This is a genomic window from Paenibacillus sp. FSL K6-1330, from assembly GCF_037976825.1.
GTDB lineage: Bacteria > Bacillota > Bacilli > Paenibacillales > Paenibacillaceae > Paenibacillus_AQ.
On record NZ_CP150269.1, the window covers coordinates 2747229 to 3669974 of the forward strand.

826 protein-coding genes, 7 pseudogenes and 3 other annotated features (1 of these 836 cut by a window edge) are annotated in these 922746 nt (G+C 47.3%); of the genes and pseudogenes, 674 read left to right on the top strand and 159 right to left on the bottom strand.

Going from position 1 to position 922746, the window contains the following annotated elements:
- Positions 1 to 89: 89 nt before the first annotated feature.
- Positions 90 to 320, bottom strand: a binding site (T-box leader).
- Between the two features lie 226 nt (positions 321 to 546).
- The 3 genes from NYE54_RS12420 (at position 547) to NYE54_RS12430 (ending at position 2358) form a co-directional block, all read left to right on the top strand.
- Positions 547 to 1131 carry a CPBP family intramembrane glutamic endopeptidase gene (locus NYE54_RS12420; RefSeq protein WP_339272142.1) on the top strand — a complete coding sequence of 195 codons (585 nt, stop codon included), beginning with the start codon at positions 547 to 549 and terminating at the stop codon, positions 1129 to 1131.
- A gap of 193 nt (positions 1132 to 1324) precedes the next feature.
- Positions 1325 to 1543 (top strand): hypothetical protein, encoded by a 219-nt coding sequence (locus NYE54_RS12425; protein ID WP_339272143.1) that lies wholly within the window; start codon positions 1325 to 1327, stop codon positions 1541 to 1543.
- A complete protein-coding gene (locus NYE54_RS12430) occupies positions 1540 to 2358 on the top strand; it encodes a metallophosphoesterase (protein ID WP_339272144.1) in 819 nt (272 codons plus the stop codon). The genes NYE54_RS12425 and NYE54_RS12430 overlap by 4 nt, the downstream gene beginning before the upstream one ends.
- A gap of 51 nt (positions 2359 to 2409) precedes the next feature.
- On the opposite strand, the gene NYE54_RS12435 is transcribed toward NYE54_RS12430, so the two are convergent.
- Positions 2410 to 3321, bottom strand: coding sequence for a polysaccharide deacetylase family protein (locus NYE54_RS12435; RefSeq protein WP_339272145.1), 912 nt, complete (start codon positions 3319 to 3321; stop codon positions 2410 to 2412).
- Positions 3322 to 3414: 93 nt separating this feature from the next.
- Between NYE54_RS12435 and NYE54_RS12440 the strand changes: the two genes are divergently transcribed.
- The 45 genes from NYE54_RS12440 to NYE54_RS12660 all read left to right on the top strand — a co-directional run bounded on the left by NYE54_RS12440 (position 3415) and on the right by NYE54_RS12660 (position 41679).
- The gene (locus NYE54_RS12440; protein WP_339272146.1) at positions 3415 to 3789 is read left to right on the top strand and encodes a hypothetical protein; all 375 of its coding nucleotides are present in this window, start codon (positions 3415 to 3417) and stop codon (positions 3787 to 3789) included.
- Between the two features lie 201 nt (positions 3790 to 3990).
- Positions 3991 to 4602: a genetic competence negative regulator gene (locus NYE54_RS12445; protein WP_076320946.1), complete on the top strand. Its 612-nt coding sequence runs from the start codon at positions 3991 to 3993 to the stop codon at positions 4600 to 4602.
- Between the two features lie 57 nt (positions 4603 to 4659).
- The gene (gene prsW / locus NYE54_RS12450) at positions 4660 to 5355 is read left to right on the top strand and encodes a glutamic-type intramembrane protease PrsW (protein ID WP_076320947.1); all 696 of its coding nucleotides are present in this window, start codon (positions 4660 to 4662) and stop codon (positions 5353 to 5355) included.
- Between the two features lie 73 nt (positions 5356 to 5428).
- A complete protein-coding gene (locus tag NYE54_RS12455; RefSeq protein WP_009595221.1) occupies positions 5429 to 5575 on the top strand; it encodes a hypothetical protein in 147 nt (48 codons plus the stop codon).
- Between the two features lie 90 nt (positions 5576 to 5665).
- Complete coding sequence (gene ypeB / locus NYE54_RS12460) at positions 5666 to 7015, top strand: germination protein YpeB (protein WP_339272147.1); 1350 nt, start codon at positions 5666 to 5668, stop codon at positions 7013 to 7015.
- Between the two features lie 198 nt (positions 7016 to 7213).
- The gene (locus NYE54_RS12465) at positions 7214 to 7876 is read left to right on the top strand and encodes a flagellar brake domain-containing protein (RefSeq protein WP_076320949.1); all 663 of its coding nucleotides are present in this window, start codon (positions 7214 to 7216) and stop codon (positions 7874 to 7876) included.
- A 64-nt stretch (positions 7877 to 7940) separates the two neighbouring features.
- On the top strand, positions 7941 to 8228 hold the full coding sequence (locus NYE54_RS12470) for a DUF5359 family protein (RefSeq protein WP_076320950.1): 288 nt from the start codon (positions 7941 to 7943) through the stop codon (positions 8226 to 8228).
- A 176-nt stretch (positions 8229 to 8404) separates the two neighbouring features.
- Positions 8405 to 9085: a (d)CMP kinase gene (cmk, locus tag NYE54_RS12475; RefSeq protein WP_339272148.1), complete on the top strand. Its 681-nt coding sequence runs from the start codon at positions 8405 to 8407 to the stop codon at positions 9083 to 9085.
- Positions 9086 to 9106: 21 nt separating this feature from the next.
- Positions 9107 to 9697, top strand: coding sequence for a lysophospholipid acyltransferase family protein (locus NYE54_RS12480; protein WP_076320952.1), 591 nt, complete (start codon positions 9107 to 9109; stop codon positions 9695 to 9697).
- A 120-nt stretch (positions 9698 to 9817) separates the two neighbouring features.
- The gene (rpsA, locus tag NYE54_RS12485; RefSeq protein WP_076320953.1) at positions 9818 to 11035 is read left to right on the top strand and encodes a 30S ribosomal protein S1; all 1218 of its coding nucleotides are present in this window, start codon (positions 9818 to 9820) and stop codon (positions 11033 to 11035) included.
- Positions 11036 to 11246: 211 nt separating this feature from the next.
- Positions 11247 to 12569, top strand: coding sequence for a ribosome biogenesis GTPase Der (gene der, locus NYE54_RS12490; RefSeq protein WP_076320954.1), 1323 nt, complete (start codon positions 11247 to 11249; stop codon positions 12567 to 12569).
- Between the two features lie 11 nt (positions 12570 to 12580).
- Positions 12581 to 13207: a glycerol-3-phosphate 1-O-acyltransferase PlsY gene (gene plsY, locus NYE54_RS12495; protein ID WP_076320955.1), complete on the top strand. Its 627-nt coding sequence runs from the start codon at positions 12581 to 12583 to the stop codon at positions 13205 to 13207.
- Positions 13200 to 14240 carry an NAD(P)H-dependent glycerol-3-phosphate dehydrogenase gene (locus tag NYE54_RS12500; RefSeq protein ID WP_076320956.1) on the top strand — a complete coding sequence of 347 codons (1041 nt, stop codon included), beginning with the start codon at positions 13200 to 13202 and terminating at the stop codon, positions 14238 to 14240. The genes plsY and NYE54_RS12500 overlap by 8 nt, the downstream gene beginning before the upstream one ends.
- A 63-nt stretch (positions 14241 to 14303) precedes the next feature.
- Positions 14304 to 14579: a stage VI sporulation protein F gene (locus NYE54_RS12505; protein WP_006209456.1), complete on the top strand. Its 276-nt coding sequence runs from the start codon at positions 14304 to 14306 to the stop codon at positions 14577 to 14579.
- A 142-nt stretch (positions 14580 to 14721) separates the two neighbouring features.
- Positions 14722 to 14901: a DUF2768 family protein gene (locus NYE54_RS12510; RefSeq protein WP_071223929.1), complete on the top strand. Its 180-nt coding sequence runs from the start codon at positions 14722 to 14724 to the stop codon at positions 14899 to 14901.
- 40 nt (positions 14902 to 14941) lie between these two features.
- Positions 14942 to 15526: a hypothetical protein gene (locus NYE54_RS12515; protein ID WP_339272149.1), complete on the top strand. Its 585-nt coding sequence runs from the start codon at positions 14942 to 14944 to the stop codon at positions 15524 to 15526.
- Positions 15527 to 15595: 69 nt separating this feature from the next.
- A complete protein-coding gene (locus NYE54_RS12520) occupies positions 15596 to 15955 on the top strand; it encodes a 2Fe-2S iron-sulfur cluster-binding protein (protein WP_071223933.1) in 360 nt (119 codons plus the stop codon).
- Positions 15956 to 15978: 23 nt separating this feature from the next.
- Positions 15979 to 16731, top strand: coding sequence for a hypothetical protein (locus tag NYE54_RS12525; protein ID WP_339273478.1), 753 nt, complete (start codon positions 15979 to 15981; stop codon positions 16729 to 16731).
- Between the two features lie 603 nt (positions 16732 to 17334).
- The gene (spoIVA, locus tag NYE54_RS12530) at positions 17335 to 18813 is read left to right on the top strand and encodes a stage IV sporulation protein A (protein ID WP_076320959.1); all 1479 of its coding nucleotides are present in this window, start codon (positions 17335 to 17337) and stop codon (positions 18811 to 18813) included.
- A 259-nt stretch (positions 18814 to 19072) separates the two neighbouring features.
- Positions 19073 to 19345 carry an HU family DNA-binding protein gene (locus NYE54_RS12535; RefSeq protein WP_006209463.1) on the top strand — a complete coding sequence of 91 codons (273 nt, stop codon included), beginning with the start codon at positions 19073 to 19075 and terminating at the stop codon, positions 19343 to 19345.
- Between the two features lie 84 nt (positions 19346 to 19429).
- Positions 19430 to 19654, top strand: coding sequence for a trp RNA-binding attenuation protein MtrB (gene mtrB / locus NYE54_RS12540; protein ID WP_339272150.1), 225 nt, complete (start codon positions 19430 to 19432; stop codon positions 19652 to 19654).
- Positions 19655 to 19826: 172 nt separating this feature from the next.
- A complete protein-coding gene (locus tag NYE54_RS12545; protein WP_339272151.1) occupies positions 19827 to 20399 on the top strand; it encodes a DoxX family membrane protein in 573 nt (190 codons plus the stop codon).
- 127 nt (positions 20400 to 20526) lie between these two features.
- Positions 20527 to 21489 carry a 1,4-dihydroxy-2-naphthoate polyprenyltransferase gene (locus NYE54_RS12550; RefSeq protein WP_339272152.1) on the top strand — a complete coding sequence of 321 codons (963 nt, stop codon included), beginning with the start codon at positions 20527 to 20529 and terminating at the stop codon, positions 21487 to 21489.
- A gap of 113 nt (positions 21490 to 21602) precedes the next feature.
- Positions 21603 to 22145 carry a hypothetical protein gene (locus tag NYE54_RS12555; protein ID WP_339272153.1) on the top strand — a complete coding sequence of 181 codons (543 nt, stop codon included), beginning with the start codon at positions 21603 to 21605 and terminating at the stop codon, positions 22143 to 22145.
- Between the two features lie 112 nt (positions 22146 to 22257).
- Positions 22258 to 23118 (top strand): heptaprenyl diphosphate synthase component 1, encoded by an 861-nt coding sequence (locus tag NYE54_RS12560; RefSeq protein ID WP_339272154.1) that lies wholly within the window; start codon positions 22258 to 22260, stop codon positions 23116 to 23118.
- A 36-nt stretch (positions 23119 to 23154) separates the two neighbouring features.
- Complete coding sequence (locus NYE54_RS12565; protein ID WP_076321320.1) at positions 23155 to 23886, top strand: demethylmenaquinone methyltransferase; 732 nt, start codon at positions 23155 to 23157, stop codon at positions 23884 to 23886.
- Entirely contained in the window at positions 23879 to 24751 is an 873-nt protein-coding gene (locus NYE54_RS12570; protein WP_339272155.1) for a UbiA-like polyprenyltransferase, read from the top strand. The genes NYE54_RS12565 and NYE54_RS12570 overlap by 8 nt, the downstream gene beginning before the upstream one ends.
- Positions 24751 to 25353 (top strand): flavin prenyltransferase UbiX, encoded by a 603-nt coding sequence (locus tag NYE54_RS12575; RefSeq protein ID WP_213645127.1) that lies wholly within the window; start codon positions 24751 to 24753, stop codon positions 25351 to 25353. The genes NYE54_RS12570 and NYE54_RS12575 overlap by 1 nt, the downstream gene beginning before the upstream one ends.
- 188 nt (positions 25354 to 25541) lie before the next feature.
- Entirely contained in the window at positions 25542 to 26516 is a 975-nt protein-coding gene (locus NYE54_RS12580; protein ID WP_339272156.1) for a polyprenyl synthetase family protein, read from the top strand.
- Positions 26517 to 26628: 112 nt separating this feature from the next.
- The gene (gene ndk, locus NYE54_RS12585; RefSeq protein WP_098743022.1) at positions 26629 to 27072 is read left to right on the top strand and encodes a nucleoside-diphosphate kinase; all 444 of its coding nucleotides are present in this window, start codon (positions 26629 to 26631) and stop codon (positions 27070 to 27072) included.
- 40 nt (positions 27073 to 27112) lie between these two features.
- Positions 27113 to 27913, top strand: a complete 801-nt coding sequence (locus NYE54_RS12590) for a protein-glutamate O-methyltransferase CheR (RefSeq protein WP_339272157.1) — start codon at positions 27113 to 27115, stop codon at positions 27911 to 27913.
- Between the two features lie 170 nt (positions 27914 to 28083).
- Positions 28084 to 29253: a chorismate synthase gene (aroC, locus tag NYE54_RS12595; protein ID WP_213645125.1), complete on the top strand. Its 1170-nt coding sequence runs from the start codon at positions 28084 to 28086 to the stop codon at positions 29251 to 29253.
- Position 29254: 1 nt separating this feature from the next.
- Complete coding sequence (gene aroB / locus NYE54_RS12600; protein WP_339272158.1) at positions 29255 to 30349, top strand: 3-dehydroquinate synthase; 1095 nt, start codon at positions 29255 to 29257, stop codon at positions 30347 to 30349.
- 3 nt (positions 30350 to 30352) lie between these two features.
- Complete coding sequence (aroH, locus tag NYE54_RS12605; RefSeq protein ID WP_009595253.1) at positions 30353 to 30727, top strand: chorismate mutase; 375 nt, start codon at positions 30353 to 30355, stop codon at positions 30725 to 30727.
- 354 nt (positions 30728 to 31081) lie between these two features.
- Positions 31082 to 32635, top strand: a complete 1554-nt coding sequence (gene trpE, locus NYE54_RS12610) for an anthranilate synthase component I (RefSeq protein WP_339272159.1) — start codon at positions 31082 to 31084, stop codon at positions 32633 to 32635.
- A gap of 19 nt (positions 32636 to 32654) precedes the next feature.
- Positions 32655 to 33695, top strand: coding sequence for an anthranilate phosphoribosyltransferase (trpD, locus tag NYE54_RS12615; RefSeq protein WP_339272160.1), 1041 nt, complete (start codon positions 32655 to 32657; stop codon positions 33693 to 33695).
- Positions 33685 to 34494 carry an indole-3-glycerol phosphate synthase TrpC gene (trpC, locus tag NYE54_RS12620; RefSeq protein ID WP_339272161.1) on the top strand — a complete coding sequence of 270 codons (810 nt, stop codon included), beginning with the start codon at positions 33685 to 33687 and terminating at the stop codon, positions 34492 to 34494. The genes trpD and trpC overlap by 11 nt, the downstream gene beginning before the upstream one ends.
- A 12-nt stretch (positions 34495 to 34506) precedes the next feature.
- Complete coding sequence (locus NYE54_RS12625; RefSeq protein ID WP_076320972.1) at positions 34507 to 35181, top strand: phosphoribosylanthranilate isomerase; 675 nt, start codon at positions 34507 to 34509, stop codon at positions 35179 to 35181.
- The gene (gene trpB / locus NYE54_RS12630) at positions 35178 to 36374 is read left to right on the top strand and encodes a tryptophan synthase subunit beta (RefSeq protein ID WP_076320973.1); all 1197 of its coding nucleotides are present in this window, start codon (positions 35178 to 35180) and stop codon (positions 36372 to 36374) included. Before NYE54_RS12625 ends, trpB begins: the two co-directional genes overlap by 4 nt.
- Positions 36371 to 37177 (top strand): tryptophan synthase subunit alpha, encoded by an 807-nt coding sequence (trpA, locus tag NYE54_RS12635; protein ID WP_076320974.1) that lies wholly within the window; start codon positions 36371 to 36373, stop codon positions 37175 to 37177. Before trpB ends, trpA begins: the two co-directional genes overlap by 4 nt.
- A 40-nt stretch (positions 37178 to 37217) precedes the next feature.
- Positions 37218 to 38315: a histidinol-phosphate transaminase gene (hisC, locus tag NYE54_RS12640; RefSeq protein WP_339272163.1), complete on the top strand. Its 1098-nt coding sequence runs from the start codon at positions 37218 to 37220 to the stop codon at positions 38313 to 38315.
- Between the two features lie 56 nt (positions 38316 to 38371).
- Positions 38372 to 39460, top strand: coding sequence for a prephenate dehydrogenase (locus NYE54_RS12645; RefSeq protein WP_339273480.1), 1089 nt, complete (start codon positions 38372 to 38374; stop codon positions 39458 to 39460).
- A gap of 410 nt (positions 39461 to 39870) precedes the next feature.
- Entirely contained in the window at positions 39871 to 40464 is a 594-nt protein-coding gene (locus NYE54_RS12650; protein ID WP_339272164.1) for a sigma-70 family RNA polymerase sigma factor, read from the top strand.
- Positions 40461 to 41063 carry a zf-HC2 domain-containing protein gene (locus NYE54_RS12655; protein WP_076320977.1) on the top strand — a complete coding sequence of 201 codons (603 nt, stop codon included), beginning with the start codon at positions 40461 to 40463 and terminating at the stop codon, positions 41061 to 41063. The genes NYE54_RS12650 and NYE54_RS12655 overlap by 4 nt, the downstream gene beginning before the upstream one ends.
- A gap of 28 nt (positions 41064 to 41091) precedes the next feature.
- Complete coding sequence (locus tag NYE54_RS12660; protein ID WP_339272166.1) at positions 41092 to 41679, top strand: histidine phosphatase family protein; 588 nt, start codon at positions 41092 to 41094, stop codon at positions 41677 to 41679.
- 85 nt (positions 41680 to 41764) lie between these two features.
- On the opposite strand, the gene NYE54_RS12665 is transcribed toward NYE54_RS12660, so the two are convergent.
- Entirely contained in the window at positions 41765 to 42220 is a 456-nt protein-coding gene (locus NYE54_RS12665; RefSeq protein ID WP_339272167.1) for a hypothetical protein, read from the bottom strand.
- Positions 42221 to 42373: 153 nt separating this feature from the next.
- Positions 42374 to 43132 carry a class I SAM-dependent methyltransferase gene (locus NYE54_RS12670; protein ID WP_339272169.1) on the bottom strand — a complete coding sequence of 253 codons (759 nt, stop codon included), beginning with the start codon at positions 43130 to 43132 and terminating at the stop codon, positions 42374 to 42376.
- Between the two features lie 364 nt (positions 43133 to 43496).
- On the opposite strand from NYE54_RS12670, the gene NYE54_RS12675 reads away from it, so the two are divergent.
- From NYE54_RS12675 to NYE54_RS12710, 8 genes are all read left to right on the top strand, one after another.
- On the top strand, positions 43497 to 44648 hold the full coding sequence (locus NYE54_RS12675; RefSeq protein WP_339272171.1) for a hypothetical protein: 1152 nt from the start codon (positions 43497 to 43499) through the stop codon (positions 44646 to 44648).
- A gap of 112 nt (positions 44649 to 44760) precedes the next feature.
- Positions 44761 to 44940, top strand: coding sequence for an IDEAL domain-containing protein (locus NYE54_RS12680; RefSeq protein ID WP_006209497.1), 180 nt, complete (start codon positions 44761 to 44763; stop codon positions 44938 to 44940).
- Between the two features lie 103 nt (positions 44941 to 45043).
- Positions 45044 to 45469, top strand: coding sequence for a DUF2487 family protein (locus NYE54_RS12685; RefSeq protein ID WP_339272173.1), 426 nt, complete (start codon positions 45044 to 45046; stop codon positions 45467 to 45469).
- Between the two features lie 181 nt (positions 45470 to 45650).
- On the top strand, positions 45651 to 46196 hold the full coding sequence (locus NYE54_RS12690) for a ubiquinol-cytochrome c reductase iron-sulfur subunit (protein WP_015734548.1): 546 nt from the start codon (positions 45651 to 45653) through the stop codon (positions 46194 to 46196).
- A gap of 15 nt (positions 46197 to 46211) precedes the next feature.
- A complete protein-coding gene (locus NYE54_RS12695) occupies positions 46212 to 46883 on the top strand; it encodes a cytochrome b6 (protein WP_006209500.1) in 672 nt (223 codons plus the stop codon).
- A gap of 21 nt (positions 46884 to 46904) precedes the next feature.
- On the top strand, positions 46905 to 47792 hold the full coding sequence (locus NYE54_RS12700; RefSeq protein WP_339272175.1) for a c-type cytochrome: 888 nt from the start codon (positions 46905 to 46907) through the stop codon (positions 47790 to 47792).
- A gap of 139 nt (positions 47793 to 47931) precedes the next feature.
- Positions 47932 to 48564 carry a DUF1405 domain-containing protein gene (locus tag NYE54_RS12705; RefSeq protein ID WP_098743039.1) on the top strand — a complete coding sequence of 211 codons (633 nt, stop codon included), beginning with the start codon at positions 47932 to 47934 and terminating at the stop codon, positions 48562 to 48564.
- A 66-nt stretch (positions 48565 to 48630) separates the two neighbouring features.
- The gene (locus NYE54_RS12710; protein ID WP_339272177.1) at positions 48631 to 49491 is read left to right on the top strand and encodes a sporulation protein YpjB; all 861 of its coding nucleotides are present in this window, start codon (positions 48631 to 48633) and stop codon (positions 49489 to 49491) included.
- 45 nt (positions 49492 to 49536) lie between these two features.
- Here the strand turns inward: NYE54_RS12710 and NYE54_RS12715 are convergent, their stop codons facing one another.
- Positions 49537 to 50406 carry a YitT family protein gene (locus tag NYE54_RS12715; RefSeq protein WP_076320986.1) on the bottom strand — a complete coding sequence of 290 codons (870 nt, stop codon included), beginning with the start codon at positions 50404 to 50406 and terminating at the stop codon, positions 49537 to 49539.
- Between the two features lie 223 nt (positions 50407 to 50629).
- On the opposite strand from NYE54_RS12715, the gene NYE54_RS12720 reads away from it, so the two are divergent.
- From NYE54_RS12720 to NYE54_RS12875, 32 genes are all read left to right on the top strand, one after another.
- Positions 50630 to 50959 carry a nucleotide pyrophosphohydrolase gene (locus NYE54_RS12720; protein WP_076320987.1) on the top strand — a complete coding sequence of 110 codons (330 nt, stop codon included), beginning with the start codon at positions 50630 to 50632 and terminating at the stop codon, positions 50957 to 50959.
- Positions 50960 to 51008: 49 nt separating this feature from the next.
- Positions 51009 to 51548 carry a tetratricopeptide repeat protein gene (locus NYE54_RS12725; RefSeq protein WP_339272179.1) on the top strand — a complete coding sequence of 180 codons (540 nt, stop codon included), beginning with the start codon at positions 51009 to 51011 and terminating at the stop codon, positions 51546 to 51548.
- A gap of 17 nt (positions 51549 to 51565) precedes the next feature.
- Complete coding sequence (gene dapB, locus NYE54_RS12730; protein ID WP_098743042.1) at positions 51566 to 52369, top strand: 4-hydroxy-tetrahydrodipicolinate reductase; 804 nt, start codon at positions 51566 to 51568, stop codon at positions 52367 to 52369.
- A gap of 18 nt (positions 52370 to 52387) precedes the next feature.
- Positions 52388 to 52807, top strand: a complete 420-nt coding sequence (gene mgsA / locus NYE54_RS12735) for a methylglyoxal synthase (protein WP_098743043.1) — start codon at positions 52388 to 52390, stop codon at positions 52805 to 52807.
- Positions 52807 to 53514, top strand: coding sequence for a bacillithiol biosynthesis deacetylase BshB1 (gene bshB1 / locus NYE54_RS12740; RefSeq protein ID WP_339272181.1), 708 nt, complete (start codon positions 52807 to 52809; stop codon positions 53512 to 53514). Before mgsA ends, bshB1 begins: the two co-directional genes overlap by 1 nt.
- Positions 53515 to 53545: 31 nt before the next feature.
- Complete coding sequence (bshA, locus tag NYE54_RS12745) at positions 53546 to 54709, top strand: N-acetyl-alpha-D-glucosaminyl L-malate synthase BshA (RefSeq protein ID WP_076320991.1); 1164 nt, start codon at positions 53546 to 53548, stop codon at positions 54707 to 54709.
- 43 nt (positions 54710 to 54752) lie between these two features.
- A complete protein-coding gene (locus NYE54_RS12750; protein WP_339272182.1) occupies positions 54753 to 56051 on the top strand; it encodes a CCA tRNA nucleotidyltransferase in 1299 nt (432 codons plus the stop codon).
- On the top strand, positions 56038 to 57018 hold the full coding sequence (locus NYE54_RS12755; RefSeq protein ID WP_339272184.1) for a biotin--[acetyl-CoA-carboxylase] ligase: 981 nt from the start codon (positions 56038 to 56040) through the stop codon (positions 57016 to 57018). The genes NYE54_RS12750 and NYE54_RS12755 overlap by 14 nt, the downstream gene beginning before the upstream one ends.
- Positions 57019 to 57319: 301 nt before the next feature.
- The gene (panB, locus tag NYE54_RS12760; RefSeq protein WP_339272186.1) at positions 57320 to 58207 is read left to right on the top strand and encodes a 3-methyl-2-oxobutanoate hydroxymethyltransferase; all 888 of its coding nucleotides are present in this window, start codon (positions 57320 to 57322) and stop codon (positions 58205 to 58207) included.
- On the top strand, positions 58204 to 59094 hold the full coding sequence (panC, locus tag NYE54_RS12765) for a pantoate--beta-alanine ligase (RefSeq protein WP_339272188.1): 891 nt from the start codon (positions 58204 to 58206) through the stop codon (positions 59092 to 59094). The genes panB and panC overlap by 4 nt, the downstream gene beginning before the upstream one ends.
- Positions 59087 to 59470, top strand: a complete 384-nt coding sequence (gene panD, locus NYE54_RS12770) for an aspartate 1-decarboxylase (protein WP_076320996.1) — start codon at positions 59087 to 59089, stop codon at positions 59468 to 59470. The genes panC and panD overlap by 8 nt, the downstream gene beginning before the upstream one ends.
- Before the next feature lie 121 nt (positions 59471 to 59591).
- A complete protein-coding gene (locus NYE54_RS12775) occupies positions 59592 to 60221 on the top strand; it encodes a hypothetical protein (RefSeq protein WP_076320997.1) in 630 nt (209 codons plus the stop codon).
- A 171-nt stretch (positions 60222 to 60392) separates the two neighbouring features.
- The gene (gene dinG, locus NYE54_RS12780) at positions 60393 to 63269 is read left to right on the top strand and encodes an ATP-dependent DNA helicase DinG (RefSeq protein ID WP_076321324.1); all 2877 of its coding nucleotides are present in this window, start codon (positions 60393 to 60395) and stop codon (positions 63267 to 63269) included.
- A gap of 72 nt (positions 63270 to 63341) precedes the next feature.
- A complete protein-coding gene (locus NYE54_RS12785) occupies positions 63342 to 64007 on the top strand; it encodes a redox-sensing transcriptional repressor Rex (protein ID WP_076320998.1) in 666 nt (221 codons plus the stop codon).
- On the top strand, positions 63982 to 65283 hold the full coding sequence (locus NYE54_RS12790) for an amidohydrolase (RefSeq protein ID WP_339272191.1): 1302 nt from the start codon (positions 63982 to 63984) through the stop codon (positions 65281 to 65283). The genes NYE54_RS12785 and NYE54_RS12790 overlap by 26 nt, the downstream gene beginning before the upstream one ends.
- Before the next feature lie 31 nt (positions 65284 to 65314).
- Positions 65315 to 65833 (top strand): DUF5590 domain-containing protein, encoded by a 519-nt coding sequence (locus NYE54_RS12795; RefSeq protein ID WP_076321000.1) that lies wholly within the window; start codon positions 65315 to 65317, stop codon positions 65831 to 65833.
- A gap of 264 nt (positions 65834 to 66097) precedes the next feature.
- Positions 66098 to 66631 (top strand): hypothetical protein, encoded by a 534-nt coding sequence (locus tag NYE54_RS12800; RefSeq protein WP_076321001.1) that lies wholly within the window; start codon positions 66098 to 66100, stop codon positions 66629 to 66631.
- Positions 66624 to 68126 (top strand): AAA family ATPase, encoded by a 1503-nt coding sequence (locus tag NYE54_RS12805; protein ID WP_076321002.1) that lies wholly within the window; start codon positions 66624 to 66626, stop codon positions 68124 to 68126. The genes NYE54_RS12800 and NYE54_RS12805 overlap by 8 nt, the downstream gene beginning before the upstream one ends.
- Positions 68127 to 68260: 134 nt before the next feature.
- On the top strand, positions 68261 to 69133 hold the full coding sequence (locus tag NYE54_RS12810; RefSeq protein ID WP_076321003.1) for a 3-hydroxyacyl-CoA dehydrogenase NAD-binding domain-containing protein: 873 nt from the start codon (positions 68261 to 68263) through the stop codon (positions 69131 to 69133).
- On the top strand, positions 69130 to 70338 hold the full coding sequence (locus NYE54_RS12815) for an acetate kinase (RefSeq protein ID WP_076321004.1): 1209 nt from the start codon (positions 69130 to 69132) through the stop codon (positions 70336 to 70338). The genes NYE54_RS12810 and NYE54_RS12815 overlap by 4 nt, the downstream gene beginning before the upstream one ends.
- A 30-nt stretch (positions 70339 to 70368) precedes the next feature.
- Positions 70369 to 71664 carry an asparagine--tRNA ligase gene (gene asnS / locus NYE54_RS12820; protein WP_076321005.1) on the top strand — a complete coding sequence of 432 codons (1296 nt, stop codon included), beginning with the start codon at positions 70369 to 70371 and terminating at the stop codon, positions 71662 to 71664.
- Positions 71665 to 71682: 18 nt separating this feature from the next.
- Positions 71683 to 72432, top strand: a complete 750-nt coding sequence (locus tag NYE54_RS12825) for a DnaD domain-containing protein (RefSeq protein ID WP_076321006.1) — start codon at positions 71683 to 71685, stop codon at positions 72430 to 72432.
- A 147-nt stretch (positions 72433 to 72579) separates the two neighbouring features.
- On the top strand, positions 72580 to 73269 hold the full coding sequence (locus NYE54_RS12830; RefSeq protein ID WP_339272193.1) for an HAD family hydrolase: 690 nt from the start codon (positions 72580 to 72582) through the stop codon (positions 73267 to 73269).
- A 27-nt stretch (positions 73270 to 73296) separates the two neighbouring features.
- A complete protein-coding gene (locus NYE54_RS12835) occupies positions 73297 to 73953 on the top strand; it encodes an HAD family hydrolase (protein ID WP_339272195.1) in 657 nt (218 codons plus the stop codon).
- Positions 73954 to 74232: 279 nt separating this feature from the next.
- On the top strand, positions 74233 to 74502 hold the full coding sequence (locus tag NYE54_RS12840; RefSeq protein WP_071218363.1) for a CD3324 family protein: 270 nt from the start codon (positions 74233 to 74235) through the stop codon (positions 74500 to 74502).
- Between the two features lie 144 nt (positions 74503 to 74646).
- Complete coding sequence (locus NYE54_RS12845; protein WP_339272196.1) at positions 74647 to 75681, top strand: phosphotransferase; 1035 nt, start codon at positions 74647 to 74649, stop codon at positions 75679 to 75681.
- A gap of 55 nt (positions 75682 to 75736) precedes the next feature.
- Positions 75737 to 75949: a hypothetical protein gene (locus NYE54_RS12850; RefSeq protein ID WP_339272198.1), complete on the top strand. Its 213-nt coding sequence runs from the start codon at positions 75737 to 75739 to the stop codon at positions 75947 to 75949.
- A gap of 36 nt (positions 75950 to 75985) precedes the next feature.
- Positions 75986 to 76654 carry an RNA polymerase sigma factor gene (locus NYE54_RS12855; protein WP_339272200.1) on the top strand — a complete coding sequence of 223 codons (669 nt, stop codon included), beginning with the start codon at positions 75986 to 75988 and terminating at the stop codon, positions 76652 to 76654.
- The gene (locus tag NYE54_RS12860; protein ID WP_339272202.1) at positions 76651 to 77109 is read left to right on the top strand and encodes a hypothetical protein; all 459 of its coding nucleotides are present in this window, start codon (positions 76651 to 76653) and stop codon (positions 77107 to 77109) included. The genes NYE54_RS12855 and NYE54_RS12860 overlap by 4 nt, the downstream gene beginning before the upstream one ends.
- Before the next feature lie 23 nt (positions 77110 to 77132).
- The gene (locus NYE54_RS12865; RefSeq protein ID WP_339272204.1) at positions 77133 to 78248 is read left to right on the top strand and encodes a hypothetical protein; all 1116 of its coding nucleotides are present in this window, start codon (positions 77133 to 77135) and stop codon (positions 78246 to 78248) included.
- Entirely contained in the window at positions 78229 to 78930 is a 702-nt protein-coding gene (locus tag NYE54_RS12870; protein ID WP_339272206.1) for a hypothetical protein, read from the top strand. Before NYE54_RS12865 ends, NYE54_RS12870 begins: the two co-directional genes overlap by 20 nt.
- Before the next feature lie 103 nt (positions 78931 to 79033).
- Positions 79034 to 79174 carry a hypothetical protein gene (locus tag NYE54_RS12875; RefSeq protein ID WP_339272208.1) on the top strand — a complete coding sequence of 47 codons (141 nt, stop codon included), beginning with the start codon at positions 79034 to 79036 and terminating at the stop codon, positions 79172 to 79174.
- A 40-nt stretch (positions 79175 to 79214) separates the two neighbouring features.
- Here NYE54_RS12875 and NYE54_RS12880 read toward each other — a convergent pair whose 3' ends face one another.
- The 8 genes from NYE54_RS12880 to NYE54_RS12915 all read right to left on the bottom strand — a co-directional run bounded on the left by NYE54_RS12880 (position 79215) and on the right by NYE54_RS12915 (position 87036).
- Complete coding sequence (locus NYE54_RS12880; RefSeq protein WP_098743061.1) at positions 79215 to 79508, bottom strand: SdpI family protein; 294 nt, start codon at positions 79506 to 79508, stop codon at positions 79215 to 79217.
- Between the two features lie 100 nt (positions 79509 to 79608).
- On the bottom strand, positions 79609 to 80271 hold the full coding sequence (locus NYE54_RS12885; RefSeq protein ID WP_339272209.1) for a methylthioribulose 1-phosphate dehydratase: 663 nt from the start codon (positions 80269 to 80271) through the stop codon (positions 79609 to 79611).
- Positions 80272 to 80952, bottom strand: a complete 681-nt coding sequence (locus NYE54_RS12890; protein ID WP_339272211.1) for a 2-hydroxy-3-keto-5-methylthiopentenyl-1-phosphate phosphatase — start codon at positions 80950 to 80952, stop codon at positions 80272 to 80274.
- Complete coding sequence (locus tag NYE54_RS12895; RefSeq protein WP_339272213.1) at positions 80949 to 82163, bottom strand: 2,3-diketo-5-methylthiopentyl-1-phosphate enolase; 1215 nt, start codon at positions 82161 to 82163, stop codon at positions 80949 to 80951. Before NYE54_RS12895 ends, NYE54_RS12890 begins: the two co-directional genes overlap by 4 nt.
- Positions 82160 to 83029 carry a pyrroline-5-carboxylate reductase gene (proC, locus tag NYE54_RS12900; RefSeq protein ID WP_339272215.1) on the bottom strand — a complete coding sequence of 290 codons (870 nt, stop codon included), beginning with the start codon at positions 83027 to 83029 and terminating at the stop codon, positions 82160 to 82162. Before proC ends, NYE54_RS12895 begins: the two co-directional genes overlap by 4 nt.
- 35 nt (positions 83030 to 83064) lie before the next feature.
- Positions 83065 to 84312 (bottom strand): glutamate-5-semialdehyde dehydrogenase, encoded by a 1248-nt coding sequence (locus NYE54_RS12905; protein ID WP_339272217.1) that lies wholly within the window; start codon positions 84310 to 84312, stop codon positions 83065 to 83067.
- A 58-nt stretch (positions 84313 to 84370) separates the two neighbouring features.
- Entirely contained in the window at positions 84371 to 85474 is a 1104-nt protein-coding gene (gene proB, locus NYE54_RS12910; protein WP_339272219.1) for a glutamate 5-kinase, read from the bottom strand.
- 368 nt (positions 85475 to 85842) lie between these two features.
- Positions 85843 to 87036: a pyridoxal phosphate-dependent aminotransferase gene (locus NYE54_RS12915; protein ID WP_339272221.1), complete on the bottom strand. Its 1194-nt coding sequence runs from the start codon at positions 87034 to 87036 to the stop codon at positions 85843 to 85845.
- A 253-nt stretch (positions 87037 to 87289) separates the two neighbouring features.
- Between NYE54_RS12915 and NYE54_RS12920 the strand changes: the two genes are divergently transcribed.
- On the top strand, positions 87290 to 88102 hold the full coding sequence (locus NYE54_RS12920; protein WP_339272223.1) for a carbon-nitrogen family hydrolase: 813 nt from the start codon (positions 87290 to 87292) through the stop codon (positions 88100 to 88102).
- 93 nt (positions 88103 to 88195) lie between these two features.
- The gene (locus NYE54_RS12925; protein ID WP_076321328.1) at positions 88196 to 88381 is read left to right on the top strand and encodes a hypothetical protein; all 186 of its coding nucleotides are present in this window, start codon (positions 88196 to 88198) and stop codon (positions 88379 to 88381) included.
- 122 nt (positions 88382 to 88503) lie between these two features.
- Here the strand turns inward: NYE54_RS12925 and NYE54_RS12930 are convergent, their stop codons facing one another.
- A complete protein-coding gene (locus tag NYE54_RS12930) occupies positions 88504 to 89433 on the bottom strand; it encodes a LysR family transcriptional regulator (RefSeq protein WP_339272226.1) in 930 nt (309 codons plus the stop codon).
- A gap of 180 nt (positions 89434 to 89613) precedes the next feature.
- Between NYE54_RS12930 and leuC the strand changes: the two genes are divergently transcribed.
- From leuC to NYE54_RS13030, 20 genes are all read left to right on the top strand, one after another.
- Positions 89614 to 91038 (top strand): 3-isopropylmalate dehydratase large subunit, encoded by a 1425-nt coding sequence (gene leuC / locus NYE54_RS12935; RefSeq protein ID WP_076321329.1) that lies wholly within the window; start codon positions 89614 to 89616, stop codon positions 91036 to 91038.
- A gap of 20 nt (positions 91039 to 91058) precedes the next feature.
- Positions 91059 to 91661 (top strand): 3-isopropylmalate dehydratase small subunit, encoded by a 603-nt coding sequence (gene leuD, locus NYE54_RS12940; protein WP_076321023.1) that lies wholly within the window; start codon positions 91059 to 91061, stop codon positions 91659 to 91661.
- A 236-nt stretch (positions 91662 to 91897) separates the two neighbouring features.
- The gene (locus NYE54_RS12945) at positions 91898 to 93334 is read left to right on the top strand and encodes an N-acetylmuramoyl-L-alanine amidase family protein (RefSeq protein WP_339272230.1); all 1437 of its coding nucleotides are present in this window, start codon (positions 91898 to 91900) and stop codon (positions 93332 to 93334) included.
- Positions 93335 to 93374: 40 nt separating this feature from the next.
- Positions 93375 to 94061 (top strand): GerMN domain-containing protein, encoded by a 687-nt coding sequence (locus NYE54_RS12950; protein ID WP_339272232.1) that lies wholly within the window; start codon positions 93375 to 93377, stop codon positions 94059 to 94061.
- A 201-nt stretch (positions 94062 to 94262) separates the two neighbouring features.
- A complete protein-coding gene (locus NYE54_RS12955; protein ID WP_339272233.1) occupies positions 94263 to 95642 on the top strand; it encodes an N-acetylmuramoyl-L-alanine amidase family protein in 1380 nt (459 codons plus the stop codon).
- A gap of 39 nt (positions 95643 to 95681) precedes the next feature.
- A complete protein-coding gene (locus NYE54_RS12960) occupies positions 95682 to 96281 on the top strand; it encodes a GerMN domain-containing protein (RefSeq protein ID WP_339272234.1) in 600 nt (199 codons plus the stop codon).
- 78 nt (positions 96282 to 96359) lie between these two features.
- Positions 96360 to 99089 carry an S-layer homology domain-containing protein gene (locus NYE54_RS12965; protein WP_339272236.1) on the top strand — a complete coding sequence of 910 codons (2730 nt, stop codon included), beginning with the start codon at positions 96360 to 96362 and terminating at the stop codon, positions 99087 to 99089.
- An 84-nt stretch (positions 99090 to 99173) separates the two neighbouring features.
- Entirely contained in the window at positions 99174 to 99845 is a 672-nt protein-coding gene (gene nth, locus NYE54_RS12970) for an endonuclease III (RefSeq protein ID WP_076321029.1), read from the top strand.
- A gap of 252 nt (positions 99846 to 100097) precedes the next feature.
- On the top strand, positions 100098 to 100379 hold the full coding sequence (locus NYE54_RS12975) for a hypothetical protein (protein WP_015734596.1): 282 nt from the start codon (positions 100098 to 100100) through the stop codon (positions 100377 to 100379).
- A 308-nt stretch (positions 100380 to 100687) separates the two neighbouring features.
- Positions 100688 to 104320, top strand: a complete 3633-nt coding sequence (locus NYE54_RS12980; RefSeq protein WP_339273482.1) for a dynamin family protein — start codon at positions 100688 to 100690, stop codon at positions 104318 to 104320.
- 527 nt (positions 104321 to 104847) lie between these two features.
- Entirely contained in the window at positions 104848 to 106626 is a 1779-nt protein-coding gene (locus NYE54_RS12985; RefSeq protein ID WP_339272238.1) for an ABC transporter ATP-binding protein, read from the top strand.
- On the top strand, positions 106623 to 108488 hold the full coding sequence (locus tag NYE54_RS12990; protein ID WP_339272239.1) for an ABC transporter ATP-binding protein: 1866 nt from the start codon (positions 106623 to 106625) through the stop codon (positions 108486 to 108488). Before NYE54_RS12985 ends, NYE54_RS12990 begins: the two co-directional genes overlap by 4 nt.
- Positions 108489 to 108629: 141 nt before the next feature.
- The gene (locus NYE54_RS12995; RefSeq protein WP_053493894.1) at positions 108630 to 109091 is read left to right on the top strand and encodes a GNAT family N-acetyltransferase; all 462 of its coding nucleotides are present in this window, start codon (positions 108630 to 108632) and stop codon (positions 109089 to 109091) included.
- Between the two features lie 275 nt (positions 109092 to 109366).
- The gene (locus NYE54_RS13000; RefSeq protein WP_339272243.1) at positions 109367 to 110140 is read left to right on the top strand and encodes a CAP domain-containing protein; all 774 of its coding nucleotides are present in this window, start codon (positions 109367 to 109369) and stop codon (positions 110138 to 110140) included.
- A gap of 147 nt (positions 110141 to 110287) precedes the next feature.
- On the top strand, positions 110288 to 111139 hold the full coding sequence (locus NYE54_RS13005; RefSeq protein WP_339272245.1) for a GDSL-type esterase/lipase family protein: 852 nt from the start codon (positions 110288 to 110290) through the stop codon (positions 111137 to 111139).
- A 36-nt stretch (positions 111140 to 111175) separates the two neighbouring features.
- On the top strand, positions 111176 to 112144 hold the full coding sequence (locus NYE54_RS13010; RefSeq protein ID WP_076321034.1) for an ABC transporter ATP-binding protein: 969 nt from the start codon (positions 111176 to 111178) through the stop codon (positions 112142 to 112144).
- On the top strand, positions 112137 to 113126 hold the full coding sequence (locus tag NYE54_RS13015; RefSeq protein ID WP_339272247.1) for an ABC transporter permease: 990 nt from the start codon (positions 112137 to 112139) through the stop codon (positions 113124 to 113126). Before NYE54_RS13010 ends, NYE54_RS13015 begins: the two co-directional genes overlap by 8 nt.
- A 115-nt stretch (positions 113127 to 113241) precedes the next feature.
- A complete protein-coding gene (gene parE / locus NYE54_RS13020; protein WP_339272249.1) occupies positions 113242 to 115221 on the top strand; it encodes a DNA topoisomerase IV subunit B in 1980 nt (659 codons plus the stop codon).
- A gap of 11 nt (positions 115222 to 115232) precedes the next feature.
- Positions 115233 to 117692, top strand: a complete 2460-nt coding sequence (gene gyrA / locus NYE54_RS13025) for a DNA gyrase subunit A (protein WP_076321037.1) — start codon at positions 115233 to 115235, stop codon at positions 117690 to 117692.
- A 417-nt stretch (positions 117693 to 118109) separates the two neighbouring features.
- Positions 118110 to 118541, top strand: coding sequence for a MarR family transcriptional regulator (locus NYE54_RS13030; protein WP_339272251.1), 432 nt, complete (start codon positions 118110 to 118112; stop codon positions 118539 to 118541).
- Positions 118542 to 118696: 155 nt separating this feature from the next.
- On the opposite strand, the gene NYE54_RS13035 is transcribed toward NYE54_RS13030, so the two are convergent.
- The 5 genes from NYE54_RS13035 to NYE54_RS13055 all read right to left on the bottom strand — a co-directional run bounded on the left by NYE54_RS13035 (position 118697) and on the right by NYE54_RS13055 (position 123251).
- Positions 118697 to 118777, bottom strand: coding sequence for a carbohydrate-binding protein (locus NYE54_RS13035; RefSeq protein WP_339273484.1), 81 nt, complete (start codon positions 118775 to 118777; stop codon positions 118697 to 118699).
- 204 nt (positions 118778 to 118981) lie between these two features.
- Entirely contained in the window at positions 118982 to 119701 is a 720-nt protein-coding gene (locus NYE54_RS13040; protein WP_098743124.1) for an RNA pseudouridine synthase, read from the bottom strand.
- A gap of 4 nt (positions 119702 to 119705) precedes the next feature.
- On the bottom strand, positions 119706 to 120569 hold the full coding sequence (locus tag NYE54_RS13045; RefSeq protein ID WP_339272253.1) for a class I SAM-dependent methyltransferase: 864 nt from the start codon (positions 120567 to 120569) through the stop codon (positions 119706 to 119708).
- 124 nt (positions 120570 to 120693) lie between these two features.
- Positions 120694 to 121212: an N-acetyltransferase gene (locus NYE54_RS13050; RefSeq protein ID WP_339272255.1), complete on the bottom strand. Its 519-nt coding sequence runs from the start codon at positions 121210 to 121212 to the stop codon at positions 120694 to 120696.
- Between the two features lie 71 nt (positions 121213 to 121283).
- Positions 121284 to 123251 carry a DNA mismatch repair protein MutS gene (locus NYE54_RS13055; protein ID WP_339272257.1) on the bottom strand — a complete coding sequence of 656 codons (1968 nt, stop codon included), beginning with the start codon at positions 123249 to 123251 and terminating at the stop codon, positions 121284 to 121286.
- Positions 123252 to 123810: 559 nt separating this feature from the next.
- Here NYE54_RS13055 and pepF point away from each other — a divergent pair.
- The gene (gene pepF / locus NYE54_RS13060) at positions 123811 to 125613 is read left to right on the top strand and encodes an oligoendopeptidase F (RefSeq protein WP_339272259.1); all 1803 of its coding nucleotides are present in this window, start codon (positions 123811 to 123813) and stop codon (positions 125611 to 125613) included.
- 93 nt (positions 125614 to 125706) lie between these two features.
- Here pepF and NYE54_RS13065 read toward each other — a convergent pair whose 3' ends face one another.
- On the bottom strand, positions 125707 to 128721 hold the full coding sequence (locus NYE54_RS13065; RefSeq protein WP_339272261.1) for a PAS domain S-box protein: 3015 nt from the start codon (positions 128719 to 128721) through the stop codon (positions 125707 to 125709).
- A 214-nt stretch (positions 128722 to 128935) separates the two neighbouring features.
- Positions 128936 to 129217 carry a GNAT family N-acetyltransferase gene (locus NYE54_RS13070; protein ID WP_339272262.1) on the bottom strand — a complete coding sequence of 94 codons (282 nt, stop codon included), beginning with the start codon at positions 129215 to 129217 and terminating at the stop codon, positions 128936 to 128938.
- Positions 129218 to 129350: 133 nt separating this feature from the next.
- Here NYE54_RS13070 and NYE54_RS13075 point away from each other — a divergent pair, with 133 nt between their 5' ends.
- From NYE54_RS13075 to NYE54_RS13090, 4 genes are all read left to right on the top strand, one after another.
- Positions 129351 to 129671, top strand: a complete 321-nt coding sequence (locus tag NYE54_RS13075) for a hypothetical protein (RefSeq protein ID WP_339272264.1) — start codon at positions 129351 to 129353, stop codon at positions 129669 to 129671.
- A gap of 130 nt (positions 129672 to 129801) precedes the next feature.
- A complete protein-coding gene (locus tag NYE54_RS13080) occupies positions 129802 to 130257 on the top strand; it encodes a VOC family protein (protein WP_339272266.1) in 456 nt (151 codons plus the stop codon).
- A 25-nt stretch (positions 130258 to 130282) separates the two neighbouring features.
- Positions 130283 to 130873, top strand: coding sequence for a TetR family transcriptional regulator (locus NYE54_RS13085; RefSeq protein ID WP_339272267.1), 591 nt, complete (start codon positions 130283 to 130285; stop codon positions 130871 to 130873).
- A 121-nt stretch (positions 130874 to 130994) separates the two neighbouring features.
- Positions 130995 to 131537 (top strand): DUF6022 family protein, encoded by a 543-nt coding sequence (locus NYE54_RS13090; protein ID WP_339272268.1) that lies wholly within the window; start codon positions 130995 to 130997, stop codon positions 131535 to 131537.
- Between the two features lie 151 nt (positions 131538 to 131688).
- On the opposite strand, the gene NYE54_RS13095 is transcribed toward NYE54_RS13090, so the two are convergent.
- Together NYE54_RS13095 and NYE54_RS13100 are read right to left on the bottom strand one after the other, a co-directional pair.
- A complete protein-coding gene (locus NYE54_RS13095) occupies positions 131689 to 132636 on the bottom strand; it encodes an aldo/keto reductase (RefSeq protein ID WP_339272270.1) in 948 nt (315 codons plus the stop codon).
- A 23-nt stretch (positions 132637 to 132659) separates the two neighbouring features.
- Positions 132660 to 133655 (bottom strand): Gfo/Idh/MocA family oxidoreductase, encoded by a 996-nt coding sequence (locus tag NYE54_RS13100; protein ID WP_339272272.1) that lies wholly within the window; start codon positions 133653 to 133655, stop codon positions 132660 to 132662.
- Positions 133656 to 133777: 122 nt separating this feature from the next.
- Here NYE54_RS13100 and NYE54_RS13105 point away from each other — a divergent pair, with 122 nt between their 5' ends.
- Both NYE54_RS13105 and NYE54_RS13110 read left to right on the top strand, forming a co-directional pair.
- Positions 133778 to 134614 (top strand): AraC family transcriptional regulator, encoded by an 837-nt coding sequence (locus NYE54_RS13105; protein WP_339272273.1) that lies wholly within the window; start codon positions 133778 to 133780, stop codon positions 134612 to 134614.
- Between the two features lie 173 nt (positions 134615 to 134787).
- Positions 134788 to 135378: a hypothetical protein gene (locus NYE54_RS13110; RefSeq protein WP_213645061.1), complete on the top strand. Its 591-nt coding sequence runs from the start codon at positions 134788 to 134790 to the stop codon at positions 135376 to 135378.
- Positions 135379 to 135466: 88 nt separating this feature from the next.
- On the opposite strand, the gene NYE54_RS13115 is transcribed toward NYE54_RS13110, so the two are convergent.
- Both NYE54_RS13115 and NYE54_RS13120 read right to left on the bottom strand, forming a co-directional pair.
- On the bottom strand, positions 135467 to 136279 hold the full coding sequence (locus NYE54_RS13115; RefSeq protein ID WP_339272276.1) for a hypothetical protein: 813 nt from the start codon (positions 136277 to 136279) through the stop codon (positions 135467 to 135469).
- A gap of 190 nt (positions 136280 to 136469) precedes the next feature.
- Positions 136470 to 137090: a DUF1796 family putative cysteine peptidase gene (locus NYE54_RS13120; RefSeq protein ID WP_339272278.1), complete on the bottom strand. Its 621-nt coding sequence runs from the start codon at positions 137088 to 137090 to the stop codon at positions 136470 to 136472.
- Between the two features lie 384 nt (positions 137091 to 137474).
- On the opposite strand from NYE54_RS13120, the gene NYE54_RS13125 reads away from it, so the two are divergent.
- From NYE54_RS13125 to NYE54_RS13160, 8 genes are all read left to right on the top strand, one after another.
- Entirely contained in the window at positions 137475 to 138857 is a 1383-nt protein-coding gene (locus tag NYE54_RS13125; protein ID WP_339273485.1) for an MFS transporter, read from the top strand.
- Positions 138858 to 139089: 232 nt separating this feature from the next.
- The gene (locus NYE54_RS13130) at positions 139090 to 140541 is read left to right on the top strand and encodes a cache domain-containing protein (protein WP_339272280.1); all 1452 of its coding nucleotides are present in this window, start codon (positions 139090 to 139092) and stop codon (positions 140539 to 140541) included.
- A 93-nt stretch (positions 140542 to 140634) separates the two neighbouring features.
- Positions 140635 to 141348, top strand: coding sequence for an AraC family transcriptional regulator (locus NYE54_RS13135; RefSeq protein WP_339272282.1), 714 nt, complete (start codon positions 140635 to 140637; stop codon positions 141346 to 141348).
- A 335-nt stretch (positions 141349 to 141683) separates the two neighbouring features.
- Positions 141684 to 142637 carry an ABC transporter permease subunit gene (locus NYE54_RS13140; RefSeq protein WP_339272284.1) on the top strand — a complete coding sequence of 318 codons (954 nt, stop codon included), beginning with the start codon at positions 141684 to 141686 and terminating at the stop codon, positions 142635 to 142637.
- 10 nt (positions 142638 to 142647) lie between these two features.
- The gene (locus NYE54_RS13145) at positions 142648 to 143550 is read left to right on the top strand and encodes a carbohydrate ABC transporter permease (RefSeq protein WP_076321084.1); all 903 of its coding nucleotides are present in this window, start codon (positions 142648 to 142650) and stop codon (positions 143548 to 143550) included.
- Between the two features lie 62 nt (positions 143551 to 143612).
- Entirely contained in the window at positions 143613 to 145211 is a 1599-nt protein-coding gene (locus tag NYE54_RS13150) for an extracellular solute-binding protein (protein WP_076321085.1), read from the top strand.
- A 151-nt stretch (positions 145212 to 145362) separates the two neighbouring features.
- Complete coding sequence (locus tag NYE54_RS13155) at positions 145363 to 145755, top strand: DUF302 domain-containing protein (RefSeq protein WP_339273486.1); 393 nt, start codon at positions 145363 to 145365, stop codon at positions 145753 to 145755.
- A gap of 431 nt (positions 145756 to 146186) precedes the next feature.
- Positions 146187 to 147572 (top strand): MATE family efflux transporter, encoded by a 1386-nt coding sequence (locus NYE54_RS13160; protein ID WP_339272287.1) that lies wholly within the window; start codon positions 146187 to 146189, stop codon positions 147570 to 147572.
- Positions 147573 to 147688: 116 nt separating this feature from the next.
- Here NYE54_RS13160 and NYE54_RS13165 read toward each other — a convergent pair whose 3' ends face one another.
- Positions 147689 to 149341, bottom strand: a complete 1653-nt coding sequence (locus tag NYE54_RS13165) for a CoA-disulfide reductase (RefSeq protein WP_339272289.1) — start codon at positions 149339 to 149341, stop codon at positions 147689 to 147691.
- 258 nt (positions 149342 to 149599) lie between these two features.
- Between NYE54_RS13165 and NYE54_RS13170 the strand changes: the two genes are divergently transcribed.
- The 9 genes from NYE54_RS13170 to NYE54_RS13210 all read left to right on the top strand — a co-directional run bounded on the left by NYE54_RS13170 (position 149600) and on the right by NYE54_RS13210 (position 155232).
- Positions 149600 to 149860: a metal-sensitive transcriptional regulator gene (locus NYE54_RS13170; RefSeq protein WP_076321089.1), complete on the top strand. Its 261-nt coding sequence runs from the start codon at positions 149600 to 149602 to the stop codon at positions 149858 to 149860.
- A gap of 138 nt (positions 149861 to 149998) precedes the next feature.
- Complete coding sequence (locus NYE54_RS13175; protein ID WP_339272291.1) at positions 149999 to 150226, top strand: sulfurtransferase TusA family protein; 228 nt, start codon at positions 149999 to 150001, stop codon at positions 150224 to 150226.
- Between the two features lie 88 nt (positions 150227 to 150314).
- On the top strand, positions 150315 to 150800 hold the full coding sequence (locus NYE54_RS13180; RefSeq protein ID WP_098743180.1) for a DsrE/DsrF/DrsH-like family protein: 486 nt from the start codon (positions 150315 to 150317) through the stop codon (positions 150798 to 150800).
- A 43-nt stretch (positions 150801 to 150843) separates the two neighbouring features.
- A complete protein-coding gene (locus NYE54_RS13185; RefSeq protein WP_339272293.1) occupies positions 150844 to 151203 on the top strand; it encodes a rhodanese-like domain-containing protein in 360 nt (119 codons plus the stop codon).
- Positions 151204 to 151230: 27 nt separating this feature from the next.
- The gene (locus NYE54_RS13190; RefSeq protein ID WP_339272295.1) at positions 151231 to 151527 is read left to right on the top strand and encodes a rhodanese-like domain-containing protein; all 297 of its coding nucleotides are present in this window, start codon (positions 151231 to 151233) and stop codon (positions 151525 to 151527) included.
- A 109-nt stretch (positions 151528 to 151636) separates the two neighbouring features.
- A complete protein-coding gene (locus NYE54_RS13195; protein WP_339272297.1) occupies positions 151637 to 152212 on the top strand; it encodes a sulfurtransferase TusA family protein in 576 nt (191 codons plus the stop codon).
- Positions 152213 to 152324: 112 nt separating this feature from the next.
- On the top strand, positions 152325 to 153452 hold the full coding sequence (locus NYE54_RS13200) for an MBL fold metallo-hydrolase (protein WP_339272298.1): 1128 nt from the start codon (positions 152325 to 152327) through the stop codon (positions 153450 to 153452).
- A gap of 169 nt (positions 153453 to 153621) precedes the next feature.
- A complete protein-coding gene (locus tag NYE54_RS13205; protein ID WP_339273487.1) occupies positions 153622 to 154398 on the top strand; it encodes a sulfite exporter TauE/SafE family protein in 777 nt (258 codons plus the stop codon).
- A 228-nt stretch (positions 154399 to 154626) separates the two neighbouring features.
- The gene (locus tag NYE54_RS13210; RefSeq protein ID WP_339272300.1) at positions 154627 to 155232 is read left to right on the top strand and encodes a class I SAM-dependent methyltransferase; all 606 of its coding nucleotides are present in this window, start codon (positions 154627 to 154629) and stop codon (positions 155230 to 155232) included.
- A 21-nt stretch (positions 155233 to 155253) separates the two neighbouring features.
- Here the strand turns inward: NYE54_RS13210 and NYE54_RS13215 are convergent, their stop codons facing one another.
- Entirely contained in the window at positions 155254 to 156057 is an 804-nt protein-coding gene (locus tag NYE54_RS13215) for an AraC family transcriptional regulator (protein ID WP_339272302.1), read from the bottom strand.
- Positions 156058 to 156311: 254 nt separating this feature from the next.
- Between NYE54_RS13215 and NYE54_RS13220 the strand changes: the two genes are divergently transcribed.
- The 4 genes from NYE54_RS13220 (at position 156312) to NYE54_RS13235 (ending at position 160887) form a co-directional block, all read left to right on the top strand.
- Positions 156312 to 157772 carry a sulfatase gene (locus NYE54_RS13220; RefSeq protein WP_339272304.1) on the top strand — a complete coding sequence of 487 codons (1461 nt, stop codon included), beginning with the start codon at positions 156312 to 156314 and terminating at the stop codon, positions 157770 to 157772.
- A 96-nt stretch (positions 157773 to 157868) separates the two neighbouring features.
- Positions 157869 to 158852, top strand: a complete 984-nt coding sequence (locus tag NYE54_RS13225) for a formylglycine-generating enzyme family protein (RefSeq protein ID WP_339272306.1) — start codon at positions 157869 to 157871, stop codon at positions 158850 to 158852.
- Positions 158853 to 159043: 191 nt separating this feature from the next.
- On the top strand, positions 159044 to 159826 hold the full coding sequence (locus NYE54_RS13230; protein WP_339273488.1) for a DeoR/GlpR family DNA-binding transcription regulator: 783 nt from the start codon (positions 159044 to 159046) through the stop codon (positions 159824 to 159826).
- A 59-nt stretch (positions 159827 to 159885) separates the two neighbouring features.
- Positions 159886 to 160887 carry a phosphotransferase gene (locus NYE54_RS13235; protein WP_339272308.1) on the top strand — a complete coding sequence of 334 codons (1002 nt, stop codon included), beginning with the start codon at positions 159886 to 159888 and terminating at the stop codon, positions 160885 to 160887.
- A gap of 107 nt (positions 160888 to 160994) precedes the next feature.
- On the opposite strand, the gene NYE54_RS13240 is transcribed toward NYE54_RS13235, so the two are convergent.
- The gene (locus NYE54_RS13240) at positions 160995 to 161591 is read right to left on the bottom strand and encodes a YjgB family protein (RefSeq protein ID WP_339272310.1); all 597 of its coding nucleotides are present in this window, start codon (positions 161589 to 161591) and stop codon (positions 160995 to 160997) included.
- Between the two features lie 272 nt (positions 161592 to 161863).
- Here NYE54_RS13240 and NYE54_RS13245 point away from each other — a divergent pair, with 272 nt between their 5' ends.
- Positions 161864 to 162661: a formate/nitrite transporter family protein gene (locus NYE54_RS13245; protein ID WP_076321103.1), complete on the top strand. Its 798-nt coding sequence runs from the start codon at positions 161864 to 161866 to the stop codon at positions 162659 to 162661.
- Positions 162662 to 162698: 37 nt separating this feature from the next.
- On the opposite strand, the gene NYE54_RS13250 is transcribed toward NYE54_RS13245, so the two are convergent.
- Positions 162699 to 163226 (bottom strand): GNAT family protein, encoded by a 528-nt coding sequence (locus tag NYE54_RS13250; protein WP_339272312.1) that lies wholly within the window; start codon positions 163224 to 163226, stop codon positions 162699 to 162701.
- A 243-nt stretch (positions 163227 to 163469) separates the two neighbouring features.
- Here NYE54_RS13250 and NYE54_RS13255 point away from each other — a divergent pair, with 243 nt between their 5' ends.
- Both NYE54_RS13255 and NYE54_RS13260 read left to right on the top strand, forming a co-directional pair.
- Entirely contained in the window at positions 163470 to 164477 is a 1008-nt protein-coding gene (locus NYE54_RS13255) for an ABC transporter substrate-binding protein (RefSeq protein ID WP_339272314.1), read from the top strand.
- A gap of 109 nt (positions 164478 to 164586) precedes the next feature.
- Positions 164587 to 166215, top strand: a complete 1629-nt coding sequence (locus tag NYE54_RS13260; RefSeq protein WP_339272316.1) for an AraC family transcriptional regulator — start codon at positions 164587 to 164589, stop codon at positions 166213 to 166215.
- Positions 166216 to 166379: 164 nt separating this feature from the next.
- On the opposite strand, the gene NYE54_RS13265 is transcribed toward NYE54_RS13260, so the two are convergent.
- Positions 166380 to 168218 carry a UbiD family decarboxylase gene (locus tag NYE54_RS13265; RefSeq protein ID WP_339272318.1) on the bottom strand — a complete coding sequence of 613 codons (1839 nt, stop codon included), beginning with the start codon at positions 168216 to 168218 and terminating at the stop codon, positions 166380 to 166382.
- 480 nt (positions 168219 to 168698) lie between these two features.
- On the opposite strand from NYE54_RS13265, the gene NYE54_RS13270 reads away from it, so the two are divergent.
- Entirely contained in the window at positions 168699 to 169238 is a 540-nt protein-coding gene (locus NYE54_RS13270) for a sigma-70 family RNA polymerase sigma factor (protein ID WP_306434165.1), read from the top strand.
- Entirely contained in the window at positions 169225 to 170367 is a 1143-nt protein-coding gene (locus NYE54_RS13275) for a DUF4179 domain-containing protein (protein WP_339272321.1), read from the top strand. Before NYE54_RS13270 ends, NYE54_RS13275 begins: the two co-directional genes overlap by 14 nt.
- Positions 170368 to 170573: 206 nt before the next feature.
- Here the strand turns inward: NYE54_RS13275 and NYE54_RS13280 are convergent, their stop codons facing one another.
- Positions 170574 to 170801: a helix-turn-helix transcriptional regulator gene (locus tag NYE54_RS13280; RefSeq protein WP_076321108.1), complete on the bottom strand. Its 228-nt coding sequence runs from the start codon at positions 170799 to 170801 to the stop codon at positions 170574 to 170576.
- Positions 170802 to 171166: 365 nt separating this feature from the next.
- Between NYE54_RS13280 and NYE54_RS13285 the strand changes: the two genes are divergently transcribed.
- The 3 genes from NYE54_RS13285 to NYE54_RS13295 are packed head-to-tail and all read left to right on the top strand — an operon-like array spanning position 171167 to position 173203.
- Positions 171167 to 171403: a bacteriocin immunity protein gene (locus NYE54_RS13285; RefSeq protein WP_339272324.1), complete on the top strand. Its 237-nt coding sequence runs from the start codon at positions 171167 to 171169 to the stop codon at positions 171401 to 171403.
- Positions 171400 to 172701, top strand: a complete 1302-nt coding sequence (locus NYE54_RS13290) for a hypothetical protein (protein ID WP_339272326.1) — start codon at positions 171400 to 171402, stop codon at positions 172699 to 172701. The genes NYE54_RS13285 and NYE54_RS13290 overlap by 4 nt, the downstream gene beginning before the upstream one ends.
- 49 nt (positions 172702 to 172750) lie before the next feature.
- Positions 172751 to 173203, top strand: a complete 453-nt coding sequence (locus NYE54_RS13295; protein WP_339272328.1) for an immunity 63 family protein — start codon at positions 172751 to 172753, stop codon at positions 173201 to 173203.
- 200 nt (positions 173204 to 173403) lie between these two features.
- Here the strand turns inward: NYE54_RS13295 and NYE54_RS13300 are convergent, their stop codons facing one another.
- The 5 genes from NYE54_RS13300 to NYE54_RS13320 form a co-directional block, all read right to left on the bottom strand.
- Positions 173404 to 173682 (bottom strand): YxcD family protein, encoded by a 279-nt coding sequence (locus NYE54_RS13300; protein ID WP_076321113.1) that lies wholly within the window; start codon positions 173680 to 173682, stop codon positions 173404 to 173406.
- Between the two features lie 3 nt (positions 173683 to 173685).
- Complete coding sequence (locus NYE54_RS13305; protein ID WP_076321114.1) at positions 173686 to 174132, bottom strand: hypothetical protein; 447 nt, start codon at positions 174130 to 174132, stop codon at positions 173686 to 173688.
- Between the two features lie 56 nt (positions 174133 to 174188).
- Complete coding sequence (locus NYE54_RS13310) at positions 174189 to 174767, bottom strand: PadR family transcriptional regulator (RefSeq protein WP_113056814.1); 579 nt, start codon at positions 174765 to 174767, stop codon at positions 174189 to 174191.
- Positions 174768 to 174971: 204 nt separating this feature from the next.
- The gene (locus NYE54_RS13315) at positions 174972 to 175541 is read right to left on the bottom strand and encodes a carbonic anhydrase (RefSeq protein ID WP_090911712.1); all 570 of its coding nucleotides are present in this window, start codon (positions 175539 to 175541) and stop codon (positions 174972 to 174974) included.
- A gap of 40 nt (positions 175542 to 175581) precedes the next feature.
- Positions 175582 to 175911, bottom strand: a complete 330-nt coding sequence (locus NYE54_RS13320; protein WP_339272334.1) for an iron-sulfur cluster biosynthesis family protein — start codon at positions 175909 to 175911, stop codon at positions 175582 to 175584.
- Between the two features lie 129 nt (positions 175912 to 176040).
- Between NYE54_RS13320 and NYE54_RS13325 the strand changes: the two genes are divergently transcribed.
- The 7 genes from NYE54_RS13325 to NYE54_RS13355 all read left to right on the top strand — a co-directional run bounded on the left by NYE54_RS13325 (position 176041) and on the right by NYE54_RS13355 (position 184181).
- Positions 176041 to 177558, top strand: coding sequence for a carboxypeptidase M32 (locus NYE54_RS13325; RefSeq protein WP_339272335.1), 1518 nt, complete (start codon positions 176041 to 176043; stop codon positions 177556 to 177558).
- Between the two features lie 170 nt (positions 177559 to 177728).
- The gene (locus NYE54_RS13330; RefSeq protein WP_100536439.1) at positions 177729 to 178733 is read left to right on the top strand and encodes an ABC transporter substrate-binding protein; all 1005 of its coding nucleotides are present in this window, start codon (positions 177729 to 177731) and stop codon (positions 178731 to 178733) included.
- A 41-nt stretch (positions 178734 to 178774) separates the two neighbouring features.
- Entirely contained in the window at positions 178775 to 179548 is a 774-nt protein-coding gene (locus NYE54_RS13335) for an ABC transporter ATP-binding protein (RefSeq protein WP_339272338.1), read from the top strand.
- Between the two features lie 5 nt (positions 179549 to 179553).
- Positions 179554 to 180384 (top strand): ABC transporter permease, encoded by an 831-nt coding sequence (locus NYE54_RS13340; RefSeq protein ID WP_339272340.1) that lies wholly within the window; start codon positions 179554 to 179556, stop codon positions 180382 to 180384.
- Positions 180385 to 181033: 649 nt separating this feature from the next.
- Entirely contained in the window at positions 181034 to 182254 is a 1221-nt protein-coding gene (locus NYE54_RS13345) for an MFS transporter (RefSeq protein ID WP_339272341.1), read from the top strand.
- A gap of 270 nt (positions 182255 to 182524) precedes the next feature.
- The gene (locus NYE54_RS13350; RefSeq protein ID WP_339272342.1) at positions 182525 to 183505 is read left to right on the top strand and encodes a GNAT family N-acetyltransferase; all 981 of its coding nucleotides are present in this window, start codon (positions 182525 to 182527) and stop codon (positions 183503 to 183505) included.
- Positions 183506 to 183536: 31 nt separating this feature from the next.
- Positions 183537 to 184181, top strand: coding sequence for an MBL fold metallo-hydrolase (locus NYE54_RS13355; protein ID WP_339272344.1), 645 nt, complete (start codon positions 183537 to 183539; stop codon positions 184179 to 184181).
- Positions 184182 to 184404: 223 nt separating this feature from the next.
- Here NYE54_RS13355 and scfB read toward each other — a convergent pair whose 3' ends face one another.
- Positions 184405 to 185784 carry a thioether cross-link-forming SCIFF peptide maturase gene (gene scfB / locus NYE54_RS13360; protein WP_339272346.1) on the bottom strand — a complete coding sequence of 460 codons (1380 nt, stop codon included), beginning with the start codon at positions 185782 to 185784 and terminating at the stop codon, positions 184405 to 184407.
- A gap of 103 nt (positions 185785 to 185887) precedes the next feature.
- A complete protein-coding gene (gene scfA / locus NYE54_RS13365; protein ID WP_076321126.1) occupies positions 185888 to 186037 on the bottom strand; it encodes a six-cysteine ranthipeptide SCIFF in 150 nt (49 codons plus the stop codon).
- Positions 186038 to 186296: 259 nt separating this feature from the next.
- Here scfA and NYE54_RS13370 point away from each other — a divergent pair, with 259 nt between their 5' ends.
- The 19 genes from NYE54_RS13370 to NYE54_RS13460 all read left to right on the top strand — a co-directional run bounded on the left by NYE54_RS13370 (position 186297) and on the right by NYE54_RS13460 (position 208513).
- Positions 186297 to 187277 carry an aromatic acid exporter family protein gene (locus tag NYE54_RS13370; RefSeq protein ID WP_076321127.1) on the top strand — a complete coding sequence of 327 codons (981 nt, stop codon included), beginning with the start codon at positions 186297 to 186299 and terminating at the stop codon, positions 187275 to 187277.
- Positions 187278 to 187405: 128 nt separating this feature from the next.
- Positions 187406 to 187972, top strand: coding sequence for an outer spore coat protein CotE (locus NYE54_RS13375; RefSeq protein ID WP_076321128.1), 567 nt, complete (start codon positions 187406 to 187408; stop codon positions 187970 to 187972).
- Positions 187973 to 188079: 107 nt separating this feature from the next.
- Positions 188080 to 189330 (top strand): hypothetical protein, encoded by a 1251-nt coding sequence (locus NYE54_RS13380; protein WP_339272349.1) that lies wholly within the window; start codon positions 188080 to 188082, stop codon positions 189328 to 189330.
- A gap of 400 nt (positions 189331 to 189730) precedes the next feature.
- On the top strand, positions 189731 to 192499 hold the full coding sequence (mutS, locus tag NYE54_RS13385) for a DNA mismatch repair protein MutS (protein WP_339272351.1): 2769 nt from the start codon (positions 189731 to 189733) through the stop codon (positions 192497 to 192499).
- Positions 192500 to 192536: 37 nt separating this feature from the next.
- Entirely contained in the window at positions 192537 to 194510 is a 1974-nt protein-coding gene (gene mutL, locus NYE54_RS13390; RefSeq protein ID WP_339272353.1) for a DNA mismatch repair endonuclease MutL, read from the top strand.
- Between the two features lie 17 nt (positions 194511 to 194527).
- Positions 194528 to 195307 (top strand): class I SAM-dependent methyltransferase, encoded by a 780-nt coding sequence (locus NYE54_RS13395; protein ID WP_339272355.1) that lies wholly within the window; start codon positions 194528 to 194530, stop codon positions 195305 to 195307.
- The gene (gene miaA, locus NYE54_RS13400) at positions 195297 to 196244 is read left to right on the top strand and encodes a tRNA (adenosine(37)-N6)-dimethylallyltransferase MiaA (protein ID WP_339272356.1); all 948 of its coding nucleotides are present in this window, start codon (positions 195297 to 195299) and stop codon (positions 196242 to 196244) included. Before NYE54_RS13395 ends, miaA begins: the two co-directional genes overlap by 11 nt.
- 53 nt (positions 196245 to 196297) lie before the next feature.
- Positions 196298 to 196537: an RNA chaperone Hfq gene (hfq, locus tag NYE54_RS13405; RefSeq protein ID WP_076321134.1), complete on the top strand. Its 240-nt coding sequence runs from the start codon at positions 196298 to 196300 to the stop codon at positions 196535 to 196537.
- Between the two features lie 184 nt (positions 196538 to 196721).
- On the top strand, positions 196722 to 199400 hold the full coding sequence (locus tag NYE54_RS13410; RefSeq protein ID WP_339272358.1) for a PBP1A family penicillin-binding protein: 2679 nt from the start codon (positions 196722 to 196724) through the stop codon (positions 199398 to 199400).
- Positions 199401 to 199499: 99 nt separating this feature from the next.
- On the top strand, positions 199500 to 200057 hold the full coding sequence (locus NYE54_RS13415) for a DUF402 domain-containing protein (protein WP_071218240.1): 558 nt from the start codon (positions 199500 to 199502) through the stop codon (positions 200055 to 200057).
- Positions 200057 to 200710, top strand: a complete 654-nt coding sequence (locus tag NYE54_RS13420) for a YdcF family protein (RefSeq protein ID WP_339272360.1) — start codon at positions 200057 to 200059, stop codon at positions 200708 to 200710. Before NYE54_RS13415 ends, NYE54_RS13420 begins: the two co-directional genes overlap by 1 nt.
- An 81-nt stretch (positions 200711 to 200791) precedes the next feature.
- A complete protein-coding gene (locus tag NYE54_RS13425; protein ID WP_076321137.1) occupies positions 200792 to 201775 on the top strand; it encodes an AAA family ATPase in 984 nt (327 codons plus the stop codon).
- A 120-nt stretch (positions 201776 to 201895) separates the two neighbouring features.
- Positions 201896 to 203188, top strand: coding sequence for a GTPase HflX (hflX, locus tag NYE54_RS13430; RefSeq protein WP_339272362.1), 1293 nt, complete (start codon positions 201896 to 201898; stop codon positions 203186 to 203188).
- Between the two features lie 143 nt (positions 203189 to 203331).
- On the top strand, positions 203332 to 204585 hold the full coding sequence (locus NYE54_RS13435) for a methionine gamma-lyase family protein (RefSeq protein WP_339272364.1): 1254 nt from the start codon (positions 203332 to 203334) through the stop codon (positions 204583 to 204585).
- A gap of 82 nt (positions 204586 to 204667) precedes the next feature.
- Positions 204668 to 205078 (top strand): MerR family transcriptional regulator, encoded by a 411-nt coding sequence (locus NYE54_RS13440; protein ID WP_076321140.1) that lies wholly within the window; start codon positions 204668 to 204670, stop codon positions 205076 to 205078.
- A gap of 61 nt (positions 205079 to 205139) precedes the next feature.
- The gene (gene glnA, locus NYE54_RS13445) at positions 205140 to 206468 is read left to right on the top strand and encodes a type I glutamate--ammonia ligase (RefSeq protein WP_339272365.1); all 1329 of its coding nucleotides are present in this window, start codon (positions 205140 to 205142) and stop codon (positions 206466 to 206468) included.
- A 156-nt stretch (positions 206469 to 206624) separates the two neighbouring features.
- Positions 206625 to 207035, top strand: a complete 411-nt coding sequence (locus NYE54_RS13450; protein ID WP_339272367.1) for a hypothetical protein — start codon at positions 206625 to 206627, stop codon at positions 207033 to 207035.
- 160 nt (positions 207036 to 207195) lie between these two features.
- Positions 207196 to 207732 (top strand): sigma-70 family RNA polymerase sigma factor, encoded by a 537-nt coding sequence (locus NYE54_RS13455; RefSeq protein WP_339272368.1) that lies wholly within the window; start codon positions 207196 to 207198, stop codon positions 207730 to 207732.
- Positions 207725 to 208513: a hypothetical protein gene (locus tag NYE54_RS13460; protein WP_339272370.1), complete on the top strand. Its 789-nt coding sequence runs from the start codon at positions 207725 to 207727 to the stop codon at positions 208511 to 208513. Before NYE54_RS13455 ends, NYE54_RS13460 begins: the two co-directional genes overlap by 8 nt.
- A 94-nt stretch (positions 208514 to 208607) precedes the next feature.
- Here the strand turns inward: NYE54_RS13460 and lexA are convergent, their stop codons facing one another.
- Positions 208608 to 209234 (bottom strand): transcriptional repressor LexA, encoded by a 627-nt coding sequence (gene lexA, locus NYE54_RS13465; protein WP_076321144.1) that lies wholly within the window; start codon positions 209232 to 209234, stop codon positions 208608 to 208610.
- A 175-nt stretch (positions 209235 to 209409) separates the two neighbouring features.
- On the opposite strand from lexA, the gene NYE54_RS13470 reads away from it, so the two are divergent.
- The 5 genes from NYE54_RS13470 (at position 209410) to NYE54_RS13490 (ending at position 212454) form a co-directional block, all read left to right on the top strand.
- Complete coding sequence (locus NYE54_RS13470) at positions 209410 to 209778, top strand: LysM peptidoglycan-binding domain-containing protein (protein ID WP_076321339.1); 369 nt, start codon at positions 209410 to 209412, stop codon at positions 209776 to 209778.
- A 264-nt stretch (positions 209779 to 210042) separates the two neighbouring features.
- Complete coding sequence (locus NYE54_RS13475) at positions 210043 to 210249, top strand: DUF896 domain-containing protein (RefSeq protein WP_076321145.1); 207 nt, start codon at positions 210043 to 210045, stop codon at positions 210247 to 210249.
- A gap of 160 nt (positions 210250 to 210409) precedes the next feature.
- Positions 210410 to 210934: a hypothetical protein gene (locus NYE54_RS13480; protein WP_076321146.1), complete on the top strand. Its 525-nt coding sequence runs from the start codon at positions 210410 to 210412 to the stop codon at positions 210932 to 210934.
- Between the two features lie 42 nt (positions 210935 to 210976).
- Entirely contained in the window at positions 210977 to 211768 is a 792-nt protein-coding gene (locus NYE54_RS13485) for an HAD family hydrolase (RefSeq protein WP_076321147.1), read from the top strand.
- 281 nt (positions 211769 to 212049) lie between these two features.
- Positions 212050 to 212454, top strand: coding sequence for a FixH family protein (locus tag NYE54_RS13490; protein WP_076321148.1), 405 nt, complete (start codon positions 212050 to 212052; stop codon positions 212452 to 212454).
- Between the two features lie 90 nt (positions 212455 to 212544).
- Here the strand turns inward: NYE54_RS13490 and NYE54_RS13495 are convergent, their stop codons facing one another.
- Positions 212545 to 213081, bottom strand: coding sequence for a cupin domain-containing protein (locus NYE54_RS13495; RefSeq protein ID WP_076321149.1), 537 nt, complete (start codon positions 213079 to 213081; stop codon positions 212545 to 212547).
- Between the two features lie 169 nt (positions 213082 to 213250).
- Here NYE54_RS13495 and metH point away from each other — a divergent pair, with 169 nt between their 5' ends.
- The 22 genes from metH (at position 213251) to NYE54_RS13605 (ending at position 238110) form a co-directional block, all read left to right on the top strand.
- Positions 213251 to 216691 (top strand): methionine synthase, encoded by a 3441-nt coding sequence (gene metH, locus NYE54_RS13500; RefSeq protein ID WP_339272376.1) that lies wholly within the window; start codon positions 213251 to 213253, stop codon positions 216689 to 216691.
- 86 nt (positions 216692 to 216777) lie between these two features.
- The gene (gene rnz, locus NYE54_RS13505; RefSeq protein ID WP_339272378.1) at positions 216778 to 217707 is read left to right on the top strand and encodes a ribonuclease Z; all 930 of its coding nucleotides are present in this window, start codon (positions 216778 to 216780) and stop codon (positions 217705 to 217707) included.
- Positions 217708 to 218081: 374 nt separating this feature from the next.
- Positions 218082 to 218876 carry a TIGR01457 family HAD-type hydrolase gene (locus NYE54_RS13510; RefSeq protein WP_339272380.1) on the top strand — a complete coding sequence of 265 codons (795 nt, stop codon included), beginning with the start codon at positions 218082 to 218084 and terminating at the stop codon, positions 218874 to 218876.
- Between the two features lie 51 nt (positions 218877 to 218927).
- A complete protein-coding gene (gene mutM, locus NYE54_RS13515; protein WP_076321153.1) occupies positions 218928 to 219746 on the top strand; it encodes a DNA-formamidopyrimidine glycosylase in 819 nt (272 codons plus the stop codon).
- Positions 219736 to 220584: a deoxyribonuclease IV gene (locus NYE54_RS13520; RefSeq protein WP_076321154.1), complete on the top strand. Its 849-nt coding sequence runs from the start codon at positions 219736 to 219738 to the stop codon at positions 220582 to 220584. Before mutM ends, NYE54_RS13520 begins: the two co-directional genes overlap by 11 nt.
- Positions 220585 to 220601: 17 nt before the next feature.
- Positions 220602 to 220940, top strand: a complete 339-nt coding sequence (locus NYE54_RS13525) for a cyclic-phosphate processing receiver domain-containing protein (RefSeq protein ID WP_339272382.1) — start codon at positions 220602 to 220604, stop codon at positions 220938 to 220940.
- Positions 220937 to 221284: a thioredoxin family protein gene (locus tag NYE54_RS13530; protein WP_339272384.1), complete on the top strand. Its 348-nt coding sequence runs from the start codon at positions 220937 to 220939 to the stop codon at positions 221282 to 221284. The genes NYE54_RS13525 and NYE54_RS13530 overlap by 4 nt, the downstream gene beginning before the upstream one ends.
- Positions 221281 to 222054: an ATP-binding cassette domain-containing protein gene (locus NYE54_RS13535; protein WP_339272386.1), complete on the top strand. Its 774-nt coding sequence runs from the start codon at positions 221281 to 221283 to the stop codon at positions 222052 to 222054. The genes NYE54_RS13530 and NYE54_RS13535 overlap by 4 nt, the downstream gene beginning before the upstream one ends.
- Before the next feature lie 5 nt (positions 222055 to 222059).
- On the top strand, positions 222060 to 223136 hold the full coding sequence (locus NYE54_RS13540; RefSeq protein ID WP_339272388.1) for an SAM-dependent methyltransferase: 1077 nt from the start codon (positions 222060 to 222062) through the stop codon (positions 223134 to 223136).
- Between the two features lie 161 nt (positions 223137 to 223297).
- A complete protein-coding gene (locus NYE54_RS13545; protein WP_339272390.1) occupies positions 223298 to 224764 on the top strand; it encodes a serine/threonine-protein kinase in 1467 nt (488 codons plus the stop codon).
- Between the two features lie 28 nt (positions 224765 to 224792).
- On the top strand, positions 224793 to 225902 hold the full coding sequence (locus NYE54_RS13550) for an SAF domain-containing protein (protein WP_339272391.1): 1110 nt from the start codon (positions 224793 to 224795) through the stop codon (positions 225900 to 225902).
- Between the two features lie 53 nt (positions 225903 to 225955).
- Positions 225956 to 226663, top strand: a complete 708-nt coding sequence (locus tag NYE54_RS13555) for a hypothetical protein (RefSeq protein WP_339272392.1) — start codon at positions 225956 to 225958, stop codon at positions 226661 to 226663.
- The gene (locus NYE54_RS13560) at positions 226660 to 227529 is read left to right on the top strand and encodes a hypothetical protein (RefSeq protein WP_339272394.1); all 870 of its coding nucleotides are present in this window, start codon (positions 226660 to 226662) and stop codon (positions 227527 to 227529) included. Before NYE54_RS13555 ends, NYE54_RS13560 begins: the two co-directional genes overlap by 4 nt.
- Positions 227516 to 229420: an ATPase, T2SS/T4P/T4SS family gene (locus tag NYE54_RS13565; RefSeq protein ID WP_339273491.1), complete on the top strand. Its 1905-nt coding sequence runs from the start codon at positions 227516 to 227518 to the stop codon at positions 229418 to 229420. The genes NYE54_RS13560 and NYE54_RS13565 overlap by 14 nt, the downstream gene beginning before the upstream one ends.
- On the top strand, positions 229417 to 231489 hold the full coding sequence (locus NYE54_RS13570; RefSeq protein ID WP_339272396.1) for a hypothetical protein: 2073 nt from the start codon (positions 229417 to 229419) through the stop codon (positions 231487 to 231489). Before NYE54_RS13565 ends, NYE54_RS13570 begins: the two co-directional genes overlap by 4 nt.
- Positions 231490 to 231562: 73 nt before the next feature.
- A complete protein-coding gene (locus tag NYE54_RS13575; protein ID WP_076321164.1) occupies positions 231563 to 232021 on the top strand; it encodes an ABC transporter permease in 459 nt (152 codons plus the stop codon).
- A 24-nt stretch (positions 232022 to 232045) separates the two neighbouring features.
- Positions 232046 to 232441, top strand: coding sequence for a hypothetical protein (locus tag NYE54_RS13580; RefSeq protein WP_339272398.1), 396 nt, complete (start codon positions 232046 to 232048; stop codon positions 232439 to 232441).
- A 5-nt stretch (positions 232442 to 232446) separates the two neighbouring features.
- Positions 232447 to 233001 carry a hypothetical protein gene (locus NYE54_RS13585; RefSeq protein WP_339272400.1) on the top strand — a complete coding sequence of 185 codons (555 nt, stop codon included), beginning with the start codon at positions 232447 to 232449 and terminating at the stop codon, positions 232999 to 233001.
- On the top strand, positions 232988 to 233983 hold the full coding sequence (locus NYE54_RS13590) for a hypothetical protein (protein WP_339272402.1): 996 nt from the start codon (positions 232988 to 232990) through the stop codon (positions 233981 to 233983). The genes NYE54_RS13585 and NYE54_RS13590 overlap by 14 nt, the downstream gene beginning before the upstream one ends.
- A gap of 122 nt (positions 233984 to 234105) precedes the next feature.
- Positions 234106 to 235659 carry an ABC-F family ATP-binding cassette domain-containing protein gene (locus NYE54_RS13595; RefSeq protein ID WP_076321167.1) on the top strand — a complete coding sequence of 518 codons (1554 nt, stop codon included), beginning with the start codon at positions 234106 to 234108 and terminating at the stop codon, positions 235657 to 235659.
- A 395-nt stretch (positions 235660 to 236054) separates the two neighbouring features.
- Positions 236055 to 236855: an aminoglycoside phosphotransferase family protein gene (locus NYE54_RS13600; protein WP_339272404.1), complete on the top strand. Its 801-nt coding sequence runs from the start codon at positions 236055 to 236057 to the stop codon at positions 236853 to 236855.
- A 217-nt stretch (positions 236856 to 237072) separates the two neighbouring features.
- Positions 237073 to 238110, top strand: a complete 1038-nt coding sequence (locus tag NYE54_RS13605) for a ThiF family adenylyltransferase (protein WP_339273492.1) — start codon at positions 237073 to 237075, stop codon at positions 238108 to 238110.
- Positions 238111 to 238208: 98 nt separating this feature from the next.
- On the opposite strand, the gene NYE54_RS13610 is transcribed toward NYE54_RS13605, so the two are convergent.
- Complete coding sequence (locus NYE54_RS13610; RefSeq protein WP_339272406.1) at positions 238209 to 241559, bottom strand: discoidin domain-containing protein; 3351 nt, start codon at positions 241557 to 241559, stop codon at positions 238209 to 238211.
- A 226-nt stretch (positions 241560 to 241785) separates the two neighbouring features.
- Between NYE54_RS13610 and NYE54_RS13615 the strand changes: the two genes are divergently transcribed.
- On the top strand, positions 241786 to 242508 hold the full coding sequence (locus NYE54_RS13615; RefSeq protein ID WP_339272408.1) for a response regulator transcription factor: 723 nt from the start codon (positions 241786 to 241788) through the stop codon (positions 242506 to 242508).
- Positions 242509 to 242558: 50 nt separating this feature from the next.
- On the opposite strand, the gene NYE54_RS13620 is transcribed toward NYE54_RS13615, so the two are convergent.
- Positions 242559 to 243053: a C40 family peptidase gene (locus NYE54_RS13620; RefSeq protein ID WP_339272410.1), complete on the bottom strand. Its 495-nt coding sequence runs from the start codon at positions 243051 to 243053 to the stop codon at positions 242559 to 242561.
- Between the two features lie 269 nt (positions 243054 to 243322).
- The gene (locus NYE54_RS13625; protein WP_215154976.1) at positions 243323 to 243967 is read right to left on the bottom strand and encodes a thiamine diphosphokinase; all 645 of its coding nucleotides are present in this window, start codon (positions 243965 to 243967) and stop codon (positions 243323 to 243325) included.
- A gap of 139 nt (positions 243968 to 244106) precedes the next feature.
- Here NYE54_RS13625 and NYE54_RS13630 point away from each other — a divergent pair, with 139 nt between their 5' ends.
- Both NYE54_RS13630 and NYE54_RS13635 read left to right on the top strand, forming a co-directional pair.
- Positions 244107 to 244754 carry a trimeric intracellular cation channel family protein gene (locus NYE54_RS13630; RefSeq protein WP_076321343.1) on the top strand — a complete coding sequence of 216 codons (648 nt, stop codon included), beginning with the start codon at positions 244107 to 244109 and terminating at the stop codon, positions 244752 to 244754.
- Positions 244755 to 244833: 79 nt separating this feature from the next.
- Complete coding sequence (locus NYE54_RS13635; protein WP_339272414.1) at positions 244834 to 245298, top strand: low molecular weight protein-tyrosine-phosphatase; 465 nt, start codon at positions 244834 to 244836, stop codon at positions 245296 to 245298.
- Between the two features lie 304 nt (positions 245299 to 245602).
- Here NYE54_RS13635 and NYE54_RS13640 read toward each other — a convergent pair whose 3' ends face one another.
- Positions 245603 to 246331 carry an alpha/beta hydrolase-fold protein gene (locus NYE54_RS13640; protein ID WP_339272416.1) on the bottom strand — a complete coding sequence of 243 codons (729 nt, stop codon included), beginning with the start codon at positions 246329 to 246331 and terminating at the stop codon, positions 245603 to 245605.
- 256 nt (positions 246332 to 246587) lie between these two features.
- On the opposite strand from NYE54_RS13640, the gene pdhA reads away from it, so the two are divergent.
- From pdhA to NYE54_RS13680, 8 genes are all read left to right on the top strand, one after another.
- The gene (gene pdhA / locus NYE54_RS13645; RefSeq protein ID WP_076321344.1) at positions 246588 to 247655 is read left to right on the top strand and encodes a pyruvate dehydrogenase (acetyl-transferring) E1 component subunit alpha; all 1068 of its coding nucleotides are present in this window, start codon (positions 246588 to 246590) and stop codon (positions 247653 to 247655) included.
- A 167-nt stretch (positions 247656 to 247822) separates the two neighbouring features.
- Positions 247823 to 248800, top strand: a complete 978-nt coding sequence (locus NYE54_RS13650) for an alpha-ketoacid dehydrogenase subunit beta (RefSeq protein WP_076321175.1) — start codon at positions 247823 to 247825, stop codon at positions 248798 to 248800.
- Between the two features lie 29 nt (positions 248801 to 248829).
- Positions 248830 to 250149 (top strand): dihydrolipoamide acetyltransferase family protein, encoded by a 1320-nt coding sequence (locus NYE54_RS13655; RefSeq protein ID WP_076321176.1) that lies wholly within the window; start codon positions 248830 to 248832, stop codon positions 250147 to 250149.
- Between the two features lie 3 nt (positions 250150 to 250152).
- A complete protein-coding gene (gene lpdA, locus NYE54_RS13660; protein WP_009589200.1) occupies positions 250153 to 251568 on the top strand; it encodes a dihydrolipoyl dehydrogenase in 1416 nt (471 codons plus the stop codon).
- A gap of 138 nt (positions 251569 to 251706) precedes the next feature.
- The gene (gene thyA, locus NYE54_RS13665) at positions 251707 to 252501 is read left to right on the top strand and encodes a thymidylate synthase (protein WP_215154970.1); all 795 of its coding nucleotides are present in this window, start codon (positions 251707 to 251709) and stop codon (positions 252499 to 252501) included.
- A 59-nt stretch (positions 252502 to 252560) separates the two neighbouring features.
- The gene (locus NYE54_RS13670; protein ID WP_076321178.1) at positions 252561 to 253049 is read left to right on the top strand and encodes a dihydrofolate reductase; all 489 of its coding nucleotides are present in this window, start codon (positions 252561 to 252563) and stop codon (positions 253047 to 253049) included.
- Between the two features lie 341 nt (positions 253050 to 253390).
- Positions 253391 to 254878, top strand: a complete 1488-nt coding sequence (locus tag NYE54_RS13675; protein WP_339272420.1) for a glutamate synthase subunit beta — start codon at positions 253391 to 253393, stop codon at positions 254876 to 254878.
- Positions 254879 to 254994: 116 nt separating this feature from the next.
- Positions 254995 to 257286: a DNA topoisomerase 3 gene (locus tag NYE54_RS13680; RefSeq protein WP_339272421.1), complete on the top strand. Its 2292-nt coding sequence runs from the start codon at positions 254995 to 254997 to the stop codon at positions 257284 to 257286.
- A gap of 71 nt (positions 257287 to 257357) precedes the next feature.
- Here NYE54_RS13680 and NYE54_RS13685 read toward each other — a convergent pair whose 3' ends face one another.
- On the bottom strand, positions 257358 to 258095 hold the full coding sequence (locus NYE54_RS13685) for an HAD family hydrolase (protein ID WP_076321181.1): 738 nt from the start codon (positions 258093 to 258095) through the stop codon (positions 257358 to 257360).
- Between the two features lie 16 nt (positions 258096 to 258111).
- Positions 258112 to 259029, bottom strand: coding sequence for a helix-turn-helix domain-containing protein (locus tag NYE54_RS13690; RefSeq protein ID WP_339272423.1), 918 nt, complete (start codon positions 259027 to 259029; stop codon positions 258112 to 258114).
- 129 nt (positions 259030 to 259158) lie between these two features.
- Here NYE54_RS13690 and NYE54_RS13695 point away from each other — a divergent pair, with 129 nt between their 5' ends.
- From NYE54_RS13695 to NYE54_RS13720, 6 genes are all read left to right on the top strand, one after another.
- Complete coding sequence (locus tag NYE54_RS13695) at positions 259159 to 260340, top strand: MFS transporter (RefSeq protein WP_339272425.1); 1182 nt, start codon at positions 259159 to 259161, stop codon at positions 260338 to 260340.
- Positions 260341 to 260423: 83 nt separating this feature from the next.
- On the top strand, positions 260424 to 261143 hold the full coding sequence (locus NYE54_RS13700; protein WP_100536497.1) for an ATP-binding cassette domain-containing protein: 720 nt from the start codon (positions 260424 to 260426) through the stop codon (positions 261141 to 261143).
- Between the two features lie 51 nt (positions 261144 to 261194).
- Positions 261195 to 262529: a VCBS repeat-containing protein gene (locus NYE54_RS13705; RefSeq protein ID WP_256720407.1), complete on the top strand. Its 1335-nt coding sequence runs from the start codon at positions 261195 to 261197 to the stop codon at positions 262527 to 262529.
- 3 nt (positions 262530 to 262532) lie between these two features.
- On the top strand, positions 262533 to 263231 hold the full coding sequence (locus NYE54_RS13710) for a response regulator transcription factor (protein ID WP_076321185.1): 699 nt from the start codon (positions 262533 to 262535) through the stop codon (positions 263229 to 263231).
- Entirely contained in the window at positions 263228 to 264682 is a 1455-nt protein-coding gene (locus tag NYE54_RS13715) for an ATP-binding protein (protein WP_339272427.1), read from the top strand. The genes NYE54_RS13710 and NYE54_RS13715 overlap by 4 nt, the downstream gene beginning before the upstream one ends.
- 251 nt (positions 264683 to 264933) lie before the next feature.
- On the top strand, positions 264934 to 265464 hold the full coding sequence (locus tag NYE54_RS13720; RefSeq protein ID WP_339272429.1) for a GNAT family N-acetyltransferase: 531 nt from the start codon (positions 264934 to 264936) through the stop codon (positions 265462 to 265464).
- A gap of 155 nt (positions 265465 to 265619) precedes the next feature.
- Here the strand turns inward: NYE54_RS13720 and NYE54_RS13725 are convergent, their stop codons facing one another.
- Positions 265620 to 266834, bottom strand: coding sequence for a glucose-1-phosphate adenylyltransferase (locus tag NYE54_RS13725; RefSeq protein ID WP_339272431.1), 1215 nt, complete (start codon positions 266832 to 266834; stop codon positions 265620 to 265622).
- 225 nt (positions 266835 to 267059) lie between these two features.
- Here NYE54_RS13725 and glgB point away from each other — a divergent pair, with 225 nt between their 5' ends.
- Positions 267060 to 269036 (top strand): 1,4-alpha-glucan branching protein GlgB, encoded by a 1977-nt coding sequence (gene glgB / locus NYE54_RS13730; protein WP_339272432.1) that lies wholly within the window; start codon positions 267060 to 267062, stop codon positions 269034 to 269036.
- Complete coding sequence (gene glgA / locus NYE54_RS13735) at positions 269033 to 270472, top strand: glycogen synthase GlgA (RefSeq protein WP_339272433.1); 1440 nt, start codon at positions 269033 to 269035, stop codon at positions 270470 to 270472. Before glgB ends, glgA begins: the two co-directional genes overlap by 4 nt.
- 154 nt (positions 270473 to 270626) lie before the next feature.
- On the opposite strand, the gene NYE54_RS13740 is transcribed toward glgA, so the two are convergent.
- Positions 270627 to 272375, bottom strand: coding sequence for an alpha-glycosidase (locus NYE54_RS13740; protein ID WP_339272434.1), 1749 nt, complete (start codon positions 272373 to 272375; stop codon positions 270627 to 270629).
- 559 nt (positions 272376 to 272934) lie between these two features.
- Here NYE54_RS13740 and NYE54_RS13745 point away from each other — a divergent pair.
- The 3 genes from NYE54_RS13745 to NYE54_RS13755 all read left to right on the top strand — a co-directional run bounded on the left by NYE54_RS13745 (position 272935) and on the right by NYE54_RS13755 (position 276003).
- Positions 272935 to 274377, top strand: coding sequence for an ABC transporter substrate-binding protein/permease (locus NYE54_RS13745; protein WP_339272436.1), 1443 nt, complete (start codon positions 272935 to 272937; stop codon positions 274375 to 274377).
- The gene (locus NYE54_RS13750; protein ID WP_339272438.1) at positions 274364 to 275086 is read left to right on the top strand and encodes an amino acid ABC transporter ATP-binding protein; all 723 of its coding nucleotides are present in this window, start codon (positions 274364 to 274366) and stop codon (positions 275084 to 275086) included. The genes NYE54_RS13745 and NYE54_RS13750 overlap by 14 nt, the downstream gene beginning before the upstream one ends.
- 185 nt (positions 275087 to 275271) lie before the next feature.
- On the top strand, positions 275272 to 276003 hold the full coding sequence (locus NYE54_RS13755) for a 3D domain-containing protein (RefSeq protein WP_339272439.1): 732 nt from the start codon (positions 275272 to 275274) through the stop codon (positions 276001 to 276003).
- Between the two features lie 93 nt (positions 276004 to 276096).
- Here NYE54_RS13755 and NYE54_RS13760 read toward each other — a convergent pair whose 3' ends face one another.
- Positions 276097 to 276945 carry a polysaccharide deacetylase family protein gene (locus NYE54_RS13760; protein ID WP_339272441.1) on the bottom strand — a complete coding sequence of 283 codons (849 nt, stop codon included), beginning with the start codon at positions 276943 to 276945 and terminating at the stop codon, positions 276097 to 276099.
- Positions 276946 to 277113: 168 nt separating this feature from the next.
- Between NYE54_RS13760 and NYE54_RS13765 the strand changes: the two genes are divergently transcribed.
- The 7 genes from NYE54_RS13765 (at position 277114) to mobB (ending at position 282761) form a co-directional block, all read left to right on the top strand.
- On the top strand, positions 277114 to 278136 hold the full coding sequence (locus NYE54_RS13765) for an NADH:flavin oxidoreductase/NADH oxidase (protein ID WP_076321196.1): 1023 nt from the start codon (positions 277114 to 277116) through the stop codon (positions 278134 to 278136).
- A 127-nt stretch (positions 278137 to 278263) separates the two neighbouring features.
- On the top strand, positions 278264 to 278932 hold the full coding sequence (locus tag NYE54_RS13770) for a PspA/IM30 family protein (RefSeq protein WP_215154938.1): 669 nt from the start codon (positions 278264 to 278266) through the stop codon (positions 278930 to 278932).
- 198 nt (positions 278933 to 279130) lie between these two features.
- Complete coding sequence (locus NYE54_RS13775; RefSeq protein ID WP_076321198.1) at positions 279131 to 279535, top strand: DUF350 domain-containing protein; 405 nt, start codon at positions 279131 to 279133, stop codon at positions 279533 to 279535.
- A 30-nt stretch (positions 279536 to 279565) separates the two neighbouring features.
- On the top strand, positions 279566 to 280072 hold the full coding sequence (locus NYE54_RS13780) for a DUF4178 domain-containing protein (protein WP_076321199.1): 507 nt from the start codon (positions 279566 to 279568) through the stop codon (positions 280070 to 280072).
- A 10-nt stretch (positions 280073 to 280082) separates the two neighbouring features.
- Positions 280083 to 280814: a DUF4247 domain-containing protein gene (locus tag NYE54_RS13785; RefSeq protein ID WP_339272445.1), complete on the top strand. Its 732-nt coding sequence runs from the start codon at positions 280083 to 280085 to the stop codon at positions 280812 to 280814.
- 157 nt (positions 280815 to 280971) lie between these two features.
- Positions 280972 to 282261: a gephyrin-like molybdotransferase Glp gene (gene glp / locus NYE54_RS13790; protein ID WP_339272447.1), complete on the top strand. Its 1290-nt coding sequence runs from the start codon at positions 280972 to 280974 to the stop codon at positions 282259 to 282261.
- A complete protein-coding gene (gene mobB, locus NYE54_RS13795) occupies positions 282258 to 282761 on the top strand; it encodes a molybdopterin-guanine dinucleotide biosynthesis protein B (protein ID WP_339272448.1) in 504 nt (167 codons plus the stop codon). The genes glp and mobB overlap by 4 nt, the downstream gene beginning before the upstream one ends.
- An 11-nt stretch (positions 282762 to 282772) precedes the next feature.
- Here the strand turns inward: mobB and xerS are convergent, their stop codons facing one another.
- On the bottom strand, positions 282773 to 283855 hold the full coding sequence (gene xerS / locus NYE54_RS13800; protein WP_076321203.1) for a tyrosine recombinase XerS: 1083 nt from the start codon (positions 283853 to 283855) through the stop codon (positions 282773 to 282775).
- A gap of 203 nt (positions 283856 to 284058) precedes the next feature.
- Between xerS and NYE54_RS13805 the strand changes: the two genes are divergently transcribed.
- From NYE54_RS13805 to ltrA, 7 genes and pseudogenes are all read left to right on the top strand, one after another.
- Entirely contained in the window at positions 284059 to 284562 is a 504-nt protein-coding gene (locus NYE54_RS13805) for a GNAT family N-acetyltransferase (RefSeq protein WP_339272450.1), read from the top strand.
- A 79-nt stretch (positions 284563 to 284641) separates the two neighbouring features.
- The gene (locus tag NYE54_RS13810; RefSeq protein WP_339272452.1) at positions 284642 to 285415 is read left to right on the top strand and encodes a glucose 1-dehydrogenase; all 774 of its coding nucleotides are present in this window, start codon (positions 284642 to 284644) and stop codon (positions 285413 to 285415) included.
- 21 nt (positions 285416 to 285436) lie between these two features.
- Positions 285437 to 286219, top strand: a pseudogene (locus NYE54_RS13815) (aldo/keto reductase).
- A gap of 357 nt (positions 286220 to 286576) precedes the next feature.
- Entirely contained in the window at positions 286577 to 287923 is a 1347-nt protein-coding gene (locus tag NYE54_RS13820; RefSeq protein ID WP_076321206.1) for an extracellular solute-binding protein, read from the top strand.
- Positions 287924 to 288041: 118 nt separating this feature from the next.
- Positions 288042 to 288899, top strand: coding sequence for a sugar ABC transporter permease (locus NYE54_RS13825; RefSeq protein ID WP_076321207.1), 858 nt, complete (start codon positions 288042 to 288044; stop codon positions 288897 to 288899).
- A gap of 21 nt (positions 288900 to 288920) precedes the next feature.
- Entirely contained in the window at positions 288921 to 289793 is an 873-nt protein-coding gene (locus tag NYE54_RS13830) for a carbohydrate ABC transporter permease (RefSeq protein WP_076321208.1), read from the top strand.
- A gap of 516 nt (positions 289794 to 290309) precedes the next feature.
- Positions 290310 to 291710, top strand: a complete 1401-nt coding sequence (gene ltrA / locus NYE54_RS13835; RefSeq protein ID WP_339272113.1) for a group II intron reverse transcriptase/maturase — start codon at positions 290310 to 290312, stop codon at positions 291708 to 291710.
- A 129-nt stretch (positions 291711 to 291839) separates the two neighbouring features.
- On the opposite strand, the gene NYE54_RS13840 is transcribed toward ltrA, so the two are convergent.
- Entirely contained in the window at positions 291840 to 292046 is a 207-nt protein-coding gene (locus NYE54_RS13840) for a hypothetical protein (protein WP_339272455.1), read from the bottom strand.
- A gap of 237 nt (positions 292047 to 292283) precedes the next feature.
- Here NYE54_RS13840 and NYE54_RS13845 point away from each other — a divergent pair, with 237 nt between their 5' ends.
- Positions 292284 to 292718, top strand: coding sequence for a MarR family transcriptional regulator (locus NYE54_RS13845; protein ID WP_076321209.1), 435 nt, complete (start codon positions 292284 to 292286; stop codon positions 292716 to 292718).
- Between the two features lie 54 nt (positions 292719 to 292772).
- A complete protein-coding gene (locus tag NYE54_RS13850; protein WP_076321210.1) occupies positions 292773 to 293408 on the top strand; it encodes an NAD(P)-dependent oxidoreductase in 636 nt (211 codons plus the stop codon).
- Between the two features lie 389 nt (positions 293409 to 293797).
- Here NYE54_RS13850 and NYE54_RS13855 read toward each other — a convergent pair whose 3' ends face one another.
- On the bottom strand, positions 293798 to 294259 hold the full coding sequence (locus tag NYE54_RS13855; protein ID WP_339272458.1) for an Hsp20/alpha crystallin family protein: 462 nt from the start codon (positions 294257 to 294259) through the stop codon (positions 293798 to 293800).
- Between the two features lie 122 nt (positions 294260 to 294381).
- On the opposite strand from NYE54_RS13855, the gene NYE54_RS13860 reads away from it, so the two are divergent.
- The 5 genes from NYE54_RS13860 to NYE54_RS13880 are packed head-to-tail and all read left to right on the top strand — an operon-like array spanning position 294382 to position 296086.
- Positions 294382 to 294603 carry a spore germination protein gene (locus NYE54_RS13860; protein WP_339272460.1) on the top strand — a complete coding sequence of 74 codons (222 nt, stop codon included), beginning with the start codon at positions 294382 to 294384 and terminating at the stop codon, positions 294601 to 294603.
- Between the two features lie 18 nt (positions 294604 to 294621).
- Complete coding sequence (locus tag NYE54_RS13865; protein WP_339272462.1) at positions 294622 to 294852, top strand: spore germination protein GerPB; 231 nt, start codon at positions 294622 to 294624, stop codon at positions 294850 to 294852.
- A gap of 49 nt (positions 294853 to 294901) precedes the next feature.
- Positions 294902 to 295519 carry a spore germination protein GerPC gene (gene gerPC / locus NYE54_RS13870; RefSeq protein WP_339272464.1) on the top strand — a complete coding sequence of 206 codons (618 nt, stop codon included), beginning with the start codon at positions 294902 to 294904 and terminating at the stop codon, positions 295517 to 295519.
- Positions 295497 to 295682 (top strand): spore gernimation protein GerPD, encoded by a 186-nt coding sequence (locus tag NYE54_RS13875; RefSeq protein WP_339272466.1) that lies wholly within the window; start codon positions 295497 to 295499, stop codon positions 295680 to 295682. Before gerPC ends, NYE54_RS13875 begins: the two co-directional genes overlap by 23 nt.
- Positions 295679 to 296086: a spore germination protein GerPE gene (locus NYE54_RS13880; protein WP_076321216.1), complete on the top strand. Its 408-nt coding sequence runs from the start codon at positions 295679 to 295681 to the stop codon at positions 296084 to 296086. The genes NYE54_RS13875 and NYE54_RS13880 overlap by 4 nt, the downstream gene beginning before the upstream one ends.
- A 140-nt stretch (positions 296087 to 296226) precedes the next feature.
- On the opposite strand, the gene tlp is transcribed toward NYE54_RS13880, so the two are convergent.
- A complete protein-coding gene (tlp, locus tag NYE54_RS13885; RefSeq protein WP_071218157.1) occupies positions 296227 to 296454 on the bottom strand; it encodes a small acid-soluble spore protein Tlp in 228 nt (75 codons plus the stop codon).
- A 223-nt stretch (positions 296455 to 296677) separates the two neighbouring features.
- Here tlp and NYE54_RS13890 point away from each other — a divergent pair, with 223 nt between their 5' ends.
- The 12 genes from NYE54_RS13890 (at position 296678) to NYE54_RS13945 (ending at position 309427) form a co-directional block, all read left to right on the top strand.
- A complete protein-coding gene (locus NYE54_RS13890) occupies positions 296678 to 297970 on the top strand; it encodes a YCF48-related protein (RefSeq protein ID WP_339272469.1) in 1293 nt (430 codons plus the stop codon).
- A gap of 197 nt (positions 297971 to 298167) precedes the next feature.
- Positions 298168 to 298350: a hypothetical protein gene (locus tag NYE54_RS13895; protein ID WP_076321218.1), complete on the top strand. Its 183-nt coding sequence runs from the start codon at positions 298168 to 298170 to the stop codon at positions 298348 to 298350.
- 233 nt (positions 298351 to 298583) lie between these two features.
- Positions 298584 to 299000, top strand: coding sequence for a DUF2500 domain-containing protein (locus NYE54_RS13900; RefSeq protein ID WP_076321219.1), 417 nt, complete (start codon positions 298584 to 298586; stop codon positions 298998 to 299000).
- Between the two features lie 67 nt (positions 299001 to 299067).
- Positions 299068 to 299817 carry a glucose 1-dehydrogenase gene (locus NYE54_RS13905; RefSeq protein WP_339272471.1) on the top strand — a complete coding sequence of 250 codons (750 nt, stop codon included), beginning with the start codon at positions 299068 to 299070 and terminating at the stop codon, positions 299815 to 299817.
- Positions 299818 to 300017: 200 nt separating this feature from the next.
- Positions 300018 to 302351 carry an AraC family transcriptional regulator gene (locus NYE54_RS13910; protein WP_339272473.1) on the top strand — a complete coding sequence of 778 codons (2334 nt, stop codon included), beginning with the start codon at positions 300018 to 300020 and terminating at the stop codon, positions 302349 to 302351.
- Between the two features lie 144 nt (positions 302352 to 302495).
- Positions 302496 to 304127 carry an ABC transporter substrate-binding protein gene (locus NYE54_RS13915; RefSeq protein WP_339272475.1) on the top strand — a complete coding sequence of 544 codons (1632 nt, stop codon included), beginning with the start codon at positions 302496 to 302498 and terminating at the stop codon, positions 304125 to 304127.
- 82 nt (positions 304128 to 304209) lie between these two features.
- Positions 304210 to 305169 (top strand): ABC transporter permease subunit, encoded by a 960-nt coding sequence (locus NYE54_RS13920; RefSeq protein ID WP_339272477.1) that lies wholly within the window; start codon positions 304210 to 304212, stop codon positions 305167 to 305169.
- 14 nt (positions 305170 to 305183) lie between these two features.
- Positions 305184 to 306065, top strand: coding sequence for a carbohydrate ABC transporter permease (locus NYE54_RS13925; RefSeq protein WP_339272479.1), 882 nt, complete (start codon positions 305184 to 305186; stop codon positions 306063 to 306065).
- Positions 306066 to 306080: 15 nt separating this feature from the next.
- Positions 306081 to 307208, top strand: coding sequence for a glycoside hydrolase family 88 protein (locus tag NYE54_RS13930; RefSeq protein WP_339272481.1), 1128 nt, complete (start codon positions 306081 to 306083; stop codon positions 307206 to 307208).
- Positions 307209 to 307381: 173 nt separating this feature from the next.
- Complete coding sequence (locus tag NYE54_RS13935) at positions 307382 to 308023, top strand: copper resistance protein CopC (protein WP_339272483.1); 642 nt, start codon at positions 307382 to 307384, stop codon at positions 308021 to 308023.
- On the top strand, positions 308024 to 309112 hold the full coding sequence (locus NYE54_RS13940; RefSeq protein ID WP_339272485.1) for a CopD family protein: 1089 nt from the start codon (positions 308024 to 308026) through the stop codon (positions 309110 to 309112). It begins immediately after the preceding gene.
- Positions 309113 to 309229: 117 nt separating this feature from the next.
- A complete protein-coding gene (locus tag NYE54_RS13945; protein WP_339272487.1) occupies positions 309230 to 309427 on the top strand; it encodes a GNAT family N-acetyltransferase in 198 nt (65 codons plus the stop codon).
- A gap of 108 nt (positions 309428 to 309535) precedes the next feature.
- Here the strand turns inward: NYE54_RS13945 and NYE54_RS13950 are convergent, their stop codons facing one another.
- Positions 309536 to 310408 carry an AraC family transcriptional regulator gene (locus NYE54_RS13950; protein WP_339272489.1) on the bottom strand — a complete coding sequence of 291 codons (873 nt, stop codon included), beginning with the start codon at positions 310406 to 310408 and terminating at the stop codon, positions 309536 to 309538.
- Between the two features lie 204 nt (positions 310409 to 310612).
- Here NYE54_RS13950 and NYE54_RS13955 point away from each other — a divergent pair, with 204 nt between their 5' ends.
- The 5 genes from NYE54_RS13955 to NYE54_RS13975 all read left to right on the top strand — a co-directional run bounded on the left by NYE54_RS13955 (position 310613) and on the right by NYE54_RS13975 (position 316771).
- Positions 310613 to 313300: a glycoside hydrolase family 78 protein gene (locus NYE54_RS13955; protein WP_339272491.1), complete on the top strand. Its 2688-nt coding sequence runs from the start codon at positions 310613 to 310615 to the stop codon at positions 313298 to 313300.
- A 133-nt stretch (positions 313301 to 313433) separates the two neighbouring features.
- Entirely contained in the window at positions 313434 to 313856 is a 423-nt protein-coding gene (locus NYE54_RS13960) for a cell wall hydrolase (RefSeq protein WP_215154880.1), read from the top strand.
- Between the two features lie 55 nt (positions 313857 to 313911).
- Complete coding sequence (gerQ, locus tag NYE54_RS13965; protein WP_339272493.1) at positions 313912 to 314343, top strand: spore coat protein GerQ; 432 nt, start codon at positions 313912 to 313914, stop codon at positions 314341 to 314343.
- A 448-nt stretch (positions 314344 to 314791) separates the two neighbouring features.
- Positions 314792 to 316111, top strand: coding sequence for a hemolysin family protein (locus NYE54_RS13970; protein ID WP_339272495.1), 1320 nt, complete (start codon positions 314792 to 314794; stop codon positions 316109 to 316111).
- A gap of 162 nt (positions 316112 to 316273) precedes the next feature.
- Positions 316274 to 316771: a hypothetical protein gene (locus NYE54_RS13975; RefSeq protein WP_339272497.1), complete on the top strand. Its 498-nt coding sequence runs from the start codon at positions 316274 to 316276 to the stop codon at positions 316769 to 316771.
- 279 nt (positions 316772 to 317050) lie between these two features.
- Here the strand turns inward: NYE54_RS13975 and NYE54_RS13980 are convergent, their stop codons facing one another.
- The 4 genes from NYE54_RS13980 to NYE54_RS13995 all read right to left on the bottom strand — a co-directional run bounded on the left by NYE54_RS13980 (position 317051) and on the right by NYE54_RS13995 (position 321443).
- Entirely contained in the window at positions 317051 to 317863 is an 813-nt protein-coding gene (locus NYE54_RS13980) for a DUF4367 domain-containing protein (protein ID WP_339272499.1), read from the bottom strand.
- Positions 317841 to 318431 (bottom strand): sigma-70 family RNA polymerase sigma factor, encoded by a 591-nt coding sequence (locus NYE54_RS13985; protein ID WP_098743387.1) that lies wholly within the window; start codon positions 318429 to 318431, stop codon positions 317841 to 317843. Before NYE54_RS13985 ends, NYE54_RS13980 begins: the two co-directional genes overlap by 23 nt.
- A 382-nt stretch (positions 318432 to 318813) precedes the next feature.
- Complete coding sequence (locus tag NYE54_RS13990; RefSeq protein ID WP_339272502.1) at positions 318814 to 320043, bottom strand: aminopeptidase; 1230 nt, start codon at positions 320041 to 320043, stop codon at positions 318814 to 318816.
- 167 nt (positions 320044 to 320210) lie between these two features.
- Entirely contained in the window at positions 320211 to 321443 is a 1233-nt protein-coding gene (locus NYE54_RS13995; protein ID WP_339272504.1) for an aminopeptidase, read from the bottom strand.
- Between the two features lie 143 nt (positions 321444 to 321586).
- Here NYE54_RS13995 and NYE54_RS14000 point away from each other — a divergent pair, with 143 nt between their 5' ends.
- The gene (locus NYE54_RS14000) at positions 321587 to 321862 is read left to right on the top strand and encodes a hypothetical protein (RefSeq protein WP_213644941.1); all 276 of its coding nucleotides are present in this window, start codon (positions 321587 to 321589) and stop codon (positions 321860 to 321862) included.
- Between the two features lie 115 nt (positions 321863 to 321977).
- Here the strand turns inward: NYE54_RS14000 and NYE54_RS14005 are convergent, their stop codons facing one another.
- Complete coding sequence (locus NYE54_RS14005; protein WP_339272506.1) at positions 321978 to 323330, bottom strand: TrkH family potassium uptake protein; 1353 nt, start codon at positions 323328 to 323330, stop codon at positions 321978 to 321980.
- Between the two features lie 78 nt (positions 323331 to 323408).
- On the opposite strand from NYE54_RS14005, the gene NYE54_RS14010 reads away from it, so the two are divergent.
- From NYE54_RS14010 to NYE54_RS14025, 4 genes are all read left to right on the top strand, one after another.
- Positions 323409 to 324326, top strand: coding sequence for a DMT family transporter (locus NYE54_RS14010; RefSeq protein WP_339272508.1), 918 nt, complete (start codon positions 323409 to 323411; stop codon positions 324324 to 324326).
- A gap of 114 nt (positions 324327 to 324440) precedes the next feature.
- Positions 324441 to 325577, top strand: coding sequence for an alcohol dehydrogenase catalytic domain-containing protein (locus tag NYE54_RS14015; RefSeq protein ID WP_339272510.1), 1137 nt, complete (start codon positions 324441 to 324443; stop codon positions 325575 to 325577).
- A 161-nt stretch (positions 325578 to 325738) separates the two neighbouring features.
- Positions 325739 to 326482: an AzlC family ABC transporter permease gene (locus NYE54_RS14020; RefSeq protein WP_339272512.1), complete on the top strand. Its 744-nt coding sequence runs from the start codon at positions 325739 to 325741 to the stop codon at positions 326480 to 326482.
- Positions 326473 to 326799: an AzlD domain-containing protein gene (locus tag NYE54_RS14025; RefSeq protein WP_098743408.1), complete on the top strand. Its 327-nt coding sequence runs from the start codon at positions 326473 to 326475 to the stop codon at positions 326797 to 326799. Before NYE54_RS14020 ends, NYE54_RS14025 begins: the two co-directional genes overlap by 10 nt.
- A gap of 129 nt (positions 326800 to 326928) precedes the next feature.
- On the opposite strand, the gene NYE54_RS14030 is transcribed toward NYE54_RS14025, so the two are convergent.
- The gene (locus tag NYE54_RS14030) at positions 326929 to 327846 is read right to left on the bottom strand and encodes an NAD-dependent epimerase/dehydratase family protein (RefSeq protein ID WP_339272515.1); all 918 of its coding nucleotides are present in this window, start codon (positions 327844 to 327846) and stop codon (positions 326929 to 326931) included.
- Between the two features lie 179 nt (positions 327847 to 328025).
- Between NYE54_RS14030 and NYE54_RS14035 the strand changes: the two genes are divergently transcribed.
- The 6 genes from NYE54_RS14035 (at position 328026) to NYE54_RS14060 (ending at position 334823) form a co-directional block, all read left to right on the top strand.
- The gene (locus NYE54_RS14035; RefSeq protein WP_339272517.1) at positions 328026 to 329951 is read left to right on the top strand and encodes an LTA synthase family protein; all 1926 of its coding nucleotides are present in this window, start codon (positions 328026 to 328028) and stop codon (positions 329949 to 329951) included.
- A gap of 199 nt (positions 329952 to 330150) precedes the next feature.
- Entirely contained in the window at positions 330151 to 331149 is a 999-nt protein-coding gene (bioB, locus tag NYE54_RS14040; RefSeq protein ID WP_339272519.1) for a biotin synthase BioB, read from the top strand.
- 69 nt (positions 331150 to 331218) lie between these two features.
- On the top strand, positions 331219 to 331665 hold the full coding sequence (locus tag NYE54_RS14045) for a rhodanese-like domain-containing protein (protein ID WP_339272520.1): 447 nt from the start codon (positions 331219 to 331221) through the stop codon (positions 331663 to 331665).
- Positions 331666 to 331815: 150 nt separating this feature from the next.
- Entirely contained in the window at positions 331816 to 332154 is a 339-nt protein-coding gene (locus tag NYE54_RS14050) for an antibiotic biosynthesis monooxygenase (protein ID WP_036665294.1), read from the top strand.
- Positions 332155 to 332323: 169 nt separating this feature from the next.
- Positions 332324 to 333574 (top strand): oligoribonuclease, encoded by a 1251-nt coding sequence (locus tag NYE54_RS14055; protein ID WP_339272524.1) that lies wholly within the window; start codon positions 332324 to 332326, stop codon positions 333572 to 333574.
- Between the two features lie 79 nt (positions 333575 to 333653).
- Complete coding sequence (locus NYE54_RS14060) at positions 333654 to 334823, top strand: cell wall-binding repeat-containing protein (protein ID WP_339273494.1); 1170 nt, start codon at positions 333654 to 333656, stop codon at positions 334821 to 334823.
- Between the two features lie 288 nt (positions 334824 to 335111).
- Here NYE54_RS14060 and qoxD read toward each other — a convergent pair whose 3' ends face one another.
- The 4 genes from qoxD to qoxA form a co-directional block, all read right to left on the bottom strand.
- Positions 335112 to 335399, bottom strand: a complete 288-nt coding sequence (gene qoxD, locus NYE54_RS14065; protein ID WP_098743425.1) for a cytochrome aa3 quinol oxidase subunit IV — start codon at positions 335397 to 335399, stop codon at positions 335112 to 335114.
- Position 335400: 1 nt separating this feature from the next.
- Positions 335401 to 335997 carry a cytochrome aa3 quinol oxidase subunit III gene (gene qoxC, locus NYE54_RS14070; protein WP_076321252.1) on the bottom strand — a complete coding sequence of 199 codons (597 nt, stop codon included), beginning with the start codon at positions 335995 to 335997 and terminating at the stop codon, positions 335401 to 335403.
- Positions 335994 to 337937 (bottom strand): cytochrome aa3 quinol oxidase subunit I, encoded by a 1944-nt coding sequence (gene qoxB / locus NYE54_RS14075; RefSeq protein ID WP_076321253.1) that lies wholly within the window; start codon positions 337935 to 337937, stop codon positions 335994 to 335996. The genes qoxC and qoxB overlap by 4 nt, the downstream gene beginning before the upstream one ends.
- A gap of 63 nt (positions 337938 to 338000) precedes the next feature.
- The gene (gene qoxA, locus NYE54_RS14080) at positions 338001 to 338951 is read right to left on the bottom strand and encodes a cytochrome aa3 quinol oxidase subunit II (RefSeq protein ID WP_339272527.1); all 951 of its coding nucleotides are present in this window, start codon (positions 338949 to 338951) and stop codon (positions 338001 to 338003) included.
- 476 nt (positions 338952 to 339427) lie between these two features.
- Here qoxA and NYE54_RS14085 point away from each other — a divergent pair, with 476 nt between their 5' ends.
- The 5 genes from NYE54_RS14085 to NYE54_RS14105 all read left to right on the top strand — a co-directional run bounded on the left by NYE54_RS14085 (position 339428) and on the right by NYE54_RS14105 (position 344756).
- On the top strand, positions 339428 to 340606 hold the full coding sequence (locus tag NYE54_RS14085; protein WP_339272529.1) for a histidine kinase: 1179 nt from the start codon (positions 339428 to 339430) through the stop codon (positions 340604 to 340606).
- On the top strand, positions 340603 to 341235 hold the full coding sequence (locus NYE54_RS14090; protein WP_339273496.1) for a response regulator transcription factor: 633 nt from the start codon (positions 340603 to 340605) through the stop codon (positions 341233 to 341235). Before NYE54_RS14085 ends, NYE54_RS14090 begins: the two co-directional genes overlap by 4 nt.
- A gap of 188 nt (positions 341236 to 341423) precedes the next feature.
- Positions 341424 to 342356 carry an ABC transporter ATP-binding protein gene (locus NYE54_RS14095; RefSeq protein ID WP_339272531.1) on the top strand — a complete coding sequence of 311 codons (933 nt, stop codon included), beginning with the start codon at positions 341424 to 341426 and terminating at the stop codon, positions 342354 to 342356.
- A 22-nt stretch (positions 342357 to 342378) separates the two neighbouring features.
- Positions 342379 to 343653 carry an ABC transporter permease gene (locus NYE54_RS14100; protein WP_339272533.1) on the top strand — a complete coding sequence of 425 codons (1275 nt, stop codon included), beginning with the start codon at positions 342379 to 342381 and terminating at the stop codon, positions 343651 to 343653.
- On the top strand, positions 343653 to 344756 hold the full coding sequence (locus tag NYE54_RS14105; RefSeq protein WP_339272535.1) for an ABC transporter permease: 1104 nt from the start codon (positions 343653 to 343655) through the stop codon (positions 344754 to 344756). The genes NYE54_RS14100 and NYE54_RS14105 overlap by 1 nt, the downstream gene beginning before the upstream one ends.
- Positions 344757 to 344898: 142 nt before the next feature.
- Here the strand turns inward: NYE54_RS14105 and NYE54_RS14110 are convergent, their stop codons facing one another.
- The gene (locus tag NYE54_RS14110) at positions 344899 to 346350 is read right to left on the bottom strand and encodes a PLP-dependent aminotransferase family protein (RefSeq protein WP_339272537.1); all 1452 of its coding nucleotides are present in this window, start codon (positions 346348 to 346350) and stop codon (positions 344899 to 344901) included.
- Positions 346351 to 346492: 142 nt separating this feature from the next.
- Here NYE54_RS14110 and NYE54_RS14115 point away from each other — a divergent pair, with 142 nt between their 5' ends.
- The 5 genes from NYE54_RS14115 (at position 346493) to NYE54_RS14135 (ending at position 349785) form a co-directional block, all read left to right on the top strand.
- Positions 346493 to 347110, top strand: coding sequence for a LysE/ArgO family amino acid transporter (locus NYE54_RS14115; RefSeq protein WP_339272539.1), 618 nt, complete (start codon positions 346493 to 346495; stop codon positions 347108 to 347110).
- 109 nt (positions 347111 to 347219) lie between these two features.
- Positions 347220 to 348068 carry an N-acetyltransferase gene (locus NYE54_RS14120; RefSeq protein WP_339272540.1) on the top strand — a complete coding sequence of 283 codons (849 nt, stop codon included), beginning with the start codon at positions 347220 to 347222 and terminating at the stop codon, positions 348066 to 348068.
- Positions 348069 to 348145: 77 nt separating this feature from the next.
- A complete protein-coding gene (locus NYE54_RS14125) occupies positions 348146 to 348958 on the top strand; it encodes a TIM barrel protein (RefSeq protein WP_339272542.1) in 813 nt (270 codons plus the stop codon).
- A 374-nt stretch (positions 348959 to 349332) separates the two neighbouring features.
- Positions 349333 to 349503, top strand: coding sequence for a hypothetical protein (locus NYE54_RS14130; RefSeq protein WP_339272544.1), 171 nt, complete (start codon positions 349333 to 349335; stop codon positions 349501 to 349503).
- A 24-nt stretch (positions 349504 to 349527) separates the two neighbouring features.
- The gene (locus tag NYE54_RS14135) at positions 349528 to 349785 is read left to right on the top strand and encodes a hypothetical protein (protein WP_339272546.1); all 258 of its coding nucleotides are present in this window, start codon (positions 349528 to 349530) and stop codon (positions 349783 to 349785) included.
- A gap of 323 nt (positions 349786 to 350108) precedes the next feature.
- On the opposite strand, the gene NYE54_RS14140 is transcribed toward NYE54_RS14135, so the two are convergent.
- The gene (locus NYE54_RS14140; RefSeq protein ID WP_339272547.1) at positions 350109 to 351953 is read right to left on the bottom strand and encodes an ABC transporter ATP-binding protein; all 1845 of its coding nucleotides are present in this window, start codon (positions 351951 to 351953) and stop codon (positions 350109 to 350111) included.
- Complete coding sequence (locus NYE54_RS14145) at positions 351946 to 353682, bottom strand: ABC transporter ATP-binding protein (protein WP_339272548.1); 1737 nt, start codon at positions 353680 to 353682, stop codon at positions 351946 to 351948. Before NYE54_RS14145 ends, NYE54_RS14140 begins: the two co-directional genes overlap by 8 nt.
- 186 nt (positions 353683 to 353868) lie before the next feature.
- Between NYE54_RS14145 and NYE54_RS14150 the strand changes: the two genes are divergently transcribed.
- Both NYE54_RS14150 and NYE54_RS14155 read left to right on the top strand, forming a co-directional pair.
- The gene (locus NYE54_RS14150; RefSeq protein ID WP_339272550.1) at positions 353869 to 354771 is read left to right on the top strand and encodes a M15 family metallopeptidase; all 903 of its coding nucleotides are present in this window, start codon (positions 353869 to 353871) and stop codon (positions 354769 to 354771) included.
- Positions 354768 to 355310, top strand: a complete 543-nt coding sequence (locus tag NYE54_RS14155; RefSeq protein WP_076321266.1) for a VanZ family protein — start codon at positions 354768 to 354770, stop codon at positions 355308 to 355310. Before NYE54_RS14150 ends, NYE54_RS14155 begins: the two co-directional genes overlap by 4 nt.
- A 406-nt stretch (positions 355311 to 355716) precedes the next feature.
- Here NYE54_RS14155 and NYE54_RS14160 read toward each other — a convergent pair whose 3' ends face one another.
- Positions 355717 to 356937 (bottom strand): RNA polymerase sigma factor, encoded by a 1221-nt coding sequence (locus NYE54_RS14160; protein WP_339272551.1) that lies wholly within the window; start codon positions 356935 to 356937, stop codon positions 355717 to 355719.
- A gap of 222 nt (positions 356938 to 357159) precedes the next feature.
- Here NYE54_RS14160 and NYE54_RS14165 point away from each other — a divergent pair, with 222 nt between their 5' ends.
- Positions 357160 to 357561, top strand: a complete 402-nt coding sequence (locus NYE54_RS14165; protein ID WP_339272553.1) for a hypothetical protein — start codon at positions 357160 to 357162, stop codon at positions 357559 to 357561.
- Positions 357562 to 357664: 103 nt separating this feature from the next.
- Here the strand turns inward: NYE54_RS14165 and NYE54_RS14170 are convergent, their stop codons facing one another.
- Positions 357665 to 358576, bottom strand: coding sequence for an aminoglycoside phosphotransferase family protein (locus NYE54_RS14170; protein WP_339272555.1), 912 nt, complete (start codon positions 358574 to 358576; stop codon positions 357665 to 357667).
- A 238-nt stretch (positions 358577 to 358814) separates the two neighbouring features.
- On the opposite strand from NYE54_RS14170, the gene NYE54_RS14175 reads away from it, so the two are divergent.
- The gene (locus tag NYE54_RS14175) at positions 358815 to 359129 is read left to right on the top strand and encodes a DUF1904 family protein (protein ID WP_076321271.1); all 315 of its coding nucleotides are present in this window, start codon (positions 358815 to 358817) and stop codon (positions 359127 to 359129) included.
- Positions 359130 to 359219: 90 nt separating this feature from the next.
- Here NYE54_RS14175 and NYE54_RS14180 read toward each other — a convergent pair whose 3' ends face one another.
- On the bottom strand, positions 359220 to 360089 hold the full coding sequence (locus tag NYE54_RS14180; RefSeq protein ID WP_339272557.1) for a LysR substrate-binding domain-containing protein: 870 nt from the start codon (positions 360087 to 360089) through the stop codon (positions 359220 to 359222).
- Positions 360090 to 360233: 144 nt separating this feature from the next.
- Here NYE54_RS14180 and NYE54_RS14185 point away from each other — a divergent pair, with 144 nt between their 5' ends.
- Both NYE54_RS14185 and NYE54_RS14190 read left to right on the top strand, forming a co-directional pair.
- Positions 360234 to 360917, top strand: coding sequence for a VOC family protein (locus tag NYE54_RS14185; RefSeq protein ID WP_339272559.1), 684 nt, complete (start codon positions 360234 to 360236; stop codon positions 360915 to 360917).
- Positions 360918 to 360967: 50 nt separating this feature from the next.
- On the top strand, positions 360968 to 361915 hold the full coding sequence (locus tag NYE54_RS14190) for a phosphotransferase (RefSeq protein WP_339272561.1): 948 nt from the start codon (positions 360968 to 360970) through the stop codon (positions 361913 to 361915).
- A gap of 87 nt (positions 361916 to 362002) precedes the next feature.
- Here NYE54_RS14190 and mraY read toward each other — a convergent pair whose 3' ends face one another.
- Together mraY and NYE54_RS14200 are read right to left on the bottom strand one after the other, a co-directional pair.
- The gene (gene mraY, locus NYE54_RS14195) at positions 362003 to 362953 is read right to left on the bottom strand and encodes a phospho-N-acetylmuramoyl-pentapeptide-transferase (protein WP_339272563.1); all 951 of its coding nucleotides are present in this window, start codon (positions 362951 to 362953) and stop codon (positions 362003 to 362005) included.
- Between the two features lie 142 nt (positions 362954 to 363095).
- On the bottom strand, positions 363096 to 363680 hold the full coding sequence (locus NYE54_RS14200; RefSeq protein ID WP_339272565.1) for a TetR/AcrR family transcriptional regulator C-terminal domain-containing protein: 585 nt from the start codon (positions 363678 to 363680) through the stop codon (positions 363096 to 363098).
- Positions 363681 to 364444: 764 nt separating this feature from the next.
- Here NYE54_RS14200 and xerA point away from each other — a divergent pair.
- Both xerA and NYE54_RS14210 read left to right on the top strand, forming a co-directional pair.
- Positions 364445 to 365458 (top strand): site-specific tyrosine recombinase/integron integrase, encoded by a 1014-nt coding sequence (gene xerA, locus NYE54_RS14205; protein WP_339272567.1) that lies wholly within the window; start codon positions 364445 to 364447, stop codon positions 365456 to 365458.
- Between the two features lie 121 nt (positions 365459 to 365579).
- The gene (locus NYE54_RS14210) at positions 365580 to 366671 is read left to right on the top strand and encodes a hypothetical protein (RefSeq protein WP_339272569.1); all 1092 of its coding nucleotides are present in this window, start codon (positions 365580 to 365582) and stop codon (positions 366669 to 366671) included.
- A 181-nt stretch (positions 366672 to 366852) separates the two neighbouring features.
- Here NYE54_RS14210 and NYE54_RS14215 read toward each other — a convergent pair whose 3' ends face one another.
- The gene (locus NYE54_RS14215; RefSeq protein ID WP_339272571.1) at positions 366853 to 367140 is read right to left on the bottom strand and encodes a hypothetical protein; all 288 of its coding nucleotides are present in this window, start codon (positions 367138 to 367140) and stop codon (positions 366853 to 366855) included.
- 172 nt (positions 367141 to 367312) lie between these two features.
- On the opposite strand from NYE54_RS14215, the gene NYE54_RS14220 reads away from it, so the two are divergent.
- The 19 genes from NYE54_RS14220 to NYE54_RS14310 all read left to right on the top strand — a co-directional run bounded on the left by NYE54_RS14220 (position 367313) and on the right by NYE54_RS14310 (position 385300).
- Positions 367313 to 367516 carry a helix-turn-helix transcriptional regulator gene (locus tag NYE54_RS14220; protein WP_076326647.1) on the top strand — a complete coding sequence of 68 codons (204 nt, stop codon included), beginning with the start codon at positions 367313 to 367315 and terminating at the stop codon, positions 367514 to 367516.
- 225 nt (positions 367517 to 367741) lie between these two features.
- On the top strand, positions 367742 to 368482 hold the full coding sequence (locus tag NYE54_RS14225; protein WP_339272573.1) for a class I SAM-dependent methyltransferase: 741 nt from the start codon (positions 367742 to 367744) through the stop codon (positions 368480 to 368482).
- A gap of 231 nt (positions 368483 to 368713) precedes the next feature.
- The gene (locus NYE54_RS14230) at positions 368714 to 369262 is read left to right on the top strand and encodes an ATP-binding protein (protein ID WP_339272575.1); all 549 of its coding nucleotides are present in this window, start codon (positions 368714 to 368716) and stop codon (positions 369260 to 369262) included.
- A gap of 260 nt (positions 369263 to 369522) precedes the next feature.
- Positions 369523 to 369984 (top strand): GNAT family N-acetyltransferase, encoded by a 462-nt coding sequence (locus NYE54_RS14235; RefSeq protein WP_339272577.1) that lies wholly within the window; start codon positions 369523 to 369525, stop codon positions 369982 to 369984.
- A gap of 906 nt (positions 369985 to 370890) precedes the next feature.
- Positions 370891 to 371463, top strand: a complete 573-nt coding sequence (locus NYE54_RS14240; RefSeq protein ID WP_339272579.1) for an SAM-dependent methyltransferase — start codon at positions 370891 to 370893, stop codon at positions 371461 to 371463.
- 211 nt (positions 371464 to 371674) lie between these two features.
- Complete coding sequence (locus NYE54_RS14245) at positions 371675 to 372277, top strand: hypothetical protein (RefSeq protein ID WP_339272580.1); 603 nt, start codon at positions 371675 to 371677, stop codon at positions 372275 to 372277.
- Between the two features lie 237 nt (positions 372278 to 372514).
- The gene (locus NYE54_RS14250; protein WP_339272582.1) at positions 372515 to 372904 is read left to right on the top strand and encodes a hypothetical protein; all 390 of its coding nucleotides are present in this window, start codon (positions 372515 to 372517) and stop codon (positions 372902 to 372904) included.
- Positions 372905 to 373262: 358 nt separating this feature from the next.
- Complete coding sequence (cysK, locus tag NYE54_RS14255; protein ID WP_339272584.1) at positions 373263 to 374198, top strand: cysteine synthase A; 936 nt, start codon at positions 373263 to 373265, stop codon at positions 374196 to 374198.
- A gap of 319 nt (positions 374199 to 374517) precedes the next feature.
- Positions 374518 to 375117 carry a hypothetical protein gene (locus NYE54_RS14260; protein WP_339272586.1) on the top strand — a complete coding sequence of 200 codons (600 nt, stop codon included), beginning with the start codon at positions 374518 to 374520 and terminating at the stop codon, positions 375115 to 375117.
- A gap of 128 nt (positions 375118 to 375245) precedes the next feature.
- Positions 375246 to 375575, top strand: coding sequence for a YobA family protein (locus NYE54_RS14265; RefSeq protein ID WP_339272588.1), 330 nt, complete (start codon positions 375246 to 375248; stop codon positions 375573 to 375575).
- A gap of 431 nt (positions 375576 to 376006) precedes the next feature.
- Positions 376007 to 376621 carry a GNAT family N-acetyltransferase gene (locus NYE54_RS14270; RefSeq protein ID WP_339272590.1) on the top strand — a complete coding sequence of 205 codons (615 nt, stop codon included), beginning with the start codon at positions 376007 to 376009 and terminating at the stop codon, positions 376619 to 376621.
- A 618-nt stretch (positions 376622 to 377239) separates the two neighbouring features.
- On the top strand, positions 377240 to 377884 hold the full coding sequence (locus NYE54_RS14275; RefSeq protein ID WP_339272592.1) for an HD domain-containing protein: 645 nt from the start codon (positions 377240 to 377242) through the stop codon (positions 377882 to 377884).
- A 316-nt stretch (positions 377885 to 378200) separates the two neighbouring features.
- Complete coding sequence (locus tag NYE54_RS14280; protein WP_339272594.1) at positions 378201 to 378698, top strand: NUDIX domain-containing protein; 498 nt, start codon at positions 378201 to 378203, stop codon at positions 378696 to 378698.
- Positions 378699 to 378927: 229 nt separating this feature from the next.
- Positions 378928 to 379476: an ATP-binding protein gene (locus NYE54_RS14285; RefSeq protein WP_339272596.1), complete on the top strand. Its 549-nt coding sequence runs from the start codon at positions 378928 to 378930 to the stop codon at positions 379474 to 379476.
- A 249-nt stretch (positions 379477 to 379725) separates the two neighbouring features.
- Positions 379726 to 380349, top strand: coding sequence for a DUF3885 domain-containing protein (locus NYE54_RS14290; RefSeq protein ID WP_339272598.1), 624 nt, complete (start codon positions 379726 to 379728; stop codon positions 380347 to 380349).
- Positions 380350 to 380549: 200 nt separating this feature from the next.
- On the top strand, positions 380550 to 382328 hold the full coding sequence (locus tag NYE54_RS14295; RefSeq protein ID WP_339272599.1) for an AAA family ATPase: 1779 nt from the start codon (positions 380550 to 380552) through the stop codon (positions 382326 to 382328).
- A gap of 169 nt (positions 382329 to 382497) precedes the next feature.
- A complete protein-coding gene (locus NYE54_RS14300; protein ID WP_339272601.1) occupies positions 382498 to 383280 on the top strand; it encodes a hypothetical protein in 783 nt (260 codons plus the stop codon).
- A gap of 132 nt (positions 383281 to 383412) precedes the next feature.
- Positions 383413 to 384387 carry a restriction endonuclease gene (locus NYE54_RS14305; protein ID WP_096773474.1) on the top strand — a complete coding sequence of 325 codons (975 nt, stop codon included), beginning with the start codon at positions 383413 to 383415 and terminating at the stop codon, positions 384385 to 384387.
- 151 nt (positions 384388 to 384538) lie between these two features.
- Positions 384539 to 385300, top strand: a complete 762-nt coding sequence (locus NYE54_RS14310; RefSeq protein ID WP_339272605.1) for a hypothetical protein — start codon at positions 384539 to 384541, stop codon at positions 385298 to 385300.
- A gap of 162 nt (positions 385301 to 385462) precedes the next feature.
- Here the strand turns inward: NYE54_RS14310 and NYE54_RS14315 are convergent, their stop codons facing one another.
- On the bottom strand, positions 385463 to 385750 hold the full coding sequence (locus tag NYE54_RS14315; protein ID WP_096773476.1) for a DUF6809 family protein: 288 nt from the start codon (positions 385748 to 385750) through the stop codon (positions 385463 to 385465).
- A 150-nt stretch (positions 385751 to 385900) separates the two neighbouring features.
- Here NYE54_RS14315 and NYE54_RS14320 point away from each other — a divergent pair, with 150 nt between their 5' ends.
- The 6 genes from NYE54_RS14320 (at position 385901) to NYE54_RS14345 (ending at position 389927) form a co-directional block, all read left to right on the top strand.
- A complete protein-coding gene (locus NYE54_RS14320) occupies positions 385901 to 386125 on the top strand; it encodes a helix-turn-helix transcriptional regulator (RefSeq protein WP_176502376.1) in 225 nt (74 codons plus the stop codon).
- 218 nt (positions 386126 to 386343) lie between these two features.
- On the top strand, positions 386344 to 386883 hold the full coding sequence (locus NYE54_RS14325) for a GNAT family N-acetyltransferase (RefSeq protein WP_339272609.1): 540 nt from the start codon (positions 386344 to 386346) through the stop codon (positions 386881 to 386883).
- A gap of 196 nt (positions 386884 to 387079) precedes the next feature.
- Positions 387080 to 387574 carry a hypothetical protein gene (locus tag NYE54_RS14330; protein WP_339272611.1) on the top strand — a complete coding sequence of 165 codons (495 nt, stop codon included), beginning with the start codon at positions 387080 to 387082 and terminating at the stop codon, positions 387572 to 387574.
- A 247-nt stretch (positions 387575 to 387821) separates the two neighbouring features.
- Entirely contained in the window at positions 387822 to 388466 is a 645-nt protein-coding gene (locus NYE54_RS14335) for a hypothetical protein (protein ID WP_339272613.1), read from the top strand.
- A gap of 226 nt (positions 388467 to 388692) precedes the next feature.
- Positions 388693 to 389268 (top strand): GNAT family N-acetyltransferase, encoded by a 576-nt coding sequence (locus tag NYE54_RS14340; protein WP_339272615.1) that lies wholly within the window; start codon positions 388693 to 388695, stop codon positions 389266 to 389268.
- 221 nt (positions 389269 to 389489) lie between these two features.
- Positions 389490 to 389927, top strand: a complete 438-nt coding sequence (locus tag NYE54_RS14345; RefSeq protein ID WP_215162050.1) for a GNAT family N-acetyltransferase — start codon at positions 389490 to 389492, stop codon at positions 389925 to 389927.
- A gap of 430 nt (positions 389928 to 390357) precedes the next feature.
- On the opposite strand, the gene NYE54_RS14350 is transcribed toward NYE54_RS14345, so the two are convergent.
- Complete coding sequence (locus NYE54_RS14350) at positions 390358 to 390441, bottom strand: putative holin-like toxin (protein ID WP_220687457.1); 84 nt, start codon at positions 390439 to 390441, stop codon at positions 390358 to 390360.
- Between the two features lie 362 nt (positions 390442 to 390803).
- On the opposite strand from NYE54_RS14350, the gene NYE54_RS14355 reads away from it, so the two are divergent.
- The 10 genes from NYE54_RS14355 (at position 390804) to NYE54_RS14400 (ending at position 400568) form a co-directional block, all read left to right on the top strand.
- Positions 390804 to 391673 (top strand): hypothetical protein, encoded by an 870-nt coding sequence (locus tag NYE54_RS14355; RefSeq protein WP_339272617.1) that lies wholly within the window; start codon positions 390804 to 390806, stop codon positions 391671 to 391673.
- Positions 391674 to 392000: 327 nt separating this feature from the next.
- On the top strand, positions 392001 to 393497 hold the full coding sequence (locus NYE54_RS14360) for a serine hydrolase domain-containing protein (protein ID WP_339272619.1): 1497 nt from the start codon (positions 392001 to 392003) through the stop codon (positions 393495 to 393497).
- A gap of 291 nt (positions 393498 to 393788) precedes the next feature.
- The gene (locus tag NYE54_RS14365; protein ID WP_339272621.1) at positions 393789 to 394220 is read left to right on the top strand and encodes a GNAT family N-acetyltransferase; all 432 of its coding nucleotides are present in this window, start codon (positions 393789 to 393791) and stop codon (positions 394218 to 394220) included.
- A 258-nt stretch (positions 394221 to 394478) separates the two neighbouring features.
- Positions 394479 to 395021 (top strand): DUF4375 domain-containing protein, encoded by a 543-nt coding sequence (locus tag NYE54_RS14370; RefSeq protein WP_339272623.1) that lies wholly within the window; start codon positions 394479 to 394481, stop codon positions 395019 to 395021.
- Positions 395022 to 395254: 233 nt separating this feature from the next.
- Positions 395255 to 395908 carry a lysozyme inhibitor LprI family protein gene (locus NYE54_RS14375; RefSeq protein ID WP_339272625.1) on the top strand — a complete coding sequence of 218 codons (654 nt, stop codon included), beginning with the start codon at positions 395255 to 395257 and terminating at the stop codon, positions 395906 to 395908.
- A gap of 264 nt (positions 395909 to 396172) precedes the next feature.
- A complete protein-coding gene (locus NYE54_RS14380) occupies positions 396173 to 396979 on the top strand; it encodes an ankyrin repeat domain-containing protein (protein ID WP_339273498.1) in 807 nt (268 codons plus the stop codon).
- 305 nt (positions 396980 to 397284) lie between these two features.
- On the top strand, positions 397285 to 397830 hold the full coding sequence (locus tag NYE54_RS14385) for a GrpB family protein (protein ID WP_339272627.1): 546 nt from the start codon (positions 397285 to 397287) through the stop codon (positions 397828 to 397830).
- 355 nt (positions 397831 to 398185) lie between these two features.
- Positions 398186 to 398806 (top strand): hypothetical protein, encoded by a 621-nt coding sequence (locus tag NYE54_RS14390; RefSeq protein WP_339272629.1) that lies wholly within the window; start codon positions 398186 to 398188, stop codon positions 398804 to 398806.
- 243 nt (positions 398807 to 399049) lie between these two features.
- Positions 399050 to 399700, top strand: coding sequence for a hypothetical protein (locus NYE54_RS14395; protein WP_339272631.1), 651 nt, complete (start codon positions 399050 to 399052; stop codon positions 399698 to 399700).
- An 88-nt stretch (positions 399701 to 399788) separates the two neighbouring features.
- Positions 399789 to 400568 carry a hypothetical protein gene (locus NYE54_RS14400; protein WP_339272632.1) on the top strand — a complete coding sequence of 260 codons (780 nt, stop codon included), beginning with the start codon at positions 399789 to 399791 and terminating at the stop codon, positions 400566 to 400568.
- Positions 400569 to 400762: 194 nt separating this feature from the next.
- Here the strand turns inward: NYE54_RS14400 and NYE54_RS14405 are convergent, their stop codons facing one another.
- Positions 400763 to 401050 (bottom strand): hypothetical protein, encoded by a 288-nt coding sequence (locus NYE54_RS14405; RefSeq protein WP_339272634.1) that lies wholly within the window; start codon positions 401048 to 401050, stop codon positions 400763 to 400765.
- Positions 401051 to 401148: 98 nt separating this feature from the next.
- On the opposite strand from NYE54_RS14405, the gene NYE54_RS14410 reads away from it, so the two are divergent.
- From NYE54_RS14410 to NYE54_RS14460, 11 genes are all read left to right on the top strand, one after another.
- Positions 401149 to 401373, top strand: a complete 225-nt coding sequence (locus NYE54_RS14410; protein WP_339272635.1) for a helix-turn-helix transcriptional regulator — start codon at positions 401149 to 401151, stop codon at positions 401371 to 401373.
- A gap of 237 nt (positions 401374 to 401610) precedes the next feature.
- Entirely contained in the window at positions 401611 to 401898 is a 288-nt protein-coding gene (locus NYE54_RS14415; RefSeq protein WP_053492195.1) for a nucleotidyltransferase family protein, read from the top strand.
- Positions 401895 to 402242 (top strand): DUF86 domain-containing protein, encoded by a 348-nt coding sequence (locus NYE54_RS14420; protein WP_082361133.1) that lies wholly within the window; start codon positions 401895 to 401897, stop codon positions 402240 to 402242. Before NYE54_RS14415 ends, NYE54_RS14420 begins: the two co-directional genes overlap by 4 nt.
- 177 nt (positions 402243 to 402419) lie before the next feature.
- Positions 402420 to 402893 (top strand): pantetheine-phosphate adenylyltransferase, encoded by a 474-nt coding sequence (gene coaD, locus NYE54_RS14425; protein WP_339272638.1) that lies wholly within the window; start codon positions 402420 to 402422, stop codon positions 402891 to 402893.
- A 240-nt stretch (positions 402894 to 403133) separates the two neighbouring features.
- Positions 403134 to 403679: a GrpB family protein gene (locus tag NYE54_RS14430; protein WP_339272640.1), complete on the top strand. Its 546-nt coding sequence runs from the start codon at positions 403134 to 403136 to the stop codon at positions 403677 to 403679.
- 325 nt (positions 403680 to 404004) lie between these two features.
- Positions 404005 to 404925, top strand: a complete 921-nt coding sequence (locus NYE54_RS14435; RefSeq protein ID WP_339272642.1) for a helix-turn-helix domain-containing protein — start codon at positions 404005 to 404007, stop codon at positions 404923 to 404925.
- A gap of 283 nt (positions 404926 to 405208) precedes the next feature.
- The gene (locus NYE54_RS14440; RefSeq protein ID WP_339272644.1) at positions 405209 to 405703 is read left to right on the top strand and encodes a CHAP domain-containing protein; all 495 of its coding nucleotides are present in this window, start codon (positions 405209 to 405211) and stop codon (positions 405701 to 405703) included.
- Between the two features lie 237 nt (positions 405704 to 405940).
- Positions 405941 to 406504, top strand: a complete 564-nt coding sequence (locus tag NYE54_RS14445) for a GNAT family protein (protein ID WP_339272646.1) — start codon at positions 405941 to 405943, stop codon at positions 406502 to 406504.
- Between the two features lie 216 nt (positions 406505 to 406720).
- Positions 406721 to 407284 (top strand): YdcF family protein, encoded by a 564-nt coding sequence (locus NYE54_RS14450; RefSeq protein WP_339272648.1) that lies wholly within the window; start codon positions 406721 to 406723, stop codon positions 407282 to 407284.
- 287 nt (positions 407285 to 407571) lie between these two features.
- The gene (locus NYE54_RS14455) at positions 407572 to 408120 is read left to right on the top strand and encodes a GNAT family protein (protein ID WP_098743247.1); all 549 of its coding nucleotides are present in this window, start codon (positions 407572 to 407574) and stop codon (positions 408118 to 408120) included.
- 236 nt (positions 408121 to 408356) lie between these two features.
- Positions 408357 to 408488 (top strand): hypothetical protein, encoded by a 132-nt coding sequence (locus NYE54_RS14460; protein ID WP_339272651.1) that lies wholly within the window; start codon positions 408357 to 408359, stop codon positions 408486 to 408488.
- A 134-nt stretch (positions 408489 to 408622) separates the two neighbouring features.
- Here the strand turns inward: NYE54_RS14460 and NYE54_RS14465 are convergent.
- Positions 408623 to 408895 (bottom strand): annotated as a pseudogene (locus NYE54_RS14465) (hypothetical protein); the annotation flags it as partial.
- Between the two features lie 1204 nt (positions 408896 to 410099).
- Between NYE54_RS14465 and NYE54_RS14470 the strand changes: the two are divergent.
- The 9 genes from NYE54_RS14470 (at position 410100) to NYE54_RS14510 (ending at position 426601) form a co-directional block, all read left to right on the top strand.
- Positions 410100 to 411047: an ABC transporter permease subunit gene (locus tag NYE54_RS14470; RefSeq protein WP_339272652.1), complete on the top strand. Its 948-nt coding sequence runs from the start codon at positions 410100 to 410102 to the stop codon at positions 411045 to 411047.
- 13 nt (positions 411048 to 411060) lie between these two features.
- Entirely contained in the window at positions 411061 to 411930 is an 870-nt protein-coding gene (locus NYE54_RS14475) for a carbohydrate ABC transporter permease (protein WP_339272654.1), read from the top strand.
- 66 nt (positions 411931 to 411996) lie between these two features.
- Positions 411997 to 413583, top strand: a complete 1587-nt coding sequence (locus NYE54_RS14480; protein WP_339272656.1) for an extracellular solute-binding protein — start codon at positions 411997 to 411999, stop codon at positions 413581 to 413583.
- Between the two features lie 92 nt (positions 413584 to 413675).
- Positions 413676 to 415415: a histidine kinase gene (locus NYE54_RS14485; RefSeq protein ID WP_076326618.1), complete on the top strand. Its 1740-nt coding sequence runs from the start codon at positions 413676 to 413678 to the stop codon at positions 415413 to 415415.
- Complete coding sequence (locus NYE54_RS14490; RefSeq protein ID WP_339272658.1) at positions 415415 to 417037, top strand: response regulator; 1623 nt, start codon at positions 415415 to 415417, stop codon at positions 417035 to 417037. Before NYE54_RS14485 ends, NYE54_RS14490 begins: the two co-directional genes overlap by 1 nt.
- Positions 417038 to 417136: 99 nt before the next feature.
- On the top strand, positions 417137 to 419362 hold the full coding sequence (locus NYE54_RS14495) for an FAD-dependent oxidoreductase (RefSeq protein WP_339272660.1): 2226 nt from the start codon (positions 417137 to 417139) through the stop codon (positions 419360 to 419362).
- 7 nt (positions 419363 to 419369) lie between these two features.
- Positions 419370 to 420578: a GDSL-type esterase/lipase family protein gene (locus tag NYE54_RS14500; protein WP_339272662.1), complete on the top strand. Its 1209-nt coding sequence runs from the start codon at positions 419370 to 419372 to the stop codon at positions 420576 to 420578.
- A 264-nt stretch (positions 420579 to 420842) separates the two neighbouring features.
- A complete protein-coding gene (locus tag NYE54_RS14505; protein WP_339272664.1) occupies positions 420843 to 425435 on the top strand; it encodes a hypothetical protein in 4593 nt (1530 codons plus the stop codon).
- 713 nt (positions 425436 to 426148) lie between these two features.
- Positions 426149 to 426601, top strand: coding sequence for a VOC family protein (locus NYE54_RS14510; RefSeq protein ID WP_339272666.1), 453 nt, complete (start codon positions 426149 to 426151; stop codon positions 426599 to 426601).
- Positions 426602 to 426986: 385 nt separating this feature from the next.
- Here NYE54_RS14510 and NYE54_RS14515 read toward each other — a convergent pair whose 3' ends face one another.
- The 3 genes from NYE54_RS14515 to NYE54_RS14525 all read right to left on the bottom strand — a co-directional run bounded on the left by NYE54_RS14515 (position 426987) and on the right by NYE54_RS14525 (position 428728).
- Positions 426987 to 427526, bottom strand: a complete 540-nt coding sequence (locus NYE54_RS14515) for a helix-turn-helix transcriptional regulator (protein ID WP_339272667.1) — start codon at positions 427524 to 427526, stop codon at positions 426987 to 426989.
- On the bottom strand, positions 427523 to 428365 hold the full coding sequence (locus tag NYE54_RS14520) for a sialate O-acetylesterase (protein WP_339272669.1): 843 nt from the start codon (positions 428363 to 428365) through the stop codon (positions 427523 to 427525). The genes NYE54_RS14515 and NYE54_RS14520 overlap by 4 nt, the downstream gene beginning before the upstream one ends.
- 75 nt (positions 428366 to 428440) lie before the next feature.
- Positions 428441 to 428728, bottom strand: coding sequence for a hypothetical protein (locus NYE54_RS14525; protein ID WP_339272671.1), 288 nt, complete (start codon positions 428726 to 428728; stop codon positions 428441 to 428443).
- A 139-nt stretch (positions 428729 to 428867) separates the two neighbouring features.
- On the opposite strand from NYE54_RS14525, the gene NYE54_RS14530 reads away from it, so the two are divergent.
- The 8 genes and pseudogenes from NYE54_RS14530 to NYE54_RS14565 form a co-directional block, all read left to right on the top strand.
- Positions 428868 to 429314, top strand: a complete 447-nt coding sequence (locus NYE54_RS14530; protein ID WP_339272673.1) for a helix-hairpin-helix domain-containing protein — start codon at positions 428868 to 428870, stop codon at positions 429312 to 429314.
- Between the two features lie 686 nt (positions 429315 to 430000).
- Positions 430001 to 431530, top strand: coding sequence for a PucR family transcriptional regulator (locus NYE54_RS14535; protein WP_339272675.1), 1530 nt, complete (start codon positions 430001 to 430003; stop codon positions 431528 to 431530).
- Between the two features lie 131 nt (positions 431531 to 431661).
- Positions 431662 to 432924 carry a cytosine permease gene (locus NYE54_RS14540; RefSeq protein WP_339272677.1) on the top strand — a complete coding sequence of 421 codons (1263 nt, stop codon included), beginning with the start codon at positions 431662 to 431664 and terminating at the stop codon, positions 432922 to 432924.
- 3 nt (positions 432925 to 432927) lie between these two features.
- Positions 432928 to 434031: a DUF917 domain-containing protein gene (locus NYE54_RS14545; protein ID WP_339272679.1), complete on the top strand. Its 1104-nt coding sequence runs from the start codon at positions 432928 to 432930 to the stop codon at positions 434029 to 434031.
- Entirely contained in the window at positions 434024 to 435574 is a 1551-nt protein-coding gene (locus tag NYE54_RS14550) for a hydantoinase/oxoprolinase family protein (protein WP_339272681.1), read from the top strand. Before NYE54_RS14545 ends, NYE54_RS14550 begins: the two co-directional genes overlap by 8 nt.
- 242 nt (positions 435575 to 435816) lie before the next feature.
- On the top strand, positions 435817 to 436299 hold the full coding sequence (locus NYE54_RS14555; protein WP_339272683.1) for a hypothetical protein: 483 nt from the start codon (positions 435817 to 435819) through the stop codon (positions 436297 to 436299).
- Positions 436300 to 436506: 207 nt separating this feature from the next.
- The gene (locus NYE54_RS14560) at positions 436507 to 436602 is read left to right on the top strand and encodes a putative holin-like toxin (protein WP_219930283.1); all 96 of its coding nucleotides are present in this window, start codon (positions 436507 to 436509) and stop codon (positions 436600 to 436602) included.
- Positions 436603 to 436866: 264 nt separating this feature from the next.
- Positions 436867 to 436993, top strand: a pseudogene (locus tag NYE54_RS14565) (beta-hydroxyacyl-ACP dehydratase); the annotation flags it as partial.
- A gap of 140 nt (positions 436994 to 437133) precedes the next feature.
- Here NYE54_RS14565 and NYE54_RS14570 read toward each other — a convergent pair.
- Positions 437134 to 437484, bottom strand: coding sequence for a hypothetical protein (locus NYE54_RS14570; RefSeq protein ID WP_339272686.1), 351 nt, complete (start codon positions 437482 to 437484; stop codon positions 437134 to 437136).
- A gap of 203 nt (positions 437485 to 437687) precedes the next feature.
- Here NYE54_RS14570 and NYE54_RS14575 point away from each other — a divergent pair, with 203 nt between their 5' ends.
- A complete protein-coding gene (locus NYE54_RS14575; protein ID WP_339272688.1) occupies positions 437688 to 438320 on the top strand; it encodes a TetR/AcrR family transcriptional regulator in 633 nt (210 codons plus the stop codon).
- Between the two features lie 399 nt (positions 438321 to 438719).
- Positions 438720 to 439775 carry an ankyrin repeat domain-containing protein gene (locus NYE54_RS14580; RefSeq protein ID WP_339272690.1) on the top strand — a complete coding sequence of 352 codons (1056 nt, stop codon included), beginning with the start codon at positions 438720 to 438722 and terminating at the stop codon, positions 439773 to 439775.
- 654 nt (positions 439776 to 440429) lie between these two features.
- On the opposite strand, the gene NYE54_RS14585 is transcribed toward NYE54_RS14580, so the two are convergent.
- Positions 440430 to 440681, bottom strand: a complete 252-nt coding sequence (locus NYE54_RS14585) for a helix-turn-helix transcriptional regulator (RefSeq protein ID WP_098743596.1) — start codon at positions 440679 to 440681, stop codon at positions 440430 to 440432.
- A 162-nt stretch (positions 440682 to 440843) separates the two neighbouring features.
- Here NYE54_RS14585 and NYE54_RS14590 point away from each other — a divergent pair, with 162 nt between their 5' ends.
- The 4 genes from NYE54_RS14590 (at position 440844) to NYE54_RS14605 (ending at position 443469) form a co-directional block, all read left to right on the top strand.
- Positions 440844 to 441029 (top strand): Spo0E family sporulation regulatory protein-aspartic acid phosphatase, encoded by a 186-nt coding sequence (locus NYE54_RS14590; protein WP_098743599.1) that lies wholly within the window; start codon positions 440844 to 440846, stop codon positions 441027 to 441029.
- Between the two features lie 33 nt (positions 441030 to 441062).
- Positions 441063 to 441392: a hypothetical protein gene (locus NYE54_RS14595; protein WP_339272692.1), complete on the top strand. Its 330-nt coding sequence runs from the start codon at positions 441063 to 441065 to the stop codon at positions 441390 to 441392.
- A 796-nt stretch (positions 441393 to 442188) separates the two neighbouring features.
- Complete coding sequence (locus NYE54_RS14600; RefSeq protein ID WP_339272694.1) at positions 442189 to 442623, top strand: GNAT family N-acetyltransferase; 435 nt, start codon at positions 442189 to 442191, stop codon at positions 442621 to 442623.
- A gap of 96 nt (positions 442624 to 442719) precedes the next feature.
- Positions 442720 to 443469 (top strand): class I SAM-dependent methyltransferase, encoded by a 750-nt coding sequence (locus tag NYE54_RS14605; RefSeq protein WP_339272696.1) that lies wholly within the window; start codon positions 442720 to 442722, stop codon positions 443467 to 443469.
- Positions 443470 to 443846: 377 nt separating this feature from the next.
- Here NYE54_RS14605 and NYE54_RS14610 read toward each other — a convergent pair whose 3' ends face one another.
- From NYE54_RS14610 to NYE54_RS14630, 5 genes are read right to left on the bottom strand one after another with little or no spacing between them, the layout of a single operon-like run.
- Positions 443847 to 444425: a hypothetical protein gene (locus NYE54_RS14610; RefSeq protein ID WP_339272698.1), complete on the bottom strand. Its 579-nt coding sequence runs from the start codon at positions 444423 to 444425 to the stop codon at positions 443847 to 443849.
- A complete protein-coding gene (locus NYE54_RS14615; protein WP_339272700.1) occupies positions 444422 to 445186 on the bottom strand; it encodes an energy-coupling factor transporter transmembrane component T in 765 nt (254 codons plus the stop codon). Before NYE54_RS14615 ends, NYE54_RS14610 begins: the two co-directional genes overlap by 4 nt.
- 1 nt (position 445187) lies before the next feature.
- Positions 445188 to 446045 (bottom strand): ATP-binding cassette domain-containing protein, encoded by an 858-nt coding sequence (locus tag NYE54_RS14620; RefSeq protein ID WP_339272702.1) that lies wholly within the window; start codon positions 446043 to 446045, stop codon positions 445188 to 445190.
- Entirely contained in the window at positions 446045 to 446851 is an 807-nt protein-coding gene (locus tag NYE54_RS14625) for an ATP-binding cassette domain-containing protein (RefSeq protein ID WP_339272704.1), read from the bottom strand. The genes NYE54_RS14620 and NYE54_RS14625 overlap by 1 nt, the downstream gene beginning before the upstream one ends.
- Before the next feature lie 29 nt (positions 446852 to 446880).
- Entirely contained in the window at positions 446881 to 448308 is a 1428-nt protein-coding gene (locus NYE54_RS14630) for a PQQ-dependent sugar dehydrogenase (RefSeq protein WP_339272705.1), read from the bottom strand.
- 446 nt (positions 448309 to 448754) lie between these two features.
- Between NYE54_RS14630 and NYE54_RS14635 the strand changes: the two genes are divergently transcribed.
- Both NYE54_RS14635 and NYE54_RS14640 read left to right on the top strand, forming a co-directional pair.
- On the top strand, positions 448755 to 449609 hold the full coding sequence (locus tag NYE54_RS14635) for an MBL fold metallo-hydrolase (protein WP_339272707.1): 855 nt from the start codon (positions 448755 to 448757) through the stop codon (positions 449607 to 449609).
- Between the two features lie 215 nt (positions 449610 to 449824).
- Entirely contained in the window at positions 449825 to 450634 is an 810-nt protein-coding gene (locus tag NYE54_RS14640) for an inositol monophosphatase family protein (protein ID WP_339272709.1), read from the top strand.
- Positions 450635 to 450722: 88 nt separating this feature from the next.
- Here NYE54_RS14640 and NYE54_RS14645 read toward each other — a convergent pair whose 3' ends face one another.
- Together NYE54_RS14645 and NYE54_RS14650 are read right to left on the bottom strand one after the other, a co-directional pair.
- Entirely contained in the window at positions 450723 to 451592 is an 870-nt protein-coding gene (locus NYE54_RS14645; RefSeq protein ID WP_339272711.1) for a cation diffusion facilitator family transporter, read from the bottom strand.
- A gap of 226 nt (positions 451593 to 451818) precedes the next feature.
- The gene (locus tag NYE54_RS14650) at positions 451819 to 453765 is read right to left on the bottom strand and encodes a translation factor GTPase family protein (protein ID WP_339272713.1); all 1947 of its coding nucleotides are present in this window, start codon (positions 453763 to 453765) and stop codon (positions 451819 to 451821) included.
- Between the two features lie 281 nt (positions 453766 to 454046).
- On the opposite strand from NYE54_RS14650, the gene NYE54_RS14655 reads away from it, so the two are divergent.
- From NYE54_RS14655 to NYE54_RS14670, 4 genes are all read left to right on the top strand, one after another.
- A complete protein-coding gene (locus NYE54_RS14655) occupies positions 454047 to 454490 on the top strand; it encodes a GNAT family N-acetyltransferase (protein ID WP_339272715.1) in 444 nt (147 codons plus the stop codon).
- A 238-nt stretch (positions 454491 to 454728) separates the two neighbouring features.
- Positions 454729 to 455493, top strand: coding sequence for a metallophosphoesterase family protein (locus NYE54_RS14660; RefSeq protein ID WP_339272717.1), 765 nt, complete (start codon positions 454729 to 454731; stop codon positions 455491 to 455493).
- A gap of 41 nt (positions 455494 to 455534) precedes the next feature.
- Positions 455535 to 456023 carry a translation initiation factor IF-3 gene (gene infC / locus NYE54_RS14665; RefSeq protein ID WP_339272719.1) on the top strand — a complete coding sequence of 163 codons (489 nt, stop codon included), beginning with the start codon at positions 455535 to 455537 and terminating at the stop codon, positions 456021 to 456023.
- Between the two features lie 87 nt (positions 456024 to 456110).
- Positions 456111 to 456369: a binding site (T-box leader), on the top strand.
- Between the two features lie 78 nt (positions 456370 to 456447).
- Entirely contained in the window at positions 456448 to 458130 is a 1683-nt protein-coding gene (locus tag NYE54_RS14670; RefSeq protein ID WP_339272721.1) for a glutamine--tRNA ligase/YqeY domain fusion protein, read from the top strand.
- 113 nt (positions 458131 to 458243) lie between these two features.
- Here the strand turns inward: NYE54_RS14670 and NYE54_RS14675 are convergent, their stop codons facing one another.
- Positions 458244 to 459107 (bottom strand): pentapeptide repeat-containing protein, encoded by an 864-nt coding sequence (locus NYE54_RS14675; RefSeq protein WP_339272723.1) that lies wholly within the window; start codon positions 459105 to 459107, stop codon positions 458244 to 458246.
- 355 nt (positions 459108 to 459462) lie between these two features.
- Between NYE54_RS14675 and NYE54_RS14680 the strand changes: the two genes are divergently transcribed.
- The 14 genes from NYE54_RS14680 to NYE54_RS14745 all read left to right on the top strand — a co-directional run bounded on the left by NYE54_RS14680 (position 459463) and on the right by NYE54_RS14745 (position 473763).
- A complete protein-coding gene (locus NYE54_RS14680; RefSeq protein ID WP_076326058.1) occupies positions 459463 to 459888 on the top strand; it encodes a DMT family transporter in 426 nt (141 codons plus the stop codon).
- A gap of 52 nt (positions 459889 to 459940) precedes the next feature.
- Positions 459941 to 460642 (top strand): cyclic nucleotide-binding domain-containing protein, encoded by a 702-nt coding sequence (locus NYE54_RS14685; RefSeq protein ID WP_076326059.1) that lies wholly within the window; start codon positions 459941 to 459943, stop codon positions 460640 to 460642.
- A gap of 40 nt (positions 460643 to 460682) precedes the next feature.
- Positions 460683 to 461141: a DMT family transporter gene (locus tag NYE54_RS14690; protein WP_339272726.1), complete on the top strand. Its 459-nt coding sequence runs from the start codon at positions 460683 to 460685 to the stop codon at positions 461139 to 461141.
- A gap of 32 nt (positions 461142 to 461173) precedes the next feature.
- Entirely contained in the window at positions 461174 to 461578 is a 405-nt protein-coding gene (locus tag NYE54_RS14695; protein ID WP_339272728.1) for an NUDIX domain-containing protein, read from the top strand.
- Positions 461579 to 462329: 751 nt separating this feature from the next.
- Positions 462330 to 463577: an MFS transporter gene (locus NYE54_RS14700; RefSeq protein WP_339272730.1), complete on the top strand. Its 1248-nt coding sequence runs from the start codon at positions 462330 to 462332 to the stop codon at positions 463575 to 463577.
- 185 nt (positions 463578 to 463762) lie between these two features.
- Positions 463763 to 464215 (top strand): hypothetical protein, encoded by a 453-nt coding sequence (locus tag NYE54_RS14705; protein WP_339272731.1) that lies wholly within the window; start codon positions 463763 to 463765, stop codon positions 464213 to 464215.
- Between the two features lie 29 nt (positions 464216 to 464244).
- Positions 464245 to 464871: a TetR/AcrR family transcriptional regulator gene (locus NYE54_RS14710; RefSeq protein ID WP_076326064.1), complete on the top strand. Its 627-nt coding sequence runs from the start codon at positions 464245 to 464247 to the stop codon at positions 464869 to 464871.
- A complete protein-coding gene (locus tag NYE54_RS14715; protein ID WP_339272733.1) occupies positions 464868 to 465329 on the top strand; it encodes a DUF2269 family protein in 462 nt (153 codons plus the stop codon). Before NYE54_RS14710 ends, NYE54_RS14715 begins: the two co-directional genes overlap by 4 nt.
- Before the next feature lie 176 nt (positions 465330 to 465505).
- Positions 465506 to 468013 (top strand): WG repeat-containing protein, encoded by a 2508-nt coding sequence (locus tag NYE54_RS14720; protein WP_339272735.1) that lies wholly within the window; start codon positions 465506 to 465508, stop codon positions 468011 to 468013.
- A 113-nt stretch (positions 468014 to 468126) separates the two neighbouring features.
- On the top strand, positions 468127 to 468540 hold the full coding sequence (locus tag NYE54_RS14725; RefSeq protein ID WP_339272737.1) for a hypothetical protein: 414 nt from the start codon (positions 468127 to 468129) through the stop codon (positions 468538 to 468540).
- A 26-nt stretch (positions 468541 to 468566) separates the two neighbouring features.
- On the top strand, positions 468567 to 469787 hold the full coding sequence (locus NYE54_RS14730) for an MFS transporter (RefSeq protein ID WP_339272739.1): 1221 nt from the start codon (positions 468567 to 468569) through the stop codon (positions 469785 to 469787).
- A 115-nt stretch (positions 469788 to 469902) separates the two neighbouring features.
- On the top strand, positions 469903 to 471516 hold the full coding sequence (locus tag NYE54_RS14735; RefSeq protein ID WP_339272740.1) for an alkaline phosphatase family protein: 1614 nt from the start codon (positions 469903 to 469905) through the stop codon (positions 471514 to 471516).
- Between the two features lie 215 nt (positions 471517 to 471731).
- Positions 471732 to 472859, top strand: a complete 1128-nt coding sequence (gene hisC, locus NYE54_RS14740) for a histidinol-phosphate transaminase (RefSeq protein ID WP_339272742.1) — start codon at positions 471732 to 471734, stop codon at positions 472857 to 472859.
- Between the two features lie 244 nt (positions 472860 to 473103).
- Positions 473104 to 473763, top strand: coding sequence for an NAD(P)H-dependent oxidoreductase (locus NYE54_RS14745; RefSeq protein ID WP_076326071.1), 660 nt, complete (start codon positions 473104 to 473106; stop codon positions 473761 to 473763).
- 101 nt (positions 473764 to 473864) lie between these two features.
- On the opposite strand, the gene NYE54_RS14750 is transcribed toward NYE54_RS14745, so the two are convergent.
- Complete coding sequence (locus NYE54_RS14750) at positions 473865 to 475259, bottom strand: PLP-dependent aminotransferase family protein (protein ID WP_339272744.1); 1395 nt, start codon at positions 475257 to 475259, stop codon at positions 473865 to 473867.
- Between the two features lie 122 nt (positions 475260 to 475381).
- Between NYE54_RS14750 and NYE54_RS14755 the strand changes: the two genes are divergently transcribed.
- A complete protein-coding gene (locus NYE54_RS14755; RefSeq protein WP_339272746.1) occupies positions 475382 to 476368 on the top strand; it encodes a DMT family transporter in 987 nt (328 codons plus the stop codon).
- Positions 476369 to 476688: 320 nt separating this feature from the next.
- Here NYE54_RS14755 and NYE54_RS14760 read toward each other — a convergent pair whose 3' ends face one another.
- On the bottom strand, positions 476689 to 477201 hold the full coding sequence (locus tag NYE54_RS14760) for a DUF3231 family protein (protein WP_339272748.1): 513 nt from the start codon (positions 477199 to 477201) through the stop codon (positions 476689 to 476691).
- 263 nt (positions 477202 to 477464) lie between these two features.
- Here NYE54_RS14760 and NYE54_RS14765 point away from each other — a divergent pair, with 263 nt between their 5' ends.
- From NYE54_RS14765 to NYE54_RS14795, 7 genes are all read left to right on the top strand, one after another.
- Complete coding sequence (locus tag NYE54_RS14765; protein ID WP_339272750.1) at positions 477465 to 478058, top strand: DJ-1/PfpI family protein; 594 nt, start codon at positions 477465 to 477467, stop codon at positions 478056 to 478058.
- Between the two features lie 171 nt (positions 478059 to 478229).
- Positions 478230 to 478355 carry a hypothetical protein gene (locus NYE54_RS14770; protein WP_339272752.1) on the top strand — a complete coding sequence of 42 codons (126 nt, stop codon included), beginning with the start codon at positions 478230 to 478232 and terminating at the stop codon, positions 478353 to 478355.
- 15 nt (positions 478356 to 478370) lie between these two features.
- Positions 478371 to 478907, top strand: coding sequence for a GNAT family N-acetyltransferase (locus NYE54_RS14775; protein ID WP_339272754.1), 537 nt, complete (start codon positions 478371 to 478373; stop codon positions 478905 to 478907).
- A 192-nt stretch (positions 478908 to 479099) separates the two neighbouring features.
- Positions 479100 to 479660: an RNA polymerase sigma factor gene (locus tag NYE54_RS14780; protein WP_339272756.1), complete on the top strand. Its 561-nt coding sequence runs from the start codon at positions 479100 to 479102 to the stop codon at positions 479658 to 479660.
- Positions 479621 to 480586 carry a hypothetical protein gene (locus NYE54_RS14785; RefSeq protein ID WP_339272758.1) on the top strand — a complete coding sequence of 322 codons (966 nt, stop codon included), beginning with the start codon at positions 479621 to 479623 and terminating at the stop codon, positions 480584 to 480586. The genes NYE54_RS14780 and NYE54_RS14785 overlap by 40 nt, the downstream gene beginning before the upstream one ends.
- A gap of 118 nt (positions 480587 to 480704) precedes the next feature.
- A complete protein-coding gene (locus tag NYE54_RS14790) occupies positions 480705 to 481496 on the top strand; it encodes a hypothetical protein (protein WP_339272760.1) in 792 nt (263 codons plus the stop codon).
- Positions 481497 to 481628: 132 nt separating this feature from the next.
- Positions 481629 to 481748 (top strand): YjcZ family sporulation protein, encoded by a 120-nt coding sequence (locus NYE54_RS14795; protein ID WP_339272762.1) that lies wholly within the window; start codon positions 481629 to 481631, stop codon positions 481746 to 481748.
- Here the strand turns inward: NYE54_RS14795 and NYE54_RS14800 are convergent.
- Both NYE54_RS14800 and NYE54_RS14805 read right to left on the bottom strand, forming a co-directional pair.
- Complete coding sequence (locus NYE54_RS14800) at positions 481745 to 482869, bottom strand: anthranilate phosphoribosyltransferase (RefSeq protein WP_339272764.1); 1125 nt, start codon at positions 482867 to 482869, stop codon at positions 481745 to 481747. The genes NYE54_RS14795 and NYE54_RS14800 overlap by 4 nt on opposite strands.
- Entirely contained in the window at positions 482866 to 483489 is a 624-nt protein-coding gene (locus NYE54_RS14805) for an ANTAR domain-containing protein (RefSeq protein ID WP_339272766.1), read from the bottom strand. Before NYE54_RS14805 ends, NYE54_RS14800 begins: the two co-directional genes overlap by 4 nt.
- Positions 483490 to 483851: 362 nt before the next feature.
- Between NYE54_RS14805 and nirB the strand changes: the two genes are divergently transcribed.
- From nirB to NYE54_RS14835, 6 genes are all read left to right on the top strand, one after another.
- Positions 483852 to 486284: a nitrite reductase large subunit NirB gene (nirB, locus tag NYE54_RS14810; RefSeq protein ID WP_339272768.1), complete on the top strand. Its 2433-nt coding sequence runs from the start codon at positions 483852 to 483854 to the stop codon at positions 486282 to 486284.
- Between the two features lie 12 nt (positions 486285 to 486296).
- Positions 486297 to 486617 (top strand): nitrite reductase small subunit NirD, encoded by a 321-nt coding sequence (nirD, locus tag NYE54_RS14815; RefSeq protein ID WP_339272770.1) that lies wholly within the window; start codon positions 486297 to 486299, stop codon positions 486615 to 486617.
- 22 nt (positions 486618 to 486639) lie between these two features.
- Positions 486640 to 487515 (top strand): formate/nitrite transporter family protein, encoded by an 876-nt coding sequence (locus tag NYE54_RS14820; protein ID WP_339272772.1) that lies wholly within the window; start codon positions 486640 to 486642, stop codon positions 487513 to 487515.
- Between the two features lie 8 nt (positions 487516 to 487523).
- Positions 487524 to 488279, top strand: coding sequence for a uroporphyrinogen-III C-methyltransferase (gene cobA, locus NYE54_RS14825; RefSeq protein WP_339272774.1), 756 nt, complete (start codon positions 487524 to 487526; stop codon positions 488277 to 488279).
- Between the two features lie 322 nt (positions 488280 to 488601).
- Positions 488602 to 490251 carry an FAD-binding dehydrogenase gene (locus NYE54_RS14830; protein WP_339272776.1) on the top strand — a complete coding sequence of 550 codons (1650 nt, stop codon included), beginning with the start codon at positions 488602 to 488604 and terminating at the stop codon, positions 490249 to 490251.
- Positions 490252 to 490397: 146 nt separating this feature from the next.
- Entirely contained in the window at positions 490398 to 491729 is a 1332-nt protein-coding gene (locus NYE54_RS14835; RefSeq protein WP_339272778.1) for an MFS transporter, read from the top strand.
- Positions 491730 to 491778: 49 nt separating this feature from the next.
- Here NYE54_RS14835 and NYE54_RS14840 read toward each other — a convergent pair whose 3' ends face one another.
- Positions 491779 to 492696, bottom strand: a complete 918-nt coding sequence (locus NYE54_RS14840; RefSeq protein WP_339272780.1) for an aldo/keto reductase family oxidoreductase — start codon at positions 492694 to 492696, stop codon at positions 491779 to 491781.
- Between the two features lie 215 nt (positions 492697 to 492911).
- A complete protein-coding gene (locus tag NYE54_RS14845; protein ID WP_339272782.1) occupies positions 492912 to 494168 on the bottom strand; it encodes a cytochrome P450 in 1257 nt (418 codons plus the stop codon).
- 234 nt (positions 494169 to 494402) lie between these two features.
- On the opposite strand from NYE54_RS14845, the gene NYE54_RS14850 reads away from it, so the two are divergent.
- Positions 494403 to 494912 (top strand): AraC family transcriptional regulator, encoded by a 510-nt coding sequence (locus tag NYE54_RS14850; protein WP_339272784.1) that lies wholly within the window; start codon positions 494403 to 494405, stop codon positions 494910 to 494912.
- 460 nt (positions 494913 to 495372) lie between these two features.
- Here NYE54_RS14850 and NYE54_RS14855 read toward each other — a convergent pair whose 3' ends face one another.
- Together NYE54_RS14855 and NYE54_RS14860 are read right to left on the bottom strand one after the other, a co-directional pair.
- Positions 495373 to 496092, bottom strand: coding sequence for a glycosyltransferase (locus NYE54_RS14855; RefSeq protein ID WP_339272786.1), 720 nt, complete (start codon positions 496090 to 496092; stop codon positions 495373 to 495375).
- On the bottom strand, positions 496089 to 496829 hold the full coding sequence (locus NYE54_RS14860; protein ID WP_339272787.1) for a glycosyltransferase family 2 protein: 741 nt from the start codon (positions 496827 to 496829) through the stop codon (positions 496089 to 496091). The genes NYE54_RS14855 and NYE54_RS14860 overlap by 4 nt, the downstream gene beginning before the upstream one ends.
- A 123-nt stretch (positions 496830 to 496952) precedes the next feature.
- Between NYE54_RS14860 and NYE54_RS14865 the strand changes: the two genes are divergently transcribed.
- The 3 genes from NYE54_RS14865 (at position 496953) to NYE54_RS14875 (ending at position 501009) form a co-directional block, all read left to right on the top strand.
- A complete protein-coding gene (locus NYE54_RS14865) occupies positions 496953 to 497936 on the top strand; it encodes an aminoglycoside phosphotransferase family protein (protein WP_339272789.1) in 984 nt (327 codons plus the stop codon).
- A 186-nt stretch (positions 497937 to 498122) separates the two neighbouring features.
- On the top strand, positions 498123 to 499034 hold the full coding sequence (locus NYE54_RS14870; RefSeq protein ID WP_339272791.1) for an NAD(P)/FAD-dependent oxidoreductase: 912 nt from the start codon (positions 498123 to 498125) through the stop codon (positions 499032 to 499034).
- 238 nt (positions 499035 to 499272) lie between these two features.
- Positions 499273 to 501009 carry an ABC transporter ATP-binding protein gene (locus NYE54_RS14875; protein WP_339272793.1) on the top strand — a complete coding sequence of 579 codons (1737 nt, stop codon included), beginning with the start codon at positions 499273 to 499275 and terminating at the stop codon, positions 501007 to 501009.
- A gap of 109 nt (positions 501010 to 501118) precedes the next feature.
- Here NYE54_RS14875 and NYE54_RS14880 read toward each other — a convergent pair whose 3' ends face one another.
- On the bottom strand, positions 501119 to 501943 hold the full coding sequence (locus tag NYE54_RS14880; RefSeq protein WP_339272795.1) for a TerC family protein: 825 nt from the start codon (positions 501941 to 501943) through the stop codon (positions 501119 to 501121).
- Between the two features lie 264 nt (positions 501944 to 502207).
- Complete coding sequence (locus NYE54_RS14885) at positions 502208 to 503131, bottom strand: DMT family transporter (protein ID WP_339272797.1); 924 nt, start codon at positions 503129 to 503131, stop codon at positions 502208 to 502210.
- A gap of 127 nt (positions 503132 to 503258) precedes the next feature.
- Here NYE54_RS14885 and NYE54_RS14890 point away from each other — a divergent pair, with 127 nt between their 5' ends.
- The 3 genes from NYE54_RS14890 to NYE54_RS14900 all read left to right on the top strand — a co-directional run bounded on the left by NYE54_RS14890 (position 503259) and on the right by NYE54_RS14900 (position 506045).
- Positions 503259 to 504128 carry a LysR family transcriptional regulator gene (locus NYE54_RS14890; RefSeq protein ID WP_098743740.1) on the top strand — a complete coding sequence of 290 codons (870 nt, stop codon included), beginning with the start codon at positions 503259 to 503261 and terminating at the stop codon, positions 504126 to 504128.
- A gap of 158 nt (positions 504129 to 504286) precedes the next feature.
- Positions 504287 to 504880, top strand: coding sequence for an RNA polymerase sigma factor (locus tag NYE54_RS14895; protein WP_339272799.1), 594 nt, complete (start codon positions 504287 to 504289; stop codon positions 504878 to 504880).
- Positions 504846 to 506045 carry a DUF4179 domain-containing protein gene (locus NYE54_RS14900; RefSeq protein WP_339272801.1) on the top strand — a complete coding sequence of 400 codons (1200 nt, stop codon included), beginning with the start codon at positions 504846 to 504848 and terminating at the stop codon, positions 506043 to 506045. The genes NYE54_RS14895 and NYE54_RS14900 overlap by 35 nt, the downstream gene beginning before the upstream one ends.
- A gap of 257 nt (positions 506046 to 506302) precedes the next feature.
- On the opposite strand, the gene NYE54_RS14905 is transcribed toward NYE54_RS14900, so the two are convergent.
- Positions 506303 to 506923, bottom strand: coding sequence for a flavin reductase family protein (locus tag NYE54_RS14905; protein ID WP_215158371.1), 621 nt, complete (start codon positions 506921 to 506923; stop codon positions 506303 to 506305).
- Between the two features lie 100 nt (positions 506924 to 507023).
- Here NYE54_RS14905 and NYE54_RS14910 point away from each other — a divergent pair, with 100 nt between their 5' ends.
- Positions 507024 to 507713, top strand: a complete 690-nt coding sequence (locus NYE54_RS14910) for a winged helix-turn-helix domain-containing protein (RefSeq protein WP_339272805.1) — start codon at positions 507024 to 507026, stop codon at positions 507711 to 507713.
- 155 nt (positions 507714 to 507868) lie between these two features.
- On the opposite strand, the gene NYE54_RS14915 is transcribed toward NYE54_RS14910, so the two are convergent.
- On the bottom strand, positions 507869 to 508408 hold the full coding sequence (locus NYE54_RS14915; protein ID WP_339272807.1) for an NADPH-dependent FMN reductase: 540 nt from the start codon (positions 508406 to 508408) through the stop codon (positions 507869 to 507871).
- A gap of 305 nt (positions 508409 to 508713) precedes the next feature.
- Here NYE54_RS14915 and NYE54_RS14920 point away from each other — a divergent pair, with 305 nt between their 5' ends.
- Positions 508714 to 509886 carry a GNAT family N-acetyltransferase gene (locus NYE54_RS14920; RefSeq protein WP_339272809.1) on the top strand — a complete coding sequence of 391 codons (1173 nt, stop codon included), beginning with the start codon at positions 508714 to 508716 and terminating at the stop codon, positions 509884 to 509886.
- Positions 509887 to 509903: 17 nt separating this feature from the next.
- Positions 509904 to 510683: a GNAT family N-acetyltransferase gene (locus NYE54_RS14925; RefSeq protein ID WP_339272811.1), complete on the top strand. Its 780-nt coding sequence runs from the start codon at positions 509904 to 509906 to the stop codon at positions 510681 to 510683.
- A 709-nt stretch (positions 510684 to 511392) separates the two neighbouring features.
- On the opposite strand, the gene NYE54_RS14930 is transcribed toward NYE54_RS14925, so the two are convergent.
- Entirely contained in the window at positions 511393 to 512085 is a 693-nt protein-coding gene (locus NYE54_RS14930; RefSeq protein ID WP_339272813.1) for a DUF421 domain-containing protein, read from the bottom strand.
- 266 nt (positions 512086 to 512351) lie between these two features.
- Between NYE54_RS14930 and NYE54_RS14935 the strand changes: the two genes are divergently transcribed.
- The 24 genes from NYE54_RS14935 to NYE54_RS15050 all read left to right on the top strand — a co-directional run bounded on the left by NYE54_RS14935 (position 512352) and on the right by NYE54_RS15050 (position 549063).
- Complete coding sequence (locus NYE54_RS14935) at positions 512352 to 512498, top strand: hypothetical protein (RefSeq protein ID WP_339272815.1); 147 nt, start codon at positions 512352 to 512354, stop codon at positions 512496 to 512498.
- Between the two features lie 449 nt (positions 512499 to 512947).
- Positions 512948 to 514864 (top strand): threonine--tRNA ligase, encoded by a 1917-nt coding sequence (thrS, locus tag NYE54_RS14940; protein WP_339272817.1) that lies wholly within the window; start codon positions 512948 to 512950, stop codon positions 514862 to 514864.
- A 67-nt stretch (positions 514865 to 514931) separates the two neighbouring features.
- On the top strand, positions 514932 to 515972 hold the full coding sequence (locus tag NYE54_RS14945) for an AraC family transcriptional regulator (protein WP_339272818.1): 1041 nt from the start codon (positions 514932 to 514934) through the stop codon (positions 515970 to 515972).
- A 271-nt stretch (positions 515973 to 516243) separates the two neighbouring features.
- Positions 516244 to 517704 (top strand): MFS transporter, encoded by a 1461-nt coding sequence (locus NYE54_RS14950; RefSeq protein WP_339272819.1) that lies wholly within the window; start codon positions 516244 to 516246, stop codon positions 517702 to 517704.
- A 76-nt stretch (positions 517705 to 517780) separates the two neighbouring features.
- Positions 517781 to 518311, top strand: coding sequence for a ClbS/DfsB family four-helix bundle protein (locus NYE54_RS14955; RefSeq protein WP_339272821.1), 531 nt, complete (start codon positions 517781 to 517783; stop codon positions 518309 to 518311).
- 561 nt (positions 518312 to 518872) lie between these two features.
- Positions 518873 to 519994: a glycoside hydrolase family 88 protein gene (locus tag NYE54_RS14960; RefSeq protein WP_339272823.1), complete on the top strand. Its 1122-nt coding sequence runs from the start codon at positions 518873 to 518875 to the stop codon at positions 519992 to 519994.
- Complete coding sequence (locus NYE54_RS14965) at positions 519984 to 522152, top strand: alginate lyase family protein (protein WP_339272825.1); 2169 nt, start codon at positions 519984 to 519986, stop codon at positions 522150 to 522152. The genes NYE54_RS14960 and NYE54_RS14965 overlap by 11 nt, the downstream gene beginning before the upstream one ends.
- Before the next feature lie 68 nt (positions 522153 to 522220).
- The gene (locus NYE54_RS14970) at positions 522221 to 523945 is read left to right on the top strand and encodes a histidine kinase (RefSeq protein ID WP_339272826.1); all 1725 of its coding nucleotides are present in this window, start codon (positions 522221 to 522223) and stop codon (positions 523943 to 523945) included.
- Positions 523942 to 525531: a response regulator gene (locus NYE54_RS14975; protein ID WP_339272827.1), complete on the top strand. Its 1590-nt coding sequence runs from the start codon at positions 523942 to 523944 to the stop codon at positions 525529 to 525531. Before NYE54_RS14970 ends, NYE54_RS14975 begins: the two co-directional genes overlap by 4 nt.
- Positions 525532 to 526028: 497 nt before the next feature.
- Positions 526029 to 526949, top strand: a complete 921-nt coding sequence (locus tag NYE54_RS14980; RefSeq protein ID WP_076326113.1) for a sugar ABC transporter permease — start codon at positions 526029 to 526031, stop codon at positions 526947 to 526949.
- A 12-nt stretch (positions 526950 to 526961) separates the two neighbouring features.
- On the top strand, positions 526962 to 527804 hold the full coding sequence (locus tag NYE54_RS14985) for a carbohydrate ABC transporter permease (RefSeq protein ID WP_083659837.1): 843 nt from the start codon (positions 526962 to 526964) through the stop codon (positions 527802 to 527804).
- 150 nt (positions 527805 to 527954) lie between these two features.
- Positions 527955 to 529337: an extracellular solute-binding protein gene (locus NYE54_RS14990; protein WP_076326114.1), complete on the top strand. Its 1383-nt coding sequence runs from the start codon at positions 527955 to 527957 to the stop codon at positions 529335 to 529337.
- A gap of 120 nt (positions 529338 to 529457) precedes the next feature.
- On the top strand, positions 529458 to 531809 hold the full coding sequence (locus tag NYE54_RS14995) for a glycoside hydrolase family 95 protein (protein ID WP_339272830.1): 2352 nt from the start codon (positions 529458 to 529460) through the stop codon (positions 531807 to 531809).
- Between the two features lie 76 nt (positions 531810 to 531885).
- A complete protein-coding gene (locus NYE54_RS15000) occupies positions 531886 to 533145 on the top strand; it encodes an alpha-L-fucosidase (protein ID WP_339272832.1) in 1260 nt (419 codons plus the stop codon).
- A gap of 37 nt (positions 533146 to 533182) precedes the next feature.
- Positions 533183 to 535042, top strand: coding sequence for a beta-galactosidase (locus NYE54_RS15005; protein WP_339272834.1), 1860 nt, complete (start codon positions 533183 to 533185; stop codon positions 535040 to 535042).
- A gap of 581 nt (positions 535043 to 535623) precedes the next feature.
- A complete protein-coding gene (locus NYE54_RS15010; RefSeq protein ID WP_339272836.1) occupies positions 535624 to 540603 on the top strand; it encodes a polysaccharide lyase family 8 super-sandwich domain-containing protein in 4980 nt (1659 codons plus the stop codon).
- 190 nt (positions 540604 to 540793) lie between these two features.
- Complete coding sequence (locus NYE54_RS15015; RefSeq protein ID WP_339272838.1) at positions 540794 to 542455, top strand: hypothetical protein; 1662 nt, start codon at positions 540794 to 540796, stop codon at positions 542453 to 542455.
- Between the two features lie 28 nt (positions 542456 to 542483).
- Positions 542484 to 543155 carry a bifunctional 2-keto-4-hydroxyglutarate aldolase/2-keto-3-deoxy-6-phosphogluconate aldolase gene (locus tag NYE54_RS15020; RefSeq protein WP_339272839.1) on the top strand — a complete coding sequence of 224 codons (672 nt, stop codon included), beginning with the start codon at positions 542484 to 542486 and terminating at the stop codon, positions 543153 to 543155.
- A gap of 239 nt (positions 543156 to 543394) precedes the next feature.
- Complete coding sequence (locus NYE54_RS15025; RefSeq protein ID WP_339272840.1) at positions 543395 to 544867, top strand: spore germination protein; 1473 nt, start codon at positions 543395 to 543397, stop codon at positions 544865 to 544867.
- 57 nt (positions 544868 to 544924) lie between these two features.
- Positions 544925 to 546136, top strand: coding sequence for a Ger(x)C family spore germination protein (locus NYE54_RS15030; RefSeq protein ID WP_339272841.1), 1212 nt, complete (start codon positions 544925 to 544927; stop codon positions 546134 to 546136).
- On the top strand, positions 546133 to 546354 hold the full coding sequence (locus tag NYE54_RS15035) for a hypothetical protein (RefSeq protein ID WP_339272843.1): 222 nt from the start codon (positions 546133 to 546135) through the stop codon (positions 546352 to 546354). Before NYE54_RS15030 ends, NYE54_RS15035 begins: the two co-directional genes overlap by 4 nt.
- 21 nt (positions 546355 to 546375) lie before the next feature.
- On the top strand, positions 546376 to 547464 hold the full coding sequence (locus NYE54_RS15040; protein ID WP_339272844.1) for an endospore germination permease: 1089 nt from the start codon (positions 546376 to 546378) through the stop codon (positions 547462 to 547464).
- Positions 547465 to 547630: 166 nt separating this feature from the next.
- Complete coding sequence (locus NYE54_RS15045; RefSeq protein WP_339272845.1) at positions 547631 to 548410, top strand: MerR family transcriptional regulator; 780 nt, start codon at positions 547631 to 547633, stop codon at positions 548408 to 548410.
- Positions 548407 to 549063: a GAP family protein gene (locus tag NYE54_RS15050; protein WP_339272847.1), complete on the top strand. Its 657-nt coding sequence runs from the start codon at positions 548407 to 548409 to the stop codon at positions 549061 to 549063. The genes NYE54_RS15045 and NYE54_RS15050 overlap by 4 nt, the downstream gene beginning before the upstream one ends.
- 89 nt (positions 549064 to 549152) lie before the next feature.
- Here NYE54_RS15050 and NYE54_RS15055 read toward each other — a convergent pair whose 3' ends face one another.
- Entirely contained in the window at positions 549153 to 549851 is a 699-nt protein-coding gene (locus NYE54_RS15055; RefSeq protein WP_339272848.1) for an aspartate/glutamate racemase family protein, read from the bottom strand.
- 219 nt (positions 549852 to 550070) lie between these two features.
- On the opposite strand from NYE54_RS15055, the gene metE reads away from it, so the two are divergent.
- From metE to NYE54_RS15155, 20 genes are all read left to right on the top strand, one after another.
- Positions 550071 to 552359, top strand: coding sequence for a 5-methyltetrahydropteroyltriglutamate--homocysteine S-methyltransferase (metE, locus tag NYE54_RS15060; protein WP_339272850.1), 2289 nt, complete (start codon positions 550071 to 550073; stop codon positions 552357 to 552359).
- A 329-nt stretch (positions 552360 to 552688) separates the two neighbouring features.
- On the top strand, positions 552689 to 554125 hold the full coding sequence (locus tag NYE54_RS15065) for an N-acetylmuramoyl-L-alanine amidase (protein ID WP_339272852.1): 1437 nt from the start codon (positions 552689 to 552691) through the stop codon (positions 554123 to 554125).
- A gap of 92 nt (positions 554126 to 554217) precedes the next feature.
- On the top strand, positions 554218 to 554916 hold the full coding sequence (locus tag NYE54_RS15070) for a response regulator transcription factor (RefSeq protein WP_339272853.1): 699 nt from the start codon (positions 554218 to 554220) through the stop codon (positions 554914 to 554916).
- 3 nt (positions 554917 to 554919) lie between these two features.
- Complete coding sequence (locus tag NYE54_RS15075; RefSeq protein WP_339272854.1) at positions 554920 to 556374, top strand: HAMP domain-containing sensor histidine kinase; 1455 nt, start codon at positions 554920 to 554922, stop codon at positions 556372 to 556374.
- Positions 556371 to 557585 carry a hypothetical protein gene (locus NYE54_RS15080; RefSeq protein WP_339272856.1) on the top strand — a complete coding sequence of 405 codons (1215 nt, stop codon included), beginning with the start codon at positions 556371 to 556373 and terminating at the stop codon, positions 557583 to 557585. Before NYE54_RS15075 ends, NYE54_RS15080 begins: the two co-directional genes overlap by 4 nt.
- A gap of 301 nt (positions 557586 to 557886) precedes the next feature.
- The gene (locus NYE54_RS15085) at positions 557887 to 559194 is read left to right on the top strand and encodes an extracellular solute-binding protein (RefSeq protein ID WP_339272858.1); all 1308 of its coding nucleotides are present in this window, start codon (positions 557887 to 557889) and stop codon (positions 559192 to 559194) included.
- Positions 559195 to 559215: 21 nt separating this feature from the next.
- Positions 559216 to 560634: an ABC transporter substrate-binding protein gene (locus NYE54_RS15090; RefSeq protein ID WP_339272860.1), complete on the top strand. Its 1419-nt coding sequence runs from the start codon at positions 559216 to 559218 to the stop codon at positions 560632 to 560634.
- On the top strand, positions 560627 to 561508 hold the full coding sequence (locus tag NYE54_RS15095; protein WP_339272862.1) for a sugar ABC transporter permease: 882 nt from the start codon (positions 560627 to 560629) through the stop codon (positions 561506 to 561508). Before NYE54_RS15090 ends, NYE54_RS15095 begins: the two co-directional genes overlap by 8 nt.
- A gap of 17 nt (positions 561509 to 561525) precedes the next feature.
- The gene (locus tag NYE54_RS15100; protein ID WP_339272863.1) at positions 561526 to 562404 is read left to right on the top strand and encodes a carbohydrate ABC transporter permease; all 879 of its coding nucleotides are present in this window, start codon (positions 561526 to 561528) and stop codon (positions 562402 to 562404) included.
- A 24-nt stretch (positions 562405 to 562428) separates the two neighbouring features.
- The gene (locus NYE54_RS15105) at positions 562429 to 563571 is read left to right on the top strand and encodes a biotin/lipoyl-binding protein (RefSeq protein ID WP_339272865.1); all 1143 of its coding nucleotides are present in this window, start codon (positions 562429 to 562431) and stop codon (positions 563569 to 563571) included.
- A 386-nt stretch (positions 563572 to 563957) separates the two neighbouring features.
- A protein-coding gene (locus tag NYE54_RS15110; RefSeq protein ID WP_339273500.1) for an IS5 family transposase occupies positions 563958 to 564718 on the top strand; the annotation gives its coding sequence in 2 pieces (ribosomal slippage) (positions 563958 to 564297 and positions 564297 to 564718; 762 coding nt in all).
- A gap of 46 nt (positions 564719 to 564764) precedes the next feature.
- Positions 564765 to 565652 (top strand): YwqG family protein, encoded by an 888-nt coding sequence (locus NYE54_RS15115; protein WP_339272867.1) that lies wholly within the window; start codon positions 564765 to 564767, stop codon positions 565650 to 565652.
- A 24-nt stretch (positions 565653 to 565676) separates the two neighbouring features.
- Positions 565677 to 566405, top strand: a complete 729-nt coding sequence (locus NYE54_RS15120; protein WP_339272868.1) for a class I SAM-dependent methyltransferase — start codon at positions 565677 to 565679, stop codon at positions 566403 to 566405.
- A gap of 185 nt (positions 566406 to 566590) precedes the next feature.
- Complete coding sequence (locus NYE54_RS15125; protein ID WP_339272869.1) at positions 566591 to 566821, top strand: hypothetical protein; 231 nt, start codon at positions 566591 to 566593, stop codon at positions 566819 to 566821.
- A 138-nt stretch (positions 566822 to 566959) separates the two neighbouring features.
- The gene (gene ytxJ, locus NYE54_RS15130) at positions 566960 to 567298 is read left to right on the top strand and encodes a bacillithiol system redox-active protein YtxJ (RefSeq protein WP_076323212.1); all 339 of its coding nucleotides are present in this window, start codon (positions 566960 to 566962) and stop codon (positions 567296 to 567298) included.
- 40 nt (positions 567299 to 567338) lie between these two features.
- Positions 567339 to 567671: a thioredoxin family protein gene (locus NYE54_RS15135; RefSeq protein ID WP_339272871.1), complete on the top strand. Its 333-nt coding sequence runs from the start codon at positions 567339 to 567341 to the stop codon at positions 567669 to 567671.
- 98 nt (positions 567672 to 567769) lie between these two features.
- On the top strand, positions 567770 to 568189 hold the full coding sequence (locus tag NYE54_RS15140) for a GNAT family N-acetyltransferase (RefSeq protein ID WP_339272873.1): 420 nt from the start codon (positions 567770 to 567772) through the stop codon (positions 568187 to 568189).
- A 508-nt stretch (positions 568190 to 568697) separates the two neighbouring features.
- Positions 568698 to 570470 carry a HAMP domain-containing methyl-accepting chemotaxis protein gene (locus tag NYE54_RS15145; RefSeq protein ID WP_339272875.1) on the top strand — a complete coding sequence of 591 codons (1773 nt, stop codon included), beginning with the start codon at positions 568698 to 568700 and terminating at the stop codon, positions 570468 to 570470.
- Positions 570471 to 570524: 54 nt separating this feature from the next.
- A complete protein-coding gene (locus NYE54_RS15150; protein WP_339272876.1) occupies positions 570525 to 574253 on the top strand; it encodes an amino acid adenylation domain-containing protein in 3729 nt (1242 codons plus the stop codon).
- Positions 574254 to 574404: 151 nt separating this feature from the next.
- Positions 574405 to 575082 carry a serine/threonine protein kinase gene (locus tag NYE54_RS15155; RefSeq protein WP_339272878.1) on the top strand — a complete coding sequence of 226 codons (678 nt, stop codon included), beginning with the start codon at positions 574405 to 574407 and terminating at the stop codon, positions 575080 to 575082.
- A gap of 138 nt (positions 575083 to 575220) precedes the next feature.
- Here the strand turns inward: NYE54_RS15155 and glsA are convergent, their stop codons facing one another.
- Positions 575221 to 576159, bottom strand: coding sequence for a glutaminase A (gene glsA, locus NYE54_RS15160; RefSeq protein WP_339273502.1), 939 nt, complete (start codon positions 576157 to 576159; stop codon positions 575221 to 575223).
- Positions 576160 to 576720: 561 nt separating this feature from the next.
- Here glsA and NYE54_RS15165 point away from each other — a divergent pair.
- From NYE54_RS15165 to NYE54_RS15205, 9 genes are all read left to right on the top strand, one after another.
- Positions 576721 to 577488 (top strand): ABC transporter ATP-binding protein, encoded by a 768-nt coding sequence (locus tag NYE54_RS15165; RefSeq protein ID WP_339272879.1) that lies wholly within the window; start codon positions 576721 to 576723, stop codon positions 577486 to 577488.
- On the top strand, positions 577475 to 579406 hold the full coding sequence (locus NYE54_RS15170) for an ABC transporter permease (RefSeq protein ID WP_339273503.1): 1932 nt from the start codon (positions 577475 to 577477) through the stop codon (positions 579404 to 579406). The genes NYE54_RS15165 and NYE54_RS15170 overlap by 14 nt, the downstream gene beginning before the upstream one ends.
- Positions 579407 to 579428: 22 nt before the next feature.
- A complete protein-coding gene (locus NYE54_RS15175) occupies positions 579429 to 579794 on the top strand; it encodes a YxeA family protein (RefSeq protein ID WP_339272880.1) in 366 nt (121 codons plus the stop codon).
- A gap of 26 nt (positions 579795 to 579820) precedes the next feature.
- Positions 579821 to 582025, top strand: a complete 2205-nt coding sequence (locus NYE54_RS15180; RefSeq protein WP_339272881.1) for a M1 family metallopeptidase — start codon at positions 579821 to 579823, stop codon at positions 582023 to 582025.
- 94 nt (positions 582026 to 582119) lie between these two features.
- Positions 582120 to 582827 (top strand): response regulator transcription factor, encoded by a 708-nt coding sequence (locus tag NYE54_RS15185; protein WP_339272883.1) that lies wholly within the window; start codon positions 582120 to 582122, stop codon positions 582825 to 582827.
- A gap of 3 nt (positions 582828 to 582830) precedes the next feature.
- Complete coding sequence (locus NYE54_RS15190; protein ID WP_339272884.1) at positions 582831 to 584303, top strand: HAMP domain-containing sensor histidine kinase; 1473 nt, start codon at positions 582831 to 582833, stop codon at positions 584301 to 584303.
- A 45-nt stretch (positions 584304 to 584348) separates the two neighbouring features.
- Positions 584349 to 584699, top strand: a complete 351-nt coding sequence (locus NYE54_RS15195; RefSeq protein ID WP_339272885.1) for a DUF2512 family protein — start codon at positions 584349 to 584351, stop codon at positions 584697 to 584699.
- A gap of 159 nt (positions 584700 to 584858) precedes the next feature.
- Complete coding sequence (locus tag NYE54_RS15200) at positions 584859 to 585539, top strand: Crp/Fnr family transcriptional regulator (protein WP_339272887.1); 681 nt, start codon at positions 584859 to 584861, stop codon at positions 585537 to 585539.
- 90 nt (positions 585540 to 585629) lie between these two features.
- The gene (locus NYE54_RS15205; RefSeq protein ID WP_339272888.1) at positions 585630 to 586478 is read left to right on the top strand and encodes a DNA alkylation repair protein; all 849 of its coding nucleotides are present in this window, start codon (positions 585630 to 585632) and stop codon (positions 586476 to 586478) included.
- Positions 586479 to 586594: 116 nt separating this feature from the next.
- Here the strand turns inward: NYE54_RS15205 and NYE54_RS15210 are convergent, their stop codons facing one another.
- Positions 586595 to 588385, bottom strand: a complete 1791-nt coding sequence (locus NYE54_RS15210; RefSeq protein ID WP_339272889.1) for a hypothetical protein — start codon at positions 588383 to 588385, stop codon at positions 586595 to 586597.
- Positions 588386 to 588877: 492 nt separating this feature from the next.
- On the opposite strand from NYE54_RS15210, the gene NYE54_RS15215 reads away from it, so the two are divergent.
- The 14 genes from NYE54_RS15215 (at position 588878) to aac(2')-IIb (ending at position 606771) form a co-directional block, all read left to right on the top strand.
- Positions 588878 to 589291 carry a YugN-like family protein gene (locus NYE54_RS15215; protein ID WP_076323225.1) on the top strand — a complete coding sequence of 138 codons (414 nt, stop codon included), beginning with the start codon at positions 588878 to 588880 and terminating at the stop codon, positions 589289 to 589291.
- A 274-nt stretch (positions 589292 to 589565) separates the two neighbouring features.
- Positions 589566 to 593018, top strand: coding sequence for a glycoside hydrolase family 2 TIM barrel-domain containing protein (locus NYE54_RS15220; protein ID WP_339272891.1), 3453 nt, complete (start codon positions 589566 to 589568; stop codon positions 593016 to 593018).
- A gap of 125 nt (positions 593019 to 593143) precedes the next feature.
- Complete coding sequence (locus tag NYE54_RS15225) at positions 593144 to 593929, top strand: alpha/beta fold hydrolase (protein ID WP_339272893.1); 786 nt, start codon at positions 593144 to 593146, stop codon at positions 593927 to 593929.
- A gap of 92 nt (positions 593930 to 594021) precedes the next feature.
- Positions 594022 to 596406, top strand: a complete 2385-nt coding sequence (locus NYE54_RS15230) for a polyprenyl synthetase family protein (protein WP_339272895.1) — start codon at positions 594022 to 594024, stop codon at positions 596404 to 596406.
- Between the two features lie 100 nt (positions 596407 to 596506).
- Positions 596507 to 597028, top strand: a complete 522-nt coding sequence (locus NYE54_RS15235) for an alpha/beta hydrolase (protein WP_339272897.1) — start codon at positions 596507 to 596509, stop codon at positions 597026 to 597028.
- Between the two features lie 217 nt (positions 597029 to 597245).
- Positions 597246 to 598583: an AraC family transcriptional regulator gene (locus tag NYE54_RS15240; RefSeq protein WP_339272899.1), complete on the top strand. Its 1338-nt coding sequence runs from the start codon at positions 597246 to 597248 to the stop codon at positions 598581 to 598583.
- 21 nt (positions 598584 to 598604) lie between these two features.
- Entirely contained in the window at positions 598605 to 599108 is a 504-nt protein-coding gene (locus NYE54_RS15245; protein ID WP_339272901.1) for a VOC family protein, read from the top strand.
- 511 nt (positions 599109 to 599619) lie between these two features.
- Positions 599620 to 600852 carry an RICIN domain-containing protein gene (locus tag NYE54_RS15250; protein ID WP_339273504.1) on the top strand — a complete coding sequence of 411 codons (1233 nt, stop codon included), beginning with the start codon at positions 599620 to 599622 and terminating at the stop codon, positions 600850 to 600852.
- A 492-nt stretch (positions 600853 to 601344) separates the two neighbouring features.
- Positions 601345 to 601995, top strand: a complete 651-nt coding sequence (locus NYE54_RS15255) for a phosphatase PAP2 family protein (RefSeq protein WP_339272903.1) — start codon at positions 601345 to 601347, stop codon at positions 601993 to 601995.
- 215 nt (positions 601996 to 602210) lie between these two features.
- A complete protein-coding gene (locus NYE54_RS15260) occupies positions 602211 to 602336 on the top strand; it encodes a hypothetical protein (RefSeq protein ID WP_339272905.1) in 126 nt (41 codons plus the stop codon).
- A 12-nt stretch (positions 602337 to 602348) separates the two neighbouring features.
- Positions 602349 to 602603, top strand: a complete 255-nt coding sequence (locus tag NYE54_RS15265; RefSeq protein ID WP_339272907.1) for a hypothetical protein — start codon at positions 602349 to 602351, stop codon at positions 602601 to 602603.
- 112 nt (positions 602604 to 602715) lie between these two features.
- Positions 602716 to 602980 (top strand) — a binding site (T-box leader).
- A gap of 194 nt (positions 602981 to 603174) precedes the next feature.
- Positions 603175 to 604260 carry an aspartate-semialdehyde dehydrogenase gene (gene asd / locus NYE54_RS15270; protein ID WP_339272908.1) on the top strand — a complete coding sequence of 362 codons (1086 nt, stop codon included), beginning with the start codon at positions 603175 to 603177 and terminating at the stop codon, positions 604258 to 604260.
- A 242-nt stretch (positions 604261 to 604502) separates the two neighbouring features.
- Positions 604503 to 605879 carry a Na+/H+ antiporter NhaC gene (nhaC, locus tag NYE54_RS15275; RefSeq protein ID WP_215164292.1) on the top strand — a complete coding sequence of 459 codons (1377 nt, stop codon included), beginning with the start codon at positions 604503 to 604505 and terminating at the stop codon, positions 605877 to 605879.
- 169 nt (positions 605880 to 606048) lie between these two features.
- A complete protein-coding gene (gene aac(2')-IIb / locus NYE54_RS15280) occupies positions 606049 to 606771 on the top strand; it encodes a kasugamycin N-acetyltransferase AAC(2')-IIb (protein ID WP_339272912.1) in 723 nt (240 codons plus the stop codon).
- Positions 606772 to 606866: 95 nt separating this feature from the next.
- On the opposite strand, the gene NYE54_RS15285 is transcribed toward aac(2')-IIb, so the two are convergent.
- From NYE54_RS15285 to NYE54_RS15295, 3 genes are all read right to left on the bottom strand, one after another.
- Positions 606867 to 607076, bottom strand: a complete 210-nt coding sequence (locus tag NYE54_RS15285; protein WP_339272914.1) for a hypothetical protein — start codon at positions 607074 to 607076, stop codon at positions 606867 to 606869.
- Positions 607077 to 607158: 82 nt separating this feature from the next.
- Positions 607159 to 608028 carry a protein kinase family protein gene (locus NYE54_RS15290; RefSeq protein ID WP_339272915.1) on the bottom strand — a complete coding sequence of 290 codons (870 nt, stop codon included), beginning with the start codon at positions 608026 to 608028 and terminating at the stop codon, positions 607159 to 607161.
- 144 nt (positions 608029 to 608172) lie between these two features.
- The gene (locus tag NYE54_RS15295) at positions 608173 to 609045 is read right to left on the bottom strand and encodes an AraC family transcriptional regulator (protein ID WP_339272916.1); all 873 of its coding nucleotides are present in this window, start codon (positions 609043 to 609045) and stop codon (positions 608173 to 608175) included.
- A 147-nt stretch (positions 609046 to 609192) separates the two neighbouring features.
- Between NYE54_RS15295 and NYE54_RS15300 the strand changes: the two genes are divergently transcribed.
- Entirely contained in the window at positions 609193 to 610755 is a 1563-nt protein-coding gene (locus NYE54_RS15300) for a HEAT repeat domain-containing protein (protein ID WP_339272917.1), read from the top strand.
- Between the two features lie 205 nt (positions 610756 to 610960).
- Positions 610961 to 613045 carry a DUF5054 domain-containing protein gene (locus tag NYE54_RS15305; protein ID WP_339272919.1) on the top strand — a complete coding sequence of 695 codons (2085 nt, stop codon included), beginning with the start codon at positions 610961 to 610963 and terminating at the stop codon, positions 613043 to 613045.
- Positions 613046 to 613140: 95 nt separating this feature from the next.
- Here NYE54_RS15305 and NYE54_RS15310 read toward each other — a convergent pair whose 3' ends face one another.
- Positions 613141 to 614604, bottom strand: coding sequence for a 4-hydroxyphenylacetate 3-hydroxylase N-terminal domain-containing protein (locus NYE54_RS15310; RefSeq protein WP_339272921.1), 1464 nt, complete (start codon positions 614602 to 614604; stop codon positions 613141 to 613143).
- A 195-nt stretch (positions 614605 to 614799) separates the two neighbouring features.
- Positions 614800 to 615585: a M15 family metallopeptidase gene (locus NYE54_RS15315; protein WP_076323242.1), complete on the bottom strand. Its 786-nt coding sequence runs from the start codon at positions 615583 to 615585 to the stop codon at positions 614800 to 614802.
- A gap of 177 nt (positions 615586 to 615762) precedes the next feature.
- Between NYE54_RS15315 and NYE54_RS15320 the strand changes: the two genes are divergently transcribed.
- From NYE54_RS15320 to NYE54_RS15435, 24 genes are all read left to right on the top strand, one after another.
- Positions 615763 to 616737, top strand: coding sequence for an aminoglycoside phosphotransferase family protein (locus NYE54_RS15320; protein ID WP_339272923.1), 975 nt, complete (start codon positions 615763 to 615765; stop codon positions 616735 to 616737).
- Positions 616738 to 616858: 121 nt separating this feature from the next.
- Entirely contained in the window at positions 616859 to 617455 is a 597-nt protein-coding gene (locus NYE54_RS15325) for a hypothetical protein (protein WP_339272924.1), read from the top strand.
- 32 nt (positions 617456 to 617487) lie between these two features.
- Positions 617488 to 618249: a class I SAM-dependent methyltransferase gene (locus NYE54_RS15330; protein WP_339272926.1), complete on the top strand. Its 762-nt coding sequence runs from the start codon at positions 617488 to 617490 to the stop codon at positions 618247 to 618249.
- Between the two features lie 172 nt (positions 618250 to 618421).
- Positions 618422 to 619642 carry an amidohydrolase gene (locus tag NYE54_RS15335; RefSeq protein ID WP_339272927.1) on the top strand — a complete coding sequence of 407 codons (1221 nt, stop codon included), beginning with the start codon at positions 618422 to 618424 and terminating at the stop codon, positions 619640 to 619642.
- Between the two features lie 9 nt (positions 619643 to 619651).
- The gene (locus NYE54_RS15340; RefSeq protein WP_339272929.1) at positions 619652 to 621121 is read left to right on the top strand and encodes a HAMP domain-containing sensor histidine kinase; all 1470 of its coding nucleotides are present in this window, start codon (positions 619652 to 619654) and stop codon (positions 621119 to 621121) included.
- 3 nt (positions 621122 to 621124) lie between these two features.
- On the top strand, positions 621125 to 621820 hold the full coding sequence (locus tag NYE54_RS15345; RefSeq protein ID WP_339272931.1) for a response regulator transcription factor: 696 nt from the start codon (positions 621125 to 621127) through the stop codon (positions 621818 to 621820).
- Between the two features lie 132 nt (positions 621821 to 621952).
- Complete coding sequence (locus NYE54_RS15350) at positions 621953 to 623437, top strand: S-layer homology domain-containing protein (RefSeq protein ID WP_339272933.1); 1485 nt, start codon at positions 621953 to 621955, stop codon at positions 623435 to 623437.
- Positions 623438 to 623597: 160 nt separating this feature from the next.
- Positions 623598 to 624359, top strand: a complete 762-nt coding sequence (locus NYE54_RS15355; RefSeq protein WP_339272934.1) for a DUF4253 domain-containing protein — start codon at positions 623598 to 623600, stop codon at positions 624357 to 624359.
- 405 nt (positions 624360 to 624764) lie between these two features.
- On the top strand, positions 624765 to 626480 hold the full coding sequence (gene treC / locus NYE54_RS15360; RefSeq protein WP_339272936.1) for an alpha,alpha-phosphotrehalase: 1716 nt from the start codon (positions 624765 to 624767) through the stop codon (positions 626478 to 626480).
- A gap of 26 nt (positions 626481 to 626506) precedes the next feature.
- On the top strand, positions 626507 to 628537 hold the full coding sequence (gene treP / locus NYE54_RS15365) for a PTS system trehalose-specific EIIBC component (protein WP_339272937.1): 2031 nt from the start codon (positions 626507 to 626509) through the stop codon (positions 628535 to 628537).
- Positions 628538 to 628601: 64 nt separating this feature from the next.
- The gene (treR, locus tag NYE54_RS15370) at positions 628602 to 629339 is read left to right on the top strand and encodes a trehalose operon repressor (protein WP_339272938.1); all 738 of its coding nucleotides are present in this window, start codon (positions 628602 to 628604) and stop codon (positions 629337 to 629339) included.
- Positions 629340 to 629474: 135 nt separating this feature from the next.
- Positions 629475 to 630257: an SDR family oxidoreductase gene (locus tag NYE54_RS15375; protein WP_339272940.1), complete on the top strand. Its 783-nt coding sequence runs from the start codon at positions 629475 to 629477 to the stop codon at positions 630255 to 630257.
- A gap of 35 nt (positions 630258 to 630292) precedes the next feature.
- Positions 630293 to 631270 carry a BadF/BadG/BcrA/BcrD ATPase family protein gene (locus tag NYE54_RS15380; RefSeq protein ID WP_339272941.1) on the top strand — a complete coding sequence of 326 codons (978 nt, stop codon included), beginning with the start codon at positions 630293 to 630295 and terminating at the stop codon, positions 631268 to 631270.
- Positions 631271 to 631769: 499 nt separating this feature from the next.
- A complete protein-coding gene (locus NYE54_RS15385) occupies positions 631770 to 632759 on the top strand; it encodes an ABC transporter ATP-binding protein (protein WP_339272942.1) in 990 nt (329 codons plus the stop codon).
- Positions 632756 to 633754: a dipeptide ABC transporter ATP-binding protein gene (locus tag NYE54_RS15390; RefSeq protein WP_339272943.1), complete on the top strand. Its 999-nt coding sequence runs from the start codon at positions 632756 to 632758 to the stop codon at positions 633752 to 633754. Before NYE54_RS15385 ends, NYE54_RS15390 begins: the two co-directional genes overlap by 4 nt.
- A 129-nt stretch (positions 633755 to 633883) precedes the next feature.
- Positions 633884 to 635548, top strand: coding sequence for an ABC transporter substrate-binding protein (locus NYE54_RS15395; RefSeq protein ID WP_339272945.1), 1665 nt, complete (start codon positions 633884 to 633886; stop codon positions 635546 to 635548).
- 37 nt (positions 635549 to 635585) lie between these two features.
- A complete protein-coding gene (locus tag NYE54_RS15400) occupies positions 635586 to 636590 on the top strand; it encodes an ABC transporter permease (protein ID WP_339272947.1) in 1005 nt (334 codons plus the stop codon).
- Between the two features lie 12 nt (positions 636591 to 636602).
- Positions 636603 to 637499: a nickel transporter permease gene (gene nikC, locus NYE54_RS15405; RefSeq protein WP_339272949.1), complete on the top strand. Its 897-nt coding sequence runs from the start codon at positions 636603 to 636605 to the stop codon at positions 637497 to 637499.
- 447 nt (positions 637500 to 637946) lie between these two features.
- Complete coding sequence (locus NYE54_RS15410; protein ID WP_339272951.1) at positions 637947 to 639029, top strand: Gfo/Idh/MocA family oxidoreductase; 1083 nt, start codon at positions 637947 to 637949, stop codon at positions 639027 to 639029.
- Between the two features lie 164 nt (positions 639030 to 639193).
- Positions 639194 to 639709: a DUF3189 family protein gene (locus tag NYE54_RS15415; protein ID WP_339272952.1), complete on the top strand. Its 516-nt coding sequence runs from the start codon at positions 639194 to 639196 to the stop codon at positions 639707 to 639709.
- Between the two features lie 184 nt (positions 639710 to 639893).
- Positions 639894 to 641489, top strand: coding sequence for a spore germination protein (locus tag NYE54_RS15420; RefSeq protein WP_339272954.1), 1596 nt, complete (start codon positions 639894 to 639896; stop codon positions 641487 to 641489).
- A 37-nt stretch (positions 641490 to 641526) separates the two neighbouring features.
- The gene (locus tag NYE54_RS15425) at positions 641527 to 642732 is read left to right on the top strand and encodes a Ger(x)C family spore germination protein (RefSeq protein ID WP_339272955.1); all 1206 of its coding nucleotides are present in this window, start codon (positions 641527 to 641529) and stop codon (positions 642730 to 642732) included.
- 9 nt (positions 642733 to 642741) lie between these two features.
- A complete protein-coding gene (locus NYE54_RS15430) occupies positions 642742 to 642981 on the top strand; it encodes a hypothetical protein (protein ID WP_339272956.1) in 240 nt (79 codons plus the stop codon).
- 17 nt (positions 642982 to 642998) lie between these two features.
- The gene (locus tag NYE54_RS15435; RefSeq protein WP_339272957.1) at positions 642999 to 644123 is read left to right on the top strand and encodes an endospore germination permease; all 1125 of its coding nucleotides are present in this window, start codon (positions 642999 to 643001) and stop codon (positions 644121 to 644123) included.
- Positions 644124 to 644318: 195 nt separating this feature from the next.
- Here the strand turns inward: NYE54_RS15435 and NYE54_RS15440 are convergent, their stop codons facing one another.
- Complete coding sequence (locus tag NYE54_RS15440) at positions 644319 to 644726, bottom strand: hypothetical protein (RefSeq protein ID WP_339272959.1); 408 nt, start codon at positions 644724 to 644726, stop codon at positions 644319 to 644321.
- A 208-nt stretch (positions 644727 to 644934) separates the two neighbouring features.
- On the opposite strand from NYE54_RS15440, the gene NYE54_RS15445 reads away from it, so the two are divergent.
- From NYE54_RS15445 to NYE54_RS15455, 3 genes are all read left to right on the top strand, one after another.
- Positions 644935 to 645777: a hypothetical protein gene (locus NYE54_RS15445; RefSeq protein ID WP_339272960.1), complete on the top strand. Its 843-nt coding sequence runs from the start codon at positions 644935 to 644937 to the stop codon at positions 645775 to 645777.
- A gap of 237 nt (positions 645778 to 646014) precedes the next feature.
- On the top strand, positions 646015 to 646137 hold the full coding sequence (locus NYE54_RS15450) for an alcohol dehydrogenase catalytic domain-containing protein (protein WP_339272962.1): 123 nt from the start codon (positions 646015 to 646017) through the stop codon (positions 646135 to 646137).
- Positions 646138 to 646306: 169 nt separating this feature from the next.
- Positions 646307 to 646846, top strand: coding sequence for a GrpB family protein (locus NYE54_RS15455; RefSeq protein ID WP_339272964.1), 540 nt, complete (start codon positions 646307 to 646309; stop codon positions 646844 to 646846).
- A 51-nt stretch (positions 646847 to 646897) separates the two neighbouring features.
- On the opposite strand, the gene NYE54_RS15460 is transcribed toward NYE54_RS15455, so the two are convergent.
- Positions 646898 to 647704 (bottom strand): phytanoyl-CoA dioxygenase family protein, encoded by an 807-nt coding sequence (locus NYE54_RS15460; protein ID WP_339272965.1) that lies wholly within the window; start codon positions 647702 to 647704, stop codon positions 646898 to 646900.
- A gap of 133 nt (positions 647705 to 647837) precedes the next feature.
- Between NYE54_RS15460 and NYE54_RS15465 the strand changes: the two genes are divergently transcribed.
- From NYE54_RS15465 to NYE54_RS15520, 12 genes are all read left to right on the top strand, one after another.
- Positions 647838 to 648644 carry a helix-turn-helix domain-containing protein gene (locus NYE54_RS15465; protein ID WP_339272967.1) on the top strand — a complete coding sequence of 269 codons (807 nt, stop codon included), beginning with the start codon at positions 647838 to 647840 and terminating at the stop codon, positions 648642 to 648644.
- A 149-nt stretch (positions 648645 to 648793) separates the two neighbouring features.
- Entirely contained in the window at positions 648794 to 649699 is a 906-nt protein-coding gene (locus NYE54_RS15470) for a DMT family transporter (RefSeq protein WP_339272969.1), read from the top strand.
- Between the two features lie 558 nt (positions 649700 to 650257).
- Entirely contained in the window at positions 650258 to 653500 is a 3243-nt protein-coding gene (locus NYE54_RS15475; RefSeq protein ID WP_339272971.1) for a hypothetical protein, read from the top strand.
- A 405-nt stretch (positions 653501 to 653905) separates the two neighbouring features.
- On the top strand, positions 653906 to 654865 hold the full coding sequence (locus NYE54_RS15480; protein WP_339272973.1) for an ABC transporter permease subunit: 960 nt from the start codon (positions 653906 to 653908) through the stop codon (positions 654863 to 654865).
- Between the two features lie 38 nt (positions 654866 to 654903).
- Complete coding sequence (locus NYE54_RS15485) at positions 654904 to 655800, top strand: carbohydrate ABC transporter permease (RefSeq protein WP_339272975.1); 897 nt, start codon at positions 654904 to 654906, stop codon at positions 655798 to 655800.
- Positions 655801 to 655863: 63 nt separating this feature from the next.
- A complete protein-coding gene (locus NYE54_RS15490) occupies positions 655864 to 657456 on the top strand; it encodes an ABC transporter substrate-binding protein (RefSeq protein ID WP_339272977.1) in 1593 nt (530 codons plus the stop codon).
- A gap of 119 nt (positions 657457 to 657575) precedes the next feature.
- Positions 657576 to 658706, top strand: a complete 1131-nt coding sequence (locus NYE54_RS15495) for a GntR family transcriptional regulator (RefSeq protein ID WP_339272978.1) — start codon at positions 657576 to 657578, stop codon at positions 658704 to 658706.
- Positions 658707 to 658958: 252 nt separating this feature from the next.
- Positions 658959 to 659918, top strand: coding sequence for an AAA family ATPase (locus NYE54_RS15500; RefSeq protein WP_339272980.1), 960 nt, complete (start codon positions 658959 to 658961; stop codon positions 659916 to 659918).
- Positions 659919 to 659932: 14 nt separating this feature from the next.
- Entirely contained in the window at positions 659933 to 660577 is a 645-nt protein-coding gene (locus NYE54_RS15505; RefSeq protein WP_339272982.1) for an RNA ligase family protein, read from the top strand.
- A gap of 227 nt (positions 660578 to 660804) precedes the next feature.
- Positions 660805 to 661266 (top strand): hypothetical protein, encoded by a 462-nt coding sequence (locus NYE54_RS15510; protein ID WP_339272984.1) that lies wholly within the window; start codon positions 660805 to 660807, stop codon positions 661264 to 661266.
- 283 nt (positions 661267 to 661549) lie between these two features.
- Positions 661550 to 661999 carry a DUF1569 domain-containing protein gene (locus NYE54_RS15515; RefSeq protein WP_339272986.1) on the top strand — a complete coding sequence of 150 codons (450 nt, stop codon included), beginning with the start codon at positions 661550 to 661552 and terminating at the stop codon, positions 661997 to 661999.
- 121 nt (positions 662000 to 662120) lie between these two features.
- The gene (locus NYE54_RS15520) at positions 662121 to 663125 is read left to right on the top strand and encodes a MerR family transcriptional regulator (RefSeq protein WP_339272988.1); all 1005 of its coding nucleotides are present in this window, start codon (positions 662121 to 662123) and stop codon (positions 663123 to 663125) included.
- A 69-nt stretch (positions 663126 to 663194) separates the two neighbouring features.
- Here NYE54_RS15520 and NYE54_RS15525 read toward each other — a convergent pair whose 3' ends face one another.
- The 3 genes from NYE54_RS15525 to NYE54_RS15535 form a co-directional block, all read right to left on the bottom strand.
- Positions 663195 to 664655, bottom strand: a complete 1461-nt coding sequence (locus NYE54_RS15525; protein ID WP_339272990.1) for an alpha/beta fold hydrolase — start codon at positions 664653 to 664655, stop codon at positions 663195 to 663197.
- Positions 664656 to 664985: 330 nt separating this feature from the next.
- A complete protein-coding gene (locus NYE54_RS15530) occupies positions 664986 to 665471 on the bottom strand; it encodes a hypothetical protein (RefSeq protein WP_076323284.1) in 486 nt (161 codons plus the stop codon).
- Between the two features lie 100 nt (positions 665472 to 665571).
- Entirely contained in the window at positions 665572 to 666222 is a 651-nt protein-coding gene (locus NYE54_RS15535; RefSeq protein ID WP_339272993.1) for a hypothetical protein, read from the bottom strand.
- A 165-nt stretch (positions 666223 to 666387) separates the two neighbouring features.
- Here NYE54_RS15535 and NYE54_RS15540 point away from each other — a divergent pair, with 165 nt between their 5' ends.
- Positions 666388 to 666573 carry a hypothetical protein gene (locus NYE54_RS15540; protein ID WP_339272995.1) on the top strand — a complete coding sequence of 62 codons (186 nt, stop codon included), beginning with the start codon at positions 666388 to 666390 and terminating at the stop codon, positions 666571 to 666573.
- Between the two features lie 108 nt (positions 666574 to 666681).
- On the opposite strand, the gene NYE54_RS15545 is transcribed toward NYE54_RS15540, so the two are convergent.
- Positions 666682 to 667569 (bottom strand): AraC family transcriptional regulator, encoded by an 888-nt coding sequence (locus tag NYE54_RS15545; RefSeq protein WP_339272997.1) that lies wholly within the window; start codon positions 667567 to 667569, stop codon positions 666682 to 666684.
- A gap of 123 nt (positions 667570 to 667692) precedes the next feature.
- Here NYE54_RS15545 and NYE54_RS15550 point away from each other — a divergent pair, with 123 nt between their 5' ends.
- The 13 genes from NYE54_RS15550 (at position 667693) to NYE54_RS15610 (ending at position 682188) form a co-directional block, all read left to right on the top strand.
- Positions 667693 to 668475: a phytanoyl-CoA dioxygenase family protein gene (locus NYE54_RS15550; protein WP_339272999.1), complete on the top strand. Its 783-nt coding sequence runs from the start codon at positions 667693 to 667695 to the stop codon at positions 668473 to 668475.
- Between the two features lie 188 nt (positions 668476 to 668663).
- Positions 668664 to 670427 carry a histidine kinase gene (locus NYE54_RS15555; RefSeq protein ID WP_339273001.1) on the top strand — a complete coding sequence of 588 codons (1764 nt, stop codon included), beginning with the start codon at positions 668664 to 668666 and terminating at the stop codon, positions 670425 to 670427.
- On the top strand, positions 670412 to 671755 hold the full coding sequence (locus NYE54_RS15560; protein WP_339273003.1) for a response regulator: 1344 nt from the start codon (positions 670412 to 670414) through the stop codon (positions 671753 to 671755). Before NYE54_RS15555 ends, NYE54_RS15560 begins: the two co-directional genes overlap by 16 nt.
- A gap of 303 nt (positions 671756 to 672058) precedes the next feature.
- Positions 672059 to 673783: an extracellular solute-binding protein gene (locus NYE54_RS15565; RefSeq protein WP_339273005.1), complete on the top strand. Its 1725-nt coding sequence runs from the start codon at positions 672059 to 672061 to the stop codon at positions 673781 to 673783.
- An 82-nt stretch (positions 673784 to 673865) separates the two neighbouring features.
- A complete protein-coding gene (locus NYE54_RS15570) occupies positions 673866 to 674756 on the top strand; it encodes an ABC transporter permease subunit (protein ID WP_339273007.1) in 891 nt (296 codons plus the stop codon).
- Between the two features lie 20 nt (positions 674757 to 674776).
- On the top strand, positions 674777 to 675664 hold the full coding sequence (locus NYE54_RS15575) for a carbohydrate ABC transporter permease (RefSeq protein WP_076323292.1): 888 nt from the start codon (positions 674777 to 674779) through the stop codon (positions 675662 to 675664).
- Between the two features lie 28 nt (positions 675665 to 675692).
- Positions 675693 to 676961 carry a Gfo/Idh/MocA family oxidoreductase gene (locus NYE54_RS15580; protein WP_339273009.1) on the top strand — a complete coding sequence of 423 codons (1269 nt, stop codon included), beginning with the start codon at positions 675693 to 675695 and terminating at the stop codon, positions 676959 to 676961.
- Between the two features lie 250 nt (positions 676962 to 677211).
- On the top strand, positions 677212 to 677712 hold the full coding sequence (locus NYE54_RS15585; protein ID WP_339273010.1) for a hypothetical protein: 501 nt from the start codon (positions 677212 to 677214) through the stop codon (positions 677710 to 677712).
- Positions 677713 to 677749: 37 nt separating this feature from the next.
- Positions 677750 to 678217, top strand: a complete 468-nt coding sequence (locus NYE54_RS15590) for a hypothetical protein (RefSeq protein WP_339273018.1) — start codon at positions 677750 to 677752, stop codon at positions 678215 to 678217.
- 206 nt (positions 678218 to 678423) lie between these two features.
- A complete protein-coding gene (locus NYE54_RS15595; protein WP_339273020.1) occupies positions 678424 to 679581 on the top strand; it encodes a type III polyketide synthase in 1158 nt (385 codons plus the stop codon).
- A complete protein-coding gene (locus NYE54_RS15600; RefSeq protein ID WP_339273022.1) occupies positions 679568 to 680290 on the top strand; it encodes a methyltransferase domain-containing protein in 723 nt (240 codons plus the stop codon). Before NYE54_RS15595 ends, NYE54_RS15600 begins: the two co-directional genes overlap by 14 nt.
- A 59-nt stretch (positions 680291 to 680349) precedes the next feature.
- Positions 680350 to 681501, top strand: a complete 1152-nt coding sequence (locus NYE54_RS15605; protein WP_339273024.1) for an FAD-dependent oxidoreductase — start codon at positions 680350 to 680352, stop codon at positions 681499 to 681501.
- Positions 681502 to 681639: 138 nt separating this feature from the next.
- Entirely contained in the window at positions 681640 to 682188 is a 549-nt protein-coding gene (locus tag NYE54_RS15610; protein WP_076323297.1) for a DinB family protein, read from the top strand.
- Positions 682189 to 682310: 122 nt separating this feature from the next.
- Here the strand turns inward: NYE54_RS15610 and NYE54_RS15615 are convergent, their stop codons facing one another.
- Both NYE54_RS15615 and mscL read right to left on the bottom strand, forming a co-directional pair.
- Positions 682311 to 682772, bottom strand: a complete 462-nt coding sequence (locus tag NYE54_RS15615; RefSeq protein ID WP_339273026.1) for an OsmC family protein — start codon at positions 682770 to 682772, stop codon at positions 682311 to 682313.
- A gap of 245 nt (positions 682773 to 683017) precedes the next feature.
- On the bottom strand, positions 683018 to 683413 hold the full coding sequence (gene mscL, locus NYE54_RS15620) for a large conductance mechanosensitive channel protein MscL (protein WP_339273028.1): 396 nt from the start codon (positions 683411 to 683413) through the stop codon (positions 683018 to 683020).
- 226 nt (positions 683414 to 683639) lie between these two features.
- Here mscL and NYE54_RS15625 point away from each other — a divergent pair, with 226 nt between their 5' ends.
- On the top strand, positions 683640 to 683780 hold the full coding sequence (locus NYE54_RS15625; protein ID WP_179090642.1) for a hypothetical protein: 141 nt from the start codon (positions 683640 to 683642) through the stop codon (positions 683778 to 683780).
- Between the two features lie 114 nt (positions 683781 to 683894).
- Complete coding sequence (locus NYE54_RS15630) at positions 683895 to 685391, top strand: Lsa family ABC-F type ribosomal protection protein (protein WP_339273030.1); 1497 nt, start codon at positions 683895 to 683897, stop codon at positions 685389 to 685391.
- Positions 685392 to 685570: 179 nt separating this feature from the next.
- Here the strand turns inward: NYE54_RS15630 and NYE54_RS15635 are convergent, their stop codons facing one another.
- Positions 685571 to 685867, bottom strand: coding sequence for a DUF1796 family putative cysteine peptidase (locus NYE54_RS15635; protein ID WP_339273032.1), 297 nt, complete (start codon positions 685865 to 685867; stop codon positions 685571 to 685573).
- Between the two features lie 78 nt (positions 685868 to 685945).
- On the opposite strand from NYE54_RS15635, the gene NYE54_RS15640 reads away from it, so the two are divergent.
- The 6 genes and pseudogenes from NYE54_RS15640 to NYE54_RS15665 all read left to right on the top strand — a co-directional run.
- A complete protein-coding gene (locus NYE54_RS15640; RefSeq protein ID WP_339273034.1) occupies positions 685946 to 686320 on the top strand; it encodes a VOC family protein in 375 nt (124 codons plus the stop codon).
- Positions 686321 to 686478: 158 nt separating this feature from the next.
- On the top strand, positions 686479 to 687606 hold the full coding sequence (locus NYE54_RS15645; protein ID WP_339273036.1) for an FAD-dependent oxidoreductase: 1128 nt from the start codon (positions 686479 to 686481) through the stop codon (positions 687604 to 687606).
- A 509-nt stretch (positions 687607 to 688115) separates the two neighbouring features.
- A complete protein-coding gene (locus NYE54_RS15650; protein WP_339273038.1) occupies positions 688116 to 691304 on the top strand; it encodes a cytochrome P450 in 3189 nt (1062 codons plus the stop codon).
- 115 nt (positions 691305 to 691419) lie between these two features.
- Positions 691420 to 691791 (top strand): helix-turn-helix domain-containing protein, encoded by a 372-nt coding sequence (locus NYE54_RS15655; protein WP_339273040.1) that lies wholly within the window; start codon positions 691420 to 691422, stop codon positions 691789 to 691791.
- 272 nt (positions 691792 to 692063) lie between these two features.
- A complete protein-coding gene (locus tag NYE54_RS15660) occupies positions 692064 to 693326 on the top strand; it encodes an IS110 family transposase (RefSeq protein ID WP_098748207.1) in 1263 nt (420 codons plus the stop codon).
- Positions 693327 to 693876: 550 nt separating this feature from the next.
- Positions 693877 to 694184 (top strand): annotated as a pseudogene (locus tag NYE54_RS15665) (transposase); the annotation flags it as partial.
- A 112-nt stretch (positions 694185 to 694296) separates the two neighbouring features.
- On the opposite strand, the gene NYE54_RS15670 reads toward NYE54_RS15665, so the two are convergent.
- Positions 694297 to 694860 carry an NAD(P)H-dependent oxidoreductase gene (locus NYE54_RS15670; protein ID WP_339273042.1) on the bottom strand — a complete coding sequence of 188 codons (564 nt, stop codon included), beginning with the start codon at positions 694858 to 694860 and terminating at the stop codon, positions 694297 to 694299.
- Between the two features lie 243 nt (positions 694861 to 695103).
- Between NYE54_RS15670 and NYE54_RS15675 the strand changes: the two genes are divergently transcribed.
- The 5 genes from NYE54_RS15675 (at position 695104) to NYE54_RS15695 (ending at position 701666) form a co-directional block, all read left to right on the top strand.
- Complete coding sequence (locus tag NYE54_RS15675; protein ID WP_339273043.1) at positions 695104 to 697287, top strand: MMPL family transporter; 2184 nt, start codon at positions 695104 to 695106, stop codon at positions 697285 to 697287.
- 279 nt (positions 697288 to 697566) lie between these two features.
- Positions 697567 to 698679, top strand: a complete 1113-nt coding sequence (locus tag NYE54_RS15680) for a sensor histidine kinase (RefSeq protein ID WP_339273044.1) — start codon at positions 697567 to 697569, stop codon at positions 698677 to 698679.
- Positions 698669 to 699319, top strand: coding sequence for a response regulator transcription factor (locus NYE54_RS15685; RefSeq protein ID WP_339273045.1), 651 nt, complete (start codon positions 698669 to 698671; stop codon positions 699317 to 699319). Before NYE54_RS15680 ends, NYE54_RS15685 begins: the two co-directional genes overlap by 11 nt.
- A gap of 370 nt (positions 699320 to 699689) precedes the next feature.
- On the top strand, positions 699690 to 700505 hold the full coding sequence (locus tag NYE54_RS15690) for a ZIP family metal transporter (protein ID WP_339273047.1): 816 nt from the start codon (positions 699690 to 699692) through the stop codon (positions 700503 to 700505).
- A 201-nt stretch (positions 700506 to 700706) separates the two neighbouring features.
- Positions 700707 to 701666, top strand: a complete 960-nt coding sequence (locus tag NYE54_RS15695) for a DUF4097 family beta strand repeat-containing protein (protein WP_339273049.1) — start codon at positions 700707 to 700709, stop codon at positions 701664 to 701666.
- 424 nt (positions 701667 to 702090) lie between these two features.
- Here the strand turns inward: NYE54_RS15695 and NYE54_RS15700 are convergent, their stop codons facing one another.
- Positions 702091 to 704136 carry a serine hydrolase gene (locus NYE54_RS15700; protein ID WP_339273050.1) on the bottom strand — a complete coding sequence of 682 codons (2046 nt, stop codon included), beginning with the start codon at positions 704134 to 704136 and terminating at the stop codon, positions 702091 to 702093.
- A gap of 328 nt (positions 704137 to 704464) precedes the next feature.
- Between NYE54_RS15700 and NYE54_RS15705 the strand changes: the two genes are divergently transcribed.
- The 4 genes from NYE54_RS15705 (at position 704465) to NYE54_RS15720 (ending at position 709742) form a co-directional block, all read left to right on the top strand.
- A complete protein-coding gene (locus NYE54_RS15705; RefSeq protein ID WP_339273051.1) occupies positions 704465 to 705199 on the top strand; it encodes an alpha/beta hydrolase in 735 nt (244 codons plus the stop codon).
- A gap of 110 nt (positions 705200 to 705309) precedes the next feature.
- Entirely contained in the window at positions 705310 to 706134 is an 825-nt protein-coding gene (locus NYE54_RS15710) for a MerR family transcriptional regulator (protein ID WP_339273053.1), read from the top strand.
- Positions 706135 to 706189: 55 nt separating this feature from the next.
- On the top strand, positions 706190 to 707212 hold the full coding sequence (locus tag NYE54_RS15715; protein ID WP_339273055.1) for a serine hydrolase: 1023 nt from the start codon (positions 706190 to 706192) through the stop codon (positions 707210 to 707212).
- Between the two features lie 325 nt (positions 707213 to 707537).
- The gene (locus NYE54_RS15720) at positions 707538 to 709742 is read left to right on the top strand and encodes a cation-translocating P-type ATPase (RefSeq protein ID WP_339273056.1); all 2205 of its coding nucleotides are present in this window, start codon (positions 707538 to 707540) and stop codon (positions 709740 to 709742) included.
- 286 nt (positions 709743 to 710028) lie between these two features.
- On the opposite strand, the gene NYE54_RS15725 is transcribed toward NYE54_RS15720, so the two are convergent.
- The gene (locus NYE54_RS15725; RefSeq protein WP_339273057.1) at positions 710029 to 712014 is read right to left on the bottom strand and encodes an alpha-amylase family protein; all 1986 of its coding nucleotides are present in this window, start codon (positions 712012 to 712014) and stop codon (positions 710029 to 710031) included.
- Between the two features lie 134 nt (positions 712015 to 712148).
- Here NYE54_RS15725 and NYE54_RS15730 point away from each other — a divergent pair, with 134 nt between their 5' ends.
- The 9 genes from NYE54_RS15730 to NYE54_RS15770 all read left to right on the top strand — a co-directional run bounded on the left by NYE54_RS15730 (position 712149) and on the right by NYE54_RS15770 (position 729399).
- A complete protein-coding gene (locus NYE54_RS15730) occupies positions 712149 to 713093 on the top strand; it encodes an AraC family transcriptional regulator (RefSeq protein ID WP_339273058.1) in 945 nt (314 codons plus the stop codon).
- A gap of 33 nt (positions 713094 to 713126) precedes the next feature.
- A complete protein-coding gene (locus tag NYE54_RS15735; protein ID WP_339273059.1) occupies positions 713127 to 715436 on the top strand; it encodes an AraC family transcriptional regulator in 2310 nt (769 codons plus the stop codon).
- A 301-nt stretch (positions 715437 to 715737) separates the two neighbouring features.
- The gene (locus tag NYE54_RS15740; protein WP_339273060.1) at positions 715738 to 716763 is read left to right on the top strand and encodes an ABC transporter permease subunit; all 1026 of its coding nucleotides are present in this window, start codon (positions 715738 to 715740) and stop codon (positions 716761 to 716763) included.
- Positions 716764 to 716778: 15 nt separating this feature from the next.
- On the top strand, positions 716779 to 717663 hold the full coding sequence (locus NYE54_RS15745; protein WP_339273062.1) for a carbohydrate ABC transporter permease: 885 nt from the start codon (positions 716779 to 716781) through the stop codon (positions 717661 to 717663).
- Positions 717664 to 717700: 37 nt separating this feature from the next.
- Complete coding sequence (locus NYE54_RS15750) at positions 717701 to 719227, top strand: ABC transporter substrate-binding protein (RefSeq protein ID WP_339273064.1); 1527 nt, start codon at positions 717701 to 717703, stop codon at positions 719225 to 719227.
- A 130-nt stretch (positions 719228 to 719357) separates the two neighbouring features.
- Positions 719358 to 723131 carry an Ig-like domain-containing protein gene (locus tag NYE54_RS15755; protein WP_339273066.1) on the top strand — a complete coding sequence of 1258 codons (3774 nt, stop codon included), beginning with the start codon at positions 719358 to 719360 and terminating at the stop codon, positions 723129 to 723131.
- Positions 723132 to 723246: 115 nt separating this feature from the next.
- Positions 723247 to 723924 (top strand): hypothetical protein, encoded by a 678-nt coding sequence (locus tag NYE54_RS15760; protein ID WP_339273068.1) that lies wholly within the window; start codon positions 723247 to 723249, stop codon positions 723922 to 723924.
- Positions 723917 to 728173: a glycoside hydrolase family 2 TIM barrel-domain containing protein gene (locus tag NYE54_RS15765; RefSeq protein ID WP_339273070.1), complete on the top strand. Its 4257-nt coding sequence runs from the start codon at positions 723917 to 723919 to the stop codon at positions 728171 to 728173. Before NYE54_RS15760 ends, NYE54_RS15765 begins: the two co-directional genes overlap by 8 nt.
- 74 nt (positions 728174 to 728247) lie before the next feature.
- On the top strand, positions 728248 to 729399 hold the full coding sequence (locus tag NYE54_RS15770; RefSeq protein ID WP_339273505.1) for a glycoside hydrolase family 88 protein: 1152 nt from the start codon (positions 728248 to 728250) through the stop codon (positions 729397 to 729399).
- Positions 729400 to 729509: 110 nt separating this feature from the next.
- On the opposite strand, the pseudogene NYE54_RS15775 reads toward NYE54_RS15770, so the two are convergent.
- Positions 729510 to 730738 (bottom strand): annotated as a pseudogene (locus NYE54_RS15775) (cytochrome P450).
- Between the two features lie 200 nt (positions 730739 to 730938).
- Between NYE54_RS15775 and NYE54_RS15780 the strand changes: the two are divergent.
- The 25 genes from NYE54_RS15780 to NYE54_RS15900 all read left to right on the top strand — a co-directional run bounded on the left by NYE54_RS15780 (position 730939) and on the right by NYE54_RS15900 (position 765450).
- Complete coding sequence (locus tag NYE54_RS15780; protein ID WP_339273071.1) at positions 730939 to 731448, top strand: PadR family transcriptional regulator; 510 nt, start codon at positions 730939 to 730941, stop codon at positions 731446 to 731448.
- Positions 731449 to 731597: 149 nt separating this feature from the next.
- Positions 731598 to 731696 (top strand): hypothetical protein, encoded by a 99-nt coding sequence (locus NYE54_RS15785; RefSeq protein WP_339273506.1) that lies wholly within the window; start codon positions 731598 to 731600, stop codon positions 731694 to 731696.
- Between the two features lie 217 nt (positions 731697 to 731913).
- Positions 731914 to 732552 (top strand): spore coat protein, encoded by a 639-nt coding sequence (locus NYE54_RS15790; RefSeq protein ID WP_339273072.1) that lies wholly within the window; start codon positions 731914 to 731916, stop codon positions 732550 to 732552.
- A 345-nt stretch (positions 732553 to 732897) separates the two neighbouring features.
- Positions 732898 to 734397, top strand: a complete 1500-nt coding sequence (locus NYE54_RS15795; protein WP_339273074.1) for a malate:quinone oxidoreductase — start codon at positions 732898 to 732900, stop codon at positions 734395 to 734397.
- Between the two features lie 279 nt (positions 734398 to 734676).
- Positions 734677 to 735693 carry a glycosidase gene (locus tag NYE54_RS15800; RefSeq protein WP_339273076.1) on the top strand — a complete coding sequence of 339 codons (1017 nt, stop codon included), beginning with the start codon at positions 734677 to 734679 and terminating at the stop codon, positions 735691 to 735693.
- 300 nt (positions 735694 to 735993) lie between these two features.
- Positions 735994 to 737289 carry an extracellular solute-binding protein gene (locus NYE54_RS15805; protein ID WP_339273078.1) on the top strand — a complete coding sequence of 432 codons (1296 nt, stop codon included), beginning with the start codon at positions 735994 to 735996 and terminating at the stop codon, positions 737287 to 737289.
- Positions 737290 to 737386: 97 nt separating this feature from the next.
- Positions 737387 to 738259, top strand: a complete 873-nt coding sequence (locus tag NYE54_RS15810; protein WP_015735068.1) for a sugar ABC transporter permease — start codon at positions 737387 to 737389, stop codon at positions 738257 to 738259.
- 16 nt (positions 738260 to 738275) lie between these two features.
- Entirely contained in the window at positions 738276 to 739106 is an 831-nt protein-coding gene (locus tag NYE54_RS15815) for a carbohydrate ABC transporter permease (RefSeq protein ID WP_009592052.1), read from the top strand.
- 47 nt (positions 739107 to 739153) lie between these two features.
- Positions 739154 to 740977 (top strand): sensor histidine kinase, encoded by a 1824-nt coding sequence (locus NYE54_RS15820; RefSeq protein ID WP_339273084.1) that lies wholly within the window; start codon positions 739154 to 739156, stop codon positions 740975 to 740977.
- Positions 740940 to 742514, top strand: coding sequence for a response regulator (locus NYE54_RS15825; protein WP_339273086.1), 1575 nt, complete (start codon positions 740940 to 740942; stop codon positions 742512 to 742514). Before NYE54_RS15820 ends, NYE54_RS15825 begins: the two co-directional genes overlap by 38 nt.
- Positions 742515 to 742560: 46 nt before the next feature.
- A complete protein-coding gene (locus NYE54_RS15830; RefSeq protein WP_339273088.1) occupies positions 742561 to 744885 on the top strand; it encodes a glycoside hydrolase family 3 N-terminal domain-containing protein in 2325 nt (774 codons plus the stop codon).
- Between the two features lie 188 nt (positions 744886 to 745073).
- The gene (locus NYE54_RS15835; RefSeq protein WP_339273090.1) at positions 745074 to 745634 is read left to right on the top strand and encodes a TetR/AcrR family transcriptional regulator; all 561 of its coding nucleotides are present in this window, start codon (positions 745074 to 745076) and stop codon (positions 745632 to 745634) included.
- Between the two features lie 38 nt (positions 745635 to 745672).
- Entirely contained in the window at positions 745673 to 746068 is a 396-nt protein-coding gene (locus NYE54_RS15840) for a YvaD family protein (RefSeq protein ID WP_339273092.1), read from the top strand.
- A 350-nt stretch (positions 746069 to 746418) separates the two neighbouring features.
- Complete coding sequence (locus NYE54_RS15845; protein WP_339273094.1) at positions 746419 to 747411, top strand: helveticin J family class III bacteriocin; 993 nt, start codon at positions 746419 to 746421, stop codon at positions 747409 to 747411.
- An 85-nt stretch (positions 747412 to 747496) separates the two neighbouring features.
- Positions 747497 to 748315 (top strand): endonuclease/exonuclease/phosphatase family protein, encoded by an 819-nt coding sequence (locus NYE54_RS15850; RefSeq protein ID WP_339273096.1) that lies wholly within the window; start codon positions 747497 to 747499, stop codon positions 748313 to 748315.
- Positions 748316 to 748523: 208 nt separating this feature from the next.
- The gene (locus NYE54_RS15855) at positions 748524 to 749936 is read left to right on the top strand and encodes an extracellular solute-binding protein (protein ID WP_339273098.1); all 1413 of its coding nucleotides are present in this window, start codon (positions 748524 to 748526) and stop codon (positions 749934 to 749936) included.
- A gap of 59 nt (positions 749937 to 749995) precedes the next feature.
- Entirely contained in the window at positions 749996 to 751759 is a 1764-nt protein-coding gene (locus NYE54_RS15860) for a sensor histidine kinase (protein WP_339273099.1), read from the top strand.
- A 10-nt stretch (positions 751760 to 751769) separates the two neighbouring features.
- Positions 751770 to 753398: a response regulator gene (locus tag NYE54_RS15865; RefSeq protein ID WP_339273101.1), complete on the top strand. Its 1629-nt coding sequence runs from the start codon at positions 751770 to 751772 to the stop codon at positions 753396 to 753398.
- A gap of 13 nt (positions 753399 to 753411) precedes the next feature.
- Positions 753412 to 755664 (top strand): glycoside hydrolase family 95-like protein, encoded by a 2253-nt coding sequence (locus tag NYE54_RS15870; protein ID WP_339273103.1) that lies wholly within the window; start codon positions 753412 to 753414, stop codon positions 755662 to 755664.
- Positions 755665 to 755769: 105 nt separating this feature from the next.
- Complete coding sequence (locus NYE54_RS15875; protein ID WP_339273105.1) at positions 755770 to 758100, top strand: helix-turn-helix domain-containing protein; 2331 nt, start codon at positions 755770 to 755772, stop codon at positions 758098 to 758100.
- Positions 758101 to 758257: 157 nt separating this feature from the next.
- Positions 758258 to 759919 carry an extracellular solute-binding protein gene (locus NYE54_RS15880; RefSeq protein WP_339273107.1) on the top strand — a complete coding sequence of 554 codons (1662 nt, stop codon included), beginning with the start codon at positions 758258 to 758260 and terminating at the stop codon, positions 759917 to 759919.
- A gap of 89 nt (positions 759920 to 760008) precedes the next feature.
- On the top strand, positions 760009 to 760986 hold the full coding sequence (locus NYE54_RS15885) for an ABC transporter permease subunit (RefSeq protein WP_339273108.1): 978 nt from the start codon (positions 760009 to 760011) through the stop codon (positions 760984 to 760986).
- A gap of 12 nt (positions 760987 to 760998) precedes the next feature.
- Positions 760999 to 761889, top strand: a complete 891-nt coding sequence (locus NYE54_RS15890; RefSeq protein ID WP_339273110.1) for a carbohydrate ABC transporter permease — start codon at positions 760999 to 761001, stop codon at positions 761887 to 761889.
- Between the two features lie 16 nt (positions 761890 to 761905).
- Positions 761906 to 763030, top strand: coding sequence for a glycoside hydrolase family 88 protein (locus NYE54_RS15895; protein ID WP_339273112.1), 1125 nt, complete (start codon positions 761906 to 761908; stop codon positions 763028 to 763030).
- A 41-nt stretch (positions 763031 to 763071) separates the two neighbouring features.
- Positions 763072 to 765450 carry a chondroitinase-B domain-containing protein gene (locus NYE54_RS15900; RefSeq protein WP_339273114.1) on the top strand — a complete coding sequence of 793 codons (2379 nt, stop codon included), beginning with the start codon at positions 763072 to 763074 and terminating at the stop codon, positions 765448 to 765450.
- Between the two features lie 24 nt (positions 765451 to 765474).
- Here NYE54_RS15900 and NYE54_RS15905 read toward each other — a convergent pair whose 3' ends face one another.
- From NYE54_RS15905 to NYE54_RS15920, 4 genes are read right to left on the bottom strand one after another with little or no spacing between them, the layout of a single operon-like run.
- Positions 765475 to 766713 carry a Ger(x)C family spore germination protein gene (locus NYE54_RS15905; RefSeq protein WP_339273116.1) on the bottom strand — a complete coding sequence of 413 codons (1239 nt, stop codon included), beginning with the start codon at positions 766711 to 766713 and terminating at the stop codon, positions 765475 to 765477.
- 32 nt (positions 766714 to 766745) lie between these two features.
- Positions 766746 to 766955, bottom strand: a complete 210-nt coding sequence (locus NYE54_RS15910; RefSeq protein WP_076323349.1) for a CLC_0170 family protein — start codon at positions 766953 to 766955, stop codon at positions 766746 to 766748.
- Complete coding sequence (locus NYE54_RS15915) at positions 766952 to 768046, bottom strand: endospore germination permease (protein WP_339273118.1); 1095 nt, start codon at positions 768044 to 768046, stop codon at positions 766952 to 766954. Before NYE54_RS15915 ends, NYE54_RS15910 begins: the two co-directional genes overlap by 4 nt.
- Before the next feature lie 3 nt (positions 768047 to 768049).
- On the bottom strand, positions 768050 to 769684 hold the full coding sequence (locus NYE54_RS15920; protein WP_339273120.1) for a spore germination protein: 1635 nt from the start codon (positions 769682 to 769684) through the stop codon (positions 768050 to 768052).
- A gap of 265 nt (positions 769685 to 769949) precedes the next feature.
- Here NYE54_RS15920 and ric point away from each other — a divergent pair, with 265 nt between their 5' ends.
- From ric to NYE54_RS15960, 8 genes are all read left to right on the top strand, one after another.
- The gene (gene ric, locus NYE54_RS15925; protein ID WP_339273121.1) at positions 769950 to 770648 is read left to right on the top strand and encodes an iron-sulfur cluster repair di-iron protein; all 699 of its coding nucleotides are present in this window, start codon (positions 769950 to 769952) and stop codon (positions 770646 to 770648) included.
- Between the two features lie 468 nt (positions 770649 to 771116).
- Positions 771117 to 772571, top strand: coding sequence for an aldehyde dehydrogenase family protein (locus tag NYE54_RS15930; RefSeq protein ID WP_339273123.1), 1455 nt, complete (start codon positions 771117 to 771119; stop codon positions 772569 to 772571).
- An 18-nt stretch (positions 772572 to 772589) separates the two neighbouring features.
- On the top strand, positions 772590 to 773459 hold the full coding sequence (locus NYE54_RS15935; RefSeq protein ID WP_339273125.1) for a methyl-accepting chemotaxis protein: 870 nt from the start codon (positions 772590 to 772592) through the stop codon (positions 773457 to 773459).
- 540 nt (positions 773460 to 773999) lie between these two features.
- The gene (locus NYE54_RS15940; RefSeq protein ID WP_339273126.1) at positions 774000 to 775151 is read left to right on the top strand and encodes a GntR family transcriptional regulator; all 1152 of its coding nucleotides are present in this window, start codon (positions 774000 to 774002) and stop codon (positions 775149 to 775151) included.
- Between the two features lie 33 nt (positions 775152 to 775184).
- Entirely contained in the window at positions 775185 to 776003 is an 819-nt protein-coding gene (locus NYE54_RS15945) for an MBL fold metallo-hydrolase (RefSeq protein ID WP_339273128.1), read from the top strand.
- Between the two features lie 41 nt (positions 776004 to 776044).
- Complete coding sequence (locus NYE54_RS15950) at positions 776045 to 777151, top strand: extracellular solute-binding protein (RefSeq protein WP_339273130.1); 1107 nt, start codon at positions 776045 to 776047, stop codon at positions 777149 to 777151.
- A gap of 86 nt (positions 777152 to 777237) precedes the next feature.
- The gene (locus NYE54_RS15955; RefSeq protein WP_339273131.1) at positions 777238 to 778266 is read left to right on the top strand and encodes an ABC transporter ATP-binding protein; all 1029 of its coding nucleotides are present in this window, start codon (positions 777238 to 777240) and stop codon (positions 778264 to 778266) included.
- Positions 778263 to 779972 carry an iron ABC transporter permease gene (locus NYE54_RS15960; RefSeq protein WP_339273133.1) on the top strand — a complete coding sequence of 570 codons (1710 nt, stop codon included), beginning with the start codon at positions 778263 to 778265 and terminating at the stop codon, positions 779970 to 779972. Before NYE54_RS15955 ends, NYE54_RS15960 begins: the two co-directional genes overlap by 4 nt.
- A 257-nt stretch (positions 779973 to 780229) precedes the next feature.
- Here the strand turns inward: NYE54_RS15960 and NYE54_RS15965 are convergent, their stop codons facing one another.
- On the bottom strand, positions 780230 to 781174 hold the full coding sequence (locus NYE54_RS15965; protein WP_339273135.1) for a 2-dehydropantoate 2-reductase N-terminal domain-containing protein: 945 nt from the start codon (positions 781172 to 781174) through the stop codon (positions 780230 to 780232).
- A gap of 237 nt (positions 781175 to 781411) precedes the next feature.
- On the opposite strand from NYE54_RS15965, the gene NYE54_RS15970 reads away from it, so the two are divergent.
- The 12 genes from NYE54_RS15970 (at position 781412) to NYE54_RS16025 (ending at position 794808) form a co-directional block, all read left to right on the top strand.
- Positions 781412 to 781984: a TetR/AcrR family transcriptional regulator gene (locus NYE54_RS15970; RefSeq protein WP_339273137.1), complete on the top strand. Its 573-nt coding sequence runs from the start codon at positions 781412 to 781414 to the stop codon at positions 781982 to 781984.
- Between the two features lie 134 nt (positions 781985 to 782118).
- A complete protein-coding gene (locus NYE54_RS15975; RefSeq protein WP_339273139.1) occupies positions 782119 to 782838 on the top strand; it encodes a response regulator transcription factor in 720 nt (239 codons plus the stop codon).
- Positions 782835 to 783986 carry a HAMP domain-containing sensor histidine kinase gene (locus NYE54_RS15980; protein ID WP_339273140.1) on the top strand — a complete coding sequence of 384 codons (1152 nt, stop codon included), beginning with the start codon at positions 782835 to 782837 and terminating at the stop codon, positions 783984 to 783986. Before NYE54_RS15975 ends, NYE54_RS15980 begins: the two co-directional genes overlap by 4 nt.
- 98 nt (positions 783987 to 784084) lie before the next feature.
- Positions 784085 to 786343: a bacitracin amidohydrolase BahA gene (bahA, locus tag NYE54_RS15985; RefSeq protein WP_339273142.1), complete on the top strand. Its 2259-nt coding sequence runs from the start codon at positions 784085 to 784087 to the stop codon at positions 786341 to 786343.
- 201 nt (positions 786344 to 786544) lie between these two features.
- Positions 786545 to 787834 (top strand): class II aldolase/adducin family protein, encoded by a 1290-nt coding sequence (locus NYE54_RS15990; RefSeq protein WP_339273144.1) that lies wholly within the window; start codon positions 786545 to 786547, stop codon positions 787832 to 787834.
- A gap of 244 nt (positions 787835 to 788078) precedes the next feature.
- Positions 788079 to 788564, top strand: coding sequence for a DUF6530 family protein (locus NYE54_RS15995; protein WP_339273145.1), 486 nt, complete (start codon positions 788079 to 788081; stop codon positions 788562 to 788564).
- 77 nt (positions 788565 to 788641) lie between these two features.
- Positions 788642 to 790861, top strand: a complete 2220-nt coding sequence (locus tag NYE54_RS16000; protein WP_339273147.1) for an AAA family ATPase — start codon at positions 788642 to 788644, stop codon at positions 790859 to 790861.
- 243 nt (positions 790862 to 791104) lie between these two features.
- The gene (locus tag NYE54_RS16005; RefSeq protein ID WP_339273149.1) at positions 791105 to 792259 is read left to right on the top strand and encodes an AI-2E family transporter; all 1155 of its coding nucleotides are present in this window, start codon (positions 791105 to 791107) and stop codon (positions 792257 to 792259) included.
- A 41-nt stretch (positions 792260 to 792300) separates the two neighbouring features.
- Positions 792301 to 792867 (top strand): NADAR family protein, encoded by a 567-nt coding sequence (locus tag NYE54_RS16010; RefSeq protein ID WP_339273150.1) that lies wholly within the window; start codon positions 792301 to 792303, stop codon positions 792865 to 792867.
- 224 nt (positions 792868 to 793091) lie between these two features.
- Complete coding sequence (locus tag NYE54_RS16015; protein ID WP_339273507.1) at positions 793092 to 793577, top strand: Rrf2 family transcriptional regulator; 486 nt, start codon at positions 793092 to 793094, stop codon at positions 793575 to 793577.
- 191 nt (positions 793578 to 793768) lie between these two features.
- The gene (locus NYE54_RS16020) at positions 793769 to 793939 is read left to right on the top strand and encodes a DUF1835 domain-containing protein (protein ID WP_339273508.1); all 171 of its coding nucleotides are present in this window, start codon (positions 793769 to 793771) and stop codon (positions 793937 to 793939) included.
- Between the two features lie 98 nt (positions 793940 to 794037).
- Positions 794038 to 794808 (top strand): alpha/beta hydrolase, encoded by a 771-nt coding sequence (locus NYE54_RS16025; RefSeq protein WP_339273152.1) that lies wholly within the window; start codon positions 794038 to 794040, stop codon positions 794806 to 794808.
- A gap of 468 nt (positions 794809 to 795276) precedes the next feature.
- On the opposite strand, the gene NYE54_RS16030 is transcribed toward NYE54_RS16025, so the two are convergent.
- The 4 genes from NYE54_RS16030 to NYE54_RS16045 all read right to left on the bottom strand — a co-directional run bounded on the left by NYE54_RS16030 (position 795277) and on the right by NYE54_RS16045 (position 798136).
- Positions 795277 to 796101, bottom strand: coding sequence for a DJ-1/PfpI family protein (locus tag NYE54_RS16030; protein WP_339273153.1), 825 nt, complete (start codon positions 796099 to 796101; stop codon positions 795277 to 795279).
- Positions 796102 to 796103: 2 nt separating this feature from the next.
- Complete coding sequence (locus NYE54_RS16035) at positions 796104 to 796736, bottom strand: DUF2306 domain-containing protein (RefSeq protein WP_339273155.1); 633 nt, start codon at positions 796734 to 796736, stop codon at positions 796104 to 796106.
- Between the two features lie 121 nt (positions 796737 to 796857).
- Entirely contained in the window at positions 796858 to 797898 is a 1041-nt protein-coding gene (locus NYE54_RS16040) for a DJ-1/PfpI family protein (protein WP_339273156.1), read from the bottom strand.
- A 19-nt stretch (positions 797899 to 797917) separates the two neighbouring features.
- Entirely contained in the window at positions 797918 to 798136 is a 219-nt protein-coding gene (locus tag NYE54_RS16045) for a hypothetical protein (protein WP_339273158.1), read from the bottom strand.
- Between the two features lie 206 nt (positions 798137 to 798342).
- On the opposite strand from NYE54_RS16045, the gene NYE54_RS16050 reads away from it, so the two are divergent.
- From NYE54_RS16050 to NYE54_RS16075, 6 genes are all read left to right on the top strand, one after another.
- Positions 798343 to 799029, top strand: a complete 687-nt coding sequence (locus NYE54_RS16050) for a response regulator transcription factor (RefSeq protein ID WP_076323376.1) — start codon at positions 798343 to 798345, stop codon at positions 799027 to 799029.
- A gap of 1 nt (position 799030) precedes the next feature.
- Positions 799031 to 800389 carry a HAMP domain-containing sensor histidine kinase gene (locus NYE54_RS16055; RefSeq protein ID WP_339273161.1) on the top strand — a complete coding sequence of 453 codons (1359 nt, stop codon included), beginning with the start codon at positions 799031 to 799033 and terminating at the stop codon, positions 800387 to 800389.
- Positions 800390 to 800471: 82 nt separating this feature from the next.
- Entirely contained in the window at positions 800472 to 800603 is a 132-nt protein-coding gene (locus NYE54_RS16060) for a hypothetical protein (RefSeq protein ID WP_339273162.1), read from the top strand.
- Between the two features lie 122 nt (positions 800604 to 800725).
- Complete coding sequence (locus tag NYE54_RS16065) at positions 800726 to 801031, top strand: N-acetylmuramoyl-L-alanine amidase (protein ID WP_339273164.1); 306 nt, start codon at positions 800726 to 800728, stop codon at positions 801029 to 801031.
- A gap of 24 nt (positions 801032 to 801055) precedes the next feature.
- Positions 801056 to 802126, top strand: coding sequence for a helix-turn-helix domain-containing protein (locus NYE54_RS16070; RefSeq protein WP_339273166.1), 1071 nt, complete (start codon positions 801056 to 801058; stop codon positions 802124 to 802126).
- A 160-nt stretch (positions 802127 to 802286) separates the two neighbouring features.
- Positions 802287 to 803081, top strand: a complete 795-nt coding sequence (locus tag NYE54_RS16075) for an SDR family oxidoreductase (RefSeq protein WP_339273168.1) — start codon at positions 802287 to 802289, stop codon at positions 803079 to 803081.
- A gap of 103 nt (positions 803082 to 803184) precedes the next feature.
- On the opposite strand, the gene tatC is transcribed toward NYE54_RS16075, so the two are convergent.
- Genes tatC through NYE54_RS16090 form a run of 3 tightly spaced genes read right to left on the bottom strand, consistent with a single transcriptional unit; the run spans position 803185 to position 804808 of the window.
- On the bottom strand, positions 803185 to 803928 hold the full coding sequence (tatC, locus tag NYE54_RS16080; RefSeq protein ID WP_339273170.1) for a twin-arginine translocase subunit TatC: 744 nt from the start codon (positions 803926 to 803928) through the stop codon (positions 803185 to 803187).
- Positions 803925 to 804110: a twin-arginine translocase TatA/TatE family subunit gene (gene tatA, locus NYE54_RS16085; RefSeq protein ID WP_071221680.1), complete on the bottom strand. Its 186-nt coding sequence runs from the start codon at positions 804108 to 804110 to the stop codon at positions 803925 to 803927. The genes tatC and tatA overlap by 4 nt, the downstream gene beginning before the upstream one ends.
- A 17-nt stretch (positions 804111 to 804127) precedes the next feature.
- Positions 804128 to 804808, bottom strand: a complete 681-nt coding sequence (locus NYE54_RS16090) for a hypothetical protein (RefSeq protein ID WP_339273172.1) — start codon at positions 804806 to 804808, stop codon at positions 804128 to 804130.
- A 123-nt stretch (positions 804809 to 804931) separates the two neighbouring features.
- Here NYE54_RS16090 and NYE54_RS16095 point away from each other — a divergent pair, with 123 nt between their 5' ends.
- From NYE54_RS16095 to NYE54_RS16115, 5 genes are all read left to right on the top strand, one after another.
- On the top strand, positions 804932 to 805693 hold the full coding sequence (locus NYE54_RS16095) for a gluconate 2-dehydrogenase subunit 3 family protein (protein ID WP_076323384.1): 762 nt from the start codon (positions 804932 to 804934) through the stop codon (positions 805691 to 805693).
- A gap of 29 nt (positions 805694 to 805722) precedes the next feature.
- The gene (locus NYE54_RS16100) at positions 805723 to 807435 is read left to right on the top strand and encodes a GMC family oxidoreductase (protein ID WP_076323385.1); all 1713 of its coding nucleotides are present in this window, start codon (positions 805723 to 805725) and stop codon (positions 807433 to 807435) included.
- Positions 807436 to 807467: 32 nt separating this feature from the next.
- Positions 807468 to 807851 (top strand): cytochrome c, encoded by a 384-nt coding sequence (locus tag NYE54_RS16105; RefSeq protein WP_339273174.1) that lies wholly within the window; start codon positions 807468 to 807470, stop codon positions 807849 to 807851.
- A 131-nt stretch (positions 807852 to 807982) separates the two neighbouring features.
- Complete coding sequence (locus NYE54_RS16110) at positions 807983 to 808693, top strand: alpha/beta hydrolase (protein WP_339273175.1); 711 nt, start codon at positions 807983 to 807985, stop codon at positions 808691 to 808693.
- 195 nt (positions 808694 to 808888) lie between these two features.
- Positions 808889 to 809665 (top strand): hypothetical protein, encoded by a 777-nt coding sequence (locus tag NYE54_RS16115; RefSeq protein ID WP_215160863.1) that lies wholly within the window; start codon positions 808889 to 808891, stop codon positions 809663 to 809665.
- 85 nt (positions 809666 to 809750) lie between these two features.
- Here NYE54_RS16115 and NYE54_RS16120 read toward each other — a convergent pair whose 3' ends face one another.
- Positions 809751 to 810596 carry a helix-turn-helix domain-containing protein gene (locus NYE54_RS16120; RefSeq protein WP_339273510.1) on the bottom strand — a complete coding sequence of 282 codons (846 nt, stop codon included), beginning with the start codon at positions 810594 to 810596 and terminating at the stop codon, positions 809751 to 809753.
- A gap of 226 nt (positions 810597 to 810822) precedes the next feature.
- On the opposite strand from NYE54_RS16120, the gene NYE54_RS16125 reads away from it, so the two are divergent.
- The 9 genes from NYE54_RS16125 to NYE54_RS16165 all read left to right on the top strand — a co-directional run bounded on the left by NYE54_RS16125 (position 810823) and on the right by NYE54_RS16165 (position 828196).
- Positions 810823 to 815277: a glycosyl hydrolase family 8 gene (locus NYE54_RS16125; RefSeq protein WP_339273176.1), complete on the top strand. Its 4455-nt coding sequence runs from the start codon at positions 810823 to 810825 to the stop codon at positions 815275 to 815277.
- Positions 815278 to 815559: 282 nt separating this feature from the next.
- Positions 815560 to 816915: an amino acid permease gene (locus NYE54_RS16130; RefSeq protein WP_339273177.1), complete on the top strand. Its 1356-nt coding sequence runs from the start codon at positions 815560 to 815562 to the stop codon at positions 816913 to 816915.
- Between the two features lie 279 nt (positions 816916 to 817194).
- Positions 817195 to 817869 carry a response regulator transcription factor gene (locus NYE54_RS16135; protein ID WP_339273179.1) on the top strand — a complete coding sequence of 225 codons (675 nt, stop codon included), beginning with the start codon at positions 817195 to 817197 and terminating at the stop codon, positions 817867 to 817869.
- A complete protein-coding gene (locus tag NYE54_RS16140; RefSeq protein WP_339273181.1) occupies positions 817866 to 819233 on the top strand; it encodes a HAMP domain-containing sensor histidine kinase in 1368 nt (455 codons plus the stop codon). The genes NYE54_RS16135 and NYE54_RS16140 overlap by 4 nt, the downstream gene beginning before the upstream one ends.
- Before the next feature lie 228 nt (positions 819234 to 819461).
- Positions 819462 to 820445: an alpha/beta hydrolase gene (locus NYE54_RS16145; RefSeq protein ID WP_339273183.1), complete on the top strand. Its 984-nt coding sequence runs from the start codon at positions 819462 to 819464 to the stop codon at positions 820443 to 820445.
- 166 nt (positions 820446 to 820611) lie between these two features.
- The gene (locus NYE54_RS16150) at positions 820612 to 821592 is read left to right on the top strand and encodes an alpha/beta hydrolase (RefSeq protein ID WP_339273185.1); all 981 of its coding nucleotides are present in this window, start codon (positions 820612 to 820614) and stop codon (positions 821590 to 821592) included.
- A gap of 129 nt (positions 821593 to 821721) precedes the next feature.
- Positions 821722 to 823176 carry an alpha/beta fold hydrolase gene (locus NYE54_RS16155; protein ID WP_339273187.1) on the top strand — a complete coding sequence of 485 codons (1455 nt, stop codon included), beginning with the start codon at positions 821722 to 821724 and terminating at the stop codon, positions 823174 to 823176.
- A gap of 523 nt (positions 823177 to 823699) precedes the next feature.
- Positions 823700 to 824446 carry a hypothetical protein gene (locus tag NYE54_RS16160; RefSeq protein WP_339273188.1) on the top strand — a complete coding sequence of 249 codons (747 nt, stop codon included), beginning with the start codon at positions 823700 to 823702 and terminating at the stop codon, positions 824444 to 824446.
- Between the two features lie 231 nt (positions 824447 to 824677).
- Positions 824678 to 828196, top strand: coding sequence for a discoidin domain-containing protein (locus tag NYE54_RS16165; protein ID WP_339273190.1), 3519 nt, complete (start codon positions 824678 to 824680; stop codon positions 828194 to 828196).
- A gap of 86 nt (positions 828197 to 828282) precedes the next feature.
- Here the strand turns inward: NYE54_RS16165 and NYE54_RS16170 are convergent, their stop codons facing one another.
- The 5 genes from NYE54_RS16170 to NYE54_RS16190 all read right to left on the bottom strand — a co-directional run bounded on the left by NYE54_RS16170 (position 828283) and on the right by NYE54_RS16190 (position 831947).
- Positions 828283 to 828465, bottom strand: coding sequence for a DUF2524 domain-containing protein (locus tag NYE54_RS16170; protein WP_076323398.1), 183 nt, complete (start codon positions 828463 to 828465; stop codon positions 828283 to 828285).
- A 77-nt stretch (positions 828466 to 828542) separates the two neighbouring features.
- Complete coding sequence (gene phnE, locus NYE54_RS16175) at positions 828543 to 829346, bottom strand: phosphonate ABC transporter, permease protein PhnE (RefSeq protein WP_339273192.1); 804 nt, start codon at positions 829344 to 829346, stop codon at positions 828543 to 828545.
- Positions 829343 to 830167, bottom strand: coding sequence for a phosphonate ABC transporter, permease protein PhnE (gene phnE / locus NYE54_RS16180; protein ID WP_339273194.1), 825 nt, complete (start codon positions 830165 to 830167; stop codon positions 829343 to 829345). Before phnE (NYE54_RS16180) ends, phnE (NYE54_RS16175) begins: the two co-directional genes overlap by 4 nt.
- On the bottom strand, positions 830164 to 830937 hold the full coding sequence (gene phnC, locus NYE54_RS16185; RefSeq protein ID WP_339273195.1) for a phosphonate ABC transporter ATP-binding protein: 774 nt from the start codon (positions 830935 to 830937) through the stop codon (positions 830164 to 830166). The genes phnE (NYE54_RS16180) and phnC overlap by 4 nt, the downstream gene beginning before the upstream one ends.
- A 20-nt stretch (positions 830938 to 830957) precedes the next feature.
- Positions 830958 to 831947, bottom strand: coding sequence for a phosphate/phosphite/phosphonate ABC transporter substrate-binding protein (locus tag NYE54_RS16190; RefSeq protein ID WP_339273197.1), 990 nt, complete (start codon positions 831945 to 831947; stop codon positions 830958 to 830960).
- A 177-nt stretch (positions 831948 to 832124) separates the two neighbouring features.
- Between NYE54_RS16190 and NYE54_RS16195 the strand changes: the two genes are divergently transcribed.
- From NYE54_RS16195 to NYE54_RS16230, 8 genes are all read left to right on the top strand, one after another.
- On the top strand, positions 832125 to 833711 hold the full coding sequence (locus tag NYE54_RS16195; RefSeq protein WP_339273198.1) for a bifunctional UDP-sugar hydrolase/5'-nucleotidase: 1587 nt from the start codon (positions 832125 to 832127) through the stop codon (positions 833709 to 833711).
- Between the two features lie 232 nt (positions 833712 to 833943).
- Positions 833944 to 834219: a hypothetical protein gene (locus NYE54_RS16200; protein WP_339273199.1), complete on the top strand. Its 276-nt coding sequence runs from the start codon at positions 833944 to 833946 to the stop codon at positions 834217 to 834219.
- Positions 834220 to 834421: 202 nt separating this feature from the next.
- Positions 834422 to 834922 carry a DinB family protein gene (locus NYE54_RS16205; RefSeq protein WP_339273201.1) on the top strand — a complete coding sequence of 167 codons (501 nt, stop codon included), beginning with the start codon at positions 834422 to 834424 and terminating at the stop codon, positions 834920 to 834922.
- A 247-nt stretch (positions 834923 to 835169) separates the two neighbouring features.
- Positions 835170 to 836324: a selenium metabolism membrane protein YedE/FdhT gene (gene yedE / locus NYE54_RS16210; protein ID WP_339273511.1), complete on the top strand. Its 1155-nt coding sequence runs from the start codon at positions 835170 to 835172 to the stop codon at positions 836322 to 836324.
- A complete protein-coding gene (gene yedF / locus NYE54_RS16215) occupies positions 836314 to 836541 on the top strand; it encodes a sulfurtransferase-like selenium metabolism protein YedF (protein ID WP_339273202.1) in 228 nt (75 codons plus the stop codon). Before yedE ends, yedF begins: the two co-directional genes overlap by 11 nt.
- Positions 836542 to 836696: 155 nt before the next feature.
- Positions 836697 to 837137 (top strand): helix-turn-helix domain-containing protein, encoded by a 441-nt coding sequence (locus NYE54_RS16220; protein WP_339273203.1) that lies wholly within the window; start codon positions 836697 to 836699, stop codon positions 837135 to 837137.
- Positions 837137 to 837868: an ABC transporter A family member gene (locus NYE54_RS16225; protein ID WP_339273513.1), complete on the top strand. Its 732-nt coding sequence runs from the start codon at positions 837137 to 837139 to the stop codon at positions 837866 to 837868. Before NYE54_RS16220 ends, NYE54_RS16225 begins: the two co-directional genes overlap by 1 nt.
- The gene (locus NYE54_RS16230; protein WP_339273205.1) at positions 837865 to 838602 is read left to right on the top strand and encodes an ABC transporter permease; all 738 of its coding nucleotides are present in this window, start codon (positions 837865 to 837867) and stop codon (positions 838600 to 838602) included. Before NYE54_RS16225 ends, NYE54_RS16230 begins: the two co-directional genes overlap by 4 nt.
- Before the next feature lie 149 nt (positions 838603 to 838751).
- Here the strand turns inward: NYE54_RS16230 and NYE54_RS16235 are convergent, their stop codons facing one another.
- A complete protein-coding gene (locus NYE54_RS16235) occupies positions 838752 to 839873 on the bottom strand; it encodes a DUF4261 domain-containing protein (protein WP_339273207.1) in 1122 nt (373 codons plus the stop codon).
- A 276-nt stretch (positions 839874 to 840149) separates the two neighbouring features.
- On the opposite strand from NYE54_RS16235, the gene NYE54_RS16240 reads away from it, so the two are divergent.
- From NYE54_RS16240 to NYE54_RS16265, 6 genes and pseudogenes are all read left to right on the top strand, one after another.
- The gene (locus NYE54_RS16240) at positions 840150 to 840560 is read left to right on the top strand and encodes a GNAT family N-acetyltransferase (RefSeq protein ID WP_339273208.1); all 411 of its coding nucleotides are present in this window, start codon (positions 840150 to 840152) and stop codon (positions 840558 to 840560) included.
- A 141-nt stretch (positions 840561 to 840701) separates the two neighbouring features.
- Entirely contained in the window at positions 840702 to 842090 is a 1389-nt protein-coding gene (locus NYE54_RS16245; protein WP_339273210.1) for a hypothetical protein, read from the top strand.
- A 286-nt stretch (positions 842091 to 842376) separates the two neighbouring features.
- On the top strand, positions 842377 to 842919 hold the full coding sequence (locus NYE54_RS16250) for a MarR family transcriptional regulator (RefSeq protein ID WP_339273211.1): 543 nt from the start codon (positions 842377 to 842379) through the stop codon (positions 842917 to 842919).
- Between the two features lie 43 nt (positions 842920 to 842962).
- Positions 842963 to 843291 (top strand): annotated as a pseudogene (locus tag NYE54_RS16255) (ABC transporter substrate-binding protein); the annotation flags it as partial.
- Positions 843292 to 843535: 244 nt separating this feature from the next.
- Entirely contained in the window at positions 843536 to 844591 is a 1056-nt protein-coding gene (locus tag NYE54_RS16260; protein WP_339273213.1) for a LacI family DNA-binding transcriptional regulator, read from the top strand.
- A 21-nt stretch (positions 844592 to 844612) separates the two neighbouring features.
- Positions 844613 to 846307 (top strand): NPCBM/NEW2 domain-containing protein, encoded by a 1695-nt coding sequence (locus NYE54_RS16265; protein WP_339273215.1) that lies wholly within the window; start codon positions 844613 to 844615, stop codon positions 846305 to 846307.
- A gap of 208 nt (positions 846308 to 846515) precedes the next feature.
- On the opposite strand, the gene NYE54_RS16270 is transcribed toward NYE54_RS16265, so the two are convergent.
- Positions 846516 to 847070 carry an XRE family transcriptional regulator gene (locus NYE54_RS16270; protein ID WP_339273514.1) on the bottom strand — a complete coding sequence of 185 codons (555 nt, stop codon included), beginning with the start codon at positions 847068 to 847070 and terminating at the stop codon, positions 846516 to 846518.
- Positions 847071 to 847190: 120 nt separating this feature from the next.
- On the opposite strand from NYE54_RS16270, the gene NYE54_RS16275 reads away from it, so the two are divergent.
- The gene (locus NYE54_RS16275; protein ID WP_339273216.1) at positions 847191 to 847778 is read left to right on the top strand and encodes a LysE family transporter; all 588 of its coding nucleotides are present in this window, start codon (positions 847191 to 847193) and stop codon (positions 847776 to 847778) included.
- Positions 847779 to 847865: 87 nt separating this feature from the next.
- Here the strand turns inward: NYE54_RS16275 and NYE54_RS16280 are convergent, their stop codons facing one another.
- Positions 847866 to 848798 carry an L-lactate dehydrogenase gene (locus NYE54_RS16280; protein WP_213647333.1) on the bottom strand — a complete coding sequence of 311 codons (933 nt, stop codon included), beginning with the start codon at positions 848796 to 848798 and terminating at the stop codon, positions 847866 to 847868.
- Between the two features lie 266 nt (positions 848799 to 849064).
- Positions 849065 to 849703 (bottom strand): thioredoxin family protein, encoded by a 639-nt coding sequence (locus NYE54_RS16285; protein ID WP_339273217.1) that lies wholly within the window; start codon positions 849701 to 849703, stop codon positions 849065 to 849067.
- Between the two features lie 260 nt (positions 849704 to 849963).
- Between NYE54_RS16285 and NYE54_RS16290 the strand changes: the two genes are divergently transcribed.
- From NYE54_RS16290 to csaA, 3 genes are all read left to right on the top strand, one after another.
- Positions 849964 to 851385, top strand: coding sequence for a PLP-dependent aminotransferase family protein (locus NYE54_RS16290; RefSeq protein WP_339273218.1), 1422 nt, complete (start codon positions 849964 to 849966; stop codon positions 851383 to 851385).
- 115 nt (positions 851386 to 851500) lie between these two features.
- The gene (locus NYE54_RS16295) at positions 851501 to 852376 is read left to right on the top strand and encodes an arylamine N-acetyltransferase (protein ID WP_339273219.1); all 876 of its coding nucleotides are present in this window, start codon (positions 851501 to 851503) and stop codon (positions 852374 to 852376) included.
- A gap of 174 nt (positions 852377 to 852550) precedes the next feature.
- Positions 852551 to 852880, top strand: coding sequence for a chaperone CsaA (csaA, locus tag NYE54_RS16300; protein ID WP_339273220.1), 330 nt, complete (start codon positions 852551 to 852553; stop codon positions 852878 to 852880).
- Between the two features lie 43 nt (positions 852881 to 852923).
- Here csaA and NYE54_RS16305 read toward each other — a convergent pair whose 3' ends face one another.
- Positions 852924 to 854288, bottom strand: a complete 1365-nt coding sequence (locus NYE54_RS16305; RefSeq protein ID WP_339273222.1) for a PLP-dependent aminotransferase family protein — start codon at positions 854286 to 854288, stop codon at positions 852924 to 852926.
- A gap of 140 nt (positions 854289 to 854428) precedes the next feature.
- Here NYE54_RS16305 and NYE54_RS16310 point away from each other — a divergent pair, with 140 nt between their 5' ends.
- The 16 genes from NYE54_RS16310 to NYE54_RS16385 all read left to right on the top strand — a co-directional run bounded on the left by NYE54_RS16310 (position 854429) and on the right by NYE54_RS16385 (position 867036).
- Positions 854429 to 854767 carry a hypothetical protein gene (locus tag NYE54_RS16310; RefSeq protein WP_339273223.1) on the top strand — a complete coding sequence of 113 codons (339 nt, stop codon included), beginning with the start codon at positions 854429 to 854431 and terminating at the stop codon, positions 854765 to 854767.
- Positions 854768 to 854802: 35 nt separating this feature from the next.
- The gene (locus tag NYE54_RS16315) at positions 854803 to 856839 is read left to right on the top strand and encodes a penicillin-binding transpeptidase domain-containing protein (protein ID WP_339273224.1); all 2037 of its coding nucleotides are present in this window, start codon (positions 854803 to 854805) and stop codon (positions 856837 to 856839) included.
- Positions 856840 to 856922: 83 nt separating this feature from the next.
- Positions 856923 to 857315: a VOC family protein gene (locus NYE54_RS16320; protein WP_339273225.1), complete on the top strand. Its 393-nt coding sequence runs from the start codon at positions 856923 to 856925 to the stop codon at positions 857313 to 857315.
- Between the two features lie 23 nt (positions 857316 to 857338).
- Positions 857339 to 857752: a GNAT family N-acetyltransferase gene (locus NYE54_RS16325; RefSeq protein WP_339273226.1), complete on the top strand. Its 414-nt coding sequence runs from the start codon at positions 857339 to 857341 to the stop codon at positions 857750 to 857752.
- Positions 857753 to 857871: 119 nt separating this feature from the next.
- Complete coding sequence (locus NYE54_RS16330) at positions 857872 to 858468, top strand: AAA family ATPase (RefSeq protein ID WP_339273228.1); 597 nt, start codon at positions 857872 to 857874, stop codon at positions 858466 to 858468.
- A 27-nt stretch (positions 858469 to 858495) separates the two neighbouring features.
- The gene (locus tag NYE54_RS16335) at positions 858496 to 859083 is read left to right on the top strand and encodes a GNAT family N-acetyltransferase (RefSeq protein WP_339273230.1); all 588 of its coding nucleotides are present in this window, start codon (positions 858496 to 858498) and stop codon (positions 859081 to 859083) included.
- Between the two features lie 378 nt (positions 859084 to 859461).
- Complete coding sequence (locus tag NYE54_RS16340) at positions 859462 to 860436, top strand: zinc ABC transporter substrate-binding protein (RefSeq protein ID WP_339273232.1); 975 nt, start codon at positions 859462 to 859464, stop codon at positions 860434 to 860436.
- 1 nt (position 860437) lies between these two features.
- On the top strand, positions 860438 to 861166 hold the full coding sequence (locus tag NYE54_RS16345) for a metal ABC transporter ATP-binding protein (RefSeq protein WP_326114982.1): 729 nt from the start codon (positions 860438 to 860440) through the stop codon (positions 861164 to 861166).
- A gap of 3 nt (positions 861167 to 861169) precedes the next feature.
- Positions 861170 to 862108, top strand: a complete 939-nt coding sequence (locus NYE54_RS16350; RefSeq protein WP_076323423.1) for a metal ABC transporter permease — start codon at positions 861170 to 861172, stop codon at positions 862106 to 862108.
- On the top strand, positions 862105 to 863007 hold the full coding sequence (locus NYE54_RS16355; RefSeq protein ID WP_339273235.1) for a metal ABC transporter permease: 903 nt from the start codon (positions 862105 to 862107) through the stop codon (positions 863005 to 863007). Before NYE54_RS16350 ends, NYE54_RS16355 begins: the two co-directional genes overlap by 4 nt.
- A gap of 135 nt (positions 863008 to 863142) precedes the next feature.
- Positions 863143 to 863670: a GNAT family protein gene (locus NYE54_RS16360; RefSeq protein ID WP_339273237.1), complete on the top strand. Its 528-nt coding sequence runs from the start codon at positions 863143 to 863145 to the stop codon at positions 863668 to 863670.
- A gap of 33 nt (positions 863671 to 863703) precedes the next feature.
- A complete protein-coding gene (locus NYE54_RS16365; protein ID WP_339273239.1) occupies positions 863704 to 864213 on the top strand; it encodes an NUDIX hydrolase in 510 nt (169 codons plus the stop codon).
- A 15-nt stretch (positions 864214 to 864228) separates the two neighbouring features.
- Positions 864229 to 864414 carry a hypothetical protein gene (locus NYE54_RS16370; RefSeq protein ID WP_339273241.1) on the top strand — a complete coding sequence of 62 codons (186 nt, stop codon included), beginning with the start codon at positions 864229 to 864231 and terminating at the stop codon, positions 864412 to 864414.
- A 176-nt stretch (positions 864415 to 864590) separates the two neighbouring features.
- A complete protein-coding gene (locus NYE54_RS16375; RefSeq protein WP_339273243.1) occupies positions 864591 to 865535 on the top strand; it encodes a glycosyltransferase family 4 protein in 945 nt (314 codons plus the stop codon).
- Between the two features lie 30 nt (positions 865536 to 865565).
- The gene (locus NYE54_RS16380) at positions 865566 to 866249 is read left to right on the top strand and encodes a galactosyltransferase-related protein (protein WP_339273245.1); all 684 of its coding nucleotides are present in this window, start codon (positions 865566 to 865568) and stop codon (positions 866247 to 866249) included.
- A 28-nt stretch (positions 866250 to 866277) separates the two neighbouring features.
- Positions 866278 to 867036, top strand: a complete 759-nt coding sequence (locus NYE54_RS16385) for a glycosyltransferase (RefSeq protein ID WP_339273247.1) — start codon at positions 866278 to 866280, stop codon at positions 867034 to 867036.
- Between the two features lie 80 nt (positions 867037 to 867116).
- On the opposite strand, the gene NYE54_RS16390 is transcribed toward NYE54_RS16385, so the two are convergent.
- On the bottom strand, positions 867117 to 869708 hold the full coding sequence (locus NYE54_RS16390) for a glycosyltransferase (RefSeq protein ID WP_339273248.1): 2592 nt from the start codon (positions 869706 to 869708) through the stop codon (positions 867117 to 867119).
- Between the two features lie 252 nt (positions 869709 to 869960).
- Between NYE54_RS16390 and NYE54_RS16395 the strand changes: the two genes are divergently transcribed.
- Positions 869961 to 870356: a hypothetical protein gene (locus NYE54_RS16395; protein ID WP_339273249.1), complete on the top strand. Its 396-nt coding sequence runs from the start codon at positions 869961 to 869963 to the stop codon at positions 870354 to 870356.
- 269 nt (positions 870357 to 870625) lie between these two features.
- Here NYE54_RS16395 and NYE54_RS16400 read toward each other — a convergent pair whose 3' ends face one another.
- Positions 870626 to 871933: a glycosyltransferase family 2 protein gene (locus NYE54_RS16400; RefSeq protein WP_251035889.1), complete on the bottom strand. Its 1308-nt coding sequence runs from the start codon at positions 871931 to 871933 to the stop codon at positions 870626 to 870628.
- A 195-nt stretch (positions 871934 to 872128) separates the two neighbouring features.
- Here NYE54_RS16400 and NYE54_RS16405 point away from each other — a divergent pair, with 195 nt between their 5' ends.
- Together NYE54_RS16405 and NYE54_RS16410 are read left to right on the top strand one after the other, a co-directional pair.
- Positions 872129 to 873940 carry a DUF3658 domain-containing protein gene (locus NYE54_RS16405; RefSeq protein ID WP_339273251.1) on the top strand — a complete coding sequence of 604 codons (1812 nt, stop codon included), beginning with the start codon at positions 872129 to 872131 and terminating at the stop codon, positions 873938 to 873940.
- A 74-nt stretch (positions 873941 to 874014) separates the two neighbouring features.
- Positions 874015 to 875088, top strand: a complete 1074-nt coding sequence (locus NYE54_RS16410) for an acyl-CoA dehydrogenase (protein WP_339273252.1) — start codon at positions 874015 to 874017, stop codon at positions 875086 to 875088.
- A gap of 186 nt (positions 875089 to 875274) precedes the next feature.
- Here NYE54_RS16410 and NYE54_RS16415 read toward each other — a convergent pair whose 3' ends face one another.
- Genes NYE54_RS16415 through NYE54_RS16425 form a run of 3 tightly spaced genes read right to left on the bottom strand, consistent with a single transcriptional unit; the run spans position 875275 to position 878970 of the window.
- Positions 875275 to 876381, bottom strand: a complete 1107-nt coding sequence (locus NYE54_RS16415) for a Ger(x)C family spore germination protein (RefSeq protein ID WP_339273253.1) — start codon at positions 876379 to 876381, stop codon at positions 875275 to 875277.
- 6 nt (positions 876382 to 876387) lie between these two features.
- Positions 876388 to 877464, bottom strand: a complete 1077-nt coding sequence (locus NYE54_RS16420) for a GerAB/ArcD/ProY family transporter (protein ID WP_339273254.1) — start codon at positions 877462 to 877464, stop codon at positions 876388 to 876390.
- A gap of 6 nt (positions 877465 to 877470) precedes the next feature.
- Complete coding sequence (locus NYE54_RS16425; RefSeq protein ID WP_339273255.1) at positions 877471 to 878970, bottom strand: spore germination protein; 1500 nt, start codon at positions 878968 to 878970, stop codon at positions 877471 to 877473.
- A gap of 168 nt (positions 878971 to 879138) precedes the next feature.
- Here NYE54_RS16425 and NYE54_RS16430 point away from each other — a divergent pair, with 168 nt between their 5' ends.
- From NYE54_RS16430 to NYE54_RS16445, 4 genes are all read left to right on the top strand, one after another.
- Positions 879139 to 879921, top strand: a complete 783-nt coding sequence (locus tag NYE54_RS16430; protein WP_339273256.1) for a DUF3889 domain-containing protein — start codon at positions 879139 to 879141, stop codon at positions 879919 to 879921.
- Positions 879922 to 880093: 172 nt separating this feature from the next.
- Positions 880094 to 881656, top strand: a complete 1563-nt coding sequence (locus NYE54_RS16435) for an ATP-binding protein (RefSeq protein ID WP_339273257.1) — start codon at positions 880094 to 880096, stop codon at positions 881654 to 881656.
- Between the two features lie 127 nt (positions 881657 to 881783).
- The gene (locus NYE54_RS16440) at positions 881784 to 883034 is read left to right on the top strand and encodes a multidrug effflux MFS transporter (protein WP_339273259.1); all 1251 of its coding nucleotides are present in this window, start codon (positions 881784 to 881786) and stop codon (positions 883032 to 883034) included.
- Positions 883035 to 883219: 185 nt separating this feature from the next.
- Positions 883220 to 884143 carry a VanW family protein gene (locus tag NYE54_RS16445; RefSeq protein WP_339273515.1) on the top strand — a complete coding sequence of 308 codons (924 nt, stop codon included), beginning with the start codon at positions 883220 to 883222 and terminating at the stop codon, positions 884141 to 884143.
- Here the strand turns inward: NYE54_RS16445 and NYE54_RS16450 are convergent.
- From NYE54_RS16450 to NYE54_RS16465, 4 genes are all read right to left on the bottom strand, one after another.
- Positions 884140 to 884931, bottom strand: a complete 792-nt coding sequence (locus tag NYE54_RS16450) for a cytochrome c oxidase assembly protein (protein ID WP_339273517.1) — start codon at positions 884929 to 884931, stop codon at positions 884140 to 884142. The two genes, NYE54_RS16445 and NYE54_RS16450, sit on opposite strands and share 4 nt — an antisense overlap.
- Before the next feature lie 40 nt (positions 884932 to 884971).
- Positions 884972 to 885460, bottom strand: coding sequence for a DUF2243 domain-containing protein (locus NYE54_RS16455; protein WP_339273260.1), 489 nt, complete (start codon positions 885458 to 885460; stop codon positions 884972 to 884974).
- Between the two features lie 190 nt (positions 885461 to 885650).
- Positions 885651 to 886085 (bottom strand): styrene monooxygenase/indole monooxygenase family protein, encoded by a 435-nt coding sequence (locus NYE54_RS16460; protein ID WP_339273519.1) that lies wholly within the window; start codon positions 886083 to 886085, stop codon positions 885651 to 885653.
- A 160-nt stretch (positions 886086 to 886245) separates the two neighbouring features.
- Positions 886246 to 887442 carry a cytochrome P450 gene (locus tag NYE54_RS16465; protein ID WP_339273262.1) on the bottom strand — a complete coding sequence of 399 codons (1197 nt, stop codon included), beginning with the start codon at positions 887440 to 887442 and terminating at the stop codon, positions 886246 to 886248.
- A 233-nt stretch (positions 887443 to 887675) separates the two neighbouring features.
- On the opposite strand from NYE54_RS16465, the gene NYE54_RS16470 reads away from it, so the two are divergent.
- The 10 genes and pseudogenes from NYE54_RS16470 to NYE54_RS16515 all read left to right on the top strand — a co-directional run bounded on the left by NYE54_RS16470 (position 887676) and on the right by NYE54_RS16515 (position 898417).
- Complete coding sequence (locus NYE54_RS16470) at positions 887676 to 889985, top strand: helix-turn-helix domain-containing protein (protein ID WP_339273264.1); 2310 nt, start codon at positions 887676 to 887678, stop codon at positions 889983 to 889985.
- A 198-nt stretch (positions 889986 to 890183) separates the two neighbouring features.
- The gene (locus tag NYE54_RS16475) at positions 890184 to 891056 is read left to right on the top strand and encodes an ABC transporter permease subunit (protein WP_339273265.1); all 873 of its coding nucleotides are present in this window, start codon (positions 890184 to 890186) and stop codon (positions 891054 to 891056) included.
- A gap of 16 nt (positions 891057 to 891072) precedes the next feature.
- Positions 891073 to 891969, top strand: coding sequence for a carbohydrate ABC transporter permease (locus NYE54_RS16480; protein ID WP_076323443.1), 897 nt, complete (start codon positions 891073 to 891075; stop codon positions 891967 to 891969).
- Between the two features lie 30 nt (positions 891970 to 891999).
- Positions 892000 to 893670, top strand: coding sequence for an ABC transporter substrate-binding protein (locus NYE54_RS16485; protein ID WP_339273266.1), 1671 nt, complete (start codon positions 892000 to 892002; stop codon positions 893668 to 893670).
- Positions 893671 to 893685: 15 nt separating this feature from the next.
- The gene (locus tag NYE54_RS16490) at positions 893686 to 894558 is read left to right on the top strand and encodes a sugar phosphate isomerase/epimerase family protein (RefSeq protein WP_339273268.1); all 873 of its coding nucleotides are present in this window, start codon (positions 893686 to 893688) and stop codon (positions 894556 to 894558) included.
- 329 nt (positions 894559 to 894887) lie between these two features.
- Positions 894888 to 895370 carry an Rrf2 family transcriptional regulator gene (locus tag NYE54_RS16495; protein ID WP_339273269.1) on the top strand — a complete coding sequence of 161 codons (483 nt, stop codon included), beginning with the start codon at positions 894888 to 894890 and terminating at the stop codon, positions 895368 to 895370.
- Between the two features lie 21 nt (positions 895371 to 895391).
- Positions 895392 to 896384, top strand: coding sequence for an LLM class flavin-dependent oxidoreductase (locus tag NYE54_RS16500; protein ID WP_076323447.1), 993 nt, complete (start codon positions 895392 to 895394; stop codon positions 896382 to 896384).
- A 171-nt stretch (positions 896385 to 896555) separates the two neighbouring features.
- Positions 896556 to 897268, top strand: a pseudogene (locus tag NYE54_RS16505) (DUF4184 family protein).
- A gap of 31 nt (positions 897269 to 897299) precedes the next feature.
- Positions 897300 to 898154 carry a protein phosphatase 2C domain-containing protein gene (locus NYE54_RS16510; protein ID WP_339273270.1) on the top strand — a complete coding sequence of 285 codons (855 nt, stop codon included), beginning with the start codon at positions 897300 to 897302 and terminating at the stop codon, positions 898152 to 898154.
- Positions 898155 to 898249: 95 nt separating this feature from the next.
- A complete protein-coding gene (locus tag NYE54_RS16515) occupies positions 898250 to 898417 on the top strand; it encodes a hypothetical protein (protein WP_339273272.1) in 168 nt (55 codons plus the stop codon).
- 145 nt (positions 898418 to 898562) lie between these two features.
- On the opposite strand, the gene NYE54_RS16520 is transcribed toward NYE54_RS16515, so the two are convergent.
- From NYE54_RS16520 to NYE54_RS16535, 4 genes are all read right to left on the bottom strand, one after another.
- Positions 898563 to 899783, bottom strand: coding sequence for a Ger(x)C family spore germination protein (locus tag NYE54_RS16520; protein WP_339273273.1), 1221 nt, complete (start codon positions 899781 to 899783; stop codon positions 898563 to 898565).
- Positions 899752 to 901281, bottom strand: coding sequence for a spore germination protein (locus NYE54_RS16525; RefSeq protein WP_339273275.1), 1530 nt, complete (start codon positions 901279 to 901281; stop codon positions 899752 to 899754). Before NYE54_RS16525 ends, NYE54_RS16520 begins: the two co-directional genes overlap by 32 nt.
- Positions 901282 to 901284: 3 nt before the next feature.
- Entirely contained in the window at positions 901285 to 902370 is a 1086-nt protein-coding gene (locus tag NYE54_RS16530) for an endospore germination permease (protein ID WP_339273277.1), read from the bottom strand.
- 653 nt (positions 902371 to 903023) lie between these two features.
- Positions 903024 to 905078, bottom strand: a complete 2055-nt coding sequence (locus tag NYE54_RS16535) for a GxGYxYP domain-containing protein (RefSeq protein ID WP_339273278.1) — start codon at positions 905076 to 905078, stop codon at positions 903024 to 903026.
- A gap of 316 nt (positions 905079 to 905394) precedes the next feature.
- On the opposite strand from NYE54_RS16535, the gene NYE54_RS16540 reads away from it, so the two are divergent.
- The 9 genes from NYE54_RS16540 to NYE54_RS16580 form a co-directional block, all read left to right on the top strand.
- On the top strand, positions 905395 to 906543 hold the full coding sequence (locus NYE54_RS16540; protein ID WP_339273279.1) for a GntR family transcriptional regulator: 1149 nt from the start codon (positions 905395 to 905397) through the stop codon (positions 906541 to 906543).
- A gap of 164 nt (positions 906544 to 906707) precedes the next feature.
- Positions 906708 to 908942: a hypothetical protein gene (locus tag NYE54_RS16545; protein WP_339273281.1), complete on the top strand. Its 2235-nt coding sequence runs from the start codon at positions 906708 to 906710 to the stop codon at positions 908940 to 908942.
- Between the two features lie 23 nt (positions 908943 to 908965).
- Positions 908966 to 912037, top strand: coding sequence for a glycoside hydrolase family 38 C-terminal domain-containing protein (locus tag NYE54_RS16550; RefSeq protein ID WP_339273282.1), 3072 nt, complete (start codon positions 908966 to 908968; stop codon positions 912035 to 912037).
- Positions 912038 to 912084: 47 nt separating this feature from the next.
- On the top strand, positions 912085 to 913011 hold the full coding sequence (locus NYE54_RS16555; protein WP_098744568.1) for an ABC transporter permease subunit: 927 nt from the start codon (positions 912085 to 912087) through the stop codon (positions 913009 to 913011).
- A gap of 12 nt (positions 913012 to 913023) precedes the next feature.
- Entirely contained in the window at positions 913024 to 913920 is an 897-nt protein-coding gene (locus tag NYE54_RS16560) for a carbohydrate ABC transporter permease (protein ID WP_098744571.1), read from the top strand.
- A gap of 72 nt (positions 913921 to 913992) precedes the next feature.
- Positions 913993 to 915651: an extracellular solute-binding protein gene (locus NYE54_RS16565; RefSeq protein ID WP_339273283.1), complete on the top strand. Its 1659-nt coding sequence runs from the start codon at positions 913993 to 913995 to the stop codon at positions 915649 to 915651.
- Positions 915652 to 915824: 173 nt separating this feature from the next.
- Positions 915825 to 917837, top strand: a complete 2013-nt coding sequence (locus NYE54_RS16570; RefSeq protein WP_339273285.1) for a DUF4965 domain-containing protein — start codon at positions 915825 to 915827, stop codon at positions 917835 to 917837.
- A gap of 18 nt (positions 917838 to 917855) precedes the next feature.
- Positions 917856 to 921080, top strand: a complete 3225-nt coding sequence (locus NYE54_RS16575; RefSeq protein ID WP_339273287.1) for a glycosyl hydrolase — start codon at positions 917856 to 917858, stop codon at positions 921078 to 921080.
- Between the two features lie 265 nt (positions 921081 to 921345).
- Positions 921346 to 922746 carry the 5' portion of an S-layer protein gene (locus tag NYE54_RS16580; RefSeq protein WP_339273288.1) on the top strand. Its footprint extends 201 nt past the window's final position, so the window shows 1401 of its 1602 coding nt (coding positions 1-1401); the start codon lies at positions 921346 to 921348; its stop codon lies off the right edge, out of view.

Below are 922746 nucleotides of genomic sequence, written 5' to 3' on the forward strand. Positions count from 1 at the left end.
GCTGCAAGAGGTCTATACAGGTTTGACGCGGTGTCGTGGCAAAGAGACAGGAACATAAAAAAACTCCCAATCCGCATACTACCTCCGTAGTAAGGGACGAGAGTTATTCGTGGTGCCACCCTTATTCGCTGCCAAGATGCGGCAGCCTCAAGCGGTCTGTTCAGACCATGATTGGTAACGGATATCATCCGATTTGCGCCTACTTCAAGTTTCAGCGAAATATCTCAGGAACGCTTAAGAATACTTTTACGCCACCGATTTACACCAACCATCGGCTCTCTGAGGACGTTACAGCTTCTCTTTTCCATCATCGGTTTTCACAGATTAATTTTTTCATAATGTATCATGGCTCTAACATTGTGTCAATAGGTGTTTATTCTGTCCATAGGCCTTATAGTAGGGGAAGAATCAAGGGTTAGCCTTGAATGTCATGCCGTTAATTTGCTATGATGCATATGCCCGCCTATGATTGAATTATTCTGATATTACTATGGTTGTCCACGAAAATATCTTTAAAAATCAAGATGAAAGACAGGCCCATCTTCTATGAAAAAATTTAAAATACGCGTAAAAAGAATCGAGGCCCATCAATTAAATGATCGGCTGCTGCTTATTAATCTGTATCTTACCCAAGCATTGACGCTAATTGCAGGTTTGATCTGGATCCTGTTTCAGCAGAGGAATCCGTTTGGGCTCTTTATCATTCCGAAGGATATCGAGTTTGTATATTGGGGGCTCGGACTTGCTGCAGCAATGCTGGTCGTGGATTTTGTATTATCCCGGTTTGTGTCAGAGGATAGTATGGACGATGGCGGAATCAATGAAATGTTGTTCCGAAAAAGGCCGGTTTGGCATATTTTTATTATAGCTCTGATCGTATCCATCTGTGAGGAGTTATTGTTTCGAGGAGCCATCCAGCATGCGTTCGGACCATATTGGACTAGTATCTTGTTCGCACTTATTCATGTCAGATATTTAAAACATTGGCTTCCAACCGGATGGGTTTTCTTGAGCAGTTACGGTCTGGGTTATGTTTATATTCAAACGGGTACCATTTGGGCGCCCATCCTGTGCCATTTTCTGATTGATTTCATATCAGGAATGTTGATTCGGTTTCGGAGGAAAGAGTAACATGAACGAACTTAGCAGAATGCAGCGACATCAGAGCCGAAAAAAAAGCCGCAAGAACAAGTCAACGGCTCAATCAGAAAAAAGAGCGGCAGCGAAATCGCGACAAGCAGATGAAACATCGAGTCGATCTAAATCGTCACCCTCCACAAGTTCCGTGGAACAAAAGCACCAGAGAAGCAGAACAGGGGATGGATTGAGTCGTTCCAGATCGACCCGGTCCCGCCAGCGTCAAGCAGAGGAAGAAGCGTCTGCTCCTAAACGAACGAATACATATTCCTCGTATCGCGTAAGAATGAGCAAATGGTTTGTGAACTCATTGATCGTCATTTTCATATTGTTAATGGTGGGTCTTCTGTGGTGGGGACTTATCGGAGCGCCTCCATTAAAGGAATTATTAAAGGAGTTATTATGAGTGTGTTGATGTGGATAGCAGGTGCTGCGGCGCTTGGTGCAGGCGCTATCGGCTGGATGAGGGCTGAAGCCAGGGGCTATCGGGTGCGTGAAGAAGAAGTGGTATCCGAACGTGTCCCTCACTCGTTTGACGGTTTTCGGATATTGTTCATTACCGATATACATCGCAGACAATTATCAGAAGAAAAGCTATTATCCAATCTATCATCGGTGGATTGCGTACTGCTTGGTGGAGATATTACGGAAAGAGGCGTGCCCCTTCAGCGTATGAGGCATAATATGTCGGTGCTGGTCCGTATCGCACCCGTGTATGCCGTCTTGGGGAATCATGATTTGAATGCAGGCAAGGACGCCGTCCGTAAAGTATTACGGGAGAGCGGCGTTACTCTGCTGAATGACAAGACCGTTACGTTAAAGCGCAGTAACGAGCTTATGGTTCTCAGCGGGGTAAGGCAGCCGGCAAGCCGGAAGCACCCGTATACAAGATTTCGGGGAAATGCAGCCGAAGACCAGTATCACATTATTCTGGTGCATGATCCAATATGGGTCAAAGACAAGGATGCGGTGCATGGGGATCTCGTGCTGGCGGGACATACCCATGGGGGGCAGATTGTACTGCCAGTTGCAGGAGCCGTTCGATTGACACGTTTCTACAAGAAGTTTAAATCCGGATGGTATACGCTGCCGAGAAAGGCGGGCGAAACCAAGCATTCTTCCAGGATGCTGATCAGCCGGGGATTCGGCACTTCGCATATCCCGCTGCGCTTGCAATGTCCCGCAGAATATCATGTGATTACACTACGCAAAAAACCTTAATTCGATCGTCAGATGGTGACGGCAGAATTAAGGTTTTTGTGTTTTCTCGGATTATCTTATTTTAGGTTCGATGAATTGCGGATCCACGAAGCCATACCCTTTGGCTTCAAGCTTGGTCAGTAAGGTATCGAGGGCCTCTACGGTCCACGGAAGCTCATGCATCAGAATGTTGCTGCCAGGGTGAAGCTGTTCCAGTACATTGCTGACTACGGCATCGGGTTTGTTTTTATTTTTGCTTTCCCAATCGAGCGAACCGTTGGACCAGGTCATGAACAGCAGGTCATGCTTCAGGGCAACTTCCTTTACAGTATCTCCGCCGGAGCCGAACGGAGGACGGAAAAACTTCGGTTCCGATCCGGTCGCTTCCTTAACGATTTGCTGCACATCCCCAATCTGTTTCTTCACTGTCTGTTTGGTTTCTTTTTTCAGGTCGATATGATCCCAGGAATGATTCCCAATGATTTGACCGCGGTCATGGATCAGTTTCAACAGCTCTGGATGCGCCTTCGCACGGTATCCATTGACGAAGAAAATCGCTTTGGCATCATGTTTGTCCAGCGTGTCGATCATTTGGTTGATCATGGTTTCGTCCTTTGGGCCGTCATCAAACGTGAGCAGCACTACTTTTTCGGGGACGGACTCATCATTGGGGACGATGCGATACACCTTATTCATATGATACTTCGGTTCAACCGGTGCCTCGGCATCGGGACTCTTATCGGTTCCATCTGATGGGTCCGCGGATTTATCCACGTCAGGCTCGGCTTCAGGCTTGTCTGTTTCGGTTGCCTTCTCGGTACCTTCTTTCGGAGTGGACACTGCTCCAGAGGTTTCATTTTGCTGCGCTGCTCTGTCATTACCGACTTCCGTGGCCGTGCTTTGCTTTTGATCCATTCCGTTGTTGCCGCATGCGCTGAGCATAAGGCAGCAAGCCAGCAGAAGTACTGTTCGTGTTTTAACCATGATTCCATCTCACTTTCCTGTATTTATGTAGCATGAGTTTCTGGCGGTGCGAGAACAATAATCTCGAGTTTATCATAGAAGGAGGTATCATGTGTGAAGACTTCGTCATTTCTATATGGTGTCATTATCGGTGCCGTTGCATGCCGAATCATTTCCCGGAATAACAGCAGACTTTTCTCCTCGATGATGAAAGATGCGAATCTTGGCCGATTTGCGGATACCGCGATGAGTAAAATTCAGGGCACTAAGAGCCAGAAGTACTCTGGCTCGAGCCGAGAAAGCGTGTCTCCCAGTTCAGGCCGACATGATTCCACTCATTCCAATGGAACTGCAGGGGTACAGACATCGACTCATTCGAAGGCTGCCAACCTGAAACAAGTCAAGGATTTCATCCGAAACAACCCTGATGTCAAGAACGAAGTCGAACAGATTTTAAAAGAGACCCACACCGTCATACCGGGTTTGTAAACGGCATGAACCATTTTGAATCATTCACGGGGAGCGGCCACATGAATCCCTGTGAATGATTCTTTTTTCTTCAGCTACATATTTGCGTGCATTTGTGGTTATTAAATGATAAAATCAATTATATAAAACCATTTTTATCACGTCATAATCCAGACATCATAATTTGTTATAAACTTTTGTTTACGTAAGGAGGATCCTGTCATGAAAATAGAGCGTTTGAGTCAAGATAAGATACGGATTTTCCTCACGTTTGACGATCTGAGTGAGCGAGGGATCCAGAAGGAAGAGATGTGGCAGGAAATACCGAAAGTTTATGACCTGTTTACGGAGATGATGGATCAGGCATACAGTGAACTCGGATTTGATGCCACCGGACCTCTTGCCGTTGAGGTGTTTGCGCTGCCTGCCCAGGGCATGGTGGTTATTGTGACGAGAGGGAAATACGATCATCATTTCGGCGGCTTGTCCGAAGAAGATATGCCGGACGAGATTTATGAAATGGAAGTAACGCTGGATCAAAGTGATACTATCGTCTATGTTTTTCAAGATTTTGAAGTGCTCATTGAAGCATCGCATATGTTGAAGGATCTTGTAGGCGGAGCGGGTAAGCTCTATCACTATATGGATAGATGGTTTTTGTACTTCGACCCTGAGGAATTGGATAGCGAGAAGCTGCCGGCGGTGATTGCGATGCTGGCTGAATTCGGTGAATCCTCCTCAGTAACAGAGGCTATGCTGGAGGAATACGGGAAGAAAGTCATGCCTCAGCAAGCGATTGAGGTAATCTGTACACACTTCCAGCGTCAGCATTAATCAAGGTGGGCGTGCGTGCCGGACTTCAGGCCCGCAACTAACGGAAGGGGAATTTTAGTGCTGGTGTTCTCGGTAATTGCGTCAGCTTTGGCGCCGGGACTCGCATTGCTCACGTATTTTTACCTGAAAGATAGGTATGATCAAGAGCCCCTGCACATGGTGATCAAGGTGTTCATGCTAGGGGTTCTGATCGTTTTCCCGGTTATGATTTTGCAGCGGGGAATGATACTATGGCTTGGCGACAATCCGGTAGTCAACTCATTGTTCGTTTCGGCGGGCGTTGAGGAATTTCTGAAATGGTTCGTGATGTACCATATTATTTTTAACCATACGGAATTTGACGAGCCTTATGACGGCATCCTTTATGCAGTGGCGATATCGCTGGGATTTGCTACGGTAGAGAACTTGCTTTACGCCTGGTACAGCCAGGCAGCCTTTGGTCCGATGTTCTTGCGAGCCCTGCTGCCCGTTTCGGGGCATGCGATGTTTGGCGTCATCATGGGATACTACATGGGACATGCGAGGTTCACGGAAGGGAAACGAAGAAGGTTCTTTCTCGTTCTATCCTTGTTCCTGCCTTGGATGTGGCATGGTCTGTACGACCTGATTCTGAATCTGCTGACCCACACATGGGTATGGTTTATCGTACCGCTTATGGTGCTGCTATGGTATGGCGGCATGGGCAAAATCTCTAGAGCTAACAACCGTTCTCCTTTTCGTTTCATCAAGCGGGAGGAAGAGGTTAACACTTAACAAATCAGGGCACACTTCTTTCTATAGACCTCGGTTGACAGCCAGGGAATCATAGAAAGGGAGGTGTCTTTTTTTGCGTGTAAAAGTGAAAATTCTTTGTAAGGATTGCGGTGAACGTTTTGTGCTGCGGGGAAAAAAGGAACAGGGCCGGATCGAAACCGGATTTAAGCAGTGTCTGTGCAACAATCGTGATCACTTCGATATTGAGGAAGATTTCTAAAGGATGAAGGAATTATACAGATATGCATAAGACTTCTTTCTTCTAGTCAAACTAACGGCAGTGAGTAGAAGAAAGGAGACTATAAGCATCATGTACAAACGATTAAGCGCTATTCTGTTTCCTGTGGCCACAATTTTATTGATCGGGGCTCTGGTATGGGGTTATCAAGAGAATAAAGAGAAAAACGCCATATTGATTAATGCGGAGAACCAATACCAACGGGCATTCCATGACTTGTCTTACAATATGGACAGGATTCATGCCGAGCTCGGCAATACGCTTGCGGTAAGTTCTACCTCCCAAGGGATGCACCGGAAGGGCTTGATGAATGTATGGCGCCTAACCAGCCAGGCTCAGAATGAGATCAGCCAGCTGCCGCTTACGCTCCTTCCTTTCAACAAGACGGAAGAGTTCCTTTCCCGAATTTCGAATTTTGCTTACAAAACAGGTGTACGCGATTTAACGAAGGAGCCGCTCAGTGAGGGTGAAGTCAAAACGTTGAAATCCTTGTACGCCAACTCCGGTGAAATTACGAAGGATTTGCAGCATGTGCAGAATAAGGTTATCGCAAACAGTTTGCGCTGGATGGATGTAGAGACGGCTCTGGCTACGAATAAAGTTCAGGACAACTCCATTATTGACGGCTTCAAAACGGTCGATAAAAAGGTGGAGTCCTACCCTGAGCTTGACTGGGGACCATCGGTAAGCAGCATTTATGACCGCCGTTCTGTGAAGCAATTGGCGGGTATGCCGATATCGGAAGCGGATGTGAAGCGTAAAGCGCTGAAGTTCTCCGATGTGGGTAATAATGCCAAAGTACAAGTGACGAAGAACGGCAGTGGCACCGAGTGGGTATCTTATACGGCGAAGGTGCAACATCCGAAGGGTCATATGCTCAGCATGGACTTTACCGAAAAAGGCGGACAGCTGATCTCTTATACAGATGAGCGGAATGTTGGTGCGAAGAAAGTGTCCGTTCAAAATGCTATCGACAAAGCCCAGCAATTCCTGACAAAAAAAGGCTATTCCGACATGACAGTTGTTTCGGCGGACCAATATGACAACCTGGCCAACTTCTCCTTTGTCCGCGAAGAGGACGGCGTGCTGATTTACCCTGAAAAAATTACCGTTCGTTCGGCTCTGGATAATGGGGATGTCATTGGATTCCAGGCCAGCGACTTTGTGTACGAGCATCAAATCAAGCGAGAAATCCCGCAGCCGAAACTTAGTCTTGCCGAAGCGGAGAAGGTCTTGAATCCTGAGTTCAAAGTGCTCTATCACCGTAAGGCCTTAATCAAAAACGATCGCTCCGAGGATGTTCTGTGTTATGAGTTCGGCGGGCGAATCAACGGGTCTCAATACCGAATTTACATTAATTCGGATACCGGCCTTGAGGAAACGGTTGAGGTCGTCAAGGATGCACAGGCAGGAATTAGATAATCAAAGTATTGCGCGATTGAAGCCGGTTCAGGAGATAACCTGAATCGGCTTTTTGCTTGGATGAAGGAGCTGAAAGAGCGGGGAGAGTCCCATGTTTCCCAAGATTAGACAGGATTCGACCTTAATTTGAAGATTTTGTCCTATGGACCGCGGCATCCCATGATATAATGGAAAATAATGATTATGATGAATTAGTGGGTGAGCGCATTGTATCCAAAGATTAACGACATCCTTTATATCCAGTTGGATACGGGGGATGAGAAGGAAGCCAATATTGTATATAAATCCCGCATCTCCGACATGGATGACGAATCGATGTATATGGAGGTTCCGCTGCAAGAAGGGACAGGCAAGCTGAAAAAGCTATACATCGGGGACGAGCTGTCCGCTTATTTTTTAACGGAAGGGGGAGTTAAGAATTTCTTCAATTCCTACGTCCTGAGTCACCATGAGGATATTATCCGTCTGGTTCGGATCAAGAAGCCGGAGCAGGATCAAATTACGAAGGTACAGAGAAGAAGCTTCCTAAGGGTGCAAGCCGAGCTCGAGGTAGCAGTCATGACCAAAGACGGCACCCAGTTTTTAGCCAAAACCGATGATGTCGGCGGCGGTGGCGTATCCTTTTATCTGCAGCCGGATCACACGATTGCGGAAGGGAGTATACTGACATGCTGGATACTCATCCCGTTTAAGAACGGATCCGTGGAGCATGTTCCGTTTGAAGGCGAGGTTGTGAGGGTGAAGGAGCTGCCTACCAATCGACGCATCGTGATGCTGAAGTTTAGTCAGATCGCGGATATGGAGCGCCAGAAGCTGATTCGTTATTGTTTTGAGAGACAGTTTGATTTTCGCAATCGTTAGTGCATAAATAGGACATGCCGGTGGCACACTATCCGAAAAAATTGTCCCGGAGGGGCTGTGTGCCATGTCAGAAGTAGTAAACGATCAAGATCGTCTGCTTGAAAAAACAAGACTGGAAGTTAAGCATGAAGAGAAGGGACAAGCTCTGCATGACCGATATGGAATCATGCTGCTTAAGCTGCTGATCTGGCTTGTACTTGCCCTGGTGATCACCCAGCTGCTATTACATTATGAGCCTAGCCGGCCCTATATTTCGCCCATTCAGCAGATGGAGGGTGTTCCCGTTAACGAGCCAAATGTAAACGATTGGATGGGGGAAAACACCCCTTCTCTTTTGCATCACTCTAGCTAGTGTGGTATAATTTTCACGTCGCAGGCGGGCGCCTGCTTTTTTCTTGAAATATAAGATTGCGCCTTTGTTTCATCCGCGCTTTCTTATAAGTTTTCACTAGAGAAACGGTGATCCCGTCCGTAACGGATGGTAAGCCCTTTCGATTTCGAGGTATATGTTTGAGGAGGAATGCCCCGTTGGTTACGCAGGGGACAGGTTATCGCGACAGAATTAATATTGCCATCGACGGTCCGGCAGGCGCGGGTAAAAGCACCGTAGCGCGTATGGTAGCCAGCAGGCTGCATTACATCTACGTGGATACCGGAGCCATGTACAGGGCAGTCACCTGGTTCATGCTGAACCAAGGGATTTCTCCAGAAAATCCCGAAAAAGTGCTTCAACATGCACAAAACATGGTGATTGAATTAAAACCGCATGAACATGGTCAAATGGTCTGGCTGAACGGGGAAGACGTCACACCATATATTCGTTCACATCAGGTTAGTGCAGTGGTATCCCAATATGCACGAATCGAGGGTTTGCGGATAAAGCTTGTCCGTTTACAGCAGCAAATGGCACAAGACAAGGGCGTTGTCATGGATGGACGTGACATCGGCACAACGGTTTTGCCGGATGCCGAGGTGAAAATTTTCATGACGGCCAGTGTCAAGGAACGTGCTCTCCGCCGCTTCAATGAGTTGAGTGATGAAGGTATATCGCTGGAACAACTGGAAAGAGATATCGCAGAACGTGACAGGCTTGACCAGGAACGTGAAGTGTCGCCGCTCCGATGCGCAGAGGATGCCGTCATACTGGATACGACACATATGGATATCAACCAGGTTGTGGAAGCAATTCTTTCATATTGCGAAACTTAAGTGGGATGGGGAGAAATGGGCATGATTTATATTTTTTGCAGAGCGGTGGTCCGCGGTTTGTTCGCTATTCTCTACAGATTCGAATCTGTCGGCGTACATAACATACCTTCAGAAGGCGGCGTGCTAATCTGCAGCAATCATATTAGCATTCGAGATCCGATATCTGTCGGCATTCACGTCAAGCGCCAGGTTAAGTTCATGGCCAAAGCGGAACTGTTCAACATCCCGGTGTTCGGATGGCTGGTTCGTCAGCTTGGAGCATTTCCGGTCAAGCGCGGCGGAGTAAGTAAAGATTCGATCAAAACCGCGCTCACGATATTGCGCACGGGTGAGATCATGGGCATTTTCCCTGAGGGGACGCGTAATTCCGATTCAACGGCGGCCAAACGGGGTGCGGCAAGCTTCGCTCTCCGCAGCGGGGCGACGGTCATACCGGCTGCTATCATTGGAGATTACAAGCTTTTTCGCAAAGTGAAGATCATCTATGGTGCACCTGTGGATCTATCTCAGTTTGAAGGTGACAAGTCACCGGAAGCTCTGGATGCGGCAACCGAGTTGATCATGGCCAAGATTCACGAAATGCGCGCAAGCGGCAAACCAACCATGAACTGATTTATTCGCTTCATGCATAAAAAGCATGGGAAGATTGGAAAGATACTACAGCAATTATGTTTTGAACTTCGCCAATGCGAGTTTAAATAAATGGGGTTTGAATTGAGGAGGTTATTTGACATGTCGGAAGAAACAAGAAATCAAGAGGCTGCTGAAAACCAAGAGCAGCTGGACCAAATCGTATCCTTGAAAAAAGGGGACACCGTGAAAGGGACGATCGTCAAACTGGAGGACAACCAAGCTTATGTAAGCATTGGATATAAATATGACGGCGTAATTCCTGTTCGCGAACTGTCTTCTGTACAACTTGATAACGCATCTGATGCGGTTCAGGTTGGCCAAGAGGTAGAGTGCAAAGTCGTTAGCATTAACGACGATAAGGAAAGCCTGGTTCTTTCCAAGCGCGCGATCGACACCGAGAATTCATGGGAAGAGCTTGAGAAGCATTTTGCGGATCAGGACGTATTCGAAGTAACGGTGGCTGACGTGGTTAAAGGCGGACTCGTAGCTGATGTTGGTGCACGCGGATTTATTCCTGCATCCATGGTAGAGCGTCATTTTGTTGAAGACTTCAGCGACTACAAAGGCCGCACGCTTCGCGTGAAAGTGAAGGAATTGGACCGCGAGAACAACAAAGTGATTCTTTCCCAGAAGGATGTTCTGGAAGAAGAGTTCGAAGCTAACAAACAAAAAGTGATGTCCGAGCTTCAAGATGGCCAAGTGCTGGAAGGTACAGTACAACGCCTTACGCAATTCGGCGCATTTGTTGATGTTGGCGGCGTAGACGGATTGGTTCACGTATCCGAGATCGCTTGGAGCCACGTCGACAAGCCTGCTGATGTATTGTCCGAAGGCGATCAAGTGCGTGTGAAGGTACTGAAAGTGGATCCTGAAAAAGGAAAAATCAGCCTCAGTATCAAAGCAGCGGCTCCAGGTCCTTGGGAAACAGCTGGCGAGCAATTCAACACTGGCGACATCGTAACTGGCGTTGTTAAACGTTTGGTTAATTTCGGAGCTTTCGTTGAACTGGCACCAGGTGTTGAAGGTTTGGTTCATATCTCCCAAATCTCTCACAAGCATATCGGTACACCGCAAGAAGTATTGAAAGAAGGCCAAGAAGTTCAGGTTAAAGTGCTTGATATCAACACTTCTGAGCAACGTATCAGCCTGAGCATCAAAGAAACGGAAGAAGCACCAGCTCAAGCTCCTCGAGCTGAAAAACCGTCCAAAGGTCCTAAAATCGACCTGAAAGACAATCCGAACGTTTCTTTGAACAATCAAGGCATGAGCGTTACGCTTGGAGAGCGTTTCGGCGATAAGCTGAGCAAATTCAAGTAAGCCCGGGAACAGTTTTGTTCGGTCTATTGACCTATCATAACGAAGTCGGCGAACCCAGAAATCTGGGTTCGCCATTTGTTTTTTTAGGGGACGAACGTTTGCGGATGTTGTAACATGGGGAAGAGCATAATAGAAATAAAGATGAAAGGTTAGCCAATTGTAACGTTTTTTGCTATGATGATAATCGTAAGAATTGACAGGAGGAGTGACTATGGCAAGACCCGTAGTGGCTATCGTTGGACGGCCTAACGTCGGTAAATCGACTATATTTAACCGATTGATTGGCGACAGATTAGCCATCGTTGAAGATAAACCGGGTATTACCCGTGACCGGATTTACGGTAGTGCCGAATGGAATGGTAAAGCGTTCAGTGTCATTGATACCGGCGGTATTGAAATTGATGGCGATGACATGATATTGAAATCCATACGCATGCAGGCCGAGCTTGCAATTGAAGAAGCAGACGTCATCGTATTTATGTGCGATGCTAAGGCAGGGGTTACCCAATCGGACGAGGAAGTTGCACAGATTCTGTTCCGTTCAGGTAAACCTGTCATTCTAAGTGTAAACAAAGTGGATAATTTGAAGCGCGTTGATGATATCTATGAGTTCTATTCCCTCGGATTTGGCGATCCTGTCGGAATATCGGGCAGTCACGGCACAGGGATTGGCGACCTGCTGGACGTTGTAGTTGAGAATCTGCCTGAGCTGGAAGACGATGGATATGACGAGGATGTTATTCGAGTTGCCCTGATTGGCAGACCGAATGTGGGCAAGTCCTCCCTAGTTAATGCCATTTTGGGAGAAGAGCGTGTCATTGTCAGTGACGTTGCCGGCACTACACGCGATGCGATCGACACGCCGTTCGAGAAGGATGGGCAGCGGTATGTGCTCATCGATACGGCAGGCATGCGCAAACGCGGGAAAGTCTATGAGACCACAGAGAAATACAGCGTCATGCGTGCCATGCGCGCCATCGAGCGTGCGGATGTTGTTCTCGTCCTCATAAACGGGGAAGAAGGCATCATCGAACAGGACAAGCATATTGCCGGTTACGCCTATGAGGCCGGTAAAGCATCGTTGTTCGTTGTGAACAAATGGGATTTGGTCGAGAAAGAGGACAAAACGATGCAGCAGTTCGAGAAAAAGATTCGGGATCATTTCTTGTTCATGACCTACGCGCCGGTTGTGTTCTTGTCGGCCAAAACGAAGCAGCGCTTGCAAAAGCTGCTCCCTGTCGTTAAGCATGTGGCCGATCAGCATTCACTTCGCATACAGACACACCTCCTTAACGATGTCATATCCGATGCGATTGCCATCAATCCGCCTCCAACGGATAAGGGAAGAAGATTGCGTATTAACTACTCAACACAGGTTGCGGTTAAGCCGCCGACCATGGTCGTATTCGTCAACGATCCTGAATTGATGCACTTCTCATATGAGCGTTACCTTGAGAACAAGATTCGGGCCGCGTTTGACTTTGAAGGTACACCCATCAGGATATTTACTCGAAGAAAGTCTGATGAGAGTTAGGGGAGAATAGCTTGATTTTGGAGATCGTAGCGATAGTAGTGTGTTATTTACTCGGTTCGGTAAGCTTTAGCGTACTGTTTGCCAAAATCCTGAAAGGGATTGACATTCGTCAGCATGGCAGCGGCAACGCTGGGGCAACCAATACCCTTCGCGTCCTGGGAAAGGGACCTGCGATACTTGTATTGGTCTTGGATGTAATTAAGGGCATCGCTGCGGTTTGGATCGGACGATGGCTTGGGGGGGACAATGCATGGCTGCCGGGATTGTGCGGTATTGCGGCCATTATCGGTCATAATTGGCCTCTATACTTCCGCTTTCGAGGCGGCAAAGGGATTGCAACCGCCATTGGGGTGCTTGCTACGCTTTGCTTTATACCAGCGGTTATAGCAGGCATTATCGCAATTCTATCCATTGTTTTTACCCGTTATGTATCTTTGGGTTCCCTTATTTTTGTAGTGCTTACCCCTGTTTTTCTATTGATCGCGGATTATTCGTGGCCAATCTTTTGGACGAGCTTCATCATATGTGTATTCGCCTTCTGGCGGCATCGCTCGAACATCGTGAAGCTTGTGCAGGGGCGTGAAAACAAGCTGGGTTCTGGAAAAGGAAAGGGCAAAGGAGGGAAGCGCGTTGTCTGACAAAGTCGCTGTTCTGGTGGCAGGCAGTTGGGGAACCGCTTTGGCAAGTGTTCTCGCTTCTAATAATCTGGATGTTGTCGTCTGGACAAGAACAGAGGAACAGACTCGTGAAATCAACGAGTCCCATACCAACAACCGTTATTTACCCGGGGTGGAGTTATCACCGAATATCCGCGCTACAACCGATATGAAAGAGGCTGTCTCGTCGGCTGCTGCTGTGGTTATCGTTGCACCTTCGTCCGCGATGCGGGAAGTGTCGGGGCAGTTGAAGCAGTTTTGGACCGAGGACATGCTGGTGATTCATGCGACCAAAGGATTTGAAATTGAATCCTTGAAGCGGATGTCCACCGTCATATCCGAGGAGCTTGGCTGTGAGGAAGGCCGCGTAGTAGTATTATCAGGACCCAGCCATGCGGAGGAAGTGGTCAGACGCTGCCCGACAACGGTCGTTGTGGCGTCTTTGGATGCCGAGGCGGCTGTAGCCGCTCAGGATTTGTTTATGAACACATATTTCAGAGTGTACACGAATCGGGATATGATTGGTGTTGAGTTGGCCGGGGCCTTGAAGAATATCATAGCTTTGGGCGCCGGGATGTCCGACGGACTGGGCTTCGGTGATAATGCCAAGGCAGCGCTTATTACGAGAGGTTTGGCAGAAATTTTGCGAATCGGCATGGAAATGGGGGCGAATCCGCTGACATTTGCCGGGCTGGCCGGGATCGGTGACCTCGTGGTTACCGCCACCAGTCAGCATAGCCGAAATTGGCGAGCTGGCTCGATGCTGGGTCAGGGTAAGAAGTTAGACGAGGTTCTGGGTTCCATGGGAATGGTTGTGGAAGGCATTCGAACGACCCAAGCCGCACATGCCATCTCCGAGAAATACGGCGTACAGATGCCGATTGCCGATCAGCTGTACCATGTGTTGTTTAAAGACCGCAATCCCCGCATTGCCGTTGAAGCCTTGATGGGCAGGGACCCCAAGACCGAGATGGAATTGATGCCGCTTGAAACTTGGGAGCAATGGCACACTTAGCTTATTCACCATTCCGATGATTGACTCATATATTGATGTGAGGATGTCGGAGGAGGGGTGGATATGAGCAAAAGCTTTCACAAGGATGTACTGAATGCGATTAACAAGAAAAGCGGCAAGAAAATTTCTTCAGGGGCTGTCAATAAGCTGGCTAGTACGGTTAAGCCGTCTACAATGCAAAATGAAGCCCAGCTCCGCCAGCTGATCAAGCAGGTATCTTCGATGGCGAACATACCTGTTAGTGAGGACACGATCCAGGAGATTGTCGGTGCGGTGAAGAAGAGTGGCATGAATCCGAGCAATATGGAAGCCTTGATGAAAATGATGATGAACAAATAAGATACGATGATAATGTTGAACAAAAGACGCTCCTGATGGGATAGCGGCTTTTGTTCTTTTTTTCGACATACCTGAGGTGAGGCGCTATCATTTTCGTGATATAATAGGTTGAAATTGATGAGAGATTGGAGAGTTTCGTGACATGGATCCAATGCAAAAGATGTGGCTGTCCCTAGTCGCATTATTGATTATGGCACTATCGGTCATCGTGGTTACGCTTGCGCGAAGCAAGACCAAGGGTTTTCTGCGCGGGGCACTGTCGTTCGTAGCCTTTATGATGATGATTTTCGGTTTTATTATTGGACTGGCCTCCATCATATAACGAGGAAGCCGATCTGGACGATACGGTAAAGGGGTGCAGCATGACGCTGAATGATCTGCCGGAATTGGAGAATGTGTTAGCTACCGCCATTCATAAGATGAATCAGGCGCCTATTGCTTGGCTGCTAGGTGGAAGCTGCAGCTTGCTTCTTCAGGATGTAACATTGGACAAGCCGCCGAGAGATATCGATATCTATACCGATGCAGGGGGTGTACAGCCTTTGCATGAGTCGCTGGCTTCTATGGCCGTGGATGCTCCCCACTTAGACCAAGAAGGGATATATTCCTCGATACTGAGCCACTATGAAATAGAGAAAGTTCCGATTGAACTGGTAGGCGGATTTGAAGTGAATTCAAACGGGTCCTCCTACTGCGTTGAGATCGATCAATTGCTGTATCCTGCAGCACTAGAGAGTCATATACAGGACGTCACGGTGCGCCTGATGCCGTTATCCCATGAACTGGTGTTTAATGTGCTTCGAGACAGGCCGGATCGATACGTCGCCATTGCGGAAGCGATCTCGCGGGACATGGACCATCATATGCCGCTTCTGCAGCAGTTGTTAAGCCGGAACCATCTGCATGGGGAGCATCGAATGGTTTTGAACCGATTAACTGGATTGTAACCGAAGTGCTGTGAAAAATGGCCAGGGAGCATAGCAGAATGTGTACATAAGAAAAGGAGCGCGTTACCGTTGGACTACGAGGTATTATTTCAGCCGGATCAGAAAAAGGTCAAGGTTCGTCCGCACACGAATGTTCTGGATGCCTCGCGTCGGGCGGGTGTGCGTATTCCTACCCGTTGCGGAGGCAAAGCCGGTTGTTTGATGTGCAAGATCATCGTTCCGAGCGAGGAGCGCGATCATTGCTCTGCGCCTGAGCCCAAGGAAATCAGGAAGCTGGGGACATCGATGATTGAACAAGGCTACCGGCTATCCTGCCAGACGAGAATTACGAATCACATTAAGGTAATGATTCCCGAGGATCCGCTCAAAGCTGCGATACGCAAACAGCTGGAAGCTGCGAGAAACCGGGAGTCCGATGACTTTATTTAAAGCGAGGATGATGTTAGTTGAGTATGATCACTTGGATGACCCAAGCGGCGGGCCGTTCGAAGCGGACGTCTGCAGTCTTAATCCTGGTGCTGTTTCCGATGTTACTGACAGGATGTCTTTATCCTGACGAGAAATTGCAGGAGAACAAGGTTTCGTATAGGGAAAGTGTCAAACGGATACAATCGGCTGTAGATGACTTTTATAAAGAACAGGGAATCTTGCCGATAATTACAGCGGGTCCGGAAATTCCGCGGTATGAGAAATACCGGGTGGATATGGATCAGCTGAAGAACCGGGGATACATCGACCAAATTCCGGATACGGCATTTGAGAAGGGCGGCAGCGGATATTTTCTCATTATTAATGAGGAAACCGAGCCAACCGTGAAGGTGATGGACTTAACCACGGCCCAGAAGGTGAATGACGTTCAGAGAGCCGTGAATTTGTACAAAATGGCGCATGACAACGCTCTCCCTGCAGGAGAAGCCCTCTACCCGGGGTATACGGCAGTGGACCTGTCCAAGACCGATGCCAAATCCATTACATTGATGAGTGTATACTCGGGTCAGGAGTTGGCCTTTATGATGGATGAAGAGGGAACGGTGTACGCCGATTATGCCTTTGATATTATGCAGGCGATCCAGAAGAACGATTCCGACCCTCAAGAAGGAGAGGATTTACGGGTGTTCCTGGAGCAGGAATCCTATTATGTCCCTGTAAAATCCGTACCTTATACATGGAAGGATGGGCAGCCCGTTGCTCAGCCGCTATCCTAAACCTATACCCGCCGTTGTCGGCGGGTATTTTTGTTGAGTCTGCATGGTGACCCATATCAGTAGAGGAATGAGTATGCGGAAGCCATAATGCAGCCTACATTTTATCCTTGAGACCCTTCTTCGATAGACTTTTTTGAAAATGGTTGAATCTCTTTGGAATATCTATTAAAGTGCGCGCATATTCATAATCTGAAAGAGTAGTGCGGGCAAGAGCCGGTTGCCCACATCATGAGGCATACGAAAACGTCTGAAGGCGCACAGCATGAAGATAAACCGCGCCCCAGCGGTAGTTTTCTTTACGGTATTCGATGACGGTGTCTAGTTGGTTTGGGCCTGTTCGATATCTTAAAAAAAACTGGACGGACTTTAAGGGGCAACCGTCATATTTTTGAACCCGGTACATAAGATGTTACTAGTCCAAATGCATGTACGAGTTACGCCGCTTTGCCGTTTCCATCAAAACTCATGGAATACCGGCGGCGGGATGCTGGCGACATTGTAAAGGCTGCTCATCTGTTGCAATGGCTTTGGCTATGAGTGGAACACGAAGCGGATGCTCTTAAAGCATTTTTCCTTCGGAGTAATTTGAGGAGGGGATCTCTTTTGGAAAAAGTGGACATTTTTAAGGACATTGCCGAACGGACCGGAGGGGACATTTACTTAGGTGTTGTCGGTGCCGTCCGTACGGGAAAATCAACCTTCATCAAGCGGTTTATGGAGACGGTTGTTCTCCCGAACATTACGAACGAGGCGGATCGAGTAAGAGCTGTCGATGAGCTGCCTCAAAGTGCTGCAGGGAAAACAATCATGACAACCGAGCCGAAATTTGTGCCAAACAACGCGGTACAAATCAAAGTTACGGAAGGTCTTGAGGTTAACGTAAGATTGGTGGATTGTGTAGGCTATGCCGTTGAAGGCGCTAAGGGCTACGAGGACGAGAATGGCCCGAGAATGATCTCGACGCCATGGTTCGAAGAGCCGATTCCGTTCCAGGAAGCGGCAGAAATCGGAACCCGCAAAGTCATCCAGGAGCACTCCACACTTGGCGTTGTCGTCACAACAGACGGAAGCATTGCGGAAATTCCGCGAAGCTCTTATGTTGACGCTGAGGAACGCGTCATCGAGGAACTGAAGGAGGTCGGCAAGCCATTCGTGGTGGTCATAAACTCGACACGACCACGCAGTGAAGAAGCGCTTCAGCTGCGCAATGAGCTGGCTGAGAAATACGACATTCCGGTAATGACACTAAGTGCAGCTACGATGACCGAAGATGATGTAACCGGTGTTCTTCGTGAAGTATTGTATGAATTCCCAGTGCATGAAGTGAACGTCAATCTGCCTAGCTGGGTTATGGTGCTTAACGAGAACCACTGGCTGCGCAGCAACTATGAGAACTCGGTCAGAGATACCGTGAAGGATATCCGTCGTCTGCGTGACGTGGATCGGGTGGTCAGCCAGTTCATGGAGTATGACTTCATCAACCATGCTGGACTTAGCGGCATGAATATGGGTCAGGGCGTTGCCGAGATCGATCTCTTCGCACCTGACGAACTGTATGACCGGATCTTGATGGAGGTTGTGGGTGTCGAGATTCGCGGTAAAGATCATTTACTGCAGCTGATGCAGGAGTTCTCCCATGCCAAACGGGAATACGACCGCTTCGCTGAAGCGCTTGAAATGGTTAAAACGACAGGTTACGGTATCGCTGCTCCTTCCCTGGCTGAGATGGCGCTGGATGAGCCTGAGCTTATCCGTCAAGGCACTCGTTTCGGGGTAAGATTGAAAGCGACCGCGCCTTCCATCCATATGATTCGAGTCGATGTGGAATCCGAGTTCTCGCCGATTATCGGCACAGAGAAGCAGAGCGAAGAGCTTGTGCGCTATCTGATGCAGGATTTCGAGAACGATCCGATCAAGATTTGGGAATCCGATATATTCGGACGCTCGCTGCACTCGATCGTCCGTGAAGGCATTCAAGGCAAAATCGCGATGATGCCTGATAATGCGAGATATAAATTGCAAGAAACTTTAGGTCGGATCATCAACGAAGGTTCCGGCGGTTTGATCGCGATCATTCTTTAAGTGAGTATCGATCAGGTGTTGAATACGCAGTCGCTAACGGGTCTAAAGTCCCGATTAGCGGCTGTTTTTCGTGTTTTCTTTGGTTGGGCAGAGCAAAACGCTTGAAATTATGAGGTGGCTGTATTACTATAAATTTGTTCCGCGTCATGCATTCTAAACGCGAGATAGGGGTAAAATACCCGATTGCACGTATAATTTGCGGTAAAACGGAAACAGTGAATAGCAAGTGGAGCACATTCCTTGTTAGGGAGGTGAAAGAATGAATAAATCGGATCTGATTACACAAGTAGCTGAATCTACTGAGCTTTCCAAGAAGGATGCAACTAAAGCGGTTGATGCCGTTTTCGATGCAATCTCCGAAGCTTTGCAAAGTGGAGACAAGGTACAGCTGGTCGGCTTTGGCAACTTCGAGGTTCGCGAGCGTTCCGCACGGAAAGGCCGCAACCCGCAAACAGGTGAAGAAATCGAAATCCCTGCGAGCAAAATTCCTGCATTTAAACCTGGTAAAGCGCTCAAAGACGGAATCAAATAAAGATTTCTACATATTACCTAAGAGCACAGGTCGTGAATTCGTTCACGGCCTTTTCTTTTAGCTTACGGTGAGGAGGTCTGAACAATGGAGAACGTTCAAAACGGGGATTATTTTATCGTTAAAGCGCTGGACCATGGCGTGCAGGTGATTGGCCTTACCCGCGGTCAGGATACCCGGTTTCATCATACCGAGAAGCTGGACAAAGGCGAGGTCATCATCGCCCAGTTCACGGATCATACATCTGCGGTCAAAATCCGCGGCAAAGCTGAGGTCATGACCAAACACGGGAAGATTGAGTCCGGCAACTGATTAGACTTATCATTTTGGCTAAGCCCCACCAAATTGGTGGGGCTTTTTTATGTTTGATGTTTCCGTGGATAGATTGTGTGTTAATCAATTGTTAAATGACCCTTGTTGGATTCGCGAACGTTGTATATACTAGCGGAATGAATAAAAATACGAAAGGATGTTTAAAGAAATCATGGCAAAGCAATTTAGAGAGGGACAATATGTGGTGGTCCCTGAAAATCCGGTATCCCTGTTTCTGTTCAGCAGTACTCGCTCCGGCTGGATTTGGCTGCTCGTGAGGCTGTATCTCGGTTATTCTTGGTTAACGTCGGGGCTGAAAAAGCTGACGGCGGAAGCCTGGACGGGAAGCGAAGCCGGCGCGGCCATTCAGGGGTTTGTCGGGGGAGCGCTGGCTAAGGCGGAAGAGGGGAAGGACGTCACCGGATGGTATGCTTCTTTTCTCGAAGGGTTTGTGCTTCCCAACGCCAAGCTGTTTTCGTATATGGTGTCCTTCGGTGAGGTGTTGGTCGGACTCGGGCTGATTTTGGGTCTGCTGACGGGCATTGCCGCGTTTTTCGGCGGATTAATGAATGCCAGCTTTTTATTCGCGGGCACGGTAAGCTCCAATCCGTTATTCTTTATATTGGCCACATGGCTGGTAATGGCCTGGAAAGTGGCGGGCTGGTATGGTCTGGACCGTTGGGCGCTGCCGCTGCTGGGTACGCCTTGGAGCCGCAGGCGCAAGGATCAGGACATTTCGGAATAAATTTGATTTTACTCTAAAAGTAACATTCGTCACTTTTGCAACGCGTTTGTCAAGTACAATTCCAACAGACCGCGGCCATGAAATCCTTTAATCTGAAATCAGATCAATTGGATAAAGGATGATGGTCATGGGAATCCGAGCTTTTTTTAAACTGGTGGAAATTCAGACAAAGGTAGCCAGCATGATTCCGTTTCTGTTCGGAACTTTGTATGCACTGTTTCGTTTTCAGCAGTTCGATGGGTATCATTTTGCCCTGATGCTTGCATCATTGCTGTCGTTTGATATGGCAACGACGGCAATCAATAACTATTACGATTATAAAAAAGCGATTAAAAAGAACGGCTTCGGTTACGAGGAGCACAATGCCATTGTACGATATAATCTTAAGGAGCCTGCGGTGGTGTCCGTCATCATCTTGCTGCTCTTGACAGCCATTGGTGCGGGGATCGCACTATTCCTGTCTACGGGCTGGTTGATCCTGCTGCTCGGGGGATTGTCTTTTGCCGTAGGGATATTATATTCGTTCGGACCGATTCCGATCTCGCGGATGCCGCTAGGCGAGCTGTTCTCCGGATTGTTTATGGGATTTGTCATTATATTTATTTCGGCTTGGATCCATGCGGAGGGCAACCATCTGGCGGTTTTGGACCTGCACGGCAGCGTTCTGTCCCTTCAGGTGAACCTTCCTGAGGTACTGCTGCTGCTGGTGGTATCACTGCCGGCCATACTTGGGATTGCCAACATCATGTTGGCCAACAACATCTGCGACATGGATGAGGATATGGAGAACAAGCGGTATACGCTGCCGGTATATATAGGATTCAGACCTTCTCTAAAGCTGTTCCGAATTCTGTATTGCCTTGCTTATCTGGACCTGGCGGCTCTTCTCCTGATGAAAGTGCATCCCGTGTTAGTGCTTCTGGTGTTTGTCACCCTTGTCCCGATTTATAAAAAAAGCGCCGTTTTCACCGCCCATCCATCCAAAGAGAAGACATTTGTGATTGCGGTGCAAAATTTCGTGCTCATGAATCTGGCGCGGATCGCCGCGCTGGGGGTAGCAGTGGTATGGACTTCTCGACCCTTTTTCTAAACCGAATACGGTTCGTTTTACCTGAAGCAGGCATAGCCTGCTTTTTTTCTTTATACAATGAGGTATGGACTAATGAGGACCGGAAGAAACTAGGAATAGAGGAGGTTTAGGATATGAAGCACTGGCAATCTGTACGAGCCGTACTCCTGCCCGCGGCGATTGCATTCATCATACTCGCACTGTTAATGGGGCTTCAATCACAAGCCCGTTATAAGGTCGGCGCTGTGACAGCGGCGATACCCTATCACAGCCGCGAATTAAGCGATGCCGGATTAGTGGACTCCCTAAAGAATCTTCCTCTTCATCTAAAAATAAGCCGGGCAGATTATGATGAAGGCGCGTTGACGCTGGATATCAAATTGAGCGACCCCGCGGAGACGGCCGCCGAGGTTTATGAGGATATCGCCAGCATTATGTCCTTTACGTTCGAAGGAACGGATAATGTGCAGCAGTTGTATCTAAGAGTAGTAGCCATCGATCGTTGGGGAGGGAAGCGGTATATGCTGCTGGCTTCGAATATGAGCAAGGATACCTGGAACTCGCGCTATGCAGAAGCTCTAACCCAACTTGAGAACGGCGATGTTCCGCCATCTATTGCTGCCGCTCTTAACCTAACGTTTACGAATCTTTGGCTAAAGCAGTTCAGCAGCCCATGATAGGGGTAAAATAGTAAGTGACAGGGCATGTACGTGTCTTGAACATGTGTTATAATAGATTGGATTGTGGGCTCAATTGGACAAAAGAACATCAAGTGCACGGAGGCTGAGAATGAAATCGTATCGCGTACCAGAACTGGCAGAGAAATATTTAAATTATGATATGATTCAAAACCACACGGAACTTCCGAATTTTCCGGATGCCCGTGTTCATTTGCTATACATATTTTTAAAGGATTCGGGACGAAATCTTGCCGGTCATGAAGAATTGTACGCACTGGTTACCTCACTGGTTCAAGTGGGACTCGATACGCATGAGAGCATCGACGTTACGGAGGGCAATCAAGGAGAGGCGATGATGCGATCCCGGCAGTTAAAAGTGCTTGCAGGGGATTACTTCAGCAGTCGTTTTTATCAACTCCTTGCCTTAAAGGGCGAAATTGCTGTCATCTCGCTTCTTAGCAAGGCTGTTAGCGATGTGAACGTGTTGAAGATGAGATTGTACGGCAAAATGAAAAAAACGCTGCTGCCTTCTGAAGAATATCTACGGCTAACGGTACAGCTGAATATGCAGCTGTTTCTTTCTTTTACTCCGCTGCTTGAGAAGTCCGTACAAGAAACATGGGAGAAGCTGCTCAAAGAATTTACGGAATGTGAAACACTTGTGCGGGAGATGGAACGCTGTGCGACGCCTGAAATTGGCAGATGCGGTTACGTGTACTGGCATCTGATCGAATCGGGGAGCGACGAGGAACGGAGAATGCTGGTTGGCAAGAAGACGGATATGAAGGACTGGAGGAAGCTGATCCTGAAGCACAAGGTTTCGGAGAAGCTGCTGGACAAGCTGCGCGAATCCGTTAATGCCGTACAGCTGCTGCTGGCAAGCCGTGTAGGAGAGAGCCCGTACGCCGGTATGCTGGACCCGTTCCTGAAACGGCTCAGCACGTATAGGTCCGTCGTAAGTGAAGGGTAGGGGGATGCTGTGGATAATCAAACAACGAAGTTAGACATGAATAAGCATGATGGCAAAAATCCGAAAGAGCAATACGTCCACTCCGTCTTTGAAAGCATTTCGGGAAAGTATGATATTATGAATGATATTCTGAGCTTTCGAAGACATAAAGCCTGGCGCAAGTTTACGATGAAAAAGATGAACATGCGCCAAGGCGATACAGCTATCGATTTATGCTGTGGTACTTGTGACTGGACGATCAGTATGGCCCAGGCAAGTGAATCAGGACACATAGTCGGACTCGATTTCAGTGAGGGGATGCTGAATGTCGGCCGGGGGAAGGTTGCCAAGCAGGGGCTGGACCAACAGATAGACCTGGTTCAGGGAAACGCCATGAGCCTGCCGTTCGAAGACAATCAGTTCGATTACGCGACAATCGGTTTCGGTCTTCGCAATGTGCCGGATTACATGCAGGTTCTGCATGAGATGAAACGCGTGGTTAAGCCTGGCGGGATGGTTGTATGTTTGGAATTGTCCAAGCCGACTTGGCAGCCGTTCAAAGGCATTTATTATTTCTACTTTCAACAAGTGCTGCCTCGGATGGGGAAACTGGTAGCCAAGCGTTACGAGCAGTATAAGTGGCTGCCGGAATCGCTGGCTTTGTTCCCAGGACGAGAGGAGCTTGCCGAAGCTTTCCGTCAGACCGGACTTCAACAGGTTCAGGCCTATCCCTTGACTGGTGGCATAGCAGCCTTACATATTGGGATCAAGGAGAATCTGGATGTTTAAGAAAATAGGAACTTATCTTGAAATGATTAAAGTGGAGCATACACTGTTTGCTCTGCCTTTCGCTTTTATGGGGGCGATTCTAGGATCGGCCGTTGTGTTTGACCAATTACCATCCTGGGGAGATATCGGCTGGATCTTTCTTGCCATGTTCGGTGCACGCAGCGCTGCGTTCGGATTGAATCGGCTCACGGACCAGCATATCGATGCCAAGAACCCCCGCACCGTAAATCGCGCCATTCCGGCAGGGCTGCTGAAGCCGCTGGAAGTTATCTTATTCATTATTCTGTCTTTCGCGGTGTTTTTCTGGGCCACTTACATGCTGGATCCATTTGCTTTCCGTTTGCTGCCTATTGCTATTTTTATGCTTATTATTTATTCATACACCAAACGGTTTACTTGGCTTTGTCATCTGGTGCTCGGGCTTACAACAGCATTGGCTCCACTTGGGGGATGGGTTGCGGTAACCGGTCAAATCGACTGGAAGGCCATTGTGTTTTATATCGCGCTTGCGTTCTGGACAGCGGGATTTGATATTGTCTACGCTTGCCAGGATGAGAAGTTTGATGCAACAGAAAAGCTGTATTCGATTCCATCCCGGTTCGGCTTGCATAAAGCATTGTGGTTCGCACGCGGATTTCACGTTGTAACAGCCATCGGCTTTGTCATTCTTTTCTTTGTCACACCGGTTGGCTGGTGGTATCTGATTGGCATGATCATCGCCTGCGGAATTTTGTTCTATCAGCATTACATCTTATCGCCTAACGATATGAGCCGTCTGCAAACTGCCTTTTTTACGATGAACAGTACACTGAGCATTATCCTGTTTGTATTCACTTTAATTGATTTGGTGGTGCGGTATATCTGATGAAATCCATGCGCAGAAAAAGCTGGGTTGTCGGTATTACGGGAGCCAGCGGCAGCATCTACGGTGTTCGCCTTACCGAGAGCCTGCTCTCGCTGGGATATGATGTGCATTTGATCATTTCCAATGCGGGGTGGCGTGTCCTGAAGGAGGAAATGGGCTTTCAGGCAGGCAACCGCGAAGAAGTGCTGGCCGAGAAATTCGGCGGATACGAGGGGAGTGTGATGTACCATCCTATCTCCGACATCGGGGCCACGATCGCCAGTGGATCTTTCCTGGTGGAAGGCATGATCATCATGCCATGCTCCATGGGGACATTATCCTCAGTGGCACACGGATCTTCCGACAATCTGATGGGACGCGCCGCGGATGTGATGATGAAAGAAGGCCGTCCTCTGGTACTTGTCCCGAGAGAGACGCCTCTGCATGCCATTCACCTGGAGAACATGCTGACGCTGGCCAAGCTTGGCGTCAAAATCATTCCCGCGATGCCCGCGTTCTATTACGGACCGAAGACCATTGATGATATCGTGAATTTTCTGGTCGGCAAGGTATTGGACAGCTTGCGCATCGAACATCAACTGTATACGAGATGGGGAGATTAGCAGGCCGGGGTGCATCGAAGGCGTTAGCGGCTGTTGAAATGACGACTCTACGAACCTGTGCTGCGATTTTGACGAACGACAACAGGAAGGTTAAGCTTATATTTCAAGTCGTAGATCAACTTGGCCTGCTAAGATCGCAAGGTAGTGCCGGAGTTATGGAATGAGAATCTAAGCATATGGGTGAAAAGATGAAACGATTTGACATATTCGGAACATTAAAAAAAGATATGGACGTTATCGAGAAGGAACTCTATCTCAGCGTCGAGGGCGACAGCTCCGAGCTGACAGAGACTTCCTTGCATCTGCTTAGAGCAGGAGGCAAGCGGCTCCGTCCTGTTTTTGTACTGATGGGCGGTAAGTTCGGCGACTATGACATTGACAAGCTGAAGCATGTGGCCGTGCCGCTTGAGCTGATTCACAGCGCATCGCTCGTTCATGATGACGTGATCGATGATGCGGACACGCGGCGCGGCAAGCCAACGGTAAAAGCGAAATGGGACAACCGGATTGCCATGTATACCGGCGACTATATTTACGGCAAGGCGCTGGAGCTGACGACCCACCTGAAGCAGCCAGAGATTCATCAGATTCTCGCCAAGGCCATGGTTGAAATGTCCATCGGCGAAATGGAGCAGATTCGTGATTTCTTTAATACCGATCAGGACGTCAGAAGATACCTTCTTCGCATTCGCCGCAAGACGTCGCTCTTGATCGCAGTCAGCTGCCAGCTCGGAGCACTGGCTGCGGATGCGGACCGCAAAATCGCAAACAGCCTGTATCGATTCGGATATAACGTCGGCATGGCCTTTCAGATTCAAGACGATCTTCTGGATCTATGCGGGACGGAGAAGCAGATTGGCAAGCCGCCGGGGAGTGATATGAGGCAGGGGAATATTACGCTGCCTGTTATATTTGCGCTCGGAGATAGCAAACGGAGGGAGCCTCTGCTGCAAGAGCTGGATCGGATTCATACACTGAATGGTCAGTGTGATGTGACTGACGCTGTGAAGCTTGTAACCTCTAGCGATGGTATATCGAGATCTGAGGCACTAGCTGATCGGTATATCCGTAAAGCATTGGACGCATTGGATACTTTGCCTGACATCAAGACCAAAAAACAGCTTAGAGATATCGCAAATTTTATTACAAAGCGGTCATATTAGCTCTTAACCATGAGGTTGCTTTCTGTTAAAATACGGGTACAAACATGTAACATCACCTGAGCATGGAATGATTGTTCAATATCCTAGAATGAAGGGAAGCGTGATGAGGCCAATGGAACGTACTTTTTTAATGATTAAACCGGATGGTGTACAGCGTGGGCTGATCGGCCGAATCGTCGGCCGTTTGGAGGATAAAGGATTCAAGCTGGTTGCAGGCAAGTTTCTGCAGATTTCAGACGAGCAGGCCAAGCGCCATTATGCGGAACATGAAGGCAAAGATTTTTTTGAAAATCTGGTTGGATTTATAACGTCTGGACCGGTGTTTGCGATGGTGTGGGAAGGGGATGACATCATTGCATTGTCCCGCCAAGTGATCGGCAAAACGAATGTGAAGGATGCGCTGCCCGGGACGATTCGTGGGGATTTTTCAGCCCATACACCGCACAATCTGATTCATGGATCGGATTCACCGGAGAGTGCGCAACGCGAAATTGCCAATTTTTTTGAAGAGAAGGAATTGGTTGAATATAACAAGACGCTGTCCCCTTGGCTGTAAGCGAAGGAAGAGGCATAATCTGATTAAACAGGATGATACGATGACGGAACATGAACTTGTGCTGGATGATCCGGATTATATAGGCTTTGTTCGCAGTATCGAACGAAGCACGGGGATCAATCTGGCAGATTATAAAGAAGCGCAGATGAAGCGAAGGCTGACAACGCTTCGTTTGAAGAAAGGGTTTGAAACCTTTTCGGCCTTCTACGACGCGATGATGAAGGACAAGCCATTATTTCATGAGTTTTTGGACCGAATGACAATTAATGTCTCGGAGTTTTGGCGCAATCCCAACCGGTGGGAAGTTCTCCGCGATAAAATATTGCCAGAGATATCCCGGCAGAATCCCGGGGTATTGAAAATATGGAGCGCTGCCTGCTCCACGGGTGAGGAGCCATATACGCTTGCCATGATACTGTCCGAACAGAACATGCTGAGCCGTGCGCGTATCGTGGCGACAGACATTGATGATGGGGCATTACATAAAGCGAAGGAAGGCCTATATGTCGAGAGGTCATTGAAAGATGTGCCTCCGGATGTAGCCGCCCGCTATTTTAAAGAAGAAGGCTCGGTGTATCGCTTCAGTGAGCATTTGAAGAAGGAAGTAACCTTTCATAAGCAGAATTTGCTGACGGACCGGTTTGAGACTGGATATGATCTGATTGTTTGCCGAAACGTGATGATTTATTTCACGGAAGGGGCCAAGCATAAGCTGTACCAGAAGTTTGCGTCAAGCCTGAAGCCAGGCGGATTTTTGTTTGTGGGCAGCACGGAGCAGATCTTTAATCCTGGACAATATAATCTGGAGAGCAACGAGACTTTCTTCTACCGAAAAATTTAATAGAAATGGCTATCATAACGCATAAGCGCTTTTCAATCCGGAGGATGAGAGGCGCTTTTGCTTGTCCTGCGGCATTCTTGTCAAAGCGTTAGACCTATACTATAATGAGCAGAAGATATTTACGGAGTTTAGCGGTTTAACGCTTAAAAGTTTAAAGGGGGAAAAGCATCATGAGCTTACGCTTTTTAACTGCTGGGGAAACACACGGTCCTCAGTTGACTACCATAATCGAAGGACTTCCAAGCAATTTGGAGCTTGATTTTGAAGCATTGAACTTTCAGCTTCATCGGAGACAGAAGGGGTATGGCCGAGGACGCCGCATGCAGATTGAGAAGGATACCGCGCAAATCCTTGGTGGTGTGCGTCACGGATATACAACGGGTGCGCCAATCGCGTTGGTCGTGCAGAATAACGACTGGAAGCATTGGCAGAACATTATGAATGTGGAGCCGATTGAAGGTAACGACGAGGTGAAAAGACGGGTGCACCGCCCAAGACCGGGGCATGCTGACTTGAACGGCGGTTTGAAGTACAACCTGAAGGATCTGCGTAATGTGCTGGAACGCTCCAGTGCCCGTGAAACCACAGTCCGCGTAGCGGTTGGCGCTATCGCCAGACAATTCCTGGCACAATTCGGCGTTAAAGTGGCTGGCCAGGTCATTCGGATTGGCGAGATCGAAGCTCCCCCGCACAATCTTTCGATTGATGAGCTGATCGAGCGTACGGAAGCCTCCTCGGTTCGCGTCGTGGATGAAGAGACGGAGAAGAAGATGGAAGCCTACATAGATCAGATCAAAAAAGAAGGCGACTCCATTGGCGGCATCGTGGAATGTATCATCGAAGGCTTGCCGGTCGGACTGGGCAGCCATGTCCAATATGACCGCAAGCTGGATGGCCGCATCGCACAAGGCGTGATGTCCATCAATGCCTTTAAGGGTGTTGAGGTCGGCATCGGATTTGAAGCAGGCGAACTGCCCGGTTCCCAGGTGCATGACGAGATTATGTATAGTGAAGAGCGCGGATACTACCGCGCAACCAATCGCCTAGGCGGATTTGAAGGCGGGATGACCAACGGCATGCCGATCGTTGTTCGCGGCGTCATGAAGCCGATTCCAACGCTGTACAAGCCGCTTCAAAGCGTGGATATCGATACGAAGGAAGCTTTCACGGCTCAGGTTGAACGCTCGGATGCCTGTGCGGTTCCGGCAGCCAGCGTTGTTATGGAGCATGTGGTGACCTGGGAGGTAGCGAAGGCGTTTCTTGAGAAGTTTGGCGGTGATTCGATGGAAGAAATTCATGCGAATTACCAGAACTACCTGAAGCAGCTGGAGAACTACTGATATGAGAACACTTCAGGTGGAGCTGGGAGAGCGTTCATATCCGATTTATATCGGAGCTGGGATTTTGGATACGATTGGTGAGTTAAGCACGAAGCATGGAATCACACGCAAGAGCCCGCATTTGATCGTAACGGATGATAAAGTGGCGCCTCATTATTTGTCTCAAGTGGAGGAGCAGTTAAAGTCGAAAGGATATACGGTTATTTCTCACATAGTCCCTTCCGGTGAATCCTCCAAATCGCTTCAGGTCTATGAAGAGGTAATGACGACAGCGATCAACGCTAAACTGGACCGCAGCTCGGCAGTATTTGCGCTGGGCGGAGGCGTTGTAGGTGATTTGGCTGGATTCGTCGCGGCAACGTACATGCGCGGCGTGACATTTGTGCAGATCCCGACTACTATCCTGGCCCATGACAGCAGCGTCGGCGGCAAAGTGGCGGTCAACCATCCGTTAGCTAAAAATATGATCGGCGCGTTTCATCAACCCGTCATGGTGGTTTACGATGTAAATACGCTGATGTCTTTGCCTCCGCGAGAGGTATCTTCTGGTCTTGCGGAAATGGTGAAGCATGGCTTGATCCTGGACCGTGATTTTGCCTATTGGTGCCGGGAGAACGGCTCGAAGCTGCTGAGCCTGGATCCCGATACGTTGATATACGGCCTGGAGCGCGGATGTGCGATCAAGGCGGACGTGGTATCCCAGGACGAGCGGGAAGGCGGTTTGCGTGCCATCCTTAATCTGGGGCATACCATCGGCCATGCCATTGAAGCCGTTGGTGGCTACGGACGCTTTTTGCACGGTGAGGCGATTGCAATCGGAATGGCCGGTTCGGCCCGCCTTGCAGAAAAGCTTGGCAGATCTGCGAATCTGCACAACGAGACAGTGAGCATGCTGAAGGCGGTGAATCTGCCGGTAATCTTGCCGGGTGACGTCTCGGTTGAGCGGATTATGGATGCGATGCAGCACGATAAAAAGTTTGCCGAGGGGAATATGGTATTTATCGTACCGGAATCCATCGGCTCCGTCAGCATCGTTAAGGATGTACCGGTAGAAGCTGTTCGATCTGTGGTTGAGCAGTTGAAGGGAGAGGGATAGTTCATGATGAATCGGGGAATCCGGGGGGCGACAACCGTCACCCGTAACGATGAGCAGGAGATTGTACAGGAAACGCTGCGGCTGCTTGAAGAGATGGTGAGACGCAACGAGCTCCAGCCGGAGTATATCAGCAACATATGGATTACGATGACACAGGATCTGGATGCGACGTTTCCAGCCAAAGCGATACGCCAACTGGAGGGCTGGGATCTCGTTCCTTTAATGTGTTCGGTTGAAATACCGGTTCAAGGCAGTCTGCCGCGCTGCATCCGCTTCATGGTGCAGGTCAATACGGATAAAAGCCAGAGCGAGATCAAGCATGTGTATTTGAACGAAGCCAAGCGGCTGCGTCCGGATTTATCAGGCTCCAACGCTTGATGTGAAATTTAGGGTTGCAGTAACACGGCATCATCCTGTATAGTGATATCAGAATAGCTGAGTAGAGTTAGGTTTTACAGATGAGTTGAGTTGAGAAGAGCTGAGGCATTTTAGGCAATAACATAATCGGGATTAAGGATGAACTTGATTTCATGATGAATAGTACAGCACGTTCACACGGCTGGTTACAAGCCTATTTCTTGTATCCGTCTAAGAACAACAGCCGCTGTAGTTTGTCGCTGAATAGTTGGAATTCCTTGACCGCGCTCTTTTTTCATAGACTTATTCTGAACGTTAACCTCTACTTCGGTAGAGGTTTTTTTGTTGTATACCATCAATTAAGGAGGGATTGACATGGCGAATCCATCAATGGAGCAAGTGGTGGCTATGGCAGGTGAATATAACCTGATTCCGGTAGCGATCAGACTGTTAGCCGACATGGAAACCCCGATTCGCATTTTTCAGCGGTATGCGGAACGGAAGCGGGCATTTTTACTTGAAAGCGTTGAGGGTGGAGTACAGTGGGCACGGTATTCGTTTATCGGAACAGACCCCTTCTTAATGATCACGGGTAAAAAAGGCAAGATCGAAATTGAAAGGAACGGAGAGCGTTCCCTGCTGAAAGGAAAGCCTGTCGAGGAGTTAAAGGCGCTCCTGCGAACGTACCGCAGCCCGCAGTTGAAGGAGATGCCACCTTTTACCGGAGGGGCAATCGGATTTTTCGGATATGACCTGCTCCAATATTATGAGAAGCTTCCGGCACATGCGATGGACGATCTCGGAATGGATGATATAAGGTTCATGTTTTGCGATCAAGTCATTGTCTTCGACCATGTGAAACAGCAGATCATGCTGGTTGGCAACGTACACGTGAAACCGGGTGATTCGGACGAAAACATTCGGCAAAGCTATCGGGATGTATGCCGTTCCTTGGAAGCAGCAGCCGAGCAGTTGCAAGAGCAGGGACCGCGGGAGAACGTGAACTCCAAAGGCATTCCAGCGGATGTTGATATGGGCGACATTAAATCCAATATGACAAAAGAGAAGTACCTCTCCAATGTGGAGCAAGCGAAGGAATACATTCGCGCAGGGGACATTTTTCAGGTGGTATTGTCCCAGCGCTTCCATATTGAGACCGAAGTATCGCCGCTTCACGTATACCGGGTGCTGAGAACGCTGAATCCTTCGCCGTATATGTATTACCTCAAAATGGACGACGACATTATCGTGGGCACATCCCCGGAAGCCCTGGTGAAGGTGGATGGACGAAGATTGGAAACTAGACCGATTGCAGGCACCAGGCCTAGAGGCAGCGATGAGGCCGAAGACCAGGCACTGGCCGATGATCTGCTGCAGGACGAGAAGGAACGCGCCGAGCATTTGATGCTGGTGGATCTGGGGCGTAATGACCTGGGCCGTGTGTCAGAGTTCGGCACGGTGAAGTGCGACACGTTCATGGAGATTGAAAAATACTCCCATGTGATGCATATGGTATCCAGCGTTTCGGGTCAGCTGAGTGAGGATAAGGATTTCTTCGATGCTTTTCTGTCCTGCTTGCCAGCAGGAACGGTATCCGGTGCTCCGAAACTAAGGGCCATGGAAATTATTGCGGAGCTAGAGCGGGAGGCTAGAGGCGCGTATGCCGGGGCCATCGGTTATCTCGGCTTTGGCGGCAATATGGATTCCTGCATTACGATCCGGACGATCATTTTCCGTCAGGGCAAAGCTTATGTTCAGGCGGGGGCAGGCATCGTATGGGACTCGGTACCGGAGAAGGAATATGAAGAAACCGTCAACAAAGCCAAAGGGATGCTGAAGGCGATCCGCGTCGCTGAAGCGATGTTCCCGTCCAGCAAGGATGCTAACGATTTAATTAATCAGGATTATCTGTACCAATACACACCTTAAACTGAAGGAGGAGAACGTAATGAACGTCATGGAAACGATGCAATCCAGCCTTACGAAGCTGATTCAAGGTCAAGATTTGAGCCGGGACGAAGCACGCGGGGTCATGCAGTCCATTATGGATGGCCAGGCAACCCATTCTCAAATCGGGGCGCTGCTTACTGCCCTGCGAATGAAGGGGGAGACAGTTGAAGAGATCACCGGCTTCGCCGAGGCGATGCGTGGTGCGGGCGGGCGCGTCGTTACCGAGCGGAACCAGCTGCTGGATACATGCGGCACAGGAGGATCCGGGATTCACAAGTTTAACATTTCTACCGTATCCGCCATTATCTCCTCCTCGGTTTCGGTCAGAGTGGCCAAACACGGCAACCGCTCGGCATCTGGACGGGCGGGCAGCGCCGATGTGCTGGAAGCGCTGGGCGTGAATATCCACTTGACGGCAGAGCAAGCGACAGCCTGTCTGAATGATATCGGAATCTGTTTCCTGTTTGCCCAGATCTATCATCCATCGATGAAATATGCGGCAGCTCCTCGCAAAGAGCTCGGGGTTCGAACCGTATTTAACATGCTGGGGCCTTTGACAAATCCGGCGGGCGCAGATCGGCAGATGCTCGGGATATACGACATGAACAAAACGGAAACCATCGCACAGGTGCTCAAGGAGCTTGGCTTAAAGCGTGCCATGGTGGTGACCAGCCATGATGGTTTGGATGAAATCAGCATTTCCGCGCCTACGCGAGTCTCCGAGCTCCGTGGCGGAGAAGTCCGTACTTATGATATTCATCCGCATGATCTGGGACTGTCAGTTCATCCGATGAGCGATATTCTGGGCGGTGATGCCAAAGAGAACGCAGCCATTATCGGATCGGTGCTGCGCGGTGAGCGCAATGCTTATCGGGATATCGTGCTTGCCAATGCCGGTGCCTGCATCTATGTGTCTGGGCTTGCGGATAGTTTGGCTGAAGGTGTGCAGCGCGCAGCGGGAGCCATCGATTCAGGGCTGGCTCAGTCTAAGCTGGAGCAGTTGATCTCAAGAACGGGGGAAATGAGTTATGTATCTTGATCGAATAGTCGAAACGAAGCGCAGGGAGGTTGCCCAACTGCGGGAAACATTCAGCATCTCGGAGGCCGAGAGGCAAATCGCGGATTTACCGCCGACTCTCGGTTTTGAGAAGGCGTTGTCCACGGGGCGTAAACGCAGCATGGGATTAATCGCCGAGGTGAAGAAGGCTTCGCCGTCCAAAGGGTTAATTCGTCCGGACTTTGACCCGATTATGATCGCCAAAGCTTATGAGGCAGCCGATGCCGATTGCCTATCCGTGTTGACCGACAAGGACTATTTCCAGGGCAGTGGAGAGTATTTGAAAGCGGTAAGGGCGGCTGTCAACATTCCTTTGCTGCGCAAGGATTTCATTATCGACGAGACTCAGATTTACGAAGCGCGCCTGTTAGGTGCGGACGCGGTTCTCTTGATCGCGAGCATACTGGAGCCTGAGCGGATCGCGGAGTTTATAGACATCGCCGGCTCTATTGGCTTGGATTGCCTGATTGAGGTCCATGATGGGCAGGAGCTGGAATCGGTTCTTAAGCTGGGAACAGCTCATCTTATCGGAATTAACAATCGCAATCTGCGGACCTTTGAAACATCGCTGCAGACAACGGCGGATATCGCGGCACAAGTTCCGCAGGGAGTTACGTTGATCAGCGAGAGCGGAATATCAGGCCCCGCCGATATTTCCTACTTGCATTACGTTGGGGCACATGGTGTTCTGGTAGGGGAGCATTTCATGCGCCAGCAAGATGTGTTCCGTGCAGTAAACGATCTGATGGGACCCTTGCCGATCGCTGCAGACATAGAATAAAGGGGATATTAAGTGATGAGTACGGCGCTAAAAATATGTGGACTTCAAAGCGTTGAAGTGCTAAAATCTATGATAAACTTACCTGTGGATTATATCGGATTCGTATTTGCCAAGAGCCGGCGGAAGGTATCGCCGCAGCAGGCTGCGCAGCTTATTCAAGTATTGCGGGGATGGGATCATGACATGATTCCCGCCGCCGTCGGCGTCTTGGTTAACCCTGATTTGAATGAGCTGGAAGAGCTTCTACGAGAAGCAGCGCTCGACGTCGTGCAGCTGCATGGTCAGGAATCGCCGCAATTTTGCCGGGAAGTGAAGGAGCGCTTCCCGGTTTCCGTTTTTAAGGCGGTATCGATCGAGAGTGACCGCTCGGAAGCGGAACGTCTGTCAGCACTTGATCCGTATGCAGGCAGCATCGACGGATTGCTGATCGACACGTACGATCCGGTATATGGCGGAGGGTCTGGTAAGACATTTGCCTGGGATCTCATCCCACCTTACCAGCAGTGGGCGAAACGGCAAGGGATCCCCTTGTTTGTAGCCGGCGGATTGGATTCGGATAATGTATCGCATTTAATAGGTCAATACGCTCCGTACGGCGTGGATGTATCCAGCGGCGTTGAGAGTGAACCTGGCGTGAAGGACATAAACAAAGTGATTGCATTCGTAGAAAGGGTGAAGGGGAAATGACACAGCTTCCTGATCGTAATGGACGTTTCGGAGTGTTTGGTGGCCGGTTCGTACCGGAAACACTCATGAACGCTTTAATAGAGCTTGAACAAGAGTATAACCGCTTTTCGGAGGATCCTGCGTTCAAAGAGGAGATTGCTTATTTGCTTAAACAGTATTCCGGACGGGAAACGCCGTTATATTATGCCGAGCGGCTCAGCAAACACCTCGGCAAGGCTAAAATTTATCTGAAGCGTGAGGATTTGAACCATACAGGTGCACACAAAATCAACAACGCCATTGCTCAGGGCGTGTTAGCCAAGCGTATGGGCAAAGGCAAGGTCATTGCCGAAACGGGAGCCGGACAGCATGGTGTTGCCACTGCAACCGTGGCCGCTCTGCTCGGTCTCGAATGCAAGGTGTTCATGGGCGAAGAGGATACCAAGCGGCAGCAGTTGAACGTATTCCGTATGAAAATGCTTGGAGCCGAAGTGATTCCGGTGACGTCGGGAAGCCGAACGCTGAAAGATGCCGGCAATGAGGCGCTTCGCTACTGGGTCAGCAACGTAGAGGATACCTTCTATGTACTTGGCTCCGCAGTAGGTCCGCATCCGTATCCGATGATGGTGCGGAACTTCCAGCGTATTATCGGTGACGAGACCCGCAAGCAGATTCTGGAGACGGAAGGAAGACTGCCCAACGTGATTCTTGCACCAATCGGTGGAGGGAGCAATGCGATCGGCATGTTCTACCCGTTCCTGGAAGATAAGGAAGTCGGTTTGATCGGTGTCGAAGCGGCTGGCAAAGGGGTAGATACCGATTTTCACGCGGCTACCATGTCCAAGGGGACCCATGGCGTCTTCCAGGGATCGATGAGTTATTTGCTACAGGATGAGTATGGACAGGTTCAGGAGGCGCATTCCATTTCTGCCGGACTTGATTATCCCGGCGTTGGACCTGAGCACTCCTACTTAAAAGATATTGAGCGTGTGCAGTATGTGCCTATAACCGACCAAGAGGCATTGGATGCCTTGCAGCTGCTATGCCGCACGGAAGGCATTATTCCTGCGCTGGAATCCGCGCATGCCGTAGCGCAAGCAGTAAAAATGGCGCCCGCGTGGACCGAAGACGATATCGTCGTCATTAATTTGTCCGGTCGCGGTGACAAGGACGTGGAGTCCATCATGGCTTACACGGGAGGGAAAACCGAATGAATCGAATTGACCAGACCTTTGCGTCGTTGAAACAACAAAACAAGACGGCATTGATTCCTTATTTGACCGTTGGGGATCCGGACGTGAAATCGACGCTCGATATCATTCATGAGCTTGAAATTGCAGGAGTCGATATTATCGAACTCGGTGTTCCTTATTCTGATCCCCTCGCCGATGGCCCGGTCATCCAGCGTGCTTCCGAGCGCGCCCTGAAGAGCAAGGTGACCATTCGCACTTGCATGGAGACTGCGCGCCTGGCGAGAGAACGGGGCAGTAAGCTGCCGTTCATCCTGTTTACCTATTACAATCCGGTTCTGCAGACCGGACTGGATGTTTTCTTTGAAGAAGTGGTAAGGAATGATATCAGCGGGCTGATTATTCCGGATCTGCCGGTGGAAGAATCCGCAGAGATTCGGAAACGGGCTCATGCTGCGGACGTTCATCTGATTCCGCTGGTGGCACCTACCTCACATGAGCGGATTGCGAGCATCGCTTCGGAAGCGACCGGCTTTGTGTATTGCGTATCCTCGCTTGGCGTGACAGGCGAACGCACCGATTTTTATTCGGGAGTGGAAGCCTTTCTTGAAACGGTGAAGCAGTACAGCAACGTGCCCATCGCGATTGGCTTTGGCATTTCGTCCGGGGAACAGGTTGCCAGATTCTCGAAAATTTGCGACGGCGTCGTTGTTGGCAGTGCCATCGTGCGTCAGATCGAATCGACGATTCCTCTTCTTGAGAAGGAAGAGACAAGACAGCAGGGACTTTTGCAAATCAGGGAGTTTGTGGCACAATTAAAAGGTTAGTGTTGTCCATAGCAGTTATGAAAGGTGAGGCGAATATCGTATGAAACCAAAAGCGCAAATTGTTAATCTTCCTGTATATCAACCGGGGAAGCCCATCGAAGAAGTCAAAAAAGAATTAGGCCTGGATGTTGTCATTAAACTGGCCTCCAACGAGAATCCATACGGCTGCTCGCCGCGAGCAATCGAAGCCATTACCGCTGAACTCGGTACGCTCAGCTTGTATCCGGATGGAAGTGCGGCTGATTTAACGGCAGAGCTTGCTGAGCAGCTTGGTATTGAACGCAATCAGATTATTTTCGGATGCGGATCCGATGAAATCATCGCCCTCATTATTCGGGCGTTCCTGGAGCCGGGAGACGAAACCATTATGGCCGATCAGACCTTTTCGGTGTATAAAACGAATGCGGATATCGAAGGCGCAACAAGCATTGAGGTACCTCTGGTTAACGGGAAGCATGATCTGCCGGGCATGGCCAAAGCCGTTACAGACAAAACCAAAATCATCTGGGTGTGCAATCCGAATAATCCGACCGGAACTATCGTTTCCGAAAGCGAGCTAGTATCTTTCTTAGATGAAGTCCCGGCTCACGTGATGGTTGTTCTCGATGAAGCTTATTTTGAATATGTAACGGACGCTTCGTATCCGGCCAGCATCAAGTTAATGGAACGTTATCCGAACTTGGTAATCCTGCGTACCTTCTCCAAAATATACGGCCTGGCTGCCCTTCGCATCGGCTACGGCATCGGGCAATCTGAGGTTATTTCCTTGATTAATCGGGTACGTGAGCCGTTTAATACAGGACGCCTGGCCCAAGTGGCGGCGAAGGCAGCCCTGAAAGATCAGGAATTCGTAGCTAAATGCCGTCAGTTGAATGCCGAGGGAATCACTTATGTCCAGCGGGAGTTTGATCGTCTTGGATTATCCTATTTCCCTGCGAACGGTAACTTTATCATGGTGGATGTGAAGAAGCCGGGCACCGAAGTGTTCAAGTCTCTGCTAAGTAAAGGCATTATCGTACGTCCGGGATTTGAAGTTTACCCGAACTACATTCGCGTAACCGTTGGCTCTGAAGAACAGAACAAGGCTTTCATCGGCGCATTGGAACAAGTGCTCCAGGAAGTGAATGCTCCAGCCTAATCTAATGACATAACAATAAATCGCAGCTTGAAACGAGTGAGAGAGAGAACATGACCATGCAAATTTCTATATTCGGCGTCGGCTTGATCGGCGGTTCGTTAGCATTAAATTTCAAAGGAAAACCAGGCATAACCGTGACCGGTTATGCCCACACGCAAGAGTATGCCGACCAGGTTATCGCCAAGGGCGTTGTCGATAAAGTTACGCTTTCGGTAGAAGAAGCTGCCCAGGGCGCGGACATTATATTTTTGTGTGTTCCGGTAGGAAGTCTCGAGATGTACATAAAACGTCTGAGTGAATTGCGGCTTAAAACCGGATGCATTATTACGGATGTAGGCAGTACCAAAGCGAGTATTGCCGAATGCGCATCACAACTTGCGCTGAAGGATGCCTACTTTATCGGAGGACATCCGATGGCTGGTTCGGAAAGATCCGGTGTAGGCGCTGCTTCCACCGTATTATTCGAGAATGCATATTATGTGCTTACTCCGCCGGATGAAGTCCCTCAGGAGAAGGTGGACGTACTCGTAGAGCTTCTATCGTATACGCGTGCACACATTGTAAAGGTGGAGCCGAGACTGCACGATGAGATTGTTGGAGCCATCAGTCATCTGCCTCATGTGATCGCAGTGGCTTTGGTGAACCAGATCAGCTCCTACAATGATGATAATCCGTTATACCGTACGCTGGCTGCAGGCGGCTTTCGGGATATTACCCGTATCGCTTCCAGTGACCCGGTCGTTTGGCGGGACATTCTATTAAATAACCGCAATGTCATGCTGCTGCTTTTACGAGACTGGAACGAAGGAATTCAGCGTTTCATGGATATGCTGGAGTCGAAGGACGGGCCAGCTATTGAAGAGGCCTTCCGCAGAGCGGGGGAATTCCGCAGCGTGCTCCCAGAGCGACGGAAGGGGATGATTGTATCCCAATACGATCTGTATCTGGACGTGCCTGACCATCCGGGTATCATCGGCCGCATAGCGACGGATTTGGGGACAAATAGCATCAACCTCAGCAACATGCAGATTATCGAGAGTCGGGAAGATGTGCCGGGCGTGATGCGGCTTTCCTTCCGCAATGAAATTGAGCAGGAGCGGGCTAAGGAGCTATTGTTGTCGCAAGGGCACTCGGTGTACCAGTAATTTTCCGGTTGTTTTTAAACAACCGGAAATAAATGCGTTTTCAGTGTTGACAAAATGAAAACGTATACATATAATAAAAGTACAGTATGGTTTCTCTCCACTCCTATCCAAAATATTGCACTGTGTGCAACCGCCTTCAATGTTGAAGGCGGATTTTTTTTGTCCTTTTTCCTATCAGTGGGAAATCTACTGCCACAAACCTGAACTTTTCTCCAATATGTGCTATAATGCTAGAGTGCTAGTGTAGAAGATTTGGGGAAATTGCCAAATACATAGAATAGTCAGACATCTTGAGGCGTAACTATATATGGTTTGACGGTACTTTTGCACAAATCCTTGATCATTGCATCCGTGGAGATGTATTGGACAGGGAAGAGGCACCGGATGGTGAAGGAGGAACGAAAAATCATATGACGGATTCCCAACTAATCCAAGAAATTAAGCAAGGCGACACCGAACTTTATTCCGAATTAATGCGGCGTTATCAGAGAAAAATATTAGCATTTGTCTATCATATGTTAAAAAGTTCGCACATGGAGCTTATGGCTGAAGATTTATGTTCGGAAACATTTTATAAGGCTTTCCGGAGCTTGCACTCATTCCGGGAAGTGGATGCATCCTTCTCGACCTGGCTCTATACGATTGCCCGCAACACCGTGCTCAGCGAATTGCGCAAGCATCGAAGCGGCACATTGCCGCTGGAGGAGAGCGGGGTCGTGCCAGTGGCTCCGATGGAAGTTGCTCCGGAGCAGGCCATACTACGCAGTGAACGAGTACATATGGTAAGGGAAGCAATAAATAATTTACCGGAGAAACAGAGGTCGGCGCTGATTCTTCGGGAGTATGATCAACTGGATTATCAGGAAATCGCAGATATTTTAGGTCAAAGTGTCAGTTCGGTTAAGTCGTTGTTGTTCAGAGCTCGCGGCAGTGTCAAAATTCAGCTCGAACCCTATTTTTATGAGCCGGTTTTTGAGGATCTGAGAGGGATGAAGAATAGATGACTTGCGATGAAGCCCAAGAGCTGATGGAAACTGTCTGGGATTTGCCGGACAATGATCTGCGGCGACAACGGCTGATCGCACATGTTCAAACCTGCAGCTCATGTGCAGCGGAGTACGAAATGTGGGTGGAAAGCCAGAACATGGTTCATGTTCTGGAGCATGAGATCCCCGACATGGACGCTGAACAGATCAACCGAAACGTGATGGACCGCATTTATCGTGATTTCCCGTGGCTGGTGGAGGAAACGTCTAAGAGTCGGGCGGTAAGCCGAGTGTTCCGCAAACGGCTGACACTTATGATTGCCGGTTTTTTGGCTCTGTTTGTATGCAGCTTCGTTTATTTTGCAGCGACTGGCAACCAGCCGAAGCCGGTTCCGGAAGCGGTAACGACAGGGATAATCCCTACAGGGGTGGCTGACACGGCCCAAACCCTGAACACTAAGGACGATTATAACATTCCGAAAACCAACAGCGGCATTATTGATCCTTTTGTGGTTGATATGAGTCCGACTCAGCCAGAATATTGGATGATACTATCCTTATTGGGCATCGGATTCGCCATGTTTTTCCTGAAGAAGTTAAATCGGGTCCGAAGATAAAAAGTGGTTAGGATGGAGGAGATGCGGCATGCAAATCGGCTTGGTTCGTCATGGATTAACGGATTGGAATGCGTTAGGCAAAATCCAAGGTCAAACGGACATTCCACTGAATGAGGAAGGCCGTCGTCAAGCGCGTTTGCTTGGGGAAAGACTTCTGCAAGAGCCTTACCGATGGGACTTTGCGGTTAGCAGCGGACTTTCCCGTGCTGAGGAAACAGCAAAGATCATCTCGTCCATGCTGAACATTCCATTGATACCACCGGATAATCGTTTGCGCGAGCGCAAGTACGGTCAGGTGGAAGGGTTGACAGCGGAAGAGCGTGAATCGCGGTTTGGTGCCGATTGGCACCTGCTCGATTTGGGACAGGAGACGGATCTGGAGCTTCAATCCAGGGGGCTTGTCTTTCTGGATGATATGTGGCATAAACACCCGGATGCCAATATTCTGGTTGTCAGCCACGGTGGTTTTTTAGCGCAGCTATATAAGCTGGTGTGCCGCGGCGTCCTGAGCGAGCGGATCGGCAATCTGTCGCTCACCGTCCTGGAGAGAAAAGATGATGACTGGTCTCCCTTGCTGTTTAACTGTACCAAACATCTGTTGACAAAACAGTCGTAGCATGGAGCTTCATGAATAGTAAAAAGAGCCTTCCCGCGGGAAGGCTCTTTTTGTATCTATACTGGCGGTAGCTGACGGCCTCTTACTATATAGTCACACACGAATCGGTCAGTTCAAAATACCACTCCAGGAAGGAGTTAAAGCTTTCCCATTGCGATTTCAATTTACCAGCAAAAAAATCCTCCATCGGCTGGCCCAATCCTAAGCCTAACACTTCGTCTGCGTTCTTATTATAAAAAAAGCCGAACTCTCCTTCAAAGCTATCCAACGGAATATATTCTTCAGGCAGGTTTAAAACGACATGAGTTCTATCCACGCCTAACATATAATCCGAAGAATTGATCATAAACCAACAAATCTGATAAATTTCACATCGTCTACTATAGAAAGTCGGACCATCCTCTGCATGCAAATAAAACGCAGCAAAATCTGAACTCAAATCGATGCCTAACTTTACTAATGCGTGTTCATACTCCTCTGCAATGTCTTCAAACCACCAGTTTTTGCTTTTGCAATAATGGATCACTTTTTCCGATAGCATCTTGACTGCTCCTCCGATATAAAATAAACGATCAGAATGGTTTCCTAAGCATATCACATCGCCTTTTCTATCGTTGTTCGTATCTTGCTAAATTACGCTTTATAAGTCATTCGGGTACAGTCGATAAAATGGATAACTATATAGGACAAAGTTTTACGCTTCTGCTATTATAATAAACCGATGCTGCTGCACTTCGAAGTAGCCCTTCGTTCGGATAACCTGATGAACCTGATATAAAGGTTCGAGGTGGCGTTCCACCGTAAAATCAGGAATCTGCCAAGGGATCGCCTGTAGGTAATAGATCAGTGCACCGATGTCGTAAAACCGCTGCGGTGAAAAGTCCTCCCGGCTGAAGGTGACGTTGAAACCGTGGTCCTGCAGCTCTTGAACAGCGGTTCCCAGATTCCAATGAGCGAACTCTTCATTCAAGGGAACGCCAAACCACTCGTTGATGCCATAACAGTCGGTTCCTCCGGATTGCTGGGTTACGAACACGCCATGATCGTTTAGAATTCTTTTGATTTCCGCCACGGAATAGGATTCATGCTGATTGATGATCAGATCAAAAAAATGATCCTTTAACGGAAGTGAGGAATCTTCTTCAAAATAGACAACCTTTACGCCAAGCGGTTCAAGTTTTTGCTGTGCAATCGGTACGTTTGGTTTATAGCCTTCGGTTGCATAGACCGTTTCCGGCAGTGGCTGGAGGGAGGATAAGAACTCTCCTCCGCCCGTACCCATGTCCAGCATCGTAGCGGCATTTCGCATCAACGGAATTACCATGCTGCCCAAAGACCAGGGGAGAGCATGGGACTGCATGCGGCCTGAAGCCGTAATTCGTGAGAAGTCCCATCCTGAAAATTGTTGATCCATATCTTGAATAAAGGCCATAAATTCTGCTTCTTTTATCATTTCACATATCCTCCAAGCTTTTATAATGAATGGTACTTTCATTTTTATAAAAAGCTCTTAAGGGAGGCCCTCGAATTCGATTTGCACCTAGTTATATCTCATGTTCTGGAGTTCTCATGATTTTATTCCTCCTGTAGTGATTGAATAATTCCTTCATATAAAGCGGTTTTTTATTTGATTTAGATGTAATACATTATATGTAAATTCTCTGCAACACTTAGTAAGTATTCTATCATTTAATAAGAGAGCATAGTCATTTCTATATACAAAAAAACAAAAAAATATTTCGTTAAACCGAAGCGTATCAGGTATCAAATGTCTCAAACCTTCCCATAATGGTTGTAAAACGGCGAGGCGATGGAAGATGAATCTAGCGGATATGCTCACATATGCCGATATTGGACAGCTTAGCAATATAGCGAATCACTATGATTGTGACGCTAAGCGGAATTCAAAGCACGAACTGATCCAGAGTATTCTGTCCAAGCTCGGACGCAGAGAGTTTTTCGAGGAGCAGGTCAGCAGCTTGTCACCAAGCGATTTGCGTTTTCTGAACAACCTGGCATTTGACACTCGAACAGGCTACAGTCTGGAAGAATTGACGGCTGCGATCCGTCATGCGGCGGAATTGGAGGAGAAGGATGATCAAGCCTCTTCAAACAAGAAAGCTGCCGCCGCCAAAACGGAAAGTCCGCGTGAGGCGGTCGCACGTTATCGCCGAAGCGGCTGGTTGTTTAACGGTTTTACCCATTCCACCAAGTATTTGTTTCAAGTGCCATCGGATTTGAAGGAGCGGTTTCGTGACGTGCTTCGGGAGCGGCTTCATCAAAATCTGCAGCGATTAAGTGATGACCCGGAAGCGTACCGGGATGAGCAGGGACTAGCCGCAGAAGATCTCATGCTGATTCTTAAATATGTCGGCAGACATGATATTGAGTTGAATCAGGAAGGATTTATGTATAGGCGAAATCAGCAGCAGCTCATGAGTACGCTGCATATAACGGAACCGCCCATTACCAAGGGATCATGGCGGTTCGGGTATGGCCGCTCTTGCATTGAATATCCCGACCGGTTTGCGCTGCTGTACGATTATGCTTACGCTAAAAAATGGATCAGGGAAAACAATGCCCGGTTGATCCTCACCGAAAGTGGAACTGCGTTTATGGAGGAAGGAAATCAAGTTAGCGTGATACAGATATTCCGCTTTTGGTTAAGACTTTATAAAGGCGCAATTCCCAATATCTCTTCTCTTGTATACTGGATCAGTCAATGCGCAAGAGATTGGGTCACCGCAGCCTCTCTTTACGAATCGCTGGGCTGGCTAATCCGTCCTTTCTATTATGACAGTCCGCAAAATATTTTGGAGCAGCGGATTATCCGTATGCTAATGCATTTGGGGATGCTCAGAATAGGGGAGAGTCAGAGCATGGGAACTTCGTACAAAATGACCGCGCTTGGCCTCAAGGCCGCGGAAGCCGGCATACATATCAGCGATTCGAAAGATTTGATCCTCTAGCATGGTTGTTTGGTTACATTTATTTGCAGCAGCCGTAAAAATTTTTGAAAGTAAAGTATTTAAAGGGAAAGAATATAAGGTATACGCAAATTTAGTTTGGAGGTGCATCCTAATGGATAAGATGAAGGTTACTTACGAGGTTATGTTAGGTCTGGCGGCCGAAATGGTGTGGGACGAAGCATTGCGCAAGCATCGGAGTGAAGAGCTGTATAAAGAAATTGATGAAGCGCTGGCTTCCGGCGACGAAGTGGCTTTCCGAAACCTGACGGATGAACTGAGGACTTTGAATTGAAGAAATGCTTCAGCGCATTTCTTCTTTTTTTTGCTTTACCCGTCCTTCCACTCGTATAATGATAACAAAATGATGATGAGTGAGCAGAAAGGATGTACCTTGCATGAAATTTAGTGAAGTAGACGAGCAGACTTGGCCGGAACTAAAACCTTTTTTGGATACGTGCCTCATTCCGTTTACCGGATTATCGGGTTCGGAAACGCCATGGGAGGCTACAGCTGCGCTTGAACGGCTGCGGGATTTTATGGATTTGGCAGAAATTCCGTTTAAGGGAAGATTGGTTACATATCCTGCTATACAATATGGAAATACTGAAGATATAAAGCTTCTAAATGAAGTTTGTCACAATGTCAAATTGATCGGGTTTAAATTTGTTGTTATCATGACAGCGGATGTTGAGCTCTCTAAAGAGGATGTGCCTGAAAGTACGCTTGTACTGTCCCGGCGCAGGTTGGAAGGCAATGAAGGTATCCCCCTCTCAGCCACCGTTTCCGGACAAATCAGTGAAATGTGGCAGCAGGAAAGCTAAGTTCAAATGTGACAAAAAACCAACAATTTGCGAAAGGGCTATTGGAAGCGAACCCAAATTTGGGGTTCAAATTCTTGACGGTCTTGGGTGCCTAAGATATTATTAGTATGTCCTAGTAAGTCGTGTGATTTTAATCATTGATGACACTTAAGAACGGTTGACAAAGGGGGTTGAACACAGAATGAGCAGCAACCACAATGACGAGCATGAAGAATCGCACAATCCACCCCGACAGAAAGAGATGTCCCGCAGACAATTTCTTACATACACGTTGGGCGGTGCCACAGCTTATATGGCTGCTGGAGTAGTTTTGCCAATGCTTCGCTTTGCCGTTGATCCGATTCTTCAAAATAAAGAAGAAGGGTCTTTTGTAAAGGTCGCGGAAGAGAGCAAAATTACTAACGATCCACAGGAATTCCATTTTGAGCTCAAACAGCAGGACGGCTGGTACAACAGTACAGCTACTTTGACGGCGTGGATTCGTAAGAACGATCAGGGTGAAATTGTAGCGCTTTCACCAATTTGTAAGCATTTGGGATGCCTTGTTGGATGGAATAACAACAAAAATTTCCCTGATGAATACCACTGCCCTTGCCACGGTGCGCGTTATACACCGGACGGTAAGAACCTGGCAGTCGCGCCGAAGCCGCTTGACCAGTACGAGACGAAAATCGAGAACGGCTGGATTTACCTCGGCGCCATCGTGCCAAATACCGTAGTTAAATAGGAGGCGTAGATTCAGATGTTGAAGAATGTCTACAACTGGATTGATGAACGTCTCGATATCACGCCGATTTGGAGAGACGTTGCAGATCACGAGGTACCGGAACACGTAAACCCGGCGCATCATTTCTCCGCGTTTGTGTACTGTTTCGGCGGCTTGACGTTTTTTATCACAGTCATCCAGATTCTGTCGGGGATGTTCCTGACGATGTATTATGTACCGGATATCATAAACGCTTACAACAGTGTTGAGTACCTGCAAACACAGGTAGCCTTCGGACAAATTGTCCGCGGCATGCATCACTGGGGCGCCAGCTTGGTAATCGTGATGATGTTCTTGCATACGATGCGCGTGTTCTTCACAGGCTCTTACAAAGCGCCGCGTGAAATGAACTGGGTCGTTGGTATGCTCATTTTCTTTGTTATGCTCGGTCTTGGTTTGACAGGTTACCTGCTGCCATGGGATAACAAAGCTTACTTCGCTACAAAAGTTACATTGGAGATTGCGAACTCCGTACCTTGGCTGGGACCTATCATTAAAGAATTGCTGCAAGGCGGTACGATCGTAGGTGCCGAAACGTTGACGCGTTTCTTCGCGATTCACGTATTCTTCCTTCCGGCTGTCCTTCTTGCTCTATTGGTAGGACACTTTATCATGATCCGCAGACAAGGTATTTCCGGTCCACTATAAGAAGAAGGGAGGCGCATATTTATGGCACATGGTCATAAATCTGATGAGAAAGTAGTTTATGTCGGCGATTCGCGTGTGAAAAAAGGCAGCGGTTGGGTTACGCCGCCGGATTACACCGCTTATCCCGGCAAATCAGAAGCGTTCATTCCTAACTTCTTGTTGAAGGAATGGATGGTTGGTGTAGTTGTATTGGTCGGTTTCCTTGTGCTGACCATCTCGGAGCCGGCTCCGCTCGGTTATCCGGCGGATCCGGGAGCTTCTGTAATCCCGATGCCGGACTGGTACTTCCTGTTCCTGTATGAATACCTGAAGCTTCCATACGCTTCCGGTGATTATGTAGTACTGGGTACCCTTGGCGTTTCGGGCGTTGCCTTTGGCGCATTGCTCCTAGTTCCTTTCCTTGATACGGGGAAAGAGCGACGCTTCTACAAGCGCCCTATTACTTCTGCCCTTATGATTCTGTCGTTATTTGCAGTTATCTATCTGACAAATGCAGCATGGACCCACTATGTGCATGAGCTGGAAGCGACTGGACAGAAGCCTGAGCATATCCAGCGTGAAGAAGAGGCGGAAGAGAAACATGCAGCTGGTCTACCAACGACTAGTGGCAAGCAGGCTGAAGACAGTGTTGTAGCGATCGTTGATAAGGATAATCCCGCGATGGAAACCTTTAAAACAGCTACCTGTATTTCTTGTCATGCTGCAGATTTGAAAGGGGCATCTGGACCGTCGCTTCGCGGTGTCGGGGATACCCACACGAAAGAAGAGATCGTGGCTATTATTGCAAATGGTCAAGGCGGCATGCCGGCTATGAAAGACACGGCGCTTGCGGCTGGTGTCACCGAAGAACAACTTGATCAGTTGGCTGATTGGCTTGCAAGCCAAAAGGCAGAAGCAGCTGCAGAGTAAGATGCATAGAAGAACCTGACCGAATGCGGTCAGGTTCTTTTTTAAATGTTGTATATAGATGAAAAATATGCACAGTTTAGGTATAATCGGCATTAGTCGTAAAAGTAAGAATACAAGGAACAGGACAGGAGGACGGAGCTTGTCGATTTCGTATTTTTGGAGCCGAGAATTTCTAAGCAAGCGATCGATTCTCTGGCTGCTGCTCATCTGCAACATCCTTGGAACGATCTATGGATACATATGGTACGGGGGGCAAATGGTCGATACGGTGGATCATGGCTTGCTATGGCAGGTCATATTTGTCCCGGATAGCCCGACGGCCAGTTTATTCTTCAGTTTGGCGCTTCTGCTGCTCCTCTACCCGCCTCGGGGGCTTGGGGGCTCTTTGTTTCAGCAATTCATTGAGGCGCTGGCGGTCGTGACATCAGTGAAGTATGGGATTTGGGCTGTTGCCATCATATTTGCCGGACAAGCCCAAGGGGATGTGCTGGGATGGCAGGATTGGATGCTCGTCGCTTCGCATACGGCAATGGCAGTGGAAGCGTTATTGTTCGTACGATTGTTTCATTATCGCTGGACAGCGCTCACCGGGGCCATTGCCTGGACACTGCTGAATGATACCGTAGATTATACGTACGGCGTATTTCCTTGGCTGCCGGGGCAGTTATATGACGACCTATCAGCGGTCGAGCTGTTTACTTATCTTTTGACTCTTTTCAGCGGTTTCGCCGGCTGGATCTTCATGAAATATGGGAATTCCAAACAACGTTAGCCGTTTAGGTTATACAGTTCTATGAGCATCCCTTCTGCCATACATATACGGTAGGAGGGATGTCCCATGTTTCGAACCTTTCCGAAGCTCCTGCTGTGTCTGTTTGCACTGCTTATGCTGGTTACTGTCAGCATGGGTGATCCTGTTGTGTGGGCTACCCCGGCAAACGGACAGTCGGAGACTTCGCCCGCTGCATCCATACAGGCTAAGGCGCTGAACAAGGAAGTGGAGCAGCTATACCGCCATGTGGAGGAAGGCAATGTACAAGCCGTGCTGGAGGATGTTCGCCGGGTATCCGGGATGTTTGAGGCTTCGTCATTTCAGGGATTGACCGGTGTAGAAGGAATTCATGCGTTGGCTGAGAGCATTTTGGAGATGAAAGAAGCTACGGCAAGGGCCACGCAGGAGCCGCAGCACTGGATGGTGTCCGCAGGAAAACTCCGAATGGCAACCGATAGCCTGATTCATACCAGAGATGCGTTATGGCTGCAATATTACAAGGTCATGCGTGAAGACCTGAGGGTCATGGGGGAGTATGCCATCCAGCAGGATCAGGCTGGCATGAGACGAGCGTATGACAGCCTGAGTGAACATTATGAACTCATCCGTCCTTCTGTTGTCATACAGCGAAAGCCTGAGGAGGTTAACATGATGGAGTCCTGGATTTCTTATGCCGGGGGTCTGGTGTCATCTGGGGACACAGCTCAGGTGCAAAAATTGGTTCCGCAGGGTGAGGAAATGATCAATACGCTGTTTGGCAAGAAAAAGGATGAGCCCGCCCTAGCTCCGCTGGGAGAGGTCAAGGAGCCATGGACGTGGCAGCTGGTCATCGGGGCTTTCATTTTGGCGGCATTAACGTTTGCGGGATACCGCAAATACCGAGGTCAGTTGTATAGCGCAAAACCCATGTTCCCTCGCAAAATGTAGGCGGGAATCCATAGTTGTTCCGATTGAGGCCCGGTGCAAACCGGGCTATTCTTCTTTAAATCCTTCGCCATGCACATCATTGACATCATTAATGATAATAAATGCCCGAGGGTCCAACGATTTGGCGATTCCCGTTAGGCGGCGAATTTCCTGCCTCGATACGACGCAGTATACCATATGCTTGGCTTGCTTGGAGTAGGCGCCGATGGCCGGGATTAGTGTTACTCCGCGCTCCATCTCGGTTGATATGCGATGGGCAATATCGGGTGCGTGATCACTGATGATGGTGAAGGCTTTGGCGGCATAAGCCCCCTCCTGTATGAAATCGATGACCTTGGAAGCGATGAATACGGCAACGAGGGTATACAATATTCGCTCGAGCGGGATAAAGAATAAAGAAAGCCCGATGATCAAGATATCAAGAGATAGAATGATCTGGCCCATACTGAAGCCGAATTTTCGGTTGATGATTCTGGCAATGATGTCTGAACCGCCTGTCGTCCCGCCGAACCGGAACACAATGCCGAGTCCGGCGCCCAATGTGACACCTGCGTAGAGCGCAGCAAGAATATAATCCTGCTCGGTCTGAAACGGTACAACATAGCCGCGATCGATCAAAGCTTCAAACAGCCACAGAAACAGGGTTAATGAGGCGATACCGAGACCTGTGTAAATCGACTGGCGTTTACCGAGGATTTTCATGCCGACCAAGAATAACGGGATATTGAGCACCATAGTTGAGATGGACGGCGATATGTTAAAGGCATAGTTCAGCAGTACGGTAATGCCGGTGACGCCCCCCTCCATGAGTTCATTCGGAATGATGAAATACAGAAGGCCGAATGCGTAAATGGCGGAACCGGCGATGATCGGAATGATGGTATGAAGCTGATTTAACAACTTGGACGTTTTCATAAGACCCCTCACATTTCCAATTGTGGATATTACCCGTATGTCAGGTTGCTTGTACCTGCTTAGTATGTGCCGATCATGTTCCAGCCATAAAAAATTATTTGTTTTCAAATCCGCTTTACGATAACATAGGTTTAAAACCAATCGCTCGTCATAAGAGAATGCTGCTTACAGCTTGGATATTGCAAGTTGGGGCAGACTGCGCAGTGAAGGGAGTTATAGAGTCTTGGAAAAATCAATGGCTGAAATGCAGCAGGAAGTCGATCAATACATATCACAATTCAAGGAAGGTTATTTCAGTCCTTTATCCATGATGGCCCGGATGTCCGAAGAGGTGGGCGAACTCGCCAGAGAGGTTAATCATCAGTTCGGTGAGAAGCCGAAAAAGGCCGATGAAGCAGACAATTCCATCGAAATGGAACTTGGAGATATATTGTTTATTACGATTTGTTTTGCCAATTCCCTTGGCATCGATCTCGCGGAAGCGCACGCTAAAGTCATGCATAAATTTGCGACGCGTGATGCTGATCGTTGGACGAAAATAAACACCGATTAGGCTGCTGCTACATATGCTGTACCAAACCCGCTGTGGGGAGGGACAGCCCGTGAAACCTGAAAGTTATATACAAAAAGCATATCGATGCATCCTTCAAAATGATTTCGAAGAGGCGTTACGTTGGTTTGAGCAAGCGATCATCGCGAATCCGGGAGATGCCGAAGTGCATTATCGGTGCTCCATTACCTACGGCAGAAGCAATAAGCTGGAGATGGCGATTACGCATGCGGAGGAAGCCGTCAGGCTGCAGCCGGACAAACCGGAATATGCTCTTCATTTACAGCATATCAAGGCTGCGGAGCTGGTGCAGCGAGCAAGAAAGATGGTGGAGAACCGCAAGGATGTGACCAAGGCAGAATTGTATCAAGCCGTGGGACATCTGAAATCAGCCGTAGCCATGGACCCTTTGTATGCTCAGGCTTATGTATGGCTTGCTCTTGTTTATAGTGAACTCGATGAGCATGCGCTCGCCATTTCCACGCTTAAAGAGGTAATTTCGTTGTACCCGCAGGAGAGCGGGCTGCAGCATATAATGGAGGAACTCAAACAGCGCTTGAAATCATATATGCAGGATACAGCATCGGATTGAAAGTGAGGACATGTACAATGGCAAACAAATGGACAGTTGCGGTCGTCGGTGCCGGCGGCCGTATGGGTAAAGAAGTAGTGAAGCTTGTTTTGGGCGATGAGGAACTGGAACTGGTTGCCGCTGTGGGCCGATCGGATGAAGGTGCTGATGCAGGGACGCTTGTGGGTCTTCCTGCCTGCGGCATTACGGTGACATCCGATCTGGAGATGGCGTTGGTCGAATCGAAACCAGATGTTATGGTTGACTTTACAGCACCGCAATTTGCCTATAGCAACACGGCTCTGGCCATTAAGCACGGCGTCCGTCCGATCATGGGCACTACAGGCTTCACGCCAGAGCAAATCGAAGAGTTGGACAAGCAGTGTATGGAGCAGAATATTGGCGGTTTGATCGCACCGAATTTCTCCATCGGAGCGATCCTGATGATGAAGTTTGCAGCTGCAGCAGCAAAATATTTGCCCCATGTTGAAATCATTGAAACCCATGGCGACCAGAAGCTTGATGCGCCATCCGGAACATCGATCAAGACAGCGGAAATGATTGCCGCAAACCGCGAGGAAATCCGGCAAGGCAATCCAAAGGAAGAAGAGGTCATTGAAGGCGCCAGAGGCGGGTACTATAACGGCTTCCGTATTCACAGTGTTCGTCTGCCGGGTGTATTTGCTCAGCAGGAAGTTATATTTGGCGGTTACGGACAAAGCTTGAAGATCCGACATGATTCCTATGAGCGTGCAGCTTATATGCCGGGCGTGAAGATGGCTATAGAGAAAGTAATGGGGTACACCGGCTTGGTCTATGGATTTGATCATTTTATCGACTAACATAGGGGAGAAATTACTATGAATATTTCATTTATCGCTCATGACCGTAAAAAAGAGGAAATGGTCAACTTCGTTATTGCTTATGAAAATGTATTCGAAGATCATAATCTTTACTCGACGGGAACGACGGGGACCCGTATTATGGAGCAAACCAAACTCAGCATTCACCGTTTCGCTTCGGGACCACTTGGTGGCGACCAGCAGATTGGCGCGCTTGTTGCGGACAATGAGATGGATCTCATCATTTTTTTACGGGATCCTTTGATGGCACAACCTCATGAACCAGACATTAATGCACTCCTTCGTCTGTGCGACGTTCAGGGAATTCCACTTGCTACCAATGTGGCAACGGCCGAGATTCTTGTTAAAGCGCTGGACCGTGGCGATTTTGCATGGCGGGAACTCGTTCATAAATACAAACCGGGTGTGGATAGCTAATGAACAGCCAACTGGACATCTTAATCTTCGGAGCACACGCTGACGATGCCGAGATCGGAATGGCAGGAACGATTGCGAAGCATACAGCAGCTGGACTGTCGGTCGGGATCTGCGATCTGACGGAGGCTGAGATGTCGTCGAACGGCACCGTCGACATTCGCAAGCAGGAGGCTGAGCAAGCAGCCCGGATTTTGGATCTTACGGTCCGGACGAATTTGGGACTGCCGGACCGTGGTTTATTTGTGACACCGGAGAATATTGAACGGGTCACGGCCGAGATTCGCAAGTTTTCTCCCTCGATTGTGTTTGCTCCCTACTGGGAGGATCGCCATCCGGACCATGTGGCTTGCAGCCGTTTAGTTGAGGAAGCGGTATTTAATGCCAAGCTTCGTCGTTATATGCCTGAGCAGCCACCGGTTAAGGTGGACGAGCTTTATTTTTATTTCATTAATGATATCGGAAGAACGGATCTGGTCGTTGACGTTACGGATCAGTATGCCGTTAAGGAGCAGGCCCTGTCTTGTTACCGTTCCCAGTTCCAGAAGGCTGAAGAAAATGCAGTCTCTACCCCGTTGACTGAGGGGTACATCGAGCGTGTGCGGGCCAGGGATTCACTGCTTGGAGCGCGCAGGCTTATTCCTTATGCAGAAGGTTTCGCTTGTAAAAGTCCGTATGTTGTTCATCTATTCGACTCCAAGCAGGCATAATATATAGAGGCGTACGTAAAGGAGGCCTGACATGAATCAACAACCATTAAAAATCGGCATTACCTGTTACCCTTCATTGGGCGGGTCGGGCGTGGTGGCGACAGAGCTGGGGAAACTCCTGGCCGAGCAAGGACACCAGGTTCATTTTATTGCTCACAGCATTCCGTTCCGGTTAGGGACTTTCCATAAAAATATTTTTTATCATGAAGTTGAAGTGAACGACTACTACGTGTTTCGATACCCGCCATATGATCTGTCGCTAGCGACAAAGATGGCTCAGGTAGCCAAAATGCAGCAGCTTGATGTGCTGCATGTGCACTATGCGGTGCCACATGCCGTGTGTGCCTTCTTAGCGAAGCAGATGGTCGGAGATCAGCTGAAGGTCGTCACGACGCTGCATGGAACCGATATTACGGTTCTGGCGCAGGATGAATCGCTGAAGGACTTGATTCGACTCGCTATTAATGAAAGTGATGCGGTTACGGCTGTTTCTCAGGATCTCATCCGAGAAACGCGGGAGTTGCTGGATATAAGCCGGGATATTGACCTTACCTACAATTTTGTGGATCCGCGGGTATATTATCCACGGGATTCGGAATCGCTGCGTAAAGATTATGCAGATCCGAATGAGAAGATCTTGATGCATATTTCCAACTTCCGTCCGGTAAAACGGGTAGCAGACGTGTTGGAAATATTCGCCCAGGTTCAGGAGCAGGTCCCGGCGAAACTGCTGCTTGTCGGGGAAGGGCCCGAGCTTCCGAAAATCCAGTGCCGCATCAATGAACTGGGACTCGCCAGCAAAGTACATTTTCTAGGCAAGCAAGATGAAATTGCGCACGTCATATCCATGGCGGATGTGCTGCTGCTTCCTTCCGAGAAAGAAAGCTTTGGCCTGGTTGCTCTAGAAGCGATGGCCTGCGGAGTGCCTACCGTCGGCTCTACGGCAGGCGGGATTCCCGAGTTGATAACACATGGCGAAACCGGATATTTGGCTCCTATCGGAGACACCTATTCGATGGCTCAGCATGTGCTTGAAATTTTAAAGGATGAAGCGCTTAGTGAGCGGCTGCGCAAGGCTTGTCTGCATCGTTCCAAGACGATGTTCTGCAATGAATTAATACGAGGCAAGTACGAAGAAATATATTACCGAGTATTGGGACGGGAGGTTAGCGAGCTGAAGCCGGTCTGCGGCTAAGCTCGACCCTCTCGTTGTTTTTCGGGTAAAGGAACGGGAAACTATGGCAGATATGTTTAATTCAATACGATGGCGCAACGCGGATCCCGATATGGCCGAGCGGAGTGCGGACGTGATCCGGACTCTGCTTCGACATGGACATGAAGCGTATTGGGTCGGAGGCTGTGTCCGTGATGAATACATGGGACGCAGGGTCAGTGATATGGATATTACGACCTCCGCCTTGCCGGAAGTCACCTGTTCCGTCTTTCCCAAGGTCATTCCTACAGGAATCAAGCATGGGACCGTAACGGTGCTGATGGAAGGCCAGTCTTTCGAAGTGACGACTTATCGGGTGGAGAGTGGTTATGAGGATCACCGTCATCCAACGGAGGTCGCTTTCGTCAGAGAAGTAAAGGAAGATTTGAGACGGCGCGATTTTACGATGAACGCAATGGCTAGGGGGATTGATGGATCCTGGGTGGATCCGTTTGGCGGACGAGCGGATATTGACAGGCAGGTAATCCGCTGCGTAGGCGATGCGCGCCTGCGTTTCCGTGAAGACGCCCTGCGCATGGTTCGCTGCATCCGTTTCGCCTCTGTGTTCGGTTTCTCCATCGCGCAGCATACATGGAGAGGGATTCTCTCGGAGAGAGACACCTTAAGCTGGATTGCGATGGAGCGCATCCGCAGTGAATTTGAAAAGATATTGACAGGGCCGGCCCCCTTACGAGGATTGGAGATGTTTGTCCGCAGCGGCTTGTACACCCGAATGAAAGCGCCGTTTCCGTATACCGGGCATGACACGCAGGCGATAGAAGCAATGAATCGGATCGAGCCGGAGCAATCTACGATCCGCTGGACGCTGCTGCTGCTTGCTTGCGGCATTTCAGCCCAGGCAGCAGAGGGACTGCTGCGATCATGGACGTTCTCCAATAAGCAGCGGGAAGCCATCGTTAAGCAGCTGGCGCTTCATGAATCCTATCTGCAAGAGAAGGAAGAGGAAGATACCAAGAGTGCTAGGCTCCAGTGGATTAAGCTGGTTCTTTTCCACGGAGCCGAGGCAGCTCAAGGCTGGCTGCATTTGCAGACGGCGTTGAACCAAACGGGAGCGGCGTCTGCCTCACTTAGCGTAATCGAGCAGCTTGACGGTTGGCTCCGGGAACTCCGAATTCGGAGTTTGAAGGATTTGGCCATCACCGGAAACGAACTGCTTGAAGCGCTGGACAAGCGCGGGGGCCCATGGCTAGGCGAACTTCTCGGGCAATTGCTGGAGAAATCGGCAGCAGGTTTAATTAACAACGATAAGGAATCGTTGATTGAAGAAGCAAAGCGGGTGGTAATTCATAATGAAGGATTATGATCAAGACAATGCACTTCTGAAAATGTTCCAGGAGCATTCCGGCCAGTTTTTGTCCGGAGAAGAGATCAGCCGTAAATTGTCCATCAGCCGGACGGCCGTATGGAAGCAGATCAATAAGCTTCGTCATTTTGGTTATGATTTCGAGGCTGTTCCACGGCTTGGCTACCGCATGATGGATGAACCGGACAAACTGAGCGTGGAACAACTGACAGCGGGGATGACCAGTCAAACCTTCGGGAAACCGCTGAAGCTGCTTGACAAAACGGCGTCAACGCAGGAAGATGCCCGGCAATTGGCGGAAGAAGGGGCAACCGAAGGCACGCTTGTGATCTCGGAAGAGCAGACGGGCGGCCGCGGGAGAATGGGCAGGAAATTCCACTCCCCGAGAGGCAAAGGCATATGGATGAGCCTGGTGCTCAGACCGAAGCAACCTCTGCATTTAACCCAGCAGCTCACCTTGTTGACAGGCGTAGCGGTATGCCGTGCGATCACGAAGTGCGCCGGTGTGCAAACCGATATCAAATGGCCAAACGACATTCTGTTTCAAGGCAAAAAGGTGTGCGGCATTCTGCTGGAGTCTGCAACAGAAGACGAAAGGGTGCGCTACTGCATTGCCGGTATCGGCATCAGCGCCAATCTGAAAGAATCGGATTTTCCGGAGGAGCTGCGCAGCGTTGCGACTTCGATTCGCATGGCTGGCGGAGCAACCGTTAATCGGACAGAGCTGATCCAGTCCATCATGGCGGAGATGGAGGTTTTATATGAATTGTACAACGAGCAGGGCTTCGAGCCTATAGCCTCTCTCTGGGAAGCTTTATCCGGCACGGTGGGCAGGGAAGTTCAAGTGCAGACGGCCCTTGACCGTTTTAGCGGGATTGCCACAGGACTCAACCGAGATGGTGCGCTGCTGGTCCGCAATCAAGATGACGAGCTGATCCCCGTATATTCCGGTGAAATTCTTTTTTAATACCAGGTAAATGAAACATGGTGAAATCGTAGTTGGATTTTGTTATACTATGACCAAGAGGCGGTATCGCCATGAGCGAATTGCACTCTACAGCAAGTGATATTGAACAGCATTATTTTTTTAGAACACCTTCATAACTGTTATGCCGGTTACGTTGGATTCTGCTCTGAGCCGAAAGGACCGAGACAGAAGGGACGATCGCGAGTGACTCTTTTTTGCCTTTCGGACTTTTTAGCAAGTATGTGCTAAAAGGTTTTTTTTATTGTGTCTAACTTATTTACACAAAGGAGGCTGTGTCACAATGACAGGCAAACAACCACTGAACATCGTGAAGATGAAGAACATGAAGAAGAAGGGTATACCGATCACCATGCTGACCGCGTACGATTATCCTTCCGCCAAGCTGGCGGAGGAAGCGGATATTGATATGATATTGGTAGGCGATTCCCTCGGCAATGTCGTGCTCGGCTATAACTCCACAATTCCGGTAACGCTGGACGACATGGTATATCATACCCGTGCCGTCGCTCGTGGAGCGGAAGAAACTTTTATCGTAGCGGATATGCCGTTTATGACCTATCACGGAGATATTGATGAAAGTCTGCGCGGGGTGCGGAGATTGATGCAGGAAGGTCATGCGCATGCCGTGAAAATGGAGGGCGGCGAAGAAATCGCCGGCACCGTGAAACGGATCGTACAGTCCGGCGTACCGGTACTGGGTCATATCGGGCTGACGCCTCAGTCGGTGAATCAAATTGGAGGCTACCGGATCCAAGGCAAGGATGCCCAAGACGCTCAGCGGCTCATGAATGATGCAAAGGCACTTGAAGCGGCTGGAGCATTCGCAATTGTATTGGAGCTGGTTACAGAAGAGGCTGCGGCGGAAATATCTAAAGCGCTGAGCATACCGACGATTGGCATCGGAGCGGGTCGTTACTGCGACGGTCAGGTTCTGGTATTCCATGATTTAATCAAATATGCGTCTCCCTATCGGGACAAACGCTTCGTGAAAACATACGCTGATGTAGGCTCCGTCATCCGTGAAGGCATTACGCAGTATGTGAAGGAAGTAAAGGACCGCTCATTCCCGGCAGAGGAGCATGTCTTCAAGGCCGAGAAACATGAGGCTTCCGAAACGACAACAACATTATATGGAAGCAAAAAGGAAAAGGTGGGCACGACATCATGAAAGTGATTCGCACCATTGCGGAATTAAGATCAGAACTTAAGGACCGCTGGGAATCCGGCAGTGGTTCGGTAGGACTTGTGCCTACGATGGGTTATTTGCATGAAGGACACGCCAGCCTGATGCGTAAGGCGCGAGAAATGGCAGGTACGGTGGTTGTCAGTATCTTTGTCAATCCGATTCAATTCGGACCGGGTGAGGATTATGAGACCTATCCCAGGGATGAGGCACGCGATCTGGCGTTGGCGGAATCCGAAGGGGTGAATGTGGTTTTTATTCCCACGGTTCAGGAAATGTATCCCCAGCCGACCAAAACCAAAATCACTGTATCGGAAATTACGTCTTTGTTGTGCGGGGCCTCCCGTCCCGGGCATTTTGACGGTGTTACCACCGTTGTTAACAAATTGTTTAATATCGTAAAACCTGACTATGCTTTCTTCGGAATGAAGGATGCCCAGCAGGTAGCCGTCATTGAGCAAATGGTTCAAGATTTGAACATGGACGTAACCATCGTGCCTTGTCCGATCATCCGCGAATCTGACGGCCTTGCTCTAAGCTCACGCAACGTGTATTTGAAGCCGGAAGAGCGGGAACAGGCACTTGTGCTGTCGGGCTCTTTGCGGACCGCTCAGGAGATGATCCAGCAGGGACAAGCGACAACGGCAGGAGAGATCCGTGTTCATCTTCGGGATTCTATATCCCAGTCCCCGCTCGCTGATATTGATTATGCAGAATTGCTCACTTTCCCGGAACTTGTTCCCGTGGAAGATTCATATCGCATTGCGGATGAAGGCAGAACCGTCATTATGGCGCTGGCCGTACGATTTGGCCGCACCCGTCTCATTGACAATGCGTTACTTCAACCAAAAGTAGGGGGATCCCATGTTTAGAACAATGATGAAATCCAAAATCCACCGCGCAACGGTGACGGAAGCCAATCTGAACTATGTGGGCAGCATTACCATTGATGAGGATCTAATGGAGGCTGCAGACCTTTTGGAGAATGAAAAAGTTCAAATCGTGAACAATAACAATGGCGCCCGTTTGGAAACGTACGTGATCAAAGGCGAACGCGGCAGTGGTGTGATTTGTCTGAACGGGGCAGCTGCAAGGCTTGTACAGCCTGGCGACAACGTCATTATCATTTCTTATGCCATGATGTCTAAAGAGGAATACGACAATCATACCCCGACGGTTGTGATCGTTGACGAAATGAATAAGCCGGTTAATACGGAATATCGTGAGGTTCACGCCGCGGTTCTCTAAACGGTCTCCTAAGAGCCAAAATGTGTCGGGACCTTAAAGGGATGAAAAGACCGACTTCTACAGAAAATGAGTTCAGGTCGACGCACTGATCTCATTTTTCCGCTAAGGGTGGGATGCAGCTATGTTTCAACATGTATTCGCTGAAATGAACAACATGTTAGATGAAATTGTGAAGCATTACCCTTCTGCTCAAGGTCCCCAAAAACAGGCGCTGGTACAAAACTGGAACATGCTCAAAAGCATGAGCGAGGGCATTATCGAGGAATGGCTCCATTTTGAAGAGAAGATGGCTATCTTCCGCGAGAGTGCCGCCTCACCTCCTGTTTTTCCACCGACCGAAGCGCCTGAACTGCAGCTTGATGCATTCATTCGCGGCCAAGGTTATTACAAGTTGTTGATGTTCCAGCCGGCTATACAGCAATTTGAGGTGGCCGCCACGGTATTTCCGGATAGCCTTCTGATCAAGCTGTATATTGCGATGTCCCATCTTTATTTGGGGCAAACCATACCAGCGTCCGATGTATTGGTGTCCATCCTGCCCCTGGCAGACAACAAGAAGATGCGAGCGATGATTTACAACGCGCTTGGATGCATCGAGGTGTTGAATGGACAACAAGGGAAAGCCGAGGAGCATTTTGCACTGGCGATTCACAGCGACCCGACACTTCCTGACCCCATTATCAATTTGGAGGTCTGCAAGCAGAATCGCGGTGAGCTCCAGTACGGCAGCCAATTGATCTCTTTGCTGTAGAAATCAAGCCATTACAAGAAGCGATGCCAGAGCTCATTACTGAGACTTTGGTATCGCTTCTTGCCGTATGGAGCGATGGAGGAGAAACGGGGGATTTTTTACCCGGAATGTTCAAAACCCGCAACTTCTGGTATGCTGTTAATTAGTCTGGAGGAAAGGGATTTTATCGAAATGAAATTTGCCGTATTGGATTTTGAAACCACGGGCAACCAGTCAGCAGATGAGATCATTCAGGTTGGACTGGCCATCATCGAAGAGGATCGAAGCATCTCCCGCGTATACGGCACCTATGTCAATCCCGGGATTCCGATCCCTCCTTTTATTACCGGTTTGACCGGCATTTCCGACAGTGATGTAGCGGATGCTCCGTCATTGGAAGAAATGATGATGGAACTCGTGCCCATGCTCGACGATGTCGTATTGGTTGGGCATAATGTCGCTTTTGATTTTAACTTTTTGCAAAATGCACTCGATCGCTGCGGCTATTTACCGTTCAGCGGCCGAATTCTAGATACGATGCACTTCTTAAAAATATGTTTTCCCTCGCTGCCTTCTTATCAGCTCGGGATGGTCTCCTCTCATTTCGGTCTGGAGCATGACCGTCCGCATCAGGCGGACAGCGATGCGCTTGCCACAGCCTATGCGCTGCTGAAATGCCTGGAGGAGATCGATGAGCTTCCTCTCCTTACCGTGCAGCGGTTAAGCGACCTGTTTGCCGACGAGGACAGCGACTTGGCCTGGTTCTTTGACGGCATCCGTGCTGACAGGGAGTTCCAGGCTGTACAAGCCGGAGACACCCATACGTACTATCGTCAATTTGCCCTGGCCGTTGACGATTGGAACGATATTGCGCCTGCCAGGGATGAGTCGGAGCCTAATCCGCTGGCGGATGTAAGCTTCGAGCAATACATGAATGATGTCCGTGAACGTCTAAAGGAAACGCTGCCTCATTATGAGAGCAGGGATGCCCAGGACATGATGTTTCAGGAAGTGATGCAGGCCCTCGATGACAATAAACATTTATTGATCGAAGCCGGCACGGGAACAGGCAAATCCCTCGGGTATTTGCTGCCGTCGATTTATCAAAGCGTGAAGCAGGAACAGAAGGTTATGGTGAGCACGCATACAATCAACCTTCAAGAACAGCTGCGTGACCGGGATATTCCCCTGCTCACCCAGGTTGTTCCTTTTCCTTTTAAAGCGGCTATTTTCAAGGGAAGAGGCCATTATTTGTGTTTGAGAAAATTTGAACATAAAATAAATAGAAGAGATTTTCATTCCCCGAAGGAAGATGTGATCACCGCGGCGCAGATGCTGGTCTGGCTGACCCAGACGGAGAACGGGGATGATGAAGAACTGAACTTTGGCGGTCGCGGAGGGGATTTCTGGGAGACGATCTCCAGTGATTCGGATTCCTGCCTTGGCCGTGCCTGCCCATGGTTCCGCAAATGCTACTATCACAGGGCTAAACATGAAGCGGGCATCGCGGATGTTGTCATTACGAACCATTCGAAGCTGTTCACTGACGTAAAAGCGAATCATCAGCTGCTTCCGAGTTATGAGCGTCTCGTCATTGATGAAGCGCATCATCTGGAGGACGTCGCTGGCAAGCACCTTGGCTTGCAGATGAAATATTTTTCGGTGGTCCATACGTTGACTCGTATGTACAAAGACAGCCGCAGCGGTCAGCTTCCGGCTCTTCGCCAGCTGCTGCAAGCATCGTCGCATGAGAAGGCTGTCGAGTGGTCCTCCATCATAGACCGGATTTATCCGGATCTGATCACCGCAAAAGAGAATTGGGACCGGCTCAGCGATCAATTGTTCGGACTACTTCCGGAACGCGGAGACGCGACTCCGGGGGATGCCGGTCAATTCTCGCTTCGCTTATCGCCTCTGAAGAAGCCGAAGGATTGGGATTCGCTGGCCGAGTTGGAGCATCAAATTCATGTGACGCTGGGCGATGTCGTTCGCAAGGGTGACAAGCTGATCGCCGAGATGAAGGAAGATCTGGACGACTACAGCGCGGACAGTTTGTTAACAGACCTATCGGGTCTGTTTAAGGACCTGGCCGCACACCGCGAGGACCTGAGGTCCTTCATGGCTCTGAATGATGAAGGCACGGTATACTGGATGGAGGCTAACGGGAATTTCCGCGGCAAATCGCTGCAGCTTTATGCAGTGCCTGTCGATGTTAGCACCCACTTGAAGGAATTGTTTTTTGACAAGAAACAAAGCGTGATCCTGACATCGGCGACCTTGTCGGTGGATAAATCGTTTCAGTTCATGATCGAGAACTTGGGTCTTCAGGAAGCGGCAGATAGCGGCAACTTGAACACGGTTCTGCTGCCGTCCCCGTTTAATTACAGGGAGCAGGCCCTCCTTGTCGTGCCGCGCGATTTTCCGAGCGTGAAGGGCTCGGTCGGGGATGCACTCTTTGTGAATACACTTGTGCAATCATTGGCCGATACGGCAATCGCTACGCATGGCCGCATGCTTGTGCTGTTCACTTCGTACCGCATGCTGCGTCAGGTTCACGAGCCGTTGAAGGAGGCGCTGGCATCCAGCGATATTACGGTACTGGGACAAGGGATGGACGGAACCAGCCGTACCAAGTTAATCCGGAGATTCCAGGATAGCAGTGCTTCGGTCCTGCTGGGTACGAGCTCCTTCTGGGAAGGGGTAGACATACCCGGGGAGGCGCTCACTTGCCTTGCGATCGTCCGGCTGCCGTTCCAGCCGCCGAATCATCCCTTGGTCGAAGCCAAGAGCGAATTGCTGCAGCAGCAGAAGAAGAACCCGTTCATGAAACTTTCGGTTCCGCAAGCGGTCATTCGCTTCAAACAGGGATTTGGCCGACTGGTGCGGACCGCGCAAGATAAGGGGATTGTCATTGTCTACGATACCCGGGTCATTGAATCCTATTACGGGAAATATTTCTTATATTCTTTGCCGGGGCCGAAGATGGAGCATATGCCGACAGAGGGGATCGTTCCCCGAATTTCGGAATGGCTGCAGGAAGAGGCAGGCATAGAGAACCAAGCTGAATAAAAGTGAAACAATGAACGAAATGATCTGTCACAAAAAAATGTAGTTATTAACCTATTATTAGGGGGAGCATGAATGAAATCGGAAAAAATTTCGGAAGCCGTGGTCCGCAGATTACCTGTATACTTGCGCTATTTGAATGAGCTTCAGAAAAGGGAGGTCTCCACGGTTTCCTCCCAGGAACTGGGACAAAAACTGGACCTCAATCCTGCTCAAATTCGTAAGGACCTAGCGTATTTCGGTGATTTTGGACGGAAAGGGATCGGATATGACGTATCTTATCTGATCGAGAAAATTCGCCAGATTCTAAAGCTGGACCAGAAGATCAATGTCGCATTGATTGGGGCCGGTAATCTTGGACATGCATTATCGAATTACAATGCATTTCTGAAGGACAATATGAAGATTGTGGCGGTTTTCGATTCGTATTCTCCCAAAGTTGGTATGAAAATTAACAATTTGGTTGTACAGCCGATGGAGGAACTGGAGAAGACGGTTCATGAGTACGGCATTCGTATCGGGATAATCACCGTTCCGGATTTTGAAGCGCAGAATGTAGCCAATCAGCTTATCGCCGCAGGCATCGAGGCTATCCTGAATTTTGCGCCAACCATCCTGAAAGCCCCATCCCATATCCGGATTCATACGGCTGATTTTACTACAGATTTGCAGAGTTTGGCCTATTATTTGGATAACGGCAAGGAGGATGCAGCACATGACGATAACGAAGTGGATGGTTAAGAACGGAACGTTTGCGGTATTAGAGGAAGGAAGATCCGTGTTACGCGGATATATGGTTGTGGAGAATGACCGGATAACCTATCTGGGTGAAGAAGAGCCAACCGTCCAAGAGGGAACAGAAGTTATCGACGGAACTCATCTGTTTTTCCTACCGGGGTTAGTGAACACGCACGGACATGCGGCGATGTCCCTGCTCCGCGGTTATGGCGACGATCTGACACTGCAGGTATGGCTTCAGGAAAAAATGTGGCCTATGGAAGCCAAATTCACGGCCGACGATGTATACTGGGGAACCGCACTCTCCGTGCTGGAGATGATCAAAGGCGGAACCACGACATTTGTGGATATGTATGATCATATGGATCAGGTTGCCAAGGTTGTGCAGGACTCAGGAATGCGCGGCGTCCTGATGCGCGGCGTCATCGGATTGTGTCCGCCTGAGGTGCAGCAGCAGAAGCTGGATGAGGCGGTGGCATTCGCAAAAGACTGGCATGGCAAGGCTGACGGGAGAATTACGACGATGATTTCCCCGCATGCACCTTATACGTGCCCCCCGGATTTCATCGAAAAATTCGTTCAGGCATCGCATGATTTGAATCTGCCTTTGCATACGCATATGTCCGAAACGGAAACGGAAGTAGCTCAGAATGTAAAAGACTACGGACTTCGCCCTGTTGCCCATTTGGAGAAGCTTGGCATGTTCTCCCGTCCAACGCTGCTTGCGCATGCCGTCCATCTGACCGATGAAGAAATCGAAATCCTGGCCAAGCATCAAGTTATGGTGTCGCATAATCCAGGCAGCAATTTGAAGCTTGCCAGCGGCATCGCTCGCGTGCCTGCACTGCTGAAAGCCGGCGTAACGGTGTCGCTGGGTACCGATGGACCTGCGAGTAACAATAACCTGGATATGTTTGAAGAGATGCGACTGGCTGCACTGATCCATAAAGGGGTAAGCGGGGACCCAACAGCCATTCCAGCATCCGAAGCGCTTCGGATGGGAACAGAGTATGGAGCCCGATCGGCGTTCATTGAGGATATCGGCACACTTGCGGTAGGAATGAAAGCAGATATGATCGCACTGAACACGGATCAAGCGCACTTCCTTCCACGGACCGATTATATTTCACACGCTATCTACTCAGCCAGTGCGAAGGATGTAGAGCATGTATGGGTTGACGGCAAGCAGGTAGTGAAGAATGGCGCGAGTCTTACTCTTGATGAGGAACGTATCCGCCGGGAAGCGCAGCGTGCCTTTGAGCGTCTTACAACCCTCTAGGGAATAATCAAGGGGAGCGAGGAAGACGGATTTGAAGAAAAAAACGAAGTGGATTTTGCTGAGTGTGTCCAGCGTGCTGCTGTTGCTGCTTGGTTTACAGCTCTATTATTCATATGTTATGAAAGATACTTGGAATGAAGAAAGAATGGCAATTGTTGCCGCGAAGCAGCATGGCCAATTGGTTACATCCGGGAAGACCTATAAATCGGTGTGGGGCGAGGATAATAACTATTGGGTAGTAAGCGGGAAGGATCAAGACAATCAAGATCGTATGGTATGGGTGAAATTTACGGATGACAACGTACCTGTTGAAGGTGCTGACGCTGTCCAGTCCGTTTTATTGAAAACGGGAATGTCAGAAGCCCAGATGCGGGATCAGATCTATAACGAATTGCCTGGCGTTGAAATTAAGCGGTTGCTGCCTGGAATGTATGAGGGCGAGTATGCATGGCAGCTGCAGTATGAACACAACGGTCAGCGCGGCTATCGGTTTTATCGTTTTCAGGATGGTAACACCATCGGGAATGACATTATTCTTCCAAATCAATAAAAATACAGAAAGAGAGGCGCCCTTTAAAATCCATAGGGTGCCTCTCTTTTTCTCCGATATGTAAGCGTATTCAGAAAGAATATGGAAAAACTGTTCTAAATATTTTCACAGACATGCATGAAAAAGTATATAAGATGTGATATACTCGTACTTGTACAAAACGAGCATATAAATTACATGCATCGCAATATATCATTGTTATATGTACTATTATGTCGCAAAATGATAGACAAAATTTCATATAGGAAATGAAGGAGGAACTTCATGAAACTACGCATTGTACCTATCATGCTGACTGTCGTGATCTCAGCATCGGTTCTCTTTGGCGGATGGTTTCTGTATCGGCAGATGGCTTTGCAAAATCCGCTGGCAAATGTTGTGTCGCAATATGACGGCGTGAAGGATTCTCATATAGATATTAAACAGAATACCGTTACTTTGAATCTCGATTTGGCTCCAGATACAAATTTACAAGGTTTGGTTCAGCATATTAAGAAGGAAGGCAAGTCTGTGATTGGCAAGCGGGAATTGAAAATCCAGGTGGAGGACCATTCCTCGGAAGCACTGGATCAATGGTGGGAGAAGGCCATGCTCTCAGTCGCCGAAGCAATGGATAATAAGCAGTATACTGATATTCAATCATCGCTCGAGCAGCTTGCTGCCCAGTCTCCGAATTTGAAAGCAAAAGCAACCATCGATGACACCAATGTCTATGTCAGCTTGTCAGACGGCAAGTCTGGTAAATTTATAATCTTGCCGCGTCAGCCTGGCAGCATGGAGGTGTGGAATCATGCCTAAATTAGCTAAAGAAATCATGTTAGGCTTTATTCCCGTATTACTGGTATTCCTTGTATTTGTCGGTGTGAACATCGTGCCCTTGCTCATCGCTGCAGGACTTGTAGGCGGCTTGTTGTTTATCGCTAAAATGAAAGGCGGTATTGCTGTAGGCGCAGGGAATGAGCGCAAGCGGAAAAAGAGCGGACCTGCCAAGCTGACGTTCGAAGAAATCGGCGGGCAGGATAATGCTAAACAAGAACTGCGAGAAGCATTGGATTTTCTGATTCGTCATGAAGACATTAAGAAATTCGGCATTCGTCCATTGAAGGGCATTCTCCTAACCGGGCCTCCGGGAACAGGGAAGACGTTGATGGCGAAAGCCGCTGCCCATTATACGGATTCGATCTTTGTTGCTGCATCCGGCAGTGAATTTGTTGAGATGTACGTCGGTGTTGGTGCGGGGCGCATCCGGGATTTGTTTAAGGATGCCCGGAATCGTGCGACAAAAGAAAACAAACAAAACGCCATCATCTTCATCGATGAGATCGATGTCATTGGCGGTAAACGCGAAGGCGGCCAGCAGCGCGAGTATGACCAGACGCTGAATCAGCTGCTAACCGAGATGGATGGCATCTATTCACAGGATACTCCTCGCATTCTGGTTATCGCCGCAACAAACCGGAAAGAAATGCTGGATAGCGCACTGCTGCGTCCAGGCCGATTCGACCGTCATATTCAAGTAGATCTTCCGGATAAGAAGGGACGCACTCATATCTTGAATCTGCATGCGGGTAATAAGCCGCTGCATGAAGATGTTGACTTGGAGAAAATCGCCGAGGAAGCTTACGGCTTCTCGGGTGCACAGCTTGAGAGCGTCATGAATGAAGCAGCCATTTATACGATGCGTGAGAATGAGCAGTTTATCCATCAGCGTCACTTGTCCATGGCGATTGACAAGGTCATGATGGGTGAGCGTTCTGATCGCGAATCGAATTTAGAAGAGAAGAAGCGCGTTGCCATCCATGAATTGGGACATGCTATCATGGCAGAGCTTGTGCGTCCCGGCAGTGTGAAACAAGTTGCCCTCAGCCCGCGTGGTAAGGCACTTGGTTATGTTCGTCATAACCCGCAGGAGGAACAATATCTGTACACAAAATCCTTCCTGGAAGAGCAAATTATGATCGCGCTTGGCGGTGCGGCCGCCGAAGAGATCTTTTACGGGGGTCGAAGCACAGGTTCAAGCAATGACTTTGAGCAATCGCTGAACATCGTGGAGACGATGATGAAGTCGGGTTTGACGTCGCTGGGCATTGTTAACATGAATATGGTAACAACTGAAGAGTTAATGAAAGAGAATAATGTGATTTTGGAAGAGTTAATGAACCGCACTAAGAATCTCTTGGGACAAAAACGGCCAATATTCGACAATTCTCTTGATATCCTTTTAAAGGAAGAAATCCTCTCTGGGGAACAATTTCGTTGTCAATTTCGTGAAAACGCGCTTTTACCAGCATAAATTGTTATGCTGGTTATTTTTTTTTACTTTTTTGTCGTGCTAAGATATTATTATACTTTGTGCTCTGAAAATGTATTTTTCGACAAATGGGGTACAATAAAGTATAGAGATAAGGAAAGGGTGGAGTAGAAACCATGTACTTCAAAAAAATCGGCGTTGTAGGCGGCGGGACTATGGGGCAGGGCATTGCGGAGATGCTGGCAGCCAAAGGTCTTGACGTACTGCTCGTAGAGAAAACTCCAGAGAAACTGGACTATTCATACCGAATGATCGAGACCAGTCTAGATAAACAATTGGAGAAGTGGGGAATTACCCAGGCAGAGAAGAAACTTATACTGAACCGGATTCAAAAAGTAACTCATTTTGCCGAGCTTAGCACCTGCGATATGGTGATTGAGACCATAATAGAGGACTTGGAAGCGAAGAAAGAGGTATTTTCACAGCTTGATCAAGTATGTCCGAGCCATGTGATATTAGCAAGTAATACATCCACGCTTAGTTTGACAGAGCTCGCCAGCTCTACCAAATATCCTGAGCGTGTTATTGGCATGCACTTCATTCATCCTGTTTCCAAGGTAGACCTTGTTGAAATCATCCGCGGCCTGAAAACTTCGGAACATACGTTTACAGAAACAAAACGCTTTGTTGAAGAAGTTTCGGATAAAAAAGGCATCATGGTGTATGAGTCTCCAGGTTTCGTTACAACCCGCATGATTACCCTCATGATCAACGAAGCGATGCATCTGCTGCAGGAAGGCGTGGCTTCGGCGGAAGATATCGATGACGCGATGAGAATCGGATATAACTTCCAGCATGGACCGCTTGAGATGGCCGACCGTTTCGGCTTGGATTCCATCCTCGCTGCGCTGGAACGCATGTTCCGCGAGTACGGCGAACTGAAATACCGTCCATCGATTGTCTTGAAGAAACTGGTCCGCGCAGGGCAACTGGGCGTCAAAACCGGAGAAGGCTTTTTCAAGTACGATAAGGATGGTGACCGGGTATGAATATTCTCGTAATTAATGCAGGTAGTTCTTCACTGAAGTATCAACTGTACAACATGACGGATGAATCCGTATTGGCAAAAGGCTTGGTTGAGCGGATCGGTATGGATTCCTCGATTCTGACGCATAAGCCGACGGGAAAACAGGATGTTACGGAAGTCAGCGAAATTCTGGAGCATACCACGGCGATCCGCAAAGTGCTGGGCATGCTTACAAACGAGGAGCACGGTGTGATCGATTCTATCGAAAGCATTCAGGCCGTTGGACACCGCGTAGTGCACGGCGGGGAATCTTTTAAAGAATCTGCGCTCGTTGACAGTGATGCCAAAGCGGAAATCCGTCGCTTGTTCGATTTGGCTCCGCTGCACAATCCCGCATCGATGATGGGGATTAAGGCAGCAGAAACCAATATGCCGGGCGTTCCGCAGGTCGTTGTATTTGATACGGCGTTCCATCAGACGATGCCGGAGAAATCATACCTGTACGCTATTCCGAGAGTACTTTATAATAAATATAAAGTACGTCGTTACGGTGCGCACGGTACATCTCACGCCTATGTCAGCCAGGCAGCGGCAGAATTCCTGAACCGGCCACTGGAGGATCTGAAGATCATTACCTGCCATATCGGTAACGGTGCTTCCCTGACAGCAGTAAAAGGCGGGAAATCCATCGACACTTCCATGGGGATGACCCCGCTGGAAGGGCTCATGATGGGTACGCGCAGCGGTGATTTGGACCCGGCAATCGTACCGTTTGTAATGAACAAGGAAGAGCTGACCGTCAATGAAGTGAACTCCATGCTGAACAAGCATAGCGGACTGTTGGCTATCTCCGGAATCAGCAGTGATATGCGTGAGATTACGGAAGGCATGGAAAAAGGCGATCCGAGCTCCACGTTGGCCTTTGAAATGTATGAGTATCGTGTTCGTAAATACATCGGGTCTTACGCTGCTGCCATGAATGGCGTGGATGTCATTGTATTTACTGCGGGCGTCGGCGAGAATTCGATCGTCCTTCGTCAAAGAGTGCTTGAGCAGCTTACCTATCTCGGAGTAGAATTGGATGAGGAGCTGAACAGCATTCGTTCCGGCGAGCCACGCCGTATTTCTGCGGCGAATTCGAAGGTCGAGGTACTTGTGGTCCCTACCAACGAAGAACTGGTTATTGCTCGGGATACGCATCGTATCGTACAAGCTTCCAACCGTTAAATAGTAGTGATATAAGGGAGAGATTTAAGCATGGCCACCAAAAGTGTGATTCGTAACGTCAACCAGCATGTCGGTGAGACCGTCACAATCGGCGCCTGGATCAACAACAAGCGTTCCAGCGGGAAGATTCAATTCCTGCAGCTTCGCGATGGGTCCGGATATATCCAGGGTGTTGTTGTGAAGAGCGAAGTATCCGAACAAGTATGGGATGACGCGAAAAGCCTGACACAAGAAAGCTCTTTGTATGTGACGGGTGTTATACGTGAAGAGCCGCGGAGCCAATCGGGTTATGAGATGACGGTTACCGGCATTGAAATTATACATCTTACGGAAAACTATCCGATTACGCCTAAAGAGCATGGTGTCGATTATTTGATGGACCATCGTCATCTGTGGCTTCGTACACAGAAACAACGTGCGATCATGGTGATCCGTGCTGAAATTATCCGTGCGGTTCAAGATTACTTTGATACCAATGGATTTACGCTTGTGGATCCGCCGATTTTGACCCCAACTTCCGCGGAGGGTACAACCAACCTGTTCCACACGAAGTATTTTGATGAGGATGCCTATTTGACCCAGAGCGGACAGTTGTACATGGAAGCTGCCGCCATGGCGCTCGGTAAGGTATACTCCTTCGGGCCGACGTTCCGTGCCGAGAAGTCCAAAACCCGCCGTCACCTGATCGAGTTCTGGATGATTGAGCCTGAGATGGCCTTCACAGACCATGAGGAGAGCCTTCGCGTGCAGGAGCAGTTCATTAGTCATGTGGTGCAATCCGTGGTTAAAAACTGCCGCCAGGAGCTTGAAACGATCGGTCGCGACATTTCGAAGCTGGAGGCGATCCAGGCACCATTTCCGCGGATTACGTACGATGAGGCCATTGAATTCCTGCATACGCAAGATTTTGATATTCCTTGGGGTGAAGACTTTGGCGCGCCCCACGAAACAGCTATTGCTGAGAAGTATGACAAACCGGTCTTTATTACGCACTACCCGGCGGGAATCAAGGCTTTCTATATGAAGCCGGATCCGAATCGTCCGGAAGTCGTACTTTGTGCGGATATGATCGCTCCGGAAGGTTATGGCGAGATTATTGGCGGATCGCAGCGGATAGACGATCCACAGCTGCTTGAAGAGCGCTTCAAGGAGCATGATCTGTCGATGGAAACCTATCAATGGTATATGGATTTGCGTAAATACGGCACCGTGCCTCATTCCGGCTTCGGTTTAGGTCTTGAGCGTACCGTTGCCTGGATTTGCGGCTTGGACCATGTGCGTGAAACGATTCCGTTCCCACGGACCCTGTACCGGTTGTATCCGTAAGCCGTGAGAGGTAAGTCTATGGACCACGACGGTAACGTGGACACGGATGTGAATGGCTGGACGGCCGGCGCCGCTGCCGGCATGAGCCAAGGAATGGCGATCATTCCTTACGCCTTGCTCCGGCATTACCGGTCACTTGGGTTAAGCGACCGTGAAGCCATGCTGGTGATCCATTTGATTGGTTATCAGCAGGTGGAGTTCAAGACGTTTCCTTCGCTGGAGGAACTTGCGGAAGTGACGGGGGCTCCCACCGGATTCATCGCTACCAGCTTGCAGCGCTTGATGAAGGTAGGGCTGATTGGAATTGATGAGTATGTGGACGAAACACAGGGGATTCATTACGAGCGCTACAATCTCCACGGATTGTATGAGAAGCTCGCTTCGTGTCTGGCTGAAGAGCACAAGGAAAAGACCCCTGATGGAACCAAGTTTGCGTCTCCGCTGTTGAATGCCCGTCCTGCTACCGACAAATCAACTGCATCGGGGAATCCCGTTTCTGAGAAGGAAGAGCGGAATTTGTTCACCATTTTCGAAAAAGAGTTTGGCCGTCCGTTATCGCCCATGGAGCTGGAAACGATCTCCGGCTGGGTTGATGCGGATCGCTATCCGGACGAGTTGATCCTCTTGGCTCTGAAAGAAGCGGTGTTTGCGGGCAAACTGCATTTCCGCTACATTGACCGGATCCTGCTTGAATGGAGCCGCAATCGGGTGCGTACCGCACAGGATGCCAAGGCCTATACGCAGAAATTCAGAAATATCGGAAGATAGATGAAAAGCACGTCCTTATGGGCGTGCTTTTTTATGTGTAATATCTATTCTATATGTAACGCAGTTTAAGTCCCATGATTAGCAGGAGAACCTTTCCGGATTAGCGAATGCATATAGTTGCAGCATCGGCCGGAAGGGGAGTTGGAGATGAGATACAAGGCCATTATTTTTGATCTGGATAACACGTTATTAGATTATAGTCAGAGTGAAAGGACATGTATGCAGCAGGCCCTGGAGCACTACCGGCTGCATGAGGAACTGACGTGGGAGGAATTCTGGAGCACGTTTGGACCGATTAATTTTAATTATTGGATGAACCGAATTCAGAACAATCACGATATCAGGCAGGTGCTGGAGCATTCCTTCACGGACACATTCCTGAGGTTGAAGCGGGAATTTCGTCAGTTCCGGGAGATCTCAGAAACCTACTGGGGGTTGTTTTGCAGTTCCAACCATATGGAGCCGAATGCCGATCTTATTTTAGAACACCTGCATGGCGATGTTACGCTAGGGGTGATATCTAACGGCATTGGCGAAGCACAGCGTAAACGCCTGACAACAGGAGGATTGTTTCATTATTTTGACTCCTTTATCATTTCGGATGAGGTGAAGTGCTGGAAGCCGGACCCGCAGATCTTTGAACTCGCTTTGCAGGAATTGGAGGTGGGTCCAGACGAAGTGCTGTATATAGGGGATTCGCTTACGGATGATTATGAAGGAGCAACGAGAGCCGGAATTGATTTTTGTTATTATAATCGCCGGGGGGGCGTTTTAAGTGATCATCATCGACCTGCTTATACGATCAGGGATCTCCTGGAAATCAAGGATCTGGCTTAGGAATCATGTTTGAAGGAGAATGATCGAATGAGATACAATCATATTCTATTTGATTTGGATGGCACTTTGACGGATCCGCGTGAAGGCATTACGAAAGCCGTGAAGTACGCACTCGGTAAACATGGGATTAATGTAAGTGATCTTTCCGAGCTGGAATGTTTTATCGGTCCCCCGCTCCAGGCGTCCTTCATCGAGAAATATCATTTTAGTGAAGCCAAGGCATGGGAAGCCGTTCTTAGCTACCGTGAATATTACAAGGACACCGGCCTTTATGAGAATGAGGTGTATGGCGGCATACGCGAATTATTGGATTTGCTGTTATCCCAAGGGCGCCGCTTGTATGTCGCTACCTCCAAACCTACGGATTTTGCCGAAACGGTTCTAGAGCATTTTCAGCTATCCGCTTATTTTTCCATGGTGTGTGGAAGCGAGTTGGACGGCACCCGGTCCGCCAAGACCGAAATCATTCAACATGTTCTGAATACGTGCCGTATTCAGACGCCTGGAGCCGTTATGATTGGAGACCGGAAGCATGATCTGATTGGAGCCCGGAACTGCGGGATACACAGCATCGCTGCAGGCTATGGTTATGGTTCCGAGGAAGAGCTGGCGGCATGCCAGCCAACCTATTGTTTCAACACCGTGGAGGAGATGTTTCGGTCGTTTGCCAGCTTGGCGGTTTGAAATCGGCTTGTAGATGAGACAGATCACTTCGATTTTTCGCGTAACATCGGTTATAATGGTCATAACCAGTCGGAATGTCATTATTTTGAAGGGAGGGCCTGAACATGAAGGGAAGATTGACAATGAGCTCTATGCAAAGTCTATTTGATGAACAACGGCGGTTGTTTGCATGGAGCGATGAGAAAGTTACCGCCTGATTACCTCGTGTAGAGAGGCCGTTTATCTAATGGACTTTGCATCCTTAAAACCTTTATTTTAATTTTAAGGAGCAGAGCTACCATGAAATATATAAACGCGGATATTATCCTTCCAGAGGAATTGTTGAAGGAAGTACAGAAATATGTACAGGGCGGGATGGTGTACATCCCTAAACCTGAAGGATTGCGCAAGAAATGGGGAGAAAACTCGGGCAGCCGGGTGTATTTGAAAAAAAGAAACCTGGAAATCCGGCAGTTGTTTGCGTCGGGCGCTACGATTGATCAGCTTTCTTCTCAATTTTGTTTATCCTGCGATTCCATCAAGAAAATCGTATATACCAAAAACAAGTAATACAAAGTCACATTGGAACGATTCTGATGTGGCTTTTTCTTATGTATAAAAGTCATTTTAAATCAATCCTTATATAGGAAGGGCAGATGCTGGGGAATTATAATCATTGGAAGAACGTTCAAACGATAGAGCAGAGGTGAGTTCATGAATGATTTTTTTCAATTTGCAACAGAAGAACAACGGTGTGCCCTGCTCGCTAGAGCCAAGAGGGTTGCGATATCGGCACTTCAGCAATATAACCTGAGATGGGTTGAGATTGAGTTTATCGGTATTTCGGACACAATTACATATCAAGTTAGGACAAATTTAAATGAAACATACTTATTGAGAATTCATTCGGATCGACGGTCCTGTAATGAAATAGACCTGGAGCTTCAATTCCTGGATGCCCTTATTACCGCAGGTATCAAAGTGCCGTCAGGTATAACCACTCCAAATGGATTAAGATTGTTGAAAATCGGTACGGAGCATAGATTCAGATCTCCTTATGTCACCGTGATGAAATGGGTGGATGGTGTGCATGCCCATGAAAGACTTACAGAAGATCAAGCATATCAGGTAGGTGTCTTGATAGCCAGACTACATGAAGTGGCACTCGGCTTCGAAAGTTCTTCTGATTCCCGGAGACCCATATGGGGGATGAACAGCTATAGAGAAGCACTCGTCAAGTTGGAGCGATATGCAGGAACTTTTTTGTCAGAAGTCTCGTGGTCACTGTATCAACTCGCAGCTGAAAAGGTTTTATCCCAGCTTGATCAGATGAAGACTGATGATTGGAATTATGGCCTCATTCATGCCGATTTACATCTGGGGAATGTGGTGTTTGAAGGTGGCCTTCCTCACCCGATTGATTTCGGTAGGTGTGGCTACGGTTTTTTTCTTTACGATCTGGCAGCGGTCATGTTGTCACTTGTTCCGAACCAACGATTTAAAGTGCTTCAAGGATATGAAAGCGTGCGGAAGTTGGGCTCGGATTATATTCAGTCACTGGAGTGCTTTTTCATCATGATTATGATGGAGAACTACAGCCACCATGCCTCCAACCCAAGAGAGATAGAAAGTCTAAAGAGTGAGCAAATCTATGCGCTAGCCTATATCCGTGAATATTTGAGCGGGCGTTCGTTTCTGCTGAATGTGGTGGAGCCATTAGAAATAGATGAGGTGCAAATCTCTAGTTGATCCGGTCATTATAGAAGGGTATCATAATACGTATTACAGAATGGGTGAGAAAAGCTTGCAAGTAACGAATCGCCCAGGTGGATTTATCAACCTGCTTGATCATCATGATCGCCACCATCGTATGGGTTCAATGGACTTCATTCCATCTATCTATGGCGTGGCTATTCGTTCGAAAGGTCTAGTTCCCGTGATGGTTATGCATTTTGTGATGAATGTTCTATTTGTTCTTAGCGGCATGATCCTGTCACTTTCCAAAGGGCGTCGATAGACGTTCTTTTTTTGTTTTCGCCGGTATGGGCAGACTATGGGACAGGCTGTATTGGTCTTTTTTTTATATTATCCAAAATTTTTTTTCGAAAAAAGTGCAGGGGCAGCTTTCAAAGCTGACGTCTATGTATTTGGGAAGGAGGGGAGAGTTATTGATGCTGAAACGTTAATCACGCGCATCCTACAAGGGGATCAAGAAGCCTTTCGGGAACTGGTGAACGACTACAGCCAGCACGTGTTCCATACGGCATACTCGGTCCTGCGGGATGCCAAGGAAGCGGAAGATGCGTCGCAGGAAGTGTTTATTCAAGTATACAAAGCTCTCCCCCAGTACCGATCTGAAGGGTTTAAAACCTGGATTACACGCATCACGCTAAATAAAGCGATTGATATGAAGAGGAAGCTTTCCCGTAAACCGCCGGAGCAGCTGCACGGCGAACATGATGAAGTGCTGGATAAACTTCCTTCCCGGGACGAAGACGTGGTTTCTCTGCTCGTACAGAAGGAGAGAAGAGAGGAACTTCGAGAGAAAATTAAACAATTGCCGGACAATCACCGCGCCATTATAACGGCTTTTTATTTGGAAGAGAAAAACTACGAACAAATCGCAGCCGAGATGGATGTCACGGTCAAGACGGTGGAATCGAAATTATACCGGGCCAGACAATGGATTCGGAAATCGTGGAAGGAGGAGGAATGGAAATGAACGTAAAGGGTAACGAGCTTAAGATGCTGACGGAACGATATGTTAGAGGAGAAGGCTCGGTAGAAGAACGGTCTTCTTATGAAGAGCTCATGTTATTGGATGACAGCGTGCTGGAGATCTATATGCAGGTACTGGCGGAGCTTGATTCCGAACTCCCTAGCCTCTCAGACGTGGAAGCATTTACCCAGCAGGTGCTGGAACACGAACAAATTAAGCCTTACACCCATAAAGCACCGCTGCGGATTCAGGAACGTCCAAAGCGATGGTACGAACGCGCGATCGTTCACTACACCATTGCCGCTTCCATTACCATGCTGTTCCTCTTCACCGGGGCATTTGACCGACTTCTTCCCGGCGATATGAACAGTGAGGTTCCATTATCTGAAACACCTTCTTACAGTAAACAATGGGTGGAAAAAACAACAGGCTGGCTTGACCAGCTATTATCCCGATAAGAAAAATGAAAGGAAGATGCCTTGTGCAACCGCAAAAAAGTAAAGGGTTTGCCTTTATATTAAATATCCTTCCGGGCCTCGGCCATTATTATTGGGGGAGAAAGGGACGTGCCCTGCTATATCCGTTCTTGTTCTTCGGTAGCTTGTTTGGCGGATTTGTGCTCGGGATCATGACGGCTTCCGATGCGGCTTTTGCGCTCGGAATTCTCGGAGCATTAATGATCTGGGGGATTAGCATGCTCGACCTGCTAATTGCCTTAATCCGATATACGCCTGTAACAATTATACACGATGAATATGGACGGCCGATGGAGATTCGCCAGGAAAAGAGTGATGAGTCTGAACGCTTTTATACCATACTGCTGTCCTTCATTCCCGGTTTGGGGCATTTTCAACTGGGATTGATGCAGCGCGGGTTGTCGTTCCTGATCGCATTCTTCGGACTTGGGACGATTCTGCTGTTCTTGACGGGCTTGACTCATGAATCGGTATTCCTGCTGTTCCTGGGCATGCTGCCCATCATTTGGCTCTATTGTATGTTTGATGTGGTTCAGCTGGTTCACCGCAAGCAAGCTGGAGAATTACTTTTCGATCGCACGCTGTTTGATGAGCTCGAGAGCGGCCGGGAGAGCGGACGGCGGAGTAAAGTGTTTGCCACCTTGTTATCGGCCTTCCCCGGAGCGGGTCAAATGTATTTGGGATTGCAAAAACGCGGACTGCAGCTCATGGTCCTATTTCTTGGCAGCATCTATGTGCTGGATGTACTCAAGCTGTCGCTGTTTCTGTTCTTGATTCCGCTGATCTGGTTTTATGCATTCTTTGACGGTCTGCAGCAAGTAAGCCGTTACGGCAGGGAGCCGCTGCGTGATCGACCGATCATCTCAGGCCTTGGGAATCAGCAGCGCTGGCTCGGGCTTGGACTGCTCGTACTTGGTATCTATTTCGTATTTACCAGCGTGGTGATGCCTTATATCGATACACATTTCCCTCAATTGCAGCTGGATTACCGCATTCGTTCCTATTTGAAGACCGCGATTATCGCCGTACTTCTCATCGGAGGTGGAATCAAGCTGATGACTGGCTCGAAAAAGGATGCATTGAGAGGAGGGCGTTCATATTATGATACCGACAACGAATGATATGTCCATTTATGATCTGGGAAGCCCTCCATCGAAGTCTGCACGACAATGGAGAGTGGGTACGCTCTCGATGGGACTCTCCTTGCTCGTGCTTGGCTTGCTTGTCTTGTCCTCCGCCTGGAAAGGGGTAGAGGTGTACAGCTCCGCGGCAAGATGGTGGCCGATCGTATTTGTTCTGTTAGGTGCCGAGATCGTCAGCTACTCGCTGATTTTTCGGAGACGCGGTTGGGTCAAGTATGATATATTCAGCATTCTTCTCATCGGTTTTCTGGCTTTCTGCTGTATCAGCATGGGAGCGCTGAGTGCGACGGGTTTACTGGATCAGATTCGCCGTGAGACGATGTCCGTGCAGCAAACGATTCCGTTACCGGATCAGAAGATAACAATCCCGGACGGGGTTAAAAAAGTCATTGTTCAGGGCAGTTACAACCACAATATCCAACAAGATGCTTCGAGTTCAAAGGAGATGCTGATTTTTGGCAGCCTGCGGACGGAAGATATCAAAATGTGGAGTACGACCGAGTTGCCGTCGATGATTCAGATTAAACAGTCGGGAAACATTCTATATGTCCAGCTGAATGATCCCCCGCGCTATACTTTTCGGGGATCCTTCTCACAACTTGATGTGACGTTATCCGTGCCTTCTGCAGTTAAAGTGATCATTAGAGACCGCAGCAGTTAGGCGAGTCTGCCTGCTGTACATATGTATTGCTAATAACATTCATTGGATCAAGTGGATCCGATCTAATCAAAATGGATATGAACGAGATATGGAGGGAGATATCGTGGCCAAGAATCTGTATTACCTGTTGTACATTACTCTATTTGTTGTGACATGTTTGTTTATCTTCAATGTTTATTCATCACCGGATCAGGTACCTGCGCCTTCGATCTCTTTAAAGGAGCATCAGCAGAATCGGCTATAATCCAAATAAAGAAAAAACCTGTAAACGATTTGGAATCGTTTTACAGGTTTTTTAGTTTTCGTTCAACGAGTATGTATATTAGGATAAAGACGATCACGGTTGCAATACCGGTGGTCATGAAATGGCCGGTAAGCCTGGCGATCAGCAGCAGGATGACCCCAAAGATCATCAGCAGCAAACTGACATAGGCATTGGCAACTTTAAAGTTTCGTTCATTTTTGAGAGATGACGTAGTTTTATAAGCATAAATGCTCTTGGAACTTTTAGGCGGAAGCAAAAAGAGGACCAAACCATACAAAATAAATACGATGCCAATGGCTAAACTTTCGAGCATCCCTATACACTCCTAACGGAAAGATAACGCCGGATGCACATTGAAGACGTTGGATCACCGTGCATCCGGCTGATCAAGCTCTGTATCTGCAAATATGGATTTAATTCACCTTGGAACCGGCTGCATTCAAGAGCAGACGACGGTAGGAGTATTCGAATATAAACTCAAAAGCCTCCAGATGTTTCTTTGCTTCGAACGCGTTTTTGCCCCAGGCATAGATGCCGTGGTTGCGCAGCAAAATGCCGGGTACCGCCGGATCAAGCGCATCCGGAACGAGTTCCGCAATCCGCGGAATGTCTGCATAGTTCGGCAGGATCGGAATGCGAATCGCCGCGTCCTCATCCCAAATGTTAAAGGCCTTGATCAGCTCGATTCCTTGGGCAGGGACATAGCCTTGTTCACCATACCAGTCGCTGATCAGATTGTTATCGATGGTGTGCACATGGAAAATGGCGCCGCAACCGGTTTTGCGATAAATTTCGCAGTGTATCAAAGTTTCCGCACTAGGCTTTAATCCGGTGGCTTCACAAGGTACGCCGTTCTGATCCACAAAAAGATAATCTTCGGGCGTATGTACCGACTTGTCTTTACCACTGGCTGTCACCGCAAAATAAAACTGCTCTGGGTTGAACTCGCCAACACGGACAGATAGATTACCGCTGGTACCCGGGAACCAGTTTCTAGAAGCAAACAGTTCCTTAATTCCTCTAAGATCCCGCAGGGCAGCCTGTTTCTGTTCAAGCTGGATATCTGAAAATGCCACTTACAGCACCTCCTGTTTAAACTTGTCTCTCATGTCGTTCTGAATATCGGTAAATGTCTCGAAGGGTACATGATGAACGCCAAGCTTCTTGCACTGCTCAGTGAGCGAGGAACGGGAATAAACCAGATCCGCCTGTTTGGCGCCTTCGAAGTCGGTAAGGCTGTCCCCGATCAGAATCCGGTAATACCGATCGGTCGGAAAACGGTCCATCACCGTAACCTTGCACATGCCGCAGTCGTTCTGGCAGGATTCCTTGCAAGGATGAGGCCAAGTTATCTCGATGTGAGCACCTTCGAAATTGGAGCCGTTGCAGAAGATATGGTCTGCAGGAATGCCAAAGGGCCTCAACAGAGGATCGACAAAAAAATCGATGCCGCCACTTGTAACGTAAAATTCAATATGTTCGGATTTTAAATAATCCAGGAATGCACTGAAGCCTTCCCGAATCCCTGCATGGCTTAGAACATAATCGGTAATTTCTTCTCTCATGGAGGAAGGGAAGAGGGCGAACATGCGGCCTACGCCTTCCCGTATAGAAATAGTGCGGTCTAGTGTATCCTGCATGATCGACTCAAAGCCTTCCGGCTTGAAGTGCTTCATGATGGCTACAATATTATCGGTGTTCGTGATGGTTCCGTCGAAATCGCAAAAAATGATCGGCTGTTTCTCTCCAGATGTCATACTTCTCCTCCCCAGATGTCCAGTGCGGCTTTCAACTCTTCGTGTTCTTCGGCAAAGTGAGCGAGCGGCACGGATTTCATCGTTGCCTCAATCGCTTGTACAAAGGCTTTGCCGCCAGCTTCGGTTCCCATTGGATGCCCGTGGATTCCACCGCCTGCGTTAACGACCACATCGGTGCCGAAGTCCCGGATAATGCGTGGAACGAGTCCCGGATGAATTCCTGCGGATGGTACCGGCATGCTTCGTTTCACGCCAAGTTTAGCGCTATGCAGCTCGTCGCGTATGGCCAGATTCTCTTCTCTTGGCATCGTTACAGATCCGTAAGGAGAAGGGAAGAGCACCAGATCCGCGCCGGCAATCCGCATCAGCTGGCCGAGCAGCACCGGAGCCGTTATTCCATAGTATGGAGAAGGATAAATGGCGCCGGCAAGTGCAGGATGAGCCGCGATAGGCACGATGATATCCGGATCGCTGCTTAGCTCGTGCAAAACGTCATACCCATAGGACAGCACGTTAAAGAGCAGGGCGTTAGCGCCAGCATCAATAGCGCGCAGCGCTTGCTCACGCAGCTGTGACGTCCGGCCGGTTAGATTGGCTGCATAGAGCAGCTTTTTGCCAGTTTGTTGTTCAACGTCAGCAGCCGCCTGGATGCACATGCTTACCCGTTTTTCAATCGGGGTGAGGTCGTTCTCGAACAGGATTTCATCATCTTTGATGAGATCCACGCCACCAAGCGCCTGACGGATAAATTGGGCTCTAAGCTCGTCCGCATTCAGTCCGATCACCGATTTGAAGATGCTCATGAGCAGCGGACGGTCATGGACGCCAAGAAGATCGCGAATACCGTCGATGCCATACTTCGGTCCGGGAAACGCACTCAGGAAGTCGGGAGACAAATCCAGGGATGTCAGTTTAATGCGTCCGTCCATGGAAATTTTGCCGAATACCGTCACCAGTAGGGCAGGAATATCCCGGCTGAAATTAATATCCGGATAAGCAATGCTGACATCCGCATAACGACTGCCTGGCTCCCAGCCCTCGTGAACCTGAATGTCAACCACTTCGCCAAGATGCTTCTGCATCGCTTCACGCTTGGCTTGCGGCAGCTCGGTCCAGCTGCCAACCGTCATGCCAACGGCGATGGAAGTCGCTTTCTTACGAAAATCCGCCTGGTCGTCATAGATTCGGTACGTTGCGATACAGCGGCTCATGAGATCTGCTCCTTCAGCATGGCGCCCATTTCTTTGGAGCGCTCAGCGCAGCGGTTTACGGCGGCAATGACGGTTTCGAAGAAATCGCCTTTGTCGAGCGTTTCGAGGGCCGCTTGTGTTGAACCGTTCGGCGATGTGATTTTCGCGCGAAGCGATGAAGGCTGTTCTCCGGTCTGCTGCACCATCCGGGCCGCGCCCAGAATGGTTTGGAGCGTCAACTCGCGACTTTGCTCCTGCGTCAGGCCGCCGCGGATCCCCGCGGCAGTCATGGCTTCCATCATGTAATAGAAGTAAGCCGGTCCACTACCGGATATACCGGTCAGGATATCCATCTTCTCTTCTTCAATGACCGTTACATTACCAACAGCTTCGAACAAAGTCATGACCAGTTGGCGCTGTTCTTCGCTGATTTCCTTCGAGAACGCGATTCCTGTGGAACCAAGTCCGATTGAGGCAGATGTATTCGGCATTGTGCGTGCAATGGGTTGACGGTTTCCAAGCAGCGTCTGTGTCGTATAAATCGATAATCCGGCGATTACGGAGATAATTAATTGATCGCTTGAGAGCTTCGGTCCCAGTTCTTTCAGCGCTTTAGCAGCATCCTTCGGTTTCATGGCAAGCACGATCACCGGCGAAGTTTTTAGAATTTCGATTTTAGCGGCATCGTCATTGTTGATCTGGACGCCGTACCGCTCACTCAGTTCCTGAAGGCGCTGAACATTGCTTCGGTTGAGCATCGTAATATTCTCCGGAAGCACGACAGAACGGCTCACTAATCCTCGTACGATCGCTTCGGCCATCGAGCCGGCGCCGTAGAAGGTAATTGCTTTATCTATTAAAGGTCGGTTCTGCGGGGATTGGCACATCGTTATTTCCTCCTTCATGGCTTTAGATGAATGATTTATTCGCGTATTTGACCACTACCGATAATAACATATTTGGAGGAAGTAAGCGCGGGTAACCCCATAGGTCCTCGGGCATGCAGCTTCTGGGTACTGATCCCGATTTCGGCGCCGAAGCCAAATTCAAAGCCATCGGTGAAGCGGGTCGATGCGTTATGATAGACAGCGGCTGCGTCTACTTCCTGCAAGAAGCGCTGCGCATGATCCTTATTCTCCGTAACGATACATTCCGAATGCTTGGTGCCATAAATCGAAATATGCTCAATGGCCTCATCCAGGTGATCTACAATTTTAAGGTTCAAAATATAGTCGTTATACTCGGTAGCGTAATCATCAGACGTGGCTTTTGCAGCCCACGGAACGTAATCCAGGGTACGCTGGCATCCGCGCAGCTCGACATTACGCTCACGGAATGCTTCGGCCAGCGCAGTCAAATGCGATTTGGCATAATCCGCATGGACGAGCAGGGTTTCCATGGAATTGCAGACCGAAGGGCGCTGCACCTTGGCATTGATACTGATGGCGGCCGCCATGTCCGGGGCTGCCGAAACATCCAGATAGGTATGGCATATCCCTGCTCCGGTTTCGATGACTGGTACCGTGGCGTTCATCACAACATTCTGGATCAGCGAGCTGCCACCGCGCGGGATGATGACATCCAGCAGTCCGTTGAGCTTCAGCATTTCATCCACGGAGGAACGGTTCGGATCCTCGATAAGCTGTAGCGCATCTTTAGGCAGTGTGGTGCGCTCCATAGCTTCGTGAAGCACCTCGATAATTTTGCGGTTGGAGGAGAGGGCGGATGAACCACCGCGCAGCACGACCGCATTGCCCGTCTTCAAGCATAGCCCGCCTGCATCAACGGTCACGTTGGGACGTGCTTCATAAATGATGCCAATCACACCAAGGGGAACGCGCTTCTTGACGATGTTCAGACCGTTCGGGCGGTCGATCGTTTCCAGGGTGTCGCCGATCGGGTCCGGCAGCTTAACGATTTGGCGCAATCCTTCGGCAATGTCCTCGATTCGAGCTTCATTCAGTGCCAGCCGGTCCAGCAGGGAGGCAGAGGTGCCGAGCTCTTTCCCACGGCGAAGATCCTCCGCGTTCGCTTCCATGATATCTGCTGTCCGCTGGATCAGGGCGTCTGCCATGATCAGCAAAGCCTGGTTTTTCTCCTCCGTGCTCAGTCTGCCAAGACGAAATGCTGCCTGCTTGGCGAGTTGTGCTTTGTTGCGTACCTCACTCATAATAAATCCTCCTTATTTGAGTTATCAGTAAATATCTAATTGGTTTATGGCAATCCGCTTATTTTAACGTGATCCATTCGTCGCGGTGAATGACCTCAAGTCGATGGATTTCCCCGATGATGCCGATCACTTTACTGCTTGGCATTCCGAGCACGGCCTGCAGCTGGTCCTCATCGTAATTGACGATCCCTCTGCCGAGCGTTTCGTTGTTCATATTAACGACTTCCACCACGTCCCCTGCATGGAAGCTGCCTTCGATCCGTTTAATGCCAACGGGAAGGAGGCTGTGACCTCCATGAATCAGCGCTGTCTCGGCGCCCGGATCAACAACGATCCGGCCTAACGGCGAGGACATAAAGCCGAGCCATTGCTTTTTCATCGGCAGGGAGGAGAGGTGGGTGGCAAAATAAGTTCCTTTGCCTGCATGCTTAAACGCCTTAAGCAAATCCCCGGTCTCGTTGGCTTTTCCGATGAAGACGGGGACACCGCCGCGGGTGGCGATTTTGGCAGCATCGATTTTTGATCGCATACCGCCTGTACCTACGCTGGAGCCAGCGCCTCCTGCCATGCTGTAAATCTCACCCGTGATTTCATCAATTTCCTCATATTTTGTTGCATTCGGCGACTTGCGTGGATCAGCCGTGTACAAACCGTCCGTATCGGTCAGGATGATTAATTGCTGGGCGCGGACCAAGTTCGCTACCAGCGCGGATAACGTATCGTTATCACCAAATTTCAGTTCGTCAATCGAAACGGTATCATTCTCATTAATAATCGGAATAACGCCTTGCTTCAGAAGCTCCGTAATCGTCATGTTGGCATTATTCATGCGTTTGCGGTTCGCGAAGTCCGTTCTCGTTAACAGAATTTGCGCGGCCTTCAATTGATGGGAGGCCAGCGCATTCTGGTATACAAGCATCAGCAGCGCTTGGCCAAGGGCTGCTGATGCTTGCTTCTCATGCAGTAGCTTGGGTCTACTCTCGTAGCCGATCTCCCGAAAGCCTGCTGCGACGGCGCCGGATGTTACGAGCAGAACCTCATGACCAGCCTTGCGGAGCGCGGCAAGTTCTCCGGCAAAGAAGGCGACAGAATCAAGATTAAGTCCGCCTTCATCTGTCGTCAGGGAGCTGCTTCCAATTTTTACGACGATGCGGGATAGCATCGTGATCACTTCCTTGTATATATGATTAGTTGGTATAGCTGAAACGAATCCATTTCCTGAAAATAAAAAAACTTTCGTCCTGTATGAAAAAGGACGAAAGTTTAACTTCCGCGGTACCACCTTTGTTGATGAGCGCAGCTCATCCGGCTTTAACCCTGTAACAGAAGGCACTGTCCTGGCAAGCCAGGCCGCTCGGGGGTAGGATTCGGAAAGGGGGTCACGGCAAATTCTTTCAGCCCATGGAATTCGCTCTCTGGTCATCGTGCCCTATGCTTTCGTACTGGTCCCGTCTTTGCGTTTTTGAAAACTGCATTCAATTGTTACTGCAAGAATAGCACATCGTTTTTGTTTTTTCAAAAGGAATTAGGTTAACCGAACAGGTTCAGCTTGCCGATTCGGGAGGCGGCTTCCCGCATTCGTTCTTCGCTGCTTAACAGGCCGACGCGGACATATCCTTCGCCGTGATCGCCAAAGCCGACACCAGGCGCAACAGCCACCTTGGCCTCCTCAAGCAGCAGGTCGGCAAAAGATACCGAGGTAAAGCCCTTCGGGACGGGCAGCCAGCTAAAGAAGGAGCCTGCTGGTTTTTGGGCTTCCCAGCCGATTTCGGACAGGGCGCCATAGAATGTGTCTCTTCTCGATTGGTAGCGTGCCACCAGCTCTTCAACGCAGTTTTGCGAAGATGTGAGAGCAGTGGCCGCTGCAGCCTGAATGCCGCCGAACAGGCTGACGTAGATGTGGTCCTGCAGCATATTGATCAGCGAGATGATTTTTTTGTTCCCTAGGGCAAAGCCAACACGCCATCCGGCCATATTATAGGTTTTGGAGAGGGTGTAGAATTCTACGCCAACTTCTCTGGCGCCTTCTGCCTGCAAAAAGCTGACTGGACGATCACCATCAAACCCAATCGCTCCATAAGCAAAATCACTGGCTACCACGATCCCGTGTTCGGCGGCGAATGCCACCGTATCCTCGTAGAAGGACAGGGGAGCGACGGCGGATGTCGGATTATTCGGGTAATTCAGGAACATCAGCTTCGCTTTTGCTCGGTCTGCAGATGAGATCGCACCATAGTCGGGAAGAAACCGGTTAGCTGCGGTTAACGGCATGAATTTCATTTGGGCACGGGCCAGTGCAACGCCTGACCAGTAATCCGGATAACCGGGGTCCGGGACAAGACATACATCGCCCGGGTTCAGAAGCACTTGCGGCAGCTGTACGAGACCTGTTTTTCCTCCAAACAGGATCGCTACCTCTGTCTCCGGATCGAGATCAACATTGTAGTCTTCCTTATATCGATGCGCAATGGCTTCTTTAAGGAAGGAAAAGCCGGTAAAAGGCGAATATTTGTGAAACTGCGGATTGTCGGCCGCTTCTTTCAAGCTGGATATGATATGAGACGGTGTGGGCTGATCGGGATTTCCCTGCCCCAGATTGATTACATCGAGTCCCTGCGCCACTTGGCGGTTTACCTTGGAGACCAAGGTCGCGAAAAATTGCGTGGGCAGCTGGGACATGATCTCGGCCGGCTCTATTTGGAATTCGTTTAATTTTTTGTTCATTGCAGTTTCATCACTCCGTTATCTAATTACACTCGAATGCAGCTGATATTGAAAACAATTAGGATTAATTTAACACGATTTATCAGGGGTGTATAGAGGGAAATGGAGCTTGGGTATTGCGGCACCAGGCTTGAGGAGGCTATGATGATGACATAAGGAGAATGGATGAAACCTGTAAAATAGCCCGTTCGTTGATATATTGATCACAGCGGCGCCGATGCTGGATTCAACCGGAATAACAGGAGGCTGCAAGATGACTAGAGAAGCAAAGGCTCAATTGAATATCGCACTTATCCAAGCTGATATTGAAATAGGAAACGTGAATACTAATATGAATAAAATGCTCGGCATGATGGAGCAGGCCGCAGCGGCTGATATGAAGCCGGACGTCATAGTACTACCGGAAGTGTGGAATACGGGGTATGCGCTGGACCGGATTCAAGAGCTTGCCGATCCCATGGGGCAGGAAACCTCGCGGATGCTGAGTGAATTTGCGCGAAAACACCGCATCCAAATCGTTGGCGGATCTGTAGCCGAACGAATCGAAGATCGGATTTATAACACCATGTATGTGTTTAACCGGAGCGGGGAGCAGATCGCCAAATACTCTAAAATTCACTTGTTCCGTCTGATGGATGAAGAGAAGCATTTGCAAGCCGGACAGCATACCGTAACCTTTGAGCTGGAACAATTGAAAGCGGGCGCGTCCATCTGTTACGATATACGGTTCCCGGAGCTGTCCCGCACCCTTGCACTCAGCGGCGCTCAAGTGCTGTTTGTGCCTGCGGAGTGGCCGCACCCGCGGCTGCATCATTGGAGAACGCTGCTCATGGCCAGAGCGATCGAGAACCAAATGTATGTCGTTGCGTGCAATCGAGTAGGAACCAGCGGAGAAACGGACTTTTTCGGTCACTCCATGATCATCGATCCGTGGGGTGAGGTCATTGCCGAAGGGGATGAGCAGGAAATGATCCTGACCGGTACGCTGGATTGCCGTCTTACGGATGAAGTCAGAGGACGTATTCCGGTTTTTGAAGACCGTCGTCCGAATTTGTATTTTCAATAAAGTGTTTATGGTTAAACTCCTCTAAAAATGAAGTTTCATCTGGGCAGAGGCGGGTATACTATGGGTAATCCGTCTGAGAGGAGGCTTTGAATGATGGCAGAGAACAACCAATTCGACAGCCAAAACCATGAGCAGGAAGAAGAACAGAAACAACAGTTCCGCAGCTTTGTTGAGAATGTTGCCGGAGGCGGCAACGGGAAGAATGAATCGATTCAGGATCAGTCCCGTACTGCCGATGAACAGAACCGATTGATTGATCAGCATAATTTGCGCAAATAAACCTCCGTCTATGATGAAATGGGTAACCGTTTTACTTTCAGGAGAAAAAGAGGCATAGCCACTGTCATTCGACGATGGTTATGCCTCTTTATTTGTATAGGGGCTGCATTCATTTGCGTTTATTAATCTTGAACGCTTTCCACAACCAGCTTGTCCATAACCTGCTTGAACGTATCAATGAACGCATCCGCGGCTTTGGACAGATACCGGCCGTTACGGTAAGCCACGACCAGCGTACGGCTCGGAACCGGATCAGCGAGCGGCAAGTAGACCGGAATAAACTCGCTGCGTTTCGCACGGGCGATAAAACGAGGCACCAGCGTTATGCCCATTCCGGTTGCGACCAGAGATTGGAGCGTCTCGATGTTGTTGCTCTCGAAGACAACGTTCGGTTCAAAGCCGGCCTCCCGACATATATCAAAGGTAAGCTTTCGGAAGCCCTGTCCTTTTTTGAGGACAACAAATGCTTCGTTCCGGATTTCGTCGATCGTAATGGGCCGAACGGGATCAGAGGCTGCCCGCTGCGCAAGCGGATGCTGCGGAGGAACGGCCAAATCGATCATTTCCTCACCGATCGGAATCCAGGACAGCGAAGGCTCGGACAGCGGCAGCGCAAGGAGGCTAAGATCGGCCTTGCCGCTGGCCGTCAGCTTCTCCAGGTTCATGGAGGAGTCTTCCAACAAGGTGATCTCAATATCCGGATATCCCTTTTTAAAGGCTGGCAAAACCCGTGGCAGCAGGTGAGAACCTGTAATCGGCATGCTGCCGACTACGACTTTGCCCTTACGAAGCTGGGAGATGTCCGACATCTCCTGTTTCAGCTGCTCGACGGCGTCCATAATCTTCTGTGCATGCTCGACAAAGCTGGCTCCGGCATGGGTAAGCTCAACGTTGCTCGTATTGCGCTGGAACAGCAGCACGCCGAGCTCTTTCTCCAGCTTGGAGAGCTGCTGGCTCAAGGAAGGCTGGGCGATATGAAGCTTCTCCGCGGCACGGGAGAAATTTTTATCCGCCGCGATTTGCAGCGTATATTGCAGTTGTCTCAGTTCCATTTAAGCATCACTCCGTTATAGCTGAATCCTATTACATCTATAGATATTATATCTTGGAACAATGAAGAAGGAAATGATATATTACTATCAACGTAAAGATGATGCGTTGTAGATCTTCCTTAAAAGAAGATAACAAGCAATTATCTTCTCATGGACGTAAAGAACAATGGGGTGATGATGATGAGTAAGAAGACAATGTTCGAGAAAATTTGGGATAACCACGTTATTCATCAAGAAGAAGGTAAACCGGGTATTTTGTACATCGACTTGCATTTGGTTCACGAGGTAACTTCCCCGCAAGCATTTGAAGGTTTGCGTCTTAGCGGCCGTAAAGTACGCCGTCCTGAACTGACCTTCGCAACGATGGATCACAACGTGCCAACGAAAGACCGTTTTAACATTACGGATCCGATTTCGAAGCAGCAAATTGATACCCTGACCAAGAACTGTCAGGATTTTGGCGTTACCCTGTATGATCTCGATACGATTGATCAAGGCGTTGTGCACGTAATGGGGCCGGAACTTGGTTTAACGCATCCAGGCAAAACGATTGTGTGCGGAGACAGCCATACATCCACTCACGGTGCATTCGGCGCACTTGCGTTCGGTATCGGTACGAGCGAGGTTGAGCATGTGCTGGCAACCCAATGTTTGCAGCAGGCGAAAGCGAAGACCATGGAAGTGCGTTTTGTCGGTCGCCGCAATCCGGGCGTAACGGCTAAGGACATGATCCTTGGCGTGATCGCGAAATACGGTACTGATTTTGCAACAGGTTATGTTATTGAGTATACGGGTGAAGCGATCCGCGAACTGTCGATGGAAGAGCGCATGACCGTATGTAACATGTCCATCGAAGGGGGAGCCAGAGCGGGCATGATCGCTCCGGATGAAACGACGTTTGAATACTTGCGCGGACGTCAACATGTTCCGCAAGGTGAAGCTTTTGATGCTGCAGTAGCAGCTTGGAAAAACCTTGTCACAGACGAAGGAGCCGAGTTCGACGTGGTGGTCGAGTTCGATGTAGAATCTCTGATCCCACAAGTGACCTGGGGAACGAGTCCGGGAATGGGTACTGGCATTTCCTCAACGGTTCCTAACCCTGCGGATTTCAAGACCGAGAATGAGCGCAAGGCAGCGGAGAAAGCTCTGGAGTATATGGCCCTCGTGCCAGGGACTCCAATATCCGAGATTCCGATCGATTATGTCTTTATCGGTTCTTGCACGAATGGACGCATTGAAGATTTGCGTGCAGCAGCAGCTGTAGCGAAGGGACATAAAGTGTCCAGCAATGTAACGGCCATCGTTGTTCCAGGGTCAGGCCGAGTGAAGATCCAGGCTGAACAAGAAGGGCTCGACAAAATTTTTGTTGAAGCGGGTTTCGAATGGCGTGAAGCAGGCTGCAGTATGTGTCTCGCGATGAATCCGGATGTACTGAAGCCGGGCCAGCGCTGCGCATCCACATCCAATCGTAACTTCGAAGGACGCCAAGGCCGGGGCGGCAGAACGCATCTCGTATCGCCGGCTATGGCAGCGGCAGCTGCGGTTAAAGGGCGCTTCGTGGATGTACGTGACTGGAACTTTGTAGCCGAAGAAGTTGTGAGCTAAGAAGGACGGAGGAGAAGTTTATGCAAGCATTTACGAAATTACACGGTATAGTCGCACCTGTGGACCGGGTGAATGTAGATACGGACGCCATTATTCCGAAACAGTTTTTGAAGCGGATTGAACGTACAGGATTTGGACAGTTTCTGTTTTACGAATGGCGGTTTGATGAAGAGGGAGGCAATATCGACACCTTCTCGCTGAATCAGCCCCGCTACCAAGGCTCAACCATCCTGATTTCCCGTGCCAACTTTGGCTGCGGCTCTTCCCGTGAGCATGCCCCTTGGGCGATTCTCGACTACGGATTCCGCGTGGTCATCGCTCCATCGTTTGCTGATATTTTCTACAATAACTGCTTTAAGAACGGGATTCTACCGATCAAACTGTCGGAGGAGCAAGTGGAGGAACTGTTCCAGCGCACAGAAGCTACAGAAGGTTATAAGCTGAACGTCGATCTGGAGAGCAAAACGATTACAGATGATCAAGGACTCCATATTGACTTTGATCTCGACGAGCACCGCCGTCAATTCCTGCTTCAAGGACTGGATGACATCGGATTGACACTGCAGCATGAAAGTGCAATCGATGCTTACGAGAAGAAGCATGGGGAGCGTCTGTTCGCTTAATCTCGTAATTACACGGCAAAAGGTTACAAGATTATTAAACTTCCATTTCCTGTGTAGGAAATGGAAGTTTTTTTTGGTATTATGGAATTAATATGCAGCGATAGCCAAGAGAAACCACTGTTTTATGTCAGTATTTGTCCGGCGGCGTGTTGTCGGGAATGTGCTGATTTACATATTTTTAGTTTTTTGCTAGATTTGCTTTTCAAATTTAATCATGGGATGATCGAGGTGGATTCATGAAGAAGTTAGGGTTTGTAATGATGTTGATAGTCTTCTTGCTGGCGTTTCCGAAAAGTGGCGAAGCCAGTTCTTCAAATGCAAGCATTTTTCTTGACGGAGAACCATTGAATTTGTCTTCGGGCGTTCAGGTAGCCAACATGAAAGGTAACGTGATGATTCCGATCCGCGTGGTATCCGAGAATCTCGGGTTCAAGGTAGGTTGGGAGAAGGCCAGTCAAACGGTAACGGTCGAGAACAGTGAGAAGGCTGTTCGTATGGTGGTCGGCAGCCAACAGGCTGAGATGAACGGTGCCCAGGTTGAACTGAACTTGGCCCCTGTCTTAAATGGACAGAACACGCTTGTGCCGCTCCGGTTTGTGAGTGAGCAGATGGGGCTTGATGTGAAATGGGACAACCAAACAAAGGCTGTGTTCCTCTCCAGCTCCATTCCAACGGTTTCTGAAGGAGAGGTTGATCCTGCTGACGGAAACCATTCGGGCAGTGAAACGCCCCCGCCTGTCGAATCAGGAAACCAGGCTGCAATGACAGGGCTTAGCTTTAGCGACAACCGGTTGATGATTGCTACAGATGGTACGGTTACGCCGAAAGTATCCAGCATAACGGGACCGGACCGGATTGTGATCGATCTTCCAAATACCGTCTTCTCTTCTTCGTTCTTGGATGGACATGCAGCGAATGCACAAAGCGGCGGTTCGATGGCAATCACGGATTATCCTGACGTTATGAATGTACGATATGCCATGTTCAGTGACAATCCGTCAACCGCGCGTATTGTCATCGACCTGACAGGTCCTAAAAGTTATGGGGTAACCCAAGAAGCGGGGCTCATTATTGTTGATCTGAACGCCGAAGGGGATATCCTCGTGCCTCCAGTTCCGCCGGTAACCGCCAACGGCAAGAAGACGGTTGTCATTGATGCCGGTCATGGAGGAATCAAGCCTGGCTCGATTAGTATTTCAGGAAAGACGGAGAAATCTTTCAATTTGGATCTTTCTCTGAAGGTTGAAGCACTTCTGAAGAATGAGAAAGATCTCAATGTCGTGATGACTCGCAGTGATGATTCTCATCTTGAACTTAGTGATCGCACTAAGATCGCGAATAATCTGAATGCAGATATATTCGTATCCATTCACGCCAACAGCAGCACGACCAGCAGTCCGAATGGTACCGAAACTCTGTATACGAGAGATTCAAGCAAATCCTTGGCGAATATTATGCATAAACATCTGATCAAAGCGACAGGTTTGAAAGATCGCAGCGCTAAGTACAGCAATCTTCATGTTACGAGAGAAACGAAGATGCCAGCCGTCCTGCTCGAGATTGGCTTTTTGAGCAACAAGGGTGACGAAGCCCAGTTGTTTAATGACGATTTCCAGAATCGTGTTGCACAAGGTATTGTAGCGGGTATTAAAGAATATCTTCAAGTACAATAATGTGTACAAGATTTGATGAACCTAGAGGGGGACGAAAGTCATGAACAAAAAATATTGGATGACAGGATTGCTGGCGCTACTGCTTGCATTTAGTGCCGGCTGTGGACAGAAGCCGACAGCAGCCCCTGCCGACACAAATCCGGAGACAGAAGCAGGAGAAGTACAAACGCCGCAGGATAATCCGGGGGGGACGGCTGCTGATGATCATAAGGAAGATGACGCAACATCAGTAAACGCGGGCGAGGGAGCAAGCACACCGCCGCAGAATACAACCGGTGAAAGTACTGGAACGCCTGTGGATACAAAGGATGTGAATGCAACGGAGGACCAAGCGAAGAAGGCCAATATTAAACTCTATTATACGGACCCCGAGATGATGGATCTGAAAGAGGCAAGCAAAGAAATCACGTACTCGGGTGAAGAAGATAAATATAAGAAAGCCTTTGAAGGACTTCAAACGAGCAGTGATGCCGAACTAAGTCCACTATGGTCGGATAAGATTACGCTGAAGTCACTTAAGTTTGATAAAGGAGCTTTGACGCTGGATATCACCAAACCAGCCGAAGCCAACCTCGGATCCGGAGGGGAAATGTTTGCGATTGATGCCTTGCAGAAAACCTTCTTCCAGTTCGATGAGGTGCAGTCTCTGGAATTGCTAGTAGACGGTAATCAGATCGAAAGCTTAATGGGACATGTTGAGCTAGAGCATCCAATGACCCGGAAATAGACATAAAGAACTATTTGTGAAATTCATACGAAGGACTAAACACCTATTTCGGTTTTTGAAATAGGTGTTTTTTTGGTAAAAAGGGAACAATTTCGCAACTTTCAGTGTGACTTTGCGTCTATAGGTTGTCAGGTAATGTCGGACAGGCCGAGTGCAGGAACGCCAATCTATGGCAAAATAATAGGATGGTAGGGGTGAAGGATGAAGAAGTTCGGTTTTTTAATGTTTCTTGTTGTCATCATGATTGCGTTTCCTAAAATGGCGGATGCGAGTTCGTACAGCGCAAAGATTTACCTGGATGGCCAACAAATCAATCTGTCATCTGGCGTGAAGGTCGAGAACAATAACGGTACAGTCATGGTTCCGATCCGTGTCATTTCCGAGAATCTGGGATTTGACGTGTACTGGAGCAAGGCAGCCAAGACGGTAACTGTACAAGACGGCTCGCAGACAGTAACGATGGTGATTGGAAGTCAGCAAGCTGACATCAACGGTCAACGTATACAAATGACCAAAGCACCCGTTCTTCGCGAAGGAACAACACTGGTTCCCCTCCGTTTTGTAAGTGAGCAGATGGGTCTTCAAGTAAGATGGGATAACGCGCAAAAGGCAGTTTATCTGACCTCGTCTTATGACGGGAGTAACCCTGGTGAAGAACCCGGCGTAACTACGTCGACCGTGGACGGTATCAGTTTCAGCGAAAACAGGCTGATGGTCGCCGTTACGGGCTCTGCGAAGCCGAATGTATCAAAGCTTAGCAATCCGGACCGTATAGTCATCGATATGGTGAACACGAATTTCTCGGATACGTTCAGCAGTAACGCCAGCTTTGATGACGTGATGAAGACCGGTCAGATGGACGTAACGGGATATCCGGATGTCAAATCCGTACGTTACTCCTTGTACAACAGCAATCCGATGACCGTGCGCATTGTCATTGATCTCAACTACGCCAAGAATTACACCGTTTCAGGCCTTGAGAACGGATCGGGCCTGTTCATTGTGGATTTGAATACGGGCTCTAACCCGGTACCTGGTACAGGTGGTAAGAAACTCGTGGTCATTGATGCGGGTCATGGAGATCACGACCCGGGAGCAATCGGGGTAACGAAGAAGAGGGAGAAGGATTTCAACCTGGCAATGGCGCTGAAAGTTGAGAAACTGTTGGCCAAAGAACAAAATATCGAAGTCGTTTTAACTCGCAGTAACGATACTTTCCTCGAGCTGAAGGAACGCGCAAAAATTGCGAATGATCTGAAGGCTGATGTTTTCATATCGATACATGCTAATAGTGGCCCTTCCACTGCAAGCGGAACCGAAACGTATTACTACCATGAATCTGACAAGGCGCTGGCGAATGCACTCCATAAAGAGATCGTCAAGGCCATGGGATTAAAGGATCGCGGAGTGAGGTATGGTAATTTCCATGTTATTCGTGAGACGAAAATGCCCGGTGCCTTGCTCGAAGTCGGATTCGTGAGCAACAAGACCGATGAGAGCAAGCTATTTGATCCGGCAACGCAGGATCGCGTGGCAGAGGCCATTGTCAGAGGCATCAAAAATTATTTGAAGGTTGATTAACGATACGACAGGTATCGTGATTGCAGGAGGTGGCTACTTTTGAATAAAAAAATATGGTCGGCTGGCCTACTGGCAGCCGTAATGCTGATTGGTGCTGGTTGTGGACAGAAACCCGGAGCGGCCCCGGACAATACGCCTGGGCAAGTAACGCCTGCACCTGATGATCAGACAGGACAGAGTAATAATGGAACGTCGAATGGATCAGGTGGATCGTCTACGGGCAGCGGCAGCGAAGTGACAACGCCGGAAGCGAAAACCGAGAGCATCAAAGCCTATTACACGGATCCTGATATGATGGAGCTGGTAGAAGGTACGGCAGAAATTTCGTATAAAGAAGATCAAGAAAAATACGAAGCGGCTTATCAAGCATTGCAGAAGAGTGGTAATGCCGAAATGATTCCTCTGTGGGACAAAATCGGGCTGAATTCCCTGAAATTTGAAAACGGGGCGTTGACACTCGATGTGACGGTCCCGGACGAAGCCAACCTGGGTGCAGGCGGAGAGTCGTTTGCTGTCGATGCGATCAAAAAAACTTTTTTCCAGTTTGAAGAAGTAAAATCACTTCAAATTCTGGTGGATGGTCAGCAGACCGAATCGTTAATGGGTCATGTCGATTTGGAAAATCCAATGACTCGGTAATGATGGTTGAAGGAGATCACGATCTGCTGTCGAATATTAGTATATGATGAAGCAGTAGTTATTGAGAGGGGAAAGAAAATGGTACTTAGACACAGCAAACATGTTCATTCCAAAAAAGTGGTCTCCGCCGTCATGGCCGGACTTATAGCATTCGGAGGCGGGGCTTCGATCGTCTCGGCAGATGAAGAAACGGCAAATGCGACAACGGCAAATGTCGGCCAAACGGCCATTAACGGATTCAGTGACGTTAATGCCGGATATTGGGGAGAGAAGTATATTTATCAATTAGCAGCACAGGGGATCGTGACCGGAAATAACGGAAAGTTTCGTCCGAACGATCCAGTAACACAGCAGGAAGCTGTAACCATGGCGATCCGTTTCTTAAGCAAGCAGGATCAATTAAGCAGCGGCGCTGCGACATTACCGACAAATATTAAAGTGAATGATTATTTTACGAAGTATGTTGAACTGGCTTTTCAGCAAAACCTGCTCGACAAGCAAAAAGAATCCGGATATACGGATGAGAAAGTCATTTGGGGCGCGCAGAAAGCATCCCGGGAATGGATAACCGAAGTGCTTGTCCGTTCCATTGGACGTACCGCGGAAGCCAACGCAGCCAATAATAAAGCGACAGGCTTTGCGGATAACGCCAAGATATCCCCGGATCGTCTGGGTTATGTGAATGTAGCGGTTGAGCTTGGACTTGCAAAAGGCGTGAACGGCAACAAGTTCGATCCGCAAGGGGCCGTTACCCGTGCCCAGCTTGCAACGTTCCTTAGCCGGGCTCAAGCCTATATTACTACAAATTACGAGAACCAATACAAAGGCTCCATCGCTGCGATCGAGAACGGTAAGTTGGAGCTGTACGCCGATGGCAAGCTGAATTCATTCAAACTGGATAATTCCACAGCGTATTTCACCTCCGATTCGGAGAAGAGATTGCAATTCTCGGAGATCAATCCTTACACTCAAGCGGTGGTTGTCGTGAATAACGGAACGGCTGCTTACGTGGAAATTACGGATCCAACCCAGCAAGTGGAGCGGTTTGACCGCACGTATGCACGCTTATCGCCGGACAACCTCATTTGGCTGGATACAGGCAGCACCTTTGAAGAGCTGAGTTACGACCCAAGTACAGTGTTCCTGGATCAGAACGGTACGAAGATCGATCCAAAGACGCTTGCAGCCGGCAGTCTGCTTACGATTGAACGTGAAACATACAGCCCGCAGAAGAAAATCGTTTCAATCCGCGTAAAGAGCGGCTTGGTTAACAAAACGGGAGCAGGCATCGTTCAGAACGTGGATACGGCCAACAAAAGAGTAACCCTTAAGGATAGCACCGGTTATGAGGATACGTACACGTGGGATGATGCAACCGTTATTCGCTATCAGAATCAAATTTTGGCTCCGGCGGAGCTCAAGAATGGCTACACCGTGAACTTTTCGGTAAGAAACAGCGTTATTCAGTCGTTGGAAGTCACGCAAAGCGTCGATCGTACCGTGCAGGCGACTCTGTACTCTGTTGAAGAAAACGGAAAGACAATCACTTACAAGCGCAGTGGAAGTACACAGCTCGAAACGAAGTATTTGGCAGAGAAGCCGGAAATCATCATGGGTGGCGTGGCAAAACCGGTTCTGTCCGATTTGCTCGCTGACGCGGTATCCGGGGACCAAGTGACACTGACCATTAACGGTGAGGAAAAGATTTCGAAAATCGAAGTAACGGGGCGTCAAATTGAGCAGTTGGATGCCGCTACCGTCGTAAACTACGATGCCAAGACGAGGTGGCTGACTGTTAAGGATGCGAACAACCTGCCTCGTGTGATCGTTTTGGATGACAAGACAAAGCTGGAATCAAGCTACGGAACGACGCTGGATCGAGTGGAACCTTTGCTTGTCTCAGGACGCAAAGTAAGTGTCTCTCTGATCGGTACCCGCGTACTTTCATTGGAAGTGGTATATAAAGTTGAAGGTAAAATCAGCAACATTAACACATCCAAGAGAGTGATTTCGATTGTGACCGCTAGTGGAAAAGTGGAGGAAATCTCATACTACAATAGTCCGGTTGTGGAAATCTTCGGCAGATCAGGCGTAACCCTGGCGGATTTACGGATCGGTGACGAAGTGTCAGCCCAGCTGTCGAACAATCAGGATTACTTGCAGAGCTTAAAACTCAAAACTTCCGCCCAATTCGAGGTGGTATCTACGGAACCAACAAGGAATCGGATTCGAGTGAAAGCGAACGGTTCTACAAGCGATATATATACCGAAAAAACCATATTTACCGGTGAAAGCGGACAAGCAATTCTGCTCAATGACTTGCGTCCGGGAGCACTCGTTAATATAACGTTCCAAGGCTTAACGCCTGTCGCGGTTGCCGAAGTTAAATTGACGCTTGGCGAAGTGACAAGCGCAGATGTTTCCGGAAATGCACTGACCGTGAAGGATTATTCAGGCAACAGTCAGACGTTAGGCGTGAGCGGTGGGGTCAAAGTCGTTAAGAATGGTTCGACGGCTTCGAATTTAAGCACATTGACCGCTGGAGATCGCGTTGAGATTCGAAAAGATATTCAAGGCGTAACGATCGTGCAGGTTCTGGAGAAGGTTGAACGTGCATTCTGGCAGGCAAGCAATACGGAAATTCAAGTGAAGCGCAAATCGATTAACGATAATTTCCGGTATGCATTATCCGATAAAGTATTTGTTCATCAAGGTGACACTACTTTGTCCGTGCAATCCCTTAAGGAAAATGATAATATTGTACTGTACTTAAACAACGGTGTCGTTGTTGAGATCGTAAAACAGTAAATTATCGACCTGGGATTGCTCGAGAAACACCGTCTTGATGCGGGGATTTCCGCATCAAGATTTTTTTTTGCGGGAGGGAAACATATGAATGCGGCAACGGTACGGCATATTTTGGACACGATGGAGAGCATGTTTCCGGATGCACATTGCGAGCTGAATCACAGCAATGCGTTTGAGCTGACCATCGCCGTGCTGCTGTCCGCTCAGTGCACGGATGAAACGGTTAATAAGGTGACAAAGGATCTGTTTCAGAAATACAAAACGCCTTTGGATTATGTATCGGTACCGATCGAGGAACTTGAGCAGGATATCAGACGGATCGGATTATACCGGAATAAGGCCAAACATATTCAGAATTTGTGCAGGATTCTGATCGAACAGTATGGCGGTGAGGTGCCGGAGGCTCATGATGAGCTGGTTAAATTACCTGGGGTTGGACGAAAGACAGCTAATGTCGTCGTTTCCAATGCTTTTGGTGTGCCTGCCATCGCGGTTGACACGCATGTGGAGCGAGTTTCCAAGCGACTTGGACTGGCCGCCTGGAAAGATTCCGTGCTGGAAGTGGAGAAAAAGCTGATGAAGCGGGTACCGCGTGAAGAATGGACGCTGACCCATCATCGGATCATTTTTTTCGGACGGTATCACTGTAAGGCTCAAAATCCGCAATGCCCGGTATGTCCATTGCTGGATGTTTGCCGTGAAGGAAAGAAACGTATGAAAACCTTAGCAGTCAGGAAGAATAAGGAACAATTGTAAAACCAGCAAGAAATAGACAAAAAAGAGGTTCATCTGATTCATCGGGAATACGGCACTTTAATGAATAGCTAGCGAAATGGACATAATTGTAAGCAAGCGCAAAGCTTGCCTTTGTCTCCGGATTTCTATCTTTAGCCGCATGGGAGAATGGAGATCTGGAAACAACAGTATCAAAGGTCGGTTTTCGCGAGGTGAAAGAGGACGGTATCCTGGATCGGCATGAGCTAAATTTAAAAGAGGATGGGATTACACATGAAATGCATCTCTGTTTACACCGACAATTTTGAATTGTTCTCAGATATTTTTGAACATGTGGTGGAGAGCCAAAACCAACTGAGTGAGAATGAAGAGCAAGAAGTCGAAGGCGTGACGTTCAGTCATTCCGGGGATGCTCCTGAGCATTATTTGGAGCGTATGTCACAGAAGCCCGAAGTCGTGGTCATGCGCGATAAATCACGCGGATTAACTATTCTGCAGCACGGAAATGTCTTCGAAATTTTGATTCCGGCAGAAGAAAACACCGTTGTATCTTAAGTTCTTCAAATTTGATGTTTTAAAAAATGAGATAAACCTGGTGCTTACAGGGTAATCGAGTGTGAACTCTCACCTCATTCCTTCCGTATGTGTCGGTTTATGAAGCTTTGGATTAATGGCAGGCAAGGAAGATCACTTCCTTGCCTGCCATTTTGCATAGATAAGGACTGTCATATCAAGAAAGGCCCCCGAAAATGAAATGCAATGATTCCTTTACGGCACAAGCGGTGATAAAATAAAATGATGTGAATAGATAGTGTCAGAAATTGAGAGATCAATGGACAGGAGCGAGAAATACATTGAAGTTGATGGCTGAGCATGAAATCGGATACAGTGTGACGGAACTAACCAGAGTTCGAGATCGTTTCTTGGAGTGGAATGACGAATCTTCCTCCGCTTTGACTGAGGATTTAATACGCAAGGGTACAGGCGGCGAGCTAACGCTGGCTTTCTGCGGGCATTTTTCCGCCGGGAAGTCGAGCATGATTAATGCGCTTTGCGGCAAAAAGGTGCTGCCTTCAGGTCCGATACCGACGAGCGCGAATGTGGTTACGATCCGAAGCGGTGAGCCGCGGGCGTTGATTCACCGATCTGCTGGGGAGCCTGGTGAGCCCATAACGGTAACGATTGACGAACTTGCCGAATACTGCAAGGAGGGCCGGGAGTATTCCGCGATTGAAGTGTGGGATGATGTGCCGCTGCTTGGCGAAGATGGCGTCTTGATGGATACCCCCGGGGTCGATTCAACGGATGACGGGCACCGGCTTGCCACGCATTCCGCCCTGCATATGGCTGACATCGTTTTTTACGTCATGGATTATAATCATGTACAGTCGGAGAGTAATCTGATGTTTGCCAAGAGCTTGTCGGATTGGGGGAAACCGCTGTACCTGATCGTCAATCAGATTGACAAGCATCGTGATGATGAATTAACGTTGTCTTCTTATCTAAACGACGTGAAGAAGGCGTTCGTCCAGTGGAAGATCACATATAAAGGGCTGTTATGCACTTCGCTTAAAGTTCAGGACCATCCCTATAACCAATGGGAAACGCTGAAGGCTTTGATCGGTGAGTTGATATCCCATAAGGAACCGTTGCTGCGCTACAGCGTATCCTGCTCTATTCGCCATGCTGCTGATCAGCATGTGGAAGCCTATACCCGCAGCCATCAGGAAGAGAAGGAGCGGCTGCTGGAGGAAATGGGTGGCGAGGAGGCAGCTGCGGCGATGAAAGCACGGCTGCAGGAGCTGGAGGAGCAAAAAAGATCCGCCCAGCTGCTGCCGGAATCCGTTCGGACGGAACTCCGCAAAGAAGCGGATGCCCTTCTGGCAAATGCCAATTTGACGCCGGCGGATGTTCGGGATTTAAGTCTCTCCTTTCTGGAAAGCCGCAAGAGTGGTTTTAAAGTCGGATTTCTGTTCACAGGCGGCAAGACGGAGGAGGAGCGTCGGCGTCGTCTGGAGTCATTCCATCATCGATTGGAGGAACAGACCGCATCGCAGATCGATTGGCATCTGCGTTCGCTGTTCCGTAAAAGCGTGGAGCAGCATACGGAGTGGAGTTCCGAGTGGGAGAGTTTGATGGACGCTGAACTTCCCGGTGTGCGGGAGGATATGATTACGCGGACCGTGAATCCGGAAGCGACAGTGTCCGGAGAATATGTATTGAACTATAACCGGGAGCTGGCCGAGGAAATCAAGGGCAGCTACCGCCGGGCCGTGTTGGTGCTTGCCGACCGGCTGAAGGCGGTATTGACGGACGCTGCGACTGTCCGTTTGCAGGAACTGGAGCGCCAGCGCGCCGAGCTCTTGGCGCAATCCGCGGCTTCCGCCAGCTACGATAGCCTGCAGCAGGCGGAAGCCGCCCGCGCGGCCGAGCTGGCGCAGCTGCTCCCGCCGCGCACCTCCCTCACCCCCGGCCTCCTGCCGGAGGTGAGGGAGCCGGAAGGGCAGCCCGCGCAAGCGGCTGCCCAGGGCGGCGCCCCGGCGGCGCAGCCGGGGCAAGGGCGCACGGCGCCCCGCCCCGCCGCTGCGCAGGCGGCGGCACCGCAGCGGCGCCAGCGGCTGGATGCCGCGGCAGCCGAGCTGCGCGCAGCGGCGGCGCTGCTGGCGCCGCACCCCGCGCTTGTCTCGGCCGCGCGGGATCTGACCGCCCGCGCGGATGCGCTTGCGGGCGGCTCGTTCACGTTGGCGCTGTTCGGCGCGTTCAGCGCCGGGAAGTCCTCCTTCGCCAATGCACTGCTTGGCGAGTCGGTCCTGCCGGTGTCACCGCACCCGACAACGGCGGCGGTGAACCGGATTCTGGCACCGGCTGAAGGGAAATCCCATGGTACCGCAGCCGTGCGCATGAAGAGCCGCGATATGTGGTGGGAGGATCTGAAGTACTCCTTCAGCGTGTTGGGTCTCCAAGAACCGAATCCGGGGAATTGGCGAAGCGTGGCTGAAGAATTGAATCCGGCCGGTATTCACCCGGCCGGCTTGCCGCATTACGGGTTTCTGAAGGCCGCCGCCGCCGGCTTTGATGTGATGGAGTCCAAACTGGGTACGACAGAAACAGTAGAATTGGTGGAATATCGAGGCTATGTGGCGGACGAAACCAAATCCTGTTTTGTTGACGGGATTGATCTGTATTACAGCTGTCCGATGACAGAGCAAGGGATCGTGCTGGTGGATACGCCTGGAGCCGATTCTCTGCATGCTCGGCATACGGGCGTAACGTTTAATTATATTAAGAACGCGGATGCCATCGTATACGTAACGTATTACAACCACGCCTTCTCCAAAGCGGATCGGCAATTCCTGTCCCAGCTGGGCAGGGTTAAAGACAGTTTTGCTCTGGATAAAATGTTTTTTATCGTCAATGCCGCAGACCTTGCACAATCCGAAGAGGAGCTGGATGAGGTGGTGAAGCATGTTCGTACCAACTTGACATCCAGTGGGGTAGGCAGCCCGCATATCTTCCCTGTTTCCAGTCTGGCAGCGCTGGATAGTAAGCTCTATGGGGATGAAACAAAATTGAAGGAATCGGGGTTCCCTGTATTCGAAGGAGCGCTTAGTCGATTTGCGGTTGAAGAGTTGCCAAGGCTTTCAGAGCGCGCGGGTTATGATGAACTGGCTTCGGTGAGGGATCGAATCAGGGCATGGGCCGATATGGCAGCCCAGGATGAGACCACGCGTGAGCGTAAAATCGTGGAGATGGAAGAGGTTCATCAACAAGCCTTATCCCGCCTTGCGGCTTTGACGGAGATTAACATGTCCCGCGATATCGCGCAGGAAAGCAGCGAACTGTTGTTTCATGTACGGCAGCGGCTGGATTATGCCATGAACCGTTTCTTTCAGGAGTCGTTTAATCCTTCCGTGCTCCGGGAGGATGCAGGTCACCTGAAATCGGCCTTTGCGGCATGCGGACGTGATTTGATGCGGACGCTATCCTTGGAGCTGGATCAGGAGCTATGGGCAACAACGCTTCGATTAGAGATGGCCGGTCGCAAATTAACCGAAGAAGCAGCGCTTAAAGCAGCAGCGGATATCAACGGTATGGGCGAAGGCTTGTCTCTTGCTATCCGGCGGGATAAGGACTGGTCACCGCCGGAGCTGGAAGAAACGGAATTGCAAATACAGGGGGACTGGTTGTCCTTCTGGCCGACCTTTAAGAACCCGAAACATTTCTTTGAGGGCAGCGGAAGCTCCAAGCTTCGTGAAGCAGCAGAGCCGAAGGTGAAGGAAGCCGTGGCGAGTGTGGTGAGCATTCGGGAAGAGCAGCTGACGGACCACTATGTTCGGATGAGTGAGCGTTCATTGCAGCATCATGGATCGGTGTTGGAGGAACAGCTGAAGGAATCCATGGCTGCCATCCTCGGTTCGCTTCAGGACGGTCAATCTCCGTTGATGTGGAGTAAGCTGGCAGATGAGCTGGATGTTATGATTCAGGCAGCTCGGTAATGGCGGATTTTATGCGGTCAAGAGCATGTATGCACAACGAATAGTATAGATGTTGGAGTCTGGAGCTCCTAGACGCATAACGATTTTATGCAGGTGAACTCCAATCATACACTCCTCAATCCAAAGGCGTTCCCTATGTCTTCATGGCGGGGCGCCTTTTTTCCTATGCTTATCCGGGCTAATGAAGGTCAAGAGGATGGTATGACGTATTTTAATCCGCTACAACGTTCGTGACTAGGATGAAATCAGCTTAGGATATTACCCTTTTGTAAGCATGTTCAAAAAAGTCGAATAGAGTGGATGAAGCCTGATGGTTGAAGGGACTGACAATGTGATTATATCCCCTAGTATTAATGAGAATTCCCGATGATTTCATTATGAAACAAAGATAAGTTCTACTATTTGCCCCCTTTAGGTCCTTTTGGCTCATTTATGACGGTTTTCCCTCTTTGCCGCGGGTTCAGCTCGATGATAAACTTCATAAATGCTACATAACCTGAACGAAAATAATCCAAAGGAGGATAAACATGAATGTTCTCAGGCAACTGCAGGGCTTCTTTTGGGAGAAACGAAGTTATCTTTTTCTTTCCATGCTGTGTCTGGCGATTGCAACCGCTTTAGGACTTGTCTATCCGCAGCTGTTGAAGGTGCTGATTGACGATGCAATCAAGCTGGAGAATTACGGCATGGTACCGCAGCTGGCGCTCACTGTGCTGGGTGTGGTCATCCTTAAAGCTTTCATGCAGTTTTTGCACGGATTTTTTGGGGGGAGGCTGGGTAACTACCTGGCTTACGCGTTGCGAAACGCCTGCTATGAAAAATTGCAATTTTTATCGTTCCGTTACTATGACACGGCTCGGACCGGGGATTTGATGTCACGGCTGACAGGCGATTTGGAAGCCATCCGAATGTTTATCGGCTTCGGTTTCGCTCAGCTGCTCAATCTGGTATTGATGGTGACTTTCGGTTCCATCATGATGTTTACCATCAGCTGGCAATTGACGCTGGTAACTTTGGTAGCGATGCCATTTTTGGTTGTGGCAGCTCTAAAATTCGAATCCAAGATCCATCCGGCTTTCCAGGAAATGCGTCTGGCACTAAGCTCGCTGACGACTGCGGTTCAGGAGAATATTACGGGTGTTCGTACCGTTAAGTCTTTTGCTCGCGAGCCGCACGAAGTGGAGAAATTCTCTGAACGGAATGAGCGTTACAAAACCAACCAGATTTTTGCCTCTTCACTATGGGCACGGTACTTCCCGATGATGGAGCTCTTTGCGAATATCAGTGTCGTCATTTTGCTTGCCATCGGCGGAGGGATGGTTATCCAAGGCTCCATGACGGTAGGGGAACTAGCAGCTTTCTTTACTTTGATCTGGTACATAATCGGCCCGCTTTGGGGGATTGGATTTCACATTAATAACTACACGCAGTCCAAGGCATCGGGTGAACGGGTGCTGGAGCTGCTGAATCAGCCGATTGATGTTGAAGACCGTGAGCGTGCGGTAGATTTGGTGCCAAACGAGGTGAAGGGCCATGTCGTATTTGATAATGTCACCTTTGCTTACGGTAACAAGATGGCAGCAGTCAAAGATATTAATCTGGATGCTCGTCCCGGCTCGGTGATCGGTTTGCTTGGGGGAACGGGGTCCGGTAAATCGACCATTATTCAACTCTTGATGCATGCCTATAATGTGAATCAGGGCAGCATCAAACTAGACGGCATGAACATTAATGATATTAAGATCCGGAGTCTGCGCAGTCAGATTGCCACGGTCTTCCAGGAGACCTTCTTGTTCTCGTCCAGTATCCGCAACAATATTTCTTACGGCATGAAGGACGTTAGCATGGAAGAGATCATCCGTGTTGCCAAGCTGGCCAAAGCCCATGAGTTTATTATGGAAATGAAGGATGGTTACGATACCATTGTCGGTGAACGGGGGATGGGACTCTCTGGCGGACAGAAGCAGCGGATTGCGATTGCGCGTGCCCTTCTGAAAGATCCGAAAATCCTGATCCTGGATGATGCCACCAGTGCAGTGGATATGGAAACCGAGCATGAAATTCAGTCCGGCTTCCAGGAAGTCATGAACGGCAGAACGACTTTTATTATCGCTCACCGGATCTCTTCCTTGCGTCATGCGGATGAAATTCTCGTTCTGGATGAAGGGAAAGTCGTGCAGCGCGGCAAGCATAACGATTTGATTGCGGTGCCGGGGCCTTACCAGGATGTATACAAAATACAATATGCGGACCTTATTGCGAAGCAAGCTCAAGCAGGAGGTACGCAAGGGCAGGTGCAAGCATGAACGCCAATGTAAATACTGAACCGCATCAGAAGCAAAAGATTCCGAGGCCGCGGAAGCCCTCGGAAGAAACCAATGAACGTTTTGTATACAAGGACGACGATGCAATTGAGAAACCGTTTAACTGGATGCAGCTGACACGTCTGATCTCGTATATGAAACCATACGCGAAACAGATTCTCCCTTTGATCGGGCTTATGATGGTCATCGGTACCATTACGAAGCTGGCCATTCCGTTCTTGACCAGTTTGGCCATTGACCGGGCTATCGAACCGAAGAGTGGGAATCCAAGTCTGACCTTGTTGTATCAGATTACAATCGCGGTTCTGGCGATGTATATCATTCAATGGGTTGCCGGGATATTCCGTATCAAGTTTACGAATATCATCGGTCAGCGGGTCATTTATGACCTGCGAGCGGATCTGTTCCAGCACATTCAGCGCCTTTCCTTTAATTTCTTCGACAAGCGTCCGGCTGGATCTGTGCTGGTCCGGGTTACGAATGATGTTAACTCCCTGCAGGATTTGTTTACTAACGGGGTTGTCAACCTGATCATCGACTGCGTGCAGTTAGTAGGTATTGTGGTCATTCTTCTATTAATAAACTGGAAGCTCGGTCTTGCTGTTATTGTCACGGTACCGATTATGTTCTTCATCTCGACCAAACTCCGTGTACGCATCCGGCGTGCATGGCAGGATGTACGGATTCGGAACTCGCGGATTAACTCCCACTTGAATGAATCGATTCAGGGGATCCGCGTGACCCAAGCTTACACCCAAGAAGAAGAGAATATGAAGTTCTTTGACAACATGAATTTGGACAGCAAAAAGTCCTGGGATAAGGCGTCTGCCATGAACCAAGGGTTTGGGCCTCTTATCGAAATTACCGGTGGTTTTGGTTCACTGATCTTGTTCTGGCTTGGTGCCGTGTTAATCCAACAAGGCGAGCTTACCATCGGTCTGTTAATTGCCTTTACCCAATATGTAGGGAACTTCTGGGAGCCGATCAATCGGCTTGGCCAAATGTATAACCAATTGCTTGTCGCCATGGCTTCCTCTGAACGTATTTTTGAATTTATTGACGAGAAGCCGAGCATTGATGATCAGCCTGGGGCGAAGAAATTGCCGACGATTAAAGGGGACATCAAGCTGGAGAATGTGGTGTTTGAATATGAAAAAGGACGCCAGGCTCTCAAAGGCATCAATCTGGACGTGAAGGCAGGTCAGTCAATTGCGCTGGTCGGTCATACCGGATCAGGCAAGAGCACCATCATTAATCTGCTCAGCCGATTCTATGATATTACCGAAGGTAAATTAACCATCGACGGATACGATATCCAATCGGTAACGGTTGAAAGTCTTCGAAATCAGATTGGCATCGTGCTGCAGGATACCTTCATATTCTCGGGCACGATTCGGGATAATATCCGGTTTGGCCGTCTGGATGCGACTAATGAGGAGATTGAGGATGTAGCCAAGGCGGTCGGCGCACATGAATTTATTGTCCAGATGCCGGGCGGTTACGATACGGAGGTTGAGGAACGCGGGAATATGCTGTCCATGGGCCAGCGGCAGCTGTTGTCCTTTGCCAGAGCGCTCCTTGCCGATCCGCGGATTCTGATTCTGGATGAAGCAACAGCGAGTATCGATACCGAGACGGAGTTGAAAATTCAGGAAGCTCTTAAAGTGCTGCTTAAGGGCCGAACCTCCTTCATCGTAGCCCATCGTTTGTCAACGATCCGCCATGCCGATCATATCGTCGTGTTGGATCATGGCAAGATTATCGAAGAAGGAAATCACAGCCAGCTTATGCAGAAGCAGGGTACGTACCATGGGCTGATTGAAGCACAATACCGATTTTTGTAAAAACGGCTTAACAAAGGTTTAACAAAACCGACACAAATGTAAAAAAAATGTCGCTTGATACTTGCAATCTTCTTCATAAACTTACAAAATAGAAGTAGAGTTTACTCAGAATTCATAGAAGAAGGGAAGCATGAGGGTATAATGAGCATCGAAAGCGTATTATCTGCGCCTGCACTGCTGATTCGAAACTTTGAGAAGAATGATTTGGAAGCTGTCACATCCTTGATGCGCGAACTGAATTATCCGACCACGCTGAATGTCATGCGGGAACGGATGGAAGCCATGAACGACAATCCATTATACGGCAATCTGATTGCTGAGGTTGATGGTGTTGTTGTAGGTATGATCATGCTTCGTCAAGTCAAATCCTTCACTATGACCGAACCGGTCACTCAAATTACTTCGGTTATTGTAACCTCAAGCTGCCGCGGCCAAGGGATTGGCAAAAGATTGATTCGCGGTGCAGAGACATGGGGAAGACAGCATGGTAGCCACCTCTTGTTTCTCACAAGCGGCAACCGGGAAGAACTTGCTCCCGCACATGCATTTTATGAGCATATTGGATTTGAAAAGGCTGGATACCAGTTTAGTAAAAAGCTGTAGTCTTGGTCTTTTCATTAACCCATCCCATTTTTTGGGGTGGGTTTTTTCTTGTTTGGCCTGAAACCCGATTGGGGCTCTTTTATATAAGATAGGTAGGAATTCAAGGACGCTTTTCCAACAATTGCAGGATGGCCGAAGATATCAAATGTGTTACAATGTGTTCGTACGAGATTACAAAAATGTAACTATTGTTTGATCGTCCAGCACCCTAGAAATTCATCTTAGAACGGGCGGTCAAGCAAACTCACAACTATGAGCATAGGAGATGAGCATTCATGAACAACCATTGGATAAAGAAAATCGCAGGCGGCAGCATCGCTGCTGTATTGGCTGTCGGTATCATGCTGCCAACGACGGCGTCTGCTGCACCTGCCGAGAGCAATAATTATGTAAACTGGCAACAAAAGATCCAGGAATTCCTGGAGAGCCAAGGCTTGGAATCACAGTTTAAATGTGTGGTTCAGCAGCCGCAAACCGAAAAGCCTCAGGCAGACAAACCTGTTGAGACTCCGCAAACCAGCAAGCCAGAAACGACTAAACCAGAAACGACTAAACCAGAAACCACAAAACCAGAAACGACTCAACCGGAAACCAGCAAACCGGAAACAAGTAAGCCTGAGACCAGCACTCCATCTACAACACCGTCCCAGCCTTCCGAATCTGCGGGTACAACGGAGAAATCGGATTTTGCTTCCGAAGTTGTCACATTGGTGAACAAAGAACGTGCGAATGCAGGTCTGAAGCCGCTAACAGTCCATGCTAAGCTGACAACCGTGGCGCTGGATAAAGCGAAGGATATGAGTGATAACAATTATTTCAGCCACACTTCGCCGACGCATGGTTCTCCATTTGATATGATGAAAGCTTACGGTATTTCATACGGCTATGCCGGTGAGAATATTGCTAAAGGACAACGTACACCACAGGAAGTCATGAACTCATGGATGAATAGCCAAGGTCATCGTGAAAATATTCTGTCTCCGAACTTTACCAAAATCGGTGTTGGATATTACAACGGATATTGGGTTCAAGAATTCATCAGTGAATAAGCACTTATCTTGTTTCATCTAAAGGGCTGCCCCGGTCACGCATCGAAAGAATGCGTCCGGGGCAGTCTTCTTTGCGTGTTTTGATTTGCAAATTTTTTATAGAAGTCTTAAGGTAATGTACATGAGGAATTTTGTAGGGGGAATGTCATGAAATCATCTGCATGGATATGGCGGATCACTGCCTCCGTGTCGGTTATTGTAACGATTGTGCTTATTCTTGGTTTTGTGTATGCGTTTAAGGATATTAATGATCCGCAAGGACAGCCCTTGCTGACTGGTGGGGGATCCGAGGCGTCCGAAGAAAAGACAGCGCCGGAGAAGCCGGAGAGCGCTCCGTTACAATCGGTTTTGCCGAATGATTTAAAGGTAACTGCGATTGGAGATTCACTGGCCAAGGGAACGGGGGACAATACCGGGAGCGGTTTTGTCCGCCGAAGCGTGGATCAATTAAATGGCGATGGACGAACAGCGAGCCTGCTAGCGAATCTGGCCATAAACGGAATGACTACCGAAGGACTCCTTCCCAAGCTGGACGACAAGGGGATACAGTATGCCTTGAAGCAAGCCAATGTCATTATGCTTTCGATTGGAGGCAATGATATCTTTCAAGGCAGCGGGCTGATGGAAGGGGCGGCGGATTCCGGTGAATTGGAGCTCGAACCTGCTAAGCTGATGGCTGCATTGCCGCAGGCATCTGAACGCCTGCAGGCGATTCTGGAGAAAATTCGCCTCATTAATCCGGATGCGCGAATCGTTTATATCGGTCTGTATCATCCTTTTTCCGATTTGGAAGACTTGTTGATACCCGGCAATATTGTGGTCTCTGCATGGAATCATGCGGTCATGGAGATCGTGAACCGGGATCCCAATATGACATTGGTCCCCACGTTCGATCTGTTTCAGCACAAGCTGGGCGAGTATCTGTCCTCGGACCATTTTCATCCGAACGGGGCAGGATATCAGGCGATAGCGGATCGAATTGTAGAGGGTATGCTGTAGGCATGATGAGGATGTCATATGGGGAGTTGGAACTCGATGAATGAACAAGCTCAAGAAATCGTACTATCTGTCCAGCATGTAAAAAAGAAAATCGGTCGAAAATGGATTATACATGATGTGTCGTTCGACGTGCGCGCAGGCGAAATTTTCGGGTTCCTAGGGCCGAATGGGGCAGGAAAGACGACTACAATCCGCATGCTTGTGGACCTGATTAAACCGTCCTCCGGCAGGATCGAGGTCTGCGGTTATGATGTGAACCGCCAGCAGGAGCAGGCGCTGCGTTATATTGGGTCCATCGTGGAGAATCCGGAAATGTATTCGTATATGACGGGATGGGAAAATCTTGAGCATTTTGCACGAATGCAGCCCGGCATTGACCAGCAGCGAATACAGGAAGTTGTGGATACGGTGAGATTGGATCGAAGAATTCATGACAAGGTGAGCACATATTCACTGGGAATGCGGCAGCGGCTCGGGATAGCCCAGGCCCTGCTCGGCAGACCGAGGCTGCTCATTCTGGACGAGCCGACGAACGGTCTTGATCCGAAAGGGATCAAAGAGATGCGACAGTTCATACACCAATTGGCCGAAGAAGGGCTGGCTGTTTTTGTCTCCAGCCATCTACTGAGCGAAATTCAGCTGCTATGCCATCGCGTGGCGATCATCAGCAGCGGAAGAGTGCTTGCGGTTGGCGAGGTCGAAGAGTTGATTGCCGGCAGCAGTGATCATGTTATCTGGGATCTAAATCCTGCCGCGCAAGGGAAACGAATATTGCAAAAGCTGGATTATTGCCAAATTGTCGACCGCCCTGAGGAGGTGCTCGACGATAATTTGCTTGCAGGCATGTCTTCGGACGCTATTGTAACTCGTATGAGCGCTACATACACGTCTAGAGCTGTGGAACGGCTGGTAGCCGCGGGAGTACAGGTCCGGGAGGTTCATCGGATCAATCCTACGCTGGAGCAGCTATTCCTGCAGATGACGGAGGGTGAGAGCATTGAGTAACCTGTTGCCCCTGATCAAGAACGAGTGTATCAAAATTATCAAACGAAAGCGGTTCTATGTTGTCCTGCTCGTTCTTCTTGTTCTGGTTCCCATGTTTACCTATGCCCAGATGAAGTCGGCTGAACGAAGCCGGGACAAGTTCAACAGTGACTGGCGGCTTGAGCTTCAGCAGCGAATCACGGATAATGAGAATTCACTTAGCAGTGAGAGGGTACCGGATGAATGGAAACGATACAGGCAAATCTTTATTCAGCAAATGCAGTATTATTTGCAGCATGATGTGAATCCTAATCAACCAAACGGGGTTACGTTCACACGTGAATTTTTGAATAATGCGATATCTCTGTTTATCCCGCTGCTCATTATGGCCATCGCTTCGGATATCGTTTCCGGCGAACGGACGACCGGTACCATCAAGATGCTGCTGACAAGGCCTGTGAAGCGATGGAAGGTGCTGCTGAGTAAACTGATCGCCTTGATCATGTTTACGTCTCTTATTGTCGTTTCCACCTTTGTCATAGCCTATCTGATCTCCGGTCTTGCCTTCGGATACAAGGGGTTTGACATACCGGTATTCACGGGATTCCAAATTGTTGGTTCTGATGTGGATATGTCTGGTGTTCATGCTGTTCCTCAGTGGAAGTATTTGCTGATGCAGGGCGGATTGGTGTGGTTTGTCGGCGTATGTGTCGGTATGCTGGCCTTTATGGTGTCCGTGCTGGTTCGAAGTACAGCGGCGAGCATTGTGATTATGATGGCCGCATTAATTGCCGGAAATATTCTGACGAATATGGCATCGGCGTGGAGCAGCGCGAAATATTTGTTCATGGTAAACCTGAATTTGACCAATTATTTAGCCGGCAATTTGCCGCCAATTGAGGGGATGACTTTGAATTTTTCCCTTGTGGTATTGGCCCTCTGGGCAATTTGTGCGGTTATTGTTTCATTCAGTGTCTTTACGAGAAGGGATATCTTGAATTAAAATGGACAAAGCATGAAACATTTGTTTGCATTTTTTAGAGAACAGCGTTCTTCTAAAATATTGAAATGTAGAAATAGAAATACACTAGATACGTGAAATTGAAGGAGGAGCATGAATGGTCGAACAGATCGATATGTTTGCAGAGTCATCGAAGAACGGCGGTAACAACCGTTCAGGATACGATGCTGACGACATTCAAGTGCTCGAAGGCCTCGTTGCGGTGCGCAAACGGCCAGGCATGTACATAGGGAGCACAAGCTCGTCAGGCTTGCATCATCTGGTATGGGAAATTGTGGACAACGCCGTAGACGAGCATTTGGCCAAGTACTGCTCGAGAATTGAAATTACATTGCATAAAGACGGGTCCGCGACGGTATACGATAACGGACGCGGTATTCCAACCGGAATGCACAAGACAGGCATCCCCACCCCGCAGGTTGTTTTTACGATTTTGCATGCCGGCGGTAAATTCGGCGGTTCCGGATATAAGAAGTCCGGCGGTCTTCACGGCGTTGGCGCATCTGTGACCAATGCGCTGTCCGAGTGGCTGGAGGTGGAAATTTACCGTGATGGTAAAATTCACCGCCAACGGTTTGAATACTGGAAGGACAAAAAAGAAAAAGAGCATGTCGGGGAACCGGTAACGGGCCTTGAAGTGCTTGGTAATACGAACAAAACCGGGACGAAGATTACGTTTAAACCGGATGCACGCGTGTTTACCACGGGAACGCACCTGAACTACGACACGCTTGCAGAGCGCTTACAGGAAATTGCCTTCCTGAACTCCGGACTTCGTATTGTATTGAAAGACGAGCGCAGCGGCAACGGGGAAGAGTTTTTCTATGAAGGCGGCGCAAGCCAGTTCGTGCAGTTCTTGAATGAAGGCAAGGATGTGCTGCATGATGTGATCCATTTTTATGCGGAGAAGGATGATATCGAAGTTGAAATCGCCCTTCAATATAATGCAGGCTATACCGAAACGTTGGCTTCATTCGTTAACTCCATCCCGACGCGCGGGGGCGGTACGCATGAGACGGGTTTTAAGACAGCGTATACCCGTGTCATGAATGATTATGCCCGCAAGAACAATCTTTTGAAGGAAAAGGACAAGAACCTGGAGGGGAATGATCTTCGGGAAGGCATGATGACCGTCATCAGCGTTAAGATGGCTGAGGTCGAATTTGTCGGCCAGACCAAGGACCAGCTGGGAAGCGCCTCTGCGCGCAGTGCGGTTGACAGCATTGTCACGGAGAAGATGCAAATCTTCCTCGAGGAGAATCCGCAGATCGCACAAACGCTGTTAAAGAAGGCCATTCAGGCCTCCAAAGCGCGTGAAGCGGCCCGTAAAGCAAGAGATGAGATGCGCACCGGCAAGAAGCGCAGCGAAAGCTCCAATCTGGGCGGCAAGCTGACGCCGGCACAGTCCAAGGATTTTACGAGAACCGAATTGTTTATTGTTGAAGGGGACTCCGCTGGCGGCTCTGCGAAGCAGGGACGGGATTCGAAAATCCAGGCTATACTGCCTCTTAAAGGGAAACCGATGAATCCGGAAAAATCGAAGCTGGCCGACATCCTGAAGAATGATGAATACCGTGCAATTGTAGCGGCGATCGGAGCAGGAATCGGTACGGAGTTCACCGCCGGGGACAGCAATTATTCGAAAATTATCATCATGACCGATGCGGATACGGATGGCGCTCACATTCAGGTGTTGCTGCTTACGTTCTTCTACAGGTACATGAAACCGCTGATTGATGAAGGCCGCGTCTATCTTGCGCAGCCTCCACTATATAAAATCGCAAGCAAGTCCGGAAAGCTGGAGACGGTACGGTATGCTTGGACAGAAGGACAGTTGGCTAATTACTTGAAGGAATTCAAGAACTATGAACTTCAGCGTTACAAAGGATTGGGCGAGATGAACCCGGAGCAATTATGGGAAACGACGATGAACCCGGAAACACGGACATTGCTGCAGGTACAAATCGATGACGCTGCCAAAGCGGAGCGTCGTGTGTCTACGCTGATGGGGGATAAGGTAGACCCTCGCAAGCGGTGGATTGTAGAAAATGTCAACTTCGCGGAGTTTGAGGAATAGAAGGTGAAGGAATGAGTTTATCGGAGCAATTTTTACCGGCTTATCTGGAAGAGGTCGTAGGTGACCGATTTGGCCGGTATTCCAAGTATATTATTCAGGACCGGGCGATCCCGGACGTCCGTGACGGCCTGAAGCCCGTTCAGCGCCGGATTCTTTATGCCATGTACGATTCGGGTAACACACCGGATAAACCATATCGTAAATCGGCGAAAACGGTCGGGGATGTCATGGGTAATTACCATCCGCACGGGGATTCTTCGATTTATGAAGGTATGGTTCGGATGGCTCAGCCTTGGAAGATGGGGCATGTGCTTGTAGATGGTCACGGAAACTGGGGCTCCCAGGACGATGATCCTGCAGCAGCGATGCGTTATACCGAGGCCAGATTGTCGCGGATTGCCATGGAGCTGCTTCGGGATATCGAGAAGCGGACCGTGCTGTTTAAGGATAATTTTGATAACACGGCTAAGGAACCGGTTGTGCTGCCTTCACGGTACCCAAACCTGCTAGTGAACGGAGCTAGCGGGATTTCCGCAGGCTTCGCGACTGAAATCCCGCCTCACAATCTGCGGGAAGTGATCGATGCTTGTATTGCTGTCATGCAGAAGCCGGAGATTGAGCTGGCCGAGATTATGACCTTTATCAAAGGTCCGGACTTCCCGACCAGTGGAATCATTATGGGCGGCGAAGGCATTTTGGATGCCTATCGGACAGGCAAAGGCCGCGTTTATCTGCGGTCGAAGACGGATATTGAATCGCTTCGCGGCGGCAAGCAGCAGATTGTCATCACGGAAATTCCTTACCAGGTTGTTAAGTCCCGGCTTGTTACCGCTATGGAGAACATACGACTGGAGAAAAAGGTCGAGGGCATCGCCGAGGTTCGCGATGAGAGCGGAAGGGAAGGACTTCGCATCGTCGTTGAGCTGAAGAAGGATGCCGACGCAAACGGGATTCTTGCTTATTTGTTCAAGAAGACCGATCTGCAAGTTACGTACAACTTCAATATGGTTGCGATCGTGAATAAAACCCCTCAACAGCTGGGGCTTAAAGACATGTTATCCGCCTATATCGAGCATCAGCGTGAAGTCGTCACGCACCGGACGCAGTACGAGCTGGAGAAAGCAGAGGATCGGGCGCATGTATTGGAAGGCCTGGTGAAGGCATTAAATATACTGGATGAGGTCATTGCGGCGATCAAAGCGTCCAAGAATCGCCAGGATGCCCAGAACAATCTGCAATGGATGTTTGGTTTCACGGAGCGACAAGCCGATTCCATATTGACTTTGCAATTATACCGCCTTACGAACCTTGAAATTCATTCGCTGCAAAAAGAGCTGGACGAGTTGACGAAGAAAATCGAGGGCTTGCGTGCGATACTGGACAGCGATAAGAAACTGATTGCCGTCATTCGCAAAGAGCTGCTAGAAATTCGCGAGAAGTACGGCATCGACCGGCGTTCGGTCATTCAGGAAGAAGTGGAAGAGATCAAGGTTAATCTGGAAGTGCTGGTTAACGCTGAGGACGTGCTCGTAACTCTGTCTAATGAAGGCTATATCAAGCGTACCAGCATGTTATCCTTCACCCGAAGCGGCGGTGAGCTGGAAAGCTCAGGCGTTAAGGAAGGGGATTACATCACCCGACTGTTTGAAGTCAATACTCTGGAGAATCTGCTCATATTCACGAGCCGTGGACAGTATTTCTTATTGCCGGTTCACCAGATTCCGGAATACAAATGGAAAGATGCCGGTACGGCCATCGTGAACGTGATTCAGGTGCCGAAAGAGGATCACATCGTATCGGTCATTCCGGTTTCGAACTTTGAAGAAGAGGGCAAATCCCTTGTGTTCGTCAGCCGCAAAGGTCAGGTGAAGCGCACAGAACTCAAGGAGTATGTCACCAAGCGGGCCGGCGCTGTTGCGGCAGCCAAGGTTGCTGCGGAAGATAGCATTATCCAGGTCGTCGTAAGTGATAGCAGTAAAGATATTGTGCTGATCTCGAAAGAAGGGATGAGTATCCGGTTTAATGAGCAGGAAGTCAACGCCATGGGACGCGTATCCGGCGGGGTCCGGGGAATCCAACTCCGTGACGGGGACGAAGTCGTTGCAGCGTTATGGGTGGAGAACGATGAGGGTGAAATTTTAACCATCACGGATCTTGGCTATGGTAAGCGCAGCTTGGTGTTGGATTACCAGACGCAAAGCCGCGGCGGAAAAGGAATGGCTACATTTGAGTTTAAGGAAGGCAAGCGGGTGAAGCCTAACGGCAGCGCTATTGTCGGTGCTTTCTATTGCCGTGAACCGCTGCAGATTATGGCGTACAGCGAAGACGGGCAAGCTTATCTGATTCAGACGGAGAAAGTTCCGATCGCGGAACGTAAATCGATAGGCAAGCTGCTTGCCGATGTTGGCAAGCAAGGACAGATTGTCGATGTGGTAAGTCTTCCGCATGCGGAGTTAGGCAAAGAAAGTTAAACAAGAATGAATGAACATCCTTCGTTTAGGTAGTTTCAAGTTTGTTGTAAGATAGATGGGCGAAAAGCACCTTCGATGATATTTGTCGAGGTGCTTTTGCTATATTTTGTGTTTGCGTAATATTTGAACTGTTATTTATACTATTTGACATATGTCCGTCCATGTCGAAGTGAAGTGAACATTGAAAAACGCCGTCATATAAGGGCTGGCGGGTTTTGTCGGTTGGTTGGAAATTATATTTTTTAACGAAAAAAGAAGGATATTGGGAGGTTCCCCGCGAAAAGTTAATCCTATAAACTATTATGGAATCATGACTTGGGTTCAAAACGAAATCCATTCATCGAAGTACAGTGCAACATCCACGGATGGTATCCGATGTTTGATCATGACAGACATAATTGAAGGGACGGGATAAACATGCATACTGCCGAATTCGCCAAGGTGTGGTCCAAGCTGGCTAAGGATTATAAGCTCCATATGGAAGCCGGATTAGCACCGACATTGACGGAATCGCAATTGATGGTGCTGGAGGTGCTTGCTGAGCTAGAGCGAATGAAACCTTCCGATTTCATTCCTTACCTGGCTACAAGTCCGGCAGCCGTGACGATGCTATTGGACCGGATGGAGAAGAATGGATTGATCAAACGGGAACGGGACGAAAATGACAGACGGATCGTCTGGGTGACGATATCCTATAAAGGGCGAGAGGAATATACGCGCGGGTTACTGGTTAGGGATGAGTACCTTTCCCAAATTCTGAATCGTATATCCTCGCATAATCAACAGCTGCTTATCTATCTATTAGGGAAGATTAATACAGCTCCAAAGGAAGTTCTGGTTGAGGCGTGAGTTCTTGATGCTAACGTTGACGTTGCAAACGTAGAGAAGCCCCCTGGGCGACTGCATACGGCAGCTACCTTGGGGGCTATTACATATCTTCATTCTATTGAACATCAAGATCATGGTCACACCACGATTTCGAATGTTCACAAGACGTAATGGGATTAATTAAGCAACCACAAAGCCGCGACGTTGGAGGGTTCCCAACCAGGTAGGGATGTGTGGGCTTGGCGGCACTCATAGATATTTCTTCCATATGTGACTAAATCAACTAAATAATACTAAATTAATATATTTACTATTGTTTGGTATTCTTTGATAAAAGTAAAAGGATAATATAATATCATAGAGGGATAGAATATTACAATATTTTCCACGGTGAAACAGAGGCATGAAAAAACGAAATCCAAGGATGGATTTCGTTTTTTGAGTTCTATTGTATAGAACCGTTATGTGGCCTCCAGCTTGTCCATGGAGAAGAGACTCCAGGGATAGACGGATGCCGGCATGGAACGGATGGCGATTTCCTCTTTGGTAACGGGGTGCGGAAATCCGACCAATACGGACCATAAGGCAATCTGCTGCCCGGCTTTGTTCACCTTGCTTCCATACTTCTGATCTCCGAACAGCGGATGTCCCGCATGGCTCAGCTGTACACGGATTTGGTGTGGCCTGCCCGTGTGCAGCTCGATCAGGACGAGGCTGAAGCCTTCCGCCGTTTGGAGCACGGTGTAATCCAGAATGGCCTCCTTGGCCCCGTCGGTACCTTTAGAGGTGACATGGACGGTGTTGGTTTTCACATCTTTATACAGCATATTTACGAGCCGACCTGAGGTTTTCGAAGGAATCCCGTGAACGACCGCTACATACTGCTTGCGGAAGCTGCGATTGCGGACGGCTTCCGATAAACGGGATGCGGCTTTGGAGGTCTTGGCAAAGACCATCGCTCCGCCAACCGGACGGTCCAGACGGTGCACCAATCCCAAAAATACATTGCCCGGTTTATTGTAGCGCTCCTTGATGTCCTGTTTCAGAATCGTCAACATGTCGGGATCGCCGGTAGCATCCTCCTGGGAGGGGATGTTTACTGGCTTGGTTACACCTAACACATGATTATCCTCGAAAAGAATCGGCACTACCGGATATGCTGCTGGTTCCCGCTTGCTCATCGAATCAGGACTCCCATCGACCCAGGATGCCGCATGGCAGGTTCATACCGGAGCGGGTAATCGGCAATCCGATTTCACCCGCACTGATGATACCGCCGTATTTCGGCTTCATGGTCATGGTCAGCATGTTATTCAGAACGGTAGGGGAGATGCCGGTCGTATAGGAGTTAATCAGCATAAACAGCGGATTATCCGATACAATGCTCATGCAGCTTTCGAGAAATGGGTACAAGCTTTGTTCAAGCTTCCACGTTTCTCCACTTGGACCGCGGCCATAAGATGGAGGGTCCATAATGATCGCATCGTATTTGTTCCCTCGACGCTGCTCTCGTTGCACGAATTTAAATACATCATCCGTGATATAACGGATAGGACGGTCGGCGAGGCCGGACAATGCCGCATTTTCCTTGGCCCATTGAACCATCCCCTTGGCAGCATCCACATGCACAACCTGAGCTCCGGCCGAGGCGGCCGCGACGGTTGCTCCCCCGGTATAGGCGAACAGGTTCAGCACGCTGACCGGACGTCCGGCTGAGGCGATCTTATCCATCATCCAACGCCAGTTGGCTGCCTGCTCCGGAAACAAACCGGTATGTTTAAAATTGGTTGGTCGAATATGAAATTTTAATTGGTCGTATGAGATGGTCCACCGGTCCGGAAGCTGCTTTTTCATGTCCCATTGCCCGCCGCCGGACGAACTGCGGTGATAGTGTCCGTGAACACTGCGCCATTGTTCATCTTCACGTTCAATCGGCCATATGATCTGCGGATCCGGACGTCTGAGAATCACGTCGCCCCAGCGTTCCAGCTTCTCCCCGCCTCCGGTATCGATGACCTCGTAATCTTGCCAATCCTGAGCTACATACATGTTGAAAACCATCCTTCAAATAGTCATTTAGACTTTATTGTACAACATATCAGAAGCTGAATGCCACCAAGGATTGCCCGGCTTGACCAAACCTATTCGGATGATATGGACTTTGAAGCTCGACTTACCCCAAATCTTCGAATGCGGAGTGGAAACGGAATTCGCCATGCAGGTGGTTGAGTGCGCCTAGCTGAAGCTCGGCAACCATGAACACTTCATCGGAAACCGTGAATTGCGTTAAGTCGATCCCATAGGTTCTGGCCTGAACAAAGCCGTAACGGGGATAATACGCCGGATGGCCGAATAGAAAAACAAGGGGATAGCCATGCGAGAGGCACCGCCGTTTGCCTTCTTCAATCAAAATTCCGCCGATCCCTTGACGTTGATAATCCGGAAGCACAGCCAGTGGCCCTAGCGCAGCCACGTAATGGCTATGAATGCCGTCAATAAGGCTGGCCTGGCTGAACATAATATGTCCCTTGATGATCCCATCTTCTTCTGTAACGATTGACAATTCCCGTTGAAAGGTTTTGTCTTCCCGCAGCCGTTGTACTAGAAGCGCTTCTTCCTGTCCGGGAAAAGCCTGAGTGAGAAGGTCCTGGACCTTCTCATGATCGTTTATGGTTTCTGTACGTATGATCATCGTGATCTCTCCTCGCACGCAAATCCTGTGGATTTTTTATAGATATCCTGCGACTCATCCCAAGAGCTTCGTTACTCCGGCTTCGTTTCAATCTGCAGTCCTTCAACGTGCTTGCGGTTCATCAGTTTACGCTTCTTCAGGTTCTCTTTGCTCTCAAAAACGATATCAAGATTATAATCCTCCGGGTAAAGATCCTTGGCGGCAATATAAGGTTTCAGTCGTTTGTAGTTAATCTTCAGTCGATCCTTCTGAATCATAACACCGATATTTCCTCTACCGTCCATGGTTTCATACACGGTTCCGCTACGTTTCAAATAAGGCACATAGACACGATCGCCAAGTTGATAGAGGGAAGAGGGAGGATCTTCATCTTCATCTACATGATCTTGAACAATCACTAGCTCATCCTGTTCGTCTGTCGGTAAGGTAACGTGTTCTGCCAGACTCGCTTCTTCTGCCCATGCTTTGGGCTCTGAGCGAACATCATCTCTAAGGACTTTGTCGCCTCTTGCAGCTCCCGCTTCCGTGATTTCACGCGATCTGGTTATAATCGACTCCGGAATGCCCAGCTTCGCGGCAATGACAAAGGCATAACTGTGACCGGCTTCACCGATCCGCAGACGATAGAGGGGCTCAAGTGTGTCAGCGTCAAATTCCATGCGGGCATTCTCAAAGCCGGCTGTGCGCTCGGCAAAATTTTTGATTTCTGTAAAATGGGTGGTGACTACAACCGTTGCTTGACGTTGACTCAATTCCTCCAAAATGGCGATCGACAATCCAACGCCTTCACCTGGGTCCGTTCCGGACGCCATCTCATCGAGCAGTACGAGCGTGGACCGGCTAGCCGTCTGTAAAATGTCGCGGATGTTGCGTATATGTGCAGAGAACGTGCTGAGGGCATGCTCCAAGCTCTGTCCGTCTCCGATATCGACGGAAACCTCCTCAAAGATGGCGCAATGGCTGCCATCCGCTACAGGAACCAGCAGACCGGATTGAACCATGACCGTAATGAGTCCAACCGTCTTGAGCGCTGAAGTTTTGCCGCCGGTGTTAGGTCCTGTAATGATCAGGGTTTTATACCGCTTCCCGATGGTAAAGTCCAGCGGTACCATGGTGGAGCCGATTAAAGGATGCACCGCGGATTTTAAATGGATGAACCCTTCCTGGTTCAGGCTCACATTGCGCCCGCCGATGGAAATGGCATACTTTCCTCTGGCTATGATGTAATCGTAGACTCCAACAATGTCGGCATTGGTTCTCAGTTCGAATTGATATTGCTCGGCAAGTGCGGTTAAATCACTCAACACCTTTGTTTCTTCCCGAACTTCATCGGCATGGAGGAGAGTTAATTCCATCTGAAGTGCCTGCAAGTCGGAAGGCTCGATGAATACGGTCTGTCCGCTTGCCGATTCATCCAGAATCGAGCCATTCACGGATTTACGGTGTTCCTTCTTGATGGGCAGCACGTAACGTCCTCCGCGTTTGCTGATGACATGCTCTTGCATGATCCCTTTGTAACGGCTTATCAGGCTGTCGAGCTTGCGCTTGATCCGTTCCTCGGTCATGATGATTTTTTTGCGGACTTTTGCGAGATCTTTGCTGGCGCTATCCACGACACGTCCGCCGTGAATGCTGCGTTCGATTTCGGACAGAAGCGGACGCAGTTCATGCATGGAAGAGGCGTAGGAACTGATCAATGGAGCAATGTCGTTCTTGGCATTCATATATTGAATGAGCTGGCGGCAGCTTCTCAGATATTGGACCATATTCCCGAAATCACGCTCAGACAGGACATAGCCGGTACCGAGCAAATCCAGGACCGTTTTTATTCCCTCCAGTGAAGGAATAGGTACGCTGGCTCCGGTATGGAGCAAAGTTTTGGCTTCTACCGTTTCATTCAATTTATTGTGGATGGCTTTCATCTGGGTGAGGGGGGCCATCTTCTGAATATGCTCGACTCCCAGATACGATACGGCAAAGCGTTCAAGCTCGGTGCGTATTCTCTCATACTCCAATTTGTTTAATGCGAATGGTTTCATGGGCTTCATTCTCCTTTTGATTTATAAAATGGATGGCATACAATGCAAAAAAGGACGGAAAGCGAACTACTAAGGTTCGCTTTCCGCCCATAGACCGTTATTCCGATGGCATGGCGTTATGGGACAGCTCCAAATAACCCTTTTGCATAAAAGAGGGGAGACCCAAAAAATCCGCGCTGAACTCAGCACGGATGACCATATCATATCTGAATAAACCCTAAAGGGGCTTCAATTGATATCCGCAGTTCTTAACTAATTCAACGGATGAAATGAAAATCCATCAAAAAATAAACATATCCCAATACAGGGAATGCCCAAAATTTTACATTTCGATCCATATGAAATTTGGTTAGTTAAGAACGACCACCGACATCAAAATCTCTCCTTTAGATAAGAGTATAGAACAACTATATCCATAAATATGGTCCCAAGTCAAGGCCGAAAAGCGGATACGGTCCCTTGAAAAACTGTGATATGATGGAATTGTTATGCAGTTGCTATTCATTCGTAAATGCTGTCGTCAATCACGAGAGTAAAAGACACGAGAGGAGTTGTATCCATGGGGAAGTTGCTGACACGAAGTGAGGTTCCAATCGAGGCAACCTGGAATCTGGATGATTTGTTTGTCTCGCAAGAAGAATTCGAAGCGGGGTTAAAAGCGCTTGAATCGCAAGCTGCTCAATTGACACGATTCAAAGGTAGGCTGGGAGAGGGTGCATCTGTTCTTCTGGAATGCTTGAATGAACAGGAAGTTTTGATGGAAAGCATCAGCAAAGTTGGAGCGTATGCCAGATTACGGCAATCGGAGGACGGAACCAACCCGGCTAACTTGGCGAATTCGGCCAAAACGGGCGATGTTCTCTCACGCATCCAATCCTCTCTGACGTTTATTGTATCGGAGCTGCTGGATCTCGAAGATGGCGCCATCGAACATTACATAACGAAGGAAGAAGGGCTTGTTCCATATGCCCGAAGCTTGAAATTGTTGCTGGAAACCAAACCTCACCGCTTGAGCCCTGAGACGGAGAGCGTGCTAGCATCGCTAGGAGAGGTGCTCGGGTCCCCTTACCGCATCTATTTGCGCAGCAAGCTGTCGGATATGACCTTTGACGATATTCGAGTAAATGACGAAACCAAACCGGTCTCGTTCCGTTTGTACGAGAATTCTTACGAAATGTCCGAGGATACGCAGCTTCGACGCGAAGCCTATGCTTCCTTCACGAAGTCACTGCAGGGATCGCGCCATACCTTTGCAGAGGCTTACGCCACCGAAGTGAAGAAGCAAGTGGTGATGTCCCGGCTTCGCGGGTATGATTCCGTAACGGACATGCTGCTGAAGCCGCAGCAAGTGACCATGGAGATGTACAACAATATCCATGATACAATTCTGACGGAGTTAGCTCCGCATATGCGGAGACTTATGAAGCTGAAGAAGCGTGTGCTTGGGCTGGATCAAATGCTGTTCTGCGATTTGAAAGCGCCGATGGATACGGATTTCAATCCAAGCATCACTTATGAAGAAGCTTGCTCTACAATTTCCAGTGCTTTGTCGATACTGGGTCCTGAATACGGCGAGATCGTTCAATCCACGTTCTCCATGCGCTGGGTGGATTATGCCGATAATATTGGTAAATCTACAGGCGCGTTCTGTTCCTCCGTATACGGAGTACATTCTTATATCCTGATGGCATGGGCGGACAATATGCGCAATGCCTTCACGTTAGCGCATGAAGTCGGGCATGCCGGTCATTTGATGCTGGCAGCGAAGAATCAGCGTATCACCAATGCGCGTCCTTCCTTGTATTTTATTGAAGCGCCTTCAACGATGAACGAGCTGCTGCTGGCGGATCACTTGCTCAGTCAATCCGAGGATAAGCGGATGCGGCGCTCTGTTATTCTTCAGCTTCTGAGCACGTATTACCATAACTACGTGACTCACCTTCTGGAAGCGGAAATGCAGCGACGGGTATACAGCCATGCGATGGCTGATGAGCCGATTACCGCAGATGAGCTATCTGAGCTAAAAGGTGCCGTGCTATCCGATTTCTGGGGTGACGCGGTCGAGCTCGATGAAGGAGCGAAGCTTACCTGGATGCGGCAACCGCATTATTATATGGGTCTTTATCCATATACTTATGCCGCAGGACTGACCGCATCAACAGCTGCAGCACAATTGATTCGCGAGGAAGGACAACCGGCTGTAGACCGCTGGCTCCAAGTCCTTAAAGCCGGAGGTAGCAAGAGTCCGCTGGAATTAATGGCTATGGCGGGAGTCGATATGTCCACTTCTGAACCAATCTCCAAAGCGGTAGCTTATGTTGGCTCATTAATTGACGAATTGGAGTCTCTGTACGAGGAATAGTACCATTTGAATGTAGGAGAAAAGGGTGGTCAACAGCTCATTTGCTGAAGATCACCCTTTTGTTTGTGGAAGATATTGGAGAGAGTCTGAAGTTTATTTGTCCATGTTATCATCATTCAGCGTATGGGTCGGGATCGTAAAATAGAAGGAGGAACCAACATGTTCACGACTCTCGACGCCGATGACCCCTCCCATCAGCTCAACGAGTTTTTTACTGATCGCAAGCCCCAGTCCCGTACCGCCGTATTTGCGATTCAAGGAGGGGTGAAGCTGCGAGAAAGAGGTGAATAGCTGATGCTGCTGTTCAGCAGGGATGCCAATTCCCGTATCCCTTACTTGAAAAGCAAGCGTGAATTCCTGGGTGCCCGTCCTAGGCAGTCCCTCGACACTCATCATGATGCTGCCCTCATGTGTGAATTTGATGGCATTGCTGATGAGATTAACAAGCACTTGCCGCAGCCGCAGGGCATCGCCGATGATCACATCGGGTACCGTGGAGCTGTTGATGCTGCAGGATAACGATAACCCTTTTTCTTTAGCTTTGGCCGAGAATAGATCAACGACGACCTCAAGCAAGGAACGCAAATCGATCGGTTCATGAATGAGTGTCATATTGCCGGTTTCGATTTTGCTGAAATCAAGGATCTCGTTTAGGATGTGCAGCAGCGAACTGCTGCTCTCCATCAGAATTTTGGTATAATTCTGTTGGTCCTCGTCAAGCTCGGTCGTTTTTAACAGCTCAATCATCCCGATGATGCCGTTCATCGGCGTGCGGAGTTCATGGCTCATCATGGTCAGAAACTCCGTTTTCGCTTGATCTGCCCGTTCGGCATTCTCCTTCGCCCGGATGATCTCTTTCTCATCGGTTATATCGCGGAACACCATAACGGCGCCTTTGCGCTCTCCTTGATCCCAGATTGGGTTGACCTGATAATTTGCCAGAAAGCTGGTTCCGTCGCCTCGCCAAAGCACAATTTCGGCTCTGGACAGTGGTACTCCTTGTTTGACGGCTCGAACTAGCGGAGAATCGTCCCCCCGGTAAAAAGTGCCGTCATGGCGAATTTCTTTGATAATCTGGTCGCAAGGTCTTCCGATGGTGGTAGCCGGTTCATAATCCAGCATCGCTGCGCCTGCCGGATTGATAAAAGCGACCTCTCCGTGAATGTCCAGCCCGATAATGCCTTCGGATACCGTATTCAGCAAAAGAGTGAGCTCGCGGCTAAGTTTCTTAATCTCTTCCATGGTTCGCATGCGCTCGGTAATGTCCCGGGTAATGCCATAGACGCCGACCACTTCGTCATCCACGAAAATCGGTATGTTGATGGTATTGATGTCGATAGGATGTCCATCCTTATGAATTATCGTCAGATCATAGCTCTGCGGTATGCCTTCTGTCGCCTGATTAAAATGATACAACGTTCGAGCCATGTCATTTTCCGCTACAATCGGTCCGAAATACATTCCGATCAACTCGTCCAAGGAATAACCCGTCAGGTCCTGCAGATTTTGATTGGCCGTTAAGTAGTCGCCATCCAAATTCATGGAGTATACCGCCGACGGATTATATTCAAATAGAGAACGATATCGCTGCTCGCTTTCTTTAAGTTTAAATTCCATCAGCTTTCGTTCGGAAATGTCGCGGGCAATCGAAATGATTTCGTTCTTTTGGCCGTCCTGCGTGCTAATGTACCTGCAATTGACCTCAAACCAGATGTGCCTGCCATCCTTATGTATATAACGGAAGGTGATCGGTGTGAGCAATTTGCAGTCCAGGCAATTCTTGAAATAGTCCTGAAGCGGTATGATATCCTCAGCGTATACGTAATCGAATATACTGGTGCCAACCATCTCATCCGGACGATATCCAAGCAGAGAATAACAGGAAGGTGAACAATAAAGAAACGTTGAACAGCCTATGGTGCTGCTCGATATGAAATCAAGGGAATTTTCGGTTATGAGCTTGTACTTATTTTCATTCTCCAGCGACTGCTGTTCAATCAGCACCTGCTCGGTGATATCCTGCGCCATGCCAACCATCTCCATGGGTCTGCCTTCATTCGTAACGGAGACTTCCCATTGAGCTCGAATGGTTCGGATTTGCTTGTCCTGAAGCTGGATCCGGTAGATGATTTCATTCGCCTTCCCTTGAATGGCTCTGCTCACCGCCGCCTCCAGCCGCTCGCGGTCCTCCGGAACGACCAATGACAGCAGCGTGTTATGGTTTGGCTCGGTGGCACTGATCTGATATCCGTAAATTCGCCTCATCTCATCGCTGTAGGTTAGCGTATGCGTGATCAGGTCCCAACGCCAGGAACCGATCTTGGCAATCCGCTGCGCATGGGCCAGCGTATCCTCATCCGTTTTTCGTTTGGTAATATTTCGTCCAATGGCCAGAACCTTGTTAATCTCACCCTGAGCTCCCCGAATCAGCTGAAAATACGTTTCGAACCATAAATAATGCCCGTCCTTATGGCGAATGCGTCGAACGAAGCTGTTTTCCTCTGAAAATAGTTTGCCCGGTTCTTTTATTTGCTCGGAATCGACTTGATGATAGTAATCGATCCGGCATTGACCCGTCATTTCCTCTTGGGTGTATCCGAGTATTTCGGTCACAGAAGGTGAGATGTACTCGATGATGCCGTCAGCGTTGCTGATGGATATAAGATCTTGTCCGCTTTTGGAGATAAGTGCAAGCAGCTCATCATTCTTAATGGTCCGCGGCAAAGATAATTCCTCCTGTATGGTTCGGGGTTCAATACAGCACAATATCCATGGAGTCTCTCCAGGGGCAGGATGTTTTAACAGGGAAATAGTCACTGAGACATGGACTTGATTTCCGTCACGGCGGATAAAATAAGAGTTACTTTTGAGCGTGGTCGTTTGGTTATATGTGAATGATTGCAATGTTTGTTGAATCGGTAGGTTGGATAGAATTTGGATTTCGGAAGGTTTGAGCTGAAGCAGGTCTGAACGTTTGGTTTCGCTAAGTTCGCAAAAACGATCATTAACCATCGCCACAGGCTCGTCAACCGCAGAAATCAGGATCGCCCCAATAGGCAATGTATCAAACATTTGTTCCCAGACCCAATGTTCCGCTGTTTGCCTCATGATTATAGTTGCCTCCCTAACTTAAGCTATACCATTCGATCATAGAGGATAAGGTCACTCTATCGCAATCGAAAATACCTAAGTATAATTTGAACTTGGAATTAAGGCGCGTAAAAGCCAACCGATAAGAGGAGCATTCTTATGGCTGGCGAGTCTAACTTTACGAGGGGGACACCCGATTATCAATGCCATATGTTATTTTTAGCATCGTTTTTTATTTGTACAACAGTCCACGATCGTCGATGTTTTTATCAAAATAATGCCCGGCATAGGAGCAAGCGGGGATGATTTTCAAATCTTCTTCCCGAGCGTACCCTATTACTTTTCGAACGAGCTCGTCGGCGATTCCTTGCCCTCGCAGGCTGGGTGAGATATAGGTGTGATCGATACTGATCACTCCATTACCTTGAGGCGAGTAGGTGATTTCGGCTACCGTTTTTCCGTCATCTTTAATGAAAAAGCTGCCCGATTTTGACTGTATATTGTGTTTGTCCATGGTGTTTAATCCTCCTTCATCTGGTTGTACTATACCCGTATCTACGATGCATTAAACGGATTTCACATAGGCGAACACCCTTGAAGGGATATTTGCATACAATGCGGATAGAAGAGAACGAAGGAGGAGCATCATGAACAACTATTCAACGCAACCGCAAATGCTGTTTCAATGCGATCACCATCTGGTACATTCCATGAAGAAGCATAGAGAAAGCGCCCATGCTGCTATGAGAAATGTGATGAATCGCAAGGTAAGAGTGCATACGATGGATGATGAAGCCATCGAAGGCGTCGTCATAAACGTAGACGCAAAAAATGTGTACATTCTTGTAGAACAAGGCAACAGAGGATTCTTTCCCGGATATCCGCCCTTTGCGCCATACGGGCCCAATCCTAATGTAGTATTGCCGCTAGCATTGTTTAATCTTTTGGCTGTCAGCTTGTTGTGGTAGCAAACGAAGAACCTGCAGTCTGGTCTGCAGGTTCTTTTTTTTATGATAAATTTTAGAAATCTGCATTTACATACATACAGTATGTATGTTAAATTGGATTCATCCCATTGTAGAAGGAGATGTTTTCCATATGAAGCTGCAAGGATTTTATCCTGTGATCATGACAGACAAGATCGCCGAAAGCGCAGAGTTTTACACACGGTTGTTTGGATTTGAGATTGTTTTTGAAGCGGATTGGTATATAAGCCTGAAGAAGGGAGACCAGGAACAAGGCGCCTATGAAATGGCCATTTTGTCCAAAGACCATCCCACGGTACCGTCCGCTTTTCAGAAATCTGTACAGGGATTGATTCTTAATTTTGAGGTGGAGGATGTGGATGCCGAGTACCAAAGGCTGATCATCCACGAAAAGCTGCAGCTTCATCAGGAGATGCGGGATGAGGAATTTGGTCAGCGGCATTTTATTATCAGTGACCCGAATGGGGTACTGATTGACATGATCAAAATCATTCCGCCTTCCCAGACCTTTCTGGAGCAGTATAATGAAGAAGTGTGGTCACCTAACGAGGTTGACTCCAGAGAATGATGCATAGGGGAGAACAACGCTAATTATGAGAAGAAGCAAAAACGAAGCCCACGAGACAATACAGCTGCTGCTGAAGGTAGCCAGAACACAATTTACGGAAAAAGGCTATGCCAATGCGGCACTAGAGGAAATTGCCGACGAAGCTAATGTTACCCGCGGCGCTCTGTATCATCACTTTAAGAATAAACTAGGTTTGTTCCTGGCTGTGCTTGAATTAGTACAATCGGAAATTGCACAGCGCGTTGAAACGGAAGCGGGTAGCTCCGAGGATCCCTGGGAGCAGCTCCTGTTTGGCTGCCGGGCTTTCATTGCTGCTGTGGTAGAGCCGCAGAATAAGCGGATTATGCTCATTGACGGTCCTAGTGTTGTAGGTTGGGAGGCTTGGCGCGAGATGGACGAGTTGCATTCGATGAGTCATTTGCGGGAGCAGTTAACTTTGATGCAGGAGCAGGGAATGATGAAGAAAATCCCTGTTGATGCGATGACCCATGGCTTGTCTGGCGCATTAAATGAATGCTCGCTTTGGGTCGCTCAAATGCCTGCAACCGATAAAGGCATCGAGGAAACGATGGATGTGATTGCCGGCATGTTACAAGGGTTTCGAGTAAGAGACTAAAGTAAATGATAAGGTTTACCCCTATTATGGACCGGTTTTCCAACAAACCTTACAATTTGCACGAATGTTGTAAGCTGGAGAGGTACAGCAATAAATCCATGAAATGGGAAAGGGGGTAACCATGAAACCAATGAAACCGTTGAAGGAATTTTTGGAAGAGCATCAAGATCATCCAATCGAAGCCATCGGAAGCTATATTTCCGAGTACATTGAACATAACTGGCAAACCGTACTTACCGTAAATCAGGAAAAACTGATGAGGGCATACAACGAGGGTGGAGATGCAGCGTATGGGACGTTTTTGAACCTTTTATTCTTGCCCATTCATAGACAATTAAAGGAATTAGGAATACGACCTGAACCGAAATTCCCCGGTGAGTTTGGCATCTCAAGAGAATGGGGAAGCCAGGAAGGGACGGACCAACAGCGCTGGATGTGGAGCACGGTTTATTCGCCAGAGCAGGAGCGACTAGGCACCATCGTCACCGTCGTATATCACGATCATACACAGTTTCGCGTCCCAAGGCAGCCTCGCATCATAGCTTTGCAGGAGACAGAAAAAGAGGAAGTCGTCGCGGCTCTTTCGCTCAAGTCCCCGAATTTTAAGGAAGCACTCGAATTTACGGTTGAATATGAAGCATATCTTCGGAGTTTGCAGGAGTAGGAAGTAACGATGCGGCGGATGCAGCGCGGATTTTTCTGCCCACCAAGGAGATGTCTTCGTCCTAGTATAAGATTTCAGATGGTTCTCATGAGCCTATAAAAAAGCGCCTTGAGCAGGATGAAAATATCCTGAGACAAGGCGCTTTTAATATTTAGATTGAAGACGGCTGATCAACCGTTAGGTCTAACCAGTCTAGTTCTGCCCTTGTCAGCTGGATGGTTGAACCCTCATCACAGGATTTTAATTCTTCGGCTGATTGCGCACCGATCAACGCACAGGTTGGGAATGGTTGGTTCAGCACATAAGCGAGTGCGATCTGTATGGCTGTCACATTTTTCGATGCGGCCAGTTGTTTGGCGCGCTCTAATCGCTCCCAGTTCTCATCGCTGTAGAACACCCGCACAAGATCCGCATTATCCCGAATTTCAGGCGTGAATCGGCCGGTAAAGAATCCTCTCGCTTGGGAAGACCAGGAGAACAACGGGAACTGCTCGGATTCATGCCACGCAATTGTCTCTGCATCGGCAGACACGCAGCCTTTCCAGAACGGCTCGTTTGGTTTGGCCAGACTGAGATTCGGGCTGCTGAAGGAGAAACCGACCAATCCATTCGCCTCGGCATAGGCATTGGCATCCCGGATGCGCTCCCATGTCCAGTTGGATACCCCAATGGCGCCAACGCTGCCATCGGCAATGTATTCGTTCAGAGCCTCAATAACTTCGCCTGCCGGAACCTCAGGGTCGTCACGGTGAAGTGCGTACAGATCGATGAAATTCGTCTGCAGTCTTTCAAAGCTCGTTGTGATGTCACTCTTGATGTCTTTTTTATTTACGCGCGGGCCATTATGGTCATGATGAGCACCCTTGGTCAGTATGACGATCTGATCCCGGTTACCTCTTTCCTGCATGTATCTGCCGATCACTTCTTCGCTTTGACCTCCAGCGTAGATGTGAGCAGTATCAACCGAATTGCCGCCGATGGCCAGGTATGCATCCATATTCGCGGCTGCTTTCTCATACGAATCATGATAGAAGTAGTCCGTTCCTTTCATTAGCACGGAGACGGGTTTGTTTAATCCCTTGATTGATATATATTTCATTTCCATATCCTCCTTGGGTGTATTTACAATACAATTCGCTTCCGTTCATGGGCAGATTGCAGGCAGGCGTCGATGACCTTCATGTTGTGAATCGCATCCTCTGCAGTGTAGCGGAGAGGTTTGTTGTTCAAAATCGCTTCGGCCATGTGGTCGCCTTGTTCACTGTATGCGTTTGCATGAGGAACCTCGATTTCTTTACGTCCTTCGCCGGTCGTTAAGAAGAAGTTCGCTCCGTCCTCAGGCAGGCTATAGGCGTAGGGGACTTCGATCAAGCCATCCGTTCCCACAATCTCAAGCGGGTTGCGATACGCCGCCCACATTCCGCAATCAAATGTCAGGGCTACATTGCCTTCAAATTCAATCAATCCGGATGCCATCATGTCGACAAAATCATGCTCGGGGGAGAAGAAAGCTTGAACAGTAACAGCTTCCGGTTCTTGACCCAGCAGGATGCGTGCGGCATTGATTGGATAACAGCCGATATCATAAATCGAACCGCCGCCCCAGTCTTTGCGAAAACGGACATTCCCGTGATTGGTGGAGCTGTTGAAGGTAAACGCGCTGCGTATGCCCCGAATGTCCCCGATGGCGCCGGCGACGATCATTTCCTTCATCAAGTCATACCGCGGGTGATAGCGGTACATAAAGGCTTCGGTCAGCACTACCCCGGCTTTAGCCGCTGCTTCTGCCATTTCAGCTGCTTCTGCTTCCGTCAACGCAAGGGGTTTTTCGCATAGAATGTGTTTACCGGCTTCCGCCGCACGGATGCTCCATTCTTTATGTAGATGGTTAGGGAGCGGAATATAGATAGCATCTATAGAAGAATCCTCGAGCAAGGACTCGTAACTGCCGTATGCAGTCGGAATATTCAGTTCCTCTGCCGTTTGCGCTGCCTTTCCCTGGTCGCGGCTCGCAATGGCAACGACATCATTGAGACGGGATTGCTGTAAACCAGGTATGACTGAGTGTTTGGCAATGCTGGCGCAGCCAAGGATTCCCCAACGAAGTTTTTGAGTCATGTTCATCAGCTCCTATGCAACTTATTAAGATTATATTGCGATTATAAAAGACAAGAATTAAAATTGATATAATATTATTTTGTAGTCTAATACAACAATATTGTCATTTGAGGAGTATTATGATGAAACGACAAAGTCATCTGTTAACCCTTCCGCAAATGCCATTCTTCTGTCTGCCCGAATCAGTAGGGATATACCGGGATGAACTGGACCATACCGTTACGCGGGCAGCCGGGTCTCTGAACAATTTTAATATTCATTATGTGGCTTCCGGTAAAGGGTATGTTGAAATCGAAAATGTAGTTCATACGCTTGGCCCAGGGGAAGCCGTGCTATATTTTCCTATGCAGGCTCAGCGTTATTACACAAGCGAGGACGATCCGTGGGATGTGCGGTGGTTCCACTTTTATGGAAGCGGTCTGCAGAACTATTTCATCGAACGTGGATTTCATAAAAGCCAGCTGTGGAGCATTCGGCAGCCGTCAGCCTTTGAGGAAGCGCACGAAGCGCTGTTATGTGAGGCGGAGACCCACCGGATGCTCAAGCCAGCGCAGCTGTCCACGCTAACGTATTCCTTGTTAGCCGTATTTGTGGAGCAGGCGTCCGCATTATCGGACAATAAATCGAACAACTCGGCCAACCGGATTCTTGAACTACTGCCGATCATGCAGCAGGAAGCGGCACAACCGTTTATTTTGGAGGAGTGGGCGGACAGACTTGGCGTCACCACCTACTATTTCTGCAAATTATTCCGCAATGTTATGGAGATGACCCCGATGGATTTTGTGACGCGCTGCCGTCTTCAGATGGCAAAGCAGTGGCTGCTCGACCATAAAGAAAAAACCATCGGACAAATTGCAGTGGAAGCGGGCTATCCGAGCGTCAGTTACTTTAACAAGCGATTTATGGAGCATGAAGGTATGACGCCATCTTCCTATCGTCGCTTATATGGGGTATAGTTATGGATATCACGTCGCCAGGTTAGGTGAGAACTCGACTTAGGTCCAGGTTCTATTCACACCTATAGTCGGTTATGGAAACGGCTTGCCTCTACTACAATGGAATTAACGAAGGATTTGACGAAATCCGGTTTCAATGAAATATGTAATCAATGTATGTGGGGGAAAGCCAAATGTCCGATAACCAAAATATATATGTTCTACTGACCGATACGGGTACGATGTTTACCAAACTGATTAAACGAATTACTGCCGCGCCCTATAATCATGCTTCGCTGGCGCTGGACGAGAACTTGAATGAAGTGTTCAGCTTTGGGCGCAAATGCGCCAACAATCCCTGGGTTGGGGGATTTGTTGAGGAAGATGTATACGAAGGAACCTTCCGTCACTTTCCAGGTACGCGCTGCGCTCTGCTCCGACTCGAGGTCACAAGGGAGCAATTTGAGGCGGCAAGAAGCGTGATTCAAAATTATAAGGATGAAGAGGATGCTTACGGGTACAATCTCATTGGTATGTTTGGCGTGCTGATGGGACTTGATATTATGAGAGAAAGATCCTACTTCTGTTCACAATTCGTAGCGGAAGCGATGAAGCAAAGCAGAATCCATTTATGGAATCGCCCTTCCTCCGCAGTAACTCCGAATGATTTCTTTCAGCATCCGGCATTCGAAGTTATTTATGAAGGCATGTTATATGACTATCCATTGCTTGATCAATCCAGGTTGGCTGGATTCCAATACCCGTTCCAAACGGCTTCAAGTTGAGTAACTATTGAGTTGATTTGTTGCATATCGAACCATAACTTCTGCCCTCGGCAGAAGTTATTTTTGTATGGTGCGATTCTTGAAAGCGTCAGTTTAATTGCGCATTTGCTCGTGCAATGATAGACTCGATTTTTTGTTCGTGACTGTAAATGCTTTTCTTTTTCATCAAGATCTGACCGGAGAGCGTCAGCAGCCTGGAAAGGGTATCGCTGGTTCTGGCCGATTCATTCGCCTTTACTGCTGCTTTGAAATTTTTCCACTCGGTTGTCATCAGTTTATTTGGCGTTGAGATTGCGCTTTTATCGCCCTTGATCTTGCTTTTGTAGGAATCAATCTCGGACAGGATAGAGCGGACCTTCGCCGCTTTGGAAGTTTTCTCTTTCTTGGCTGCCGTAAGTGCCGCCTGCTTATTTCGGATATCCTCACGTCCCAGGGTAACCAGGATCTTCATGCCACCGGCCTGTGACTGCAACATCTTGGAGAGCGTTTTGTCTTTGAGTTTCTTAGCAACGGCGATTTGCTTATTGAGAGCGGTATAGGTATTAAACAGCGGCTGGTACTTGGTTTTGGCTGCTTGGAGCTGATCCTCCAGCTTGCGGATTTTGTCCTTATCGATTTCGCTGATTCTTTTGCGGGTTTCCGAAGTTTTGGATTCATTGGCATAACGAAGGGAAGAGATTCGATCATCCCAATCCATCGCTTGCTTTCGTTCCGATTTAAAATTATCGTACTGATTGATGAGTTTGGTACGTACGGTTCCACCGGCCCGGTCCGCCGTGGCATTCAATTGGGTTTGGACCGCATCGGTGAACTCGATCGCAGCTGCATTCGCGAGAGGCATGGGGATTAAAGTGAGAAGTAGTGCCATAACAAGGGATGAGGTCAGTAATCTTCTAAACATAAACATCGCTCCTTAACATAACGAATAATCATCATGAGCGGCAGTCGCATCATGACAGGATGGCCGGACTCACGACAAAAAGCACCCGTTAGAAAGGCGCATTCAACGCCAGACTTACGGGTGCTTCCTTCGTAAGAGCTCCGATTCACTTTTTGTAAATATACAGGTAAATTTTGGTTTTGTCAAACGTTTATTCCCCTGAAATGAGCGAAAATCCTCCAAGAATGGTCATCCAAGCCTCCAAATCTCCCTCCCATGTGGGCCCTTTCGGTATTTGCTTGATGAGCACCCGATCCGAGAAAGAAGGAAGAGTAACAATACTTGGACTGCTGCTAAGCATGACAAATAACAGGGTTACGTTCGGATTGGAGTAAGTTTCGCGAATAACCTGATCAATCGTCTCAGCATCCTTTTTATGCGAGATGATCCGCACGAGCAGCGTCTTTTGTTCAGAATTCAAGCAGCGGTTAAAGCGTTCGATTCTTCGATCCAGCCGTTCGCGAAAAGCGGGGTAGTCATATAGCGGCTGCTCCTCCGGGTTGTTCTTGAAATCATGGAAGGATAAACAGGAGGATCGTTTGTCGCGTACATAATAACAGTTCACGGATTTACCATAAATGTCCAGGTTATCCCGGAGCATGAAATCACTGATTTGATGTTTAATCACTTTGCAAAATTCACGGGTCGAAGCGAAGTTGAACCAGTCCCACGGACCTGCTGCATGACGCAGCTTGTTTCTTCTTAGCTGGGCGGCAACTTGACAGTTGTGACCCAGACTGAAAATGGCATCAAACTCCATAGGGGTTGTCATGCTACCAGACCTCCTTGAATCTATCATTGGATATCATATGCAAATTGATAGAGTTGGTATGGAGTAGTGACCAAGGAAAGATGTGGGAGAGCTTAGCCACCGTTTAAGCTTAACGGTAGAAGGGAGTGAAACTTTGAGAGAAGGGGAGTATTTAGGCGCCTTCTAAAGGTGTAAACAACATGTGAATCCTCATCTGCTACTATACCAATGTATTTTTCGTCTTCCTTATCCGTATGTTATATTAAAATCAGAATATTCAAAGGAGGATTATTGCATGCGGCAAAAAAGATGGATTTGGGTACAAAATTTGAGGGAGATCGCATCATTGACCCTATAAACTGCGTATTCCCCTAAATTTACGGGGGCAACCACCAAGTGGAAGAGATTACTCAACCAAGTCAAAAATTACGGATCACAAATTTGAAAGGCGCGTTTGCCTGGCTGGGATTTTTGGTTTTTTTCAGCGTTTTGAATGAAACGGTGTTTAATGTGGCACTTCCGGATATCGCCAGACAATTTCATGTGGAGCCATCGACAGCCAATTGGGTCAATACAGGCTTTATGCTGTCGTTTGCCATAGGTTCGTTTGTGTACGGAAAAATATCGGATCTGTACGGGATCAAAAAAATGCTCATTATAGGCATCGTAACGTACGGCAGTGGGTCTATGCTGGGATTAGCGGCACATGCCTATTTACCTGCTGTGATTGCGGCAAGATTTATTCAGGGGGCAGGAGCCTCTGCCATCCCTGCGCTGGTCATGGTCATGATTGTGCGTTATTTCGATGCAAAATCTCGTGGAAGAGCTTTTGGTCTTATAGGATCGCTGGTTGCAATGGGCGAAGGAATCGGGCCTGTCATCGGAGGCGTTGTTGCCCATTATGTGCACTGGTCCGTGTTGTTTGTATTTCCTCTTATGACGCTTGCAACGATTCCGTTCTTTTTAAAAGTGCTGCCGGATGAAACCGAACAGAAAGGGAACGTTGATGTTACGGGAGCAGCTCTGCTCTCCGTTGGCGTAGTGCTATTTACCTTGTTTACGACCCATGAACATTGGATGTATTTGGCAGGCTGTTTAGCAGCGCTCGTATTTTTCGCCGTACGGATCAAGCGGGCCTCAAATCCATTTATCGAACCCTATTTATTCGTAAGGAAGAAGTTCATCGCCGGAACGATCTCGGGCTGCGTCATTTTGGGCATAGTAGCCGGATTTCTGTCCATGGTTCCTTATCTGATGAGAAGCGTCCATCATTTGTCTACGGACATGATTGGCGCGGGTATTATATTTCCTGGTGCCATGAGCGTCATGCTGTTTGGCATGTTAGGGGGGTTACTCGTCGATAAGAAAGGTCATCATTTTGTGTTCTATATAGGAGCCCTGATGATTATCGGTGGTTTTTTAACCATGGCTGTGCTGGCGGATCAATCACCTTGGATTGTGACAGCTATGCTGATTTTTGTATTTGGAGGCCTTTCATTTGTGAAGACAGTGATTTCAACGGTCGTTTCCGATTCTCTGGAAGAGAAAGAAGCGGGAGCAGGGATGGGAATGCTTAATTTTGCATGCTTCTTATCGGAAGGGATCGGAGTCGCAATTGTAGGAGGCTTGCTTTCCAGACGCTTGCTGGATTTCCCGCTTCTTCCGATGTCATGGAATGCTGAGGCAGACTTGTACAGCAACTTGCTACTTCTGTTTTCGTTGGTTATAGTAGCTGGAAGTATGATCTATGCATTGGCTTTTATCGGAAAAAGAAGCAGCCAAATCTGACGCCTAGATGCACATATGTGATCCAAATCCCGCTCTTTCTTGTAACAACGGAGAGAGCGGGATTTATGGTAACAAGCCTTTTATACGTCATGGTTAGCTGCCACTTCTGTATTGACTAACTCACGGATAACGCCTATATTGTACGAATAATAAATGGAAGGAGTTGTATTATTTAAAGAAAAACTGCATTTCAGTCTAATTTGCTGCCAGAACTAAATATTGGGGGAGAGCAATGAGGCGTAAACGAACCAATTCTCGCTTATTCTATCAATTTCTACTGTCGCATGTACTGATTTTTGCCATACCGTTCATCATACTTAGCAGTGTCGTGTATTATAATGCGGTCGTACGATTCAAAAGTGAAATTGAGGCATCCAATGTATACAAGCTGAACCAGGTTAAGAATACGTTCGACTTATTGGCACGCGGTCTGGACAACACGGCCTCAAGGATTTCGATTGACTCCGAATTGACTCCATTCGTAGTGAAGAGCGGGAAATACAAGGAAATTGAAGCGGTAGATGAGCTGGGCAAATATAAGGCAAATAATACGATAGTCGATGAAGTCGCGCTTTATTTTCATGGGGATGAGCGGCTGTATACTTCGTCCGGAATCAACTCATTCGATACATTTGCAAAGCGTGTATACGGATTTAGTGACCTGGACGGGATTCGCCTGGACGAGGAAATGAGCCGACTTCAGATCCCAGAAATCCGTCGTATCCAGACTACGGTCACGGGCAGCAGCCAACAGCAAAACGTGCTGATGTATTTGTTCCCGATTCCACGCAATAGCCAAGCGCCTTACGGCACAGTTAGCTTCTTCATTCGTGAATCGATGCTGACCGACCTGGTTGGTCCTATTTTAGGGGACTTTAATGGTAGCGTTTACATTTTGGATTCCAAGGACAGCATTCTGGCTTCAAGAAGCCACGAGAACGACCTGACAGAACAGGATGCTAAACAGTTACTTGTTTCCAAGACCCAGGATGGCATTCATGATGCCAAGCTAGGCGGCGAACATTATTCTCTAATGCAGGCTAAATCAAAATGGACGGGGTGGTCTTATGTCATCGTTATGCCAACCGATCAGTTTTTGGGAAGGGTACTGGAAATGCGGACCTTTGTATTGCTCATTTGTGGTGCAGTTGTCGCCTTCGGGATTCTGATCGCCGTACTGCTCTCGACTAGACAATATCGTCCGATCCGGAACATTGCAGACTATGTACGGACTTTACAAGTATGGACGCATGGAAACGATAACCGCCGCCATAATGAGCTCGACTTGATCCGCGATTCCGTTCAGGCTACGCGCGACCTGATGAAGAGAATTGATGAACAGCGTCCGATTGTGCGTGAGCAGTTTTTCGTCCGACTGATATTAGGTTTGATCAAGGATGAGGAGGAGACGATAGCTTTTTTGTCTCGGGAAAATTTGTCGCTTCCCGAAGAGAACTGCTTTGTGACCGTTATCCCGATGGACGGGAGTGAGTATATATCCACGCAGAACCGGGAAGAGCTGCTGCGGCTGCTGTCCGAGATATCCATGACGGATGCAGTTGGGTATGGAGTGGAACTCATACCAGATCAGTCCCTCGCCATCCTGATTAGCACGGGCTGCAACGAATCATGTCTGCGCCATGTCCAAGAGGAAATTGCAGGCGAAATTGCTCGGCTGTTCTAGCACTGCTGCGGGTTTCGGCCAACGGTCGGCGTGGGCAGCCCGGTATCCGGGCTGATTCATGCGAATCGGTCTTACATTGAAGCTTCAGCTGCTATGGAGCAAAGTGGTCGGATTCGCAAAGGGGAGATCGTATATTTCGCTGATATGTCCGAATGGCAGGAAGGCAGTGAATGGTACCCGATCGAAGAGCAAATCCGCCTTGTGCAAAGCATGAAGCAGGGAAACAATGCAGCAGCCAAAACCGCGCTGGTTAACATCGTGCACGATTTAGAAGGAAAAGAAATATCCTTGTTTTACTTCCGCTGTATGAGTTTTGATCTGATCAACACGTTCCTTAGAACGATGAATGAACTGAAACTGAGTATTCCTCAAGAGTATCGGAGCCATTTGGCGGAATTTACGACCTTGAAACAACTGGATGCGGGGATGACCGGACTCATTGACCTCATATGCGATTATGTGCAGGCCAATAAAGAAAGCAAGAACACCGCCATGGGAGCAGAGATTTTCCAATACATTGAGCAGCACTACCAGGAATATGACCTGAATTTGGAGAAAATCGCCGATCACTTCCAGATGTCCATTTCCTATTTCAGCCGTTACATGAAAGACCAGACGGGTTATACGTTCACCGAATATGTTACCCATCTTCGCATGGAGGAGGTCAAACGGCTGTTAAAGCACAGCGATCTGGCGATTAAAGATATTGTTGCCAGCGTTGGCTATTCGGACGTCTCCAATTTTATGCGCAAATTTAAAAATACAGAAGGTATAACGCTTGGGCAATACCGGAAACTGTATTCGTGAGCACAAAGCTGTAAATCTTCGTATAATCTTTCGATAAAACGCGTGTTTCTACTCGAAATTTTCGATTCGAGAGAACGCGCTTTTTTTGTCCATTAGCTTGGGGTCAGGGTAGAGGTAATCCTTAATAAGGAGGGCTGATACAGAATTGTAAAGAATCGACAAGCCACAGCAAGAATAACAAATTTACACGAATCCGCCTTGTCGTGGCAGGCAATGTAAAAAGTAACAACCCCAGAACAATATCTACAGATTTACGATTACATCTTCGAACAGATAGCATGAGATTTATTAACTGTGGTTCACAAGTTCAATTTGAGAAAGGGGTTGGTTGGTTCATGACAGCCAAGACACTGCTTGCTGCCAAAAGTATCGAACGCGGGCTCAGGAAAAGCAGATGGAAGACGGTTCTCAAAAATTGGGAGTTGTATATATTCGTTCTGCCCACGATGGCCTATTTTATTATATTTCATTATTTCCCGCTGTATGGCCTGCAGATTGCCTTCAGGGATTATGCCCCCAGTTCGGGGATATGGAACAGCCCATGGGTTGGTCTTGAGCATTTAAGGCGTTTTTTCGATTCTTATTATTTTTGGGATCTGATCGGGAACACGGTTGGCATCAGCTTGTATGAAATGATCGTTGGGTTTCCGATCCCGATTATTATCGCGTTAGCGCTTAATGAGCTGAAGAACGGGGCGTTCAAGAAGTGGGTGCAGACCGTAACGTATGCACCTCACTTTATATCCGTCGTCGTTATGAGCGGCATGATTATCGCCTTTCTGTCTCCGGGAACCGGTTTAGTCAATTTGGCCATCAAGGCTTTGGGTGGAGAACCTGTACAATTTCTGGGCGAACCGGGCTGGTTCAAGTCTGTGTTTGTACTCTCCGGTGTATGGCAAAGTATGGGCTGGGGGACGATTATTTACCTGGCGGCGCTGGCTGGAGTCGATCCCCAGCAGCATGAAGCGGCGATGATTGACGGAGCCACCCGGATGAAGCGCATATGGCATATCAATCTTCCGAGCATCCTGCCTACGATGGTGATCTTGCTCATTCTGAACGTAGGGAGCTTTATGTCCGTCGGGTTTGAAAAAGTATTCCTGCTGCAAAATCCACTGAATTTGGAGTCGTCAGACGTTATCTCCACATACGTATACCGAAGCGGGCTTGTGCAAGGCCAGTTCAGCTTCTCGGCTGCGATTGGCTTGTTTAACTCGGTCATTAATTTCATATTGCTGCTTACCGTTAATCGGATCGCCAAGAGAGTAAACGAGACAAGTCTATGGTAAAGGAAGGTGGATAACAACCATGAAAAGGAAACTTAGATCGGACAGAGTGTTCGAAATCATCAATTTCATATTTCTGTTCTTCATCCTGATCATCGTCTTATACCCACTCGTATACGTTATCAGCGCTTCTATCAGTGATCCTGTCTATGTGAATCAGGGGACGATGTGGCTTTATCCCAGAGGCATTACGTTTGAAGGGTATCAGCGGGTGTTTCAAAATCCGGAGATTTGGTCCGGTTACAGAAACACGATTTTGTATACGGTTGCAGGAACAGCCATCAACCTGCTGTTTACCGTTCCAGGAGCCTATGCGCTCTCCCGCAAAGATTTGAAAGGCCGCGGGATTATGATGGGTTTGATCGTGTTCACGATGTTTTTCGGAGGCGGACTGATTCCATCCTTCCTGCTCGTCAGCTGGCTTGGAATGCTGAACACCGTGTGGGCGCTGCTGATTCCTAATGCAGTTGCAGTCTATAACCTGATTATTTGCCGTACATTTTTTCAAACCAATATTCCGAAAGAGCTCCAGGAATCCGCCGAAATCGATGGCTGCTCCAATACCGTTCTGTTTTTGAAAATTGTGCTTCCGCTCTCTGCTCCGATCATCGCGGTCATGGCCCTTTATTATGGGGTGACTCACTGGAACAGTTACTTTAGTGCGATCATTTACTTGAAGGACCGCAGCTTGTATCCGCTTCAATTAATATTGCGTGAAATCCTCGTACAGAATCAGATGAACGATACGATGCTGATGACTGGAGACGACATGGAAGCGATGGCCAAACAGGCCCGGATTGCCGACATCATCAAGTATGCCGTCATGATCGTGTCCAGCTTGCCGATTATCGTCATCTATCCGTTTATGCAGCGCTTTTTCATGAAAGGTGTGCTGATTGGCTCCGTCAAGGGGTAACGGGACATCTGGAATTTCACAATGATCAACAATATAAGCTCATAGAGAGGGGAAATAAAGAAATGAAAAAATGGTTAAAAGGCAGTTTCTGTATCATTATTAGCAGCGCAATTCTGTTAGCCGGGTGCAGCACGGGCAATAAAACGAATCATGCTGGGAATGAAAGTGGGGGAGAACCGAAAAATTTCAATACTAGCGGCTACCCGATTGTAGGTGAGAAAATCACGTTGACGATGATGGGGGCGAAAGCGGCCATTCACGGGCCTTGGGAGGACATGGTATTATTTAAGGAAATGGAAGAAATGACAAATATCCATTTTAATTTCAATACACCTCCAGCAGCTAACTATCAAGAGGCTAAGAATTTGGCGTTCGCAAGCCAGCAATTGCCGGATGTGTTTTTCAACGCTGGTCTTACACCTGACGATGAAGTTACATACGGCAGCCAAGGTTATCTGGTTCCGCTGGAAGGATTGATCGAGGAGTACGCGCCGAATTTCAATAAACTCATGAAGGATAATCCGGATATCAAAAAGTCGATCACCACCGTGGACGGGCATATCTACTCCCTTCCGCTCATTATCGATGAGCCTCGTGCGTTCGTTCCGAGCAGATTGTGGCTGAACGGGGACTGGATGGAGAGTTTGGGGATTACAACGGAGCCAACGACTACGGATGAACTGTATGAGCTGCTGAAGCGGTTCAAGAACGAAGACCCCAACAAGAACGGCAAAAATGACGAAATTCCGATATCCAGTGAGAAACTGGGAGGCTTCCAGAGCGTGCTGCTGCCAGCATTCGGCTTGCTTGGCCGTGAAGTGGAGGTAAAGGACGGGAAGGTCCGCTTTAATCCGGTGCAGGATCAGTACAAGGAATATCTCACTTACTTAAACAAACTGTTCACAGAGAAGCTGATGGATGAGGAAACCTTTGTACAGACGTCCCAGCAAATGACGGCCAAAGGCAATTCGAACCAAATCGGTGCTTTCCCACATTCATCTCCAGATCTCGTCCTGAAGGTGGATAAACCGGAAGACAATTTGAAGCACCCCATGCTTGGGACGCTGACCAGTCCGGTCAACAGCGAGAAGCTGGCGATGAAATCATCGAAAATTCGCCGCGGTACATTCGCGATTACGAGTCAGAATAAGTATCCTGAGGCAACGATGCGGTGGGTCGATTATTTGTACTCCTCCGAAGGCAGCAAGCTCGGGATTTACGGAAACAGCATCAAATGGCTGGATGACGCCAAAACGAAGTGGGAGTTCGATTTTCCTGAAGGAATGAACAGTGAGGAATATCGGGCGAAGTTAACCCCGGACTGTGGCGGACAGCTGCCATTGATCAAGGAAAGAAAATTTGACGCTATGCGTGATAACGGCAAAGGGCCGGATTATAACAAAATGGTGGATGAGAAGTTGAACCCTTATGCGGTTCAGGCATACCCCGATGTGTATTTCAGCAATGATGAGCAAAAAAGGCTGAATATCATTAAGACGGACATTAAAACCTATGTCGATCAAATGGAAGCGAAGTTTGTCGTTGGCCAGGAGCCGCTCACGAAGTGGGACGATTATGTGAAGATGATTAACAAGATGGGTCTGGATGAAATGCTGAAGATCTATCAGGATGCCTATGACCGCTGGAACAAGTCGGAATAATTAGGATGAAGAACCGTGATTCATGATTTTATTTCAGGTTAATTTATTTAGTGTCACGGAAGTATTTCCATACCGGATTGGCTACCATAAGGCTAGTCGAGTGCGATCGGCACCCGCATTATAAAATGACTACCATTCTGGAGGGATAAACATATTTCACTATACGGTAGAAACGGATAAGTCAGTAGACGATGCCATTGCTGCATTGGAACAAGCGTTGGCCGAAGAGAAGTTCGGTGTGCTATGGCGATTCAGCATTCAAGACAAATTGAATGAGAAGGGCATCGAGTTTGATCAGAAGTACGAAATACTGGAGGTATGCAATCCGGTTGAGGCGAAAAAAGTGTTGAGCGAGAATGACTTGGCCGGGTATTTCCTGCCTTGTAAAATCGCCGTTTATGAGTTGGAAGGGGGAACGAAGATCGGACTCCCGAGACCCACGGCGCTTATTGGCATGGTGGAGAATGAATCCTTTGAATCCCTGCGGGGCATTGCCCAGGATGTGGAGAAACGGCTTATCGCTTGTATCGATAATAGCAAATAAATTCTCGCATTTGGCGTGAGTGAAAAAGGATGCCGGCACGTTTGTGCTCTGAACGATCAAGTTGATTACATCCATGGCATTTTACAGAAGAGGCCACCTTCTAAATGCTCTGACAGAAGGTGAAGCCTCTTCTGCTTCTATATAAAGGGTTACAACCTGCAGACTATCATGTTGCTCCATTTATCAGCGGTTTACGGTCTTTTCCTGTGGCGTACATTCATTGACAGAACACGGGTCTGGTGGTATCCTCCAATCAAAGACGGGGTTTATCCGGATCAAATGAATCAATCCGTATTTGTCCCCTTGGCGAGGGAGTGAGCTCTCCCAAGCGGAACGGTTACGGCAGCCATTTCTAAATACCGTAAGCCTTTAAGCTCTTCGCATGAAGAGTTTTTTTCTTTTATATTACAACGAAAAGAATGTGATGACAGATGTTGGTTCGATTACGAACCCAAATGAACGGCTTGCTTCAACAGCATTTATCCGGGGAGTCGATGGACTACCGGCAGATTTTCGCTTTATTTTTCCCGATATTGATCGACCAGGCATTCATCATCGGGTTGAACCTGGTCAATACGGCCATGATCAGTTCTTCGGGCGTATCGGCGGTCAGCGCCGTGAACATGGTGGACTCCCTGAACATCTTCCTGATCAATGTGTTCGTAGCGGTGGCAACCGGGGGCACCGTCGTTGTCGCGCAGTATAAGGGAAGCGGCAATGCCTTGATGGTATCCCGCGCTTCTGCGGCCACCGTTACATCGGTGGCGATGATCGCTTTAGCGATCGCGCTGCTGATCATTGGGCTTCACCAGCCGATGCTGAATCTGCTATTTGGCTCAGCGTCTCCCGAGGTGCTGGAGAGTGCGCGGGTTTATCTGATCGGAAGCAGCACTTCCTTCATCGGAATTGCCATCGTGCAGGCCGTTTGCGGCGCGCTGCGGGGGATCGGAAAGACCCGCGCTTCACTTGCATTGTCGTTAATTATGAACCTGCTCTACGTTCTGCTGAACATCGTATTCATCACCCTGTTGAATATGGGCGTTATGGGCATGACGCTGGCGATTAACATCGCCCGTTTTGCCGGTGCGGCCTGCGCGCTCTACTATCTGTTCAGAGTGGATGCAACGCTGCATATCCGTCTACGGGATTTGTTTCACTTCCCTGTATCCATGCTGCGCAAAATTATGTTTATCGGACTTCCGTTTGCAGCTGAGCAGATGTTTTTTAACGGGGGAAAGCTCTTAACTCAAGTGTTTATTGTCAGCTTGGGTACGTACGCCATTGCAACGAATGCGATCGGGTCTTCGCTTGCGGCCGTTTTCCAAATTCCAGCCAGTGCGTTGTCCTTAACGATTGTGACCGTCGTCGGTCAATGCATTGGTCGCGGAAATATAGCGGATGCGCGCAAGTTCATCAAATCTTTTCTATGGCTGGGTGCAATCTCGCTGGCCTTGATGGGTTTGATTTTGATGCCGCTCTACCGGCCGTTGGTCGGGCTGTTTAACCCGCCTCCGGAAATCGTGAACGATCTGTTCGTGGTGCTGTTGATTAACACCCTTGTACAGGTTCCGTTATGGTCGATAAGCTTTATTCTGCCTTCGGCGCTGCGTGCGGCGGGCGACTCGCGTTTTACCTCGATCACTTCGATGCTGACCATGTGGCTGTTCCGGGTGATTCTCGGTTATATTATGGGGATCGTTCTGGGTTGGAGCATTCTCGGCGTATGGCTGGCCATGAACTGTGAATGGGGCGTAAGGGGAGCGGTCTTCCTATGGCGCTTCCGCGGCAAGAAATGGTATGCGCACAAGCTGATTTAAGCTATTATTCATTTAATATTAAGCAAAAAAAAGGCTCCCGTTCTTCGGGGCCTTTTTTTGCATGTTTTCATATTATGCATGTCTTCTTATGCATCAGACAGATGATACAAAGCCAATTATGACGGCTTATAAACCGATGCGTACGTTTTCCAGCCGCCGTCCAGGTTCTTAACGCTGAATCCATGCTCTGCCAAAATACGTGCGGCCAAATATCCACGCAGCCCAACCTGGCAGGTAACGTACAGGGTTTCATTCTCCGGCAATTCCTTCAGCCGGCTGCGCAGATCGTTAAGCGGAATGTTAATGGAACCGTGGATATAACCTGCGTCCCTCTCTTTAGGTTCACGGACGTCGATCAAGATGGCGCCGTTTTCAACCAGGTCGTCGATTTCATGCCATTGTACCGTTTCAACCAAGCCATCCATGATGTTGGCGGCAACATATCCGGCATAGTTTACCGGGTCTTTGGCGGAGGAATAAGGGGGCGCGTAAGATAGCTCCAGTTCCGTCAAGTCCCAAACGCTCAGATTCCCCTTGATCGCTGTAGCAATGACATCGATTCGCTTATCCACGCCATCTGCTCCAATCGCTTGCGCCCCATAGATTTGACCTGTTTCCGGATGGAATAACAGCTTCAAGGAGATGGGATACGCCCCGGGGTAGTACCCGGCATGCGACGAGGGGTGAATATGGATAGCTTGATAAGGTGCATTCATCTGCTTGAGACGTTTTTCATTGATACCCGTAGTCGCGACCGTCAGCTCAAAGACCTTGGCAATCGACGAACCGAGCGTACCCTTGTAGCTATTGTTTTTACCATAGATATGATCTGCAACAAGGCGTCCTTGCCGGTTGGCAGGACCTGCGAGCGGAATAAAGGCCTGGCTCTGCAAAACGAAATCCTTCACTTCGATGGCATCGCCGATCGCATAGATGTTCGGATCAGCCGTCTGCAAATACTCGTTCACTCGAATCCCCCCGCGATCATTGACAGGAAGAGCTGCATCTACCGCCAGTACATTCTCGGGACGAACACCAATAGAAAGCAAAATCATATCGGTTGTTATTTGTTTCCCGCTGGAAAGTTCAATTCGTTGTCCGCCGTCATGGAATGCCCGAACACCATCCTCAAGTATTAAACGGACTCCTTTTTCCTTAAGATGCGAATGGACGATAGCAGCCATCTCGTAGTCGAGAGGAGCCATAACCTGATTAGCCATTTCAATGACAGTCACCTGAATGCCGCGATCGGCCAGATTCTCCGCCATCTCAAGTCCGATAAACCCGCCGCCAACAACAACGGCTTCCTTGGGGTTGTCATTATCTACAAATTGTTTGATTCGGTCCGTGTCCGGGATATTGCGCAATGTGAATACGTTGCGAGATTCCGACAGGCCGGGAATATCCGGCACAATCGGCTTCGCTCCGGGCGACAGGATCAGGTAATCATAACTCTCCGTGTAGGTTTCTCCGGTTTTAAGGTTTTTAATCGTAACCATCTTCTCATCACGCTGAATGGACGTAACTTCACTTAGATTCCGTATATCCAGCTGATATCGGCTGCTGAGGCCGGGTACGGTTTGAACCATTAGTTTATTGCGATCCTGTATAGTTTCTCCTATATAATAGGGCAGGCCGCAGTTGGCAAACGAAATATATTCACCGCGTTCTACTAAAATAATGGTAGAGCTCTCATCCAATCTCCGTAGTCTGGCTGCTGCCGAGGCCCCTCCAGCTACGCCGCCGACAATGACGATTTTTTTGCTCATGGTCTATTCCTCCCTGAATTGGCGTATATTATGAATTGAATTTGCATACCCTATGGGGTATCATAACATATAGCAGCCATGCTGTGTGTGACAAATATCAAACAGGATAAAACAAGTGGTGAACAGACTAGTCGTTATGGATATGTGGCATCACACACTTGACAATATACCCTATGGGGTATATATTAATATCATGTAAAACAATATGGATTCTAGGTTAAATATCATAACAAAGTATATGGACAGGAGGGATTCGAGATGGATTACAATGATCAGATGAAGAATCGGGTGAAACGCATCGAAGGTCAACTGCGCGGCATCCTGAAGATGATGGAGGAGAACAAGGATTGCAAGGACGTGATCACCCAGCTTTCGGCAACACGGACGGCAATAGATCGCACGATAGGCGTCGTAGTCAGCTCAAACCTTGTCGAGTGCGTACAGAAAGCCGAAGAGAGCGGGCAGGACACAGAGAAGCTTGTGGTAGAAGCGGTAAATCTGCTCGTAAGAAGCAGATAATCGAAGGACCTAACGCTTTGATCCATATCAAGATGGAAACTACAACATGATTGACACGACATTCAATATCATTTAATATACCCCTATGGGTATATAATTTATAATATATTTTTTCATCACTTTTAAGGAGGAATTATAGTGAACGCGGATAAAGTATTGGATGCAACAGGCTTGGCATGTCCTATGCCAATCGTGAAAACGAAGAAAGAGATGAAGGATATGGAACCAGGTCAAGTGCTTGAGATTCATACGACCGATCAAGGCGCGAAGAGCGATCTGGCCGCATGGGCCAAGTCGACAGGCAATGAATTGCTGGATCATCAAGAGGACGACGGTGTGTTAAAATTTTGGGTTAAAAAGGGCTAAATTTTTTTAAATCCCATCATACCCATGGGGGTAAGGGTAAGGTGGATGTCCGAATTTCATTAATCATTTCACAGGGGGAGATCATAACGTGACAGAACCAAAAAAGACAACGATCGTATTATTTAGCGGCGATTATGATAAAGCCATGGCTGCCTATATCATCGCAAACGGCGCTGCCGCGTATGACCATGAGGTAACGATATTCCACACCTTCTGGGGGTTGAACGCACTGCGTAAGGAAGAGGATGTGCTGCTGCCTAAGAAAAAGAGTTTTATGGAGAAAATGTTCGGGAAAATGATGCCGCGCGGGTCCGATAAAATGGGACTCTCCAAAATGAATTTTGCCGGAATGGGTCCCAAAATGATTAAGGGTGTGATTAAGAAGCACAATGCCGTTCCGCTGCCGCAATTAATTGAGATGGCACAGGAGCAAGACGTGAAGTTGGTCGCATGCACCATGACGATGGATCTGTTAGGTTTGCAAAAGGAAGAATTGCTTGACGGCATTGAGTACGCGGGTGTTGCGGCGTATTTGGGTGATGCCCAGGATGGGAATGTGAACTTGTTTATCTAATGGAATAGAGGCGATTATGCCTCTATAAAGAGAGGAATTCAAGATGAATATACTCAATATCATGTTCATTGCACTAATTGTCCTGTTTTTCGTATGGAGAACTCTCCCGGCCAAGGGAGTCAGACAAATTACCGCGTCACAGCTGAAGCATGAGCTGAAGGACACAAACAAACAGTTCATTGATGTCCGTACACCGGGTGAATTCAAGGGAAATCACATTCGGGGTTTTCGAAATATTCCGCTGGATCAGCTTCTGCAGTGCAGCGATTCGTTTTCCAAGGATCAGGAAGTCGTATTGATCTGCCAGAGTGGTATGCGAAGCAATAAAGCCAGCAAATCTTTGAGGAAGTCAGGTTTTAAGAAGGTGACCAATGTCAAAGGCGGCATGAGTGCCTGGTCCTAAATTTGTAATAGGGAGTTGTTTATCAGCATGAGAGAGATTTCTCCAAAAGCAGTTAAGCAGAAGCTGAATGATGGGGTTATTATGAATATTATCGATGTGCGAGAAACGGAAGAAGTCGCAGAAGGGAAAATTCCGGGCGCCATCAACATTCCGCTGGGTTTGATTGAATTTCGCAAGCAGGATCTTGATCCATCAAAGGAATATATCATGGTTTGCCGATCCGGTGGCCGCAGCGGCCGGGCAACCGAATACTTGGAGGGTCAAGGCTATCAAGTCGTCAACATGACGGGCGGCATGCTTGCATGGGAAGGCAAAACAGAGTAGCTGTATTCACATTGAGAAAGAATAGGTGTGTTTGGCGCACCTTTTTTTTGAAATAAAATATACCCCCTGTGGTATATGAAAAATAAATATGATGGAGGTTCGATGTTAAATGACAGCAATTGAATCCAATGTAAAGCTTGACGCAAAAGGGCTGGCATGCCCGATGCCCATCGTCCGCACGAAAAAGGTGATGAAGGATCTGGAAGCGGGTCAAGTGCTGGAGGTGGAGGCAACCGACAAAGGGTCCAAGGCCGACATGAAGGCATGGGCTGAAAGCACAGGACACCAATATCTCGGAACGATTGAAGAGGGTGATGTTCTGAAGCACTATTTGCGCAAAGCTTCCGGAGAAGAAACGGCAGAACGAACCTATCCGCATGTAGCGGATCATGCACAGCTGGAAGAGAAACTGCAGTCCGGTGCACCAATCGTTGTTCTGGATGTGAGGGAAGCGGCGGAATTTGCCTTTGAGCATATTCCGAATGCGGTATCCATGCCGCTTGGTGAACTGGATAAACGTATGGATGAACTGAACAAACAGGATGAGATCTACGTCATCTGTCGTACCGGAACCCGCAGTGACATGGCAGCTCAAAAGCTTGCAGCTAACGGCTTTACAGGCATTGTGAACGTCGTGCCGGGCATGAGCGGTTGGGGTGGACAAACGAAGAGCTTGAACGATTGATCAAATGGTTAAGAAGCCCGCCTGTTAAAGCATGCTGCGTGATTCCGAGCTTTAAAACGCAGGTTGAAGCATTTATAGATGATTACTGAACTTACGGAGGAGGAATAACAACATGACAGTAAGAGAAATGAAAGTACAAGAGGTGGCCATGAAGGCGATTCAGAAAGAGAGCCTGTTCATATTGGACGTAAGGAACCCTTCGGATTTCGAAGATTGGAAGATTGAAGGCGAACGAATTCAGCATTTGAATATCCCTTACTTTGATTTGATTGACGGGGTGGAAGATATTCTTGATCGGATTCCGTCCGATCAAGAAGTACTCGTAGTATGCGCCAAGGAAGGATCGTCGGTGATGGTGGCTGAGATGTTGGCCGAGCACGGCCGGAATGTCGCGTACTTGAAAGGCGGAATGAAAGCCTGGAGTGAACACCTTGTACCACTGAAAGTCGGCAACTTGGCAGACGGCGGCGCGCTTTATCAGTTCGTTCGAATAGGAAAAGGCTGTTTGTCTTATATGGCGGTATCGAACGGGGAAGCAGCATTGTTTGACCCAACCCGCATGACGGAGGTTTATCTTGAATTTGCTGAGAGCATTGATGCAGAAATTAAACATGTGTTTGATACCCATCTGCATGCGGACCATATTTCCGGTGGTCGAATGATTGCCGAGCAGACGGGGGCAGTTTACTGGCTTCCGCCGAAGGATGCCGGCGAGGTGGTGTATAAGTACGAACCGCTGGAGGATGGTAACGAGGTGATGATTGGCAGCACAAGAATCCGTATTGAAGCGCTCCATTCCCCGGGGCATACCATTGGCTCCACTTCGTTTGTTATCGATGATCAGTACCTGCTGACAGGCGATATTTTGTTTATCGATTCCATTGGCCGCCCGGACCTGGCAGGTCTTGCAGAGGATTGGGTTAGCGATTTGCGGGAGACGCTTTATGCCCGTTATACCGAATTATCTGATGATTTGATCGTGCTGCCAGCCCATTTTATGATCATGGAAGAACTGAATGAGGACGGAACGGTTGCGAAGAAACTTGGGGAACTTTACCGGGAAAACCATGGTCTGAATATAACCGATGAAGCAGAGTTCCGAACGATAGTAACGAAGAATCTGCCGCCACAGCCTAATAGCTATCAGGAAATCCGTCAAACGAACATGGGGAAATTGAATCCTGACACGGACCGGCAGCGCGAGATGGAGATCGGACCGAATCGGTGTGCGGTGCGTTAATTCTGACCAGATCATCCGTTCTTTATAGATGGATTAACAAAATATGCACGAAGGATGCTCAGTTCAGAAGTCAGAACAAGATGGAGCCTGGAACAACACAGATTAAAAAGAGAAGGGGAACCAGTATGGGTTCCCTTTTCTAAAGAAGTAAGGGGGCAACAGGGTGGAACTGAATATAACCTTCATTATCACGATATTTTTAATCGGATTCATTGGCTCATATATTTCCGGAATGGTTGGGATTGGCGGCTCGATTATCAAATACCCGATGCTGCTGTATATCCCGCCGCTGTTCGGTCTTGCGGCATTCACGGCACATGAAGTGTCGGGTATAAGCGCCGTACAGGTATTCTTTGCCACGATCGGCGGCGTTTGGGCGTACCGTAAGGGCGGATATCTGAACAAGACGCTTATTATCTATATGGGGTCAGCCATATTGCTGGGCAGCTTTATCGGCGGCTTCGGCTCCAAGATGATGAGTGAAGGCGGTATCAACCTCATCTACGGAATACTGGCACTTATTGCAGCCGTTATGATGTTCATCCCGAACAAGGGGGTGGACGATATCCCGCTGGATCAGGTCAAGTTCAATAAATGGCTCGCCGCTGGACTGGCTCTTGCGGTCGGAATCGGAGCCGGTATCGTCGGAGCGGCGGGAGCGTTTCTGCTCGTTCCGATCATGCTGGTTGTATTGAAAATACCGACACGGATGACCATTGCAACCTCGCTTGCGATCACCTTTATCTCATCCATCGGTTCAACGGTAGGCAAGCTGACGACGGGACAAGTGGATTATATCCCTGCCCTCATCATGGTTGTTGCCAGTCTCATCGCTTCGCCGCTTGGAGCAGCCGCAGGAAAGAAGATGAACACGAAGATCCTGCAGATCATTTTGGCTGTGCTGATCATGGCAACGGCTATCAAAATTTGGCTGGACATCCTATGATTGCGGGTTCTGGATAGAGCCTGGATCATTCTGACCCCGTGCGGCAGATACTGCACGCCATAAGGCTGATCTCCCGAGTCATTCAGGGAGCCTTTTTGGCATTTTAAGGGGAAAGGCAGGGGGGGATCACATAAGGCGTGATGCTGAATCTATGTAACAGGCATGGTATTATGGTGATATGTCCACTCTCATTCAAGATAACTGATGATTAATAGAGGTGATCAAACGATGAATCCATGGAATGAACGGTTTAAGGGGGAAGATTACGTATTTGGAACAGAACCGAATGTATTTATAGCCGATATGCATAAGAAGTTGGCATTAACGGGGGATGCGCTGGCGATCGCGGAGGGGGAAGGGCGGAATGCGGTGTTCCTGGCACGGGAAGGCATGAACGTAACCGTATGGGATTATGCGGAGTCCGGCCTTAATAAAGCCAATAAACTGGCTGAAGCCAGCGGCGTTGAGATTCGCTCTGAGCTTGTGGATCTGCACGATGCGAAGTGGACGAAGGAGCAATGGGATGAGATTATTTGTGTGTTTGGACATTTTCCCAAGGCATTGAGAACGAGGACTTTAGAAGGCGTGAAGAGAGCGGTGAAGCCGGGAGGATATTTCCTCACCGAAGTGTATTCACCGTACCAGATTCCTTATCGCAGCGGGGGGCCGCAAGATCAGCAGTTTTTATACGTACCTGAGGATTTCCTCGAAACTTTTGCCGAATGGCGGATTGTCCATTTTTTCATGGGTGAGGTCATCAGGCAGGAAGGGCAGGGGCATCAAGGTTTGTCTCATGTCATTCAGTTTGCGGGACAAAAGCCGCTGATGAAATGAATGAAAGCAAGTGAATAAGGATCAGATGAAGAGCTTGGATACATCGGACTGATCGCCCTGCTGCACATAGTCGGAGGGTGACAGGCCGGTGTATTTTTTAAACATCCGATAAAAATAGGACGTGTCATAATAACCCAAATAGTGGGCGATATGGGCGATCGTCATGTCCGAATGTAGCAGCAGGCTGCACGCTTCCAGCACGCGCAGCTGATGCATATACCGAATCGGGGAAAGACCGTAGACCTCTTTGAAGAGGGCTGCAGCATAGCTCGGAGAGCGATGGATTAGCTTCGCTAATCCATCGATTTCGATAGGTTCGCGGTAATGCTCCAACAGAAACGATTTGATGGTATCCGCGTAGTTACGTTTGCTGGGTGCCAGCTCGGTTTTCTCAAGTTCACGGGCCAACGTGCCGATGAGCTCCTGCATAATGCCCTGACAGATCATGGTGCGGTAGCTTTTGCCTCCCCGCATTTCCTCGTACAAACGCTCGCAACGATGGTAGGCATATTGGATATGGGATAGATTGAATTTCATGCATTGACCCGCATCCAAAAATGGAATGCCTGTGGAACCTTGATGATCCAATGTAAAGAGAATGGTATGTTTCTGATGGGGAATGCCATTCCAGTTGCTGCCGCTGCGGCGCGTCGTTCGGGGAATAAAGAGCACGTCTTCTTTTTCGGCAATGATTTCTTCCCCGTTGATCTCATATTTCACTTTGCCTTCTCTAACCACAACCAGAACATTGTACTCAATCGTCTCCAGCTGTGTCCGCCAATTCGGAATGTAATCATCAAAATTTACGCTCATCAATTGGATCATAGAACAACACCCCGTAGTGATTTTATACCTATAGCCTAGCACAATAATACTTCTGATGAGTAGCTGTTCATAGCTTTTAATAATCTTCCTAATTGAAAATGGAGTAGAATCGTACAACTTTTTATGAAATGTACATCGACTACGAATAGATGAGTAGCCTATAATTTCAGACAATTGCAGGATTATTGTAAACGCTGACATGAGTCCTAAGGAAGGGTAAGTGAATTCGACAAGAGGAAGGAAACGATGACGATATGAGAGTATTATTACTGGATTTGGATTCGACCAGGCCGGATCATTTAGGCTGTTATGGCTATCATCGGAATACGTCGCCGAATATTGACCGAATCGCGGCGGAAGGCGTGCGTTTTGACAATTACTATACCTCGGATGCTCCATGTTTTCCTTCAAGAACCGCATTAATGACGGGGAAGTTTGGCATTCATAACGGTGTTGTGGGTCATGGAGGCACGGCTGCTGATGTCCGGCATGAAGGCATGACCAGGGACTTCCGCGACAAGCTGGGGTCGGAGAGTTTTCCCGCTATATTCCGCCGGGCCGGCATGAAAACCGCCTTGATCAGTCCGTTTGGAGAACGACATTCCGCCTGGACCTTCTACGCGGGCTTCAATGAAATGTATAATACAGGTAAGGGCGGCTTGGAGTCGGCAGAAGAAGTATCTCCAGTCGTGCTGGATTGGCTGGATCGTAATGCCGATGAAGATAACTGGATGCTCTATGTGAACTTCTGGGATCCGCACACACCATATCGCGCACCCCAGTCTCTGGGAAATCCTTTCGAACATGCGCCGCTTCCCGATTGGATTACCGAAGAGGTGCTTCAGGAGCATCAGAAGAAGGTTGGCCCGCATGGGGTGAACGAAATTAACATGTATAATAGTGAAGTTTCCCCTGATTTTCCGCGTCATCCCGGAGAGATCAGGACGATGGAGGATTTGCGGACGATGGTGGATGGCTATGATTGCGGCATTCGGCATATGGACGAGCACATCGGCGCCATTTTTGAATTGCTGGAGAACAAGGGAGTAATGGATGATCTGATCGTTATCATTACAGCGGATCATGGCGAGAACATGGGAGAGCTTGGGATTTATGGTGAACATGGCACAGCGGATCAGGGAACCTGCCGCATCCCGATGATTATCCGGGGACCTGGCATCATGAAAGGGATATCGGATCGCAATCTCCACTATCATCTGGATCTTCTGCCTACGATGGCGGAATATTTGAACGTTGCACCGGTTCGAAGCTGGGATGGCATCAGTTATGCGAAGAGCCTGCGAAGCGGAAAAGGCAGCGGCAGGGAGTATTTGGTGGTCTCTCAATGCGCCCATGTCTGTCAGCGAAGCGTGCGGTTTGGAGAATGGCTCTACATTCGAACATATCATGACGGCTATCATCTGTTTGACAAAGAAATGCTGTTCCATATCACCGAGGATGTCCACGAGCAAGACAATCGGGCAGCCCAAAGACCGGATCTTTGCAGAGAGGCCGTATACCTTCTGAATGAATGGCATGATCATATGATGTCAACGATGCCATATGACGTGGACCCGTTGTGGACGGTCATGAAGGAGGGAGGACCTTACCATGCCAAAGGTCATCTGCCCCGGTATATCGAACGTTTGAAGAACACAGGCCGCGGGGAAGCCGTTCCGGAATTGATGCGCCGCCACCCGCAGGAATTCGTATAATATTATAGTTAAGTGAAGCAGGATAACCGCTCCGGTAGTGGTTGTCCTGTTCTCTGTATCAAGCATAGGACTGGTTAAGCATAGGAGGAACAGAGCATGGGAGAACAACATTCTTGCTGCGCAGGCGTGAGAGCGAAAGTGCAATTAGGAGATGCCGAACAGAAGGATCATCAAGGAAGTCTAAGAGAAGGCCAATATCATGACCAGCCTCATCCTGAGCTCCATGCCAACATGATCAAGATCCCAGGAGGGACGTTTACGATGGGGACGAGTTCACATGAAGGGTTCCCGCGTGACGGCGAGGGGCCGGCTCGCAGCGTAACCGTTTCCGGATTTGAGATCTCACCGTATGCCGTTACGAATGAACAGTTTCAACGCTTCGTGGAAGCCACCGGTTATGTCACGGAAGCGGAGCATTTTGGATGGTCGTTTGTATTTGAACTGCTGGCTTCGGAGGAAACCAAGGCAAGAGTTGCACAAGTCCCGCAAGAAGTGCCTTGGTGGCTGGTGGTCGAGGGTGCATACTGGGCTGCACCCGAGGGAGCGGATTCGAGCATCGAAGACCGGATGGATCATCCAGTCGTACATATATCCTGGAACGATGCAAATGCATACTGCCATTGGGCCGGCGTGCGGCTTCCTACGGAAGCGGAATGGGAGTATGCAGCGCGCGGCGGTTTGGAGGGCAGAACCTATCCTTGGGGAGATCTGCTGAAACAGGACGGAGAACATCAATGCAACATATGGCAGGGTAAGTTTCCAGTTAAAAACAATGCAAGTGATGGATATATCGGTACCGCGCCGGTGGATGCCTATAAACCGAATGGTTACGGATTATATAACATGTCCGGCAACGTATGGGAGTGGTGCGGGGATTGGTTCAGCCCGTCCTATCATCAAGTGACTTCGGCCACCAATCCGTTCTTTGGTGAGTCTACCGGCAGAAGGTCGATGCGCGGCGGCTCGTACCTGTGCCACAGATCCTATTGCAACCGTTATCGAGTCGCGGCACGCAGCGGGAATACACCCGACAGTTCGACGGGCAATTGCGGTTTTCGTGTGGTTAGGGAGAAGAGGTAGAATATGCCATCGGTTGTATTGTGATGATGGAGCGTCTTCCAAGGATGTTTCGCGCCTAAAAATGCATATAAATGAACAAAACCGAAGGAAAATACTTGATAAACGGAACGATAACGAATATAATGGAGGTATAAAGCGGAAAACTTTGGAATAAACAGGAGGATAAGAGTATGGTGCAAGATCAATCAGGAATGTTTGCCGAGGAACGTCGTCAGAAAATTCTTGCTTTGCTGCATCAAGATAAACGGGTGATTGCCAAGGACTTGGCCGAGCGATTTGAAATATCGATTGATTCGATTCGTCGGGATTTGACAATGATGGAGGAGCAAGGTTTACTCCAGAAAACGCACGGAGGCGCAATTCCTTCCATGAAAGTCAGGCAGCCGCACGTGGCTCCGGAACAGCGGTATAGTGAAGGCTCCCCGGAAGGGAACGCCATTGCTCAATTAGCCGTTTCATACGTCCGAGAAAAAGATACGTTATTCATTGGCAGCAGCTCGCTTACCTATTTACTGTTGAAGCATCTTCCGGAGCAAATGCCCTTGACAATCGTGACCAACTGCATGCGTGTAGCAGAAGCTCTGCGCGAACGCGAATGGATTGACACCTATTTGATTGGTGGACGGGTGAAACCTTCCGGAAATATCACAGACGTGCTTGCTAACGAATTTATTCGTCAATTTAAATTTGATATCAGTTTCGTTAGTGGAGGCGGGATTTCCGATGAGGGAATATACGTGGCTACTCCTGAAGTTGCCGCTTTTGGACGCGCGGTCTCTGCCGTATCCCGCCGCAGAATTGGCATGGCAACGCATCGGATTCTCGGACAGGATGGCTTTGCCAGAGCTGGCGCCATCGAAGATCTGGATGTGTTAATTACCGATCAGAAGGCAGATCAGCACGTTATGGATCGGATCCAGGAGCTTGGCGTAAAGGTCATTGTGGCGAAAGCAGAAGAAGCTGCACCAAAATGATGAACCATTCGATATAACTTTATATAACTTTTGATTGAAAAGGTAAGAGAGGTATAAACATGATTCAGCTTCTTCTGCAAGCGCACTGGCCAGAGTGGAACGGTGAACTGGTTGATGGTCCTACAGGCTGGAACAATACGACCCATTTTATCCATAACGAGCAGCGCAGTTCGGTCATGCGCATTTATAATACACATCGAGATAAGGCAAGAATCGAATTTGAGTTTGCCGTTCTGGAATCGCTGCAGCGGGTTCCGCTGAGCTTTAAGATTCCCGCTCCTCTTCCTTCCGTGTCTGGCGATAGGATGGTTCAGGTTCAGGATGGGAGCGATCGTTATGCTTGCCTATTTGCATATATTGAAGGAGAACGTCCGGAAGAAGGCAGCACTCAAGCAGCGTATTCTTTCGGGGAGAAGACGGGGGAACTGGTAAATGCCCTTGCGGGTTGTTCAATCGGAATGAGGCCGGTGTATCCGCCTTATTACGAGCTGCTTCAGTCTTATCCTGCATGCAGCGAAGCATTCATTCTAGATTTTTGCAAGCAACCGCCATTGGAGTTCAAGGATCAAGGAGAGGCACTTCATATACTAAAAGAAGCATACGCCGATATTTGCAACAGCCTTGAATCTCTAAAAAGTCTGCCCCAACAGCTGGTTCATGGCGATCTGAACTTTTCGAACCTGCTGGTAAACGCAGAGCAACCGCATACGGTCACCGCTTTGCTTGATTTTGAATTTTGCACACGGGATGTGAGAGCGATGGAGCCTGCGGTTGTCATCTCGGGATTTTTGGGAATCGCGGACGAGAGGAAGGCCATAAAGCAGTTTTGCGAAGGATTTGCCAGCCGCGTTCAACTGAGCGCAGAGGAGATTGTCGCGATTCCGGTTCTCATAAGCTTGCGTATGGTGGATGTATTTCTGCATTTTTTGAGCCGCTATCGGGAAGGGACCGATGAGTCTCAAGTGTTAAGGGAACAGGTGGATATGCTAGCTGCTGGATTTAAGCGGATGGAATACAGCCAGGAGTGGCTGGATGATATGTTGTTTCAGTATTTGATGTAAGAAATGGGTGCTGATCAGAAAAACCCGGCTCTCTAAGAGACCGGGCCTTTCCGATGTTTTTGGACAGGTTAACCATAAATTAGGAAAGTAAGAGTTTCTAATCACGGTTATTTTTTCAGCAGATTAATATGGTCAAGCTCTGTGCTACTGTTAAAGATGAACTCCAATTTGTAATCTCCCCGGTTGTAAGTGAGCTTGGTTTGCTTGACTTTTCCGGTTTTGAAAGTGGTTGTAGCATTCGGTGCAAACCAGTTCTGCTTCAGCATTTTCATGGTGATGCCACCGATGTTCGTCTGCCGTTCCACGTTCGTACCAAAATAACGCATCTCGCGGATTTTGTTCAGTTTATAGGAAAAGGCGTAGCCTGGATTCCCCATGTTGGCCCCGTATACATCGAAGGCATCGGCATCCTTGCCTGCCACGGAAGGCTCGCCAATGGCTTTATAAACGTCCTGCTTTGTGCTTTTACCGATCGTTAAACCGCTGACGGCACCAGGGAATTGTCCCTTTAATGCAGGTTTATAGAAGCTGTTGAGTGTCTTAAGCGCGTACTCTGCAGCATAATCGCCGGCATTTGCTGCCGTGGCAGCTTCTGCTTGCTGCAGCGGAAAAACAGCATGATTTACGCCGATAGCACTTACGCCGAGGACTCCTGCCATAGTCAAGGTGATGATTGCTTTTTTTGCTGGTTGTTTCATGTTCATGTTGTATCCTCTCCTTTGTAACAACTAATTACCACATGCGCTGTGCATCAAACAAGTGTGCCAGACTTATCTTCCCATGATAGTGGAAGCTAAGCGGCATTGGGTTACGATTCTGTGAAGATGAAATATCAGATTTGATACCGGGACGCGAAATCGATTTCAGCCCTCCATGAATGTTTCGTCAGGGGAAATGGGGTAATGATACATAAGGTGATATGAATTATTGGAAAAATCGTGTAATCTATATAGAACCGACTTTTTCAGGAGGAATTATGGAAACCGAATCATTACTCAAGGTGGAGCAGCTAGCTCTCAAAAAACACAAAATCTTCAAACAAAGCCATCTTCGTTACATCGCCCGCTCCATGCTCGCCAGCATGTTTATCGGCTTTGGCGTCATTGTTGCTTTTAAGACAGGCAACTTCTTTTATTTGGAGCATTCCCCTCTGACTTACCCGATGGCCGCCATTACGTTTGGCGCGGCGATCATTCTGATCGCGTATGGGGGAGGGGACCTGTTTACGGGAAACACGTTCTACTACACGTATGCCGCTCTGCGGAAGAAACTAAGGTGGCTCGAGGTCGTCAAGCTGTGGGTCTTCAGCTACGCGGGGAATATCTTAGGGGCGTGCACGTTTGCGCTGCTGATTTTCTTAACGGGACTATTTATGGATTCATCCGTGAACGGATTCCTGCTCGATGTGGTTGAGCACAAAATGACCACCCCGACAGTGCAGCTGTTTTTCAGGGCAATTCTGTGCAACTGGCTCGTATGCCTTGCCTTTTTTATCCCGATGTCATTGAAGGGCGACGGGGCCAAAATGTTTGCCATGATGCTGTTTGTATTCTGCTTCTTCATTTCCGGATATGAGCACAGTGTTGCGAATATGTGCACCTTTGCCATTGCGCTTGTGCTGAATCATCCCGGCACGATTTCACTGGAGGGCGTACTGCATAACCTGATCCCGGTAACGATTGGCAATTTGGTTGGCGGCGTGCTCTTGATGGGCTTTATGTATTATTTTGTGAACAAACCGTTTCTGGACGCCAAGGAATCTCCGGGTGAATGAAGCTTAGAGGTTTATGTAGAACCCCTAACGCAAGTGGTTAGTTTTTTAATAATGAGTACACCCGCGTATCGTGTGCCACGCCGTTTTGATATATATATTGGCGTAGGATACCTTCCGCTTCAAAACCGAGTTTGGTCAGCAGCGCGTGGGACGCCTGGTTCTCGATAAAAACAACGGCACCGATGCGCGTCAGGCCAAGCTCCAGAAAACCATATGCGATGACGGCGGAAGCAGCTTCGTTTGCATAACCTTGCTCCCAGAACTCAGGATGTAATTCATATCCGATTTCGGCCCTCTTATGCCGCGGAGACCATACGTTATACCCAATCGTGCCAATGAGACCTTGCGCATCTTTCCTTTCGATACCCCATCGAATCCCGCGTTTCTCCTTGTAGTTGTTTGCGAAGAGCTCAACGATTTGATGAGCCTGCTCGAGGGTAGTCAACGTGTCTTGTCCGTAATATCGAGTGACCTCATCATTCGAGAAGCAGCTATAGATAGCCTCAGCGTCCTGATGTTGGATTTCCCGCAGCGTTAAACGTTTAGTCTCTAGTATTGGAAACATATTCTTCCTCCCAGGTAGATATAGTAATCATTATATTGAGATTTATTTAGGAAGAGAAGAGGGCTCCTGACAGGGAGCTCTTATTTCGCGTTTGTATAAGAAATGATTTGAGAAAATGTATTGTTTGATCACATGGAGTGAGATACAATGTTCCTGAACGAAATGAGAATGATTATCATAATCAGTATAAACAAAAGAATCTCTTTCGTACCTTTTAACAACAGGCAAGGGGAGAAACGATTTATGGCAAGGTCATATCCTAAGAATACCCGATGGATGATAGCATTACTTGTACTGGTGATTGCTCTGGCTGGATGCGGAACACCGCAGGACAAGGAGGGTGCAGCACCTTCCGGGCAATTCACGGAAAAGGTTGGGGAGCAGGTCGCTCAGGACGAGACAAAACAAGGGGCTGTTGATACCAAAATGATGAAGGATGAGTTCGGTGAGGTCGAAATACCAGTAAATCCGAAGAGGGTAGTAGGGATCTATCTGGAGGACTATCTGCTGGCTCTAGGAGTTACACCTGTTGTACAGTGGTATCATCCAAGCTGGGGGAAACAGGATTACTTGGGGCTGGAAGTCCCGACCTTTGATATAACGGGAAGTATAGAATCGCTGCTGGAGGCAAGTCCGGATTTGATCATTGTCGACGGAGCAGCAGATTCGGCAAAATATGAGCTTTATTCCAAAATAGCTCCTACTTATCGGCTGCCCGAGTCTATTTTACAAAATCCGCCGGACATTATGAAAGCGATAGGGGATGTGCTTGGCATACCTGAGGAAGCCGAAGGCGTGTTGAGCGACTATCATAAGAAAATCGAGGAAACGAGGATGAAACTGCAACAAGCTGTCGGGGAAGAGACCGTGGCGGTGCTCCGGTTAAATGTCGGAGATAAAACGCTAGCCCTGTTTGGTATCGAGAACCGGTTTATCGGCAATATCTACAAAGAAATGGGATTGACTCCACACCCGTTTGCGCGTGACATGACCGATTTTCAAGCTATTCTATCCGAAGAGAAAATCCCGGAGTTAGATGCGGACCATATCATTATTTTGCCTTCGAACGGCAGCTGGGACTCGGAAGAGAATCAAGAAGCAATGCAGGTATTTGACAGTCCGTTGTGGAAATCTGTACCCGCCGTCAAAAACGGTCATGTGTACAGAGCGGATCGAACCCACTGGCAATCGGGCGCAATTAAAGCCAATATGATGAAAGCCGACGATCTCTTGAAGTGGTTTGTCCAATAAGGAGATGATCTCCGTATTGGAATAGAAACAGGAAGCTGTCAACGGCGTTGACGAGCTTTCTGTTTCTTTGCACTATGTATGAATAGATTCTCGGGTAGGGGTAGATGAAATGAAGGCGGAAACCAGCTCGATTAACCGAACTTCTTTATTTTATGTGTTGAAGGATATTCAGCTTCATACGCAATCTATGGGTTGGCAGCAAGAAATTCTGGTTGACAACGAGCACACACTGCTGATTTTGACGGCCGGCACGGGGCGACTGCACTTGGAGGAAACGGAGTTTCACATGCGGCAAGGTCGAAGTTATCACATAACCCCCGGCTCAACAGCACTTATTCATTCTGAAACGGACGGCATGGGTTTCTATCTGTTAACCTATGAACTTTGGGGGATGGAGGGAACTCCCTCTGGACAGGCATTGCCTGTACGAAACCCTCAATTTGCTCCGTACCAGCATCAGGCCGAATGGTCATGTCTCCCGTTCTCTCAATGTATTGAATACCTGGAGGGCATTTATCGGCAGCGCGATACCTATAGCGAGTTGGAATCCTTCGACATTCATGTGCGTTTTCAGGCGTTCATGCTGTTTTTATATCGGCAGAATCAGAACGCTGCTCACCATACGAATATGCGCCAGGCTGTTGAGAAATCGATTCAACATCTACAAGAGCACTATCGAAATAATTGGACTGTGGAGCAGTTGGCAGAGCTTGCGAACGTTGCACGCTGGCAATATACTCGGATTTTTAAAAAGATCACGACCAAGTACCCCCTTGATTATCTGAACGGGGTCCGGATTGACCGGGCAAAACAGTTGCTGCTGGCGACAGATGATCGGCTGCTGGATATTGCACAATTTGTTGGTTTTAACAACGAATATTATTTTAATCGTCGATTCAAACAAACCGTGGGGATTTCGCCCGGACAATATCGCCGTCAACGTCATCAGGAGAAGATGCGGGTATTTGCGCCATTCCTTGAAGATTTTTTGGTAGCCCTCGGCATAACACCGGTCGTGCAATGCGCTCACTACAGATGGGGGAGACAGGATTACCTTGGTCTGCATGATGTCCCTGTAATTGATATTGAGCAGGAGGATATCGATGAACTTGCTCGTCACAAGCCGGACTTAATTATGATGGATAGGGGGTTCAGGCGCTGGATGTCTGACGACGGCTTGGGACGGCTAGCTCCAACGTATGAGTTCCCGCATGCGAGTGAGGATTGGCGCATGACACTGCGTAAATCGGCGGACCTGCTGGGTAGGAAGGACCGAGTGCAGGATGTCATCTCACAATACGAATATAAAGCTAGTGAAGCCAGGAGACTCCTTAAGCGCTCTGTCCATGCCCAAACCGTGGCCTGTCTTCGTATATCGGCGCTTGGAATCAGTTTATATTCGGGTCCGTATCATGGGTATACGGGGCCAATCCTGTACGGGGATCTGGGTCTGACCCCGCATCCACTTGTTCAGCAGTTGTCCAGGGATGCCCGGAATGCGATCTTGTCCAGGAAATATCTGAAGCTGCTGGATGTCGATCATCTGTTTATTACGTTCGACAAGCGTCATTCTTCCTGGGAAGGCGAGGAACGTTGTTTGCTCGATGCCCCAGAATGGCGATCACTTCCGGCAGTTAGGAGCGGCTGCGTGTATGAGGTTGATTTTCTGACCTGGATGAATTATGGGGTGATCTCTCATGGGAAAAAGATTGAGGATGTGCTGAGGGTGCTGACATAGGACGCTTTTAATAGATTGCGCATGATGAACCAACTATCATCCATATAACGTCCCGTATAAGAAAAACAAAGGCTGATCCCAAAGTCAATATGACTAAGGACCAGCCATTTTTTTATTTCATCCTATAGGCGGCTGCTAGAAGAACTCTAAAAGCTCGTTTGGGTTTAACGTAACTGAATCCGACTTAAACTGCCTCCGTCCGCAAATAAACGCTTGATGCTGCGTTCAACCTCTTCATCCGGTATTAATGGCGGAGCCTGATGCGGTTTTGTACGGGCATCGATAATGACCGTATCACAGCCCCAATGCTTATGCTCATAGCGGCTGTTCACGCCGTGAATGTCATGGGAAGGATTGCTGCGCGTAAAGGTTGCCCACAGGAAATTACTTACTGTCGCACTCATGAATTCACTGTCATCGCACAGAATGATCATCGGACAGGAGGAGAGGGAACCTCTCGCACGGATCGTCTCGTTTAGACGCTCCATTTCCTGCCGCACTTCGGCATAACTCGTAAAAGCGGCTCCCTGGATCGCGACAATGCCGGGCATGATCCATTTGGCTGGCGAGTATCCGGGCAGATCCGTCAAGGCTTCAGGCACCTCTTGGCACAAATCCCTTTTTTTATCCCCGACCGCCGCGAATACGACCTTGCTCCCGGTGTTAAGCCCGGTCCCGGAATAATCGAGTGTATCGATCGTAGTATTGGTCTGAAAATGGATATCCCGGTGCAGATCGATTCGTTCCAATATATAGGCCAAGAAATCCTCGATCTGATGCGTGTCTAAGGTTTGGTTCTCCTCGGCCGCTATGAACAGATACTTGGCTAAACTCAATTGGCCCGTGCCCAATATCCGATTGGCAATCGTGAGAAGCTCAGCCGGCTGTTTTACTTGTTGATAAGGGGTATAGCGTTCGCTGCCGATGGCAAAGAGCAAGGGGTGTACCCCAGCAGCGTCCACCGCATGAACCTCTTTGACACCCGGGATTTCTTGCCGGATGGCCCCGCCAGTCAGCTCATGAATCAGTTCGCCGAAGGACGTATCTTCCTGTGGAGGTCTTCCAACGACCGTAAATGGATAGATCGCCTGTTGTTTGGCGTAGACCTTGTGCACTCGCATGACGGGAAACGGATGGATAAGGCTGTAATAGCCCAGATGATCACCAAAAGGACCTTCCGGCTTGGTTTCACCCGGGTAGATTTCCCCTGTAATGACGAAATCCGCATCGTGGCTAATGCAGTAGCCGTCAACATAGCTGTACCGGAAATGGCGTCCGGACAGCAAGCCGGCAAAGGTTAGCTCGCTCATGCCTTCCGGCAGCGGCATAACCGCTGAAATCGTATGCGCAGGGGGACCCCCGATGAAACAGCTTACTTTAAGCGGCTGCCCCAATTTATTGGCCTTCGCTTGATGGATGCCGATGCCCCGGTGGATCTGGTAATGGATGCCAACTTCCTTGTTTATTTCATATTCGTTGCCTGTGAGCTGCACCCGATACATGCCCAGATTGGAATTCATGACGCCCGGCTTCTCCGGATCTTCCGAATAGACTTGAGGCAGCGTGACAAAAGCACCGCCATCATCCTTCCAGTGCTTAATTAACGGCATATCGGAAATTTGGATTTCCTGAAATCCGGGTGGCAATGCCCCCGTTTTTTTGATAGGTAACGCGGTTTTAGCTGCTAATCCCGTCCCGATATATTTGAACGGATTTTTGAGCGCCTTCATCGGATCGTTGCGCAGCGCGATCACGTCTTGTGTGGATTCGAAGGTTTCCCGAAAAATGAATTTGCTACGCTCGATCGTACCGAACAGGTTGGAGACCGCGCGGAACCTTGAACCTTTAACATTTTCAAATAACAGCGCCGGGCCGCCTGCGGCATAGACCTTCATATGTATGGCTGCCATTTCCAAATGTGGATCAACCTCTTCATGTATACGAACCAAATGGCCATGTTTCTCCAGATCTATGATGCATTCTTCCAGATTATGATATTTCATTACATAGCTCCAATCCCTTGAAGATAGTGAATTTATTCTACTATCTACTATTATCGACAATCTCACAGCACAGGTCAATGATACCTAATATAGACGGGACGAATGGACATATCATAAAAAATTACCCTGTCCCAGAGTGTGAAGCAAAGGACAAGGCGATCTCATCATTTCAATCGAGCTCTTTATTTATTTTGTTTGAACCAGCTAACAATCATTGTTCTTGTCGCGTTCTCTGTTGTATAGCAGCTCAGTTCCTTCCGGGATAAGGTCACATCCATAGGCGGCCCCAATGCTGACAAAATTTAAATTATATCAAAAAGGGCCGCAATTACTTAATTTACTACTGTAATGTCATGTGTTCCTGCAATCCCTTCGCAACATGAAAACCCGTGTAATTAGAATCTAACCTTTGGTCTAGATTCGCGATCTAATAAATATAAGCAAACTGAAAAAATCATAGAAGAAAGAGGCGAGGTTCAATTGTTATCAGAAATGGAGCAAGAGGTCGTATCGGCCCAAGCGGGTGACCGTGAAGCGTTTATTCGACTCTTGCAAGGAGTAGAATCAACCCTCTATTCCATTGCCCGCTCAATGCTCAGACAAGACGAGGATTGTGCGGATGCGATTCAGGAAACGATGCTGAAAGCCTACAAAGCCATATATGGCTTGAAAAAACCTGCTTATTTCAAAACGTGGATATGTCGCATACTGATCAACCAATGCAACGAGATATTACGACAGAGAGCTCGTACCCAAACGATGGCAGACATTCATGTCCTATCTTCCGATGTCAAAGAGTATGAAAAAATCGATTTGCGCGAAGCAGTTGATCAGTTGGATGAATCCCTTCGAATTGTCGTCGTACTGCACTATCTACAGGATATTCCCATTAAGGATGTCGCCCACATCCTCGACATATCAGTAAACGCCGTAAAAAATCGCCTGTATCGGGCTCGCAATATCCTTCTTGCATCGTTAGATCAATCTCGGGAAAGGAAGTTGAATTATGGAGCGTTTTGAAGTCGAAATGGAAACCTTGAAACGGAAGGAACAAAGTCAAATGCCCGAAATGGTTCGAAACCGGATCGACGAGACGTACCATACCATCGTCAATATGGAGATGCCTGCAAGACGCCGCTATATAAGGAGAGAGAGAGGCCGGGGAGTTAAAATCGCTATGTTATCCGTCCTGACTGTTGCCGTTCTGGGGTCGACCGTCATCGCATCCGGGTTCATTTCACCAGCCCTTGCGCAATCTCTCCGGCAAATCCCCTTGATCGGCAGTATATTTCAAAATCAGGATGCCGGCTTGCAGACTGCTGAAAGTCAGGGGTTCGTTACGCCGGTCGACATCAAGGATACGCATGATGGGGTTACCATGAAAATTACGAATGTCATATATGACGGAGTACGGGTAGCGATGGTGGCCACCCGTGAATCGAGCAAGAACTTCGAAGAGCCTTTGTATGAACCCATAAGGCCTGAGGGTCATTTTTTTTCATCTCGGGGGATTGAACATTATTACATGGAATATCAAGGAGAGACTCTACCAGCTGGAATGAGCGCTACGGGGGAAAAAGATTCTGTACTGATCTTTACGGATGATTCGAGTTACGCCGAGGAAAACGCCCCATTCCCCGATACGTTCCATTTGTCTGTAACATTGATAATTAAAGGAATCAAAGAACCTTTCAATTTCAACGTGCCTGTCGTTAAGAACACATCGAATACCTTTTATGTCGAGGACCCGGGTTTATCCAAAACGCATGACAACCTGAAGTTAACGATCGAAAAAATTGGACTTACTCCCATTACGACTGAAGTAGTTATCAATGTAAAGGCTGACCTAAATCTTGTTCCTGAAAAATATTTGACTACAGGTTTTCTGAATATGGAATATGAACTGGTGGATGATCAAGGTGTTTCCATGAAACCAATCGGTGCCAGAGGCAGCTCCAAGGACCCGGAGAAATACGGCATCTATTCAAAAACAATGTATGAGCCGTTTACACACATCCCAAAAGCAATAACCATAAAGCCTTATATCAGCAACACAAAAAACGGGTTTAAGAAGGAATATATTAAGGAATTAGAAATAACCGTGCCTGTTGAAACCAAAGCTGTAGGCAAAAAATTGAACAATGATTAGCATTTGAATAAATGCAAAACGAAAGAAAGGCCGGTCTACTAGACTCGGCTTTTTCTGTTTCTAACTACACTTGAAATTCCCCTGCTACGGGGGGGATAATCCGAGCATTCGATATGATGCTCATCTTTGTTGGAATAAGCAAAGTCGCACCACGAACAGCGTTGATATGTTTATAATAGAAATAGCCCCCACCCATGATCTTGGTGTTACTTTTCTTTCTTGCTGTGATTACGCTTTGCAATGTCAGTCTGGCCAAGTATGTAATCAATGCTTACGTCATGGAAATCCGCTAGTTTAATCAATACTGAGCTAGGAACATCCAAATTTCCACTTTCGTATCGAGAGTATGTGGTTTGGGAAATGTGCAGATAATTCGCCATCTGCTGTTGTGTCAGATCTCTGTCTTCGCGTAGTCCTCGAATTCGTTTATACATCATATATCACCCATGCAAAGTTTAGTTTATGCGAAAATTGCATATTGATATTTATGCGTTTTTCGCATAAAATTTATGAAAAAATGGTTGAGGAGTAAAGAAATCTTAGATAGAGAAAAAAACGAAGGCAGCTGAGCCCGAAGGGAAGTTAATGATTGATGTTATTCTAAGTTCAGAAATTATCGTAGATAGTTATGGGAAACTAACGTATGCAATTAAGGAAGCTATCTCTGTTGGCGAAATAGAGAAGCTAAAACAACTTCATTCAAAGTATCTGTATTTTTTTGAAAATTCACTTAAACGGTTGAATAAGTCTGAGAAGGAATTTATTCGGCGTTGGATCGATGACAAGAAAGGAGCCGTACATGAGCGAATTAACGAGAGCGCAGATCGTTGATCTGGTGACAAGACTGTATAATGGAGAAGGCAGCGAAGAAGAGGTGGAGGAATGGATCGAATTGCTGCAGCGGAATGTTCCCCACCCCGACATCAGCAATTTGATTTTTTGGCCGGAAAAAGATATGACGCCAGAGGAAATCGTTGAAGAAGCTTTCCATTACAAACCGATATACATAAATACATACAGGGGGGAACGCGAATGAGTTGGTTGGACCGGAAAACAGCGGAAGAGTGGCGCGCGGAAGGCAAACGTTATGCCGCCGACGTTAATGAATATGTACGCATAGGGATGGAGACCAATTGGCAGGAGGAACCGCCTGCGATCGAAGAGGATCGGCGCCAGGCCATGGCCCAAGAAGTGGTTAAGATGATCGCTGCCGCCAATGAAGCCGGTGAAACGGCTCTGCTTCGCGAAGAGCTGCCGCCCGCGTCCTGGCCATTGACAGGAGAGTTCAAGGAGGAGACACAGGCGGTGAAGCCCGTATATGCATGGGAAAATGGTCACGTGCTGCTGCAAACTGGAGCTTCATGGGAGCGACGGTTCACCTATGTCGTTGGTAGTGATAGCATAACCGAGTTAACGGGAATCGGCTGTGCAGGAAGCTCCGTAGATGGACAGTACTTGGCAGTAGCCGATGAGAATGGGGTGCGGACGATATTTTTGCCGGGTACTTCCTTGAACGGGCAATTGGTTGCGAAGTTTACATGGCAGGATATTTGCAGCCGCCTGAAGGCCGATCTCAAAGATCTTGAATCACTGGCTGATGAAGAGAGACCTTATGATATTCTCGATGAAATCATTCCGTTCAACGATGGGCGGCAGGTTCTGCTCGTTGGCGCGTATGGCATTTACCTGCTGGGAGACTCGAAGGCGCAATTAATGCATCCGGATGCCGGGGAGCTTCGAGAGGACGAGCTTGAAGATACCAGAATCGATATGGCTCACGGCGCAATCTCGCGGGATGGCAGGTGGCTGGCATATGGCAGCCAGTCCAGCGAGCATCTGCTGATGGACCTGGAAGGGCAGCAGTTGTACAGAATAGAGCCTCATTCCAGTTATCCACACTATAGCCTGTTCACGCAGGATGGTCGTTCCGTGTGGTTTAATGCCTGCCATTTTTACAATGGGGATACGATATCCGTACCGCTGCATGCTGTAGAAACGAGAGCCTTTGCAGAAGGACTGCCGATAAATGAAGAAATGCGCGTGTACGCCGGCGTCGCGCTGAAGGAGGGAGGCATTCTTGGCGATGCTTATGGGTACCTCCGTTTTATCGATTATGAGGGCAAGGAAATATGGCGTTATTTTGTAGGTAGCACGATTTCCGGGCTGATCGCGACGCCGGATGAGAATTTCCTGCTGGTCGGCACCTATGGCGGTATGCTGCACCGGATTAACCTGGCAAGCGGCGTCAGGGATGAGTACAGTATTGGCACAGCCCCGATTTGTGAAACCAACCGCTGGATATTCTGGAAGAACTCAGAGCCCTTGTCTTGGTAAAACCGTAAACAATCCTGCGTCATTTACGCGACTCCTAAAGGGGGAAGAGATGTCCATTATGCTTACAAAACAAGAAATGATTGATCGAATCCTTCATCTGCTTCATAAGACTTCCATGTATGATCCTGAATACGAGAGAGTGGCCACTCTACCTTTTGAAGAAGGTTATATAGGTGATTTGAGTCCGGTTGTTCGGGTTGGAGAGCAGGAATATGAGCTCGCTATGTATGAAAGAGGCGTGCAGATGCTCAGCAAGAGGACCAAGGATACCGATGAAGTGATCTTCTGGATCCTGGAGGATACCATTCATACGATTGCCCATATTAAGCTTCTGCAAAAATACAAGGTGGATAATGTAAACACCCATTTGAAGTATACCAAGGACGAAATCCGAGAAATGACGGATATGATCCATGAATCCTTCCTTCAGATCGGTGGACAGTATGAGGAATGGCATAAGGCGGGCAAGCGGAAAGAGCTGGAGAACCCGAATTCGGGATAGAACGACGCAGGCACGGGTACTGCGATAAGCCAAGACAATGATGGCCGTGTTGCTCGTATATTAGAGAGGGGCGCCAATATGGTTGAAGCGCTTTTCTTGGACGGAACCTTTGCGCACTGTACGAACTGATCCTATTGTTTGTAATCAAAGAGCAGCCGCTTCGCATAGTAGCGAAGCGGCTGCTTTATCGATTCATCAGGTTATTGCTGAACGATGGCGATAATTTCGTCTTCCAGCTCAAGTCGTACTTGTTCGCTGTAAGCGCGGATATTGTACTCGGAGTACAGGTAGCGGAGAATGGCTTCGATGAGGTTAGCCTCAATCAAATATTGATTCCTACCGCTGACCCATACTTCACCTGTATATCCGGTATCTTCATCCCAGCTAAGCTCAAGCGATACATCGGTTGGTTTGACGCCTCTGCGTTCCGCCTGATGAAGGCAGACTGCATTGACGATTTCGTCCATGCTCAAAATCATGGATTAGTACCGATTGTTGTTATTGTTGTTGTCGCGAGGTTCGTTTTGTTTACGACGATTCTTCACGGAGCGTACAACAGCCATAACGATCATAATCAAAGCCCAGATAGCGATCAGGTTAATGAGGAGTCCCATGATTTCGCCCATGAAGCCCATACCCCCGAACATGCTGCCGAAGAGCAAACCAGCTAGACCACCGATCATAAGTCCTTTCATCAAGCTGCCGCCGCTGAAGAATCCGCGTTTTGCCGTGCTGCCGGCCGCCCCTGTCGTATTGGAACGGTTGTTCGATTGTTGAACATTATTGTTATTATTCTTTTTCGGAGTGCTGTTGTATGTCTTGGTCCCGGATTTGAAACCTCCGCCGCCTCTGCGGGCATCTGCGGAATCAGGTGTCAGTGCTACAAAGAACAATGTAATCGCTACAAGAATAGTCAATACTTTTTTCATCGTGTTCTGTCGAACCTCCCAGTAAATTTAGAGTAATAAAGAGTAATACGGACGAGTCACGATAAGGTTTCAAAATTTGTACGACCATGTTTTGAGGCTGTTGTGTGCTGCTGCTGTCTCAGTAATTCCAGTACCCAATCACACCATTTCAGCTCGGTTTCAGCCATCATCAGCCCTTTGGTAGCGAGTACGTAATTGCTGAAAGCCTTGCTTCCAATCTCGCGGGTATCCTCCGGAATTCCCTCTAAAATCTGCTCATAATAACGTTTTTTCTCCAAATACCCAATTCTGCGGTCCTCGAAAATATCGACGGCGATGCCGATCTCCGTCAGCCACAGGCAAAAGGTCCGAAGAGAAAGCTCATCCTTGGTGACTGCAGGCGCGATAGGTTGGTACATCCATTCACGCAGCTTCTGCATGCCTTTTTCTGTAATCGCATAGATTTTCTTGTCCGGTTTATCACTTTGCTGGACCCAGTGCGAGGACAATAGCTGCTTCTCCTCCATGCTGGACAGCAAGGGATAGATTTGACTGTGTTTGGCTTGCCAAAAGGGCTGTATTCGAAGCATCAAATCATATCCTGATGATTCTCTTCTTGCTAGTAATCCTAACAAGCCGTATGACAACGTATTCATGGACATAACTCCCTTTGAAACGCATATCGTGGACGCTAAAGCGTGGATGGTCATTCGCCTATCGGTCCGGTTGTTAAAAAGTGTACACTGAAACTGTATGGTTTGACAACCGGGGGAGGGGGCTTTCTCTCTGCTTTTGGCAAAATTGTGACTAAAAAAGCACAAACGCGTAAGCGCTTGTGCTTCCATTTGACTTTGATTGATTTATTCGTTCTCGTAACCTTCTACGACCAGATCCAGCGCGCCGGTGTTGGGGTCGATGACCATGCCATGAACGGGTACGTTTGGAGGAAGAAGTGGGTGGTTTTTGATCAGGTTTACGGTATTTTTTACGCCGTCCGTAATGTTATCGAATCCGCGAAGCCATTTGGATAACCGGATGCCGGAGTTTTCCAGCGTGGATAACACTTCATCGGATATGCCGCGGTCTCTCATATGCTGGATCATGTCCTCGGCGTTTAGGGAAGCCATGCCGCATTCGTAGTGACCCACAACGATGACTTCTTCGGCGTGCAGTTCGTACAGTGCAACCATGACGCTTCGCATAACACTTCCGAAGGGCTGTGAAATGATCGCGCCGGCGTTTTTAATGATTTTGACATCGCCATTTTTGAAATTCATCGCTTTAGGGAGCAGTTCGACCAATCGTGTATCCATACAAGTGATAATGACGAGTTTCTTCTCAGGAAAACGCCCTGTCAGGTAGGATTCGTACTCTTTATTCTCTACAAAGCTGCGATTGTGTTCCAGAATGCTGTTAAGGTGTTTTTCCATCGATTTTCTCTCCTTTGTATCTATTGTTTATTTGTTGTTCTTATGCTCTGGCATCTAATACTTGAATGTTAGTACCGTAGTTCTGTCCGCTGCTGTCCAGGCGAAAGGAGTAGGTGGCTGGATCGGCGTCGAGCCTCATCTTCTCTTCGAAAAAAACGGCCTGCTTGCGGTTCATGATAAACGGCACCGGGCTGCCTGTCTCGATAGCGATATCTTCCATCGTCGGCTCATCTACAATACGCAGGCCTGGGAAGCCGTTGACGGCACATCCACATCCCTCCGTGTCATAGATCAGCCTGATTGCGCCCGGTTTGTCCCCAAGTTTGTCCTTCAGCTTCAGCTCTGCTTGCGGGGTGAGTTGAATTTTCACGGCATCCTGACACTCCTTTATATGTATATTATTATTTATTCTTTCTGGAAGTTGATTATATACCTTGTAAAAAGTATCATCAATAGAGTATAGAAGAATCCTATTATAAAAAAAAGAAGGTGTGCCGGAATGGCAGTACAACATTTACCACAATGGGAACAATTTGATCGATTGGTTCGCAAAATCATGAGTTATTACGAAGCTATTGGCCTACTTCATTGGGATTTACGGACGGGTGCTCCACGCAAGGGAACCGAAATTCGTTCGGAAACGATCGGGGTTCTATCCACAGAAGCATTTAAACTGCAAATATCGGAAGAAATGGGACAGCTGTTATCGTTTTTTGCGGAGCCGAAACAGGCAGAACAGCTCGATGACCGCAAACGCCGCATGATTGCCGAAGTACGCAAGGTGTACGATCAGAGCAAATCCATCCCGCCTGAACGCTTCCAGGAGTATTCCATTCTCGCTGCCCAATCGGAGACGAAGTGGGAGGAAGCGAAGAAGAACAGCGATTTTGAAGGCTTCGAACCTTACTTAACAAAGATTGTTGCGTTCAAGCAAGAGTTTATTGAATATTGGGGTGTGAAAAATACCAGATACGACACACTCCTTGACATGTACGAGCCGGATTTAACAGTGGAAAAGGTGGATGCCATCTTCGAGCGCCTGAAAGCACGTCTGGTACCGCTAGTTCACGCGATTCAGGAATCGCCCTTCAAGCCGAAAACGGACTTCTTGAAACAGCTGTTCCCGAAAGAACAGCAGGAGAAATTCAGCTTGTTCCTGCTGGAGCAAATGGGCTACGACTTTGAAGCGGGACGTTTGGACGAGAGTGTGCACCCGTTTGCGACGGGCCTGAACCCAGGTGACGTACGCATCACGACCATGTATCTTCCGGATGATGTGTTAAGTGCGGTATTCAGCTCTTTGCATGAGGGAGGGCATGCCCTTTACGAGCAAAATATCGATAAGGAGCTTGCGGGTACGCCGCTCTCCGGCGGTACCTCGATGGGCATCCATGAATCTCAATCCCGTCTGTGGGAAAATATGATTGGTCGCAGCCGTCCGTTCTGGCGCCGTTATTTTGCGGATCTGCAGCAGCATTTCCCTGAACAATTGAAGGGAGTGGACATCGAGGATTTCTATTTGGCCGCGAACAAGGTAGAGAATTCTCTCATTCGAATTGAGGCGGATGAGCTTACTTATAACCTGCATATCATCATTCGTTATGAGATCGAGAAGAAACTTTTTAACGAAGGTTTGGCCGTGAAGGATCTGCCGGAGACTTGGAACGCGAAGTATAAAGAATACCTCGGCATTATGCCACCAAATGACGGAATGGGCGTTCTGCAGGACGTTCACTGGTCCGGCGGCGATTTCGGATATTTCGCTTCGTATTCCCTGGGCAACATGTATGCGGCTCAGATGCTTCATACGATGCGCAAAGAACTGCCGAACCTCGATCAGCTCATCGAGGAGGGGAATCTGGCTCCGATAAAGGAATGGCTGACAGACAAGGTTTACAAGTACGGAAAGAGCGAGAAGCCGTCCGAGATTATCGTACGCGTCACCGGAGAAGAACTGAATCCGGACTATCTGGCCGATTATCTCGAAGAGAAGTATAAAGAGATTTACAAACTTTAATTATCACTCACGACAAACGCAGCCAAAGTGGCTGCGTTTTTTTTGTAGGTAGGACAGTCCATAATGCCACTCAACATCCACCAGCATACTCTATCAGGCATTTAACCTTTGGGCAGGCGCTTGCATATGCTGAAAAGAAACATTGGGTCAATGGGGAATGGAGGGTTACGATGAAGCGTCAAAAATGGTGGGGGCTGGCGTTAACCATGCTGCTTGTTTGCGGAGTGGCGCTTGCCGGGTGCGGTGGCGGCGGATCGGCTACGAAGGTCAAGATTGGCGAAGTGACGCGCTCGATCTTCTACGCGCCGCAGTATGTCGCATTGGAGAAAGGATTTTTTAAGGAAGAGGGGCTTGATGTCGAGCTGCAGACCACCCCTGGCGGAGACAAAACGATGACGGCACTGCTGTCGGGAGCCATCGATGTGGCACTTGTCGGCTCGGAAACTTCGATTTACGTGTATCAACAGGGCTCAGAAGATCCGGTCATTAACTTCGGACAGGTGACGCAGACAGACGGGACATTTTTGATGGCAAGAGACGGATCGGGTGCTTTTGACTGGAACAACCTGAAGGGTAAAGTATTCCTCGGTCAGCGCAAAGGCGGAATGCCGCAGATGGCAGGCGAGTTTACCTTGAATAAAAAAGGAATCGATCCGCACGCGGATCTGGAACTGATTCAGAATATCGATTTTGCGAATATCGCCTCTGCCTATGCTTCCGGCACCGGTGAATTTGTTCAGCTCTTTGAGCCGCAGGCCTCCATCTTTGAAAAAGAAGGCCGAGGCAAGGTGGTTGCTTCTTTTGGCGTTGAAAGCGGACGTCTGCCATATACCGTATTCATGACGAAGCAGAGCTACATCAACAAAAACGATGCAACGGTGCAGAAGTTTACGAATGCCCTTTACAAGGCACAGCAGTGGGTGGATGCGAACAGCCCGGAAGATATCGCGGATGCGATCATGCCTTATTTTAAGGATAGCGACCGCGACATCGTGGTGTCTTCCGTTAAACGTTACAAAGAGCAAGGCAGCTATGCAACCGATCCGATCGTGGACGAAGCGGAATGGAACAATCTGCTGGACGTGATGGAGCAAGCCGGGGAGCTGAAAGAACGGGTAGCGCCTGACACGATCGTCAACAACAGCTTTGCCGAGAAAGCAAAACAAGCTAAATAATGAAGTGCTCCTAATCCATAGAACGAAAGGAGAGAGCACCAATGGTACCGGTAGTTGAATTGAACGATATCGCTCACGTATATGTTACTGATCGGGAAGCCTCTCTGGCTGTGGAAGGAATTCAGTTGAAGGCGGAACCGGGGGAGTTTATTAGCCTGGTTGGACCCAGCGGTTGCGGCAAGACAACGATCTTGTCTGTCATTGCCGGCTTGCTGCAGCCATCCAAAGGAACCGTCTACGTCAATGGAAAACCGGTAAACGGACCGTCACCGGCGGTCGGGTATATGCTGCAGCAGGATTATTTATTTCCATGGCGCACGATCATGGATAACGCATTGATCGGCTTGGAACTGACGGAGAGATTAAATCCGGAAAGCCGTAGCAACGTTCATAGCTTGCTCAAGGAGATGGGGCTTGGGGAGAGCGGCAATCTCTATCCGGCTCAGTTGTCTGGCGGAATGAGGCAGCGGGTTGCCCTCGTAAGAACCTTGGCTACGGACCCGGGCTTGTTGCTGCTGGATGAACCTTTTTCCGCACTGGATTATCAGACGAAGCTGCAGCTTGAGGATCTGATTGTGGAGACTTTGAAGGAGCGGGGGAAGACCGCCATCCTGGTCACCCATGATCTGTCCGAAGCGATTGCGATGAGCGATCGGGTCATCCTTCTGAACCGCAACCCGGGAAGGATTCACCGCATGTTCTATATTCCGGAGAACATCCGCCGGGCGCAGCCATTCTACGCTCGTAAGGAGCCAGGGTTCAACGAATTGTTTCATGAGATTTGGGGCGAAATGCAAACCATCGGGAAGGAGTGAAGCTTATGTCATCAAGGGATGAGCCTGCAGCTTCTTCTTCGAAGGGCTGGCTCCAGGATATTTATGTACAGCATATGAAGCGAAAGAAAAGCATCCGCACACGCGTGCTGGCGGTTCAGCTCAGCTTGCTGCTGTTATTCTTTATCTGGTGGGAAGCGGCGGGCAGATTCAAATGGATTGACGTGCTGCTTTTCAGCTATCCGACCAAGATATTCTCCAATATATGGGGGAATATGATCAGCGGCGAGTTATGGGGGCATTTGGGGATCACGGTAGGGGAGACAGTTGTCGGATTCCTGCTTGGTACGCTGGTAGGTACACTGCTGGCCGTATTTATCTGGTGGTCCCCGTTTCTTAACAAGGTGCTGGATCCCTATATGGTTGTGTTCAACAGTATGCCGAAAGTGGCGCTGGGTCCTATATTTATCGTGATGTTTGGCGCGGGATTTACCGCGATTGTTGTCACTACGTTATCCATCACGGTCATCGTGACCACGCTTGTTGTTTACAACAGTTTTCATGAGGTGGATTCCAATCTGATCAAGGTCGTTCGGACCTTCGGCGGATCCAAGCGCCAGGTGTTTCAGCGAGTTATTTTGCCGGCTTCCTATCCGACAATCGTGTCAACGCTCAAGGTCAACGTGGGCATGGCATGGGTCGGCGTCATTGTCGGAGAATTCCTGGTCGCCAAATCGGGTCTTGGCTACTTGATTATGTACGGCTTTCAGGTATTCAATTTCACGCTTGTCCTGTCGAGTCTGCTCATTATCGCCGTTGTGGCAACAGCTATGTATCAAATGGTGGTATATATAGAACGGATCCTGATGCGAGGCTAACTGAACTGGGTATTCAACAAGCTGAGAATCTTGCAGAATTTCTCACAGGTAAAGATCGTGATTTTAATAGAGTAGAGAACCCTTCCGACTAGCGGAAGGGTTCTTTGTTTTAATGGGGAATTATGGTAGCGTTGTTGAGTTGAGAGCGATACAGAAGGAGGCGCTTATCGTTGGAAGAGGTGTTGGTGACGTTGCCGGAAAAAGGAAAGAGAGAGAAGACGCTATTACACGATTGAGTCATGTGGAAGCACTCCTTTATCTTGCCCACCATGAGAAAGGGAAATGCAAAAAAGCGGCGTTAATGGTCTTGGTTGGGGATACTGTTAAGATAGTTATTGTGTACAATTGGAAAGTTTGGAGGTTGACATGTTCTTCACTATTTTGCTAGTATGTATCACGAAATAAATTTTCCTTTAATACAGTCCAGAGAGGCTGAAAAGGGCTACGTGATATTTCTAGGCTAATAATATCTATGTCTTCGCATGCCCTTTTGCCCTCTGTGCAAGAAGGGCTTTTTATTTTGCTTAAGTACCTCTTTTAAAGGGAGTCCTGTGAGGCTTCAAAAGAGAATGGAAAAGTCTTGTGTAATCCATTCCCTCAAACACGCTAAAAGAGAGTTTTATCATCAAGAATTTGGAGGAACGCTAGAATGGATTATCGTAAGAAGACAGTAGTAGCTTCAGTAGCTGGTTTAACGTTGGAAGGAATGGACATTATGTTTGTTTCCTTTGCGATGACAATGATTATTTCAGAATTTAACATTGACTTCGCAACGGGTGGACTGATTTCTTCCATAACGAATATCGGCATGCTGCTAGGCGGTATTATTTTTGGGATTTTAGCTGATAAGTTTGGACGGGTAAAGGTGTTTGCGAATACCGTCTTGTTGTTTGCAATTGGAACAGCTTTAACGGGATTAGCAGCGAATATTGAACAAGTATATATTTTCAGATTTATCGCAGGTCTTGGCGCAGGGGGCGAATATGGAATTGGTATGGCTCTCGTTGCTGAGGCTTGGCCGAAAAACAAACAAGGAAGAGCTTCCTCGTATGTGAGTGTAGGTGCACAGTACGGAGTTATTTTAGCAGCGTTGCTAAGTGCTGTCATTCTTCCGTTCTTGGGATGGAGAGCTTTATTCTTTGTTGGAGTGGTACCTGTCATTTTCGCCGTTATTGTGCGAAAGAAACTTGAAGAATCTCCAGAGTGGCTGGCTGCCCAAAAAAATAAAGAAACCAACAAACAACATGAAAAAGGCAAGCTGGCTCAACTATTTGAAACGCCTAGAACATCGCTGACAACAATTTCATTGATTATTATGGCAACGGTGCAAATTGCCGGCTACAATGGTTTGATGATTTGGCTGCCATCCATGCTGCAGAAATCTCAAGGTTTATCCGTTTCAAGTTCTGCTCTTTGGACCATTAGTACAGCGGTTGGCATGATTATTGGGATGCTTGCGTTCGGCCTGTTTATGGACCGATTTGGTGCAAAGCGTGCTTTTGGCATCTTCTTGCTTGCCTCTGCATGTGCTGTGTTTTTATACTCCTATGCTGCTGGAAGTGTTGCCATTTTAATCGGTGGCGCGATTGTCGGTTTCTTCTCGAATGGCATGTTTGCTGGGTATGGAGCTTTAATTAGCAGCTTCTATCCTGTGCAAATTCGAAGTACGGCGACAAATACGATTTTTAACTTCGGTAGAGCCATTGGAGGGTTTTCGCCAATCTTTGTCGGCTATATTCTTCAAAGTTATGATATGACGGTCGTCATGATCTACTTAGCCGCCTTATACTGCATTTCCCTTATCGTCATGTTGACTCTAAAAAAAGAGCCAAGTGAGGTTTTGCAACCCGTTGAAGTTAAAATAAATTAAAGCATGAAAGAACGAATTCCACACCATAGGGATTCGTTCTTTTTTATGTGCACCCGGCATGGTATGCATATGTACTATAATAAACCCCTTACCCACCAGATTTATACGGAGAAGAATTTATCTGAGCTAATTGAAGAACTTCTTAACTTATTTGGCTAGGAAATCCGCTGTGAATTTTTCAATAAATCCATATTTTACCCTGAAAGAAGCCTCCATGTATGGGATAATCTCTTTGAGATCGATTAGGAAAACTTGGAGGAAATGATAGCGATGAAATTTATAATTCGAAAGATGAGAGAGCCGGACGATTTTGCTGCGGTGGCGTCGCTGCTCAATACGGTTTGGCCTGAACCGGTAACGGCGGAACTTTTGAAGGAAGAGGAGGACCAAATCCCTCCGGGTAAGCTGGATTACAATGAGAAGGGCGAGCTGACAGGATGGGATCGTCCCAAATGGGTAGCGGAAGATGAGTCGGGGCAAGTTGTTGCTTACGCTATCGCTTGGAGAGCACCTTGGACGGAGCCGGGTGAATTATTCCTCACCCTTGTTGTACACCCGGAAAGCCGTGGAAACGGGGTAGGCAAGGCGATGTACGATACGCTTCACCAATGGGCGGCAGAGGTTAGAGCTTCTCGTCTGACCGTTATTTTGAGAGATGCAGACGCTTTGTCGGCAGCTTTTGCCGAACGTCGCGGTTACATACAGGAGCGCCATATTTTCGAATCTGTTCTGGACCTGGCATCGTTTGACAACGACAACCTGTTTGTTTCGGTCGAAGAGGCAGAGCGATCCGGAATTCAGTTCATTACATTAGCCGATGAGCCGGGAGAAGACGGGGAAAGAAAGCTCTATGAGCTTTACAAGGTCACACAGCCGGATATTCCGGGTTTTTCCGGCGATGTCCCTTGGTTTGAAGAATGGAAGAAATGGAGCATTGGACACAGCAGAGTGCGCCCGGAATGGATCCATATCGCCAAGGACGGCGACCGCTACATCGGTGTCGTCACATTGCAGCAGAACGAGCAGACGCAGGCGATGTATCATGAATATACCGGCGTTCTGCCGGAGTACCGGGGCCGCCGCATCGCGCTTGCCTTAAAGCTGCTCGGCATTCAAACAGCACGTGCATGCGGAGTCCCTTATTTGAGAACGCATAATGATTCCATGAACGTCCCGATGCTTCGAATTAACCGTGATCTTATCGGTTTCCGGGCGGAGCCGGGGAATTATCAGATGGTGCTTAAGCTGTAAACATCAACAACTGGAGAAAGAGGAAAACGAAATGGAAATAAAAAAAATCAGGAATCGAAACATTCTGTTTACGTATCGGCAGCCTGCTGGTTGGGATTTAAATGTTCAGCTTATTCTCGGCAATCGGTACAACTACATCATCGATACAGGCTTGGGCTCTTTGAGCATGGAGCCTGTCAAAGAATACATAAAGCATGATTCCAAGCCCATCATCGTCATCAATACCCATTACCATTGGGATCACATCTGGGGAAACAGCTCGTTTCGAAACTGCACGATTTTATCTCACACGAGCTGCAGGGACATGATCGATGTACATTGGGAAGAGATGATGCAGAAATACGGGCATCTTGTTGACGGTGAAGCCGAAAAACTTCTACCCGATCTAACTTTCGAACAAGAGATCTATTTTCCCGATGACCAAATAAGAATCATGTATACACCCGGTCATACCGCGGACTCCATCAGCATTATGGATGAATTGGAAAAGGTCATTCATGTAGGCGATAATATCGGTGACTCGATGGAGGAGCTGGTTCCAAGCCTCTATGGTGAAAAAGATGACTATATCAAGACTCTTTTAAAGTATAAAGAAATGGATATGGAACTTTGCGTGTCAGGACATAATACGGTTGCGGAAAAGCAAGTCTTTGACAAAATCCTGGACCTCTTATAAGGGCGCCCGCCAACATTTTAACGGAAATAGACACTACGTACGATTTAATCGTTATTCAAAAAGCCGGTTTTCCTCGCTAAGGAATCCGGCTTTTTATATATTCAATGGACACTTGCACGTTCATGTCTAGTGAAAATTTAGTGTCATAATATCTAATGAAGATGGATCATTTTTTAAAATATTCTATTGGAAAATTTCCCTTACCGTGCAGTTGTACCGCTATCTACACTTCACTCTCTTCCATCGCTCGGATTGATTCGGCGACCTTGGCCATCATCGAGCATTCGATTCGTTTGCGGAACACGTCGCAACTAAACTCGTAGATTCCGTTAATGGAACCCGTCGCATGCAAAGCATTGGCAGGGCAGCCGCCGCTGCAGTAGAGTTTAGCCCAGCAATCTTTACACTCCGGCTTCGTGTAGCAGTTGCTTTCTTTGAATTGGCATTGCAGTTCAGGCCGCTTGATGCCATCCCAGATGTTGCCCATGCTGTATTCTTCATCCCCGACAAACTGGTGGCAAGGGAACAATTCGCCCCATGGCGTGACCGCGAGATACTCTGTGCCTGATCCACAGCCCGTGATCCGCTTCTGAATGCACGGTCCCTCTGAGAGATCGAGCATGTAATGATAGAAGGTAAACCCTTTGCCTTGTTCAGTGCGCTCAATCATTTCCTTGGCGAGAATTTCGTACTGATTATATATCTCCGGGAGATCTTTCTCGGTAAGCGCATAAGGTTCCCGCGGATCACAGATGACCGGCTCCATCGAGATTTTGTCAAAACCAAGATCTGCGATATGGAAGATGTCTTTGGTGAAGTCGACATTGTTCCGCGTATACGTTCCCCGTACATAATATTCTTGATCTCCGCGCTTTTGGACGAATTCCTTGAACTTCGGCACGATAGAATCATAGCTGCCCTTACCGGTAACGGTTGTGCGCAGCCGATCATGTACCTCTTTTCTTCCATCCAAGCTCAAGACGACATTGTACATTTCCTGATTTAAAAACTCGGTAACTTCATCGTTGAGCAGCATGCCGTTCGTGGTGAAGGTGAAGCGGAATTTTTTCTTCCATTCCTTCTCTTTGCTTCGTGCGTACTTTACAATCTCTTTGACGACTTTCCAAGCCATAAGCGGTTCCCCGCCGAAGAAGTCGATATCAAGGTTTCGGTGATGGCCAGAATTTTCGAGCAGATAATCGATAGCTCTTTGCCCAACCTCTACGCTCATAATTGCCCGATCACCATTGTATTTCCCTTGGCTGGCGAAGCAATATTCGCACGACAGATTGCAAGTATGTGCGACATTGAGACAGAGCGCCTTTACATACGTTTTACGTGCTTTTAAATGAATAGATAGATCCTCATAAGCATCCTCAGTAAAAAGCTGCTCATTCTTAATTAGTTCCTCGACCGCTGAGATCGTCTCCTGAATGCTTTCTTCTGAATATTGTTTTTCCATCATGAGCGACAGGATTTGTTCGGGTGTTTCATGTTCATAAAGCGCAATAACTTCATATGCCAGGTCATCAACAACATGGACAGAGCCACTATAGGTGTCGATTACGATGTTGTATCCGTTCAGTTGATATTGGTGAATCATACTGCGAATCAAGCTCCTTTTAACTACAAATTGCAGGCTGCTATTAAGCAGAAACAACTTCGCCGTCCTTGTAAGGACGGCGGTGAGTTTCTTTGCCCATTTGTTATTTGTTCATTGCGTTCTCACAACGCTGATTAGCTACGCCGCAGGAAGTCTTGCAAGCAGATTGGCAAGATGTCTGGCATGCGCCGCATCCGCCGTGTTTTGCAGTGTCCATCAGTTTGCGTGTGCTTAGTGTTACGATTCTTTTCATCATGAATAACTCCTCTACCATTTCGTGAATTCGAATAAACTCGCTACGTTGAACTATGGTAACAACAACTTGGAATACTCAACAATCAAAAAGGTCACACTAATTGGAAAATCTAATGGTCTAGGCCACCCAGGCATGGTTGTTTATGGCATTAAAATAAGCTAGGATGAAGATACATTATAATATGTAGTCACCTGAAAGGTAACATATAAGGTAACATATATAGTCATCATCAACTCGCCTGGAGGCTCTTCATCACATGGGATTTCGTGTCATCAAAACGGCTGCGGCAAGCCTGCTTGCCATCTTAATTACAGATGCCTTGAACATACCGGGGGCTACGTCCGCCGGTCTTCTTGCTATACTCGGCGTTGACGTCACGCGAAAACGGAGTGTGCGCTCCATATCGTCCAGATTGTTCGCTTCATTGCTGGGCCTGGTGCTGGCGTGTATTCTATTTTATTTTCTCGGTTTTCATTATTGGGTACTGGCCATATACATATTGCTTGCATTTCCCGCGATTTCAAAAGCGAACTTTAAGGAAGGCATCGTAACCAGCTCGGTCGTGGTGTTTCGGGTGTTTCAGGGGAAAGAGATCGGAATGGACATTTTGCTAACCCAAATTGAACTGTTGATTATCGGTCTCGGATCGGCCATGCTTGTGAACTTGGTTTATATGCCGAACAGCGAGGGAGCGATGATGGAGATTCGCCGGAAGGTGGACGGGCTCTTCTCTGTCATTTTCCATCATTTCTCGCTTACGCTTCGAGATCCCGAACATATATGGGACGGTAAAGAGTTAATTGAGGCTAACCGGCAGATTGAAAGAGGAATTGAGGAAGCGAAGCGGGCATCGGAGAATCAGATGATTCACCCGGACGGCTCCTGGAACATCTACTTTTATATGCGGAAGGAACAGATGGAGAATATCCAGAGCATGATGCATCAGATATCCCAGGTGTATGAGAGGCTTCCTCATGGCGTGCTGACGGCGGAAATATTCGATCAGTTAAGCAAGGATGTCATTGCCGAAGGATATACGGGCAAGTCCGAAGGACTGCTGATTGAGCTGGAGGACTTGTTTAAAGAGATGGAGCTGCCGACGACCCGCGAAGAATTCGAGGTCCGGTCCGCCATCCTGCAGTTATGCCATGAGCTGGAATACTATTTGAATATTTCAAAGAAGTATAAGGCACCCACGGCGAAAAAACCGCAGAAGCGCGCGGATTCGGCTGTATAGCTTAGGGATTTGCAAAAAAAAATCTGATATTTTTAGCATCATATGAATTTATTTGGACCACTTCATTCAACATTCGCCCATGTCTTGCATACACATGTATGGAATGATTGTATGGAGGAGGTTCGAAGATGTCATTGAGTCATAAACACCAATGTAGAGAAATCATCACGAAGGCGATCTGCGGCAAGGGTCGTAAATTCTCTACCGTAACACATACCGTGACTCCGCCTAATAATCCGACCAGTATTTTGGGAGCTTGGATTATAAACCATCAATACGAGGCGGTTGCCGCCGGAGACGGAATTGAAGTTATTGGTACTTACGATGTTAACATCTGGTATTCCTATGACAAAAATTCACAGACCGATGTGGCGAAAGAAACGGTATCGTATGTAGAACGCGTGCCTCTTTCTTATCTGGATCCGAAGCATCGTGCATCCACGGTGGAAGTGTCGGCTGAAGCGACACAGGAGCCGAGCTGCGTTGAGGCCAGCGTATCCTCGAATGGCACGAGTGTCATTCTGCGGGTAGAAAGAGAGTACGCGGTGGAGCTGATTGCGGAAACCAAGGTCGTTGTCAAAGTATGCAGCCATCACCATGGCGACTACGAAGACAAAGAATTCGATTACGTCCTGGGAGACGAAGGCGACGATTACGAAGACCTTGATTACGAAGGTCTGGAGGATGAACTGTAAGATAACCCTCCTGTAGGAATGATTCTAATCTTAGCATATGCAGTGAGGGCAGCTTTGCGGAGGGCGGATGCCCTCTTTTTTATTTTTTTTTACAGGGGGACTAGGAGATGGCTCAATTTAAAGTAGAACCAGTTGCTGTAAAAGAATATGTACCATTGAAGGGAGCTGCAGTGCTCCTCGCGCAAGCACGTCTGATCAGATCCGGAATACCATGCTCTCTGGGCTTAAGTACAGTTGAGGAGAAGCATTTCACGGCCAGGTATGCGGTTCATGTCGAGGGGTTGTCCGCAGTCTCGATCCGCTCTTATCAGCTTGGCGGCAGCGAAGTGATATTTGAGCCCGATCCCGAGAACGGGAGATATGAAGACGGCCTGCATCGGAGATTGGAAAAAGCAGCCCTGCGGTCGCTGTATACGCTGGGTGTGGATGAAGGAGAGGTCATCATCACGGCCCGGCCAGGGCGAAGATATGTAGTCGAAGGTGTCCGCATGAAAGCGGGCCGGAATAAAACCGTTATGAGTGCCAAAGGCCAACAGGCGGCAGGTTTTCACGCGCATAACGAAGACAGTGAGTTTCCTTGGACTCCTCCGCTGCTCATGGGGATGGATCCCGAATTTGTGCTGATGAAGGATAACGGAGATATTGTGTATGCATCCGAATTTATGGAGCGTGGCGGGTCAGTCGGCAGTGACGCCGTTCGTTATCGGGGTGAGGTCATATACCCCATTGCCGAGCTGAGGCCATTACCGAGAGCAAGGCCAAAGGAGTTAGTGATTGAAATGCAAAAAGCTCTGCGTCAAGCCCAGAGCCTAATTACCGATCATTCATTAACATGGAGGGCAGGAGCTCTGCCTTATGGTGATTTCCCGCTCGGGGGCCATATTCATTTCAGTGGGGTACCGCTTTCCCTGTCTCTTCTTCAGACCCTGGATAATTATTTGGCTCTGCCGCTGGCGCTGCTGGAAGACCCCAAGGGGCGTCTTCGTAGGCCCCGTTATGGATATCTGGGGGATTTTCGGAGACAGCCATATGGTGGGTTTGAATACCGTACGCTTCCCAGCTTTCTCGTTTCGCCGCTTGTCGCGAAGGTGTCACTCTATGTTGCCTATCTGGCAGCTCGGTACAGCGACCGCTTGCTAGCGAGGCCATTCAATACGGAACGTTACCATCGCGCCTATTATGAAGGCGACAAGTCCGTGCTTCAAGAATGTATTGCAGGCTGGCATAGGGATTTGTCAGCACTACCGGAATATTCGGACTTTGCTCGTGAAATCGAACTGGCTCTTGCACACATGGAGGCGGGGCGCGTTTGGGATGAGAGCAGAGATATCAGGCCGCTGTGGAATATTCCCGTTTAAGAGGTTGTTCAAAAAGTCCGATTTTGATAAGAAAACCTAATCGATGCCACTTCAAGGATGAGCGACCGCGATGATAGGTAGGTTTTCTTGCGATATAGAATTTCATCAGCCTCCGCTGATAACTAATAAATTCTATATCTAACACGAAGTGAATCAAGAAGCAACTCGGCATCGAATCTTGAATTCAGCCGGGCCTTCCGGTGCTCACGTACAAACTACGTACGCTCCGCTCCTCACTCCCTAGCTTCATCCAACTAAGGCGTTTTGTAAAAACGCACATCGGAAGCATAAGCTTCGGTGCTGAAAACCGACCTTTTTGAACGCGCACGTTAAACCGTGATGCCTTGCGATCAATTTCTGTTATAATGGAGGTCAAGCTAGAAGGTAATGGAGGTACGTCATGGCTAAATATACGCCGATGATTGAACAATATTTGAAGGTCAAAGAACAAGCGCGCGATGCGTTTCTTTTTTTCCGCTTAGGCGATTTTTACGAAATGTTTTTTGATGATGCGATCCTCGCATCGAAGGAATTGGAGATTACGCTGACCGGCCGCGAAGGCGGCGGTGCAGAGAAAATACCGATGTGTGGAGTGCCCTATCATTCCGCGGAGGGTTACATCCAGCGGTTGATTGAGAAAGGGTACAAAGTCGCCATCTGCGAGCAGATGGAAGATGCTTCTGTCACCAAAGGCATGGTGCGGCGGGAAATCGTTCGGGTCGTCACGCCGGGGACCATCATGGACGGCAAGGTCGTGCACGACAAATCGAACAATTACATGGTGTGCGTTACGGAAGCGGGCGGATTGATGTCTTTATCGGCATGCGATCTGTCCACAGGTGAGCTTTATGTGACATCAGTGCCATCTTCGGAGGAATGGCTGCGGGATGAGATTGGCCTTTATGAGCCTTCCGAGATCATTGGGGACGCTTCCCTTCTTGATATCATCTCATCTCAGGCGCTTCCAGGCAGCCGCAACATTGTCTATACGGCTTGGGATCGTAGGGAGGACGCATTGGTTCGCTCCCAATTCGGAGAACCGGCCTGGGCCCGCCTGGAAGAGGAGCGAAGAGCCTGCATATCCCTGCTGATCTCGTATTTAAGCGAGACGCAGAAGCGGTCACTGGGACAGCTGACGCAGATTGCTTCCTACGAACCGGGACAATACATGGTTCTGGATCCATTCACCAGACGCAACCTGGAGCTGGTTGAGACAGTTCGTGAGCGTTCAAAGAAAGGTTCGCTCCTGTGGCTTCTGGATCGCACGGAAACCTCGATGGGAGCCAGACTCCTGCGGCGGAGAATCGATAAACCGCTGCTGTCCCGCAGCCGGATTGAAGAGCGGCTGGAGGCTGTTGAGCATTTGTATAACCAGTACATACTGCGTGAAGATCTGCGGATGGCGCTTAAAGAGATATACGATCTGGAACGGTTGGTCGGCCGGATTGCGTTTGGCAGCGCGAACGGACGGGATTTGAACGCGCTCAAGCTGTCGTTAAGACAAATTCCTTCCCTGAAAGAGCTGTGTGCCCATTCGGCTTCCGAGACGCTGCGGCGGGTGGCTGCGGATACGGATATTTGTGACGATCTGTGTGAACTGATCGAGAATGCGATTGTTGATGAACCGCCGGTGTCCGTGCGTGACGGAGGCATCATCAAGCCGGGCTATCACGAGCGGCTGGATGAGTTTCGTGAAGCGAGCACCAGCGGCAAACGCTGGATCGCCGAGCTGGAAGCGAAGGAACGCGCGGCTACGGGGATCAAGTCGCTGAAGATCGGTTACAACAAGGTGTTTGGCTATTATATCGAGGTGACCAAGTCCAATCTGTCGTCCCTGCCGGAAGGCCGGTACGAACGCAAACAGACCCTGGCGAACGCGGAGCGTTATGTCACGCCCGAGCTGAAGGAGAAGGAAGGTCTGATCCTGGAGGCGCAGGAAAAGATGGTGGATATGGAGTACGCCCTCTTTACCGAGCTCAGGGACAAGCTGAATACCCAAGTAAGCCGGTTGCAGAAGCTCGCTGAGCGCATTGCAGAGATCGACGTCTACCAGTCGCTCGCTGCAGTCAGTGCGGAATACCGGTTCGTGAAGCCGGAACTGAGCGAAGGTTATGATTATATTGTTGAAGGCGGTCGTCATCCTGTTGTAGAAGCCGTCATGAAGGATTCATCGTTTATCGCGAACGGAACGGATTTGCGCAAGGACGGCTCCTCGATCCTGCTTATTACCGGTCCGAATATGGCTGGAAAAAGCACGTACATGCGCCAGGTTGCCTTATTATCGATTCTGGCCCAGATGGGCTGTTTTGTCCCGGCAGAGCGTGCGGTTGTCCCGCTGGTCGACCGGATCTTTACCCGCATCGGGGCGGCTGACGATCTGATCGGCGGTCAGAGCACCTTCATGGTGGAGATGGCGGATATTCAGGTCATGACGGAAAAAGCGACGCCCCGCAGCCTGATCATCATTGATGAGCTTGGACGCGGTACGTCGACGAGTGAAGGCATGGCAATCGCACAAGCCGTGATTGAGTATGTGCATGACCATATCGGCTGCAAGGCATTGGTATCAACGCATTTCCATGAGCTTGCCCATCTACAGGAAAGCCTTGGCGGTCTTAAAAATTATTCCATGGCGGTTCAGGAAAGCGGAGACAAAGTGCATTTCCTCCGCAAGCTGATCCCTGGCGCAGCCGACAGCAGCTACGGCATTTACTGTGCGAGATTGGCCGGCTTGCCCGGCAGTATCATTGACCGCGCCTATGGGCTGCTGCAGGGCCTGGAGATGGCTTCGCTGGCCGCGGTGGCATCAGAGCAAGGGGCTGTGATGCAGCGCGAGCAGCCAACTGCCGCACCTCAGTCCGATGAAAAACGAAGCGGACCGGAAGCTGTGTATGAGCATCGAGAAGATACAACGCTGTATACTGAAGGCTTGGGCGGTGCTGACCAGAAAGGCGGCGTGGTGCAGCTCTCCATTTTTGGCGAGGAGGAAGTGCCTGAATCGAGTGCTAAGCCTGGTAAGGATCAGCACTCGATGCCGCAGGAAGCCTCTCAAGATCCTGTGATCAAGAGCCTCATTGATGCTGTCAAGGGCGCGGACGTGATGAATATGACGCCGCTTCAGGCCATGCAGTTCCTGAATGACCTGAAGCTTCAAGCGAAGGATATGTGATTTAGCATAGGAATGAAATGAAACGGAGGTAGGAACGATGGGGATTATTCGGATTTTGGACGAGCATATTGCAAACCAGATTGCTGCCGGTGAGGTGGTGGAGCGACCTGCCTCCGTTGTGAAGGAGCTAGTCGAGAACGCCATTGATGCCGGGAGCACCAAGATTGACGTAACGGTTGAAGAAGGCGGACTGGACAGCATTCGCGTGACGGATAACGGTGCCGGCATTGATCCGGAGGATTGCGAGACGGCTTTTTATCGTCATGCAACGAGCAAAATCGCTGAAGGCCGCGATTTGTTCCAAATCACCAGCCTTGGATTCAGGGGCGAAGCCCTGCCATCCATTGCGGCTGTATCCAAGGTACGTCTGGTTACCTCCAATGCTCAGGATGGGCGCGGACGTGTGATCGAGATCGAAGGCGGTCATCTGCGCGTGAACGAAGAGACGGCCGCACCCAGAGGAACGGATTTCCTCGTGAAGGAATTGTTCTTTAATACGCCGGCAAGGTTGAAATATATGAAAACAATCCAAACGGAGCTGGGGCACATATCCGACTATCTGTACCGTCTGGCCCTCTCCCGGCCGGATATTGCCTTTACGCTTAGGCACAATGGAAACTCGCTGCTGCAGACGCTGGGCAATGGCGATGCCCTTCAGGTCATTGCGGCCATATACGGTACCCAATCGGCCAAAGCGATGCTGCCGTTTGAAGCGGAGAATATGGATTATACGTTAAGCGGATATATCAGCCGCCCGGATTATACGCGGGCAAACCGTAACGGCATGTCGCTCATCATTAACGGGCGGTATATTCGGAATTACGGCTTAATGCAGGCGATTTTGAGAGGTTATCATACGCTGCTGCCGATCAACCGGTTTCCGCTCGTTGTCATTCAGCTGTCCATGCACCCCTCGTTGATCGATGTGAATGTGCATCCATCCAAGCTGGAGGTGCGGTTCAGTAAAGAGCAGGAGCTGTTCGCTTTTGTGGAGGAAGAGATTCGCAAGGTGCTGCAGCAGGAAATTCTTATTCCTCGTCCGGCCAAACAAAATATTGGCAAAAGCGATAACGCCTATATCCAGGAACAGCTGCAATTTTCTTCTGCGCAAGGTCGTGTCTCTGCGATCGGTAGCGGTAATGAACGGGATATCGCGATCCAAGGAAGCGGCGAGCTTTCCACTGGTGGAAACATGCCTCTCCATGCGTCGCCTGCGTCGACACGGCCGGAGGGTCAGGTATTCACTCAGTCTGAGTCCAATATCAAGCAGACTTATGGGGCCGGAGCAGCAGGAACAGCTGCCACCTCGCAAATGCGGGAAACGGCAGCAGCTTCTTCTTACCGCAATGAGACCATGGGGAATGCCGGAATTCCTGCCATAACGAAGGAGTGGCTGCAGGCGGCCTCAGGACCGGCTCCCGAGATTCCGCCATTTCCGGAGCTTACGCTGATCGGCCAGCATCACGGCACCTATCTTATAGCGCAGAATGATACCGGGCTGTACCTGATTGATCAGCATGCCGCACATGAGCGGATTAACTACGAGTATTACTATGAACAGTTTGGCAACCCGGCAGACGCATCCCAGGAGCTGCTGCTGCCGATTACGCTCGAATTCACGCCCTCGGAATCGGAGAAGGTGAAGGAACGGCTGCATTGGTTTGAGAAGGTTGGCGTTTATATGGAGTTTTTTGGCGGCCATACCTTCCTGGTTCGTTCCCATCCGTTCTGGTTCCCTAAGGGCGACGAGAAGGCCATTATCGAAGAGATGGCTGAATGGGTGCTGAGCGAGCGCAATATTGATATCGCCAAGCTGAGAGAAACCTCGTCGATCATGTGTTCCTGCAAGGCTTCCATCAAAGCCAATCAGAAGCTGACGGAGCAGGAGGCGATGACGTTGATTCAGCGTTTGGGCGCCTGCCGGCAGCCATACACATGTCCGCATGGACGACCGATCGTAGTTTCGTTCTCAGCTTATGATTTGGAGAAAATGTTTAAACGCGTGATGTAACAGCAAGGAGGACCTTCATGATTATAACAACTGGAGAAGCGGAAGCGCCGGACATTGTGGAGCGCGCGAGATGTTTAGCCCAAGAAATCGGCTGCCGTTATGTCCAGCGCGGCGGTCATTCATTGCGAAAATTAGCCCGCAGGTTCGGAGACGATGACGTGCTGGTCGTACTGAACGGACATGTACGTCTAAGCGGACCAGATGGGGCGGTCATGGAATTTCATCCAAGTATGGGGTTTGTCCGATTGAAACGCGTGCTGAGCGGAAAACCCGATCCCATGCTGGAGGCTTCCGGAATGGAGGAAGGGGATTCCGTACTGGACTGTACGGCCGGGCTTGGAGCCGATTCCCTGGTATTCTCGGGCAAGGGCGGGGCGAGCAGTCAAATCACTGCCCTGGAGAGCTCACTGCCCTTGTATGCGCTGCTGAAAGAAGGGCTGCGGGCCTATGAAAGCCATCTGGAGGCCAGTGATCAGGCGATGAGGCGAATCGAGGTCAGGCACAGCCATCACCTGGATTATTTGAAGTCGCTGCCGGACCGGAGCGTAGACATTGTTTATTTTGATCCGATGTTCCGTGAACCGATCGCCGAATCGGCTTCGATCCATCCTCTAAGACATTATGCAAATGGGGAGCCGCTGGAAATGGAAAGTGTGAGAGAAGCGGTTAGGGTCGCGCGCAAAACCGTCGTGATGAAGGAAGCGCGATCCAGCGGAGAGTTTGAGCGGCTTGGCTTTACATTGCCTGAACGGGGAAAATCGAAAATAACGTACGGAGTGATTTCCATTGACAGATGAAACCAAACCGAAACTGCTTGTTCTCATCGGACCAACAGCTGTAGGTAAAACCAAAATGAGCATTGAGATCGCGAAGAATTTCGGTTGTGAGATTATCTCCGGCGATTCGATGCAGGTATACCGGGGCATGGATATCGGAACGGCCAAAATTTCCGTGGAGGAAATGGAAGGCGTTCCTCACCATCTCATTGATATTCACGAGCCCGATCACCCCTATTCGGTAGCCGAATTTCAGGAGCAGAGCCAGAGGCTCATTACGGAGATTACGCAGCGGGGGAAACTTCCTTTTATTGTTGGGGGAACCGGGCTTTACGTGGAGTCGGTGTGTTACGGCTATCAGTTTAGCGAGACGGGAGCGGATGAAGTTTTTCGGGAAGAGCAGTTCCGCTATGCCAACGAACATGGAGCCGAGGCTCTTCATCAAAAATTGGCAGAGGTTGATCCTGAAACGGCCGAGCGGCTTCACCCTAATGACCTACGTCGGGTCGTTCGTGCTTTAGAAGTATTTCATGTGACCGGCGTCCCACTTTCGACCCAACTGGCACCTCAAACCAAGCAATCTCCCTATGACTTATGCTTGGTCGGTTTGACAATGGACAGGCAAATGCTATATAACCGTATTGAAGAGCGAATTGATCTTATGCTGAGCCAGGGACTTGTTGATGAGGTGGCGGCGCTCATGAACAAAGGGTTCGCTCCGGGGCTTGTATCCATGCAAGGGCTGGGTTACAAGGAAATCGTTTCGTACCTTAGCGGGGAGTTCAGCTACGAGGAGGCCGTCGTGCTGCTTAAGCGCGATACACGCCGTTTCGCTAAGCGGCAGCTATCTTGGTTTCGCCACATGAAGGACATCGAGTGGGTAGACGTCACCGACTCGGGAAATTTTTCTGCGAACTATCAAAAAATCCGTGCTATAATAGCAGGAAAGTTTCACTGAAATCTTGAATATATTTTCAAAACAATCTAAATGAACCATTGGGGGTACGGCTAATGAACAAGTCCATTAACATCCAAGACACGTTCTTGAACCAACTGCGCAAAGAGAACATTCCGGCCACGGTATACCTTACAAACGGCTTTCAGATCCGTGGAACGATCAAAGCTTTTGACAATTTTACCATCGTGATTGACAGCGACGGCCGTCAGCAAATGGTGTACAAGCATGCTATCTCCACGTTCATGCCGCAGCGTAATGTGTCCCTGATGCAGGATAACAGCAGCGAACAATAGATTTTAGAATGGATTTATAAAGAGCAGAATCATACCGTAAATGATTAATTTGAAACTTTTTGGCTTATATTTCGTTTAGCTTATAAGGAGTGCAGAGAGCAACCTGAGAAGGTTGTTCTTTTCTTTCCGAGGCATGACTTGAGTCAGAAGGCTTGATCCCGCAAGGGAGTAAGGAGGGGGACAAATGGCTGGAAAAGATAATCAGATGTCACGGTTGAACAAAAACAAAGACAACCCGAAGACATCCAAAACCACGAAACCGAATGCGAAGAAGAAAAAAGGCAAAGGAAAGCGAATTGCATGGGCATTGTTTTTTACGGCTGTCATTGCGATCTTCTGTGCACTTGCAGGTTATTTGTTCATCTTGATCAGCGGTGAAAAGCTGCTGGAGCAGAATCAGGATAAGCTGACCGCTTACGGAACTTCCAAAGTATATGACCGTAATGGCACGCTGATGGGCGAACTGTCCCTTCAGAAGAGTGATCCTGTGAAGTACGAGGATATTCCGGAGCTATTGGTACAAGCATTTATTGCAACAGAAGATAAACGGTTCATGGAGCATAACGGCGTAGACATGTGGTCGATCGGCCGCGCAGCGGTAAAGGATGTCATGGCCCGTTCCATGGTCGAAGGCGGAAGTACGATCACGCAGCAGCTGGCGAAGAACATATTCCTGACAAGGGATAAAACATTCTTCCGGAAGGCGACTGAAATGTCGATCGCGCTGGCGCTTGAGCGTAAGCACAGTAAACAGGAAATTATTGAGATGTACTTGAACCGGATTAACTTCGGGGGTCCTTATTACGGCATCAAAGCCGCGTCCGAGCGTTATTTCGGCAAATCAGATCTGAAAAAACTGGAGATATGGGAAATAGCAACACTGGCGGCAATGCCGAAGGGTCCGTCCCGATATAATCCGCTCAAGAACCCTGAGCTCTCCAAAGAGCGTCGTGCGGTGGTATTGACTTTGATGGAACAGCAGGGTTATATCACGGCCGAAGAGGCGGCGAAAGCCAAGAAAGTGGACTATGCGTATACACCGCCTGAAAGACAACAGAAATATACAGCGTTTATCGACTATGTAATGGAAGAAGCCGAAGAAAAATGGGGCCTCACCGAGGACGATGTTAATATTGGCGGTTATCAGATTTACACAACGATGGACGTGAATGCCCAGACGGCAATGGAAGAAGAGTTCAAGAATCCGGAAAACTTTGAAAAAGGTCCTGATGACGTACCCGTTGAGGGCTCCATGGTCATCATTAACCAGGAGACCGGCGGTATCGTAGCGATGTCGGGTGGACGAGAATATACCCGCGGCGGGTTTAGCCGGGCTACCGACAGCCGTCGTCAGCCGGGCTCCGCCTTGAAGCCGATTGTATCGTACGCACCGGCGCTGGAATCCGGGAAGTTTACGAAGGACTCCAGATTGAGTAATAAACAGCAATGTTTTGGCACCAACTATTGCCCAAGAAACCTGCACGGATATTCAGAGACGATTGGTATGCCGGAAGCGATTCAGCGTTCCGAGAACATTCCGGCCGTATGGCTGTTGAACCAAATCGGCGTAAAAACCGGATTCGAGTTCGCTCAGAGTCTCGGCATCAAGATGACCGAAGGCGACGCGAACTTATCCCTGGCCCTCGGCGGAATGAATACCGGTACGAACACATTCGAGATGGCACAAGCTTTCAGCGCCTTTGCTAATGGCGGAGAATTTAAAGAGGCTTTTGCAATCAAACAGATTAAAGATAACAAAGGCAAGGTTGTGCATGAGAACAAAGGCAGCAAAGGGAAGCGCGTGATGAGCGCTTCGACGGCTTCGCAAATGACAGACATGATGAAGCGCGTTGTAGAGGACGGAACGGGTAGAAATGCCCGGATCAGTCGTCCGGTAGCCGGTAAGACCGGAACCACGCAGAGCGGCTATAAGGGCGTCAGCTCAAACCGCGACGTATGGTTTGTCGGATATACGCCGGAGTTAACCGCAGCTGTGTGGATGGGCTATGATAACCCAGACCGGCAGCATCTGCTGAAACGAAGCAGTTCGATCTCAGCTTCCTTATGGGGCAAAGTGATGGAGAAGGCTGTTCAAGGCTATGAAGCGAAGAGCTTCCCGAGTACCGAGCCGGTAAAGCCGCCTGTTGAAGAAACGACATTAACCGCAGTCAGCGGTTTGACGGGCTCCTATAACGGAGAGACTCAGACCGTATCACTGAGCTGGAATCCGGTTCAGGGCAACGTGCAATACCGCGTGTATCGTAAGGAAACGTCGGAATCGGAATACACCCCGATTCTCGATGCCTTAATTGGTACGTCCATTGAGGATTTGAGTGCAATGGAGGGATTGACCTATGATTATTATGTGACTGCTATAGACCCGTCTACGAGCCAGGAGTCGGCACCTTCGAACCTCCTGCAGATTGTGGCCGTTTCCGAGGAATTGCCGCCTGAGGATCTTGAACCCGATCCGGGGGACATCCAGGAACCGCCTCCGGTTGATGAAGGTGACAACGGAGCAGGCAATGAGTTCCCTCCTGGGAATGAGAATGGCAACGGAAATGGCAACGGTAATGATAATGGTAATGGCGAGCCAGGCAATGAGAATGGTGAAGGCCCAGGCAATGGCAATGGTAACGGTAATGGAACGAACCCTCCTGACAATGGAAACGGAGCCGGGAATGGCCAAGATAATCAAAATCCTGGCAATGGATCTGATGGCTCAGGAGATGGATCTAACCATGGTGACACAGGCACTGGAGGAACCGACAGCGATTCGGGTGATATTCCTACGGTACCGGGAACCATTGTGGATCCGTCAGATCCGGTTGATGGTTCTGACCAGTTCCAAGATAGTCCATAATGAACTTGAGAGCCTCCGCATGATTGCGGAGGCTTCTTTGTTTTGAGTGTGATACCCAAATGTGGTAAGCTGGGAATACGAATGGGGAGGAAAAGTTCCATGAAACGTAAATTCGGAGATCGGGCGAATTGGCGCCGTATCACCCGCCGGCACTTCACTTCCCGGTATGTGGAATGTGAGCAGTTTACAGGGTATCTCACGTTATATACCATATATGGCCTGAAAGAACCGTTATGGAAGACGTATGGCCGTCATACTTACCGAATCGCGGACAAAGGCTATTCATGGCTGCAGTATTATCCGAAGGACAGCCATTTCATCGTGACCGCCATGTTTGATGACAAACGCAATATTGTTCAATGGTACATCGATATTTGCAAGAAACAGGGGGTAACCGATCAGGGTGTTCCTTGGTTTGACGATCTGTATTTGGACGTTGTGGTCGTCAAGAATGGTGAAGTGTTCTTGCTGGATGAAGATGAGCTTGAGGATGCCCTAGGGCGGAATGACATTACCCGGGATGACTACAGGCTGGCCAAGGTAACCGCACGGAATCTGCTTCGGGCCATCGACGCGCATGAATTCCCTTACTTTATGATGTCTCTGAAGCATCGCGACCAGTTATTTCATAATGGAGAGTTCAGGAGGAAGAAATAATGCGTCAGGAAATACATAAGAGTCTGTCTCAAACAGGCACGAAGAAGAGAGCATGGTATCGGCGAGGGATGATTACCCTGCTCTCTCTCGTTGTTCTTGGAGTGCTATGGTCAGGTTATGCATATTGGAAGATCGAAAGTGCCGTCAGCAGTCCGTCGGAGAAAGCGGATGTCGGCATTATCCTGGGCGCTTCCATGTGGGGAGATCAGCCAAGTCCGGGGCTTCGCGAGCGGCTCGAGCATGCGCTAGTTGAATACCATGCAGGCCGTTTTGATACCTTCATCGTTTCTGGCGGCCTCGATAAGCCGGGGTATCCATATACCGAAGCCGAAGGAATGCGAAATTTCTTGGTTGACGCGGGCGTACCGGAGGAACGGATCTTCCTGGAGAACGAAGCAACGAGCACTTACGAGAATTTGCTCTTCAGCCAAGCGATTATGGAGGAGCATGGGTGGAACACTGCCATTATAATAACCCATGACTATCACGGGACGAGAGCGATGGAGGTTGCAACAACCCTTGGTTACGATCATCCTTCTATGTCGCTGACGGAATCTACCGTTTTGCCGATGGCTAAACACAAGTCTAGAGAAGTGCTGGCTTATACGAAATGGACGGCCGATCGGCTGTTGATCGCCATGGGTGTCCTATGAGGACGAAACTTCTAATAAGCAGGCTGTAAATAGAATACATTGGAATAGATAGTCAGCCCTTTGGTAAAGAGGTGAGGAGCAATGAACGGGCGTGTAACGGCCGCTAACGGCCGATCTGAAGGACGGCCATCCAGGCAGATTAATGTCGTGCTCCGCAGCGCGGAACCTCCACTCATCAGCAGTGCGGTTCCGGAACGCGAACCGGCCCCTTCGCCAAACCCTGTTTCCCAGCACAGTCTATTCCAGGAAATACAGAAAGAGCTGGATCAACTGGTAGGTCTCGAACAAATCAAAGACCTGGTATTTGAAATCTATGCATTGCTTCAAGTGGCCCAGATGCGTTTGGAAGCAGGCTTATTAAGTGGCGGTCATGTGTACCATATGATTTTTAAAGGAAACCCCGGAACGGGGAAAACCACAGTCGCCCGTATCGTGGCAAAGCTGTTTCAGAAGATGGGCGTGCTTAATAAGGGTCATCTAGTCGAAGTGGAACGGGCCGATCTCGTAGGTGAATATATCGGTCACACGGCACAAAAGACCAGAGAATTGGTCAAAAAAGCGCTTGGAGGAATTCTGTTCATCGATGAGGCTTACAGTTTGGCGCGCGGCGGTGAGAAGGATTTTGGCAAGGAAGCGATCGATACGCTGGTTAAGGCGATGGAGGATCATAAAAACCAGTTCATTCTTATTCTGGCAGGCTATAGCGATGAGATTGATTTTTTTATGGATTCGAATCCCGGCCTGTATTCCCGTTTTCCGATCCAGATGGACTTCCCGGATTACAATTTGGATCAATTGATCCAGATTTCGGAGCTGATGGCAAAGGAGAGGGATTATATCTTGATGCCGCAGTCGCTGAGCAAGCTCAAGGAACACCTGCAGATGGAGAAGGATCACGGACTGCACGCCTTCAGTAATGCGCGTTATGTACGGAATGTCATCGAGAAATCGATAAGGAATCAATCGGTTCGGCTGCTAAATCAGTACGTAACCGGGAACCCCGGCAAGCTTGAGCTTATGACCCTGCGGCCGGAGGACTTTAAGTTAAACGGAAAAATACAATGATTTTAAGCTTGTCTTCGAACATAATGAAGGGGTAACGTTGCTTTCTTTGGATCATAATGTTTATTGCAGGCAGCAGCGGCTAGTTAAATTAGGAGACGTAATGATAGAGGAGTTGGCTATATGACAAATATAACGCATGATACCCGGACAGAGATCGAAGATAAAGCCGTTTTGGTCAGTTTGGTGACGGATGCAGTTAAACGTACAGGAATTAATCCGGAACACTCGCTGCAGGAGCTGGTTCAGCTAGCTGAAACCGCTGGAGTGGAGGTACTGGATGTCATTACGCAGAATCGCGAAGTTCCGGATTCCAAGTGGTTTATCGGCAAAGGGAAGGTCGAAGAACTGCGCATGGCGATTGATGGGTTGGGCGCAACAACAGCCATATTTGATCAGGAATTATCCGGCGCACAAGTACGAAATCTGGAAGAATCACTCGATGTGAAAATTATCGACCGTACTCAATTGATACTGGATATTTTCGCTCAACGTGCGAAGACCCGTGAGGGGATTATCCAGGTGGAGTTAGCACAGCTTACTTATTTGCTCCCGCGGTTGTCGGGACATGGTAAGAATCTGTCCAGGCTCGGGGCGGGGATCGGGACACGTGGACCAGGGGAAAGTAAACTCGAAACCGACCGCCGGCATATTCGTGACAGAATCAGCGACCTGAAGCGGCAGCTGGATGAAGTCACAAGGCATCGTACGCTCCATCGGGAGCGGCGGAAGAAGAGCGGTGCCGTACAGGTTGCTCTAGTCGGTTATACCAATGCCGGCAAGTCAACATTGTTAAACCGGTTAACGGCCGCAGATGTTTATATCCAAGATCAATTATTTGCTACGCTGGACCCCACTTCGCGAGTGTTGGAGCTGCCTAGCGGCAAGGAAGTTGTGCTAACGGATACCGTGGGATTTATACAGAACCTTCCTCATGATCTGGTAGCCGCGTTCCGTGCGACGCTGGAAGAAGCCAACGAAGCCGATCTGATTCTTCATGTCGTAGATGCTTCGTCCCCGATGCGGGACGAACAGATGGCTGTCGTTCAATCCATACTTCAGGATCTGGGGGCGGCGGATAAACCGCAGATCGTTCTGTTTAACAAGAAGGACGCATGTGAACCGGATCAGTTGGAGATGCTGCCTACAGGGGATGGTCAATTAAAGATTAGTGCGTATCAAGATCAGGATTTGGAAATGGTTCGTGAAGCGATTCAGGACCAGCTGTCCGGAGGGAACGTGACGTTCCGGATTCCGGCAGACCGCGGCGATCTGAACTCGGTTGTATACCGTGTCGGAGACGTGCTGGAGCAGTCTTTTGATGAGAATGATATCCTCTACGAGGTGCGAATCAATAAAGCGGATTATGAGAAAATGGGTTACATGCTCCATGATTACGTCCAGAACGGATCTTAGGTACCAATAGGAATCGTAGTGTAAGCCCCTGTATGGGGCTTATATTGCGTGTTCAGGGTGCTCAAGCATTGCGAGTTCTATGAAATAAAAATATGTGTTAAGATGTGAGACAACATGTGTAAAAGAGGAGAGAGCAGTTGGTCATGGCAAGATTTTCGCAAGATATACTTGAATTGAGCAGTGAGATTGAGTCCAAAATCGGACAGCGTTTACAGGAGATCGATAATATCGTTGATTTTAATCAGTGGAAGGTGATCGATGCTTTCCAGAAGTTTCAGGTGAGTGATTTTCATTTTGCGGCTTCCACCGGGTATGCATACAATGATCGCGGCCGTGAAGTGCTCGATGAAGTCTACGCAGACGTATTTGGAGCCGAATCTGCCCTGGTCAGGCCGCATTTTGCTTCCGGTACCCATACGATCTCAACCGCACTGTTTGGTGTGTTAAGACCGGGAGATGAGCTGTTGTATATTTCGGGTCGTCCCTATGACACCCTCCATAAAGTGATTGGCGAACCCGGGGACGGCAGCGGATCCCTTCGAGATTTTGGAATTGGTTATCAGGAGGTTGCGCTAACAGAACAAGGGGAAATCGATTGGGAGCGGGTAGAGAAGGCAATCACGTCTTCAACCAAGGTTATTGGTATCCAGCGTTCCCGTGGATATGATTGGCGTTCTTCGTTCACGGTATCCCAGATTGGTGACATGGTAACCCGGATTCGGTCCATTCGCCCGGATTTGATTATTTTCGTTGATAACTGTTACGGTGAGTTTACGGAGCGATTGGAACCGACGGAGGTTGGCGTTGATCTGATGGCGGGGTCGCTTATCAAAAACCCTGGCGGCGGCATTGCCGAAACCGGCGGCTACATATGCGGTAAAGCAGCCTATGTGGATAAGGCAGCCTATCGGCTGACTGCTCCCGGCATCGGACGTGAAGTAGGGGCTATGCTGGGAACGACCAGAGGCATTTATCAGGGATTATTCCTGGCACCATCCACGGTTGGACAAGCGGTCAAGGGCAGCATTTATGCCGCCGCGATGTTTGAGGCAGTGGGGTTCACAACCAAGCCGGGCTGGCAGGATGAGCGGACCGATTTGATTCAGGCCGTATCATTTACCGGAGCGGATCATCTGATCGCTTTTGTACAGGGGATTCAGCGGGCGGCGGCAGTCGACAGTCATGTGGTGCCTGAGCCTTGGGATATGCCTGGATATGAACATCCTGTAATCATGGCGGCAGGTACGTTCATCCAGGGAGGAAGCCTCGAATTATCCGCGGATGCGCCGATCCGATCACCTTATATCGGGTATATGCAAGGCGGCTTGACCTACTCTCATGTTAAATATGGTGTGCTTATGGCCCTCCAAAGCATGAAAGATCGTAATTTGTTGTGAGTTATCCTTACATGCGGTTGACGTGGTTGATCAGGAAATGTACAATAGGATCAGAATAGACCACTTGGAAGGTTGATGAGATATGGGTGATGAGATTCGGAGGAATATGGCATTATTTCCGATAGGCATTGTTATGAAGCTTACGGATTTATCCGCCAGACAAATTCGCTATTATGAGCAGCATAACTTAATTGTCCCAGCCCGTACGTCGGGCAACCAACGCCTGTTTTCCTTCAATGATGTGGAGCGACTGCTAGAGATTAAGGCTTTGATTGAAAAAGGTGTTAATATCGCCGGCATTAAGCAGGTAATGAACCCTGTCACGAAAGAGTCTGAAGAGGCTACTGTCATTACTCCTGATACCGAGAACAGACGCCGTGAGATGTCGGAGTCCCAGTTGCGACGTTTGCTGAAGCAGGAATTGATTACCGCTAGAAGACCGGGTCAGGTTTCATTGATTCAAGGGGAATTATCCCGGTTTTTTAATAAATAAGGATTGCCATGCTGTAATTCTTCATTAATTCTAGTTTTTTATTTAAAAAGGAGAGGATAAAGTGAGTTATACCAGAGAGGACATTCTACGTATTGCCAAAGAAGAAAATGTTCGATTTATCCGCTTGCAATTTACAGATTTGCTTGGAACGATTAAAAATGTTGAGATTCCTGTAAGCCAGCTGCCTAAAGCGCTTGATAATAAAATGATGTTCGACGGTTCGTCCATCGAAGGTTATGTACGTATTGAAGAATCCGATATGTATCTGTACCCGGATCTGGATACCTTCATGATCTTTCCATGGGTATCCGAGGATCGTGTTGCACGCTTGATCTGCGATGTCTACATGCCTGACGGCACTCAGTTCGCAGGAGATCCGCGCGGCATTCTGAAGAGAGCGCTGAAAGAAGCTGAAGAGATGGGCTTCACTTCTATGAATGTCGGTCCGGAGCCAGAATTCTTCCTGTTCAAAACCGATGAAAAAGGCAACCCTACCCTGGAGCTTAATGACCAAGGCGGATACTTTGACCTTGCGCCTACGGATCTTGGCGAGAACTGCCGCCGCGATATCGTACTGACACTGGAAGAGATGGGCTTTGAAATCGAAGCTTCTCACCATGAAGTTGCTCCTGGCCAGCACGAAATCGACTTCAAGTATGCCGATGCGATCAAAGCAGCTGACCAGATTCAAACATTTAAATTGGTAGTTAAGACGATTGCTCGTCAGCATGGACTGATTGCAACATTTATGCCAAAACCGCTATTCGGCGTGAACGGCTCTGGTATGCACTGTAACCAATCGCTCTTCAAAGGAAGCGAGAACGCGTTTGTCGACGAGAGTGATGAGCTTGGCTTGAGCGTAACGGCTCGTAACTATATGGCGGGTATTCTTAAGCATGCACGCGCGTTTGCTGCGATCACGAACCCAACGGTGAACTCGTACAAGCGTCTCGTGCCTGGTTACGAAGCACCTTGCTACGTAGCATGGTCTGCAAGTAACCGCAGCCCAATGATTCGAATTCCTGCATCCCGTGGCCTTAGCACGCGTATTGAAGTGCGTAACCCGGATCCGGCGGCTAACCCGTATCTGGCTTTGGCTGTCATGCTGAAAGCAGGTTTGGATGGCGTGAAGCGCGAGCTGTCGCTCCCGTCTCCAATCGACCGTAACATCTATGTGATGACGGAAGAAGAGCGTATTGAGGAAGGCATCCCTAGCTTGCCGGCAAACCTGAAAGAAGCCATTAACGAGTTGATTCGCAGCGAAGTCATTTCCGACGCGCTCGGGGATCATGCGCTGGCTCACTTCTACGAGCTGAAAGAAATCGAATGGGACATGTACCGCACGCAAGTTCACCAATGGGAACGCGATCAGTACATTACAATGTATTAATAGAGGAATCCCTTGCGCCGTAAGGCGTGAGGGGTTTTTGTTTTTCCAATGAATATGATCAAACAAGCATATGGAATATTAGTCAGGTTTCATATAAAGTTAGTGGAGTAGGGGAAATGCTGCTGTGGTAAGTGGAACAACGAAGGAGGCTCGTAAATGGCAACTCTAAGTGACCACGAAGAGAAGGGAACTCGGGCAGTGTTCGCGTTTATATCTCGTATTCATGGTGAGGATGAAGGATGCCAGATCAATTTTAATTTTTTTCAGGCTAACCGAATCATTTATGATTTGAATTTTGGGTGGACGAATTTGACAATCCGGAATTATATTTCGGTAACTGCTGAATTTCCGCTTGAGTATTTAAATGGTTTTAAATTAGATGGTTTATTTATGTCTTTCGAAAAACATTTATACCAGCTGAGCTGGGAGCCAAAGGAACAAGAAGGAATCTATCAGTTGCATTTTTACGGATCGGAACAGGATTTTCAGTTAACCGCCGACATAGAATCCATTCGAAGATTTGGTTCTCAATTTAAACAGGCCTGGGATGAGGCTCCGTTAGTTTAGTAGCAATGGCAATAGATTTTGGTTGATGATTTTGGAGAACCGTTCAGGAATGCAGCCAATACAGAATCGCCCTCCATAAAAGGGAAGATTCTTTTTTTATTTTTCGAAAAAAGGGAACCTTTGCTCACTTCCATGACTCTAATTAGACGAGGTGAATCGGTTGGAGCTGGAATACTTGAAGCAGATGACGGTGATGGACACACAGACACTGGATAAAATCATGAACTTATACGGAAATGATATCTGGAATTACGCTTATTTTCTGACCAAACAGCAAGCACTGGCTGACGATATTGCTCAAGAGGTGTTTATTAAAGCTTATTTTGGCATACATACCTTTCGCGGTCGGGCGACGCTAAAAACGTGGCTGCTTACAATTACAAGACATACCGCGTATCGATATAAACAGACTTTTTTCTTTCGGAAAGTGACCCTCAAGGACAAGCTGCTCATAGATGCCTCAAGCCGCTCGGCGGAAGCAGAGTATTTGGATGGGCAGTATACCAATGAAATATGGGCCATGATTATGACCTTACCCAGGAAGTTCAGGGAGGTGTTGATCCTGGATCTTTACTATGAGATGTCAATAAATCAGATTGCGGAGTTCCTTAACCTAGCGGCGGGTACCGTAAAATCAAGACTGTATCGGGCAAGGAAAAAAGTACAGAACCTGTTGAAGGAGAATGGCGATGAATGAGGATAAACCAGATTGGTATTCCCGGGCTAAAAAAGCTCCCTTTTCAGATGAAAAGTTCACATCTGAAATGAAAAAAAACGTGCATAGGTCCGTGATTTTCACCGACGGCAAGCCTAAACGTCGAAAGCACTTACAAGTTGGATTTGCTGGAGGGTTAATGCTTCTGATTATTTTAATTGCCTTTCAATTACCTTTTGGCAGAGAGGAACAACAGAGAGCAGGGACTTTACCTCCTGGTACGGAAGAGACAATCCGGGCACAAGGCGTAACGGATGAAGGAAGGTTAAGGGTTATTGCAGTTGGACAGGAAAAAATAACGACATTGGGAGCACCGAGCTGCTTCGGTATCGAAACGGATATGTCGTTTACCGGAAACTACAGCGTACAGTATAGTACTAACCAAGTTACAAATGAAGTAACTACGCTGGGGGATCTTACTTTTATTCAACCAACATCTGCTCCGGTTGATATGATTCGTCTGCCGTTTCAAGCTGCCGATGTATTTATACTCGCACCGCAATATAGGGACTGTCATGGTATACAAATCTATGCGTTCGCAGTGGAGCATGAAACGGGTAAAGCCGTCCAGCTCCGATTTCAGGATGAATCCTTGGTATCCTACTTTTCATATTATAGACCAGGTACTACTCCCATGGTTAAAGATAATAAGCTTGTTCTAGAGTCCACGGAGGGGCCGGGTGGGGAAGGTTCGCCGGATTATAAACCCAAACGGATGTATCGACTGGATCTTAAACAAGGCATTATGGAGCAGGCAAACTAGCTATGATACAGCTTCGTGATCTATATAGAAAAAGCAAAGAGGTTACCATCCAATTAAGGGAGGTAACCTATTCTTCATAGATAGATATATGAAATTAGTGGACATCCCGGAAGAGTCCGATTACTTTACCGAGAATCGTAACATGGTTCAGGCGCAGTGGCTCGTAGGTAGGATTCTCCGGTTGCAATCGTACATGATCCTTCTCCTTATAGAAGGTCTTCACAGTTGCTTCGTCTTCCTCTGTCATCGCTACGACAATGTCGCCATTGTCTGCAGTTTGCTGCTGGCGAACAATGACATAGTCGCCGCTGTGAATGCCAGCTTCGATCATACTGTCACCAATAACCGACAACATGAACACCTTATCGTCGCCTACATAATGCTGTGGGAGTGGGAAGTAATCCTCAATGTTCTCCATGGCTGTAATAGGAACACCTGCAGTGACTTTTCCGACAACAGGCACTCTGGCAATGGTGTGAGTAAACAGGCTTGCGCTTTCGGACTCTTCTTGGCCAAGCAGTTCGATTGCTCTTGGTTTCGTAGGGTCACGGCGAATGAGGCCTTTCTTCTCCAAGCGGTCAAGATGTCCATGGACCGTTGAACTGGAAGCTAGTCCGACAGCCTCGCCGATTTCCCGGACAGAAGGCGGGTAACCCTTGCTACGAACTTCGTTGCGGATAAACTCTAAGATCGCCAGCTGGCGGCTGGATATTTTCGACATGCCGTATCAACCCCATTTAGTAACGTTTGGGAAAATTATAACATAGAACTTCCGTTCGTACAAACATAAGTTCTAAATAAAAATAGAACAAATGTTCTTTTTGGTATTGAATCAAACAAGTGTTCGTGTTAATATGAATCCATAAGAGAACACTTGTTTGGGAGATGATGATTCCATGTTGAAATACAGTACATACCGTAGCATTTATGAGAACGTTCCAGTGCAAACGAAGTCCTCCGAGACTTGGATCGATCAATTGAAGTCGAGAATGGCATCCATTCCTTTTATAAAGCTTTTATTCGTTCTGTTAATCGTAGCATCCTGCTGGACAGGGGCATATTCCGTTTTTGCCGGGGGGATGGATAAACCCACGGGGGAGAAGCAGGTTATTGTTCAATATGGCGATAGTTTGTGGCGGATTGCTTCCCTTCATAAACCGACAGATATGGATACGCGAGTATACCTGGATAGCATCCGAAGAATGAATGGATTGAAGGGTCCGGATATACAGGCAGGAGAGGTGTTGTCTTTACCGGTCTGGTAATGGGATGACACTACGAGAAACTCTTTCCTTATATATGTCCCTATTTCTCGCTTCATATTTGTAGGTTTGCCTGACGATGTGATTTCACGCAGTATAAGCGTGTTTATAATAGAAGATTATTGATTTCTTGACATAGAGGACTCATTTATAGGCATCATATGTTCATATTTGTTATTAATCAGAGTTTGCAAGGGTGCAGTTGCCTTGACAAGCTCTTTTTCACATGTTTAAGTTATACATGATATCGGAATTGGAGGAGAAGTCATGGACATCGATACTTTGGTTGAACGCATCAATGTGCTAGCAAGAAAACAGAAAAGTGAGGGATTGACCGCGGAAGAGCTCAAGGAACGGGCAGAGCTTCGGGAAATATACCTTAATAATATTCGAGGTAACTTTAGACAACAGCTGGAATCGATCGAATGGGTTGATGAAAATGAACAAAAAGGCGGCCCGCGATTAAAGCATTAGTCGATCAACTGGAACATGGATCTACAACCAGTGATTCATGACCAGATAGTAGGATAGAATTATAATACTTGGGGTGCCGATTATTCGCGGGAATCGAATACGGTTACCCCAAGTTTATATGGATTGGTAATATATTGAAATTTAATCCAGGGGGAACCATATGTCACGATCATGGGAAAGAAAAGTCAACAAAAATATGTCACAGCTCAACAAGCAGCGTAAGAAGCAGGGGCTGACCTCGTACCAAGGCTCTGCCGTTACTGATAAGCATGATGTATTTAAGGGACGTAAATATGTACTTCCGTTAGTGCTTGTTGCATTGGCTGGTGTGTATGCACTTCTTGGAACGGCGACGTCCGAGGCTGCAGGTGGAAGCAACGATGTACTGAACTGGGTAGGTGTCAGCTTGTACATTCTGTTAGCGCTTATGATTTTCTTACGCAAGCCTTATTTGAAGATTGAGCGTGCTTCCGTATCCACCATGAAGTTCAATCGGGAACGTCGACTGGCTGTATCGGATATCGAGAAGATCAAATTGGCTTCGGGTTCCGTCGTGATCCAGGGCAAGGGGAAAGCAGGCAACTGGGTATTCTCGCGTATGATGAATCTTTATGATACGAAAGCGATGGGCGAAAGATTAGAAGAGTTCGCAAAAACTCATCAAATTCCAGTTGAGCATAATTAACAAATAGAATAGATCACAGTGTATATGAGGAGTGGGAGAGACATGCCGATAGCTGCGGTTTTGTTTGATTTGGACGACACGTTATTGTGGGATGAACGTAGTGTGGAAGAAGCGTTTGAAGTGACATGCCAGGCCGGAGCGAACGAGACCGGCATTGATGCCAAAGCACTTTTGGCCGCAGTACGGGAAGAAGCTAGAGCATTATATGAGTCATATGATACTTTTGCTTTTACCAAAATGATCGGAATTAACCCTTTCGAAGGCTTGTGGGCTAATTTTACGGCTGGATCACAGCCTGAATTCAGAAAGCTGCAGGAGCTGGCACCCGTATACCGCAAGGAATCATGGCGACGCGGACTTCAGCGCCTGGGCGTTGATCATGAAACATTGGCCGAAACGTTGGCTGCACAATTCGCTGCTGAACGCAGAACAAGACCCTATGTATATGAAGAAACGTTTGAAGTTCTGAAGGAATTACAGGGAAATGTAAAGCTGCTGCTTCTCACGAACGGAAGTCCGGATCTGCAGCAGGAGAAGCTGGACGGTGTTCCAGAACTGGTTCCTTATTTTGATCATATCATCATCTCCGGTGATTTTGGCAAAGGGAAGCCGGATGTTTCCATCTTCCAGCATGCTCTTGACTTGTTGGGTGTTGAGGCGGATCAAGCCGTGATGGTGGGAGATAAGCTGACCACAGACATTAAAGGCGGGAATGCGGCAGGACTGCATACGGTTTGGATCAATCGGGTAAACCGACCTCACGATCCGTCCATTCAACCGAAGTTTGAGATCAAACATTTATCGGAGCTGCATGCCATCGTGGCATCCTTGTAAACTACGCAATGAATAACTCACACCCGAATAATGGGTGCGCAATCGTACATAGGAACAGCCCTAACAGCAGATTCTGCGGTTATGGGCTGTTTTTTGTTGGTTACACAATTGGACTTGAGCCGTGCATTTGGCAATGATAAACGTCACACAATTGTAAGCTGCATGAGATAGAAGTAAAAGAATAATGCGATATAATGGATTAGGTAACTTAACGAGGTTTGGTAATGACCATTACTTGAATGAACCATACATAGCCCTATTTTGTAAAAGAGGTGTAGAGCATGACCCGAAAAAAGATAGCCTTACTTGCGGCCATGGTGCTGATGGCGGTTGCGCTTGCCGCATGTAATGACAGCAAAGCGGAATCTGGAGAAGATGTGATGGCGGAACCCATCATAGTCGAGCTGTCTCTGACGCCGGAGAGTATTAAGGCTGGCGAGAAGGTGCTGATCGAAGCGAAGGTGACGCAAGCCGGCAGTCCGGTGGAAGATGCGAACAATGTGGAATTTGAAGTCACGCTGGAAGGCGGAGGCGTTCAGGCGAAGGTACCGGTTAAGCATGATCAAGACGGGGTTTACAAAATGGAGAAAACCTTCGATGAGGCTGGAACCTATCGCATCGTTTCCCATGTCACGGCGAGAGGACAGCATTCCATGCCGTTGAAGGAACTGAAGGTAACGGAGTAAAGCATCGCTAATAAATAAGGCAGCACATGGTCCGCAAGGCGGATCGATGTGCTGCCTTATTTCGTCTTCCTATTCAATCTGCCCGCAGGCTTATTGGAATTGAGGATCTTCTACCGGTGTAGCAACCCAGCCGTTCTCTTCAATGAAAAGACGAACAGCGATGATCTGCTTGTTCTCCATCAATGTGAAGAAGTGAGGTGTATTTTCCGGTACGGAAATGACATCGCCTGGTTCAAGCTCAACATTAAAGTAACCGACATCGTCGGAGCCCTTAATAATGAAGATTCCTTTACCGCCGACAATCGCACGGATTTCATCTTCCGCGTGGGTGTGAACCTCTTCGAATTTTTTCAGCAGGTCCTCGATATTGGGCGTGGATTCGGAAAGTGTGATGACATCCCAAATTTTGTAGCCGCGTCTTGCAGCCAAGTCACGAATTTCTTCATCATAGATGTCCAAAATGCGCTTCTTATCGTCATCACTAAGCTTGAAATTTTCTTGAAGCGCTGCCGGGAGTTTTTCCATATTCCAGTGCTCGTAAACAACCTCTTGGTTACTCAGGAATTCCCGAACATTTTCTTCTCCAGTAATGCGTTCGTTCGTGTTGCGAATCACAATCTCTGCCATAGCTTTAACCCTCTTTCTCCCGTTGGATTAATATGTATTATAGCCCCCCTCACAGCATTTGTCATCTGCAAATGTTGATTTGTACCCATTGCAACGCAATATTTCGGCTTTTCTATTGAAAAATATTCTGATACACTAAGATTTAACGTTTTCGGGGGAGGTTTATGAGTTGAACAAGCCTAGCTTACAAGAAGTACTTAAAGAACGAATATTAATTCTTGATGGTGCCATGGGCACAATGATCCAGCAGGAGGACCTCTCAGCTGAAGATTTTGGCGGCCCGGACCTTGATGGCTGTAATGAAATGCTGGTCATTCATCGACCGGATGTCATTCAAAAAATACATGAACAATATCTTGAAGCAGGTGCTGACCTGATCGAAACCAATACGTTTGGCGCAACCTCCGTTGTGCTTGCTGAATACGATATTCCTGAGCTTGCCCGGGAAATCAACCTGAAAGCGGCTCACTTGGCCCGCGCAGCGGTTGAAAAATATTCCACGCCGGACAACCCGCGCTATGTGGTAGGAGCCATGGGTCCGACAACCAAGACGTTATCGGTTACCGGTGGTGTGACCTTTGCCGAATTGATCGAGAGCTACGAGGAGCAAGCCGTTGCTTTGATTGAAGGCGGGGTTGATGCGCTTCTGCTCGAAACATCGCAGGATACATTAAACGTGAAGGCCGGGAGCATTGGGATTCGCCAAGCGTTTGATAAAACGGGCGTCACGCTTCCAATTATGATATCCGGTACGATCGAACCGATGGGAACGACGCTGGCCGGACAAAATATAGAAGCATTCTACATTTCTTTGGAGCATCTGAATCCCGTATCGATTGGCCTTAACTGTGCAACGGGCCCGGAATTCATGCGTGACCATATTCGCTCCTTATCCGAAATGTCGAGAAGTGCCATCAGCTGTTATCCTAACGCGGGTCTCCCAGACGAGAACGGGCAGTACCATGAATCCCCTGAATCGTTGGCTCAAAAGATGGGGGCTTTTGCTGAAAAAGGCTGGCTCAACATCGCCGGCGGATGCTGTGGGACAACACCCGACCATATTCGCGCTTTAAAACAAACGATGGATGGCTTCTCCCCGCGACCGCTGGATGGTGGGCATTTGCCGGCATTATCCGGTATCGAGCCGGTATATATTGAGCAGGAAAACCGACCTTATATGGTAGGGGAGAGAACGAATGTTCTGGGTTCCAGAAAGTTTAAGCGTTTAATTGTAGAAGGTAAATATGAGGAAGCCTCCGAGATCGCTCGTGCCCAGGTCAAGAATGGTGCGCATGTCATTGATGTTTGCGTACAGGATCCGGATCGTGAAGAATCGGAAGACATGATTAAGTTCCTGGAGCTAGTAGTTAAAAAGGTTAAAGTGCCGCTCATGATCGATACCACGGATCCGGCTGTTATTGACCTGGCGCTGCAATATTCGCAAGGGAAAGCGATTATTAACTCCATTAACCTTGAAGACGGTGAAGAGAAATTTGAGCATGTGATCCCGTTGGTGCATAAATACGGTGCCGCGGTTGTCGTAGGAACCATTGATGAGACCGGTCAGGCAATCCATCGTGACGACAAGCTGAAGGTGGCCCAGCGTTCTTATGATCTGTTGGTCAACAAATATGGCGTTTCGCCGGAGGACATTATTTTCGACACGCTTGTATTCCCGGTAGGTACAGGGGACGAGCAGTATATCGGATCAGCCAAGGAAACGATTGAAGGCATCCGCATAATAAAAGAAGCCATGCCAAAAGTGCATACGATTCTCGGAATCAGTAACGTTTCCTTCGGATTGCCGGAAGCGGGCCGTGAAGTCCTGAACTCCGTGTATCTGTATGAGTGCACAAAAGCCGGATTGGACTACGCAATCGTAAATACCGAGAAGCTGGAGCGTTATGCATCCATTCCCGAAGAAGAGCGTCGCCTGGCCGAGGATCTGATTTACAGAACCAATGATGAGACGTTGGCGGCTTTTGTCGCGGCATTCCGGGATAAAAAGATAGAGAAGAAGGTTAAGGTATCCAATCTGACACTCGAGGAGCGACTAGCATCCTATGTAGTGGAAGGTTCTAAGGAAGGCCTCATTCCGGACTTAGATATAGCATTGACCAAATATGGCGCGCTCGAGATCATTAATGGACCACTGATGGCCGGGATGACCGAGGTTGGACGTTTGTTCAACAACAATGAACTGATTGTCGCGGAGGTGCTGCAAAGTGCCGAAGTAATGAAGGCCTCCGTAGCGTATCTGGAATCCTTTATGGAGAAAAACGAGACGTCGGTCAAAGGGAAAATCATGCTTGCCACCGTGAAGGGGGACGTGCACGATATCGGTAAAAATCTGGTGGAGATCATCTTGTCCAACAATGGTTATCAAATCATTAATTTGGGTATAAAAGTACCACCGGAGCAAATTATCGAGGCATACCGCCGTGAGCAGCCTGATGCCATCGGCTTGTCCGGTTTGCTGGTGAAGTCGGCCCAACAGATGGTATCCACCGCCCAGGATTTGAAAAACGCAGGCATTAGCGTTCCGATCATGGTAGGGGGGGCGGCTCTGACACGGAAATTCACGAAGACCCGCATTCGTCCCGAGTATGACGGCATGGTGCTCTATGCCAAGGACGCCATGGATGGTCTTGCGTTGGCCAACCAGCTCAGCGATCCGGTGCAGCGGACGAGAATAGCGGAAGAGATTAAGGCAGAGCAGGAAGCTGATGCTGCCGCTCCGCAAGTGGTTAAAGTGATGCCGAAGCTGTCAGAAGGACTGCGATCCAAAATTTCGACCGATGCTCCTGTATATTTACCGCCGGATATGGAGCGGCATGTGCTCCGGAATTATCCGATTTCGCACATTCTGCCTTATATCAACATGCAGATGCTGTTAGGACATCATTTAGGCCTGAAAGGCTCAGTGGAACAGCTGCTGAAAGCCAATGACCCGAAGGCGGTATCGCTTAAGGAAACCGTTGATGGTATTCTGGAAGAGGCCGTTCAATCGGGGATCATACAGGCGCACGCAATGTACCGTTTCTTCCCGGCACAGTCAAGAGGAAATGATATTCTCATATACGATCCAAAAGATACAACAAAAGTATTGCATACCTTTACGTTTCCAAGACAACAGGTTGAGCCGTACCTGTGCTTGGCGGATTTCCTGAAATCCATAGATAGCGGGGTTATGGATTACGTTGGGTTCCTTGTCGTTACAGCCGGCCATGGCGTCGGAAAATTGTCCGGGGAATGGAAGGACAAGGGTGACTATTTGCGCTCCCACGCGCTTCAATCGGTCGCACTGGAAACGGCAGAAGGGCTGGCGGAGCGGATTCACCATATGATGCGGGATTCGTGGGGATACCCCGATCCGGCAGACATGACGATGAAACAGCGCTTGGGTGCGAGATACCAAGGCATTCGCGTATCTTTCGGGTATCCGGCCTGTCCGGATCTGGAGGATCAGGAACCGTTATTTAAATTGATGCAGCCAGAAGATATTGGCGTTCATCTTACCGAAGGTTTCATGATGGAACCTGAGGCATCGGTATCCGCCATGGTGTTCAGTCATCCGGAAGCTCATTATTTTAACGTAGATAAAGCTTAACATTTGAATACCGGTACAGCCGGTTTGAAATCCTCCGAATGTTTCGGGGGATTTCTCCGGTTTACAACCGAAAGGGGAGAAGAGGGATGGAACTCTATTTTCTAGGAACAAATGCGGGGGTTCCTACGCTGCAGCGTAACGTAACCTCGATTGCACTGCGTATGCTGGAAGAACGAAGAAGTCTGTGGCTGTTTGATTGTGGAGAAGGTACGCAGCATCAAATATTGAAGTCCCCGCTCAAGCTGTCCAAGCTTGAAAAGGTATTCATCACCCATATGCATGGTGATCATGTATTCGGTTTACCGGGTTTGCTGTCCAGCCGCGGTGCCCAAGGGGTAACTTCACCCCTGACGATATATGGCCCCCCTGGTATTAAGGCCTTCATTGAAACTGCGCTGAACATTAGCCAATCGCGCGTTCCTTATACGATGGAGGTCATTGAACATACCGGAGGCGTGCTGTTTGAGGACGATAACTTCCTCGTGGAATCGGCAAAGCTGGATCACAGGGCCGAGAGTTATGGCTACCGTATCGTGGAGAAGGATCTTCCCGGCAGCCTGGACCTGAAACGGTTGGCGGACTATGGACTTAAGCCAGGGCCGCTTTATGGCAAACTGAAAAGAGGGGAAAGCGTAGAACTCGGCGACGGCCGATGGATTCATGCCTCTGAGGTGCTCCTGACACCGAAAAAAGGGAGAGTGGTCACGATCCTCGGGGATACAAGGCCATGCCCTGGAGTGGAGACTCTGGCCAAAGACGCCGATCTTTTGGTCCATGAAGCCACTTTCATGGAGGATCTGTCGGAGCTCGCGCACGAATACTATCACAGTACGGCTAAACAGGCGGCGGAAGCAGCGAAACGGGCTGGAGTAAGAACGCTGTTCCTGACCCATTTTAGCTCCCGGTATAAGGATATGGAGCATTTGCAGCCGCTGCTCAAGGAAGCGCAGGAGATTTTTGAGAATACACGCTTGGCAGAGGATTTCGGATTGTACCCAATCCAGCGCAAATCATAAGCCAATAGAGCTGCTGCTATTTACAGGGAAATATCGAGTGATGGAGTGAATTATTTTCCGGGAAAGCGCAGGAAATGACAAACCGGTTGATAATCACTAATGCTTGGACACTCTTCGATTTCTTTCGACTGATTAGCTCCCGGGCTGAAGTACTAGCCATGAGCCTTGCAACCGGAAGTAGCCTTCTTTACAATAATACTAACTGGGGTTTCTACGTAAGTATGCTTCAGGGTAGTGTATGAACCGAGGTTATACATATTTATACCGATATATGACGATGAATGACGATCACAGCGATGCCGAGAAAGCTCATACTTTAGCCGATGAATCATTTATGGCGTGAAGGAAAGAAATAAAGAAGGTGCTATCAATTCATGGAAAAACCAAAACCAAAAGGATTACTGATTGACCTGGATGGAACGCTTTATCATGGCCGTTATCGAATTGAGGGGGCAGACCTTCTCATCGAACGGCTGAAGGAATTGCAGATTCCGTTTCTGTATGTAACGAATAATTCATCACGAACACCCGAGCAGGTTGCGGCGCATCTGCTGGAGATGGGGATACCTGCCTTGCCGGAGGAAGTCTGCACCTCTTCCCTGGCTGCAGCTAAATATATCGCGGAGAAGTCACCGGGTGCCAAAGTGGCGATGCTGGGAGAAGTGGGGCTCCGTGAAGCCCTCTTGTCTGCGGGTCTAAATATCGTGGAGCAGTCCCCTAAATATGTGATTCAAGGAATCGACCGTTCGTTCGATTACGAGAAGTTAACCCGTGCCGTTCGCTGGATTCAGGAGGGAGCCGTGTCGATATTGACCAATCCGGATTTGCAGCTTCCATCAGATACCGGCTTGATGCCAGGTGCAGGTTCGCTGGGTGCTGCGATCGAAGCCGCTTCCGGAGTGAAACCGACGGTCATCGGAAAGCCGTCCTCGATTTTAATGAAATTTGCTTCGGATCGTCTCGGTTTGGCCCCGGAGGACACTTATGTAATCGGAGATAATATACGTACGGATATCGCGGCCGGCGCGCATGCCGGCTGTAAGACGGTGCTCGTTATGACCGGAATCACGACCGATCTGAATATGGAGGCACATATGGAAGCCACGGGTGTCACACCGGACTTTATTTGCCGAGATTTGAGCGAAGTGATAAACCTGCTGTGCTCATAATGAGCGAAAGTGTACATTAACTTTTGTGATTGACGAAAGGGAAGATGAATGATGCCGGAACTGCCGGAAATGGAAAATTACCGAAGATTGTTATCGCAGAGCATTTTGAATGTGCCGATCACGAATGTTGTCGTGAACCGTGAAAAATCACTGAATGTGACGGTTGACGAGTTTACTTCCGAGTTAAAGGGAAGCAAGGTCATTTTTGTGGAGCGTAGAGGCAAACACCTCATATTCCATCTGCATAACGGAGGCAGATTGCTGCTTCACCTCATGCTGGGCGGCATTTTGTATTTAGGGCATAGGGATGAGGAGCGTCCCTCAAGGTCAACCCAGGTCGAGATCACATTTGGTGAACAGGTGCTGTATTTTATCGGTTTGCGTCTGGGTTACTTGCATTTCTTAACAGCCAGAGAAACGGAAAATGCGCTTAAAGAGCTTGGTCCTGAACTTCTGGATCGGCGAATGACCAAAGCGCGCTTCGTTGAACGGATTGGAAAACGGCGGGGCGCTTTAAAAACAACGCTGGTTAATCAGCAGGTTGTCGCCGGAATTGGCAACTGTTATGCGGATGAGATTGCCTTTGATGCTCACATTCACCCGCTGTCCAAAATTCAGGATTTATCGGAGCAGTCTTTAGAGCAGTTATACGAGAGTGCCGTTAAAGTGATGCACGAGGCGACGGATGGCGGCGGATATATGGAAATGCCGTTTCAGGAAGGGGATACTCTGACGGGAGCTTATAACGACGAGTGTAAAGTTTACGATCGCGAAGGAGAGCCCTGTGTTCGCTGCGGCACGCCGATCGTGAAGGCGGAGCATACCTCGCGCAAAGTGTTCTTTTGTCCAAATTGTCAGCATGAAGTCTAAAGTCCGGATTGGAAGTCATGTCAGCACACGAGGCGGATTTCTCGCAGCAGCTCAGCACGCAGCCGGCATCGGTTCACTCGCCTATCAGTATTTCCCGAAAAATCCGCGCAGTCTTCATTTGAAGACGCCGGATGTCCGCAATGCCGCCGCATGCTCAAAGTTTTGTCAGGAACAAGGACTCGTTTCGATCGCGCACACACCATATCCGACGAATATGGCGGTTGGCTTAACGCGGGGAGAAGAGTTTTACCAGTTGACCGTAGATTCCCTTAAGAATGATCTCATGATTGCCGAGGCTTGCGGATCGCTGGGTATTGTGGTTCATTTTGGGCATCTCAAGAGCCAGGATATCCTTGAAGGGTATCAGAATATTATTCGCTGTTTGAATGATGTGTTGGCTTCCTGGACGGGAAGGGCCAAGCTGCTGATCGAGAATCAGGCGGGAGACCATGGGTCCATGGGGATGACGCTTGAAGAGAGTGTGAAGGTTAGACAGCTTGCTGATGATCCGGAAAAAATAGGCTTTTGCCTGGATACCTGCCACTTGTTTGCTGCCGGAGGCTGGGACATTTCGAATACGGATGAGCTCCTTGCCAGAGGCAAGGAGCTAGCCTATTGGGAATCCACCGTTGCCGTTCATCTGAACGATTCGAAATATGGGGCCGGTTCAAGAAAAGATCGCCACGCCCGCATCGGACAAGGTATGATAGGCACAGAAGCCTTGAAGCGTTTGGTTCTGGCACCGGAACTTGCGGGCAAGGCATTTGTTCTGGAAAGTGAAAAAGGGGCTGACGGCACACATCGGGAAGACATCGCTAAGGTGCTGTCCTGGTCCTGATTAAGGGAGAGAGTAAAATGATTCATCTGTATTTAGACGACTGGCGCCCCAATCCGAAAGGATTTGCGCTGGCTCGAAACGGGGAAGAGTGCTTGTTGATGCTCCGTGAATGCGAAGTGGATGTTCTGTCGCTTGATTTTGAATTGGGGCACGGCCAGATGAACGGCGGCGAGGTGGTTGCAGCCATGATCGCCGAAAACCTGCAGGCCAGGGAAATATACTTGCATACCTCAAGCCCGTCGGGCAGAAGAAAAATGTATGAGCTGCTCTATGAGCACATGCCGGAAAGCGTCCAGGTTCACAATGGGCCGATGCCGGAATCCGTTCTGCGGGAAGTCGCCCAGGGTTCAAGATGATTGAGGTTACACAGCGTGAATTGACAGAGAGGCTTGAATGGCACGAGCGCCTGACGAAACGAGATGCGAATGCAGAGCCTGTCATCGTATTTTTACATACGCCATTTTGCGGCACATGTGCCGCTGCGCGTAAGATGATCGACATTGTGGAACATGTGGTGCCGGATGTACAGCTGCTCGAAGCCGATGTTAACTTTCTACCGGGCATTGTGGAACGGTATCAAATTCGCAGCGTTCCTGCATTGCTGGCTATTCAGTCGAGTCCCCTCGCCGCGCCGGAGGTGCTGTACCGGATGGGTTCCGTGCAGGATATCGTAAGTTTTGTTAGGAGTGTGAGGCCGTGATTTCGTTACAGCATGTGTCGCTCGTCAGAGGGAGCCGTCATATTCTGGATGATGTTAGTATCGAGATGAAGCCGGGACAGAACTGGGCCATTTTGGGCAGGAATGGATCAGGCAAAACGACGCTGCTGGAAATGATGACAGGATATATGTTTCCTTCCCGTGGGCGTGTTGAGGTCCTGGGTCATGTTTACGGACAATGCGACGTTCGGGAGGCCCGGAAGTCCATTGGCTATATTAGCCAGTCATTATTAGAGAAATTGACCCTGAGCGACCCAGTCTGGGAGGTTGTGGCAACAGGGGCGTATGCCTTTTTGCGCTTCTACCAGGACATTCCGGAAGAGGCCAGGAATCTAGCCTATTCCCTGCTGAACGAAATGAATTTCGGCCATCTGGCGGAGCAGCCTCTCGGGACATTGTCCCAAGGTGAACGGAAAAAGGTGATGTTGGCACGCTCCCTCATGGCCGATCCGAAGATTCTGATTATGGATGAGCCTTGTGCCGGCCTGGATTTGTATGAACGGGAGAAGATGCTGCAGGAGATTCACAACCTGAGGCAGCGCGAAATTACGGTTGTGTACGTCACGCATCATATCGAGGAGATTGTCCCTTTATTTACTCATGTGGCGCTCATGAAAGACGGCCGCTTAACGGGTGCGGGAACAAAAGAAGAAGTATTAAACCATGTACTTATCAAACAAACTTATGATATCGACGCTCAGCTGGAATGGGATGGCGGACGTCCCTGGATCAAAGTTATTTCTGGAGGTTAATCCGTTTGGATGAATTAAATGTGATGCAAGAGCATGAGGAACAGAAGCAAAATCACCGGGATTTTCACAGCAAGTGGGTATGCACAGCAAACCATGGTTTTGCTCCCTACGCCCAAGAAGAGCTGCGCCGGATGTTTGGCAGTTTAAAGAGCACGATGATGATGCCGGGCGAGGTGTTTTTGGCGACACTCGGCAGTTCCGAAGAGGAGGCGAAGCGGCTAATTACGTCTTCCCCGCCAATTTTTCTGCGGCATTTGTTTCCGGTACATCTGGAGGTAGCGGCCGATACCGCTGCCGAGTCATTGCATGCGGTCGTTGAGCATGTCATGAAGCAGGAGGAGATCGGCAGCAGCCGCGTATCCATCCAGATCCGAAAGACGGAGAACAGCTCGTGGAAGGAAAACCCGGCGGCGCTTCGAGATGAATTACAGCATCGCTTGACTGCGCTAGAAATTGAATACACGGTTCAGGCACCGGAGTGGATTATTTCACTATTCGCTGCTGACAGCGTCTGGTATGTTGGCGTGTCGCGGCCGGAGGACAACCTGTCGGATTGGAACGGAGGCGCCGTCCGCTTTCAACGGGAAGAGGGACAAATCTCAAGAGCCAAATTCAAGCTCCTTGAGGCGGAGAAACAGTTCGGGATTCCGTTTGATTCCTTCCGCAAGGCAGTTGATATCGGAGCAGCGCCTGGCGGATGGACATCCTTTCTATTGGAGCGCGGCCTGCAAGTTACGGCAGTTGATCCGGCAAAAATGCATCCATCACTCGATGGTCATAAAAACCTCCGCGTGATTCACAAGAATGCAGCGGACGTATCATTTAGAGATTCTGAGTTTGACTTGTTGGTGTGTGATATGAGCTGGAGTCCTAAACAAATGGCCAGAATGGTGACCGGGCTGCTGCACAGCCTTCAAACGGGAGGTACTGCTGTCATTACGGTGAAGCTGCTGACTAAGAAACCGATGGCGCTGGTAAAAGAAATCATGTCGGTGTTTGAAGAGTCCAGAATGCAGATTCAGGGAGCGAAGCAGCTGTTCCATAATCGGGACGAGATTACGCTATATATGATTAAGTATTAAAAAAGTCTTTACAAGTGAATGTAACTTGTTCTATAATGATTCCAAAATTAACCAACGACAACATTAGGGAAAGCATCCCGCTATTCATCACAATTCAGTGATGAGGCGGAGTGCTTTCCTTTTTTTTGTTGTGCTTGTAAGTCAGAGGAGAGGGCGTTGACATGAATCAGCCTTGCAGATTGGTACATGGGGAAGTGTTGGGCGAGCGTTACGTGATTGACCGCGTGATTGGTGAAGGGGGCATGAGCTGTGTATATCTAGCCGAGGATCAGAAACTGCCCGGGAAGAAATGGGCAGTGAAAGAGAGCTTGTCTGAACCCGGTATGCAGCGCGCCGTTCAGGATGAGGCACAGCTTCTGATTAAACTCAGTCACCCGCGGCTGCCCCGTATTGTCGATTTTTTTCATGTTCAGGATACCGGCTACACCTATTTAGTTATGGATTATATTCAGGGCATGACATTGGAGAAGTACTTCCGAGGATATCGGGGAAATGTGAATCCGGACTTCATTATGGAACTGATCGAGCAATTGCTGGATGTTCTGGAGTATCTCCATAATCACGAACCTCAGGTTATATTCCGAGATTTAAAGCCATCGAACATTATGCTGACCGATCAGCTGGAGGTTAGACTCATCGATTTTGGAATCGCGAGAAGTTATAAACAGGAGAGTGGCGAGGATACGGTCAAGCTAGGCACGGTTGGATTTGCAGCGCCGGAGCAATACGGAGGAAGGCAAAGCGATGCGAGATCGGACCTGTATGGACTTGGTGCGCTTCTGCTTTATCTCTCAACCGGAGGCAAATTCAGTGAATGGATAACGGGCGTGGAGCGACATATTCGTGGCGATTTACCAAGAGAGCTTGTGCCCGTTATCCGAAAGCTGCTGCAGTATGCTCCGGAGCACCGATATCAATCCACAGTAGAGGTTCGTTCAGCACTAAACAGGCAGCAGTCGATTACTGCGAATATTGCGGGTGTTCAGTCCAACACGCTAGCCGGGACGCTTGTGACGGCCGTATTGGGGACATCGTCCGGTGTAGGAACAACGCATAGCTGTATCGCATTTGGTCATTACTTGGCATCAAGGTACGGGAAGGTAGCGATCGTGGAAATGAGCGCAAAATCCACCGCCTTTACCCGGATTCAGGAAATTGCCGAGGGCGGGAAGCTGGGATCTATCCGAAAATTCGAAATCAACGGGATTCATTTCTGGCGGCAAACGGCCAGAACGGAAGTTATTTCGCTGCTCGGAGGCAGCTACGATGCAGTTGTGTTGGATTTGGGAGCATACCGGGACAGCGAACGGCTTGAGGAGTTCCTTCGGGCTGATCTGCCTATCGTTATCGGATCAGGAGCGGAGTGGCGACAGCATGATGTGGTGACGCTGGCCCGGATGCTGTTAAGACACCCACAGGCGGCAAGGATCTATGCACTGCCTCTTGCAGGAGAAGAAACAATTCAAGAAATGAGAAGAACGCTAGGAACGAATAAAGTTTATTCTTTACCCCTGCAATTGGATCCGTTTGAAGTACCGGACAGCAGCAGGGAGGCATTTGCACAGTTATTTCAGGACTACTTGCCGCCGGCAGAAAGGAAGCGAAGATTCAGGTTTCTAAAGAATTAACCGCATTTGAACTGAAGGAGATGAAGCAATGCCGATTATCAGGAGGCGCAGCCGCAAACTGATATTTGCTGGACTTGCCGGCGCAGCCGTAACGGGTGCCGTATGTGCTGGTACAATGATGTATTATGTGCACGGTTATAAAGAGCAGCAGAATGTAGAGCGTACTAAATACGAGCAGCGAATCACGGAGCTTGAAGAGACACAGCTGCAGCAGCTCAATTCAATGAAGGTTGCATGGGTTCCGTTAAAAGATATTCCGCCTGGTCATTTCATAGATGCAAAGGATATTAAGGAAGTGCGTTTGCCTGATGACGGTTCTTCCGGCAATCTGTTCTCGGTCAAGGAAGAGATCGCAGGGAAGGGGGCTAAGATCGAGCTGCTGCAGGGAACACCGATTACCCGCTCGATGCTCTTTGAAGAAGAGCCGACACCGTCTGATCTCCGTCATCGGGAGATGAAGTCCGTATATCTGCCAAGCAATTTACGCCAAGGGGATGTGATCGATGTAAGGGTTCAATTTCCTACCGGACAGGATTATATCATTTTATCCAAAAAGAAGATCGACAAGCTTCAAAATCCGGCGTTCTGGACGACGTTAAGCGAACAGGAGATTTTATTGCTTTCCAGCGCTTTGGTGGATGCTTATCTGCATGATGCAACGCTTTATGCACTCACCTATGTAGAGCCGGAGCTGCAAGATAGAGCGATTCCTAACTATCCTCCGAACGCTGAAGTAACGAAGCTGATTACAAGCAACCCGAATATTGTGAAGAAAGCTGAGAAGTTTTTCGAGGTTACGCTGCGAAACACGCTGGAAGAGGATTTAAAGAAGCTTCAACCGAATCAGCAGGCTCAGGTATCTGACATGCATCATAACTCGATCTTTGCTAGCGGTGCAAGGAGTCCGGACTACTGGAGTCCTGCGTCCAACATAAGCCCCCAAGCAAAATCTTCAACGGATACGGAATGGAATAACGCTGACATCCGTTCTGACGATGAGACAAATACAGGGACTCCGCTTCGTGAAGAGCGGGATTCAGAAGCAGAGCAGATTTTGGGATCATCCGGCTCGCCAGAATCCCAGAATAGCAGTGATAGGGAATTACAAGAAGCGGAGTTGATATTCTCAAGTCCTTAGTAAGACAAGGCGAACCCCGAAGAACAGATGGTATGTGAAGGAGTGTAATCAAAGTGAAGACGTGGATATTTACAGGCATCTGTGATAAGAGCGACATGCTTCTCTTTATGTGCAAAATATTAGCCAATGGAGACAATAGAGTACTGCTCGTGGATGGTGCGATTGATGCGAAGTACAAACATTGCATAGGCGTGATACATCCACAGCTGCCGGTTATGGAGTTTGCCGGATTCGACGTGGCAACCGGATTTGAGAACTATACGTCGCTGATGGACTATTTGGAGGAAACAGACGAGAAGAAATATGACTATATCGTCATGGACGTGGAGAAGACGGAATTCCTGGACAAGATGCAGTGGGATACAGCAGATGCCCATGTTTGGGTTAGCGGGTTTGAGGTAACAGGACTGCGTAAGAGTACGGCCTTGCTTGATGAACTGAGAGCTTCAAGAACAGATGCTCCGCTACCGCCGTTCCACCGGGTATATGTTCAGGTCATTGAAGATTTGATGGATGAAACCTACATTGAAGGCTATCTGGAAGACAGCCGGATTCAGTGGCTGGGTCCTCCCGTGAAAATGCCATGGGATGAATTGTTTTTCGCCTTGAAAATAAAAAATGAACATGCAGGAAGATTGGGCATCAAGCCATTGTCCAGACAGTATAAACGATCGCTTACCGAACTTCTCCGCCTTTTAACGGAAATGGAGCAGCGGCATATTCGCCGGGCGCTTCGGCAAGCAGGAAGGAGGCATGCATGAGTCTGATTGCTGTATGGAGTCCCTTGAAGAGCGGCAGTGGCAGTACGATGTTGGCTTCGAGCTTACCTATCGTATTGGCGCTTGAATATCAGGTTAAAGTGCTCCTCGCCCATGGTGGACATGCAGGGGAACGAGTGGAGCAAGCCTTTACCTATAAACAGGAAGCATTAGATTATATGACGGCATTTCAAGATACCGGAATGGATGCCTTGGAACGGCTTCGTGCAAGCGGGCGTCTGAGCCCAGAGAATGTACGCAATTATACCTTGCCGCTCCTGTCTGATCGGCTCGATCTTTTATGTGGACCGAAACCGATGTCTGCCGATGCTATACATACAACAGGAAATGCGGAGGACAGGAAACAGGCAGAACTTATGACCAGAGTTATGGAGTCCTCCAAGCGAAGTTACGACATCAGGGTAGCCGATGCAGGAAATGGAGTTCCTGGTGCGGCAGATCGGGCGATACTTCAAGCGGCTGACTTAATCGTAGTTGGTTTGAATCAGAATTTACATATCCTGGAGAGTGCGATTGAACAGGAGAGGTTGCCTCCAGAAGTGAGTGACAAGGCATGCTTGTATATCGTCGGCAAATACGACCGGGATAGCCATTGTACACTGCAAAATATCAAGCGCCGCTTTGGCATCAAGACGACGGTACTCGGTGTTCCGTATTGTTCCGGAATGACGGATGCATGGAATATGCGCTCAGTTATGCCCTACATGCAGCGAAGCCGGGGAGGCGCTGACCTGAAACGCATGAGCTCACTGTATAATGCGGTTCGTAATCTGGCGGATGCCGTGGCTGAACAGCTTGGTCTTCCTGCTGGCGGTTCGAAACTGGGAGGCCTGCATGCTCTTGGGTAATTCCTTGAATACGATATGGATCATCGTCATGATTTTGTTTGTATTGCTGTTTGTATATCTGCGTTATTTGGATACCCGAAAACCGGTGGCTACGATTTCGCGGGGATCGGACCCCTATTCTCTTGAAGCTATGACTGCGTTTGTTAAAGAAAGCCTTCATCAGCTGACGCACAGTCAGTTGTCTGATTTAGGGTTGCACGAAGAGGAGTATCGCCGCAGGCTGAACAAGCGAAGCGAATTGAGAAGTGCCCTCAAGGGCTGCGTTTCCGGAGATGTGCTGGATAAGGCGTATGTAAAGGATTTTTTAAAGCAGCTCCTGGTAAGAGACCTAGGTTTGAACGAGTCCAACATTCATGCAGCCATTCCGTTCGAAAACCTGACCGAGTTAACAGCCCAGGATCAATTCGAGATCATATTATACCTGTATAAGCAGAGGCACGGAGAGGATGCTCTATCCGTACTTCTTGAAACGTATGATCTAGCAGAGCCGCGCGTGATTCCAGGTTATGGAGAGGGCAGCGTCTATGCGGTTACCGCGGAAGACATCGCATATATCTATGAGTCAGAGCAGCGTCCGCTCTTGTTTCCGGAGAAGCTGGACATCGTCGTTCAGCGCATATATCAGCAGTACAAAGGCTTTTCCGTTGTGGATGAAATCAGGGATCAACGGATTGACGGGATCAGTGGCGGCGTTAGTGGCATTCCTGTTAATCGTGACAGCGGGCAGGATATTTTTCACTCCGAGGATGAGTTTTTGGGGCTAAGTTTTTCGCATCCCGAATCGCCAGCAACAGGCTGTGAGAGTGTGTGGATTTTTTATCGAGGGGTGTCGCTGCATCTAGCTTTTTTATCATTTGGTTCGATGCTGGAACTTAAGAGGGTATGTCAAAACATATACAAATACAATCATCCTGGGCAGCTTTCAGAAGCTAGCGGTTATAAAGTGAATGAAATGAAGGATGGCTCCAGGGTCGTTGTGGTCCGGCCCCCATTTGCCGAGTCCTGGGCGTTCTTTGTCCGCAAGTTTGATCTGCCCAAGGCTTCGCTGGATCAGTTAATTACGGGAAACGGCTCCGAATTGGTGATCGGTTTGTTGAGGTATTTAATGAAAGGCAGCCGGATTACGGCAATCACCGGTGCTCAGGGATCCGGAAAAACAACGCTGCTCATGGCGATGGTGGGTCATATTTATGCGTCTTATACTCTTCGGGTTCAGGAGATGGCCTTTGAGCTGCATTTAAGGAAAATCTACAGCCGCAGGAATATTCTCAGCTTCAGGGAAACCGAGCATATTAGTGGGCAGGCAGGTCTGGATCTGCAGAAGAAAACGGACGGTACCGTTAATATTCTTGGTGAGGTTGCCAGTGACGAGGTTGCGTCATGGATGATACAGATGTCTCAAGTGGCAAGTTTGTTTACCGTGTTTACCCATCATGCCAAGACATTCAAAGACCTTGTACAATCCTTGCGCAACTCCTTGCTCAAGAGCGGCGTTTTCAGGCAAGAGCATATTGCTGAGCAGCAGGTGGTCAGCGTGATCAACTTTGATATTCATCTTAGAAGAGACGCTGACGGTAACCGTTACATAGAGCGTATTACAGAGTGCATCCCGGTTGAGAAGGGATCCCTGCCACCATTCGAGGGAACTTCGGAAAAACGCTGGAAGAGCAGCATGGAGGAGTATTTTCAGCTAAGTGCAGAACATATGCGGAGATTGAACGAATTAAGTTATTTCGTATCCCGTAATGTAATTGAATACCGGGACGGTGCCTATATCGCTGCCGCCAAGTTATCCGAAAGCAGTGTTCGTGAAATGTCCGAGCAGATGCATCCGGAAGATGCCGAAGAATTCAGAGTGTTTCTGGCTTCGGGTTGGGGGGAACAAAAGTGACCTCTAAAGATGTGTTAATACTGATTTTAATCATATCTCTGGCACTGTTTTCCATCACATTCGGTATCATGTCGTGGATGAACAGGAGACGAGGGGATCGTGAGGTAACTCCCGTCAAGGTGGATGCGGGCGAGGTGAGATCCTTGCGGGGGATGTACCGGCAATGGTTTCAATTGGCCTATATGTATGGGATGAAGCTCCCGCTAATCAAAGCCTATCTTAAACGGATCAGACAGCGGATCGCGATCATGCATCCTTACGACGAAATATCACTCCGGTTTGAAACAGTGAGGCTAGCCTTGGCGATAACCGGCACGATCGGGTTAACCGCCATGCTTCTTATATGGAGTCATCCGGACTTGGGGTTTATTATCATTGTTATTCTCGTAGCAACGGTTATTAACAATATGCTCATTGAGATGTTCATTAACCGACTGGAACGAAAAATACTTATCCAATCGGTTGAATTGTTCTCCTCCGTCCGTCATCACTATCAGCAGCATGGAATGGTAGAGGAAGCTTTGTACGAGGGGGCGGAGACTTCTGGACATGAAATCTCTATGCATGCCCATCGGATCTACAATGCTTTGGTATCCCACGATCCTGATGACGAGTTGGAGAGGTATTATGAGGTAGCGCCGAACCGATATCTTAAAGCGTTTGCGGGTATTTCACATCTGGTCATGGAGTTTGGCGATCATGCGAGAAAACAAGGCTCAATCTATCTGCATGGACTAAGCGGATTGACCAAGGAGATCCAATTGGAAATATTGCGCAGAGACAAGCTGGATTATTTAATGAAGGGCTTGAATGTGATTGCGTTGGCGCCGGTCTTTTTCACCAAACCGATTGAACGCTGGGCCAGAAGCAGTTTTCCATCGATGGATGTGTTTTATATGAGCAAGCTTGGGTATATGACCAAGATATCCATTTATGTCATTATTCTCATTTCTTATATCTTGCTTCAGAAGCTCCAGCAAAATCGAGAAACGGATTACCGCGCTCAGGTTCAGAAAATGACCTTGGAAGAAAGGATGTACCGAATTCCTGTTATGCGCTGGCTTGTGAAGGTGATGGCTCCGACACCCGGTACGGTGAAATATGACAGGCAGATACGGTTACTAAAGGAAAGCAACGCGAGAATCAAGTTCGAATGGCTCTATATCAGAAGGGTGACGTTTTTCCTCCTGGCTTTCTTCCTGTCGTTGTCGCTGGCAGCAGGCCTGCATGTGCAGGCAAAACATCATCTGCTGTATGTCCCCGTTTCCCTGAACCATTCCCTGTTCGGCCAGATGAATGAGATCGAGCGTCGGCAGGCAGAAGAAACGGTTGAGCGTGATCGGCTGCTAATGGAACAATTGCATATGTCGCCGGATGTAACTGATGATCAGATCAAACAGATGGTCAGTGAGACAGACCCTATTGGATTGACCAAAGAACAAGTTGAAATCACAACCGATCGAATTATGACTAAACTGCAGCGCTATGATAGCGAGTATTTGAAATGGTGGGAGTTGCTCCTATCCTTTCTGGCAGGTGTGGCTGCATATGCGGCGCCATTATGGCTGCTGCATTTTCACCGGAAAGTTCGCAATATGGAAATGCGGCATGAAATTTATCAATTTCAGACGGTCATCTCTATATTGCGTGGAATGGAGCGAATCTCGGTTGAGGGCATATTAGAATGGCTTAATCGGTTTGCCGTTATTTTTAAGATTCCCATTCAAAAAAGCTTGCTTCATTACGAACATGGCGCACAGTTGGCTTTGCTGGAGTTGAAGGAAGACGTCTGGTTTCCTGAATTTCAGCGGCTCGTGGACAAGCTGCTGCTTGCGGTGGATAAAGTACCGATCAAGGATGTTTTTGATGATCTCGATGGAGAAATGATATTCAGTTTCGAGCAGCGCAAGCAGGAATATGAAGCGATGATCGACACGAAGGCCGCATGGGGGCGAATGATCGGTTTTACTCCGATGTATGCGCTGATCTTTATGTATCTTGTCATTCCGCTAATCGGCATGAGTTTCTCCCAGATGGAAACGTACTATGAGCAAATTCAACGATTATAACGACACGAGGATGGGTCAACTGGAATTAGATCAGTAGATTTAAAAAATAAATAAAAGAATGAGGGAGATTTCAATGAATAATGCATCATCCGCTTTAAAGGTTGCAGCAGGTATATTTCTGACCATTGCTCTGATTACCATTGTTGTTATTTTGTTTATCTCGGCGCAGGAGGCAACCAAAACTGCTCAGAACAACTTTTCAGATATTCAGACAGAGCTGTCCCAGGCAGCATTTACCGTATATGACGGAACAACCATCAGCGGTTCTCAGGTGACAAACGCACTGCGCAAATACAAGGACAAGGATCAATTTGGCGTTTTCATAGCAACAGGCAAAAATAAAGCAGGGCAATGGTACGGCAATGTGTTGGAGAAGGACGGTTCGATTCCCAATCCGGATTCAAGACAGGGAAATATCGAACACGTTATGGATGAGAAAAGCCCGGAGTACGTCAATCCAAGCGGGAAATTCAAGGCCACCATCGTTAAGGATGATTCCAACGTGATCAGAGGCATCAAGTTTGATCAATAGTTATGAATGGAAAGGTGAATTGCCTTGCGTGAACAAACGATAAGCGCGCTGGAAATGGCAGCAGGGGTGGCATTATTTCTTGGCGCAGCCCTGTATGCATTGCATATTCAGACGATGGTTGATGGCGGTATATCAGCCGCAGGGAGAATGACTCAGGAGCAGCATGCGGGTGTGATCACCGTAGAGATGACGAACGAGAACAGGAAGCTCATTTATAAGGGGAGCGAAGTATTATTCACGCTGCGAGAGGTTCAAGCAGGCGGCTTCAATATGTATGTAGATGGAGCACTGTTCCGATCAGGACGTAATCCGGAGGAGCTGGATCTCTCGATCATTGATATGAACGCCCGTTATGCTACGGAATACGTTCGGAGAATCAATGGAGATGTGGAAAGCATCCAGTTTGTTAAAGTGAGGTAACAGCAATGTCAAACTCGGTTTCGAAATGGTTTGCTGCCTTTCTGGCACTTCTTCTGCTGTACTTGGTTCCCGCAGGTGAGATGGCTAGAAGACAGGATGATCTGTCACGACTTGTTGTTTATCAATCCGTCACCAAATTCGTGGACAGTGTTCGTACGAAGGGGTATATTACTCCGATCATGTACAATGACTTCCTGCAAGAGCTGGCAGCCACCGGGAACATTTACAATGTGGAGATGGAGCACCACCACAAGAAGTACCACCCGGAATATGGGGATCCTTCAGATCCTGGTACATTCCTGAATCGTTATTCAGTCGTATATGATGCTTACTATCAGGAAGATGTTATGGGATATTTGTTCCCGGAGTCGAATGTTGATAAACACGATGATAGACGCCGATACCGCTTAACGGCCGGAGATCACTTCCAGGTAAGTGTCAGTTCTCTGAATCGAACACCCGGACTGATCATGTTCGATGCGCTGACCGGATCAAATTCAGGTGGAAAAGCAGCAATCGCATTCCCATACGGAGGCTTGGTTCTGAATGAAGATTACTGATCTTGCCATCGTATTCACCGCCGTGTTTTTCCCCATGTTTATTATTCTGGGCATGCGTGCCGAGAGTCTGGAGGATGTCCGGTACGTAGAAATGAAATACTCGGCAGCTCTGCGCACAGCCGTCCAAGACGGTGGGATGATGCTGAACGATAATGAGACCCAGGACAAAGAGTCGGCATATGATTCTTTAAAGTTTATGCGTGCGGACAAAGAGCGAGCGTTGGAGTCCTTTTCTCAGACGCTGTACATCAATATGGGAATCGCGGATGATCCGGCTGCGCAGACTGCCCTGTGGTGGTATATTCCTGCTATCGTTGTGCTGGATTATGACGGGTATTATATGTATGTTTCGCAAACCTTCACCGACGCGTATGGGGAGGAGCTCATGGAGCACAGATGGACACCCAAAATCCCTTATGCCTGGAATGATGGCAGGGGCAACAGCATCCGGTTTACATTGGATTCCTTCGTTCAGGTGTATGAATCAGGTGGAGGCTCCTCCATCTGGCACTCTGGATTTCGGGAGGATCTGACTGGCAGGACGGGTGTAGCTTTGCTGGAAGATAAAGATAGGTTTGAACAAGTTAGGCGGATCACGATTGTAAATACCGTTCAAGATCATCTGGCTTATTACATACAGCGGCACAACCAAGTGGCGCTCCGAAACGGAGTATCCTATACGTTCGCGCTTCCGTTGATATCCCAGGAAGAGTGGGTGAATACGATTGATGATATCGGTATGATGGCATTTATTCAAGGTATTCCCCTGGGCGATCAGTATTATAATAACTATGCCCTTGGAGGCGGCAGACTCGTTAAAGCTCCGGTTTATTTCGGAGGTGTGGATAGCAGGGGACTCAAATATTATTATCGCGATGTCTGCCAATACAACTATCGCGTGGAAGAAGTGTTTCCGAGTGCCAAGGAGGCAGCGGCAGCAGGTTATCAGGAGAAAAGCTGTTCTAATCCCGGTGTTCTATAATCTCTGAAAGTTATGGTTTCTGCCGGACTCCAGGATGTGATACAATAAACTCTTGACTGTGTATATTTCGCTAAATTAACTTGAAATAAGTTCATTTTATACAGACAGGAGTTACTATAGCCATGAGTTTATTGACTGTAGAGAACGTATCACATAATTTCGGGGAACGTACTCTATTTAAGAATGTATCCTTTCGTTTGTTGGCAGGCGAACATGTTGGTTTGGTTGGAGCAAACGGCGTAGGCAAATCAACACTAATGAATATTTTGACCGGGCAGCTGTTAAAAGACAGCGGCAAGGTGGAGTGGACACCGAAGATCCGGTACGGATACCTGGATCAGCACACCAAACTGACACCTGGCAAAACGGTTCGTGATGTGTTGAAGGATGCCTTCCTGCCTCTGCTGGAGCTGGAAAAAGAAATGATGGAGATCACCAATAAGATGAGTGATGCTTCTCCCGAAGAGTTGGAGCTGCTGCTCGAACAAATGGGTGAAATTCAGGAGCAGCTGGATATCGGGGATTTCTACATGTTGGACGTAAAGGTTGAAGAGATGGCGAATGGTCTTGGGTTATCCGTCATTGGCTTGGATCGCGATGTAGCAACATTAAGTGGGGGACAGCGTACTAAAGTATTGCTTGCAAAGCTTCTTCTGGAGAAGCCCAATGTACTGTTGTTGGACGAGCCCACCAACTATCTGGATGTTGAGCATATTGATTGGCTCACTCAATATTTGAAGCAATACCCATATGCTTTCATCTTGATATCCCATGATACGGAATTTATGAACCAGGTGGTGGATGTGATCTATCATTTGGAATTTGCAAAATTGACTCGCTATACAGCGAACTACGAGAAGTTCCTGGAAATGGCCGATATCAATAAGAATCAGCATATTGATGCTTACGAGAAGCAGCAGGAATTCATCAAGAAGCAGGAAGACTTCATTCAGCGGAACAAGGCCCGTTACTCCACCTCTGGCCGAGCGAAAAGCCGGGAGAAGCAGCTGGATCGTATGGAGCGGATTGACCGCCCCGAGGAAGCAGCTAAACCTGTGTTTAACTTCAAGGAATCCCGTGCTAGTGGTAAAACGGTATTCGAGGGGATCGATTTTGAGATCGGATATGATCGACCGTTGCTCCCCAAAATGAATATCCTGATCGAGCGAGGAGAGAAAATTGCCATTGTTGGCTGTAATGGCGTAGGTAAATCAACGCTGCTGAAGACCATATTAGGCAAAATCCCGGCGCTCTCCGGGAAGACGTATCAAGGGGATTTCCTGGTGCCTGCTTATTTTGAGCAGGAAGTACGTCCAGGGAATATTACGCCGATTGATGATGTGTGGAACGAATTCTCACACTTGAACCAGCACGAGGTTCGTGCAGCGCTTGCTCGCTGCGGGCTCAAAAACGAGCATATTACCCGTCCATTGAAGGCACTTAGCGGCGGAGAGCAAGCCAAGGTCCGTCTGTGTAAACTTCTGATGCGCGAGAGCAATTGGATTCTGTTTGACGAACCGACGAACCACCTTGATGTTGTGGCTAAGGAAGAACTAAGACGTGCTTTGAAAGAATATAAAGGCACAATCCTGCTGGTTTCCCACGAACCTGAGTTTTATGAGGATTGGGTGACCAAGATCTGGAACGTCGAAGACTGGTCCAACCAGAATTCCTGATTCATATCAGGATCAGAATCCAGCTCTCTGCCAGGACAAATGAAACTTTGATTATCATAAATTTATTAGTATTCCATAAGGAGGATGGGCAGATTGCTGCCTGTCCTCCTTATGTATATCCGCAAAATGGGGCGTACGGTTACGGTTTATTGGTTTTATGTTTTATGTTATATCGTATATTGTTCGTATATCGTATGGTATATGCCTTATGCCTTATACTTTATGTTTTATGGTATAAGTGCATTTATGATATGCTAGAAACAACCTGAAATGAACGGAGGAGATGTTGATGGAAGACATGGACTTATCCATCGGGGCATCATTATATGAAGGGGATTCGCATCCATAGCCCCATGAACCCGTGTAATTCCCTTCTGGAAGGGAGTCGTACTAAAATGAATTGGGAAAATAACTTAAATCAGGGAGAAGACGTCATGCTCTCTCCCGAGAAGTCGGTTATACGGCGGGGCCAGATTGTGTACCGCCCCGCCGGAGCTTGGACTCCGGCTGTACACTCTTTGTTGAGGCATTTGAGGCAATCAGGGTTTACATCGATTCCGGATATTATAGGTTCAGGATGTAATGAGAAAGGCCAAGAGATGTTAAGTTATATCGAAGGCGAATTTGTTCATCCCGGGCCTTGGAGCGACGAAGGTATCATCGAAGTAGGACAATTATTACGGCAGCTTCATGACGCTTCTGCTACATTTAAACCCCAACCCGGGCTTGTCTGGAAGCCATGGTTCCTGCGTAAACTGGGTGACACCAGGGTTGTATACAGCCACGGTGATATTGCCCCTTGGAATATGGTTACCCGTGATGGGAGGCCGATTGCATTAATTGACTGGGAATACGCTGGCCCTGTACATCCGTTTCTTGAACTAGCCCGCGTATGTTGGCTATTTCCGCAGCTGCATGATGATGATGTAGCTGAAAGGGTTGGTTTGCCAAATGCAGAGGTTCGTGCAAGGCAGCTCCGCTTATTGGTTGACGCATATGGCCTCGATCCAACTAGTAGGGCCGCCCTCTTTGAGATGATCGTTGAAGTGGTCGTAAGGGAAACGGCAGAGGAAGCGATCGAGTTACAGGTCACGCCGGAAACGGAAGGCCTTCTATGGGGGATTGCCTGGGAGGGCGCGGAGTGCGGCCTGGATTCTGCGTCATCGCAGTATAATGGAGAAGGCGCTAAATACTAGGTTGCAATAGTTAAACAGCCCATCCTCTTCGTGGGATGGGTATTTTCAATCATGGGTCGTCGTCAAAAAACTTCGTGAACGTCATCTTTTGTTAGAAGATTTGCAGATATTGATCGGAGGAAAATTCATGTCTGATTTAAGCGATAACAGGGAGGAAGTAAATCGTACACAGTCTCTCTTCGTGGCAGCCTCGGGGTCCCCGGACCGTGATGTAACAATGAAAAGGGAACGAGAGGATCGGTATTCTAGGCAAGAGCGCTTTACGCCATTTGGAAAAGAGGGCCAGCTCCGCCTCCGGGACAGTCACGTGCTCGTTCTTGGTGCTGGGGCGCTGGGAAGCGCTATAGCTGAAACTTTGGTTCGCGCAGGTGTCGGGCATGTAACGATCGTGGATCGGGATTACGTGGAATGGAGCAATCTGCAGCGTCAGCAGCTGTTTACCGAACAGGATGCGATCGATCGATTACCGAAGGCCGTAGCAGCGGCTAAAAGGTTATCCGAAATTAATTCGGATGGTATCGTAGATGGTATCGTTATGGATGTACGTGCCCAGGAACTGTCGGTACTCTGTCAAGGCGTTGATTTGATGATGGATGCTACCGATAATTTCGGGACCCGGCTGATCCTGAACGACATCGGTTTTAAGCATGGAATCCCGTGGATTTACGGAGGCTGCGTGGGAAGTTCAGGCATGAGTTACACATTCTTGCCGGGAGAGACGCCATGCTTGAACTGTCTGCTTGGAACGATTCCCTTGGGTGGTGACACCTGCGACATTAACGGAATTCTTCCGCAAGCGGTACAGGTGGTCGTTGCCCATCAAACGATGGAAGCGATGAAGCTTTTGTCAGGACACCGACATGCTCTTAGAAAAAAGATGCTGTCGTTCGATTTATGGCGTAATGAACGGGTGGAGTTTGGCGTGGACCGAGCGAAAAAATCGGACTGCCCCACATGCGGGGAGCATCCGAAATATCCTTACTTGACGGCTGAACACGCGGATAAAAGCGAGGTGTTGTGCGGCAGGGATACGGTACAGATTAGGCCAGCCAGACCGCTGCAGCTTCAGCTGGATGAAATGGCCGATCGATTGAACAGGCTTCATCATGGAAAAGCAACCGTAACGCCGTATATGATCATCTATCAGGTGAATCCACATCGTTTGGTTATATTCCGGGACGGCAGAACCCTGGTGCATGGCACATCGGATATCGCCAAGGCCAGGTCGCTGTACAATCAATACGTTGGTGGGTAATTACAAGGACAAGAGCAAAAACGTTTCATCAATAATCGTAAACGCACAAAAGGAGTGGGCCTCGCAGGCCCACTCCTTTTCATGTTGATCCCCAATCCTTAATTCAAAATTAAATTAAAGCCGTTCTGAATGAAATACAGATCAGGATGAGCGATATTTTCTGTTGTCAGATTGTTAAATGTTGCCGACCCATTGCCCGTATAGGTGTAAATCGCCGCACCTGGATGAGGATTCGAGAATCTTGAGGATGTGATCCCGTCTAGCCCCGTACCGTCAATATGGATGTTGTTAAATACGATGTTCTGAAAACCGCCGCCATAACCAAGCTGAACGGCACTGCGCTGGGTGTTCAGGATATCGATGTTGGTAAACGTGACATTGCGGATTGCATCATTCGATGCTTCCAGATCAATTGCGCCGCGCTCCCCATCATACAGGTCTTTACTGGTTCCACTCCCAATGATCGTTGTATCGGAGAACAGAATGCCGGTATTGTTCTGGAAATGGTATCCCGGGAACACGGTATTCATTCGAATACCGGAACCGCCTACGGTATCAATAATCAGGTTGTGAGTAGCCTTATGTCCGCTTCCCCCAAAGAATGCGATGGCTGCTGCGCGCCAATTATTTTCGATGGTGTTGTAGGAGAAGGTGTTGTTAACGCCCGCAGGTGCGCCATTCACGTTACTCGTCCATACGGCGAGACCATCGTCTCCGTTATTTCGAATGCTGCTATTGCGGACAGTTGAATGGCTGGTTCCTTGGGCAAAATTGACCCCGTCCGCGAGATTATTGCGGATTCGGCTGTTTTCAATGATCAGACCCTCCGCAATAATGGCTGGGGTATGTGCATAATCGCCTACCCAGAATCCACACTCAAAGTGCTCGACCCACACATTGTGAATTTTGGAGTTGGTGCCGAAGTTATCCATAAATCCCTTGTAGATTGCATTTTGATTATAACGTGACCGCAGATTTGAGTTGAGGTAGATATGGCTGAAATCAAGCTGGCCCGTGATCCGAAGCGAGATCCCGCCAGAAGCGGCATTTGAATTGGTAAATTGAATATTTGTATGCCAGATGCCTGCGCCCATAATCTTGATGTCATCAATCATATTCCCAACCGAACCGATCTTCCACATGTTGCCCAGATGGAATGTCCCTTCGGGAATGTATAAGGTCTTGCCGGTTGAAGCGGCAGCCTGCACAGCAGCTTCAAACGCTGATAGGTCATCTTGGCCGTCGTTCGGGGTTGCACCGAAATCCGTTACGGATACCGAATTTGCCGGACGGGCGATTGCCGCAGGGACCGGCTCGATTTCGATAAAATCAACGCCATATTCCAGGTTATCGGCACTGGACTTCTGAATACGAATTTTGTCTCCCGGCTGAAGCGGCGTATCCATCTTCCAGTGTACTTCATCAAACCGGAAGAGAGGGCGTCCCCCACCAGGCGCATCTGCAGGATGATCGCTGGAGAAGTATTGCCAGTTGTAGTAGGAGGTCAATGGAATGGTCTTTTTCTTCGTGCCATTCACATAAACGTCGAGTGAGCCAGTCAATCCCATGCCGTCGGATGAGTCCGGCATCGTATAGCGCATAGTTATGCCAGCCCCGCCTTCACCTGGCCGAACCGTCCATTCGAGATTGGACCCGTTGGAAGGTAGCGCTACATAACGTTGGCCGGATGCTTCTGATGCTGTGAGCGCTTGATCGAAAGTCGGTGCCGACTTTAGCAGAGCCCCGCCACCGCGTAATGCATCATCCGTATCGTAACGGGTATATGGCATGCTGGCGCCGCGGGAGGAATATACCGTGAGATTGGCCTGGCTGACGTTGTTCTCCCGTTTAACGGGTAGTTCGTTTACATCCGGTGCTATGGATGTTGTTAACGTGTAGCTGCCATTTTCCGCTGTCCATGTGCCCGGAATATGGACAGCGGCGGAGGAACCTGCAGCAAGCACGCCATCATAACTTCCGGTGAAAGTTTGAATCGTTGAACCGGCCGGATTCTTCAGAGCGACGGAAATCGCGTGGGATCCGCTTGCCGTGGCTTTGTTGCCCTGGTTCTTAAGATTAACGGTAAAGGATACTGCATTCCCTGCGACAGGAGTGGCGGGTGTCCATTGTACCGTTCCTATCAAATCAGAACTTGCGAGCGCATCAATAACCAGAGGGGATGGATGCGAATAGCTGTTATTTTCATTATTTTGTTCCACGATTTCATCATCTTCATCGACCTTGGCGCTGACGGAATAGGATCCAGCCGCCTTGGTTCCGGCTTGGAGCGTTACCGTGGTGGAAGCTCCTGCCGCTAGCGGCCCTACCGGGGAGGAGCCTGCTTTGGAACCATTTAAGTAAAAATTGACCGTCGTTGCCCCAGCTTCCAAGTCCCCAATGTTTTTAACTGTAGCACTCAGTGTAATGTTATCGTTTTCATTCGGGGAAACTGGAGTCAAGGACATATCCGTAATGGTCAGGTCCGGATTCTGTGCGGGTGTGCCGTAAACTTCGAATTCGGCAATCTGCCCTGCCGGTGCACCGGAATTGGACGTTATGTTCAATTGTAGACGTTTCACGGTCGCCGCTACCGGAATTATTACGAAGTTGCCGGACGCGGGATTGAATGTATAAGACTGAGCCGATACCAAATCACTAAAATTTGTTGAGCTCTGGTCATGCCCGAGCACTTGTATGGTTTGGGTGCGCGTACTCCACGCTGGAGACGGATTCAGCTTCAGCACGATGGAGGTGATATCGTGATCGGTTCCCAAGTCGAGCGTCAAGGAGCTTGGGTTGCTTCCGCCTTCCCAGTAGGTTTGGATGTCATTGTCGTTAGCATGGGTTGCTGCATACGTGAAGGTGCTTGAGGAGGCGGTAATCGGCTTGCCGCTCGCGATATTGTTACCCGTAGGAGGTGTTGGCGGGGAGACCGATGGTCCATAAATTTCAAACTCAGACAGCTGCGCTGCCGGCCAAGTCGTGTTACTCGTTACGGTCAGGCGAACAAATCGCGTGCTCGCTTCGTCAAAACGGATAGTCACCGAGTTTCCTGCTGTAGACGGGTTGAATTCATAATCGGCCGAATCCACGATATTTGAGAATGTTGAACCGTTCGAGCTGCCTTGTACCATTAACGTTTGTGTCCGTGATTCCCAAGTGGCAGGTAGTTTAAGGACGATCCGGTTGATGCTGGTGTCATCACCGAGATCGACTTGAATCCACTGCGGAAAGGCATGATTGGTGCTTTCCCAGTACGAACCTTGATTTCCATCGTTAACGTTAGCCGGCTCGTAGGTTTGGGATTGACCACTTGCTGTTACGGCTTTGCCGAGCGAGAGGTTTGTTTCGCCTGCGGCTGAAACCGGTGCGGGCGGCCCTGCGGCCGTGCATACGATAGATATCAGCATAGCCATGACAAGTGGCCATACCACGAGTTTGTTGCGCATGTTAATTTCCTCCTCCAAAGTGTTCACATACTTTCCCATTAAACATGAGCTAATCGGTGAAGATATCCCCCTTTCCTAATCTTATATCCCATTATAAAAATAGCGCCGCTGCAGAGATAAGATGTATTTCTACGGAAATCGTATGTGATCCCAGCATCTTTTGGAGTGAAAGCAGGATGAATCAGCCATACTTACATTATTAAGTGTTGAAAGCGGGGGGGAACCCGTGGAGAAAGTAATTCTGATCGCGGCAGACAATCAAGATCGGGCACAGACCGTTATGGAGATTTTAAAACAAGCGGGCTATGAGGTTAGGCATGCCATGAGTTATTCGGAAGTGGTCGCCATTTTACAGCGCTCAGGCGCAGACTTGCTGCTCATCGACAGCAGACTGCCGGGTATGAACCATTTTAATCTCGTGGAACGGCTGACGGGCAAAAAGGAACAGACCCCGATCATCGTCATCGGAAATGACGGTTCTGATGAAGCCATTCAGGCATTGGAGGCAGGTGCCCATGACTATATCCCTGATGACAGAGATACAAGGGAGCTGTTGGCGCGGATTGCCAATTTGCTGAAACTTTTTCAGACAGGTCGCATGGAGCAGGAGGAAGTCATCCGAATCGGAGATCTGGTGATCGATCCTCTGAGCCGGAATGTATCCCGGGAAGAAGAAGCCATCGAGCTGACTCATCGCGAATATGATCTGCTGCTGTTTTTGGCTAGAAGGCAGGGACAAGTATGCACCCGTGAGGATATTTTAAAACAGGTGTGGGATTACGATTTTCATACGGGTACCAACGTGGTGGATGTCTATATTCTTCATCTAAGAGAGAAAATCGATAGAGGGCGCAAACAAAAGCTGCTGCGTACGATTCGGGGAACCGGATATAAACTGGTATCGCAGGAAGAAATCAATGCTGCAAGCAAAAAAGACCGCCTTCCGTGAGTGGAAGACGGTCTTTGATTTCATTCGTTAGTAACAAGTGGAGTATTGAACTACAGCACGCGGCGGGCTTTCAGGTAAGTCTTGCTCCAGTTGCCTGACAGGCTGGAGATTGTTACGCCAGGCTTGCCGTAAGTGTGCAGAATTTTGTTGTTGCCCATATAAACGGCAACGTGTGTTACGTTTCTACCATTTGCGCGGCTTCCGCTCGAGAAGAATATCAAATCGCCGGCTCTCAGGTTCGATTTTGATACAGCCTTACCCACTTTGGATTGGGCAGCGGATGTACGCGGCAGGTTCACGCCGTATTTTTTAAAGATATGCTTCATAAAGGAAGAGCAGTCAAACACTCTTGTGGTGGACGTGGATGCTCCGAATTTATAAGGTGTACCCATATATTGTTTACCAAAGTTAACCACTTGAGATCCTTTGCTTACCGATGCTGCTTCTACAGGAGCCGGTGGTGCAACTGTAAGAACTGCTCCTACACCCAAAGTTGCGCTCAAGCTGATGACTACGGCCTTCTTAATCCAATGCTGTCGATTCATGTTGTTATTACCTCCAAGCAGTTTTTGTTTTTTGCGATGAACCGAGTATATCAGATTTGAAACCGACTATATTTTGGATAATCGGCGCAAACCCTTGGGCCACATGAAATGAAAGCGAATTATTAAAATATCATTAAAAGTTACAAAATATTAAGAATTAGATGCAAACGATGACTTGAAAATGTGAAAAAACCCTTGATATACAAGGGTTTTTGACAATGATTTCGATTGTTAACATTGCTGCATCAAAGATGACAAAATAGTAATGATTAGTGGTCTTTACTCTGAATAATAAGGAGCAGGCCGCCTTCGATCCGGACCGTCCCTTTGTCCTCGGCCAGCTTATTGCTAACTCCGAGAGACTGCCCTAATCGCAATGTGGCATCGTGAAGCGGGTACTCAAATCCTTCGAGATTGATCCCGGTAACTTCCGTAGTCAGCGGCAGTAGGGAGACATATGTAAACCCTTTGTTCTCAACTATGCAGCTGGAGCCCGTCAGGGTAATAAAATTGTTCTCATCTAATATAGAACACGGAATATGATGTTGGAGTCCACGAATCAGCATATGGATATTAGCCAGCGTGTGATCCAGGCGCGTTCCCGTAGCCCCTAGAATCAGGATGGATTCGGGGGAATGCTCCAGTGCCATTTCGAAGGCAAGCTCGGTGTCGGTCAAATTTTTATCGATCGGATCACAGTCGATTACCTTACCGCTCATAGATCGTACTCGATCCATTTGGCCGGGCGGAATGGAGTCAAAATCTCCAACGGACAGGTGCGGCTTAATCCCATGTTCAATCAGGTAGAGGGCTCCGCGATCAGCCCCTATAATGAAGTCCCCGTTTTGAACCTCATCCAGGAAACGTGGTGACAACTCCCCACCTGTAAAGATCAGGACGCGAGTATGGCTCATTATATAAATTCCTCCTTTTTCGAGAGAATTGTCATTGTATTCTAGTATAGAGCAGTTTTCATGCTTGCACAATTTTAATAGGCACGGCTACAATGTAGTATGTAAATTGACGGGGGAGCGGGGGAACTGAATTTTGGACATGCATCTGTTTGACGTATTCAGTATTATTGGCACCATTGCGTTTGCCATGTCCGGAGCTTTTGTAGCTATGGAAGAGGAATACGATATTCTGGGGGTTGTGGTTCTGGGTTTAGTCACAGCCTTCGGCGGGGGTATTATAAGAAACGTATTGATCGGCGTGCCGGTTACCACCCTGTGGAGCCAGGGGGATTTAATCATGCTCGCGATGATTTCGGTGTTTGTAGCGTTTGTGCTGCCGCTCGGTTTGATTCAGCACTGGAAGAAAACGGAGGCACTGTTCGATGCGATCGGATTATCTGCCTTTGCGATTCAAGGGGCTTTATATGCTACACAAATGAATCACCCCATGAGCGCGGTGATTGTGGCTGCTGTGCTTACCGGAAGCGGCGGGGGAATGGTCCGCGATTTATTGGCAGGGCGGAAACCGCTGGTGCTGCGTGATGAGATCTATGCGGTCTGGGCCATGATAGCAGGAGTCGCCATCGGCCTTGGTGTCGCCACCAAGACATGGGAACTGCTGGCTTTGTTTGTTGTGGTGATCGTATTCCGGATGCTGTCCGTGCTTTATAAATGGAGATTGCCCAGAAGGTCGCTGCACGAGGGTCATCCTGCGGCAGCCAATGGAAAGAAAGTCAGTTCGGGTTAATGGAAGGTAGGCAACAATACTCATTAAGTTAGATTTCTCGTAAAATGACGATTTATTATAGCGTGAAGGAGAGAGGACCATGGTATCCGTCTTGTTTGTATGTTTGGGCAATATCTGCCGCTCGCCAATGGCGGAAGCGGTGCTGCGACATAAAATTGTACAGCGTGGGCTGCAGGAAAAGATCAGCGTGGATTCTGCCGGCACAGGAGATTGGCATATCGGGAATGTTCCCCATGAAGGAACCCGAAAGCTGCTGGACAGCTGGCAAATCAGCTACGAAGGAATGGTTGCTCGCAAAGTGGTAAGCGAGGACCTCGTCAAGTTCGATTACGTCATCGGCATGGATGATTCTAATGTGGCAAATATGCGCAAGTTAGCGGGCGGCGAACAGGCTGCGATTCTGAAGTTTATGGATTTGCTGCCCGATGAAAAGCTGCGCGAAGTGCCGGATCCGTATTTCACTGGGAATTTTGATGAGGTGTACCGGCTTATTGATGCGGGGTGTGACATCTTACTGGACAAAATCATGAAAGAAAAGCTATAATCGATTCGAACAAGCGGTGAGTCCACCGCTTTTTTGACGAAAATCATTGAAAGCGATACCAAGAAGAACGGGCTGCCGAACATAAAAGATGAACAATGCACATTCCATAAAAAATGCGCGGTTGTTCATCTTTTTTTGAAGTGAAGCAACAGGAGTGGCATAACTTGTGATAACTATTGCTTCAAAGGTATTCTTTTTTGCTAACTGCTTTAAAGCGTAACATGTGAAGTCCCGGGTGGGACAGGCAATGAATTTTGCTGTAACAGGTCATTTATATAGCCAATGGATTTTGCCAATCTATCGATTAATCAAGGAAGTACATAAGAGCAGCAGGGAGCTCTTTTTGCCAGAATCCCCAAAGGTGACGGCCGTCTTTTTCAAGATAGGATAGGGTGGCACCCCGTTCTTCCAGTAATGCCTTTGTTGAACGATTCAGTTCAACGAAGTTATAGACACCTGTATCGGTTGCGTAGTTGTCTTCTTGCAAGCCTACAATCATATAGATGTCGAGCCAGGATAAATCCTGTTCTTCCTTAATCATGTTCTGAGACTTCTCATAGAAGGCGCCGGACAAGCTGATGATTCGGGTAAAGAGATGCGGGTAACGCAAGGCCAGATGCACGGAGACGCTTCCGCCAAGGGAGTCGCCGGCGAGTACTCTTTCGGCAGGCTCTTTGCGAACAGGATATTTTTGTTCAACGAAGGGAATAATCTCTTCGGCGAAGCAGGATAGGTAAGCATCGAAACGGTTGCCGAATGGCGCATACTCCTCGGTGCGAACTTTGGTGTTCACTTCCACGCCTACAATGATGAACGGCTCCACGCCTTCTTCGAGTATGAGCTGGTTGGCCCAAGTCGCGATGCGACCAAAATTGAAAAATTCCTCTCCATCCTGACAGTAAACGACAGGATAGCTGAGAATTTCATTGTATCCGGGAGGAAGGTAAATGCGCAGCGTTCGATTCTCATGCAGAAACTTGCTTTCAATCACTTCTTTTACAATGGTTCGCTTCAATAAACGTTCATTCGTCATCATTCGTCACCTTTTTCGGGTTAGTTTTTGAAATGCGGTAAACAATAAGTTAAAATTACCCTGACATGTCTAAGTTGGCTGCTGTTCTATGATGTTTGTCATACTGTTATAGTATTTTCTATTATCTGTTATACATACAAACGTTAAGAAATATGAAATTTTATCTCGTATTTCTTTGACGAATGGAGTGAAACAGGTGTATAATAATTCTATAACAGCGGAACTTGATATTCAAATATTTATTGAGGTGAAAAAAATGACCAAGGTTCCTTATGAAGTATATACCGAGGAAGTCGATACTCTATCTGTACTTTCCCCGGATGGCAAAATCGTAAACAAAGATCTTTTGCCTGAATTGTCAGATGATCAACTGAAAGAAATTATGTACCGTATGGTATTTACCCGTACTTGGGACGACCGCGCCGTAAATCTCGGCCGTCAAGGACGTCTCGGTTTCTATGCTCCTGTATCCGGTCAAGAAGCAACAATGGTAGGTAGCGAATTCGCGCTTGAGAAAGACGACTTTGTCTGCCCGGGCTACCGTGATATGCCGCAAATCGTATGGCATGGACTTCCACTTTATCAAGCATTCCTCTACTCCCGCGGACATCAGCATGGCGGACAAATTCCGGAGGGTGTTAACGTATTGATGCCTCAGATCATCATTGGCGCGCAAATCTTGCATGCTATGGGTATCGCTATGGGTTACAAATTGAAGAAGCAAAAACAAGTTGCTATTACGTATACCGGTGACGGTGGTTCTTCCGAAGGCGACTTCTACGAAGGCTTGAACTATGCAGGCGTGTACAAATTGCCAGTTATCTTCTTCGTGCAAAACAACGGCTATGCAATCACGACTCCATTCTCCAAGCAGACTGCAGCATTGTCTATCGCACATAAAGCTGTAGCAGCTGGTATCAAGGGTGTTAAAGTTGACGGCATGGATGTTCTCGCTGTGATCAAGGCCGTTCGTGATGCTGCAGAACGCGGCCGCAATGGCGAAGGCGCAACGCTTATCGAAGCTGTGACATACCGTTTCCGTCCGCATTCCCTGTCTGACGACGCTACGAAATATCGTACGAAGGAAGAAGAGGGCGAGTGGAACGAGAAGGATCCGATCGCACGTCTTGCGAAGTACCTGGAAGCAAAAGGCCTCTGGACAGAGGAAGATACAGCTCGCGTGAGAGAAGAAGCGAAAGCGAAAGTCAACGAGCAAATTAAAAAAGCAGAACAAACGGAAAAAATGACGGTACCTGGTTTGATCGACAGCATGTTCGAACAAACACCGAAGCATCTGGAAGAGCAGAAAGCCGATTTTCAATAAAAATGACGGGCCGATGATTGTCGAAGGTTGATCCTGGATAATCATCCGGTTTGTCATGGCTGTATGCATCAGGTCTGTTTTAAATTACGTTTTGACATCGATATATAGCCGCAAGGCATAACACTGGAATTTTAGTGAACTGTATTTCTTAAGGAGGAAATGAAGCAATGGCACAAATGAACATGAAAGAAGCGATTCGCGACGCCATGCGCGTTGAATTGAGCCGTGACCCTAACGTTGTCATCTTCGGTGAAGACGTAGGTAATGTCGGCGGTGTTTTCCGGGTAACGGAAGGCCTTCAAAAAGAATTCGGGGAAGAGCGCGTATTCGATACGCCGCTGGCTGAGTCCGCTATTGGCGGTTTGGCAGTAGGTCTCGGTATTCAAGGCTTTCGTCCGATCGCTGAAATTCAATTCGTTGGATTTATCTTTGAGGCGCTTGATCAAATCGTCGTTCAAGCAGCGCGTATGCGTTACCGTTCCGGTGGACGTTACAACTCCCCAATCGTATTCCGTACGCCATTCGGCGGCGGGGTTAAAGCAGCTGAGCTGCATACGGATGCACTCGAAGGTTTGATTACACAAACCCCGGGTATTAAAGTTGTAGTACCTTCCAATCCTTATGATGCAAAAGGACTCATGATCGCAGCGATTCGCGATAATGACCCTGTGTTCTTCATGGAGCACTTGAACCTGTATCATGCGTTCCGCGCTGAAGTTCCTGAAGGCGACTACACCATTGAGCTTGGTAAAGCTAACGTGGTTCGCGAAGGAACAGACGTTACGATCATCGCTTACGGCCTGATGGTTCATACCGCAACGAAAGCGGCGGACGAACTTGAGAAGAACGGAATCAAAGCGGAAATCATCGACTTGCGCACCATTTCTCCAATCGACATCGATACTGTGCTTGCTTCGGTTAAGAAAACCAACCGTGCCATCGTGGTTCAAGAAGCACAAAAATCGGCAGGCGTAGCTGCAGAAGTTATCGCTCAAATCAACGAGAAAGCGATTCTGCACTTGGAAGCTCCAGTGCTTCGCGTGACTCCGCCGGACACGGTGTATCCATTCGCGCAAATCGAGGACACATGGTTGCCTACTCCAGCACGTATCGTGGATGCCGTCAATAAAGTATTGAATTTCTAATAGCAGCAATATCTAGGGAGGTTTTTCAGTTGGCAAAATTTGAATATCGTTTTCCAGAGCTGGGTGAAGGTCTGCATGAAGGTGAAATCATCAAAATGCATATCAAGCCAGGCGACAAAGTAACAGACGACGACATCATCATGGAAGTACAGAACGACAAGGCAGTCGTAGAAGTTCCTTGTCCCGTGAACGGTACGGTTCAAGAAGTGTTTGCCAAGGATGGTCAAGTGTGCCGTGTCGGTGAAGTGGTAGCTATCATCGATGCTGAAGGCGACATTCCTGAGCAAGAAGCTCCTGCTGAAGAGCAGTCGGCGCAAGAAGCTGACGCAGCGAAAGGCAGTGCAGATACAACTTCTTCACCGGCTCAAAATGCTCCGGCTGACGCTAAACAAGGCGGAAACGGTGAAGCAGCAGCGCCAGCAGCACCTAACCGTGAAGTTCTGGCTACACCTAGCGTGCGTAAATTCGCTCGTGAGCAAGGCGTAGACATTGCACAAGTGCAAGGCTCCGGCAACAACGGTAAAGTGACTCGCGAAGATGTTGAAGCCTTCAAAAACGGTGGAGGCCAAGCAGCAGCTCCAGCGCAAGAAGCGGCTTCCGAAACGAAAGCAGCTCCTGCAGCAGCATCCGCAGCGGTGGATACTCGTGCAGAAGAAGAGCGCGTACCATTCAAAGGTATTCGTAAAGCGATCTCGAACGCCATGGTTAAATCGGCTTACACAGCTCCTCACGTTACGATCATGGATGAAGTTGACGTAACCGAGCTGGTAGCGTTCCGTACTCGCATGAAACCGATCGCGGAGAAGAAAGGCACGAAAGTTACGTATCTGCCATTCATCGTTAAAGCACTCGTTGCGGCTAGCCGTCAATTCCCTGCTTTGAATGCGATGATCGACGAAGAAGCGAACGAAATCGTGTACAAAAAATACTACAACATCGGTATCGCTACAGATACAGACAACGGTCTGATCGTACCGGTTATCAAAGATGCGGATCGTAAGAGCATCTGGATGATCGCTGACAGCATCCGTGACCTGGCTGCTCGCGGCCGTGAAGGTAAACTGTCTCCTAACGAAATGAAGGGCAGCACAATTTCCATCACAAACATCGGATCCGCAGGCGGTATGTTCTTTACACCAATCATTAACTTCCCAGAAGTTGCTATTCTCGGTACTGGCCGCATCAGCGAAAAAGCGGTTGTGAAAAACGGCGAGATTGTAGCAGCACCTGTTATGGCATTGTCCTTGAGCTTTGACCACCGTATCATCGACGGCGCAACGGCTCAAAACTTTATGAACTATATTAAACAACTGCTCGCTAACCCTGAGCTGCTTGTTATGGAGGTGTAACTAATGGTAGTTGGAGATGCTTCTTTAGATATTGATACTCTAGTCATTGGTGCTGGTCCTGGTGGTTATGTGGCGGCGATTCGTGCCGCCCAACTGGGTCAAAAGGTTCTGATCGTTGATAAATCGGAACTCGGCGGTGTTTGCTTGAACCGTGGTTGTATTCCTTCCAAGGCTTTGATCGCTGCAGCTCATCAGTTCGAATCCGCTAAGCATGCCGATGCATTCGGTATTTCCGTGGAGAACGTAACGGTTGATTTCGCGAAAACACAGGAATTCAAAAACGGCGTTGTCAAAAAAATGACTGGCGGCGTAGCCGGTTTGCTGAAAGGCAACAAAGTGGAAGTTTTCAACGGCGAGTGCATGTTCATCAACGAAAACGAAGCGCGTGTATTCAATGATCATGAATCTCCGCGTTACCGCTTCAAGAACTGCATCATTGCTACAGGTTCCCGTCCAATCGAACTGAAGCCATTCCCGTTTGGCGGACGCATCTTGTCTTCTACCGAAGCATTGAACCTGCCTGAAGTACCGAAGAGCATGATCGTAATCGGTGGCGGCTACATCGGTGCCGAGCTTGGTCAAATGTACTCCAAATTCGGTTCGAAAGTAACAATCATCGAAGGTCTGGACAGCGTTCTGGCTGGCTTTGACAAAGACATGACAAGCCTCGTTACGAAAAACATGAAGAAAACCGGTATCGAAATTATCACAGGTGCTAAAGCTGAAAGTGCTGAGCAAAACGATAAAGAAGTTACCGTGAAATACTCCGTGAATGGCGAAACCAAAGAAGTAACAGCAGATTACCTGCTGGTTACAGTTGGCCGTCGTCCCAACACGGACGGAGAGCTCGGTCTGGACCTGATCGGCCTCGATATGGATGAGCGCGGATTCGTGAAAGTTGACCATCAAGGACGCACAAGCATTCCTCATATCTTCGCAATCGGGGATATCGTGTCTGGTCTGGCGCTTGCACACAAAGCTTCCTATGAAGGTAAAGTGGCTGCTGAGGCCATTTCCGGAATGCCTTCCGTTGTGGATTACAAGTGTATTCCAGCGGTTGTGTTTACAGATCCAGAATGCTCCAGCGTAGGTTACACCGAAGCTCAAGCGAAGGAAAAAGGCCATAAAGTGAAAGCTGGCAAATTCCCTTACGCTGGTAACGGACGTTCCGTATCCTTGAACCATCCTGAAGGCTTCGTGAAGATCGTGGCTGAAGAAGGAACAGGACTTATTCTTGGAGCGCAAATCGTAGGTCTGGAAGCTTCCAACCTGATTGCAGAGCTCGGTCTTGCGATTGAAATGGGTGCTACGCTTGAAGATGTAGCCTTGACGATCCATGCACATCCGACGCTTGGCGAAATCGTAATGGAAGCTGCGGAATTGGTTATGGGTCATCCGATCCACATCATTGCCCGTTAATCCAAACGACGTTTTTCGAGTCATTATATATTCGGCCAGGAGGCAGAGAACGCGCAGGCGGTTTCTGCCTCCTGTTTTTGTGTGTGGATATCGAACATGGTAGACTGTTGATATGAGATTCTAGTGAGGTGACTATACATGAAACAATACTTGGAGCTGCTGCAAGACATTCTTGATCATGGAGTAGAGAAAGGGGACCGTACGGGGACGGGAACGTTATCCGTATTTGGAAGACAGCTGCGTTTTGACCTTTCCAAAGGCTTCCCTCTGATGACAACCAAGCGGATTCACCTGAAATCGGTGATCCATGAGCTTCTGTGGTTCTTAAGCGGGGAAACGAATATCCGGTATCTGAAAGAAAACGGCGTGCGGATATGGGACGAATGGGCGGATGAGGACGGCAATTTGGGACCGGTTTATGGCTCGCAGTGGCGAGCATGGGAAACGCCGGATGGACGCTATATCGACCAGATTGCCAATGTCATCGATTCGATTAAAAACAATCCCGACTCCCGGCGGCATATCGTCAGTGCCTGGAACGTGGCAGAGATCGATAACATGAAGCTGCCTCCATGCCATTTTGTATTCCAATTCTACGTGGCGGGCGGGAAACTCTCCTGTATGCTTACCATGCGTTCTGTGGACAGCTTCCTTGGGCTGCCGTTCAACATTGCGAGTTATGCGCTGCTCACCCATATGGTTGCCCAGCAGTGCGGCCTAGAGCCGGGTGAATTCATCTGGTCCGGAGGCGATGTCCATATCTATTCCAATCATATGGAACAGGTCAGAACGCAGCTTGAACGTGAGCCTTATGAGCTGCCGAAGCTGGTCATCAAGCGCAAGCCGGAGAGCATCTTTGATTATACATTCGAAGACTTTGAATTCGAGGGTTACCAGTATCATCCAACCATTAAAGCGACCGTAGCTGTGTAAATAAAAAGTTGTGAGTCATAATCGGTAAAATCCATTCGTACAAGGAAGGAGTGAGTGCAATGATATCCATGATATGGGCAATGGGCAAGGATCAGGTGATCGGGCTGAATGGTACGATGCCGTGGCGTTTGCCGCGGGATATGGCCTTTTTTAAGGAGACGACCCTGCACAAAACAATTCTGATGGGGCGCAAGACCTGGGATTCCTTTGGCAGTAAACCGCTGCCTCACCGAAAGAACATCGTACTTACGAGAGACAAAAGCTTCACGCTGACAGAGGATCAAGGCATCGTGATCCATGATATCGATGAAGCCCTTCCCTACGCGGAGAACGGAGAACTGATGGTGATCGGCGGATCGCAGATCTATGAATTGATGCTGCCGAAAGCGGATCGTCTGTACTGCACATTTATTGATGAGACTTTTGAAGGGGATACGTTCTTCCCTGAAGTGAACTGGGATGAATGGAGGATTATTGAAGAAGTTCCCGGCATAACAGATGAGAAAAATCCATATGCCTACCGGTTTGTTACATTTGAACGAAAATAAAGAGCTTGTTGGTGAGCTTAAACGGGATAGACATCCTCCAATCCATTCATGTTGACAACACTTTGATAGTAGGATAGTACAAATGATCATGCATATAGTCCATTTAACAGGAGAAAAGCGAAATGCTACTATATTTTTAATGTTTATTCAAATCGCAGCTTAAATAGCCGCTAATCGTGGGGATTCATGCTCTGATAAAAATTTTTTTAGCATAAATAGAAAAAATAAATCAGGCTGAAACCTGTTTCTTGGGTCATCTGAAGATCGATATCGGATGATTTATGATATGATAAATTGTACATGGTAACCAGCATGGATAGAACGGATGGGGGTAAAGCAGTATGTCTACACCAACAGGATTTATGGAATATCAGCGCCAGCTTCCGGCAGATCGGAGCCCGGCTGAACGAGTTAAAGACTGGGAAGAGTTTCATAAACATTTAGAAGAAGAAGAGCTCCAGACCCAGGGAGCACGCTGCATGGACTGCGGTACGCCATACTGCCATACAGGGATCGATATGCTCGGCGGCACTTCGGGTTGCCCGATTCACAATCTGATTCCGGAATGGAATAATCTTGTTTATAGGGGATTATGGAGAGAAGCTTTAGAGCGTCTTCATAAAACAAACAATTTCCCTGAGTTTACCGGACGCGTATGTCCTGCCCCTTGTGAGGGTTCCTGCACCGTCGGTTTGATCGGGGAGCCGGTCACGATTAAATCCATCGAGCAAGCGATCATCGATAAGGGCTTTGAGGAAGGGTGGGTCGTTCCCGAGCCGCCGGCAAAGCGCACGGGACGTCGCGTAGCCGTTGTCGGTTCTGGTCCGGCAGGGCTGGCTGCTGCTGCTCAACTGAACAAAGCAGGCCATTCCGTAACCGTCTTTGAACGTGCCGACCGCATCGGCGGCCTGTTGACATACGGAATCCCATCCATGAAGCTGGACAAGGGGATTGTTCAGCGCCGTGTCGATCTGCTCGCGGCTGAAGGCGTTGAATTCGTTGTCAACACTGAGATCGGCAAGGATATTCCCGCCAAGCAGCTGATGGAAGACTACGATGCCGTCGTACTGTGCGGCGGTGCAACAAAGCCGCGCGAATTCAACATTGAGGGCAGTGATCTCAAGGGCATTCATTACGCGATGGATTATCTGAACGGAACCATCAAGAGCCTGCTGGATTCCGGTCTTGAAGACGGCAATTACTTGTCGGCAAAAGACAAGGACGTTATCGTCATTGGCGGCGGCGATACCGGCTCCGACTGCGTCGCGACAGCGCTTCGTCACGGCTGCACCAGCGTCACTCAGTTCGGTACGCATAAGCAGGCTCCGCTGCAGCGTGATCCGATTGCGAACCCTTGGCCACAGTTTCCGAACGTGTATACGCTTGATTACGCACACGAGGAAGCCAAAGCGCTGTTTGGCAACGATCCACGCGAATTCTCCATTATGACTACGAAATTTGTCGGAGATGAAGAGGGCAATCTGAAGGAGCTTCATACCGTTCAAATCGAGCGTATTGTAGATGAAACGGGTCGTAAAGTGTATCAACCGATTCCGGGCACAGAAAAGGCATTTCCTGCTCAAATGGCGTTCATCGCCATCGGTTTTGACGGACCGGAGCATACGCTGGTCGAGCAGCTGGGGCTAGAAACGGATCGCCGTTCCAATGTGAAAGCACCGTATGGCAAATATACGACCAATGTGGATAAAGTATTTGCCGCCGGAGATATGCGTCGCGGTCAAAGCCTCGTGGTATGGGCCATCAACGAAGGACGCGAGGTGGCACGCGAGGTAGACAAATATTTGATGGGTGCGACCGTACTGGTTTAATCCTTCTCCTAAATATGCTATCATACTAATAGTAGTTAAAAGGACTTCGCGAGAGCGAAGTCCTTTTTGGAGTTAGCCACCGCGCCATGGTGACTCATCGGGGAGGAGAATGTCATTTGAAAACGTTGGTCATTGCCGAAAAGCCGGATATGGGACGGAACATCGCTGCGGTCATCGAGCCGAGGGCTAAGAATAACCGTACATATCTTGAAGGTGAGCAATATATCATAACTTGGGCTATCGGACATCTGGTTGGGCTAGCGGAGCCGGATGCATATGATCCGAAATACAAACGCTGGAATTTACGGGACCTGCCTATCATTCCGGAGCAATTCAAAATCATCCCGAATCCGAAAACCAAAGATCAGCTGAAGGTCATTGGAGAGGTCGCCAAACGCTGCAGCCATATCGTAAATGCATGTGATGCGGGACGAGAAGGACAATATATTTTCGCTCTTATCCAACAGCAATTAAAATTGAAACAGCCTGTAAAAAGACTATGGATTTCGGATTTAACGGCGGAAAGCATTGCCCGTGGCTTCGCGGAACTGAAGGATGGGGTTGAATTCGAAAATTTAACGCAAGCTGCGCGCGCACGCAGTGAAGCTGATTGGTTGATCGGTATGAATGCATCGCGTGCCTTTACGACCCGTCATCAGACATTACTGTCGGTTGGGCGGGTCCAGACGCCGGTTCTGGCTCTGATCTATGACCGGCAGAAGGAAATCGAAGCCTTCGAATCGCAAACGTTTTATGACGTGAAGGCCGTGTTCAAACAAGAGCAGTTGGAGTATACCGGAACATGGCAGGGAGAGCGGCTGACCTCGCAAGAGAAAGCAGAGACGATTGCATCCAAGGTCAATGGGAAGAATGGGGTCATCACTAAATATGAAGTCAAAGAAACGAAAGAATATCCGTTCAAATTGTATGATTTGACCCTGCTTCAGCGTGAAGCCAATGCCAAATACGGATATTCTGCCAAAAAAACGCTGGATCTTGCGCAAGCGTTGTATGAGCGTCACAAGGTGATTTCATATCCGCGTACCAACTCCAATTATGTGAATGAACAGAACATCGAGGGCATGCACAAGGCACTTCATATGTTGAAATCGACCTCCTATGCATCGATGGCTGAAGGAGCGGATCCAAGCCGGGTGCACATAAATAATAAAGCGGTTTGCAATCCGCAGCGGGTTGAGGATCACCATGCCATCTTGCCGACGTTAAAGCGTCCGGGCACACTCAGCAAGGAAGAGCAGCATATTTACGATCTGGTCATCCTCCGGTTTCTGTCCCATTTCTACCCGCCGGCGATGTATAAGCAGCATACGGTGCTCACCGAGGTCGAGGGCGAAACGTTTAAGACGGGAATCAAGGAATTGCTGTCGCTAGGCTGGAAAGTGCTGATTGCCCAGGACAAAGAGCAGAAGAAAGCCAAGTCTTCCAAGAAGGGGAAAGAGGACGAGGAAGAAGAAACTCAGGAATGGAACGACCGTTCCTTCGATCTGTCTCCCGATGAGCCGGTACACTGCAAAAAATCCGAAGTGAAAGAAAAGGCAACCCAGCCGCCAAAGAGTTATACGGAAGGTACCTTGCTAAAGGCGATGGAGAGTGCCGGAAAATCCATTGAGGATGAAACGCTTCGGGATGCGATGAAAGACAGCGGTCTGGGAACGCCGGCAACCCGGGCAGCGACCATTGAACGCTTGAAGAAGGTCGGATATATTACGATGCAGGGCAAAAGAATCACCGTTACCCAAAAGGGAAGGACGGCGGTGGAGTTGATCCGGCATGCTGGCGTAGAATTACTCGCTTCGCCTGAGATGACTGGTCAATGGGAACGGCGTCTTCACCAAATATCCAAGGGCGAGGCTTCGGCTGACGTGTTCATGCAAAACGTGCAGAAGTTTACCGTTTCGATCATCAATAAGGTATCCTCGCAGCGTCAGGCCCCTTCGTCATTATTCGGCGGGGACGAGGACAAGTCCAAAGGCAGAGGGAAGCGAAGCACGGGGAAAGTTGCCGCAGCCCCACGCGACAAGGAAGAACGTACGGCTAAGCGGACTCCGAAGTCGGATGCCTCCACTTCAAGTGAAGCACCGTCCGTACGCTCTTCATTAGGCCGATGCCCTAGACCCGGATGTGAAGGGCATATTATTGAAGGACGCAAAGGCTATGGCTGCGCAAATTTCAAAACCGGCTGCAACTATGTCATCTGGAAGGAATTTGCCGGTAAACAAGTTTCGCATGCGATGCTGAAATCCTTGCTGCTTCAAGGAAAGACCCAGCTATTATCCTTTAAAAACGCGGACGGCAGCACGTATAAAGGCAGGATTGTCCTAGCTGCTGAAGGGAACGGAAAGCTTGCCGTTCAGGCAGAGGACTCGAATGAAGCCGTGAAATCGTGAGGAGACACCGTTAAATAAAAAAAACCGAGCCAACCAGGGATACCCTCCTTGATCGGCTCGGTCTGTTTTGATTAATCTAAGTGATCTTCTATGACCTCGGGCACTTCGGTCAGCGCCGAAACGGTATACAACACATTATGCGGCTCTTGCTTCAACTCGACCAGATTATATTGCCATTCGCGCTGCTGCTTGATATAGATGCTGTTGATGCCGGCCGTCAGCGCCGGAACGACATCCGTGCGAAGCGAGTTGCCGATCATCCATGTATCGGAGCGGGAGAATGTCCCCAACGTGAGGATTTCTTCCAATGCCGTAATATTTTTATGCTGGCGAATGTAGATTCGGTCATTGAAGTAATCGGCCAGCTTCATCTGTTTGATTTTCCGCTTCTGAATTTTAGTCTCGCCTCCTGTGTAGAGGTGGAGGCAGTGTCCATCTTCCTGAAGCTTCTCGAGCGTCTCGACCATGCCGGGGTAGGCTTCGATTTCCTGCTCATATACACTGAGCCCTAACTCGTAGAGAAGCTCTTCTTCCTTGCGCGAGCTTTCTCTTCCATGAATGCGGCCGAAATAATGATACGTATCGATTAGGGATTGCGGGAAGTTCGCACTTGCAAATCCCAGCTTATCTACGCCGGCTACGTCGATTTCCATCTGCTTGGCCCGGACTTCTTCAGTAGTCAAGCCAACATGTTGAAACCATTCGGTCATACACTCGAAGTAATCGCCGAGAATCAGATTGAAGTATTTGTTGCAATGTATTAATGTGTCATCCATGTCGAAGATAATATGTTGCGATGTTTTACTCATGGTATACTCCTTCTGGCTATGAAAGTCGAATGTAAGTTTCCAGAAACATTTGAAGCTCGGCAGCCCCATCCGGCCGCAGACTGAATCTTTCGTTATTCTCGGACTTCAGATGGGAGCGCAGCAAGCCTGCTGCTCTCAATATCATTAAGTGGTGCATCAATTCCTCATAGGGCTGACCCAACTCGGACGCCATTTCGGACACGGCCTTCGGCTCATCTGCAATATAACGCAGGAGACGCAGGCGTTTCGGGTCGGCGAGAGCCTCGGTCATGCGGAGGAGAACGACGGGCGGCTCATCTTCCTCTTCTTCCGGGATATCGATAGGATACTGGAGCAGGAGTACATTCTCATAGAAGCAATAGGTATTGATCGGCCGGAAATGCGTGCCCGGGAACAAAACGACGTTTTCTTGAGGCACATCGTCCAGTATAACCCCGCTTGAGGCATATTCGATCAAATTTTCGTCATCCATTTTCGGAAGGAGCATTCGTTTCTCTTCGGCATCGTCTTCCAGGAGCTGATATAGGTCAGGCTCCACTTCCGAGAAGTAGTGCTCATGCCACAGCTTCATCAGCGGTGTGTAGTTTTCTCGAATTCTAGATGTTTCATCCCGCGAGAGGGAGGGCAAGTGAGGCTGAAGCAGGTCATGCAGCTCTTCCACGGCGGAAGTTTCGATCCAATTCAGAAAATTCGGGATTTCAAGGTGTTCTCCCCGAAGCATGATTAAGGCGTATAACACATCATAATCCGCGAGCGGCCATGATCGGGCTCGGCTGAACTGGACGCGAACAGGCTGAGGTAAACGCTCGTCCATCTCTGTTATCAGCTGTTTTCCGATATCCAGGTTATCGGTCCATTTCCTTGTTGCATATATCATGAAGCTGCCTAGCAGCTCGTAGACCATAGATACATCGATACTAACTTTATATTTCATTAACGGATACCCTCCCAATTGATGGCATTGTTATTATTATGGCTTGTATGGATTGGGCTTGTCCACTATAATGTTCATCTGACTGTTTAAATTCATCGTTTTTTCACATTAGAGGAGGACTATATTTCAGTGACAGAAGCTGTAACCCCCCGTCAGGGGAGAACTCATTATTTCATTTTAATTGCCGTCGTCGTTGCGGCTGGTTTAAGCCAGGGACTGTTATTGCCGGTGCTGGCTATATTTTTGGAACGGATGGGCATTTCATCCTCCATGAACGGATTGAACGCGGCTGCCTTATATGTAGGCTCATTTGCCATGACACTTGTTGCGGAAAGACTTCTCGGCTGGGTCGGTTTCAAAAAACTGATCATTTCGGGACTGGTGCTCGTGATGCTGTCGCTGGTTGCTTTTCCGTTGATTCCAAGCGTGGCCGTCTGGTTTGTACTGCGCGTGCTCGTCGGTATAGGCGATAGCGCACTTCATTATGCCGCCCAGCTATGGGTGCTGATGATGTCAACGGTTAAGAACCGGGGGCGAAGCATATCCTTTTATGGCATGTCCTACGGCTTAGGATTCAGCATAGGGCCGCTGGGCATTCCGCTGCTGAAGTATGGCGAGGCGGTACCATTTATAATTCTGGCCGTGCTGTTCTTGTTCATTCTGTTGGTCGTGCTCTTCAAACTTCCGAACTTGAAGCCGGAAAAAAGCGAGAATGGGGATCAGCAGCCAGCTGGACGCTATCTCAAAAGCTACCGCCTGGCCTGGTTTGCGTTGATTCCCGCGTTTCTCTACGGCTATATGGAAGCAGGAATTAACAGCAACTTCCCGGTCTACGGGTTAAGAAGCGGATTTACATTGGGCGAAATTTCGGCGTTGCTTCCTTTTGTCGGCATCGGCGGTCTGGTGCTGCAGCTTCCCCTCGGCATGTGGAGTGATAAATTCGGACGCAAACGGGTGCTGACGATCGCCGGTATTGTGGGCGGATGCTGTTTCTTGCTCATTCCTGCAGCAGGAACGAATTTCTGGGCAACCTTAGTATTATTAACGCTGGCCGGTGGCCTGGTTGGTTCTTTCTTCTCCCTCGGTTTGGCTTATGCGGCGGATATCCTTCCCAGAGTGCTGCTGCCGGCGGCCAACGTCGTGGCTTCCTTCCATTTTAATGCGGGCAGCATAGCAGGTCCGAATGCCGGGGGCGCCATCATGGAAACGGGGTGGAACGGAGGGATCTTCGTACTGCTTGGTGGATTGTATATTCTGTTTGCCTGTACGGGATTATGGTTTAAAGTCAAAACCACATCAACACAAGAATAGAAACATGCGTTCTCATGGCAATTGCTTTCGCTTTCTTCTAAACTAGAGAGTAGGAATATGCACTTGACGGGAGAGACGATAACATGATTAAAGTGGATCGGCTGAAGAAAACGATGGGTCCTGAACGCACACCGGTGTTAAAGGATATCACTTTTCAGATGGAGCACGGGGAAATGATCGGTCTGATCGGTGCTAGCGGAAGCGGGAAAAGCTTGTTAATGAGCTGTCTATCCATGCAGCAAAAATGGGACGGCGGCAAATTAACGATTGATGGCGAAGATATGATGAATCCTGCGGGAAAACGGAGAATTCGCCGGGAATGGGCTTATCTTGAGCAGAACCCGTCCTTGAATGTGAATCGAACGGCACTTAAGAATGTATTGATCGGACAATCCAGCCAAACACCGCTGTGGCGGATGGTAACCGGGATGGTCCGGTCTGATGATTATATGGGAGCTATGGACACGATCGAGCACCTTGGGTTGTTGGACAAGGCCAAACGAAAAGCCGGCGAGTTAAGCGGCGGTGAGAAGCAGCGGATTGCTATTGCTCGCGCACTTGTTCATGGTGCCAAGGTGATTTTGGCGGACGAGCCGGTCACGGGACTCGATCCTGCCTCGGCTGAGCACGTATTGAAGACACTTAAAACCTTGTGCGAGGAAGAACGTTTAACCGTATTTACCGTTATACCCTTGGAGCTAGCCGAGAAGTATTGCACACGGATCATGGGTCTATCCGGCGGAGAGCTGGCCGTGGATGTGACCGGAAGACGTTTAACCCATGGGGAGAAGTCAAGACTGTAATTATCGATCACCAAAGACGCCAGGTGAATGTATAGAAATGAGTTGATCTTATTGAAATATAGAGTGATGCAAGCCCTCTTGGCAGGCTTGTTACTATGGATCATAAGCGGCTGCACCTTTATTCAGGACCCGGTCTCTTTAATGAAGAAACCGGATTTGCCGACGGATAAAGCGACGCTGAATGGCGCCATCCAATCTGCGCTTCTGAAGAATAAGCTGGATAATGCCGCCATTATCCGGCCGCGAAGTGACGTGGATAGCAGTTCCATCCGTATTCAGGACCTGGACAATGACGGAATTTTGGAAGCTGTCGTCTTCTATCAGACGCCGGACGATGAAGTGAAAATCCATGGCATGATCATGCAGCAGCAAGGCGACACATGGGTGAAGAATCTTGATTTCGACGGAGAAGGGACGGTATTGGAGTCGTTTGATTTCGTTGATTTTACGAATGACGGCAAGGTCGACATCGTAGCCGGCTTCTCACGCGGAGAAGAGAATCTTCAGAACCTGCTGGCCGTGTATTCATTCTCCGGGAATTCGCTTGAAAAAATACCGGCTTTGCCATACACACACTTTAATATCGGAGATATGAACGGGGATAAAATCAACGATATTACGGTTGTCTATCTTCAACAGAAAGAGCTCTCGTATATCAGCACCTATCAATACGATAAATACGAGGACGCCTTTGTCGAGCTGAACAAGCTGGATCTGGGACCGAATATCGAAAGTTATTACAATGTTGTCGCAGGTAAAGTGGCCAAGGACAAAGAAGGTATCATCTTGGACGCTTCGGTTGTATCCAACTCTTCTTATTCCAAACTCATCATTATGGAGGATAACCAGTTTATTGACGTCCTTCAGGATGAATTGCTTACCTACAAGGAACTGCCTGTAGAGAGCGAAGATGTGAATGATGACGGTATTTTAGAGTTTGGTGTTCTTACGAGACCGAGCGGTTGGGAGGATCGGCTTATTCTGGAAGAGATCCCGTTCTTCACCACGTACTTCCAGTGGGACGGAGTGGTACGGGAGAACAACGAAAAAGAAGGGCTTCAATTCGTGCTCCAAAGGTACTACGATATGAACAATCGATTCTATCTGGACTTTCCGCCAGACATGTATAATAAGATTACCATCACGCCGGAATCCAACAAAAATGCTTATTTGAATTTTGTGACGACCGACACGGGAGAGTCCGTTGCCGAGATTAAATTCTTTTCAAAGGCCCAGTGGGGAAAAGCCGAATCCGATTGGGAGATTCTGGTGAAGGAGAAAAACCGCGTAATTGCTTATCGCAGTCATGGCGATCTGAAATTGAGTAAAAAAGATAAAAAGCCAAACAGCAATAATGTGGCTCCTATCGAAAGAAAGGGGAACTAGACCTTGAGTAAAGTGCTCATATTAGAAGATGAAGAATCTATCCGCAGTTTTATCGTAATTAATCTGAAACGAAACGGCTTTGACGTCCTGGAGACTGGGGATGGCAACGAAGCCCTTCGTTTGCTGCAAACGACGCCAGATATCGATATCGCCTTGCTTGATGTCATGGTACCAGGGATTGACGGATTTGAAGTTTGCCGCAGAATTCGGGAAACGAACGAGCGGATCGGTATTATTTTCCTGACGGCAAAAGTTCAGGAGCAGGATAAAGTGTATGCCCTCTCCGTTGGTGCCGATGACCACGTAAGCAAACCGTTCAGTCCGACGGAGTTAATCGCCAGGCTGCAATCTTTACTGCGGAGGGTGAATGTCCAGCGTGCGGGAACCGCCAAGGTATCGTTTCAATCAGGTCCCTTTACGCTGGATCTGATCTCCAAGCAGTTTAAGAAGAACGGGCAGCCGGTGGAGCTGACGCCAACAGAATTTTCGCTGGTGCAGTTTTTCCTGGAGAAAGAAAACACGCCGCTTAGTCGTGATGTGCTGCTCGATCATGTATGGGGCAAAGAATATATGGGTGACCCCAAAATCGTGGACGTGAACATTCGGAGATTACGCCAAAAAATCGAAGGCAATCCTTCCGAGCCGGAATACCTCCAGACGGTATGGGGACACGGCTATAAATGGAAGGGTCAGGGACAATGATCATCAAAAAAGGCATTCGGCGGCAAATCGTGCTGCACTACTTCCTGGTAGTGTTCATCGCCTTGCTGCTGATTGAGGTTATATTTCTAATCGCTTTACGATCGTATTATTACGATACGGTATACAATCATATTTTGAATCACATTAATACCGCCAACGCCTTTTATCAGCCCTTCCGATTAACCTCGACGGAGAACGCTAACCAGTTGAGCGAGATGGTTCGCCATTTTGAATTGTATACAACGGAGCTTCAAATTTTGAATCCGGGTGGTCAAGTTCTCTCCACATCCACCGGTTTCGAAATAGAGCAGACCATCAAGACCAGTGATGTCACCCAAGCGCTTGCAGGCAATACGGGCCGTTGGATTGGTAAGCAGCAAGGTACGGGGCAGATCGTAATGGCTGTATCTCAAACCGTTTCGAACGGATTTGAGAAAACGTACATTCTTCGCTATGTGACTTCGCTTGAGTTCATTAACGACAAGCTAATGAAAATCACGCTGTTTGCCGTCAGCATCGGTGGGGCCGTGCTAGCGCTCGTGCTTGCCTTCAGCATCGGGCTGGCCAACTCCATCGTAAAGCCGCTCAACAACATTACCACGGTATCGGCGCAGATGGCCAAGGGCAGGTTTAACGTGAGAATCAAAGGCGATTATAAATACGAGCTTGGTGAGCTGTCGTCAACCCTGAACTACATGGCGCAGGAGATTGTACGAAGCAATCAGGTAAAGGATGATTTTGTTTCATCCATTTCGCATGAGCTGCGGACTCCGCTCACAAGCATTAAGGGCTGGAGTGAAACGCTCGACTCCGGTGGCTATGATCCGGAAGAAACGAAGATCGGGATGCAGATTATTTCTAAGGAAACCGATCGTTTGATCGGTCTTGTTGAAGAGTTGCTCGACTTCTCCAAGCTCCAGCAGAATGAGATGAAGCTTGTGAAGGGTATCGTGAATTTACGGGAGCTTCTGCAAGAGATTATGCTCAATCTGTGGACCAAGGCCGAGAAGAAGGGCGTCCAAATCAAACTGGAGACCGATGAAAAGCCGATTATCTATGGGGATGCCAACCGCTTGAAGCAGGTGTTTCTGAACATTGTGGATAATGCGATTAAATTCTCGCATGAGAACGGCGTGATCAACCTGTCCTTCGCTATGGAAGACAAGTTTGTGATCGTGACCGTGGAAGATCATGGTATTGGCATATCGGACGAACATCTGCGGCGGGTAAAGGATCGATTCTTCCAGGTTAATCCGCTTAATGGGGGAACGGGACTGGGCCTTGCGATTACGCAGCAGCTCATTGAGCTCCATGGGGGCACGATGGAGATGGAAAGCGAACTCGGGCACGGAACATCCGTTATCGTCAAGTTGCCGCTGCCTGAAGGGAAAATACCGATGGCCGGCGGATTAGAGAACGGTGAGGATGACGTAGCCGGACCGGCCGTATAAGCTTTGCCGGGTTACCGGCAAAGCTTTTCTCAAGAGAACAGAATTGTTAAGTTTTCAGCGAAGGTACTGTATTCGCAATTATATGTTGTGGGGCAGTGTTTTGGGGTCCCTGCAAAGTATTCGGATGAAGCATCGAGGTATAGGCTCCACTTTGTGGGGTATTGTATTGGGGCTCCCCGCAAAGTATTTGGACTAAGCATCGAAGCATAGTCTCCACTTTGTGGGGCTGTTTTGAAAGGGGGAGTGCGGAATTGGGACACACAGCAGCAACGTTTTCTACTGAGCAAGGTCTGTTTGAATTAAAAGTGGCTGAGGCAGAACAGGCAGGAGTGATGCTGTCGCTTCTCAAGGAAGCGGCAGAGGTGATGGAACAGCAAGGGCGCAAGCAGTGGAGTCCTTCTATCTTCTCCTTCGACTTGATGGAGCAGTACCTGGCGGAGCGTGAAGTGTTTATCCTCTGGCATAAAGATGTCGCCGTCGGCATGTTCACGTTACAGTATGGAGATCCAGCTTATTGGGGAGAGCGGGATGATCCGGCATATGGTTATCTGCATCGGCTGACCGTACGCGCCTCCTATCGGGGACTGGAGCTTGGAACCAAGATGATTTCCTTTGCGGAATCGTATTTGTTATCCATGGGTAAACAGGGTTTCCGACTGGATTGCGTAACTCATCTGCCAACGCTGAATCAATTTTATCAGCGCGAAGGATTTCAGTTCGTGGCTGAGCAGGATATGGGTGGTCGTGTCGTGAATTTATATGAGAAGAGATTTATTTCATAATTTTACAGTTTTAAAAAAACCTAAGTCGCATGCGCTTGAAACACAGTCAGCAGGGCACGATACATGAGAAAAAGCGATCCGTCACGGATCGCTTTTTTGTATAAAAGTCTGAAGAAATTGATCTCTCAGAGGTAATATGTTGTTGAAGAACTCGTTTAGGATGAAGAGACATTAGCCCGCAAGCGTCCTTTTTCGTATACATCCTGAAGCAGTCGGGACGGCTGGGTACGAATGGTTGGCTTCGGAAGTACGGTCTCATAAGGTCCAACAACCACTACGTTGCCGGGAGTTCCTTTTACAATCGCTCCATCCTTGATGATTGCTCCCTCACCGATAATGGCATGCTCGATATGAGCGCCCTTGCCGATTTTGACATTCGGCATGACCACACTGTCTTTAACGATGGAGTATTTGCCGATCTCCGCACCGCAGAATATAACGGAACTCTTGGCTTTTCCTTCGAAGGTGCATTGGTCATGAATCAAGCAGTCGGTGTGTTCCGTATTCCGGTTCCGCGCTGCCGAAAGTTTGGTCTTCCATGCACGGGTATACATGGGCCAATCGGATCTTTCCAGAACAAGCTCGTTTTGGCTAAGCACATCCATATGGGCTTCCCAGAGGCTTTCTACAGTACCCACATCGCGCCAGTAGCCCTGGAAGCGATACGCAAGCAGCGACTCTTCTCCGGACAGCATCTTAGGGATGACATCCTTCCCGAAGTCATGGCTGGAGTTGGGATCAGCCGCATCCTCAATGAGGTGCCGCTTCAGATAGTCCCAACGGAACAAATATATGCCCATCGAGGCGAGGTTGCTTTGCGGTTCTGCCGGCTTTTCGGCAAATTCAATGATATTGAGATTGTCGTCAACGCTCATGACGCCAAACCGGCTGGCGTCTTCCCAAGGCACTTCCATCACGGAGATCGTGGCAGGTGCCTCCTGCTGTATGTGGGCTTCAAGCATTTCGCGGTAATCCATTTGATAAATATGGTCCCCGGATAGAATAAGGACATGTTCGGGATTTTGATCATCGATGTATGGAATGTTTTTATAAATGGCGTCTGCTGTACCCAAGTATCCATCTTGGTGTGTGCTGTTGGATGGAAGCAGAGCGATGCCTTCACGTCCTGTATGTGTTAGTCCCCAGGGTTCACCTTCACCGATATGTTCGTGTAATGATTCTGCCTCATATTGTGTCAGGACTCCAACCGTATCGATTCCGGAGTTCACACAATTGCTGAGAGGAAAATCGATTATACGATAATGTCCGCCAAATGGAACGGCGGGTTTTGCCAGCTTGGACGTAAGGGGAGCTAATCGTTTACCCTCTCCACCGGCCAGAAGCATAGCAATACAGTCTTTTCTCTTCATCACGTTTCCCTCCCAATGTATTTTCACGTTGTACATTACATAAACGACATTCCCGGGGTTTGAAACGATTATATTGAAAAAGTGAAATGAAAATTACAAAATTATTTTTCAGGGACATTTTTTATTTTCAACATGGTTAGAATGGGGTAATAGCACTAATAATATTTGGATTTATAAAGAAAAAGCGGGTGACGATGATTGAACCAAGCAGTTAGGGAAGGAAACATGACTCCGGAACAATTGTATTTATTTCATGAAGGAACCTGGTTTCACAGTTACCAATCCATGGGTGCACACCGTGTTACGGAAGATGGAGTTGAAGGCGTGCGTTTTACGGTTTGGGCTCCGAATGCAAGGCAGGTGGGTCTTGCCGGAGACTGGAACGGCTGGGACGGTTCCCAGGACACGTTATATAGGATACCCGATTCGGGAATTTGGAGTCGGTTTTTCCCTGGGATGAAGACTGGAACTTTTTACAAATATCATATCACGGGACCGTATGGAGAAACGTTCTTGAAGGCCGATCCGTACGCGTTTCACGCCGAAGTTCGACCTGCAACCGCATCGGTTGTGACCGATCTTTCTGGATATCATTGGAACGACGCAACATGGAGAAGAAAGAACAGATCCCCCTACACCAAGCCGATGAACATATATGAGATGCACGTTGGAACCTGGCGGCAAAAAGAGGACGGTTCGTTCTATACATATCGCGAACTGGCGGACCAGCTGATCCCCTACTTGCTGGAGATGAGCTATACCCACGTGGAATTCATGCCCTTGGCTGAGCATCCGTACGACCTTTCATGGGGGTATCAGGGAACCGGATTCTTTGCGCTGACCAGCAGATACGGAAGTCCCCATGATTTCATGTACCTTGTTGATCAGCTGCATCAAGCTGGTATCGGCGTGCTGCTCGACTGGGTGCCCGCACATTTTGCCAAGGATGCCCACGGGCTTCGACTGTTTGACGGGGCGCCTCTTTATGAGTACGCAGATTCGCAAAAAGCAGAGAAACCGGGCTGGGGAACACTGTCTTTCGATTATGCCAAGCCTGAGGTGATTTCATTCCTCATCTCCAATGCCTTATTTTGGATGGATATGTATCATATTGATGGTCTTCGTGTGGACGCTGTGACAAGCATGATCCGGCTCGATTTTGAGAAGCGCGAAGGTCAGTATAAACCTAATGAACATGGTGGCTTGGAAAATCTCGAAGCGATATCCTTTCTGCAGGAATTGAATAAAGCTGTGTTTCGATATTACCCGAATGCCTTGATGATGGCCGAGGAATCCAGCGCATGGGCAGGAGTTACCGCACCTGTGCACGAAGGGGGCCTTGGGTTCAATTACAAGTGGAACATGGGCTGGATGAATGACACGCTGTCCTATGTGGAGCAAGAATTCGATCAGCGGCCTACCCATCATAATTTACTAACATTTCCCATTTGTTATGCCTATTCAGAAAATTTTACATTACCGCTGTCACATGATGAAGTTGTCCACGGGAAGAAATCACTGCTTAATAAAATGCCGGGGAGCTATGAACAAAAGTTTGCAGGACTCCGCATTTTGCTTGGATATCAGATCACCCAGCCTGGCAAGAAGCTGCTGTTTATGGGGGGAGAGTTCGGCCAATTCATTGAATGGAAGGATCAGGAGCAGCTGGATTGGCTGCTGCTTGATTACGAAAGCCACCGGAAGCAGTTGGCTTATACGGCAGCGTTAAACCGCATGTATGTGGAGGAGAAGGCGCTATGGGAGCAGGATCACAGGTGGGAAGGCTTTGAGTGGCTTAGCGCTGATGATCATGAGCAGAGTGTCTTATCGTACATGAGAATGGGCACAAAACCTGTCGATACAGTGATCATCGTCATTAATTTTCAGCCCTGGGCATATGACCAATATCGGATCGGCTTACCGAGAGCGGGAGAGTACGTGGAAATATTGAATTCCGATCATACCGATTATGGCGGCTCCGGACTGGTTAACAACGAAGACTTAAAAGCAGAGAAGAAGGCCTGGCATGGTCAAACCCACAGCCTGGAGATCAAGCTGCCTCCACTAGGCATGGTGGTGTTAAAGAAAAAGCCGCGTTCCAGAAAGTTGCAGGCACAAGAGGACGTTTCACTGAAGGCATCAGTAGTAAAAGAGAAGACGGCACGGAAAACCAAACGAATCCAAAGGGGGAAGCAGGATTGAAATTGTTATTTGCAGCTTCAGAATGTGGACCATACATCAAGACAGGCGGATTGGCGGATGTGATCGCTGCTTTGCCGAAAGCCCTTCGCGGCATGGGCGAGGATATTCGGGTGGTTCTGCCCAAATATCGCGGCATTCCTGACGACTACCGGGAGCGCATGGCGCATGTCGGGGAAACCCGGGTACGGGTAGGCTGGCGCGAGCAGTATTGCGGCATCGAGTCCCTGGTTGAGGACGGAGTCACGATTTATTTTGTAGACAATGAATATTATTTTGGCCGCGAAGGTATTTACGGCTACATGGACGATGGCGAACGCTTTTCGTTCTTCAATCGCGCCGTTCTCGAGATCTTGCCGGTAATCGGTTTTCAGCCGGACGTGCTTCACTGCCATGATTGGCATACGGCGATGATTCCGCTGCTCCTTGAAGATGTCTACCGACATGATCCTTACTATGCGGGAATTCGAACCGTATTTACAATCCACAATTTGTTGTATCAAGGCGTATATCCGTACGAGGTGCTGGTCGATCTGCTCGGAATCCACAGCCGTCATTTTACAGCGGAGGGCGTAGAATATTACGGAAACGTGAATTTCATGAAAGCGGGAATCGTGTATGCAGATCATGTAACGACGGTTAGCCCGACTTATGCTTCGGAGATCCAGACCGGTTATTACGGATATGGACTCGACGGGCTTTTGTCAGCCCAAGGTTCGAGATTGAGCGGCATTGTGAATGGTATAGATACTAAGAGCTACAACCCGGCGACCGATCCGCACATCGCGATGAAGTACCGGAGCGGTCTGAGTAAGAAAACGCAGAACAAAATTGCCTTGCAAGAAGAGTTGAACCTTCCGGTAGCACCGCATATTCCGTTGATGTCGATGGTGACGCGGCTGGTCGATTCGAAGGGGCTCGATCTGCTCATCCGGATTCTGGATGAGCTGCTCTACTATGATGAGATTCAATTTGTCGTTCTGGGAACGGGTGATCCGTCTTATGAACATTGGTTCAAGGAAGCGGCGAATCGGTATCCCAATAAAATGTCGGCCCAGATTCGGTTCAATGAACCGTTATCGCGGCGCTTCTACGCTGGAAGCGATCTGTTCCTGATGCCTTCCAAATTTGAACCGTGCGGTATCAGCCAACTCATCGCCATGCGTTACGGCAGTGTGCCGATTGTCCGCGAAACAGGTGGACTGAATGATACGGTTCATGCATATAACGAGTATACGGGAGAAGGGAATGGATTCTCTTTCAAGGATTACAATGCCCATGATATGATGAACACGATCCGGCGCGCGACCTCGCTTTACCGCATGCCTGAGCACTGGCGTAAAGTGACTAAGAACGCATTGGGCGGGGATTATAGCTGGAACGTTTCGGCCAAGGAATATCAGGAGATATACCATCAAATCACCCAATCTCAGGCTTGAACCATAACAAGACACAGGGGTGCAAGGATAGCCAAATTATGCGCTGTCCTTGCACCCCTGTGCTCGTTAAAGTTTGGTATAGATGTATGGAGCCAGTTGGTCTGATGCTTCATATTCCTTAATATGGAAATTTGTATCACATAAGATGAGTTTACTAATGTTTCAATCGCCGGCATAAAATTCGATATGCATAAGGCTCTAAATCGATATGCATTGTCCCGTTTACCGGTTTTACGGGCTCTTTTGTCTCGGCATCAATCCAATCGGTCGTGACGATAGGATGCGATATGGTGCGTGCCGAGTTGCTGTTGTTCATCCAGACGATAAAATGCATGGTTTCGTCCGCACGCTCGTACACAATGCAAGGATCATGGAGATTCGCTTGGAGGAAGCGAAAGCGTCCCTGTCTCAGCGCCTTATGCTTTTTCCGAAGCGCGATCATCCCTTGATAAAACGTATACAGCTCTTGGTTTCGTTTCTTTGGATCCCATTCCATGCATTTGCGGCAATCGGGATCTCCGTCACCGGTCAATCCGATTTCGTCGCCATAAAAGATGCACGGCGTACCCATGAATGTAAACAGAAATACAACCGTGAGTTTCATGCGCCGGATATCTTCTCCCACACGGGTAAGCAGCCTCGGCGTATCGTGGCTGCACAGCAGATTAAAGACCACTTCGTTGGTCTGCTGCGGATATCGCATCAAGATCGAGCCGATACGGTTGGCGAACGTGAGCCCGTCCATGTTGCCGTTGAAGAACTCCAGCACCTTATCGGCAAAAGGATAATTCATTACGGAATCAAACTGGTCACCTTGCAGCCAGATTAAGGAGTCCGACCAGACCTCGCCCACGATATAAGCCTCAGGGTTGGCCTTCTTGACGACCTGTCTGAAATCCCGCCAGAAGTGATGATCAATTTCATTGGCAACGTCCAGGCGCCAGCCGTCGAGATTGATCTCCTTGATCCAGTATTCGGCTACACCCAGCAAATACGCCTTCACTTCGGGATTGGCGGTATTGAATTTCGGCATATTTCCGAAAAAACCGAAGGTATCGTAGCTGGGAATGCCATCCTTGACCTCGCAGGGAAACTGGTTCACATGAAACCATTTCGCATACTTGGATTTCTCGCCGTGCTTCAGCACGTCCTGAAAGGGCGGGAACTCCTCGCTGCAGTGATTGAATACCGCATCGAGAACCACTCGGATGCCTTTTGCGTGACAAGTATCTACTACTTTTTTCAACAACTCATTATCGCCAAAGTGCGGATCCACCTGTTTATAATCAACCGTGTCATATTTATGATTGGAGGGGGAGAGGAAGAGAGGAGTAAAATAAATGGCGTTGATACCCAGGTCAACGAGATCATCGAGATGATCCAGTACGCCCTGCAGGTCACCGCCGAAGAAATTATCCACCTCCGGCTTGCCGCCCCAGGTCTCGGTTTTTTCTGGATTGGTGGCTGCGTTTCCGTTAGCAAAGCGCTCCGTCATAATTTGATAAAACACAGCTTCCTTGGCCCATTCCGGTACTTTGAATACATCGACTTCATGTATGTACGGAAATTCAAAGTAACCTGCAGGCGGATAAGGATAGTCCCATCCGATTCCGCTGTCCACCATATAAACCGTTTCATCTCCGGCATGAATTCGAAAGCCGTAGGACAGTCTTTTGTATTTCGGCCTAACTCCGCATTCCCAGTAGTCAAACATGTCATCCGAGGCGGCCTTTTCCATGGTGATCTCGAAGTACGTACGGTCCCAATCGTATTTGTCGCCGGTCATGGCAACAACAGAATCAATGTCGTTTTTCTTGGTTCGAATCCGAAGATGAATGGTTTTCGTATCATATGCATAAGCCCATTTATCTCTTGGAACATGATACAGTGCTTCTAACAGCATGGTTACACCTCCTATATGAGTAAAGCTATAGCTAATTAATAACCAACTGCTGGCTTGCATGAATCATGGAGTGAAAGAGACCGCCCGGCTAGCCTTCCTATTTATCAACTACTGCATGTTATGCGCAATTATAAGATGGGAAGGGGACGGAGAGATTATGCATCGTCGAAAGATTGCTTACCATAGATCCTCGTATCACTTTATGGATGATGCTAAAGTCCTGTATTTACATTTATATGTAGGAAAAATTGAACGGCCCGTAATGGTTAACATAGCGAAGTGATTTCCACAATATGGGCTCTCAATCGATTCACCCCTCTAATTTATTTGTTTAAATGATTAAAAGAATCATGAGTAACATAATCCTAAGGGTATGATGAATTGACCGTTGTATTAAAATAGTGGAGTAGACGCCATATGTAGGGTTTAATATAAGGGTGCTGTTCATGAGAACCCATGAATTTTCATTGCATATTCATGCATCCTGTTTTATAATGACTCAGTTGCATTTTTTCTGTGGTTTAATTTATTTGTAACAGTTAGGGGAGAAACGAGACATATGAAACGTAAATTTACAGCGTGGATGACCCTGTTCATGGTGGTCGTGCTGTCTTTTGGCAGTATCGTTCATGCGGAGGGTGAGAAGAAAACGGTGATTCTCGGCACGAGTGCCGATTATGCACCTTATGAGTTCCATAAAACGATAGATGGCGTGGATACCATCGTCGGATTTGATATCGATATTGCGAAGGAAATCGCCAAGGATCTTGGCGCCGAGCTCATTATTAAGGACACCTCCTTTGATGCTCTCTTGCCGGAGCTGACGAGCGGACGCGTGGATTTTGTCATATCGGGCATGAATCCGACAGAAGAGCGCAGAAAGAGCATCGATTTCTCCGAGCCTTATTATGCTGCGGAACAATCGGTTGTCGTTCGTAAGGAAGATGCACTCAAGTTCAACACGCTTGAAAGCCTGGAGGGAGCTCGCATTGGGGTTCAGAAGAGCTCCATTCAGGAGTCCATTGCAAAGACAATTCCGAAAGCCAACGTGGTATCACTGGATAAAATCCCGGACTTACTGCTGCAGTTGGAATCCGAGCGCGTGGATGTTGTTCTCGCAGAGTATCCAATCGCGAAGACGAATATGAATGAAGCGACCATGGTGATCACGGACGCTAAACCGACGGCTGAGAACGACGCTTATGCCATCGGGGTTCGTAAAGGGAACGAAGAGCTGCTGAAGAGCATTAATGCTACACTTGAGCGTTTGAAGGAGAATGACCAGATCCAGAAGTTTGTCGACGAGGCCAGCGACCTGGCTGCAGGCCGTAAAGCAGAGAATCTGAACACATTTGAGTTCTTTTGGAAATATCGCGATTATTACGCCAAGGGAATCCAGTTTACGTTGCTTATTTCGGCTCTTGGTGTATTTTTCGGTTTTATTCTCGGATTGATTATCGCTTTAATGCGGATGTCGGGTGTTAAAATCCTTAAGTTGTTGGCTTCCGCTTATATCGAGATCATCCGTGGTACACCGATGCTGGTCCAGTTGTTTATTATCCATTACAGCTTGGCGGCGTTTGATATTAAATTCTCACCGATCCAGTCGGGGATTTTGACGCTTTCTATCAACAGCGCGGCCTATCTGGCTGAAATATTCCGTGCCGGCATTCAGGGCGTGGACCGCGGCCAATTGGAGGCTGCACGCTCCCTCGGAATGACCAAGGGCAAAGCGATGCGCCACATTATTTTGCCGCAAGCGCTAAAAGGCGTTTTGCCTGCCATCGGTAATGAGTTTGTTGTCATCATTAAGGAATCCTCCATCGTCTCCTTCATCGGTGTGGTGGACATTATGTATCAAGCCCAGATTTTGCGCGGCATGACGTTTGCGGCATTGAATCCGCTGCTTGTGGCTGCCCTGATCTACTTTATACTGACATTCGTTCTTTCGAAGCTTCTGGGTGTCTGGGAAAGGAAGTTGAGTGCAAGTGATAACCGTTAAGGATCTTCATAAATCGTTTGGCAAGCTGGAAATCTTGAAAGGCATTGACATTGAGATTGCAAAAGGAGAAGTAGTGGTTGTCATCGGGCCGAGCGGCTCCGGTAAAAGTACCTTTTTACGATGTCTCAATTTGCTTGAAGTGCCGACCAGCGGCGAAATTTCGTTCGAGGGTGAGCTGATCACCGCCAAGAATCACAATATCAATTCAACCCGTGAGAAAATGGGCATGGTATTTCAGCAGTTTAATCTGTTTCCTCACAAGAAGGTCATCGATAATATTACGCTTGCTCCAATTCAGGTGAAGGGTGTCTCAGCAAAGGAAGCCGAGGCTACTGCAGACGAGCTGCTGAAATCGGTTGGCCTGCAGGACAAGAAGGAGTCTTATCCTTCCCAGCTGTCCGGTGGACAGAAGCAGAGAATTGCCATTGCCCGCGCACTCGCGATGCAGCCGCATGTCATGCTGTTTGATGAGCCAACCTCCGCACTGGACCCTGAGATGGTAGGTGAGGTATTGGAAGTAATGAAGAAACTTGCCGAAGGCGGTATGACGATGGTTATCGTCACCCATGAGATGGGTTTCGCCCGGGAAGTGGGAGATCGGATCCTGTTCATGGATGGCGGTAAAATCGTAGAGGAAGGCACGCCGGACCAGTTGTTTGGCAATCCGACTCATCCTCGTACGCAAGAATTTTTAAGTAAGGTTTTGTAACTTTTATTTCTACATTGTAACAAACAAAAACAGCGCCATACCTGATCGTTTCAGGAATTGGCGCTGTTTTTGTTTGTTTATTGGTAACAATTGCTTGCAGTATAGGTTACAAAATTGTGATATATTGATGTTCGTTGACATATTACATCCGAATTACCAGGCTACATAAAAGGAGGCATCTTTAGATGTTACAACAAATGAGATCATGGACTAGAAATTATGGACTTAACAAAAATAATAAGATCGCTGGAAAAACAGCAAAATGGCTTACCGTTACAGCCGTTGTACTTGGCCTGACTTTCGCCGGAGGGGGACTGCAGGCACATGCAAGCGCAGTGCATGTCGCTAAGAATGGCGACACCTTCTACTTCTTATCTAAACAGTACGGTGTAAACATGGACAAGCTGATGAAGGCTAACCCTGCGATTAAGGCAACGAATATATACCAGGGGCTAAAAATCACCATTCCAGGGACGGTATCGATGAACTCGACGGCATCTGCTGCACCGATCGCTCCAGGAACCACCGGATTTACGCCCAGCTTGAGCGTTTCCCCTGAGAAGAACGTGGTGGAAGCATGGGGCAAGACGTTTAATTATAGCAAAGCATTGTCGGTCAAGGCTACTGCCTATTCTTCTGCAGCAAGCGAGAACGGTGGTTGGGGCGCGGTTGATTACTTCGGAAATTCCCTTGAGCTCGGCACCATCGCTGTCGATCCCAAGATCATTCCGCTCGGTACCAAGGTGCTTGTAACAGGACATGAGCATCCAGGACTGCCGAAAAAGGCATTTGTGGCAGAAGCTCGTGATATTGGTGGAGCTATTAAAGGGAGTAGGATTGATATTTTCATCCCAGGTTCAAAATCATCCGTGAATCAATTCGGCATTCAGGATATCAAATTGTTCATTATCGAATAAGTTAATTCATCCTCATGAAATAATCATTCTAATACGGAAGACGGCTAGACTGGATCCAAACTCCAGTTAGCCGTCTTTTTTTGTTATTCAGATCTATCTCGACTCTGACACGCCTAACATCTCCGGGAGTGTGACGAAGCTATATCCCTTACTCCGCAGCTCGGTAATAATGTCCGGGAGTGCTTCGATCGTTCCGGTTAGGTTGGATCCCACGCCACCTCCGGCATGTTGGAGTACGATCGAGCCTGGCCCGACCGCTGATAAAATGTTGCTTTTCACCTCTTCCTTACTCAGCCCTTTCCAATCGAGGGAGTCGACATTCCAATTCACGACTTTGTATCCGTTTTTGCGTGCCCACTGAAGCTGCTCTTCATTGATATCACCATAAGGCGGACGGATTAGCCGAGGGTCCACTCCGGTTAGGGATTTCAAGATCGTGTTGGTACGTTCGATTTGGCCTTTGAATTTCTCCAGGCTCAGCTTGTTCAGCTGGGCGTGATTATAGGAGTGATTACCAATGGCGTGACCTTCATCATGGATTCGTTTCGCGAGATCGGGATGTTTTTTGGCCCGTTCCCCCACTGCAAAGAACGTGGCTTTTACCTGAAACTTTTTGAGGACGTCCAGTACTTTTCCGGTAAATCGGGGATCCGGGACATCATCAAAGGTCAGAGCGATCTGTTTGATCCGGGGTCCGCTGGAGCGAAAGGTATCCGGATATTTTCTCAGTAATTGACTTAAAGACGGCGCATCGTCTGAATTTTGGGTCTTATTGCGCTTGGCATGATCCAAGATTTGGCCGGATTCCGACATGACGGAAGTGTCCTGGGGTTGAAGTGACAAACTATGTACATCGGACGCGTGTGCCGAGATGTCCGGCACCATGAAAAAGAATAATAGGATACACAACAGGCAGCTTCCTGCACGGTATCGATTGAACATCACGATCGACCCCTTTCGCTTTTTAATATGGTATGCCCAGTTGGTCGTGCGATTATCCTCAATATGGGAATGCGATGTTTTTTAGTTTTCCCTCAGAAAGGTGTATAATAACCGGTAACAGATTGGTTATTACATCTTGATCGTTTGGATATGGAAGGAGATAATCGCTTGGCAGACTTGTTTACACCTTACAATTTCAAGAATTTGACCCTCAAGAACCGCATTGTTATGCCACCGATGTGTCAATATTCCGTTCAAGCTGAGGACGGGATTCCGAATGATTGGCATTTTGTTCATTACGTCAGCCGTGCCGTTGGAGGTACTGGCTTCATTATTGTAGAAATGACAGGTGTCCATCCTGATGGACGCATAACGAATCAGGACACGGGGATATGGGACGATAATCAGATCCCAGCCTATCGCCGTATTGTGGAGAGTGTGCATTCTTATGGAACCAAGATTGGTATCCAGCTTGGGCATGCCGGAAGAAAAGCGCAGGATGCAGAACCGTCAGTAGCCCCTTCTGCGATTCCGTTCAGTTCCCATTACAAAATGCCCAAGATGCTTTCCGGGGCGGAAGTGGAAGAGCTCATTCAAGCCTTCAAGGAAGGCGCGCGTCGAGCTGTTGAGGCCGGGTTCGATACCGTTGAGATTCATGGCGCCCATGGTTACCTTATTCATCAGTTCCACTCGCCGCTAACGAACCAGCGCAGTGATGAATATGGTCAAGACCTTCCTCTGTTCGGTGAGCGGGTTGTTCAAGCCGTTAAGGAAGTCCTGCCCGAAGGCATGCCGATCATAATGAGAGTATCTGCAAAAGAATATGTGGACGGCGGCTATGATGTGCAATACTGTGCGGAGATTTGCAAACGTTACCGCGATGCCGGCGTCGATATTTTTCATATCTCCTCGGGGGGAGAAGGCCAGGTCGGCGCCAATGGAGGTCCGGAAGCGAAGCCCGGTTATCAGGTGGATCTGGCAGCAGAGTTCAAACAGCTGTTAAAGGTGCCTGTTATTGCGGTAGGATTGCTGGATGATTACCATGCCGCGCAAGAGGTGATTTTGTCAGGCAAAGCGGATCTGGTGGCGATTGGCCGGGGCATGCTCCGCGATCCCTACTGGGCTGTTCATGCAGCCAAGGCGCTTGATGGAGGACAGAAAGTCCCCAAGCAATATGAACGAGCATATTAAAAAGTGCGTGTTCCCAAATTGTGAGTTTTGAACAACTTCTAAAAAAATTTTGAAACGTTTGGGAACATGCAACGTAAATATTAATCATATACCAGTATTTTAAAGTGAAAGCGAGAGGAAGAGAACGATGTCCATATTTAAAAGATTGCGCGATTTGACCATGTCCAATATTAACGCCATTATCGACAAGGCGGAAGACCCGATTAAAATGACGGATCAGTACATTCGAGATATGACGGAAGATCTTGAGGATGCTGAGAAAGCGGTAGCTTCACAAATTGCCATTGAGAAACGCTTTAAAGCACTTTATGAAGAGCAAGCTGCGCTTGTGGAAAAACGCACGCAGCAAGCGCATACCGCAGCACAAGCTCAAAACGTTGATCTTGCCCGCCGCGCGCTGGAAGAGAAGAAGGCCGCCGAGGCCAAGCGTGATGAGTACAAAGCCAGCTACGATCAGAACAAACTGGCAGCCGACAATCTGCGCGGCAAGCTGGAAGAAATGCGCAAGCAGCTTACAGCGATGAAGAACAAACGTGAAACTTTGGTCGCTCGTTATAATGCCGCTAAAGCGCAAACCGAGATCAACAAAGCGATGAACGGGTTTGGGACTGATACAGCATCGGCCGGATTGAAACGAATGGAAGAGAAGATGCTGGCTATGGAAGCTCGTGCGGAAGCAAGCAATGAAATGTCGTCAAGTGAGAAATCCCTTGATGAAGAGTTTGAGAACCTTGGCAAGGACAAAGTCGTTGAGGATGAGCTTGCAGCCTTGATGAAACAATACGAGAACAAGTAATAACGGATTTTAGTGGTCTAACAGTTATATTGTTCAGGGGGCGAGGGAGAAACAGCAGAGCTGAATGCAGCTGAGCTTCTCCTTCGCTTTTGTTTGATCGTAGATATAAGGGAAGATCCTTTTATTAGACGTCTGCCTTCAATTGAGGCAGCCCGGGCTTAAGGGAGTTTTTTGTATGTTGAATGTGGAGGCATAGAGATGGATTTTGATATGATCTTGCGTGTATTGCTATGGACAGCTGTCGGTGGGCTGCTGTTGTTTGTTTTGATGTTTGTGGATTCCCTGTTCACGAAATATAACGATCTTGAAGAAGTGAAAGCGGGTAACATGGCGGTAACCACAAGACTGATATTGAAACTGTTCGCACAAGGGTATATTTTATCCGTGTCGATTGGTACGTCATATCATCTACTTGAGGCGATAGTGGTATCAATCATTTCGTTTATCATATTGCTGATTCTCGAATCGTTGACAGAGCTCATGCTGCGTAACTTCGGCAAGCTGAACCTTGACAAAGGAACCCGCGAGGGAAAGACGGGATACGGTTTATTTGCAGGTTCGCTGCATGTGGTAGGAGCGTTAATTATTACCGCTTGCCTATAGAACGCATAATGGAGATAGGGGACAGGAAAGATGAGTATGTGGAAAAGAATCAGCAATTTATTTAGTAAGCCGGAGCCGCCCAAGGTAGAGAAAAGCATGCTGCAGCTGGCTCCCGGCGATATTTGTGAAGTGTCTCTAGTCACTTATGAAGTCACGGGTCGTGTGCACAATCGCGGTCGTAATGCGGTCGTCTTGACGCTTCAGGATGGCAGCACCATTGCTTATCTGCATATTGAGGAACGCGAGACGGTTCAGTATGCGTTATACGCTCCGATCGATGGACGGCTGGACTCTCCGGATGAGGTACCGTCCATCATCGATTTGGACGATCATGTCTTTCATTTGGAAGAGGAATACGGGGGACATGTATCGATTACGGGTCGTACTGCGTTTACGCAAAGTGGGGAGCAGCATGTATGGCAATACCAATCGGATGATTACAAGCTGCTGCGAATTGAATGGCAGAACGGGCGGTTTATGTTGTATGAAGGCGAGAAAGTGATACCGGGGGACGTTCGAGTTATCCGGGCGACTTAGGAGTGGTGGCATGAAGGAACGCTCTTTTATATCAATAAAAATCATATTGGTGCTGAGTTTATTCGTATCATTATTGAGTGGATGCGGAGCGCCGAATATCAAGGATACCTATCCGCTGGAATCCGTCAATCGAGACGGAAATGCAACGTCCTATGTATACCGGGCAGCTGATAAAAGCGTTCCCGATGTTGCAAACGAGCTCACGGCGGCAAACACGCCGGATCAATCGTCTCCTGCGGATACCGAGCGGATGTTTCTGGTGTATGGGGATGAGTATTACCATTTGCAGCAGGACCCCCAGACGCCAACCGATACGCTGATCGAGATCGATTCCAGGGAGTATGTTCAGCGCAATTATGATTCAAGTTTTCTGCAAGGTTACTTAACGGCAGTTCTGATCGGAAATTTATTTGATTCGATGGGCGGCGGAGGTTACCGGGGGTATACAAGTAAAGATGTGTATAAACCGGCACAAGGTAACTATAAGAAGCCGACAAGCAAGGATAAGAAGATCGCTCCGCCGTTGACGGTGGACCGGAGCGGGAAGATTACTCGGCGCGGTCAGGATTCTGCCGGTACCGGTGGAGGCCTGTTCCGACGAAATCCGGATACAAGCGGAGACCGCGGCACGATTAAGCGCGGCGAAAGCGGCGGGGGACTGTTCGATTCGCCTAAGAAATCGTACAAGAAGCCGAAGACCCGAATCGGATCTGGCAAGATCTCCCGAAGGGGACGAAGGTAAAGCAAGGAGTCTATAAGCGCATGGTCTGGTGACCATGCGCTTTTTTTGTACGAGCAGAAGGGTTTCATATGAGCCGAAGGCTCGGTTTGAAGATTGCTCAGAATGTAGTACAGTAAGAATGTCAGGTTTCTTTGAGTCAGAAAGTGAGGAATGCGTTGTGAAGGATAATCATTCGATATCGCCTAAGAAACAAAATCATAAATTTGATCGGCGCGCTTTACAGGTAGCGGACGCGCAAGCGCTTGCCGCTTCATATGCAGGGCTTGGTCAGGAGGAGTTCATTCGGCTGCAGGATAGTGATGGACGTGTGCTTGCTTCCGATGTCATCGCCCCTCACCCGTTTCCGGCTTTTGCACGTTCGGGCATGGACGGTTATGCTGTTCGCTCAGCGGATTTGGCAGCATGCGATCTAGGGGGAAAGGTGTGGCTCGAGGTTGTAGACCAGATCCCGTGCGGATATGTGTCTTCAATCCCGATCGAGCAAGGCAAGGCTTCCCGCATCATGACAGGCGCTCAAGTCCCGGAAGGGGCGGACGCTGTCGTTATGCTTGAAGCGACGGAGCTTCGAATGGAGGATGGCTTAACCCATGTAGGCTTCAAGAGGTCCATCGAGAAAGGGAAGAATATCACTCCCCTCGGATTCGAGCTTCAGGAAGGTGATTTGATCCTCCGCCGAGGAACTCTGATCGGGCCTGGAGAAATTTCAGTTCTGGCTACCTTCGGCATACATCAGGTTGAAGTGTATCGTCAGCCAGTGGTAGGAATTTTCTCGACGGGCACCGAACTACTGGACATCACCGAGCCGCTTGAACCCGGTAAAATCCGAAACAGCAATACCTATATGCTCGCATCGCAAATTCGGGAAGCTGGTGGTGTGCCAGTGATTATGGAGGCGATCCCGGATGATATCGAGCTTGCCCGCCAGAAGGTGGAGGAAGCGCTGCAGGTATATGATATCGTGGTTACGACAGGCGGCGTTTCAGTAGGTGACTACGATATTATGGGGGAGCTGGTGACATCCGGCGGTCTGGACATGCTGTTTAATAAAGTCACGATGCGTCCCGGAAGTGTTACAACCGCGGCTGTTAAGGATGGTAAACTGCTCTTCGCGCTATCGGGTAATCCGGGCGCATGTTATGTGGGATTTCTGTTGTTTGTCAGACCTGCGATCCGCAAGATGCTTGGCATGGAGCAGTTGTTCTTAACCGAATGGACGGCAGAATTGGGTTCGGATTACTCGAAAGTGAACAACTTTACCCGTTTCGTCCGGGGGAGCCTTAAGGTGTCAAACGGCAAGCTTGTAGCCACACCTGCATCCCTTGATGAATCGAGTGTCATGATCACGATCAAAGACAGTGACTGTTTAATCGTGATCCCGCCAGAGCTTCGAGGCGCAGTTAAAGGCCAAGCCGTACAGGTCCTCGTTCTGCCAGGTACCTGGACATGAAGGTTTTCCAGGTATGCGGTTATAAGAACAGCGGCAAAACCACGTTGATAACCGCCTTGATTCCACTGTTGAAACGGCATGGCATTCGGACAGCCATCATCAAGCATGACGGGCACGGATTTGAAATGGACCACGAAGGGACAGATACGTACAAATTCCGTGAGGCGGGAGCCGAGGGGATCGCCATCGCTTCGCCAGGGCGTACGGCGATGCTGATGGAAACGGAGCTGGAACTTGCGTCGTTAGTCCATTTGTACAACGATTTTGAGCTGGTGCTTGTTGAGGGCTATAAGATGCAGCCTTATCCGAAGCTCGTACTGCTGCGAGGAACGGAGGATATTGGGCTAGTGGATCAAGTTGAAGAGATCAGGGGTATTGTGGTGCGTCCTGAAATGCTGAAGGAACCGTCAGCCCTGCATGAGATACAGCAGCGGCTAGCGGTTCCCCTATTTACTTGGAATGACACAGAGCGGATTACGTCGGTGCTGCTGTCATTATAAAGAAGTTGTGGTTAATCATCGGAGCGGCGTTCAATCGCCTCGGACATCGTTTTGTCCGTTAAGTGGGCGTACACTTCGGTTGTCTCGGTGGATGCGTGACCCAGTTGTTCTTTGGTTTTGTAAATATCATTTTGCAGATAATAGTCGGTTGCAAACGAATGCCGCAGCTTATGCACGGTTAGGGCTGGCTTGCCAAAACGCTTGGCGTATTTGATGATCATCGCCTGAATCGCCCGCTTGGTCATGCGCTGCCCTTCATTCTGGCCGTTACGCAGTGCAACGAACAGAGCCTTTTCTTTTTTCGGCACCTTGTAACGGGCCTGCCGAAGCTGCAGGTAATATTCAAGATCGTCTTTGGCTTGCGCACGGAAGTAGACCGGGGTTTTAAAGGTTTCGTCGTTATTACCTTTACGATAGACATGGAGCATTTTATTGTTCAGGTCGATGTCTGCAAGGTTCAAATTGACCACTTCGGATACACGAAGGCCGGAATTTAATATGAGGCTGGCGATACAGGCGTCTCTGACTTTATTTTGCTCATGCGCGTAGAGCGCCTGTTTGTTCTGCTCCACATCCAGCCCATAACCTTCGTGAATGTAAGTAATGAAATCCTGAAGCTCTTCTTCTTCCAGTATTTTTCCTTTTAACTTGGCAGCCGTATCTTTGGGTTTATGAATTCGCTTAATTTCCACTTTAGCCATGATGTTACGCTTGAGAAGCGGGTAAAAGTCCTCGTCCTCTGCAATCTGGCTTAAATAATGAAACAGGGAGCGCAGCGATGAGAGCTTGCGGGAAACCGTGATTCTGGAGTTGGTCCCTTCCCGGCGCGTAGTCAGATATAATCGATAACTGGTGATGCTGTCCATGCGCAGCGTCTCCAGCTCGAGCAGCGTCACCTCTCGGTTAGAGGTTGCTTGGGACAGCCCCTCCGACCGGAGCCAGTTAAAAAACGTTTCATAATCCCTTACATATTCGAGCAGGGTGGAGGGTGAGAGATCCGGGAGCTTGTAGTCGATAAATTGCTGTACGAACCAAGGCATGTCCGGCGATTTCTCATCGAGTCTTGCACGGTCGATATCTTTTTGTATATTCATGTTCCACCTCGAATAATTGTATTTATAGCGATGACCTGTGTCATTAATTACTAGTGTAACATATGGAAAGTCTATCGTGCTTGCAGGTGTCAGATCACCGTGCTCACTGATCCGTTACTGCACTTGTGTTTCACTATGAGCGGATACTATGATGAAGATATGACGCGTTAAAATGATAGATGATATGCCAGGGAGGCGGCAGCATGATTTCAGAACGAGCGGAACGCATGGGAATTGAGCTGGTTCCGAAGCGGAAACAAGCCGTTATCGTAAACTTAATGCAATTGTACCTATATGATTTTACCAAGTATCTGGATATTTCGGTAAATGATCAAGGGTTGTTTTTACCCTATCCGGATCTGGATGAGTTCTGGAAAAAGCGGGAACGGAAATACCCTTATCTGATTACGTTTGATCAACGGCCAGCCGGGTTTGCTTTGATCGAGCGGATGGATGACGCCGCAGAAGCGGACTATTACATGACGGAATTTTTTGTTATGCAAAAATATCGGCGAACGGGATTGGGGACTTGGGCGGCGACCTGTCTGTTCGATCAGTTCCAGGGACGCTGGAAGGTGACGCAAGTGAGCAGCAATATGCCGGCGCAGGCGTTTTGGCGAAAAGTCATTGAATCTTATACGGGCGGTCGATATGAGGAATATATTGATCCGGTTCGTCATAATCCTTCGCAATATTTTAATTCCTAGTATTTTTACATGGATCGAAGGAGTGTTTCATTTTTTGATGATAGAATTTGATACAGGTCGATGCTTAGGAGGAATTTGAATGTATTTACCGAGTTTTCATCTGGAAGGGAAAAAAGCTTTTGTTACAGGGGCGGGACGTGGAATCGGACGCGCCATTGCCATAGGATTGGCAGAGGCCGGATGTGATGTCGGCTTGATGTCCCGAACCAGAAGCGATTTGGATGAGACCGCAAATCTGATCAATGGCTTGAACCAGGGTCAGGCCTTTGTGCTGCCGGGTGATCTGACCATAAGGGAAGAAATGGAGGGAGCGATTCGAGAATTTGTGGATCAGGCAGGACGAATCGATATACTGGTCAATAATGCCGGCATGAATATTCGTACGCCTGCGCTGGAAGTGACGGATTCCGAATGGGACTTAATTATGCAAACCAACCTGAAGTCGGCTTTTGTAGCTTCTCAAGCGGCTGCCCGATTTATGAAAGATCAGGGAAATGGCAGAATCATTAACATCTCCTCCGTAGGCGGACACACGGCCCTTCGCACAGGCGTTGTCTATGGAGCCACGAAGGCGGCTCTCATCCATATGACCAAGGTGCTTGCGATGGAGTGGGCGCAGTATGGAATTCAGGTCAACTCGGTCGGACCTTGGTATTTCCGGACTCCGCTGACCGAGAAGCTGCTTGGTGATGAGGATTATATGCAGGCCATATTGGACCGGACACCGCTTAAGCGCGTGGGAAGTCTGGAAGAAGTGGTGGGACCTGTCGTTTTTCTGGCGTCCGAGGCTGCCAATTACATGACCGGGCAAACGCTGCTGGTGGATGGCGGACTTAGCATATATGGATTTTAACAGGGAGGAGAGTAAAGAAAGATGGAACGTCGAGCATTTGGGACGAACGGACATTCAGGTTAGCGTGCTGGGATTCGGCTGCGCCGAGATCGGCAAGTCGGCTCAAAAGATGGTGGACCGGCTCCTGCACAGTGCATTGATGCAGGTCTTAACATGATTGATACCGCAGAATGTTATGGGGACAGCGAGGAATTGATTGGCTAGGCTTTGTCAGGTCGAAGAGATGATTATTACCTGTTTACCAAATGCGGCCATGCTTCCGGTCTGGACTATCCGGATTGGGATCATGTAATGCTTGCTCAGAGCATTGACCGCAGCTTGAAGCGACTGCAGGTGGACCACGTCGACAGCGGCGATACGACCGATGCGCTTTGCGCCCTTCTGACTGGCGTGTTCGACAGCTTTGAAACTTCGCTGAACATTGCTGACCAGGAGGCAATCGATCTCACGATTCCGCTAGCTATGCAGCAGGGAATAGGGATTATTCCCAAACGTCCGGTAGCTAATGTAGCCTAGAAGCATCAGGCGCTCAGCGAACAGGACTATGCTTATCCTTATTGGGTCCGGTTAAGCGAATTGAATTACGATTTTTTCGCGGATGTTCAGCAAGGCGTTGAAACGGCATTAAGATTTACCTTAAGCACGCCGGGCGTAGCAACCGCCATCGTCGATACGGCAAATCCGGACCGCTGGGAGCAAAATGCCGCATTATTGGAAAAAGGGCAGCTGCCGGAGGATTTTTACGAGTCGATCCGCAATCGCTGGCGAGAGGTTGCCGGTGCGGATTGGGTGGGCAAGGTATAGGTGTATAAAAAAGAGCCTGTCGAGAGATCTCGACAGGCTCTTTTTTGCTGCTTAAAAGATTGCAAACCATGACTGTAAATGATGATGTTAATTCAACATATGAAAAATTCATAATAGAGAAATGCCCATCCATTTCCTGATCTAACCACTGCATTATTTTCATCTGGCTTCCTCTATACCTAGCACATTTTCCTAGTTTAAAAAGGGAGGCATGAAGCGAAAAAAGTTGACATGGAAAAATTTCCCCCTGCAAAAGATGAATGTCCCCCTTTGAAACCAGTAGGGCTTGGAATAAAATTCTGGTAGACAACAAGTATTTACATAAGGTTCTGAAAAAAATACTTAGGGGGATTAGAAATGAAAAGGACTTCCATGTTACTTATGAGTGTCATGTTGCTGCTCTCCATGTTCCTAGCAGCATGCGGTAACAGCAGTGGCACCAACACTCCTGCTGCTGAAGGAGATACTCCGAAGACGGAAACGACTCCGCCGGCAGATGAGAAGAAGGATGAAGCTGCTCCGGTTTCACTCCGCGTGTTCTCGACTTTCGGAGGAACTGACGCAGCTCGCGAAGCCTTCCAGGCAGCGTTGGATGAATTCACGAAGGAGCATCCGAACGTGAAGATAGACAACGATACCATGTCCGCAAATGATGACGGTTTCAGAACGAAAGTTAACACCGACATGAACAGCGGCAACGAGCCTGACTTGCTGTTCTACTTCATCGGGGCTGACGCAGAAGGATTCGTCAATGCCGGTAAAGTTGTGCCGCTGAACGAAATTCTCGACGCTGACGCTGAATGGAAGAACGGCTTCATTCCTGATGCGCTTGAGCTTGCCAAGCAAAAAGACGGTAACATTTACGCTGCACCATTGACCGGTTTCTATGAAGGCTTGTTTGTTAACAAAAAGATCTTCGAAGAAAATGGTCTGGAGCTTCCAACAGACTGGGCGAAATTGACCACAGCTGTGAAAACGTTATCTGACAAAGGCATTATTCCTTTGTCCGTACCATTTGACCAATCCCACTACCTGATCGAGCATACGATTTTGTCCGCAGCAGGTCCTGAAAGCCAAAGCAAAGGTCTGCTTGATGGCATCGATCCAAACTGGGAAAAAGCGTATGCGGCTATGAAAGAATTGTATGACCTGGGCGCATTCCCTAAAGATGCAGCAACGATCGACCTGAGCATGTCCGGCAACTACTATAGTGAAGGCCTGGCTGCTATGACCATCGAAGGATCTTGGGCAGTTGGCGGTTGGAGCGATGATACTCGTGACAACTCGACAGTTCTGCCATTTCCTACGGTTCCTGGTGGCGCTGGTAGCGGTAATGACATCGTAGGCGGTTTCGGTTCCGGTTTCTACCTCTCCAAAGCCACTTATGATGATGCAGCCAAAAAAGAAGCGGCAATCGCTTTGCTGAAACACCTGACTTCCCCGGCATCTATTCAAAAAATCGCTTCAGCGAACGGTGGTACACCAGCTGCTGACGTTGAAGTGACTGGATTGCCGCAAGTAGCTCTTGACGGTTTCGCTATGGCAGCTAAAGCAGCTACCATCGTTGCACCGGTTGACAGTAAAGTTTCGCAAGAAACGTTTGGTAACCTTCGTGCTAATGTTCAGCCTGTAGTGGAAGGTAAGAAGACTCCTACTCAAGCTATCGAAGAAGCGAAGAAAACCGAGGATGCCAACAAAAAATAGTTTTTATCAGAAACGGTAGAATTAAAAGTGACGTTACGCCGCCCCTCTGCTTTCATTTGGGCGGCGTAGTCATTTCGGCAAGGACGATGAAGAAAAATAAACATCAAGGGTGATTAATATGAAGGGTGATCGCAAGTACATTGTGATGTTTTTATTACCCGCAGCAGCCATCATGACAATCTTTCTATATTATCCGTTCTTCAAGAGTTTGTATCTTAGCTTTTATCGCACAAGCGGCTTTTTCGATAAAAAGTTTGTGGGATGGGCTAACTATGAGAGACTCGTTACGGATAAACTACTTGGCGCTGCAACATTGCACACGCTGGAAATCATGCTCTATGTTATCGTGTTTCAGGTTGGGATCGCACTTGTGTTGGCCGTCCTGGTAGATAACATTTCCAAGCTCAAAGGGTTTTATCGAACTGTCTTTTTCTTCCCGGTTGTCATATCCGGTACTGCCATTTCCTTATTATTTGTATTGTTCTACAATTACAACTTCGGTTTACTGAACAATTTGCTGGCGAATTTCAACATTGAGAAGATTCTGTGGCTGGATGCGAAAAATGCGCTTAAGGCAGTATCGATTCCAACGGTATGGCATTATGTGGGCTTTTATTTCGTCCTGTTCTTGACCGCCATGTCCAAAATACCCGCGGATTATTATGAGGCTGCAAAATTGGAAGGAATCACCGGGTTCAAGAAAACAACGATGCTTACAATTCCGCTCATCATGAGTGACATTAAGGTTGTTATCACCCTTGCCATTACGGGAACGTTGAAGGTGTTCGAGTTCATCTGGGTCATTACAAGCGGCCAGAATGGAACGGAAGTGCTGGGAACGTATATGTACAAAAAGGCCATGGTGGATCAGAACTTTGGTTACGGATCGGCGGTTGCTATATACATGGTGATCTTTGGCGTACTGCTTGCATTGATTGCCAACCGTTTGATGAAAAGAGACGAGATTACATACTAAGCATTATAGGGGTGTACTGTTATGGAGCCAACCATCGTCGTTGAACACAAAACTCAGCGCGTTAGGAAAAGTCGGTTTAGTTTAGGCACCACGTTGATGTACGTGATTTTGACAGCGTGGTCCTTAACAACCATCTATCCGTTATTCTGGATCGTGAATAACTCGTTCAAGGTTTCTCGCGATGTGATGAATAATTCCTTTGGTATCGCATGGGAACCGGTGTTTGTTAACTATCAGAACGCATTTGACCGCATCAATATCGGAAGAAGTTATATCAATAGCTTGGTGATGTCCTTCAGTACCGTATTGTTGGTGTTATTGCTCGGAGGACTAGCCGCTTATGTGCTGTCCAGATTCAACTTTAAAGGCAAGCGCACAATTTATTCCATTCTGTATGCGACACTTTTGATCCCGGCGTTTGCTACCGTAGTTCCGGTATATGAGCTTCTTATCAAAACCAGCTTGGTCAATACGTACTGGGGCCTGATCTTCCCGCAAACGGCAGGCAATCTGACGTTTGCGACCTTGGTTATTGCCGGTTATATGGCAACGATACCGAAAGAGCTTGAAGAAGCTTCTTTTATGGACGGATGCAACCGATGGCAAATGTTTGTTAAGATATTCGTTCCGATCTCGCAGCCTGTATTTGCATCGACAAGTATTTTTGTATTTATGTGGTCGTACAATGACTTGTTCTCAGCGTTGATCTTTGTAAACAAAGAGAATGTCCGTCCGATCGTTGCATTGCTTAATGAGATCAGTTCCCAATACGGAACAGACTTTGGCCTGATGGCTACGGCAGTATCGTTGACCGTTATTCCGGTGCTGATTGTGTACCTGTTTATCTCAAAGTATATTCAAAAAGGTTTGACCGAAGGAGCCGTCAAGGGTTAAGGAGACAGCGAATTCAACGAATAGGCAAGTCAAGAGGGGACGCTTTCGTCTCCTGTTTGACTTGCCTATTGTGCGCCCGGCATGGGCGATAACTTGGCGGTGAAAGTCCGCTACAGGCTTGGCAGTAGGAACTGTTAGCCAAAGGCAAGGGTGTCGGTCGTGAGGCCGAATCTGAAGGAAGCCGGAGGCAAACCCTCGGTCTGACGAACAGAAATCACATAGAAGGCATGATGGGACGGACGAGCTTGCAATGCAAAGTAAAGTCCAATACTGCCCGAATTCCATCATGTAGATGTGGCAGATGGATGAGGGGAAGGTTATCGCTCTTACCCGGGGAGATCTCACAGACGTGGAGTAGGAAAAAAAAAAAAAAAAAAAAAAAAAAAAAAATCCGAAAGACGGAGTAAAGCTCACTGTGAGAAGTCAGCAGAAGCCATACTACCGGGAAGTTTTTTTTTTCGGGAAGGGCTGAACAATCGTAAGTCTTGAGTACATACAGGAAGGAGAGCCGGTGCAATGAAAGCAGAATACCGAAAGGGCTGCCTGCAAAGGGATAGTGTGGAACACGAAGAGTATGCAGGAGCGCAGAGCATCGACACTCGGGAGAGTAGAGAAAGGGACGGTGCAATCGACTTGCTGGAAAGGATACTGAGCAGGGACAACCTGAACAAGGCCTACAAGCAGGTCAAGCGCAATCACGGAGCACCGGGAATCGACGGAATGACGGTCGAGGCGGCATTGCCGTGGCTGCGGGAAAACAGAGACGAACTCTTGCAAAGCATCCGGGAGGGTCGATATAAGCCGAGCCCGGTACGACGCAAGGAAATCCCCAAACCAGATGGAAGCGGAGTAAGAAAGCTCGGCATTCCCACGGTCGTGGATCGCATCATCCAGCAAGCCATCGCCCAGCAGTTGCAACCGCGGTTTGAGCCGCTTTTCTCGGATGGAAGCTACGGCTACCGCCCAGGGCGGAGCGCGCAGCAGGCGATCCGAAAAGTGAAAGCTTATGCGGAGCAGGGATGGGGCCACGCAGTAGAAATTGACCTCTCGAAGTACTTCGACACGCTGAACCATGAGCTGTTGATGAACCTCCTGCGCAAACAAATCGAGGACAAGCGCGTAACCAACCTGATTAAAAGGTACCTGAAAAGCGGAGTCATGGAAAACGGGGTGCGCCGCGAAACAGAAGAAGGCTCTCCTCAGGGTGGCCCTTTGTCGCCATTATTGGCGAACATCTATCTGAACGAATTCGATCAGGAGATGAAAAGCCGGGGCGTGAAGGTCATTCGCTATGCAGATGACATTGTGGTGCTGGCGAGAAGCAAGCGGGCAGCGACGCGGCTACTGGAATCCTGCCGGACGTATCTGGAGAACAAGCTGAGGCTCAAGATGAATACGCAGAAAAGCAAGGTAGTTAGCGTAGTGGCACAGAAGCATTTCAAATTCCTCGGTTTTGCTTTGGGGAAGAACGGAAGCGGCGTGTATATCCGCGTACATCGACAATCCCTGGCAAAGGCAAAGAGGAAGCTGAAAGAGCTAACGAGCCGGAGTCAAGGCAGGAATGCGAGGCAGGTGATGGAGAACGTAAAGGTCTACATTCGGGGATGGATCGGTTATTTCTATGTAGCCGACATGAAGCGAATCCTGCAAAGCTGGAATGAATGGCTGCGAAGGCGGATGCGCATGTATATCTGGAAGCAATGGAAGAGGCCAAGAACGAAGGTACAGAACCTGCGGAAGCTGGGGGTGCCGGAGTGGCAGGCCTACCCATGGGGAAACACCCGACTGGGTTACTGGCGCATTGCCGGAAGCGCGATACTGCAACGCTCTGTTACAAACGAAAAGCTCGCACAGGCAGGGTATTATGACTTCCCTGCTCAGTACGAGCGTCTACGTCAATTGCACTTAAACGGTTGAACCGCCGTATACCGAACGGTACGTACGGTGGTGTGAGAGGTCGGCTACTCAACTAATGGGTAGCCTCCTACTCGATCGTTGTTATATCCCATTTAGTCTTTAAATCTGAATCATAGTCGGGTTAGCATTTTAAGCAGATGGGTAATTAAATTCGATTAAGCGTGAGAAGCCATCTTCTCCATAACCGGCATGGATTGCTCTTTGGGCAATCGCTTTTGCTGCGTTTAAGATGCTGCTATCGATGCCGTGATGTTCGGACACGTGGATGATATGCTCCATACTTGTCATGTTGGAGATGAGAGTTGTGCCCTCGCCAGGGTAGACGACTTGATCCACATCTTGTGCGATATAGGTTTTTTTAATTATAAAAATAAGGTGATTATTTCAACATATGAAAAATTCATAACAATGAAGAAAAGTGCTCCCTATCTCTCAGGCAAACTATATACGGTTTCACCCGTACCTAGTTACGACGAAAAGGATAAAATCAATCATCATACTAACCAAAAGAAAGTTATTGACAAAATATTAGCTTCGTGTTAATTTGTATATACAAATGAGAGGTGACTGGTTATGAACATCGATGATTCCATACTAAGCTCATGCTTGTTTTTTACATCGAATCGGTTTGCTCGTTCGATGACCAAGATGGCGGAGGAAGCTTTTGCCAAAGCTGGTTTATCGCCAACATATTCCTATGTTCTGGTGGTAATCCATCAATATCCCGGCATAACGCAGAAAGAGCTAAGCGATAAGTTATCGATTGCTCCATCCACAAGCACCCGGTTCATTGATAAGCTGGAGGAGAAGCAGTTGGTACTGCGCCAATCCGAATGGAAAGAAACGCATATTTTTTTAACGGATGAAGGGAAGTTGTTATATCAGGAGCTGAACCAATATTTTGAACAGCTGTATGGACAGTATGTTTCCCTCTTGGGGAAGGAACATAGCGAACAATTAACTAAACTTCTCCATGAATCCAGTGAAATATTGAAAAAGGGAATATAAGGCCTCTTTTTCACCCCTCATTTGTATATACAATTGATAAAGGAGAGATTCATCATGAAGATTGGTATTATCGGTGCAACAGGGAAAGCGGGAAGTCTGATTCTCAAGGAAGCACAAGCACGCGGTCATGAAGTAACGGCAATTGTACGTAATGCATCCAAGGTCTCCGATTCCAGTATTAACATTTTGGAGAAGAACGTGCTGGATTTGACTAATGCCGATCTTCAAGGCTTCGATGTTGTCGTGAATGCTTTTGCGGCGGCGCCTGGGCAGGAAACTCAATATGTGGAAGTAGGCCGAGTATTGATAGAAGCTCTGAAAGGCACGAATACCAGACTGTTTGTGATGGGCGGTGCCGGAAGCTTGTTTGTTGATGAAGCCAAAACCTTGCGACTCATGGAAACTCCTGATTTTCCTAAGGAATATTATCCGACAGCGTTCCACGCCGGTGAGAATTTGAAAGACCTGGAGCAAACTTCTGATGTGAAATGGACGTTTCTTAGTCCGGCAGCCTTCTTTAATCCGAAAGGTCAACGCACTGGCAGTTATCAGGAAGGCAAGGACCATGTCATTGTCAATTCGAGCGGTCAAAGCTATGTCAGCTACGCGGATTACGCGATTGCGGTATTGGATGAACTTGAACAGCCGAAGCATATCAATGAGCGTTATACGGTAGTATCCGAGGCTTAATAAACCCGGCAACGACCTCCATATAGATTTTTGAATAAGCTGATTTCATCATGAAATCAGCTTATTGTAATGTGGAAAAACGGCCTTAATAAGTGAATAATACATCATATGAAAAATTCATAACAAGCAAATAACTTCAATTTATCTAGCTAACTTCGATCTAATACACCCCAACCTCCTGTATAGTCCCTACACAAAAGTGAAAATGGTGGGGAGGGAAATATACATATTATAGGAAATATTCTTCATTCCGTTAAAATGTATAAGTTATGTATGGTTGCATCATCCAGTGACCTGCATACAACATTGGTTGTACGCAGGCTGAACTGGAGTAAACGACAGTAGGAACCGTTTTTGGTTTGTGACGAAACATCGCAAGATATAGGAGTTCATAAGAAACGAATATTGATATCACGAAATCGGCCTGTAGACATTTTTGGCATCTTAATTTGAAGAGTAGGCTGTTTATAGGTCGCAATGCTTTGTGCAGGAAGAATGGGGACGGGTAAGACGATGGTCTGGCTTTGATCTTTTGGCAAACCTTGGATTTTAATCTGTGTCCGATTTAGCTTAATCCATAAGTTTTCCGGATGGACACGTTTGGGGATATAACATTTTACAACCAGAAAGTTATGGGTATCAAAAGTTTCATATCGAAGTGTATTAGGGTTAGGCAGCATTTCATTTCCGGCGGTTGCTTGTTTTATCTTATCCTTTACATAATCCTCAATTACGGTTGGATCCAGCTGGAAATCCTCATTGAGATCATTAAGATCTTTGAATGGAAACGAATTGTTGTTGAAAAAAGAGTCCTTTGACAACCAGTCAGGCCGTTTGGATCTTGAGTTCATTCTATATCCCTCCTTCGTTCTGTAAATTCATTATATGGGCGAAAGAATGTTAGAGTGACATCTGGGCTTCCAACTACATAGAATAAATCCAAGCGTATGATTTTGAATGAAGAGGTGGAATTGTGGTTTCGATTATCGGCAATATGAAGATTGTAAACGTGGGCCCCAGTTCTACGGTCTTGGTTGGAAATACAGGCGTCATTGATTTAGACAGTACCTCAAAAGCTTATTCCGGCGCCAACTCGTTCACCACTGGCGATAGTATTGGTACGAATATTGCAAACAACCAGGCCAGCAGCACGAATACATTCGATCCGGACTTGATTGATTCACCTAATGCTTAATTAAGGTTGTGATCCACTGTGAATCTAACAGTACATCAATGTATTAATATACAGCAGCTTCGGGTGGGAGCGGTGACTAATTCTTCGGTCCTGCAGATTGGAACCGCCGGAGATATCCGGGCATTATCCAATATATATAACACAGGTGGGTTTACAGGCCCTGCTCCGGAATTCGAGCCTCAGAATAATAGCAATAACCCCTTGGTCCCATTACCTGCGCCAATTGAAGGACTGTATAGGCAAGAATGAGGTGAATCACCTGTGCATAGATTGTATAAGGAGCAGGGGAGGCGGTTCCATGTATGACTATTATATACAGCAATTGTTCTATATTCTTCAAACCCAGTCAGAGCAGCTGAGTAGAATGGAACAAATGCTGAAGGAAATGCGCAGTCAAATAGATCAATTAAAACCGGGAAGCGAGAAAACGATAGATCGGGTGCAATATAATTTTGATTTATTGAAGATTGAAAAATTGGAAGGCACCTTAAATATTGGATTGATGCCTAAGGCTGGGCAATCCCTGGACGATATTACCGTGAATGGTCAGCCGTTAGAACAGTCTCAGACGGGAAATACAGGCGGCGAACTACACTCGAACATATATCAGAATGTATCACGTTATCTAGAAGATATCGTACCTAAGCAGATCGAGCGCATGCTTCCCGAATCCAAGCTTGTAGTTGGTGATGAATATGCTGGGGTTATTATCGAGGATATTCGTAAACAACTCGGAGACCGTATAACCGTTTATCTGAGGCAATATCAAACGAATAGGGAATCTATGAACCCGCAAGATGTTGAGCAATCGATCATCAAACAAGTGAAGAGTGAGATCGTTACGGCAGTTGAGCAGCACCTTCTTAATTTGCAACGGGGGAAGTGGAATTCAAATGAAAATGACAGTCGTCAATAAAGAGCTTCAGGTTGGTTCGATCCGCATTACAGCGATCTCAAGTTCATCGGTACTGTTGATTGGAGATACCCATGTCATGAATTGCTCCTCCATGTATGATACGCCTTCCGAATCACTGCAAACCACCCCGCTTGTTCCGTTATCTCCGGGTGCCGCATCATGAAGCGTCATTCACACGTTGATAACATGTATATCATCAATATTTCCAATAGCTCCGTATTTGTATGCGGTGAATCGGGACATATCGATGCCGATACGCGTGCATTGGCGGTTCAGCGGCAGGTGCCGGTGTTCTTTGAAGACGAGGGACAATATGAGGATTACCCGATATTCTCCAGGTTGATACCCACATGGCCGCCGTACTCAGACGTAGAACTAAATATTATACAAGATTATAAAAAGATTCATGTGGGATGCGTCGATATTATAGCCACTGCATCTGCATCGGTTGTACAGGTGGGTCCGAACGATACTATGGATTTGGAATCCAGGGTGAAGGCGATCAGACACTTTATTACGGATGCACCCGAGTATTTAAAGGATTATAAGGGAGTTATCGTCAAATAGAATTTACGTGAACCGGTACTGAACGAAAAATCAATATGTTACCTTCGTTCACGATGACTCTGACGGTTCCCCGATTGGTAGGAGATATGTGCAAAACAGGAGGAGCGCCATGCGCTCCTCCTGTTTCTATGTGATACGGATTATTCTCCTTGCTGATGGGCAGCTTCGTCTTTGATCTCTTCTCGGAAGCCGGAAATACTCTTTTCGCGACGAGCATTACGATCTTGGATCTGTTCTTTCTCGCTTGCCGGAATCTCATCCCCGAACTCCTCGAGATAATCTTCGGCTTCACGGTAGTTCTCAATCGTGTTTTGGACGGCCTGTTGCAAATGTTCTACATTGTCTTCGCGATTATCGGGTTTAGCCATGAGTTGTCACCTCCTTAAATTCAACTGCCTTGCTAAAATTTCACACCTCAAGAGTTTTCCATAATAAAAACATCCTTATGCATACGAGACTGACACTATCAAAAAAGCTACAGTATTGTAAATATTGCAAGTCACATCTTTACATATCCGCCCAACGGAATATGTTATAATGTCGAAAAAGCAGACTTGCAGCATGACATCGAAATAAGAGGGGGAAGAATTCTTGAAATCAAGTCGTTTTATATTCTGGCTCAGTATGCTAATGATGATGGCATTGATGTTAGCAGCCTGTACCTCAGAACCGATAAAACAACAGCAAACTTCTACAGTAGAAGACCCTCCTGAATCGGTTGAAGAAGAAGAAGGTCAGACCATTACACTAGTAACGCCGGATACGGCGATGAAAGCGCCCGAGGAAAAAAGTAAATATCAGATACATACACGGTTGACGGATTTCCAACTCATAAATGAGTCAACAGGGATTGCTTGGGGGATAACGAACACGGAGCTGCGCCTTTACCAGACGCAGGATTATGGCGAAACGTGGGTTGATATCTCTCCATCCTCGAATGTACAGTTCGTTGATAAGCTGGAGTATGGGAAAGACATCGTGTTCACGGATAAGAAACATGGTTGGATTATACGCAACAAGCAGAGATCAGCTGAAACGATCCTGCTCAATACGACGGATGGAGGAGACTCCTGGAAGCTTTCTTCGCTGCCGGAGACAGGTATCGTCACGGCCATGTCCTTCGTATCATCTCAACAGGGATGGATTATGGCAAAAGGCAACCTTTCCCGGGGCTCTGAGGAGAAGTCGCTATTTCGAACCAGCAATAATGGCGGATTATGGGAAGAGGTCATGCAGAATACAGAGTATCCTACATCTCGCGTTCCCGGCAGCGTGATCCCACGAACAGGGTCCATTATTGGCTTAACCTTCACGGATTCGCTTGTCGGATTTGCGACCATCCGTGAAATGCAATCCTCCAAATTGTATATTACCCGTGATGGAGGTCAGAAGTGGAAGTCCTCCGGACAGATTTTCAAGAGCAAACTGCTGGATCAGTGCGGTTCGGTCTTTGCAGGTGCCCCCAAGTTTCTGGGCAGAGGCAGTAGTGGAAGTGAGGTTTATATACCGATTACCTGCGTGAAGGAGGATCAGGCGAGCTATTTGGGTTACTTTACTGCCGACACGGGGAAATCATGGAATCTGGTGTCATTCCCCATTTCGGGTGATACCGGTCAGGGGTCTATTCAGCCTGTTTTCCGGCGGCTTCATGATGGGTGGAGAATGGTGAACGGTATTGTTTATCATACGAATGATATGGGCAAGACCTGGAAGCCATTTCCAAGGAGTAAGCTGCTGAACGATAATCTTGCCAAATATCCGAACGTGGTAAAACTGCAGTTTACATCTTCTGATGTCGGTTGGATGCTGATTGAAACATCGGACAAGAATCGATCGCGTCTGATGAAGAGCAGTGACGGCGGGGCAACCTGGCAGGGTCTATAGTTTTCGACGAGGATATATGATCTGAATATGCCGATAAAAAAAGCAGATTGAAAAAGCTTTATCGAATGTGACCATCAGTTCGGATAAAGTTTTTTTTCGACATATATTGTGAAATAAATCACAAACAATAACCTCCACGTATGCTACTATAAAGGTGTAATCAGATACTCCAAATTGTTTAGAAGGGGACGATCCTCATGCATACCGATCAAATGACGATAAATTTCCTCCGCCTTTGCTACCATTGTGATGATGCTTGTTTATGCGACACCGAGGAGCAGTGTCTGGCCTGCTGGAATGAGCAGGAAATGACACCGCAGGAGCATGAAATGACAGGACAAGAAGAAACGATGAAATGGATGAGATTGGCTTACGATTGAATGGACATGAAGACAATGAAGACAATGAAGACAATAAAAAGAATGAATGAAACAGGACGTTCTAGTCCCGGGAAGAAGCTGATGACTGGCAAAATGCAGACATCAGCTTTTTTTGGTGCTCCCAGAAAGGGACAAGTTCTTTAAAATTTCAATCAAACTTTCCATAAGGATGAGTTAAATTGTCCGAATTAAAGCATATACATATTTCAAGACAAGGTGGAGGGGGGAGCCGTATGGGATCGGGGTCAGTATGGATGTTCGATTTTTTCGGCAGCGTTATGCCCGTGTTTTTCATCGTCGTCATCGGGATCATTTTGCTGTCGGCCGGTAAGGGAATCTTGCAATGGAGTCAGAATAACCGACAGCCTTTGCTATCGGTCGATTCCAAGATTGTGAGCAAGCGAACGGAAGTGAAACACACGCAGCAGACAGATGATACGATGTCGAGCCGTACTCGTACCACCTATTATCTGACATTTGAAGTAGAGAGCGGAGACCGCATGGAGTTTGTTGTAAATGGCGAGGAATTCGGCATGTGCGCAGAAGGAGACGAGGGACTGCTGCGTTTTCAGGGAACCCGGTATTACGGTTTCGTTAGGCACCCCAGAGCGCATCTTAGCGTGGTTCGAGGTTATGATCATCCGAAATAAGAGACGGATTTGATTTTTATATGCACCTTCTCTTGTGGTATATATGAAGGAGAAGGAGGGACAGCATATGAAATTTCAGGATAAAACGGTTGTGATCACGGGCTCTGCCAATGGGATTGGCCGCGGAGTGGCTGAGGCTTACGCTCTAAGCGGAGCTCGAGTGATATTAAGCGATGTTCATGAAGAGCAGGGCAACCTGACGGCAAACGCCTTGAAAGAACAAGGATTGAACGCTATCTTCGTCCCTTGCGATGTAAGGAAGGAAGAAGATATTAAACGCCTGATGAACCAAGCCGTTCAATATGCCGGCACCCTCGATATTTTGATTAATAATGCCGGGGTTTCCCGTTGGAAATCGCCATATGAGCTTACGGTTGAAGACTGGGACGATGTAATCAACACGAATGCCCGAAGCTGTTTTTTGGCTACGCGTGAAGCGGCGGTACATATGAAAAAGGCTGGAAATGGCGGGGCTGTTGTCAATATGTCATCTACGCGTTCGATTATGTCCGAGCCGAATTCGGAGGCTTATGCAGCTTCCAAAGGAGCCATTGTCGCGTTGAGCCATGCCATGGCCGTCAGCCTGGGACCTGATGGGATTCGGGTGAATTGTATAAGTCCTGGCTGGATTGAAACTGGAAACTACGATGAGCTCCGTTCAGTTGACCATAAACAGCACCCAGTCGGGCGGGTAGGGACCCCAGCTGATATCGCCAAAGCCTGCTTCTATTTTACCGAGCCGGACAATGATTTCGTGACGGGGGCCCATCTCGTTGTGGATGGCGGCATGACCCGCAAAATGATATATGAGCCTTAGTTATCTGAATATGAAGAGCGTCTTCCCATGGAAGGCGCTCTTTTTCTTGATGGTCATAGGGCCAGAGTCTACCATATGATACAAATTCGTGATGCATTAACATTTTTGAAGAAAACCTGTTCATGATAAATAAAAACAGTATGATGTAATTAATGTAAGTACGAAAAAGCCACATCTAAAGAATGGGAAGGAATGAGGGTATGGGGAAATTGACGACAACCAGCACAAAAAATGAGCGTTCCAATCGAGTGTCCGTGTTCGTTACGCTGCTCATGTCCTATCTTGTGATACTGCTGATCCCGGTCATCGTGTTCTGGGGACTGTATACGCAAATCGAGCGGATTATGATCGAAAATGCCAACAACTCCAACATGGCACTGATTGAGCAGGCGAAGCAGGTGGTGGACAGCCGATTGGATGAAATGCATCTGATTTCCCGGAACATCACTTCACATCCGCGACTGGATGGGCTGCTAAAGGCAAAATCCCCTCAAAATGGAACCGAGAACTACAATTACTACACTTTCATGCAGGAGATGCAGCGATACCGCAACAGCAGCAGTTTTATCACCGATTTTTATGTATATCTACGGGAGAGCGATACGGTTCTCAGTCCCACCTTAAAGACAACGTCCAGTGTCTTGTTCTCCGATATTTACGGATATGAAAAATTAACCTATCAACAGTATCAAACAGATATTCTGCACGGCATCCACTTTAACCGGTATTTGCCCGTGACCGAAGTCGGTAAAGGATTAAATCAGAAACGCATGCTCACATATATGCAAACGCTTCCATTTGGAGAGAAGGCCAATCCCAAAGGCGCGCTTGTTATGCTGATTGAGGAGAGGCAGATCGCAGGATTGCTTGATGAGATTGTGAAAACAAACCACGGAACCATTTATATCAAGGATGCCAGCGGCCAAGTGATTCTTAGTGCCGGTGAATCAGAGGTTCGCAATATGGGTAAAACCGCGGATCATCCGCGTGTGTTGACAGTATCGACAAGATCTGCGAGGAGCGGGTGGGAGTACGTATCGGCCGTACCGGAAAAAGTGTTTATGGAAAAGGTCAATATGGTCAAACGAATGGCCGTTGGTGTTATGGCTATCTGTCTTGTCGCTGGGATTGCGGCCTGTGCCTTCATGACCTACCGCGCGTATTTCCCTTTGCGCGACATCATCCGCTTCATCCGGCAATCCCATCCGGCTAAGGAGGGGAAGGTACGTAACGAATATGATTTTATCAAATCGACGATGGCTGATTCCTTCGGTAAGCAGACAGAGATGAAGGAACAATTGTCCAGGCAAACCCCTGTGATTCGGTCCAACTTTTTGCAGCGATTATTGAAGGGAAACGTGGATACAGCGGATATGTCCGATCATGCTCTGGACTTCATGGGGGTCTCGTTCCCGTATTCCAGTTTTGCCGTTGCCTTGATCGAGTTGAGGGATGCCAGTGGGTTCATACATAATGAGCGGGAAAGAGAATGGGCCCTGATCCGTTTTGTCACCGGGAAGGTGGCGGAAGAAATTCATCCCTTTACCGCATATTCCGTGGAGCTGGAGAAGAACCTGGTTGCGATTATTCTAAATATCCCAGAGCCGCTGCATGACAAGGCAGGCCAGCTGTACGATTGGGCAGAGCAAGTGAAGCAGGTGCTTGAACAGCGCTTTAAATCCGAAATAACGATCGGGATCAGCGATATCCGTACAGGTCTTGGATGCTTGGCGAGCGGCTACACCGAAAGCTTGAAGGCTTTGGAATATTCCATTTTTACTGCGTATAAACCGATTTTATTGTACGAAGAAATGAAACAGAAAACGGGGGTGTATTATGATTTTCCCATTGAGACGGAAATCCAGCTCATTAACGCTATGAAAAGCGGGGATACGGATAAGGCGCAGGATATCATCCAGTGTCTGTACCACAATAACTTCAACGGACAATCCATCTCGCCTGAGCTCGGCAGACTCATGTTCGCTAACTTGCTCAGCACCATGTTTAAGCTGTTGAATGCTTTGAATTTGAAGTACGAGGATATATTCGGCGAGTCAGGCAAATCGCTTGAGGAAATTACAGAGGGGAGTACGGTCGAGGAGCTCTACCGGGAGGTGAAATGGATGTTCGGCATGGTTTGTCTCTACGTAAAAGATCAAAGGGGCGATTCCTCTTCGCTGCTGCTTGAGAAGATCAAGAGCTACATTGAGGATCATCACGACGATTCCATGATCAGTTTGGCTTCCATTGCCGAGCAATTTGATATTACACCGCCGTATCTGTCGGCTTTCTTCAAGAAAAACAGCGGCACCAATCTCACGGATTACCTGGCCAAGATTCGGATCGAACGCTCCAAGGAAATGATGCGGGATGCTAAAAATACGATTTCGCACATTGCCCGGTCCGTCGGTTATACCAGTGACGTCGGTTTTATCCGGGTATTTAAGAAATACGAAGGGATCACCCCGGGAAAATACAAGGATACCCTGCATTCCCTATCATCGACCTTAAGAAATGATCATCTCAATTCTTAATCCCTGTTTATGCATGTTGAAACTGTACGGTATACGATGTAAGCGTTTCAGCATTAATATTTGGGGCAGGGCTGGTTGGAATCTTCTAAGCCTGGTCTTATCTTCGGATGATCATTCTTTAGGAAAAAAGGGAGGCGTCGTGAATTGAAAACAAACCGGAAACGTGTTGCGAGACTTGCGATTTTTATGCTGATTGTGGCTATGATTGCCGGATGCAGCGGAAAAGGCTCGGGGGCCGAGAAGCCTGCCGGCGAAAAAGGTAAGGAAGGAACAGGCGTGGCTGCTAGCGGTGAAACGGGATATCCTGGGCAGCTTACCTATTGGGTATCGCTAAATGGAAACGCTTCAGCAACAATGCAGGATATGAACGGAATTGCTGCATATCAGGAATTGGAGAAAACGACGGGCACCAAAGTGAAGTTCCAGCATCCACCGGCCGGTCAAGAGGCAGACGCCTTCAATATCATGGTCTCGTCAGGCAATTTGCCGGATGTTGTGGAGTACGGATGGGCTAACGTATCAGGAGGACCGGATAAAGCAATTTCGGACGGTTCGATTATTCGCCTGAATGAGCTGATTGAAGAGCATGCTCCAAATGTATCGAAATTGTTGAACGAGCATCCGGAATACAAAAAGCTGATCACGACAGACGGAGGCAACATTTACGTATTTCCGTTTATCCGCGGGGACGAGTATTTGCTGACGTTTAACGGCCTCATTATCCGCCAGGATTGGCTTGATCAGCTTAAGTTATCCGTGCCGGAGACGATAGATGAATGGTATGAAGTATTAAAGGCATTCAAAACCAAGGATCCCAATGGGAACGGGCAGGCGGATGAAATCCCGCTCCTGCTTGATATGGATATGACGGCAATCAATCATGCGTTTGTCGGTGCGTGGGGGATTACGACTGGTTTTTATCAGGTGGACGGGAAGGTGAAGTATGGTCCGATCCAACCGGAATTCAAATCATATTTGGAGACGATGAGCAAATGGTACGCCGAAGGTCTCATTGATCAGGATTACGCGGCAACGGACGCTACGCTAAAAGACGCCAAAGTGACCAACAATCAAGTGGGTGCCTTCTCCGGTTACATGGGCAGCAGCCTCGGCCGTTATTCTGAGCTCATGCTAAAAAGCAATCCGAACGTAGATCTGGTAGGTGCTCCGAATGTTGTATTGAAAAAGGGAGACACTCCAATCCTTGGACAGAAGGATTCGCCATTCAACGGATTTGGCGCGGCCATTACAAAAGCGAACAAGTTTCCAGCGGAGACGGTGAAATGGCTTGATTATAAATACGGTGAAGAAGGGCATATGCTGTTTAATTTTGGGGTCGAGGGAGTCAGCTACGATATGAAGGATGGATACCCGACTTACACAGATGAAGTGATGAAAAATCCGGATGGCCTATCGATCACCCAAGCGTTGTCGAAATACAATCTGGCCAGTTATTCGGGACCTTTTGTCCAGGATCGCCGTTACATCGAGCAGTATTCCGCGCTTCCCCAGCAAAAAGCTGCCATTGAGACATGGATGAAGGCGGAGAATGACCGTTTGATGCCGATTATTTCACCAACGGCTGAGGAAAGCACGCGTTATGCCTCGATCATGAACGATATTAATACCTACTACGAAGAGATGGTCAACAAATTCATTATGGGCGTGGAGCCGATTAGCGGGTTTGATCAATTTGTCCAAACGGTTCAAGGTATGGGCATTGAGGAAGCGCTCCAGATTCAGCAAGCTGCGCTGGACCGGTTCAACAGCCGTTAAGTTGTAGGTGCATGAAGAGGGAGAAGACTTCAGGATTCTCCCTCTAACTGTGAATGATTTTTTTGTCAGAGGAGGGCATAGGGTGCAGCTTAAGGAAGAGACAAACCACGTTATGATACAGAGCAAGCCAGAGAGCTTCAGCACAAGAGTTGCGAAGGACTTTCGCCGAAATTCCACAATCTACCTGATGCTGCTGCCGGTGGTAGCGTTTTATGCCGTGTTTCACTACGGACCTTTATATGGCCTGCAAATTGCGTTCAAAAACTTCTCGGCAGGGCTCGGCATATGGAATAGCCCGTGGGTTGGATTTCAACACTTCAGCGATTTCTTTAACGGATTTTTCTTTGAGCGGGTGGTTTCCAATACCATCATCCTGGGAGCGTACGATCTCATATTTGTTTTTCCCGCCTCGATTGTGCTGGCGTTAATGCTGAACGAGGTTCGGCATCGCATATTTAAGCGGACGGTCCAATCCATTACGTATATTCCCCATTTCATATCCGTTGTCGTGGTTGTCGGGATGCTGGTGGATTTTTTGTCGGTAGATGGTTTGATCAATCACATCATCACCTACTTCGGCGGAAAACCGATTTCGTTCATGCGGCTGCCGGAATGGTTCCGCACCATATATACCTCATCTGCCATCTGGCAAGGGATTGGATGGGGATCTATCATTTACCTCGCGGCCATTTCCAATATCGATCCATCCCTTTATGAAGCGGCTAAAGTGGACGGTGCCGGCCGCTGGAAGCAGATGCTTCAGATTACTCTGCCCGGCATCCTGCCAACGGTCATCATACTGCTCATCTTGCGGATTGGTTCCTTTATGGCGCTGCAGGATGAGAAGATCCTGATCATGTACAATCCGGTTATCTATGAGACGGCGGATGTTATCGGTACCTATGTCTACCGCAAGGGGATACTGGAAGCGAGTTACAGCTATAGTGCTGCTGTCGGCATGTTTAATTCCCTAATTAACTTTATGCTGCTCATTGGAGCCAATTATCTCAGCAAGCGGTTTACCGACACGAAGCTGTGGTAGAAAGGGGGCATCTCATGCGAACTTCAAAATCTATCAGTGAAGTCCTGTTTGATTCTGCGAATGTCATTCTCTTGTGCTTGCTATCGATCGTCACGTTATACCCTTTCCTATATGTATTGTTTGCTTCGATCAGTACACCGGCCGAATTCGTTCAGCACCGGGGTATCCTGCTGTGGCCCAAGGGCTTCTCGCTGGATTCTTATCGAATGGTATTTGAGAACCCCAATATCATCCGTAGTTACATGAACACGATATTTTATGTGGTGGTCGGCACGACGCTGAACATTCTGATGACGGCTCTCGGAGCCTATGGCTTATCCAGGAAAAACGTGATGTGGAAGAGTACCATTATGATGCTGATCGTAATGACGATGTTTTTCGACGGGGGGCTCATTCCGAAATACCTGCTTGTGAAAAATATGGGTCTGATTGATACGTACTGGGCTTTGATTATTCCAAGCGCCATGACAACATGGAACTTGATTATTATGCGAACGGCATTTCAAGGCGTACCGGATGCGCTCGAGGAATCCGCACGGATCGACGGGGCCAGCGACTGGACTATTCTGTTCCGGATCATTATCCCGCTATCGCTGCCGGTCATTGCGGTGATGGTGCTCTTTTACGGGGTATGGCACTGGAATAAATGGTTTGATGCCCTCATCTATTTAAGGGATCGGGACCTGTTTCCGCTGCAGCTGATCCTGCGCGAGATTCTGATCCAGAACGATACCAGCAGCATGATGACCTCGGTAGGCGGGGGAGACCGGATGCCGGTTGGCGAGACGATTAAGTATGCAACGATTATGGTGGCTACGCTGCCGATTTTGTTTCTATATCCATTTTTGCAGAAATATTTTGTGAAAGGCGTCATGATCGGAGCCATTAAAGAATAAGGAGGTAGTTGACTCATGTGGGAGCAAGCCATTATGGATGCGGTAGAAAAAACAAAGAGGAATATTGAACAATTCCCGATGAAGTTTCCTCATATTACGGAAGAGAAGCGTTACGAGTGGGGAGAAAGCAATGACTGGATTGAAGGATTCTATACCGGAATGATCTGGCTGTGCTATGAATATACGAAGGACCCGCTGTTTAAGGAAACAGCAATAGCCCAATTGCAGGATTACAAGCTGCGTCTTGAGGAGAAGCGACATCTGGATCATCACGACATCGGATTTCTGTATCTGCCCTCTGCCTTGGCAGCGTGGATTGTGGATGAACATGAAGATGGCAAGCAGCTCGCTTTGAAAGCTGCGGATCATCTGATGCTGCGCTGGCGGGAAGAGGGACAGTATATTCAGGCCTGGGGCCGGAAGGGCGACGAGAAGAACGGCGGTCGCATTATCATCGATTGCATGATGAACATACCGCTTCTCTACTGGGCCTATGATCAGACCGGGGATGAGCGATACAAGCGCGTGGCCGTGGCACACGCGGATAAGAGTCGACGCTACTTAATGCGGGGGGATGATTCGTCGTATCATACCTTTTACTTCAATCCGACAGATGGAACGCCCATCCGAGGAGGAACGCATCAAGGATATCATGACGGCTCAACATGGACGCGCGGCCAGGCATGGGCCATCTACGGATTTGCGCTCTCATACCGCTATACCCGTGATCCGAAATATTTGGATACGGCTTTACGTGCTGCCCGTTTCTTTATCGAATACCTGCCAGAGGATCATGTTGCGTATTGGGATTTTGACGTTCCGATTGAAGAGGGAACACCTCGCGATAGCTCCGCTTCCGCCATTGCGGCGTGCGGCATGCTGGAGATATTGGAGCACCTGGACGGAGAAGATGACAATAAAGGGCTATTGACAGAAGCTGTTCAGAAGTCGATGATATCTCTCGTAAACCGATATTCTACCATTGGTGAGGCGAGTGAGGAAGGCTTGATTAAGCATGGTTCCTATTACGTCAGAGGCGGTGCGGGGCCTGATGATTATATGATATGGGGCGATTACTATTACCTCGAAGCCTTGCTGCGACTGACCAAAGGGATACCTGGCTATTGGTATGAGAGAGGTTAGTATAATTGAATCTGTGCAACATATTGGGGATGCCGTGCGCTATGCGGCACTCCCTTTTTTGTGTAAAATATCAGAGGATCATTGTTCACAATATACTCATTAGCATTGTCAGAATGTCTTTGTTATGATGAGGAAGATTCAAATTTGAGATAAATGGTTTGGAGGAGATATGTGTGTTGAAACATGTGAAAGCTTCAATCTTGCTGACCTTGGGTCTGCTGCTAATACTGGTGTTCCCGACTGCAACGTGGGCCCATTCCAAGCTGGAAACCAGTACGCCCGCGGCAGATGCCAAGCTGACGGAAAGCGTGCAGGAAGTAAGCCTGTCATTTAATGAAAATATCGATGAAAACTTGAGCACGCTCAAGATTAAAAATGCGCAAGGCGAATCGGTTGAAGTAGCGGAGGTCAAGATCAACCAGAATACCATGCTGGGCACACTGGCTGCACCGCTTCCATCCGGCTCCTATACGGTCGAATGGAAAATCGTGGGCGGCGATGGACATCCCGTGGATGGAACATACGCCTTCGAGGTAGATGCCCCGGAAGCGGAAGTTACCCCGGAGACACCAGCAGGTACTGAAGAAACGCCTGCGGATACAGGAAATACACAGGATGAAACAGCACCAGCAGATAACACCGCTTCGGACAACACGGATCAGACGGCTGACCAGAATCAGCAGGCAGACAACACTTCTGCTACCGATACCGAACAATCGGCAGGCAGTGGGTCAACCGTGTGGATCGTCGTCATCGTGATTGTAGCGGTTGTTGCAGGATACTTTGGAATTAGAGCATCACGGAAGAAAAAATAAATGTCTTACTATTGGTTAGGTGAGCCGTTTCTATATCTAGCCTACGCCATGCTGGCAGGCATCACGGTATTGTCCCTCGTACCGAAAGCATATAAGCCGGAAATTTCAGTTCCGGCCTGGCTTGGTCCAGTGGCAGCAGCAGCCATCATCGTATTCGGATTTGTGCCGCTGCTGCAAATCATCATGTTTTTCAAGGATGATATCGGGTTCTGGAAGTCCTTTAACAGCATCATGTTCAAGTTCAGTGAGGGCGAGCGTTACGCCTGGATTCTGGTTCTCTCGATCCTATTGGCGATTCTGACCATGATCGTCCGCCGGAAACCCGGTTCTGTATTACGCTGGCTTATGCCTATTGCCTTGCTGGGCATTGCGGTGGCCATGTCCTCGTTTAACCATGCGGCATCCCTGTTCGATGGCGTTGGGCAGCTTGCCTTCTTCGGCCATTTCACCGCGATGGCGATATGGACGGGGACGTTGCTGCTTACAGGATGGTTCAGCGCGGATCAGGAGCGCTGGAGCGCGTTTCTCAGATGGTTTCATCCATTAGCGGTCACCTGCGTCATCGTTGTGATCGGATCGGGTCTGTTCCTGATGACGGCGGTGACGCCGGAGCCCATAAACAGCTGGACGCTGTCCTATGGGCAAGCTCTGCTGGTTAAGCATATTCTTATTCTGCCGCTATTGGTGTTTGCCTTTGTTAATGGTTATCTCGTAAAGCGCAAGCTGCGCCGGGATTCCGGTTATCGTCCAGCGGCATGGGCACGAAGTGAAGGAATTCTGATCTGGTTGATCTATATCGTCACCGGATATATGAACCAGCAGCCGGCTCCGCATGAGGTAATCGATACATTGGCCTCCTATGGTCCTGCTGCAACCTTTGTTTGGTTCCATCCCGGGTTTACGATTGGTGAACTGGCATTTACGTGGAGCTGGATAGGAATTCTTAGTCTGTGTCTCGGCCTTGCTCTTCTGTGGAATGTCGTGAACGTATTTCGCAGAAACCGGGCAGCTGCCGTCGGACTGTTAAGCGGCTTAGGCGCAGTTGTGTTGATCTATTGCGGCCTGATGTTCTCGGTTACCGCTGTTTAATATTTTGGAAGTTAACAAGGTCCTTGCTGTTTATGCAGCGGGATCTTTTTTATTGTTGAAAGTGCCCGGTCTTTTCAATCCTTCTGTTACCGGGAGCTGATCGGTGAGATTACGGAAATGTATATTCAGGAGCGGGCGAGAAGGCAGGGGCTGGCGGGCTTGCTGATCGCTTTCCTGGAAGAACAATTGATTGCGCGTGGGGTTAAGACCGTAAAGGTGCTTACGGGTCATGATAATCATGCGGCCATTGGAGTTTATGAGAAATCGGGTTATAAGCGGGAGGATGAAGTGTTTCTGGAGAAAGAGCTGGAGTAAAATGATGCACGACTGTGAAATTATGGATTTTATCCATCTTAAGCATGTTGACCCTAGCTTACATCAGGATCATCATGCTTTCTTTATTTGCTGGAATATCTGATCGCTTTACTCAGGATGCTGAACATCGCTCCGGTATTGACCAGGCGTGAGCCCTGTATTTCTCTTAAACACCGAATGGAAAGAATGCATGTCCTTATAACCGACCTTCTCGGCAATTGTACTGATTTTGTCGGGGGTGGTGCGCAGCAGCTCGCGGCTCATTCGAATGCGTACGGTCTGCAGATAGTGATGCCAGCTCTGGCCTGTATACCGGCGGAATAACCGCTGCAGGTGGCGTTCGCTGAATCCGCTGATCTGTGCAAGCTGCGTCAAAGTGAGCTCTTGCATGTACTGCCCCTCCACGTATTGAAGAACATCATGAAAGGAGTAGTGTTGAGGCTCTGATGTCATGGGTTGTGAAAGTTCAATGGCCCGGTTGAACTCTATGATCAGCTGTAGCAGCAGCGTGTGCAGATAAATGGCAGAACCGCTGCCTGGCCTGGCATTTTGCTCATAAAGGGAGCAAAAGAGCCTCTCAAAGCGATCATGACGGTCCATAATCGCGTGGTACCCAAGGGATCCATCTTCCATACGTTTCAAAAAGGCTGCCGTATCCGAACCTGATGCAAAAGCAATCAGTTTGGGCAGCAGCTGTACGGAGAATATGCAATTGTTCACAATGAGCGGTTTCCCGTTTGCAGCGGTGGGTCTAAATACGTGAGGCATTCCGAGTGGTATATAGAACATTTGACCTTTGCGTACGCGCTGTACCGAGTTCTCCAGGTGGTGAAAGCCTTCACCCTCCGCAATATAAGCAATCTCCAGAAAATCATGGTTATGGTAAGAGCCTGTAAAATTCTCCACGTTGCGATTCACATACATCAAGGTGTCGTCCTGGAAAAAGGTATCTCCGTGATAGGTTTCCATCGGTCGTTTCATCGTACATGCTCCTTATCATTAATCGTAGGATAGATGTCTGTTATGCCACATCGAATTGTCCGTTTTCCCCATAATTCCACGTTCAGGTTCACTTATAATAATAGTTGAAATAGACACGGTTAGGGAAGCACATATCCCGGATTGCGACCTATAAAACTTGATTGTTGAGTTAACCCTTAATGAAGGTGAACGGAGGAATGTTCTATGTTCAGCGTAACGGATCTACGATGTGAGTATCAGCATAATCCGATAGGAATCGGCGAGAAGCACCCGCGTTTTTGTTGGAAGTTGGTCTCGGACGAAAGAGCAGTCAGTCAAACGGCCTATGAGATTGAGGTTTCGAATGATGATACCTTTGCCAAGCCCCTTTGGACCTCAGGGAAAGTGGCTTCAACGCAATCGGTTCATGTGGAATTAAGCGAATGGAATGTATCGTCTTGTAAGCGCTATACTTATCGAGTCCGCGCATGGAATCAAGCCGGGAAACTATCGGAATGGTCGGATGCAGCCTATTGGGAGACGGGGAAACTGCAAGGGGAGAAATGGGCAGGGAAATGGATTTCAGCACCTAGGTCTTTGCTGCCTGCTGACTCTGCTCATCTACCGCTGCTTCGCAAGAGCTTCAGCTTAAAGTCCCCCATTGCGAAGGCAAGAATATACGCCTCGGCCTTAGGGCTTTATGAACTGGAGCTGAACGGACAGCGAGTGGGAGATGGTTATTTCACGCCCGGCTGGACGAGTTACGATCATACGATTCAGACACAGACCTATGATGTGACGGAGATGCTGCATTCAGGCCAAAACGCGATCGGCGCTTGGCTCGGAAATGGCTGGTACAAGGGACAATTGGGGTGGGAGGATCGGAGAGCGATCTATGGAGAGTGTTTAGCGCTTCTGCTGGAGCTGCATATTACGTATGCAGACGGGAGCGAAGAAGTAATTGCAACTGATTCAAGCTGGCAGTCGGCCAAAGGCCCGATCCAGATGTCGGAACTCTACCATGGTGAAACCTATGATGCCCGGTTGGAGCTGGAAGGGTTCAGTTCAGGAGATTATAAGGCAAATGATTGGTATGATGTCGAGTTGATCGATCACGGTTACGAGAAACTGAAGCCTCAGATTAACGAGCCCGTGAGAGCCGTTCAAACGGTGCGGCCCGTTGAATGTCGGACCACACCAAAAGGTGAAACCGTCATCGACTTCGGACAGAATTTGGTGGGCTGGGTCCGATTTAGCGTGTCCGGTGCGAAGGGCACCATGGTGACGCTGCAGCATGCGGAGATACTGGATTCCGATGGTAACTTTTATACGGAGAACCTCAGAACCGCTAAACAAACGATTCAGTACACGTTAAAAGGCGGCGGGAAAGAAATCTATGAGCCTCATTTTACATTCCAAGGCTTCCGATATGTCCGTTTAGACGGTTTCACGGAGGAGCAGCTGGACCCGGGGGCTTTCGAAGCGGTTGTGCTTCATTCGGATTTTGAAGAGACCGGAACATTCCAATGCTCGGAACCCATGGTGAATCAATTGCAGAGCAACATTCGGTGGGGACTCAAGGGGAATTTCCTGGATGTGCCCACGGATTGCCCGCAGCGTGATGAGCGGCTTGGCTGGACCGGTGATGCACAGATGTTTATTGGTACGGCGGCCTATCTTGCCAATGTGGCACCTTTCTTCACAAAATGGTTATCGGATCTGGCTGCAGAACAGCGCGATGACGGAGCCGTTCCATTCGTTGTCCCGCATGTGCTTGGCGATGAAGCATATGCTTCGGCCGCATGGGGAGATGCGGCAGTCATATGCCCGTGGACGGTATATGTCAATTATGGCGATCGACGGATATTGGAGCGTCAATATAGGAGCATGAAGAGCTGGGTCTCGTACATTCAGGCTCAAGGAGAGAATGAGTATTTGTGGAATACCGGTTTCCATTTCGGCGATTGGCTGGGGCTGGATGCAAAATCAGGCGACTACGTGGGTGCTACGGAACGGGATTTAATAGCGTCGGCGTTCTATTGTTATTCGGTAGAGCTGCTTAAGAAAACAGCCGTCGTATTGGGACAAGAAAAAGATGCTGCCCTGTATACTGAACTTAAAGAAAAGGTTGTTGCTGCATTTCGTAATGAATTTGTGACCCCGTCGGGAAGGCTAGCGGCTTCGACGCAGACCGCGCATGTGCTTGCCCTTATGTTTGGGTTGCTGGATGAAGAGGCAGAAAAACGGGCAGCGAAACGTCTCTATTCGCTGCTGGAGGAGAGTAGATTTCATCTAACGACAGGCTTTGTGGGCACACCCTATATGAACCATGTATTAAGCCAGCATGGCATGCATGACGCGGCATATAAGCTGCTGCTGCAACGGGACTATCCATCTTGGCTGTATCCGGTTACGAAAGGCGCTACCACGATATGGGAGCATTGGGACGGTATTAAGGAAGACGGCAGCTTCTGGAGCCGTGACATGAATTCGTTTAATCATTATGCATACGGAGCCATTGGCGAGTGGCTGTATCGTACGGTTGCAGGTATCCAGACCGTAGAGGAAGCGCCGGGTTATAAACATATTGTGATTGCGCCTGTGCCGGGCGAAGAATTGACGTGGGCTGAAGGCAAAATCGATACGCTGTACGGAACCGTCCGGTCAAGTTGGAGAATGGAAAGTGGTGGAGCGTTTCAACTGGAGGTATCCATCCCGCCAAATACAACGGCGGAAATCCGTCTGCCAGGTGTTTTTAATGCATCAAGCATTACAGAAGGAGAGGGGATACCTGTAGGCCAAGCGCGCGGGATTCAATCTGCATGTGGTGGGGAAACGGGTGTTGTGATTCAAGCGGGCTCAGGAGAGTATGCGTTCAGATATGTTTATTCCGATCATGCTGTGAAGTCATGAATAGAAGCAGGGAGCTGAGGTTCCTTACCGTGCTGAGTTGCGGTAAGGAACTTTTTTTCTTCTCATATAGTCACATTTATGGGCGAATGCACATACAAATACAAAGTGATCTTAAGGAAGCGAGGGGAACTCTGTGGCAGTCATCAAAACGAATTCGAGTGATGTGGATCTTCTGGCAAGATTGATCCGCGCAGAGGCAGAAGGTGAAGGCGAGCAGGGCATGCTCATGGTCGGGAATGTCGGCGTGAATCGGATACTGGGCAACTGCCTGGATTTCCGAAACATCCGCAATATGAATGATATGGTGTTCCAGAGCCCGGGTGGTTTTGAGGCAACACAGAAAGGCTATTTTTATCAACGGGCCAGGGATCGGGATCGTCAGCTTGCCCAAAGAGTGATCAATGGGGAGCGCATATGGCCGGCGAGCAATGCTCTTTGGTTTTTCCGCCCGGCAGGGGATTGCCCGGCTACCTGGTACAATCAGCAGAACACAGGCCGATTCAAAGCACACTGCTTCTTCACCCCGACATATGCCGATTGCCCGACTGTTTTTTGATTCATGTTATACAACCGCTTAGGCGGGAGTTATAAATTAAAGGAGGAAATTACTTATGTACAATCAAGGTGTGCCGCCTGTGAACTTCATGAATGGAGTCCGTTATCCGGGAGTGCCGAGCCGCGGGACGGCTGGTTATACGGCAAACGTTCCACCGCAAGTGCCTAGCGGAAGCCCAATGACTCCAGGAGGCACCGTTGTTCCGGCCCCGCAATTCGAACAATCTTACGTTGAGAATATTCTTCGACTGAACCTGGGCAAACAGGGAACCTTCTACATGACATATGAAAACAATTCGCAATGGAATGCCAAGGTGTTCACAGGCGTGGTCGAAGCCGCTGGACGCGATCATATCATTATCAGCGAACGGTCGACAGGACGCCGTATCATCCTGCTGATGGTAAACCTGGATTATGTCGTGTTCGACGAGCCGCTTCATTATCAATATCCGGGTGTTATCGGCAACCCGCCTCCGACTGGAAGATAACTTCTAGCAGCCAGCATATGCATAATAACCTTCGTTTACTTAGGCGTAGACGGGGGTTATTTCATTATGTTTTAGATGGAAAATATTCAATTCCGTGCGTTTTTTTTCCACAAAGGTGCGTAAAAACATCGAATTCTATTAACATTTTGAATGTTTATTCATAGAATATATCAATTCATCGAAAAACGAGTGCTAACGGCTGAGAATCAAATTAAAGCTTATAACAACGCTGATTAATGTCATAAGACAACGTTTGACTGTGTATCGTAGTACTATATAATTACTTATATAGCTTGATGAAGTCGGAATAAGATAAGGAGATGAGACCATTGGGAAGTTGATGCGTAGTCCGAACACGTTGTTATGCTTGATGGCACCACACATTTTTAATAACCGAAGGAGGTGTTCCTATTCGTCATAGTATGCTGTATGGCGGGTAGGAGATCGATTGAGTGACCCCTTACCGAGTTTGATAAGTTTAACCTTGGTATTGATTCTCGTCCTGTTAAATGGATTTTTTGTATCGGCTGAATTAGCTTTCGTTAAAGTGAAAAGCAGCCGCATTGACGCTCTGGTCGAAGAAGGACATAGACGTGCAAAATTTGCGCAGAACATACTGAAGAACCTGGACGGATATATATCCGCATGCCAGTTAGGTATTACCATCGTGTCCATTGGACTCGGATGGATCGGCGAGAGAACGATATCCGCCATGATTACGCCTTGGTTTAATGGCATTGGCTGGAGCAATACAGCTGTTCATGCCATGTCCTTGGTATTAGCCTTCATCTTGATTGCACTCATGCACATTGTATTTGGTGCATTGGCGCCTAAGACGGTGGCTGTTCGTAAAGCGGAACAAATAACGCTGTTATCAGCAGGTCCACTGCGGGTATTTTACACCATCATGTTCCCGTTTATCTGGTTTGCCAATGGGCTCTCCAATAACGTTCTCCGCCTATTCCGGATGCAACCGGTGGTTGAGCGGAATGTTCATACCGAGGAAGAACTGCGGGATATGATGAAAGAGAGCAGTGAGAGCGGCCTGATGGATAGCACGGATATGGTATTGGTAGACAACATTTTTGAATTTGCCGATACGACGGCAAGGGAGATTATGATCCCCAGAACAGAAATGATCTGCTTATACAACAATCTTTCATTGGAAGAAAATCTGAAGATCGCAAGCGAGGGGATGCGAACCCGTTATCCAATCTGTGACGAAGACAAGGATCATATCATTGGCTTTATTCACATTAAAGATCTGATGCGCGGATTCGTTCATGACCAGCTTTCCTTGATTCGCCCGATCATTGCTGTTCCTGAGTCGATCAAGATCAGTGATCTGCTGCGAAGAATGCAGCGGAGCAAGACGCAAATTGCCATTCTTATTGATGAATACGGCGGGACTTCAGGACTCGTAACCCTGGAGGACATTATGGAAGAAATCGTCGGTGAAATTCAAGATGAGTTTGACGAAGAGCGCCCGGGCATTGAAAAGGTGGGGGAGGATGAATACTCCATTGATGGATTGATACTGATCGATGAAATTAATGACCAATTTGGTCTGAACGTGGATACAGAAGACTATGATACTATCGGTGGATGGCTGTCCTCACGTCTTGAGGTGCTGCTCCCACACAAAGGTCAATCTGTCATGTATGAGGATTATCGCTTTTTGATTGAGGAGACCGAGAATAAACGGATCTCGCGGATTCGTCTGATCAGGCAGCAGCAGCAGCTGATTCAGGAAGAAGCAGGCGCGTAAACTGGATATTAGAAGAAGTAGCGACATATTATGCCGCTACTTCTTTTTATTTGCAAAGAGGTTTCAATAATTATATCAAACTGTGAAAAATTAGATACTTTTATGTCGAAATCATGTGTTAAAATATGGATGTTCCTAATATATTGAAAGAAAGGTGATATGATGTCAAAAGTACGCAGTCCTAAACGTATAGCTTCAGCGCTTGCAGTCAGTGTTCTATTAAGTTTATCTCTAGCGGGAGGGGCATACGCGGATTCCGCTGCAGACATTGCACCCGGTGCTTTAACAACTCCGCCTCCAGTGGAATTGAATCTGAATTCTTCTATCAATATTTTAGCCAATAAATATTTGATGAATTATTTTTCTTCAATTGGGAAAGTAAGCAGTACTCAAGTAGGCATAAGCGGTACTACCAGTGCTTCTCAAGCTGTTGATTCTCTGGGAATCAATTATGTTCTTCAACGCTGGACGGGCTCTGCTTGGGTTGATGCGGGAGCTTCATACGACAACGGAACGAATAAGGCCTCGCTGAGCGGAAGCAAAACTTTCAATGTGCAGGCGGGTTATTATTATCGAGCTAAGACGATTCACTGGGTCAATGAGAGCGGTACATATGAAGAAGGGACTTATCACACGAATTCGGTTTTAGTGGAGCTATAATTCGAATACGGATTTATGAAGGAATGTCCCAAAAGATCATAGATCTTGCGGGGCATTTTCTTTTTTTCGTTGAAAGACGCTCCGTGAAGAATCGTCTCACCCATCGATGGCTTATCATCTGCTCATGTGGACAATCATAAAATAAAAAGGTCGAAGAACAGCCCTCAATTTGAGCCTGTCTTCGACCTTTTTACGGTGCATGAGTGAAAATCCAGGCTGTTTTTCAAAGAAACCATATACTTTGGGGGCAGCCGGTTCTTTTTTTAGATCATCTAAAAATCATTGTATGCTGTTTGCGATTTTAATGAATTCTTCTTCCGTGAAGAAGCCGCTAATGGATACAACCACTTGATCATTATCGTATAAGAAGCGCAGGTTATTCTCGGTTAAATAGGCTTTCGCTCCGGATTCAAGAACAATCGTCTTCTTGATATCTCCATTGAGATTAATCATTTTGCCAAGTTGCATCCCGATGAGATCAATATAGAAAAACTTATCGTCCGAATTTTTATATTGAAGATGAAGCTCGTCAAAATCTGCATTTTCATCCTTTGTTAATGCGGTAGCCTCATGGAATTTGTAATCTTCCGGAAGATAATTGATTTTTGGTATTTTAAATACGGCACGTTTTTGTGACTCTGTCAGAGATTCATCGGTATCTGTGAAAGGAACATATTCGGTGTCCACTAATTCAGCTGGCGGTACATGCTCTTCTGGCTCTATTCCTTGTTCCGGTGGGGGAGCAGTTAATGCCTTGCCCTCATCAACAGGCTCTCGCATGCCGAATATTTGAGTAACCACACCATTTCCCCAATCCTTGATCTCCTGATAAACCGGTGTTACCGCTTGAGTTACAGAGGATGGAGAGAATATCAACGCACCAAAGGCCATCGATGCGGCGATGACTCCGGCTAACTGAAATCTGCGTCGACGCTGTTTCTTTTTGTTAGCCTGATTGATTTGTAACTTGACCTGCTGCCAAGATTGTCGTTTGGACTCGTTGTCAGTAGGGAGTGAGGAACGTGATGCTGCACGATCAAAGGCTTCGTCAAAGGCCTCGTCAAACCAATCATCGTATTTTTCGTTGCTCATCCAATTCACCCCACTCTCTATACAGCATTTTTTTTACGGATTCTCTGGCTCGAAACAAGCGCTGCTTCACGATCTCTTCACGAGTATTCAGCAGCTCCGCGATTTCCCTGTACGTCAGACTATGTTTCCAACGGTACTCAATCAATAGCTTGTATTCAGGCTTCAATTGGTCGAGGTAATGCTCGATGGATTCCTCCAGCATATTCGACTCCACCTGATGTTCCACGTTTGTGGAAGAAACTGCCACGTCCTCTTCATTAATAAAAACACTCTCAACATCCACTTGGTTACGGTATTTTTTATTTTTTCTTAAATAATTCATGGTTGAGTTTTTGGCGACGACTCGGAGCCATCCCCGCATCTTGCTTTCCGTTTCAAAATTCGGCTTACTTGTGATCACTTTTATAAAGGACTCCTGAATGATATCCTCAACAGCAGCATGATCCCGTACGACATACAGTATCTGTCCATAAACGAGGTCATAAAATTCATAATAGATTTCTTCCTGAATAGGTTCGCTCAGATCAGCGAAATCTGCTGCAAGGAGGAGCTGTAATCGGTTGGACACGCGATAATCCCCTCTCTGGTGTAACCATCCTATTTCTTTCATCATTTTACAACATATCGGGTAAAAAAGCCCTATTAATTCTAATAACAGCCAGCTCTGAAGACTGTTTCCGGAAAATGGGTCTATCCTTATGAAGTCATGTGTTTGAAGCGCTTAGCTTATGAGTTAAAATGGCAAGTCATAGCCATGCGTCCATCTCTTCATCATATGCTCGGTAACCTATCGGTATTAATCGAAATGGGGTTGAAGTTGTATCAGGAAGGGCGTAGAAAGTCCATTATGATAAAAAAACAGAGCAGCCTTTGTTTAAAGGGCTGCTCTGTAGTATAGTTCCGATCTCATTACGATGTGCTTGTCGTGCACATAGCGGAATTGTAGCGGATTAAGCCCAATTCCCGTCGATGAATACAGGCTCCTCCGTACCATCATGAGTGATACCGGTAATATTAAGCTCTTTGGAGCCCATCATGAAGTCGACGTGGGTAATGCTGGTGTTCAGACCGCTTGCTTGAAGCTGTTCGGACGTCATGGTCTTGCCGCCTTCAAGGTTAAAGGCATACGCGCTGCCGATGGCCAGGTGACAGGAGGCATTTTCGTCAAACAGCGTGTTGTAATACAAGATGCCGCTTTCCGAGATCGGAGAGCGATAAGGCACAAGCGCAACTTCGCCAAGATAATGCGAGCCTTCATCCATGGAGATCAGGCGGGTTAAGGTATCCTCGCCTTGTTCCGCGGAGAAATCAACGATGCGACCCTTCTCGAACGTAATCGAGAAATTGTCGATGATGTTGCCGCCGTAGCTCAAAGGCTTCGTGCTGCGTACCGTGCCGTTCACGCCGGTTTTGAGCGGAGCGGTGAATACTTCCTCCGTCGGAATGTTGGCAACGAACCGCTCACCTTTCTCGTTGTGGCTGCCCGCCTGGGCCCAAATATGCCCCTCCGGAAGCTCGATCGTAAGATCCGTACCCGGTGAAGTGAAGCGGAGCTTATGATACTTCTTGGCATTGAGCTCATCCGATTTGTGCTGGAGGGTCGTGATATGCTCCTCCCATGCACCAATGGGATCTTCGAGATCCGCGCGAACGGCGTGGAAAATCGCGTCCCACATTTTGTCCACCTGCTGCTCGGCCGGAACGTCAGGGAACACCTTGGCAGCCCAATCAGGGGAAGCGTAGGCAATGCCGGTCCAGCTCATTTTATCGGCTTGCTGATACTGCCGGTATTTCGCCATGGCTGCGCCATATGTACGCTGGTAATTGGAAATACGCTCGGGATCCACGCCTTTAAGCAGGTCTGGGTTCGAAGAGAGAATTGTCAAGAAAGCAGCTCCTTGCTCGGCAAGCTCGGTCACTTCCTCCGCATAATATGTCGGCGGCTCCAGAAAAGCTTCGTCTGGTGCCAGATCATACCGTATGCGGTTCACAACCTCATCACTGTAATTCACCTTAACTTGCTTGGCGCCCGTTTCATAAGCTTTTTTCACGATAAGACGTACTAGCGGCGCGGCATCGATCATTGCGTTAACAACCAGCGTTTGTCCCGGCTGCACATTGGCACCCACCTTGACTGCAAGCTCCGCATAGCGTTCCAATTTTTGTTCAAAGCTGGACATGACAGACCCTCCATTTCTTTTATGCTAACTATAAGTAATTTGATGCGATTTCTTAATTATCCCACAATTTTTCTGTTTGTAAATCAACCTCAGGTCAATTAATGGCCGCAAAATTTCAAAGAAAGCAGCTACTTCCTAAGAAATAGCTGCTTATTCTGTATCGTTTCTTAAAATGCCCAGTTTCCTTTCAGGAACACCGGTTCTTCCTTGCCATCTGCCGTCACTCCGTAAATATCCATTTCGCCGGAGCCGATCATGAAATCGACATGGGTTACGCTCGTATTAAGACCGTTTTGAATTAATTGCTCCTGATTCATATCTTTTCCGCCTTCTAAGCAGAAAGCATATGCGCTGCCGAGTGCTAGGTGGTTGGAAGCATTCTCGTCAAACAATGTATTGTAATACAGGATGTTTGACTCCGAGATCGGTGATTGATGCGGCACAAGCGCCACTTCACCAAGGTAACGGGCACCTTCATCCATGTTCAGGAGACGCTCAAGGGTCTCATAACCTTGCTCTGCCGTGAAGCTGACCACTTTACCTTCTTCAAAAGTAAGGGAGAAATTGTTCACGATGTTACCGGCATAACTCAATGGCTTCGTACTGTGCACGGTTCCGTTGACGCCTGTTTTGAGAGGAGCGGTAAATACTTCTTCTGTTGGCATGTTCGCCACAAAGGAATGTCCTCGCTCGTTAATGCTGTCGCCTTGGGCCCAAATATGGCCTTCCGGCAGCTCGATGGTAAGATCGGTTCCCGGTGCGATATAGTGGAGTTTCTTGTATTTCTTAGCGTTCAGCACGGAGGATTTCGCTTCAAGCACTTTGAGGTGCTTGTTCCAGGCTTCCACCGGGTTATCCTGGTCCACGCGCACAGTGTGGAAAATGGCATCCCACAGTTTGCTAACCTGCTCGGACTCCGGCGCATCCGGGAATACCTTGGCAGCCCAAGATGCCGAAGGAACTGCGATCAGGCACCAGCTAAACTTGTCGGACTGCTGATAGGCACGGTATTGCTTCAATGCCTCGCCGCGCGCTTTGTAGAAGTTTCCGATACGCTCGGAATCAATGCCGCTGAGCAAATCGGGATTTTCGGCAAGCACATGCAGAATGGCTGCGCCGTTCTCCACCAATTCCGTCATTTCGCCGGCATACCATTTTGGGGCTTCGGTAAAGACGTCATCCGCAGCCTTTTCAAATTGAAGTCTTGTTATCGTTTCGTCGGTCCACAGGATCTTAACCAGGCGGGCACCCGCTTCGTATGCCTTTTTGGCAATCAAGCGAGTGAACTCTGCGGAATCAACAGGAGCATGAACCACTAAAGTTTGTCCTTCCTGTATGTTAACTCCAACCTTTACAGCCAACTCGGCATATTTGTCCAAGTATGTATTGAAATCGGACATTTGGTACCCTCCAATGCAATTTAATTTAACAACCCATATTATACTAGATCAAGCCGCATAAGAAAAACAATAATCAGCTGCCAAGAAAAGTGATATACTGAGTCTTGTGAGTGCTTTACAACGTAATGAAGGAGCGTGGAAACGTGTCAGAAGTCCGAATCGAGCGTGCGGATATGAAGCGGGATGATAGCGATCAGTTCGTAGGATATACCGTATTTTCTATAAATGGACATGCATCAGCCTACGAGATCACATTCCTGAGCAAGAATGGCCGGGACTGGGACTATAGCCTGAACTTTGCAGGCGAGCCAGGAATCGAAGAGCAGTTTCTTCAGATTGACGAGCGGATTGAAGCCGACAACGAGCTGTTTGATGATTTGCTGGATGCAGCCATTGATGCCAGCGAGTTCGGCGAATAAAAGACGAATCAGAAATGGATACCAATGAAAACAAACCGTACACCTCCCATGGAAGGGAAGGGTACGGTTTGTTTAAGATTAAAGAATTTATAAGCTTTCAGCGGATATGAACAACCTACCCTATCGTAATTCGGCCTTCCGGATGGCGGAACAGTTCTTTATTATTCTTACGACTAAGCGCGTAAGCAAGGGTTAGCGGACCTAACCGGCCAAGGAACATGAGCAGGGCGATGGTGATCTTGCCAACCCCGGACAGCTCGGTTGTAAGTCCCATGGATAACCCGGCTGTACCGAACGCGGATACGGCCTCGAACAGAATTCTTAAGAATTCGCCAGATTCCGTAACAGACAGAAACATGGAAGCTCCTACCAGTAGCAGCAACGATAAAATCGTCAGCGTAATGGAACGGTAAACCAGGGCTTGGGAGATTCGATTGCGATAAAGAACAACATCACGTTTTCCCTGGATCATCGTAACGACAGCACCAATGAGCACGGCGAAGGTGGTCACCTTAATGCCGCCACCAGTCGATCCGGGTGCTGCCCCGATGAACATCAGGAGAATCATGAAGAATTGGGAGGATTGCTCCAGACTTGCGATGTCCAAGGTGCTGACGCCACCGGAACGCGGAGTGATCGATTGGAATAGGGAAGCCATGATTTTTACCGGGTATGAGAGCGGCCCTAGTGTTTTGGGATTGCCGTGCTCCAGAATAAAGATCATGACAGCCCCGATTACGATTAACAGTGAAGTCACGGTCAATACAACCTTGGAGTGAAGCGACAGTTTCCTGCATTTCGGATATTCAATAAGATCAAAGATGACGATGAAGCCGATTCCCCCAAGGAAGATTAAGAACATCACGACGATATTGACAAAAGGATCCGCTACATAGGTTGCAAACCCTGAGAAAGGTCCGTGAATTTGGCCAAAGAGATCGAAGCCTGCATTGTTGAATATGGAGATGCTTTGGAATATGCCAAAGTAAGCCGCATCGGAAAGCGGCATAATGGCGGAGAACCTGAGCGTCAACAGCAAGGCGCCTGCCCCCTCAATGATCAGAGCGTATATGAGCACTCTGCGGATGAGATCCACAATCCCTTGAATTTGGTATTGTCCCATCGCTGCCTGAAGGATCATGCGCTCGCGAAGCGAGATTCTGCGATTGAACATCAATGCAATCCAGGTGGCTGAGGTCATAAAGCCCAATCCGCCAAGCTGAACGAGCATGAGCATAACAATTTGTCCAAACATGGACCAATGAGTCCCTGTATCCACAACGGTTAAACCCGTTACACTGATGGCGGAAACCGCTGTGAATAGAGCATCTACAATCGAGGTAGAACTCCCGTCTGCCGTAGCGATGGGAAGTTTAAGCAGGAATGTCCCGATCAGTGTAATCGAGGCAAAGCCGATCGCCAGAAATTTGGGAGGGGTCATTTGGTTGCGAAGGTCTTTCTTTTTCATGCCAATTATCCTTTTCCGAATGTTATAATTTTAAAATCATTCTCTAATATAACACGAAAGGTGAATCATTTAACCATCATGAATTCGAACCGAGCACCGATTCCCGTATTTATTCCTCTATTTATCGGCATCATAGCTATTTCTTTTTCCTCGATTTTCGTAAAATGGTCCAGCAGCCCCGTATCCATTCAAGCGATGTACAGACTAGTGATCACGTTCCTGATCATGCTGCCCTTCGCGGGAAAATATGTGCCGGATATCAAATCGCTGAAGCGAACAGATCTGCTGCTGCTCCTTCTATCCGGAGCGATGCTGGCTCTGCATTTTTTGTTATGGATGGGCTCCTTGAAGTGGACGAGCGTAGCCAGCTCCACGATTATCCTTGCTCTTCAGCCGGTATTCGTGATGATGGGTGCTTACTTTTGGTTTAAGGAGAAAACATCGCTGGCGGCAATCGGAGGCATGGCCATCGCCTTCCTCGGTGTCTTTCTTCTCATTGGAAGCAGTGGGCTTAGTGGGAGCAAGGGTCATTTGACAGGTGATATCATGTCTTTGCTGGGGACGGCTGCGGTCGCCGTCCATATGCTGCTGGGTCAATTGCTGCTGCGCCGTCTGCCATCATTCCTATACAGCTGGCTTGTCTTTGCGGTAGCAGCGTCCGTACTGGCGGTGTATAACGTGGGCATGAACATTCCGATGACGGGGTATTCCGGACGAGAGTGGGGGATATTTGCCTTACTGGCTGTCGTGCCAACGGTATTCGGCCATTTGTTATTTAACTGGTTGATGAAGTATGCCACAGCCTCAACCGTATCAATGAGCGTTCTCGGAGAGCCGGTTGGAGCGAGTGTACTGGCTTTTCTCCTATTGAATGAGTCGATGAATTCCCTGCAGGCGGCAGGGGGAGCGCTTGTGCTGTTAGGGCTGGTATTATTCTTAAAAGTCGGGAAATCAAAAAAGCAGCCGGTAGACATTCAACCCGAAGCGCTGGGGTAAACTTCGCTTTATTTTTGCCCTGGCCGAGTAGTAATGATTGAATTAGCGTACACTGATCCTAAAAAAGTCAAATCATTACAAAAATGGATATTGACTTGAAAAGGGGTTTCGTGCGTGAAAGCAGTCACTTATCAAGGCAGACATCGGATCCAAGTGAAGGAGATGAAGGACGCCGTTCTTCAGCACAGCGAGGATGTCCTGATCCGGGTCACCACCACGGCCATCTGCGGATCGGATTTGCATTTATATAACGGTGGATTACAACAGCTGACCGATGATTACATTATCGGCCATGAGCCTTTGGGAATCGTTGTGGATGCAGGTCCGGAAGTAAGCAGGGTCAAAGTGGGTGACTGTGTAATTATTCCTTTTATCATATCTTGCGGAAAATGCCTCTTCTGCCAGAATCACATGGAGAGCCAATGCGATTATGCGAATGAAGCCAAGAATACCGGCGGTTTTTTTGGATATAGTGACGCGTTCGGCGGTTTTCAAGGTGCCCAAGCAGAGCTGTTACGCGTCCCTTATGGAAATACCATGCCCTTTGTTATTCCTGAGGACGCCGAGATGGAAGATGAGAAGCTGCTCATGCTCTCCGATGCGCTGCCCACAGCCATCTGGAGCGTGGAGAACGGAGGAGTTAAACCGGGCGATGTCGTGATTGTTCTGGGGTGCGGTCCGATTGGATTGCTGACGCAGAAGTTTGCCTGGCTAAAAGGCGCGAAGCGGGTGATTGCGATTGATCATGTGGATTACAGGCTGGCGCATGCGAAACGGAGCAATCTTGTGGAAACCTACAATTTTGAGAAAATCCCCGAAATCGAGCATTATATCCAAGAGATCACCAAGGGCGGCGCAGATGTTGTCATTGATTGTGTTGGTTTGGACGCCAAACGGACCCCTTCTGAAATGCTGGGCAGCATGTTGAGACTGCAGGGAGGCTCATTGGGTGCTTTCCGCATGGCTGTGAGTATGGTGCGTAAATACGGGACCATCCAGCTAACCGGCGTGTATGGGCTTGTTTATAATGCATTTCCGCTTGGAGAGCTGTTCGAACGCAATATTACGTTAAAAATGGGACTGGCACCCGTCATTCATTACATGCCGCATTTATATCAAATGTTGAAAGAGGGGACTATAGATCCTTCGGATATCATCACACACCGGCTCCCGATGGAGAAGGCTGCCCATGGCTACGATATCTTCAATGAACGAAAGGATGGCTGTATCAAAGTCATCCTGAAGCCTTAAGCAGCTAAATAAACCGAATGAAGAAGCGTTCTTGGCGAATGAGGAGCATCCCGGGACGCTTTTTTTGATGGAAAAACGGTGTAACAGCGTTGACAAGACAGCAGGAAGAATTCATAGTAATTAAAAATAGAATTGTAGAGTAAGAGAGGAATCGAACACAGATGAGTTTCAAGTCAGAACGGCTTCCCGCAGGTATAGAGGGAAACCAAGGAAGCCAGGGAAACACCTACCTTCAAGGCTTTAAAGATTGTATTCCAACCCTCCTGGGCTACCTGAGCATCGGTTTTGCGGCAGGTGTTGTCGAGCGCACCGCAGGTTTCAGCCTGCTCGAAATTACGCTCATTTCGCTGCTGCTCTATGCGGGCTCCGGGCAATTTATTGCTGCAGGGATGATAGCGGCTGCTAGCCCGATCCTATCGATCATTGTTACGATATTTTTTGTTAATGCCAGGCATCTACTGTTAAGCGCCGCGATTGCCCCGTATTTTAAAGGGCTTTCCTCAGGAAAAAGCTTCTTTATCGGCTCCCTGTTAACCGACGAGACATTTGGTGTTGCGGCAGCCAAGGCCACCGAGCAGAAGAGACTCGGCTATCAATGGATGGTCGGCCTGAATATCACGGCATATCTGTTCTGGTGTGCAGCCAACGTAGCGGGGGGGCTAGTTGGGGAGTGGATTCCGGATCCGGAGAAGTTTGGCCTGGATTTTGCATTGCCCGGGATGTTTATCGGTTTGCTGGCTTTGCAATGGATCAGCCGGAAGAAGTATAAACTTGACTTCATGGTGGTTATGATTGCCGCCGTTTCGGTAGTAGCAGTCAGTACGATTCTGCCGGGAAGCGCGGCAGTGATTGTCGCAATTATGGTTGCGGCTACTGCAGGGATGGTGATCGAACAATGGAAATAAGATGGCATATCGCCATACTGATTATCGGTTGCGCTGTCGTAACCCTCATTCCAAGGGTTTTGCCGCTTATGATCCTGAGCAAGCTCCGCATTCCGGAGATGATGATCCGGTGGCTCAATCATGTGCCGATTGCCGTCATGGGAGCTCTGCTAGCCCAGGAGCTGCTCCTATCGGATGGACGTGTAGATCCAGGTGGGCATACACTCGAATTGATTGCGGCCGTGCCCGCATTCCTCACCGCTTTTCTCACGAAAAGCCTGTTTGCCACCGTCATCGTCGGGATCCTGACTTTGGTGGGACTCCGCCTGTTTTTCTGACAAAACGAAGCGCTATGTTTGGGATGTTTTTCGTATCCCTAACCGGAACGATTAAAAACAGCCATATTCCTTGGAATGACGAGGAATATGGCTGTTTCTATGTTCATTTGCTACCGTTCATTTGGGAAACTAGGATGTGCCAAGCCAGTGTCTGTAGGTTTCTTCCACTCCTTCTTCCAGGCTAAATAACGGGCTCCACTGCAGCAATGCCCGGGTTCTCTCATTATTCAGGCAGCTATGCCGAATATCGCCGTTCTTCGCAGGCAGATAGTTGACATCAATGCGGTTAGGATGCAGCCTGCTGATGTGATCGACGAGTGAATTGACGGTATGGCCAGTGCCGGTGCTAACATGAAGAACGCTCTCATCCCCGTGTTGGATGGAGGCGAGGGTCGCTTCAACCACATCTTTAACATAAATGAAATCCCGGGTTTGTTCGCCATCGCCGTATATATGAAACGGAGCGCCTTGACGCAGGCGGTCACCAAATACAGCCACAACACCGCCTTCCCCCTTCGCAGTCTGACCCGGTCCGTAGACATTCCCATAACGAAGAATGGTGTACTGCAGGCCGAAGAAGCGGTGGTATAAACGGATATATTGCTCACCTACCACTTTGGAAAGTGCATAGAAGGAGATCGGATTAACCGGATCATCCTCCGTCAGCTGAGATTTTTCCAGGTCCCCATATACGCCTGACGTCGAAGCAAACACAATCTTACGGACCCCAGCTTTACGACATGCTTCAAGTATATTGATGGTGCCCATAACATTCGCATCCGCATCAAGTCGAGGCTCCTTGATCGATCGCTGCACGTCGGCCTGTGCGGCCAAGTGGAAAACGACGTCCGGCTTCAGCACGGAGATATATGCAGTTGTCTGCTGACTGTTTACATCGGCTACATGTAAAATTGCCTCGCTGTGCAGGCGACCTGGATCTCCGGTTGTCAGGTTATCGATCACATGGACTTCATAGCCTTGATTAACGAGTCCGTTCACCAGGTGGGAGCCGATAAAGCCTGCTCCGCCGGTTACAACCATCTTCATGTCTTAAACCCTCCAGCCTTTTGATTGGGATGCTTTATCCTACGTGATACGTAAGGATCATGCATTGGACAATTGGCCAGGGGGGGCGAAGGAATGGGCAGATTAGATTGACGTTTACATTCCTGTTATAATGGAAGCTGAAATTTAACATTATATTTACACAAAAGAGGGAATGGAAAATGGAACGCTACCTTGAACAAAGGTTGAAATTAAGCATACTCGTTTTTTTGACGCTCTTATTGAAGTTGATCCTTCTAAGAGTGTTTCTGTTTAATGGGGTCGTATGGGGGAAGGTGCTTACCGACGCGCTGTCCCTGTTGGTCCTGATTAGCTTACTGGAGCTGATCCTGCCGGTAAGAGGGAAAAAGATGGTCTATGTGATCCTAGATGTCGTATTATCTTTTATCATGTTTGCGTCCGCGGTTTATAACGTTCATTTTGGGTCTATACCGACGTATACCGCGCTTGCGGGTATTGGTCAAGTAAACCAGGTAAGAGCCAGTATTACGGCTTTGCTAGAGCCGGAGCACTTTCTCTTCTTCCTGGACCTGCTAGTCCTATTGGTCATATGGGCGGTTCGAAAAATTCGTTCGCGCTCGCGAAGAGGATTGCATTTTGGTGGAGTCCGTTCCAGTTATTCCGCATCCTATTCGCGCAGACCTGGAATGAAGTGGCGCATCTCCATGACGGTACTGCTGGTCATTACGAGTGTTCTGTCCGGACTTATTATCCGGAAAGAATGGGGAATCGAGAATGAAATCGTGCGCGCGGAGCAGATGGGCTTTATGAATTATCAGGTATCGGCCGTGATCCGGAATTCGCAGGAGAATCGCGCCTTAGCCGAAGGGAGTCTGCAGGACACCATTCTGCGGTCCCAGCAACTGCTGGCGACCTATCCTTATGTTAAGGAAGCAAAGGACAAGCCGGACTATTTCGGCGCTGCCAAAGGCAAAAATCTGATTATCGTTCAGATGGAATCGCTGCAGAACTTTCCGGTGGGTCAATCCCTGAATGGCCAGGAGCTGACACCGGTAATGAACCAGCTTGCAGATGGCGGCCTGTATTTCCCGCATGTCTTCCAACAGATCGGACAAGGCAACACTTCGGATGCCGAGTTTGCGGTCAATACTTCGATTTATCCGACCGGAACGGTGGCGATGTCCACCGGGTTCGGAAATAAAGAGCTGCCGGGTCTTCCACGGCTCTTGAACAAGCAAGGTTATGCTACAACGACATTCCACGTGAATGATGTTAAGTTCTGGGATCGAAGCAAAATGTACCCTGCACTTGATTTTCAGCATTACTACGACAAGCCGTACTTCACGAATGATAACTTCAATGAATTTGGACCTTCAGATGAAGAGCTGTTCCGTGTCGGCGTGGACAAGCTGCTGGAGAATGAGCAGCAGAACAAGCCTACCTATGCCCATTACATCACGGTATCCAACCATTCTCCATACCATGTGAAGGATGAATTTGCGAAGATCACCCTGCCGGCTGAGCTGGAAGGGACCCATTTGGGGAATTACCTGAAGTCGGTGAATTATTCGGATTATGCACTCGGAACACTGGTTGACCGTCTAAAGCAGAACGGGTTGTGGGAGGATACCGTACTGGTTGTGTACGGGGATCACTTCGGCATCAATCCGGCAGAAGCCGACGCCAATATGATCTCGTCAACGCTAGGAATTCCTTACCATGAGCGGGTCAGCCGATTTAACATCCCGCTTGTCATTCATGTACCCGGCATGAAGGAAGGAAAGGTCATCGAGCAGGTGGGGGGTCAGGTCGATATTCTGCCAACCGTCGCTAACCTTTTAGGCGTATCGCTGGACGACGAAGGTTTTAACGCATTTGGGCATGACCTGCTGAATGTGGATCGCAATGTAATCGGGATGCGATATTATCTACCGACAGGCTCTTTCTTTAATAATGACATTCTGTTCGTGCCTGGTGACGGATTTGAGGACGGCACGGCGGTTTCCTTGAAGACGCTGGAGCCCGTAACGGACATCACGCCGTATCGCAGCGATTATGACTATATTCTGCAGTTAATGAAGCTGTCCGATGAATATGTGAAAATGCTGCCCAAACGAGCGCCATAAAGCCAACAGTAGTTAACGAGGAAGAGGATTGTTTCATCAAGCCTGACGCAGGCATGGATGAAGCAGTCCTTTTTTTTCTTGCAAAAGCTGCGCTGGAGGATTGTCACTGTTTTGTCATCTATGCTATTATTACTCTTATTGTTAACCTGATTTTTATTTAAGTAGGTTAACATTTAAAACGGAGAGGGAGAATGAAGATATGACGACTCAGATCCATTATGATTGGGCGACGCTGGCTGACCATGTTGTGCAAGGGCATGATATTACGCCGGTTGAGGCCTTGGCAATTCTAAACAGCGAGGATCAGGAACTGCTGACGGTTATGCAGGCTGCATATCGCATCCGCCGCGAGTACTACGGGAATAAGGTCAAGCTGAACATGATTGTAAACGCTAAATCCGGTTTGTGTCCTGAAGATTGCGGATACTGTTCCCAGTCCATCGTTTCGGAAGCGCCTATCGATAAATATGCATGGCTTACCAAAGACAAAATTCTCGAAGGCGCGCGTGAGTCGATTCGCCGAAAGGCGGGCACCTACTGCATCGTGGCTTCCGGTCGCCGTCCTACCAATCGAGAGATTGATCATGTAGTCGCAGCGGTGAAGGAGATTACACAGACTACTCAGCTGAAGGTGTGCTGTTGCCTGGGTTTTTTGAATGAGGACCATGCGCGTAAGCTCGCCGATGCCGGTGTGCATCGATATAACCATAATTTGAATACTTCCAAAGATAACTATGAACAGATTACGACCACGCATACATACAATGATCGATTAGATACCGTGAAGCAGGCAAGCTCTTCCGGAATGTCCCCTTGTTCCGGAGCTATCTTCGGGATGGGCGAGAGCCTGGAAGAACGGGTGGAGATTGCGTTTGCTCTGAAATCGCTTGGAGCGGATTCGATTCCTTGCAATTTTTTGAATGCGATTGAGGGCACTCCTCTTGAAGGGCGCAAGGAATTAACCCCGACGATGTGTTTGAAGATTCTTGCCATGATGCGGTTTGTTAACCCCACGAAGGAGATTCGAATTGCAGGGGGACGCGAAGTCAATCTGCGTTCCTTGCAGCCGCTGGGATTATACGCAGCCAACTCGATTTTCATCGGCGATTATTTAACGACAGAAGGCCAGGCGCATACCGCAGACTGGGGATTGATTGAAGACCTGGGCTTTGAAATTGAAGAATGCGCTTTGTCATGATGTATTGACATTTAAACATGAAGCACATACTATATACCCGTAGGGGTAGGGTCTGGGGTTGAATGTCCCATGCTCTTTCCACCAAGCATCAAGCTGATGCACATGACAATGATGGGGGAATGCTGCGTGCTGATTGCATCTGCCGCTCTGATTATATTTATATTCAGTATATATTACCGGAGGTATGTACCTATAACTGGCCTGCGGTTCATGAAGTGCAGTGAACTTCGACAGGCTCAGAAGGAATGTCCGAATCTGAAAGTGCTCGATGTACGCGATGTAACCGAATATATGGCCTGTCCGCAGAAAGAGACGATTAACATCTCTCTCGGAAGGTTGCCGTATGTGTGGGAGCAGGAGCTCAGACCCGATGACTCCGTGGTCATTGTAACACCGAAGCGTTCGGATGGAATCCTGGCTGCGCGCAAGCTGAAGAAGGCTGGCTTTACTTCGCTTTTTTATTTACAGGAGGATTGCACGGCTTGTAATTCCATGCAACATGTTTCACTGAATTAAAAATGATCTGATCAGCAGGCTGACGCTGGTCAGATTTTTTTTGTTTATCGAGTGAAAGGATAGAATTTGACAATGATAATCGTTATCATTTAGAATGGAAGAATATCGTTCATTTTACGGTTATTTTCGCTAAGGGAGTGTTCGTTCAATATGTTGATCGAGACGAAAACGATTATTGTTAAAGCAGGCACATCCAATTTGGTTGTTGAGCGTTTTAGCAAGCCGGGACCCATTGAAGAAATTGAAGGTTTCATCGATCTGAATGTCCTTGTTAAGAATGCAAAGCGTACCGACGAAACGGAAGAAGTCATCGTCATGATTCGCTGGGAATCCAAGGAGGCTTGGAAACGCTGGGAAACCAGTCCCGCACATATTCAAGGACATCGTGATAACCGCGGCAAGCCGCAGCCTGAGCATGTGATTAGCTCCAGCCACGGCATGTATGAGGTTATGGCATCCAAAGGACCGAGACCTGTTCAACAGGCATAGTATTTTATTATCCCAAAAAGAAGCGGCTGCTAAAGCCGCTTCTTTTTTTGTCCCATTGTAACGTCGGATGGGGCTATCAGGGGTTAAAGCGATAGATTTTAGGGAACCGTAAAGGGATGAAAGACAGAATCAGCTAATCATTCCACCTACTGTTTGGAGGAAGTCACCAATGTATCATCTTTACAGCCATAATGATCTGGATGGTGTCGGATGCGGCATTATCGCCAAATGCGCTTTCGCCGAAGGAATTGATGTCCGTTACAACTCCATTCACGGTTTGAATCAGCAAGTCGCAAGGTATCTGAACCGGACTTCCGTGCAGGAGAATCCGTATGATGTGTTGTTTATTACGGATTTGTCCGTCGCTCCGGATATGGAGAAGGAACTGAACGTGTTTGTCGAAGAGGGAGGGCAGGTGCAGCTTATTGATCACCACAAAACGGCTCTTCACTTGAATGAATATAGCTGGGGGCAAGTGGATGTCACGCATCGGGACGGCCGCCCAGCATCGGCAACCTCACTATTCTATGAATATTTAATTGAGCATGGACATCTGGGCAGAAGCGAGGCACTGGACGAATTCGTAGAGCTGGTCCGCCTCTATGATACATGGGAATGGGAAGAGAATCAGAAGATTGAGGCTAAACGTCTGAATGATTTGTTCTATATGTTGTCCCTTGACGAATTTGAGAGCAAGATGACGCAGCGTCTGCGGGAGCAGGGGGGCTTCTTCTTTGATGAGTTTGAAGAGAAAATATTGGACATGGAAGAGAATAAAATCGATCGTTACATCCGCCGTAAGCAGCGGGAACTCATTCAGACCTTCGTGGGGGAGCACTGCGTAGGCATTGTATATGCCGAATCCTATCATTCTGAGCTTGCCAGCGAGCTGGGAACGACATATCCTCACCTGGATTACATTTCTATCTTGAACATGGGGGGAAGGAAAATGAGCCTTCGTACGATTCATGATCACGTGGATGTGTCCGAAGTGGCGATGCGATACGGGGGAGGCGGTCATCCCAAAGCAGCGGGGTGCACGATTAACGAGGAAGTGTATCAATTATTTGCTGCTGACTCGTTTGAGCTGGAACCGATCCGGTTCGACGCTTCACGGAATCAATTCAACATAAAGGGGACGGAGTCCGGTGTTCTATACGAAAGCTGGAGTGAGGATCTGTTGTTTGTTTATGCCCACGCCGGGGAATGGATTGTCGAGTGGAACGGGGAACCCCTCCCCTTCCGGTTCAGATCGTTCGAGGAGGCGGAGCGGCACATGAAGCGGCAGTATGGCGCCTGGCTCTCCAGGGATGACGTGTTTGTGAAGATGCTGAAGGAGCAATGGAGACGAAACCGTTCCAATGACCGGCCGGGACTGCCGCCGGATATGGATGAGGAGAAGTTAATGGAAGATCTGTAGAATTAACAGCATCAAGGGTGGAGGATATCTATCCTAGAGACGCTTTATTGTGAGACAGGAGGAATATACGGTGAAAAAAATGATCGCCGGCTGGGCTCTTGCCCTGTTAACGGCAGGCATCCTCGCATGGAGTCAGACTCAAAGTCATTCCGAGCCCTCCATTCCCTCGGCTGTTCACAGCAAGGAGCTGCTGAAGGATGTTCCTGTACCTTGGTCCGCTACGAAGAACACCATTCGATTGAATACATCCGATCCAGTAAGTGCGGCTGTACTGACCTCCAAGACGCTGTGGCAGTCCACGAATGAGCATAGTCGTCCGCAAGCGGTGATTCTGGTGGATTTGGCTCAATGGTCCATTGCGGCTGTTAGCGTCGATCTAACCCAGCTTAGCGAAGGGCCTCTACTGTTTGTGGAAGAAGAGGGGATTCCCAAGGAGACGCTGGAAGAGCTGCGACGGCTGAAGCCAAGGGGAGCGGAGCATAACAAGGGCATTGAGATTATTACTGTCGGCCCGATTTCGGATAGGGTGATGAAGGAGCTACATGGGCTTGAATATAAGACCGATCACATTGCTGCCGGGGAGCCAGCAGAAGCAGCAGCCGCTATTGATGAATACGCTGCTAAGGTATCCGGATCTGTACCCACCTCGGTTATTGTCGGATCGATGGATCGTCCGGATTATACGCTTCCTGCGGTAAGCTGGATTGCCCATATGCCGGAAACGATGCTGTATGTTCGCGAGAAGCATGTGCCTGAAGTGACGGCACAGGCGCTTCATAAGCGGAAAGGGAAAGCGAATATCTATATCATCGGTCCCGAAAAGGTGGTATCCCGGGCAGTCGAGGACGAGCTGCGGCAATATGGGAAGGTGACGCGGATATCCGGGGATGACCCGTTCGAGAATGCCTTACATTTCGCTCAGTTCAATGATCCCGTTACAGGCTTTGGTTGGGGCGTTCAATCGCCGGGTTACAGCCTCTCGTTCTCAACCCCAGATTCGCCCGTATTGTCCATTGCAGCCGCTCCATTGTCCCATATGGGTAAGCATGCACCTTTATTGTTTACGGACCGCGACGGGGTGCCACGCTCCATTACGAAGTATGTAGACTCGATACGGCGTCAGAGCGGCACGTCCCCTAAGGAAGCTCCTTATAATCACGCTTGGATTATTGGAGACGAACAGACCCTGACTACGAAGCTCCAGAGTGAGATTGATGAAATTCTAGACATGGATGCAGGGCGTGACTAATGTCGTCCTCCAAGTCCAGTGGCTGGTAAAGTTGATCTATCGTGTATTGAATGTAAAGAAACCGTTCCTTTCGTAAATGGTGGTAGCACATCCATTTTACCAAGAAACGGTTTCTTTCCGTATGTCTGAAGGATGGGAGGAACGATTCGTACACGAAGCGTCGTATAAAAGAAAGAGGGCATCCCGCTAGATCTAGGATCTTTTGGGATACCCTCTTTGATATTGGATGATAGGTTCAGCATGCGAACATTCATCGCCATATTTTAAATTCAAAGATATTCGCAGGGATTAAGCATACCAGCCCCATACGAAGATGAACAGCGTTCCGAAGATCGTGACAAGGCCAACGAACAGAGCGTAGGCAATGTTGATGTAAACGGATTTTTTGTCATCACTTTCCCCGACGTGCATGAACAGCATGAGCTGAACGGTTGCCTGCAGGATAGCGGTAACCAGCAGAACGGCCAATTTCGAAGCTGCCGGCATATCCAGCAGAACGACGAGTGCAACCGCTGAAAGGACGAGAGACGATATATAACCCGCTACATGCTTAATTGGAAATAGCTGTTTTAACATGTCACATCAGTCCTTTCAAGTATACAAAGCTGAAGATGAAGATCCACACAACGTCCAGGAAGTGCCAGTAGAGCGAGAAGATGAAGGACTTGTTGGCTGTGGAATGATCCAGTCCATGCTTTTTAATTTGAAGCAGAATGCCAGTTCCCCACAGGAGACCGAAGGTAACGTGAGCTCCGTGGGTGCCAAGCAATGTGAACAAGCTGGAGGAGAAGGCGCTGGTTGAGAGTGTTACTCCTTCATGCACATAGGTGAAGAATTCGAAGATCTCGATCCCAAGGAATCCTGCACCGAGCAGCAGGGTGATGACCATAAAGATCATCATCTGCTTTTTCAGTCCCAGACGCATCGCATGAACAGCCAAACCAATGGTGAAGCTACTCGTTAAGAGCAGGAACGTTTCAAGTAATACTGGTGTAATTTCAAAGATTTCTGCTCCGCTCGGACCACTGGCAAAGCGGTTCACGAGAACGAAGTAGACGGTAAACAAGGTTGCAAAGAGCGCAATTTCAGCTCCAAGGAACAGCCAGAAGCCAAATATACGATTACGGTTTTCCTCTGTTCCATATTCCAGCGGCTGAGTGGCATCTATTTTCATACCGTATCACCCCGCAGTTTCTGTTCGGTTTGAACAATCTCTTCAACCGGGATGTAGTATCCGTGATCACGGTCAAAGGACATGGTTGCCAAAATAATCAATACCGCAATACCGGCAACGATGGATGGAATCCACCAGCTGAATACCAGGAAGAAGCCAAGGAAGAAGAAGGCGATACCCAGTATAAATGGTTTTCCGGTGTTGCTTGGCATGTGAATCTTCGTGATTTTCTCATCCGAAAGCGGCTCGTTGTTTTTCTTCGAGAACCAGTGGGCGTCGCGGCCTTTGACTTTCGGCGTTACCGCAAAGTTGTATACAGGAACCGGACTTGGCGTAGACCATTCCAGTGCACGTGCATCCCATGGATCTCCTGTTTTGTCGCGCGGCTCGTAACGTGTACTCCAGTAGATGTTGTATACCAGAATGATGAATCCGATCGCCAGGCCAATTGCGCCGACCATCGACAGCATATTCAGCGGGCCAAAGCCGGTTTCAGCCGAATAGGTGTACGTACGACGGGTCATTCCCATAAGTCCCAGGAAGAACATCGGGAAGAACGTAACGTTAAATGAGATGGCAATGAACCAGAATGCGATTTTGCCAAGCTTTTCGTTCAGACGGAAGCCGAACACTTTAGGGAACCAGTAATGGAAACCGGCAATGACGGCGAATACGGCGCCTGGAATGAGCACATAGTGGAAGTGGGCAACCAGGAACATCGTATTGTGATACTGATAGTCGGCACTGGCCATCGCCAGCATGACGCCGGTAACGCCACCGATCGTGAAGATCGGAATAAAGGCAAGCGAGTAGAGCATCGGCGTCGTAAAACTGATTCGACCCTTTCGAAGCGTGAAGAGCCAGTTGAATATTTTGATTCCGGTCGGTACGGCAATCGCCATCGTCGTGATGGAGAAGAAGCCGTTAACCATAGCCCCTTGACCCATCGTATAGAAATGGTGGGCCCATACCAGGAAGGACAACCCGGAGATAATCACCATACTCAATACCATGGAGCTGTAACCGTACAAGTTTTTTCTGGAGAAAGTCGAGATGATCTCACTGAAAATACCGAAAGCTGGCAGAATGACAATGTATACCTCAGGGTGTCCCCATACCCAGAACAGGTTGGCCCATAGCATATCCATGCCGCCGTTGGCCATCGTGAAGAATTGCGAACCAAAGACGCGGTCGAACATCATAAGCAAGAGCGCAATCGTAAGTACAGGGAAAGCAAAGATAATAATGACGCAAGTGATCAATACAGACCACGTAAACATCGGCATGCGCATCAGGGTCATGCCCGGAGCACGCATCTTCAGAATCGTCACGATAAAGTTCAGACCTGTCAGCAAGGTACCAATCCCTGAAATCTGAAGCGCCAGCGAGTAGTAGTTATTGCCGACCGTCGGACTGAACTCGATACTGGCCAGCGGGAAATAGGCGGACCAGCCGGCATCCGGCGAGCCTCCGATAACGAAGGAAATGTTGAACAGCATCGCGCCGGCAAAGAACAGCCAGAAGCTGATTGCGTTCAGTTTAGGGAAAGCTACGTCACGGGCACCGATCTGAAGCGGAATGATGACGTTCATCAGACCGAAGATAAACGGCATCGCCATAAAGAGGATCATGATGACCCCGTGAGTCGTGAATACTTCATTATAATGCTGACCGTTCAGAAACTTCATGTCCGGCGCAGCGGTTTGCGCACGCATCATGATAGCGTCCACGCCTCCGCGGAACAGCATGATCAATGCACAGATGATGTACATGACCCCAATTCTTTTGTGATCCACGGTTGTGAGCCATTCCCGCCAGAGATAACCCCACTTCTTGTAAAAGGTTAAACCGAAGAGGATTGCAAGCGAGACGAGAACAATACTCACCATGGCACCGTAAATTAACGGATCACCGGTAACGAAAAATTCGTCCCATTTCATAAAGGCCTAGCTCCTTTCTAGATGTATGAAGTAGATCAGGTGAAGAACGTTTTCCTCACCGATTTAATGTCCTTCATGTTGATGATTTGGACTTTCTTCAGCCGGGGAGTCCGGCAGCGGTTCATTCGGATCCACGTCTTTATGATCCTGATGCTCCTCATTGCCGTTGACATCACCACCATGGTGATGGTCTTCGGATGGCGGCGGGCTGAATTCCAAATGCGTGTTGGAGAAGGTCATTCGTCCGACATGCGCGGTATCCAGAAGCTTCTTGAACTCATCTTCCTTCAGTTCAGGCGCGGTATCCTTTACATCCTGAACCCACTCATCGTACTCGGCAGAGGTCATTGCAAGGGCTTCGAACTCCATATGGGCAAAACCTTCGCCGTTGAAGTTCGCGTTACGGCCCATCATCGAACCTGGTACGTCGGCAACCATGTTCAGCTTGGTAATCATGTCGCTCATCGCATACTTCTGCCCGTGAAGCTGAGGGATCCAGAAGCTTGTGATCGGACCGAAAGAGTAGAGACGGAATTCGATCGGACGGTTGGTTGGAATGTTGACGTAATTGACGGTCTCAATACCTTCTTCCGGATAGCTGAAGTGCCATTTCCAGTTCGAAGAGGAAGCGTAAATGACCAAAGGCTTTTGGTTTTCGTATCCTTCAGGAACGTTCTCGACGGCGACCGTCGTTTTGACGGTTACCACAGAGAGCACGGCAACGATCAAAATCGGAATAGCAGTCCACAGAATTTCCAGCCATTTGTTGCCCTCTTCATGAGGCGGTTCGTAACCTTCGTTGGATTTCTTGGCTCGATATTTTGTGAGCATGTAGATATAGAGCGCGTAAACAACCGCTAGTATTCCGACCATCATGAGAATGGAGAATATGATTGTATCGGATAGGGTTCTCGCAGCCGGTCCTTTCGGATCTAATACCGTGATCGAGCTGCAGCCCGATAAGAGCAAGGTGAAGCTTAATAACAATGCAAATAGCGGCCCTCTTTTGTTCATGATGTACCCCTTTCCTTGAAACGTTCGTTCGATTCAATGTTACTAACACATCTATAGTAGAAAGTTCCGGTCGGCTTTGCAAAACACATAAATTTGTATAATTAACAGATAAACCCACATTCGTGTCAATGTATGTAATTTTATGTGTTCAATTTGTTACAAAAGGGGAGGGTTGTGAGCGAAATCATTGTAGTGGCGCGGTTCTGGGGCAGTTCATACTTTGTTCAAACATTCACGAGAGTTACCAGTTTCGTCACAATTCCGGGCCTGTTTTTCGCTGTATTTCCCTTCTGGGCTTGCCGAATAAATCCCAGTATTGATAAGGGTTTAAGCGTGTATGTATATTTTTTCACAATAATATCGATGCGATTTTTTTATTTCCAGTTTACTTATTTCCCCAAAAGTACCGAAGAGGCTTGTGATATGATATAACTAAAATTTGGAACGTTATTTTATACTGGGAGCCTTGAGTTTGCTTGAGTGGAAAGAGAGGGGACGATGTGCGGTCGTTCTGGATATGGTTTATATTTCTTGGTTTGAGCTGGATTTTTGCCTTCCTCCCTGTGATCCAACATGGAAATCCTGACCAATTGCCTTGGAGATTGGGGAGCAGCGCCATTTTCTTCACGGCCTTTTTTCTATCGCCGTTATTCCGCGTCAAGCCCGCAATGCTATTTGTCACACTGCTCGTTGCGTCTTTATTTTCCGTTATCTCCTTATGGCCAACCAGTACGAGTACATCTACCCCGTACATTCTGCTGGTTTTTTCCATTCTGGCGGGAAAAGCCGTGTATCGGCTCTCCACCATTCATGCTGCCTGCATAGGTCTTGTTCTGGCTGCAGGTGCCATGGTGCCAGGTTTGTTCGGATACGCCGAGTTTCCATGGTTCTTCCTCGTTCTATACTCGGTTATTCTCGCGATGGGTCTTGCCTTATTTCGCACGGTCTGGTCCCATAATGAAGAGTCAACGGTTCGATATGAAACGCTGCTCAGTGAGTATCGTAATATGAAACGCCGCCTGATTACGGATGAGCAGCATGCCAGGCAGGAGGAGCGGACTCAAGTCGGTCGGGATATCCATGACTCCGTCGGGCATAAATTAACGGCACTGCTTATGCAGCTCGAGATGCACCGGATGCAGGCAGACGGGGATACGGCCGAGGTTCTGAAGGGACTAAAGGCCCTCGCCAAGGAAAGTCTGGAGGAGACCAGGAACGCGGTGAAATCCATGAAGCAGCAGGAGACCAGCGGATTGCCCGCGATCATTGGTCTTCTCCGGCGCTTGGAATCCGAGAGCTTTATGCGCGTAACGCTAACGGCGCGGCATGGAGCGCTTACCGTACCTTTAAACAATATCCAATCCATTGCGGTATACCGAGCGGTTCAGGAAGCCATGACCAATGCGATGAAGCATGGAAGCACTCGAGAAGTGCATATCATTTTTGAAGCGCCGGGAGGCGGCATATTCCGTTTTGAGGTAAGCAATCCGTATCTCCGGAAACGCGATACATACCGGGAGGGCTATGGTTTAAAAGCGATGCGAGAGCGAATGGAAGAGGCTGGGGGCGAACTCCAAATCTCCCAGTACGACAACCAATTTATCGTTCGCGGAACGTTATTCATGTCCAAATTAACAGAGGAGGGAGTCCGCTGATACGTATATTATTGGCAGAGGATCAGGCCATGGTTCGTCAAGGTCTGAAGATGATGATCGAAAGCGATTCGGATATGCTGGTTACCGGCGAGGCCGGTAACGGAAAAGAGGCTGTGGCTTTATGCGAAAACCATATCTTTGATGTCGTTGTGCTGGATATCCGAATGCCGGAGATGAACGGATTGGAGGCTGCCCGCATCATACGTTCACGATGGCCGAACACGAAAGTGTTGATGCTGACGACGTTTAACGACGACCAGTATGCGGTCGAGGCCCTCAAGAGCGGGGCAAGCGGGTACATGCTGAAGGAGGCGGAGCCGGAGGCCTTGATCCGCTCGATTAGAAGCTGCTGGAGCGGCGGATTGTCGCTCCAGGAGGATGTGGCGGCCAAGGTGATCCCCAAGCTGCTGGAAGAGAAGATAGCACCCGTCGTTGATGCTTCGATTACCCCGCGGGAGCTGTCCATCATTCGTCTGGTAGGGGAAGGGCGCAGCAATCGCGAAATCGCAGACGAGCTGGGGTTGTCGATCGGAACGGTCAAGAATCACGTCAGCCAGATTATGGACAAACTTGATCTAAGAGACCGGACGCAGCTGGCGATTTATGCCATACGGCACAATGTGGTTTGATTCGCGAGGATAGGCGATAACCCGTTAAATCCGAATCTAACATGACTGAAGTCATGGTTTGGAATCAAAGCAATGACCGAGGGCAGTGATGGCACTGCCTTTTTGCATATACACTTGTATCTGTGGACGATATGAACGAGGGGAACCAAGGCAGCTTAGGCTTTCATATCGAGAATGGGGGAGACAGGATGCTGGAAACCGTAGAACTTCGAAAAGTATTTAAGGGCAAGACGGCTGTAGAGGAAGTCAGCCTGTATCTGGACCGTGGAGAATCCGTCGGATTAATCGGGCCGAACGGCGCCGGGAAATCGACAACAATCTCCATGATTTCATCCTTGCTGAAACCGACGGGCGGCGATGTACGCCTGAACGGCAAAAGCGTGCTCAAGCATCCGCAGGATATTCGCACCGTATTAGGCGTGGTGCCTCAGGAAATTGCCTTGTATGAGGAATTGACCTCGTATGAGAACCTTAAATTTTTCGGGCGCGTATATGGATTGAACGGGAAGGAATTGGAGGTCAAAATTCAGGAGCTGCTTGATACGGTCGGCCTGCGGGATCGCCAGAAGGAGTTAATTAGAACTTATTCCGGAGGCATGAAGAGAAGGATCAATATCGCAGCGGCTCTGCTGCATGATCCGCAAATCGTTATCATGGATGAACCGACCGTGGGCATTGATCCGCAGTCCCGCAATCATATCCTTGAAACAGTCCGGCGCTTAAACCGGGACAAAGGGACAACGGTACTGTACACAAGCCATTACATGGAAGAGGTGGAGCAGCTGTGCAGCCGGATGTACATCATGGATCACGGGCGGATTATCGCTTCGGGTACCAAGGAGGAACTGCAGCACATCTTGTCCGGTGAGGATACGCTGATCATCCAGCTGAATCGCCAGAATCCAGAGCTGGCCGAGGAGCTTCGATACTTGGAAAGCGTCAGGCAGGTTGAGGAAACGGATCATGGCCTGAAGCTCATTGTCATGAAGAACAGTTACATTCTGTCCGGCATCGTTCAGGCTTCGGAACGCAATGGGGTACAGATTCAGAATATTCATATCCAGTCGCCAAGTCTCGAGGATGTATTTCTTCATTTGACCGGCCGCAAGCTTCGGGATTGAGGGGAGGGAGGACCGTTTGGGCGTGTTTTTCAAAAAAGACTTTCTCATCTATTGGAGAGATCGGAAAGAGATGCTGATTGCTCTGTTTATGCCATTAGCACTAATTCTGGTTCTTGGAATTGCCTTGCCAAATTGGGTAGAGAATTCGAATGGATCCCTTGAGATGAGAGTCGCATTGGTCGTGAAGGACCATCATGAAGAGGGAGTTAATGACTTTCAGGAAATGCTTAATGGTTTGTCGATCAGCACGGAAGAGAAGAACGAACTGAGTCAAGCAGCCGCGAGTTTCCAACCGGAAGCCCTGTTAATGAAAATGTTCGGCAACGATGAGGTTGAGGAATTTCTTCAAGTTGCTGTATTGGATGACCAGACTGCCCATGTACAGCTGAAGGAAGAGAAAGTGGAGGCTGTCATAACAGTTCCTGAGGGGTACACGCTGGCTGCGCTTAACAAGCTCCTCCTGCATGAGGGGGGCGGTGCAGTGCTGACTTTGACAGCGCTAGAGAATTCAATGAAAGTGAATGTTTTGCAAAATATGCTGGATGGATTTTTGGGTACCGTTAATTATCAAGCTGCGCTGGACAGCGGAATGGAAGGACAGGAAAGCAAGGGTGAGGGCGAGCTTGCGCTGGCGAACAGCCCTGTCGGAGGATTGGAACAAATTGAAGGTGTGGACATGATTACCTCGTTCCAATATTATGCCCTGGCAATCAGTATATTTTTTGCGCTGTCCGTCTCCACAACGACGGCGTCCAAATCGATCACGGAAAAGCGAGAGATGGTGTTTATGCGTCTCCTTCTTGCCGGAACCCATCCATTTCGCTACTTGTATGGCAAGGTTGGGTCAACCTTGTGCATGTCTCTACTTCAATTTACGGTACTGATCATAGTCTCACACTTTCTGTTTCAGCTGTTTCCGGGGAAATCCCTGATCTTCTGGATCGGTTTGGCCTTCATTGTCTTCATGCTGTGCTTAACGGTTGCGGCGTTATCCGCGCTTTATACGGCCATGCTCTTCCGAATGAAGGACGTTGATGTCGCAACCGGCATTTCGTTCATACTGCTGGTTGTGTTCGGCGTCATCGGAGGGAATCTGGTGCCGATCTATGTTTTGCCGGATTGGCTTTTGAATATCGGCAGCGTAACCCCCAACGGCTTGGCCTTGATGTCCATGATTCAGTGGATACAGGGCAGTCCCTTTCAAGATTTATGGCTGCCGATCCTGTACCAAGGGGCATTCTTCATCGTTATTCTAGCTGCAAGTTTATGGATCTTTCCAAGAAGGGGGCGGATCTGATGGCTCCCATCTTATTATCGCAATGGATGAAAGATAAGCGAAATCCATGGATGATCATCATGTTCATCGGTCTGAGCATCATGGCCACGCTTATGTTCGGAGGGAACGTTGACAGTAAGATCAAGATTGACATCTTCACCGAAGACGGCTTGGTGGATGAGTCTGAGGCCAAGTGGATCGAATTGCTGAATCAAAACGATACGTTCGAATTTCGTATTCAGGATGAACAGACGGCAAGAAAGAAAGTGCGCGAGGGACGCGCAGATCTCGCCGTGAAGCTGGTTTTTGACGATTATCGCATCATAGCCGCAATGGATAACCCATATGTCCAGTTAGCTGATCAGCATCTCCGTACGGTTTATGAACGAGAGATGTTGCTTCGGGCCGCAGCAGCGAACGTGCAAGATGAAACGAAATTCCGCGAGCACGTACATGTTTATATGGAGAAACCGCCCTTGCGTCTCCAATCCGAGTCGCAGGATGGGGGAGAACTCGTTCGTCATGATATGGGACTTCAGCTGCTGTTTGGATTTTCGTTATTCCTAGTGATGTTTACCGTTGGGTTCAAGGTGAATACGATTACGAAAGATAAAGCATCCGGCGTTTGGAGCCGGCTCATTCTGTCTCCTGTCCGAAAAACGGAGATGTATATGGGTCACCTATTATACAGCTCTTTGATCGGCGTCTTGCAGGTCATCCTGGTGCTGCTCATCTTTCGGTATGGTTTCGGCTTCAACTTAGGCGACCAATATGGCTTGTTGCTGCTAGTCATTGTGATCTATACACTGACTATCGTCGCTTTATGCATGCTCTTTGTCGGCATCTTGCAGTCGCCCGAGCAATTTGGGACGCTGTTTCCGTCCATCATTCCGATCATGCCGCTCATCAGTGGGGTATATATGCCGCCAGGCACAATCACGAATCCGATTCTGCTTGGCATTGCGGAGGTCATTCCGCTGACCCATGCCATGAAAGCATTGACGGGAATAGCTGTGTACGGTTACGGCATCGCGGATCTCTGGCTCCCAATTTCCAAATTGCTGCTCATCGGGGTGTTGTGCATGGGCATAGGAATTAATCTGATGGAACGTCGTCATGTGTAAAAGAGGATCGTCGGCAAGACGAATGTCGTTTTGTAGAAATCGGAAAATCGCCGTACCTCCGAAATAAGATAGCAGAAGTGGCACACTGACAATAGGAATGGGCCTTCCATGTGGATCAAAGTCCGGGGGAGGGCCCTTTTTCTTATGATACCGCATGGAGGCGGATAAGCTCCGCAAGCCGGATAAGCCCGCTTTCCAGCTGATTGTACGAGGCGTAAGCATAGGATAGGCGCAGATGCTGCTGGTCGTTACGATCATATATATTTCCGGGATTGAGCAAAATGCTCTCCCTCAGCGCTTGTTCAAAAAAAGGGCGAATGGAGAGGGGGTTCTTGATGCAAAGCCAAATATAGAAACCCCCTTTGGGTGTATTCCAGAGTGCAATATCGTGAAAATATTGCTCCAGTAACGACAGGGTAAAATCTCGGCGTCTCATCAGCTCTGCCCGGATCTGAGCGAGATGATTCTCATATAACCCACTGGAGAGCCATTCGGCGACGGCATGCTGGGAAAGGGAGCTGGAGCCGTAATCGGTTTGCATTTTGATATCGGACAGCCGATCGATGACCGGCTCAGGCCCGACGATCCATCCGATGCGCAGCCCGGGACCCAGGGTCTTGGACATGCTGCCCATATAGAGCACCAGGCCTTGTTTATCCGAAGCTTTCAGAGGGAGGGGTGAGGGGGTGTCTAACCATAAATCCCCATACACGTCATCCTCGATTAAGGGCAGCCTTTCTTGAGCACAAATCTGGAGCAGTTCTGCCCGCCTGTCGGAAGACATTAGCGTTCCGGTAGGGTTATGAAAGGCAGGGATGGTATACAGCAGAGCAGCCCTGTGTTGGCGCTTAAGTCTCCCAATGGCATCCGTTCGGATCCCGTTCTGATCCATAGGGATGCCGTGCAAATGCATGCCGGCGGATTGAAACACATGGATCGAGTTCAGGTAAGAGGGATTCTCTACCAAAATGGAGGAACCGTGATGCAGAAGTCCAAGCGAGATGAGCTGTAAGCCTTGCAGCCCGCCGGAGACGATGAGTATGGAAGCAGGGGAGGCCATAATCCCTTTCTTTTTCAGATGATCGCTGATGATTTCCCTTAAGTATAGGCTCCCTTTCGGTTCCGAGTAGCCCAAGGTGAAGCAGCTGGACATCCTGCCGCTAAACGTCTCCCGCATTTGGTCAGCCGGAAGGAGATCAGGAGAGAGCTCGCCTGTTCCGAGACGGATCATGCTAGCATCGGCTTCCGCACGATTGATTTGCTGGATCATATGGATGTTGGGCTGATAGGAGCCGGATTTCACATATTGATTCCAATCAGGCGGAGGCGTGGCAGCAAGTAAACTCCATGTATTGTTAATAATTACGGTCCCTTGTCCCACGCGGGATTCGATTAAACCGTCTGCGGCGAGCTCCCCGAGTGCATACACAATGGTGCTGCGGTTCACTTGAAATTTGGCAGCCAGATCTCGCTGCGTGGGAATTCGGGTTCCGACCGGCCATTCCCCGTTCATGATTCTGCTCTTGATAACATCATAAATTTGCTGATGAAGCGGCACATTGGAGTGCTTATTCAATTTCCATTCTTCAGCCATAGGTATAGGTAAACCCGCTTTCATGTAGGAATATGCCTCAGTATAACTCATTGGTTGGGTCAAGTGCCAACCAATTGGTTGGAGACGCAGCCGATACCCTCCTTTACAATGATGGAAATATTCGCTGGAGGTTTGGTTTCATATGATAGGCGTCATCGTTCATGGATTCATTCTAGCTTTGGGTCTTATTCTTCCTTTGGGCGTGCAGAACGTGTTTGTATTTAATCAGGGAGCGGTACAACCCCGCTTCATCAAGGCACTGCCCGTCATGATTACCGCATCGCTATGTGATACGCTGCTGATCTCATTAGCGGTTCTAGGGGTATCCGTTGTTGTTCTGGAATATGAATGGATCCGAACCGTGCTGTTTTCATTGGGGATCTGTTTCCTGGTCTATATGGGAAGGGTAACCTGGAAGAGTAAACCTTCGGGTCAAGCGCAAGAAGAGACTCGTTCGTTTACGCCGAAAAAGCAAATTGTATTTGCCATGTCTGTATCCTTGTTAAATCCGCATGCTGTTCTGGACACGATCGGGGTCATTGGCACAAGCTCGCTCCAATATACAGGGATCGACAAAGTGGTCTTTGCCGTTGTATGTATCGCAGTTTCGTGGTTGTGGTTCTTGGGTCTTGGAATAGCGGGCAGGACAGCGGGAAGGAAGGATCCATCAGGGAAATGGTTGTCCACGTTGAACCGAATATCGGCGTTGATTATGTGGGGAACAGCGGGGTATCTGGGGGTTAGCCTGATTCTATCCTAGCCGAAACGGTATGTGTGATTTTTTTATTATAGAAGATAAATCCCTTTGCCCACTCCTCTTCCAACCTATATAATGGGCCTAATTCAAAAGGGTATAAGGAGGGGGACTTATGGAATACAGATTAATAAAGGCGGATACCAAGATGTTCTCGAAATATTTTGCTACCTATTATAAGAATAATTGGTTTAGACCGAGCTGGGGTGATTTAACCAAGGTTCTAGCGGATTCGGACGACGGTTACTGGGTTGTCTTAGGTGACGATAAAGTGGCGGGTGTTTATTTGTCTGACCATTCCATCGGACTTGTGTTTGGTATCCCCCCATATTCTATTACCACAAAGATGATTGATTACGTGAAGAGCTATACCTTAAAATCCTGGAATTTGACAGAGTCTCTGCATGCTAATAATGTTCTGGTTGAGCAGGTGATCGCTTTTCGTGAAAATGGTTTCGTTCAGGTTGAATCCAGGCAATGCATGATGCGGCCTACCGAACAGCTGGAAACATCGATGGATCTCCATTATATGGATAGAAGGCCCACAAAAGAAGATATGCCTAAGATTGTAGAGGTGTTTAGGGAAGCGTATGCAAATGGCCCGGATGAGCGGGAAGTCCAGGTTTATGCGGATGATGCGGCCCGATATTTTGACATAGTGGACCCCAAGCTGTTGGAAGCCTCTTCAGTAGTATATGACCGAACAACGGAAGAAATCGTCGGTGTATGTTTGATCTCTTTATGGGAGGGCCTGCCACTCGTTTATAGCATCGCAGTATTACCCGAACATCGAGGAATGAGGTTGGCGAGCGCGATGCTGGATAGGGCATTAACGGCCTTGGAGCCTGATTACCCTGTGCTGCGCCTCTTTGTAACGACGGGAAATCAAGCGGAGCAACTGTATAGGAAGAAAGGGTTTCTCTCCGGCGGGGAATATCATCATCTAAAATACACCATCGAGTAAGATATGCTGCGCAGGGTGTTTGGTAGTGTGATAAACGGAAGATCGTGCTTTGATCTATTCTCTAAGGGGGCATTCAGGTGAATATTTCGATTGGCGGCTATTCTTTTTATAATACGTTTCTGGATGGAAAAATGGATGTGTTCGGTTATTTGGAGACGGTGAAGTACCGGTACCGAATGGATGCGGTTGATTTGTGGAACGGTTTTTTCATCGATCGGAGCGATAGCGTATATAAACTTGCTGATAAGAGTTACATCCAGAAAATCAGAGAGGCACTGGATGAGAAAGAGATGAGGGTGGTCAACTTTGCTGTGGATGGAGCGCACCTATGGGATCCAGACCCGGATATCCGGCAGAAGCTGTACGAGAACGCGCTGGTTCATCTGGATGCCGCTGAAATCCTGGGCGCCGAAACCGTGCGAATCGACACCGGCGGCAGTTATAAGGAATCGGAGCCGATGACTTACGAACAGTTCGAGTATACCGTTAAACGTTATCGGGAATATGCGGATCGTGCAGCGGATGGCGGTTATACCATTGGTCCGGAAAATCATATGGGCGCATCGCTGCTTCCGCGAGAAATGAAACGGCTTGCCGAGGAAGTCCAACATCCGGCTTTTGGTTTTCTGCTTCATCTTGGCAGATGGAAGGCAGATGAGGCTGAAGGTGATGAGATGGTTGCTCCATGGACGGTACATACTCATTTTGATGCAAAAACAGCGATTCATCCCGATGCGGAGGAGAAGGTGTGGAGCCTGCTCGCAGGCGGATACAAGGGTTACTGGGGCGTCGAATACAATGCGCCGGGTAATCAATATGTGGAGATGGAATGGATTATCGGTGCCGTCAAACGGATCGTGAGTAATGCCAGTCGATTTGAGTTGGAATGATGAAATCGTGCGAGATGGTTGTATTGCAATGGAAGTGCGTTTGAAGAGCGTTTGTATTGCGTTTGAAAGGCATTTGAAAGGCATTTGAAAGGCATTTGAAAGGCATTTATATTGCATTGTATGGCATTGTATTGCATTGCACTGTATTTGTTTTGCGTCGAATTGCATTTTATTATATTTGCATTTCTAACGGACTGAGCATCCGTTATTTAGTTAAAAAAGATGAGTTTAACTAGTTTAGCGGACATGAGATACGTTATTCAGCGTAAAAGTGTGATTATCGCCCTATGTTAACTGAAATAACGGATCTGGTGTCCGTTCGATTCGCGAAATGAGCAATTCTGAACGAAATAACGGACCTGGAGTCCGCTCGATTGGCGACTTCAGGGATTTTGATGGAAATGCAGGCGCTAGTGTCTGTTCGATTGGCGAATCGAGCTAGTTTGATCGAAATGAAGGGGCCTAATGTCCGCTCGATTGGCGAATTCAGCGATTTTGATGGAAATGAAGGCGCTAGTGTCTGTTCGATTGGCGAATCGAGCTAGTTTGATTTGAAATGAAGGGGCCTAATGTCTGCTCGATTGGCGAATTCAGCGATTTTGATGGAAATGAAGGCACTAGTGTCTGTTCGATTGGCGAATTCAGCGATTTTGATGGAAATGAAGGCGCTAGTGTCTGTTCGATTGGGGAATCGAGCTAGTTTGATCGAAATGAAGGGGCCTAATGTCTGCTCGATTGGCGAATTCAGCGATTTTGATGGAAATGAAGACGTTAGTGTCCGTTCGATTCGCGAATTAAGCTATTTTGATCGAAATGAAGGGGCCTAATGTCTGCTCGATTGGCGAATTCAGCGATTTTGATGGAAATGAAGGCGTAGTGTCTGTTCGATTGGCGAATCGAGCTGGTTTGATCGCAATAAAGGCGTTCAGGTCCGATCGTGCCAAATGGGAAAGAAAATCCGTGTTCGTCTTAGACTGATACCGATTCAGATATTGCTCTGCAGTTATAAGGGGAAGGAAGTTGTGTGGTAGACTGCGCTCAGTTCGCAAGAGCATTTATCCTTATAGCAGAAAAACAAGAGAGCGGGTTCCATGGAACCCGCTCTCTTGTTTGTTGTCAGCGGCCTGTAAGAAAAATGTCGAAGGCCATCTTAACTGGTTAACTTAAACTGGCTGTTGTATAACTCGTAATAAAAGCCGCGCTTGGCCAGCAGTTCTTCGTGTGTGCCACGCTCCGCGATACCGCCTTGATTCATGACGAGAATCTGGTCAGCCTCGCGGATCGTGCTTAGACGATGAGCGATGACAAAGCTCGTTCGGCCCTGCATCAGGGTGCGCATGGCGGTTTGAATATGCATCTCCGTCCGCGTATCGATGCTGCTGGTAGCCTCGTCCAGAATCAGTATGACCGGATCGGCAAGCACCGCACGCGCGATCGTCAAGAGCTGCCGCTGGCCCTGGCTCAGGTTGCCTCCACCCGAGAGAAGCTGCGTATCATAGCCTTCAGGCAACTTCATAATGAAGTCATGCGCATTGGCAAGCTTGGCGGCAGTTTCGATCTCTTCGTCCGAGGCATCAAGCCGGCCGTAGCGGATGTTCTCCCGAATCGATGCCGAGAATACATAGGCATCCTGCAGCACGATTCCCAGCTTGCTCCGAAGATTGTCCTTATCAAGCTGTCGGATGTCTACCCCATCAATGGTGATGACGCCAGAATCGATTTCATAGAAACGGGTGAGCAGATTGATGATGGTGGTTTTGCCGGCGCCTGTCGGACCGACGAGCGCAATGGTCTCGCCCGGCCGAGCGGTGAGTGATACATCCTTCAGAATCGGGACGCCCTCCTTATAACTGAAGCAGACACGGTCAAATTGTACCTCCCCATACATGTCATCCGCTGCATTCTCGTCTTGATTGTCTTGGTACTCGGACTCGGTATCGATAATCTCAAAGACCCGTTCAGCACCAGCCACAGCAGATTGCACCAGGTTGAATTGATTCGCCAGATCGTTCAGCGGCCGTTGAAACTGCTTCGAGTAGTTCAGAAATGCAACGACAACACCCACGGTAGTATAATCCTTGAATGCCATATACCCGCCAACCGCCGCAATTAAAGCAAAGCTGACGTTATTCAGCACGTTCATAACCGGACCGACGGTACCCGAATAGATCTGAGCTTGAATACTGGCATCGGTCAGCTTCTTGTTCATGACATCGAACTGCGCAGCGGCATGCCGCTCCCGGCGATATACCTGTACAACCTTCTGACCCGAGACGGTTTCCTCGATAAAGCCATTAAGCTCCCCCAACGTGCTCTGCTGCTTGGAGAAATGCTTCCTTGTCCGGCTTGCTACCGTCTTCGTAAACAGCATGACAAGCGGAATGGTCACCATACTGAGCAGCGTCAGCCATACGTTGAGGTACAGCATGATGGCAAGCGATCCAACCAGGGACAGCACGCTTGAGATTAGCTGGGTTACGCTCTGATTCAATGTCCCGGAGACGTTCTCGATATCGTTGGTCGTGCGGCTCATCAATTCGCCGTGCGTCTTGCTGTCGAAGAATCGCAGCGGAAGAATTTGAAGTCTTGCAAAAATATCCCTCCGCATGGCCTGAATAGACAGCTGGGAGACCTTAACCATGACATGCTGTTGTAGCCATGCCGTGAGCGCGGTACCCGCGTAAAAGGCAAGAAGCACCGCACACAACCCCATGAGTCCCTCGAAATCTCCTGGAATGATGTAATGATCCACCGCATTTCCCAGCAGGAAAGGAGCCACCAGGGACAGAATCGTCGCGATGAGCGTGAATAGGAAAACAGCGATCATACCGCCCTTAAATGGACGAATGTAACCCCAGATCCGGCGAAGCGTTGCCATCGTATTTTTGGGCTTCGCCTTGGCCATCGTCATTCCACGCATGGGGCTGCCGCCGCGCATGCTAAAGTCCGGAGCGTCCGCATGGCCTTGCTTGGTTTCCTGATCCGCTTTAACCATGGGAAGACACCTCCTTGCCGAATTGCGATTGATAAATATCCTGGTATAACTCACAGGAAGCAAGCAGCTCGCTGTGCGTACCCTCCGCTACCAATTTTCCATCATCCAGCAGCAGTATAAGATCGGCATCGATCACGGAAGAGATCCGCTGGGCAATCATGAGGCAGGTTCGACCGTTCATCAGCTGGGCTAACTCTTTCTGAAGCCTGGACTCCGTCCCCATATCGATGGCGCTTGTGCTGTCGTCAAGAATAAGAATGGCGGGGCGAAGCAATAATGCCCGTGCAATGGAGATCCGCTGCTTCTGGCCGCCGGAGAGGTTCACGCCTCTTTGTCCAAGCACGGTATCGTACCCTTCCGGCATGGACGAAATGAATTCATGCGCCTGCGCAGCCTTAGCTGCTGCCATCACTTCTTCATCGGAAGCATCCGCTTTCCCGTAGCGGATATTGTCCCGGATCGTGCCGGTGAAGAGGATGGATTCTTGAAGGACGATGCCAATGCGTTCGCGTAACGCCGATAAATCGATCTGTCGCACATCGGTCCCATCGATGAATATCCGCCCGGATGTTACATCATACAGGCGGGGGAGCAGGGATACCAGCGAGGTTTTTCCCGAACCGGTTGCTCCCATAATTGCGACGGTCTGCCCTGGCTGAACCTTGAAACTGATATTATGTAAAACGGGCTTCTGTATTTCCGGTTTATAGGAAAAAGTCACCTGGTCAAATACGATTTCTCCCTGCTTGCATACATTCATTGTCGGATGAGCAACGTTTACAATCTCGGATTCCGTATGCATGACTTCCTGGATACGATCAGCGGAAACCTTGGCTGTAGAGATTCGGACCAGCATCATCGCGACGGAGGATACGGAGAATAGCACCTGCGTCACATAGTTGATAAAGGCTACCAGGCTTCCCACCTCGAAAGAGCCATCGATCGCGTTCTTCCCGCCAAGCCATAGGACAACCACGATACTGATGTTCAGTATCATGGTGAGGATGGGCATATTGAGCGCAACGATCCGTTGTGTTTTAACCGAAAATTGCGTGAAGTCGGTATTCGCTTGATGGAATCGATCCTTCTCATAGCCGGCTCGCACGAATGCTTTGGATACCCGGATGCCAGCAAAATTCTCCTTCAGGACCGTATTCACCTTATCGAGTTTCTTCTGAACGGTGGCGAATAAGGGGAGGGTGGCGCGGATCAGGAAGAACATCACAACGAACAACAATGGAACGGCAATGGCCAGAATGATGGCAAGCTTGGGGCTAATGATCACCGCCATAATAATGCTTCCAATCGCGAGAAACGGAGACCGAACGAAGATGCGCAGCAGCATCTGGACCATGGTCTGAAGCTGAACGATGTCGCCCGTCAGCCGGGTGATAAGCGAACCGGTCGAGATGTCGTCCAGATTTCGGAACGAGAGGGTTTGAACCTTGCGGAATAAATCCCGGCGCAGGTCGGCGCCGAAACGCTGCGAGGCAATGGAAGAATAGATCGTACATCCGAGACCTCCAAGCAGCCCGATGGCAGCCGCACCCAGCATGATAAGACCTGTATGGAGAATGTGTGAAGTATCGTTCTGCATGACACCTTGATCAATAATGCTGGCCATGAGAATGGGCTGAAGCAAATCCATGGCGACCTCCAGCAGCATGAGCAGCGGCGCAAGCAGGGCCGCTGCCCAGTGGGGACGTAAATAACGAAATAATTTGAGCAAGAATAATGGCACCTTCTTTATTCTTTTTAGTCTAAATACCAAGTTAAGCCATAGGCTTCAACCTTGTCAAAGGGAAAAGGGATAAGCGCAACTTGCATCTCTTAAGAAAAACTTTATCTTTTCCCTACTTTTCCTTAAACTCTATTTATTAATCTGGATAAACCAAGCTAGAGGGAGTTGTTGAAGTTGAAAAAGGGTTTGATCATGCTCGTTATATTTCTGTTGGTCGGATGCGAGTCGATAATGACGGAGACGCCTAACGTGAATGATAGGGTAGAGAGTAGAGATGGACAGGAATCAAAAGCGGGTTCCGACACGCAATCGAATCCTCCATCAGCTGTGCAAACGATCCGTGTAACCGATGAACAAGTGACACGTGGAAATTTGGTCCTGGTCAACAAGGATCATCCGCTTGATCAGGGAGCGGTGCCGAAGGATATCGTAACATTGTTTGAGAATAAAGACTTAATGCATGGTTATGTGGTTCTGGACAACACGATCCGGTTATCGCGCAGTGTGGCAGAGAAATTCGGTGATATGGTTGAAGCCGCAGGAGAAGACGGAATCAATCGCTTCATGATCAGCAGTGGGTATCGGGATGAGGGCGAGCAAGAACAGCTTTATCGTGAAAAAGGTTCCGATTACGCCTTGCCTCCAGGCTACAGCGAACATAATCTCGGGCTCTCGATGGATATCGGATCGACGCAGCAGTCGATTGATCGATCGCCCGAAGGGAAGTGGCTGAAGGAGCATGCATGGGCGCACGGATTCATTCTGCGATATCCTGAGGACAAAACAGAGATTACAGGCATTCAGTATGAACCGTGGCATTTTCGTTATGTTGGGCAGCCGCACAGCATGATCATGAAGGAACTGAATCTTACATTGGAGGAATATTTGGATTACCTGAAGGAACAATCCAGCTATAGAACAACCGTAGATGGGAAGGAATACGAAATAAAGTATGTACCCGTGACGTCCAAAGACATGGAGATTGAGATACCGGCGGGAAGTGAGTATGAGATATCTGGAAACAATATCGACGGAATCATTGTGACGGTACTGCTAAACAAGGATGATGAGGAATGAAATTATCGTATAAATGGATGCTTGTATTACTATATGCGCTGTATCTCTATGTCTTACTCAAGGTGATTTTATTCAAGTTCGGTTCCGTAGATATATCAGTTCTGTGGCAGCAGCTGCATCGAGCCACTGAGATCCCGGATTATGTACAAAATCGATTGCAATTTGCCAATTTCACGCCCTTTGAATCCATTCGTATGAATATCAAGCACCTTTCGAGTACGCATGACGTGGTCAATCTCTTTGGCAATATCGCCATATTCATGCCCAATGGCCTATTCGTCGGTCTTATGCTTAGGAACAAGTTCCTCGGATTCATTGGCTCCTTCACGACATCCCTGGGGTTGAGCCTGGGACTGGAATGCTCCCAGCTCTTTTTTTCAATGGGAAGTTTTGATGTGGATGATTTAATCCTGAATACGGCCGGTGGTGTGCTTGGGTACGGCATGTTTCTCGTGCTTAAACTCACCTTAGCGGGAACAACTCTTCCTACTGATGAGAGAAGAGGAAGAACGGATAAGCCTTTAACTGGGAACGAATAAGTAAGCAATCGCGCGACCCGGCCGGAACTCGACCCGTTCTGTAAAATGCCCGGTTTAAAGACATCCGCTGTCCGGATAAGGTCCCTGAAGTGACACGTGATTGGGAGTAGTAGGAAAAGGTCGTGGTTTAGAGGGCTGGGAGCCATGGTATCATACGGTCGGTGACGTTTCCGAAGCTCGCCAAGGAGTGGTGGAACAAAAGAATAAGTATGTTTTGACGGTTGGCCGCCGTGAGGCTGCTAATAACCCCCCCTTAGACAGATGTGGCATGGAAGATCTAATATGTACCTGGATAACCCGCAGACAAAGGTGATTTCCCTTGTCGTGCTGGGCCGGTATGGATAACGAGAATGGCAAACGTATGGAGATAGTGGAAAACCCGGTCCAGGACCGGGTTTCTTTTGACCTAAACAAGCTGATCTTGGAGGGCTGTCGCCCACTCTTCATGAAGCTTTTCTTCGGAAATCCGGAAAATTTCTTGATAACCATTGGGCATACGAATCAATTGATTTAATGGACCTAACCCATATTTTTTAATGATGAACTCAACGATCAGATAGGAGAACTGAAATCCCGTTTTGCCGAAATCCCAGGAATCATCATTGAGATCCTCGAAGCTTGGAATTGCATGATTGCTGATGGCTGCCGAAGTCGTGCTTCGAATGAAATCTTCGGACATTTGCTGCGCTTCGTACCCGCCAATGCCCTGCCGGATCCATTTGGGGGCAAGGGGGTTGATGTCGCTGATCAACCACATGGTATACAAGTGCAGCGTGGACCGGAGGATCGATTGATACGTATGCTCGGGACCCGGGTTTAAGGGTGAGACGATTTTTAACGTGTTGTTATCGAACGTGCCCATGAACCAGTCAGGTGCATCCGATTCTCCAACGGCTTGATGGAATGTTGGCAGATCGGGATAGATCTCAATTACGATTTTGTGTGATGGCTGATGATTATATTTCGCTGCAATCTGTTCTACATTGTTCTTTAGTTCTTGAAACAGGTCCCGATGCACTTGGCTCTGACGATGACTTGCTTCACTTTTGCTTTCAAAGGATATCAAATCTAGAATTGACATAATGGTGATGTCACCCCATTCTTTTAATTCTTTCTTTAGCTTCTCTAAGGATCGGTACAATCGATTTTTCACCGCACTCTCGCGCATGCCCACGATCCTGGATATTTCCGACAGCGTACAATCCACGAAGAATCGCAAGGATATAATCTGCTGATCAAGCCCACTCAGCTGCTTAAGTGCCGCGCTAATATCGATTCGAATATCAACATATCTGGCAAAATCAAGGGAGATGGACTGTGATTCATAACTTGTAAAGTCATAAGGCATCTCATGTTTACGTGATATACTTCGATATTCATTTTTAACCGTGTTCTGGGCGATCTTGAAGATCCAGGTGAACAGACTGGAGTTCCCGTTAAACTTATCGAGGTTCTCCATGGCCCTTAAGAACACTTGTTGTGTTAAGTCATCTGCAGCCATCGGATTCACTTTCAGTGCGAGATAATGGCGAATCCTCAGGCGGTATTCATCATACATATCTTCAAATGTGCGTTTGGTTCCCTGGTTATCCGGATAAACAGGGAGATTGTCTTGAGCTCTTGACACGGATAAGAACCTCCTCTTGACCTTACAATTCATTAGACACCGGAGAGAGTCAAAAAGCCACATTTGGCGGAAATAATTTCTGCTAATTTACATATGTTGACTGGTCCGGTAAATCTAGGTTATTGACGCATTTATATTAATCATCCTATAAAGGCACAAGAATGAAAGACGGCTCTGCATATGATGTCATCATCATGAACAGGGAAGCGAGGTGATCCTAATATGTCATCGAAACGCGCAAGGAAGTCCAGAATTGCTTCGAAATCGAGCCCTCCGCAGCATTGGGTAGGTCAACCGGTCGTGGTCGTTCTGAAGGACGGCAGCTACTATATTGGAGAACTGAATCAGATCCAAGGCCGGGAAGTAACGCTGTCAGGACTTCGTGCTAACAAAAATATGCCGGCTTCGATTGCTCGGAGCAGGGATAAAGCGCAAATCTCCGGATTTTTAAGCAACTTGTTTGGAGGTCCTCCAAGCGCTCCGGCAGTCGAAGGGGCTGAGCGAGGAGAAGGAGTCGCGGCGGTTGGCGGATTGGGCTTCTTGGGACAAATCGTGCCTCACATTACACTGGGCATGAATGTGATAAAAGCCATTATGCCATTAATGGGAATGTTAAAAATATAACGTTACAAAAGCGTCTGGCAAATCACGAGACTAAGAAAAAGAAGCTTGAAGGTTTCAAGCTTCTTTTTGCATGAAATATGATTACACCATAACCATCGAACCATTACATGGCGATGGCACGCTGAATAATCGATTTGGCTTCCAATGCAATGGCTTCATCTTTTTCGTCGATGGCTTGGATAAATATTAACATGGGGATATATACGGCGATCATTCGTGCCAGAATCTTGGTTTCTTCATCCACTTCGCCATAGATATCATAGAAAGCCTCTCTGGAGGCCGGTGGCAGGAAGCTGTAAACGATACTCAGGTCACAGGCAGGATGGCCAATGTTTATGTCACCCCAATCAATAATGCCCGAAAGCTTGCCGGCATCATCGACCAACATGTTTTTAAAATGGAGATCCCCGTGGATTAGAACATGTTGATGCCTGGCCCGATCCAGGTGGATGCCCCGCAAATAGTCTGCAATTTCGTTCAACTCTGCCTGCGTAATATAGTGGGTAAGATTGGAGAGGAGATTCAGCATTTTGTCTTTCCGGCCGGCCAGATCGGTCAGATTACGCTGGTCAGACAATACACCCGCTTGCTGTGCTATTTCTACGGGAAATGCATGCAGGTTCTTCAGGAAGCGGCCGAGCGTTGCCGCCGACTGCATCCGCGCTTCATCTGATATTCCAATCGGAAATTTCCCTGGAAGATAGGTATACCCCAGAAAAGGTGCAGGATATTCTTCGCTTTCTTTTCCGAAGAAAAGGGGTTTCGCATAAGGTACTGTTATGTAGTTTGCAAGCTTAGGCAGGATTTTTGCTTCGGTATTTAGTAAATTTATGGCAATGTTTCTTCGGGGGAAGCGAAACACATACTCATCGCCAACGCGATAAACGGTGTTGTCCCATCCGCTGCCAATCTCCTGGATCTTGAGGGTGGACAATTGGGGGAATTGACGGTTAAGTAATAATCGGACTAACGGCTCGGTTACTTCCCATTCGGCATCCCATAGATTTCGGCCCATGATGACCTTCACCTCCATAATGAATTTCTCGTATGATGAATCGGATGTTATCAAGTCTAACGGAAATGCTCCGTAAAGGGCAATTGAAAGGATAACTATAATTGAAATTCACCTGCGAAAATGTGCATCTGAATCATAGTGATTCCTTTCACAATAACAATATTGTATAGTAGAAGAGAGATAAAAGTCACTTGGGGACATCTATAAGACAATAATTTGACGAAATGAAGGGATAAGAGTGCCATATTTACGCTTTAAAGGATTTACCGAAGTTTTTCTTGAAGAAATCACACCACAGGTCGTTGCCGAATTTGCCGGTATTGTTCAAATACCGCAGGAAATTGTGAAGATCGAACTGCTTCCTTATCAGATCATAACCAATACGCCGTTATCCGTGGAAATCCTCATGTTCCAGAGAACTCAGGAGATTCATGATGCTGTCGCAGCCCGCATTCACGACATCTTGTCGGAACACGGGTACCGGAACGTACATATTTTCTTCGTGATTCTTAAGCGGAATCTTTATTATAAAGAAGGCAGGCCATTAGAATAAAATAAGACGTTGCAGGCGAGACAAGGATGCAGATGATGCATTCTTGTTTTTTTATATGAGGTAAAACATTGTCATAAGCCTAGAACCATTCTAGAAGGAATTCTCCATCCGTTTCATAAACGTACGAGCTGCTGCACTTAAATATTTGTCATTGCGATAGTACATCTCCAAATCCCTGGAAGGAGGGTGTTTGAGTGCAACTGCCTTTAAACTGAGGGACTGAAAGCTGTCAATCAGTTGACTTGGTTGAATGGTCGCACCGATTCCTTCTCTCACAAGCTGAAATAGAGAGGTTACCGAACCGGTCTCGATCAGGATCTTGAGTTCAATCGCTTGCTCTTTGCACCATGCGTTGATCAGTTCGCGTCCATAAAACCCATTCGGATACATCACAAATGGAATACGTTCCAGTTCTTGAGGCTCTATTAGCTCACGGCTGGCTAAACAATGTTGTTCATGAACATAGAGACTATAGGTTTCTGTGTAAAAAGGTATGCGGTTTAACCGGCTGTCAGGCTCGATGGCAAGACCCACCCCGATATCGACCTCATTGTTTAGCACTTGGTTCACGATATCAATGGAAGGAATGATCTGCACTTGGGTATTCGGAAACTCCTTGTGAAACTCAACAAGCAATGAAGTCAGCCGATAATCCAAATCGGAGGGAAGCACGGCTACCCGTAAATGGCCTGTGTTTAAATGGGTCAAGTCCGCAATTGCTCTCTTTGCATTTTCCATTTGCTGAATCATCTGTCGGGCATAGTGTTCCAGGATGGCTCCAGCTTCCGTCTGAACGTTTTTTTTACCCATGCGATCAAATAACGGGACCCCGACTTCATCCTCCAATACCCGTATTTGTTGACTTAAGGTGGGCTGGGAAATACCCAGTTTATGTGCCGCTTCGGAAAAATGAAGTTCCTTGCACAGCATCAAAAAATAGTGCAGCTGCCTAATCTCCATTCGATTCACTCCGTATTATATAGTTATAAACTATTGTTTATATAGAAAATATAGTATTGATCTATTATTATTGAAAAACTACAATGAGGTCAAGTTAACCGCAGTTACTACAAGCAAGACAGTAATGAAGAAGGGGTGTTCCATATGAATATATTGAAAGTTGAAGTACAGACGAAACAGCTGGCTATGATCAAGAAATTCTATGTAGATCTTTTGGAATTTGAAGTCAAGAAGGACGCGGATGAACGATTGGAGCTCCAAGCCGGTCGCTCAACCGTCGAATTTGTTCAGGATCATGACTCCCGCGCCTTTTATCATATTGCCTTCTCCATCGCCGTTGACCAATTATCCGAAGCCATGAAGTGGTTGGAGAATAACGGGATCGAGCTGATTACTCAAGATGGCAATCAACCATTTGAATTTAAGGATTGGCCGGCATCGGCTTGTTATTTTTATGATCCTGACGGCAATTTGATTGAATTCATTGCTCATCATGCGACGGTTCACGAGCAAGCAGATTCTTTCAATGCGAAGCATATTATAGCGATTAGCGAAATCGGTCTTCCGGTGGTTGATGTCCGTGAAGAAATCCGTCGACTGCATGAAGTCTTCGGTTTATCGCTATGGAGAGGTGATGGCAAACAATTTGCAGCGATGGGTGATGAGAACGGGTTGTTGATAGTCATTGATAAACATCGGCCTTGGTTCCCTGTACACATTAAGCCCGGCATGTTTCCGACAGTGGTGTCAATTCAGGGACTAGCCCCTGAAGAACAGCATCTTGTCGTGAATGATGGACTTTATATCATATCTTCACTATCGTTATGATAAAGTGAAAGGGAGCACCAAGATTTATAAGAAGGTTGATAGGAGGACCCATGGACCGTTTACAAAACATGTTGAAGGATTATTATGGCTTGGAGCATACCGAAATTTCACCACAACAGGGTGGATGGGCTGCTCTGGCATTCAGGGTACGGGATGTCAAACATACCTATTTCCTGAAAGTATATGAGAAAAGCCGTGCATCCACCCCGAAGTGGACTGCGCTGATTGATGATTACGTGCCGATATTGCTGTGGCTTGAAGAGCATAGCCGTTTGAAGGGCAAGATTCCAGCCCCCATTCTCACGACGGACGGCAGTTGTCAATGCGAGGATGACGAAGGGATCTATCTGCTGTATGAATATATCGTTGGGGACACGATTGCCGATCAAGAACTGACAGAGGATCAGGTACGGCAGCTAGCGGAGATGATCGCAGAGCTCCATCGCTATGGGGAAGAGGTTCCGCTTGTGACAAGTGCCATGACGGAAAACTACACGGTGCCGTTTCTTGGGCAGCTAAAGAGCACGCTGGACGGGGAGTTGCCGTATGACCTCGGGGAAGTGCTGCTGCTTTATATCGATAGATTGAAGGAAATCATGCTTAAAGTTGAAGAGTTGTCCGAAGCGCTGAAGAATCGTGATCTGCGAATGGCATTATGCCATACCGACGTACATGGATGGAATCTGATGTCTACGGGGCAGCAACTGAAGCTGATCGATTGGGAAGGACTGAAGTTGGCACCGGTTGAGGCGGATATGATGTCTTTTGTGGATGAGCCCTATTTTGAACTATTTATGAGGGTTTATAAAGAAACGCACAGTCATTATGAAATAAACGCTGAGGCGTTGCAGTTTTATCAAGGCAGACGCAAATTGGAGGATGTCTGGGAGTTCATGGAGCAGCTGCTTTACGATGTCCAGCATGACAAAGAGCGTGCGTTAACGCTCCAGAGTCTGAGAAAAGAGCTGGAAGAGATCGCTTCTTCCCATCGGGACTGATCCTTATACATAAAAAAAGCCAGCCAGTGGAGTGAAGCACGCTTCAATCCTACCAGGAGGCTTTTTTTGCTTGTCTATTTCGGTGTTTCACATCACATACTTTGCAAGTACCCAACAGAGAAGAGCCATAAACCAGGAGACAAAACCGAAGATCATCACGATTTTGTTCTCGCTCCAGCCGTACTTGAGACTGAAGTGGAAATGGATCGGGGTCATTCGGAACAGACGCAGCTTGGTCCGTTTGTAGTACCATACCTGCAGGATAACCGAGAGCTGCTCGGCCAAATAGATCATGAACAGCAACGGAATCAGAATTTCGACCTTCTCGATCACCGCTAAGAATGAAAGGGAACCGCCAATGGCAAGGGATCCCGTATCGCCCATAAAAGCCCGGGCCGGATAAATGTTGTAGAGCAGCAAGCCGAGCAGACAGCCGATCATGACCAGCGAGAACATCTGAACCTCCGGTTTCTCGGAGATTAAGAAGAAGAAAAAGTAGGTGGGTATGGCCACATTGATCAACAGTCCGTCCAAACCGTCGGTAAAGTTAATGGCATTCGCCGAACCCACAATGAATAGCAGCATGATGATGACGTACACGCTAACCGGCAGATGGAGTTGGAACCCGTTGAAGAGTCGGATATCACTTGTCAGTGAAAAGAAATGGAACAGCACATACAGTAATGTGCCGGTAAACAGGAATTGAAAAACAAGCTTCATGCGACCGGAAATGCCGGACGGGTCCTGCCATGCAGCTTTTTTGAAGTCATCCATAAATCCGATCAAACTGAACAAAAGAAAGGTCGAGCATAAGAAAACGGTAAGTGGCGCGGGTTGAAATTGCAGTGACATCGCAACGCCAATCAGCAATATAAGACCTGCCATTAACGGCGTCCCGCGTTTGGCCTGATGATCGGGAGGCAGCTCGGTCCGGATTGGCTGCGTAAGCTTTAACGTACGCAATCCCCAGATAAGCAGGGGGGTGAACAGCGTTACCAGCAAGAACGATAGTCCGGTTACACCCAGAATTCCATTCATCTCATACACATCTCTTTCTATCGATTTCGTGTTAGTACATTGTATTTCGATGAAATGGACAAATATTCCTTCTGATTTACGAAGTTAGCAAAAAGAGTAACGTACCTATTCTCAACTGAGAGACGCTACTCTTTTTTTTATTCTAAAATTGAAAGGGTCCGTTAATGGACAAACGTAATGCCATAGCCGTCATTTCCTGTGGAGTGTAGGGATATCCATTCAACATCCACCACAAGATGGTCTCGTGAAACGCGCCCGTCATAAAGTTGATCACCACGTCGGACGGGACGATGATCTGGGCGCCTGTCTCGATAGATGCTTCAAGCCCGACATTTACAAAATGGTATAGCGTGGCTTTGAAATAACGCGTAAATGGCGTGTCCGGTTGGATTAAAATGAAGGCTTCGTAAAACTGCCGATTCTCCAGCACATGGTTGAATAAAGCTACCATATTGGAGGGCAGTTCCACATAATCAACCTCTTGAAGGGATATTTTTTTCTCGATCACGATGCAGCGTCCCAAATCTTCCATCATCTCCTTGGACATGACCTCCATTAACTCGGCTACACTACTAAAATGCTTGTAAAAGGTAGGCCGTGTCACTTGTGCCTCGGCACATAGATCCGTAATGGATATGGGATCGATTCGGGAAGCCATCATGTGAAGGAGAGCGGTTTTTATTTTTTGCAGAGTTCTGATTTCTCTCGGATCTAACTCCGGTTTCATGACAGTAGCTCCACTCCTTCGCAGTTCCACAATATGTATCTCTCTATTATACAAAATACCATCATGTACTGAATCTGGGCATTAGCTGCAACTGTTGTTGCTGGATTCATAACGATTTAATTAACCTTATTTTTCAGTCTTTTGAGTAGTTTACGGCTCAGCCGGAACTTATTGAAGTGAATCATGGGCCATAATGTCCTTGACACTGTGTAACTATACAGCCTGTTTACATAACGCTGCTACAAGTCTAATAGTTTGCTTTCTTTGGACATTAGTCACCGATATTATATTTAAATCCACGAGTATTTACATCCATGTATAATCTAAGAATCGCCACCAAACTCAGATGGTTATATATCTTAAGAGTCAAATGTTCCAGCTTATTGGATAGAAGTAAGGCGCGTTGACGGTACTGGTGCATTCGTAGCAAAAGATAATGTGAGTTACTCGAAGAGGCATGAAACATCAAGACCGATTCGCTCCGCTCCTCGTTTTTATGTTACACGCGAAGTGCAGTACGAAGATTTCGCTTGCACTACATCTTCGTGCTTGAAGTAAGGTGAGAAATGAAGTAGCCATGGCTGCCTTGATTATGGTTTAATCTATTTAATGGTTACAATTTTAACCCCCTAAACGCAATATTATTGAATTGAGTGCGGTTAGATCATAAAGGATGGACAGCACCGAAAGTATCGGGAGCTTACAACGTCGATAACGGCGATTGTGAGCTCTTTTTGCTTTCCAATAATTAGGTTGCTGCTATAATGAAGATCTGGATGATTCCATTTACGTCCGAATCCATTCAACAGTTGTATACACTTTTTGAAGGAACGGAGATTCATGTTGATAGCATGTTGATGAAAGAGTGCAGCCTGTTCAACAATGAAGTTCACATACAGGATCACATTCCAATCTATTCATGGAATGAGTCGATAAAAAGTTCTTTCGTTTATGCACTGCAGCTTCGAGGTTATAGTAAAAAAACGATAAAAGCTTATTGTAGTCAAGTCCATCGATTTCATGCTTTTGTACAGCAGCAAAATCAGAGGATGGGTCACGAGAAATTGATTCAGAGTTATTCCTTACACTTACTTCATAGGAAATGTTCTCATTCCTATGTTAATCAAGCGCTCAGCGCGATCAAATTCTATGCTCAAAAAGTATTATTGCATGAGGAAACAGTCTCTTATGTTCGCCCTAAGAAAGAAAAGAAGTTGCCGAATGTGTTATCGATGAACGAAGTGATGTTGATCTTAAAAGCACTCCATAATTTAAAACATCGTGCGATCCTATACCTTACTTATTCTTCAGGATTACGGGTAGGGGAAGTGGTCCGGTTGAAAACTCAAAACATTGATTTCGAGCGAAAAACACTTCGGGTTTCTCAAGGCAAAGGTCGAAAGGATCGTCTTACGCTATTATCCGATACAGCTATGGATATGGTTCAACCGTATTTACAACAAGAAAAGCCTGAGAAGTGGATGTTCCCAGGTCAACACCCAGAGCGCCATATGACTGAACGAACGGTTCAAAAAGTGTTCGAACAAGCACGTACTGCCTCTGGAATCCAGAAAAAGGTTAGTATTCACGCCTTACGCCATTCATTCGCTACTCATCTATTGGAAGGTGGAATAGACATTCGCTTCATTCAAGAGTTGCTCGGTCATCAAAGTGTACGCACCACCGAAAGGTATACACATGTGAGTGTGAAGGACATAAGAAGAATTAAAAGTCCGTTAGATCAATTGGAAGAGGAGATTACGGGAGAGGAGTCGTAAACATGGTTGGTGAAGGAGTGTTCATGAAGTTCGTGAACACCCTAAAGAGATGATACTTTTGCGATGTTCGTGAAAAAGACGTTATATGAAATCCCTAATTAAATAGTATAAGGAGAACAAAATGATTAATATTTTTTGTGATTTAGAGAAAAGTACAAGAATTATAGTAAATCAAAGGATTAACGACTATTTAGACATTTACATGACTTTTTATAGAGATCTAGGACCTGAAGAAGGATTTCGTTCACTATTCCCACCAATGATATGGATTGAGGATGATGAGAAATGTATAAAAACCATGATAGAACTAGATGTATGGACAAGAGATGAATATTTACATCATCTTAAACCTATTCATGAATTTGCATTGTATCAAGTTTTATGCCAGACAAATAATGAATTAACTGAAAGAGGGGAAGTAGTGCAAGAAACTCATGATGAAGATATAACTGAAGACGAGTATATATTGAGCAATCCAGACAATATAGACTTCTATTTAGATATTTTATTTCAAGATCATGATTTTTTATGGGTAGCAGATTATCTAGACGAATTTTTTAACAACCCTATAAACTTTGTGGAAAATCGAGATGTTGATCTTGATGATTACCTTGATTTAATGCCAACTGATATCAGAGAAGGGTATCGTAGTATTAAAAATTCTCTTTACCCTGCTAATATTAAGGCTATAAATAGAAAAACTATTCATTCACAAGAAGATTTTTTAGAGCATATTGAAAGCATTATTAACTATTATGTGCATTCAATTACTCTTAAAGATGCTTATAAACTGTTATGGAATGATAATGATCTTGCAAAGAAAGAAAAAAGTGCACAGCAACTTTTTAATTTTATGAGTGGAATATATTGTGAAGATAATAATATTGATATAACTCCTGAAGCTGAAACTGGGAGGGGACCAGTTGACTTTAAATTTTCTTTTGGTAATGCTTTTAAAACTTTAGTTGAAATTAAATTAGCCTCAAATGACCTTGTTAAAGGATTGAAAAATCAAACAGTTCAATATATGAAATCAGAAAGAGTTGATCACGCATATTATCTTGTTATATTAATGCACGATGAAGAACAAAATAAAATAGAAAAGTTGATAGAAAATGCTGATGAAATAAGTAGTAATTCCAAATTTAAAATTAATACAATCATTATTGATGCTAGGAGAACTAACAAACCATCAGCATCAAAGATACGATAGTATTTCAAAGAAGTAAGGGACTTCATATAACATAATATTCATGCTACGGACATTCGTCCTTGGTCCGGCAGGGGGAATTCGAAGAAGCTGGGGCAGCCGGACACATCCGACTCCGTCGGACGTCGTGAATACGGTAAAGTTATACGACAGAATCAAAAAAACAAAGAGAGCCAACAGGCCCTCAATCTAAAGATACATGTAATTCGTTATGTAGGTAAAGAGCGTCCTTAAAACCTTGTAAGTAGATTTCACGTTCTAAAATAGCTTGAACAGAAAGGTCCGCATCATCATAAAGGAATAGAGTCTTTTGTATATCCTCTGGTAGTAGTTCATGTAACTGCTTAAAGTAAAGGTTCCGATCAGATGAGAACTGGTTGTAGCTGAAGTTGTTTTTGATAAGCTCGCCATATAAAGATTCAATTCGATTACGGATCAGTGAATCGAGTAAGATTTCTAAAGAATTATGCATAATTTAACACCATCCAGTTCATTTGATTTTGCAAATAAAAGTTTAACTTATTGAATATAATTTTACCATATCGAACATTCAAGTCAAGACATGTTAAAGATTTTTTTGATAAAGAAAATATACTTTCATATAATTAAAGAAAAATTCACTTCGCGTGTGAAAGGAATATCAGATGATTAGTTACAAACCTTTTCAAAAATTATTGATCGACAGGGAAATTAAGAAGCAGGATTTACTTAAAATGACGGGGATTTCATCTGCTACAATGGCGAAGCTCAATACGAATGAATATGTTTCGCTAGAAGTAATTGATAAACTATGTACAGTTTTAGGTTGTCAGCCAGGAGATTTATTGGAACATATAGCAGAGCAATGACAGATTGGGATCAAGAATGAATGTTGGTTAATCTAAGAAGCGATTCCGTCGTATAACATAATATTCAAGCTGCGGCTCCTAACGGAGCCTTGGTCTGCCAGATGGATTTCGAAAAGGGAATCCAACAGACAACCCCTTGCGGGGTTCATGAATACAGACACGTTAGGTGAAATCCCCGTAAAGATGAAATCTATAATATTAAGTCCATACAAAGGAGCTTAAATAATGAATAGAATGACACGTGATAAAGCCATGCAATATGCCAAATATCGATTGCCTTTTTCAATAGAAGCAAGTAAATATGTTATTGATATAGCGAATGTAAGTGAAGGTGTAGTTGCTGATATTGGTGCAGGAACAGGACTTTTGACAAAACATTTTGTTGGTAATGTAAAGAAGGTATTTGTAATTGAACCTGATTTTGAAATGCGTGAACTTGCAAAGGAACTGATTGGGGAAAGAGAGGATGTAGAATTCCAAGATGGATTAGCTGAGAATACAAATCTGCTTGCACATTCTATAGATCTAATTGTAGCAGCCAATGCTTATCATAGATTTCATCCAGAAAGTACAATTAAAGAATTTAAAAGGATACTTAAACCTAATGGAATGTTAGCTGTTTTTTCATATTATGATGACTCAAATTTTTTCAGGGATACATTGCGAGTATGTAACGATGAACAATATGTTAAGCGATTGACTGAGTCTAGGCACATCAAACCAGTTCAATATTTTTATGGAGACTCAACACCAAATAGATATTTGTTTAAACAAGAGCATAACGAGACATGGGATGAATATTGGGGGGCAGTTATCTCTAGCATGGAATCACCGGATGAGAGAGAGGAATGGTTCGTAACATTTCAAGAAGCACATAAACAACGATTCAATGATTTGGCAAGAGATGGTGTAATTACAGTAATGTACGATACAGAAGTGTGGCTAGGACAACCAAAATATATATAAGATCCTAGGTTTGAAATTCAATGAAGCCGGGGGCATCACCTAACATCGCATTCCTACAGCGGGGCATTAGCCCCTTGGTCGCCGGAGGCATTTCGAGGAAGAGGATTCAAGCGACACATTGATTTCCCTAAGATAAGAGCTATCTAAGGGAAATCAACGTCAGGAATGCACATACGTTATCTGAAAGATCGGCAAAAATCATAATAGAAAACATTGATGGGAGAGCATTTTATGAGGCGCCTGGTAATCATGACGGTTGGAAAAACTCATAGTGGAAAAACCACTTTTGCTAAAGAATTAGAATCTGAACTACAACAAGCCATAGTCATTGATCAGGATAATCATGCTGAATTTATTAATAGCCATTATAAGAAACTTCGCCCTATAGAAGGTCCTAATACTTTTAAATTTTCTATAACAAATGCTATTGTTAACTATGCTATGGAGCAAAGCGATTTCCACATTATCTTAAGCAATTCCAATTTAAATAAATCAGGAAGAACAAATGTACTCCAGAACTTTCATGACAATGGATTTGAAAGTATTATAGTCCACTTTAATTTACCAATTGATTTATTGAAAGAACGTGTTACACAAACCCAAAGAAGTAAAGCTATATTTAGAAGTGCCTTGAACTTTTTGGAAGTATTGGAGAGACAAGAAAATACGATAGAAATTCAACCTACTAAAGATGAAGTTAATTATCTATTTGACATCAAGGACCCCAATGATACTTTGGAAATTATTCAACAAATAAAAGAGATAAGTGAATTTAGATAATTCGAAGATGGCCGATCCATCAGATAACATGGTATTCACGCTGCGTCGCTATCGCTCCTTGGTCCAGCCGAGGTAGAAGAAGTGGAGTCAAAGAGGCATTTCATTTGCAGAGAAGCTAAATCAGCCGGACAACCCTGCACTGCCTAACCGCGTCGCGGCCACTCCCTACGGTCGTTTAAGGCAGTGAGTGTTCGTGAATACAATAACGTTAGGTGAAATATTCGAAGAGCTTTTAAACCATAATAATGGGGGCATTTTAGATGCAAATTGAACAAGCCTTAGATTCAGAAATAATTACTAAACTCAATAGAGATATTCAAGAATTACATTTTTCACTGTATCCAGATCGTTTTAAGCCTTTCGATTTTAAGACGATCAATGAATTCTTTAAGAAAGTAATGGAGAATCCCAAAAATCTATTTTTAATTATTAAAGATAATGATCAATCTCTTGGTTACGTTTGGTTAGAATTCAGAGAATATCAGGAAAGTGCATTTACTAAAAGCTCTAAATCCATATTTGTACATCATCTTAGTATTTCGAAAGAGCATCAAAATAAAGGATATGGTTCATCGTTAATGGATAGAATTTATGAAATTGCAGAAAACAATAGTATTAGTAGGATTGAATTAGATTATTGGTTAGATAATGAAATAGCAAAAAGGTTCTATGAGAAGAATGAATTTATTAGATATCGAGAATTTGTATTCAAACAATTATAAGGGCGGAAACGTAAGAGATGTGCTAGCAATTCAGGAAGTCGAATACTTCACCTAACATTATATTCACGCTTCGGAACCTGGCGGTTCCTCGGTCCGCGAGAAGCGATTGGCAGTGAAGCGAAATCAGCGGACACATCCGCATCGACTAACTGCGCAAGCGCAGCCTTAAGTCAATACTTGAGCAAAACAATGAAGAATTAATTAAATCAAAAGTCTAGATTTTTTTATTACTCTAGTTTAAAACTATAATAAATTGATTACCTAAGTAACAACTGCTGATTAATTACATATTTATGTTATTCTACAAATATGATATGATTCTTGATAGGTTGTTCGTTTTGCTCAACAAAAGGGTAAACCCCCACGGTTCCCTCAACACTATAAAGCGGATTGGAGTGTTGCTTATGAGCAAAATTTGGAGTTGGTTTGATGGAATTGAAGTTACTGCAATGCCTCCTTATGTTGCTATTCAGTTCAAGAAGCCACAAAATTCCGCCAATGTGGGGCAAAGCGAATAACCTAGAACCCTCCAATAAAATGGGGGGTTCTTTTATACAGAAAACATGTAATAATTTAATTTGATCAATTAATGATTAATAAAATAGTTGCAAATATAATATGGAATAAAAATAAAAAATAGATTAACTGAAATGAATAATAAATTAATAAAAACAATAGGTAATAATCTCGGAGAAGCCAAGTACATCGCATAACAAAGTATTCACGCTGCGGGGCAATCGCCCCTTGGTTGTCAGATGTATAATCATGGAGGAAGCTCAGACAACAAACGACCCAGCCTAAGATAAGAGCTATCTAAGGCTGGGTCATTTCGTGAATACAAAAACGTTAGATGAAATCTCTGCAATATTTATTTTAAGTAATTCTAAGTAGAGAGGGTAAGAATCTATGATAAATGTTTCTTATTTAGCATTAACAGAACCAATTAAAATCATTATAGGTGCTTCATCGCAGAACTATGAAGGATGGATACAAACGCAAGAGGATGAACTGGATTTACTAAGATTAGAAGATTGGGAACAAAGTTTCAAAGATCGCAGAATTGAAGTAATACTATCAGAGCACGTTTGGGAGCATTTAACTTACGAAGAAGGAGTTCAGGCTGCAAAGATTTGTTACAAGTATTTGAATACGGGAGGTTATATTCGTTGTGCAGTTCCTGATGGATATTTTCCAAATGAAGAGTATCAGAACATAGTCAAGATTGGTGGCCCAGGACCACTGGATCACCCGGCAGCAAGTCATAAGATAGTACATAATTATAAGACTATAACTACTATGTTTGAGGAAGCAGGCTTTGAAGTAGAGTTATTAGAATATTGTGATGAAGATGGGGAGTTTTATTTTAAAGACTGGAATCCAGAGAATGGATTTATCTATAGGTCTAAGAGATTTGACCATCGAAACCAGAACGGAAATTTGGGATTTGTATCGTTAATTATTGATGCAAAAAAGAAATAATTGGATAGTATCTCGAAGAAGGCAGAGACATCATCTAACATAATATTCACGCTACGGGGCTCACGCCCCTTGATCGTCCGATGTTATAATCATGGGAGATAACTCAGACGACACACGAGCCGACCTAAGATAGGAGCTATCTAAGGTCGGCTCGCGTCGTGAATACTGAAACGTTATAGGAAATCAAAACATATTTGTGGGGGATTAACAAGTGAAGATACTTAATCAAGTTCAAGAAGATGAAGTAATTGCAGAATTCTTACTTGCAGAGATTAATTCAGATAGATTTAAGGAAGGAATATTAAATGCTCTTAGAGATCATGATTTAAATTTACTTATTAAACCCAATTTGAATGATCAAACCGAGAACAAAATTAGACGAGATATTCTGGGTCAGACAAGAGGATACGGTCGCAATACGGATTTGTTTGAGAATTTCCCTAAAGAAGTAAAATGGTATAAAGCTTTATTTAAGAAGCAAGATCTAAAGGAAGTAATGTACATCAACTATAGTTATTGGAATGAATTATCAAGTAATACTAGACTTCCTTTGCAGGCATCTAAGAATATCATGAATCAAATAGAAGTCTATGAGATTAGTAATCAAGGATTTCTAGATATTAACTTAGTTCTCAAGAACGGTAAAGTATTTCCAAGATTAATATTTGTGTCAATGAATGAGAACTCGCAAATAGTCGTATTAGAAGGTCATGCACGGTTAACAGCTTATTTTATTGAAAGTGAATATATACCCTATGAACTAGAAGTATTAATTGGGTACTCTGAGAAGTTTAGTGAATGGGATTTGTATTAAGAACATTGTGTAGGTTGTGCATAGAAGGTACTGACATCCTATAACATCGTATCTGCGCTGCGGTCCATTCGGCCCTTGGTTCGCTAGAAGCGGTATGCTGAGAAGTGGATTCGGCTCACAACCCTGCGAGGCTAAGTCCTTCGGACCCGGTCGCTATGCTCCCTTAAGCCTCTCGGGTTCGCAGATACAGTAACGTTATACGAAATCCTTGTAAAATCATTAAGGGAAGGAGATTAAATGAGATATTTAATAGTATTAATAATTTTATTTTCTCTTATTACAGTTGGCTGTAACAATAATATTGATTTTAATCAATTAGTAGATTCATTAGTTAAAGCGGAGAAGACCATGAATAGTAAAGAGCTAGTTACTACTACTGCAACGAGTTCAAGTTCAAGTGATGGTATGATCAATATTAGAATTATGGTAGAAGATAGATTAACAAATGAACAAGCAAAAGAATTAGTCTTTGATTTCTATGATGAAATAGAAAGAGGAATTACAGATTTAAACCTGTTTAGAAAAAGCTATCAAATTAATTTTGATATAAAGTCTGAAAAAGATGGAGATATAATATATAAAGGGCAAAGAAATAAAGGTGAAGAGCAGATTTGGTGGCAGTTCTAGAAGACAAGGACATCGTATAACAATATATTCACGCTTCGGCAGAAAAGCTGCCTCGGTCCGGCATGAAGTTAGAAGTGGATTCCGTGAGGCATTTCAGTTGCAGGGAAGTGTAATCAGCCGGACACATCCGCACCGACTAAGCGCATCGCGCCCGGCGACATTCGTCGCCTTAAGTCGGTGGGACGTCGTGAATACGGGAACGTTATATGAAAGATCGGCCCTAATACCTTTTTGTAAGCAGAGTCGTTCGACCCGTCCATGGGTCTGAGGTTTTTTTGTTGTATTTTTTTACCGCAGATGATAGTGTAATGTATAAAGCCAACTAAATTAGTTGGAATTATAACTTGGAGGGATGACTTTGTCCAGAATTGCAAAGAATCTCACAGAACTTATAGGTAATACTCCATTATTAGAGCTAGCTAATTTTACAAGAAAACACCAAGTTAAATCGAAAATCATTGTAAAATTGGAATACTTCAATCCTGCAGGCAGTGTAAAGGACAGAATTGGATTTGCAATGATTAAAGACGCTGAAGAAAGAGGTTTGATAAATCAGAATTCAGTAATCATTGAACCTACAAGCGGGAATACAGGTGTAGGGCTAGCCTTCGCAGCTGCAGCATTAGGATACAGATTGATCATCACTCTTCCTGAAAGTTTCAGTGTCGAACGTCGAAAATTATTGATTGCTCTAGGAGCGGAACTAGTTCTAACACCTGCTCCTGAAGGAATGTCAGGAGCAATAAAGAAGGCTGAAGAAATAGCGGCAACTATTCCAGATTCATTTATACCTCAACAATTTAAGAATCCGGCAAATCCAGAAATACATAAAAAGACGACAGCAGAAGAAATTTGGAGAGATACTGAAGGTAAAGTAGATATCTTTATTTGTGGTGTTGGAACAGGAGGAACAATATCTGGAGTAGGTGAAATACTTAAACAAAGAAAACCTACAGTAAAGATTGTCGCAATAGAGCCTTCCGACTCTCCAGTGCTTTCAGGAGGCAATAAGGGAGTTCATAAAATTCAAGGAATCGGCGCTGGCTTTGTTCCTGATAACTTTAATAGATTAGTTGTTGATGAAATTATACAAGTAAGAAATGAAGATGCATTCGAAACTGCTCGCTTTCTGGCTAGATCTGAGGGATTATTAGTTGGTATTTCATCTGGTGCTGCGGCATATGTTGCACTACAAGTTGCAATGAGACCGGAAAACGAAGACAAGAACATAGTAGTACTTCTTCCAGATACAGGTGAACGGTATTTATCGACTGCTCTTTATCCAGAAGTATAAGAAAAGTGAGTGAGCAGCTACATAATAGTGTAGCTGCTTAGCTTTTTTGTGAACCGACATCGTGTCTTTATTCGAAGAAGAGGGCTGATCCATCAAATAACATCGTATTCACGCTTCGGGGCATTCGCCCCACGGTCCGGCCGGAGTTAGGTGTGGATTCGATGAGGCATTTCAGTAGTAGAGAAGTATAATCAGCCGGACACATCCGCACCGACTAAGCGCATCGCGCCCGGCGACTTCGTCGCCTTAAGTCGGTGGGACGTCGTGAATACATTAACGTTAAGTGAAATACAAGTAAAAACATAGAGAGGCATAAACCATGAATACTAATGATATAGAATTCTTTGGCGATATGGACATTATAAGAAAAAGACTGGCTACCCTTGATTCGAATTTTTTTGAGACGATCTACAACAAGGACTCTTGGTACATAAAAGCGCAAGACTTATTTTCTGCGGCAAATGTTTTGAAAACCAGCATTCAACAAGAATTGAATAACAGGTTAAAAAATGAATCTGCATCTTTAAAAATTATGTTAGATTCAACTAACTTATCAAGTTCTTATATGCTGTTAGTTGGCTTTGCATTAGAGAATTTTTTGAAAGGAATTTTCATTGCACGAGAACCTCATAATCAAGAAAGTTTAAATAAAATGTTTCGGTTGAGTCATAATCTTAATGATCTTGCAGATCACTTAGAAATCGAAAAAACAGAAAATGAAAAGGAAATACTAACAAGGTTAACTAAGTATACGATTTGGGATGGTAGATATCCGACCCCAAGCCAGAAGAAAGAAAAGGAGTTTTCAAGTTCAAGAGGGATATTTTTATATAACATTGATTTTAAGATCATTGAAGGCTTAGTAAAGAAATTAGAAGCTGAGTTTTATGGATTCGAAGAAGACTTGTACATCACTTAACATAATATTCACGCTGCGGGCATACGCCCTTGGCCCGGCATTCGCCGGACACCCAGCATGCGCTGGGTCGTGAATACAGGAACGTTATGTGAAACCTATGCAAAGTAAATTCTCAAGGGGGTGACCCAATGAAGAGAATAATGGTAGTTGCTCTGATGATGATGTTATTTGCTGGTTGTAGTCCCAAAGAAGGGACCGAAATAAACCGGACTCTAAATGAAGGTGGAGGATTTATTTTAGAAGTAACTGAAGATCGTATTTTAGTGATTGAGAAGAAATATATGAATAAGACTTGGAAGGATATTATGGAGGAGTATGTCGGAGAAGCAATATGGTTAAGAACCAATACAAGAAACTTAAAACCTGGTCAAAAAATACATTATAAAATTAAGGGTGGAATCGACGAATCATACCCCTCACAAGCAGAAGCCAAAGAAATAAAGATAGTAAAGGAATAACATTTGGAAGTATTCAACGAGGGCATAGGCATCACATAACAGAGTATTCACGCTTCAGGACTATCGCCCTTTGGTTGTCAGATGTATAATCGTGGAAGAAAGCTCAGACAACAAACACCCCAGCCTTAGATAAGAGCTATCTAAGGCTGGGGTGTATCGTGAATACAAGAACGTTATAGGAAATCATCGTAAATCGTAACATCAAATTAAGTACCTATTGGCATTAATATCCTCAAGTGAGCAGCAAAATCGCAAAGCACATGATTATCGTGAAAACATTGATTATTCTCATGATAAAATTAATAATGTATACATAGCTTATCAAGGAGGCGGTTCAATTGGTAACCATGAATATTCGGACAGAAACTAGAAGGATAGCGCCTACTCGTCCATAAACTGCGTGTTTCTTTCATGATGAGGGCAACCAGTACATGCAAGAATATCAAACTATAAAAATGAATGATTTTTCAAATGATCAGATCAATCAAATCAGAATGCTAGAACAGTTGTGCAAGATATACGATAAGTCAAGTTTGAGGGTGGGGATCGAAAGCCTTAAAGAGATATATGGAGATCAGGCTTTTCTTTGCCAACACGAAGATCAGTTAATCGGTTTTCTAAGTTGGTATTCTTCAGATGGGATTGAAGCTAATATTAATAGTATGGTTCATCCGCAATTCCGCCGTTCTGGTGTTTTTCGGGGATTACTTAAAGGGGCAACGTCGGAGATGCAAATGCATGGCATCCTTACTTGCCGTTTCAGAATTACATCAAACTCTGAGTCAGGTATTGATTGTATAAGACATTTAGGGGCTAGCTTTAGTTCATCTGAATTCTCTATGACCTTCAAGGGCGTAGAAGTTACAAAATTATGTTTCGGAGACGTTAATTTGCGATTGGCTGTAGAACAGGATTTAGAGTTTTTGATTAAGTGTTTATCTCAGGCTTTTGGAGATTCAGAGTCTTGGACTAGGAAGTATTTGAGCCATACTAAAGAGCCTTCACGTATTACTTATATTGCTATGGACAGTCTGACACCAGTATAGGGATGATTAGAGTTAATTGTCTTCATACGAATACTGCTATTATCCATGATTTTTGTGTGCTTCCCGCAATTCAGGGGAGAGGATATGGCCGTGAAATTCTTTCGAGGGTAGTTAAGCTTTTGCAAAGTCAAGAGTATTCTCAAATCCGCTTGAGTGTAGTTACTCAAAATAGACGTGCATTAAGTCTTTATCAGTCAATAGGATTTGATGCTTCTTCCAAATCTCTTTATTATGTGATCCCTATTAATAACATTTAGTTGATTAAGATAAGGAAAAGAACTAGTTACAAAGTAAAAGATCTTGTTGGTATATCAAAGAAGACGCTGACATCCTATAACATAGTATTCACGCTGCAGGGCTATCACCCTTTGGTTGTCAGATGCTAATCATGGAAGGAAGCTCAGACAACAAACGACCCAGCCTAAGATAAGAGCTATCTAAGGCTGGGTCATTTCGTGAATACAAGAACGTTATAAGAAATCAGCGCAAAAACTTAAAACCCAAAAGCAAAGCAAATTTTTCCTTGTTAAACTAACGGGCAGGATAGTTTAATGGTTACATAAACATCACTTATCTATTATTTAGAGAATATCCATAATAGAATTTGGAGTTGATAGAATGAAATATGTTGAAGATAGATTATATGCAGAGCAATTGTTAAATGAAGCAGAAATATTAAATCCTGGACCTTGGGTTCAACACTCAAAAAACGTGGCAAAGGCAGCCGAATATATAGCGTTAGATTTACTAAAGGCTGGATACGAAATTGACCCAAATATAGCTTATACAAGTGGACTATTACATGATATTGGTCGATATATAGGTTTTACCCCTTCAGTCATTCATGCACTGGATGGCTATCTATTTATGATTAATAAGGGCTTCGAGGGCACTGCTAATGTTTGTATTACACATGAAATTGCAATAACAGATTTAGAGCTAATTAACGGTTGGACGGAAATCCCCCTTCACGTACAAAAACAATTAAGTGCACTACAAAATCAAATTGAATGGACAATCTATGACAAACTAATAAGAGTATGTGATGCATTAGCAGATGATAAGGGATTTTCAACAATAGAAAAGAGAATCGTATCGGCTGCCATTAGAAATGGAGTCAATTCTAATTCTCCAATTTCATGGAAATACTACTTCATTATTAAGCAAGAAATTGAAAGTATTATTCAAAAATCAATTTACAGGTGTCTTCCTAATATTGAAGAATCTATATATACGGATATGGCGTTAATAGGAAGAAAATAAAGTAATCTAGTTAGCTTAGAACTGCTATTTGAGTACTCATTCACTGAACTAACTGGAGACGTTAGTTAAAATAGTGTGTAAGTAGTTCGAAGAAGGCGCTGACATCTTATAACAACACATTCACGCGTCGGGCCTTACGGCCCTTGGTCGCCGGGAGGCATTTCAAGGAAGTGAATTCAGGCGACAACCCTGCGAACCTAACCGCATCGCGGCCGCCCCCGTTGGGGGCTTAAGGTTCTCGGGTTCGTGAATGCGGGAACGTTATGTGAAAGTGATGCAATATTATAAAAAATTATACTTACCGGAGCGATTCGAGATGATTAGAAATACAGTTCGGGCATTGATAATTCAGAACGAAATGTTGCTAACAATTAAGAAAGAGCGTCCTGAAGTAGGTGTTTATTATACCTTACCTGGAGGAGCTCAAGAGACAGGTGAAACCTTGGAGCAGACTTTGCAACGAGAGTGCTTTGAAGAACTTGGAATTGATATTTTGAATAGTAAATTAGTTTGTGTAAGAGAGTACATATCTAAGAATCATGAATATTCTTTTATTATGAAAGAAGTTCATGCAGTAGAATTTATTTATGAATGCAACAGCAATTCGACTACTTCTTATTTCTTTAGCTCACAGGCTGATGTTGGACAAATCGGAATTGAGTGGTTACCAATTGAAGGTATTAAACAAGCTGTATCTCAGTCGGCTGAGTTATCAAAGCCATATAAATTTCCTAATACAACTAATGACTTTTTCAAGGAATACTTTATAGGCCAGATAACAGAACCATATAGAAGTCAGATATTTGAAAGTTGATCAAGAAGGCATCACCATCACATAACACTGTATCTACGCTGCGGGCTACGCCCTTGATTCGCAAGATGTGGTAGGCAAAGAAGTGGATTCAGCTCACAACCCTGCGAGGCTAAGTCCGTCGGACCCAGTCGCTGGCGCTCCTTTAAGCCTCTCGGGTTCGTAGATACCAAAACGTTATCTGAAAGACCGGCAAAAATCATAATAGAAAACATTGATGGGAGAGTATTTTATGAGCCGCCTGGTAATCATGACGGTTGGAAAGACTCATAGTGGAAAAACCACTTTTGCTAAAGAATTAGAATCTGTACTACAACAAGCCATAGTCATTGATCAGGATAATCATGCTGAATTTATTAATAGCCATTATAAGAAACTTCGCCCTATAGAAGGTCCTAATACTTTAAAATTCTCTATAACAAATGCAATTGTTAACTATGCTATGGAGCAAAGCGATTTCCACATTATCTTAAGCAATTCCAATTTAAATAAATCAGGAAGAACAAATGTACTCCAGAACTTTCATGACAATGGATTTGAAAGTATTATAGTCCACTTTAATTTACCAATTGATTTATTGAAAGAACGTGTTACACAAACCCAAAGAAGTAAAGCTATATTTAGAAGTGACTCGAACTTTTTGGAAGTATTGGAGAGACAAGAAAATACGATAGAAATTCAACCTACTAAGGATGAATCTAATTATCTATTTGACATCAAGGACCCCAATGATACTTTGGAAATAATTCAACAAATAAAAGAGATAAGTGAATTTAGATAATTCGAAGAAGGCCGATCCATCAGATAACATGGTATTCACGCTGCGTCGCTATCGCTCCTTGGTCCGGCCAAGGTAGAAGAAGTGGAATCAAAGAGGCATTTCATTTGCAGAGAAGCTAAATCAGCCGGACAACTCTGCACTGCCTAACCGCGTCGCGGCCACTCCCTACGGTCGTTTAAGGCAGTGAGTGTTCGTGAATACAAGAACGTTAGACGAAAGATTATGAAAAATGACTGTGAGGCATATCCGGTGAAGACTGAATTAATTAAATTCATAAATGAACACTTCCATGAATTATGGATGGACATAAATGTCCGATTTGAACTTGGAGAACCATACCAGAATGGATCTGAAGAGAGAATTAATCAAGTGAACTATAGAGTTAATTCAATTTTCGATTTCATATTTAATAAAGACGAAGAAATCTATCTCTTCATTAAAGATCCCCAAATAGAAAATGACATAATGTTTGGTAATACCACTCCAAATTATTTATATGAATTATTAAACGATTTCGATCTAGAAGAAGATAAATATATTGAATATGACGAAGACTACGATGAAGCTGGAAACACAATACAAATTACTCGCGAGTTTCTCGTCAAGATCCTATATAGTCGAGTTCGGTATATACCATATAGAGAAATATTGAGTGGGATTGCAAATTATGAACAAGGTCGAGAACCTTCTATTGTTCAGAGCATCTATTTTGTCAGCATTTCGAAAGGAATTGTATTTTATATGTACGATGACAGAGGATGTATCGCCTATTCAAATTCAAAAGAGAAGTTGAAACCGCTATATACTAAAAATAATGAATGGATTGTTAATTATTGGCGTGAGTACATAGACAGCATATTCAAGGAAGTATAATCCTCCGTCTAACAATGTGTTCACGCTTCGGGGGGCAAGCCCCCTCGGTCCCGGAAGATGAGTCGGGAAGGTAGTTGCCGGGACACATCCGCACCACCTAACCGCATCGCGGCCGCTCACTCCGTTCGTTTAAGGTGGTGGGACGTCGTGAACACGGAAACGTTATACGACAGAACAAATAAATAAGGAGAAGGATATTTATGAGCTATATTAGAATAAAAAGCATTAGTGTTGAAAACTATAGATCATTTGGAACAAGACAGACAATACATTTTCCTGATCAGAATCATAAGAAACCTATAGCTATCGTTGGGTATAACAATTCGGGGAAAACAAATTTTCTTAACGCAATTCTATATGGGATAAAAGAGAAAAGTGTTAATAAAGATACATTCACAATTAACGATTTTCACAACCGTGATTACAATAATCGTCCTTTTATTGAAACTGAAATTGAAAGCAGCATAGAAGTTAAAGGAGACGGAAACCCAGCAGAGCTTAAAGGATTTCATTCATTAAGAATAAGCGTGGTGGATAATGAAATTGAGCACGCTGGAGTCAGATCTTTTCGTGACAAGGAACAATTAACAAAAAATCCTGCTGCTTCGGGAGCATCAAAGTATTTCAGGATTTTCTATGTGAATTTTCATGATGTGAAAAAAGAGTTATCAACAAAGAAGACTAGCTGGGGAAATCTTACTTCGTTTTTAGCGAAACATATTAAGAAAATTGTTGAAGTAGATGCGAACATGAAAGGGAAAAGAGAAACTTTTGAAGGAGAAGTGAAAGATTCAACTGAAAAGGTTCTGGCAGATTCGAAGTTACACAGTTTTCTTGAGGATATAAGGTCTAATTATTCAAAAAACCTAAGAGACAGTAACTTTTTTATAGGTTTTGAGTTGCCCGATTATGAAGACATTTTTTTGGATATGATTTTTAAAATCGGCTTAAATGGTGATACCGAAAACCTAATTTCTATAGATCATTTCGGTGATGGATATATTTCTATGTTTGTTATGGCTATCATTCAAGCAATTGCTGAGAGCAACAAGAGTGATCAATGTTTATTTTTATTTGAGGAGCCCGAAAGTTTCTTACATGAAAATCACCAAGAGTACTTTTACAAAACTGTCCTCTGCAACTTGGCAGAAAAAGGACATCAAGTTATATATAGTACTCATTCTGACAAAATGATAGATGCTTTTGACACACGAGGACTTATTCGTTTTGAATTTGATGAAGAAGCACACGAAACAATTTTGAAATATAACAAACCAGATGAGAACATTTCAGAAACTGATTTAGAGGGTTTCTCTTTGGATCAAATAGCAGACTTTAATAATTACATTAAAATGATAGAGCCAAACTTGAATAAAATTGTGTTCAGCCAAAAGGTGGTTTTAGTAGAGGGGCCAAATGATTTACTGACCTATAAAGAAATTATAAAGAAAAAGGTCTATCTATTAACCAAAGATTCTATGTATTCAGAGACATACTTAAACTTTAAGAATATTTCTATAATCCCTCATCATGGGAAAATCACAGCTAGAATTCTAGTTAAGCTATGTAAACACCTTGGAGTAGAATTTTTCTGTATAAATGATTTTGACTTCAAACACAATTTCATTTCAGAACTTTCATTTAATTCGCTTAAAGATTTGCAAAAAAGCGAATTATATACAAAAAAGGTAGTGGATTTAGAAGAATTTAATTCTAAAGGCAAACCTCTAAGTGACAGTACAAAACGACAAATGCTTACTACAAATTGGGGATTAATTAAAGAAGCTTCTTTGGAAAAAATACATTTTAACATTCCTAAGTTAGAAGCTGTGATAGGTTATGAATCAAATGATAAAAGCAGTTTAGGCATATGGACTAAACTCCAAGAAACATCAGAATTCGGAGAAGAAATTTTTCCAACATCTCTAAAGAAATTCGTTGGAATTGAAACTTTAGAACAAACATGTTCCAACCAATAATCGAATCAAATACTTCATGTAAATTCAAGTAATGTTCCGTCGTATAACATAATATTCACACTGCGGACATTCGTCCTTGATCCGGCATTCGCCGGATACCCAGCATGCGCTGGATCGTGAATAGGGGAACGTTATCAGGAATTTATGCATTGATAAAAGGAGAATTAACTTGAAAACAATCTTAGAAATAAAGGACTCATTTTTTAATAAGCTTACTATTCTGAGGAATTTTTATATGTCTTCTCTTCTAGAAAACGAATTAGCGAATACTCAAATAGAAAAAAATAAATATGATAGCATTTCTTTAGAGTCAAAATATAAAAACGAAGAAAATAAATTTATTTTTGGTAGGAAAGATGATGGCTTTTTAGCAACTGAAGTAGAAGTCAATGAATGTATTCATATGATAACTAGCAACAACGAAAAGACAAAAATGCTAATTAACTTGTTGATAATAAATCTCTGCTCGGCCTTCGAATCTTTTCTAATTGAATTATTTGAATACTATCTAAAAAGCTATCCAGAACATATAAATAACTCTCAAAAACAAATGAAGCTACAAGAAGTATTTAAATTTAACGATATTAATGAAATTAAAGAAGACTTAATTGGTCAAGAAATTAAGAGTTATGTATTTCGCCCTCTAGAAAAACAAATCACTGATTTGGAAGAACACTATAAAGTTAAATTTGGATTTAGATCAGAAAATAGGGCAGCTAAAGTCATATTTATTAAGAGGAATTGCATTGCTCACAATCAAAGCCTTGTGAATAGGGAATTGTTTGAGATATTGACTCACGAGCAAAAGTCTAGAAACAGTATAGGGGAACCAATAAACACTTCGGAATTTGAATTTAGCGAAGATATACATTTGTTAAACTTGATGGGCAGAAGAATAGTAACAACTATTCAAACTAAAATTTCTGAGCAATCAGAAAAGCAAAAAATCTGATAACATAATATTCACGTTGCGACATACGTCCTTGGTTCGAATTGCCTGACACCCAGCATACGCTGGGTCGTGAATACAGGATCGTTAGCCGAAATTAGTTTGAAGTTCATATAAAAGCATTGGAGATAATTAATGATACAATCAAAACAAATGTATAATACTACAAATACTTTAACAGGATACATATTTGAGTATGAACTAGCAAATATGATGAAACAACATCAAGACTTTAGTTACGTCATAATGGAAAGTCAAGGACATGGCGATTCTGGAATTGATATTATTGCAGATTATCGAGGAGAAACAATTTTAATCCAGTGTAAAGTAAGTCCTATTTTCTCAATGAATCGATTGGAACAAGTCATAAAACAGTTATCTGTATATAAATCCTCTAAAGATAAAGTAGTTTTAGCATTTCCGGGAGAATTATCATCAAAGCAAAAAAGCGATTTAAGAAAACATGATTGGTTGACAATATGGGACATTGATAAGCTTTCAAAGATATTTTATTCGCAGATAAGAAGGTCACAATCAGATGAATTAAAAAGACTATTCGAAAAAAATGAGTTGTTCAGCACTACAGAAGAAGATGAACTATTAACACAATTGAACAAATGTTCAAAGGGGACTAGGCACTGGATGGCCTATCAAAAGATCTGTGCTAACATACTGGAGCACCTTTTTTGCCCTAATCTAGGTAAACCGATTATTGAGCTTTCGGATCACGTAAGGGCCAATAGAAGAGACATTATTATGGCTAACTATTGCGATGAAGGATATTGGAAATACCTGAGAGGTAGATATAGAGCTGATTATATCATTGTTGACTCGAAGAATTATTCGACCAAGGTAGACAAAAGTTGTGTATTACAGATGGCGAATTATTTAAAAGATTATGGCCCTGGAATGTTTGGAATTATAGCTTTAAGGACAGAGCCAAAAGAATCAGCAATTCATACCCAAAGAGAGATTTGGATGGCACACAATAAATTGATTATTTTTGTAAATGATACAGATTTCGAACAAATGCTAATGCTAAAAAAGAATGGGAATTGTCCAGAAGAAGTTATTAAACAGAAAATTGAAGATTTTAGATTAGGCCTATAATTGAAAGACAAAATAACAACGGCTAACATATTATTCACGCTGCTGACATTCGTCCTTGGCCCGGCATTCGCCGACCACCCAGCATACGCTGGGTCGTGGATACAGGAATGTTAGCTGAAATTTTCTGAATTAAGCAAAGGAGAATACAGTAATGGATTTCACTATGATACAAGATGAAGAACTTTTTGAAGAACCTTTTCTTTCAGAGTATAGAGATGAAATGAAGTTTTTTTATTCTGAACTTGTTGACCTTAATTTACATTTATTCATTATAGACAAAATTAGAAGGTTTAGATTTGACTTATTTGTCAGTCCCAATCAAACGATTTTTTTCAGCACTGTTCTAAATAGTTTTTTTGATTCAAGTATATTACGTATAACTCGTTTAGTTACAGATGCTAAAGAAAGTCTTAGGACAATCAAGCCTTTTAAAAATAAAATAATTAAAAATATGAAACCACATTATGTAGATGACTTTAAAAAGAGATTAAAAGAAGTTGATTTTGAAAAAAACACGAATGAATTGCAAAATAAAATTAGGGCTAGAAGAGATCAACGAATAGCGCATATGATTCGTAATGTTAGTGAAGAGGAACTACGGAATTCTACAGTATATTTAAAGGACTTGTTTGATTTACGAGAACAACTAAACTTATTGCTTTCTGCACTGTCTTTTGGAACTGCACGAATGATGCTACCACTAGCTTATAGCGAGCTGGTTGAGCATCCAGTAGGCGTTGATAGCAGAACAGACATCGAAAGAATATTAGATCAAATAGCATTTGATAGTCAGATTGTGTCTCTTCCTGAAGCTTGTCCAATATTGTGGGAAGCCCGGAAAAAACAATTAGAAGAGCATGACATACAGGAGATAAATAGGTATAGACAAAAACTTGGATTAGCAAACGTTTAAGTAATTCGAAGATGATGGTAACTTCAGCTAACATAGTATTCACGCTGTGTACATTCATCCTTGATCCGGCTTTCACCGGACACCCAGCATGCGCTGGGTCGTAAATACAGGAACGTTAGCTGACAGAATTAATAATAATAAAACAGAGGATCCGTGGACCCTCTAAATGCCAGAGTTCTGCAACTCACAAAAGAGTTGTAGAGCATCTTTGAAGCCTTGTATGTAGATACTTCTTTCTAGGATGGACTGGACAGAAATTTGAGCGTCTTCATAAAGAAAAACCGTATGTTGAAGTTGATCGGGTAAAGCTTCACGAAGTGTTTTGAAATATTGATCTATTTCTGAAGAAAGATGATTGTATTCGGTATGATATTCTGAAAGTTCAGTGTAGAGTAATTCCAAACGTATTCTTATGAGTGGTTCTGCTAATGATTCTAATGTATTAACCATATGTCCCCCTCCTCGTTAACTCTATAGAGTTATTATATAACCTCATGAAGTCAATTACAAGGTGAATATTTGACTTTATAGAGTTAATACTTCGCTTTTCGTTGATGATTGCTGGTATGGGAGATAAGATAGAATTATGGAGGGGAAAAGATGACCATTATCAAGTGTAATATAAGAAAACTCATGGCAGAACATCGAATAGATGATATAACCGAATTGATGGCGAAATCAGGATTAAGTCGGAATTCAATCAACAAGTTATACAGGGAAACCAATATAGAAACAACAAAATTGGAAACCTTATTCAAGCTATGCGATACATTCAACTGCAAATTATCTGATCTGATTGAATATGTACCTGGAGAAGATGAATAGTGAGGGCAGATTCAAGAAGCTATTCCGTCGTATAACATAATATTCACGCTTTAGGGCTATTGCCCTTTGGTTGTCAGATGTATAATCATGGAAGAATCACAGACAACAAACGCCCCAACCTAAGATTAGAGCTATCTAAGGCTGGGGCGTTTCGTGAATACAAGAACGTTAGATGAAATACCCGAAGGACCATTAAATTATATAAAGGACATTGAAATATGAACAATATAGAAAATCAAATTCAGTTATTAAGGGCTGAAGAGCAGGATAAACCAGTGATTAGAAATTTAATGCAATATTATCAATATGATGCTACCGAATATAATAATGATGACCCAAGTTCGTTTGGTTTGTTTGATTATAAGTATCTTGATCATTACTGGACTGATTATGGGAAAGAAATTGAAGGTCGAGTTGCTTATATTATCAAGATAAGTGACAGCTTAGCTGGATTTGCATTGGTTAATAATTATAGTGTTTTTAATAAAGATTCTAACACAAAGACCATAGCTGAGTTTTTTATTATGCGGAAGTGGAGGAAGAAAGGAATAGGTAAGGATATAGCGTTTAGAATACTTGATACTCATGAGGGATTATGGGAAGTAAAGCAGGAGAAGGAAAATATTATTGCTCAGAAATTTTGGGAGTCTGTAGTAAATCAATATACCGATGGGAGATATAGAAAGCATGAATCTCATCAACCTGAATGGGACGGACCAATAATATATTTTAACAAACAGATAGGAGGACATTCTTAAGTTAATCGGAGAAGCAGGGTACATCACCTAACATAGTATTCACGCGGCGGGGCTTACGCCCCTTGGTTGCCAGATGTATAATCATGAAGAAGCTCAGACAACACACGACCCAGCCTAAGATAGGAGCCATCAAAGCTGGGTCGCGTCGTGAATACAAGAACGTTAGGCGAAACCAGTGCGAGAAGGGAACTACAGAATGCTTACACTAAGACTTACTAAAGATTTATTGAAAGACATGAAAACAACTCCAGTTGAAGACATTAATGCAGCTCCGTTTTTAAGCTGGCATGTAAATATTTATAACTTGAACAAAAGAAAACACATTGTCTTTGTAAATGATTTAACTAGATTAGCTATTATCATTGATGGAATAAGAACAGGGCAAATAGAGCGGATGAAAGACAAATTTTTGTTAACTCTTCGGGAATACTTACTCCGAGAGGGAGTTGATGAAAGTTTGATCAATAGGTATTTAGCGAATGGGGCAGAAGTAGTTGTTTCGAAGACAAACAACAGAAGTGTCTTAGGAACAATGAAAGAAGTTACGTGGTTTATTGAAGATGATTTTAACGATAATATTGAACGCTTGAAGTGGCTTAATAGAATGATTCATAAACCAATAGATTACATGGAACCGATCAGTTACTTTAAAGAATCACTATGGGATCATAAGAACTACAACACAGTTTGAAAGATATTTCAGGGTGGAACTAGCATCGCCTAACACATATTCACGCATCGGGCATTCGCCCTAGGTCCGGCAGGAGTTAGGAGTAATTCAATGAGGCAGTTTCAGTAGCTGGGAAGCAGATACAGCCGGACACATCCGCACCGACTAAGCGCATCGCGCCCGCGGGGCTTAAGTCGGTGGGACGTCGTGAATACAAGAACGTTAGGCGAAACCGCTAGAAGTTCATATCTCTAGAAGGAGAATTAAAATGGAGCAGTATGATGTTATTCGTATCAGTGAAACTTTTCCTACAGAAGACATTATTGCACGTTGGATAATTGGATTAGCAATTATACATAATGATTTTATCTATCTCAAGAAAAAGTTCTTTATGCAGTCAGACGATATATCAGTGTTAGTGACCGAAGCGCCATCAAATTTTAAATATCTGGCAGCTTCTTTACGAGAAGCTATTTTCTATATAGAAGAATCGGAGAGAACTCCTGATATTAAGAACTATATAGAATCATTACCATCCCATATTACTGAATTATATAGCAAACTCACTCCATTATTTAGGACAGGAATTAAAGCTGACTTATTGCAAAGGTTAACAAACATAAGAAATGTAACATTTCATTTTTCTAAACCACATAGAAGTGAAATAATTGAGGCATTAAAGGGTATACAAGATCAAGTAATGTTCTTTGAAGATTCAAACGAAAGGTTTTTATATGCTGAACATATTAGAAATTCGATAATGCTACATTCACTGTTTGAATTGGATGAAATTAATTCAGGAGAGTACCAATTTTTAATTTCGGAATTAATAAGGGACATTAAAGATGGGTTTAATATATTTGTCGAATTTTCTAGAGAGGTAAACAAGAATTACTTGAAGAGCTTTTTGTAAGTCAATCATCGCGGCATCGCCTAACACCGTATCTACACTGCGGGCTTTGCCCTTGGTTCGCAAGAGGAGGTATGCAGAGAAGAGAACTCAGCTCACAACCCTGCGAGGCTAAGTCCACTGGACCCAGTCGCTGACGCTCCTTTAAGCCTCTCGGGTTCGTAGATACAACAACGTTATATGAAATCAGCGCAAACTAATAAAATTATCTATCTCAAATGGAGGAAGAATGAATAAAGCAGAAGCCTCATTACCTATACTGACTGATCGTCTAATGATAAGAAGACTTACGAGAGATGATTTCGAACATATTTACGCTCTTTGTTTACAAGCTGATACAAATGATTGGCCTTCAGGATGGAAAATGAATAAACAACAAGCTTCAGACTTTTTGGATTGGCAGATAAGTAAATACGAAACTTTTAATGTTGTATCTGATGCGGTTTATTTTGCAGTGGTAACAAGGGATGATTCTATTTTTGTAGGGCATTGTCATGTCGGAGTAATTGAGGAGCTCTCTGAAACTGAAATTGGCTATGGTATTTCCAAACATTTTAGAGGTTTTGGGTATGCCACTGAGGTTGCAATAGCCTTAACCCAATGGGCTCTCAACACATTTAATATTCACTATGTAATAGCGACAATTGTGGACGATAATCCCCACTCGTTAAAAGTGATTGAGAAAGCTGGTTTCATAAACTACGGAAAGAAACAACTCGAATCCGTGGGTGAACAAATGGAATATAACTATTTTAGATATTACAATCCAAGTTATGAAAACAGATATCTGAATGTACCTCAATGAGGGCGATGACATCAAATAACACCATATTCAGGCATTGGGGCATCCGCCCTCGGTCCGGCAGGGGAATTTCGGGAAGCGGTTACAGCCGGACAACCCTGCACTGGCTAAGTCCGTCGGACCCGCGCTTGCGCGCTTAAGCCTTTCGGGTTCGTGAATACAACAACGTTATGCAGAATACTTGCAATGCTTGATAATACCACAATTTAAAAGGATCAATAAATATGATAAGAAGAGCAGAACAATCAGATCTAGTTCAAATAGCACAATTGTCTCTCGAGTGGGAGCAAGAAGATATCACTTATGGACTTGTTGCTAATACAAATGAAACATTAAATAGCTATTTAGGTGGCTATTTCTGGGTAGTGAGTGATGGAAATAGAATAATCGGATATGCTTATGGTCAATTGAAAAGCAACCCCGGTTTCTCTGTATTTGATAAAGATGAACAAAAGTATTTTGAATTAGAAGAAATCTATATTGTTAGAGAGTATCGAGGAAGAGGTAAAGGAAAAACTTTAATCCAGACAATAATTGACGAACTTGAACAAGATGGAATCAAAAGAATATTAGTAAGTTCGGCAAACAAAAACTGGAAGGAAGTATTTGAATACTATTTAAAGAATGGATTTAATATGTGGACAATAACAATGACAAGATAAGTTAGCATTTTCAAGATGGCAAGTGCTTCGCATAACATTATATTCACGCAGCGGTCAGCTGACGCCGCCCCTAGGTCCGCCCGAGGCATTCCGAGAAGTTGAGTCAGGCGGACACACCTGCGAGGCTAACTGCGCAAGCGCAGCCGGACCGGGCCGATCCGGAATCGGATTGACCTAAGGAATCCTTAGGCCTCTCGGCGTCGTGAATACGGGAACGTTAAGTGAAATTACTACAGACAACATTACAGACCTTATATAAATAAAAAATAATCAATAAAACCTATAAAAGCGTTATAAATTGAGTTATACTGAGGTAAGAATAAGTAAGGAGCCGTGCTGGAACACGACTCCTTAGCACAATAACTGCATAAAGAGCAGTCGGCCACAGGAGTTAGGTCGAGAAATAGACCGTTACCTTAGCGAGGGCGGTCTATTTCTTTTTCATGTAGGTGAGCAATGCCAGAATGAACATGCCGAACATGAACATTAAGGAAAGTGCATCTTTGACCTCCATGGGCATCACCTCCCTTCTGGGAGATTAGCCGACCGCCCTTAAAGCCGTATATTGTACTAGAAAATTATAACATATAAGACATGATGAAATACCATTAAAATACCATAACTAACTAGAATACATAAGAAACAATATATATCTGTAAAACATTTATGAGAATGTAAATACAGAGAAGGCAGTAACATTACTTAACAATGCATCTAAGCTGCGGGGCATTCGCCCCTTGGTTGTCAGAAGCAAGCTCATAGTCGTAAATTCAGACCACACGACCCGGCCTAAGATAAGAGCTATCTAAGGCCGGGTCGCGTCATAGATGCGGGAACGTTATCAGAAATCACTAAACTGTAAAGGAGAGTATGCCTATGATGTTTGTTGATATAGATCCATTTGAAAGAAAAAGTAATATTATTAAGGCTCATCCAGAATTTAATAATATAATAACGTTATTTGATTATTATATTAAACTTATAGATAGGATTACCGATCTTATCAATAATACTATAGTGATGTTTATACTTAAGGAAAAATCTTATCTCTATCAGCATGATCATTTAGAGTCAGCTATGTATACATTGAAAAGTATAAAAGAGTGTATTAACATAGGCAATTTTTCTGATGCCAATATATTGATTAGAAAACTAAATGATGATTTGTTTTTTTATTTATTTGTGTTAGAGCTAGATAATAATCATCAAATAATATTTAGTGATCAAGCAGACAAAAAAGAACTCGAATTATTCACGAAGAATCTTAACTTTTTTATCAAATGGAATAATAACAACTTAAAAGATTTTTATATTAGTAGACATGCATTATCATACATCAAGAAAAATAAGACAGTTAATGATTTAATCAACAACTATAAACTTGAAGAAGAATGGAGAATAATAAATAAAAAGCTTAATAATTTTGTGCATAATAATGGGAGAAATTATTGTAGGCAAAATTATAAAATTCTTAGTTCAAATGAAATAGATCAAGTATTTATAGAGTTACGAAACAAGGTTAGTTTCATATTAAATATAGTAGTTGTCTTACTTGTACTAATCAAACCGCATTACATTATGTCTATTGATCATATTATGTTTTTAGATTCAAATATGACACCACCCGAAGGTAGTCAGTATTGGATAGCTAGTTTTATTCAAGATTTTTTTGATGAACATCTAAACCAATATAACCCTGAATTAAAGATATTTTTGAAAGAAAATACATACATGGAAATATTATAATATATCAAGTAGAATAGTGACTTCTGATAACAAAATATTCCTGCTTTGTCGCTATCGCTCCTCGGTTGCCAAGAGGGGTTTCGGAGAAGTGAAATCAGGCAACACATCCAACCGGCTAAGTCTAACGACCCGTTCCCTTTGGTCACTTAAGCCGCTTGAACGTCAGGAATACAGGAACGTTATCGGAAATCAGCGCAAAGAATTAAATGGTTTTTAGAACTATTTTTTTCTAAGCCATAACGGCACAAAGTAGGTTTGTGGATGGTGTTTAATTATATAGTTTGGTCCATTATTTTTTTTAGAAGACTTACAATTGGGAGAACCACAATGAAGAAAATACTAAGTAAAACAGGCACATCAACAGTATGTGTCATCCTACTTATCGTGATAATTACTACTATAGTTTGTTGGGATGAACTTGGGAGTTTAGTAAGGACAGGGAGTTATGATAATACGGATAATATGGTGAAAACCATAATGTCCAAAACGGCCACTCCAGGAGTAGCAGCGGTAATGTTAAAGCAGGGCAAGACAGAATATAAGAATTACGGATATGCAGATGTTAAAAATAAGAAGAGGGTAACTGAAGAATCATTGTTTGAATTGGGATCGACTACAAAGGCATTTACGGCTTTGGCCGTTATTTTATTAGAAAATGAGGAATACTTATCTTACTCAGATTCTATTACAGATTATATTCCTACGTTTGAGCCAACCATTAAGGGTGAGAAAGTTAATATTATGATTCATCAGTTGTTAGCTCATACAAGTGGAATTCCACCTTGGAGTATTCGGTTAATTCCTGAAGGTACCACGGAGGATATGCTTGAAAAAACGATACATAATGTGTCAGACATTGCATTAGATACGTATCCTGGGACAGCATATAATTATGCAACAGTTAATTATGATATTTTAGCGATGATTATTGAAAAAGTTACAGGCAAACGTTATCAGGATTACATGACTGAAAACATACTGGTTCCTTTAGGAATGACTGATAGTTATTTTTCAACAGGTAAGGAAAAGGAATCTGATAAACTTACCAAAGGATATCGTGTATTTTTTGGAAGGAGCCTAGAATATGATGCCCCTAGATATTATGGGAATATCGCTGCAGGATATTTGGTAACGAATTCAAAAGATTTAGAACGCTGGATTAATGCACAAATGGGGATAGGCGATATACCAGATAATTTATTGAAAGCGATACAACAATCTCATCAAGTCGACATCAAAATGGCGGGATACGAAGGTGAAAATCAATACTATTCATTCGGATGGAGTATTGATACGAGAAATAGAGTTGTTAGTCATAATGGATCAAATCCTAATTACTCCTCACAGGTTCTTATTGATTTAGAAAAGCAGCAAGCCATTTTTGTTCTGGCTAATTTGAATTCAACTGCACCATCGCTAATTGCTAATAATATTTATGAGAATATGAATGAAAATCATATGAATAAATTTAATTATGATGACGTGTACCTATTAATTGATTTAGTATTTTCATTCTTAGTAATAATAGCCGTGGTTATCTTATGTGTCCAAGCAATTAAACTCGTTAGAGGAATACAACTAAATATTAAAGATGAAAAGACAAGGTTCAGAAAAATGACAGGAAGTAGTATCGCACTAATCTTAAGCATTATGCTTTTGGTATTGGTAATGATCTGGCCTTATATATTAGATTATAATTATTTAATGATAAGGGTGTGGATGTCGTATTCAATATTTATTTGGATGGGGGTTACTTCTATCAATTGTATTTTAACGATAATAATTAATATTAAAAAAATCGGAATTATTAGAAGCAGTTTATAAAAAAATAGAGGTAAAATGTGAAAATCATATTGTTTGTCTGATCTTGATTTCTCAGATCTTTAAAGAAGATTAGGTGTATTTGGAAGAAGGCGCTGACATCCGATAACAAAGCATTCCTACAGCGGGCATTCGCCCTTGATCGCTAAGAAGGATTCCCAAGGAGTTTATTCAAGCGATACATTCAACCAGCAAAGTCTGACGACACGTTTCCTACGGTCACTTATGCTGTTTGAACGTCAGGAATGCCAAACGTTATGTGCAATCAGCCTAAATACACAGAGGAGAATGTGAATGATAATTCGTGAAGCTGAAACAAATGACGCCAAAGCTATTGAACGATTATATAAAGAGTTGCTTCCAAACAACCCAAAAATAAAAGTGTTGGAAGATAGAATAGAAGAAATTAAACAAAATCCTAATAGTTTCTTGTTCATTTGCGAAGTAGACCAAGAGATCGTTGCAACTGCACATCTGCATCTATGTTTAGATGCATTGATAGAGTCACAACCTTTTGGGGTTGTAGAACGTGTAATTGTATCTGGAAACAGACAAGGTCAAGGTTATGGATCGCTCATTATGAAGCATATTGAAGATCTGTGTATTTCAAGGGGTTGTGTTAAGGTCTTTTTAACCAGCGGAGCTTCGAGGAAGCAAGCACACGAGTTCTATACAAAGTTAGGTTATGACGGTGATTCGAGTAAAGCCTTTAAGAAGTACTTATAATTTTTGAAAGTTTTTCGAAGATGAGGCAGACATTACATAACACTATATTCCCCCAGCGGGGCGTTCGCCCCTTGGTCCGCCAAGAGCGAAGGGATTTCACTGCGGAGCGAATTCAGAGGTACAGGGAAGCGTTGGCGGACAACCCTGCGAACCTAACCGCGCCGCGGCCGGCCCTTCGGGCCTTAAGGTTCTCGGGTTCGGGAATACATAAACGTTATATGAAACCACACGAAAGATATTTATTTTGAAGGTGATATCATGGGAGTCTTTAAGAAAATCGATAACCTTATCTCTCTCGTTACAATAAAAAATGGATCTGCGGAAGATATTGTTGGTGAAGTATGTACGAATCTCTATAAAGAAGAAGGTTCTAAAGTTAAAGAAGATTTTAATTCTTTTCCTATTTGGCTGCAAGATATTATTTTACTTATTGAGTTCGATACTGAATTAGCGATGAGTGGAATAGTTGGATTTCTAGAGAATTCTACAGGATTAATGTTAGATGAAACAATTGATACTCTTAAACGCATCAATGCAATTGATGATTATAGGGTAATGAATAAAATTAAAGAGATATTGAAGAAGAATGGAATCGAAATAAAAGTACTTAGAGAAAATATTAATAGAAGAAGTGAATATGAAGTCTTGAAAAGCCAAGAAGTACATGAATTGAATTTTGAAGAAATAATAAATGAAGAAACGAATTTATATCTATATCAAGATCGAAATATATTTGAATACTTATTTGAGTACATAGATTTAAACCGAGCTGAATTATTAACAGACATAAGGAATTTGTAAGTTTGGCTTCGGAGTCGTGTGGCATCATATAACACCATTTTCACGCTGCGGGAGCTAAAACTCCTTTGGTCCGGCGAGGAATTTCACAGAAGCAGAGTCAGCCGGACAACCCTGCGAGCCTAAGTCTGGCGACCCGTTCCCTGCGGTCACTTAAGCCTCTCGGGTTCGTGAACACAACAACGTTATGCGCCATTACCGGTAAATACTAAAGATAATATTTAAGGAGATAATTTATGAAGGGTAAAATACTCTTATTATTCTTTATTACGTTAGTGTTTTCATCTTGTCAAAATATTAGTCAATCGACTACCTTGAACAGCGAAACTAAATCAACAATGAATTCTGAACTGCCCCCTGATGTAGCGAGTACAGGTAATGGAACAGATTCGAAAGTAATAACTGAAGTTCGATCAGATCCTTCTAACAATGAAGTGTTATCCATGAGCATTGGGAACTATGAGTTGAAAGGAGAATTCTATGATGAAATGCTTCGAAATCCTATAGATCATGATTATGAAGTGGATTTTAATGAATTTCAGAATTCCAAAGAGATTATAACAACATTGGCATGGGGGGCGTTGGAAGGCAAATATACAGAGATTTGGGATAAAGAGTTGAACCAAATATATAATAAACTTCTTTCTAAGTTGGATAGAGAACCAAGAGAAGCACTAATTGAATCGCAGAAAGAATGGTTACAGTATCACTTAAGGGAAACAAAATTTGTAGAGAAGACATTTATTAGTAATGGTTACCTTGGATCACAAGGATCGGTAAGTCTAGGCAGGGTTATAAAGGAGAGAATTAGGGAAAGAACAATGCAATTATTTGAATATCGATATTTGCTAGATGGTGAAGTTGAGTTTTTATACCAAAGCAAAAAATAGAGTTGGAATCTTGACCAAAAGTTTTTAGGTGATGCTTCGAAGACAGTAACCGCGCATAACACTGTATTCACGCTGCGGGAGCTTAAGCTCCCTTGGTCCGGGCCGAGGAACTTCGGAGAAGCAGAGTCAGCCGGACAACCCTGCGAGCCTAAGTCTGACGACCCGTTCCCTGCGGTCACTTAAGGCTCTCGGGTTCGTGAATACAACAACGTTATGCGAAACCCTTGCAACATGATATTGAGAGGATGATTTTAATTGACAACAATGACAAATGAAGAAAATTTACATTTTGCTTGTTACAACCAAAATAAAGAGTTGGTACAAAGGCTTTTGATTAACGTAAAGCCTAGTGCACTCAATAAAAAGCTTACTGACTATTCAAACCCAATTCAAGGGACTCCTTTACAAATATCCTGTAGAAATGGAAATCTGGATATTGTGAAACTTTTAATTGAAGCAGGAGTAGACAAGGAAATTAAAGATGTTGCAAAACAAAGTCCGTTATCAATTGCTGTTACTAACAATCACTACGACGTTACCAAATACTTAGTTGAAGTTGGAGCAGACATCTATTCAAAAGGTTCAAACAATCTGCAACCTATTCATTTTGCTTGCGCACACGGAAGTAGGAAGATAATTGAATTACTATTATTCATGGGGGTTGATATAAATCAAGTTGATGGTCTGAAAAGCTCACTACTTGACTTTACAACGAATCTTGATGGCGGAAATTTAGAAGCAACTAAAACATTAGTAGAAAACGGAATTGATAAGATATATTTTTCAACAGCGTTCAAATGGGCTTGTTGGAGAAACAATATAAAAATTGCCGAATACTTATTAGAGAATGGGGCGGATTTCAAAAGTGAAACAACCCCTAAATCAGAGTTATTGTTCTGGGTTTGCGGTTTAGGATATAAGGAGATAGTTAAACTATTATTAGGACTAGGTGTTGACTTTAAAACTCACGTGAAATTCAAAGGGAAAGTATTATCTTATAATGGAAGTCCTTTGGACAGAGCTATTGAAACAAATCAAACCGAAATCGTAGAACTGATTAATGCTAATTAAAATCAGGAGCTTATATAGTAGTGATGCTGCTTTTTTCGGTTGTTAGAGATAATCAATTGAATATATGTAAGTTAATCAATAAGGGAAAGGGCATCGCATAACACCATATTCACGCATCGGGTCATTCGGCCCTCGGTCCACCGCGGCGACAATTCGAGGAAGCTAATTCAGGCGGACACATCCGCACCGACTAAGCGCATCACGCCCGGCGACTTCGTCGCCTTAAGTCGGTGGGACGTCGAGAATACAAAACGTTATAAGAAATCGGAGATGAACGTAAAAAATCATTTGAGTTGGTGATTTCGATGAAGGATCCAGTGATAATTGAGCCGTACAACGATAGTTGGCCAAATCTCTTTAATGAATTACGAACTCAGATTGTAAAGAAAATTGGTTCTGACGTACATAGAGTTGATCATATTGGATCGACGTCAGTAGTTGGTTTGGCAGCTAAGCCCATCATTGATATTCAGATATCTGTAAGGAATTTAGGCAATATAGAGACAATCATATCCAGACTTGCATCTTTAGGATATCGATATCGTTCGGATAATGATGATTTGACTAAGAGGTACTTCAGAGAATCACCTGGGATGAGTAGAACTCATATTCATGTAAGGCAAGCAGGTAGCTGGTCTGAACAATTCAATTTATTATTTCGAGATTACTTAAGAACTCATGAAGATGATAGAGATCAATATTCCAGGACGAAGTATGAATTAGCAAACCGGTATAGAGATCAAAGAGAACAATATGTAGACGCTAAGACTGAAATCGTATGGGATATTATAAAGAAGGCTAATACATGGAGTCAAAAGATCGGATGGAAACCCAGTAAAGCTGATTTGTAAGTGATTCGAAGAAGCGCCGACATCTTATAACATTATATTCACGCTGCGGATCGGCTGAAGCCGATCCTTGGTCCGCCGAGGCAACTAGCAGGGAAGCAAATCAGGCGGACAACCCTGCGAACCTAACCGTGTCGCGGCCGCCCCCGTTGGGGGCTTAAGGTTCTCGGGTTCGTGAATACGGGAATGTTATAATAAATCCCCGCAAACCATACAAAAACTCAATATCTGAAGGGAGAAAGAAAAATTAAAAAATATCTTTTAATTCATTTAATTCTTCTCTTTCTAGTTGGATGTAGTGAAGAAGTAGTCAAAACAGAAAATAAGGGAAAATGGAGAAACAATTGATTCTGAACAATTGGTTGAAGTAAGCAAAACAATTGAATTCATTAATGAATACCATGATATTCATATTACTGGAAAATTATCTGAACATGGTGATAAGATTTCAGATTTTATTATTAGGAATAATGAGGGTGAAGCCGGACCCTTTCAATGGAATCAAAGTTCTTTGAGAGATCCAATAATTTACTATGAGGATATTAATCAAGATAATCAAAATGAAATTGTCTTTATCAACATTTTTGATCATGGAACTGGAATTATTCTTTCGGAAGCGCATGTAATAGCAATCAATTCGACCGAAGTCATCGTTGAACCTATACAAGAAATCATCACAGAGAACATAAGATTTTCAGGAAAACAAGTATATCTAGAGGATAGATTGATTTATGAAACATCTAAGTATGGTGACTTAAAGGCATATTATGACGACTGGATAAATTATAAGGTGGTCAATGGGAAATTAATTGGCGGCGTGAGAATTGGAGATGGAAGAACAGAACAGTATGCTGGTTATTTAGAGGTAGAGTATGCTTTTTATGAAGGGAAATATGTTGTAAAAGAAGTTAGACATATTGAAGACGACGAGATGCAAACTGAAGGATTACCTTTGCCATTGACTATACGAAAGAACTAATGAGTAACGCTTCGAAAGCGGGGACATCTTATAACACAATATTCACGCATCGGGCATTCGCCCTCGGTCCGCACGAAGTTAGAAGTGGAATCAGAGAGGCATTTCAGTAGCAGAGAAGCGGATTCAGCCGGACACACCTGCACCACCTAACCGCATTGCGGCCGTCCCTTACGGGACTTAAGGTGGTGGGGCGTCGTGAACACAATAACGTTATAAGAAATTGGCATAAAGAGAGGGAATTCAATGGAAACCTATGCTCACTTTGTTTCAAAGCAAACGGATCAAGGGATAAAAATATTCAGACATCATACAGAATTTCGTTCTACAAACGGTGCTGGGAAGGCAATAGGTTTGATTGTAATGATGAATCCAGGAAACGCGAGACCTGTTGATGACCTTCTTTTTAATAGGCTCGAAAATTCTGAATATGAAACTGAAGAGCTGGTTCTCACAATGCCTGATAATACAATGAAAAAGGTTATGGGTATGATTCGAAAAGCTTACAAAGACAATGGAATTACATTTCCAAATCAATATTCCATTCATATTGAAAACATATTTAATATTCGTGAGAAAGACAGTGATAAGGCAAAAAGATACGCAAAAAGCATAAACGGAATAGATCATCTAATGTTTAAGTGCAGAGAATTATTAAATAACTATGATTTCGTATTTTTTGCTTGGGGCAAGTTAGATATAGCCTTAGAACGGCAAAAGGATTTATTTAAAAAGTATCCTCAAGCAATAGTTGTAAATAAATTGAATTATAAAGGCACGCTTATGGATGTGAACTATCCAGTACATCCCTTATACATGAATACGGAATACTTTTTAAAGGCATCAAAAAACAAATTAAAAGTTAGATTAATCGAAGAAGAAGCTAACATCTTATAACATCATATTCACGCTGCGGGCATACGCCCTGGGTCCTGCATTCGCCGGACACTCAGCATACGCTGAGTCGTGAATACAGGAACGTTAAATGAAATTAATTATGGGGGGAAGGGATTTGAGGGCTACCCAAGATGTACTTAGTATTTGGAGGAAGTTTGACAATTTTCCCATGGAAACAATAACAAAAGCTTGGTATTTTCAATTAGCTTCGGAATTTAAACAACGAACAATTGAACAAATGAAAACACATAGAGGGCAGTATGGAACTTCAGGAAATTGTTTTGATTTAGCAATGTGGTTAATTCATGAATTCAGACAAGAGAAATTTACTAGTTATGCAATATTAACTCCAGACTCCCACGTTGCTGTGGTTGTATTAAACGAGAATGGAGATAGGTACTTATGTGATTTAGGTGATCAGTGGATTGAACCGATATTAATAGAACAAAATAATGAAGATTATACGGAAGAGTTCATTGATAACTTCTTTCCAGGTGCACAAGTAAAATTGGAATCACAAGTGAATAGCCTATTAGTGACATATAGAAGACCGAACGGTAAAGAAAGTAAGCAAAAGTATATCTTAGATCCTATATCGGATGAAAGATTAATCGCTGAGGGTGAGAAGACTCAACGTACTCTAAGGACAGCACTTGTTGAAAGGAGAATTTTTACTGATAGTCACGTAATCCATTGGGAGTTTGACAACTATATTAGTTTCTTTAGTTCAATGGATGGAAAGCAGATTGAGAAAAAACTTCAAACTATAGAAGAATGGGCTGAACGAATCGGTAACGTAAGTGGTATAGATAAGAAGATAATAAGAAATGCTTTGGAAGTGTATTCGAAGAAGTCCCCCCAGAATTAACATCATATAACACAGTATTCACGCAGCGGGGCTTACGCCCCTTGGTCGCCAGATGTATAATAATCGAAGAAGATAACTCGGACGACACGCGAGCCGACATAAGATAGGAGCTATCTAAGGCCGGCTCGTGTCGTGAATACGGGAACGTTATACGATAGAATCAATAATAATAGAACAGCGGGTCGGAAGACCCTCTAAATGCCAGAGTTCTGTAACTCACAAAAGAGTTGTAGAGCATCTTTGAAACCTTGTATGTAAATACTTCTTTCTAGGATGGACTGGAGAGAAATCTGAGCGTCTTCGTAAAGAAAAGCTGTATGTTGAAGTTGATCGGGTAAAGCATCACGAAGCGTTCTGAAATATTGATCAGTTTCTAAAGTAAGTTGACTGTATTCGGTATGATGTTCTGAAAGTTCAGTGTAGAGTAATTCCAATCGTATTCTTATGAGTGGTTCTGCTAATGAATCTAATGTATTAACCATATGTTAGACCTCCTTTTTTAACTTTATAGAGTTAATACTTCGCTTTTCGTTGATGATTGCTGGTAAGAGAGATAAGATGGAATTATGGAGGGGAAAAAATGAGCATTATCAAGTGTAATATAAGAGAACTTATGGCAGAGCATCGAATAGATGATATAACTGAATTGATGGCGAAATCAGGATTAAGTCGGAATTCAATTAACAAGTTATACAGGGAAACCAATATAGAAACAACAAAATTAGAAACCTTATTCAAGCTATGCGATACATTTAACTGCAAATTATCTGATTTGATTGAATATGTACCTGCTGAAGATACATAGTGAAGGTCGATTCATGAAGAGATTCCGTCGTCTAACATAATATTCAAGCTGCGGCTCCTAACGGAGCCTTGTTCTGCTGGATGGATTTCAGGGAAGCGGACTCAGCAGACATCCGACTTCGTCGGACGTCGTGAATACAGGAACGTTAAGTGAAATCTCCCGTAAGACACTAGGAACCAAAAATAACTCTTTAGGTTATAATGAAAGCATAATAATGATTCAGAGGAGGGAAGTTCATTGAAGCGAGAAGATATTGAAAATAAATTGAGATCCGAAAAGCATTATTTGAAGGAACATTTTTATGTCGAGAAGATCGGACTATTTGGTTCCTTTGCTCGTGATGAACAGACAGAAAACAGTGATATTGATTTGTTAGTTGAATTTTCTCGTCCTGTTGGATTTGAATTCCTGGAGCTGAAGCATTATTTGGAGACTATATTTAACCGCCACATTGATCTTGTTACTCCTAATGCCATTAAACCTTATATGAAGGATGAAATACTTAGTGAGGTACAATATCAGTGAAACGGCCAATAAATTCATTAATGGACATTTTAGAGTCAATTCATCGGATAGAATCGTATCTCTTGAACGTTGGGTATGAGGACTTTTTATCAAATCAAATGCTTTTGGATGCAGTAGTACGAAATCTAGAAATAATTGGAGAAGCGGCTAGAAACATTAATGATGAAATAAAGAAAAAGTATCAGGAAGTTCCATGGAGGAATATGATTGGGCTAAGGAACATCTTGATTCATGAATACTTCGGTATTGATGAAAGCATCATTTGGGAAGTATCTACAAGAAATTTGCAAGAAATAAAACCAATAATTATGAAAGCTATTCAGGAAGTGGGAGACTTCACTTAACATAATATTCACGCTGCGATACCTTGCGGTCCCTTGGTTGTCAGATGAATAATCGAAGGAGATGCTCAGACAATAAACGACCCAGCCTAAGATAAGAGCTATCTAAGGCTGGGTCGTTTCGTGAATACGAGAACGTTATATGCAATTGCTGCAAATCTAAAAAATTGGAGATGAGTTATGAAAGCAGTTTATCCAGGATCGTTCGATCCTTTTACATTAGGACATTTAAATATACTCGAACGAGCAACAAGAATATTTGATTCCGTGACTGTTGTTATTGCCCAGAATTCTCAAAAAAATCATATGTTTAGTGCAGAACAAAAATGCAAAATTGTATTGCTATCTACAAATCATTTGAAAAACGTTAAGATAATTCAACATAATGGAATAGTTGCTGATTTTGTGAATGATGAAAATATCGATGTAATTATTAGAGGTATTAGAGGCTCAACAGATTTAGACCATGAAATAAAATTAGAACAATACAATAGTAAAATATGCACGGCAGAAACAGTATATCTAACTCCAAAAACTGATCATCTAAATACAAGCAGTACACTAGTAAGGATGTTTATAGAATCGAAACAAGTAAATCACCTATCTAATTACGTATCTAAAGAAGCAATAGAATATATAAAATCATTGATATAAGGATCTAACTTGTTTATCGAAGATGGCAGCAACAGCATATAACATTGTAATCATGCGGCGGATCCTTAAGGCTCCTGGGATTGCCGGAAGATAAGAAGCCAGGAGCGCAGTCAGGCAATCAACCCTGCAAGGCTAAGTCTTCGACCCGGTGCTGACGCACCTTAAGCCTTTCGGGTTCGTAAATACTAAAACGTTATAGGAAATCTTCGTAAATATAAATCAAATATAAGGAGAATTTCGATGAAGGATCAAAAGCCTGTAATTATTGAAGATTACAATGAAGAATGGCCAAAAGCATTCAATATAATAGAATCAATTTTATCAAATAAAATTAATGGTCTAGCATTTCGAATTGAACACGTTGGAAGTACATCGGTGCCGTACCTTGCAGCCAAGCCAATCATTGATATTGATGTAGTAATTGAATCTATGGAGTACCTGTCAGAGGTAATCAAGAAGCTAGAAGAACTGGGATATGTCCACGAAGGTGATTTAGGAATTAAGAATAGAGAAGCATTTGCAAGAAAGGACGTTTATGTACCTTACAGTAGTGAAGGATATGTGAAGCACGAACATCATCTATACGTATGCAATAGAGAAAGTGACGAACTAAAAAGACATTTAATGTTCCGAGACATATTAAGAAGGCATCCCTTATTGGTATCTGAATACACAGATTTGAAGATCCAACTATCAAATAAATTTAGAAACAATCGCAAAGCCTATACTGAAGGAAAGACAGAATTTGTTACGAGGATAATGAATGAGTACAAAGATGTTTTGTAGAGTATTTCAGGAAGACGAAGACATCCGATAACAAAGTGTTCCAACTTCGCGACTGTCGTCGCTCGGTCTGCCTGAGGAATTTCATTGAAGCAGATTCAGGTAGACACATCGACTCTCCTAAGATAAGAGCTAATCTAAGGAGAATCGACGTCAGGAACACAAAACCGTTATGTGATATTCGGGAAACCATAAATAGACATTTACGTAAGAAACGAGCGTCCAATACATAAGCGCGAAGCGTGATTATTTCTTAACATAATTTGTACATTTTTTGTAAAGTTATATAGCTAAAAATTCTTATAATTGAAATTGAAGGAGGTGGCTAATGGATAACTTTAAAGCTTTCGAGGGTGTCGTGGAATATCTTGAGAACATAATTCCTAGCTCAGATGAAGTCGATTATAGTGTCATTTCTAAAATTGCATGCTGTCCATCTCCCTTATTTCAGCGCATTTTTGTATATATTACAGGAATAACAATAGCTGAATATTTAAGGCGACGCCGATTGACTTTAGCGGGCTACGATATTAAAAATAGCAGTGATAAAATTATAGACATTGCTATGAAGTACGGGTTTAATTCCCATGCTTCATTTACAAGAGCATTCAATCAGCACCACAAGGTTTCACCTTCAGGTATGAGGAAGGTCGGAGTAAAGCTAATTGAATATCCTCGAGCCTCCTTTACAAATATAAGAATTGTTGGAGGAAAACGAATTATGGCAGAACTTAAAAAAATTGAGTATGTTGAATATGGCCCTCGAAAAATTGTGGGAATGATGAAAATGACCTCATTTCAAAAAGCTGGAGAAGAATGCTGGGGCGTAGCATTTAACGAAAACTTATTTGACAGATTTTCTGAAATCGAGAAATGGATTTGCAAAGATATTGATGATTATATTGGACTTGGACATATGAGTAGTTTTGTTGGAAAAGATAATTTCCAATACATCATAGGTAAATTTGTAGAGCTTGATGCACCTGTTCCAGAAAAAATGTATGCAGAGAATATATCCCCTGGAACAGTTGCAAAAATATGGATCGAAGCTGATAATCTTAATGATATTATTGATTTTGGATACTTTATTTGTTCCGAAGCGATAGAGAAAACAGGGTATAAAATTGATCATGAGAACTTTTATTGGTGTGATATCTACACGTATGATAGATATTGCACACCACTAGAAAAGGGACAAAAAGTAATTCTTGATTATTTATTGCCTGTAATTAAAGACAAAATAGGATAATTCTAAAATGCACTTTTGCATGCAAATTCAAAGAGGTCCGAACTCCACATAACACAACATTCACGCTGCGGGCCGGCTCCGCCGTTCCTTGGTCTACCAAGAAGCTGAAGCAAAAACAGGGAAGCAGGTTCAATTCGAAGAAGTATTTCAGCAGACACAACTGCACAGACTAACTGCCGGCAAGCGGCAGCCAGGCTTCCGGCCTTTAAGTCGGTGAGACGTCGTGAATGCAAGTACGTTATATGAAATTATCGCTAATGTTAAAACCAAGGAGGAATAATCGGTGAGTAGAAGACAAATTCTAGCTAAAATAGCAGAAGAATTAGCTTCAAGACCATTGATAGGAAATAAAGATAAATACGGTCCAGATTTAGAACCAATTCTTAGATGTTTTCCAAGAGATAACCCGAATATTGGTTTCGATTGGTGTGCTGCATTTGTATATCATTGCTGTACTGAGGCAGGCGTGAAGTTACCAGTACGATATCCAGAGCCGGTTTCACGTAATTTTGCATGGGTAGAAGCTTGGTTAGAATGGGGACAAATATATAGTTTTTATCATCATAAAAGTGATCAGTCGTTCCTTCCAGATCAAGGGGATCTTATAATATTTGATAACATTGTAGGGAATGGACTAAACGATCACATCGGAGTGGTAGTAAAAATAGAACAGGGTAAAATAATAACAGCAGAAGGGAATTATTATAATAAATCAGGAATATTTCAAAGAACTATAGAACAAATAAATGGATATATAAGAATTGACGATACGTATTAATAGATTTTGAAAGAGTATTTATAGAAGGCGATAACATCACATAACAATGCATTTCAGCATCGTCGGTGTCGCTCCTTGGTCGCCAAGGGGATTTTCGAAGAAGTGGAATCAGGCGACACATCCAACCGGCTAAGTCTGACGACCCGTTCCCTTTGGTCACTTAAGCCGCTTGAACGTCAGGAATGCCGAACGTTATATGAAAGCCAGGCATACGATTAACTGAAAGCAGGTGCAGATATGCAGTTAGAGGAACATTTTGAACCATTTCCGGTATTAGAAACTGAACGAACCCGATTAAGGAAAATAACTTATGAAGATCAGAATGATATGTTTAGTTACTGTAAGAATCCAGAAGTCTCAAAGTACACAGTTTGGGATGTTCATCAGTCGCTTGATGATACTAATCATTTCATTGATTTTGTACATAGCCGGTACGAGAGTCAAAAAGTCGGCCCTTGGGGAATCGAAGATAAACTTACCAATAAGCTTATTGGCAGTTGCAGCTTTGTAAGTTGGGACAATCGAAACCAAAAAGCAGAGCTAGGATATGTATTATCCTATGATTATTGGAACAAGGGATATATGAGTGAAGTTATCAGAAGAATCATTCTTTTTGGCTTCCATGATATTGGACTGGTTAGAATCGAAGCTCGCTGCCATCCCTTGAATTTAGGGTCGGCGAGAGTTATGGAGAAGTCTGGAATGCAATATGAGGGTCTGCTTAGAAGACATATATTTGCTAAGGGCGATTTTCAAGATGTTAAGATTTATTCAATCATACGAGATGATTTTGTAAGTTAAGTCGAAGAGGGACTTTCCATCATATAACATCGCATTCACGCCTCAGGGCTGTCGCCCCTCGGTCCGCGAGAAGCATTACCTAAAGTAGCAGATTCAGCCAGACAACCCTGCACCGACTAACCGCGTCGCGGCCGTTCCCTTCGCTCACTTAGGCCGGTGAGGTTTCGTGAATATAAAAACGTTATATGAAAGGAATGCATATTTGGAGGTGTTACCTTGAAGCAATATCCTTTTGATTGCATTACTCAACTAGTATTTGTAAAAGAAGAAGAGCTTTTACCGGCAGATGTCATCCTTGTTCCCGGAGGAAGTCATACAAAGCCGATGAAGATTGCATGTGATTTATATAAATCTGGATTAGCACCATATATACTTCCATCCGGTGGTAATAATTCTAAGTTAACAATCACTGAATGGGAATTTCAAAGAGACATCGGTTTGTCACTTGGAATTCCTAAAGAGGCAATTCTTAAAGAGGATCAAGCTAAGAACACATTCGATAATGCAAGAAACTCATGGCAAGTCTTAAAAGAACATAACATTATGGTCACTCGAGCTATTATAGTTTGTAAATCATTTTTCTCAAGACGTGCGTTAATGACTTATCAAACAGTATTCCCGTCAAATATAGTTTTCCAAGTAAAGCAAGATGATTTTAGAATAAGCAAGAATAACTGGTTTTTAAATGACCAAGGTATCAAGTATGTATTAACAGAAGCTGAGAAGATTACTAAATACTTTGGTCATCACATACCAAATTGGGTAAAGCAATTGTCCTAAACTCGAAGAAGGCATTCCCATCATATAACACTGTATTCACGCTGCGGGCCAGAAAGCTGCCCTATGGTCGCCGAGAGGCATTTCAGGGAAGTGGAACCAGGCGACAACCCTGCACCGACAACCGCATCGCGGCCGCTCCCGTTGGTAGCTTAAGTCGGTGAGGGTTCGTCAATGCGGGCACATTATATAACATACTTGCTTAGATGAAATTCATTATTATGATACAAATGGTATACCCATAATTGTGGGCTAAAATAATTAACTATCTAGGTACACGGAGGGGAAATATGCTATACGGACAACGAGTAACATTACGACCTGTTGTTGAAGAAGATTGGGAACTACGATATGAATGGCTGTCCGATCCTGTAGTTAACCGAACGTTACCATCAGGAAGTGGTATGCCCCTAACACCGGAAGTGGTCAGAGAACGTACACGGAGGTACGCGCAAACAGATTCATCAGCTGTCTATTTTACCATAATAAAAGAAGACGGCATCCCGATTGGCAGTACCCAATTGTTTAAGATCCATCCTTGGTCCAAGCATGCTGAATTTGGTATTTGGATTGGGAACAAAATGGTATGGGGGCAAGGTTATGCAACAGAAGTGACAAGTGTTGTCCTGGATTTTGCGTTCGAGCGTTTAAACCTTCATAAAGTGTATTTGACGGTAGATGCTGATAATCCTGGTGCTATTCGGAGTTATGAAAAGGCTGGTTTCAAGAAGGATGGCATACTAAGAGATGAGGTCTATAAAAATGGTCAATATGTCGATCGTATAATGATGAGTATCTTGAAACATGAATATTTAAAGAAATCCAATTGTTCCCAATAACAAGTGAAAGATACTAGAAAAAGGATATACAGGACATGAATTATAATGAGTCTATTATATTAAATTTGTAAGATATTATTTAGTTGAAGGAATCCGAAAGCCAATCTTATAAGTGAGATCAATGATGTCAGAGAAGTATCGTATTTCAGTGGTGATTCAGGAAGGCAAGTACGTCATATAACATTATCTTCACGCTTTGGACTCCGGACGCTGCCAACCTTAACCACATTGCTCATTTGGTACAAATGGGTAAACTCAAGCCGATCGTTAGCGAAGTGTATCCTATGTCGGTTAAGGGAGTCCAGCGTGCGCATCTCTCTAATCAAAGAGGCAGGTCAAAAGGGAAAATAGTATTGGTCAACAACTAACAAAGAGAAGGTAATCTCAGTCTGCCTCTTTTATATAATGATCCCCACTTAAAAACTTGGCTATAAAAAGCACCCGGATATATATCCGGGTGTTTTGTCATCCTATTCATAAATTCACAACTTGAAAATCGCTATCAGGATTTGGGCCAATCCGATGATGTTTTTTCGATTTTGTGCGGCGGAAAGTACGGTAATACGTATTCTCCTAGTTCTTGGATCACCTCATCAGCCGGACGCTGACTATCAAAAAGAGCAAAGAAAAGGTGATTTACACCAATATTTTTATAGAGTTCAAGCAATCTTAACAATTCATTGCGCCCAATTCGAAAACCAAGGCGAATCGGTGTAGCTTTTTCATGTGGATCTTCTGCAAAGTCGAGATGCATCGGCATGGAAAATGGACCGAATTGAGTGTGATTTTGAGGTAGGGCTCACTCTTGCCATGCGTTTATCGGCGAGCTCTTTATTTCCGGAATAGATCGAAATTGAAAAGGAAACTGGTGAAAAGGGACAGGGAGCCGTTGTGGTTTTCTCTGAACTAGGCATTTGCACAGTCATTTAGTTATTCGCCTACGTATTATATATGGGAAAACGAAAGAGCTTGGAAGAAAAAACGCAATTATACAAACAAATCTCTTTTATAAGGAGTGAAGTCAAATGTCATTAGTGCCACAATCTCCTCCCCCTACATTCATCCCAGAAAAACCTGCTGTATCTTATATAGTTGACTGCTTATTTCAATACACTTATGTTTGGCTTTTGAACGGGGAGAGATTCTGGTTTTACCCAACCCGGCTTGAATACGGTGAAGCTTCAGGTTATCGATGGAATGGGGCATATTGGACTTATTATGGGTTTGATCCAAGATTTATTGATGCTGTTTCATGTCAAATTCCTACACTATTCTAAAATATAACATGCCATGGTTGCTTCTAATTAAAGTTAGTAATTAAATTGAGTTATAAATTTGGTGATGGATGGATAGTAGGTCGATAAGGTGCGGTTTGTTGTACAGGGTCACCAGTCAGAGGGGTCTGCGACCGTCATTTGGGGTTCCGTCGAGACTTTAAGCTGCTCATCGGTGATGTGGAACGCGTTTCCCCTACACCCCTTTGAAGGACAAGGTAAGAATCGAACTTCTTAGAGAGAGGATTTGGATTGGGGAATAACTATTCTGCAGCTTGTCTTCGATCTTTTCCCCGGTATGAAAGTGGTGTCCGGAGGGAAGAAGGCTAAATCCTCATGCCGGAAACTTCGAATCAAAACGATCGGGCATCTCAACCATCCGCACCGGGCTGATATATTCCGGGAGCAGTTTGACTTTCTGTTTCCAAAAAGGTACGCCTCTGATCTGATGCGAACAGATGTATGGCGTAAATTGAAGTTTTGCCGCCTATAAGGCGGCGTTTTTATTTTTAGGATAATCGTACTTTTAGTTTATTTGCTGTTTTATTGCATGATTTATTTATCAACTAACGCTACATATGTTCTAGTGGATTTGATGAAACCATGGATCTTACTAAATATCTTATAAGAAATTCTTGAAATTTCAGAAATTTATCCGGTAGGGGGGTGCTATTATACAACTACAAACAAAGATGAGGTGATGATATGCAAGCAAAATTGGCAGCGGACGCCATTCCCCTCTCCAAAAAGCGGAAGTCATGGATAAGAACGTTACAAAAGTATAAAGTGATGTATGCTCTCTTATTGCCGGCATTAGTTTACTTTGCCGTATTCAAATACATTCCTATGGCGGGAATCATGATTGCTTTTAAAAACTATAACCTGGCTTTGGGACTATGGGATAGCCCGTGGGTGGGACTTAAAAATTTTACGGATTTTATGAACGGCGTTTATTTCTGGGACATCATGAAAAATACGATTGTTATATCGCTGTATAAGCTATTGTTCGGTTTCTCCGCTCCCATCGTACTTGCTTTACTCCTCAATGAAGTTTATAGCCAATGGTTTAAGAAAATCGTACAAACGATCACTTATTTGCCTCATTTTCTGTCATGGGTCATTGTTTATGGAATCTTGGTGGCATTATTAGCCCCAGGGGATGGTCTCTTTAACATGATTTTGAAGGAAATTGGTGTTGAACCCATCTCATTTCTAACGGAACCTGCCTGGGGCAGACTGCTGATCATCTTATCTGAAGTATGGAAGGATATTGGATGGGGAGCGATATTGTACCTTGCAGCATTAGCAGGAATCGATCCAAGCTTATATGAAGCAGCTCGAATGGATGGCGCTTCCAAATGGAGACAGCTCTGGCATATCACTTTACCCGGCATTCGAGGTGTCATTATTCTGATGCTGATCCTTAAATTAAGCCATATTCTGGATGCTGGCTTTGACCAAATATTCATGTTTGCCAACACCTTTAACCAGGAGAAGATCGACATTATCGACACATGGGTATACCGTGAAGGGTTGGAGCGTCTTAAGATTGGCTTGGCTACTGCTGTAGGATTGTTTAAAGCTGTCATCGGATTTGTTTTAGTGTTGGCAGCGAATAAGCTCGCCAAAAAATTCGATGGGCAAATTTGGTGAGGTGGTTTTTAAAATGATCAATTTGACAATCGGGGAAAAAGTCTGGCAAGCCGTCGTTTATGTGATTCTTATTTTTCTATCCCTACTTTGCTTACTACCCTTTCTATACGTGGTTGCTGTCTCAGTGACGCCAGAATCGGAAGTGTTAAGAAAAGGGATTGTTATTATACCAGAATCCTTTACCTTTATAGCCTATAAAGAAGTATTCATTTCTCATGGTATCGGGCAGGCGTATAAAATTACATTGTTTCGAACGATTGTAGGCACTGCGTTAAATGTGTTTTTTACGGTAATCGCGGCGTACCCGTTATCCAAAAAATATTTGCCGGGTCGCAGTCCGTTTTTACTATTCATTGTGTTTACCATGATGTTCAGTGGGGGGTTAATTCCAACTTATTTACTAATCCGCTCTCTCGGATTGCTAGACAGTCCGTGGGTATTGATTATTCCAAATCTCATTAGTGCATTTAATCTGGTGATTATTAAAGGCTTTTTCGAGCAATTGCCTGGCGAAATCGAGGAATCAGCGAGGGTTGACGGTGCAAGTGAGCTTCAGTCGTTATGGCGGATCATTTTACCCCTGTCTTTGCCCGTCCTTGCCACCATTTCCTTGTTTTACGCCGTCGGCCATTGGAACAGTTATTTCGATGCTATTGTTTACATCAATGATTCGAACCTCATGCCACTTCAAGTTGTCTTACGCAACATTCTGCTTAACGTCTCCACACAAAGCGCGGATTCGATTGCCAATTCCGGAGCAGTTAGCACATTCGCTGTGCAAATGGCCGCTGTCGTCGTGACTACGGTTCCGATTTTGATGGTTTATCCATTTATGCAGAAGCATTTTACCAAAGGTGTGCTCTTGGGATCAGTTAAAGGTTAAAAGGAATTGCAACCTAAGTTATTACGGGGAAACCGTGATAATATATAAGCAAAAGGAGAGGTCAATATGCAGCGTAAAAAGATTTCATTTGCTATTCTGACGGCAATAGTTGGTTTAGGAACGGTATTGTCAGGATGTGGGGAACAGGGAGAAGTTACCTCGACAGCTTCGAGTAATTCGCAAGGTCAGTCCAGCCAATTTGAAACCAAAATGAAAATTTCAATGTTTAACCAAGGTACTTTCAATGCTGCTGCTCCGATACCCCCACGTGATGAAGATATTCAACGCCAAATGTTAGAAAAAGAGATGAACATCGACTTGGATATGATGATTCCTCAAGCTGGGCAGGCAACAACCAAACTGAATACGCTCATTGCAGGTGGGGATATTCCAGATTTGATCTTCTTGAAGAGCCGTGCTGATCTCGCACAATATTATGACCAAGGCGTTCTTGCGGATTTGACACCGTATCTGGATCAATTTCCTGAATTACAGAAACGTTTTAGCGACGACTCCTGGGAAGCGATGTCCTATCAAGGAAAAACCATTGGAGTTCCAGGCTATGATAATGTAAACGGTATCAGCCGAAGCTTCTTCATCCGCAACGATTGGCTGAAAAAGCTGAATTTGGAAGTGCCAACGACACCTGATGAGCTGTTCGAAGTTATGAAAGCCTTTACAGAGAAAGACCCGGACGGTAATGGCAAAAACGATACGTACGGATTCATCGGCGGTATGAATAAAGAAGGCAATCTGCAAACCTACGGCTTCGATAGCTTGATGTGGATGTTTGGCGTCAATCCTCCTTCAGCCGTTGAAGTGAAAGATAATGAACCGGTGTTCCTATTTATCGATCCCAAAATGAAAGAGGCGCTTGCTTACATTAATAAAATGATGGCAGCCAATGTGGTAGACCCAGACTGGGTGACGATGAATTCGCCTGAGTTGTTGGACCAGAAGTTATTTAAGGGTAAAGTTGGCTTTATGATCAGAGATGCCCGGAGGCTGGAGCCGGATTATCAGCAGAAAATGAAAGAAATCAGTGGAGAGGTGCCGGAATGGATCGTCATTCCTCCGATGAAAGGTCCTTACGGTGATCAAATTGTAGAGAGAAAATCGTTCCAAGGCAATTCATGGGCCATATCCGCGAAAGCGGATAAGGACAAAATCATTCGGATCTTGTCCATGCTGAATTATCTCTTTACGGACGAAGAAGCCTATCCGAACTTTGCATACGGAATTAAAGGGATTCATTGGGATGTGGTGGACGGCAAGATCAAAAATAAAACCTCCGAATTATCGAAGGAAATGAAAGAAAAGTACCTGTGGGTCGATCATTATAGAATGCCGCGCCGTGGTGATGATGCTGAGTACTTTAGCTTCCAGAATCCGAAGACGGCGGAAGCATTCAAGAACAATCAGCAATATGTGGGGCCAACGTTGCCCGGAAATTTATTGACCCCAGACCCCAGCGATACCTTGGATGCTGACCGCCAACGTTTCATTAATGAAAGCTTGGTCAAATTTATGACGGGCAAAGAGCCTCTTTCGAGCTGGGACAATTTCCTCCAAACGCTGGATACCAAGTTTGACATGCAGAAATATAAGGACTCAGCAATCAAGCAATTTAAAGAAGCCGGCATCATCAAGTAAAATATAAACGAAGAGAGTGGCTATTCGTAGCCCCTCTCTTTATTGTCATATGCTATTCTTAGTTTACTATGGAAGTAAAAGGAAGATGATCGATGCGAAGAAGATTCAGCTTGCCTTTAAAATTATTTTTTATCGTATTTGCATTTGTATTAAGCTGCATCATCTTGATAAGTCAATTGTCTTATCGCTATGTCCAAAAGGAAATAAGAACCAATGACCTTTATTACACCAACCAAATACTTGACAAGGTAGACCAGTATTTCACCGTTAATTTTTCCTCCTTCCAGACGATCCTGTTCTCGGTCGAAACATCGGTGAAAGCCAACATTGACAATACGGAAGTGATTAAAAAGCAATTAAGAGAGCTGTATGAACTCAACAGTAATTACGTCAGTAATATTTATTTGATCAAAAGCGATTTATCCATTCTAGGGGGAAGTACACCTACCCGAATATTCGATGAACCCTTATCGGAAAGAGAGCCTTTGTTTGATGCGGCTGACAAGAACAGAAGGACTACCTTTGTTAGTGATCCTTACAAATCGAAGTATTCCGGCTGGACAGTTACGATGGTTCGATATCTGAACGGAGCTCCGTTTCCTATGGCTATTGCGGTAGATTTGGATCTAAATGCCATTGAAGAGACCTTGTTCAAGATTAATAAACAGGAACAAATGAATCTGGCTCTGATCACCGCATCGGGTCAAATTATTGCCGGATTTTCTGAGAATAAAGGACTGCTGAATATTCAAGATCATACGTTTTCAATCGGAGAAACGTCAGCGGAACAAATTCTGGATACGACAGAAACAAGTCTTCAACTGCATACCAAGGATGGCATTCCGGTCTACCTTCTGAAAAAACCGACGGAGAAATTCAACTGGACCATGATCTCGATCAACGATGAATCACGCTTGAAAGCAGCTTTGTCCAGACTGGAAACCTATTATATCGAGCTGCTAGCTGCAGGTCTTCTCTTAAGTTTGTTCATTTCTTTTTTTATTGCCAAATATATTAGGAATCCACTCTATGCGCTCAAAACAAAAATGAAGCGGGTGGAGCAAGGCTTCCTCACAACGACCATAACGATTAACCGAAATGATGAGTTTGGTGATCTTTCCCGAGCCTTCGATCGGATGCTGCAGCAAATTGTGGAGCTGATTCGGCGAGCAGAGCTTCATAATGAGCTTGAGCGGAAGCTGGAGATCCAAGTGCTGCAGTCTCAAATAAACCCTCATTTTCTGTATAACACGCTCGGTTCGATCAGCAATGTTATACGTCTCGGACAAATAGAGAAAGTTGATGTTGTGATTGGGTCGCTCATTTCATTATTGGAATACGGAATAGATGACGCTTCAGAGAAGGTTTCCCTACGCCAGGAATTAAGAAATGTAGCGGACTATATCGAGATCCAGAACATCCGGTATAACAGAAACTTCCACTTGATTGAACATATCGAAGCAGGGTTAATGGATTTTCCGGTTTTTCGAATGCTGCTGCAGCCCCTTGTGGAGAATAGTATCTTCCATGGTTATAACGGAGGGGGGATCGAAGGCCCGATTACAATTCATGCTTACAAGGAGGGCGGCATCGTCATCATAGAAGTCGTTGATCAAGGCGAGGGCATTCCAGCTGATCAAATAAAGCATATTTTAATTTCAGAACCGAGTGATGTGGAAGTAAAAAGGAAAAGAATCGGGTTAAATAATATTCATGGCCGAATAAGACTTCACTACGGAGAGCAATTCGGGCTCCAAATCATTAGCATACCTAAGGAAATAACCCGTGTACGCGCCTTATTCCCGGCAGACTTGCAAAAAGGAGATGCATAATGGTGAGAGACTATACCTGCTTCATTGTTGACGATGAAGACCTAATCATTCAAAGATTGGAATTGTTTTTTAATGAGCTCTCCCATAGGGATAGGCGATTTGTTCTCGTGGGAAAAGCGAATAATGGGCTGAATGGGATCGAGGAGATTTTAAAACTTAAGCCGGATATCGTCATATCCGATATCGTTATGCCGCGAATGGATGGAATCTCCATGATTGAGCAGCTAAAGGTGGAGCTCCCCCATACCCAATACATACTTTTGACCGCCTATTCGTCCTTTGAATACGCCCAGCGAGCTATTCATGCCAATGTATTGGAGTACATTGTAAAGGTTCCGCTAAAGGAAGTGGATTTGGATCGAGCTTTAGATAAGGCAGCCGGAATTTTAAATGAGTTTAAGAAAAAAGAAGCTGAATTTCAATCGTTAAACGTATCCGTGCTTGAAAATAAATATAGAGTCCGCAAGCAATTTTTTAACGAGCTGATCAGAGGCGAAATTCCTTCTCATCGGGCATCGGATTTTGCCAATCGCATGCAGTTTCATTTCTTTCAAGCCAACTATTGCTGCTTCATCGTTGAAATGAATACGTATGAAAGTTTCCGAAACGAATACTCAGCCGCAGATCAAAACATCTTGAAATATGCGATTACGAATATCATCGAAGAAACGGTGATGAATGGTGGCAGTGGCGTAGCTGCGGATCTGTCCGATAATCGTTTTATTGGCTTTTTATCCTGGGAAAATAACCGCAGTGATATGGAAACGGAATATGCTTGCCAATCCTTGGGAGGGCAGATCGTCTCCCATTTGCATCAATATTTGAATCAAAGGGTATCCGTCGCTTTTGGAGGTCCATACCGAGGCTGGGAATCGATCAAACAAGCGTACACGGAAGCTAAAAATGTGAGTGACGATTTCTATTATCATACAGAGAAAGTAGTAAAAACACCCATGCATCGGTTCCAATATCATAATGACAAAAAATCAGACTTTCAGCAGAAGCTGGCTGATTTTCTGATATGTTTGAAAAGAAAGATTTCTAAGGAAGAGCTGGACAATGCACTCGCCGATCTGAACCAATTTGTTACGGACCATAAAATCCACAAATCCATCATGGCGCCAATGATCAGAGACTTGTACAGAGACATTACCAAGAAGTTTAAATCAGGGAACAAGCTGCCCACGGAAGCAGCAGAATTCCCTATGGAATATATGGCATTTCAGGAGCAGCTTGCCTATATTGGCGACTTCACATTCGAGTACGTACACGCTGGCCAATTATTACATCGTGCAGAAATCATGAGTGCTATGCATTTTATAGAGAAAAACCTGAAACAGCGTTTAACGCTCGAGGCGATTGCCGAGGAAGTGAATCTAGCTCCATCGTATTTTAGCAGTTTATTCAAAAAAACAATGAATGAAGGCGTGATCAGCTACATCAACCGTAAAAAAATCCAATTAGCTCTCGAACTTTTACAAGTTCAGGATTATTCTTTATTGGAATTGTGCGAGGAAGTAGGCATCGTCAATGAAGGTTACTTTTGCAAACTATTTAAAGAATATACGGGCGATACCCCTAAGCAGTACCGGATAAAAATGACACGCTACGAAACCAAATAAGGATGCTAAAAATGTATGATTTTTTCGCGAAATCATGTAAAAAAAAGGGGACCAAAACCATTACCATGATAGAAGCATCTAATCATGGAGGTTATCAAAATGGAGCTTATACAAGCAGATGTAACCGTCGTAGGCGGAGGGATTGCCGGAATATGCGCTGCCATTGCTGCCGCACGCCAAGGGCTGCTGGTTTCACTTATTAATGATCGGCCGGTTCTTGGGGGAAATGCGAGCAGCGAGGTCAGGGTTCATATCAACGGGTCGGCATATCTCGGAAACAGTCCATCCTATTATGCTCGCGAGGGCGGGTTGGTGGAAGAACTCAAGCTCAAGATCTTTCATTATAATCCGTTATACAACAAGAAGCTTATGCTTTCGCTTTCGGATACGGTCTTGCTCGACATGGTTTATGATGAGCCTAACATTTCTCTGTTCCTAAATACATGTGTGCATGAAACGGGCATGGAGAACGGCAGAATTAAATGGGTGGAGGGCCTTCAATTAGCTTCCGAAAGAAAATTTCGTTTTGAAAGCCCAACCTACATCGATTGCTCCGGCGATGGAATTGTTGGATACCAAGCAGGTGCTCACTTCCGATGGGGAAGAGAGGCGAAGCATGAATATAAGGAGGAGTTGGCTCCAGAAGTGGCGGATCATTACACCATGGGCGATACGATTCTGTTTCAAGCCCGTGACGTAGACTATCCCGTTCCTTACAAAAGACCAGGCTTTGCGTATGACATTACGAAGTTGGCCTTTTTCGATAGTATCAGAAAAGGCTTAAACCATCGGTCTTTTCCGAGGAAAATCAACGGGCTTGGCGGACTGTGGTGGCTGGAATACGGCGGACATATGGATATTATCAAGAATAATGAAGACATCGCATTGGAACTGCGAAAATTGGTGTACGGGATTTGGGATTATATCAAAAATAGCGGCGAGTTTGATGATGTGGACAATCTCATCTTGGATTATGTATGCCCGATTCCCGGTAAGCGGGAGTCGAGGCGGTTTATCGGGGAGCACATGCTGTCTCAGAACGATCTTACAGCAAAGCCACATTTCGAAGATGCGGTATCCGTCGGAGGCTGGTATATGGATCTGCATGCGAACAAAGGCATCTACGATGAGGGGCCGGCTACAGCGTGGAATTTCGTGCCGGGATTGTATAATATCCCTTTCCGCAGCTTGTTTTCACGAAATATCCCTAATCTCATGTTCGCTGGGCGCAATATAAGCGCTACCCATGTGGCTTTCGGATCGACAAGGGTCATGGCAACCTGCGGTTGTATGGGGCAGGCCGTAGGAACGGCAGCTGCCTTATGCTTAAAATACGAGGCCGACCCTGCAGCCATAGTCAAATCCCATATGGGTGAGCTTCAAGCGCAGCTGCTTCGAGATGGGCAAACGATTGTAGGGCTTCAAGAGCAGTTGGATCCTTATTTCGCTGACGGATTAACGATTCGTGCCTCGTCTCAGCGCAGCTATGATAATCTTCATCCAACCGAAGAGATTTCCTTGGAGAAAGCGTTATGTTTGGTTTTGCCGATTCAGACATCCGTGGCTGAAAGCGTGCGGATCAAAATTAAAAATAGATCCGAGCATTCGGAAACATTGCAAGTGAAGCTGTTTGGCGGGGAGCGGAAGGAAAACTATATTCCCACAAGCGGGCTGAAAGACTACCGCTTGGTTATTTCAGGTGGTCACGATGACTGGATTACGCTGGACTTGGGCTGCGAGAAACCGGCTGATGACAAGGTCTACATCGTTTTGGAAGGCCCGGCGAGCCTTGCCGTATACGGCAATGAAGAGAAAATAACAGGGGCAGTCAGCTTTCATTATAGACCGGAAGAGCCGTCCAGGCTGAAGAAATTCAATAAGAGCATTTGCTTCAAAGACCTATTGCCATCCCAAAATATGTATAGCCCTGAGAATGTCGTCAACGGCTTCTCTAGACCTTATGGTCTGCCAAACAGCTGGATTTCTGAACGTACGGAAGGACAGGAATGGTTGGAATTTGGTTTTGCAAGCCCCAAGAATCTGGATGAAATCCATCTTGTGTTCAACTCGCAGCTGAATTTGGAGCATTTCGACGATCCGATCGAGCCACTTATCCAAGATTATGATGTGACTTTAACCTTAGAGGACGGAACCGAGAGTGAAATTAATATCCGTGGGAATTATCTTTCGTTGAATAAACATCAGGTGCATGCAAAAGGGGTAACCCGAATCCGGTTTGATTTCTGTGCAACGTATGGTTCGCCTTATTATGAAGTGTTTGCTGTAAAATTTTTTGCTCCTAAAACGCTAAGTGAGGCCAGGTGAAGTTGCGATGAAGGAATTCTTCCCTCGAAGAGGGCTGCCTAATGTCATTCAGAAGTTGGAAAATGGGGAAACCGTGACCATCGTTTATTTCGGTGGCAGTAATACGCGCTCTAAAGGATACAGGGTCATGACGGCGGATTGGCTTCGAGGACAATATCCCAATGCGGATATCCGCTCTGTGAACGCAGGCATTGATGGGACAGGATCGGACCTGGGCTGCGCCCGTTTGGAGACAGATGTACTTCGTCATCAGCCTGATCTCGTGTTTGTTGAATTTGTTGGTAACGATGGCGGAGTTCCGGAGTCCAAGGCGCGGATCGAAGGAATTGTCCGACAGATCCGCAAGCGGAGCCGGTTTACCGATATCCTGTTCGTATACACGCTGAAGGAGCGAGATGTGGCCCTATTTCAGTCTGGAGAATACCAGAAGGGAGCTATTATGCAAGAGGAAGTCGCGGACTATTACGGCATTCCTTCGATTCATCTGGGCGTAGCAGTCAGTCAATTGGTTTCGGATGGAAAGCTCATTTTCACCTCAAGGGCAGACGTGTCCATTCCCGGAGCCGTTATTTTTACGCGTGATTCGATCCATCCGACGATTCCCGAAGGACACCAGATTTACACGGATACAATCACCCGGTCGTTTGAGAAAATTAGCAAACTTCGAGATCGCGTGGGAAAGATCGAACATCACTTGCCTCAGAATACTTTGGTCCCGGCCAACCCTTGGGAGTATGCGACCATGCTGCCATTGGATTGTCTTACTCATTTTTCCGCAGGATGGTCTTACATGACCCCCGATGATTTCTCTTTAGTGCGCGAGTATGATTGGTTATTTCCTGGTCTATGGCGAGCAGTCGATCCCGGAGAGACGATCACAGTGGAGTTTGAGGGGACCCACATCGGATTATTCGATATCGGGGGGCCGGATTCTGGCAGATTGAAGGTGTCGGTGGATGGAGGGGAACCCTTCCTTATCGATCGATTCACACCCCATAACGACCATAATCGAAATCAGTATGTTTTCTTACCTGAGCTACCGAATGGGAAACATACAGTTCGTTTCGAAATCGATCACGAGAAGACAGACAAAGCGGCCGTGTTTGAGGCAAGCGGCAATGAAAGAAGTATGGAGCATGTTCGGCAGCATCCCGCTTGGTATGATCAAACGGTCATTCAGATTGGAAAGCTGCTATTGGTGCAGCCGCCATTATAATGGATTTTTCCACTTGGAAGACCTACATTCTATCTGATTGCAATTGGGCGATCAATTCGAATGTAGGTTTCTTTTTTTTACTTAAAATCTTATAAGAAATTCTTGAAATGAAAGAAATTTCACGGTGATATGGCATGCTATGATAAAAACGACGGAGCGGGATTAGCTAGAAGGATAAGGCTAATTGCTTCTTTACGATCTTTGAACAAAGGAGGGCATTATTATTTTGAAAGCGTTATCAATTTAAGGGAGGCTGTGAGTTGTATGGTCAAAAGGAAGCTGTTTTTCTTCATCGTTTTCATGTTGACGATAGTAGTTCCTTTCAGCCTGATCGGAATAAGGGCCGCTTATGCGGAGACCTTACCTTATCAGACGATTATCATTGATGACGGGAGCATCACGATCAATGATGTTGTGACACCTGATGCGGGTAACGCCAATAACGGGTTCTCCGCTCCTTATTGGACCACAAGCGCAGGAGTGAAGGGATACAATAATTCCAGTTCAAAATATACGGATGCCGTAGGTAGAAGCATCACATGGAATCCACGCTTGGAAGCAGGGACGGCGAGAATATCGTTCTATAAGCTTGACTGGGCGGATAAAGCAGATAGTAATGTGAAGATTGAAATTGTTCATAACGGGATTACGGATGTCAAGTTTATGGATCTTAGACCTTCGTCGGGTCCATCGGTCGGATGGGTTGATTTGGGGGAGTATGAATTTAGTGGAGATGATTCCGAATTTGTCAGGCTGACTCGAACGCAACCTACGACGGGCACGATTATTACTCGGGCCGATGCAGTCAAGTTCGAAGGAAATATCAGGCAGCAAGCACCGCTGTTGCCCCCGCTGCGGAGCCGCACATTAGCGAATCTCAGTTACACGGAAAAGGGCAGCATCGAAAATGATAACTATAAGGCGACCTTCTATGAAGCAGCATGGGATGGGGGCAAGTCCATCGTTCGTGACATGTTCTACAGGAACACGGACACAGGAAACTGGATGCCAATAAATAATGTGTCGGAAAGACTTGAGGAGCAATGGGTTTTATTGGATGGGAATGCAGGGAGCCGAACCAATTACTACGATACGATGAACAAACGCTGGATTACATTCGACGGGATCACTTTTCCCGACAGCCAAACGGCGGTATTAACCGATTCTATGAATGGAAGTGATTACGATTTTGAAGTGAACTGGTCCATGGCAGGGGATAAACCTGATGTTTCCTTCGCCTTTACGCCTCGCCGCGATGGCAATTATGTGATTGGATATCAGTCCTTCACAACAGAGCTAATCTCCGGCGTCAATGAAGTGTTAAATGGATTTAGATCGCACGCCAAAATGGTAGGTACGGTGGAATCAACAAGCTTGAGGGAACTGAGCGCTCCAATGAGTCTGGTTGAGAAGAATGACAGTTCGGGGAATCCATTGACGTATGGAGTATTTGTACCTTCGCAAGAGCTGCCGGTTGAGTTTGAACCGACGGGAGGCGTTACGAAACAACGGCTTGGCATGAGCCTAGTCAACAATGAAGGCAGCGTGCAGCCAATCCTGTATGCTCCTCAATTAGGGACTTATTCGCAAATGACCGCAGAAAGCACCTATCAATTTCATATGGGGCTAATCGCTCAAAAAAGCAATCTGTATGAGTCCTATGCGGATATTCTTCGCAATGAGTACGATTATTCGGCATACCGGGAAAATGTTTCAGATCAGTCGCTTACTGACGCGATGTTCAATATGATCGATTTACTTAAGATTGACCCGCAAGGGGATGACTCTGTTCAGTATGTCCCGTCACCCAGCGGGTGGTGGAGCCGTGCCAAGGGCTTTATTGATATCGAAAACGAGGATAGCGTTCGAACAAGCTCGAATGCGGTTCTTCTGGGGGCTTATTATTTGACCGGGGATGACCAGCTTTACGATACGAGAGCATTGCCCTCCGTCCAGTATGGCGTATCGCGAAATGGCATAGGTTGGTCGCCGACGCAGAAGAACGTATACGGCGTGCCTTCGTTATGGAAAATGGCCACCCTGCCATTCGATGTTTCAAGCATCGCCGCTGTTAATCAGATGATGGGCACTTCGGCAGGAATTGGGGCGCTGGCACAGGAAGAGTACCTCGTGCGTGATCCTGACCAGAAAGACCGCGGTCCTGTCATTCAGCCCCTGATGATGTATCGTATGACAGGAGATGCGCAGTATTTGCAGGCTGCCAAGGATGCAGCCGACAGCTATATCATGCAGCATATCGATACGCCTGCATCCGTGAATGTGAGTAAAAATGAGTTCATTTATTATTATAGCAAGCTGTGGATGGAGATTTTGGAGCTTTACGAGGAAACTCAGGATCCCAAATACTTGAATGCTGCATATAAGGAAGCCAAACGTTATGCCACCATGTTTGTTGCTCGTCCGGTTCCTGAAGGTACCGTTACAATTCCGCAGCCCGAGACGTATAATTACGCGGAATCGTTCCATTGGCCAGAAAGCGGTAAATACCAGTATCCTAGAAGCAAGCTCCCAGAAGATATAGCCGGAGGCGTACAAGCGGATCGTTGGCTTGTTTCACCGAGCGGATTGACGTTTGAGGCGGGAAGTACAACCGGCTATTATCGGATGAATGCCCAGGAAGCCCCCTTCATGCTGAGGTTGTCGCTCTATACAGGTGATAAACTGCTGCAGGATATTGCTCATAATGCCGTTATTGGTCGATCTTCCAGTTACCCGGGTTATTACTATAAGGGCTTCGCCGTTAGCCAACTTGAACCGGATTTCCCTCTGGAAGGCCCAAGCGGGGCTACATCCATCTATTATCACCATATACCGGGGCAGCTCGGGCAAACGATGGATTATTTGATCAGCGAACAATCGTTGAAATCGAATGGGAGTATTACATTTCCTTCCGTATTTGAAACGAATTTTTTATGGTTCAAATATCACCTCTATGGGAATAAACCAGGTCATTTTTATGGTAATTCGGACGTTTGGCTCTGGATGCCCAAGGGGATTATTAAGACTAATCATCCTCAATTGAACTGGATAACGGGTGAGAGCGGGGATAAATTCTACATCGGGCTGAGCAACGCATCGTCAGATGAAGTTCAGACTCCGATCGAATTGAATGAACAAATCATTGGGTTCAACCCGGCACAAGATTATACCGTAACGATCATCCGCGATAATGGCACACCAGAACAAGCGGTTATGAGTGGCGGAATCATTCAAGCTACGGTTTCAAGCAAGGGAATAACTGCTATCATTGTAGAAGGACTCAACATTGATGTGCCGCTGCACCAGGTCAGAACTGCTGATACATCAGATGCAAGCTATTTCTTCGATATTCACAGTCCAATCGATGCAGTTAAAGGTATGCTGATCGTCAAGCCTGACGAAACGGTTTATGATGCTTATGTGCAGGCCAAAACGACGAAACCAGCGACAATTCATTATTCCTTGGATGGCGGGGCTACGTATACAACCATCCCAGATACGATATATCCGATGGAATGGTCGATACGGGTGAACGATTTATCCCAAACCTTCACGTATTATGTGGAATCGGAAGGGAAACAGACCCGCAAGCGGACACTCTATCTGCCTGATCAGGTAACGGAAACTCCAGTCCAACCCGATGATGGGCAGGATGGTTCATCTATCATTGTGGATAATACGGAGGCGGAGGCAGAAGGCGTCTGGATAAGGGATACGACGGCTGACAACTATTACTATGATAACTATGTGTATGCCAAATCGACGGCCGGCACAGCGACAAGCAAAATGAAATGGCGGCCGGAGCTGCCGGAAAGTGTTACTTACAGTGTGTATTACAAGATTCCGCAAATAACAGCTGCGAGTGAAAATTGGGCAACGAATGCCTCATTTACCGTTCATTATAGCGGGGGCTCCGAGACGGTTACTGTTGATGAGACAACGGCAAATGGAACTTGGGTGCACCTAGGGGATTATCCTTTTGCGGCAGGCGATAGCGGCTACGTGGAACTTACCAATAAGGCCAACAAGACCAGGGTCGTTGCCGATGCGATCATGTGGGTGGACCCAAACAGAATACCGCAATTGGAGTCGGTGGTGATCCAATCTGATCGAAATGAGCTGCAGATGACTCAAAACGCACAACTGAGTGTAACCGGTTATTTGGATAACGGTTTGATCGGTGATCTGACACAGGCCAATGTGCAGTATTTCGTGGATCGTACGGATCTGGCTGAAGTGGATAGCAGCGGTCGGTTGACCCTTCTAAATCTCGATGGGGAAACGGATCAGATTGAGGTATGGGCCACTGTAACGATTGACGGAGTGTCCTTGACCACACCGCCTTTGACCATATCGATCAAGGACCTAACGGTTATCGTCGACAGTACAGATACAACGGGGTTATACACAACAGAAGGGTCTTGGAGCCAAAGCAATTTAGCCGGATACAAAATTGGGGTTAAGTCCCGTTACACTACAGTTCAAGGATCATCAGCAACGTGGAAAGGCCAGTTTCCAGAGGGGAAATATACGGTCTCCATCTACAAGCTCGTCCATACGACGGCAAACGATAATCATGTCAAAGTGGAAGTGAAACATCAGACGGGTACCGAGGTGACGTATATCGATGCAACGGTCGGCTCATCGGGTTGGGTTAATCTAGGAACGTTCGACTTTACGGGAGACGGTAGCGAGTATGTTCGTTTAACCAGGGAGACTCCAACAACGGTAGATCCGCCAACGCTTCCTGCCGATATGATCTATACGAGGGCTGATGCAGTCAAGTTCGAACGGCATTCTGTTAGTCCGGAGCTGCTTGCAAATGAGTCGCCAGGTAAACCAACACTTTCCGAATAATAGCGGTGTTGAGGTGAATCCCGGCAAACCTGTGTTGTCCAGCGACAACTCGGATCAAGATAGAAACTATACCAAGTGCTCTATCGGCATTACACAAATTTCTGGGAGATCTCCTGGCATTTATTAATATCGCAGTGAGTATATGAATGGAAGTGGAACAACGGTACGTGATGTTATACAAATTATTGTAAAATAACCCTAAGAGCTGAGTGGATGAGAACGATCCATTCGGCTTCTTTATTTCTTGGAATTTAGTATTGAACTATGCAAAATGCTTGTAAACGATGATGTAACAAGACAGCGCATTTTTGGAACAAATGCCGGAGCATCCGACCGTGTTTAATCTAATCTTTCAAGGCTCACAACTGGGTGATAATTTTGAAAGTATTCACAAGGAAGACACCGACATCTTATAACATTATATTTACACTGCGGGGCTTCCGCCCCTTGGTCGTCCGATGTATAATCATGGGAGATAACTCAGACGACACACGAGCCGACCTAAGATAGGAGCTATCTAAGGCCGGCTCGCGTCGTGAATACGAGAACGTTATATGACATACCCGAGAACCCAATTTCACATTTTCCAATACTATGACTACTTATTGTTGTCAACAATTGTTACAAAGCATTTGTTTTAGAATTAAAGAATTATTCCTTGAAAAATATTGAAGATGATCAGATAGTAAATATGTACACGAGGAGATAAAACTATGATAAAAAACAAATTACTAAGAATGGACAATGTCGGCATCGTTGTAGAATCCCTTGATAACGCGATCTCTTTCTTCGAGGAGATTGGCTTGAACCTCGAAGGGCGAGCCACTGTCGAAGGTGAATGGGCTGGTCGCGTAACCGGACTAGGTTCTCAGTGCGTAGAGATTGCTATGATGGTTACCCCAGATGGGCACAGCCGACTTGAACTTTCGAGATTTCTCACCCCGCCTACTATATCAGATCACCGGACTGCTCCTGTTAACTCCCTTGGTTATCTACGCGTTATGTTTACAGTTCAAGACATTGACGAAATGGTATCCAGACTCTCTAAGTATGGTGCGCAGCTCGTTGGCGAAGTGGTTCAGTACGAGGACTCGTATCGGCTCTGCTACATTCGAGGAATCGAAGGACTTCTAATCGGTTTGGCGGAACAACTTGGTAACAAATAAGTAGGTGACGGTTTATAAAAGGCATTTACTGGAATATAAAGTAATAGAGTGAAAGTAGAAACAGAAGACAGTGAGAAAGTAACTCGAAGAAGTCGGGTGCCTCATATAACACTATATTCACACTTCGGGGCATTCGCCCCTCAGTCCGGCTGAAGTTAGAAGTAGTTTCGAAGAGGCATTTCAGTAGTACGGAGGCATATTCAGCCGGACACATCCGCACCACCTAACCGCATCGCGGCCGCCCTTCGTTTGCACATCTTGTAATCAAAATAATAAACAGAATATCTATGAAGAGTGGCTTTTTTAATTGAAATCCCCTTCCCGACGAGTTTACAAGGCAGAATACGTTGCATAATAAAAAGAAAGTGATTAGCTTTCTTTTTTATTATGCAACAGGTCCCTCTATTTCTGCTTTCAATTGTTCAAACCACTCTAAGTTAACCAGGTGATGGGAACGGGAATTTTCGTTCATTCGGCGGTAGTAATTAATTGTGCCGGGAAGTTCTTGTGTGCTGGACAGGTATTCATCAAGGAAAGCGATTCGGGTTTTAGTTTGGTCGATTTGCGATTGGATCAGTTCCAACAATTTGTTTTTGTCGTATTCATCGGCAAAGAGTAGCGCCCCATAAAATTGCAGGTTCACATATTCCGATTTGGTGCCGTATTTGACCATTAATTTTTCGAATTCAGCCATTCCCGATTCGGTGATTTTAAAGTTCCGAGTTTCGCGCCCACTGGCTGAAGGATCCTGCTGAATCTGTTCAATCCAACCTTTTTCTTCAAGTTGCTGCAGATTGTAATAAAACGAGCCTTTCGTGAAGTTTACAATGTATTTGTAATGACGTTTTTCCATTAAGGCCAATAGTTCGTAGCCGTGAGCGCCGGGGTTTTGGATGAGCAAGCCAAGGATGAGTAAAGGGATCAAGGTTGCATCACCTTCACCATCTGTGCCTCGAATTCCGCGTACGTGATTTTACCCGAAGCCAAATCCATGCTATGAAGATAAATCTGTTCTGTTTTCGAATAGTCGCGCTCCACTTTTAGTGATTGCTCCTCCGCCGGGATGGGTTCCAGGACATGACACTTTTTCAAAAAAGCATGGAAATAGCGGTAGCCGAATTTGCGTTGTGAAACCGCGTCTAAATGAATGCCATCAGGATTCGCTGTCAAACCTGCTGCTGTTACAAAATAACAATTTTTCCGTTTATTGGCGAAGTGCTGTAATTGCTCATTGACCTGTTGATATTCTGTCGCATGCTGTCCGAAACCGGTCTTCCCAAGGAAATCACCAAGTCCGCCAATGATCAATGGCACCTCATCAAGATTCAATTCGTTTCTTAGAGTCTCGATGATAAGGGTTAATTTCTCGTAATAAGTTTCATGCAGCGAACGATGACTGTCGCTCTCACCCTGGTGCCAAAGGATTCCGCAGATTTGACTAGACCGCAGGGCGAAGCGGGCTTCGGACAAAGCATGCTGAAAAAGGACGCCTTCCGGATGCCAGTCATCCAAGGAACTGCCACCTTCCGCACAAGGAATCAAACCAATTTCTTCATCGGGATTGGCTTTCGACCAGGTATCGGCAAAAGACGCCGCTAGGCCTACACCGGAAACCGGACGGTCGTAATTAATCGGCTCAGTCATCATCTGCCACTGTCCATTGCGCAGCATTTTTATTTTTTCATTATAGATAGGATCAACATCATGCAAAAATCCACGGCCCGCCATATTCGACTGACCCAACATTAAAAATGACTGTATCATTTAGTCTTCACTCCATTACATTATTATAATGGTCTAATTAGACTAAAAATATTATATAGTCTGATTAGACTATAGTCAATAAAGCAACAAAAGAAATAGTTGATTTAGATCATTGGAATCATCCAACGAAAAAAGTGTTCGAAGATCTGAATAAATGGGAAGTATCTTTTCATGATAATTGGGGGAATCTGGGCGCTGAGTTGTAGATTTTTCAAGCTGCCCAAGCAAAGGAAGAAGAGCTGAAATATCATCCGGAGAATGAGAGAATGAAAAAGGCTTTTTTACTAGACTACCGTAAGATGAGAAAGCAGCGGCAACACTCTTCCCTTTCGCAATATCGATACTTAGAACAGGTTGATTCATATGACCTCCTTAGAACACTATGACCCAAAGCAGATGCTCTCCACAGGTTGGCACGGTGATACGGGCTCGAAGCCCAACCAGCTAAATCGGGGTATGAACATTGCAAGGGCTAAACACTTTATACGCCAGGGGTGAGAGAATGAAAAAGAACAAGATTCCAAAGCTTGATTTGACTATCTCTGAGAGAAAAGAGCTGAGGAGAAATAAAATACTCATAAGCGAAATTCATAATATAACACTTAACGAATTGTGTTCTATTCTGAAAGTTCCAGAATATAGAGCGAAGGAAATTAAGGCATTATCGGAATTTCAAAGTGTACCTTCGATCGGACCAAAATTTGCAAAGGATTTATTAATGTTAGGTTATTATTCTTTGGATGAATTAAGAGATAAAAATGGTGCTAGATTATTTGAGGATTTAGAGGAGTTATATGGGGGAAAGATTGACCCTTGTGTTGAGGATCAATTTAGATTAATTGTACATTACGCTATTAAAAGTAGCAGTGAAAAGCAATGGTGGGATTTTACCGAAGAAAGAAAACATTACAGGGCTAAACATGGATATCCTAAAGATAGAGCAGAATGATTTTTTTGTATAAATGTTAAGATAAGTCGCAGAGGGCATAAGACATCGCATAACAATTTATTCACGCTTTGGGGCTTGCGCCCTTTGGTCCTCCCGAGGAATTTGGGAGAAGTTGGATCAGGCGGACACATCCGCACTGACTAACCGCATCGCGGCCAACGGTGCTAAGACTCCCTGTGAAAAAATGCTGATATATAAATTGAACTAATGAAAGGAAAGCACTTCGCTGTATTCCAGATGGAATCAAGGAGAAGCAAGGTTAAACTTTAGTTCATTTTATATAGTTGGTTATATAAATTCGACTAAGAAGATATATGGAGACTTAGTTTAATGAAGGTTATGATTCAGACGCTACGCGACCCGGCCTAAGATAAATGCTATCTAATACCGGGACGCATCGTGAATGCGGGTGCGTTATAAGAAATCCTTAACAGGGGATGAATATTTGTACGAGTCGATTTTTGACTCAGCATCTTAATGGGCCAGGCTGAGTATGCAAAAAATTTCATAGTTGGCAGGGGAACATACTTGGTTGCTTATCATAATGAGGGTTATACTAATGTTAATGAAGCCTATCTTAGGCTGCATCGTTATGCCGAGCAGCTTGAATCGAACAAAAAAGTGGTGGTTGAATTGGGGTAACCGTTAAAGATTTACTGCAGCTGCCTTCATTTAGAGGAGCTCAGGTGGTCACTGGAACAAGCAGGCTTCATCAGACCGTTTCCTCTTTATCTGTTTTAGAGGTGGCGGATGTCAATTTCTTCTCGCAAATTATTCAAACCGTTCAAGAAGAGTGGTATGCCGAAGAGCTGGTCATTAGCTCTTTTTATTCCATTAAGGACAGCGTGGAGCAGCAATGCAAAACGGTTCAATATTTGCATGACCTTGGTGAAGTGGGATTGATTTTGTACTATGTTGGCATTATCATGCCAGATATAGCCGATGAAGTGCTCGAGCTGGCCGAATCTCTGAATTTTATTATCATTTGCATGCCGAGAAACGATTACTCGCTTAGGTACAACGAAGTCATTTATGAAGTCATGGAGGCAATCGTAAGCAATCAGAATGTGAATGAGCATTTCGTGAATGAATCACTGGAAAAGGTCTCACTGCTGCCAGAACATTTGCGGAGCGTGGAAATTACCCTTAAACTGCTGTCGGACCGGATGAAAGCGAACATCGTTCTGACAAACAGCAACCTGGACATCATCAATCGTGTCATGTGGCCGCGCAATTCATCGCTCGATGTTGCGAATATAATCCGGTCCATGGCGCCTTCCATTTTGAACGGCAGAATGGGAGAAGGAGAGCTGGATTCGTCTTGCTTTGTTGAATACAAACGTGTTCATCAAAAAAACGGGGAGATCCTTTACCTGTTTCTCATTAAAGAGAATACGAAGCTGCCTCCGAAGACGATGGATCAAATCAGCGAGGTGGTGCAGGTGGCCATCAATTTGTGGGGAGATAAGCATAACGAGGTCAGCGAATACGCTTTGGTTAAAGCCATCGTGAATGATGAAAGCGAAAAAATGCGCAGATTGGCTAGTTTGCTCTATATTGACGTTTCCGCCATCCAAATGATGTGGCTCGTTTACATTCGGGATTTGTCGGAGGAAAGAAGGATAAGGGAAGACTTAAAAGCGCATCTCTCGCAATATTATAAAACCGCGGTCATTCAAACGATCGATCACTGCGTTGTCGTTTTGCTAGGGAATTGTTCATATAAATACAATGAGTTTGAAATCGCAGCGGAATATATCGAAACCACGAGTCTTATGGCTGACGTATCAAGCATCGTATATTCTCCGAGAATGCGGAACACACAGGACGTACGCCGAATGTACCAGCTCGTAAACGGAGTCTCAAAAGAGGTTCACCGCATCTATCATAACCGCAAACTATACACCGCGGCTGAAGTCCGTTCCATGAAACGGGCCATAGACCTCAGCAAACAAGGGGAAGAGATCACTGAAGAATGCTTGTCTGTCATGGAGCCAATTATGGACGACGCAGACGCATTGAAAACCCTGATGACTTTTCTTCTGGATGCGAAGGGGAATATGGATGACTGCAGCAAGCTGTTGTTCGTCCACAAAAATACGGTGAAATATCGCATTAAAAAAATTTGCGAGCTCATAGGATATGATGTGACCATCAATTCGGAATCGTACGATGTTTATACCGCCTGCATGGTCTACCGTCTCATCCATAACTAAAAAGTTCCGATGTTTTGTCCAATAAGACAAAAACATCGGATTTTTTTTTGTTTTCTGAAAAAGACGCTGACCTACTTCATCTTTTACAATAAGAAAACAATATTCGAACGAACAGGATTGGGGGGGATCATATGAAAGCCGTTAAAGAGCATCAATCCTGGTTCAGTCTCGGGATCATCTGGGCTGGCGCGGTAATCAGCATCCCGAGTTTGTTGGTAGGGAATACGCTTATTGCAGGCATGGGACTATCGAAGGCATTGCTTGTCACGTTAGTAGGTTATTCCATTATTGTGCTGCTCATGATTTTGCAGGGTATTCAAAGCACGGATTTAGGAAGGCCGACGGTTCAGGTTGCAGGTCAGGTGTTTGGCAAAAAAGGGTCTCGGGCGATTCTTTCGATCATCCTCGCCATTGCGTGCCTTGGATGGTTCGGAATTCAGGCGAATGTGTGCGGTGCGGCCTTGGCCAATTTGTTAGCCGTAGGTGGAATGAGTGTCCCGGTTCCGCTGGCTTCTCTTATCTGCGGTCTTGTGATGGTGGTCTCGGCGATCTATGGCGTTAAAGTGCTGCGCGTCATCAGCTATATTGCCGTTCCTTTATTGGTGGGAATCAGCATATTTGGTCTTATCGAAGCTTTGACCGGTGACTCCCTGCAGATCATTCAGAATTATAAGCCTGAGGGAGCTATGACCTTTACGGATGGGCTGGCGATAACGCTGGGTTCATTTGCCCTGGGTGCAGTCATCGCGGGAGATTATTCGCAATTTTCAAGAAAACGGTCCGATGTCCTGAAAGCCGCTCTATTCGGGATTGTTCCGGCAGGCTTGCTGATGATCGGTGCAGGAGCTGTCCTGACGATTGCTTACCAGACCAGCGATATTACAGCAACCTTTTTGAGCATCACGACTCCGTTTGTTGGCGGCGTGGTTTTGATCCTGGCTACGTGGAAGACGAACCTCGTGAACGCTATTTCAGGCGGTTTTGCTTTAATTAACGTGTTCAACGTATCGAAGGAAAAAGAGAAGTGGGCTGTCGGCATCGCGGGAACCATTGGGACTGTATTGGCCGTCGTCGGTATACTGAACTATTTTACTCCGATCATGTCCATCCTGTCGGCCATGATTCCGCCGGTTGCAGGCGTGATGATCGCATCTTACTGGGCGCTTGGCAAAGGGGATAAGAGCCGCTGGCATGAGGTCGAAGGCGTGAATACACTGGGCGTCGTTTCCTGGCTATTGGGCGCGGTTATTGCTAGTACCCCTGTTGTGTTATCCTTGTTCCCAAGCTTGCCGCAGGTACCGAATCAGCCGTTGATCGGGATTGTTATTTCTTTTGTCGTGTATTATGCAGGCTATCGTTTATCGGCTCAGAAGACAGTTATATTGGAGGAATAATGAATGAGATATTTAGATAAAGCAGCTGTTGAAAACATCGCCGTCGGCGCAGCATTTCTGGGAACCGGCGGAGGGGGAGACCCTTACATCGGAAAATTGATGGCTCTCTCGGCCATTGAGAAGTTTGGACCTGTAAAACTATGCTCAGTCGATGAGATTAAGGATGAGGACTTTTTCATTCCGGCCGCGATGATGGGGGCGCCTTCCGTATTAGTGGAGAAATTCCCTAAAGGGGACGAGTTTGTTAAGGTGTTCCAAAAATTAGCGAATTACTTGGGAAAAGATCAGATCGCCGGCACGTTTCCGATGGAAGCAGGAGGCGTCAATTCCATGATTCCCATCGTCGTTGCGGCGCAACTGGGCTTGCCTCTGATCGACTGTGACGGTATGGGGCGAGCGTTCCCGGAGCTTCAAATGGTGACGTTTAACCTGGACGGCATTTCGGCGACACCAATGGCGATTTCGGATGAAAAAGGGAACATCGGCATCTTTGAGACCATTGATAATAAATGGACGGAACGGCTCGCCAGAGTGGCCACGGTTGAAATGGGCGCAAGTGCTCTGGTAAGCCTGTACCCGGCAACGGGTGCTCAAATAAAGCAAAGCGGCGTTCATCATATTGTGACCCTCTCCGAACAGATTGGAGAAATCATTACATCTAAGAATCGGGACGCGGGCGATAAGCTTCAAGAACTGCTGAACCTTGTGTCCGGCTATGAACTTTTCCAAGGTAAAATCGTGGATGTCATCCGGGAAACCAAGGGCGGATTTAATCTTGGACGAATGCATCTCGAAGGAATCGAGGCGTTTAAAGGCGGAGAGATGAAAGTTCATTTTCAAAATGAAAACCTGGTTGCCGAAAAGAACGGTCAAGTCGCTGCGATCACCCCGGATTTAATCTGTCTAGTCGATTACGAAACCTTGTTGCCAGTGACCACGGAGAGCCTGAAATATGGGAAGCGCGTACGGGTGGTCGGACTGCCTGCACATGAAAAGTGGAGAACGGAAAAAGGGATCCAGACGGCAGGACCAAGATACTTCGGGTATGATTACGATTATGTTCCTATTGAGGATTTGGTGAAAAAGGCGGTGGCTGAGAATGTATAGAATCGGGATCGATGTAGGCGGCACCAATACGGATGCCATCATTTTGGATGAGAATTATCATTTGATTCATGCGGTGAAATCACCAACAAGTCTGGATATTAAAGCGGGTATTGAAACCTCGCTCCGGAATTTACTGCAGGAATCGAAAATTGATAAAACCCAAATAACGCATGCTATGTTAGGTACAACACAGTGCACGAATGCCATTGTTGAGCGCAAAAAGCTGGCCCAAGTCGGCGTCATTCGTCTGGGTTACCCGGCAACGGCTTCCGTTGCTCCGTACACGTCTTGGCCTGAAGATATGGTTCAGAAGCTGTCGGGTAAATATGCTCTCGTTCATGGCGGATATGAATATGACGGCCAAGTGCTTGGAGAAGTCGATGAAGCTGAAATTACAGCCCTTTTAGAGGAGTGGCGGAGCAGTGTCGAGTCCATCGCAGTCATAGGGGTGTTTTCATCCATTAAAAATGATCAGGAGCTCCAGGTTCGCGATCTCATCCATCAAGTGTATGGAGCGGGATTCCCTGTTTCCTGCTCTTCCCTGATCGGTTCTGTCGGTTTAATCGAACGGGAAAATGCGACCATACTCAATGCAGCCTTGTGTAAGGTTATTGAAACGACGACCCAAGGATTTGTGCAGGCGTTAGAAGAAGAAGGCATCACAGACGCAGCGGTGTTTTTATGCCAGAATGACGGTACCTTAATGTCGATAGATTTCGCTAAACAATTTCCGATCCTAACCATTGCATGCGGGCCAACGAACAGCATACGCGGTGCCTCTTATTTGGCGAAGATCAAAGATACGATGGTTCTCGACGTAGGCGGGACGACATCGGACATCGGGGTTTTGCAGGACGGCTTCCCGAGAGAATCCTCAGTTGCGGTCGAGGTTGGCGATATCCGCACGAATTTCCGCATGCCGGATATTATCTCCGTTGGGTTGGGCGGCGGAAGCATTGTGCGCTCGGAGAACGGCAAAATTACGGTTGGCCCCGACAGCGTAGGATACAAGATTGGACAGGAAGCGCTGGTCTTTGGCGGGCATAGGCTGACTACAACAGACATTGCCGTTCGGCTGGGTCTCGCGGATGTCGGGGATAAGAGCTTGGTAGCGCATCTGGATGAAGACTTCGCTAAAAATGTGCAAGCTGAAATTGCAACCATCATTGAGCAGGCCATTGATAAAATGAAGACATCGTCGGGAGATGTTGAGCTTGTTTTGGTAGGCGGCGGCAGTGTCGTGATCCCGGACACCATTCGCGGAGTATCCCATATGATCAAGCCTGAGAACGGGGGCGTGGCTAACGCCATTGGCGCGTGTATTGCCCAAATCAGCGGACAATATGAGCAAATTTACATCTATTCTACAGAGCCCCGTGAGGAATCATTAAGAGATGCGCAAGAAAAAGCTGTGAAGCAGGCGGTGCTGGCTGGCGCTGATCCGGCTACGGTGGAGCTCGTGGAAGTGGAAGAAACCCCGCTGGCTTATCATCCGGGAAATGCGACGAGACTGAGAGTGAAAGTCGTAGGAAATATGAAGTAGAAGAGAGGCTTCACATGAGTTTATATAACTTGTGTGAGGCTCTTTTTTTATCGGTGAGGTGCAATGGGATGAGCGGAAAAGAGATTTCACTTTTAATTGAACAATATTAACTTGGAAGCTAATATAGTTATGATAAATGTGTTTTTAGTTAATCGTAAGAACCCTAAATGAGATCCAGTGCAAGGATTTCCAGAAAGCGGCTACTGGTGGTTGGGCTTAACCTTAGAAAGGATGGAAATGAAGTGGTCGTGTACTGGCTAAGTTTATTGTTATTCACCTCACTCGGAAGTTTTATTTTGTGGATTTTCCTCTACAAAATTGTATGGAGAACTTGGAAAACCCGAAAAATAAATCTACGAAAAAAAAGTATCAAAAAGGTTATCAAACGGACGTTTTTCGGAAAGGTGAAACATGTTTTCGGTGTTGGATTATCTTATGTTTTCATGTTTGCTTTATTTATTGGCATTCCTATCTTCTGTTTCTATGTTGCAGTTCCGACTTGGTTAGACCTACCTGCTGTGCTTACAGGTAACTATGCCGAAGTGACAGGTCATTTAACTAACAATGTCACTGTTGAGATGTCAGGAAAGTCATGGGGTTACCCATACTATGCTTATATTGATGGAGAATTCTATTATTCTCTAGTACCGCTTGATTCATTTGAGGATCTAACAATTACTGTGAATTATCTACCTCACACGAAAGTAATTGTGGACATACTGTAACTACTCTTAACGATCAGCTGTTTTTGATGAACTCTGGGAGGGAGCAGATAACACCATATCTACACGGCGTTGCTGATGCTCCTTGGTCTACCCGAGGGTTTTCGGGGGGAAGATGACCTCAGGCAGACAATTCTGCGAGGATGGTACAATAGGAAAGACAGTTGAATCTTGGGTGGGCATGGTTTCCCTTCGAAAGGAGGTGAGGCCATGGAAGTAAAGGATGCTTTGACGATCATGTTTTTATTTGGATCGTTTATCCTTGCCCTTTTAACATACATCAATTCTAACAACAAGAGAAAGTAAGAACCCACCCCAAGGTTAGAGCCAGAGGTGGGTTTTTGTTCCTTTTTAACTCAGAAGGGATAACCCATCCAAGCCAATTGTTGAGCCGAGTGTTAGCCGCACTCGGCTTCTTTACAAAGTATGATAACACAATTGGAAAAAGAAGTGAACAGGAAATGGATTAAAGAATATTGAAGCATAATAAAGACGACAAAACTAGAATAGAAAAGCGTATTACAGGCGTGTTAAGACGTAATACAACATATTGAAAGACAAGTCTCTTAAATGATTAATATTCAAGATATTCTGCCTCATAGGTATCCATTTTTGTTAATTGATAAAGTGCTGGAAGTCGAAAAACAAATGGGCTAAGGGATATAAAAATGTTTCAAGTAATGAGTGGTATATGAATGAACGGAATGATGTTATTCTAGTACATTGATAATAGAGGCAACGATAATACCCGGTTTGAAACCATTCCAACTGTTCGTCATTCGTATACCTGCTCAATGTTTTTAATCGAGTAAATGCAATCAACCAATAGCTAAATAATTATCTAATGTAAGACTTAGCTTTCTCAATATATCTGTAGATTTTCAAATCCATTCCATGATCTTTCTCATCAGGGTTTTCAACGTGAAATCGTTCAATCGTTCCTTCCAACTCAGGATCTCGTTCATTGAACATAGCCTGACTCTCATCTAAACGTTTGGCTAAAGCGATAATCTCTTCATTTTCGGGAGGTACTCCCTGTTCAAATCCTTTGATTAGTTTGGAGACGACTTCATTCGACTCACTTCTCAATTTCTTAAATTCCTCCAGACCCAATTCATTTTTCACTTGTTCTATTCTCTTACTCAGTCTTTCCTGTTGCTCTGGTGTAAAATAGTCCCATACTCCCATATCCCTCTCTCCTCCAATTCAAGGTATTTTTAGGAAATTGATCGGAGTTAATCAACAGCAGTGTTGAATAACCTATCGTATGATTATATTAAAAAAAATTAATGACCTATTCAATCATTGATATTATCCAGATCTGTTGCATAATCGATATCTGTGATAAGAACTGTCGATTTTCTTAAAAATTAAATCAGAGTTGAATCAGTATGGCCGAGAAAATGGATCGTCGAAAGGCACGAACAAGAGCAGTGCTATACAAAGCTCTCATAAAGGTACTGGAGGAAAAAGGACCATCCCGTATTACCGTCAGTGATATTACGGAGAAAGCGGGTTTAAACCGCAGCACCTTCTATTTACACTATACAGATGCAATCGAATTACTCGAACGGGTGAAAGCTGACATATGGACGGGCTTGTCAGAGAGGATGAAGAATCTTAATCCTTACAACTATCTGTCCTACGCTGTCAAAAATGAGCCCGATCCCGCAATGGTGAAGGTTATCGAATACTACGGCGAGCACGCTGATTTCTTCAAGGTTATCCTTGGCCCAAATGGAGATCCTGCTTTCGCTGTTCGAATTAAGGATTTTTTGAAAGAACATCACCTCTCCAAAATCCTCGATAACCGACCGGATTTGGCCGATACGATCGTCCCGAAGGACTATATGATTGCTTACTTCGCTGCCTCCAATCTCAGCATTCTTCTGAACTGGATCGAAACTGGAATGCAGCAATCTCCCCGAACCATTGCACTTATGATTACCAGTATCCTGAGCAGCGGGATAAATCAATTGTACGGAATTTCCCCAACAATGGGATCTGATCCAGTTAGGACATAAGCCTTTAATCCGAACCAAAATTATTAGATGTTTGATCTGGGGAGGGGATTACTTCAGTTAACATATTATTAATGCTTCGGTCCTGTCGACCCTAGGTCCGGCAGCAGTCCGAAGCGGGATCGATGAATCATTTCAGTATACAAGAAGCGAATTCAGCCGGACACACCCGTACCAGCTAACTGCGTCGAGGCCAGTCGCTTCGCTCCTTTAAGGTGGTGGGGCGTCGTGAATACACGAACGTTACCAGAAATGATTGCAAGATAATGTTAAATAATATATTCTTGAAATTTGATTTCAATTGCAATTTTTAATGCTGCAAAATGAAAAATATGGTAAAATGTAGAGTTTATATGTGATGAAGAAAATTTATTAACTCTGACGTAAGGAGAGAAAGTACATATGGGCAAGAAAAGAAAAACCTTACCGAAAAATTTTGATGAGCTCATTGAAGCAGGAGAGCTATCTGCATTAAAAGAGGTGTTTACCCAATGTGAATTGGATGCCCGTGGCGGTTACAGTAAATCAACAGCCTTGAGCTTTTACCAAGTACCGAATGAATTGGTTCGCTGGCTCGTGGAACAGGGTGCTGATATAAATGCTAGAGATAATTACGGAGCAACGCCTTTGCACAAACATGCAATGAGTTGGTGTGGTAATACGGAGTTGCTGCTTGATTTGGGTGCAGATACAGAAGCCACTGATTATCAAAGCGAGACACCTTTATTTGCCGCCGCAGGTTCATTTAAACCAAAAGCGGTTCACACATTGGTTACTAAAGGTGCAAATATCAGCGCAAAAAATAAGATGAAACAGACTCCATTAGAAAAAGCTTTGGCATTGTGCAAAAACGCGGATATTGTCAATATGGCGGAAGTTGCCGATATTTTGCTTAACGCTGGAACAACTGTAACGCCGGAAATGAAAGATTCTGTTAAACGAATCGGAAATGACTTTGAATTTCACAGAGAAGGTTTTAATAAAGAATATTTGAATCAAACCGATGAGGCACTTTTACGTCTATATGAGCTATTTGATGTTACTCCAGTAGAGAAGCGAAAGACGCACGACGGCGCCTCTTCAATAACAGTATCAACAAAGGGATGGCAGGCACAACATAATGAACTCTGGAATTTACTTATCCCTTCAAAAGGACATGCGAAAACCCTACAGGGGGAGGTTATCCGGATTACCGGTAAAGTGTCATACGAAATTTTAGATAATGGCGGTATTAACTGGGATAATCAATATCGTAAAATGCTCAATAGTTTGATTCATTACTTTAGCTTGGGTACACCATTAAATCCCGTTTCACTTCAGGAGGCAGTAACATTAGCGAAAGAACTTCACAACGGAAATGGTAGTGATGAACCTGCGAGACTGTGCGAACTGGCAGTGCATTGGGTACTCAGCAATCCGAATCCTATTACTCTGGAACAGCCTGACTATAAGCGATAACAAGGGGAAATTATTTTAATTCAATACAATTAAACGAACGGAGTGAAATGTTTCGCTCTTGTTCCAAACTAAAAAATAATGTTCCTGTGAGCATATTATTTTTGAACGAGAAACTCCAGCACATGGGTAATACTGTTTCAAGAACTTCTTTCTTTACCAAAGACAGATTTCCTTGTGTTACATTTTAAAGAGGGCGTCCCTCAGCCATCTACATGGCTGAAGAACGCCCTCCTTTAAGTTCTAAATATTCTGATAATAAAAACTTTTATTATCAATTTTAATCGCTTACATTCATGACTAACTCTCTCTGTTTGCGCAGAAGGTCATTTAATGGTTACTTGTATACAAAATGAGCGGGAGAAGAACTTGGAATATTTCGTAGAAGACTCTTGTCTTAATTCCACTCTAATTAATTATTCGTGAATCAGCTCAATCTATTGGAAGGTCGTCTGCTTGTAAGGAGGGAGTAATTATCGTACTGTCTCTTTTTGGCTTTTGTAACTGCTCCGACAGTCATAGAAGAAGTAACCAGTAAATTACCAGGATCCGGTCGTTGACGAATAGATATATTATTAATTTTATGGTGCTTATAGATATGAGGGAAATGCTAGATCGTGTACGGAATGATGGTACTGTAGTGCAACCTTACTTTCTTTACTCAGTTTCTTCCCCAAGTAAATACCCCACAGAGATTTCCAAAGCTTTGGCGATCATCACGACTTCATAGTCTTGAACGAGACGATCTTGACCCTCCAGACGTGAGAGACTGGTCTGACTGATATCTAGCCCTAATGTTTGCAATCTGGCAAGGAATTCTCTTTGCTTGATCCCTCTACTTTTCCGGATAGCTATCACTCGGGAACCGATAATATTTTTGTTCCCAGGTGGTTCTTGTCTATGCTTCATCAGTAACACCCCTCATTTCATCCAAATTGTAAGAGAAATTACGGTTGTTTTAATGCGAATATCGAATTAAAATAAAATAAACCGATAATCGCATTAAAAAGACTGCTCCTTCTAGCATTAACAAGAGAAGATGAATTTTAGACCCATCGGAGGTGTGGATGGATGAGCCGGTTGCACAACTTATTGGAGGAGGAACGGCGAAAGCTGAATAAGCTTGGAGAAGAGTCAGTGAAGCAGTCGATTCCGTTATCCGATAACCCTGAGGTTCTGGCACAGAGCCGAAGGGTCGATGAACTGGTAGCCCGATATGAAGACATGAAAGCGAGACGTAATCGGGTTGCACGATGAGTACTGTAAATGAGAGGTAGGGGAGGCAAAACAATGGAATTTCCACCGTGGTTTCAACAAGCGCTTCAAAGCAGACTGGATGAAGTGTCTGCACGAATCGAACATGATCCTGAATTAAGTCAGGTATGTGGGGAAGCAGACGAGGCGTTTGAAGCGTTGTTTGCAGGCAAGGACGTGAAGCGGATGCCTGAATATGCAGAGTGGGGGAATCATCATATCATAAGCAAAGGGATACAGAATGAGCTGCTGTACATGCAAGGGCTACGGGATGGCATTCAACTCACTGTATCCTTGCTGAGTCATTCGATGAGATCAGATGGAGAAAGCGAAAAGCCAAATGTCCATAAAGCGAAACAACCTTGAATTGAACTAAAATAAGCCGAAGCTTCAGTATTACACGCTTCGGCTATTTTATGTTCTTCCTTATACTGTCCCTTACTTCATTCTTTATCTCTACTCACCGACTTGAACCACTCCACACTACTTGGGTATCTGGTCACCGCTATTGGATTTTTCCAATGGGTAACAAATTGATATGATGTATTATATTACGTAGCAGCCTTACCAATGTGTACGAAATAGATTTGAAATAAGCTTTAAAATAAAAGAAGAAATAAACAAGACAAAATGGAATAAAGAATAGGGTGCTTTACTCAAAAGGTCCATCGTATAACATCGTATCTACGCTTCGGGGAACAAGAGAAGTGAATTCAACTCACAACCTTGTGAGGCTAAGTCCGTCGAACCCAGTCGCTGGCTCTCCTTTAAGCCTCTCGGGTTCGCGCGTTATACGCAATTGCCTAAAGCAAAGCATTATAAAAAAGAAAGGAAGATATACTTATGTGGGTTCCTTATGAAACAATAAGAAAACATCCTCTAGATTTTCTTGTACAGTATCGTTTTTATACACCTGAAGAAGGTAGTAGACGAAATCTTTTTTCTCAAGGATATGGACAAATTCTTATATAGAAGATCATTGAAATTAGGGAAGCTTGCTCAAAGAAGAAGTAACTAAGAACGTTATCTGAAATCGTCGGGATAAAAATATGTTTAAACGCCAGGATCTCAAGAAATTGGTTCAACTAGAATATAACCATAGTCAGAATTTATATTATTAATCTTCGCAACTTTTGTAATTAATATATTGGGCGGTGTGAATATGGAAGTTATAATACGTGAAATTGAAGTAAATGATTATCCTGAGGTAGTAACATTATGGATTAATGTGTTAGGAAACCGTAAGGTTAATCTTGATAATTTTTCCGTTACGCTAGAGAGAATGAATAAAGATGGGAACTATAAAACATTTGTAGCATTATTTGAAAATAAAGTGGTTGGTTTTATTACAACGGTACAGGCGTTATCATTTGGAGATGAAATTGGTTACTTACACATCCAGGGTCTTGCTGTGCAAATAGAACTTCAGAATAAAGGAATAGGAACAAAATTGCTTAAATATGTGGAGGATTATTCCAAGGGGAAAGGGATTTCAACCATAATCTTATGTAGTGGATTCAAACGCACAGATGCCCATGCCTTTTATGAACATAATGGTTATGACAAAGATTCATACTGCTTTGACAAAGGTCTTTGACTTTGTAGAAGAGAATTTGTTTAACAGGCTTTTCAGAGAGGCAATTCGAGGAGCAGATTGTGAAGTAAGATCATTATATTACGTGGAGGCAATCATATGAACAAAACTTTTAGCAATATACATAACACGAATAAGATTTATTGGGACGAGAACGGTAATGATTTTTTAGAAGCAATTGTACTGCCTTATTACGGTTGTAATACTTTAACGGAAAATGAATTAAACTTATTTGGTGATGTAGCAGGCAAAAAACTTTTAGATATTGGATGCGGCAACGGTGAATCTCTTAAATATCATGGCAATAACAAGGCCGCTGAGCTATGGGGAATAGATATTTCTAAAAACCAAATTGAGAAGGCAGCGAAATGCCTTTCAGAAAGTGGCTATACAGCTAAGCTGATTTGTGGGGCAATGGAAGAGGAACACGGACTACCATCCGATTATTTTGATTATGTTTATTCAATTTATGCAATTGGATGGACAACGGATATACAGGGTACATTCAACAGGGTTGCATCATATTTGAAAAAGGATGGTGTGTTTATTTTCAGTTGGTCGCATCCTATCCATATGAGCGTGGCATTTGAAGAAGGAAGAGCCTTTTTTAAAAATAGCTATTTTGATGAAGCATGGTCTGAGCGAGATCTTGACGGAAAAAATGTTTTACTTTGCTCCCGCAAAATATCAACTTACGTGAACACCTTGGCGAAGGCAGGTTTTGTAATTGAGCAATTGATTGAGCAGACAAACGACGAAACTTTGCAATTAACAGGCGAACTTAGTGATTGGAACAAAAAATCGCAAATGGTTCCGTTAACAGCAATTTTTAAAGCAAGGAAGCTGTAGTCGGGTGATATCTTTGCGATGCCATCAGGATAATACTCTTGAAATACTTGTATATAAAGGCTGGGTTTGAATGAGAGATTTGGAAATAGGAAGTACACGAGATAACTCAGACGACACACGAGCCGACCTAAGATAGGAGCTATCTAAGGCCGGCTCGCGTCTTGAAAACAGGAACGTTAGAGGAAATTATTGCATCATATGAAGTTTCAAAGAGAGCTTATTCAAAATGATGAATGGATTATTGATGGAAATTATAATAGAACAATAGATATTAGAAATTTCGGGAGCATTATTTTCGGGTGGTAGAAGAAAGACTGCAATGAAGAAACTTATTGATTACTAAAAAAACGCTGATAGCATGGATTGTCCAGTCTTATTCAAGTAATCCCTTTACTTATTTTTTTAATGAAATACCTGCTTATTTCTACCCAAAGCCAGCTGTAGAAAAGCGAGAACACATAAACGATGGTGATCGTACTCAGGCTAAATGTAGATGAAACTGCCGGGCCCAGTACAGGAAATCGAAAAACGTATAGCAACAAAAGGATTCCCGCCCACAAAGACAACGACCCGGTAATCACGACCGGCAAACGTATTTTCAAATATATCAGCGAACCGCCAATCCCAAGCCCCAATAAGCCTGTCGTGAAAGGAAAAACGATCAGTTCGCTTGGTTGGATAAAAAAGAGAAGCAACATCGTGAGCAAATAGGCGGTCAGACCGGAACCGACGGAAAGGATCGTACTTAACACAATGGGGGCTGTGGCGAGGGGACTAATCAAGTAGCCTATCCCTGGCAATAACCCTCCCATGGATTGAAAAATGACGGATAGCGCGGCAAGAAAAGCGACCGTAATCATTTTTCTTGTGGCAAATTGGGCCGCTCCAAAACGGGTGTTAATCTCTGAAACTTCTGGACATACGGGCTTTAACCAGTAATTATTCATGGGATTCATCGTTCAAAAACTTCTCCTTTCAACAGCACATGGATCAGAAGCAGAGCCAGCGCAGAAATGATCGTCAACCAATCGCGCCAACTAAACTGTAAACGGCGTGCCCGGATTTTATTTCCCGGTAAGTAACAGCGAGCGTCCATCGCGAGAGCCAGTTGGTTTGCACGGCGAAGCACGGCAACGAACAGCGCGACGAGAAGCTGAAGAAGAGATTGTAATGTGGTTCGAAGGCCTTCGCCTTTATAACGCGCGTGTTTCACTTTTTGCGATTTCAACATGGAGTCGACTTCATCAATAAAGAGAGGAATAAACCGGAAGGCCACCGAGATCATAAATACGAAATTCTGAACCGGAAATCGAATGCGAGTAAGCGGGCGTAGGATGGACGCTAGTCCGTCAGCCAGCTTGGTCAGGGGAGTCGTTGCACTGAGCGCTATAGCCGTTGTGATAAAAAAAATGAGCTTGCAAGGCAGGAGAATTGCATGTTTAAGATCGCCTAACAGGATGTGGAAACAAAACAGCGTGAGCAGAAGGGGAAGCATACCCTGCAGGCCGTTCCATAAATAAGCTAGGGGCAATCGGGCGGCGAGAACCAACAACAACCCAACGATTGCATAGAAAACCACGCTGACTAGATCATTTGAAATGGTAACCAAAGATAAATATGTCGCTGTAAAGATAAGTTTTGAACGAGGATCCAAGTCCTGCAAAAAAGAGCGCGTGTTCATAGACGGCCCGAAAGACAGCAACTTCAACCATTGCACGTCACAGTTCCTCCCTAGAGAGATTTGTGATGAATGACATCAATTGCTCTTCTTTATATACACTTTCGAGCATATTTTGGACGAACTGTTTTTCGAGTGAATCTATAAAACGGAGCAGGGGCGTTTTCACAAAACCGATTCGCTCCAGCCGCCGCCAGTGATCCTGAATTTTAGAAGGGTGGAAATCCACGTACAATTGACCATGGTCTAACACGAGAATCCGATCAGCGTATTCGAGGGCTTCTTCAAGCCGATGAGTAATGTAGAGAACCGTCATTTTTTTCTCATCATGAATTTGCTTTATATACGACAACACTCTGCTCCGTTCCCAGCTATCCAGACCCGCTGTCGGTTCGTCCAGAATGAGAATTTTCGGTTCCGTAACGAGTACTCCTGCTAGTGCGATCCGCCGCAATTCACCGCTGCTGATTTGAAATGGTGACCGGTCTTTGAACTGTGAAAAGCACAACCCTACGGCTTCCATCGTTTGTTTCACTTGCTCGGCAACCCATTCCCGCCTTGGACCTATTCGATGTAGTCCGGCTCCGATATGGTTGAAAACTGTATCCTCCATGACTTGGTGCTCGGGGAATTGGAACAAAAATCCGATTGCTTTCCAAAGGCGGAGGCGGTCGGATTTTTTATTGACTCGGTAAGGTCCGATCCGTACTACCCCTGATTGAGGGAGGATCAGGCCTCCAATCAACTGTCCCAATGTGGTTTTTCCGCTCCCGGTTGGCCCCATAATCGCCACGAACTGCCCTGCAGGAACGTGCAGCGAGATTTGATCAATGGCTTTTTTATGAAAAGGGGTTCTGGCCGCAAGCATGCAATTGACATTCTCCAAAACAATATCCATCACTCATCCCCGAACTCAAATTCATTCGTAGTAGGTAAACTCAGCCCTGTTTGCTTGGCAAGATCACGCATTCGAACAGAAAACGGAGGGAGAAGGCCAGAGTCCGTAAAAACGCATGAATTTGCCTCCGCTTCTTCGGGCGTTCCATCGAACTGGATCTTACCTTTTTGCATCACAACAAGACGATCGGCAGTGAAAATCTCTTCGACCTCATGGGTCACCTGGATAATCGTAAATCCGTTTCGATGCAGTTCGGACAGGATCTCATGAATTTGCCGGGCGCTCTGGGAATCGAGCATGGAAGTGGATTCGTCAACAATGATCACTTTGGGCTCCATGGCCAGAACTCCGGCAAGCGCGAGCTTTTGTTTTTCCCCGCCAGATAGAAAATACGGAGGACGATCTTTCAGTTCATCGAGTCCAAGCAATTGCAAGACGGATCGGCATCGGGATTCTGCTTCTTCCGGGGAAACGCCGATATTATACAAGCCAAAAGCCGTATCCTCCTGAACGGTCATGCCAACAATCTGATTCTCCGCGTTGGGAAACACCATACCTACATTTTGGCGAATATTCCATAAGTTCTGATGGTCACATGTTGTCTTTCCGTAAACGGTGACTTCTCCCGATGTAGGTTGGAGCAGACCGTTAATCAATCGAACTAACGTTGATTTTCCAGAACCGTTACCACCCACGATCGTAAGCCATTCTCCTTCATCAAGGGTTAGATTGATTTCTCGAAGTGTCCAATCTTGGCGCGAATCGTACCGGAACCATACGTTGTTGAACGATATAACGCTGTCCATCATTCCCTCCGGCTTGGGTTCGTTATGAATCATGGAATAATTTCAAAAACGGTACCTTGGTTAGCATCAGCCACTTTCATCGAGCCATAAACCCCTAAATAGAGTCTGGTTTGATTCAGATTCGTTCCCAAACTAACATAATACGCGGATTGAGACCCAAACGGATAGTCGGTTTCAATAACATGAAAATCATGTAGTTTACCATCCGTTCTTACCCTGGTATATGCTAAGGCTCCTCTTACGGGAAGTTGAGATTCATTCCCTCGAGCGAGATCGGTAAACACAACGTTTCCTGATAAAGAGGGGATTTCATTTCCCATATAGGGCTGTACTCCTGTAAGTGCAGTTGCTCTAAACTTATCGGTTCGGGAATCTTCATGAAAATAACTTGTCAGAGGCTGGAGACGCCGTACGGCAGTTTTTACGGCTTCATCGTAATAAGCAATTGTTTTCTCGTTCAAAGCTGGATTTGCAGAGCAGCCGGTTATGATCGAGGTCGGAAAAGCACCTTCCCAACCGCGCCAGCCGAAGTTAATAAATCCTTCTTGGTCAAGTTCCGTTCTCACTAAAGAAGCTTGAATAAGCTGAGTAACCGGTATCGGTTTATAATGAACGAACGAAAAAATCGACTCTACGAGATCCTGTCCGACATTTCCTACGTATTTGATAAACTGATTATAAAACCTTTGAAATGAAATGCCGGGTATATTGCGAACGCCTTTGGCTATTACCGTAAGCGTTTCCTGAATGGGTACGGGCAGTTCATTAAAGCGTGTAACTACGGGCGGATTATCGATAAACGTATTTTTAACGACATCAATTTCGATGATTTTACCTGCGATTTCCATATCGTCTTGGCTCAAATTAAACGGATCATAGCCTGATCCGCCATCACCGGTTGTCAAAACAAGCCTTCCTGTTTCAGGGGAAAAGTTTAAGCTATTGACACCGTTATGGTTTAAAAACGGCCTTCTGAGGTTAAGTAATGTCCGCCTTTTTTGAGGTTGGCCATTCGATTGCAGAATCCATTCTTCGACTGTATCGATATGATCGTATTGATGTTCTCTATTTTCCCACTTCAGGTTTAAGGTGCTAGCATCGCACGGGTTCGGCTTAAAAGATTCAGGAGGAGCACCTGGAAAAGCCCCTGGACCTTGGGTTCCAGCTACTGAATAGTGGAGATAAAACAGACGATTATAATAAAATTGAGGATGAAATGCTAGTCCTAGCAACCCCCGTTCATCATATCCGCCGCTAGATCCACCTAGTTTCAGGATTCGTGGGCGAATATCTAAGAAAGTCTCTATAACTCCGTTTCCTATGTAAAAGATCTCTCCTACTTGGGTTGCAATAAATAATCTTTCGATGGAGTCGCCCGGAAGAATCGTTGTTTTCAATACAGTGGGTAAATTTAGCTTGCTAACAATGGGCCGCAAACTAACTTTAACTTTCGTCAATTCACTTAACCCTCCTTTTATGGCTTTCTTGTTTAAGCTTATGATTAGAACGGTTTATTATTCCGGGAGAGCGGATAGCGAAAAGGAGTAACAGGTCGAATATGAATAAAATAAAACTTCACAATGAATATCTATAACATCGTTTATAAAATGAGATATACTGAAGTAAGAATATGTAAGTTAGCCGCGCGTGAACACGACTCCTGAGCACCATAACTGCATAACGAGCAGTCGGCCGCTAAGTGGGTGGTCGAAATAAACCGTTACCGTAGAGAGGGCGGTCTAAATCTTTTTATAGGTAAGAAGCGCATAAATGTGGATGATTAATAGAAAAGGGAGGTGATTCCATTGGTAAAAAAATAATATGAGAAAATCTATATGTTTTATTTAAAATAGCATGCAGATTTTCTCTTTACTATTAAAGCTTAATGAAGAGGAGATTGAACATGTTAAATAAATTAAGTGAATCGATCTATTATTTATCTAACCAAAATGATAAAGAAAGACCGACCTTAGGGCTAGTTTGCGGAGATACATATAGCCTTGTCGTAGATGGTGGGAATTCCATTCAACATGCGAGAGAGTTTTTACATGAAATAAATAAGCTACATGTTCCCCCTATTAAATATTTGGTCATAACGCATGCTCATTGGGATCATTTCTTAGGGATGAATGAATACAATGCAATGATCATTGTTAATGATTTAACCCATCGAAAAATGAATGTTTGGAGAAGCTATTCGTATGATGATCATTCTCTTAATGCCTATGTAGAATCTAATAATATGTCTTTACAATGTAAGGAGATTATACAGAAGGAAATACCAGAGAGAGAGTCATTCAAATTAAACGCTCCAGATATCGTTTTCAAAGGATCTCTCCATATTGATTTGGGTAACAAAACTTGTATGATTGAAACAATTAGAAGTACGCACACGGATGATTCAACGGTTGTTTATATACCGGATGAAAAAGTCATCTTCTTAGGTGATAGTGTTTATGGTACAACTACAAATTCATTATTTCATTATAAAAAATCTCAATTAATGCCGATGATCGAAGATATTCAAAAATATGATGCGAGTCATTTCTTACTTGGTCATGAATCCATTTGTGATCTCGATGAGATGAATCAATTTTGGGAAGATCTTACCTTAAGTAGTAGAGCCGCCAATTCAACATCATTAGATCAATGCATAGAGTATTTTGAGAAAGAGAATCATAGAACCCCTCAAGGAGATGAGCTTTTCTTCTTAAAGGCGTTTGTTAATGATGAAATATTAAAATCACAGAAGAAATAAGGAACACAACTAAGTATAGTTTACCGCATAAAGAGTAGTCGATCACGTAAGATGGTCGAAAAAAAACCGTTCTCCTAGCCAGGGCGGTCTTTTTCTTTTCCATTGTAGGCGAGAAATGCCAAAATATAACATAACGAACTTGAATATTTGAATTGAGTTATTCCGTTGATAGCGTCGATGTTACTTAACATTTTTCAAAGGGAGCGGATCAGCGAATGAAAGATAAAGCACTTGAATGGGCAATCTTCGCAGAAAAGATAGTTCGCTTAGCCGGGAAAAAAATCACGAAATTACAAACTCAGTCTCTTATAGAAGTTACATATAAAAATGCAGGGGAACTTGTAACTTCTGCAGATTTTGCTTCTGACCAGATTATTCGTGAGGCAATTACTAGTGCTTACCCGGAACATGGTATTCTTTCCGAAGAAAACACCGATGGATATGGGACTAAGGATAACTTTGAAGGTCCTCATTGGATTATTGATCCTTTGGACGGAACGGTAAACTATGCACATCGCCTTCCTCATTTTGCTGTTTCTGCAGCCATTGCAGTTGATGGCATCGTTTGGGCAGGGGTTGTGTATGCTCCTGATTTGGGTGTTACCTACGTAGGAATTCGGGGAGAAGGTGCTTTTTGTAATGGTAAAGAACTTCAAGTTCCTCGATCCGGATCCTTGACAGACTCGATTATCGGTACTGGATTCCCGCATGATAAAGAAAAAGTACATCCGGCTCTTGCAAGAGTTAATCTCTTAACTACTCATTGTAGAGACATCCGACGTTTCGCTGCTCCGACAATAGATATCTGTTATGTGGCATCCGGACGACTAGACGCACATACAGAAAGCTTAGCTCCATGGGATGTCGCAGCAGCAGGTCTCATCGCTCGTGAAGCTGGAGCAATTACAGGCCATGTCGGTGTGGTGCCGTCGGGTTATCCTCCTGACTTATATGGAGAAGAAATAGTTTGCGCTAATCCTGCTATATTTGAAGAGCTGTTTTCATTGCTACAATCAAGAATTTAACTATTATTTAAAAACGCTTGAAAGGTCCGGCCATAGGAATATGGCCGGACCTTCTTCGTTAGTTATGACACTTGGTAATGTTGCAGGTTTAACTCGGTTCTATATGAACATGTACGTCATAAACGCCGTGGGTTTCTTTTAATTCATGTTCCACCTGGTCAGAAATATCATGGGCGACCCGGATATCCAGATTCGACCTGACCAGGATGACGATGTCGACAACCGTGTTGCTGCCATAATTCCTTGCCCGAATGTCCTTGACACCCTTAACGCCAACCACTTGTTTTACGGTTTCTTTGTAGTCTTTGACAATGTTTTCATCGAAGCCATCGGTTAAATGATGAGAGGCATCGCGGAATATATCCCAAGCGGTTTTACATATCAGGAAGCCTACCAGTACGGCGGTAAGCGGATCGAGCCACGGGAGATGAAATTGAGCGCCGATGATACCCACAACCGTACCGATGCTTACCCAGGCATCCGAGAGATTGTCCTTTGCCGCTGCCATTACGGCTTGACTGTTTACTTTGGCGGCCAGGCGCTTGTTATATCGGTAGACCAAGTACATCACAATGGCACAGACAATGCCGGTCCATGCGGATATAAGATCAGGAGATTCATGGTTTCCTTCAACCATGGAAGAGACGGCCCCGAACAAGACCTGGATCCCGACGGCCATCATAATAAAGGAGGCGATCAAGGAGGCTACCGTTTCCGCTTTCCAGTGACCGTATGGATGATCCCGGTCCGCAGGTTTTTGCGATAATCGCAGTCCGATCAATACAGCAATGGACGCCACGATATCTGTAGCATTATTTAAACCGTCCGCCCGCAGGGCCTCGGAGTTCGCGGTGTACCCTATCAATAATTTAATTGCAGATAAACAGATATAAGCAATGATACTGATGATGGCACCTTTTTCACCCAATTTTAAATCATGATAACGTTGTTGTTCCAAATCTAGCCGACTCCTTCCGCACACCCAAAAAATAGTACCTGACTATATTACCAAGTAGAGCAGGGGTGGGTCTAGAGCAACGTTTTTTCCTATCACTTAATAAGTGACAAGGGGCAAAAAGAGTTGCACCAGACTAAGAAAGATAGAGTGACGCTAGGATTTTAAGCACATCAAAATAGCGGGCGAGACCATCTCTCGGCACCGCTATGGATTGATACATATGTTCTTACATGATCTTGTTCAAATGAAGCATATATTCACCGCGATTTAGCGGGTTGACTTGTCTCCGTTTATTCACAGGGACGGTGGCTTGCACCTTCACGTAGCCTCCTGGTTTTACGGAGAGCATGCCCTCACCGCTTGTTAGAGAATGGACTTCGGCTTTCAGCAAGTCGGTCGTCCGCACGGGGATGGTACCATGAATGTGGACGGCATGGTTGTGGAATGTGGGTTCCTGATAGGTCCCTTCCAGTGCCGCCAATCTGGATAACGCTTTGCTCAAACTGGTTTCCGGCAGAATGAATTGGATCACGTTTATGGGCTCATATACTTCCGTTCCGGCTATGTTGAGCGCTGCCATGAGGACGAGCGGGGTCAGACTGCGAAAATCCTTTGCCGTCGATACCGGACTTGCGTAGCCGGTATGCGTCAGCGTCACCATAATATCGGTCACGGACCATCCATACAGTCCCTCTTGCAGCACCTCAATCACGGTATCTTTAATCGCTTTCTGAAAGGATAAGGGGAGGGAGCCCAGCTCCACTTCCAGTCGATAGTGAAGTCCGGTTCCTCTCTCGCCAGGTTCGACTCGTAAGCCAACCGTTGCATAAAAAGGACACTCGCCCATATATTCAACAGCCTCTCCCATCGCAACAGGCTTCTCGATACAAATGACCCGCGGAGCTGAAAATACGGCTTCGATGCCGTATTGCTGCTGAATCGTTTCCAGCAGAATTTCTTGCTGGACTTTGCCGAATACGTGGATGATATGTTCCTTGGTATTTGGATCCTGGATATATTGCAGGAACGGATCCTCTTCAGTAAGATCGCTTAAGGCAGTGTAAAGTTGATGCTCCTCCGCAGGATTCTTGGCTGACACTTGGACTTGTATCGGCGGCTTCTGAAAATGGACCCGCTTCATCCTGTCGGATACAGCACCGATGACGTCGCCCACCTTGAGTTCATCAGTAATGAGAATTGCAATGTCACCGGCATCGATCTGATTCACCGGAATGGATTTGCCATCATCCAGAGCATGTAGGTGTTTCACCTTGAACATGGTGGTGTTTCCGTTCTGCGTGATCACCTTAATCTCATCACGTGCCTGGATACTGCCGGCGAACAGCCGGAGGTAGACGTTACGTTCCCCATTCGGAAGTTTGATGACTTTGAACACCAAGCCGGATAACGATTCATGCTGAAGCTCCGAGGCGTCATTAACGGGGAAACATTCACCAAGCGCATGAAGCAGCGGCTCGATGCTGATCCCTTTGGCTGCTGATCCTGCAAAAAGGGGGTATACTTTACCTTTCTGGGTTTGCCTGTGTAATTCCTCCTGCAACCGTTCGCGAGATATGGGAATATCCTGAGCATAGTCGTTCAGCAGATCGTCATTGGTCAGTGCCAACATTTCGACCCACCCGGCGTTATGGGGATCGGCCACATCCACCCGAACGGCTGCGCTGCCTTCCTGAGTAACAGAGCTCATCTCACAAATATGTTCATCCAGCAGATTACGTATCATGGTAGAGACTTTCTCGTAATTCGCGCCCATTCGATCGATCTTGTTCATGAATAGAACGGTGGGAATCCCTTGTTCTTTCAGTGTTTGCATGAGCACCCGCGTCTGGGCCTGTACGCCCTCAACCGCGGAAATGACCAGAATGACGCCATCCAGCACACTTAGTGAATGCTCGACCTCCGAGATGAAATCGGCATGTCCCGGCGTATCGATCAAGTTGATTTTTAGATCGCCCAGCATGAACGATACCGCAGCGGACTTTATCGTGATGCCTCGTCTGCGTTCAATGTCCAGCGAATCCGTGATGGTATTGCCTTGGTCAACGGAGCCCGCTTGATCAATAATTCCGGATCTAAACAGGATTTGCTCCGTTAGTGTGGTTTTACCGGCATCAACATGGGCCAAAACCCCAATATTCAATATTTTCTTCATATATAATAACCCTCATTCGTTTCATTGTTAGTTGTCCTTTCCGTTGGTTGTTATAGTTGAATTGCCGCATAAAGATCGCCTCCATGAAAAATAAAGTTACTTCTAGTTTATCCATTAAGAGATAATCGGAATATGTAATAAATGCTTATAATCATTCATTATCTTGTTCTCTATCTGGCAACGTGCAGCGTCATATTTGAATTTACATATTTAATACCGTGAAAAATGGTCGGCATTGGATTAGGATAAAGGCATACACCATATATGAAGGAGTCTTGCATTTGATAACACTTCATGCCATAGATAAGGACAATTGGGAGGATTGCATTCGTCTTAAACCGAGACCTGAACAGGAGAAGTGGATTGCCCCCAATCTATATTCAATAGCGGAAGCTCAATTCATGGAGGGCTTCGAAACGCGTGCGATCTACCATGATGAAGAGATGATCGGATTTGTAATGTATGGTCTGCACCCACACGATGATAACTACTGGATATACCGGTTTATGATCGATGGTAAGTTTCAGGGACTGCATTATGCCAAACCCGCGATTCGTTTGGTTTTCGAGGAGATTCGGACCTCGCCGGATACAACGGACGATGTTATGCTATGTTACAAACCCGAGAATGAGCGTGCAAAAAGGCTATATTCCGAAATTGGATTTAAAGAAGCCGGGTATGCCCCCTGGGGAGACGTGTTGGCTAAATATCGTTTTATAAAATAGGCTATAAATAGAAAAGCCGTGCATTCATCCATTTCCTATGGCAGAACGCATGGCTTTTTAGCTCGATTCTTTATGGGGGCGGATGAATTTGGACTGTACACGAGTGTTTTTTCACCAAAAGCGAAGGTTTGCCAAGAGAAAGGAAGTTTGGTTCCTCACAAGGCGTGGCTCCGATTTCAAGTGCGTGTTGATATGAAGGAGAATATGCTATTATACCTAAATAGCAAAGTTGCTCGGAATGGAGGGGACTACGATTCGAATATTAGCGATTAGCGACATTCATGGCTGCTTCGATGAATTCAATCAGTTATTGTCTGACGTGCAGTACAATCCTGATAAGGACAAGCTGATCTTGCTCGGGGATTATGTGGATCGCGGATTAAGAAGCAGGGAAGTCATTGAGCAAGTGATGGAATTGCGGGATGAAGGTGCCATCACTCTTCGGGGGAATCATGATCAGATGATGCTGGATGCCATTTTGCTTGATACGGATGAAGTGAACTCACGCTGGATTCGCAATGGAGCTCGACACACGATTGAAAGCTACTGCGGCGCCGATTTTTTTGAGGGTGAAATGGAACGCGCCAGATATAACGAAGGTAAAGCCTATATTAAAAAAAAGTTCGAGCATCATTTATCTTTTCTTGATACGCTAGCTCTCTATTATGAAACAGACACTCACATATTCGTGCATGCAGGAATCAATCCGGGTGTTGATGACTGGAAGTTGCAGCCTCATCATGATTTCATCTGGATTCGCGATCCGTTCTATAATTATCCAACAGGCCTTAACAAAACCGTGGTGTTCGGGCATACGCCGGCCATGAACTTGCATGATTCGGAGGGGATTTGGTTCTGTGAAGAAGGGGACAAAATCGGTATCGATGGAGCGTGCGTGTACGGTAAACAGCTTAACTGCCTGGAAATCACGGAAGAGCAGGAATATCGAACGCATATTGTTCGGTTCATGCACAATGATGTGAACGTAGAGGAAGAGCAATAAAATAAACGAATACATACGCTCGATAGGAGGATCTATCCACCATGTTAATTATGAATGAAAAGATAAAAGCTCGCGAAGTAGAGCTGACCGGCCTAAACGGCGAAGATCTGGGAGTCGTCTCCAGGGATGAGGCGCTTGCGCTGGCGAAAAGTCACAAAGCCGATTTGGTGTGTACCTCACTATTCAGCAGTCCCCCGCCCTGCAAGCTCGTAAGCCGTGGTCAGGCGAAGCAGGAGGCCGTGAAAGAGAAGAAAGGCCAGCCAGCTTCATCAAGTCTGATGAAAGTAAAGGAATTCCGCTTGTCTGTACATATTGAAGAGCATGATTATGACACCAAGCTGTCGCAAATGCATAAGCTGCTGGCAGCGGGCAAAGCTGTCCAGCCCGTTATTCGCATTCAAGGCAAGGAGGGCGAAGCCGCCCGCAAGCTGCTTGAGCGACTCGTTCAAGATCTGGCTGAGGTAGGCAAGAAGGAGACGGGCATTCAGGTCAGCGGCAAGCAGGCTACCGTGAAGTTTCTGCCGATCTAAGCTGACGGAACGCATATTCAGGCGTTTCATTTTAGTGAGGTTCCATGGTTTACTTTTTTATATTTAGATGATACTATGGATCAAATTGTAAACGCCATGAAGAGAAGAGTAGATGAACAGGAATCCCCACAGAGAGCTTCGGTAAGCTGAAAAGGAGTTGGAAGCCCTTCATTGAACCAAGCCTCTGAGCGGCGCATCGGAACTTATGGATAAGGGATGGTGCGACAGGAGCTCCTGTTACAGAGCTAGGGTATAAGCGATCGCGTGATGGCCGTACCTGATAAGGCTGGTATCGTGAGATATCGGCGAATAGGGGTGGCACCGCGAAACCAATCTCGTCCCCAAGACTTATGTCTTGGAGACGGGATTTTTTTGTTTTTTACGGAGTTACGGCAGAAAAAATCAACGTAAGGAGGAGTCAGGTATGAGCGAGAACAAAAACAAGGCAGAAGAAACGGTGGATTTTTTGACCAAGATGATCAAAGAGGATGTAGACAACAGCGTGTACCACAGGCCGGTGGCTACGCGATTTCCGCCGGAGCCCAACGGTTATCTGCATATCGGCAGCGCCTATGCGATTTACATCAATCATTCCATCGCCAGCCGGTTCCATGGGACTTTCAATCTTCGGTTCGACGATACGAATCCACTGAAGGAAGATATCAAATACGTGCATGCGATTCAGGAGGATATCCAGTGGCTCGGACTTAAGCCGGACGTTTATTTCGGGTCGGATTATGCGCATCAAATCGCTGAAGCGGCAAAGAAACTCATAGCTAAAGGGAAGGCTTACGTTTGTGATCTCACGCCTGAACAAATGACGGAATACCGGGGGACGCTGACAGAAGCTGGCATCAACAGCCCTTTTCGGGAGCGCAGCATTGAGGAGAATTTGGCGTTATTTGAGCAAATGATCGCAGGGGCATTTCAACCATCGGAAAAAGTACTCCGAGCCAAAATCGATATGTCTTCCCCTAACATGAACCTGAGAGATCCAGTCCTATATCGTATCATTCATGCAGAGCATTACCGTACGGGAACAACGTGGTGTGTATATCCGATGTACGATTTTGCCCATCCGATCCAGGACTGGATCGAAGGAATTACCCATTCGTTATGCTCAGCCGAGTTTAAAGATCATCGCCCGTTATACGAGTGGGTGCTTACGGAACTGGAAGTGACGGAGCCTCCGAAGCAGCGGGAATTCGGAAGGTTGAATATCTCGGGATACGTAACGAGCAAGCGATACCTGAGGGAATTGGTGGAGGGAGGTTTTGTCGACGGATGGGATGACCCTAGACTACCAACGTTGATAGGATTACGGCGGCGAGGCGTGACACCTGAGGGTATCCGGCGTTTCCTGGGGGAACTCGGGGCGTCTCGCGGCAACAGCCTGGTGGACTCGGGCATGCTCGATCATTATATCCGTCAAGACTTGAAGGAACGGTGTTATAACGCGATGACCGTCATGAATCCGCTGAAGGTAATCATTACGAATGTTCCGGAAGATTACACCGAGATGCTGACCATACCGAATCATGAAAGTGACGAAACATTGGGTGAGCGGGAGGTTCCTTTTTCACGAGAACTGTACATCGAACAAGAGGATTTTATGGAGGAGCCCGTTCCCGGATTTCATCGGTTATCCCCTGGCAAGGAAGTGCGCCTGAAAGGAGCCTACTTCATCAAATGCGAACATGTCGTGAAAGATCCGGCAACGGGGGAAATCATGGAGATCCACTGCACGTATGATCCACTAACGAAGAGCGGGAGCGGATTTAATGAGCGGAAGGTGAAAGCAACGCTGCATTGGGTGTCTGCGAAGCACGGGATTCCGGCGGAACTTCACTTGTATGATAAGCTGCTGAAGGAATCAGCCGAGTTATCAGAATCGGATAACGTTTGGAAGGATCTGATGAATCCCGAATCGTTGATTCGAATCGAAAACGCCATACTGGAGCCTTCCATGCTGAAAGCGACGATGAACCGTACGTACCAATTCATCAGACACGGATATTTCTGCGTGGATTCCAAATATACAACAGAACACAGGCTGGTGTTTAACCGTATTGTTCCTTTGAAGGATTCATGGAAGAAGCGCGCTTAAAGTCGTTTTAGTATAAGCGTTCGGCCAACATCAAAAAGCCGGCAGCAAGTTAGCTGCCGGCTTTTTGATGTTTTTAGTAAATCATCATCTGTTCTTTCCTAATATATTGAGCGTTAAGGCGTCCAATGTCCCGGTCGAGATAAGGATGGAGGCAGTTGGGTGCTGGCGTCTCCTCTCGCTGCGTTAACCTGGAATTGAGTAAGGAAGAGGCTGGTTGCTAGATTGGCCCCCCTAAGGTCTGCGTCCCTGAAATCGGCACCGATGAGATCGGCAGCCTGCAGATCGGCTCCTCTGAGGTCCGCGGCAATGAGATAAGCGCCTCTCAGATTGGCGTATCTCAGGTCTGCTCCCTTAAGCTTTGCTCCCATTAGGTCAGCACCGCGCCCCCCGATCTTTTGACGTACGGGTGGCCCTTTATGTTTCTTGCGCGCATCATCCCGCACAAGTTCACTGGTTCGAAGAAGCAGCTGATTCACTTCTGCCCGATGAGCTGCCACATCCAGCCGTAACAGGGATTCGGGAGGAAGCTGAGTCAACCGCCGCGTCTCTTCCAGCGACAATCTCAGATCGGTATGAATGTCTTGAGCCGGTTGCAAAGTCAGGGCTTCGTTCAGATACCATAACAGCTCGTGAAGCTGTCGCATAATCGGGAATACGTCGAACATTTCTTCTGCTGTCCCAGGGGCCAGCCGCCAGTCGCGTCCGTTATAGGTGACCTGTGAAACCATTTGACCTGCTCCAAAGCAGTCGTATACGGTGCAGCCTCTCATACCTCGCTGCCTCAAGCTGCTGTGTACACCGCAGCGGAAGTCGGATTGCAGATGGTGACAAGGGGTTCCGCCGTCTTTGTCCATGGCAAAATCCGTTGAGGCGGCGAAGGGTAAAGCGACGCAGCATAATCCAAAGCAGCGTTCGCAATCCGCTTGTAATTGTAATCCGCCCTGTTCATCGGGGACTTGTTCTTGTTTGTCTAGCATAACGTTAGAGGAGCTCCTTCCAAGTCGGTGTTACGTCAATGAGTGACATCTAGTTATATTTTAAAACAAAATGATCATAGAGTCCTAGATGCAATCTTGGTTTAAACTGTTTTATACCGCGGGAATGGGTTAAAATCATAACCCCCCATGCTATAATGCATCTTAAGCTGCCAAGGAAATTCCGGCAGCTTTTTGTATTTTATATGCAAAGCCAACCGATAGTATATAATGAAATTCGTGTCTATAGACATCGCTTTATTTGGAATTTACGTCATTTCAGGACATATGTCCTTTCCTGAGTTTGGGGAATTCACTTTTAATAGTATACAGACCTATAGAAGAAGGAGTATGTATCGTGAGAGGAATCTTATTTGCATTCATTGGCGGTGCCTGCATTACGCTGCAAGGTGTGGCCAATGCCCGAATTAGTCAGGATATGGGCACCTGGCAAGCTGCCGCGGTTACGCAGTTGACCGGATTTATTATGGCCTTCATTATTCTGCTGTTCGTTCGCGACGGAAGCAGACAAGGATTTGGACAAGTGAAGCCGCTCTATCTAATCGGAGGAGCCTTGGGGGCACCCATTATATTCAGTGAGGTGACTGCGATTCAGAACATCGGTGTTACATTAACGATATCCGCGTTATTGATCGCCCAGTTATTCTTAACGTTCCTGATTGACAGCAAGGGATGGTTCGGTGTAGTGAAAAAGAGAATGAGCTTGCCTCAATTCATCGGGATCGGGATGATGATCGCTGGTGTCGTGATTATCAAATTATAATGTGAAACCAAGCAGTTCTTGAGATGAAGTGTTCGGGAAAGGAGAGAGGGACGTGAAGGAAATTCATAATGCGGAGCTCATGCAGCATCTTTTGCTGAGCAACCAGATCCAGTCCGTATTTCACGATGATTTAATGCCTTATCTGGTTTTATATCACTATGATCAGGGCGACATCGTCTGCACGCAAGGCGAGCCGGCCGATATGCTGTATATCCTGGTTCAAGGGAAGATTAAAATCTTCACGACCTCTGCGGAAGGCAAAGCGCTTGTTCTATCTTTCAAAACACCGCTTGAGGTGATCGGAGATATTGAATATATTCAAGGCAATCCGTTGATTAATACGGTACAGGCCGTATCATCTGTCTATATGATCGGCGTGCATTATCGCTGGCTTCGCAAATACGGACAGGAGCATCCGCCGCTGCTTCAATTTATGTTGCGGATCATTACGCGGAAATTTTATATTAAATCCAATTTCTTGAGTTTCAATTTGCTTCATCCGGTGGAGGTACGACTGGCTAGCTATTTACTGTCCGTTTCAGAGGCGGAGTCGGATACGTTCGCTACCAAAAACCCGGCCGCGTTCAACCTGACCGATATCGCGAATCTGCTTGGAACCAGCTATCGGCATTTAAACCGGGTGATCTTGAAATTCAGTCAGGAAGGGCTGATCGAGCGTCACAAGGGGTACATTCTGATTAAAGACCGGGATGCGTTAACGAATGTAGCGGGAGGCAATATTTACGAAGAATAACACACGGTGATGATGAAACATGAAGTAAGGGAGATGGAACATGTTAGCAGGATTGGTATTGGCACTCATCGCGGGTTCAATGGTTAGTTTGCAGAACATTTTCAATAATAGAGTGAATGAGAAGACCGGCTCCTGGTCTACGACGACGTTGGTGTTAGGCATGGGCTTCGTGGCTTCGTTCGGCATGAGTCTTGCTGTAGAAGGCAAGGGGACGTTCGCCATTCAAAACATGGAGCCTTGGTACTGGATTAGCGGGTTGATTGGGGTCGGCGTGGTGATTTGCCTGGTGCAGGCGACAAGGCTGCTGGGTGCCACATTCGCCATTTCGATTGTCATGACCTCGCAGCTCGGTTTCGCACTGTTGTGGGACTCCTTGGGATGGTTAGGGCTTGAGAAGGTTCCGTTTACAATGAATCAGTTGATCGGTGTTCTTGTGATTGTCGGGGGGATACTGGTATTTAAATTAGGCGGGAAACGGGAACAACAAGGGACGGCTTAGCATGAAGTTTACATGAAAGGAGGGGAATCCATATGATAACGGAGATTGACAAGATCGCCTGGATTCATATCGCGGATGGACGCATATTGGGTGCTCGTTCCAAAGGCAAGGATACGTACTACCTGCCGGGAGGAAAACGGGAACCGGGAGAATCCGATATCGATACGCTGGTGCGGGAAATTAAAGAGGAGCTGTCCGTTCGAATCAAACCGGAGACCGCGGCGAATGCAGGCAGCTTCCGGGCTGGCGCTCACGGCAAATCGGAGGGTGTTCGAGTAACGATGTCCTGTTACACGGCGGAGTATGAAGGAGAGCTAAGTGCGGCTTCGGAAATTGAAGAATTGGCTTGGTTAACGTATAAGGATCGGGATCGGGTCTCTGAGGTTTGCCAGATGATCTTCGATCATCTGCATGAATTGAAGAAGCTGACTGATTAAGTCCCGTTGGAGAAGAAGCCTGCATCCAGGCGTCCAACTGCTAAGCGCATTCTATATTCTATACTGGTCCAACGGAAGGATAGTACGATTTATCGTACAAATCTCTTCCAACAGCTGGTATTTGACTCTCAGTTGTGCGATTCTTCGTACAAATTACGTCGGGCTGCCCGTGTTACTCTCGTTTGTACGATTTTTCGTACAGTCGTTTCATAATGGCCCCCGATGTGCCTGTGTTTATGCGATTATTCGTACAAAAACCACAGTTTGTTCCTGTTAAGCCTCAGATTGTACGATTTATCGTACAAATCTCTTCCAACAGCTGGCATTTGACTCTCAGTTGTGCGATTCTTCGTACAAATTTACGTCGGGCTGCCCGTGTTACTCTCGTTTGTACGATTTTTCGTACAGTCGTTTCATAATGGCCCCCGTCGTGCCCGTATTTATGCGATTATTCGTACAAAAACCACAGTTTGTTCCTGTTAAGCCTCAGTTTGTTTAATACATCATGCAACAAAAAAAGGCGCTCCCGAGGGAGCGTCTTTCATATTTAGAACAAATGTTCGTTTTGTGGGTCATCTAAATTGAATCGGTCGATATTCGGCTTTCATATTATTAGTATAGCTCAGCGCTCATTATAAGTCTATATTTTGCCAGGGAAATGTTTTATAGTTTGTAATACCCGGCCGGGGGACGTGATATATCGTTCGATTTTTAACTGTTGTGCTGCTGCGACATAGAGAGAGGGAGTCTTGTGCAAATACGATTATGGGATAACAATTTAAAGGTTAGATTATTAGGTGAAGCGCTGTTCAATATGCTGTTTTGGATGTACTTTCCCTTCATAACGGTTTATTTCGGTGCGGCTTTAGGCAATCATATCGCGGGAATCCTCATGACGGTTCCTCCGATATTCAGCATTATAGGCAGCTTGCTCGGCGGTGCTTTAGCCGATCGGCTGGGACGTCGCCCCATCATGCTGCTTGGCGCGTCGCTGCAGACGGTCATGTTTGCGATGTTCGCGTTATCGCCTTCGCACTGGATCGATTATGCCGCTTTTATCGGCATCGGATTCGGGGGAGCCATCTATAGACCTGCCAGCTCCGCGATGGTAGCCGATCTGGTTCCGGTTCAAGAAAGGCGGCAAGTATTTGCAACGTTTACGACAGCGAACAACTTGGGTGCTGTGCTTGGTCCGGCACTTGGAGCCATTTTCTTTTTTCAGTATCGGCAAGAGCTTCTGTGGTCATGTTCCTTCGTATTGCTGATCTATTTCATCGCGATTTACTTCATCGTTCATGAAACCCTGCCGGGGCCTGCCCAAAGTGTAAAGGCAACAGGGTCGATTCTTCAGGTATTCAAGGAACAGTGGAAGGGATATGGCATCATTTTTCGAGATAAAGTGTTTCTGGTGTACATACTGGCGGGGATTTTTGCCCTTGTGGCGATCATGCAGCTGGATCTGTATTTGGCGGTATATGTGATCGATTATGTACCACCCCAGGCGCTGTTCTCCTGGAACGGACATTCGCTTATGCTATCGAGCACAGAGATATTAGGGTGGGTGCTGGGGCTCAACGGTCTCTTGTTTGTTCTCTTTATTCTGCCGGTCACCAAGTGGTTTCGGAATTGGAAGGAGCGTGATGTATTCGTACTATCTTCCTTGTTATCCGGAGTAGGTACTTTTGCACTCGGACTGAATACGAACATCTGGTTCTTATTCTTTGTAACCATTATTTTTACTTTCGGTGAAATGGCTCGTTCCCCAGTGACGCAAAGCTTTATTAGCCGTTATGCTCCAGAGCATGCAAGAGGACGGTATATGGGAGCTGACAGCTTACAGTTTACGATCGGAAGATTTCTGGCTCCGATGACGGTATTTCTGTCCACTTGGCTGCCGCCTATGGGTATATTCAGCATCATCTTGCTATCGGCATTAATCAGTGTGGCGCTGTATATCCTGCTATTTCGAATGTATGTAGAAGAAAAAAGCGCAGCATAGCTGACCTATGTTATGAGAGTAGAGGGCAAGCCTGGTTGTAACACAGCCGCACGCTTGCTCTCTTTTTTAATAAGATACTGAATGTGCCTGAAGTCTCTAAAGGAATAAATTTGGAATTCTCAATTTACAAACCGATGGTCGGTATATATAATGAGGTTATGAAATTCGGAAGGTTGGTGAGGTTGATGATCCCATTTGTTGCGATGATGGTTTCGCTACTTTTGTTTCGGACGCTGGGCTTCACAGGCTGGGAGTATGTAAATGACTGGGGCATTTCGCTCAGGTTTGCGGTTGCGGTCATGTTTTTGGTAACAGCTTCTGCCCACTGGGGAAAACGACGACCCGATCTAATCGCCATGATCCCCCCGGGAATACCGAATGCCCCGTTCATGGTTACCTTCACCGGGCTGCTGGAGATTGCAGGCGCTATTCTCATCCTGATTCCGGCTACCACAGCTTTGGCATCTACAGGTCTCGCACTGATGCTGATAGCCATGTTTCCTGCCAATGTATACGCAGCGAATCGCCATTTGTCACTTGGCGGCAAGCCGGTCACTCCAATCGGGCTGAGAACGGTTCTGCAAATCGTTTTCCTGGCCGCAGTTCTCATGGCGGGCTGGCTTCCGCCTCAGGGGTAACCAACTTATCATCAAGGAGGAGTTATTAGATGAAGCAGGAAGAAAGGCGAGAGCAAACCAAGCGAATACTGCTTGAAGCCACGGAAGAATTGATAAGGGAGCAAGGCTGCAGCCAAACCACCCTTAATGACATCATGAAGCGTTCGGGCTTGTCCAAAGGGGCCATATTTCATTATGTTTCAAGTAAGGATGAGCTGTTTGTGCACGTATTACGAGCTAAGCTTGCCGAGCAGAACGAGCAGTTCATGAGTGAAGTGAACAAGCAAGGGGACATTAAACAGTTTGAAGGACCGATGAATACCATTACCAACAGCATGTCGAGACTGGAAAGCCGTGACGATGTGAGCAACCTGATCTTAATGTACCTTATTGGCAAAAGCGATCAGCCCGAAATCGCCGACATTGTGGCTGGCTTCTATAGAGAAGCTACAGCGACTTCGAAGAAATGGATTGTTACAGGCCAGGAAGCGGGGGTCATACCGGAAACCATCGATGCGGAACGGACGGCAGAGCTGTTTGAGCTGTTGTCGTTCGGACTGCGGATGCGAGGACTAATCGGCGTAAATAGTCATGTATTCGGCACGAAGGAATATGCGGATTTCATCATCGATATTCTTCGGCCCGGGCACCGGGAAGAGGGGAAGGATGGCTTATGACATTGTGGTTATTTCTGCACATCGCCGGATGTGTGTTATTCCTCGGCAATATCATTACGGCGGCATTCTGGAAAGTAAGAGCTGATCTGAAAGGGGATCCGGCAGAAATCCATAACACGGTTAAGAATGTCATGTTAGCCGATATGGTATTTACCCTGCCAGGTTTGCTGCTGATCATCATTTCAGGCGTTGTGATGGCTGTTCAAGCCGGATATGGAATGGGCGGAATGAGCTGGCTGATGGTTTCATTGATTCTGTTTGGTATGACGGGGATCCTGTGGGCTGGTTTATTGATTCCGCTGCAAAAAGGGATGATTCGGCATAGTAAACAATCCATTAGGGATGGGGTCATTACAGCAGGTTATAAAAGAGCTTCGGCGTATTGGGCGGTAGGCGGGACGATAGCCACGCTGCTGCCGGTCGTTATTTTGTATTTCATGGTCAGCAAACCATTTTGAAGTGAAGAGAACGATCTGATTGCCTAACGTGATCAGGCCGTTTTTTTGTTTTGCGGTCATCCGCCAATGGAAACATGGGACTTAAGAAATGCTCTTCGCCCCGCCCGCAGGTGCATATTTAACCATCGTCTGCATACGATTAGGCGAGAAAGCTCTGAATAAGGGAGGGTGCCCAAATGTCCGTTAATGATCAGCAGCTGGCACAAATCGCTATGGCCTATCTGCCGCACGGTGCTGAACTTGTACGAATCGATAAGCCTGCAGAACATCCTGCAGTTATCGCAGTCGACATCACGGGAGATCACATCCCAGAGATTGTCGGTGTGTCCCGATTGAATCATGATCTTTATTTATTTGTGCTGCTTTACCGCAATGGCGGATATGAGGTCGTTGCCAACGTCTTGGGGCAGGGATATGGGGTTACTTCATTGACGGCGGCCCCCGTGTTGAACCCAGGTATGAATCAATTAATCGTAGGTTGGCGACTCGGTTTCATCTGGTCAAAATTGTCGATCTACGCTTGGACGCCAGAGGGCCTTCAAGATATCGCACCTGCTGATATATATTACAGTTATATCGATATTGCGGATATGCCGGGTGCTTCGGGTCCGGATGGTCAGGCTGAAATCGCGCTTTGGATTCACGATACAGGCGAAGCTTATCGAGTCGAGGTAGTCAGATGGAGCCAAGGGGCGTTAGTGACTGCACCGGATGTATACCCCTATTATTTCCCTGTCGTTGTAAGGTACTACGAGAGCTTGACGCAAGAACATCCGGATTATTCTTATTATTGGTATTACCTGGCGGATGCACAATATCGGGCCGGGATGCCGGAAGCGGCCCTTGTGTCGGTCCGCAAAGCACTTACGTTCGCAGAACCCTACCCGGCGCGTGAAACGCTGCTGGATCTTGAGAGGCGAATCAAGGAGATGCTGGCAAGCAGAGGACAGCCGCAGCAGCATGCCGGTTTATTTCCGGCATCCGTGAAGACGACGGACGGAACGAAGTGGGGATACATTGATCGTAGCGGAAGTATGGTCATTGAGCCAAAGTATGATGATGCACAGGATTTCCAGGACAATGGTCTTGCCATCGTGAGCGTGAACAGTAAGTATGGCCTCATTGACAGGTCTGACCGTTTCGTAGTGAAGCCTATATATCAGTCCATCAGCCCGTTCTCGGAGCATCGAGCGACCGTGATCGATGATCAAGGTTTTAAGATGATTAACGAACAAGGGGAAGTGCTGACACGACGAGGATTTCCGTATATAGCAGGGCTTCGAGAAGGAAGGGCGGTTTATTATGTAACTGATAATGGCAGTGGAGATGGAGCGAACAGCCGATACGGCTACCTCGATTCCGCGGGCCAAGAGGTGATCCCGGCGCAATATGAGGAAGCGAATGATTTTGTCAATGGCAAAGCTGTTGTGAAAATAAAAGACAATCTTTACGCGCTCATTGATCTCTATGGACGCCGATTGGCCAATTATCCGTTCGCCTACGTCGGACCGCCTGGCGATGGCTTGCTGGCCTTTCAGAAGGATAGCACTGGCAAATACGGATATATCGATGAGCAGGGGAACATCGTCATTCCGCCGACCTATACTTCGGCATTTCCTTTTCATCATGACAGAGCGATCGTTAACAAGGCAGAAGATTACAAGTCGAAGTATGGCGTCATTAATAAGCAGGGCGAGTGGGTAATCCAGCCGGAATATAACGATATCCGGGACTTGAATGAAGACCGGTTTGCGCTTGGGCGTGCGATTAATCCTGAACAGCCTTATATTGGTTCGATGTATGCCATTGCAGATTGGGATGGAAAGAGGTTATCTGATTTTGTATATCGGGAAGTTTCTGATTACAAGCGAGGATTGGCCTCGGTTTATGATGCGAAGCAGACGTATTTTATTGACCGAACCGGCAGAGCGGCGCCGGGGTATCCTCGAGTGAACGGCAGCGGTTCGCTCACGCTGGAACCAGGCGGACTAATTAAAGCCCTGGTCGATCAGCGTCTATCTTACCTGGACCGGTCGGGTCACCTCATATGGAAGCAGAACACGGTGATTCCGCTGCAACCACCTTATAAGGTAATGGAAGAAAAGTATAAACCTAATCCGGACTACTTAGTCTATTATCCACAGATCGATGGAATGCGGGATCAAGCAGCTCAGCACACGCTGAATACGAAGCTTAAAGAAATGTCACAGGTGAAATTCATTCCTCCGAATCAACAGCTTGATTATACGTATACAGGCGATTTTGACGTCATTTTCTACAAGCAGAAACTGCTTGAACTGGAGTTGAACGGTTATAACTATCCCTCTGGTGCCGCACACGGCATGCCAACGAAAGTTTACGCCGTGATCAATCTTGAGAACGGCAGGATGTATGAATTGAAGGACTTGTTTAAGCCGGGCAGCGATTATGTGAAGGAGCTCAGCCGCATTGTTGGTAAGCAGATTCAAGAGGATCCGCAGTATTCGTATGTATTCCCGGATAGCTATAAGGGAATCGCAGCAAACCAGCCCTTCTATGTAACCGGGGACGCATTACATCTGGTGTTTGCACCGTATGAGATCGCCCCTTACGCAGCGGGTTTTCCGACGTTCACAATTCCTTTTGCCCAGATCAAGGGCATGATTGATACCGAAGGTGAGTTCTGGAAGGCGTTTCATCCCTAACCTTTCATCCTCGGGAATAGAAGCCGTGCATAGTCTTTCCATATGACCAAACAAGGTTTAAAATAGATGGAAAACTCCCCTTACATACACAGCTGAGATTAGGAGGTTTGGTTATGGCAGATGGTATTGCAGGCAAAGAAGATTTCGTTATCACATGCGAGGAGGATTGCGGGAACGCACCGAAGAAGGAGTTGCTGAAGAGACTCCACATCGCTTTGGCTGGCATGGATACACAATTTATGAATGAGAATTTCACGGATGGGATTCAGATGAGTTACGTTGGGGAAAGAATCGTTCATGGGAAGGATCAAGTGATTGAATCGTTATGTCAGCTGAAGTATGGCAAGACAGCCGAACTGCATATTCATCATCTGATAACGCACGGCAGCACCGGTGCAGCGGACGGAATCCTTGTATTCGATGACCGGAAGCGCCTGGCATTTTGTAACGTATACCGGTTTAGCAGCACCCTTAATGCTGCCAAAATTAAGGAGATTACTTCCTATTTCATCCCATTGTCTGAATGATCACGGCGTAGAAAGGACCATTATTTGTGGTAACATTTTTTCTTCTAATTATTTATTTGGCCTTTATCAGTTTAGGGCTTCCGGATTCCTTGCTCGGGGTGGCCTGGCCGGCCATGCAGCCGGATATCGGTGCTGCCTTCGAATCCGCAGGGTTGCTATCGATGGTCGTAACCGGAGGCACGATTGTATCCAGCTTGATTAGCGGGAGCGTGATCGAACGCTTCGGAACGGGTATGGTTACGCTTATCAGCTGTTTGTTGACGGCGAGTGCGCTGCTCGGTTTTGCGTATGCGCCATCGCTGTTCTGGCTCATTCTGCTGGCGATTCCGCTGGGTTTAGGCGCAGGCGCGGTCGATACGGGACTGAACCACTATGTAGCAAACCATTATAAGGCCCACCATATGAGCTGGCTGCACTGCTTCTGGGGCGTGGGCGCAACGTTAGGGCCGATTATCATGTCCTATTCCATGGGTGCTAACGATACATGGAGAGACGGATATTTTACCGTATCCATGCTGCAGTTCGTTCTGGTCTTCATCCTGCTGCTCACGCTCCCACTCTGGAGGATCGTGGCAAGTCAGCATCGGCAGCCCGAAGGCATGATTGAAGAACAAACGGGAAATGAATCAACGAACAGCGATGAAGCCATTGTCCAGAAGCACGGAAAGCCGCTCCAAATTAGAGGGGTAAAGATAACCCTGTTGGCGTTTTTGTTCTATTGCGGAGTGGAAGCGACCGTCGGCTTATGGGGAGCGAGCTTTCTCGTAGGAACCCGAGATCTGTCCCCGGAAACAGCAGCAGTATGGGTGTCCATGTATTATGGAGGCATCACATTCGGCCGATTCATTACAGGATTCGTAACGCTGAGGTTGAACAATCGGACGCTCATCCGTGCTGGACAAGTGACGGCTATTACCGGTGCAGTCCTGTTGTTGCTGCCGCTGCATTCCTATCTTTCTCTCATTGGACTCATTGTTATCGGACTCGGGCTTGCACCCATATTCCCTTGTTTGCTGCATGAAACGCCAGCCCGCTTCGGCAAAGCTCAATCATCCAGAATCATGGGTTATCAGATGGCTGTTGCCTATACCGGCACCACGATCTTACCCCCACTGTTTGGTATCGTTGCGGCTCAAATATCGATAGGTTTATTCCCCGTCGTCATTCTGTTGTTTGCCCTGATCATGCTGCTCAGCTCCGAGAAAGTGAACCGGATCCTTTATCAAAGCAGGAAAAGCGAGGCTTGATTAGAACCGGCGAACATCATATTTGAACATAAATGGATCATCGTAATATGCAAAATATCCCTCGAATGACGTTTCCACTTTAGCGACAAAATGTACTAAGGTGGTGAATGTGAAAATGCGAATAAACAGGATGATCCTCGTAATGCTGTCCCTTGTACTGATCTCGGTAATGGGATGCCGACATCAAAAACCTGGCGAACAGGATTTGCTGCGGGTTAAATCCGAACAAGGTTCTACACATAAGAAAGTCATATTCCTGATGGTCGACTCCTTAATGGCACAGGCGATTGATAAGGGCATTTCTCAAAAACAGCTGCCCACCTTTCAATATTTGATCGAACATGGACAATATTACAAGGATCTGGTTAGCTCTTTTCCTACAATGTCTGTCACGATTGACAGCACGATGTTGACGGGAAAATATCCGAATGGGCATGGCGTACCAGGTCTCCTATGGTATTCGTCCGACGATAAGAAGATGATCAACTACGGAACAGGGCCGATGGAAATCCTCAAGCAAGGCATCAATCCGGTTCTGACTGATGCATTAATCCATTTGAACGGGAAACATTTAAATCCGGATTCACCTACGATTTACGAAGAATTAGCCCGCATTGGCTTGAAATCAGGGTCGATTAACGGCTTGATATATCGGGGACCGACCGAGCATACGCTGACGATCCCGGATTGGATTCAAGGTCCGACTTCCCTGCCGAAACACATAAAAGTCAAAGGTCCGGATTTTTTAACTCTGGGAGCCTTGTCCAATCCCCTGGAAGGCCCTAAAGATACCAAGAATCTGCCTGACGATCTCACGGATCGGATGGGGCTGAACAATAAGTATGCAATCGAAGCCGTAAATTATCTGATTCGAGCCAACAAGCTGCCGGATTTTTTGTATGTTTATTTACCGGACCTGGACCAGAAGCTTCATAAAAAAGGTCCGTCAGAGCTCGAAGGCGTCAAAAAAGTGGATCAGCAGCTCCGGGCCGTATTAAATGCCTTCGGATCGCCGGAAAAAGCGTTCAACGAAGCGATTTTTGTCATCGCTGGGGACAGCGGCATGACACAGCTTCTTCCAGCGGAACAACGTTCGGAGATTGATATGCCCGCTATGCTGAAAGGCATCTCTGTTCTAAAGCCGGGTGAAAAGGTGAAAGCGGAAACCGAGGTCGCCCTCGCAGTCAATGAAACGATGGCTTATGTATATAATTTCAAGCCTAGTCGTTCTCTGCGAAGCTTAGCGGATATCCTGAGCAAGGATGACCGCATCGATTTTGTTGCTTGGAAAGAAAACGGATGGATTCATGCTCTTCAAGGATCCACTTCGAAGGAACTCCGATATAAGGCGAAAGGTAACCTGATCGATCGCTATAAACAAACGTGGACCGTGAAGCAGGATGCCGATGTGCTGGACCTTAAATTGAATGCCGATCATCGAACCTTGGATTACGGACAGTATCCCGATGTGCTGGAGAGGTTGTCCGGTTCGCTGAATTCTCATAAAGGAGAATTTTTGGTCGTGACGGCTAAACCGGGATACGAATTGGCGGACCGGAGCTCTCCGACGCATGCGGGGGGCGGGGGCCACGGCTCGATTCGCCAAATGGAGTCGCTTGTGCCACTTATCATTGCGGGAACTAACGAAAAGCCTGCAAATCTACGAATGGTTGATCTAAAAGCCTATTTACTTGATCTGTTGACGAATCACGTTCAGAAGACAAAATAATTTGCAAAGGCGATTCAGTCATGTTCCATGACTATGCCATTGTTGTGAAATTTGCAAGATATTAGGCACTCTTTTTCGATTTTATGGAAAAGGGTGCCTTTTTCGTAGCGATTTATTTGAACTTTACCGTTATAATATGATGTAACTTCGGCTTCTCGATGGTGAAGTGTAGAAGATAAATACACATAAATACATGGCAACGGAGGGAGAACATATTGAATCAAGCAGGGGAAGATAAAGAGCTGCAAATAACACCGCGGCAGGCATTAGGACGGTTGAAGCCTTACACGGCAGGTAAGCCAATCTGGGAAGTGCAGCAGGAATACGGCTTGGATCGCGTCATCAAATTAGCTTCCAATGAAAATTCACTTGGTCCCTCGCCTAAAGCATTGCAAGCCATTCAGGAGCAGCTGCCTGATTTACACCGTTATCCCGACGAGCGTTCATCAGGTCTTACACAAGCGCTTGGCGAGCACTTGGGGTTGGCAGCGAATCAATTCATTGTGACAAACGGCGGCGATGAGCTGATCATGCTGATTTCTCGGGCGTACCTGGAGCCTGGTGACGAGATTATCGTTCCTGATCCGACATTCAGCGAATATGAGTTTGGTGCTTTTCTTATGTCTGGTACGGTCATTAGGGTACCGCTGCGTGAGCAATATGCCTTCTCTGCTGAGGATATATTGTCCGTGGTTACGGAACGAACCAAAATCGTGTACTTATGTACTCCCAATAATCCAACAGGCACCTACATTCCCGAACTTGAAATGAAAAATCTTCTGGACCGTCTTCCAACTCGCGTGCTGGTTGTAATCGATACAGCATATCGCCATTACGCGACAGCCCCTGATTACTCGGACGGGATAGATTTCATCAAGCTGGGATATCCGGTCATCACCCTGAACACCTTCTCCAAAATCTACGGTCTTGCGGGTATTCGCGTCGGCTATGGCGCTGCTTCGGAAAGCATCATCCGCACATTGCTTCAGGTTAAGGAGCCCTTTAATGTCAATGCGCTGGCACAAGCGGCGGCGTTGGCCGCACTTGGAGATGGGGAGCACGTCCAGGCATCATGCCGGATGAATGAACAAGGCAGACAGCAAATCTATGAGGGACTGAGTCGGTTAGCGATTCCTTACTACGAGAGCATGAGCAATTTCATTCTGGCGGAGCTTGGAGAACATGCAGACATTATATACCACAAGCTGCTGGAGCGGGGGATTATCGTCAGGTCCGCCAAAGGTTGGGGACTGCCTGGGCATATTCGGATTTCCGTAGGGACGGCGGAAGAAAATCAAGGATTCCTTGATGCTTTAGGCGAAATCTTAGTGCATACGATGTAACCTTATGGTAAGTATAAAGTGTTAAAAAGTGATGCTGATCCGGCAAAAGCACGCAGCAAGAGCAGGTATGCTAAAATACGATAAGGACCGCAGATGTGGTCCTTTTTTTGATGGATTTTAACTAACTATTAGATATTATTTCCATCGCGGCCTTCGATTTATGCATAAAATCATAAGTTGATGTCACAATTGGATCGCCTTGTTTGTCTACATTATGAAATAGATGAAAAAGGAGAGATATCAGATGGAGAACATGCTCATTATCAACGCACATCCGAAGGTGGAGTCAGCAACATCTGTCAGCTTGCGGGTGCTTCAGCATTTTTTGGAGGCGTACACGAAATGGAATCCAGCAGGAGCTATAGAACAAATTGATTTATACCGTGATTCTATACCTGCCATCGATCATATGGTTCTAGAGCTATGGAGCAAACAGGGAAGAGAGGAGCCGCTTAACGAAGAGGAGCAACAGATAACGGACCGCATGTCCGCCATCCTGCAGCAGTTTAAGGCAGCACGGAAGTATGTTATCGTCATGCCGATGCACAATTTCAACATTCCTTCCAAGCTTAAAGATTATATCGACAACATCCTGATTGCACGCGAGACATTTCAATATACGGAGAATGGATCGGAAGGTTTGCTAACCGATGGCCGCAGTTTGCTGGTCATTCAGGCCAGTGATGCCATTTACACGAATCATGACTGGTATGCCGAGGTTGAATACTCGCATAAATACCTTAAGTCTATGTTTAATTTTATGGGGATCATCGATTATCAGATCATCCGGGCACAGGGTAATGCGATCCTGGATCGAGATGATATCCTCGCACAGGCCTTTCAGGAAGCGGAAGAAGCTGCGAAACAGCTGGCAAGCACGAAGCCAACGATAAACATTAAATAGGAATGGATGCATGGAGAACAGAACAGTGACTTAAGCATTAAAAGGCTGCCTGATGGCAGCCTTCACTGTTTGGATGGAAGTTTGAAGGAGTCTTGAGGTTGTTATAGGTACCCTTGATTCTTCAAATAAGCCTGCAGCAGTGAGATTCCACTGCGGATTTCAGCAGGTTCCAGGTGACCGTAGCCAAACAATAACTTGTTTGCATGGGTTCTTTTTTGAATACAATGGTAGTCCAGCGGCGTGATGCGTATCCGGTCTTGCCGGGTTTTCTGCCTGAAAGCCTCGTCAAAGATCGCCCCGGGAAATTCAACAGTCAGATGCAGGCCGGCTGCATCTCCCCAGGAACGCCAAGTATCTCCGAAAAACTCATGCAGCGAAGATAACAGGACCTGTCTCCGTTCGCCGTAGATCTTGCGCATTTTCCCGATATGCCTGTCAAATTTCCGGGTGTGTAAAAACTCGGCTAAGGCAGCTTGCTCAAAAGGGGGATTCTGCACATCGGTATGGGTACGCAGATGCCCCCAGCGCTGTTGAAGCTTACGGGGTACAATCGCGTACCCGATCCGAAGGGCCGGGAACAGCACTTTGCTGAAGGTGCCAACATAAATGACCCTATCGGGATCCATGGCATATAAAGGTGCGATCGAATCCCCGCTGTATCGGTACTCGCTATCATAATCGTCCTCGATGATATAGCTGCCGTTTTTTCTGGCGTAGCGGATGAGCGCAGCACGACGATCCGCCGGCAGAATCCCTCCAAGCGGAAATTGGTGAGAGGGTGTCACGTACACAGGACATCCAGGCTTGTCGTTCAAGTGCTCGGTCTGAATCCCGTGCTCATCCACGGGGACATGATGAATTCGATACCCTTTGTTTATAAACGTCTGCAGCATCTCGATGTTGCAGGGATCTTCAAACCATATATCCTGATTTTCATGATAGAGTAAGTCCGCAAGGATATTCAGTGCATGTGTGGCACCTGCCGTTATGAATATATCTTGAGCATCAACCTTAAGGCCCTTGCTGCGATAAAGCCACAATGAAATTTCGTCACGAAGTGCGGGCAGGCCCTGAGGACCTGTATAACCTAGCAGAGTGGGGCTCATATCGCTGAGTGTTTTCATTGAAATTTGCTGCCATACGTACCGTGGGAATAGCCGGAGTTCAGGTTGTCCTGTCCGGAAATCCACTGCAAAATCAGGAGGGGCTTTTTTCCGCGGCGGCGGATCTACCTCAGCCAGGTTATCCAGTACAATGCCTTTCGCAACCCGTGTCGGAGCCCCTTGTCGGCTAACGACGTAGCCTTCGACGTTCAACATGTCAAACGCTTCATTGACCGTGTTACGAGATACCTTGAGTTCTATTGCTAATTGACGGGATGAGGGCATGGCTTCTCCTGGCTGCAAGATTCCTTGAACAATCCTTTCCCTTATAGCTAAATAAATTTGCCGTTTAAGCGATACTTCACTGCTTCGGTGCAGTGTGATTCCCCACATGAGGCTCGTCCTCCAACTGGTCTGCATAATTTCACGTTTAACTGGATCTGTAACCATACCAGTCTATCCCCTATGATTGTAGCATAGATTCAGTCGCTATCGATCTGTGATATCTGGAGGATGTGATCTTATTGGAACGATGGAAAGGGATGTTTTATTTATGCGGGGCGTTCACGCTTGCAGGGACTTCGGTCATCACGGCATGGTTTTTGAACGGGAAATTAGGGACGTTTACGATCACAGCGGCCAGCTTGTTATTGGCTTTGCTATGTATGCTTCCTCTATGTAGGAAGGAGCTGGTGAGGACGGTTCGACAATTAACATTTCGGGAGTGGAGGCTTCTGTTCTTTCAGGCGTTACTCGGGATGTTTCTGTTTCGGATGATGCTGCTGCAGGGCCTTCTTCATACCAGCACGGCAGAAGCGGGAATTCTAACAGGCGCAACACCCGCCTTTACTGTCATGCTGGCATTTGGGTTCCTGAAGGAATCGGTGAACGGCATGAAGCTGGCAGGCATTCTTAGCACGGTGGCGGGCATTATGATCATACAAGGAATACTCACGCCGGGCCATGCATTCGAGGTACAACATCTGTACGGTAACCTGCTTGTGCTCTGCGCGGCATGTAGTGAATCCGGCTTTAACCTGCTGTCCCGCATTGGTTCGATGCAGCGCACGGCTTCACAAAACAAAGCCATTCATCCTATGGTCCAGACGACGCTGGTCTCGGTGATCGCCTTGATGTTATGCCTGATACCCGCATGGTTCGAGAATTCGCTGGCTTCACTGGCAGCATTAGAGTTGCAGGAATGGCTTGCGCTTGTTTGGTACGGACCGATCGTAACGGCCTTGGCCTTCATGCTGTGGTATGCCGGTATCAAGCGCTGCCATGTATCCACAGCTGCCGCTTTTTCTGGTATGATGCCTTTTACGGCTTTGTTGTTATCGGTCCTCGTATTAAAAGAATCCGCAGGATGGGAGCAATGGTGCGGCGGCATCCTAGTTATTCTAGGCATGTTTCTCATCGGCTGGCATCAGGCAGTCATTAACCCGCTGCCACAACAGCACCCGCCGGAACATGGAATCATCGATAAGGTTAGGATTGAGTAAAAAACAAAAAGAGGCAAGCTGGCCTCTTTTGTTGTATAGAAAAAGGGTTAGCGTCTGAGCAGATTAAGATGCCAACTGTCTGAGCGGCTATACGATCGCTTGTTGCGGGCTGTATTCACGGCGCTAACGAGTAAGAATATCAAGACAGAAGAACTTACATTCTATTCTGGAGGGGATCGTATGGTAATAGACAGATCGAAAACGAAAATTTTGAAGCGATAGAATTTTAATATATAAAAGATACAAACGAGATGAATAGAACAGAACAGCAAAAACACCCTGAGCTTCATCAGATCAGAGTGTTTTTTTGCTGGATTATACTATTCTCCTTCAGGTCTCTTGATTTGAAGCGGCGGCGGAATGAGCCAGCCTTTTTCCTTATTCATCTGAAGGATCCGCAAACCTAGCGCCGTCTTGGTGATATGATATTTAGCAAATAACGCGCCAATATCCTCCCGGATGGATTGTCCCATAACTTGACTGCATGATACCAGTCCGAGTGATGTATCAGCAGCGATTTTGGCCGCAATTTCCGGATCCGTGAATCTTGCGCCCGCCGGAATATCCTCAAGTTTGACCGGGGGTCTTTCGGGAAGTACCGGTGCAGGGGCGATTCCGTTTTCGGTAAGCAATTCATCACATTCTTTAATCTCAAGTTTAGCTTGATCCAACAGATCATTGAGGATTTTTTTGAGGTCTTTATCGCCTGCATGGTTTAAATAAGCCTCGTAGCAGGACACCATGCCTTTTGCCAACGTGGATGCTGTCCATACGCTAAATATTTCCCCATAATGCATGGGTTCGTTTTTAGGATTACCGCTTAAAATTCCCAATCTTATTCGCTCCTTTAATATTTATTCAAACAGAGTTATTATGCACAGGAGATTGTTATTTAATTCTTTCGAAGTAAGCAGAATACATTCATTCAGGTATGCAGGTTGGTTATTGAACGAGGCAGTTATCGGGCTGCTTTTTTGTTATTCATTTGTTTTTCAGTTGAATTTAGAGAGAAGTATAGATAAGATAGAACACAATCCGATAGATCGGGATATCTCTTAAGATTTTATAGTGTGACAAGGACGGGGGAGGTTGGCTTATGAAGAAAGTGCTTTTGCTGTTGGCGGATGGATTTGAAGCTGTTGAAGCGAGTGTATTTACTGATGTACTGGGGTGGAACAAGCTGGAGGGTGACGGGACCACTCAGGTTGTGACTGCGGGACTGCATGACCGGTTGAAATGCACGTGGAACTTTACCGTCATTCCTGAGGTCACGCTGGACTCGGTTAAGGTGGATGATTACGATGCGCTGGCGATTCCTGGCGGGTTCGAGGAAGCGGGCTTTTATAACGATGCATACGACTCCAGGTTCTCCAAGATCATTCAGGAATTTCATGCGCAGGGCAAGTGGATTGCTACGATTTGCGTTGCAGCCCTTACGCTTGGCAAAGCCGGCTTGCTGGAGGGACGTAGAGCCACGACTTATGATCACCCAACCAGCATCAGAAAATCGCAGCTGCGGGAATTCGGTGCCCATGTGGTGGAAGAACAGATCGTTGTTGATGGGAACCTGATCACTTCATGTAACCCGGCAACGGCTTTTGATGTGGCTTTCACTTTGCTGGAAAAGCTGACATCTTTGGAAAATACTCTGCATGTGAAAGAGCTTATGGGATTTACAAGCAAATCATGATTGAAGACTAAATGATTTTAAGCAGTAAGCCTGTCTGAAAGAAGACAGCGCTTATTGCTTTTTTTGTGATTACGACGTACCGCGGTTTATATAAAAAATAATTATAATCATACAGCCTATATGTAAGAGTTTGTCGAGGATGATACCCTTGAGTGCAAGGAGGGATTTGGGTTGAGATTATTTCCTGTCACTTACTCGCTTCTATCTAAACAAGCGGTAGGGTTACATATCCAACATCATTATGAGGTCGGTTCCATTGTGAAAATTCAGTATTTCAAGAGTTTGGATTATGTCTAGGACGGAGGAGAACCTATGAAAGTTACCGTGGAGCTAACCGATACTTCCACCAAATTTATCATTAATAATATATATCCGCTATATTTGCATGATTTATCAGGGATATGGGGATGGAAGCCGAATCGATATGGCGTCTATGAGGATGATGACACAAGAACCTTGAAAGACCAGATCCAAGTTTTTGATATATGGTGGGAGAAGCCCTCGATTTTGTTTCCTTACCTGATTCGAGTGGATGGCATCCCGGCAGGATTTGCTCTGGTAGCAACCTCGCCATATACATATGGCAGTGAATTTTACATGAATGAGTTTTTTGTTATGAAACCCTTCCGAGGCAAACATGTTGCGGAGAATGCTGCATCACAAGTGTTCGACAAGCATGCCGGCAGCTGGGAAGTCCAGACGAATGCCACGGATCGCAATATGCGGGCGCAGGCATTCTGGAGAAAGACGATGAACAACTATGTTTCGGACTCACGCGTGCAGGAATTTGTTGCTACGAGGGACGACAATGAGAAGTTGATCTTTCAGTTTGAATCATCGCGGGTGTAAAGTCTGTCGCACATATCGTTTTCTGAACAAAAGAAGTGATCGACAATACAGAAAAACAATTCATACTTGAGATATGAGTTGTTTTTTTATTTATGTTACAGGTGTCCCTTTTTTGGCAGAAGAGGTGTTATACAAACGTAAATAAGATTTACGCGGAGGTGCGTCTTCGAATTGGATTCGATAGAGGAGTGCGTGAGGCGCGTTAAGGCCGGTGAGGTGGATTGTTTCGAGCCTATCGTTGAAACGTACAAAAAACAGATCTACATATATTGCTGCCGGATGCTCGGCTGCAAGCAGGACGCGCAGGATGCCGTCCAGGATATCTTCATCAAAGCGTTTACCAAGCTCCATACCTATGAAGCGAAGGTTTCGTTCTCATCATGGTTATACAAGATTGCCTATCACCATTGCCTTAATCTGCTTCGCAAGAGACAGGTTCGCATGCGAGTGAGCCGTCTAATCAAACCAGCAGGTTATGCTGATAGCGTGGAACAGACACTCGAGCGCAGATGGTTCAGCGAACCGCTGGAATATGCCATGACGAAGCTCTCGGTGGAAGAGCGTAATCTACTCGTGCTGCGGGTGTTCGAAGATAAACCGTTCTCGGAGATCGCGCAGATTCTGGATAAGAATCTCAGTGCAGTGAAGAAAAAGTATGCTCGTATGAAACTGAAAGTCATCAAGCTGATCCAGGAGAAGGAGGGGGCGGAGTTATGCGAGATTCGAGACAGCCGGAGCAAGATCGAATTCTGAGAGGCATGGAATTGCACTCCGTGGAAGAAGAGGTGGACGTGACCCCCGCCATCATGCGGAAGGTGAGGCAAATCCACCAGAGTAAACAGGGGAGATATTACGGGAATCGTAAAAAAACCTTTATTGCAGCGACACTCACTGCGGTTTTGATTCTTTCGTCAATTAGCGTTTACGCAAGCCAATACTTGATTCAGATCAAGAACAAGGAAGGCGAAGTCATTCTGTCTACCATAAAGCCATGGAAATATTCCGAATCAGAATATAACGCCAAACGTATAAAGGAGACGGAAGAAGAGCTGAAAAAGAGGTTAAAGCCGGGAGAACAGGCTGTATATTATATCAAGGACCTGCATATGACACCACTGGTCAAAGAGCAGCCATTGAATTATTTTTATATGTTGACTAAGCATTCAAATTATCAGGAACTCGCAAAAGAAATTGAGGAGAAGGGTGCTCCTGTGCTTCAAGAACCTGATTATGTACCGGATGGGTATCGATTTGATTTTGGACAGATTCAAATAAGGAACACGCCCGTATGGAATACGCCGGAGTATAAAGTTCTTGCGGATGAACTCAAAGCGCAGGCTGAGAAGTCGGATGAAGAACAGGGACTGTTCTATAAGATTGTTCCTTGGTCCGATATTGCCTCTACAGGAATGGAATATCGTAAAGGCGAAAATCGGATCAAGATTGTAGCCTTTGCACGAGAGAAGGGCTCAAAAGCTGGGGTGCCTACAAACCAAGCCATAAAAATAAAGGTAAAAGGGAAAGAAATGATTTTGTCTACCAGTCCAACAAACCCATCGCGCAGATTAACATGGCTTAGTGATAGTGAAGAGGTTCTGTATCTGATTACGGATGATCCGAAGGATCCGCTATCCAAGGAAGAGTTTGCGAAGATTGCAGCCGGTCTTGTTTCGAAATAAAAAGATTTCTACTTTTTTTTGGATAAATGTCCCTTTTGTTGTCGGCAAGGTGTTATACGAGATGTATTTAAAAAATAACTTTAAAGGCCTTACCGCCGAAAGGAGCACACATTTTATCATGATGAAAAACAAGATGAAAGTCGCATTATTTCTCGCAGCAACGATGATGGTCGGATCCGCGAATGTTTACGCAGCAAGTAATGCAACTACATTTGTTCCACAGATGACAGCAGCGGTTTCTTCTGCCATACCGGAGAATACATCCGTTTCGTTTGATGATCGTATCAACGAGTTGAGTGACAAACTTAAGGCAGGACAGATGGTTGCCTATTATGTTGCTGACCAGGAATATAACCGTCTAGATGAAATCTATTTTACGTCTAAAGGCTTTGCTTATACGAAGTATGCGGACTATGTGGCGAAGGCAAAGGCCATGAACGCTCCAACCCTAACCAAGCCTGCTGACTTGCCGAAGAGTTATTCTTTTCAAAACGCGATTATATTCTTAAAGAGTCCTGAAAGAACGTCCAGCTTGTACGAGGAGATTGATCAGGAATTGAAGGAGAAGGCCGCAAACGGCGAGAAGTTCGTATACTCCGACATCATGAAGTCAAATGAAGCGTCCGCGGCGATCTTGAATTTTGATAAGGGAAAAGTAAAGCTTCAAGTCACAGCAAGTTATATTGTTCCTGAACAGCCAATAGGTGGAACGCCAGTGCCACAGGAGAAACCGAACGAGAAAAAGGAAACCATTGTCATTAACGGAGTGGAATGTGTCTACACCGCCGACTCCAAGGGAAGGGATCACCTGGATTGGGTGGATGAGGAGCAACAGATTCGTTACAGCATTTGGACGGAGAGCGCCAAATCGGATGTGCTGAACTATGCTAAGAAAATGATTGCGAAGTAAGTCTTCGCCATAAGAATCCGGATTCATGTTGACCCAATTCCTGTTTGTTTTTATTTTTTCCTCTAGAGTCTACGCTCTTTGATATGACGAGCATAGGATGTTGTGTTCGGAAAAGTAAAGGAGGTTGGAACAATGGGTGAAGTAGCTGGATATGGTGGCGGAGGATACGGATCATCTGTTGGAGCAGTACTGGTTCTCTTTATTCTCTTGGTCATTATCGTTTCTGCTTTTGGATTTGGATTTGGGGTTTAATAGGTAATCAAAAAGAAACCCGCACCGCTTACTGGTGCGGGTTTCTTCTGTTCAATGCAAAACATGTCTGACGGTTGGCGGGGTCCAACCATCATTCGGGATGGGTTCCAAAGCAAGCTCAGCCACTTCCCATACAGCTCCCACGGTTTACCCGAGTCTAGCAGAGCTTTGCAAGTATAGATCCCTTCCTCGACGGATCTTACCTTATCCGCCAAGTGTAAGCGAACGGCTCCATTCAGCAGAACCTGGTAGACAAAAGCGATGTCCCCCTTACCCTGCAGAACCTGCTCGGTAACGTTAGCTTGTTCGGAGGGGGTCCAGCTTATGTCCGGGACGGGCGTATCGAGTCCATACGTTTCTGGATCGATGATCTGGAGGTTGGCTTCACCGTTCTCAACTCGGTAAGTCCGCGAGGGCCGGTGAATGAACAGTTCATCCGAGCCTTCACAGCCCTGAATGATGATCGCCTTCCGATATCCGAGTTTCGTGATTAACCGGCTTAAACGGTCAAAGACCGTGTTATGGTACACACCGAAGGTGAGGAACGGGGAATGGGAGTAATTCACAAACTTTTCGGCCGTGTTGAGTACGGTCCGCATACCCAGCTCCTCCCGGATCGGGCGAAGATGCTTAAGCGGGGGACACCAGTCTTCAGCATGTACATATAATACGCCCGATTGACGGGCAGCGCGGATGGATGATTCCTTTGCCAGTAACGGTCCGGTTATTCCCTTGGCCGCGAGTATATCCGACAAAGTGATCCCCCATTTCGGGGGCAGTGATGCAGTCCCGTGCAGAGTGACAGGCAGATCAGCAGCAGCCAGCACAAACGAGGTGGCTAACGTAGAGAAAAAGGAGGACTTTCTGCCATCATAAGGTCCTGCGCAGTCTACACCCTCATGTACAAACGAACGGTCCGCATATTTACGGCCAACCTTCACGAATGCCTCCAATTCTTCCACACTTTCCATTTTGATGCGTTCCGCAATGAAAAAGGCACCGATCTGTGCAGGGGTTGCCTTCAATCCGAGAATCGATTCTGCAGCCTGCAGCGCTTCCTCGTAAGTCAGGTCACGCGCGCCTCGTTTGCCGCGGCCGACTTCTTTTAATAAGTGGATCATAATTTTTTTGCACCTCCTGAACCGGTCTCCTGGAGCAATTGATACAACTTAACGATCGAGGTTGCGACATCCACCATTCTTTTTCTTTCATTCATCGCCTGTCTGCGCAGGACATCGTATGCTTCGGATTCCGAAATATTTTTCATCTTGCATAGAATGCCTTTGGCCATATCAATCCATTTTCGCTCTTCAATGCGGGCAAGGAGCTGTGTTCTTTCATTATGCCACTGCTCTCGTTCGTAAAAATGCTTGCAACTAAAATGCAGCGTCCAATGCAGCTCATGCTCTTTCATAGTGGGAAATAAAAGTCCATCAACTGTAACATCATCCTCACATGCTTCGAGAGATTGTGAAGCGGCATGATCGCTGCACCACCACAGAACCGGAACGCGTTTTTGCTGATCGAGGGTGCCGGACCACGATTTGATTGCGGCAACCGGGAGGTGGAGAATCGTTCCGTCTGCTTCCATGATTTCGGCCAGCGCTTGCTTCTCACTGCAGGCAAGGTGGACCTTGTAGCCATATGAACGAAGGATAAACTCCGGAAGAAGCGCCTTGGCATCTGTGCCACTTCGCTCTGATGCAGGGACCGGATGGTGAATAACCAGCAATGAACGCATGGATTGACGCTCCTTTCATAACATAAATGATATCCTGTCAGAGTTTAAGCTGATAGCACAAAGTAGATTTTATGTTAAATTATATAACATAAATCACAGGTGAATGTCGACATTTAATAAAATTTCTATATTTCATGTTAAATATGTTGACAATGAGTTTGGGTGTAGTGTATATTTCCCTCAAGAACTTTAGATTTCCCGGATACAACGGTGTATCCATTAGCGGCAAAGAAGCCTGCTTTCGTTCCTGGTAAGAGTGTGCCTACTCTACTGGAGCGAATGCAGGCTATTTTAATTTCTTTAAGGCTTCTGATGCATGAACAAGTACATTCTAAGGTGTTAGACGGAGGGGAGCGCAAACCATGACAAAAAAGAAGTTAGTCATGATCGGGAATGGTATGGCAGGGGTACGGGCAATTGAGCATTTGATTAAGCTTGCGCCTGACGCTTATGAGATTACGATATTCGGATCGGAGCCTCATCCAAACTACAACCGCATCATGCTGTCATCTGTCCTGGCAGGTGGTACCGATATGAAGGAAATCATCATCAATGATTGGGATTGGTATAAGGAGAATCGGATCCAGTTATATGCGGGTCATACGGTAACACGGATCGACACCCAGAATCGTCAAGTCTTTTCCGATCAAGGAACTGTTGCTGACTATGATGTATTGATTATAGCCACCGGTTCCAATCCATTTATGCTGCCTTTGCCTGGTGCCGACAAGGAAGGCGTTATCGCATTCCGGGATATCAAGGACTGTGAAACGATGGTGAAGACATCGCAGCAATACAAGAAGGCGGCGGTTATCGGCGGGGGTCTGCTGGGTCTGGAAGCTGCTAGAGGGCTTCTGCATTTGGGCATGGATGTATCCGTGGTTCACCTTAACCCCTATCTTATGGAACGGCAATTGGACGAAACGGCGGCCAGAATGCTGCAGCGTGAACTTGAAACCCAAGGAATGAAATTTCTGCTGAGTAAAAATTCGGAATCCATCTCAGGGCGGAAGCGGGTGAAGGCACTCCATTTTACGGACGGGAGCCGTGTCGATACCGATCTGATCGTGATGGCCGTCGGGATTAAGCCGAACGTTTCCTTGGCACAGTCCTCAGGGGTTGAAGTGCATCGCGGAATCATGGTTAACGACTATATGGAGACGAATATCCCCGGTATCTATGCGGTGGGCGAATGCGCTGAGCATCGAGGAATCGCTTATGGTCTTGTGTCACCACTATACGAACAGGGAGCAGTTCTTGCCAAGCATCTGGCGGGTGTGGAGACGAGTGGATACGCCGGTTCCGTAACGTCAACGAAACTAAAGGTATCCGGCGTGGATGTGTTCTCGGCAGGTCATTTTTCAGACCCGGAAGGAACAAGATCGATGCGATATCAAGATGAAGTTGATGGAGTATACAAAAAAATCGTGATCCGCGAAGACCGACTTATCGGAGCCGTTATGTTCGGCGATACGGGGGATGGCCCAAAGCTGTTCTCACTTATGAAAAGCGGCGAGTCAATCAAGGGCCGAGAGAAGGAGCTTCTGTTAGGCTTCACGGGTCATGCCAGTACCGTATCGACGGAACAGCGGCTGGCTCAGCTGGCGGATGATGAGATCATTTGCGGCTGTAACGGCGTATCGAAAGAAGCGATAAAAAATGCCATTCTTACGAAAAATTGCAACACCGTTGCTTCCGTTAAAGCTTGTACAAAAGCATCGGGATCCTGCGGCGGCTGCAAACCGCTCGTTGAGGGACTGGTTCAGTTATACGCCGGAGATGCAGCAGGGGAGCCCGTGAAAGAAGGGATATGCGGGTGTACATCGCTAGGACGGGATGAAATTATCAGCGAGATAACCCGTCTTGGACTTGGAACCGTCAAAGAAGTGATGAATGTGCTGGGATGGGACAATCCGGAGGGATGTTCTAAATGCCGGCCATCCTTGAACTACTATTTGGGCATGCTGTTTCCGGAATCCTACGTGGATGAGAAGGAATCCCGCTTCACGAACGAGCGATACCATGCCAACATTCAGAAAGATGGCACCTATTCCGTTGTTCCCAGAATATATGGCGGGGTGACGTCGCCTTCGGAGTTAAAGAAAATTGCAGAGATTGCGGAAAAATTCGATGTCCCGATGGTTAAGATTACAGGCGGACAACGGATCGACTTGCTTGGCGTTAAGAAGGAGGATCTGCCGAAGATGTGGGAGGAGCTGGATATGCCTTCCGGTTATGCTTACGGTAAAGCCCTCCGTACCGTTAAAACTTGCGTGGGGTCCACGTTTTGCCGATTCGGCACCCAGGATTCCATAGGCCTGGGTGTGCGCTTGGAGAAAGAGTTTGAGCGGCTGTGCACCCCGGCTAAAGTGAAACTCGCGGTTTCCGGATGTCCTAGAAATTGTGCAGAAGCGACCATCAAGGATTTTGGAGTCGTAGCGATTGATGGCGGATGGGAACTGCACGTAGGCGGTAATGGAGGCGTTCGTGTTCGGGCAACGGAGTTATTATGCATCGTGAAGACGGAAGATGAGGTGCTCGAATGGGCCGGGGCATTTATCCAATACTATCGGGAAAACGCGCAGTGGAATGAGCGGACATCGGTTTGGATCGAGCGAGTAGGCTTGGACCATGTGAAAAAAACATTAGAGAAGAAGGAGGACCGCGTCGCGCTCTTCTCGAGAATAAAGCTGGCTTTAAGCAAGCAGAAGGATCCGTGGAAGGAAATTACGTCGGACAGCGGGCTTCGTAAAAACTTCGTGCCTTTGCCTGATGCTGAACCTGTGACGAAATAGGGGGAATCCAAAATGACGAAACTTCATGTAGGATATGTGAACGAAATTGATCATAAGGGCTCAAGGACCCTTGAGGTCGGTGGAACGGAAATCGCGCTGTTCCGTTTATCGGATGGGGATATTCTGGCCGTGGAGAACAAGTGCCCGCATAAAGGAGGCAAGCTTTCGGAGGGAATGGTGTGCGGGAAGCAGGTGCATTGTCCGCTGCATGATTGGAAGATCGACTTATGCAGCGGGCAGGTTCAAGAGCCGGATACGGGCAATGTAAACACCTACCAGGTAGAAGTTGACCCGGTGAGCGGCGCGATTTACCTGCAGGATCGTACGGCTTAACGCATAAGAGAGGGTGCACGATATGGATTATGTGAAACCGAATCAGGTAATGAATGACATGATCGAGGCCGGTGCTGCGAAAGCCCGGCTGAAGACTTCGCAGATGCTCATCCGCGGCTTGTTGTCAGGCGCCATCCTGGCGTGTGCCACCACGCTGGCTTTTACCGCTTCAAACCAAACGAATATCCCGATGGTGGGCGCACTCCTATTTCCGGTTGGCTTTGTGATGATTGTACTTCTGGGCTTAGAGTTGGTAACTGGAAGCTTTGCACTCTTGCCATTAGCCGTCCTGCAAAAGAAGGCTTCAAGTGCTTCCATGCTTGCGAATTATGGATGGGTTATTCTCGGACATGTGATAGGCAGTCTGATTTATGGGGGGCTCTATGCTCTTACCGTGACCAAGATGGGGACGGATATGAGCCATCCGCTTGTTCAGATGATCATCGACACGAGCGAGACGAAGACACTCGGCTATAAGGAGCTGGGCATGAACGGCATGCTGCTGGTGATGATCAAGGCAATGCTCTGCAACTGGATGGTGACGTTAGGCGTTGTCATGGCGTTTACGTCAAGCTCAACGATAGGAAAAATCGTTGCGATGTGGCTGCCCATCCTGATCTTCTTCGGTCAAGGATTCGAGCATGCCGTGGTTAATATGTTTGTGATTCCGGCGGGCATGATGCTCGGGGCGGATGTCAACATGGCCGATTGGTGGCTCTGGAACCAAATCCCCGTTCTCATAGGTAATTTTATTGGCGGAGCGGTTTTTACCGGGGCGATGTTGTACTTATCCCAATATGGATTCGGAAAGCGCAGCGAGGTTAAACCGATAGCGAAGACCCAGCATGGACTCAGGGTTATGGAGGAGACGGCGGTTCCGGTCGATAAAAGACGATGAGGCCGGGCATGGTGTATATTGTTGGCGCAGGTCCGGGAGATCCGGAGCTGATCACGCTGAAAGCCCTCCGGCGTATTCAGGAAGCGGACGTCATTATGTACGATCGACTGGTAAACGATGAGCTGCTGAGTTACTCAAAGAAGGATGCTTTGCTCGTATTCTGCGGTAAGGCACCCGGCAGCCATTCCATTCCGCAGGAGAAAATTAACGAGAACATGGTGACTTATGCCCTTACCGGTCATCATGTCGTAAGGCTCAAGGGAGGCGATCCGCTGATCTTCGGACGAGGTGGCGAAGAGGCGTGCGAATTGGCTGCGCGAGGCATTCCCTTCGAGATCGTGCCCGGCGTTACCTCGGCTTTGGGCGCAGCCTCCTCCACAGGGATACCTCTGACCCACCGTGGAGCCAGCACTTCGGTAGCTTTTGTCAGCGGAACGAGCTGCCATGGAAACGAACGAAGCGTGAAGTGGGACTTGCTGGCTCACAGTGTGGATACGCTTGTGGTGTACATGGGCGTCAGCAGAATGGACGACATCTGCAAGGAGATGCTCGCTCATGGCAAGCCGCCGTCAACTCCCGTTGCTATCGTTGAACAGGGGACACGGGCAGAGGAGCGAACCATAACGGGAACGCTCGGAACCATCCACAAGATTGCCCTTCTTATGAACGTGAAGAATCCGGCGCTTCTGATCATCGGTGAAGTTGTGCGAGTGAGGGATCAGCTCCTCAAACTGGCTGCGGAGGCAGAGGAACGAACAGGATAAAGCTTATGCAGGTGTGAGGACGATGGATGACGAAGCATGAGCATCGTTTAGTACATTGGAACGAAATACAGATACGCTGACAAATAAAAGTGAACCCTTATCCACTCGGGGTTCACTTTTATTTTGGTGTTAAACATGTTTGTGGCACAGGGAAGGCATACACTATATGAATCCGGCAATATGAGGTTCCACGATTTCAATTTTAAGCAAGAGGGAAACGCTTACACATTGGAGAATATCATGTTTACACAACCAGTCATGATATTGCGAGAGTGTTGAAAGTTTTACATGTTTATATCTGAAAAAAATGGGGGTGGCACACATGAAATATGACGTAATCGTGGTGGGAGCAGGCTTATCGGGTCTGGTGGCAACCGCGGAGATGGCCGAGGCCGGCAAGCGGGTGCTGCTGCTTGATCAGGAACCGGAAAGTTCGCTGGGCGGGCAGGCATGGTGGTCTTTTGGCGGGTTATTCCTTGTTGATTCGCCGGAACAGCGAAGACTGGGCATCAAGGATTCCCGTGAACTGGCGTGGCAGGACTGGCTGGGAGCCGCTGGTTTCGATCGGGAGGATGACGAGGATCGATGGGGGCGGAAATGGGCAGAGGCCTATGTCGATTTTGCGGCCGGCGAGAAGCGGGCATGGCTTCATTCGTTAGGGGTTCGGTTCTTTCCGGTTGTAGGCTGGGCCGAACGCGGCGGATATCTCGCGGAGGGTCATGGCAATTCCGTGCCACGCTTTCATATTGTGTGGGGCACAGGTCCTGGAGTCGTACAACCATTCGAGTCCAGAGTCAGAGACGCCATACGTTCAGGAATGGTTGATTATCGCTCCCGTCACCAAGTGGATGAACTTATTACGCGGGATGGTGCCGTGACAGGCGTAAGGGGTTCAGTCCTTGCTTCTAGTTCTGCTTGTCGTGGCGAAGCAAGCACGCGGGAAGTGGTCGGCGACTATGAATTTTTTGCAGAGGCCGTGGTTGTCTCCAGCGGAGGAATCGGCGCCAACCATGAGTTGATCCGACAGCATTGGCCGTCTCGGCTCGGGAAGCCTCCCCAATCGATGCTCTCTGGCGTTCCCGCACATGTGGATGGACGGATGCTGGGAATTACGGAGCAAGCAGGCGGGCGGGTCGTCAATAGAGACCGGATGTGGCACTACACGGAAGGGATTAAGAATTGGAGCCCGGTGTGGTCACAGCACGGCATCCGGATACTGCCGGGTCCTTCTTCTGTTTGGCTTGATGCCAAAGGGCAAAGGCTCTCTGCCCCGAATTTCCCGGGCTTCGATACGCTGGGAACCCTGAAAGCCATTCAGGATACAGGCTTTGATTATTCCTGGTTCATTCTCACCAGAAAAGTGATAGAGAAGGAATTCGCCTTGTCCGGATCAGAGCAAAACCCGGATTTGACCGGAAAGAGCATCCGCAAAGTGTTAGGCAGAGCAGGTTCGGGTATCCCGGGGCCGGTGCAAGCATTCCTGGATCATGGGGAGGATTTTGTTGTTGCCGATTCCCTGCCAGAGCTGGTGGACGGCATGAATAAACTGACAGGCAGCGATCTGATCAAGCGGGTGGACATTGAGCGTCAGTTGGCCGCAAGAGACCGCGAGATGGATCATGCATTCACCAAGGATCTGCAGATTACGGCGCTTCGGGGAGCAAGGAATTACATCGGCGATCGGCTGATACGCGTAGCCAAACCGCATAAATTTCTTGATCCGGCCCATGGTCCTTTGATCGCGGTACGCTTACATATTCTTAGCCGAAAAACGTTGGGCGGGCTGCAGACGGATCTATCCGGGCGGGTACTGAATGCAAACGGCGAGCCGGTTCCCGGACTCTACGCGGCTGGAGAAGCAGCGGGATTCGGAGGGGGAGGCGTTCATGGATATCGTGCATTGGAAGGAACGTTTCTGGGAGGCTGCCTGTTCACGGGGAGACAGGCAGGACGGAGCATTGCGAAGCTCTGATGATAGGCTGTCCGTGTTTTGGGTCAACGTACGGCAGATTGCCGTTTAGTTAGCAAATCCTGTATGAGGAAGCGAAATGAAAATTTCTTCTTACTGTAAGATAGTCTATGGTATTCTGTTTGGTAGTACATGAAAGGAGAATGTCCATGTTCCATGAACAGGATATTACTGAAACCAACACAAAGGGGCTGTCTCATATTCAATCTTACATAGATTCGCCCGACTTGCAAAACAAGCTGTATAAGAAGACCCTCATCGTTGTGATCCTCTCGCAAATATTCGGTGGGGCTGGTCTGGCCGCAGGATTGACGGTCGGTGCGCTTTTGGCACAGGATATGCTCAAGACGGACGGGTATGCAGGAATCCCGGTTGCTCTTATAACGGTCGGTTCCGCACTGGGGGCCTGGTATATTGGCCGGCTTACCCAGCGATATGGAAGAGGGCCGGGTTTGGCTGCCGGATTCCTGGCGGGCGGTATTGCCGCGATCGGAGTCATATTGGCTGCCGTTTATCAAAATATTTATCTGCTGTTCGCTTCGTTGTTGATATACGGTGCAGGTACCGCAACGAATATGCAAGCTCGTTATGCAGGCACGGATTTGGCTAAACCTTCACAGCGGGCAGGAGCGGTCAGCATGGCGATGGTTTCCACCACCTTCGGTGCCGTTGCAGGTCCGAATCTGGTGGGGGTTATGGGGAACGTTGCGGAATCCTTTGGGATTCCTGGATTGGCAGGACCGTTTATGTTGGCGGCCGTGGCTTTTATTCTGGCAGGCCTGATACTGCTAGTATTCCTGCGTCCGGATCCCTATGCGATTGCCCAAGCGATTGAGGAAGCTAATATTAAAATTTCCGGTGATTCTTCGGCCGGAACGGTAAACGGATCAGAACAAAACAAACGGGGAATCATGGTTGGGGCCTGCGTGATGATATTGACTCAGGTGGTCATGGTCTCAATCATGACCATGACGCCCGTCCATATGAAACATCACGGCCATGATCTGAGTGCGGTCGGTTTGGTGATAGGCATTCATATCGGGGCAATGTACCTGCCTTCGTTAATCACAGGTTTCCTCGTGGACAAAATCGGCCGCATCAGCATGTCAATCGCTTCCGGAGCCGTGCTTCTTAGCTCCGGGATTCTAGCCGCTGTGGCTCCAGCCGAATCCATGGCGCTGATCATAACGGCGCTGGCTCTGCTGGGGCTGGGTTGGAACCTTGGCTTCATCAGCGGAACGGCGCTCATCATAGATGCTACCCATCCTTCCGCCCGCGCCAGAACGCAGGGAACGGTGGATGTCTTGATTGCTTTAGCGGGAGCATCGGGCGGCGCTTTATCCGGTATGGTGGTTGCCCATACCAGTTACGGTACACTCTCGATTGCGGGAGGTTTGCTGTCACTGGTGATGATACCAGTTTGTCTAAGCTCGGTGAACAAGCGCAAACCTTCGTCATCCTCAAACAACGCGGCATTATAATGAAACAGCCTCCTATCGTAGTCGATAGGAGGCTGTTTAGTAATGGCCATTAAGGAAGGATATTGCCTGCCGCACGGTAAATGGCATACCATTCTTCGCGGGTGAGCGTTACATCGCCGGCTTTAATGCAGTCTTGCAACCGACTGATATTCATCGTCCCGATAATTGGCTGCATGTGTGCAGGGTGACGAAGAAGCCATGCAATGGCAATCGTCGTGTTGGTTACGTTGTATTTTTCCGCAATCTCATCGATCTTCTGATTAAGTTCAGGGAACTTGTCGCTTCCAAGGAACACGCCTTCAAAGAACCCGTATTGGAAAGGCGACCAAGGCTGAATCGTAATGTCGTGAAGTCGGCAGAAATCCAGTACGCTGCCATCACGGTTAACTGCGGCATCATTTTCCATATTGACGTTGATTCCGCTTTGAATCATGGTGGTGTTCGTGATGCTAAGCTGCAGTTGGTTGGCTACGAGCGGCTGCTTCACTGCTTTTTTCAGAAGCTGGATTTGCATCGGATTCTGGTTGGATACCCCGAAATGACGCACTTTACCGGAGCTTTCGAGTTGATCGAATGCTTCAGCCACCTCTTCAGGCTCAACTAACGCATCTGGACGGTGAAGAAGGAGTACGTCGAGATACTCGGTTTTGAGTCTTTTCAGGATGCCATCAACGGAATTCAAGATATGCTCTTTGGAGAAATCGAACATGCCTGGACGAATCCCGCATTTGGATTGCAGAATGATCTTCTCGCGGACTGCTGCATTCATATGTATAGCATCCGCAAAAATTTCCTCGCAAGCTCCGCCGCCATAGATGTCGGCATGGTCGAAGAAGTTAGCGCCTTCCTCCAGTGCGGATAATACAAAACGCTCGGCGTCCGCTTTTTCCAGCGAATTTATACGCATGCAACCCACGGCTACAACAGGTACTTCTAGTGAACTAGTTCCAAGCTTCATCGTTTTCATGATTACGGTCCTCCAATTCAAAAATAGGTTGATTGTGCGACCACCTCGCTGGTAGTTGCAGGGGGCAGCAGAGAACTTGTAAGCGAAACTACGTGGATGAATAGGTCCATGCTGACAGTCTCTAGTTTATTGTGACATGCAGGTGGTGAGGTGTACAAGCTTTAATTTGACAAGAGTGCTGGGATGAAATAAATAGTTGCATGGGACTTGGCTTATTACAGTCCTTTGACATTCCGGATGACGATACGGCTGTGAGGAAGAGACGGCATATTATGAAAGCTGAAGCTTACGTCCTGTACAGGCACTTCATAACTCATCTTGTTCGCAAGAAAGTCGAGGCTCTCCTTCATGATCTCGAGCGTAATCCACTCCCCGGCACAGCGGTGTCCCATATGATGGTCTCCGCCTCCTTGGGGGATGAAATTAAAGGGGCTCCCGTTCCAATCGTCGAAACGATCCGGCTTGAACAGCTCCGGCTGATCCCATAGATCCGGATGATGGTTCGTTCCGTATAAATCGAGGATTGTGAGCACACCTTTATCGAATGCATATCCGTTCCAGGTAAAATCTTTCCGTGCACGCGCAGGCGCAAAGGGGAAGAAGGGGTAGAACCGCCGCACTTCTTGAACAAAATTCTTGAGCAGCTTCTCGTCGGACGTCATCAATTTCTCACGTTCTTCGGGCTGCTGAATGACAGCTAAAGCAGTAAAGCACACGTAAATGGCAACCGCTACGATGGGACGAAGAATGTTAAGGATTTCTACCGCTGCGGTTTCCTTGTCCAGGAGCACGCCCCTAAGATCGCGGTGCCAGGACATCGTATGCAGGGTGCTGCCCTGTTGCGGATCTATTGCTCCACTGCGCACGTCATCTACGAGGTACTGTATCCATTTTTCCGCTTTGGCTCGGGCATATCTTCCCTTCCTATGCTTGAAACCCAAGGCTGCTGTAGCCTCAATCATGTCAGCAAGCCAGCCCGTTTTCTCTTTCACTTCCGCTTCGGGAAGTGGCACAGCCGCCCATTCGCAGGCCACTCGGCACAGAATTTCTTGAGCTTCTTTATAAATTTCGACTTTATCCTCAGATTCCCATCGTCTTACAGCAAGCTCCCAATGTTTGCGGGTGATTTCTCTCATGCTATGAAGAGCCTCCCTGGACATCAAGGACATGAACATCGCTTTGCGATGATGATGCTCTTCGCCATCCAGCGTCTGTACACCGTCTTCACCGAACAGGGTTTTCAGCACGCGTTTCGGTGCTGCACCACCTCGAACAAACTTCTCCTGGTCATAAAATAGCCTGGCCGCTTCTTCTCCGCGCATGCAGATGGCACGTTCGCCCAATAGACGCGTCTCGAAAAGATCAGATTGAAAGCCGATGGTTCTGTTGGTAATGAACAAGTAGCCTTCGCGCAGCACATTCAAGCTGTGATCCAGCCCCTCTTCCTTGGGAATCGGTTTGATATTTTCCATAACGGTCGCCTCCTGGATATTCAAGGTAGAAATGATTACGTGCTTCCAACACAATATCTTAAATACCCGTTCTCATCCGATTTGAACAAACCAAGTTTCTACTCCCATGTCTAAAGACTGCCATCTGTTTTAGAAATATGCGGGCTTATGGTCCATCCTTTGCAGGATTCTCATGCTTGCGAGAGAAATCAATTAGAATGTACATAACTAAAAATGAGCAGGAGGGTGAGGATCGTGACAGCAGAAGTAACCAAGGTATATAAAGAACATATCTCGTCAGCGCGCTTGATCGGCAAACGGTATTCCGATGAGCATCGGAATGCGGCCGGAAGCTTCGCGGACCGATGGGATGAATGGTCCGCCAATGGCTGGTTCGAAGAGATCGGGAAGCTTGGCGCACTGCCGGAATCTGAGGGTTCTTCTTACGGTTTCATGCGAATGAGCGGGAATCAGTTTGAATATTGGATCGGGATGCTGTTCCCGGAGCACACGGAAGTGCCGGTAGGGTTTGATTATGCGGACCTGGCGGAAGGCGATGTGGGGATCTGTTGGTTGTACGGCAATAGGGATAATGGTGAGCTTTTCGGTATGGAACCCCATAACGCATGTATGGCTAAAATCGCCGAACAAGGCTGGATCTTGGACGACAATCCGTGGTTCTTCGAACGCTATCACGATATCCGATTCATGACGCCGGATGAACAGGGGAATGTCCTATTGGACTACGGTGTTTATGTGAAATGAAACGTACGATTCGCGTTGTATGATTAATGGGGCCGTCCCAAAAGTAGATTTAGTTTCTTGGCGTACGGCTCTCCTAAACAGATACCAGATGGTGCCTAAGGATATCTTCCTCCAAATCCATTGGCAGATAGAGTTGGTCCAAGGTAAATTGAATGTACAAAAGAAACCGTTCCTTTCGTAAATGGTTTGGGTCGCACCTCCATTTTACCAAAGAACGGTTTCTTGCGTCTAAAAGTAAGCAATCCGCACGGCTTAGCGGAGAGGACGAATCGATTCCGGACAAGCAACAGCGATTGGAGGTACGATTCGTACATGGAGCGTCTTCTAACAGCAAAAAGGGGGCCTCCCGCAAGATCTAAGATCTTTTGGGGCACCCCCCTTATCTATTCTTCTGATTCAGTTATGCAAACTACATGCCAGAACTTGATCGCCAAACGATCGGATAATAAGAATGCTGCGCCTAGCTTCTGCTCGCGAATTTCTTAGCGTTGTCTACTTTCAGCCTTTTAACGTGTTGAGTTAATAGATTCTTATCACTTACGATCCAAGTGTGATTTTTGGAGTTCTGTCTCCGGTTCGCTATGAAATGGTAGGGACTTCCAGAGTATATTCTAAAGTTACGAGTTATACAATCAGCACAAAATTTGACGCACTCGCTGCGGTTTTGGTTCGGAAATGCTACCTGATTGAATACGTTCCGTTTAACCAGAAGGGTCGCCCCTTGAACAAGGGGAACCCATTGATTGGCCATGTTGGGGTAACGGTACAGAAGATCCTTTTGACCGGCAAGCTGCATGAAGTGAGCCCTTTTTCCTACAATATCAGCACGAGTCTTGATCATGAGGTGGACGCTATCTTTAAGATAATCGGGAGCGTAATAATCATCGTCGTCAAACTTAGCAATGACGCTGTGCTTAGAGACCTTTACTCCAAAATTGAGGCACCTACCGAGCGATAATTCTTCAGGCTTACTATATATTCTCACGTTGCGATATGGCTTTGCTGCCATTTGATATTCCGATAGCTTCAGGCTGCTATGATTTAATATGACGATTAACTCTTTGTGCCTGTAATTCTGTCTGGTGTAATTCTCTAACAGATCGTGTAGGCATTCCGCTCTTTTGGTACAGGTGATGATCGAAACAGTGGGCTGTGATGGAGAGATTGACGTTCTTGTCAAGTTCGATCGCCTCCGGATTTCCGTTGAACGAATGTTTTGTAGTCTTTTACGTACGGAACTTTAGGGTGATTGTTGGTGAGTTCTTTATCACTGATGACCCACGTATGGCTTGATACATTTTTCCTTCGTACTGCCGCGAAATGATACTTATCACCGGAATAGATCCGGTAACCCTTACTCTTACTTCTCATGCAAAATAGATCGTCTTCACCAACGTTTTGATTTGGGAATCGTACTTTGTTATGGACGTTCTTTTTAAACATGAGCGTAGCACCAGGAAGTTTGGTTACGGAGCGATTTTCATCGTTAGGAAAACGTAGAATTAGAGTTTTGGAGCCTTGTAAATACATATAATGTGCGCGTTTTCCTATAATATCGGCGTTCGATCTTCTTAATGACTTCAAGCTGTCCGACAAATAGTGGGGGGCGTAATAGTCGTCGTCATCGAATTTGGCGATAATGCTGTATCTCGTTTTGCTCACGGCGTAATTTAGGCACGCACCCAGCGTGACATGTTCGGGCATGCGGTAAACTTGTATGTTTCGATGCTTGTTGGCCAGTTGTTGGTAAGGAGAGAGGGCGATTGAACTATCGTTGATGACGATAATGAGCTCTTTCTTGGAGTGCGATTGTCTAGTGAAATTACGAAACAAGTTTTTAATATAATTAGGGCGATTGGTACAGGTAATAACCGATACGCCTTGCGGTGTTGAACTATTTTTAAAGCTAGCTGCCATTATATCACTCTCCTTATCTGTGAAGATAATTTCATATATCACATTAGAATATGTAAACTATAAATAGAGGTAACGGCATTACTGCATGTCAACTTTAAAATTTTTTAATAGGAGGGCATCGAGATGAAAGAAGGATGGGAACGCGCAGTGCCGCCGATGCAACTAGACATCACACAAATTCATGACATCATTTCACCCGTATTCCCCGGTAAAAAAGTAGCAACCGCTGAACGGATCGGTACCGGACTTAGCAATACCAACTACAAAATTCGTCTGGAAGGCAGTGCAGAGCCTTATGTGCTGCGCTTGTTCAGGAAAGGTCGGGAGATTGCCGAAAAAGAGCTTTCTATCATTCGAAGAGTACGCCAAACCGTTCCTGTTGCCGATTATATCTATGCGGATATGAGCAGCGGCGTATTCGATAAGCCATGGGCGATAATGGAGTGGAAGGAAGGCGGTCTTCTTCGTGACGTGATGCAGGGCGGAAGCGAGCAGGATCTCGTTGCCGCTGCAGCCTCTGCCGGACGCACTCTCGCCAACATCCATAAACACACATTTACGGAATCCGGTTTCTTCAATGGGGACATGGAAGTCCAGGATCCGATGAGGATGGACGGGGAACGGTTTCTCGCATTTATTGAACAAAGCCTCTTTCAGGATCTATGCGGCCAATGGCTCGGGGAAGAGCTAGCTCAATCGGTATGGTCATTCAGTCAAACGTACAGTCATTTATTGTCGGAGATTGAAGATACGCCTATGCTTGTTCACTCAGACTATAATGGCTTAAATATATTAATGCGGCATGGTCCAGAAGGTTGTGAGGTCTCGGCAGTGCTTGATTGGGAGGACGCTTTTTCATGGAACCGATACGTAGATATAGCCAATATGCTTCGATACGAACCCGATGGATCTGTATTTGAAAAGAACTTTGTTCGTGCATATCGTGAGGAAGGTGCGGTTCTGTATGATCATTGGAAAATCCTGTCCAAGCTTGAGGATCTTGTTGCCTTGTGCGATATGTTAACCCATTCCAGCTTGGCTACGCCCAATCGAATGCATGATCTTCAGCGATTAATTGCGGGAACCGTTCAGGTTACGAAGGGCTGAGTTTTTTTTGATTCGTAAATCAAAATAAGATTTGCATTATAGACTCTGTTTATCTATAATAGACATTGTAAGTCTGTAATAATGAATCTTGGTGGCAGTCTACTTTAAGCACGAAGAAAAACAAGAAGGAATCTCTTCTTGTACTATTATTATAGATATTAAAGATCCGGAAAGGTGTTGGTATAAATGAGTGAACAAATGCATGATGTCCTTATTATTGGCGGGGGGCCGGCAGGCTTGAATGCTGCGTTGGTATTGGGGAGAGCTAGAAAAAATGTGGTGCTGATGGATGAAGGGAAGCCACGAAATCGGGTTACCCGCGAGACTCATGGTTTTCTTACCCGAGATGGCATTAGCCCATCGGAATTTCGCAGGATCGCAAGGGAACAGATTAGCGTTTATCCTTCTGTTAGTTTTGTAGAGGATACCGCCGCTTCGCTCGCAGGTGTCGATGGTGATTTTCAAATTACGACAGGACAGGGGACGGTATACCGCAGTAAAAAGCTGCTCTTTGCCGTCGGAAAGAAAGATAGCCCCTTGGATATTAACGGATTGGCAGACGTATATGGGAAAAGCGCCTTCGTCTGCCCATATTGCGATGGATGGGAACTGCGGGATCAGCCGCTTGTCGTGATTGCCAAGGGTGAGGCTGCAGCGCATATGGCCAAAGTCATTGCAGGTTGGAGTGATCGTTATACGATCTGTACCAATGGACCGGATGAACTGACGGATGAACAGCGCCAAGAATTGGAGGAGCATAACATCCCCGTATTCAGCTCCCCAATTCATCGCATTGAGTCGAATGAAGGGATGGTACAGCAAGTCGTGTTGGAGGATGGAGAGAGTATTCCTTGCACGGGCATCTTTTTTGCGCCGAAGCTGGTCTCCGGCTCTGAATTGCCGGCCGCCATCGGCTGTGATATCAATGAAGCCGGAAGCGTGGTCATTGATGCCTTCGGAAAAACGAGCGTGCCAGGCGTCTACAGCGCCGGTGATGCAGCCACCGAAATGTATCAAGCCATTGCCGCCGCTTCGATGGGGGCCTTGACTGCGGTAGCCATCAACGGAGAACTGCTTAACGAACGTTGGAATCGTTAAAACTTGAATAAACGAAAGGCAGGCTTGGTTTTATCTATGCCTGTCTTTTTTTATGCCATTAGGGGATTTTTTGATTATAAATGATTCTTACACTCCGGGGTGGTGCCGTTTGTGGGTATGATGGAGTTATCAAGTAAAAGGAAGGGTGTTTGGAATGAGAAAAACGATGGACTACATCATGAATCAAGTTTGGAGGGATATGAACATTTAACCCTCCGACATTATGGAGGAGATCGATTTGAATTCTCGAACCAAGAAATTTTTGTCTTATTATAAACCGTATCTGGGGTTATTATTTGCAGACTTGGCATGCGCTTTTGTGGTCTCGGCCATTACACTCATGCTTCCGCTCTGTATACGATATATCACCATTAACGTGTTGGAAGGGAGCTCCCCGAACCCGTTGAACCAAATCTATGGGGTGGGTGCCGTCATGCTGGCCATGGTCCTCATCCACACCTTCTGCGATATGTTCATTTCTTACAAAGGACATATGATGGGGGCTTATATGGAGAGTGACATGAGACGGGAGTTGTTTGACCATTTTCAGAAGCTGTCTTTTGAGTTCTACGATGAGAACAAAACCGGGCAGCTCATGACCCGCACTACCAATGACATTCTATCGCTAACCGAATTGTACCACCATGGACCCGAAGATATCCTCATTTCCGTTCTGAAGTTCCTCGGCGCATTCATCATCTTAATGTATATTGACGTGAAGCTTACCCTCATCGTGTTTCTCTTTCTGCCGGTGATGGCTGTGTTTGCTTTTTATTTTAATAAGAAGATGAATGTGGCGCTGCGGGTAAGCAAGGATCGGATCGGGGATATCAACGCGCAGGTGGAGGATTCTCTATCGGGTATCCGCGTGGTGAAGTCGTTTACGAACGAACATGTGGAGAGGAAGAAATTCGCCTACGCTAACGGGCGGTTCGTTGACAGCAGAAGGGAAGGGTATAAGAGTGAAACCTACTTTCACGAAGGGTTGGTCGGGTTTACCCAACTCATTACCATCGCGGTTATTGTGTTTGGCGGAGCCGCCATCGTGGATGCCTCGCTGGAACTGGCGGATTTGCTGACCTTTTTCTTGTGCATCGGCATTCTCATCGAACCGATCCAGCGGCTGGTTAATTTCGCTAGGCTGTATCAGGAGGGGATCACGGGATTCGACCGGTTCATGGAAATTCTGGAGGTAGAGCCGGATATCGAGGATTCCGTGGATGCTGCGGCGATCACGCAGGTTCAGGGGAATATCACATTTCAGAACGTGAGCTTTAAATATAAAGATAACTATGATTATGTGCTGAAACATGTATCGCTGGACATCGAGCCCGGCGAATATGTGGCATTGGTAGGCCCATCCGGCGTCGGCAAGACGACATTGTGTTCGTTGATTCCGCGCTTTTATGAAGTGAGTGAAGGACGCATTATGCTGGATGGACGCGATATCCGGAATATCACACAGCACTCGTTAAGAAGTCATATTGGGATTGTTCAGCAGGATGTGTATTTGTTTGCGGGGACCGTCTTCGATAATATCCGGTATGGCAATATGGAGGCCAGCGAGGAAGAAATCATCGAAGCTGCAAAAAGAGCGAATGCCCATGATTTCATCATGGCACTGCCGGACGGTTATGATACGGATATTGGGCAGCGCGGCGTCAAGCTGTCCGGAGGGCAAAAGCAGCGGCTCAGCATTGCACGCGTGTTCCTAAAGAATCCGCCGATCCTCATTTTTGATGAAGCGACTAGTTCCCTGGATAATGAAAGCGAGAGAGCTGTCCAGGATTCGCTGGAGCGGTTAAGTAATAACCGCACAACGCTTGTCATCGCTCATCGCCTGACAACGGTACGGAATGCACAGCGAATCGTCGTTTTATCCGAGGACGGAATTAAAGAACAGGGCACGCATGATGAATTAATTGCTCGTCAAGGCGCTTATGCCAATTTATATAATATGCAGTTAACCATATAAGCAGGAAAAGGCGATTGTGATCGGTTTATGCACCGGTCAGCAAATCGCCTTTTTCCTATTATTGGATCGATTTATGGATTACGTTGTCCTGTTTCATCCGAAACAGGATTTACCCTTGAAGCGTTTTCCCAGGCTGCTGATCTTCCACTTCCTTGATTGTATTGTCTTCGTCTTGTACCTTCTCTTTCGATGAACTAAACCATCCGATAATGGCAATCAGCACAAGAACAATATAGAAGGATGCCTTCCAGATCGTGCTCTCCGGGAAGTGATGGTCGATAAGGGCAACATCGGGATGCGCAAGGGTGATGACTGCAAGTTTGACCCCAACCCAACCGACAATGAGGAATGCCGCCACTTCAAGTCCGGGGCGCTGCTGCAGCAGCTTCACGAAGTAGGATGCCGCGAAACGCATGATGATCAGACCAATGAATCCTCCCAGGAAGATGACGATAAATTGACCTCCGTCCAAGCCGCCGATGTTCGCCAGACCGCTTGGAGGCAGTGCCACAGCCAGCGCTACGGCTGCAAGTATCGAGTCTACGGCAAATGCGATGTCTGCAACTTCCACTTTGAAGACGGTCATCCAGAAGCCGGATTGCTTCTTGGGTTTGTCCGGTTTCGGCTTGGCGTCTTCCGTCGGTTTCTTGCCTTTGATCACGTGTTTCAATGTGTGATTGATCGAAATGTAGAGAAGATAAAGTGCGCCAATGGCTTGTACCTGCCATACGTCCACCAGGAACGAGATTAAGAACAGTGATCCGATGCGGAAGACAAACGCTCCGAGCAACCCGTAAAATAAAGCCTTTTTACGCTGTTCCTCGGGTAAATGTTTTACCATAATGGCAAGGACCAGCGCATTATCTGCTGCAAGCAACCCTTCCAGTGCGATGAGCACCAACAGTACCCATCCATACTCCAACAAAAGCTCCATACCAGTTCCTCCTAGTTTTGTAGTATTGAAGGCACAAAAAGACCTCCACCGGCAGGTGAAGGCCCTTTATAATCCAAAAGAGACCTTCACCACAGAGTGTGGTAAAGGTCTCGCAAACAACGTATCGTTGCCAACAAAGCCGGGGAACTTTCCCGTAATGACGACTTTGTTGTGTCAGCTACTCCCCTTTAATCACGTTCCTGCATAACTGATATCGTCATCAGTTAAGCCGTGATATAAAGATATAAATTTTTGGGGCATAAGTCAAGCTTTTTTACTTGAATTCAGCAGAATACGACTCCATCGGAACGGTCTATTCTTAATGGTAGAGCGTCTCCTCGCTTTTACATTAACGCTTGATAAAACCACGCTAAGGAACACAAGGACAGCACCCCAATATTGATTGGAATTCATGATCTCGTGAGCAAACCAGAATCCGACCAGTGCCGCGAATACAGGTTCCAGGGAGAACACAAGTCCCGTCCGGGTAGCCGTGGTATATTTTTGGGCGATCGTCTGGAAGATGAACCCGACCGCGGTGCATACAACGCTAAGAACAAGGACGGCAATCCATGAGTGGGTCGTGCTTGGCCATACTGGAGTTTCAAAGAGTAGAGACGAGATGTACGCATACAATCCCGTGAACCCAAGCTGCAGGATGCCGAGGCTTAGCGTATCGACCTTCTGCGCGGCAGTGCTTACCATATTAATATGAAGCGCATAACATAATGCCGCCGCTATGCAGAACAGATCACCGATCTTAAATGTAAAAGGAAGCTGGATGGTCAACAGCGCAATGCCGGTTAAGGCTAGCAAAATACTGACAATCACTTTGTTCTCTATTTTTTTCTTAAATAGAAACGTATGTAATAAAGGGACAAATACCACCGTTAAACTGACCAGAAATCCGGCATTGGATGTTGTCGTGGTCTTCAGACCGAAGGTAAGCGCGGTGAACATGATAAATAATATAAAGCCTAGGAGCATGGCATACCGAATCGTCTTTACGTTAACCTGGCGCAAGCGGGGGAAGAAAATCACTCCTGCGAGTATAAAGGCCAATCCGAAGCGTAGGGCTATCAAATTAAACTCTCCTAGCGAATCTAGTCCCACTTTCATAAAAAGATAGGACGAGCCCCAACAAATGGTGATGAACAAAATCATAAGATCGGCCTTCAGCGGTTTCAAGTTCTTTTTCCTCCTTCTAGTGATTGAACAAAATCAGTATACTCACGTACAATAGACAAGTAAAACGAATGTTTCTAATAATAAATATGAGTAAAATTCATGTATGAAATGATCAGGAGGATTTCCCATGAGTATAAATAAATTCAAAGTATTATTGAAGGTCGTCGAGCTCGGCAGCTTAACCAAAGCCGCCGAAGTTATGGGATTTACACAGTCCGGTGTCAGTCACATGATCAACAGTCTGGAAGATGAATTTGGTTTCTCATTGCTGATACGGAATCGTTCAGGAGCGAAGCTGACGACCAATGGCGAGGAGATTCTGAAGACGATACGTGAAATCCTGAAGTGGAACGAACATTTGGAGCAGCAGGTGGCTTCCATTCATGGTATCGAACTGGGTACCATTCATATCGGTACCTTTACGAGTGTCGGTGTTCACTGGCTGCCGGGGATTATTCAGGATTTCCAGCGGGATTATCCCCATATCGACATTCGATTGGTTGAAGGAGATTACCGGGAAATTGAGGATTGGATCGCGGAGGGCAAGATTGATTGCGGCTTCCTTTCACTTCCAACTTCGGATATATTCGATGCGATTCTCCTGCACCAGGACCCAATGCTTGTATTGCTGCCAATGGAACATCCGCTCAGTTCGGAGGACTCTATTACATTGTCCCAGATTGAGAATGAACCGTTTATTATGCCCAGCCAAGGTTCCGATTATGATGTGAACCGGATGCTGGAGAAGGCCCGGATCAAGCCGGATATCAAATATACACTTGGTGACGATTATGCCATTATGGCCATGGTGGAGAAAGGCCTTGGCATTAGCATTCTTCCTGAACTTGTGCTGCGAGGGCAGCAGCGAAATATACGGTTGATCGAATTGAAGGAGAAGAGCTTCAGATCGCTCGGCATTGCCGTAAACTCCATGCGAGAAATATCTCCAGCTACGAAGCGATTCTTGAATTATGTTAAGAGTTATCCCAAGCTGTAGCTGCTAAACGGACGCTAAATGAAGCTCATACCCAGCATCTAGGCTCTATTACAAGGCAAGAGCTTCGTTCATGTTATTTCACTACATAAAACAATTCGTGTCACAAAATCGCTTGTTGGGATTGTTATATAGGTAAACAAAGAAGGAGGTGAGCTCGCTTGCAGCCAACCATCCCCGGGGAAGCGGAAGGAAAAAGAGAAGCCATTGAAGCGGTTGTAGAACAAGTCAAAGCAGGAGACAAACAAGCATACCAAGCGATCATCATCCAGTTTGAGCGGCAGATGTACACGTACTGCTACTATATTCTTAAAAATCATGCGGAGACCGAAGATGCGGTACAAGAGATTTTTATTCGTGCCTATGAACATCTTCATCAGTACAAGAGACAAGTGTCTTTCTCCGCCTGGTTGTATAAAATGGCCTATCATCATTTGATCAATATTAAAAAGAAGCAGAGCCGCTTTCTTAACCTGATCGAGCATTACAAGGAACAGCAGCCGGTTGTGCAAATATCTCATCACGAGCCGGTTGTGTACGAGCTGTTAACATATCTTACATCAGAAGAACGACACATATTGCTGCTGAAGGCGGTTGAACAGTATACCTTTGAGGAAATCAGCGACATTATGGGAATCAAATCAGCAACGATACGAAAGAAGTATGAACGGTTACGACATAAACTGATGGACCGAATAAGCCAAAAAGGAGAGGTGGCACGTGGGACAATCGCCGAAACAAACGGAATTCGCTGAAATGAATGCACTAGAAGAAATGATTCGTGAATCGACTTTACCGAAGAATAGCATGAGCTATCAAATTATGAACAGGATTGGAGAACGTGAAATGACAAGGACAAGAACATCATCCAAACGAAGACCGAATGTTTTAAAAAGAACAATACTCGTTGCATCCGCAGCTGTTGTGCTGGGAGGAAGCGTAATCGGGTCAGGATTTGTATCGCCGGTCATGGCAGCAACCCTGAAGCAAATCCCAGTGCTCGGCGTGTTATTCGAAGGAACCAGCGAAGATGCAGTTAAAGCCGCTATAGAGCAAGGGATTCTATCCGAACCTAACTTGAGCGTAACTCACGATGGCGTGACTTTAAAAATAGCTGACCTTCTATATGATGGAACCCGTTTGTCCTTTATACTGGAGCGCGAGGGAGTGGATTTACCGAGTACAGCTTCTCCGTATTTTAGCAAAGATGCTAAATTCATCAGTAATCCCGATAGTGAGTATGTTAAGTCGAGGACAGTAGCTAAGGAAGATCAGGAAAAAGGCTATATCGAAAGACCGCGAATTCTGGTAGACGGACAAGAAGTGGAAATGGGAGAAGGTATTTTCGGAGACTATCCTCGACAGGATAATGCCTATATCGTTGAACTTACCAAAGATCTGAAATTACCTGATCAATTCGAGCTGACCATTCAGGCTAACGTGACTCAAGTGAATGAAACCTTTGAATTCAAGGTCCCTGTGAACGTCACTAATAAATCGGTTGTCGTAAAGCCGGAGCAGGCTACGAAATCGGATGGACAATTCAGTTATACCGTCAAGCAATTGGATATTTCACCGGTATCGACCCGCCTGGTTCTGGATAGTAAAGGCGAGGTGCCGGCTTCTGCAGAGCAAACAGGCGATTATAGCGCCAGCATGGTATATTACGAACTTGTGGATGATCAAGGGAATGTGCTGAATCCTCGAAAGTTTGATTACTTTAACAGCAAGCCCGAGACTGAATATCATATCGATCAATTGTTCAGTCCTGTAAACGGAACTCCGAAATCCATAACGATTAAGCCGTTTACCCTGACCGTAAATAACAAGGATTGGAGCGTTATCGGTCAAGGGAAGGACAGCCGCGGGGATAAAACATATCTGAAGGATCTGGAAATGACCATTCCGGTTCAACCATAACAACGAGTGTAAGTATAAGGGGGGTGTCCCAAAAGATCTTAGATCTTGCGGGAGGCCCCCCTTCTTGCTGTTAGAAGACGCTCCATGTACGAATCGTTCCTCCCATCGCTGTTGCTTGTCCGGAATCGATTCGTCCTCTCCGCTACGCCGTCCAGATTGCTTACCTTTATCTGACACACTTTCTGTTTATGAGAGTCGTACGTCAAGCAACTAAATCTACTTTTGGGACGGCCCCTTTCATTCATCATCACGCTGGCTTAAGTTTCGGCCCGAAATGTTTTGCCTAACGGATTGCCAAGGCCATAATAATGCCGAAAATTATAGATTAGCGGACTCCATTTGGCGGGATCAATGTGATGTTCATTCAAGATGATATTGTTATGGGCGTGTACATGGATCGCCTGTGTTTCGACAATGGCAAACATGGAAGAATAGTCGGGAATCCGAATGTTTTTCACGGTAGCCTCGATTTGAATGGGACACTCCATAATGCGAGTTGGCTTTACGGTGACAGAATCCGCAGGCGTTAACCCACATACCGCATATTTATCTTTTTCATATGAAAAACCGTTCTTTGCCTTATCATCAGGAACTGGATATTTTCCTGTATGAGGGGCTAACTGCTCAACATTTTCCCATATGGAAGGGTCAGGAAGGTTGATGACACATTCCGGATGTCTTTCCAAGTTCTCTATCGCTTTACCCCCGAGTCCGATTCCTAAAATAATATATTCCCCGAGCGCCCATGAAGAGGATATGGGACTAATATTTACGGTATCATCTTCATTTAGCGTATTGAGTAAAATAACCGGAGTTCCATAGTAAAGAATTTTCGGTTTAATGATGTCCGTGCCGATCATGCCAGTAATTTCCTTCATAAAAAGATTCCTCCCAAATGATCTGTTCTATCCAAAATCATTGTAAAATAGAAAAGATTCGATGCTCATCGAAATGTGGATTACATGAGGAGGGATGTAGATGTATGCGAATCCAAATGCAGCCTTGGTAGCATCACTCGTTAGTGAGGCATCGAGAGCGGCTATATTAACCGTCTTATTGGATGGGCGCTATCACCCGGCAAGCGAGCTGGCGTACATGGCAAAAATTAAACCGCAAACGGCCAGCTTCCATTTATCGAAAATGGTAGCGGCGAATCTGGTCACCGTCGAACAACAGGGAAGACATCGTTATTACGGAATACAGGATCAAGAGGTTGCCCAGGTCATGGAGACACTTCTATCCATAACGCCTCCTGTCGAAATAAGATCATTAAACCAAGCCACGGAGACTGAAGCCATACGTCAGGCAAGGACTTGTTATGATCATCTTGCGGGGAATTTGGGAATCCAATTGACAAATTCGCTGCTCAGCGCCGGGGTCATATCCGAAGTGGAAGATCAATATATGGTTACAGAAAAAGGGGAGAACTTCTTCAAGGAATTTCAGATTGATCTGAGTCGTGTTAAGCGCCAACGCCGCTCTTTCGCATATCGATGCCTGGATTGGAGTGAAAGACGCCATCACTTGGCCGGAGCATTGGGCCATGCCCTGCTCGAAAGATTACTCGAGTTACATTGGATACAACGCGTTCCAAGAACAAGAGCCATACAAATTACGCCTGAAGGCAAAGAGGGGTTAAAAGAAACATTCCATATTGATATGGAGTAGGAACGGGGTTTAGGTATAGGACTAATGGTGCAGATCGACGATGCAGATAAATTTATGGATGCAGAAATATGGATGCAAAAATATGGATGCAAAAAAATAAAAAGGACTGCCCTCACCTCATCGGAAGATGAAGGGGACAGTCCTTGAATTAGAGATTAGCGCAGTGTTTTCAATGCTCCGCTCCATGCAAGCACTTGGTCAAGCATGCCATTCAGGTTGACGAGATGAAGATCAGCTGGTTTGAACACAGAGCCATTCTCGAAATCAGTGAATAACGAAAGTGCTGGGTGTACACGGACATCCGCTACGGACAATTCACCCAGAATTCCACGCAGATGTTCGGCAGCACGAGCGCCGCCAACAGAACCATAACTTACGATACCTGCAGCTTTATTGTTCCATGGTTCACGAGCAAAATCGAGTGCATTTTTCAAAGAGGCAGAAATACTGTGGTTGTATTCTTGTACGATGAATACAAAGCCGTCAAGACTATTCAGCTTATTGTTCCAAGCGGTTGCTTGCTCTGTAGCATCAGCCTCGCCAAAAAGCGGGAGCTTGTAATCAGCGATGTCAACGATTTCGTAGTTTGCATCTCCGCGCTCATCGGCTATACGCTTAACCCATTCACCTACTTGTGGGCTCAAACGGCCTTGACGTGTGCTGCCTAAAATGATACCGATATTCAATTTGGACATTGTTGTTACCTCCTGATTATTTTGAATTTATTTTTATCTCGATGTGTTTGTTATTTTGCATGAGCTAATCATAATCTCAGGGGGTTAACTTTGTCAAGTAGCTTACAAAAAGTTTGTGAGGTATATTGAGTTTTTTTGTATCCAAAGTACGGTTGGATTTGTGCCTGATTCGGACGTGTTTTGTACCGTATAGGCAGCAGCAATGTTATACTGATCATGTGCCCTGGAATAAAATTCCCGTGCCGAGAAAACACGTGTAATTCAGCACTTAAAGTACATATAAAGATTGGAGAGGTGAAGCAAGTATGGAACTGAGACAATTAAGGTCCGACGAGTTTGAGATCAGCACAAAATTATCCGAATATGCCTTTCAATATACACTGACACCGGAGCAGCGAGAGTCCAATCAAAAGCATTTTAAACCTGAACGCTTCTGGGGGATTTTTGACGGAGAAGAGCTGCAAGCGAAACTGACCATCATCCCGCTGCAAGTTTATATGCATGGAAACCTTTTCGATATGGGCGGTATTGCCGGTGTGGCAACCTGGCCCGAGAACCGCAGACAGGGGCATGTATCCACCTTGCTCAAGCATGCATTGCAAGAGATGAAGGGCAAAGGCCAGACCCTTTCCTTCCTGCATCCGTTTTCGATCCCGTTCTATCGTAAATTTGGCTGGGAACTTTACGCGGAATATAAAAAGTACATCATTCCGGTACCAAAATTCCCACGTAAGGTGGAAGTGCCTGGCCGCATTGTCAGAGGCGTAACCGATATTCCAACACTGGACGGCATGTATCAAGCCTATGCCAGCCGCTATAACGGTACGCTTGTGCGGGATGACACTTGGTGGACAAGATTCGTGCTGCAGGGGGACAGTCACAGCGTTGTTTATTATTCAGCTGAGGGCAAACCGACGGGCTACGCGTTATATGAGCTCAAAGACAAAGATCTCGTGTGCGACGAATTTGTATACCTAAATGAAGAAGCCCGAAGCGCACTCTGGACCTTTTTTGGAAACCATGATTCCAGGATTGAGCAGGTTACGATGACGATGGTGCCTGGAGATGATCAGCTGCCATTTATGCTGCCGGATCCACGCGTTACCCAGGAAGTGGTCCCATACTTCATGGCCCGCATCGTGGATTTGAAATCCTTTGTGGAGCAGTACACTTTTGAAGAAAATCGGGAAGCCGTGATGACTATCGAGGTGGAAGATTCCGCTGCGCCTTGGAATGCAGGCCGATGGAGTCTGTCGGTTAATCAAGAGGGGAAAGCGGAGCTGTCGGAGCTTCCGTCCGATCATGGGGAGCAGGCTGATTTGTCGACCGATATTCAGACGTTGTCGGCGCTGTTTGCGGGATACAAAAGACCACGGGAGCTGCATGCCATTCACCGGCTATCCGGAAATCCCAAGGCTGTAACACAATTGGAGTCGATGATTCCCGTCGGTCAAACCTACCTCATGGATTTCTTTTGAGAAAGGGAGAAGACTTGGTGATTCGCAGACTTTTGCCTGAAGAGCTGGGGAGCCTCTTAGATACGATCAACAGGGAACAGCATTTCTTATATTATTCCTACCTTACGTGTCGGAAGAATCAGACCGTTCATTATGGGCAGTTCTCAGAACAGGGAGAGCTGCTGGGTGTTACGGCTTTTCTGAGAGGGTTGCCTTTCTATGCCTTTTCGGTGTATCCTCTTCAGACATCATTTCGATTTCAGTCCGTGCTGTCCCGAATGAAACGAGATCTGGAATTACCTGATGGGGAACTAGGGAGCTTTATCGTGAATGAGGATGAATGGGAGGTTCTTAATCTTGAGACTGATGTGATGAAACCTCCCGCAGGCATCCTACTCATGAAGCATCGGCACCTTGAAGATTTGCCGTTAGGAGATGACGAGGTGTTTCGTTTAGACCCTTCATACTATGATATGATCGAGTCGAAAATGGTGGAATTCAATACGATAGCTTTTGCAAAGGAAGAGCTTCAAACCCCCTTCTATGGGGTTATTCAGGATCAGGAGCTCATCGCTGTCGGCGGATACCATATCTATAGCGATGATTATGTTGAGCTTGGGAATATTGGCACGGATGCTGCGTGGAGAAGACAGGGGTACGGCAAAAAGGTATGCGCGGAATTGACCCGTAAGGGGCGTGCAATCACTCCCCATGTGTATCTGAATGTGCTGGAGAAGAACGTAAACGCGATCCGGTTATATCAGTCCCTGGGATATGTTACGGTGTGCAAACAGTACATCGTGGAATTCGCTTTGTAGTTAGAAGCAAGGAAAAGAAGCCTGACCAATCAGGCTTCTTTCGTATGATAAGGTCAACCAGAAACAGCTGGTTGGCCTTATTTTGTAGTTGCTTTAAATGGTCGATATCCGGTATAACGAGGGGCTTATAGCGGAACCGACCCGAAACAAAACTGTTTTCCCACTACCGTCCCGTGAGTTTCTCTCGTTTGTACGATATTTGGTACAAATCTCTTACTGCCGCTGGCATTGGGATCTCGTTTGTACGATTTTTCATACAACTGTTCTATAACGGAACCCTTTCGTGCCGATTTTGTACGATCTTTCGTACAACTTCATCGGTGGTACCTCTTAACACTCAGATTTGTGCGTTTTTTCGTACAAATCTCTTGAAACAGCTAGCATTAAACTCTCTGTTGTACGATTTTTCGTACAATTGTTCTATAACGGAACCCTTTCGTGCCGATTTTGTGCGTTTTTTCGTACAACTTCGTCGGTGGTACCTCTTAACCCTCAGATTGTAAGTTGTTCCGTACAATTTTATGTTGGACTAAATGACGCACACATGTTGGTGATCATAATGCAGAATTCAAGGGGGCGTTACAACCTGTTTTTCGAAACGACGCACCGTGTGCTTGCGGGTAGCCTAAGGGGCGAAACGGAATCAGAAAATCTGGAGAAGAGGCAGGAAGGCCTTATGCAAAATCAAGGTGGGATAACCTATATAAGATCATTCCAGAACCTCCCTTTTAGAATAAACATGAAGCTTCCCGTCATCTCCATATTCCGCGTAAGCGATCTCCTCCAAGGAGTCAAAACCTTGTTCCCGGGCTTTCGATTTGATCTCGCTATGATCAATGGGTTTGCCCAGCATCGATTCCTCGAGCAGCTTTCCCTTGTCGATGACCGTTACCGTAAAGGTGTCCGCTTTGGCTTCCATGCCCATATCCTGGGCCGTAGGAGGCTCGTACTCGGGTTTACGCATGACGGACAGCGATCCGTCCGTTTCCAGAATGGCGTATTTGACTTCAGTTAACGAGAAAATGCTTTGCCGTCTCAGCATGGATAACAGTTGTTTATATTCCATATCGTATTTGTTCAGCAATTTTTGGTTGAGCTTTCCGTTATCGATCAGAAGGACCGCCCGGCCTTCCGTTAAATATCCGAACTTAACGAAGCGGGTGGTTGCCTTCTCGAAGAGGTAAGACATCGTCGTCCAGAGCGCAAGAGCGAATAACAAATGATATATGTTTACCTTATCATCGTAGAGGCTTGCCCCGACAATTTCACTCAGAATTAAGGAAGACAAGAAATCAAGCGGTGTAAGCTGGCTGATGGTTTTTCTCCCCGTAACAAAAGTGATTATCCATAACCCAAAAAAGCTGATGACCAGTTTAACCCCTAAATCCATATACATGTCCATGGGTCAGCCTCCTTGAATGGCAATATAATATGCTAAGATATTAAACGTGTTGGCTTCAAGCAGAAACAAGGGAGATTTAACCGTTTACTTCGAGGGTGGTGGTGGAGACCCGGAAACCAAATTACGATACTCCATCCGCGATCGCCTTAAACCCTTACTTTTTACGTTGACCCCTTGAAAGTGACGCGACGTCATCTTGTAAGATGTATTTTGTGATAGAAAATTACGATCTATGTCATAAATACATACAGAGGGAGATGGACGGAATGAATAAGGGAGATGTCATGATTTACGCTTGCATCATCATCGGGGCGGGTATTGGTTTAGCGCTGGGAAGTGCGTTTCCAGGAGTTCTGGTCGGTTTAGGTGTTGGATATCTGATTAAAATATCTATGAACAATAAAGAAAAGTGATCATGGTAGAGATGCTGACATGGGATGTATTGGGAGACTGAAAGTTCCATATTACATGGATCTGTCAGTCAGATTCTGTTTGACAATTAGAAAAAACTGACTTATAGTACTTTACTATCAGCAACCATCAAAGACATGATTCTTGAAACGACCTGCCCAGAGAGGGAAGTGATTGGTGAAAGCTTCCTCCGTGCTTGCTTCTTGAATTACCCCTTTGTAGCTGTGTTTTTGAACCCTGATCGGTCGTTTGACTATCGAGATATGGAACTAGAAAACACCGAGTCATCCCCGTTATCGGATGTCTGAATGAGGATCGAAAAGAGCACGCTGGCCGTATGAGCGAATGCAACTTTCGATCAAATTAGGGTGGAACCACGAGCTGAACGCACTCGTCCCTTAGGGATCGAGTGCTTTTTTGCGTTCAAACAAAATTTGATGGAGGGATAACAATGTCAATTGTAGTAACGCTGCCGGACGGAAGCCAAAAGGAGTATCCCGCACAAACGACGATGAGCCGCATCGCGGAATCCATTCATTCAGGTCTAAAGAAACAGGCTGTTGCCGCCAAAGTGAATGGGAAACTCGTGGATTTGGATTATGAGCTGTGTCAAGATGCAGAAGTAAGTATTATAACGCTGGATTCAGAGGATGGACTATACGTGTATCGGCACAGCGCGGCTCATCTGATGGCCCAGGCCGTTAAACGGATCTATGGCAGGAAGTCCGTCCATTTTGGGGTAGGACCTGTCATTGAGGATGGTTTTTATTACGATATGGATCTGGGGCATTCGATTACAACCGATGATTTGATTGCCATTGAGCGAGAAATGCAGAAGATCGTTCAGGAAGACCTGCCGATTATTCGCAGGGAGGTTGGTCGTCAGGAGGCCGAACGTATTTTCAAAGATGACCCATACAAGATGGAGCTGATCCGTGAATTGCCGGAGGACGAGGTCATTTCGGTGTATGAGCAGGGGGAGTTCGTTGATTTATGCAGGGGGCCGCATCTTCCTTCAACGGGCAGAATCAAGGCATTCAAATTAATGAGTGTGGCAGGTGCTTATTGGCGGGGGAACTCGGACAATAAAATGCTGCAACGAATATACGGAACAGCGTTTCCGAAAAAGTCGCAGCTCGAGGAGCATCTATTGCTGCTGGAAGAGGCCAAGAAACGGGATCATCGGAAGCTGGGAAAAGAGCTGGGGCTCTTTATGTTCTCAGAAGAAGCGCCCGGCATGCCTTTCTTTTTGCCAAACGGGATGATCATCCGCAATGAGCTGGAGCAATTTGCAAGAGAACTTCAATTCCATAGCGATTATGATGAAGTGCGCACGCCGCTGATGATGAACAAGCGGCTGTGGGAAATGTCCGGTCATTGGGATCACTACAAAGACAATATGTATTTCACGCAAGTGGAGGAGACGGAGTATGCGCTGAAGCCGATGAACTGTCCAGGGCATATGTTAGTCTACAAAAATTCGCTGCACTCCTACAGAGAGCTGCCCATTCGTATTTCCGAATTTGGTCAGGTGCACCGCCATGAGTTCTCAGGCGCGCTTAACGGCATGATGCGGGTGCGCACGTTTTGTCAGGATGATGCGCATATTTTTGTGAGACCTGATCAGATCCAGGAAGAAATCAAGCAGGTTATTAATTTTATCAGCCAGGTTTATCAAATTTTTGGCTTTGATTATACAATCGAGTTATCGACAAGACCTGATGATTCTATGGGCTCTGAAGAATTGTGGGAGCAGGCGGAGTCATCGCTCCAGCAGGTGCTGGACCAACTAGGGCTGCCGTACCGAATTAATGAAGGGGATGGCGCGTTTTATGGACCGAAAATCGATTTTCATATCTTGGATTCCTTAAAGCGAAGCTGGCAATGCGGTACCATCCAACTGGATTTTCAATTCCCTGAAAAATTCGATCTTTCGTATATCGGAGAGGATAACCAGAAGCATCGGCCGGTTGTTATTCACCGGGCGGTATTTGGATCCATCGAGCGATTTATCGGGATTCTTACAGAGCATTACGGTGGGGCTTTCCCGATGTGGCTCTCTCCCGTACAGGTTATGATCATTCCGGTGTCAGATCACTATATCGATTACTCGTTAAAGGTGAAGAAACGTCTGGAGAATGCCGGCATACGGGTGAATGTCGATGTAAGAAATGAAAAGCTGGGTTATAAAATCCGTGAAGCGGGTCTGTTGAAAACGCCTTACACGCTGGTTCTTGGCGAGAAGGAAATGAACTCCGATCACGTATCGGTCCGTAAACGGGGCGAGGGCGAACTTGGTGAGAGTGCCCTAGATGATGTGATCGCAAGGCTTCGGAAAGAGATCGAGTCCAGAGGATATGAATCCTAAGATCAAACCCTGTTTCTAATTTCTGTTGAATGACGATGGGTTGTCTTCAAGAGGTTTGGAGCGTACAATGCAGCTAACGCAAGATTACAGGGATAAGAAGGTGTCACCATTGACTTTAAATATCGTGAATGCCGAGGTTCATAGCCTTTTTGATCAGTTCACAGATCTCGTTCAGGGATCTTCCCAGTTTAGCGAATGGCAGGAGCATATCTCCATACCACCGGCGGTGGGACAGGGAAGCATCAGGAGGACACGGATTCGTTCAGGCATGGAGATCGTAGTGACGGATATTACCTTCGCACAAGATATGAAGCTTCACATTCAGGAAGCATGCCAGCTGTTTGAGTTAAGCTACTGTTTGAACGGCGAAATTTATTGTGAGTGGAATGGAAGGGAAAGCTTCACGGAGAAGATGACAGGCAACGTTCTCTTTTTTGAGGATGAGCTGGTATATGAAGAGAAGAAGGCCGGCATTAGGCAGCATATGCTTGAGATTCGTTTGTCCCCCCAAGAGCTGCTTCATTATGCTGGAGACATCACCGAGAAACACAGGATGGAATCATGGCTGCATCGGCATAAAGGGCAAATCGACGAATATCCGAACACGCCTGCTATCCATAAATGCGTATCGGATATGATGAACTGCAGTTATAACGGTACGATGAAACGATTGTACATGGAGAGCAAGGCGATGGAACTCATCGCATTGTTTGCGGAGGTTGAAGGACATGAGACGGTGGGCGGCAACCGTTTTCTAAGCCGTGACGATCTGTCCAAGTTGGAGCAAGCCAGACAATTAGTCATCCATCATTTTGAACAGCCGCTATCGATTCAACAGTTAGCAAGAAGAGTTGGACTGAATGAATTCAAATTGAAAAAGGGGTTCCGCGAACGATTCGGCATCACGATTTTCGAACTTGTGCGCAAGCAAAGAATGGAGAAGGCCATCTGGTACATGGAAACGGAAGGCTATAATGTCGGAGAAACGGCCGTATCTGTCGGCTACAGCAATGCCAGCAATTTCGCGACTACCTTTCGCAAGTATTATGGCTGTAATCCGGGAGAATATCTGAAAGCTATAGGTCACAGCCGTACGTCAAGCCCTTAAAATAAATACGAAGAAGAAAAAGGATTCTAAACATGTTTGTCATGTTTGGAGTCCCTTTTTTTGTAGATCCTGACTCCCTCTACAAGGAAAGAAAATACCTTGGCAGGTAGATCAAAACGCCATCATCGATGATAATGATTATCAATTGGTTGAATTGATACGCCAAGTCTATGAAATCGATAGTGATCTTTATGCGAATCCGCTCAATGGTAGGGTGGCATTTGCTTTAAAATGCGGACGCAGCTCATGAAAATGGAAGAGAGGGAAACTCATGAATAAAATCGCTATAACGGATATGACAGCACAACAGGTAGTCCAGCCAGCTGATCCACGCCGCTGGGTCGCTCTTATTCTGATCCTGCTTCCGACTCTTCTGATCTCTCTGAACAATTATATGATGCAGGTTGCACTTCCTAATATGCAAGACAGCCTGCACGCCAGTTTTGCCGAGGCACAGCTTATTTTCTCAGGGTATTCATTAGGTCTTGCTGTGGCCTTGATCTTGGGCGGAAGGCTGGGTGACATGTATGGCAGAAAACGAATGCTGCGCATTGGGGTTTTGGGCTTTACGGTGATGAGTGTATTCGGGGGATTCGTTTCAAGTCCACTTCTACTCATTAACGTGCGCGTCATCCAGGGGTTATCGGCGGCGATGATTCAACCACAGGTCCTATCCATAATCCAGCGAACCTTTCCTCCGAGCGAAAAAGGGTTGGTTTTTGCAATCTACGGAGCGGTGATCGGGACAGGATTCACGCTTGGTTTAATCCTTGGCGGAGTTTTGGTGGATTGGAACTGGTTTGGGCTTGGCTGGCGATTGGTATTTTGGTTTAATGTGCCTTTTGGCCTCCTTGTGATTACAGGCCTGCCGATCGTCCCTGAGTCCCGCGGACCTGGAAAGCAAAGAATTGATTGGATTGGGACATTGCTGCTCATATTCGGGTTATTCTTGCTGATTTATCCACTCACGGTGGGGCAAAAACAGGGATGGCCATCATGGACATGGGGATGCGTACTGTTATCGATTCTGATTCTCCTTGCCTTTATTGTTTTGCAGAAACGGAAGGGAAAGGAGCAGGATACACCGCCGCTCATGGATCTTTCCATTTTTCGAATACGTTCTTTTCGTCGGGGAGTCTTCACGGAGATGATGATTTACCTCAGCATGTTCTCATTTTTCTTCATATTGAATTACTTTCTGCAAACAGGATTGCATTTCAATCTGAAGACAACAAGCTTGGTCTTTCTGCCCCTGGGTTTGGGGTTGTTTGTTACCTCGTTGCTGTCATCCCGGATGGTCAATCGATGGGGGAACACTGTATTAAGGTCAGGCGCGCTAATTATGGGCATTAGCATACTCCTGCTTGTAGTATCACTGAATATGGATCCCATTCATTTGTTTCATATCCATAATATCCTTATTCTATCGTTGTATGGAATAGGTCTGGCTATGGCGACAACGCCGCTTGCGAATATGATTCTTAGCAGTGTACCAGCGGCATCAGCAGGAACAGGCTCGGGTTTGTTCACCACCATGATGTATCTGGCTAATGTATTGGGCGTTGCATTTATAAGCATTTTGTTCACTCACTCGCTTGGGCTGTCCCTCTCAGATGCAAGCCTGGCGGATTATGTAAGAGCCTTCTCGATCACTGCTGGAGCTAGTGGATTATTAGCTTTCATGGCTTCTATTTGCTTAGGTTTAAAGCGCTACCGGGTCGAGAGAAGCTAGATGATATTCATCACCGTGCATGGCCTCAGGGCATGGTATAATTTGGATGCCCCTCTTAAGTGGGTGGAACATGTAGATGATGAAGGAGAGGGTACCGTTGCAAACGTACCAGAGCAAAGAAGCTTTAATCACTGAAATTCAAAAAACGTACAAGCTTTTTGACCAAGAATTTGATGATGTTCCAGAGGATAAAAGGAATCTGCGTATAGGCGAAGTGGACAGAACACCCCAAGAGATGATCGCCTATCAGCTCGGATGGCTAACGCTGGTGATGAGCTGGGAGAAGGATGAACTTGCGGGTAAAGAAGTTACGACGCCAACCCCTGACTATAAATGGAATCAATTGGGGGCGTTGTATCAGCAATTCTATCATACGTATGATGCACATTCTTTGGAAGAATTACGTTCGTTGTTGAAGCAGAGGATAGAAGAATGGTGTGAATGGATCAACCAACTGAGTGAGGAAGAGTTATTTCATTCGGGTGTTCGCAAGTGGACGGTAACCAGTGCCAACTGGCCGATGTGGAAATGGCTGCATATCAATTCCGTCGCACCGTTCAAAAGCTTCAGAAGCAAAATCAGAAAGTGGAAGAAGTACGACGGCTAGACTATATCGCTCGGCAGACATGAGAGGCCGTCCCATTTAGATCTAGTTGCTTGACGTACGGCTCTCATAAACAGATAGTGTGTCAAATAAAGCTATGGCGGTGCTCAGGATGTTATTCCCACACCGCTATAGTTTCTGTTTGATCAGATAGAGTTGGTCCATGGTATATTGAATGTACAAAAGAAACCGTTCCTTTCGTAAATGGTTTGGGTAGCACCTCCATTTTACCAAAGAACGGTTTCTCTGCGTCTAAAAAAGTAAGCAATCTGCACGGCGTAGCGGAGAGGACGAATCGATTCCGGACAAGCAACAGCGATGGTAGGAACGATTCGTACATAGAGCGTCTTCTAACAGCAAGAAGGGGGCCTCCCGAAAGATCTAAGAAGCCCCTTTTTTTAGTTGGATTCGAGCGAAAAGGAACAGGCTTGTTCCATTTCTACCACCCTAGAGACCCGGAAGTCAAAATATTGCACATCAAGGCAAAAATCGGCTCTACAAGAACGGGGTGACTCTCCTTATCATGAATCGTAATCATGATCGATTTGAAGGGAGCAAGAGGTTATGTGGAGCAGTGCGATTAAAGACGCCGTAGAAAAAATCCGGAAGAACATGGATACCTACGGGACAAGATTTCCCCACGTCAGTAGGGACGGAGCTTATTTGTTGAATGACAATGACGACTGGACGAACGGCTTCTGGAGTGGCCTTCTCTGGCTATGTTATGAATACACAGGTGACGAGGCCTTCAGATTGGGGGCGGTGCGAACCGTAGAAGATTTCCGCCAACGCTTTGCGGATAAGCGGGTGCTGGATCATCACGATATCGGATTTCTGTATTCCTTGTCCTCCAAAGCGGAATGGATCGTTGATAAGAACGAGAGTGCCCGCGAGTTGACACTTCAGGCTGCGGACTTGCTGCTGAAACGCTGGCGTCCGGGCGGAGGATATATTCAGGCCTGGGGTCCTGAAGGGGATGAACAGGAGGGAGGCCGCATCATTATCGATTGTTTGATGAATCTGCCGCTCCTGTTCTGGGCTGAACTGCAAACCGGAAAGTCCCAATATCGAGAAATTGCAATCATGCAGGCGGAGAAGACAAGGCGTTATCTGGTGCGGGGAGATGACAGTTCATACCACACCTTCTTCTTTGATCCGCATACCGGGGAACCGATCGGAGGTGCTACGCATCAAGGCTATACAAACGGGTCGACATGGACGCGGGGACAAGCCTGGGGGGTATACGGCTTCGCACTGGCTTACCATTATACAGGAGATCATGTATACCTCGAGACTTCTAAAAGAATGGCAAGGTATTTCCTTGCGCACTTACCGGAGGATCATGTCGCCCTTTGGGACTTTAATGCTCCCGTAACCGCCGAGACTTATCGCGACAGCTCGGCTTCCGCTATTGTGGCAGCAGGCTTGCTGGAACTGATTGGACATTTGGAGGAGGAGGATTCCGATAGAGCCGACTTTGAACAAGGTCTTAAGGATTCCATGACCTCGTTGGTACGAAATTATTCCACGATCGGCCAAGAGGCAGAGGGCCTGCTGCAGCATGGCTCTTATCATGTGCGCGGCGGATTGTCCCCGGATGATTTCATGATCTGGGGGGATTATTTTTACCTGGAAGCTTTGATTCGGATGGAGACCGGCAGCAAGGGGTACTGGTATGAACGCTGATGCTACGGAAGTTTCGGTGGATGCCGTTTTAGCGGTTTTGAATCTGGAGGATTCCGCCATGCGTCCGATGCAAGATGCAGACGACGAAGGTCAACGGCACGATATAATGAGTAAGCTGCACAAGTACTTCTCTTGTCGGAGGACACCCGGATGGTGGACGAGCAGTGAGGATAAGCAAAGAATTACGGAATATGTGAAGCATTACTGTGCAGATGAACTGGAAACCGTGATGAAGACAGCGGATGAGGTGGTGCGGCAGACGTTCCTGTTCCGCTTTCCATGGGATATGGAACGGAGTGTAGTGCCCGTCACATTTGACGGTGATATAGACTGGTGCCATATTCCCGATCAAGACGTGGAGTGGGCTTATATGCTGAATCGCCACCGTTATTGGGTTGCGCTAGGACAAGCGTATGCGATGACAGGCGATGAGAAGTATGCGGAGGTGCTTGGCCGCCAGCTTGAAGACTGGATAGATCGGAATCCTGTCCCCCAAGAACCTACGACGGATACGTTGACATGGCGCCCGATCGAAGCGGGTCTGCGCAGTGTGAACTGGATCAAGGCACTTCGATACATGATCGGCAGTCCATCCCTGACTCCGTCGCTGCTCGGTAAAGCGCTGATTTCGCTTCACGAGCATGGGGAGTATCTGGCTGCTTCCTTCACCAGCTGGAAGCATATCAGCAACTGGGGTGTCCTGGAGACTTGCGGTTTATACCATATTGCACTGTTCTTCCCCGAGTTTAGCAAGTCGGCAAGGTGGCGGGAAATGGGGGAAGAGAGACTGAAGGAGACGGCCCGGCTCCAGATCATGGCGGATGGGATTCACTGGGAGCAATCGCCAACGTACCATCATGAGGTGCTGGCTTGTTATCTTGACTGCGTTCACCTCGCCAATCTCAACGGGTTGGAGCTTGACGGTCCATTTCGGCGTACGGTCCGCGAGATGGCCGGAGCCTCCCTGTACTGGGCGAAGCCGAATCACAGGCAGCCGATGCTGGGAGACAGCGACGACAGCGATATCCGTTCCATTCTGACCTATGCCGCGTGGTTATTTGGGGATTCCGTTCTGCGCTTTGGCGGCAATGCTCGGCCGGATTATGATAATGCCTGGCTGTTCGGCATAGAGGGAATCCGTGATTATAAAGCAATGGTTCCTTCGGAACCGCTATACCTGAGCAGAGCATTTACCCATTCCGGTCATTATACAATGCGAACGGGCTGGGACGAAGAAGCGCTGTACCTTTATTTTCACTGCGGTCCGCTCGGGGGAGGCCACGGGCACGCTGATATGCTGCATATTGATCTCCATGCCTACGGCCGTGATCTGCTCACCGATCTTGGGAGGTACAACTATAGCGATCATACACCGCTGAGAACAGCATTAAAGGAGAGCTCAGCCCATAACACAACTGTTGTCGACGGAATCGGATTTACCGGGGTCAAGGACACCTGGTCTTTCGACCGGATTGCGGGGCCACTAGGCTGCAAATGGATCAGCAGGCCGGAGTTTGACTATGTCGAGGGGGCGCATGACGGCTATCTCTATGGGAATGAGCCGTTGTATCCGCGCAGAAGGATCATCTTTATCAAGCCATACTATTGGCTGCTGATCGACAGCTTGGTGTGCCTTGAGCAGCATACCTTTACTCAGCATTTTCATTTTCCACACCCTCCAGGAGAAGTCTTGATGGAAGCGGAATCATTGATTTGCCGTACAAACACCCTTGGGGAAGCGAATCTATCCATCATCCCCGTAACCACAGACGGCCTGCGTGCGGAAGTGGGCGAGGGCGTGATCTCCCGTGAGTATAACCTGCTGGAACCTAATGCGAATGCGGCCTACTCCCGGACTGGGAAAGGTTTGATCAGCATCATGCAGGTGCTTTATCCTCATCGTCCAGGCGAAACAGCCGCTCCGCGAGTCCGTAAGGTACCTGTATATCGTCATACGGGCGAACGGGTTCATGACGGGCAAGCTGAGGCATGCGGGGTTCAGCTCCCGGGAATGGAAGAGGAGTTTATTCTCGTTGTTAGTCACCGTGCGCCATCCGGTCATTATGATTCTTATGTGGTGGAGGGCATGCAGATCTTCGGAGAGGTTGTGCTGATGACCCTCCAAGGAAGAAATAAGCAAGTAACCGTAATCATTTAATGAATGCTTCCGTCACAGAGGACTGATAGAATAAAGAGGACAATAGCATAAGAGAGGCGCAGAGAAAAATGTTCAAATTCACCTACTACAAACGCATCCAGCTGTCGTTTCTTTTGCTGATCTTTATTCCGCTGATTGCGGTTTCTATCATTTCGTTTGTTCTGATCCGGGATACGATGGTAGAGAAGCTGCAGCTCAGCAACGAGAATTTCCTGAACGTCATGACGGATGAGCTGAGCAAGACAATTGATGATGTAACGTTTGCTTCCCATTTTATAGTGAACGATACGAATGTTCGCAATATCCTGAAGTCATTTGCAGACACAAAACGGCTGGCTACTTATCAGGATTATGTGCATTTTAGACAAATTCAGGATGTGTTTTCCCTGATTAACTCCAAGCCGCTGAATAATAACGTCCGCATGTACTTGGTCAACCGTCAGCATTTCGTCATCTCTTCTGGCACGGAGGATTTGACCGCCATTAACGGAAGTGTCGACAAGCTGATGCAGCGCGTCGATCTCAATAAACCGGAAAGCCTGCAATGGCTTGGGATGGCGGGCGGCGACTCGGCAGGGAAGGGGAAAAGTTACTATATCGCCAGGGTCATTTATGACAGCCGCGAGAAGAGGCAAGTGTCCGTATTGCTCAGCGCCATTTCCGATACTTACTTCAACAGGCTGCTTGGTACGGTCGACTTTGGCAAGGTGGCGCTCTTTGATACAACAGGGGAATTCATCGCAGGCGACTCGGGGCTAATCCCGAATCATATGGAGACTAAGGGCAGTGTCCGAACGGACAGGACCATTTTGAAATCGAACTGGAAGCTGGCCTATGAGGCTTCGGAGAAAGAGTGGTCGGGGCAAATCTCCCGGACTTTTTATACCGGTCTAGCCGGGGTCATTCTGCTGTTTCTCGTTTTCTCCGGGATGTCCATCCTGATCGCCAAAAGGCTGCACAGTCCGATTCTCAAGCTGCAGCGGGTTGTACGCCAGTTCGGAATGGGAAACCTCGATGTCAGACTGGAGGTCAAGGGCAAGGATGATATCGCCGAATTGGGGCAGACGCTGAATACGATGCTGGATCAATTACAGCGGCTGATTCACGATATCGAACAGGAGCAGGAACAGAAGCGGGTGATGGAGCTCGAAGCCTTGTTTATGCAAATTCGCCCTCATTTTTTGATTAACACGCTGAATTCGATCAAGTGCAGTCTGATCTTGACGAAAGATACACTTCATAGTGGAATTATTGATTCCTTGATGAGTTTGCTTCGAGCTTATCTCAAGGTCAATGAGCCGGCCACTTTACGCGAGGAATGCAAGCTGCTGGGCCATTATGTCGACATTATGAAGATCCGCAATGAAATCCCGCTTCATTTAGAGGTCGATCTGGATCCGGAAACCGAGGGGCTCATTTTGCCGAAACTTATTTTGCAGCCTGTCGTTGAGAATGCCATCGTCCACGGGCTTGTCGATCATCAGACTCCACGCATTGAGATCCGTTCCCTAAGCAATCCGGACGGAGTCCGAATTGAGATTACAGACAATGGCTTCGGGGCCGATGAAGATATGCTCCAATGTCTGAACCGTAGGCTGGGAAAACCAAGCGGCGAGCAGGATGGGGCTTATGAGAGAGTGGGTCTAATGAACATCGTCCAAAGACTCCGATTGACCTTCGGACCGGAAGCGAGTTTGACACTCGCCAACCTTCCGCAGGGTGGAATGTCAGTTTCACTGTATTTGCCCCAAAGTCATCATCATGGTTTTTTACCGGAGGGAGAGGAAGAATGATGTATAGAGTAATGCTCATTGACGATGATGTTCCTATGCTCAAGGTACTGCAACAGATGATTGACTGGGAGGCAAACAATCTGCAGATAGCCGGCAGTACGTATTCCAGTGCGAAAGCGCTGCATATGTTTGAGGAATTACGTCCGGATATTGTCATTACGGATATCGGACTGCCGCAAAAAAACGGCATTGAGTTGGCAGACCATTTTATTCGCGTGAAGCCGGAGGTTCGGATTATCTTCCTGACCTGTCATGAGGATTTTCATTACGCCCAGCAAGCCGTAAAGCTGCAAGCGGATGATTATTTAATCAAGGATCAGCTTACGGCTGAGCAGTTGGAGCAGAGTCTTGGCAAATCCATGCACTTGTTAAAGACGCGGGCCGGTCTGATTAATCGCGAGGCGGCGAGTTACAACAGCCAGCTCTTTCGGCAGGATTTGCTGCAAAGGGTAATCAATGGCTCGCCGTCCGAAGCCACTTTGGCTTATGCGGCACAGATCGGCATCTCTTGGACGTATCCGTGGTTTATGCTGGGACTGGTCAGCATTCAACTGTCCAGCTTTGACAAGCGTTTCAGACAAACGGAATTTCCACTGATTTTATACGCTGTCTACAATATCGCGACGGAATTGTCCGAATCGTATGAAGGAATTACGCCGTTCATGGAGCAGGGAAACATTGTGATTCTTCATAACTTTAGGGTGAATCTCGCACAAAATGCCAGCTTGAATCTTCATAATTACTTGCAGCGGCTGTGTTACCAGTGTGTTCACTTTCTGAAAATTCAACCCAACGTTATCGCGGTCACGGACAAAATGGAATTAAGCTCGATTGGTTCTATCTATCAGGAAATTCTCCATGGCAAGTGCGAGTTTTACGCAAATACCGACTATACGATATCCGAAATTTCGCAAATAAGGTCGCGTTGGTTTCAAGCTGCGCCACAGGGGTTTCTTGACAGCTATGTTTCAGAGCTCGAACGGATGCTCATCAAGCAGGATCTCGACGGAATACGTGCTGCGCTTCAGAAGATCGCCGGGACCGCAAAAGAGCTGTCGATTGATCCGAACGACTTTGCCAGGGACCTTTCCTCCATGCTTCGCGGTATCGAGCTGATGTTCTCCAGTCTGAAATTCGATGAGGATCTGTTTGCCTATCTTGCTTTAGCTCGCACCTTGGAGGATATGATGGAACTGGTGGAGAGAAAGCTGATCCAGATTATCGGAACCCGGCAAACGGGAGTAGGAAGCTCCCCGAATGAGCCGAAGCTGCAGGTGATCCAGCAATATATCGATCAGCATCTTGACGATAACATCACGTCGATCGATATGGCACGCTATCTGTTTTTGAATCCGAGCTATTTTTCGCGATATTTCAAACGGATGACGGGGTTGACCTTCACGGATTACGTGCATCAGTACAAAATGAAGATGGCTACCAAAATGCTCAGAATGTCTGGACAAAATCTGGAGTCTCTTGCTATGGGATTAGGTTATTCAGATCGGACGTATTTTTCAAAAGTGTTTAAAAAATACGTGGGGACCACGCCGAGCGAATATAAAGCGAAGTACACCGCGCGAAAATAAGTGGACCGCTACAGTTAAATTCACATTTACAGCAGCAAGCCGCCTGGCAAGGGCGGCTTTTTAAGATTTAAGAATGTATAAGTTTTCAGCGAAGCGTTAGCCATAATGTATTCGCATTTATATGTTTTGGGGTCCCCGCAAAGTATCTGGAATAACCATCGGAGCATAGGCTCCCCTTTGTGGGGCTTTATGTTTTGGGGTCCCCGCAAAGTATTTGGAATAAGCATCGGAGCATAGGCTCCCCTTTGTGTGGCTTTTTGTTTTGGGGTCCCCGCAAAGTATCTGGAATAAGCATCGGAGCATAGGCTCCACTTTGTGGGGCTTTTTGTTTTGGGGTCCCCGCAAAGCATTTGGAATAAGCATCGGAGCATAGGCTCCCCTTTGTGGGGCTTTTTTTAGGTCAAAATCTTGCACATGGCTGGTCATAATCCCTCCTTCTTGCCGATAGCGGATGTATTACTATAATGACAACTTACAAATTGTTGAGGTGATGTTACATGGAGGCTGTACAACAACCTGTGCCCAAGAGCCGGCGGAAGTTTTGGACCCCCAAGCGGAAAGAGGCTTTGATCGGGTGGCTCTTTCTGGCCCCGGAAATCGTCGGAATGCTGCTATTAAACGTATTTGCCCTTGGATTTTCTTTGTATTTGAGCTTATCCGATTGGGATATGCTGTCGGGTGTCCAGGGTATCGAATTTACCGGACTGGATAATTTCATCAAGATGTTCCATGATCCAACCATTATGCAAGCGATAAAGAACAACTTGATCTATATGGTTCTTACGGTGCCGATCCCGATTGCGATCGCCTTGGTGCTTTCGGTATTGATTCACAACAGCGTGTTCTTCAAGAGTTATTTTAAAGTCGCGTTCTTTATTCCTTATATCTCTTCGATCATCGCAGTTGCTGCGGTGTGGAGCGCATTATTTCACCCATCGCTGGGTCCGATCAACCAGTTTCTGATGGACATCGGGATCAGCAGTCCGCCGAAATGGCTGGTCGATCCGAAAACGTCGCTCTTGGCGATTTCGATTATCAGTTCCTGGGCGGGACTGGGTTACACGATCATAATCTACATGGCCGGGCTCACGAACATTTCGAATGAAATTTACGAAGCGGCGGATATTGACGGTGCCAGTTCGATCAAAAAGTTTTTTGCGATCACGGTTCCGATGCTCCGCCCGACGACCTTCTTCCTGTTGATTACGATGTTGATTGGTTCGTTTAAAGTGTTTGACATCATTGCCTTTTTAACGGAAGGCGGCCCGAACAATTCTTCTACCGTGCTTGTATTCCGCATCTATGAGGAAGGCTTTAAATACTACAATATGGGATACGCTTCGGCCATTTCTTGGTTGCTGTTCGCGATTATCGGTCTGATTACCGCGCTTACCTGGAAAATGAGAAATGAAGAATAAGGAGGGAGAGTAATGTACATGCAGTTGCTTCGAAAAAACGTGTCCAAAGTGATAATCACCCTTATCATGGGGGCATTGTCCATCGTGTTTCTCGTTCCGCTTATCTGGATGATTTCCGCGGCTTTTAAATATGAGAAGGATGTTATGCGGTTCCCGATTCAATGGATACCGGAAAAGGTGAATCTGGCGTACAATTTCAAGATGGTCTGGATGGGAAGAGTTCCCTTCTATGATTTCTACTTTAATTCTTTTAAAATAGCGATTATTACGACTTTAATTACACTGATTATCTCATCCATGGCAGCCTATGCGCTGACGAAGATTCGCTTTAAAGGACGGAACCTCGTCTTTATGGCCTTGCTCTCGTTCATGATCATTCCGGATCAGGCGACCCTGATTCCTCGATTTTTGCTGATTCGCTGGTTTGGTCTCTACAATACGCATGCAGCCATCATATTCATGAGCATGTTCTCGATCTACTTCACATTCCTGCTGCGTCAATTTATGATCGGGATCAGTGATGAATACTTGGAAGCGGCCAGAATTGACGGAGCGGGTCATCTGCGGACATTTGCTTCCATTATGGTTCCGCTGTGCAAGCCTGTGCTTGCTACGGTAGCGATTATTAAATTCATTTGGACCTGGAACGATTACCAGAATCCGCTCATCTTCTTGCTGGACAAGGACTTATACACGATTCCGCTGGGGATGACGCTGTTCCGTGATGACTATACCAACAACTACGCTATTATGATGATGGCGTCCGTATCGGCGATTATTCCGCTGGTCATTGTGTTCATCGCATTGCAAAAGCAGGTTATAAACGGCATTGCTTTGGGCGGGGTAAAAGGTTGATACGAAGTCTAATGTCAACAATCAGAAGTTCGGAAAGTCAAAAATGTAATCCTAGAACCTCAAAATTGTGCACTTGATCCGCCATGCTGGTGCCTATAATGAACATGAAAACAGCACCACAACTAATTTATCTGTGCAGGGGGAAGTAAGATGAAGAAAAAAAGTAAACACAGATTATCCGTCATTCTTAGCACGATCCTGGCGAGTACCCTGGTCTTAAGCGGCTGCGGGAATTCCGGGTCTGAAAGCGGTGCCAGCAAGGACGGTGGAAGCGGTCAGACGGACAAGCAGGTTACCGTCAAGTATTACAACTGGGATAACGAAGCTCAACAGGCGGGTACGGACGCCATGCTCCAGGAATTTATGGATCAGAATCCGAATATCAAGGTCGAACATGTGGTTCTCGTCCCAGGTGATTCCGTGGAAATGTTGAAAAAGCTTGATTTCCTGATCTCATCCGGTGAAGCGATCGATGTTATTCAATTCCCAAGCTTAGGCGGAGTTCTCGAACGCGCCTCACGTGGAGCACTTGCTCCCCTGAACGAGTTCTATGAGCAGGAAAGTCTCGTTCCGGAAGACGAATACTTTGTCAATGCCAAGTTAGAAGACAAGTATTATGGCATGCAGTACACCAAGAGCATGAACTATGTGATGCTCAATAAGGATGCCCTGGATGAAGCGGGACTTGAAGTTCCGAAATTCGGCTGGACTTGGGATGATTACCGCGACTATTCCAAGAAGCTGACCAAGGGCGAAGGCGTAGACAAGCGTTACGGGTCTTACTTCCATACATGGGAGCTTTATATGAACGCTCCGGCGCAAACCATGATGAAAGATCCGTTCGTATATGAGGACGGAACTACCATTCTGGCCGATCCGACTTACAAGTATTTCTTCCAGCTCCGCAAAGATATGGAGGAGACGGACAAGTCGGCCAAACCTTACAGTGACGTACTTGCCGCGAAGCTGAACTACCGTACTGAATTTTTTAATGAAGAAGCTGCTATGATTCTTACAGGCAACTTCACGATAGCGGACCCAGGCAATACCGAGCAATATCCACATGATTTTAAAACAGCTTTCGCTCCTGTACCTGTGCCTCCTGCGGGAATGGAACCTAAAGAGTATGAAGGAAAATACTTCACCAGCGGCAGTATGCTTGCGCTGGGTGCCAATTCAACCAACAAGGAAGCATCCTTCAAGCTTATGAAATTTATGACAACAGCCGATTCGGACAACAGACTTGAGTTCTCTGGCTACAAGAAAGCGAATAACGAAGAATTGTTGACAAAGCTGGTTGCCGGTAAAGAGGATAAGTACGATATGGATTCGCTGAAATATACGCTGTTTAGCGATGAAATCCAGTATCTTGATGCAGCTAAAGTCATGATGACGGATACTTCGGAATTGACCAAGATCATTGATGACGGCTTTGCGAAATTCATGCTCAGCAACGAGCCGATTGATGAGGTTCAACAATGGATGGTCGATGAAGCTACAAAAATCATTAACGAAAAAGGCGTTGTTAAGTAATCGGGCCGGATGGAATCCTAAAGGTTGATGCTTAGCTATTGATTGGAAGGGCTGTCCTCAGTAATCATACATCTGAGACAGCCCTTATTCTATTGTGATACTCAAAATAGGAGCAGAGCGATGATCAACGAAACTAGAAAGCTTGTAGAACGACGGCCTGCAAAGGTCTGGACGGAGGCATTTCCCGTCGGCAACGGGAGACTCGGAGCCATGGTATTTGGCGGTGTGTCCACCGAGCGGATTGGTTTGAATGAAGATTCGGTATGGTATGGCGGACCGAAGCAGCACGACAATCCAGAGGCGATACAAAAGCTGGATGATATCAGATCTCTTCTTCGCTGTGGGGAGCTGCGAGAGGCGGAGCAGTTGGCGCTTACACATTTTACGAATGCTCCGCAATACTTTGGACCTTACCAGCCGCTCGGAGATCTGCTGCTTCAGTTCAAGTCGGGCACATCCGAAGTTAATCAATACAGGCGGGAGCTGAATCTGAGGACGGGCGTTGCTTCCGTATCCTGGGAAGAGAACGGCATTTTCTATGAGAGGAAAGTCTTTGCAAGTGCTGTTCATCAAGTCCTTGTCGTTCGTATTTCTGCATCGGAACCTGCAGCTATTCATTTATCAGCCCGGTTAAGCAGGCGACCCTTCGATGGAAACATAAAGCGGGAAAATGAACGTACATTGGCGATGGAGGGCATATGTGGGCCGGATGGTGTTAAATACGCGGCAGTACTTCATGCATGTACGATTGGCGGCAAGTGTCAAACGGTTGGCAATTACCTCAATATCCAGTCTGCCGATGCCGTTACCTTGCTGTTCGCCGCTCAAACATCGTTTCGCTGTGATGATCCGTACCGGGAGGCACTGCAACAGGCGGGATCCGCTGCATTGCTTCCATATGGCTCATTGCTGGATGAGCATATTGCTGATCATTGCGCTTTATTCGAGCGAGTAAGTCTGGAAATCGAAGTTTCTGATACATTGATAACTCCGATAACGGAAGATGGCGCTTCAGAGGCAGAAGATGCACTTGTTGATAGGTCTACTTCGGAGAGACTACAGCTTTATCGGCAAGGGGTTAATGATCCTGGACTTGAGGCGTTATTCTATCAATATGGTCGTTATTTACTGATGGCAAGCTCGAGACCGGGGAGTTTACCTGCCAATTTGCAGGGAATCTGGAATGAAAGTTTCACGCCACCCTGGGAGAGTGATTATCATCTGAACATTAATTTGCAGATGAACTATTGGATTGCCGAGACAGGCAATTTGCCGGAATGTCACGAGCCATTGTTCGATTTTATCGATCGGTTGGTCATAAACGGGCGGAAGACCGCGGCATCTCTGTATGGGGCGAGAGGGTTTACGGCGCACACATCATCGAATCTGTGGGCAGAGAGCGGCTTGTTTGGAGCATGGACACCTGCCATTTTCTGGCCGATGGGCGGGGCGTGGCTGGCCCTGCATTTATGGGAGCATTATCGCTATAATCTGTCAGAGTCATTCCTGCGAGAACGAGCTTATCCAGTACTGAAGGAGGCTTCCTTGTTCTTTCTTGATTTTCTTGTTTTTGATGAGAACGGCTGTCTGGTTACTTCGCCTTCGCTCTCACCGGAGAACAGCTATATTAACGAGAAAGGACAGATGGGTTCCTTATGCTCCGGCCCTTCGATGGACTCACAAATTATATATGCATTATTTACCGCTTGTATTGAAGCAGCGGAGATTCTGGGGATGGATGAGGAATGGAGTAAACAATGGAGCGGTACGCGGGCAAAGCTTCCTCAGCCCCAAATCGGCCGATATGGACAGGTCATGGAATGGGCTGTCGATTATGAAGAGTTTGAGCCGGGTCATCGCCATATCTCACATTTATTCGCTCTGCATCCGGGAGAACAGATTATCCCTCATCGAATGCCCGAGCTAGGAGAAGCTGCCAGGGCAACGTTGGAACGGCGCCTGAAGTATGGCGGAGGACATACCGGTTGGAGCCAAGCGTGGATTACGAATTTCTGGTCTCGACTTGGCGAGGGAGAGAAAGCACATGACAGCCTACGCGAGCTGCTGGCCAAGGCAGTACATCCGAATTTGTTCGGTGACCATCCCCCTTTTCAAATTGATGCCAATTTCGGTGGAGCAGCCGCGATCCAGGAGATGTTGCTGCAATCCCATGGAGGCGAAATTCGCTTGCTTCCCGCTCTGCCGTCCTCATGGTCAAGTGGTTCGGTGAGGGGACTTCGTGCTAGAGGGGGTTATACAGTGAATATCAGCTGGAAAGAAGGCAAGCTTGAAGCGGCTGAGATTTATTCTGAGAATTTCCGGAATTGTGTTTTATTTAGTGGGCACCAGCTTGTAATACTTGATTCCACGCATGTTCCTGTACCTATAACATGCCTAAGCTCAGGCTCGGGTTATCAATATACGTTTGCGGCAGAGGGGGAAGAGACCTATCAGATTGTATTAAAAAGATAATGAACCGTGTCATTCACTGTGTAGTTGGAATCAAGTTTCATATGTAGCATAACTCATGTGAGGGAGTGAAAAAGAGATGAATGAAGATTTGAAGGGGCATTCGGATCATCTTGCTGTTTTGCCGACTCCAGAGCAGCTAGTCTGGCAGGACATGGAGCTCGGGATGTTCTGCCATTTTGGAATCAATACTTTTTGTGATCAGGAGTGGGGAGAGGGCAAGGATTCGCCCACATTGTTTAATCCACTACAGCTAGATGCCCGGCAGTGGGTAAGAACGGCAAAAAAGGCCGGGTTCCGTTATTTCATATTGACGACAAAGCACCATGACGGCTTTTGCCTGTGGCCAACGGCGACAACGGATTACTCCGTAGCCTCGAGCCCGTGGAAGGATGGTCGGGGCGATGTCGTAAAAGAATGTGCGGATGCTTGCCGGGAAGAGGGCATCGGCTTCGGTATTTATGTATCCCCTTGGGACAGGCATGAGCCATGTTATGCCGATCCGCAAAAGTATGATGACTTTTATTGCAGACAATTGGAGGAGCTCTTAACCGGCTATGGTCCGCTTGTAGAAATCTGGTTTGACGGTGCGGGGTCGGAAGGCCGCGAATATGACTGGCCTCGAATCATGGATCTCGTGAAAAAGCATCAGCCCAGCGCGATGGTGTTTAATATGGGCGCGCCCACAATCCGTTGGGTCGGCAATGAGGATGGCGTCGCTCCGTATCCTTGCTGGAATACGGCCGATTCTTCCCGAGGCAGCATGTTCAGCGAAGAATCGCTGAAGTGGCTGCCGGAGACGCCGGGCTGGGTGCCCGCGGAATGTGATGTCCCCATCCGAAAAGACCGCTGGTTCTGGCATCCTGACGAAGAACACTTGCTGTTGTCTGTTGATCAACTAATGGAAATCTATTATCGATCGGTCGGGCATGGGGCAACCTTGCTGCTCAATGTCGCTCCAGACCATCGGGGGCTGCTTCCGGAGGCCGATGTAAAGCGGCTTCTGGCATTTGGCAGAGAGATCGAGCGTCGGTTTGGTCATGCCCTGGCTGAAAGCTCGGGATCGGGCGAGGTCGTTGAAATGACCCTTTCCCGAGTATGCGTGATCGATCATGCCGTTGTCATGGAGGAGATCGTTTACGGAGAACGTGTAAGTCAATATGTGCTGGAAGCGTTCATCGATGGAGAGTGGCTTGAGCTTACGCGCGGCAGCGCGATCGGTCACAAGAAAATCGATGCGTTCTCGCCAGTATCTACGGACAAGGTGCGTTTACGTGTACTGAAATCGGCCGCAAGTCCGAAAATCAAAAAAATGGCGGTTTATCGCTGCGGGCAATAAACGTTGGATTTTATCAAGAAGTGTGGAGGGATCTGTAATGGGAATGCTCACTTGGAAGAACGGGCAATACTTGCTGAACGGGCAGCCGTACCGGATTATATCGGGAGCGATTCACTATTTCCGTGTGGTTCCTGGATATTGGGAGGACAGGCTATTAAAATTAAAGGCCTGCGGCTTCAATACCGTTGAAACTTATATTGCCTGGAATGTACACGAACCCAAAGAAGGGGAATTTAACTTTAGTGGCATAGCCGACGTCGTATCGTTTATCGAATTAGCTGGGAAATTGGGCCTGCACGTTATTGTCAGACCCAGCCCGTTCATCTGTGCGGAATGGGAATTTGGAGGTTTGCCAGGCTGGCTGCTTGGTTATGGAGAAGTCCGGCTTCGTTGCAGTGATCCGCTCTATTTAAGCAAGGTGGATCATTATTACGATGAGTTGATCCCAAGACTGGTTCCGCTGCTGTCCACACATGGAGGGCCGATTCTGGCCGTTCAGGTCGAAAATGAATACGGCAGTTACGGCAACGATCACGCTTATCTGGAATATTTGCGCGCAGGACTGGTGCGGCGTGGCGTGGATGTGCTTCTCTTTACTTCCGACGGGCCAACAGACGAGATGCTACTAGGCGGGTCACTTGACGATGTGCACGCGACTGTGAATTTCGGTTCCCGGGTAGAAGAATCCTTCCGCAAATACCGGGAATATCGTACGGAAGAGCCGCTGATGGTCATGGAATTCTGGAACGGCTGGTTTGATCACTGGATGGAGGACCATCATGTGCGGGATGCGGCCGATGTTGCCGGCGTACTGGATGAAATGCTGGAGAAAGGCTCCTCGATTAATATGTATATGTTCCATGGTGGAACCAATTTCAGCTTTTACAGTGGAGCGAATCACATCCAGACCTATGAGCCAACAACGACAAGCTACGATTATGATGCCCCTTTGACGGAATGGGGGGATAAGACGGAGAAATACGAGGCGGTCCGGTTGGTGCTCAGCAAGCATGGTTTTGCGCCGGGTTGTGTGTTCCCGGAGCCCGTTCCTAAGGCAGCTTACGGAAAGGTGGCTTTATCTGAAAAGGCCGGTCTATTTACGGAAGCCAATCTACAGCATCTCTCAGAACCGATACAAAGCGTATGCATCCAGCCGATGGAAAAATTCGGACAGTCCTATGGTTTTATATTGTACAGCACATTTATTCAGGGACCGCGGCAAGGACAGCAGCTGCATATTCAAGAGGTCCGAGATCGCGCCCAGGTATTTCTGGACGGTCGGCCGCTTGGCGTGATCGAACGTTGGAATTCAGAGCCGCTCGATATTACCGTTCCCGCAAACGGAGCAAGGCTGGATATTCTCGTCGAGAACATGGGCCGGATCAATTATGGACCGCTTATCCGTGATCCCAAGGGAATCACGGAAGGTGTGAGAATCGATAACCAGTTCCTGTATGATTGGACGATCCGGACCCTGCCGCTGGAGTCCGAAACGCTGACATCACTCTCTTATAAACCGGTTACCGATGATGGGCAGACGGAGCAAGAAGAGCTGTCCACACCGGAATCGGAAAACGCAGACCTGCCCGGATTTTACCGCGGACATTTTCAGGTGGAGGACATCGGGGATACGTTTCTTCGCTTTGATGGCTGGACTAAAGGTGTCGCCTGGATCAATGGCTTCAATCTGGGCCGGTACTGGAAGGCGGGGCCGCAGAGGGCGTTATATATTCCCGGCCCTTTATTGCGTAAAGGGGAAAACGAACTGGTTCTGTTTGAACTGCATGGCCGTCCCGCATCTTGCGAAGTCGAACTGTCAGATCGACCGGACCTCGGACAGACCGCTGCTGTGGACGAAGCTGTGCTCAATTTCGTACAGGACGGAGAAGACAAATAGTCCATACAGGCACGGATATTGTACAGTTCGTCAAGTTCAACAAGGGGCCGTCCCAAAAGCAGATGTAGTTGCTTGACGTACGGCCCCCATAAACAGGAAGTGTGTCAAATAAAGCCATAGCGGTGCTCAGGATGTTATTCCCACACCGCTATGGCTTCTGTTTTGATCATTGGCCGCCATCTGCACGGCGTAGCGGAGAGGACGAATCGATTCCGGACAAGCGTCAGCGCTCGCCTTTGCCCCCACATTTCGTCCTTGCTCAGAACCATTCCAAGAAATGTGGGGGCAACAGCGATGGTAGGAATGATTCGTACATGGAGCGTCTTCTAGGGCCTCCCGCAAGATCTAAGATCTTTTGGGACACCCCCTTTAACGTATGTGCCCTGAACAGGAGTCCAGGACAATGTCAGAAATGTATACGCTTTCGGTCAAAATTCTCCACCTTCCTATTTTTTCAACTAAGTAAGATTACAAGTAACACGAGGCCTGATGCGGGTATTGAGCCGTAGAGTCTTAGAAAGCTGAGGTGTACGCGTACCAGGTTTGTGGCTTGTACTTTAACCATATGGCGGGGTGAATTAATGCGAAAAACCAGTCTGGTGTTAGCGCTTATGCTTGGGATAGATCTCTTGTCCGCAAGCATCGGGAGTTTCACAGCCGGGGTAGCGTCGGCTGCATCTACCAATCTTATGCTTAATGGAAGCTTTGAAGAAACGACTTCCACGGTAAGCGGGGCCTGGAAAGGGATCGCGGATCCAGTTCCGGTTCATTGGGATTTATGGATTCCAACCGGCAGCGGCAAAGAGCCGAACAAAACGGCAACGGTCAAAATCGATACGGGACACTCGCATGAAGGGAAACAGTCACTGTTGTTTGATGCTTTTAACACGAGTCGAGTATCCGTCAAGCAGGTGGTCACATCTGTGACACCCGGCAAATCCTACAAGCTTAAGCTGTGGTTGAAGACGGATAACATATCCGGCCAGGGCGTTTACTTCCGGACCCAATACTATAATACGGTCAAGGTGGGGGACGGACCTGCTTCCGAAAGGTTGACGGGAACCCGGGATTGGACGATGCAGCAGGTGGTCCTGACGATTCCCGAAACAACAACCAAGTTGACCATTGAGCCATTTCTGGAGACAGGGAAAGGGAAGGTCTGGTTTGACGACCTGGTGCTGGAGGAATATTCAGGTTACACCGGAATCACGCTGAATCAAACGGCCTTTTCCATGGCAGTTGGTGGCAAGGTTACGTTGTCTCCGACCATGACGCCTTCTACGGCATCGGACAAAAGTGTAAGCTGGACTTCGAGCAACCCCGATGTGGCGATCGTAAATGATCTTGGCGAGATTACCGGAGTAGGTATCGGTACGACAACAATCAGAATTTCAACACCGGATGGTCTGACGTTTGCAGAATGTTTGGTAAATGTGGAATCAGCTTTAGACATGGAGGCCTACGAAAGCTTACGTGCAAAATGGCATACACGTCTGACTGGCGGCGCATTTGACGAAAGTGATCCTGATATTGTCGCGGCTGTAACCGCCCAAGCGAATAAGGCTTCTGGATTCTGGAAGTCGCTGGACAAGTCACCCGGGCGCACATGGTTGTGGAGTGATATGACCAGCACGACTGATTCCAGCCAAATCACGACAGCTTATAACCGACTAAAAACGATGGCATTAGCATATTCCGTTCCGGGCTCCGATTTGTTCGAAAACAAGGAGCTTGCGAGCGATATTGTCAGCGCACTCGACTGGATGTACGCAAATCGCTACAACGGCAGTAAAAAAGCCTACAATAACTGGTGGGACTGGGAGATTGGTGCTCCGCAAGTACTTAATGATGTGATGGTTTTGATGTACGACAATCTATCTCGGGAACAAATCACCCGTTTCATTTCGGCAATCGATACATTCTGTCCGAATCCGAAGGTAGGATCCGTGCTTGGCGTCAGCGGGGTCAAAATGACCGGTGCCAATTTATTGGATAAAGCGTTTGTGGTTACACTTCGTGGAATTATCGAAAAAAACAGTGCCAAAATTATGCTGGGTAGAGATTCGATCGGTTCCGAATATGTTTATGCGACAAAAGGGGACGGCGTATATCGCGACGGCTCCCTTGTGCAGCATTCGAATATCGCTTATACCGGAGGTTATGGATCGGTATGGTTGAAAGGCACGGCGGACATGTCCTATCTGTTGACCGATTCGCCATGGCCGATCACGGATCGTAACGTATTGAATGTGTATGACTGGGTATCGCAGACCTATGAGCCGATCATTTATAACGGGCAGTTCATGGATATGGTCAACGGAAGGGGGATCTCCCGCAGTGGCAGCGGTAGCGCCCGCAGTACGATCATTACTTTGCTGCGCATGGCGGAATCTGCACCGGCTGATGTGGCCATATCCATCAAACAAATGGCAAAGGAATGGATATCCAAAGATACAACCTACAGTAATTATTACGAAGGATTGTCCCTTGGCGATATCATGGTCATCAAAAAGCTGATGAACGAGGATGCGATTACACCGAGGGGCCACCTGGTAAAAAATCAAGTGTTCGCAGGCATGGACCGGGTCGTTCACTTGCGGGATGGTTTCGGATTTGGGCTGAGCCTGTTTTCGGATCGCATCTCGGCCTTTGAGAAGGGAAATAACGAGAACCTGAAGGGCTGGTATACAGGGATAGGCATGACTTATTTGTATGACCGGGATTTCGGGCAGTATCGCAATGACTTCTGGCCGACCGTCGATTCCTTCCGTTTGCCGGGGACCACAACGGACGGATCCGGACAAGGGCGGGTTCCCGGAGAATGGACCTCATACATGAATACCCAATCTTGGGTCGGGGGCGTATCGCTGGATGGCGAATACGGAGCCGCCGGCATGGATTTCTCGCTGGCTAAAGTGACGGGCAGCGATTTGAAGGGCAAAAAATCCTGGTTCATGTTTGATGATGAAATCGTCGCGCTTGGCTCCGGCATTACCAGTAATGGAAGCGGGCCTCAAACGGTTGAAACCCTAATCGAGAACCGCATGTTGAATGCTGCCGGGGACAATAGACTCATTATGGACGGCGTTGACCAGCCGTTAGCGACCGGATCCCCATATAAGACGAGCGGTGTGCATTGGGCACATCTCGACAGTAATACGGATGGCGCCGAAACGGGGTATTATTTCCCGGATGCAGCGGAATTGTCGGTACTCCGTGAGAACAGAACCGCCAGTTGGAAGGAGATCAACAGCGCGCAAGCGGATACTCCGATTACACGGAATTATTTAAGTCTGGCCTTCGATCACGGAGAAACGCCAGCTAACGCCTCTTATTCATACGTTCTGCTGCCTGAGCAGGGTGGGGAGGCAACCAAGCAGTACAGTGAGAATCCGGATATCGACGTGTTGGCAAGCACGATAGACATCCACGCGGTGAAGGAGAAGACGCTTGGCCTCACAGCGGCTAATTTTTGGAATCCGGGTACCGTAGGCGATCTGCGTTCGGAGCAGCCGGCTTCGGTGATCATGAAGGAAACGGACGACGGTTTAAGTATCGCGGTCTCCGATCCGACACAGCAGCAGTCGGAAATAACGCTGTATTTAAATCGCGCGGGGCTTGTATTAGCAAGTGCTGATCCAACTGTAACTATTGAACAAACGGCGCCGTACATTAAACTGCGCTTGAACACGAACGGATCATTAGGTGCGGCGCATACCGTTGTTTTTAAGAAAGAGGTGCCTGTCTCTTCCTTGTATTCGACGCTTCAAACCGAAACGAGTGTCGATCTGGAATGGACGGTCCCGGATGGCGTGTCGGGAATAGAAGGTTATGAAATTACCAAAGACGGTGTTACGGTAAGTGACGCTACTTACCGTACAGTAACATCTGACACCTACACTGCGACCGTGGACGGCCTGCTGCCTGGTACCATTTATCACTTTGAGGTATCGGGCCTTGATGGAGGCGGCCAGCGGGTGGGAGACAGCCGGGAGATTACGGTCGCGACTCGTGATGACACCCCGCCAAGCGCGCCTGTGCTGAGTTATACATCGGTGACAGATACTTCAATTGCCTTAAAGTGGTCCGAATCTTCCGACAATGTAGGAGTATCCGGATACAGCCTTTACAGAGATGGGCAGTGGGTGACGAGTGTGTCTGCATCGGTGTATAACCAAACGCTGGACGGGTTGCTTCCTGCAACCGAATACGTGTTTAGTGTGAAGGCATCCGATGCCGCAGGCAATCTGTCGGAGAGCAACAAGCTGCGAGTAACGACGGATACATCCTCTACCGAGGGTGGCACGGATAATGGCTCCGGTAACGGGAATGGATCGGAGAGCAATTCGCACGACAACACGTCCGGCAATGAAGGGATGCAAGGTAATTCGGACACTTCAACGGAAACGAGCCATCATGAAGCGACCCACGGGGTCAAAATTGTGAATGAAAAGACGCTTCGGGCGCCAGTGGACGGCGTAGTCTCGATCTCACTCACTGAAGAGGAAACCAAGATCAGCCTGCCCCAACAAGCCGGAGCGCATCTTGGAAAAAGCAAGCTGGAAATCAAGAAGAAGGGCGTAACTCTTACACTCGATTCGGCGCTGCTTTCGGCAATCGAAGCCGATTCGGTCGGCCATACGGCGGTGCTGCTGACATTCGAACCGGTTGGGGAACAGGAAGCGTCCGTTTTAGTCGGTGGTTCCCATGGATCGAATCTTCAGCTCCGATCCGGCGGGATGATGAAATTCGGCGTATTTCTTGGCGGAGCAGATGTGGAAAAGGAATATAATCAACCTTTTGCGGTGCCTGCTCGGATCCGTTTTGACGCCTCGGCTTATGCCGGATTGGATCCTGAACTGTTAGGGATTTATGTATATGATCAAGATGTTCAAACATGGAAGTATGTCAGCAGGTTAACCGGGACCCACAAAGAATCAATCGAAGCTTACATAAATAGTCCTGGATTATACACTGTGCTGGAATACAACAAAGGGTTTAACGACCTGCCTGCTTCGCACTGGGCGAAGCGCGCCGTTAAAGTATTGACCGCACGGCATATTGTAAATGGTCGGACGGAAACGGAGTTTGCTCCGGACTCGGCGGTAACACGCGCCGAATTTATCTCATTGATCGTACGGACCTGGGGCTTTGCGGCAAGTGACAAAAACGCATTTGATGACGTCAAACCGCAGGCCTGGTATGCGGATGCGGTTGCCGCTGCCTATGAAGCCGGGCTTGTAAAAGGTAAAGCGGATGGTATATTCGACCCCAATGGGCCGATCAGCCGGGAGGATATGGCTGTCATGGCTGCAAGACTTTCAACGATGATCAAGGGCAGTATGGAAGGACAGGTTAAAGAAATCAAGTTCATAGACGCGGATCAAGTATCCACTTATGCACGGGAAGACCTGAAGCTTGTCGTAAACCTTGGTTTAATGCAGGGAAGGGGAGAAGCTTTCCTTCCCCAGGGACAGACTACCCGTGCAGAGGCGGCACAGGTAATGCTGAATATGATCAATTTCCTGGGTATGGATAACCCATTAATAGAGGGCCGTTAGGCCCTCTTCTGTGGTAAAGGGCAAGCCATGCAAGATAAATGAAGACTTTGGTTTTGAAATATAGCTTCCCTTTTTGTTCATTTAGGTTTTTAATGTTTATATAGGTTCGAATTAGGTTTCTTTTGGTTCTTTTTTTATTCTGCATTATGTTGGAAAGCGGCTTTACCATCGGATTGGGAAAGGAGAACACATGAACGATTATAAAGAGAGAATGAACCGGATTGTTCGGAACGTTGCGGAACAAGCATGGAGGCGGCCTTTGCTATCCAGCGGGCTGTGGTTTCACAGAGATGTTCGTGATAACTTCTATTACGCTTCTTATCTGTTTGCAGCTTCGGTAGACATCGAGAATGATCCGCAGTTCAACCGGCAGGAAGGTAAACGGTTGGCAGAGGAGGTTCTGGGTCGTGTGCTGCGGCTGCAGAACCGGGATGCGAAGAATCCCATGCACGGGCACTGGCCGCTGAACCTGGGGACGAAGCCGGAAGAGGCGAGTCCGCATGCGCTGCCGGTGGAATTGATGGGAAGCTTGATGGTTTTTTTCCATCGTAAGTTTGAAAGCGAGATGAGCGAGGGCTTGGCCGCGGAGTTTGAAGCTGCGCTGGAACACATCTACCAAGGAGGCTTTTTTCGCAAGCCCCTTACCGTGTGCAATCATCATGAGGCTAAATATACGGCAGCCAAGTTAATATTCGGCCAGCGCTTCCGCGATAAGGAACTCCTGGAGGACGGAAAACAAAGTCTTCGGGATACCCTGAGTCTGCTCCGCCGGGAAGGTATGGCTGAGTACGGGTGCCTGCCGTGGTTCTGGCATTGGACACAGGCGTTCACCTGTGCACTGGAATTGACGGAGGAACCGGAATTAAAGCAGGAGCTGTATGAACTGTTAGATGAGCTGTGGAGCCTGCGCACGTCCTATTATTTGAAAGGGGCGTGGGTAGGAGCCCACTCCAGGGGATGGCCGCATGATGCGCCGAGGGATGCCAATGTGCTTCACGATTATGTCCAGTTCGGTGATTTCAGTCTCCCTGAGGATATGCCGCGCACGGAGTATGCCGGATTTCTGTTCCACAAAGCTCCGGAAGCTAAACGGCGTCTTGCCCTAAACCGCAGAGAACCGACGGAAGTGCGCAAGCTTTTGTTGAAATCGGTTGACGGCGAAATGAGGCAGCTGCACTCCTATGCTTATGTGACAGAACATTATGCGGCGGGCGGATTGTGGGAGCGGGTTCGTGAGTTCGACAACGAGCAGCTGCGCTGGATGTTCAGCCTCCCAATTCGCGACGGCGGCAAGGCCAATCAGCTGTATTTTTTTCACCCGGGAGAGGGATATGATCCTTCTGGTGGCGATCCCCGCCACCAAAGCGAGTGGATGGAGGTGCTGTATCACAAAAATGTGGTGCTGGCACTGTATCCGCTGCCGGAACCAGCGGGTACCGGCGGTGCGGAAATTGTCGGCGTTCTACCGGAAGGGGAATGGTTGTATGAGTCAGAAGCTTTGTACGGTAAAGTAGATGAGGTCTATTTTGCCGTACATTTGAGCCCAGGGACTACTTATGACATTAGGGAACAGTCCGGATATCATCAGGTCGTTTGCCATGGCGCTGGAATAGCTCTCACCGTAGAAGCGGTGTCCGTCCCGGAAGCGGAGAACAGGGGGATCGAACAACTGGTGGCGTTCGCACGGCGAATGTCCGAGCACAGGCCGGAATTCAAGACAGACGGCGAGTTTGAGGTTGCATATACAGGATGGACGACGGAAGATCGACTCATTCTGAAGCATATGACTTCAGGGAACTTGGCGAGAACGATAAACGGAGCGGAGTGTACGTTTGAATGGTACTCTGTGTAGTTACCGAATAGAAAAGAGGAGTTTTAAGATGAAGAAACTGCAGCTGATTCAAAAAATCACGGAAGAAGGCGTCGTCGCGGTCCTGCGCGGCGAAACGCCGGAGCAGGTTGTGGAGATGGCCGAACAGGCGATTGCCGGCGGCATCAAAGTGATTGAGGTGACGATGACCGTACCGTTTGCGCTCCGGGCTATTGAAACGTTGTCGCGCAAATATTCATGGAACGCCGAAGATCCATCTTCCTATGCCATCATCGGGGTAGGTACAGTGCTTGATTCGGAAACCGCGCGTGCTGCGATATTGAGCGGTGCCGAGTTTGTTGTTGGGCCGTGCCTGAGCAGAGACACCATGATGCTGTGCAATCGTTATCGGATTCCGGTCATGCCGGGGGTCATGACGATCAAGGAAATCCAGGAAGCACTGGAACTTGGGGCGGACATTATTAAGCTGTTCCCTGGCAACCTGTATGATCCGTCGATGATCAAGGCGATCAAGGGCCCGCTGCCGCAGGCGAATATTATGCCGACCGGTGGTGTCTCTCTTGATAACCTTGGCGAATGGATCAAAGCGGGGGCGATAGCCGTCGGTATTGGCTCGGATCTGACAAACGAAGCTTTGAAGCGTCAGGACTACAGCTTGATTGCCCAAAAAGCGGCCGCATACAAGCGAGCCTATCTGCAAGCTAAAGGTCTGACGCATTAACAATACTTTAAAGTGGTAGGAAATTTTGAGCAGATAACGCCTGTTGGGACTCCCTGAGTCTTCAAGAGGCGTTATTTGTTTTTCGATCGTTCATTCTGAATATCGAATGAATTTCAGTAGTCCGTATAAAAAGTATATTATATCCAACTGCGGGAACAGTAGAGGAAAAGATAAATGAAGGTCATTGAATTCCTTGTAAGGCAAAGCTGGCCATGAGGGAAAAACGAGGAGTCGTTTACATGACGAATAAAACCACACGCCATCATGTTTCACAAGAAAAATTGCCGGTTTCCATAACGCAATTTATCGAAAATATGAAGAGTCGATTCGGGCAGAGCGGAGATATCATCTACCGAGAGTTGACTTTGGGCGCTATACCTACGGTGATGGTCTATATTGAAGGGATGGGAGATCCCCGATTGCTAATCGAAGCGATTCATGCAGATTTACCTCTATTTATTGAATTTCCAAACCAGTCACCGGAAGTATGCATGAAATTGCTCAAAGAACTCACGATCACGATGGGAAAAGTGGGAGAAGCCAGCACTTTTCAAGAAGTTGAAGGGAAATTGTTGTCCGGGAATACGATCATCTTTATGGATGGGACATCAACCTCACTGTACGTTGGTACTGAAGCACTGAAGCAGCGCGGAGTTGAGGAAGCCAGCTCACAATCCGTAGTAAGAGGGCCGAGGGAAGGCTTTACCGAATCCCTTCGCGAGAATACGGCTCTAGTCCGGCGAAGAATTCAAAGTCCTAGGCTGCGTATTGAAGAAAGAACTGTAGGCGAGCACACCAATACGCTAGTGGCCGTGATGTACGTGGATGGATTATATGATATCGAAGTACTTGATGAGCTGCGCAGAAGATTGGATGAAATCAAGCTGGACAGCGTTCTTGAGAGCAATTATATCGAGGAAATGATTCAGGATCATCGGTACAGCCCTTTTCCGACGGTATATAATTCAGAGCGGCCTGACGTCATTGCATCCGCTTTACTGGAAGGACGAATTGCTATTTTTGTGGAAGGAACGCCCTTTGTGCTGGTGGTTCCGGCGTTGTTCGTTCAGCTGTTTCAATCGAGCGAGGACTATTATCAGCGATGGGATTTTGCCAGCCTTGTTCGGCTTCTTCGATATCTATGCTTTGGAATAGCGCTCCTTACCCCCTCACTATATATTGCGATCACCACATTTCATCAGGAAATGCTGCCGACCAACTTGCTGACAAGCTTAATCGGCCAGCGGGAAGGGGTGCCCTTCCCCGCATTTATCGAAGCGCTAATCATGGAGATCACGTTCGAGATCCTGCGCGAGGCCGGCATTCGATTACCTAAATCGATCGGCCAATCCGTCTCCATCGTTGGTACTTTGGTCATCGGACAGGCCGCTGTCGAAGCGGGTCTCGTATCGGCCGCGATGGTTATCGTTGTATCCATAACGGCGATTGCCAATTTTGCGCTACCCTCTTTCAATATTGGAATATCGGTGCGAATTTTGCGATTTGGGCTAATGGGAATAGCAGCGTCGTTTGGATTGTACGGGATGATTATCGGCATGATTATAATTGGCCTTCACCTGTGCAGCCTGCAGTCCATGGGGGTTCCTTATATGTCTTCTTTTGCGCCTATACGCTGGCGAAGTCAAAAGGATGCTTTGCTGCGAATGTCGCGTCACAGCATGAAGAAATATGTAACCAAATCCAAACCATGAGCCTTCTGTAAGTCATGACAGGGGTTCTTTATTTTAAGCAGAGGGGACAGATTATGTATGTTCAAAAGAAAAATACGATCAGTCCTGCTTATATTAAGTCTGGTGGTTTTCATATCTGGATGCTGGAGCAGAAAAGAACTGAATGAGCTTGCCGTCGTCATGGCACTTGGAATTGATACGCATGAGAATGGGTACGTCATTTCTGCTCAAGTGCTCAATTCCGCTGAGGTGGGCTCCAAAAAAGGCGGATCGACGGGGAGCCTTCCGGTCGTAACCTACAAGTCAGTCGGCAAAACCATCCCCGACGCCCTTCAGCGCACGTTAAGCATGGCACCTCGGATGCCGTATCTGTCCCATGTCCGCGTGTTGGTATTTGGAGAAGACATGGCCCGGTCAGGGGTCAGCGATGTGCTCGATTATATCTCCCGGAATCATCAGCTGCGATCGGATTTCTTCATGCTCGTTGCCAAGAACGGAAAGGCCTCAGAGATCCTGGAGGTCGTTACGCCATTCGAGTACGTTCCGGCGAATTCGCTCTATTCCTCAATTCTAATATCGGAAAAAAAATGGGCAGCAACGGGGAAAGTCACGATACAGCAGTTTGTGACGGAACTCAAACGCAACGGCTCAGACCCTGTATTATCCGGGGTCCAATTAAGCGGCAGTTTAGTCGAAGGACAGTCTATGGAGAATGTCAAGAAAATCAATCCTTCAACGCTTCTTCAACATACGGGACTCGGCGTGTTTAAAGGGGACCGGCTAGTAGGATGGCTGGGGGAACCGCCCAGCAAGACCGTCAATTATGTCCTCAATAAAGTCGACACTACAGCGGGATATATTTCATGTCCGGATAGCGGCATTGTCGGGTTCGCGGTGAACCGGGCAGACACAACGCTTGATGTTGCGCTCAATGCGGAGGGGATTCCCGAATTTTCAGCCGAATTGGAGATCGAGGCCGACGTGAATGCCGTTCAATGTCAGATTGATATCAGTCAACCAGCCGTCATCGACGAATTAGAGAAGGACATCGAGGATAAATATAACGCCAATCTCCGGAAGCACATCGAGGGGGTACAGCAGCGCTATGGGTCCGATGTTTTTGGATTCGGCGAGGTCTTGCACCGAAAATATCCGGACGTATGGAAAAAATACCGGGATCATTGGGGAAAAAGTTTTAAAACGATGAGCATCCGCGTGGATGCCGATGTCGCGATCCGGCGGATCGGATCCATCATACAACCCTTAAAACGGGAGGTCGATGAGCCGTGAATTGGCATTGGTTATTCATATTCTTCCTATCCATCGTGTTCGTTACGGAAACCCGGCATCTTCTGAAGCTGCGCTCCCTCAGGGACATGATCGTGTTCTATACAGTGTGGGGAGTAACCTTGCTGGCCTTGATCGGGGATATGATGGAGGTGCCTTATCTAAGGCCGCTGGACTGGATCGGCGCCTTGATGCAGCCGCTGAACAGGTTGATCTCATAATGAAGAAGGGTATGGTAACACGTGATCAAATATAAGGATATCGCCGCACGACAATTCTTTATACTGGCCTTCGGCTTGACCATCGGAACTTCAATCCTGGTTACCCCCTCCGGGTTAGCACATACTGCACGGGAAGATGCGTGGATGGCCTCCCTCTTAAGTATCTTCATTAATCTCCTTATGGTTGTGCTGTACATAGCCATCGCGCGTGTCTTTCCAGGTCAAACGATCTTCGAGATCCATGAGAAGGTTTTGGGGAAGCTGCTGGGAAAGATTCTCTCGCTGGTCTACCTTTTTTATTTTTTGATTCTTACAGGCACTTTGCTTGGCAACTTGGGTTTTTTCCTGAGCAGCGAAATGATGCCGGAGACGCCGATCGAAGCTATTCAAATCTTGTTCTTGATCGCGGCCGTCATGTGCGCCAGGATGGGCATCATAATCTTGGCCCGGGTCGGTGAATTGATGTTTCCGTGGATCATATTTCTGTTTATGGTCCTTGTCCTCTCACTCATTCCCCAGATCGATTGGAACCATATCAAGCCAATGCTTGAGGAAGGCTGGATACCTGTTGCCAAGGCCGGATTCCATGCTTCCATGTTTCAGGAACTGATTGTGCTGATGGTATTCCTGCCTCTGGTCAAGGGGGAGAAAAAAGGGGAGAGGGCACTGATGGGGGGAGCTGTCGCAGGCGGGTTCGTGCTGAGCATCATCGTCCTGCTCAGTGTGCTGATTCTGGGAATCGAACAGACGGAGAATAGCACGTTTCCGGCATTTGCCCTCGCGAAGACGATTAACCTAGGGAACTTCTTTCAACGTGTGGAAGGCATATTGATTACGCTTTGGATCCTTACTTTTTTTATCAAGATCTCTCTATTGTATCTTTCCATTCTTCAAGGAATGAAGACCGTGTTCCGACTGAAGCAACAAAATCCGTTAATCTATCCGTTGTCCGTGCTGTTTATCATCGTGGCCTGGAATACATACATCAACACCGTCTATGTTGCTGATATCATTCAGAATGTATGGTCGAGTTACGCCCTTCTCCACTTGTTGGTGATTCCCACGGGTCTTTATCTGATCGGGTTAACCAGAACGAAAATCTTCAAATGAAAGTGAATTTCAGTAAGTGCTTGAACAAGCCCGATAACTCGGGCTTTTTTTGTCGCCTGCTGCATCGAATTCACAATTGTACTAATATTTTTCGTGAAAAAGCTTGAAAGTGACGTAACGTCATCTTATATACTGGAGATATCAGAGAGAATTAAGAAAGCAGGTGATGAAGTCGATTCCCATTCAAGAATTGTCTAAACAGACGGGTATTACGGTAAGAACGCTGCGCTATTATGACCAGATTGGCCTTCTGATTCCTGCCGCCAAAACACCGGGCAAACATCGTATATACAGTGATGATGAATTAAAGAAGCTGCAGCAAATACAGTTTCTCAAAAGGCTGGGCTTCAGTTTGCAAGAAATATCGGATATGATTTCAAACCCGGAATGGAACTGGTCCACCGGTTTGATGAATCAGTTGGACTTCGTTATGAACGAACAAAAAAAGCTGGACCAGATGGAATCGGCGCTGCGAGCTGTGCTTCATAGCATTGCGGTGGAAGGTGAGACAAGCTGGGATGTCATTCAGAAATTAATTCACCTTTCCGGAAGAGACCCTTCGTTAAAACACTCGTTCCGGCAGCAAATGTTTGAGAAGCGTGAAGTGGAGTTGCTAAGTCTACTCCCTAATATGAACAGCACGGATCCCGACTCTCTCGAGTGGATTGCTTTGTTGGGGCAGCTCAAAAGGCGGATGCAGGACGGACCCGACTCACCGGGTGTACAACGAATTGTACGGCGGATGGATGAGAAACGACTGGAGGTTTTTGAAGATGAAGACCCCTTCGTAGATAAGCTGTGGGAGATTCGTAAATCTCCGGTACAGTCCGAGCAGATGGGGTTATATCCCATCGAGGATGAACTTCTTCAATTCATGGAACAGGCGTTTGAAATTTATGTATTACACAAGAACAAAGAACAAATTGGAGAGGGGGAGACATCTTGACGCTGGAACTGCTGCTCTCCATTGGAGCCTTATCACTCTTGGACACGCTGAGTCCAGCTACGCTTGGCGTAACGGTGTATCTGCTCTTGACCGAACGGGACCGGCTAATCCCACGTTTATTCATTTATTTATTCACAGTGGCGGGTTTCTACTTCCTGGTAGGAGCTGCACTTATGCTGGGCTTGGATGCTGTTCTGCAATCCGTAACCGGCATCTTTCAGAATCGAGCGGTCAGTTGGGTCATGGCCGTGGTAGGCGGAATCCTGTTTGTCGCCAGCTTCTTTATCCCTACGAAAAAAACGTCCGAGCCGCGCCGTCCAAGATCCAAAAGCTTCGGGGCTATGATCGGACTTGGGTTCACGACTGCCCTGCTGGAGGTAGCAACAGCCCTTCCGTATTTTGCGGCAATCGGACTCATGACAAAGGCGCAGTTAACTACGGCTCAATGGATGCCCATCCTGGCTGCATACAATATCGTGATGGTGCTGCCTCCACTCCTATTGCTCGGATTACACCTCGTATTAGGCCGGATGATGCAGCGTCCGCTGGAAAAGCTGCGCCTGAGAATCGCCAAGAGCTCCGGATCGATTCTGTCATGGGTGTTGTGTATTGCCGGGCTGATCCTGGTGCTGAACAGCATTGACAACTTGTAAAGATATCCGATTTAGAATTGAAAACTCGCCAGGTGTGAGGGGGCCGATAATCGTTGGCAACCTCTCCCGAAATCGGGAGGATTAGCCCATTAAGAGTCAGCTTGGAGCGATTTATGAACAGCTTCAATGGCATGTATGAAGGTTGTATCAAACAGAGGAACTTGGGAATCATCGGGTTTTATTAATAATCCGATCTCCGTACAGCCTAGAATAATTCCTTCAGCTCCATCTTGAATTAGCCGTTCAATGACTTCTTTATAATAAGCTTTTGAATCCGATTGGATGTTGCCAAGACATAATTCCTCATATATCACTTTATTTACGATCTCTCGATCTTGTTTATTGGGGATGAGCACTTTGATATGATTAGATTCTAATCTTTGCTTGTAAAAATGCTGCTCCATGGTATATTTGGTTCCAAGCAAACCTACTGTACGAATCCCATGTTCACGGATTTGAATAGCCGTGGCATCGGCAATGTGCAGCACAGGGATGCTTATTTTTTCTTCTATATCCTCTAGTACCACGTGCATCGTATTGGAACATATCAATACAAAATCGGCACCGCCTTTTTCTAAAGAAAGTGCAGCCTCACCCAATGTTTCACCGGCTTTTTTCCAATTTCCCTCGGATTGATAGCGTTCAATCTCTGCAAAGTTCACGCTGTACATCAGGCATTTGGCCGAGTGGAGGCCACCCAGGCGGCTTCTCACCTGCTCATTTATCATTCTGTAGTATTCAATGGAGGATTCCCAGCTCATTCCTCCGATAAGTCCAATCGTCTTCATAGATAAGCTCCTTTACAATCCTAAGTAATCCCATTATAGAGTATTATGAAAAAAACGTGTTAATCTCGCGTTTTTTTGTATTAGCGTATAACAAGATTACATCTACACCTTTCTTGCTATAGCCATAGGCTATAACTAGATATAGCTTATATGAGTTACACTATACCGATTAATACATGGTATCTTTCTTGTAACAATTTGTATAGGAGTGTTATATAGATGGCAAAAAGCAGTGTACTGGGATATCCGCGTATTGGCGCTGATCGGGAATGGAAAAAAGCCCTGGAAGCATTCTGGGCAGGCAAGCTTGATGAATCGGAGTTTCACCGGCAGCTGCAGGAGATTCGGTTGAATCATTTACGGAAGCAGCAGGAGAGCGGGATCGATCTTATTGCGGTGAATGATTTTAGTTATTACGATCATGTTCTGGATACGGCAACGATGTTTGGTATCGTACCGAAGCGCTTCTCTTATGAGGGCGGTGTTGTGCCATTGTCTGTATATTATGGTATTGCACGCGGAACGAAGGATGCTACAGCAAGTGAAATGACCAAGTGGTTTAACACCAATTATCATTATATCGTGCCTGAATTGGATGGGGCTTCACCAGTTCTTACGGAGAACAGACCGCTGGCAGCCTATCGGGAGGCTAAGGAGAAGCTCGGCATTGAAGGCAAGCCGGTTATTGTTGGTCCGCTAACCTTCTTGAAATTGTCCAAAGGGTACCAGCCGACGGAGACGGATGACTGGCTGGAAAAATTGCTGCCGCTCTACGTACAGATTCTCCAGGAGCTTGCCCAAGAAGGCGTTCAATGGGTCCAGATTGATGAGCCGATCCTCGTAACGAAATTAAGCGATGCCGATCTTAAGCGGTTAACCAGCATTTATGAAACGTTTGCGGGTTCGGCACCCGGCCTAAACATCATGCTGCAAACCTATTTCGAATCGGTGGAAAACTACCAGGATATCATCCAGCTTCCGGTTAGCGGCATCGGACTTGACCTGGTCCACGGATACCAAGGCAATGTGCAAGCCATTAAACAATCAGGGTTTCCTGCGAATAAAGTGCTTGGCGCCGGCATGATTGACGGACGCGGCATTTGGAAGGCATCGCTTCGCGAGAAGCTGTCGCAATTGGAAGAGCTGACGAAATATGTAGCCACTGAACGGTTGATCGTTCAATCTTCGTGCAGCTTGCTGCATGTTCCGGTGACAGTGAGCAGCGAAACGAAACTGCAGCCTGAACTAAAAGGGGCGCTCGCCTTTGCAGATGAGAAGCTGAATGAGCTGGTTCTTTTGACGAAAGCAATCTCCACAGGCACAGCCCGGATTGCCAAGGAACTGGAAGAATGCGATGCTGCCCTTCAGGCGCTTAAACAATCCGAAGAGCGCAATCGACATGACATTCAGCAGGCAGTTGCCGAGATTAGTGTGCAGAATCCAGTTCGCAGTCTGCCGTTCGCGGAGCGTCATACCGCTCAACAGAATAAGTGGCAGCTGCCGATTTTTCCGACTACGACGATCGGCAGCTTCCCTCAGTCAGCCGAGGTGCGCAAGGCACGCCAGGCGTGGCGCAAGGGAGAATGGAATCATGAGCAGTATGAGCGCTTCATTCAGGAGCAAATCGATATTTGGATCAAGCTGCAGGAAGAGATCGGCCTGGATGTGCTTGTGCATGGAGAGTTCGAAAGAACGGATATGGTTGAATTTTTCGGTGAGAAGCTTGGTGGCTTTGCCTTCACTCAATATGGATGGGTTCAGTCCTACGGCTCACGCTGCGTGAAACCGCCTGTAATATTCGGGGATGTCGCATTCGAGAAACCGATGACGGTGGAGGAAACGAAATATGCACAGTCGAAGACTAACCGCCCCGTGAAAGGGATGCTAACTGGCCCGATCACAATCATGAACTGGTCGTTCGTCCGCGAAGACATCTCTCGGGAACAGATTGCCTATCAATTGGCTTATGCCCTAAGACAAGAAGTAGAGGCGCTGGAGCAGGCGGGCATCGGGATGATTCAGGTGGATGAGCCTGCGGTGCGCGAAGGGCTGCCGCTCAAGGAGGAAGATCAAGCGGAGTATCTCGCTTGGGCTGTTAAAGCCTTCCGTATGACCACATGCACGGTACAGCCGACCACGCAAATTCATACGCATATGTGTTATTGCGAGTTCCATGACATGATCGATTCGATTGAGGCGATGGATGCCGATGTCATCTCGATTGAAACTTCGCGCAGTCATGGCGAGCTGATTCACAGCTTCGAAGTCAATACCTACAGATTAGGGATTGGCCTTGGCGTGTATGACATCCACAGTCCGCGGGTACCTCGAGTGGAAGAGATGACAAGCATGATCGAGCGTGCACTGCGGGTCCTGGATCCGAAGCTGTTCTGGATCAACCCGGACTGCGGTCTCAAAACACGCGGTAAGGAAGAAACAGTAGCATCCCTCCGTAACATGGTTCAAGCTACGGAGATCGCCCGCTCGTCCTATTCGCTGAACGTGTAACCGTGAATCTGACTTGTTGTCAGAGTGGGCAGAGTTATGAATAGTTAAGATAGGAGCAGGCTGCGTCGGCAGCCTGCTCCTTTTTTTGTTACCCATGCCAGATATAATGGTGCGTACAGATGTAGAACGGAACTATATGAAAGATTTGGCTGTAAGGAGGACCGTAAGCATGCGATTGACGTCTATATGTCTATGAAAGCCTCCTGTCATTTACATAGAGTAGAGTTGGACACAAGTTGTTGACATCTTGGTAAAATCGTTATCACATCCGGCGATTATATTCTTCTTATGGAATCGTATCTAGCACGATCACCTAAGAAGGAGGAGCCATGATCTATCACAAAAAACGCAAGAAGTTTACCAGAGTCTTCTTTATTCTATTCATTGCAATCCTATTTATTGTCGGCTTCAAATTGGCATGGCACGTCGGTTCATCAACGGTGGAGTTGGTGCCGGCATCATCTGCTAGACTTGCAGAGACCTATAGGACGCTTCCTGCTGTGCCTAATCCAAATAAAACGTATCGGATCGTAATCGATCCCGGTCATGGGGGAAAAGATCCGGGAGCTACCGGAGTAAGCGGTGCATATGAGAAAGCGTTCAATCTATCTCTTGCCGGGCGGGTTGTTGACCTCCTGGAGGAGGACCCTTTGTTTGAACCTCTCTTGACACGTTCGGATGATCAATTCGTTGAATTGGATGAACGGGCAGCCAAGGCGAATGATTGGAATGCGGATGTGATGATTTCCATTCATGGCAATACCTATACGGACCCCATGACATCGGGTACGGAGACCATGTACCGACACGAGGACAGCATCCCCTTGGCCCAAACCCTTCAGGAGCATTTGGTGAAGGGAATTGGCCTTCGTGATCGCGGGATCAAGGAAGAACAGTTAAAAGTGCTATCTACGCCCACGATGCCGGCAGTGCTTATCGAAGTTGGATATCTCACCAATGCGGAGGATGAGCGTTTCCTGCTGAGCAATGAAGGCCAAGATCTTGCCGCACAAGCTATTGTTGATGGGCTCAAGGACTATTTTGCGGAATCGCAGGAACTCTCGCTTGGACACCAAGCAAACGGTGAATCAGTTGAAAGATCACCTGGCACTCCGCAAAGCGGGAATCAGTCTATGGAGAAAAAGGTGTATTTTAATGGATCAGCCCAGGACGGTAAACAGGTCGCACTTACATTCGATGATGGACCGGATGCCATGGTTACGCCCAAAATCCTTGATATCCTGAAGGAAAACGATATTAAAGCCACCTTTTTCATTCTGGGAAACCGGGCTGAAGCCCATCCTGAGACTGTGCGGAGGATTAAAGAGGAAGGTCATGCCATAGGAAATCATTCCTGGTCACACCCCAACTTTACAGAATTATCGATGGAGGAAGCGCTGAATCAGGTGAAGAATACGCAGGATGAACTGAACGACATTATCGGCTATCGTCCATCCTTGTTTCGGCCGCCTTATGGCGCTTTGGATGAGGACAAAGAGGAGGCCATCCAGAATATGGATTTAGCGATCGTGAACTGGTCCGTGGACACGATGGATTGGTCAGGTCTGCCCGCACAGGAGATCATGGGAATCATCCACAAGCAGTTGAAGCCTGGAGGCATCATTCTTCAGCATACCGCAAACGGCAAGAAACATCTTGCCAACACGCTGGAGGCACTGGAGCTGTTAATACCGGATTTGAAAGATCAAGGCTACTCATTCGTCACGGTCCCGGAACTGCTGCATTTGCCTGAATCGCAGTCTTAGCAAGCCTGTAACGGATCAGACTTATCATTTGTCAACGGTATATGCTAAAATCGATTCATCAAATAGGCCTATGGAATAAGAATGGAGACTTCATGAAAAAAACAAAAATTCTCATAATCGAAGATGAGGGGCCGATTGCCGACTTGCTTGCCTATGGTCTCAACATGGAGGGTTTCGAAACCTGTATTGCGGCCAGCGGAGCTGCGGGCTTAAGGGAGCTTGAGTCATTTCATCCCGATCTGCTCCTTCTGGATTGGATGCTGCCCGATCAGAGCGGACTCGATATATGCAAAAAAGTAACCGCGAACTATAACCTTCCCATATTCATGATAACCGCTAAATCCGACATCACGGATAAAGTGCTCGGACTTGAATTTGGTGCCGATGACTATATCACAAAGCCGTTTGATTTACGGGAGGTTGTTGCCCGAATTCGTACGATTCTCCGGCGGCTGGACCAAGCGAATCACGGGGATAGGGAAGTGGCTCAGGAGGCCGTGATCCGTGTTAAAGGCATCGAGATCGTAACGGAGGAGCGACTGGTCAAGAAAGACGGAAGGCTGGTTGATCTAACACCGAAGGAATTTGACCTGCTCATGACCTTGTACGGTCACCGGGGGAAGATTTACACGCGTTCGGAACTGCTGGATTTGGTTTGGGGTTATGATTTTATTGGGGATACACGGACCGTGGATACGCATATTCAAAGGCTCCGTAAAAAGCTGGATGCCAGCGATTTGATCACAACTGTATTCGGCATCGGTTATAAATTCGAGAAGCAGGCGGAATAAGAGATGATCCGGACCATCAGAGCCAAGTTTATTGTTGGTTTTTTTCTGATCTTCTGCCTCTCGTTCCTCGTACTCAATCAGACCGTGAAGGAGATCATTCGGACAAGCAATCAAAAGATCGTAACGTCGGATCTGGTCGGACTCAAAAACAACAGCAATATATACGTAAGGCAAGCATTTCTTATCAACCATTTCACGAACAATAAGCTTTATTTCGGACAGATGGCCGAGGAAATGGTGAATGATTTGAATCATGCGACATCAAGCCATGTTAGTGCTTACACCGTAGATGGCAAGTTATTGTTCTCATCAGACCAGAGAGAGTTCTCCGGACAGTCGGACGAGGATCTCCGGCAAGCGATCAAGGGCAAAACGGCTTATACCATCACTTATGGCCGGAATAGCGGAACCGTTCTATATTCATACCCGGTTATCATCGATGGAGTGAAGGTGGGCATCTTGAGATTTACCAAAGATTTCACCCTGCTCTATGAACAAAGCGGGCGCATCATGGACATCATTTTCTACATCGCGCTCGCCATATTTGGAGCGGCATTCCTATTCTCCTATATGCTATCCCGGCATATCACCATTCCATTAGTGAAGCTGACCCGGGCTTCCACGGAAGTGAAGAACGGGAATCTCGATGTTCGCATCCCGTTCCGGCGAAGAGATGAAATTGGCGAGCTGGCTCTGAATTTCAATGACATGATTGACCGGATCGGAAGCCAGATTTCCACGATTGAGGGTGATCGGGATCGCCTTCAGGAGCTTAACGATCAGGAAAAACGTTTTTTCGACAATGTCACCCATGAGCTTAAGACGCCACTGACGTCCATTCTTGGTTATGCCGAGATTATTCGGGAGAAAGGGGATGACGACCGGGAATTCTTCGATAAGGGCATGAATCACATTGTTGAAGAGAGCCGGCGGCTGCATAACATGGTGCTAAGGCTGCTGGAAGTATCCCGCAGAGCTTCGGACGACCGTGAATTCGAAAAGGTGGATGCAGGTCAAATTTTGCACGACGTTAGCGATTCCATGTCCTTCCGTGCCAAGCGTTATAAGAAGCGCATCATCTGCCAGACGGATGAACATTTGTATGTAAACGGACAATCGGACAGGCTGCGCCAGCTGTTCATCAACCTGCTGGACAATGCGATCAAATACAGCTCTCCCCAATCGGAGATTTCTGCTAAGGCCGAACTGGACTCCGGACTCGTTCGCTTTATTTTCGACAATCCGGGTGAACCGATCCCACCTGACCAGCTTGAGCACCTGTTTCAGCCGTTCTATTCGGCGGGCCATAAGTTGATGGAAGAAGGCAGTGTCGGTCTGGGTCTCAGTATCGCCAAATCGATCGTCGACGACCATGGAGGGACCATCCGCCTAGTCAGCCGGGACGGGCAGATCATGGTTTACGTGGAACTACCTTACTTCAGGGAGGAGAGATCATGATGATACGGAAACGATTTGCAGGTTTGTCCGTGCTGCTTGCAATCATCCTCCTCTTGTCCGGATGTGAGGGAGGTCTGCGGTCGGAGACCATCGTTATTCCGAGCTCGGAAGATGAGCAAGTTGCCGATTCGGGCAGCGCCCCATTCCAAGTAAAAACGATATATCGTCTTCCGATTTCGGACACGAAGGACGATCAATTTCTTGGTTGGGAGGATTCAGGATCCGTTCTCGGTCTTTTTCAGGCCCCCGACTCAAAGATGCGCTTGTCGCAATATCTGCTGCATCGGCTCTCACCGCCGTATGAAAAATTCGAGATGCTGCAAGGCGTGGACGCTGATCATTGGAATCTCGAACTGTCGCCAAACGGCAAATATATCGCCGGTATTAAGAAGACAAAGGACGGCAATGTATTGAAGTTGATATCGCTTTCTGATGGACGGGAAACCATCATGGCCACCATAAAGCCCCGTCATGATCTGCTCTTGACAGAGCTCACTTGGTCGGATAACAGCAGATACATCTCTTATCTCGTCACAGACGTCGCTACAGATGTCGCTTCAGGCCCGGTCAGTGGACAAACCGATGTGGGTGTCGCCACAAACCTCGTTGTCAAAATGGCCGTGTATGACACAACCGCCCGGCAAGTCAAGGTCTATCCGCTGAAGGGCCTCCGAAACACAGGCAGCTTCTCCGAGGTGAAAATGTCGGACGATGGACAAAGCGCACTGATTGTGGTGCAAAATGAACGGACCATTAGTATCAGCATGGGGACGATAAACGGAAGCAGCTTTCATATCGAATACGAGCATCAGGCGGGCGGTGATCAGATGGCATGGCTTAATAAAGATCAGTTTGTCTTCCTTGGAACGGAAGGCGAGATCTATGAGTACGATCGACGAAACATGGCTCTCTCTGTCCTGCTGGAGAGGGTTCTTAGCTTTCAATTATCGCAAGACAGGAAGTATATTGCTTATTCCCAGAAAGACGACAACGATACAATCTCAATTTTTGCAGGAAAGCTTCAAGGAAACAACGTCCTGTACAAAGAATCGGTCTATCAGGGCGTCTTCCCGTCGGTAATGTATTGGAGTCCGCATAATGACAGTCTTCTGGTAAATGGGCGAAAAATATATTCCACTTCAAGACAACAAACGAATCCGGAGCCAAGTGTCGTCTCGTATAATCAACCGTTTATTATTAAGTTTCAATAGCTAACCTAACCCTTCAAAGTGGATAGTAACCTTATTTGCGGCAGACTGAACGAAATATCGTTCAGTCTGCCGTCTTTTTTTAAGATATTAGCATTTATATGTTTGTGGGGTTATTTCAGAGACAATTTGTTTACAAGTAGGTGAAGTTTCGGAGACATCTTTACTTTATATTTGGAAAAGTCAGCCAAGATAGTTTCAATTAAAGAAAGGTGAGTCATTGATGAAGAAAATAGGCTGGATATGGATTTGTCTAATCCTCTGTCTCTCCGCCTGCAGTGGGGCTCAGGGGAACAAAGGCGAAATGGCAATGAAAGGAGCGACAGCGGCGCAAGACGGAAATACGAAAGAAAGTGTGGATTCAAAAGGACATGTGAAGCTCGTGTTCTCGACTTTTTATCTGAGCAATTACATGCAGACGGCTGTGAAGAAGTATGAGAAACTGCATCCCAACATCGAGATTGAGCTGCAGGCTACACCTTCTGAGGGGAAGGATCTCGACGAGGTATCTGCAAATATTGAAAAATTCGTTACCTCCTCGAACACATCCATCTTGGCCGGCAAAGGTCCCGATCTGATTGAGCTTGATATGCTCCCGGCAGATAAATATGTAAGCCGTCATCTGCTTGTCAATCTAAGCGACATGATGGAGATGGATTCATCGCTTCAGACGAAAGATTATTTCACCAACATCTTGGACAACTCGAAGATTGACGGGGGACTTTACGGGATGCCGCTTTATTTCTCCCTTGCCGGTTTGATTGGCGATGAGGATGCCCTCGGAAAGAGCGGAGTCAAGATCGATGACAGCAGTTGGACATGGAGCGATTTTACGGATATTGCCAGGCAATTGACAGAGAAAGGCGAGTACAAGAATGCGCTCATTAGCGAACCGCATTATATGTTGAGCGAGATGGTCGCTGAAAACTACCGCCAGCTCGTCACAGAAGGAAACGGGAAAGCCAATTTCGATGCGGTGCGCTTTGCCGGGTTAATGCAGCAGATCAAAACGATGTTCGATGATGGCTTGCTTTACGACATGGTTACAGATGGCGGTGGCAGAGGCAGCGAAACTGCCAGGAATGCCAAAGCTTATTTCAACGAAGAAACCATCAGTTCCCTCCGAGGGTATCTGTTGAACAATTTCGCCGAGCATACCAAGCTGTATGCCAAACCGCATCCGCAAGATGTGGGGGCTGGAGGTTATTTTAAAAACTTCGGAATGATCGGGATTAACGCAAGCTCGCCTCATAAGAAAGAAGCCTGGGACTTTATCAAATTTCTCATAGAGGATGAGGCACAGTCTTATACCGATGTGTATGATCAAAGCCCTGGTTTTCCAATTAACAGAATTGCCTACGAAAAACAGCTGAAGCAGCTAAAAGACGAAGGAACGATTCATGAGGCTGATCTTCCCGGGGTCAAGGTTGACAATGCATCGCTCGACCAACTGGACGCCTATATTACGGGAGCCGTTCATTCCACCGAGAAACAGTCCAAAATTGATGAGATCATTTCCAATGAATCAAAGTCTTTCTTCAGCGGACAGAAATCAGCGGACATTGTCGCGAAACAAGTTCAGAACAAGATCAATCTATATCTCAACGAATGAAACGATGAGGAGAATCGTCATATGAAGAAAATCGGGTTAGGATTATTGGTTAGCTGTTTTATAGCCTTCTCTTTAACCGCTTGCGGTAGTGGAAGCCCAACAGGGGCAGCATCATCAGCGGGAACCAGCGGCGGCAATGAAGCGTCCGCAGGTACAAACGACGGTGGTTCGGTGCAGAGCACAACTCAGAATGATGAATCAGCCTCCGGTGGCAAAAAGACCATCGTCTTTTCGATGTTTTTCCCAGATGAACTGTTTCAGGAAGCAAAGAAGAATTACGAACAGCTTCATCCGAATATCGAAATCAAGCTGCAGACGGGTTATACCGACGATTCGCACATGGAGGCGGATGAGGAGAAGTTCGTCAAGAATACGAATACGGCGATGCTGGCAGGCAAAGGCCCCGATCTGCTCCAATCGGGTGAATATGTGAATATTCTGCCCACTGATAACTACGTTAAACATCATCTGCTGGTTGATCTCGGTGAATGGATGGACAAGGATTCCACCTTCCGAAAGGAAGATTATTTCGGTAATATCCTGGACAATTCTCGAACCGGCAAAGGACTTTACAGCATGCCGCTCGCATTCTTTCTGGAAGGCTTTGCCGGAGATGCAGATGCCATCGCGCAAACCGGGATTCAGATTAACGACAAAACCTGGTCCTGGAACGATTTTATAAATACCGCAAATCAGCTGACGGCGGCTTCCAAGGTATACCCATCAGCGCTGGTATCTGGTGGACCCGAAAACCTGTTGGCAGACATTGCACTTGACAATTATTCCTTATTTGTGGATACGGAGAGCCGCAAGGGCAATTTCGAATCGGCCTCCTTTACCGCTCTGATGAACCAGGTGAAGTCCATGTACGACAATCATATTGTGACCACGGATCCTCGGAGCAAGGCTTATTTCAGAACCATCCATATCAACTCTCCTTGGGACTATCTCGTATCTCTAAGGGAATACGGCGAGAATATGAAGTATTACATGAAGCCTCATGCCCAGGAAACGACAGCCGGCGGTTATTTCCGGCCTTACAAGAGCATCTCCATGAATGCGAACTCCAAAGTGAAGGAGGAAGCGTGGGATTTCATAAAATTCATGATGTCCGGAGAAATCGAAACGCCTCCCACGAAGGCAGGATTTCCGATCAACAAGAAATCATTTGCCAATCAGATCAAGCAATTGAAGGAAGAAGGAACGGTTAAAGCCTATGAGGAAGGCCCGCTGCAAGGAATGGCGATCAAAGTCGATCAGGCCAAGCTGGACCAACTGGAGAGTTTGGTGGGTGGAGCCACTCATCAGGTCGAGATCAAGTCCGCCAAAGTGAATGACATCATCGTAAATGAGTCCAAAGCCTTCTTTGCCGGACAGAAATCCGCAGATGATGTCGCCAGGCTCATCCAGAATAAAGTAACGACCTATCTGAATGAATAGAAGAAGTTTAAGGAGATGGATGCGCAAAGACGGGATGAAGGCTTTATGGTTCTTGGCTCCCAGCCTGATCGGCTTTGCCTGCTTTTATATCATCCCGTTCATAATGGGCATTTACGAATCGTTCACGGACGGTTCATTGGAGGGCACATTAGTTGGCTTCGATAACTACAATGAAGTGCTAAGCAGCGGCTCCTTCCACAAGGCATCGGTAAATATGCTGATTTTTACCGGCATTGGCGTTCCGCTGGTCATCGCGTTGTCGCTCATTCTGGCATTACTGCTGAATCGGCCCTTGTTTATGCGCAATTGGCTTCGAACCTCCTTTATTATGCCGCTTGTCGTACCCGTCGCATCCGTTGTGATGATCTGGCAGATCCTCTTCGATTGGAACGGAACCTTAAATGCATGGCTGCACCATTTCCATAAAGAGAGGATCGACTGGATGCAATCGGATTGGTCGATGAGCGTGGTCATCCTCATGTATTTGTGGAAAAACATCGGCTACAACATGATTTTATTTCTGGCCGGACTTCAATCCATTCCGAAGGATTATTACGAGACGGCACGTGTTGAGGGCGCGGGGCGGATCCGTCAGTTGTTTCACATTACGCTAATCTATTTGACGCCTACAACATTCTTTGTCGTGCTGATCTCCATCATCAATTCTTTCAAGGTCTTTCGGGAGACGTATCTGCTTGCAGGCGATTATCCGTATGACCGGATCTATATGATGCAGCACTATATGAACAACATGTTCTCCTCGCTTGATATTCAGAAGCTGACGGCTGCAGCCACGCTGATGGTCGGCTTCATCGTCATTCTGGTGACGGGACTATTGAGCGTTGAGCGCCGATTTCGGGATAACTTGGAGTGACCAAAGGGAGGCTCATCATGAAAAATATACGGTGGATTCCAAAGCTGGTACTGACGCTGCTGCTCGGATTGGTAGCCGTTGTCATGCTGGTACCGATTCTGCTTACCTTTACGAACTCCCTGATGACGGAGCAAGAGATTGGGCGGAATTACGACCTTCTGGGGCAGATGATCGACGTTGCGAAGGGTGGCAAGGATGCGTTCGTGAATCTGAAGATTATTCCTGATTGGCTATCCTTTGGACAGTATGCCGAGGTACTGGTTCTAACCACAAAATTTCTAAGGATGTTCTGGAATTCCGTCGCCTTGGTCGTGCCGATTGTTGCCGGACAGGCGGTCGTCGCCTCGCTTGCGGCTTATGCCTTTGCCAAACTTCGCTTCATCGGAAGGGACAAGCTGTTCATGCTTTATTTAATGACCATGCTTATGCCGTTTCAGGTAACGCTTGTTCCGAATTATATCGTTATAGACAAGCTTGGACTTATGAACCATACCGCCGCCATTATTTTACCTGGCATCTTTGGAGCTTTTGGCGTCTTTATGATGCGACAATTCATGGCCCATATTCCCGGAGCGTATTCTGAAGCGGCCATGATGGACGGTGGAGGAGCATGGGTCATCTTCTGGCGTATTATCCTGCCGCTGGCGAAGCCTGGTCTGGCCGCGCTGACGGTTCTATTGTTCGTCGACTATTGGAACATGATCGAGCAGCCGCTCATATTTTTGCAAGATTCCTATAAACAGCCACTGTCTCTATATCTTGCACAGATTAACAAAGACGCACTGGGAATCGGTTTTGCCGCATCGGCATTGTATATGGCACCTATGATTCTGCTATTCCTGTATGCCGAGTCTTATTTTATTGAAGGCGTTCAATTGTCGGGCATAAAAGGTTAGTTTCAGTACTAGGAGTGATGGAGATTGGAAGAGGTAATTTCCCGGTCAAGAAAACGCAAGGTTAGCATAACAGCCGGACTGTTCACAGGTCTTCTGCTTATACTGACTTTTGCAGGTAACACCCTACAAGCCTTGACGCTGCCTAAGGTAGTGATTACATCGGTAAACAAAGGCTCGCTGGTTCATTCCTATGTCGGCCGATCGACGATAAATCCAAAGGAGGAGAGGGAACTTATCCATCCTTCGGGCTGGAAAGTCGATAAGGTGCTCGTTAAAAAAGGTGAGATGGTGCGTAAAGGACAAGTTCTTATACAATATGATGGCAGTGAGGTTAAGCAGCAGATTGCTGTGGAGCAGTCTGCTCTGAAGAAGCTGAATCTATCCATGGAACTTCTCGAATATAATGTCATTCAAGCGATGCAGGAAGAAGATGAGTCTCTTCTTATAAGTGCCACCAGCGCGTACGAAACGGCAAAGCTTGATATTGCTGCACAACAGCAGCAGATCGAGAACCTGAAACACTCTCTTTCAGTTAATCGGCAGATCGTTGCCCCTTTTGACGGTATTGTTATAGAGATTGGTGCGATGGAGGGATTAGGTTCTACCGGGAAACCGGATATCACGATGAGCCATTTGGCAAAAGGGTATGGGTTAGAAATGTATGTACCGTCAGGTATCGCTGCCACGCTGAGCGTAGGGGATGTTCTGGATAACATCATGCTTGAAGGCAAGGAAGAACCATCAATTACGGGTGAGATTGAAAGGATAGAAGAGGATATGAACTCGCTCAGTCCCGATGTTGACGAAGACGCTGAGAAATCAAGCAGTTCCATGACACGTTTGTTCGTTAAACTAAAAGGGAGTGGGCTATCCGGTGGCGAACAAGTGAGGATCAGTATAGTCAAAACTAAGAGCAACGAAGGGATCCTCATACCGAATAAAGCCGTTCACAAGGACAGCGAGGGCGCTTATGTCTACACCATAAAAGAAACACAAGGCCCTCTCGGCAATGCATATTATGCTGTTCGCACGTCAATTCAAATTACCGATTCCAACAGCCATACCATTGCCGTTGGAGGTGGTCTATTCGATCAACAGGAAATCATTGTGGACAGCAGCGATCTAATTATGGATGGAACACGTGTCAACGTTTATAACCAGAACTAACACCAGAATGTCGCCAGGGCTGAAAAATAGGATTGACAGGACAAACCAAAAGATGTTAAATTATCCGGCAACCAAAGCATGGTTTATGGGGTTTATATAGTGATAGGTGCTAAGCTTATCAATGAAGGGAATTTATTTATTATATATGTGCAATGGAGGGGAATATGAAAAATACGCTTATGAAAAAGCCCGAATTCCTTAGGTTTTCAAGACGGAATCGTGATGAGTGACAGGATGGTTAATGGCTATGACAAGTCGATCATTGAAGATCTCTTTAAGGAAGAGTAGAGGAAGATCACGATTCCCGGACATTATCGTAATTCTCATAACATTCTAGGGCGTGTATGCAAACTGTGACCCCATAATTTGGGTAATTAATAAGTATGATGAGACGATATGAAATACGAGACGACCAATGGGAAAAGATTAAGGACCTACTGCCACCGGAACGAAAACCACAAGGAGGGAGACCCCCGAAAGACCATCGTCATATGCTGAATGCCATGTTATGGATTGCACGCACCGGTGCCCCTTGGCGGGATTTACCGGAATACTACGGCTCTTGGTCCAGCGTTTACAGCCGATTTCGCCGCTGGCAAATCGCCGGCATTTGGGACAAAATTTTAGAGCATGTCTCCATTGAACCTGATTGGGAAAGCGTCATGATTGACGCGACAATCGTCCGTGTCCACCAACATGGATCGGGAGCAAAAGGGGGGGCCTCAAGCAAGCAATAGGGCGTTCTCGTGGCGGACTAACCACCAAAATTCATGCCGTGGTTGATGCTTTAGGTAATCCCCTACGCTTTAAGCTAACAGGAGGTCAATGCCACGATTCGGTAACCGGCTACGAGATGTTAAAACAGATGGATCTAACTAAAAAACAAGTTTTGGCTGATCGAGCGTACGACACCAATCAAATTCTTCATTTGTTAGAGCAACAATCAGCTACGCCTGTGATACCCAGTAAGAAAAATCGACGCAAACTAAGAAAATGGGATAAAGAAATTTACAAAGAACGGCATCTCATTGAATGTTTTTTCAATAAAGTAAAACATTATCGTCGGTTGGCGACTCGCTTTGATAAGTTAGCAAGCTCTTTCAAGGCTTTTTTAACGCTGGCATCCATTATGGTCTGGCTCGCTTAGGTTTGCATACACGCCCTAATTTATTGAAAAGAAGAGGAACTAAACTATGAAGCTAAATGAACACAACTTGATCAAGATGCAAAATATCATCCAAGAGCACGAATTTGAACATGCAGCAGACTATTTGATCGAACATACTCGGCAAGGCATACGTTTATCCAAACAGGGAGAGGAGGACTATGCCAGCTCGTGCAATTCACGGATTGGCGGAGACCCCGATCTTCCTGAAGGAATGGAATGGCCGCTGACTTCGGATGGTACACCGATGACGTTTTTGGCACAGCTGCAGTTGAGGGATTTGGCAGCTCACGATGCCACGGCTTCACTTCCGCATAGCGGAGTTCTGTATTTCTTCGTTGGCGTTGATGAACCTGCTTATAACATTGAACACCGGGTGTTGTATCTGGCCGAGGATCAGACAGCGGCCGCTAGTCGATGCCGGGCGCCTGAGGGGACCGCGTTAGATGAAGAATTCGCAGGCTACCGTATTGAAGCAAGAGCCACACTTGAGCCCCCGAATTACGCTTATGTGGATGATGAGCTTGTCGAGGATGATGAGCATGATTTTGAATCTTACGAGGATCTGTGTCATCAATTGACGGGGCAGGATTCTGACGACATCGCGACGATCTTTGGCTACCCTTCTACCCAGCATGGAGATTGTGAGCACGAGGCTGCTTTAATGCTGTTAACGGGATCAGAGTACAATTACTCCATGGAGGCGGCTGTGCAGCAGATTGCCGATCATTGCGGCGGCAACGCGGAACAGGCTCAGCAGGAGATTCGGGATACACTGCTGCTGCTGGCCATCGATTCGGACGACGAGATAGGATTTTGCTGGTGGGATGCGGGTGAACTGCAATTTTTCATCCGAAAAGAGGACTTGCTGGCCAGAAATTTCGAACGCACGTATTGTTCGCTGTACTCAAGCTGAGCACAATATATGGGGGGATGATCCATGAAGGAGAAGGTCATTGAGGCATACGATAAGCTGGCTGGAGACTACGAAAGACATGTTGATTCGCAGAGCGGGCATAATGCTTATTACGAAAGGCCAGCCATGCTCAAAGTGTTACCGGCGGATATGGAGCAAATGACCGTCCTAGATGCTGGTTGTGCCGCAGGATGGTATACGGAGCAATTTATTATACGAGGGGCCAGGGTTACAGCGGTTGATCTGAGCCCGGCGATGGTGGAAGCCTGTAAGAGACGAGTCGGCAATGAAGCGACTGTATTTGCATGTGATATAACCGAAGACCTGCCCTTTGAAGATGAGGCGTTTGATCTTATCGTAAGTTCATTGACGCTTCACTACATCGAGGATTGGACGCCGACCTTTCGCGAATTTCAGCGAGTGCTGAAACCTGGTGGAAGTTTGATTTTCTCCGTTCATCATCCTTTTATGGATGTTAAACATTTTGACCGAACAGACTACTTTGCTCGTGAGTTATTGACGGAGGTTTGGAACAAACAGGAGTCTGGACCCGTAGAGGTTACTTTCTATAGAAGACCGATTCAAGAAATCATTAACGTAACTTCATCTTGGTTTAGAATCGAACAGATCGTTGAGCCGCAGCCCAATTTAGCGCATAAGGACAATCCGGAAGCTGCGGAATGGGTGGCCAAATGGTTTGATCGCCTAATGACGAACCCTCATTTTCTGATTGTGAAAGCTAATAAATCGTAACATGGAATCCATACATATTCATAGGGGAACCGCGTCCATCGCGGTTCTTTTTATGCTCATATGGCCTCCGCCATATATTTAATGGGCCGATTATTCCGAATGAAGTCCGCTTTTCGTTTGCTGCATGGTTATTCAACTCCATTGTATACCTATCCGATGGCAAGAGCGACACGGCTGTATCGATCATGGCAGCGTATGGTCAAGGTGCAAGCTTAACGAAGTCTCTTGATGCCTCTTCCGAGAAAATACAGCTGAAACATGTTGAAGCTATTTATCTCCAGAATGAGGCAGATGGAGATAGGATCAGTTGGTATGATAGTAAACAAAACATCGTATATACCATTATAGTAAATGTAAAAAATCTAATGGCTAAGAAAGATCTGAAGGCAATGGCAGAGAGTATGATTATTGACTAATGAGATGGATTTGAAATAGGATTCGATCGGTTGAAGATGAACTCTAAACATGAAAACTAGTCGAGTTTACGTGTATAATAGCTATTAGTTATATAATAGAAGCAATGAGTTATATCACATCAAAGGGGAGAAAATCATATGCAATGGAATGAAATTACGACAATAGAAGAATGGGAAACGATTCTGAAAAAATCTTCCGAGCGCGGCCAAGTTATTTTGAAGCATAGTACGACTTGTCCGGTTAGCTCTAATGCTCTTTCGGAGTTTGAATCTTACTTGAAAAAGGCGCCAAACGGCGATGTGGATTACACACTGGTTAAAGTCATTGAATCCCGCCCGGTTTCCAATAAAATTGCCGAGGATTTGAACGTAAAGCATGAATCGCCGCAAATTATCTACGTGAAGGATCAAGCGAAATATTGGACGGCTTCACACTGGGCGGTTACGTCTGCGCACATATCAGCGGTATTAGACTGAATATCGGCATAGAGCTATTCATGAAAGTAAGGTGCAACAGATGAAAGAAATGGAAGAACTGACGTCGATAGACGCCATAGAACGGTTTATTGACAACCACACGTTCAGTTTTTTATACGTATCGAGACAAGATTGCAGTGTGTGCCATGCCATATTACCCAAGCTAAGAGTGCTGTTAGACCGGTTTCCGCGCATTTCATTGGGACATATCCAGGGCGAAGCAGTAGGGGAGATAGCCTCAAGATATTTGATTTTCACGGCACCGGCCCTTCTCTTGTTCGTTGAAGGAAAAGAGCTTCTGAGAGAAGATCGATTTGTACAGTTTGGCGCGTTAGAACGGAAATTGGAAAACTTGATGGATCTCCTTAGCTAGCTGCCTTTGTATCGAGTCATGATGGTATGAAGCTGAACTTATGAGTACAACAATTATTTAGGAACGTATCTTCTTGATTGAAAGCGAGTGTGGGGTATTTGAAGATAAGAGAGGCTAAGCTTGAGGATTACCCTGAGCTTAGGGAAATATTCTTGGCATCACGACGTGAAAATTTTCATTGGGCGGATGCAAACGAGATGGCGTTGGGCGATTTTGATAAGCAAACGGAAAAAGAATTTATACTATTGGCAGAGGAAAATACGATTATCCTTGGATTTACTGCGCTATATTTGCCAGACAACTTTATCCATCATTTATTCGTTCACCCGGATCATGCTGGCAAGGGAGTGGGTAGACAATTGCTTGATGCTGCGATTGAGAGCATGAGAAAGCCGATCCGATTGAAGTGTGTATCCGCAAATCACAAGGCGCTGAAATTCTACGAAAACAACGGCTGGGAAAGAGTGGTTGAGGAAGAGAAGCACGGCGAAAAGTATTGGGTTATGGAATTCAGATAACGCGTAGAAGAAAACTGGGAAACCAGTATTCAATGCAATTTATACTGAAGAGGACCGCGTAAATCGCGGTCTTTTTGCGTGCTCAAAATGATAGGAAACTACGTGCTGATTTCAAAAACTGAAGGAACATAAAAATTCGATTAATTGTCGAAAACAGGGGTTTTTTTGCAAGTTGTTGTTACTAAAGTATTAAAAATATTCGGATAAATGCCGATCTATAAATAGTACAAAAGATGCAATGGTTATGGAATCATAACGTGAATATGGATCTATTGAACTGGAATTTCACTTAACAAAACCATTTTGTGAAGTGAGCCTATGTCAGAATATTGATGGAGGGGGAACGCGGTTCATTCAAGATGAACATTTTTGAAAAATGTAATGTATTCATGAAAGATTGCGGAAATATTCAATGTTTCCAGGAAAGTAGGTGATGCGAACAGGTTCGCTAATGAAATCCCTATTTTATATGGAAAATACATAAGAGATATCAAAGGAGAGACACCAAGTGAGTGAGCCAAAAACGTTCTCAAAAGGACTGCGTTTTAAGAATCTGAGTATTGTTACAAGAAACATGTTATGGACGAGCCTGTATATCATTATTACAGGTGTTATCGTGATTGGTTCTAGCTATTATATCCAGGATTTCGTGCTAACGAAGCAGCTGCAATCCGATTCGGGAAAAATTATGGATACCTTGGTTAAGTCCGTATCGACGGAAGATGCTCAAGCAGTGAAAGGTCAAACCGACCGCAATGCGGATATCCAAAAAAAACTTACCAAAACGTTTGATGAACTATCTCTAAGTCATCCCAACATCGCACAAGGCTATATATTTGGACCGGAGCTCGAGGGTGGTAACAAGACCTCGATTATTGCCATGCCGACGGCAGTGCTTGATATGTTTGCCGAGGAAGATTTGAATCTGGGCGACTTATACGAACAACCGGAGATCCATGCCGACGCCGTGAGAGAGATGCTGAAAACGAAAAAAACCGTCTACACCAAAGGTTATACAGACAATTATGGTACCTGGATCACCGTGCTGCATCCTTTCCAGGATGCCAGCGGCGAAATTTTTGCTTACTTGGGAATCGACGTGGATGCAAGCTTAATCGATACCGGGAAGCAGACGTTGATCATCAATACGGTTTTTGCGCTGCTGATTACCTTGCTGATCGTATTAGTACTGCAGTACTTCACCATTAGACGTACCTTCGCACCGATCCAAGCATTAATGGGGGCGCTGGACAAGCTGAGCAAAGGTGACTTCACCGTCCAATTAAAAGCTGGCGATGATGAGCTGGGGCAGGTCAATGCCAAGTTCAATACGACCGTTAATCAAATTAATGAACTTGTCACAACGATCAAAACGGTATCGGAGCACTCTGCAGAGCAGTCTAAATTCCTCTTCTCGGCTGTGGAAGTCAATAATAACAAGTCTTCCGCCATTACTAAAAATATGGAGGAAATGTCGGAACGAGTTGCGCTGCAGAGCACTTCCATTACCGAAAGCGTGGTTTCACTTGAGGAAATCTCATCTGGCGTATCAACGATTGCCGGCAATACATCGGATCTTTCCGAGATATCCGTGCATATGAAGGAGCAATCGGAACGCGGTAATCACAATGTGGAGCAGGTGATCGAGCAGATGAATTCGATTGATCATTCGGTTAAAAACTCGGTGAATATCATCGAAAAGCTTCAGAACCGTTCAAATGAGATCGGTCAGATCGTGCAGGTTATTACCGAAATTTCCTCTCAGACAAATCTGTTATCACTCAATGCCGGAATCGAAGCGGCAAGAGCGGGCGAAGAGGGCCGCGGTTTTGCTGTGGTCGCCAGCGAAGTTAAGAAACTTTCGGAGGAATCAAGAAAATCCGCAGACCAAATCATTGAATTGGTTCGATACATTCAGGATGAAACGGCATCTGCGGTAGAAGCCATCAGCGAAGGGGAACAAAACGTCGCCAAGGGAATTGAGGTTGTCAAAGAAACCGGTGAGCTGTTTAAAGGCATGCTGGTGGCAACCGATACAGTGACCAGTCAAATTCAAGAGGTGTCTGCAGCTACCCAGCAAATGGTTGCCGAGACCGAACAGATTACGGCAGCGATTAAACAACTGGCTGAGCTCGCAGAGAGAAACTCGTCTGTGTCGGGTGAGATCCGGATTAGTAGCCAGGAACAGCAGGCATCCTTTGCCAAAATCTTCGAGTCTGCGGAGCAGATTAACCAGGTTTCCGCTGAGCTGGAGGCCCTTGTAAACAAATTGCATGTGTAGTGTGTAGTACTACGAGGACAGAAACAGTAGAGAAAAAAGATGGAGCTGAAACCTTTGAATACAACATTGATGATCGAACAAGGCAAAGAATATTGGTTGAATGAACTGCAGCTACCTTTACCGGGATTCTATCTGTACACCGATGGTCCAGCGCATCTTCAGCAGCAAGAGCTTGATCATATGGTGATTAACCTTCATATCGAAACCGGTAAGATCAAGCAGTTCCACGATTCATATGACATGAAGGCATGGATGCTCACAAGCTATGTCGTATTTCTGTACCGAATGACTCACGATACCGATTTGCTGATCGGCGTGAACAATGAGAAGGGCAATCTCCTTCCGCTGAGAGTTAACTTAAGCGGTAGCGATTCATTCGCACAGATTTATGAGCAAGTTTCCGCCAAAATGGAGCAGATTGAAGGAAGCAGCTTTTCGCTTGAGGATATAGAAGGCTTCACCGGTCAATCGCTCACTCTCCAAACGGTCTATGGCAGTAACGGGAAGGGTTATGCCTATAGTTCCAGCGGGCTGAACTGGATGGTTCAGGAAGAGAAGAAGGACGAGTGGACACTCTATGTATCCTATGCACGGCCTTTGTATAAAGAAGAAACGATCGGAAAATTCAGTAGGCATTTTGAGCTGCTTGCTTGCGCGGCTCTTGAGCATGCGGACATGCCGGTTAGCCGTTTGCCTATGCTGACAGAAGAGGACCGGAACGCGTACACAATTCTCAATGACACGAAGCAGGATCTGCCGGAAGATCCTACCATTGTGTCAATGCTCGCTTCCATTGTGAAGAAATTTCCAGAGAGAATTGCACTATCGTCGGATCATGAGCAAGTCACGTATGAACAGCTTGACCGGTTGTCAAACCAAATCTCACATATGCTTCTAGACAAGGGGCTGCGTAAAGGCCAATTCGTCTCGATATTTATGAAGAGGGGCCTGGATACGGTTGTTAGTATGCTCGGTGTGCTCAAGGCCGGTGGAGCCTATATCCCGCTGGATCCATCACATCCAGATGAAAGAAATGCCTATATTATCGAGGATACCGAATCGGCGATCATTCTTACACATCAGGATTTCACAGCAAAGCTGGATGGGCTCCTGGCAGGTTTTCAACCGAAGCCAGAATACTTCTGTCTTGATGATAAATTCCTTTCATACTCGGATGAAGCCTGTGGTGTCCGCGTTGAAGGTGATGATTTGGCTTATATCATCTATACCTCTGGTTCGACGGGCAAACCGAAAGGCGCTTTAATCGCCCATCAAGGTGTCGTGAACTTGGCACTGGCCAATCAAGAGAAATTACAGATGAGTGAACAAGATATCATTCTTCAATATTCCACCTTCAGCTTTGATGCTTCCGTTTACGATATATTCGGATCGCTGGCTTGCGGTTCACGACTGCATCTTCTCTCCGATGAGCAGCGTTTCTCCATAGACGCCTTTACGGAGGCTGTGGCAGATACCAAAGCAACTCGAGTTGCGATATTGCCTACGGTGTTTTTTAACCAATTGGCAGCGTATTTGCCTATGGAAGATACTCACAAATACCGCAACGTTAAAACAATCGTGGTTGGTGGAGAAGCTTTGGCCGGAGAAACCGTTCGTATGTTCCAGAAGAAGCTGCAGATTCCAATCGTGAATCTGTACGGCCCAACGGAAACGACGGTTGTAGCAACAGGGCATGTCGTGGATTATGCGGTTCCGGACGATCTGGCCACCGTGTATATCGGGACGCCATTTGCCAACTATGAATTGTATATTGTGAATGAACATAATGAGTTATGTCCAACCTGCGTAACCGGAGAGCTGCTGATCTGCTCGGTCGGCGTAGCCAAAGGGTATCTGAATCAGCCTGAGAAAACCAAAGAAGCCTTTATTCTGGACCCGTTAACACCGGAATCCGGGAAACAATACTACCGATCCGGAGATTTGGTTCGCCTGCTGCCGAACGGACAAGTAGAATACCGGGGACGAAAAGATTCACAGGTGAAGATCAGAGGCTTCCGGATCGAGATTGGAGAGATCGAGGATAATCTGGCGAAGCATGAAAGCGTAAAGGATATCGCGGTCATTCCGAGAATGGACGAGGACGGAACCAAAATGTTAGCGGCATTCTATACAACCCATGATGGACAGGCAGCTTCTGCTAAGGATTTGGTGCAATTTTTAAGTCAGAAAGTACCTAGTTACATGGTTCCTAAATACATGTGTTTTGTAGAAGAGATGCCACTATCCCCGACCGGTAAGATTGATCGTAAGAAGCTGGCATTGTACGAATTGTCGATGGAGATGGAAGAGGATGACTCCCACTACGAGGCACCGGTTAATGATATTCAGCGGGATATTGCTGCAGCCTGGGAAAGAGCACTCGGACAAACCAAAATCGGCATCCATGACGATTTCTTCGATATTGGCGGTTATTCTCTGAAAATCCTGGAGATTCTAGTGCTTCTTAAGCCGCAATATCCACAGTTGAAGATCAATGATTTCTTTGTTTATCCGACGATTGCAAAATTGGCGGAGAGAGTAGAGGAACTGGGTCAGCAGACGATTCCATCCGATCAAACAGAGAATAGGGATCTTCCTATTCAGGATTTGGCTGAGTATCCGACCTCATTCCCTATCAACCAGGGTTCGGGACAACCTATCTATACCCAGCAGCATATTTTGCTGACAGGCGCGACGGGATATTTGGGATCACATCTGCTGAATGAACTGCTGAAACAATCGACCGCTACCGTGTACTGCCTAGTTCGACCGTCGAAGCTGATGGAGCCCTATGCTCGCCTTGAGCAGATCATGACCGGATATTTTGGCGAAGAGGTCAAGACTCGTATGGATAAAAGGGTGATCGCGATTCAGGGCGACTTGGAGCAGGAGTTTCTCGGGCTCGGAGCACAAGACCGTGCATTGATTGAAGCGCGCATCGATTCCATCATTCATTGCGGAGCTGAAGTGAAGCATTTTGGCGATTCCGACTATTTTGCGCGAGTGAATGTGGAGAGTACGGACCGCTTGTTGGCTTTGGCTCAGAGAAGACCTCATATCCGATTCCACTTTATATCTACGCTTGGGATCCCTGAAGATTTGGCACTGGGTGGTCAATGGGATGCCATCGTTGCTGGAACGGGATATGAAGAGTCGATCATCGAGAATGTCTATACGAACAGCAAGCTGGAGGCAGAGAAGCTGGTCATTAAAGCCGGTGCAGATAGAGGAATCCCGGCAGCGGTTTATCGCGTGGGGAATCTGTCTTGTAACTCGGAGAACGGAATATTCCAGAAAAACATCGATAACAACGCTTTTTACCGCATGCTGAAAGCGATGCTGCTGTTGAAGAAAGCACCTGGCGTGAGATGGGAAGTGGATATTACGCCGATTAACTATGCCGGGGAAGCCATTACCGCTCTGCTGCTTCAGCAAGAAACGGTCGGGCGAGTGTTTCATATCTGCAACCCGGTTGCCATTCCTTATGAGGACATGGTGGGGCATTTTAAAGCCTATGGATATGACATTTCAGTGATGGACTGGAAGGCATACGAGGCATGGTTATTGGATCCGCAGCAGCCGAAGGATAAGGAAGGCCTTGAGCTGGCGATGGCACAGTTCGAAGGCGACGGAGCGAAGAATTCCATCTACCGGTATACTTGTCCGCAAACATCGGAATTCCTTAAGCACACGGGGGTAAAATGTGCTGTACCGGACAAGCTGTTATTTGAAAAAATGATAGAGTATGCCGCTGGTATTGGATATTTCGTGAAACCGGAGTAACGATATGTAGGCAAGAAGCATGAAACCGCGAGAAGCTCTCGCGGTTTTTTTGTGGTCAGGATCAGGCATCGCTGGCAAATATTTTTTTTTGAAACGTGAGTGTGGTACGATCATACTGATTTAAGTCCAGTAACACCAAATGAGGTGGCCTATGAATCACGAACATTGGAAGCAGGCAGAAACTGCACTGGCTTGTATGGAAGTTACCAAGAACGGTGATAACGACCCTGTCACGATTGAAGGCGAATCGGATGACCTGCGCTGCATCGGAATCGGTACGGATGCTGCAGTATTCGTATACGAACCTTTGCCGGCCTACGCGTTCAAACTGTATGCTGCGGAGGCGCTACCTAAGAAAGAAGCGGAGATTAAGGTCTATCAAGAGCTGGTGGGCAGCCCCTATTTCCCTGCATTTTATGGGGCAGGTGAGCGTTATGTGGCGATTAGCCATGAATCTGGATTAACCCTGTATGACTGTTTGCTCTATGGTGTGTCCGTTCCAAGGCAGGTCATCGATGATGTCGAGGCAGCACGATCCTTTGTGCGGAGCAAGGGCTTAAACCCGCGGGATATTCATTTGAAGAATGTACTGCTGCAGGAAGGCAGAGGGAAGGTGCTCGATGTATCGGAGTATATTCAGGAAGGAAACGACAAGCGATGGGAGCATCTTATGTGGGCCTACGACAACGTATATCCGCTGCTTGAGGGCAAGAAGCTGCCGCTTTGGGTATTGGAGGCCGTGAAGAACGGATATTACCGTCTTGATCCATCCAGTGTGAATATGCAGGAATTTGCAGACCGGATTGGGCGACTGTTCTTCAGAAAATAGGAGAATGGGACCCATTCGAAACAGGTAAGAGCGCATTCCCCTCTTAACAAACGAAACGAAGCAAAGTGCTATCTTCAGAACATATTTGACGGATTCAATCCTCTTGAAGCTGTAACTGCTCCAGGGGGATTTTTGTATTTAGAAGATACTCCAGTCCATCTCGCGGGATATGGACTGGAGTAAATGTACGCCGGCATAGCTGTTGCCTTTATTATTCAATGCAGGGCCTACTACGCCGATGCCATAACGTCCCGGCACAAAAGTTAAAATGCCCCCTGAAACGCCGCTCTTGGCGGGTAAGCCTACCTGAATGGCGAATTCTCCTGATGCGTTGTACATGCCACATGTCGTCATGAACGTCTTGGCGATTTGAACATATCTTCTCGGTATGAGCGCTTTGCCGGTTAGCGGATCCGAACCGTTGCAGGCTAGCACCAATGCCATTCTGGCTAAATCGGCGCAATCCACAGCGATGGAGCAGTGCCGAAAATACACCTCTAACACCTTTTCAACATCTCCGCTGAGAACCCCGTTTTCCTTTAGAAAGAATGCTATAGAGCGATTCAGATTCCCGGTATCCGATTCGGAGCGGTAAACGCCCAAGTCATATTCCAAATCAGTGTTGCCCGCTAGCTCTTTAAGGAACTGAAGAATTCGGTCGGATTTCTCGTTCGGGCTGTCTCCGCGAATTAAGGAAGAAACGGTAATCGCGCCTGCGTTAATCATCGGATTGAAGGGAATGCCGGGTCTGACTAACTCCAGCTTCAGCATGGAATTGAAGTTGTCTCCGGTCGGCTCCATGCCGACCTTGCTAAAGACGGCATCCTCTCCATTGTCCATCAGCGCCAATATCAGCGTAAACACTTTGGAGATGCTCTGCATCGTAAAACGCAGCCCGCAGTCCCCGGCGGTGACGGATTCACCCTGGGGGTTCATTAAGGTGATACCCAAAGCATCATGGGGAGCTTTGGACAGCTCGGGGATGTAGGAGGCGACTTTACCTCTGCCGACACATGGTAAGCTGGCTTCCAGCCAGCCGGGGAGCTGCTGCCGGATGGTTTCGATTTCGGGTGACATCATGTAGTAAACCCCTTTCTTGGATTCTAGTTAGCCAGCAGTTGAATGACATTAGTGACGATGAACCAAGCGGATTTTGAGACGTTGGATGACGAAAGATTGGGATGGGCTTGTGTGGAATCAACGCTTCTAGGTATCCGCGGAAAAAAGCTTCCGTCAAATCACAGGCGATTTCAAGTTTGAACAGAAGCCAACAGGCTTTGTGCATGTTCTGGGTGTTTTATGACCACGCCAAGGATTCAGAAAGCGTGTAGTACGCATGAGATTTAATGAGATCGCTCCCGATAGCTTGAAACGAATCAGGTTGTTCATTCGTTCGAACCCGCAGGATTTTGTGGTGTTAAAGGAAGAATAGTCCGAAGACTTAAATAATAGAACGTTATAGCCCGCCATGACCGTCCATGCAGCGGGTTTTTGTTTTGTTCTGAGCCAGCATGTTTGTGTAAGTGCACTCAACAAGTTTGTTAAGCTTTATGTAAGGTTCGTATAAAAATCGTGTAAGGTTCGCCTTCTATAATTACATCTGTGCTTAACTAACGATGACTTGAAGGAGAACGCGATATGACAACCATATTACAAGCAAAACATGTAGAAAAAACATTTGGTATTCAAGGAAATCAATATACGGCATTGCAAGACATCAATCTTGAAATTCAGGAAGGTGAGTTTGTCGGTATTATGGGACCTTCCGGGGCAGGCAAATCCACGCTGCTGAATATTTTCTCGACGATCGATACACCGTCGGCAGGGGATATTACCATTGCCGGACAACATATCGTATCGATGAACGAGGAGCAGCTATCGGATTTTCGCCGGAATCAGCTAGGATTTATCTTTCAGGACTACAACCTGCTGGACACGCTCACCGTCAAAGAAAATATTTTGCTTCCCCTGGCATTGTCGAAGGTGCCTGCAGCCGAGATTGAAAAACGGGTGAACGAGATCGCCGATACGTTCGGGATTCGCGATATCTTAAACAAATATCCTTATCACATCTCGGGTGGTCAGAAGCAGCGTACCGCGGCCTCGCGCGCCATTGTTGCCAATCCGAGCCTCATATTGGCGGATGAACCGACAGGGGCTCTGGATTCCAAGTCGGCAACCAACCTGCTGCAAAGCTTAAAGAAACTGAATGAGATAGAGCGTGCCACCATCATGATGGTCACTCACGATGCTTATGCAGCAAGCTACTGCAAACGCGTCATTTTTATAAAAGACGGGCAGCTGTACCAGGAGCTTCATCGAGAAGACCAACTGCGCAAGGTGTTTTTTGATCAGATCCTGGAGGTACTGGCTGCACTTGGGGGTGAGCATGATGACACTGTTTAGCATAGCCAGAAAAAACATCCGCAAAAATTTCACCAATTACTTTTTATATTTTGCTTCGATGATTTTTAGTATCGTCATTTACTTCACTTTTGTTTCACTTAAATATGATACTGCGATTCAGTCCGCAACGGAGGGGTCGACAAAAATCAGCTCGGCCTTTAGCGGTGCCGCCGTTGTGCTGATCATCTTTGTGGCTATATTCATCTGGTACTCCAATTCCTTCTTTACTCGCAAGCGCAAGAAAGAAGTCGGATTGTATTCATTGCTCGGTGTTCGGAAGAAACAGATCGGCCGAATGTTATTTTATGAAAACTTTCTGATGGGTGTGCTGGCTCTACTGGCGGGGATTGCCCTGGGCTCCGTGCTGACGAGATTTTTTGTATCCCTGTTAATGAAGGTCATGGGATATGATGCGGTGTCGAATTTTTCTATATCGCCTGCGGCCATCATCAACACCGCCATTGTGTTTATGATCATTACGCTTATCACGTCACTGCAGGGTTACCGATTGATCTACCGGTTCAAATTGATTGAGTTGTTTCATGCGGATCAGGAGGGAGAACGGGAACCGAAGGCTTCATGGATCACCGCTGTATTGTCTCTGGTATTCATAGGCACCGGATATTGGCTTGCTCTGCAGAACCTGCTGGAATCCAAGGCTTGGGCGGCGATGGGATTCATGCTAACGCCACTCGTCATCCTGACGACGGTGATTATCGGAACATATCTGCTGTTCAGTACCCTGACCGTGACATTGTTGAAAATATCCAGAAATAACAAGAACCGATTCTGGAACGGGATGAACATGATTGGTGTCTCCCAGCTTCTATATCGCATCAAAGGCAATGCGCGCACGCTCACGATCATTGCCGTCCTTAGCGCGACAACACTTACTGCTGTTGGGACGGCTTACAGCTTTTATTACAGTAATGCAAGCAATGCCCAGCAAGCGAACCCCAACAGCATGATGTGGATCTCCCATGATAGCAGCGTGACCAAGCGAGCCGACGAGTTGATAGACTCAACTCCGCAGCACGAGCTGTTATATCATGCGTCCGTCCCTATCTTGGAAGTGGATGCTGATGTCAGTGGGCTGAACGATGTTTTTTCGCATGACATCCAATCATACAGCGTCATCTCCCAGCATGATTTTAACGAGCTGGCGAAGATGCAGGACCGCAAAGACACCATCACATTAAGCGGAGACGAGGCCGTTGCCTTGGACCCGGCCTATTACGAAGGAATTTCACCGACGTATGTGGGTTCTACGGTCTCGCTCAAAACAGACAAGCAGGAGCAGCCAATTACCTTTAAGGAATTGAAGAAATACAGCGTGCTGAACTTGGGTACAGTCTATTCTACTATCGTTATAAGCGATGAACGGTTTGCGCAATTGGAGAAACAAGCAAACACGATCATGCTGGAGGCCTATGGCATATCGAATCAAGACAAAGCGAAGCAACTGACGGAGGATCTCGAAGGCATCTTGCCGGAAAGCGCGTCATTTGCCAGCTATTATCAGGATTATGCGAGAGGAATGGAAGCGTCAGGCCTGTTGATTTTTATGGGAGGATTTCTGGGGCTTGTGTTCCTTACGGCGACTGGCAGCATCATATATTTCAAGCAATTAACCGAGGCAAATTCGGATAAGGCAAGATATCAGATATTAAACAAGATCGGCGTAAATCGGCGTGAGGTTAAAAAGAGCATAGCCCAGCAAGTGCTGTTCATCTTTGCTTTACCGCTCGTTGCCGGCATTGCCCACTGCGCTGTCGCACTTTCTGCGTTGTCCAAACTTCTGCATATGAATCTTGTGATTCCGGTCGTGATCTGTATGGCCGTCTATACCTGTGTTTATTTGATCTATTACGTCGTTACCGTTAGGTCCTACTATAAAATTGTAACCAAAACTAAATAACCTATCATAAAGGAGTATAGTCATGAAAAAAACGATGATCTTCGGCGGCATTCTTGTCGCCATCCTCATTGGATTTGTTGTATTTATTCAAAATGTGAACATTAACCGCATCGGGACGGATCAATATTATGTGCAAATTCAAGATGGAACCAAAGTGGAAGACAAAACGGATAACGGGGAGAAGTACATCTACTATGAGTACACCTTGGAAGGCTTCAACAAAGAAGGGAACGCGAAGACGTTAACCTTTAGGGCGAACAAAGAACTGCGAAAAGAAGCGTACTTGCGTTTATACGTCAAGGAAAAGGGTGTCAGTTCCTATCAAGAGGTACAGGCAAACGAGCTTCCGGAACCAGCCAAGGTGAAGCTGGAAACGTTAGGAAAATAAGGACGATATCAGAGGGAGAGAATAACATGACTCACGTAAAAGAAAAAACGACGATCCTATCGAAAAAGGCTATTATTGGCTCACTTGCATTGACATTGACTGCATGCCCGCTCATCAACGCGGGTCATGCAGCGGCAAAAGCAGGTACCCCGACTACAATTTCACAAGTCTCTGCGAGCGTTGAAGCGCATGCGCCGATTCAATATCATATTCAGGCGAGACTGAACGAGAAGAACATGACCATGCAGGCAAGCAGCATGGTTACCTATCGAAACACCAGTCAGGATACGTTGAATCAGCTGGTATTCCATACCTATGCCGATGCCAACCGTTCGAAATCGACTCAGACGTCCATGTTTAAACGATCGAACGAAGCAATCAGCAAGAACAATCCGGATAAGAAACCGGAAGATTTTCTCGGCGGCATTGATATTCAAGGAGTCAACGCTAACAGCCAAGCTCTCGAGTTCCATAATAAAGATCAGGCTTTGACAATTCAATTAAAGGAGCCCCTTCAACCGGGCGCAACGATATCGGTACATATGGACTTCTCTTTGAACATTCCGTATGGCTCGCAGCGCTTATCTTATTACCAGGATATTGTGAATGGCGCTCACTGGTTTCCGGTTTTGTCGGTCTATGACGAGGAGAAGCATCAATGGAATACAACCCCTTACAGTCCATCATTCGAAAGCGATTATTATACTTCTGCAGATTATGAAGTAGAGTTCAACGTTCCCGACGCTTATCAGGTGGCGATGCCAGGCACGATAACGACACGGAATAACGTGGAACCTGGCCGCAAGGTTGTTTCCACTGTTGCCAACAATACAAGGGAATTCGTATTTTTTGCCAGTCCCAATTTCAAAGTGGATAGTGTGACCCGCGACGGCTTGACGATCGAATATTTTTATTTTGATAACGAACCGGGAAAGAAACAGGTCATTGATCGGTATATCGATCAGGCATTTAAAGCAATAGCATTTTTTAGCGATAAATATGGTGCTTATCCTTATCCGGAATTCCGAATCGTCGAGTCTTACGTGGAGGGTGTGGCTATTGAATATTCACGGGTCATCCAGATGGGACAGGTTCACACCCAGGCCGATCCCGCGCAGGACACTGTATTCGTTCATGAAATCGCTCATCAGTGGTTCCACGCTCTAATCGGAAACGATTCGGAGAAGGAATCTTTCCTGGACGAAGGTTTTGCCGATTTTTCCAAGGTGTATTTTGCCGAGAAGCAGGGGGATAAGCTGAATGGTTTTAAATCCATTCAATTTGACGATTCCAAGATGGAGCTTGCCATTGCATCGACCAATGACGAGGTGGGGGATTTGGCTAGCCCGGTGTATTACGAGAAAGGTCGCCAAGCGATCTACCAATTGTACCGTTCCGTTGGCGAAGAGAAGTTTGACCGCTTTATGAAGGAATATTTCAAACGCTATGTATATAAAAATGCTACCATTGAGGGACTTCTCCAAACGATTGAAGACGTGCTCGGAAAAGAGGCGCGAAACGAAATGGCAACGGCTCTACATCAGCCGGGATTTGTTCTTAAGCCTGAATACCAACTGTCCGAAGAGGAGAAAACCGCATATATGCATGATCAGTTTCAATTGCTGTACCAATCAGCCCTTTCCCAAATTCCAGATTTGCCCTACGAAACGATGAGTCGCATCATGGAGAAGGCCCTTCAGGGAGAGCCATTATCGATCGTTCTGAGCGATCAAGTAAGCAATCATACACGCAAACAGCAAGAAGCCATGGTGAACCAGCTCACGATGCTTCTTGATATCAGCGGAGTGAAATATGACGTTATTCGGGATCGCCAGGTGTTGAAAACGAAATTGAAGAAGGAACTGGGGACAAGCAATCTGATCGTGATCGGCAACGGTAAAACGAACGGGGTGATCCAGGCCCTGAAGTCCGGTATCATCGAGCGGGTGAACAAAATGGGCTTTGCCTGGAAGGATACCATGAATCAACCGAGTGCTTCCGGGGCGTATGTGATCAAGCATCCATTCAATCAAAATCGCCTAATGCTGCACTATTTCTGGAATGGAGATCATGTAAGTGATGAGGTCTTCGAGACCTACATGGCGAAAATGCAGGAATCCCTTGGATTCACGAGCGCTTTCTATCAGTACTATGTGATGGACAAGAAGGGCAAGGTGGTGTTAGATAAACAAGAGGAGAACCCGCTATCGAAGTTTTTTGCGGAGGAGTAAGCTGGATGTATGTTTTCTTCCTGATGCTCCATACGCTGTTGAATAGCAGCCTGGCAGGAGGGAAAAATGTTGGTTATAGCAGGGGGTGAACGAATTGGCGTTTGATCAAAAGGTACTTGTCGTTGATGACGAGGCGGATATTGTCAGGCTTCTTCAAACCGTGCTGATCAAGGAAGGCATCGATCAGGTATATACCGCAGCAACAGCGGAAGCAGCATGGCTTGAATTCCAGAAGTGGCAGCCCGATCTTGTCATTCTGGATATCATGCTTCCGGACGGAGAAGGATACGAGGTATGCAAGAAAATACGCAGCGTCTCCAATGTTCCGATATTCTTCTTATCGGCCAAGACCGAAGAGATTGATAAAATCCTGGGTTTCGCCATCGGCGGCGACGACTATATTACCAAGCCCTTTAGTCCGAAGGAAGTGGCTTACCGGATCAAAGCCCGGTTTCGGAGACCGGAAGTTTCTGAGCATGAGGATAAACCGAATCGCGTGATTAAGAAAGGCCCCTTTGAATTAGATGAAGAGAAGGTGGAGCTGAAGAAGAACGGCAAGGTCATTCCACTAAAACCGAAAGAGCTGGGATTGCTTACGCTGCTGCTTAAACATCCGGGCCAGATCATCAGCAAGGAAAGTTTATATGATCAGGTATGGGGTGAGGAATTCTTCGGATTTGATAATACCGTGATGGTTCACATCAGGAGGCTGCGGGAGAAAATAGAAGAGGACCCTTCCAATCCCCGGTATCTCCTTACGGTAAAAGGCCTTGGGTATAAGTTTGTCGTAGAGGATGAATAAGGGATGAAGTGGAAGCTGACCGGCAGGTATCTGGTCTCCGTGGTTCTTATCGTCGTCATCGTTATTATTATGAACATCGTGGTGATTATCGGCTTATTCGTTCTACAATCGGTGAATGAGGATTTCCCGCTTTTAAATCGGCAAACCTCAGCAGAATCGATATCCAGATCCTTCCAGGAACATATCGTAATATCGGAATCGGGGGCTTCGATAAGCGAGAAGGGCAAGGAGATTTTGGAGAAGAATCAGGCATGGGTACAAATTCTGGATGAGGATGGTGGGGAAATCTACCGCTATCTTGCTCCGGAAGAAGCCAAAACAAAGTACGCCCCCATCGATATTGTGCAGATTTATAAGTATGTCGAGAAGGAAGTGCTTTCGACCGTCTTTATTGGCGAAAAGACAGGCTTCGAACATCGTTACAGTTACTTGATTGGATTTACGACTCCATACTTGGAGCGGCAAGTGTTAACCATCGATTCACGGAACTTCGCACAGATGTTTAAGGTATTTAGTGTGTCCATCATCATCGTTGACGGATTCATCGCCTTATGTATCGCTTATATCTTCAGCAAGCGGCTGACCAAACCCATGTTTATCTTAATTGACAGCATTAAGCGTTTGGCTAGCCGTAATTATAACGTCTATCATCAACCTAAAGGGATATATAAGGACGTGTTTGCCAATATCAATTTTTTGGCTCAAGAGCTGAAATCAAGCGAGAAGGAAAGAAAGAAATTGGATGCGATGAAGGAAGAATGGATCGGCAATATCTCGCATGATATCAAAACGCCTCTTGCTTCGATTCAAGGCTATGCGGAGATGATAAAGGACACGGAATATCAGTTCTCGATGGATGAAATACGGGATTATGCCGGGATCATCGAAGGAAAGTCCAAATATTTGCGAGACGTAATCGAGGACTTGAATCTGTCGACCCGCTTGAGGAATAAAAAGCTGACGTTGAATAAGAAAAATGTAAACCTCGTAAGCCTGGTACGCAATGTCGTGATCGATACCCTGAATGACCCGAGATACGCCAACCGGGACATTGATTTTAGCAGCAGTCATGAAGTCATTAAAATCGAGGTTGACGATATTCTGATACGTAGAGCAATCACCAATCTGATCTATAATGCGATAGTTCATAACCGTGAGGATATTTCGATCAAGGTCCAGGTCGAGAAGAATGAAGAGCATATCCTGATTCGTGTGGAGGATAATGGAAAAGGCATTAAGCAGGAGGAGCTCGGAAGAATCTTCGATCGATATTACCGTGGGACCAATACGGGGGAACTCCATAAAGGGTCAGGTCTTGGCATGGCTATTACACATGACATTGTGATCGCGCATGGAGGACATATTCAGGTTCATAGCACGCTTGGCCACGGCACGGTTATGGAAATCAAACTGGTTCGGAACAGCGCCGATATGAATGAGGGTTTTCCCACGGTTAGGGACCAGGGTCAGGAGTAAAAACACGCAAAAGGGATACACTACCGCAAAAGGAGTGTATCGCTTATGAAACTGCTTGTTAAGTTATTGGTGCATGGAGTTTTGATTACGGCACTGCTGGTTGCACTTACCGATGCTTCGTTCACAGGGGCTATATTGACGGCATTAGGAATTGGCATCGTTGCTTATTTGGTGGGAGATTTATTTATTCTGCCACGTACCAGCAATATGATGGCAACGATTGCCGATGCCGGATTGGTATTTATAGTGCTGTGGATTATTGGCGGTGTTGCGAACTGGACCCTTGATTTCTCGGAGGTCCTGCTGATTGCAGTACTTGCGGGAAGCTTCGAGTATTTATATCATATGTGGGTCAGGGGCGAGCATTTGTTTGAAAAGAGACGGCGGGCTTCGTAACCACGGTGAAACCTTATATCGATAAATATGCGTATATGATGAAGCCTGAGAAATCAGGCTTTTTTGCCATGATATTGCTAGATGGGTGGCCACTAGCAGCAGAAAAATTATACAATACATGAAAGAGCCTATGCGGGCATATGATCTCGGAGGTAAATCATGAGTAACATTCAATATCTGTCGCAATTCAACTTGCTTCATTCCTTATCGAAAGATGATTTGGTCGTGATGGATGAGCTAACCTCCATTACAATCTATCCTAAACATACATTCATACAAACACCGCAAACCTTCACGGAACGATTATACTTTGTGAAAAAGGGTAGAGTTCGCTTGTACAGGTTAAACACAGAAGGAAAGCAATTTACGCTGGACATATTGGGCGAAGGGAATGTGTTTGGTGAATTAAACGGTTTATCGCTCGGTACACGGGAGGTATTCATTGAAACGCTGGTAGAATGCGATATCTGTATGATCGATCAGCGGCGATTTGAGAACTTTCTGATCGAACACCCTCAATTCATGCTCAATATGATGAAGGTCTTGAGTGACCGTTTGGTACATATGAGCAGTCTTGCGCAAAACCTGGCGTTGGGTAAACTACATGAAAAAATCCTGCACGTGATCGTAAACCTGTCCAATCAATTTGATCTGGAGGGTAGCGGCGAGTACTATAGAATCGATCTGCCACTGACGCATCAAGAAGTTGCGAATTTGGTCGGAGCAACTCGGGAGGCTGTCACATTGGTATTAAAAGAGCTATCGGAAGCGAAAGTGATCAAGACCGGATTTCGAACGATTTACATTCATCGGGATTACGCCATGACGAGATTGAGCTGAACAACGTAAGTTGTAAGCTGCATTACATCCATTGATCTGGATCCCGTTTATTCTGTAACTTATATAATAGATTAAGGAGACTGGATCGGGATGGAAATCAACGATGAAGAGATATCGATAGACCGTGCATTATTGCACAGGAAAGGTGCTCGTAAGGTGAGTGAGGTTCCTGAAGAAGTTAAGGTGCTACTACAGCAAGGGCGATTGGAAACGGTGAATTTGACAGAATGGCTTGCCGTAGATCACTTGAACTTGCTGAAAAATGTATTGGACGAGTTTGGATTACAAAAACAGCGAGATGAAATGTTATCGAGGTTGGTTCAGATTGAAGACAAGGTGACAAAAATCATCCCGGCGATTGCCGATTCCTGGATGAATCTGCAGGAGCAAATGCCGAAGACTGAACAATTTGATATCGTAAACAGTCTGTCTAAACACCGTTCAGACAGCGTTCGCTGCTGGGCAGCCTATATGGTTGGGTTAGATCAGCTGGACCTTGAACAGAAGCTGGACCGAATAAAGGCGTTTGCAGCAGATGAACATTTTGGCGTGCGTGAAATATCATGGATGGCTGTTAGGGATTCTGTCGCGAGCGAATTAAGGCAATCTATACGTTTGTTATCGTCTTGGGTTCATGACAAGAATATGTACATTAGGAGATTTGCAATTGAAGTGATTCGCCCGCAAGGCGTCTGGGCCAAACATATTGCCGAACTAAAAGAGAACCCGGACATTGCTCGGCCGCTATTGGATGCGGTGAAATCCGATTCGGTCAAATATGTGCAGGATTCTGTAGCGAATTGGCTTAATGATGCCAGTAAAACGAATCCGGATTGGGTGATTCAGCTATGCCGGGAGTGGCAGTCATCTTCCGGAACCAAGGAAACCGAGCGCATCGTAAAGCGAGCCCAGAGAACGCTTGCGAAGAAGAGTACATGAGACTATGACGTTTTATGCCCCCCCTGTTGATAAGAGCGAGTTACGCCTCCTAACGCGTCAATAAAATAACCCCATTGCTCGTTCAAGAGCGATGGGGTTATTCAGTTTCTTACCTCTTAAGGCTTAGCATTCTTCCAATAAGTATACGCATGCACCACGCTACCGGTAAAGGAAGGTGAATCCTTCAATAAATCAGGCAGCTTGGCAAGCTCTTCCTCCATGTAAGCTGCTCCTTCTTCATAGAAGGAAATATGATCGCCTTCATGGCTGGCTTTGATCTCGACGGAAATCTTGATCGGTTTGCCCAATTCATCGGCAAATGCAATCTCTTCCTTAGAGACTGCGACAATCCCGTTCGATCCTTCCGCTACATCCCGGAAGGCCATGAGTGAAACATGGTCCATTCGGTTGATCATCCACTTGCTGAGCGACATATCTTGACCGGTAACTTTGTATTTATCCAGCCACACAGCCATATCCATACTTGCTTCCAGATTGGAGTCCTTTTTCAATTCCGTAACAAAGGCATCCAGATTCGCGGTCCATTCGGAAATAACCTGCTGCGAATTTTCCCTCCACGCAGGCAGCACATAAGGCTCAATGTCCAAATGAATGCCATGAAAACGTTCATTGCCTTCCACTGCGCGGTTGTAGTTCTTTACGTAATTAACCAATCGCAGCATTCTGGGTCGGTTCTCCTCAAGTGCCCATATCGGATGACCACCCAGGGCATGAACTTCGATTCCGGCAGCAGCCGCTTGTTTAACAAACGAAGAGTACGAACTGTACGGTTGCTCCAGGTCCAGTCTTACATACAGCCAGTTCAAGTTTTTCTCTTTCGCAAAATCAAGAATTTCCTGACTGTTCTGAATCACTTCATGAGCTTCCCATATATACGTGCCTCTTACGATAGGGTCCCGTGTAACCGGATCCGCATCTGGCACGCGACCGCCTTCTCCCGGTTCAGGATTCGGATCGGGGTCCGGTGATGGGGAAGTAGGTTCGTTATCGTCTGGCGGTACGCTCCCATCATCGGACATGTTTTGCCAGTTGCGGATATCGTGGATAGCGATCCCGGCAAAGGATGCATATGAACCGAGCACACCCGACAGATGCTCCAGTTTCTCGTTCATTCTGTCCTTACCATGTCCATAAAAGCTGGTGTGAGACTCGCCCGGCATTTCCTTCGTGTTAACCCCAATAAGAATCTGCTTACCAAGCCTGTTGGCAAGCTCAAGCTCATCTCGCGTCAGTTCCAGTATTCCATGCTCGGATTCTACTTCGTTCCGGTAGGCCATCACGGTAACATGGTCAAATGTACGGATCAGCCACTCATTCAGATTGGTGCCATTCTCCAAGGAGTATTGATCAAACCAGAAGGGGATGTCGATTCCGAGTTCCAGCTCGTTTCCGGACACTTGATTCAGGAACACCTCCAGATTTTGTTCCCAAGTGCTGATGATCTTGTCCTTCTCGTCCTCCCACTGGGCAAGTACATACGGCTCTATATCAAGATGGATTCCGTCAAATCGGGCACCGGCCGAAACCTTGCCGTTATAGTTCACCACCCAATCCGCGAGTCCGAGCATATCTTCCCGATGTTCGGTGAGGGCCCATCTTGGATCTCCACCTAAAGCATGCACTGCGATTTGATTCTCATGCGCACGTTGTATAAATGCCTCGTAAATTTCAGACGGCAGTTGACGATCAATCTGTAAGAAGATTAGATTAATTCCCTCTTCTCTGGAAAAACGAAGAAGTTCTTCGCCGCCATCCTGAATCAGATCCGTCTGCCAGATCCAAGTTGCTTTTTTTGTAGCATTTTCCCCATAAGCCGGGGTATGAAGCCCCACCAGAAGCATGACAGCCAAGAGACTGGCAAGCAGCGGGTAACCTTTCACTTTCATGTTTTCCCTCCGTTTCTCTACGAGAACTCCGCGTATTCTCTATTTAGTAAACGGGGTTATTATAGCATTGATACCTCAAAAAAAGATGAGCCCTTGTTCTTACAGGACAGGCAGCGAGGAGCACAGCGAACGAATGATCGGTATAAAAGGAACTACGACATATTTGGTAAAGTATAACTAAATGATATAAATTATATGAATTCGAACAAAATTAAGGCTAACTACTCAGGAAGAAAGTTGTGTTTATGACTTCGATATGGCCTAGTGTCACTGTTTTAATGACGAACGTCATTCAATTTATGGGTTTTGAAGGAGATTCGAAAGCATACATCATAACAACTAGTAATTTAAGGGAGAGGAGTCACTAGTAGAGGTAGAAAGTGAGACTCAGCACATATGTAGATGATTCGTCATGTTGAATTCGTATACGTTGTTCGTATACGATTTGGAATTCAAGTCCATCCTAGGACTAAAAACATAAGGTGGGCGCACATGATAAATTTGGAATCGAGATTGGAGAATATTGAAGATCGTTTTGTGAATATAGATACCTATCTATGTAAACATGATTTTACGTTAGCCGGCAATTGGGATTACAAGCATGGTTATCTGGACCGGCGCTTGGATCAGGAGCGGATGGTGTGGCTTCGGATCCCTTTTCTGGTAACCAAAGGCAGCTTAGATGGCGAATGCGGCGGCTGCCATGCTACGATAAAGCTCGGCCGTCCATTCGTGTTTAGACATATATACAATACAGGAACCGACAAGCATGCGGCACCTCGTTTATTGGGAGCTCTCTTTGATCAATTCCAGGCTCCGATCGACCCTGACGCATCGGTGGACGATATGTGGATTGAACAAGCAAGACAAGTTTTGGACGAAGTGGAGGCAGGGTACTTGCACTAACACTCGGCGCTCATCGAGGAGATCAAGTTGTCTTGATCTCTTTTTCATATTTACATTATAACAAGCAAGGAGCTCTGACGTTTGCTGCAGTCAAAGGGCTCCTTTTTGTATGGGTGAACAGAATAGGGTGATTAAAGAATATCCTTTGAAAACTTTAGAACCTTTGTAAGAGCGGGCCCAAATGATAAAGCATCCTGATATAGTAGGATAGACTGGCTTCAATATGCTGCTTACATTGGATTTATTAAATAAATGAAGAAGGTGGATACCACTCATGAACAAAAAAACATTGTTTAATGATGGATGGACATTTGCAAAAAGCAGTCTTGACCATACGGATTCGGCAAATCTTATATTCCAACCCGTGGATATTCCCCATGATTGGCTTATTTATAACACGGAGAGTTTATATGAAAACAGCATGGGCTGGTACCGGAAGCAATGGTCGTGGAATTACGAAGGCGCTCAGGTTCTGCTGTGTTTTGACGGTGTTTATATGGATTCTTCGGTTTATGTCAATGGTCATTACGTGGGTGAATGGAAATATGGATATTCCTCCTTTGAACACGAAATAACGGATTTCCTGATCGAAGGGGAGAATGTCATCGTTGTGAAGGTTGTACACCAAAGTCCGAACAGCCGATGGTATTCGGGCGCGGGCATCTATCGTAATGTATGGTTAAAGATAAGGGAAGCGAACCATATCACAACAGACGGCATTTATATATCAACAGTATGTCAGGAAAATGGATGGTTGGTCGAAGTCGACACGGAAGTGAACATCGTTGATGATGTGGTTATCAACCACATCATCATGAAGGATGGTCAGAGGATCGCAGAGGTGTCAGATCGAGTCAATGCTAGCAGCGCAGGCAATATAACGAATACGCAAACTTTAGCTGTAGAGCGTCCAAGGCTATGGAGCCCGGATGAACCTCATTTGTATCAGTTGGTTACCGAGATGAGGGTGACTGGAACAGATCTCCCAGCAGGCTGGCACGATGAAATTGTAGAATCGGTATCGCACAACGTGGGATTTCGCCATATTCAGCTTGATCCAAATCAGGGTTTTCTCCTGAACGGCAGCAAACTGAAATTGAATGGCGTATGCGAGCATCATGATCTCGGAGCTCTGGGAGCAGCGTTTAACAAAACGGCCTTAGCCAGAAGGTTTGCTATTCTGAAAGACATGGGAGCTAATGCGATCCGCACCGCACACAATATGCCTGCTAAGGAATGGATGGATCTTGCGGATGAAATGGGGCTGCTGATCGTATCGGAAGCCTTTGATATGTGGGAACGTCCGAAAACCCCATATGATTATGCAAGGTTTTTCCCGGATTGGGTTCAGCATGACGTGAAGAGCTGGGTCAAACGGGATCGGAACCATCCGTCCCTTATAATGTGGAGTATCGGGAATGAAATATATGATACCCATGCGGATGAGAGGGGGCAGGACATAACAAGGATGCTGATGACAGAGGTCCAGCGATACGATCCCAAGCAAAATGCAAGCGTTACCATCGGATCGAATTATATGCCTTGGGAGAACGCTCAGCATTGTGCAGACATCGTAAAGGTGGCAGGTTATAACTATGCCGAGAAATATTACGAGAAGCATCATCAGGAACATCCGGATTGGATCATCTATGGCAGCGAGACTGCGTCGGTCGTACAAAGCAGAGGCATTTATCATTTCCCGTATGAGAAGTCCATTCTGGCCGATGATGACGAGCAGTGTTCCTCCCTCGGAAACAGCTCGACCAGTTGGGGAGCGAAATCGGCGGAGGCGTGCATTCTGGCTGAGCGGGATACGCCTTTCTCGCTGGGACAGTTTATATGGACCGGATTCGATTATATTGGAGAACCTACGCCGTATCATACCAAAAACTCTTATTTTGGTCAGATGGATACGGCAACCTTCAAGAAGGATTCCTATTATATCTATCAAGCGGCCTGGACGGATTATAAAACAAAGCCCATGGTGCATCTGCTGCCATACTGGGATTTCAACGACGGTCAAATGATCGATGTTCGCATCTGTTCCAATGCGCCAAGGGTCGAGTTGCAGCTTAATGGGGAAACCATCGGTAAACAAGATATTGACCATGCACACGGAAGACAGCTTGTGGGCTGGTGGAAGATTCCTTATGTGAAAGGCGAATTGAAAGCGATCGCTTATGACGAAGCAGGACGTATCGTGGCTACGGATATACGAACCTCTTTTGGCGATGCCAAGGGCATTGTTTTGCGCCCGGATAAAGAAGAATTAACAGCCGATGGAGCAGACCTCATCTTCGTCGAAATCGCGATGGAAGATGAGAACGGCCATGCTGTCGAGAATGCGAATAACCGGGTGGAAGTCCAGGTCACGAGTGTCGGACGATTGCTTGGACTCGATAATGGGGACAGCACGGATTATGATCCGTACAAAGGCCGAAGCAGAAGGCTGTTCAGCGGCAAGCTAATGGCGATCATCGGATCCACATTGGAGGCTGGCCAAATTCAGATCGAAGTGTCTTCGATTGGTTTAGAGAGCCGATGCCTGCATTTGACATCCATTCCCGCACAGGAAGAAGTGACAACGGGCATATCAGCAAGCATGAGTAACGAAGATGGGCCGTGCCTGACGGGGAGTTTGCTTGAGCTTCCGCTTCGCAAGATTGAACTGATCAGCGAAGGAGGTCAAACATTTCATCCGTCCAATCGGCAAGTGGTGGTGCGTGCCATGTTACATCCGCCGGAAACCTCTTATCAAGAGGTTGAATGGGCTGTCGTGAATGATGCCGGTATTGACTCCAATATCGCCAGTGTGGAAGCCGCTGGTCATGAAGCCATCGTGACTGCCCTTGGCGACGGTGAGTTTCGTTTGAGGTGTACGAGTCGGAACGGAACGGATAAGACCAAGCTCATATCCCAGCTTGAATTTCAAGTCGATGGTTTGGGGGCGGCCTACAAAGACCCATACTCCTTCATTTCGGCAGGACTGTATGACTACAGTCAAGGTGATGTGGGAAACGGGAACGAAAGAGGCGTAGCTACGAGTAGAGACGGTGAGACGCAAGTCGGATTTCGGGACATCGATTTCGGTCCCCATGGCTCCGATACAATTACCATTCCGATATTTGCGCTCTCAAGCGAAGCGTACTCGCTGCAAATCTGGGAAGGGATGCCCGGTGAGGAGGGCAGCTTCTTGCTGGCCGATTGTATTTATCAGAAAGAGTCCAAGTGGAACGTGTATCAGGAAGAAACCTACCAGTTGTCCAAGAAGCTGCGCGGGATCACGGCGATATGCTTTGTCCTTCGTCAGAAGGTGCACATCAAAGGGTTTTATTTTCACGTGGGGGATAGAGCCTTCGAGCAGAATTTTGCCGCAGATTGCGATCGGATCTATGGAGATACCTTTACGATTATGGACAACAAGTTTGTTGAAGGTATCGGAAATAATGTTTCCCTCGAGTTTGACCCGATCGATTTCTCAGAAACAGGTGCATCGAAACTGATTGTATACGGCCGTTCGGTCGTAGATAAGAACACGATTCATATCCGTTTTGCCAATTCGGAAGGAGAAAGCAACCAGCTCGTTGAATTTACGCGGTCTGTTGGATACGAAGAGCAATTGTTTGATCTGGAGCATGTAACCGGCAAACAGAAGGTGACGTTCATCTTCCTGCCGGGAAGCCAATTCGATTTTGGCTGGTTCCGGTTTGTAAGATCAGGTTCCTAATTCAGTAGTAATCGAGGCTGCAGATCCAATCGGCAGCCTTCTTCTGTTTGGAATGGATCGATAGGATTTGAATTAACCCTGCGGTATAATTAAATAATCGACATACCGAGATGGAAGGGACCGTGATGGGAATGAAGCAAACCCATAAATCGAGGAGCAAAAGAGGGCTCAAGATCGTCATATGGACCCTGTCTATAATAGCCATGGTAATCATAGCAGCCAGTGTCATACTGGATTCTCTTACTTACAAGCCGCTTGATGAAGCTAAAGCGGTGTTTCGAAGTGATCCGGAAGTTGTCGTCGAACACCTTAAGGACGGCTATCGTTTCGAGCCGGTGGGCGGGGAGGTGATCCAGCCTGACATTATTTTTTATCCGGGTGGATTGGTGGAGCCCGAAAGTTATGCGCCTTTTGCCAAGAGAATGGCGGAGAAGGGGCATCGCGTGTACATTGCATCCATGCCTTTGAATCTCGCCGTGTTCGGACAGAATAAGGCGGATTCCTTCATATCGGAGCATCAAGGGAGCCGTTATGTCATTGGCGGGCATTCTCTAGGCGGCGTTTTTGCTGCGAGATATGCTTCTGAACATCCGGATGTCATTGACGGGGTTTACTTCATGGCTTCCTACGCGGATGATGGAGGCAAGCTAAACGGATTAAATATGTCCGCACTTCAGATCACCGGTACGAAGGATGGCATTCTCGATCGAACAGAATGGGAAGCTGCAAGAAAGAATCTGCCGGATGAGACAACATACGTGGATATTGCAGGCGGCAATCACGGACAATTCGGTTCTTACGGTTTCCAAAAGGGTGACAACGAAGCTTCCTTAACCCCAGCAGAGCAGTTGATCGAAGTAACGGAAGCTATGGACCTCTGGATCCAGGGCATCGATTTGTTTCAACGCTGAAACTGAAATGTAACCCGAATGAAACTTCTACGTATATAGGTTATAAACATGGGAACATGTTAAACACTTAAGAAGTTGAGGGATTCCATCTTATGAATGTGGCGTATACAGATTATGCCGATACGGGATATCGGCGGGCTGAACAGAAGGCAGCACAGTATTTTGCATCACTTTATGTTCAGGTTAAGGAAAAGAGTTATGTGCCGATCCTGACAGAAGACATTCTATTGTGGAAAAGGAAGCATATTCGTCGTCCTTCATGGCTGTCTTTTTTATCGCCGGGAAAGAAGAAACCGGATACCCGGGATTATTATAGATATATCGGATGGCTCCATTATACAGGTGAATTGGATAGTTATTTGGATCGAAGCATTTCCTATATTTACATGAGAGATCTGGGTATGGCTCTGGACTCGCCTGACACGAAGGCCAGAATAGGGCGCGTTGCTCACGATACCAAAAAACTTTTGCTTCGCTCCACCGGCTCGAATGGAGGAGACACGCCGGATTATATGAGTTTGGCCGGGCTGTACCGATGGGCCCAGAAGGAAGGTATCGAAGATGCCGTCATTTGGGTCATCAACAAACTGAAGCATGTGGCGACCCATATTCCGGAGGAGATGGATGCGGACCAAGCCCAACGCAAATTGATCAAAATTATCGTCGGTGTAGTTATGCACGTCATCGAAGATATGAGTGTCGGGACATCGCCTGCGGAGCGCTCGGCCCGTCTTGATGATGCCATCCGATTGGGTTATTCCTACGGGTTGACCTATCCTTTTATAGACGATCTGCTCGATTCAGGGGTCTTGAACGATCAGGAGAAGGAACAATACTCCCAAATGATACGACAGGCGCTTCTCACTGGAACGGTTCCGGAGATGGGTCAATGGAGCGGGAAAAACATGGATCTCGTTCATTTCGTTCATAAGGAGCTTCGAGATGCATTTGAGTATATTCAGGGACACCAATGCCCGGAAACGCAGCAGACTTTTTTTGAGCAGTCTAACGTGTTTTTTCATTCTCAGCATATTGACCGTATTAAGGATCTCGCCAATCCCAATTACAGCAACGAGGAAATCTATCTGCCGATCATTCTGAAATCATCGTCCTCCCGATTGATTGTCCGTTCCGTCATCAGCGCGTCGGCGGATGAAGGTTTTGAGGACCGGACATTCTTTTACGGTATCTACAACCAACTGGCCGATGATTTTGCCGATATGTTTCAGGATATGGAAGACGGAGCGGTAACACCGTACACTTATTATTTAAAATATCGCGGTCAGCGTACGGATCTTATCAATCCTTTTGAAATGTATTGGGCGGTTATCTCTCACCTGATTCATAACGTGTATCACTCGGACGCCAAGACGCGAGAGGTAATGCTGGACCGGGCCATCAATGGCCTGAAGCGTTGTAAAGAACGGGTCGGAGCAGAGAAATACAGCGAAATCATGGATATTTTTGCATCCGGGAACCCGGAATTTAATCGGCTCATCCAGCAAATGGTTCTAAAAGCCGATCAGGTGGATTTCTTCGATAAATTGCTGCGGGACCAGATGGTTACGGTGCTCAGAAACGAGCGGAAGGAAAAGGATCTTTTTATCGATACCTTTAAAACCGTTCGGAATGAGATCAACAACAGCTTGCAAATTGCGAAACTTCCTGGCATTCCTCCAATGAAAGAGTCGTTGATTGATGCCGCCAATTATACGCTCGAAGGGGATGGCAAACGTCTAAGACCTACCTTGACTTGGGTCATGGCCGTTAAAGAATACGGACTGCGAGCTTCCGCCATCGTGCCGCTGCTGAGGTCGCTTGAATACATGCACACCGCTTCCTTGATATTCGATGATTTGCCGTCCCAGGATAACGCCTCTACCCGTAGAGGGCGACCGACCTTGCATCGGGTTCATGATAGCGCCACGGCGGAAATTACCGGTTTGTTCCTGATTCAGAAGGCCATCGAAGAACAATCGTCTCTTGAAGGGTTTGATCCGAAAACGGTACTGAAGCTGATTCAATATTCGTCCCAACGGGCTGGAGATATGTGTTCGGGCCAGGCGATGGATTTGAATTCAAAAGGGAAGGTATTGTCCTTGGAGGAGCTGAATACGGTCTGTTATTACAAGACGGGCATTGCGTTTGAGGCATCTCTCGTTATGCCTGCCATCCTTGCTCAGGTGAAGGAGAGCGAAATTGCGACACTGAAAAAATTCGCTTACCATGCGGGCATTGCCTTTCAAATCCAGGATGATTTGCTTGATGTGCAGGGGGATTTGGAGCAGCTCGGGAAACCCGGAGGACAGGATGTGGAGAACAACACATCGACCTTTGTGAGCATTTTGGGTCAGGAAGGCGCCAGTCGGGAAATGTGGGAGCATTATTGCCAGGCCATGGAGGCGCTGCAGGAGATGCCGCGCAATACGGCGTTTCTCAAGCATTTATTAAATTACATGGTAAATCGAGATCGTTAAAGTTCTTCTATTATACTGTTCAATGTTGAGAAAATATCCCGTGAGGAAGTGTTGGCGTGAATGCCAGCACTTTTTTTGGTTCCGACCTTCGTGTAGGCCCATGCGTGTACATATTATAGCAGTATCGGCGGGTGGACCAACCGGTATTTGCTTTGCGGCTATGTTTCCTGACCGTGTTGCAAGTTTGACACTTCAGAGTGCCGTCACTAAACCCTGGCTCAAACCCCAAGACAAAGAATATAAACTCGGACGTCATATTTTTAAACCCAGCGTTGAGAAAAAAACGTGGAACATGATTGCATTAATAAACAATATACTGCCACGAACTACATTCAAATTAATGCTGCCATCCTTTTCCAAGCTCCGTTTTAGTGAAATCCGCGAAAGACTTGATGAGAAATCATTGGAGGAATTTCGAAAAATGAATAACAGACAACGTTCCTATTCAGGATTCCTCATTGATTTGGAACAGTCACAAACCGATTATACGAACGAATTAAGGAGTATTCGTGCACCGACGCTGGTCCAGCGTAGTAAAAATGATAGTGTTGTCCCCTTAACTCATGTTGAGCAAGCTCAATCTTGTATTCTACATGCAGAAGCTAACGTGCTCGACTCGTAGGGACATTTGATCTGGATTGGACAACATGCTCGTCATTTTGATGAAAGACTGTTACATTTCTTATCCAGTAACCAAATTTACGAATAAGATAGCATTTTTGTTTTAAACAAATCATTCATCTCATTTTTTTGATAAAAAAGTACAGTTTTTGCTCCAAGGAATTTGGTATGATGACCTCATAGCCAATCCATACAGATAGGGGGCAAAAGAACTTGAAATGCAGAGCGGTGAAATCGTTCAACGCGCCATTGATTATATCGAAGATCATCTAACAGAATCGCTGTCACTCGAGGAAATTGCCGGCGTGGCGGCCATGTCATTGCCCAATTTATACCGATTGTTTCATAGCCTGACGGGACACCCCATCAAGGAGTACATACGTAAACGCAGAATCAACGAAGCCGCCATCTGCTTGCGGGATACCGACTTGCCGACAATCGATATCGGATACCGCTGCGGATTTGAGTCCTACCAGGCATTCATTAAAACCTTCAAGAGGCTCACGGGACTGACTCCAGGACAATACCGGAGATCTCAGTTGGTTTACAGTTTCGAATGGATGAATCTGAATGAACATGTAAGCTATATGGAAGAGCGGGACTTATCAGAACGATTTCCGGAGGTAAGGGTTATCCGTCTGAATCCTCAGCAAGGGATCGGCTATCTGTTTGTTTCCGAGTTTGAGAGTGGCATAGAAACCGTGGCGATTGATCATTTTCGCGAATTATTGTCTTCATACCGTATCGACATGAATGGCTTGAGGCTCTTCGGTTGGAACGTGGATATGGAAGGTGATACCAAGCCATTCGGTTATCAGCTGCTCGCTGTAGACCTGATGGACCACACCGAGATGATGAAGCATCCGGAGCTATATTCCATAACGCTGGACGGCGGCCTTTATGCAGTAGCTAGATCCCCATCGGTGGCGGAAGACTGTATTCAGAACACCTGGAACCGTTTGTTCTCTGAATGGCTGCCCCGCAGTGTGTTTGAGCAAGGAAAGCATGAATTCATTGAAGAATATGCGCTGAACCGGGATCAAATCGTTCGGATGAAGCTATATCTTCCGGTGGAACGAAGTAAGCTGGTGAAGCGTATTGAAATCGTGGAGTTGTCTTCGCTTAAGGTGATGCGTTTTCGAAGAACGGGTGTAGACTGCGTCAAACAAGCGGATGAAGATTCCATTTCCTGGTTATTTCGTAATGGATTAATTGAAGATTCGCGAATTCGTGTATTCATGCACTGTGACGGTGGACTGCTGGACGAAAGCTCTTTGTACGAGGTTTATATAGCCCCTCCTGAGGAGTTTCTTGCTTCCCATGAAGAAGTCGATCTACAAGTTGAGCTGGAAGGCGGAATGTATGCCTGTCTGGAGTCAGGTGCTTATGGCACAATGACAGGTTTACTTGAAAGAGTGGATCGATGGCTCGCTATGTCAACCGAGTATAGGCCAGATCCAGCGCGCTCTTGGTTTGCGAGTTACTTACCTAAGGAAGAGGCGGACCACGGGATTTTCAAAGTGAAGTGTTATGTTCCTGTTCAAATCATGTCATAGGCTTAAGAATGGAGGGAGTTGATGAGCCGATTGCCTATCGAAAAAGTGCAGCCGGAAGGGTATCGTCCGTTTACGACACCCCGCGTGTTAAAAATGATCCATGGAGGCAAAACAATGAACGAACAAATGCAGGATGGTCACAACCATGCACAGGCAAGCCCGATTAAGAACAAAGTAGGCAGCATTTTCATTCCGGTTCGGGATATCGAAAGGTCGCGCAACTGGTACTGCCGTGTACTCGGAATAGCGGAAGATGATTGCCAGGTGATGAATGGTCATCTATGCCCTTTGCCCATGGAAGGAACGGGCGTGATCCTGGATACCATGCCGAAGTGGGGAGGAGATCAGCCGGGGGGAGCGCCGTCTATCGATACTCCTGCGTTCATGCTGCTGACAGAGGACCTGGAAGGATCATTAACCTACATGAAAAAGCTCGGAGTGGAACTCGTGACGGAAATTGAGCATAATCATTGGTTCGTCGTGAAGGATCCCGATGGCAACAAACTCATGATATGTCGTGAATAAGTATTGACGATATCATGTTGTCTCTAATAACCTGATCCCCCTGCGAGAGTTCAGGTTATTGTTGTTCCGCCAGACGATAATGGGGAACATAAGGGTGAACTCATCATTACGGTTGACTGTCAACAAAAACTACAAACCGATGAGCGATATTCTACGTCTATAGAGTGGAACGATTGGTGGGAATAACAAATGTGATCGAGGGAAACTCTAAGCCGGCGCTTGCAGCCGGCTTTTTCTGATAGGATAGGGATGTATAGATTGTAAAAAAATATAAAATGAGGTTGATAGTGGTATATAATGGTCTTATAATGGAAATGTAAGCGTATTATTTCAAGTGTTATATCCTCGAACAACAAGTGAATCTACCATCATAGATTGGTTGTATGGCAAACAATGGTGAACAGAAAGAGAGGTGATTCGAAGCTTCAGTAGACGGTTCGCTTGAAGAACAGCTATGAGTTGCACTGGTATCCATGAAGCCATAATCCGATGATAATTAGGAGGGAACATGATGCTAAGAAAAGGAATATGTGTAGTTATACTGTTCAGTCTTCTGGTCGTTCTATTGCCTGTCAACAAAACCAATGCCGCACCGAACTGGAATTTGGTATGGAGTGACGAGTTCAACGGAACCTCGCTCAATAGAGCCAATTGGACACCGGAAATCGGTACCGGCAGCGGCGGATGGGGAAACAATGAGCTGCAGTATTATACCGACCGGGCACAGAATGTGCAGGTTACTGGCGGTAACCTTGTCATTACAGCGCAGAAGGAATCTTATGGCGGGATGAATTACACTTCTGCCCGGATAAAAACCCAAGACTTGAAGAGCTTTACTTACGGGAAAGTGGAGGCGCGGATCAAGCTGCCTTCGGGTCAAGGCTTGTGGCCGGCGTTTTGGATGCTCGGAAGCAATATCAGTTCGGTTGGCTGGCCGAAAAGCGGAGAAATTGACATTATGGAACGGGTAAACAATAACCCTTACGTGAATGGTACCGTACACTGGGATGCAGGAGGGCATGCCGATTTTGGACGAGTGTCCGGCAATTTGGATTTCTCCCAATTCCATGTCTACAGCATAGAATGGGACTCTAAATATATCCGTTGGTTCGTGGACGGCCAGCAGTTCAATGAGTTCTATATTGAGAATGGAACCGGTAATACCGAGGAATTCCAGCGCCCGTTCTTTATATTATTGAATCTGGCGGTCGGCGGAAATTGGCCTGGAAGTCCGAACAATTCCACACCGTTCCCATCGCAGATGTTGGTGGATTATGTACGCGTCTATCAGGACACGGGTGCATCAAACGTGATCAGTAATGGGATTTACACGATCGCTTCCAAGGCGAGCGGCAAAGTGATGGATGTTGTGGATGTCTCCACGGCAAGTGGAGCCAAGATACAGCAATGGACCAACTACGTCGCCAATAATCAAAGGTTCAGAGTAGAAAGCACCGGAGACGGTTACTACAAGCTAACAGCCGTACACAGCGGAAAAGTTCTCGACGTGCCGAGTTCATCTACATCCACTGGCGTTCAACTGCAGCAATGGGATGATAATGGATCGAATGCGCAGCGATGGAAGATCGTTGATGTGGGCGGAGGGTATTATAAACTTGTGTCCAAGGTGAGCGGACTGGCAGTCGATGTAGCCAGTTCTTCAACAGCAGATGGGGCTGTTGTCCAGCAGTGGACGGACAATGGGACGGATGCACAGAAGTGGTTGTTTACCAAAATTAACTAAACTTGAACAAGCAGCTCCGTGAGGGGCTGCTTGTTTGTGTGAGCTTAACGGAAGCATCGAATGGTTTATGCTCGGCGGGGCCAAGGAGGCAGGGAGAAGCGGGGAACGATTGAATTAGGGGAATATGCCGATTGTTAATGGGAAAATCGATTATACGCAGTAACTTATCCAATCGAGCAGTCCAGCAATGGACTTGCTCGATTTGTCTGTATGGTTGATTTTTACTGACATGAAGATGGGGTATTGACTTGAGCCTTGCTTCACGACATGGTATATTGTGAAGTTACCGGCAAATTCGTCGTGCAAAATGAGGGGATGATCTTAAGCTAAACGCAAGTGAAGATGAGAGACCATGGTAGTTATCCGGATTAACATTCAAACCATATGATATTACGGCTGAAATCGTTGGTTAATGTCAAAAACAGGTGGCGCAATTGCGTTGTTGTTTCATATATTTAAAGAGACTGAAGAGTCGAAGAAGGGAGGAAGCCAATGAACTTAAAATGGAAGTCATATCTCCCGCTGCTATGGATCCTGGCCATTCCTGTGCTCAACATTTTTTATGGTGTCTTAAACCATGCACATACGCCAGTAAAAAGCCTAGTGACGGATCTTGACACCGTGATTCCGTTTGTACCGATATTCATTATACCTTATCTGGTATGGTACCCTTTTATCATTATCATGCTGTTTTTGTTCTGTGCCAGAGATCGCAATGTGTATTATCGAACACTGTTGACCCAGTGTATTGGACTAATTGCCTGTTACATTATCTTTTTCTTGTTCCAGACGACGGTAGAGCGACCGCCACTTATGGGCACAGGGGTTCTTGATTGGTTTGTAAACCTGGTGTATAGTACCGACAATCCCTACAACTGTTTCCCAAGCATCCATGTCCTGACCAGTTACTTGATGATAAAAGGGGCAGCAGCTAGTGCAGGCTTTACAAATAAAGATCGGGTTGTCGTGCATATCATTGCTTGGTCGATCATTGTTTCCACGCTATTCGTGAAACAGCATGTCCTGCTGGACGTGGTTGGTGCCATCGCATTAGTTGAGATTCTGTGGTTTGGGGTAGGAAAATTATTTTCAGCACTCCGGGCTAAGGATAGGGGAGTTATCGTCCGCGGGGAGAATATGTAGGAGCAATGAAAGTCCGGATGGAACGATAGCCGTTTAGCTTGAAGCATTATGCACGAAACCGATCGATAAGTGCCGTATTTATAGGAAAGATGTCGTCATCATAAACAGTGATTATGAGATGCGGAGATCAGAAATTGGCTGAGGAAATTGCGCATGTTTGTTTTTGATGGGTAGAAACTTAAGGAGAAGAACGGGAAGCCACTGGTGGGATTTACATGTCTATGCAAATGTCCGAAGTAATGTTCAGTCAGCTTATTTCGGACATGAAGAATAGGATGCCGCTGGATTTACATAAGGGTGAGACGTTAGAGGCAGAGTCGTTGATCGTTCACAGGCTGTAGGTGCTGCATGATTTGATGGAAGCGAAGCTGAGTGATTATCTTCATCCCCTCCGTTTTATTGCGACGAATAAGGAGCTGTTCTCCGATCTCTACACGGAGTTGTTCCAATGGAGCAACGAGTATAAAGATGATTCCATGACTGGCCGGATCCAACATGTTTTGGGCTGCGATCACCCGTTGTTGAATCAATACATATTATTAAGAACGAGAATGGAAATGACGATACACCGGGAAATGGAACTGGAAGCACTGCGACTTCAGCCATAAATTGGTTCCAACAGGTATCGATTGGAGTAACAGCTCCTGAAATCAGCCGAGTTTTCCGAAAATTTTATAAATAAGGTTTACCACCGAAATGGTTTTATATATAATAATCTTAACAAATGCGATGAAGAGACGAGTAAATAAACGAATTCTTGTACAGAGAGCTCCGGCAGCTGAAAAGGGGCAAAGCGTTCTTTATTGAAAAAAGACTCAGAGCAGCACACGGAACCCTCATATAGAGGAGGATGGTGTGCCAGGAGCTCCTGTTACAGAGCTAGAGTATCTGCATTACCGTGTAATGCCGTACTCGATGAGGCGAATATGGTGACATATTGGCAAATTTGGGGTGGTACCGCGAGTATAACAATCTCGTCCCTAAGACTTATGGTCTTGGGGGTGGGATTTTTTTATATCACAAGAAAGATGAAGGTTCTAGGTAGGGAGCCTACACGAATCGCGCCGGATTGAATAGTTATCTAGATAAGCTCATTTACTGCATGCTTTTGTCCGTACGGTTGATCAGAGTCGATGTATGGGGAACATGACGCCACGATTGAAAGGATATGAGTAACGAATGTCAGAAAAACTTAAAGTCGGTATTGTTGGTGGAACGGGTATGGTGGGTCAACGTTTTATGCAATTGCTGGATGGGCATCCATGGTTTGAAGTCACTTCCATTTCAGCCAGCAGAAATTCAGCCGGCAAAACGTATGAAGAATCCGTTCAGGGCCGCTGGAAGCTTGCGACGCCAATCCCCGAGCAGGTGAAAGGCATTATCGTGCAGGATGCTTCGCAAGTGGAACAGGTAGCAGCTGAGGTTGATTTTGTTTTTTGCGCGGTTGATATGAAGAAGAATGAGATACAGGCATTGGAAGAAGCTTATGCCAAAACGGGGACGCCCGTCATTTCCAATAATTCTGCTCATCGCTGGACGCCTGACGTTCCGATGGTCATCCCGGAAATTAATCCGAGTCATATAGACGTGATTGCCGCACAGCGCAAACGTCTGGGAACGACAACCGGGTTCATCGCGGTGAAGCCGAATTGCTCCATTCAGAGTTATGTACCGGCGCTTCACGCTCTGCTTGACTACAAACCCACCCAAGTTGTTGCCTCCACCTATCAGGCGATTTCCGGTGCCGGTAAGAACTTCACCGATTGGCCGGATATGCTGGACAATGTGATACCGTATATCGGCGGGGAGGAAGAGAAGAGCGAGCAGGAGCCGCTGCGCATTTGGGGCAGCGTTGTGAACGGGGAGATCGTGAAAGCCCAATCGCCATTGATTACGACGCAGTGCATTCGCGTTCCCGTAACCGATGGCCACTTAGCCACCGTGTTTGCATCGTTCGAGAACAAACCTTCGAAGGATGAAATCCTGGACCGCTGGCGGCAGTTTAAGGGAAGACCGCAAGAGCTGAATCTCCCAAGTGCGCCTAAGCAGTTCATTACGTATTTCGAAGAAGAGAATCGGCCGCAGACGAAGCTGGACCGTGATATCGAGCGCGGCATGGGCGTATCGGTAGGCAGACTGCGCGAGGATTCCCTCTACGATTACAAATTCGTAGGACTCTCACATAATACGCTGCGCGGTGCGGCAGGCGGAGCTGTTCTAATCGCCGAACTGCTGAAAGCCGAAGGTTATATTCAAGCGAAATAATAACCATACTCGTTTAAGACAAAGGCGACTGCTTGATGCAGTCGCCTTTTTTTTATGCATTGTTCATGGTTCGTACATTGACGAAGTTCGTATTTATCGTATATAGTGTAATTCGCGCTTCAATGCAAAGAAGCAAAGAAGCAAAGAAGCCGAAAAGCATAAAAGCGAAAAAGCTCATCGATATAAAACAAGCGGACGGGAAGGAGCTCCCGTCACGACCATGTATAAGGAGTCTTAGCATCATGGAACGACATCTCAGTTTCTCAAAAAGCATCATTCTTATAGCGGTTATACTGGCAGTACTATTTGTCTCCATTTTTCTTCTTAAGGCAGAGCCGCATATTCCGCTCCTGGCAACGACCGTGGGTATCGCCGCCTTGCTGCGGTTGTTCGGGTTTTCTTGGAAGCAGCTCGAATCCGCGATCATTCAAGGCATTCAAACGGCGATTATGCCGATTCTCATCCTTTCGCTCATCGGCATTCTCATTGCAGTATGGATGATGAGCGGTACCGTGCCGACCATTTTATACTATGGAATGGACTATATTGAACCGCATTATTTTGCCGTGAGCGCTTTATACGTGACGATCGTGGTGTCGATGTTTACCGGAAGCTCATTCACGACAGTCAGTACGGTTGGCGTTGCTTTCATGGGGATTGCTGTAACGACCGGGATTTCTCCGGCCTTGGCAGCAGGAGCGGTGATCTGTGGGGCTTGTTTCGGGGATAAAATGTCGCCGCTGTCCGACACAACGAACTTTGCTCCGGCGGTTGCCGGCATATCCTTGTTCACCCACATTGGCAATATGATCTACACCACGGTGCCGGCACTAATCGTGACAACGGTCTTTTTCCTGCTTGCACCAACGGCGAATACCCTGGATTTAACCTCGATAAATCAAATCAAGGCTGCTCTGAATGACGGATTCCATATTCATTGGCTAACGTTGCTATCGCCGCTTGCGGTCATTGCCTGTTCCATCAAGCGGATTCCGATCCTCCCTACACTCATTGTCGGCATTGTTACCGGACTCATCGTAACGGCCTTCGTTCAGCAGCAGTCGGCAGTCGATGTTTGGTTCAGCGTCATGCAGAGCGGCTACAAGAGCACGATAGCCAACGAAACCGTGGCTTCCATTGTCAATCGCGGTGGATTGCAATCGATGATGGGGTCCGTATCGCTGATATTGATTGCGTTATCCTTGGGAGGGCTGCTTCAGCATTGCGGCGTCATTGAAGCCTTCTTCCACAAAGTCATGCAGCCGCTGAAGCGGAAGAGCAGCATTGTCCTGATGACGGGGGCATCCTCCATTGCGGTAAATGGCATGACGGGCGAACAATATTTATCGATCCTACTACCTGGTCAAATGTTCAAGGAGGAATATGTCCGCCGAGAAATTCCGGCGAAGACGTTGTCCCGTACATTGGAGGATTGCGGTACGCTTGTTAACCCACTGATTCCATGGGGGGTAAGCGGCGCCTTCTTCGCTGCTACGCTTGGAATTCCGGTCATTGAATATGCGCCGTACGCAACTTTCTTGTGGTTAAGCCCGCTCTTCACGTTTGCCTATGCCTTGATACCGCGATTGCAGCGGAACTCGCTTGGCAGGAAGATATAAGGATTACCCAATAAACATAGATCATGTGCTTGACCTTGCCTCCTGGATAGGGGGGCAGGGTCTTTTTGATTATAGCGATTCATACCCAACCTGTTCTTTGATTTATTTGATACGATGGATATATGCAAGCCAACATTGTAGATTCATTTCTTAAGGGAGGGATATAAGCATGAATCATTGGATAAATAAAGCGCCAACCGCTACGGCGCTGATGGAATTGCATGTTCAGGCGATGTTTACGCATGACCGGGATATGCGAATTCGCACCATCAACGAGCCTTGGCCGGGAGAGGAGCCTGCCCCCAGGTTTTTCCTGGGCCGAACGATAGACGGCTCCGCGATCTGCAGGTTTCGCCATGACATTCCCGAAAGAATTGCCGGGCAATTGAAGGCGCTGGTTGAAGATGAGCCGATCGTAAACGATGAAATTCAGACGAAGCCTAAACATTTTGCGGCTTATATGAATCTCCTTCATACTGAGCACTATACGAGCGGACCCTGTTATCGGATACCTGACATAACAACGCCGGCCAAACAGACGGTATGGATCACTCGAGAAAATATGAACGAATATTCGCTCACCGGTTTTGAATGGCTGATCACGGAAATCGATTATGGCCAGCCTTGTGTTGCGCTCGTTCATGAGAACAGGCTGGTGTCGGTTTGCCGTAGCGTTCGGATTACGGAAGGAGCACACGAAGCCGGGCTTGAGACGTTAGAGGAATTTCGCGGAAGAGGTTATGCGGCTGCCGTTGTTGCGGGATGGGCTATCGAGGTGCGTAAGGTGGGCGCGCTGCCGTTGTACAGCACTTTATGGGAAAATAACGCTTCTCGGAGAGTGGCAAGTAAATTAGCATTGTCCTATTACGGGGTTAACTTCACAATCAGATGAGAAGCTGGGCAACATAGACTACTTTTACTAAAGGAAGCCATAAAGAAATCCCTCAAACAATTTGAGGGATGAAGGACCCATGATTATGTTAATGATTAGCTCGAGCTGCCTCTTCTGTTCTTATAATAGCCATGACCTTGGTTGCCATGTCTATGTCTGAAATCGGATGAGGAACCTTTACGACGCGAATAGCCATGACTGCTGCTGTATTTTCTGCCATAATTCTTTGCGGAACTGCTGTAACGCTTACGGCCCTGACTATGGGATGTAGAGTGGAGAAGCTTGTTCATGATCTTTCTTAACATGCGAAAACATCCTCCTTTCTTGTTCGTAATCATTCCATATAATTTAATCGGATCGTAACATAAATGAAACCCCATAATCAAATTAAAGGCTGCCCCTCTTATCCGAGGGGTGGCTTCTTGCATTAGCGAGAGACTGCAGCTCGTGCATGAACTCCAAGGAACTTAAGTAAGGTTCACTCAATTGCAGCAAGCGTTTGATCATATTCTGCAATTCAATCGAGAGATGCAGTTCTTCCTGCCAGCTTCGCTCCACGACTGCGCTCCGGTTGTTATCCGGTTCGTAGGTGGAATAGAGCATGAACAACATAAAGTGACCAATGTCCCGAAGATCCTCGCTTTCCTTCGAATCCTTAAATTGAACAGAGGAAGCCGAGCTGTCTCGCTTGAACTTTTTTCGTGCAGGTACTTGGAGCGGAGGGGGTTCACCGATCCTTCTCGCTAGTCCAAAATCAATAAGATTGATCCTGCCATCCTTAAAGAGGACGTTAGGAATCCGCAGATCAAGATGAACATAGCCTTGCTCATGTAGGTATCGGACTAGCTTCAGAAGCTGCAGCGTGATTTCGATGCATTCGTCTTCTTCGTATTTCATATCTTGTTCAAATATCAAATCTTCAAGCGTATCACCGTTCATATAAGACATGACCAGATAACAATTGCGGTTGTTCGAGAAGAAATCCCGGTATGCCGGAATTTGTGGATGCTGAAGAGATCTTAATACTGCTGCCTCTCGATTCAGCAATTGTCTGGCATAATGGCCTTTGCTGGGTCTTGACTGTTTGACCGCCACCACACTTCCGCTTTGTTGATCCAAGCATTGGTACAGGATGCCGTAACTTCCTTCCCCGATCATCTGTTGAATGGTATAACGATTTCCCAGCACCGTATTTTCTTCAGCCGGGTAATCCCGCCAAGCGCTTATAAAGGAGCTAAGGTATGAGAAAAAACGCATATCGATTCCAAATCTCTCCTTTGGGTTGGTCCCTCTATATTGTTAGAGCAAGTGCGATCCCTTGTTGTCGTACATTATAAGCTTTTTGATAGGATTATACGAATAGAGGGTATATTCGATCGGATTAGGGTGAACCTCAGCTAGTCAATCGACATCCACTCGATCTTTCCTATAATCTAGCGGCGATAAGCCGTTAAGTTGCCGGAACAGCTTCGAAAAATAATGGATAGAAGAGAAGCCGTGCTTCTCGGCGATCTCCGTGATGCTGATGTTCGTATTGCGCAGATCCTCCTTGGCCCGATTGATGCGGAAGTGGTTAATGTATTGGGTCGGCGGCAAGCCCGTCGATCTTCTGAACAATTCGAAAAAATAACCTCTGCTGATCCGAAGTTCCTCGTAATACGACTCCAATGGACGCAGCTTGCCGTGCAGGATATCCTGATCCAGTCGCTCCAGTAATTTGTTCATTCTATGATCGGGAATGGCCTTATCTTGCAATGCGAATGCAAGAAAATACTCGATGAATTGCAGGAAATGGCTTTGTGTCCTTACGCTGCGCATGTAGGTATGCTCATTCTCGAACTGGTTCCCGGTGTAGAATTTTTCAAACAGGTCGCTCCATACGTTGATCTTCTCAACTTTCATGAGCTCAGGTATGGCATAGGGAAAAGAAGGGCCTACATAGGAAGGAATCAGTTGGGCAGTGTCATAACAGATCACGCTGGGATGATCGGCCAAAGCCCGGCGGTCCACATAGGACCAGTCGAAATAACAGCAGACATGTACCATGGGATCCTGGCTGTCCGCTATCCAATCATGCGGCTGCCCAGCCGGTATATATACAAGGCAACCCGGGCCGGTATGATATGTGCGGCCTTTGGTGCGAATGATGCCTTTACCCTCGGTAATTAGATAAAGTGATGACGAATAGCAGTGCCGGTTGTTATTGCTTTGACCTTTGGAAAAGGGGTACCGTGTAGCATAAAACACATAGGGATGGAAGACGGCAAAATCCACGTATTTAGATCCACATCCTTATAAGATAAGATTCTATAGATATTCGCATGACGATTGTACAAAAGCCTGACGTTTATGTAAATACAGCGATCGTCACCATTGCTATACTAACACTGAATTCATTTCATGCATGAGGAGGGAATTGAGATGTTGGATTATCAATGTCTATTGACGGATGAACAAATAATTCAATTTATTACGAAGGGGTATGTGGTGCTTCACAACGAATTGCCGGATCAGCTTCATGCCGCCGTCAGGGATAAAATTAATGTTGTATTGCACGAGGAAGGAAATCCCGGCAATAACATCCTGCCCCGTGTGCCCGAGATCCAGCAGTTCTTCGAAACGCCGGTCGTTAAAGGGGCTTTGACGAGTGTTCTCGGACCGGATTACTATATGCACCCACATCGGCATTGCCATTATAATCAGCCGGGCGATCCGCTGCCGGGAGGCGGGCAGTGGCACAAAGACGGTTACTGGTCCAGCATGCGCAGCCACCGGCCCTGGTGGGCGATGATTTTTTATTACATGCAGGATATCACCAAGGAAATGGGACCGACCGCCATCATGCCCGGTACCGCATATTACGAAAAGTTTGTAGGCGATCAAGGCGAGACGCTGCTGCCGACCGGCAAAGCGGGAACAATGGTCCTGGTTCATTTTGATTTATGGCACAAAGCTTCGTTGAACGTGTCTGACATGGATCGATACATGTTAAAGTTTCAATTCGTTCGATTGCGTGCGCCGGAATCGCCGAGCTGGAATCATCAAGAGAAAGAGATGAGCTTTACGGGCGGAACACCTTACGTGCATTTGAATCTATGGAAAGATGTATGGAACTGGATGCGCGGCGAACCGGGTCAGGGGATGCACTCTGTAACGGGAGACAAAGCTCAAATAGAGCAATTGGCCGAAGATCTAAAGTCCGAGGACGAGACCGTTCGCGCAAGAGCCGCGGATCAAGCTGGATTGCTAGGAGAAAAGGCCGCTTCTTTAGCTCCTGAACTAGGCCAAATGTTGAATGATAGGGAACCGGTAGCTTTGAATGTAAGTTATGCGCTTGGCCGAATGGGCTCCGCAGGGATCAATGAATTGATATGCCGCATGTCCGAAGGAACAACGCAAATCGCGCAGAGAGCGGCTTACGGACTGCAAGGTGCCGGCGCTGGAGCCGTTCCAGGACTGCTTGCACTGCTGGAGCACGCAAACGAGAAGCGCAGGGCGCTTGCTGTTTTCGTACTTGGCATGATCGTCCCGTCGTCGAATGAGGCGGTGTCTGCATTGAAAGCGTGCTTGCAGGATCCGAGCGATTGGGTTCGTCGAAATGCAGTCGAAGCGCTGGGTATAATGGGGAGGGAGGCAGGCGATGTGTGCCAGGCCTTGGCAAACGTATTGGAGCAGTCGCTTCTGCAAGAGGAAGAAAGAGAAGCCGCGGGTCCCGATGATACGGACATCAGCCAGCAGAGCTATATCCTAAATAAAATGGGATATACTGCTGCCCTGTCGCTGCTTCGCACCGCCAAAGCCACGGATGTTCCCATCGTGATCCATTCGCTTGAGCAAGCGCTGCACAGCAAGGACCGTTATGTAAGGGCGTATGCCTTCGAAACGCTTACCCATCTGCGGACCCCGGAGGCGACGGATGTCCTGATTCGATATTATCGACCGGCCAGATGGTGTCCGGACACAACGAAGGCGAGCACTTTCTGATATCCGCATGCGGTCTGAAGACCTCTTATTCCTGATGGGAACGAGGGGTCTTTTTATATGTCTAGAATTCGATGTGATTTACGAGCAGGTGTCCTTTTTTTGCAAAAGCATGACCCTTTCATGCAAAGACTTGTGCGATGCGCTCTAGTAAAATGAGGCTCAAAGTTCGGCATTAGCCGTTTATTGTTGAAAGGAGCAGTCATGCATGGCAACATCAATCAAAAGAGTTCATGTCGTATTCAAGACCCATCTGGACATCGGGTTTACCGATTTGGGAAAGAACGTAATCGAGCGTTATATGGAGCATTTCATACCCCAGGCACTGGAACTGTCCGAACAGCTGGCTAACGAAGAGGGGAACGTAAAATTCGTATGGACGACCGGCTCATGGTTAATTCATGAGTTTTTGGGAGCCGCTGCTCCTGACATGCGGGCGCGTATGGAAAAGGCCATTGCGGAGGGACGGATCGTTTGGCATGGGCTGCCGTTTACGACGCATACGGAAATTATGGATGCCCGGCTATTCGAATTCGGAATGTCCATTTCGGGCGACTTGGACCAAAAGTATGGAAAAACCACGATTGCCGCTAAAATGACGGATGTTCCGGGTCATACCCTTGCAATGGTCCCCTTACTGGTTAAACACGGCATTCAATATTTGCATTTGGGCGTTAATATGGTGTCCAAAAATCCCAAAGTGCCGGAGATGTTTGTATGGCGTGCTTCCGACGGTTCGGAGATCATCGTTCATTATGCAGATAGTTACGGCAAACCGTTTCAAATGGAAGGGTTGGAGGACGCTTTGTATTTTGCCCATACGCATGATAACCATGGTCCATCCACGATGGAGGAGATTCGTGTTTTATTTGAACAGTTGGAGCGGGATTATCCAGGGGCGGAAATCATGGCCTCGACACTTGATGCATTTGCCCGGCGGCTTCAAACCGTAAAGGATCGTTTGCCTGTCGTGAGCGAAGAAATCGGGGATTCGTGGATACACGGTATTGCCTCAGATCCTTGGAAAATCGCCCGTTACCGTGAATTGCTAAGGCTTCGGGATCGCTGGATCGAATCCGGTCAATTGGACAAGGACGGTGATGCGTACGCTCGATTTTGCAATCGCCTGATGTTGATCCCCGAGCATACCTGGGGGCTGAACAATTCCGTCTATCTCGTCGATTTCGTTAATTATTCCACTGGCGATCTAGCCGTTGCAAGAGCGCGGGATGTCGTTGAAGACAATCAACTGAGGAAATTCGATTACCTATGCCAGCAGGCGAATGGTACTCGGTCGTACAGCCATTACGAGAGCTCTTGGCAGGAACAACGGGATTATCTTGAGGAGGCCGTTCAATCGCTGCCGAAGGGGTTGGCAGCTGAAGCGCGAATAGAGCTGGATCGGATGAGCCAGCATCATCCCCTTCCGGGATCGGAGCCGATGGAGTACAAACAACCGATCGAGACAAACGAGCTGTACGAATTAGGTCAGTTTCAGGTGAGTTTCGCCGCCGACGGCTCGATAAACCGATTATTGGATCGATCAGGGAAGGCATGGGCGGATGACCATCAGAGACTGGGCACTTATAGGTATGAAACCTTCAGCAAAGAAAACTATGATCGCTTCTTTAAAGAATACGTGACCAATCTGGATATTCATCACGGCTGGGCGGACAACGACTTCGGCAAGCCGGGAATCGAATATGTCAAACCGCGGCCGGAACATCGGCGGTATACGGCATCCTTGCGGACGATACACCTGAAGAGGTGCGCAGATTATGATATCGTAACAGTGGAAATGAAGCTGCCGGAGATTCTCAGTAAGCAGTATGGGGCTCCGCGCCGATTGAACGTAATCTATACGTTCCTTGCGAATGAGCCCGTCATAGAGGTAAGTCTAAGCTGGAAGGGCAAACCAGCCTGTCGTCTTCCGGAAGCAAGCTGGTTCTCGTTTGCGCCCCTTGTGGATAATCCCAACGCATGGATGATGGATAAGCTGGGCCAGCGTATATCTCCGTTGTTCGTCGTGAAGGACGGTAACCGGAACATGCATGGTGTCAATTCCGGCCTATATTATGAGGGGGCGGACGGAACAGTGGTCATTGAAACCTTGGACGCGCCGCTAGTGTGCCCGGGGGAACCGCGTTTGCTGCAATTCGACAACTCCTATGCTTCATTGACCGGTGGATTCCATTTCAATCTGCACAATAATGTGTGGGGTACGAACTTTATGATGTGGTTCGAAGACGATATGAAATATCGGTTCAGATTGAGACTGCATTCTCATTCATGAGTTCATTGTGCCCATCATAAAAAAACAAAACGGAAAGGTGTGAGTTTATTAACTCGCATCTTTTTTTATATATGCACGATCATCCGCAGGTCAAGTTATGAAGAGGTATTGTTTTTATTAATAAAATCGTGAATCCTGTTACGAAGCTGCTCATGCTGCTCAAAATGGTTATAGATCCGATAGGCTGCTGTCTGCGCATTTCCGAAAAAGAAACGTTCAAACTGGGTTTGCCGACCTCCGAACGAGCTAGCACCAAGCTCCCATGCAAGCCTGAACAATGCGATACGATCCCAAGCTTCCGTCGTGGATCCTTTTAAATATTGATTAAGGTAGGGGCCTGATTCCGAATGAAAATCCAATTCGGAAGGGATCATAATCAGGCCGCTGGAGCCTAGCAGCTGAATCATCTCTACCATCTCGGGATAGAGTTTGGAAAAGAGGATGCTGGATGCGAGAAGAGGACTGGCGGCAGGAACGAAATATCCGAATTGATCCTGGCTGGCACCCTGCTCGGAAGCCAATCTTAATGCTTTGAAGGTCTCCAGAAATGTAATCATTTTCGAAACATTCGAGACCATATGGGGCTCGAGTCCAACGTTCTGTTCATCTGCCAAGGATTCCAGCAAGCCGAGCATGAATTCGGTTTTAACGATGAAACGGATGGCCATTTGGTGGGCGATATGCGTATGAAAGTGACTCTCGCCGAATAAACGCCCGGCGTAAGTCTCGTCCCCATAGTAAAAGAACCGGTCATGAGGGACCAGCACGCGGTCGAAGATGACGAGCGTATCCATCTCTTCGTATCTTGCACTGAGGGGATAATCATAGGAAGAAGTGGCACCGTAGCTTTCACGGCATATAAAAGTCATGCCCGGTAAATCGTTGGGAACCGCAAATGCAAACGCAGAAGGATTCACATCCTGGGACATCGTTGGCGAAGGTGTCGGGAATACCAGCATTTCTTCGCAAGTAGCTCCTTGTGTTGCCAACATGAAGGCGCCGCTTATGATCATTCCATCATCGTTAATCTCTACGACTTTAGCCGCGACAGTGTCTTCAGCAGCATCTTGCTGACCGGACATTTTACATGCATAGGGCTGGATGAAGGCGTGAGATAATGTAATATCATGATCACGACAGTACTTATAATAGTTCCTGAGATTTTCCGCATATCTCGGATGATGCTCTTCCAGAATATCGGCAGCGGTATATAAGGACATGATCGCAGTGTTCATATAATCGGGAGAACGCCCTAAAAAGCCATGATGCTTGTTCGCCCATAATTCCATCATCCGTCTGCGTTTCTGCAAATCCTCAGCGTTCTTGGGCGGGAGAAAAGACAAGCCTACGCGTTCGCCCGTATCGGGTGAGGGGTACGTCATCTGTTCGATATAACTTGCTTCACATTGCATATCGTATAGATCAGCTTGGGTTTGAATAAGACCTTGGAATGCAGGATGATCGGATAAAGGTCCCTGGATAGGCTCTCCTTTATACCAAATGTTGATATTCTGTCGGTCAATCCGTTCGATATACTGCTTTCCCGATTTAATAGGCACGTTGTTCACCCCATTTGCGAAAATCATAGCTAACGAACCTGTCTACTGCTGTTAATGTACGTGCTTAGTCCATACGGAGTACGTTGTCCGTCGGAAAAGGGATAAAATATGCGAATGTACCTCAAAAGCTTGAGCCAGGAAGAGACAGCAGGCAAAAAAAACGGACCCGTTATGGTCCGTTTCTTGAAATTTCGATTATTGGGATTGGCCCAGATACTGCTCAAGCGTGAGGTTTTGTCTCGTGATTTCTCCCGCAATATAGACACCAACGTAACGAACATGCCAAGGCTCATAAGAATAGCCGGTTAATTTCTCCTTGCCTTTTCCGTAACGAATGATAAATCCGTATTTCGGTGCATTGGCTTTCAGCCATTTGCCTTCCTTTGTATTTCCGAAGCTTTGCTCCAACGCATATCCTACGGAAGCACTGGATATATCCATGCTCAGTCCGGTCTGATGCTCGCTTTGTCCCGGACGCGCGCTTGTTTTGTTAGCGACGGCCTCGCCCTTATTACGGGCGTTGCGTTCGAATATGGCTTTTTGAGTGGCATAGGAACGGTAGCCCGATACGGCTTTGAGATCGATCCCGTCTTTCTTGGCTGCCGCAAACAATTTTTCCAGCGCAGATGCCGCTACTTTTTTCATCTGTTTTTTGGGACTTGGTCCCGAGAAGCTGAACGGAATATGGGGTACAACCAAGTCTTGCGGAACATAACTCGATGGTAGATTTCTTTGCTTGTTGACAAGTACAACGGTGCTTGATAGATTGGTGACCGAATTTAAACCGCGAACCGTTTTTAAAGTTCGGTTAGGAGCGTTGTTTTCCAAAAACTTCGTAAATGATAAGCTGGAAGAAGCTGCTGCGGCAGCTTCCGCCTTGCCAATGCCGGTGCTGCTTAGAAAACTGGATAAGGCTAGGCTTGTGACAACGGAACCAATGATGACCGTAGGTATGATGGATTTGACGATTTTTTTGTGCATGTGTGAAGTCCCTCCTCGTTAGCTATCTCTCAGTATATAAGAGAGTTATATCGGTAGAATCTCTGACTTGTTTCTGAATTGTAAACAAAATAGAATAGATCGAATCTGATAATAATCCAAAAATAGATTATAGTGATATAAAATAGGTGGGAATTTCCACATAAGGAGAAGTTTCACATGCAAAATGAACAGCTGCAAGAAATATTGAAGGAATACGGCATCCATGAACCCGAGATCACGTTTATTCGGCATAATGAAAATCGAACCTATAAGGTAAAAGGCCATGACGGAAGTACATATCTGCTTCGCATTCATCAACCGATAAAAGACGGCATGGCAGGTCAGCAGCATACCTATGACGGTCTGCTGGGTGAACTGCAAATGCTGGAGCATTTGTCAGGCTGGGATCAAATGCTTGTCCAAAGGCCGCTGCGGAATCGGGAAGGCGAGCTGATTACAATCATCGAACATGAGGGGAAGCGTTGGAATAGTTCCGTGCTTACCTGGCTGGAAGGAAGAGACTTGCATAAGGATGATGTAAGCGACCCGGTCATGGTCGAGAAGCTGGGGGCTCGTGTTTCAGAGCTGCACCGATTCTATGGTCAGTACATCCCGGAGGGCATGGATAAACGTCCAAGTCAGGGGATTAGCTACAATCAATATATGATCGGGGTTATAAAGCAAGGGTTAGCGAAAGAATTGTTTACTTCCTCCGATGTTTCCGTCATTGAAGACACGATATCGTTGGTTAACTCGCGGCTTGCGGATCGTGGGAACGAAGAAGCCTGGGGGCTCATCCATGGTGATTTAAGCTTGGGGAATATCATCATGACTTCGGATGGAGAACTGAGTTTTATCGATTTCGGTTTTTTCGGACCAGGTTATAATTACACGGATGTTGCAATGGGTGCCATGATGGTTCCCTCGGAGCTTCGGAATCTATTCCTGAGAGGGTATTATGGCAATGATCATACGGGACAAGATAAGCTTGTTCAGTTAGAAGGCTTCATGCTGCTGGCCATTATCGGATACTATGTCTTTCAAATGGAGAATGAATCCGTGCATGCATGGATGCGTGAAAGAATGCCGAAGCTGTGCGCCGATTACTGTAAGCCGTATTTGTCGGGTGAACGCATATTTTATTCCGTATAGTTCGATGACGAATTAGACGGTATCCGTGAAAGTTCATTATAAGCATTCAATCCCTTGGTATGCACAATGATCGGGTGATACGATATGAGATACATAACATAAGGATTAGAGGTGAAACCAAATGGCGGAAAGCAAACTTCTACTGCAACAAAAAGCTCTACAGGATGAAGCTTCTGAGGTAGCTGATGAACTTCGACTTTATGAATTGCTAAGTCAAGCAGGCGAACCGGTTCGTGTCGGCAGTTCAGCCCTCGGGTTGATGGTATGGAGAGACCTGGACATGACGGTAATATGCTCTCGGCTGACTCAGCAATTAATTGCACAAATCGCATCGGAACTCATGCTGCACGCTGGTGTTCGGGAACTGAAGTTCATAAACGATACCGGTGTATATAATACGGATCCCGCTTATCCCGATGGATTATACATTGGCCTAAAGTATAAGTCTCAGCAGGGGAAGGAGTGGAAAATGGACATTTGGTTCGTGGATGAACCGGAGAGACAACCCGACTTGAAACATATCGTCACGATGCCTGAACAGCTGACTCAGGAACGCCGGGAAGCTATTTTGCAAATCAAAAGTGATTGGGCAAGCCGTGATGAATATGGCAAGACTGTGCGAAGCTTCGATATTTATACAGCGGTTCTGGAAGAAAACATAAGGACACCGGAGCAGTTTCAGGCCTGGCTGGGCCAAAGGTCCATGAATAAAGAATGAAGCTGATGAATCAATAAGAGGAGAATTTACATATGGAGATTATCAAGCATAACCTAGACAGTTGGGAGCTTAAAGTAAAACAGAAAAATCAGTGGACGGTTCCTGTAAGCAGCGAGGAAATCCAGAACGCCAGAATGGGCGATTGGTCAATTATCGTTACCGCTACCAAGCCTGTGCCCAAAGAATGGTTTCCTGAACTAAGCGAAAAGAATGTGCTCTGTTTAGCTTCTGGAGGGGGACAACAGGGACCCGTGTTGGCCGCTGCGGGAGCGAATGTAACTGTATTGGATTTCTCCGAATCCCAATTGGAACAGGATCGCTTTGTGGCTGAGCGGGATGGATTGCCCATTCGGACAGTTCTTGGTTCTATGACGGATTTAAGCATGTTTGATTCGGAGAGCTTTGATTTGATCGTTCATCCGGTATCTAATCTTTTTGTGCCTGATATTCAGCCGGTCTGGCAGGAAGCATACCGTGTGTTGAAGTCTGGTGGTATTATGATAAGCGGCTTTATGAACCCGGCCTTCTACTTATTCGACTGGGAAATGGAAGAGAAGGGGATACTTCAGGTGAAACACACCCTTCCTTATTCGGAACTGGATTATGCGTCGGAAGAAGAGATCGTGAGAACCGGGGTATCATTGGAATTCGGACATACGCTGGAGCAGCAAATGGGAGGTCAGATCCGAGCAGGGTTTATGATTGGCGGTTTCTATGAGGATTCGTTCGGAGGCAAGAGACTGTTGGATCGTTATGCAAACAGTTTCATTGCGACAAGGGCCATAAAGCTTTAACATCCTGTCCTATTTCCAAGGGGTTCATTAGAAGAGTCATCCTATCGGGTGGCTTTTATTTTTTATGTATATGTAAAACATAAGCAAATCCTATTTTTTTGATATTATCCATATTATTTTTCCTGTGATAGCATGTTCGTATATCTAGTAAGTGGAGAGAGGAATGATGGATATGAGTTCAGCATTTTGGTTAACAAATGCCCGGTTAGAGAGCGGTTATGAAGTTCAAGATGGCGTAATTACGGGAACAAAGACGGAGATTCGCCACATATTCATAGAAGATGGAAAAATCGTGAAGATCGTAGCTTCGAATACAACCCTAACAGACCAATGGCCGCAGCACGATGTGAAGGGCTTATTGCTTCTGCCATCCTTTATCGAGAAGCACTGCCATTTGGATAAAACGCTGCTTGGTGACAGGTGGCGTTCAGTTACGCCGGTTTCCAGTATTTTCGAGCGTTTGGCGATCGAGAAAGCGACACTTCCTTCACTGGATACCTTGACGCAGGACCGTGCGGAACGACTGCTTGATATTTACCTGAAGTCCGGCGTGACGCATGTGCGTACGCATGTCGATATATATCCGGAAGTGGGATTAGACAATTTAGAAGCGGTTCAACAAGCATTAAGCGCATTTGAAGGAAAGTTATCTTATGAGATCGTTGCTTTTCCGCAACATGGTTTGCTGCACTCGAAATCAACGGAGTTAGTGAGACAAGCACTTCGCAATGGAGCAAACCTGGTCGGCGGCGTTGATCCGGCTACGGTGGATGGCGATATCGAAGCGTCTTTACAGGAACTGGTGGGGCTCGCTGTTGAAGCCAATGCAGGCATCGACCTGCATCTGCACGATGCCAATCATCTGGGGATCTTCACCATGAAGCGATTAGCTGAGTTAACCATTGAAGCGGGACTGCAAGGCAAGGTGGCGATTAGCCATGCCTTCGGATTGGGTGATATTCCGCCATCCCAAGCGCAAGAGATGGGGGACTTGCTGGCTGATGCGGGGGTCGCCATTATTACGAGTGTGCCGATTGGCCGCAAGTTTCCGCCGGTTGGCTTGCTGCACGAGCGCGGTGTAGAAGTTTTCGTCGGATGCGACAACATTTTTGATGTGTGGTCGCCCTTCGGAAACGGGGATGTGCTGGAGCGTGTCGGCCGATTGGCGGAAATATCCGGATGGGTGGATGAACGCGCGTTAGCGCAAGCGCTCCAATATATTACCGGTGGCACCACACCGCTTAATCATGATGGGGAGCAGGTATGGCCGCAGGTTGGAGACGTTGCCAGCATCGTATTTGTTGAAGCTTCTTGTTCCGCTGAAGCCGTTGCGAGAAGATCCAAACGCGTGGCGACGATGTTTCAGGGGAACATCGTTTCCGGTTCGTTTTAGGCGAATTTTATGTCCATTCGGATTAAATTGCTGCTGTCCTATACCGGTATGCTGGTCATTAGCTTGCTGGTCTTTGTCTTGACTGCGAGTTTGTTCACCATTGCGGCCACAGGCGATATTCACGGTATTCGGGATTTTTATAAAGTGCACTATCAGATTAACCCGCTCACGGAAGAAGAGGAGTCTATATTCCTCGAATTAAAATATCTTGCCAAGAACGAACCGGATGAGCTGCAGAACAAAGAGCTGCTATCGGAATATGATTTTAAGCTGAGAACCGTACGAGCGGGTCTGTATGTCCGGAGGGATAACGACCAGATCTTTGAGTCCAATACGATGAACCAGCCTGAATTGGAAGCGAGTCTGCCTCCATATGACCTGAACAACCATCAGATTCGTAATACCCTTAACATCGGTGAACGGTTTTATGCTTATGCCAAATATGATTTCCGGTATTCGGACGGTGCCAGAGGCAGTGTGTATGTGATTCGAGAGCGAAGTCCTTTCGGTGAAGTCACGCGCAAGCTGCTGCCCATTCTTGTCTTGAGTCTCGTTGGCATCGTTGTGGTTGCAAATGTATTGTTATATCGCTGGATTACGCGCAGCGTGGTCAAACCGCTTGATTTGCTTCGAAAATCGGCGGAACACATCAAGGAGGGAAATCTCCAGTTTTCTCTGGATTTGCATTCCAAGGACGAAATCGGCCAGTTGAACGAGACGTTTGAGAATATGCGGAAGCGTCTGCATGAGTCGATTCAACTCCGGCTTCAGGACGAAGAGAATCGGAAAGAACTGATCTCCAACATCTCTCATGATTTGCGCACGCCCATAACGAATATTAAAGGGTATATCGAAGGTATACGTGACGGCGTTGCAGATACGCCGGAGAAAATGGATAAATACGTGAACATCATTTACACCAAAACCACCGATCTGGATAAACTTGTGAATGAGTTGTTTCTGTATTCCAAGCTAGATTTAAAGCAGGTTCCGTTCATGTTTGAGCATGTCGATATCATCGGTTTTATAGACGATTGCATCGATGAGCAGCGCTATGTTTTGGAGGAAAAGGGAATACGGTTGGAGTGGAAGGAACGTACCGGTCCGTCTGTCGAGGTCATTGCCGATCTGGAAAAATTAAAACGAACGGTGCTCAATATCATCGAAAATGCCCAAAAATTCATGGACAAGGAGGACAAAACCATATGTGTCTCCACTCAGCTTTCTCCGGGATGGGTAACGGTTGAAATACGGGATAATGGGATGGGCATCGAGCCGGAAGCGATCCCTTATATATTCGAAAGATTTTATCGTGCGGAGCCATCCCGCAATTCTTCAACGGGCGGCAGCGGCCTGGGGCTTGCAATTGCCAGCCAGATCATCGAGGGACACGGGGGTACGATTTGGGTGGAAAGCGAGCCCGGCATCGGCACCAGTCTGTACTTTACCCTCAAACGAGCGACAAAGGAGGCAGTGTAATCCATGACCACACGCATTCTCATCATTGAAGACGAGACAACGATCGCTCAGTTGGAGCGGGATTATTTTGAGTTGAACGGTTTTCTGGTAGATCTATGCCATACAGGCAATGAGGGGCTGAAACTTGCCCTTAACGAGGACTACAATCTTATCATTATCGACCTGCAGCTTCCCGGAATGAATGGCTATGAATTATGCAGCCATATCAGGAAGAACAAGGAGGTACCGATTCTGATCGTTTCTGCTAAAAATGAGGAGATCGATAAAATTCGTGCCTTTAATCTCGGTGCCGACGATTACATTACCAAGCCGTTCAGCCCGAGCGAATTAGTCGCAAGAGCCAAGGCCCATCTGATGAGATATGTGAGGCTTATGGGCAAGCAAAGCCCAAGTCCAAGTTCAGAAATTAATATTCGCGGCTTGGTCATCGACAAATCGGCGCGAAGGGTGTTCGTACGCAATCAGGAAGTCACGTTTACGACCCGGGAGTTTAACTTGCTTGAATTTCTGGCAAGCCATCCGAACCGGGTGTTTAACAAAACAGAACTGTTTGAACGGATCTGGGGCATGGATTCCAGCGGGGATATTGCAACCGTAACCGTCCATGTCCGCAAACTGCGCGAAAAGATGGAACTGGATCCATCCAATCCACAGTATATTGAAACGGTGTGGGGGGCTGGCTATCGCTTTTCGGTCTAAACAATTTATAATTTTTTAATAAAAGTTTTCGAAACGCTTAATCCCAGCTTTCTTGGGAGTTTAGGACTCTCTTCTATCATGGAGATATGACGATCAACGTTCATATGTCAACGATTTAGGGAGGGTTTACAAATGAAAACATATTCTAATAAACTGGCGGCCATGATGGTGGCGGCTGCCCTGGGAACGGCTTCGCTTCCGTTTCATGTACTGCAGACCGAGGCTGCGGGAGCCCCGCTCGTTGCCCAGGATATAGAGCAAGCCACTCAAGTGCTGTCCCAGCTTCGCGTGATGCAGGGTTACCAGGATGGCACGATGGGGATAACCAGTCCCATTACGCGGGCAGAGCTGGCAAAAATGCTTGTGCTTGCGTTTGGACTTGAAGGCAAAGGAGATACAAAGCCAAGTTTCACGGATGTGAATTCAAACGCGTGGTATGAACGGTACGCAGCTGAGTTGGTAGCACAAGATATTATGCAGGCACCGGAGGGACGTTTTGATCCTCGGGGAATCGTTACCCATGCCGACCTGGTGCAAATGGTATCTAAGGCTCTGAAACGAGATGTGAAGTCCGTGGATGAATGGGCGAAGCGTTTTTATTCTGAGGAAGGCCATACCACACGTGGTCAAGCTGCCTACTTAATAAGCATTGCCCATGAGGCAATTCCGTCTGAAAAAGCCAACATCACGAGTGTCCGCGCACTGAATGCCATCACCATGATCGTTACCTTCGATGCTCCTTTGACGGCAGATAATGAGGCGTTTGCAAAAGCCAAAGAAGATTTTAAATTTAACAACGGGCTTGAAATCACCAACATGCCGCGTTTGAAGACGGGCTCAATTTCCACTTACATCGTCCCAACCTCCGTTCAAAAACCAGGTACATCCTATACGCTTACCTATAAAGGGAATACAGCAGGCATATTTACAGGTAATAGCACGAAGTTGGACATGACAGAGGCTAGACAAGTCGCTCAGGATACGTTTGAGTTGGAGGCACTTAAAGAGAATGGTGTCGTTGACTATGGTTATGTTATTTCCGCTTATAGCGGAGGCCGCGGAGCCAATGCATTCGTATTGGATGAGAACAACAGCGCCGATGGAAAAGTCTATCAGATCATATCCTCTGGTCAAGCCAGAGAAGTGACGATTACGCCTGCAGGCGGACAACCTATCGTGGCAAAATACGTACCCTTCACCCAGTCCACGGATGGCAAACAAGAGCCGAAATTCCGTTTACCTGAAGGCCAGACACTGACGCCGGGAGTTACCTATACCGTTACTTCGGATTGGGCACAGATTGCAAAACCTTCTTTCGTTGCGGGAAGTTTCGAACCGCTGGATATCATCGGAGCCGAGGTGATCAGTGACAGTTCCGTTTCCATTACATTATCCGAGGACCCTGGAGACGAGCTCTTCTCCGGACGGAGCATCGAATTGATTGACGCAGAAGGCGGCAAGCACATAGCAACCTACAAATATTCAAGCCGCAAGGGAGCCGTAGGCGTGTTTGATCTGACGCAGGAGGGCAAACTGAAGCCAGGAACGACTTATACGATTAAACCGGTCGGCGAATGGGCAGACGAAACAACGGCGGTTCTGACGGTGAATGAATAGAATACTGCACTGGACATGGCTGTTCAATATAAAGAGGACGAGTTTTACGCTCGTCCTCTTTATATTGATTTTTTGCGACTATGAAAATGGTTCTAACATTTGTAAAATCAAGGATAAGTGCTAATACTGGTTTCAAATCCGTCATGATGGAGGAGTACATATGATTGAAGAGCTTTCCCATTATTTAAGTGAATGTGATATTGAAGTTTTAGATCTGGACAGCTTAACGCTTCCTGCCATGAAAGAAGGGGAGCACAAGATTCTCATCGTTCCTGGTTATAATCTGGTGGAAATGATGGAAGAAATATGCGAAGAAGAATCCCTCTCTGCCTATGTGAACAAGGAACTGGAGTTGGTTCATCAGTTAACTTTGAAAGATGCACTTGTAAAAATAGTAGCTTCGCAATTATCTTATACGGATATTTCGCTGGAACCGGAAGAATTAGGAGGTAAAAGCTTTGAGGATTTGTATCGGACCTATTCTTTACTATGGGAGGGCAATGAAATTCTTAACGAAGAGATTTGCGAATCGGATACCGAGGCCTTTGACTGGAACACAACTTGGGTACAGGGAAAGGTGGAAGAGGACGAGCAAGTTATCCTGTTGACGTTACCGGCGGAAGCCGGATATGAAGCGCCGCTGTGGGTTCCAATGGGAGGTTATAACGAATGTCCGTTGCCCGAGTATCAGTCGGTGATTTTTAAGCATTTTCAGCAGAAGTATCAGATTAAAATTGTGGCCGTTTCGGAAGATACCTGGATTCTTCAGGCTGGAAGACGCCCGCAAACGCATGATGAAGCATTAAAACTGGCCAGGGAGCATTTTATCTTCTGTCAGTATGTCTTGGAACGATTTCCGTCTGTTGGACATTATGCAGATTATTTAATGAAGCATGATACATGGTATTTTTGGTGGGATTAAACGTCAGAAGCCGCGTGAAAAACGCGGCTTTTTTTATGCGGCCTATAGTCAAAATATACAAATGAATGGTTATTTTCGTTTTTTTGTTATAAAGCATCATCATCCTTAACAATCGAATATTAACCAAGTTCACCGATTGCCCTAATATGAAGTTACTTTCGTAATTTACCGGCATGCAGGCACGTTATGGAAAATTGTACCCTTCCATACGCAGAAGTACCTATCCCTGCGCTCCAAACATCCAGTAAGATCAAATTTATGAGCCGGTCGCGGAAATCACTTCATGATTGAAATCGCTATCATTCTGGGTATTATATGTTAAACGGTTGACAACCTGTATATACATGTATATGATTTTTCTATATGCAACCTGTATATACAAGATGGCGAGGAGGACGAAGTTTCATGTTGAACCCAGAAACCCAGTCTCAAGATTGGTGGAGAACTTCGACGGTTTATCAAGTCTATCCAAAGAGCTTCAACGACACGACCGGCCTAGGCACGGGCGATATACGCGGGCTCATGGAGAAGCTGGATTATATAAAAGGACTTGGCATCGACATTGTGTGGCTTCAGCCGGTGTATGTTTCTCCGCAAAATGATAACGGTTACGACGTTGCGGATTATTGCAGCATAGATCCTGTATACGGGACGATGGACGATTTCGACGAGCTTGTGGCTGAGTTGAAAAAAAGAGGCATGCATCTGATGATCGACATTGTCGTGAATCATTCTTCGACCGAGCATCGATGGTTTAAAGAAGCGGTGTCTTCTCGCAATAACCCGTATCGAGACTATTACATCTGGCGGGATCCCGCGGAAGACGGCGGTCCGCCCAACAACTGGCAATCCAAGTTTGGAGGACCGGCATGGCAATATGACGAAGGGAGCGGGCAGTATTACTTGACCCTTTTTGACAAAACGCAGGCAGACCTGAATTGGGAGAACGCGAAGGTCCGTGCGGAAGTCGTGGATATTCTCACCTTTTGGGCGGACAAGGGCGTAAGCGGATTCCGGATGGATGTCATCAATCTCATATCGAAAGATCCCTCGTATCCGAATGATGACGGTTCGGTAGCACCCGGAGACGGACGCAGGTTTTATACGGACGGACCGAGAGTGCACGAATACATTAAGGAATTGAACGAAAAAGTGTTCAAGCCTTATAATCTCGTCACGGTGGGTGAGATGTCCTCCACAACCCTGGAGCATTGCGTTCGTTACTCGAACCCGCAGGAGAACGAATTCTCCATGACGTTCAACTTCCACCATTTGAAGGTAGACTATCCCAACGGGCAAAAATGGGAGCTGATGCCTTATGATTTCGAGGAGTTGAAAAGAGTGCTCTCCGATTGGCAAATCGGCATGCAGAAGGGGGGCGGCTGGAATGCCCTGTTCTGGAACAACCATGATCAGCCGCGCGCGCTGACCCGGTTCACCAATGATGGTGAATTCCGCACGGAAAGTGCAAAAATGCTGGCTACGACGCTGCACGGATTGCAAGGCACGCCATATGTATATCAAGGCGAAGAGATTGGGATGCCTGATCCGAACTGGAATGATATATCCGAGTTTCGGGACATTGAATCCTTAAACATGTATGCCATTCTCCAGGAACAGGGTAAAACGCCGGAGGAGGCTGCCCACATCGTCAAGGTACGCTCGCGAGATAACTCCAGATTGCCTATGCTGTGGAATGACAGCGATCTAGCCGGCTTTACGACGGGGACGCCTTGGATCAAGATCGATGAGCGGTATCCGCTGATCAATGCGCAATCTGAAGTGGAAGATCTGCATTCGATCTATCATCATTATCGGAAGCTGATTGAAATGCGAAAGAACATTCCGGTGATGACGGACGGTGAATATGTTCGCCTGGATGAAGGCCATCCCGAAATCTATGCGTATGCCAGAAAGAACAAGGAGCAGACGCTTGTTGTGATTTCCAATTTCAGTGATCGCGACGTATCGTTCGAACTTCCTGAGAAGAAGCTAGTGAATCTGACAGAAATCCGATGGGCTCAGCTGCTAATCGGCAACACAACGGAAGAACCCGAGCTTACTCCAACGGTTGCACTTCGACCGTATGCATCCTATATGTGGCTTATCCATAACAACTAAATTCATAATGTCAGGAGCGAAGAGCTATGGCCCTTGATCGCAAAAACGTGGAGCGCATTGTCGAGGCAGTCGGTGGAAAAGACAATATCGAAGCCGCTACGCATTGCGTAACCCGTTTAAGATTTGCCCTTGTGGACGACAGCAAGGTGGATTCCAAAGCCCTAGATGAGAATGATTTGGTGAAGGGGCAATTCTCGTCCCAGGGACAGTTTCAGGTTGTGATCGGACCGGGTCTTGTCGACCAGGTTTACAATGAAATGATGGACATCACCGGCGGAGCAAGAGTATCGAAGGATGAAGTGAAGAACATTGCGAGTAAGAAGCAAAATCCGCTGCAGCGAGCGATCAAGACGCTTGCGGACATTTTTATTCCCATCCTGCCGGCGATTGTCATGGCAGGTTTGCTGCTTGGCATTAACAATCTGCTTACAGGACCGGGTATTTTCTATGAAGGTCAATCGTTGATTCAGGTCCATCCCGAGTGGGCAGACGTAGCCTCCATTATAAATCTAATTGCAAGCACCGCCTTTACGTTCCTGCCCGTCCTGATCGGATGGTCGGCAGTAAGACAGTTTGGCGGCAACCCGCTGCTTGGGATTGTACTAGGCCTGATCCTGGTAAATCCGGATCTGCTTAGCGCTTATCAATATGCGGATGCCAAGCTGGAAGGCACGGTTCCCGTCTGGAATCTGTTCGGCTTTGAAATGGAGAAAATCGGTTATCAAGGCCAGGTGCTGCCTGTTCTTGTTTCCGCTTATATTTTGGCCAAAATCGAGAAGTTTCTGAACAAACGGGTGCATGATTCCATTAAGCTGCTTGTCGTGGCGCCAGTAGCTCTGCTCGTGACCGGGTTCCTTGCATTCATTCTAGTGGGACCGATCACGTTTGCCATTGGTAACGTCCTCACTTCAGGTCTTGTCAGCATTTTTGATTCCTTTGCAGCCTTGGGTGGCCTGATCTACGGCGGACTGTATGCACTCCTTGTCATTACGGGGATGCATCATACGTTCCTTGCGGTGGACATTCAGCTCATCGGCAGTGAAGGGGGAACGTTCTTGTGGCCGATGCTGGCGTTATCTAATATTGCGCAAGGGGCCGCAGCGCTAGCCATGATGTTTATCATGAAGGAACAGAAGGCCAAAGGACTTGCCGTTACATCTTCCATCTCTGCCTTCTTGGGGGTAACGGAGCCAGCCATCTTCGGGGTTAACATTCGTTATAAGTATCCGTTTATCTTCGGTATGATTGGATCCGGGATTGCCGGCGTGCTGCTGGCCGTGAACAACGTTCTGGCTTCGTCGATCGGCGTGGGGGGCATTCCGGGATTCCTGTCCATATTCCCTAACCAGTGGGGCGTCTTCTTCATTGGCATGGCGATTGTATTGGTCATTCCGTTCACGGGGACATTGTTGTTCGGGCGTTACCATTTGTCCAAGCAGCATCGACATACAGCGAAAGAGAACGCTGCCGGCAACGTCGCAAGTGATCAAGCAGTAATGACGGAATCGAACGACAGTCGTCAATCTGAGTCATTCGAGTCATCGGAAACAGAGAATAGTTCAATTACGGAACCTGCCCAAAAAGCCGCAGTAGATATCATGGCACCAATCAAAGGGAAGGTGGTTTCCTTGTCTGAGGTACCCGACCCTGCTTTCGCCGAGAATCAGATGGGTCAAGGTGTTGCCATTATCCCGTCGGAAGGGAAAGTGTACGCTCCATTTGACGGTCAAGTCGCGCATTTGATCAAGAAGAGTAAACATGCGATTATTTTGACGGATACGAACGGGGTTCAGGTCCTGATTCACGTCGGAATCAACACGGTTTCCTTAAAAGGAGAGGGGTTCACGGCTCACGTGGAAACAGGTGCCGACATAAGCAAAGGGCAGCTGCTGCTTGAATTCGATATGAATCGGATTCAGGAAGCCGGTTTACCCGTCATTACGCCGATCATTATTCCAGACGGCCAAGAACAGGTTCAGAAGGTTACGGAGTATGAAGGCGAAGCGTTGCCAGGTGAAACGCGAGTGCTTCAAGTGACTCTTGGTAATGGAATTTGACAGGTTCTTATGTAACATGTAATGGCTGCTGGAAAATGGTACAATAGCTGATGGTGATAAAGGGATGACGAACAACATTTATTGGACGCTATACAAAGATTATGCTGACCAAATTGAAACCGGCGCTCTTCAACCCGGCAGCAAGCTGCCCTCGGAAAACGAGCTTACGGCCACCTATCAAATTACAAGGGAAACGGTACGTAAGGGACTCAATTTGCTGGCTCAAAACGGTTATATTCACAAGGTAAAAGGCAAAGGTTCATTTGTGCTGGATACAGGAAGAATGAACTTCCCGGTAACGGGGCTTGTCAGTTATAAAGAGCTTGCGGAACGGTTAGGCCGAAAGAGCCGAACGCTTGTATATGAGACGGAATGTGTTCCGGCCGGAGAGCGTATAGCGAAAGAGCTTCAAATTCGACCGGACCAACTTGTATGGAGGGTGATACGTGCCAGGGAAATCGAAGGGGAGCGCATCATTCTCGATATCGATTATTTGCTTGCCGACATCGTAACGGGTCTAACGAGAGATATTACTGGGGATTCGATCTATCAATACCTGGAGCAGGAGCTCCATCTGAAAATCAGCTACTCGAAAAAAATAATTTCCGTTGAACGAGCTACAACGATGGACCAGTCCTATATGGATCTTGGAAACGATACCCATGTTGTCGTAGTCCGGGGATACGTTCATTTGGAAGATACCACACTCTTCCAGTATACGGAATCGAGGCATCGATTGGATAAGTTTCAGTTCGTTGATTTTGCAAGAAGAGAATCCAATCATGATTTTGGAGACCAATAAAGAAGTGATCATCAAGCCGCGAATTTATCGCGGCTTTTTTGATGTCCTGACAGGAAAGAGGGAAACTCCTTCTCGATGTTGAAGCTATTTTAGTAGTAATTGTCTGATAAAGCATGGTAAAGGAGCCGATAGATCATGGATTTGGGACTGACAGGAAAGGTCGTGTTGATTACCGGAGGGAGCAGGGGCATAGGGCTTGAAACCGCGGTAACGTTTGCGCTCGAAGGTGCCAAGGTTGCTATTTGTGCACGGGACGAGGAGCAGTTAAAGACTGCGGCAGACCATATCCGGCAAGCAGCGGATTTCGAAGTGCTAACCATAGCAGCGGATGTCACGAAACCTGAGGACTGCATGCGAGCGGTGAACGATACGGTGCAGCATTATGGACAGCTTAATATTCTGGTAAACAATGCCGGAACCGCCGCTGCGAAATCATTTGAGCTGATCGATGACGAACAATGGGCATCCGATCTGGATCTCAAGCTGTTTGGCGCGATTCGATTTGCACGTGCAGCCGTCCCTCACATGCGAGAGTCCGGGGGAGGTGCGATTATTAATGTCACGACATCCTGGGCCAAAACACCGCCTGCTGGGTCCATGCCCAGCAGTGTCAGCCGTGCAGCGGGGCAAGCCATGACCAAGGCTATGAGTCTCGATCTGGCACCAGACCATATCAGAGTAAACACCGTATGTATCGGAATGATCCGCAGCGCACAGCTTGAAGAGCGATGGAAACGGGAAGAACCCGGACTCACATGGGAACAGTACGCGCGGGACACGCGCCACAGGATTCCGTTTGGACGTATTGGAAACACGCAAGAAGCGGCAAAAGTTATCGTATTTATGGCATCCGATGCTGCCTCATATGTTACTGGAACTTCCATCAATATTGATGGAGGGTCAGCTCCGGCTTTATAAGCCGTTAGCAATGAAAAACCCGGGAGGTTTTGGATATGAAGCATGAAGTTGTGATTGGAATTGATGGAGGCGGCTCGCAGACGCGCGTCATGGTCAGCGATTTGAATGGAAATGTTCTCTCCTATGCCGTTGGCGGAGCCTCCTCGATCCATAAAGACAGCCATGCGCACGAGAATGTTCAACAAACCATACGATCGTCACTTGCCCTGGCGAGCTGCGGCGTAGATCAAGTCAAGGGTCTATATGCGGGAATAGCGGGTTACGAGTCGGATCAAGACATGGAGTGGGTAACTCGTTTAACCGCTATTGAAGGACTCGATTGTCCGAAATGGTACGTGAACGATTCTCTTGTCGCGCATGCAGGTGCATTCATGGGCAATCCAGGAATCGTTGTTGTGTCGGGGACGGGGTCCATGATTCTGGGAATAACCGAACAAGGGATTCCTATTAGAAATGTGGATTTCCATCATTATGCCGCCAGCGCTGCGAGATTTCTGTCTTATGATGCTGTGTATCAAATATTGGCCGGGAAAATCCATCCATCCGATGAATCGTTGGTCCGCGAAATTCAATCCTTTTGGGGAGTCGAAAATAGGGATCAACTTCGAATGTTGGCGTCTTTGGGTTTTATTAAAGATCGACAAGAGCGAGACAAGAAGTTCGGGGAGATGGCTCCTCTTATCACGACTGCAGCTGAAGTCGGAAGCCGATTAGCTCGGAGCGTGTGCGATGAAGCCATGAAGCAAATCATGGTAGGTGTTGAGATTCTAGGTTCATTCTTTGAGTCAGATCATGTATCGGTAACCGGGATCGGCAGTGTCATAAACTGCGCTTATATGAAGTCAAAACTAATGAGCAGCTTGCAATCGGGCATAAACAAACATTATGAATACCGGAACCCCCAATTATCGGCCGCTGCCGGCGCTGTGCTTATGGCACTTCGGAGTTTGGGGTTGCAGGTTGATTCCCATAGGGTTGAATCCATGCGCAGGCACCCTCATGCTACATGGTAGAGTATCTTTGAATGACTAAAAGTATTTGATCTCTGATCAAATACTTTTTTTATTTTTCACTGGAATACAGGGTGTGATCTAAATTGATTAATTAAATCCATGTTCACCAAATGAATTCACTAGAATCATGATGCTTGGTTGTTAACTTTTAGTCCAATGCTTGTTCTATATTCTGGAGTTTAACCTAAATATTCCATAAACATAACATAGTAAAACTAGTAAATATTTCTTGTCTAACCTGAAAAAATGATGTAAAGTAACATATCAAACAAGCAATATTTGGTTTTATTTCAGAAATTTTGACATATCAATTGACCACAGATCAATTAATATGTTGATTTCAGTCGAAAGGTTAGAGGCTGTGGTTAGATAAGTCGAATCGACTGGAACAACTCACTCAAAGTTTCATAGGATTGTCTTCTGTATTAGGTGCTTCCGCGCATGTCTTATCTATCGGAGGGCTGCAAAATCTATCTTTTTACAGAAAAGAGGCTGTGATATGAGTCAACCCATTTTGCAGATTCGAGATTTGCACACACACTTTTTTACAGACCGAGGTGAAATTCCCGCTGTCGATGGTGTGAGCCTTTATGTTAGACCTGGAGAAGTGCTTGGCGTCGTTGGTGAATCTGGCTGTGGCAAAAGCGTGACATCGCTGTCGGTTTTGAAACTGATTCCACAGCCTCCAGGCAAAATTACCGGTGGTTCGATCTTATTCAAGGGACAGGATATCGTCCCGTTAAAAGAACGCGAGTTGCGTCAGATTCGGGGAAATGCGATCTCCATGATTTTTCAGGAGCCGATGACGTCGCTAAATCCGCTATTTACCGTGGGCCAGCAAATCGGGGAAACGGTCCGCCTGCACCGGGGGGTTAGTAAGAAAAACGCGAGGGTACATACCGTGGAAATGCTGAGAAAGGTTGGCATCGCTAGGCCAGAGTCCATCATTGATGAGTACCCCCATCAGTTGTCGGGAGGAATGCGTCAGCGGGTCATGATCGCGATGGCGATTTCCTGTAATCCGGAACTGCTTATCGCTGATGAACCGACGACCGCATTGGATGTAACGATCCAGGCTCAGATCCTCGATCTGATCCGATGCTTGAATGAGGAGTATAAAACAGCGGTCATGTTGATCACGCATGATCTTGGCGTCGTCGCAGAAATGTGTCATCGCGTTACAGTCATGTACGCTGGGAAGGTTGTAGAGGAAGGCAGTGTGCACGATATATTCAAAAAACCGCTTCATCCCTATACCCGGGGTCTTATCAAGTCGGTTCCGCGAATGAAAGAGCAGCGCAGACGGCTGTTCTCCATACCAGGCAATGTGCCGATATTGAATACCCGGATGAAGGGCTGCCGCTTTGCCGAGCGATGCTCGGATGTCATGCCGCTGTGTCTCGAACAGCTTCCTGAACTGAAAGAATACGAAGCGGCACACAGCTGCCGATGCTGGCTGCATGAAACTCCGAAGGAGGAAGTCATATGAGTGAACCATTGCTGCAGGTGGAGCATCTGAAAAAGTACTATTCCTTGGGAAAGCGGTGGTTCGGAAAATCCGAGCAGCAAGTGATCAAAGCAGTCGATGACGTTTCCTTTTCCGTGCTGAAAGGAGAGACGTTTGGTTTGGTGGGTGAAAGCGGATGCGGTAAATCGACAGCAGGCCGTTCGATCCTGCGGCTAATCGAACCGACGGCCGGCAGGGTCCAGTTTAATGGACAGGATCTTACTTCATTATCTCCCGAAGAACTTCGCTTACAGCGCAAAGATATGCAAATCGTCTTTCAGGACCCATTTTCTTCCCTGAACCCACGGCATACCGTCCAGCGGATATTGGAGGAACCGCTCATCGTGCATGGAGTAGGGAACGCAAAAGAACGGCGTAACCTTATCAGTCGCTTGATCGAAGTCGTCGGTTTGTCGCACAGCCATCTCCAGCGTTACCCGCACCAATTCTCGGGCGGTCAGCGGCAGCGGATCGGCATCGCCAGGGCCTTGTCGCTGCAGCCGAAGCTGATCGTTGCGGATGAACCCGTGTCGGCACTCGATGTGTCCATTCAGTCGCAGGTTATCAATTTGCTGCAGGATCTGCAGGAGGAGTTTGGACTTACCTATATTTTTATCGCACATGATCTAAGCGTGGTGAAGCATATTTGCGATCGTATCGCCGTTATGTATCTTGGCCGAATCGTGGAGATTTCCGATAAGAACAGGCTTTACGAAACACCGCAGCACCCATATACGAAAGCGCTTTTTTCTGCAGTCCCTGAGCCTGACCCCGATATCAAAACCGAGAGGATTATTTTGCAGGGTGAAGTGCCGAGTCCGGCAAACGCGCCGGTCGGCTGCGCTTTTCACACCCGTTGTCCGATGGTGATGGATATTTGCCAAACGTTGCGCCCCGAGCTTACGGAAACGGAGCCTGGCCATCTGACGGCCTGCCATTTGTTCACAGGATCGGATGCTACCGGAAGAGCCGTATAATTCGACCGACTGGTACCCATTAACTAACAATTGTTGCAGCACTTTTCTTCTTTCTGGTTTATAGCCGGGACAAGTCGTCCGGGCCTTATATAAACAAAGATACTTTTGTAATAAGAAGGGAGCCACAATATGAGAGTGAAAAGTTGGAGCAGTGTCGTGTTGGCATTGATGTTGTGCGGAGTTGTTATCCTTGCCGGATGCAGCGGAAGTAAGGGCAGCAGCAATAACGGTGCAACAGGAACGGATACGGGGGGGAAAACAGAAACGGCAAACCCGCCACAGTCCACACAGGATACATTAATTGTCGGGCGGGGTGGCGATTCCGCATCCCTGGATCCCGCAATCGTTACAGACGGCGAATCGCTTAAAATCACGCATCAGGTGTTTGACTCTTTGCTGGAATATAAGGAAGGAACGACCGAAGTTCAAGGCTCACTAGCCGAGAGCTGGACGGTTTCCGAAGACGGCCTGAAGTACACCTTCAAGCTTCGTCAAGGCGTGAAATTCCATGACGGAACCGATTTTAACGCCGATGCCGTCGTCTTTAACTTTACCCGCTGGTCGGATCCAAAAAGTGAGTACAAATTTGAAGGTGACTCTTTCGACTACTACGACTCCATGTTCGGCCCCGACGGAAAACGCATCATCAAAGAAGCGAAAGCAGTCGATGCGAATACCGTTGAATTTACGCTGAATCAACCGCAAGCACCGTTTCTGCAAAATCTGGCGATGTCCTCCTTCGGCATAGCCAGCCCTGCGGCCATTCAAGAGAAGAAGGAGAACTTCAAAAACGAACCGGTTGGCACCGGACCTTTTGTCTTTAAGGAATGGAAGCGCAACGATTCAATTACCCTGGAGAAAAATCCAAGCTATTGGAGAGAAGAGCTTCCAAAATTAAACAGAGTGATTGTACGCTCTATTCCCGACAACTCTGCACGCTTCAATGCGCTGCAAAGCGGGGAAATCGATCTGATGGAAGATTTGAGCCCGGACGACTTGGCCACGCTCGAAGGCAATCCGAATCTGCAAAAAATCGAACGCCCTTCTAATAATGTAGGTTATGTCGGCTTCAATCTAAAGCAAAAACCCTTTGATGACGTGAAAGTAAGGCAGGCATTAAGCCATGCCGTCAACAAACAGGCGATTATTGAGGCCTTCTTCGCTGGTCAAGCCATCCCGGCTGTAAATCCATTGCCGCCTTCCCTGTGGGGGTATAACGACAGCATTCAGGATTATGAATACGATTTAGAAAAGGCGAAGCAGTTACTGGCCGAAGCGGGGTACCCGAACGGTTTGCCTGATGAGTACACGTTCTATGCCATGCCGGTTCCCCGTCCGTACATGCCGGATGGCAAAAAGGTAGCCGAGGTCATTCAAGCCGATTTTGAGAAAATTGGGGTAAAGGTCAAGATCGAATCTCCAGAATGGGCTACTTATCTGGACGATGCAAAAGCCGGGGAGAAAGCCGACATCTTTATGCTCGGCTGGACGGGCGATAACGGCGACCCGGATAACTTTCTGTACACGCTGCTTGATAAAGACGCCATTCCGTCTAACAACTACAGCTATTATGCCAATGATAAGCTGCACGAGATTTTGATTGCCGCTCAAAAAGAAACCGAACAGTCCAAACGAGAAGAGCTGTATAAACAAGCACAAGACATCATAAAAGTCGATGCTCCGTGGGTTCCGCTTGTGCATACGACACCTCTCCTGGCGGCCAAAGCAAATGTGAAGGGATTCGTACCGGCGCCAACCGGCACAGAGTATTACTATAACGTCTACTTTGAATAACGGGTTGTACCACATTGTCTTTGGCAGGTGAATTATTTTGAAATCCTATATTTTAAAGCGATTATTCATCATGGTTCCTGTTTTGATCGGTATGACGATGATTGTATTTTCCATTATTCATGCAATCCCTGGTGACCCGGCGGAAACCATTCTGGGACAAAAGGCGACGGAACAGTCCAAGGAAGCTCTCCGTGAACAATTGGGACTTCATAATCCGTGGTACCAGCAATATTTCACGTACATCGGAGATTTGCTCCAAGGTGATCTTGGACAATCCATCCGTACCAAAGTGCCGATTGCCGAGGAAATCACCCCTTATTTGGCAGCGACTGCCGAGTTGACGTTTGCCGCTATGGCGTTTGCCATCATTTTCGGCGTTAATGCTGGAATTATAAGCGCCTGGAAACAAAACTCATGGTTTGATTACATTAGTATGCTGGTTGCGCTTATCGGAGTATCGATGCCCATCTTTTGGCTTGGGTTAATGGAACAGTGGATTTTCTCTCTCGAGCTGCAATGGTTGCCTTCGATCGGTCGGATGAATCAACGGGATCCGGTTGAAGCCGTTACGAATTTATATTTGCTTGATAGCATTCTCGCCGGACGATTCGATCAATTGTGGACGGTGATCAAACACCTGATCCTGCCAAGCGTGGCGTTGGGTACGATTCCAATGGCGGTCATCGCCAGAATGACGCGTTCGAGCATGCTGGAGGTCATGAACTCTGATTATGTCCGCACGGCAAAAGCCAAAGGGCTGTCCCAATTTTTTGTCGTCTACAAGCATGCACTTAAAAATGCGTTTATTCCGGTGCTTACCGTCATCGGTTTACAAACCGGGGCGCTGTTGGGAGGAGCTGTATTGACGGAGACGATTTTTGCCTGGCCAGGCGTAGGACGGTACATTTATGAAGCGATCAGCTCACGCGATTACCCGGTGATTCAATCCGGCATTCTGATCATCGCTTTTGTATTCGTTTTCATTAATCTGATTGTGGATTTGCTGTATGCAGCAGTGGATCCGCGCATTCGCTACCGGTAAGGAGGGGTGACCATGCCACAGATTATGGCGCACACTAGCGACAGCCCTGCCGTCTCCATCGAGAAGGTTTCCGAACCTTGGAGGGATGCGTGGGGAGCTTTCCGCAAGAATAAAATGGCGATGCTCGGACTGTTCATGATTGTAGCCTTCATTGTTATTGCACTCGTTGCGCCGCTTATTGCACCCTATGATTATAAAGCCCAAGAGCTGACCGATCGGTTAAAGCCCCCATCTGTGGAGCATTGGTTCGGGACAGATGATCTGGGGCGTGACATACTCAGCCGGGTGCTGCACGGGGCTCGTATTTCATTGTGGGTCGGTACTTTTTCCGTGATTGGCTCCATCATCCTGGGAACGTTTTTTGGGTTGCTCGCGGGTTTTTACGGGAAATGGATGGATATGTTGATCTCGCGTATTTTCGATATTTTGTTGGCGTTTCCGAGTATCCTGCTGGCAATTGCGATTGTAGCCATACTGGGGCCCTCGCTGCAAAATGCGCTATACGCGATCGCGATAGTCAACATACCGACCTATGGCCGATTGGTTCGGGCCAAGGTGCTTAGCTTGAAGAACGAGGAATACATCACTGCTGCGCAGGCGATTGGGATGAAGAACCGCGGTATATTATGGCATCACATACTGCCAAACAGTCTGACTCCGATTATCGTGCAAGGCACGCTGGGCATCGCAACAGCCATCATCGAAGCCGCAGCACTCGGGTTTCTGGGGATGGGCGCCCAGCCCCCCGCTCCGGAATGGGGGAAGATGCTGTCCGATTCGCGGCAATTTATAGCGACGGCTCCGTGGACGGTCGTATTTCCCGGTGTCTCGATCATGCTGACGGTACTCGCCTTTAACCTGATGGGAGACGGACTGCGCGATGCATTGGATCCGCGAATGAAAAGTTAATATACCCTAAGATAAGTAGGCTGCCGGGAGACCCCCGGCAGCTTACTATGTCAATACATCTATACGGGAACTTTAAACATTCCGGCTTGTCGCATAGACCAGTACATGTTGGGGAAGTGCCGGCTCGTTTCTCCAGCATGGAAATTCCAGCTGCTTGATACGTACTTCTTTATTAAACTGCAGAGTAAATTCTGTGCGGTTCTTTGCAATTCAGATTAATGTCGTAATTTTATATATGATTTGTCGCATAGTTGGACTAAAAAAATGAGTAAGATGTGATACCTTATATGTGGATGTCATGGCAGCTAAGTTTATATCCAGAGACCCAAGAGATGTTGTGGCAGAATTACATACATATAAGCCCGCCTGCTCTTTATAGCGTTATGGATAGGCAGGACTTTATATTTGAAGTTATAAAAAATTAATGAAAAGTGATGGTGATGATTTATGTCTAAAGTTTATCGTATTGGAATTATCGGCTGTGGCGGAATCGCAAACGGGAAGCATCTGCCGAGCTTAAGCAGATTAAACAACGTGGAGCTCGTGGCATTCTGCGATATCGTCCTAGAAAAGGCAGAAGCCGCGGCTAGCAAGTACGGTATTGAGGAAGCTAAAGTGTACGGCGACTATAAGGAGTTGCTGCAGGATCAAAGCATCGATATCATTCATGTTCTGACGCCTAATGACTCGCATGCCGAGATTTCCATTGCTTCGCTTGAAGCAGGTAAGCATGTTATGTGTGAAAAACCGATGGCAAAAACGGCTGCGGATGCCAAGCGGATGATGGAAACCGCGAAACGCACCGGCAAGAAATTGACAATCGGATACAATAACCGTTTCCGCCAAGACAGTCTTTACCTGAAACAAGTATGCGAAGCCGGTGAACTCGGAAATATTTATTTTGCCAAAGCTCATGCCGTACGAAGAAGAGCTGTTCCGACTTGGGGCGTATTTTTGGATGAGGAAAAACAAGGCGGTGGTCCGCTTATCGATATCGGTACGCATGCTCTCGATTTGACCCTCTGGATGATGGATAATTACAAACCGAAGATTGTTCTCGGTACCACATACCATGAGTTGTCCCGCAAGGAGAACGCGGCAAACGCTTGGGGACCATGGGATCCGGAAAAATTCACTGTCGAAGATTCCGCTTTCGGCATGATTGTGATGGAGAATGGCGCGACCATTATGCTGGAATCCAGCTGGGCGCTCAATACGCTGGATATCGATGAAGCCAAATGTACGCTGAGTGGTTCGGAAGGTGGAGCCGATATGAAGAACGGTCTTCGCATCAACGGCGAGAAGTTCAGTCGTCTGTACACTAACGAAATCGAATTGAATTCCGGCGGAGTGGCGTTCTATGACGGGAAGCAGGAGCAGGCTCCGGATGTTGAGATGAGAAGATGGATCGAGGCGATTGATCAGGATAAGGATCCTGTCGTAACCCCAGAACAAGCTTATGTTGTGTCTCGGATTTTGGAAGCTCTATACGAATCCGCCAAACTCGGCAAAGCCGTTTACTTGGACTAAGTTTATATCCATATCATAATTCATAATGCAAAAAAGCCCTGATGATCAGGGCTTTTTTTTATTTTCGGTACATGCTTAATCTAGCAAAATATGTGATGGGGAGGAATGGATATAGATTAATGGGGAATAATAAGCTCATTACATAATGAAGGCGGGTTGATGAAATGATATTTATTTATAATGATTACGGTGGAACGCATACGACCTCACTGGCAGCAGCGTACCATCTCAATAAATTACCTACGAATCGGCAGCTTACAACCGAGGAAATTCTGGCCGTTGACTATTTCAATAAACTAAATAGGTCCGACATGGGCAAACTCGTTTTCCACGGACTGGATGAGAATGGGAATCCGGTGTACACCATTGGACGGGGCTCATCTAAGCTAGTCATTCCAGCTTTAAAAAATTTAAGCCTCATTCTTCAAGACAAATATCAGAACACGGAACCTATTGTGTTTTCCAACACTTCGCCTACTGTTCCATTGGTCATGACGATCGGGGGATTTTTGTCCAGAGGATTAAAATTGGGTTTTGTCGGCGATCCGCTATTAGTGGCAGGTGCAAAGAAATGCTGCGGTATTATCCGTGAACTTGTTCTACATACCAAACAGACCGCAGCCGCCAGGTCCGGTACGGAGTCCGTAATCGTGATTGAGAACAAAAATTATTCTTCATAGTTATTCGAAGTCTAAAATCCATATGAGAAGATAATCCCGGATTTCACAGGTTTATCTTCTTTTTTTGATGAGCCAAATAGGCCTCAGCGTTTTCTGGTATAAAGAGCTGAAGTGTATGAAGTTTACAGCTGGTTTTCTTCGGTAATAATGTGGGAATAGCATCTGTGAGAGGAAGGATATTCCCATGCGGTATCGAAGAAGAAGCGGCCATTCCATCAAAAATAGAACCAAAGATACCCTACCAGCTAATACTTCGACAACAGATCCCGATGCTTTAAGTCCGGATATAAAAAGTAGTCTAAACCATATCAGAGCAGCCCTCGGCAACAGTACTGATATCGTGATCAGGGAAATTCCGCTGGATGAAGAGGAGAAACACTATATCGCTATCCTCTATACGGACGGCTTGGCCGACCAAAAGATCATTTCGGAATCCATCATGATGGTCGTAGCTGACACTGCTAAATCCCTGGTGAGGGAAGATACGGAACATCCGAAGCCATTCGATGGGCAAAAGATATTAGAAAACATTTCCTTTATCAATAATGAGATTCAGTCCATTTATGATTATAAAAAGTTGTTCCATTCCTTATTGTCGGGGGACACCATTTTTCTGGTAGATGGATTGGACCGAGGCATCGCAGCAGGTACACGTGGATGGAAGGACCGCGGGGTCATGGAAACGTCGGCGGAAAATGTCGTCCGCGGTCCACGCGAATCCTTTACGGAGTCGCTTCGAACGAATACGGCTTTGATTCGTCGAAAGATCAAGGATCCTCATCTGTGGATGGAAACGAAGCAGATCGGCCGAATTACGCAAACGGACGTCGCCATGATGTACATCGATGGCATTGCCAACGAGAAGATCGTCGGGGAAGTCCGAACCCGGCTTGAACGAATCGATGTGGACAGCATTTTGGAGAGCGGATATATCGAGGAATTGGTGCAGGATAAGACCTTGACTCCATTTCCCACGATTTATAATACCGAACGTCCCGATGTGGTCGCGTCCGAGCTGCTTGAAGGCAAAATCGCTATTATCGTAGATGGCACCCCATTTGTTCTGATCGTTCCGGCCCTATTTGTGTCTTTCTTGCATGCTGCGGAAGATTACTATCAGCGCGCGGATATCAGTTCATTCCTGCGGATGCTGCGCTACCTGAGCATATTCATTTCGTTGCTTGGGCCTTCCCTCTATGTAGCCATAACCACGTTTCATCACGAAATGCTGCCGACCCAGCTCCTGTTCGGGCTGGCTGGACAACGTGAGCAAATTCCGTTTCCCGCCTTCGTCGAGGCCGTCCTCATGGAGGTCACCTTCGAGATTCTGCGGGAAGCAGGCGTGCGGCTTCCCAAAAATATCGGATCCGCTATTTCCATCGTAGGAACGTTGGTCATAGGGCAAGCCGCCGTCGAAGCGGGGATCATCTCTCCCGCCATGGTCATCGTGGTTGCGATAACGGCCATTTCCAGCTTTGTCGTTCCATCTTTCAATATGTCCATTGCTTTTCGGATGCTTCGATTTCCGTTAATGGCGCTTGCCGGATCATTCGGCCTGTTCGGCATCCTTGTCGGGATTATCGCTCTTATTCTGCATTTGTGCAGCCTCCGCTCGTTCGGAATCCCGTATATGTCGCCTTTCGCGCCGTTAATTCCGGAAGGGCAAAAAGATACGATATTGCGGCTGCCACAATGGATGCTGATGAACCGTCCCCGACTGATCAATCAGAACAACGAAAAGCGCAAAACAAGCACACCTCCCCAAAAATCGCGGGAATAGATGAATGCACACCAGCGGGAAAGCGAGTGAACATTGGATGAAACGGATATTGGCGTTGATTCTCCTACATATCGTCATCACTCTTCTTTTAAGCGGTTGCTGGAACCGCAGAGAATTGAACGAATTGGCCATAGCGGTAGCCGCAGGGGTTGATTGGGTGGACGGCCGCTACCGTTTATCGGTCCAAGTCGCTATTCCCGGGCAGATTACCGCCAAAAGAAGCGGAAGTCCCCAAGCGCCTGCTACACTTTTTACGGCTGAAGGCGATACCATATTTGAGGCGGCCAGGAGAATAACCCAGATTAGCCCGCGAAAAATTTATTTTTCCCATTTACGGATGTTTCTGATGGATGAGGCGATGGCAAGGGAAGGGATAGCCAAAGTTCTGGACCTTCTGTCCAGGGATCACGAATTCCGACCCGATTTCTACCTGGTTATTACCAAAGGAGCAACGGCGGAGGAAACTTTGAAAATCATGACGTCCATGGAAACAGTTCCTGCCAATAAACTTTACGATTCCCTGCAAATCTCGGAGAAGGTTTGGTCACCCAGCATGGCTGTGACACTGGATCAATTGATAAGTGATATTACCAGCAACGGGAAACACCCCGTGCTTACAGGACTGGTGATAACAGGGAATCGGGATCTTGGAAAAACGAAGAAAAACGTAGAAAATATCGATACACCGAGTCAATTGAAATATTCGGGGCTTGCCGTTTTCAAATTTGACAAACTGATTGGCTGGTTAAACGAGAAGGATAGCAGAGGTTATCGACTCATAAGGGGGCACGTGAAAAGCTCTGTAGCTTTTGTTCCCTGTCGGAATGACGGAAAGGTTATCGTGGAGACGCTGAGGACCGATGCCAAGTTGAAGGGGAAAATCATCGAATCCCGTCCTGCAATGGATATCCGAATTAATTTGGAGGGAAATATTGGTGCAGTGGAGTGCAGCGGCTTGGATCTGTCTCAACCTGCGACCGTGAAGGATCTCGAAGTCGAAATGGAAGAAAAAATAACCCAAGGCTTGGAGTCCGTTATCAATAAAGTGCAAACTGAGTTTAAAGTCGACATATTCGGATTCGGGGAGGCTTTTCGCCGTTCGCATCCGAAGGCATGGAAAGAAATGGAGGACGCATGGAACGACCGATATTTTCCGAACCTCGAGACCCATATTCAAGTGGATTACAAAATACGGCGAACCGGAACAACCAATGATTCTTTTCTAAATGATCTAAAGGAATGAGGCGAATTGATGCTGAATATCGCGATTATTGCAATTTCAGCCACCATCTTAACCTGGCTGGAGCTGCCGAGGATGCTCCGGGAAAAAGAAATTAGGGAAATCTGGGGGTTTACGGTATTCATGATCGTTGGCATTGGAATTAGTGTGGCCCAAACGGTCATGAACGATATTCCAACTCCTCTGATTATGATAACCATCGTATTCAAGCCGTTCAGTGATTGGCTTTCTATCATCGGTTTGACCCACTAAGAAAAGGAGCAGGAAAGATGCCCGTAGTCAAAATTTCGTTGCGCCAGGTCAGCATTTTAACCGCTATGTATACGATCGGAAGCGCTATTCTTATCGTTCCTTCGGGTACGGCTAACATTGCTAAGCAAGATGCTTGGATAGCCGCTTTGGTTGGGATCGGTCTCGGATTCATCATCTTGGCGGTGCAGCTGCAATTGTCTAAAAAGTATCCGGAAACCAATTTGATGCAATTGTCCGAGAAACTTTTAGGAAAATGGATAGGCAAAACGGTAAACTTTCTGTTTTTAATTACATTGCTCCTAAGTGGTCCCGCTTCAGTGTTACACGAAATTAGCGACTTCATGACCATCCAAATGCTGCCCGAAACCCCGGTTCAGGCGATCATTTTCCTCTTCGGGGCCCTTGTTGTCTTGGGGGTGCGGTTAGGGCTGGAAGTGCTGGCCAGATCAGCGGAGATGCTGTTTCCATGGTTTCTTCTTCTGTTTCTGTCCATGAGCATTTTATTATTGTCGGAGATTAAATGGGAGAATGCACTTCCCGTTTTCGAATCGGGGGCCCACCCTATCCTCCAGGCCGCAATCTCTTTTGTTAGTACTGCGTTTTTGCCGCACATCGTGTTGATGATCATCTATCCGGGGGCTGTTAACCGACCGGCAGAGGCTTACAAGGCCGTATATATCGGAAGCCTATTCGGTGCGGGGGTGCTTTTTACGATTATTGGATTAGCGATATTGGTCTTGGGTCCGGACATTACGGCACGAAATCTGTATCCCAGCTATATGCTGGCCAAAAAAATCAATATCGGCAATTTTCTTCAGCGTATTGAAGCAGTCATGGCGGTGATGTGGTTTATCACTTTATTTTTCCGTATCTCCTTGTATTTTTATGCCATTGCGATCGGCGTAAGCCAGATATTTAATATCAAAAATTATCAGCCGCTGGTCGTGCCGCTAGGCTGGATTTTGGCTGCGGTTTCCGTCTTCATATATCCCAATGTTCCATTCAAGGTAGAATGGGATACAAAGACTTGGATACCCTATACAATTACGATCGGATTTATATTCCCGCTGCTGTTGTTCTGCATGCACGGGATCCGGAAAATGCGGTCCAAAAAAACAAAAAAGTCCTCGAAATCCGGCTGAACGGTTGGAGGACAAGTGGGTTACTTGATAATCCACTGTAATGGTAATTGAAAAGGATATAGCTTGGAGTTCTTGTTCGATCCGTCTACTTGTAGACGGTTTTTTATGTTGAGCTGGCTGGAAAGGCTGGATGTTTCTGATGCGCTGGTAATATATGAAGTCACTAAGACTTCATTAAAGAACGGCTATCGTGCTTTATGCCAAATCCTTAGGTTTATCACCGATCAAGCCCAACAAAAACATCTGTGAATAAGCGTAACCTTTATAAGTCTTGGATAAACACGAAGGAATCGTAAGATCCAGATCCATATAGGTAGTCAAGATTAATTGTGTGAACTCCTTCTGGTTCGTCAAGGATTGCTCCTGCAATTGTTTGGCGAATTCCTTGCTGACATGTTCTCTTCCTCCAAGTGCTTGCTGTAATTCGTATCCTGCCAAATATAACTCGGCAGCTGTATCTTCATCTGTTCCTCGATGCTCAGCTACATAATTGCCGATCCAGTCGCGAACAAGAGAAGAAGGGTCTGTGTTATTGTCCTTCGCAATCTCTTGAAAGCTCTCCTTGAGGTCTTTGGATAGACGGATGTGCAGATTGGTATCCATTGGCAAAAGCCTCCTTAACGTAGTGAATTTATTGTATTCAAAATGTTAACACATTGTCAACACAATACATACACAATTCAAACGAGATAGCCTAGTGGATATCTCACATCCTCTCAAGAACTGATGCCGACTGAAACCCCGCGTCCCTTGCAGTCGTATATGAACATTGTCATCTCTGACATCGTTAACAAGGGGAGGAGATAAACCCGTGGCCAAGCAACGTAAAAATAAACCCTGTCGTACAGGTATGTATACATATAAGCAGAATAGGAGAAGACACCGCAAAGGATCCGAAGACACCCGCTTCGATCGGTTCTGGTTCCGGATTGTGGAAGCGATCGGATGGATCATCCTGCTCGGATCATTTCTAATGTATTGGGATTCCGCCCGGCTCACGGCTATTATATTCAAAGCTCAGCCGGTCCATCAGTTGACATCCGAAACGACTGGCTATGTACGGCTCGAAGGTCAGGCAGGAGGAGAAGCGGCATACACGGACGAAGGCAAGCTTCAGGATCGTTACGCTCTGCTCCAGAAAGAGCCGTTCCGCTGGGAATGCGGCAAGGGCGGTTGCGAATACAAGCTGGATGATAACGGAAGCCACCGATTATGGGGAAGTTCAGAGTTAAACGGAGTAACGGTTCAGGCGGAACGGTTCAGGTTCTACACGGACTGGCTTCCGCTGAATTTTGCGACGGTTGAACCAAAACAATTATCCCTGATTTACCAAGGAAATTCATCCCGTCCACTGCTGATGGAAAGCCCCAAGGGCACGGCTTACGGTTATTATGCCGTCTCCCCCGGAGATTGGGTGACGGTAATTGGCCGGGCTAACAAAGGCCAGCTGGAAGCCTTCATCTTACCGGGGGACGATACGAAGCAGCCTGTTCTGCTGATCGGTACGAGTGTTGAACAGATGCTGTCGGAAGAAAAGGGAGTCCAGACCATGTATTTGATCATTTCTTGTATCGTCGCATTGATGCTGCTCCCTAAGATGATCGGAAGAACTAGGCGAATCACTCAATGGATAAAGACTAGAAGAGCGAGATAATATGAGCTGCATACGGAGGCGAGGATCATTGCTGCGGCGAAGGCCGCGGCTATATCTATTGGAAATTTGGTCTTCTAAATTGGTAATAACGAGCGGCTGATCCAAAGGTGTAGACGCTGGTGTTCAGCGATTTGCCCCCTACGGAGGACAATGCCACGCAGGCAGCCGAGCATAGTATTTGTCTTGTCTTGAACGGTTTGCATTCATCGTGAACAGCAAAGGGAGCCCGGTGATCAGGTGGCCGTTGAACCACTCATAGCTTGCGGCCACTGCTCCAATTGCCGAAGAGGTATGGCGAACCTGTACTCGAACAGCGGCGGTTACGGTTATTCCATTTCTGGCGGGTTCGCGGGCCAATGATCGAAAATAATGCAAAATTTTAGTTGATATGCACTTATCCTAATGAATCAGCCGAATTTAATGAAAAATAGATATATCATCCAATCAGCCTGTTTTTTTATATATAATTAAATCTTACATTTTTTATATAAACCACTTAGGTTAATAAAAGCAAAGTGAGGTGAGCGTGATGGAGGATACCATCACCATTGTAGAATATGAGCAAAGCTGGGCGGAAACTTTTGAATCCGAAAAAGAAGCGTTGCTTACGAGACTTGGTACCGAAGCGGTAGCAATCGAGCATGTGGGGAGTACCGCGATTCCCGGGCAGGCATCCAAGCCGGTGATCGACATCTTTGTCGGCTTGACGCCGCTGCGGCCGGTCGCCTATTACGAATCACGGTTCGATCCGGTCATCTATCCGCATATTCAAACCGGAATGCAGGGGAGATATTTATTTGCAATGCGTACGGAAGGAAAGTGGACCCATAATGTCCACCTTATGATGTATGATGATTTGTTCCATACGAGAAATGAAATTTTGCTGCGAGATTATTTGCGTAGTCATCCAGAGCTTGTAACGCAGTACGGCGAAGTAAAAAGGGTGGCTGCCCAGAACGCAAATTCCATGGAAGCCTACACGATGGAGAAAACCGCTTTTATTCAGATGGTTGTGGATGCGGCCCGAAGTGAGCTGGGCCTTCCGCTGCAAAATGTGTGGGAAGATTAGGATTAAAAACAGCTCGACCAGCGCCATCATGATGTGCGCTGGTCAATGAAATCAATGGGGATAAGGCGTTTCAAATTCGACGCCGCACGGACCGCCATTCGGATTGATATCGAGATTGATCTCCGTACCGTCTTCCCGGAACAGCGGCCGATAGAATGCACCGATCTTGGCAGCCGACGCGTTCGCGTAGTGGCAGATGAAGGCCCTACGGAAACGGTTGGATTTGTTGCGGTAAGAGCCGTGGATCAGGTTGCCGTTAAAGAACAGCACATCGCCTTTGTCCATGATGGCGGGAAGGACCTTTTTATCCTTGGGCGGCTTCACGAAGTGAGTGGTAAATGACTCGTTCGAATCGGCTTTCTCCGGGCACACCAGTTCATAATCACTTGTTTTCGGAACAACGAGCAACCCGCCGTTCTGCTCATCAGCCGGATCGATTGCGGTCCATGCCGCGATACAGTTGCCCGGCTCGACCTGCAGGTAGAAGTTGTCCTGGTGCAGCGCCTGACCGCGGGAACCCGGGGGTTTGTAATAGAACATACTTTGAGCCGCGAGTGCCGGTTCGCCATACAAATCGGCTAGCACCTCCATAACGGGCTTATGCAGCATGTATTTTTTCGCGGTTGCATTAAAGCGGTGCGGATGCATCACACGAGGATAACGCTTCAGCGGTTCGACATCTTCATCATCTAACACCGGCTCAAAGTGGCCGGGAATAGTAGTGTGGCTGATCACCTCGAACGTCGCTTCGATTTCCGACAGCTCTTCCTGGCGGAAGAGCCCTTTTACAATTAAATATCCCTCCGTTTCGAACTTGTGCAGCTGCTCTACCGTCAATACGTTTAACCTCTCACGCATAGAAATTCCTCCCGTAAGATTATTATTTCTTCCTGTTGACAATAGAATAAGGCCTGCTTATCTTGAGAGGAAGTATGATATCTGCTTATTATTACCGGAATTCTGCTATTCGAGGACAGAGGAGGAGAGGCTTGTGCAGACGCCTGACGGACGGGAAGGCATATCCTTAGAAAGTACCGGAACCATATTCGGCGACCATTTCGATCAAGACGATGCTTATCGCCTGCGTCGTCCTCACGGGATGCAGGACTGGCTGCTTGTCTACACGCTGCATGGAGAGGGCTATGTCCGGACGCCTGCCGGAGAGAAACGCTGCGGGCCCGGGCAGCTCGGGCTGCTGCGCGCCAACGTCGCTCATGAGTATGGGACAGTCCAAGGGAAGCGCTGGAACTTCCTATGGATTCATTATCCCGGGCTTCCGGAAAACAGGATGCTGCGTCATGAGGAGTTTCTGATCGAAACGCTTCCCGATGAACGTGCTCGGAGGCGTGTCGAGTTAGCGTTTCGGAATGTGCTGCAAGATTCGCTGGACCGGTTAGACCTGTGGGAGGCACTATGCGAGAACGCGCTGCGCGAGATTTTACTTCTGCTTGCACAGCGCACGAACAAAAGATTTGATCCAAGGGTCGAACAAACACTCGGCCTGTTGTCCCGTTCGTTAAAAGAAGATATTCGAATTGACGCCATATCGCGAGAAATCGGAATATCGGGGTCAAGGCTGGCCCACTTGTTTAAGCAAGAAACGGGGTACACCATCGTGGAGCATCTGAATCAAATGAGGGTTCGCCATGCCGCCTTATTGATGATCCACTCCGGCCGTACGGCGAACGAAGCCGCGCAGGATGTCGGGTTTAACAGTTACAATCATTTTGCCGATCAGTTTCGCAAACAGTACGGTGTTTCACCGAGGCAGTATCGCCAGGCGTGTAAGCCTACATGAATGCTGCCAGGCTTTTTATGTATTATGCATGGAATCATGCTAAGAGAAGAAGCTGCCTGCAATGGCGCCGTGTAGTATGGCTCTGTACAACTTCCCTGATGAGATGTTAAATTATAAGGATGTCCCTCATATAGAAAGAAGGTATTAAGTTGGCACGATCCTTATATATTGCACTCATCCTCCTAAGTCTCATATGGGGAGGTTCGTTCTTTTTCATTAAAAATCTGCTGCACGATTTCGGCCCTTGGGGAATCGCCTTCCTGCGGTCGACCTTTGGATTTCTCTTCATTACGATTGTCATGCTCATCATGCGGAAGCCGTTTGCCCTGCGTGAAATTCGTTGGCTGCCGACCGTCGTGATTGCGATGATCAATATGGCACTGCCATGGACCTTAATCGGGTTTAGCGAAACCAGGTTGGCGAGCAGCATGGCTTCGGTATTAAATGCAACAACGCCGATATGGACCATGCTCGTTGGTTTAGTGTTCTTCGGCTCCGTGTTTAGGAGGATTCAATGGATGGGCATGGGGGTCGCGCTTGTCGGTCTGGTCATTCTGCTCGGCATTCGCCCCGGATCATTTATTACTGTCGATTTCATTGGCTTCGCAGTGATGATAGGTGCTACCTTGTGTTATGCCGTTGGTTCACAATTATCCAAGCGTTTACTGGGCGGACTGACGATGTATCAGCTAACATTCGGAACGCTGCTTGGGGCGATGGTAGGGAGCGGTATCATTGCTTTTACTACGGAAAAGATTGATCTTTCGAAGATCGTAGAGCCAGCCAATATAGGTTCTCTTGTTGGCCTTGGCATCTTTGGTTCTGGCGTGGCGTATATTCTGTTCAATTATATGGTTTTAAAAGGGAGCCCGGAGTTTGCCACATCCGTTACCTATCTCGTTCCTGCAACGGCGATGATCTGGGGATATACGCTGCTGGATGAACCGATTGGATGGAGCCTAATTATCGGCTTGATTCTCATTTTATCCGGTGTATTTATCACAAATCGTGGCGGACGAACATCAAAAGAGAGTTTGGCTGCTGTACCTAAGTAGCATTCATTAGTAACAAGAAGGACTGCTGAGAGGCAGTCTTTTATTTTTTTATCCTCTTGCTGTACTTTATATGAAGCAATCAAGTTATTCAGGAATTTCGCTATGCACGCAAACTGAGGAAATTCATAAAGTGCTTCCAAAAGAGGGAATGATGCCGCGAGTGATACGAATCTTTATTTACGCCGGGCCGCTTAAATTGCGGTTTTTTTGTCGTTAACCCGCTGCGTTTTGTTATTTTCCTATTGGTTTTAAAGCTTGAAAATACGATGAAGACTTTGTGATTATTCTACTTCTTTTGCAAAATCCACTTTGGCCTATAGCAGGACAAATGTAATGAAGCGTGATAAATATCGATTGACACCATCTTGGTATTTGCCTAATATACGGGCCAGACGGCCCCCATCCATGTTATATATTCTACTTACAAGGGGCTTATCAATCCATCGGTAAAGGAGGTTCGTATACAAAGACAGTGACTAAACGCTCGCATGCGATGCGATCTGCCTGCATGTGGAACGATCCTTCGGGAAACAACGATTGAATCTAAGGAGGTTATTTATGAGAATTAGAAAGGGTGGCAAGTACCAAGTCTTGATGCTTGCAATTTGTTTTATATTGGCATGCTCGGGAGGCGGTGGTGTCGCAGCTGCTTCCGGGGAGAGCAGGCTGGATCAGAAAACGTATGGGACACCGGAAGAAATTCTAGTCCCTAACAACTATACGGTGGCCGTGTTCAACGGTACCACCGGCAAGGAAGAAGGCCGCAACGTGCTTTACGCGACCAGTAAAGGGAAGCCGGGACATCTTAACGTCATTGATCTGGAGGATTATAAACTGCTGCGAAGCATTCCGATCGGACCTTCCGAAAGCTCGTGGGCACACACCACGGCACCGGACGGAACATTGTTCCTTGCGGCTGACGGCGGCGGAGCAAGGCTGTGGAGTTACTCTCCGGTTACTCATGTCCCTGTGCAGGTGGCACAGTTCGACGGACAGTCGGTCCCGAACAGCATCACCACAGATGAACAGGGCCGTGTGTATGTCGGAACCTATCCCGGCGGCAAAGTGTACCAGTACGACCCGGTTACAAAGCAGACAAAAGATTATGGCCGCGTCATCGGCTTGCTTGATCAGGAATATGTGCGCTCCATTGCTTACCAGGGCGGCAATATATATGCCGGTACCGCACATAAGCAGATCGTACGCGTGAATTTAACGACAGGTGAGAAAACGAATATCGCGGCTTCCTTGCCGGTTAAAGAAGACACCGTGTATGACTTGAGCACGATTGATAACCGTTATTTGTTTGCCAGATATACGGACGGAAGCGGCATTCCTGGAGAGGCGTTTATCTACGATACGCAGACGGAAAGCTGGCTGGATGTCGTGCTGGAGAACGTAACGGGACTGCACGCAACGGACTCGCTTGACGGAAAACTGTATTATATGTCCGACAAGAAGCTGAAAACGTTTGATCTTGCCACGCATGAGGTCGAGTTGACCGGCATGGAGTACAACAGCGGATTTCGGGGAGTAGATTGGGTGGAATTTCCGAACAATCCGGAATACCCGGGAAAAAATCTGGTTACCGTTCGATATGACGGCGGTGTTACGATCATGAACATCGAAACCAAACAGGTACACCTGATGCCGCCGGTCATTCCGGGTCTGCCCGGCGTTGTCAACCGGTTGAAGAGCGTATCCGATACGGAGTTGATCACCACCGGCTCACAGGCCCGTTCTTCACTCGTTGATCTTACGGATAAAACGGCGACGCCGTTCAGCATCGGTCAGGCCGATAGCGTTCATGCCGTAGGAAATAAGGTCTATATGGGCGTGTATCCGGAGGGCGGACTCTACGAGTTCGATCTATCGACGGAGCCTGGAATGAACAATCCGAAGAGATTGGCCGTGCTGGGCAACGATCAGGAGAGGCTGGTGGATATCTCCAGTTCTAAAGGCAAATTGTACATTTCGACTATATCGGGTTACGGTACTTTGGGCGGCTCACTGACCGTTTATGATACCGCTACCGGGGAAATAAACGTTTATCGCAACGTCGTCCAGAATCAGAGCGTGCTTAGCACGACGGTTCATGACGGCAAGGTATTCGGCTCCACGACGATACGGGGCGGACTGGGCTCCGAGCCGACCGAGGCGGAAGCGAAGATTTTTGTATGGGATGAGGAAAAACAGCAAAAAATCACCGAGTTCCCGCTCAGGGTTCCGGGATTGGATAAACCGGTATTCATCGGTGATCTTTCCGCCGGTCCGGACGGTTTGATCTGGGGGGCATCCTATGAATACATTTTCGCAATTGATCCTGATACCTATGAAGTCGTGAAAAGCAAAAAAGTGTATCCAAGCTTAAACTTCAGCCAATGGGCGCATCACCCGCTGCGCTGGTCGGAGGATGGGCTGCTCTATGTGCTGTTTAACAACAAATTGACGGTCATTGACCCAGAAACGCTGGAGCATCGGACATTGGCCGACACCTCCAGATTTGATTTACATGCGGATGGGAACCTGTATTTCACGGATATGCAGACCAATACGATCCTGTATCGGATGGAAGTTGACGGAGAGGTTGTTGAAGAACCGCCGCATACGGCAGTACCTGTTAACAATCCGGGCTTCGAAGAGGAATTAAAGGGATGGAGTCCGTTATTCGCTCCCGGTAACGGTTACCGCTATGATCTCAGCACAGAACGCAGTTTCACAGGAACGCACAGCCTGAAGATTACGGACACGCTGAGAACGGCATCCGTTGCCGTTCAGAGTGATCCGATTCCCGTTGTCCCGGGAGAGGAATATACGGCGGGCATGAATCTTTATATTGAATCCGGCCAGCCGGGCTTTATGTTCCGATTCTTTGATAGCAATAACGCGACCATCTCCACCTTGGAAACCCATTTGGATGAATCGCGATTGGCCCAGTGGCAGAAAGTGACGCTCAGAGGCAAAGCTCCAGCCAATGCTGCATACGCTAAACTGATTGCGGTAACCTCCAGATACAATGTGGCAACCGCATATTATGACGATTTCTTTGTTACGGTAAAAGACAGTGCGCCACCAGTCTCAACGGTAAGTCAATCGCCTTCTCCCAACGAGAACGGCTGGGTGAATTCCGATGTGTCGTTGTCTATCTCTGCGGACCGTGCCTATTCTATCGAATACTCCGCGGAAGGGGCACAGCCGATAGAAAAGACCACAGTAAGAGGGAATACGGCTCAGCTTGAAATCACGAAGGAGGGCGTAACGACCGTCACCTATTCCGCTACCAACTTCTCAGGCGTACTTGAGGTTCCCGGGACACTGAAGGTGCAAATCGACAAGACAGCTCCGGTCGTTGAATTCACCGGTGAGCGTACGTACACGGTAACCGACTCCGTATACGTTTCGTGCAGCACCGACGATAGCTTGTCCGGGTTAGCTGAGAATCCATGCCTTCGTCCACTGATTGAACGTCCTGCCTATTTCTTCGAGCCGGGATCCCATGATATTTCCGTAACGGCAATCGATCTGGCGGGAAATAAAACGGAAGCGGTCTTTAGTTTCGAGGTGTCCGTGACTTATGATAGCCTGTCCGTGCTTGCAGAGCATTTTGCCGCAAGTCATCCGGGACTCGCACAATCTCTATCAACTAAACTCCTCAATGCCAAAGAGGCCGATAACAAGGGAGACATCTCTGCAAAGGCAGGCATGCTGAACGCCTTTTCCAATGAAGTCAGCGCACAATCCGGCAAAATATTGACGGGTGAACAAGCAGAATTGCTTGTCAAACTGGCAGGTTACCTGTAAGCAGGCGAAAGCGTTAGTCAAAAACACAATACTTTGCTTTTATATCGTCATCTATATTTTAGAAACAGCCGCGTGAATCTCGCGGCTGTTTTTGTTTTTCGCAAAGACAAGATCCTCATCGCGAGTGGAATGGACTATTTCATAAAGAAATGATGTACCGTCGAAATTTGTCATAACAAATGTACGGTTTATACATCTAAAGTAGCAATTATTCGATGTCATATTGACTGGAAAATAAAACCTAACTAAAATGTGTTATAACAAATAAATGAATACATCAAAAATGTTAATACAAGTAGTTGAGAAGGAGGTGGTGCGTTGCCAAAGCAAGCAGATATTAGTCGCCTAACGTAGCTAATATTTGCTTACGCAATTTGATCGAGAAGAAGGAGGTCATGACAAAGCATGGACGCCCGATTAAACTCGGCATCCCCAAAGCCCGCTCCAAAGTCCAACAAATGGACGCATATTAAAAGGCAGCTTAAGCGAAATATCGGGCTGTACATCATTATCTCGCCGGCGGTGCTTTATTTTTTGATCTGGCATTATTGGCCGATGTACGGCGTTCAGATCGCGTTCAAAGATTTTATGCCTGGCCTTGGCATTTGGAACAGTCCATGGGTCGGATTTGAGCACTTCGAGCGGCTTTTTGACGCTTATTATTTTTGGACGATTCTGAAGAATACCATCGGGATCAGTTTATACGGACTGCTGGTTGGCATTCCCGCTCCAATCTTGCTTGCGCTTTTGTTCAACGAGATTCGAAATCGTAAATTCCGCTCATTCGCCCAAAGCATCTCCTACGCCCCGCACTTCATTTCGGTTGTGGTCGCGGTCGGTATTTTGTTCTTCTTCATCTCGCCAACGAATGGCGTTTTCAACTCCATCCTTGTTTCCCTGGGGAGAGAACCGGTCGATTATCTGGCAGAGCCATCGAAATTCTGGCACCTGTACGTCTGGTCGGGCGTATGGCAAGGAGTTGGCTGGTCTTCACTTATCTATAGCGCTGCCATCTCGGGCATCTCGCCTGACCTGTACGAGGCGGCTTATATGGACGGGGCCAGCAAATTTCGACGAATTTGGCATATTACGATTCCCGGTATCGTTCCAACCATCGTGATCCTGTCCATTCTGAGCGCTGGCGGCATCATGAGTGTCGGCTTTGAGAAAATACTGTTGATGCAAAACCCGATGAACCTGGAAACATCCGAGGTGATCTCCACTTACATGTACAAGAGCGGGCTGCTTAACACCCAGTACAGCTTTTCCGCGGCCGTGGGCTTGTTCAACAATGTGATCAACTTTATCATCCTGATCATCGTCAATGCGGTTGCACGCAAGGCGGGAGAGACCAGCTTATGGTAAAGGCTCGTCCATGCAGGATTAAGGAGGGAACGTAAGAAGTGCTGCTGAACATCAAACGAACGCCTGGAGAAAAGCTGGCCGATATCATCCTTTTAGTGCTGTCCGTCCTCGTGATCATCGCCATTTTGTACCCGCTTCTCTTTGTCTTGTTTGCTTCATTTTCCGATCCGCGCCAAATATGGGACAAGCCACTGCTGCTGTTCCCGGCTGGCTTCAACCTGGACAGTTATGCCAAAGTGTTCGAGAACAGCGAGATCTGGAGAGGGTATGCCAATACGCTCCTGTACGCATTCATCGGGACGGCGATCAATATTATGATGACGGTATTTGGCGCTTATCCGCTCTCCAGAAAGCGCTTTTACGGCAAGGGACTGTTTACGCTGCTGTTTGCTTTTACAATGTTTTTCGGCGGTGGGCTGATCCCTCTTTATTTGGTAAACAAGGAGCTTGGTTTGCTGAATACGATGTGGGCCTTGGTACTGCCTGGTGCGATCAGCGCCTACAACATGATTATTATGCGAACCTACTTCCAGACCCGGATTCCGGTGGAGCTCGAAGAGAGCGCCTACGTTGATGGCTGCAATGATTTTCATATGCTGTACCGAATTGTCCTGCCTTTGTCCATGCCGATCATTGCCGTCATGATCCTGTTTTACGGGGTCGGCCACTGGAACTCTTATTTTGACGCTATGATTTATTTGACGGATCGGCATAAATTTCCGCTGCAGCTGATATTAAGGGAAATACTGGTTCAGAACGACTTCAAGGAAATGGCCGGAATATCGGTCGGTGCCGAATATGCAGATCAGATGATGGTCAAGGAAGGCCTGAAATATGCGATCGTTGTATTATCCGCACTGCCGCTGCTCTTGTTGTATCCGCTGCTGTCGCGTTTCTTTGAGAAAGGCATCATGGTGGGAGCTATCAAAGGGTAAAGCCGATATGGGAGCGGACATTACCGCTTGGAACTCATAATCATGGAAAGAGGGGATATGGATATGAGAAAAGGATTGAATCTTCTGCTTGCCTTAACGATGACATTCTCGCTTACGCTTTCCGCCTGCAGCGGTTCGGGGGGAAAGGCGGAGCCGGAACCAGCCGGAACGGACGGAGATCCCGGCAGTATCAAGTTAAGGATCGTCAAGCGCGGGTATACCGATGTGCATCCTCCGGCCGATCAATTATGGATGTGGCAAAAATACGAAGAAATGTCCGGCATTCAAGTCGAATTTGAAGAGTTGGCGGGCTCCGCCGTGACCGAAAGGAAAAATGTCATGCTCGGCTCCAACGACCTGCCAGATGCATTCTATCGCATTGCTTTCGGCACCGACGAGCTGATGAAATACGGCAAACAGGGCTTGTTTGTTCCGCTCGAGGACCTGATTGAACAGCATGCGCCGAATTTGAACAAGCTGCTGAAGGACAATCCCGACATCAGGGGAGCAATCACGATGTCGGACGGACATATTTATGCCCTGCCTTACGTTGATTTCTCGAAAGCGTTTAATTCCGTTCGTTTATATATCCACAAGGGTTGGCTCGATGAAGCGGGACTTGAGGTTCCGAAGACGACCGAGGAGTTTCGCCAGGCGCTGAAAAAGGTGCGGGAGAAGGACAGCTCGCGTCTGGGCTGGGTGCTCGAGTCTTCCTATTGGACCTTCCTGGAGAGCTTCCTGGCTGGCAGCTTCGGTATGGGAGAAGGCGGTGCCAAGGCATTCGGTCAATATCTATATAAAGACGCGGACGGACAGGTCAAGACGACGTTTAATGATCCGAAGTACAGAGAACTGCTCCGCTACATGAGCGATCTGTATAAGGACGGGTCGCTGGCCCAGCAAAATTTCACGACAGGCTACGATTATGCGAAGTGGTCTACGGACGGTTCCAACAATCTGATTGGTTCGTTTGTATGGGAAGGTCCGGGATATATCGGGAAGGATGCAGCTGAAAACTATGTGGGCATTCATGCCCTGGAAGGGCCGAACGGGGACAAGGTCGCAGGGGTGTTGGGGCCGCCGGCTAAAGGAATCTTCGGTTTCGTGATCACTAACAAAAACAAATACCCGGTTGAAACCATCAAGTGGATCGATTACTTCTATGGGGAGGAAGGGATTAACTTTGCCACCTTTGGACTTGAGGGAGAAACCTACGACTTGGTCGACGGCAAACCGAAATACAAGGACGAGATTTTAAACTACAAGGGCGGTGTACAGCTGGGCGCTTTCCAGTATGTCGATAACGTGTATGGTGCTTATTATCCATATGTTGAGCCTGACGACGATTTGCGGATGGCGGCGCGCGGGACGACGGTGGCTGACGAAATCAAAGCGGATCCTGCAGAGCTTGATGAGCTTGCGCCCAAAGAGCTTTGGCCGGATTTTGTTCCAACGGATGACGAAGCCAATCAAACCAGCGCGATCTTGACCGACATTAATAAGTATATCGAGGAGATGCGGGTGAAATTCGTTACGGGGAAAGCGAACCTGGACACCGACTGGGATAACTACGTAAAGACCCTGGACAAAATGGGCGCCCAGCGCTATCTGGAAATTAAAAAAGCGCAGTATGAACGTTATTCAAATGTAAAGTAATCGAAATGGTGCAAAGAACGGATGAAAGGAGCGGTTTACATGCCAATGATGCAAACGCTATAATTTTAGTACGACAAGATTAACACTGGAAAATAGATAAAGATGGGATGAGAACCAAGTTGACCAAAGACAATAAACCTCCGCTGTACCGCGTGATTATGGACGAGCTGAAATCGCAAATCTCTTCGGGCCACTACCCTCCTGAAGCCCAGCTTCCCACGGAGGCCGAGCTGAGCTCCACCTTCGGCGTGAGCCGTATTACAACAAGAAGAGCACTCGAGGAGCTGGAGCGGGACGGGTTTATCTACCGCATCAAGGGAAGCGGCAGCTTTGTCAAACCCCGGCAACGTGGACAGGAGCAGCGGTCGGTTGGAACGGAAAAAATGATATCGCTTATCCTGCCTTCCGAAGACGACCGCGGTACGATGGGATATATTCGCGGAGCTTCGGACTGGCTCAACGCGAACGGCTACTATTTGAGCATTCACCAAAGTGATTATGATTCCCAGAAAGAACGGGATTTGCTGGAAATGCTGACCCGAAAGGGCATCGCGGCCATCATATTGTATCCGCGGAACGATCAGACGAACTACGACATTCTGCATCGACTATGCCTTGAAGATTATCCGATCGTAACCATCGACAAATATTTTGACAGTCTGCCGCTAGGGGCGGTGGTTTCCGACAATTTCAATGGGTCCTATCAAGCCGTATCAAGATTGATTGAGCTCGGTCATCGAAAGATTGCGTTTCTAACAGCGGTCAGCATTGAATCGACCTCTTCGGTGCGAAACCGTTATTTCGGATACTGCCAAGCGCTGAAGGACCATGGGCTTCCCGTCGATAGCCGTTATATCAGGCTGAATATGAAGGATTATCGAGAGAAGGTTGGCTTTGAGCGATTTTATAATGAACTGCTGGACTCTTACCGTGCAGAAGAGGTAACGGCTGTTCAGACGGAGAATGATCTGATCGCGGCCAACTTGCTGAACCGCTGTTTGGAACGAGGGATCCGCATTCCGGAGGATATTTCGATCATAGGCTTTGATAATAACCCTGTCACAGAGCATGTCATGATCCCGCTGACCACCGTTGAGCAGAATTTTTACGAGATTGGACGCCAAGCAGCAGAACATGTTGTAAACTGGTTGGAGAGAGGGAAACAGACACCGGACCGGACACTGATCCCCGTCAAGTTAGTAGAGCGTGATACGACCGCACCTGCTCCGAAAGGGAAAGTCACAGAGTAGATATGATATGAAAGCATCATATGAAGGCTGATTGCCATGCAGGACTTCTTACCTGCGGCAATCAGCCTTTTTATAGACATGTAAAAGTTGAGTATAAAAATTCTCTACTTACTCAAACACTCCGCAAGGATGGTACATTGTTTAGAGGAAGGTTTTCGATAAGCGATGTCCATTAGAAGGTTGAGTCGTTTATCCCTCCGGACACGTAAACATGACACCAAGCGAACCAAGACCTGAAGGGAGGTGAATTACATGTGTACAATTCATATGCTGGTCGGGATACCCGGCAGCGGAAAAAGCTATCATGCCAAACAACTATGCAAAAGCCAGCGGGCCGTCATCGTTGCGACGGACTCGATCCGTGAAAGATTGTTCGGCAGCGAATCCAAACAGAAAAATACGTATCTGGTATTTGACGAAGCTTTCGCCGAGATCGAACAGGCGCTTGCGTTCGGACGAAATGTCGTTTTTGATGCCACCAATGTCAGCCGGGAGCGGAGACAGAAGTTCCTGAAGCGATTTGGCGATAGATCAGTGGAGTGCCATATCTGCACAACCCCATACGAAGTGGCTCTGGAACGAGTCAAGGGACGAAAACGCCGGCTTGATGAGAAGGTCATGACGAAATTTGCCAAAAATCTTGAATTCCCTGTAAGGGGAGAAGGATTCAGTGAACTGCATCTCGTTCATGAGCAGGGCGAAACTCAGCTTACAAGAGAAGAACTGGAAGCGCTGCTAACACGCAAACCGGGTCATGATGAGTTATTTGGATATTTATCCCAATCCCCCTATTTCAACGTGATGCTGGGATATGATCAGGAGAATCCGTTTCATTCCAAAACGTTGTCGGAGCACACGTTTGCCGTGCTGGAATATATCAATGCTTTCTATGAAGGCGAGTATTTGCTTGCTATGCAATTAGCAGCGCTGCTCCATGACGCGGGTAAGCCGTTTTGCAAAGTATGGAAGCAAGCAAGAGGTTATTATTCCTATTATGGGCATGAGCATGTATCGGCAAGCATAACCTGCCATACATTGAAGGACCTCGGATATGATGATGCATTTATTCAGCACGTCGTTCAACTTGTAAGCTTTCATATGGAAATTTTGCATGGAGGGGATGCCGGGGCATCCAAGATCTATCATTTGTTAGGCGAAGATATGCTGGCCGAGCTATATTTCTTCGCAGAAGCCGACACTTTCGGCAAATAAAGAGGTGAACAACGATGAAAATGAAATATCCCAAAACGATGCATTTGCCCTGGTCCAGAGGTTATACGGATGACGATAAGATTTTACGGAGTACTGATCATTTTACGGGGCAGGAAGTTGTCATTACCGAGAAAATGGACGGGGAGAACACCACGATGTACCCCAATTACATCCATGCCAGATCTCTGGACAGCAAGGATCATCCTTCGCGTCATTATGTGAAGACGCTGCATGGTGGCATCCAGTTTTTGATTCCGGAAGGATATCGTCTCTGCGGGGAAAACGTATACGCCAAGCATTCACTTTCGTATTCGGCGCTGCCTGCCTATTACATGCTGTTTTCGGTGTGGAATGAGTATAATGTTTGCCTGTCATGGGACGAGACGGAGGCTTGGGCGGAACGTCTGGGACTTCTAACGGTTCCTGTCTTGTACCGGGGAATCTGGGACGAGGCTGCTGCCAAAGCTTGTTATACGAAGCGGTCAAACTGCGGAGGGGAGCAGGAAGGTTATGTGGTTCGGCTGGCTTCCTCATTCGCTTATGGCGATTTTAAGCGCAGCGTTGCCAAGTTTGTGCGCAAGAATCACGTACAAACCGATGAGCATTGGCTAAGCAAACCGATCGAACCGAATCGCTTGGCTTCTGGGAATAAACAGTAAGAATGAATAATTACCGATGATTTTTAGAAAACGAGGTGTTGATCATGTAATTCTAAGTTGCTATTTATATGAGATGATGTGAATACTTAGACACGAGCTGCCGCTGAAATCGGGGCTTTTTTTATTGATTTTTGTACATACTGATTACCATATTTTGTTAGTTCAAGTATAATGGACCTATACATAAGGATGAAAAACAGAACCATCTTGAAGATAGGAGATATAAGATGAATAAGAAAAGGATGTTTCAAGTTTCTGCTCCGTCAGGGGGCAGATTGATGATTTCGATGTTGATTTTAATCGCTATTCTTCTTGGCAACATAATAAGAGGCCATGAAGAAAAGGACATCTTTTATTATGTATGGATTGTATGGTTGGTTCTTTGCTCCGCCGTATTCGTCATCATCGTATATAGAACGTATGTGATGAAACCGGGCTTGATGGAAATGGATCAAGACGGAATTGTTATAAACGGTACAGAAATAAATGCTGAAGCTGTAGCGTGTTTATTGATCAACGATGACAAGAAGCGGGTAATCGGGATCAAGCCAAAAGGGCGTAAATTAGTCCCCTTAAAGCTATGTTTTACGTTCGCTGAGGAGCAGACTGAAGCCATCAGGCAGCTGGAAACATGGGCACAAGAACATCATGTGAAGATATCAAAGAGATTTTTTATGAGATGGATGTAGAGGAATTTGTGGAAGTAGAGCGAGTAGTGGATGTTAGGATTATCGATCCCCCGCAGGATAACCGCCGCTGTGTGTGCCCCAAGTATTATCCAGCTCTATTCAAGTGAGCAGAATGAATATTTAAGTTTATTACACCTAAAGGAGGAGTGGAAATATATACGCGAAACCAGGCGTCTAAAATATTAAAACAAGAAAGCAATCAAGAAGAAATGTCACGAAGATGGATCAGCTATAATGTAATCAGGTGTTTAGACCATGAATTTCATTATGGGGAGAGACAATCATGAATAATATGTACAATCATTTGGATATGACCCGAATATTAAACCGAATCGACACATTAAGCTCTCGAGCACAGCCGTTATGGGGAAAAATGGATGTTGCCCAAATGCTGTCTCACTGCTCCGCGTTCCAAGACATAGCCATGGGCATCACAAACCCGCCAAGAGGCTGGTTAGGTAGGTTGGTAGGGAATTTCGCGAAGCCCATTTTTTATAATGACAAACCGTTACCCCGCAATATGTCTACCATTCCGGATATTATGATTGTGGATGCAAGAGAATTTGAAACGGAAAGAGCACGATTGAAAGAAAAAATCATAGCGTTCCAAAAGAACGGACCTGAGAGATGTACCACGAAACCCCATTCATTCTTCGGTAAACTGACCCCGGAGCAATGGGGAAAAGGGTTATACAAGCATCTGGACCATCATCTAAAACAGTTTAGCGCTTAAGTCTCAAGAAACCGCAGACTCGCGGTATCTTTAATTCCTTACGGTTCTATTCATATCCTACAGCTTTATATGAAGGCATGCGACTTAAGATGGTATATACTATCTAATTGAGGTGAGTGGAGTGTATTCATACAAAGAGATCAGCTTACAGAGAGATGGGAACCGTAATTCCGTAACACATAAAGACGAAACTTATTCGATCGGACAAGTTGCTGCATTGTTGGGGTCTACTGTAAAAACGGTCCGTTACTATGACAAGATCGGGTTGCTTAAGCCCTCAAATTACACCGAGGGAGGGCACCGGCTGTATGCGAAGGATGATATTTGGCGTTTACAACTCATTACAACGCTGCGCTTTCTAGATTTCGAAATTGATGATATACGCAGGCTCATAGCTGGCGAAATCGAAATTGCTTCAGCCTTGGATTGGCAGATTGAGTCCTTGGAGGCGCAAGTTAGCACTCTGACGAGTATGATCTCGATTTTGCGTCAAGCGAAGACACACGACGAGGATTCGTTAGATTATATTCAAGACTTGGTCAAGACACGGACAACCAATAGTGAGAAGCGGAATCAATTTATGATGGATAAATTGGAGGATTCCAAATTTCTGGATGGAGTCCCTCAGGAATGGAGAAGATCATTTCTCTATTTCTTTAATAAATGTATTGTTAATCAAGTCAAAATAACGGCTAAACAAGCGTTTGTCTGGGATGAATTACAGGCGTTAATTAACGATCCCCAGTTTATTCCGGACCTGGTCCAAGATGAATTTCTTTTTTTCAACATGGTCAACCAGCCAAGATGGGGTGCCTCCGTATGGCCCAAGAAGATTGAGGATATCCAAAACCGGCTGAATACAGCCTTGGAGCGCAACCTTCCAGCTGGTAGTCCTTTCGTGCAATCCATCGTCGAGAATGCGGCCATGCTGTATGCAAACGCCGAACAGTCGATGAACCAAGAGGATGTTTTCCGTTACTTTGCGGAATATGCGAAAAGCCCTAGAACTGAACGTATTAAACGGTTCAATACATTGTGCGCAATATTAAGCCCGGAATACCGCTTGTTCTCAAAAGGGAACAACTTACTGCTTCAAGGCATCGAATGGAGGCTCGGACATATGTGACCACGCATTACTGAAAAAATAACCGGGGCGATAACGCCCCGGCTAAGAAGTTAAATGCATCCTTGGAATTCAGTCTGCGCCTTTCTGCAGTGAAAACGAAGAATGCTCTCCAATATTTTGTTCCATTAATTTAAACGGCTGCTGCTTTAAATAATGGTTAAAGAAATCTAGACTGAATTCGTTTATCAGGCGATGTGCATTTCGCACATCAACACCTTCCATCCATGCTAGCACAGGTGAAAGCAAGTACGTATCAGAGAAGCCCATGTGCTTCATATTTTTTATCTTCATCCAATAGTTCTCACCCGATGCCACGGAATTGTATCGTGATAACACTTCATCAAAGAACTTGTCCAGTTCCTCTCTTGTTGTTCCTTGGGAAGCGATATTCTCATCGCTCATATTGGCTGTTCCTGCTAGTGTGTCGTCAGCGCTCATCATCAGGAACGGTCTCTTCACTCCATCCTCCGGAAGCCGTTGTTCTCCGAATAATCCACCGTCCATGTTGATGGCAGCTTTCAGTCTGGGATCCTTCAACAGGGTTTGAACGGCAGTCGCCCCACCATAGGAGTGACCAAACATGCCCATGTTGTCCGTATCCATACGGCCTGTAAACCGATGATCCGGATCATTCACCGCGATCTTCTCAACCTGATCGATTACAAACATCGTATCTTCCACCCAGACCTTATTTAATTGATCTAAGTATTCGTACCCGCTATCCTCCAGAGGAGAAAAATTTACAACACGACCATCAGGGAATACGGAAGTGGTGCTATAGTACGTGTGATCAATGCCGATTACGATATATCCATGACTGGCCAACTCTTCAATCTGGAAGGTGTTTTGGTTCTTAACTCCATTGAATCCATGCGAGAATAGGAGAACCGGGTAGGTAGTTTCCTTATTCGATAGTTCTGCACCTTTGATCGCATGCGTTTTAATCAGTCCAAGGTTTTTAAACAACTGCTTAGGCATATGGAGCGCTTGGCTGTATCCATCTTCGAAAATATCGGGGTGTGCGACATATGGCGCTTGTTTGCCTTTCGCCGAAGGATTGGCCGGATACCAGATTTGTACCATTAACTCACGTTTATCGTCAGGTGTCGGCGTATTTGTTTCCTCACGCAGCTCATCTTTCCAATCATAAGTCACCGTTCCTATTTTATAGGGCCCCGTCGGCTTTTCAAATTTAAATACTGGAAGCAGGAGAGGCAGTGTCACCGCAATAGTAGAATACAGCACGGCCAGTGCAGCAATCAACGTGGTTTTAAATGGGAAGGCCTTCTTTTTGACTTTCTTTGATTTGGGAATGTACCTTAAGGCCAACACCATGATCGGGATAAACGTCATTGCATAGGCGGGGATCATTTGCCAACGCATTCCTTCGATAAGAATGTGCGCTAGCAGGAGTACGGCAGATATACCGAAACCAAAGATCAGATGTCGCTGCGGCTTGTTCCGAGCAAAGATCAACCAACCTAGCATAATCAGATTAAAGATGACAAACCACATTTCCAAAGTTCTCATAACAATGAAACCTCCTCAATTTCTGTTCTTGCTGTTTTTACAATGTAAGTATAAAACCTCCCCTAAGGGTACATTCAACAACAAAAAAATGAGCGTATGTATACGGTGCATTTAAGGAGTAAGAAGGAGGTAGGTTTTGTTAATACTTTGATATGATTGAACTAGAAAGCAGTGGGGGGGGGTCGTGTTTTCGGTTTTAGCTAACCGCTGATACTGAAAGAGAAATGAGATATGCAGTTATGATGCGTTAAAAAACCGTAGAGCCAGCACACAACGAAGTGGTTGGCTCTACGGGGGTGGAAGGTGTTGCTGCAGATTATGTATTTTTCGTTATAACCAATCCTCGTATTTCTCCATCGTAAATTCGCCTTCCAGCTCCAACCGGGTATCCGGTTTACTGCCGTCATAATAGTCGACGTCCATCGTTGATCCGGTCCAATATACGTAAAATACGCCATTTCCTCTATACTCAATGCGTCCCCGGTTATCATTTACCTCCTGGTGCTCAAAATAATACAGTCTTGCATCCAGGCTTCTGGAGTTCTCGTTATAACCATGGGCTATCGCAAATTGCAGCGGTGCAAACTCATCTAGTTTTAACGTATCTAGATAAATCGTAAGCTCCGCGTCCGGATTGTTCAGTAATTCATCCGAATCCGGTAAACACTGGAGCGGCTCGGGATCCGTCTCCGTCTCAAACCAGAGCATGATTTGCGGCCGTTCATTGACTTGGGTTCGGGTGGCATAGGCTTTGGATTCGACCAAAGCGTGTTTTTCGGTTCCGTTATAACGGATTAAAGTTAAAGTCCCTGTCATGCGAATCTCCTTATCTATTTTTCCTTAAGCACATTGAACCCTTGCACCTACCGGTTTCATGCCTTGTATCGTTACGGTCTAATTGGCCGTCCAGACATCTTTACTGAAGCGATAAATATTCCAGCAGGGCATCCATTTGCTCGCTTCCCAAAAGATCAGTCAGTGATGGCATCACATGGGCGAGAAAATCCGGTTTTGTCTCATAAGTTTCTTCGTCGCTGGTTTCACCCTGGAAAAGCAGAGCTCCTTCAATAAGAATGGACAGCGCGTGAAAGCAATCCGCAAGCGAATTCGCGACCAGTTTAGGCTCGCCACCTTCAAATGCGGCGTATACGGGTGAACCACTGGCTTGGACGTCAACGATCAGGGGATCATCATTCACATTGGCAATCACGACGTGATGAGCTGGCCAAATGCTCGATTCTACGGTTTCACCCTCGTCGCTAATCCAGCGATAGCCCATTTGCTGCCGGACCAGATGCTCAGGAGACACAAAGTAGATGACAGCCGATTCTCCGATCTCAACCGCCGCGTTCTTCATTTTATGGGTTCCTTCGGCCTTAGCGTCAACCATCTCATAATGGCTGTATAGATAACTAAGCTCAGGAGACAGTGTTATGCGCTCATCTACAGTCGGCAGTTGAACTTCGGACCGCTGTCGTATTTCATGATCGGTGAAGAGCCCGAAATCTCGATTATATAAATCCTGTTGTTCTATGAATCTAGTTAAAGCCTCTTCCAGTTCCAGCATTTATTTCATCCCTTCCAGCATATTAACCGAATTATAACATGCCAAGTCACCGTGGTTAAGCATGGGGAATTCAAACTCAGGAATGAGATATGGTAGAGTATCCCTTATGGAGAGAATCTATGAAACGACTGAAGATGATATAACGGATGCTTAGGATGGTGTGTTATGAATTGGAACTATTCGGAAAGCGATGAAGCCTATGAGGCCATAGAGCGATATTGGAATCGTCTGTTTGTTAAAATACTGGGCGTTCATGACGCTGATGATTGGATTACGCCTTACTATAAACACCAGTTTGCGGATGGTACCCCGATGAGGGACGCTAATCCAATATTTTCGGCGTCCGGATGAACGATTTGACAATACAAGGTACACCCGAACTTCAAAGCGGTGATGGATTGGCTTGGCATAACGGTTCCCGTAGGAAATATCTATGAGCGGTAACATTGGTCTGAGAGATCATTCCTGATGATCCGCCTCTAAGGCCCATTTCGCTCGATAAGCGGCAGGGGGAATACCTTTGAACTTGGTGAACAGCCTTGTGAAGTAATGAACGGATGAGAACCCGGTTCGCTCTGCAATCACCTTGATGGGATCACGGGTATGCTGGAGCATTAACTCGGCCGCCCGGATGCGTTCGGTGCGAACCATGGAGGAAAAGGATTCATGAATGCTTTCCGCAAACAATCGGGATAAGTGCCGCTCGGACATATTCAGGTAAGCCGCCAGTTCGGGTAGTGACACAGACCTGCTGAGGTTGTCTCTTATGTACAATTTTGCCTTTTGAATGAGTTGTAACGCGGATGAAAAGAGAGGCGTGCTTTCGAAGCTGCCGGAAGCCCCGAGCAGGACAGGTAAGGACTGGAGGAGTGCATGTGCTAGCTTGGGCAAGAGCGATGCAGGCACCGATGCCACGGGTTCTGAGCGCATCAGCATGGATTTCCATATTTGGATGGCAGGCGAATCGCCCGCATGCTCGGTCCAAACGGCACATCGATGAAGAGCCTCTTCGTATTTCACTGTTACTTCTTGGGCAAACGGTCTCTCCATCGCTTCAAACGCGACGAATAACAGATTCAGACTGTCTACGTCTTTGATCTGATGTAACCGACCTGGGCGCGTACAGAAGGCGACCCCCTCATATAAGGGATAAGTCTGATCTCCGTCCATATATACACCGGTTCCACCGTCCACATAACAAATCTCATAGAATGAATGGCGGTGTAAGGAATTGGCCGTCAAATGCCGGACACTCCCCCAGTAATAGACGAGGAATGAGAGGCTTTCACCTTCAAGTCGTCCAGCATAACGATTAAGACGTTCCTCGCTTTTGCTCCATTGATACAAGGCATTAGCAGCTCCTTTGGCGTGATATTGCAAAACGTCGTCATCTTCGTGCAAATACGATTTCGCTTGCCCTTACTATAATGAACTCAGATAAACCATAACATATCGAGAGGGTGCAAGGTGATGATGGACGAGAAGGAAATGCAATTTTACAAAGACAATGGGTACCTGCTGGTTCGAGGCGTTTATAATCAACAGGAAGTAGAGGATATGAGAGCGGCGGTTGATGGGATCATCCAAAGGGCGGCACGAACCAAATTGGATCAAAACCATGCCTGGCAAGGCGACTTCCTGCCGCCTGAGCAGCTTAAGAAGCTGGTTCTGAAAGGCTTTCACGATGTGCACTACCATGATGCCGCGTTCATGAGAGCCGCAATCCATTCCCGAATGACAGAAGTGTTGAACGGAATCATCGGTCCGAACGTGCAACTGCATCACTCGAAAATGCTGGTGAAGCCTCCTGCTAACGGGGCCGCGTTTCCCATGCATCAAGATTATCCATATTTCCCTCATCGCGATCACACCATGTTAGCCGCCAGCGTTCATCTGGACGATGCCGATATGGAGAACGGCTGCCTATGCGTTGTGCCAGGATCCCATAAACAGGGCGTTTTGCCGCATATCGGCGCTTATTATTTGAACCACATGGAGTATCCCTTATCCTCGGGAACCCCGTGCCCGGCCAAGGCGGGCGATGTGCTTTTCTTTAATTACCTGACCATTCATGGCTCGGACGTGAACCGGAGCGACCGTACGCGGAGAAACATCCTGTTCCAATATCGTGACGCTGCGGATGTGCCTACCGCGGATGTTCATTTCGATTGGGGAATGGGCTTAATGGTAAGCGGAACGAATCCGGATTTCAACAACGTGAAACCAAAATATGAAATTATCCGTTCGAAATGATCACGCAGTCGGATCCCTATGCTGAATTATAAGCCTGACTAAGCCCCTCAGCGGGGCTTTTTTCTATGCCTGGAACTTGTGCCTTGTCATGTTCACACCTAACAATGTAAAAATAATTCGTTGTAATGTCGGCTGGCCCCCCTATACTAGATGATAATAGATTGGTTGATACCAAATGGGGGGAAAGCATGAAACTTCAAGCTCCGGGCAAAGCATCGAAATGGTTTGTGTACCAGAAAATTGTCATTGTTTTTATTCTATTACTACTTCCTCTCATCTCGATGAATATTTGGTTGAATTATAAGGGGATGTCCGTTACGAAGGAGTCCCTCTTGAACTCTGCTACGGCTGGCGCCTCCTTCTATTCCAAGCAGCTCGATAAGGAGATGTATTTTATTCGGAATTTGCAGCTGCAGCTGCTGAATGACAAGGATCTGCAGAAACTGAGCTTTCGGGGCAGTATGCTTGAGGACTATGGCGAGGTGGAGCTGATTGATCAGGTCAGGGATCGGCTAGCAACCCTCATGGTTTCCAGCGAGTACATCGTGAACGCCGGGGTTTACGTGAAGGATATTGGGAAAACGATCTCGACCACAACGGGCGTGACCAATACGCCGAATAAGGAAATGGCACTGATCTCCTCCATGATGACGGTTATGCCAAAGCCTTCTTTTTATAGAAGCGGCGACCGCATTTTTCTGATTGAAACCGAAAACAACGGCGGCATTTGGTCCTACATCGAAATTTCCCGATCCAAGCTGCTGGGGGCTTTAAGCGAAATCGCCAAGCTGTATCCGGAATCCGAAGTATTACTCGGGAGTAAAGAAGGGGGGACCATATTAACGACAGCTCTGCGGGCAGATGAGTCATCCGAGATTTTGAGCCATATTCTGGACAATCCCAGCCCGGAGCAAAGTGTGCCGGGGACGGGAGAGCTGAATGGTGTAGACTATTTTATCATCGAGAATGAAGTTAGCGCGCTGGATCTGTCCTTGGTCATGTATGTGAACCAGAATGAAATCACGCGGCCTTTAAGCCAATTCATTACATGGTTTTATACGTTGTTTATTCTGGCGGTGATCGTCATGGTGCTTTATTCGTTCTCGGTCAATCTGATGATCCACAGGCCACTGTCAAAGCTTGTTAAAGCCTTTCATATGATCGAAACCGATAATTTGAATATCATGATCGAGTCCAGAAGCAAAGATGAGTTTCATTACGTATTTAACGGGTTCAACAGGATGGCGTTTAAGCTCAAACATTCGATTGAGGAAAACTATGAGCAAAAAATAGCACTTCAGCACTCGCAGCTGAAGCAGCTGCAGTCTCAGATCAATCCGCATTTTCTATATAACAGCTTTTTTAATATTTATATGATGTGCAAGGTTGGAGACGCGGATAGCGCGGCGGAGCTCTCGCAAAAGCTGGGAAGCTACTATCAATACATCACGAGAAGCGGCTCCGACGAGGTGCCTTTCTATAAGGAATACAAGCATGCACTGGATTACTGCGACATTCAAGGTATCCGCTTCTCGAACCGGATTGCATATGAGCATAAGGAAATTTCGGACATCCCGCCGTCCATAACCGTTCCGAGACTCATCATACAGCCTATCGTGGAGAATGCGTTTGAGCACGCGTTCGAAGACGGTATGGAGGAGGGGAAATTATATATCAGCAGCGATTACCGGGAAGGCAAATTGCGTGTCACGGTGGAGGATAACGGGAAGCTGCTAACGAATGAGATGCTGCAGTGTTTGCAGGACAGGCTGGCTATGGATTCGAAGCATATTGAAAAAACAGGATTGATCAACGTGAACAACCGGCTTCAGCTTAAATATGGGCTTGGAAGCGGATTATTCATCTCACGCAGCGCCTATGGCGGATTAAAGGTGGATCTGATCATTATCATCGATGGGATAGAGGAGGCATCATCATGTACAGACTGTTGATCGTGGACGACGAACCTGTCATCGTTAACGGCTTGGTTCAGCTTTTTCAGGAGCAAACGCAATTGGAACTGGATGTATGCAAAGCTTATTCCGCCAAAGAAGCGCTAGAGATTGCCAGGAGAATGAAGCTGGACATCCTGGTCAGCGATATACGAATGCCCCAAAAGAACGGGCTGCAGCTGATTGATGAAATTACATACTATTGGCCGCATTGCCGAATCATTTTCCTGACCGGCTATAGTGAATTTGATTATGTGCATGAAGCACTGCGCAAAAACGTGGATAACTACATCCTGAAGACCGAAGGAATCGATCCGATTTTCCAAGCTGTCCAAGTGGCTTCTTCTAAACTTGATGAGGAAAACGGTCGCAGAATCCAGGCGGAAAAGGCAAAGGTGCATTTTCAACTCGCCGAACCTCTGCTGAAACGGGAGCTGATACGAAAGGTATTGAATGGAGAAGCCGCCCGTTCTCTGCTGTCCGAGTCCCGTTATGAAGAAGTGGAGTTCAGCATCGATGTAGACCAGCCGGCATTCTTTATCTTGGGAAGGATCGACGGTGCGTCGGAGACGAAAACAAAGGATGTGGCGCAAGCTGTTCAGATGACGTTTATCAACGATTTGCCCAATTCATTTGCATGTGAGCATGCTATTCTGGACGATGCCTTACAGGTATGGCTGCTGCAGCCGGACGTGGAGCTTCGGGATCGTTTTCGTGGTGATGCGCAGGAAAATGAGCTTCATTGGCATGGGGTTATGTCTTATATGAGAGGCATCCTGGAGCTGGTTCAGAATGAATGCGAAGAACTGCTCGGCGTTTATGTTTCTTTCGGGATCTCGGGCAATCTGCATGATAAGTGGTATACCTCGGGGCAGCAGCTTGATATTTTACGATCCATGCTGCAGAGCAGGGCTGCGCTTGGTCAAAATATGGTTATTGTGAACATCGAAAAGGCTAAAGAGTTTGAGGAAACGAACCAAGATTATGACCGCTTCAAGCAGGATGACATGAAATTCGACGTGATCGACCGGATCCATAAATATATCATGGAGCATTTATCCGGGGATGTCTCCTTGACCGCCATTGCGGAGGAGGTCAATTTTAACCCCTCCTATCTTTCGCGCTACTACAAGCAGCTGACAGGACACAACCTGCTGGAGTATATCCAGGCGAAGAAGCTGGAGGGGGCGCTCCATCTGATGTTGCATACGAATATGAAATTGCAGGAGATTGCCACCCGGCTCGGATTCGAATCTCCTTCGTATTTCACTACATTTTTCAAGAAAAAGATGGGGGTTTCCCCTCAGGAATACCGAAATACCCAATAATAGGTAGTTCAAAAAGTCCGCTTTTGATCACGAAGCGAATCAGGAAGCAGCTCGGCATCGAATCTTGAATTCAGCCGGGCTTTCCGGTGCTCACGTACCCAAAACGTACGCTCCGCTCCTCACTCCCTAGCTTCATCCAACCTTCTCGGTGCTGAAAATCGATCTTTTTGAACACGCACAATAAGTAAAAAAAGTGAAAGCGATGTAAAAAACTTAAAATTGATAGCGCTTTCGGGCGGAATCTATAATAAGACGTAAGAAGCACAGATATGAAGATTACGCCAGATAAAGGGGGACGCAATCATGAGATGGATCAAGCTAGCGAAGATGATGTTGATTAGCACGATGACGCTTTCGGTAATGGCTGCATGCTCGAATCAGGTAAAAGAATCTGAAGGGACGCCGGCCAAATCCTCTACGGAGGATGCAAAAACCAATACCGCACCACCCGAACCTCTCGGCAAATATCCTGAAACGGTGACGGTCACGCAAGTGCTCGGCTACAATCCGCCGGAGGACCCGCGGACGCCTCAAGGGATTACACCTGAACAGAATGCTTACTTTAAAGATCTCAAAGACATGCTGAACATTGAGGTTCAGTACAAATGGACGGTGCCTTCGAGCCAGTTCGAACAGAAGTTTTCGTTAGCCATGGCTTCGGCGGATCTGCCGGATATTATGGAACTGGACCAGAAGAACTTCGAGAAGTTGAAGAAACAGGGGATGCTAGCCGATCTTACCCAGGCTTACAACGACTATGCTTCACCGGCACTGAAAAAATACATGGAGTCTGACGGCGGCTTTGCGATGAAGACGTTTACGTCGGAAGGAAAACTGCTCGCGATTCCCGGATTTGAGGATCCTTTCCTGTCTACCCAGCTGCTCTGGATCCGCAAAGACTGGCTCGACAACCTGAATTTGCAGCCGCCGCAAACCATGGATGAGCTGGAACAGGTTGCAAGGGCCTTCGTGCAGCAGGATCCGGACCAAAACGGTAAAAATGACACATACGGTATCGCGATGCAGAAGAATCTGTTCTTCTGGGGATTTGACCTTAGAGGTTTCTTCAATGGATTTGGCGCATATCCGTCCATCGGAGACAACCAGTCGGCCTGGATTAAGGATGACAGCGGCAAGCTTGTACCTGGACTCATTCAACCGGAAGTAAAGACCGCGCTAGGCAAGCTGCAGTCCTGGTACAAGGAGGGGATTCTGGATAAAGAATTTGCCTTGAAGGACGAGAACAAGTCCGTTGAAGATATTACCGCAGGCAAGGTCGGCATTTCCTACGGGGAATGGTGGTATCCGAACTGGCCATTGAATCTCAATGTCGATAAAGATCCTAAGGCAGAATGGATTGCCCTTCAGATTCCTGGACTGGATGGACCCGGCAAGTCCATGGTCCCTAAGATCCGCAGCAACAAGCTCGTGGTCGTGAACAAAAAAATGAAGAATCCGGAAGCCGCCATTAAGATGATCAACTTCTACATCGAGGTGGGCAACAAGAAGTACATGGATCAGAATAAAGCGGAAAAAGGATATGTATACAATTGGTTCGTTCCACGAATTTATAATCCGGCCCAAATTGACACGATCTATACGGAAGTTAACAAAGCGCTTGACGCGAACCAATCGGAAATTACGCTGGATGACGAGAACTACAAAAATGTGGCGGACGTCTTCAAAGCAACGAAGGATTACCTTGCAGGTAATACCGCAGATGCCTCGAAAGGCGTGAATTGGGGCCAATATTTCAGTCGGGCGGCAAAAGACGGCGGCTGGGGAACGACGCGGCAAATCAAAGAGAGTCAGGCTTACGTGAACAATGAATTCTACGGCCTTCCCACGGCAACGCAAGTGGAGAAGGGATCCCAGCTCGATAAACTGATGCAGGAAACCTTCACCAAGATCGTCATGGGCGCTTCGCTGGATGAATTCGATAAATTCGTTCAGAGCTGGAAGTCGCTTGGCGGCGATCAGATTACGCAAGAGGTCAACGATTGGTACGGCCAGCAGAGTGCCAAATAATCTTTGAATGATGGAACGGGAGGATGTGCCTTTAGGAAGTTGGCAGATTCCTCCCGTTTTAAATGGACGGGGAGGTTCATCTGTGAGAACGCTAAAAAAAGAATATCTGCTGCATTTGATGTTGCTACCTGGAGTTATCGTCACGTTGATTTATGCTTATGGGCCTATGGCTGGCCTAGTGATGGCTTTTCAACAGTTTGAGCCGCTGGCCGGGTTCTTCCACTCGGATTTCGTTGGCTTTGATAATTTCCGGTATGTATTTGAACTGCCTGATTTCAAGCAAGTACTGTGGAACACCATTGTCATTTCCGTATTTAAAATGATTTTGTTTTTACTTGTGCCTCTGATTCTGGCACTGCTTCTCAACGAAGTCACCCGAAGATGGTTCTCGCGTTTTATCCAATCCGCTATCTTCCTGCCATTCTTTCTGTCCTGGACGGTGCTTGGCGGCGTCATCATCGAATTGTTTTCCTTGAATGGTCCGGTGAACGGGTTGCTGGGCTCACTGGATATGGAACCGATCATGTTCATGCTGGATAACCACTGGTTCCGTGGGATTATCATCGGTTCGGACGTATGGAAAGGCATGGGCTATAACATGATTGTTATGCTCGCAGCCATAACAGGAATCCATGCAACGCTGTATGAAGCTGCAGAAGTAGACGGAGCGGGAAGATGGAAACAGATGATTCACATTACGCTCCCGGGCATGGCACCGATTCTCATCCTGCTGGGTGTATTAAGTCTTGGCGGCATTCTCAACGCCGGTTTCGAACAGATTCTGATTATGTACAACCCGACGGTTTATGAGGGGGCGGATATTATCGATACCTTCGTCTATAGGCTCGGAATGTTCAGTCAGCAATTCGGACCTGCCGCCGCGGTCGGCTTCTTTAAATCCGTCATCTCTCTGGCTCTCGTGGCTGTGACGTACTATGCGGCTTATAAATATAACAATTATCGGATCTTTTAGGCTGGAGTGGAGGTAGGAAAATGCACAAACCAACGATCAGCAGAAGGCTGTTTGTAATCGTGAATACGCTGGTTCTATCCGCAATCACCTTGCTCGGTATCATTCCGTTCATTCATTTGCTCTCGATTTCGTTAAGCTCGAATACAGCAGCGATGGCGGGGGAAGTGAGGCTCTGGCCGGTCGGCTTTAACTTGGATGCTTACCGATACTTGGGCGAAAAGGTCGAGTTTTTTCGATCGTTCCGGGTTTCGTTAACGCGGGTCGTGCTAGGGACGGCAGTGAATATGTTTTTGGTATTTATCACCGCGTATCCCTTATCAAAATCAAATCATCAATTTAAGTTCCGAACACCGTATGTGTGGTTTTTTGCCATTACGATGTTTTTCGGCGGGGGCTTGATTCCCACTTACATGATCGTGAAGAATACCGGCTTGATTGACTCCGTATGGGCTCTGATTCTGCCTGGGGCACTCAATGTATGGAACATGGTCCTGATGTTGAACTTCTTCAGAACGATTCCGAAGGAGCTGGAGGAGGCGGCAACGATTGACGGCGCCGGACACTGGCGAATATTATGGCGTATCTACCTGCCGGTTTCCCTGCCGTCCATTGCAACGATCGGCCTGTTTACCATCGTGGGACACTGGAATGCTTGGTTCGACGGCATTTTATACTTGAATTCGCCGGATAAATATCCGCTGCAAACCTATTTGTCTACACTCATCATGTCAATCAACTCCCAAATGACTTCGATCTCGATCGAGCAGATCAAGGCGATGGAGAATTTGAGTGAGAAAACGCTCCGGACTGCCCAAATATTCATGGGCGCGCTGCCGATCATGGTCGTGTATCCGTTCCTGCAGAAGTACTTTGTCAAAGGGATGACGGTCGGAAGCGTCAAAGAATAAGTGCTTACAAAAAAAGGAGAAGAGTCGGATGAATAAGGTTAAGGTTGCCCTTATCGGAGCAGGACTGCGAGGCATCAATTATATGGAATATGCCCTGATGCACCCTCATGAGCTTGAGGTGGTTGCCGTCGCGGAACCGAATCAGCAGCGGAGGGAACAGTTTAAAGCTAGGCATGGCCTTGAAGATGCATCGTGCTTCGAGAATTGGAATGATTTCTTTGCAGGGCCCAAACTCGCGGACGCGGTATTGATATGCACCCAGGATAAGCAGCATTTCGAACCAACGATGCGGGCGCTTGAAGCCGGTTACCATGTGCTGCTGGAGAAGCCGATGTCACCGGATCCCGAAGAGTGCATCAAGATGGGTGAGATGGCTTCGCAGGCCGGACTGGTGTTTTCGATCTGTCACGTGCTGCGGTATACGCCGTTTTTCACGACTTTAAAGGAACTGCTGGAGCGTGAGACCATTGGCCAATTGATGTCCATCCAGCATAACGAGAACGTGGGCTATTGGCATCAGGCGCACAGTTTTGTGCGGGGGAATTGGCGTCGTAAGGAAGATTCCAGTCCGATGATTCTCGCCAAGTCTTGTCATGATCTCGATATTTTGCTCTGGCTTGCCGATTCCGATTGCCTTCGGGTATCCTCTTTCGGCTCGTTAAGCCATTTTACGGCTGAACAAGCACCGGAAGGCGCACCTAAACGCTGTTTGGACGGATGCCCGGTCTCGGATCAGTGCCTCTATTATGCGCCTGATCTATATTTGACAGAGGATATGAATTGGCCAACGTCGGCGATCAGTGATGATATGAGTTATGAAGCCCGTTATAAGGCATTGCTGGAGGGGCCATATGGCCGCTGCGTATATCATTGCGATAATGATGTTGTGGACCACCAGGTCGTCAATTTGGAATTTGCCAATAACGTAACGGTTGCGTTTACGATGAGTGCGTTTACGCGAGATGTCAGCCGCACAATCAAGCTGATGGGAACCCGCGGGGAAATCCGCGGAGCTATGGAGAAGAATGAAATTGAGATCATTCACTTTGGCAGCGGCAAGATCGAGCGAATATCTTTTGCAGATAGGGGCGGGCATGTCGGGCACGGAGGCGGTGATATGGGCCTGATCAAGGATTTTCTGAGGCTGGTGCAGACAGGGGCAAGCGATCAAGGGCTTACTTCGGCAAACCGTTCCGTTCAAAGCCACCTCATGGCGTTTGCGGCTGAGCAGTCGAGAGTGGATGGAAAGGTCATCTCGATAAAGGAATTTGAGCAGCAGTTCAGCGCGCAAGTATAAACGATGCCCGGGAAATAATCTGTAGATCGCAAGCCTGATTGCTGTTGCAATCGGGCTTGTTTTGTATTCTAAGGCACAACGCCAAGTGGCTGGCTATGGTAAAATAAACCTAGCGCTTGATAATGGAACAAATAGATCGGCAGGAATTTGAATCATGAAGGAGCACTCCGTAAAGGACACAACGCGAGCCGCTTCCGAAATGTAGGAGTTGACGATTATAAAATATCTAAAAGATGTTCAGGAGCCGGGGATGGGAACCTGGTATTTTGAAATTGACAACAACGGCACGACTTATAGACAGATCGTTCTTGATGAGGATGGCAGCTGCATTACTTCCAACCGGAAACACGATACCTCTCATTTCATGCTGGCGGAGCACCCTCTTGATCCGGAGGAACCCTATTATACAGAAATCAGTCAAGCGGCATTCGAGGAGCTTTGGATGGAACAGCTGCAAGCTGGCCTGGAGGACTGGCATCGGACTCAACGTTTATTTCCAGTCGGTGCTAAAGTGGAAGGATTCATCGAGGCCTTTTTTCCGCAAGGCACATTAATTAACTTGTTGGAACCGGGGGCCGTAGGCTTGACGGACACGTCCGCTCTGAAATCGCGTGCCCCTGCTGAATGGATGTACCCTCGTTATCGGGTCATTGCCGAGGTATCCGGTTACGATGAAGTAAACCAATGGGTCCTTCTTGCCGATGCAGAAATTCCGGGAAGTCAGTTTAATGAAGGTGAACTTGGCGAGTAGGAAGGAGTATAGGATGATCGAAAGGAGTGTTTGAATGATGTGCAGTAGCAGTTGGACTGCAGGTGAGCTTGTTGTTAATGGAGAACGGGCCATTCACCCCGGTTTAACCGAAGATCCATTATGTGCATCCAAACTTTATACCCTGTATTTTCACTCTGCCCGCTCCATGGGGAATGGCTATGAGTGGTTTTATTTTAACGAGGTTCCGTTGATGGATGAATCGGTATTTGTGTCCATATGCTTTCATGCAGGTAAGCTATATGCGGTAGAATTGTCCGTTCAGGGGGAGCAATTTCCGACTTCGTGGGATAACTGGACCGTGGAAGGCGAGCGGAGAAGGTACGAGAAGCATAGGAACATGCTTGAGAGGGCTTTATGTTTAATGCCTAACTATGAGCAGGAACGTCCTTATCCATATGTGGAATACCAGATGGAATGGGGGAATATCACATCCTATCAGGATCCGCGTTCAGGATCAACGGCCATCGCGTTTTCTTTTACGTGATGTGATAATAATAGTTAGCCCAGGAAACCACGTTCGTCGTGGTTTTTTTTTGCGACTACGGACATGCGGATTAAGCCTTCGGTGTGAATTGGATATAATTTGCTAAGTTCGGGTTATCCTAATCTCAAAAGTAAGTCTTAGGACGAATTCAAAATACCCAGGAAAGGGTAATCATGTATAATTCCAAGACGATACAGGAGGTTAGCATGAAACATACAAACGGTATGTCCGATGTTGCGATTCTCGGGATGGGGACGGCATTGCCGGCACATTCGGTGGCACAGTCGGATATCGCGGAATTAATTGCCTCTACGCTGCAGGATAAACCTGATCTGGCCCGCTTTGCTCGAAGAGTATTTAGATCCTGCGGTGTCGAAAATCGTTATACCTGCGAACCCAACTACCTTGGTCCATTGGAAGAGTGCCGCTATTTGCCTTCTCATGACGAGTCAGACATCCCTACAACCGAGGAACGAATGGATACATACAAACGGGAGGGCCTCCCGCTTGGTATAGAAGCAGCCGAGCAGGCCTTGAAGGATGCAGGTATGTCGCCGGATCGAATCACGCATCTCATTACGGTCAGCTGCACGGGTCAATACCAGCCCGGTATGGATGTACTGTTGATCCGTCATTTGGGGCTTTCTCGACGGGTTAATCGCCTGCCATTGATATTCCAGGGATGTGCTGCCGGCCTTAAAGCGATTCAAATGGCGCGGGATGTTGTCATAGGGGCGCCGGGGTCGCAAGTATTGATTGTGTGCGTGGAGCTTTGCACTCTTCATTTTCAACCGGTCAAGGAGAGGGAGGCACTGTTTGCAGCCTCGTTTTTCGGTGATGGAGCCTCATCTTGTGTCATCGGTCATCCGGCAACGGATCATCGGCATTATTTGGAGCTTGGCTCGGGTTATTCGGTCCTGCTGCCGGATTCCACGGAGGATATGACATGGGAGGTAGGCAACACAGGCTTTGATCTTTTTTTATCCCCGCGTATTCCCAAGCTTCTCGGTATTCACCTGGAGGAAGAACTGCGTGTTCTGCTGAAGGGCGATAAGCTGCCGGAATTGTGGGCTATCCATCCTGGCGGACGGGGCATCGTGGATTCGGTGCAGGAAGTCATGGGCCTGACCGATGAACAAACCAAATACAGCCGGGACATCTTAAGAACGGCAGGGAATCTCTCCTCCGTGACCATTTTGTTTGTGCTGAGTGCGATGCGCAAGGAGATGCAAGGGATGAATAAAGCTTCCACGGAAGGGGTAGCCATGGCCTTCGGGCCGGGCCTGACAGCGGAGCTTATGCGCTTTACCTATGTGAAGGCTTATGCGTCATCGGTTAAGGAGCAGGACCATGTCCTTCTTTAGAACCCTGTCCATCCGGGCGGAGGAAGATGAGCTTATGGATGACTTCTCCATGGGAGGAGAAGAGCTGAGCGAAGCGCTAAAGCATTTAAGGCGGCTGAATCGGATCTTTGCTGCACCGGGACCTACCCTGGACGGCGTGGAGAAGCTTTGGAAATCGATTGGCTGCCCGAGGACCCTTAGCATCATGGACGTAGGGGCCGGTTCAGGCGATGTAAACCAGAAGCTGCTGCAATGGTCGAATCAAAGAGGTATCCAGCTGAATATTACCTTGGTCGATATGACGGAAGAAGCATGCGATGAGGCTAGACGACTGTTTCGAAACGAGCCGAGGGTTCAAGTTCGACGTGCCGATGTTAAAGAGTTACCCGATGCATCGGCAGATATTGTGACTGGTTCCCAGTTCATCCATCATTTCCAGGGCGATCAGCTGGTGGACATGGTGACGCATATGCTGCGAACCTCTATTCACGGGGTCGTCATCAATGATATCCATCGGCATCCGGTCCCCTACACGGCAGTTTGGATTACAACGCGCATCATTTCCCGCAATCGTTATATTCGCCATGATGGTCCGTTATCGGTTGCTAAGGGATTTAAAGGGAAGGATTGGAGGGAGTTGAAACAGCAGCTCAATCACGACACCATGACCTATAAATGGAAGTCGTTATTCCGTTATTCCGTTGTTATCCCGAAACATGGGACTCCCTAGTCCTCTACTTGTTAACAAGCCAATGTTCTTCAGGCAAGCTATAAGGCAGGTGGTCATATATGTCAAAGCAAGCGGATGTTATTGTTATCGGAGCGGGTGTAGCCGGTACCAGCTGTGCACTACAGCTTGCAAAGCAAGGGTATCGTACGATATTGCTGGATCGGCAATCATTTCCACGCCACAAAACCTGCGGTGAATTCATGTCTCCGGAGACCAAAGAGATGCTGGATTATTTGGGGGTCCATCTATTGGGCGAAGAGATTGAGCCTAGTTCCATGGATCATGCCAAAATCGTGATGTCACACGGCGGTGAAATTACCGCTCCGTTACCAGGACAGGCTACAGGCATCAGCCGCTATGAGCTGGATCGCCTCCTACATGAGAATGCACTGGCCGCGGGAGCGGAAGTTGTCACGGGAACAACCGTGACCGATATTCAGAAGCTCGGTGATCATCGGTATGAAGTCGATGTAAGGCAAGGGAAAGAGCGCGTTCGATATGAGGCAAGGGCCGTCATTGGTGCATACGGTACGAAAAGGCCGCGCGGCGTTTCCCCTGCCGAGGAGTATCGGGATGATACCGTATATGTCGGCGTAAAATCGCATTTTAGCGGCATTACGATACCTTCCCGGGTTGAGCTGTATTTTTGCGAAGGGGGTTATGTCGGAATCTCGCCGATTGAAAATGGGACGGTTAATGTGGCTGCGTTGCTGACCTTGAATTCAGTGCAGGGCAGCGGCAAATCGGTGCCTGAAATTCTCCGAGCCGCTTCACGCACGAACAAAAGGTTGGGCGAACGAATGGCTGAAGGGGAGCCTGTTTCGGGAACCCAGGTATCGATTGCCCCTCTTCGTTTATCCCATACACCGCATCCATGGTCGGAATATCCTCACATCGGCGATGCCATGCTGATGCTCCCACCGCTGTGCGGGGACGGGATGTCGGTTGCTCTTCGGTCCTCGCTGATATGCGCTCGTTGGACCGACTCCTATTTAAAGGGAGAAATAAACTTCGAACATTGGCGAAATCAGTATACACTTGAAGCCAATCGTACTTTTACGGAGCTTCTCAGAAGAGCAAGGAGAATTCAGAACCTGGCTTTCGCCAAAACCAATCGCTTCTATCCAGGCATCGCCCGGATGATTCCAGGATTGGCATCCTATGTCGTAAAAGCTACCCGGTTATCCGCATCGGGTATAGGTTCCAGATAAAAGCCGCAGGATTGCGGCTTTTTTGTATTGTTATTTAACGGACTTCCGTTGACATTGGATAGATGATGTTTTATTATGTTTATAAATAGATAGACATATTTAAATAACGTTTATTATTTCGATGAATGGAGGTGCGTAATGCAGGATCGACAGTATTCACCTGATCCGACCGGAGTCATTCGAAGTACTCTTGATTTCCAGTTCCAAATCGCTTGGCAGTTGCTCGACTTGCATCTCACGGGGCTTCAAGATGAGGAGTTTCATTGGCGACCTGCTTCGAAGGGACTCCACGTTTACCGTGAATCTGGAATCTGGCTAGCGGAATGGCCGGAATCCGAGGATTACGAGATTGGCCCGCCGAATATATCTTGGCTGACATGGCATATCACATACTGGTGGTCTATGGTACTGAATCATTCGTTCGGCAGCGGGGCATTGGCCCGTGAAGACATCCATTCTATGGGTAACATCCAAGAGACTAGACATAGAATAAATGAATTGAGCAGCGAGTGGAAACGTGAAATGTCGGCTTTGACGGACGAAGCGTTCCTTTCTACGGAACGAACGTTATGGCCTTTCGCGGATAAGCCTTTTCATGAATTGGCAGCCTGGCTAAATCTGGAACTGATGAAAAATGCGGCTGAGATCGGTTACTGCCGTTTCCTTTATGCCGTTCACAAGAAATAATACATTTATCCATGGACAATACGTCGCTTAATGATATCCGGATGAGTGCCTTTCATAACGATGAAAAATGAAGGGCTGCTAAGTTGCTTGGTGCAACGTGGCAGCCCTTATATGTAGATTAATTAAGAATGAGCCACTTCGTTCTCAATGACGATGCGATTTAGCTTCACATTTACTGGCGCCGCTATCGTATCGCCCACAGGGCATTTACTCTCCAGAAATTCAACAAACTGCTCAACATTCTCGGGGGACGAAGGGGTCTTGATGTAGAACGTGTACCGAATATCGGAGTATCCAGGGCGTACGTCAGAGCGATTAAAGAATCCATCCAGGTCAAGGTCGCCTTCTACATCAACTCTGAAATCTTCAAGGATCACATCGAATTTTGGAGCATAAACACGGGCCACTATCGATTGGCATGCCCCCAGGGAGGCCAGCAGAGCTTCAACGGGGTTCATTCCGGTATCCGTACCTCCAAGGCTTTTCGGCTCATCGATAACTAACTCGAACTGCCTTACATTAGTAACAACTTTTACCCCTTCTTGCAAATGGGCCGTTGCTTTGAACGTTTGAACACTTGGCATATAGCACATCTCCCTTTTTTAGGACAGCCCCATACGGCGTGGGTGCTCTGTCTCTATATTATAAACTATACTAATTTACTAGGTTTAGTGTGAATTATAATTCTATTTAGCATGATCTGTCAATAGAACATAAATAGAACGATATGACGGGCGTTTGTTATTCCCATGCAAGGACCAGGAGGAAGGCAAAAAAAGAGAGCGTGTTCTCGTTGCGAAAACACGCTCTTTGGATCAGTTCCATATTATTATTCGGAAGCCTTATTTTGTTGTTTCAGCAAATCGCGAATTTCAGTCAACAACAGTTCTTCCTTCGATGGAGCCGGTGGTTCTTCAGCTTTAGTATCTTCTTTGCGTTTAAAGCGGTTAAGCGTACGGATGAACATGAAGATCGAGAAGGAGACGATAAGGAAATCTACGACCGTCTGCAGAAATACTCCATACGTCAGCGTTGCATCTCCGATTGTCGTATCTAGTCCTGATAAATTGACTCCGCCAAGGAGCAAGCCAATTACCGGCATAATGATATCGCTCACCAAGGAGGATACGATTTTGCCGAAAGCAGCACCAATGATAACCCCAATGGCTAAATCGAGCACATTACCCTTAAGCGCAAAGGTTTTAAACTCTTTTAATAAATTCATAATAAGTCACCTGCTTTTCAATCTAAAATGTAGGTGGCATTTCATCTACCACTCGAAATATCCTATCAGCAACTAGTGAAATGCGCAAGATCGTTAAGTTGTATCTTTTTTACGGAAACGTAGGCGAGCCGCCGCTTGCCCTATACAGGTTGACCAATAGGTGGCATTCATGTTAAGTTTATAATATTCGCACAATAACGGGATCGAATGAAGGAGGGATAAAGCGATGACTGAATTAGATGTTGTAGATGTTCATGTGAACCTGTCGATACTAGGAAGCATTAGACAAGGTTCACACCATAACCAATCAGATACCGGAACTTTATCCTTCTATACTTATATGCAGGCAAGTTTAGCGATAGCTTGATCGTCGCTTGTTTCTTTATGGTATAGTTGGCAAAGATAAGCGTAGAAAGCACCGGGTTCTGGTGTTTTTGCGCTTTTTTTCGTTCTGAAATTTTACCGTAGAGGAATGATGAAAATGTCATTAATCCAAGTTTCAAACCTTTCGTTTGCTTATGAGAGCAGTTTTGATCCGATATTCGAACAAGTGAGCTTTCAAATCGATACCGATTGGAAATTGGGATTTACCGGAAGAAACGGCAGGGGAAAAACCACGTTTCTCAATCTGCTGCTAGGCAAGTATGAATACAGCGGGAATATCTCGGCCTCCGTGAGCTTCGAATATTTCCCTTACCATGTCGAGAACAAGGAGTATCTCACTCTGGACATCATCGAGGAGATCTATCCGGAGTATGTTCATTGGCAAATCGTGCGCGAACTTAACTTGTTAAAGGTTTCGGAAGATGTCCTGTACCGGCCTTTTGACTCATTATCAAGCGGAGAGCAGACCAAAGTGATGCTGGCTGCGTTGTTTATCAAGGAAAATCGCTTCCTCTTGATTGACGAACCGACCAATCACCTGGATATGCATGCGAGAAAATTAGTCAGCGACTACCTCAGCAAGAAAAGCGGATTTATTCTGGTGTCGCACGATCGATCATTCTTGGATCATTGCGTAGACCACATCCTGTCCATCAATAAAACCAATATCGAGATCCAAAAAGGCAATTTTTCCGCATGGTGGGAAAATAAAAAGAGACAGGATCAATTTGAGCTTGCGAGTGACGAGAAGCTGCGGAAAGATATTAAACGTTTAACCGATTCTGCAAGAAGGACGGGGAATTGGTCGGATCAGGTGGAGAAATCGAAGAACGGTACCAGAAATTCAGGCTCCAAAGTAGATAAAGGCTATATTGGCCACAAGGCAGCTAAGATGATGAAGCGCTCCAAAAACCTAGAGCAGCGACAGCAGTCCGCCATAGAGGAAAAATCGAAGCTCCTTAAAAATATCGAGAGCTCCGAGAATTTGCAGATGTTCCAACTGGATTATCACAAAAAACAACTGGTCCAGCTGGAGGATGTCTCCATTTCATACGGCTCCAAGACGGTGTGTGAAAACTTGAGTTTTACGATTGAAAAAGGGGACCGAGTTGCCCTCTCGGGCAAAAACGGTTCTGGAAAATCCAGTATCCTTAAGCTGATATGCGGAGAAGAGATGCAATACACAGGCCAGTTCAACAGGGATAGCCAGCTTAAGATATCCTATGTATCTCAGGACACGTCCTACCTGCAAGGCAGCTTGACGGATTATGCCATAAGCAGCGGGATTGATGAAAGCCTGTTTAAATCCATATTGCGAAAGCTCGATTTCTCCAGACTTCAGTTTGAAAAGGATATTTCGACTTATAGCGGGGGACAGAAGAAGAAGGTGCTGATCGCTAAAAGCCTTAGTGAGCATGCTCATTTGTATGTGTGGGATGAACCGCTTAATTTTATCGATGTGATCTCTCGCATGCAGATCGAAGAGTTATTGCTCGAGTATGCACCGACGCTTCTGTTCGTGGAGCATGATCGTGCATTTTGCGAGAATGTGGCAACGAAGTTCGTTGAACTTGATGGCCATCAAGAAACATAAGAAACAATAAGATCGTTATCCCAAAGAAGGAATGGGAGTATCAATTAGCTAGAATATGTTCCTTAATAGGAAATTACAAAAAAAGCTGTCCGCTAATTAGTTAGCGGCAGCTTTTTTACATTTCGTTTTGATATCAACTAAGACGTTTATACAGTAAACCTAACCCTTCCAGCAGCCGGTCAAAACGGCGTGGCGATTCCATCCTCCAAAAGAGCTGAAGTGCCTTCAACCTTTCGCATATGCCGCAGTTCCATAAATCCGCTGAAGCGGTTGCTCAATAATCGGGTTACATCCGAAATCGAGCTCGATATCATCCAATCAAGCGGAAAAGAAAAGCGTCTCAGCTGACGCTCCCGCAAATTGATCGATGGCCCGCACCAGCTGCCCAAGCTAATGATAAGTGGCGTATAGTAAAGAAATAAACCGTAATTTAATATAAATTCGCAATTGATAAGAAATATAAGTGCGTCTGGCATGTTAAGATCTGAAGAGAAAAGACAATCATAGAAACAAGCTGGTTTTAACAGTTAATTAGGCGAGGAGTGTAACAATCGATGATTAGTAAAGTTGGTCAAATTATGGTGTATGTGAATAATCAGGATCAAGCCGTGAAGTTTTGGACTGAAATGGTAGGATTTCAAGTCATAGCTGAAGAGAATAACGGTGAAATGAGATGGATTGAAATTGCTCCGACGAGGGAAGCCGAAACGAGCATCATTCTGCATGACAAGGAGCTCGTAGCCAAAATGTCGCCTGGAATGAATTTGGGCACACCTTCTTTAATGTTTTTCACGGAAAATTTCGATGCGTTGTACAGCCATTTAACCAGCCATAATATCACCGTCGGCGAAGTGGTGAATTTGCCTTCCGGCAGAGTGTTCAACTTTGCGGATTATGAAGAAAACTATTTTGCTGTCATGGAAAAATAATAACCGATCAGATCAACCATAGCTCGGATGGATATGAAGTCGCCTATTTGGCGGCTTTTTTGTGTATTCTTTGGTATGACGCTTAGATGGTGGGCGTTATACTTTTTTCCTGCATTCGCTATAATGGATACAGTGATTGAAGGAAAGGGATGTCATGCATGAAGAAAGTGATCGTCATTGGATCGGGAATACTAGGGGCATCGACTGCTTATCAGTTAGCAAAAATGGGAGCGGAAGTTCTTATTATAGACCGCAAAGATAAAGGACAGGCTACGGATGCCGCGGCAGGCATTATCTGCCCCTGGCTATCGCAAAGGCGGAATCAAGCGTGGTACCAATTAGCCAAGGCGGGCGCGCGTTTTTATCCTGAGTTAGTGGAAGAACTCATCAGCGAAGGCGAGACAGAAACAGGCTACGCCCAAGTCGGCGCTCTTAGCATTCATGAGGATTTGGATAAAATCCGCAAGATGGAGGAACGGGCTCATATTCGGAAAACAGATGCTCCGGAAATCGGTGAGATTACCCGGCTGAATGAGGAAGAAACCCATGAGCATTTTCCTTTGCTCGGTGAAGGCTATCATTCCGTTCATATTAGCGGTGCCGCACGTATTGACGGTCGTGCGCTGCGCGATGCGCTGATCCGGTCTGCACAGAGGAACGGGGCCCAGCTTATAAACGGGGATGCCGCATTGGTATATCAAACAAATCGTGTAACCGGAGCAGCTGTCGGAGCTGATAGCTTCGAGGCTGATGAAGTCATTGTTTGTGCCGGTGCATGGGCTAATCAACTGCTTCAGCCATTAGGCATTGACTTTCAGGTGCGTTTTCAAAAAGCGCAAATCATGCATGTGCAGGCGGCTGACCAGCAAGATACAGGTGCCTGGCCGGTCGTCATGCCGCCTTCGGATCAATATTTGCTCTCTTTTGATAACCAGAAGATTGTGATCGGAGCGACTCACGAAAATGAAGTCAATGGCTACGATACAAGAGTAACACCCGGCGGTATGCAGGAAATCCTGAATAAAGGATTGGCCTTAGCGCCTGGTTTGGCTGACAGCACATTTGAGGAAGTACGAGTCGGGTTTCGTCCGTTCACACCCGGATTTCTCCCGGTTATAGGTGCTGTCCCTGGCTGGGAAGGCCTTATTACGGCAAACGGGCTGGGCGCGTCCGGACTAACGATGGGGCCATTTATCGGAAGCCAACTTGCAAAGATGGCGCTTGGAATGCCGCTGGATATCGACATTTATCAATATGATGTTCGTACAGCGATCGAAGAGAGTTGAGGCAAGGCGGTTAATCTGATCGGAGCACGCATTTCGCGGGGGGGATCTCCTGATAAGTGGATCATGTGAACATATGTGGACGGAGTGAAAACCCCAATTGAATATTGGATATATTGAAAGCCGCGAAATTCGCGGCTTTTTGTTGTTGAGGAGATTGTAGTCAAAGCCTGTTATACGGTAGATAGTTCTGTGAACATTCACTGAAAATTTTCCTTCGCAAAGAAAATCAATGACTCAATACATTGCTTTTGTCGGAGGGTGATATTTTATTTGGTTTTATAGTCCTAAAGGACCTACGGCTGATATGCTGGAGATACATATCGTGATAGGGTATAGGCTAGGATAAGACAGCCATGTTAAGTAGAAACTAACGATACAGCCGTCAATCCTCCTTTTTTATGTTGAAATGACCGTATTACGATATTGGTCAGTGAGTACTGCGTAGGGATTCACCCGTCCCAACAAAGGGACGCATTCTAAAGAAACAATGGATCATGGAGGGAGATCGAATGTCAGATACGAAGCAAGTACCTCAACCTAAAACTTACGGACCGCTGGGCAATCTGCCTCTGCTGGATTCCGCAGCTCCGGTCCAATCGCTTGTGAAGGTCGCCTCGGAACTCGGGCCGATATTTCAATTTCAGTATCCGGGCGGACGCAGGGAGCTGTATGTCTCCGGCCACGAATATGTCAAGGACGCGTGTGACGAGAAGCGTTTTGACAAACGTATCTGGGCGCCGCTTCAGAATGTCCGTCCTTTTGCAGGTGACGGATTGTTTACGAGCGCTACACATGAGCCCAACTGGAAAAAAGCACATAACATCCTGCTCTCCAGCTTTAGCCAGCGTGCGATGCAAGGCTACCATACGAAAATGGTCGATATCGCTATGCAGCTTATCCAGAAATGGGCTCGGCTCAACCCCGACGAAACCGTGGACGTTCCTGCCGACATGACGCGCCTGACGCTGGATACCATCGGCCTGTGCGGATTTAATTACCGGTTTAACAGCTTCTACCGGGAAGACAATCATCCGTTTATCGACAGCATGGTGCGGGCTCTCGATGAAGGCATGAACCAGCTGCACCGTCTGGGCATACAAGACATGTTTATGATTAAAAAGAAGCGGCAGTTTCAGGAAGATGTTCAGGACATGTTCTCGCTCGTTGATGAGCTTATTCAAGATCGCAAAAAGTATGGCGGCGAAGAAGGGGACTTGCTTGCGCATATGCTGGAAGGTGTCGATCCGGATACAGGCGAGCGCCTGGATTCGGAGAATATCCGATATCAGATGATTACGTTTCTTATCGCGGGGCATGAGACGACAAGCGGATTGCTATCCTTTGCCATTTATTTTTTGCTGAAAAATCCGGATACATTGCAAAAAGCGGTAAGCGAGGTAGACCGCGTTCTGAAAGATCCCGTGCCGACTTACAATCAGGTTCGGGAGCTCAAATACGTCCGCATGGTTCTCAGCGAGTCGCTGCGCTTATGGCCAACGGCACCTGCTTTTTCGTTATATGCGAAGGAAGATACGGAAATCGGAGGAACCTATCCGATCAAGAAGGGGGATAGCGTAACGGTCCTGATTCCGGGACTGCATCGAGACTCCCGCGTGTGGGGAGACGACGTGGAGACGTTCAGACCGGAGCGTTTCGAAGATCCCAGCAAGGTGCCGCATGACGCTTACAAACCGTTTGGCAACGGACAACGCGCATGTATCGGGCAGCAGTTTGCGCTGCAGGAGGCAACCTTGGTGCTTGGTTTGGTGCTCAAATATTTTAAATTGATCGAAAACCAGTCGTATGAGTTGAAGGTTAAGGAAACCCTCACTTTAAAGCCGGAAGGGTTTCATATTCAAGTTCGAAGCCGTCAAGAGGGGGCCGCACTCTTGGTTCCGGGAGCAGGTAAGGCGGTGTCACCCGAGTTGGAGAAGCGGGAATTCGCCAAGTCGCCAGATAAAACGGCGAACAATGCCCATCATACACCGCTGCTCGCTTTATACGGGTCTAACTTGGGCACAGCAGAGGGAATTGCCCGAGAGGTGGCGGACACTGCGAAGCACCAAGGGTTTGACAGCCAGGTAGGTACGTTGGACGATTATGCCGGAAGGCTTCCGAAGGAAGGTGCCGTCATCATTGTAACCGCCTCGTACAACGGACAGCCGCCTTCCAATGCAAAAGCATTTACGGAATGGCTGGAGAATGCCGCTGAATCAGAAATCCAGGGTGTGCGATATGCCGTATTCGGCTGCGGGGATCACAACTGGGCAAGCACCTATCAGCGGATTCCTCGTTTGATAGACGAACAGCTTGCTGTCAAAGGGGCTCAGCGATTGCTCACGCGCGGCGAGAGTGATGCCAGCGGCGACTTTGAGCGTGAAGTCGATGAATGGACAGAGCATTTATGGCCGGATCTGATGCAATCGCTAGGTCTACCTCTGATGTCCGTCAATGAGCTGAAGCGCAGTACCTTGTCTGTCCAGTTCGTGCAGGGAGCGGCCGCCGTGCCTCTGGCAGAAACCTACCAGGCTGTAACCGGGCGCGTTGCTCACACCCGCAATCTGCAGCATGCGGACAGCGGAAGGATCACGCAGCATATCGAAATCTCGCTGCCGGCCGGAACGGATTATCGTGAAGGAGATCATCTGGGAGTGCTTCCGGTCAATCCGAAGACGCTGGTTCAGCGAGTTCTCCGAAGATTCAAACTGGACGCGGGGGCACACCTTATCTTGTCTGCTGAAGGAAGAAGCGGTGCGCATTTGCCGACAGGCATTCCTGTCCGTCTGGACGACCTGCTGTCCCGCAGCGTGGAGCTGCAGGAGCCGGCCACAAGAGCGCAGATTCGGGAGATGGCCGCTAGTACGGTATGTCCGCCGCATGTGAAAGAGCTTCAAGAGCTGCTTTCGGAAGATACCTATCAGGCTGAAGTGCGGGCCAAACGGATCACCATGCTCGATCTGCTGGAGCGGTATGAAGCCTGCGAGCTGTCGTTTGAACGGTTTCTTGAGCTCCTGCCTCCATTGAAGCCGAGATATTATTCGATTTCCAGCTCACCGAAGGTCAGCCGGAATACGGCAAGCATTACGGTCAGTGTCGTTCGGGGGCAAGCGTGGAGCGGCCAAGGGGAATACAGGGGCGTGGCTTCCAACTATTTGGAACAATTGGAGACGGGGGCGGAGGTTCTGATGTTCATTCGTTCGCCAGAGTCGGGCTTTGCGCTGCCGGAGGATCCGGCAACGCCAATCATCATGATCGGACCGGGCACGGGTGTGGCTCCGTTCAGGGGATTCATCCAGGCAAGACAAGCGCTTCGAGAGGCGGGGCAGAAGCTGGGTGCTGCGCATCTGTACTTCGGCTGTCGGAATCCGGAGCAAGACTATCTTTACCGCGAGGAGTTTGAGCAGGCAGAGAGAGAAGGTCTGGTCACCCTGCATACGGCTTTTTCGAGGGTAGACGGTGTGGAGAAATGCTATGTCCAGCATTTAATGACACAAGACGGAGCGTTATTGCTGTCACTGCTAGAGGCAGGAGCGCAAATGTACATTTGCGGCGACGGCTCCCGGATGGCGCCGGAGGTGGAACAAACGCTGACCCGTTCCTATCAGGACCGACATGGCGTGAATGCAGAAGAAGCTGCCGCCTGGCTATCCGGGCTGGAAGCGTCGGGACAATACGTAAAAGACGTTTGGGCCGGATAATCACCATGACAGCGGGATTCGTCGTTCTGTACATCTCCTTGCGATCCAGTACTGTTTTTATGTTAAGATGAACAGTACATGATAAATGGAACAGATTAGAAGGAGAGTGTGACTTATGCGCGAAACTGAAACCTGTGTTCCGACTGGCGTGAAACCCCAAGACACCGGCTTTGGTTATACGTTATCCTTGATCGGCGGTAAATATAAAATGATCATCTTGTATTGGCTGTCTGAAAATAAGGTTATGCGGCATAATGAGCTGAAGCGAAGCATTGGTTCCATATCCTTTAAGACGTTAAGCGTCATGTTAAAGGAGCTGGAGGCAGATGAGCTAATCGTTCGCACGGAATATCCCCAGGTCCCTCCCAAAGTCGAATACACTTTGTCGGAACGCGGACTCTCACTCATTCCTGTGTTACATATGATGTGCGAGTGGGGAGAGCAAAACAGTTCGCCGGCGCTGGAAGCTGTGCAACTGGAAGCATGAGGTTTTGTTATATTCAAAGGGGGTGTCCCAAAAGATCTTAGATCTTGCGGGAGGCCCCCTTTTTGCTGTTAGAAGACGCTCCATGTACGAATCGTTCCTACCATCGCTGTTGCCCCCACATTTCTTGGAATGGTTCTGAGCAAGGACGAAATGGGGGGGCAAAGCATTCCTGTATGCTCTTAAATTTCGGCTTTGAAATTGAACGAGCACCTCCTTATGATGAAAGGTGTCCACTACGACAACCACAACATCATAAGGAAGGTGCTCTTATTATGAAGTTTAAACAATCAGTTAAACAAAATCAACGAATTGAACGTATAACCAACCATCATCTCATCATTGGCATCGACATTGCAAAATTTAAACATGTCGCACGTGCGACAGACTATCGTGGCATTGAACGAGGTTCCTACCTTGTGTTCTCTAACGATCTCGAAGGATATGAAAAGTTATATCAGTGGATGCAAGCTCTAATGCTTCAGTTTAACAAGACCGATGTCATCTTCGGCGTTGAGCCAACCGGTCACTACTGGTTCAACCTAGCGTTCTGGCTTAAAGAGAGGCTGCTCGAGCTCGTTCTCGTTAACCCGTTTCAAGTGAAGCGTAACAAAGAAAACCGGGACAACTCTCCAACTAAAAACGATGTCAAAGATGCCTTGGTCATTGCCGACATGGTGAAGAATGGATACTATTCTGAAACTCATATTCACGCCGAGCCGTATCGGGCGCTTAGGCAGCTTGTGGGCACCAGAGACTTTGTGACCAAGCAAGTCTCCAGTGTCGTCAACCAGATGTATCGGTGGACTGACATGTACTTCCCTGAGTTTCAGCAGGTATTTAAGGACATCACCTCGAAGACGGCACTCGCAACGTTGGCCGAATTTGCGCATCCATCCGATCTTCGCCACTTAACGGTTGAAGACGTTATCGCCGGGTGGAGAAAACGACTGAAGCGCGCAGGCAGCCGTAAGGTATCCGCTGCCCTCATCCATGCGGCGCAACGGACAGCTGCCATTCCGAATTGTGTAGAGGAAGCAAAACTTAGTATATCGTTACTGCTGCAACAACTGCAGATGTATAACGACCAATTGAATCAACTGGAAGAAAAGATGAGTCAACTCCTTCGAAGCATTCCCACAGCAAAGCTCCTTCGTACCATTAAAGGCATGAATGATATTACGCTGGCTACGTTATACAGTGAAGCGGGTGATTTGGGCGGCTTTACTCATGGTAACCAAGTCCTTCGGTTAGCTGGCTTACATCTGTCCGAAAACAGCTCAGGTACCTACAAGGGCGAAGTGAAAATCACGAAGCGAGGGCGACCTGGACTGCGAAAACTTCTTTTCATGACGGTCTTTCATATGGTTTCCATTAATCCAGAATTTCGGGCGCTGCATCAGTACAACAAACAAGTGAAGAACATGAAAGGTATGAAGTCGATCATGAAGCTGTGCGGGAAGCTTGCTCGTATGCTTGTAGCTATGGCGAAGAAGCATTCCGTTTACGACATCAACAAAGTAACGGTCGCCGCTTAATAACCGACCACTTGCCTACTGGCTCATTCGCAGGATTCACAAGAAGCATGAAGAACCGATACGCTCGCCTAAAGGGCTCAGACCCGTGGACAAAGCAGTAACGGACTCCATCTCCTTGATAGGTGTAACGAAGGAATGAAAGGGCATAGACCCGTTGAGACATGGGAGGGCAAACCTCAAGGACGAAGATGGAGCATGCGAATAAAGGAAAACTATGGGAATTTCGCACTTCCCCTTATTTCGTTATGCCCACATTCGCCATACGGTCCCCCCTTTTGTCGCCTTCGTTGTCACATTTGTTTTCATAACGAATGAAATCCTGCGAATTAGCGAGCTAGCGCAAGAAAATTGAATCATAAGGAGGGAGGCGAGCGCTGACGCTTGTCCAGAATCGATTCGTCCTCTCCGCTACGCCGTGCAGATTGCTTACTTTTAGACGCAAAGAAACCGTTCTTCGGTAAAATGGAGGTGCTACCCAAACCATTTACAAAAGGAACGATTTCTTACGGAAGCGGCTCTATCGAGCGAAAGCTGCGAAGGTTGTCCGCTTAAAAAAACATGTGCGAAAGCCCAGGGAGACCGGGAAATCACCGTAAGCCTCAAGTATCTTCGTTACAAGCAGCAAGCAAGGGAGAAACTTCGAAGCGAGGAGCATCATGCGTTGTCGGTTCAGCGAATGTCGAACCGGAAAGTGTGTTTGGGCAGATCAAAAACAACCGAGGATTCCGGCGATTTCTGCTTCGGGGCTTGCATAAAGTGAGCCTGGAGGTCGGGAGGCTTTCGCTTGCCCATAATTTGCTCAAGAAGGCGGCCAATGATCAAAACAGAAGCCATAGCGGTGTGGGAATAACATCCTGAGCACCGCCATGGCTTTATTTGACACACTTTCTGTTTATGAGAGCCGTACGTCAAGCGACTAAAGCTACTTTCGGGACGGCCCCTTTTTTTAACGGTTAATTCAGTTAACACATCACAGGTTATCTATGAACTTTAAGTAATCCTGTGCACTTGTATCCAATGCGCTATGAGGGGACGATAGGTCCATGTCAGGCGCATTAGTTCCAGGAGCAGCCTCTTGTCCGTAAAACGCAAAGAACGAACGATAATCTGCATCGCAGTAGAGGAAGGTCGTTTCAAAAGGGGTTAATATCTGTGCAAGCGTGTAGCGATACCTTCCGTTTTCCTGATAATCTTCTTTTTTTATTCCAGCCGAAACCGCTAATCCAACTTTGCGTTTCTTTAACTTATCGCCTCCATTTGAACCGTAAGCCCACCCGTAAGCGAATACCTCGTCAAGCCACTTTTTGAGGAGTGGCGGACAATTAAACCAATAGATAGGAAATTGTAAAATAAGATTGCTATGCGATTCAATGAGCTGCTGTTCTTTTTGTACATCCATGTTTCCATCAGGGTAAACCTTATGTAATTCGTGAACAGTATACAGCTCCGGATATTGCTTTAGTTCCTCGACCCAGCGCTTATTGATGACCGAGGTTTCCAGACTTGGATGCGTTACGATAACAAGTGTTTTCAATGATATGTCCTCCTTGAGCATGATTGATTTCCTTGAGTATAAAGTGCGAACTGCAATTTTGTAAGTATGCACTTTTAGTACAGGTACTTACCAAAAGGTGAGTTTTAAATCACTGAAAATTAAATAAATCGGACATTACATGCCCAAAAGTACATCCTGCGAATGCCCATATGTACGATTTCAAACCACTGCACGGACGTTATAATGACAGTTATTCTTGCTAATAGAGGAAGGTGATTACGTTTGGCAGCATTTTTGTATAAACTTGGAATTTTAGCTGCTCGAAACAGAAAGAAGGTCTTGTCTGGAAGTTTAGCGGTTCTCATCATCGCCGTTTCAGTTGGTCTCGGCATGGGTGTCCATTTAAACGGTGAAATGACCATTCCTGGCACAAAATCTGAGGAAGCGATGAAAGTATTAAAAGAAGAATTTTCGCAAGGAGAAGGTACTGAAGGCGGGACGATTCAAGTAATTTTCAAGGCTCCTGACGGTCAAACGCTGGAATCGGAATCAACGCAAAAAATGATCGCCAAGACGCTTGAGTCAATATCTAAAGACTCTGAGATTGCATCGATCGTAAGCCCATACGAGGCAGGTACAATCAGTTATAAAAAAGAGATTGGATATGCGGTAATCACGTACAAATCAGAGGCTTTGCAAGTCACGGATGCATCTAAAGAGCTCGTGTTGGAAAGTGTAGAGAAAGCACGTAAAGAGGGCTTACAGGCTGAACTCGGAGGAAGCGTCGAACTCTCCGAACTTGAAATAGGAGGAATCTCCGAGATCATTGGCATTATTGCCGCATTTATGATCCTGGCCATTACATTCACATCCTTGCTCGCAGCCGGGTTGCCTATACTAACAGCCGTAATCGGACTTGGAATAGGCGTCATGTCCGTCATTATTGCTTCCAATTTTATCGAAATGGCGTCGTTCTCTTTAATACTTGCCATCATGCTTGGATTAGCCGTCGGAATTGACTATGGCTTATTCATTATTTCGAGATACAGACAAAATCTTGTGGAAGGTAAAGGTGTTGAGGAGTCCATTGCGCATGCAAATGCTACCGCCGGCAGCGCTGTTATTTTCGCCGGATTGACGGTTATTATAGCACTTGCCGGATTATCCGTAACGGGAATTCCGTTCATCACGGTAATGGGCGTAGCGGGAGCATTCACGGTACTTGTGGCCGTAATAATTTCCGTCCTCGTCGTTCCTGCGCTTCTTGGATTTGCGGGTGAACGGATTCGTCCGAAGTCGAAAACGGCTTCCATTCAGGATCCCCCTAAAGTCATCGAACAATCGAATCGGTGGGGACGAACGATAACGAAGTATCCATTACCTATCGCACTTGCAGGCATTTTGCTGTTAGGAGCCATAAGTCTGCCTGCACTGCATTTGCAAACGGGCCTTCCGGATAAAGGTTCAAAATCAATCGAAACAACGGAACGCCGCGGTTATGATTTGATAGCGGAAGGGTTTGGGCCTGGTATGAACGGACCGCTCGCTATTATTCTTAAAGCAGAGTCAATAGATGACGCGCAAGCGACATTTGCTAAGGTAGGGAAGAATCTAAGCGAGCTGCCGAATGTGGCAATGGCAACTCCGCCGGTCTCGAACGCAACGGGCAAAGTAGCCATGGTAACGATCATCCCTGGAACCGATCCGAAAAGTGAGAAAACAACCGAATTGGTTCATTCGATCCGCGATAAGGCGGCCAAAATTAAGCAACAGGATCAAGTTGAGGTTATGGTTACGGGTGCAACGGCTGTGAATATCGATATATCTGAGAAATTAAATGAGGCTTTGCCTAGATTTGCAGCTCTGATTGTGGGACTGGCTTTGATTCTACTTATGATGGTATTCCGGTCCGTCTTAGTTCCGATCAAAGCCGTGCTAGGTTATCTCCTTACGCTTACGGCAACACTCGGATTCGTCGTTTTTGTCGTTCAGGACGGTAACCTGGCCAAGTTTTTCGATATTCCTGCAGCCGGTCCTGTATTAAACTTCTTGCCCATTCTGACTGCAGGCATACTATTCGGCTTGGCCATGGATTATGAAGTGTTTCTGGTCAGTCGCATGCGCGAAGAATTTAACCATTCGGGAAATGCGAAAAATGCCGTACTCTCCGGACTTAAAAATAGCGGCAGCGTTGTAACGGCCGCTGGTCTCATCATGATTGCCGTGTTCGCAAGTTTTATCTTCGTCGAAGATGTCATGATTAAATCAATGGGTTTGGCATTAGCTTTCGGCATATTGTTCGATGCATTTATCGTAAGGCTGACGATCGTGCCAGCGGTCATGACCCTCATGGGCCGCTCGGCATGGTATCTGCCGAAATGGCTTGGACGCATATTACCAAATATCGATGTTGAAGGCGAGTCCATTGAGAAAGAACCGAAGAGCAAAAAAGAAATCGCCTCGTGAGCTCAAAACTAAAATCTGTTTTACATTTTGCCCGATCGTACATAAGGGACTCTGCCCTTAAGTACGATTTTTTCATGTTTACTAAAAGGTATAATAGAAAATACAATTGAAAATTGTAATTGTTGTTATAATAGGGGGAAAGAAAGGGGAGAACTCATGGGAACGGGAAACGAGCTCAAGCGGTGGTCGCAAAAAAATAGAGATAACGACTTACCCGATGCCATGTTTAATGCCAGAGTCCCGAGCATGACATGGGTTTTTTTCGTTTATTTCATATCCATGATTGTACAGGTTCTGCACGAGCCGTCGATTATTTCTTTGACCTTCTTTTCGGGATTGATGCTGCTCCACGCCTCATTAATTTGGCACTTCTCATCTCTTACTGAAAAATATCCTTGGGTTTATTTCATGATTCAAGGTCTCATAATTCTGGGATGTTCGCTTATTATGGATCAGGCAACTTTTATGTTATTGCTTGGGATGTATCCCGTGTTGACTGGCCAAAGCGTCGGGGTCTACTATCAAAGAATCAAAATGGTTATGCTGTCCGTTTTCTATTATGTGTTATTCCTATCGACTTTCTTCATTATGGAACAATGTGAATTGTTGATTTTAATGTCGATCTTGTACATAATGATGACCGTCATTTTCGTTTCTTTTGCCGATTTATTTTTAAAGCAAGTTCATGCTCGGAAACGCACCCAAACTTTTCTTGAAGATCTAGAGCGTGCGCATCGCAAGGTTGAGGAATTGACATTGGCTAACGAACGTCAAAGAATGGCCAGGGATTTGCATGATACGCTGGCGCAAGGTCTGGCTGGTCTCATCATGCAGCTGGATGCGGTCGACGCACATTTGACGAAAGGCAATTCTAAACGGGCTCAAGAAATCGTCCAGCATTCCATGATTCATGCAAAGAAAACGTTATCGGAAGCAAGATTGGCCATTGATAATCTTCGTTCAAAAACGCTCGCGACGGCCGATTTCTCAGATGCCATTCGAGACGAAATAGAGAGGTTCCAGAATGCGACCGGCATTCAAGTATTTCTTGATATGAGCATGGATGGGAGCATCCCCGAGTTGATGATGGAGCATGGACTTTATATTATAGGCGAATGTTTAACCAACGTTGCCCGTCATGCTGAAGCCAGTCATGTCTGGGTATACATCCGCATAGAGGACGAGATTATGAATCTTGAAATAAAAGATGATGGGAAAGGCATGACTTCGAATAAAAAGGGCTCCATGTCTGGACATTACGGACTAATCGGCATGAAGGAGCGAGTTCGCATCTTGGGAGGATCGCTTATTATAACCAACAACATCCCTCGCGGAACTTTAATTAAAATTGATACATCTGATGAGAAGGGAGAGAGCCCTGATGATATATAACGTGCTTATCGCCGATGACCATCTTGTGGTAAGGGAAGGGCTAAAATTCATTATTGAGACGAATGATAATTTTCATGTTCTCGGAGAAGCGGAAAACGGTGAGGAGGCCCTGAGATTATTGGAGTCGCTAACACCGGACGTCATTCTTATGGACTTAAATATGCCTAAAATGAGCGGATTAGAGACCATGGAGGAATTAAATAAAAGGAACATCGACATCCCTGTCGTTATATTGACGACATATAATGAAGATGAACTGATGATAAGCGGACTGGAATTGGGGGCCAAAGGATATCTCTTGAAAGATACCGGCAGAGATCATTTATTCCGCACGATAGAGTCCGCGGTTCGCGGCGACACGCTACTGCAGCCTGAAATTATGGCAAGAGTATTCGCTGCAAGGAACAAACGCGAAGATGCACTTGATTCGTCTTCAGATCAAACGGTGCTCTCCGAGAAAGAGCGAATCGTTCTACGGGCCATTGCGCTCGGTTATCGAAGCAAAGAAATAGCCGGCGATATGGGGATATCCGAGCGTACAGTCAAAGCTCATTTGACGAACATTTATAACAAACTTGGAGTGAATTCCAGATCCCAAGCAGTCGCTGTCGCGGTCGAACAGGGTATCGTCCAGTTATAGGATTATGGCGGACCTCATGAACAAAACCATAACGCACAATACATTTAATTGTTATTGTACCTTATTTATTTTCATACGAGCCGTCCTTGTTCAAACCCCGTTGTTTTCATAGCTGTCGGAGAATAGTGGGATCGTCCAGCTTTCGGTTACATCATGCAGGAATCCAAAAAGAGTTGGACCTACCCACTATTTCGATACTAACATAATTGCATATTATGATATATAATAATTTGCACTGACCGCATTAGAATGAACTCTCACGGGTACATAAACTCTAGAGCACTCTCTGGATAATCGGTAATGTATGTAAGGCCTACATTAGGAGATATTAGCTGTATCATATTATTTTCATAAAAGGAGTCCTTGTTTAATGGTAGATTTTTTTATGAATTTTAATCCCATTATCCAAGCATTACTAGCCACCTTGTTTACTTGGGGAATGACGGCGTTAGGGGCGGCTGTTGTTTTTTTTACAAAAACATTGAACCAGCGCCTGCTGGATAGTATGTTGGGTTTTGCTGGGGGTGTCATGATTGCGGCCAGTTACTGGTCCTTATTGGCTCCAGCCATCGAGATGTCAGAAGGCAATGCGATCGGGAACTGGTTTCCGGCTGCCTTCGGATTTTTATTAGGCGGAATCTTTATATGGGGAATCGATAAGGTATTACCCCATCTACATCCCAATTCTCCGATTGGAGGAGCGGAAGGATATAATCCAAAAGTCAGAAAACGGAGTACTCTACTGGTACTCGCCATTACCCTTCACAACATTCCGGAAGGGTTAGCGGTCGGGATCGCATTTGGCGCGCTTGCTAATGGAGGGACTGAAGCATCGCTGGTAGGCGCTCTGACGCTGGCCCTGGGAATCGGCATTCAAAACTTCCCGGAGGGCGTTGCAGTTTCCATGCCCCTACGAGGCGACGGAATGTCTCAGCGAAAGAGCTTTTTCTATGGACAGTTCTCGGGTATGGTGGAACCGGTTGCCGCGGTAATCGGCGCAGTAGCCGTCGCCTTTATAGAACCCATGCTGCCTTATGCATTGAGTTTTGCGGCCGGTGCTATGATTTTCGTTGTAGCCGAAGAGGTCATTCCAAGCTCACAAGAAAAAGGCAACAAGGATTTAGCGTCCATGAGTTTAATGTTCGGTTTCGTATTGATGATGATTCTTGATGTGGCGTTGGGGTAGAGACGAGAACAGCCAGCCGGGTACGGACTGGCTGTTTTTGCGTTCCAATCCGCAGGTGAGCGATACTGGACTTAGGTCGAGGTTCCCATCTCATTCGCGGGACCAATCCTCAAGTCTCTAAATGGATGCTATACTGAATAAGACTTCAGGATTCGGCAGAAGAGAGACAAAAAGGGATGACGGAAGGAATGGGAACACGTTATGCAAAAGAAAACAGGTATATTGATCGTAGTGGCCGGCGTACTGCTGCTGCTCTTTACGATGAACCCGATGAACATTTTTTCGAATGTTCAATTCGGATTTTCCTTTGACACCAAGAAAATTAATGAAGAGAAAATAGTGGCCGCTGATGATTTTCGGGATTTGACCCTACAGACTGGAAGCACTGACATTGAAGTCACTAAGGGAAATTCAGACGAGATTAAGGTTCGACTGAACGGAAAGGTAAGCTCGAAAAATGTAGACCAAGTGAAATTGAAGGTCGAGCCAAACGGCGATACGCTGGTGATCGGGGTCGATGTTCCTGACGGTATTCAGTTTGGCATACGTATACTGGATATCGATTTATCGGTGGAGTTACCGGAAAAGCAGTGGACAGCTGCAAACATTGAAAGTGGAAGCGGCAATCTCGAGATCGGTAGTATGCATGGAGATGAGGTCACGATCAAGGCAAGCAGCGGAAATGTTAATGTTCAGGATGTGAAGGCCGGCTCGCTGACGGTGCATACGAGCAGCGGTAATCTGAAGGCTAAAGAGATTGAAGCCGAGTCGTTAGCGTTAGAGTCAGGATCTGGAAATATATCGGCGGAACGCTATCATGCCACAACGCTGAACTTTAAAAATGGAAGCGGCTATGTTGAACTGAAGGACGGGGAGTCGGCCGTCCAAGGAAAGGCGGGCTCTGGAAACATACGCCTGGAGTCGGAGCGGTTAATCTATGATACCGACCTGCAAGCTGGAAGCGGGAACGTGACCATCGATCTGGTTCAAGAACCTTCCTCTCTGGAAGTTGATTATCAAGGAAAGTCCGGTAATGGGAACATACAGTGGGACGGAATACGATATGAGGTAAAAGACGAAGGCAGGCTGATGGGAACGTTTGGCAGCGGCGACGCAGTGCTGAAGGTTCGCACAGGCTCTGGAAACTTCAAGCTGGAATAAATCAGATCACAATAGATTTAATGAAATGACGAGAAGGGGCCGTCCCAAAAGATCTTAGATCTTGCGGGAGGCCCCCTTCTTGCTGTTAGAAGACGCTCCATGTACGAATCGTTCCTCCAATCGCTGTTGCCCCCGCATTTCTTTGGAATGGTTCTGAGCAAGAAACCGTTCTTTGGTAAATCATGTTCATGTTCATGTGGATTTCCGGGAGACAACGTCCGGATTTCCGCACCATCAATCGCTTTCGTTCCGAGGGTATGAAAGACGTACTGGAGAAAAAGAAGGCGGCCAATGGTCAATACAGAAGCCATAGCGGTGTGGGAATAACATCCTGAGCACCGCCATGGCTTTATTTGACACATTTTTGTTTATGAGAGCTGTACGTCAAGCAACTAAATCTACTTTGGCGACGGCCCCTTCTTCATTAAAAACCAAAAGCCTGTTGAATCAGTCTGGCATAAATGGCGGCAGCTTCCTTACGCAGAAGTTTATCGGACGGCCGGTAATCCACGGCCCCGTTTGCGTCTTTTGTCACCTCGGGTCCATGCATCCCGGATCCGACCATGAACTGTACGGCCTCATCTGCCCAGGCAGCCGGTTTTGAGCTGAGTTTAGCTGGAACCGCCTTGGCGCCAAGCGCGTTGTGTGCCACACGCCATATTATAGCAGCAGCCTCTTGGCGCGTGATTGGCTGATCGGGTTCAAAGTTCTGGGTCGGCGTGCCTGTGACGCCCCCCATGTCCGCGACATTCTGCACATAACCAGCGAGTGGGTGCCCTTGCATATCCTTAAATGAATTCGTGCCTTCGCTAGGCTTCATCCCGGCTAGTCGGCTGATCGCACTGACAAACTCTGCCCGCGTGATCGGTTCATTCGGTCGGAAGCTGGATTGCTCATTCTCGTCAAAAGCCTTGAGGGACTGAACAAAGTAGATATCCTTGGCATAAGGACTCCCTTCCGGGACGTCGTTGTAAGCAGCAGGCTCCTCGAGCTTCTCGGACATGCTGTCTATCGCCGTGTAATACATATACGCCACATTGCCGTTATCATCTTCCTTGAAGGCGGCCGGCGTACCGTTCTCATCCACGAATCGCAGCGGACCCACCGGCGTGAGTTTATGTTCGCCCAATGCATCCAAGACCAATAACTCACCTTGGCCAGCCTTCACCTGTGTGGCGATAATCGGTGTTCTTAAGCTCCTGAATATGCCCTCGAATTTCTTGAGCTGCTCCTGATTGAGCAGGAAGTCATTCTTCTGAACCTGTTTCTTCGGATAAAAATGATCCATGAATGCGGTGAAAAATTCGGCTCGGATCGATGTGCTCGCGTCACTGTTAACAACAATCATGGCTCCGACATTCTGGTCGGGAAGGAGCCAAAGCCAGGAATGATAGCCATCCAAATCGCCACCTTTGCCAATCAGGGTTTGGCCGTTGTGGCTGCTGTGCATAAACGACTCGAAACCGTATGACATCAACGGAAGGCCGGCTGCATCATAATGCGTCTGATGCATCAAGCGCATCGTTTCTTCCTTCAGGATGCGGGAAGATCCAAACTGGCCTTTGTTTAGGTGGGCGGTAATGAAATTGGCCATATCGGTACCGCTGGCAAACATGCCGCCTTCCGGCGCGATAGTAGGTATGTTCGGATATGGCTTATACGGATGACGTTCGGCATTGTAGCCTGTGGCAAGGTTCGCGATGATTTCATCATCCATCCGAAATGCAGCGTGTTCCATTTTTAGCGGGGTGAAAATATGCTTTTTTACATAATCCTCAAACGGTTCCCCTGATACCAGCTCAACAATGTAGCCCTGCATGGAGGAGGCCAGATTATCATACCGGTAAACCTCCCCGGGCGTGCGAACCACAGCTGGCGCATTGAACCGGATAAAGTCGGCGAGCGGAACCTCGCCCTTCTGAACGATATGCGGCGGAACCGAGGAGCTGTCCGTATAGTCAAAGCCTGTCGTATGGGTCAATAAATGCTCAACGGTGACGGGCGTCCCGGTGTTGTTGGTGATTTTAACATCTGGCATATAATCGGTTATGTCTTGCTTCAGGTCGATTTTTCCCTCCTCTACCAGTTGCATGATCGCCGTCGCGGTTATCGATTTGGATATCGAGGCCATGCGGAACAAGGTTCGATCAGGATCAATCTTTTTCTTGGATTCAAGGTCGGCATAGCCGTAGCCCGTATTCAGCAGCACCTTGTCGTCTTTTACAATCACAACAAGCGCACCAGCCAGCATGTCTGAAACATGAGGCTTGGCAAAATAGGCATCGGTGAACGCCTTGACTTCTTTGGAGCTCAGTATCGGTGTTCCCGCATGCTGTGTTGCGATTGTACCTGAGGCGGGTTTTGCCGTATCGGCAAAGATATCGGCAGGGAAAGCCAGCAGGCTAGCGCACAGCACGGAGGCTGCCAGTACACGAATGGTTCTAGATTTGCTTTGTTTATTTGGCTTCATGGGTTCCTCTCCTTGTCAATCATATTACATTTCCACTTAATGGTAGTCGATGGAGGTAGAAGGAAGAACGGTCCGCAGAATGAGTTTCAGCTGGCTCTTTGGAAGGAGCCGGGCCTCGACTTTGGTCTAGGGAGATTGAATATCTGAGAAGAAATCACATTGTTTTATACTTTCGATTAAATTAAAGTATAATTATTATAGTTATATCAGACATAAATCTATCATTATATATACATCTTATTTCATAATGGTATAAACATATATATGACAGGGGATGAGGAGACTGAATCTATACATCAAGGAGAGCGGAAACAAGCAAGCAGCAAGGATGATCGTATTTTTACATGGCGGTGGTGTGAGCGGCTGGATGTGGAACAAACAGCTTACCTATTTTGAAGACAGCTTCTGCCTGATTCCTGACTTGCCCGGACATGGGCGCAGCCCCGGCAGACCGCCTTTTTCCATAAGCCGCACCGCGGAGCAACTTAACGAGCTGGTATCAACTAAAGCTGACGGACGAGAGATTGTTGTTTTCGGCTTTTCACTAGGGGCACAAATTCTCGTGGAGATGATATGTCAACGACCCCACCTTATTGATTATGCCATTGTAAACAGCGCATTGCTGAGGCCGATGCCGGCAGCGCTTAAGCTGATTGAACCTTCTGTTCGATTAAGCTTCCCGTTAACAAGATACAGATGGTTTTCCAGATGGCAGGCAAGCGCGCTGTACGTGAATGAGGTTGATTTTGAACAGTATTACACGGAAACTCTGCGTATGAAGCGGGAGCTATTGGTTTCGGTGCTGAAGGAGAATATGTCCTATTCAATCTCTCCAAGGATTCAAGAATCAACAACGAAGCTATTGGTGACGGTTGGGGAGAAGGAGAGAGGCAGTGTTAAGAAATCGGCTGAGGATCTCGTGCAGCTGAGCGAAAGCTCTGACGGGATCATCTTTCCCGGTGTTGGGCACGGCATACCGCTTGCCGATCCGGCGCTGTTTAATCGGGTAGTGGAACATTGGCTTAACACCGGTACAATTCCGGAAGGTACTCCTCATTTATAGTGGGACTGGCAGACCCAACCCCTCCTCATAATTTGCTGTAGACTTTGCCCTTAGGGCAAGGTGTATAGTGATCTTGAACCAAGATCCGAAACCAGAAAAGAGGTGCACCTTTGCTGTCGATCGGAGAATTCTCCAAAATATGCGAAGTATCTACAAAGACGCTTCGATATTACGATGAAATCGGGTTAATTCATCCGGATCAGATCAATCCGGAAAACGGTTATCGCTATTATTCCATCAGTCAATTAAAGACAATGCTCTATATCAACCGTTTGAAGTCCTATCATTTTTCGCTTGAAGAAATCAAAGAGATTCTGGAAGGTGAAGCGGATCAATCCGAAGAGAAGCTTCGCCTAGCCCTTAATCGCAAACGTCGGGAAATTCATGAGAAGTTAAACGCATATGAATATACCCTAAAGCAAATGAACCAGGATATCTTGAATCTGGAGCAGGGTATACACCTGATGTCATACCTGGATGATATTGAAGTACAGCTTGTTGAAACGGGGTCTATGAATATCCTTTACATGCGTCAGATGATGAGCAGTGATGACTATGCTTTAGGATACGGCAGGTATTACAGCAGGTTATATGAAAAGATTGCTAGGGAGAAACTCACCTTGGTTGGAACGCCCATGACGATATATCACAGCCCGGAATTTAATCCTACAGGCAATGACACAGAGTTTGCCCTCCCGATCAAGGAGGCTGTAAAGGGAACGAGAGATTTGTGCGGGGGCCTTTGTGCGAGATCTGTTTTAAAGGGGGCTTATTCTAATTTGACATCGGTATATGCCAAGCTGAGAGAATGGGTAGAGAATGAAGGATATGCATTGACTCAATCACCCTATGAAGTATATGTAACCGACCCGTATCAGGCATTGACTGCCGAGGAAATGGTTACCGAGGTGTATTTTCCCGTGGCGAAGAAATAAGGATGTTGTACATATACCATATGGCTTGAATAACGAATTCTGCGAGGTATTTATAATGAAAAGAAACTACTGGCCGACGACAGCATGGCATACCCTAGCCCCGGCGACCATGGGAATAGACGCTGACAAGCTATCTGGGCTGGATTCATTGATCAAAACCGAATATCCCGAAATGAATGGTATTGTCATGGTTAGAAATGGAGCTATCGTGTATGAAAAATATGATCATGGATATGGTCCGGAGGATAGGCACCACGTTGCATCGGTTACGAAAAGTATCATTTCCGCACTTATAGGCATTGCTATAGATGCAGGTTATATTCAACATGTAGATCAGAAGGTGCTGGATTTTTTTCCTGAATATGAACAAGAGACTGCCCATCGATTAAAACAAGAAATTACGATACGCCATCTTCTCACGATGACCGCTCCTTATCCATTTGAGGACTGGCACGAACCCTTGGACAAACTGTGCATGCAATCAGATTGGGTACATTATACGCTGGATATGCTGGGCATCGGTGGAAGCCTGGGAGCATTTAAGTATTCTACTGCAGGGGTGCATCTCCTTTCAGCGATCATAACTCGGAGCACGGGAACAAGCGCACGCGCGTTTGCTAACGAACACTTGTTTAAACCAATCGGCATGAACGAAATTCCGGATTATGACATGAGCTCATTCGGATTTGATGATTTATTCGGAAAAGACGTCAGGGGATGGGTCAAAGACCCGGCCGGTAACTCTACTGGAGGGTGGGGGCTTACGTTATGTCCTCGAGATATGGCTCGTTTTGGCTTTCTTTATCTGAACCGCGGCACATGGGACAATCAACCGATTATATCGGGGGCATGGATTGACCAATCAACGGCAATGAATTCTAACCATTATGGATATCTGTGGTGGCTGCGGGACGAGGATGGGGTATCTGCATTCTCGGCAGTAGGCGATGGCGGCAATATCATTTGCTGCATTCCCCAAAAAGACTTGGTTATCGCCATTGCATCGGCATTTACCGTCAATCCTCGGGATCGATGGACACTAATTAAAGAACACATCATCCCGGCGATCATCGACTAAATATAATCTTACAAATTGATGATGTTATAAGAACAAGAATATCTACGCGTATGAAGGGGCTGTCCTAAAAGATCTTAGATCTTGCGGAAGGCCCCCTTCTTGCTGTTAGAAGATGCTCCATGTACGAATCGTTCCTCCCATCGCTGTCGCTTGTCCGGAATCGATTCGTCCTCTCCGCTACGGGGCTTTTATGATTACTGCGCATTGCTTTCAGGCAAAAACCGCGATAGATGGCTCTTCTTAACCATTCTGATGTTACGCGTATTTTCATACAATGTATGGACAAGCGAAAGCAGAAATAAGCAGAGAGTGGGGAGGAACCGTTGTGAAGCTGCATCAAATCCATGTGACGGGCATGACTTGCACAGCTTGTGCAGCCCGGATCGAAAAAGTTCTTCGGAAAGTGGAAGGCGTTCAATCTGCCCGTGTCAGCCTCGCCTTATCTCAAGCCACGATTCATTATGAACCGACGCAGATTGGATTAGACACGATCTTGGAGAAAATCGAAAAGCTTGGCTATGGAGCGATCGACAGGCTGTCGCATCCGCAGGCAGGGATCGAGGCGGAGACGGGGGCTTATCGCATTCGGTTCATCATCGCCGCTGGTTTATCAGTCCCACTCCTATGGGCGATGATGGCCCATGTTGCCGATTGGCCTGCACAATGGACGCCGGATTTGCTGATGGAGCCTGTATTTCAATGGGTGCTCGCTACGTTGCTTCAGTTTGGCGTCGGATTTCCTTTCTATTACGGAGCTTACCAGGCTATGATCCATCGTACAGCAAACATGGATACCCTTGTTGCGTTAAGCACCTCAGTGGCTTATTTCTACAGCCACTATGTCATGTTTGAATCCAGGCACAGTCTAGCGCATCCAACGCTTTATTTTGATACGATTGCGATGGTGATGACAGCGGTACTCCTGGGCAAGTGGCTTGAGACCATGGCCAAGGGTAGAGCGTTGAAACAACTTAGTGCATTATATGAGCTTCAGGTTAAACGGGTTCGAGTCGTCCGCAGTCATGGGGAAGAATGGATTTCTGCGGATCAAGTGCAGATCGGGGACCGGATCCGAGTGAACCATGGAGAATGGATTTCCATTGACGGCTTTGTTCAGTCTGGATCGGCGGATGCCGATGAATCTATGCTGACAGGTGAAAGCACAGCGGTGGCCAAGGGCATGAGGGATCGAGTTTACGCCGGAACGCGTTGTCTGGTCGGGCGTTTGGACATCGTGGTTGATAAGAATCATGGCGAAACCCGTCTATCTCAAATGATTGGGCTTATCGAGTCTGCACAACAGGGGAAACCGGCCATTCAGTTAGCCGTTGACCGTATAGCGGGGATATTTGTTCCCGTGATGATCGGTTGTGCTGCACTTACTTATGCGGGATGGCTCTGGTTTTCCCAGGCTCCCGATGCATCCGAAACGGCGATGCGCCACGCGCTGTCTGTTTTACTGATCGCCTGTCCCTGTGCGCTTGGTTTGGCTACGCCGGTATCCATCCTGATCGCAACCGGATCGTCTGCCCAAAGAGGCGTTCTATTCAAAGACGGCCGGTCTCTAGAGGGGTTGCGTAGAACCGATGTTGTATTGTTGGATAAGACAGGCACGTTGACGGAAGGAAGACCTCAACTCACAGCGATTCACACTGCGAACGGCAGCAACGCTGCCTACGCGCTATCCATGTCGGCAGCGCTGGCTTCTCGGTCCGCTCACCCGTTAGCACAAGCCATCGTACGAGCCGCCCAAGACAAACATTCCCCACTTTTGGAAGCACAAAAATTCCAAGAGCGGGTTGGGAAAGGAATGGAAGGCTATGTCAAAGGAGAGCACATATGCGTGGGAAATCGGAAATGGCTGCTGGAGCAGGGCATACAACTGGAAATTCCACCAGATCAACCTGGCTTTACAAGGCTTTATGTCGCCGTGAACTGGAAGTGCATCGGATCGCTTGTATTGATTGACAAGCTAAGAAAAGATGCCCGGAAGATTGTACAGGAGTTAAAGCGAAGAGCCGATGTGTGGATGGTAACCGGAGATGAGGAACAGGCCGCCGTGGCGGTGGCGGCCGCGGCAGGGATCGATCAGATGCGTGCAGGCATGCTTCCTGAAGACAAGCTGGCGTTCATTCGCGAGCTTCAACATCAAGGACGTTCCGTTGCCATGATTGGCGATGGCATAAACGATGCAGCTGCGCTGGCTGTGGCAGATGTCGGCATGGCGATGGGCGGGGGAGCGGATGCGGCTAAACAGGCCGGCGACATCGTGCTGATCGGAAACAAGCTTTTCAACATAATCGATGCGTATACATGGAGCCGCCAAACGATGCGGAATGTTCATCAGAATTTGCTATTTGCTCTGCTGTATAACGCCATTACCGTGCCATTGGCTGCATGTGGTTATTTGGATCCACGCATCGCTTGCATCGGCATGGCGGCAAGCTCCGTGCTTGTTGTTGCGAATGCGCTTAGATTGCAGCTTAAGGTGCAGAGATTAGATAAGAACCGCATAACCGTGAATGGTTGAATGAATAAGCCGTGACGCTATGGTCACGATCACGAGGATGAATTGTATTATTTCGATCCATTAAAAAGCAGAAGGAATGATATCGATCAACAAAGTCGCGTAATCGCGGCTTTTTTTCTTTTAACTTCATAAGCCAATTCAATAGGTTTATCCAGAATCGTAAAAAAAGAGCACATGCGAACCGAGCTCTAAATGATAAAATATGAAAATGCCGCAGTCCAAGGAATGCGGCTATTTCTCAATGCAGAGTTAGTTTGCCATCGCTCCGATGTAGCAAGCAGAATATCTACGCCAACTCCAGCACAACCATCTGGTGATTATCCAAATAAGGAACCGTATAGCTGATTTCGCCTTGGTTACGAATCTGATACGGAAGATCCTCCATCGAAGGGGCCAGATAGACCCGCTTGATCGAAGCGGCAGATGGGAGACGCAAGTCGACGGATATATTCTGAAACGGAACGATGTCCTCGATGACCTCCACGCGACCCTTCAGGACAGGAGAAGCATACAGGAGGTGATTAATATAACGATTCTCTATCTGCTGATACTGCAGCGTCGCGATGCCCCGTGCAGGCAAATCGCAGCGCAGGGAAGGCTGTGGCAGGAGCCGGGCGAGCGCGTGCAACACCATCTCTTTCAGAATGAGGTGGCCGTTATCTGCATAGTCGCCGAACACATTCCAAGCGATGTAGATTCCGCCTGTGCTTTCAATCATACCCGGGCCGACGTCTTCTCCGGCGCTTGGCGTGTGCTGATGCGAGCAGAACGTGAACACGTCCCGGTTAAAGTATGGATTCTCCCGGCTGCCAAGCGCTCGGCCGCCGTTCAATTCCACCTGCTGTCCCTCGCCATACATGACAAACGAAGCAGGCAGAAGGGAGCCTGGAGTAAAGTCCGGACGGAAATACGACGGACGGTAAGGGCTGGCGCCTCTCCAGTTCAGTCCAAGATCAAGCGCAAAGGCGCTGCCGTCTGGATCCAAACCCGAGCGACCCGTGGCCAGAACCTTGCCGCCGCTTGCGGTAAATGCGCGGATGGCCTCTCCCAATGCCGGCCATACCGGCACCTCGTCCGGCAATATCAGCACCTTGTAACGACCGAAATCCGCATCGGCATCCACGATGTCGTACAAGTAATGCCCTTCGGTCAGGATGCGCACCGCTCCGGCATCCGCCAGATTGTTCCGGTCTTCTGATTTCCGCGCTTCCGGACAAGCCTCCCAAGCAGCCTCCAGGGACAAGACGGCAATGTCCGCCACGGATGTCGTCTCGCTGCACCATGGCTCCTTTGCTTCCACCTCCGCGTAGGCGGTGCCGATCAAGGCGTAGGTCGCTTCATCCATCAGACCTGATGGGTGAAGCTGGTCGCCGATCGAGCACTTGGCGCCGTGCGCGAGGCTGAGCGCCGTTTCGAATCGCAGCGCGTTCGGATGCTTGTACCCGCCGAATTCGCCCCAAGAGGTGTGGAATTTGCCCGTCATGCCCAGAAAATCCATGCCCAGCGTCTGCGCGTAGCGCGCCGAGAGCGGAAAGTGATCGTAACCCCAGCCCCCGGTTGGCAGGGATTCCAGTTCCAAATGGCTGTTGACATGGGCGAGGTCGCGACGGCCGCGACGTTGATGCCCGCTGTTATGAAAGACCGGCAGACCGGGCTTGATCTCGTCCACCGTTTCCCGTACGCGGCGGGCATAGTTCAGGTAGGTCGCCTCGCCCAAGGCGGCAATGGCCGCTGCATCCCGAGGATCTTGGCCGGCTGATCGCAGCGCTGCCACGCAATGCTGGCAATGACATTTTCGGATTCCGACGATATCAAGGAAAATGCCGTCCGCATCATAGCGGGAAACAACCTCGCGGATTTGAGCCAGCAAGAGGTCCAGGTAAGGCGTGTTGAAGCAAAACTCATGGTACCCGGGCGTCATGAAATCTTTGGCCCATCGCGTACGATCTTCCGCATCTCGAATCAGCCATTCGGGATGGCGACGCGCCAGCTTCTCGTCAAGGCCGGCGGACAAGTACACAGGCGTTTTGACGCCGATTTCGTGGGCGGCTGCAATCATTTCGCCTAGCAGATCGAACGAAAGATGCGGGTGTGTTTCATTGGCTTCGCTCGGGTGGTAAGCCCAGCCGTGATGACATTTAGAGAAAACGGTAATGGAGTCGACATGCCCGGCACGCAGCATGTTCTGAAACTGTTTTTTTGAAAACTGGCTTCCGATTCCCGGAATGGCCTCGGATGTGTGAAAGTCGAGATGAACCTGACGAAATCGCATGTGTGAACAGCCTCCTTTGCCGCCTGATGAGAACGGTTTCTTTTGTTCAATGTACCTCTTTAATACGCGGGTAACCAGTGATAATATAGACTTTGATTAGCACAAAATGGACTTGCGAAAAGGAGAGAACCGCTGTGCTGTGCTTAGAATTCGCCATTCCGCCGCTGCCGCAATTCGTAACGGCGGGACATGCCGTCTGGAAGCCCGGAGACCAGCATTTCGCCCGCACCTTCGGCGTCTACGACCTGCTGCTGGTAACTAAGGGAACGCTTTATATGACGGAAGAACAGACCGAATATGAGGTCTGTGCCGGAAAGCTGCTCGTGCTGGAAGCGGGACTGCGGCATTTCGGGCATCGTGCCTGCTTGGAGCATACGGAGATTTATTGGGTGCATTTCATCCATGGACATCCAGCTTCATACATCTCGCAGGAGGATATTCCTTGGTCGGCCCTGCTGTCCAAAGGCACGGTCGAGGATGTCGAACCGTCCACGCAGCAGCGCATGTACCTGCCGAAGTTCGCCTCCGTCGAGGTGCAGACCGTAGAGCCGATGCTGCGCGGGTTGAATGATATCCACAACCGGCTGAACGGGGAGAATGCGCTCAAGCTCCATTTATTGCTGGCCGAGCTGTTCGCCGCACTGCAGGCTGACTGCGCACGGATGACCGAACCGGAGCCTTCCATCCGACTGGCACAAGCCGCCGCCGCTTATTTAAACGAACACTGGAGGGAGCCGTTTGAACGGGCTGCATTGGAGGAGAAGCTGCATTTCCAGGCGAGTTATATCGCCAGATGCATGAAGAAGCATATCGGCAAAACGCCGCTCCAGTACGTACTTCATCTGCGCTTGGAGGAAGCCAAAAAACTCCTCGGCGGCACGGTGCTTGGCATTTCGGAGATCGCTGAAAGGGTGGGAATCCGCGATTCGAATTACATGACGCGCTTGTTTACCGCCAAGCTTGGCATGACGCCCGGCGCGTATCGGCAGATGCTGCGGCAGATGAAGGAAGAAGCGGGGGAAGGGACGGCTATTTTTTCGAAAATGCCGATTGACAACGAAAAACCCGCAGGATTATAGTAAAGCCACCTAACCTTGCAGGAGAGTGGTCCCATGAAGTTGCTGCAAACCCTCCGCTCTCGCAAATATTTGCAGCGGATTATCCTGAGCTTTATGCTCGTCGTCGCCATGCTCGCCATCGCCTCCCTCTTCCTGAACGCCGCTGCCCGTGATAAAGTCCTGAGCCTCCAACACGAAGCCGATCGCAAGCTGCTCACCCAAATCAACTACAATATCGAGAACATGAACGGGATCGTGAAGGATTTGGCGGTGTCGTTGTACAATGACGAAGAGCTGATCGCGCTGAAGTCCGGGGCGGATTATAAGCAGAGCATTCTGAAAATCGAACGTTTGAACCGGACGGTAGCCGCTTCGCCGTACTTGCACGCCGCCGTTTTTTACAACGGCAAGCAGAACCGTTTTTTCTCGTCGCTGAGCCATGATATGGACACGCGCGCCCTGTACGGCGCGCTTGAAGATTATATGGCTTCCCGAGCCGATCTGCCGAAGCTGCAGCTCATTCCGCTCGATCTTGACGGGGAGAATGAGGGCATCGACGTATTCGCTTTTTTCATTTATGACGGGCCGACCCTCGGTTCCGTTAACCGGAACGCCCTCATTTTGACAGTGAAGCCAGGCTGGATGCTCGACAATGTGAAAGCGCTTAATCGAGTGGCCGAACGGGAAAACGACGTCCTGTTCGTCACCGACGGCGATGGACAGGTGCTAATGGCAGGCGAGCGCAAGCTGCCGCCCGGGCTTGACATCAAGAAGGATTTACTGGGACGAATGGGCTCGACGGACAATGCACCGGACTCTTTCATCCATAAACAAGGAGAGAAGGATTATAAGGTAACCTATTTGAACAAAGGCTTAAACGACTGGCAGATCATCAGCCTTCAAGACTATGACGACGTGCTGGGCAGCGTCCGCCAGATGCGATGGACGGAAATGGCCGTGACACTATCCGTTGCGACGCTGGCTTTGCTGCTGTCCGTACTGATCTCGCTCCGGCTGTATAAACCGGTGGGCCGTTTGCTTATGCTGGTGCCTTATGACGGGCGGGAGGATGCCAAAGCCAAGGATGAGTTGTCGCTCATCACGGAGAATGTAACGGAAATGATCGGCAAGCTCAGAGGATTGGAACAGGAGCGTGTCACGCAATGGAATATCGCCAAGTTGTATCATTTGCGGAGCCTGATCGGCACAAGCGACAGCATGGACGAAGATGCGTTTATGCGGATGAAGGAGCAGTACGATATCAATATCGCGCATCCGTCACCGCTTCGACTTGCGCTTGTACAGCTCGACGATCTGCAAAGTCAGGTCCTGCAGCCGGTTTCCCGGGCGGAAGAGCTCTATTCCTTCGCCGTCGCGAATATCGGCCAGGAACTGCTGCGGCTTGGCGGCTCCTGCGAAGCGGCGGATATGAAGAGCGGCCATCTCGTTTTTGTTGCCGCAGGCGATTCCGGTTACCTCGAATCCTTGAACGAACGCTTTGGCGAACTTCAGCAAACCATTTATCGTTTCTATCGGATCACCTTTACCGTAACGCTAAGCGATACGTTCGAGGATTATCGCCAGCTTACGAAACATTACAATCTGGCGCTGCGCCATTCCAACTATCGCATGATATTCGGTAAGGGCGCCGTGATCCAGCCGGAATTGATCCGCAGGAACGAGCGGAACGAATCGCTTACCATTCCGAAGGAACTGGAACGCCGGCTGACGGAGGGATTAAAGGGCGGAAATCCGGAAGAGACGGAGCAAGCCATTCGGAGCTGGAGGGAGCTGCTTGGCGAGTTTAGCTTTGACGGCATGTTTTCGGCGCTGCTACATCTGACCATGACGCTGAGCCATACGCTCGGTGAAATGAATAATAACAACCTGAACCCGGTTTCGGTCAATCTGCAGGCGATCAATCGCCGCATTCTCGAAAAAGAGACGCTGGACGAGATCGAGTGCGTGCTCCTGGACGTCGTGCGAGAGGTGTTCGAGCAGCGAAGGCGCGGACGCGAGGATAAAAACCGGCTGCTTGCGGATACCGTCAAGGAAATGATCGACAAGCATTATGCTGATCCGGACCTCAACGTACAGAAGATCGCCGATATGCTGAAGATGAGCTCCGTCTATTTGGGGCAAGTGTTCAAGGCGCAGGAAGGTACGACGGTAGTCGACCAGATCAACACGACTCGGCTTGCCCGTGCCCAGCAGTATCTGGAGCAGCAGCAACTGACCGTAGCCGAAATCATGGAGAAGGTGGGCTTCAGCAATGAAAGCTATTTCTATCGGCTGTTCAAGCGTCGCTACGGAACGACGCCGAAAGAGTACCGTCTGAAATCAGCCATCGACCGCAGTACTTAAAATTAGAAATGTTTCATAAGACCCGCAGATGAAATTTACCGTGTGCGGGTCTTTGGCATGCCGCGGTTATGAAGTGGTGATTCGGTGGCTTTTTTGAGTTGCGCTGGTTCCGATTGACCCAGGTACAGTAATCCTGCTTCTATACAGCCGGCTGTACAGCATTCCGAAATCCTTACAGCCCGGCCGTACAGCAATCCTGAAATTGTACAGTAACGCAGAGCCCCGAGTTTGAGCTATCGTTAATCATGCAAAGCCTGGGATGCAGGCGAGGAGTGCATAAGAAAAGGAAGGGGCTTTCGCTATGTTGAAGAAGGTAACACTATCGGGTTCTATTGATGCAGACTCGGCTAACCGTTCGGGACCCGAATTGGGACCGAATCCTGGACCTGCCGGCGCACGCCAAAAAAAATCGGCGCTTCGCAGAGAGCTTCGCCATTTTCGTAACAACCGGGAGCTGTTTCTGCTATCGCTACCCGGGATTCTGTACAAGCTGATTTTTGCCTATATCCCGTTAGTGGGATTGATCATTGCCTTCAAGCATTACCGCTACGATCTTGGTATATTCGGCAGCGAATGGGTTGGACTGGAAAACTTCCGTTACTTGTTCTCGACCGATACGGCTTGGCGGATCACGCGCAATACGGTGCTGTACAATGCCGCTTACATTGTAGCTACCACCGCTGCAGCGCTGCTACTGGCGATCCTAATGAACGAACTCAGGGCGAAATGGAGCAAATTTTATCAGACTGCGCTGTTCTTGCCCCATTTTTTATCTTGGGTGTTGGTCGGATACGTCGCCTATGCCTTCCTGAACCATTCCGACGGGTTCATCAACCGCACCTTACAGATGTTCGGGATGGAGCCGGTCAGTTGGTACCAGACGGCCGAGGCATGGCCAGCCATCCTCATTCTTGTTCATTTATGGAAGGCGGTCGGATTCAATACACTTATCTATTTTGCTGGCATACTCGGCATTAACAGCGAGTATTACGAGGCAGCACGGATCGACGGAGCGACGAAATGGCAGATGGCGATGAAAATTACCGTTCCGCTGCTGGCTCCGCTGGTCATTATTCTGCTGATTTTGTCCATCGGCAACATGTTCCGCGGCGATTTCGGACTGCATTATTTCATTCCGAACAACTCCGGCTTTCTGTACGGCTCCACGGATATTATCGATACGTACGTATACCGTGCACTCCGTGAGATCGGCAACGTTAGCATGTCGGCGGCTACGGGCTTTTACCAGTCGGTTGTCGGCTTCGTCCTGGTGCTGGTGGCGAACGGGGTCGTGCGCAAAATCAATCCCGAGCATTCCCTATGGTAAGAAGGAGGACATCCGATGCCTAAGAAGTTCGAACTGCCGAAACTGTTGATCCATCTGCTGTTCATCCTGCTCTCGCTGGCGGTCGTCCTGCCGTTTCTGCTCGTCGTCGCCGTGTCGCTGACGGACGAAGCTTCGCTCACCCGCAACGGGTATCAGTTTCTGCCCGAATCATTCAGTCTGGAGGCGTATCGCTACCTTCTGGATGCTCCCGACATTCTGCTGCGGGCTTACGGGGTTACGATTACGGTGACCGTCATCGGAGCGCTGGCAGGATTGCTGCTCACCGCGATGACCGCGTACGTCATCTCAAGGCCGGATTACCGCTACAACCGGGCAACAACATTCTACGTATTTTTCACGATGCTGTTCAGCGGAGGACTCGTTCCTTCCTATATCCTCATCACGCAGTACCTGCATTTGAAAGACAGCTTACTGGCACTCATCCTGCCGGTGCTGCTCTCGCCATTCAACATTATGGTCATGAAAGGATTCATGTCCAAAATTCCGCTCGAAATCGTGGAATCCGCCAAAATCGACGGGGCGAGGGAGCTGCGGATATTTTTCAGGATCATATTACCACTGTCTACACCGGCTTTGGCTACGCTTGGCTTGCTAATCTCGTTTACGTATTGGAACGAATGGTTCAATGCCATGCTGTACATCGACGATCCGAACAAGGTGCCCCTGCAGCTGCTGCTCGTGCGGACGCTTGGCAGCATTGAGTTCATTACTTCCAATTCGGAATTTGCGCAGCAGCTGGGTGTTGATTTATCCAGTTTTCCAAACAATTCGGCAAGAATGGCAATCGCGGTGCTTGCGGGTGGGCCGATGCTGATCATCTTTCCGTTTTTCCAGCGGTTTTTCGTGAAAGGGCTTACGGTTGGCTCCCTCAAGGGTTAACATACAACAACCAATTAAACACTCAGGAGGTCATGTTATGAAAAAAAGACTGCTAGGACTTTTGGCGATCGTCTTGATCGCGATGTCCACTCTTGCCGGCTGCGGGGGCAGCGGCGGAAACGGCGAGACGAATAGCGGAACGCCGGACACGCAAGGGGCGTCACCGGATACAGGCGGATCGAGCAAGCTTGATCCCGTCGAGTTGACTTGGTATTACCCGCTGCTGCAGCTGCAGCCCGACCAGAAGAAGGTCGAAGTGGAAATCAACAAAATCGTGAAAGAGAAGTTGAACGCCACCGTAAAGCTGATGCCGGTTGCGATCGGGGATTACGTGCAGAAGATGAATACCGTACTGGCGGCAGGCGAGAAATTCGACATTCTCTGGACCGGTTATATGCTGAAACCGGAAGAGCTGGTACGGAAGGGAGCGATTCAACCGCTGAACGGGCTCTTGGATGAGTACGCGCCTCAGTTGAAGGCGGATGTCCCTCAGGTGATGTGGGATGGTCTCTCGGTGGACGGGGAAATTTACGGCATTCCGAACCAGCAGATCAATGGTTCGAGATACGGCTTCATCGTGCAGAAGCGGTTTGCCGACAAATACGGCTTGGACCCTACCACGATCAAAACGATAGCGGATATCGAGCCGTTCCTTGAGCAAATCAAGCAGAACGAGCCGGGCATCATCCCGATCGGACTGTTCGGCGGCTCGTTCGTCAACCCGCAGGCGCATGACGATCAATACTGGGTCGTTCCGGGGCTTGACGATCATTTCTACATCAAGACCGATGACCCGTCCTATACGCTTCATCGCTATCCCGAAGAGGAGCTGGACAATTTCAGACTGGCCAGCAAATGGTATAAAGCCGGGTACATCCACAAGGACGCGGCTACGGAAAAAATGACCGACTACCAATCCAAAGGCCAGATCGCGGTCGAGTTCGACGTCACGCTGAAGCCGGGGGTCGAGGCGGAGGTCAAGCCGAAGAACGGCGGAAACGATGTCATCATCATTCCGCTCAGCGATTGGTTCTCCAACGGCTATTCAGCAACAACCAACCAGTCGATCAGCCGAACTTCCCCGAATCCGGAACGGGCCCTGATGCTGCTCAATCTGATCAACACCGACAAGGAGCTCTACAATTTGTTGATCAACGGTTTAGAGGGAGTGCATTACGAGAAACTGAGCGGCGATTATATCAAAGCGATGCCGGATTCCAGGTATCGTCCGAACATGGATTGGGTGTTCGGCAGCGTATTCAATTCCTACCTGAAGGAAGGGCAACCGGAAAATATCTGGGAGGAAACGAAAAAAATCAACACGAGCTCCGAAATCAATCCGATCGGTGCATTCAAGTTCAATTCCGAGCCAGTCAGCACGGAAATCGCCAACCTGAACGCCGTATGGGGCGAGTACAAACGCGGACTCGTGACCGGAACGCTTGATTTTGAGGAAACCTGGCCGGTTCTTTACGGCAAGCTGAAGGAGGCTGGCGAAGATAAATACGTCGAGGAGGTGACGCGTCAGTTCGAGCAATTCCTAAAAGAGAAGGGCTTAAAATAATCGGCCCGTAGGCTTGTAGACGGATGGAGACTAAACGGGAGAAACCTGCTGCCTGGGTGGGCTTTGACGACACTGCGCAGTGCGTAGGCAAAGCTGACCGGATTCCACGCTGGAGGAAGGGGAGCGATTTATGAAGAAGCTTGTGCTTACGGCGCTGGCGGCAAGCCTGTTGTTCGCGCTGTATCCATTTCTGCCGGCCGCCGAGACGGCGTCGGCTTATGGAAATCCGCACGGGACGGCTTTTTACGTGGCCTTAGACGGAAATGACTCGAACAAAGGGACGATCAACAAACCGTTTCGAACATTGGAAAAAGCGCGTGACGCCATTCGGGCGTTGAAAGCGAAGAAGGGACTGCCACGGGGCGGCGTCACGGTCTATCTTCGGGAAGGCCGGTATGAGCGGGCAACCAGCTTCGAGCTGGGTTTGCAGGATTCGGGGGAAGCGGGTAAGCCGGTCACCTATACGGCCTATCCAGGTGAAACGGTTATCTTGTCCGGTTCTAAGAAGTTGGAGAAATCCGCATTCGTTCCGGTAACCGATTCTGCCGTACTGAACCGCATTATCAGCGAAGAGGCACGAAACGAAGTGCTGGTAGCCGATCTGGCTGCCCTCGGCATTACCGATTACGGCGAAATGAGCCGGCATGGTTATTATCTGGCCAACGATTTGAGCAAGGTACCGCCGATGGAGTTGTACGTGGGCGGGGAAGGCATGACGCTGGCTCGCTGGCCGAACGAGGGAACCGTTCAAATGGACGAAATCCTCGATCCGGGACCGACGCGGAAAGATCCGAACGGGGAGGTTCATACGAGAGGCGGGACCTTTACCTATACGTATGACAGACCGCAATACTGGACGCAGGCGGACGACATCTGGCTGGATGGCATTTTCGGCTACAGCTGGGAATGGTCCTACAACAAGATCGCTTCCATCGACACCCAGGCCAAGAGCATTACGCTCCGGTATGGAGAAATGAGCGGCATTTTCAAGAACTGGTACCCGGATTTCCATTTCGCTCAAAACCTGCTGGAGGAGATCGATATGCCCGGCGAGTATTACATCGACCGCCAGGCCGGAAAGCTCTATTTTCTGCCGAATGCCGAATTCATGACCACGAATCCATCCATTGAAGTGACGATGCTGAAAACGCCGATGATCAATGCGTTGGACGCATCTTATAACGAATTCTCGGAGCTGATCCTGGAGAACGGGCGTGATTCGGCGGTCGTCTTTATGGGCGGCAGCCATATGCGTGTCCTAAATAGCGAAATCCGCAATTTCACCAATAGCGGCGTGCTGGTCAACACTCAGAGCCGGTTCCATTACAACGATTTTACCGGAGTTCCGGGAACGGACCATAAGATCGAATTTACACACATCCACCATATCGGGGGTACCGCCGTCACGCTTACCGGAGGCGACAAGACAACGCTCGCGCCGGGCAACAATGCGGTGGAGAACTCTCACATTCATGATTTTGCTTATTATCATAAGGCCTACAATCCCGGCGTTCTCTTGTCCGGGGTGGGTAACCGCATGTCGCATAACGAGCTGCACGATGCTCCCCATCCCGGCGTGCTGATCTTCGGCAACGATCATCTCGTGGAATACAACGATATTTACGACGTATGCAAAACCTTCTCGGATCTCGGCGCCATCTACATGAATGCGGGCGAAACGCCCCAGCAGCGCGGCACCATTATCCGTCGCAATTACTTCCACAACATCGGAGAAAGTAAACCCGGCGTTGAAGGGGTCTATCCTGATAATTTCACGATGGGGCTTCAGATCGATGAGAATATCTTCTATCGTATGGGGAATTCAGCAATCAAAAACAACGGGGGCGCGCATATTTTGGCCCGCAACAATATCTTTGTGGACAGCAAGGTTCCATATGACTACGCGGATTTGTTTCTCGGCGATGAGCCGGACGATCAAGTTCCGCTGAATTACATGCCGAAGTGGGAGGCGCTGTTCGAGGCCAACAACGACTTCGTCGGCACGCCGTACCTGGCCAAATATCCGGAGCTGGCGAACTTTTTCACGGAAAATCGTTATTATCCGGATACGAATACGTTTCACGGCAACGTTGTCTACAATCCGACGCTTCCACGCAGCACGACAACGAACGAGCAGGGGGCGTACGACAAATTCAATCTTGTCCAGTACGCCGATAACTGGGTAACCGACGAGGATCCCGGGTTCGTCGATTTGGCAGGAGGCGATCTGTCGCTGCGTCCGGATGCTGAAGTATTTCAGGCCATCCCCGGCTTCCCTGATGTCCCATTTCACGAGATCGGTATTAACGGGAAAGCAGGTACCACCAACAGCCCGGACAGCTACCCGGTGCAAAGCGTTGTGGTCTACGACAACGAAATCACGGTGGATCGGTGGAAAACGGTAAAGCTGCGCACGGCGGTCCTCCCATGGAACGCGGAGAATCCGAAGCTGGTCTTCACGTCGGCCGATCCCGGCATCGCTACGGTTGACAATAACGGTATCGTCACGGGTCAGGAGGTGGGCCAGACGGTCATCACGGTGGCGTCGGCGGAGAATCCGCAGCTCACGGCAATGGTGGACGTCACAGTCGAAGCCGGAGACGGGGTCATGGATTTCACCGATTTCGAGTCAGGTGCAAACGGCTGGCCGCAGGACGCGAACCGCAGCATCGCAAAAGAAGGCGACAACCGCTGGTATAAAATACTGAACGGCGCTACCACTCTCAGCGACAAAACCTTCACCGATTATGAGCTGACCTTCAAACTGAAGACGCCTGAGTCGATCGGAGAAAATGCAACGCTGTACGTGTTCGATCGCCAGGCGGGCAGCGGCTCGACCCGCGTCGGCTACAAAACACGTCCGGACGGCTCTTCCTCCTGGCTGCTGTATAACGCAGCCTGGACTGTGCTGCATGAAGAGAAACTCCCAGGACACGACCTGCAGCCGAATACGGAATACGAGATCAAGATGCGGGTCAAGGGCGGCGATATCAGCGTGTACGTGGACGGCCATTTCCGCCTGAAGGCCGCCGATCCCGGCCATAACGCGGCAGGCAAGGTCGGATTCTACGTCAACAACGTCAGCCACATGCTGTTTGACGACATCCGGTTCAAGGCACTGAGCACGGAGCTGGCCGGCATCATACCGTCCGAGCACGAAATACGGCTTGCCGCCGGCGAGCAGCATCAGCTGCAGGTGACGTTCGATCCCGCGGATACCCCGGATACCGGCGTTACTTGGCAATCCGCCGATCCGGCCGTAGCGGAGGTGAGCGACAAGGGGGTCGTCAGTGCCGTTTATGAAGGAGAGACGACCGTCACAGCCGTGTCCGTGGTCAACCCGCTCATCAAAGCGGATATCGCCGTGACCGTTTCGAACATCATGCACGAGACCGACTTCGAATCGGGCAGCAACGGCTGGCCGGTAGACCCGAACCGCAGCATCGCGGACGATCCGGACGGTAATCGCCGCTACAAAATTTTGAACGCGGCAACAGGCCTGCTGGACCGGGTCTTCGAATCGTATGAGCTGGAGTTCACGCTGAAGACCCCGGCTGTCATGCCAGACGACGGTACAATGTACGTCTTTGATCGTCAGGATGCAAGCGGCTCTACCCGAATCGGCTATCGGACCCGCGTGGATGGGACATCCGCCTGGATACTCTACGACACGGCCTGGCAGAAGATCGCCGAGTCCGTCTTGCCGAATCGAGACCTGCAGCCGGAAACGGAATATGCAGTCAAGATTAGCGTAAAGGACGGGGACGTCTCCATTTATGTGGACGGCGAGCCGAAGCTTGCCGGCACCGATCCGAATCACCGGCCATCCGGCAAAGTCGGTTTTTACGTGAGTGGATTCGACTACATGCTGTTTGACAACATCCGTTTCACGGTGGTGCCTTAAGGAAATGAGGCGCTTCCTCCCGGTAAATGGAGGGAGCGTCTTTTACGATCGGCAAATAAAACGGATACGGATTTTGATCTCCAGGAGCATCAAAATTCACGATGGGAGGTTCATCATGCAGCGATGTCTATTTAGGGGCGAAGGAATCGAGGAAGATGCCCTTACACTGTTACGGGGCGAAAGTGTTTCACAAGAGATCCACACGGCGATGGAACGGGAACGCGTGGCCCGATTAAGCTTGTTTACAGACGGAAGCCGGTTGTTTCTTTATTATGAATGTCTCGGGGAGAAGGTGCTTCCGGAAAGTTTGCTGCCGCGAGCTGAGGCATGGTTGGCCGTTTGGCCGGGAGGAGATCCGGGACGCAGATGGGCGTCGCTGGCCGACATTTTTCATTATCAAGCGCCCGTTTCGGAGCAGCATTGGGCACGGACGAATGATCACAGTGTGCCGTATGGAAGGATTGCCCGGCTAAAGCCCGAAGAGGTCTCAAGCTACGTGTACTATCATTACCAGTACCAGGAAGAACGGCCGGGCGATGGAGATAAATTCGGCATCATCGGCATGCATGAGAATCTGCTCTTTTTTTACTCAGAGCTCCCGGCCACACTTGAGCCAGCCCCTTATGAAGGAAAGTTGAAAACAACGCTCCGTCCGGACGATTGGGCAGCGGTGATGGAGCCGCATTTCATGAAGTGGGAGGGTGCGCCAGACGGTCAGGAGATTTGGCGAGAGCTGAAGCTTGTCCTTGAGGCACGTTCTTTCATCCAAAGGCAGGGAACAAACCATGCGTAACCGATTATGCCTGAACGGGGACTGGGATTTCATGCCGCTGTATGGACAGCCTCAGTGCCGCCGGCTTCCGGATGAAATCGTCTACGAGCGGCAGCAAATCCAAGTCCCTTCCAGCTGGAGATCGTCCTACGAACAGGCCAACGGCAAATCGTTCGGCGAAATTCGCGAGCATGGGTATGCCCCGATGGATCTCTACGGCTATCCGAAAGAATGGGACGGCGCGGAAGCGGGCGTGTTGCATAGAAGTTTTCATATTCCCGAAACCATGTCCGGGGAGCGGATTGTGCTGCGGATGGACGGCATCATGCAAAAGGCCGTCATTTTTCTTGATGGGGAAGAAGTCGCCGTATGGGAAGACGGCTACCTGCCGCTGCGTCTCGATATCACGCCTTGGGCCGAGCATGGACATGAGCATCATCTCCATGTCGTATGCGGCAGCTTCGACAAAGTAACGTTGGCAAACGGCATGGAGAAGGTGACCGGGCTGATGGGCTCCTGGTTCGGAAATGTTGCCCGGGGAATATGGCAGGACGTTTACCTGGAAAGCTATCCGGTCCTGTCTATAGAGGATGTAACCATCCGCACCTCCGTTCGGAGAGGGCGGCTTGAACTGGACGTCGCCGCTGGGGCGGCGGATATAGGAGGGGATCACGGTCCCCTTCACGTCAGGTTGAGCGTGCGAGAGATTGGCGTGCTAAGGCAAGGGGAAGAAAAGTCAGATACGAGGGAAAATGCAGATTCGATAAGCAGTAGCAACAACCGGTATGCGGCTAATGAAAAGAAGTCATTGCGAAGCCAAAGGCTTGGAATCGAAACGGAGAGATTTTCTGCGGAGAAAGGGGAAGGCGGCGGGCTGCGATTCGGAGATGGAGGGCGGTCCGTGCCTGTCCTACAGGCAGAGCAGACGGCACAGCGCATCGATCCGGTGGATGCGATGAAGATTAGACTGTGCGAAAACATACCCAGCGAGACGGTCTACCGTGCTTCCTTTAATTTGGAGTGGAGCGATGCCATCCTATGGGATCCCGATACGCCGTATTTGTATATGGCGGAGCTTGAGCTTGTAGAAGGTGAGCAGGTGCTAGACCGTCACGAGGAAGTGTTTGGTTTCCGTGAATTTTGGTGCGAAGGTCCGCAATTCATGCTGAATGGCATCCCGATCCGTTTGCGCGGCGATTCGTGGCATTTTCAAGGGGGACTGCAGCAGACGGAAGCGTACATCCGGAACTGGTACCGGATGTGCCGCTCCGTCGGAATCAACAGCATCCGGCTGCATGCTGAGCCTTATCCGGAGGATTATGTCCGAATCGCCAACGAAGAGGGCATGCTGATCATCGACGAAACAGCGATATACGGATCGGGCAAATCCATGCTCGCCGACCATCCCGATTACTTGGACAACTGCCGCAAGCATGTACAGCGGCTCGTTAAGCGTGACAAGAATCATCCTTCCGTCATCATGTGGAGCCTGCAGAACGAAATGCGCTGGGTGGACGGCCGGGACGGCTATAAGGTGCATATTCCCGGCCTTATGGAGGCGATCCGGGAACTGGACGCCACTCGTCCGATCGTCGCCGAAGGAGACAACCGACTGGTGTCCAATGCCCATACGGAGGTGGAAAGCCGCCATTACAATATTGACGGCACCATCGCTCAATGGGACCGTTCGGTCCCATTAACCTTCGGTGAACACGGTGGCTGGTGGTACATATGCCCTCAAAACGCCAGCATGTATGCGGGGCTGCAAGCATATCGCAGTACGGACGAAAGCACGGTCGGGCTGGCGCAGAAGGAACGCCTATTCGTAGAGTATGCGCGGCGGCAAGGCGTCTCGGGCATTGCGACATTCAATTTCGCCCATTATTTCATGAGAGCTATGCCGGAGAACGACGTCGCTGTCCCACCGTCCGAACCAGGCCTGCCCGGGGTGAAGCCCAAGGTGATACCGGCCTATTCGCTTACGATCAACAACGGCCTGCTGCCTGATGATCCGATGTATGTTCCTAATCCGGCTTTTGCCCCCATGGCGGAGGCGTTTAAGCCGGTCACGATGTTCGCGGCCGAATACAACCACTGTTTCTACGACGACGCAACCATCACCCGCAGCTTTGACGTCTTCAACGACACGTTGTCCGCACAGGATGTTCGGATCGAGTGCGTGATTAGGCAAGGGGAAACGATCATTCATGAACGCAGTTTCATATTCCGGCAGGAGCCGGCCGAGCAGAAAACCATTGCGATGTCGTGGACTCCGGTCCACGTTGAGACTGAAGGAATGATAGTGCTGACGGCAGTGCTGTTCCATGGCGATCGGATTATGCATGAGCTTCGGAAGGAATACCGTCTTGTGTCGGGAAGCCTCCTTCGCCATCCGGTTGAAGTTGTACGCCCGACAGCTTACTGGGGATCTGAAACAGATTACTTCAAGATCCGAAATCTTGTTCCCGACTGCAAGCGGGTAGCCCGGGATGGGCTTGCTCTGCTGTCATGCGATCATTTGCTTATCATCGGCAGTAAGGCAGAGGACCCGGATGGCGGGTTGGAGGCGGAGTTAAAAGGCTTCGTCGCACGCGGCGGTCGCCTGCTGATGCTGGAGCAGTGCGGGTTGTCGCTAGGCGGCCGGCTCAGGCTGTCGCGGAGACCGTTTCTTCGGGCCCATGCCGGCGATTACCAACATCCGGTGCTTAAGGGTTTAAGCGACTCGGATCTAATGTTCTGGCACGAGGAGCTTCGCGAAGAGGGCCCGCTGCCTATCATTTACGCCGCATTCGAAAAGCCGCTCCAAGGCGATTTCACCCTGCTGCTGGAGTGCAGCGCTGGCGATTTCGGCGACGGTGGGGATTTATGGTCGCCGCTCTTGGAGTACCGGAGCGGAAGCGGCATGTTTGTGGCCAATCAGTTGGAGCTGATGGCTAATCTTGGGCGCGTTCCGCAAGCCTGTCTGCTGCTGCGTAACCTGCTGGCTTACACCGGTCGCAACGAAATCGCTGACGGTGCGACTGTGCGGCTGGTGGGGGCGCTGGTCCGTCCCGGCGGGGAAGCGGCTGCGTTCCTCGACCGGCTGTGCCTGCGCTACACGGTGCTGGATGCAGCTGCGCTGATAAATGAGGGTGTGACCCATGACGAAAATGGCCGGGGCGATCTTCCCGCATTCTTCGCGCAATCATTCGGCTTGCTCGTAGCAGAAGCAAGCCTGCTTGCGGCTCCTGGCTCAGCCGAGGCCGCCCGGCGCTATGCCGAAGCAGGCGGACATGTGCTTGTCCTGCCGGCGGACAGCAGTCAGCATGGCAATCTTGCCCGCCTGTTGGACCGTCCTGTGAGAGTGGAGCCTCACGAGGCGTACCATCTAGCGGTGGATTACACCAACAAGGCCGTAAGCGGCTTCAGTCCGGTCGAGCTGTTCGGCTATGACAAAGTATTTCTGTCCCCCCGGGACACCTCGAACCGTTTGCTTGCCGCCTACCGGCTTGAGGTTGCGGGAACGGACGCCTTGTGCGTTAGCGTGGAGGGAACCGCTTGGAAAGATTATTTCGTCAATGGTTACACATCCGAATACAGCCGTCTCGCACTGGTCGAACTGAACCGCAGGAAAGCCCGTTCCTCCGGAGCGTTTCTGGTCCAAGAGAGGACGGGGGCAGGCTCCATCCTGTGCTCCCAGCTTCTGCTAGACCCCAACAATGAGAAGGCACTAAGACTCTATACCCGTTTGCTCGCCAACCAGGGTGCCGTCTTTGATGATGGCTTGCTGGTAAGCGAGAAAGACGACGGGACATGGGCCGTGGAAGCGGTTATGGTACTGCCTTGCCCGTCTCATGTCGATTACGAGGCGATGAAGACATACTATACCGATCCTGAATTTTCGTTGAACAATTTGGGTGAAGGACTATACGGCTGGATGCAGAAAAAAGAGCGGCAATCCGAGGATGGAATGATGCGGATTGCCTGCACCGGATATGATCCATGGCTTATGAGCTGTTTTGTGCAGGTACCTGGAGGAGGAGCTAAGCCAGTCCGCAAGGGACGTTTGCGAGTTTATGCTAATGTGCCGTATGCCATTTACCTGAACGGTGAGCATGTGCGTGAACCGGAGCGCGAGCTTGTCTTGAAGGGCGGACTCAACCGGCTGATCGCGATCGTCCGCGGAACCGGCGGGGATATTGCCTTCGGCATGACCTTTCTGCACGCGGACGGGACGTACATGAAGGATCTGGAATACCGCATGACCCTGGATGAAGTCGAACCGAAATAGTCGAACGTATAGACGGTAGCGATATCGGTATGGAGCCAGATCAGATGAAACAAAATGGATATGGGGAGGACATTATGGACTGGAACGCTGTCATCGAACGAACCTTACACACAACGAAAGCGAATATCGCCCGGTTTGAACATCGGTTTCCGCATGTCGGAAACGGGGGCGGCAAGTATCAGCTGGTGAATCATACGGATTGGACGGAGGGATTTTGGCCTGGCATTCTGTGGCTGAGTTACGAGTACGGCAAGGATCCCTGCTTTCGTGAGGCAGCTATCCGATCTGTGCGTTCGTTTCAAGAGAGATTAGCGCAAAACCAAAAGCTGGAGCATCATGATATCGGCTTTTTGTATTCATTATCCGCTTTGGCGGAATGGTTCGTGGAACGAGACGAGACTGCCAAGAACACGGCGCTGCAAGCCGCAGATGCGCTCATGAGACGATGGAGGCCCTCGCTTCAGCTTATCCAGGCATGGGGTCCTGAACATGATCCCCAAAACGGCGGCAGGATCATCATCGACTGCCTGATGAATCTGCCCTTGTTATGCTGGGCCACCGAACAGACTGGAAATGCTGCATATGCCGATGTCGCACGCATTCACGCTGACAAAAGCTTAAAATTCCTGGTGCGTGGAGACGGCTCTTCCTACCATACTTTTTATTTTGATCTGGAATCTGGCGATTCCGTGCGAGGCGGGACGCACCAAGGATACAGGGATGGGTCTACGTGGTCGCGGGGGCAGGCTTGGGGCATTTACGGATTCGCGCTGGCTTACCGTTATTTCCAAGAGCCGCAATATTTGGACGCTGCCATTCGAATGGCGCGTTATTACATCGACCACCTTCCGGATGATCATGTCGTCTATTGGGATTTTGACGTCCCGGCATCGGCGCTGACGCCGAGGGACAGCTCTGCCTCTGCCATTGCAGCATGCGGGATTCTGGAAATCGCGGATCAGCTGCCAGGCGATGATCCCCGCAGGGAGCTTTTCATAAATGCCGTTCGGCGTTCGATGGTCTCGATGGTTAACGGTTATTTTACGGACGGTAATCCGGATGAAGAAGGTTTTCTGCGGCATGGTTCGTATTTTGTCAGGGGAGGGATCGCGCCGGACGATTTTGTTATATGGGGGGATTATTTCTTTCTCGAAGCGCTCATGCGTTTAAACAACGGACGGCCCGGTTATTGGTATGAATCTAAGAGGAACAAAGTGAAAGAATGAGTGCATAAAAAGTGAGAGACCCTGTGCCTTTAGAAATAGACAGGGTCTCTTGATACCATGAGCCCTTGCTGTGCAGGGCTTTTTTTGATTGTACAGGACATAGGTCAGCATTACCGATGAACGCGGATTGGAAGCTGCGTCAACATTTGTCCTGCTGCAGACGGATTCAGGTTATCCTCCAGTTTAAAATCGGCCATCGGCTCCATTCGCGGGAAGTAATCCATAAATCTGCTGATCGCAATGTTTGCTTCAAGTCGTGCCAGTGGGGCTCCCAGGCAGAAGTGTGCGCCGTTACCAAAAGTTAAATGCTTTTTGTTATTGGCTCGGTGGATGTTCAAAGTGAAGGGATCCTCGAATACCTCCTCATCCATATTGGCAGCGCTCATCCATGCGACGACAACGTCGCCCTGCTTCAAATCCACGCCGAGTATATTGTTATCCTGTTTTACGGTCCGGTCCATTTTGGCAATGTTAAACCGATAGCGGAGCATTTCCTCTATGGCATTGGGAAGAAGCTCGCGATCGTCCCGAATTTCGCCATAAATTTGGTTGTTATCATATAAGAAGGAATAGAACGTTTGGCTAGCAGATGCGTCGTCGTTTCAATACCCGCACCGAGGATGAACATCGTCGTTCTGACAATCTCGTCATCCGATAATTGATCTCCATCCACCTCGGCTTGAATGAGGTCGGAGATGATATCGTCAGATAGATTTGCTCTTTTTTGCACGATATGGGGGTAGAGATAGTTGTAATATTCCTTGGCTGCATGACGTTTCAGTTCCTGTATATCTTCCGAATGGTCTTTGGGCAAGGGGAGGAATAAATGGTTGACCCATTCCTTAAACAACAAGCGGTCTTCCGAAGGGACGCCGAGCAGATCGGCTATGACGATGGTCGGCAGCGCACTCGCGTAATTTTGAACGATATCAATGACATCGGCGTCTCCCATTTCGTTCAAAAGCTGGTCCGCAATCTCCTGAATGCGCGGTTCCCAGAGTTTTAAACTGCGAGGGGTAAAAGCGGCGGAAATCAATGCTCGACTTTTTTGGTGCTCCGGCGGGTCGGATTGAAGGTTGATTTTACTCATCTTCTCGCCTTCGGCATTGTCGGCACCAACGCTAATCGTCGTTCGGGTTCTTGCACTAGAGAAATATTCATGATCCTTGAGAACCCTCTTTACATCATTGTAGCGGAAGACGTTCCATGTATGGGTTGCCTGGTTATAAACGATGGGCTCATGCTGCAATTTGTGCTTGTACCAATCATAAGGATTGAATTCTTCAGTCGGTGAATGGAATTGCGTGATTTCCTCTAAAGAGATGATATCATGATTCATTACATTCCCTCCAATGCTAGTGTAATATACCATATGTTAATTTAACATAATTCCACAGCTGGTCATAGTTTCCAATGACCCATGTCCAAAGTTCCGTTTATATTCTGCCTTGTCGGATTTTAGTAGAACATATACTCTAGAGGTGTGCTGCTTCGATGCAGCGATTTTGCCAAATCCGTTAACGAAAGGCCTGAGCCATCATGTATCTTGAACTTCTCATTCTGATCCAAATCGAAAAATCCCCAAAACACGGTTATGAAATAAAAAAAGAAATACAAAAGGATCTCGGTTATTTAATGGACGTCAATCACAATATGTTATATCCGACATTGCGAAAGTTTACGGATGAGGGGTTTGTACGCAAACATCGAAATGAGCAGGAAGGCAGACCGAACCAGTATATATATGAAATTACAGAAGCAGGTAGGGGGAAAATCGCAAACCTCATTAATGAATTCACCGAAAAAGATGCAAAACATCAAATCGAATTCATGGTAAGAGTGTCCCTGTTCGAGCGTATTTCTCAGGAGGACCGGATTCGAATATTACATAGGAGAAAGAAGGACTTGGAAGAGCTGCTGTCCGATATCGAGAGAAGACTGGATGAAGGTGGAGACGAGTTATTCCGGGACGAGGTTCTGCAGTATTCGATCTCCCAGGTTAATGGAGAATTGACGTGGATTGATAAATTGATGCATAGCGTAACCTGATGGTGAATACAGCATCCACCAGTTCTTTGATGAACTTGGCATCAAGCATGACGATTGCTATAGCGCAAGTAAAGAAGCCGTGATCTTGCGGCTTCTTTACTTTTTTGTACCTTGCTTTTGCCGAGCGGCATGGCGTTAGTGCCGAAACGATGCCAACCTTAATCAAGTGTATGCTGCACAGCACAGATTCGATGAAGCTGAAGATTCAATCCGCATGGAAGAAGATAGCCGCCAAAGTTGAAGGGTAGCGGGCGCAATGGCTCAACGCGTTGGCTGACGCAGCCCGTCGCGGTTGATCAGGATTCTGACGAGTATCCGCCTTTTTAAGGCGTTTTTTTATTAGTTCTGGGATTAGAAGTCATCACCAATTGCTTTCATCACATAAAAATCTCCAAATCGTCCGTATATTCTGGACAAAAGAACCCACAATATGAAGGGCGTATAATAACTTTAGGAGGTACATGAATGGAATTCGAACAATCACAAAATCATCAAAACATGGAAACAGGCATGATTCCACCGCAAATGAACCATGGCGGTCATGAAATGTTTGATGTCCACGAAGTATTGGCAGGGGCAATCAACACCATGAACACGTATACCATACTGAGCGGGCATGTACAGGATCCGGAGCTTCGAGATATCCTGCAGCGCCAGAAGCAATTTATGACAGATGAGTACAACATCACCTTAGAGTGCTTTAAATCAGGACAAGATCCATCAAAGCCAACGCAAAGCTATAAAATGAAGCAGGGCAATGACTTTATTTACGGCATGAAGCCAGGCCAACCGAAAAAACCGATGCAGTCCACAGCTGAGATCAACGATGAAACCATCGCACTCAGCATGTTAAACGCAGTGAAATCGGGTGCTACGATGAAAACCAATGCTGCCATGGAATCTACGAATCCGGTCGTGCGCCGCGTGCTTGCCGATTCCCTTCCCAACTGCATTGAAATGGCTTATGAGATTTCGCTATATCAAAATAAGCATGGCTACTACCAAGTACCACAGCTGCCTCAGCAAGATATGCAGTACATGCAGAATAGTTACGGCACTGCCCCGATGCAGTCGCAAATGCCTGGAAAAATGGCCCCTCACTAATTACCAAAGCGCTTTGTCCGTATGGACATGGCGCTTTTTTAATTCTTCCCAAGGGAAGAGTAATACATAAACCTCCACACATTGAATATCAATACATGAGAAGTCGCGATTCTTGCGGCTTTTTTTTGTGGAGGATCTTCTCACTATGTTAACAACTTTAAATAGTTTATAATGATTAGATAATAGTAGATATTTTAATCTATCAATATTTATAATAGACTATAATAATATGGTGAAAAATGACACAGAAAAGGTGTGTTTTCAGGGGACGCCTTGCTTTTTAATGACCTTTTTAGCAGGGACGCCTACTCTTTTTTCAAATATATGGGATAAGGAAGGTTTATAATGAGCAACATGGAGAAAAAAACAGATGTAATCTTAATTGGTGCCGGCGTCATGAGCGCAACATTGGGAGCCCTACTGAAAGAGTTAGTACCTGAATGGGAGATCAAAGTGTTTGAGAAACTTGCAAGCGCGGGGGAAGAAAGCTCCAATGAATGGAATAATGCGGGGACCGGCCACTCCGCATTGTGCGAGCTTAACTATACATCCGAAAAACCTGACGGATCTATCGACATCAGCAAAGCGATCAATATTAACGAACAGTTTCAGGTTTCAAGACAGTTCTGGTCTTATCTGGTAAACAGCAATCTGATTCGCAATCCGCAGGACTTTATCATGCCTATTCCTCATATGAGTTTAGTGCAAGGTGAAAAAGACGTGGCTTTTTTGAAAAAACGTTTTGAAGCGCTGTCAAACAACCCGCTCTTTCAAGGGATGGAATATTCCGAGGATCCGGATCAGCTGAAGGAATGGATTCCGCTTATTATGGAAGGGCGGACAACGAATGAGCCGTTTGCGGCAACCAAAATCGACTCCGGGACGGACATAAACTTTGGCGCTTTAACGCGCATGCTGTTTGACTACTTGAAGAGCAAAGGCACCGAGATTAACTACAAGCATAGCGTCAAGGGTATTAAACGTACACAAGATGGTTCGTGGAAAGTGAAAGTGCATGATATCCAGCAGGGTAAAACCGAGTATCATACGGCCAAGTTCGTCTTTATCGGCGGAGGAGGCGGAAGTCTGCATTTGTTGCAAAAAACCGGTATTCCTGAGTCAAAACATATCGGAGGATTCCCGGTAAGCGGACTATTCATGGTGTGTAAGAATCCGGAAGTGGTAGCGCAGCATCATGCCAAAGTATACGGAAAAGCCAAGGTTGGCGCCCCTCCGATGTCGGTTCCCCACCTGGATACAAGATATATTGACAACCAAAAAGCATTGCTCTTTGGTCCGTTTGCCGGCTTCTCGCCCAAGTTCTTAAAAACGGGATCGAATTTTGATTTGATAAGCTCCGTCAAACCGAATAATCTTGTTACCATGCTTGCCGCTGGAGTAAAAGAGATGGCATTGACCAAATACTTGATCCAGCAAGTGATGCTTTCGAATGAAAAACGCATGGAAGAATTACGCGAGTTTATTCCTAACGCCAAAAGCGAGGATTGGGAAATCGTCGTGGCGGGCCAACGCGTACAAGTGATTAAGGATACTCCTAAGGGGAAAGGAACGCTTCAATTTGGGACGGAAGTGGTTAGTGCCGCAGATGGCTCGGTCGCTGCCTTGCTCGGTGCTTCCCCTGGCGCTTCGACAGCCGTTCACGTTATGCTTGAAGTATTAGAGAAATGCTTCCCGCAACAGATGAAAGAGTGGGAGCCGAAAATAAAAGAAATGATTCCTTCTTACGGCATATCCCTTGCGAACAACCCAGCCCTATTCGAGGAAATTCAAGAATCAACTGCGCAAGCGCTAGGTTTAAGCTTAAAAGAACTCGTGTACAGCTAATACTAGACAGGTAAAAGCGGCAATTAAAAGACACATCGCGCTGTTACTGGATAATGCACTAATAAGGGTAATTCCATATACGTATCGGCCAAATGGCCAAAGATCCAAGCGGTTCATTCATTGAACCGCTTTTTTATGTTATTTAACTGTCAGGACATCACAGATAACAATATTTCGGATAATATTGAAAGTTTGCAGGATATTATGAATTGGCTAAGCCTCTTATAATAAAGTAAAGAAATTGATAACACTTACATAACGATCATAGGAGGCTTATCCATGAAAATTACCCGGCATCCGGAAAATCCGATCGTAGTGCCTGGACTCTACGACTGGAGAAAGGTGACGGTATTCAATCCGGCGGTCATTATCGATAACGGAAAATTCTATATGATTGAACGGACGGCAGGCTCCCTGACTCCCTGTAAAAACTACCTGGGACTCCTGGAGAGCACGGACGGTGTGCATTTCACCCATGTGTTGGACGAGCCCGTCGTAACGCCGGACCAGCTGGGATTCCCCTACGGCAGCATTCAGGATCCGCGGATCGTCAAGATCGACGACACCTTTTATTTGAACTATGCTTTGCGCCCATGCGCCATGAACTATTACCCGACGGGAGCTGGCATCCCTGAACGCTCGATTCCCGAGTATCCGGACGGCTGGGGAGATGAGGAAGGCCACTGGCTGACGCGCTCCGGGATATTGACCTCCAAGGATCTCATTCACTGGGAATACCTATGCGATACGACGCCGCTTGATATCAATGACCGCGACAACATTCTGTTTCCGGAGAAAATCAACGGCAAGTATGTGCTGCTTCGCAGACCGGAAGAATATGTAGGGGAGGAATATGGAACGGAAAAAGCAGCCATGTGGATCAGCTACTCCGACGACTTGGTGCATTGGGACGAGCCCAAGCTGCTGGCAAAAGCCGAAAACAACGACTGGGAGTACAAAAAAATCGGCGGCTCGACGCCTCCGGTACGAACAGACAAGGGATGGCTGGTGCTTTACCACGGCGTAGACCAAGATACGGTGTATCGCGTAGGGGCCTTGCTGCTGGATCTGGAAAATCCGGAAAAAATCATCGCCAGAACCCGCCGGTTCATTATGGAGCCGGAGACGTACTATGAGAAGTTCGGCTATCAGATTCCGAACGTCGTTTTCCCGACAGGGAATGTAGTCAAGGACGGGCTTCTCTATATCTATTATGGCGTGACGGATACGGCGATCGCGCTCGCAACGGTTCCTTTGGATGAGTTGGTAGATTATATTTTGAACGAACCGCAATAACGAAGGGTTAAGGCGTGGCAGAGTTAAAACTGGTTTCTCTGCCACGCTTTCTATAGAACCTAACATGTAAGCGATACCATTAATTCGGAAATTTGTAAAGTTTATGTCAACAATATTGACGCTTATCAACAGAATTGTGCATTATATAAATTCCACCTATTCAAAATGACTTGAAAAAATTAGATGAAATCGTTTTTTTAATGGATATTGGGATTTAAAGTCCGCTTGTATAATTAATATATCTTATATTGTTAAATATAAGAACATAATATGTAACATATAAAGAGAGGGGTATAACAAATGAAAATGTCTAAGAAGCTTAGAACGATGCTGCTGACCGGAACAGCTGCGCTGCTGCTCATGTCAACCGTCGCCTGCGGCTCCGGAGAGAAAGATGCTGCAGAACCGGAAAAGGTTACCTTGAACATCATGCATCCATGGACATCGCCGAACGTGGATAACGAGGTGTACAAAGAGCGGATCGCTGAGTTCGAAAAACAGCATCCTGACATCATCATCAAACAGGACGGGGTAGCGGCAACCGAATATAAAACGAAGCTGCGCACGCTGGCTGCTGCCAACAACTTGTCGGATATCAATGTAGTATGGCCTGGTGCCGACCTGGCTCCTCTGGTTGCCGGGGATTTGCTGATGCCGCTGGATGACCTGATGGACAACTGGAAGGATATTTTGCCGGAGGACGCATTGGCCGGATTTAACCAGAACGGCAGTCAATTCGCCGTGCCGACCAAACAAACCTTCGTGGACATTATTTATTACAATAAAGAGATGTTCGCCGGGGTCGGTTATGACCAATTTCCGGCTACCTACGACGAATTCATCGATGCGGTGAAAAAGCTGAAGGAAGCCGGCATTACGCCGATCTCTTTGGGCAACAAAGAGAAATGGCCGCTTCAATCGTCCTTCTTGTCGATTATCGGGGACCGTTACGCAGGCAGTGACTTCTTGCAGAAAATTTTGAACAAGGAAGCCAAATTTACCGATCCCGAATACGTGAAAGCGATTGCCGTCATCGACGAACTGTCCAAGCTGGGAGCATTCAATACGGATGCGAACAACATGGATTCCGTGCAAGGGCAGGACTACTTCATTCAAGGCAAGGCAGCCATGCATATCTCTTCTTCTACCGTTGACGGAAGAATCCGTATCAACAACGAGGAAGGGGACAAATTCGGCATTGCGCTCTTTCCGAGCGTCCCTGGAGGCTCCGGCGATCCGGTGAAAAGCGCGGGCGTCGTTCAGTACGGCATCGCCATTAAAAAAGGATTGAGCGATGAAAAGAAAGCGGCTGCCGAGGAATTCATCAAGTTTTTTGTCAATGAGGACTTATACAAAGATCTGATCAGTAAAGGCGTTGTCGTACCGGCCAACGTTGAAATTCCTGAAGATGCGAGTCCGTATCTCAAGGAAATGCTGGAGTTGACCAATAAAGGTACGGCACCGGTGTTCGACAGTGTCATTCCGACGCAAGTTACCGACGTCATGCAGAACGGATTGCAGGCTCTGACGATTGGCAGAGGTACGCCGGAGGAGCTCGCCCAAGAGGTGCAGGAAGCTTTCGACAGCATGAAGTAAGCGCGACGGATTTCCCTAAGTCAAGATCATGATGGCACAAAGAAAAACCCGGCAGCGGGTTTTTCTTATTAAAGGCAGAAAGAAAGGAGTTACGCCAATGCATACGCTTAAGCATACGAAATGGGCTATTTTCTTGGGCTTGGCGCCAGCACTCATTATCTATATATGTATTGCCATATTTCCCATCGGCTTATCGGTTTATTATTCATTAATGAACTGGGACGGAATCACGCCCATGCGTTTTATCGGGCTGGACAATTTCGTAGATATTTTCAAAGATGATATTTTTTGGCTGTCCGTTAAGAACAACATCATTATCATGTTTACCGGGATAGCGGGTCAGATTCCGCTTGGCCTGCTGCTGGCCCTGCTGCTGAATCGAGGACTCAAGGGCTCCAGCTTCTTCCGGACCATCGGATTCCTGCCGGTCGTCATTTCATCGGTTATGGTATCCCTGATCTGGGGCATGGTGTACAACACGGAATACGGGATGCTGAATAACCTGCTCGGCGTTCTGGGTCTTGAGAGCTGGCAGCAAAATTGGCTGGGGGATCCGTTCTGGTCCATGATCTCCATCAGCATCGCTTATATATGGCAAAACTGCGGCTTATATATGATCATTCTATTGGCCGCACTGCAGAATATACCCGATGAAGTCAATGAGGCGGCTGCCCTGGACGGGGCGACCGGACTAAGCCGGATCATGCGGATTACGATCCCGATGATCCGAGGAACATTGCTCGTGTCCGTTGTCTACAGCATCAGCAATTCGTTCCGCGTGTTCGATCTGATCCAGATCATGACGGGCGGCGGACCGGCACATGCGACGGAGGTTATGACCGTCTATATGTACAACAACTCGTTTATGAATATGAGATTCGGCTACGGCAGTGCAGTGTCCGTATTGATTCTGCTGTTTAGCCTTATCGTCATCACGATCGTAAATCGATTGGCGAGAGAAAAGGAATAGAAGGGAGAGGGAGGAGATGTACAGACAAACGAAATGGTTCCATTTATCGGCATACACTTTTTTGGGCATATTCGCTATTATTAATATAATCCCTTTCTTTTGGATGATCGTAGATTCGTTCAAAACCGAGCAGGAATATGCGGCGAACCCGTTCTCCATACCGACCGAGCTGCAGTTCTCCAATTACGCGAAGGCATGGGAAGTGGCGAATATGGATACCTACTTCCTTAACAGCATCATCGTAACGGTCGTATCGTTGGTTGTGACGGTCCTTCTTGGATCGCTTGCGGCGTACTTCTTGGCAAGGTTCAATTTTAAGCTGCGCGGTGCAACTTACGCGATATTTCTGCTGGGCATGGTCGTTCCGATTCATGCGACCTTGATTCCGATTTTCTTGATCATGCGGAATCTGCATTTGCTGGATACCCACTTATCGCTGATTCTTCCATACACGGCGTTCCATTTGTCCTTGACGATCTTTATCCTGGAGGGTTTCATGAGAGGGTTTCCAAAGGATTTGGAGGAGTCGGGCGTCATGGACGGCGCGGGCGTATTCAAGATTTTCTGGTCGATCATATTACCGATCACGCGTCCGGCGATTTCAACCGTCGTGATCTTGAACTTTATCTATAATTGGAACGAGTACTTGTTCGCACTCGTCTTGATCAGTTCATCGTCGCTGAAAACATTGCCGCTTGGGCTTGCCAACTTTGTCGGCATTGAGACGGCCAGCCTTACGCTGCAAATGGCTGCGTTGACGATCGCGCTTATACCGATCATTATATTTTACCTGCTCCTGCAAAAGCAGCTCGTTAACGGCATGACGGCAGGCGCAGTTAAAGGTTAATCCGGTTTCAGCTCAATATCATGAAGACATCGAAAGAGGGAATGGACATGCGCAGCAGTTTGGGCTGGATCGGGAATTATGGTCTGAAACAGAAGGCTCTGGTCATTTTCCTCTTTTTTGTCATTCTGCCTACGCTGGGGGTCGGCGTCCTGGCCCAAGACAAGCTGAACGAAGTGCTGCGCGGCCAATTTATCCAATCAAGCCAGCGCAGCCTGGAGATCGTAACGAACCAGCTGGAAGAACAAACGGCCATGATCGAGGATATAGCCGATTATTTGATATTGAGCAATGACATGCGCCAATACCTGCGCCTTGATCCACCGCCAGAGAGCGGGAGGGCGGAGCAGTTGAAGCAGAATCTCGAAGGATTCCTGACGTTTCAGCTCATGTCCAAAAACTATATTAAATCGATTTCGATCACCGGGTTTAACGGCAATTCCATTGAGATGGGCGAGCCGATTCACGGCAACGAAGAGTCTTGGAACCGGCTGGCGGACGAGCATAAAGGCGGAATCGTGTGGAGCAACGGCTATCCTTCCACCAGCGGCTGGTATGGTGAAGTAAACCTCGTCTCATTGTTCCGGGTTCTGAATTCCTATGACGAAATCACGCTCCCGCTTGCCCGGCTCGTCATCCGCATGGATGAAGCCAGTATACTTAAACAGCTGCAGCGGGGGTTGACGCGGGACGAAGGCATGGTGTTTATTGTGGATTCGGAAGGTCAAATCGTACTGCCTTCCAAAGAAATGTTTCCCTTGAATATCGGAGATTGGGAAGCGTTTACGGATATCGTAACCGCAGGGACGATGGGCTCTTCCACATACCGACACGACGGGGAAGCGTATTTGACCTTTCATCAACGGATGGAGAATACCGATTGGACGATCGTTTCCATGGTGCCCAAGGCTGCGTTGGATCAGGATGTACGCGGCGTATCCATCTTGATGCAGGTCATTCTCATCGGAATTCTCCTGTTGGGCTTATCGGCCTTGATCGGGTTCCACTATACGATTATCAGGCCGATCCTGCGCCTGAAGATTGAGACCAATCGCGTAAAGCTCGGCGATTTCAACGCTCGGGTGCCCATTCGTTCCAAGGATGAGATTTCCGAGCTGAACCGCAGGTTTAACGATATGGTCTCCACGATTCAGGAACTGATCGAGCATAAATACAAGCTGGAACTGAGGGAGCGCGAATCCGAGCTGCGCCTGCTGCAGGAGCAGATGGATCCGCATTTTCTCTATAATACGCTGGATATGATCCGCTGGACCGCCAGGCTGGAGAAGGCCGTCGAGTCCAGCCAGCTCATCGAAATTTTGTCCCGATTCCTGCGTTCCAGTCTGAACAATGGCCATTACGAGACCAGCCTTGCTAAAGAAATGGAATTCGTACGCTCCTATTTGTATTTGCAGCAGAGACGGCTGGGGCGTAAACTGAAATATGCGCTGTACATGGAATATGATCTGGCGAATTCGCTTACCTTGAAGGCTACCATTCAGCCTTTGGTCGAGAATTTTCTCAAGCATGGCCTTGATCGGCGCGAGCCGGTCGCCAGAATAACGGTCATCGCGTATAAGCGGGAGGATGAGATTTGGATCGACGTGCAGGATAACGGCCGGGGTATGGACGATTCTACTTTGGAAGAAGTCAGGGAATCCCTGCGAATCGGAGTCCAAGCCGGCCGCACACGAGGTGCGCTCAGCAACATACATGAACGTTTATACCTATTTTTCGGAGAACGCTACGGACTGGAAGTGATTGAGGCTTCATCGCAAGGAACCTTGATTCGCCTCAAGCTTCCATATTCTGAAACCTACGGTGGTGAATCGTACGATGCAACACGTGAAGACAGTAAAAATGCTGATCGTTGACGATGAACCGGTGATCTGTCAGGGCTTGCACTATACCATTGACTGGGCGGATTATGGAGTCGAGGTCGTCGCCGAGGCTTATGATGGCAATGAAGCTTTGCAGGTGGTGCAGGAACACGAGATTGATCTGGTTCTGACGGACATCCGAATGGAGGGAATGGACGGGCTTCAGCTTGCTAAGGAGCTGAAGCGCTGCCACCCTCAGGTTCGGGTCATCATGATCAGCGGTTATGAGGAATTCGAGTATGCCCGCCAAGCCATCAAGCTTGATGTAACCGATTACTTGCTGAAGCCCGTCGATATTGACGAATTGGTGGCCGCCGTGACGGGAATCGTGGAAGACATTCGCAACCAAGATACCCGTGTCGACGGATCATCGAAGGATGCCGAGCTGTGGCTTTCCGACATGGCAGCGCATAATGAAACTTCATTGGCCAAGGCGGTGCCCGGCGATTTAGTAAACGGTGCCGAATATAAACTCATGGCTACGCAGCTGGAGAAGTTCTCGAACCTTGCAGCTTCCGTATCGGAACAGGATTTAACGATGCTGCAGCATGTATGGATCCGGACGGTTCGTGAAAGCCTCGAAACCAGCGGAATTCGTCAAATATCCGTGTTTGTGCATAAAAATTTGCTGTTGACCCTGCTGATGACGGATCAGCCTCGCCCGAAGCGGCAGTGGGAAGAAATTCTGCAGGCGATGCTGGATGCCTGGCCGGAAGAGCATCGTTTGTACGGCGCGGTATCGGATGCTTACGCTTCCCCGGACCAAACGGCAGCCATCTGCTCGGAGGTGCGAGCGTTATTGCCTTATTATGCCTTGGAACAGCGCCCCTTGCTGGATCGCGAATATAAGTCCGAGGTGGATAACGGCCGGGCCAAGCACGATTTCGACAGTGCCGATATGGTCTCGAAACTGTCCGTGGCTTTATTCAAGCAGGATGCCGAAATGCTGGAAGAGCTAATCGACGGCATGTTCCGATTTTTCCGGGATCAGCGGTACCTGTTGACGGATATGGTGAACGTGTGTGATGAACTGTCCATCATGCTTAGGCAGCGACTTCGTCAAAGCGGTCTGACCCAGCTGGAGCATGGCCTCGAGAGAACGATCGATCTGGAGGTGTTCAATCATCCCGACGCGATTCGTCTGGCGATATCCACGGAAGTTTTTGACCTGCTGCAGCTGATCGACAAGGTCGGCATCGACAGGTCGTTCTGGATCATTGAGAAGGCCAAGAAGTATATGGCGGATCATTATCTGAGCGAACTGAAAGCGTCTGAAGTGGCGGCGTATTTAAAGATTACGCCAAGCTACTTCAGCAATATTTTCAAACAAAGCACAGGAAAAAGCTTCAGCGAATACATGAACGAATTGCGCATCAACGAGGCAAGAAAGCTGCTGCTGACGACGCAGGACAAGGTGTTTGAGATTGCCGACCGCGTCGGCTACAAAGAATACAAGTATTTTGTATCCGTCTTCAAACTGTACACGGGCATGACGCCCAAGAAATATCGGGTCTTGAATATCAAAGAATGATTATAAGCATGACGACCAGGACCAGGATGGAAGGAGTATGGGGAATATGGAGAAATATCGTAATGCTGCGCTCCCCGTAGACGAGCGTGTTGAGGATTTGTTATCCAGAATGACGCTGCGAGAGAAGGTCGGGCAGCTGAATCAGCACTTGTACGGCTGGATGGCTTATCGTCGAAGCGAAGGAACCGAAACGGAGTTTGAACTGACCGACTTATTCAAGGATCATGTCGAGTGGGGAGCCGGAATGGGAGCGCTGTACGGACTGTTCCGGGCGGATCCCTGGTCCGGAGTGACTTATGAGAACGGGGTTCCTACGCGAGACAACGCGAAGGTGGCGAATGCCATCCAGCGCTATGTAATCGAACACAGCCGGCTGGGCATTCCCGTCCTGCTCTCGGAGGAATGTCCTCATGGCCATCAAGCGCTTGACGGAACGCTTCTGCCCGTCAATACGGCCATCGGTTCCACCTGGAATCCCGAATTAATTGAACAAGCCTATTCCCAGGTAGCCTCCGAGATCCGCAGCCGAGGCGCGCATTTAGGGTTGGTCTCGGTATTGGACATCCTGCAGGATCCGCGGTGGGGACGCTCCGAGGAGTGTTACGGAGAAGACCCTTACCTGGCTGCGCGAATGACGGAAGCGGTTGTGTTTGGCATGCAGGGAAGAAACCCGGAAGAATGGAGTAGTCCGAATAAGGCAGCTGCCGTGCTCAAGCATCTGTGCGCACAGGGAGCAGGGCAGGGCGGTCGGAATGCGGGCCCGGTTCCCGCAGGCGAGCGGGAACTGCGGGAAATTCACCTGCCTGCCGCGGAGGCTGGGATCAAGGCAGGAGCGGCTGGCGTCATGGCGGCCTATAATGAACTCGACGGCATTCCGTGTCATGCCAATGATAAGCTGTTAACCGGCATTCTGAGAGATGAATGGGGATTTGATGGAATTGTCATGGCGGATGGAACGGCCATCGACCGATTGGTGTCCATTACGGGAGACTATGAATCGGCAGCGGCGCTTGCCCTGTCATCCGGGGTGGACCTAAGCCTGTGGGACAAGTCGTTTACGACGCTTGAACAAGCGGTGAAACAAGGGAAGGCCGATATGGAGAGCATCGACCGCGCGGTTGGTCGAGTGCTTGGGCTGAAATTCCGATTGGGGCTGTTCGAGCAGCCATACGTTGACGAGGGTTTGGCTGCTTCGACCGTAAACAATGCAGCTGCTAAAAACTTGAATGCATCCGTCGCGAGAGAAGCGGTAGTGCTGCTTAAGAACGACAAAGACGTACTGCCGCTGAGTGGCGGCAGCATCAAACGACTGGCGGTCATCGGCCCTAACGCTGACAGGCTCTATAACCAGCTTGGGGACTACACCAGCGTACAGCGCGAGGGCAGCGGAGTCACGGCGCTTCAAGGCATTCGGATGGCTGCACCCGCAGGTACAGACATCGTCTTCGCTCCCGGATGCAGCGTCCGAGGCATGTCCACGCAAGGCTTGCCTGAAGCGATCGAAGCCGCCCGTTCCGCGGATGCGGTCGTGCTCGTGCTTGGCGGCAGCAGCGCCCGGCAATTCGGGGACGCATTCGATAATAACGGCGCAGCGATCGTAGCGGAAGGGGATCCGACGGAGATGGATTGCGGCGAAGGTGTCGATCTTGCCGATCTGCGATTAGGCGGCATTCAGGAACAGCTGGTACGTGAAATTCACGCCATTGGTAAACCATTGATTACGGTACTCATTCAGGGACGTCCGCTGGCCATCGGCGAGGTGGCTGAGCTCAGCGATGCCTTGCTGTGCGCTTGGTATCCCGGCAGTGAAGGAGGCCGTGCCATCGGAGAGATCCTGTTCGGCCAGGTGAACCCGAGCGGCAAACTGCCCGTTTCGATCCCGCGCTCCGTGGGTCAATTGCCGGTTTATTATAATCAGAAAAATGCAGGGCGCCCTCGCCCTTATGTCGATATGCCGTCCAAACCGTTATATCCGTTCGGATTCGGCTTGAGTTACAGCACGTTCGAATACGGTTCTCTGACCATCTCGCAGAAAGAAATGACGCTTGAAGAGCTTCGATCCGGAGGTCGTGTCGAAGTGTGCGTGGAGATGAAGAACACCGGAAAGATGAAGGGAGACGAAGTTGTACAGCTCTACATACAAGCCGATCAATCAGGGATAACCCGCCGTTTACGGGAATTGAAGGGATTCAAAAAGGTAGCGCTGGAGCCTGGTGATGTAACCACCGTCACGTTCGAGCTTGGCTTCGAGGAGTTGGCTATTTGGAATCGAAACATGGAATTCGAAGTGGTCCCTTGCAGAGTTAGCCTCATTGTTGGCGGGCACTCGGATTGGGACACCGGTGTTGTTGAGTTGAAGATAAAGGCCTGATCGTAAGCCTCTGTCAAGGGGTTTGTGTACATGTCTAAACGATCATATTTTTGGAGACAGCATTCCATGCTGTCTCTTTTCGTTGTGATCATCCTTTCGTTGACATTAAAAAAGAATAGGGATATCATTTAAGAAATCACGGAAAATATTATCGTTTTATTATTTTCCGGACGAGGAGGTGAATTTCATTGAGAGACCGAATTGTCGAGGCGGCAAGCAAGGAAATCCGGAGAAGCGGATTGCGATTTACGATGGGTGAGCTGGCCAAACAGCTGGGGATGAGCACAAAGACGCTGTACGGATACTTCCCTTCGAAGGATGTACTTATTGCAACGATTCTTCATGAGGCCATTGTCGAACTTCAAGAAAAAGAAAAGGACATCATGGGTAATCCTGACCTGACTACACTCGATAAACTTAAGCGATGCCTCATCCTTATCCCGACTGATTTTCAGTTTATCGGATTGAACCTCATAACCGAGCTCCAGCGTTATTATCCTGATCAATGGAAGACGCTGGATCAATTTCTGAATAAGCAATGGGACAGCATTACTGAACTATTTCAGGAAGGAATCAATCAAGGATGGTTACGCCCTTTTAATACCAAAATATTTATTGATTTGTATGTAGGAGGTCTTTATCGATTAATTGAGGACTCAGCAGCAAACAAGAGCAGCATGACTCTACAGGAAGGGCTACGTGAGATGGGAGAGATTCTTTTGGCCGGTATCATCAAGCGGGAAGCTTGAGCAAACGATAGTCCACTAAGGAGAAGAGAGGGTATGAATTGAGTAAAACATTAAAAGGTTTGTTTTTATTTACGGATATCGGATTTATCTTGTATTGGGTCGTCACCGCACTAGCATTAATTCCCAAGGAATATTTATATCAGGATTATACCAATGAGCTGTTAGTGGTTTGGAATTGGTCGTTCTTCCCGCTGGATATACTCATTTCCATCACCGGGATATACAGTCTTCACCTACATAAACACATGAATGTAAAGTGGAGAAGCTTTGCCTTAATATCGCTTATCCTGACATTTTGTTCCGGGCTGCAGGCGATCGTTTTCTGGATCATGAAGACCGATTTCGACATCATGTGGTGGGCCCCTAATCTGTACCTCATGTTATATCCTTTGTTCTTCATCCCAAAACTGCTAGAGACCAAGGAGCCGCGTTAATTCGTGGCTTTCTTGATTTTTGTTTCACTGTATCGGATGAGTATTCGATAAAAGTCTCTACCGACATATTCTGAGCGCAAGCGAAAAAAAGGGCTAAAGGACCATACGGTTCGTCTAACTTTAAGTATTTTATACACGGGAAATTCTTGAGGTACATGTTAAACTCAATAGTGGATCCCCCATTTTCTGTAATAAAGCAGAAACTTGATTTGAATGAAGCGGTGTTTCTGTAACAAGAGAGGAGGAATGTATCTTATAGCCATAACAAAAAAATGCCCGCTTGAACCATGTTTTTAGTACGTTTTCGGGGGCAGTCCAATTTGATTCCTACTATTAATGGAGGTGTATTGATGGTTGACGTTCAAGGGTTGAACCATATGAAAAGGCACTTAAAAATTCTCACGTCCGCAATACTTGCAGCTCTCGTGTTTTGTATGTCCGGATTGCCCGCATTCGCGGCAACTCCTGAGAAAACGCTCAACGCTTCGGCAACGCTTGCCTACAATTTAAAGGGACTTAATCATAACGTGGCAGTTCAAAAGGCTTATATCGCGGATAAATATCTCTATGTCACGCAGCGGTCGAAGGGAAATTGCTATCTTTCAAGACTGCTCATTAACGGGAAAGACGCTACTTATGTAGATGAAATGACCGTTACGAATACCGGCCACTGCCAAACGCTGGATATGTATACGTACAACGGCATCAATTACTTTTATTTCAGTTCGAAGGCAGATCCTTCAACGGACTATTACTGGTCGCTGCAGGTAGCAAGACTTCAATATTCGGCTGGAAAAACCGTAGATTATACGGATTTGCATCGTTTCACCTACATGAATTACGCCAATAAAACGGGAGCAAGGCTAGGCGAGACCTACCGTGTGGATGGCGGCGGCAACAGTACTCATACGGTGTTCCGCGTACAGACAAAAGAAGGGACTGTAACTTGGTCCATTTATGACACGGTCGCACTCAATAAGCTTCTGGACAGCAATGAACAGGTGAGGATGGACAGCGCAGCTGCAGTTAACGCCGCCGTCAGCAGCTTTACGCAGTCGGGCAGTGCAATCGTAAGGCCGAATGGCTCCTTCCAGGGGGCCGATATGCTGGGTCAGACGAAAATCTATACATCAGGCGGTGCGGAAGGCGACATCCCGCAGATTGCCATGATGACCAACGCAGGGACATACAAAACCCTCGTGAAAATCACCAATGTGGGGAACCATGAAATCGAGGGAGTGCAGACAAAGAACAGCAACGTTTATTTTACGATCGTTACGGACCCGGTAAACAAAAAAGATACGCAAAAAGTGTATTACGTTCCGGACAGCATATTTAATTAACTTCCACGCGGGTCAGGCGCTGAGAATGGTAGCAACAGTAAAAGTAGCTTAGTTCGGCATTCGACAATGAAAGGGAGTTTCGTCCATGAAAAAGAGCATCATCTCATTTATCGCTTGCCTGTTGTTTGTTCCCATGTTTACAACGGGGGTGCTGGCGGCTGAAAAAGGACAAGGCAAAGAAGTAAGCATAACGGTGATGTCTTACAACATCCATCACGGGGTTGGATTGGATGAGCAGTTAAGCCTGCAAAGAATTGCCGATGTCATCCGTGATTCCGGCGCAGAGATTGTCGGCCTTCAAGAAGTGGACCGGTATTACGGGGAACGAAGCGACTTTCAAGACCAGGCGAAGGAACTGGCGGGTTTGTTAGGTTATCACTATGCTTATGGTGTCAATCTTGATTTGGAGCCGGAGGAAGGACAGACGAACAACCGTCAGTACGGAACTGCCATTGTTAGCAAGTATCCGATCCTTCGATCCGAGAATGTTTTGTTAAACAGCTTCGGGAAGGAGCAGCGCGGTGTACTGCACGCTGTCGTAAATCTGAAGGGAATCCACGTGGATGTGTACAATACGCATCTTGGACTGGATGTCACCAGCAGAACGGCACAGGCGCAGGAAATCATTGACCTGGCTTCTGCCTCTGAGGGGCCGATGCTGCTGATGGGCGATTTTAACGCGGAACCTGACAGTTCAGAGTTTAAGCTGCTGCTCGACAGCGGTTTATTCGTGAACAGCTTTCAGGGAATAGACGATGCCTATACGTTTCCTGTAATCAATCCGTCGGCAACAATCGATTACATTCTGACCTCTCCAACTGTTCAGCATTCGAATCAGCGCGTGATCTATACGGAAGCTTCGGATCATCTGCCCATCGCAGCCGATGTGTCATTCCAGCGTTAGGACCTTGGGGTGGGCTTAAAATTAGGTTCAAGCTAGACGTAAGCATGACATAAGGATCATGAGAAGGCTACCGCCAGGCATTTGCTTGGGGTAGCCTTTTCCGTATGGGGAGATGAATCGATATTCTTCCCTTTACAGTTTTTTTACCGTTCTGTCTATATCCACAAAATAGGTTATGCTACGATACAAGCACAAGGAGGGTGTGTGCATGATCACGTGGAGATTACCGCTGGTTGCATTGATGTGCTTGAGCATAACCGTAACAGGGTGCATGCAGGGTGGCAAAGGGCAGGGCTCTGATCGTCTATTTTCGCACTCAACGGCATCGGATATGTCTGGTGCCGAAGAAAAGACAAAGCTGAGATTCTGGTCAACGGGGCGCCATGACGCGAATTATATCAAAGAGGTCATTCATCGTTATAACCAAGAGAATTCCGATTTTATTGAGGTTGAGATGACGGTTATGGCAGATGATTTTGCCCAATCGCTTGATTTGTCATTTGTGAGTGAGCAATCCCCTGATATCTTCACCCCGATCGATCTTGCTGAAATGACTCGAAAAGGCTATGTAGAGCCATTAAACGAATATTTAACGCCCGAGATCAGAAACAGGTTCGGGAAGCAAGCCTTTATTGAGGGATATAATGTGTTTGATCCATACATATACAGTCTTCCTAACAGCGGATCAACCTTGCGGCTTATTTATAATGTGGAGCTGTTTGAGCGGGCCGGCATAACTTCACCTCCGAAATCGCTTGACGAGTTGGTGGAAGCGGCGAGCCGGATTACCGAAATTGGAAAAGCGGATGGCGTTTACGGTTTTGCGCTACCCTATAAAATTCCTGCCAGCGCTCTTGGCCGGTCAGCCGTTCCGATTGCGGAAATAAGCGGAATCAGCGGCGATGGTTATGACTTTTCAACAGGCAACTATGATTTTACGGGGTTTATACCGATTATTAGCGCGTTCCGGACCATGGTGGAGAACGGCAGTACGCTGCCGGGATCAGAATCCCTGGACATCGATCCGCTGCGGGCGCAGTTTGCCGACGGGAAGATCGGGATGTATCTGTCCTATTCTTCAGAACCCAGCATTTATAAGTTTCAGTTTCCGGCCAAGATCAAGTGGGGAGCTGCACTTCCCCCATCGATTGACGGAACCTATAAAGGAGTGATCAATCAGGGAGTTGGAGCGACAAGGTGGTTATCGATTAGCAGCCAGTCGAAGCACAAGGAGGAAGCTTGGAAATTTCTCCGTTATATGTATAGCGATGAAGTGCTGATCGGGTATCAGGAAGCCGGACTTGGCATTTTATCGGTGGATGCGGTAGCCGCTAAAGCCAGGAAACCCGATATCGACGGTATCACCGGCTTTTTTCCAGGTGATTATGACGGGATATGGCCTGCATCGCCGCAAGGATTCAAACCAAAAGGAAAGGAGTGGGAGGACGAATTCGTCAAGTACATCATGATCGGCGGAGATCTTGATCGGTTGGTTGAGGATCTGAACGCGCGTTACAACGCAGCATTAGATCAGGAACGGGCCGCCGGCAGAGTGAATACGCAAGCTATACCGTCATTTGATCCGCTGCATCCTCAGGATGTCTCATGGCAAAGTGATTGATCTACTATTACGGACAACTGCAGCCACAGCCGAAACTTAGAGACGGAGGATGTTGATCTATGCTCTACCGATTATCGTTCAGACGCCGAATCTGGATCGCGTTTATGCTCATTGTCATCTTTGCGGTTACTACCGCAGGCGCGTTAAGTTACATGATCGCGGAGGAAGTTGTGAAGGACAATGCTTATCAGCTAAGTCAGGAAACGATTCATCAAACTTCGAAGGTGTTAGATGAGAAGCTGAATCATATCACACAAGCGGTTTACTCGATGATGGTCAATACCGCATACCGAAGAGCGTTAGGAATGGACAGCAGTTACTCGGAGGCGGAGAATTATTATACACATCTGTCCGGGCTGCAATCGACTTTTGTGCAGACCAAGCTGTATGAACCTGTTATCGATTCTATTCTTATCGCCACGCGTGAGGGTGACTATTACCAGACAAGTCAGCAGCGTAACTTCTCCCATTCGTTCTATGACTCGGAGCTGTATACGCTTGTCAAAAGCGAGAAGCGCAAATTATGGGTGGCCGGTCATGAGGACAATTTCTTTTCCAGCAGGGAGAACGTCATTTCCTTTGTGATGGAGGGCATACCCTCCCATTACATCGAGGATATTTTCGTTGTAGCGAATATCAAAATCGACTCGATCCGATCCTTAATTGCCTCGGAGGATAAAAATCGCAAACAGTTCCATCTCTTGGCCTCATCCGATGGGAGCGATGTGCTGTTAAACGATTCTGCCATTGCGGATACGCTGAAACATGAGCCTAAATATAGGGAGGCCTTAACAGCTGAGCAGGGAAGCTTTGAGTATTCGGATCAAGGTTATGAGTACCTGGTTAACTTTACCAAGCTAGGTGGAGTGAAGGAGTGGACGTTATTCAGCTTCCTGCCTAAATCGGAGTTGATGAAGCAGATGGACAGCATCAAGCTGACCATTCTCGGAGTTATTACGGGATGCTTGCTCGTGTCGTTTGCTTTTGCCAATATGCTAACCCGTTTGCTTATAAGACCGTTAAGCCACCTGCAATCACTAATGAAACGGGTGGAGATGAACGATCTTAACGTACGTTATGAAAGCGAATACAATGATGAGATTACGCAGGTCGGTTATCGCTTTAACCGGATGCTGGAAGAGCTTAATGAAATGTTTGACGTTGTGAAGCAGGCAGAGAAGGATAAACGCCAGTCCGAGATGAAAGCCCTGCAAGCTCAAATTGATCCTCATTTTCTATATAACACACTTAACACGGTTTACTGGAAGTGCCAGTTGAATCAATTGGAGGATGTGCAGGAAATGGTGCTGTCCTTATCACAGCTGTTTCAGCTCGGCCTCAATCGCGGCAATGAGATGACGACGCTTGAACATGAGCTGCTCCACGTGGAGCAGTATTTAAACATTCAGCAGAAATGCTATGAAACGCTGTTTACCTACAATATCGAGGTTGATCCCTTAGTGGATATGCAGCACCCGATCTTAAAAATCATGCTGCAGCCGCTGGTTGAAAATTCAATCCTGCACGGCTTTAACGATCGTAATGAGGGCGGGTTCATTCGAATTCAGGTGAAACAGGATAGCACCTATCTGTATTTCAACGTGGAAGATAACGGTATGGGGCTGAACGAAAAGAATCCAACTGATCCACTTCTTCGACAACCGGCATCCTCTCCTACATCGGGTTATGCGTTAAATAATGTCCGATTGCGATTACAGCTTCAGTATGGAAGCTCGGCAGATTTGTACATGGAAAGCGAACCTAATGTATGTACCCGAGTTTCGATTATCATCCCCCGTTACCCACGACTTGAAGGGAGTTGACTAAAAGCAGATGAGCGCAATAACGACAACGATTTGCTTTATAGATGACATTCAGAGTGTCGTCGATGGCGTATCCAAGCAAATCAACTGGGAACGTCATGGGATAACCGTAAGCGGAACGGCAATCAATGGAGAAGACGGACTCATGTTGATCACCTCGTGCAGACCGGATATCATCGTGACCGATATTCGAATGCCGAAGCTCGATGGTCTGGAATTGACCCGACGCGTCAAAGAGCTGCTGCCTCGCAGCAAAGTCATATTGATGACAGGTTTCAGCGATTTTGAATATGCCAGGCAAGCGGTTCAGCTTGGGGCGTTTGACTTCATAACGAAGCCCTTTTCACTAGCTCATATCGAGGAAATTGTTGTAAAGGCCAAAAAAGAAATTGCAGCGATACGAAACCAAGAGGATCATATCGCTGAATTAGAGCAGCGGGTTCAGGAGAGTATGCCGTTCCTGCGTCAGGAATTGTTCACGTTATTGTTACATCATAAGGTGGACGAACATGAAGCGGAGCAGCGGTGGGAATATGTAAAGCCTGATCTGGAGTCCAGGCATCTGCTCGTCATGATTCTTGAAATCGATGGATTTGCTGACAAGCACCGAGAGTCACCGATGAATGAAATAGAGCTCGCCCGGTTTGCATTGAAGAATATTACGGAGGAGACCATCGCTTTGTATACAAAGGGGATGGTATTCCGGGATTCGGCTAACCGCCTGGTAGCGGTGTTGAATACACCGTTATCAGCTTCAGCAGCAGCTATAGCAGAAGCGTGCTGTCAGCATGTTAGATTATATACTTCATTAACGACATCCATCGGAATTGGCAGACCCGTAACGTATATCCATGAACTGTACTCATCGTATGATCAGGCTTTGCATGCCCTGTCATACCATTTCTATACCGGAGGCAACGCGGTGATTTCATATGAAGATATAGCTAATACAGAAATGTCCTTGCCGCGCAGTATACGGACCGCAGAGCAGGAAATGGTATATGCCTTACAATCCGGAAACGTCGACCAAGCCTTACTGACGCTCGATCATATCCTGAATGAGTTCACGGACAGGTCGCCGCTTCCCAAGCCGGAATACTTCATCAGCCTCTACTACGAGCTGGCGTACATGATGCTAAGGGCGATTCAAGATAAGGTACCGATGAATGAACTGTCCGATTTGAACATGATCGTTCGGGAAGGGCGAGTCAGCTCGGAGAGGTCCTTAACGGACATGAAGAAGATTCTGCATAGCATCGTGACGCTAGGCTGTGAACGCATCGAGAATCAGAATCGCTCCGCCGCCGCAAAAATCATCCAGGAAGCCATTCACTATGTGAAATCCAATCTGGATCAGGACCTCAGCTTAAGTGCTTGCGCGAAGGCAGTTCACTTGAGCCCGAGTTATTTTGCCAGCTTATTCAAGAAAGTGGCGGGAATGGCATTTAGCCAATTTGTTACTCAAGAACGGATGGAGCTGGCCAAGCGGCTGCTCTTGGAGGATCGGCAAATCCAGGAGATTGCGGATTCGCTAGGTTATGTAGAGCGGCGGTATTTTACCGATGTGTTCAAAAAATATACGCAGATGACACCATCGGAATTCAAGCAGGCGCACATAAGAAACAACATTTCATTGTAATAGGAGGGATATCGTGATTACCCGCATTGAGAATGCAATTGACTGGCCAGTGTTTATGTCAAGACACGATATGTTGTGGACAACGCGTCCGATCAGCTGGGATGAAGGGGCTTTTCTTGGAAACGGCCTGCTCGGAGCGATGATCTACAGCGAAGAACATCGGGATAAACGGAATGTGCTGCGTTTTGTGCTTGGACGTTCCGATATAATCGCGTCACGTCCGGGTGAACAGGCTTTCCCGGTACGCGTACCTATTGGCGAGCTTGCATTAGAGCTGGAGGGATGGAATTATCAGCCCTTTGAAATGCGGGTGGAATTATGGAACGCGGAATTGAGGGCGGTTATACCGACAACAAAGGGAGAAGTCAGAATTCGTGCGTTTGTGCATGCATTAGCTCCCGTACTTGTCGTGGAGTTGGATGCAGATGAAGGTGAACGCGATGCGAAGCTGAAGTGGTACGCCTATTCGGAGGTTGATCCTATTTTGAAGAATGCGGACGGGATAAATCTCAACCAATACATTCCCGAAACCATCGTTCAGCTTATGGAATTCGGTGAGGTTTCAGTCGGCGTTCAGAAATATGAAACCGGAGAAGGCTGCACTACAGCTTGGCTAACTCGTCGCTCTGACCAGACTGAACAGGAATCGGGAAGCTGGCATCGGCAAAGCGTTATCTTAACCGTGATGAATGGCACGGAAGATGCCGTTCGTGACCAAGCGGTACGGGAGCTTCGGTCTGTGCCGAGCCCAACCTCAGGATGGGAAGCCTGGATTCATGCCCATCGCAGGTGGTGGCATCATTACTATCCGGAAAGCTTCATTTCGATACCGGATACGCAGTTGGAAAGCTTTTACTGGATACAGATGTATAAGCTGGCTTCTGCGACCCGTGGGGACTCATACCCTATCGATAATCAAGGTCCGTGGCTCACATCTACGCCATGGCCTGGATTATGGTTCAATATGAACGTGCAGATGAGCTACTCTCCGATTTATACGGCGAACCGCCTCCATCTGGGCATGTCGCTGATTCGTTCCCTGCAGGAGCATCAGGACCAACTGATCCGTAATGTTCCCGAAGCTTACCGTGCGGACTCGGCAGGCCTCGGTCGAAGCTCAAGCTATGATCTGGACAGTCCGGTCACGGATGAGGTGGGGAATTTAACTTGGGTCATGCATAACGCTTGGCGTCATTACCGTTATGCCATGGATGATCATCTGCTGCGAAGCTTGATATATCCTCTCCTCCGGCGCAGTGTAGGTTTATATTTGCACCTTCTTGAGGAAGGGCAGGACGGCTGTCTTCATTTACCTCCCACAATCTCACCGGAATATGGGTCCTTTAAGCAGCTGAAAACAGCCGATTCTCATTATGATTTAGCGCTGCTGCGCTGGGGATGTGAAACCTTAATCCGCATGACGAATCAGCTTGGTGTTCATGATCCGCTGCACGATCGCTGGCGTGAAGTCCTTGAGCGATTGGTACCTTTTCCGGTGGATTCATCCGGATATATGATCGGCGAGGGTCAGCGTATGGAATTCGGACACCGCCATTTCAGCCATATGCTGGCGGCCTTTCCACTGCATATCGTTGGCGATACCGAAGAGGAGAAGGCGCTGATTCTTCGCTCGCTCCGGCATTGGATCGGCCTTGAAGGAGATTTGCGCGGATTTAGCTTCACCGGAGCCGCCTCCATCGCAGCCAAGTTAGGTTTAGGAGATGAAGCCCTCGCGTATTTGCGGAGTTTAATGCATCTCATTAAGCCGAACACGATGTACAAAGAAGCGGGACCGGTTATCGAAACGCCGCTGGCCGGGGCGGAATCGATCCATGACATGCTGCTTCAGAGCAGAGGGGAGCGGATCTATGTTTTCCCTGCAGTCCCTAAAGAGTGGCCGGAGTCGGTATTCCATCATCTGCGGACAGAAGGAGGCTTTCTTGTTAGCGCTGTTCGGGAAGAGGGACGCACCGCTTGGATACATATTTGCAGTCTTGCCGGAGAGCCCTGCCGGATCGTAACAGATATGTCCACATCTGCGGAAGACGGCTTGTTTATTGACATCGGGGGAATCTCCAGGAAGTGTCCGATCCAGGCAGATGGGATGATCGATCTGGCTCTGAAGCCTGGTGAGGAAGCTTACATTTACAGGGCCCGTTGGAGCGGATCCACTCGATTCCGCATCTCGCCTGTCCCTGCTGAGAAGGGCAAATGCAATCTGTTTGGCAGTCGTAAACCATGGAGATTGTATGGGATTCCCCAATAATTCGTAGTTATTCGTAAAACCTGCAACCGTTCTTGTTTTTAGAGCAGCCTTATCCCTATGAAGGCTGCTCTTGTTATCACAAAAGGCTATAAGGAGGAAAATCACATGTTCAGCATCCTTCGTAAATATAACCGCAGCGTCATTGTGGCATGGCTGTTCTCTTATGTCACCGTATTAATGGTGCCGATTCTGATCAGCTTCGTGCTGTATTCATTCTCATACCATCAAGTGAAGAGCGAGACCAATCGGGCGAACGAATTGCTTCTTCAGCAGATGGAAATGTCCATTGACAGCAAGCTGAAGAGTCTGGAGCGATTAAGCCTGGAAATTGCGTTAAATAAGGGGATATCGGCATTCTCCAGCGTGGAGTTACCGATTCGTGATCCTCAGTATTACGATGTGTTCAACATTTCGGAAAGCCTGCGAACTTATAAAAATGCAAACGATTCGATTGAGGATATTTACGTGATGTATTTGAACAGTGATACGGTGATTTCGACGTATGGTCATACGAGCGGCAGAGGGCTCTATCAAAAGCTGCGGCAGAATGACGAACCCTTCTATGAGAAGTGGATGGGATTGTTCGAGCAAAGATATGTAAACGGTTACAAATCGATGGAGTTTCAAGATGGTCTTCAAAGCTTCCCGGTGGTCGTATTTGCACATTCCCTCGTATTTAATTCACCGGCCCAGCCCCCGGCTGTTGTCCTGTTCTTGATCAAGGATTCGAAACTAATCGAGAGCGCTCCCCGGCAAAAGGATGCGAGTATGTTCATTATAGATATGGATAGCCGGTATATCGCTGCATCAGGACAGGATCCGGCTGTACCTGCTGGTATAAGTTATGAGCAGCTGGAAGGCGATAGCGGAATGATCTATATAGGCTCGGACGCGGAGCAGTTCGCGGTTTCCTATATCACGTCGCAAGTAACCGGATGGAAATATGTATCCGTACTGCCAGCGGCATTATTCAATGAGAAAATGAAAGACTTACGCCAACTGACATGGATCAGCATCGCCCTGAGCTTATTAATTGGAGGTATTGTTACGGTTTTGTTTTTACGCAGAAACTATATGCCGGTTCAAGTGATGCTGCAAAGTTTATCCAAAAAATTCGGACTGAGGTTTGACGGGGGAGCCAATGAATACACGTTCCTGCAGGGGACGATTCAGCAATATTTTCATGACAAGGCAGATATGCAAACGGCGCTTCACAAGCATCGCAATACAATACGGGCGCATTTGTTGCGGCGACTCTTAAAGGGATACGCCGATCATGATCAGTCTCTCCATACAACGCTGCCTGCACATGATATACAGTTTCAATCCGACCGATCTGTTGTCCTGCTGATATCGATCGATCATTATGGCAAGTTTGAGCAGTTTGGCATTCGCGGGCTCCCGGATCATAAGCAGCAAATGCTTTATTTCATACTAACGAATGTGCTTGAGGATACGGCTTCCGATGAAGCGCTTGTGTTTACAACAGAAATGAACGATGCGCTTGCTTGTGTCGTTAATTTCGAAGCAAGCCTGCCAGCGGAGCAGGAGCAAACCGTATTGAATCGAATACTGGCCCAGGTTCAAGATTTCATGCGAAAGCATATCGAAGCAGAGCTTACAGTAGCTGTGGGTCAGGTTCATTCGGATTTGCACGGCATCGCGCTTTCTTATCAAGAAGCGCAGGCCGCGCTTGAATATCGGATTGTGATGGGGAGCGGGCAGTTCATCCCGTATACGGACACTCTTATGGACAGGAGCAAGCAATTCCGTCAATTTTATTATCCTCTAAGTGTCGAGCAGCAGTTTATAGGCTTGGTGAAGAGCGGGAACTACGACAAAGCGGAAGCCATTTTGGATGATATATTCCAAGCCAACTTTTCCAAGCACCCGGTTTCGGTTCCACTCGCCAAATGCCTGATGTACAACCTGGCAAGCACGATGCTGAATACGCTTGAGGAAGTGAGAGCGGGCAGCAAGCGAACCTATGAAGATCATATCATCGATGCGGATCTATTGCTCGAATGCGATCATGTGCCGGAGATGAAGGAACGGATGAAACAGATGCTTTCGCAGGTCTGTGAATGGATCCTTGCCGAGAAACGGAATCACCACCGTTATTTAATCGAAGATGTCTCGCAGTATGTCCAAGAGCATCTGTATGACCCGAAATTGAATATTTCAATGATTGGCGACGCTTTTCAGATGACCCCCTCCTACGTATCGAGACTGTACAAGGAGTTTACAGGAGAAGCCTTACTGGATACCATTAACCGCCTCCGTCTGTCCAAAGCGAAAGAACTGCTTGTTCTGCAAAAGCTTACCGTCAATGAAATCGCTAGCCAGGTCGGTTATGCGGATGTCAGCACGTTTTTGCGAATCTTTAAAAAATTCGAAGGCGTGACCCCCGGGAAATATCAGAAAGCCGCACTGTAAACCGGATTTTTCATGAAAAACCATCGATTTTTAAGGAATTGCCTGCGATTTTAGATTTTGTCTATGGTAAGGGATACGGGTTTTATTGAACAATGACAACGGATAGGGCAACATGCTGGCCTATCCGACACCTTATCTTACAATCGGGGGAATGATGATGGTTCAACGTTTGCTGGTCAAAGACAGCTTGTTGCGAAATTTGAAGTCAGGACTGACCGCCATATTGTTAACGAGTCTGGTGCTTGCGGGATGTTCGTCTGGAAGTAAGGATAACACGCCGGACGCTAAGCCGAACGAGGCTGGGAAGGGTACATCCACTGCAATCGGTTCATCGTATCCGCTAAATACAACCGAATCGATCACGTCGTGGGAAATCTTGAACATGAATGCGGTAACCTTCTATTCTAACCTTGCAGAAACGCCGTTCGGGAAGGCGCTTGCCGATAAAACAGGAGTTCAGGTGGAGTATATCCATCCGAATGATCAGCAGACGGCCGAGCAATTCAATCTGATGATTGCGTCCGATGAGCTACCGGATGTCATTGAATACGATTGGACCGGACGAAGTGCGGGCTCTTATCCGGGCGGACCGGAGAAAGCCATTCAGGACGGCGTCATTCTGGAGCTCAATGAGCTGATTGATCAGTACGCGCCGAACCTGAAGAAGAAACTCGAAGCGGATCCGACGCTTGACCAAATGGTCAAGACAGACAGCGGCAAATATTATGTGTTTCCCATGATTCGCAATCCGTCCGGGCTCGTCTTCCGTGGCCCCATGATCCGTCAGGATTGGCTGGATGAGCTTGGTCTTCCAGTACCAACGACTATAGAGGAGTGGGAGAAGACGTTAATCGCCTTTCGCGACGAGAAGGGGGCCAAAGCACCGCTCAGCGTGACTTACACCGGAGGGAATTTTGAGATTCGCGATGCGTTTATCGGAGCTTACCGCACATCAAATTCCTTCTATGTGGACGATGAAGGCAAGGTGAAGTATGGACCTATAGATCCGCAGTATAAAGATTTTCTGGCCTTATTCCGCAAGTGGTTTGCGGAAGGATTGTTTGACAAGGATTTTGCGCTCACCGATACCAAAGCGTTGGATAACAAGATTCTGACCGGGCAGACCGGCGCTACAGTGCATCTTCTCAGCGGCGGCATGGGAAAATGGATGGATGCCATGAAGGGGCAGGATCCGAAATTCAAGCTGGTTGGCGCTCCATATCCAACACTCCTTAAAGACGAAGTTCCTTTTATAGGACAACGGGATTTCAAGTACAATCCGGGACCAAGCAAAGCCATCACAACCGCTGCGAAAAATCCGGAACTGATTGTACGCTGGCTTGATTATGCCTACAGCGATGAGGGCGCGATGCTCTACAACTTCGGCATTGAAGGAGAGAGCTACGCGATGGAGAACGGTGCTCCTGTCTATACCGATTTGATTAAAAACAATGAGAAATACAGTCTGCAGCAGATGGTATCGCAGTATTCCAAGCCGAATGGACCATACGAAGCGGATGAACGTCGGAACTGGAATACGTTTCCTGAGCAGGATGAGGCCGTGAAAGTATGGGCGAAAACGGATGCCGAGAAGCATACACTGCCTGGCTTCCTGACGCCAACCGCCGAAGAAAGCAAAGAGCTTGGCAAGATTTTAACTGAAGTAAGTAACTATAAAGAGGAAATGTTTGTCAAGTTTATTGTCGGCAAGGAGCCGATGGAGAGTTATGACAAGTATGTGGAACAAATCAAGAAGCTGGGGATTGAGCGTGCGGTTGAAATCTATCAAAGCGCTCTGGATCGATACAACAGCCGATAATGACATCTTGAGCCGAGGGGAATGGAGCGGGTTCATCCCCCTCGGTAACTTGAACCTTCAATAGACAGAGCATAAGGAGTGAGCACGGCATGGCGAAAATTCCGCCTCCGACACGCACGTCAATTCCTTCTAAACCATCTAACTCGGCAGGACTGAATCCTCGAAATTGGGGCTTGCTGAAGGACATTAGTAAAAATCGTTTCCTGTACATCATGTTAATTCCGGTACTTCTATATTTCGCGGTTTTTCATTATTTCCCCATGTACGGGGCATCCATCGCCTTTAAGGAGTTCTCTCCACGTCTTGGCATCATCGGAAGTCCATGGGCCGGCTGGGAGCACTTCGAATCGTTTTTTAACGGCATTTATTTCTGGCGGGTTGTCAAAAATACGCTGTTAATCAGCTTTTATGAACTGCTCTTTGGCTTTCCGGCACCCATTATATTGGCGCTCCTGCTGAACGAGGTGAGAAAAGCCGCATTCAAACGCACGGTTCAAACCATAACGTATATGCCGCATTTTATTTCGCTGGTCGTTGTTTGCGGCATTATTAAGGAATTTACGATGAGTGACGGGTTAATCAACGATATTTTGGCTTTTCTCGGATGGGAACGGGTCTCTCTTCTGCTGGAGTCTGAATATTTCCGGACCCTCTTCGTAACCTCCGGAATTTGGCAGAACATCGGCTGGGGGACCATTATCTACCTTGCCGCCCTGGCCGGTATCGACCAGGAACAATACGAGGCCGCGAAGATCGATGGAGCCAACCGGTGGAGGCAGATGTTGAATGTGACTTTGCCGGGGATCATGCCTACGATTATCATCCTATTCATTCTTGAGATCGGCAGGCTGATGAACGTCGGCAGCGAGAAAGTCATCCTGCTCTACAACCCCTCAATCTACGATACCGCAGACGTCATAAGCTCCTATGTGTACCGGGTCGGGCTGCAGGAATTCAATTACAGCTTCAGTTCGGCAGTAGGGCTGTTCAATTCCGCCATCAATTTCACGCTTGTCATCGGCTCAAACTGGCTGAGCCGCAGAATGAACAAAACCAGCTTGTGGTAGGAGGTGAAAGGAATGGAATGGAGAGCTGGCAATCGATCGGTTGGTGAAAAGCTGTTTGATGTTTTTAATTACATCTTGTTGACCGTAATCACGTTGTGTACGTTATACCCATTGATTTACGTGCTGTTTGCTTCCTTGAGTAATCCTACCCGTTACATGCAGCATTCGGGGATTCTATGGAAGCCGCTGGATATAACATTTAACGCTTACCGGCTCGTGTTTGATAATCCGATGATTATTCAAGGATATTTAAATACGTTCCTTATCGTATCAGGAGGCTTGGCGATCAATATTATATTGACCGCATTCGGAGCGTATGCGCTTTCCCGTAAGGGTTTGCGATATCGTAAGCAGCTGATGCTGTTTATCGTATTTACCATGTTCTTCAGCGGGGGCTTGATTCCCTTGTATTTTACAGTGAAAGGCCTGGAGCTTACCAATACGCTGTGGTCCTTAATTATTCCGCAGGCCATATCTGCTTTTAATCTGATTATCATGAGAACGGCTTTTGAGGCGGTGCCTGATAGTCTGGAGGAATCCGCCAAGATCGATGGAGCCAATGAATTCGTCATCCTATTCCGGATTATGATACCGCTGTGCATGCCGGTCATAGCCGTCATGCTGCTGTATTACGGTGTAAGTCACTGGAACTCATGGTTCCAGGCCATGATCTATTTGCAGGATCGTTCCTTGTATCCGCTTCAGCTTGTCCTGCGGGAGCTGCTGCTTCTGAATGATGCAAGCTCCATGGCAAGCGGAGCGAGCGGAGGGGAGGTGGCCGTTATCGGTGAAACGCTGAAGCATGCGACCATTATCGTTGCGACGGTACCGATTCTGCTGGTCTATCCGTTTTTGCAGAAGTATTTTGTGAAAGGTGCTTTAATTGGTGCCATTAAAGGATAACGACAGGAGGAAAATGATGAGTAAATTAAAGATTCAACATGAACTCGATTTGGATATGTGGTGGAATGGTGCTCAGTTGAAGGTGGACCGGATGTTGGCTAGAAAGCCTGAGCTTGCTCCGCATGCGGCCAAGGACGGGGAATACGACGGCTTGACCCTGGACAACTGGATTTCAGGGTTTTGGCCGGGAATGTTGTGGATTTTTTACGATATGACCGGAGATGCGAAGTACAAGGAAGCGGCGTGGGAGTGGGATATACGGATGGAACGATTGACTCTGGAAGAAAGTCGCTTTCATCATGATGTCGGGTTTCAGTATTTGCCGACAGCCGTACTGAAATATAAGTTAACCGGCGATGCAGATGGTAGAAGGCGAGGGCTTGCGGCAGCTAACTTTCTGGCCGGACGATTTAATTTGGCAGGCCAGTACATCAGGGCATGGAACAAGGATCTCCCGGGCTGGGCTATCATCGATTGCCTGATGAACCTGTCCCTCTTGTACTGGGCTGCCGAGGAAGGAGAAGACCCAAGATTTCGCCACGTTGCGAATGCCCATGCGAATATGGCTTTGCAGCATATGATCCGTGCCGATGGATCCACCTGTCATGTTGTTTCGTTTGATCCGGAAAGCGGGGAACTGCTGGAGTATATGGGCTGGCAGGGATATGCCCCGGATTCCTGCTGGTCAAGAGGGAATGCGTGGGCGCTGTATGGGATGGCTAACGCTTACCGTTACACGAATAATAAGGATTATTTGTACGCCGCCGAGCGGGTAGCTCATCATTTTATAGCTTCCTTACAGGGGCACGGGGTCCCGCCATGGGACTTCCGGGTACCGAATCCCGATACCGAGCCTCGTGACACCTCCGCTGCGGCCATTGCAGCTTCCGGTTTGTTGGAGCTCGCTGCTTTGACAACTCCGGAGGTGGGGACTGTATACCGGAAAGCTGCTGAGCGAATCGTCCTGGCATTGTCGACGGAGTACGCAGCTTTCCACGCTCCTGAGCATGAAGGAATCCTGCTTGGCGGAACCGGCCATAAGCCGGCGGATACGAATATCGATGTGTCGCTTATTTATGGGGATTATTATTACATCGAGGCTCTGGCGAAGCTTCGCGGCTGGGTCCATCGCGTATTCTGATTGGTTATGGGACGTTAATATTCGAAGAGGGGTGAACGGATATGAAAACGTTATTAAACGCTTTAAACCAGCGGTTTCTCAGATCGATAAGTATGGGTCTCGTCTTGAGCCTTTTGATCGGTACACTGATGATGTCGCCTTCAGAAGCCCAAGGGGCTTCGAGTGATGCAGAAGGGAGCAGCAGTATGAATCGGATCGAGAGCACGGTAACGGCAAGCAGCTACCAACCGGGCACGAATTACGTACCGGGGAATGTATTGGATGGGATATGGGGCGAGGACGCGGAGAGCCAGCAAAGCCGCTGGTCCGCATCGGGTCAAGGTCAATGGCTGCAATTTGATCTAGACACGGAACAAACCGTCACTTATGTGAACATCGCCTTTTTGAATGCCAGAGAGCGTCAGTCCAGCTTTGAAATATTAGCTTCGAATACTGAAGATTTCAAATCCGGCACCGTTGTTTTTGAACAACAGTTCAGCCGGCAGCTGAAACCGGAAGATAGTATCATGCAAACATATGTATTACAGAAACCGGTGAAGGCCAGGTATTTGCGGTTGATCGGATATGGCAATAACGCCAGCGGAAGCTCGGGAAACTGGAACAGTATCATGGAAGTAGAGATTTACGTAGGGAAAGTGCCGGGTGAATCACCGGAAGAACCACAACCACCAGTTCCTCCAAACGCTGGCGAAGAGAAGGAGGAAGATGTGAAGCTTCCGGAGATGAAGCGCGTCTCGGTCAGCACGGCGGAACAATTGCAGCAGGCACTGGATCAGGCTGTGGCCGGCACGCTGATTGAACTGAAGGATGGGAACTATGAGCAGAACGGTCCGTTTGTTGTGAAGGATAAACACGGCTCCGCGGCCTATCCGATTCGGATTACCGGGAAGCCCGGCAAGGCAATCATTAGTGGGAATAGTTATATACACATTGAAAATTCAAGTTATGTGGAAGTCAGCGGACTCACGTTCCGGAACGGGATCGGCGATGAGAATGGAACGCAGACCTTGAATGACCGTGGATTGGCGCAACGGGCGCTTACCGGGGTTCATCCAGGGATTCAGCTGGAAAGCTCCAGCCGAATCTCTATTTTGGGCAACACCTTTGCTTTGGATGAAACAGGCCAGCCCTACCGATTTAAAGCTCAAAACCGATATGTATGGTGTCTCCTTAATTTGGAGAACAGCTGCCGGTACAGTGAGGATCGGTATGACCCAAACGGAGAAGTTTATAAGGGGTTAACGCCATTTGAAGATCCGAAGCTCATTACGGATAATGGCACTCACAGACATTATATTCGAGTCGAAGGAACGAGCAGCCATAACCGGATCGCTTATAATGATATTGGTCCGAAGAAGGGCTTTGGCGCAGTCCTGATTTATGATGGTGAAGGGCATAGTGGACAGCATATATCGCAATACGACGTCATTGAGTATAACTATTTCCACGGGATTGGTCCCCGGGTAACCAACGGGTTGGAAGCCATCAGGCTTGGACTTTCCAGTACCTCGCTCTCTTCCGGTTATATTACGGTTCAGTACAATTTGTTTGACGGGTTTAACGGTGAAGATGAAGTGATATCGGTGAAGAGCAGTGACAATATCATACGGTACAACACGATTCGTGATTCATACGGCGGTATTGTGTCGCGACATGGAAACCGCAACAGCTTCTACGGCAACCATCTGATTGGCGATGGAGTGACACCAGGCAGCAGCGGGTTCCGGATATACGGCAACGATCACAAAATCTATAACAATTACATGGAAGGTCTTACGGACAAAGTGATTCGTCTTGATGGCGGAACACATGATGGCGGACCGGAAGGCAGTACGAATCCAATCGTTCGTTGGGGTGGAAACCAAGAGCAAACGGCAAGGCTTGGCGATCTGCCTGCCGAACAAAGAACGGAACTTTTGCGCGGACATTGGCGGCAGTATAACGTTCAGATTTACAACAATACAATCGTGAATGTCGGCAACCAGACGACAACTTTCAATCTGGGCGGCAGAACCTATCAGCCGGTAGGGACTAAGATTTATAACAATCTGATAGTTAGTCATGCAGGGACGATATTTCAGGAAACTGATGCGGTGATACAGGCACCCGAACAGGAACGGGCTGAGTACAAGGGAAATATGCTCTCGGGGAACGCACCGATTTCTAACAACCCCATCGTGGACAGAGGGATGACCAAACAAGAGCTTCATTTGGTGCGCAGTAAGGACGGTCTCATTCGATTATCCGTCTATAGTCCAGCCGTAGACGCTGCCCTGACTCCATTCGTTGCAGCGGACGACATGGATGGCCAGATTCGCTATATACCTGACGTGGGTGCAGACGAATATGCGCCAGGCAAGCAGCGATCCAATCCTCCGCTTACCGTCCATGATGTCGGCCCGGAAGCCTGGACGAAATGAAGGTGAATACCATGACCGGCACCATTATTCTGCCTTCATCCCAATTCTTCGAACTTTGGACGTCACACGATAATCAAAGGTTACGTTTTTATAGATTTCACCCCATTGCTCTGCAGATTTAACATGGCTTTTCCAATACGATGGTTCTTTGGCTCTTACCAATTCGCCGAATCCGAATATATCGGATTCTTTTTTTTGCGTCTTTTGGATTAATCCGATTAATAATTCTGTAATGGAACGCTCATTCTCGCGAGCAATTTCCTCCAGAATTTTCGAGTTATCTACCGGGATGGTATCAGAGTTTTTTTCTTCGATATTAATCTCCGTTGTCGCCGTGATCGTAAAATGGGGCATACCGTTCTTGATATCAACTTTAATTTCCGATTCCCGGTTCGTCGCATGGATTGTTACGACCTGGGAATCGTCCCCAATATGGATAATTCCCCGGTATCCTGCCGGACTGATTCCCTTGATGACCAGGTATCCGGCAATTTCAATTGGTTTTGTCACACCTACCATTTTGGCTCCTTTAAAAAAAGCCATTCCGCTGATTTCCACGTTATCCCCCTTCATGATTTTGATATAAGGCAGAAATCCCTCCTGACCTTTCTTCGAGGAATTGCTCCAGAACGTCCCAATGTAGTTACTCGGAAATTTGCCATGCTTTACGGCATCGTCCAATGTGGATGCTAGATACAGCGCCGGGACACGTTCCAGTTTTGGTGCTGCTTGCATATGATTTTTTGCTTTTCCTTTCGATATCATTAACCAGGCCATACGGCGAACCTCAGCATTACGGTGTAGATAGTCGTTTAAATTCTCTATTCCTTTTCTGGCAAACTCTTCGGATACAACGATGACGCGGAGATGGCCAAAAAACAGTTTGCCTGATATTTGCTGCTGTAAATTCATCATGGCGTCGTCGACCGTGTGTCCTACAACATCGAGCACCCACACGGTTTCTTGCTCACCTTCTCCCGAACCGCCGCCTTCACCAGGCCCGAGCGGTATTCTGCCGGGAAGCGCAATTTGAACGGATAGTTGGATTAATTCCTGTTTCGGAGCAGGATATTTCCCGCGAAGATGAGATATTTCATCCTCACGTGCCTCAGCATCCTTATCAGCCGTATCGATCGATATCCCTAGAACGACAGCACGCTCTTCAATCTCCATCCGATCCCAGCATCCTGTCAGGAGTGAGCACGATAGAAGAAGGACGATCATGAATTTTACGTTTTGATTAACGCTTATTCTTGTACTCATTGAAATCCTCCTACAACTGTGAATATGCTCTCTCACACCAGGACTTTGACAAGGACGATACCCAGGAACAAAACCGTTACGAACGCGATATTGATCCAGCCCAACACGCGAGATACTTTTTTTTCCTTGGCCATGTTCGACTGATCATACTTATACGTATCGATGAACAGGTTGAACAAACCAGAAAACACCCAGATCATTATGGCGACATCCAAATAACCGCTGTAAATTTCTCCGATCATTTGGATTTCCCTCTTTTTTTGCGCAGTTTGGCGATGATAAGCAGTACTCCGGGATAAACGATCGTAATCAGCAGTCCGAATTTGGATATCACGCTGTTCACTTCATTCAAATGAATCAAGCTTTGGGGCAGCATGGCCAAGACGAACAGAAACGGAAGGATGAAGAAGGACAGCATCCCATGATCAGCTAACCGGAATAACTTGCTTATCGAGTAAATCGTAAAGTAGTAACAAGAGAACAAGGATGTAAATACAGCTGTTACCCAGACAGCAAGGAAGACCGCATCCAAACGTTCCAGTACATTGGCAGGTAATGAAGTTGCTTTTGCCAGCTCCAGTGTCGGCCACAATAGCTTCTTCGTTTCCTCTGCCCCAAACACGCTAACCGTTGCCGAGACAATTAATATATACAGCACCCCGGTGATCAGCATCGCCCATATGCTGGAGCGCATCGCTCTTTCCGGTTTGCACATGGCAGGGATGACCATCATCATAATAAAGTATCCTTGGAACATGGTGGACAATGTAATAATGCCTGCCGGTATTCCTCGAATTTCATTCCCCATCACAGGAAGAACATTGACGATTTCCGCGTTTTTTAACGACAGGGCGACGATCAAGAGCGCAGGAATTAGGATAAAGGGGCTGTAAAATAAATGAATGTAAGCAAAGGTCATAATATTTCGGCGTGAAGAAAAAGCAGCCAGGAGCAGCATGACCAGTACAGTCACCTCCAATGGCGTATTTTTCAAAACGGCTGTGACAACAACCTCACCGAACTCCCTTGCAACAAGAGAGCTTAAAACGGCAAAGAATGCAATGGATAGAAGGCCTCCGATTCTTCCGAGCCATTTGCCGATGATGATCTCGCTATACTCGATGTAAGAGTCATTCGGGAACCGCATGCCAAGCCGGGTCATGAAAAAAAGTCCGACAAATGCAAGCAGCATTCCCAAAAAAGTGACTAACGGAGCTCCTGCATCTGCGGCCTTCACCGCAGCCAAGGGAAGTGCAAGAACGCTTACTCCAACTATGGTGCTGATTGTAACGGCAGCAGCCTGCGTGACAGTGATTTGGCGCTGTTCATTCATAAGTTAACGCCCTTTCTCGTCGTTAGGATGGACGGGATCCATAATATGGGATGAAGAATGATCCACCTGTTCCTTCATGTGATCACCCATTCTTGTCTTGCTAATCGGATGGAGGAAGGAAGGCCGATTCTTCATCTTCCACAACGGCCCACGGGTCAGGAGATCCCGCATGCCTTGGAAGTTGCCAGGCACAAATGGGCTTATGTATGGGACCCCGAACGATTTAAGTGACAATAAATGATTGGTAATCAAAATGATTCCGACCATGACGCCATATAGACCGAAGATACCGGCTAAGATGATCAGCGGAAAACGAAGCAGGCGAAGAGCCAGAGCCGCATTGTAGGCCGGCGTTGCAAAAGAGCCAATGGTCGTTAAAGCGATAATAACGACGGTTATCGGGCTCGCGAACCCGGCTGCTACCGCAGCCTGGCCGATGACCAGCACGCCGACAATAGATAAAGCGCCGCCTACCTGTTGCGGCAATCGTATGGTAGCTTCCCTTAAAACCTCCATTGAGATTTCAATGACAAGCACTTCGATCATGGCAGGGAAAGGTACGCCTGCACGCCCGCCGGCAACGGCGACCGCAAATTCTGTGGGGATCAGCTCAGGATTGAACGAAATAATCGCCACATACAGCGAGGGAAAGACCAATGAAAATACTAGAGCAACCAGACGGGATAGTCGGATCGCACTCATCAGAACGAAGCGTTCGGTATAATCTTCAACGGTCTGATAGAACTGGCTAAACACGGTAGGCGCGATCAAGGCCAGAGGGGAGCCATCGACCAAGATGGCGACTCTTCCTTCCAGCAGATTCGCCACGACTTTGTCAGGTCGCTCGGTATACTGGATTTGCGGAAAGGGAGACCAATGGTTGTCTTCGATGAATTGCTCCAAATAACCTGAATCCAGAACGGCGTCGATTTCAATGGCATCCAGCCGCTTTTGTACTTCTTTGATGATTCCGGGATTGGTTATGCCGTCCATGTAACACATGGCAACTTTGGATTTGGTTTTCGTTCCGATCTCCATGGATTTCACGCGAAAATCTGGGGTTTGCAGCCGGTAGCGGAGTAGAGAGATATTGGTCCCCAGGGACTCTATAAATCCCTCTCTGGCTCCGCGGATTACCTGCTCCGTCGCCGGCTGCTCAATAGCGCGCTGCGTGATCTGACGTGTGTCAATGATAATCGCCTCGTCCAGCCCTTCAATGGCAACGACGGATTGCCCCCTTAGCAGGTTGTCGGTCAGAACGGAGATTTTCCTTTCCGAATACCCCTCGCTATGATAAAGCGTATCTTTCATGATGGTTTGCATTAACGCATCATGCGGGAGATTATTTACATCGATATGGCGCGGCCCATATTTGAGGGGCTTCAATATCGTGTTATTGATGACGGCATGATCCGTCATATCGGAGAAATACAACAATACAGCCGGATGCTGCCCGAACACATGGAAGCCAAATACAATAAAATCGTCACTATCTCCCAGAACCTGTTTGATTTCGGATATGGTTTCTTCCAGATTCACCGATATGTCCATATCCTCTGAGTTCTTCCCATTCGGATTGGCAGAAAGATTATCGCTATCGTTGGGTTGGTTCGAACCCGCCCATGTGGAAAATGACATTGTGTTTACACCTCTCCTAATTCAACCGGGGTCACAGCATTTGGATATTTCGATTAAGTATTTCCTCTGGTTGTTATTTTTATCAGAAAGAAGAAGTCTAAAAAGATGTTGCCTTGGCTCCCGTAGTTCTCCGATCCTGATCGTTCACATAGTGTTAGATTTTGGTATGACTGCAATCACATATACGAAGATAGGAGTTTCATATACTTGGGTTGTAAGAGTGAAATAGTTCACAAAGACGCATTTAGTCTAAGGAGGTTTGAACATGAGTTCATTCACGCTTCAGAGTCAGGTATCCGATATCGTTACATCCATTCCGCAAACCGCGGATTTATTCCGATCACTTCGCATTGATTTTTGTTGTGGAGGGCAGGTGCCTTTGGAAGAGGCGGCTAAACAGCGCAATTTGGAACCCGCCGCCGTTTTGGAGCAGGTTCGGTCCGTGGAGAGCAAGTTTGCAGATTATCAAGAAAGCCGTCCGGCTTCACTGAAGGAATCCGAACTGATTGAATACATCCAGCAGAAACATCATGCCTTCTTGCGGGATGAATTACCTGCTTTAACGCCGTATGTGACGAAATTAGCCCGCGTTCATGGGGAGCATCATCCCGAACTTCTTCGGGTGCAGGAGCTTTTCTCCGATCTGAAAAAAGAACTGCTGGATCATACGAAGGATGAAGACGAGCATGTATTTCCGCTCATTTTGAAATTTGTTGCAGAGCCTAACCACCAGGCTGCAGCGGAGCTTAAGCCGCATGTGTCTGAACTGGAACATGAACATGCTCAAGCAGGCAAACTGCTACAGGAGCTCCGGGAAGTAACCGCTGATTTCGAACTTCCGTCGGATGCCTGCGGTACGTATCGGTTGGTCTATCAACGGTTGGCGATGCTTGAAAAGGACACCTTCGAGCATATCCATCTGGAAAACAACATCTTGTTCGAACGGATTCGTCAAGCGGTATAACCTTGATGACCGTGTGAAAGTGAATTAACGCATGCTGGATTAATATTAATTGCAAAATAACGTGGCGTCCCAAAAGTAGATTTAGTTGCTTGACGTACGGCTCTCATAAACAGAAAGTGTGTCAAATAAAGCCATGGCGGTGCTCAGGATGTTATTCCCACACCGCTATGGCTTCTGTTTTGATCATTGGCTGTTCTCCCTTGCTCAGAACCATTCCAAGAAATGTTGGGGCAACAGCGATGGTAGGAACGATTCGTACATGGAGCGTCTTCTAGCAGCAAGAAGGGGGGCTCCCGGAAGATCTAAGATCTTTTGAGACACCCCCGTTATTATTCTGCACTTATTTAACGTATAGACTCCCTTGCTCTAGGAGGGAGAAGAGGTCAAAGAAAATTCACTTAACAATTACCTGTTTTTAGTCGATAATTATATTGATCAGTTGGAATTATTCGACACAGGAGGGTTCATATGGATTACTCGAAATTAGGAAAACAATTCATAGCCGGGGAATGGCGAGACGGTAAGAGCGGTAAAACGCTGCCTGACATCAATCCATACAATGATGAGGTCATTACTGCTTTTCAAATCGCAAACGTTGCAGACATTGATGACGCATATCAGGCTGCCAATCAAGCTAAGCTGGAATGGGACAAGGTTAATGCTTACCAGAAACGAGACATTCTTGAAAATGCCGTTAAATATATTGAATCGCATGAGGAAGACATTTCCTCCATTATTGTTCAAGAGCTGGGCGGAACACGTCTGAAGGCGGCGTTCGAGATCGGTCTTGTGAAGAATATGATTAAGGAAGCGGCTACGTTCCCCCTTAGAATGGAGGGAAAGATTTTACCTTCCACAGAGGATGGCAAGGAGAACCGCCTGTATCGGATCCCGGCTGGCGTGGTTGGGGTTATCAGTCCATTTAACTTTCCTTTCTTCTTGTCCATGAAGTCTGTCGCCCCAGCATTGGGTGCTGGCAATGGCGTCGTGCTGAAGCCACATGAGGATTCGCCGATTACGGGCGGAACCCTGATCGGGAAGATTTTCGAAGAAGCGGGCGTACCGAAGGGTTTGTTGAATGTTGTGGTGACAGATATTAAGGAAATTGGCGATGCGTTCGTTGAGCATCCGATTCCGAGAATCATTTCTTTCACAGGTTCGACTAAGGTCGGAAGCCATATTGGTCAACTGGCCGTCAAGCACTTCAAGAAGCCGCTGCTTGAGCTCGGCGGGAACAGCGCGTTCATTATCCTGGAAGATGCTGATATCGATTACGCGGTACAAGCGGCGACATTCAGCAGATTCACACATCAAGGCCAGATCTGTATGTCGGCCAACCGGATTCTTGTACAGAAGTCGATCTATCAGGAGTTTGTAGATAAATACAAAGAGAAGGTTTCTACCCTGACAACAGGTGATCCGAGCGATCCACAGACCATTATCGGACCCGTCATCAACCATCGGCAGGCAGAGACACTGCAGAAGCTGATTGAGAAGGGCATTGAGCAAGGTGCAGTTCCATTGGTGCGAGGGAATATCACCGGCAGAATGGTGGAGCCTACCGTCCTTGTCAATGTCAAACCGGATATGGAGGTAGCACAAGAGGAGTTGTTCGGCCCGGTTGTGTGCATCATCCCATTCGAAACGGAAGAGGAAGGCATTGCCATTGCCAACGATACACGTTTTGGCCTTAGCGGGGCTATTCACACCTCCAATCTTGAACGTGGTGTAGAAATGGCGAAGAAGGTCCATACAGGCATGATCCATGTGAATGATGTAACAATTAACGACGAACCCATTGTAGCATTTGGCGGAGAGAAGCAGTCGGGGTTGGGGCGTCTGAATGGGCAATGGAGCCTGGATGAATTTACGACCATGAAGTGGATATCGGTTCATTACGGGCAAAGGAAATTCCCGTATTAAGGGTTGGGGGAGATAGGCATGAATAATGTGACTGAAGAGCAAACACAGCATGAGCTGATTAGTGCCTTTGTAAAGGTAGCTCCATTGCTGAAAAGTCTAACGAATGATGATATCACGATTGGCATTTATGATACGGAGAAACTTATCATTAATATTCCGGGCAAAACCTTCTCGCTGAATGTGAGCCCGGGGGACCCGCTTGTTGAGGGCGATATTGTCACCAATGCGATTCGGAATAATACAGCTTTATCGGCTGTCGTTCCGAAAGAGCTGTTTGGATTTCCGCTGGCTGCGCGCGCGATCCCACTGCACGATCATCAGGGTAGGGTTATCGGCGGCGTAGGCATGGGGACAAGTCTCGAAAAAGCGAATGCGCTGTTTGAGATGGCCGAGAGTTTTTCGGCAATTGTCGAACAGACCACCGCATCCATTGGAGATATCAGTCAATCGATTGCTCACCTAACCGAACGTGTGACCGACGTAACGAACCAAATGACGGACGTCAGCTCCAGTGCGCAGCAGATTGGGAAGATTTCCAGCGTTGTTAAGGAGATTTCGGATCAGAGCAACATGTTAGGCCTTAATGCTTCTATCGAAGCGGCGAGAGCGGGGGAAGTCGGAAGGGGCTTCTCGGTTGTTGCCGATGAGATTCGGAAGCTGGCGACAAGCTCCAAAGAGAATGTGGACCAGATTAATGGTATCACGAAGAATATTCAGGAATTTTTGCAGCGGTTGAATCATGCTTTTTCCGATATCCACACCCTAACCGATACCCAGTCAAGGGCGATTCAGGAATTCTCTACAACGATCCATGAGATTAGTATCAAAGCTGAGGAGCTAGCGCAGGTTGCTGAAGAAAGCCTACATGCAAAAGAAAACAAGCAATAGAAAATCACGGTGCTTACGTACATATAGACATGGATGGCCGCATATCTTTTGCGGCTTTTTTCTTTTGACGGCAATTATTTTGTAGAAAAGTGATTTTAGACCAATTTTTCGATTCGTAGCGTATTTCATAGGCTCGATTTTCTGGTCGATAATCAGGTGTTAAAGACGAAGGTGAAATATGTATTCTTGGCGGTTTCTAAAGAGGCCGATTTCACGTTTGATAGCGTAATTTAACGAAGCTTAACCCTGAATCGATAGAATCAAGCTCTAAAAAACCTACCTAACCGGCAGGTTTTTTTTCGTTGATCGGGGAAATGGCAATAGCTTGCATGGTGTAGGGTACCTTGAAAGCAAACATATGAAGCGAATTAATATATCACTGATATATAATTTTTGATTCAGGACCGCAGCATTGAGATTTAACATAGAATTTACAAGGCTTTTACAAATATATCATTGAATATGTCAGTGACATTCATTAAGTTTAAATTAGATCCCTTGCGGATTACGAGTCGACTCAACGATTAGAGGGATAATTTGATGAAAGAAGTACGTTTGATTAAACAGAATCAATTATATCACCGGGTGGCGGATCAGGTAATCGAGATTATTCAGAGCCGTAGGCTGCGGCCGCATGATCCTGTTCCATCCGAAGGAGAGCTTGCCAAGCTGTTCGGCGTGAGTCGAATGACGAGCAAGCTGGCGCTTCAAAAGCTGGCAGAGCAGGGACTGGTGTACCGCCTGCCCCGAAGAGGGACCTTTCTTGCCCAGCCGCTAGAAGGATTGATGGCCGAGGGAGGAACTTCTCCCCAGGTCACCGAGGCGGCGCCGAGTGTGGACAGGCCGTTCGGACAGATCGCACTCATTATGCCCCATCTATCTGATTACACTTCCAGAATCATCGCCGCCGCCGAGGCTGAAGTGCGAAAGCACGGGTGCGACCTCATTTTAAAAATGACGAAGGACTGCGACGATGAAGATCTTTGTCTGGAAAGGCTGGCCGAAGGAGGGATCACCGGTATCATTCTGTTTCCTCAGGGGCGGAAGACCTGCAGCGATCAGGTGCTGCGACTAAAGTTGCGCAAACTGCCGCTGGTGATCATCGATCGTATTTTCCATGAAGTGGAGATCGATTGCGTGTATCACGACCACTATATGGGCTCTTATCAAATGACGAAGTATTTGATCGAGAAGGGGCACCGGGAAGTCGGATACACTTCGAATCCGATCGACAATATCACAAGCCGGAAGGAACGGTATCAAGGCTATATCCAAGCGCTGCTCGACCATAAAATTCCGGTGAAGATCCAGAACATTCATTTTCGAAGCGTCGCTTGCGATACCAGCCGCATTAATGAGTGCGATCCGGAACAGGAGCGGTTTATTCAGGACAACCCCCGGATGACGGCCATCATGTGCGGGGATGACCATGTCGCCATCTCGACCATTCACACCGCACTGCAAATGGGTATTCCGGTTCCTGAAAAGCTGTCCATCGTCGGGTTCTCCGATATCCAGTTAGCGGCATATATTCCGACCCCGCTTACGACGGTTCGACAAGATACCGAGAAACTTGCCCGATCGGCCGTTGATTTGCTGATGAAGCGCGTTGGCAACTCCAACGAGAATCCAATCACCATTAAAATTCAAACATCGATTGTAGAACGACAATCCGTTCAGTCCAGGACGTAAAATGGATCACTACAGTGGCAAGGAGACATAACTTTGAAAATTCACTTTCTAGGAACTGCAGCCGCAGAGGGCTTTCCCAATGCCTTTTGCCGCTGCGAGCATTGTAACAAAGCGCGAGAGCTTGGGGGAAAAAATATCCGCACGCGAACTTCCGCCATCATGGACGATGTCATCAAGTTTGACTATTCCCCGGATTCCTATATGCAGGCGCTGCGGGACAATATCGATCTGGGAGCAATCGAGCACCTGTTGGTCACGCATTCGCATTCGGACCATTACAATGCCGTTGATTTGGAATGCCGCAGGGAAGGAATTGCGCACGGCCTTCAGCATCCGATGCACATTTATGGGAATGGTACGGTGATGCATCACACGCGTGCCGCCATCGGCCGCTTTGAAGGACAAAGGTATCAATTCCATCTGTTGCGCCCGTTTGAGACCTTCGCTATGGGCGATGCAACGGTAACGCCATTGTTGGCGGATCATGACCGCATGGAAACCTGTCTGTTATACGTGATCGAAAAGGAAGGAAAAAAACTGCTGTACGGGCACGATTCGGGCTGGTTCCCGGATGCGACATGGGCATGGTTAAAGGGCAAAAATCTGGATTGCGCCATCCTCGACTGCACGCATGGATATACGGGGAACTCCCGCGACCGCAATCATATGTGCGTCGAGACGGTGCTGGAAGTCCAGCGCGAGTTCCAAAAAGAAAATATCCTGAAGCCTAAAGGCCAAATCGTCGTCACACATTTTAGCCATAATTCCAAGCTGCTTCATGAGGATTTTGTCCGCATCTTCAGCCCATTCGGAATTTTGCCGGCATATGACGGGTTGATCATCAACATTTAAACCAAATAAAATGACACGATCAAAGGAGAGTTAAGGGAATCATGAGAAAACTTTCAATGGCGCTACTTCTCATTATGTGTGTGATTGTATCGGCTTGCGGAGGCGGCAACAATGCCGGCAATGCAAACTCGGGCACTTCGGAGTCAGGGGCTCCGGCCGGGTCGGAATCGTCGTCTACGGAACCGGTCCAGAATGAAAAGTTGATCGTGTATACGAATGCGAACTCTGACGGCCGCGGCGAATGGCTGATTGAGAAAGCGAAAGGTGCGGGCTTTGACATCGAAATTGTCGGAGCGGGCGGCGCCGACTTAACGAACCGGTTGATTGCCGAGAAGAACAACCCGATCGCGGACGTCGTATACGGCTTGAACAATATGCTTTATGAGAATTTGAAAAAGGAAGACGTTCTGGCTAAGTTTGTTCCAAGCTGGGCCGGAGATGTGGAGCAGGGCTTGAACGATCCGGAAGGCTACTATCATGGCCTTGTGAAGCAAGCGATTTTGCTTGGGTATAACCCGAACGAATTCACGGCCGATACCGCGCCAAAGGACTGGACCGACCTTTATAAGAACGATACGTACAAAGGGAAGTACGAAGCTCCTACCCTGCTTGGGCAAAATACGCCTCGTCTTATTGTAGCGGGCATTCTGACCCGTTTCCAAGATCCGAATGGTGATCTCGGTATATCCGAGGAAGGCTGGAATGAAATTCAGCAATTGTATGACAACGGCGTCAGCGCAGTCGAGGGCGAAGACTTCTATGCCAATTTGGCCAGCGGGAAAACGCCGCTAGGGGCGCTCGTTTCCGGAACCCTGCAGCAGAAGGAAGAGCAATATAAAGTGAAAGCAGGCATTGTCAGTCCCGAAGTCGGCGTACCGATGGTCGTGGAACATGCAGCGCTCGTGAACGGAACGAAGAAACAGGCAACGGCGGAGCGGTTCGTGGAATGGCTCGGATCCAGCGAAATTCAAGGAGAATTTGCGGCTGAGTTCAATGCCATGCCGGCAAATACAAAAGCGGTCGAGCAAGCCAATGATTCCGTCAAGGAGCTGTTTACTTCGTTAAAACCACAAGATTTCGATTGGGCCTTTATTGCCGAAAACATGGATCTGTGGGCGGAGAAAATCGAGTTGGAGATTATGCACTAAATAACGGAATGGAGTCAAGCCGGCTGCATATTGGAACGCCAATATGCAGCCGTTCATTCAAGTACAACAAAAAGGAAGATAATAATATGATTACATTCCAGAACGTTGACATTAAATTCGGAGAATTTCATGCGGTCAAAAACCTTAATTTGCATATTCGGGAAGGGGAATTCTTCACGTTCCTCGGTCCCTCGGGTTGCGGGAAGACGACGACCCTCCGCAGTCTGGTTGGGTTTATTATACCTACGAGCGGACAGATCCTGCTGAAAGACACCGACATTACCCGTTTGCCGATTGAAAAAAGAGAGATCGGGATGGTATTTCAAAGCTATGCGCTGTTTCCGACGATGAATGTGTACGAGAATATCGCTTTTGGCTTGCGTGTCAAGAAGTTTTCCAAGGCGGAAGTGGACCAGAAGGTAAAGGACATTGCCCGGAAGGTTGATCTGAAAGATGATCAGCTATTCAAGAAAGTATCGGAACTATCCGGCGGCCAGCAGCAGCGCGTTGCGATTGCCAGGGCGCTGGTTTTGAAGCCGAGCATCTTGGTACTGGACGAGCCTTTATCCAACTTGGACGCCAAGCTGCGGGTACAGCTGCGCAATGAGCTGAAACAATTGCAGAAGAAATTCGGGATCACAACGATTTATGTCACGCACGACCAGGAAGAAGCGTTAACGCTGTCCGACCGGATTGGCGTATTCAATCATGGGGTCCTGGAGCAAGTGGGCACGCCCATGGAAGTTTACAATCAATCTCAAACCGAGTTTGTATGCAATTTCATAGGAGATATTAATCGGATCGATCCACGGATGGTAGAGAACAGCCGGTTAAAGGATATTGTTCAGCCAGGGAATATCGCCTATATCCGCAATGAGAAGGTAAGCCTGCAACCCCTGCAGGGGATCGATACGGTCCAACTGAAAGGCAAGATTGCAGACCGGGAATTTTACGGTTTATACAGCAAGTACGTATTGGAGATTGCCGGCGGCGGACGGTTAAAAATCATCGAAATAGAAAGCCCGCTCGTTCATCATGAGGTCGGCGACGATGTGGACATCTACCTCCCGGTCCGCGATATTTTGCAATATCCGATGAAGGAGGGGGAAGCATGAAAGCCCGGAACCTGAGCACCCGGCTGGCTTCCATAAACCCTTTCTCGATCCTTTTATACGGGTTGATTGTCTGGTTTGTCATTGCTTTCCTGATTTATCCGAACTTGAATATTTACGGCGAAATATTCTTTAAGGACGGCAAATTTACGCTGGAAGCGGCAGAGAAGCTGCTGTCGTCCGAACGCGCGATGAGAAGTTTATACAACAGCTTTATTCTCGCTTTTTCGCTTGTCATTACGGTAAATGTGGTGGGCATTACGCTGGTTTTGATTTCGGAATATTTCGATATCAAAGGCGCGAAGATTTTGCGGTTGGGTTACTTTACGACCCTGATTTATAGCGGAGTCGTGCTGGTGTCCGGCTATAAATTCGTCTATGGCGAAGAGGGGTTTATGACCAAGCTCTTAGTTCAATTGTTCCCTTCTTTTGATACGACATGGTTTCATGGCTATTGGGCGGTTCTATTCGTCATGACGTTCGCCTGCACGTCCAATCACTTTCTGTTCCTGAGCAATGCGATTCGCAAAATCGACTTCCAAACGGTGGAAGCCGCGAGAAATATGGGGGCGTCTACTGGGTATATCCTATGGCGGGTCGTACTTCCGGTCCTGAAGCCTACGATCTACGCGCTGACGATCCTGACTTTTCTTACCGGCCTGGCTGCGACGTCCGCGCCGCTTATCCTCGGGGGCAAGGAATTCCAGACGATTACGCCAATGATTCTGACATTCTCGAGAAGCATGACGTCAAGAGACTTGGCTGCGCTGCTGGCTCTTATTCTCGGAGTGGCCACACTGGTGTTGTTGACCGTGATGATCCGGTTCGAACGTAAGGGCAACTTTATGTCGGTCTCCAAAGTCAAATCGGAGCTGGTCAAACAAAAAATCCGCAGCAAAGCCGGTAACATAGCCGCTCATATTCTGGCTTACGGCCTGTTTGTTCTCTACATCGTTCCGGTTGTGCTGATCATCATCTTTTCGTTCACCGATGCGGCCAGTATCTCGACCGCCACGTTGAATTTGAACAGCTTCACGTTGGATAATTACATTCAAGTGTTTTCATCCATGTCGGCATTCAGGCCTTATCTCGTAAGTATTCTATATGCCGCGGCAGCCTCGGTCATTGTCGTCGCATTGGCGCTGGCCGCGTCAAGGATCTTACATAAATATAAGAACAAGTGGGCGCTTGCCCTCGAATACGCATTGCTGATTCCGTGGATTCTTCCGTCCACGCTGATTGCAATCGGACTGATCGTAACCTTTAACACACCGAAGCTGATGATCGGGAATACGGTGCTGGTTGGCACGGTCTGGATGCTTCTGATTGCCTATGTCATCGTCCATATTCCTTTCACCCTGCGAATGGTCAAGGCCTCCTTCTTCAGCTTGGACAGCAATCTGGAAGACGCTGCAAGGAATTTGGGTGCCAAACCGTTCTATACATTCAGAAAAGTATTGCTGCCGATCATTCTACCGTCGACGCTAGCTGTTCTTGCCTTGAATTTCAACGGAATTTTGGCCGATTATGACGTTACCGTGTTCCTCTATCATCCTTTGTACCAGCCGTTAGGAATCGTCATCAAGAACAGTACGGATGCGCAGGCGCTAGCAGATACCAAAGCGTTGACATTGGTTTATTCAGTGATATTGATGATCATGTCCTCCGTTACTTTATATTTCGTTTATGGAAGAAACAGCAGATCCTGAGGGCACCGGGTTTACTTGTCACACAGGGACATGCTCGGTACAACTAGATAACACCAGCGATCCGTAAAGAGGTTTTTCCACTATGAAAAAGACAACGGTTAGGGAAACAACCGATTCCACTCATAAAATATCGAAGATTGAAGCTTCAGTTAAGGCCCGCCGGAAGGTTCATAAAATCTCTGCTCGTTGGTTGAGCAGAGATTTTTTTGCGAACATATTTCTTACCAGGCTAAGCTATAGATCAATAAAGCCATCATCTATGATCTCTGAATAGGCGCGGAATAATGTTGGAGCTCATCCCAATTGGGTGTCGCCATGTTCGCGCGAATTTTCAATTGATCAAAAGCTTGCTGTAACGCAGTCATCTCGTTTGATGACACAGCCTTATCACTCAGCAGGATTCTGCCAATCGGGGTTGATAACATTATTTTCAACAGGATGTAGAACAGCTTCCTTTTTTCACGGGCGAATTGCTTTTGAGCAGCAGGCGTAACCGTAAATCCGTTTTTCTCCAACACTTGATGCCCTTCATCTACAGCATGGATAACAAGCTTGAGAAGCTTTTTGTCTTTTGCGGCTCTGCGCAAATTACCGTGATATGTAGAAGCAATGGAATTCAATGCCAAGATCATGACATAATGACTTTTCAGCCACTCATTCATATTGTTCTGGTATGTCCACTTATATTTGGTGTTAACCAAAGCCTGGTCGATCACCGATCGCCAAGACAGATCCTCGCCTAAACCCCCGATATTGATTTTGGTTCTTGGTCCGCGCACGCTAATGACCCGGCCATTCTCTCTCCAGCCAGCGATCGACTGAAAAGCGAAAGCAACCTTTTTCGCTACCGGACTATGGGTGTGCAAATACTCCTCCATTTCCCCAGGACTCGCATTGTTGCCCATTATTACGATGTGGCTGCTATGGTTCGCTGCAAGCGCAGGCAGTACCGCTTCGAAATCCGGATATTTCATCACAACAAAAATAAGATCATAAACATCGTTTGGCTGTAGTTCCCGGATCACCCTTACGTTATGAACCGTTGTTTGGAACTGAAAATAATGCCGAATGACATTGCCGCTTTTTTCCAACTCATCCGCTCGTTGTCCTCTGGCCAGCATCGAGACGTTGTGACCTCCACGCACCAGCTCGTGGGCTAAATAACTGCCCAGAACCCCAGCGCCATAAACCAATATTTTCATAGTAACTCCTCCATTAGGGTTAAACGATTTGATCAAACTGTTTTTCTCAAACACTTATTTTTGTTTTCAGTATAGTTTTTAAATAATTGATGCAATATTTAAAAATTACAGCTTGATTCTATATGGATATCGACCGGACTGTCAAGAAGTTTTTAAATATAGACCCCGAAATTTAAAAACTACTCTTTTTATGGTAAACTACTTGTAGCGACGAATACGGGAAGTGAGTGAAAACGGATGAATAAATTCGAGATAAGAACGCAGCAAAAGAAGGATGCGATCATTCATGCCGCATTAAAGCTTTTTAAAGAAAAAGGCTTCATCCATGTCAGCATCAAGGACATTGCCGAAGAATCCGGTGTATCGTCTGTATCGCTGTATAACTACTTCGGCAGCAAAGAAGGGGTGGTTATTGAATGTGCGAACGTTCTGATGCAAAATACCATCCATATGGCCAAGGAGCTGTTGAAGCAAAATATCGAGTTTAAAGACAAGCTATCCCAAGTACTGGAGATCTGTGCTGAGCATGACTATCAATTGCTTTCTACACCGGGTGCCGTTGAGGATCAGGTGCTGGCGAGCTTATATAGTGAAAACACCAATAAAATTAGAACTGGGCTTATTCAGGAATTTATTGAGCTGGGGATGAAGGAAGGGGCCATTCATTCTTCTGTTTCTCTGGAGACCCTTTTGGAATTATTAAGTGTTGTCGGGACGCTCCAAGCTTCCTGGGCAAGATCCGGGAATTATAAAAATAAGATGGCTGAACTTAACCAGCTTCTCTTGTATGGTTTCGTTGGACGCCACTAAAATCAATCATAAAATGACCTCCGACGATCCAGCTAGGAGGTTATTTGCGCTTAACGATGCTTACGGAAACAACGCAAAAAAGGAAATCAGCCCCCCAAGGAGAACCATATACTACTTGAAGGAGGATGCTTTTTATGCCTAAAACCATACTTGTTGTCGATGATGATCCGGATATTATAGATATGCTTAAACTTTATCTGGAGGCAGAAGGATATAGGACTTTGGAGGCTTTTGACGGGAGAGCAGCCCTAGAGCATCTACAAAGCAAGCACGTGGATCTCGCACTCTTTGATATCATGATGCCGTTCATCGACGGATTCCAGTTGCTCCGCATGATGCGGCAGGATTATAAAATCCCGGTCATTCTCATTTCGGCCAAAAATCAGGAACTTGATAAAATAACCGGTCTCAAGCTGGGGGCAGACGATTATGTGTCCAAACCGTTCAGCCCGCTCGAAGTGATGGCGAGAATTCAGGCCCAGTTAAGACGTTCTTATGAGTTTAATGAGCTGTCAGAGTCGGAAGCTCCCACGTTATCCGAAACCTGCGTCGGGGACTTGCTGCTGGATCACCGCGAATGCATGTTGTACCTCAAGGGAACACCGATTTCACTCAGCGCTATTGAGTACAAATTATTGAAGCTGTTCATGGGGGAACCGGGGCGCGTATTTACGAAAAAGATAATTTTTGAACAAGCCTGGGGCGAGCATTATCTGGCTGACGATAACGCCGTCATGGTCCAAATCAGCAGGCTGCGCGATAAAATCGAAGTTTGTCCGAGGAAACCTGTTTATATCAAAACCATTCGCGGGCTCGGATACCGATTTGCGAAAAAAGATGAGTTACAGCCATGAAATCTCCTAATCGTCTGCAGCGTTCGCTGATTCGCCAATATATTTTTTTCTTTGTTACGATTGCACTTATTGCCGTGTTTTCGCTATTTGTATTAAATGCGTTGATCATGGATTATTTTATGGAGGCTACCGGACCGGTCAAGACGGAGGCTGGAGTCATGGGCAGTCCAACAGCCTTGCCAGGCATGGACAGCGATCAGCATGAGAGAGTATTTTATAAAATGGCCTTCCAAGCCCTGCTGCTCTTTCTCGCATTGTTTGCAATTACCGTTTATGTCTTCGGAAGATGGACGGCTTCCCGGCTCACCACCCCGCTTAGTTCCATAGCGGACGGCATACGGAACATCGCCAGCGGACACTACCACAAAAGACTGAATTTTAAAGCGAGTTATGAGCTTGCGGAAATTCAGGACGATTTCAATGCTATGGCGGAGCGGCTTGAACGTATGGAGAGGGAAAAGCGAGAGCTTGCGGAGAGCAAGCAGCGAATGCTGATCGACATTTCCCATGACCTGAAGACACCGATGACGACCATTCAGGGTTATATCGAAGCGATGGAAGTGGGGCTCGTCGATTCGGAAGAGAAAAGGCAAAAAATCCTGCGTTTGATTTCCGACAAAGCCAGTCTGATGTCAGAGCTGATTGACGGTATCTTCGAGCTCTCCAAGCTGGATAGTCCCGACTATCCTCTTGCTGTTGAGGCATCCGACATTTCAGAATTCACAAGGGAAATTGCAGCTGAGTATTACGAGGTGTTCGAAGAACAGAAGTTTCATTTTAAGTACGATATTCCCGATTGTGAGATCATCGTCCCATTCGACGCCACCTGGTTATACAGGGCGGTTTCTAATATCCTGTCCAACGCAATCCAATACAACCCGCCCGGTACAACTGTTGAATTGAAATTGGCAGCGACGGGAAAAGGAGTCGAAATCCACGTTTCGGACGATGGCATCGGAATCCCGGATGTTATGAAGGAAACGATTTTTGATGCCTTTGTCCGTGGAGACCAAGCCCGAAAAAGCGATGGGGGTACGGGTCTGGGACTTGCCATTGCCAAACAAGTGGTAGAAAAACATGGGGGTAACATCACGCTGACCACGAACGGGCAAACGAAATTCGTTCTTTTTCTTCCTAACGAATTGTAAGATTACTGAAAGATTCGAGAAAGTGCAGAGAAAGAATGATCCGGTAACCTAAGGAGTAGAAACATCTACTATATAGGTATGCAGGAGGACTGGAGAGATTGGAAATACAAAGAGAGAAAGAAAAAGAGAAGGGTGGCACTTATTTTCGAAGAATAATTGTAAACCGGAAGCGCCGGGGGAGGTTATCCCCTGGATGGAAGGGTGCGTCGCTTGGGCTTGGCGCCATCGCCTTTATCCTGATTCTGATACAGGCCAATTATCTATTGACGGGGCATGGTATCGGTAAATTCATCGTAGGTACATTCCTGTTTGTCTTAGCGGCAGCGCTTGTAAGCGGCCTGGCTGCTTTATTGCTGCACGGGGTCAAAAAACTGCCAAGCCGTTATATTTGGATATTGCTGTGCTCACTCATCATGCTTTTATTCTGTTTTATTGGGCCGCTGGAAGTATCGGTAGTTTTCATCGTGTTGTTTGCCGTTGTTTTTTCTTTGTTTGGTGCATTGGTTTATAAATTTGCAACGGGAAGCTACAAGCAAGCGTCCAAAACCAGGAAAATCGGCGCCATAGCCTGTTTGTCCCTGATCACTATCGTGATTGGAGCCGGCAGCTTCTGGTTGATTCGGGCCGGGGATGAAGCCACTCCGGACGTGACCTTGAAACAGCTGAAAACTTCAGCCCGATATGATGACACGGCGATGAAAAACCCTGCCGAACAAGGTGAGTATTCAGTCAAAAGCCTGTTATACGGAAGCCCCGACAACTACAGGAAAGAGTTTAACCAAAGCGGTTCCCTAACCACTCAAACGGTGGATGCGTCCAAGTTTGTTGAGAAATGGTCGTCCTTGCGTACGAAGTCGCTTGGATTTGGACCCGAGGCCTTGCCGTTAAACGGTAAAGTGTGGTATCCCGAAGGGGAGGGTGCCTTTCCGCTTGTTTTGATCGTACATGGTAATCACTTAATGAATGATTATTCCGATCCGGGTTATGAATATCTCGGCAGGCTGCTGGCTAGTAAAGGGTATATTTTTGTCTCTGTGGATGAAAATTTCCTTAATGTCTCTCCATACGAGGATATGTTCCTGATTAGCCCGCTGCTGAGTGAAAATCCGGCAAGAGGCTTACTGCTGTTGGAGCATTTGCAAACCTGGAAGGGATGGAACCGTGATCCGGACCATCCGTTTTATCAAAAGGTCGATATGGAACGAATCGCCCTCATCGGGCATTCCCGAGGCGGCGAAGCGGTCGCGATCGCGGCAGCCTATAACAAGCTCAGCCGTCATCCGGACCATGGCCACATCAAGTTTGATTATAACTTTTCGATCCGTTCTCTCATTTCCATTGCGGGAACGGACGGGTATTATAAGCCCCAAGGTAAACTTCTACCGCTGCAAGACGTGAATTATCTAGCTTTGCATGGAGCTCATGATATGGATGTCAACAGCCTGGACGGTGCGAAGCAATATCACCGGATTCGTTATACCAAGGGTACAAATTACATGAAATCGCTGGTCTATATTTATGGAGCCAACCACGGCCAGTTTAACGGAGGCTGGGGCAGAGGGGATGTAGCAGGCTTGGGGAACCAACTGTTTAATCTACGTCAAATTATGCCGCAGGATGAACAGGAAACCATCGCAAAAGTGTTCATATCTTCGTTTCTGGATGCCACGCTGAAGGACCAACGGCAATACCGGGAGGTGTTCAGAGATTTGGGTTATGCCAAGGAATGGCTCCCCGATACCCTGTACATCGGCAATTATTACGATTCGCAAACGATCTTACTGGCGGATTATGAGGAAGACGTTGATTTGCAGAGCACCACAATTCCCGGCGGCAGCCTGATGGGCGAGAACCTCCAGCAATGGAAGGAGGAAAAGGTGAAAGTTAAAATGGGCGAAGCGGAATACAGCGCCGTTCGCTTAGGCTGGAATTCGGAAGGCTCGCCTGGGCCCCCATCCTATACGGTTACTTTGCCGGACCATGGGGTGAGAACAGGGAAGGAAAGCTCCATCGTATTTTCGCTGGCGGATGCCCGTGGGAAAGAGGAAATCAGCGACCCGAAAGAGCTTATCAATTTTACGATTACTGTCGAAGACAGGAAGGGCCATCAGGCAAATCTTCCCCTCAGCCATCTTTCCAAATTGCCGCCCGTAATTGAGGGTAAACTGTTGAAATGGCCGTTTTCGAATGCAGGTAATACTTCGGAACCCGTATTTCAATGCTATGATTTCCGTCTAGATGATTTCAACAAAATGAATCCGGAATTCAATCCAGAGCAGTTGAGCAAGATTCGTATTGAGTTCAACCTGACCGAGCGTGGAACCATTCTGCTTCGTGATATTGGCATTCGATCATAAACGATAAAAAGTCGCCTGAAATGGCGACTTTTCGTATTAGTACGCCGATCATGAACTTCTTGGAGCAGAACTGGTGGTACGAATCCTAATTTTCTACTTGTTATGTTTTTGCCACAATTATTCTCGAATATCAATAGAAAAAACAGTATAATAAAAACAAACAAAACTAAACAAACACAATCGGATAAGGCGGTGGTAAGAATGAATCTGGAATTTTTGCATCCGGCAGATCTGCTTCTTCAATTTATCAATCGTATTTACAATCATGGCATGACGACCACGTCCGGGGGTAATCTGTCGATCAAGGACCAGAACGGAGATATTTGGATCACACCGGCCGGGGTGGATAAAGGCTCATTAACCCGGATGGATATGGTATGCGTGAAGGAGAACGGCACGGTCCTGGGAATTCACAAGCCGTCCAGCGAGTTTCCGTTTCACAGGCTTATCTATCAAGCCCGTCCGGACTTGAAAGCGATCATTCACGCCCATCCGCCCGCACTGGTTTCGTTCAGCATTGTCCGGCGCATTCCGGATACCAGGCTGCTTCCGAACGAACGGCAGATTTGTGGCGAGATCGGGATCGCGCCTTACGCCCTGCCTGGAAGCGAGCAGCTCGGGGAGAACATTGCGGCTGTTTTCAAGCGCGGGATCGACACAGTTATGCTGGAGAACCATGGCGTTGTGGTCGGAGCTGGGGACCTTTCTCAAGCGTTTAACCGGTTTGAAACCCTGGACTTCTGTGCGCGGCTGGAGATCGAGGCGCGTCGACTCGGAAATCCCGTCCTGCTGACCGATGAGGATTACGATACCGTCCGCAACAAAAGCACGCTGCAGTTGGATACGTATATCTACGACACCTGCACGTCGGAGGAAAAAGAAATTCGCCGCGATATGTGCGCACTAATGCGGCGTGCGTATAAACAAGGTTTGTTCACCAGCACGCAGGGCACCTTTTCCCATCGATTGATTGGAAATGATTTTGTTATCACACCCTACGGTAAAGACCGCACCGATCTGGAACCGGGTGACCTTGTCCGTATAGAGAACGGCAAAGCTGAGGCTGGCAAACAGCCAAGCAGATCTGTCTTTCTGCATGAAGCGATCTACAAAATGCAGCCGCATGTCCATTCGGTCATTATCGCGCATCCTCCCAACATTATGGCATTTGCCGTAACCGATACCGCTTTCGATTCAAGAACGATTCCAGAGAGTTATATCTTGCTTCGCGGAATGCCAAAGCTTCCCTTTCATGCGGTTTACAACGAGCCTGAGCGTACCGCTTCGCTGTTTAAAGCGAATACGCCGATTGCCATCGTGAATAATAATTGTGTCATTGTTGCCGGTCAGAGTCTGCTTAACGCGTTTGACCGATTAGAAGTTGCCGAGTACAGCGCCAAATCCATTCTGTCGGCAAGAACGCTCGGCAATGTCATCCACATCGATGACGACCGGATTCGCGAGCTTGAAGCAGCGTTTCATCTAGAATAGGAAGATCATGGGATACCTCAGCTGTACGAAGGCTGTCGCGGTAATAGAGCGGCAGCCTTTCGTTTGTTCTGGCATCGACCAACGACGCAATGCCCTCCACGGATTTTTTGTGAATACAATCCTTTCCAGAGAGTAATTCAATTGAAGCATGAAAGTTGGTATTTACAATAATAGCGGAGATGTCTATTATATATATAGACAAAACATAAATACGTTTATAAATGTTTAGAAATGAGGAGGGACCATGAAAATACCTGCTTCAACAAATCATAAACCCGTGATTGTGTCGGATAACTATGGGAAAGTGGATGGACGATTTGCATCTAAGACAGACGTAGGAGCTCTATCTTTGGGATTGACCGAGCAGAACGAGGATGGTAGGGCGCATATTGCCGCCAAGATATGGAGAGCTGCAGAGGAACAAGGGACCAGTTCATCTGATGAGTTACCCATTCATCGAATTCTGGATTTATCTATTCTCATTTGCAGTGCCCTGACCCATTTTAGCGAAGCCTATAGATTTGAACATTTATATGACCCACAACATCCTATGATCGACCGGATCGGATTGCAGGGGAACGCCATGACGGTGGCTGTTTGCACGGATAATGAACAGATTCAGGAGGATATCAAGCTGTTCAACGAGGCATTGAGTGATAACGGTGAGATGATTGGAGAACGTCTGCGCACTTTAACGAGAATGTTAGAAGAATTGGGTTATGCGCGATGAGAAAGTCGCCGAACGTGGAGTTACGAAACTTTTTTTTCCTGCGTTCAGTGTTAACGAGAGTTTGGAGGTGAGCGGTCATGAAAGACCAGAATGACTTTGCATCTAACGTGCTGTCTCCTGGGAGAGTATTAACTGAGGAGGAACAGAGCCTTGTCTGGAAAAAACCATTAACGCATAAAGTAAGCGAGGAAGAACGGCGAATCACGAATGAGATCAAGCGTAATTGGCATCGCGGCGAGATGAAGATCGCCAATATTCTATTGGAGGGAGATGCCGGCTCCGGAAAAACGCAGCTCGCCAAGGCGCTGTCTGCAAACTTCAGGTTACCCTATACCAAAGTAACTTGTTTTGCCGATATGGATAAATCGGATATCCTTGGCGCCATTTTACCGGTTATTTCATCTGATCGAATGAAGCAGTTGGAAACCGCCGACCAAGCGGCCTTGAGAGCATTATACGAAAGCGACGGCTTTCGAAGCTCAACGGAGATTTTAATGGAGGCGCTTGGGATTACACAAGAGATGGCTTCTGCAAAGATGAAGCAATTATTGAAGCTGGCCGCGAATAACGCTCAGGATGGAGCTGTAGAGTATCGATTTTACGCTTCCGAGATCGTCAGAGCTTTTCAAAAGGGCTATCTGCTGGAAATACAGGAACCGAACGTGATTCGGGATGCTGGCGTATTGATGGCATTGAATTCCGCATTGGAGCCGAGCGGCAGCCTTAATCTCCCAATGGAGATCGTGCACCGGCATCCGGATTTCATAGCGGTGATCACGGCAAACCGCAGTTATGCGGGATCGAGACCGCTTAACGAGGCATTGCGCGACCGGGTTCAGCACACGGAGAAGATGGACCTGCCGACCAAAGAGATCATGATGGAGCGGGCAATGGCCAAAACCGGTTATCGGAATGATGAAATGCTAGACGTACTGGCAAGAGTCATTATCCTATTGGATAAAACAGCACGAGCTAATGCCATAAAAGGCGTGGCCGGCATGCGTTCCTATTTCTATTGGGTGGATGCCGTTGCTCAAGGTGCTTCTGCGAGGGAGGCACTTTACCATAAAGTGATCTACAAGATAACTACCGATTCAGAAGAGATCAAACTGCTGGAAGAAGCGCTGGTAGGCGAAGGCTTATTGGATATGTTGGAGGAAGTCCCGATTGAAAATAATAAAAAACGGAATGCAGAGGCAGTGGAGATCACGACCTGGGACAGCGATATCGACCTGGATTCCGTTCCAGATGGGCAAGTTGGGGAAGAAGGTATCCGGTTAAAAAAGTCCGCTGAAAGCGAAGGTAGCACATCCATTCCTTCGGATGAATCAACAGATATGGAGAGTGCGGATTCGGGTGAAGACGGATCACCGCAATATCACCAGGCCAATCCCGAACCCATGACGGAAGAGGAGAAACAGAAGGAGCGGAACTTCCGCAAAAAGCTGAATCAAGTCTCCAGAGCCATCGTGTCCGACTCGATTCATCAGGCTGTTAAGCTGATCGTTCACCGTCCTGAATACGATCCGATCCAGCAGGAGGAATATTGGAGTCTGAGTAAGGGGCTTATGCCCATCGTGCGGGAAATCGCCAGACAGACGCTGCCGCTATTGGAGCACGAGATAACTGCAGAATTTGCCAAAAACCACTACAACGGTTCTAAATTTCAGGCAGACAGCGTGGCCTACCGCGATTTCAGGTATTTTGCCAAGAAGCGTCCACCGACGGAATCCCCTGGTCTTGTGGTCGGTTTGAGGGTGGATGAATCCGCATCGATGGCTGCTTTCGGAAGATTGGAGGCGGCCAAGCGGGCGGTCATCGCGGTCTATGAATTCTGTCAAATTTGCCATATTCCTGTTTTAATTTATGGGGATACTGCGGATGTTTCCCGTTTGGAGCAGATGTCCATCTTCGCTTATGCCGATTACAATCAACCGGATATCCGTGATCGGTTCAGGTTAATGGGGATCCGAGCCAGAAGTAATAATCGGGATGGGTTGGCTTTAAGAATTATGGCGGAACGGTTAGCAGCTTCACCGAAGCAAACCAAGCTGTTGATCAGCATCAGCGATGGGCAGCCAAAAGCCATGGAAGACTATACCGGAAGTCTGGCCATTCAGGACATGCAGCAGACTCTATCTGAATACGAAAGGAAAGGAGTCAAATTTCTGGCGGCAGCCATCGGTCAAGACAAGGATGTCATTAGTCAGATCTATGGTGTCGAGAGGTTTTTGGATATTACTAACCTGAATGAGCTGCCAGCAAAATTGGTGCGCATTATTTCTCGGTACTTGTAATATATCAACACTGAACAGCTTCAGCCTGCGTGTCTTTATGACATGCGGGCTTGTTCTATTAATATTCGTGAATACCTGAACATATCTTCTAGTTCGTACTTGGTAAACTGGACATGTGCCCCGTTCAAACATTATAGTTAAAAGAATGAGGATGGCGTCATTTTGGCGGATTTTTTTCGGTGTCGTGAATCGATGCTCAGCTTTAAATCTTGAATATGTATACATAAGTAAGGGAGGACATGTATGGAGCAACCCCGTATTTGGCCGGATCGGTTCAAGCGCTTTTTCCTGAATAATAAGTTTGTGCTTCTTTTGCTTGTTCTGTTGCTGGTTGGACTCAACGTGTTGGTTATAAGCAAGATTTCGTTTGTGCTGCATCCGCTCGCCGTGTTAGTCAAGACAATCGTTTTGCCGATCATTTTATCAGGGATCCTCTATTATTTGCTGAACCCCCTGGTGGATTTCATGGAGAAAAGGAAAATCAAGCGCGGATGGTCCATCCTGATCCTATATCTGGTTATTGCCGGTATTCTAACGATTGTGGTGCTCGCGGTCATTCCGGTGTTGCGCAACCAGATTATGGGACTGATTGACAATTTCCCGACATATAGCGAGAAGGTTAGACAGCAGTTTGAAGATCTAACGGGCAGCGAGTTGTATAATCAGATCCAAGAAACCATGAACATTAATTCCCAAGAGTGGTGGACAACCGTCACGCAGAAAGCAACGGAAATTCTGAACCATACGTGGAGCAGAGTGGGCGGGTTCCTGGGTGCTTTTACGGAGATTGTGTTGTCGATCGTGACCGTACCTTTTGTGCTGTTTTATATGCTGAAAGATGGCAAAAAGCTCCCTCAGAAAATATTGTCTTTCCTGCCGACGAAGAGTCGTTCCGGAATTTTGCATGTACTTCAGGATATCAATCATCAGATCAGTTCCTTTATCCGCGGGCAGATTATAGTGAGCTTCTGTATTGGGATTCTGCTCTATATCGGTTATATGATCATCGGTCTGGATTACGCGTTGATTCTGGCGATTATTGCATCGTTCACCAGCGTGGTGCCCTATCTGGGACCCGCAATTGCGATCACGCCAGCGCTGATTGTGGCTCTGGTCACTTCTCCGGTCATGCTGCTGAAGATGGTTGCGGTATGGACGATCGTGCAATTAATCGAAGGGAAATTCATCTCACCGCAAATCATGGGCAAAACGCTTAAGATTCATCCCATTACGATTATCTTCGTCATACTGACGGCCGGTAATCTGTTCGGTGTGGTTGGCATTCTGTTAGCTGTTCCTGGCTATGCGGTACTCAAGGTTTGTGTGTCCCATATTTTCGAATGGTTCAAGGACACATCGGGCATGTACGATCCTCCGAATAGCAACACGCTGAAATAGTCTTTTGAACTGGCTCATCAATAGAATCAGGAGGTGTTCACTTGATATACAACATCCAAGATTTACAAAAGGCCTATCTGGCCGGGGGAAAGCGGAAGTTTCTGTTCTTCTGGGGTCATACGCCTCCAGCCGATGGCAGCGTTAGTAACAGCTGCTTCAGTCAGTGGTGGAAATGCACCTTCCTGATAGATGGCGTATCTTATAACTGTACTGAGCAATACATGATGGCAGAAAAAGCACGGTTGTTCGGCGATCATAAGATGCTGGAAGCGATTATGAAGGCTAGACATCCCAAAGAGATGAAAGCATTCGGTCGTGCTGTCCAATCCTTTGATAACGAGGTTTGGGAGCACCATTGCTATGACATTGTGAAGCGCGGGAATTTGGCTAAGTTCGAGCAGAACCAGGAATTAAGGTTGTATATAAGCACAACGAAAAATCGGATTTTGGTTGAAGCGAGTCCTGTAGATCGGATATGGGGAATCGGCTTGGCGAAGGACGATCCGAACGCTGACAATCCCATGAAATGGCGCGGAAAGAATCTGCTTGGTTTTGCACTGACAGAAGTTCGTGATCAATTACAAGAACAAGGAAGTCATACTGACTGATTCATGAAGGATGTAATCTTTGAAGGCTATAATATAATTTGCTTGCGGAGTCGCCATTTCGGCGGCTTTTTTAAAAAATAAAAAAGGTAGGTTCTTCACAAAGCAATAGTAGGTAAATTCAACCATGCTTCATCCTGAAACGTGGATTCATTGCAAAAAAGAATCCGAATTAATATAATGGATATCACAGGTCCATGTGATTCGAATTAAAGGAGGAAACCGTCATACAGTTTTCCAAAAGCGTTGATTACGCTCTGCACGCCTTAATCCATTTGGCTCATTCGGAGCGTGACCAGAACATCGGAATCAAGGAGTTATCTGCGACGCTGGGCGTTTCGGAAAGCTACTTATCCAAAATCATGTCCAAGCTGAGGCAGGATGGTATCGTGCGGGCTGTACCGGGAGTGAACGGAGGCTACGAGCTGGCCAAGCAGGCTGAGCAGATTACATTCCTTGAAGTGATACAGGTAATTGAAGGAAGACAGCAGCTCTTTGAATGCTCAAATATGAATTCGCGGCAGCACCGTTTGCTGACCGAGGAGAAGGCTGCCGAGAAACAAGAGGACCATCCCCGTGAGTGCGTATGCCTGGTCAAACAGGTGATGGACGGTGCCGAACGGCAATTGAATCGATACTTGGAGGAGCAAACGATCCAGTCGGTATTGGACGCGGCATCGAAGCGTGGCAGCTGTGATGAAAACAAGAAGTGATGAGCTTCTTGTTTTTTTTATATGGATAAGCTGAAAGTTTGGGAGGGATCGTAATCGATAAACTCTTTGAGAAATGTGAGCATGAAGATAGAGTGTTCGGTCAGAGATTGTATAATCTGTTGGAAAAGCATATAGAAACCGTTGACAACCAGCGGCTGCAGGAAGAGGAGCTTCAAACTCACGTCCATATTGTGTTCAGCCTCTCTGAAGCCGGCTCATTAAAAGTTGCGCTCAGTCAGCTTGGTAAACGGGAGGAATCTCGGATCGTCGCATTTAATGATTGGTTTTCAGTCGGTCTCATCACGGAATTGAGGGTTATCACATGTTTAAGAAGTCGCCATTGGCGGCTTTTTTTGTTTTGATTTTGTTTCATTACGATTTTCTATTGACCGAATGTTCAGTCTTAAATTATATTAGAATCATAATCTGGATATCATTCATTGGAGAGAGGAGTTTTCAAATGGATTTAGCTTATCAAACTCAAGGCATTGGGACACCTGTTGTGTTGGTACACAGTCCAGGTGTAGACTCAAGAGAATGGAGGTATATTGCCCCGCATTTAGCTCGGAGCCATCAAGTCATCACGTATGATGGTCGGGGAACGGGAAAATCTCCAGCGCCGCAAAAACCAACCAGCTTGGTTGAAGACCTGCGAGCATTGCTTGATCATCTGGAAATTGACAGCGCTTCGCTTGTCGGTCATTCCATGGGAGGGCAGGCAGTTACGGATTTTGCCTTGACTTACCCTTCCAGGGTTGACCATTTAGTATTAATTGCACCATCGCTAACCGGATTCGAGCACTCTCAGCCATTCATCGATTGGATGGCCCAAGTAAATGCATGCGCACCAGATGTTAACCGTCTGGTTGAACAATCGTTGAGCGGTCCGAATTATCGTGTGACGATGTCCAGCGCTGAACGGGATTTTTTGCGCGAGATGCACACGCTGTATATGACCAGAGTGTTTAGTGAGTGGAAGAGCTTTGAGGTTGTATGGCCGATGCCGCCAGCCATCGAGCGGTTGGAGGAGCTTGTTGCAAGGACGCTGTTTATTCAGGGAACGGTCGAATGGGAGGATATGCAACGAATTGCGGAACAGTTCAAGCGTGTTCAAGACATCCGTTTCGAAGTAATTGAGGGGGCTGACCATATGGTTACGCTGACACATGCAGAAGAACTTGCTGGTTTGATTTTTACATTTTTAGAAGGTACCTTATCTTCAAAAGGGTAAAGGTATTCAGTGTGGTAATGATAAGTATCAGCATGTGTTCGCGATAGGAACATGATGGATTTATGCAATGTGGGGGAAATCACAATGAATGAGCAGTTGCTTGCGTGTAAGCTGGAACTTGTGAAAGCTGAAATAGGAGAAGTGATTTATCAACCATTGAATTCATCAACACGGGATACGAGAAAGATGTTGTCATCTTAGACAAAACAAACGTGATCTCTTTCTATCGCGATGGTTGAAACTCTCCAGAATAATCATCGCAAGCCAGATTTTCAAAAAGGGTATAGTAGATTTTTTGATAGAGAATAACATACACGCAAAAAGCCGCATAATTGCGGCTTTTTTGATGAATTCATGCAATTTCTTTAAGCGAGTAAATGAAACGACATGTAATCATTGTGACTAGATATCTCTAATAGCGGCAGGTGGGGCCGACGAGGTTCCATGCTCCCCGATTGCCTCGATTCCTCACTTTTCAGCTTTAGTCCCCGGTACAGCCGGTTGTACTTTTTTAGACGTCTCCTGGCTCGTCTCAAAGCTAATCGGCGTGATGCCTTTTGCTTGCCACACCGTGCCTCTACGCTCGTATTCAAATAACTTTTCGATGGCATTCGCAATCTGTGGCCCGACTTCACGCTCAACCAAATACAAGGCCACATCAAGTCCGGAAGTAACACCTCCGCCAGTCACCAAGCGAGGACCATCTTCCACGATTCTTGCATCAACTGGGATTGCACCGAGAGCTCCTAATGCACCCATGCCTATCTGATTGGTGACAGCATATCTATCCTTCAATAAACCATCCATAGCCAGCAGCAATGAACCTCCACACACGGTAGCCACCGTAACTTCCTTATTATTCATAGCTTGTTTCACCATACTGGTTAAGCCCGTATCCTTAGCCTGCCTTAATATGTTGGGGATTGCATCTGCGGTATTCCCCGCTGGCTTTCCCGAAGCTCCAGGAACTACAATAATCCCGGGACGATTAGGGTCTAATACGGCTTGGGCTTCAAGCGTGGGTCCATCCAGCCCGCTCGGAACCGAACGCTTACCTTCTGCAGATACCAATTCTACCGTAACTTTTCCTCCAGTGTACATTCCAGCTGCAGCAAATACTTCATAAGGCGCTAATGCGTCCAGCAGATCAAATCCATCGAATAATACGATTTGTACATGCACGCTTTTGTCTTTGGATGGATCCTGATTCTTTTTTGTTTCCGCGCTTGCTGCGGGGGCTAACAGACTTAGAACTAGCGTAAACGACATGAGTAAGCTAAGTATTCTTTTCATTCTTATACCAATTCCTTTCGATTTGTTCTGATGATAATTTCAGGAATAACTAGCAGCAGCGCAATTGAGCCGTAAACGCCGATGGTGTAGCTGGTAGCGTAAACATACCCGAATCCCTGATGAAAAAGGGAAGTAATGAGATGAATCAACATGTTCGTGAAGCAAAAGGCATAACTACGAATCATCCAATTTCGATGACCGATGATCCGTTTCCTCTTGATTTGGACGAGCGCCGTAATGGTGATAAACAGCCAGATCATATTCAGCAGATTGAATCCCATACTGCTTAATTTTCCGCCAGTGGCATAGGGGGCCATATATCCGGAAGTCAGCACAACTAGCAGTACGGATACGATATATACATAACCGTTTACACGATGGAGCCGGCGGCTTCTTTCAAATATTCGATTCGAAAAGTTAACCAGTCCCGATGCCATGGCCATACATGCGAATGCAACATGAACGTACATAACATTTAGCCAAACCGGGAGATTGAGCTCGCGCTTCAGCCCGGTCTTATGACTTAAAAACCCCGAAGCAGCGGGATCGATCCAATAGTTTTTCACCAAGGCGTGTAGTATAAATAGAATGCTGATACAGGCCAGCAATAGATATAACGATTTTCGTTTCTTCATCCGCTCGCAACTCCTGAAACTCTAGATTTGATACACACCATTCCTGGTAAAGAAAAACTCGATCGACATACATCCTTGGAAGCCATTATCGCGTGTATGCCGCGGTTTTTCTTTTTTACGATCAGGAAACCCGATTTCCTGTTAATTTGGATGCAGGCAGAAGGCCAGCTTTGGCTATACCGACCATGTGATCTCCATCGACGACAACTTCAAATTTGAGATTCAAGCGCATGGGTTTCGTGATTCGTAGTGACCAGGCCAGCTTGTTATCCTGAAGCACAGGGTTCATAAACTCAATGGTTTCATCCCCCTGCGTTGCCGTGCCCTGGATCATATCGTTCCTTGTCAATATGGAGAGCTTGACCTCCATCTTCCCAACGGGCGTAGCGATAGTGGTCTCCCAATCCCCGTCGAAGACCGATGCCTGTATGCTTTTGCTATGCTGGGAGCTGGGCGTGGGTGTCATCGCTGTTATGTTCACCGCGACATTTGGTTCGTCACTCGTCACTGATTTATTAACGTTAGGCTTTATCCCTGTATCCTTCCAGACCGTGCCTCTTCGTTCATATTCGAATAACTGCTCGACCGCGTGAGCGATACGAGGCCCAAGTTCACGTTCGACCAGATATAGCGCTACATCGAGTCCTGAAGTTACACCGCCGCCAGTGACCAGATTACCGTCGTCCACGACGCGAGCCGAGACGGGAACTGCTCCAGTTGCACCAAGTAAGTCCATGCCCAGGTGGTTCGTTACCGCCGGCCGGCCATCTAAGAGGCCTCCCATAGCAAGAATCAGGGAACCGCCACAGACCGTAGCGACGGTAATGTCTTTTTGCTGGAGAGCCTGCTTGATCAACCTGGTCAATTCGGTACTCAAGGCCCGGCCCAGAATAGTCGGAATCGAATCGGGCCCATCACCTTCGACGTCGCCGGACGCGCCCGGAACGAGAATGATGCCCTCACGTTCCGGGTCCAGTCTGCCATTTGCTTCAATCCTCAACCCGTTGATGCCGCTAGGCACGGATCTTGGTCCTTCGGCCGTGACTAATTCTACGTTTAACTCGTTTTCAGCATTCATGGCTGCGGCGCAAAAGACCTCATAAGGTGCTAACGCATCCAGAAGATCGAAGCCATCAAACAACACGATTTGAACGTTTAGCATCAATAAATTCTCCTTGTCTCTATTTGGTTAGAAGATCTTTCAGCATGCGATATTCCTTCTCATCAATTTCACCTTTGGCCATTCGGTTCTTCAGAATCATAGCGATATCATCCTTTTGATGATCGTTTTTGTAACGATGACGAATCGTGTATACTCGAACCGCCAGGAAAGAGAAGAGCGTGAGACAAAACAAAGCGCCAAAAGGAAAGAACGAGAAAGCGTTATTTTCCAAACCCATATGTAAACCTCCTTTATCGATGACTGCGCAGGAAGATCACCCGAAATATTGGCTGTCTGTGTGCGCAAATAGAAGCATAACAAACGAATATCTCAAACGAAGATGTAGAAAGGTCACAAAAGTATAAACAAATCATCACAATACATAAGCTCGCGTTAGTTCTAGCTAAAAAAATGATAAACTAGGAAAGCAAAGGTGGGATAAACATGAGTGTTTTCAAGACGATACTGGTTGTAGACGATGACCAAAGCATCGTTGAGTTATTAAGAGATTTTCTAGAGAATGACAACTTTCAAGTGAAAACTGCTTGCGATACCGCTCAAGCGTGGGACATATTTAAGCAGAACTCCATTCATTGTATTGTTCTGGACATTATGATGCCGGGACAAAACGGATTTGAGTTTTGCCGCCGGATTCGCGGGGAGAGCCATGTTCCGATCCTGTTCTTGAGTGCTCGCAGCGATGATGTGGATAAGATTCGAGGCCTGACTCTCGGAGGCGATGATTACATCGTTAAAACAGCTTCACCTGGGGAAATCGTTGCCCGAGTGAAAGCGGTATTGCGCCGTTCCGCTTCCCCGCAGCAAATGGATAGCAGAGTCTTGGATTACGGGCGAATCAAGTTAAATCTGTCCACAAGAGAAGTACTAGTGGATGGAAATAATGTCGTGCTCACACCCAGGGAATATGAGTTGCTGCGATTATTTGCCGAACACCCGAGACATGTTTTCTCCTATGAACAATTACTAGCGAAATTTTGGGATGGGGTGGGCGACAGGCACACGATTCGGGTCCATCTCAGCCGGCTTCGCGAGAAAATCGAAGCCGATCCGAACCAACCGATATTCCTGGTCAACGTATGGGGAGTAGGGTATCGCTTTGAGGGAGGGTAACATGAGGTCACTCCGCATTCGCACGTTTACTATGCTCTGCTTCGTCTTTATTCTCACTTTGCCGTGGATCTTCTTTGTTGCTGCTCACTTTATGGAGACGAAGACGCTCAGCTTCGAAAAAGGTCGGCTGCAAAATGAGACGCTGCAACGAAATATATCGGAAATGACTCAGCGAATTGAATCGGGCACAGACCAATGGACGGATTCCGACTGGCAAAACCAATTGTATTCGGCATTGCGCGAAGCGAAGATGGATGTTCTCATTCAATCCGCAGCAGATCAGGATATTTATCGTTCCAATCCAGATCGACGAGGCACTAAGATATCAACAGAGCGATTCTCTGTCATCAAGGACGGCCAGCTGCTGGGAAGGGTTATTCTGTATCTGCCTCAGTCCAATCAATTTCAAGTGATGTCGGCTTTTGTCGGGCTGCTGCTTGCGATCTTTGTTGTTGGAATGGAAATGAGGCGATTCGTTCTTAAACCACTTGAGAAGATGGGAATCGCAGCTAGACAAATTGCAACAGGAGATTGGGATGTTCGGTTACCCATGTCGAGGATCGCCGAAATCGCTGAAGTCCGCGACGGTTTCAATGTTATGGTCAAGGGGCTTGAGCAATCCTATCGAAAACAGGCCGAATTGGAGGAGGAACGCCGATTCGTCATTGCGGCAGTTGCGCATGATTTGCGTACACCTTTGTTCGCTTTGCGGGGCTATTTGGATGGTCTGGAGCAAGGGATCGCTCAATCTCCGGAAAAAATGGCCCAATATGTGGCGGTTTGCAAGGATAAATCAGCACAATTGGATCGGTTGGTAGAGGATCTGTTCACCTTTACAAAAATGGAGTATGTGGAGTCGGAACTGAACACTAAAACGGTTGATTTTAACCAGGTAATCCGGAATTCGATGGACAGTCTGAGTCCGCTGGCTCGGCAAAAAGGCATCTCGATCTCATTCCGTGTAACAGATGGCTGCATCATCAATGGAGATATGCATTTATTGGAGCGAGCCATGAACAATCTTCTGGATAATGCCGTCAGACACACACCTACAGCTGGTGACATCGAAGTCCTGTGCAACAAAGATGGCAATAAGGTTATGTTTGCGATACGCGATACCGGGTCGGGCTTCTCTCTGGAAGAACTTGAGCGTGTATTTGAACCGCTGTATCGCGGGGAAGCCTCCAGAAGCCGCTCTACTGGAGGAAGCGGATTAGGCTTAACCATTTCACAAAGAATTGTTAGACAGCACGGAGGCGAGCTTGCCGCAAGCAATCATCCGGAAGGGGGAGCGCTGCTGGAAGGATGGTTACCTGCAGCAGCTTCAGAGCAGATGGATTCGGAAAGCCACGAAAAATGATGGGAATCACTGACCGGTTTCACAACCGTGATTCCGGAACTGCTCCCAGGTCAAAGCGCCTCTTGGGGCAGGCCAGACGATTGTGCTGCAATATGTTGTTCATGAAGATGCCGAGGAAGGCATTGTCATCAGTCGGGTTATCGCATTTTCAGATAATGGCCAAAGGCTGGAAGTGGCGACACCATTAAGAATTACTGGCGAGGATGAAGAATAAGGACGTATCTCAATAAAAAGCGTAGAACCTCGGTTCTGCGCTTTTTTTAATTGATGTTGATTCATCTCCACTTGATCTTGATGTCACCCTTGTACACACGTTTAAAGAAGGGGAGAAAACGGATGAAAAAGGGTGCAACGATCATACCGCTTATATTGTCAGCAATATTCATTATTTTGCTGTATAATAATCTTTCGAATGAAGGTTCAGCAAGCTATCGTATGGCGGATATAACCAGTTCGAATGATCGCTCGCATGGCAAACAAACACAGCACGATCCAGAATCGACCAATATGGCTGCCGTTCTGCTGGAGATGTGTTACTTAACCAATCCGCAAGAAGAGGAAGAAATGCTAACAGAAGAAGTCCAATACAGGATAGCAAGTTCCATCCTGGACAGGATCAAGGAATATCTAACATTACAATAAACAGTATATAAAGGAGCCCTATAAATGAAGCATTATGCATCTGGCCGTATTAAAATCCCGCCGGGATTTTGGGAAGGATTACATCAATTAGGGATTGCCGCTCATGACATAGCACGTAAAGCACAATTACCGCTTACCATCATAACGGCGGAGTCTATAGTCACCACCGCCCAATATTTCGCGATCTGGAAGGCTTATTCCGATCTCATTGGTGACACGGCCCAAGCCATCATCAAGCTTGCGACCGTTTTTGAAACGGCGCAGTACCCACCGACCGTCTTAGCGCCTTACCACGCTCGTGACTACCGCGATGCTCTAAACCGAATGGCTCGGTATAAACAACTATGTCCACCCGAAGGCTTGCTGATTACCGAGGAAGGCGAGTACTGTACCATCGAGCTGGAATGGCTGAATCCAGGCGAACAGCCCGGTCCTCCGCTGCTTGTGGGTATCACACTAGCATGTCTTTTGGAGCTTGGACGCCGGGGCACAGGTCAACCATTGACCGCACATTTGGTTGAATTTTCGCAGCCTATGGGCGATGTCCAAGCTCTTGAAGCTTATTTTGGCTGTCGTATCCGGATGGGTGCTACGCGTAACCGGTTGACGCTCTATCGAAGAGATCTGGACCGCACTTTTATCTCGTATAACGAAGAATTGCTGGAGATCCTAACTCCCGCTCTGGACCGTTCGCTTGATGAACTACAGAGCAACCAATCCATTACCGACCTGGTTAAGTGGATCATGAAGCGCAGTCTTACAGGAGGGCGACCTGACATTCAGTCTGTGGCGAAGGAGTTCAATATGAGTGATCGTACGTTACAGCGCAGGTTAACGGAAGAAAATACGAGCTTCAAGCAATTGCTGATGCAAGCTAGACACGAGCAGGCCATTGAGTACTTGGCAGACCCCTCGCTCGATCTCAAAGAAGTTGCTTTTTTGATTGGATATGAAGATCAGAACTCGTTCTACCGTGCCTTCCGTCTTTGGGAAGGAGATACTCCATCAAATTGGCGTACTGAGCATCTCAGTACCCATTCGCCATCGGAACAACGGCAGGGAATGCTGACCATGAATTCAAGCGTTCTCAACTAAACGGTTTCTATAGAGAGGTTGCAGGTTACTTCAGTGTGTTGCTTTAGTATTATCAATTGGCGTGTTATACAAGTACTTTGGCGCTATGTGCTAGTTACTCAATATTCCTGACAAAGTAATATAATCATTATCCGGATCACAAAGGAGAAATGATTATATTATGGATATGGGATTAAACAATAAAACGGCTCTAGTTACCGGTTCAACAAAAGGCATAGGTAAGGCCATTGCTATTGAACTTGCAAGAGAAGGTGTTCATGTACTCATTAATGGACGAAATCATGAAGAGGTCGAGCAAACCGTGAATGACATCAAGTCCCAATTCCCGGCGACGTCTCCTCAAAATGCTACAGCCGATATCGTGGATGCAAAGCAAAGAGAAGCTTTGTTTGAAAAATATCCCCATGTGGATATTTTAGTTAACAACATGGGTATTTATGAAATTATGCAGTATGAGGATGTTGATGATGAGGTATGGGAGAAATATTTCCGTACGAATGTGCTTGCAGCTAATGGATTAACTAAATTTTACTTGCCACATATGTTGAAACGTGATGATGGGCGCATTATTTTTATAGCCAGCGAAGAAGCCGTAATGCCTTCAGGACAAATGCCTCAATACTGCATGACAAAATCAATGCTCTTATCCTTGTCTAAGAGCTTGTCCAAATTAACCAGGGGAACGGAAGTGACCGTTAATACGATTATGCCAGGACCAACCCTCTCAGAGAATGTGTACCAAATCATAGAAGGAATGTACCCTGATAAAAATATGACTTTTTCTGAAAAAGAGAAGGAATTTATGGTTACGAACCTACCTCAATCCGAAATACAGCGATTTATCAAGCCTATCGAAATAGGTAGACTGGCTGCATTCCTGTGCAGTCCTTACGCATCCGCGTTTAAAGGTTCTCCAATCCGTATGGATGGCGGAATGGTGCCTACGATTTTCTAAGGTTAGTATAATATTCTTACTCATATTAAAAGCTTGGGATCTAAAAGAGATCTCCAAGCTTTTTTAGTATCTATTCGCAATGTCCCTGATTCGAACCGGGTTTTTATTCGCTTATCAATTCCAGCTTGGTCAGCCTTTTGTGGTATACAATGCGAGACAGTCCAACGCTAATTTCATATAGAAGCAACAGGGGCACAATGACAAGAATGTCCGACACGATATCCGGCGGTGTAATGGTAACAGCTGCTATCGTCAGCAGCAAGTAGGCAATTTTCCGCATTTTAGCTAAGCGGAGCGGATTCAGGATGCCAATCGAGGTCAAGAACATGATAACGACGGGCATTTCGAACAGCACACCGAACGGTACGGTCATATGCACCATAAAACGGAAGTATCGCTCAGCTGTATAAGCTGTTATGAAATGATGCGACAGCGAATCCAGAAAGGACAGGACCATGGGGTAAATGACAAAGTAACCAAAAGCCAACCCCAATAAAAAAAGGGCTCCGATCGCGGGGATATACGCCAGAGAAGCACGCCGCTCAATGGTGCTTAAGCCGGGTACGACGAAACGCCATACCTGAAATCCGGCAACAGGCATCGTCACCGCCAGAGCTATAACGCCTGCAATCATGAAGTATACCCAAATCACGTCCGTTGGTCCCAATACTTGAAGCTTACCCTCCACGTCTCGAGTCAACATTTCATATAGGGGTTCAACATACAGAAAAGCGGCACAAAGGGCTACCAAAAAGGTGCCCAATGTGATGAGAATCCGCTTGCGGAGCTCTGTTAAGTGCTCCAATATATGCTGCTCCTGTTCTTGTGCCTGCTCGTGCTCGATCATTTCAATTTATCTCCATCATGGATATCTTCGCTCGAAACCAGTTCACGCGTTGAGTTTTTGAACTCGCTCAGTGTACGACCGAAGGCACGGCCCAGTTCAGGCAGCTTCGAAGGACCGAAAATAATTAAGGCGATCAACAGAATGAGGATCAGCCCTGTCACACCGATATTTCCTAGAGGCATATGATCAACTCCTTTACCTATTTTTTATCCGATGCCATTTGCAGCAGCTTTGTAATATCTCTGGCGATCGACTCGTCGCGCGGCGCACCATGCAGCTTCGAGGCAATTCGGTCGATCAGCTCAGGAGCTTGCGGATTCGTTACCGTTAGAATTTGCACTTCTTCGTTAAACATGCTTTTCACTTGCTCTTTGGCTTGCGACATATTATCGTTGTCCGCAGACTTGGCCCCGATCACACCCTGGTTTGGTTCACCTTTACCCGACATTCCTTGCGTCTGACTTAAAACCTTTTGCTGCATGTTGTCATATTGGTTAGAAGAAACGCGTGATTCTGCACGTGCCAGAATAATCGTGTCATTCAGGACAAAGGCTTTGACTCCTTCAATGCCTGAACTTGCGAGTCTTGACTGGACATGGGAAGAGACACCGCCTTCATGCAGGCTGGAAGAGCCGATCATGCTGTACACGGACATGCCCATACCGCTTGTGGTTTTCCCGTGGACATTGGTCGTTTCGGTCTTGGGCCCATGATAGCTTGGGATCACATCGGTACTGTGCAAGTGTACGGCATCCGCATTACGCTGTTCCATGGATTGCGCATTTTGTTGATTGTCGTTTTGATTTAAGCAAGCTGTTAAAGAAAGAAGCAGTGCTGAGCCCAATATTGGACCTCTCCACTTGCTCCACAATTGATTCATGAGCATTCGCCTCCATATCATTAGTGTTTTTATCATGCCCGGATGGAGAATAATGTATGAATGAAATTTTGATGGGGACAATACCCATTATTCCAAATGATAAAGAGTAGGGGTGCTGAGAGTTTGAGCGAACAAGACGAACAACAAACCAAACCATCGAAGTCTGGCAGCTCACAGACGATGTCACGGCGAAAGTTTCTGAGAAACTCCGGGTATGCCGTGGGAGGTGTCGTGCTGGGCGGGGTACTCGGTTATCTGCTGCCGAAGCGGGCAACTCAGCCTGCAGTGCCAGCTCCTGAGACGAATGAAAACAACTACAATCAAGCATTAATGTTCTTCAACCAGGAACAATACCGGATCACGGAAGCAGCCGTAGAGCGTATATTTCCTGCGGATGACAATGGTCCTGGCGCCAAAGAACTTGGCGCTGCATTCTTCATCGACCACCAGTTGGCCGGTGATTGGGGTTTTAATGCAAGAGACTACATGCAGCCGCCTTTTTATGTTGGAGAGAAAACGCAAGGTTATCAGGGACGATTAAGAAGACGAGAGATTTTCTACATTGGGCTGCGCGAAATTCAGAACTACAGCCAAAAAAATTATCAGAAAGATTTCCCGAGCCTGTCGCCAGAGGAACAGGATGCCGTGTTAACAGCCTTTCAGAACGATGAGGTCAAATTGACAACGATCTCAGCCAGCGGGTTCTTCAACCTGCTCCGCAGCAGCACATTAGAAGGTGTTTACAGTGATCCGCTATATGGTGGCAATAAAAATATGCAGGGCTGGGCGATGCGGCAATATCCGGGTAACCAAATGGCTTACACGAATATTATCGAGAAGAATTTTACCGTCATCCCGCCTAAGAGTTTAAAAGATCACCTATAACGGCTCACGATAGCGAGAGGAGTATAGATATGGCTAAAAAATTACCTAAAACGGATGTTGTCATCATTGGCGTCGGCTGGGCTGGCGGCATTATCGCTTCGGAACTGACCAAGAACGGTTTATCCGTTGTCGGATTGGAGCGAGGTAAAGAAAGAGTGACGGAAGACTATTACATGGCTCACGATGAACTCCGTTATGCGCTTCGGTACGATTTAATGCAGGACCTCTCCAAAGAAACGATTACATTTCGAAGCACTGAAAAAATACGTGCGCTTCCAATGAGGCAATATGGCTCGTTCTTGTTAGGCGAGGGATTGGGAGGAGCCGGGGTGCACTGGAACGGGCAAACATTCCGTTTCTTGCCTTACGATTTTAAAATTCGGAGCATGACGGAAGAACGATATGGGAAAGATAAAATACCGCCGGAAATGATGATCCAGGACTGGGGTATAACCTATGATCAGCTTGAGCCGTTCTTTGATAAGTTTGAGAAGACGACCGGCATCTCCGGCGAGGAAAATCCCTTGGCAGGGAAACGTTCGAATCCTTACCCGACACCGCCTATGCTTCACACGCCATCCATGAAGATGTTCACAGAAGCGGCGAAAAAACTGAAGCTCAATCCCTATACGGTGCCTTCAGCCAATCTGTCGGAAAGCTATACGAATCCGGATGGCATTGCCCGTGCAGGTTGTCAGTATTGTGGGTATTGCGAGCGGTTTGGGTGTGAATACGGGGCGAAAGCGGATCCGGTCGTTACCGTGATTCCTGTTGCCAAAAAAACCGGAAAGTTCGAAATCCGGACCCATTCCTATGTAAGACGAATCCTGCATACGGGAGGTAAGGCAACAGGTGTCATGTACACGGACCTAACGACGGGAGAGGAAATCGAACAGCCAGCGGATATCGTCGTTTCAACGGGGTATGTATTTAATAATACTCGTTTGATGCTTCTCTCTAAGATCGGTAAACCGTACGACTCGTCCAGCGGAACAGGTGTGATTGGCAAAAACTATGCTTATCAGGTCATCAAGGGGACCGCCGCCGGATTTTTTGAGGATCAATTCAATCTGTTTGCTGGAGCGGGAAGCTTAGGAATGGGCTTGGACGATTATAACGGCGACAATTTTGATCACTCGGATCTGAAGTTCATACATGGGGGGAACATCGCCCATACGGTAACAGGACAAAGACCCATTCAGAACAATCCTGTTCCGGAGGATACACCGCGTTGGGGAAAAGAGTTTAAGGCGAATTCCTTGAAGTATGCAAACAGCGTGCTGTCCGTGGGCTCCCAAGGATCTTCTATGCCTTATCGGCATCACTACCTAGACTTGGATCCCACTTACAAGGATGCATACGGAGATCCGTTGATTCGAATCACGTTCGATTTCGAAGAGCAGGACCGTCAGTTGGCTAGGTATCTTTCTGATCGCTGCGCGGAGATCCTGCAGGAGATGGGGGCCCAGAATATTATGAAGTTGAAGGAACTGGGACCTTACGAAATAACGACATACCAATCGACTCATAATACCGGTGGGGTTATTATGGGTGAGAATCCTGGCAATTCAGCCATCAACAACTACATGCAAATGTGGGATATGGAAAATTTGTTTGTCGTGGGTGCATCCGCTTTCCCGCATAATAGCGGCTATAATCCGACAGGTACGGTCGGGGCTCTTGCGTATCGCGCAGCGGACGGAATCCTCGAATACAGCAAAAAGGGCGGGTTGCTCGTATAACTTGCATTTTACAAAAGGAGGTAGTTTCAAACATGTTCAAAAAAGGGTTGCTGTTTGTCATGCTTTTGTCAGCTTTTGCTTTTGCAGTGGTGGCATGCGGTGGAAATGATGCAGCAGAGCCTGCTCCAGCTCCAGCAGATAACGGGGGACAAGCTCCACAGGAAGGAGCAACCGGCGGGGATGCCAACAACGATGCAGCGATGACGCTGTACAATGCCAACTGCATGGCTTGCCATGCTACCGACTTAGGCGGGGGCGGAAACTTTCCCAGCCTCCAAAACGTAGGCTCCAAGCACGATGCCAGCGAAATTGCAGGTATCATTTCGAATGGGCGCAATGGAATGCCGGCATTCCAAGGCAAGCTGACGGAAGACGAAATTAATGTGCTGTCCCAATGGCTGGCTGCCAAAAAATAAGACGAACAAGATATGAAAATATGAGGACCCTCATGCTACAATGCAGATATGAATCGCGTTGTGGTCATGGGGGTTTTCTCACATGGTTACAGCGTAAGAATGGAACACTTTTGGAGGTGGACTGTGAAGTCATGACAGAGACGTTCGTATCCTCCTATAGCACATGTTCGATAAAGTGCCGGACGGTGGTTTGTTTTTTTGCCGGTGTCCTGACCTATCGTAATAATTTTGAAGATGCTGCAAGCGAGGTTGCCCGAAGATATCCGAATGCCAAAATCTTGATGATCTTTCCGTATGGGATGGCAAACGGCATAGCGGGGTCCTCGTTAATCCATCTGCTAGCCCGGCAGCTTACTCAAGTTGGCTATGACTTGGTTCGCGAGCAGTCTCGCCGGGTAGTGAACGCAGGGCAGATCATCCGCGAGCATGCAGCAGATACGGATCAACTGATCCTGATCGGGCACAGCGCTGGAGGCGTGGTCGCCTATAAGGCAGGGCTTTATTTGGAGGAGAAGTACGACTTTCGGGGTATCCATGTATTTGCTGTGGGGTGTCCAAAGTTTTATTTGAAGGACATTCCTTACAATGAACGGTTTACATATATTACGGGCCAGAATCCGGACAGGATCACTAGAATTGGCAGTTGGCGCAAGCCGGGTTCCAGGGTGTACCGGGGAAGTCCGGGGCGCGAGATTCAACTTGATTTTAATCCGGACCATCAGGGATGGCGGTTTCATGCTTCTTATTTTCTGAAATCGGTATGGATGGATTCAAACGAAGCGTTCCATACCAATTCAGTAGATCTGGTTTCCAAAATCCACGAGTTGTACCCGGGAAACTAAATATTACATAATAAATATTATGTAAACTATTAGGATTCTTGTGAAATAGAAAACTGGTAGATAACAGTATTGGCAACGTCATATAAGGTTATACTTGACTCTTTGGTTTATAATCTCTCAAACGGTTGATATTGGAATAGTTCGATGATACTATAGAACTATATTTCATAAGCCTTAAGGGGGAAAAATGTAACAGTGGAGAAAAAAAAGTCGAAGTTTAAAAAGATTTTGCTAATAATTGTGGGGGTTCTTGTCGTTCTTTTTGTCATTGGCAGATTATCCGACAATTCCTCATCCGATCCAGGTAACGGCACAACAGCGAAGAGTGCAAGTGCTAGCAAGACTGATGATCATGAAGCCAAATTTGCCGAAGCACAGGATTTATTCAAAAATGGAAACTATGTTCAAGCCAATGTAGTAGTCGACGAAGCTATTAAAGCTGAGAAAAAGGATGAATATACGAAACTGAAAACCGACATAGAGTCTAAGATCAAGAATCGGAAAACGGAACTGGAGTCCAAATTTGAAATTAAAGAAGATAAAGTCGAAAATATTACCTTTATCTCACCATCCGCGGGTGTTACCAAAGGCTTGAGTTTCTATCCTTACATCGGCGTAAAGGATTCCAAAAAATACATGATCTTACGAGTTGGGTATCAGGAGGACGCAAAAAAAGCCTTATTTGTGTTTACCAAAGTGAAGGTCCGTGCAGGAGACAAATTGCAGGAGCTTGATTTCAACCCGATGGATAAAGTGAATGATGTGGATCTTTTTGGTTCCGGAATGACAGAAATAGTGGATATAAATGTAGATAAAAAAATGGAAGACCTACTTGGTAACGTGATTCCAGCAAATGATGAAATCATTGTACGATTTGAGGATATATCCAATAAATCGACAGACTACACTTTAACCAAGAATCAGAAGCAAACGATAGCGGATATTATCGAATATTACAATTACTTGGATTAGTTTGCACTACTAACTGTTGTCTGTGTACTCATAACATACGTTCCAAAGAGCCGAATTCCCTTAAAGGAATTCGGCTCTTTGTTGTTTACGGCCGTATATCCGCCTGATGATTTTTACGGAATTTCAGGGGAGAGAGACCGATTATGCTTTTAAACGTGCGGCCGAAATGGGTGGAATTTTCGAAGCCGACGCTTTCGGCGATTTCGGAAACTTGTAAATGGGATTCTTTCAACAAATGACACGCTTGCTTGATCCGTACGTGATTCACATACTCGATCAGAGTAAACCCTGTTGATTCCTTGAAGGTTCGACTAAGATGGGAGGGACTTACATGGAATCGGCTGGTGAGTTCCTCTAATGTCAGACGCTGTTCGTAGTGGTGATTGATAAAGTGGGCAATATGGGAAATACGCTGATGAACCTGGTTGGTTGAGGCATTTATGTATTGACGGCCGCTGTTTAGAATACGGTGGATGAACACCAAAAGCTCGGACAACAGGATTTTGAGATAGAAATTCGACTCTGGAAATCCGTTGACCGATTCGGCGGCCATCTTCGCAAAAATCCCTTCGACATACCCCTGCTCCTGACCCTTTAACCGGATGGAGCCGGAACCTGTTTGGAAAGGGGAGAGAGGATGAAAAGACGAATCCTCGGTCAACAACCCACCTAAGAAATCTTCTTGGAAGAGCAGGGTCACCCTTTCAAATGGCGCACCGTTAGGATTGATCAGACGATGTCCGTCATTCTTACGAATGAGCAGCATGGAACCGCCCACAAGCTGAAACGGCTGACTTCCAATACAATAATGCAGCTCGCCAGAGACAATATACAGAATTTCATAAGCGTCGTGATAGTGGAATGAAGGAATACTCGATCGGGATTTGCTCTCTCGACTGATATAAAAGGGATCGGAGCAAAAAAAGTTGATGTCAAATCACCTCTCACGAAAATCCAGCTATGTCATGATGTCCTCATTGTACCCGAAGCCGATTGAATTGTTAATCAAAATAACAGCAATATATGTTGAAAAGGGCCATTTTTAAATAAGATTCCGCGAGAATCCTGAGAAAACATCGGATATATTCAAGAAGGCGGGATTCATATCGAATCCTCAAGCCAAACCGTTCATGTTGAACGGGAAAGGGGTGCAAAGCATGCGAATCAAGAAGAAAAGAGGAAGGAATCCGCAAAAAATGTTCTTATTGTTTTTAGCATTATTGTTGATCCCCTGGACATTGCCGGCAAATTCATATGCCGACTCCGTGACGGGTAAGCCCGAGCTAGCCTCCGATGGGCCGGGGAAAGCGGCCGAGGCCTTAATCGCCGAATGGGTCTTCAAGAACAAGGGAGAAGGAGGCATCCATCCTGCAACCGGAGGGCTCAACAAGTCTTCCTCCATCCTACAACAGATCGGAGGATATTTTGAATACTACGACAGTAAAGCCCAAGATATTAGCTACCAGGGCTGGGATAACGGCCAGGGCAAGAAATATTGGTTGGCCATGGTTTCTACTTCAGCCTACAAGAATATCAAACTATCCTCGGAGCAAAGCTCTTCGGGTTCCGCTCCTAACGATTTCAAAGTACAGGTAAGTACCGACCGAACGGTATGGACAGACGTTCCGGGAGGCACGGTTCAGATGAATATCGTTTCAAGTTACAATTGTCCTAATCAATCCTGCATACTTAATAACGTCTCCCTGCCGAATGCAGACGATAAGCAAATGCTGTATATTCGCTGGGTGGTTAACTCTAATAAGCCAACCAACCCTAAAGATAATCCGAAAGGCATTGGATCGGGAGGTTCCAGTAAAATTCGGAACATTCGCGTAACCGGAGAACCGATTTCTGGAACAACGCCTGAACAGCCTACCATCGACATTTCCTATGTGCCGGGACAAGGTGCGGAAAATGTTGCCGTAACAACGCCGATTGAGGTTAAGTTTAATAAACCGATCACGGTAACGGCCAAACAGGATATCACGGTTCGGGATGGCCAGAATCAGCCTGTTCCAAGCCTTGCCGTCGATGTCATAAACCAAACGACCTTGCGCATTGGGCATGGCGGATTAGGTCAAGGGAAAAGCTACAGGGTTACCATTCCCCAAACTGCGGTCCAAGGAAAAGACGGCTCTCCCCTGATTCAAAATATCGAGTGGAGTTTTACGACTGTAGGTTCAGTCTCTCAGCCGAAACTCATTAACATGACCTTGAACGGCGATCCTAAAACAAGCATGGCTTTCGCTTGGTACACGGATACCTCGGCCGGAACGAAAGTCCAGGTAGCCGAATCAACGGGAACCGGTAACGTGTTTCCGAAAGAGGGTGTTCTTGAATTCACCGGAACTTCCGAGGAAATTTCGACTTACATGGCCAAAGGTGACAGAACGACGGGTAAGAAGAAAAAGTTTTTCAGCCATAAAGCAAGCGCGAATGGATTAAAGCCGGGAACCGATTATGTATTCAGGGTAGGCGACGGTTCGATTTGGAGCTCCGTGGGATCGTTTAAAACCGATACAGCAACACCGCAGCCATATCGCTTTATCGTGGGAGCCGATTCTCAGGCCTCGAGCAAATCAGGCTTTGAACCATGGGCAGATACCTTCAAGAAAGCTTATGAACATATTGGTAACCCCAAATTTCTGATCAATGCCGGCGATCTGGTTGATAATGGCGACCTGGAAGAGCAGTGGCAGTGGATGCTCGGGCTCGCGCAGGAGCATCTGATGAAAGTGCCATTTGTACCCGTACTGGGCGGACACGAAGTATCGGATTGGGACGGGGATGCCACAACGCCGAATAATAACTTTTACAACCATTTCAATCTGCCACGGAAAGTGGTGGATGCGACACATGATGGCTCGGTCTATTCTTTTGAATACGGCGACGCGCTTTACATGGTGTACAACTCGCAGTTTGACGGCAAGCTGAACGAAGACGGCTCCGTCGACTGGGATGATGATCAGCACGAACAGTTTTGGAATCAGATTGATTGGATGCGGAATACGGTGGCGAAGACCGACAAGAAGTGGAAATTCGTGACGCTTCACAAAGCGCCTTATGCAGCTGGCGATAATTCCGCGCAATGGGAAGGGGATCGCGTTAAATTTTACAGGAAAAATCTGATTCCGGTTTTTGACGAACTTGGCATCGATATGGTGTTTGAAGCTCACGATCATATGTATATGCGTTCCTTCCAAATGTACGGGGACAAGGTCATCGATCCGAAAAAACTGGAAAAAGACGAAGCAGGCAACGTCGTCAATCCTCAAGGAACGGTGTATCTGATGTCCAATGCGTTTGGAAACAAATTTTATTACAAGAACGAACCGTATGACGACTTCTTTGCAGCAATTAACAACCAGCCGAAGAAAAAAATGTTTACGGATGTGTCGGTTGCAGATCAAATTCTGAAATTCGATGCCTATACGGCCGCTGTTGAAGATGAAGGAAAGAGCGGATACGGGAAAAATGGGCTGAAGGTGTACGATCATTACGGTATCAAACGAACAGACACCAAACCGGATCCGGTGGAGGGAGCACAGGTTAAACTCCAAGGTACCAAAGCTACGTTGACCTGGAAGGCGCCGTCCTCAAGTAAAGAGCAGGTAAGAGGATTCCGTATTTACGAAAAGGATGACAAGATCAGCAAGCATTGGAGCCTCTATGTACCAGTGAAGTCGGGAACGTCGCAGTACAGCGTTGTTATCGACAAATTGAATCCGGATATCCAATATAATCTGGTGATCAAGTCTGTTGGCAGAAGAGACAATTCCAGCCCAGTCACGGTAAGCACTTCGAATCAGACCGAGGGGAATGAGCCCCCATCCGCTTTGGATGGTTTGGCGGGCAAAGGCGTGTCTCCTTTCCAAATTGACCTGACCTGGAGAGCCCCATCCGGCAAGGCGCCGGATCGTTATCATGTTTACCGCAACGATAGTCACGTTGGAACAACCAAGGAAATAACATATACCGATACCGGGCTGACGCCTGACACGGAATATCGGTACAAGGTGACGGCCGTTACTGCGGGAGGAGTCGAATCGCTGCCGTCTGAAGAAATCCGCTTGAAAACGATGTCTTCTTCACAAGGCACCGGGCCTTACAAGCCGTTTCCGCAGCATACGGCCTACACCTCCGGCTCGATCAAGCCAAATCATATGCAACAAGCGCAACTGGATGCAACCGTTGCCCGGCTGTATGATGAGTGGAAGCAGAAATACTTGAAAAAGAAGCCATATCTTCAATCTACGGAGCCGGATCAGTACTACGTCTGGTATGCCGACGGGGACTGGTTCCAAGAAGAGTTTGACAAGGAGCTTAATGTCAAGTATCAAGCGATGACCGTTTCGGAAGCGCACGGATACGGGATGCTGATCACCGCACATATGGCGGGCCATGATCCTAAAGCTAAGGCTTATTTTGACGGACTATATCGATATTTCAGAGCACATCCAAGTAAGATCAACCCGGACCTTATGGCTTGGAAGCAGGGCGATACAGGTCAGGCCGTCGTGGATGTCAGCGGCGTGGATTCGGCCACGGACGGTGATATGGATATCGCATATGCGTTGCTCCTTGCGGATCGCCAGTGGGGAAGCGATGGTGAGATCAATTACTTGGCCGAAGCCAAAAAAGTAATTGACGCGATCATGAAGAGTGATGTTAATCATGCTGAGTGGACATTGAAGCTTGCAGATTGGGTAAGCGACGACGATGCTAAATATGGCAGTGCTACACGTCCTTCCGATTTTATGCTTCAGCATTTGAAAGACTTCAAAAACGCGAGCGGAGACGCCAATTGGGACCGCATCATCGACAAAACCTATTCCATCAGTGAGGGATTATACAAAAAGTACAGTCCGAATGCGGGGCTGCTGCCCGATTTTGTGGTCAAGAAAAACGGCAGCTATGCTCCGGCAGATTCAACATTCCTGGAGTCTGAAACGGACGGGGACTATAGTTATAACTCTTCACGTATTCCTTGGCGGATCGGTACGGACGCTCTCATGACAGGGGAAACTCGTGCCAAGGAGCAGCTAAATAAAATGACGTCATGGATTCGCCAAGTGACCGGGAATGATCCAAGCAAAATATATGGTGGTTACAAGCTGGATGGATCAAAAGCACTCGTGGATTATACGGATACTTCATTTTCTGCGCCGATGATGGTCAGCGCCATGATAAATCCGGCGAATCAGGAGTGGCTCAACCGATTATGGGACCACAATGCCTCCATCTCCACGAATGATGATGTGTACTTTGGGAATACGCTGCGTCTCCTAAGCATGATTGTCGTTTCGGGTAACTGGTGGTCACCGACCATCGCGGATACCGAAGCGCCGATGCAGCCAACCATCGAAGAAGCGGTAGCCGTATCCGATTCAACGGTGGAATTGAAATGGACTCCTTCATTCGATAATGCGGGCATTGCAGAGTATAAGGTTTATCGGAATAATACCGTCATTGGAACGTCGAATACGACGGATTATAAGGATAGCGGCTTGACGCCGAATACAATGTATCAATATTTTATCGTTGCGTACGATACTTCCGGTAACATGTCCAAAATCAGCAATGTCAGAATCGTCTCAACTGGGAAGCAATAAATGTAATGCGATGATGATCAAACTATGAAGTACTGTCCGTCACTGAAGTAGTGATGGTATGAGCTAGCGATAATCATAACGAATGAATAAAGAGCTCGGGACCTCCCCGGGCTCTTTATGATCCGCTCCAGGAACAACCTATTTACCGTTTATTAAAGAATATGAGGCATTAGAGCTCTCGTACTTCCTCATTCACTTTGCGAATTTCTTAAGTTGTTTCCTTAGCAGAAAAGGTTATACTTATCAATAGGTTAATTTGAAAGTCATCAGGGGGATATGTGAATGGCAAAACAGGATGAAGTTTCATTACAGAAGAAATTGAGGCCAAGGCATATCAGCTTTATGGCGATGGGCGGTGTAATCGGCACCGGGATATTTAAAGGAAGTGCCGAGACGATCAGTCTCGCCGGTCCGGGCGTTATTTTCTCTTATATCTTTGCGGGACTGCTTCTTCTGGTCGTTATGGGAGCGATGACGGAAATGGCTACGGTGTATCCGGGCCGCAATATGAAGGATTTTGTTCGCGAAGCCTTTGGTAAGCGGGTTTCTTTTGTCATGGGCTGGATGTATTGTTTCATGTGGCTGTCGGTATGCGTGATTGAAGTGATTGCGGCAGGCAGCTTTCTGCAATACTGGTTTCCGGAGGTTCCGCTGTGGCTGCTAAGCCTTGCAAGTGCGGCACTCATTATTTTAATCAATATGATGAGTGTTGGAAGTTTTGGCGAAGTGGAATTCTGGCTTGCCGGGATAAAAATCGCCATGATTATTAGTTTTATTGTGCTGGGAAGTTTTCTGATGTTTGGCATTATTCCGAGTTCGGACACCCCGTACCTTCAGAATTTCACCGCACATGGCGGGTTTTTGCCAAATGGATGGTTTGCCATATTCTCGGCTCTGCTTGTCGTCACCTTTTCGTATGGAGGCTCCGAGCTGATAGGTCTCACATTAACCGAGACCGAGAATGCGGAGAAAATCCTGCCTAAAGTTGTACGCAACTTTATTTTAAGGGTGATTTTGTTCTTTACGCTGCCGCTCCTGATTATTTGCGGATTGATTCCATGGAACCAGCTGGGGGGAGAGTCAAGTCCTTTCGTGCAAGTGTTGTCCGCTACGGGATTGCAGGGAGCAGCCCACATCATGAATTTCATACTGGTAACGGCCGTACTGTCTGCAGCTAACTCCGGCATTTATGGTGCGACGCGCATGATCTATTCCATGGCTGCCGCCGGGGAGGCTCCAAGGAGCCTGGCTAAGACCACGAGCAAAGGCATTCCGCTCAATACGTTGAAACTCTGCGCAATCATACTATTAGCGGGTTCCTTGCTTGGATTGATCGCTCAGGACCAACTGTTTCGGGTTCTGATGGCGGTTCCGGGCTTCGTTGTGGTGCTGGTATGGATTTGTATTTGTTTCTCCCAGCTGAAGCTTCGCAAAGCTTATCCGGTGCAGCCCAGCTTTAAGGTATGGGGCTTCCCCTATGTAACTGTGTTTACTGCGCTTTGTCTATCGGTGATCACGATCCTCTTCCTCATCGATGGACAGAATCGGGTCAGCATCAGCGTATGTCTGTCCGTTCTGCTGTTATTGGTTGTCTGGTCCATTATGAAATTCAAAAAAGAGGCAGAAACGCATAACTGAGTGGAATATACGAAAGAGAAGGCGGCAGGGGAATCAATCCTCTGTCGCCTTTTCCATGCGTGTGAACAAGTTTGCGTGATGCGGCGATGCTCCTTAACCCATGGCAGATTGTTAATTAACTGAAACGAAATGGAAGCAGCCGCTGATTTGTGCAGGGAAGAAAGCATTCGAGGTGCATTCCATGATAATTCCGGGTATGATGATTAGGTAGTATGGGAGTGATTCATTATACTTATAGTAAAATGGTTACTTCAATATGAGATGGGAAAGAGGGAACGGATGCCTACTATACTGGTTGCTGACGATGATGCGAATATTCGCGAACTCGTCTGTTTATTTCTAAGGAACGACGGATTCACAACGGCCGAGGCCGCGGACGGCAAGGAAGCAATGAACGTCTATGCCTCAACGCATGTTGATCTTGTCGTGCTCGATATTATGATGCCGAATATGGATGGCTGGACGTTGTGCAAAGAGCTCCGAAGAGTTAATCCTGATCTTCCGATACTTATGCTGACAGCGAGAGGCGAAACATGGGAGAAGGTAAAAGGATTCGAACTTGGAACAGACGATTACCTGACCAAACCTTTCGATCCATTGGAGTTAACGGTGCGTGTGAGAGCATTACTTAAACGATACCGGATCGGCTCTACACAGACGATTCAGTTAGGAAGCGTTACACTTGATCGGCAAACCTATAAGGTGATGAGAGGAACAGAGGCGCTCACGCTGCCGCTCAAGGAGTTCGAATTGCTGTATAAGCTTGCTGGTACACCCGGACAAGTCTATACGCGCGAGCAATTGATCGATCAAATTTGGGGGATTGATTATGCTGGAGATGATCGAACCGTAGATGTACATATCAAACGCTTGCGCGAACGGTTTGCGGCTACATCTGATTTTCGGATCGAAACGGTTCGTGGGCTTGGCTACCGGCTTGAGGTTTACGAATGATTAGATCTTTATATATCCGTGTGGTCCTGACATTTCTAGTCTCCGTCATTGCGGGCACGATCATTTCTTTTTTTATGTCCACTTGGATATTCGAAGATAAATTGAACCAAAACGCTCAAATCAACTTGCGCAACTTTGGACAAGACATCGTGCAGATTTACAAGACCCTGCCGTTAAGTGAAGCGGACTCGTTCGTAAGTGGAATGAAGCAGCTCGATTCTTATCATATTCGGATTTACGAAGCAACGGGAGTGTTCCAGTCTTACGGTAAACTTAACGGACACAAACCTGCTACGGTGACGATGGAGCAGTTAAAGAAAGTCATCGATGGAGGCGTTGTTCAAGACACACCGAATGGTATTGCTACGGTTCTCTTAGGGTTGCCGGTGAAAACAGAAATGGGAACGAAAGCGATGTTTTTGGAGACGCTCGCTCCACCTTCTACCTCTTTTGTCGCCAAGTGGGGATTGATCTTTGCAACCTGTTCGTTGATTGCAGGAAGCTTATTGATTCTTATTGCCTCTGTATTCCTGGTCAGACCAATCAAAAAGCTGACAAAAGCAACCAAACGTATTGCAGCTGGAGATTTCAACGTCAAGCTGAATATTAAGCAAACGAGTGAGCTAGGTACGTTGGCTCGCAGTTTCGAAGACATGATGCACGATCTCCAGCAACTTGAGCAGATGCGCAGGGAATTCGTAACGAACGTGTCGCACGAGGTACAGTCCCCGCTCACCTCGATATCCGGTTACGCTCAAGCGCTCAAGCAAGTGGACCTGTCCGATCAAGAACGAAGCCGGTATCTCGATATTATCATTGCTGAAGCGAAGCGGATGTCCACCATGAGTGATAGCCTGCTCAAGCTGAGTATGCTGGAATCGCAGTCACAGCAGCTGCGGCTCGTCACAGTCAGTCTTGATGAACAGATTAGGCGAGTCATCGTCGCGCTCCAACCGCAATGGTCAGCCCGCAACATTCATTTTGAGCTTGATTTACAGACCGTTAAAGTAACGGCTGATCGTGACCAATTGAATCAGGTATGGACGAATATCCTTAGCAATGGCATCAAATTTTCCAAGGATGGCGGCGTGATTCACGTCAGCATCCAGCAGGATATCAAAAACGTGACCGTCCGAATATCCGACACGGGCATCGGTATTCCCCTGGAAGATCAGAAGCGCATATTTGAGCGTTTTTTCAAGGCCGATCGTTCACACAGCCGCAAGTATGACGGTAGCGGTATGGGACTTGCCATCGTGAAGCAGATCGTATCGCTGCATCAAGGCGATGTCCGAGTAGAAAGTGAACTAGGTCAAGGAACGACCTTTATTGTCACTTTGCCAATCACTCCACCAACGGAATAATTAGGCTTACAGGATAAGGTGGATGTATAGAATGTCCATCCGGATTGTCTAAACCGTATTTTCATGCCACGTTTCACATGCAAGCTTTCTTGTATGTGAAACGTGGCATTTTTTTGTTAGTTCATACTCCGTTCATGTTGTCGTCATGGTGAGGACATCTTGGTTGGTTAGGCTTGCATGAACGGCTTGTTATGGCCATTAACCAGATGAGGACAGGAGCAGATGTGTGTGACAAAAGAAAGAGAGAAGAAAAAATGGGGTGGAACCAAATCGAGGAAAGTAATAAACATTTTGCTTAAAGTATTAGGTGCAATCGTTATAGCTATCCTACTTTTTGTTGCCGCCGTGTATACCGTTAACAAAATCAGCAGTCATTCGGAGCAGAAGAGATTGGAACCTTATGGTCAGCATGTATCTGTAGATGGGAATCAGATGAATGTCACCATTCAAGGAAAAGGCGAAGAAACCGTCGTGATTTTACCCGGCTTTGGAACGGCATCGCCAGCACTTGATTTTAAACCGCTTATTTCAGAGTTATCCCCACATTATAAAGTCGTCGTCGTAGAGCCTTTTGGTTACGGATTGAGCGATCAGACCGAAAAGGAACGCAGCACGGCAAATATCGTAAGTGAGATTCATGAAGCTTTACAGAGTCTCCATATTGATCGTTATATCCTTATGGGCCATTCCATTTCCGGGATCTATAGCCTGGATTATGTGAACAAATATCCTAATGAAGTACGTGCATTTGTCGGACTGGATAGTAGTGTTCCAGCGCTGAGTGAACAAAAGATTGATTCGTCAGAAACACAACCGATTAAATGGTTCCGCAACTTAGGTTTCGCCCGATTACAATTGAAACTGAGTGCTGACCCTTATGATGGACTGCCTTATGATGAACAAACGAAAGAACAATTGAACATTCTGATACGCAAAAACATGTATAATACCACTCAATTAAATGAGGCAGAAAGCATGTATTCCAACTTTAAAGCAGCTGAACAGCTAACTTTCCCTCCGAATCTTCCTGTTATTTTCTTTATTCAAAAGAATCACCCGGCAACGGACAGATGGATTCCCGAGCACGAGAAGTTAATAAAGGATTCTATACATGGTGAAGTGGTGCTGCTGGAAGCGAACCATTATTTGTATCGTTCCCATGCCAAAGAAATTGCTGAAAGATTCAGGGGATTTATAAAGGAAATTCAATAATGCCCGCCAATTTATCCGCCAATGACGTCGCAGTAATTATTCATTTATTTGCTTGTTCATACTCCGTTCATATTGACGTCATGGGGAGTACATCTTCATTGGTTAAGATTTCATTAGTAGCAAAGAAGAAAACTCAACAAACAGTTCAAGACAGGAGACGATGAGAGTGACACAACCAGAGGAAAAGAAAGCGAAGAATGGATCGAGGGCCAAAAAAGTACGAAACATGATACTTAAAATACTAGGAGCAATCGTAATTGCCATTGTTCTGTTTCTAGGTATTGTTTATATCACGAATGTGATCAGTAGCAATTCGGAGGCGAAAAAGATAGAGCCCTACGGCCAGCACGTATCTGTAGACGGGAAAAATATGAATGTGTTCATTCAAGGCGAAGGTAAGGAAACGATCGTGCTTCTTCCAGGTTATGGAACAGCTGCACCAGCGCTTGATTTCAAGCTGCTCATCGATGAGCTATCTCCATATTACAAAGTTGTGGCGGTTGAGCCTTTCGGTTATGGATTAAGTGATGGAACTGAAAAAGAACGAACCACAGAGAATATCGTAAGTGAGGTTCATGAAGCTCTACAACAGCTTAACATTAACCAATACATGCTCATGGGCCACTCCATTGCAGGCATTTACGGCATAGATTATGTGAACAAATATCCAAACGAGGTGACTGCCTTTGTCGGAATCGATAGCAGTGTACCAACACAACCGGGTATGGATGTTAAATTCCCATTAAAAACGTTCGCATTTCTTAAAAAATCAGGTCTCCAAAGATTGGCGGTCAAATTTGGTAGTGACCCTTATACCGGACTCCCATTTGATGACCACACTGTAGAGCAGATGAAAATGCTGTCGAATAAAAACTCAAATAGTTCCACGATGTTGAATGAGATGGACCATATTTCTTCCAATTTCAAAGGGGCTCAAGGTTTAACATTCCCTAAAGATCTTCCACTTCTTCTCCTTATACAGGCGAATAATACAGGCGTAGAAGGATGGATACCTTTGCACGAAGGACAGATCAAAGACTCGGTACATGGAAAAGTAATAACAATGGATGGCGAACATTATTTACACCATACATTATTTAAAGAAATAGCTGAAGACGTTAGAGCATTCATGAACGAAGCGAAGTAAATATCCTGTAAAAGTCTACTCGTGATTTCCCAAATGTGTATAAATGAATATGAAAAGCCGTTCTGTGGTGCGGTATTTCCATAGTATGTGCAATTCGGCTGACAACCGTGATGACAGAGAGGAATTTAAATGAGATTTTTTGAGATACTTTTAGTTCTATCCTGCTTCGCTTTACTCGTAGATCTATTGTTTATGAAAAGAAGCGCAAAGAAAACAGGATTGGGTGTGGGTATAGGAAGTAGCGTTATATTATTAGTTCAATTGTTTGTTGAGGGATACAGATGGCAGTTACTTTTGGTATATATTATGACGGCGCTATTCATACTCATCGTTTTATTGAGACATTCAGGTAAGATGGTGAATCTAAAAATAGGGAAGCTGTTGAAGTATAGTTTATCTTCCCTAATCGTCATTTTACTTGTTGTATCTACCGGCTTGGCTGTATACTTGCCAGTCTTTGATTTGCCGAAGCTTGAAGGTCCAGAGAAAGTGGGTACTCAAACATTTCATTTTACAGATCAGAACAGAGATGAAGTCTTAACTGAAGATCAAAGCGATAAGAGGGAGCTAATGGTTCAAGTTTGGTACCCTACTGAAAATAGGAATAACAACAAGCGTGGAACTCTTTTTCCAAATGATAAAGAAATGTTCAAAAAGTTTATTCAGAGCTTCTCTACTTCTTTAAAGCTGCCCAACTTTGTGCTCGATTACTGGAAGTATAATAGAACCAACTCTTATGAAAATGTAGAAATATTACCTTCTACAAGTCCTTATCCTTTGGTACTGCTATCTCATGGTATGGGAACCAGTAAAGTTCTACATGCATCACAGGCCGAGAATCTGGCCAGTCATGGGTTTATCGTGGTCACAATTGATCATACGTATAGCACCTTTGCTACCATTTTTCCGGATGGCCGGGTAACGGACTATAAAACTAAGATGACCACCGTAGAAGATCGCAGGGAAATAGGAAATATATGGACACAAGACGTGGAGTTTGTAATCGATCAAATTGAAAAGCTAAATTCAGGTGCAATTGAAAGTCAATTTAAAGGGAAAATAGATTTAAATAACTTAGGCGTAATGGGGCATTCTTTTGGGGGTGCAACGGCATTTAATACAACTTATTTAGATCATAGAGTCAAGGCCGGGATTAATATGGACGGGTCACTATATGAAGTGGAAAATAGAGATGATATAAACAAGCCGTTTATGTTCATCAGATCGGGAAGTTTTGAAGACTGGTTAGCCAATTTTGAAATTGATAGAAATTCGGATGACGAAGTAACTAAATCTCTTTCAGATGAGCTGCACATTATGAAAAATGTAATCAATCATGGGGGAAATGTGATTTATGTAGAAGGAACCCAACATTTCAATTTCACGGACCTTCAATTCTATTCAGAGTTGATTAAACTGACGGGGATAACAGGAGATATCAATGGTAAAAGAGGATCAAACATCGTAAATCAATATGTACTCGATTTCTTTAATAAGCAGCTGAAAGGAACAAGTGGCAATCTGCTTCAGGGACCGAGCGACATGTATCCAGAGGTGAAGTTTATAGATCCGGAAGAACTTTAACCGATCATGTCCGACGGAGTAGAGTGAATTCGTCTTTAGTAAAAGGAGTACCGCCAACAAATTAACGAAAATTTACGCTCAGGATGGATCAATAGTTAAAAAGCCGGATTTTCCTACTTTAAGGAATCCGGCTTTTTGTTTGATAAATGAGTTACGATTTATGAATCTCTTTCGTAGTATTATTCAACGCTTTAGCCCCATCAACTCGTTATTTCTTCGATGATGTTACCGTTTTGTGTTCAATAACTTGTAATACTTTTGGTTCAATAGCTTTTAACATTTATTCACTTTGCATTCAGAGGGCCCTCCTAGGTAAGCAGCTTACACACTATATTGTCTCTCTATCAAAAAAAGGTTCGGTTTTTTTTATTTATTTTTTTCGAGAACGAGTAGGTAAACCCGGCTACCTAACTATTATACAGTCCGTTTACATTCGACTATTTAGCTAGGTGTCAATGTCACAAAAGCCTTGTTCGGTATTGTTATATACATTGAAAAAAGAAACCACAAGGAGAAATGACCTATGAACAAAAGTATGAAAATAACAGTTGCTGCGCTAAGCGGTGTATTGATGCTGGGCGCCATGAATATTGCGGCGGAGGCAGCACCAGGGAAACCTGCAAGCACGGCAGCCGCTGTGAGCAAAGTGGCACAATTGGAAAAGGAGGAAATATCCAGAATTAGTAAATTGCTTCAGGAGAATCCGGATGACTCTTATATGGTCTACGTAAGCAATGAACTGACCAATAGAAAAGGTCTGGAGACGTTCGCTATGGGGAACATTCATCCAGAGTACACTACCTATGATGATTATTGGAAGAAAGCCTCTACTTTAAAAGAACCGGTACTGAAAGAGCCGAATAAACTGCCAGAGAATTATCGCTTTGTATCGGGGGAAATACTCGGTCCATACAGCAGTGAATATCATAATGAATTGAAGGCAGAAGCTAAAAAGCTGAAAAAGCAAGTTCATTCCAAAAAAGTGAATTGGACGAATTCAAGCATGATTTCATTACAATATAAGAACGGAACCGATTATGTTACATTTCAAAGCACACGGCTTGATCCGAAAGATAAGAAGCAGAAAGGATATACCTATACAACCGCTGAGGAAGTGAAAAAGAAACATCCTAAGCTTGGTAAGGAATTTATAACCAACACGCTTTCCTGGATCGAAAATGGCAAGTCATTCAGCATCTCAACCAATCCGGGTAATCCGTTGACAGAAGTAGACCTGATTAAAATGGCTAAAACGGCGGTCAAAAAGTAAGAAGAATAACCATATTAAGTTTTAAATTGATATAGAAGACAAATATAAAAGGTTTTGAGTGAAATAGGGTGCAAGTAGGAAATAAAATTCTATCTACTTGCACCTTTTTGTAATATTATAGAAATGTTCATATCAAGTAAGCGTTTACTTTGGAGGCTGCGCATTTGAAAAGGAGGGATGAATTCAGAGTTAATCCGTGTATTTCAATACTGGATAATATGGAGGGAACTGATGAAGAAAACCGTTTATATCAAGATCGTTTGTCTGTTGTTGAGTTTGGTTGTAGGAATAACTTCGGCATTTGCGGCAGTTCAACCTGATAGCGCACAGGCGAAGACGAAACAGGAGAGCGGGAATGTTGAAATCAGCGATCCTGACGCCATTATAACCTTTCCTGAGAACAAGAATGACACGCCACCAAGCGTTACAGATGTCGTGTATGACAAGGAAGGCAATATAATGACCAATGGGCAATCAGATGATGAAGCGGCTCGGCTCCTTGCAGAGGCAACATTCAGCGGGACGAATCTCGCCCTGAATGCTCCAGCATTTTCATCGGGTAATGAAGTGGATTATTTGACGCCTGACTTGGCGGTTGACGGCAAGGGCAATACAAGATGGTCCTCGGCTATAGAAGACGATCAGTGGTTCTATGTTGATCTGGGCGAGAAGAAATCGTTCGACCGGGTAGTCATTCGCTGGCAAACTCCAGCCGATACATACAAGATTCTTGTGTCGGATGACGCTCAGACCTGGGTCAATGTCAAGGACAATGACGGAATTATCCAATGCAAGGGGGGCGTGGAAAGCGTCGATTTCCCTTCGCTTGAGGCTCGTTACGTGAAATTTCAAGGCGTTAAGCGAGCACCTGTCGAAGGAACGCTGTATGGCTATTCCTTTTATGAATTTGAAGTGTATCAGTTGAATGATTTGCAATCTGTGATCGATAGGGTTGCTGGTGTTCTGAACGTGCAAGCCGGACAAACCAAGCTGGATTGGTCTGCAGCAGAGGTGCCGGATGGATACAGCGTGAGTGTATATGGAAGCGACAGGCTCCCTGTCATTGACCTTGAAGGAAATATCCGTACCCCGCTTGTAGACGCCAAGGTGAATCTGGTCATCCAAGTGGAGGATCTGAACCAACCGGATCGGAAACTACTGTCGGACAATATGACCGTCATCGTTCCGGGCTTGCATGAGCAAACACCGGATCGCAATGCCGAGCCGGATGTCATACCTTCGCTGCGTGAGTGGTATGGAGACTCTGGCAATTACACATTAACCGAATCCTCGCGCATTGTGGTGGATCCGAAGGATGAATCGGTATTGCGCAAGGCTGCGGAGATCACACGCGATGATCTGTTGGATCTCACAGGTTATGAGCTGGAAGTGACAGCAGGGCAGCCGCGATCCGGTGATCTCTACCTAGCTATTGATCCGTCCTTGTCCTGGCTTGGGGATGAAGGGAATGTGTTCAAGGTGAGCGAGTACGTTTCAATTACCTCATCTTCGGCGACAGGATCCTTCTTCGGCACGAGAACGGCGCTCCAAATCATCAAGCAGAACGAGGATCGCACGATTCCGCGTGGGGAAGCGAGGGATTACCCGAAGTATGAGAAGCGGGGACTTATGATCGACGTTGCCCGCAAATATTTTACGATCGATTTCCTGCGGGACTATGTAAAGCAGTTGTCTTGGTACAAAATGAATATGTTCCAAATCCACTTGAACGATGATGTAGGGACTCCGTTCGCGGATGGAACGACGGCAGCATATCGCTTGGAGAGCACCATGTATCCCGGACTTGCAAGCGGGAACGGGCACTACACGAAGCAAGAATTCAAGGAGTTGCAATTGATGGCTATGGATTATGGCATCAACGTGGTTCCGGAAATTGATACTCCTGGACATTCCCGCGCATTCACTTCCTATAATCCGGCACTCGGGGATGAGCGGGGATTGGATATTTCCAAGCCCGAAACGGTGGAATTTGTCAAAAGCTTGTTCAATGAATACTTGGATGGAAGCGATCCGACCTTTGTCGGGCCTGAAGTGCACATCGGCACGGATGAATACTGGGGACCGGATATCGAGCGATTCCGTTGGTACATGGACACTCTTGTGAAGCATATCAATAGCAAGGGCAAGCATCCGATCATGTGGGGAGGCTTGACCATGTACAACGGGACCACACCGATCAGTAATGATGCAACGATGGGAATCTGGTATGAACCGTATGGTGCACCGCAGCAGGCCGTGGATCTCGGTTATGACGTCATCAACTCCCAAAATGTCTTTTTGTATATCGTGCCTACGCTCTATGGGAATTACTTGAACTCGCAATTCCTATATAACGAGTGGGAGCCGAACAAATGGGAGAACACAACGCTGCCGCTTGGCCATCCGCGCGTGAAGGGCGGCATGTTCTCAATGTGGAACGACGTGTCCGATGCGAACAGCGTATCCATGGACGATGCGCATATCCGTTTAATGCCTGGAATTCAGGTGGTCGCAGAGAAGATGTGGACCGGGACGAGAGACGACAAGTCCTTCTCCCAATTTGAACAGCGGACGAAGATTCTTGGCGATGCGCCGAATGCTGACCGTTCTCACAAAATTACAGTGAACAATCAAGATCATCTGGTCATGAAATATTTGTTCGATCAAGGCTTCAAAGATGATTCAGGCAACGGCTTTGACGGAAAAGGCGTCAATGTCGATATAACGGACGGCAAGTACCAGCAGGGTGTTCGCTTCAATGGAGGAAAGAGTTATGTCGAAACGCCGGTGGATGCGATTGGGTTCGGGTGGACCGCTTCCATGTGGATTAAGCCCGACAAGAACAATCCCGATGATGCCGTATTGATGGAATCGCCTGCAGGAACTTTGAAGCTGAAGCAAGGTAAGACAGGAAAGCTCGGATTTACCAAGGAGCATTATGACAGTACCTTTAACTATGTTGTCCCGGAAGATAAGTGGACGCATATTTTGCTGAAAGGCGATGACAAAGGCGTATCGCTGTTCGTCAATCTTGACGAATATGTGGAACGGCTGGAAATGCAATATCCGAAAATGCACACGCTCGTCCTGCCTACACTGCGAATCGGCAGCGAGACGAACGCGTTTAAGGGTGTACTGGATAATGTTGTCATCCACAACAAAGCGATCGAGCTGTTGAGCACGGAAAATCTTGCGCTTCACAAGTCGGCGGAGTCCTCGGAAACGGAATTTCCGTATTATTCTCCTGATATGGCCGTGGATGGCAATGAATCCACCCGCTGGTCCAGTGCGTACGTGGATGATGCCTGGTTTCTTGTGGATCTAGGAGAGAACAAGGAAATAAATAAAGTCACTATAAAGTGGCAGGGCGCTTACGCGGAGAAGTATCAGATTCTGGTGTCGGATGACAAGACGAACTGGGAGAATATTTCCGGCGAAGGCGGCGTCATAGAGTCTAAGGGAACACTGGACATTCTGGAGTTCGACACTAAGCAAGCCCGATATGTGAAGTTCCAAGGCGTGAAGAGGGCAACCGTCTTCGGCAACTCGTTCTTTGAGTTTGAGGTGTATTCACCGGGGAACATCCCTGAATATAAGGAGCTGATTGCCAAGATGGAGTTCCTTCTCACGAAGGTGAACGAAAACGCAAAGCTGCATCAATTACTGCTTCAGGTATTAAATCGCTATCCATATGACGCGAATCGTCCGATTGATCCTATGAAGACATTAATCAAGCAGATTGGGGAGTAATAGCGAAATAAAAAAAACTCGTATCCTTCACGGATACGGGTTTTTTTAATCATGGAGGGATCTCTAAGAAGAGGTTGGATTGAACGTTAATGGTTAATATCGCACTTGTTCATAATGAAGGAGATTTGATTCTCCAATCGGTTGAGTTGTTCCTGTGTTTCTTGGTCTTCAGCACCTTGTTCCCGCAGAGCGGCAAGTTCTTGCTTTAGCTGATGGAGATCGTCGCTGGCTTTCGCGCAGTTATAGTCGCTTTCCAAATTGTCGATCATCATGGTTCCTCCTTGATTGTATGATGTGGTTCTTCACTAGTATGGAGGATACTTCCAAAGTTATTCACGGCCTTCCGTTAAACGAGCTTTTTTCGAATCGCTCCTGATATCAAATCAATCAAGGTAATCATGACGATAATCCCCAGCAAAATAATGCCGACGCGGTCCCAATTCCGTGAGCTCAGCGCGAATATAAGCGGTGTCCCGATTCCGCCTGCGCCGATAATGCCGAGGATGGTTGCGGATCGGAGGTTGATTTCGAAGCGGTAGAGGATATACGACAGAAACCCGGGCAGTACCTGAGGCACAACGGCGAACCGGACAATTTGCAGCCTAGTCGCACCAGCAGCGATCAGCGCTTCGGTCGGGCCCGTATCGATCTGCTCCACCTCTTCGGAGAACAGTTTGCCGAGCATGCCTACTGAATGCAGACCGAGTGCCAGCACGCCTGCAAAAGAGCCGGGGCCCACCGCCTTGATGAACAATAGCGCCATTACGATTTCAGGAAAGACGCGGATGAGGCTGAGCAGCACTTTGCCTGATCCGGAGGCGAATATGGACCCGGTCATGTTGGCAGCGGCCCAGAAAGCGAATGGGATGCAGATGCCAGCCGAGATGATCGTCCCTAGAATGGAAATCGCCAACGTATCCAGCAAACCGCGCAGCAAATCCTCTCCGTCTGGTAAATAGACAAAATCCCAATCGGGTGAAAACAGACCGGAGAAAATAGCTTTTGTCACCTGACCTGCCGTATCTTTAATGCCTGAGTACGGGATCCCCAAGAAAGCCCAGACATAAACGATCGCCAGCACGACGTAGATAAGCCAGCGGAGACGGCTTTTTTTCGGTTGGGGAACGATGTCGTTCCATGATTTGCTCATAACAATTTCTCCCGCAGTTTCGTACTAAGATAGTCGATCATCAGGACGACAATCAGGGTGAAGATGATGATCATGCATGTCTTGTCGTACTCAAAAAATCCGAGTGTCACTTCATAATAATGACCGATCCCGCCAGCTCCCACCAGACCGAGCACGGCAGCGGCACGAATATTGATTTCGAACGTGTAGAGCGTATAAGAAGCGAAATGTGCCCGAATCTGCGGGACTGCACCGTATACGATCAGCTGCGGGAGATTTGCCCCGGCAGCGGTCATCGCCTCCAGCGGGCCAGGGTCTATCGCTTCCAGTGCTTCATAGGTGAGTTTAGCAATCAGACCCAGTGAAAAGACGGATAGGGCAAAAATCCCCGGTAACGGGCCCAGCCCCAATATCGCGACAAAAAAAGCGGCAAGCAAAAGGTCAGGAATGGTCCGGATCAAGTTCAGCAGGAAGCGAACAGGATAGGTGATCCACCGGCTTTTGACCAAATTGCCTGCACACAGCAGCGCAACCGGAACCGCCAGGATGGCGCCGAGCGTCGTGCCGATCAGCGCCATGCGTATCGTCTCCAGCATCGCCTCCCAAATGTTGTCGAGATAGCTCCATTTCGGCGGAAACATCTCCCGCAGCAGGTCAAGCATGTTCGGCAGTCCTTCCACAAGCTCCTTGAAGGTAGCGTCCGTCTGCAGCGCACTACCCCAGACGAGAAGCAGCAGTATAGCCGCTGTCATGTAATGCTTCAGTTTGCCCGGCGGTTTTGGGCGAGGAAGGGGAGCCTGACCTGATTGTTTGAATGGCGCCGTTTCCAGTTCCATCTTCATACAGCCGTTTCCTCCAATAGCTCATCTTTGCCGAATGGCCGCCCGTATATTTCCGTAAACCGCTCGTCCGTCGCTTCCGATAACGGTCCGTCAAAGACAACCTCCCCGGCACGCAATCCGATAATCCGTGTAGCATACTGCCGGGCCAGATCGATCGAATGCAGATTCACGATCGTCGTAATTTCGGATTCCGTGTTAATTCGTTTGAGATCATCCATGACCTGCTTCGTGGTCAAAGGATCGAGGGAAGCAACCGGCTCGTCCGCCAGTATGATCTTGGCCTCCTGCGCGAGCACTCGGGCAATCGCGACCCGCTGCTGCTGTCCGCCGGACAGTTCATCGGCACGAGCATACGCCTTCTGGACAATGCCTACCCGGTCCAGCGCCTGAAAGGCCAGATCCACATCGGCCTTCGGAAATCGGCCAAGCAGGGTGAGCAGGGTGGAATGGTATCCGACGCGTCCGGCGAGCACATTGCGGAGTACGGAAGAGCGCTTCACAAGATTGAAGCTCTGAAAAATCATGCCGATATCCCTTCGGATGCGGCGCAGTTCTTTGCCCTTGGCCGCTGTAATCGATTTACCGTCGATCACGATTTCGCCTTCGGTAATGTCGTGAAGCCGGTTCATCGACCGCAGCAGGGTCGACTTCCCGGCGCCGGACAGCCCGACGATCGCCACGAATTCGCCGCGGCCGATCGTCAGATTGATATGGTTCAGTGCTTTGGTTCCATTAGCGTAATTTTTCGAAACGTTGCGAATTTCAATCATGGCACCCAGTCCCTTATCCTTTACTCGGTCTTTACCTTTTCGCCGTATTCACGGACAATCTCAAATTGAGTGTCATCCGATTTTACATATCCTTCATGGGTGTAAATTTCGGAAATGATTTTGTGGCCTTCTTCGTCCTGGCCGATCTCGATAAATGCATTCTGCAGCTTCTGGGTCCATTCTGCGCTCATATCGGAGCGCACGCTGATTGTATCGTTTGGAATTTTCTCCGTATAGGTCAGCACACGCGTATCTTCAAACACGGTTGGATAATCGGTCTTAACGACATTTCGGGCATCCTGGAAGATGGCTGCTGCATCGACATCGCCGTTCAACACAGCAAGGACAGCTTGGTCATGACCTTTAACCGTAATCGGCTCGACGTCCTTCAACGGGTCGATTCCGTTATCCATCAGAACTGCGGCCGGCCATACATAACCGGCAGAGGAAGACACGTTTTGGTAAGCTATTTTTTTGCCCTTCAGGTCGGCAACGGATTGGATGGCGGAATCCTTTTTCACGATCATCATCGCCTTGTAGAAATCCACAAGTGCATCCGTAGGCTCCCCAGTTTCATCCTTTACGCCAAAGCGCTGGGCCTGCAGAATAACCTCGGCAGCGCCTTTCTCCTTGGCAAGAACATACGCGGTTGGCGGCAGGAAGCCGACGTCTACTTTTTTGGAAGCCATCGCTTCTACAATCGTGTTATAGTCAGTTGATACGCTGACCTGAACGGGGATCCCGATTTTGTCGGACAGCAGCTTTTCAAGCGGCTTGGCTTTGGCTTCAAGCGTGTCGGCATTCTGGGAAGGAACAAATTGGACGGTCAGTTTTTCAGGGACATACCCGGTTGATTCTGTAGCCGTGCTGCTGCCTGTGCTTGTGCCTTGCGAGTTCTCCTGGCCAGCGTTCGCCGCGGCTTTGCCGCCGGTGTCGGTATTACCGCCGCATCCGCTGATGACAGCGAAGGACAATAACAGGGGCATCGTGAATTTCATCCATTTTTTCAAAGCAATGACCTCCATTTTATAAGTTAAATGATATGTCTTACCTGCTTCACTATACGGAGGGAGTGTTAATGGCCTGTCAATGAAATGATAACTTTTTGTAAAGACATGGAATTTTAATATAAAACTGCATTTCGGTTGATAGAATGGCTTGAAGACGATACGAACAGGAGAGATGGTATGAATTCGACGAATAAAATGACGATTGCCGTGCTGGCTACCAGCGACATACACGGGCATCTGTTCCCAACGGATTACCGGACTCAAGACGAACGGAATCTAGGGCTCGGCAAGCTGGCGTCCCTGATCCGTGAAGAGCGGCATATACATCCGGACCTGCTTCTGATCGATAACGGAGATTTGATTCAAGGCTCTCCGCTGGCTTCCTATGCAGTAAAAAGAGGAACCGATATCCACCCTATGATTAGTGCGCTGAATGAACTGGGTTATGATGCAGCCGTTCCGGGTAACCATGAGTTTAATTATGGTATGGAGACGCTCGGACAAGCAGTGCGGGATTCCCGGTTTCCTTGGCTCTCTGCTAGTATCCGGTTGCAGGATAGCAGGGAGCCCGCCCTCGGAAAGCCCTATCTAATCAAGCACATCGGTGGCATCCGGGTGGCGGTGTTGGGTGTGACGACGCACTACATTCCATGCTGGGAGAATCCGTCCCATATTCAGGGTCTCGAATTCCATGATGCCTTGGAAACCGTGAAGGACTGGGTGCCGCGCATCCGTCTGGAGGAGCAGCCCGATGTGATGATCGTGGCGTACCACGGCGGATTTGAGCGCGATATAGAAACCGGAGAACCAGCGGAAAACATCACCGGGGAAAACCAGGCTTACGCCATGTGTGCCGAGGTGGATGGCATTGATGTGCTCATCACCGGACATCAGCATCGGCTGCTGGCCGGGCAGGTGCATGGAGTAACGGTGGTCCAACCCGGCTTCAACGGACAGGCCATTGGCAAGCTCAGCTTGGATCTGACCAGGGAGCAGGAACGCTGGATTATCGCGGAGAAGCGGGCCGAGTTACTGCGACCGGAGACAGGGACGACGGCCGATACGGTGTTGCTCGCTTCCAGCCGGGATATAGAAAGCCGGACCCAGGCATGGCTCGACGAGCCGATCGGACGGGTAGAGGGTGACATGAGCATGAACGATTCTTTCGCCTGTCGGCTAGAGGAGCATCCCTTTATCGAGTTCATCCATCGCGTGCAGATGGAATATGCGGGAGTCAATGTATCCTGCGCGGCATTGCTAAGTGAAGATTCCAAGGGCTTTGGAGAGATTATTACAAGGCGGGATATCCTTACGAATTTCATGTATCCGAATACGCTGGTCGTTCTGCGTTTGACCGGGCGCGACATTCGGGATGCGCTGGAACAGACAGCCTGTTATTTTACGGTCGGCCCAAAAGGGACCCCTGCCGTGAACCCGGCATATGTGAAACCGAAAGCGCAGCACTATAATTACGACATGTGGGAAGGCATTGAATATACAATAAACCTTGCAGAGCCCCCAGGATCTAGGGTCAGCAGGCTGAAATATAACGGCGCCGACTTGCCGGGCGAGATGGAGCTGGATGTGGTCATGAACAGCTACCGGGCAAGGGGCGGAGGGGATTACAGCATGTTTCAGGGGAAAGAAGTGATTCGGGAGATTCTGATCGACAGCGCGGAGTTAGTGGAACGGTATATCTCGGAGCGCGGAAACATTGCGTCTGCATGTAATCACAATTGGGAAATCGTCATAGCGAGGAATTAGCTTGGTGGACAATTGTTATACGTAAAGAGAGGCTTTAAATCTATCAACATGGTTAAAGAAACTATCCTTACCATCGCGGCTTGCGTACTAATTTATTGAGCCCTCTTGAGGGGGGATTGCGGATGCGAAGGGGTCCAAGTTCACGATCTACGCCGGACTGTCCATCCAAGCCGGAACATTACTGCTCCTAACTTGGTTCAACGGTTCGATCTATGGTGTTATTCCATTAATCATGATATGGATGGCCGCCACATGGGCGACATCCCCGGCACAGCAGTTGTATTTCGTTACCTTGGTGCCACAGTCGCCGGATATAGCCTTAAGTGTCAACACTTCGTTTATCCAATTTGGCTTTGCCCTCGGCTCAGGAATCGGGGGATTGGTGATCAGCAGCTCCTCCATTGGCAACCTGGGCTGGTCCGGGTTGGTCACGGTTTTGGTAGCGCTCTTGCTAGCAGTCCGATTGTTCGCTTACGATAAAGTGGCTGAACATGCAATGAGGCTATAGGGGATGGAATCATTATGGAGGCGGATCAGATTTTGCAAAGCAGCTAGAAAGAGGATGAAAAAATATAACTATGACAATCTTTGTCACTATTAGCAGATATGATTGAGCTAAGGATGATCATCTTACATTCTTTTTCATAGTGGGGGGAAGAGAAGTAACGATTTTCATCAAATATTGAATGATAAGAAGGGATGAACCAATCATGTATATAACCGTTTCAGATTTTATTACAGAATGGAAGAGAGAAGCAGAATTAACGCAAAAGGTGTTAGGCAGTTTGACGGATGAATCATTACGGCAGCAAGTCTATCCTGAAGGCAGGACTCTGGGGAGAATTGCGTGGCATTTCGTAACGAATACCCCTGAATACTTGACTGAATTCGGGCTTGCTCTCGATCAGGTAGAAGATTCTGATGAAGTACCCTCCGCGAACGAAATCGCCGAGACCTTTAGAAAAATAAGTTCTGAAGTAGCAATAGCTCTTGAAGCACAATGGACGGATGATACTCTAAAACAAATTCAGAATGCCTTTGGACGTGAGGAATCAAATGCTACTATCTTTATGGGATTGATAAAGCACATTGCTCATCATAGAGGACAGGTTACTGTTCTGATGCGTCAGGCGGGGTTAAATATTCCTGCGGTATATGGACCTTCAAAAGAAGGGTGGATACAAATGGGAGTAGAAAATCCGCCACTTTAAACATGAATAAAGCTCGGGGAACAAAAACATACACGCATTCAAAGTCGCGAACAATCGCGGCTTTTTTGTTTTGACGATGTAAGTTCATGAACAAATTTCATCCCCGCATTGCAGTTTTTATAGTACAATGGAATTTGTGGGTTTTCTTATAGATAAGTATCGTGATTTTAGTGGAAGAGGAGTTTTTGAGCAAGTGAAAAAGTTATATTCAACATGGTTCGGAAGTTATTGGAGTCCTTATCTGGTTATGGCTCTGGCCGGCATTCTCAGCGCGGTCTACTTCGGAATCACCCATACGGTATGGGCTGTAACCGGTGAATTCACCCGTCTCGGAGGGCATATTCTGGAATTCATCGGGGTGGATATATCGGATTGGGCGTATTTCGACCTCGTCCATATGGACGGAACGACATGGACGCGGACCGACGGCTGGATCGTATGGGGCATGTTTATCGGAGCCCTCATTACGATTCTGCTGAGCAGCAACTTCAAGATCCGAATGCCGAGACAGAAACGGCGGTACGTTCAGGGATTTGTCGGCGGAATCATCGCGGGCTTCGGAGCCCGGCTGGCTCTGGGCTGCAATCTCGCAGCCTTTTTTACTGGCGTGCCTCAATTCTCCCTTCATTCCTGGATCTTCATCGTTGCTACTGGCGCGGGCACATTCTTGGGTGCTCGGCTGGTGAACACAAGATGGTGGAAAGGGAAGCCCGTTCTGAAAATGGGCGGTACCGTGCCGTCCGTTAAATCGGGTAAGAACAGGCAACCTTTACTGGGGGCAATGCTAGGTCTTGCGTACATCGCGCTGATCGTATACTTCTATGTAACTGGTCGCACGATGTTAGGGACAGCCGCCCTTTTCGGAGCGGCATTCGGCATCCTGATCGAGCGGGGGCAGATTTGCTTTACTTCGGCTTTCCGCGATCTGTGGATCAGCGGCCGAGCCACGATGACAAAAGCGATTGCTGTCGGGATGGCAGTCAGCTCTGTCGCTACGCTGATCGTAATTCTTGTATACGGTCTGGACCCGATTACAAAAATTGCCGCGCCCAGCACCTTTATCGGTGGATTGCTCTTCGGCCTGGGTATTGTCATGGCCGGCGGTTGCGAAACCGGCATGATGTACCGGCTGATGGAGGGACAAGTTGTCTTTTTACCCGTGTTTATCGGCAACATTATAGGCGCAACCGCTTTGGCATATGCATGGGATCATATGGGGGTATTTAACCTTCTCGTGAAGAGTGGCTCGCCTATTAATCTGATCACCGTCATGGGTCCGGCGGCTGCACTGATTGTTACGCTGCTCATACTCGGTGGAGGATTCGCTGTCGCCGCATACTGGCAAAAAAACTACCGCTTCGGCGTAGGATTCAAGAAAGGGGATGCAACCCATGTCCGTTGATTTCACACTGGACCTCCGGGGGGAATCTTGTCCATACCCGGTCATCTACACACTCGAAACGCTCCGTGATATGAAAAAAGGACAAACGCTTCAGGTCATTTCGGACTGTCCGTCCGCACTTCGCAACGTGCCTGAGGAAGTCGTAAAACACGGCTACACCATGGCACAGGAGCCAGTCAAAAACGGCCAGGAATTCAGCCTGTTTATCCAGGCGTAATGCTATTTATCATAATTGTGTAAAAAGCCTCCCTTCTGACAGGGGGGCTTTTTATGAGCTGTTCTGCGGCAACTGAAAGCAACATGGAATGTTATCCTTGATTGGTGGTTTGCTCGGAAAATGGCTTTATAATGGGAAAAAAGGATATGATTCATATGATTCATATGAATTTGAAGAAATTGCGAAAAAAACACCGATTTACCCAAGAAGAAGTTGCCGAGAAGATCGGCGTGTCAAGACAAGCTGTTGCGAAGTGGGAAAATGGAGAAACTGTACCGGATATTCAGCATTGTACAGCTCTCGCAGATCTGTATGGCGTAGTACTGGATGATCTGGTCCATTACTCCGATAAGCATTCAGACATCGGCCTGCGGCCCAAGGGAAAACATATTTTTGGAATGGTACGGGTTGGGGAACGAGGACAGATCGTGATTCCCAAAAAAGCCAGAGATATATTCGATATACGCCCCGGTGATAGCCTGGTGGTTTTGGGTGATGAAGAGCAGAAGGGAATTGCCATTATGAAAAGCGATGGCTTGCTGCAGTTTGCAGAGGATATATTAAATGCGCAGACATTCGAGGAGGAAGATGAGTGATTGCCATACAAACGATGAATTTAACCAAAAGATACAAGACCAAAACCGCGGTTGATTCACTAAACCTTAAGATCGAGCATGGGGAGCTGTTTGCTCTGCTTGGCGTGAATGGTGCAGGAAAAACAACGACGATTAAGATGCTAACCTGTCTCAGTAAGCCAAGTAGCGGCGACGCGGCTCTGTTAGGAGACAGTATCGTTGCCAATCCATATGCAGTGAAAGAAAAAATTAATGTGTCTCCTCAGGAAACGGCTGTTGCTCGGAATTTGTCCGTGAAAGAGAATCTTGAGTTTATTGCTAAAGTTTACGGATATGACAGTTCAGCTATTGCCGTAAAGGTGGAAGAAATGCTGGATACTTTTAGTCTTCACGAGGTGGCTCAAGATAAAGCCAAGACGCTGTCGGGAGGCATGCAAAGACGACTTAGTATTGCCATGGCTCTGATATCGAACCCTTCGATCCTTTTCCTAGACGAACCCACACTGGGACTGGATGTTATCGCGAGACGGCAGCTTTGGACAGCTATTAAACAACTTAAGGGAAAAATCACCATCATTCTGACAACTCACCATATGGAGGAGGCAGAAGCGCTTTCGGATCGAATCGGGATTATGGCGAAAGGGAGATTAAAGGCAGTTGGAACTGCTGCAGAATTAATAGAAAAGACAAACACTCCAACACTTGAGGATGCTTTTGTATCTTTAGCTGCATTAGAGGAGGCAACAGGATGAGATCTACAGCATTTGCCACACGAAACCACAAAGAAATGGTTAGAGATCCGCTGAATTTGGCCTTTGGCATCGGCTTCCCATTGGTTATACTGTTGTTGCTATCTGCCCTGCAACAGAACATTGAAATTGAACTCTTTGTCATTGATCAGCTTGTTCCGGGCGTTGCCGTGTTCGGGTTCTCCTTCATTTCACTTTTCTCTGGGATGCTTATAGCCAAAGATCGGAGCTCCTCATTTTTAATGAGATTGTATACGGGTCCGCTAACTCCACCGAATTATATCGTGGGATATACATTACCTTTACTTCCGATGGCGTTTCTCCAGGTTGCCATAACCTTTGTTGCGGCTTCATTCTTGGGATTACAAGTAACTTTGAATGTTCTGCTCTCCGTTGTTGTGCTCCTTCCAACAGCTGTTCTGTTTATAGGAATCGGGTTGCTGGCAGGCAGTATATTTAATGATAAGCAGGTAAGTGGTATATGTGGTGCGTTATTGACGAATCTTAGCGCATGGCTTAGCGGCACTTGGTTTGATCTGAATCTTGTCGGCGGTTGGTTTAAAGAGATTGCGTATGTACTCCCCTTCGCCCATGCGGTTGACGCGGGAAGAGCCGCGATTTCAGGAGATTACACTTCGATCTTACCTCACCTGTGGTGGGTGATTGGGTATACCGTGGTTATCATGGTTGTCGCCATTTTCGCGTTTAGGAAGAAAATGAGTGGAGACAACGATTAGTGAATGGACTCATGAAGAGGGACGACTATATGTTACAACCAGAACAATTATTGGATCTCTTGGAAAACTACGAGCTGGAAAGTGTGAAAAGCTCTCCAAGTTAATTGAATGACTTGGAGAGCCTTTTTATTGGAGAAGATTATATTGAATCAGAGCTTGATTTTAAGCGTGTCACCATCAAGATAGACACCCTCGGAACGCATAATCGGCAGCTTCTGCTCCGCCGAAAAGCCAATGGTTTCCCCGTCTCTTAGTGTGACGTTCTGTTCAACGATGTATAAAGAAATATCCATAAGGAATTCACGAAGCTCGGCAGGTGTCACCTGGCTGTCCAGCACTTCGATCTCGTCTTTACCAAAGGCTCTGAGCCCATATGTATATCCATTGACTCCGGATTCTGTACGAACTAGCCCGAAGTATACGAGATTTAACAGTGGAAAAAGATCGTCGGATTTCATGGTTTCAGCCATTTCCACAAAGAGCTCAGGCTGAAATACCGTGCCGGATGAATAGAGACCGACGGCATTTGGCAGCTTCAAACAGCTCGCCGCCAGCTTGGTGTACACCCTGCCGCTATCAAGCGGGGAGGCAGCACGCGAAAACACCGCCAGAATAAGCTGGCTGACATGGGTTTTGGTTACCTCCATAGCCTCTGGCCACAGATAGTTGCCTTGCGCGTAATGCTCAGCCTCGCCATCCGGTACCGGAGCGTCAACGAAGCTGACCGCGATCATGCAGCCGTCTGCCTCAAAGAGCAGAATTCCTTCTTTTTCCTCTCCGGAGCTGCCATCCTCCGGGGAAGAGGAAATATTCCAATCGTGCAGAAGATTTGCTTTGATCTGTTCCAGGTCGCATTCCGGGGAGTTCAACAGAACGAAGCCATTAAATATCCCGGATGATTCATTGGAATCCAGCGTGTTATCCTCTGAAGCTTCCCCTGCCTCATATTGTGCAGCCTGCTTCATCCAATACTCACGAATCATGTTAACCATGGCTACAGCTTCCTGTTCCGCGGTGGAAGGATGATAGGGCTGCATCTCACTGAATACATGTCCACAATGCTCGGTGTCTGACGGACTTTCATAACCGCCGCAAACGCCGACCAGCCATTTGCCAAACAGGGTCTTCTTATATTTGAAAATATAATAATGCATGTCGTGGAGATCAAATTCTCCCGCTAATTCGATTTTGCTGGGTTTATGGCCGAGCTCTTGTTCATTTGCCAGCCATTCGATCATGGAATCCTTAGCTGCTTGTTGTTGAACTGTCATTGTGTTCCTCTCCTTATGTATGTGCGATAGTATAACTGTTATATTCTACCAACCTTTATGGTGTTGGGCAATACTAGAAAAACGCGGATGATTAGCCGATGAGGGAACGTTTTTTTTGGCTGCGGTATTCTCAAATATAGGCAGGATTGATCCATAACCATATTGAATATTTTTACATACATACGGAGGAATGGTGGTGGGTAGGAGGAACTTCTAAGGGTTTCATATGAGCAGAAAATAATATTACGTAACCTGATGGAACTCTATCAATACGATATGAGTCCATATGAAGATGAGCGTGAGAATGACGTTAACGAATTTGGCCTGTACGATTATAAGTATTTAGACCATTACTGGACGGAAGAGGGGCGGTATCCTTACCTTGTTATACAATCGGGGAAGCTGGCCGGATTTGTATTGGTGAGAGAAATTAAAACAGCAAGTGATGCAACTCCAAACTATTCCATGGCGGAATTTTTCATCTTGAAAAAATACCGAAAGCAGTCAATTGGTAAAGAGGCAGCTTTCAAAGTGTTCGAAATGTTTAAGGGCAATTGGAGTATCGCTTGGTTGGAAAAAAATCTGTCAGCCCAAGCTTTTTGGACAAAAGTCATCTCAGAATACAAGGCCGGCGAATATTCCAAAACCATGTTCTCAGGTAACCCTGCAATTGAATTTTGTGTCTAAAGGGTCTTCTTTTCCTTATTCAATAGGTAAAATGAACATGTTATTTTCCCTGATAATAAATCACCTAGAATGAAGAATCATCATAAATCCATCCGGGACGGTCGCCTAACCGCCATCCACTGAATATATCTGGAGTATCAGATGATTCAAGAGAGGATGTTGGCCTTGCAAGCTGTTTCTCATGATCTCGTTCAAGGATGGATTGCCTACACATCGAATCGTGGTGGATCGTTCGACATTTGGCTGTACCGACCACAGGACGGACTTCATGTTCAACTTACTCGGGGACTTGGCGCGGAATTTTCCGTTCCCTATTGGTCGCCCGACAGCAGGAGTATCGCATTTATCGGAATTGGAAATGTGGTCTACTTGCTGAGTATCGCCACGCGTACTGTAGCCAGGATTGACCAAACCGAACCTTTCACGCTGTTGGACTGGTCTCCTGACAACCGGTCTCTGGTGTATGTTAAAAACGACCGAATCGTCGTTTATGATACTATCACGCATCGGAGCTATACCTTCTCAGAGCCAGGAGCTAGTGATGTCCAATGGTTCCCTTCGGGAACGGAGCTGCTATTTGCGGCTCCCGATGCCAGCGGCATCACGCAGCTCTTCCGCATGCGAACCGATGGTACGAACCGGAGACAAATCACGCAAAATACGAACGGACCGCTCCACGACGTTCGGATATCCCCGGACGGAACCTTCGCACTGTATACATTCCCTGGTGCAAGCATCTCCATAATTTCAACTGTGGATTTGGCAACGGGTACCATCTATACGCTGGAAGGCGGACCGCTCGCCAAAAACTATTTTCCGTCATGGTCCCAGGACTCCCAGAGCATCGCCTACAGCGCAACCGCTTATGATGAGCCCAATTATTATTCTCTTATCCAGATCGACAGCCGCACCGGTCAGAATCAACGAACGATTGCGGCATCCGACTGTTTTGCCACTCCCGTAGGGTGGTCCCCGGACGGTATGAAAATCGCGTATTTATCGGGATGCGCAGGTGTAGAAAGTGCAAGTCAGCTCTGGATTGTGGATCTCAGGGATCAGGTGCCGGTGAACGTTGTCAGTGGCGGCCGGATTACAGCCTTGCAGTGGTCTCCTAGAGCCAGAAGGATTTCGGAAAACATCTTTACCAGCTTTGTGTACCGGGTATCCTTTCCATATCCCGCAAACTGGCGTCGGGTCAGTGAAGAGAGATACGAAGGGGCCGACGGTTTTTTTCAGGTATCTGCGATTTCATCGGGTGAAGGTATTACCGAAGTGTGCCACTCTGAAGCCTTTCACCCATTGATGCCTTACGGTTCATCACCAAGAATTGTTCCTGTGAAGATACAAAATCAAGAAGCGTGTTTTATTTTTCCGTCAGCCGACCAACCAGCGGAGATGAATAAGCAGTCCGCCCTGATCGTAAGATACCCACGCCCTGTCCAAATTGGGGAAACGTTCTACAATTATTTTATCTTGTTCGCTGACGTCAACCATATCCGTCAAATTGGCACGCGGTTGTCGTTCATATAGCTAAATATTCCTTCCTTTCAACCACAGAAGATAATTCCTACTTGACAGGTGGTATTAATTGGTTTAATCTAGCCACAGGTATTAAGCTTCAGTCATCATTAAATGATCATTCATTATCTTAGCATTGAACGATAAGGTCAGCCGATTGGTCCACCAAAGGCTCCTGTTTACTCGTTTTGTCGTTAATACGACAAAGGGTAGATGGGGGTCTTTCTGTATTTTCAAGAGTTAGCTGTAGCAGATAAGGACCGGCATACGGAGGTTCATGACCCGAGAGAGGAGCGACATGGAAGAGAAGGATTGGGATTTATTGGAGGAGGCCGATTGGCATTTTCGCAAAGTGGTACGCAGGTTTGTCAAAGAGCGTGACAAAATCTCGGTAGAAGGCATCTCACTGCCAGGCTTGCTGATTCTCAACACGATATTCCGGAATGGTGAACAGAGGCTTGGTGAACTGGCGGAACAGCTCGATTTCACATCCGGAGCGGTAACGGCGATATGCGACAAGCTGGAGACTTCCGGATTCGCGATCAGAAGGCGGAGCAAGACAGACCGGAGAGCGATTGCCTTAGACATTACAGAAGCAGGAAGACAGATGCTGCAGCGTAACGAAAATGTTGGCGGGTACATGATTGAGCTGATCTTCGGCGCATTCTCGTACGAGGAGCTCAGGGAACAGATTCATTATTTTAAACGGCTCAATGAACATCTTGAAGGTTTCTCGGATTCCGTGCTGCGACAGTGCGCATTATCCGCCGAACCCAACAAAGGAAACGTTCAAGGTCATCGCGGCTCCTTGAAACGTTCGAATGCATTTATTTCTTACTAAACTCAAATTTGAAAGGAAGTTGTGACGATGGGACATCCGACGATTTATCCAACAGGTAGACGTTGCATTCGGAGCGGACTTCCCGCTCCTGAACGCTGTCAGCAAAGGCGATTACTCCATCTTCGCTTCATCCGGAACAGCAACGGATTTTAGCGCGAGCGAATGGAAGCTGTTCGTTCGTAAAGAGATCGGGAGCGCTGTCGATCTCAAGGGAAAAAGTTTAGTTTCTCAAGAGGCACTTTCATCCCCTATCTATGGGATGTTTATTTGGCTGAAAACGGGGTTGCGTTCTCGGATGTGGAACTAATCGGACAGGGAGGTTTCGACGAGGCGTATGTGGCTCTCAAACAAGGCGACATCGACGCCGCCTGGGGCCCGTGACTACACGCTTAGATAGCGGGTTCAATACGGTCTCTTTTTGTCCATTTTAAAATGTAATCTTGTGAGGAGGGGATACGATTAAAACATCTTATTATTTTTTCGTTGGTTCATTTGCAGCAAATAATGAAAAAAATTGCGCAAAAAACGTTGAATAATTTGCCAATGAAGTATAATATTGCAACAAAGGGAAGGATAAGCGTTTTCCAAAATTTCAATAGACAGGTGTTATGCCGAAATGAAAATAACTTTAAAAGACATTGCCGACCATGCAAATGTATCTATTTCTTCTGTATCGAGGGCTTTAAACAACGCAAACTCAACAGCACTTGTAAACGACCAAACGCGTCTGCGCATTATTCAAGCTGCCAAGGACCTGGGTTACCATAAGTTTAACAATTCACTGCAAAAAAACGAAAATTTTTCAGTGAATAAAAAAGTTCCAAAGAGAGTGGGACTCGCTTTATATGATGTAAAAGCTAAATACCAAGATCCTTATTTTTCAGAAATCATTTACGGGATCGAAAGTGAATTGATTGATCAAGAATGTATATTGGACTTTACATTTGAGGTGCAAGATATTTTCAATTTCAATTTATTTGGGGATATGAACGAGAGTGACTTAGGAGTTATTTGTATCGGACCGCTTAAGCATGATTTTATAGATGAGCTTAATAATCGGGTTCCATTTGTCATATCGGTGGGCGGAATACCTAAGCTGGACATTGATTATGTTACGGTGGATTTTCGCAATGCGGCAATGCAAGCAGTTCAATATTTGGTAGATCTTGGTCATCGAGATATCGCTTATATTGGCGGAAGCTCTCAAGTTGGAATGCCGATTGATCAAGAAGAACGTTTCTATGGATATAAAGAAGCGATGGAGTTGAACCATCTTGACATTGTTCCGGAGTGGGTTCAAGACGGCTGCTTTGATCTGACCAAGAGCTATGAAGCCATGAAAAAAATTTTAAACACGCAGAGTCCGCCCTCGGCCGTATTTACAGCTAGCGACAAAATGGCATTTGGGGCGTACAAGGCAATTGGTGAATATGGGCTATCGATTCCAAATGATATATCTGTTGTTTCTTTTGATAATGTCGAAATGTCAGAATTCATTAACCCTCCGTTAACAACGGTACAGGTTCACAAGGAGGAAATGGGGAGAATCGCAGTCAAATTACTGCTTCAGCGCATGGAAGGGGGGATACCTTTGCCATTGATCAGCTATTTGCCGACAAAACTAATGGTCCGCAGTAGCTGTACCGAGAAAAGCGAAGTGAAAACTATATGAACGTTTGAGGAGGGTATAATAATGAAAAAAGTAATGGCTTGTCTCGCTTTAGCCGCTTGTATGCTTTTCCCCTTGGGTGCTCCAGTGCACGCGCAATCAGCCCAAGAGGACATAAAAGCAAATGATAAAAAACCAAAAGCAACCTTTCAAGTGATCAGTGACCTGCATATTAGGGATACATCGTTCTCTCATAACAAGCTTTTGAAAGCGCTTCACGATCTGCATTCCATTGACCCGCAGGCAGATGCTATGGTCATCAACGGAGATATAACGAATAACGGTTATCCGGAAGAATATGCAAAGGCTCGCGAGCTTCTTGATCAATCTCCTAAACCGATGAATCTGTATATGACCATTGGGAATCATGAGTTTTTTAATGGAGCTGGAAATGAGGTGAACACCAGTCGGTTCGCAGACTTTATCGAAGAGGAGCATGTGTATTACGAGAAAATGGTGAAAGGCTATCCTTTTATATTCCTTGGCTCTGAAAGCTGGGGGCCTGTCGATTCTCCCGCCAAAGACGATGCCTATCTGAGCGACGAGCAGTTGAATTGGCTGGAAGATACTTTGGAAAAACGCAGCAAGAGCGAGAAGCCTATGTTTGTTTTTCTTCATCAGCCCCTTTCCGCCGTATATGAAGCAGCAGAAAAGCGTCTAACCGATCTCTTCTCGAAGTATCCGCAAGTTATTTTATTCTCTGGCCATACCCATCGGGATATGCGACTTCCAAATATTAACCTAACACAGAATGAATTTACGAGCATCAATACAGCTTCTGTCTATTATACAACCTTCGCACCGACAGTAAACTGGGACGAAAGCCAAGGATTGTATGTGCAAATTTACGATGACAGGGTCGTAGTCCAAGGACGTGACTTTTACCGTAAGCAATGGATTCCCGAAGCGCATTACACGATTGATGTCCAATCGGCAACAACATTTTCTTATCGTAATAACTACGTTATTCCGGGTGAAACCGCCCTATTAACCACAAAATTTACAAATTATGGACAAAACACGATCGAGGCCATCCAAGTGGACTTAACGGCCCCTGATGGTTGGAGTGTAGAGGCAGTAACCGATCCTCTGGTCACCCATCTTTCGCCTGGAAGTTCGATTGATACAGATTGGCGTGTGACGCCCCCTGATATTGCTGGGCCTGGATTCGCAAAATTAGATGCAGCCGTTTCATTTGAATATGGGGAGAATAAGCAAACAGAATGGAGTGCCGACTCTATAGTATGGATACCAGAACGGCTCCCAGCTGCCGATTCTTATGTAAGTGATGTGGAATGGATTCATTCCGCAAATCATTGGGGGCCCGTAGAACGGGATCAAAGCAACGGTGAAAAAGCAAAAGACGACGGAAAAACCATAACTATTGGCGGCGAAGAATATACGAAAGGCTTAGGTGTGCATGCGAATGCTGAGATTGCTTATTATATAGGCGGCAACTTCTCGACATTTACCTCAGATATCGGAATCGATGATGAAGTTGGAAATAGAGGGTCGGTCGTCTTTCAAATTTGGGCAGACGGCGAGAAGGTATATGACAGCGGGCTTGTTACCGGATCTGATTCCGCCAAAAAAGTTCATGCTGATATCTCCGGCGCAAACGTACTGAAACTGGTCGTCACTGATGGCGGAGACGGCACTGGCTACGACCATGCGGATTGGGCAAATGCCCATATTGCCAGATCCGATGTAAACAGCTAGGAAGGCTAATAAAAAGGGTCAAAAGGCACCCCATCTCCGGTCATTTCCGGATTTGGGGTGCTATGCATACCTTGAATTACATACATGAACGCTCGGCTGGACCCTTTGGCAGTCTGATTGCGATACCGGCCGGACTCATCATCGGAACAATATACGAAGCAGCAGTTCCCTCTTATGGAGGGGGCTGCTGCTTTTTCAAATCTCCTGGTTATTTGGAATAATGGATCACCATGCTTAACCGGTTTATGGAGGTGCCGGAATTATGGTAAACATGAGGTTTATCGGCCTTAAACCGAATGGATTTACCTGGAGTCACCGTATATTCCTCGTTATCGACACGAATGGTAAGCTCTCCTTCGAAAACAGTAATAAACTCTTCCGTCCCCTCAATGTGAGCCTCTGCACTTAAATAACCGCCATGCTCCATTTCTAATGAATACATCTCGAAGCGTCGTCCGTCCTCATATGGAAAATATGGATAAATCCGAACTTTTCCGTTATCCTCTACCAGCGCTTGTACCTCTTCTTGAGATACCACGACCGTTTCGGAATGAGGCTCATTGATCAATGATGTAAAAGAAAGCTTTAATCCGTTCGCGATTTTCCATACGGTTGTTATGGAGGGGCTCGATTCTCCGCGTTCGATCTGACCCAGCATCGTCTTGCTGATTCCGGTCATCTCCGCGACTTTATCCAGGCTTAGCTTCCTTTGCTCCCTTAGCAGCTTCAAGTTATTCGCCAGTATTAAATGAATGGGCTTCAACATCATACACCGCCTTTTTTATAGGTTGTGCGTTATAACGAACATAATGTATAATTATAACGTACGGACGCTATAACGCACAATTATAACTACTATAACATATGTGAAAGGAGGGAGCGAGTGTTCATCGTTCCGCTGTTGACTTATGCCATTGTCGCGTCTTTTACGCCCGGCCCCAATAATATCATTTCGATGACGAATGCACGGAGCCACGGATTTAAAAGAACAATGCGCTTTATCGGAGGGGTAGCGGCTGGATGCCTGGTCATTATGTTGTTGTCCAGCTATTTCAATCTGGTATTATATCCATTCATCCCGAAGATTAGGTTTGTCATGAATATCATCGGATGCCTGTACCTGATCTATCTTGCTATTAAAATCATGCAGAGCAAGCCGCAAGATGCAGATGATAAGGCGCGTGGATTCAATACCTTTTACTTCGGATTCATCTTTCAGTTCATGAATCCGAAGGTTATTTTATACGGGATTACGGCCATATCGACTTTCGTCATGCCCATCTCCACATCCCATGCGCAGTTGTTATCATACTCGTTCTTGCTCACGATCGTCGGCATTTGTGCCAACATGACCTGGGCGTTGTTCGGTTCGCTGTTCCAGCATCTGTTAACCCGATATGAGCGCCCGTTTAATATATCGATGGGATTGCTTCTGCTTTACAGCGCATTTTCTATTTATGCCGCCAACTGATACGCTCGCTTCATCGTGGTGTCATCGACGCTTTAACTAAAAGAACAAGGCTTCCCGGATTACTCATTCGGAAAGCCTTGCCTTGTTTTATTCGAAAATGTTGGAGATTTGTTCTTTCAGTTTGTTAGCGGATGCATGGAACTGGTTTAGTTCCTCGTCATTTAACTCAAGATTCAGAATTTCCCGAACCCCTGTACGATCAACCACGCAAGGTACGCCTAAGTATACATCAGACACACCGTGGTAGTCCGTCAGCAGCGTGGATACATTGAGAACGGAACCTTCGTTTTGCAAAATGGAGACGATAATCCGATCGAGCGCCAAGGCGATCGCATAGGAAGTGGAGCCCTTGGCGTTAATGATTTCATAAGCCGCATTCTTGGTGCGGTCGAAAATATCCTCTTTTTCCCCGTCTGTCAGATCGATCCCAATCCCCGCGATGTTGGCAATGCTCCAGAGCGGCAGCTCGGAATCGCCGTGTTCCCCGACGATATGGGCGTGTATGCTGCGCGGATTAATGCCTTTGTTTTGTCCGATCAAATACCGGAAACGGGCGCTATCCAGCAAGGTACCGGAACCGATTACGCGATTGACCGGGAAGCCGCTCTTCTTCAACGTGACGTAAGACAAAATATCAACCGGATTTGTAGCCACAAGAATGATGCCATGATCATTGTATTTCACGATATTTTGGATAATGTCGTCAAATATCGCCGTATTGCGCTTCAATAAATCAATTCGGGTCTCGCCAGGTCTTTGGTTGGAGCCTGCGGCAATGACAATGATGTCTGCATCCTTGCAATCGCTGTAATCTCCAGCCCAAAGCTTCACGCCTCCGGCAAAGGGGAGACCGTGATTCATATCCAAGGCTTCACCAAGAGCTTTGTCATGATTCGCATCGATTAATACCAGTTCAGATACTCTCTCTCGCAAGAATAAGGTGTACGCAGTCGTTGCTCCTACAGCTCCTGTACCGATGATCACCACGCGGGACGGGCGCTGAGCTTCTTTTTTTGTCATAAGTGTTTCTCTCCCTTGTACTGAGTTAATGAAATTTGGTGAATGGTTGTACTTCTAATGACTTACCTTATTAAGTGGCTGCGCGAACTGTGACTCCCTAAGGCATCGTCGATAGTAATGATAACATATTCAGGAAGATTTAAGCAGCGGGAATGTGATTTATTTCATCCTGCATGTTCATTATGTAACTTTGACAATGTTAGAAACCACACTCCTACATTACATATTGAATCAAGGGGAGGGGATCACACTTTCGCCAAAGGTGGTCATAAGTGCTTATCGGCAATTCTCTCACGTATAAACGAAGTGAATCGTTGCTTTAATTCCTGAATCATGACTTTCTGATATTCATTACCGTCATGGTAGAGATCGCCGATCTTCTTGTACGTTTGGTCCAGTTGTTCTTGATAGGCTGAGGCTTGTTTATCGGGATAGTTCCTTTTGAACTCGTCCATGACGTTCTGGATGTATGCCGGTCGAGCGCCCCAAGTTCCGAATACCTCTCCGGTGCTTGCATGGAGAAAAACTGCAATCGGATGGGCGCGTCCGCCATCCGTGAGAAACAGATCCATAGTCTCCATATGATCTTCCATGATGAGCACTTCAGACGGGATACGGCTATATTCCAATATTCTAAACAGTACAGGAACATTCCATATGACATCCGGACACCAATCCGTACAGAGAATCAGGCAGTGCAGTTGGTTGAATGGGTTTCGCTCCGAAGTGAAGAATTGTTCACTCTCTTTATTCTCCCACTGGAAGCGATCATATACCTGTCTAAATAATTCCTTCGTATTAGGGACGCTGCTCAATTTCATTTCCCGAATCTTCATATTCTCCATAAATTGTAGAGGCGTTAAACCCTGGCCGATTTTGTGTTGGAGATGGATGGGATGAGTCATAGGATCATACGTCCTTTCATAACGTAATAGATTCATATTGATATACATCCAAGCTTGCATTAACTTAAAACAAAACTGACCACATAAAAATGGTCAGTTTTTATCTGTTTAAGAAAGTCAGATGTTAATGAATGTTGTATGATCGATTGAAGAGCTTCGTGACGGGGGACGAGCAACTTGGACTGGATTTAATGTATAATTCAGTAAACCTATCTATCATTGCCAGTGAATTTTATTAAGAATGCCTGAGGTGGTCCAACTTGTTTGATATTCTTCTACCTGAGCAAAGCGAATTCCCGTTATACCAGCAGTTATATCAGCAAATTCGTGAGGGTATCCGTAATGGCACCATTCTCGACGGACAACGTTTGCCTTCCGTTCGTGCCCTCCAGCTGCAGCTCAATATAAGCAAAACGCCGATCGAGACGGCTTATCACATGTTAACGTCAGAAGGGTATGTGGTCAGCAAACCGAGGTCGGGGCTATACGTCATGAATCCATATAAGGAACTATCATACCACCATGAGCAGCAGCCTCCTTCTATAACAACGTTGTCTGTCATGCATTCTTATGCGCATTCGAATCATGGGTTTATTGACTTTAATCCCACTCGATTAGATCAAGCGTCTTTTCCGGTAAGAACCTGGAATAAAATACTGAAGGAAGCGCTGGAACAACATGTGAGTGAAATTGGAATGTATGGAGATCCGCAGGGTGAACACGGGCTTCGCACGGTGATTTCCGAATATTTACGGAATTCCAGAGGGGTTCATTCAACACCTGATCAAATTGTGATAGGCGCCGGAACAGCTTATAGCATGGGGCTTCTTGCCAGAGTGCTGCCAGGGCTTAGGCATATTGCTTTTGAGGAGTCGGGTTACAGCTTGGTACGAGATCAATTTCAACTGAATGGCTGCGATTTACTTCCGATTACGCTTAGCGATAAGGGAATCTCGCTTGACCAGCTGGAGTGCAGCCACGCACAGCTCGTATATGTCACACCTTCTCACCAATTCCCGACGGGAAGCATCATGCCTTATCCGGAGCGGAAACGATTACTGGAGTGGGCCCATGCCAGAAACGCATACATTATCGAGGATGATTATGACGGCGAGTTTCGCTACCAGGGAAAACCCATTCCTTCCCTGCAAGGATTGGATAATAACGGGCGAGTCATATATGCCGGCACCTTCTCGAAAGTGTTGACTCCGACATTGCGAATGAACTATCTTGTTCTGCCACCGGCGCTGCTGAATCAAATATCCCACATGCGGCAGGAAGTGTTCTTTGCCCCTTCACGCGTGGAACAGTGGGCAATGACCGCGTTTTTTGAACAGGGGCATTGGTACCGTCATATTCGTAAAGTGCGTAATCTGTACAGGAAGAGACATCATCAGTTGATTGAGTTGATCGAGACTTACCTTGGCGGGTTTGTTGAAGTTACCGGTCAGAGTTCAGGACTCCACATTCAGCTGATCGTTAAAAAGGAAGTGACCTCAGAAGAATTGATTCAGGAGGCCGCGAAAGTCGGGGTTATCGTATATGACCTGCGAAAAATGTGGATGAACCACGAGCAAGATGCGAACCAGTTCCCGAGGTTATACATGGGATTTGCAAGCTTGACCGCAGCTGAAATGGAATCGGGAATTCGGCTTCTGCAAAAGGCTTGGAACATGGATTGAACACTGTATGAACACAGTATGTTATTAACCTGTCTTTTATAAAATATCAAAACTGACCCTTTCATAAGGGTCAGTTTGTTGTTTATGATAAGCAAAAAAAGTAGGAGTGCATGCTATGATCACCCAAAGTGAGGTAAAGGCATATTTAAACCGTTTAGGCATCTCGGATATTCACGCTCCTACGAAGGAATATTTGTTCGAGCTCCATAAAGCCCATGTGGAGCGAATACCTTGGCAGACCTTGGATATTTTTGCTGGGAAGCCGACATCCATCGATATACAAGAATCAATACAACTGATGATCCAGCATCGAAGCGGGTATTGTTTTCATCTGAATGGAGCCTTTACCGTGCTTCTTCGAGCCTTAGGTTATAAGGTGGATTGGCATCGTGCTGGAGTACAGGCATTAGGACAAGAACCTCGGATTAACGGCTTTCATCTCGGAATAACGGTAAGTCTATTGCATGAACAACTTGGAGAAGAAGAGCGGTGGCTCGTAGATGTCGGTCTGGGCGATATGCCCTGGGAGCCGATCCCATTGAAATTCGGAGAATATATACAGGGACCTTTTCGATATGTGCTTGAGCCGTCTCGCATAACGGATTGTGGCTGGAGGCTGATTCATGATCCCCATTATTCTTATGTAGGCGTAGATTATGCCCCTGATGTTGTGAACAGCCTGGATATGTTTAAATCAAACCATGCATTTTATAGCCAATCACCGGAATCTCCATGGATGGATCTGTTCATTGTCAGGCAACGGCACGAGCTGGGCATGAATGAACTCAAAGGCTGCATATGGAGAAAGTGGAGCGGCAACGCCCTGGATATGGTAGAGATTTCATCGAAGTCGGAATGGTTCGAGATCCTGGCGGACATATTTAATGAGCCGCTCGTCAACTATTCCATAATCGAACGGGACCTGATATGGGCTAAGGTATGCAAGCAGCATCAGAATTGGATGAAGCTTATGGAGAATGAGCGAGTATAGAAGACGTCGAATGCTACTCCTTAATTCGGTTCTTGAGGTGTCTATTGCGGCATAGAACACGCTAAACCAATCTGTCACTTGAATACCCAGAAACACAGGTGGTAAGATGGTACATAAAATTCGGGTTGTGAAGCCTGATTCGCCTCATAACCCTAGCTGTAAGGAGATTTATTCATGGCAACCATCGATGATTTCACCAAACTGGATATTCGGATCGGGACGATCGTGGAAGCAGAGCCTTTCCCGGAAGCGCGCGTTCCGGCCATAAAAATGAAGATTGATTTCGGCCCGCTCGGGATCAAACGCACAAGTGCCCAGATTACGAATCGATATGAGGCGGACACCATCATAGGTAATCAAGTGGTAGCTATCGTCAATTTTCCGCCTAGACGCATTGCGGGCTATCAATCCGAAGTGCTCGTCCTCGGCGGGGTACCGGAACAGGGAGACGTCGTGCTTCTGAAGCCGGATGTCGATCTGCCGAATGGAACTCCCATCGCTTAAACCTATTTCATCTGTCGGTCCGGTCGCTTGCGGCTTGGTCCGACTAGATGAACCTCACCTCGCTTCGCCTTTTCAACAATTCTGCGGCTTCTTCTGCAATTTTCTGAACACCGATTTCGATTAGTTCCTCCTTCACCTGAGATACGCTCAGTCGTATCATGTATTCGTTCTTAAACTCAGGCAAGAACATGCTGCTGGCATCCTGAACATAAACGTTCTCATTCTCCAGATGGTTAACCAACTGATATGCTTTCAATGGCTCCGGCAGCTGGATCGTGGAATAAAATCCGGATGGCGAACCCGTAAAGGATAGGAAGGGCGGCAGATGAGTTTGGTAAGCCTGCTGGAGCAAAGCCCCTTTTTTACTATAGGTCTGCCTCATCTTCTGAATATGTGCACGGAACATCCCGTTCTTCAGATAAATTTCGAGTGCGCCTTGCATGAGCACGGGACTATGTATGTCCGCAGCGTGCTTCGCTCGCTGGAATATTTCACTCATCTCTTCGGGGATCACGGCCAGGCCCAGCCTTAGTCCGGGGAGCATGACTTTGGAAAAGCTCTTCGTGTAGATCACCCTACCGGACGGATCGTAGGCAAACATCGGATCATGTTTAGAATCCGGATCCAAATCTCCCATATAGTCATCCTCAATGATATAGACATCATACTTCTGCGCCAGTTCAACAATCCGCTTCTTCTCCTCATTGGAATAGCTGTAGCCTGTAGGGTTATGGAACCTGGAGACCGTATAGAAAAACTTGATATCCCGAGTTTTAAAAATGTCCTCCAGCCGCCCAAGGTCAATTCCGTCCTTCGTAACCTCAATCCCGTATGTCACGGCTTGATGAATCTTGAGGGAGTCCATCATGCTAAAATGCGTGGGCTGCTCCACGCAGATATGGTTCTTTCCGTTAGGAAAAGGGAGGGAGACGAGCAGATGGAGCGCTTGCTGCGAACCAGACACCACAAAGATCCTCTCAGGAACCGTGAAGACCTGTAAGTCGAGTAAATGCCGTGCTAACTCAACACGGAGCGACTGCAAACCCGCAATCTGGGAATAGGTGAACAACTCTTCTTTATATATTTCAATCGCTTGGTTCATGCAATGCTGAAAGTCTCGGTAGGGCATGATCGTTTTGTCAGGTCCCGCAGATCGGAAATCGATCACTTGATCCATGGAATTCGAGCGGTTTATGTTTACTCTGCCCTCAACGATATAGTAACCACTCTTGGGAACAGCATAGATGATATGTCTCTTTTCCAATTCAGCATAGGCCCGTATGGCTGTGTTTTTGCTGCATGAATAGGATTCTGTCAAAGCACGGATGGATGGCAGCTTACTGCCGGGTTTCAATAGTCCACCCTGTATTTGACGTTCAATTGACTTTATAATGTCGGTGTATTTCATATCTCGTAATTCCTCCAATCGTTCTGTACGGGTACAGAGCCGGAAAACATGCATTCTCACAACAATACACTATAAGTATACTCTACAATACAGCATGCTTTGGTTAGAGATTGTTGTTAATTGAGAAGGCAGGGATCAGGATGGACTCTTTTTTACGTAATGAATATGTATTGACACTTATGGGGTTGGGATTGTTTCAACTGTGGGCATATCGCGCGAAGAAATCGACAAGGGTGAAATTGCTCCCTCCGATCATTGCCATCATTTTATGTTTATTATTGATGGTGAGCAACGCTGCCATCATCTGGGTTATCCTCCTTATTCCGATTATGGAGGTCTCTCTGTGGGGCTTGCTTGCTGTTGCATTAATAGAAACGGGGATAACGTTTCATCGGAAACAGCATGCCAAGTTGTTGATGTTGATTGGGATGGATTGTGTCATGATCATGATCATTTTTATCGTTTGGAGAACGATGTAATGACGATTAATTATGGGATCTGAGGAGTGGAAGCGATGTATTTTAAATGGATAGGGGTCTTCTTGTGCCTGAGTTTAGTGCTAATACATACGGGTTGTGATCGCAACAAGGAATCGGATCCGACAGAGATTGCGAAACAGTATGTGGAATGGTGGGAAGAAGGCAGCTATGAATCGATGTATGATCTGCTGTCACAGGAGTCCAGACAGGAGATGACAAAGGAAGAATTTGCAACGCGATTACAGACCATCTATGAAGGGATTGGAGCAGAAGACCTCACCATAAAGCCTGACTTTACGCCTAAGGAAGGAAGCGAAACAACGGATGAGCGAGTGTTCTATCCCTACCAAATCCAATTGGAAACATCGGCAGGTCGGGTGCAGGCAGAAGGTTCGTTTGAGCTTTTAAAAGAGGACAATCAAACCAAGGCTAAGAACCTGTCTTGGCGAATAGTATGGCATCCTTCCTTGATTTTGCCGGCCATGGATGCCTTGGATAAAGTGAATGTGCAGACGTTACCATCCAGCAGGGGAGAGATCTTGGATCGTAATGGTCACGGTTTGGCCATTAATGGCACGATTGAGGTCATCGGTATTATTCCGGGGAAGCTGGGTGACGATGGAGAACAGACCTTGGATATGTTGGCTGAACGGTTGGGAATTTCGACCGAGATTATAAAGCGAAAGCTGGATGCGGCGTGGGTGAAAGACGATCTGTTCGTACCCATCTTGAACCTGAATGCGCAGCAGGGCAGAATGGATTATAGTGATTTGGCAGGCGTTGAAAAGAAGAATGAACGTGCTCGAGTCTACCCTTACGGTGCGGCGGCAGCTCATCTAACAGGCTACATCCGACAAGTGACGAAGGAGGATATGACCAAAGCACCCGAGGCGCAGTATGGACCGAATGAACTTATCGGTAAATCAGGGTCCGAGCAAGTATATAATGAGGTGTTGCGCGGCCGGGACGGTAAGCGGATATCGATCGTGGATTCCTCGGGTCAGGTAAAAGAAATCGTAGCCGAGAAGAAAGCGGTAAATGGTCAGGATATCCGTTTAACCATTGATGCTGAACTTCAACAATCCATATATGCTTCATTTCGTGAGGATGCAGGTACCGCAGCGGCCATTAACCCCAAGACCGGAGAAATTTTGGCATTGGTCAACAGCCCGTCCTATGATCCCAATGCTTTCATCGTTGGATTATCGTCAGAGCAGTGGGATGAATGGAATCACAATCCGGATAAGCCGCTAATGAATCGTTTTACTAAGCTGTATGCTCCGGGCTCGGTATTTAAACCGATCACGGCTGCGGTTGGTCTGAAGCTTGGGGTCACTACCCCTGGAAAGGTCAGGGAGATCCACGGCTTGCGTTGGTCTAAAGACCCGAGCTGGGGAAATTATTACGTGACTCGCGTGAAGGAAGTTCCCGTCCTGAACCTGAGAGATGCTCTTTTGTATTCAGATAACATCTATCTGGCGCAGGAAGCATTGGAGATCGGTGCAGATGCTTTATTGAAGGAAGCTGTAAAGTTCGGCTTCGAAGAGGCATTGCCGCTTCAATTCCCTTTTCCGAAAGCAAGCTTGGCTAATAAGGGGATGAAAAACGAAATTCAGCTCGCCGATTCCGGATATGGTCAAGGGGAAGTGCTCATGAGTCCTTTACATTTGGCACTGGCTTATACTCCCTTCATTAATGGCGGGAAGCTAATTCAGCCTGTGCTAGATTCATCAGAGCAAGAGAAAGGGCCTAAGGAAACAAGAGAGGTGTTGGATTCGCACACTGCCCAGATCATCAAGGATATGCTCGTTGATGTGGTTCAGGATCCCAAAGGTAGCGGACATGGTGCTGATATTTCAGGTATTGAAATTGCAGGCAAGACGGGAACTGCCGAACTGAAAATCAGCAAAGCCGAAAAAGGACAGGAGAACGGCTGGTTCGTTGCGTTTGACACGACAGAGTCCAAGCTCCTGCTCGCGATGATGGTAGAGCATGTTGAAGGACGGGGAGGCAGCGGGTATGTCGTGAACAAAGTCGCGCCGATCTTGCGAAAATATTACGGGAAAAAATAGCTTGATAATAAGCTAACGAAAAGCTCTTGTTAAGCGAACTGGACGGTTGTAATATGGAATAAAAAATAGTCGGAGATGATCTTATGAGCAAGATTCAATTTGCAGTCCAAGTTCGATTGGTATCAGATCTTACCCGTTCCAAACAGTTCTATGAAGAAGTGCTGGGTTGTGAAGTGAATGACGTTTGGGCGGTAAGGGATGATTTTGCGCTCGGCTTCAAGCTGATCCAGGCGAAATCGAGTACAGATGTCACACCCAATCCAACAGGCAAGGACCAAGAGACACCATGGGATACATATGCATACGTGGATACTCACCACGAATTGGATGAATTGTATGAGGAACTGACTTCCAGAGGTGCCGAAGTGGTACAGGAGCCTGTATTAATGGAAGCAGCCTGGGGTGTGTGGAAGGATTTTGCGATTCAAGATCCGGACGGCTATGTGATTGCATTTGGCTCCGGGAAGAGAGACTAGGTGATGGAATGAGGAAAATCGACATGAAGCAGGTCCTTATTAGCAGCGACCCTTCCTTGTTGGATCTGGACGTCATTGTACATTTCTTGCGGCAAAGCTATTGGGCTAACGAGCGCTCCGACGAGAAAATCAAGAAATCGCTAGAAGGTTCTACATGTTTTGGAGCATATTTCGGCAACCAACAGATCGGCTTTGCTCGCGTGGTGACAGATGGCGCAACCGTCTATTGGTTGTGTGATGTGTTTGTGGAAGAGGCATATCGGGGGCAGGGTGTGGGGAAGAAATTAATCGAAACGATTACGACCCACGAGGATTACCGAAATTTGTTCGGTATATTATCTACGCGGGATGCCCATGGTCTATACGAACAATATGGTTTTGTCCGCGATCACGGAAAAACGTTGACTCGAATGCCGGACTTTCGTAGGAAAGACTAGTTTAATTTACTCGTATTCAGTGTTTACCTCGGTAAAATTCTATCAATCCTTCGGATATGAGGACGGTATCATAAAAGGGTTTTATAAAAGTTTGCCCTGTTAAGAAGGGGGATTCATCTTTGATTATATGGGTTAACGGCGCATTCGGTTCGGGTAAGACCCAGGCTGCGCATGAGCTTCAGCGAAGAATCCCGAACTCGTACGTGTACGATCCGGAGAATGCAGGTTACTTCATTCGCGATAATGTGCCGAGGGATGCCAAACGCGATGACTTCCAGCATTATCCGATGTGGAGGGAGTTTAATTACTCCATGTTTAAGTATTTGGACCAGGAATCGGATCAATTGATCATAACTCCGATGACGATAACGAACGCGGAATATTTCGATGAAATCGTTGGTAATTTGAGACGTGATGGCGTGGTCGTACAGCATTTTACATTGTGCGCCTCCAAGGAAGTACTCCTTAGACGACTGCGGAGCAGAGGGGAAGGTTCGAATTCATGGGCCGCACAACAAATTGACAGGTGTATCAGCGGGTTCTCGAATGAATTGTTCCAGCATCATATCGACACAGATCGCTTATCGATCGACCAGGTTGTAGAGACGATTGGCGCTTTGGCAAATGTGAAGTTATTGCCTGATCATCGCAGCTCAGCTAAGAAGAAACTCGATCGAATCAAAACCAAATTTGCGCATATCCGATTTTTTGGATAACAAGTAGATGGACAGGAGATAGACGGCATGAACACACCAATGGAAACAAATCCGATCTTATTGTCCTTTCCAGACAGATTTGAGACGGAACGGCTTACTATCCGTGCACCGGAGTGGGGTGACGGAGAGCATATCAATGAAGCCATACTTGAAAGTGTAGAGGAGCTTAAACCTTGGCTTCCGTTTGCAAGAAGCATTCCCACGGTGTCTGAATCTGAAGCTTACGTGCGAAAGGCTCATCTGCAGTTTATGGAGCGCAGCGATCTGGTCATGCATCTTCTGGACAAAGAAACGCTACAATTGGTTGGCAGCAGCGGATTGCATCGAATGAATTGGGAGGCCAGAACCTTCGAAATCGGTTATTGGCTCAGAAGCTCCCGAACCGGGCAAGGTCTCATGAAGGAAGCAGTCGATGGCATCACGGAATTTGCTATTCAGCATCTGGGTGCTAATCGAATCGAGATTCGCTGCGATTCCTTAAATGAACGAAGCATTAAGGTTGCGGAAAGCTGCGGGTTTACATTAGAAGGTACACTGAGAAATGTGATGCTGAGGGATTGTGGCGGATTTTCACATTTGAAGGTTTATTCTAAAGTTCGTGGTGTGGAGTATTAGCGAGAGCTGGAATATAACACAAAAAGACGATTTCTCTAATGGAGAAGTCGTCTTTTTGTGTTTTTAAGATCATTCATAATTTAATTTATAAAATATTTTATATGAAACAAAATATGTTGCCTTAACGAAAAATAAGCTTTGTATGTACGTGAAATTCAATAAAATCAAGAGGATATGAACTGATCCAAAAAGTATGACTAGTACGAATTTGTAAAATTGCATTGACAAAAACCTAAAGATGGATTATTTTTTGTACATAGGAATTAAAGTTGCATTAGGGAAAAATAATTGTACCGTTGCAGGACGAGGTTTGAGATTGTCCAAGATCGTCCAAGGATTGAGCAAACTCATTATTGATGTGGAGTGGAGGAGAAGAAGATGAAGAACAAGAGGACTAGTAGAAGCAGTATATTTATAGGGGCGGCCGCCATTCTGAGTTTGCTGCTGGTGTTATCCGCGTGCGCTTCGGGAGAAGTGAAGCAGGACGGAGCAGCGGGTGAACAGGGGGATAAGAAAATTCGCGTGGTTACAACCATTGGACAGATTGCGGAACCCATCTCCGTTATCGGAGGAGATCGGGTCGAGGTACTGAGCTTGATGGGGCCTGGCGTCGATCCGCATTTATATAATGCAACCCAAGGCGATATCAAAAAATTAGATAGCGGAGATGTTATTTTCTATAGCGGGCTTCATCTCGAAGGCAACATGACGGAAATATTCGAACAGATCGGTAAGAACAAACCTGTACTGGCGATTGCGGATGCTATCCCGAAGGATCAATTGCTGCAGGATGATACGCAGGCCATCGATCCCCATGTGTGGTTTGACATCGATCTGTGGAAAGCGTCGCTCGATTCTGCGGTAGAGAAGCTTAAGTCGCTGTCCCCGGATGACGCCGATTATTTTGAAGAGAACAAGCAGAAGTATTTTGCCCAGTTGGATGAATTGAAAGCCGAGGCCAAGGATAAGTTGAGTCAGATTCCGGAAGAGCAGCGGGTCATGGTAACCGCTCATGATGCCTTTGGATATTTCGGCCGCTTGCATGGTCTGGAGGTAGTCGGACTACAAGGCTTGAGTACGGAGGATGAAATCGGCCTCTCGGATATTAACGGAACGATCGATATTCTGCTGCAGCACAAGGTGCCTGCCGTATTCGTCGAGAGCAGCGTCAATCCGGCTTCGATTAATGCCGTCATTGAAGGTGTTGCCAAGAAAGGGTTGGATTTAAAGCTCGGAGGAGAGCTCTTCTCCGATGCCATGGGCGAAGCGGGAACAACGGAAGGAACTTATATCGGAATGTATCGTCATAATGTTGAAACAATCTATCATGCATTAACAGGAAGTGGTGAATAAAATGTCTGTACTTCAAGTTCAAGACCTCAATGCATCCTATCGTAAAAATAAAGTGCTCCACCATGTCTCCTTTAATGTGGAACAAGGCTCTTTAACCAGTATTGTCGGGCCGAATGGCGCCGGTAAATCAACGCTGTTAAAGGTCATGCTGGAGCTTCACCCCAAGCTGTCCGGTAATGTCTCATTTTTTGGATCAAGCTTAAGCAAAACCAAGACTCGTGTCGGTTATGTGCCGCAGCGCGGATCCGTGGATTGGGATTTCCCGACCGATGCACTGGATGTTGTCATGATGGGTTTATATGGCCGGGTGGGCTGGTTGAAGCGACCGAACAAGAGCCATAAGGAAAAAGCGATGGCATCGCTGGATCAAATGGGCATGGCGGACTTTGCCGACCGGCAGATCAGCCAGCTCTCCGGCGGACAGCAGCAGCGCGTATTCCTCGCTAGGGCGCTTGTCCAGGATGCCGACCTCTATTTCATGGATGAGCCGTTAGCCGGAGTGGATGCTGCAACCGAGCGGGCTATTATGACCACGCTGAAGGATCTGAAAATGGCCGGTAAAACCGTAATGGTTGTCCATCATGATCTCCAGACGGTTGAGGATTATTTTGACCATGTGCTGCTCCTGAACCGTACGGTCATTGCGCATGGGAAGACGGAAGACGTATTCACGAAGGAACATGTATACCGCGCCTACGGCGGTTCGCTTCGCTGGATGAAGGAGGCGTAACGCATGCTGAATTCATTATTATCTCCAAACACGCAATGGGTGCTATTGAGCACGTTAATCCTGGGCATGGCAGCTGGCATGATTGGCTGTCTCGCCTATTGGAAGCGGCAAAGTTTGATGAGTGACGCGTTGTCTCATGCGGCTCTTCCCGGTGTGGTGGTTGCTTTTGCATTGACGGGAAGCAAGAATCTGCTGGTGATGATACTCGGGGCTGCTGCCAGCGCATTAATCGGGGCCTGGATGATCCAGTGGATCCGTACCTCCAGCCGCATTAAGGAAGATACGGCCATGGGCATGATTCTATCTGTATTTTTCGGATTGGGCATTATGCTGCTTACAATTGTGAACCGTACAGCGGGCGGGAATCAGAGCGGACTGGATAACTTTATTTTCGGCCAGGCTGCGTCCATGGTTCGTAAGGATGTTTTTACGATGCTCATCCTGGCAGCTTTAGTTATTCTGGTCGTCTCGATTGGCTTTAAGGAATGGAAGCTGTTTCTGTTTGATCCCGATTTTGCCCGGGGATTAGGGTTGAATAGCCGTCTGATGAATACACTCTATATGGGGGTGCTCGTTCTCGTCATCGTCATTGGCATTCAGGCTGTCGGCGTCATTCTGATGGCGGCCATGCTAATCATACCTTCCGTCAGCGCAAGATATTGGACTCAATCCTTTAAAATGATGGTCATTTTGTCGGCTATATTTGGAGGCGGCTCCGGGTTTGTTGGTACCCTGGTCAGCACAATGGGGAAAGGATGGCCAACAGGACCGTTTATCGTTGTAGCCTCTTCTGTATTGTTCACGGTTTCCCTGATCTTCGGTGCTGAGAAGGGGTTGCTGATCCAGGCACTGCAGCTCCGCTCTCAGAAAAAAGAACATATGGACTCCCATAACCAACCTGTTTTAAGTCCCCGGCTGTCCGAAAGGGGGGGCAATCAATGACCTACACAGGATGGATATTGCTTACGGCCTCTCTCGTCGGATTGTCTTGCGGTATCGTTGGCGTGTTCCTGATATTGCGCAGAATGGCGATGATGGCTGATGCTATCAGTCATACTGTACTGCTTGGAATCGTAACGGCGTTTATCGTCACAAGAGAACTAAGCGGACCTCATATGCTGATCGGTGCGATTATTGCCGGATTGCTGACAGCGGTCCTCGTTCAATGGTTTCATTCCCGGGGCGTTCAGCAGGATGCATCTATCGGTGTTGTGTTTACAACCTTGTTTGCGATTGGCGTCATCCTGATTGCAACTCAGGTGGGCAATGCGCATCTGGATACCAAGCATGCCCTCATGGGCGAGATTACGTTTGTGCCTTGGGAATTGATACACGTCCCTCTATTAGGGGAGGTGCCAAAAGCTACCTTCATGCTGGCAGCCGTGCTCCTCGTCGTGCTTATCGTCATCCTGGCTTTCTATAAGGAATGGAAGATTACGTCCTTTGATCCGGCTTTGGCGGCTAGTATCGGCATTCCTGTCGTACTCATGCACTATGTATTTATGTCGCTGGTCTCCATCACAACGGTTGCATCGTTTGATGCCGTGGGAGCGATCATGGTGGTGGCTATGCTTATAACACCTGCCGCCGCGGCCTATCTATGGACGGATAAACTCTCCATCATGCTGGTGTTAAGCGGAGCATTCGGCGTCATTTCTGCATTCATGGGTTACTATGTCGCGTTATGGCTGGACACCTCCATCTCAGGCTCTATGGCATTTGCCACAGGAATTGTATTTATTCTCAGCTTTCTGTTCTCTCCGAGACATGGCGTGCTTTCCCGTTATCTTCATAAATTTAATACGCACGGCAGCGAAGAGAAACTGAACGGTGTATCCTAAAAAAAGGATGCTGTATGAAGCTTGGGCGATAAGATGCCCAGGCTTCTTTTTGTCTTCCAAAATATGGGGTGTGGTATAATCAGGAAAAAATGTCGTGTTGTGATGAATGAAGATTATTTCAGGGAGTGAGTACATATGCAGATGGAGTCAACAAGACTGGTAATCCGGGATTTTCAGGAGGAGGATTTTGCCAGTATTCATGCCTACGCCTCTGACCCGTTAGTGACCGAGTATACGATGTGGGGACCGAATACGGAAGAGGATACCTTAGAATATTTAAAGGAAATCCGCCAAATGAAAGAGCAGAGTCCCCGTGACAGTTATGAACTGGCGATCGTGCTGAAAGATAGCGGCCGTTTAATCGGGGGTGTGGGTCTTCACCGATCGAAGACGAACGCAGAGCTTGGGTACTGCTTGAATTCCGCCTATTGGCGACAGGGTTATGCTACGGAAGCTGCTAGCGTCATGTGCCGTTTTGGTTTTAAGGAGCTGGGAGTTCATCGGATCTACGCCACCTGCAGGCCGGGAAACATCGGGTCAGCAGCGGTTATGCGTCATATCGGAATGAAGCAGGAAGGGCATCTTCGGCAGCACCTATGGTTTAAAGGGGCTTACCATGATTCCTATTTATTCTCCATCCTCAAAGATGAATTCGAGATCTAAAATCTATCATATTGTTAAGGAGCTCCTGCCTACATGGATAATACCGAATTGTTGATCCGTCATAACGGAATTTCGATTTACGAGGAAGCGTCAGGTAAAGTGTATTATACCAAAGAGAATCATGTGTCCGTTGTTGTTCTGGCTAAGCATGGCGATCAACTGCTGCTAATCCGTCAATATCGCGCCGCCGTGGATGACTACGTCATTCAGTTACCCGGCGGTGGCGTATTCGAGGAGGAGGACCTGGAATCGGCAGCACGCCGAGAGATGCTGGAAGAAACGGGCTGCACATGCGGCAAGCTTTATTATCTGGGCAAGCTGTATCCGGCGTCCTGGAGATGCAATGAAGTCGCCCATGTTTATTATACCGATGAGGTGATAAGTCAAGCGGATCAACAGCTCGAGGGATACGAGCGTATTGACGTAGTAAGAATGAGCGTAACGGAATGCCTGCACCGGATTAAGGAGAACGAGCTGCAGGACTCCGAGCTGGTCTTTGCGATGATGCAAGGTTTGCTCAAGGGCTTCTTTCAGCATATATAACGGAGGTTCATATTTATGGAGTTTGTTGGGATTTTTATGACTGTGTTAAGTATCATTGTTGCCATTATTGTCATTCGTTACGCGATCAATTCATCCAAAATCATCATTAGAATGGATGCCATGATTCAAGAGATGAGAATGCTGCGAAAGGACATTAAAGAGCTGAAAGGGAACAAGCATATCGTGAATAAAAGACTGTAGTTATCAGTCAGATATAAATGAATTTTAATTGCTGCCTTTAGATGTAGATGCTTTCTACACTAAAGGCAGCTTTTTATTGTTAATGATAGACGGTTTCATCATTTTATGTTATCTCGCAAACTTGTCGGGAAGAAATCGAATATAATCTGTTAGGAGTGAGTAAGGGGGACAAAACTATGGGAAGGCACTTGCTGATCTATGATGTAGACTGGTGGATCCTTGGCAAAAATGCCAAAGTTATTCAGCAGTACCATCCATCTCTGGACCTAATGTCTATGAGTGAATTGGATCTGTATCTGGCGCATAAGAGCAGTGGGGCGTTAAATCACCAATATGAACACATATCTGCCATGTGTCTTGGCATTGCAGCTTATTGTATCTTCAAGAATGTACGGATCGATTCAGCAGTAGCCGTTTCCTACTATTATTTCAGTCAGCATTATGAAATCTTTCGAGAATGGGTGGATGAACTTATTCCAGATCCTGACTTTCTTAGATTGGTTATTCCTAAAATTGGTAAGATAGGCGCCATAAATCAGAGGCTGGCTTTAACCTTGCAGGCCGTAGCTCCGAACGCATCTGTTGAATATATAGGTCATTTCGTGGATGAAAAGTTGTTTCAACCATCGCCTACAGCTCGATTAAACAACACTTCATTCGTTATTGGATGGGCTGGAGATCCCTCGAAAATCTCTAAAAATTACAACACATTGTACATGCGAATTAAAGAACATTTCAAGAATGAGGAACGGGTCACTTTTATTGAAACTTCTAGATCCTATACCTATGAGGATATGCCGAATTTTTATCATAAGCTGGATTTGTTGTTGATCACGGGGGCCAACGAAGGAAGTGGAGCAACGGCGCTGGAAGCGTATGCTTGCGGGGTACCGGTTCTTTCCACGAATGTTGGTAATGTAAAGAACGCAGCTCACCCGAATGCTTATGCGTTGATTCTGGATAGTGACGATCCTGATGATTTTATACGCTCGATTAGACATTGGTTGAATCACTCGGTAGAGCTTCAAGAAATTGGACGGCAATGCAGGAGACAAATAGAATCAGGCTGGAGCATTGAGCATGCAATGAGCCGATGGCTCAAGGTATTGTTCAAAAAATAACATAGACATGTCGGCGAGGAGGAAGAGACGATGTTTGACCAAGTTTCCGTTCTGATTCCCTACCAGTCGGATAATGGGGGGCCGAGGGATGCTGCATTCAGGTGGGTATTGGATTTCTACACACGGACGATGCCGGATATAGAAGTATGCATCGGAAAAGTCTCTGGTAATCCATTCAGCAGGTCGAAAGCCATTAACTGTGCAGCACGTCAAGCAACCAGAAATAAGTTCATCATTGCAGATTGCGATGTTGTATATGATCCAAATCTTGTGCTGGAATCTATATCTTACTTGAATGACTATCAATGGGTTATCCCATTCAGCCGTATTTTACGGCTGCCAGAGGAGGCTTCAAAGCTAGTCCTGGCTCAGACACCTGGTTGGCCGATCTCTACGGAGCTGGGAAATCGAGATGAGAATAGTGCTTATTATTTTGGAGGATTAAATGTATTACAACGAAGTGCATATGAAGCAGTCGGGGGATATGATGAACGGTTTATCGGCTGGGGTGGGGAGGATGAAGCGTTCGCATACGCACTGGACACTCTTATCGGAACTCACGTCCGACTTGACGGGGAAATGGTGCACTTCTGGCACCCATTTGTTGGACCCGAAGGCAATCCCCATTATGAAACCAACTATGCCTTATATAAAAAATACAAAGAGGCAAAGGGACTTGTTCAATCTATGCGCAAACTGATTCCAAAAAAATAATGGCCTAATTGAGAAGGAGAGGTTGTCTATGAAACTGTCGGTGATTGTACCGGTATTGAATGAAGAAACGTTCGTCCCTTTATATATTGAAAGCGTGAGTCGTTTTGCTAATGAAATAATTATAGTGGATGGAGGAAGCACAGATGACACTTTGAAGCATATTGAGCGGTTACAGAATCTTTGTACGATCCGGCTATTTCGTTTCCAGCAGATCGGGATGCCGTACACCGAGGATTGGAATGAATCCCTAGTACGTAATTTTCTGATTGATCAGGCACAAGGAGACTGGATCATGAACTTGGATATCGATGAACTAATGGATGATCGTTTTAAGGAGGTACTGCCGCAACTTATGGGCAATAAAGAGGTGGATATATACCAGTTCCCGTTCGTCAATTTCTGGGGAGATCCGTGGACAATTCGGATTAACAGTCTAGGCGATGAGCGTTGGTCCAATGATATAACGAGGATGTGGAGGGCGAATAAAGGAATCCGTTATCGTGACGAGAAACATCATTGTACGCTAGAGGCGGCCGAGGGCCAGAGTATATGGAGCATTCCAAGAGGGCGAAGTGATGTGTTTATATACCACTACCATTACGCTTTAGGAAGAAAGATCAAATTTAATGATAATCGGAGAAAAGACGTTAATTTACTCGAAAACGAAGGTATGCCAGATTGGAGTTACAAGCATTCCGAATACGAGATTGTCACAGCGCCGTTTCAAGGTCAGCATCCTGAAGTGGTTCGGCGTTACCTGAAGGCAATTGGATTCGAACCTCATTAAAACTAAAAAGCCCCTAACCATGTTTCTGAACTAGCTTCTGAGCTAGCATCGGAAATTCATGGGGGGCTTTTAATTTTCGTTTATATATTTTTTGTAAGCGAGATGACATTGCGGACAACTTGAGTCACTTGTGTGTCCTTCAACACATCGATTTCGGGTAAGCGGGATAAAAGAGCTATAAGCTGATGATCGTGATAACAAAGCGAATCCGCGACAAAGTGATCAGAATACAGGTGTGGGAAAATGTCGGTTGAACCGCAGTACAGCACATGATCAAATGTGACAAGCGAGAATAAATCGATTCGGTTTGTGAAGTACAGTTGAGGCCCCACTTTGCGCGTACCAATGACTTGGTTGCCGTGATATACATGCGTATATACGATGACATAAAGATTCTCATCCTCAGTCAATCCTTTGACGATTTTCTGCCATCGTCTTGAATTTGTCTCCCATATTTTTTCACCCAGAACCAATGCGAACTGCTTCCCTGTATCTCGGACTCGATTCGCAATATCCTCTGGCTGATCCGCTAAATGAAAGGTGCTGTGGGGACCTTTCGGTGTTCTCCAGGATTTGTTCCATTTCTGTTCATAGTATGCCTTATTATCATTCCATATCGATTCGTACACCTGCGGCCTCAATTCTTTAATGGTGGCACTGCCGTAATGATATACAAAAGCATCCTCAACGATAGCCAGACGGTATCCTGCATATCGGACACGCTCACAGTAATCATCATCCTCGAACATGCCAATTCCATAGGCCGGATCAAGAGCCCCAACTTGTTCCCATACACTCCGTTTTATAGCCACACAGAAAAATCCAAGTAAATCGGTATATCTGATTTTCTGACGGTACAATTCATAAAAATCATGTAACCAACGAGCATCGGCCCCGTATACTGTGTCGCCTATGAAATGATCAAGCGCTTGATCATTACCCACACAATTGGACATGGGACCCGTCATTCCGATTTGCGGGTCTTCGTGAAATGGCCGAAGCAATCTGGAAATCCAACTGCCATCTGGTACGATGGTATCGTTGTTTAGCAGAATCATATACTGGCCCGTCGACTTCTGGCATCCAAGTGTGTTGCCTGCGGCAAAACCAAGATTATCAGGAGACGATATAACTTTAATTAGCGGATTGCTAAGTGCTTTAAGTTGTAGAGAAGTCTGATCCGTCGAGGCATTATCAACAATAACAACTTCAAGGTTAGGATAATGCCCCTTTTGAAACAAACTACGAAGACACTGCTCAGTGTATGACCATTTATTATGAACAACAATAATAACGCTAACCTTGGGAAACAGATGCTGGATAATGTTTTCGTTCAAAACCTTGTATCTTTGAACCCAGTTATTATGCCGGACGAAATCTTGCTTGCGTTTGATTAATTCCGTACCGGTGTCCTGAAGCGCTTCTTGAATCGCCTGCTCGAATTCCTTCGGTGTATGTGCTATGGAGACAATATCGGAAGCAATTGCTTCAACTTCTGGAAGGTGGGTAGATACGACTGGTTTTCCTGCAGCTAGATATTCGTACAGTTTAACAGGATTGGTAGCCTTAGTAAGCATATTCTTCATGAAAGGAATTAACGCTACTTGGAATCGATGTAAATAGCTCGGAAGCTCATGATAGGGCTTTTCGCCCAAAAATATTACGTTGTCCAGCTTCTCGATCTGAGAGGTATCACAACCAAAAGTGTGTCCGATCAGAACAAATGTCCATTCCGGTCGATTTCTAGCCACTGTTTCGATTAGACGTATATCGAACCAGTCGGAAATCGCCCCATAGTAACCGATTATCGGTTGCTCTATGGACTCAAGCTCCATCAAAGGTTCTTTGGGCGGCATCGAAAAGTGAGTAATATCTGCTGCGTTGCGGATAAGAACGGTGGATGGATTATATGCAGTAGCCCAATCATACAAGTGCTGAGAAGACGTTACGACAAGTCCCGCTTCCCGAAGCAGGCGTTCCTCCTGATGGAGCATTTCGGGCTCATTTGTCGAGAAGCCCGCATGATGATCCATGCAATCATACACGATTTGATGTTGCTCCATAGCCATGACAAGTGGTGTCCAGAACGGCAAATCAACAATGGATACCAATTGGGATATGCCGAATTTGGCTCGTACGTGCTCAATAGACCATTTCAGGTATTGGATATCCCAATGACTCATCTTATCTTTATATAGATTTAGAGGCTGATTTGCGCACAGAGTAACGAGCCATACGTTTCGATCGATGTTCTTGATGTTGACTAAGCGGCTTACCTCTTCTTTGGAAGCCTCTTCCTTGCGTAAACCAATGATCTCTGTTGTTACATAGAAGACACGATGCCCCTGTTGAGCGAATTGTTCTGATAATTGTTGTGGACGTTGCCATCGGAACTGCCAGTCAATGACAGGAAAGCGAATAATATCGTATAGGGGAGCTTTCGTTGGCATGATAACCTCCGATACCGGAGGCGCAGACGATTTAGGAGCAGACGCGGATTGAAACGGGTCAGCGGATTGTTGATGAGTTGATTGTGATAGGGATACCAGAGGTACCGAGTGAACCGACCGTTTCTTCTTGTTCACCTTAGGAGTTGATTTACGATGCTTAATCTGACGAGGCCTCATGCGATTAGTCGAAGATCTGCGACGGTTGACCATGATTTTATTCAAGAGTAGCCTCCTCTCTCGTGTGTGATTGTCTCTTTAACAAAGTATGAATCACCCATAGTATCTGTATGGGTAGAACACCAATTGACATTGGATTTATCAAAATGGGTGCGGAAGTATCCAGTATTCAAATATCTTGGTGGATGATGTCCAGATCTATGCTGTAGGCCGTTTTCTTATCTTTGGTTATTCGAGTTTCCATTGTAATGATTTATACATATTGTACCAGTGACTATATGGAGGGAGGCCGCAATTGTGAGGAGATATTGGAACCGAAGCCATCAAAGCGATTGCAAGGTCATTGTAGGTAAGAGAAAACGTAAGCATGGTAAAAAGCCAATTCCAGTATTGAGTAAGCTGAATAGGTTACGCTGGCGATTGATTAAGAGCATTTCTCAGATTAAATTACAGCTCAGACGACTTGCCATACGGGTAAATACACTTCAGGAGCAAGTAGAAAGCAGCTATGCAGAGCGAGGTAATGTCATTGCCTATTTAAGATCGCGACTTAATACGCGTATAACCATCGAAACTCCTGCAGGTCCAATTTTCGGTACATTGGTATCCATTGGTGAAGATTATATTCAAATCTCGGAGCCTAACGGAAGCATTGCCATTATACCGCAACGTAGTATCTTATCCATTGAATAATGATAAATAGGGAGGGAAGAGAAGATGGATTTTTCGGAGATACTGGCAACTTTCCTCGGTAGGACGGTAGAGGTTATCCAGGCCAATCAGTTCCTTCAAGGACAATTATTATCAGCTACAGCTGGATTGATCACGGTTCAGGTAGTAAGCTCAAATTATTTGCCAACATCAAGACAGGTTACCATAATTAACGATAATATATCGTTAGTCCGTATACTTCCTCAGTGATTTCTCGAATGGTGAACTTTACAAGATCTATTTCAATAAATCTAATTCAATATGTCGCTCATGGCGTTCTTCCATTTCTCATAGTAATTAAGATGCCGATGTGTCATGCTGGAGCTTCTTAACCTTCTATGATAGAGCGGTTGAGGAACATGATGAACCGGATGGAAGCAGGAAACCTTGGATAACATCTCGATATCTTCGTATAGACGTCCTTCGAAAGGGACCATGGTGTTCCAACCTCCTACCTGCTTGAGTATAGAGACGTTGAACATTCTTGGGGCGACTGCAACGGCTTCAGCGAGGAGTCGCCTGGAGGAGAAATGGGATGGTCCAGTTCTGATACCCTGGTAAAGGAGCTGTTTATTCATCCGCTCAAGCCATTCAACATGATTCGCATAGAATACACCAACATTCCGCTCCTTGCATGCTTCATGTAGAAGGACTTCCAGACAATCAGGTGACATCCAATCATCGGCATCCAACTCAAGAAACCAGGAACCCCTCGCCATTTGAAGTGCTCTGTTCAGGGCATGAGCTTTACCCAGGTTTTGATTTTGTCTCACTGTATTTATTCTTGAATCAACAGGGAGTCTCGCCAGAATACTTGAAGTATCATCACTTGAACCGTCATCGACAATGATCAGCTCCCAAGCTGTGATCGTCTGTGATAATACGGAGCGAATAGCCCATGGCAAGTATTCACCGTCGTTATATGTGCATAGAGCAATGGTAACTATTGGAGAGTTTTGTCTTTCATCTATATACTGAACACGGGATGAAGCATGGAGAAGCGGGGAGATTGCGTTCCATTCCTCAGCTTCCCTCATCCAAGCAGGGGCAGCGCGTTGATGGTATAGGATCCCATCGGAATCAACTTCCGTCCATTCATATCGGGTGGACAGCTGGATCTGTTTATCGATCAACACGTACTTCTGGAATGGCAGCTGCTCTTTTGTCGTAAAACCCGGTATCTGCCCATTCATGACCATCTCCGTGCGCCATAACAGGGGTCCACGGGGAAAAGGGGAGGATGGAAGATGACTGTGGTTGGATAGAGCCGGTTGACCTGTAATAGAAACGGGATTCATTATGCAGCCGGCTGAGCGGTCACTGCATGTACTAAGCCATCGTTCGATTTCTTTGTTTGCATGTGGCTGAACAGAATCTCCCGCATAGAGGGTCACGAACCACGGATCAGTCTCCAGGGATAGCGTCTCATTCATGATCGCTGCAGCCTCTTCTTCGCTAGGGATCACTATAGATTGGGCATATGAAAATACACGTTGAACCGAGGACGCGGTATTTACGCTTAAATGAGGATATAAACCTGGAAGAATAAACACCAGCATGACCGTTCAGCTCCTTACTGTATTCATCTTAGTTGTTACTAAACGGATATCTTTAACACAATTCTGTTTATCGTATGCCCACATGCGTAAGGCGGATACAACTCGCTTATAACATCCTCTAAGTTGCGACGTTATAGTAAATCAGGAATAATAGAGCTTAGAAGCAGGAAGCTGGGATGGGGGAAATTGAATCAAATGAAATCAACTCATAGTCATATTATTCAGAAAGCTCAAGATTTTGCGCGCACAGTGCACGAAAGGGATGCAAGCGGTCATGATTGGTGGCATGTGCAGCGTGTCACCCGAATCGCCCGACTCCTGGCGTATCTTGAAGGCGCGAATCCATACATATGTGAATTGTCAGCATATCTCCATGACGTAGCTGACGAGAAGCTGAATGAATCAAAGGAAGCAGGTTACGAGCGGGTTCAGCAGTGGTTGCAGCAAGCCGGTGTGGAAGCATCTGACCAGGAAACCGTGTTGGAGATTATCAGCACGATGTCATTCTCTGGCGGAACGGGGAGCGCCATGCGTACATTAGAAGGGCAAATTGTACAGGATGCAGACCGTCTGGATGCGATTGGCGCAATCGGTATTGCCCGTACATTTGCTTATTCCGGATGGAAGGGACAAAGCATGTATGATCCATTCATTCCTCTTCGGGAGCAAATGACACCAGAGGAATATCGAAAAGGCAAAAGCACGGCCATTAACCACTTCTATGAAAAGCTATTAAAGCTGAAGGACAAGATGAATACGGAATCGGCAAGGCTGTTGGCAGATGGCAAGCATCAAAGTCTCGAGCTCTTTCTCCAGTTGTTCGATAAAGAGTGGGCAATGGGGAATGAAGCCTACCTGCACGAATCCCCGATTCATCGCGGGAATGTATCGCGTGTCCATATTGCGTTCGATGATTCAACGGCAGGGTCGTTAAAGATGCTGCTGCGCTCGAAACCGGGAGAAATCGTAGTTACATTGCACGATGACCTCATGATCGGACCGCTCCCGAAGGACCATGATTTCTCCCGTTCGTTCTCTATCCGAAATAAGTGGTTTCAGGAACGATATAGCATTACGCATGCGGATGACAGAAAATTAACGATGCTGCAAGCTGCCTTCGCTTGGCTGACCTTGCCCCAGCAGCTGAACGAGCTGCCGTGCTTGATATGGGCAGGGGATTCCGCCTCGGAACAACTTGGCTTACGCAGGTTGTTGTCTTTGATACCAGATCATCCTGATGCCATATTGGTGAATGCGACAAGTGTGCTTCACAAGCAGAACCCGAACATTTGGTATCGGGGGACATTCGAGATGGCTATAGATAAACTTCAAACGGTGCTGGACACAGCCGAGCATGTTCCATTGTCGCCGCAAGCTCAGGCTGGCTATCGTGCGGATTGGCAGCGTCTCGTAAACGATGATGGGTTCCTGCGCGTGCTTCAAGGCGAGGAGTTACGCACCGTTCCTGAATCTTACTATGATGCAGATATACTGCAAGCCGCATATCGCCTTGAGGCTAGACACGGGTTCTTCAAGAAATCAGCCCGCATTATTGGCGAGGTGATCGGAATGGGTGAATTAACCGTTTCCGACTCTTTCATTGAGTATCGGGTCCGACATCTGATTCAGGAAGGGGCTTTAACCTATAACGGCGAGCTGACAGCGATGCGAAACTACAGCATCTCCCTTGTAGATGCATCGACTCCCGAGGAGCGGTGGACCCATGCACAGCGCCTGGCCAAGGTCGTGAAGCTGAAGTCGCTGATGAGTGAGATGATGGAGATCCATTTTGCAGAAAGAGGTCTCATGGAAGAAATACGCCAGTTGGATGCAGAGGGACTGGGATCATCTGTTTCCACCAACCCGGAAGCTTTTAGGAGCAGCATACAAACTCAAATCGATAACCTATTGAGGACTTATCAACATCATCAAGAACAACGTGTGTCCTTCATGGGTTCCCTGGAGAAGGTGTTAACCCAGATCGATGAAACGACTTCTAAAGAATAGATTAAGCATATTCGTACAAGGTTGGAATCTTAATATCACTAGGCAGAGAGAAGATTGTGGAAAGCGGTGGAGTTATGTTATTTACGGATCAGCAGATTCAAAGCATAAGAGAACAAGCGCTTGGGATGGACAAGCATCGACAAGTAACGCCCGAAGTGCTGGCAACTATATACGATCATCGTTTATTTCATTTGTTTGTGCCCGATGAGCTTGAAGGAAGAATGACCTCACTGCCGGAGGCTGCACGCATTTTTCAGGAGAGTGCCAGGATCGACGGTAACCTGGGATGGCTGGTTACGATTGGAGCAGGTGGAGGATTCTTCGCGGCACTGATGAGCCAGGAGGTGAGTCGCCGCGTATTCGCACACCGCGAAGCGGTGATTGCGGGCAGCGGGATGCCGACAGGCACGGCAAGACAGGTGGACGGCGGATATATTGTGAACGGCAGCTGGAAGTATTGCAGCGGTTCTACCTATGCAACGACCTTTACAGCCAATGCAGTTATTGAACCGGATTCCGCGGTACAAGATAAAGCTGGCGTACCGACAACAGATCAGGGCGAGCCCCATATTCGTTCCTTTATCCTGAATCCTGATCAAGTCGAGATTCTGGAGGATTGGAATGCCTTCGGACTGCGGGCAACGGCGAGTCATACGTTATCCGCTGTGGATGCATTCGTGCCGGTGGAGATGACGTTCTCCCTTACGGAAACCCAAGGGTATGAGAACGAAATGATCTATCAATATCCCTTCCTTCCGTTTGCCCAAGTATCTTTTGCTGGAGTCGCCGTTGGGATCGCCGAGCATTTCCTGGAGGCAGCCGAATCACTTGCGACACAGAGAAGGAGCTCTTCTCATGTGATCGGCAAGCTGGAGGAGCGTAAAGCAATGTTGGAGCAATCCGTTTCGGATTTTTATAAGACGGTGGAAGGCTCTTGGGAGGAGCTGCTGAATAACGGTGAATTATCGAAAACAACAGAAGAAGAGGTGACCGCCCGCAGCATAGCAGCAGCCCAAACAGCGTTATCCTGCGGCCAACAGGTGTTCCCGCTCTTGGGTTTATCCGCTGCGATGGAAGATGCCGAAATCAATCGCTGCTGGAGGGATCTTCAGACGGCATGCTCGCATGCGCTGCTAAGAAACTTCTGATGGAGAAGTAAACCATTGGGATGTATAACACTTTAGAAGCAAAACCATGAGCCGCATACCAAGCAGCTCATGGTTTTTATGTTGATCTGCTGCTAATTCCATACCCCGAAAAGCACAATTATTCAGTATTCCCGTAGGAGGCCCGGTCCTCACCCAACAAAGGTAGTGACACTGCCCATTCCCATATTACCGAAACTTTCCGTAATCTTTAATGTGCACATCAAACAAGCATTCCACCGGAATTTTTTGAAGCTCCTGCCGCCAGTTCATTTTTTTCCATTGTTCATAGCCAACCCGATTTCGAACATATGTGCCGATTCCGAGATTATCCACCTGATGTTTTTTCATCAACGCAATCATGGCATCGCCTTTTTTTGAAATATATTGACTGATTCGCTGCTCCAGCTCGCGCCGTTCCCGGGCGTTATTTAACCTAGCATCTCCGATGTATTCCAGAACAGAGCCGGTAACCTTCACATGATACGTAACCTTCTCAACGCCTTGAACTCCGCGGGTAACCTTGACTTTTCGTGTGCTGATCAATGAACTGAACATGACGTTTTCCTTCTTGCCGTTAATCTCCGTCAGATCAATACTAATTTGGCCTTCTCTGAATTTGCTTTTTAGAAAAGCGAAAACCAATGCGTCCTGAGGTTCGATCTTCGTAACATAACGATCGTCTCTAAACAAGGCGATGCCATTCGTGGTGATATAATTGTTCCCATGCTTCTTAATAATCGGAGCAACAGGGTCTACGCCTTGATCAAAAAAATCCCTGGCGAAGTTAAATAACGTGACCTTTGGAATGGTTTGTCCGAGTGCTTCCTTCTCAAGCAACATATCGATATATCGGCCGGTCCGCGGGTGCTGCTTGTAATCGTCAATCAGCAATTCGCCTGCACTGCCTTCAACCACGCTGATTTTTACCTGTGAAGAGATGGAAGGATCCCGAAACAAGGTATCCAGATGACCGTGCAGTCCGTTTTCCGCCAACGAAATACCGAACAGCACATTACGCAATTGTCCACTCACCAGCAACATCCCCGTTTGTCTGGACATGATCATTCTCGCTTCCTTGCTGCTCTTGGCTGTTGCTATCAGCACTTCGCGCTTAGCGGAAGTCTCCGGATCCGCTTGGGGTATGGAGACCGAGAAGCTTAACTCGCCATTCGGGAGCATATCATAGCTGGTCGTTTGGATGAATCCCAGATCTTCCAAAATGCGTTGATCCCCGCAGCCGAATATAGGGAGGATACACAGTAGGAGGAGCAAACACGTACATTTTTTTAACATATCACATCACACTGCCTTTTTGCGCCGCTGCCATAGCAGCAGAAGAATTAATATCAACGGCATTATGTAGGCAAACCCTATCTGGATGTATCCCAGATACATAAGCCATTCCCTGATCGTGTTCAATACGGTTGGAATGTAGGAGATGAGCAAAGCAACTAAAATGATAAAGAAATAGTGTACATTGATTTTGATCTTCGGGAAGACTCTTTGGGTGCTTTCGCCAGCCGCCCAGAAGTAAAGGACTAGGGTGATAATGGTTGTAAACAGGAAGAAGCCGTAGAAAAGGTTCTCGATTCGCTCAATGAATGGAAGCTTGATGTAAGCCAGAAGATCCAGTAACGGGAACAACATGACCTTAAGCATATCCGAGCCAATTACACCAAACGTAACAAAGCCCGAGAGCGTATAGGATACCGTACGAATTAAATTTCCATAGAATACCGCCCTGAACAGTTTGGTCTTCTTATCGGTATAGGGAATCAAAAGTAAGCACAGCTCATAACCCAAGTATGCCAAATAAATTTGAAAAAGACCTTCGGTCATGCTGTAACTGTCTTTAAAAATATAGGGGGTTAATCTCTCTATTCTGAATTCCCCTACATAATAAAGCAAAAGCAAGCTCATCCAGATGGTGCTCCAGAAGAAAACGGTCGAAGCCTTGGAAATGTTATATAGCCCTTTGGTCAGCAGTATAAATGCAAGAACATCGATCGCAATCTTGAACACCATAGGGTTGGTTGTCGGAAACGCGAACATCTGAAAGATCAGTACATACTCCTTGGCGACGAGACAGCCGATCAGCGCCCATACCGTACTGATTGCCAGATAGAAGGGGGTTAGAATGAACTTGGGAATGCTTTTCTCCAATATGACGAAGATCGACTGTCCTTTGCCCAGCCGGTACACCCAATACATCATGTAAATATTCAGACAGACCAGAAGGGAAACCGGGATGGTGATAAGCCAACCGTTCGTACCAAAATATTTGGCTTCGACCTGGGTAATGCTGAATACATATACACCCGTTTGAATCATATAGATTAGGATCGCGGTATGAAACTGGGAGAGTTTTTCTTTCAATTGTCCTCACCTCTTCATTTTTAACTTCACTTTGTTTCTGGCTTTGACTTGGGTTGGCCGCTTGGCCAATGCGGAAAAAGGCAGTCTCATGAATACGTCTTTCCAATCATAGGGCTCAAAGGGAGCAATGGGTGATAAGTAGGAGGCGCCGACACTCGTCAAACCACTTAAGTGAATGACTATATAGGCCAATCCAAGAGCCAATCCCATATTTCCCCATAATCCAGCCATTACAATAAGTGCGAAACGGAACAGGCGAAAGGATGCACTCATCACATAGTTGGGAATAACAAAGGAGGCAATCGCCGAAGAGGCGACGGCAATGATTAGAATGTTACTTGTTAATCCTGCTTGCACAGCAGCTTGTCCTATAACGATACCGCCTACGATACCAATGGTTTGACCGATCTTGGTAGGCAGTCTCGCCCCGGCCTCCCGCAATAGCTCTATGGTAGTCTCCATCAGCAACGCTTCAAAAATCGGGGGGAAAGGCACTTTACTTCTGGACTCTGTCAGTGTCAAGATAAGATTTTCCGGAATCATTTCATAGTGAAAGGAGGTCACTGATACGTAAAGGGCTGTCAACGTCACCGTAATCAGGAGCGCTGCAAACCTCAAGAACAAGGATGCCGTGCCTATGCTCCACCGTTGGTAATAATCATCGGAGGATGAGAAGAATTCAAAAAAGTTGACCGGGGCGCTGAAGGCAGTGGGGCTTCCGTCCATAATTCCCACGATACGACCCGAAACCAGCTTCGATGCGATCGTATCCGGCCGCTCGGTGGTCAGAAATTGTGCAAAGATCGAATACGGATCATCATCAATGCACTGAATCAGCATGTTCGCATCATGGATAGCATCGATTTCGATATCCTCAATTCGCTTTATCACTTCTTTTACGTAGTTCTCATTTGCGATGTCTTGGATGTAAAGAACATAGACATCAGATTTGCTTACTTCACCAACGGACAATTTAATGACTTTGAGATGAGAACTCTGAACTCGCTTCCGGATCAACGACAGATTTGTATAAGCTTGTTCGGTAAAAGCCTCGTGCGGCCCGATAATGATGGATTCCGTTTCGGACTCAGCAACCGTACGTGATATTGGGAAAATAACATCGATCAGGTATGCTTTGTCCTCATAAAAGAATAGAGCCATGCCGTCAAGAATGCTCTCCACGCATTTTTTAGTATCCGTCACATGCTCATACTGGGATTGCTGCGTCAACGGTTCTAGCGGTGTATCGGAATTCAATAAAGGAGGAAGGAGATCACGCTCCAGTCGATCCTCATTGACTAAATGACTGAAATACAGTACATGCAAACGTTCATTATGATAGGTTTTATGGACAAAATCGGCGGCATGATCAAATTGGTCGATGATATGCTGCAGCGTCAGCCTATCATCTTCCTGGGGGTTAGGATCTTGCTGATTTTCGTGAGTTTGGCCTTCTTCTGAATACTCATGGCTAACCAGAAAGATGGATTTTAATTTCTGTTTCATCCCCACGCCTTTTCACCTCGGATTTCCTGCATAGTCTGTCACAGTGTGTGTACTTTGCGCTGGATTTATCCAACGAATCCCATGTCGAATGAAGAAGAATGTAAGCGGGGATCTTAGGCTTGACAGACGAACGCTAGATCATCTAGAGGTGTAACGAGGAGGTTTAATATGCTGGGCAGCATCGTATTAGCCGGTGTTTTATCGTTTGGGTTAAGCCCTGGTTATGAACAAGGTATAAAAAAACTTTCGGATTCCTATGATCAGCAAGCCATATTTGAATCCGGCGGTGAGCTTGTAGAGGAAGCTTTAAGGGCCTGTGAGAAACATTTCGGTACAGCCCTCTTCTTACCACCTCAATTGCCGTCCGTAGCTTTCACGCATCAGTATGGCCGCTGTTATGACATGGAAGGCGGATTGGACGAGCATTTGGAGGTTCACTATCAGAACCGATATAAACCTGAACATGACTACAAGATCGAGTTATATCCGCTGGAGAATAAACAGCAGCTGAAGCATCTATCATTTCAAGAATCGGAGCTGGCAGATCATACGACTGCAAAGTTTTACAAGGGACCGATCAATACGCTTCAACTGTTAGTATTCGAAAAGGGGAACTGGCAATACCTTTTAACTGCTGCAAATCGCGCTTCGTCGAAAATCAGTCAGCAGGAATTGACAGAAATTGCAGAGTCCCTGACCCAAGCCATGAACAGTAAGGACCCTGTTTACGCTATGTGGGGAACGCTCGCCGTGACGGAAACGAAGCGTAAATACAATATGGATGTCGTCGACTACCTCTATATGGGAAAAACTACGATATCCAATGAGATGGCGGAGGAGAAATTTAAGCTATGGCTTAAGAAAGGCGCTCGTGAATTCGGCGTATACGTAACCGTTGCGTTTCACCCGACAACCCATCAGTTCATATCGATTCGATACGAGGAATTCTAGCTGGTTAGCAGGCACAAACACGATTTTCAGAAAGAGATTCACGTTTGCTGTTTTTGAAAGTGGTGTTTTCCTGCTGTTCAGACGCTTATATATGGTGTACCATATTTGGTGAAACTTGCCTCCGTGATTTCTACATTTTGCGCCAGTAATAGTGATTTAGGAGTGATTCGCTTTGTCGTTTATAGTACTTAAGCTCCTATTTGTTCCCTTGATATCGGTTTTTATCATGGTGTCGTCGGTTTATCTTGGATATCAAACGTCAATCCCTTGGATGCTGCTCACGGCATCGTTACTGTATGCATCCGTCATTTTGGATCGAAAGTTCGAATGGCTTCGCATTCTTCAATTTCTCTTTCTCGGGGCGTTTCATTATGTTAGCCAATTGAATTGGTGTATCTTGCTGTATTACATACTTATCATCAATCTCATTCATAAAAAGGAGCGTTTCATAGAAACGATGCCGCTGTGCCTCCTTATGGTACTTCAATATTCTATTATTCGTCTGACTTACGTGCCTTTTACAAAGTACAATATTCTGGTTTCGGTGTTTGATTGCTTAGCATCCTTTGTCGTCGTGATTTCCTTTCATTTTGTTAACTTTCTCGAATCGGAAAAGAAGAAATTATATAAGCAAAACGATTACCTGACCTATCATGATCCCTTGACGGGACTTCTGAATTATGATGGATATTTGCATAAAGTTCAGCATCTCATTGAGGTGAATAAGCCCTTTCAGTTGGTGTTACTGGACATCAACAACTTCAAATCGTTAAATGCCAAGGACATCTCCACAGCCAATGAGATTCTAATCAGTTTCTCACGGGCAGTGCGCAAACTGTTCCGAAACGATATGCTGGCAGCCTCCCGATATGCGGGAGACCGCTTTGCCATACTGCTGCCCGAGCATGTCAACATCGACAGCAGCATGTTCAAATTTGAAAATATCGGCGTACAGGTGACCTATAGCATCACTTGTTACCCGCATGAAGCCTTAACTTATCAAGAGATGATCAGCACGGCAGAAGACAGGATATTTCAAATGCGGCGTAATTCCTGGATGAGAAGCCAGGAGGAGATGATCCGGACGGAAAAGATGAAGATGGTGGGGGAGTTGGCAGCCGGGATGGCCCATGAGATTCGAAATCCCCTTACCTCCATTAAAGGGTTTATTCAACTCTCCAAAAATCAAAGTTATAACATTCAGCCCTGGTATGAAGTCATAATGGGGGAGATTACGCGGGTAGGGGAGCTGACGGCAGAATTTCTACACTTCTCAAAACCCCATGCCAGCAATATGAGGGTAGAATCCCTTATGGACTGTATGACACGAGTCTATTCGTTGTGTGAATCCGAAGCCGCTTCACATGGACATTTATTTATGCTGGATGTAAGCGATGAACCGATCCAGATCGTCATGGATCGTGATAAGATCATCCAGGTGCTGATTAACCTGATCCGTAATTCCTTTCAAGCGATGGAGCACACCGGCTCCGTCAGAATCTCGCTCAGAGCGGAAGAACGAATGGCTGTCGTGGAAATTCAGGACACCGGAAAAGGCATTGCCGATGAAAATCTGGCCAAGATATTTGACCCGTTTTATACAACCAAAGAAGAAGGAACCGGCCTTGGGCTGTCGTTGTGTCAAAAAATTGTGGAGGACCATGGGGGCAGAATAACGGTGCACAGTGAGCTAGGGATTGGCACGACGTTTACCCTGCGGATTCCACTCGCTTAGAAAAAATGGATGGCAATCTACCGAAATATATCCTATGATAGGATAGCTATTTAGCAATCCAAGATGGTTTGCTAAAATTTTATTACTCATGCATCAATGTGTTGCAGGAAAGGAAGTAACAGATCGTATGTCGATGTCCACAAATGAAGCCGGTTCAGCCATGGTTCTAACTCGCAGGAAGAGGCTTCAGTTTGCCTTGATTCTCGGATCTCTTTCGGCTTTCGGGCCACTTTCCGTTGATATGTATTTACCTGCACTGCCGAAGCTCTCCGAAAGTTTGGGATCTCCAGCATCGTTGGCCCAATTAAGCCTGACGGCATTTTTACTTGGTCTTGCTCTGGGACAGCTTGTAGCAGGCCCGCTCAGCGATATCCGGGGGAGAAAAGCACCACTTATTATATCCTTGATTATTTATTCGATTACCTCCTTGCTGTGCGCGTTTGCTCCAACGATATGGGTTCTGGTTGCGCTTCGATTCGTGCAGGGAGCAAGCGGAGCAGCCGGTATCGTCATATCCAGGGCTGTCGTCCGGGATTTATACACCGGTTCGGAGCTGACCAAATTTTTTACGTTGCTGATGCTGATTAATGGATTGGCACCTATTATCGCTCCTGTATTCGGGGCGTTTATCCTTAATTTCGTCTCTTGGCGCGGAGTTTTTGTCGTCCTGTTCCTAATTGGATTGCTGATGCTGCTCGCTGTATGGTTTGGTCTTCCGGAAACGCTCACTCGGGAGAAAAGGGCAAGCGGAGGGATTAAACAAACATTCCGTACCTTCGGCACGCTGGTGCGGGACCGCGTATTTGTCGGCTATGCGCTTTCTCAAGCGTTCGTATCCGCCGCGATGTTTGCGTATATCTCGGGGTCACCTTTCGTGCTGCAGGATATCTTTGGCGTATCCCCTCAAATGTACAGTCTGTTCTTTGCCGTTAATGGGGTTGGCATTGTCCTGTTCTCTCAAATTACGGGCAGATTGGCCTCCCGCACAGGGGAAACCAAATTGTTGACAACGGGTCTTGTCATTGCGGCCTTTGGCGGCACTTCGCTGTTCGCGATCACATGGCTTGGTGGCGGATTGCTGCTGATTGCACCGATGCTGTTCCTGATTGTTTCTGCCGTCGGCATGGTCAGTGCAACGACTACGTCACTGGCGATGCAGAAGCAAGCAGCCCACACTTCAGGCAGTGCGTCCGCACTTCTTGGATTACTGCCATTGTTATTAGGTGCAGCCGCAAGTCCACTTGTAGGCCTGGGAGACGGAACTACTGCTGTCCCAATGGGAACGGTCATCGGGATTGCAGAATTGCTGGCCGTAAGCTCGTTTTTGTTCCTTGTTATGCCCTTTAGTCATAGGAAAGAGACGCCAGTGTCCTTGTAAAATAAGTCATAACATACAAAAGAAACCCACACTTCATGGTGAGGGTTTCTTTTGTTTATAAAACAATCTGAATGAATTACCTGCAATGCAATCATAATACCAGAGAGTAAACGAAACCGGACATATCACGTAAACGCCAATAGAGAAAAACACAACGATAAAGCAGGTGAACCAGCTTGAGATGGATGTCAGCCCTTGGTCTATTGTTTATGCTCCTGCAAGGGGATGAACCGGATAACAGCGATTTAATGATAACGCAAGAAGGCAAAGTCATGGCAAGCGTGAGCCGAAGTGACCATGCGCTTGATGTTTTCCCATTGCTGGATATGGATAAATACAATCAATGGGTAGATGCGCTTGATCGGAAAACCTATATGGAAGCCCGGAACGCCCGGATTGGCAGCAATGGTCAAATCATTCCCGGGCAGAATGGTCATAGACTGGATCGACGCAAACTGCTGGAGCAATATTATTCCTATTGGTACGGCACTGGGGGTGCTACCGTCGAAGCCCCGAGGTATCCGATTTATCCGAAGGTGGATACGGAGCTTTTGGCCTCCCTTCGGGTGAAGCCGATAGGTTACTATGTCACCTATTTTAATTCCAACAACAAAAATCGTTCCCATAATATCGCGTTAGCCGCTCAGGCGATTGACAGTGCAGTCGTGTTTCCCGGAGAAACCTTCTCTTTTAATCAGGTGGTTGGCATTAGAACGGTGGACAGAGGGTACAAACGTGCTGGCGTTATTGTCAGAGGCGAATTATCGGAGGGGGTGGGGGGAGGGATCTGTCAGGTCTCTTCCACACTGTATAATGCTATTGACCGTGCAGGCTTGCAGATTGTAAAGCGATACTCTCACAGCCGGAACGTACCTTATGTGCTGCCGGGGCGCGATGCTACGGTGAGCTGGGGAGGACCTGATTTTGTTTTTCAGAACGCCTATAATCAGCCCATCCTCATCCGCGCATTCGGTAATGGGGGGAGAATGACCGTTGCCATCTACTCTTCTGAACTCATTGAATATAAGCCGCGTAATGTACCGAGCATATCCAACGTGCTGCCGCAGGAGACGAGTGACACCAATCATAATCCGGTTAACGGTGATTAATCCAAGGTTTGGAGCATGGATGCAGCAGGTCGCGGGCGTACTGACTTATACCATTGCATACACAGCCAATACACTAGAAAGAGATCAATCGCGTCGCCGCCGTAATACATCAGCATTCCGCCCAGCTCGGCCTGTTCCGAAGAGGCGCCGTCTGGCGGATAGGCATATATGTATTTGGAGAGTATCCCATGCCCGGCCATGGCGATCATCAGGATGATCGCACGAGTCTGAAAGCTGAGACGATGCGGAGCCACATCCACATAGAGCAAAGAAACCGTAAATAAATACCCCGCTGCAAAAACATGGAAATGCACGACGATATACAGCAAAAGGCTATGGTGCATGGCCATGAATAAGCCGGTTGTGTACAAAACCCATAGTCCACCGATATTCAGCAAGGTCGCTGCTGCCGGATGAGCAACGATTTGGGCCGGTTTGCTCTTCAGCAAACGAGTGATCCGTCTGGCAAGAGGAACTGGAGTCGACCTGAGGAGCAGCGTCATCGGTGCGGAGAATGCAATCAACAGCGGCCCCAGCATTCCGAGCAGCAGATGTCCAAGCATATGGATCATAAAGTTCGTAGTGGAGAGTCGCGCTAGCGGACCAATCAGCGACAAACCAATGCAAAGCATTCCCACAACCCAACAAACATAACGATGGAGCGGCCAATTTCGGTAGTTTCGATTGGAGATCGCAGCAGCAACCATATATAGAAGAATGAGAAGCGCAAAGATTAAGCCACCCATGATCCATTCCCATGAGGTCCACGAAGCAGGGCCTCCAGACATTCCAGCCCCATGAACAAGCGTATGGTTACTCATCATGAGGTCAGGCCTCCCTGGATAGAGTTCGGTTTTGAGTTCGCACGATGAGAATTATACCAACTAGGATCATGCCCACAGCAATCAGGTTCCAGACCCAATCGTAGGGACGGATATCTACGTTATAACGAATCTGATGCAGCCGCATCCATTTATGCTGAATAATACCATCATACAGCTGGAAGGCGCCGCCTCCAAGCAGGATACCTCCAATCCACCGTTTCAACCAGAACGCATGCCGGCGGTGCAGATCGGCAAGCATGAACGAAGAGCCGATGGTCGCGAACCAGCTGAACGCGTGAAACAGTCCATCGGAGACAAGTCCAATATCGCTTGTAGACTTATCGTAGAAATGATGCCAGTGCAGCAATTGGTGGAACACAGCCTCATCGATAAAACCGACCAGACCTAATCCGAATAAAATTCCTGACCATACATTACGCGCGGAGTATCTTATGCGCTGAGATTGATTTTCTTTGGTTTTAGCAGACTTCATTCGGCTCAGCTTCTTTCATTTAATGAAAACTTTGAGGTGTTTCGTTCTAAAAGGGTTCTACTAATTAATTTTACCCATTTTTGCCATATCAATAACCCCTAGTCATGGAGCTTGGACTAGGGATCGATTTATTCCTTATTTAAGATTTAGGATCCGCTATCGTAGGATTTGACTTAACGAAACCGTTGGTTTACTGGATGTCCATGAAATGCTTTATAAGCTTTGGTGGGGTCATCGCGGTTTGAAGGAAGGCGTTCTCATCGATGAGTGCAAACCGATCCATATCGATTCGTTCATATATAGGAGGCAAATGCTCTTCAATTAGATTCGCCATACGTGCCACAAATTCGGAAGAGTTCTTGATGCCTTTAAAAACATCCAATATCCCCTCAGGCACAGCTTCAATGAATAAGATGGTGGCACGACCTGTATCGGTAATAGCGGGAATCTCGAACATTTCACCGCTCCCAGGAAGAACTGTAATGGAAATACCTTCAGGCTCCACGGGCTGTACTCCGGTAAAATAACCAACGATGCATTTTCTCTGAGGAGCTTGGTAGGGAGTGAGTCCCGTTTCTACAGGAAAGGGTGCCAGCGGCCCGGTCTTTCCCGTTGTGTCGATGATGAGATTGCCGGCATATGAACTAAGGGATTCATGTTAATATAATGAAGTTTAGTTTACATAATAATTAATATGTAACCAATAAGACTGCAACATAGTCAAAAGGCGAATCCTGTTAGGGATTCGCCTTTTTCATGGAAGAAGTCATTCATGTTGTTGCACATTAGGCATGAAGTGAAATCGGAATTTCCTTTACACCGCGGACAATCATACCCGGTCTCCATTCAAGCTCATCGATGTCCCGTTGCAGCTCAAAGTTGGGGTAGCGGTGGAGCAGCGTGTTGATTGCGATTTCACCCTCCAGTCTGGCAAGGGGAGCTCCCAGGCAGAGATGAATCCCTTTGCCAAAGGCTAAATGCTGGCTCTTCTCCCGGGTAATATCAAAGATATCCGGGTCCTCAAATTGTGAGGCATCGCGATTAGCGGAGTTCAAAGCGATGACAACCAAGTCGCCTTTCTTCATATGAACACCATGAAAATCCATATCCTCCGCCGCGAAGCGGGAGGTGCTGAATTCAACGGGACCGTTGTAGCGAAGCATTTCCTCAATCGCACCATGAATGAGTTCGGGTTGTTCCTGCAGAAGCTTGCGTTGTTCGGGATGCTCCAATAAGGCAAGCACACCATTACCGATCAGGTTTACCGTCGTTTCATGACCGGCTATGATCATCAGGGTGACGACGCCATATAACTCCTGTTCGGATAAGCGATCACCCTGATTCTCGGCAATGACAAGCTGACTGATCATATCATCGCCCGGCTGTTCGCGAACCTTGGCAAACCAATCCTTCAAATAAGCGATAAATTCATTCATATGCTGGACGACTTGCTCGTTCATTTCCTGGTTGGAAGCGCCGATGATGGAGTTGGACCATATCCGAAACTTGTCTTGGTCCTCCGTAGGCACGCCAAGGATTTCACTTATCACGATAATAGGAAGTTTGAACGCATATTCATCAATGAGATCTATGGTTTCTTTGGAGGAGACAGCATCCAGCAGGTTGTCCGCGATCTCTTGAATATGGTCCCGCATATCCGCAATTCGCTGCGGAGTAAAGCCCTTTTGGACTAATCCGCGAAGCCGTTTGTGATCCGGCGGATCGGAGAACAGCATATTAGTGCTGAACACGCTAGTCTGTTCCTGCCCCATTGCTTTAGCGACGTCTTTACTAAATCGGACATCCTTGAGCGCTTCAACAGCTTCCTCGTAATTGCTGATCAGCCAGCCGAAACGTCCATCGGGAAATTGCAGATTCAGTATGGGATCGCTTTGCCTCAATTTCTCGTATACAGGATAAGGGTTATGGGTAAATTCCTTCGTAAACAATGCATTTTTCAGAGATTCGTTCGCATTTGTCATATAGGGTCTCCTCTCGAAAATGATAGTTTCCTATCCAGTATAAGGGAAGGAGAAGGAGATAACCAATTTACGGATGAAATGCCGACAGTCTCCAAATGATTGTTTTTATCAAACTTGTGATGGGAATGGTGTTCAAGATTGACTCTAAAAAGTGCCTTTTGGTCTACTGACTATACGTCGTTTTCTTTGTTATATTGGATCATATCTGAAGGGATGAAAGGGGGATTAAAGCGGTGAAATCCGTTTCCGGGGAGAAAGCAGCGCTGCTGGTTCGATTTTTTATACCGTATGCTGTCATTTTGGTGGGCTCCCTATTGGTTGGATGGTTTGCTTATGGGAAGACTGCAGGTCTTATCGAAAGCGAGACGGTAAGAAGCACCTCCGCCGCTCTGCAGCAAATCCAGGAAGCGCTGGATCAGAGATTCGCTGAAATCGAGAACATGGCACGACAGATGTCGAGCGAATCGAAGGTGCTGTCTTTTCAATTTGAGAAAGAACCGTTTGTCGGAACAGGTCCTTACCGTCTATGGGATTTGGAAAAGAGTTTGTTTAATTACAAATTGTTCAATCATTTCATATTGGATTATTACATTGCTTACAGGAACAGCAACATGATCGTTTCACCTCGTAAGGTGTATACGGCGGACCAGTATTATCGTTTGCAGCTGCGCTATGACGACCAGTCATTAAGCGAGTGGAAGCAAGCTCTGTTTGGGCAGTATCATTATAAAACGTATGCCCCGGGCCGTTCGGTCGTGTATGAAGGCAAACCTTACTCGGTTGTCAGCTATATGCAATCCTTCGGGAATAAAATGAGCAGCGGGGTTGTTACTGTACTGATTAACAACATGCAGATTCAGGACATGCTTCGCAAAGTCGATCCGGAACAAGAGGGTTTTGCCTACATAGCGGATCAGAACGGCAACTTGATCAGTTCCATAGGTTTGAAAGAACCGGATATTGTGAAAGCGCTTCCCAAACGAGGGGGCTACTCCCATATCCAATTGGGCGGACAGGAAATGCTGGTGACGCAATCCACGTCCAAATACAATGGCTGGAGCTATGTATCCGCTCAACCGAAATCCGTGGTGCTGCAAAAGGTGAATTATATTAAACAGCTGACATTGACGATCTTTATTACAGCTCTTCTGCTGGGGTTTGGGATCGCCGGTTATTTTGCATATCGAAGCAGCAGACCATTCCTTAAGATCCTCCAGCTTCTGCCGTCATCCTCACGGGATGCAAAACATGTGGTTTCTCGTAACGCGGTTGATTATATCGGACATTCCGTGTCCGAGCTGATTGAAAGTCATGATACGCTAAAGGAACGGTTGGAAGAGCAGATTCCGATGCTGCGAAATGTCGTGGTTGACAGGCTTCTGAAGGGTAGCTTCACGTCGATGCAGGAGATAGAGGCTGCCATGGAACACGCACAAGTCCAGCTTCGGGGATCTCACCATGCGGTTGCGCTTCTTCATATTCGGGGATATCAGGAGCCGTTTATGGAAGAGATGCTGATGGAGCTCGATATTGTAAAAATCAACCTCCGCGACCGGCTTCAAGCATTATGCGGGGAGGAGGTGCTGCTGCATGATTTTGGTGAAAACCAATTGGTCCTGATCCTGTCGGGAACGGCAGTAGATAATGCGGATTTTATGACACAGATGCGAGCGAATATACGGGTAATTTACGAGCAATTGAGCGGAATCTCAGATACAGGCCTGTATATGGCTGTAGGCGAGTGCCAGTCCAGCATTGCTGAGTTATACCGTTCCTACGGGGAGGCCAGGTTTGTGCTTCATCATGCAGGATGGAGCGAGAAGGCTCCTATCTTATATCATGCTGAGATGGAAACGCCGGCCTTCTCCTATTATTACCCGGCCGATGAAGAGATGAGGTTGATCCAGCTTGTAAAGGCAGGCAATGTGGATGAGACGCAGCAGTTGCTGCTGCAGATCAAGGAGAAGAACAGGTCGGAGCGGCAATTGCCGATGGCCGTGGAGAAGCTCCTTGCCCAGGAACTTAGCGGTACCTTAATGAAATGCTGCGAACCCACAGGGAAAGATGGAAGCGGCAGAACGGAGGAAATGGAAGCCGTCATCCGAGCATTAAATCCGGTTCTGCCCCCAGCCGAAGCCATGAACATACTCTATGCTGCTTTTATTCGGCTCTGTCGGAAAAACGAGGAGAGGAAGAAGAGCCATAATGACCATTTAACGAGCCGACTGCTTACCTATATCGAGAGGCACTATGGGGAAAGTGATTTGAGTTTAACCGCGCTCGCCCGGGAAACACGCACCTCTGAGGCTTATGTATCTTACTTCTTTAAGGAGCAAACAGGCTTGAATTTCTCGGACTATCTGGAGCAACTCCGAATGGATGAGGCGAAGCGGGAATTGGCGTCAAGCGACAGGCCGGTAAGTGACATTGCTGCTTCTGTTGGCTATCTCTCACTCAACACCTTCAGCCGTGCGTTTAAACGGGTAAACGGCATTAGCGCGACCGAGTATAGACGTCTTCAACGCGCAGAAGAACATGCTTAATCTAAAGAAATGCACAGTGCATGATTGATGAATAACAGCCCATTCTAAAATTCTGAATAATCGACCGGGAACATGAAGATTTACGCTGATCCACGCAGCTGTATATACTCCAATCACGGACCGCACCCGGGACGAATCCATTGAAGATTGGAGTGGTAGCCGCTGAGTGGCTGGAAGAGCATCATCCGTAGCTGGCAGTTGTATGCGCTTTTTTTTCTTCCGCTGCTGTACATCATTATTTTCAAGTATGTGCCGATGTACGGCGCGCAAATTGCGTTTAAAGAGTTCAACGTCACGAAGGGGATCAACGGAAGTCCATGGGTAGGATTTACCCAGTTCGAACGCTTCTTTGAATCGCATGAATTCTGGCGATTGCTGAAGAATACGTTCTCCATCAGCTTGTACACACTGATAGCCAGTTTCCCGTTTCCCATTATGCTTGCGCTTGGACTGAATTATGTAAGGAACCGGCGCTTCAAGAACACCGTCCAAATGGTTACATACGCGCCTTATTTCATCTCTCTGGTCGTGCTGGTGGGCTTGATGCTGCAGTTTATGGATCCAAGAACGGGACTCATCAATACGATGCTCGGCTGGATCGGCCTGGGTCCGTTTCATTTCATGGCGGAGGCCTCCTGGTTTCAGTCGATTTATGTATGGTCCCATATTTGGCAGAATGTCGGGTTTTCCTGCATCATTTTTTTGGCAACGCTTTCAGGGATTGATCCGGCTCTCCATGAAGCAGCCGTCATGGATGGAGCCACGAAGATGCAGCGGATGCGCCACATTGATCTCCCGGGCATCATGCCCATCGCCATGATTTTACTCATTCTGAATACGGGGCAAATGCTCGAGACCGGCTTCGAAAAAATTCTGTTAATGCAGAATGCACTGAATTTGCGTTCATCCGAAGTCATTGACACGTACGTGTACAAGGTGGGATTGGTATCCCAAGCAATGAATTTTTCATATGCCACGGCGATTGGGTTGTTTAAAGCGATCATCGGTTTCGTGCTGCTGTTGATCGTGAATCAAACGGCCAAAAAGCTGAAGCAGGAGAGTCTATGGTAAGGAAGGGGGGACTTGTATGCAATCACCTGCCATGAAGGAATCCGGCTCGGATCGCGTTTTTACGGTGGTCAACTACGCGATGTTATCCGTTTTCCTAATCATTGTGTTGTATCCGCTGATATATGTAGTCAGCGCCTCATTCAGTTCCAGCAGCGCGGTCTTGTCGGGAAAGGTATGGCTGTGGCCCGTCGAACCGACCCTCGAAGGCTACCGTGCGGTATTCAAAAATACGATGGTTGCCAAAGGCTTTATGAACACGCTGTTCTATACGCTGGCAGGCACGATGATCAATCTCATTCTGTCCGTCATGGCAGCATACCCGTTGTCACGCAAAGATTTTCGGGGTAGAAACATGTTCATGCTGCTGTTCGTGTTCACGATGCTGTTTAATGGAGGGTTGATCCCGACCTACCTGCTGGTGAAGGATCTCGGCATGATTGACACGATATGGTCGATGCTGATTCCGGGGGCGCTGTCGGTGTGGAATGTCATCATCATGCGCACGTATTTCCAGACGACCATCCCGCAGGAACTGCTGGAGGCTTCACAGCTGGACGGCTGTACGGATTTTCGCTTCCTGTGGCGCATCGTGCTGCCTCTTTCGGGTCCGATCTTGGCTGTCATTGCCTTGTTCTATGCCGTTGGACACTGGAATCAATATTTCAACGCGATGATTTATTTGAAGAGCGCGGATTTGTACCCGCTCCAGCTCGTGCTTCGCGATATTCTGGTGCAGAACGAGGTGAATATCGAAATGCTCGGCGATGCCAAAACCGCTGCGGCCCGGCAAGGGCTGCGGGAGCTGCTGAAATATTCGCTGATCGTGGTGACCTCGGTACCGCTGTTGATCGTATATCCGTTTTTGCAGAAATTTTTTGTCAAAGGGGTCATGATCGGATCATTAAAGGGATAAAACATCCATATTTCAGGAGGGCGGGACGTTATGAGAAAAAGAACACGGGTGATCATGGGGGCATTCACCGCATTCAGTATCCTTCTTGCAGGTTGTACGGGTTCACAGAGCCCGAAGGGCTCGGATGAGACGCCAAATGCGGGTACCGAGCCAATCGCCTTATCCGCACCGGGGACCTATCCGCTGGTTCAAGAGAAAACCACGTTAAAGGTGATGGTGCGGGGAAATCCGCTGGTCGAGAATTTCGAAACGAATGAATTCACCAAATGGTATGAAGAAAAAACGAATGTGCACATCGAGTGGGAGGTCGTTCCGGAGCAGAGCATGCAGGAGAAGCTGAATCTCGTTCTTGCCAGCGAGGATTATCCCGACGTCATTATGGGTTTAAATATTTCGCCGGCGCAGCAGATGATATACGGCTCGCAAGGCGCCTTTCTTCCGTTGAATGATTTGATTGAGAAGCAGGGGCCGAATACGAAGAAAATATTCCAGAATAACCCGGAGATCCAATCCACAATAACGGCGCTGGACGGCAATATTTATGCGCTTCCGGAAGTGAATGAATGCTACCACTGTTCCATGAGCCAGAAAATGTGGATATACGAGCCTTGGCTGAAGAAACTCAATTTGGAGATGCCGGAAACCACGGATGAGTTGTACGAGGTGCTGAAAGCTTTTAAAGAACAAGACCCGAACGGGAATGGCGTCCAGGATGAAATTCCGTTGTCGATTTCACCGAAATCCTGGAGCTCTTCCATTGATGCGTTCCTGTTGAACTCCTTCATCTATAATCCGGTTTACGGCTCAAGTTACAAGCATATATTCATAAAAGACGATAAGCTTGACGTCGCCTTCAACAAACCGGAGTGGAGGGAAGGCTTGCGGTACATGAATAAGCTGTACGCTGAGGGGCTGCTCGCTCCGGAGTCATTCACGCAGGATGACAATCAGCTGATCCAGATCGGCGAGAACCCCGATAACGTACTTCTTGGCGCTTCAACCGGCGGGCACCAGGGTATATTTACCCAACTCCTCGGCGAAAGCGGAAGATGGTTGGAATATAAGACGGTACCGCCGCTCAAAGGACCGAACGGAGTTCGCTATGCTGCTCTGGATTCCACCGGATTGAATCCGGGTGCCTTTGTCATCACGAAGAAGGCCAAGCATCCTGAGCTTGCCCTGCGATGGGCGGATGGGCTGTACGAACGGGAGCATACGCTGCGAAGCGTGTATGGTCGCCCGGACGAGGAATGGCGGGAAGCAAAGGACGGAGAGATCGGCATCAACGGAGAGCCCGCGGTCTGGTCAGAGCTGAAGTCTTACGGCACGGTACAGAATATAGCCTGGATTCAAACCGGTCCGAGTCTGCGGACGAATGATTTCCGCCTGAGCGCCGTTGCCAAAGGAGACGACGATCTAGAAGTCATTCTGTACAATGAAACGAAAAATAAATACGAACCTTACAAACCTACGGATGTCAGCACCGTGCCGCCGTTATTTCTAACGAACGAGCAGGCGTCCGAGGTAGCGGATCTGTCCAAGACGATCAATGATTATGTTGACGAAATGATGGCCCGCTTCGTGATCGGCGATGCCGATCTGGATAAGGACTGGGATGGTTACGTTAAGCAATTGGAAGCAATGAACGTAGCGCGCTATCTGGAAATTTATCAGGAAGCGTATGATGGAAGAAGCAAATAAAGGAGGGATTGCAGGATGAGAGTTGGCGTAAGCACCTACAGTTTGCTGCCCGCTATCCGTGCAGGAGAGATGACGGTGCTGGATGTGGTGGATTGGATCGCGGAGAACGGCGGTCAGCACATGGAGATCGTGCCCTACGGATTTACGCTGGAGGACAATCCCGGGCTTGCCGATGCGGTGCGTGAGCGGGCGGCGAAAGTCGGCATCGCGTTATCCAACTATTCGATGCCCGCTAATTTTGTCCAGGAGAGCCGGGACGCCTTCGATGTCGAGGTTGAGCGGATCAAGCGCCATGTGGATACGGTGAATCGGTTAGGAATGAAGCATATGCGTCATGACGTGACGGCGTTCACGCTGCCGCCGGAGAAGATGGGCATTGATTATGTGGAAACCCATCTGGATATGATTGTGGAAGGATGTCGGCTCATAGCAGATTACGCAGACTTTTATGGTATTACGACAACAATCGAGAACCATGGCGTGAGCGTACAGGCGAGCGATCGTGTACAGCGTGTGCTTCAGGCGGTCGACCGCCTGAACTTCAAGACGACGCTGGATATCGGGAACTTCCTATGCGTTGACGAGCAGCCGCTTGTTGGTGTGAAACGAAATTTACCGTTTGCCTCGCTCATCCATGTGAAAGACTTCTATTATCGTCCGTTTGATCAGGACCCGGGTGGGGGGAAATGGTTCAGAACATCACACGGCAATTACCTTCGAGGCTCGATCTTCGGCCAGGGTGATATCGATGTTCGCCGGATTCTGCGTCTCATTAAGACTGAAGGTTATGACGGAGATATTACGCTGGAATTTGAGGGCATGGAGGAGTGCCGGGAAGGAACCCGGCTGGGTCTGGACAATCTGAAGCGGTTATGGGATGAAGCATAGGTGGTTGCGTTACGGAAATTATATGCTCATAGCGAAATATACATGGAATAACAGAACAGCCTGAAAGTCGCGCTTAGCGCGACTTTTTTATTTTATGAGACCTTGAGTTAGAGGCGTTTATTTCATCATATGAACTAATGACTTGGCACTTGGATATAGATTGGTTGTTTTTCTCATTGCATCAGATTGGCAATGATTTTACATTCGGTTCGAATTCATATAAGATATAACGTGGATATTGTTTATCTGCTTTAGTCGTGAATGGATAGATGCGTATGTAGTTTAGATAACGAACGAACTGATATTTTCGTGAATTGAGGTGCTGTTAGATGCATATGAAAACCGGCGTGGAACAGTCGGTGTATGCCCTGGTTCTATTGAATATGCTGCCGGACAAGGCGGTACTGCCCGGGGAAGCGATTAGCCAGCAGTTGGGTACATCGGCAACCTATTTTCAGAAACTGTTGAGGAAGCTGGTAACAGCAGACATCATCACATCAGTACCCGGTATCAAGGGCGGTTTTAGATTAAAAAAGAAACCGGAGGATATCCGTGTATACGACGTATACCTCGCGGTGGAAGGACAGCAGTCCCTCTATTCATGCAACGGAATTCTGGTAGACATGCTGGATTTGGAAAAAGAAGAGAGCTGCTGTCTGTTATCCGATTTAATGGCGGAAGCGGAATCTTCCTGGAAGGCTGTATTAAAGCGGGAGACCATTGCTTCGCTGTCAGTGGAGATGTGCGGTGAACGCTTTAAGGATAAGGTTGCGGCTTTAGAGGAATGGATCAACAACAAAATGGTCATCTAACCGAGGAAGGGATGAAATTTCATGAGACTAAGCGTATTGGATCAGGCACCCGTAACAAGCGGCAACACAGCGGAAGGCGCCTTGAAAAAAGCGGAAGAACTGGCTATTCTGGCAGATGAATTGGGATACAGCCGAATGTGGATGGCCGAGCATCATGGGGGAAATACGTTTGCCAGCTCCGCACCCGAAGTGACGGCAGCCCGGCTTGCGGCAAAAACCGATCGGATTCGCATCGGTACCGGCGGCGTCATGATGATGCATTATTCTCCCCTAAAACTCGCGGAAGTGTTTAAGACGTTAAGCGCTTTTACTCCGGGCAGGATTGATTTCGGTGTAGGACGAGCGCCAGGCGGTGATACAAGTGCGATGTACGCTTTGTCTGAAGGGCGGCAGCTGATGCTTCATAACATGTATGATAAGCTGGCCGTAACCATGCAGCTCCTTCGTGATGAGGTTCCGGAAGATGAGCTGTATGCTAAAAACGCCGCTGCTCCAACCGAAGTTGCCCTGCCGGAAGTGTGGCTGCTCGGTTCCAGCGGCAACAGTGCCTTAAAAGCGGCTCAGATGGGGGTCGGGTACTCCTTCGCGCAATTCTTTAACGGAGCGATGAGCAACGAGATATTAGATCATTACCGCGATAACTACCAACCATCCATATTCATGGAAAAGCCTGAGATTAACGTATCCTATATGGTGACAACGGCCGAAACGAAGGAAGAAGCCGAGTATGAAGCGCTGCCGCAGGATATTTTCCGATTGATGATGAGCAAGGGCCGGATTACGCAGGTGCTGACGCCCGAAGAAGCTCAGAATGTGTCCTTAACGGAAATCGACCGGATGGCTATTCAGGAAGGCCGCAAGATTCATCTTGTGGGAGCGGTAAAGGATATCGCGGCACGCTTACAGGAAGAGCAAGCGCACTACGGATTCCAGGAAGCGATGATATGCAGCATTCCGCATTCGCAGGAAAAGCGGCTGGAGGTTTATCGCCTGCTTGCACGCGAGCTGCTTTAATTCAATAAAGGGGAAGGGATAGACAAATGCCTATCCCTTTTTATAAAGGTGAAATTATCTTCATCCCTTACGAGAGCGAATCTGTTAGAATAGTAAGAAATTAGCTATTGCCATCGTTCGTAGCAGTTAGGAGATCTTATGCCGTTTACATTCGCTCATCCCGTCATCACGATGCCTTGGTGGAAGAAGAAATCGCTGCCGGTGTCAGCCCTCATTATTGGCTGCATGGCACCGGATTTTGAATATTTCATCCGATTTCGAGCTGCTGGCTTATGGAGCCACGAGGGTCCTGGAATCTTGCTGTTCAATCTTCCCATGATCTTGTTCCTGTATGTTATATTCGAGGCAGTGATAAGATCCGTTCTATTCGCATATTTGCCTTCCGGGTTCCCCTACCGCTGGAATCGGGAAGGGAAGCTGCCGGCCTCTCTTAAGGGTTGGCTTACCGTACTTCTCGTCGGATTGGTAGGTGTTGGCACACATCTGCTATGGGATCAGTTTACGCACAAGGGCGCCTGGATCGTCAATCAGATTCCCTTCCTCACCCAATTGATACATATCGGCCCCGTACAAATTCCGGTGTATAAATTATGTCAGCATGCAGTAGTCTGTTTGGGTTGATCCTGATCTTATGCTGGATTCATCGCCACTTGTTTGTAGCATCAACGCAAAGAGATCATTCGTATCCGGTTCTACCTTTTTGGTGTGTATTTGTGGTGATCTATATTCTGGTTATGCTCATGGCCATGATGACGGTTGTTGATGGTGAAGGGATGACGTTTGTATTACAGCTTGTCGTTCCGGCAATCAGCAGCTTCCTAATCGCACTGCTTATAACGTGTCTTGCATTTTATAGCGCTGCAAGGCGTAAATTGCAAATCTAGTAAATAAAATTAGATCAACAGGAGGATGGTTATGGTAACCGTTGAGCAATTCACGCATAGGGGAATCCATTTCTTGAATGAAGATGCGCTTGTCATAAACGAGCTAGCCGCAGTGTATGGCGTGTTAGATGGGGTTTCATCCATCGTCCCATACCTCAGCGACAAGAAGGAAACCGGAGGTTACATCGCTGCTCAAGCCGTGAAGAACTACTTCGAATCACTGGACCGGGTCGAACAGCTTACGGAGCATGCTGCGGCAGCGAACCAAAAGCTAAGAGAACTTATGCTGCAAGCCAATATCAACATGGAGAAAAAAGACGGGCTTTGGGGTACTGCTCTTGCTCTTGTACGAATTCAAGAGGATCGCGTGGAATTTATACAGACAGGCGACTGCATGATTCTTGCCATATACCAAGATGGGGAGGTTCGCCCGTTAACCTGGAGGCAAGTCGCTCATTTAGAATCTCCGGCGATCGCAAAATGGGAGGAGGGCGTGAGTAAGGGATTGTCCAATCAAAAAGACCTCCACGGGACGGTGATTGATATCATCAGGGAGAATCGCTTTCAGAGTAACATAAATGGGGGTTATGGAGTACTGAACGGGGAGGCCCATGCCGTTCACTTTCTCGAATGCGGAAAGATCAACAGGTCACGATTAAAGCACGTAATTTTGTTAACGGATGGTTTATTCTGGCCTGAGAGCGATGTACCGAGTGATCGATTCTATTGGGATTATATCGCGCAGCGGATCCTCGAAAAGGGCGTTGAGCAGTATGCACTTGAATTACTAGAGATCGAAGAGGCTGACCCTGAGTGCTTAACATATGCAAGATTCAAAAAATCCGATGACAAAACAGGCATGGTGCTTCACTTTAACAACCCATAGTTGGTCGAATACGATATAAGCGTACTTTGCCTAACAACATTTTCATGTCCAATTCATATTTTATGGTAATGGCATGGAAGCGGGAGGTATGTAGTATGGGCCAAGGAACGCAAAGAAAACGCAGACAAGGAAATTCGAAAAAAGCGACGGTTAAACAATTGGCGTTTATTGCAGCCATTTTAATATTGATTGCCTCAGCTATAGGCCTCTACGTTGCGTATGATGATTTGTTCGAGGAAGACGGCGTTGAAGTTGTCGTATAACTAAATGGGTTTAAATAAACCAATCTCCATAAACGTTTATTTATCTTTCATATATATGACATATCGAATTTACGCTTCAATATGAAGGCAGCCGTTCTGATCATTAGAACAGGCTGCCTTTGTCATGGATTCCTTTATAGCTGAATTAGGAGTTTGGTTTTGGGGTATTCGGACCTTTATGATGAGGCAGCAACTTCATGCCGGCATGCTCCAGATGGACTTTTACTTGAACCGATTCCAGAGCGCCTGGATCAATCGGTTGGGAAGACGACTGATATGTTTTTTTCCAAAGTCGGGAATCTTTCTTAAAAAAAAGGTGCTCCAAGCTGAATAGGTCCGTTTTTGAAGCAACCCCGTTTTTAAACGTAGTTAGAATTTCCTCCCGCACTTCCGCTGCTGCCTGTATTTCGATTTCAGCCTTGGTCATGTCATCGAGAGCTTCATCCACGCTTCCATTTAACTTCAGATGAACACGGTATTTGGGCATGCCGTTAACAATAACTAATTCTTTGCGAACTTTGGGATTTGTTAATACCACGACCCCTGCATATTCGCCGCGCTTATTCGTGAACAGGATGTGAGATCGTTTCGTATCGGTTTCCAGCCAACGCAAGCCTGTGAGTTTATCATTGGTGAATAGTCCATTCGATACCCCTTTAGATATAGCAAATACTCCGTTAATCACCAATTTCGGATTATCTTTTTGGTTTAAGCTCCAGGTCTTTTTATCAACCGACAGATTAGGAAGCAACACCGTGCTGGCTGGTTCTGTAATCAGCGCCATGAAATCGAAATATCGAATCGGTACGATATAGGATTTTTGTTTAAACTCCTCAGTAGGTTCATGAGCTAACGTATTCAATTGGGAGAGGTTGAAAAACGCAGGGACAGTAAACAATTGATCGATGGAGTCTTTTGTACCATATACCCAAGGTGTCATACGAACCTCCTGATACCGGCCGATGGTATCCAGTTTGGTTAGGACATTTGATTTCAGCACGTTCTCACTAAGTAGAATACAGGAAATATGGCTCCAGCTGGTTCGTTCCTGTAAGGTATCGTATAGGGCGTTTACCGCCATGTCCAATGTTTTACCCTTTGTTTTGGAAGTCCACACCTGGGATGGCTTTTCCGCCTTTCCGGTTTCGGTTTTGGCTACGGATGTAAAATCCATCATTTGGGTATATACAACGAAGTTACCGTCCTCCTGATCGATGCCGATGGCTGTGATGTAATTCATGTCTTGTATTTCCTTGATGTCCCAGCAACCCGTTAACAGATTTAGAATTACCATTAACAACATTAATTTTATGATTCTGACGCAAATTGTCATCTCATGTAGGTTCCCTTTCTTCAGATGTGTCATCTATCGTCTGAAACATTTCCGGTCGGTTTTTGTTGAAAGCCCATGGTTTTTTTAAGAGGGAGCTCAACAGATCCTTGTAGGTTAATGGTGATAGAGGAGCTAGATACGGAAGACCGAAGGATTCCAATACAGAGAGGTAGGCAATGAGACTTAATATTCCGATGAAGAATCCGAGCATGCCTAGCAAGGAAGACCATAACAGCACATATAGACGAATAATGCTGACCGTCCCGCTTAGTGTTTGATTGACTAATGTAAAAGTCGCAACTGCGGTTGTTGCAGATACAACCAGCATGGTGGGTGACGTAAGGCCCGCGCGGATGGCAGCATCGCCGATAATCAGACCGCCCAGGACAGCAATGGTTTGACCGACTGCTTTGGGCAGCCTGATCCCAGCCTCCCTGAATAATTCGAACATGCCCAGCATTAATAAGATCTCCATTGGCGCGGAGAGCGGAAGCCCGAATCTGGAGACGGTGACGGTCGCAAGAAGGAGAAAGGGAAGCTGATCCATGTTGTAGCATGTCAAGGCAACCCAAAATCCCGGGAGCATAATGGCAAGAGATAGACCTAACAACCTGAGAAGTCGCTCAAAGATTACAAAGTGGTAAGGGAAATAAGAATCTTCTGGTGTTTTTAATAATTCCAGTAAGTTGCATGGTGCAATCAATGCCATTGGCGATCCATCCACAAGAATGGTAAAACGTCCTCTAAGCAAGCACTCCACGACAAAATCCGGCCTGCCAATGTAGTCCATAAGTGGAAACAGGGACAGGGTAGAATCGGAAAGCGCCTCCTCCAGCTGACCGCTGGTTACCAGAGCATCGACTTTGATCCCTTTTAAACGCTCTTTAGCCTCGTCGACAATCTCCGGGCGTATAATATCGGAAACATACAGAAGCGCTACTCTGGTCTGACTGCGATCGCCGATGATCATTTGTTCATTGTGGAGTGTGGCCGTGCGAAGTCGTTTTCGAACAAGTGCCACGTTCATGTTTAAATCCTCCGTAAAAGCGTCTCGCGCCCCTTTGATAGCCACCTCCGTATTGGATTCCTCAGGTTGTCTATTAGGACGCGCGGCGAGATCGATGGAATAAAAGCATTTTTCTGTTAAAAAAAATAGTATCATTCGTCCTGCAAACAGAAACTTTACAACATCGGCAGGCTGTTTAATTTTGCTCCATTCCATCGATTTATCCAGTTCTCTGGCTAACGGCTCCCAATCATTGAAGTGTTCCAGTTTTTCTTCCAGATCTGGCAGCACATATTGGGTCATCAGCTTGGAATCAACCATGCCTTCGCTGTAGAGCAGCAATACGGGAATACCATCTTCATGCTTTCCCGGGAAAGATTTGATGACGACATCCGCAGAATTGGCAAACATGGAACGCAGGGATTCCTCATCCAACGTGTCGGATGCGGGCTCACGGTCCAGAATGAACCTGGTTTGTTTCGATTTTCGGCGGAACATACCGTTTCGAGGTCTGTGATTTGTCATCTTCTATCCTCCGTTTGTTTTAGGTTTAAATGCTACTGCAATCGCAATGAAAAGCGTCAGCACGGAAAGAAAGCCTAAGAATGCCAGCGAGTATTTGCCCAGAACGAATAACTCGATTTGTCTATCGATTACCGGAATTAAAGAGAAGACAGACAGTGCGATACCCACCCCTAACAAATACCAGAAGCGTCGCTTGGATTTTTTAAAGGATATGCCATCGGCCATAATAAACAGGAACAGAGAAATACGAATTAATGTGCCCGATATCCATTGGTACAAAGCCAGAAAATCAACATGCGTTATATATTTGGTAATGGTGACCAGCATCCACTGTTCGTATGCGGGATAGCGTGATTCCATGGCGGGAACAGGTCCGAATGCGGCGATAGCTCCCATCAATGGTCCCAGCGTGAGTCCGCCCAGAAGAACAGATAATATGACAATCGAGAGGTAGTTCATCTTTCGTTTCATGTGATGCTGAAGAAAGATCAGCACGATCATCTCCATAAACCCGCCGCCGGCTACGATCATGCTTTTGAGCATAGGCGTGTATCCTTCCACGAGTAGGGGCGTCAACAATGAATAGTCCTTATATTGAAGATTCGACACAGCTACAAAATGTCCCAACACCCATACAATGGGAAGCAGGATTCCGGATATGATGGCTATCGAGCGAATACCGTTATTTGCCACATAAACGCACAAAAGGATAAGGGTGAGCGAGACGACCGTTTTGGGCGTTCTCGGCAAGTAGGTGACATGAATCCAGGTCGCCGTTTCTCTTAATATCACCATGGACATCCAAAAAAAGTAGAGTGTTATTATGCTGGCGAATATCCAACCCATGACCGGACCAAAAGAATCTTTGAACCAGGCGATTATAGACTGTTGGTGTGTTCGCTTCATGATAAAAAACAAAATGTAAACCCAGCCGATATGAAGGATCATGGTCATCAGGGTGCCCATCCATGCATCGCGGCCTGCGGTTTGCAGAAGAAGAGGGATCAGGATTACGTGATTGGTTATCCCCAAGGATAACAGCATGATGAAATATACATCGATCAAGGATATCTTTTTGGTTGTGGCCATTATACTACTCTCCATATGAGGGAATACATGCTAATTCGATACAGTGAGTATTCTCCATTATCCGCATTTTATGTATGAGGTGAAGAAGTACAACCATCCTGTATGTGGCTGCGAACAGAATGGGGAGGGGATATCAGGTCATTAATTACTTACTAAGTTGGGACCGGGAATGCGAATCGGTTTCATGGAAAAGTCGGATCGCCTGTCGAATGGATGTGGTTTTTGCGATTACCCAAGAAATAATCAGGGGAAATCATCTGTCTGTTAAATAGCGAAACATTGAAAATCGGGTTGGCAATTGTGTGGAGTGGGGGGAGCCGTTCTGGTTTTTAGAGGATGCATGGAGAACATGAAGTCGTGGGTTTTTACTGCTCTAAGAAAATGATTTCTATCCAGTAACCATACCGTTGACCTCAACTATTTAATGTGATTAATTAAAATGATTAATCACATTAAATATAATCAATGAATGGCGAAAGTATCGTCAATTAATGACGTTAATTAAATATATTTAATATCATTAACTATTGTCTCCAAAGCCCGTAACCAAGGGTTGGGGCAGTAGTTCTATTGCATAACAAAAGCATCGCAGATCCAATTATAATCGGACCTGCGATGCCCTTAAATATCTGTCACTTGTTTAACGGGAATGATCATTTCTTGTTTGGCAAGTTGTAGCTTTCACGGATCAAGGAGAAATAATGATCGGCGCGAACGACTTTGAAATCTGCCCCGAGCTGTTCGGTCAGGGCCAGCGCATCGGATGGAGTCATACTCCATGCTAACATACCGAGCGAGACGAACAACGGTGACTTACCATCCCAATTCGCTTTGGCTTCATTGAGCACCTGCAATCCGTCTTGAACGGTGCTGATCCCGCGGATCGTAGACACGGGCAGGCTGTCGCCGATAATTTCAATTCCGTATTTGTCTTCATAACTAATAAATAACCCAGGTACGTTATATTCCTCCTCATAAGCTTTTGCTTTATCCGGTGACAACGGCACATTCTCGCTATCAACTCGGTTCAGTACATAAGGGATTGTCATTCCTGTCTTTCTCATATACCTTTCGGTTTGCTGCAAAAACGCCCGGAAGCTTGCATCAGGCCATGGACTCGGATAGAAGTAACCGGCACCGGAAGGCCCGGCAATAAGCAAATCATTCTCCGTTGCCGTGTTTTGATAGTAATTCAATATGGCAGGGGCACCTTCATAGAGCAGTGGGCTTGAAGTCCAGTTTATCGGAACCTTGCCTCTGGCCGGGTCATCCCACATGACGCGCATGCGATGCTGGTTATATTGAAAGTTGTCGCCTTCCGTAAAGGTGTATGTTACGTAAATTTTGTTCTCAAGCGCCGGCCGAGGAGGCGTTTTCGCCAGCTTGAAATCCGGCTTGGTTCCCGAGAAGACCGTCAGATTGCTGAACCAATCGGCTGCAAGCACATAGACGCCGTAACGGGAGGCAATCTCGACCGAGCTGAACTCACCTTCCACATCATTGCTGAACCAGCCGAGATAAGGGGTGCCCGGCTTCACATCGGACATAATTTTCTCGAAGAGCGCCTTTTGCTCAGGTACATTGGAATCGAGCCAGAATACCATCGCTTTATTGGCGACGGCGTAATCTCTTAAATAGCCATAGGGTTCCTGCTGCTCGGCAGAGGGAGGACGGATATTCCCTGCCGAAACCTTGTACTGGTTCCACATATCGACTTCAGCGGTCAGTTTCTGAGTTCCCGCAGGCGGAGTGAATTCATACACAAAATAACTGCCGTTATCGGCAAAGCGGTGACCGCCTTGGCCTTCACTGAACTTCGAGTTTTGCCGATCATAGAGATAAGAGTCTTCTTCAGGGGTTCCTGCAATGAATCTCGCTATCTCTTTGTCGTCAGCCTTGACCGTAACTTCATGTACTGCGGGTCCCCAACCATCCTGGGTGAAAGCATCATCAAAGCGCAGATAAACCGCTGATTCTCCCAAGAGCGAGGAGAGGTCGAGGTTATAAGTATCACGGTTGCTTGCATCCCGCACCTGTTGCTTCTCTTCGGCAATCGTCACGAACGATTCAGGCATTCCGGAAGGAATACGAATCGCTGTATCCGGATCCAGCCCGATCAGCATCTGATGAGTCGTCTGCTTCCACAGATGCTCATATTGCCAGGTGTAAGCATCAAGCCGGTTATTGAATTTGCCGCGAAGATCGTCTAGGATCTTCAAATTATGCGGGGCTTTGGACAATTGGGCGGCCAGATCCGGACTGGCAACGACCGCATTCTTCAAACCTGCGAGCGTGGTGGCGACATTAATCGTATCAGGAACTTTTGGATCATATACAATCATGCCTTTAACCTCGCTCCGATAAGCGGAGAACACGTCCCAATAATCTTCATGAAGCGTGTAAGGCACCTTTATATCCGCAAGCCAGGTTAATTTCCCTTCTTCCTGGGATTCAATCAAATAGATTCGGGGCTCTTCCCTGTTAACGATTCCCTGCAAAGTCCCTAACAACAATTTAATGTCACCTGGCGCATTATAAATATCTGCGACATCCAGATGCTTAGGCTTCTTGAAGTTTGGCAGTTCGCGGTTCTTGGAGCCGTTAGGTTGCGCTGACTGTGCATTCGTTCCCGAAGCGTAAGCTGCGCCGGTCGTTAATGAAAAAGCGCATAGGATAGCTAAACAGAGAATCGTGACTCTACGAGCCATGGCGAATTCACTCCTTGTTATGGTCTATGGTCAGAAATGGAAACGTGTGTATCCGTAAACATCGATCCTCCTTTTGCGGCCCAATAGCCGTCAACACTACGCTTATCAACACATATTTAATATATTCAAATGTGTTTTTACAAGTAGTTCGACAAAACTTCCTATAATTCTTGAAAATCAGGCAATTTAAACGTAGGCATATCAAGGGTTTGTCGTAATGGGCTGTTGATCGACTCATGCTTGTTTATTGCGCTTGTATGTGTAAGGATATATTATATATTTCAAATATCATGAATGAATTGGTGATGTGATTAGAATGAGTGCAAACGATCGAATTCCGTTGTATCAGCAAATCCAGGACTATATCCGACACGTCATAGCAGCAGAAAATATGAAGCCAGGTGACCGCATTCCGACAGAAAAGGAGCTGATGGATCAGTTTCATGTCAGTAAAATAACCGTTGCCAATGCCCTAACCGGATTAGCGAATGAGAAATTGATTGCCCGTGTGCCGGGTAAAGGCAGTTTTGTAGCAGAGGAGGCTGACTTCTCACCTGCTGGCCAGTCATCGACAACGCTGCTTAGGGGAAGAGACGGGAAACTGGCCACGGGCATGATTGGCGTGATTATGCCCACCATCCATGATTATTTCGCGATCAGACTCATTGAGGGAATCCAAGAGGCACTGAATCACGAAGGTTATCGCAGCATGATCATGTTGACCGATGGCAAGCTGGAGAAAGAAAAGGATGCCATCAAAGAGCTGAAGGCTCTCGGAGCCGAAGGGCTGTTGATTTTCCCGGTCGACGAGGAGAACTACAACGAGGAAATACTGGGTATGAAGCTATCCGGTTTTCCTTTTGTGCTGATCGATCGGTATTTACCTGGGGTCGAGACCCACTATATTGCCGCCGATGGAAGGCGGGGTACGAGACTTGCCGTTGAACATCTATGGGAGCTTGGACACCGGGACATCGCCATATGCTCGGATTCTCCCCTTCAAACCGTCACGGTTCAGGAGCGGATCGAAGGTTACATTGATGCTTTAAAAGACAAAGGCGCATTAATCAATCCGGCGCATATGATTACGGATTTCAAACCGCTGAGCGTGCTCAAGGATGCCGAAGCTCATCCACTGTACCGGTATATCCGAAACCGCATGGTTACCGCCTATATTTCGCTGAATGGGAGATTGGGCGTACAAATCTATCAAATGGCCAAGCAAGCGGGGCTTAACGTGCCGGAAGACGTTTCGATCGTCAGCTTCGACGATCCGACTTCCATCGTGGAGGAATTCAGCATATTTACCCATGTGAAGCAGTTTGAATGGGATATGGGATATCAAGCAGCCGGAAAACTGCTCGAAGTATTGCGCGGTCATGGAGAAGTGAAGAGTTACAGCAAATTGCTGATTGAGCCTGAGCTTGTGATCCGCCAAACGTCGAGTCATGTTCCACAAACTTAATATTTACGCTAAGGAAAAGCCTTTTCCGTTAACTAACGGAGAAGGCTTTTTTAATTCTCTCTAAAAAACATATTGAATATATTGATACTATATATTATATTCTAGAAAATGATGGCTAACCAAGAAACAAAAGTACATCTAACCTGAGCAGGGAGGTTTAGAACGTGCCAAAAGACCGCAGAGAAGAGCGAACCGGGTTTCAGGAATCGGCTCTGTATCATCCCGACTATGATCTTCAGACTGACTTTGTGATGGTCTACGGAATTGATGAAACGATGCCGGAGCGCATTCAGAAATGGAAGGAAAAAGGATATATCGTCCATTTGATGACAGGAGTCGCATGGGGGACATACAACAACTACCTGGACGGAGAGGTTGACGGCTTATCACATTGGGATGAAGCGCAGACCGATCGTCATGGTGAGATGATCCTGCATGGGAAACGACCGGTTATTCCATACATGGTGCCAACGATTTCCTTTGGCCGATATCTAGCGGATCGAATACGCATTGCGGTTGATGCGGGTGTAGAGGCCATCCATCTGGAGGAGCCCGAATTCTGGGTGAATGGCGGATATTCGGAAGCGTTTAAGCGGGAATGGCTTCTGTATTACAAAGAACCATGGATTCCGCCACACGCTTCACCTGACGCACAATACCGAGCTTCTAAATTGAAAGCGCATTTATACACACGCGTGCTGGACCGGTTATGTGCAGAGATGAAGGAATACGCGCTAACTCGTTACGGCCGAGTCCTTCGCTTTTACGTTCCGACCCATAGTTTGATCAATTATACGCAGTGGCGAATTGTCAGCCCGCAATCCGGCCTCGTTGAGCTTCCATCCATTGACGGGTACATTGCACAGATCTGGACGGGGACATCAAGGACGCCGAACGTGTATGAAGGGCAACGCAAGGAACGGACGTTTGAAACCGCTTACCTCGAATATGGCGTGATGCAGGAGCTGGTTCGCGGAACCGACAGACGCATGTGGTTTTTGCATGATCCGATCGAGGATAACCCGAACCACACTTGGGCGGATTACAAACAGAACTACTTAAAGACCGTTGTCGCCTCACTGCTGCATCCCGGAGTTGCCCATTACGAAGTTTCACCCTGGCCGCGAAGAATCTTTCAAGGAACTTATCCATCCGAAGATGGCTCCGGTAAGGAGTCCATCCCGTCTGACTATGCAACGACGCTGCTCCAGGTCATGCACACGCTGGGCAACATGGACCAGGAAGTGATCGAATCGGCAGAAGATGACTTGCAAGTTGGCGTTCTGATTGCCGACTCCGCGATGTTTCAGCGGATGAAGCCGGAACCACAAGCGCCCGATGCCGGTAAATACGACGGTACGGACCCTGAAGGATTTCAGGCGGAAGGAGATACAGAGCTTCTTGATTTCTCCCCTTTTTACGGTCTGTCGCTCCCGCTGCTGAAGCATGGATTACCGGTTCGTCCGCTTCAGCTGGATAATGTAAGGCGGTATCCGGGTTATTTGGATCCTTACCGCGTGCTGGTTCTAAGCTATGAATTCATCAAACCGGAGTATCCGGACATTCATAATGCTCTTGCCCAGTGGGTGCAGGATGGCGGGGCGTTGATTTATGTTGGCGATGATAGCGACCCGTATCATGGCATTCGTTCATGGTGGAACAATGACCACAAGGATAACCTGTTTGGCCCGAAGTATAACTCGCCGCGGGAGCATTTGTTTGAGCAGCTTGGTCTGAAGGAGAAAGCGGACGGTATCCATCAGGCAGGAAAAGGCGTCGTGTGCTGGTTAGATCAACATCCAACTGACCTCACCCTATCCAAAGCAGGGGCAGACCAGCTGCGGCACGCCGTTCAAGCCACGCTGGAAGCACTTCACGGCGCAGAACGACCGTTGAATTCCAAACATTATTTCAAGCTCAAGCGCGGCCCTTATCTGATCGCTTCGGTTCTGGAGGAATCGATTACCGATGAGCCGTTGAACATCTCAGGCCCGATCGTGAACTTGTTCGATTCGAAGCTATCCGTTCTGGATCAGGTTACGTTAAGTCCAGGGCAACAAGCGCTGCTCTATGATGTTGAGGCTGGACGTCCTTCGGACGGCAAGGTATCCGTCATTGCTGCTTCCTCCCGAATCGAGGAGCTTGCCCAGACGGAATCAGGCTTCCGATTCATTGCTAGAGGGCCGTCCAATCTGCAGGCAAGCGCGAGATTGTATTGCCCAATAGAGCCGATATCTGTCCAGTACGTTATTCAGGATCAAGTCTTAACTGCTGGGTGGGTATGGGATCCGCAGTCGCTAACCGTGCTGCTGCAGTATGAACATGGGGGCGCGAACCATGCAGAGATCCAGGTTGATTGGAAGCCAGCGAAATTCATACCTGAACCTGCAGCCGATTGAGCAATTGAGAGGAGCAAATCATCATGCCATACGAACCGATAAGGCCGGAACGATTAAAACAAATGTTAAACCATCTTCGGGAAGCGATATATGAGCCGGTTGCCGAGTTGGAAGTGACTGCATGGGTTACGCCCGAGCCCGTATCGTTCATGGATCGAATGAAGGGCACGCAAATGACGCTTGTCCATGGCAAGCGATGGGGGAGCCTGTGGGACTGTGCCTGGTTCCGATTTACCGGCAGCCTTCCGGAAAATAGCCGTAAGGAAGACCTCGTTCTCTTACTCGACATCAACGGCGAGTTGTGCCTGGTGGATCCGGAAGGATCGCCGGTCCAGGGATTGACTACCGTGAATTCGGAATTCGATTTTTCATTAGGACTCCCCGGCAAGCGTGTTGTCCAGCTTCATGACATGTACCTGAACGGATCTGACATTGAAGTATGGGCAGATGCGGGCAATAACGATCTCTTCGGCAAATATCAGGGAGGAACCTTGAAAGAGGCTGTCATCGCGAACTGCCGGGAAGATATTCGAGCCCTTTATTACGATGTCGAAGTGCTCTTGGAAGCTGCCGAGCAGCTCCATGCTGGAACCGCGCGCAAAGAAAGAATCTATCAGGCGCTCTATGACGTTTCATTGCAGCTTACGGATTTCTCGCCGGAACTGGTGAATCAAGTGAAGAAGCAATTGGATAAACAATTAAGCTTGCAGGGGGGCGATCCGGTCTTAACGATCAGCGCGGTGGGTCATGCGCATATCGATTTGGCTTGGTTGTGGCCGATCCGCGAAACGATCCGGAAAGGCGCCAGAACGTTCTCTACCGCGCTTCGCATGATGGAACGCTATCCGGAGTATGTATTTGGCGCAAGCCAGCCCCAGCTATACGACTGGATGAAGTTGCATTATCCCGCGTTATATGAACAGATCAAGGAGCGGGTACGTGAGGGCAGATGGGAACCGCAAGGTGCCATGTGGGTGGAGTCGGATACCAATGTGCCGGGCGGTGAATCCTTGGTACGCCAGATCCTGTACGGTAAGCGATATTTTCAGCAGGAATTCGGCTTGGAGATGAAATCGCTCTGGATGCCGGACGTATTCGGTTACTCCGCAAGCCTGCCACAGCTGCTCAAGAAGTCGGGCGTGGATTATATGATGACCCAGAAGCTTTCCTGGAGCGAGTATAACCGGCACCCTCACCATTCCTTTCTGTGGGAAGGGATTGATGGCTCCGCTGTATTAACGCATATGCCGCCTGAAGATACATACAACAGCCCGGCAGCCCCTCGTTCCATCGCCAAAGCGGAGCGGGAATATTTAGATAAAAATGTATCCAGCCATGCCCTGATGCTCTTCGGCATTGGAGACGGCGGTGGGGGTCCTGGTGAAGAGCATTTGGAGCGGCTGGCACGCGAGAAGAACCTGCTTGGTCTGTCCCCTGTCATACAGGAGCCCTCGTGGAAGTTCTTTGAGCGATTGAATGAAGAACGCGAGTCGTTCCAGACATGGCGCGGTGAACTTTATCTGGAAAAGCATCAAGGCACTCTGACCAGTCAGGCGCGAAGCAAGCGGTACAACCGGAAGATGGAGAAAGCGCTGCGTGAGTTGGAGTTCGCTTCCGTGCTGGCTGCCCAGTTAGGCAGGACATACCCGTCCGAGACGCTGGAGACGATCTGGAAAGAAGTCCTGCTGTATCAGTTCCACGACATTCTTCCGGGCTCTTCAATAAAGCGGGTATACGATGAGTCGTTAGTGCGGTATGAAGAGCTGCTATCCCAAACGGAAGCGATGATTGCCGATACCTATCGCTATTTGGCAGAACACATTTCACACGATGCCGAAGCTTCTCCCGGGACGGTCGTTTTCAATTCGCTGCCTTGGGAACGCCGGGAGTGGCTGCACGCGAATGGACAATGGCATAACGTGTTGGTTCCATCGATGGGCTACGTCATCATATCAGATGTCGCCGATCCTGGAACCGAAGATGAAGTGGCATCTGGCATTGAAATGCTTCTAGAAAAACCGGAAGCGGAATTAGACATTACAGTTTCGGAACGAACCCTGGAGAACGATAAATTGATCGTGAAATTTGATCAAAACGGAGGCATTCTATCGATCTTGGATAAGGCGGTAGCTCGTGAAGTCATTCAGCAAGGCCAATCGGGTAACGATCTTCGTGTGTATCATGACGAAGGAGATGCATGGGATTTCCGTCATGACTATTCAGCGAATCCGGGCAAGCCGTTAAATCTCCTTCATATTCAGGAGCTACGGGACGGACCGCGAAACGGGCTGGTTTTCGAATACGCTTATGGTGAATCTACGCTGACGCAGACCGTTGTACTGACGGAGGGAAGCCGGCGCATCGATTTCGAGACGGCCGTCGATTGGAGAGAGAATGGCAAGATGCTAAGAACCTCGTTCCCGGTCAATATACGCACGGATCAGGTTCAATGCGAGATTCAGTTCGGCAGCTTGAGCAGGCCGACTCACCGCAATACGATGTGGGATTTTGCGAAGGACGAGATTTGTGCTCATCAATGGGTTGACTTATCGGAGCCGGATTATGGTGTCGCGCTGCTCAATGATTGCAAATATGGCCATCGGGCGATCCATAACGTGCTGGATCTGCATTTGCTCCGCAGCAGCTCTTATCCGGATCCGGATGCGGACCGAGCGGCGCACCGATTCACATATTCGTTATATCCGCATCAAGGGAGCCATGTGCAAGCCGAAATCTATCGACGAGGCAATGAGCTGAATATCCCGCTTCGTACGGTGTCCTTGCCTTCCATGCCTAATCAAGAGACAGGAGAGCTACCGTCATCTCAAGCATTTCTGAGACCGGATCATGCGAACATTATGGTGGAATCCGTCAAGAAAGCCGAGGATGGCGACGACATCATGGTTCGTCTGTACGAAACTTCGGGAACACATGCGGGCACGACACTCCATTTCGGATTTGAAGTGGTCGAAGCCTGGACTACGGATCTGATGGAAAACATCCTTACCGCACTGCCGATTGACAAAACATCCAACACAATTGCGCTTTCCTTCACGCCGTTTGAAATCATCACGCTGCGTTTGAGATTCCGTTAATGTAACCGGGGCGGTCAATCCGCCCCACTGAAAGGAGAGGTGGGAATGTGAGCAAGTCACGATTAACAAACAACCGATTCATGAAACGAATCTGGCAGCACAAGCTCTTTTACTTGTTCATGCTGCCAGGCATCGTCTGGTTTTTTCTGTTCTCTTACGTGCCCTTATACGGAATTCAAGTTGCTTTCAGGGACTATACCTTCGTTGGCGGATTTACCGGGAGTCCCTGGGCAGGATTTAAGTATTTTGAACAATTCTTCAATTACTATCAATCTGGTGACATCATTCGCAACACAGTCATCATCAGTCTCATGAAGCTGCTGATTGGATTTCCGATGCCGATCGTTCTTGCGCTCCTGTTAAATGAAGTGCGGAAGATGAAATTCAAGAAGACGATTCAGACTCTTTCTTATTTACCTTATTTCGTATCCTGGATTGTGGTTGTCACGCTCATGCAGCGTTTACTGACTCCATATGGCGGTCCGGTCAATGACTTGCTGGGGTCATTTGGAGCTGAATCGATTCAGTTCCTGAACAACCCTACCTGGTTCTATCAGATGATTGTCGGGTCTGACATCTGGAAGAATATCGGCTGGAATTCGATTATCTTCATGGCCGCCATTGCGGGTATTGATCAGCAGCTTTACGAAGCTGCCAAGATAGATGGCGCAGGACGTTTCAAGCAGATGTGGCATGTGACACTTCCAGGTATCCGCAATGTCGCCATCATCTTATTTATTCTCGCCGTAGGGAATCTGATGAGCGCCGGGTATGAACAGCTGCTTCTCCTGAATGGACCTGCAACTGCCAGCATGGGCAGCGTACTGGACGTGCATGCCATCAATTCAGGTATCCGGGAAGGTCGTCTTAGTTACGCCGCTGCGGTCGGGCTATTCCAAAGCATCATCGGGCTCATCCTGGTTCTGACCGTTAATCGCATCGCCCGCAAAGTCAGTGATGTATCCCTGTTCTAAGGAGGTGACGTTATGAAACGTAAATGGTCTTTATTCTCGGTGTTCAATTATACCGTTCTCGCTATCATCGGATTTTCCATGATCTATCCGTTTATTTACATTTTGGCGTATTCCCTTAACGACGGAAAGGATTCGATGATGGGGGCGATTTATTTTTTGCCCCGTAAATTCACGCTGGAGAACTACGCGCAGGTATTCGATAATGCCCGCATCTGGAAGGCGTACCAAATTACGCTCATGCGCACCGTGCTGGGGACATTCCTTCATGTTGTGCTGAGTACGCTCATGGCCTATGCACTTTCCAAAAAGACATTGCCGGGCCGCTCTTTTTTCACCTTTTACATCTTTTTGCCGACGATTTTCAGTGCCGGGTTCATTCCGTTCTTCATCACGCTGCAAAAACTGCATCTGATCAACAGCTTCTGGGTGTATGTTCTGCCGATGCTGTTCAATTTCATGCACATCGTCATTATCCGAACCTTTCTGCAAGGCATACCCGAAGAACTGGAAGAGTCTGCTCGCATTGACGGGTATGGCGATTTTCAAATCTTCGTGCGGATTATACTGCCGCTTTCGGGACCGGTGCTTGCCACCATCTCCCTGTTCATCGGGGTGGCCCATTGGAATGATTGGTTCTCAGGTGCTTACTACGTATCCAACAAAGACTTGATCCCGGTGCAGACCCTCTTGCAAGAAATGCTTACGGAAGCTGAGGCACTGTCCAATTCGATGCAGCGAGCCGCGCAGCAGGGCGGGCAGACGATTGGCGGAACCAGCGGCGCTGGTGCTACTCCGGAATCACTCCGGATGGCCTTGCTTGTCATTACGGTCTTTCCGATCTTGTGCATTTATCCGTTCTTACAACGATATTTCGTAAAGGGGGTTATGATCGGTTCGGTTAAAGGTTAGGTCATCCTGACCCGGAATTTGTCTAAAGCTTTACCAAGATCATTGATATCCATATTCCAGGAGGCGATAGGTTTGAAGAGGATTTGGTCGAAAGGCGTATCCGCATTGCTCGTGTCCATCATGGTTGGAGGTTTGCTGATCAGCTGCACGAATTCATCAGGGAACGGAGATAACGGAGAAGGGGCAGAAGGAGAGAATTCATACAAACTCAAAATACTGCACAATTGGAATGGTTCAAACGGTTCGGATGCCATGACGCCCGTGGAGGAAGTCATCAAGGAGAAAACCGGCGTTACTCTCGAATGGGAATATACGAAAGGCAGTGAGACGGAGAAGGTAAACCAGATCTTCGCCACGCAGGATTTGCCGGATATTTATACAGGGCCAGCCTGGGGCGGAGAATTGGATGGCATCATTAAGGCAGCTAAAGAGGGACAATTGGTGGATATATCGGACAAGCTAAAGGATTATCCGAACCTGTCCAAATCCATCGCGGAAGAAAATGTGCCGCCGGCATTATATGAGAAAGCGATTGATGCTTACGAAGGCAAAAAATATTTGATGCTGCAAAATCAGCCGGCCACAAACGAAGACGGCATGGATTGGCTCTATGGCTTCTACGTGCGCAAAGACATCGCCGAGAAAGTTGGCGTCGATCCGCAATCCGTTGTCACGAAGGACGATTTCTACAACTTCCTCAAAAAAATCAAGGATGCCAACCTGCAAGAGAACGGCCAGCCGGTCTTTCCGCTGGGCGGTTTCAGTAACGGCTGGGCTGTTGGCATCGGTAACACCATGTTCTACTCGGGTGCAAGCTATGTAGACAAGGGCGATGGCACGGTTGAGCGTGACTTTTTTACTAAAGGCTATGAAGAATACACCCTGTTTTATCGGAAGCTGGTTGAAGAAGGGCTGCTGGACCCGGAAGCCTTTACCCAGACAGACCCGATCGCCAAGGAAAAAATCAACCAAGGCCGCATCGCCATCCTCGCCGCACACTATCCGGCCATTCTGGATGCCTCCAAGGAGTATGCCGCTTCGCATCCTGGAAGCGAGTACATTCCTCTAGGCCCATTGGAGCGCGCTGACGTCGAGCCGGACAGGCCGGTTGATCTCGGAATCCAAGGCAACAACGTGACGGCGATCACGAAGAACTGTAAAGGCGCTTGCGTTGACGCAGCGCTGAAGTTCCTGGACTTCATGGCCTCGGACGAAGGCTTCATGCTGGCCAGATATGGAGTTCAGGGCGTTCACTGGGACATGAAAGATGGCAAGCCGGTTGCCAACCAGGAATGGTTTGACAAATTCAGCACGGACACCAACATGAAGCTGCGCAAGAACGAAGGCATCAGCATCGGCCTGGAATCACTAACGGGTCTTGATCGCATCAATTCGGTAGCTGGCGGAGACATCTGGGCCGAACAGGAACGGCTTGACGCCATGGAGAATGCCCGCAAAATCCTCCGACCGAACGGCATTCACGTGATTACCGCCTATAACCCGGGCGATGTTATCACGAAGGCGCCGGAATGGGAAATGCTGAAGCCATCGATGGATCGAATGGGGGATGCCTGGAAGGAAGCGGTATTCGCCAAATCGGATGAAGCGGCGATGAGCATCATTAATGAACTACGAGAACAGCTCCGCAAGACCGGATATGAGAAAGCGATGCAGTTCACGAACGAAAATCTGAAGGGGAAAGACGTGGTAACCGTTCAGATGCCGAACTGATGACTTCCATCATCAAGGGAGCCCTGTTTAATACGAAAGGTTTCGCAGCACCTTGGCAACCAAGGGGGCGGAGCCTTTTGTGCTCTCCTTGCCATAGTTTCTAAAGTTTCCAAACCGCAAGGAGATGGAAGGGATTATCAAGAATTAACAAAACATGAAGGAGTTGAAGTTAAATGATAACAAAATTCAGACCTCCATCCGTTCCGCTGGTGACCGTAGATCCTTATTTCAGCGTATGGTCGGCTGCGGATCATCTCTACGATGATCATACCCGTCATTGGACGAACAAGATCCAAGGCATGGTCGGCCTTGCGATCATCGATGGCATGCCTAGACGATTTATGGGGAAGGCAGCAACAGCGGGTTCAACAGACCGTCCCGAGCTCGAAATTCTTCAACAAACCGATCTGACAGTTGAACCGGTAACCACCCGTTATACGTTTCAAGGGGAAGGCATTGAGCTTCAGGTTAAGTTCACCACGCCTTTATTACTGGATGATCTTGATCTGTTATCCCGGCCTGTAACCTATGTGACTGTTCAGGTTCGTTCGATGGATGGGCGTGAACATGATGTAAAGATCTACTTCGATGTCACAGGCGAGTGGTGCGTGCATACACCGGATCAGCAAGTGACCTGGGAGCATCGCGTAATCGATGGACAATTGAATATGATGTCGATGGGTACTGTCGAACAGCCCATCCTGCAGCGTGCCGGAGATGATACTCGAATCGATTGGGGGTATATGGTTCTGGCGGTTCCCCGTACGGAACGGATTCAGACGGTGATTCATTCTGTAGCGAGCCGGGAGTCGTATGTCGGATCCGGTCTGTTACCGTCCGAAGACGATCCGCAGAAGCCGAGGGCCGTATCCAATCATACTCCTGTTATGGCAGTCGAAATCGATCTAGGCCAGGTACGAGAAGAATGGGTATCCGAGTATCTGATGCTTGCGTATGACGATATTCATGCCATCGAATATTTTAACCAGCCGCTGGATGCTTACTGGAAGCGAAACGGATTGACGTTCCACGATATGCTGTTACAGTCCGCCGCCCAATATGAAGACATCATGCAGTTATGCGAGAGCTTCAATCGCGAGCTGATGGCGGAGAGCCTTGCCGCAGGCGGCGAACAATACCGGGATATCTTGGCATTGACGTATCGACAGGCGATAGCCGCGCATAAATTAGTTGCAGATGAAGCGGGGCATGTGTTGTTTTTTTCCAAGGAGAATTTCAGTAACGGATGCATCGCTACGGTCGATGTCAGTTACCCGTCGATTCCGCTGTTCTTAAGATACAATCCTGAACTGGTCAAGGGTATGATGCGCCCGATTTATAAGTATGCCATGAGCCCTGATTGGCCGTTTGACTTTGCGCCTCATGACGTGGGAACGTACCCCAAAGCTAACGGTCAGGTGTATGGCGAGAATAAGCTGGAATACCAGATGCCGATTGAGGAATGCGGGAATATGCTCTTGATGGCTGCTGCGGTGTGCAAGTATGAAGGGAATACGGATTTTGCCCGGGAACACTGGGAGCCTCTTACCGCATGGGCGGGGTATTTACTGCAGCATGGGCTCGATCCGGAAAATCAGCTGTGCACGGATGATTTTGCCGGACATTTGGCGCATAATGCGAATTTGTCCATTAAAGCGATCCTGGGCATTGCTGCGTATTCGTACATGTGTGACCAGCTGGGCTTGCAGGAAGGAGCCTCTTATCCTGCAGCCGCACGAAATATGGCAAATGAGTGGATGTCCATGGCCGATGCAGGAGACCATTATAAACTTACGTTTGACAGTGCCAACGATTCCTGGAGCATGAAATACAATCTGGTATGGGATCGTCTGCTGGAATTAAACCTGTTTCCAAAAGAAGTTGCAGCTCAAGAGCTGGAATATTATAAGCAGAAACAAAATCGTTACGGTCTTCCGCTGGATAGCCGTGATACGTATACAAAAGCGGATTGGCTCGTATGGTGTGCCTCCATGAGTGCTACCCAATCCCAGTTTGAAGCCATGATTGCGCCCTTATGGGATTTCATGAATGAAACCGCTGCTCGCGTTCCGGTGACCGATTGGTATGACACGATGAGCGGAAAGCAGATGAATTTCCAGAACCGCTCCGTCGTCGGTGGATTTTTCATCCAATTGCTGATGTCCCGGTCTGGATTAAATTCGTGAAAAGACAGGTGATGCATTGTGAATAACGTTAATGTTCAGGAGGAAGTAGTCCATAAGGATCTAACGCAGCTGAAGGTGCAATTCGAGAATCCGGACGCCACGTATCGCCCGCAGCCGTTCTGGTTCCTGAATCATGAACTCACGAAGCCGGAGCTGGAAAGCCAGATACAATCGATGTATGAAGCGGGTGTCGGCGGTGTTGTTCTGCATGCTCGTCATGGGATGCAAACCTCGTACCTGTCACCGGCATTTATGGAAGCGTTGGAGTTCTGTACCCTGGAGTGCGAGAAGCGCAGCATGGTGGTCTGGCTGTACGATGAGGACAATTGGCCAAGCGGAACGCTGGGCGGCAAGCTGACCCGTCAGCATCCGGAATATCGCATGCGATACTTAAGGGTCGAAGAGAAAAGATATACGCACGACGGACAGCAGGAAGGCTTGAGGCTGGACTTTGCACGCTGTGATCATAATGAGCTTATAGCCATTCTGGCTTATCGCGCTGTGGAGCAGGACGGGGAATGGCTGCTCTGTGATAAACCCGAGGATCTCACGCATGAATGGGGAGGAGATTGGACGCCGACAACGGAGGATTCTTATATCGTGCTGGCCTGCTGGTCCTGCGAGATCGCGGAAGGCATCACGTTTGCTAAAGGGTACTACTTGGATACGCTGAATCCGGAAGCTGTCCAGGCTTTCATCCGGCTGTCCTATGAGCCGTTTCAGTCTTTGCAGAAATACTTTGGCACAACGATTCAAGGGGTATTTACCGACGAACCCGGGCTTATGATCCACGACGGTTTCTTCGGGGTGGAAGCGATCCGCACGACCGTTCACGATGTAGACGCTACCCTGCCGGGCATGGTCTTCGCTTGGACAGAAGGGATGGCGGAGCGATATCAGCAAGAGAATGGGTATGATCTCATCCCGCGGTTAGGCGCATTGTTATATAACATGGCAGACGGCAGCCGGTCAACGAAACAGCAATACTATGATACGATTACGCGCTGGTATGTTGAGGGTTATCATCATGCGATTCGTACATGGTGTGAGCGGCATGGACTGCTGTACATCGGTCATACGCTCGAAGAGCCGGTCTGGGGACAGGCGAGATCGCAAGGCAATCAGACCCGGGTGCTGCAGCAGTTTCACTACGCAGGTGTGGATTATTTAACGCCTGGCATCGGTACGAAGGAGAATCCGCATCGGATTGTGTCCGTGAAGACAGCCGCTTCTGTCGCGCAGTTGAACAGCAAGGCACGGGTGATCTGCGAATCGTTTGGCGCAAGCGGTCACGGCTATTCCATGCGTCAACGGCGACTCGATGCGAATTTCATGGCATTCCTGGGCGTTAATCTGTTTATCCCGCATGCGTTCTATTACTCGTTTGCCGGGTATCGAAAGACCGATTTCCCGCCGACGGAATTCAAACACGCGCCTCATTGGCCGCATTATCGTGCTTTTGCTGATTATCTCGGACGACTGAGTCTGCTCGGCGCGAGCGGTAAACGTATGCCGGAGGTTCTTCTGCTGTCGCCCATCCATACGGTATACGAAAATATGTTCGTATCCGGTCAATCGAATAAACATCCCGCTTCCGATGTTCTGTTCTCGCTCCTGTCGGATCACATGCTTCGGAGATCCATTGATTACGACTATGTAGACGAGTGTCAGCTTCGCGAAGCCACCCTTATTGATGGGGAAGGGGTGCGATTTAACCAGGGTGGGAACATATATTCGGTTTTGGTTATGCCTGAGATTGAGGTCATGTCGAAGGACATTGCCGCACTTCTTGTTGCCTATGTTAAGCAAGGGGGTACTCTCGTTGCTGTAGGAGCGGTACCGCGGCATAGCGAGTGCTTGCATCATGATCCGGAATTGGCGAAGCATGTGCATGCGCTGTTTGGTTCGACACCGCAGCACGGGGCATTACGCCCCGTTGGCAAAGGGTATAGTCTGTTTTATTCCCTAGAGAATACGCCTCTTGATGATCCATTGGACTCGTTGTGTGAACGTATAAGCGGGTTATTAAGGAACCCCTCTGTTTTACGATGGAAGTTGATCGAAGGACAACATGAGGATTTGATTAGTGTAGAACGTGTGTTCGGAGATCGGGTATATGTGTGGCTGATGAACTGGTCAGAGAAGCCCGTTTCCATGAAGCTTGATGCAAGGGGGGCGAAGTACCGAATCGAAGAATGGGACTTGGAATGCGGGAACATACGCCGGTTAGCCAGCGATTCCGTTCTTATCTATGCACCTGGAGAGCTGCGAGTTCTCTCGGTTGTACCCGAGGAGTGCCCAATCGGTACAGCGGAACAAGTGTTCGATATGACACGGGATTCCACGGATGTCATCGTTCTTGAAGAGCTGTGGCGTTTCCGGACACTTGAACCCAACGTTTGTTTACTGGACCAATGGCAGGTTACGCTCAATGACAGAAAATCCAGGATGAACGCAACGATGCCTGGGCAAGTGAATACGTATCGTACAACGTTTACCTTGACCCAGGAATTGATGGAACGATTGCAATCTCCGAGTTATCGAGTTCATTCAAATCCATCGCATGACGACGAATCCCATAAAATGTTGTTGATTCTGGACGATGTGGAGCAGAATATCCCATCCCATATCGGCTTCCTGCAGCGCAGGCGCAATCTTGAAATCTTCGTGAATGGCGTAAGGCAGAATGCGCTGCAGCCCTCTAACTGGCAGGATCAACACTATAGTAGCGTGGATATCACACCTCATCTATTGGCAGGCGAGAACGAACTTGAAATTCTGACGGTTTCATTGCTGGAACCGATGCCGGCGATTTCATTCCCTGCATTTTTGATTGGACCCTTTGTTATAGAAGATCGAGAAGATCGGATGAGGCTAAACGCGAGTTCAGAACATATGTTTGGTTATTGGTCTTCTGCCGGCTATCCTTATTATGCGGGAGCGGGAGAATACTCGCAGCAAGTGGATCTGACCCAAGTTAGCTTGGCTCCAGATGAGGAATTATGGCTGGAAGCTGACGATATTAGGGAGACGGCTTGTTTATATGTAAATGATATGCAGGCAGGAATCCGATTGTGGCCGTCTTATCACTGGAACATCACGCCATATGTTGAGCAGGGGAATAATCACATTACCATCCGTGCCGCCAATACGCTGGAGAATTTATATGGTAAGTCTGCTTTACCTTCAGGGGTGAATGGAAGGGTAAAGTTGGTTCATCGAACTTTATCAAAAAGAATGTAATATTATGCGATACCTACGAAAATGACTACAGCCGAGTTCAGGTCGTAGTCATTCTTTTATTATAGTTTACATAATATATAATATGTAATCTCGATTCGCAGGATTTGTGTATTCCGAGTTTCAAAGGTGGGATTTTTTCATAGGGACATACAGGATCGGAAACTCCATTCTTACAAACTCATCGATTTACGATAACATTCTCTTAATCCTGAAGACTTACACTTAAGAAGTTTTACGGACGATAACAACTCGGAGGTGCCATGAAATGCAGCTAAAGAAGAAAACCATCATGGTTTTGGCGCTCAGCTTATCCATTCTTTCGCAAGGTATGATCGTTCATGCCAAGGAAGATGGCGCTAGGTTTAAGCCGGAAGGAAACGGCAAATGGATGACAGGAGAGTATCACGCGCATACGTATCAATCCGATGATGCCAGTCAATCCTTACAGGAATTGCTGGATAACGGTTTCCAAAAGTATGGTCTGGATTGGATCGCGGTCTCCGACCATCTTAGAGTTTCTAAACGGGACGATGAGGGAAATCCCCTTACCGGCGGATCTATTCCGTTCTCCAAAGGAATGGCTCAGTATCAGATTCCCAAAATCCAGCAGCTTCAGGAAGCAGGGAAATACAAGGACAACATTATCTTCTCAGGCTTTGAGTGGGACATGCCTACATATGAACATGTGGGAATTGGCATTATAGCAGGCAAATTCGGTTCAGAATCGAGCCTGAAGGCAGCTCGTCAGTTCGAGTATCTGTTCACCGATCGCGATGAAGCGATGTTTGATCCCAAAGACGTGGCCGATTGGAAAAAACAAGACAGCCGGGCCAATACGACGCCTGAAGATGCCCGAACAGCACTAGCCTGGCTCCAGAAAAACTACGCAAACAGCAGTTATGCATTGCTCAACCATCCTTCCAGAAAAACCGTGTATACGATCGCCGATATACGGGATTTCAATAATATCGCGCCGAATGTTGTATTCGGAATGGAAGGCATGCCCGGGAATCAGATGGAACCGGATCGCGGTGGACTTAACTTAACCACACCGGAGAACAGAACCTACGGCGGTGCTGATTTCATGATCGCCAAGGTTGGCGGCGTATGGGATGCGCTGCTTGGCGAAGGACGCGAATTTTGGAACTTTGCGAACTCGGATTCTCATTTTGAGATTAGTGAAAACCGTTTATACTCCAGCGGGTATTGGCCGGGACAATATGCCAAAAACTACACTTGGGTGAATGGAAAAGATATGCAAAGCGTATTGGACGGGATGCGTTCGGGTAAATCGTTCTCCGTCTACGGCGATTTGATTAACGCGCTGGATTATCGCGTTCGTCACGGGAACAAGCAGGCCGAGATGGGAAGTAACCTGCAAGTGAAAAAAGGGAGCCCGATCGAAATTACGATCCGATTCAAAAGCCCAAATAAAAACAACAACGGTGATTCTGTAACCGTAGATCATGTCGATTTGATCTCTGGTGACGTAACGGGTAAAGTCCAACCAGGTACGGCGGCTTACAGCAAAAGCACCAACGATTCGACCAAAGTGGTGAAACGGTTTACGAGCAAGGATTGGAAAACCGATCGGGATGGATACAACGTCATTACTTATCGAACGAAAGCGACGAAGGATCAATATTTCCGATTAAGAGGAACTAAT

What these genes read in the sequence shown, in the direction of transcription:
- NYE54_RS15180 (WP_339272881.1), top strand. Translation starts at nt 579,821, where the DNA reads ATGACTCACGTAAAAGAAAAAACGACGATCCTATCGAAAAAGGCTATT.
- NYE54_RS14240 (WP_339272579.1), top strand. Translation starts at nt 370,891, where the DNA reads ATGATAAATGTTTCTTATTTAGCATTAACAGAACCAATTAAAATCATT.
- NYE54_RS15800 (WP_339273076.1), top strand. Translation starts at nt 734,677, where the DNA reads ATGAAAATTACCCGGCATCCGGAAAATCCGATCGTAGTGCCTGGACTC.
- NYE54_RS15240 (WP_339272899.1), top strand. Translation starts at nt 597,246, where the DNA reads ATGCAGAGCGGTGAAATCGTTCAACGCGCCATTGATTATATCGAAGAT.
- NYE54_RS16245 (WP_339273210.1), top strand. Translation starts at nt 840,702, where the DNA reads ATGATTCAAGAGAGGATGTTGGCCTTGCAAGCTGTTTCTCATGATCTC.
- NYE54_RS12565 (WP_076321320.1), top strand. Translation starts at nt 23,155, where the DNA reads ATGAATAAGCATGATGGCAAAAATCCGAAAGAGCAATACGTCCACTCC.
- NYE54_RS13350 (WP_339272342.1), top strand. Translation starts at nt 182,525, where the DNA reads ATGAAATTTATAATTCGAAAGATGAGAGAGCCGGACGATTTTGCTGCG.
- NYE54_RS15010 (WP_339272836.1), top strand. Translation starts at nt 535,624, where the DNA reads ATGCGAAAAACCAGTCTGGTGTTAGCGCTTATGCTTGGGATAGATCTC.
- NYE54_RS13850 (WP_076321210.1), top strand. Translation starts at nt 292,773, where the DNA reads ATGAAGATTGGTATTATCGGTGCAACAGGGAAAGCGGGAAGTCTGATT.
- NYE54_RS13470 (WP_076321339.1), top strand. Translation starts at nt 209,410, where the DNA reads ATGTTGAAATACAGTACATACCGTAGCATTTATGAGAACGTTCCAGTG.
- NYE54_RS12695 (WP_006209500.1), top strand. Translation starts at nt 46,212, where the DNA reads ATGTTGAAGAATGTCTACAACTGGATTGATGAACGTCTCGATATCACG.
- NYE54_RS14185 (WP_339272559.1), top strand. Translation starts at nt 360,234, where the DNA reads ATGAATATATTGAAAGTTGAAGTACAGACGAAACAGCTGGCTATGATC.
- NYE54_RS13345 (WP_339272341.1), top strand. Translation starts at nt 181,034, where the DNA reads ATGGATTATCGTAAGAAGACAGTAGTAGCTTCAGTAGCTGGTTTAACG.
- mraY (WP_339272563.1), bottom strand. Translation starts at nt 362,953, where the DNA reads ATGAATGGAATTCTGGGTGTAACCGGACTATCGTTCTTGCTGGTAACG.
- NYE54_RS13450 (WP_339272367.1), top strand. Translation starts at nt 206,625, where the DNA reads ATGGCAACTCTAAGTGACCACGAAGAGAAGGGAACTCGGGCAGTGTTC.
- NYE54_RS15455 (WP_339272964.1), top strand. Translation starts at nt 646,307, where the DNA reads ATGGAGGATACCATCACCATTGTAGAATATGAGCAAAGCTGGGCGGAA.
- NYE54_RS15385 (WP_339272942.1), top strand. Translation starts at nt 631,770, where the DNA reads ATGAGTCAACCCATTTTGCAGATTCGAGATTTGCACACACACTTTTTT.
- NYE54_RS13090 (WP_339272268.1), top strand. Translation starts at nt 130,995, where the DNA reads ATGAAACCAATGAAACCGTTGAAGGAATTTTTGGAAGAGCATCAAGAT.
- NYE54_RS16550 (WP_339273282.1), top strand. Translation starts at nt 908,966, where the DNA reads ATGCCATACGAACCGATAAGGCCGGAACGATTAAAACAAATGTTAAAC.
- NYE54_RS12750 (WP_339272182.1), top strand. Translation starts at nt 54,753, where the DNA reads ATGGCAGATATGTTTAATTCAATACGATGGCGCAACGCGGATCCCGAT.
- NYE54_RS15170 (WP_339273503.1), top strand. Translation starts at nt 577,475, where the DNA reads ATGACACTGTTTAGCATAGCCAGAAAAAACATCCGCAAAAATTTCACC.
- NYE54_RS15100 (WP_339272863.1), top strand. Translation starts at nt 561,526, where the DNA reads ATGAAAAATATACGGTGGATTCCAAAGCTGGTACTGACGCTGCTGCTC.
- NYE54_RS15760 (WP_339273068.1), top strand. Translation starts at nt 723,247, where the DNA reads ATGCAGCGATGTCTATTTAGGGGCGAAGGAATCGAGGAAGATGCCCTT.
- NYE54_RS15595 (WP_339273020.1), top strand. Translation starts at nt 678,424, where the DNA reads ATGAAACATACAAACGGTATGTCCGATGTTGCGATTCTCGGGATGGGG.
- NYE54_RS12790 (WP_339272191.1), top strand. Translation starts at nt 63,982, where the DNA reads ATGACGATAACGAAGTGGATGGTTAAGAACGGAACGTTTGCGGTATTA.
- NYE54_RS12575 (WP_213645127.1), top strand. Translation starts at nt 24,751, where the DNA reads ATGAAATCCATGCGCAGAAAAAGCTGGGTTGTCGGTATTACGGGAGCC.
- NYE54_RS13625 (WP_215154976.1), bottom strand. Translation starts at nt 243,967, where the DNA reads ATGAGCCATACTCGCGTCCTGATCTTTACAGGTGGGGAGTTGTCACCA.
- NYE54_RS13250 (WP_339272312.1), bottom strand. Translation starts at nt 163,226, where the DNA reads ATGTTTCCAATACTAGAGACTAAACGTTTAACGCTGCGGGAAATCCAA.
- NYE54_RS14595 (WP_339272692.1), top strand. Translation starts at nt 441,063, where the DNA reads ATGGAATTTCCACCGTGGTTTCAACAAGCGCTTCAAAGCAGACTGGAT.
- NYE54_RS12665 (WP_339272167.1), bottom strand. Translation starts at nt 42,220, where the DNA reads ATGCTATCGGAAAAAGTGATCCATTATTGCAAAAGCAAAAACTGGTGG.
- NYE54_RS15560 (WP_339273003.1), top strand. Translation starts at nt 670,412, where the DNA reads ATGTACAGACTGTTGATCGTGGACGACGAACCTGTCATCGTTAACGGC.
- NYE54_RS16240 (WP_339273208.1), top strand. Translation starts at nt 840,150, where the DNA reads ATGAGTCCATATGAAGATGAGCGTGAGAATGACGTTAACGAATTTGGC.
- xerS (WP_076321203.1), bottom strand. Translation starts at nt 283,855, where the DNA reads ATGAATATACAAAAAGATATCGACCGTGCAAGACTCGATGAGAAATCG.
- NYE54_RS13065 (WP_339272261.1), bottom strand. Translation starts at nt 128,721, where the DNA reads ATGAGGCAAACAGCGGAACATTGGGTCTGGGAACAAATGTTTGATACA.
- NYE54_RS16380 (WP_339273245.1), top strand. Translation starts at nt 865,566, where the DNA reads ATGTTTGACCAAGTTTCCGTTCTGATTCCCTACCAGTCGGATAATGGG.
- NYE54_RS12995 (WP_053493894.1), top strand. Translation starts at nt 108,630, where the DNA reads ATGAGCATCGAAAGCGTATTATCTGCGCCTGCACTGCTGATTCGAAAC.
- yedF (WP_339273202.1), top strand. Translation starts at nt 836,314, where the DNA reads ATGTCCGTTGATTTCACACTGGACCTCCGGGGGGAATCTTGTCCATAC.
- NYE54_RS12905 (WP_339272217.1), bottom strand. Translation starts at nt 84,312, where the DNA reads ATGAGTGAGGTACGCAACAAAGCACAACTCGCCAAGCAGGCAGCATTT.
- NYE54_RS14915 (WP_339272807.1), bottom strand. Translation starts at nt 508,408, where the DNA reads ATGTCCAAATTGAATATCGGTATCATTTTAGGCAGCACACGTCAAGGC.
- NYE54_RS16410 (WP_339273252.1), top strand. Translation starts at nt 874,015, where the DNA reads ATGTTATTTACGGATCAGCAGATTCAAAGCATAAGAGAACAAGCGCTT.
- NYE54_RS15625 (WP_179090642.1), top strand. Translation starts at nt 683,640, where the DNA reads ATGACTGAATTAGATGTTGTAGATGTTCATGTGAACCTGTCGATACTA.
- NYE54_RS13340 (WP_339272340.1), top strand. Translation starts at nt 179,554, where the DNA reads ATGTCATCAAGGGATGAGCCTGCAGCTTCTTCTTCGAAGGGCTGGCTC.
- scfB (WP_339272346.1), bottom strand. Translation starts at nt 185,784, where the DNA reads ATGATTCACCAATATCAACTGAACGGATACAACATCGTAATCGACACC.
- NYE54_RS13330 (WP_100536439.1), top strand. Translation starts at nt 177,729, where the DNA reads ATGAAGCGTCAAAAATGGTGGGGGCTGGCGTTAACCATGCTGCTTGTT.
- NYE54_RS13160 (WP_339272287.1), top strand. Translation starts at nt 146,187, where the DNA reads ATGTTGGTTCGATTACGAACCCAAATGAACGGCTTGCTTCAACAGCAT.
- NYE54_RS13225 (WP_339272306.1), top strand. Translation starts at nt 157,869, where the DNA reads ATGGGAGAACAACATTCTTGCTGCGCAGGCGTGAGAGCGAAAGTGCAA.
- thrS (WP_339272817.1), top strand. Translation starts at nt 512,948, where the DNA reads ATGTCAATTGTAGTAACGCTGCCGGACGGAAGCCAAAAGGAGTATCCC.
- NYE54_RS13940 (WP_339272485.1), top strand. Translation starts at nt 308,024, where the DNA reads ATGTCTTACTATTGGTTAGGTGAGCCGTTTCTATATCTAGCCTACGCC.
- NYE54_RS14575 (WP_339272688.1), top strand. Translation starts at nt 437,688, where the DNA reads ATGGCCGAGAAAATGGATCGTCGAAAGGCACGAACAAGAGCAGTGCTA.
- NYE54_RS13530 (WP_339272384.1), top strand. Translation starts at nt 220,937, where the DNA reads ATGATTGAGGTTACACAGCGTGAATTGACAGAGAGGCTTGAATGGCAC.
- NYE54_RS14220 (WP_076326647.1), top strand. Translation starts at nt 367,313, where the DNA reads ATGATTAGTTACAAACCTTTTCAAAAATTATTGATCGACAGGGAAATT.
- NYE54_RS12715 (WP_076320986.1), bottom strand. Translation starts at nt 50,406, where the DNA reads ATGAAAACGTCCAAGTTGTTAAATCAGCTTCATACCATCATTCCGATC.
- NYE54_RS14325 (WP_339272609.1), top strand. Translation starts at nt 386,344, where the DNA reads ATGAACAATATAGAAAATCAAATTCAGTTATTAAGGGCTGAAGAGCAG.
- NYE54_RS16540 (WP_339273279.1), top strand. Translation starts at nt 905,395, where the DNA reads ATGAGTGCAAACGATCGAATTCCGTTGTATCAGCAAATCCAGGACTAT.
- NYE54_RS14525 (WP_339272671.1), bottom strand. Translation starts at nt 428,728, where the DNA reads ATGAATCAACCTGTTCTAAGTATCGATATTGCGAAAGGGAAGAGTGTT.
- NYE54_RS12680 (WP_006209497.1), top strand. Translation starts at nt 44,761, where the DNA reads ATGGATAAGATGAAGGTTACTTACGAGGTTATGTTAGGTCTGGCGGCC.
- NYE54_RS16285 (WP_339273217.1), bottom strand. Translation starts at nt 849,703, where the DNA reads ATGACTCATCCCATCCATCTCCAACACAAAATCGGCCAGGGTTTAACG.
- NYE54_RS16345 (WP_326114982.1), top strand. Translation starts at nt 860,438, where the DNA reads ATGTCTGTACTTCAAGTTCAAGACCTCAATGCATCCTATCGTAAAAAT.
- NYE54_RS13700 (WP_100536497.1), top strand. Translation starts at nt 260,424, where the DNA reads ATGATTAAAGTGGATCGGCTGAAGAAAACGATGGGTCCTGAACGCACA.
- NYE54_RS14025 (WP_098743408.1), top strand. Translation starts at nt 326,473, where the DNA reads ATGGAAATAAGATGGCATATCGCCATACTGATTATCGGTTGCGCTGTC.
- panC (WP_339272188.1), top strand. Translation starts at nt 58,204, where the DNA reads ATGAAAGTGATTCGCACCATTGCGGAATTAAGATCAGAACTTAAGGAC.
- NYE54_RS13305 (WP_076321114.1), bottom strand. Translation starts at nt 174,132, where the DNA reads ATGAAAAAAGTATTGACTATTCTTGTAGCGATTACATTGTTCTTTGTA.
- NYE54_RS15715 (WP_339273055.1), top strand. Translation starts at nt 706,190, where the DNA reads ATGAAAAGAAACTACTGGCCGACGACAGCATGGCATACCCTAGCCCCG.
- NYE54_RS14430 (WP_339272640.1), top strand. Translation starts at nt 403,134, where the DNA reads ATGAAGGATCAAAAGCCTGTAATTATTGAAGATTACAATGAAGAATGG.
- NYE54_RS15750 (WP_339273064.1), top strand. Translation starts at nt 717,701, where the DNA reads ATGAAAAAAAGACTGCTAGGACTTTTGGCGATCGTCTTGATCGCGATG.
- NYE54_RS13685 (WP_076321181.1), bottom strand. Translation starts at nt 258,095, where the DNA reads ATGAGTAAAACATCGCAACATATTATCTTCGACATGGATGACACATTA.
- NYE54_RS15965 (WP_339273135.1), bottom strand. Translation starts at nt 781,174, where the DNA reads ATGAAAATATTGGTTTATGGCGCTGGGGTTCTGGGCAGTTATTTAGCC.
- NYE54_RS13690 (WP_339272423.1), bottom strand. Translation starts at nt 259,029, where the DNA reads ATGAAATATAAAGTTAGTATCGATGTATCTATGGTCTACGAGCTGCTA.
- NYE54_RS15745 (WP_339273062.1), top strand. Translation starts at nt 716,779, where the DNA reads ATGCCTAAGAAGTTCGAACTGCCGAAACTGTTGATCCATCTGCTGTTC.
- NYE54_RS16500 (WP_076323447.1), top strand. Translation starts at nt 895,392, where the DNA reads ATGAGACTAAGCGTATTGGATCAGGCACCCGTAACAAGCGGCAACACA.
- NYE54_RS16355 (WP_339273235.1), top strand. Translation starts at nt 862,105, where the DNA reads ATGACCTACACAGGATGGATATTGCTTACGGCCTCTCTCGTCGGATTG.
- NYE54_RS13595 (WP_076321167.1), top strand. Translation starts at nt 234,106, where the DNA reads ATGAGTTTATTGACTGTAGAGAACGTATCACATAATTTCGGGGAACGT.
- NYE54_RS13300 (WP_076321113.1), bottom strand. Translation starts at nt 173,682, where the DNA reads ATGATTTTGAGCATGGACGAAATCGTCAATGCAGTCTGCCTTCATCAG.
- NYE54_RS14990 (WP_076326114.1), top strand. Translation starts at nt 527,955, where the DNA reads ATGAAGAAAAAAAGTAAACACAGATTATCCGTCATTCTTAGCACGATC.
- NYE54_RS13115 (WP_339272276.1), bottom strand. Translation starts at nt 136,279, where the DNA reads ATGTTTAGAAGATTACTGACCTCATCCCTTGTTATGGCACTACTTCTC.
- NYE54_RS14225 (WP_339272573.1), top strand. Translation starts at nt 367,742, where the DNA reads ATGAATAGAATGACACGTGATAAAGCCATGCAATATGCCAAATATCGA.
- NYE54_RS15700 (WP_339273050.1), bottom strand. Translation starts at nt 704,136, where the DNA reads ATGAAGCCAAATAAACAAAGCAAATCTAGAACCATTCGTGTACTGGCA.
- trpA (WP_076320974.1), top strand. Translation starts at nt 36,371, where the DNA reads ATGAATCGAATTGACCAGACCTTTGCGTCGTTGAAACAACAAAACAAG.
- NYE54_RS15305 (WP_339272919.1), top strand. Translation starts at nt 610,961, where the DNA reads ATGGCAACATCAATCAAAAGAGTTCATGTCGTATTCAAGACCCATCTG.
- NYE54_RS14050 (WP_036665294.1), top strand. Translation starts at nt 331,816, where the DNA reads ATGTTGATCGAGACGAAAACGATTATTGTTAAAGCAGGCACATCCAAT.
- NYE54_RS16350 (WP_076323423.1), top strand. Translation starts at nt 861,170, where the DNA reads ATGCTGAATTCATTATTATCTCCAAACACGCAATGGGTGCTATTGAGC.
- NYE54_RS15875 (WP_339273105.1), top strand. Translation starts at nt 755,770, where the DNA reads ATGTTCAGCATCCTTCGTAAATATAACCGCAGCGTCATTGTGGCATGG.
- mgsA (WP_098743043.1), top strand. Translation starts at nt 52,388, where the DNA reads ATGAATATTTCATTTATCGCTCATGACCGTAAAAAAGAGGAAATGGTC.
- NYE54_RS14720 (WP_339272735.1), top strand. Translation starts at nt 465,506, where the DNA reads ATGTCCGTTAATGATCAGCAGCTGGCACAAATCGCTATGGCCTATCTG.
- NYE54_RS15615 (WP_339273026.1), bottom strand. Translation starts at nt 682,772, where the DNA reads ATGCCAAGTGTTCAAACGTTCAAAGCAACGGCCCATTTGCAAGAAGGG.
- NYE54_RS14395 (WP_339272631.1), top strand. Translation starts at nt 399,050, where the DNA reads ATGGAAACCTATGCTCACTTTGTTTCAAAGCAAACGGATCAAGGGATA.
- NYE54_RS16425 (WP_339273255.1), bottom strand. Translation starts at nt 878,970, where the DNA reads ATGAAACAGAAATTAAAATCCATCTTTCTGGTTAGCCATGAGTATTCA.
- NYE54_RS14250 (WP_339272582.1), top strand. Translation starts at nt 372,515, where the DNA reads ATGAGATATTTAATAGTATTAATAATTTTATTTTCTCTTATTACAGTT.
- NYE54_RS14035 (WP_339272517.1), top strand. Translation starts at nt 328,026, where the DNA reads ATGGAACGCTACCTTGAACAAAGGTTGAAATTAAGCATACTCGTTTTT.
- NYE54_RS12685 (WP_339272173.1), top strand. Translation starts at nt 45,044, where the DNA reads ATGAAATTTAGTGAAGTAGACGAGCAGACTTGGCCGGAACTAAAACCT.
- NYE54_RS13675 (WP_339272420.1), top strand. Translation starts at nt 253,391, where the DNA reads ATGTCTACACCAACAGGATTTATGGAATATCAGCGCCAGCTTCCGGCA.
- NYE54_RS13210 (WP_339272300.1), top strand. Translation starts at nt 154,627, where the DNA reads ATGAATCCATGGAATGAACGGTTTAAGGGGGAAGATTACGTATTTGGA.
- nirD (WP_339272770.1), top strand. Translation starts at nt 486,297, where the DNA reads ATGACGAAACTTCATGTAGGATATGTGAACGAAATTGATCATAAGGGC.
- NYE54_RS12950 (WP_339272232.1), top strand. Translation starts at nt 93,375, where the DNA reads ATGAACAAAAAATATTGGATGACAGGATTGCTGGCGCTACTGCTTGCA.
- NYE54_RS15900 (WP_339273114.1), top strand. Translation starts at nt 763,072, where the DNA reads ATGAAAACGTTATTAAACGCTTTAAACCAGCGGTTTCTCAGATCGATA.
- NYE54_RS15125 (WP_339272869.1), top strand. Translation starts at nt 566,591, where the DNA reads ATGGCAGCGTATGGTCAAGGTGCAAGCTTAACGAAGTCTCTTGATGCC.
- NYE54_RS14640 (WP_339272709.1), top strand. Translation starts at nt 449,825, where the DNA reads ATGAAAGATAAAGCACTTGAATGGGCAATCTTCGCAGAAAAGATAGTT.
- NYE54_RS14675 (WP_339272723.1), bottom strand. Translation starts at nt 459,107, where the DNA reads ATGCTAGACAAACAAGAACAAGTCCCCGATGAACAGGGCGGATTACAA.
- ytxJ (WP_076323212.1), top strand. Translation starts at nt 566,960, where the DNA reads ATGCAATGGAATGAAATTACGACAATAGAAGAATGGGAAACGATTCTG.
- NYE54_RS15250 (WP_339273504.1), top strand. Translation starts at nt 599,620, where the DNA reads ATGCTAAGAAAAGGAATATGTGTAGTTATACTGTTCAGTCTTCTGGTC.
- NYE54_RS15650 (WP_339273038.1), top strand. Translation starts at nt 688,116, where the DNA reads ATGTCAGATACGAAGCAAGTACCTCAACCTAAAACTTACGGACCGCTG.
- NYE54_RS13945 (WP_339272487.1), top strand. Translation starts at nt 309,230, where the DNA reads ATGTATATTCAGGAGCGGGCGAGAAGGCAGGGGCTGGCGGGCTTGCTG.
- NYE54_RS16045 (WP_339273158.1), bottom strand. Translation starts at nt 798,136, where the DNA reads ATGGGTTTGGAAAATAACGCTTTCTCGTTCTTTCCTTTTGGCGCTTTG.
- NYE54_RS16070 (WP_339273166.1), top strand. Translation starts at nt 801,056, where the DNA reads ATGAAGCATTATGCATCTGGCCGTATTAAAATCCCGCCGGGATTTTGG.
- xerA (WP_339272567.1), top strand. Translation starts at nt 364,445, where the DNA reads ATGAAGATCTGGATGATTCCATTTACGTCCGAATCCATTCAACAGTTG.
- NYE54_RS15255 (WP_339272903.1), top strand. Translation starts at nt 601,345, where the DNA reads ATGAACTTAAAATGGAAGTCATATCTCCCGCTGCTATGGATCCTGGCC.
- NYE54_RS13745 (WP_339272436.1), top strand. Translation starts at nt 272,935, where the DNA reads ATGAAACGTAAATTTACAGCGTGGATGACCCTGTTCATGGTGGTCGTG.
- NYE54_RS15820 (WP_339273084.1), top strand. Translation starts at nt 739,154, where the DNA reads ATGCGCAGCAGTTTGGGCTGGATCGGGAATTATGGTCTGAAACAGAAG.
- NYE54_RS14975 (WP_339272827.1), top strand. Translation starts at nt 523,942, where the DNA reads ATGATGTATAGAGTAATGCTCATTGACGATGATGTTCCTATGCTCAAG.
- rpsA (WP_076320953.1), top strand. Translation starts at nt 9,818, where the DNA reads ATGTCGGAAGAAACAAGAAATCAAGAGGCTGCTGAAAACCAAGAGCAG.
- bshA (WP_076320991.1), top strand. Translation starts at nt 53,546, where the DNA reads ATGAATCAACAACCATTAAAAATCGGCATTACCTGTTACCCTTCATTG.
- phnE (WP_339273194.1), bottom strand. Translation starts at nt 830,167, where the DNA reads ATGAAGATGGAACTGGAAACGGCGCCATTCAAACAATCAGGTCAGGCT.
- NYE54_RS12690 (WP_015734548.1), top strand. Translation starts at nt 45,651, where the DNA reads ATGAGCAGCAACCACAATGACGAGCATGAAGAATCGCACAATCCACCC.
- NYE54_RS15815 (WP_009592052.1), top strand. Translation starts at nt 738,276, where the DNA reads ATGTACAGACAAACGAAATGGTTCCATTTATCGGCATACACTTTTTTG.
- NYE54_RS14110 (WP_339272537.1), bottom strand. Translation starts at nt 346,350, where the DNA reads ATGGCTGAAGAATGGAAATTGAATAAGCACTCCAATGTGCCGCTTCAT.
- NYE54_RS12880 (WP_098743061.1), bottom strand. Translation starts at nt 79,508, where the DNA reads ATGCTCGAAAGTTTAGCCATTGGCATCGTATTTATTTTGTATGGTTTG.
- NYE54_RS12810 (WP_076321003.1), top strand. Translation starts at nt 68,261, where the DNA reads ATGTACTTCAAAAAAATCGGCGTTGTAGGCGGCGGGACTATGGGGCAG.
- NYE54_RS14305 (WP_096773474.1), top strand. Translation starts at nt 383,413, where the DNA reads ATGATACAATCAAAACAAATGTATAATACTACAAATACTTTAACAGGA.
- NYE54_RS14785 (WP_339272758.1), top strand. Translation starts at nt 479,621, where the DNA reads ATGCGAGATTCGAGACAGCCGGAGCAAGATCGAATTCTGAGAGGCATG.
- NYE54_RS15325 (WP_339272924.1), top strand. Translation starts at nt 616,859, where the DNA reads ATGGCGGAAAGCAAACTTCTACTGCAACAAAAAGCTCTACAGGATGAA.
- NYE54_RS12675 (WP_339272171.1), top strand. Translation starts at nt 43,497, where the DNA reads ATGAATCTAGCGGATATGCTCACATATGCCGATATTGGACAGCTTAGC.
- NYE54_RS12560 (WP_339272154.1), top strand. Translation starts at nt 22,258, where the DNA reads ATGAAATCGTATCGCGTACCAGAACTGGCAGAGAAATATTTAAATTAT.
- NYE54_RS14295 (WP_339272599.1), top strand. Translation starts at nt 380,550, where the DNA reads ATGAGCTATATTAGAATAAAAAGCATTAGTGTTGAAAACTATAGATCA.
- NYE54_RS15525 (WP_339272990.1), bottom strand. Translation starts at nt 664,655, where the DNA reads ATGAGAACTTTGGAAATGTGGTTTGTCATCTTTAATCTGATTATGCTA.
- NYE54_RS13930 (WP_339272481.1), top strand. Translation starts at nt 306,081, where the DNA reads ATGTGGGAGCAAGCCATTATGGATGCGGTAGAAAAAACAAAGAGGAAT.
- NYE54_RS12835 (WP_339272195.1), top strand. Translation starts at nt 73,297, where the DNA reads ATGAGATACAATCATATTCTATTTGATTTGGATGGCACTTTGACGGAT.
- NYE54_RS16570 (WP_339273285.1), top strand. Translation starts at nt 915,825, where the DNA reads ATGATAACAAAATTCAGACCTCCATCCGTTCCGCTGGTGACCGTAGAT.
- NYE54_RS13110 (WP_213645061.1), top strand. Translation starts at nt 134,788, where the DNA reads ATGTCCGATAACCAAAATATATATGTTCTACTGACCGATACGGGTACG.
- ndk (WP_098743022.1), top strand. Translation starts at nt 26,629, where the DNA reads ATGGAACGTACTTTTTTAATGATTAAACCGGATGGTGTACAGCGTGGG.
- cobA (WP_339272774.1), top strand. Translation starts at nt 487,524, where the DNA reads ATGGTGTATATTGTTGGCGCAGGTCCGGGAGATCCGGAGCTGATCACG.
- NYE54_RS13185 (WP_339272293.1), top strand. Translation starts at nt 150,844, where the DNA reads ATGAATATACTCAATATCATGTTCATTGCACTAATTGTCCTGTTTTTC.
- NYE54_RS14865 (WP_339272789.1), top strand. Translation starts at nt 496,953, where the DNA reads ATGAAAGAAGGATGGGAACGCGCAGTGCCGCCGATGCAACTAGACATC.
- NYE54_RS15510 (WP_339272984.1), top strand. Translation starts at nt 660,805, where the DNA reads ATGAATAAGAAAAGGATGTTTCAAGTTTCTGCTCCGTCAGGGGGCAGA.
- NYE54_RS15645 (WP_339273036.1), top strand. Translation starts at nt 686,479, where the DNA reads ATGAAGAAAGTGATCGTCATTGGATCGGGAATACTAGGGGCATCGACT.
- NYE54_RS14800 (WP_339272764.1), bottom strand. Translation starts at nt 482,869, where the DNA reads ATGATCCACTTATTAAAAGAAGTCGGCCGCGGCAAACGAGGCGCGCGT.
- NYE54_RS13085 (WP_339272267.1), top strand. Translation starts at nt 130,283, where the DNA reads ATGAGAAGAAGCAAAAACGAAGCCCACGAGACAATACAGCTGCTGCTG.
- NYE54_RS12845 (WP_339272196.1), top strand. Translation starts at nt 74,647, where the DNA reads ATGAATGATTTTTTTCAATTTGCAACAGAAGAACAACGGTGTGCCCTG.
- NYE54_RS16450 (WP_339273517.1), bottom strand. Translation starts at nt 884,931, where the DNA reads ATGTCTGGAGGCCCTGCTTCGTGGACCTCATGGGAATGGATCATGGGT.
- NYE54_RS13310 (WP_113056814.1), bottom strand. Translation starts at nt 174,767, where the DNA reads ATGAATACGTTGTCATACGGCTTGTTAGGATTACTAGCAAGAAGAGAA.
- NYE54_RS12990 (WP_339272239.1), top strand. Translation starts at nt 106,623, where the DNA reads ATGAACGCCAATGTAAATACTGAACCGCATCAGAAGCAAAAGATTCCG.
- NYE54_RS16265 (WP_339273215.1), top strand. Translation starts at nt 844,613, where the DNA reads ATGAAAAAAGTAATGGCTTGTCTCGCTTTAGCCGCTTGTATGCTTTTC.
- gerPC (WP_339272464.1), top strand. Translation starts at nt 294,902, where the DNA reads ATGTATGACTATTATATACAGCAATTGTTCTATATTCTTCAAACCCAG.
- NYE54_RS13130 (WP_339272280.1), top strand. Translation starts at nt 139,090, where the DNA reads ATGAGGCGTAAACGAACCAATTCTCGCTTATTCTATCAATTTCTACTG.
- NYE54_RS16310 (WP_339273223.1), top strand. Translation starts at nt 854,429, where the DNA reads ATGGACTCTTTTTTACGTAATGAATATGTATTGACACTTATGGGGTTG.
- NYE54_RS15230 (WP_339272895.1), top strand. Translation starts at nt 594,022, where the DNA reads ATGAATGTGGCGTATACAGATTATGCCGATACGGGATATCGGCGGGCT.
- NYE54_RS13070 (WP_339272262.1), bottom strand. Translation starts at nt 129,217, where the DNA reads ATGGACAAACACAATATACAGTCAAAATCGGGCAGCTTTTTCATTAAA.
- NYE54_RS14020 (WP_339272512.1), top strand. Translation starts at nt 325,739, where the DNA reads ATGAGTTTCAAGTCAGAACGGCTTCCCGCAGGTATAGAGGGAAACCAA.
- NYE54_RS12710 (WP_339272177.1), top strand. Translation starts at nt 48,631, where the DNA reads ATGTTTCGAACCTTTCCGAAGCTCCTGCTGTGTCTGTTTGCACTGCTT.
- NYE54_RS15090 (WP_339272860.1), top strand. Translation starts at nt 559,216, where the DNA reads ATGAAGAAAATCGGGTTAGGATTATTGGTTAGCTGTTTTATAGCCTTC.
- NYE54_RS14155 (WP_076321266.1), top strand. Translation starts at nt 354,768, where the DNA reads ATGAAATTATCGTATAAATGGATGCTTGTATTACTATATGCGCTGTAT.
- NYE54_RS15175 (WP_339272880.1), top strand. Translation starts at nt 579,429, where the DNA reads ATGAAAAAAACGATGATCTTCGGCGGCATTCTTGTCGCCATCCTCATT.
- NYE54_RS12895 (WP_339272213.1), bottom strand. Translation starts at nt 82,163, where the DNA reads ATGAGCCGCTGTATCGCAACGTACCGAATCTATGACGACCAGGCGGAT.
- NYE54_RS15425 (WP_339272955.1), top strand. Translation starts at nt 641,527, where the DNA reads ATGAAACGGATATTGGCGTTGATTCTCCTACATATCGTCATCACTCTT.
- NYE54_RS16110 (WP_339273175.1), top strand. Translation starts at nt 807,983, where the DNA reads ATGACAGAGACGTTCGTATCCTCCTATAGCACATGTTCGATAAAGTGC.
- NYE54_RS16530 (WP_339273277.1), bottom strand. Translation starts at nt 902,370, where the DNA reads ATGGCCACAACCAAAAAGATATCCTTGATCGATGTATATTTCATCATG.
- NYE54_RS15355 (WP_339272934.1), top strand. Translation starts at nt 623,598, where the DNA reads ATGATTGAAGAGCTTTCCCATTATTTAAGTGAATGTGATATTGAAGTT.
- NYE54_RS14135 (WP_339272546.1), top strand. Translation starts at nt 349,528, where the DNA reads ATGTCTGCTCGATTGGCGAATTCAGCGATTTTGATGGAAATGAAGGCA.
- NYE54_RS14560 (WP_219930283.1), top strand. Translation starts at nt 436,507, where the DNA reads ATGGAAGTAAAGGATGCTTTGACGATCATGTTTTTATTTGGATCGTTT.
- NYE54_RS13045 (WP_339272253.1), bottom strand. Translation starts at nt 120,569, where the DNA reads ATGTATGTAGCTCAGGATTGGCAAGATTACGAGGTCATCGATACCGGA.
- qoxD (WP_098743425.1), bottom strand. Translation starts at nt 335,399, where the DNA reads ATGTTAAAACAGCTATTTCCAATTAAGCATGTAGCGGGTTATATATCG.
- dinG (WP_076321324.1), top strand. Translation starts at nt 60,393, where the DNA reads ATGAAATTTGCCGTATTGGATTTTGAAACCACGGGCAACCAGTCAGCA.
- NYE54_RS12655 (WP_076320977.1), top strand. Translation starts at nt 40,461, where the DNA reads ATGACTTGCGATGAAGCCCAAGAGCTGATGGAAACTGTCTGGGATTTG.
- NYE54_RS15915 (WP_339273118.1), bottom strand. Translation starts at nt 768,046, where the DNA reads ATGAATGAACAGCGCCAAATCACTGTCACGCAGGCTGCTGCCGTTACA.
- NYE54_RS13095 (WP_339272270.1), bottom strand. Translation starts at nt 132,636, where the DNA reads ATGAAATATATATCAATCAAGGGATTAAACAAACCCGTCTCCGTGCTA.
- NYE54_RS16200 (WP_339273199.1), top strand. Translation starts at nt 833,944, where the DNA reads ATGATATGGATGGCCGCCACATGGGCGACATCCCCGGCACAGCAGTTG.
- NYE54_RS15430 (WP_339272956.1), top strand. Translation starts at nt 642,742, where the DNA reads ATGCTGAATATCGCGATTATTGCAATTTCAGCCACCATCTTAACCTGG.
- NYE54_RS16385 (WP_339273247.1), top strand. Translation starts at nt 866,278, where the DNA reads ATGAAACTGTCGGTGATTGTACCGGTATTGAATGAAGAAACGTTCGTC.
- NYE54_RS13845 (WP_076321209.1), top strand. Translation starts at nt 292,284, where the DNA reads ATGAACATCGATGATTCCATACTAAGCTCATGCTTGTTTTTTACATCG.
- NYE54_RS15350 (WP_339272933.1), top strand. Translation starts at nt 621,953, where the DNA reads ATGAAAACATATTCTAATAAACTGGCGGCCATGATGGTGGCGGCTGCC.
- NYE54_RS14190 (WP_339272561.1), top strand. Translation starts at nt 360,968, where the DNA reads ATGGACCGTTTACAAAACATGTTGAAGGATTATTATGGCTTGGAGCAT.
- NYE54_RS15065 (WP_339272852.1), top strand. Translation starts at nt 552,689, where the DNA reads ATGATCTATCACAAAAAACGCAAGAAGTTTACCAGAGTCTTCTTTATT.
- NYE54_RS14350 (WP_220687457.1), bottom strand. Translation starts at nt 390,441, where the DNA reads ATGGAGGTCAAAGATGCACTTTCCTTAATGTTCATGTTCGGCATGTTC.
- NYE54_RS12785 (WP_076320998.1), top strand. Translation starts at nt 63,342, where the DNA reads ATGAAATCGGAAAAAATTTCGGAAGCCGTGGTCCGCAGATTACCTGTA.
- NYE54_RS14505 (WP_339272664.1), top strand. Translation starts at nt 420,843, where the DNA reads ATGGTCAAAAGGAAGCTGTTTTTCTTCATCGTTTTCATGTTGACGATA.
- NYE54_RS14705 (WP_339272731.1), top strand. Translation starts at nt 463,763, where the DNA reads ATGATCCCATTTGTTGCGATGATGGTTTCGCTACTTTTGTTTCGGACG.
- NYE54_RS14315 (WP_096773476.1), bottom strand. Translation starts at nt 385,750, where the DNA reads ATGGTTAATACATTAGAATCATTAGCAGAACCACTCATAAGAATACGT.
- NYE54_RS14140 (WP_339272547.1), bottom strand. Translation starts at nt 351,953, where the DNA reads ATGGTTAAAGCGGATCAGGAAACCAAGCAAGGCCATGCGGACGCTCCG.
- NYE54_RS15585 (WP_339273010.1), top strand. Translation starts at nt 677,212, where the DNA reads ATGGGAACCTGGTATTTTGAAATTGACAACAACGGCACGACTTATAGA.
- hisC (WP_339272163.1), top strand. Translation starts at nt 37,218, where the DNA reads ATGAAACCAAAAGCGCAAATTGTTAATCTTCCTGTATATCAACCGGGG.
- asd (WP_339272908.1), top strand. Translation starts at nt 603,175, where the DNA reads ATGTCAGAAAAACTTAAAGTCGGTATTGTTGGTGGAACGGGTATGGTG.
- NYE54_RS15845 (WP_339273094.1), top strand. Translation starts at nt 746,419, where the DNA reads ATGGTTGACGTTCAAGGGTTGAACCATATGAAAAGGCACTTAAAAATT.
- NYE54_RS13950 (WP_339272489.1), bottom strand. Translation starts at nt 310,408, where the DNA reads ATGAAACGACCGATGGAAACCTATCACGGAGATACCTTTTTCCAGGAC.
- NYE54_RS15075 (WP_339272854.1), top strand. Translation starts at nt 554,920, where the DNA reads ATGATCCGGACCATCAGAGCCAAGTTTATTGTTGGTTTTTTTCTGATC.
- NYE54_RS14335 (WP_339272613.1), top strand. Translation starts at nt 387,822, where the DNA reads ATGGAGCAGTATGATGTTATTCGTATCAGTGAAACTTTTCCTACAGAA.
- NYE54_RS15115 (WP_339272867.1), top strand. Translation starts at nt 564,765, where the DNA reads ATGAAGCTAAATGAACACAACTTGATCAAGATGCAAAATATCATCCAA.
- NYE54_RS14840 (WP_339272780.1), bottom strand. Translation starts at nt 492,696, where the DNA reads ATGAAAACGATGAAGCTTGGAACTAGTTCACTAGAAGTACCTGTTGTA.
- NYE54_RS15605 (WP_339273024.1), top strand. Translation starts at nt 680,350, where the DNA reads ATGTCAAAGCAAGCGGATGTTATTGTTATCGGAGCGGGTGTAGCCGGT.
- NYE54_RS12570 (WP_339272155.1), top strand. Translation starts at nt 23,879, where the DNA reads ATGTTTAAGAAAATAGGAACTTATCTTGAAATGATTAAAGTGGAGCAT.
- NYE54_RS13280 (WP_076321108.1), bottom strand. Translation starts at nt 170,801, where the DNA reads ATGTATAAACGAATTCGAGGACTACGCGAAGACAGAGATCTGACACAA.
- NYE54_RS16315 (WP_339273224.1), top strand. Translation starts at nt 854,803, where the DNA reads ATGTATTTTAAATGGATAGGGGTCTTCTTGTGCCTGAGTTTAGTGCTA.
- NYE54_RS13120 (WP_339272278.1), bottom strand. Translation starts at nt 137,090, where the DNA reads ATGACAACCCCTATGGAGTTTGATGCCATTTTCAGTCTGGGTCACAAC.
- NYE54_RS13005 (WP_339272245.1), top strand. Translation starts at nt 110,288, where the DNA reads ATGAAATCATCTGCATGGATATGGCGGATCACTGCCTCCGTGTCGGTT.
- NYE54_RS14375 (WP_339272625.1), top strand. Translation starts at nt 395,255, where the DNA reads ATGAAGGGTAAAATACTCTTATTATTCTTTATTACGTTAGTGTTTTCA.
- pdhA (WP_076321344.1), top strand. Translation starts at nt 246,588, where the DNA reads ATGACCAAGGTTCCTTATGAAGTATATACCGAGGAAGTCGATACTCTA.
- ltrA (WP_339272113.1), top strand. Translation starts at nt 290,310, where the DNA reads ATGAAAGCAGAATACCGAAAGGGCTGCCTGCAAAGGGATAGTGTGGAA.
- dapB (WP_098743042.1), top strand. Translation starts at nt 51,566, where the DNA reads ATGGCAAACAAATGGACAGTTGCGGTCGTCGGTGCCGGCGGCCGTATG.
- NYE54_RS14570 (WP_339272686.1), bottom strand. Translation starts at nt 437,484, where the DNA reads ATGGGAGTATGGGACTATTTTACACCAGAGCAACAGGAAAGACTGAGT.
- qoxB (WP_076321253.1), bottom strand. Translation starts at nt 337,937, where the DNA reads ATGAAATGGGACGAATTTTTCGTTACCGGTGATCCGTTAATTTACGGT.
- NYE54_RS12930 (WP_339272226.1), bottom strand. Translation starts at nt 89,433, where the DNA reads ATGGAACTGAGACAACTGCAATATACGCTGCAAATCGCGGCGGATAAA.
- NYE54_RS14235 (WP_339272577.1), top strand. Translation starts at nt 369,523, where the DNA reads ATGCAAATTGAACAAGCCTTAGATTCAGAAATAATTACTAAACTCAAT.
- NYE54_RS13880 (WP_076321216.1), top strand. Translation starts at nt 295,679, where the DNA reads ATGAAGCGTCATTCACACGTTGATAACATGTATATCATCAATATTTCC.
- NYE54_RS15885 (WP_339273108.1), top strand. Translation starts at nt 760,009, where the DNA reads ATGGCGAAAATTCCGCCTCCGACACGCACGTCAATTCCTTCTAAACCA.
- NYE54_RS15200 (WP_339272887.1), top strand. Translation starts at nt 584,859, where the DNA reads ATGAGTAACATTCAATATCTGTCGCAATTCAACTTGCTTCATTCCTTA.
- NYE54_RS15905 (WP_339273116.1), bottom strand. Translation starts at nt 766,713, where the DNA reads ATGAGTACAAGAATAAGCGTTAATCAAAACGTAAAATTCATGATCGTC.
- NYE54_RS15855 (WP_339273098.1), top strand. Translation starts at nt 748,524, where the DNA reads ATGATCACGTGGAGATTACCGCTGGTTGCATTGATGTGCTTGAGCATA.
- NYE54_RS14950 (WP_339272819.1), top strand. Translation starts at nt 516,244, where the DNA reads ATGAATAAAATCGCTATAACGGATATGACAGCACAACAGGTAGTCCAG.
- NYE54_RS13375 (WP_076321128.1), top strand. Translation starts at nt 187,406, where the DNA reads ATGTCATTGAGTCATAAACACCAATGTAGAGAAATCATCACGAAGGCG.
- mobB (WP_339272448.1), top strand. Translation starts at nt 282,258, where the DNA reads ATGAAGGTTTTCCAGGTATGCGGTTATAAGAACAGCGGCAAAACCACG.
- NYE54_RS14765 (WP_339272750.1), top strand. Translation starts at nt 477,465, where the DNA reads ATGAAGAAAGTGCTTTTGCTGTTGGCGGATGGATTTGAAGCTGTTGAA.
- NYE54_RS13075 (WP_339272264.1), top strand. Translation starts at nt 129,351, where the DNA reads ATGAACAACTATTCAACGCAACCGCAAATGCTGTTTCAATGCGATCAC.
- NYE54_RS12915 (WP_339272221.1), bottom strand. Translation starts at nt 87,036, where the DNA reads ATGAACAAAAAATTAAACGAATTCCAAATAGAGCCGGCCGAGATCATG.
- hfq (WP_076321134.1), top strand. Translation starts at nt 196,298, where the DNA reads ATGAACAAGTCCATTAACATCCAAGACACGTTCTTGAACCAACTGCGC.
- NYE54_RS15505 (WP_339272982.1), top strand. Translation starts at nt 659,933, where the DNA reads ATGAAAATGAAATATCCCAAAACGATGCATTTGCCCTGGTCCAGAGGT.
- NYE54_RS14935 (WP_339272815.1), top strand. Translation starts at nt 512,352, where the DNA reads ATGAATAAGGGAGATGTCATGATTTACGCTTGCATCATCATCGGGGCG.
- NYE54_RS14180 (WP_339272557.1), bottom strand. Translation starts at nt 360,089, where the DNA reads ATGGAGATTAGGCAGCTGCACTATTTTTTGATGCTGTGCAAGGAACTT.
- NYE54_RS13475 (WP_076321145.1), top strand. Translation starts at nt 210,043, where the DNA reads ATGGACATCGATACTTTGGTTGAACGCATCAATGTGCTAGCAAGAAAA.
- mscL (WP_339273028.1), bottom strand. Translation starts at nt 683,413, where the DNA reads ATGAATTTATTAAAAGAGTTTAAAACCTTTGCGCTTAAGGGTAATGTG.
- NYE54_RS12510 (WP_071223929.1), top strand. Translation starts at nt 14,722, where the DNA reads ATGGATCCAATGCAAAAGATGTGGCTGTCCCTAGTCGCATTATTGATT.
- NYE54_RS15950 (WP_339273130.1), top strand. Translation starts at nt 776,045, where the DNA reads ATGAGAAAACTTTCAATGGCGCTACTTCTCATTATGTGTGTGATTGTA.
- leuD (WP_076321023.1), top strand. Translation starts at nt 91,059, where the DNA reads ATGCAAGCATTTACGAAATTACACGGTATAGTCGCACCTGTGGACCGG.
- NYE54_RS14055 (WP_339272524.1), top strand. Translation starts at nt 332,324, where the DNA reads ATGTATCATCTTTACAGCCATAATGATCTGGATGGTGTCGGATGCGGC.
- NYE54_RS14805 (WP_339272766.1), bottom strand. Translation starts at nt 483,489, where the DNA reads ATGCGTTCATTGCTGGTTATTCACCATCCGGTCCCTGCATCAGAGCGA.
- gerQ (WP_339272493.1), top strand. Translation starts at nt 313,912, where the DNA reads ATGTACAATCAAGGTGTGCCGCCTGTGAACTTCATGAATGGAGTCCGT.
- proB (WP_339272219.1), bottom strand. Translation starts at nt 85,474, where the DNA reads ATGCTATCCCGCATCGTCGTAAAAATTGGAAGCAGCTCCCTGACGACA.
- NYE54_RS14715 (WP_339272733.1), top strand. Translation starts at nt 464,868, where the DNA reads ATGACATTGTGGTTATTTCTGCACATCGCCGGATGTGTGTTATTCCTC.
- NYE54_RS15490 (WP_339272977.1), top strand. Translation starts at nt 655,864, where the DNA reads ATGAGAAAAGGATTGAATCTTCTGCTTGCCTTAACGATGACATTCTCG.
- NYE54_RS14635 (WP_339272707.1), top strand. Translation starts at nt 448,755, where the DNA reads ATGTTAAATAAATTAAGTGAATCGATCTATTATTTATCTAACCAAAAT.
- NYE54_RS12980 (WP_339273482.1), top strand. Translation starts at nt 100,688, where the DNA reads ATGGCTGAGCATGAAATCGGATACAGTGTGACGGAACTAACCAGAGTT.
- NYE54_RS14480 (WP_339272656.1), top strand. Translation starts at nt 411,997, where the DNA reads ATGCAGCGTAAAAAGATTTCATTTGCTATTCTGACGGCAATAGTTGGT.
- ypeB (WP_339272147.1), top strand. Translation starts at nt 5,666, where the DNA reads ATGTACAAACGATTAAGCGCTATTCTGTTTCCTGTGGCCACAATTTTA.
- NYE54_RS13770 (WP_215154938.1), top strand. Translation starts at nt 278,264, where the DNA reads ATGTCCATATTTAAAAGATTGCGCGATTTGACCATGTCCAATATTAAC.
- NYE54_RS16515 (WP_339273272.1), top strand. Translation starts at nt 898,250, where the DNA reads ATGGGCCAAGGAACGCAAAGAAAACGCAGACAAGGAAATTCGAAAAAA.
- NYE54_RS15565 (WP_339273005.1), top strand. Translation starts at nt 672,059, where the DNA reads ATGAGATGGATCAAGCTAGCGAAGATGATGTTGATTAGCACGATGACG.
- NYE54_RS15045 (WP_339272845.1), top strand. Translation starts at nt 547,631, where the DNA reads ATGAAGTCGATTCCCATTCAAGAATTGTCTAAACAGACGGGTATTACG.
- NYE54_RS12825 (WP_076321006.1), top strand. Translation starts at nt 71,683, where the DNA reads ATGGACCACGACGGTAACGTGGACACGGATGTGAATGGCTGGACGGCC.
- lexA (WP_076321144.1), bottom strand. Translation starts at nt 209,234, where the DNA reads ATGTCGAAAATATCCAGCCGCCAGCTGGCGATCTTAGAGTTTATCCGC.
- NYE54_RS16250 (WP_339273211.1), top strand. Translation starts at nt 842,377, where the DNA reads ATGGAAGAGAAGGATTGGGATTTATTGGAGGAGGCCGATTGGCATTTT.
- NYE54_RS14880 (WP_339272795.1), bottom strand. Translation starts at nt 501,943, where the DNA reads ATGGAGCTTTTGTTGGAGTATGGATGGGTACTGTTGGTGCTCATCGCA.
- NYE54_RS15660 (WP_098748207.1), top strand. Translation starts at nt 692,064, where the DNA reads ATGAAGTTTAAACAATCAGTTAAACAAAATCAACGAATTGAACGTATA.
- lpdA (WP_009589200.1), top strand. Translation starts at nt 250,153, where the DNA reads ATGGTAGTTGGAGATGCTTCTTTAGATATTGATACTCTAGTCATTGGT.
- NYE54_RS15765 (WP_339273070.1), top strand. Translation starts at nt 723,917, where the DNA reads ATGCGTAACCGATTATGCCTGAACGGGGACTGGGATTTCATGCCGCTG.
- NYE54_RS12420 (WP_339272142.1), top strand. Translation starts at nt 547, where the DNA reads ATGAAAAAATTTAAAATACGCGTAAAAAGAATCGAGGCCCATCAATTA.
- NYE54_RS15555 (WP_339273001.1), top strand. Translation starts at nt 668,664, where the DNA reads ATGAAACTTCAAGCTCCGGGCAAAGCATCGAAATGGTTTGTGTACCAG.
- NYE54_RS16030 (WP_339273153.1), bottom strand. Translation starts at nt 796,101, where the DNA reads ATGAAAAGAATACTTAGCTTACTCATGTCGTTTACGCTAGTTCTAAGT.
- NYE54_RS14310 (WP_339272605.1), top strand. Translation starts at nt 384,539, where the DNA reads ATGGATTTCACTATGATACAAGATGAAGAACTTTTTGAAGAACCTTTT.
- parE (WP_339272249.1), top strand. Translation starts at nt 113,242, where the DNA reads ATGGTCGAACAGATCGATATGTTTGCAGAGTCATCGAAGAACGGCGGT.
- NYE54_RS16325 (WP_339273226.1), top strand. Translation starts at nt 857,339, where the DNA reads ATGAAGCAGGTCCTTATTAGCAGCGACCCTTCCTTGTTGGATCTGGAC.
- NYE54_RS13170 (WP_076321089.1), top strand. Translation starts at nt 149,600, where the DNA reads ATGGATTACAATGATCAGATGAAGAATCGGGTGAAACGCATCGAAGGT.
- NYE54_RS13355 (WP_339272344.1), top strand. Translation starts at nt 183,537, where the DNA reads ATGGAAATAAAAAAAATCAGGAATCGAAACATTCTGTTTACGTATCGG.
- NYE54_RS15550 (WP_339272999.1), top strand. Translation starts at nt 667,693, where the DNA reads ATGATGGACGAGAAGGAAATGCAATTTTACAAAGACAATGGGTACCTG.
- NYE54_RS13600 (WP_339272404.1), top strand. Translation starts at nt 236,055, where the DNA reads ATGAATTGGGAAAATAACTTAAATCAGGGAGAAGACGTCATGCTCTCT.
- NYE54_RS15630 (WP_339273030.1), top strand. Translation starts at nt 683,895, where the DNA reads ATGTCATTAATCCAAGTTTCAAACCTTTCGTTTGCTTATGAGAGCAGT.
- NYE54_RS12700 (WP_339272175.1), top strand. Translation starts at nt 46,905, where the DNA reads ATGGCACATGGTCATAAATCTGATGAGAAAGTAGTTTATGTCGGCGAT.
- NYE54_RS13215 (WP_339272302.1), bottom strand. Translation starts at nt 156,057, where the DNA reads ATGATCCAATTGATGAGCGTAAATTTTGATGATTACATTCCGAATTGG.
- NYE54_RS16260 (WP_339273213.1), top strand. Translation starts at nt 843,536, where the DNA reads ATGAAAATAACTTTAAAAGACATTGCCGACCATGCAAATGTATCTATT.
- NYE54_RS16035 (WP_339273155.1), bottom strand. Translation starts at nt 796,736, where the DNA reads ATGAAGAAACGAAAATCGTTATATCTATTGCTGGCCTGTATCAGCATT.
- NYE54_RS15410 (WP_339272951.1), top strand. Translation starts at nt 637,947, where the DNA reads ATGTCTAAAGTTTATCGTATTGGAATTATCGGCTGTGGCGGAATCGCA.
- NYE54_RS15590 (WP_339273018.1), top strand. Translation starts at nt 677,750, where the DNA reads ATGTGCAGTAGCAGTTGGACTGCAGGTGAGCTTGTTGTTAATGGAGAA.
- NYE54_RS15515 (WP_339272986.1), top strand. Translation starts at nt 661,550, where the DNA reads ATGAATAATATGTACAATCATTTGGATATGACCCGAATATTAAACCGA.
- NYE54_RS14830 (WP_339272776.1), top strand. Translation starts at nt 488,602, where the DNA reads ATGAAATATGACGTAATCGTGGTGGGAGCAGGCTTATCGGGTCTGGTG.
- bioB (WP_339272519.1), top strand. Translation starts at nt 330,151, where the DNA reads ATGACGACTCAGATCCATTATGATTGGGCGACGCTGGCTGACCATGTT.
- NYE54_RS16100 (WP_076323385.1), top strand. Translation starts at nt 805,723, where the DNA reads ATGGCTAAAAAATTACCTAAAACGGATGTTGTCATCATTGGCGTCGGC.
- NYE54_RS16230 (WP_339273205.1), top strand. Translation starts at nt 837,865, where the DNA reads ATGAGATCTACAGCATTTGCCACACGAAACCACAAAGAAATGGTTAGA.
- NYE54_RS14095 (WP_339272531.1), top strand. Translation starts at nt 341,424, where the DNA reads ATGCTGGAAACCGTAGAACTTCGAAAAGTATTTAAGGGCAAGACGGCT.
- NYE54_RS16075 (WP_339273168.1), top strand. Translation starts at nt 802,287, where the DNA reads ATGGATATGGGATTAAACAATAAAACGGCTCTAGTTACCGGTTCAACA.
- yedE (WP_339273511.1), top strand. Translation starts at nt 835,170, where the DNA reads ATGGCTCTGGCCGGCATTCTCAGCGCGGTCTACTTCGGAATCACCCAT.
- NYE54_RS13395 (WP_339272355.1), top strand. Translation starts at nt 194,528, where the DNA reads ATGATTATAACAACTGGAGAAGCGGAAGCGCCGGACATTGTGGAGCGC.
- NYE54_RS16050 (WP_076323376.1), top strand. Translation starts at nt 798,343, where the DNA reads ATGAGTGTTTTCAAGACGATACTGGTTGTAGACGATGACCAAAGCATC.
- NYE54_RS16065 (WP_339273164.1), top strand. Translation starts at nt 800,726, where the DNA reads ATGAAAAAGGGTGCAACGATCATACCGCTTATATTGTCAGCAATATTC.
- NYE54_RS15420 (WP_339272954.1), top strand. Translation starts at nt 639,894, where the DNA reads ATGCGGTATCGAAGAAGAAGCGGCCATTCCATCAAAAATAGAACCAAA.
- NYE54_RS12480 (WP_076320952.1), top strand. Translation starts at nt 9,107, where the DNA reads ATGATTTATATTTTTTGCAGAGCGGTGGTCCGCGGTTTGTTCGCTATT.
- NYE54_RS16370 (WP_339273241.1), top strand. Translation starts at nt 864,229, where the DNA reads ATGGAGTTTGTTGGGATTTTTATGACTGTGTTAAGTATCATTGTTGCC.
- NYE54_RS15390 (WP_339272943.1), top strand. Translation starts at nt 632,756, where the DNA reads ATGAGTGAACCATTGCTGCAGGTGGAGCATCTGAAAAAGTACTATTCC.
- NYE54_RS16430 (WP_339273256.1), top strand. Translation starts at nt 879,139, where the DNA reads ATGCTGGGCAGCATCGTATTAGCCGGTGTTTTATCGTTTGGGTTAAGC.
- NYE54_RS15695 (WP_339273049.1), top strand. Translation starts at nt 700,707, where the DNA reads ATGCAAAAGAAAACAGGTATATTGATCGTAGTGGCCGGCGTACTGCTG.
- NYE54_RS14410 (WP_339272635.1), top strand. Translation starts at nt 401,149, where the DNA reads ATGAGCATTATCAAGTGTAATATAAGAGAACTTATGGCAGAGCATCGA.
- NYE54_RS14745 (WP_076326071.1), top strand. Translation starts at nt 473,104, where the DNA reads ATGGAGAACATGCTCATTATCAACGCACATCCGAAGGTGGAGTCAGCA.
- NYE54_RS14120 (WP_339272540.1), top strand. Translation starts at nt 347,220, where the DNA reads ATGGAATACAGATTAATAAAGGCGGATACCAAGATGTTCTCGAAATAT.
- NYE54_RS13260 (WP_339272316.1), top strand. Translation starts at nt 164,587, where the DNA reads ATGAAGGCGGAAACCAGCTCGATTAACCGAACTTCTTTATTTTATGTG.
- NYE54_RS13760 (WP_339272441.1), bottom strand. Translation starts at nt 276,945, where the DNA reads ATGTTCAATCGATACCGTGCAGGAAGCTGCCTGTTGTGTATCCTATTA.
- NYE54_RS14775 (WP_339272754.1), top strand. Translation starts at nt 478,371, where the DNA reads ATGAAAGTTACCGTGGAGCTAACCGATACTTCCACCAAATTTATCATT.
- NYE54_RS14475 (WP_339272654.1), top strand. Translation starts at nt 411,061, where the DNA reads ATGATCAATTTGACAATCGGGGAAAAAGTCTGGCAAGCCGTCGTTTAT.
- NYE54_RS14970 (WP_339272826.1), top strand. Translation starts at nt 522,221, where the DNA reads ATGTTCAAATTCACCTACTACAAACGCATCCAGCTGTCGTTTCTTTTG.
- NYE54_RS12815 (WP_076321004.1), top strand. Translation starts at nt 69,130, where the DNA reads ATGAATATTCTCGTAATTAATGCAGGTAGTTCTTCACTGAAGTATCAA.
- NYE54_RS13560 (WP_339272394.1), top strand. Translation starts at nt 226,660, where the DNA reads ATGAGTCTGATTGCTGTATGGAGTCCCTTGAAGAGCGGCAGTGGCAGT.
- NYE54_RS13410 (WP_339272358.1), top strand. Translation starts at nt 196,722, where the DNA reads ATGGCTGGAAAAGATAATCAGATGTCACGGTTGAACAAAAACAAAGAC.
- NYE54_RS12830 (WP_339272193.1), top strand. Translation starts at nt 72,580, where the DNA reads ATGAGATACAAGGCCATTATTTTTGATCTGGATAACACGTTATTAGAT.
- NYE54_RS15015 (WP_339272838.1), top strand. Translation starts at nt 540,794, where the DNA reads ATGAACGATTATAAAGAGAGAATGAACCGGATTGTTCGGAACGTTGCG.
- NYE54_RS14170 (WP_339272555.1), bottom strand. Translation starts at nt 358,576, where the DNA reads ATGGGCCGAAATCTATGGGATGCCGAATGGGAAGTAACCGAGCCGTTA.
- NYE54_RS16295 (WP_339273219.1), top strand. Translation starts at nt 851,501, where the DNA reads ATGATCACCCAAAGTGAGGTAAAGGCATATTTAAACCGTTTAGGCATC.
- NYE54_RS13520 (WP_076321154.1), top strand. Translation starts at nt 219,736, where the DNA reads ATGAAGTCTAAAGTCCGGATTGGAAGTCATGTCAGCACACGAGGCGGA.
- NYE54_RS15600 (WP_339273022.1), top strand. Translation starts at nt 679,568, where the DNA reads ATGTCCTTCTTTAGAACCCTGTCCATCCGGGCGGAGGAAGATGAGCTT.
- NYE54_RS15610 (WP_076323297.1), top strand. Translation starts at nt 681,640, where the DNA reads ATGCAGGATCGACAGTATTCACCTGATCCGACCGGAGTCATTCGAAGT.
- NYE54_RS16415 (WP_339273253.1), bottom strand. Translation starts at nt 876,381, where the DNA reads ATGTTAAAAAAATGTACGTGTTTGCTCCTCCTACTGTGTATCCTCCCT.
- NYE54_RS16340 (WP_339273232.1), top strand. Translation starts at nt 859,462, where the DNA reads ATGAAGAACAAGAGGACTAGTAGAAGCAGTATATTTATAGGGGCGGCC.
- NYE54_RS14610 (WP_339272698.1), bottom strand. Translation starts at nt 444,425, where the DNA reads ATGAATCCCATGAATAATTACTGGTTAAAGCCCGTATGTCCAGAAGTT.
- NYE54_RS14210 (WP_339272569.1), top strand. Translation starts at nt 365,580, where the DNA reads ATGATTAATATTTTTTGTGATTTAGAGAAAAGTACAAGAATTATAGTA.
- NYE54_RS15540 (WP_339272995.1), top strand. Translation starts at nt 666,388, where the DNA reads ATGAATTGGAACTATTCGGAAAGCGATGAAGCCTATGAGGCCATAGAG.
- NYE54_RS13990 (WP_339272502.1), bottom strand. Translation starts at nt 320,043, where the DNA reads ATGTCCAGCTTTGAACAAAAATTGGAACGCTATGCGGAGCTTGCAGTC.
- NYE54_RS13315 (WP_090911712.1), bottom strand. Translation starts at nt 175,541, where the DNA reads ATGGAAAAACACCTTAACAGCATTCTGGAACACAATCGCAGCTTTGTA.
- NYE54_RS15320 (WP_339272923.1), top strand. Translation starts at nt 615,763, where the DNA reads ATGCAAAATGAACAGCTGCAAGAAATATTGAAGGAATACGGCATCCAT.
- NYE54_RS14870 (WP_339272791.1), top strand. Translation starts at nt 498,123, where the DNA reads ATGAGTGAACAAATGCATGATGTCCTTATTATTGGCGGGGGGCCGGCA.
- NYE54_RS12430 (WP_339272144.1), top strand. Translation starts at nt 1,540, where the DNA reads ATGAGTGTGTTGATGTGGATAGCAGGTGCTGCGGCGCTTGGTGCAGGC.
- NYE54_RS13220 (WP_339272304.1), top strand. Translation starts at nt 156,312, where the DNA reads ATGAGAGTATTATTACTGGATTTGGATTCGACCAGGCCGGATCATTTA.
- NYE54_RS14585 (WP_098743596.1), bottom strand. Translation starts at nt 440,681, where the DNA reads ATGAAGCATAGACAAGAACCACCTGGGAACAAAAATATTATCGGTTCC.
- NYE54_RS15780 (WP_339273071.1), top strand. Translation starts at nt 730,939, where the DNA reads ATGTATCTTGAACTTCTCATTCTGATCCAAATCGAAAAATCCCCAAAA.
- NYE54_RS13165 (WP_339272289.1), bottom strand. Translation starts at nt 149,341, where the DNA reads ATGAGCAAAAAAATCGTCATTGTCGGCGGCGTAGCTGGAGGGGCCTCG.
- NYE54_RS13925 (WP_339272479.1), top strand. Translation starts at nt 305,184, where the DNA reads ATGCGAACTTCAAAATCTATCAGTGAAGTCCTGTTTGATTCTGCGAAT.
- NYE54_RS15335 (WP_339272927.1), top strand. Translation starts at nt 618,422, where the DNA reads ATGAGTTCAGCATTTTGGTTAACAAATGCCCGGTTAGAGAGCGGTTAT.
- NYE54_RS15960 (WP_339273133.1), top strand. Translation starts at nt 778,263, where the DNA reads ATGAAAGCCCGGAACCTGAGCACCCGGCTGGCTTCCATAAACCCTTTC.
- NYE54_RS13050 (WP_339272255.1), bottom strand. Translation starts at nt 121,212, where the DNA reads ATGATCATACGTACAGAAACCATAAACGATCATGAGAAGGTCCAGGAC.
- NYE54_RS14545 (WP_339272679.1), top strand. Translation starts at nt 432,928, where the DNA reads ATGAGATATTTAGATAAAGCAGCTGTTGAAAACATCGCCGTCGGCGCA.
- NYE54_RS14540 (WP_339272677.1), top strand. Translation starts at nt 431,662, where the DNA reads ATGAAAGCCGTTAAAGAGCATCAATCCTGGTTCAGTCTCGGGATCATC.
- NYE54_RS15640 (WP_339273034.1), top strand. Translation starts at nt 685,946, where the DNA reads ATGATTAGTAAAGTTGGTCAAATTATGGTGTATGTGAATAATCAGGAT.
- NYE54_RS13245 (WP_076321103.1), top strand. Translation starts at nt 161,864, where the DNA reads ATGGAAACCGAATCATTACTCAAGGTGGAGCAGCTAGCTCTCAAAAAA.
- NYE54_RS15095 (WP_339272862.1), top strand. Translation starts at nt 560,627, where the DNA reads ATGAATAGAAGAAGTTTAAGGAGATGGATGCGCAAAGACGGGATGAAG.
- NYE54_RS14470 (WP_339272652.1), top strand. Translation starts at nt 410,100, where the DNA reads ATGCAAGCAAAATTGGCAGCGGACGCCATTCCCCTCTCCAAAAAGCGG.
- NYE54_RS14115 (WP_339272539.1), top strand. Translation starts at nt 346,493, where the DNA reads ATGATAGGCGTCATCGTTCATGGATTCATTCTAGCTTTGGGTCTTATT.
- NYE54_RS15790 (WP_339273072.1), top strand. Translation starts at nt 731,914, where the DNA reads ATGGAATTCGAACAATCACAAAATCATCAAAACATGGAAACAGGCATG.
- NYE54_RS16235 (WP_339273207.1), bottom strand. Translation starts at nt 839,873, where the DNA reads ATGACAGTTCAACAACAAGCAGCTAAGGATTCCATGATCGAATGGCTG.
- coaD (WP_339272638.1), top strand. Translation starts at nt 402,420, where the DNA reads ATGAAAGCAGTTTATCCAGGATCGTTCGATCCTTTTACATTAGGACAT.
- NYE54_RS16305 (WP_339273222.1), bottom strand. Translation starts at nt 854,288, where the DNA reads ATGAAATACACCGACATTATAAAGTCAATTGAACGTCAAATACAGGGT.
- NYE54_RS15085 (WP_339272858.1), top strand. Translation starts at nt 557,887, where the DNA reads ATGGCAATGAAAGGAGCGACAGCGGCGCAAGACGGAAATACGAAAGAA.
- NYE54_RS15830 (WP_339273088.1), top strand. Translation starts at nt 742,561, where the DNA reads ATGGAGAAATATCGTAATGCTGCGCTCCCCGTAGACGAGCGTGTTGAG.
- NYE54_RS12855 (WP_339272200.1), top strand. Translation starts at nt 75,986, where the DNA reads ATGGGACAGGCTGTATTGGTCTTTTTTTTATATTATCCAAAATTTTTT.
- NYE54_RS13875 (WP_339272466.1), top strand. Translation starts at nt 295,497, where the DNA reads ATGAAAATGACAGTCGTCAATAAAGAGCTTCAGGTTGGTTCGATCCGC.
- NYE54_RS15685 (WP_339273045.1), top strand. Translation starts at nt 698,669, where the DNA reads ATGATATATAACGTGCTTATCGCCGATGACCATCTTGTGGTAAGGGAA.
- trpB (WP_076320973.1), top strand. Translation starts at nt 35,178, where the DNA reads ATGACACAGCTTCCTGATCGTAATGGACGTTTCGGAGTGTTTGGTGGC.
- scfA (WP_076321126.1), bottom strand. Translation starts at nt 186,037, where the DNA reads ATGAAAAGAATCGTAACACTAAGCACACGCAAACTGATGGACACTGCA.
- NYE54_RS14280 (WP_339272594.1), top strand. Translation starts at nt 378,201, where the DNA reads ATGATTAGAAATACAGTTCGGGCATTGATAATTCAGAACGAAATGTTG.
- NYE54_RS13485 (WP_076321147.1), top strand. Translation starts at nt 210,977, where the DNA reads ATGCCGATAGCTGCGGTTTTGTTTGATTTGGACGACACGTTATTGTGG.
- NYE54_RS16480 (WP_076323443.1), top strand. Translation starts at nt 891,073, where the DNA reads ATGCAATCACCTGCCATGAAGGAATCCGGCTCGGATCGCGTTTTTACG.
- NYE54_RS12515 (WP_339272149.1), top strand. Translation starts at nt 14,942, where the DNA reads ATGACGCTGAATGATCTGCCGGAATTGGAGAATGTGTTAGCTACCGCC.
- tatA (WP_071221680.1), bottom strand. Translation starts at nt 804,110, where the DNA reads ATGCCTCTAGGAAATATCGGTGTGACAGGGCTGATCCTCATTCTGTTG.
- NYE54_RS14530 (WP_339272673.1), top strand. Translation starts at nt 428,868, where the DNA reads ATGAAAAAGAACAAGATTCCAAAGCTTGATTTGACTATCTCTGAGAGA.
- phnC (WP_339273195.1), bottom strand. Translation starts at nt 830,937, where the DNA reads ATGATTGAAATTCGCAACGTTTCGAAAAATTACGCTAATGGAACCAAA.
- NYE54_RS14845 (WP_339272782.1), bottom strand. Translation starts at nt 494,168, where the DNA reads ATGGAAAATATCAAACCGATTCCCAAGGAAGAGGGGCTGGATCACAGC.
- NYE54_RS15890 (WP_339273110.1), top strand. Translation starts at nt 760,999, where the DNA reads ATGGAATGGAGAGCTGGCAATCGATCGGTTGGTGAAAAGCTGTTTGAT.
- NYE54_RS12805 (WP_076321002.1), top strand. Translation starts at nt 66,624, where the DNA reads ATGCCTAAATTAGCTAAAGAAATCATGTTAGGCTTTATTCCCGTATTA.
- NYE54_RS16320 (WP_339273225.1), top strand. Translation starts at nt 856,923, where the DNA reads ATGAGCAAGATTCAATTTGCAGTCCAAGTTCGATTGGTATCAGATCTT.
- NYE54_RS15460 (WP_339272965.1), bottom strand. Translation starts at nt 647,704, where the DNA reads ATGCGTGAGAGGTTAAACGTATTGACGGTAGAGCAGCTGCACAAGTTC.
- NYE54_RS14165 (WP_339272553.1), top strand. Translation starts at nt 357,160, where the DNA reads ATGTCATCGAAACGCGCAAGGAAGTCCAGAATTGCTTCGAAATCGAGC.
- NYE54_RS14860 (WP_339272787.1), bottom strand. Translation starts at nt 496,829, where the DNA reads ATGGCAGCTAGCTTTAAAAATAGTTCAACACCGCAAGGCGTATCGGTT.
- NYE54_RS12645 (WP_339273480.1), top strand. Translation starts at nt 38,372, where the DNA reads ATGCAAATTTCTATATTCGGCGTCGGCTTGATCGGCGGTTCGTTAGCA.
- NYE54_RS13995 (WP_339272504.1), bottom strand. Translation starts at nt 321,443, where the DNA reads ATGTCCGATTTCAATACATACTTGGACAAATATGCCGAGTTGGCTGTA.
- NYE54_RS15930 (WP_339273123.1), top strand. Translation starts at nt 771,117, where the DNA reads ATGGATTACTCGAAATTAGGAAAACAATTCATAGCCGGGGAATGGCGA.
- NYE54_RS14455 (WP_098743247.1), top strand. Translation starts at nt 407,572, where the DNA reads ATGCTATACGGACAACGAGTAACATTACGACCTGTTGTTGAAGAAGAT.
- NYE54_RS14010 (WP_339272508.1), top strand. Translation starts at nt 323,409, where the DNA reads ATGAATTCGAACCGAGCACCGATTCCCGTATTTATTCCTCTATTTATC.
- NYE54_RS15285 (WP_339272914.1), bottom strand. Translation starts at nt 607,076, where the DNA reads ATGTTAAGAAAGATCATGAACAAGCTTCTCCACTCTACATCCCATAGT.
- bshB1 (WP_339272181.1), top strand. Translation starts at nt 52,807, where the DNA reads ATGAACAGCCAACTGGACATCTTAATCTTCGGAGCACACGCTGACGAT.
- NYE54_RS15195 (WP_339272885.1), top strand. Translation starts at nt 584,349, where the DNA reads ATGAAACTGCTTGTTAAGTTATTGGTGCATGGAGTTTTGATTACGGCA.
- NYE54_RS16535 (WP_339273278.1), bottom strand. Translation starts at nt 905,078, where the DNA reads ATGGCTCGTAGAGTCACGATTCTCTGTTTAGCTATCCTATGCGCTTTT.
- NYE54_RS14500 (WP_339272662.1), top strand. Translation starts at nt 419,370, where the DNA reads ATGAAGGAATTCTTCCCTCGAAGAGGGCTGCCTAATGTCATTCAGAAG.
- nth (WP_076321029.1), top strand. Translation starts at nt 99,174, where the DNA reads ATGAATGCGGCAACGGTACGGCATATTTTGGACACGATGGAGAGCATG.
- NYE54_RS16405 (WP_339273251.1), top strand. Translation starts at nt 872,129, where the DNA reads ATGAAATCAACTCATAGTCATATTATTCAGAAAGCTCAAGATTTTGCG.
- NYE54_RS15725 (WP_339273057.1), bottom strand. Translation starts at nt 712,014, where the DNA reads ATGCGATTTCGTCAGGTTCATCTCGACTTTCACACATCCGAGGCCATT.
- NYE54_RS13895 (WP_076321218.1), top strand. Translation starts at nt 298,168, where the DNA reads ATGCATACCGATCAAATGACGATAAATTTCCTCCGCCTTTGCTACCAT.
- NYE54_RS13575 (WP_076321164.1), top strand. Translation starts at nt 231,563, where the DNA reads ATGAATAATGCATCATCCGCTTTAAAGGTTGCAGCAGGTATATTTCTG.
- NYE54_RS12470 (WP_076320950.1), top strand. Translation starts at nt 7,941, where the DNA reads ATGTCAGAAGTAGTAAACGATCAAGATCGTCTGCTTGAAAAAACAAGA.
- NYE54_RS14930 (WP_339272813.1), bottom strand. Translation starts at nt 512,085, where the DNA reads ATGGACATGTATATGGATTTAGGGGTTAAACTGGTCATCAGCTTTTTT.
- NYE54_RS15935 (WP_339273125.1), top strand. Translation starts at nt 772,590, where the DNA reads ATGAATAATGTGACTGAAGAGCAAACACAGCATGAGCTGATTAGTGCC.
- NYE54_RS13415 (WP_071218240.1), top strand. Translation starts at nt 199,500, where the DNA reads ATGAAACGTAAATTCGGAGATCGGGCGAATTGGCGCCGTATCACCCGC.
- NYE54_RS14795 (WP_339272762.1), top strand. Translation starts at nt 481,629, where the DNA reads ATGGGTGAAGTAGCTGGATATGGTGGCGGAGGATACGGATCATCTGTT.
- NYE54_RS15635 (WP_339273032.1), bottom strand. Translation starts at nt 685,867, where the DNA reads ATGCCAGACGCACTTATATTTCTTATCAATTGCGAATTTATATTAAAT.
- NYE54_RS14330 (WP_339272611.1), top strand. Translation starts at nt 387,080, where the DNA reads ATGCTTACACTAAGACTTACTAAAGATTTATTGAAAGACATGAAAACA.
- NYE54_RS13295 (WP_339272328.1), top strand. Translation starts at nt 172,751, where the DNA reads ATGTCCATTATGCTTACAAAACAAGAAATGATTGATCGAATCCTTCAT.
- NYE54_RS14920 (WP_339272809.1), top strand. Translation starts at nt 508,714, where the DNA reads ATGGAACTGAGACAATTAAGGTCCGACGAGTTTGAGATCAGCACAAAA.
- NYE54_RS13955 (WP_339272491.1), top strand. Translation starts at nt 310,613, where the DNA reads ATGTTCAGCGTAACGGATCTACGATGTGAGTATCAGCATAATCCGATA.
- NYE54_RS13040 (WP_098743124.1), bottom strand. Translation starts at nt 119,701, where the DNA reads ATGAGCAAGCGGGAACCAGCAGCATATCCGGTAGTGCCGATTCTTTTC.
- infC (WP_339272719.1), top strand. Translation starts at nt 455,535, where the DNA reads ATGTTAATTATGAATGAAAAGATAAAAGCTCGCGAAGTAGAGCTGACC.
- trpC (WP_339272161.1), top strand. Translation starts at nt 33,685, where the DNA reads ATGTATCTTGATCGAATAGTCGAAACGAAGCGCAGGGAGGTTGCCCAA.
- NYE54_RS14355 (WP_339272617.1), top strand. Translation starts at nt 390,804, where the DNA reads ATGATGTTTGTTGATATAGATCCATTTGAAAGAAAAAGTAATATTATT.
- NYE54_RS16165 (WP_339273190.1), top strand. Translation starts at nt 824,678, where the DNA reads ATGAAGAAAACCGTTTATATCAAGATCGTTTGTCTGTTGTTGAGTTTG.
- NYE54_RS12505 (WP_006209456.1), top strand. Translation starts at nt 14,304, where the DNA reads ATGAGCAAAAGCTTTCACAAGGATGTACTGAATGCGATTAACAAGAAA.
- NYE54_RS14445 (WP_339272646.1), top strand. Translation starts at nt 405,941, where the DNA reads ATGCAGTTAGAGGAACATTTTGAACCATTTCCGGTATTAGAAACTGAA.
- NYE54_RS14750 (WP_339272744.1), bottom strand. Translation starts at nt 475,259, where the DNA reads ATGTGGGGAATCACACTGCACCGAAGCAGTGAAGTATCGCTTAAACGG.
- NYE54_RS13235 (WP_339272308.1), top strand. Translation starts at nt 159,886, where the DNA reads ATGATTCAGCTTCTTCTGCAAGCGCACTGGCCAGAGTGGAACGGTGAA.
- NYE54_RS14670 (WP_339272721.1), top strand. Translation starts at nt 456,448, where the DNA reads ATGAGCGAGAACAAAAACAAGGCAGAAGAAACGGTGGATTTTTTGACC.
- NYE54_RS15155 (WP_339272878.1), top strand. Translation starts at nt 574,405, where the DNA reads ATGAATCACGAACATTGGAAGCAGGCAGAAACTGCACTGGCTTGTATG.
- NYE54_RS13605 (WP_339273492.1), top strand. Translation starts at nt 237,073, where the DNA reads ATGAAAAGGGAACGAGAGGATCGGTATTCTAGGCAAGAGCGCTTTACG.
- NYE54_RS13200 (WP_339272298.1), top strand. Translation starts at nt 152,325, where the DNA reads ATGACAGTAAGAGAAATGAAAGTACAAGAGGTGGCCATGAAGGCGATT.
- NYE54_RS16280 (WP_213647333.1), bottom strand. Translation starts at nt 848,798, where the DNA reads ATGACAAAAAAAGAAGCTCAGCGCCCGTCCCGCGTGGTGATCATCGGT.
- NYE54_RS12445 (WP_076320946.1), top strand. Translation starts at nt 3,991, where the DNA reads ATGAAAATAGAGCGTTTGAGTCAAGATAAGATACGGATTTTCCTCACG.
- der (WP_076320954.1), top strand. Translation starts at nt 11,247, where the DNA reads ATGGCAAGACCCGTAGTGGCTATCGTTGGACGGCCTAACGTCGGTAAA.
- NYE54_RS15235 (WP_339272897.1), top strand. Translation starts at nt 596,507, where the DNA reads ATGCGTGTACATATTATAGCAGTATCGGCGGGTGGACCAACCGGTATT.
- NYE54_RS14265 (WP_339272588.1), top strand. Translation starts at nt 375,246, where the DNA reads ATGAAGAGAATAATGGTAGTTGCTCTGATGATGATGTTATTTGCTGGT.
- NYE54_RS13820 (WP_076321206.1), top strand. Translation starts at nt 286,577, where the DNA reads ATGAAAAGGACTTCCATGTTACTTATGAGTGTCATGTTGCTGCTCTCC.
- NYE54_RS13725 (WP_339272431.1), bottom strand. Translation starts at nt 266,834, where the DNA reads ATGAAGAGAAAAGACTGTATTGCTATGCTTCTGGCCGGTGGAGAGGGT.
- leuC (WP_076321329.1), top strand. Translation starts at nt 89,614, where the DNA reads ATGAGTAAGAAGACAATGTTCGAGAAAATTTGGGATAACCACGTTATT.
- NYE54_RS13740 (WP_339272434.1), bottom strand. Translation starts at nt 272,375, where the DNA reads ATGCTGTTAGAAGCACTGTATCATGTTCCAAGAGATAAATGGGCTTAT.
- NYE54_RS14985 (WP_083659837.1), top strand. Translation starts at nt 526,962, where the DNA reads ATGTACATGCAGTTGCTTCGAAAAAACGTGTCCAAAGTGATAATCACC.
- NYE54_RS14710 (WP_076326064.1), top strand. Translation starts at nt 464,245, where the DNA reads ATGAAGCAGGAAGAAAGGCGAGAGCAAACCAAGCGAATACTGCTTGAA.
- NYE54_RS13565 (WP_339273491.1), top strand. Translation starts at nt 227,516, where the DNA reads ATGCTCTTGGGTAATTCCTTGAATACGATATGGATCATCGTCATGATT.
- mutM (WP_076321153.1), top strand. Translation starts at nt 218,928, where the DNA reads ATGCCGGAACTGCCGGAAATGGAAAATTACCGAAGATTGTTATCGCAG.
- NYE54_RS15530 (WP_076323284.1), bottom strand. Translation starts at nt 665,471, where the DNA reads ATGACAGGGACTTTAACTTTAATCCGTTATAACGGAACCGAAAAACAC.
- NYE54_RS15755 (WP_339273066.1), top strand. Translation starts at nt 719,358, where the DNA reads ATGAAGAAGCTTGTGCTTACGGCGCTGGCGGCAAGCCTGTTGTTCGCG.
- NYE54_RS13910 (WP_339272473.1), top strand. Translation starts at nt 300,018, where the DNA reads ATGGGGAAATTGACGACAACCAGCACAAAAAATGAGCGTTCCAATCGA.
- NYE54_RS13055 (WP_339272257.1), bottom strand. Translation starts at nt 123,251, where the DNA reads ATGAAACCATTCGCATTAAACAAATTGGAGTATGAGAGAATACGCACC.
- NYE54_RS14320 (WP_176502376.1), top strand. Translation starts at nt 385,901, where the DNA reads ATGACCATTATCAAGTGTAATATAAGAAAACTCATGGCAGAACATCGA.
- NYE54_RS15850 (WP_339273096.1), top strand. Translation starts at nt 747,497, where the DNA reads ATGAAAAAGAGCATCATCTCATTTATCGCTTGCCTGTTGTTTGTTCCC.
- tatC (WP_339273170.1), bottom strand. Translation starts at nt 803,928, where the DNA reads ATGATCGAGCACGAGCAGGCACAAGAACAGGAGCAGCATATATTGGAG.
- NYE54_RS14620 (WP_339272702.1), bottom strand. Translation starts at nt 446,045, where the DNA reads ATGGATATTGTTTTGGAGAATGTCAATTGCATGCTTGCGGCCAGAACC.
- NYE54_RS13190 (WP_339272295.1), top strand. Translation starts at nt 151,231, where the DNA reads ATGAGAGAGATTTCTCCAAAAGCAGTTAAGCAGAAGCTGAATGATGGG.
- NYE54_RS13785 (WP_339272445.1), top strand. Translation starts at nt 280,083, where the DNA reads ATGAAGGAACGCTCTTTTATATCAATAAAAATCATATTGGTGCTGAGT.
- NYE54_RS13715 (WP_339272427.1), top strand. Translation starts at nt 263,228, where the DNA reads ATGATCATCAAAAAAGGCATTCGGCGGCAAATCGTGCTGCACTACTTC.
- NYE54_RS15865 (WP_339273101.1), top strand. Translation starts at nt 751,770, where the DNA reads ATGAGCGCAATAACGACAACGATTTGCTTTATAGATGACATTCAGAGT.
- NYE54_RS14735 (WP_339272740.1), top strand. Translation starts at nt 469,903, where the DNA reads ATGCGAATAAACAGGATGATCCTCGTAATGCTGTCCCTTGTACTGATC.
- NYE54_RS16220 (WP_339273203.1), top strand. Translation starts at nt 836,697, where the DNA reads ATGATTCATATGAATTTGAAGAAATTGCGAAAAAAACACCGATTTACC.
- glsA (WP_339273502.1), bottom strand. Translation starts at nt 576,159, where the DNA reads ATGTCACCCGAAATCGAAACCATCCGGCAGCAGCTCCCCGGCTGGCTG.
- NYE54_RS14625 (WP_339272704.1), bottom strand. Translation starts at nt 446,851, where the DNA reads ATGGACAGCGTTATATCGTTCAACAACGTATGGTTCCGGTACGATTCG.
- NYE54_RS12975 (WP_015734596.1), top strand. Translation starts at nt 100,098, where the DNA reads ATGAAATGCATCTCTGTTTACACCGACAATTTTGAATTGTTCTCAGAT.
- NYE54_RS13620 (WP_339272410.1), bottom strand. Translation starts at nt 243,053, where the DNA reads ATGAATCGACAGCATTGGATTAAGAAGGCCGTAGTCATCAGCTTGAGC.
- NYE54_RS16335 (WP_339273230.1), top strand. Translation starts at nt 858,496, where the DNA reads ATGAACACACCAATGGAAACAAATCCGATCTTATTGTCCTTTCCAGAC.
- NYE54_RS13255 (WP_339272314.1), top strand. Translation starts at nt 163,470, where the DNA reads ATGGCAAGGTCATATCCTAAGAATACCCGATGGATGATAGCATTACTT.
- NYE54_RS15190 (WP_339272884.1), top strand. Translation starts at nt 582,831, where the DNA reads ATGAAGTGGAAGCTGACCGGCAGGTATCTGGTCTCCGTGGTTCTTATC.
- trpD (WP_339272160.1), top strand. Translation starts at nt 32,655, where the DNA reads ATGAACGTCATGGAAACGATGCAATCCAGCCTTACGAAGCTGATTCAA.
- NYE54_RS13755 (WP_339272439.1), top strand. Translation starts at nt 275,272, where the DNA reads ATGTTACAACAAATGAGATCATGGACTAGAAATTATGGACTTAACAAA.
- NYE54_RS16040 (WP_339273156.1), bottom strand. Translation starts at nt 797,898, where the DNA reads ATGCTAAACGTTCAAATCGTGTTGTTTGATGGCTTCGATCTTCTGGAT.
- NYE54_RS15380 (WP_339272941.1), top strand. Translation starts at nt 630,293, where the DNA reads ATGAAGCATGAAGTTGTGATTGGAATTGATGGAGGCGGCTCGCAGACG.
- NYE54_RS13855 (WP_339272458.1), bottom strand. Translation starts at nt 294,259, where the DNA reads ATGAACTCAAGATCCAAACGGCCTGACTGGTTGTCAAAGGACTCTTTT.
- NYE54_RS13425 (WP_076321137.1), top strand. Translation starts at nt 200,792, where the DNA reads ATGAACGGGCGTGTAACGGCCGCTAACGGCCGATCTGAAGGACGGCCA.
- NYE54_RS16160 (WP_339273188.1), top strand. Translation starts at nt 823,700, where the DNA reads ATGAACAAAAGTATGAAAATAACAGTTGCTGCGCTAAGCGGTGTATTG.
- NYE54_RS15575 (WP_076323292.1), top strand. Translation starts at nt 674,777, where the DNA reads ATGCACAAACCAACGATCAGCAGAAGGCTGTTTGTAATCGTGAATACG.
- mutS (WP_339272351.1), top strand. Translation starts at nt 189,731, where the DNA reads ATGGCTAAATATACGCCGATGATTGAACAATATTTGAAGGTCAAAGAA.
- NYE54_RS16525 (WP_339273275.1), bottom strand. Translation starts at nt 901,281, where the DNA reads ATGACAAATCACAGACCTCGAAACGGTATGTTCCGCCGAAAATCGAAA.
- tlp (WP_071218157.1), bottom strand. Translation starts at nt 296,454, where the DNA reads ATGGCTAAACCCGATAATCGCGAAGACAATGTAGAACATTTGCAACAG.
- NYE54_RS13420 (WP_339272360.1), top strand. Translation starts at nt 200,057, where the DNA reads ATGCGTCAGGAAATACATAAGAGTCTGTCTCAAACAGGCACGAAGAAG.
- NYE54_RS13285 (WP_339272324.1), top strand. Translation starts at nt 171,167, where the DNA reads ATGAGCGAATTAACGAGAGCGCAGATCGTTGATCTGGTGACAAGACTG.
- NYE54_RS12775 (WP_076320997.1), top strand. Translation starts at nt 59,592, where the DNA reads ATGTTTCAACATGTATTCGCTGAAATGAACAACATGTTAGATGAAATT.
- NYE54_RS16170 (WP_076323398.1), bottom strand. Translation starts at nt 828,465, where the DNA reads ATGATCGACAATTTGGAAAGCGACTATAACTGCGCGAAAGCCAGCGAC.
- NYE54_RS13335 (WP_339272338.1), top strand. Translation starts at nt 178,775, where the DNA reads ATGGTACCGGTAGTTGAATTGAACGATATCGCTCACGTATATGTTACT.
- NYE54_RS13590 (WP_339272402.1), top strand. Translation starts at nt 232,988, where the DNA reads ATGAAGATTACTGATCTTGCCATCGTATTCACCGCCGTGTTTTTCCCC.
- panB (WP_339272186.1), top strand. Translation starts at nt 57,320, where the DNA reads ATGACAGGCAAACAACCACTGAACATCGTGAAGATGAAGAACATGAAG.
- NYE54_RS15005 (WP_339272834.1), top strand. Translation starts at nt 533,183, where the DNA reads ATGGGAATGCTCACTTGGAAGAACGGGCAATACTTGCTGAACGGGCAG.
- NYE54_RS13650 (WP_076321175.1), top strand. Translation starts at nt 247,823, where the DNA reads ATGGCACAAATGAACATGAAAGAAGCGATTCGCGACGCCATGCGCGTT.
- NYE54_RS15030 (WP_339272841.1), top strand. Translation starts at nt 544,925, where the DNA reads ATGTTCAAAAGAAAAATACGATCAGTCCTGCTTATATTAAGTCTGGTG.
- NYE54_RS15000 (WP_339272832.1), top strand. Translation starts at nt 531,886, where the DNA reads ATGAATGAAGATTTGAAGGGGCATTCGGATCATCTTGCTGTTTTGCCG.
- NYE54_RS14340 (WP_339272615.1), top strand. Translation starts at nt 388,693, where the DNA reads ATGAATAAAGCAGAAGCCTCATTACCTATACTGACTGATCGTCTAATG.
- NYE54_RS14405 (WP_339272634.1), bottom strand. Translation starts at nt 401,050, where the DNA reads ATGGTTAATACATTAGATTCATTAGCAGAACCACTCATAAGAATACGA.
- aroH (WP_009595253.1), top strand. Translation starts at nt 30,353, where the DNA reads ATGATGAATCGGGGAATCCGGGGGGCGACAACCGTCACCCGTAACGAT.
- NYE54_RS12580 (WP_339272156.1), top strand. Translation starts at nt 25,542, where the DNA reads ATGAAACGATTTGACATATTCGGAACATTAAAAAAAGATATGGACGTT.
- NYE54_RS12660 (WP_339272166.1), top strand. Translation starts at nt 41,092, where the DNA reads ATGCAAATCGGCTTGGTTCGTCATGGATTAACGGATTGGAATGCGTTA.
- NYE54_RS15340 (WP_339272929.1), top strand. Translation starts at nt 619,652, where the DNA reads ATGTCCATTCGGATTAAATTGCTGCTGTCCTATACCGGTATGCTGGTC.
- NYE54_RS15920 (WP_339273120.1), bottom strand. Translation starts at nt 769,684, where the DNA reads ATGTCATTTTCCACATGGGCGGGTTCGAACCAACCCAACGATAGCGAT.
- NYE54_RS14590 (WP_098743599.1), top strand. Translation starts at nt 440,844, where the DNA reads ATGAGCCGGTTGCACAACTTATTGGAGGAGGAACGGCGAAAGCTGAAT.
- NYE54_RS15025 (WP_339272840.1), top strand. Translation starts at nt 543,395, where the DNA reads ATGACGAATAAAACCACACGCCATCATGTTTCACAAGAAAAATTGCCG.
- NYE54_RS16105 (WP_339273174.1), top strand. Translation starts at nt 807,468, where the DNA reads ATGTTCAAAAAAGGGTTGCTGTTTGTCATGCTTTTGTCAGCTTTTGCT.
- NYE54_RS12800 (WP_076321001.1), top strand. Translation starts at nt 66,098, where the DNA reads ATGAAACTACGCATTGTACCTATCATGCTGACTGTCGTGATCTCAGCA.
- NYE54_RS15440 (WP_339272959.1), bottom strand. Translation starts at nt 644,726, where the DNA reads ATGGATACCAATCTGCACATCCGTCTATCCAAAGACCTCAAGGAGAGC.
- NYE54_RS15990 (WP_339273144.1), top strand. Translation starts at nt 786,545, where the DNA reads ATGAATCTGGAATTTTTGCATCCGGCAGATCTGCTTCTTCAATTTATC.
- NYE54_RS15435 (WP_339272957.1), top strand. Translation starts at nt 642,999, where the DNA reads ATGCCCGTAGTCAAAATTTCGTTGCGCCAGGTCAGCATTTTAACCGCT.
- treR (WP_339272938.1), top strand. Translation starts at nt 628,602, where the DNA reads ATGACGAACAACATTTATTGGACGCTATACAAAGATTATGCTGACCAA.
- NYE54_RS15135 (WP_339272871.1), top strand. Translation starts at nt 567,339, where the DNA reads ATGAAAGAAATGGAAGAACTGACGTCGATAGACGCCATAGAACGGTTT.
- NYE54_RS13370 (WP_076321127.1), top strand. Translation starts at nt 186,297, where the DNA reads ATGGGATTTCGTGTCATCAAAACGGCTGCGGCAAGCCTGCTTGCCATC.
- panD (WP_076320996.1), top strand. Translation starts at nt 59,087, where the DNA reads ATGTTTAGAACAATGATGAAATCCAAAATCCACCGCGCAACGGTGACG.
- NYE54_RS12945 (WP_339272230.1), top strand. Translation starts at nt 91,898, where the DNA reads ATGAAGAAGTTAGGGTTTGTAATGATGTTGATAGTCTTCTTGCTGGCG.
- NYE54_RS13080 (WP_339272266.1), top strand. Translation starts at nt 129,802, where the DNA reads ATGAAGCTGCAAGGATTTTATCCTGTGATCATGACAGACAAGATCGCC.
- NYE54_RS14485 (WP_076326618.1), top strand. Translation starts at nt 413,676, where the DNA reads ATGCGAAGAAGATTCAGCTTGCCTTTAAAATTATTTTTTATCGTATTT.
- aroC (WP_213645125.1), top strand. Translation starts at nt 28,084, where the DNA reads ATGAGCTTACGCTTTTTAACTGCTGGGGAAACACACGGTCCTCAGTTG.
- NYE54_RS16025 (WP_339273152.1), top strand. Translation starts at nt 794,038, where the DNA reads ATGGATTTAGCTTATCAAACTCAAGGCATTGGGACACCTGTTGTGTTG.
- NYE54_RS16360 (WP_339273237.1), top strand. Translation starts at nt 863,143, where the DNA reads ATGCAGATGGAGTCAACAAGACTGGTAATCCGGGATTTTCAGGAGGAG.
- NYE54_RS12670 (WP_339272169.1), bottom strand. Translation starts at nt 43,132, where the DNA reads ATGATAAAAGAAGCAGAATTTATGGCCTTTATTCAAGATATGGATCAA.
- NYE54_RS13100 (WP_339272272.1), bottom strand. Translation starts at nt 133,655, where the DNA reads ATGACTCAAAAACTTCGTTGGGGAATCCTTGGCTGCGCCAGCATTGCC.
- NYE54_RS12525 (WP_339273478.1), top strand. Translation starts at nt 15,979, where the DNA reads ATGATCACTTGGATGACCCAAGCGGCGGGCCGTTCGAAGCGGACGTCT.
- NYE54_RS13265 (WP_339272318.1), bottom strand. Translation starts at nt 168,218, where the DNA reads ATGAAATATCATAATCTGGAAGAATGCATCATAGATCTGGAGAAACAT.
- NYE54_RS15375 (WP_339272940.1), top strand. Translation starts at nt 629,475, where the DNA reads ATGGATTTGGGACTGACAGGAAAGGTCGTGTTGATTACCGGAGGGAGC.
- NYE54_RS15705 (WP_339273051.1), top strand. Translation starts at nt 704,465, where the DNA reads ATGATCGTATTTTTACATGGCGGTGGTGTGAGCGGCTGGATGTGGAAC.
- NYE54_RS12435 (WP_339272145.1), bottom strand. Translation starts at nt 3,321, where the DNA reads ATGGTTAAAACACGAACAGTACTTCTGCTGGCTTGCTGCCTTATGCTC.
- NYE54_RS14600 (WP_339272694.1), top strand. Translation starts at nt 442,189, where the DNA reads ATGGAAGTTATAATACGTGAAATTGAAGTAAATGATTATCCTGAGGTA.
- treC (WP_339272936.1), top strand. Translation starts at nt 624,765, where the DNA reads ATGTTGAACCCAGAAACCCAGTCTCAAGATTGGTGGAGAACTTCGACG.
- NYE54_RS13510 (WP_339272380.1), top strand. Translation starts at nt 218,082, where the DNA reads ATGGAAAAACCAAAACCAAAAGGATTACTGATTGACCTGGATGGAACG.
- NYE54_RS13440 (WP_076321140.1), top strand. Translation starts at nt 204,668, where the DNA reads ATGGGTGATGAGATTCGGAGGAATATGGCATTATTTCCGATAGGCATT.
- NYE54_RS14910 (WP_339272805.1), top strand. Translation starts at nt 507,024, where the DNA reads ATGTATGCGAATCCAAATGCAGCCTTGGTAGCATCACTCGTTAGTGAG.
- NYE54_RS12650 (WP_339272164.1), top strand. Translation starts at nt 39,871, where the DNA reads ATGACGGATTCCCAACTAATCCAAGAAATTAAGCAAGGCGACACCGAA.
- NYE54_RS14005 (WP_339272506.1), bottom strand. Translation starts at nt 323,330, where the DNA reads ATGAAAAAGAAAGACCTTCGCAACCAAATGACCCCTCCCAAATTTCTG.
- aroB (WP_339272158.1), top strand. Translation starts at nt 29,255, where the DNA reads ATGAGAACACTTCAGGTGGAGCTGGGAGAGCGTTCATATCCGATTTAT.
- NYE54_RS16005 (WP_339273149.1), top strand. Translation starts at nt 791,105, where the DNA reads ATGGAGCAACCCCGTATTTGGCCGGATCGGTTCAAGCGCTTTTTCCTG.
- NYE54_RS12545 (WP_339272151.1), top strand. Translation starts at nt 19,827, where the DNA reads ATGGCAAAGCAATTTAGAGAGGGACAATATGTGGTGGTCCCTGAAAAT.
- NYE54_RS13825 (WP_076321207.1), top strand. Translation starts at nt 288,042, where the DNA reads ATGAAGGGTGATCGCAAGTACATTGTGATGTTTTTATTACCCGCAGCA.
- NYE54_RS16560 (WP_098744571.1), top strand. Translation starts at nt 913,024, where the DNA reads ATGAAACGTAAATGGTCTTTATTCTCGGTGTTCAATTATACCGTTCTC.
- NYE54_RS13780 (WP_076321199.1), top strand. Translation starts at nt 279,566, where the DNA reads ATGAGTATGTGGAAAAGAATCAGCAATTTATTTAGTAAGCCGGAGCCG.
- nhaC (WP_215164292.1), top strand. Translation starts at nt 604,503, where the DNA reads ATGGAACGACATCTCAGTTTCTCAAAAAGCATCATTCTTATAGCGGTT.
- NYE54_RS12870 (WP_339272206.1), top strand. Translation starts at nt 78,229, where the DNA reads ATGATACCGACAACGAATGATATGTCCATTTATGATCTGGGAAGCCCT.
- NYE54_RS15740 (WP_339273060.1), top strand. Translation starts at nt 715,738, where the DNA reads ATGTTGAAGAAGGTAACACTATCGGGTTCTATTGATGCAGACTCGGCT.
- NYE54_RS13195 (WP_339272297.1), top strand. Translation starts at nt 151,637, where the DNA reads ATGACAGCAATTGAATCCAATGTAAAGCTTGACGCAAAAGGGCTGGCA.
- NYE54_RS15910 (WP_076323349.1), bottom strand. Translation starts at nt 766,955, where the DNA reads ATGATCGGAGAAATTTACAGCGGTTATTTGGATGTCGCCATAATGATC.
- NYE54_RS14365 (WP_339272621.1), top strand. Translation starts at nt 393,789, where the DNA reads ATGATAATTCGTGAAGCTGAAACAAATGACGCCAAAGCTATTGAACGA.
- NYE54_RS15315 (WP_076323242.1), bottom strand. Translation starts at nt 615,585, where the DNA reads ATGCACAAAAAAATCGTCAAATCCATCATACCTACGGTCATCATTGGT.
- NYE54_RS13010 (WP_076321034.1), top strand. Translation starts at nt 111,176, where the DNA reads ATGAATGAACAAGCTCAAGAAATCGTACTATCTGTCCAGCATGTAAAA.
- NYE54_RS14510 (WP_339272666.1), top strand. Translation starts at nt 426,149, where the DNA reads ATGATAAAAAACAAATTACTAAGAATGGACAATGTCGGCATCGTTGTA.
- NYE54_RS13775 (WP_076321198.1), top strand. Translation starts at nt 279,131, where the DNA reads ATGGATTTTGATATGATCTTGCGTGTATTGCTATGGACAGCTGTCGGT.
- NYE54_RS14550 (WP_339272681.1), top strand. Translation starts at nt 434,024, where the DNA reads ATGTATAGAATCGGGATCGATGTAGGCGGCACCAATACGGATGCCATC.
- NYE54_RS15220 (WP_339272891.1), top strand. Translation starts at nt 589,566, where the DNA reads ATGAACAAAAAAACATTGTTTAATGATGGATGGACATTTGCAAAAAGC.
- NYE54_RS15970 (WP_339273137.1), top strand. Translation starts at nt 781,412, where the DNA reads ATGAATAAATTCGAGATAAGAACGCAGCAAAAGAAGGATGCGATCATT.
- NYE54_RS14285 (WP_339272596.1), top strand. Translation starts at nt 378,928, where the DNA reads ATGAGCCGCCTGGTAATCATGACGGTTGGAAAGACTCATAGTGGAAAA.
- NYE54_RS15770 (WP_339273505.1), top strand. Translation starts at nt 728,248, where the DNA reads ATGGACTGGAACGCTGTCATCGAACGAACCTTACACACAACGAAAGCG.
- NYE54_RS16205 (WP_339273201.1), top strand. Translation starts at nt 834,422, where the DNA reads ATGTATATAACCGTTTCAGATTTTATTACAGAATGGAAGAGAGAAGCA.
- NYE54_RS13640 (WP_339272416.1), bottom strand. Translation starts at nt 246,331, where the DNA reads ATGACGAATGAACGTTTATTGAAGCGAACCATTGTAAAAGAAGTGATT.
- NYE54_RS15810 (WP_015735068.1), top strand. Translation starts at nt 737,387, where the DNA reads ATGCATACGCTTAAGCATACGAAATGGGCTATTTTCTTGGGCTTGGCG.
- NYE54_RS13325 (WP_339272335.1), top strand. Translation starts at nt 176,041, where the DNA reads ATGGCAGTACAACATTTACCACAATGGGAACAATTTGATCGATTGGTT.
- NYE54_RS12535 (WP_006209463.1), top strand. Translation starts at nt 19,073, where the DNA reads ATGAATAAATCGGATCTGATTACACAAGTAGCTGAATCTACTGAGCTT.
- NYE54_RS12840 (WP_071218363.1), top strand. Translation starts at nt 74,233, where the DNA reads ATGAAATATATAAACGCGGATATTATCCTTCCAGAGGAATTGTTGAAG.
- NYE54_RS14955 (WP_339272821.1), top strand. Translation starts at nt 517,781, where the DNA reads ATGATGAAGGAGAGGGTACCGTTGCAAACGTACCAGAGCAAAGAAGCT.
- NYE54_RS14660 (WP_339272717.1), top strand. Translation starts at nt 454,729, where the DNA reads ATGGAGGGGACTACGATTCGAATATTAGCGATTAGCGACATTCATGGC.
- NYE54_RS15205 (WP_339272888.1), top strand. Translation starts at nt 585,630, where the DNA reads ATGGAAATCAACGATGAAGAGATATCGATAGACCGTGCATTATTGCAC.
- NYE54_RS15940 (WP_339273126.1), top strand. Translation starts at nt 774,000, where the DNA reads ATGAAAGAAGTACGTTTGATTAAACAGAATCAATTATATCACCGGGTG.
- NYE54_RS14260 (WP_339272586.1), top strand. Translation starts at nt 374,518, where the DNA reads ATGAATACTAATGATATAGAATTCTTTGGCGATATGGACATTATAAGA.
- NYE54_RS16495 (WP_339273269.1), top strand. Translation starts at nt 894,888, where the DNA reads ATGCATATGAAAACCGGCGTGGAACAGTCGGTGTATGCCCTGGTTCTA.
- NYE54_RS16510 (WP_339273270.1), top strand. Translation starts at nt 897,300, where the DNA reads ATGGTAACCGTTGAGCAATTCACGCATAGGGGAATCCATTTCTTGAAT.
- NYE54_RS12955 (WP_339272233.1), top strand. Translation starts at nt 94,263, where the DNA reads ATGAAGAAGTTCGGTTTTTTAATGTTTCTTGTTGTCATCATGATTGCG.
- NYE54_RS15975 (WP_339273139.1), top strand. Translation starts at nt 782,119, where the DNA reads ATGCCTAAAACCATACTTGTTGTCGATGATGATCCGGATATTATAGAT.
- NYE54_RS15395 (WP_339272945.1), top strand. Translation starts at nt 633,884, where the DNA reads ATGAGAGTGAAAAGTTGGAGCAGTGTCGTGTTGGCATTGATGTTGTGC.
- NYE54_RS13490 (WP_076321148.1), top strand. Translation starts at nt 212,050, where the DNA reads ATGACCCGAAAAAAGATAGCCTTACTTGCGGCCATGGTGCTGATGGCG.
- NYE54_RS14695 (WP_339272728.1), top strand. Translation starts at nt 461,174, where the DNA reads ATGATAACGGAGATTGACAAGATCGCCTGGATTCATATCGCGGATGGA.
- proC (WP_339272215.1), bottom strand. Translation starts at nt 83,029, where the DNA reads ATGTGCCAATCCCCGCAGAACCGACCTTTAATAGATAAAGCAATTACC.
- NYE54_RS14215 (WP_339272571.1), bottom strand. Translation starts at nt 367,140, where the DNA reads ATGCATAATTCTTTAGAAATCTTACTCGATTCACTGATCCGTAATCGA.
- NYE54_RS16365 (WP_339273239.1), top strand. Translation starts at nt 863,704, where the DNA reads ATGGATAATACCGAATTGTTGATCCGTCATAACGGAATTTCGATTTAC.
- NYE54_RS14030 (WP_339272515.1), bottom strand. Translation starts at nt 327,846, where the DNA reads ATGAAGATGGTTGTAACCGGCGGAGCAGGCTTTATCGGCTCCCACCTG.
- NYE54_RS15955 (WP_339273131.1), top strand. Translation starts at nt 777,238, where the DNA reads ATGATTACATTCCAGAACGTTGACATTAAATTCGGAGAATTTCATGCG.
- NYE54_RS15290 (WP_339272915.1), bottom strand. Translation starts at nt 608,028, where the DNA reads ATGCGTTTTTTCTCATACCTTAGCTCCTTTATAAGCGCTTGGCGGGAT.
- NYE54_RS15080 (WP_339272856.1), top strand. Translation starts at nt 556,371, where the DNA reads ATGATGATACGGAAACGATTTGCAGGTTTGTCCGTGCTGCTTGCAATC.
- qoxA (WP_339272527.1), bottom strand. Translation starts at nt 338,951, where the DNA reads ATGAACAAAAGAGGGCCGCTATTTGCATTGTTATTAAGCTTCACCTTG.
- NYE54_RS13810 (WP_339272452.1), top strand. Translation starts at nt 284,642, where the DNA reads ATGTATTTACCGAGTTTTCATCTGGAAGGGAAAAAAGCTTTTGTTACA.
- NYE54_RS12860 (WP_339272202.1), top strand. Translation starts at nt 76,651, where the DNA reads ATGAACGTAAAGGGTAACGAGCTTAAGATGCTGACGGAACGATATGTT.
- NYE54_RS12920 (WP_339272223.1), top strand. Translation starts at nt 87,290, where the DNA reads ATGACTAGAGAAGCAAAGGCTCAATTGAATATCGCACTTATCCAAGCT.
- NYE54_RS13525 (WP_339272382.1), top strand. Translation starts at nt 220,602, where the DNA reads ATGATTCATCTGTATTTAGACGACTGGCGCCCCAATCCGAAAGGATTT.
- NYE54_RS16465 (WP_339273262.1), bottom strand. Translation starts at nt 887,442, where the DNA reads ATGACAAATGCGAACGAATCTCTGAAAAATGCATTGTTTACGAAGGAA.
- NYE54_RS12555 (WP_339272153.1), top strand. Translation starts at nt 21,603, where the DNA reads ATGAAGCACTGGCAATCTGTACGAGCCGTACTCCTGCCCGCGGCGATT.
- NYE54_RS14890 (WP_098743740.1), top strand. Translation starts at nt 503,259, where the DNA reads ATGAGTATAAATAAATTCAAAGTATTATTGAAGGTCGTCGAGCTCGGC.
- NYE54_RS14045 (WP_339272520.1), top strand. Translation starts at nt 331,219, where the DNA reads ATGCTCTTTCCACCAAGCATCAAGCTGATGCACATGACAATGATGGGG.
- NYE54_RS15055 (WP_339272848.1), bottom strand. Translation starts at nt 549,851, where the DNA reads ATGAAGACGATTGGACTTATCGGAGGAATGAGCTGGGAATCCTCCATT.
- asnS (WP_076321005.1), top strand. Translation starts at nt 70,369, where the DNA reads ATGGCCACCAAAAGTGTGATTCGTAACGTCAACCAGCATGTCGGTGAG.
- NYE54_RS13905 (WP_339272471.1), top strand. Translation starts at nt 299,068, where the DNA reads ATGAAATTTCAGGATAAAACGGTTGTGATCACGGGCTCTGCCAATGGG.
- NYE54_RS15980 (WP_339273140.1), top strand. Translation starts at nt 782,835, where the DNA reads ATGAAATCTCCTAATCGTCTGCAGCGTTCGCTGATTCGCCAATATATT.
- ric (WP_339273121.1), top strand. Translation starts at nt 769,950, where the DNA reads ATGAGTTCATTCACGCTTCAGAGTCAGGTATCCGATATCGTTACATCC.
- NYE54_RS15535 (WP_339272993.1), bottom strand. Translation starts at nt 666,222, where the DNA reads ATGCTGGAACTGGAAGAGGCTTTAACTAGATTCATAGAACAACAGGAT.
- NYE54_RS14980 (WP_076326113.1), top strand. Translation starts at nt 526,029, where the DNA reads ATGGAGGCTGTACAACAACCTGTGCCCAAGAGCCGGCGGAAGTTTTGG.
- NYE54_RS14200 (WP_339272565.1), bottom strand. Translation starts at nt 363,680, where the DNA reads ATGAAACCGGAGTTAGATCCGAGAGAAATCAGAACTCTGCAAAAAATA.
- mutL (WP_339272353.1), top strand. Translation starts at nt 192,537, where the DNA reads ATGGGGATTATTCGGATTTTGGACGAGCATATTGCAAACCAGATTGCT.
- NYE54_RS15245 (WP_339272901.1), top strand. Translation starts at nt 598,605, where the DNA reads ATGAGCCGATTGCCTATCGAAAAAGTGCAGCCGGAAGGGTATCGTCCG.
- NYE54_RS15690 (WP_339273047.1), top strand. Translation starts at nt 699,690, where the DNA reads ATGGTAGATTTTTTTATGAATTTTAATCCCATTATCCAAGCATTACTA.
- NYE54_RS16400 (WP_251035889.1), bottom strand. Translation starts at nt 871,933, where the DNA reads ATGCTGGTGTTTATTCTTCCAGGTTTATATCCTCATTTAAGCGTAAAT.
- NYE54_RS15995 (WP_339273145.1), top strand. Translation starts at nt 788,079, where the DNA reads ATGAAAATACCTGCTTCAACAAATCATAAACCCGTGATTGTGTCGGAT.
- NYE54_RS13805 (WP_339272450.1), top strand. Translation starts at nt 284,059, where the DNA reads ATGATTTCAGAACGAGCGGAACGCATGGGAATTGAGCTGGTTCCGAAG.
- NYE54_RS15120 (WP_339272868.1), top strand. Translation starts at nt 565,677, where the DNA reads ATGAAGGAGAAGGTCATTGAGGCATACGATAAGCTGGCTGGAGACTAC.
- NYE54_RS13630 (WP_076321343.1), top strand. Translation starts at nt 244,107, where the DNA reads ATGCATCTGTTTGACGTATTCAGTATTATTGGCACCATTGCGTTTGCC.
- NYE54_RS13635 (WP_339272414.1), top strand. Translation starts at nt 244,834, where the DNA reads ATGGTATCCGTCTTGTTTGTATGTTTGGGCAATATCTGCCGCTCGCCA.
- NYE54_RS14230 (WP_339272575.1), top strand. Translation starts at nt 368,714, where the DNA reads ATGAGGCGCCTGGTAATCATGACGGTTGGAAAAACTCATAGTGGAAAA.
- NYE54_RS15215 (WP_076323225.1), top strand. Translation starts at nt 588,878, where the DNA reads ATGATAAATTTGGAATCGAGATTGGAGAATATTGAAGATCGTTTTGTG.
- NYE54_RS12985 (WP_339272238.1), top strand. Translation starts at nt 104,848, where the DNA reads ATGAATGTTCTCAGGCAACTGCAGGGCTTCTTTTGGGAGAAACGAAGT.
- NYE54_RS15480 (WP_339272973.1), top strand. Translation starts at nt 653,906, where the DNA reads ATGGACGCCCGATTAAACTCGGCATCCCCAAAGCCCGCTCCAAAGTCC.
- NYE54_RS16135 (WP_339273179.1), top strand. Translation starts at nt 817,195, where the DNA reads ATGCCTACTATACTGGTTGCTGACGATGATGCGAATATTCGCGAACTC.
- NYE54_RS16490 (WP_339273268.1), top strand. Translation starts at nt 893,686, where the DNA reads ATGAGAGTTGGCGTAAGCACCTACAGTTTGCTGCCCGCTATCCGTGCA.
- NYE54_RS12890 (WP_339272211.1), bottom strand. Translation starts at nt 80,952, where the DNA reads ATGACATCTGGAGAGAAACAGCCGATCATTTTTTGCGATTTCGACGGA.
- NYE54_RS16130 (WP_339273177.1), top strand. Translation starts at nt 815,560, where the DNA reads ATGGCAAAACAGGATGAAGTTTCATTACAGAAGAAATTGAGGCCAAGG.
- NYE54_RS14905 (WP_215158371.1), bottom strand. Translation starts at nt 506,923, where the DNA reads ATGAAGGAAATTACTGGCATGATCGGCACGGACATCATTAAACCGAAA.
- phnE (WP_339273192.1), bottom strand. Translation starts at nt 829,346, where the DNA reads ATGAGCAAATCATGGAACGACATCGTTCCCCAACCGAAAAAAAGCCGT.
- NYE54_RS16000 (WP_339273147.1), top strand. Translation starts at nt 788,642, where the DNA reads ATGAAAGACCAGAATGACTTTGCATCTAACGTGCTGTCTCCTGGGAGA.
- rnz (WP_339272378.1), top strand. Translation starts at nt 216,778, where the DNA reads ATGGAACTCTATTTTCTAGGAACAAATGCGGGGGTTCCTACGCTGCAG.
- hflX (WP_339272362.1), top strand. Translation starts at nt 201,896, where the DNA reads ATGACAAATATAACGCATGATACCCGGACAGAGATCGAAGATAAAGCC.
- nirB (WP_339272768.1), top strand. Translation starts at nt 483,852, where the DNA reads ATGACAAAAAAGAAGTTAGTCATGATCGGGAATGGTATGGCAGGGGTA.
- NYE54_RS13585 (WP_339272400.1), top strand. Translation starts at nt 232,447, where the DNA reads ATGTCAAACTCGGTTTCGAAATGGTTTGCTGCCTTTCTGGCACTTCTT.
- NYE54_RS13460 (WP_339272370.1), top strand. Translation starts at nt 207,725, where the DNA reads ATGAATGAGGATAAACCAGATTGGTATTCCCGGGCTAAAAAAGCTCCC.
- NYE54_RS15580 (WP_339273009.1), top strand. Translation starts at nt 675,693, where the DNA reads ATGAATAAGGTTAAGGTTGCCCTTATCGGAGCAGGACTGCGAGGCATC.
- NYE54_RS14380 (WP_339273498.1), top strand. Translation starts at nt 396,173, where the DNA reads ATGACAAATGAAGAAAATTTACATTTTGCTTGTTACAACCAAAATAAA.
- NYE54_RS14650 (WP_339272713.1), bottom strand. Translation starts at nt 453,765, where the DNA reads ATGAAGAAAATATTGAATATTGGGGTTTTGGCCCATGTTGATGCCGGT.
- NYE54_RS13275 (WP_339272321.1), top strand. Translation starts at nt 169,225, where the DNA reads ATGGAGCGTTTTGAAGTCGAAATGGAAACCTTGAAACGGAAGGAACAA.
- NYE54_RS14400 (WP_339272632.1), top strand. Translation starts at nt 399,789, where the DNA reads ATGAAATTAATTATGGGGGGAAGGGATTTGAGGGCTACCCAAGATGTA.
- NYE54_RS16195 (WP_339273198.1), top strand. Translation starts at nt 832,125, where the DNA reads ATGAATTCGACGAATAAAATGACGATTGCCGTGCTGGCTACCAGCGAC.
- NYE54_RS14345 (WP_215162050.1), top strand. Translation starts at nt 389,490, where the DNA reads ATGATAAGAAGAGCAGAACAATCAGATCTAGTTCAAATAGCACAATTG.
- NYE54_RS15805 (WP_339273078.1), top strand. Translation starts at nt 735,994, where the DNA reads ATGAAAATGTCTAAGAAGCTTAGAACGATGCTGCTGACCGGAACAGCT.
- NYE54_RS12755 (WP_339272184.1), top strand. Translation starts at nt 56,038, where the DNA reads ATGAAGGATTATGATCAAGACAATGCACTTCTGAAAATGTTCCAGGAG.
- csaA (WP_339273220.1), top strand. Translation starts at nt 852,551, where the DNA reads ATGGCAACCATCGATGATTTCACCAAACTGGATATTCGGATCGGGACG.
- NYE54_RS15500 (WP_339272980.1), top strand. Translation starts at nt 658,959, where the DNA reads ATGTGTACAATTCATATGCTGGTCGGGATACCCGGCAGCGGAAAAAGC.
- nikC (WP_339272949.1), top strand. Translation starts at nt 636,603, where the DNA reads ATGCCACAGATTATGGCGCACACTAGCGACAGCCCTGCCGTCTCCATC.
- NYE54_RS12925 (WP_076321328.1), top strand. Translation starts at nt 88,196, where the DNA reads ATGGCAGAGAACAACCAATTCGACAGCCAAAACCATGAGCAGGAAGAA.
- NYE54_RS15795 (WP_339273074.1), top strand. Translation starts at nt 732,898, where the DNA reads ATGAGCAACATGGAGAAAAAAACAGATGTAATCTTAATTGGTGCCGGC.
- NYE54_RS13240 (WP_339272310.1), bottom strand. Translation starts at nt 161,591, where the DNA reads ATGAACATGAAACAACCAGCAAAAAAAGCAATCATCACCTTGACTATG.
- NYE54_RS15020 (WP_339272839.1), top strand. Translation starts at nt 542,484, where the DNA reads ATGAAGAAACTGCAGCTGATTCAAAAAATCACGGAAGAAGGCGTCGTC.
- NYE54_RS14690 (WP_339272726.1), top strand. Translation starts at nt 460,683, where the DNA reads ATGTTAGCAGGATTGGTATTGGCACTCATCGCGGGTTCAATGGTTAGT.
- NYE54_RS15785 (WP_339273506.1), top strand. Translation starts at nt 731,598, where the DNA reads ATGCCAACCTTAATCAAGTGTATGCTGCACAGCACAGATTCGATGAAG.
- NYE54_RS16055 (WP_339273161.1), top strand. Translation starts at nt 799,031, where the DNA reads ATGAGGTCACTCCGCATTCGCACGTTTACTATGCTCTGCTTCGTCTTT.
- NYE54_RS14105 (WP_339272535.1), top strand. Translation starts at nt 343,653, where the DNA reads ATGGCTCCCATCTTATTATCGCAATGGATGAAAGATAAGCGAAATCCA.
- NYE54_RS15210 (WP_339272889.1), bottom strand. Translation starts at nt 588,385, where the DNA reads ATGAAAGTGAAAGGTTACCCGCTGCTTGCCAGTCTCTTGGCTGTCATG.
- NYE54_RS14435 (WP_339272642.1), top strand. Translation starts at nt 404,005, where the DNA reads ATGGATAACTTTAAAGCTTTCGAGGGTGTCGTGGAATATCTTGAGAAC.
- NYE54_RS13105 (WP_339272273.1), top strand. Translation starts at nt 133,778, where the DNA reads ATGAAACGACAAAGTCATCTGTTAACCCTTCCGCAAATGCCATTCTTC.
- qoxC (WP_076321252.1), bottom strand. Translation starts at nt 335,997, where the DNA reads ATGAAAATAGATGCCACTCAGCCGCTGGAATATGGAACAGAGGAAAAC.
- NYE54_RS16125 (WP_339273176.1), top strand. Translation starts at nt 810,823, where the DNA reads ATGCGAATCAAGAAGAAAAGAGGAAGGAATCCGCAAAAAATGTTCTTA.
- NYE54_RS15260 (WP_339272905.1), top strand. Translation starts at nt 602,211, where the DNA reads ATGTCTATGCAAATGTCCGAAGTAATGTTCAGTCAGCTTATTTCGGAC.
- NYE54_RS13030 (WP_339272251.1), top strand. Translation starts at nt 118,110, where the DNA reads ATGCATACTGCCGAATTCGCCAAGGTGTGGTCCAAGCTGGCTAAGGAT.
- NYE54_RS13980 (WP_339272499.1), bottom strand. Translation starts at nt 317,863, where the DNA reads ATGAGCAACGAAAAATACGATGATTGGTTTGACGAGGCCTTTGACGAA.
- NYE54_RS16485 (WP_339273266.1), top strand. Translation starts at nt 892,000, where the DNA reads ATGAGAAAAAGAACACGGGTGATCATGGGGGCATTCACCGCATTCAGT.
- NYE54_RS15825 (WP_339273086.1), top strand. Translation starts at nt 740,940, where the DNA reads ATGCAACACGTGAAGACAGTAAAAATGCTGATCGTTGACGATGAACCG.
- NYE54_RS15680 (WP_339273044.1), top strand. Translation starts at nt 697,567, where the DNA reads ATGATTGTACAGGTTCTGCACGAGCCGTCGATTATTTCTTTGACCTTC.
- NYE54_RS14275 (WP_339272592.1), top strand. Translation starts at nt 377,240, where the DNA reads ATGAAATATGTTGAAGATAGATTATATGCAGAGCAATTGTTAAATGAA.
- NYE54_RS12965 (WP_339272236.1), top strand. Translation starts at nt 96,360, where the DNA reads ATGGTACTTAGACACAGCAAACATGTTCATTCCAAAAAAGTGGTCTCC.
- NYE54_RS14370 (WP_339272623.1), top strand. Translation starts at nt 394,479, where the DNA reads ATGGGAGTCTTTAAGAAAATCGATAACCTTATCTCTCTCGTTACAATA.
- NYE54_RS14385 (WP_339272627.1), top strand. Translation starts at nt 397,285, where the DNA reads ATGAAGGATCCAGTGATAATTGAGCCGTACAACGATAGTTGGCCAAAT.
- NYE54_RS16455 (WP_339273260.1), bottom strand. Translation starts at nt 885,460, where the DNA reads ATGAAGTCTGCTAAAACCAAAGAAAATCAATCTCAGCGCATAAGATAC.
- NYE54_RS14360 (WP_339272619.1), top strand. Translation starts at nt 392,001, where the DNA reads ATGAAGAAAATACTAAGTAAAACAGGCACATCAACAGTATGTGTCATC.
- NYE54_RS15735 (WP_339273059.1), top strand. Translation starts at nt 713,127, where the DNA reads ATGAAGTTGCTGCAAACCCTCCGCTCTCGCAAATATTTGCAGCGGATT.
- NYE54_RS14945 (WP_339272818.1), top strand. Translation starts at nt 514,932, where the DNA reads ATGCAGCTAACGCAAGATTACAGGGATAAGAAGGTGTCACCATTGACT.
- NYE54_RS13435 (WP_339272364.1), top strand. Translation starts at nt 203,332, where the DNA reads ATGGCAAGATTTTCGCAAGATATACTTGAATTGAGCAGTGAGATTGAG.
- NYE54_RS16445 (WP_339273515.1), top strand. Translation starts at nt 883,220, where the DNA reads ATGTCAGCCCTTGGTCTATTGTTTATGCTCCTGCAAGGGGATGAACCG.
- NYE54_RS14835 (WP_339272778.1), top strand. Translation starts at nt 490,398, where the DNA reads ATGTTCCATGAACAGGATATTACTGAAACCAACACAAAGGGGCTGTCT.
- NYE54_RS15895 (WP_339273112.1), top strand. Translation starts at nt 761,906, where the DNA reads ATGAGTAAATTAAAGATTCAACATGAACTCGATTTGGATATGTGGTGG.
- gyrA (WP_076321037.1), top strand. Translation starts at nt 115,233, where the DNA reads ATGAGTTTATCGGAGCAATTTTTACCGGCTTATCTGGAAGAGGTCGTA.
- NYE54_RS13140 (WP_339272284.1), top strand. Translation starts at nt 141,684, where the DNA reads ATGACAGCCAAGACACTGCTTGCTGCCAAAAGTATCGAACGCGGGCTC.
- NYE54_RS13495 (WP_076321149.1), bottom strand. Translation starts at nt 213,081, where the DNA reads ATGGCAGAGATTGTGATTCGCAACACGAACGAACGCATTACTGGAGAA.
- NYE54_RS15655 (WP_339273040.1), top strand. Translation starts at nt 691,420, where the DNA reads ATGCGCGAAACTGAAACCTGTGTTCCGACTGGCGTGAAACCCCAAGAC.
- NYE54_RS15330 (WP_339272926.1), top strand. Translation starts at nt 617,488, where the DNA reads ATGGAGATTATCAAGCATAACCTAGACAGTTGGGAGCTTAAAGTAAAA.
- NYE54_RS12550 (WP_339272152.1), top strand. Translation starts at nt 20,527, where the DNA reads ATGGGAATCCGAGCTTTTTTTAAACTGGTGGAAATTCAGACAAAGGTA.
- NYE54_RS13290 (WP_339272326.1), top strand. Translation starts at nt 171,400, where the DNA reads ATGAGTTGGTTGGACCGGAAAACAGCGGAAGAGTGGCGCGCGGAAGGC.
- NYE54_RS13545 (WP_339272390.1), top strand. Translation starts at nt 223,298, where the DNA reads ATGAATCAGCCTTGCAGATTGGTACATGGGGAAGTGTTGGGCGAGCGT.
- NYE54_RS15415 (WP_339272952.1), top strand. Translation starts at nt 639,194, where the DNA reads ATGATATTTATTTATAATGATTACGGTGGAACGCATACGACCTCACTG.
- NYE54_RS14965 (WP_339272825.1), top strand. Translation starts at nt 519,984, where the DNA reads ATGAACGCTGATGCTACGGAAGTTTCGGTGGATGCCGTTTTAGCGGTT.
- NYE54_RS14790 (WP_339272760.1), top strand. Translation starts at nt 480,705, where the DNA reads ATGATGAAAAACAAGATGAAAGTCGCATTATTTCTCGCAGCAACGATG.
- NYE54_RS14725 (WP_339272737.1), top strand. Translation starts at nt 468,127, where the DNA reads ATGGCAGATGGTATTGCAGGCAAAGAAGATTTCGTTATCACATGCGAG.
- NYE54_RS14995 (WP_339272830.1), top strand. Translation starts at nt 529,458, where the DNA reads ATGATCAACGAAACTAGAAAGCTTGTAGAACGACGGCCTGCAAAGGTC.
- NYE54_RS14605 (WP_339272696.1), top strand. Translation starts at nt 442,720, where the DNA reads ATGAACAAAACTTTTAGCAATATACATAACACGAATAAGATTTATTGG.
- NYE54_RS15880 (WP_339273107.1), top strand. Translation starts at nt 758,258, where the DNA reads ATGGTTCAACGTTTGCTGGTCAAAGACAGCTTGTTGCGAAATTTGAAG.
- metE (WP_339272850.1), top strand. Translation starts at nt 550,071, where the DNA reads ATGGCAAAAAGCAGTGTACTGGGATATCCGCGTATTGGCGCTGATCGG.
- NYE54_RS13000 (WP_339272243.1), top strand. Translation starts at nt 109,367, where the DNA reads ATGAACAACCATTGGATAAAGAAAATCGCAGGCGGCAGCATCGCTGCT.
- NYE54_RS16520 (WP_339273273.1), bottom strand. Translation starts at nt 899,783, where the DNA reads ATGACACATCTGAAGAAAGGGAACCTACATGAGATGACAATTTGCGTC.
- NYE54_RS15345 (WP_339272931.1), top strand. Translation starts at nt 621,125, where the DNA reads ATGACCACACGCATTCTCATCATTGAAGACGAGACAACGATCGCTCAG.
- NYE54_RS14960 (WP_339272823.1), top strand. Translation starts at nt 518,873, where the DNA reads ATGTGGAGCAGTGCGATTAAAGACGCCGTAGAAAAAATCCGGAAGAAC.
- NYE54_RS16155 (WP_339273187.1), top strand. Translation starts at nt 821,722, where the DNA reads ATGAGATTTTTTGAGATACTTTTAGTTCTATCCTGCTTCGCTTTACTC.
- glgB (WP_339272432.1), top strand. Translation starts at nt 267,060, where the DNA reads ATGACTCCGGAACAATTGTATTTATTTCATGAAGGAACCTGGTTTCAC.
- NYE54_RS14820 (WP_339272772.1), top strand. Translation starts at nt 486,640, where the DNA reads ATGGATTATGTGAAACCGAATCAGGTAATGAATGACATGATCGAGGCC.
- NYE54_RS13900 (WP_076321219.1), top strand. Translation starts at nt 298,584, where the DNA reads ATGGGATCGGGGTCAGTATGGATGTTCGATTTTTTCGGCAGCGTTATG.
- NYE54_RS13150 (WP_076321085.1), top strand. Translation starts at nt 143,613, where the DNA reads ATGAAAAAATGGTTAAAAGGCAGTTTCTGTATCATTATTAGCAGCGCA.
- NYE54_RS16140 (WP_339273181.1), top strand. Translation starts at nt 817,866, where the DNA reads ATGATTAGATCTTTATATATCCGTGTGGTCCTGACATTTCTAGTCTCC.
- NYE54_RS13380 (WP_339272349.1), top strand. Translation starts at nt 188,080, where the DNA reads ATGGCTCAATTTAAAGTAGAACCAGTTGCTGTAAAAGAATATGTACCA.
- NYE54_RS13480 (WP_076321146.1), top strand. Translation starts at nt 210,410, where the DNA reads ATGTCACGATCATGGGAAAGAAAAGTCAACAAAAATATGTCACAGCTC.
- NYE54_RS14520 (WP_339272669.1), bottom strand. Translation starts at nt 428,365, where the DNA reads ATGATACAGTCATTTTTAATGTTGGGTCAGTCGAATATGGCGGGCCGT.
- NYE54_RS15070 (WP_339272853.1), top strand. Translation starts at nt 554,218, where the DNA reads ATGAAAAAAACAAAAATTCTCATAATCGAAGATGAGGGGCCGATTGCC.
- NYE54_RS15860 (WP_339273099.1), top strand. Translation starts at nt 749,996, where the DNA reads ATGCTCTACCGATTATCGTTCAGACGCCGAATCTGGATCGCGTTTATG.
- NYE54_RS13230 (WP_339273488.1), top strand. Translation starts at nt 159,044, where the DNA reads ATGTTTGCCGAGGAACGTCGTCAGAAAATTCTTGCTTTGCTGCATCAA.
- NYE54_RS14270 (WP_339272590.1), top strand. Translation starts at nt 376,007, where the DNA reads ATGCAAGAATATCAAACTATAAAAATGAATGATTTTTCAAATGATCAG.
- NYE54_RS15165 (WP_339272879.1), top strand. Translation starts at nt 576,721, where the DNA reads ATGACAACCATATTACAAGCAAAACATGTAGAAAAAACATTTGGTATT.
- NYE54_RS13975 (WP_339272497.1), top strand. Translation starts at nt 316,274, where the DNA reads ATGTCAAAAGTACGCAGTCCTAAACGTATAGCTTCAGCGCTTGCAGTC.
- NYE54_RS13830 (WP_076321208.1), top strand. Translation starts at nt 288,921, where the DNA reads ATGGAGCCAACCATCGTCGTTGAACACAAAACTCAGCGCGTTAGGAAA.
- NYE54_RS15225 (WP_339272893.1), top strand. Translation starts at nt 593,144, where the DNA reads ATGGGAATGAAGCAAACCCATAAATCGAGGAGCAAAAGAGGGCTCAAG.
- NYE54_RS16375 (WP_339273243.1), top strand. Translation starts at nt 864,591, where the DNA reads ATGGGAAGGCACTTGCTGATCTATGATGTAGACTGGTGGATCCTTGGC.
- treP (WP_339272937.1), top strand. Translation starts at nt 626,507, where the DNA reads ATGGCCCTTGATCGCAAAAACGTGGAGCGCATTGTCGAGGCAGTCGGT.
- NYE54_RS13610 (WP_339272406.1), bottom strand. Translation starts at nt 241,559, where the DNA reads ATGCGCAACAAACTCGTGGTATGGCCACTTGTCATGGCTATGCTGATA.
- NYE54_RS14495 (WP_339272660.1), top strand. Translation starts at nt 417,137, where the DNA reads ATGGAGCTTATACAAGCAGATGTAACCGTCGTAGGCGGAGGGATTGCC.
- thyA (WP_215154970.1), top strand. Translation starts at nt 251,707, where the DNA reads ATGAAACAATACTTGGAGCTGCTGCAAGACATTCTTGATCATGGAGTA.
- trpE (WP_339272159.1), top strand. Translation starts at nt 31,082, where the DNA reads ATGGCGAATCCATCAATGGAGCAAGTGGTGGCTATGGCAGGTGAATAT.
- mtrB (WP_339272150.1), top strand. Translation starts at nt 19,430, where the DNA reads ATGGAGAACGTTCAAAACGGGGATTATTTTATCGTTAAAGCGCTGGAC.
- NYE54_RS16090 (WP_339273172.1), bottom strand. Translation starts at nt 804,808, where the DNA reads ATGAATCAATTGTGGAGCAAGTGGAGAGGTCCAATATTGGGCTCAGCA.
- NYE54_RS13135 (WP_339272282.1), top strand. Translation starts at nt 140,635, where the DNA reads ATGGAGCAAAGTGGTCGGATTCGCAAAGGGGAGATCGTATATTTCGCT.
- NYE54_RS12590 (WP_339272157.1), top strand. Translation starts at nt 27,113, where the DNA reads ATGACGGAACATGAACTTGTGCTGGATGATCCGGATTATATAGGCTTT.
- NYE54_RS13550 (WP_339272391.1), top strand. Translation starts at nt 224,793, where the DNA reads ATGCCGATTATCAGGAGGCGCAGCCGCAAACTGATATTTGCTGGACTT.
- NYE54_RS15475 (WP_339272971.1), top strand. Translation starts at nt 650,258, where the DNA reads ATGAGAATTAGAAAGGGTGGCAAGTACCAAGTCTTGATGCTTGCAATT.
- NYE54_RS14580 (WP_339272690.1), top strand. Translation starts at nt 438,720, where the DNA reads ATGGGCAAGAAAAGAAAAACCTTACCGAAAAATTTTGATGAGCTCATT.
- NYE54_RS14060 (WP_339273494.1), top strand. Translation starts at nt 333,654, where the DNA reads ATGATCGCCGGCTGGGCTCTTGCCCTGTTAACGGCAGGCATCCTCGCA.
- pepF (WP_339272259.1), top strand. Translation starts at nt 123,811, where the DNA reads ATGGGGAAGTTGCTGACACGAAGTGAGGTTCCAATCGAGGCAACCTGG.
- NYE54_RS15300 (WP_339272917.1), top strand. Translation starts at nt 609,193, where the DNA reads ATGTTGGATTATCAATGTCTATTGACGGATGAACAAATAATTCAATTT.
- NYE54_RS16440 (WP_339273259.1), top strand. Translation starts at nt 881,784, where the DNA reads ATGTCGATGTCCACAAATGAAGCCGGTTCAGCCATGGTTCTAACTCGC.
- NYE54_RS14490 (WP_339272658.1), top strand. Translation starts at nt 415,415, where the DNA reads ATGGTGAGAGACTATACCTGCTTCATTGTTGACGATGAAGACCTAATC.
- NYE54_RS13670 (WP_076321178.1), top strand. Translation starts at nt 252,561, where the DNA reads ATGATATCCATGATATGGGCAATGGGCAAGGATCAGGTGATCGGGCTG.